Annotated in this window: 854 protein-coding genes, 6 tRNA genes, 6 pseudogenes and 3 riboswitches (2 of these 869 cut by a window edge); of the genes and pseudogenes, 425 read left to right on the top strand and 441 right to left on the bottom strand. The window is 72.2% G+C overall.

Features of this window, described 5'->3' with window-relative positions:
* On the top strand, nucleotides 1-253 hold the 3' portion of the coding sequence (locus ACQP00_RS15705) for a MarR family winged helix-turn-helix transcriptional regulator (protein ID WP_433219614.1). It extends 179 nt beyond the left edge of the window; only the last 253 of its 432 coding nucleotides appear in the window; the start codon falls outside the window, past its left edge; the stop codon is at nucleotides 251-253.
* On the top strand, nucleotides 250-1,194 hold the full coding sequence (locus ACQP00_RS15700; protein ID WP_433219612.1) for an NADP-dependent oxidoreductase: 945 nt from the start codon (nucleotides 250-252) through the stop codon (nucleotides 1,192-1,194). The genes ACQP00_RS15705 and ACQP00_RS15700 overlap by 4 nt, the downstream gene beginning before the upstream one ends.
* Here ACQP00_RS15700 and ACQP00_RS15695 read toward each other — a convergent pair.
* Nucleotides 1,113-1,598 (bottom strand): hypothetical protein, encoded by a 486-nt coding sequence (locus ACQP00_RS15695; protein ID WP_433219610.1) that lies wholly within the window; start codon nucleotides 1,596-1,598, stop codon nucleotides 1,113-1,115. The genes ACQP00_RS15700 and ACQP00_RS15695 overlap by 82 nt on opposite strands.
* Before the next feature lie 56 nt (nucleotides 1,599-1,654).
* Here ACQP00_RS15695 and ACQP00_RS15690 point away from each other — a divergent pair, with 56 nt between their 5' ends.
* A complete protein-coding gene (locus ACQP00_RS15690) occupies nucleotides 1,655-2,299 on the top strand; it encodes a TetR/AcrR family transcriptional regulator (protein ID WP_433219608.1) in 645 nt (214 codons plus the stop codon).
* Here the strand turns inward: ACQP00_RS15690 and ACQP00_RS15685 are convergent.
* Both ACQP00_RS15685 and ACQP00_RS15680 read right to left on the bottom strand, forming a co-directional pair.
* Nucleotides 2,287-3,687: a pyridoxal phosphate-dependent decarboxylase family protein gene (locus ACQP00_RS15685; protein ID WP_433219606.1), complete on the bottom strand. Its 1,401-nt coding sequence runs from the start codon at nucleotides 3,685-3,687 to the stop codon at nucleotides 2,287-2,289. The two genes, ACQP00_RS15690 and ACQP00_RS15685, sit on opposite strands and share 13 nt — an antisense overlap.
* 24 nt (nucleotides 3,688-3,711) lie before the next feature.
* Nucleotides 3,712-4,260, bottom strand: coding sequence for a TetR/AcrR family transcriptional regulator (locus ACQP00_RS15680; protein WP_433219604.1), 549 nt, complete (start codon nucleotides 4,258-4,260; stop codon nucleotides 3,712-3,714).
* Nucleotides 4,261-4,342: 82 nt separating this feature from the next.
* On the opposite strand from ACQP00_RS15680, the gene ACQP00_RS15675 reads away from it, so the two are divergent.
* The 3 genes from ACQP00_RS15675 to ACQP00_RS15665 are packed head-to-tail and all read left to right on the top strand — an operon-like array spanning nucleotide 4,343 to nucleotide 5,794.
* The gene (locus ACQP00_RS15675; RefSeq protein ID WP_433219602.1) at nucleotides 4,343-4,702 is read left to right on the top strand and encodes a DUF4267 domain-containing protein; all 360 of its coding nucleotides are present in this window, start codon (nucleotides 4,343-4,345) and stop codon (nucleotides 4,700-4,702) included.
* 21 nt (nucleotides 4,703-4,723) lie between these two features.
* On the top strand, nucleotides 4,724-5,173 hold the full coding sequence (locus tag ACQP00_RS15670) for a permease-like cell division protein FtsX (protein ID WP_433219600.1): 450 nt from the start codon (nucleotides 4,724-4,726) through the stop codon (nucleotides 5,171-5,173).
* A gap of 45 nt (nucleotides 5,174-5,218) precedes the next feature.
* Entirely contained in the window at nucleotides 5,219-5,794 is a 576-nt protein-coding gene (locus tag ACQP00_RS15665; protein ID WP_433219598.1) for a hypothetical protein, read from the top strand.
* On the opposite strand, the gene ACQP00_RS15660 is transcribed toward ACQP00_RS15665, so the two are convergent.
* Both ACQP00_RS15660 and ACQP00_RS15655 read right to left on the bottom strand, forming a co-directional pair.
* A complete protein-coding gene (locus ACQP00_RS15660) occupies nucleotides 5,728-6,840 on the bottom strand; it encodes a M20 metallopeptidase family protein (RefSeq protein ID WP_433219596.1) in 1,113 nt (370 codons plus the stop codon). The genes ACQP00_RS15665 and ACQP00_RS15660 overlap by 67 nt on opposite strands.
* Nucleotides 6,841-6,869: 29 nt before the next feature.
* On the bottom strand, nucleotides 6,870-7,919 hold the full coding sequence (locus ACQP00_RS15655) for a PucR family transcriptional regulator (protein ID WP_433219594.1): 1,050 nt from the start codon (nucleotides 7,917-7,919) through the stop codon (nucleotides 6,870-6,872).
* Between the two features lie 75 nt (nucleotides 7,920-7,994).
* Between ACQP00_RS15655 and ACQP00_RS15650 the strand changes: the two genes are divergently transcribed.
* Genes ACQP00_RS15650 through ACQP00_RS15635 form a run of 4 tightly spaced genes read left to right on the top strand, consistent with a single transcriptional unit; the run spans nucleotide 7,995 to nucleotide 12,747 of the window.
* Entirely contained in the window at nucleotides 7,995-9,620 is a 1,626-nt protein-coding gene (locus ACQP00_RS15650) for an FAD-binding dehydrogenase (protein WP_433219592.1), read from the top strand.
* Between the two features lie 26 nt (nucleotides 9,621-9,646).
* Nucleotides 9,647-10,987, top strand: a complete 1,341-nt coding sequence (locus ACQP00_RS15645; protein ID WP_433219590.1) for a sodium:proton exchanger — start codon at nucleotides 9,647-9,649, stop codon at nucleotides 10,985-10,987.
* Nucleotides 10,988-11,026: 39 nt separating this feature from the next.
* Complete coding sequence (locus tag ACQP00_RS15640; RefSeq protein WP_433219588.1) at nucleotides 11,027-12,505, top strand: sensor histidine kinase; 1,479 nt, start codon at nucleotides 11,027-11,029, stop codon at nucleotides 12,503-12,505.
* Nucleotides 12,506-12,561: 56 nt separating this feature from the next.
* Nucleotides 12,562-12,747, top strand: coding sequence for a CGNR zinc finger domain-containing protein (locus tag ACQP00_RS15635; RefSeq protein ID WP_433219586.1), 186 nt, complete (start codon nucleotides 12,562-12,564; stop codon nucleotides 12,745-12,747).
* Here the strand turns inward: ACQP00_RS15635 and ACQP00_RS15630 are convergent.
* Nucleotides 12,726-14,183: a M20/M25/M40 family metallo-hydrolase gene (locus tag ACQP00_RS15630; RefSeq protein ID WP_433219584.1), complete on the bottom strand. Its 1,458-nt coding sequence runs from the start codon at nucleotides 14,181-14,183 to the stop codon at nucleotides 12,726-12,728. The genes ACQP00_RS15635 and ACQP00_RS15630 overlap by 22 nt on opposite strands.
* An 83-nt stretch (nucleotides 14,184-14,266) precedes the next feature.
* Complete coding sequence (locus ACQP00_RS15625; RefSeq protein WP_433219582.1) at nucleotides 14,267-15,445, bottom strand: diaminopimelate decarboxylase family protein; 1,179 nt, start codon at nucleotides 15,443-15,445, stop codon at nucleotides 14,267-14,269.
* A 167-nt stretch (nucleotides 15,446-15,612) separates the two neighbouring features.
* Between ACQP00_RS15625 and ACQP00_RS15620 the strand changes: the two genes are divergently transcribed.
* Nucleotides 15,613-16,047, top strand: coding sequence for a hypothetical protein (locus ACQP00_RS15620; protein WP_433219580.1), 435 nt, complete (start codon nucleotides 15,613-15,615; stop codon nucleotides 16,045-16,047).
* Between the two features lie 2 nt (nucleotides 16,048-16,049).
* Here the strand turns inward: ACQP00_RS15620 and ACQP00_RS15615 are convergent, their stop codons facing one another.
* Entirely contained in the window at nucleotides 16,050-17,438 is a 1,389-nt protein-coding gene (locus ACQP00_RS15615) for a serine hydrolase domain-containing protein (protein WP_433219578.1), read from the bottom strand.
* Between the two features lie 199 nt (nucleotides 17,439-17,637).
* Here ACQP00_RS15615 and ACQP00_RS15610 point away from each other — a divergent pair, with 199 nt between their 5' ends.
* Both ACQP00_RS15610 and ACQP00_RS15605 read left to right on the top strand, forming a co-directional pair.
* Nucleotides 17,638-18,666, top strand: a complete 1,029-nt coding sequence (locus ACQP00_RS15610) for a sensor histidine kinase (RefSeq protein ID WP_433219576.1) — start codon at nucleotides 17,638-17,640, stop codon at nucleotides 18,664-18,666.
* The gene (locus ACQP00_RS15605; protein ID WP_433219574.1) at nucleotides 18,663-19,355 is read left to right on the top strand and encodes a response regulator; all 693 of its coding nucleotides are present in this window, start codon (nucleotides 18,663-18,665) and stop codon (nucleotides 19,353-19,355) included. The genes ACQP00_RS15610 and ACQP00_RS15605 overlap by 4 nt, the downstream gene beginning before the upstream one ends.
* Here ACQP00_RS15605 and ACQP00_RS15600 read toward each other — a convergent pair.
* Genes ACQP00_RS15600 through ACQP00_RS15575 form a run of 6 tightly spaced genes read right to left on the bottom strand, consistent with a single transcriptional unit; the run spans nucleotide 19,336 to nucleotide 26,409 of the window.
* Nucleotides 19,336-21,825: an ATP-binding protein gene (locus tag ACQP00_RS15600; protein ID WP_433219572.1), complete on the bottom strand. Its 2,490-nt coding sequence runs from the start codon at nucleotides 21,823-21,825 to the stop codon at nucleotides 19,336-19,338. The two genes, ACQP00_RS15605 and ACQP00_RS15600, sit on opposite strands and share 20 nt — an antisense overlap.
* Nucleotide 21,826: 1 nt before the next feature.
* Nucleotides 21,827-22,567, bottom strand: coding sequence for a potassium-transporting ATPase subunit C (locus ACQP00_RS15595; protein ID WP_433219570.1), 741 nt, complete (start codon nucleotides 22,565-22,567; stop codon nucleotides 21,827-21,829).
* Nucleotides 22,567-24,549, bottom strand: coding sequence for a potassium-transporting ATPase subunit KdpB (gene kdpB / locus ACQP00_RS15590; protein ID WP_433219568.1), 1,983 nt, complete (start codon nucleotides 24,547-24,549; stop codon nucleotides 22,567-22,569). Before kdpB ends, ACQP00_RS15595 begins: the two co-directional genes overlap by 1 nt.
* A complete protein-coding gene (gene kdpA, locus ACQP00_RS15585) occupies nucleotides 24,546-26,195 on the bottom strand; it encodes a potassium-transporting ATPase subunit KdpA (RefSeq protein WP_433219566.1) in 1,650 nt (549 codons plus the stop codon). Before kdpA ends, kdpB begins: the two co-directional genes overlap by 4 nt.
* Nucleotides 26,195-26,284: a K(+)-transporting ATPase subunit F gene (kdpF, locus tag ACQP00_RS15580; protein WP_433219564.1), complete on the bottom strand. Its 90-nt coding sequence runs from the start codon at nucleotides 26,282-26,284 to the stop codon at nucleotides 26,195-26,197. The genes kdpA and kdpF overlap by 1 nt, the downstream gene beginning before the upstream one ends.
* Nucleotides 26,281-26,409, bottom strand: a complete 129-nt coding sequence (locus ACQP00_RS15575; RefSeq protein WP_433219562.1) for a hypothetical protein — start codon at nucleotides 26,407-26,409, stop codon at nucleotides 26,281-26,283. Before ACQP00_RS15575 ends, kdpF begins: the two co-directional genes overlap by 4 nt.
* A gap of 134 nt (nucleotides 26,410-26,543) precedes the next feature.
* Between ACQP00_RS15575 and ACQP00_RS15570 the strand changes: the two genes are divergently transcribed.
* Nucleotides 26,544-27,716: a DUF6585 family protein gene (locus ACQP00_RS15570; protein WP_433219560.1), complete on the top strand. Its 1,173-nt coding sequence runs from the start codon at nucleotides 26,544-26,546 to the stop codon at nucleotides 27,714-27,716.
* Here the strand turns inward: ACQP00_RS15570 and ACQP00_RS15565 are convergent.
* Complete coding sequence (locus ACQP00_RS15565; protein ID WP_433219558.1) at nucleotides 27,699-28,481, bottom strand: SDR family oxidoreductase; 783 nt, start codon at nucleotides 28,479-28,481, stop codon at nucleotides 27,699-27,701. The genes ACQP00_RS15570 and ACQP00_RS15565 overlap by 18 nt on opposite strands.
* 279 nt (nucleotides 28,482-28,760) lie before the next feature.
* On the opposite strand from ACQP00_RS15565, the gene ACQP00_RS15560 reads away from it, so the two are divergent.
* Together ACQP00_RS15560 and ACQP00_RS15555 are read left to right on the top strand one after the other, a co-directional pair.
* Entirely contained in the window at nucleotides 28,761-30,335 is a 1,575-nt protein-coding gene (locus ACQP00_RS15560; protein WP_433219556.1) for a hypothetical protein, read from the top strand.
* 2 nt (nucleotides 30,336-30,337) lie between these two features.
* Entirely contained in the window at nucleotides 30,338-30,607 is a 270-nt protein-coding gene (locus ACQP00_RS15555) for a hypothetical protein (protein ID WP_433219554.1), read from the top strand.
* Here ACQP00_RS15555 and ACQP00_RS15550 read toward each other — a convergent pair.
* Together ACQP00_RS15550 and ACQP00_RS15545 are read right to left on the bottom strand one after the other, a co-directional pair.
* Nucleotides 30,604-31,203 carry a hypothetical protein gene (locus tag ACQP00_RS15550; RefSeq protein ID WP_433219552.1) on the bottom strand — a complete coding sequence of 200 codons (600 nt, stop codon included), beginning with the start codon at nucleotides 31,201-31,203 and terminating at the stop codon, nucleotides 30,604-30,606. The genes ACQP00_RS15555 and ACQP00_RS15550 overlap by 4 nt on opposite strands.
* A gap of 52 nt (nucleotides 31,204-31,255) precedes the next feature.
* On the bottom strand, nucleotides 31,256-31,402 hold the full coding sequence (locus ACQP00_RS15545) for a hypothetical protein (protein ID WP_433219550.1): 147 nt from the start codon (nucleotides 31,400-31,402) through the stop codon (nucleotides 31,256-31,258).
* Between the two features lie 236 nt (nucleotides 31,403-31,638).
* On the opposite strand from ACQP00_RS15545, the gene ACQP00_RS15540 reads away from it, so the two are divergent.
* Both ACQP00_RS15540 and ACQP00_RS15535 read left to right on the top strand, forming a co-directional pair.
* Nucleotides 31,639-32,526, top strand: a complete 888-nt coding sequence (locus ACQP00_RS15540; protein WP_433219548.1) for an SMP-30/gluconolactonase/LRE family protein — start codon at nucleotides 31,639-31,641, stop codon at nucleotides 32,524-32,526.
* A gap of 10 nt (nucleotides 32,527-32,536) precedes the next feature.
* Nucleotides 32,537-32,947 (top strand): SRPBCC family protein, encoded by a 411-nt coding sequence (locus ACQP00_RS15535; RefSeq protein ID WP_433219546.1) that lies wholly within the window; start codon nucleotides 32,537-32,539, stop codon nucleotides 32,945-32,947.
* A 5-nt stretch (nucleotides 32,948-32,952) separates the two neighbouring features.
* Here the strand turns inward: ACQP00_RS15535 and ACQP00_RS15530 are convergent, their stop codons facing one another.
* The gene (locus ACQP00_RS15530) at nucleotides 32,953-33,735 is read right to left on the bottom strand and encodes a tetratricopeptide repeat protein (protein ID WP_433219544.1); all 783 of its coding nucleotides are present in this window, start codon (nucleotides 33,733-33,735) and stop codon (nucleotides 32,953-32,955) included.
* Between the two features lie 94 nt (nucleotides 33,736-33,829).
* Here ACQP00_RS15530 and ACQP00_RS15525 point away from each other — a divergent pair, with 94 nt between their 5' ends.
* Nucleotides 33,830-34,372, top strand: coding sequence for a hypothetical protein (locus ACQP00_RS15525; RefSeq protein ID WP_433219542.1), 543 nt, complete (start codon nucleotides 33,830-33,832; stop codon nucleotides 34,370-34,372).
* 130 nt (nucleotides 34,373-34,502) lie between these two features.
* Here ACQP00_RS15525 and ACQP00_RS15520 read toward each other — a convergent pair whose 3' ends face one another.
* Nucleotides 34,503-37,235, bottom strand: coding sequence for an ATP-binding protein (locus ACQP00_RS15520; protein ID WP_433219540.1), 2,733 nt, complete (start codon nucleotides 37,233-37,235; stop codon nucleotides 34,503-34,505).
* A gap of 143 nt (nucleotides 37,236-37,378) precedes the next feature.
* On the opposite strand from ACQP00_RS15520, the gene ACQP00_RS15515 reads away from it, so the two are divergent.
* Together ACQP00_RS15515 and ACQP00_RS15510 are read left to right on the top strand one after the other, a co-directional pair.
* Complete coding sequence (locus tag ACQP00_RS15515) at nucleotides 37,379-38,047, top strand: hypothetical protein (RefSeq protein WP_433219538.1); 669 nt, start codon at nucleotides 37,379-37,381, stop codon at nucleotides 38,045-38,047.
* A complete protein-coding gene (locus ACQP00_RS15510) occupies nucleotides 38,044-38,538 on the top strand; it encodes a SigE family RNA polymerase sigma factor (protein WP_433219536.1) in 495 nt (164 codons plus the stop codon). The genes ACQP00_RS15515 and ACQP00_RS15510 overlap by 4 nt, the downstream gene beginning before the upstream one ends.
* Here ACQP00_RS15510 and ACQP00_RS15505 read toward each other — a convergent pair.
* The 9 genes from ACQP00_RS15505 to ACQP00_RS15465 all read right to left on the bottom strand — a co-directional run bounded on the left by ACQP00_RS15505 (nucleotide 38,525) and on the right by ACQP00_RS15465 (nucleotide 44,571).
* On the bottom strand, nucleotides 38,525-38,791 hold the full coding sequence (locus ACQP00_RS15505; RefSeq protein WP_433219534.1) for an acylphosphatase: 267 nt from the start codon (nucleotides 38,789-38,791) through the stop codon (nucleotides 38,525-38,527). The two genes, ACQP00_RS15510 and ACQP00_RS15505, sit on opposite strands and share 14 nt — an antisense overlap.
* Complete coding sequence (locus tag ACQP00_RS15500) at nucleotides 38,788-39,936, bottom strand: RNA polymerase sigma factor (protein WP_433219532.1); 1,149 nt, start codon at nucleotides 39,934-39,936, stop codon at nucleotides 38,788-38,790. Before ACQP00_RS15500 ends, ACQP00_RS15505 begins: the two co-directional genes overlap by 4 nt.
* Nucleotides 39,937-40,004: 68 nt before the next feature.
* A complete protein-coding gene (locus ACQP00_RS15495; protein ID WP_433219530.1) occupies nucleotides 40,005-40,358 on the bottom strand; it encodes a YciI family protein in 354 nt (117 codons plus the stop codon).
* Nucleotides 40,359-40,424: 66 nt separating this feature from the next.
* Nucleotides 40,425-40,547 (bottom strand): hypothetical protein, encoded by a 123-nt coding sequence (locus ACQP00_RS15490; protein ID WP_433219528.1) that lies wholly within the window; start codon nucleotides 40,545-40,547, stop codon nucleotides 40,425-40,427.
* The gene (locus ACQP00_RS15485) at nucleotides 40,544-41,428 is read right to left on the bottom strand and encodes a sigma-70 family RNA polymerase sigma factor (RefSeq protein WP_433219526.1); all 885 of its coding nucleotides are present in this window, start codon (nucleotides 41,426-41,428) and stop codon (nucleotides 40,544-40,546) included. Before ACQP00_RS15485 ends, ACQP00_RS15490 begins: the two co-directional genes overlap by 4 nt.
* 44 nt (nucleotides 41,429-41,472) lie before the next feature.
* Entirely contained in the window at nucleotides 41,473-42,441 is a 969-nt protein-coding gene (locus ACQP00_RS15480) for a TrmH family RNA methyltransferase (protein WP_433219524.1), read from the bottom strand.
* On the bottom strand, nucleotides 42,435-42,977 hold the full coding sequence (locus ACQP00_RS15475; protein WP_433219523.1) for a hypothetical protein: 543 nt from the start codon (nucleotides 42,975-42,977) through the stop codon (nucleotides 42,435-42,437). The genes ACQP00_RS15480 and ACQP00_RS15475 overlap by 7 nt, the downstream gene beginning before the upstream one ends.
* A 288-nt stretch (nucleotides 42,978-43,265) precedes the next feature.
* A complete protein-coding gene (locus ACQP00_RS15470) occupies nucleotides 43,266-43,448 on the bottom strand; it encodes a hypothetical protein (RefSeq protein WP_433219521.1) in 183 nt (60 codons plus the stop codon).
* Between the two features lie 733 nt (nucleotides 43,449-44,181).
* A complete protein-coding gene (locus ACQP00_RS15465) occupies nucleotides 44,182-44,571 on the bottom strand; it encodes a hypothetical protein (protein ID WP_433219519.1) in 390 nt (129 codons plus the stop codon).
* 450 nt (nucleotides 44,572-45,021) lie between these two features.
* On the opposite strand from ACQP00_RS15465, the gene ACQP00_RS15460 reads away from it, so the two are divergent.
* The 4 genes and pseudogenes from ACQP00_RS15460 (at nucleotide 45,022) to ACQP00_RS15445 (ending at nucleotide 46,191) form a co-directional block, all read left to right on the top strand.
* Nucleotides 45,022-45,246 carry a hypothetical protein gene (locus ACQP00_RS15460; protein WP_433219517.1) on the top strand — a complete coding sequence of 75 codons (225 nt, stop codon included), beginning with the start codon at nucleotides 45,022-45,024 and terminating at the stop codon, nucleotides 45,244-45,246.
* A gap of 6 nt (nucleotides 45,247-45,252) precedes the next feature.
* Nucleotides 45,253-45,426 (top strand): annotated as a pseudogene (locus tag ACQP00_RS15455) (Mu transposase domain-containing protein); the annotation flags it as partial.
* 256 nt (nucleotides 45,427-45,682) lie between these two features.
* On the top strand, nucleotides 45,683-45,958 hold the full coding sequence (locus ACQP00_RS15450) for an ATP-binding protein (RefSeq protein WP_433223865.1): 276 nt from the start codon (nucleotides 45,683-45,685) through the stop codon (nucleotides 45,956-45,958).
* Nucleotides 45,959-45,990: 32 nt separating this feature from the next.
* The gene (locus ACQP00_RS15445) at nucleotides 45,991-46,191 is read left to right on the top strand and encodes a hypothetical protein (RefSeq protein WP_433219515.1); all 201 of its coding nucleotides are present in this window, start codon (nucleotides 45,991-45,993) and stop codon (nucleotides 46,189-46,191) included.
* Nucleotides 46,192-46,250: 59 nt separating this feature from the next.
* Here ACQP00_RS15445 and ACQP00_RS15440 read toward each other — a convergent pair whose 3' ends face one another.
* The 3 genes from ACQP00_RS15440 to ACQP00_RS15430 all read right to left on the bottom strand — a co-directional run bounded on the left by ACQP00_RS15440 (nucleotide 46,251) and on the right by ACQP00_RS15430 (nucleotide 48,391).
* The gene (locus ACQP00_RS15440; RefSeq protein ID WP_433219513.1) at nucleotides 46,251-46,781 is read right to left on the bottom strand and encodes an SMI1/KNR4 family protein; all 531 of its coding nucleotides are present in this window, start codon (nucleotides 46,779-46,781) and stop codon (nucleotides 46,251-46,253) included.
* 213 nt (nucleotides 46,782-46,994) lie between these two features.
* Nucleotides 46,995-47,480 (bottom strand): hypothetical protein, encoded by a 486-nt coding sequence (locus ACQP00_RS15435; protein ID WP_433219511.1) that lies wholly within the window; start codon nucleotides 47,478-47,480, stop codon nucleotides 46,995-46,997.
* A gap of 5 nt (nucleotides 47,481-47,485) precedes the next feature.
* On the bottom strand, nucleotides 47,486-48,391 hold the full coding sequence (locus ACQP00_RS15430) for a MerR family transcriptional regulator (RefSeq protein ID WP_433219509.1): 906 nt from the start codon (nucleotides 48,389-48,391) through the stop codon (nucleotides 47,486-47,488).
* Nucleotides 48,392-48,484: 93 nt separating this feature from the next.
* Here ACQP00_RS15430 and eno point away from each other — a divergent pair, with 93 nt between their 5' ends.
* Nucleotides 48,485-49,741, top strand: coding sequence for a phosphopyruvate hydratase (gene eno, locus ACQP00_RS15425; RefSeq protein WP_433219507.1), 1,257 nt, complete (start codon nucleotides 48,485-48,487; stop codon nucleotides 49,739-49,741).
* Here eno and ACQP00_RS15420 read toward each other — a convergent pair.
* On the bottom strand, nucleotides 49,716-52,187 hold the full coding sequence (locus ACQP00_RS15420; RefSeq protein ID WP_433219505.1) for a hypothetical protein: 2,472 nt from the start codon (nucleotides 52,185-52,187) through the stop codon (nucleotides 49,716-49,718). The two genes, eno and ACQP00_RS15420, sit on opposite strands and share 26 nt — an antisense overlap.
* A gap of 73 nt (nucleotides 52,188-52,260) precedes the next feature.
* Between ACQP00_RS15420 and ACQP00_RS15415 the strand changes: the two genes are divergently transcribed.
* Both ACQP00_RS15415 and ACQP00_RS15410 read left to right on the top strand, forming a co-directional pair.
* On the top strand, nucleotides 52,261-52,686 hold the full coding sequence (locus ACQP00_RS15415; RefSeq protein WP_433223863.1) for a helix-turn-helix transcriptional regulator: 426 nt from the start codon (nucleotides 52,261-52,263) through the stop codon (nucleotides 52,684-52,686).
* 5 nt (nucleotides 52,687-52,691) lie between these two features.
* Nucleotides 52,692-53,153 (top strand): VOC family protein, encoded by a 462-nt coding sequence (locus tag ACQP00_RS15410; protein ID WP_433219503.1) that lies wholly within the window; start codon nucleotides 52,692-52,694, stop codon nucleotides 53,151-53,153.
* A gap of 9 nt (nucleotides 53,154-53,162) precedes the next feature.
* Here the strand turns inward: ACQP00_RS15410 and ACQP00_RS15405 are convergent.
* The 5 genes from ACQP00_RS15405 to ACQP00_RS15385 all read right to left on the bottom strand — a co-directional run bounded on the left by ACQP00_RS15405 (nucleotide 53,163) and on the right by ACQP00_RS15385 (nucleotide 53,568).
* A tRNA-His gene (locus tag ACQP00_RS15405) sits at nucleotides 53,163-53,236 on the bottom strand.
* Nucleotides 53,237-53,238: 2 nt separating this feature from the next.
* Nucleotides 53,239-53,312 (bottom strand) — tRNA-Val (locus ACQP00_RS15400).
* A 12-nt stretch (nucleotides 53,313-53,324) separates the two neighbouring features.
* Nucleotides 53,325-53,397 (bottom strand) — tRNA-Arg (locus ACQP00_RS15395).
* 3 nt (nucleotides 53,398-53,400) lie between these two features.
* Nucleotides 53,401-53,474, bottom strand: a tRNA-Ile gene (locus ACQP00_RS15390).
* 19 nt (nucleotides 53,475-53,493) lie between these two features.
* Nucleotides 53,494-53,568, bottom strand: a tRNA-Thr gene (locus tag ACQP00_RS15385).
* Between the two features lie 403 nt (nucleotides 53,569-53,971).
* On the opposite strand from ACQP00_RS15385, the gene ACQP00_RS15380 reads away from it, so the two are divergent.
* Genes ACQP00_RS15380 through ACQP00_RS15370 form a run of 3 tightly spaced genes read left to right on the top strand, consistent with a single transcriptional unit; the run spans nucleotide 53,972 to nucleotide 56,670 of the window.
* The gene (locus ACQP00_RS15380) at nucleotides 53,972-54,469 is read left to right on the top strand and encodes a SigE family RNA polymerase sigma factor (RefSeq protein WP_433219501.1); all 498 of its coding nucleotides are present in this window, start codon (nucleotides 53,972-53,974) and stop codon (nucleotides 54,467-54,469) included.
* Nucleotides 54,466-55,557 (top strand): hypothetical protein, encoded by a 1,092-nt coding sequence (locus tag ACQP00_RS15375; RefSeq protein WP_433219499.1) that lies wholly within the window; start codon nucleotides 54,466-54,468, stop codon nucleotides 55,555-55,557. The genes ACQP00_RS15380 and ACQP00_RS15375 overlap by 4 nt, the downstream gene beginning before the upstream one ends.
* Nucleotides 55,558-55,566: 9 nt before the next feature.
* Nucleotides 55,567-56,670 (top strand): DUF2332 domain-containing protein, encoded by a 1,104-nt coding sequence (locus tag ACQP00_RS15370; RefSeq protein WP_433219497.1) that lies wholly within the window; start codon nucleotides 55,567-55,569, stop codon nucleotides 56,668-56,670.
* A gap of 231 nt (nucleotides 56,671-56,901) precedes the next feature.
* On the opposite strand, the gene ACQP00_RS15365 is transcribed toward ACQP00_RS15370, so the two are convergent.
* Nucleotides 56,902-57,546, bottom strand: coding sequence for a hypothetical protein (locus ACQP00_RS15365; protein ID WP_433219495.1), 645 nt, complete (start codon nucleotides 57,544-57,546; stop codon nucleotides 56,902-56,904).
* Between the two features lie 66 nt (nucleotides 57,547-57,612).
* Between ACQP00_RS15365 and ACQP00_RS15360 the strand changes: the two genes are divergently transcribed.
* Nucleotides 57,613-58,017 carry a DNA-binding protein gene (locus ACQP00_RS15360; protein WP_433219493.1) on the top strand — a complete coding sequence of 135 codons (405 nt, stop codon included), beginning with the start codon at nucleotides 57,613-57,615 and terminating at the stop codon, nucleotides 58,015-58,017.
* Nucleotides 57,959-58,432: pseudogene (locus ACQP00_RS15355) on the top strand (transposase); the annotation flags it as partial. The gene ACQP00_RS15360 and the pseudogene ACQP00_RS15355, both read left to right, overlap by 59 nt.
* A gap of 15 nt (nucleotides 58,433-58,447) precedes the next feature.
* Here ACQP00_RS15355 and ACQP00_RS15350 read toward each other — a convergent pair.
* The 4 genes from ACQP00_RS15350 to ACQP00_RS15335 are packed head-to-tail and all read right to left on the bottom strand — an operon-like array spanning nucleotide 58,448 to nucleotide 62,776.
* Complete coding sequence (locus tag ACQP00_RS15350) at nucleotides 58,448-59,311, bottom strand: SDR family oxidoreductase (RefSeq protein WP_433219491.1); 864 nt, start codon at nucleotides 59,309-59,311, stop codon at nucleotides 58,448-58,450.
* A gap of 13 nt (nucleotides 59,312-59,324) precedes the next feature.
* Nucleotides 59,325-60,926 (bottom strand): diguanylate cyclase, encoded by a 1,602-nt coding sequence (locus ACQP00_RS15345; RefSeq protein ID WP_433219489.1) that lies wholly within the window; start codon nucleotides 60,924-60,926, stop codon nucleotides 59,325-59,327.
* A 37-nt stretch (nucleotides 60,927-60,963) separates the two neighbouring features.
* On the bottom strand, nucleotides 60,964-61,620 hold the full coding sequence (locus ACQP00_RS15340; protein WP_433219487.1) for a response regulator: 657 nt from the start codon (nucleotides 61,618-61,620) through the stop codon (nucleotides 60,964-60,966).
* A 16-nt stretch (nucleotides 61,621-61,636) separates the two neighbouring features.
* Nucleotides 61,637-62,776, bottom strand: a complete 1,140-nt coding sequence (locus ACQP00_RS15335; RefSeq protein ID WP_433219485.1) for a sensor histidine kinase — start codon at nucleotides 62,774-62,776, stop codon at nucleotides 61,637-61,639.
* A 144-nt stretch (nucleotides 62,777-62,920) separates the two neighbouring features.
* Between ACQP00_RS15335 and ACQP00_RS15330 the strand changes: the two genes are divergently transcribed.
* Both ACQP00_RS15330 and ACQP00_RS15325 read left to right on the top strand, forming a co-directional pair.
* Complete coding sequence (locus ACQP00_RS15330) at nucleotides 62,921-63,604, top strand: hypothetical protein (protein ID WP_433219483.1); 684 nt, start codon at nucleotides 62,921-62,923, stop codon at nucleotides 63,602-63,604.
* 14 nt (nucleotides 63,605-63,618) lie between these two features.
* On the top strand, nucleotides 63,619-64,359 hold the full coding sequence (locus ACQP00_RS15325; RefSeq protein WP_433219481.1) for an SGNH/GDSL hydrolase family protein: 741 nt from the start codon (nucleotides 63,619-63,621) through the stop codon (nucleotides 64,357-64,359).
* 34 nt (nucleotides 64,360-64,393) lie between these two features.
* Here ACQP00_RS15325 and ACQP00_RS15320 read toward each other — a convergent pair whose 3' ends face one another.
* From ACQP00_RS15320 to ACQP00_RS15310, 3 genes are all read right to left on the bottom strand, one after another.
* On the bottom strand, nucleotides 64,394-66,583 hold the full coding sequence (locus ACQP00_RS15320) for an IPT/TIG domain-containing protein (RefSeq protein WP_433219479.1): 2,190 nt from the start codon (nucleotides 66,581-66,583) through the stop codon (nucleotides 64,394-64,396).
* Between the two features lie 169 nt (nucleotides 66,584-66,752).
* Nucleotides 66,753-68,471 (bottom strand): IPT/TIG domain-containing protein, encoded by a 1,719-nt coding sequence (locus ACQP00_RS15315; RefSeq protein WP_433219477.1) that lies wholly within the window; start codon nucleotides 68,469-68,471, stop codon nucleotides 66,753-66,755.
* 74 nt (nucleotides 68,472-68,545) lie between these two features.
* A complete protein-coding gene (locus tag ACQP00_RS15310; RefSeq protein ID WP_433219475.1) occupies nucleotides 68,546-70,099 on the bottom strand; it encodes an FAD-dependent monooxygenase in 1,554 nt (517 codons plus the stop codon).
* A 278-nt stretch (nucleotides 70,100-70,377) separates the two neighbouring features.
* On the opposite strand from ACQP00_RS15310, the gene ACQP00_RS15305 reads away from it, so the two are divergent.
* The 4 genes from ACQP00_RS15305 to ACQP00_RS15290 all read left to right on the top strand — a co-directional run bounded on the left by ACQP00_RS15305 (nucleotide 70,378) and on the right by ACQP00_RS15290 (nucleotide 75,197).
* Complete coding sequence (locus ACQP00_RS15305) at nucleotides 70,378-72,117, top strand: histidine kinase (protein WP_433219473.1); 1,740 nt, start codon at nucleotides 70,378-70,380, stop codon at nucleotides 72,115-72,117.
* Nucleotides 72,118-72,466: 349 nt separating this feature from the next.
* Nucleotides 72,467-73,117, top strand: coding sequence for a response regulator (locus ACQP00_RS15300; RefSeq protein ID WP_433219471.1), 651 nt, complete (start codon nucleotides 72,467-72,469; stop codon nucleotides 73,115-73,117).
* A gap of 183 nt (nucleotides 73,118-73,300) precedes the next feature.
* On the top strand, nucleotides 73,301-74,197 hold the full coding sequence (locus ACQP00_RS15295) for a hydroxymethylglutaryl-CoA lyase (RefSeq protein WP_433219469.1): 897 nt from the start codon (nucleotides 73,301-73,303) through the stop codon (nucleotides 74,195-74,197).
* Nucleotides 74,198-74,264: 67 nt separating this feature from the next.
* A complete protein-coding gene (locus tag ACQP00_RS15290; RefSeq protein WP_433219467.1) occupies nucleotides 74,265-75,197 on the top strand; it encodes a quinone oxidoreductase family protein in 933 nt (310 codons plus the stop codon).
* Here the strand turns inward: ACQP00_RS15290 and ACQP00_RS15285 are convergent.
* Nucleotides 75,194-75,610: a MarR family winged helix-turn-helix transcriptional regulator gene (locus tag ACQP00_RS15285; protein ID WP_433219465.1), complete on the bottom strand. Its 417-nt coding sequence runs from the start codon at nucleotides 75,608-75,610 to the stop codon at nucleotides 75,194-75,196. The genes ACQP00_RS15290 and ACQP00_RS15285 overlap by 4 nt on opposite strands.
* A 43-nt stretch (nucleotides 75,611-75,653) precedes the next feature.
* On the opposite strand from ACQP00_RS15285, the gene ACQP00_RS15280 reads away from it, so the two are divergent.
* The 3 genes from ACQP00_RS15280 to ACQP00_RS15270 are packed head-to-tail and all read left to right on the top strand — an operon-like array spanning nucleotide 75,654 to nucleotide 77,940.
* Nucleotides 75,654-76,904, top strand: a complete 1,251-nt coding sequence (locus tag ACQP00_RS15280) for a WD40 repeat domain-containing protein (RefSeq protein ID WP_433219463.1) — start codon at nucleotides 75,654-75,656, stop codon at nucleotides 76,902-76,904.
* Nucleotides 76,905-76,915: 11 nt separating this feature from the next.
* Entirely contained in the window at nucleotides 76,916-77,419 is a 504-nt protein-coding gene (locus ACQP00_RS15275; protein WP_433219461.1) for a GNAT family N-acetyltransferase, read from the top strand.
* Nucleotides 77,416-77,940, top strand: a complete 525-nt coding sequence (locus ACQP00_RS15270; RefSeq protein ID WP_433219459.1) for a hypothetical protein — start codon at nucleotides 77,416-77,418, stop codon at nucleotides 77,938-77,940. Before ACQP00_RS15275 ends, ACQP00_RS15270 begins: the two co-directional genes overlap by 4 nt.
* A gap of 206 nt (nucleotides 77,941-78,146) precedes the next feature.
* Here ACQP00_RS15270 and ACQP00_RS15265 read toward each other — a convergent pair whose 3' ends face one another.
* Nucleotides 78,147-80,348: a putative bifunctional diguanylate cyclase/phosphodiesterase gene (locus ACQP00_RS15265; RefSeq protein ID WP_433219457.1), complete on the bottom strand. Its 2,202-nt coding sequence runs from the start codon at nucleotides 80,346-80,348 to the stop codon at nucleotides 78,147-78,149.
* Nucleotides 80,349-80,404: 56 nt separating this feature from the next.
* Here ACQP00_RS15265 and ACQP00_RS15260 point away from each other — a divergent pair, with 56 nt between their 5' ends.
* The 4 genes from ACQP00_RS15260 to ACQP00_RS15245 all read left to right on the top strand — a co-directional run bounded on the left by ACQP00_RS15260 (nucleotide 80,405) and on the right by ACQP00_RS15245 (nucleotide 83,422).
* A complete protein-coding gene (locus tag ACQP00_RS15260) occupies nucleotides 80,405-81,025 on the top strand; it encodes a CG0192-related protein (RefSeq protein WP_433219455.1) in 621 nt (206 codons plus the stop codon).
* Between the two features lie 29 nt (nucleotides 81,026-81,054).
* Nucleotides 81,055-82,200: a sensor histidine kinase gene (locus ACQP00_RS15255; protein ID WP_433219453.1), complete on the top strand. Its 1,146-nt coding sequence runs from the start codon at nucleotides 81,055-81,057 to the stop codon at nucleotides 82,198-82,200.
* The gene (locus tag ACQP00_RS15250; RefSeq protein WP_433219451.1) at nucleotides 82,197-82,820 is read left to right on the top strand and encodes a response regulator transcription factor; all 624 of its coding nucleotides are present in this window, start codon (nucleotides 82,197-82,199) and stop codon (nucleotides 82,818-82,820) included. Before ACQP00_RS15255 ends, ACQP00_RS15250 begins: the two co-directional genes overlap by 4 nt.
* A gap of 230 nt (nucleotides 82,821-83,050) precedes the next feature.
* Nucleotides 83,051-83,422, top strand: a complete 372-nt coding sequence (locus ACQP00_RS15245; RefSeq protein WP_433219449.1) for a hypothetical protein — start codon at nucleotides 83,051-83,053, stop codon at nucleotides 83,420-83,422.
* Nucleotides 83,423-83,479: 57 nt separating this feature from the next.
* On the opposite strand, the gene ACQP00_RS15240 is transcribed toward ACQP00_RS15245, so the two are convergent.
* The 3 genes from ACQP00_RS15240 to ACQP00_RS15230 all read right to left on the bottom strand — a co-directional run bounded on the left by ACQP00_RS15240 (nucleotide 83,480) and on the right by ACQP00_RS15230 (nucleotide 86,980).
* Entirely contained in the window at nucleotides 83,480-84,871 is a 1,392-nt protein-coding gene (locus ACQP00_RS15240; protein WP_433219447.1) for a DUF1996 domain-containing protein, read from the bottom strand.
* 220 nt (nucleotides 84,872-85,091) lie between these two features.
* Nucleotides 85,092-86,564, bottom strand: a complete 1,473-nt coding sequence (locus ACQP00_RS15235; RefSeq protein WP_433219445.1) for a multicopper oxidase family protein — start codon at nucleotides 86,562-86,564, stop codon at nucleotides 85,092-85,094.
* Complete coding sequence (locus ACQP00_RS15230; RefSeq protein WP_433219443.1) at nucleotides 86,561-86,980, bottom strand: hypothetical protein; 420 nt, start codon at nucleotides 86,978-86,980, stop codon at nucleotides 86,561-86,563. The genes ACQP00_RS15235 and ACQP00_RS15230 overlap by 4 nt, the downstream gene beginning before the upstream one ends.
* 134 nt (nucleotides 86,981-87,114) lie before the next feature.
* Here ACQP00_RS15230 and ACQP00_RS15225 point away from each other — a divergent pair, with 134 nt between their 5' ends.
* Nucleotides 87,115-88,485 carry a sensor histidine kinase gene (locus tag ACQP00_RS15225; protein ID WP_433219441.1) on the top strand — a complete coding sequence of 457 codons (1,371 nt, stop codon included), beginning with the start codon at nucleotides 87,115-87,117 and terminating at the stop codon, nucleotides 88,483-88,485.
* A 5-nt stretch (nucleotides 88,486-88,490) separates the two neighbouring features.
* Complete coding sequence (locus tag ACQP00_RS15220) at nucleotides 88,491-89,144, top strand: response regulator (RefSeq protein ID WP_433223862.1); 654 nt, start codon at nucleotides 88,491-88,493, stop codon at nucleotides 89,142-89,144.
* 76 nt (nucleotides 89,145-89,220) lie between these two features.
* Here ACQP00_RS15220 and ACQP00_RS15215 read toward each other — a convergent pair whose 3' ends face one another.
* Nucleotides 89,221-89,673, bottom strand: coding sequence for a hypothetical protein (locus tag ACQP00_RS15215; RefSeq protein WP_433219439.1), 453 nt, complete (start codon nucleotides 89,671-89,673; stop codon nucleotides 89,221-89,223).
* 23 nt (nucleotides 89,674-89,696) lie between these two features.
* Here ACQP00_RS15215 and ACQP00_RS15210 point away from each other — a divergent pair, with 23 nt between their 5' ends.
* Nucleotides 89,697-90,626, top strand: a complete 930-nt coding sequence (locus ACQP00_RS15210) for a Gfo/Idh/MocA family protein (protein WP_433219437.1) — start codon at nucleotides 89,697-89,699, stop codon at nucleotides 90,624-90,626.
* Here the strand turns inward: ACQP00_RS15210 and ACQP00_RS15205 are convergent.
* Both ACQP00_RS15205 and ACQP00_RS15200 read right to left on the bottom strand, forming a co-directional pair.
* Nucleotides 90,601-94,017: an ATP-binding cassette domain-containing protein gene (locus ACQP00_RS15205; RefSeq protein WP_433219435.1), complete on the bottom strand. Its 3,417-nt coding sequence runs from the start codon at nucleotides 94,015-94,017 to the stop codon at nucleotides 90,601-90,603. The two genes, ACQP00_RS15210 and ACQP00_RS15205, sit on opposite strands and share 26 nt — an antisense overlap.
* A gap of 18 nt (nucleotides 94,018-94,035) precedes the next feature.
* On the bottom strand, nucleotides 94,036-97,185 hold the full coding sequence (locus ACQP00_RS15200) for an AfsR/SARP family transcriptional regulator (RefSeq protein ID WP_433219433.1): 3,150 nt from the start codon (nucleotides 97,183-97,185) through the stop codon (nucleotides 94,036-94,038).
* Between the two features lie 51 nt (nucleotides 97,186-97,236).
* Here ACQP00_RS15200 and ACQP00_RS15195 point away from each other — a divergent pair, with 51 nt between their 5' ends.
* Both ACQP00_RS15195 and ACQP00_RS15190 read left to right on the top strand, forming a co-directional pair.
* A complete protein-coding gene (locus ACQP00_RS15195) occupies nucleotides 97,237-97,779 on the top strand; it encodes a GNAT family N-acetyltransferase (protein WP_433219431.1) in 543 nt (180 codons plus the stop codon).
* Between the two features lie 37 nt (nucleotides 97,780-97,816).
* Entirely contained in the window at nucleotides 97,817-98,635 is an 819-nt protein-coding gene (locus ACQP00_RS15190; RefSeq protein ID WP_433219429.1) for an alpha/beta fold hydrolase, read from the top strand.
* A 76-nt stretch (nucleotides 98,636-98,711) separates the two neighbouring features.
* Here the strand turns inward: ACQP00_RS15190 and ACQP00_RS15185 are convergent, their stop codons facing one another.
* On the bottom strand, nucleotides 98,712-100,487 hold the full coding sequence (locus ACQP00_RS15185) for a galactose-binding domain-containing protein (RefSeq protein ID WP_433219426.1): 1,776 nt from the start codon (nucleotides 100,485-100,487) through the stop codon (nucleotides 98,712-98,714).
* 688 nt (nucleotides 100,488-101,175) lie between these two features.
* Between ACQP00_RS15185 and ACQP00_RS15180 the strand changes: the two genes are divergently transcribed.
* On the top strand, nucleotides 101,176-102,537 hold the full coding sequence (locus ACQP00_RS15180) for a M1 family metallopeptidase (protein ID WP_433219424.1): 1,362 nt from the start codon (nucleotides 101,176-101,178) through the stop codon (nucleotides 102,535-102,537).
* Between the two features lie 411 nt (nucleotides 102,538-102,948).
* Here ACQP00_RS15180 and ACQP00_RS15175 read toward each other — a convergent pair whose 3' ends face one another.
* Together ACQP00_RS15175 and ACQP00_RS15170 are read right to left on the bottom strand one after the other, a co-directional pair.
* Nucleotides 102,949-103,734 carry an alpha/beta fold hydrolase gene (locus ACQP00_RS15175; RefSeq protein ID WP_433219423.1) on the bottom strand — a complete coding sequence of 262 codons (786 nt, stop codon included), beginning with the start codon at nucleotides 103,732-103,734 and terminating at the stop codon, nucleotides 102,949-102,951.
* Nucleotides 103,731-104,303 carry a hypothetical protein gene (locus ACQP00_RS15170; protein WP_433219421.1) on the bottom strand — a complete coding sequence of 191 codons (573 nt, stop codon included), beginning with the start codon at nucleotides 104,301-104,303 and terminating at the stop codon, nucleotides 103,731-103,733. The genes ACQP00_RS15175 and ACQP00_RS15170 overlap by 4 nt, the downstream gene beginning before the upstream one ends.
* A 55-nt stretch (nucleotides 104,304-104,358) precedes the next feature.
* Here ACQP00_RS15170 and ACQP00_RS15165 point away from each other — a divergent pair.
* Nucleotides 104,359-104,454 (top strand) — tRNA-Sec (locus ACQP00_RS15165).
* Nucleotides 104,455-104,637: 183 nt separating this feature from the next.
* The gene (locus tag ACQP00_RS15160; protein WP_433219419.1) at nucleotides 104,638-104,838 is read left to right on the top strand and encodes a hypothetical protein; all 201 of its coding nucleotides are present in this window, start codon (nucleotides 104,638-104,640) and stop codon (nucleotides 104,836-104,838) included.
* Here the strand turns inward: ACQP00_RS15160 and selB are convergent.
* Nucleotides 104,814-106,550 carry a selenocysteine-specific translation elongation factor gene (gene selB, locus ACQP00_RS15155; RefSeq protein ID WP_433219417.1) on the bottom strand — a complete coding sequence of 579 codons (1,737 nt, stop codon included), beginning with the start codon at nucleotides 106,548-106,550 and terminating at the stop codon, nucleotides 104,814-104,816. The genes ACQP00_RS15160 and selB overlap by 25 nt on opposite strands.
* A gap of 5 nt (nucleotides 106,551-106,555) precedes the next feature.
* Nucleotides 106,556-107,785 (bottom strand): L-seryl-tRNA(Sec) selenium transferase, encoded by a 1,230-nt coding sequence (gene selA, locus ACQP00_RS15150; protein WP_433219415.1) that lies wholly within the window; start codon nucleotides 107,783-107,785, stop codon nucleotides 106,556-106,558.
* Nucleotides 107,786-107,957: 172 nt separating this feature from the next.
* Between selA and ACQP00_RS15145 the strand changes: the two genes are divergently transcribed.
* Together ACQP00_RS15145 and ACQP00_RS15140 are read left to right on the top strand one after the other, a co-directional pair.
* The gene (locus ACQP00_RS15145; protein ID WP_433219413.1) at nucleotides 107,958-108,191 is read left to right on the top strand and encodes a hypothetical protein; all 234 of its coding nucleotides are present in this window, start codon (nucleotides 107,958-107,960) and stop codon (nucleotides 108,189-108,191) included.
* Nucleotides 108,188-108,727, top strand: coding sequence for a hypothetical protein (locus ACQP00_RS15140; protein ID WP_433219411.1), 540 nt, complete (start codon nucleotides 108,188-108,190; stop codon nucleotides 108,725-108,727). Before ACQP00_RS15145 ends, ACQP00_RS15140 begins: the two co-directional genes overlap by 4 nt.
* A 289-nt stretch (nucleotides 108,728-109,016) precedes the next feature.
* On the opposite strand, the gene ACQP00_RS15135 is transcribed toward ACQP00_RS15140, so the two are convergent.
* The gene (locus ACQP00_RS15135; RefSeq protein WP_433219409.1) at nucleotides 109,017-109,586 is read right to left on the bottom strand and encodes a Clp protease N-terminal domain-containing protein; all 570 of its coding nucleotides are present in this window, start codon (nucleotides 109,584-109,586) and stop codon (nucleotides 109,017-109,019) included.
* A 62-nt stretch (nucleotides 109,587-109,648) separates the two neighbouring features.
* Between ACQP00_RS15135 and ACQP00_RS15130 the strand changes: the two genes are divergently transcribed.
* On the top strand, nucleotides 109,649-110,494 hold the full coding sequence (locus tag ACQP00_RS15130) for a hypothetical protein (protein ID WP_433219407.1): 846 nt from the start codon (nucleotides 109,649-109,651) through the stop codon (nucleotides 110,492-110,494).
* Here ACQP00_RS15130 and ACQP00_RS15125 read toward each other — a convergent pair.
* The gene (locus tag ACQP00_RS15125) at nucleotides 110,487-110,696 is read right to left on the bottom strand and encodes a S1 RNA-binding domain-containing protein (protein ID WP_433219405.1); all 210 of its coding nucleotides are present in this window, start codon (nucleotides 110,694-110,696) and stop codon (nucleotides 110,487-110,489) included. The two genes, ACQP00_RS15130 and ACQP00_RS15125, sit on opposite strands and share 8 nt — an antisense overlap.
* A gap of 342 nt (nucleotides 110,697-111,038) precedes the next feature.
* Between ACQP00_RS15125 and ACQP00_RS15120 the strand changes: the two genes are divergently transcribed.
* Nucleotides 111,039-112,292, top strand: coding sequence for a condensation domain-containing protein (locus tag ACQP00_RS15120; protein WP_433219403.1), 1,254 nt, complete (start codon nucleotides 111,039-111,041; stop codon nucleotides 112,290-112,292).
* On the opposite strand, the gene ACQP00_RS15115 is transcribed toward ACQP00_RS15120, so the two are convergent.
* The 4 genes from ACQP00_RS15115 to ACQP00_RS15100 all read right to left on the bottom strand — a co-directional run bounded on the left by ACQP00_RS15115 (nucleotide 112,258) and on the right by ACQP00_RS15100 (nucleotide 116,696).
* On the bottom strand, nucleotides 112,258-114,540 hold the full coding sequence (locus ACQP00_RS15115; RefSeq protein WP_433219401.1) for a putative bifunctional diguanylate cyclase/phosphodiesterase: 2,283 nt from the start codon (nucleotides 114,538-114,540) through the stop codon (nucleotides 112,258-112,260). The genes ACQP00_RS15120 and ACQP00_RS15115 overlap by 35 nt on opposite strands.
* Nucleotides 114,541-114,606: 66 nt before the next feature.
* Nucleotides 114,607-115,527 carry a hypothetical protein gene (locus ACQP00_RS15110; RefSeq protein WP_433219399.1) on the bottom strand — a complete coding sequence of 307 codons (921 nt, stop codon included), beginning with the start codon at nucleotides 115,525-115,527 and terminating at the stop codon, nucleotides 114,607-114,609.
* Complete coding sequence (locus tag ACQP00_RS15105) at nucleotides 115,524-116,027, bottom strand: SigE family RNA polymerase sigma factor (protein WP_433219397.1); 504 nt, start codon at nucleotides 116,025-116,027, stop codon at nucleotides 115,524-115,526. The genes ACQP00_RS15110 and ACQP00_RS15105 overlap by 4 nt, the downstream gene beginning before the upstream one ends.
* Before the next feature lie 42 nt (nucleotides 116,028-116,069).
* Nucleotides 116,070-116,696, bottom strand: a complete 627-nt coding sequence (locus ACQP00_RS15100) for an FMN-dependent NADH-azoreductase (RefSeq protein WP_433219395.1) — start codon at nucleotides 116,694-116,696, stop codon at nucleotides 116,070-116,072.
* A gap of 85 nt (nucleotides 116,697-116,781) precedes the next feature.
* Between ACQP00_RS15100 and ACQP00_RS15095 the strand changes: the two genes are divergently transcribed.
* Both ACQP00_RS15095 and ACQP00_RS15090 read left to right on the top strand, forming a co-directional pair.
* Complete coding sequence (locus tag ACQP00_RS15095) at nucleotides 116,782-117,240, top strand: MarR family winged helix-turn-helix transcriptional regulator (RefSeq protein ID WP_433219393.1); 459 nt, start codon at nucleotides 116,782-116,784, stop codon at nucleotides 117,238-117,240.
* A gap of 42 nt (nucleotides 117,241-117,282) precedes the next feature.
* Complete coding sequence (locus ACQP00_RS15090; protein WP_433219391.1) at nucleotides 117,283-117,759, top strand: hypothetical protein; 477 nt, start codon at nucleotides 117,283-117,285, stop codon at nucleotides 117,757-117,759.
* Between the two features lie 42 nt (nucleotides 117,760-117,801).
* Here ACQP00_RS15090 and ACQP00_RS15085 read toward each other — a convergent pair whose 3' ends face one another.
* From ACQP00_RS15085 to ACQP00_RS15070, 4 genes are read right to left on the bottom strand one after another with little or no spacing between them, the layout of a single operon-like run.
* Nucleotides 117,802-119,016, bottom strand: coding sequence for an ABC transporter ATP-binding protein (locus tag ACQP00_RS15085; RefSeq protein WP_433219389.1), 1,215 nt, complete (start codon nucleotides 119,014-119,016; stop codon nucleotides 117,802-117,804).
* Between the two features lie 8 nt (nucleotides 119,017-119,024).
* The gene (locus tag ACQP00_RS15080; RefSeq protein ID WP_433219387.1) at nucleotides 119,025-119,903 is read right to left on the bottom strand and encodes a sugar ABC transporter permease; all 879 of its coding nucleotides are present in this window, start codon (nucleotides 119,901-119,903) and stop codon (nucleotides 119,025-119,027) included.
* Nucleotides 119,900-121,477 (bottom strand): ABC transporter permease subunit, encoded by a 1,578-nt coding sequence (locus ACQP00_RS15075; protein ID WP_433219385.1) that lies wholly within the window; start codon nucleotides 121,475-121,477, stop codon nucleotides 119,900-119,902. Before ACQP00_RS15075 ends, ACQP00_RS15080 begins: the two co-directional genes overlap by 4 nt.
* A gap of 13 nt (nucleotides 121,478-121,490) precedes the next feature.
* Nucleotides 121,491-122,717, bottom strand: coding sequence for a sugar ABC transporter substrate-binding protein (locus ACQP00_RS15070; protein WP_433219383.1), 1,227 nt, complete (start codon nucleotides 122,715-122,717; stop codon nucleotides 121,491-121,493).
* Nucleotides 122,718-122,835: 118 nt separating this feature from the next.
* Here ACQP00_RS15070 and ACQP00_RS15065 point away from each other — a divergent pair, with 118 nt between their 5' ends.
* Nucleotides 122,836-123,834 (top strand): LacI family DNA-binding transcriptional regulator, encoded by a 999-nt coding sequence (locus tag ACQP00_RS15065; RefSeq protein WP_433219381.1) that lies wholly within the window; start codon nucleotides 122,836-122,838, stop codon nucleotides 123,832-123,834.
* On the opposite strand, the gene ACQP00_RS15060 is transcribed toward ACQP00_RS15065, so the two are convergent.
* From ACQP00_RS15060 to ACQP00_RS15050, 3 genes are read right to left on the bottom strand one after another with little or no spacing between them, the layout of a single operon-like run.
* Nucleotides 123,799-126,576: a hypothetical protein gene (locus tag ACQP00_RS15060; protein WP_433219379.1), complete on the bottom strand. Its 2,778-nt coding sequence runs from the start codon at nucleotides 126,574-126,576 to the stop codon at nucleotides 123,799-123,801. The genes ACQP00_RS15065 and ACQP00_RS15060 overlap by 36 nt on opposite strands.
* Nucleotides 126,573-129,350: a hypothetical protein gene (locus ACQP00_RS15055; RefSeq protein WP_433219377.1), complete on the bottom strand. Its 2,778-nt coding sequence runs from the start codon at nucleotides 129,348-129,350 to the stop codon at nucleotides 126,573-126,575. The genes ACQP00_RS15060 and ACQP00_RS15055 overlap by 4 nt, the downstream gene beginning before the upstream one ends.
* Nucleotides 129,351-129,371: 21 nt before the next feature.
* Nucleotides 129,372-129,971 carry a class I SAM-dependent methyltransferase gene (locus tag ACQP00_RS15050; RefSeq protein ID WP_433219375.1) on the bottom strand — a complete coding sequence of 200 codons (600 nt, stop codon included), beginning with the start codon at nucleotides 129,969-129,971 and terminating at the stop codon, nucleotides 129,372-129,374.
* Nucleotides 129,972-130,118: 147 nt separating this feature from the next.
* Between ACQP00_RS15050 and ACQP00_RS15045 the strand changes: the two genes are divergently transcribed.
* The 4 genes from ACQP00_RS15045 to ACQP00_RS15030 are packed head-to-tail and all read left to right on the top strand — an operon-like array spanning nucleotide 130,119 to nucleotide 131,932.
* The gene (locus ACQP00_RS15045; protein ID WP_433219374.1) at nucleotides 130,119-130,535 is read left to right on the top strand and encodes an MCP four helix bundle domain-containing protein; all 417 of its coding nucleotides are present in this window, start codon (nucleotides 130,119-130,121) and stop codon (nucleotides 130,533-130,535) included.
* A complete protein-coding gene (locus tag ACQP00_RS15040) occupies nucleotides 130,502-131,152 on the top strand; it encodes a methyl-accepting chemotaxis protein (RefSeq protein ID WP_433219372.1) in 651 nt (216 codons plus the stop codon). Before ACQP00_RS15045 ends, ACQP00_RS15040 begins: the two co-directional genes overlap by 34 nt.
* A 13-nt stretch (nucleotides 131,153-131,165) precedes the next feature.
* A complete protein-coding gene (locus ACQP00_RS15035) occupies nucleotides 131,166-131,435 on the top strand; it encodes a hypothetical protein (RefSeq protein WP_433219370.1) in 270 nt (89 codons plus the stop codon).
* Complete coding sequence (locus ACQP00_RS15030) at nucleotides 131,432-131,932, top strand: GAF domain-containing protein (protein WP_433219368.1); 501 nt, start codon at nucleotides 131,432-131,434, stop codon at nucleotides 131,930-131,932. Before ACQP00_RS15035 ends, ACQP00_RS15030 begins: the two co-directional genes overlap by 4 nt.
* Here ACQP00_RS15030 and ACQP00_RS15025 read toward each other — a convergent pair.
* Nucleotides 131,925-132,494 (bottom strand): CBS domain-containing protein, encoded by a 570-nt coding sequence (locus tag ACQP00_RS15025; RefSeq protein WP_433219366.1) that lies wholly within the window; start codon nucleotides 132,492-132,494, stop codon nucleotides 131,925-131,927. The two genes, ACQP00_RS15030 and ACQP00_RS15025, sit on opposite strands and share 8 nt — an antisense overlap.
* A gap of 270 nt (nucleotides 132,495-132,764) precedes the next feature.
* Here ACQP00_RS15025 and ACQP00_RS15020 point away from each other — a divergent pair, with 270 nt between their 5' ends.
* The gene (locus ACQP00_RS15020; protein ID WP_433219364.1) at nucleotides 132,765-133,811 is read left to right on the top strand and encodes a 3-deoxy-7-phosphoheptulonate synthase; all 1,047 of its coding nucleotides are present in this window, start codon (nucleotides 132,765-132,767) and stop codon (nucleotides 133,809-133,811) included.
* On the opposite strand, the gene ACQP00_RS15015 is transcribed toward ACQP00_RS15020, so the two are convergent.
* The gene (locus tag ACQP00_RS15015) at nucleotides 133,789-134,811 is read right to left on the bottom strand and encodes an aldo/keto reductase (protein WP_433219362.1); all 1,023 of its coding nucleotides are present in this window, start codon (nucleotides 134,809-134,811) and stop codon (nucleotides 133,789-133,791) included. The genes ACQP00_RS15020 and ACQP00_RS15015 overlap by 23 nt on opposite strands.
* Before the next feature lie 82 nt (nucleotides 134,812-134,893).
* Between ACQP00_RS15015 and ACQP00_RS15010 the strand changes: the two genes are divergently transcribed.
* Both ACQP00_RS15010 and ACQP00_RS15005 read left to right on the top strand, forming a co-directional pair.
* On the top strand, nucleotides 134,894-135,715 hold the full coding sequence (locus ACQP00_RS15010; protein ID WP_433219360.1) for an AraC family transcriptional regulator N-terminal domain-containing protein: 822 nt from the start codon (nucleotides 134,894-134,896) through the stop codon (nucleotides 135,713-135,715).
* Nucleotides 135,716-135,804: 89 nt separating this feature from the next.
* The gene (locus ACQP00_RS15005) at nucleotides 135,805-136,389 is read left to right on the top strand and encodes a GNAT family N-acetyltransferase (RefSeq protein ID WP_433219358.1); all 585 of its coding nucleotides are present in this window, start codon (nucleotides 135,805-135,807) and stop codon (nucleotides 136,387-136,389) included.
* Nucleotides 136,390-136,453: 64 nt separating this feature from the next.
* Here ACQP00_RS15005 and ACQP00_RS15000 read toward each other — a convergent pair whose 3' ends face one another.
* The 5 genes from ACQP00_RS15000 to ACQP00_RS14980 form a co-directional block, all read right to left on the bottom strand.
* The gene (locus ACQP00_RS15000; protein WP_433219356.1) at nucleotides 136,454-137,326 is read right to left on the bottom strand and encodes an NAD-dependent epimerase/dehydratase family protein; all 873 of its coding nucleotides are present in this window, start codon (nucleotides 137,324-137,326) and stop codon (nucleotides 136,454-136,456) included.
* Nucleotides 137,327-137,382: 56 nt separating this feature from the next.
* Nucleotides 137,383-139,383: a ricin-type beta-trefoil lectin domain protein gene (locus ACQP00_RS14995; RefSeq protein ID WP_433219354.1), complete on the bottom strand. Its 2,001-nt coding sequence runs from the start codon at nucleotides 139,381-139,383 to the stop codon at nucleotides 137,383-137,385.
* 101 nt (nucleotides 139,384-139,484) lie between these two features.
* Nucleotides 139,485-140,447, bottom strand: a complete 963-nt coding sequence (locus ACQP00_RS14990) for a hypothetical protein (protein ID WP_433223860.1) — start codon at nucleotides 140,445-140,447, stop codon at nucleotides 139,485-139,487.
* A 12-nt stretch (nucleotides 140,448-140,459) separates the two neighbouring features.
* Nucleotides 140,460-140,783 carry a YciI family protein gene (locus ACQP00_RS14985; protein ID WP_433219352.1) on the bottom strand — a complete coding sequence of 108 codons (324 nt, stop codon included), beginning with the start codon at nucleotides 140,781-140,783 and terminating at the stop codon, nucleotides 140,460-140,462.
* A gap of 19 nt (nucleotides 140,784-140,802) precedes the next feature.
* Complete coding sequence (locus tag ACQP00_RS14980) at nucleotides 140,803-141,807, bottom strand: LacI family DNA-binding transcriptional regulator (protein ID WP_433219351.1); 1,005 nt, start codon at nucleotides 141,805-141,807, stop codon at nucleotides 140,803-140,805.
* Nucleotides 141,808-141,969: 162 nt separating this feature from the next.
* Between ACQP00_RS14980 and ACQP00_RS14975 the strand changes: the two genes are divergently transcribed.
* Complete coding sequence (locus ACQP00_RS14975) at nucleotides 141,970-142,230, top strand: DUF3303 domain-containing protein (RefSeq protein ID WP_433219349.1); 261 nt, start codon at nucleotides 141,970-141,972, stop codon at nucleotides 142,228-142,230.
* On the opposite strand, the gene ACQP00_RS14970 is transcribed toward ACQP00_RS14975, so the two are convergent.
* Nucleotides 142,154-142,726: a hypothetical protein gene (locus ACQP00_RS14970; protein WP_433219347.1), complete on the bottom strand. Its 573-nt coding sequence runs from the start codon at nucleotides 142,724-142,726 to the stop codon at nucleotides 142,154-142,156. The genes ACQP00_RS14975 and ACQP00_RS14970 overlap by 77 nt on opposite strands.
* Before the next feature lie 78 nt (nucleotides 142,727-142,804).
* Between ACQP00_RS14970 and ACQP00_RS14965 the strand changes: the two genes are divergently transcribed.
* Nucleotides 142,805-144,124 (top strand): ATP-dependent 6-phosphofructokinase, encoded by a 1,320-nt coding sequence (locus ACQP00_RS14965; protein WP_433219345.1) that lies wholly within the window; start codon nucleotides 142,805-142,807, stop codon nucleotides 144,122-144,124.
* A 35-nt stretch (nucleotides 144,125-144,159) separates the two neighbouring features.
* Here ACQP00_RS14965 and ACQP00_RS14960 read toward each other — a convergent pair whose 3' ends face one another.
* Both ACQP00_RS14960 and ACQP00_RS14955 read right to left on the bottom strand, forming a co-directional pair.
* Nucleotides 144,160-144,525: a VOC family protein gene (locus ACQP00_RS14960; protein WP_433223858.1), complete on the bottom strand. Its 366-nt coding sequence runs from the start codon at nucleotides 144,523-144,525 to the stop codon at nucleotides 144,160-144,162.
* 58 nt (nucleotides 144,526-144,583) lie between these two features.
* Entirely contained in the window at nucleotides 144,584-145,051 is a 468-nt protein-coding gene (locus ACQP00_RS14955) for a MarR family winged helix-turn-helix transcriptional regulator (protein ID WP_433219343.1), read from the bottom strand.
* 71 nt (nucleotides 145,052-145,122) lie between these two features.
* Between ACQP00_RS14955 and ACQP00_RS14950 the strand changes: the two genes are divergently transcribed.
* Nucleotides 145,123-145,761 (top strand): DUF998 domain-containing protein, encoded by a 639-nt coding sequence (locus ACQP00_RS14950; protein WP_433219341.1) that lies wholly within the window; start codon nucleotides 145,123-145,125, stop codon nucleotides 145,759-145,761.
* Here ACQP00_RS14950 and ACQP00_RS14945 read toward each other — a convergent pair.
* From ACQP00_RS14945 to ACQP00_RS14920, 6 genes are all read right to left on the bottom strand, one after another.
* Nucleotides 145,758-146,921 carry a serine hydrolase domain-containing protein gene (locus tag ACQP00_RS14945; RefSeq protein WP_433219339.1) on the bottom strand — a complete coding sequence of 388 codons (1,164 nt, stop codon included), beginning with the start codon at nucleotides 146,919-146,921 and terminating at the stop codon, nucleotides 145,758-145,760. The genes ACQP00_RS14950 and ACQP00_RS14945 overlap by 4 nt on opposite strands.
* Nucleotides 146,918-147,766: an NAD(P)-dependent oxidoreductase gene (locus ACQP00_RS14940; RefSeq protein ID WP_433219337.1), complete on the bottom strand. Its 849-nt coding sequence runs from the start codon at nucleotides 147,764-147,766 to the stop codon at nucleotides 146,918-146,920. Before ACQP00_RS14940 ends, ACQP00_RS14945 begins: the two co-directional genes overlap by 4 nt.
* A gap of 28 nt (nucleotides 147,767-147,794) precedes the next feature.
* A complete protein-coding gene (locus tag ACQP00_RS14935) occupies nucleotides 147,795-148,988 on the bottom strand; it encodes an endonuclease/exonuclease/phosphatase family protein (RefSeq protein ID WP_433219335.1) in 1,194 nt (397 codons plus the stop codon).
* A gap of 459 nt (nucleotides 148,989-149,447) precedes the next feature.
* Complete coding sequence (locus tag ACQP00_RS14930) at nucleotides 149,448-150,362, bottom strand: IS3 family transposase (protein ID WP_433200655.1); 915 nt, start codon at nucleotides 150,360-150,362, stop codon at nucleotides 149,448-149,450.
* Nucleotides 150,359-150,670: a transposase gene (locus ACQP00_RS14925; protein WP_433200652.1), complete on the bottom strand. Its 312-nt coding sequence runs from the start codon at nucleotides 150,668-150,670 to the stop codon at nucleotides 150,359-150,361. Before ACQP00_RS14925 ends, ACQP00_RS14930 begins: the two co-directional genes overlap by 4 nt.
* Before the next feature lie 18 nt (nucleotides 150,671-150,688).
* The gene (locus ACQP00_RS14920) at nucleotides 150,689-151,747 is read right to left on the bottom strand and encodes an IS630 family transposase (RefSeq protein WP_433219334.1); all 1,059 of its coding nucleotides are present in this window, start codon (nucleotides 151,745-151,747) and stop codon (nucleotides 150,689-150,691) included.
* Nucleotides 151,748-152,077: 330 nt separating this feature from the next.
* On the opposite strand from ACQP00_RS14920, the gene ACQP00_RS14915 reads away from it, so the two are divergent.
* On the top strand, nucleotides 152,078-153,268 hold the full coding sequence (locus ACQP00_RS14915) for an IS110 family transposase (protein WP_433223854.1): 1,191 nt from the start codon (nucleotides 152,078-152,080) through the stop codon (nucleotides 153,266-153,268).
* Between the two features lie 49 nt (nucleotides 153,269-153,317).
* On the opposite strand, the gene ACQP00_RS14910 is transcribed toward ACQP00_RS14915, so the two are convergent.
* From ACQP00_RS14910 to ACQP00_RS14890, 5 genes are all read right to left on the bottom strand, one after another.
* Nucleotides 153,318-154,514, bottom strand: coding sequence for an FAD-dependent oxidoreductase (locus ACQP00_RS14910; RefSeq protein WP_433219332.1), 1,197 nt, complete (start codon nucleotides 154,512-154,514; stop codon nucleotides 153,318-153,320).
* Nucleotides 154,515-154,577: 63 nt separating this feature from the next.
* Entirely contained in the window at nucleotides 154,578-155,174 is a 597-nt protein-coding gene (locus ACQP00_RS14905) for a PadR family transcriptional regulator (protein WP_433219330.1), read from the bottom strand.
* Nucleotides 155,171-156,025: an oxidoreductase gene (locus tag ACQP00_RS14900; protein ID WP_433219328.1), complete on the bottom strand. Its 855-nt coding sequence runs from the start codon at nucleotides 156,023-156,025 to the stop codon at nucleotides 155,171-155,173. Before ACQP00_RS14900 ends, ACQP00_RS14905 begins: the two co-directional genes overlap by 4 nt.
* A gap of 12 nt (nucleotides 156,026-156,037) precedes the next feature.
* Nucleotides 156,038-156,919, bottom strand: coding sequence for a hypothetical protein (locus tag ACQP00_RS14895; RefSeq protein ID WP_433219327.1), 882 nt, complete (start codon nucleotides 156,917-156,919; stop codon nucleotides 156,038-156,040).
* A gap of 430 nt (nucleotides 156,920-157,349) precedes the next feature.
* On the bottom strand, nucleotides 157,350-158,444 hold the full coding sequence (locus tag ACQP00_RS14890; RefSeq protein ID WP_433219325.1) for an SPFH domain-containing protein: 1,095 nt from the start codon (nucleotides 158,442-158,444) through the stop codon (nucleotides 157,350-157,352).
* 77 nt (nucleotides 158,445-158,521) lie between these two features.
* On the opposite strand from ACQP00_RS14890, the gene ACQP00_RS14885 reads away from it, so the two are divergent.
* On the top strand, nucleotides 158,522-159,202 hold the full coding sequence (locus ACQP00_RS14885; protein WP_433219323.1) for an NUDIX hydrolase: 681 nt from the start codon (nucleotides 158,522-158,524) through the stop codon (nucleotides 159,200-159,202).
* 441 nt (nucleotides 159,203-159,643) lie between these two features.
* Here the strand turns inward: ACQP00_RS14885 and ACQP00_RS14880 are convergent, their stop codons facing one another.
* From ACQP00_RS14880 to ACQP00_RS14870, 3 genes are read right to left on the bottom strand one after another with little or no spacing between them, the layout of a single operon-like run.
* Nucleotides 159,644-160,351 carry a hypothetical protein gene (locus tag ACQP00_RS14880; RefSeq protein WP_433219321.1) on the bottom strand — a complete coding sequence of 236 codons (708 nt, stop codon included), beginning with the start codon at nucleotides 160,349-160,351 and terminating at the stop codon, nucleotides 159,644-159,646.
* Complete coding sequence (locus ACQP00_RS14875) at nucleotides 160,348-160,491, bottom strand: hypothetical protein (RefSeq protein ID WP_433219319.1); 144 nt, start codon at nucleotides 160,489-160,491, stop codon at nucleotides 160,348-160,350. The genes ACQP00_RS14880 and ACQP00_RS14875 overlap by 4 nt, the downstream gene beginning before the upstream one ends.
* A 56-nt stretch (nucleotides 160,492-160,547) precedes the next feature.
* Nucleotides 160,548-161,315 carry an SDR family NAD(P)-dependent oxidoreductase gene (locus tag ACQP00_RS14870; protein WP_433219318.1) on the bottom strand — a complete coding sequence of 256 codons (768 nt, stop codon included), beginning with the start codon at nucleotides 161,313-161,315 and terminating at the stop codon, nucleotides 160,548-160,550.
* Nucleotides 161,316-161,384: 69 nt separating this feature from the next.
* On the opposite strand from ACQP00_RS14870, the gene ACQP00_RS14865 reads away from it, so the two are divergent.
* Together ACQP00_RS14865 and ACQP00_RS14860 are read left to right on the top strand one after the other, a co-directional pair.
* Nucleotides 161,385-161,891 carry a MarR family winged helix-turn-helix transcriptional regulator gene (locus ACQP00_RS14865; RefSeq protein ID WP_433219316.1) on the top strand — a complete coding sequence of 169 codons (507 nt, stop codon included), beginning with the start codon at nucleotides 161,385-161,387 and terminating at the stop codon, nucleotides 161,889-161,891.
* A gap of 753 nt (nucleotides 161,892-162,644) precedes the next feature.
* Nucleotides 162,645-163,217, top strand: a complete 573-nt coding sequence (locus ACQP00_RS14860; protein ID WP_433219314.1) for a hypothetical protein — start codon at nucleotides 162,645-162,647, stop codon at nucleotides 163,215-163,217.
* 98 nt (nucleotides 163,218-163,315) lie between these two features.
* Here ACQP00_RS14860 and ACQP00_RS14855 read toward each other — a convergent pair whose 3' ends face one another.
* Nucleotides 163,316-163,501 (bottom strand): hypothetical protein, encoded by a 186-nt coding sequence (locus ACQP00_RS14855; protein ID WP_433219312.1) that lies wholly within the window; start codon nucleotides 163,499-163,501, stop codon nucleotides 163,316-163,318.
* 97 nt (nucleotides 163,502-163,598) lie between these two features.
* Between ACQP00_RS14855 and ACQP00_RS14850 the strand changes: the two genes are divergently transcribed.
* A complete protein-coding gene (locus ACQP00_RS14850) occupies nucleotides 163,599-164,045 on the top strand; it encodes a MarR family winged helix-turn-helix transcriptional regulator (RefSeq protein ID WP_433219310.1) in 447 nt (148 codons plus the stop codon).
* Nucleotides 164,046-164,215: 170 nt separating this feature from the next.
* Here the strand turns inward: ACQP00_RS14850 and ACQP00_RS14845 are convergent, their stop codons facing one another.
* A complete protein-coding gene (locus ACQP00_RS14845) occupies nucleotides 164,216-165,484 on the bottom strand; it encodes an FAD-dependent oxidoreductase (RefSeq protein WP_433223856.1) in 1,269 nt (422 codons plus the stop codon).
* Nucleotides 165,485-165,596: 112 nt separating this feature from the next.
* Between ACQP00_RS14845 and ACQP00_RS14840 the strand changes: the two genes are divergently transcribed.
* Nucleotides 165,597-166,058: a MarR family winged helix-turn-helix transcriptional regulator gene (locus tag ACQP00_RS14840; RefSeq protein WP_433219308.1), complete on the top strand. Its 462-nt coding sequence runs from the start codon at nucleotides 165,597-165,599 to the stop codon at nucleotides 166,056-166,058.
* Here ACQP00_RS14840 and ACQP00_RS14835 read toward each other — a convergent pair.
* Nucleotides 166,051-166,752 carry a dihydrofolate reductase family protein gene (locus ACQP00_RS14835; RefSeq protein WP_433219306.1) on the bottom strand — a complete coding sequence of 234 codons (702 nt, stop codon included), beginning with the start codon at nucleotides 166,750-166,752 and terminating at the stop codon, nucleotides 166,051-166,053. The two genes, ACQP00_RS14840 and ACQP00_RS14835, sit on opposite strands and share 8 nt — an antisense overlap.
* Nucleotides 166,753-166,804: 52 nt before the next feature.
* Here ACQP00_RS14835 and ACQP00_RS14830 point away from each other — a divergent pair, with 52 nt between their 5' ends.
* Together ACQP00_RS14830 and ACQP00_RS14825 are read left to right on the top strand one after the other, a co-directional pair.
* Nucleotides 166,805-167,848 carry a serine hydrolase domain-containing protein gene (locus ACQP00_RS14830; protein ID WP_433219304.1) on the top strand — a complete coding sequence of 348 codons (1,044 nt, stop codon included), beginning with the start codon at nucleotides 166,805-166,807 and terminating at the stop codon, nucleotides 167,846-167,848.
* A gap of 49 nt (nucleotides 167,849-167,897) precedes the next feature.
* Nucleotides 167,898-169,739 carry a transglycosylase domain-containing protein gene (locus tag ACQP00_RS14825; RefSeq protein ID WP_433219302.1) on the top strand — a complete coding sequence of 614 codons (1,842 nt, stop codon included), beginning with the start codon at nucleotides 167,898-167,900 and terminating at the stop codon, nucleotides 169,737-169,739.
* Between the two features lie 4 nt (nucleotides 169,740-169,743).
* Here ACQP00_RS14825 and ACQP00_RS14820 read toward each other — a convergent pair whose 3' ends face one another.
* The 4 genes from ACQP00_RS14820 to ACQP00_RS14805 are packed head-to-tail and all read right to left on the bottom strand — an operon-like array spanning nucleotide 169,744 to nucleotide 172,953.
* Nucleotides 169,744-170,520, bottom strand: coding sequence for an SMI1/KNR4 family protein (locus ACQP00_RS14820; protein ID WP_433219300.1), 777 nt, complete (start codon nucleotides 170,518-170,520; stop codon nucleotides 169,744-169,746).
* 13 nt (nucleotides 170,521-170,533) lie between these two features.
* On the bottom strand, nucleotides 170,534-171,265 hold the full coding sequence (locus ACQP00_RS14815; protein WP_433219298.1) for a glucose 1-dehydrogenase: 732 nt from the start codon (nucleotides 171,263-171,265) through the stop codon (nucleotides 170,534-170,536).
* Entirely contained in the window at nucleotides 171,265-172,239 is a 975-nt protein-coding gene (locus ACQP00_RS14810) for a glutathione S-transferase family protein (RefSeq protein ID WP_433219296.1), read from the bottom strand. The genes ACQP00_RS14815 and ACQP00_RS14810 overlap by 1 nt, the downstream gene beginning before the upstream one ends.
* A gap of 12 nt (nucleotides 172,240-172,251) precedes the next feature.
* A complete protein-coding gene (locus tag ACQP00_RS14805; RefSeq protein ID WP_433219294.1) occupies nucleotides 172,252-172,953 on the bottom strand; it encodes an SDR family oxidoreductase in 702 nt (233 codons plus the stop codon).
* 90 nt (nucleotides 172,954-173,043) lie between these two features.
* Between ACQP00_RS14805 and ACQP00_RS14800 the strand changes: the two genes are divergently transcribed.
* The 5 genes from ACQP00_RS14800 to ACQP00_RS14780 all read left to right on the top strand — a co-directional run bounded on the left by ACQP00_RS14800 (nucleotide 173,044) and on the right by ACQP00_RS14780 (nucleotide 180,520).
* On the top strand, nucleotides 173,044-173,607 hold the full coding sequence (locus tag ACQP00_RS14800) for a TetR/AcrR family transcriptional regulator (RefSeq protein WP_433219292.1): 564 nt from the start codon (nucleotides 173,044-173,046) through the stop codon (nucleotides 173,605-173,607).
* Between the two features lie 50 nt (nucleotides 173,608-173,657).
* Complete coding sequence (locus ACQP00_RS14795) at nucleotides 173,658-174,908, top strand: hypothetical protein (protein WP_433219290.1); 1,251 nt, start codon at nucleotides 173,658-173,660, stop codon at nucleotides 174,906-174,908.
* Nucleotides 174,909-174,939: 31 nt separating this feature from the next.
* Entirely contained in the window at nucleotides 174,940-178,611 is a 3,672-nt protein-coding gene (locus ACQP00_RS14790) for an AAA family ATPase (RefSeq protein ID WP_433219288.1), read from the top strand.
* A gap of 128 nt (nucleotides 178,612-178,739) precedes the next feature.
* Nucleotides 178,740-179,843 carry a sensor histidine kinase gene (locus tag ACQP00_RS14785; protein WP_433219286.1) on the top strand — a complete coding sequence of 368 codons (1,104 nt, stop codon included), beginning with the start codon at nucleotides 178,740-178,742 and terminating at the stop codon, nucleotides 179,841-179,843.
* The gene (locus ACQP00_RS14780) at nucleotides 179,840-180,520 is read left to right on the top strand and encodes a response regulator (protein WP_433219284.1); all 681 of its coding nucleotides are present in this window, start codon (nucleotides 179,840-179,842) and stop codon (nucleotides 180,518-180,520) included. The genes ACQP00_RS14785 and ACQP00_RS14780 overlap by 4 nt, the downstream gene beginning before the upstream one ends.
* Here the strand turns inward: ACQP00_RS14780 and ACQP00_RS14775 are convergent.
* From ACQP00_RS14775 to ACQP00_RS14755, 5 genes are all read right to left on the bottom strand, one after another.
* Nucleotides 180,517-181,293, bottom strand: coding sequence for an ABC transporter permease subunit (locus tag ACQP00_RS14775; protein ID WP_433219282.1), 777 nt, complete (start codon nucleotides 181,291-181,293; stop codon nucleotides 180,517-180,519). The two genes, ACQP00_RS14780 and ACQP00_RS14775, sit on opposite strands and share 4 nt — an antisense overlap.
* Complete coding sequence (locus ACQP00_RS14770) at nucleotides 181,290-181,994, bottom strand: ABC transporter ATP-binding protein (RefSeq protein WP_433219280.1); 705 nt, start codon at nucleotides 181,992-181,994, stop codon at nucleotides 181,290-181,292. Before ACQP00_RS14770 ends, ACQP00_RS14775 begins: the two co-directional genes overlap by 4 nt.
* Before the next feature lie 118 nt (nucleotides 181,995-182,112).
* Nucleotides 182,113-182,745, bottom strand: coding sequence for a VOC family protein (locus ACQP00_RS14765; RefSeq protein WP_433219278.1), 633 nt, complete (start codon nucleotides 182,743-182,745; stop codon nucleotides 182,113-182,115).
* A gap of 3 nt (nucleotides 182,746-182,748) precedes the next feature.
* Entirely contained in the window at nucleotides 182,749-182,931 is a 183-nt protein-coding gene (locus ACQP00_RS14760; protein WP_433219276.1) for a hypothetical protein, read from the bottom strand.
* 62 nt (nucleotides 182,932-182,993) lie between these two features.
* Nucleotides 182,994-184,190 (bottom strand): MFS transporter, encoded by a 1,197-nt coding sequence (locus ACQP00_RS14755; RefSeq protein WP_433219275.1) that lies wholly within the window; start codon nucleotides 184,188-184,190, stop codon nucleotides 182,994-182,996.
* Between the two features lie 101 nt (nucleotides 184,191-184,291).
* On the opposite strand from ACQP00_RS14755, the gene ACQP00_RS14750 reads away from it, so the two are divergent.
* The 3 genes from ACQP00_RS14750 (at nucleotide 184,292) to ACQP00_RS14740 (ending at nucleotide 186,604) form a co-directional block, all read left to right on the top strand.
* Entirely contained in the window at nucleotides 184,292-184,825 is a 534-nt protein-coding gene (locus ACQP00_RS14750) for a TetR/AcrR family transcriptional regulator (protein ID WP_433219273.1), read from the top strand.
* A gap of 10 nt (nucleotides 184,826-184,835) precedes the next feature.
* Complete coding sequence (locus ACQP00_RS14745; RefSeq protein WP_433219271.1) at nucleotides 184,836-185,213, top strand: DUF427 domain-containing protein; 378 nt, start codon at nucleotides 184,836-184,838, stop codon at nucleotides 185,211-185,213.
* Nucleotides 185,214-185,368: 155 nt separating this feature from the next.
* Nucleotides 185,369-186,604, top strand: a complete 1,236-nt coding sequence (locus tag ACQP00_RS14740) for a L,D-transpeptidase (protein ID WP_433219269.1) — start codon at nucleotides 185,369-185,371, stop codon at nucleotides 186,602-186,604.
* Here the strand turns inward: ACQP00_RS14740 and ACQP00_RS14735 are convergent.
* Nucleotides 186,595-187,359, bottom strand: coding sequence for an alpha/beta fold hydrolase (locus tag ACQP00_RS14735; RefSeq protein ID WP_433219267.1), 765 nt, complete (start codon nucleotides 187,357-187,359; stop codon nucleotides 186,595-186,597). The two genes, ACQP00_RS14740 and ACQP00_RS14735, sit on opposite strands and share 10 nt — an antisense overlap.
* Before the next feature lie 57 nt (nucleotides 187,360-187,416).
* Here ACQP00_RS14735 and ACQP00_RS14730 point away from each other — a divergent pair, with 57 nt between their 5' ends.
* From ACQP00_RS14730 to ACQP00_RS14705, 6 genes are all read left to right on the top strand, one after another.
* Complete coding sequence (locus tag ACQP00_RS14730) at nucleotides 187,417-187,818, top strand: MarR family transcriptional regulator (protein WP_433219265.1); 402 nt, start codon at nucleotides 187,417-187,419, stop codon at nucleotides 187,816-187,818.
* Nucleotides 187,819-188,002: 184 nt separating this feature from the next.
* Nucleotides 188,003-189,880, top strand: coding sequence for a PQQ-binding-like beta-propeller repeat protein (locus ACQP00_RS14725; RefSeq protein ID WP_433219263.1), 1,878 nt, complete (start codon nucleotides 188,003-188,005; stop codon nucleotides 189,878-189,880).
* A 9-nt stretch (nucleotides 189,881-189,889) separates the two neighbouring features.
* Nucleotides 189,890-190,513, top strand: coding sequence for a maleylpyruvate isomerase family mycothiol-dependent enzyme (locus ACQP00_RS14720; RefSeq protein ID WP_433219261.1), 624 nt, complete (start codon nucleotides 189,890-189,892; stop codon nucleotides 190,511-190,513).
* Between the two features lie 83 nt (nucleotides 190,514-190,596).
* Entirely contained in the window at nucleotides 190,597-191,304 is a 708-nt protein-coding gene (locus tag ACQP00_RS14715; RefSeq protein ID WP_433219259.1) for a DUF998 domain-containing protein, read from the top strand.
* 10 nt (nucleotides 191,305-191,314) lie between these two features.
* Nucleotides 191,315-192,475: a sensor histidine kinase gene (locus tag ACQP00_RS14710; RefSeq protein ID WP_433219257.1), complete on the top strand. Its 1,161-nt coding sequence runs from the start codon at nucleotides 191,315-191,317 to the stop codon at nucleotides 192,473-192,475.
* Nucleotides 192,403-192,999, top strand: coding sequence for a response regulator (locus ACQP00_RS14705; protein WP_433219255.1), 597 nt, complete (start codon nucleotides 192,403-192,405; stop codon nucleotides 192,997-192,999). The genes ACQP00_RS14710 and ACQP00_RS14705 overlap by 73 nt, the downstream gene beginning before the upstream one ends.
* Here ACQP00_RS14705 and ACQP00_RS14700 read toward each other — a convergent pair.
* The 4 genes from ACQP00_RS14700 to ACQP00_RS14685 form a co-directional block, all read right to left on the bottom strand.
* Nucleotides 192,996-194,894: a DNA recombination protein RecN gene (locus tag ACQP00_RS14700; RefSeq protein ID WP_433219253.1), complete on the bottom strand. Its 1,899-nt coding sequence runs from the start codon at nucleotides 194,892-194,894 to the stop codon at nucleotides 192,996-192,998. The two genes, ACQP00_RS14705 and ACQP00_RS14700, sit on opposite strands and share 4 nt — an antisense overlap.
* The gene (locus ACQP00_RS14695) at nucleotides 194,891-195,376 is read right to left on the bottom strand and encodes a hypothetical protein (protein WP_433219251.1); all 486 of its coding nucleotides are present in this window, start codon (nucleotides 195,374-195,376) and stop codon (nucleotides 194,891-194,893) included. Before ACQP00_RS14695 ends, ACQP00_RS14700 begins: the two co-directional genes overlap by 4 nt.
* Complete coding sequence (locus ACQP00_RS14690) at nucleotides 195,373-196,347, bottom strand: hypothetical protein (protein WP_433219250.1); 975 nt, start codon at nucleotides 196,345-196,347, stop codon at nucleotides 195,373-195,375. Before ACQP00_RS14690 ends, ACQP00_RS14695 begins: the two co-directional genes overlap by 4 nt.
* A gap of 105 nt (nucleotides 196,348-196,452) precedes the next feature.
* On the bottom strand, nucleotides 196,453-197,553 hold the full coding sequence (locus ACQP00_RS14685) for an endonuclease/exonuclease/phosphatase family protein (RefSeq protein WP_433219248.1): 1,101 nt from the start codon (nucleotides 197,551-197,553) through the stop codon (nucleotides 196,453-196,455).
* Nucleotides 197,554-197,605: 52 nt separating this feature from the next.
* Here ACQP00_RS14685 and ACQP00_RS14680 point away from each other — a divergent pair, with 52 nt between their 5' ends.
* The 8 genes from ACQP00_RS14680 to ACQP00_RS14645 all read left to right on the top strand — a co-directional run bounded on the left by ACQP00_RS14680 (nucleotide 197,606) and on the right by ACQP00_RS14645 (nucleotide 205,703).
* Nucleotides 197,606-198,277, top strand: a complete 672-nt coding sequence (locus ACQP00_RS14680) for a CPBP family intramembrane glutamic endopeptidase (RefSeq protein WP_433219246.1) — start codon at nucleotides 197,606-197,608, stop codon at nucleotides 198,275-198,277.
* A gap of 133 nt (nucleotides 198,278-198,410) precedes the next feature.
* Complete coding sequence (locus ACQP00_RS14675; RefSeq protein ID WP_433219244.1) at nucleotides 198,411-198,803, top strand: nitroreductase family deazaflavin-dependent oxidoreductase; 393 nt, start codon at nucleotides 198,411-198,413, stop codon at nucleotides 198,801-198,803.
* A 212-nt stretch (nucleotides 198,804-199,015) separates the two neighbouring features.
* Nucleotides 199,016-200,137, top strand: coding sequence for an SPFH domain-containing protein (locus ACQP00_RS14670; RefSeq protein ID WP_433219243.1), 1,122 nt, complete (start codon nucleotides 199,016-199,018; stop codon nucleotides 200,135-200,137).
* A 7-nt stretch (nucleotides 200,138-200,144) separates the two neighbouring features.
* Complete coding sequence (locus ACQP00_RS14665) at nucleotides 200,145-201,212, top strand: hypothetical protein (protein WP_433219241.1); 1,068 nt, start codon at nucleotides 200,145-200,147, stop codon at nucleotides 201,210-201,212.
* Nucleotides 201,213-201,214: 2 nt separating this feature from the next.
* The gene (locus ACQP00_RS14660) at nucleotides 201,215-202,237 is read left to right on the top strand and encodes a serine/threonine protein phosphatase (protein WP_433219239.1); all 1,023 of its coding nucleotides are present in this window, start codon (nucleotides 201,215-201,217) and stop codon (nucleotides 202,235-202,237) included.
* Between the two features lie 10 nt (nucleotides 202,238-202,247).
* The gene (locus ACQP00_RS14655) at nucleotides 202,248-203,117 is read left to right on the top strand and encodes an ROK family protein (protein ID WP_433219237.1); all 870 of its coding nucleotides are present in this window, start codon (nucleotides 202,248-202,250) and stop codon (nucleotides 203,115-203,117) included.
* A gap of 31 nt (nucleotides 203,118-203,148) precedes the next feature.
* Nucleotides 203,149-205,242, top strand: coding sequence for an alpha-galactosidase (locus ACQP00_RS14650; protein WP_433219235.1), 2,094 nt, complete (start codon nucleotides 203,149-203,151; stop codon nucleotides 205,240-205,242).
* 188 nt (nucleotides 205,243-205,430) lie between these two features.
* Entirely contained in the window at nucleotides 205,431-205,703 is a 273-nt protein-coding gene (locus ACQP00_RS14645; protein ID WP_433219233.1) for a hypothetical protein, read from the top strand.
* On the opposite strand, the gene ACQP00_RS14640 is transcribed toward ACQP00_RS14645, so the two are convergent.
* From ACQP00_RS14640 to ACQP00_RS14620, 5 genes are read right to left on the bottom strand one after another with little or no spacing between them, the layout of a single operon-like run.
* Nucleotides 205,696-206,532 (bottom strand): sugar phosphate isomerase/epimerase family protein, encoded by an 837-nt coding sequence (locus ACQP00_RS14640; RefSeq protein ID WP_433219231.1) that lies wholly within the window; start codon nucleotides 206,530-206,532, stop codon nucleotides 205,696-205,698. The genes ACQP00_RS14645 and ACQP00_RS14640 overlap by 8 nt on opposite strands.
* Nucleotides 206,529-207,635, bottom strand: coding sequence for a Gfo/Idh/MocA family protein (locus ACQP00_RS14635; protein ID WP_433219229.1), 1,107 nt, complete (start codon nucleotides 207,633-207,635; stop codon nucleotides 206,529-206,531). The genes ACQP00_RS14640 and ACQP00_RS14635 overlap by 4 nt, the downstream gene beginning before the upstream one ends.
* Nucleotides 207,632-208,489 carry a carbohydrate ABC transporter permease gene (locus ACQP00_RS14630; RefSeq protein WP_433219227.1) on the bottom strand — a complete coding sequence of 286 codons (858 nt, stop codon included), beginning with the start codon at nucleotides 208,487-208,489 and terminating at the stop codon, nucleotides 207,632-207,634. The genes ACQP00_RS14635 and ACQP00_RS14630 overlap by 4 nt, the downstream gene beginning before the upstream one ends.
* Nucleotides 208,479-209,351 carry a carbohydrate ABC transporter permease gene (locus ACQP00_RS14625; RefSeq protein ID WP_433219225.1) on the bottom strand — a complete coding sequence of 291 codons (873 nt, stop codon included), beginning with the start codon at nucleotides 209,349-209,351 and terminating at the stop codon, nucleotides 208,479-208,481. The genes ACQP00_RS14630 and ACQP00_RS14625 overlap by 11 nt, the downstream gene beginning before the upstream one ends.
* The gene (locus ACQP00_RS14620) at nucleotides 209,348-210,688 is read right to left on the bottom strand and encodes an ABC transporter substrate-binding protein (protein ID WP_433219223.1); all 1,341 of its coding nucleotides are present in this window, start codon (nucleotides 210,686-210,688) and stop codon (nucleotides 209,348-209,350) included. Before ACQP00_RS14620 ends, ACQP00_RS14625 begins: the two co-directional genes overlap by 4 nt.
* A gap of 163 nt (nucleotides 210,689-210,851) precedes the next feature.
* Between ACQP00_RS14620 and ACQP00_RS14615 the strand changes: the two genes are divergently transcribed.
* Together ACQP00_RS14615 and ACQP00_RS14610 are read left to right on the top strand one after the other, a co-directional pair.
* Entirely contained in the window at nucleotides 210,852-211,877 is a 1,026-nt protein-coding gene (locus tag ACQP00_RS14615; protein ID WP_433219221.1) for a LacI family DNA-binding transcriptional regulator, read from the top strand.
* A gap of 125 nt (nucleotides 211,878-212,002) precedes the next feature.
* Nucleotides 212,003-212,506 carry a hypothetical protein gene (locus ACQP00_RS14610; protein WP_433219220.1) on the top strand — a complete coding sequence of 168 codons (504 nt, stop codon included), beginning with the start codon at nucleotides 212,003-212,005 and terminating at the stop codon, nucleotides 212,504-212,506.
* An 82-nt stretch (nucleotides 212,507-212,588) separates the two neighbouring features.
* On the opposite strand, the gene ACQP00_RS14605 is transcribed toward ACQP00_RS14610, so the two are convergent.
* From ACQP00_RS14605 to ACQP00_RS14575, 7 genes are all read right to left on the bottom strand, one after another.
* Entirely contained in the window at nucleotides 212,589-213,428 is an 840-nt protein-coding gene (locus ACQP00_RS14605) for an SAM-dependent methyltransferase (protein ID WP_433219218.1), read from the bottom strand.
* Nucleotides 213,429-213,498: 70 nt separating this feature from the next.
* A complete protein-coding gene (locus tag ACQP00_RS14600; RefSeq protein WP_433219216.1) occupies nucleotides 213,499-214,320 on the bottom strand; it encodes an ABC transporter permease in 822 nt (273 codons plus the stop codon).
* On the bottom strand, nucleotides 214,280-215,080 hold the full coding sequence (locus tag ACQP00_RS14595; RefSeq protein ID WP_433219214.1) for an ABC transporter ATP-binding protein: 801 nt from the start codon (nucleotides 215,078-215,080) through the stop codon (nucleotides 214,280-214,282). The genes ACQP00_RS14600 and ACQP00_RS14595 overlap by 41 nt, the downstream gene beginning before the upstream one ends.
* Nucleotides 215,064-215,531 (bottom strand): MarR family winged helix-turn-helix transcriptional regulator, encoded by a 468-nt coding sequence (locus ACQP00_RS14590; protein ID WP_433219212.1) that lies wholly within the window; start codon nucleotides 215,529-215,531, stop codon nucleotides 215,064-215,066. Before ACQP00_RS14590 ends, ACQP00_RS14595 begins: the two co-directional genes overlap by 17 nt.
* Before the next feature lie 27 nt (nucleotides 215,532-215,558).
* On the bottom strand, nucleotides 215,559-216,182 hold the full coding sequence (locus ACQP00_RS14585) for a hypothetical protein (RefSeq protein ID WP_433219210.1): 624 nt from the start codon (nucleotides 216,180-216,182) through the stop codon (nucleotides 215,559-215,561).
* Nucleotides 216,179-216,514: a MazG nucleotide pyrophosphohydrolase domain-containing protein gene (locus tag ACQP00_RS14580; protein ID WP_433219208.1), complete on the bottom strand. Its 336-nt coding sequence runs from the start codon at nucleotides 216,512-216,514 to the stop codon at nucleotides 216,179-216,181. The genes ACQP00_RS14585 and ACQP00_RS14580 overlap by 4 nt, the downstream gene beginning before the upstream one ends.
* A gap of 33 nt (nucleotides 216,515-216,547) precedes the next feature.
* Nucleotides 216,548-217,396, bottom strand: a complete 849-nt coding sequence (locus tag ACQP00_RS14575; protein ID WP_433219206.1) for an alpha/beta fold hydrolase — start codon at nucleotides 217,394-217,396, stop codon at nucleotides 216,548-216,550.
* A 56-nt stretch (nucleotides 217,397-217,452) separates the two neighbouring features.
* On the opposite strand from ACQP00_RS14575, the gene ACQP00_RS14570 reads away from it, so the two are divergent.
* The 3 genes from ACQP00_RS14570 to ACQP00_RS14560 all read left to right on the top strand — a co-directional run bounded on the left by ACQP00_RS14570 (nucleotide 217,453) and on the right by ACQP00_RS14560 (nucleotide 219,652).
* A complete protein-coding gene (locus ACQP00_RS14570; RefSeq protein ID WP_433219204.1) occupies nucleotides 217,453-218,034 on the top strand; it encodes a TetR/AcrR family transcriptional regulator in 582 nt (193 codons plus the stop codon).
* Between the two features lie 68 nt (nucleotides 218,035-218,102).
* Nucleotides 218,103-219,206, top strand: coding sequence for a ricin-type beta-trefoil lectin domain protein (locus tag ACQP00_RS14565; protein WP_433219202.1), 1,104 nt, complete (start codon nucleotides 218,103-218,105; stop codon nucleotides 219,204-219,206).
* 77 nt (nucleotides 219,207-219,283) lie between these two features.
* Nucleotides 219,284-219,652 carry a VOC family protein gene (locus ACQP00_RS14560; RefSeq protein ID WP_433219200.1) on the top strand — a complete coding sequence of 123 codons (369 nt, stop codon included), beginning with the start codon at nucleotides 219,284-219,286 and terminating at the stop codon, nucleotides 219,650-219,652.
* On the opposite strand, the gene ACQP00_RS14555 is transcribed toward ACQP00_RS14560, so the two are convergent.
* Nucleotides 219,604-220,293 carry a copper homeostasis protein CutC gene (locus tag ACQP00_RS14555; protein WP_433219198.1) on the bottom strand — a complete coding sequence of 230 codons (690 nt, stop codon included), beginning with the start codon at nucleotides 220,291-220,293 and terminating at the stop codon, nucleotides 219,604-219,606. The two genes, ACQP00_RS14560 and ACQP00_RS14555, sit on opposite strands and share 49 nt — an antisense overlap.
* Before the next feature lie 65 nt (nucleotides 220,294-220,358).
* Between ACQP00_RS14555 and ACQP00_RS14550 the strand changes: the two genes are divergently transcribed.
* Complete coding sequence (locus ACQP00_RS14550) at nucleotides 220,359-221,339, top strand: fatty acid desaturase (RefSeq protein WP_433219196.1); 981 nt, start codon at nucleotides 220,359-220,361, stop codon at nucleotides 221,337-221,339.
* Nucleotides 221,297-221,872, top strand: coding sequence for a maleylpyruvate isomerase N-terminal domain-containing protein (locus ACQP00_RS14545; protein WP_433219194.1), 576 nt, complete (start codon nucleotides 221,297-221,299; stop codon nucleotides 221,870-221,872). The genes ACQP00_RS14550 and ACQP00_RS14545 overlap by 43 nt, the downstream gene beginning before the upstream one ends.
* Before the next feature lie 54 nt (nucleotides 221,873-221,926).
* On the opposite strand, the gene ACQP00_RS14540 is transcribed toward ACQP00_RS14545, so the two are convergent.
* The 3 genes from ACQP00_RS14540 to ACQP00_RS14530 form a co-directional block, all read right to left on the bottom strand.
* Complete coding sequence (locus ACQP00_RS14540) at nucleotides 221,927-222,892, bottom strand: alpha/beta fold hydrolase (RefSeq protein ID WP_433219192.1); 966 nt, start codon at nucleotides 222,890-222,892, stop codon at nucleotides 221,927-221,929.
* Between the two features lie 560 nt (nucleotides 222,893-223,452).
* Nucleotides 223,453-224,643 carry an IS110 family transposase gene (locus ACQP00_RS14535; RefSeq protein ID WP_433223854.1) on the bottom strand — a complete coding sequence of 397 codons (1,191 nt, stop codon included), beginning with the start codon at nucleotides 224,641-224,643 and terminating at the stop codon, nucleotides 223,453-223,455.
* Nucleotides 224,644-225,039: 396 nt separating this feature from the next.
* A complete protein-coding gene (locus ACQP00_RS14530) occupies nucleotides 225,040-225,300 on the bottom strand; it encodes a hypothetical protein (protein WP_433219190.1) in 261 nt (86 codons plus the stop codon).
* A 129-nt stretch (nucleotides 225,301-225,429) separates the two neighbouring features.
* Between ACQP00_RS14530 and ACQP00_RS14525 the strand changes: the two genes are divergently transcribed.
* Both ACQP00_RS14525 and ACQP00_RS14520 read left to right on the top strand, forming a co-directional pair.
* Nucleotides 225,430-225,816 carry a VOC family protein gene (locus ACQP00_RS14525; RefSeq protein WP_433219188.1) on the top strand — a complete coding sequence of 129 codons (387 nt, stop codon included), beginning with the start codon at nucleotides 225,430-225,432 and terminating at the stop codon, nucleotides 225,814-225,816.
* Nucleotides 225,817-225,913: 97 nt separating this feature from the next.
* Complete coding sequence (locus ACQP00_RS14520; protein WP_433219186.1) at nucleotides 225,914-226,501, top strand: hypothetical protein; 588 nt, start codon at nucleotides 225,914-225,916, stop codon at nucleotides 226,499-226,501.
* Nucleotides 226,502-226,549: 48 nt separating this feature from the next.
* Here the strand turns inward: ACQP00_RS14520 and zwf (ACQP00_RS14515) are convergent, their stop codons facing one another.
* A complete protein-coding gene (gene zwf, locus ACQP00_RS14515; protein WP_433219184.1) occupies nucleotides 226,550-228,052 on the bottom strand; it encodes a glucose-6-phosphate dehydrogenase in 1,503 nt (500 codons plus the stop codon).
* Nucleotides 228,053-228,241: 189 nt separating this feature from the next.
* Here zwf (ACQP00_RS14515) and ACQP00_RS14510 point away from each other — a divergent pair, with 189 nt between their 5' ends.
* Nucleotides 228,242-228,772, top strand: a complete 531-nt coding sequence (locus tag ACQP00_RS14510; RefSeq protein ID WP_433219182.1) for a hypothetical protein — start codon at nucleotides 228,242-228,244, stop codon at nucleotides 228,770-228,772.
* Here ACQP00_RS14510 and ACQP00_RS14505 read toward each other — a convergent pair.
* Nucleotides 228,760-229,500 carry an SDR family NAD(P)-dependent oxidoreductase gene (locus ACQP00_RS14505; RefSeq protein WP_433219180.1) on the bottom strand — a complete coding sequence of 247 codons (741 nt, stop codon included), beginning with the start codon at nucleotides 229,498-229,500 and terminating at the stop codon, nucleotides 228,760-228,762. The genes ACQP00_RS14510 and ACQP00_RS14505 overlap by 13 nt on opposite strands.
* 93 nt (nucleotides 229,501-229,593) lie before the next feature.
* Here ACQP00_RS14505 and ACQP00_RS14500 point away from each other — a divergent pair, with 93 nt between their 5' ends.
* Both ACQP00_RS14500 and ACQP00_RS14495 read left to right on the top strand, forming a co-directional pair.
* Nucleotides 229,594-230,082, top strand: coding sequence for a hypothetical protein (locus tag ACQP00_RS14500; protein WP_433219178.1), 489 nt, complete (start codon nucleotides 229,594-229,596; stop codon nucleotides 230,080-230,082).
* Between the two features lie 52 nt (nucleotides 230,083-230,134).
* On the top strand, nucleotides 230,135-231,052 hold the full coding sequence (locus ACQP00_RS14495) for an acyl-CoA desaturase (protein ID WP_433219176.1): 918 nt from the start codon (nucleotides 230,135-230,137) through the stop codon (nucleotides 231,050-231,052).
* Between the two features lie 23 nt (nucleotides 231,053-231,075).
* Here the strand turns inward: ACQP00_RS14495 and ACQP00_RS14490 are convergent, their stop codons facing one another.
* Nucleotides 231,076-232,236, bottom strand: a complete 1,161-nt coding sequence (locus ACQP00_RS14490) for a hypothetical protein (RefSeq protein WP_433219174.1) — start codon at nucleotides 232,234-232,236, stop codon at nucleotides 231,076-231,078.
* Nucleotides 232,229-232,717 carry a SigE family RNA polymerase sigma factor gene (locus ACQP00_RS14485; RefSeq protein WP_433219172.1) on the bottom strand — a complete coding sequence of 163 codons (489 nt, stop codon included), beginning with the start codon at nucleotides 232,715-232,717 and terminating at the stop codon, nucleotides 232,229-232,231. The genes ACQP00_RS14490 and ACQP00_RS14485 overlap by 8 nt, the downstream gene beginning before the upstream one ends.
* 65 nt (nucleotides 232,718-232,782) lie before the next feature.
* Between ACQP00_RS14485 and ACQP00_RS14480 the strand changes: the two genes are divergently transcribed.
* Nucleotides 232,783-233,226: an N-acetyltransferase family protein gene (locus tag ACQP00_RS14480; protein ID WP_433219170.1), complete on the top strand. Its 444-nt coding sequence runs from the start codon at nucleotides 232,783-232,785 to the stop codon at nucleotides 233,224-233,226.
* 3 nt (nucleotides 233,227-233,229) lie between these two features.
* On the opposite strand, the gene ACQP00_RS14475 is transcribed toward ACQP00_RS14480, so the two are convergent.
* Nucleotides 233,230-235,470, bottom strand: a complete 2,241-nt coding sequence (locus ACQP00_RS14475; RefSeq protein ID WP_433219168.1) for a glycoside hydrolase family 3 N-terminal domain-containing protein — start codon at nucleotides 235,468-235,470, stop codon at nucleotides 233,230-233,232.
* A 117-nt stretch (nucleotides 235,471-235,587) separates the two neighbouring features.
* On the opposite strand from ACQP00_RS14475, the gene ACQP00_RS14470 reads away from it, so the two are divergent.
* A complete protein-coding gene (locus tag ACQP00_RS14470) occupies nucleotides 235,588-236,619 on the top strand; it encodes a LacI family DNA-binding transcriptional regulator (protein WP_433219167.1) in 1,032 nt (343 codons plus the stop codon).
* A 563-nt stretch (nucleotides 236,620-237,182) separates the two neighbouring features.
* On the opposite strand, the gene ACQP00_RS14465 is transcribed toward ACQP00_RS14470, so the two are convergent.
* Nucleotides 237,183-237,566 carry an HPF/RaiA family ribosome-associated protein gene (locus ACQP00_RS14465; protein ID WP_433219165.1) on the bottom strand — a complete coding sequence of 128 codons (384 nt, stop codon included), beginning with the start codon at nucleotides 237,564-237,566 and terminating at the stop codon, nucleotides 237,183-237,185.
* A gap of 43 nt (nucleotides 237,567-237,609) precedes the next feature.
* A complete protein-coding gene (locus ACQP00_RS14460) occupies nucleotides 237,610-237,990 on the bottom strand; it encodes a MerR family transcriptional regulator (protein WP_433219163.1) in 381 nt (126 codons plus the stop codon).
* A 41-nt stretch (nucleotides 237,991-238,031) separates the two neighbouring features.
* On the opposite strand from ACQP00_RS14460, the gene ACQP00_RS14455 reads away from it, so the two are divergent.
* Nucleotides 238,032-238,733, top strand: coding sequence for an SDR family oxidoreductase (locus ACQP00_RS14455; protein ID WP_433219162.1), 702 nt, complete (start codon nucleotides 238,032-238,034; stop codon nucleotides 238,731-238,733).
* A gap of 141 nt (nucleotides 238,734-238,874) precedes the next feature.
* Here the strand turns inward: ACQP00_RS14455 and ACQP00_RS14450 are convergent, their stop codons facing one another.
* On the bottom strand, nucleotides 238,875-239,654 hold the full coding sequence (locus ACQP00_RS14450) for an SDR family NAD(P)-dependent oxidoreductase (RefSeq protein WP_433219160.1): 780 nt from the start codon (nucleotides 239,652-239,654) through the stop codon (nucleotides 238,875-238,877).
* Between the two features lie 467 nt (nucleotides 239,655-240,121).
* Between ACQP00_RS14450 and ACQP00_RS14445 the strand changes: the two genes are divergently transcribed.
* The gene (locus ACQP00_RS14445; protein ID WP_433219158.1) at nucleotides 240,122-240,748 is read left to right on the top strand and encodes a hypothetical protein; all 627 of its coding nucleotides are present in this window, start codon (nucleotides 240,122-240,124) and stop codon (nucleotides 240,746-240,748) included.
* 276 nt (nucleotides 240,749-241,024) lie between these two features.
* Here ACQP00_RS14445 and ACQP00_RS14440 read toward each other — a convergent pair whose 3' ends face one another.
* Nucleotides 241,025-242,266 (bottom strand): NYN domain-containing protein, encoded by a 1,242-nt coding sequence (locus ACQP00_RS14440; RefSeq protein WP_433219156.1) that lies wholly within the window; start codon nucleotides 242,264-242,266, stop codon nucleotides 241,025-241,027.
* Between the two features lie 10 nt (nucleotides 242,267-242,276).
* Nucleotides 242,277-242,594: a TfoX/Sxy family protein gene (locus ACQP00_RS14435; RefSeq protein WP_433219154.1), complete on the bottom strand. Its 318-nt coding sequence runs from the start codon at nucleotides 242,592-242,594 to the stop codon at nucleotides 242,277-242,279.
* Nucleotides 242,595-242,772: 178 nt separating this feature from the next.
* Here ACQP00_RS14435 and ACQP00_RS14430 point away from each other — a divergent pair, with 178 nt between their 5' ends.
* Nucleotides 242,773-242,931, top strand: a complete 159-nt coding sequence (locus ACQP00_RS14430; protein WP_433060304.1) for a hypothetical protein — start codon at nucleotides 242,773-242,775, stop codon at nucleotides 242,929-242,931.
* An 18-nt stretch (nucleotides 242,932-242,949) separates the two neighbouring features.
* Here the strand turns inward: ACQP00_RS14430 and ACQP00_RS14425 are convergent, their stop codons facing one another.
* Nucleotides 242,950-243,609: a response regulator gene (locus ACQP00_RS14425; RefSeq protein WP_433219152.1), complete on the bottom strand. Its 660-nt coding sequence runs from the start codon at nucleotides 243,607-243,609 to the stop codon at nucleotides 242,950-242,952.
* Entirely contained in the window at nucleotides 243,602-244,732 is a 1,131-nt protein-coding gene (locus tag ACQP00_RS14420; protein ID WP_433219150.1) for a sensor histidine kinase, read from the bottom strand. The genes ACQP00_RS14425 and ACQP00_RS14420 overlap by 8 nt, the downstream gene beginning before the upstream one ends.
* A 178-nt stretch (nucleotides 244,733-244,910) precedes the next feature.
* Here ACQP00_RS14420 and ACQP00_RS14415 point away from each other — a divergent pair.
* The 5 genes and pseudogenes from ACQP00_RS14415 to ACQP00_RS14395 form a co-directional block, all read left to right on the top strand.
* Nucleotides 244,911-245,579: pseudogene (locus ACQP00_RS14415) on the top strand (ABC transporter ATP-binding protein); the annotation flags it as partial.
* A gap of 175 nt (nucleotides 245,580-245,754) precedes the next feature.
* On the top strand, nucleotides 245,755-246,426 hold the full coding sequence (locus ACQP00_RS14410; RefSeq protein WP_433219149.1) for an ABC transporter permease: 672 nt from the start codon (nucleotides 245,755-245,757) through the stop codon (nucleotides 246,424-246,426).
* A 101-nt stretch (nucleotides 246,427-246,527) separates the two neighbouring features.
* On the top strand, nucleotides 246,528-249,440 hold the full coding sequence (locus ACQP00_RS14405; RefSeq protein WP_433219147.1) for a PAS domain S-box protein: 2,913 nt from the start codon (nucleotides 246,528-246,530) through the stop codon (nucleotides 249,438-249,440).
* Between the two features lie 31 nt (nucleotides 249,441-249,471).
* Complete coding sequence (locus ACQP00_RS14400) at nucleotides 249,472-251,136, top strand: glycoside hydrolase family 3 protein (protein WP_433219145.1); 1,665 nt, start codon at nucleotides 249,472-249,474, stop codon at nucleotides 251,134-251,136.
* Between the two features lie 41 nt (nucleotides 251,137-251,177).
* Entirely contained in the window at nucleotides 251,178-251,705 is a 528-nt protein-coding gene (locus tag ACQP00_RS14395) for a GNAT family N-acetyltransferase (RefSeq protein ID WP_433219143.1), read from the top strand.
* Here ACQP00_RS14395 and ACQP00_RS14390 read toward each other — a convergent pair.
* Both ACQP00_RS14390 and ACQP00_RS14385 read right to left on the bottom strand, forming a co-directional pair.
* On the bottom strand, nucleotides 251,702-252,289 hold the full coding sequence (locus ACQP00_RS14390) for an NAD(P)-dependent oxidoreductase (protein WP_433219141.1): 588 nt from the start codon (nucleotides 252,287-252,289) through the stop codon (nucleotides 251,702-251,704). The two genes, ACQP00_RS14395 and ACQP00_RS14390, sit on opposite strands and share 4 nt — an antisense overlap.
* Nucleotides 252,289-253,062, bottom strand: a complete 774-nt coding sequence (locus ACQP00_RS14385) for an inositol monophosphatase family protein (RefSeq protein WP_433219139.1) — start codon at nucleotides 253,060-253,062, stop codon at nucleotides 252,289-252,291. Before ACQP00_RS14385 ends, ACQP00_RS14390 begins: the two co-directional genes overlap by 1 nt.
* Before the next feature lie 67 nt (nucleotides 253,063-253,129).
* Here ACQP00_RS14385 and ACQP00_RS14380 point away from each other — a divergent pair, with 67 nt between their 5' ends.
* Nucleotides 253,130-254,017 (top strand): LysR substrate-binding domain-containing protein, encoded by an 888-nt coding sequence (locus tag ACQP00_RS14380; protein ID WP_433219137.1) that lies wholly within the window; start codon nucleotides 253,130-253,132, stop codon nucleotides 254,015-254,017.
* Between the two features lies 1 nt (nucleotide 254,018).
* On the opposite strand, the gene ACQP00_RS14375 is transcribed toward ACQP00_RS14380, so the two are convergent.
* Genes ACQP00_RS14375 through ACQP00_RS14365 form a run of 3 tightly spaced genes read right to left on the bottom strand, consistent with a single transcriptional unit; the run spans nucleotide 254,019 to nucleotide 257,205 of the window.
* Nucleotides 254,019-255,497, bottom strand: coding sequence for a dolichyl-phosphate-mannose--protein mannosyltransferase (locus ACQP00_RS14375; protein ID WP_433219135.1), 1,479 nt, complete (start codon nucleotides 255,495-255,497; stop codon nucleotides 254,019-254,021).
* Between the two features lie 24 nt (nucleotides 255,498-255,521).
* Entirely contained in the window at nucleotides 255,522-256,568 is a 1,047-nt protein-coding gene (locus ACQP00_RS14370) for a SecDF P1 head subdomain-containing protein (RefSeq protein ID WP_433219133.1), read from the bottom strand.
* A 43-nt stretch (nucleotides 256,569-256,611) separates the two neighbouring features.
* Nucleotides 256,612-257,205 carry an SET domain-containing protein-lysine N-methyltransferase gene (locus ACQP00_RS14365; protein WP_433219131.1) on the bottom strand — a complete coding sequence of 198 codons (594 nt, stop codon included), beginning with the start codon at nucleotides 257,203-257,205 and terminating at the stop codon, nucleotides 256,612-256,614.
* 66 nt (nucleotides 257,206-257,271) lie between these two features.
* Here ACQP00_RS14365 and ACQP00_RS14360 point away from each other — a divergent pair, with 66 nt between their 5' ends.
* The 6 genes from ACQP00_RS14360 to ACQP00_RS14335 all read left to right on the top strand — a co-directional run bounded on the left by ACQP00_RS14360 (nucleotide 257,272) and on the right by ACQP00_RS14335 (nucleotide 265,557).
* Nucleotides 257,272-257,733: a GNAT family N-acetyltransferase gene (locus ACQP00_RS14360; RefSeq protein WP_433219129.1), complete on the top strand. Its 462-nt coding sequence runs from the start codon at nucleotides 257,272-257,274 to the stop codon at nucleotides 257,731-257,733.
* Nucleotides 257,734-257,735: 2 nt separating this feature from the next.
* Nucleotides 257,736-258,521, top strand: coding sequence for a GNAT family N-acetyltransferase (locus ACQP00_RS14355; RefSeq protein WP_433219127.1), 786 nt, complete (start codon nucleotides 257,736-257,738; stop codon nucleotides 258,519-258,521).
* Nucleotides 258,522-258,626: 105 nt separating this feature from the next.
* On the top strand, nucleotides 258,627-261,350 hold the full coding sequence (locus ACQP00_RS14350) for a carbohydrate-binding protein (RefSeq protein ID WP_433219125.1): 2,724 nt from the start codon (nucleotides 258,627-258,629) through the stop codon (nucleotides 261,348-261,350).
* Nucleotides 261,351-261,451: 101 nt separating this feature from the next.
* On the top strand, nucleotides 261,452-262,834 hold the full coding sequence (locus ACQP00_RS14345; protein WP_433219123.1) for a hypothetical protein: 1,383 nt from the start codon (nucleotides 261,452-261,454) through the stop codon (nucleotides 262,832-262,834).
* Between the two features lie 128 nt (nucleotides 262,835-262,962).
* Nucleotides 262,963-264,249, top strand: coding sequence for a glycoside hydrolase family protein (locus ACQP00_RS14340; RefSeq protein ID WP_433219121.1), 1,287 nt, complete (start codon nucleotides 262,963-262,965; stop codon nucleotides 264,247-264,249).
* A gap of 204 nt (nucleotides 264,250-264,453) precedes the next feature.
* On the top strand, nucleotides 264,454-265,557 hold the full coding sequence (locus ACQP00_RS14335; protein WP_433219119.1) for a hypothetical protein: 1,104 nt from the start codon (nucleotides 264,454-264,456) through the stop codon (nucleotides 265,555-265,557).
* 19 nt (nucleotides 265,558-265,576) lie between these two features.
* Here the strand turns inward: ACQP00_RS14335 and ACQP00_RS14330 are convergent, their stop codons facing one another.
* The 6 genes from ACQP00_RS14330 to ACQP00_RS14305 form a co-directional block, all read right to left on the bottom strand.
* Entirely contained in the window at nucleotides 265,577-266,530 is a 954-nt protein-coding gene (locus tag ACQP00_RS14330) for an anti-sigma factor RsbA family regulatory protein (protein WP_433219118.1), read from the bottom strand.
* Complete coding sequence (locus ACQP00_RS14325) at nucleotides 266,527-267,363, bottom strand: MEDS domain-containing protein (protein WP_433219116.1); 837 nt, start codon at nucleotides 267,361-267,363, stop codon at nucleotides 266,527-266,529. The genes ACQP00_RS14330 and ACQP00_RS14325 overlap by 4 nt, the downstream gene beginning before the upstream one ends.
* A 137-nt stretch (nucleotides 267,364-267,500) precedes the next feature.
* Complete coding sequence (locus ACQP00_RS14320) at nucleotides 267,501-268,319, bottom strand: carbohydrate ABC transporter permease (RefSeq protein ID WP_433219114.1); 819 nt, start codon at nucleotides 268,317-268,319, stop codon at nucleotides 267,501-267,503.
* Nucleotides 268,316-269,179, bottom strand: coding sequence for a carbohydrate ABC transporter permease (locus tag ACQP00_RS14315; RefSeq protein WP_433219112.1), 864 nt, complete (start codon nucleotides 269,177-269,179; stop codon nucleotides 268,316-268,318). The genes ACQP00_RS14320 and ACQP00_RS14315 overlap by 4 nt, the downstream gene beginning before the upstream one ends.
* 4 nt (nucleotides 269,180-269,183) lie before the next feature.
* Entirely contained in the window at nucleotides 269,184-270,494 is a 1,311-nt protein-coding gene (locus ACQP00_RS14310; protein ID WP_433219110.1) for an ABC transporter substrate-binding protein, read from the bottom strand.
* A gap of 6 nt (nucleotides 270,495-270,500) precedes the next feature.
* The gene (locus ACQP00_RS14305) at nucleotides 270,501-273,089 is read right to left on the bottom strand and encodes a family 78 glycoside hydrolase catalytic domain (protein ID WP_433219109.1); all 2,589 of its coding nucleotides are present in this window, start codon (nucleotides 273,087-273,089) and stop codon (nucleotides 270,501-270,503) included.
* A gap of 233 nt (nucleotides 273,090-273,322) precedes the next feature.
* On the opposite strand from ACQP00_RS14305, the gene ACQP00_RS14300 reads away from it, so the two are divergent.
* Complete coding sequence (locus tag ACQP00_RS14300) at nucleotides 273,323-274,378, top strand: LacI family DNA-binding transcriptional regulator (RefSeq protein ID WP_433219107.1); 1,056 nt, start codon at nucleotides 273,323-273,325, stop codon at nucleotides 274,376-274,378.
* 461 nt (nucleotides 274,379-274,839) lie between these two features.
* Here ACQP00_RS14300 and ACQP00_RS14295 read toward each other — a convergent pair whose 3' ends face one another.
* From ACQP00_RS14295 to ACQP00_RS14270, 6 genes are all read right to left on the bottom strand, one after another.
* Nucleotides 274,840-275,337 carry a phosphoribosyltransferase gene (locus tag ACQP00_RS14295; RefSeq protein ID WP_433219105.1) on the bottom strand — a complete coding sequence of 166 codons (498 nt, stop codon included), beginning with the start codon at nucleotides 275,335-275,337 and terminating at the stop codon, nucleotides 274,840-274,842.
* 33 nt (nucleotides 275,338-275,370) lie between these two features.
* Nucleotides 275,371-275,628 carry a hypothetical protein gene (locus ACQP00_RS14290; protein ID WP_433219103.1) on the bottom strand — a complete coding sequence of 86 codons (258 nt, stop codon included), beginning with the start codon at nucleotides 275,626-275,628 and terminating at the stop codon, nucleotides 275,371-275,373.
* A gap of 345 nt (nucleotides 275,629-275,973) precedes the next feature.
* Nucleotides 275,974-279,186 (bottom strand): GH92 family glycosyl hydrolase, encoded by a 3,213-nt coding sequence (locus tag ACQP00_RS14285; RefSeq protein ID WP_433219101.1) that lies wholly within the window; start codon nucleotides 279,184-279,186, stop codon nucleotides 275,974-275,976.
* 84 nt (nucleotides 279,187-279,270) lie between these two features.
* Nucleotides 279,271-280,530 (bottom strand): glycosyltransferase, encoded by a 1,260-nt coding sequence (locus ACQP00_RS14280; protein ID WP_433219099.1) that lies wholly within the window; start codon nucleotides 280,528-280,530, stop codon nucleotides 279,271-279,273.
* 59 nt (nucleotides 280,531-280,589) lie between these two features.
* A complete protein-coding gene (locus ACQP00_RS14275) occupies nucleotides 280,590-282,311 on the bottom strand; it encodes a carbohydrate-binding protein (protein WP_433219098.1) in 1,722 nt (573 codons plus the stop codon).
* Nucleotides 282,312-282,341: 30 nt separating this feature from the next.
* Nucleotides 282,342-283,949 carry a ricin-type beta-trefoil lectin domain protein gene (locus ACQP00_RS14270; protein ID WP_433219096.1) on the bottom strand — a complete coding sequence of 536 codons (1,608 nt, stop codon included), beginning with the start codon at nucleotides 283,947-283,949 and terminating at the stop codon, nucleotides 282,342-282,344.
* A gap of 168 nt (nucleotides 283,950-284,117) precedes the next feature.
* Between ACQP00_RS14270 and ACQP00_RS14265 the strand changes: the two genes are divergently transcribed.
* Nucleotides 284,118-285,977 (top strand): M48 family metallopeptidase, encoded by a 1,860-nt coding sequence (locus ACQP00_RS14265; protein ID WP_433219094.1) that lies wholly within the window; start codon nucleotides 284,118-284,120, stop codon nucleotides 285,975-285,977.
* A gap of 6 nt (nucleotides 285,978-285,983) precedes the next feature.
* Here the strand turns inward: ACQP00_RS14265 and ACQP00_RS14260 are convergent, their stop codons facing one another.
* The 15 genes from ACQP00_RS14260 to ACQP00_RS14190 all read right to left on the bottom strand — a co-directional run bounded on the left by ACQP00_RS14260 (nucleotide 285,984) and on the right by ACQP00_RS14190 (nucleotide 303,597).
* Nucleotides 285,984-287,744, bottom strand: a complete 1,761-nt coding sequence (locus tag ACQP00_RS14260; protein ID WP_433219092.1) for a glycosyltransferase family 4 protein — start codon at nucleotides 287,742-287,744, stop codon at nucleotides 285,984-285,986.
* A gap of 71 nt (nucleotides 287,745-287,815) precedes the next feature.
* On the bottom strand, nucleotides 287,816-288,394 hold the full coding sequence (locus ACQP00_RS14255; RefSeq protein WP_433219090.1) for an RBBP9/YdeN family alpha/beta hydrolase: 579 nt from the start codon (nucleotides 288,392-288,394) through the stop codon (nucleotides 287,816-287,818).
* The gene (locus tag ACQP00_RS14250; RefSeq protein WP_433060203.1) at nucleotides 288,394-288,774 is read right to left on the bottom strand and encodes a hypothetical protein; all 381 of its coding nucleotides are present in this window, start codon (nucleotides 288,772-288,774) and stop codon (nucleotides 288,394-288,396) included. The genes ACQP00_RS14255 and ACQP00_RS14250 overlap by 1 nt, the downstream gene beginning before the upstream one ends.
* Nucleotides 288,771-291,536, bottom strand: a complete 2,766-nt coding sequence (locus tag ACQP00_RS14245; protein ID WP_433219089.1) for a hypothetical protein — start codon at nucleotides 291,534-291,536, stop codon at nucleotides 288,771-288,773. The genes ACQP00_RS14250 and ACQP00_RS14245 overlap by 4 nt, the downstream gene beginning before the upstream one ends.
* Nucleotides 291,537-291,636: 100 nt before the next feature.
* Nucleotides 291,637-293,169, bottom strand: coding sequence for a hypothetical protein (locus ACQP00_RS14240; RefSeq protein ID WP_433219087.1), 1,533 nt, complete (start codon nucleotides 293,167-293,169; stop codon nucleotides 291,637-291,639).
* On the bottom strand, nucleotides 293,166-294,035 hold the full coding sequence (locus tag ACQP00_RS14235) for an L-histidine N(alpha)-methyltransferase (RefSeq protein ID WP_433219085.1): 870 nt from the start codon (nucleotides 294,033-294,035) through the stop codon (nucleotides 293,166-293,168). The genes ACQP00_RS14240 and ACQP00_RS14235 overlap by 4 nt, the downstream gene beginning before the upstream one ends.
* A 420-nt stretch (nucleotides 294,036-294,455) precedes the next feature.
* On the bottom strand, nucleotides 294,456-295,922 hold the full coding sequence (locus ACQP00_RS14230; RefSeq protein ID WP_433219083.1) for a class I adenylate-forming enzyme family protein: 1,467 nt from the start codon (nucleotides 295,920-295,922) through the stop codon (nucleotides 294,456-294,458).
* A complete protein-coding gene (locus ACQP00_RS14225; RefSeq protein ID WP_433219081.1) occupies nucleotides 295,919-296,857 on the bottom strand; it encodes an LLM class F420-dependent oxidoreductase in 939 nt (312 codons plus the stop codon). The genes ACQP00_RS14230 and ACQP00_RS14225 overlap by 4 nt, the downstream gene beginning before the upstream one ends.
* On the bottom strand, nucleotides 296,854-297,249 hold the full coding sequence (locus ACQP00_RS14220; protein WP_433219079.1) for a nuclear transport factor 2 family protein: 396 nt from the start codon (nucleotides 297,247-297,249) through the stop codon (nucleotides 296,854-296,856). Before ACQP00_RS14220 ends, ACQP00_RS14225 begins: the two co-directional genes overlap by 4 nt.
* A complete protein-coding gene (locus ACQP00_RS14215; protein WP_433219077.1) occupies nucleotides 297,246-298,919 on the bottom strand; it encodes a class I adenylate-forming enzyme family protein in 1,674 nt (557 codons plus the stop codon). The genes ACQP00_RS14220 and ACQP00_RS14215 overlap by 4 nt, the downstream gene beginning before the upstream one ends.
* A gap of 16 nt (nucleotides 298,920-298,935) precedes the next feature.
* A complete protein-coding gene (locus tag ACQP00_RS14210) occupies nucleotides 298,936-300,246 on the bottom strand; it encodes an ABC transporter substrate-binding protein (RefSeq protein WP_433219075.1) in 1,311 nt (436 codons plus the stop codon).
* Nucleotides 300,179-301,132, bottom strand: a complete 954-nt coding sequence (locus ACQP00_RS14205; RefSeq protein WP_433219073.1) for a branched-chain amino acid ABC transporter permease — start codon at nucleotides 301,130-301,132, stop codon at nucleotides 300,179-300,181. Before ACQP00_RS14205 ends, ACQP00_RS14210 begins: the two co-directional genes overlap by 68 nt.
* Nucleotides 301,133-301,267: 135 nt before the next feature.
* Nucleotides 301,268-302,164, bottom strand: a complete 897-nt coding sequence (locus ACQP00_RS14200) for a branched-chain amino acid ABC transporter permease (protein WP_433219071.1) — start codon at nucleotides 302,162-302,164, stop codon at nucleotides 301,268-301,270.
* 12 nt (nucleotides 302,165-302,176) lie between these two features.
* Nucleotides 302,177-302,875, bottom strand: coding sequence for an ABC transporter ATP-binding protein (locus ACQP00_RS14195; RefSeq protein ID WP_433219069.1), 699 nt, complete (start codon nucleotides 302,873-302,875; stop codon nucleotides 302,177-302,179).
* Entirely contained in the window at nucleotides 302,872-303,597 is a 726-nt protein-coding gene (locus ACQP00_RS14190; RefSeq protein WP_433219067.1) for an ABC transporter ATP-binding protein, read from the bottom strand. The genes ACQP00_RS14195 and ACQP00_RS14190 overlap by 4 nt, the downstream gene beginning before the upstream one ends.
* A gap of 211 nt (nucleotides 303,598-303,808) precedes the next feature.
* Between ACQP00_RS14190 and ACQP00_RS14185 the strand changes: the two genes are divergently transcribed.
* From ACQP00_RS14185 to ACQP00_RS14165, 5 genes are all read left to right on the top strand, one after another.
* Entirely contained in the window at nucleotides 303,809-305,329 is a 1,521-nt protein-coding gene (locus ACQP00_RS14185; RefSeq protein ID WP_433219065.1) for an AMP-binding protein, read from the top strand.
* A gap of 100 nt (nucleotides 305,330-305,429) precedes the next feature.
* Entirely contained in the window at nucleotides 305,430-305,930 is a 501-nt protein-coding gene (locus ACQP00_RS14180; protein WP_433219063.1) for a nuclear transport factor 2 family protein, read from the top strand.
* Nucleotides 305,927-306,661 carry an SDR family oxidoreductase gene (locus ACQP00_RS14175; RefSeq protein WP_433219061.1) on the top strand — a complete coding sequence of 245 codons (735 nt, stop codon included), beginning with the start codon at nucleotides 305,927-305,929 and terminating at the stop codon, nucleotides 306,659-306,661. The genes ACQP00_RS14180 and ACQP00_RS14175 overlap by 4 nt, the downstream gene beginning before the upstream one ends.
* A gap of 2 nt (nucleotides 306,662-306,663) precedes the next feature.
* Nucleotides 306,664-307,677, top strand: a complete 1,014-nt coding sequence (locus ACQP00_RS14170; RefSeq protein WP_433219059.1) for an NAD(P)H-dependent amine dehydrogenase family protein — start codon at nucleotides 306,664-306,666, stop codon at nucleotides 307,675-307,677.
* Entirely contained in the window at nucleotides 307,674-309,191 is a 1,518-nt protein-coding gene (locus ACQP00_RS14165) for an AMP-binding protein (protein ID WP_433219058.1), read from the top strand. The genes ACQP00_RS14170 and ACQP00_RS14165 overlap by 4 nt, the downstream gene beginning before the upstream one ends.
* Here ACQP00_RS14165 and ACQP00_RS14160 read toward each other — a convergent pair.
* Genes ACQP00_RS14160 through ACQP00_RS14145 form a run of 4 tightly spaced genes read right to left on the bottom strand, consistent with a single transcriptional unit; the run spans nucleotide 309,182 to nucleotide 313,610 of the window.
* Complete coding sequence (locus ACQP00_RS14160) at nucleotides 309,182-309,877, bottom strand: hypothetical protein (protein ID WP_433219056.1); 696 nt, start codon at nucleotides 309,875-309,877, stop codon at nucleotides 309,182-309,184. The two genes, ACQP00_RS14165 and ACQP00_RS14160, sit on opposite strands and share 10 nt — an antisense overlap.
* Nucleotides 309,878-309,909: 32 nt before the next feature.
* Nucleotides 309,910-310,848, bottom strand: a complete 939-nt coding sequence (locus ACQP00_RS14155) for a winged helix-turn-helix transcriptional regulator (RefSeq protein WP_433219054.1) — start codon at nucleotides 310,846-310,848, stop codon at nucleotides 309,910-309,912.
* Nucleotides 310,845-312,368 (bottom strand): carotenoid oxygenase family protein, encoded by a 1,524-nt coding sequence (locus ACQP00_RS14150; RefSeq protein WP_433219052.1) that lies wholly within the window; start codon nucleotides 312,366-312,368, stop codon nucleotides 310,845-310,847. Before ACQP00_RS14150 ends, ACQP00_RS14155 begins: the two co-directional genes overlap by 4 nt.
* Nucleotides 312,369-312,380: 12 nt before the next feature.
* Nucleotides 312,381-313,610 (bottom strand): acetyl-CoA acetyltransferase, encoded by a 1,230-nt coding sequence (locus ACQP00_RS14145; protein ID WP_433219050.1) that lies wholly within the window; start codon nucleotides 313,608-313,610, stop codon nucleotides 312,381-312,383.
* Between the two features lie 118 nt (nucleotides 313,611-313,728).
* On the opposite strand from ACQP00_RS14145, the gene ACQP00_RS14140 reads away from it, so the two are divergent.
* The 7 genes and pseudogenes from ACQP00_RS14140 (at nucleotide 313,729) to ACQP00_RS14110 (ending at nucleotide 317,684) form a co-directional block, all read left to right on the top strand.
* Nucleotides 313,729-314,928 (top strand): acetyl-CoA C-acyltransferase, encoded by a 1,200-nt coding sequence (locus ACQP00_RS14140; RefSeq protein ID WP_433219048.1) that lies wholly within the window; start codon nucleotides 313,729-313,731, stop codon nucleotides 314,926-314,928.
* Nucleotides 314,925-315,047, top strand: coding sequence for a hypothetical protein (locus ACQP00_RS14135; protein ID WP_433219046.1), 123 nt, complete (start codon nucleotides 314,925-314,927; stop codon nucleotides 315,045-315,047). The genes ACQP00_RS14140 and ACQP00_RS14135 overlap by 4 nt, the downstream gene beginning before the upstream one ends.
* Nucleotides 315,044-315,166 carry a hypothetical protein gene (locus ACQP00_RS14130; protein WP_433219044.1) on the top strand — a complete coding sequence of 41 codons (123 nt, stop codon included), beginning with the start codon at nucleotides 315,044-315,046 and terminating at the stop codon, nucleotides 315,164-315,166. The genes ACQP00_RS14135 and ACQP00_RS14130 overlap by 4 nt, the downstream gene beginning before the upstream one ends.
* Nucleotides 315,163-316,035, top strand: coding sequence for an SDR family NAD(P)-dependent oxidoreductase (locus ACQP00_RS14125; RefSeq protein ID WP_433219042.1), 873 nt, complete (start codon nucleotides 315,163-315,165; stop codon nucleotides 316,033-316,035). The genes ACQP00_RS14130 and ACQP00_RS14125 overlap by 4 nt, the downstream gene beginning before the upstream one ends.
* A 56-nt stretch (nucleotides 316,036-316,091) precedes the next feature.
* A pseudogene (locus tag ACQP00_RS14120) lies at nucleotides 316,092-316,289 on the top strand (DUF1295 domain-containing protein); the annotation flags it as partial.
* A 107-nt stretch (nucleotides 316,290-316,396) separates the two neighbouring features.
* Nucleotides 316,397-316,834, top strand: a complete 438-nt coding sequence (locus ACQP00_RS14115) for a DUF1295 domain-containing protein (protein ID WP_433219040.1) — start codon at nucleotides 316,397-316,399, stop codon at nucleotides 316,832-316,834.
* Complete coding sequence (locus ACQP00_RS14110; RefSeq protein WP_433219038.1) at nucleotides 316,821-317,684, top strand: acyl-CoA thioesterase; 864 nt, start codon at nucleotides 316,821-316,823, stop codon at nucleotides 317,682-317,684. The genes ACQP00_RS14115 and ACQP00_RS14110 overlap by 14 nt, the downstream gene beginning before the upstream one ends.
* A gap of 176 nt (nucleotides 317,685-317,860) precedes the next feature.
* Here ACQP00_RS14110 and cysS read toward each other — a convergent pair whose 3' ends face one another.
* Nucleotides 317,861-319,345 carry a cysteine--tRNA ligase gene (cysS, locus tag ACQP00_RS14105; RefSeq protein ID WP_433219036.1) on the bottom strand — a complete coding sequence of 495 codons (1,485 nt, stop codon included), beginning with the start codon at nucleotides 319,343-319,345 and terminating at the stop codon, nucleotides 317,861-317,863.
* 27 nt (nucleotides 319,346-319,372) lie between these two features.
* On the bottom strand, nucleotides 319,373-320,503 hold the full coding sequence (locus tag ACQP00_RS14100; protein WP_433219034.1) for a SigB/SigF/SigG family RNA polymerase sigma factor: 1,131 nt from the start codon (nucleotides 320,501-320,503) through the stop codon (nucleotides 319,373-319,375).
* Nucleotides 320,504-320,773: 270 nt separating this feature from the next.
* Here ACQP00_RS14100 and ACQP00_RS14095 point away from each other — a divergent pair, with 270 nt between their 5' ends.
* From ACQP00_RS14095 to ACQP00_RS14070, 6 genes are all read left to right on the top strand, one after another.
* Nucleotides 320,774-321,577: a lysostaphin resistance A-like protein gene (locus tag ACQP00_RS14095; RefSeq protein WP_433223852.1), complete on the top strand. Its 804-nt coding sequence runs from the start codon at nucleotides 320,774-320,776 to the stop codon at nucleotides 321,575-321,577.
* Nucleotides 321,578-321,827: 250 nt separating this feature from the next.
* Entirely contained in the window at nucleotides 321,828-322,988 is a 1,161-nt protein-coding gene (locus ACQP00_RS14090; RefSeq protein WP_433219032.1) for a sensor histidine kinase, read from the top strand.
* A complete protein-coding gene (locus ACQP00_RS14085; RefSeq protein WP_433219030.1) occupies nucleotides 322,985-323,650 on the top strand; it encodes a response regulator in 666 nt (221 codons plus the stop codon). The genes ACQP00_RS14090 and ACQP00_RS14085 overlap by 4 nt, the downstream gene beginning before the upstream one ends.
* 253 nt (nucleotides 323,651-323,903) lie before the next feature.
* Nucleotides 323,904-325,178: a condensation domain-containing protein gene (locus tag ACQP00_RS14080; protein WP_433219028.1), complete on the top strand. Its 1,275-nt coding sequence runs from the start codon at nucleotides 323,904-323,906 to the stop codon at nucleotides 325,176-325,178.
* A gap of 13 nt (nucleotides 325,179-325,191) precedes the next feature.
* Nucleotides 325,192-326,265, top strand: coding sequence for an LLM class flavin-dependent oxidoreductase (locus ACQP00_RS14075; RefSeq protein ID WP_433219026.1), 1,074 nt, complete (start codon nucleotides 325,192-325,194; stop codon nucleotides 326,263-326,265).
* A 1-nt stretch (nucleotide 326,266) separates the two neighbouring features.
* A complete protein-coding gene (locus tag ACQP00_RS14070; protein WP_433219024.1) occupies nucleotides 326,267-326,749 on the top strand; it encodes a hypothetical protein in 483 nt (160 codons plus the stop codon).
* Here the strand turns inward: ACQP00_RS14070 and ACQP00_RS14065 are convergent.
* Nucleotides 326,746-327,570 carry an SDR family oxidoreductase gene (locus ACQP00_RS14065; protein ID WP_433219022.1) on the bottom strand — a complete coding sequence of 275 codons (825 nt, stop codon included), beginning with the start codon at nucleotides 327,568-327,570 and terminating at the stop codon, nucleotides 326,746-326,748. The genes ACQP00_RS14070 and ACQP00_RS14065 overlap by 4 nt on opposite strands.
* A gap of 64 nt (nucleotides 327,571-327,634) precedes the next feature.
* On the opposite strand from ACQP00_RS14065, the gene ACQP00_RS14060 reads away from it, so the two are divergent.
* The gene (locus ACQP00_RS14060; protein WP_433219020.1) at nucleotides 327,635-328,033 is read left to right on the top strand and encodes a winged helix-turn-helix transcriptional regulator; all 399 of its coding nucleotides are present in this window, start codon (nucleotides 327,635-327,637) and stop codon (nucleotides 328,031-328,033) included.
* A gap of 45 nt (nucleotides 328,034-328,078) precedes the next feature.
* Here the strand turns inward: ACQP00_RS14060 and ACQP00_RS14055 are convergent, their stop codons facing one another.
* Complete coding sequence (locus ACQP00_RS14055; RefSeq protein ID WP_433219019.1) at nucleotides 328,079-328,573, bottom strand: YcxB family protein; 495 nt, start codon at nucleotides 328,571-328,573, stop codon at nucleotides 328,079-328,081.
* A 186-nt stretch (nucleotides 328,574-328,759) separates the two neighbouring features.
* A complete protein-coding gene (locus ACQP00_RS14050; RefSeq protein ID WP_433219017.1) occupies nucleotides 328,760-329,560 on the bottom strand; it encodes an SAM-dependent methyltransferase in 801 nt (266 codons plus the stop codon).
* 46 nt (nucleotides 329,561-329,606) lie between these two features.
* Nucleotides 329,607-329,671, top strand: a riboswitch (guanidine-III (ykkC-III) riboswitch).
* Nucleotides 329,672-329,693: 22 nt separating this feature from the next.
* Here ACQP00_RS14050 and ACQP00_RS14045 point away from each other — a divergent pair.
* Together ACQP00_RS14045 and ACQP00_RS14040 are read left to right on the top strand one after the other, a co-directional pair.
* A complete protein-coding gene (locus ACQP00_RS14045) occupies nucleotides 329,694-330,008 on the top strand; it encodes a DMT family transporter (RefSeq protein WP_433219016.1) in 315 nt (104 codons plus the stop codon).
* 124 nt (nucleotides 330,009-330,132) lie between these two features.
* Nucleotides 330,133-330,378 (top strand): DUF397 domain-containing protein, encoded by a 246-nt coding sequence (locus ACQP00_RS14040; protein ID WP_433219014.1) that lies wholly within the window; start codon nucleotides 330,133-330,135, stop codon nucleotides 330,376-330,378.
* Here the strand turns inward: ACQP00_RS14040 and ACQP00_RS14035 are convergent.
* Nucleotides 330,289-330,905: pseudogene (locus tag ACQP00_RS14035) on the bottom strand (DUF6082 family protein). The gene ACQP00_RS14040 and the pseudogene ACQP00_RS14035 sit on opposite strands and share 90 nt — an antisense overlap.
* A 347-nt stretch (nucleotides 330,906-331,252) precedes the next feature.
* On the opposite strand from ACQP00_RS14035, the gene ACQP00_RS14030 reads away from it, so the two are divergent.
* From ACQP00_RS14030 to ACQP00_RS14020, 3 genes are read left to right on the top strand one after another with little or no spacing between them, the layout of a single operon-like run.
* Nucleotides 331,253-332,224: a WD40 repeat domain-containing protein gene (locus tag ACQP00_RS14030; RefSeq protein ID WP_433219012.1), complete on the top strand. Its 972-nt coding sequence runs from the start codon at nucleotides 331,253-331,255 to the stop codon at nucleotides 332,222-332,224.
* Nucleotides 332,225-332,244: 20 nt separating this feature from the next.
* Nucleotides 332,245-333,027, top strand: coding sequence for an SDR family NAD(P)-dependent oxidoreductase (locus tag ACQP00_RS14025; protein WP_433219010.1), 783 nt, complete (start codon nucleotides 332,245-332,247; stop codon nucleotides 333,025-333,027).
* A 58-nt stretch (nucleotides 333,028-333,085) separates the two neighbouring features.
* Complete coding sequence (locus tag ACQP00_RS14020; protein ID WP_433219008.1) at nucleotides 333,086-333,385, top strand: hypothetical protein; 300 nt, start codon at nucleotides 333,086-333,088, stop codon at nucleotides 333,383-333,385.
* Here ACQP00_RS14020 and ACQP00_RS14015 read toward each other — a convergent pair.
* The 4 genes from ACQP00_RS14015 to ACQP00_RS14000 are packed head-to-tail and all read right to left on the bottom strand — an operon-like array spanning nucleotide 333,367 to nucleotide 337,933.
* Entirely contained in the window at nucleotides 333,367-334,947 is a 1,581-nt protein-coding gene (locus ACQP00_RS14015; protein WP_433219006.1) for a glycoside hydrolase family 43 protein, read from the bottom strand. The two genes, ACQP00_RS14020 and ACQP00_RS14015, sit on opposite strands and share 19 nt — an antisense overlap.
* Nucleotides 334,948-335,766, bottom strand: coding sequence for a carbohydrate ABC transporter permease (locus tag ACQP00_RS14010; RefSeq protein ID WP_433219004.1), 819 nt, complete (start codon nucleotides 335,764-335,766; stop codon nucleotides 334,948-334,950).
* On the bottom strand, nucleotides 335,763-336,635 hold the full coding sequence (locus tag ACQP00_RS14005; protein ID WP_433219002.1) for a carbohydrate ABC transporter permease: 873 nt from the start codon (nucleotides 336,633-336,635) through the stop codon (nucleotides 335,763-335,765). The genes ACQP00_RS14010 and ACQP00_RS14005 overlap by 4 nt, the downstream gene beginning before the upstream one ends.
* Nucleotides 336,632-337,933, bottom strand: a complete 1,302-nt coding sequence (locus ACQP00_RS14000; protein WP_433219000.1) for an ABC transporter substrate-binding protein — start codon at nucleotides 337,931-337,933, stop codon at nucleotides 336,632-336,634. The genes ACQP00_RS14005 and ACQP00_RS14000 overlap by 4 nt, the downstream gene beginning before the upstream one ends.
* A gap of 139 nt (nucleotides 337,934-338,072) precedes the next feature.
* Between ACQP00_RS14000 and ACQP00_RS13995 the strand changes: the two genes are divergently transcribed.
* The 4 genes from ACQP00_RS13995 (at nucleotide 338,073) to ACQP00_RS13980 (ending at nucleotide 342,123) form a co-directional block, all read left to right on the top strand.
* A complete protein-coding gene (locus ACQP00_RS13995) occupies nucleotides 338,073-339,065 on the top strand; it encodes a LacI family DNA-binding transcriptional regulator (RefSeq protein ID WP_433218998.1) in 993 nt (330 codons plus the stop codon).
* Between the two features lie 207 nt (nucleotides 339,066-339,272).
* The gene (locus ACQP00_RS13990; protein WP_433218996.1) at nucleotides 339,273-340,268 is read left to right on the top strand and encodes a lysylphosphatidylglycerol synthase transmembrane domain-containing protein; all 996 of its coding nucleotides are present in this window, start codon (nucleotides 339,273-339,275) and stop codon (nucleotides 340,266-340,268) included.
* Nucleotides 340,269-340,286: 18 nt separating this feature from the next.
* On the top strand, nucleotides 340,287-341,372 hold the full coding sequence (locus ACQP00_RS13985) for a glycosyltransferase family 4 protein (protein WP_433218994.1): 1,086 nt from the start codon (nucleotides 340,287-340,289) through the stop codon (nucleotides 341,370-341,372).
* Between the two features lie 10 nt (nucleotides 341,373-341,382).
* Nucleotides 341,383-342,123 (top strand): PIG-L family deacetylase, encoded by a 741-nt coding sequence (locus ACQP00_RS13980; RefSeq protein WP_433218992.1) that lies wholly within the window; start codon nucleotides 341,383-341,385, stop codon nucleotides 342,121-342,123.
* Here ACQP00_RS13980 and ACQP00_RS13975 read toward each other — a convergent pair.
* A complete protein-coding gene (locus tag ACQP00_RS13975; protein ID WP_433218990.1) occupies nucleotides 342,098-344,242 on the bottom strand; it encodes a hypothetical protein in 2,145 nt (714 codons plus the stop codon). The two genes, ACQP00_RS13980 and ACQP00_RS13975, sit on opposite strands and share 26 nt — an antisense overlap.
* A 108-nt stretch (nucleotides 344,243-344,350) precedes the next feature.
* Between ACQP00_RS13975 and ACQP00_RS13970 the strand changes: the two genes are divergently transcribed.
* Nucleotides 344,351-345,460 carry an epoxide hydrolase family protein gene (locus ACQP00_RS13970; RefSeq protein WP_433218988.1) on the top strand — a complete coding sequence of 370 codons (1,110 nt, stop codon included), beginning with the start codon at nucleotides 344,351-344,353 and terminating at the stop codon, nucleotides 345,458-345,460.
* Here ACQP00_RS13970 and ACQP00_RS13965 read toward each other — a convergent pair.
* From ACQP00_RS13965 to ACQP00_RS13955, 3 genes are all read right to left on the bottom strand, one after another.
* A complete protein-coding gene (locus ACQP00_RS13965) occupies nucleotides 345,454-347,442 on the bottom strand; it encodes a sulfatase (protein ID WP_433218986.1) in 1,989 nt (662 codons plus the stop codon). The two genes, ACQP00_RS13970 and ACQP00_RS13965, sit on opposite strands and share 7 nt — an antisense overlap.
* 96 nt (nucleotides 347,443-347,538) lie before the next feature.
* On the bottom strand, nucleotides 347,539-347,679 hold the full coding sequence (locus tag ACQP00_RS13960; RefSeq protein WP_433218984.1) for a hypothetical protein: 141 nt from the start codon (nucleotides 347,677-347,679) through the stop codon (nucleotides 347,539-347,541).
* Between the two features lie 55 nt (nucleotides 347,680-347,734).
* A complete protein-coding gene (locus ACQP00_RS13955; protein ID WP_433218982.1) occupies nucleotides 347,735-348,676 on the bottom strand; it encodes a sensor histidine kinase in 942 nt (313 codons plus the stop codon).
* Nucleotides 348,677-348,701: 25 nt separating this feature from the next.
* On the opposite strand from ACQP00_RS13955, the gene ACQP00_RS13950 reads away from it, so the two are divergent.
* From ACQP00_RS13950 to ACQP00_RS13900, 11 genes are all read left to right on the top strand, one after another.
* Nucleotides 348,702-349,322: a LuxR C-terminal-related transcriptional regulator gene (locus tag ACQP00_RS13950; RefSeq protein WP_433218980.1), complete on the top strand. Its 621-nt coding sequence runs from the start codon at nucleotides 348,702-348,704 to the stop codon at nucleotides 349,320-349,322.
* A gap of 63 nt (nucleotides 349,323-349,385) precedes the next feature.
* Complete coding sequence (locus ACQP00_RS13945; RefSeq protein ID WP_433223850.1) at nucleotides 349,386-350,348, top strand: glycerophosphodiester phosphodiesterase family protein; 963 nt, start codon at nucleotides 349,386-349,388, stop codon at nucleotides 350,346-350,348.
* 159 nt (nucleotides 350,349-350,507) lie between these two features.
* Nucleotides 350,508-352,667, top strand: coding sequence for a DEAD/DEAH box helicase (locus tag ACQP00_RS13940; RefSeq protein ID WP_433218978.1), 2,160 nt, complete (start codon nucleotides 350,508-350,510; stop codon nucleotides 352,665-352,667).
* 442 nt (nucleotides 352,668-353,109) lie between these two features.
* Entirely contained in the window at nucleotides 353,110-354,864 is a 1,755-nt protein-coding gene (locus tag ACQP00_RS13935; protein WP_433218976.1) for a glycosyltransferase, read from the top strand.
* On the top strand, nucleotides 354,861-356,429 hold the full coding sequence (locus ACQP00_RS13930; RefSeq protein WP_433218972.1) for a hypothetical protein: 1,569 nt from the start codon (nucleotides 354,861-354,863) through the stop codon (nucleotides 356,427-356,429). The genes ACQP00_RS13935 and ACQP00_RS13930 overlap by 4 nt, the downstream gene beginning before the upstream one ends.
* Nucleotides 356,426-357,457, top strand: coding sequence for a glycoside hydrolase family 6 protein (locus ACQP00_RS13925; RefSeq protein WP_433218970.1), 1,032 nt, complete (start codon nucleotides 356,426-356,428; stop codon nucleotides 357,455-357,457). The genes ACQP00_RS13930 and ACQP00_RS13925 overlap by 4 nt, the downstream gene beginning before the upstream one ends.
* 19 nt (nucleotides 357,458-357,476) lie before the next feature.
* Nucleotides 357,477-358,253 carry a glycosyltransferase gene (locus ACQP00_RS13920; protein ID WP_433218968.1) on the top strand — a complete coding sequence of 259 codons (777 nt, stop codon included), beginning with the start codon at nucleotides 357,477-357,479 and terminating at the stop codon, nucleotides 358,251-358,253.
* Entirely contained in the window at nucleotides 358,250-359,707 is a 1,458-nt protein-coding gene (locus ACQP00_RS13915) for a glycosyltransferase family 4 protein (protein ID WP_433218966.1), read from the top strand. The genes ACQP00_RS13920 and ACQP00_RS13915 overlap by 4 nt, the downstream gene beginning before the upstream one ends.
* Entirely contained in the window at nucleotides 359,700-360,830 is a 1,131-nt protein-coding gene (locus ACQP00_RS13910) for a glycosyltransferase family 4 protein (protein ID WP_433218964.1), read from the top strand. Before ACQP00_RS13915 ends, ACQP00_RS13910 begins: the two co-directional genes overlap by 8 nt.
* Nucleotides 360,827-362,371, top strand: coding sequence for an ArnT family glycosyltransferase (locus tag ACQP00_RS13905; RefSeq protein WP_433218962.1), 1,545 nt, complete (start codon nucleotides 360,827-360,829; stop codon nucleotides 362,369-362,371). Before ACQP00_RS13910 ends, ACQP00_RS13905 begins: the two co-directional genes overlap by 4 nt.
* On the top strand, nucleotides 362,368-364,971 hold the full coding sequence (locus tag ACQP00_RS13900; RefSeq protein ID WP_433218960.1) for a polysaccharide pyruvyl transferase family protein: 2,604 nt from the start codon (nucleotides 362,368-362,370) through the stop codon (nucleotides 364,969-364,971). The genes ACQP00_RS13905 and ACQP00_RS13900 overlap by 4 nt, the downstream gene beginning before the upstream one ends.
* Here ACQP00_RS13900 and ACQP00_RS13895 read toward each other — a convergent pair whose 3' ends face one another.
* The gene (locus ACQP00_RS13895; RefSeq protein ID WP_433218958.1) at nucleotides 364,972-365,865 is read right to left on the bottom strand and encodes an NAD(P)H-binding protein; all 894 of its coding nucleotides are present in this window, start codon (nucleotides 365,863-365,865) and stop codon (nucleotides 364,972-364,974) included.
* A 69-nt stretch (nucleotides 365,866-365,934) separates the two neighbouring features.
* Here ACQP00_RS13895 and ACQP00_RS13890 point away from each other — a divergent pair, with 69 nt between their 5' ends.
* Nucleotides 365,935-366,795 (top strand): LysR family transcriptional regulator, encoded by an 861-nt coding sequence (locus ACQP00_RS13890; RefSeq protein ID WP_433218956.1) that lies wholly within the window; start codon nucleotides 365,935-365,937, stop codon nucleotides 366,793-366,795.
* On the opposite strand, the gene ACQP00_RS13885 is transcribed toward ACQP00_RS13890, so the two are convergent.
* Both ACQP00_RS13885 and ACQP00_RS13880 read right to left on the bottom strand, forming a co-directional pair.
* Entirely contained in the window at nucleotides 366,780-367,256 is a 477-nt protein-coding gene (locus tag ACQP00_RS13885; RefSeq protein ID WP_433218954.1) for a TolB family protein, read from the bottom strand. The two genes, ACQP00_RS13890 and ACQP00_RS13885, sit on opposite strands and share 16 nt — an antisense overlap.
* Before the next feature lie 92 nt (nucleotides 367,257-367,348).
* On the bottom strand, nucleotides 367,349-368,188 hold the full coding sequence (locus tag ACQP00_RS13880; protein ID WP_433223848.1) for a LysR family transcriptional regulator: 840 nt from the start codon (nucleotides 368,186-368,188) through the stop codon (nucleotides 367,349-367,351).
* Nucleotides 368,189-368,264: 76 nt separating this feature from the next.
* On the opposite strand from ACQP00_RS13880, the gene ACQP00_RS13875 reads away from it, so the two are divergent.
* From ACQP00_RS13875 to ACQP00_RS13845, 7 genes are all read left to right on the top strand, one after another.
* A complete protein-coding gene (locus ACQP00_RS13875) occupies nucleotides 368,265-368,975 on the top strand; it encodes an SDR family oxidoreductase (protein WP_433218952.1) in 711 nt (236 codons plus the stop codon).
* Between the two features lie 31 nt (nucleotides 368,976-369,006).
* Nucleotides 369,007-369,564, top strand: coding sequence for an MBL fold metallo-hydrolase (locus ACQP00_RS13870; protein ID WP_433218950.1), 558 nt, complete (start codon nucleotides 369,007-369,009; stop codon nucleotides 369,562-369,564).
* Between the two features lie 67 nt (nucleotides 369,565-369,631).
* Nucleotides 369,632-370,318 carry a response regulator transcription factor gene (locus ACQP00_RS13865; protein WP_433218948.1) on the top strand — a complete coding sequence of 229 codons (687 nt, stop codon included), beginning with the start codon at nucleotides 369,632-369,634 and terminating at the stop codon, nucleotides 370,316-370,318.
* Nucleotides 370,319-370,393: 75 nt separating this feature from the next.
* Entirely contained in the window at nucleotides 370,394-371,032 is a 639-nt protein-coding gene (locus ACQP00_RS13860; protein WP_433218946.1) for a helix-turn-helix domain-containing protein, read from the top strand.
* 6 nt (nucleotides 371,033-371,038) lie between these two features.
* Nucleotides 371,039-371,938, top strand: a complete 900-nt coding sequence (locus ACQP00_RS13855) for an ABC transporter ATP-binding protein (protein ID WP_433218944.1) — start codon at nucleotides 371,039-371,041, stop codon at nucleotides 371,936-371,938.
* The gene (locus ACQP00_RS13850) at nucleotides 371,935-373,524 is read left to right on the top strand and encodes an ABC transporter permease (RefSeq protein WP_433218942.1); all 1,590 of its coding nucleotides are present in this window, start codon (nucleotides 371,935-371,937) and stop codon (nucleotides 373,522-373,524) included. Before ACQP00_RS13855 ends, ACQP00_RS13850 begins: the two co-directional genes overlap by 4 nt.
* Nucleotides 373,525-373,671: 147 nt before the next feature.
* A complete protein-coding gene (locus ACQP00_RS13845; protein WP_433218940.1) occupies nucleotides 373,672-375,045 on the top strand; it encodes a ricin-type beta-trefoil lectin domain protein in 1,374 nt (457 codons plus the stop codon).
* Here ACQP00_RS13845 and ACQP00_RS13840 read toward each other — a convergent pair whose 3' ends face one another.
* On the bottom strand, nucleotides 375,046-375,333 hold the full coding sequence (locus ACQP00_RS13840) for a hypothetical protein (protein ID WP_433218939.1): 288 nt from the start codon (nucleotides 375,331-375,333) through the stop codon (nucleotides 375,046-375,048).
* A gap of 97 nt (nucleotides 375,334-375,430) precedes the next feature.
* On the opposite strand from ACQP00_RS13840, the gene ACQP00_RS13835 reads away from it, so the two are divergent.
* From ACQP00_RS13835 to ACQP00_RS13825, 3 genes are all read left to right on the top strand, one after another.
* On the top strand, nucleotides 375,431-376,780 hold the full coding sequence (locus ACQP00_RS13835; protein WP_433218937.1) for a cellulose binding domain-containing protein: 1,350 nt from the start codon (nucleotides 375,431-375,433) through the stop codon (nucleotides 376,778-376,780).
* Nucleotides 376,781-376,908: 128 nt separating this feature from the next.
* On the top strand, nucleotides 376,909-377,157 hold the full coding sequence (locus tag ACQP00_RS13830) for a hypothetical protein (RefSeq protein WP_433218935.1): 249 nt from the start codon (nucleotides 376,909-376,911) through the stop codon (nucleotides 377,155-377,157).
* A gap of 67 nt (nucleotides 377,158-377,224) precedes the next feature.
* Nucleotides 377,225-378,139: a hypothetical protein gene (locus ACQP00_RS13825; protein WP_433218933.1), complete on the top strand. Its 915-nt coding sequence runs from the start codon at nucleotides 377,225-377,227 to the stop codon at nucleotides 378,137-378,139.
* Here the strand turns inward: ACQP00_RS13825 and ACQP00_RS13820 are convergent.
* Nucleotides 378,099-378,716 carry a hypothetical protein gene (locus ACQP00_RS13820; RefSeq protein ID WP_433218931.1) on the bottom strand — a complete coding sequence of 206 codons (618 nt, stop codon included), beginning with the start codon at nucleotides 378,714-378,716 and terminating at the stop codon, nucleotides 378,099-378,101. The two genes, ACQP00_RS13825 and ACQP00_RS13820, sit on opposite strands and share 41 nt — an antisense overlap.
* 107 nt (nucleotides 378,717-378,823) lie before the next feature.
* Nucleotides 378,824-379,498 carry a cysteine hydrolase family protein gene (locus tag ACQP00_RS13815; RefSeq protein WP_433218929.1) on the bottom strand — a complete coding sequence of 225 codons (675 nt, stop codon included), beginning with the start codon at nucleotides 379,496-379,498 and terminating at the stop codon, nucleotides 378,824-378,826.
* 38 nt (nucleotides 379,499-379,536) lie between these two features.
* Here ACQP00_RS13815 and ACQP00_RS13810 point away from each other — a divergent pair, with 38 nt between their 5' ends.
* The 4 genes from ACQP00_RS13810 (at nucleotide 379,537) to ACQP00_RS13795 (ending at nucleotide 383,139) form a co-directional block, all read left to right on the top strand.
* Nucleotides 379,537-380,664 carry a molybdopterin molybdotransferase MoeA gene (locus ACQP00_RS13810; RefSeq protein WP_433218927.1) on the top strand — a complete coding sequence of 376 codons (1,128 nt, stop codon included), beginning with the start codon at nucleotides 379,537-379,539 and terminating at the stop codon, nucleotides 380,662-380,664.
* 169 nt (nucleotides 380,665-380,833) lie between these two features.
* Nucleotides 380,834-381,235: a hypothetical protein gene (locus ACQP00_RS13805; RefSeq protein WP_433218925.1), complete on the top strand. Its 402-nt coding sequence runs from the start codon at nucleotides 380,834-380,836 to the stop codon at nucleotides 381,233-381,235.
* 82 nt (nucleotides 381,236-381,317) lie between these two features.
* Nucleotides 381,318-381,596: an ArsR/SmtB family transcription factor gene (locus ACQP00_RS13800; RefSeq protein ID WP_433218923.1), complete on the top strand. Its 279-nt coding sequence runs from the start codon at nucleotides 381,318-381,320 to the stop codon at nucleotides 381,594-381,596.
* 76 nt (nucleotides 381,597-381,672) lie between these two features.
* Nucleotides 381,673-383,139, top strand: a complete 1,467-nt coding sequence (locus ACQP00_RS13795; RefSeq protein WP_433223846.1) for an NCS2 family permease — start codon at nucleotides 381,673-381,675, stop codon at nucleotides 383,137-383,139.
* 39 nt (nucleotides 383,140-383,178) lie between these two features.
* Here ACQP00_RS13795 and ACQP00_RS13790 read toward each other — a convergent pair whose 3' ends face one another.
* A complete protein-coding gene (locus tag ACQP00_RS13790) occupies nucleotides 383,179-384,633 on the bottom strand; it encodes a M1 family metallopeptidase (RefSeq protein ID WP_433218921.1) in 1,455 nt (484 codons plus the stop codon).
* Nucleotides 384,630-385,004, bottom strand: coding sequence for a nuclear transport factor 2 family protein (locus ACQP00_RS13785; RefSeq protein ID WP_433218919.1), 375 nt, complete (start codon nucleotides 385,002-385,004; stop codon nucleotides 384,630-384,632). The genes ACQP00_RS13790 and ACQP00_RS13785 overlap by 4 nt, the downstream gene beginning before the upstream one ends.
* Before the next feature lie 52 nt (nucleotides 385,005-385,056).
* Between ACQP00_RS13785 and ACQP00_RS13780 the strand changes: the two genes are divergently transcribed.
* Together ACQP00_RS13780 and ACQP00_RS13775 are read left to right on the top strand one after the other, a co-directional pair.
* Nucleotides 385,057-385,428, top strand: a complete 372-nt coding sequence (locus ACQP00_RS13780) for a metalloregulator ArsR/SmtB family transcription factor (RefSeq protein WP_433218917.1) — start codon at nucleotides 385,057-385,059, stop codon at nucleotides 385,426-385,428.
* A complete protein-coding gene (locus ACQP00_RS13775) occupies nucleotides 385,425-385,910 on the top strand; it encodes an SRPBCC family protein (RefSeq protein WP_433218915.1) in 486 nt (161 codons plus the stop codon). The genes ACQP00_RS13780 and ACQP00_RS13775 overlap by 4 nt, the downstream gene beginning before the upstream one ends.
* Here the strand turns inward: ACQP00_RS13775 and ACQP00_RS13770 are convergent.
* The 3 genes from ACQP00_RS13770 to ACQP00_RS13760 are packed head-to-tail and all read right to left on the bottom strand — an operon-like array spanning nucleotide 385,897 to nucleotide 387,248.
* A complete protein-coding gene (locus tag ACQP00_RS13770) occupies nucleotides 385,897-386,304 on the bottom strand; it encodes a VOC family protein (protein ID WP_433218913.1) in 408 nt (135 codons plus the stop codon). The two genes, ACQP00_RS13775 and ACQP00_RS13770, sit on opposite strands and share 14 nt — an antisense overlap.
* A 9-nt stretch (nucleotides 386,305-386,313) precedes the next feature.
* A complete protein-coding gene (locus ACQP00_RS13765) occupies nucleotides 386,314-386,712 on the bottom strand; it encodes a helix-turn-helix transcriptional regulator (protein WP_433066511.1) in 399 nt (132 codons plus the stop codon).
* Between the two features lie 50 nt (nucleotides 386,713-386,762).
* On the bottom strand, nucleotides 386,763-387,248 hold the full coding sequence (locus tag ACQP00_RS13760; RefSeq protein WP_433218911.1) for a hypothetical protein: 486 nt from the start codon (nucleotides 387,246-387,248) through the stop codon (nucleotides 386,763-386,765).
* Between the two features lie 165 nt (nucleotides 387,249-387,413).
* On the opposite strand from ACQP00_RS13760, the gene ACQP00_RS13755 reads away from it, so the two are divergent.
* Nucleotides 387,414-388,757 (top strand): ABC transporter substrate-binding protein, encoded by a 1,344-nt coding sequence (locus tag ACQP00_RS13755; RefSeq protein ID WP_433218909.1) that lies wholly within the window; start codon nucleotides 387,414-387,416, stop codon nucleotides 388,755-388,757.
* A 1-nt stretch (nucleotide 388,758) separates the two neighbouring features.
* Here the strand turns inward: ACQP00_RS13755 and ACQP00_RS13750 are convergent, their stop codons facing one another.
* The 3 genes from ACQP00_RS13750 to ACQP00_RS13740 all read right to left on the bottom strand — a co-directional run bounded on the left by ACQP00_RS13750 (nucleotide 388,759) and on the right by ACQP00_RS13740 (nucleotide 390,383).
* Complete coding sequence (locus ACQP00_RS13750; RefSeq protein WP_433218907.1) at nucleotides 388,759-389,091, bottom strand: ArsR/SmtB family transcription factor; 333 nt, start codon at nucleotides 389,089-389,091, stop codon at nucleotides 388,759-388,761.
* Nucleotides 389,081-389,512 carry an SRPBCC domain-containing protein gene (locus ACQP00_RS13745; protein ID WP_433218905.1) on the bottom strand — a complete coding sequence of 144 codons (432 nt, stop codon included), beginning with the start codon at nucleotides 389,510-389,512 and terminating at the stop codon, nucleotides 389,081-389,083. Before ACQP00_RS13745 ends, ACQP00_RS13750 begins: the two co-directional genes overlap by 11 nt.
* Before the next feature lie 64 nt (nucleotides 389,513-389,576).
* A complete protein-coding gene (locus ACQP00_RS13740) occupies nucleotides 389,577-390,383 on the bottom strand; it encodes an alpha/beta fold hydrolase (RefSeq protein ID WP_433218903.1) in 807 nt (268 codons plus the stop codon).
* Between the two features lie 117 nt (nucleotides 390,384-390,500).
* On the opposite strand from ACQP00_RS13740, the gene sigJ reads away from it, so the two are divergent.
* From sigJ to ACQP00_RS13680, 12 genes are all read left to right on the top strand, one after another.
* Entirely contained in the window at nucleotides 390,501-391,364 is an 864-nt protein-coding gene (sigJ, locus tag ACQP00_RS13735) for an RNA polymerase sigma factor SigJ (RefSeq protein ID WP_433218901.1), read from the top strand.
* On the top strand, nucleotides 391,354-393,396 hold the full coding sequence (locus ACQP00_RS13730; protein ID WP_433218900.1) for an MMPL family transporter: 2,043 nt from the start codon (nucleotides 391,354-391,356) through the stop codon (nucleotides 393,394-393,396). Before sigJ ends, ACQP00_RS13730 begins: the two co-directional genes overlap by 11 nt.
* Nucleotides 393,397-393,405: 9 nt before the next feature.
* Nucleotides 393,406-393,747 (top strand): MmcQ/YjbR family DNA-binding protein, encoded by a 342-nt coding sequence (locus ACQP00_RS13725; protein WP_433218898.1) that lies wholly within the window; start codon nucleotides 393,406-393,408, stop codon nucleotides 393,745-393,747.
* 69 nt (nucleotides 393,748-393,816) lie between these two features.
* Entirely contained in the window at nucleotides 393,817-394,182 is a 366-nt protein-coding gene (locus ACQP00_RS13720) for a LiaF domain-containing protein (protein ID WP_433218896.1), read from the top strand.
* Nucleotides 394,183-394,246: 64 nt separating this feature from the next.
* On the top strand, nucleotides 394,247-395,161 hold the full coding sequence (locus ACQP00_RS13715; protein WP_433218894.1) for a sugar phosphate isomerase/epimerase family protein: 915 nt from the start codon (nucleotides 394,247-394,249) through the stop codon (nucleotides 395,159-395,161).
* A 57-nt stretch (nucleotides 395,162-395,218) separates the two neighbouring features.
* Nucleotides 395,219-395,977 carry an endonuclease/exonuclease/phosphatase family protein gene (locus ACQP00_RS13710; protein ID WP_433218892.1) on the top strand — a complete coding sequence of 253 codons (759 nt, stop codon included), beginning with the start codon at nucleotides 395,219-395,221 and terminating at the stop codon, nucleotides 395,975-395,977.
* 22 nt (nucleotides 395,978-395,999) lie between these two features.
* The gene (locus ACQP00_RS13705) at nucleotides 396,000-396,830 is read left to right on the top strand and encodes a MerR family transcriptional regulator (protein ID WP_433218890.1); all 831 of its coding nucleotides are present in this window, start codon (nucleotides 396,000-396,002) and stop codon (nucleotides 396,828-396,830) included.
* Nucleotides 396,831-396,934: 104 nt separating this feature from the next.
* Entirely contained in the window at nucleotides 396,935-398,407 is a 1,473-nt protein-coding gene (locus ACQP00_RS13700; protein WP_433218888.1) for an arabinofuranosidase catalytic domain-containing protein, read from the top strand.
* Nucleotides 398,408-398,460: 53 nt separating this feature from the next.
* On the top strand, nucleotides 398,461-399,888 hold the full coding sequence (locus ACQP00_RS13695; RefSeq protein ID WP_433223844.1) for a glycine hydroxymethyltransferase: 1,428 nt from the start codon (nucleotides 398,461-398,463) through the stop codon (nucleotides 399,886-399,888).
* 121 nt (nucleotides 399,889-400,009) lie between these two features.
* Nucleotides 400,010-400,537 carry a SigE family RNA polymerase sigma factor gene (locus ACQP00_RS13690; protein ID WP_433218886.1) on the top strand — a complete coding sequence of 176 codons (528 nt, stop codon included), beginning with the start codon at nucleotides 400,010-400,012 and terminating at the stop codon, nucleotides 400,535-400,537.
* Entirely contained in the window at nucleotides 400,534-401,871 is a 1,338-nt protein-coding gene (locus ACQP00_RS13685; RefSeq protein WP_433218884.1) for a hypothetical protein, read from the top strand. Before ACQP00_RS13690 ends, ACQP00_RS13685 begins: the two co-directional genes overlap by 4 nt.
* A 65-nt stretch (nucleotides 401,872-401,936) precedes the next feature.
* Entirely contained in the window at nucleotides 401,937-402,899 is a 963-nt protein-coding gene (locus tag ACQP00_RS13680; RefSeq protein ID WP_433218882.1) for a hypothetical protein, read from the top strand.
* Between the two features lie 3 nt (nucleotides 402,900-402,902).
* On the opposite strand, the gene ACQP00_RS13675 is transcribed toward ACQP00_RS13680, so the two are convergent.
* Nucleotides 402,903-404,048, bottom strand: coding sequence for a DUF1996 domain-containing protein (locus ACQP00_RS13675; RefSeq protein WP_433218880.1), 1,146 nt, complete (start codon nucleotides 404,046-404,048; stop codon nucleotides 402,903-402,905).
* A 41-nt stretch (nucleotides 404,049-404,089) separates the two neighbouring features.
* Nucleotides 404,090-405,703, bottom strand: coding sequence for a hypothetical protein (locus tag ACQP00_RS13670; RefSeq protein WP_433218878.1), 1,614 nt, complete (start codon nucleotides 405,701-405,703; stop codon nucleotides 404,090-404,092).
* A gap of 99 nt (nucleotides 405,704-405,802) precedes the next feature.
* Here ACQP00_RS13670 and ACQP00_RS13665 point away from each other — a divergent pair, with 99 nt between their 5' ends.
* The 4 genes from ACQP00_RS13665 to ACQP00_RS13650 all read left to right on the top strand — a co-directional run bounded on the left by ACQP00_RS13665 (nucleotide 405,803) and on the right by ACQP00_RS13650 (nucleotide 409,621).
* Entirely contained in the window at nucleotides 405,803-406,453 is a 651-nt protein-coding gene (locus tag ACQP00_RS13665) for a hypothetical protein (RefSeq protein ID WP_433218876.1), read from the top strand.
* A gap of 63 nt (nucleotides 406,454-406,516) precedes the next feature.
* The gene (locus tag ACQP00_RS13660) at nucleotides 406,517-407,320 is read left to right on the top strand and encodes an SAM-dependent methyltransferase (RefSeq protein WP_433218874.1); all 804 of its coding nucleotides are present in this window, start codon (nucleotides 406,517-406,519) and stop codon (nucleotides 407,318-407,320) included.
* Nucleotides 407,321-407,348: 28 nt separating this feature from the next.
* Nucleotides 407,349-408,989, top strand: a complete 1,641-nt coding sequence (locus tag ACQP00_RS13655) for a putative bifunctional diguanylate cyclase/phosphodiesterase (protein ID WP_433218872.1) — start codon at nucleotides 407,349-407,351, stop codon at nucleotides 408,987-408,989.
* A gap of 110 nt (nucleotides 408,990-409,099) precedes the next feature.
* Nucleotides 409,100-409,621 (top strand): hypothetical protein, encoded by a 522-nt coding sequence (locus ACQP00_RS13650; protein ID WP_433218870.1) that lies wholly within the window; start codon nucleotides 409,100-409,102, stop codon nucleotides 409,619-409,621.
* On the opposite strand, the gene ACQP00_RS13645 is transcribed toward ACQP00_RS13650, so the two are convergent.
* From ACQP00_RS13645 to ACQP00_RS13615, 7 genes are all read right to left on the bottom strand, one after another.
* Nucleotides 409,618-410,037 (bottom strand): hypothetical protein, encoded by a 420-nt coding sequence (locus ACQP00_RS13645; protein WP_433218868.1) that lies wholly within the window; start codon nucleotides 410,035-410,037, stop codon nucleotides 409,618-409,620. The genes ACQP00_RS13650 and ACQP00_RS13645 overlap by 4 nt on opposite strands.
* Nucleotides 410,038-410,212: 175 nt before the next feature.
* The gene (locus tag ACQP00_RS13640; protein WP_433218866.1) at nucleotides 410,213-411,022 is read right to left on the bottom strand and encodes a response regulator transcription factor; all 810 of its coding nucleotides are present in this window, start codon (nucleotides 411,020-411,022) and stop codon (nucleotides 410,213-410,215) included.
* Nucleotides 411,007-412,170 (bottom strand): sensor histidine kinase, encoded by a 1,164-nt coding sequence (locus ACQP00_RS13635; RefSeq protein WP_433218864.1) that lies wholly within the window; start codon nucleotides 412,168-412,170, stop codon nucleotides 411,007-411,009. The genes ACQP00_RS13640 and ACQP00_RS13635 overlap by 16 nt, the downstream gene beginning before the upstream one ends.
* A 198-nt stretch (nucleotides 412,171-412,368) precedes the next feature.
* The gene (locus ACQP00_RS13630; RefSeq protein ID WP_433218862.1) at nucleotides 412,369-412,611 is read right to left on the bottom strand and encodes a nickel-binding protein; all 243 of its coding nucleotides are present in this window, start codon (nucleotides 412,609-412,611) and stop codon (nucleotides 412,369-412,371) included.
* Nucleotides 412,612-412,616: 5 nt separating this feature from the next.
* The gene (locus ACQP00_RS13625) at nucleotides 412,617-412,868 is read right to left on the bottom strand and encodes a DUF4242 domain-containing protein (protein WP_433218860.1); all 252 of its coding nucleotides are present in this window, start codon (nucleotides 412,866-412,868) and stop codon (nucleotides 412,617-412,619) included.
* Nucleotides 412,869-412,961: 93 nt separating this feature from the next.
* The gene (locus ACQP00_RS13620; RefSeq protein ID WP_433218858.1) at nucleotides 412,962-415,478 is read right to left on the bottom strand and encodes an ATP-binding protein; all 2,517 of its coding nucleotides are present in this window, start codon (nucleotides 415,476-415,478) and stop codon (nucleotides 412,962-412,964) included.
* 6 nt (nucleotides 415,479-415,484) lie between these two features.
* The gene (locus tag ACQP00_RS13615; RefSeq protein WP_433218856.1) at nucleotides 415,485-415,760 is read right to left on the bottom strand and encodes a DUF2277 domain-containing protein; all 276 of its coding nucleotides are present in this window, start codon (nucleotides 415,758-415,760) and stop codon (nucleotides 415,485-415,487) included.
* Between the two features lie 92 nt (nucleotides 415,761-415,852).
* Between ACQP00_RS13615 and ACQP00_RS13610 the strand changes: the two genes are divergently transcribed.
* From ACQP00_RS13610 to ACQP00_RS13575, 8 genes are all read left to right on the top strand, one after another.
* Nucleotides 415,853-416,728 carry a DUF4132 domain-containing protein gene (locus ACQP00_RS13610; RefSeq protein WP_433218854.1) on the top strand — a complete coding sequence of 292 codons (876 nt, stop codon included), beginning with the start codon at nucleotides 415,853-415,855 and terminating at the stop codon, nucleotides 416,726-416,728.
* The gene (locus ACQP00_RS13605; protein WP_433218853.1) at nucleotides 416,725-421,515 is read left to right on the top strand and encodes a hypothetical protein; all 4,791 of its coding nucleotides are present in this window, start codon (nucleotides 416,725-416,727) and stop codon (nucleotides 421,513-421,515) included. The genes ACQP00_RS13610 and ACQP00_RS13605 overlap by 4 nt, the downstream gene beginning before the upstream one ends.
* The gene (locus ACQP00_RS13600; RefSeq protein WP_433218851.1) at nucleotides 421,512-422,657 is read left to right on the top strand and encodes an ATP-binding protein; all 1,146 of its coding nucleotides are present in this window, start codon (nucleotides 421,512-421,514) and stop codon (nucleotides 422,655-422,657) included. Before ACQP00_RS13605 ends, ACQP00_RS13600 begins: the two co-directional genes overlap by 4 nt.
* Nucleotides 422,641-426,294: a DUF5682 family protein gene (locus ACQP00_RS13595; RefSeq protein ID WP_433218849.1), complete on the top strand. Its 3,654-nt coding sequence runs from the start codon at nucleotides 422,641-422,643 to the stop codon at nucleotides 426,292-426,294. Before ACQP00_RS13600 ends, ACQP00_RS13595 begins: the two co-directional genes overlap by 17 nt.
* Complete coding sequence (locus ACQP00_RS13590) at nucleotides 426,291-428,030, top strand: hypothetical protein (protein ID WP_433218847.1); 1,740 nt, start codon at nucleotides 426,291-426,293, stop codon at nucleotides 428,028-428,030. The genes ACQP00_RS13595 and ACQP00_RS13590 overlap by 4 nt, the downstream gene beginning before the upstream one ends.
* A gap of 62 nt (nucleotides 428,031-428,092) precedes the next feature.
* Complete coding sequence (locus tag ACQP00_RS13585) at nucleotides 428,093-428,587, top strand: SigE family RNA polymerase sigma factor (RefSeq protein ID WP_433218845.1); 495 nt, start codon at nucleotides 428,093-428,095, stop codon at nucleotides 428,585-428,587.
* Nucleotides 428,584-429,339 carry a DUF4232 domain-containing protein gene (locus tag ACQP00_RS13580; RefSeq protein WP_433218843.1) on the top strand — a complete coding sequence of 252 codons (756 nt, stop codon included), beginning with the start codon at nucleotides 428,584-428,586 and terminating at the stop codon, nucleotides 429,337-429,339. The genes ACQP00_RS13585 and ACQP00_RS13580 overlap by 4 nt, the downstream gene beginning before the upstream one ends.
* 174 nt (nucleotides 429,340-429,513) lie before the next feature.
* Nucleotides 429,514-429,888: a VOC family protein gene (locus ACQP00_RS13575; RefSeq protein WP_433218841.1), complete on the top strand. Its 375-nt coding sequence runs from the start codon at nucleotides 429,514-429,516 to the stop codon at nucleotides 429,886-429,888.
* On the opposite strand, the gene murD is transcribed toward ACQP00_RS13575, so the two are convergent.
* From murD to ACQP00_RS13555, 4 genes are read right to left on the bottom strand one after another with little or no spacing between them, the layout of a single operon-like run.
* Nucleotides 429,869-431,215, bottom strand: coding sequence for a UDP-N-acetylmuramoyl-L-alanine--D-glutamate ligase (gene murD, locus ACQP00_RS13570; RefSeq protein ID WP_433218839.1), 1,347 nt, complete (start codon nucleotides 431,213-431,215; stop codon nucleotides 429,869-429,871). The genes ACQP00_RS13575 and murD overlap by 20 nt on opposite strands.
* Before the next feature lie 11 nt (nucleotides 431,216-431,226).
* Complete coding sequence (locus ACQP00_RS13565; RefSeq protein ID WP_433218837.1) at nucleotides 431,227-431,976, bottom strand: succinate dehydrogenase/fumarate reductase iron-sulfur subunit; 750 nt, start codon at nucleotides 431,974-431,976, stop codon at nucleotides 431,227-431,229.
* Complete coding sequence (locus tag ACQP00_RS13560; RefSeq protein WP_433218835.1) at nucleotides 431,976-433,913, bottom strand: fumarate reductase/succinate dehydrogenase flavoprotein subunit; 1,938 nt, start codon at nucleotides 433,911-433,913, stop codon at nucleotides 431,976-431,978. The genes ACQP00_RS13565 and ACQP00_RS13560 overlap by 1 nt, the downstream gene beginning before the upstream one ends.
* Nucleotides 433,910-434,542: a succinate dehydrogenase cytochrome b subunit gene (locus tag ACQP00_RS13555; RefSeq protein WP_433218833.1), complete on the bottom strand. Its 633-nt coding sequence runs from the start codon at nucleotides 434,540-434,542 to the stop codon at nucleotides 433,910-433,912. The genes ACQP00_RS13560 and ACQP00_RS13555 overlap by 4 nt, the downstream gene beginning before the upstream one ends.
* 150 nt (nucleotides 434,543-434,692) lie before the next feature.
* On the opposite strand from ACQP00_RS13555, the gene ACQP00_RS13550 reads away from it, so the two are divergent.
* The 6 genes from ACQP00_RS13550 (at nucleotide 434,693) to ACQP00_RS13525 (ending at nucleotide 439,512) form a co-directional block, all read left to right on the top strand.
* The gene (locus tag ACQP00_RS13550) at nucleotides 434,693-435,601 is read left to right on the top strand and encodes a LysR family transcriptional regulator (protein WP_433223842.1); all 909 of its coding nucleotides are present in this window, start codon (nucleotides 434,693-434,695) and stop codon (nucleotides 435,599-435,601) included.
* 105 nt (nucleotides 435,602-435,706) lie between these two features.
* Nucleotides 435,707-435,955 (top strand): hypothetical protein, encoded by a 249-nt coding sequence (locus ACQP00_RS13545; protein ID WP_433218832.1) that lies wholly within the window; start codon nucleotides 435,707-435,709, stop codon nucleotides 435,953-435,955.
* Nucleotides 435,952-436,302, top strand: coding sequence for a hypothetical protein (locus ACQP00_RS13540; protein ID WP_433218830.1), 351 nt, complete (start codon nucleotides 435,952-435,954; stop codon nucleotides 436,300-436,302). Before ACQP00_RS13545 ends, ACQP00_RS13540 begins: the two co-directional genes overlap by 4 nt.
* A 79-nt stretch (nucleotides 436,303-436,381) precedes the next feature.
* Nucleotides 436,382-437,062 carry a hypothetical protein gene (locus ACQP00_RS13535; protein ID WP_433218828.1) on the top strand — a complete coding sequence of 227 codons (681 nt, stop codon included), beginning with the start codon at nucleotides 436,382-436,384 and terminating at the stop codon, nucleotides 437,060-437,062.
* A 67-nt stretch (nucleotides 437,063-437,129) separates the two neighbouring features.
* The gene (locus ACQP00_RS13530; protein ID WP_433218826.1) at nucleotides 437,130-437,966 is read left to right on the top strand and encodes an undecaprenyl-diphosphate phosphatase; all 837 of its coding nucleotides are present in this window, start codon (nucleotides 437,130-437,132) and stop codon (nucleotides 437,964-437,966) included.
* 94 nt (nucleotides 437,967-438,060) lie between these two features.
* On the top strand, nucleotides 438,061-439,512 hold the full coding sequence (locus tag ACQP00_RS13525; protein WP_433218824.1) for a sulfatase family protein: 1,452 nt from the start codon (nucleotides 438,061-438,063) through the stop codon (nucleotides 439,510-439,512).
* Here the strand turns inward: ACQP00_RS13525 and ACQP00_RS13520 are convergent.
* The 6 genes from ACQP00_RS13520 to tsaA form a co-directional block, all read right to left on the bottom strand.
* On the bottom strand, nucleotides 439,500-439,919 hold the full coding sequence (locus tag ACQP00_RS13520) for a DUF2809 domain-containing protein (protein WP_433218822.1): 420 nt from the start codon (nucleotides 439,917-439,919) through the stop codon (nucleotides 439,500-439,502). The genes ACQP00_RS13525 and ACQP00_RS13520 overlap by 13 nt on opposite strands.
* A gap of 110 nt (nucleotides 439,920-440,029) precedes the next feature.
* Nucleotides 440,030-440,713 carry a B3/B4 domain-containing protein gene (locus ACQP00_RS13515; RefSeq protein ID WP_433218820.1) on the bottom strand — a complete coding sequence of 228 codons (684 nt, stop codon included), beginning with the start codon at nucleotides 440,711-440,713 and terminating at the stop codon, nucleotides 440,030-440,032.
* Nucleotides 440,714-440,855: 142 nt separating this feature from the next.
* On the bottom strand, nucleotides 440,856-441,854 hold the full coding sequence (locus tag ACQP00_RS13510) for a hypothetical protein (RefSeq protein ID WP_433218819.1): 999 nt from the start codon (nucleotides 441,852-441,854) through the stop codon (nucleotides 440,856-440,858).
* A gap of 350 nt (nucleotides 441,855-442,204) precedes the next feature.
* Nucleotides 442,205-443,962, bottom strand: coding sequence for an Hsp70 family protein (locus tag ACQP00_RS13505; protein ID WP_433218817.1), 1,758 nt, complete (start codon nucleotides 443,960-443,962; stop codon nucleotides 442,205-442,207).
* Nucleotides 443,963-443,978: 16 nt separating this feature from the next.
* Nucleotides 443,979-444,446 carry a hypothetical protein gene (locus ACQP00_RS13500; RefSeq protein ID WP_433218815.1) on the bottom strand — a complete coding sequence of 156 codons (468 nt, stop codon included), beginning with the start codon at nucleotides 444,444-444,446 and terminating at the stop codon, nucleotides 443,979-443,981.
* A 64-nt stretch (nucleotides 444,447-444,510) separates the two neighbouring features.
* Nucleotides 444,511-444,927, bottom strand: a complete 417-nt coding sequence (gene tsaA / locus ACQP00_RS13495) for a tRNA (N6-threonylcarbamoyladenosine(37)-N6)-methyltransferase TrmO (RefSeq protein WP_433218813.1) — start codon at nucleotides 444,925-444,927, stop codon at nucleotides 444,511-444,513.
* Nucleotides 444,928-444,971: 44 nt separating this feature from the next.
* On the opposite strand from tsaA, the gene ACQP00_RS13490 reads away from it, so the two are divergent.
* Entirely contained in the window at nucleotides 444,972-445,529 is a 558-nt protein-coding gene (locus ACQP00_RS13490; RefSeq protein WP_433218811.1) for a hypothetical protein, read from the top strand.
* A 68-nt stretch (nucleotides 445,530-445,597) separates the two neighbouring features.
* On the opposite strand, the gene ACQP00_RS13485 is transcribed toward ACQP00_RS13490, so the two are convergent.
* The 4 genes from ACQP00_RS13485 to ACQP00_RS13470 form a co-directional block, all read right to left on the bottom strand.
* On the bottom strand, nucleotides 445,598-447,853 hold the full coding sequence (locus ACQP00_RS13485; protein ID WP_433218809.1) for an Hsp70 family protein: 2,256 nt from the start codon (nucleotides 447,851-447,853) through the stop codon (nucleotides 445,598-445,600).
* A gap of 10 nt (nucleotides 447,854-447,863) precedes the next feature.
* Nucleotides 447,864-448,997 carry a glycoside hydrolase family 26 protein gene (locus ACQP00_RS13480; protein ID WP_433218807.1) on the bottom strand — a complete coding sequence of 378 codons (1,134 nt, stop codon included), beginning with the start codon at nucleotides 448,995-448,997 and terminating at the stop codon, nucleotides 447,864-447,866.
* Nucleotides 448,994-450,931 (bottom strand): glycosyltransferase family 2 protein, encoded by a 1,938-nt coding sequence (locus ACQP00_RS13475; RefSeq protein WP_433218805.1) that lies wholly within the window; start codon nucleotides 450,929-450,931, stop codon nucleotides 448,994-448,996. Before ACQP00_RS13475 ends, ACQP00_RS13480 begins: the two co-directional genes overlap by 4 nt.
* Nucleotides 450,932-452,100: 1,169 nt before the next feature.
* Nucleotides 452,101-453,321 (bottom strand): MFS transporter, encoded by a 1,221-nt coding sequence (locus ACQP00_RS13470; protein ID WP_433218803.1) that lies wholly within the window; start codon nucleotides 453,319-453,321, stop codon nucleotides 452,101-452,103.
* A gap of 59 nt (nucleotides 453,322-453,380) precedes the next feature.
* Here ACQP00_RS13470 and ACQP00_RS13465 point away from each other — a divergent pair, with 59 nt between their 5' ends.
* Genes ACQP00_RS13465 through ACQP00_RS13445 form a run of 5 tightly spaced genes read left to right on the top strand, consistent with a single transcriptional unit; the run spans nucleotide 453,381 to nucleotide 456,232 of the window.
* A complete protein-coding gene (locus ACQP00_RS13465; protein WP_433218801.1) occupies nucleotides 453,381-454,040 on the top strand; it encodes a CGNR zinc finger domain-containing protein in 660 nt (219 codons plus the stop codon).
* A gap of 2 nt (nucleotides 454,041-454,042) precedes the next feature.
* Complete coding sequence (locus tag ACQP00_RS13460) at nucleotides 454,043-454,777, top strand: alpha/beta hydrolase (protein ID WP_433223840.1); 735 nt, start codon at nucleotides 454,043-454,045, stop codon at nucleotides 454,775-454,777.
* Nucleotides 454,759-455,052, top strand: a complete 294-nt coding sequence (locus tag ACQP00_RS13455) for a hypothetical protein (RefSeq protein ID WP_433218799.1) — start codon at nucleotides 454,759-454,761, stop codon at nucleotides 455,050-455,052. The genes ACQP00_RS13460 and ACQP00_RS13455 overlap by 19 nt, the downstream gene beginning before the upstream one ends.
* Complete coding sequence (locus ACQP00_RS13450; protein WP_433218797.1) at nucleotides 455,049-455,354, top strand: hypothetical protein; 306 nt, start codon at nucleotides 455,049-455,051, stop codon at nucleotides 455,352-455,354. Before ACQP00_RS13455 ends, ACQP00_RS13450 begins: the two co-directional genes overlap by 4 nt.
* Nucleotides 455,339-456,232, top strand: a complete 894-nt coding sequence (locus tag ACQP00_RS13445) for a hypothetical protein (RefSeq protein ID WP_433218795.1) — start codon at nucleotides 455,339-455,341, stop codon at nucleotides 456,230-456,232. The genes ACQP00_RS13450 and ACQP00_RS13445 overlap by 16 nt, the downstream gene beginning before the upstream one ends.
* 230 nt (nucleotides 456,233-456,462) lie before the next feature.
* Here the strand turns inward: ACQP00_RS13445 and ACQP00_RS13440 are convergent, their stop codons facing one another.
* Together ACQP00_RS13440 and ACQP00_RS13435 are read right to left on the bottom strand one after the other, a co-directional pair.
* Entirely contained in the window at nucleotides 456,463-457,917 is a 1,455-nt protein-coding gene (locus ACQP00_RS13440) for a hypothetical protein (protein ID WP_433218793.1), read from the bottom strand.
* 95 nt (nucleotides 457,918-458,012) lie between these two features.
* Nucleotides 458,013-460,328 carry a putative bifunctional diguanylate cyclase/phosphodiesterase gene (locus ACQP00_RS13435; RefSeq protein ID WP_433218791.1) on the bottom strand — a complete coding sequence of 772 codons (2,316 nt, stop codon included), beginning with the start codon at nucleotides 460,326-460,328 and terminating at the stop codon, nucleotides 458,013-458,015.
* A gap of 66 nt (nucleotides 460,329-460,394) precedes the next feature.
* Between ACQP00_RS13435 and ACQP00_RS13430 the strand changes: the two genes are divergently transcribed.
* Nucleotides 460,395-461,612 carry a diguanylate cyclase domain-containing protein gene (locus ACQP00_RS13430; RefSeq protein WP_433218789.1) on the top strand — a complete coding sequence of 406 codons (1,218 nt, stop codon included), beginning with the start codon at nucleotides 460,395-460,397 and terminating at the stop codon, nucleotides 461,610-461,612.
* A 4-nt stretch (nucleotides 461,613-461,616) separates the two neighbouring features.
* On the opposite strand, the gene ACQP00_RS13425 is transcribed toward ACQP00_RS13430, so the two are convergent.
* Nucleotides 461,617-462,570, bottom strand: coding sequence for an Lrp/AsnC family transcriptional regulator (locus tag ACQP00_RS13425; protein WP_433218787.1), 954 nt, complete (start codon nucleotides 462,568-462,570; stop codon nucleotides 461,617-461,619).
* An 84-nt stretch (nucleotides 462,571-462,654) separates the two neighbouring features.
* Here ACQP00_RS13425 and ACQP00_RS13420 point away from each other — a divergent pair, with 84 nt between their 5' ends.
* From ACQP00_RS13420 to ACQP00_RS13410, 3 genes are all read left to right on the top strand, one after another.
* On the top strand, nucleotides 462,655-464,109 hold the full coding sequence (locus ACQP00_RS13420) for an MFS transporter (RefSeq protein WP_433218785.1): 1,455 nt from the start codon (nucleotides 462,655-462,657) through the stop codon (nucleotides 464,107-464,109).
* Nucleotides 464,110-464,187: 78 nt separating this feature from the next.
* Nucleotides 464,188-464,934 carry an MBL fold metallo-hydrolase gene (locus ACQP00_RS13415; RefSeq protein ID WP_433218783.1) on the top strand — a complete coding sequence of 249 codons (747 nt, stop codon included), beginning with the start codon at nucleotides 464,188-464,190 and terminating at the stop codon, nucleotides 464,932-464,934.
* Nucleotides 464,934-465,542 (top strand): DedA family protein, encoded by a 609-nt coding sequence (locus ACQP00_RS13410; RefSeq protein WP_433218781.1) that lies wholly within the window; start codon nucleotides 464,934-464,936, stop codon nucleotides 465,540-465,542. Before ACQP00_RS13415 ends, ACQP00_RS13410 begins: the two co-directional genes overlap by 1 nt.
* On the opposite strand, the gene ACQP00_RS13405 is transcribed toward ACQP00_RS13410, so the two are convergent.
* Genes ACQP00_RS13405 through ACQP00_RS13395 form a run of 3 tightly spaced genes read right to left on the bottom strand, consistent with a single transcriptional unit; the run spans nucleotide 465,532 to nucleotide 468,605 of the window.
* Complete coding sequence (locus tag ACQP00_RS13405; protein WP_433218779.1) at nucleotides 465,532-466,311, bottom strand: class I SAM-dependent methyltransferase; 780 nt, start codon at nucleotides 466,309-466,311, stop codon at nucleotides 465,532-465,534. The genes ACQP00_RS13410 and ACQP00_RS13405 overlap by 11 nt on opposite strands.
* An 8-nt stretch (nucleotides 466,312-466,319) precedes the next feature.
* Nucleotides 466,320-468,377 (bottom strand): alkaline phosphatase family protein, encoded by a 2,058-nt coding sequence (locus tag ACQP00_RS13400; protein WP_433218778.1) that lies wholly within the window; start codon nucleotides 468,375-468,377, stop codon nucleotides 466,320-466,322.
* 42 nt (nucleotides 468,378-468,419) lie between these two features.
* Complete coding sequence (locus ACQP00_RS13395) at nucleotides 468,420-468,605, bottom strand: hypothetical protein (RefSeq protein WP_433218776.1); 186 nt, start codon at nucleotides 468,603-468,605, stop codon at nucleotides 468,420-468,422.
* A gap of 59 nt (nucleotides 468,606-468,664) precedes the next feature.
* Between ACQP00_RS13395 and ACQP00_RS13390 the strand changes: the two genes are divergently transcribed.
* The 9 genes from ACQP00_RS13390 (at nucleotide 468,665) to ACQP00_RS13350 (ending at nucleotide 478,687) form a co-directional block, all read left to right on the top strand.
* On the top strand, nucleotides 468,665-470,152 hold the full coding sequence (locus tag ACQP00_RS13390; protein WP_433218774.1) for a CHAD domain-containing protein: 1,488 nt from the start codon (nucleotides 468,665-468,667) through the stop codon (nucleotides 470,150-470,152).
* A gap of 44 nt (nucleotides 470,153-470,196) precedes the next feature.
* The gene (locus ACQP00_RS13385) at nucleotides 470,197-470,553 is read left to right on the top strand and encodes an effector-associated constant component EACC1 (protein ID WP_433218772.1); all 357 of its coding nucleotides are present in this window, start codon (nucleotides 470,197-470,199) and stop codon (nucleotides 470,551-470,553) included.
* Between the two features lie 16 nt (nucleotides 470,554-470,569).
* On the top strand, nucleotides 470,570-471,838 hold the full coding sequence (locus tag ACQP00_RS13380) for a YqgE/AlgH family protein (protein WP_433218770.1): 1,269 nt from the start codon (nucleotides 470,570-470,572) through the stop codon (nucleotides 471,836-471,838).
* Nucleotides 471,839-471,840: 2 nt separating this feature from the next.
* On the top strand, nucleotides 471,841-473,847 hold the full coding sequence (locus ACQP00_RS13375; protein ID WP_433218768.1) for an SIR2 family protein: 2,007 nt from the start codon (nucleotides 471,841-471,843) through the stop codon (nucleotides 473,845-473,847).
* A gap of 43 nt (nucleotides 473,848-473,890) precedes the next feature.
* Nucleotides 473,891-474,232 carry a hypothetical protein gene (locus ACQP00_RS13370; RefSeq protein WP_433059712.1) on the top strand — a complete coding sequence of 114 codons (342 nt, stop codon included), beginning with the start codon at nucleotides 473,891-473,893 and terminating at the stop codon, nucleotides 474,230-474,232.
* A gap of 17 nt (nucleotides 474,233-474,249) precedes the next feature.
* Nucleotides 474,250-474,876, top strand: coding sequence for a hypothetical protein (locus ACQP00_RS13365; protein ID WP_433218766.1), 627 nt, complete (start codon nucleotides 474,250-474,252; stop codon nucleotides 474,874-474,876).
* Between the two features lie 13 nt (nucleotides 474,877-474,889).
* Nucleotides 474,890-475,468, top strand: a complete 579-nt coding sequence (locus ACQP00_RS13360; protein ID WP_433218764.1) for an HD domain-containing protein — start codon at nucleotides 474,890-474,892, stop codon at nucleotides 475,466-475,468.
* A 12-nt stretch (nucleotides 475,469-475,480) separates the two neighbouring features.
* Nucleotides 475,481-476,878, top strand: a complete 1,398-nt coding sequence (locus ACQP00_RS13355) for an FAD-binding oxidoreductase (protein WP_433218762.1) — start codon at nucleotides 475,481-475,483, stop codon at nucleotides 476,876-476,878.
* 603 nt (nucleotides 476,879-477,481) lie between these two features.
* Entirely contained in the window at nucleotides 477,482-478,687 is a 1,206-nt protein-coding gene (locus tag ACQP00_RS13350; protein ID WP_433218760.1) for a condensation domain-containing protein, read from the top strand.
* On the opposite strand, the gene ACQP00_RS13345 is transcribed toward ACQP00_RS13350, so the two are convergent.
* The 5 genes from ACQP00_RS13345 to ACQP00_RS13325 are packed head-to-tail and all read right to left on the bottom strand — an operon-like array spanning nucleotide 478,656 to nucleotide 482,746.
* Nucleotides 478,656-479,609 (bottom strand): ATP-binding cassette domain-containing protein, encoded by a 954-nt coding sequence (locus tag ACQP00_RS13345; protein WP_433218758.1) that lies wholly within the window; start codon nucleotides 479,607-479,609, stop codon nucleotides 478,656-478,658. The two genes, ACQP00_RS13350 and ACQP00_RS13345, sit on opposite strands and share 32 nt — an antisense overlap.
* A gap of 26 nt (nucleotides 479,610-479,635) precedes the next feature.
* Entirely contained in the window at nucleotides 479,636-480,391 is a 756-nt protein-coding gene (locus tag ACQP00_RS13340; RefSeq protein ID WP_433059695.1) for an ABC transporter permease, read from the bottom strand.
* Between the two features lie 11 nt (nucleotides 480,392-480,402).
* Entirely contained in the window at nucleotides 480,403-481,548 is a 1,146-nt protein-coding gene (locus ACQP00_RS13335; RefSeq protein WP_433218756.1) for a glycosyltransferase, read from the bottom strand.
* A complete protein-coding gene (locus ACQP00_RS13330) occupies nucleotides 481,545-481,823 on the bottom strand; it encodes a hypothetical protein (protein WP_433218754.1) in 279 nt (92 codons plus the stop codon). Before ACQP00_RS13330 ends, ACQP00_RS13335 begins: the two co-directional genes overlap by 4 nt.
* Before the next feature lie 2 nt (nucleotides 481,824-481,825).
* Nucleotides 481,826-482,746: a methyltransferase domain-containing protein gene (locus tag ACQP00_RS13325; protein ID WP_433218752.1), complete on the bottom strand. Its 921-nt coding sequence runs from the start codon at nucleotides 482,744-482,746 to the stop codon at nucleotides 481,826-481,828.
* Between the two features lie 712 nt (nucleotides 482,747-483,458).
* On the opposite strand from ACQP00_RS13325, the gene ACQP00_RS13320 reads away from it, so the two are divergent.
* The 17 genes from ACQP00_RS13320 (at nucleotide 483,459) to ACQP00_RS13240 (ending at nucleotide 498,910) form a co-directional block, all read left to right on the top strand.
* Complete coding sequence (locus tag ACQP00_RS13320) at nucleotides 483,459-484,880, top strand: class I adenylate-forming enzyme family protein (RefSeq protein WP_433218750.1); 1,422 nt, start codon at nucleotides 483,459-483,461, stop codon at nucleotides 484,878-484,880.
* Nucleotides 484,877-485,155 carry an acyl carrier protein gene (locus tag ACQP00_RS13315; RefSeq protein ID WP_433218748.1) on the top strand — a complete coding sequence of 93 codons (279 nt, stop codon included), beginning with the start codon at nucleotides 484,877-484,879 and terminating at the stop codon, nucleotides 485,153-485,155. Before ACQP00_RS13320 ends, ACQP00_RS13315 begins: the two co-directional genes overlap by 4 nt.
* A 3-nt stretch (nucleotides 485,156-485,158) precedes the next feature.
* Nucleotides 485,159-485,554 (top strand): hypothetical protein, encoded by a 396-nt coding sequence (locus ACQP00_RS13310; RefSeq protein ID WP_433218746.1) that lies wholly within the window; start codon nucleotides 485,159-485,161, stop codon nucleotides 485,552-485,554.
* Nucleotides 485,555-485,627: 73 nt separating this feature from the next.
* On the top strand, nucleotides 485,628-486,695 hold the full coding sequence (locus tag ACQP00_RS13305) for a beta-ketoacyl-[acyl-carrier-protein] synthase family protein (RefSeq protein ID WP_433223838.1): 1,068 nt from the start codon (nucleotides 485,628-485,630) through the stop codon (nucleotides 486,693-486,695).
* Entirely contained in the window at nucleotides 486,692-487,153 is a 462-nt protein-coding gene (locus ACQP00_RS13300) for a beta-ketoacyl synthase chain length factor (RefSeq protein WP_433218744.1), read from the top strand. Before ACQP00_RS13305 ends, ACQP00_RS13300 begins: the two co-directional genes overlap by 4 nt.
* Nucleotides 487,150-488,397, top strand: a complete 1,248-nt coding sequence (locus ACQP00_RS13295; protein WP_433218742.1) for a beta-ketoacyl-[acyl-carrier-protein] synthase family protein — start codon at nucleotides 487,150-487,152, stop codon at nucleotides 488,395-488,397. Before ACQP00_RS13300 ends, ACQP00_RS13295 begins: the two co-directional genes overlap by 4 nt.
* Nucleotides 488,398-488,437: 40 nt before the next feature.
* Entirely contained in the window at nucleotides 488,438-489,532 is a 1,095-nt protein-coding gene (gene hppD / locus ACQP00_RS13290) for a 4-hydroxyphenylpyruvate dioxygenase (protein ID WP_433218740.1), read from the top strand.
* Between the two features lie 2 nt (nucleotides 489,533-489,534).
* Nucleotides 489,535-490,446 carry a phytanoyl-CoA dioxygenase family protein gene (locus ACQP00_RS13285; RefSeq protein WP_433223836.1) on the top strand — a complete coding sequence of 304 codons (912 nt, stop codon included), beginning with the start codon at nucleotides 489,535-489,537 and terminating at the stop codon, nucleotides 490,444-490,446.
* 18 nt (nucleotides 490,447-490,464) lie between these two features.
* Nucleotides 490,465-491,262 (top strand): DUF3050 domain-containing protein, encoded by a 798-nt coding sequence (locus ACQP00_RS13280; protein WP_433218738.1) that lies wholly within the window; start codon nucleotides 490,465-490,467, stop codon nucleotides 491,260-491,262.
* An 11-nt stretch (nucleotides 491,263-491,273) separates the two neighbouring features.
* Nucleotides 491,274-492,239, top strand: coding sequence for a thiamine pyrophosphate-dependent dehydrogenase E1 component subunit alpha (locus ACQP00_RS13275; RefSeq protein ID WP_433218736.1), 966 nt, complete (start codon nucleotides 491,274-491,276; stop codon nucleotides 492,237-492,239).
* Nucleotides 492,236-493,216, top strand: coding sequence for an alpha-ketoacid dehydrogenase subunit beta (locus ACQP00_RS13270; RefSeq protein ID WP_433218734.1), 981 nt, complete (start codon nucleotides 492,236-492,238; stop codon nucleotides 493,214-493,216). The genes ACQP00_RS13275 and ACQP00_RS13270 overlap by 4 nt, the downstream gene beginning before the upstream one ends.
* Before the next feature lie 2 nt (nucleotides 493,217-493,218).
* Entirely contained in the window at nucleotides 493,219-493,989 is a 771-nt protein-coding gene (locus ACQP00_RS13265; protein ID WP_433218732.1) for an SDR family NAD(P)-dependent oxidoreductase, read from the top strand.
* Nucleotides 493,990-494,002: 13 nt separating this feature from the next.
* The gene (locus tag ACQP00_RS13260; RefSeq protein WP_433218730.1) at nucleotides 494,003-495,634 is read left to right on the top strand and encodes an AMP-binding protein; all 1,632 of its coding nucleotides are present in this window, start codon (nucleotides 494,003-494,005) and stop codon (nucleotides 495,632-495,634) included.
* Nucleotides 495,627-496,928: a condensation domain-containing protein gene (locus tag ACQP00_RS13255; RefSeq protein WP_433218728.1), complete on the top strand. Its 1,302-nt coding sequence runs from the start codon at nucleotides 495,627-495,629 to the stop codon at nucleotides 496,926-496,928. Before ACQP00_RS13260 ends, ACQP00_RS13255 begins: the two co-directional genes overlap by 8 nt.
* On the top strand, nucleotides 496,925-497,848 hold the full coding sequence (locus ACQP00_RS13250) for a 3-oxoacyl-[acyl-carrier-protein] synthase III C-terminal domain-containing protein (RefSeq protein WP_433218726.1): 924 nt from the start codon (nucleotides 496,925-496,927) through the stop codon (nucleotides 497,846-497,848). The genes ACQP00_RS13255 and ACQP00_RS13250 overlap by 4 nt, the downstream gene beginning before the upstream one ends.
* Nucleotides 497,849-497,867: 19 nt before the next feature.
* The gene (locus ACQP00_RS13245) at nucleotides 497,868-498,155 is read left to right on the top strand and encodes an acyl carrier protein (RefSeq protein ID WP_433218724.1); all 288 of its coding nucleotides are present in this window, start codon (nucleotides 497,868-497,870) and stop codon (nucleotides 498,153-498,155) included.
* Nucleotides 498,156-498,157: 2 nt separating this feature from the next.
* Nucleotides 498,158-498,910 (top strand): 2-hydroxy-acid oxidase, encoded by a 753-nt coding sequence (locus ACQP00_RS13240; protein WP_433218722.1) that lies wholly within the window; start codon nucleotides 498,158-498,160, stop codon nucleotides 498,908-498,910.
* Here ACQP00_RS13240 and ACQP00_RS13235 read toward each other — a convergent pair.
* The 3 genes from ACQP00_RS13235 to ACQP00_RS13225 are packed head-to-tail and all read right to left on the bottom strand — an operon-like array spanning nucleotide 498,894 to nucleotide 501,834.
* Nucleotides 498,894-499,481: a 4'-phosphopantetheinyl transferase family protein gene (locus tag ACQP00_RS13235; RefSeq protein WP_433218720.1), complete on the bottom strand. Its 588-nt coding sequence runs from the start codon at nucleotides 499,479-499,481 to the stop codon at nucleotides 498,894-498,896. The two genes, ACQP00_RS13240 and ACQP00_RS13235, sit on opposite strands and share 17 nt — an antisense overlap.
* Nucleotides 499,478-500,749: a PLP-dependent aminotransferase family protein gene (locus ACQP00_RS13230; protein WP_433218719.1), complete on the bottom strand. Its 1,272-nt coding sequence runs from the start codon at nucleotides 500,747-500,749 to the stop codon at nucleotides 499,478-499,480. Before ACQP00_RS13230 ends, ACQP00_RS13235 begins: the two co-directional genes overlap by 4 nt.
* Nucleotides 500,749-501,834: an alpha-hydroxy acid oxidase gene (locus tag ACQP00_RS13225; RefSeq protein ID WP_433218717.1), complete on the bottom strand. Its 1,086-nt coding sequence runs from the start codon at nucleotides 501,832-501,834 to the stop codon at nucleotides 500,749-500,751. The genes ACQP00_RS13230 and ACQP00_RS13225 overlap by 1 nt, the downstream gene beginning before the upstream one ends.
* A 36-nt stretch (nucleotides 501,835-501,870) precedes the next feature.
* Here ACQP00_RS13225 and ACQP00_RS13220 point away from each other — a divergent pair, with 36 nt between their 5' ends.
* The 4 genes from ACQP00_RS13220 to ACQP00_RS13205 are packed head-to-tail and all read left to right on the top strand — an operon-like array spanning nucleotide 501,871 to nucleotide 504,429.
* A complete protein-coding gene (locus ACQP00_RS13220) occupies nucleotides 501,871-502,533 on the top strand; it encodes a GDSL-type esterase/lipase family protein (protein WP_433218715.1) in 663 nt (220 codons plus the stop codon).
* Nucleotides 502,481-503,410 (top strand): alpha/beta hydrolase, encoded by a 930-nt coding sequence (locus ACQP00_RS13215; RefSeq protein WP_433218713.1) that lies wholly within the window; start codon nucleotides 502,481-502,483, stop codon nucleotides 503,408-503,410. The genes ACQP00_RS13220 and ACQP00_RS13215 overlap by 53 nt, the downstream gene beginning before the upstream one ends.
* A 36-nt stretch (nucleotides 503,411-503,446) precedes the next feature.
* Nucleotides 503,447-503,821, top strand: coding sequence for a cupin domain-containing protein (locus tag ACQP00_RS13210; protein ID WP_433218711.1), 375 nt, complete (start codon nucleotides 503,447-503,449; stop codon nucleotides 503,819-503,821).
* Nucleotides 503,818-504,429, top strand: a complete 612-nt coding sequence (locus ACQP00_RS13205; protein WP_433218709.1) for a maleylpyruvate isomerase N-terminal domain-containing protein — start codon at nucleotides 503,818-503,820, stop codon at nucleotides 504,427-504,429. Before ACQP00_RS13210 ends, ACQP00_RS13205 begins: the two co-directional genes overlap by 4 nt.
* On the opposite strand, the gene ACQP00_RS13200 is transcribed toward ACQP00_RS13205, so the two are convergent.
* The 3 genes from ACQP00_RS13200 to ACQP00_RS13190 form a co-directional block, all read right to left on the bottom strand.
* Complete coding sequence (locus ACQP00_RS13200; RefSeq protein ID WP_433218707.1) at nucleotides 504,417-506,552, bottom strand: ATP-binding protein; 2,136 nt, start codon at nucleotides 506,550-506,552, stop codon at nucleotides 504,417-504,419. The two genes, ACQP00_RS13205 and ACQP00_RS13200, sit on opposite strands and share 13 nt — an antisense overlap.
* Before the next feature lie 95 nt (nucleotides 506,553-506,647).
* Nucleotides 506,648-509,680, bottom strand: a complete 3,033-nt coding sequence (locus ACQP00_RS13195) for a hypothetical protein (protein WP_433218705.1) — start codon at nucleotides 509,678-509,680, stop codon at nucleotides 506,648-506,650.
* Nucleotides 509,677-512,706 (bottom strand): FtsX-like permease family protein, encoded by a 3,030-nt coding sequence (locus tag ACQP00_RS13190; protein ID WP_433218703.1) that lies wholly within the window; start codon nucleotides 512,704-512,706, stop codon nucleotides 509,677-509,679. The genes ACQP00_RS13195 and ACQP00_RS13190 overlap by 4 nt, the downstream gene beginning before the upstream one ends.
* 169 nt (nucleotides 512,707-512,875) lie before the next feature.
* Here ACQP00_RS13190 and ACQP00_RS13185 point away from each other — a divergent pair, with 169 nt between their 5' ends.
* The 3 genes from ACQP00_RS13185 to ACQP00_RS13175 are packed head-to-tail and all read left to right on the top strand — an operon-like array spanning nucleotide 512,876 to nucleotide 515,620.
* On the top strand, nucleotides 512,876-514,300 hold the full coding sequence (locus ACQP00_RS13185; protein ID WP_433218701.1) for an Hsp70 family protein: 1,425 nt from the start codon (nucleotides 512,876-512,878) through the stop codon (nucleotides 514,298-514,300).
* 2 nt (nucleotides 514,301-514,302) lie between these two features.
* Nucleotides 514,303-514,812: a hypothetical protein gene (locus ACQP00_RS13180; RefSeq protein ID WP_433218699.1), complete on the top strand. Its 510-nt coding sequence runs from the start codon at nucleotides 514,303-514,305 to the stop codon at nucleotides 514,810-514,812.
* A 40-nt stretch (nucleotides 514,813-514,852) separates the two neighbouring features.
* Complete coding sequence (locus ACQP00_RS13175) at nucleotides 514,853-515,620, top strand: phosphotransferase (protein ID WP_433218697.1); 768 nt, start codon at nucleotides 514,853-514,855, stop codon at nucleotides 515,618-515,620.
* Here ACQP00_RS13175 and ACQP00_RS13170 read toward each other — a convergent pair.
* From ACQP00_RS13170 to ACQP00_RS13160, 3 genes are read right to left on the bottom strand one after another with little or no spacing between them, the layout of a single operon-like run.
* Nucleotides 515,617-516,810: an NAD(P)/FAD-dependent oxidoreductase gene (locus ACQP00_RS13170; protein ID WP_433218695.1), complete on the bottom strand. Its 1,194-nt coding sequence runs from the start codon at nucleotides 516,808-516,810 to the stop codon at nucleotides 515,617-515,619. The two genes, ACQP00_RS13175 and ACQP00_RS13170, sit on opposite strands and share 4 nt — an antisense overlap.
* A 10-nt stretch (nucleotides 516,811-516,820) precedes the next feature.
* The gene (locus ACQP00_RS13165; RefSeq protein ID WP_433218693.1) at nucleotides 516,821-518,065 is read right to left on the bottom strand and encodes a glycoside hydrolase family 16 protein; all 1,245 of its coding nucleotides are present in this window, start codon (nucleotides 518,063-518,065) and stop codon (nucleotides 516,821-516,823) included.
* A gap of 10 nt (nucleotides 518,066-518,075) precedes the next feature.
* Nucleotides 518,076-518,969, bottom strand: coding sequence for an EamA family transporter (locus ACQP00_RS13160; protein ID WP_433218691.1), 894 nt, complete (start codon nucleotides 518,967-518,969; stop codon nucleotides 518,076-518,078).
* Nucleotides 518,970-519,025: 56 nt separating this feature from the next.
* Between ACQP00_RS13160 and ACQP00_RS13155 the strand changes: the two genes are divergently transcribed.
* Nucleotides 519,026-519,511: a MarR family winged helix-turn-helix transcriptional regulator gene (locus ACQP00_RS13155; RefSeq protein WP_433218689.1), complete on the top strand. Its 486-nt coding sequence runs from the start codon at nucleotides 519,026-519,028 to the stop codon at nucleotides 519,509-519,511.
* On the opposite strand, the gene ACQP00_RS13150 is transcribed toward ACQP00_RS13155, so the two are convergent.
* The 3 genes from ACQP00_RS13150 to ACQP00_RS13140 are packed head-to-tail and all read right to left on the bottom strand — an operon-like array spanning nucleotide 519,508 to nucleotide 521,834.
* A complete protein-coding gene (locus ACQP00_RS13150) occupies nucleotides 519,508-520,275 on the bottom strand; it encodes a methyltransferase domain-containing protein (RefSeq protein WP_433218687.1) in 768 nt (255 codons plus the stop codon). The two genes, ACQP00_RS13155 and ACQP00_RS13150, sit on opposite strands and share 4 nt — an antisense overlap.
* A 51-nt stretch (nucleotides 520,276-520,326) precedes the next feature.
* On the bottom strand, nucleotides 520,327-520,881 hold the full coding sequence (locus tag ACQP00_RS13145; protein ID WP_433218685.1) for a phosphonate degradation HD-domain oxygenase: 555 nt from the start codon (nucleotides 520,879-520,881) through the stop codon (nucleotides 520,327-520,329).
* A complete protein-coding gene (locus ACQP00_RS13140; RefSeq protein WP_433218683.1) occupies nucleotides 520,878-521,834 on the bottom strand; it encodes a hypothetical protein in 957 nt (318 codons plus the stop codon). Before ACQP00_RS13140 ends, ACQP00_RS13145 begins: the two co-directional genes overlap by 4 nt.
* A gap of 119 nt (nucleotides 521,835-521,953) precedes the next feature.
* Between ACQP00_RS13140 and ACQP00_RS13135 the strand changes: the two genes are divergently transcribed.
* Complete coding sequence (locus ACQP00_RS13135) at nucleotides 521,954-522,673, top strand: SGNH/GDSL hydrolase family protein (protein ID WP_433218681.1); 720 nt, start codon at nucleotides 521,954-521,956, stop codon at nucleotides 522,671-522,673.
* 31 nt (nucleotides 522,674-522,704) lie between these two features.
* On the opposite strand, the gene ACQP00_RS13130 is transcribed toward ACQP00_RS13135, so the two are convergent.
* The 4 genes from ACQP00_RS13130 to ACQP00_RS13115 form a co-directional block, all read right to left on the bottom strand.
* Nucleotides 522,705-523,541, bottom strand: a complete 837-nt coding sequence (locus ACQP00_RS13130) for a carbohydrate ABC transporter permease (protein WP_433218679.1) — start codon at nucleotides 523,539-523,541, stop codon at nucleotides 522,705-522,707.
* 2 nt (nucleotides 523,542-523,543) lie between these two features.
* The gene (locus tag ACQP00_RS13125) at nucleotides 523,544-524,425 is read right to left on the bottom strand and encodes a carbohydrate ABC transporter permease (RefSeq protein WP_433218677.1); all 882 of its coding nucleotides are present in this window, start codon (nucleotides 524,423-524,425) and stop codon (nucleotides 523,544-523,546) included.
* 4 nt (nucleotides 524,426-524,429) lie between these two features.
* Nucleotides 524,430-525,836 carry an N-acetylglucosamine/diacetylchitobiose ABC transporter substrate-binding protein gene (ngcE, locus tag ACQP00_RS13120; protein ID WP_433218675.1) on the bottom strand — a complete coding sequence of 469 codons (1,407 nt, stop codon included), beginning with the start codon at nucleotides 525,834-525,836 and terminating at the stop codon, nucleotides 524,430-524,432.
* Nucleotides 525,837-525,912: 76 nt separating this feature from the next.
* On the bottom strand, nucleotides 525,913-526,863 hold the full coding sequence (locus ACQP00_RS13115) for an N-acetylglucosamine kinase (protein WP_433218673.1): 951 nt from the start codon (nucleotides 526,861-526,863) through the stop codon (nucleotides 525,913-525,915).
* A 53-nt stretch (nucleotides 526,864-526,916) separates the two neighbouring features.
* Between ACQP00_RS13115 and ACQP00_RS13110 the strand changes: the two genes are divergently transcribed.
* Complete coding sequence (locus tag ACQP00_RS13110) at nucleotides 526,917-527,813, top strand: MurR/RpiR family transcriptional regulator (RefSeq protein WP_433218671.1); 897 nt, start codon at nucleotides 526,917-526,919, stop codon at nucleotides 527,811-527,813.
* Between the two features lie 146 nt (nucleotides 527,814-527,959).
* Nucleotides 527,960-528,865: an N-acetylmuramic acid 6-phosphate etherase gene (gene murQ / locus ACQP00_RS13105; RefSeq protein ID WP_433218669.1), complete on the top strand. Its 906-nt coding sequence runs from the start codon at nucleotides 527,960-527,962 to the stop codon at nucleotides 528,863-528,865.
* Between the two features lie 301 nt (nucleotides 528,866-529,166).
* Here the strand turns inward: murQ and ACQP00_RS13100 are convergent, their stop codons facing one another.
* Both ACQP00_RS13100 and ACQP00_RS13095 read right to left on the bottom strand, forming a co-directional pair.
* Nucleotides 529,167-529,940, bottom strand: a complete 774-nt coding sequence (locus tag ACQP00_RS13100) for an NlpC/P60 family protein (protein WP_433218667.1) — start codon at nucleotides 529,938-529,940, stop codon at nucleotides 529,167-529,169.
* Nucleotides 529,941-530,206: 266 nt separating this feature from the next.
* Nucleotides 530,207-531,004 (bottom strand): serine hydrolase, encoded by a 798-nt coding sequence (locus ACQP00_RS13095; RefSeq protein WP_433218665.1) that lies wholly within the window; start codon nucleotides 531,002-531,004, stop codon nucleotides 530,207-530,209.
* Nucleotides 531,005-531,113: 109 nt separating this feature from the next.
* Between ACQP00_RS13095 and ACQP00_RS13090 the strand changes: the two genes are divergently transcribed.
* Entirely contained in the window at nucleotides 531,114-532,340 is a 1,227-nt protein-coding gene (locus ACQP00_RS13090) for a hypothetical protein (protein WP_433218663.1), read from the top strand.
* Here the strand turns inward: ACQP00_RS13090 and ACQP00_RS13085 are convergent.
* Nucleotides 532,227-533,729 carry an SAM-dependent methyltransferase gene (locus ACQP00_RS13085; RefSeq protein ID WP_433218661.1) on the bottom strand — a complete coding sequence of 501 codons (1,503 nt, stop codon included), beginning with the start codon at nucleotides 533,727-533,729 and terminating at the stop codon, nucleotides 532,227-532,229. The genes ACQP00_RS13090 and ACQP00_RS13085 overlap by 114 nt on opposite strands.
* A 31-nt stretch (nucleotides 533,730-533,760) precedes the next feature.
* Nucleotides 533,761-535,968, bottom strand: coding sequence for a PAS domain S-box protein (locus tag ACQP00_RS13080; RefSeq protein ID WP_433218659.1), 2,208 nt, complete (start codon nucleotides 535,966-535,968; stop codon nucleotides 533,761-533,763).
* A gap of 67 nt (nucleotides 535,969-536,035) precedes the next feature.
* Between ACQP00_RS13080 and ACQP00_RS13075 the strand changes: the two genes are divergently transcribed.
* On the top strand, nucleotides 536,036-536,794 hold the full coding sequence (locus ACQP00_RS13075) for an SAM-dependent methyltransferase (RefSeq protein WP_433218657.1): 759 nt from the start codon (nucleotides 536,036-536,038) through the stop codon (nucleotides 536,792-536,794).
* Here ACQP00_RS13075 and ACQP00_RS13070 read toward each other — a convergent pair.
* Entirely contained in the window at nucleotides 536,791-537,150 is a 360-nt protein-coding gene (locus tag ACQP00_RS13070) for a hypothetical protein (RefSeq protein ID WP_433218655.1), read from the bottom strand. The genes ACQP00_RS13075 and ACQP00_RS13070 overlap by 4 nt on opposite strands.
* A gap of 20 nt (nucleotides 537,151-537,170) precedes the next feature.
* Nucleotides 537,171-537,764, bottom strand: a complete 594-nt coding sequence (locus ACQP00_RS13065) for a TetR/AcrR family transcriptional regulator (protein WP_433218653.1) — start codon at nucleotides 537,762-537,764, stop codon at nucleotides 537,171-537,173.
* Between the two features lie 63 nt (nucleotides 537,765-537,827).
* On the opposite strand from ACQP00_RS13065, the gene ACQP00_RS13060 reads away from it, so the two are divergent.
* Nucleotides 537,828-538,745 (top strand): hypothetical protein, encoded by a 918-nt coding sequence (locus tag ACQP00_RS13060; protein WP_433218651.1) that lies wholly within the window; start codon nucleotides 537,828-537,830, stop codon nucleotides 538,743-538,745.
* Between the two features lie 74 nt (nucleotides 538,746-538,819).
* On the opposite strand, the gene ACQP00_RS13055 is transcribed toward ACQP00_RS13060, so the two are convergent.
* The 4 genes from ACQP00_RS13055 to ACQP00_RS13040 form a co-directional block, all read right to left on the bottom strand.
* Complete coding sequence (locus ACQP00_RS13055; RefSeq protein ID WP_433218649.1) at nucleotides 538,820-540,391, bottom strand: S1C family serine protease; 1,572 nt, start codon at nucleotides 540,389-540,391, stop codon at nucleotides 538,820-538,822.
* 194 nt (nucleotides 540,392-540,585) lie between these two features.
* Nucleotides 540,586-541,926 (bottom strand): class I SAM-dependent methyltransferase, encoded by a 1,341-nt coding sequence (locus ACQP00_RS13050; protein ID WP_433218647.1) that lies wholly within the window; start codon nucleotides 541,924-541,926, stop codon nucleotides 540,586-540,588.
* Nucleotides 541,923-543,296 carry an FAD-binding oxidoreductase gene (locus ACQP00_RS13045; RefSeq protein WP_433218645.1) on the bottom strand — a complete coding sequence of 458 codons (1,374 nt, stop codon included), beginning with the start codon at nucleotides 543,294-543,296 and terminating at the stop codon, nucleotides 541,923-541,925. Before ACQP00_RS13045 ends, ACQP00_RS13050 begins: the two co-directional genes overlap by 4 nt.
* 205 nt (nucleotides 543,297-543,501) lie before the next feature.
* Nucleotides 543,502-544,281, bottom strand: a complete 780-nt coding sequence (locus ACQP00_RS13040) for a MerR family transcriptional regulator (RefSeq protein WP_433218643.1) — start codon at nucleotides 544,279-544,281, stop codon at nucleotides 543,502-543,504.
* A 53-nt stretch (nucleotides 544,282-544,334) separates the two neighbouring features.
* Between ACQP00_RS13040 and ACQP00_RS13035 the strand changes: the two genes are divergently transcribed.
* Nucleotides 544,335-545,129 (top strand): SDR family NAD(P)-dependent oxidoreductase, encoded by a 795-nt coding sequence (locus ACQP00_RS13035; protein WP_433218641.1) that lies wholly within the window; start codon nucleotides 544,335-544,337, stop codon nucleotides 545,127-545,129.
* A 20-nt stretch (nucleotides 545,130-545,149) separates the two neighbouring features.
* Nucleotides 545,150-546,226, top strand: coding sequence for a hypothetical protein (locus ACQP00_RS13030; protein ID WP_433218639.1), 1,077 nt, complete (start codon nucleotides 545,150-545,152; stop codon nucleotides 546,224-546,226).
* A gap of 125 nt (nucleotides 546,227-546,351) precedes the next feature.
* Here the strand turns inward: ACQP00_RS13030 and ACQP00_RS13025 are convergent, their stop codons facing one another.
* A complete protein-coding gene (locus ACQP00_RS13025; protein WP_433218637.1) occupies nucleotides 546,352-546,924 on the bottom strand; it encodes a TetR/AcrR family transcriptional regulator in 573 nt (190 codons plus the stop codon).
* Nucleotides 546,925-547,006: 82 nt separating this feature from the next.
* Here ACQP00_RS13025 and ACQP00_RS13020 point away from each other — a divergent pair, with 82 nt between their 5' ends.
* Entirely contained in the window at nucleotides 547,007-547,657 is a 651-nt protein-coding gene (locus ACQP00_RS13020) for an NAD(P)-dependent oxidoreductase (protein ID WP_433218635.1), read from the top strand.
* 96 nt (nucleotides 547,658-547,753) lie between these two features.
* Here the strand turns inward: ACQP00_RS13020 and ACQP00_RS13015 are convergent, their stop codons facing one another.
* The 3 genes from ACQP00_RS13015 to ACQP00_RS13005 all read right to left on the bottom strand — a co-directional run bounded on the left by ACQP00_RS13015 (nucleotide 547,754) and on the right by ACQP00_RS13005 (nucleotide 551,102).
* Nucleotides 547,754-549,532 (bottom strand): ABC transporter substrate-binding protein, encoded by a 1,779-nt coding sequence (locus tag ACQP00_RS13015; RefSeq protein ID WP_433218633.1) that lies wholly within the window; start codon nucleotides 549,530-549,532, stop codon nucleotides 547,754-547,756.
* A 282-nt stretch (nucleotides 549,533-549,814) separates the two neighbouring features.
* Nucleotides 549,815-550,246 carry an RpiB/LacA/LacB family sugar-phosphate isomerase gene (locus ACQP00_RS13010; RefSeq protein WP_433218631.1) on the bottom strand — a complete coding sequence of 144 codons (432 nt, stop codon included), beginning with the start codon at nucleotides 550,244-550,246 and terminating at the stop codon, nucleotides 549,815-549,817.
* Nucleotides 550,247-550,256: 10 nt separating this feature from the next.
* Nucleotides 550,257-551,102, bottom strand: coding sequence for a DMT family transporter (locus ACQP00_RS13005; protein WP_433218629.1), 846 nt, complete (start codon nucleotides 551,100-551,102; stop codon nucleotides 550,257-550,259).
* Between the two features lie 64 nt (nucleotides 551,103-551,166).
* Here ACQP00_RS13005 and ACQP00_RS13000 point away from each other — a divergent pair, with 64 nt between their 5' ends.
* Complete coding sequence (locus ACQP00_RS13000) at nucleotides 551,167-552,561, top strand: PLP-dependent aminotransferase family protein (protein WP_433218627.1); 1,395 nt, start codon at nucleotides 551,167-551,169, stop codon at nucleotides 552,559-552,561.
* 109 nt (nucleotides 552,562-552,670) lie between these two features.
* Here ACQP00_RS13000 and ACQP00_RS12995 read toward each other — a convergent pair whose 3' ends face one another.
* The 4 genes from ACQP00_RS12995 to ACQP00_RS12980 all read right to left on the bottom strand — a co-directional run bounded on the left by ACQP00_RS12995 (nucleotide 552,671) and on the right by ACQP00_RS12980 (nucleotide 555,422).
* On the bottom strand, nucleotides 552,671-553,204 hold the full coding sequence (locus ACQP00_RS12995; RefSeq protein WP_433218625.1) for a DUF6036 family nucleotidyltransferase: 534 nt from the start codon (nucleotides 553,202-553,204) through the stop codon (nucleotides 552,671-552,673).
* Nucleotides 553,201-553,707 (bottom strand): helix-turn-helix domain-containing protein, encoded by a 507-nt coding sequence (locus tag ACQP00_RS12990; RefSeq protein ID WP_433218623.1) that lies wholly within the window; start codon nucleotides 553,705-553,707, stop codon nucleotides 553,201-553,203. Before ACQP00_RS12990 ends, ACQP00_RS12995 begins: the two co-directional genes overlap by 4 nt.
* Before the next feature lie 42 nt (nucleotides 553,708-553,749).
* Nucleotides 553,750-554,130: an STAS domain-containing protein gene (locus ACQP00_RS12985; RefSeq protein WP_433218621.1), complete on the bottom strand. Its 381-nt coding sequence runs from the start codon at nucleotides 554,128-554,130 to the stop codon at nucleotides 553,750-553,752.
* 131 nt (nucleotides 554,131-554,261) lie between these two features.
* Complete coding sequence (locus tag ACQP00_RS12980) at nucleotides 554,262-555,422, bottom strand: cytochrome P450 (protein ID WP_433218619.1); 1,161 nt, start codon at nucleotides 555,420-555,422, stop codon at nucleotides 554,262-554,264.
* A 76-nt stretch (nucleotides 555,423-555,498) separates the two neighbouring features.
* Here ACQP00_RS12980 and ACQP00_RS12975 point away from each other — a divergent pair, with 76 nt between their 5' ends.
* A complete protein-coding gene (locus tag ACQP00_RS12975; RefSeq protein WP_433218617.1) occupies nucleotides 555,499-556,128 on the top strand; it encodes an alpha-ketoglutarate-dependent dioxygenase AlkB in 630 nt (209 codons plus the stop codon).
* Between the two features lie 139 nt (nucleotides 556,129-556,267).
* Here the strand turns inward: ACQP00_RS12975 and ACQP00_RS12970 are convergent, their stop codons facing one another.
* Nucleotides 556,268-557,539 carry an ROK family protein gene (locus ACQP00_RS12970; protein WP_433218615.1) on the bottom strand — a complete coding sequence of 424 codons (1,272 nt, stop codon included), beginning with the start codon at nucleotides 557,537-557,539 and terminating at the stop codon, nucleotides 556,268-556,270.
* Nucleotides 557,540-558,020: 481 nt separating this feature from the next.
* Between ACQP00_RS12970 and ACQP00_RS12965 the strand changes: the two genes are divergently transcribed.
* A complete protein-coding gene (locus ACQP00_RS12965; RefSeq protein WP_433218613.1) occupies nucleotides 558,021-562,319 on the top strand; it encodes a discoidin domain-containing protein in 4,299 nt (1,432 codons plus the stop codon).
* Between the two features lie 8 nt (nucleotides 562,320-562,327).
* On the opposite strand, the gene ACQP00_RS12960 is transcribed toward ACQP00_RS12965, so the two are convergent.
* A complete protein-coding gene (locus ACQP00_RS12960; RefSeq protein ID WP_433218611.1) occupies nucleotides 562,328-563,272 on the bottom strand; it encodes a GlxA family transcriptional regulator in 945 nt (314 codons plus the stop codon).
* Complete coding sequence (locus tag ACQP00_RS12955) at nucleotides 563,269-563,826, bottom strand: cysteine hydrolase family protein (protein ID WP_433218609.1); 558 nt, start codon at nucleotides 563,824-563,826, stop codon at nucleotides 563,269-563,271. The genes ACQP00_RS12960 and ACQP00_RS12955 overlap by 4 nt, the downstream gene beginning before the upstream one ends.
* A 138-nt stretch (nucleotides 563,827-563,964) precedes the next feature.
* On the opposite strand from ACQP00_RS12955, the gene ACQP00_RS12950 reads away from it, so the two are divergent.
* Entirely contained in the window at nucleotides 563,965-564,741 is a 777-nt protein-coding gene (locus ACQP00_RS12950) for a class I SAM-dependent methyltransferase (RefSeq protein WP_433223834.1), read from the top strand.
* A gap of 9 nt (nucleotides 564,742-564,750) precedes the next feature.
* Complete coding sequence (locus ACQP00_RS12945) at nucleotides 564,751-565,587, top strand: PHP domain-containing protein (RefSeq protein ID WP_433218607.1); 837 nt, start codon at nucleotides 564,751-564,753, stop codon at nucleotides 565,585-565,587.
* On the opposite strand, the gene ACQP00_RS12940 is transcribed toward ACQP00_RS12945, so the two are convergent.
* Nucleotides 565,568-566,653, bottom strand: a complete 1,086-nt coding sequence (locus ACQP00_RS12940) for a lytic polysaccharide monooxygenase auxiliary activity family 9 protein (RefSeq protein ID WP_433218606.1) — start codon at nucleotides 566,651-566,653, stop codon at nucleotides 565,568-565,570. The two genes, ACQP00_RS12945 and ACQP00_RS12940, sit on opposite strands and share 20 nt — an antisense overlap.
* A gap of 128 nt (nucleotides 566,654-566,781) precedes the next feature.
* Here ACQP00_RS12940 and ACQP00_RS12935 point away from each other — a divergent pair, with 128 nt between their 5' ends.
* Nucleotides 566,782-566,985 (top strand): hypothetical protein, encoded by a 204-nt coding sequence (locus ACQP00_RS12935; protein WP_433218604.1) that lies wholly within the window; start codon nucleotides 566,782-566,784, stop codon nucleotides 566,983-566,985.
* 47 nt (nucleotides 566,986-567,032) lie between these two features.
* On the opposite strand, the gene ACQP00_RS12930 is transcribed toward ACQP00_RS12935, so the two are convergent.
* The 3 genes from ACQP00_RS12930 to ACQP00_RS12920 form a co-directional block, all read right to left on the bottom strand.
* Nucleotides 567,033-567,692 carry a hypothetical protein gene (locus ACQP00_RS12930; protein WP_433218602.1) on the bottom strand — a complete coding sequence of 220 codons (660 nt, stop codon included), beginning with the start codon at nucleotides 567,690-567,692 and terminating at the stop codon, nucleotides 567,033-567,035.
* 61 nt (nucleotides 567,693-567,753) lie between these two features.
* The gene (locus ACQP00_RS12925; protein ID WP_433218600.1) at nucleotides 567,754-568,458 is read right to left on the bottom strand and encodes a PhzF family phenazine biosynthesis protein; all 705 of its coding nucleotides are present in this window, start codon (nucleotides 568,456-568,458) and stop codon (nucleotides 567,754-567,756) included.
* Nucleotides 568,455-569,030, bottom strand: a complete 576-nt coding sequence (locus ACQP00_RS12920) for a TetR/AcrR family transcriptional regulator (RefSeq protein WP_433218598.1) — start codon at nucleotides 569,028-569,030, stop codon at nucleotides 568,455-568,457. Before ACQP00_RS12920 ends, ACQP00_RS12925 begins: the two co-directional genes overlap by 4 nt.
* Nucleotides 569,031-569,081: 51 nt before the next feature.
* Here ACQP00_RS12920 and ACQP00_RS12915 point away from each other — a divergent pair, with 51 nt between their 5' ends.
* Entirely contained in the window at nucleotides 569,082-569,819 is a 738-nt protein-coding gene (locus ACQP00_RS12915; RefSeq protein ID WP_433218596.1) for a class I SAM-dependent methyltransferase, read from the top strand.
* Here the strand turns inward: ACQP00_RS12915 and ACQP00_RS12910 are convergent.
* Nucleotides 569,816-573,355, bottom strand: a complete 3,540-nt coding sequence (locus ACQP00_RS12910; RefSeq protein WP_433218594.1) for a cobaltochelatase subunit CobN — start codon at nucleotides 573,353-573,355, stop codon at nucleotides 569,816-569,818. The two genes, ACQP00_RS12915 and ACQP00_RS12910, sit on opposite strands and share 4 nt — an antisense overlap.
* Before the next feature lie 59 nt (nucleotides 573,356-573,414).
* Nucleotides 573,415-573,540, bottom strand: a riboswitch (cobalamin riboswitch).
* Nucleotides 573,541-573,618: 78 nt separating this feature from the next.
* Between ACQP00_RS12910 and ACQP00_RS12905 the strand changes: the two genes are divergently transcribed.
* From ACQP00_RS12905 to ACQP00_RS12895, 3 genes are read left to right on the top strand one after another with little or no spacing between them, the layout of a single operon-like run.
* Entirely contained in the window at nucleotides 573,619-574,680 is a 1,062-nt protein-coding gene (locus ACQP00_RS12905) for a precorrin-3B synthase (protein WP_433218592.1), read from the top strand.
* Complete coding sequence (locus ACQP00_RS12900) at nucleotides 574,677-575,297, top strand: precorrin-8X methylmutase (protein ID WP_433218590.1); 621 nt, start codon at nucleotides 574,677-574,679, stop codon at nucleotides 575,295-575,297. Before ACQP00_RS12905 ends, ACQP00_RS12900 begins: the two co-directional genes overlap by 4 nt.
* Nucleotides 575,294-576,799 (top strand): precorrin-2 C(20)-methyltransferase, encoded by a 1,506-nt coding sequence (locus ACQP00_RS12895; RefSeq protein ID WP_433218588.1) that lies wholly within the window; start codon nucleotides 575,294-575,296, stop codon nucleotides 576,797-576,799. Before ACQP00_RS12900 ends, ACQP00_RS12895 begins: the two co-directional genes overlap by 4 nt.
* Here ACQP00_RS12895 and ACQP00_RS12890 read toward each other — a convergent pair.
* Complete coding sequence (locus tag ACQP00_RS12890) at nucleotides 576,723-577,844, bottom strand: MFS transporter (RefSeq protein WP_433218586.1); 1,122 nt, start codon at nucleotides 577,842-577,844, stop codon at nucleotides 576,723-576,725. The two genes, ACQP00_RS12895 and ACQP00_RS12890, sit on opposite strands and share 77 nt — an antisense overlap.
* 91 nt (nucleotides 577,845-577,935) lie before the next feature.
* Here ACQP00_RS12890 and ACQP00_RS12885 point away from each other — a divergent pair, with 91 nt between their 5' ends.
* Nucleotides 577,936-578,451, top strand: coding sequence for an Lrp/AsnC family transcriptional regulator (locus tag ACQP00_RS12885; RefSeq protein ID WP_433218584.1), 516 nt, complete (start codon nucleotides 577,936-577,938; stop codon nucleotides 578,449-578,451).
* Here the strand turns inward: ACQP00_RS12885 and ACQP00_RS12880 are convergent.
* Genes ACQP00_RS12880 through ACQP00_RS12870 form a run of 3 tightly spaced genes read right to left on the bottom strand, consistent with a single transcriptional unit; the run spans nucleotide 578,408 to nucleotide 581,083 of the window.
* On the bottom strand, nucleotides 578,408-579,214 hold the full coding sequence (locus ACQP00_RS12880; RefSeq protein ID WP_433218582.1) for an ABC transporter ATP-binding protein: 807 nt from the start codon (nucleotides 579,212-579,214) through the stop codon (nucleotides 578,408-578,410). The genes ACQP00_RS12885 and ACQP00_RS12880 overlap by 44 nt on opposite strands.
* Entirely contained in the window at nucleotides 579,207-580,199 is a 993-nt protein-coding gene (locus tag ACQP00_RS12875) for a FecCD family ABC transporter permease (protein WP_433218580.1), read from the bottom strand. Before ACQP00_RS12875 ends, ACQP00_RS12880 begins: the two co-directional genes overlap by 8 nt.
* Nucleotides 580,196-581,083: a FecCD family ABC transporter permease gene (locus ACQP00_RS12870; protein ID WP_433223832.1), complete on the bottom strand. Its 888-nt coding sequence runs from the start codon at nucleotides 581,081-581,083 to the stop codon at nucleotides 580,196-580,198. Before ACQP00_RS12870 ends, ACQP00_RS12875 begins: the two co-directional genes overlap by 4 nt.
* 155 nt (nucleotides 581,084-581,238) lie before the next feature.
* Here ACQP00_RS12870 and ACQP00_RS12865 point away from each other — a divergent pair, with 155 nt between their 5' ends.
* From ACQP00_RS12865 to ACQP00_RS12855, 3 genes are all read left to right on the top strand, one after another.
* Nucleotides 581,239-582,249, top strand: coding sequence for an ABC transporter substrate-binding protein (locus ACQP00_RS12865; protein WP_433218578.1), 1,011 nt, complete (start codon nucleotides 581,239-581,241; stop codon nucleotides 582,247-582,249).
* Nucleotides 582,246-583,001 carry a siderophore-interacting protein gene (locus ACQP00_RS12860; RefSeq protein WP_433218576.1) on the top strand — a complete coding sequence of 252 codons (756 nt, stop codon included), beginning with the start codon at nucleotides 582,246-582,248 and terminating at the stop codon, nucleotides 582,999-583,001. Before ACQP00_RS12865 ends, ACQP00_RS12860 begins: the two co-directional genes overlap by 4 nt.
* Before the next feature lie 120 nt (nucleotides 583,002-583,121).
* Nucleotides 583,122-583,553: a hypothetical protein gene (locus tag ACQP00_RS12855; RefSeq protein WP_433218574.1), complete on the top strand. Its 432-nt coding sequence runs from the start codon at nucleotides 583,122-583,124 to the stop codon at nucleotides 583,551-583,553.
* A gap of 213 nt (nucleotides 583,554-583,766) precedes the next feature.
* Here ACQP00_RS12855 and ACQP00_RS12850 read toward each other — a convergent pair whose 3' ends face one another.
* From ACQP00_RS12850 to ACQP00_RS12840, 3 genes are all read right to left on the bottom strand, one after another.
* Nucleotides 583,767-585,254, bottom strand: a complete 1,488-nt coding sequence (locus ACQP00_RS12850; protein WP_433218572.1) for a flavin-containing monooxygenase — start codon at nucleotides 585,252-585,254, stop codon at nucleotides 583,767-583,769.
* Nucleotides 585,255-585,256: 2 nt separating this feature from the next.
* A complete protein-coding gene (locus ACQP00_RS12845; RefSeq protein ID WP_433218570.1) occupies nucleotides 585,257-585,721 on the bottom strand; it encodes a cupin domain-containing protein in 465 nt (154 codons plus the stop codon).
* Between the two features lie 81 nt (nucleotides 585,722-585,802).
* Nucleotides 585,803-586,564 (bottom strand): IclR family transcriptional regulator, encoded by a 762-nt coding sequence (locus tag ACQP00_RS12840; protein ID WP_433218569.1) that lies wholly within the window; start codon nucleotides 586,562-586,564, stop codon nucleotides 585,803-585,805.
* 48 nt (nucleotides 586,565-586,612) lie between these two features.
* Between ACQP00_RS12840 and ACQP00_RS12835 the strand changes: the two genes are divergently transcribed.
* Genes ACQP00_RS12835 through dmpG form a run of 7 tightly spaced genes read left to right on the top strand, consistent with a single transcriptional unit; the run spans nucleotide 586,613 to nucleotide 592,304 of the window.
* Nucleotides 586,613-587,341, top strand: a complete 729-nt coding sequence (locus tag ACQP00_RS12835; protein ID WP_433218567.1) for an SDR family oxidoreductase — start codon at nucleotides 586,613-586,615, stop codon at nucleotides 587,339-587,341.
* The gene (locus ACQP00_RS12830) at nucleotides 587,341-587,835 is read left to right on the top strand and encodes a cupin domain-containing protein (protein ID WP_433218565.1); all 495 of its coding nucleotides are present in this window, start codon (nucleotides 587,341-587,343) and stop codon (nucleotides 587,833-587,835) included. Before ACQP00_RS12835 ends, ACQP00_RS12830 begins: the two co-directional genes overlap by 1 nt.
* Entirely contained in the window at nucleotides 587,828-588,706 is an 879-nt protein-coding gene (locus ACQP00_RS12825; RefSeq protein ID WP_433218563.1) for an alpha/beta fold hydrolase, read from the top strand. Before ACQP00_RS12830 ends, ACQP00_RS12825 begins: the two co-directional genes overlap by 8 nt.
* Nucleotides 588,703-589,635 carry a 2,3-dihydroxyphenylpropionate 1,2-dioxygenase gene (locus tag ACQP00_RS12820; RefSeq protein ID WP_433218561.1) on the top strand — a complete coding sequence of 311 codons (933 nt, stop codon included), beginning with the start codon at nucleotides 588,703-588,705 and terminating at the stop codon, nucleotides 589,633-589,635. Before ACQP00_RS12825 ends, ACQP00_RS12820 begins: the two co-directional genes overlap by 4 nt.
* 1 nt (nucleotide 589,636) lies before the next feature.
* On the top strand, nucleotides 589,637-590,392 hold the full coding sequence (locus tag ACQP00_RS12815; RefSeq protein ID WP_433218559.1) for a 2-keto-4-pentenoate hydratase: 756 nt from the start codon (nucleotides 589,637-589,639) through the stop codon (nucleotides 590,390-590,392).
* Entirely contained in the window at nucleotides 590,389-591,297 is a 909-nt protein-coding gene (locus ACQP00_RS12810; RefSeq protein WP_433218557.1) for an acetaldehyde dehydrogenase (acetylating), read from the top strand. Before ACQP00_RS12815 ends, ACQP00_RS12810 begins: the two co-directional genes overlap by 4 nt.
* The gene (gene dmpG, locus ACQP00_RS12805) at nucleotides 591,294-592,304 is read left to right on the top strand and encodes a 4-hydroxy-2-oxovalerate aldolase (RefSeq protein WP_433218556.1); all 1,011 of its coding nucleotides are present in this window, start codon (nucleotides 591,294-591,296) and stop codon (nucleotides 592,302-592,304) included. The genes ACQP00_RS12810 and dmpG overlap by 4 nt, the downstream gene beginning before the upstream one ends.
* Nucleotides 592,305-592,331: 27 nt before the next feature.
* Here dmpG and ACQP00_RS12800 read toward each other — a convergent pair whose 3' ends face one another.
* Nucleotides 592,332-592,709 (bottom strand): hypothetical protein, encoded by a 378-nt coding sequence (locus ACQP00_RS12800; protein WP_433218554.1) that lies wholly within the window; start codon nucleotides 592,707-592,709, stop codon nucleotides 592,332-592,334.
* A gap of 136 nt (nucleotides 592,710-592,845) precedes the next feature.
* Between ACQP00_RS12800 and ileS the strand changes: the two genes are divergently transcribed.
* Nucleotides 592,846-595,941 carry an isoleucine--tRNA ligase gene (gene ileS, locus ACQP00_RS12795; protein ID WP_433218552.1) on the top strand — a complete coding sequence of 1,032 codons (3,096 nt, stop codon included), beginning with the start codon at nucleotides 592,846-592,848 and terminating at the stop codon, nucleotides 595,939-595,941.
* Here the strand turns inward: ileS and ACQP00_RS12790 are convergent.
* The 6 genes from ACQP00_RS12790 to ACQP00_RS12765 form a co-directional block, all read right to left on the bottom strand.
* Complete coding sequence (locus tag ACQP00_RS12790) at nucleotides 595,924-596,631, bottom strand: cobalt-precorrin-6A reductase (RefSeq protein WP_433218550.1); 708 nt, start codon at nucleotides 596,629-596,631, stop codon at nucleotides 595,924-595,926. The genes ileS and ACQP00_RS12790 overlap by 18 nt on opposite strands.
* 81 nt (nucleotides 596,632-596,712) lie before the next feature.
* A complete protein-coding gene (locus ACQP00_RS12785; RefSeq protein ID WP_433223830.1) occupies nucleotides 596,713-598,806 on the bottom strand; it encodes a ricin-type beta-trefoil lectin domain protein in 2,094 nt (697 codons plus the stop codon).
* Nucleotides 598,807-598,939: 133 nt separating this feature from the next.
* Complete coding sequence (locus ACQP00_RS12780) at nucleotides 598,940-599,485, bottom strand: hypothetical protein (protein ID WP_433218548.1); 546 nt, start codon at nucleotides 599,483-599,485, stop codon at nucleotides 598,940-598,942.
* Between the two features lie 200 nt (nucleotides 599,486-599,685).
* Nucleotides 599,686-601,107, bottom strand: coding sequence for a ricin-type beta-trefoil lectin domain protein (locus ACQP00_RS12775; RefSeq protein WP_433218546.1), 1,422 nt, complete (start codon nucleotides 601,105-601,107; stop codon nucleotides 599,686-599,688).
* Nucleotides 601,108-601,337: 230 nt separating this feature from the next.
* On the bottom strand, nucleotides 601,338-602,534 hold the full coding sequence (locus ACQP00_RS12770; protein ID WP_433218544.1) for an ROK family protein: 1,197 nt from the start codon (nucleotides 602,532-602,534) through the stop codon (nucleotides 601,338-601,340).
* 99 nt (nucleotides 602,535-602,633) lie between these two features.
* The gene (locus ACQP00_RS12765) at nucleotides 602,634-603,719 is read right to left on the bottom strand and encodes a hypothetical protein (protein WP_433218542.1); all 1,086 of its coding nucleotides are present in this window, start codon (nucleotides 603,717-603,719) and stop codon (nucleotides 602,634-602,636) included.
* Nucleotides 603,720-603,840: 121 nt separating this feature from the next.
* On the opposite strand from ACQP00_RS12765, the gene ACQP00_RS12760 reads away from it, so the two are divergent.
* Nucleotides 603,841-604,584 carry a LamG-like jellyroll fold domain-containing protein gene (locus ACQP00_RS12760; RefSeq protein ID WP_433218540.1) on the top strand — a complete coding sequence of 248 codons (744 nt, stop codon included), beginning with the start codon at nucleotides 603,841-603,843 and terminating at the stop codon, nucleotides 604,582-604,584.
* Nucleotides 604,585-604,587: 3 nt separating this feature from the next.
* Here ACQP00_RS12760 and cobM read toward each other — a convergent pair whose 3' ends face one another.
* The 5 genes from cobM to ACQP00_RS12735 are packed head-to-tail and all read right to left on the bottom strand — an operon-like array spanning nucleotide 604,588 to nucleotide 610,882.
* Nucleotides 604,588-605,331, bottom strand: a complete 744-nt coding sequence (cobM, locus tag ACQP00_RS12755; RefSeq protein ID WP_433218539.1) for a precorrin-4 C(11)-methyltransferase — start codon at nucleotides 605,329-605,331, stop codon at nucleotides 604,588-604,590.
* A complete protein-coding gene (gene cbiE, locus ACQP00_RS12750; RefSeq protein ID WP_433218537.1) occupies nucleotides 605,328-606,836 on the bottom strand; it encodes a precorrin-6y C5,15-methyltransferase (decarboxylating) subunit CbiE in 1,509 nt (502 codons plus the stop codon). Before cbiE ends, cobM begins: the two co-directional genes overlap by 4 nt.
* Entirely contained in the window at nucleotides 606,824-608,155 is a 1,332-nt protein-coding gene (locus ACQP00_RS12745) for a cobyrinate a,c-diamide synthase (protein ID WP_433218535.1), read from the bottom strand. The genes cbiE and ACQP00_RS12745 overlap by 13 nt, the downstream gene beginning before the upstream one ends.
* Complete coding sequence (cobO, locus tag ACQP00_RS12740; protein WP_433218533.1) at nucleotides 608,149-608,751, bottom strand: cob(I)yrinic acid a,c-diamide adenosyltransferase; 603 nt, start codon at nucleotides 608,749-608,751, stop codon at nucleotides 608,149-608,151. Before cobO ends, ACQP00_RS12745 begins: the two co-directional genes overlap by 7 nt.
* A gap of 4 nt (nucleotides 608,752-608,755) precedes the next feature.
* The gene (locus ACQP00_RS12735; RefSeq protein ID WP_433218531.1) at nucleotides 608,756-610,882 is read right to left on the bottom strand and encodes a VWA domain-containing protein; all 2,127 of its coding nucleotides are present in this window, start codon (nucleotides 610,880-610,882) and stop codon (nucleotides 608,756-608,758) included.
* Between the two features lie 59 nt (nucleotides 610,883-610,941).
* Nucleotides 610,942-611,067, bottom strand: a riboswitch (cobalamin riboswitch).
* Nucleotides 611,068-611,165: 98 nt separating this feature from the next.
* Here ACQP00_RS12735 and ACQP00_RS12730 point away from each other — a divergent pair.
* The 4 genes from ACQP00_RS12730 to ACQP00_RS12715 all read left to right on the top strand — a co-directional run bounded on the left by ACQP00_RS12730 (nucleotide 611,166) and on the right by ACQP00_RS12715 (nucleotide 614,194).
* Nucleotides 611,166-612,032, top strand: coding sequence for a hypothetical protein (locus ACQP00_RS12730; RefSeq protein WP_433218529.1), 867 nt, complete (start codon nucleotides 611,166-611,168; stop codon nucleotides 612,030-612,032).
* Between the two features lie 67 nt (nucleotides 612,033-612,099).
* Nucleotides 612,100-612,885, top strand: a complete 786-nt coding sequence (locus ACQP00_RS12725; RefSeq protein WP_433218527.1) for a hypothetical protein — start codon at nucleotides 612,100-612,102, stop codon at nucleotides 612,883-612,885.
* Between the two features lie 76 nt (nucleotides 612,886-612,961).
* The gene (locus ACQP00_RS12720) at nucleotides 612,962-613,342 is read left to right on the top strand and encodes a hypothetical protein (RefSeq protein ID WP_433218525.1); all 381 of its coding nucleotides are present in this window, start codon (nucleotides 612,962-612,964) and stop codon (nucleotides 613,340-613,342) included.
* A 231-nt stretch (nucleotides 613,343-613,573) separates the two neighbouring features.
* Nucleotides 613,574-614,194 carry a hypothetical protein gene (locus ACQP00_RS12715; RefSeq protein WP_433218523.1) on the top strand — a complete coding sequence of 207 codons (621 nt, stop codon included), beginning with the start codon at nucleotides 613,574-613,576 and terminating at the stop codon, nucleotides 614,192-614,194.
* On the opposite strand, the gene ACQP00_RS12710 is transcribed toward ACQP00_RS12715, so the two are convergent.
* From ACQP00_RS12710 to ACQP00_RS12690, 5 genes are all read right to left on the bottom strand, one after another.
* The gene (locus ACQP00_RS12710) at nucleotides 614,191-615,309 is read right to left on the bottom strand and encodes a hypothetical protein (protein WP_433218522.1); all 1,119 of its coding nucleotides are present in this window, start codon (nucleotides 615,307-615,309) and stop codon (nucleotides 614,191-614,193) included. The two genes, ACQP00_RS12715 and ACQP00_RS12710, sit on opposite strands and share 4 nt — an antisense overlap.
* Before the next feature lie 154 nt (nucleotides 615,310-615,463).
* On the bottom strand, nucleotides 615,464-615,934 hold the full coding sequence (locus ACQP00_RS12705; protein WP_433218520.1) for a hypothetical protein: 471 nt from the start codon (nucleotides 615,932-615,934) through the stop codon (nucleotides 615,464-615,466).
* Between the two features lie 116 nt (nucleotides 615,935-616,050).
* Nucleotides 616,051-616,815, bottom strand: a complete 765-nt coding sequence (locus ACQP00_RS12700; RefSeq protein ID WP_433218518.1) for a phosphodiesterase — start codon at nucleotides 616,813-616,815, stop codon at nucleotides 616,051-616,053.
* A 78-nt stretch (nucleotides 616,816-616,893) separates the two neighbouring features.
* Nucleotides 616,894-618,462: an MDR family MFS transporter gene (locus tag ACQP00_RS12695; protein ID WP_433218516.1), complete on the bottom strand. Its 1,569-nt coding sequence runs from the start codon at nucleotides 618,460-618,462 to the stop codon at nucleotides 616,894-616,896.
* Nucleotides 618,459-618,917 (bottom strand): MarR family winged helix-turn-helix transcriptional regulator, encoded by a 459-nt coding sequence (locus ACQP00_RS12690; protein ID WP_433218514.1) that lies wholly within the window; start codon nucleotides 618,915-618,917, stop codon nucleotides 618,459-618,461. Before ACQP00_RS12690 ends, ACQP00_RS12695 begins: the two co-directional genes overlap by 4 nt.
* A gap of 91 nt (nucleotides 618,918-619,008) precedes the next feature.
* Between ACQP00_RS12690 and ACQP00_RS12685 the strand changes: the two genes are divergently transcribed.
* Nucleotides 619,009-619,593 (top strand): TetR/AcrR family transcriptional regulator, encoded by a 585-nt coding sequence (locus ACQP00_RS12685; protein ID WP_433218512.1) that lies wholly within the window; start codon nucleotides 619,009-619,011, stop codon nucleotides 619,591-619,593.
* Between the two features lie 10 nt (nucleotides 619,594-619,603).
* On the opposite strand, the gene ACQP00_RS12680 is transcribed toward ACQP00_RS12685, so the two are convergent.
* The gene (locus ACQP00_RS12680) at nucleotides 619,604-620,218 is read right to left on the bottom strand and encodes a hypothetical protein (RefSeq protein ID WP_433218510.1); all 615 of its coding nucleotides are present in this window, start codon (nucleotides 620,216-620,218) and stop codon (nucleotides 619,604-619,606) included.
* A gap of 296 nt (nucleotides 620,219-620,514) precedes the next feature.
* Nucleotides 620,515-620,802: a hypothetical protein gene (locus tag ACQP00_RS12675; protein WP_433218509.1), complete on the bottom strand. Its 288-nt coding sequence runs from the start codon at nucleotides 620,800-620,802 to the stop codon at nucleotides 620,515-620,517.
* Nucleotides 620,803-620,913: 111 nt separating this feature from the next.
* Here ACQP00_RS12675 and zwf (ACQP00_RS12670) point away from each other — a divergent pair, with 111 nt between their 5' ends.
* Nucleotides 620,914-622,305 carry a glucose-6-phosphate dehydrogenase gene (zwf, locus tag ACQP00_RS12670; protein WP_433218507.1) on the top strand — a complete coding sequence of 464 codons (1,392 nt, stop codon included), beginning with the start codon at nucleotides 620,914-620,916 and terminating at the stop codon, nucleotides 622,303-622,305.
* A 7-nt stretch (nucleotides 622,306-622,312) separates the two neighbouring features.
* Here zwf (ACQP00_RS12670) and ACQP00_RS12665 read toward each other — a convergent pair whose 3' ends face one another.
* Nucleotides 622,313-624,856: a putative bifunctional diguanylate cyclase/phosphodiesterase gene (locus tag ACQP00_RS12665; RefSeq protein WP_433218505.1), complete on the bottom strand. Its 2,544-nt coding sequence runs from the start codon at nucleotides 624,854-624,856 to the stop codon at nucleotides 622,313-622,315.
* Nucleotides 624,857-625,011: 155 nt separating this feature from the next.
* Here ACQP00_RS12665 and ACQP00_RS12660 point away from each other — a divergent pair, with 155 nt between their 5' ends.
* Nucleotides 625,012-625,554, top strand: a complete 543-nt coding sequence (locus ACQP00_RS12660) for an RNA polymerase sigma factor (RefSeq protein ID WP_433218503.1) — start codon at nucleotides 625,012-625,014, stop codon at nucleotides 625,552-625,554.
* A complete protein-coding gene (locus ACQP00_RS12655; protein WP_433218501.1) occupies nucleotides 625,541-626,290 on the top strand; it encodes a hypothetical protein in 750 nt (249 codons plus the stop codon). The genes ACQP00_RS12660 and ACQP00_RS12655 overlap by 14 nt, the downstream gene beginning before the upstream one ends.
* On the opposite strand, the gene ACQP00_RS12650 is transcribed toward ACQP00_RS12655, so the two are convergent.
* Nucleotides 626,287-626,940 carry a response regulator gene (locus ACQP00_RS12650; RefSeq protein ID WP_433218499.1) on the bottom strand — a complete coding sequence of 218 codons (654 nt, stop codon included), beginning with the start codon at nucleotides 626,938-626,940 and terminating at the stop codon, nucleotides 626,287-626,289. The two genes, ACQP00_RS12655 and ACQP00_RS12650, sit on opposite strands and share 4 nt — an antisense overlap.
* 4 nt (nucleotides 626,941-626,944) lie before the next feature.
* Nucleotides 626,945-628,978, bottom strand: coding sequence for a histidine kinase (locus ACQP00_RS12645; protein ID WP_433218498.1), 2,034 nt, complete (start codon nucleotides 628,976-628,978; stop codon nucleotides 626,945-626,947).
* A 111-nt stretch (nucleotides 628,979-629,089) separates the two neighbouring features.
* Between ACQP00_RS12645 and ACQP00_RS12640 the strand changes: the two genes are divergently transcribed.
* The 5 genes from ACQP00_RS12640 (at nucleotide 629,090) to ACQP00_RS12620 (ending at nucleotide 632,119) form a co-directional block, all read left to right on the top strand.
* Nucleotides 629,090-629,704 (top strand): hypothetical protein, encoded by a 615-nt coding sequence (locus tag ACQP00_RS12640; protein WP_433218496.1) that lies wholly within the window; start codon nucleotides 629,090-629,092, stop codon nucleotides 629,702-629,704.
* A gap of 24 nt (nucleotides 629,705-629,728) precedes the next feature.
* On the top strand, nucleotides 629,729-630,127 hold the full coding sequence (locus ACQP00_RS12635) for a VOC family protein (protein ID WP_433218494.1): 399 nt from the start codon (nucleotides 629,729-629,731) through the stop codon (nucleotides 630,125-630,127).
* A gap of 37 nt (nucleotides 630,128-630,164) precedes the next feature.
* The gene (locus tag ACQP00_RS12630; RefSeq protein ID WP_433218492.1) at nucleotides 630,165-630,710 is read left to right on the top strand and encodes a DUF3558 family protein; all 546 of its coding nucleotides are present in this window, start codon (nucleotides 630,165-630,167) and stop codon (nucleotides 630,708-630,710) included.
* Between the two features lie 66 nt (nucleotides 630,711-630,776).
* Nucleotides 630,777-631,508 (top strand): hypothetical protein, encoded by a 732-nt coding sequence (locus ACQP00_RS12625; RefSeq protein WP_433218490.1) that lies wholly within the window; start codon nucleotides 630,777-630,779, stop codon nucleotides 631,506-631,508.
* On the top strand, nucleotides 631,505-632,119 hold the full coding sequence (locus ACQP00_RS12620; RefSeq protein ID WP_433218488.1) for a hypothetical protein: 615 nt from the start codon (nucleotides 631,505-631,507) through the stop codon (nucleotides 632,117-632,119). The genes ACQP00_RS12625 and ACQP00_RS12620 overlap by 4 nt, the downstream gene beginning before the upstream one ends.
* An 18-nt stretch (nucleotides 632,120-632,137) precedes the next feature.
* Here the strand turns inward: ACQP00_RS12620 and ACQP00_RS12615 are convergent, their stop codons facing one another.
* From ACQP00_RS12615 to ACQP00_RS12595, 5 genes are all read right to left on the bottom strand, one after another.
* Complete coding sequence (locus ACQP00_RS12615; RefSeq protein ID WP_433218486.1) at nucleotides 632,138-632,812, bottom strand: hypothetical protein; 675 nt, start codon at nucleotides 632,810-632,812, stop codon at nucleotides 632,138-632,140.
* 86 nt (nucleotides 632,813-632,898) lie between these two features.
* The gene (locus ACQP00_RS12610; RefSeq protein WP_433218484.1) at nucleotides 632,899-633,348 is read right to left on the bottom strand and encodes a group II truncated hemoglobin; all 450 of its coding nucleotides are present in this window, start codon (nucleotides 633,346-633,348) and stop codon (nucleotides 632,899-632,901) included.
* Nucleotides 633,349-633,430: 82 nt separating this feature from the next.
* Nucleotides 633,431-634,153, bottom strand: a complete 723-nt coding sequence (locus ACQP00_RS12605) for a hypothetical protein (protein WP_433218482.1) — start codon at nucleotides 634,151-634,153, stop codon at nucleotides 633,431-633,433.
* Between the two features lie 193 nt (nucleotides 634,154-634,346).
* On the bottom strand, nucleotides 634,347-634,766 hold the full coding sequence (locus ACQP00_RS12600) for a hypothetical protein (RefSeq protein ID WP_433218481.1): 420 nt from the start codon (nucleotides 634,764-634,766) through the stop codon (nucleotides 634,347-634,349).
* Between the two features lie 8 nt (nucleotides 634,767-634,774).
* Nucleotides 634,775-635,413 carry a hypothetical protein gene (locus ACQP00_RS12595; protein ID WP_433218479.1) on the bottom strand — a complete coding sequence of 213 codons (639 nt, stop codon included), beginning with the start codon at nucleotides 635,411-635,413 and terminating at the stop codon, nucleotides 634,775-634,777.
* 135 nt (nucleotides 635,414-635,548) lie between these two features.
* Between ACQP00_RS12595 and ACQP00_RS12590 the strand changes: the two genes are divergently transcribed.
* Nucleotides 635,549-636,388: an SMI1/KNR4 family protein gene (locus ACQP00_RS12590; protein ID WP_433218477.1), complete on the top strand. Its 840-nt coding sequence runs from the start codon at nucleotides 635,549-635,551 to the stop codon at nucleotides 636,386-636,388.
* Nucleotides 636,389-636,530: 142 nt separating this feature from the next.
* Here the strand turns inward: ACQP00_RS12590 and ACQP00_RS12585 are convergent, their stop codons facing one another.
* Nucleotides 636,531-637,034, bottom strand: coding sequence for a chemotaxis protein CheX (locus ACQP00_RS12585; RefSeq protein WP_433218475.1), 504 nt, complete (start codon nucleotides 637,032-637,034; stop codon nucleotides 636,531-636,533).
* Between the two features lie 161 nt (nucleotides 637,035-637,195).
* Between ACQP00_RS12585 and ACQP00_RS12580 the strand changes: the two genes are divergently transcribed.
* The 8 genes from ACQP00_RS12580 (at nucleotide 637,196) to meaB (ending at nucleotide 646,251) form a co-directional block, all read left to right on the top strand.
* Nucleotides 637,196-637,744 carry an ATP-dependent Clp protease proteolytic subunit gene (locus ACQP00_RS12580; RefSeq protein WP_433218473.1) on the top strand — a complete coding sequence of 183 codons (549 nt, stop codon included), beginning with the start codon at nucleotides 637,196-637,198 and terminating at the stop codon, nucleotides 637,742-637,744.
* Nucleotides 637,745-637,828: 84 nt separating this feature from the next.
* Nucleotides 637,829-639,103, top strand: coding sequence for an acyltransferase family protein (locus tag ACQP00_RS12575; RefSeq protein WP_433218471.1), 1,275 nt, complete (start codon nucleotides 637,829-637,831; stop codon nucleotides 639,101-639,103).
* A gap of 85 nt (nucleotides 639,104-639,188) precedes the next feature.
* Nucleotides 639,189-639,482, top strand: a complete 294-nt coding sequence (locus tag ACQP00_RS12570) for a hypothetical protein (protein ID WP_433218469.1) — start codon at nucleotides 639,189-639,191, stop codon at nucleotides 639,480-639,482.
* Complete coding sequence (locus ACQP00_RS12565) at nucleotides 639,479-640,864, top strand: hypothetical protein (protein ID WP_433218468.1); 1,386 nt, start codon at nucleotides 639,479-639,481, stop codon at nucleotides 640,862-640,864. Before ACQP00_RS12570 ends, ACQP00_RS12565 begins: the two co-directional genes overlap by 4 nt.
* The gene (locus ACQP00_RS12560; RefSeq protein ID WP_433218466.1) at nucleotides 640,812-641,393 is read left to right on the top strand and encodes a hypothetical protein; all 582 of its coding nucleotides are present in this window, start codon (nucleotides 640,812-640,814) and stop codon (nucleotides 641,391-641,393) included. The genes ACQP00_RS12565 and ACQP00_RS12560 overlap by 53 nt, the downstream gene beginning before the upstream one ends.
* A 66-nt stretch (nucleotides 641,394-641,459) precedes the next feature.
* Nucleotides 641,460-643,172 (top strand): methylmalonyl-CoA mutase subunit beta, encoded by a 1,713-nt coding sequence (locus ACQP00_RS12555; protein ID WP_433218465.1) that lies wholly within the window; start codon nucleotides 641,460-641,462, stop codon nucleotides 643,170-643,172.
* A gap of 38 nt (nucleotides 643,173-643,210) precedes the next feature.
* Nucleotides 643,211-645,301: a methylmalonyl-CoA mutase gene (gene scpA, locus ACQP00_RS12550; RefSeq protein ID WP_433223828.1), complete on the top strand. Its 2,091-nt coding sequence runs from the start codon at nucleotides 643,211-643,213 to the stop codon at nucleotides 645,299-645,301.
* The gene (gene meaB / locus ACQP00_RS12545) at nucleotides 645,283-646,251 is read left to right on the top strand and encodes a methylmalonyl Co-A mutase-associated GTPase MeaB (protein WP_433223826.1); all 969 of its coding nucleotides are present in this window, start codon (nucleotides 645,283-645,285) and stop codon (nucleotides 646,249-646,251) included. The genes scpA and meaB overlap by 19 nt, the downstream gene beginning before the upstream one ends.
* Here meaB and ACQP00_RS12540 read toward each other — a convergent pair.
* Nucleotides 646,248-646,439 carry a ferredoxin gene (locus ACQP00_RS12540; RefSeq protein ID WP_433218463.1) on the bottom strand — a complete coding sequence of 64 codons (192 nt, stop codon included), beginning with the start codon at nucleotides 646,437-646,439 and terminating at the stop codon, nucleotides 646,248-646,250. The genes meaB and ACQP00_RS12540 overlap by 4 nt on opposite strands.
* 652 nt (nucleotides 646,440-647,091) lie before the next feature.
* The gene (locus ACQP00_RS12535; RefSeq protein ID WP_433218461.1) at nucleotides 647,092-647,973 is read right to left on the bottom strand and encodes a hypothetical protein; all 882 of its coding nucleotides are present in this window, start codon (nucleotides 647,971-647,973) and stop codon (nucleotides 647,092-647,094) included.
* Nucleotides 647,974-648,095: 122 nt separating this feature from the next.
* Between ACQP00_RS12535 and ACQP00_RS12530 the strand changes: the two genes are divergently transcribed.
* Both ACQP00_RS12530 and ACQP00_RS12525 read left to right on the top strand, forming a co-directional pair.
* Entirely contained in the window at nucleotides 648,096-649,145 is a 1,050-nt protein-coding gene (locus tag ACQP00_RS12530; protein ID WP_433218459.1) for a coiled-coil domain-containing protein, read from the top strand.
* A 64-nt stretch (nucleotides 649,146-649,209) separates the two neighbouring features.
* Entirely contained in the window at nucleotides 649,210-650,457 is a 1,248-nt protein-coding gene (locus ACQP00_RS12525) for a hypothetical protein (protein WP_433218457.1), read from the top strand.
* Here ACQP00_RS12525 and ACQP00_RS12520 read toward each other — a convergent pair.
* Nucleotides 650,447-651,334, bottom strand: coding sequence for a LysR family transcriptional regulator (locus tag ACQP00_RS12520; RefSeq protein ID WP_433218455.1), 888 nt, complete (start codon nucleotides 651,332-651,334; stop codon nucleotides 650,447-650,449). The two genes, ACQP00_RS12525 and ACQP00_RS12520, sit on opposite strands and share 11 nt — an antisense overlap.
* A 75-nt stretch (nucleotides 651,335-651,409) precedes the next feature.
* On the opposite strand from ACQP00_RS12520, the gene ACQP00_RS12515 reads away from it, so the two are divergent.
* Complete coding sequence (locus ACQP00_RS12515; protein ID WP_433218454.1) at nucleotides 651,410-651,685, top strand: CBU_0592 family membrane protein; 276 nt, start codon at nucleotides 651,410-651,412, stop codon at nucleotides 651,683-651,685.
* Here ACQP00_RS12515 and ACQP00_RS12510 read toward each other — a convergent pair.
* From ACQP00_RS12510 to ACQP00_RS12480, 7 genes are all read right to left on the bottom strand, one after another.
* Complete coding sequence (locus ACQP00_RS12510) at nucleotides 651,652-652,995, bottom strand: hypothetical protein (protein ID WP_433218453.1); 1,344 nt, start codon at nucleotides 652,993-652,995, stop codon at nucleotides 651,652-651,654. The genes ACQP00_RS12515 and ACQP00_RS12510 overlap by 34 nt on opposite strands.
* A gap of 25 nt (nucleotides 652,996-653,020) precedes the next feature.
* Nucleotides 653,021-656,560 carry a DNA polymerase III subunit alpha gene (dnaE, locus tag ACQP00_RS12505; protein WP_433218451.1) on the bottom strand — a complete coding sequence of 1,180 codons (3,540 nt, stop codon included), beginning with the start codon at nucleotides 656,558-656,560 and terminating at the stop codon, nucleotides 653,021-653,023.
* Nucleotides 656,561-656,663: 103 nt separating this feature from the next.
* On the bottom strand, nucleotides 656,664-658,496 hold the full coding sequence (locus ACQP00_RS12500) for a hypothetical protein (protein WP_433218449.1): 1,833 nt from the start codon (nucleotides 658,494-658,496) through the stop codon (nucleotides 656,664-656,666).
* Nucleotides 658,493-659,647, bottom strand: coding sequence for a VWA domain-containing protein (locus tag ACQP00_RS12495; protein ID WP_433218447.1), 1,155 nt, complete (start codon nucleotides 659,645-659,647; stop codon nucleotides 658,493-658,495). The genes ACQP00_RS12500 and ACQP00_RS12495 overlap by 4 nt, the downstream gene beginning before the upstream one ends.
* A 56-nt stretch (nucleotides 659,648-659,703) precedes the next feature.
* Nucleotides 659,704-662,319 (bottom strand): DUF5682 family protein, encoded by a 2,616-nt coding sequence (locus ACQP00_RS12490; RefSeq protein ID WP_433218446.1) that lies wholly within the window; start codon nucleotides 662,317-662,319, stop codon nucleotides 659,704-659,706.
* 7 nt (nucleotides 662,320-662,326) lie between these two features.
* The gene (locus ACQP00_RS12485) at nucleotides 662,327-663,355 is read right to left on the bottom strand and encodes an ATP-binding protein (RefSeq protein ID WP_433223824.1); all 1,029 of its coding nucleotides are present in this window, start codon (nucleotides 663,353-663,355) and stop codon (nucleotides 662,327-662,329) included.
* Between the two features lie 355 nt (nucleotides 663,356-663,710).
* Nucleotides 663,711-667,208, bottom strand: coding sequence for a DUF4132 domain-containing protein (locus tag ACQP00_RS12480; RefSeq protein WP_433218444.1), 3,498 nt, complete (start codon nucleotides 667,206-667,208; stop codon nucleotides 663,711-663,713).
* 186 nt (nucleotides 667,209-667,394) lie between these two features.
* Between ACQP00_RS12480 and ACQP00_RS12475 the strand changes: the two genes are divergently transcribed.
* Nucleotides 667,395-667,760: an MmcQ/YjbR family DNA-binding protein gene (locus tag ACQP00_RS12475; RefSeq protein ID WP_433059268.1), complete on the top strand. Its 366-nt coding sequence runs from the start codon at nucleotides 667,395-667,397 to the stop codon at nucleotides 667,758-667,760.
* A gap of 932 nt (nucleotides 667,761-668,692) precedes the next feature.
* Here ACQP00_RS12475 and ACQP00_RS12470 read toward each other — a convergent pair.
* Nucleotides 668,693-668,815: a hypothetical protein gene (locus ACQP00_RS12470; RefSeq protein ID WP_433218442.1), complete on the bottom strand. Its 123-nt coding sequence runs from the start codon at nucleotides 668,813-668,815 to the stop codon at nucleotides 668,693-668,695.
* A 113-nt stretch (nucleotides 668,816-668,928) separates the two neighbouring features.
* Here ACQP00_RS12470 and ACQP00_RS12465 point away from each other — a divergent pair, with 113 nt between their 5' ends.
* On the top strand, nucleotides 668,929-671,121 hold the full coding sequence (locus ACQP00_RS12465) for a BTAD domain-containing putative transcriptional regulator (RefSeq protein WP_433218440.1): 2,193 nt from the start codon (nucleotides 668,929-668,931) through the stop codon (nucleotides 671,119-671,121).
* Between the two features lie 61 nt (nucleotides 671,122-671,182).
* Here the strand turns inward: ACQP00_RS12465 and ACQP00_RS12460 are convergent, their stop codons facing one another.
* Complete coding sequence (locus ACQP00_RS12460) at nucleotides 671,183-671,362, bottom strand: hypothetical protein (protein ID WP_433218438.1); 180 nt, start codon at nucleotides 671,360-671,362, stop codon at nucleotides 671,183-671,185.
* A gap of 253 nt (nucleotides 671,363-671,615) precedes the next feature.
* On the opposite strand from ACQP00_RS12460, the gene ACQP00_RS12455 reads away from it, so the two are divergent.
* Together ACQP00_RS12455 and ACQP00_RS12450 are read left to right on the top strand one after the other, a co-directional pair.
* Nucleotides 671,616-672,140 carry a TetR/AcrR family transcriptional regulator gene (locus tag ACQP00_RS12455; RefSeq protein ID WP_433218436.1) on the top strand — a complete coding sequence of 175 codons (525 nt, stop codon included), beginning with the start codon at nucleotides 671,616-671,618 and terminating at the stop codon, nucleotides 672,138-672,140.
* Nucleotides 672,141-672,212: 72 nt separating this feature from the next.
* Complete coding sequence (locus ACQP00_RS12450) at nucleotides 672,213-672,719, top strand: RNA 2'-phosphotransferase (RefSeq protein ID WP_433218434.1); 507 nt, start codon at nucleotides 672,213-672,215, stop codon at nucleotides 672,717-672,719.
* On the opposite strand, the gene ACQP00_RS12445 is transcribed toward ACQP00_RS12450, so the two are convergent.
* Nucleotides 672,706-673,113, bottom strand: a complete 408-nt coding sequence (locus tag ACQP00_RS12445) for a hypothetical protein (protein WP_433218432.1) — start codon at nucleotides 673,111-673,113, stop codon at nucleotides 672,706-672,708. The two genes, ACQP00_RS12450 and ACQP00_RS12445, sit on opposite strands and share 14 nt — an antisense overlap.
* 113 nt (nucleotides 673,114-673,226) lie before the next feature.
* On the opposite strand from ACQP00_RS12445, the gene ACQP00_RS12440 reads away from it, so the two are divergent.
* The 9 genes from ACQP00_RS12440 to ACQP00_RS12400 all read left to right on the top strand — a co-directional run bounded on the left by ACQP00_RS12440 (nucleotide 673,227) and on the right by ACQP00_RS12400 (nucleotide 681,066).
* The gene (locus ACQP00_RS12440; RefSeq protein ID WP_433218430.1) at nucleotides 673,227-674,954 is read left to right on the top strand and encodes a DEAD/DEAH box helicase; all 1,728 of its coding nucleotides are present in this window, start codon (nucleotides 673,227-673,229) and stop codon (nucleotides 674,952-674,954) included.
* A 114-nt stretch (nucleotides 674,955-675,068) separates the two neighbouring features.
* Complete coding sequence (locus tag ACQP00_RS12435) at nucleotides 675,069-675,821, top strand: NUDIX hydrolase (protein WP_433218428.1); 753 nt, start codon at nucleotides 675,069-675,071, stop codon at nucleotides 675,819-675,821.
* The gene (locus ACQP00_RS12430; RefSeq protein WP_433218426.1) at nucleotides 675,818-676,762 is read left to right on the top strand and encodes a serine/threonine protein kinase; all 945 of its coding nucleotides are present in this window, start codon (nucleotides 675,818-675,820) and stop codon (nucleotides 676,760-676,762) included. Before ACQP00_RS12435 ends, ACQP00_RS12430 begins: the two co-directional genes overlap by 4 nt.
* Nucleotides 676,763-676,773: 11 nt before the next feature.
* A complete protein-coding gene (locus ACQP00_RS12425) occupies nucleotides 676,774-677,739 on the top strand; it encodes a hypothetical protein (protein ID WP_433218424.1) in 966 nt (321 codons plus the stop codon).
* Nucleotides 677,740-678,930: an adenylosuccinate synthetase gene (locus tag ACQP00_RS12420; RefSeq protein ID WP_433218422.1), complete on the top strand. Its 1,191-nt coding sequence runs from the start codon at nucleotides 677,740-677,742 to the stop codon at nucleotides 678,928-678,930.
* 90 nt (nucleotides 678,931-679,020) lie between these two features.
* Nucleotides 679,021-679,434: a hypothetical protein gene (locus tag ACQP00_RS12415; RefSeq protein WP_433218420.1), complete on the top strand. Its 414-nt coding sequence runs from the start codon at nucleotides 679,021-679,023 to the stop codon at nucleotides 679,432-679,434.
* Between the two features lie 196 nt (nucleotides 679,435-679,630).
* A complete protein-coding gene (locus ACQP00_RS12410; protein WP_433218418.1) occupies nucleotides 679,631-680,254 on the top strand; it encodes a hypothetical protein in 624 nt (207 codons plus the stop codon).
* 290 nt (nucleotides 680,255-680,544) lie between these two features.
* The gene (locus tag ACQP00_RS12405; protein ID WP_433218416.1) at nucleotides 680,545-680,703 is read left to right on the top strand and encodes a hypothetical protein; all 159 of its coding nucleotides are present in this window, start codon (nucleotides 680,545-680,547) and stop codon (nucleotides 680,701-680,703) included.
* 153 nt (nucleotides 680,704-680,856) lie between these two features.
* Complete coding sequence (locus ACQP00_RS12400; RefSeq protein WP_433218414.1) at nucleotides 680,857-681,066, top strand: hypothetical protein; 210 nt, start codon at nucleotides 680,857-680,859, stop codon at nucleotides 681,064-681,066.
* Here ACQP00_RS12400 and ACQP00_RS12395 read toward each other — a convergent pair.
* A complete protein-coding gene (locus ACQP00_RS12395) occupies nucleotides 681,060-682,418 on the bottom strand; it encodes a bifunctional 3-(3-hydroxy-phenyl)propionate/3-hydroxycinnamic acid hydroxylase (protein WP_433218412.1) in 1,359 nt (452 codons plus the stop codon). The two genes, ACQP00_RS12400 and ACQP00_RS12395, sit on opposite strands and share 7 nt — an antisense overlap.
* A 36-nt stretch (nucleotides 682,419-682,454) precedes the next feature.
* Complete coding sequence (locus tag ACQP00_RS12390) at nucleotides 682,455-683,873, bottom strand: cellulase family glycosylhydrolase (RefSeq protein WP_433218410.1); 1,419 nt, start codon at nucleotides 683,871-683,873, stop codon at nucleotides 682,455-682,457.
* A gap of 162 nt (nucleotides 683,874-684,035) precedes the next feature.
* On the opposite strand from ACQP00_RS12390, the gene ACQP00_RS12385 reads away from it, so the two are divergent.
* Nucleotides 684,036-684,530, top strand: a complete 495-nt coding sequence (locus ACQP00_RS12385; protein ID WP_433218408.1) for a ferritin-like domain-containing protein — start codon at nucleotides 684,036-684,038, stop codon at nucleotides 684,528-684,530.
* Here ACQP00_RS12385 and ACQP00_RS12380 read toward each other — a convergent pair.
* The 4 genes from ACQP00_RS12380 to ACQP00_RS12365 all read right to left on the bottom strand — a co-directional run bounded on the left by ACQP00_RS12380 (nucleotide 684,527) and on the right by ACQP00_RS12365 (nucleotide 687,944).
* Nucleotides 684,527-685,309 carry a putative protein N(5)-glutamine methyltransferase gene (locus ACQP00_RS12380; RefSeq protein WP_433218406.1) on the bottom strand — a complete coding sequence of 261 codons (783 nt, stop codon included), beginning with the start codon at nucleotides 685,307-685,309 and terminating at the stop codon, nucleotides 684,527-684,529. The genes ACQP00_RS12385 and ACQP00_RS12380 overlap by 4 nt on opposite strands.
* A gap of 91 nt (nucleotides 685,310-685,400) precedes the next feature.
* Nucleotides 685,401-686,042 (bottom strand): LuxR C-terminal-related transcriptional regulator, encoded by a 642-nt coding sequence (locus tag ACQP00_RS12375; RefSeq protein ID WP_433218404.1) that lies wholly within the window; start codon nucleotides 686,040-686,042, stop codon nucleotides 685,401-685,403.
* Nucleotides 685,994-687,283: a sensor histidine kinase gene (locus ACQP00_RS12370; RefSeq protein WP_433218402.1), complete on the bottom strand. Its 1,290-nt coding sequence runs from the start codon at nucleotides 687,281-687,283 to the stop codon at nucleotides 685,994-685,996. Before ACQP00_RS12370 ends, ACQP00_RS12375 begins: the two co-directional genes overlap by 49 nt.
* A 49-nt stretch (nucleotides 687,284-687,332) precedes the next feature.
* Nucleotides 687,333-687,944, bottom strand: a complete 612-nt coding sequence (locus ACQP00_RS12365) for a pyridoxamine 5'-phosphate oxidase family protein (protein WP_433218400.1) — start codon at nucleotides 687,942-687,944, stop codon at nucleotides 687,333-687,335.
* 78 nt (nucleotides 687,945-688,022) lie between these two features.
* Here ACQP00_RS12365 and ACQP00_RS12360 point away from each other — a divergent pair, with 78 nt between their 5' ends.
* Nucleotides 688,023-689,363, top strand: a complete 1,341-nt coding sequence (locus tag ACQP00_RS12360; RefSeq protein WP_433218398.1) for an aspartate aminotransferase family protein — start codon at nucleotides 688,023-688,025, stop codon at nucleotides 689,361-689,363.
* Between the two features lie 45 nt (nucleotides 689,364-689,408).
* Here the strand turns inward: ACQP00_RS12360 and ACQP00_RS12355 are convergent, their stop codons facing one another.
* The 11 genes from ACQP00_RS12355 to ACQP00_RS12305 form a co-directional block, all read right to left on the bottom strand.
* Complete coding sequence (locus ACQP00_RS12355) at nucleotides 689,409-691,022, bottom strand: hypothetical protein (protein WP_433218396.1); 1,614 nt, start codon at nucleotides 691,020-691,022, stop codon at nucleotides 689,409-689,411.
* 158 nt (nucleotides 691,023-691,180) lie between these two features.
* The gene (locus tag ACQP00_RS12350; RefSeq protein ID WP_433218394.1) at nucleotides 691,181-691,438 is read right to left on the bottom strand and encodes a PspC domain-containing protein; all 258 of its coding nucleotides are present in this window, start codon (nucleotides 691,436-691,438) and stop codon (nucleotides 691,181-691,183) included.
* Between the two features lie 135 nt (nucleotides 691,439-691,573).
* On the bottom strand, nucleotides 691,574-692,215 hold the full coding sequence (locus ACQP00_RS12345; RefSeq protein WP_433218392.1) for a DUF6993 domain-containing protein: 642 nt from the start codon (nucleotides 692,213-692,215) through the stop codon (nucleotides 691,574-691,576).
* 53 nt (nucleotides 692,216-692,268) lie between these two features.
* Nucleotides 692,269-693,396, bottom strand: coding sequence for an ABC transporter substrate-binding protein (locus ACQP00_RS12340; protein ID WP_433218390.1), 1,128 nt, complete (start codon nucleotides 693,394-693,396; stop codon nucleotides 692,269-692,271).
* A gap of 11 nt (nucleotides 693,397-693,407) precedes the next feature.
* A complete protein-coding gene (locus tag ACQP00_RS12335) occupies nucleotides 693,408-694,157 on the bottom strand; it encodes an ABC transporter permease (protein WP_433218388.1) in 750 nt (249 codons plus the stop codon).
* On the bottom strand, nucleotides 694,154-694,912 hold the full coding sequence (locus tag ACQP00_RS12330) for an ABC transporter ATP-binding protein (RefSeq protein WP_433218386.1): 759 nt from the start codon (nucleotides 694,910-694,912) through the stop codon (nucleotides 694,154-694,156). Before ACQP00_RS12330 ends, ACQP00_RS12335 begins: the two co-directional genes overlap by 4 nt.
* Nucleotides 694,909-695,769 carry an ABC transporter permease gene (locus ACQP00_RS12325; protein ID WP_433218384.1) on the bottom strand — a complete coding sequence of 287 codons (861 nt, stop codon included), beginning with the start codon at nucleotides 695,767-695,769 and terminating at the stop codon, nucleotides 694,909-694,911. Before ACQP00_RS12325 ends, ACQP00_RS12330 begins: the two co-directional genes overlap by 4 nt.
* Nucleotides 695,766-696,761 carry a TIGR03842 family LLM class F420-dependent oxidoreductase gene (locus ACQP00_RS12320; RefSeq protein ID WP_433218382.1) on the bottom strand — a complete coding sequence of 332 codons (996 nt, stop codon included), beginning with the start codon at nucleotides 696,759-696,761 and terminating at the stop codon, nucleotides 695,766-695,768. The genes ACQP00_RS12325 and ACQP00_RS12320 overlap by 4 nt, the downstream gene beginning before the upstream one ends.
* 6 nt (nucleotides 696,762-696,767) lie before the next feature.
* Complete coding sequence (gene mmsA, locus ACQP00_RS12315) at nucleotides 696,768-698,252, bottom strand: CoA-acylating methylmalonate-semialdehyde dehydrogenase (RefSeq protein ID WP_433218380.1); 1,485 nt, start codon at nucleotides 698,250-698,252, stop codon at nucleotides 696,768-696,770.
* Between the two features lie 11 nt (nucleotides 698,253-698,263).
* Nucleotides 698,264-699,673 carry a dihydropyrimidinase gene (gene hydA / locus ACQP00_RS12310; RefSeq protein WP_433218378.1) on the bottom strand — a complete coding sequence of 470 codons (1,410 nt, stop codon included), beginning with the start codon at nucleotides 699,671-699,673 and terminating at the stop codon, nucleotides 698,264-698,266.
* On the bottom strand, nucleotides 699,670-700,506 hold the full coding sequence (locus ACQP00_RS12305; RefSeq protein WP_433059170.1) for a nitrilase-related carbon-nitrogen hydrolase: 837 nt from the start codon (nucleotides 700,504-700,506) through the stop codon (nucleotides 699,670-699,672). The genes hydA and ACQP00_RS12305 overlap by 4 nt, the downstream gene beginning before the upstream one ends.
* Nucleotides 700,507-700,661: 155 nt before the next feature.
* Between ACQP00_RS12305 and ACQP00_RS12300 the strand changes: the two genes are divergently transcribed.
* Both ACQP00_RS12300 and ACQP00_RS12295 read left to right on the top strand, forming a co-directional pair.
* Nucleotides 700,662-702,047, top strand: coding sequence for an aminotransferase class I/II-fold pyridoxal phosphate-dependent enzyme (locus ACQP00_RS12300; protein WP_433218376.1), 1,386 nt, complete (start codon nucleotides 700,662-700,664; stop codon nucleotides 702,045-702,047).
* Between the two features lie 23 nt (nucleotides 702,048-702,070).
* Nucleotides 702,071-702,835, top strand: coding sequence for an SGNH/GDSL hydrolase family protein (locus tag ACQP00_RS12295; protein WP_433218374.1), 765 nt, complete (start codon nucleotides 702,071-702,073; stop codon nucleotides 702,833-702,835).
* Here ACQP00_RS12295 and ACQP00_RS12290 read toward each other — a convergent pair.
* Entirely contained in the window at nucleotides 702,821-705,160 is a 2,340-nt protein-coding gene (locus ACQP00_RS12290) for a hypothetical protein (protein ID WP_433218372.1), read from the bottom strand. The two genes, ACQP00_RS12295 and ACQP00_RS12290, sit on opposite strands and share 15 nt — an antisense overlap.
* Nucleotides 705,161-705,197: 37 nt before the next feature.
* A complete protein-coding gene (locus tag ACQP00_RS12285; RefSeq protein ID WP_433218370.1) occupies nucleotides 705,198-706,301 on the bottom strand; it encodes an acetate/propionate family kinase in 1,104 nt (367 codons plus the stop codon).
* A gap of 18 nt (nucleotides 706,302-706,319) precedes the next feature.
* Between ACQP00_RS12285 and pta the strand changes: the two genes are divergently transcribed.
* Both pta and ACQP00_RS12275 read left to right on the top strand, forming a co-directional pair.
* Nucleotides 706,320-708,356: a phosphate acetyltransferase gene (pta, locus tag ACQP00_RS12280; protein WP_433218368.1), complete on the top strand. Its 2,037-nt coding sequence runs from the start codon at nucleotides 706,320-706,322 to the stop codon at nucleotides 708,354-708,356.
* Nucleotides 708,357-708,402: 46 nt separating this feature from the next.
* Nucleotides 708,403-708,753 carry a VOC family protein gene (locus tag ACQP00_RS12275; protein WP_433218366.1) on the top strand — a complete coding sequence of 117 codons (351 nt, stop codon included), beginning with the start codon at nucleotides 708,403-708,405 and terminating at the stop codon, nucleotides 708,751-708,753.
* Between the two features lie 193 nt (nucleotides 708,754-708,946).
* Here the strand turns inward: ACQP00_RS12275 and ACQP00_RS12270 are convergent, their stop codons facing one another.
* Together ACQP00_RS12270 and ACQP00_RS12265 are read right to left on the bottom strand one after the other, a co-directional pair.
* Nucleotides 708,947-709,672, bottom strand: a complete 726-nt coding sequence (locus ACQP00_RS12270) for a M23 family metallopeptidase (protein WP_433218364.1) — start codon at nucleotides 709,670-709,672, stop codon at nucleotides 708,947-708,949.
* 365 nt (nucleotides 709,673-710,037) lie between these two features.
* Nucleotides 710,038-710,808 (bottom strand): helix-turn-helix domain-containing protein, encoded by a 771-nt coding sequence (locus ACQP00_RS12265; protein WP_433218362.1) that lies wholly within the window; start codon nucleotides 710,806-710,808, stop codon nucleotides 710,038-710,040.
* Nucleotides 710,809-711,059: 251 nt separating this feature from the next.
* Between ACQP00_RS12265 and ACQP00_RS12260 the strand changes: the two genes are divergently transcribed.
* Complete coding sequence (locus tag ACQP00_RS12260) at nucleotides 711,060-712,532, top strand: SDR family NAD(P)-dependent oxidoreductase (RefSeq protein WP_433223822.1); 1,473 nt, start codon at nucleotides 711,060-711,062, stop codon at nucleotides 712,530-712,532.
* 1 nt (nucleotide 712,533) lies between these two features.
* Here ACQP00_RS12260 and ACQP00_RS12255 read toward each other — a convergent pair whose 3' ends face one another.
* Entirely contained in the window at nucleotides 712,534-713,235 is a 702-nt protein-coding gene (locus ACQP00_RS12255; RefSeq protein ID WP_433218360.1) for a bifunctional nuclease domain-containing protein, read from the bottom strand.
* 102 nt (nucleotides 713,236-713,337) lie between these two features.
* Nucleotides 713,338-714,009 (bottom strand): sporulation protein, encoded by a 672-nt coding sequence (locus tag ACQP00_RS12250; RefSeq protein WP_433218358.1) that lies wholly within the window; start codon nucleotides 714,007-714,009, stop codon nucleotides 713,338-713,340.
* Nucleotides 714,010-714,047: 38 nt separating this feature from the next.
* Between ACQP00_RS12250 and ACQP00_RS12245 the strand changes: the two genes are divergently transcribed.
* Entirely contained in the window at nucleotides 714,048-714,452 is a 405-nt protein-coding gene (locus ACQP00_RS12245; protein ID WP_433059138.1) for a MerR family transcriptional regulator, read from the top strand.
* A 269-nt stretch (nucleotides 714,453-714,721) separates the two neighbouring features.
* Here the strand turns inward: ACQP00_RS12245 and ACQP00_RS12240 are convergent, their stop codons facing one another.
* Nucleotides 714,722-715,363 carry an FMN-dependent NADH-azoreductase gene (locus ACQP00_RS12240; protein WP_433218356.1) on the bottom strand — a complete coding sequence of 214 codons (642 nt, stop codon included), beginning with the start codon at nucleotides 715,361-715,363 and terminating at the stop codon, nucleotides 714,722-714,724.
* A gap of 93 nt (nucleotides 715,364-715,456) precedes the next feature.
* Here ACQP00_RS12240 and ACQP00_RS12235 point away from each other — a divergent pair, with 93 nt between their 5' ends.
* A complete protein-coding gene (locus tag ACQP00_RS12235) occupies nucleotides 715,457-715,987 on the top strand; it encodes a MarR family winged helix-turn-helix transcriptional regulator (protein WP_433218354.1) in 531 nt (176 codons plus the stop codon).
* Here the strand turns inward: ACQP00_RS12235 and ACQP00_RS12230 are convergent.
* A complete protein-coding gene (locus tag ACQP00_RS12230; protein WP_433218352.1) occupies nucleotides 715,953-716,498 on the bottom strand; it encodes a TIGR03086 family metal-binding protein in 546 nt (181 codons plus the stop codon). The genes ACQP00_RS12235 and ACQP00_RS12230 overlap by 35 nt on opposite strands.
* Before the next feature lie 5 nt (nucleotides 716,499-716,503).
* Nucleotides 716,504-717,694, bottom strand: coding sequence for an MFS transporter (locus ACQP00_RS12225; protein ID WP_433218350.1), 1,191 nt, complete (start codon nucleotides 717,692-717,694; stop codon nucleotides 716,504-716,506).
* A 132-nt stretch (nucleotides 717,695-717,826) separates the two neighbouring features.
* On the opposite strand from ACQP00_RS12225, the gene ACQP00_RS12220 reads away from it, so the two are divergent.
* From ACQP00_RS12220 to ACQP00_RS12205, 4 genes and pseudogenes are all read left to right on the top strand, one after another.
* The gene (locus ACQP00_RS12220; protein WP_433218348.1) at nucleotides 717,827-718,603 is read left to right on the top strand and encodes a lytic polysaccharide monooxygenase; all 777 of its coding nucleotides are present in this window, start codon (nucleotides 717,827-717,829) and stop codon (nucleotides 718,601-718,603) included.
* Entirely contained in the window at nucleotides 718,588-719,193 is a 606-nt protein-coding gene (locus tag ACQP00_RS12215; protein WP_433218346.1) for a DUF305 domain-containing protein, read from the top strand. The genes ACQP00_RS12220 and ACQP00_RS12215 overlap by 16 nt, the downstream gene beginning before the upstream one ends.
* A gap of 74 nt (nucleotides 719,194-719,267) precedes the next feature.
* Complete coding sequence (locus tag ACQP00_RS12210; protein WP_433218345.1) at nucleotides 719,268-719,420, top strand: hypothetical protein; 153 nt, start codon at nucleotides 719,268-719,270, stop codon at nucleotides 719,418-719,420.
* A gap of 184 nt (nucleotides 719,421-719,604) precedes the next feature.
* Nucleotides 719,605-720,246 (top strand): annotated as a pseudogene (locus tag ACQP00_RS12205) (hypothetical protein); the annotation flags it as partial.
* A gap of 2,259 nt (nucleotides 720,247-722,505) precedes the next feature.
* Here the strand turns inward: ACQP00_RS12205 and ACQP00_RS12200 are convergent.
* Both ACQP00_RS12200 and ACQP00_RS12195 read right to left on the bottom strand, forming a co-directional pair.
* Nucleotides 722,506-723,150, bottom strand: coding sequence for a response regulator transcription factor (locus ACQP00_RS12200; RefSeq protein ID WP_433218343.1), 645 nt, complete (start codon nucleotides 723,148-723,150; stop codon nucleotides 722,506-722,508).
* The gene (locus ACQP00_RS12195; protein WP_433218341.1) at nucleotides 723,141-724,961 is read right to left on the bottom strand and encodes a GAF domain-containing sensor histidine kinase; all 1,821 of its coding nucleotides are present in this window, start codon (nucleotides 724,959-724,961) and stop codon (nucleotides 723,141-723,143) included. The genes ACQP00_RS12200 and ACQP00_RS12195 overlap by 10 nt, the downstream gene beginning before the upstream one ends.
* A 108-nt stretch (nucleotides 724,962-725,069) precedes the next feature.
* On the opposite strand from ACQP00_RS12195, the gene ACQP00_RS12190 reads away from it, so the two are divergent.
* Nucleotides 725,070-725,636, top strand: coding sequence for a hypothetical protein (locus ACQP00_RS12190; protein ID WP_433218339.1), 567 nt, complete (start codon nucleotides 725,070-725,072; stop codon nucleotides 725,634-725,636).
* Here the strand turns inward: ACQP00_RS12190 and ACQP00_RS12185 are convergent.
* Together ACQP00_RS12185 and ACQP00_RS12180 are read right to left on the bottom strand one after the other, a co-directional pair.
* A complete protein-coding gene (locus ACQP00_RS12185; RefSeq protein WP_433218337.1) occupies nucleotides 725,578-726,759 on the bottom strand; it encodes a flavin reductase in 1,182 nt (393 codons plus the stop codon). The genes ACQP00_RS12190 and ACQP00_RS12185 overlap by 59 nt on opposite strands.
* Nucleotides 726,760-726,785: 26 nt before the next feature.
* On the bottom strand, nucleotides 726,786-727,514 hold the full coding sequence (locus tag ACQP00_RS12180) for a TetR/AcrR family transcriptional regulator (RefSeq protein WP_433218335.1): 729 nt from the start codon (nucleotides 727,512-727,514) through the stop codon (nucleotides 726,786-726,788).
* A gap of 308 nt (nucleotides 727,515-727,822) precedes the next feature.
* Between ACQP00_RS12180 and ACQP00_RS12175 the strand changes: the two genes are divergently transcribed.
* The 11 genes from ACQP00_RS12175 (at nucleotide 727,823) to ACQP00_RS12125 (ending at nucleotide 742,113) form a co-directional block, all read left to right on the top strand.
* Nucleotides 727,823-728,992, top strand: a complete 1,170-nt coding sequence (locus ACQP00_RS12175; RefSeq protein WP_433218333.1) for an LLM class flavin-dependent oxidoreductase — start codon at nucleotides 727,823-727,825, stop codon at nucleotides 728,990-728,992.
* A gap of 78 nt (nucleotides 728,993-729,070) precedes the next feature.
* Entirely contained in the window at nucleotides 729,071-730,279 is a 1,209-nt protein-coding gene (locus tag ACQP00_RS12170) for an ABC transporter substrate-binding protein (protein WP_433218332.1), read from the top strand.
* A complete protein-coding gene (locus ACQP00_RS12165; RefSeq protein WP_433218330.1) occupies nucleotides 730,280-731,005 on the top strand; it encodes an ATP-binding cassette domain-containing protein in 726 nt (241 codons plus the stop codon).
* Nucleotides 731,006-731,007: 2 nt separating this feature from the next.
* Nucleotides 731,008-733,725 carry an ABC transporter permease subunit gene (locus tag ACQP00_RS12160; protein WP_433218328.1) on the top strand — a complete coding sequence of 906 codons (2,718 nt, stop codon included), beginning with the start codon at nucleotides 731,008-731,010 and terminating at the stop codon, nucleotides 733,723-733,725.
* A complete protein-coding gene (locus tag ACQP00_RS12155) occupies nucleotides 733,722-734,978 on the top strand; it encodes an acyl-CoA dehydrogenase family protein (protein ID WP_433218326.1) in 1,257 nt (418 codons plus the stop codon). The genes ACQP00_RS12160 and ACQP00_RS12155 overlap by 4 nt, the downstream gene beginning before the upstream one ends.
* A gap of 1 nt (nucleotide 734,979) precedes the next feature.
* Complete coding sequence (locus ACQP00_RS12150) at nucleotides 734,980-736,146, top strand: acyl-CoA dehydrogenase family protein (RefSeq protein WP_433218324.1); 1,167 nt, start codon at nucleotides 734,980-734,982, stop codon at nucleotides 736,144-736,146.
* On the top strand, nucleotides 736,143-737,690 hold the full coding sequence (locus tag ACQP00_RS12145) for a class I adenylate-forming enzyme family protein (RefSeq protein WP_433218322.1): 1,548 nt from the start codon (nucleotides 736,143-736,145) through the stop codon (nucleotides 737,688-737,690). Before ACQP00_RS12150 ends, ACQP00_RS12145 begins: the two co-directional genes overlap by 4 nt.
* Nucleotides 737,690-739,135 (top strand): 4-hydroxyphenylacetate 3-hydroxylase N-terminal domain-containing protein, encoded by a 1,446-nt coding sequence (locus tag ACQP00_RS12140; protein WP_433218320.1) that lies wholly within the window; start codon nucleotides 737,690-737,692, stop codon nucleotides 739,133-739,135. Before ACQP00_RS12145 ends, ACQP00_RS12140 begins: the two co-directional genes overlap by 1 nt.
* Complete coding sequence (locus tag ACQP00_RS12135) at nucleotides 739,135-740,010, top strand: enoyl-CoA hydratase/isomerase family protein (protein ID WP_433218318.1); 876 nt, start codon at nucleotides 739,135-739,137, stop codon at nucleotides 740,008-740,010. The genes ACQP00_RS12140 and ACQP00_RS12135 overlap by 1 nt, the downstream gene beginning before the upstream one ends.
* Complete coding sequence (locus tag ACQP00_RS12130) at nucleotides 740,007-741,128, top strand: hypothetical protein (RefSeq protein WP_433218316.1); 1,122 nt, start codon at nucleotides 740,007-740,009, stop codon at nucleotides 741,126-741,128. The genes ACQP00_RS12135 and ACQP00_RS12130 overlap by 4 nt, the downstream gene beginning before the upstream one ends.
* A 46-nt stretch (nucleotides 741,129-741,174) precedes the next feature.
* On the top strand, nucleotides 741,175-742,113 hold the full coding sequence (locus tag ACQP00_RS12125) for a MerR family transcriptional regulator (RefSeq protein ID WP_433218314.1): 939 nt from the start codon (nucleotides 741,175-741,177) through the stop codon (nucleotides 742,111-742,113).
* Between the two features lie 10 nt (nucleotides 742,114-742,123).
* Here ACQP00_RS12125 and ACQP00_RS12120 read toward each other — a convergent pair whose 3' ends face one another.
* The 3 genes from ACQP00_RS12120 to ACQP00_RS12110 are packed head-to-tail and all read right to left on the bottom strand — an operon-like array spanning nucleotide 742,124 to nucleotide 744,201.
* Nucleotides 742,124-742,780, bottom strand: a complete 657-nt coding sequence (locus tag ACQP00_RS12120; protein WP_433218312.1) for a GntR family transcriptional regulator — start codon at nucleotides 742,778-742,780, stop codon at nucleotides 742,124-742,126.
* 51 nt (nucleotides 742,781-742,831) lie between these two features.
* Nucleotides 742,832-743,599 (bottom strand): SDR family NAD(P)-dependent oxidoreductase, encoded by a 768-nt coding sequence (locus ACQP00_RS12115; RefSeq protein WP_433218310.1) that lies wholly within the window; start codon nucleotides 743,597-743,599, stop codon nucleotides 742,832-742,834.
* On the bottom strand, nucleotides 743,596-744,201 hold the full coding sequence (locus ACQP00_RS12110) for a TetR/AcrR family transcriptional regulator (RefSeq protein ID WP_433218309.1): 606 nt from the start codon (nucleotides 744,199-744,201) through the stop codon (nucleotides 743,596-743,598). The genes ACQP00_RS12115 and ACQP00_RS12110 overlap by 4 nt, the downstream gene beginning before the upstream one ends.
* 98 nt (nucleotides 744,202-744,299) lie before the next feature.
* On the opposite strand from ACQP00_RS12110, the gene ACQP00_RS12105 reads away from it, so the two are divergent.
* The 6 genes from ACQP00_RS12105 to ACQP00_RS12080 are packed head-to-tail and all read left to right on the top strand — an operon-like array spanning nucleotide 744,300 to nucleotide 750,470.
* On the top strand, nucleotides 744,300-745,058 hold the full coding sequence (locus ACQP00_RS12105) for an SDR family NAD(P)-dependent oxidoreductase (protein WP_433218307.1): 759 nt from the start codon (nucleotides 744,300-744,302) through the stop codon (nucleotides 745,056-745,058).
* A gap of 15 nt (nucleotides 745,059-745,073) precedes the next feature.
* Nucleotides 745,074-746,240: a thiolase family protein gene (locus ACQP00_RS12100; RefSeq protein ID WP_433218305.1), complete on the top strand. Its 1,167-nt coding sequence runs from the start codon at nucleotides 745,074-745,076 to the stop codon at nucleotides 746,238-746,240.
* A gap of 4 nt (nucleotides 746,241-746,244) precedes the next feature.
* Nucleotides 746,245-747,426, top strand: a complete 1,182-nt coding sequence (locus ACQP00_RS12095) for an acyl-CoA dehydrogenase family protein (RefSeq protein WP_433218303.1) — start codon at nucleotides 746,245-746,247, stop codon at nucleotides 747,424-747,426.
* Nucleotides 747,423-748,232 carry a crotonase/enoyl-CoA hydratase family protein gene (locus ACQP00_RS12090; RefSeq protein WP_433218301.1) on the top strand — a complete coding sequence of 270 codons (810 nt, stop codon included), beginning with the start codon at nucleotides 747,423-747,425 and terminating at the stop codon, nucleotides 748,230-748,232. Before ACQP00_RS12095 ends, ACQP00_RS12090 begins: the two co-directional genes overlap by 4 nt.
* Before the next feature lie 4 nt (nucleotides 748,233-748,236).
* A complete protein-coding gene (locus ACQP00_RS12085) occupies nucleotides 748,237-749,259 on the top strand; it encodes a phosphotransferase family protein (RefSeq protein WP_433218299.1) in 1,023 nt (340 codons plus the stop codon).
* A 5-nt stretch (nucleotides 749,260-749,264) separates the two neighbouring features.
* Nucleotides 749,265-750,470, top strand: coding sequence for an acyl-CoA dehydrogenase family protein (locus tag ACQP00_RS12080; protein WP_433218297.1), 1,206 nt, complete (start codon nucleotides 749,265-749,267; stop codon nucleotides 750,468-750,470).
* On the opposite strand, the gene ACQP00_RS12075 is transcribed toward ACQP00_RS12080, so the two are convergent.
* Both ACQP00_RS12075 and ACQP00_RS12070 read right to left on the bottom strand, forming a co-directional pair.
* Entirely contained in the window at nucleotides 750,458-751,228 is a 771-nt protein-coding gene (locus ACQP00_RS12075; protein WP_433218295.1) for an enoyl-CoA hydratase-related protein, read from the bottom strand. The two genes, ACQP00_RS12080 and ACQP00_RS12075, sit on opposite strands and share 13 nt — an antisense overlap.
* The gene (locus ACQP00_RS12070; RefSeq protein ID WP_433218293.1) at nucleotides 751,225-752,202 is read right to left on the bottom strand and encodes an NAD(P)H-dependent flavin oxidoreductase; all 978 of its coding nucleotides are present in this window, start codon (nucleotides 752,200-752,202) and stop codon (nucleotides 751,225-751,227) included. Before ACQP00_RS12070 ends, ACQP00_RS12075 begins: the two co-directional genes overlap by 4 nt.
* A gap of 78 nt (nucleotides 752,203-752,280) precedes the next feature.
* On the opposite strand from ACQP00_RS12070, the gene ACQP00_RS12065 reads away from it, so the two are divergent.
* On the top strand, nucleotides 752,281-752,901 hold the full coding sequence (locus ACQP00_RS12065; RefSeq protein ID WP_433218291.1) for a TetR/AcrR family transcriptional regulator: 621 nt from the start codon (nucleotides 752,281-752,283) through the stop codon (nucleotides 752,899-752,901).
* Here the strand turns inward: ACQP00_RS12065 and ACQP00_RS12060 are convergent.
* From ACQP00_RS12060 to ACQP00_RS12010, 11 genes are all read right to left on the bottom strand, one after another.
* Nucleotides 752,898-753,227, bottom strand: a complete 330-nt coding sequence (locus tag ACQP00_RS12060; RefSeq protein WP_433218289.1) for a DUF6285 domain-containing protein — start codon at nucleotides 753,225-753,227, stop codon at nucleotides 752,898-752,900. The genes ACQP00_RS12065 and ACQP00_RS12060 overlap by 4 nt on opposite strands.
* 14 nt (nucleotides 753,228-753,241) lie before the next feature.
* Nucleotides 753,242-754,159 (bottom strand): phosphotransferase family protein, encoded by a 918-nt coding sequence (locus ACQP00_RS12055; protein WP_433218287.1) that lies wholly within the window; start codon nucleotides 754,157-754,159, stop codon nucleotides 753,242-753,244.
* On the bottom strand, nucleotides 754,156-755,667 hold the full coding sequence (locus tag ACQP00_RS12050) for an AMP-binding protein (protein ID WP_433218285.1): 1,512 nt from the start codon (nucleotides 755,665-755,667) through the stop codon (nucleotides 754,156-754,158). Before ACQP00_RS12050 ends, ACQP00_RS12055 begins: the two co-directional genes overlap by 4 nt.
* Nucleotides 755,660-759,112 carry an ABC transporter permease subunit gene (locus ACQP00_RS12045; RefSeq protein ID WP_433218283.1) on the bottom strand — a complete coding sequence of 1,151 codons (3,453 nt, stop codon included), beginning with the start codon at nucleotides 759,110-759,112 and terminating at the stop codon, nucleotides 755,660-755,662. The genes ACQP00_RS12050 and ACQP00_RS12045 overlap by 8 nt, the downstream gene beginning before the upstream one ends.
* 12 nt (nucleotides 759,113-759,124) lie before the next feature.
* Nucleotides 759,125-760,342, bottom strand: a complete 1,218-nt coding sequence (locus tag ACQP00_RS12040) for an ABC transporter substrate-binding protein (RefSeq protein WP_433218281.1) — start codon at nucleotides 760,340-760,342, stop codon at nucleotides 759,125-759,127.
* Nucleotides 760,343-760,424: 82 nt separating this feature from the next.
* Complete coding sequence (locus ACQP00_RS12035; RefSeq protein ID WP_433218279.1) at nucleotides 760,425-760,982, bottom strand: VOC family protein; 558 nt, start codon at nucleotides 760,980-760,982, stop codon at nucleotides 760,425-760,427.
* Between the two features lie 19 nt (nucleotides 760,983-761,001).
* Nucleotides 761,002-761,868, bottom strand: coding sequence for an acyl-CoA dehydrogenase family protein (locus ACQP00_RS12030; RefSeq protein ID WP_433218277.1), 867 nt, complete (start codon nucleotides 761,866-761,868; stop codon nucleotides 761,002-761,004).
* On the bottom strand, nucleotides 761,865-762,269 hold the full coding sequence (locus ACQP00_RS12025; RefSeq protein WP_433066462.1) for a nuclear transport factor 2 family protein: 405 nt from the start codon (nucleotides 762,267-762,269) through the stop codon (nucleotides 761,865-761,867). Before ACQP00_RS12025 ends, ACQP00_RS12030 begins: the two co-directional genes overlap by 4 nt.
* Before the next feature lie 54 nt (nucleotides 762,270-762,323).
* On the bottom strand, nucleotides 762,324-763,511 hold the full coding sequence (locus tag ACQP00_RS12020; RefSeq protein WP_433218275.1) for an acyl-CoA dehydrogenase family protein: 1,188 nt from the start codon (nucleotides 763,509-763,511) through the stop codon (nucleotides 762,324-762,326).
* A gap of 79 nt (nucleotides 763,512-763,590) precedes the next feature.
* Nucleotides 763,591-764,736 carry an acyl-CoA dehydrogenase family protein gene (locus ACQP00_RS12015; RefSeq protein ID WP_433218273.1) on the bottom strand — a complete coding sequence of 382 codons (1,146 nt, stop codon included), beginning with the start codon at nucleotides 764,734-764,736 and terminating at the stop codon, nucleotides 763,591-763,593.
* Nucleotides 764,733-766,283: an AMP-binding protein gene (locus ACQP00_RS12010; protein ID WP_433218271.1), complete on the bottom strand. Its 1,551-nt coding sequence runs from the start codon at nucleotides 766,281-766,283 to the stop codon at nucleotides 764,733-764,735. The genes ACQP00_RS12015 and ACQP00_RS12010 overlap by 4 nt, the downstream gene beginning before the upstream one ends.
* A gap of 111 nt (nucleotides 766,284-766,394) precedes the next feature.
* Here ACQP00_RS12010 and ACQP00_RS12005 point away from each other — a divergent pair, with 111 nt between their 5' ends.
* The 4 genes from ACQP00_RS12005 to ACQP00_RS11990 are packed head-to-tail and all read left to right on the top strand — an operon-like array spanning nucleotide 766,395 to nucleotide 770,611.
* Nucleotides 766,395-767,594 (top strand): CaiB/BaiF CoA transferase family protein, encoded by a 1,200-nt coding sequence (locus ACQP00_RS12005; protein WP_433218269.1) that lies wholly within the window; start codon nucleotides 766,395-766,397, stop codon nucleotides 767,592-767,594.
* Entirely contained in the window at nucleotides 767,591-768,454 is an 864-nt protein-coding gene (locus tag ACQP00_RS12000) for an SDR family NAD(P)-dependent oxidoreductase (RefSeq protein WP_433218267.1), read from the top strand. The genes ACQP00_RS12005 and ACQP00_RS12000 overlap by 4 nt, the downstream gene beginning before the upstream one ends.
* Nucleotides 768,447-769,454, top strand: a complete 1,008-nt coding sequence (locus tag ACQP00_RS11995; protein WP_433218265.1) for a CaiB/BaiF CoA transferase family protein — start codon at nucleotides 768,447-768,449, stop codon at nucleotides 769,452-769,454. Before ACQP00_RS12000 ends, ACQP00_RS11995 begins: the two co-directional genes overlap by 8 nt.
* Nucleotides 769,451-770,611 carry a thiolase family protein gene (locus tag ACQP00_RS11990; protein ID WP_433218263.1) on the top strand — a complete coding sequence of 387 codons (1,161 nt, stop codon included), beginning with the start codon at nucleotides 769,451-769,453 and terminating at the stop codon, nucleotides 770,609-770,611. The genes ACQP00_RS11995 and ACQP00_RS11990 overlap by 4 nt, the downstream gene beginning before the upstream one ends.
* On the opposite strand, the gene ACQP00_RS11985 is transcribed toward ACQP00_RS11990, so the two are convergent.
* From ACQP00_RS11985 to ACQP00_RS11975, 3 genes are all read right to left on the bottom strand, one after another.
* Complete coding sequence (locus ACQP00_RS11985) at nucleotides 770,608-771,063, bottom strand: MaoC/PaaZ C-terminal domain-containing protein (RefSeq protein WP_433218261.1); 456 nt, start codon at nucleotides 771,061-771,063, stop codon at nucleotides 770,608-770,610. The genes ACQP00_RS11990 and ACQP00_RS11985 overlap by 4 nt on opposite strands.
* Nucleotides 771,060-771,503: an FAS1-like dehydratase domain-containing protein gene (locus tag ACQP00_RS11980; protein WP_433218259.1), complete on the bottom strand. Its 444-nt coding sequence runs from the start codon at nucleotides 771,501-771,503 to the stop codon at nucleotides 771,060-771,062. Before ACQP00_RS11980 ends, ACQP00_RS11985 begins: the two co-directional genes overlap by 4 nt.
* A 77-nt stretch (nucleotides 771,504-771,580) precedes the next feature.
* The gene (locus tag ACQP00_RS11975) at nucleotides 771,581-772,828 is read right to left on the bottom strand and encodes a hypothetical protein (RefSeq protein WP_433218258.1); all 1,248 of its coding nucleotides are present in this window, start codon (nucleotides 772,826-772,828) and stop codon (nucleotides 771,581-771,583) included.
* 210 nt (nucleotides 772,829-773,038) lie between these two features.
* Here ACQP00_RS11975 and ACQP00_RS11970 point away from each other — a divergent pair, with 210 nt between their 5' ends.
* The gene (locus ACQP00_RS11970; protein ID WP_433218256.1) at nucleotides 773,039-774,916 is read left to right on the top strand and encodes a diguanylate cyclase domain-containing protein; all 1,878 of its coding nucleotides are present in this window, start codon (nucleotides 773,039-773,041) and stop codon (nucleotides 774,914-774,916) included.
* Here ACQP00_RS11970 and ACQP00_RS11965 read toward each other — a convergent pair.
* Nucleotides 774,913-775,662 (bottom strand): N-acetyltransferase, encoded by a 750-nt coding sequence (locus ACQP00_RS11965; protein WP_433218254.1) that lies wholly within the window; start codon nucleotides 775,660-775,662, stop codon nucleotides 774,913-774,915. The genes ACQP00_RS11970 and ACQP00_RS11965 overlap by 4 nt on opposite strands.
* 267 nt (nucleotides 775,663-775,929) lie before the next feature.
* Between ACQP00_RS11965 and ACQP00_RS11960 the strand changes: the two genes are divergently transcribed.
* The gene (locus tag ACQP00_RS11960) at nucleotides 775,930-778,812 is read left to right on the top strand and encodes a putative bifunctional diguanylate cyclase/phosphodiesterase (protein ID WP_433218252.1); all 2,883 of its coding nucleotides are present in this window, start codon (nucleotides 775,930-775,932) and stop codon (nucleotides 778,810-778,812) included.
* Here ACQP00_RS11960 and ACQP00_RS11955 read toward each other — a convergent pair.
* The 4 genes from ACQP00_RS11955 to ACQP00_RS11940 all read right to left on the bottom strand — a co-directional run bounded on the left by ACQP00_RS11955 (nucleotide 778,809) and on the right by ACQP00_RS11940 (nucleotide 781,232).
* Nucleotides 778,809-779,300 (bottom strand): GNAT family N-acetyltransferase, encoded by a 492-nt coding sequence (locus ACQP00_RS11955; protein ID WP_433218250.1) that lies wholly within the window; start codon nucleotides 779,298-779,300, stop codon nucleotides 778,809-778,811. The two genes, ACQP00_RS11960 and ACQP00_RS11955, sit on opposite strands and share 4 nt — an antisense overlap.
* A gap of 12 nt (nucleotides 779,301-779,312) precedes the next feature.
* Nucleotides 779,313-779,558: a hypothetical protein gene (locus tag ACQP00_RS11950; RefSeq protein ID WP_433218248.1), complete on the bottom strand. Its 246-nt coding sequence runs from the start codon at nucleotides 779,556-779,558 to the stop codon at nucleotides 779,313-779,315.
* Nucleotides 779,559-779,619: 61 nt separating this feature from the next.
* Nucleotides 779,620-780,198 carry a hypothetical protein gene (locus ACQP00_RS11945; RefSeq protein WP_433218246.1) on the bottom strand — a complete coding sequence of 193 codons (579 nt, stop codon included), beginning with the start codon at nucleotides 780,196-780,198 and terminating at the stop codon, nucleotides 779,620-779,622.
* A 518-nt stretch (nucleotides 780,199-780,716) separates the two neighbouring features.
* Complete coding sequence (locus ACQP00_RS11940; RefSeq protein WP_433218244.1) at nucleotides 780,717-781,232, bottom strand: nuclear transport factor 2 family protein; 516 nt, start codon at nucleotides 781,230-781,232, stop codon at nucleotides 780,717-780,719.
* Between the two features lie 177 nt (nucleotides 781,233-781,409).
* Between ACQP00_RS11940 and ACQP00_RS11935 the strand changes: the two genes are divergently transcribed.
* From ACQP00_RS11935 to ACQP00_RS11925, 3 genes are read left to right on the top strand one after another with little or no spacing between them, the layout of a single operon-like run.
* Entirely contained in the window at nucleotides 781,410-782,903 is a 1,494-nt protein-coding gene (locus tag ACQP00_RS11935; protein ID WP_433218242.1) for a cellulose binding domain-containing protein, read from the top strand.
* On the top strand, nucleotides 782,900-784,252 hold the full coding sequence (locus ACQP00_RS11930; RefSeq protein ID WP_433218240.1) for an endo-1,4-beta-xylanase: 1,353 nt from the start codon (nucleotides 782,900-782,902) through the stop codon (nucleotides 784,250-784,252). The genes ACQP00_RS11935 and ACQP00_RS11930 overlap by 4 nt, the downstream gene beginning before the upstream one ends.
* 9 nt (nucleotides 784,253-784,261) lie before the next feature.
* The gene (locus ACQP00_RS11925; protein WP_433218238.1) at nucleotides 784,262-785,854 is read left to right on the top strand and encodes an MFS transporter; all 1,593 of its coding nucleotides are present in this window, start codon (nucleotides 784,262-784,264) and stop codon (nucleotides 785,852-785,854) included.
* On the opposite strand, the gene ACQP00_RS11920 is transcribed toward ACQP00_RS11925, so the two are convergent.
* Entirely contained in the window at nucleotides 785,838-786,290 is a 453-nt protein-coding gene (locus tag ACQP00_RS11920) for a DUF1203 domain-containing protein (protein ID WP_433218236.1), read from the bottom strand. The two genes, ACQP00_RS11925 and ACQP00_RS11920, sit on opposite strands and share 17 nt — an antisense overlap.
* A gap of 107 nt (nucleotides 786,291-786,397) precedes the next feature.
* On the opposite strand from ACQP00_RS11920, the gene ACQP00_RS11915 reads away from it, so the two are divergent.
* Nucleotides 786,398-786,835, top strand: coding sequence for a hypothetical protein (locus tag ACQP00_RS11915; RefSeq protein WP_433218234.1), 438 nt, complete (start codon nucleotides 786,398-786,400; stop codon nucleotides 786,833-786,835).
* A gap of 75 nt (nucleotides 786,836-786,910) precedes the next feature.
* Here ACQP00_RS11915 and ACQP00_RS11910 read toward each other — a convergent pair whose 3' ends face one another.
* Together ACQP00_RS11910 and ACQP00_RS11905 are read right to left on the bottom strand one after the other, a co-directional pair.
* On the bottom strand, nucleotides 786,911-787,744 hold the full coding sequence (locus ACQP00_RS11910; protein WP_433218232.1) for a helix-turn-helix domain-containing protein: 834 nt from the start codon (nucleotides 787,742-787,744) through the stop codon (nucleotides 786,911-786,913).
* A gap of 203 nt (nucleotides 787,745-787,947) precedes the next feature.
* Nucleotides 787,948-788,193, bottom strand: a complete 246-nt coding sequence (locus ACQP00_RS11905) for a DUF397 domain-containing protein (protein WP_433058961.1) — start codon at nucleotides 788,191-788,193, stop codon at nucleotides 787,948-787,950.
* A gap of 206 nt (nucleotides 788,194-788,399) precedes the next feature.
* On the opposite strand from ACQP00_RS11905, the gene ACQP00_RS11900 reads away from it, so the two are divergent.
* Genes ACQP00_RS11900 through ACQP00_RS11890 form a run of 3 tightly spaced genes read left to right on the top strand, consistent with a single transcriptional unit; the run spans nucleotide 788,400 to nucleotide 789,758 of the window.
* Entirely contained in the window at nucleotides 788,400-789,110 is a 711-nt protein-coding gene (locus ACQP00_RS11900; protein ID WP_433218230.1) for a GGDEF domain-containing protein, read from the top strand.
* 10 nt (nucleotides 789,111-789,120) lie between these two features.
* Nucleotides 789,121-789,324 carry a hypothetical protein gene (locus ACQP00_RS11895; RefSeq protein ID WP_433058957.1) on the top strand — a complete coding sequence of 68 codons (204 nt, stop codon included), beginning with the start codon at nucleotides 789,121-789,123 and terminating at the stop codon, nucleotides 789,322-789,324.
* Nucleotides 789,321-789,758 carry a hypothetical protein gene (locus ACQP00_RS11890; RefSeq protein WP_433218228.1) on the top strand — a complete coding sequence of 146 codons (438 nt, stop codon included), beginning with the start codon at nucleotides 789,321-789,323 and terminating at the stop codon, nucleotides 789,756-789,758. Before ACQP00_RS11895 ends, ACQP00_RS11890 begins: the two co-directional genes overlap by 4 nt.
* Here the strand turns inward: ACQP00_RS11890 and ACQP00_RS11885 are convergent.
* Nucleotides 789,679-790,425, bottom strand: coding sequence for an endonuclease/exonuclease/phosphatase family protein (locus ACQP00_RS11885; RefSeq protein WP_433218226.1), 747 nt, complete (start codon nucleotides 790,423-790,425; stop codon nucleotides 789,679-789,681). The genes ACQP00_RS11890 and ACQP00_RS11885 overlap by 80 nt on opposite strands.
* A gap of 11 nt (nucleotides 790,426-790,436) precedes the next feature.
* Here ACQP00_RS11885 and ACQP00_RS11880 point away from each other — a divergent pair, with 11 nt between their 5' ends.
* Together ACQP00_RS11880 and ACQP00_RS11875 are read left to right on the top strand one after the other, a co-directional pair.
* Nucleotides 790,437-791,696 (top strand): ArgE/DapE family deacylase, encoded by a 1,260-nt coding sequence (locus ACQP00_RS11880; protein ID WP_433218224.1) that lies wholly within the window; start codon nucleotides 790,437-790,439, stop codon nucleotides 791,694-791,696.
* Between the two features lie 139 nt (nucleotides 791,697-791,835).
* Nucleotides 791,836-792,174: a PadR family transcriptional regulator gene (locus ACQP00_RS11875; RefSeq protein WP_433218222.1), complete on the top strand. Its 339-nt coding sequence runs from the start codon at nucleotides 791,836-791,838 to the stop codon at nucleotides 792,172-792,174.
* Between the two features lie 118 nt (nucleotides 792,175-792,292).
* Here the strand turns inward: ACQP00_RS11875 and ACQP00_RS11870 are convergent, their stop codons facing one another.
* Nucleotides 792,293-793,081: an AraC family transcriptional regulator gene (locus ACQP00_RS11870; RefSeq protein ID WP_433218220.1), complete on the bottom strand. Its 789-nt coding sequence runs from the start codon at nucleotides 793,079-793,081 to the stop codon at nucleotides 792,293-792,295.
* A gap of 48 nt (nucleotides 793,082-793,129) precedes the next feature.
* Between ACQP00_RS11870 and ACQP00_RS11865 the strand changes: the two genes are divergently transcribed.
* The 5 genes from ACQP00_RS11865 to ACQP00_RS11845 all read left to right on the top strand — a co-directional run bounded on the left by ACQP00_RS11865 (nucleotide 793,130) and on the right by ACQP00_RS11845 (nucleotide 796,790).
* On the top strand, nucleotides 793,130-793,540 hold the full coding sequence (locus ACQP00_RS11865; protein WP_433218218.1) for a DUF2000 family protein: 411 nt from the start codon (nucleotides 793,130-793,132) through the stop codon (nucleotides 793,538-793,540).
* Nucleotides 793,541-793,606: 66 nt separating this feature from the next.
* Nucleotides 793,607-793,957, top strand: a complete 351-nt coding sequence (locus tag ACQP00_RS11860; protein ID WP_433218216.1) for a YciI family protein — start codon at nucleotides 793,607-793,609, stop codon at nucleotides 793,955-793,957.
* Nucleotides 793,957-795,135, top strand: coding sequence for an RNA polymerase sigma factor (locus ACQP00_RS11855; protein WP_433218214.1), 1,179 nt, complete (start codon nucleotides 793,957-793,959; stop codon nucleotides 795,133-795,135). The genes ACQP00_RS11860 and ACQP00_RS11855 overlap by 1 nt, the downstream gene beginning before the upstream one ends.
* Nucleotides 795,104-795,328 (top strand): sigma-70 family RNA polymerase sigma factor, encoded by a 225-nt coding sequence (locus ACQP00_RS11850; RefSeq protein WP_433218212.1) that lies wholly within the window; start codon nucleotides 795,104-795,106, stop codon nucleotides 795,326-795,328. The genes ACQP00_RS11855 and ACQP00_RS11850 overlap by 32 nt, the downstream gene beginning before the upstream one ends.
* Nucleotides 795,329-795,404: 76 nt before the next feature.
* Nucleotides 795,405-796,790 (top strand): MFS transporter, encoded by a 1,386-nt coding sequence (locus ACQP00_RS11845; protein ID WP_433218210.1) that lies wholly within the window; start codon nucleotides 795,405-795,407, stop codon nucleotides 796,788-796,790.
* Here the strand turns inward: ACQP00_RS11845 and ACQP00_RS11840 are convergent.
* The 3 genes from ACQP00_RS11840 to ACQP00_RS11830 all read right to left on the bottom strand — a co-directional run bounded on the left by ACQP00_RS11840 (nucleotide 796,744) and on the right by ACQP00_RS11830 (nucleotide 801,812).
* Nucleotides 796,744-797,904 (bottom strand): MFS transporter, encoded by a 1,161-nt coding sequence (locus ACQP00_RS11840; RefSeq protein WP_433218208.1) that lies wholly within the window; start codon nucleotides 797,902-797,904, stop codon nucleotides 796,744-796,746. The genes ACQP00_RS11845 and ACQP00_RS11840 overlap by 47 nt on opposite strands.
* 14 nt (nucleotides 797,905-797,918) lie before the next feature.
* The gene (locus ACQP00_RS11835) at nucleotides 797,919-800,780 is read right to left on the bottom strand and encodes a BTAD domain-containing putative transcriptional regulator (protein ID WP_433218206.1); all 2,862 of its coding nucleotides are present in this window, start codon (nucleotides 800,778-800,780) and stop codon (nucleotides 797,919-797,921) included.
* Nucleotides 800,781-800,864: 84 nt separating this feature from the next.
* On the bottom strand, nucleotides 800,865-801,812 hold the full coding sequence (locus ACQP00_RS11830; protein WP_433218205.1) for a C4-dicarboxylate ABC transporter: 948 nt from the start codon (nucleotides 801,810-801,812) through the stop codon (nucleotides 800,865-800,867).
* A 112-nt stretch (nucleotides 801,813-801,924) separates the two neighbouring features.
* Between ACQP00_RS11830 and ACQP00_RS11825 the strand changes: the two genes are divergently transcribed.
* Nucleotides 801,925-802,818: a LysR family transcriptional regulator gene (locus ACQP00_RS11825; protein WP_433218203.1), complete on the top strand. Its 894-nt coding sequence runs from the start codon at nucleotides 801,925-801,927 to the stop codon at nucleotides 802,816-802,818.
* A 2,251-nt stretch (nucleotides 802,819-805,069) separates the two neighbouring features.
* Here ACQP00_RS11825 and ACQP00_RS11820 read toward each other — a convergent pair.
* A complete protein-coding gene (locus ACQP00_RS11820) occupies nucleotides 805,070-806,476 on the bottom strand; it encodes an alkaline phosphatase PhoX (protein WP_433223821.1) in 1,407 nt (468 codons plus the stop codon).
* A 96-nt stretch (nucleotides 806,477-806,572) separates the two neighbouring features.
* Here ACQP00_RS11820 and ACQP00_RS11815 point away from each other — a divergent pair, with 96 nt between their 5' ends.
* From ACQP00_RS11815 to ACQP00_RS11805, 3 genes are all read left to right on the top strand, one after another.
* Entirely contained in the window at nucleotides 806,573-807,097 is a 525-nt protein-coding gene (locus ACQP00_RS11815; RefSeq protein ID WP_433218201.1) for an RNA polymerase sigma factor, read from the top strand.
* Entirely contained in the window at nucleotides 807,094-808,059 is a 966-nt protein-coding gene (locus ACQP00_RS11810) for a hypothetical protein (protein ID WP_433218199.1), read from the top strand. Before ACQP00_RS11815 ends, ACQP00_RS11810 begins: the two co-directional genes overlap by 4 nt.
* A 120-nt stretch (nucleotides 808,060-808,179) precedes the next feature.
* A complete protein-coding gene (locus ACQP00_RS11805; protein WP_433218197.1) occupies nucleotides 808,180-808,737 on the top strand; it encodes a hypothetical protein in 558 nt (185 codons plus the stop codon).
* A gap of 191 nt (nucleotides 808,738-808,928) precedes the next feature.
* On the opposite strand, the gene ACQP00_RS11800 is transcribed toward ACQP00_RS11805, so the two are convergent.
* Nucleotides 808,929-810,254 (bottom strand): FAD-dependent oxidoreductase, encoded by a 1,326-nt coding sequence (locus ACQP00_RS11800; RefSeq protein WP_433218195.1) that lies wholly within the window; start codon nucleotides 810,252-810,254, stop codon nucleotides 808,929-808,931.
* A gap of 242 nt (nucleotides 810,255-810,496) precedes the next feature.
* Between ACQP00_RS11800 and ACQP00_RS11795 the strand changes: the two genes are divergently transcribed.
* From ACQP00_RS11795 to ACQP00_RS11775, 5 genes are read left to right on the top strand one after another with little or no spacing between them, the layout of a single operon-like run.
* A complete protein-coding gene (locus ACQP00_RS11795) occupies nucleotides 810,497-812,026 on the top strand; it encodes a hypothetical protein (RefSeq protein ID WP_433218193.1) in 1,530 nt (509 codons plus the stop codon).
* Between the two features lie 37 nt (nucleotides 812,027-812,063).
* On the top strand, nucleotides 812,064-812,648 hold the full coding sequence (locus ACQP00_RS11790; RefSeq protein ID WP_433218191.1) for a hypothetical protein: 585 nt from the start codon (nucleotides 812,064-812,066) through the stop codon (nucleotides 812,646-812,648).
* 57 nt (nucleotides 812,649-812,705) lie between these two features.
* Nucleotides 812,706-813,842: an FAD-dependent monooxygenase gene (locus ACQP00_RS11785; RefSeq protein WP_433218189.1), complete on the top strand. Its 1,137-nt coding sequence runs from the start codon at nucleotides 812,706-812,708 to the stop codon at nucleotides 813,840-813,842.
* A 33-nt stretch (nucleotides 813,843-813,875) separates the two neighbouring features.
* Nucleotides 813,876-814,580, top strand: coding sequence for an SDR family oxidoreductase (locus ACQP00_RS11780; protein ID WP_433218187.1), 705 nt, complete (start codon nucleotides 813,876-813,878; stop codon nucleotides 814,578-814,580).
* Nucleotides 814,581-814,589: 9 nt separating this feature from the next.
* Nucleotides 814,590-815,570 carry an RNA polymerase subunit sigma-70 gene (locus ACQP00_RS11775; protein WP_433218185.1) on the top strand — a complete coding sequence of 327 codons (981 nt, stop codon included), beginning with the start codon at nucleotides 814,590-814,592 and terminating at the stop codon, nucleotides 815,568-815,570.
* A 97-nt stretch (nucleotides 815,571-815,667) separates the two neighbouring features.
* Here ACQP00_RS11775 and ACQP00_RS11770 read toward each other — a convergent pair whose 3' ends face one another.
* The gene (locus tag ACQP00_RS11770) at nucleotides 815,668-817,617 is read right to left on the bottom strand and encodes a discoidin domain-containing protein (RefSeq protein WP_433218183.1); all 1,950 of its coding nucleotides are present in this window, start codon (nucleotides 817,615-817,617) and stop codon (nucleotides 815,668-815,670) included.
* A 245-nt stretch (nucleotides 817,618-817,862) separates the two neighbouring features.
* Complete coding sequence (locus tag ACQP00_RS11765) at nucleotides 817,863-818,267, bottom strand: cupin domain-containing protein (protein WP_433218181.1); 405 nt, start codon at nucleotides 818,265-818,267, stop codon at nucleotides 817,863-817,865.
* A gap of 81 nt (nucleotides 818,268-818,348) precedes the next feature.
* Between ACQP00_RS11765 and ACQP00_RS11760 the strand changes: the two genes are divergently transcribed.
* Nucleotides 818,349-819,119, top strand: a complete 771-nt coding sequence (locus ACQP00_RS11760) for a hypothetical protein (protein ID WP_433218179.1) — start codon at nucleotides 818,349-818,351, stop codon at nucleotides 819,117-819,119.
* Here ACQP00_RS11760 and ACQP00_RS11755 read toward each other — a convergent pair.
* Entirely contained in the window at nucleotides 819,088-819,651 is a 564-nt protein-coding gene (locus tag ACQP00_RS11755) for a TetR/AcrR family transcriptional regulator (protein ID WP_433218177.1), read from the bottom strand. The two genes, ACQP00_RS11760 and ACQP00_RS11755, sit on opposite strands and share 32 nt — an antisense overlap.
* Nucleotides 819,644-820,438 carry an alpha/beta fold hydrolase gene (locus ACQP00_RS11750; protein WP_433218175.1) on the bottom strand — a complete coding sequence of 265 codons (795 nt, stop codon included), beginning with the start codon at nucleotides 820,436-820,438 and terminating at the stop codon, nucleotides 819,644-819,646. Before ACQP00_RS11750 ends, ACQP00_RS11755 begins: the two co-directional genes overlap by 8 nt.
* A 98-nt stretch (nucleotides 820,439-820,536) precedes the next feature.
* Between ACQP00_RS11750 and ACQP00_RS11745 the strand changes: the two genes are divergently transcribed.
* The 3 genes from ACQP00_RS11745 to ACQP00_RS11735 all read left to right on the top strand — a co-directional run bounded on the left by ACQP00_RS11745 (nucleotide 820,537) and on the right by ACQP00_RS11735 (nucleotide 823,639).
* Entirely contained in the window at nucleotides 820,537-822,141 is a 1,605-nt protein-coding gene (locus tag ACQP00_RS11745; protein ID WP_433218173.1) for a methyl-accepting chemotaxis protein, read from the top strand.
* A gap of 8 nt (nucleotides 822,142-822,149) precedes the next feature.
* Nucleotides 822,150-823,208 (top strand): sugar ABC transporter substrate-binding protein, encoded by a 1,059-nt coding sequence (locus ACQP00_RS11740; protein WP_433218171.1) that lies wholly within the window; start codon nucleotides 822,150-822,152, stop codon nucleotides 823,206-823,208.
* Nucleotides 823,209-823,282: 74 nt separating this feature from the next.
* Entirely contained in the window at nucleotides 823,283-823,639 is a 357-nt protein-coding gene (locus ACQP00_RS11735) for a hypothetical protein (protein WP_433218169.1), read from the top strand.
* On the opposite strand, the gene ACQP00_RS11730 is transcribed toward ACQP00_RS11735, so the two are convergent.
* The 9 genes from ACQP00_RS11730 to ACQP00_RS11690 all read right to left on the bottom strand — a co-directional run bounded on the left by ACQP00_RS11730 (nucleotide 823,636) and on the right by ACQP00_RS11690 (nucleotide 830,165).
* Nucleotides 823,636-824,280 (bottom strand): response regulator, encoded by a 645-nt coding sequence (locus ACQP00_RS11730; RefSeq protein ID WP_433218167.1) that lies wholly within the window; start codon nucleotides 824,278-824,280, stop codon nucleotides 823,636-823,638. The genes ACQP00_RS11735 and ACQP00_RS11730 overlap by 4 nt on opposite strands.
* 7 nt (nucleotides 824,281-824,287) lie before the next feature.
* Nucleotides 824,288-824,806: a sensor histidine kinase gene (locus tag ACQP00_RS11725; protein ID WP_433218165.1), complete on the bottom strand. Its 519-nt coding sequence runs from the start codon at nucleotides 824,804-824,806 to the stop codon at nucleotides 824,288-824,290.
* Between the two features lie 208 nt (nucleotides 824,807-825,014).
* Entirely contained in the window at nucleotides 825,015-825,953 is a 939-nt protein-coding gene (locus ACQP00_RS11720) for a hypothetical protein (protein ID WP_433218163.1), read from the bottom strand.
* A gap of 9 nt (nucleotides 825,954-825,962) precedes the next feature.
* Nucleotides 825,963-826,634 carry a FadR/GntR family transcriptional regulator gene (locus tag ACQP00_RS11715; RefSeq protein ID WP_433218161.1) on the bottom strand — a complete coding sequence of 224 codons (672 nt, stop codon included), beginning with the start codon at nucleotides 826,632-826,634 and terminating at the stop codon, nucleotides 825,963-825,965.
* Nucleotides 826,625-827,419 carry an amidohydrolase family protein gene (locus ACQP00_RS11710; RefSeq protein WP_433218159.1) on the bottom strand — a complete coding sequence of 265 codons (795 nt, stop codon included), beginning with the start codon at nucleotides 827,417-827,419 and terminating at the stop codon, nucleotides 826,625-826,627. Before ACQP00_RS11710 ends, ACQP00_RS11715 begins: the two co-directional genes overlap by 10 nt.
* Complete coding sequence (locus ACQP00_RS11705; protein ID WP_433218157.1) at nucleotides 827,416-828,375, bottom strand: aldo/keto reductase; 960 nt, start codon at nucleotides 828,373-828,375, stop codon at nucleotides 827,416-827,418. The genes ACQP00_RS11710 and ACQP00_RS11705 overlap by 4 nt, the downstream gene beginning before the upstream one ends.
* Complete coding sequence (locus ACQP00_RS11700; RefSeq protein WP_433218155.1) at nucleotides 828,372-829,127, bottom strand: SDR family NAD(P)-dependent oxidoreductase; 756 nt, start codon at nucleotides 829,125-829,127, stop codon at nucleotides 828,372-828,374. The genes ACQP00_RS11705 and ACQP00_RS11700 overlap by 4 nt, the downstream gene beginning before the upstream one ends.
* 91 nt (nucleotides 829,128-829,218) lie before the next feature.
* The gene (locus tag ACQP00_RS11695; protein ID WP_433218153.1) at nucleotides 829,219-829,878 is read right to left on the bottom strand and encodes a siderophore-interacting protein; all 660 of its coding nucleotides are present in this window, start codon (nucleotides 829,876-829,878) and stop codon (nucleotides 829,219-829,221) included.
* An 83-nt stretch (nucleotides 829,879-829,961) separates the two neighbouring features.
* Entirely contained in the window at nucleotides 829,962-830,165 is a 204-nt protein-coding gene (locus tag ACQP00_RS11690; protein ID WP_433218151.1) for a hypothetical protein, read from the bottom strand.
* Between the two features lie 166 nt (nucleotides 830,166-830,331).
* Here ACQP00_RS11690 and ACQP00_RS11685 point away from each other — a divergent pair, with 166 nt between their 5' ends.
* The 3 genes from ACQP00_RS11685 to ACQP00_RS11675 all read left to right on the top strand — a co-directional run bounded on the left by ACQP00_RS11685 (nucleotide 830,332) and on the right by ACQP00_RS11675 (nucleotide 832,859).
* Complete coding sequence (locus tag ACQP00_RS11685; protein ID WP_433218149.1) at nucleotides 830,332-831,186, top strand: aldo/keto reductase; 855 nt, start codon at nucleotides 830,332-830,334, stop codon at nucleotides 831,184-831,186.
* A gap of 85 nt (nucleotides 831,187-831,271) precedes the next feature.
* Nucleotides 831,272-831,622 (top strand): YciI family protein, encoded by a 351-nt coding sequence (locus tag ACQP00_RS11680; RefSeq protein ID WP_433218147.1) that lies wholly within the window; start codon nucleotides 831,272-831,274, stop codon nucleotides 831,620-831,622.
* A 4-nt stretch (nucleotides 831,623-831,626) separates the two neighbouring features.
* Nucleotides 831,627-832,859, top strand: a complete 1,233-nt coding sequence (locus ACQP00_RS11675) for an RNA polymerase sigma factor (protein ID WP_433218145.1) — start codon at nucleotides 831,627-831,629, stop codon at nucleotides 832,857-832,859.
* Here the strand turns inward: ACQP00_RS11675 and ACQP00_RS11670 are convergent.
* The 3 genes from ACQP00_RS11670 to ACQP00_RS11660 all read right to left on the bottom strand — a co-directional run bounded on the left by ACQP00_RS11670 (nucleotide 832,834) and on the right by ACQP00_RS11660 (nucleotide 837,760).
* Nucleotides 832,834-833,946 carry a S8 family serine peptidase gene (locus ACQP00_RS11670; protein ID WP_433218143.1) on the bottom strand — a complete coding sequence of 371 codons (1,113 nt, stop codon included), beginning with the start codon at nucleotides 833,944-833,946 and terminating at the stop codon, nucleotides 832,834-832,836. The genes ACQP00_RS11675 and ACQP00_RS11670 overlap by 26 nt on opposite strands.
* A gap of 524 nt (nucleotides 833,947-834,470) precedes the next feature.
* The gene (locus tag ACQP00_RS11665) at nucleotides 834,471-836,315 is read right to left on the bottom strand and encodes a diguanylate cyclase domain-containing protein (RefSeq protein ID WP_433218141.1); all 1,845 of its coding nucleotides are present in this window, start codon (nucleotides 836,313-836,315) and stop codon (nucleotides 834,471-834,473) included.
* Complete coding sequence (locus tag ACQP00_RS11660; RefSeq protein WP_433218139.1) at nucleotides 836,312-837,760, bottom strand: putative bifunctional diguanylate cyclase/phosphodiesterase; 1,449 nt, start codon at nucleotides 837,758-837,760, stop codon at nucleotides 836,312-836,314. The genes ACQP00_RS11665 and ACQP00_RS11660 overlap by 4 nt, the downstream gene beginning before the upstream one ends.
* A 139-nt stretch (nucleotides 837,761-837,899) precedes the next feature.
* On the opposite strand from ACQP00_RS11660, the gene ACQP00_RS11655 reads away from it, so the two are divergent.
* The 3 genes from ACQP00_RS11655 to ACQP00_RS11645 are packed head-to-tail and all read left to right on the top strand — an operon-like array spanning nucleotide 837,900 to nucleotide 840,907.
* On the top strand, nucleotides 837,900-838,790 hold the full coding sequence (locus ACQP00_RS11655; RefSeq protein ID WP_433218137.1) for a serine/threonine-protein kinase: 891 nt from the start codon (nucleotides 837,900-837,902) through the stop codon (nucleotides 838,788-838,790).
* 21 nt (nucleotides 838,791-838,811) lie between these two features.
* Nucleotides 838,812-839,645, top strand: coding sequence for a class I SAM-dependent methyltransferase (locus ACQP00_RS11650; protein WP_433218136.1), 834 nt, complete (start codon nucleotides 838,812-838,814; stop codon nucleotides 839,643-839,645).
* A gap of 8 nt (nucleotides 839,646-839,653) precedes the next feature.
* Nucleotides 839,654-840,907, top strand: coding sequence for an aldehyde dehydrogenase family protein (locus tag ACQP00_RS11645; RefSeq protein WP_433218134.1), 1,254 nt, complete (start codon nucleotides 839,654-839,656; stop codon nucleotides 840,905-840,907).
* Nucleotides 840,908-841,068: 161 nt separating this feature from the next.
* On the opposite strand, the gene ACQP00_RS11640 is transcribed toward ACQP00_RS11645, so the two are convergent.
* Complete coding sequence (locus ACQP00_RS11640) at nucleotides 841,069-841,929, bottom strand: helix-turn-helix transcriptional regulator (RefSeq protein WP_433218132.1); 861 nt, start codon at nucleotides 841,927-841,929, stop codon at nucleotides 841,069-841,071.
* 107 nt (nucleotides 841,930-842,036) lie between these two features.
* On the opposite strand from ACQP00_RS11640, the gene ACQP00_RS11635 reads away from it, so the two are divergent.
* On the top strand, nucleotides 842,037-842,945 hold the full coding sequence (locus ACQP00_RS11635; protein ID WP_433218130.1) for an oxidoreductase: 909 nt from the start codon (nucleotides 842,037-842,039) through the stop codon (nucleotides 842,943-842,945).
* Here the strand turns inward: ACQP00_RS11635 and ACQP00_RS11630 are convergent.
* The 5 genes from ACQP00_RS11630 to ACQP00_RS11610 form a co-directional block, all read right to left on the bottom strand.
* Nucleotides 842,923-844,908 carry a substrate-binding domain-containing protein gene (locus ACQP00_RS11630; protein WP_433223819.1) on the bottom strand — a complete coding sequence of 662 codons (1,986 nt, stop codon included), beginning with the start codon at nucleotides 844,906-844,908 and terminating at the stop codon, nucleotides 842,923-842,925. The two genes, ACQP00_RS11635 and ACQP00_RS11630, sit on opposite strands and share 23 nt — an antisense overlap.
* An 87-nt stretch (nucleotides 844,909-844,995) precedes the next feature.
* The gene (locus tag ACQP00_RS11625; protein ID WP_433218128.1) at nucleotides 844,996-846,582 is read right to left on the bottom strand and encodes a methyl-accepting chemotaxis protein; all 1,587 of its coding nucleotides are present in this window, start codon (nucleotides 846,580-846,582) and stop codon (nucleotides 844,996-844,998) included.
* 31 nt (nucleotides 846,583-846,613) lie between these two features.
* A complete protein-coding gene (locus tag ACQP00_RS11620; RefSeq protein WP_433218126.1) occupies nucleotides 846,614-847,366 on the bottom strand; it encodes a S1 family peptidase in 753 nt (250 codons plus the stop codon).
* Between the two features lie 175 nt (nucleotides 847,367-847,541).
* Entirely contained in the window at nucleotides 847,542-848,807 is a 1,266-nt protein-coding gene (locus ACQP00_RS11615) for a right-handed parallel beta-helix repeat-containing protein (RefSeq protein WP_433218124.1), read from the bottom strand.
* The gene (locus tag ACQP00_RS11610; RefSeq protein WP_433218122.1) at nucleotides 848,804-849,223 is read right to left on the bottom strand and encodes a MarR family winged helix-turn-helix transcriptional regulator; all 420 of its coding nucleotides are present in this window, start codon (nucleotides 849,221-849,223) and stop codon (nucleotides 848,804-848,806) included. The genes ACQP00_RS11615 and ACQP00_RS11610 overlap by 4 nt, the downstream gene beginning before the upstream one ends.
* Before the next feature lie 81 nt (nucleotides 849,224-849,304).
* On the opposite strand from ACQP00_RS11610, the gene ACQP00_RS11605 reads away from it, so the two are divergent.
* Together ACQP00_RS11605 and ACQP00_RS11600 are read left to right on the top strand one after the other, a co-directional pair.
* Nucleotides 849,305-851,092: an ABC transporter ATP-binding protein gene (locus ACQP00_RS11605; RefSeq protein WP_433218120.1), complete on the top strand. Its 1,788-nt coding sequence runs from the start codon at nucleotides 849,305-849,307 to the stop codon at nucleotides 851,090-851,092.
* Between the two features lie 51 nt (nucleotides 851,093-851,143).
* Nucleotides 851,144-851,383, top strand: a complete 240-nt coding sequence (locus ACQP00_RS11600) for a hypothetical protein (protein ID WP_433218118.1) — start codon at nucleotides 851,144-851,146, stop codon at nucleotides 851,381-851,383.
* A 10-nt stretch (nucleotides 851,384-851,393) separates the two neighbouring features.
* Here ACQP00_RS11600 and ACQP00_RS11595 read toward each other — a convergent pair whose 3' ends face one another.
* The 3 genes from ACQP00_RS11595 to ACQP00_RS11585 all read right to left on the bottom strand — a co-directional run bounded on the left by ACQP00_RS11595 (nucleotide 851,394) and on the right by ACQP00_RS11585 (nucleotide 853,129).
* Nucleotides 851,394-851,855 carry a TspO/MBR family protein gene (locus ACQP00_RS11595; RefSeq protein ID WP_433218117.1) on the bottom strand — a complete coding sequence of 154 codons (462 nt, stop codon included), beginning with the start codon at nucleotides 851,853-851,855 and terminating at the stop codon, nucleotides 851,394-851,396.
* A 19-nt stretch (nucleotides 851,856-851,874) separates the two neighbouring features.
* Nucleotides 851,875-852,141, bottom strand: a complete 267-nt coding sequence (locus ACQP00_RS11590) for a hypothetical protein (RefSeq protein WP_433218115.1) — start codon at nucleotides 852,139-852,141, stop codon at nucleotides 851,875-851,877.
* A 190-nt stretch (nucleotides 852,142-852,331) separates the two neighbouring features.
* Entirely contained in the window at nucleotides 852,332-853,129 is a 798-nt protein-coding gene (locus ACQP00_RS11585) for an NAD-dependent epimerase/dehydratase family protein (protein ID WP_433218113.1), read from the bottom strand.
* 61 nt (nucleotides 853,130-853,190) lie between these two features.
* On the opposite strand from ACQP00_RS11585, the gene ACQP00_RS11580 reads away from it, so the two are divergent.
* Nucleotides 853,191-853,658, top strand: coding sequence for a MarR family winged helix-turn-helix transcriptional regulator (locus tag ACQP00_RS11580; RefSeq protein ID WP_433218111.1), 468 nt, complete (start codon nucleotides 853,191-853,193; stop codon nucleotides 853,656-853,658).
* A gap of 120 nt (nucleotides 853,659-853,778) precedes the next feature.
* Here ACQP00_RS11580 and ACQP00_RS11575 read toward each other — a convergent pair whose 3' ends face one another.
* From ACQP00_RS11575 to ACQP00_RS11555, 5 genes are read right to left on the bottom strand one after another with little or no spacing between them, the layout of a single operon-like run.
* Nucleotides 853,779-856,727 (bottom strand): Hsp70 family protein, encoded by a 2,949-nt coding sequence (locus tag ACQP00_RS11575; protein ID WP_433218109.1) that lies wholly within the window; start codon nucleotides 856,725-856,727, stop codon nucleotides 853,779-853,781.
* Between the two features lie 29 nt (nucleotides 856,728-856,756).
* Complete coding sequence (locus ACQP00_RS11570; protein WP_433218107.1) at nucleotides 856,757-857,623, bottom strand: glycoside hydrolase family 88 protein; 867 nt, start codon at nucleotides 857,621-857,623, stop codon at nucleotides 856,757-856,759.
* Nucleotides 857,620-858,057 carry a nitroreductase family deazaflavin-dependent oxidoreductase gene (locus ACQP00_RS11565; protein WP_433218105.1) on the bottom strand — a complete coding sequence of 146 codons (438 nt, stop codon included), beginning with the start codon at nucleotides 858,055-858,057 and terminating at the stop codon, nucleotides 857,620-857,622. Before ACQP00_RS11565 ends, ACQP00_RS11570 begins: the two co-directional genes overlap by 4 nt.
* A gap of 12 nt (nucleotides 858,058-858,069) precedes the next feature.
* Complete coding sequence (locus tag ACQP00_RS11560; protein WP_433218103.1) at nucleotides 858,070-859,395, bottom strand: AI-2E family transporter; 1,326 nt, start codon at nucleotides 859,393-859,395, stop codon at nucleotides 858,070-858,072.
* A 40-nt stretch (nucleotides 859,396-859,435) separates the two neighbouring features.
* Nucleotides 859,436-860,317, bottom strand: coding sequence for a hypothetical protein (locus tag ACQP00_RS11555; protein ID WP_433218101.1), 882 nt, complete (start codon nucleotides 860,315-860,317; stop codon nucleotides 859,436-859,438).
* Nucleotides 860,318-860,560: 243 nt separating this feature from the next.
* Between ACQP00_RS11555 and ACQP00_RS11550 the strand changes: the two genes are divergently transcribed.
* Both ACQP00_RS11550 and ACQP00_RS11545 read left to right on the top strand, forming a co-directional pair.
* A complete protein-coding gene (locus tag ACQP00_RS11550) occupies nucleotides 860,561-860,854 on the top strand; it encodes a DUF3040 domain-containing protein (protein ID WP_433218099.1) in 294 nt (97 codons plus the stop codon).
* A 117-nt stretch (nucleotides 860,855-860,971) separates the two neighbouring features.
* The gene (locus tag ACQP00_RS11545) at nucleotides 860,972-861,712 is read left to right on the top strand and encodes a 3-keto-5-aminohexanoate cleavage protein (protein ID WP_433223817.1); all 741 of its coding nucleotides are present in this window, start codon (nucleotides 860,972-860,974) and stop codon (nucleotides 861,710-861,712) included.
* Here ACQP00_RS11545 and ACQP00_RS11540 read toward each other — a convergent pair.
* The gene (locus ACQP00_RS11540) at nucleotides 861,701-862,534 is read right to left on the bottom strand and encodes an NAD-dependent protein deacetylase (protein WP_433223815.1); all 834 of its coding nucleotides are present in this window, start codon (nucleotides 862,532-862,534) and stop codon (nucleotides 861,701-861,703) included. The two genes, ACQP00_RS11545 and ACQP00_RS11540, sit on opposite strands and share 12 nt — an antisense overlap.
* A 364-nt stretch (nucleotides 862,535-862,898) precedes the next feature.
* Between ACQP00_RS11540 and secA2 the strand changes: the two genes are divergently transcribed.
* A complete protein-coding gene (secA2, locus tag ACQP00_RS11535) occupies nucleotides 862,899-865,226 on the top strand; it encodes an accessory Sec system translocase SecA2 (RefSeq protein ID WP_433218097.1) in 2,328 nt (775 codons plus the stop codon).
* Between the two features lie 70 nt (nucleotides 865,227-865,296).
* Here the strand turns inward: secA2 and ACQP00_RS11530 are convergent, their stop codons facing one another.
* Both ACQP00_RS11530 and ACQP00_RS11525 read right to left on the bottom strand, forming a co-directional pair.
* Nucleotides 865,297-865,818: a type 1 glutamine amidotransferase domain-containing protein gene (locus tag ACQP00_RS11530; RefSeq protein ID WP_433218095.1), complete on the bottom strand. Its 522-nt coding sequence runs from the start codon at nucleotides 865,816-865,818 to the stop codon at nucleotides 865,297-865,299.
* 49 nt (nucleotides 865,819-865,867) lie between these two features.
* Complete coding sequence (locus ACQP00_RS11525; RefSeq protein WP_433218093.1) at nucleotides 865,868-867,988, bottom strand: diguanylate cyclase domain-containing protein; 2,121 nt, start codon at nucleotides 867,986-867,988, stop codon at nucleotides 865,868-865,870.
* A gap of 93 nt (nucleotides 867,989-868,081) precedes the next feature.
* Between ACQP00_RS11525 and ACQP00_RS11520 the strand changes: the two genes are divergently transcribed.
* Together ACQP00_RS11520 and ACQP00_RS11515 are read left to right on the top strand one after the other, a co-directional pair.
* A complete protein-coding gene (locus ACQP00_RS11520; protein WP_433218091.1) occupies nucleotides 868,082-868,585 on the top strand; it encodes a GNAT family N-acetyltransferase in 504 nt (167 codons plus the stop codon).
* Nucleotides 868,586-869,076: 491 nt separating this feature from the next.
* Complete coding sequence (locus tag ACQP00_RS11515; RefSeq protein ID WP_433218089.1) at nucleotides 869,077-869,577, top strand: flavin reductase family protein; 501 nt, start codon at nucleotides 869,077-869,079, stop codon at nucleotides 869,575-869,577.
* On the opposite strand, the gene alc is transcribed toward ACQP00_RS11515, so the two are convergent.
* The 10 genes from alc to uraD are packed head-to-tail and all read right to left on the bottom strand — an operon-like array spanning nucleotide 869,574 to nucleotide 879,475.
* The gene (alc, locus tag ACQP00_RS11510) at nucleotides 869,574-870,536 is read right to left on the bottom strand and encodes an allantoicase (protein WP_433218087.1); all 963 of its coding nucleotides are present in this window, start codon (nucleotides 870,534-870,536) and stop codon (nucleotides 869,574-869,576) included. The two genes, ACQP00_RS11515 and alc, sit on opposite strands and share 4 nt — an antisense overlap.
* A complete protein-coding gene (allB, locus tag ACQP00_RS11505) occupies nucleotides 870,533-871,843 on the bottom strand; it encodes an allantoinase AllB (protein ID WP_433218085.1) in 1,311 nt (436 codons plus the stop codon). The genes alc and allB overlap by 4 nt, the downstream gene beginning before the upstream one ends.
* On the bottom strand, nucleotides 871,840-873,003 hold the full coding sequence (locus ACQP00_RS11500; RefSeq protein ID WP_433218083.1) for a DUF6986 family protein: 1,164 nt from the start codon (nucleotides 873,001-873,003) through the stop codon (nucleotides 871,840-871,842). The genes allB and ACQP00_RS11500 overlap by 4 nt, the downstream gene beginning before the upstream one ends.
* A gap of 2 nt (nucleotides 873,004-873,005) precedes the next feature.
* The gene (locus tag ACQP00_RS11495) at nucleotides 873,006-875,186 is read right to left on the bottom strand and encodes a molybdopterin cofactor-binding domain-containing protein (protein WP_433218081.1); all 2,181 of its coding nucleotides are present in this window, start codon (nucleotides 875,184-875,186) and stop codon (nucleotides 873,006-873,008) included.
* Nucleotides 875,183-876,520 (bottom strand): 8-oxoguanine deaminase, encoded by a 1,338-nt coding sequence (locus ACQP00_RS11490; RefSeq protein ID WP_433218079.1) that lies wholly within the window; start codon nucleotides 876,518-876,520, stop codon nucleotides 875,183-875,185. Before ACQP00_RS11490 ends, ACQP00_RS11495 begins: the two co-directional genes overlap by 4 nt.
* On the bottom strand, nucleotides 876,517-876,975 hold the full coding sequence (locus tag ACQP00_RS11485) for a (2Fe-2S)-binding protein (RefSeq protein ID WP_433218077.1): 459 nt from the start codon (nucleotides 876,973-876,975) through the stop codon (nucleotides 876,517-876,519). Before ACQP00_RS11485 ends, ACQP00_RS11490 begins: the two co-directional genes overlap by 4 nt.
* On the bottom strand, nucleotides 876,960-877,817 hold the full coding sequence (locus ACQP00_RS11480) for an FAD binding domain-containing protein (RefSeq protein WP_433218075.1): 858 nt from the start codon (nucleotides 877,815-877,817) through the stop codon (nucleotides 876,960-876,962). Before ACQP00_RS11480 ends, ACQP00_RS11485 begins: the two co-directional genes overlap by 16 nt.
* Complete coding sequence (pucL, locus tag ACQP00_RS11475) at nucleotides 877,805-878,671, bottom strand: factor-independent urate hydroxylase (protein WP_433218073.1); 867 nt, start codon at nucleotides 878,669-878,671, stop codon at nucleotides 877,805-877,807. The genes ACQP00_RS11480 and pucL overlap by 13 nt, the downstream gene beginning before the upstream one ends.
* Nucleotides 878,672-878,675: 4 nt before the next feature.
* The gene (gene uraH, locus ACQP00_RS11470; protein ID WP_433218071.1) at nucleotides 878,676-878,978 is read right to left on the bottom strand and encodes a hydroxyisourate hydrolase; all 303 of its coding nucleotides are present in this window, start codon (nucleotides 878,976-878,978) and stop codon (nucleotides 878,676-878,678) included.
* Nucleotides 878,975-879,475 (bottom strand): 2-oxo-4-hydroxy-4-carboxy-5-ureidoimidazoline decarboxylase, encoded by a 501-nt coding sequence (gene uraD / locus ACQP00_RS11465; protein WP_433218069.1) that lies wholly within the window; start codon nucleotides 879,473-879,475, stop codon nucleotides 878,975-878,977. Before uraD ends, uraH begins: the two co-directional genes overlap by 4 nt.
* 156 nt (nucleotides 879,476-879,631) lie before the next feature.
* Here uraD and ACQP00_RS11460 point away from each other — a divergent pair, with 156 nt between their 5' ends.
* On the top strand, nucleotides 879,632-880,918 hold the full coding sequence (locus ACQP00_RS11460; RefSeq protein WP_433218067.1) for an ATP-binding protein: 1,287 nt from the start codon (nucleotides 879,632-879,634) through the stop codon (nucleotides 880,916-880,918).
* A 69-nt stretch (nucleotides 880,919-880,987) separates the two neighbouring features.
* Nucleotides 880,988-881,863, top strand: coding sequence for a CPBP family intramembrane glutamic endopeptidase (locus ACQP00_RS11455; protein WP_433218065.1), 876 nt, complete (start codon nucleotides 880,988-880,990; stop codon nucleotides 881,861-881,863).
* Here ACQP00_RS11455 and ACQP00_RS11450 read toward each other — a convergent pair.
* The 6 genes from ACQP00_RS11450 to shbA form a co-directional block, all read right to left on the bottom strand.
* Entirely contained in the window at nucleotides 881,845-882,492 is a 648-nt protein-coding gene (locus tag ACQP00_RS11450; RefSeq protein WP_433218063.1) for a response regulator transcription factor, read from the bottom strand. The two genes, ACQP00_RS11455 and ACQP00_RS11450, sit on opposite strands and share 19 nt — an antisense overlap.
* Nucleotides 882,480-883,712: a sensor histidine kinase gene (locus tag ACQP00_RS11445; RefSeq protein ID WP_433218061.1), complete on the bottom strand. Its 1,233-nt coding sequence runs from the start codon at nucleotides 883,710-883,712 to the stop codon at nucleotides 882,480-882,482. The genes ACQP00_RS11450 and ACQP00_RS11445 overlap by 13 nt, the downstream gene beginning before the upstream one ends.
* Entirely contained in the window at nucleotides 883,700-884,083 is a 384-nt protein-coding gene (locus ACQP00_RS11440; RefSeq protein WP_433218059.1) for a VOC family protein, read from the bottom strand. Before ACQP00_RS11440 ends, ACQP00_RS11445 begins: the two co-directional genes overlap by 13 nt.
* Before the next feature lie 9 nt (nucleotides 884,084-884,092).
* The gene (locus ACQP00_RS11435; protein ID WP_433218058.1) at nucleotides 884,093-884,851 is read right to left on the bottom strand and encodes a GNAT family N-acetyltransferase; all 759 of its coding nucleotides are present in this window, start codon (nucleotides 884,849-884,851) and stop codon (nucleotides 884,093-884,095) included.
* Between the two features lie 72 nt (nucleotides 884,852-884,923).
* Nucleotides 884,924-885,868 carry a hypothetical protein gene (locus tag ACQP00_RS11430; protein WP_433218056.1) on the bottom strand — a complete coding sequence of 315 codons (945 nt, stop codon included), beginning with the start codon at nucleotides 885,866-885,868 and terminating at the stop codon, nucleotides 884,924-884,926.
* Nucleotides 885,869-885,935: 67 nt separating this feature from the next.
* Nucleotides 885,936-886,514, bottom strand: coding sequence for an RNA polymerase sigma factor ShbA (shbA, locus tag ACQP00_RS11425; RefSeq protein WP_433218054.1), 579 nt, complete (start codon nucleotides 886,512-886,514; stop codon nucleotides 885,936-885,938).
* Nucleotides 886,515-886,611: 97 nt separating this feature from the next.
* Here shbA and ACQP00_RS11420 point away from each other — a divergent pair, with 97 nt between their 5' ends.
* The 9 genes in view from ACQP00_RS11420 to ACQP00_RS11380 are tightly spaced (at most 2 nt apart) and all read left to right on the top strand, a layout consistent with a single transcriptional unit that may run on beyond the window.
* On the top strand, nucleotides 886,612-887,547 hold the full coding sequence (locus tag ACQP00_RS11420) for an ABC transporter ATP-binding protein (protein ID WP_433058705.1): 936 nt from the start codon (nucleotides 886,612-886,614) through the stop codon (nucleotides 887,545-887,547).
* A complete protein-coding gene (locus ACQP00_RS11415; RefSeq protein ID WP_433218052.1) occupies nucleotides 887,544-888,293 on the top strand; it encodes an MlaE family ABC transporter permease in 750 nt (249 codons plus the stop codon). Before ACQP00_RS11420 ends, ACQP00_RS11415 begins: the two co-directional genes overlap by 4 nt.
* Nucleotides 888,294-888,295: 2 nt before the next feature.
* Nucleotides 888,296-889,099, top strand: a complete 804-nt coding sequence (locus ACQP00_RS11410) for an MlaE family ABC transporter permease (RefSeq protein WP_433218050.1) — start codon at nucleotides 888,296-888,298, stop codon at nucleotides 889,097-889,099.
* Nucleotides 889,096-890,328, top strand: a complete 1,233-nt coding sequence (locus ACQP00_RS11405; protein WP_433218049.1) for an MCE family protein — start codon at nucleotides 889,096-889,098, stop codon at nucleotides 890,326-890,328. The genes ACQP00_RS11410 and ACQP00_RS11405 overlap by 4 nt, the downstream gene beginning before the upstream one ends.
* Nucleotides 890,325-891,344 carry an MCE family protein gene (locus tag ACQP00_RS11400; protein WP_433218047.1) on the top strand — a complete coding sequence of 340 codons (1,020 nt, stop codon included), beginning with the start codon at nucleotides 890,325-890,327 and terminating at the stop codon, nucleotides 891,342-891,344. Before ACQP00_RS11405 ends, ACQP00_RS11400 begins: the two co-directional genes overlap by 4 nt.
* A complete protein-coding gene (locus tag ACQP00_RS11395) occupies nucleotides 891,341-892,327 on the top strand; it encodes an MCE family protein (RefSeq protein WP_433218045.1) in 987 nt (328 codons plus the stop codon). The genes ACQP00_RS11400 and ACQP00_RS11395 overlap by 4 nt, the downstream gene beginning before the upstream one ends.
* 1 nt (nucleotide 892,328) lies before the next feature.
* Complete coding sequence (locus ACQP00_RS11390; protein ID WP_433218043.1) at nucleotides 892,329-893,471, top strand: MCE family protein; 1,143 nt, start codon at nucleotides 892,329-892,331, stop codon at nucleotides 893,469-893,471.
* Entirely contained in the window at nucleotides 893,468-894,862 is a 1,395-nt protein-coding gene (locus ACQP00_RS11385; RefSeq protein WP_433218041.1) for an MCE family protein, read from the top strand. The genes ACQP00_RS11390 and ACQP00_RS11385 overlap by 4 nt, the downstream gene beginning before the upstream one ends.
* On the top strand, nucleotides 894,859-895,610 hold the 5' portion of the coding sequence (locus ACQP00_RS11380) for an MCE family protein (protein WP_433218039.1). The gene runs 460 nt beyond the window's last position; the window shows 752 of its 1,212 coding nt (coding positions 1-752); it begins with the start codon at nucleotides 894,859-894,861; its stop codon lies off the right edge, out of view. Before ACQP00_RS11385 ends, ACQP00_RS11380 begins: the two co-directional genes overlap by 4 nt.

Here is an 895,610-nt window from a genome sequence, read left to right as displayed (position 1 = left end):
CATCACCATCGGCGGGGCCAGCCAGGCGGTCGACCGCGTGGTGGCCCGCGGCCTGCTGGAGCGCCGCCCCAACCCCGACGACCGGCGATCGTCCATTGTGGAGCTCACCGCCGCCGGCATCATCGCGATCGCGGCCGCCGAGACGGTGTTCGACGCCGAGCTGGCCGCGCGGTTCGGCGGCGCCCTGACGGGTAGCGCCCTGCGGAGCTTCGCCCGCTCACTGTCCACCCTGCGCAACTGGAGGCAATCATGACGCAGACCATGCCCGGGACCACGGCCCGGGCCGTGCGGTTCGACACCTTCGGCGGGCCCGAAGTGCTCTATGTGGCCGACATTCCGATGCCCTCACCCGGCCCCGGCGAGGTGGTGGTGGCGGTGCGCGCGGCCGGGGTCAACCCGGGCGAGAGCGGCATCCGCACCGGGGCGCTCGAATTCCGGTACCAGACCTCGTTCCCCAGTGGCGAGGGCAGCGATCTGGCCGGCGTCGTCACCCAGGTCGGCCCGGACGTGACCGGGTTCGCGGCCGGCGACGAGGTGCTCGGCTTCTCCTGGACGCGCTCCAGTCACGCCACCCACACGGCGGTGCCGGTCACCCAGCTCATCCACAAGCCGGCCGCGCTGTCGTGGGAGGTGGCCGGCGCCCTCTACGTCGTGGGCTGCACCGCCTACGCCGCCGTCCGCGCGATCGGGGTGAAGCCGGGTGAGACGGTCGCCGTCTCGGCCGCGGCCGGCGGCGTCGGCTCGCTGACCGTCCAGCTGCTGCGGCGCGCCGGCGCCCGGGTGCTCGGCATCGCCTCACCGTCCAATGCGGACTGGCTCACCGCCCACGACGTGGTGCCGGTGCCCTACGGCCCGGATCTCGCCGATCGGCTGCGCGCGGCCGCCCCGGACGGGATCGACGCCTTCATCGACCTGTTCGGGCCGCAGTACGTCGATCTCGCCCTCGAACTGGGCATCCCCAAGGACCGGATCAACACCATCATCGCGTTCCAGGCCGCCCAGCGCCTCGGGGTGAAGGCGGAGGGCAGCGAGGACGCGTCCACTGTGGAGGTCATGACCTACATGGCCGGCCTGGTCGCGGACGGCACGCTGGAGCTGCCGATCGCGGCCACCTACTCGCTGGACGACGTGGCCAAGGCGTTCGAGGAGGTCGACCGCCGCCACACCCGCGGCAAGATCGTCCTGCTCCCGTAGGCGCTGACGAACACCGCGGCGTAGAGCAGCGTGATCCAGGGCTGGTAGTCCACGTACAGCTCGTGCGGCGTGAGCGACCACGGGTTCTGGATGAGCACGAAGCCCACGAAGTCGACGAGCATCGCCGCGGCCGTCCAGGCCACCGCGAGCGCGACGGCCTCGTGCCGGCGACCGGCCGGGCGGCGCCAGTAGAGCATCCCGAACAGCCCGGCGACCACGAGCATGATGCCGACGTGGTACGGCACGGTGGCCGTGAACGACGGCGCCAGCACCATGCTCGCCGCGCGGGCATCGGCGTCCTCGGTGTGATTGACCGCGGCGTAGATCAGCGTGGTCGCCCCGGCCAGCACGGTCACGACGGTGTAGGCGGCGGCGAAACAGACGGTGGCGCGAAGCACTCGCATGGCGTCTCCCCGTATTTGTGTAAGCCTTACACTAAAGCCGGTGGCAGACTGAGTCAATGCTCGAACGTTCCTGGACCGTGCCGGCTCCCGTTCCGCGCGGCCGGCCGCGCACCATCGACCTGCCCGCGATCGTCGCGGCGGGGGTCGGGCTGGCCGACGCGGAGGGGGTGGCCGGGGTGTCCATGCCGCGCGTGGCGCGAGAGGTGGGGGTGACGCAGAACGCGCTGTACCGCCATGTCGCCTCGAAGGACGACCTGCTCGCGCTCATCGCCGACGCCGGAAGCGGTCCGCCGCCGGTCCTGGACGCCACGGCGGGATGGCGGCCGGCCGCGCGCGCGTGGGCGGACGCGCTGCTCGCGCGGTACACCACCCGGGCCTGGCTGCTCGATGTGCGGCTGCGCACGCCGTTCACGCGCAACATCGTGCTGTGGACCGAGTGCTTCCTGCGGGCGACCCGGTCGAGCGGGCTGGCCACCGAGGTCCGGCTGGAGTTCGCGATGCTGCTGGACGGGCAGGCCCGGCTCCGGGCGGCGCTGCACCGCGATCTCGCCGCCGCGCCGCCGGACCTCGGCGTGCTGATCCCGCTGCTGGAGGCGAACGACTGCCCGGAGTACGCGGCCTATCTGCGCGCGCCGGGCCAGGAGCCGCCCGCCTTCGGGGTCGAGCGGATCCTGGACTCGATGGCGTCCTACGCGCCCTGAGCCCGCGCCACGGCCCGGCGCACGGCGGACAGCGACTCCTCGATGTCGGCGTCGTCGGTGGACCAGTTGCTGACCGAGACGCGCAGGATCGCGCGGCCGCGCCAGCGGGAGCCGGACATCCACGCGCGGCCGCCGTCGAGCAGCGCGCGGGTGACCGCGGCGGTGCGCCCGTCGTCGCCGAAGCTCGCGCAGACCTGGGTGAACACCACGTCATTGAGCACCTCGGCGCCCTCGATCGCGGCGATGCCATCGGCCAGCTTCGTCGCGTTGCGCGCGAAGCCGTCCACCATGTCGGCCACCCCGCGCCGGCCGAGTGAGCGCAGCGCCGCCCAGACGGGCACGCCGCGCGCCCGGCGCGACAGTTCGGGGACCTTCTCGAACGGATCGGCGGGTCCGCCCGGGCCGGCCGGTTCGATGAGATAGCTGGCCTCGACGCCCATCGCCGCGCGCAGGGCCGAGGGGTCGGCGACGATCACGATGCCGCAGTCGTACGGCACGTTCAGCGTCTTGTGCCCGTCCGTGGCCCAGGAATCGGCGCGGTCGAGCCCGTCCACGATGTGCCGCAGGTTCGGCGAGGCGGCGGCCCAGAGCCCGAACGCGCCGTCTACGTGCACCCAGGCGCCGTGGCGGTGGGCGAGGTCGGTGGCCGTACCGATGGGATCGAATGCTCCACTGTGGACGTTTCCGGCCTGCAGGCACACGATGGTGGGCTCGTCGCCGGCGTCCGCGAGCGCCTCGGCGAGCGCGTCGAGCCGGATGCGCCCCTGCTCGTCGGCGGCGACCGGGGTGGGCGCGCCGAGCCCGAGATAGCGCAGCGCGAGGTCGAGCGTGTCGTGCCGCTCCTCCCCCACCAGCACCCGGATGCGCGGCGCCCCGAACAGCCCGTCGAAGTCGAGGTCCCACCCCCGCCGGGCGAGCACGTGCCGGCGCGCGGCGGCCAGGCCGGTGAAGTTGGCCATGGTGGCGCCGGTGACGAACCCGACGTCGGCGCCGGACGGCAGCCCGAGCAGGTCGAGCACCCAGGCCCCGGCGGCCTCTTCGAGCGCGGCGGTGGCGGGCGTCGGGTACCGCATGGCGCCGTTCTGATCCCAGGCGCTGACCAGCCAGTCGGCCCCGAGCGCGGCGGGCAGCGTGCCGCCGATCACCCAGCCGTAGAACCGCCCGGACGGCATCGCCATGAGCCCCGGCTCGGCCTCGCGGGCGAGCATCGCGACGACTTCGGCGGGATCGGCCGGCTCCTCGGGCAGCGGACCTCCGAGCACGGGCGCGAGCCGGTCGGCGTCGACCCGCGGCGGCACGGCCCGCTCGGGCAGTGACCCCAGCCAGGCCCGGGCGTGCGACTCGGCGACACTCAAGACGGCATCGTAGGCGTCCTTCTTCGCACTCATGCCGTCTACTGTGTTCGGCTCCGCTCAGCCGGTCAATCGCGTCAGGAGGATGGCCAGCCGCCGGTCCTGCAGCTCACGCGGCAGCCGCCCGCCGCGCGTCAGCGTCGCCAGCCCGTGCAGCCCCGCCCACAGCGTCTCGGTGAGCAACCCAAGATCTTCCCCCCGGGTGTACGGCGCGATCGCCCCCGCCAGCGCCTCGAACCCGGCCCGCAGCTGCGGCGGCGTCTGCTCGCTGGCGAACGCGAGATCGACGGCGTGCGAGAACATCGCGTCGTACAACGCCGGCCGCCGCTCCGCGAAGTCCAGATAGGCCCGCGCCACCTCCTCGAGCCCGCCCGCGGCGTGCAGTTCGACCGCCAGCTCGGCGAACCCCTCGACGGCAACGGCCGCCATGATGGCGTCCTTGCTCTTGAAGTGGCTGTACAGCACCGGCTGGCTGTACTCGACCCGCTCGGCCAGCCGCCGCGTGGTCACCGCCTCCCACCCCTGCGTCTCGGCCAGCTCCCGCGCCGCCGCCACGATCATCTGCTCCCGGACCGCCCGGTCCCGCTCACGCCGATCTTCGCTAGCCACGCTTGCAATCCTAGCACTGCTAGGCCTAGCATCGACAGCGTTCCTAGCAACGCTAGATTTCCGTCTCGAAAGGACTCGGACGATGCTCACTCCCCTCGCGTACGGCCTGGCCATCGTGCTCAACCTGTTCATCCTGTTCATCGGCGCCCGCTTCCTGCTCCAGCCGCTCCCGTCCGCCGTCGGCTACGGCGTGCCCGGCACCGGCGCGTACCTGACCGTGAAGGGCGTCCGCGACGCCACCTACGGCCTGGTCGGCCTGGCCCTGCTCGCCTTCGCCGGCCCGACCGCCGAGGCCTGGTTCATGCTGGTCGTCGCCCTGGCCCCATTCGGCGACACCGTGATCGTCCTGCGCAACGGCGGCTCGAAGGCGACGGCGTTCGGCGTCCACTTCGCCACCGCCATCGTCGTGCTGATCAGCGCCGCCCTGCTCTTCGCGGTGTGACCGCCTCCCTATGATCGCCACATGCGCATGTTTCTCACGGGGGCCCTGCTCGTCGTGGCGGCCGCGACCCTGACCGCCTGCACCACCTCGGACGACTTCGACACGAAGCTCAAGCCGCAGATCACCGTCCTGTTCACCGACAACGCGACGGCCGAGCAGAAGTCAGCGGTCGAGACCAAGGTGCGAGCCCTGCCGGGCGTCGACAGCGTGCGGTTCGAGTCGAGCGACGAGGCCCAGGCGCACGCCCAGGACCAGTTGAAGGACGACCCGTCCCTGGCCGCCGCGGTGGCCGGCGTCCCCCTGCCGCCCTCGCTGCGCTTCACGACGAAGGACCTGACCTCCTACGACGCGATCCGCAAGAGCACGTTCGCCAACGATGTGAAGCAGATGGACGGCGTCACCGACGTGGTCATCCAGTGCGCAACGCTCGACGAGTGCAAGAAGACCCTCACCCCACCCCCGACGCGCTAGGGTCGCGCACCGCTCACACTGGGCACCGTCCCCGATACTGAACGTATGAGCATCGCCGATATCGTCCAGACGGTCTCACTCCTCGCGGCGGCCTTCGCGCTCTGGCTGAGCCTGCGGCAGACCCGCGAAACCGCCCGCCAGACATCGTCGGCCCTGGCCGCGCTGCAGCAGGGCACTCGCGAGGAACTGGTCCGATACGGCGCCGACTTCACCTACAACGCCCTGTCCACCGACCACGACCTGCTCGAGTGGTTCCTCGCCAGCCGCCACTTCCCGCCGGCCGGATACGTCGAGAACCGCAAGAGCCTCTTCCTGTGGGTACGGCTGGATCAGCACGAGGGCACCTTCCACGCCTACCGCACGGGAGCCATCGCCGAGGACCTCTGGCTGGACTGGAAGCGATCAATGGAGATCGACTTCGCCATGCCGGAGTTCCCCCGCGTGTGGACGGCCGTCCGCGAGATCTACTCGTCCGACTTCATCGCGCTCGTCGACGCGGCGACGGGCCTGCGCCCGGGTGGCGGGCCCCGGCCCGACGTTCCCCGGACCCCGGGTCAGGTCGCCGGCCCGCGCCGCCCGGTCGAGGATTCCGAGGGCGACGGTCTGGTCGCCCCGTCCTGACGCCGGGCGAGGGCGGCCAAGCGGTCGAGCAGGAGGCTGGTCATGGCCCGCACGCCGAGTGGGATCGCGCGCTCGTCGACCGTGAACGTCGGGGCGTGCGGCACGCCGGCGGGGCCGACGCCGAGGAAGAACATCGCGCCCGGGGCGTGCGCCAGGAACAGGCCGAAGTCCTCGCCGTTGAAGGGGAACGCCGCATGCATCGTGGCGATCGACGAGACCCCCGGCACCGTCAGCAGGTGCGCCGCCGCGAGGGTGCTGAGCTCGGCCGAGCAGACCATCGCCGGGAACGGGTCGCCGTCGAAGACGATGCGGCGGTCGCCGGCCAGGCGGTGGAGCTCCGTGCGCAGCTCCGGGTACCGGTCGTCGGGCCAGGCGCGCACCGCGAAGCGCGCCGCCGCGGAGCCCGGCTCGATCCACGACTCCGCGAACACGAAGCGGCGCAGCGGGCCGTCCGGGGTGTGCAGGTCCGCGAACAGCCGCTGGAACTCCGCGTCGTTCGTCGGCCGCCGTACCGTCGACAGGCCCTCGATCGCCGCCACCAGCGCGGCATCTCCGCCCTCGACGTGCCCGGTGTCCTGGCCCGGCTGGCCGACGCCGGGCATCACCCCGAAGGTGCCCACCGGATAGGGTCCACAGTGGAGGGCGTAGACCTCATCCGGTACACCCGAAGCGAAAACGCCGGAAGCGAGCATCGCCCGCGCGCCCTCGAGGGTTTCCTCGGCCGGTTGGAAGAGCACCATCGCGCGGCCGGCGAACGGGGTGCGCGCCAGGGTCTGCGCGATGCCGACGCCGATCGCGGTGTGCACGTCGTGGCCGCACAGGTGGGCGGGGCCCGCGGCGGTGAGCATCGCGTCCATGTCGGCGCGGTACGCGATCGTGGGGCCCGGGGTGCCGCCCTCCACCACCGCGACGACGCCGTGGCCGCCGACCCCCGTCGTCACCGGGATGCCCGCCGCCGTGAGCCGGGACGCCACGGCCGCCGCCGTCCGTTCCTCGTGGCCGGCCGGTTCGGGCCGTTGGTGCAACTCCCGCCGCAGGAGGATCATGTTCGCGATCATACAAAACGATGCAAGAACTAGACGGCCATGAGGGCGAGGTGCAGGGCGAGGCGCTGGTCCGGGTCGTCCAGGGCGTCGCCGAACAGGTCGCGGAGGCGGCGCAGGCGGTACCGCACCGTCTGCGGATGCGTGTGCAACTCCCGCGCCGCCGGGATGACCTGGCCCTGGCAGCGCAGCCAGGCGAGCAGCGTCTCGGTCAGCGCGGCCCGCGCCGCCGCCGACACGCCGTCGAGCGGGGCGAGCGCGCGGGCGGCCAGGCGATCGGCGACCCCGGGCTCCCAGCCGAGCAGGAGCGGCACCAGATGGTCGTCACACACGAGCACCCCGTCGGGCAGCCGCGCCGCCTGTTGCAGCTCCAGCGCCCGCCGCGAGATGCGGTACGAGCGCCGGGCCGCGCGGATCGGCACCAGCGGGCCGATCGCGGCGCGCCGGGACGACAGCGCACGGTCCAAGGTGGACGGTGACGGGCACAGCAGGCGGGTCGCGCCGTCGATGACCGTGGCGATCGCGCCGCCGCCGGCCGCGCGGGCCAGGTGCTCGGCGTCGGTGCCCTCGACGCTCACCGCGCACACCGACGCGGGCAGCGGCCAGTTCGCCTCCTCGGCCGCGGCCGCCAGCGTCGGCTCGGCCGGCGGGTCCGGCTGGATGAGCAGCGTGATGAGGCGGCGGCGGAGTTGCGCCCAGTCCCGGGCGGCGTCGCGCTGTTCGTCGAGGTAGCCCTCCGCGGCGGCGCCCGCGAGCGCGTCGACGTAGGCGAAGAGGGCGGCGGCAGTGGAGTACAACTGCGGCGGTTCAAGGGAACCCGGGCGTTCGACGAGCGTGGCCCAGAAGGTCTGGGCGCCGAGGGTGAGGATCGAGCGCAGGGCGTCGACGCGGTGCCCCTCGCGGTATTCGGTGCGGCCGAGCTCGGCGAACAGCGACAGGGTCGGGGCGAGGTCGGCGCCGGAGATGAAGGTGGCGACGGCGGTCTCGACACCCAGCGTGAGGCCGTGACCCTGGCCGCCGGTGAGGGAGCGGCCCTGCTCGCGCATGGCGGCCCGGACGGCGGCGAGCACCGAGTTTGTCACCGGGATGACAAATTCCGCCGGGAGATGTGATTCGGGCACCAACGATTTTGGCACGGCGGTGCCTAGTCTGGTCGGGTGGATGCGGATGTGATCGTGGTCGGGGCCGGGCTCGCCGGGCTGGTGGCGGCGGCCGAGGTGGCCGATGCGGGCAAGCGGGTCATCCTGCTCGACCAGGAGGGCGAGCAGAGCCTCGGCGGGCAGGCGTTCTGGTCGTTCGGCGGGCTGTTCCTCGTCGACTCGCCCGAGCAGCGGCGGATGGGCATCAAGGACTCCGCCGACCTCGCCTGGCAGGACTGGCTGGGCAGCGCGCAGTTCGACCGGCCCGAGGACGAGTGGCCGCGGCGCTGGGCCGAGGCCTACGTGCACTTCGCCGCCGGGGAGAAGCGCGCCTGGCTGCGGGCCATGGGGCACCGGGTGTTCCCGGTCGTCGGGTGGGCCGAGCGGGGCGGCGGACCGGCCGACGGGCACGGCAACTCGGTGCCGCGCTTCCACATCACGTGGGGCACCGGGCCGGGGATCGTCGAGCCGTTCGAGCGCCGGGTGCGGGCGAGCGACAAGGTGCAGCTGCGCTTCCGGCACCGCGTCGACGAGCTGCTGCCCGGCGGGGTGGTGCGCGGCACGATCCTGGAGCCGAGCACCGCCGCGCGTGGACAGACGAGTTCGCGCACCGCCGCCGGCACCTTCGAGCTGTCCGCCGCGGCGGTCATCGTGACGTCCGGCGGGATCGGCGGCGACCACGACCTGGTGCGCAAGGCCTGGCCGCAGCGGCTCGGCCCGCCGCCGAAGCGGATGGTCTCCGGCGTGCCCGCGCACGTCGACGGCCGCATGCTCGGCATCACCGAGGCGGCCGGCGGGCGGGTCATCAACCCGGACCGGATGTGGCACTACACCGAGGGCCTGCGCAACTGGGACCCGATCTGGCCTGAGCACGGCATCCGGATCCTGCCCGGTCCGTCGTCGCTGTGGCTGGACGCGACCGGCAAGCGGCTGCCCGCCCCGTGCTTCCCCGGCTTCGACACGCTCAGCACGCTGCGGCACATCACCGCGACCGGGCACGACCACAGCTGGTTCATCCTCACCCAGAAGATCATCGAGAAGGAGTTCGCGCTGTCGGGCTCCGAGCAGAACCCGGACCTGACCAACCGCAGCGTCCGGCAGGTGTTGCAGCGGGTGAAGAAGGGCGCGCCCGGCCCGGTCGAGGCGTTCAAGCAGCACGGCGCCGACTTCGTGGTCGCCACCACGCTCGACGAGCTCATCGCCGGGATGCAGAAGCTCGAGCCGGGTGTACCGCTGGATGCCGCCGCCATCCGCGACACCGTCGTCGCGCGGGACCGCGAGATGGCCAACACGTTCACCAAGGACGCGCAGATCACGGCGATCCGAGGTGCGCGCTCGTACCGCGGGGACAAGCTCATCCGCGTCGCCACGCCGCACCGGCTGCTCGATCCGAAGGCCGGGCCGCTCATCGCCGTGCGGCTGAACATCCTGACCCGCAAGACGCTCGGCGGGCTGGAGACCGACCTGTCCGGCCGGGTCCTGCGCGCCGACGGCAGCCCGCTCCCCGGCGTGTACGCGGCCGGCGAGGTCGCGGGCTTCGGCGGCGGGGGCATGCACGGGTACAACTCGCTCGAAGGCACCTTCCTCGGCGGCTGCCTGTTCTCCGGTCGCACGGCGGGTCGCGCCGCTGCACAGGCGGTCTGAGCCGCGCGCCGGTAAAGTTCGCGAGCATGCGACGACCGCCCCTCTCGGGCCTGCTGGCGCTCGCGGCGACCGTCCCCGGAGTGGTCGTCGCGCTCGCCGGCATCGACCTGCCCGCCCCCGCGGCCGCCCTCGTCTTCGGCGGGGCGATCGTCGGGGCCGCGTTCGTACTGGCCTGGGCGGCCGAGGCGGCGCAGGTCGACGTGTCGGCCGGGCTGGCGGTGGCGGTGCTGGCGCTGATCGCGGTGCTGCCCGAGTACTCCGTCGACTTCGTGTTCACCTGGCGGGGCGGGCAGGCGGCGGCGCAGTACGGCGCGGACTGCCACCCGCCCGGCGACCCCGGAACGCCCGCGTGCTCGCTCGCCCTGGCCAACATGACCGGCGCCAACCGGATCCTGGTCGGCATCGGGTGGGTCGCGGTCGTGCTCATCGCCTGGCGACGGTCCAAGAAGCGCGGGATCACACTCGGGCGCGCCGACGCCGTGCCGCTCGCGTTCCTCACGATCGCCTCGTTGTACTGCCTGATCCTCCCCTTCAAGCGCACCCTCACGCTGTGGGACACGCTGGTGCTGGTGGCGGTCTTCGTCGCGTACAGCTGGCGGGTCTCGCGCGCCCCGGCCGGCGAGCCGGACCTCGTCGGGCCCTCGGCGTGGGTCGGCAACCTGGCCAAGGTCCCCCGCCGCAGCACGGTCATCGGGCTGTTCCTCGTCGCGGCGGCCGTCATCCTGCTGGCCGCCGAGCCCTTCGCCGAGAGTCTCGTCGACACCGGGCAGGAGCTCGGGATCAGCGAGTTCCTGCTGGTCCAGTGGGTGGCCCCGCTCGCCTCGGAGGCGCCCGAGCTGCTGGTGGCGGCCCTGTACGCGTACCGGCTGCACACCACCGAGGCGCTCGGCGCGCTCGTGTCGTCCAAGGTGAACCAGTGGACCCTGCTCGTCGGGACCCTGCCGGTGGTGTTCGCGGTGTCCAGCCGCGGCTGGTCGGGGCTGCCGATCGAGCCGGCCCAGCGCGGCGAGCTGCTGCTGACCGCGTCCCAGTCGCTGCTGGCGATCGCGCTGCTGCTCGGCCTGACGCTCAGCCTGCGCGCGGCGCTCGCGCTGCTCGGACTGTTCCTCGTGCAGTTCGTGCTCGCGGCGGTACTCCCCGTGCAGTGGCACGACCGCTCCCTGTGGACCCTCAGCGGGGTGTACCTGGTCCTCGCCGCGATCGCCGTCTGGCGCAAGCGGACCTGCCTGATCCCGATGCTGCGCGATGGCCTGCTCACGCCGTACGACCAACTGGGCGACGGCCTGCGCTGCATGACCACCGGCGGCGGGCGGCTGCGGCTGCGCACCCGCCTGAAAGAGGCGATCTCGTCCCACCCCGGTGGTTGATTCCGGCGCCGCGCCCGGCCCTGCCGTAATCTGCCACGCGTGACTGATCGGCGGCGGCTCACCAGCCAGCGGCTCTTCGCGCTGACGATCGGCGCCCTGACGCTGCTCATCGGGCTGGGTTCCTGGGCCGGGTACGCCTCGCTGGCCGACACCACCCGCGTGTCCGACCGGCTGCAGCTGAAGATCTCGCCGGCCGCGACCGCCGTCGTCGAGCTCGGGGCGGCCCTGGTCGACCAGGAGACGGCGGTGCGCGGGTTCGTGCTCGCGCGGGAGCGGCAGTTCCTCGATCCGTACAACGAGGGCATCGAGACCGAGCAGCGCGTGGCCGACCGGCTGCGCGGCCTGCTCGCCGACGAGCCGAACGCCCTCGCGCGCCTGGAGGCGGTCGAGAAGGCGGCGGCCGGCTGGCGCACCGCCTACGCGCAACCACTCATCGCCGACCCGGATCCGCAGTCGCCGCTGGTCGTGTCGAGCAAGACCGCGTTCGACGCCCTGCGCGCCGACGTCACCAACCTCCAGCAGCGCGTCGACGACGCCCGCGCGGCCGGGCGGGCGGACCTGGACACCTCCCGCCACCGCCGCGACACGATCTTCGCCATCATCGTCGGCGGGCTGCTCGTCGGGCTGTTCGCCATCGCGTTCATGTTGCAGCGGCTCGTGCTGCGCCCGCTCGAACGCCTCCAGGCCTCGGTGCGCCGCGTCGCCGACGGCGACTTCGAGCACCACGTCCCGGCGGGCGGCCCGCCCGACCTGGCCGAGCTGGGCGCCGACGTGGAGGCGATGCGCGAGCGGATCGTGACCGCGCTGGAGGCGAGCCGGGCCCAGGAGGAGCGGCTGCGGCGCTCGAACTCCGACCTCGAACAGTTCGCCTACGTCGCCAGCCACGACCTGCAGGAGCCGCTGCGCAAGATCGCATCCTTCTGCCAGATGCTCCAGCGCCGGTACTCCCCGCAGCTCGACGACCGCGCCCGCCAGTACATCGCCTTCGCCGTCGACGGCGCCACCCGGATGCAGGCGCTCATCAACGACCTGCTGGCGTTCTCGCGGGTCGGAAGGGTGTACGACAACGTCACCGAGGTCGACCTCGCCGCCACCATGCGCCGCGTGCGCTCCGACCTCGAGGCCCGGCTCGCCGCGGCCACGCTGGAGTGCGACGACCTGCCCGTGGTGCAGGGCGACCCGACGCTGCTCGCGATGCTCCTGCAGAACCTCGTGAGCAACGCCGTCAAGTTCCGCAAGCCGGACACCGACCCGAACATCGTCGTGCGCGTCGAGCCGGAGGACGGCTTCCACCGCTTCTCGGTGCAGGACAACGGCATCGGCATCGAGCCGCAGTTCGAGGAGAAGATCTTCGTCATCTTCCAGCGCCTGCACCCGCGCGACGTCTACCCGGGCACGGGCATCGGCCTGGCCATCTGCAAACGCATCGTCGAACACCACGGCGGCCGCATCTGGCTGGACGCCTCCTACACCGACGGCGCGCGCATCTGCTTCACACTCCCCCGCGCATCCGACTGACCACCAGCACGGCCAGTTCGACCCAGCGATTCCCACAACCGCAGCGCCGGTACCGGATGATGCCCTCGCTCGTCGCATGCTCCGACTCCACGACGGCCGTCGCCGCCGCCCGCCCGCAGGCACCGCACTCGTCCATGCGTCCCAGCGTGCGCAACGGCCGCCGCCGCTTCTGCTCGACGGCCTGCGCCAACCGCGTCAACGTCGCCGCCCACCGGGCTCGTCAGGTCACGGGCTGGGGGTAGGCGACCGGGCTGCGGTGCCCGGTCTTGTCCACGGCGCGCACCCCGAAGTGCACGTTGTCCTTGGCCACGTCGATCGTCGCGGTGGTCACGTCGCCGACCGGGAGCACGTGCGTCCAGTCCGGGGCGGTGCTGTCCCGCCAGAGCACCTCGTAGCCGGCGAGGTCCGGTTCGCTGCCCCGCGTCCACCGCAGCGTGGTGTCGTTGGTCAGCACCGCGGCCACGATTCCGACCCCGCTCGGGGTGGCCGGGGCCTGCGCGAGCGACCAGAGCGTGGCCGCGTTGACCTTCGCGACCCGGACCATGTAGCCGAAGTCGCAGAACTGCGGCAGGTCGCCGAACTGCTTTCCGCCCTCGACGCGCACGTCCTGGTGCTCGTGGTCGAAGTTCTCGCGGGGCTCGGTGAGCCGGCCGGCCGGGTACCCCTGCTGCAGGAACGGGATGTGGTCGCTCCCGCGCAGGAAGCGGTCCCGGCGCCACACGACGCGGATGCGCATGCCGGTCGCGTCGTTCTCGGCCACGTCGCGCACGAAGCGGGCGAGCTGGCGCGACGGGCCGTCGTCCTCGCCGCCGACGCTCTGCCGGGTGGCCGTCTGCGCGGCGGTCTCGCTGGTCGGCACGCCCTCGACGAACAGCCGGACGGTGCGCGGGTCCGGCGGTGTGCCGTCCCACGCCTGACTGGCCCCGACGATGTCGTTGCTGAACATCGCCGCGATGTTGGCCCCGGCCGCCTTGAACTGCGCCGCCATGTACGTCGAGCCGAAGAGCCCCTGCTCCTCCCCCGCGAACGCGACGAACACGATCGTCGACTCGACGGTGCGGGTCGCGAACACCCGGGCCAGTTCGAGGACCACGGCGACCCCGGACGCGTCGTCATCGGCGCCGGGCGCGTCGTCGCTGAAGTTCATGACGTCGGTGATGCGCGAGTCGTAGTGCCCGGACACCACGTGGACCCGCTCGGGCGCGACCGAGCCGCGCAGCGTCGCCACGACGTTCGTGACCGTGACCGGTTCGGGATTGCGCGCACCCGGCGGCTGCACGAACGTCTGCAGCGCGACGCTCATCCGCCCGTCGGACGCGGCGGCGGCCGCCTGGAACTGCGCGAACAGCCAGTCCCGGGCGGCCCCGATCCCGCGGTTCGGGTCGGTCTGGCTGGACAAAGTGTGCCGCGTCCCGAACGCCACGAGCCGCGCGACGGTGGCCCGGACCCGGTGCTCGTCGATCTCGCCGAGCAGCCGGCGCAGGTCCCGGTCGGGCCCCTGCGGCTGCGGCCGGCGCCCGGGCCCCGCGCTGTCGAAGTCCGCCGTCGCGGTCTCGGCCTGGGCCGGTGCGGCCGCGCCGAGCCCGAGGGCGGCGGCCGGCACGGCGGCGGTGGCCACGGTGAGGAGCGCCCGCCGCGTGGTGGCCGGGTGGTGGTGTGGTTCGCGATCGGTCTCCATGCCTTCGCATCCTGGCCCGGCCCCGGGAACAAGTAAACAAGTATCAATATCCAACCGGCCCGCGCAGGGTATCTACGCGGGTCTCACCGGCCGCAGTCGCGGGCGAGCAGGTCGTGCTGGGTCTCCCGGCGGATCAGCGGGCGGGCCCGGCCGTGCGCGACGGCGACCAGCGGCGGGCGCGGCACCAGGTGGTAGTTCGAGGCGCGGGCGTGGTGGTACGCCCCCGTGGCCGAGATCGCCAGCAGGTCGCCCGGGTGCACGTCCGCCGGCAGGTCGGCCGCCGGGACGACGACGTCCGCCGGGTCGTTGTGCCGGCCCAGGACCGTGGCCGGGACGACCGGCGCGACCGACCGGCGCGCGATGAGCATGGCCCGGTGCCGATCCGCGCACTCCACCGCCGGGCAGTCGGTCAGGCCGCCGTCCGTGGTCACCGTCAGGTGGCCGTCGGGGCTGGTGGTGACGGTCAGCACACGGTACAGGGTGATGCCCGCCCGCGCCACGACCGCCCGGCCCGGCGACACCGTCAGGCGCGGGATCGGCACGTCGTGATGCGCGAACGCGCAGCGGAGCGTCGTGCGCATCCGATCGGCGAACGCGTCCAGCGCGAAGTCGTGGTCGCTGTGCCCGCCGCCGAGGTTGAGCACGTCGACCGTGACACCGCGCAAACGGCCGCAGAGGTCGGCGAGCCGGCGGATCTCCTGCTCGTACCGGCGGGAGTGGCCGATGTCGTGCCCGATCGAACAGTCGAAACCGGCGAACCGCAGGCCCGGCTGGCCGGCGAGCCGGGCGACGGCGGCGGCGAGCTCTCCGGTGTCGGCGGCGAGACCGGCGGTACCGTCGCCGCCGACCCGCAACAGGACCCGCTGCCCGCGCGGGGCGGTCGCCGCGAGCCGCGTGATGTCGCTCATCGACTCGGCGACGATGGTGCCCACCCGCGCCCCGTACGCGGTGTTCAGGTCCTCGGGCGTCTTCGCGCTGCCGTAGAGCACCATCCGCGCCGGGTTCGTCCCGCCCGCGAGCGCCACCCGGATCTCACCGGCCGAGCCCACATAGAGGCCGAGTCCTTCGCCGGCGATCCAGTGCGCGACGCCGGAGGTCAGCAGGGCCTTCCCGGTGTACGCCACGTTGCCCGCCCCGAACGCCGCCAGATACGCGCGGCACCGATCGCGGACGGCGGCCTCGTCGAGCACGTACAGCGGGGTGCCGTAGGTCTCGGCCACCTCCGCCAGCCCGACGTCACCGATACGCAGATCGGCGGACATCCATCGCGCGGACGCCGGCCACACGCCTGATTCGAGCCGGATGGGAAGCGACTGAAGCGTCATACCTCGACGCTCGCACCGCGCGGGCCCGCCGCCAAGGGATCCATACGCTTTCCATACGCGCAAATCGTTGTGGCGCAAGGGATGCCGTGACAGCGTCGGTCTCTGTGAGCAGCACCCCGGTGACCCTGGATCCCGCCGCCGCCTGGCTGATCGACCGCCTGGCCGCGACCCCTTCCCCCTGGATCGTCCTCGACGGCGGCCCCGCGCCGGCCGGTTCCCTGCACCTGACCGTCACCCCGGCCGGCCCGGCCCGCGACCGCCCGCTGGTCGTGCGCGGCGACACCACGGCCGGCGTGCCGACCCTGCGCGTGTGCGCACCCGACCTGGTCCCGGCGGTCGCCGCCGTCCTGCTGACCGTTCGCGACCGTACGGGCACCGTCCCCCGCCTGTCCTGCGCCTGGCCTTCGCGCCGCCGCCTCAACGAGGTGGTCGCCCTCGTCGATCCGGGCGTCTTCTCCATCCCGCGGTTGCGCACTCTGCTCCGCCGCGCGGAACCGGTCGTGCTCCGCCGCCCGATCGTCTGCGCGAGCCTCGCCTAGCCTCAGATCGAGTCGGCCAGGACGTTCGCGACCGCGACGCGGGTCGGATCCGGGTTGGCCCAGCTCCAGTTCGGGTGGGCCCGGTTGGTCAGCAGCACCAGCACGAGCTTCCGGCGCGGCTCGACGACGATCTCGCAGCCGGTGAAGCCCGTGTGCCCGTACGCGCCCGAGCCGGCCAGCTTGCCCATGAACCACGACTGATCGAGTTCCAGGCCGATGCCGTGCGTCGAGGTGCGGTTCGGGCGGTCCACGTCGGTCGCGGGCAGGCCGGCGTTCTTGTTCGTGAGCATGTTGCGGACGGTCGCCTCGGACAGGATGCGCTTGCCGTTGTACTGGCCGCCGCCGAGCAGCATCAGGCCCAGCACCGACAGGTCGGCCGCGGTGGTGAAGATGCCGGCCGAACCGGCCACGCCGCCCAGCACGTTGCAGATGTCGTCGTGCACCGTGCCGCGCAGCAGGCCGCGCGACGAACGCGCGTCGGTGGCCACCAGGCGGTTGGCCTTGTCCGCGGCGGACAGCCAGCCGAGCGGCTTGAAGCCGGTGTCACGCAACCCGAGCGGGCCGGTGAGCTCGTTCTTGACCTGCTGGTCGAGCGGCTTGCCGGTGAGCTTCTCCAGGATCTGCTGGGTGAGCAGCAGGCCGAGGCTCGTGTACCGGAACAGCGTGTTGGGCGCGACGCCGTCGGCGAGCGGGGTCGAGATGATGTACGCCCACTTCGCCGCCAGGTCCGGCTTCTTCGACGTCTCCGGGATCGACGGTCCGACCGGCAGGCCGCTGGTGTGTGTGAGCAGCATCTGCACCGTGACGGCCGCCTTGCCGGGCCCGTCGAACTCGGGCAGATACTGCGCGACGGGCGCGGACAGGTCGAGCTTGCCCCGATCGACCTGCTGGAGGGCGAGGATCGTCGTGTACACCTTCGTCACGGAAGCCACGTCGAAGATGGAATCGGGGCGCATCGCCACCCGCGACTTGGCCGGCAGCTCGACCGGCCCGGCGCCCCAGTGCAGCGCCTCGCCCACCGCGGCGTGCGTGGTCACCTTGCCGGCCACGTTGACCAGCACGACCGCGCCGGCATATCCCGGGTGCTTCGGGTTGTCCGAGGTCGGCACCAGATAGCGCTTGAGGGTGTCGACGAGCTTGCCGCTGTACGGCGCCGAGAGAATCTGCCCCGGCCCGCTCGCGCTCGCCGAACCGGACGCCGACAGCCCGGCAACCCCGTCCGCGGCGGCGGGTTCGGCCGCGATCACGTCCTCGGCACCCGAGGCGGAGGGTGCGGCGGACTCGCCCGGCGCGGGCTCGCCGGAGGAGCCGCACCCGGCGAGAGCAGCGAAGGAGGCGGCAAACCCGGCACCGAGCGCGGCGCGCCGGCCTAACCGGCGATCAGACAGCACGAGCGGGATTCTTGCACTTGCAAGCACCGCCGTCCTACCCGCCGAACAGCCGATGCGACGCTCCGCAACCCAACACCCTCCCGCATCCCGCGCCCGAACAGCCGAAACGATCACCCGGCCCGGCGCACCGCGTGCACAAACGCGCATTTCGCACCCGGCCGGTGCCGAGCGCGACCCCGGGCGCTGGGAAGATGGACAGGTGAGCAGCGAACACACCCGGGGCGCCGTGGTCGCGGTGGTCGGGCTGGCCGCGGCGACCGCCGTCCTCGCGCCGCTGCGCGGGCACCTGTCGCTCGCGTCGGTCACGCTGCTGTACCTGGTCCCGGTGGCCGGCACCGCGGTCGCGGGCGGGCTGTGGACCGCCCTCGGCGCGGCCGTCGCCGCCGATCTGCTGCTCAACTTCTTCTTCGTGCCGCCGCTGCGCACGTTGGGCGTGGCGAGTTTCGACAACGTGATCGCGCTGGTCGTGTACGTCGTGGTGGCGGCGGCGGTCGCGGTCGCCATGGACGTGGCCGAACGCCGCCGGGCCGCGATCCGCCAGACCCAGGAGCTGACCGAGGTCGACCGGCTACGCACCGCGCTGCTCGACGCGGTCAGCCACGACCTGCGCACGCCGCTGGCCGGGATCAAGGCCGCCGCGTCGAGCCTGCGCAGCCCCGACCTGGACTTCTCGGCCGAGGACCGGGCCGAGCTGCTGGCCACCGTCGAGCACGCCACCGACCGGATGACGGCGCTGGTGGAGAACCTGCTCTCGCTCAGCCGGCTGCGCGCGGGCGTGCTGTCGGCCACCCCGGAGCCGACGGCCCTCGACGCGGTGGCCGCCGAAGTTGTACTCCACCTGCCCGACCCCGAGCACGCCCGCGATCGGGTGACGGTGGAGGTACCGGATGATCTGCCCCTCGCCTTGGCCGATCCCGGCCTGCTGACCACCGTGCTGGCCAACCTCGTGCAGAACTCGCTCAAGGCCGCGCCGCGGGTGCGCATCACCGGCACGGCCGACGGTTCGCGGGTCCGGCTGGTCGTGGCCGACAACGGCCCGGGCGTGCCGGCGGCGCAGCGGGACGCGCTGTTCGAGCCGTTCCAGCGGCTCGGCGACCGCGGCGGGGCCGGGCTGGGCCTCGGCCTGGCGATCGTGCGCGGCTTCACGGAGGCGATGGCCGGCACCGTCACCCCGTCCGAGACCCGTGGTGGAGGCCTGACGATGACGGTGGAGTTGCCGCGCGTATGAGCAAGGTCCTGATCATCGACGACGACGAGCCGCTGCTGCGCGCGCTGCGGCTGAACTTCGCCGCGCGCGGCTACCAGGTGCAGACGGCCGGTTCCGGTGCCGCCGGGCTGGCCGCCGCCGCGCATCACCCGCCGGATCTGGTGATCGTCGACCTCGGCCTGCCCGACCTGGACGGGCTGGATGTGGTGGCGGGCATCAGGGGGTACAGCGGCGTGCCCATCATCGTCCTGTCCGCCCGCCACAGCGGGCCGACGAAGGTGCAGGCCCTGGATGCCGGGGCCGACGACTACGTGACCAAGCCGTTCGGCATGGACGAACTGCTCGCCCGGATGCGTGCGGCGCTGCGCCGGGCCGCCCCCGCCCCGTCGGCGCCCGTGATCGCGACCCCGGCGTTCACCCTGGACCTGTCGACCAAGCAGGCGACCGGCCCGGACGGCACGCTCATCCGGCTCACCCCGACCGAGTGGCACCTGGTCGAAGTGCTGGCGCGGCACGAGGGCAAGCTGGTCGAACACAAGCGGCTGCTGCGCGAGGTGTGGGGCCCGCAGTACGAGACGGAGACGAACTACCTGCGGGTGCACTTCGCCAACCTGCGCCGCAAACTCGAACCCGACCCGTCGCGGCCGCGCTACTTCGTGACGGAACCGGGCATCGGCTACCGCATGGACGTCACGCCCGCGGCAGGGTGAGGGTCATCGTCAGGCCGCCGCCGGGGGTCGGTTCCGGGGTGAGCGTGCCGCCCATCGCCTCGGCCAGCCCGCGGGACAGCGCCAGCCCGAGGCCCACGCCGGTCGAGTTGTCGCGGTCGCCCAGCCGCTGGAACGGCTGGAAGACGCGGTCGTGGTCCGCCGCCGGCAGCCCCGGGCCGTGGTCGACGACCCGGATCTCGACCCGTCCGGCGTGCGCGCTCGCGCCGAGCGCGGGTGGACGGCCGGGCGGGCTGTACCGCAGCGCGTTCGCGAGCAGGTTCACGAGGATGCGCTCCAGGAGGGCCGGGTCCGCGCGTACCGGCGGCAACTCCGGTGGCACGCTGATCGGCACGGCCGCGTCCAGGTCGTCGGCGGCGCGGGGCAGCGCGTCGGCGAGGTCGACCGGCTCCAGGGCCAGCGCCAGCGCGCCCGCCTGCAGCCGGGACATGTCGAGCAGGTTCTCCACCAGCCGGGTCAGCTTGTCCAGCGACTCCTCGGCGGTGGCGAGCAACTCCGCCTGGTCCTCGTCGGAGAAGTGCACATCGGGACTGCGCAGGCTGCCCACCGCGGCCTTGGCCGAGGCGAGCGGGGTGCGCAGGTCGTGGCTCACCGCCGACAGCAGCGCGGTGCGCAACTGGTCGACCTCGGCGAGCGTGCCGGCCGCGGCCGCCTGTTCGCTGAGCCGGCGCTGGCGCAGCGCGATCGCGGCGTGCGCGGCGAACGCCTCGACGAGCCGGCGGGCCTCCGCGGGCAGGGCGTGACCGCGCAGTACCAGCGCGACGTTCTCTTCGACCGGGACCTCCGTCTCGCCCTCGGCCGGCGACATGCACGGCACGTCGCCGCCGACGGACGCGGCCACCCGCCACGGTGCGGGCTCGGCGTCGCGCTCCAGCAGCGTCACGCAGGTCAGCCCGAACGACTCGCGGACCCGTTCGAGCAGCGCCTCGAGCGGGTTGTCGCCGTGCAGGACGCTGCCGGCCAGCGTGGACAGCGTCTGCGCCTCGGCCGAGGCCCGGGCGGCGTCGCGGGCCCGGCGCGCGGCCCGGTCGACGACGGTGGCCACCGCGACCGAGACGAACACGAACGCGACGAGCGCGAACACGTTCTCCCGCTCGGCGATGGTGAACCGGTTGACGGGCGGCGTGAAGAACCAGTTGAGCAGCAGGAACCCGCCGATCGCGCAGAGCAGCGCGGGCAGCAGGCCGCCGACGAGCGCGGCGGCGACGGCCAGCACGAGGTAGGCGAGGATCTCGCTCGGCAGCACCATGTCCTCGCGGAACTGGGCCAGCACGAGGGTCAGCAGCGGCAGCCCGGCCACCGCGAGCAGCAGCCCGGCGAGGCGGCGGCGCAGGTCGAGGCCGCCCGGGCGGCGGGCGCGGAAGGCGAACCGGCGCGCCTCCTCGTGCGTGACGAGGTGGACGTCGATCGCCCCGGACTCGGCGGTGGTCGTCACGCCGACGCCGGGCGACAGGATCTGCGCGAGGCGGCCCCGGCGGCTGGCCCCGAGCACCAGCTGCGTGGCGTTCACCCCGCGCGCGAAGTCGAGCAGGGCCTTGGGCACGTCGGCCCCGAGCACCTGGTGGTACGTGCCGCCGAGGGACTCCACGAGCAGCCGCTGCCGCGTGAGGTTGGCCGGATCCGCGCCGGCCAGACCGTCGCCGCGCACGATGTGGACGGCCAGGAGGTCGGCCGCCTTCGTGCGCGCGGCGACCCGGGCCGCGCGGCGGATGAGCGTGTCGCCCTCCGGCCCGCCGGTGAGCGCGACGACCACCCGCTCCCGGGTCTCCCACTTCTTGTCGATGCCGTGGTCGGCGCGGTACTGGTCGAGCTGGTCGTCGACCTTGTCGGCCAGCCACAGCAGCGCCAGCTCGCGCAGCGCGGTGAGGTTGCCGACGCGGAAGTAGTTGCCCAGCGCGGCGTCGATCTTCTCCGGCTTGTAGATGTTGCCGTGCGCCATCCGCCGGCGCAGGGCCTCGGGGGTCATGTCGACGAGCTCGATCTGCTCGGCGCGGCGCACGACCGCGTCCGGGACGGTCTCGCGCTGCGGCACGCCGGTGATGCCCTCGACCACGTCGTTGAGCGACTCCAGGTGCTGCACGTTGACCGTGGTCAGCACGTCGATGCCCGCGTCGAGCAGCCGCTCGATGTCCTGCCAGCGCTTCTCGTGCCCGCTGCCGGGAATGTTCGTGTGCGCGAGCTCGTCCACGAGCGCGACCTCGGGCCGGCGGGCGACGACGGCGTCGACGTCCATCTCGGTGAACGTCGAGCCGCGGTACGCCACGTCCTTGCGCGGCAGCACCTCCAGCCCGTCGAGCATCGCCGCGGTGGCGGGGCGCGCGTGCGTCTCCACGAACCCGACGACGACATCGGTGCCGCGTTCGAGGCGCCGCCGCCCTTCCTCCAGCATCTTGTAGGTCTTGCCGACGCCGGGCGCCGCCCCGAGGTAGACACGCAGCGTCCCGCGCGCCATGTCAGCGCCGATCCAGGGCGCGGTTGAGTTCGAGCACGTTCACGGCCGGCTCTCCCATGAATCCGAGGGTACGGCCGTCCGTGTGCTCGTCGACGACCTGGCGCACCTGCGCGGCGCTCATCTTGCGCGCTCCGGCCACGCGCGGGACCTGCAGCGCGGCATACGCCGGGCTGATGTGCGGATCGAGCCCACTGCCACTGGCGGTCACCGCGTCCGCCGGCACCACGGGGTTCGCGGGCGCGTCGCCGCGAATCGGGGTGATCACGCCACGCTCGGTGTCACCGTTCGCGCATTCGACGGGCCTTCCCTGGTACTGGCGGATGAACGGCGTCTGCGGGCAGCGCTCGTTGACGCTCACCGCGCGGTCGGGGTGGACGGCCAGCACGGCGCCCGTCCCGCCGGGGGTGCAGTAGGGCCGGGACCCATCGACGTGTTCGAGTTCGCCGACCGCCTTGCTGCGCTCGCACACGGCGTTGAGCAGTTTCAGGTTCTCCGGGCCGAGGTTGCTCGCGCCGGTCGCCGTCGGGTCGTAGGTTCCGGCGGAGGGGCGCGACTGGAAGTACTGTGGCAGCGGTTTGCCCTGAGCGTCCACGAAGGACTGTCCAATGAGGTCGGACCGGTCCGGGAAGAGTATGCCGGCGGCCACCATCACCAGCGGGTAGGCGATGCCGAGGACGACGGTGAGGGCGAGCAGGGCGCGGAGGGCGGCGAGGTGCTGGGCGAGCCAGGCTGGGAGTCGCATCAGGAGATCCCCGGGATGGTCATGATGAGCAGGTCGATGAGTTTGATGCCGATGAAGGGCACGATGATGCCGCCGGCGCCGTAGACGAGCAGGTTGCGGCGCAGCATGGCGGCGGCCGGGCCGGGCCGGTACCGGACCCCGCGCAGGGCGAGGGGGATCAGCGCGACGATGACGACGGCGTTGAAGATGACGGCGGAGAGGATGGCCGAGGTCGGCGAGTGCAGGTGCATGATGTTGAGCCGGTCGAGGCCGGGGTAGATCGCGGCGAACATGGCCGGGATGATCGCGAAGTATTTGGCGATGTCGTTGGCGATCGAGAACGTGGTCAGGGCGCCGCGGGTGATGAGCAGTTGTTTGCCGATCTCGACGATCTCGATGAGTTTGGTCGGGTCGGAGTCGAGGTCGACCATGTTCCCGGCCTCTTTCGCGGCCGAGGTGCCGGTGTTCATGGCGACGCCGACGTCGGCCTGGGCGAGGGCGGGGGCGTCGTTGGTGCCGTCGCCGGTCATCGCGACGAGTTTGCCGCCCTGCTGTTCCTGTTTGATGAGGGCCATCTTGTCCTCGGGGGTGGCCTCGGCCAGGAAGTCGTCGACGCCGGCCTCCTCGGCGATCGCCTTGGCCGTCAGCGGGTTGTCCCCGGTGATCATCACGGTCCGGATGCCCATCCGCCGCATCTCGTCGAACCGCTCCCGCATCCCCTGCTTGACGACGTCCTTGAGGTGGATGACGCCGAGCGTGCGGGCGTCCTCCCCCGCTCGGCGGGAGGCGACGACGAGGGGCGTGCCGCCGGACGAGGAGACGGCGTCCACGATCGCGCCGACCTCGGTGGTGGGGTGCCCGCCGTGCTCGCGGACCCACTTCATGACCGCGGTCGCGGCGCCCTTGCGCACCTCGCGCCCGTCGACGTCCACCCCGGACATTCGGGTCTGCGCGGTGAACGGGACCCACTGCGCGCCGGTGACGTCACGCTCGCGCAGGCCGTGGTGCTCCTTGGCGTACACGACGATGGAGCGGCCCTCGGGCGTCTCGTCGGCGAGTGAGGACAGCTGCGCCGCCTCGGCGAGTTCGTCGATGCTCACGCCGTCGACGGGCAGCAGATTGCCCGCCTGCCGGTTGCCCAGGGTGATGGTGCCGGTCTTGTCCAGCAGCAGCGTGTTCACGTCGCCGGCCGCCTCGACCGCGCGGCCGGACATCGCCAGGACGTTGCGCTGCACGAGCCGGTCCATGCCCGCGATGCCGATCGCCGACAGCAGCGCGCCGATCGTGGTCGGGATGAGGCAGACGAGCAGCGCGACGAGCACGATGCCGGAGACCGGGCCGCCGGAGTAGATGGCCAGGGGCTGCAGCGTGACGACGGCCAGCATGAAGATGATGGTGAGCGAGGCGAGCAGGATGTTCAGCGCGATCTCGTTCAGTGTCTTCTGCCGGTTCGCGCCCTCGACCAGCCGGATCATCCGGTCGATGAACGACTCCCCCGGCTGCTGCGTGATCCGCACGACGATCCGGTCCGACAGCACCTTCGTACCGCCCGTGACCGCGGAACGATCGCCGCCCGACTCACGGATGACCGGCGCCGACTCGCCGGTGATGGCCGACTCGTCCACCGACGCGATGCCCTCGATCACGTCGCCGTCACCCGGGATGATCTGCCCGGCCTCGACCACGACCACGTCACCCTGCTTGAGCTCGTTCGCCGGCACGGTGGTGCCGTCCCGCAGGTACGCCATCGTGTCCTGCTTGGCCCGGCGCAAGGTGTCGGCCTGGGCCTTGCCGCGCCCCTCGGCCACCGCCTCGGCGTAGTTCGCGAACAGCACCGTCAGCCACAGCCAGACCGTGATGGCCCAGGCGAACACGCCGGGATGCACGATCGCGAGCACGGTCGTGTAAATAGAGCCGATTTCAACAATGAACATGACCGGGTTGCGCCACAGGGTCGTCGGGCTGAGCTTGCGCACCGCGATGAGCAGCGAGGCCGGGTTCACTGGATGCCCTCCGCGAGCGGGCCGAGCGCGACCGCCGGCAGGTAGGTGAGCAGCACGACGACGACCGTGACGGCCACGACCATGCCGACGAACAAGGGTTGGTACGTCCTGAGCGTCCCCGCGGACTCCGGTGTCGGCTGCTGCTGCGCGAGCGAACCGGCCAGCCCGAGCACGAAGATGATCGGCAGGAATCGGCCGAGCAGCATGCACAACCCGAGCGCCGTGTTGAAGAAGGTCGTGTTCGCACTGATGCCCGCGAACGCCGAGCCGTTGTTGTTCGACGCCGACGTGAACGCGTACAGGATTTCGGAAAGCCCGTGCGCGCCCGGATTGGCCATCGACGCCCGCGCGGTCGGCGAGCCCATCGCGATCGCCGTGCCCACCAGCACCAGCGCCGGGGTCGTCAGCAGATACAGCGACGCGAACTTGATCTCCCGCGCACCGATCTTCTTCCCCAGATACTCCGGCGTCCGCCCGACCATCAGACCGGCCACGAACACCGTGATGACGGCCAGGATCAACATGCCGTAGAGCCCTGATCCGGTACCGCCCGGTGCCACCTCGCCCAGCATCATGTTCAGCATCGTCACCATGCCGCCCAGCGCCGTGTACGAGTCGTGGAACGAGTTCACCGCGCCCGTCGACGTGAGCGTCGTCGCCGCCGCGAACGTGGCCGACTGCGCGACGCCGAACCGCGTCTCGACGCCCTCGGTCGCCGCCCCGACGGCCGTCGGCACCGTGCCGGCGTGGTGCAGCTGCAGCGCGGTGAGCGCGATGGTTGAGCCGATCGCCAGGATGGCCATGATGCCGGCGATCGCCAGCCCCTGCCGCTTGTCGCCGACCATCCGGCCGAACACCCGCGGCAGGCAGAACGGAATGAGCAGGATCAGGAAGATCTCGAACCAGTTCGTCCAGCCGGTCGGGTTCTCGAACGGATGCGCGCTGTTGGCGTTGTAGAACCCGCCGCCGTTCGTCCCCAGCTCCTTGATGACCTCCTGCGAGGCGACCGGGCCGCCGGTGATGTGCTGCGTCGCACCGGCCAGGGTGGTGACGTCGTGCCCGGCGGACAGGTTCTGGATGACGCCGCCGGCCATGAGCACGAGCGCGCCGACCACGGCCACCGGCAACAGGATCCGCACACAGACGCGGACCAGGTCGACCCAGAAGTTGCCGAGCCGGTCCGACTTCGACCGCGCGAAGCCGCGCACGAGCGCCACCGCGACCGCGACGCCGACCGCCGCCGAGACGAAGTTCTGCACGGCCAGCCCGGACATCTGCACGAGGTGGCCCATGGTCGACTCGCCGGAGTACGACTGCCAGTTCGTGTTCGTCACGAAACTCACGGCGGTGTTCCAGGCCTGGTCCGGTGCGACCGGATCGAAGCCGAGACTGAGCCACAGGTGGTTCTGGACGCGCTGGAAAACGTACAGCAGCAGGATCGAAACGGCCGAGAATGCGAGCACACTGCGCGCATAGCCGCCCCACGACTGCTCGCCCGCGGGATTGACGCCGATGGCGCGATACATGAGCCTTTCGGCGCGCAGGTGCCGGGCCGAGGTGATGGCGCGGAACATGTAGTCGCCGAACGGCCGGTACAGCACGACCAGCACCAATATCAGCGAGGCGGCGAACAGCGACCCGGCCATCAGAAACGCTCCGGAAACAGCAGCGCCGCGACCAGGAACGCGGTCAGGGCGACGGCCAGGACGAGGCCGACGAGGTTTTCCGTGCTCACAGCCGCTCCACCGCCCGCACCGCCAGGCCGAGCAGCGCGAACGCCGCGACCGTCAGCACCACGAAGACCACATCGGACATGGCTGTACCTCCCTCTCCCGCAAGTGAAGTTGCGAGGTGGTGCACTGCCCAGATGCGTTGACGCGATCCCTACGCGACCGCCCGTTTTCTTGATGCGTTCTTTACGCCCGAACGGACGATGGTGTTCGTCTCTGCGATCACTACGGTCATGCTGTCCAATTTCATCCCACGGGGGACCCATGAATCCGCAGTACCGCGGCGCCGTCTTCAGCGCCGCCCTCGGTGTCGTCTTTCTCGGCATCGGCGGCTTTCTCGCCACCTCGACCGACGTCAGCTGCGGCGACGGCGGCAAGCAGATGCAGCCCGGCGACCAGTGCGTCACGATCGCGAAGGACGGCACCCGGACCGTCGAGACCTACGACGAGGCGCTCTCCTCGCAGCGCACCACCGGCGGGCTGACCGGCGGCGTGATCGGCCTGGTCTTCGTCGGCCTGGCCGGGCAGCAGATCGTCGCCGGCCGGCGGCGCGAGCGGGAGTCGGCCGCGGCCGCGCAGGCCACCCGCGAGCTGCTCGCGATCCCGATGCCGCCCGAGGCGCAGGCGCCCGCGGCGGCGCCGCCGCCCACGGTGCCCACCGACGCCGTCCAGGCCGCGTACTCCGCGCAGCTCGGCGGGTACGTCCGCTCGATGCAGCCGGGCAAGCGCTCCGCGATGCTGGTCTACCTCGGCCTGGTCGCCCTCGTCGCCATCTTCCTGTTCGCGCTCGTCGCCGGCCAGGGCGGCACGACGATGCTGGTGTTCGGCGCATTCGCGCTGGTGTTCGTCGGCGTCTTCGTCGCGGTGCTGGTGCGCTCACCGCTGGTGTCGAAGAAGGCCCGGCTCCTCGGCTTCCACCTGTTCGCGCACGGATTCGTGCAGGCGACGGCGGCCGGCATGCAGGCCTACCGGTGGGACCAGATCATCACGATCTACCAGTCGATCATCCGGCAGCAGGTGTACGGCGCGACGACCAACACGAACTACGCGTACCAGCTGGAGTTCGCCGACGGCCGCTCGCTGCGGCTGAACAACTTCTCCGCGGACATGCGTGAACTCGGCCCCATCCTGCAGGAGCAGGTGGCGCGGGTGCAGGTGCCCCGGGCCATGCGCTACCTGCACGGCGGGCGCTCGATCCCGTTCGGGGCGTACACCGTGAACGCCGGCGGCGTGACCAACGGCGGCCGCAGCGCACCGTGGACCGACATCGCCGGCGTGAAGATCGAGAACGGCGGGCTGCGGCTGTGCCGGCCCGGCGGCAAGACCATCCTGGGCGGCCGGAAGGTGCGGGACATCCCGAACTTCCTGACGTTCGTCACGCTGGTCGACGCGCACGCCGGACAGCCACAGCCCGCGCCGTCACCCACGCACGGCTAGGAACTCCTCCCAGGTGCGGCGGCCGACCGCACGGTCCGGGGCCAGGTTCGCCCCGTCCCGGATCGCGCGGTACGCGCCGCCGCCCATGGGCATCCGCACCATCGGCCGCCGCTTGTGCACCGCGCGCAGATAGGACCGCACGAGCTCGTCGAAGCCGTACGCGCGCGGCCCGGCCAGGTCCGGCACCAGCCCGGCCGGCTCCCCGAGGGCGAGCTCACCCAGGCGGGCGGCGACCTCGGCCCCGTCGACCGGCTGGAAGCGCACCCCGGCCGGCACCGGGATCACGGGAAGCTTCGCCAGCCGCTCGACGGTCGCGAGGGTGAGCTCGTGGAACTGGCTCGCCCGCAGCGTCGTCCACGGGATGCCGGACCCGGCGACGAGCAACTCCGCGGCTCGTTTGGCCCCGAAGTACCCGAACGCCGCCCGGTCCAGCGCACTGCACACCGGCACGCGCTCCGCGCCGACGACCGAGATGAACACCACGTGCCCGACCCCGGCCCGGACCGCCTCCCGCAGGAGGTTCGCCGCCTTGACGTCGTCGCCCTTGGCCGAGCCGGCACAGTGCACGATCGTCGCCGTACCGTCGACGGCTTCGGCGACATGTTCGTCGGCGGCCAGATCGCCGACCGCATAGTCGATCCCCGGCGCCGGTTCGGCCGGCCGCCGCCGGGTGAGCACCCGGATCGGACGGCCCGCGGCGCGCAGGTGGGGCAGGAGCAGGCGGCCGAGCGTACCGGTGCCGCCGGTGACCAGAATCGTCGTCATACCACCCCGACCCGCGGCCGGGCGCGAATGTGACTACCGCGCGTTGAAGACCCGCAGGGTCCACGCGTCGAGCTTGCGCCACGCGTCGCGCACGAGCTGGCGCGCGGCGGCGGGCTGGACGGGAGGCAGCGGAAGCATGGGCATCTCCTTCGTAATTTTCGATGGCTTCTGGATCGATCCAGAACGTCCACCACCCACGGTAGATGACGCTCCGTGATCGTTTCCACCGCTTGCGGTGTGGGCCGCGCCACGCCCGCGGATTCGCTAGGGTCTCGCTCCGTGGCGCTGCGACACGCGTATGAGGACCTGGCGTACCGGCCCGAGTTCGGCACCCTCGTGGTCCGCGACGCCGGCCCGTGGGCCGAGGCCCGCCCCCGCCCAGGCCCGCTGCTCGGCGACGGGGCGATGCACCTGCAGCCGTCCGGAACGTTCGCCCGGGCCGGCGACGGCTGGTTGGAGGCGCGGGCGTACGGCGACCGTTTCGAGGTCCGCCTCGAGGCCCACGACGAGCCCCCGCCGCCGGAGGACACCGCCTGGACGGACGTCCTGGAAACCCCGCTGATCTCCGGCGGCCGGATCGGCCTGACCACCATGACCGGCGGCCCGGCATCGGACGCCTTGCCGCTCGGATTCGGCCCCGCGCTGTACCGGGTGCGCGTCTGCGCCCGTGCGCACACGTTCGCGCTGCGCTGCTGGCCGGTCGACGGCCCGCTGGACCCACCCCGCCGCCTGCGGCGCGCCGAGGCTTCGCCGGCCCCCGGCCCGGAGGACGTGTCGGACATCGTGATGCTGCTGCTCTGGGCGAACGCGGCGCTCACCCTGAACGAGCTGGCCGACCGGACACTGCGCGATCCGGCCGACGTCCGGGCGACGATCGAACGCGCCATCACCCGGGAGCGAGTGCTCGCCTCCTTCGACCCACTCGTGTTCCTGGACGCGGACGGCCGACGACGCCCGCTCGAACCCCGGACCGCCCGCCCCCCGCTCACCCCACCCCCGCCGGACGACGACCCCGAGGCACCCCCACGCGCAGGAGTGGTCGCCGGCGAGCACGTGCACGCGCGCATCGCGGGCACCTGGACCGTCATCGGACACTGGCCCGGCCAGTTCCCCCGCACCGCACTGCAGACCCGCTACGGCACAGTCCTCATCGCCGCCGGCGGCGTGGCCTTGACCACCCCGGACGGCCACCTCGACCTGCTCAGCGCCGGCGCCGGCACCGACTGCCACCTGAACGCGACCGGCACCCTCCTGGCCCTGTCCGAGCGCGGCCGCGTGCACGTGATCGACCTGGCCACCGGCACCCACGACGTCATGCCGTGGCCCGAGAGCCCGCTCCTGCAGGTCATCGGCCTGCACAACGACACCGTCTACGCCAACACCGACCAGGAAACCCTCCGCTGGCGCCCCGGCACCACCCCCACCCCGATCGGCGGCCGCCTGCGCAGCCTCGACCCGATCAGCGGCACCGCCCTGGAACAGGGCAATCGCCTGTGGCGCCCGGCGACAGGCTGGACCCCGATGGCCATCACCGACCGCACCGCCCGGCTGATCCCCGGCGGCCGGTCCCTGGAGCACTGGCAAGGACAACCGCCGCAGTTGTACCTCTACGAGCCCCCCGAATCCGCCCAGCCCGCAACCCGCGTGATACCACTGCCCGGCGCCGGCCGCCGGTCCCAGGGCCCCGACCCCTACCACCCGTCCGGCCGAGTCTGGGAGTCCCCGGACCGCGTCCTGCTGCGCGGCCGAAGCGGCGGCCTGTACCGCCTGCTCCTCTCGACCGGCCAGGTCCACCGCCCAGCCCTGCCCGACCGCGCCACGGGAGCCATCCCTGTCAGTCCACTGTGGACCTGATCATGGTGGTGCTGATCCAGGTGTCGTGCCACCGCTTCGGCGAGCCCGGCGCGCAGCGCGTCGTCGGTCACCGGCCCGCACGAGCCGTCCGCGCGGTGCCGTTCGGACGGGAACAGCGGCGCGTCCGGGTTGTTGACCCGGTCGTCGGACTCCCATCGTGGACCGCCGACCCACCAGTCCAGCAGCGCCCGCGGTCCATTGATCATCGGGAGCAGGCGCTCCCTCTTGCCGCGGCCCCGGCTGCCTTCGCCCCGCAGCAGAATCTTGCCTAAGCTGCCCAGTTCCCAGCACAGATCGCCCATGCGCAGCAGGCAAGCTCGGAGATTCGTGGACCGATCAGGCTCGACAGCCGTGCCCCCGTGTAGTTACGAGCGACAGGCGCGTACTTGCGGGCCCCGTCCATGTCGGCCCGCCAGCCAGCGAACAGCTCCTCGATCTCCGCCGGCGACGGCGGGATACGCAACCGTGCTGCCTGCCCGCCGCGGGGCCGGTTGACCTCATCCAGTGGCGACTCGACGACCCAGCCGGTCGCGGCGTGGATCGCCGGCTTGTGCCGCAGCTCCAGAAACTCGACGGACACGCCGATCGCCGCGGCCTTGCGGACCTTCGTGCCCGCCGCTTGCGCCCGATGGTGACGGCCGAAGAACCGGTCCACGTCATGCGGCTGCATCTGCCACAACGGCTGGCCGAACCACTGCCGGACCTCCGCCACAATCGACACGTCCGCCCGAATCGTCGCGTCCGTCACGCCCGCCGACGACCGGGCCAGCACGAACTCCGCGAGCAGGTCCGGCTCAAACGCGGCGAGCTCGTCGACGGTGTCCAGCCGCGAATGCAGGCGCAGATCCCGCACCACCGCCAGCGCCACCCCGGGCCTCCGCTGACAATCCGATGTATTCACCTCAACAACGAGGCAACGTTCAGGAACCTCGAAGCAAGACGGGAAATCCACCCAACGAGCGCAGTGCCTCCCGCAGGATGCGCCGGTACACCGTGCCGCTCAGCCAGCGCGCGGATCGAGAGCATTTACGGCGCGCGTCGCGGCGGATCACCTCGAACAGCTCCACCCGGGATCTCAACCAGCCCCCTACCGCGATGCGACACGGGACCGCCGAGATTCAGCCCGCTGGTGAGGCCAATATCAACCGTCACAAACACTGGTCGTGTCACCCAGGTGGGGCCAGATATCTCCGTCATGCAATGACTTCGGATCCGGGTGGGGCCAACTTCGTCCGCCACAAGCCGGCGAGGTCCGGCACAGCCAGAATGTCGATTCCGGGCATACTTCGTTCGTATGGCCGGTATGACGAACGCACGCATCCTGCTCGACGGGCTGAAGCTGGTCGAGTCGCCGCGCTGGCACGAGGGACGGCTCTGGTTCTGCCACTGGGGCGCCGGTGAGGTCATCGCCGTGACGCCGGAAGGGGACCATGAGGTCGTACCGCTCGCCGGCGGTGTCGACCCGCACACGATCGGCTGGCTGCCGGACGGGCGCCTGCTGGTCGTACCGAAGAATCCGGAACCGGACGGAGGACTGCTGCGGCGCGAGGCCGACGGCTCGATGGTCCCGCACGCCGATCTGTCCGCGCTCCCGCCCGGCCTCAACGAGCTCGTCGTCGACGGGCGCGGCAACGCCTACGTCAACGGGGTCGGGTTCGCGTTCCTCGAGTTCATCAAGAATATCGACCCGGCCGACCCGCGGCCGCTGACCGAGCGCCCCGGCTACCGGCCCGGCTTCATCGCCCTGATCCGCGCGGACGGCACGGTCGTGCGGCAGGAGCACGACATCGCCTTCCCGAACGGCATGGCGATCACACCCGACGGGCGGACGCTCATCGTCTCCGAGTCGTTCGCGGGTGTGCTGACCGCGTTCGACATCGAGCCCGACGGCACGCTCACCAACCGCCGCACGTTCGCCGACGGCCTCGGCCCGGACGGCATCTGCCTCGACGCGGACGGGGCGGTCTGGACGTCGAGCGGCGGCAACGAGGCCGTCCGGGTGGCCGAGGGCGGCAAGGTCCTGGACCGCGTCGAGCTCGACCGGGCGCCGTTCGCGGTCATGCTGGGCGGCGAGGACGGGCGCACGCTGTTCATCTGCGCGGCGAAGTGGGACGCGCAGGACCCGTTCGCCGCGCGCACCGGGCAGATCCTCGCGGTACCGGCACCCGCCGCGCACGTCGGCCACCCGTAGACTGCGCGGCATGGCGTCGGTGCGGGTGGAGACCATCGTGGCGGCGTCACCGGACGTGGTGTGGGCGGCGGTCGCCGATGTCGGCAATGTGCACCGGCGCCTGCTCCCTGGCCGGGTGGCCGATGCGCGCATCGAGGGTGACGAGCGCATCCTGACGATGCCGGACGGGACCGAGGTCCGGGAGCTGATCGTGGCGATCGATCACGAGCAACGCCGTCTCGCGTACTCCGTGCAGGGACCCGGCCGCCTCACGCCCGCCCATCACCATGCGGCGTTCGAGGTGTACGACCACGACGGCACCCGGGCCCGGCTCGTCTGGACGACCGACGTCCTGCCGCACGACCGCGCACCGGCGGTGCGGGCGCGGGTCGAACGCGGCATCGAGGAGATGCGGGCCGTCCTGGAGTCAGCCGCCGCCTGACGCGCTCAGGTGTCCTGACGGGCGCGCTCGACCGCGGCCAGGGCGCGGCGGCAGATGCGGGCCTCGTAGTGGTCGCGGCCGTAGCGGCCCTGCCAGATGTCGCGCGCCCGGCGCAGCGAAGCGGCCGCCTCGTCGAGCCGGCCCAGGCCGAGCTGGATCGCGCCGAGCACGGCCGCGTCGGCCGCCACCTCGGGCGAGCCGCAGCCGCGTTCGCGCGCGTGCCACACCAGGGCGGTGAGGGCCGCGATCAATGCCTCCTCGTGCCGCCCGCGCGCGTGGGCGAGGCCGGCCAGGTTGTGGTGCACGACGCCGTGCAGGCCCGGGTCGGCGAGGGCGGCGGCGTAGTGGGCGGCGGCCTCGTCGTACCGGCCGGTGTCCTTGCACAGCACCCCGAGCGCGTTGCGGATCGCCGGTTCGGGCGGCGCGGCGGTCAGCACCGCCTCGGCCTCGTCGAACTCCCCGAGCTCGCGCAGGCAGTTGCCCAACGGCAGCGGCGCGTCGGCGGCCCGGAACGTCTCGACCGCGTCCTCGTGCCGCCCGAGCTGGAACTGCAGGTCACCGAGGGTGACCCGGGCCGCCGTGAGCTCCGCCGAGCGTCCCGTGCGCTCGAACAGCCGCACCGCCTCGACCGCCGCGGCCAGGGCGTCGATGTGCCGATCGGCCGCCCATTGCCGCAGCGCCCGTCGATGCGAGCGCCGGGCCTGGGCGAGCATCCGCAGCGGCCCGACGGCGGCATGCAGCGGAAACGGGGACCGCAGCGGCCGGCCGGTCCAGGTGAGGGCCATCATGTCAGCCAGTACGCAACGCCGCCGCGCCGGGTTCAAACCGTCACGCCCGGGCGGTGAAGATGCCCTGGTTGCGCGGGCGCGGGACGATGGGAACATGGACGTCTTCGCCCCGTACGTCGGAACGTTGCTCCTGCCGGACAAGGCCCCGTTCGGCAGCGAGTCGTCGGTCACCCTCGCCGACGGCCGCCCCGTCGCCGTGATCCGCTGGCACAACTGGTCGATGCGGGCCCGCTACGAGATCCTCGCTCCCGGCACGGGCGCCCCGCTGGCGGCCGGTCACCGGCAGGGCTTCGGCGGGCGGAACTACTACCTGACCGACGCCCAGAGCCGCGCGCTGTTCCACCTCAAGCTCGGCTTCTGGGGCCCGAACCGGCCGAGCGTGCTGACCCTGGCGAGCGGCCGGGTGCTCAGTACCCGCGGCAACTGGACCTCCCGCCGCTTCTCCGTCACCGACGAGCAGCAGCGCGAGGTGGCCCGGCTGGTGAACAACAGCCCGATCCTGTCCATGCGCCCCGACGGCCTGGCCTTCGAACTGCAGAGCCCGGTCCTGTCGATCGTCCAGGCGATCGGCCTCGCCCAGTCCATGCGCGCCGCCATCGAGGCGAACCGGAGCGCGTCGGTGGCCGCGAGCGGCTGATCTGGCGGACGGTCTCACTGGCACCGTTGGATACGGCGCGATGTTCTGAAAAGCGGTGGGGGAGCTTCGCTCCACCCACACCCCCTCAACACCGCACCGGGTCCTGCGCGGATTGCAGCGCGGGGCCGGATCAGTGCGATTCGGCGGCGGCGGCGACCCAGGCGGCGATCTCGGCTCGGCGGGACGCGCCCAGTTTCGGCAGGATGTGCTCGATGTGGGTGGCCACCGTGCGCGGCGAGATGAACAGGGCCGCGCCGATCTGCCGGTTGGTCGCGCCCGTCGCCACCAGCCGGGCCACCTCCGCCTCCCGCGCGGTGAGCGGCTTCGCGCTATCGTCCACTGTGGACCAGGGCGCCGAGGGGCCGGTGACGGGTTCGCCGGCGGCGAGGGTGCGGCGGCCGGCCTCGGCGGTGAGGGTGGTGGCCTCGGCCGGGCGGCGGGAGCGGTGCGCGGCGCGGGCGCGGTCGTGCAGTGCGGCCACGCCCTCCCAGAAGCGGCGGCGCTCGTCCCAGCCCGTGGAAGCCGCGGCCAGGGCGGCGCGCGCCCGGCCGGTCTGGCCGGCGGCGAGGTCGAGCAGGCCACGGGCGTGGTCGAGGGCGGGCAGGGTGCCGGGGATCATGCGGTACCGTAGCCGCTCCTCGCACTTGGCAAGGAATTTGCGCGCGGCCGCGGTGTCGCCCGTGCCGAGGTTCGCCCGCACGCCGGTGACGACGAACGGGAACAGGTAGGCCGCGTCCCACGACGGTTCCGAGAGCTCCCAGCCGCGCTCGCACCACGCGACGGCCTCCGCCGGGTGTCCACTGTGGAGGGACAGCTCGGCCAGGCCCCAGACGGCGGGCGAGAGGCGCTGCAGCTCGGCGATGCTCTCGCCCAGGACGCGCGCCTCGTGCAGGATGCCGGCGGCGGTGTCGAGGTGGCCGGTGCCGATCGCGAGGTAGCCGAGCACGTGCAGCGCGGTGGCCCGAGTGCCGAGGTCGCCGCGCCCGTCGGCGAGGGCCTGCTCGGCCCAGCGGCGCGCGCCCGTCCAGTCGCCGGTGGCCCACAGCACGTGGCCGACGTGCGCGGCCATGTAGTTGCGGTCGTTGAAGCGCTCGATCCGCTCGGCGAACGCGTAGCCCTCACGCAGGACGCGCAGCCCGCGGTCGTACTCCACGAGCGCCGACGCGCAACACCCGATCATCCGGTGGCCGCGCGACACCTCGGCCTCCAGCCGCGCACCGGTGGCGTGCTCGACGGCCGTGGCCATCAGCTCCCAGCCCTCGGCCATCCCGCCGAAGACCAGCGCCGCGCCGAGGGTCGCGTCCACGTTGACGCGCGTCTCGCCGTCCGCTTCGACCGCCTGCGCGCGCCGGCCGAACTCGATCGAGTCGTCGAGGCAGCGATCGAGCATGTACGCGGCCGACAACGCGGCCAGAAGGCGCGCGCGAGTGGCGCCCGCGTTCGCTTCGCCCAGCAGGGTGAGCGCCTCGCGCAGCAGTTCGTCGCGCTCGTCGATCCCCGCGCCGAGGCGGTGCCGGGCCTCGGCCAGGTCGGGCGCGAGCGCGGCCGCGTCGACGTCGGCGCCGAGGGTGCGGAACAGCTCGTACGCGGCGGTGAGCGCCTCGGCCGCGCCCTCGTTGTCGTCGACGGCGACGAGCTCGCCACCGAGCTCGGCCAGCACCGCCGCCCGTTGCGCGTCCGGCGTGCCGGCCGGGGTGGTACGCCGGGCCCGCCGGTAGAGGTCCGCCGCCTCGCGGTGCGCGGACAGCCGGGCCGCTTCCCGCGCGGCCGTCAGCGCGTGCGGGTACGCCTCGCCGGGGCGGCCCGCGCGCTCGTACTGGTCGCTGATGAACGCATCGCGCAGTCCGGCCCGCTGCGCCGCCCGGGCCGCGCGGGTGTGCAGGTCGCGCCGGCGCAGCGGACTCAGGCCGGCGTGCAGGGCCTCGCGGATGAGCCAGTGCCGGAAGTCGTACCGCAACGCCCCGCCCGGCTGCACGAAGGCGCGCTCCTCGAGCTCGCGCAGCGCCGCATCGACCGCACCCTCGGCGCCGGACGTCATGGCGTGCAACAGGTCCAGGTCGAACGAGCGCCCGATGACCGAGGCCGCGTCGGCGAGGGCCCGCGCGTCCGGGCTCAGCGAGGCGGCCCGCGCGAGCACCGCGTCGGCGAGCGTGTCCGGCAGCGCCGCGTCGCCGCGCAGGCAGGGGCCGGTGAACTCCTCGATGTGCAGCGGCACGCCGTCGCTGCGCTCGTAGAGGGCCGCCGCGACCGCCTCCGGCACCGCCGCGCCCGCGATCCGCGCCGCCATCTCGGCCGTCTCGGACCGGGGCAGCCGCCCGAGCCGCGCCTCCTCGGCCAGCCGGCGGTTGAGCAGGCGCGCCCGCCACGCTCGGGTCGGGGCGCGCGGGTACAGCTCGTCCGTGCGGTACGTGCCGACGATGAGCAGCGGCGTCGTGGCGATGTCGCGCGCCGCCCGTTCGAGGGCGTCCAGCGTCAGCTCGTCCGCCCAGTGCAGATCCTCGAGCGCGAGCAGCACCGGCCCGTCGGCGGCGCTCGCGGCGATCCGCCCGGCCAGCGCGGCGGTCCGCAGCCGGCGCCGGCGGTGCGGATCGCCGTCCGTCTCGGCCGCGGCGGGGTCGTCGAACGCGGCGAGCATCCCGCCGGCGACCTCGGCGTCGCCCGGGTACGCGGGAATCGTGCGCACCGCGAACCCGGCCGCCGTGGCCCGCGCGAGGATCGCCTCCAGCAGCCGGGTCTTGCCGATGCCGGCCTCCCCGGCCAGGAACAGCACGTGCCCGGCCCCGGCGCGGACCTCACCCAGGCGCCGGTCGGCCAGCGCGAGGAGGTCGTCGCGGCCGATCAGGACCGGACACAGCGGCTGCACGCCCGACCCTAACCCGCCCGGTCTCGCCCAGTCTGTCCGCTCTCCGACGGGCCCGAGCCGACCTGTGACCCAGGTCACTGTCACCTCCGCCCCGGCCCGGCCCGTGGGATCCGGGTGAGGGCAGCATGGACCCGGGAGGGCACGTGGAGCAGGATCTTCGCACGCGGCTGGACGACGAGCTGGCGGCCGCGCCCGAGCCGCCGATCGGCGATCTCGTCGGCGGCGCCGTGCGGCGCGGACGGCGCCTGCGCGCGCTGCGCCGGCTGCGCACCGGGGCGGCGGCCGTCGCGGTGCTGGCGGTGTTCGCCGGCGGCGCGGCCTTCGCGCGCGGCGCCGGGGACGAGTCGGACGCCCAGGTCGCGGCCCCGGTGCACCTGGTGCCCGCGAGCCCCGCCGGCCTGCTGCAGCTGCTGCTCGGCAGCCTGCCGCCGGGTGCGACTTCGCACTACGCCGCCGATCCGACGCAGCCGATGATCCAGGTGTACCTCGACCGCGGCAACGGCCCCGGCATGCTCCGCGTGGCGGTGTCGAAGGCATCGGGCGGTACCGAGAGAACGACGGTTTCCGAACTGCCCGACAATTGCGTGCAGCGGACGATCGTCACCGGCTATCACGCCGACGGGGTGTCGGTGCAGGTGAACGTCGCCTCCTGCCTGGCCTGGGACGGCACGCAGAACGCGCCCGCCGCGCAGGCGCTCACCGTCGAGGAGGCCCGGGCGGTCGCGGCCGACCCGCGGTGGGGCCTGAGCATCGACGAGTCGATCGAGACCGCGGGCGCGGCCCGGTTCCCGCACCTGCCGGCGATCGAATGAGCGATCACGACGACGACTTCGTCGGCTACGCGCGCATCGCGGCCCCGCGGCTGCGGCGCACGGCGTACCTGCTGTGCCACGACTGGCACCTCGCGCAGGACTTCACCCAGTCCGCGCTCGCGAAGCTGTTCGTGCACTGGCCGCGCATCCAGCGCCGGGAGAGCCCGGACGCGTACGCGCGCAAGGTACTGCTGCGCGTCTTCCTCGATCACCAGCGCCGCAGCAGCAGCCGCGAGATCGTCACGGACCGCGTCGCCGAGCGCGCGGCCCCGGACGGCCGGCCCGAACTGCGCGTGACGCTGCTCGAGGCGCTGCGCCGGATCCCGCCCCGCGACCGGGCGATCCTCGTGCTGCGGTACTGGGAGGACCAGAGCATCGACACCGTCGCCGACCTGCTCGGCGTGTCCGCGGCCACGGTGAAGACGCAGAGCACGCGCGGGCTGAACCGGCTGCGCGAGCTGCTCGGCGCCGGCGAGCTCATCGAATCCTGAAGCCGCGCAGCCCTTCGACCGGCTCGTCGAGCGCCTCGACCCCGCTGACCAGGGCCTCGGCCGGGCCCTCGCCGGCCCACGCGACCAGCGCGGCGACCGGTTCCGGGGCGCCCTCGAACACCGCCTCGACCCGCCCGTCGGGGAGGTTGCGCACCCAGCCGGCGACGCCGCGCCCGGTTGCGACTTGCCGGCACGTGTCGCGGAAGAAGACGCCCTGCACCCGGCCGGAGACGAGCACGCGTTTGCGGATCACGCAGCCGACCGTACCCGTCGGAGCAGAAACGCACGCTCGGGTTCGGTCCGGACCAGCCGCAGGGCGTCCTCCCAGGCCGCCCGCGCCGCAGCCGCCCGGCCGAGGCGTTGCAGCAGGTCGGCCCGGACCGCCGGGACCAGATGGTGCTGCGGGAGCCGCTCCGCGAGCCCGTCGGTCAGGGCGAGCGCCGCCGCCGGATCACCCGCCTCGGCGACCGCCACCGCCCGGTTCAGGCGCACGATCGGCGACCCCGTCCGCGCGTCCAGCCGCGCATAGAGCCCGGCGATGCGCGCCCAGTCCGTCCCGGCCGCGGTCGGCGCCCGTCCGTGTTCCGCCGCAATAAGAGCCTCCAGGGTGTACCGTCCAGCGCCCGCACCATCGCGCACGAACTCGAGCAGTTCGAAGCCCTGCCGCAACTCCGTCCGGTTCCACCGGGCGCGATCCTGCTCGGCCAGGGGCACGAGGTGTCCGTCCGCGTCGAGGCGCGCATCGCGGCGCGCGTGCTGCAGCACCATGAGCGCCAGCAGCGCGACGGGCTCCGGCTCATCGGGCAACAGACCACCCAGCTCGTACCCGAGCCGGATCGCCTCCGCCGCCAGCCGCGGCCGCACCAGCCGGGCCCCCTCGGTCGCGCGGTAGCCCTCGGTGAACAGCAGGTACACCGCCGTCAGCAGCCCGTCGAGGCGCTCGGCGAGCTCGGCCGGGGCAGGTGCGCGCAGCGGGATGCCGGCCTGCGCGATCTTCTTCTTGGCCCTGGTCAGCCGGGCCGCCATCGTCGGCTCAGGGACCAGGAACAGCCGGGCGATCTCGGCGGTGGTGAGCCCGGCGCCGAAGCGGAGCATGAGCGCGGCCCGCGAGTCGGGCGCGAGCGCCGGGTGGCAGCAGGCGAAGAACAGCCGCAGCCGCTCGTCGCCGACCTCGCCGGGTTCCGCGCTCGCCGCCGGCTGGTCGACGAGGAGGAGCGGCAGCCGCCGCCGGTCCGCCTCCTCGCGCCGCATCCGGTCCAGCGCCCGCCGCCACGCGGTGGTCAGCAGCCAGGCGGCCGGGTTGGCGGGCACGCCGTCGCGCACCCAGTGCCCGGCCGCGGCCGCGAACGCGTCCTGCAGGCAGTCCTCGGCCAGGTCGAACCGCTTGAGCCGGGTCACGAGCAGCGCGAGAAGGCGCGGCCCGTGTTCGCGGTACGCGCGCTCGACCTCGTCCCGGTGCGCGGAGCTCAGCCGGCCGCCTCGGGTCCGGGCACCATCGGCCGCACCTCGATCACGCCCGAAGGCAGCTCCCGCGCCAGGGCCAGGGCCTCGTCCAGGTCGGCCGCCTCGATCAGGTAGAACCCGGCGAGCTGCTCGCTCGTCTCCGCGAACGGCCCGTCGGTCACGCTGGTCGCGGCACCGTCCCGGCGCAGCGTGGTCGCGGCCCCGGTCGGCGCGAGCTCGGCCCCGCCCCGCAGGGCGCCGCGCTCCATGAGCAGCTTGATGAACCGCTCGTGCTTGGCGTAGATCTCCTGCCTGGCGGCCTCGCCGGTCGCCTGCCACACCTGTTCGTCACCGTACAGCAACAGCGCGTATTGCATGACCTCTCCTCATCGTCCGTTGCCACCATGACGCAGCCGCGGCCCCGAAATCGACAACTTCACCGTTCACCGCAGGGTGTCGAGGTCGAGGGCGCGCAGCCGGTCGGGGTCGGCCAGGACGTCGATCGCGATCGTCCGTTGCCACCATGACGCAGCCGGGGTCCCGAAATCGACGACTTCACCGTTCACCGCAGGGTGTCGAGGTCGAGGGCGCGCAGCCGGTCGGGGTCGGCCAGGACGTCGATCGCGACGATGCGGCCCGCGGTCACGGTGAAGGCCATCACGAACAGCGGCCGGTCCGGGCTCGCCGCCACCACGACGCCGGCCGCGCCGTTGATCAGGGCCGGGTAGACGAACGGGGAGAGCCGCGACGACGCCAGGGCCTGGGTGGCCACCTGCTCCGGGCCGTGCAGCGTGAACGTGAGGCGCGGCCGGGTCGGGCCGCCGTCCGAGCGCAGGATGATGTCCGGGTCGAGCACCGCGACGAGCGCGGCGAAGTCGCCGTCGCGCGACGCGGCGAAGAACGCGTCCACGACCGCGCGCTGGCGGCTGACGTCCGGGTCGGGGACGGTCGGCCGGCCCTGCACCCGGCGCCGGGCGCGGCTGGCGAGCTGGCGGGTGGCGGCGGGTGAGCGTTCCAGCATCGGCGCGATGTCGTCGAACGGGACGGCGAACATGTCGTGCAGTACAAATGCCAGACGCTCGGCCGGGGTGAGCGTCTCGAGCACCACGAGCAACGCCAGCCCCACCGAGTCGGCGAGCAGCGCCTCGTGCTCGGGATCGACCCCGGCCGCCGGGCTGACGATCGGGTCGGGCACGTGCACGTCGAGCGGGTCCTCGCGGCGCTGGGTGCGCGCGCGGAGCTGGTTCAGGCAGACCCGCGCCACGATCGTGGTGAGCCAGGCGGCGAGGTTGTCCACGCCCTCGGCCCCGGCGCGGCTCACCCGAATCCAGGCGTCCTGGACGGCGTCGTCGGCCTCGGCGGCCGAGCCGAGCATCCGGAACGCCACCGCCCGCAGCCGCGCCCGGTGCGCCTCGAACTGCTCGGCCAGCCCTTCGCGCTCGTCCACGCCAGGTCCCCTCTCGACGGTCGATCCTCCTCCGGGAGCGCTGCTCAGTATTGCCCGAGCTCCCAGGGAAAGAGCAGCTCGCCGCCGTCCGGAGCGGCCAGGTCGAGCTCGCTGCCGTAGGAGAGGCCCCGTCGGGGCGGGCGGGCCTTCGCCGGCTCGCCGAGCTGGCGGGCGACCTCGGCCAGCACGATGCCGGTGACGAGGCGGTAGCGGCCCGGCACGCCCGGCACGTCGACCCGGGCCCACTCCACCGCGCGCGACGGCGGCGGCTCCCAGCCCTCGTCCGGGATGACGACGAGCGTTCCGGTGCCGGTGAGGTCCGTCCGGTGTACCGGCGGGCCGTCGGAGGTGGGGGAGCAGACGACGATCCGGGAGTACACCGGATCGGGTCCTTCGCTCGGAAACACGCGCAGCGGGTTGCGGTGACTGCGGGCCGCCGCGCGGGACTCGGCGCGCAGGGGCCGGGGTGTGCCGAACCACACCTTGTCACGATCCTCGACGGCCACCGCCGACCAGCCGAACGCGGCCGCGGAGCGCAGCGAACTGCCCGCCTCGACGTGGTCGCGCGGTGCGGCGAGCAGCACGCCGGGCCGCGACGACCGGCGCGCGGGACGCCGGCCCGTGGCTCCGCCCAGATAGTAGAGCGCGACGGCGGCCGCGGTGGCCACGTTGAGCGTGTTGACCCCGCGCCCGGGCATCGGAATCTGCACCGTGTGCGCGGCGGCGCGCAACAGGTCCGGCCGAATGCCCCGGCGCTCGTTGCCGACCACAATGGACGCTCCATCGTGGACCCGGCGGATGTTGTACACCGATTCGGCGCCCGGAGCGTTGTCGACCGCGACGATCGGCGTGGCGAGCAGCCCGGCGGTGTCCACCGTGGACAGCCCGGGCAGGTGCGACGCGAGGTCGCGGCTGTCGCGGAACCGGCACGGCACGGCGAACATCTCGGCGGCCTCCGTGAGGGCCGTGGCGTTCGCCGGGTTCTCGATCCCGTCGCCGACGAGGCTCACCATGGCGCCACCGCGACGGCCGCCCGGGCCCGGGCCGCGAACGCGTCCGCACGCCGCTCGTGGTCGGCGGTGCGCATGGTCGGCGTCCGGTGCTTGTTGGCCGAATGCTGGATCGTGTGGTGGCCGATCTCGTGCATGAGACCGTCGAAGAGCACGAAATCGCGCAACGTCCCGCGCGGCCAGTCCACGCGCGTGGTCGTGCTGCCCGGTTCGACGATCGCACCGGCGCGCTCCAGCCGGAGCAGGGCGGACCGCCGCAGCCGCCCGGCCAGGTACCACGGCGGGGTGCGCTGTTCGAACAGCAGGATGACGCCCGGCACGCGCAGCGCGGCCAGCGCGGTGCCGATACCTTGGCGCAGCTCGATGCGGCGCAGACCGTAGGTCGCGGCCGGGCCGAACGCCTCGAGCAACTCGGCGATGTCGGCGGGGGACGCCGGATGCACGAAGCCCGGCCGGGCCGGCCGCACCCGGATCGGCACGGCGTGCGGACGGCGGGCGGCGCGCAGGTGGTAGGGGTCGGTGTGCAACGTACGACTCAAGAGGCCATCACACGCTTGTTGATAGCAGTGATCACCGCGGGGGAGCAAGGCATATATGAATCCCCTGTCGGGGTATAAGTCCGAAATGTCGGGCCGCGAGGCGTCCGACATTCTGTTCAGGTCCACGTTGGACGCAGCCACATCGAGGACGCCTGGGCGACCGGTGAGCTCCGTGCCCGCCGCCGCGGACGGCGGGCACCCCGACCTGCAGACAGCTGCCGGCAGTGCCTGGCCTGGGGCTGCCACGGCGGCCAGTGCCGCGCCTGCGAGTATCTGGCCGAGCGACGGTCACGCTGGCCGAACACCGGCAACCCGCACCTGCTCATCACCCTCCGCACCGCGCACGACCACGAACCGGTCAGCGACTACTGGCTCACCACCCTCGTCCGCGACCTGCCCATCACGCTCGCCAAACTGCGTGAAGACCGGCTCGTCGACGAAGCCGTCGCCACCGGCGCAGATCCGCTGCACATCGCGACCATGTTCGGCCTCAGCGCCCGAACCGGTCTCCGCTACGCCACCGCGGCGACCAGCGCCGCCGAACCGTCCGCGTTGTCGGCGTACGACCTGTAGTGCAGGGCCGCATACGCCACCGAGTACACAGCGGCCGTCCCCTTGCCGGCTTCCCCTCATGGCCGATGAGTGGATACGCACGCGCCGGTGTGATCGATCGAGTCGAGAGCACGTAGAGGAGATTGCTGAGTGCGCCATCTACTGCGTGGAGCGACAGACGGTACGGCTCGGCCTTTCATACTCAGATTGCCGCGGATCATATTTGCAGAGTCGTCAACCGTCGGTCGATCCAGCCGGAACATCCAATTCCACCGCCCACTCTTCGGCGCAGATAATCTAGGTACATAGTAGTATTTCGAGGAGGTTGACCTATGGCCTGGCGCCCGTTCTGCCGAGTCTGCTTCAAGTTCCTTCCGGGCGACGCAATCAGTGACTTCAAGTCGCCGTCCGGCCAGATTGGTTGCTGCCCGGTGTGCGGCACGCATCTGGAAATGAAGGACGAGAACAACCCGCCGAGCCGTTAGTGTTCCCTGCGCCTATGCCATGCGACGCCTTCCCGCAGCGTTCGGGTTCGCGGGCATAGGCTTGGATCATTGGCGGGCGCGGCGCATCGTTATCGAGCAACGAGAGCGGGCTGTGCTGGCGTCAATTTTGCCGGTGCAGCCCGCGGGTGGCGGGCCGAGAGGAAAGCTTACTCATCAGCATCCGCGATCGCACGGTCCATGCTTTGTTCGATTTGAGCACCAAGCTCATCATCGGTAAGATCTGGTTTGATAATGCTCAGAAGCATACGTGCAGATCCAATGAAGGCCGGCGCCACTGTGATGTCTCCAAGCACACTCACCGCAAGCGCAATGATCTTTCGATACAACAATTCCAGATCGTCCCGTAGGTCGTCCAAGGATGACCCTCGAGCGATCTCCCCCAGCTTTCGATCCACGAAGCTGCGGGCGTCCGCCGCTCGGCCGTCTCCGGCATCCCGCGCCTGCTCCGATAGAGTCCGAAGGACGTCACGCAGCACCTGAACGTTCCGCCACAGAATATCGTGCGGTTCCTGACTCTGTTCCGGATGGGACACCATGATCCTCCTTGGCCTTGCCCGGACTGCAACAGGCCCGACAAACAGGATTCGCCTGGTGCGTCGGCGTACACATCGTGCTGCTGGCGCGCGCTTTGTGTCGTTTCGATGGCCGCTCGTCGCCACTCGGTCAATGTTCGAGGCCGACTCGGCTTAAGCAATCCGAGACACTTGTCAGTAATCCAGCGGATGTTCATAACCGTGACTCCTGTGATCACGTTACCGCTCATGGCCACGATCCGAGCGGTCGCTCACGTCCGCTGAGAGCTCATCGTGAGGAAAAGACGTACCTCATCAGGGCGGCCGGCGTAACGTCGCCCCGGGCCTCTGCACATTGGCGCACCTGGCTCTGCACAGGAGCCCGTACGCCGACACGCGTCCGAACTCACGCACCGGCCAAGCCCCGAATGAGCACCCAGCACCTGAGTTCTACATCTGCAGCCATCAGTATTCGTGAACTCACGGAGGATCGGCTTCGACCCGTCCTACTGCCTGCCCGGCGTCGAAGGCGCCCAGGTGAAAGGCGGCGTCGAGGGCGAGGTCGGCCGGCTCCGCCGCGCCCACCTCACCTCGGTCCCGGTCGTCGCCGACCTGGCCGAGCTCAACGCGGTCATCGACCAAGTCGACGCGGCGGAGAACGCCCGCCAGATCACCGGCAGGACGACCACGGTCGGGTAGGACTTCCTGACCGAGCGGCCGCTGCTGCGCCCGCTGCCCAGCGACGCGTTCGAGACCGGGCTGTGGCTCACGCCGCGGGTCGACCGGTTCGGCCGGGTCACGGTCCGCTGCTGCCACTACTCGGTCCCGGCCCGGCTGATCGGCCGGCAGGTCCGGGTGCTGCTGCGCGCGTCCGAGGTGGTCGTCCTGGACGGCCAGCGGGGAGTCGCCCGGCATCCACGCGCGGTCGCGGAAGGCTCCGTTTTGGATCACTACCTAAAGGTGTTCACCCGCAAGCCCGGCGCCAGCAGGTACCCCACCGACCGCAGCTGTCCTGGCCGCCGTCCCACGGCTGCGGCGCTCGAGTGGTCAGCCTCACCGAACGGCGCCTGGCCGACCCCGCCGCGGTGATCGGCGGCCTCCCACCGGACCCGCAGCCGCTGCCCAGCGTCGCGCAATACTCACCAAGACCTTCGCACGCTACGTCCGCGTCGACCTGCTCTGCATCGACGAGCTCGGCTACATGGACTCGACAAAACGCGGCGCCGAACTGCTCTTCCAGGTCCTCACCGAACGCGAGGAGAAAGCCTCCGTCGCGATCGCGTCCAACGACGCGTTCTCCGGCTTGACCAAGACCTTCACCGACCCCCGGCTCTGCGCCGCGATCGTCGACCGGCTCACCTTCGGCGGCACCCGAACCACCGTCGTCGAACAGGCCCAACCTCGGGACTGAGGCCCGGCGCCATCCCGGCCGGTGATCACAGCATGAACGACGTACCCGGTGACCTCACCGCTCCCCGCCCGGCAGAACGCGCCAGGCTCAACGCTGCGCTCGCCGCGACCGGCAAGGAGACCGGCTTCTGGAACGATGATGGCCAGCCCGCTCGCTGGCCCGACGACATCGACCACTGGCAACCCGAAACCGGCGAACCCGCTACCCGGCACCCGGGAGAACAACCCTTCTAGCTCACACACTCCGCCTCGATAGGTCTGACCCACGACCGCTAGTACGGTCCGTCGCGTGCTCATTCGGGGAAGGCGGCCGACGCCCTCAGACGCTCGACGAAAGCATCGAAGTCCGGCGCAAGCGGAAGTTCGTGGTTCATCTCATTGTCGATCCACACGACCGCCGGCTCGCCTCCAGATCCGCATGCCCGGTAATCGAGGGCGATCCAAGAGTGCCCCGCACCGCTGAGCAGGACCACCGGTGACGGAAGCTCCCACTCCTGCACCAGATACGGGGTGTCGAGCAGCGTCATGGTCTCGGCTCGTCCGCCTGGCCCGATCCCATAAAGGTGCTCGAAGGGGACGTGATCGGCTGCATGGAAATTCGTCTCCGCGGGGCACGCATCCCAGGAATCGGCGACGACACCGCCGTTCTGAAGCCGAAGCAGGCGGAGAAGATCAGGCGGCAGCGTGACCTTGAGTTTTCGCTCCGCGTCGAAAACCAGCTCGTCCGTCAACGGCGGCAGCTGAAGATGCTCACTGCCCGGCTGCCAGAAGCTGGCCGCAACATGGTCGAACGACGCCACGCCGATCATGATCTCATGCGTCACGAGTCGAGGTCGCCGATGTCAGTCAGCCCGGGCTATCCACTGATAGCACCCCGGCAGCAACCCCGGGTGGGTCAGAATGCCCCGTCACACGCGTCGCTGCCCATCTGTTCACCACCGAGCAACGCGTTGCCGCATCGCATCGTCCGATGGCACCTGGTGGGGCCGCCTACCACGGCCCCGATGGGGCCACTCATGACCGTCACAGTCAGACATTCACAGCCCGAGTTCGTCGCACAACGTCTCGTACCGCTCGAGCCGCTCCGGTGTGTGCCGGTGACGTCCCAGCCCGACCTCGTCGAATGCGTCGGTGGAGCCGGCGCCCCGGACCCCGAGCGCACGCAGTGCGTCGTTGATGGTGTGCACGGCGGGGTCGCGGCGGCCGGAAGCGTCGTAGAGGCAGGCCCACTGGTCCCCGACGCCGCCGAAGTAGTCGGTCTGGATCAGGGCGAACGGCCCCGCAGCGAGCGCCGCGGCCAGGTCGAGGAGCACGGCCTCGGTCGGGAAGATCGGCGGTACCGTCGCGGGCACGTCCAAATCGCCGGAGCGCCTGCGGCGAAACTGCCACACGGCGGCGTAGTAGTGCGTGACGTGGACGAGCGAGATGCCCTGCGCCAGCGGCACGACCTCGACGTCCCACTCCCGCGCGGCGTCCTCGTCGACCGGGCCCCGCAGCAGCAGCGCCGTGATGGAGTGCCCCATGAGCATCAGGCTAGTGAGCGGGTCCAGAGCCGGTTGAGCCAGCGCAGCACTTCGTTGGCGTGGGTCGACGGCGCCGGGATGGGATGGAAGACGTGCTCGATCACGTCGTCGCAGACGACCAGGGTGAGCCGGCGGTAGAGGGTCATCTCGCCGGCCGTGAACGTGGGCAGGCCGAGCGCGGCGGCGAGCGTGAGGCGCGGGTCGGGGATCAGCGGGTACGGCAGCCGCAGCCGGTGCGCGAGTTCCCGCTGGTAGCCGGCGGACTGCGCGGACAGGCCGTAGACCCGCGCGGCTCCGGCGCCGAGGAGTTCCCCGTGGTGGTCCCGGAACCAGCGGGCCTGTTCGGTGCCGCCGCGCGCGCCCGGTATCTCGAGCAGGCCGTCGGGCAGGTCGACGCCGGGGCGGCCGGTTAGCGGGTACACGAACAGGATCGTCCGCCCTGGGCCGAGCCGGCCGAGGTTCACCACCTCGCCGTTGGTCGCGAAGATCTCCTCGTCGGGCAGGGCGCGGCCGACGAGCGACGCCGGCTCCACGGCGTGCCCGGAGATGTCGGGGTTTCCGGTGACGTTCACCAGCGCGAGGCGAGCCTCGAGCGCGTCCCGCTGGGCGGTCAGCTGGCCGATGCGTGACTGCAGACCCACAATAGCGCTACGGTACGTCACCAAGGCCGCCGCGCACACGTCCGACTCGTCGGCCCCGGCGGCCAGGCTCTCCACGAAGGGCCGGGTCTCCTCGACGGTCAGCCCGAGCGCGGTCAGCTCGCGGATCTGCACGACGAGCCGTTCGGCGATCGGGTCGTACTCGCGGTACCCGTTGGCCATCCGGCGCGGCACGACCAGGCCGAGCGACTCGTAGTACCGCAGCGCCCGGATCGTGCTCCCCGAGCGCCGCGCCAGCTCCCCCACGCGCATGCCCGCCACGATAAACCCGAACCCTGGGGTGCGGGTCAAGGTGAGCGTCATCGCGTCGCGCCGAGCGCCCCTGAGCTGCCAGGATTCAGCCTCATGACAGTCATCGAAGCAGTGGCCGCACGGCAGATCCTCGACAGCCGCGGCAACCCGACGGTCGAGGTCGACGTCCGCCTCGCCGACGGTTCGCTCGGCCGGGCCGCGGTGCCCTCGGGCGCGTCGACCGGCGCCGCCGAGGCGATCGAACTGCGCGACGGCGACCCGAAACGCTTCCACGGCAAGGGCGTCGCCACGGCGGTCGCCAACGCCACCGGACCGCTCGCCGACGCCGTGCGGGGCCTCGACGCCGAGGATCAGGCCGCGGTCGATGCCGCGCTCATCGATTGCGATGGTACCCCCAACAAGTCCCGCCTCGGCGCCAACGCGATCCTCGGCATCTCCCTGGCGACGGCGAAGGCGGCCGCGGCGGCGAAGGGCGTGCCGCTGTACCGGTTCCTGCGCCGCGACACCGAACCGCGCCTCCCCCGGCCGATGATCAACATCGTGAACGGCGGCGCGCACGCCGACAACCCGCTGGACTTCCAGGAGTTCATGATCAGCCCGGTCGGCGCGCCGACGTTCTTCGAGGCCGTGCGGATGGGCTCGGAGATCTTCCACACCCTGCGCCGCTCGCTGGCCGCCGCCGGCCACAACACCAACGTCGGCGACGAGGGCGGCTTCGCCCCGCAGTTCACCACGGCCGACGAGGCGCTCACGTTCGTCCTCGAGGCGATCACGGCGAGCGGCTACGAGCCCGGCACCGACGTCGCCATCTGCCTCGACCCGGCGGCGTCGGAGTTCTTCAAGGGCGGCGCCTACGACTACGCCGGCGAGGGCGTCAGCCGCTCCGTCGAGGAGCACGTCGCCTACCTGTCCGGCCTGCTGCGCCGGTACCCCATCGTCTCCATCGAGGACCCGATGGCCCAGGACGACCTCGCCGGCTGGAAACTCCTGACCGACCGCGAGGGCGCGACCACCCAACTGGTCGGCGACGACGTCTTCTGCACCGACGCGGCGCGCCTGCGGGCGGGCATCGACGACGGCTACGCCAACGCCATCCTGATCAAGGTCAACCAGGTCGGCACCCTGACCGAAACACTGTCCACGGTGGACACCGCCCGGCGGGCCGGCTACCGCGTGGTCATGTCCCACCGCTCCGGCGAGACCGAGGACACCACGATCGCCGACCTGGCCGTGGCCACGGGGTGCGGCCAGATCAAGACCGGCTCGGTGTCCCGCTCGGACCGCACCGCGAAGTACAACCGTCTGATCCGCATCGAGGAGGAGCTCAACCTTCCGTTCGGCCGGATCTGAGCTCCCAGTCGAGGTACCAGACGCGGGCCACACCGTCGAGGTCGCCCGACAGCGCATACCAGTCACCGGCCCCGGTCGCCACCGCCTGCACCTCACCCCGGTGCCCCGGAAGGGTGGCGACCGGCTGGCCGTCCACTGTGGAGTACAATCGGAGTTTGGTGTCGGTGCCGGCCGCGATCACGAACCGTCCGTCGCCGGTGACTGACACCGCGTTGACACCTTGGGTGAGTAGGGTGGAGGGAAGGACGGCGGCGGTGGGACCCCAGCGGCGGAGGGTCCGGTCGTGGCCGGCCGACACGAGGAAGCCGGATCCGAAGGCGGCGGACGTGATGGCGCCCTCGTGGCCGCGGTACACGTTGACGGGCTCCCCGGACGGCATGGACCACAGGCGGAGCGTCCGGTCGTAGCCGCCGCTGAGGGCTTGGCGGCCGTCGGGGCTGAACGCGACCGTCTTGATGCCGTCGGTGTGCCCGGCGAGCTCGGCCACGATCCGGGCGGTGGCCACGTCGACCAGGACGAGGCGGCCGCGGGCGGTGCCGGCGAGGGCTTGGCGCCCGTCAGGGCTGAGCGCTACGGCCCAGACGGCGTGGCCGAGCCCGGCGAGCACGCCAACGCACTCGGCGCCGGTCTCGCGCGCGCCGGACTCACGCGCGCCGGACTCACGCGCGCCGGACTCACGCGCGCCGGACTCGTGGGCGCTGGTGTCGGGCCTGGCGGGGTCGGCCGTCGACCGGGGTGTGGCGTCCTTGGCTGCCGGGTCGTGGGGCTCGGCCAGTCGCCAGACGCGCAGGGTGCCGTCCTGGCCGCCGGTGAGGACGGTCGTGGAGGCGTGCACGGCGACAGCGTGGACCCGGCCCTCATGGCCGTGCAGCACGTGGTCGCCGCTGTCGGACCACACCCGGGCCGTGCCGTCGAGGCCGGCGGTGACCGCGCAGTGCTCGTCGAGGGCCACGCCGACGATGGGCGCGGTGTGGCCGGTGAGCGTCCGCACCGTCCAGGCCGCGCGCAGGCTGCCGCGTGGGAGCGAGCCGAGCGTTCGCCAGGCGGCGAGGACGCGTGCGTTGCGTTCGTAGCCGGGAACGGCTCGCGCCGCTTCGAGCGTGGCCGGGCGATCCGCGTCCGGCCGCCCGGCCGCGGCCAGGAGATCCTCGAACCGGTTGGCCCGCGCCGCCAACACCCCGGCCGGGTGCTGTGGGCTGGGCTGAAGCGACGCGCGGTACAACCCGGGCAACTGCCATCGGCGTTCGATCCCGGTCACGGCGCCCGTTCGCGCCGTCGTCCCGTCCGCCGAGATCCAGGCGGCCGCGACCTGGCCGCCCGCCGGGAACGTCCGCAGGCACCGTCCGGCAACCTCGGCTCCGTCGGCGATCGGGGCGAGCTCCCAGTACCTGCCGGTCCCGTCGTACCCGCCGCTGAGCAGATGCCGCCCGTCCGGTGCGACAACCATGCTACGCACCCCGCGCCGGTGGCCGCGCAACGAGTGCACGACTTGTCCACTGTGGACGTCCCTGAGATGGATCGCCTCGGAGTCGGCGCTGATCGCGTAGCGGCCGTCGGGGGTGAAGGCGGCGGCGCCCGGCGGGCGGGTCGACGGCCAGTGGTGCAGGAGGTCGCCGGTGGTGACGTTCCACAGGCGGAAGCCGTCGAACGAACCGGCCAGCGCCAGGCCCGCCGCGGACAGGGCCACGCACTGGACCCAGTCGTCCTGCCGGAGGGCGGTTACCGGTTCACCCGCCGGGAGACGCCACAGCCGGAGCGTACGGTCGTAGCCGCCCGACAGCAGCAGGTGACCGTCGGGGCTCACGGCGAGGGCCATGACGTCGCGGTCGTGCCCGTCGAGGACGCCGCACGGTTCGCCGGTCTCCAGGTCCCACAGCCGGATGCGCGAATCGCGGCCCGCGGCGATGACGAGGTGGCCATCCGGGTGTACCGCGGCGGCCCGGATCTCGCCCTCCGCGCCGATCAGCTCCCGCTCCAACACACCGTCCCGCCACACCCGCAGCACCCGGTCGCGGTGGCCCGAGACGAGCAGGCGGCCGTCGGCGGAGTACGCGAGGGCCAGGTCCGGCAGGTCCCGGTTGGACCGTAGCGGTGGCAGCCACGGGCAGTGCGCCTCCCCGAGCAGCGCCGCATCCACCACGCCGTCGGGTGGGGGCACGCCGCGGCTCCGGGCCGCGGGCAGGTCGCCGCGCTCCAGGTGGACCCGGCCGAGCAGCTCGCCCGGTTCGGACCGGTCCGGCTGTTCGCAGCGGATGGCGTCGAGCTCATCGACCAGTGCGGCGTCGGTCGTCAGCCCGGACCGCCAGCGCAGGAGCCCGGCGTTGTACGCGGCCGCCGGGTGCCGGGGGTCCGCCTCCAGCGCCATCGCGAACGTGGCCGCGGCGTCGGTGGTCAGGCCCGCGGCCAACTGCTCCAGCGCCCGGTTGTTGAGCTCGTCGGCCGGCATCGGGCCAGTCTGCCATCCAGCCGCGGCCGATGCGGCGGAGCACGGCACAGGGCCTAAGCTCGCCGGTGTGGGGATGTCGGCGTCCGAGGATCAGAACCGGCGGCTGCTGCGGGCCCGGGACGCGATGGACCGGGACTATGCGCAGCGGCTCGATCTGCCCGCGCTGGCCAGGCTGGCGCTCATGTCGGAGGGGCACCTCAGCCGGACGTTCCGGGCCACGTTCGGCGAGACGCCGCACCGGTACCTGCAGCGGCGGCGGATCGAGCGGGCCATGGCGCTGTTGCGCGATCCGGCCAGCAGTGTCACCGACGTCGGGCTGCGGGTCGGGTTCGACAGTCTCGGGGCGTTCAGCCGGGCGTTCCGGGCCGTCGTGGGGGTGGCGCCGTCGCAGTACCGGGAGCGGGGGCTCGTCGCGCGGGTGCCGGTGTGCTTCGCGAAGGCGTGGCTGCGACCGGTCAGTTTTGGCGAAGCGGGCGAGAGCGTGCCGACCGTACGGTGAAGGGCATGTTCAACGCGATCACGATCACCACGGTGTGGGTGCTGGACCAGGACGAGGCCCTCGACTTCTACGTCGGCAAGCTGGGATTTCAGGTCGACGAGGACGTCGATCTGGGCTTCATGCGGTGGCTGACCATCGTGCTGCCCTCCGACCCCGGGCGCAACCTGCTGCTCGAGGTGCCGGGGCCGCCGGCCATGAGCGAGGAGACGGCGGCGCAGCTGCGCGATCTGCTCACCAAGGGTGCGCTCGGCACGGCCGCCATTCTGACCACCGACGACTGCCAGGCCGTGCACGACAAGCTCAAGGCGAGCGGGGTCGAGTTCACGCAGGGGGTCGAGCAGCAGCCGTACGGGCTCGACTGCGCGTTCCGCGATCCGTTCGGCAACCAGGTTCGGGTGACGCAACCCGTCAAGGGACCGATCGAGATCACCGAGGCCGACATCGCGCGCTGGGGCGGGAAGGCCTGACGGACTGAGGGTGACCACCGGGAGTCGAACCCGGACCTTCAGCTTCACATGCTGATGTGCACAGTCCCGTACACCATGGCCACCGTGTCCGCGCCAGGGTTCGAACCTGGGGCCTCCGCTGTGTGAAAGCGGCGCTCGTTCCGGCTGAGCTACGCGGACCTTGCACTTGCGCGCCCCGAGCAGGAATCGAACCTGCGACACACGGCTTCGTAAACCGCTGCTCTCTCCGCTGAGCTACCAGGGCAAGTCCCGTCGGCTGGAGTCGAACCAGCTGTCTCCTCGTTATCAGCGAGGCGCCTCTACCACGCAGGCCGCGACGGGGGGAAGGGGAAAGGGGGAAAGCCGAAGGCCGGAGTCGAACCGGCGGCCTCTGTCGTACCAGGACAGCGCTCTGACCGAACTGAGCTACATCGGCATCGTCGGAAACCGGGGAGTCGAACCCCGCACTTCCTGGTCCCAGGCCAGGTCCGGTCACCGCGCCGGTCGTTTCCGAGGAATGCAAAAAGAATGGGCCGCAATTGGGCAAGAAAAAACCGCCCGGGTCCCTGTCGAAAGGGGCGGGCGGCCGAGGTCACGGCAGGCTGCCTACCCTCGCCACCGGCCCACAGGACGGCGCACCGGAATGATATGCGGTCGGGGAACGCGTCGGGTGGTGGTCATCGCAGCTCTCCTCCTTCATATCTTCCGGTGTCGTTCGATGTGGACAACAATACGCGGCGAATGGCGGCCCGGCAATGGATTAAAACAGCGGATGCAACAGTGGGGGGCGCCCGCGCGTGCAGTTGGATGACGGTACACACGGCGGCGGGAGGGTCCGAGTGGACTTCGACGACTATGTGCGCACGCGTGGGCCGGCGCTGGTGCGGCTCGGGCGGCTGCTGACCGGGGACCGCCATCAGGGCGAGGACCTCGTCCAGGACGTGCTGGCCCGGGCGTTCGTGCGGTGGGAGCGCATCGCGGCGGACGGGCAGCCGGACGCGTACCTGCGCCGGGCCCTCGTCAACGCGTCCATCTCGCGGTGGCGGCGGCCGAGCGCGCGGGAGGTGGCGGTCGCGGCGCCGGAGGACTCGCCCGACCCGGTGGATCTGGGCGCCGCGGCGGCGGAGCGGGACGCGGTCTGGCGGCTCATCCGCGGGCTGCCGGCCAAGCAGCGCGCGGCGGTGGTGCTGCGCTACTACGAGGATCTCGACGATGCCGCCATCGCGGCGTTGCTGAACTGTTCGCAGCCGACGGTCCGCAGTCAGGTGAAGCGCGCGCTGGACACGCTGCGCGCCCGGATCGAGCCGGATCGGGCACTGAACGGAGGCCGGGCATGAACGACCTGGACGAGCTGGTCCGCACCAGCCTCGCGGGGGCGGCGGACGACGACGTGCACGTGGAGAAGTTGCTGGCGAGCGCCCGGGCGGGCGGGTTGCGGCGGCGGCGCCGGCGGGCCCTGGGCCAGGCGGCGGCGGTGGTCCTGACGGTGGTCGCGGTGGCCGTGGGCACGGCGACGGTCCTGCGCCCGCCGCCGGAGGAGCCGAACCCGGCGACGGGGTCCACACTGCCGACGGGGCGGATCGTTCCCGGCGCGCCTTCGCCGCTCGACGACCCGGGTGTGCTGGGGGCGGCGCCGCTGGTGCACCTGACGCTGACCGCATCCCCGTTCACGGCGGCGACGGTGCGGTACCTCACCGACTCCGACCGCCTGGTCGCGACCGGCACGGTTGCCACGCCGCCGGCGAGCGAGAGCATGACGCTGGAGAGCGCCGACGGTGACGTGCTCTACGTCGGGGTCGGCTCCGAGCCGCCGGACGATCGGCTGCCGACGCGCCAGACCGGAAAATCCACGCAGGTGCGCATCGGCGGGCGGGAGGGGACCCTCTTCCAGTACGACCAGGCGCCGCCGGACATCAAGGGCAGCCGTACCAAGGGGATCCGGTCCGTCCTGACGTGGCCGGTCAGCGACACCCTGACCGCGCGGATCAACACCTCGCTCGACGACCGGGCGAAGATCCTGGCGGCGGCGAACGGCCTGCGGTTCGACCGGGTGCACTCGTGCGGGCCGGCGTTCCGGTTGCCGTGGTCGCCGCCGAATCTGCAGCCCATCCGGTGCGAGCTGGAGTTCAAGGGCAACCAGGTCAGCCGCACCTACCTGCGGTTGTCGTCGGGCACGGTGGACGAGGCGCTGGACGTCAGCATGGACAACGCCGCGATCCCCAGCACGCAGCCCAGCGGCCTGCCCGAGCTCGCGACGGCGAACATCAACGGCCGGGCGACGTGGCTGACCGCGGACGATCGCCAGGCGCGGTTCACTTTCGGAGGTGCCTGGTTCTTCTTGTACGGAGCAAGTGCCGACATCACGCGCCAGGTCGCGGGCACTATCGAGCCGATCGGGTTCGATCCGCAGCAATGGCCGCTCTAGGCTCGGGTCATGAGGGAAACGGGGACGGCTGAGCAGTACCGCTTCTTCGCCACGGTGATGGCCCGGGGCTCGTCCCCGCTCTACGAGGAGCTGGCCCTGGGCGTCGCCGCGGACCCCGAGATGCTCGCGCTGCTCGACGGGCTGCCACCGGCCAAGCGGCAGCCCAACCTCCTGCTCGCGGCGGCGCGCCTGGTCGGCGGGGTTCCGTCGAGCTACGGCCAGCTCCGCGAAACGGTCTTCGGCCGGCGCGACGAGGTGGTGGCGGCGATGCTGGCCCGGCGCACGCAGACCAACGAGCCGGGGCGGTGCGCCGGGCTGTACCCCGCGCTCGCCTCATTGCCACAGCCCCTCGCGCTGCTGGAGGTCGGCGCCTCGGCGGGGTTGCTGCTGCTGGTGGAGCGGTACGGGTACGAGTACACGGGAACCGACCGGGTCACGCACGGCGGGGCCGGCGACGGTGCGCCGCTGTTGCGGAGCCGTGTCGACGGGCCGGCCCCGGACGTCACGCACGGCGGGGCCGGCGACGGTGCGCCGCTGTTGCGGTGCCGCGTCGACGGGCCGGCGCCCGACGTCACGCCCGGCGCGGTTCAGGTGGCCTGGCGGGCCGGGATCGACCTGAACCCGCTCGACGTCACCGACGACGAGGACGCCGAGTGGCTGCGCACGCTGGTCTGGCCCGAGCAGCAGGAGCGGCGGGCCCGGCTCGACGCGGCCATCGAGCTGGCCCGGCGCGACCCGCCGCGGGTGGTCGCCGGCGACCTCAACGACCGCCTCGACGCCCTCGCGGCCGAGGCCCCGGCCGACGCGACGCTGGTGGTGCTGCACACGGCGGTGCTGGACTACGTCCCGGAGCCGGGGCGCGGCGCGTTCGTGGAGAAGGTGCGCGGGCTGCGCGGGCACTGGCTGTCGCAGGAAGGCGCCGACGTGTTCCCGCACATCGCGGCCCGGCTGCGCGAACCGGCGCCGAAGGACGAGGCGGCTTATCTGGTGTCGCTGGACGAGCGGCCTCTCGCATTCACGGCGCTGCACGGGTCGTGGCTGCGGCCCATCGCCGAGACCGCGCTCCCCGACCCGGCGGAGGCGGCGGCACCCGGGAGGCCCATGGCTCGCTGACGCCGACCGCAACCCACGACACTGGCGCAGACGGCGGGAACCCGGGAGGCTCATGACTCACCGACACGGACCGCGACCCACGACCCGGCGCAGACGGCGGCAACCGGGAGGCCCATGACTCGCTGACGCCGACCGCGACCCACGACCCTGGCGCAGACGGCGGGCACGCATTGCAGAGCGCGATCCTTATCGCCTATGCGGTGGCGAGCCGTGTGCCCACGGGCGTCCGATTCAGATTGCGATCCATGTGGCGCGGGCGGTGGCGAGCGGGGTGCCGGCCGGACCGTACACAGTGGACAGGACCTGCGCCTTGCGGCCCTCGCCGCCGAGGTACTGGCCCATGACGACGCAGGTGTCGCCGGGGGTGGGGAGGGTGTCGAGCCAGACGGCGAGGCGGCCCAGGACGTACGGGCGGCCGGCGCCGATGACGGACCAGCCGCCCGGGCAGTCCAGGGCTGCCCACATCGTGACCGCGTCCACAGTGGACTGGACGGGCCAGGGTGCGGCGGTGCGGTTGTCCGGCAGCGGGCCGGGGAACAGGCCGAGGCCGTCGGACCGCTCGGGGCCGCACACGTAGCAGGTCGGGAACGGGTGGTCGGTGAATCCCGGGTAGCGCTTGGAGGCTTCGGCGGCCTCGTCGGGGGAAACGGGCGGTACCAGATCAGGCTTGTCTTCGGTTGTGGCACGGGCCTCGGCGATCAGGTCCGCGCCGTGCAGGAGCCGGGTGCCGTCGAGGGTGAGGTCGACGTCGAGCGGCGGCGGGCGGCGCAGGGTCACCTCCGCCGGGGCCAGGCCGAGCTGGGTGGCGAGCAGGCCGGCGCTGTAGCCGCCGTTGCCCGAGCCGGGAGGGCCGTTGAACCGAGCCGCGATCCGCATCCTGCCGGTCTATCACACCACCCGTTTGAACATTTCGTTGAAAACAAAGTGTGCTACGGTACCCGTATGACCGACCTCCTGGACCGACCGGACCCCGCTGCCCGCCGCGCTGAGCGGGTCTATGCGGCGCTGACGCATCTGACCGAGCGGCACGCGGGCTCGCCGGAGCTGCGGTCGCGGCACGTGCACGCCGACGTGGCGGCCCCGCACGAGGTGGTGCGGGTGGCCGCCGCGATGGCCGCCGGGTCGATCCCACCCGCGCCGGGCGAGCCCGCACTGGACGAGTCCGACCTGGTGGCGGCGCTGACACTGCTGCCGGACGTGCGGGCGGAGCTGGACGCGACGGAGCTGTACCTGCTGCAGACCGCCCGGGAGCGCGGGATGACCTGGCAGGACATCGCCCTGAGTCTCGGCCTCGGCACCCCGCAGGCGGCTCGGCAGCGCTACGAGCGGCTGGCCGCCCGGAGTTGAGACCGAAACCCTCCGCGGCCCGGCAGCACCACCAGCGGCCGGCCGCCCGAAGCTGCGGCTGCTGGACGCGATCAGCGTCAACCCGCCCGGTCCGGACGCGCCACGGAAACGTCCGGACATGCTCCTGGCCGACCAAGGCTATGCCCGCGACTCGACCCGGATAGCGTTGCGTCGCCGCGGTGTCCGGCACACCATCCCGGAGCGCACGGACCAAATCGCCCGCCGCGCCGCCAGAGGCAGCAACGGCCGGCGCCCACCAGACTTCAACAACACCGTCTACCAGCAGCGCAACGTTGTGGAGCGCTATTTCAACCGGCTCAAGCGACGGCGCGACCTTGACGCCCACTACGCGAAACGGGCCAGCCTCTACCGCGCCACCCTGGTCCTCATCGCCGCCGTCATCTGGCTCCCATGATCGGCAGGACACGCCCTAGTCGAAGCGGCGGAAGCCGCCCTCGGTGTTGATGACCTGGCCGGTGATCCAGGCGCCGTCGTCGGTGGCGAGCCAGGCGATCAGCCGGGCCGGGTCGTCGGGCTCGCCCCAGCGGCCGGTCGGAAAGTGCCGCCGCACCTGTTCGTGCACGTCCGGCGGGGCGTAGCCGGTGTCGACCGGGCCCGGGTTGATCGTGTTGAGGGTGATGCCGCGGTCGGCGAGCGTGTCGGCGAGGGTGCGGGTGATCGAGGCGAGGGCGCCCTTGCTGGCCGCGTACGGCACCTGGTCGCGCATCGGGCCCAGGTCCTGCCCCGAGGTCATGAACACTACCCGGCCGCCGGGGCGTCCGTCGTGGCGGGCCGCGAACGCCTGGGTCAGCAGGATCGTGGCGCGGGTGTTGACCGCGTAGTGCCCGTCCAGCATCGCGGCGGTCAGGATGCCGAGCGGGCCGTCGCCGCCGCTGCGCGCGTGGTTGCACACGAGGATGTCGAGATGGCCGAACTCGGCGTACGCGGCCGCGACCACGCGCTCGGGGGCATCCGGGTCGGCCAGGTCGGCGCCGCCGTGGGCCACCCGCGCGACCGGATCAGCGCCGCCATGGGCCAGCCGCGCGGCCAGTTCGGCGCCACCGTGGGCCACCCGCGCGGCCGGGTCGGCGAGCGCCTCGGCCACGCCCGCGGCGACGGCGTCCGGGCCGCCGGGGTCGGCGCCCCAGGGCTGGTCGTGGTCGTGCGGCACGTGGTGGTGCAGGTACACGCTCGCCCCGAGCGCGGCCAGTCGGCGGGCGACGGCAAACCCGATCCCGGCCCGCCGGCTGACCCCGGTCACGAGGGCGGCGCGCCCCGTCAATGGAAAGGTCACGCCGGGCAGTTTGTCACGGAAAAACCGTCGGCCGGTACCGCATGACGGGGTGCAGTCCCTGCTTGACCTCGTACATCTTGTTGTCGGCGTGCGCGATGAGCGCGTCGGCGTCCAGGCCGGCCGGGCGGGTCCAGGCGACCCCGATGCTCGCCTTGGGCTTCAGGACGGCGCCGGCCAGGTCCAGCGGCGTGCCCTCGATCGCCGCCCCGAGCCCGGCGGCGAGGTTCTGCGCGTGCTCCAGGCGGGCCACGTCGCGGCAGACCACCACGAACTCGTCGCCGCCGAGGCGGCCGACGACGTCGCCGTCGCGGACCGCGCCGCGCAGGACGTGGGCGACGTGGGCGAGCAGGCGGTCCCCGGCGGCGTGCCCGAAGCGGTCGTTGACGAGCTTGAACTCGTTGAGGTCGACGAAGACGGCGGCGGTGCCCAGGCGCGCCGCGGCCAGCGCCTCGGTCAGGGCGGCCAGGGTGGCGGCGCGGTTGCGGCAGCCGGTCAGGTCGTCGAGGGTGGCGCGGCGGCGCAGCTCCTCGCGCAGCCGGGTCTCCTCGGTGACGTCGGCGAGGCAGATGACCGCTCCCGCGACCCGGCCGTCGGCGGTGGTGAGCGCGCGGGCCTTGGCGCTGGCGCGGCGCAGGCCGAGTTCGGGGTCGCGGTAGCCGTACTCGATGTCGTAGTCGCCGCCGTCGCGCAGGACGCCGTCCAGGACCGCGTCGACCGCGAGCCGGTCGCCGGGGACCACCGCGGCCAGCTGCGCCTCGCCGAGCTCGCCGCCGACGACGGTGCCGACCATGCGGCCGCCGCGCGCGTTCTGGTACACCACGCGGCGGTGCGCGTCGATCTGCACCACGCTCATCGGCAGCGCCTCGGTGAGCCGGCGCAGGAGTTGTTCGCTGGCCCGCAGCGCCTCCTCGGCGGCCATCTCGTCGGTGATGTCGAGCATCTCGGCGAGCACGCACGGCTCGGCCCCGCGCAGCAGGTTGTGGTTGGTGATCTCGAACCAGATGACCCGCCCGTCGCGGTGCAGGTGCCGCAGCCGGATGCGCCGGGCCTCCCCCACCGGTACGGCCAGCAGGTCCATCCACCCCCCGATCGCCCGCTGGTGGTCGTCGGGGTGCACCAGGTCGAGCGAGCGCCGCCCGGCGAGCTCGGCGGCGGTCCAGCCGAGCACCCGGTGGATCTGCGGATCGGCCTCGGTGATCACCGCGGCCTGGTCCTTGCGCACGGTGATGAGCCGCGGCGGCACGTCCTCGTGCTCGAGCGCGCCGGCGCTGTCGTCGAGGCCGGTGATGACGGCGGCGATCACCCCGTGCGCGGCGGTGACGTCGATGAGGTGCAGCCCCACCGAGTGGTCGGGCTGGGAGCGCGGCCGGAACCGGCAGCCGGCGGTGCCCTCGGTGAGCACGCGCTGCCAGGCCTCGATGATCGTGTGGTGGTCCTCGGGCCGGGCCAGGCCGAGCGCGGAGGCCGGGCCGTCGATGGGGCGCAGTCCGGTGTACCGCAACGACTCCGGCAGCGCGACGAAGAGCCCGGTGGGGCCCACGGCGCCCAGCAGCGCGCCCGGGTGGTGCGCGATCGTCTCGTCGAGCGCCGCTGCGCGGTCTGCTTCGTCGGCCATGCCCGGACATCGGCACGGCCCCTGCCGAGTCAAGCAATCAGGGGGTGCCCGGACGGATGAGCCCGCTCTCGTACGCGAACGCGACCGCCTGCACGCGATCGCGCAGCCCCAGCTTGGTGAGCATCCGCGACACGTAGGTCTTGACGGTCGCCTCGCCCAGGAACAGGGTCGCGGCGATCTCCGCGTTCGACTGGCCCCGGGCGACCAGGCGCAGCACGTCGACCTCGCGCTCGGTAAGCTCGGCCAGCCGGGCGGCGGCGCGCGGGTCGGCGCTCGGCGCGCCCGCGTAGGACTCGATGACCCGCAGCGTGACCGCCGGGTCGAGCAGCGCCTGGCCGCCGGCGACGGTACGCACGGCGTGCACCAGCTGCTCCGGCGGGGCGACCTTGAGCAGGAACCCGCTCACCCCGGCGCGCAGGGCGGCCCGGACCGCCTCGTCCTCGTCGAACGTGGTGAGGATGATCACCCGGGCGGCCGACTCGGCCAGGATGTGCCGGGCCGCCTCGATCCCGTCGCCACGCGGCATCCGCACGTCGAGCAGGACCACGTCGGGCGCGCAGCGGCGGACCTCGGCGCGGGCGGCCGGACCGTCCGCGGCCTCGCCGACGACCTCGATGTCGGGCTGGTGGTCGAGCAGCATCCGCAGCCCGGCCCGGATCATCGCCTCGTCATCGGCGACCACCACCCGGATCATGCGGCGCCCACCCGGGTCATGCGGCACCCAGCGGGAAACTCGCCCGCACCGTGAAACCACCCGGCCGCTCCCCCGCGCTCAGCGTGCCGGCGAGGGCGAGGACGCGTTCGCGCATGCCGATCAGGCCGTACCCGCCGCCCGGCGACGGCGGGCCGGTCAGCTCGTTGTCGACGGTCAGCGTCAGCCGGTCGGGGCCGCGCTCGACGTGGACCGTGGTCGCGGCCCGCCCGTGGTGCAGCGCGTTGGTCAGGGCCTCCTGCAGCACGCGGTACGCGGAGATGTCCTGCGCCCGCGGCACGTCGCCGAGGTCCCCCTCGACGGTCAGCGTCACCGGCAGCCCCGCCGCGCGCACCTCGTCCACGAGCTCCCCGGCCCGCACCAGCGTCGGCTGCCGAGCCGATGCCGGCCCGGTCAAGGGGTCGCGCAGCACCCCGACCAGCGAGCGCATCTCCTGCACCGACTCCCGGCCGAGCCGCTCGAGCCCGGCCAGCATGTCGGCCTGCGGCGTGCCCGCCGGCAGCGTGCTGCGCACGGCCCCGAGCTGCAGCACCATCACGCTGATCGAGTGCGCGACGGCGTCGTGCATGTCCCGGGCGATCCGCCGGCGCTCCTCGGCGACGGCGGCGTGCTCGCGGGCCTCCCGCTCGGCGTCCAGGGCGGCGTTGAGCCGGGCCAGCAGCTCCGCGCGGTCGCGCAGCCGCCGGGCGACCAGGCCCACGCCCCACGCGCCCCAGGCCAGCAGCCCGAAGAACAGGTTCTCCCACGCCTGGGGGCCGACGCCGGCGACCGTGGATCCCGCCGCCCGTCCCGCGATCCACGTTCCGAGAGAAGCCAGCAGGTGTACTGCCAATGCCCCCCGCCACGACGCCCGCGCCACCCGGTACCCGGCCCAGCAGGGCGCGGCGACGAACCCGAGCACCGCGGCGCCCGTCGGCCCGTCGAGCCCGCCCGCGACCGCGATCGGGAACGCCAGCCCGACGACGGCGGCGCCCCACAGCGGCCACCGCACGGCGAGCAGCATCCCGCCGACCACCGCGCCGAGGACCGCGGCGGGTGCCGCCGGCGCGGCCGCGAACTGCCCGTCGAGCAGGATCTCGGCGGTCCCGATCACCGCGAGGGCCGCCGCCACACCCGCGGGCACGAGCTTGGGTTGCATGCCGGGAGCGTAATCGGCGCAGGTCAGCCGCCGGGTCGTCCGTACGGCGGACAGCGTGACCGGCCGCCGTCCCCCGCGCGGCGGACGGCTTTCGAGACTTGTGCGGGCAGCATGCGGTACCAGCGAATCCTTAGGTTTTTGGGCATGACGAACGAAACCTCTCCCGCCAAGCGGGTCATGATGATCACCGCCGGGGCCGCCCTGATCGCGGGCGCCGTCTGCTTCTTCGCCGGGCTCGCGACGTCGCCGCCCGCGGTGGACGACTCGAAGGCCTCGTATCTGCGGTCGCTGGCCGCCGACCCGTTCACGACGCAGCTCTCGGCGCTGCTGCTGCACTACGGCAACCTGCTGATGGGCGCCGGCCTGCTGGCCGTGCCGCTGCTGGTGCGGGGCCGGCGGGGCGCCGTGCTGACCGTGGTCGGGGCGCTGTCCGGGGCGCTCGGGTTGCTGCAGATCTCCGGGTCGCTGCTGTCGGACTGGTTCCACATGGAGCTCGGCCGCAACCTGCCGATCGAGCAGGCGGTGCTCGTGTCGGACAAGGTGCTCGCCCACCCGGCGGAGCAGCTGGCGTTCAATCCCGGGCCGCTGGTGTCCCTCGCTTTGCTGATCACGTTCGTGGGGCTGGCCCGGGCCGGGGTGGTGGGCTGGTGGAGCGGGCCGGCGATCGTGCTCGGCTACGCGGGGATGCTGCTGCTGCCGTACTCCACGCCGATCCTCCCCGCCGCCGGTGCCCTGCCGATGCTGGGCACGCTGGCGTTCGCCGGGTGGCGGGTGCTCGGCCGCGCACGGGTGCCGCAGGAGGCGGGCGTGCCCGCGCTCGTCGGGTAGCGCACAATCGTGGCGTGAAGCGAGCGACGACGACGCTGCTGGCCGCCGCCCTGACCATTCTCGCCGGCTGCTCCGGCGACCCCGCGCCCGCCGGGTCACCGGAGCCGTCGCCGACGCCACCCGGGGGCCCGGTGGTGCGCATCCTGCCTCTCGGCGACTCGATCACCGACGGGCGCAAGGACCCCGGCTCGTACCGCATCGAGCTGTGGAAGGAACTGACCGCGTCCGGCGTGCGGCTGGACTTCGTCGGCTCCAAGCAGAGCGGCCCGTCGAGCCTGCCGGACCGCGACCACGAGGGCCACTCCGGTTTCCGCATCGACGAGATCGACGCGGAGGTCACCGGCTGGGTGCAGGCGGCCGACCCGCGGTTCGTGCTCGTCCAGCTGGGCACCAACGACGTGCTGCAGGACTACCAGATGGCCGGCGCGCCGGAGCGGATGTCGAAGCTGCTCGACCACGTCATCGCGGCCGCGCCCGGTGCCGACGTGTACGTCGCCTCGCTGCTGCCGCTGGAGGACAAGGCGCAGCAGGCCCACGCGACCGCGTTCAACGCCGCGCTGCCGGAGATCGTCCGGGACAAGGGCGCGAGGGTGCACTTCGTCGACATGCACGACAAGCTGACGCTCAAGGACCTCGACGACGGCATCCACCCGACGGCGGGCGGGTTCGTGAAGATGGCCCAGTTGTGGGCGGACGCGCTCAAGCCGCAGCTGACCGCAGCGCCCGTCGCCTCCGGCAAGGCGCCCCAGGGCTGAGCTGACCTCAGCCCCGGGGCTTCGTACTATCTACCTACCGCAGGCCCGGCAGGGTGCGCCGCTGCCACGGGCGGAGCAGGCCGATGCCGGCCAGGAGCATGCCCAGGCCCGCGAGGGCCATCGGACCGGCCGGTACGCCGGTCACCGGGAGCATGCCCGCGCGGGCCGGCCGCGGCGGGGCCATCGGGGCCACCGTGACCGTCAGGTTCATCGCCCGCGGGTTGCCCGACGGTGCGACGCCCTGCGCGACCAGCGTGTGCGTGCCGGGCGCGAGACCGGGCGGCACCGTGACGGCCTTGCTGAAGTTGCCACTGCCGTCGGTGACGACCGTGCCGAGGGTCATCGGCGCGGAGTACACCGTGATCGTCGCCGTTGAGTAGGCGGCGAACCCGGTGCCGATGACGACGATCTGCTGCCCCGGCGCGGCCGTGCTGATCTGGCCCTTGTCCGTGGTCAGGGTCAGCGGCGTGTCCGGCGGTGCGGCCGGGACCGTCGGCGCGACCGCGGTGACCGGGCCGCTCATCGCCGGTGCCGAGGAGCCGAGGGCCGAGTTGGCCACGACCGACACCGTGTACTGCTGACCGGCCGTCGCCCCCAGCACGCAGCCGAGCGGGTTCGGGTCGGTGACCAGCGTGGTGCAGGTCGCCGGGCCGGGCGAGGCGGTGGCGGTGTACCCGGTGATCGGCTCGTCGTGCGCGGTGGCCGCCAGCCAGCTCACGTTGATCGACGAGGTACCCGGCGTCGCGGTGACCGCGCCGGGCGCGCTCGGCGGGGCGGGGCAGACCGACACCTGGTTCTGGAAGAAGACCTTCTTCATCTCCGGCGCCTTACCGGCCTTCGCCTTGTGCTTCGCCGTTGCCTTGTGCAGCGCCTTCGCCTTGTGCAGGGCCTTGGGCTGGGCCTTCACCGAGTGCTTCGCGGTGGGCGCGGTCGTGGGTGTGGCCTTGGCCTTGACCTCGGACTTGGCCTGCGACTTGGCCTGCGACTTGGCGTGCGACTTGGCTGCGGCCGCCCGGTCCGCGTGGGCCGCCGCCGGCGGCTTGGCCTCCATGGTGACGGCGCTCGCGTAGCTGTACGTCCCCGGCGCGTACTTCGCCCCGGCGGTCGTCATGACGGCGATCGACACGACGGCGTCGCCGTGCGGCGGGGTCTGGACCGTCACCTCCGTGTCGCTCACGACGACCAGGTTGGTGCCGGAGACGCCGGCGAAGGTCGCACCGGTGGAGCCGGTGAGCCCGGTGCCGTAGATGTGGACCAGGGTGCCGCCCTCGGTGACGCCGGAGGTCGGCGAGAACGAGGTGACCTCGATCGGCGTCTGGTAGGTGAATGCACCGGCCTTGCTGCCCGTGCCCGTCGGCCCGGTCACCGAGACGGCCACCGACCCGACCGCGTGGGCCGGCGCGACCGCGGTGAGCTCCGAGTCGCTGTCGACCAGCACCGACGTGGCCGGGTTGCCGCCGATGGTCACCGCCGTGGCACCGGTGAAGCCCGTACCGGAGACGGTCACCGTGGTGCCGCCGGAGGTCGAGCCGCTGGCCGGCGACACCGACGTGACGGTCGGCGGGGACACGTAGGCGTAACCGGCCTGCGCGGTCGCCGTCCCGCTCGGTGTGGTGACGGCGACGTCGACCGGACCGGCCTGGTGCGCCGACGTGACCGCCGAGATCGACGTGTTGCTGTCCACTGTGTACATCGCCGGGCTGCCGCCGAGCGTCACCGCCGTGGCGCCGGTGAACCCGGTGCCGGTGATCGTCACGCTCGTGCCGCCGCCGGTCGATCCGGAGCTCGGCGCGACCGACGTGATGGCCGGCGGCGACGCGTACGTGAAGCTGCCGGCGCCCGTCGAGAGGCACCCGCCGATCGCGACCTGCACCATCGCGATGCCCGGCGTGCCCGCGGGGGTGACCGCGGTGATCGAGGTGTCGCTGGTGACCGTGAACGTGGTGGCGGCGACACCTTCGAACGTCACGGCCGTGGCGCCGGTGAACCCGGTGCCGGTGATCGTCACGCTCGTGCCGCCGCCGGACGGGCCGGTTCCCGGGCTGATGCCCGACACGACCGGCGCGACCACGCCGGCGGTGAGGGCGGGCGCGTGGCTGCCGTCCGCGGGCCCGCGCGGGCCGGCGGTGGCCAGGGTGAAGGCGCCGAGCACCAGGACGCCCAGCGCGACGTTCGGCCACGGCGATCCCCTCCGCTCGGAACGCCTCCGGAACAGCTTGAACACGAAAAATCCCCCGTCTGCTGATGCTTCGCGGTGTGGTCACCGCCCGGGGGTGACCGTATCGTGCACTACCTGTACAAATAGCGCAGATCCGAATAATCCCTACGTTTAGGGGAAATAGGACGCGCCCCGGGCAGTCGGCCCGGGGCGCGTCAACCTTCAGCCCAGTTCCCTACCGCGGGCCGAACCGCCGCGGGCGGACCAGCACCGCGCCGGTCAGCAGCATGGCCAGGCCGGCCAGGGCCAGCGGGGCCGCGGGGGCGCCGGTGACCGCGAGGGTGCCCGACGACGCCGCGCGGTGCGCCACGGTGACGGTCAGCTTCATCGCCCGCGGGTTGCCCGACGGTGCGACGCCCTGCGCCACCAGCGTGTGCGTGCCGGCGGCGAGACTCGGCGGCACCGTGACGGACTTGCTGAAGTTGCCACTGCCATCGGTGACGACCGTGCCGAGGGTCATCGGCGCGGAGTACAACGTGATCGTCGCGGTTGAATGGGCGGCGAACCCGGTGCCGATGACGACGATCCGCTGCCCCGGCGCGGCCGTGTCGATCTGACCCTTGTCGGTGGTCAGGGTCAGCGGCGTGTCCGGCGGCGAGGTCGGCACGGCCGGCGCGACCGGGGTGACCGCCGCGCTCGTCGCCGCCGCCGAGTCGCCGGCGGCCGAGTGGGCCACGACCGACACCGTGTACTGCCGGCCGGCCGTCGCCCCCAGCACGCAGCCGAGCGGGTCGGCGTCGGTGACCAGCGTGGTGCAGGTCGACGGGCCGGGCGAGGCGGTGACCGTGTACCCGGTGACGGGCGTGTCGTGCGGCACGGCCGCGCTCCAGGTCACGTTGATCGACGAGGTGCCCGCGATGGCGGTGACCGGGCTCGGCGCGTCCGGCGGGGCCGGGCAGGCGGGCACCGGCATCTGGAAGAAGACCTTCTGCATCTTCTTCTTTGCGTGGCGCTCGGTCGTGAGCCCCGAGCCGAAGCTGAAGTTGCCCTGCGCGGTCACGCTGCCGTTCGGCGTCGTGACGGTGAGCGCGACCGGACCCGCCTGATGCGGCGGGGTCAGGAGCGTCAGGCTCGTGCCGTCGTTGGACACCTCGATGTCCGTGCCCGCGACACCGCCGAAGGTCACCGACGTGGCGCCGGTGAGGTTGGTGCCGGAGATGGTGACCATCTCCGCGCCGAGCGTGTCGCCGGAGGTCGGCGTGAACGAGGTGATCGTCGGAGCCGGCGACACGTACGTGTAGCCGCCCGTCACCGTCGCCGAGCCCAGGATCGTGCTGACGCTGACCGGGACGTTGCCGGCCACGTGCGCGGGCGTGACCGCGGTGACCGTGGTCGCGTTGACGGGCACCACCGAGGTGGCCGCGGTGCCGCCGATGGTGACGCCCATGACGCCGGACAGGTCGGTGCCGGTGATCGTGACCGCCGTACCGCCGGCCGTGCTCCCCGTGGCGGGCGAGATCGACGTCGCCGTCGGACCCGGCAGCGGGACGATCGGCACCGGCGTGTAGAGGAACGTGCCGCCGGCGGCCGAGACGCACCCGCCGATGGCGACCGTGACGGCCACCGGCCCGGCGGTGCCGGCCGGCGTGACCGCGGTGATCGACGTGTCGCTGTTCACCGCGAACGAGGTGGCGTTGGTGCCGTTGAACTTCACGGCCGTCGCGCCGGTGAACCCGATGCCGGTGATCGTCACCGACGTGCCGCCCAGGGCCAGGCCCGAGCCCGGGTTGACGGTGCTCACCACCGGCTGGCTCACCGCGTTGGCGAGCACCGGCGCCGCGTCCTGTCCCCCGGCCTCCGGCGGCCCGGCGGTCGCGATGCCGAGCGCACCGGCGACCAGCAGGCCGAGCGCGAGATTCGGCCACGGCGAGCCCCGCCTGGACAACTTGCTCACGAAAATCCCCCGTCCGTACGACCCTGACGGTGTGCATGCACCGCCGCCGTGACCGTACCGGACATTTCTCGCTTTTATCGCTTATAGCCGCTTATGCGATCGAGAACCGCATTCCAGTCATCTGGTACGGCATCGTCGCGCCACGCCACGTGCTGGTCCGGCCGGACGAGCACCAGGCGGCGACCCCAGCAGGCGCGCACCGCCGGATCGGCGATCGGCAGGTGCGTGACCGGCACCCCGCGCGCGGCGGCGGCCGCGGCCAGCCCGCTCCCCTCGGCGTCGTCGGTCAGATCGACGAGGGTCAGCCCGAGCCCGAGCCGGTCGAAGAGCTGCCCGCCGTCGGCCAGGCGCACCGCCGGCGGCCGCCCGCCGGGCCACGTGCTCGGCGTGATCCGGCGTTCCTGCAGCCCCGGCGGGTTGCCGCGCTCGGGCCAGACGACGGGCGAAGCGGCGTACCGGCCGCCGTAGCCGATCCCGACATCGTCCCCCGGCGCCGGCTCCTGCCGCAGGAACCCGGCCAGGTAGTCCTGCGGCGCGCCGGCGGCGGCCAGGCGCCCGAACCGCAGCCGCGTCTCCAGCCCGCGGGCGAGCAGCTCCCGGTCCATCAGCGCGCGCGGGCGCCGCTCGGCCTCGTAGCTGTCCAGCAGCGCCGGCCCGCCCCAGCCCCGGATCGTTGCGGCGAGCTTCCAGCCCAGGTCCACGGCGTCGCCGATGCCGGTGTCGGCGGTGTCCCCGGCCGGCCGGAACCCGTGCGCGGCCTCACCGGCGAGAAAGACGGGGCCTCGGCGGTACACCTGGGCAACCGGCAGCGTGTCGTCCCAGTCCTGCACCCCGAGCACCTCGACGGTCGCCCCGAGCCGCTCGCGCAGCTGGTCGACCGGCCCCGTGAGACTCGCCGGCGCGTGCCCCACCCACAGGTGCCGGTCGGGCCGCGACAGGATCGTGAGGTCCCCCACGACGATCGTGGTGAGCCCCGGCCCGCGCGCGTGCAGCGCCAGGTCCTTGCTGCGGAATTCGATCGCCCGGTACTGCATGTGCTGCCCCGCCATCGCCTCCACCCCGACGTCCACGCAGCGCCGCACCGTGCTCCGCGGCCCGTCACAGCCGATCACGAACCGGGCGTCGATCGTGTGCTGCACACCGGTCCGCTCGTCGACCGCGGTGACGGCCGCGCCGTCCTCGCCGACCCGCACCCCGACGCAGGCCCAGCCCGTCCGCAGGTCGATGCGCCGCTCGGCCCGCATGGCCGCCCGCAGGACCTGGGCCAGCTGTCTGCGGGAGATCTGCTGGTGATGCTCGACGGGGGCGCTGCCGTCGTTGACGGTGGCGTACCGCTGCACGAGCTGACTGACCGAGGGCCGCCGCGCCACGAACACCGGCGGCCGCTCGAGGCCCGCGCTCCACACGACGTCGGTCTCCTCATCGGCGTCGACCCCGGCCCGGCGGATGGCTCCGGCCAGGTCGAGCCGGCGGAGCAGCTCCATGCTGCGGCCGCTGAGGTGCTCCAGGCCGGCTTGATCGCCGTCGCCGCCGCCTCGGTCGAGGACGATGGACTGCACGTTGTGGGCGGCCAGTTCCAGGGCCAGGACGGCTCCGGTGGTTCCGGCGCCTGCTATCAGTACGGGCACACCGGCCTCTCTTTGCTTGCTGCTGCTGGTCAAGGGCCGATTGTGGGACGGGTGCGCGGGCTGGCAGAACAGCCGTTCGGCCCACTGGTTCCGTTTGGTGTTTTCTTTGCGGTTCGATAAGTCGGGCGCTGCGCGCCGCGACTTATCGGATTTTTCGCCTGTGGGGCGATAAAGCGGGTCTGCCCGATTTCTGCCTCGCTGACTCGGTCTGCGGGACGATTTGAAGACCCTACTTTTGACCGGTACGCCGCAGCCCGCCCTTCCGTAGCCTCGAACGCGTGACAGCCTGGAATCGCATCGTGGACGCGGCCCTCGTCGCCGGCGGGGGCCTCCTGCTCGCCGCCGTCGGGGTGGCGCTCGCGGTGAGCTGGCACGGGCTGTACTGGCTGCCGGGCCTCCTTGCCGGCGCCGCCGTCCTCGTCCTCGCCCTGCTGCGCCGCCGGGCACCACTCGGGGCCGCGGCCGCCGCGATCGCCGTGGCCGTCGCCGCCGTCCTCGCGGCACGGCTGACCGGCCTGCCCGTCGAGCCGCAGCCCGCCCTGGCCCTGGGCCTGGCCGTCCTGGCCGGCAACGCGGTCCGCCGCCTCGCTCCCCGCACGGCCGCCGCGGTCGCGGTGGGCGCCCTGATCGTGCTGGCCGCCGGCCCCCTGCTCTCGGCCCAGGACACGTCCGGCGGCGCCACGGTCCTGGCCGTGACCGACGTGCTGGTCTGGGTCGCGGGCACCGGCGCCGGCCTGTGGCTGCGACTGGCGGGGCACCGGCGGCAGGAGCTGGCCGACGTCGTACGCCGGGAGGAGCGCCTCGCCCTCGCCCGCGAACTCCACGACGTCGTCGCCCACCACGTCACCGGCATCGTGGTCCAGGCCCAGGCCGCGCGGGTCGTGGCCCGCCGGCACCCGGAACGCCTGGAGGACTCGATCGCGGGCATCGAGGAGGCCGGCTCCGAGGCCCTGACCGCGATGCGGCGCATCGTGAGCCTCCTGCGCGACACCGCCGACGCGGCTCCGTCCACGGGCGAGCCGGAGCATCTGGAGACCCTGGTCCGCCGCTTCGAGGACGGCACGGCGCGGGCGGTGCGGCTCGACCTGCCCGATACGACGACGGGGTGGCCGCCGGAGTTGACCAGCACGGTGTACCGGATCGTGCAGGAGTCCCTCACCAACGTGGCCCGGCACGCTCCGCAGGCGTCCACGGTGGACGTCCGCGTGACCCAGTCGGCCGGTGACGTCACAGTCTCGGTGACGGACGACGGGCCGCCACTGCCTCGCCCGGGATTGAGCGCTCGCTCGGGATTGAGCGCTCGCTCGGGGCTGGGGGCGCGCCCGGGGCTCGACTCGCGCCCAGGGCTGGAATCGCCCCCGGGACTGGAATCGCGCCCAGGGCTGGAATCGCGCCCAGGACTGGGCTCTCGCTTGGGGCTGGGGGTGCGATCGGGCGGCTTCGGTCTGATCGGTATGCGCGAACGAGTCGAGGCCTTGGGCGGCCACCTTCGGGCGGGCCCGCGGACGCCGTTGGGCTGGGCGGTTGAGGCGACGCTGCCACTCGTCGCTGTCGACGGCCGTGTCCAGCCCGGCGCGCAGGTCGGCTCACGGATCGGCCTGGAGAACGGCTCCCATCCCCGCGCGGCGAACGACTCGCGGCATGGCACGGGCAACCGCTCACAGCCTGCCGCAGGAACCAGCACCCCGCACGACACGGGCAACCGCTCACAGCCCGCCGCAGCAACCAGCACCCCGCACGGCACGGGAGACAGCTCACAGCGCGGTACAAGCAACGGCTCACAGCACGATGCGGGAGACAGCTCGCAGTCCACCACAGGCGACGGGTTCCGGCCCGCCGCGGGAGACAGCTCCCTGCACGGCGCCGGAGACGGCTCACAGCACGATGCGCGGGACAGCTCAAAGTCCACCGCAGGCAACGGGTCGCGGCTCACTGCGGGAGACGGCTCACCGCGCGGCACGGAGGAGAGTTCACAAGCCGCGTCCGGCTGGACCGTCGGAGCGAGGCTGCCGCAATGACGCGCCGAGCCGGCTTCCATGCCGGGGCACTGATCCTCGCCGCGATGGCTCTTCAGGAACCCGCCCAACCGAGGCCACCCGACGCTCGGCCGCAGGCAGACCGACCACCGCGGGCAAACTGTCGACCACCGACCGGCGGCGCACCGCAGTCGGGCGGCCGATCACAGCGCGGGGTGCCGGGGTCGGCCGGGCGAATGCAGGCCGAGGCGCCGAAGTCGAGCCTGCGGTCGCGGCGCGGGGCGCGGGGGTTGGGCGGGCAGGCACAGGCCGGAGTGCGGCACCCAAGTGTGCGATCGCGGCCCCGGGTGTGGAGGTTGGGCGCTCGGGGTGGAGAGGCGGGGCGGCGGCGGTGACGATCCGGGTGTTGGTGGCCGACGATCAGGCGATGGTCCGGGGCGGGTTGCGGCTCATTCTCGACGATCAGGATGACATCGAAGTTGTCGCTGAGGCGGCTGACGGGGTGGAGGCGATCGAGGCGGCCCGGCGGCTGCGGCCCGATGTGTGCCTGGTCGATATCCGGATGCCTCGGCTCGACGGGCTTGAAGTGACGCGGGCGTTGGCGGGGCCGGCCGTGGCTGAGCCGTTGCGGGTCATTGTGGTGACGACCTTTGACCTCGACGAGTACGTGTACGGGGCGCTGCACGGAGGTGCCGTCGGGTTCATTCTCAAGGATGCGGGGCCGGCGCTGCTCGTTGAGGCGGTTCGGGCGGCGCATGCCGGGGATGCGTTGGTGTCGCCGTCGATCACGGTGCGGTTGTTGCGGCAGTTGCGGCGGCCGGCTCGGGCGGCTGCGGCGCGGGCTCGGTTGTCGGAGCGGGAGACGGAGGTGGTGCGGCTCATCGCGCGGGGGCGGACGAACCAGGAGCTGGGGGCGGCGTTGTTCATTTCGCTGAGCACGGTGAAGAGCCACGTCTCGACGATTCAGGGGAAGCTCGGGCTGCGGAATCGGGTCGAGATCGCGGCTTGGGCCTGGGAGCACGGGGTGGCCAAGGAGGATTGACCTGCAGCAGAACCCGAGGGCCGCGACGGCGTTGGTTGGGGGTGATCGCACCGCGCAAGAGAGCTTATTGTACGCAATGCAAGCGAGAACCGTGGCCTCGCGAACCCTACCGTGTGCGAACTGACGTTGCCGGCGGCCCACCACCTTGGCTAAGTTGCATACAATCACGCCGGAGGGGGCAGCATGCGGGTCGACGTTATCGAGGTGGGTCCGCGCGACGGGCTGCAGAACGAGGCGGTCACGGTACCCACGGAAGCGAAGATCGAGTATGTCCGGCGGCTCGCTGCGGCGGGGGCTCGCCGGATTGAGGTCACCAGCTTCGTGCGTCCGGACCGCGTGCCCCAGCTGGCCGACGCCGAGGCCGTCCTCGCCGGGGTCGCGGACCTGCCGGATGTCGTCTTCAGCGCTCTGGTCTTCAACGAACGCGGCCTGCAACGGGCGGCCGCCGCCGGGGTGCGCGAGATCAACCTGGTGCTCGTCGCCACCGACAGCTTCTCGATGCGCAATCAGGGCATGCCCGTCGCCGGGGCCGTTGCCTCCGCTCAGCGGCTCTCCGCGCAGGCCCACGAGCTCGGGATGCGCGCCACGCTGACCGTCGGCGCCTCCTGGGGCTGCCCGTTCGAAGGTGTGGTCGACGCCGGCAAGGTTCTGGACATCGTCGGCGCCGTCCCGGACGTCGACGAGGTGTGCCTGGCCGACACCATCGGCGTCGCCACGCCTGGCCGCGTCACCGCGCTCATCGGCGCCGTGCGCGACGAGACGGCCCTGCCTATCCGCTGCCATTTTCACAACACCCGCAACAGTGGGTACGCCAACGCGTACGCCGCCCTCGCCGCCGGTGCCGTGGCCCTTGACGCCAGCTCCGGCGGGATCGGCGGCTGCCCGTTCGCACCGCGCGCCACCGGCAACATCGCCACCGAGGATCTGGCGTGGGCGTTGGAGCAGGACGGGTACGAGACGGGGCTTTCGGTCCAAGGCCTGCTCCGGGCGACGGAACTCGTGGAACAAAGGCTCGGCCGGCAGGTCCCGGCACTGCTGGGCCGGACCGACCCATTCCCGCCACGGAGCAGCCGGGGTTGACATAGTTCGTAGTACCAACCATTCTGGAAGTAGTTGGTAGTACGAACTATTTCTCGAGGGGGAAGTCATGCGCGCCGCTGTTGTGAGTTCGTTCGAGGCGCCGCCGCGGTACCAGGAGGTGGCCGAGCCGGTCGCCGCGGGGCGGGACGAGATGGTGGTCGAGGTGCTGGCGGCGGCGTTGCATCCGCGGGTGCGGTCGCAGGCCGACGGGTCGCATTACACGAGCACCGAGGAGTTGCCGCTGGTGCCCGGGATCGATGCGGTGGTGCGGGATCCGAAAGGGCGCATCCGGTACACCGTGCTGGACGACACCACGCTCGGGACCATGGCCGAGCGGACCGTCATCGAGACCGACCGCAGCGTCGTGCTGCCCGACCACATCGACCCCGTGCAGGTCGCCGCGGCGATGAACCCCGTCATGTCGTCGTGGGTGGCGTTGCGGCGGCGCATCGACTTCCAGCGCCGGCAGCGGGTCCTGATCCTCGGCGCGACCGGCAGCGCGGGGCGGATGGCGATCCAGGTGGCCAAGCGGTTCGGGGCCGGGCAGGTGATCGCGGCCGGGCGGGACGCGGCGCGGCTGGAGCGGCTGCGGGCGCTCGGGGCCGACGTCGTGTGCACGTTCGACGAGCTGGCCCGCGCGGCCGACGTCGACGTGGTCATCGACTACGTGTGGGGCGAACCCGCCGCCCGCGCCATGGTCGCTCTGCTCACCGCCCGGGCCGACCGGTCGGCGCCGCTCACCTGGGTGCAGATCGGCTCCGTGGCCGGGCCGGACGCGCCGATCCCGTCGGCGGCGCTGCGCTCGGCGCGGCTGCAGATCGTCGGCAGCGGCATCGGCTCGGTGCCGGGGCGCGACTTCATCAAGGAACTGCCGAAGATGGCCGCGGCGGTCGGCGACGGCGCGTTCGACGTGCGCGCCCGGGCCGTGCCGCTGGCGGAGGTCGAGCGGGCTTGGATGGACACTTTGGGTACACCGGAGCGGATTGTGTTTGTTCCTTAGCGCAGGAAGCGCTCCAGCGACTGGTGCAGCTGGCGGCGCTCCGCGGGGCGCAGACCTTCGAGCAGCGGGGCGAGCAGCTCGGCGATGCGGGCGTAGATCGGCCCGGCGAGCGCCGCACCCGCGGGCGTCACGAACACCTCGACCGCGCGGCCGTCCGTCGCGCTGGGTGCCCGCCCCAGCAGGCCGCGCTTCTCGGCCCGGTCGACGAGGCCGGTCATCGTGGATTTTTCCAGGCCGAGGTACTCCGCGAGCTCGGTGATCCGCAGCCGGCGGTCCTGCAGGATGCCGAGCACGCGCAGCTGGGTCAGCGACAGGTCGTGCTCGGCGCCGACCTTGTTCAGCGCGGCCATCACCGTGAACGCGGTCTGCGCGAGCGCGTCGATCAGCTCCGCGTCGACACCGTTCGTCTCCATGACTCCGACCTTAGGACTCCCGTGCCGTGTAGGGTCGCCGGCCATGGACCGGTTCGAGTTCATGGTGCGGCTGCTGCGGCGCGGCCTGACCGAGCGGGCCGCCCAGGTCCGGGCCGAGGAGCCCGGCGCGTGGCTGCCCCGCTGGACCGCGGGCGCCTCCCTGCGGCGCTCGATGCGCCAGCTGCACCGCTTCGACCGGGGCGTCACGGCCATGGCCCTGGACGACGACTCCGCCTGGGTACTGTCCGGCGGCGCCGTCCACCGCGTCACCATCGCCGACGGCGAGGTGCGGCGGGTGATGCTGGAGGACCCGCCGGACTACTGCCGGGCCGGCGCGTTCACCGGCTCGACCGTGGTCGGGGTCGACGAGGATCGTCTGTGCGCGTGGGACCGCGGCACCGGAAGGCTGCTCGTGGCCACCGACCCCGCCGACGTGCCGCGCGCGGCCGGCGACCTGCGCTCCCTCGCGATCGCCCCCGGCCGCGCGATCGTCGGCACCGAGGGCGGGTTCCTGTTGCACTTCGACCTGACGAGCGGGGCCCGCCTGGCCAAGCAACACCTCCACGACGACGGCTACGCCGGACCGGTGGCGGTCAGCGCCGGCGACCCGTCACTCCTGCTCAGCGCCGGCGGCGACAACCGGCCGGGCATCTCGTTCCAGAACCACGACTTCCAGGCCGACCCCGAGATCGCGGTCCCGTCGATGGTGCGAGAGGCCGTTTGGACCACTGTGGACGGGCGGCCCAGGGCCGTCACCGTCGACTGGGCGGGAACCCTGGCGATCTGGGACCCGGCGGCGCCCGATCCGGTGGCCCGCTACCAGGTCCGGACCAGCGGCCGCGGCGGCCTCGCCATCACCCCCGACGGTTCCGCCGCGCTCGTGGGCGATGGCACCGCGATCCGCCTCGTCGACCTGCGTGACGGCACCCGCCGCGGCTGGATCCAGACCGACCTCGATGACCACGCCGACCGGCTCGCCGCCCACGGCCCGTACGTCCTCGCCGCGGCGGGCGGGCACGCCAATCTCCTCGAGCTCGCCGACACCCAGGCGGAGCCGCTGTACTTCGTCGACGCCGCCGCCACCGCGATCGACGGGCAGCCGGCGGTCGTCGCCGTCACCGGTGGCGGCGAGCTGCACGCGTTCGCGGCCGTGGACGGGCGGGCGCTTCCGGCACCTCAGCGGCTGCCCGAGGCTGGCCGGGCCGGCGGCGAGGGGGTCGTGGAGGCGACCGCCGAGCGGCGGATCACCCTGGTCGACGGCTACCTGCTCGCCGCCGACCCGCTGCCGTGGTGAACGATGGCGGCATGCGAGAGATCCACACCGACCGGCTGGTGTTGCGCGGCTGGCGGGAGGCCGACCTGGCGGCCGTGGGCGGCGACGAATGCCGATCCCGCGGTGCGCGAGTTTCCGGAGCGGCCGCTGATCAGACCGCGCTGGATCGCGACGGGTTCGGGTTCTGGGCCGTGGAGGTGGCGGCGAGCGGCGAGTTCATCGGCTTCACCGGGCTGGACGCGGTGGACGACGGGCTGCCGTTCACCGGGGTCGAGGCCGGGTGGCGGCTGGCCCGTGGCGCCTGGGGACACGGCTATGCCACGGAGGCGGCGCGGGCGGTGCTGGAGTTCGGGTTCGGCGAGCTGGGGCTGCCGGAGATCCTGGCCATCACGGCGCGGGCGAATGTGCGCTCCCAGGCCGTGATGCGCCGCCTCGGCATGAGCACCGATCCGGCCGACGACTTCGACGACCCGGGGGCGGAGCTGCCCCAGCTGCGGGCGTCGGTGCTCTACCGCAAGGCGGGGGCCGGGTTGTGAGCATCGACGAGGTGATCGGGCGGTTCGACTGGGGGCGGCTCCGGACGTACGTCGGCGCGGGCGAGATGCTGCCCGCGCTGCTCCGCGGCCTGCTCGGGGCGGCGAGCCGTGAGGACGCCCGTCGGCTCTCCGACGCGGTCGAGCACATCGTCGTGCCGGTCGCGTCGGGGCCGTGCGAGGCGACCGCGCCGGTTGCCACCGTGCTGGTCGCGTCGCTGGGCGGGGCGACGCCGGCCGGCCGGACCGCGGCGCTGGGGCTTCTGGCGGACGTCGGGGCGGCGGAGATCTGCGGGCCTCCGCACGAGCAGATCGGGCCGTTCGACCTCGGCGAGATCCGGGCTTGCGTGGCGGCCGGGTTCGAGCACTACGTCGCGATCCTGCGGGCCGGTGCCGCCGAGGTCGACCTGCGCATCTGCGTCGACCTGGTCGAGCTCGCGACCGAGCACGATCCGGGTTTGATTCCGGCGGCGGACGCGGCGCTCGCTGCAATCCGGAACAACGAGCGTGGGCCGGCCGCGTAGCGCAAAAGCGGACGCGGCGCTCGCTGCAATCCGGAACAACGGGCGCGGGCCAGCCGCGTAGCGCAAAAGCGGACGCGGCGCTCGCTGCAATCCGGAACAACGGGCGCGGGCCAGCCGCGTAGCGGCAAAGGCTTTTCTGGCGTGGCTTCGCCACGCTCGTCATGCCGTCCTAGGATGCTAGGATCAAGGCAGCGCGGCAAGAAGGCTTATCGGGCGGTCGACAGCTCCCGCGTGAAGGCCGGGGACTCCTCGGGCCGGCCGAAGAGGTAGCCCTGGCCGAAGCGGTACCCCATCCGGAACAACGCATCGGCCTGCTCGGCCGTCTCGACGCCCTCGGCGATCGCGGTCAGCCCCAGGTGCACCGAGACGTCGATGAGCGCGGTGACGATGGCGGACTGGCCGCCGCCCGCCAGGTCGTCGACGAAGGACTTGTCCACCTTGAGCACGTCCACCGGGGCGGTGCGCAGCAGGCCCAGGCTGGAGTGGCCGGTGCCGAAGTCGTCGAGGGCGATGCGCACGCCGAGGGCCTTGATCGCCCGCAGCGCGTCGAGGGCCGTGGAGCTGTCGAAGACCGCCGTCTCGGTCACCTCGATCGTGAGACAGGCGGCGGGGAGGGCGGCGTCGTGCAGTACCGACGCGACGAATTGCGGAAAGTCGGGCTCGGACAGCTGCCGGGCGGACACGTTCACCGAGACGTAGCCGGGGGCCGCCGCGCCCAGTTCACGCCGCCAGGTGCGCATCCGCTCGGCCGCGGTGCGCAGGATCCACGCCCCCAGCTCGACGATCAGCCCGTTGTGCTCGGCGACCGGCACGAATGCGACCGGGCTCACCAGGCCGCGCTCCGGGTGCCGCCAGCGCACCAGGGCCTCCACGGCGGCGGTACGGCCGGCGGGCAGGGCGACGATCGGCTGGTACACCAGGAAGAACTGTTCCTCGTCGAGTGCGGTGCGCAGTTCGGCGCCCAGTTGCGCGTGCTCGCTCGCCCGTTCGTCCAGGGCCGGCTCGTAGCGCAGGTGGCGGCCGCCGGTGACCTTGGCCGCGTACATGGCGACGTCGGCGCGGCGCAGCGGCTCGAACGGGTCGGTCGCGCCGGCGTCGTCGGCGACCCCGATGCTGGCCCGCATGAGCAGCCGGTGGTCGCCGGCCTCCAGCGGCCGGGCCAGGGAGGCGACGATCGAGGCCACGATCCGGTCGGCGACGCCCTCGGCGGTGCGCGGCATGAACACGGCGAACTCGTCGCCGCCGAGGCGGGCCACGGTGTCGCCGGGGCGCACGAGGCCGGTGAGGCGCGCGGCAACGGCCGTGAGCAGCCGGTCGCCGACGCCGTGGCCGAGCCGGTCGTTGACCGCCTTGAAATCGTCGAGGTCGATCAGCGCGATGTGCGCCCGCGGGCCGGGGCCGAGCTCGGCGCGGATGCGGGCCTCGAGCGCGCGGCGGTTGGCCAGGCCGGTGAGCTCGTCGCGCAGGGCGAGGGTGCGCACCTGGTGCACGAGCCCGGCCATGCGGACCACCGAGAGCAGGAACAGCACGGCGGCGCAGATGCCGACGGCGAACCACTCGATGTGGTTCGGGTCGCGGAAGCCCTGCACGAGCAGCACGGCCGGGGCGAGCAGCGAGGAGGCGGCCAGCATGACCAGCCGGGACCGGCCGTCCGGCACGCTCTCCCGGCGCTCGACGGCGGCGTCGGCGCGCACCGCGGGGTGCAGCGCGGCGGCGGCCCACACGATGTAGGAGAGCATCCAGCCGGCGTCGAACGCCCCGCCCTTGTAGGCGGTGTAGGAGGTGACGATCGAGTACGCGATGTCGGAGGTCAGCAGCAGCCCCAGCGACAGCCCGAGCAGCCGGGTGCTCGCGTCCCCGGCCGGCCCGGCGAGCATCAGCCGCGCGACCAGGGCGAGCAGCAGCACGTCGGCGGCCGGGTAGGCCAGCGCGATCACCCGGGCCGGCAGGCTCGACGCGCTGTCGTGGGCGATCGGCTGCATGACGAACGTCCACAGCACCAGCCCGGTGCCGGTGGCGAAGATCAGCGCGTCGACGATCGCGGCCCAGCCGGGCCCACGGGAGCGGCGCCGGCCCAGCACGAACAAACCGCCGAACATCAGGGTGTACGCGCTGAGGTAGAACACGTCCGCCAGCGAGGGGAACGGCTCCGTGTGGGCGACCCGCTCGAAGTAGGTGTAGACCCAGTCGCCGGTGGACCAGATCGCGTTGCCGGCCGCCAGCAGCGACCAGGCGATCCGCCGGGTCCGGTCGGTGCGGCGGGCACCGGCCAGCATGACCAGCGCGGCGGTGCTGCCGATGCCGTTGTACACGCAGGCCTGGGCGGCGGTGCCGGTGGGCAGCAGGAAGTACGCCCCGACCGCCGTCATCCCGGCGAGGAGCCACCACATCCACCGTCTGTCCCGCACCTGGCCATCATCGGCAGGGTTGCCGGACGGCTTAGCGTGATCGGTACCATCCGTGCATGGCGCTGCTGCACCGTGCGGAGCTCACTCCCGGCAAGCTCGACTTGCTCACCTCCTGGCTACCCAGTCGACCCTGGTACGCCGGCCCTCAGGCACCGTCGCTGACCCGCGTCGGCGCGTTCCGGTTCGACGACCCGGCCGGCGCGGTCGGGGTGGAGACGATCCTCGTCCAGGCCGACCCGGACGGGCCGATCTTCCAGACCCCGCTCACGTACCGCGACGCGCCCCTCGCCGGCGCCGAGACCTTTCTGGTCGGCACGACGGAGCATTCCGTGCTCGGCAACCGCTGGGTCTACGACGCGGCCGGGGATCCGGTCTACGCGGCCGCCCTGGCCGAGGCGGTCCTGACCGGCGGCACGCAGGCGGCGGAGGAGGTGCTCGCGGCCGACGGGACCACGACGGCGCGGACGCCGCTCATGTCCGTGCGCGGGACCGGTTCTCGTTCTGCTCCGGTACCGCCGGTGCGTGCCGTCACCTCCGTGGCCGACGGCGACCCGACCGTGATCTCGGCGGGCTCGGTGCTCGTGACGCTCTACCGGGTCGTGCCGGCGACGGCGATCTCGGAAGCGCCGTCGCTGCTGTGGGGATCGCGGCCCCTCGCCCTGGTTCGGGTCATTTAAAAAGTCGCGAAACCCGGTATTTTGGGGGTATGACCGTCGATCGGGCGGTGGCCCCCGCCGCCCTCGGTCGGGCCGTGCTGCTCGGCCGGGGCGCCGCCACGCTGACCGCGGCGGGCACCGGGTTGCGCCTGGCGCCCGACCCGGGCCCGCTGCTGCTCGCCGCGGCCGTGGTCGCGGTGACGACGGCGGCCGGGCTGGTCCTGTTCTCCCGCAACCCGTACGTGGTGCGCCACCCCGTCGCGTTGCTGTGCGGTGATGCGCTGGTGACGCTCGTGGTGCTGGCGGCCGACCCCGGGATCGCGTACTTCTGCGCGGCGGCCGGCGCCTCGGCCCTGGCGGGGGTGGTCATCGGGCTGCGGGCGCTCCCCCTGGCCGCGGCCCACGCGGCGCTCGGCTACGTCGTCGCGGCCCGGGTGCTGGCCGGTGACCCGGCGCACGCCGAGTTCGTGCTCGCCTTCCCGATCGCCTGCATCCTCGCCGCGACGGGCGCGGCGGTGGCGACGGCCGCGCTGCGCCGGCACGTCGAGCTGTCGGTGCGGGTGGTGGCCTCCGCCCAGCGGGAGGCGGCGGCCGACGAGCGGGCGCGGCTGGCCCGGGAACTGCACGACTCGGTGGCCAAGACGCTGCGGGGCGTGTCGTTCGCGGCGCTGGCCCTCCCGCAGAGCCTCCGGCGCCATCCGGACCTCGCGGAGCGGCTCGCCGACACGGTCTCCACGGGCGCGGCGGCCGCCGCCCGGGAGGCCCGCGACCTCCTCGACGGGCTGCGCTCGGACGAGCCGACCCGGGACTTCGCCGCGGTGCTGACCGACCTGTGCGCCGCGTGGCAGCGCTCGGCCGGGATCGCGGTGGTGCTGGAGCTGGCGCCGGTCGACCCGCCGCTGCCGGTACGGTACGAGCTCTCCCGCATCCTGCAGGAGGCGCTGCGCAACGCCGCGCGGCACTCGGCCGCCACCTCGGTGACGGTCCGGCTGGCCGCGGTGGGCGGGCGGCTGGTGCTGACGGTGACCGACGACGGGCGCGGGTTCCCGGTGCCGCCGAGCCTGGTGGCGTTCCGGACCGAGCACCGGTACGGCATCCTCGGCATGTCCGAGCGCGCCCGGCTCTCCGGCGGCGCGCTGCGGGTCCGCTCGACGCCGGGCCGGGGCACCTCGATCGAAGCCGCCATCCCGGCATGATCACCGTCCTCGTCGTCGACGACAACCCGATCGTGCGGGAGGCCCTGCGCTCGTACCTCGACGCCACCGACGACGTGACCGTGGTGGGCGAGGCGGCGGACGGCGCCGCCGCGTTGGCGGAGGCGCGCCGGCTGGCGCCCACCGTGACGCTGCTGGACCACCGGATGCCGATTGCGGACGGGCTGTCGGTGCTGCCGGACCTGGCCCGGCTCACGTCGATTCTCGTGCTGACGAGCGACCCCGATCCGGCGCTGATCGCCGACATGCTGCACGGCGGCGCGCGTGGCTATCTCATCCACGGCGCCTTCACCCCGTCGGAGCTGCACCGCGCGGTGCTGGCCGTCGCCGCGGGCTACGGCTGGCTCTCCCCCGCCGCCGCGGCCGTGGCGACGGCGACGATGCGGGCCCGGCCGGCCCCGCGTCCCCGGCCGCGCTACGGGCTGACGCGGCGGGAGCAGGACGTGCTGGACCTGCTGGCCGAAGGGTTGTCGAACGCGGCGATCGCGCATCGGTTGCTGCTGACCGAGAAGACCGTGAAGAACCACCTCCACCGCGCGTACGCGAAGCTGCGCGTGACCAACCGGACCGAGGCGCTGCTGCGCTGGACCGGCCGCTCGTGACGCCCTTGCATCGTCGTCTGGGCTGGACGTCGCTCGCGGTGGCCGTGGTGGCTACGGTCGCGATCGTCCCCCCGCTGGTGCTGCCCTCGACCGCTCCACCGGTCTCGGCTCCTTCGGCATCAGCTCCTTCGGTCTCGGCTGCTCCCTCTTTCCTTGCGCCTTCTTCGGTCTCGGCTGCCCCCTCCTCCCAGGCGCCTTCTTCGAACGCACCTCCACCGCCCGCTTTCCGGGTGATCGCGGTGCACGCCGCGGACAACGGGAACCTGCGCAAGGGTGCCCGGATCATCGAGTGCCCCAGCTGCGACGGCGGGCGTCGCGTGGGGTACATCGGCGGCCCGAACACCCTCGCCATCCGCGTCCCAGAGGTGCCCGTCGCCGGCGAGCGGACCCTGGTCATCGTGTACGAGACCGTGGTTCTCCGCACCCTCAAGGTGGCCGTGGCCGACGGGCCCGTGCACACCCTGACGCTCGCCGGCGCCGGTGACTACCTGATTCCCGCTCGCACCTCCCTCTCCGTGTACCTGCCCGCCGGTACCACCTGGATTCGCTTCTTCAATGACGCCGGCGACGCCCCCGACATCAACCGGATCGAACTGCGCTGACCGACCTGCCCCCTCACCTTCCTCATCGGATCGAAGGGCCCGTCCGGTTCACGATCGTCAGAAGTTTCCGGCGGTGTTGCACTTGGCCTTCTGGACGATGCAGTTCTTCACCCGGTGGCTCTGCGCCGCGTTGTCCCAGGCGAAGAACGCGTCGCCGTGGTACGAGGACGCCATGCCCGACGACAGCGCGAAGCCGTCCGCCGTACCGCTGGTCGGGTAGGCCAGCACGAACGACAGCGACGGGATCTTCACCGGGTACGCGCCGCCGCACGTGCCGGTGTAGGAGTAGGCCACGTGCGACTTGTGGTCCGGGCTGTCCAGGTGCGTGCCGTCCCAGCAGTCCTGGAACACCAGCTGGAACATGAGCGTGGCGCCCGGCGCGCAGAGCGGCCAGTTGCCGTCCGCGCTCCGCCCGATCTCCCCGCCCGGCCCGGCGCAGTAGAACTGGTTCACCGAACCGGCCGGCGTCGCCTGCTGCAGCTTGGCGTCCCCGGCGATCATCCGGAAGCCCTGCGGGAACGGCACCGTGCCGGCCGGGTCGGCCAGCCGGGAGCCGTAGTACACGACGACCGCCTTCGGCTCGACCGCCGTGCCGTGCTCGTAGAGGGTCGGCACCCAGTACGCCGACAGGTCCGGCGCCGGCGCGCAGCTCGTGCCGGCGTTGGCGAGCAGGGTGTCGCCGGTCGAGTTCGCGTTGGTGCTGTGGTTGCCCAGGAAGCTGTGCATGTGCGAGGCGCCGGGCAGCCCCGGGAACACGATCGGGTCGTCCTTGAACGAGTGGCTGTACGTACACGAGGCGTTGAACTCCGACACCCGCACCGCGTTGGCCGGCGCCGGGTCCATGGGCATCGCGTTGAACTCGGCGAGCTGCGCGTTCCACCGCGCCGGGTCGACGTTGACCCACCCCGCCGCCGCCGTCCCGGTCGCGCTGGGGCTGGCGGAGGCCCCGCCCGCGAACGAGAACCAGTTGATGTTCACGAAGTCGCGCCCGCCCGTGGTGTTGCGCAGGACCGCGAACACGGTCTGCGCCCCGGCCGGGTGGCTCGCGGCGGTCGCGGTGAGCGTGGTCCAGGCCTGCCAGCCGCCGGTTGGCGCGACGGTGATCTGGGCGAGGACCGGCCCGGTGAGCGACCCGGTGCGCAGCTCGATGCGGCCCGTCCCGCCGGTGCCGGCCGACGCGACGCGGGCACCGACGCTCAACGCGCCGGCGGCGCCCAGGTCGACGTTGTCGTAGCGCAGCCAGTCGCCGTCGGCGAGGTACCCGACGGCCTGGCCCCCACCCGTGTCCACGGTGTTCTCGATCTGCGCCCCGGACTGCGCACTGAACGCCTCCGCCTGCACCGTCACCGGCGTGGCGGCGGCTGCGGTCGTCACCATGGCGGCGGCGACGACCAGGAGGGCGGCCGCCGCGGTTCCGGCGGCGACCATGAGGCCCCTGACGTTTGGCACGAGGATCTCCCTACTGCTTACGGCGTGCACGAACGATGGCGAGGGCCTCGACACCGTACGGGCGAACCGCTGGGCCCAAAGTCCCAGCCGGGGGACCCAATTCCTGGGCGCATCACGGGCTCCACATTCCTGGGCGCATCACGGGCTCCACATTCCTGGGCGCATCACGGGGGCTCCACATTCCTGGGCGCATCACGGGGGCTCCACATTCCTGGGTGCATCACGGGGGCTCCACGACGAAGTCGGCCATCATCGCCATGTCCTCGTGCTCCAGGTTGTGGCAGTGCAGCATGAACGTGCCTGGGTAGTCGGTGAACCGGACGGCGACCTCGACCGCCTCCGACGCGCGCAGGTCCACGGTGTCCTTCCAGCCGTGGTCGTACGCCCCGATCGCCTGCGCGTTGCGCGAGACCACCTGGAAGTGGTTGAGGTGCAGGTGGATCGGGTGGTGGAAGTCGGTCACGAACCGCCAGTGCTCCACGTCGCCGAGCCGCGGGCGGGCCAGCGCTCGTCCCGGCCGGTATTCCAGGTCGTTGATCCGCCAGGTGCCGTCGGAGCCCTGGTTGAACCGGAACGTGCGGGTGCGCACCGGCGGCGGAAGGGGTTCGGCGGTTCGGCTCAGCTGTGCCGGTACCGTCGAATCGTCATCGCGCCGGGAACCCTTCACGTCGAACCGCATGACGTCGCCGCCGTCCCGGTCGACGAGGCGCACCTCGGTGCCGGGGCGCCAGCGGCTGAAGTCCACGACGACGTCGAACCGCTCGGCCGGCGCGATCACCAGCGCGTCGTGCCCGATCGGGCGCCGCAGCAGCCCGCCGTCGCTGCCGATCTGCACGAACGCGTCGCCGCCGGGCGGTTGCGGGTCGAGCTCGAGACGGTACCGGCGGGCGTTGGATGCGTTGAGGAACCGGAGGCGGTAGCGCGCCGGGTCGACGTCGTGCACCGGCCAGGGCCGCCCGTTGACGAGCACGACGTCGCCGAGGACCCCGTTCATGTACGCCGCGTCGCCCACCGGATAGCGGAACGACCCGTCGGCCTCGAAGGCGCGGTCGGTGAGCATCAGCGGCAGCTCCCGCTCGCCGCGGGGCAGCGGCAGCGCGTCCTCCTCGTCGTCGCGCACCAGGTGGAAGCCGGCCAGGCCGCGGTAGACCGCCGGGCCGGTGAAACCCATCCGGTGGTCGTGGTACCAGAGGGTGGCGGCGCGCTGGGTCATCGGATAGCGGTACACCCGGCTGCCCATGCTCGTGTCGCCGCTCATCGCGGCCATGTCGTGGTGCGGGTGCGCGCCGCCCGGACCGTGCTCCGGCAGGATCTCGTCGATGGGGTAGCCGTCGCTGCCGGGCGGGGTGTGGCCGCCGTGCAGGTGCACGACGACGGGTTCGGGCAGCTGGTTGCGGTGCGTGACGGTCGCGGCCCGGCCCGATCGCGTGACGACCGTCGGCCCGGGGAAGCTTCCGTTGTACGTCCACGCGCGCGTCGTCAGCCCCGGCAGGATCCGCAGGTCGGCCTCCCGCTGGACGATCTCGTCGCCGTTGAGCACGGGCGGGACGGCGAGCCGCGCCTCGAACGGTTTCGGCAGCGGCGCCCGGCTGCGCAGGAGTTTCCCGGGCCGCTTCGGGGTGAGCAGCGACCAGCCGAGGCCGGTGGCGGCGACCGCGGCGGCGCCGGCTCCGAGCAGTGCGCGGCGCTTCATGCGAGCACCTCGGCTTCTTCGCTGGCTTCTTCGCGGGCTTTTTCGCGGCCCGGGAGCGGGGTCTTCCACGCGAACCGGGCTATCTGGAACGTCCCGATGACCATGAGCACGCCGATCGGGACGTGCAGTTCGAGGATGCGGAACACGCCGAGCACCCCCTGGGCCGCGAGCGCGAGCGGCACCATGATGGCCTCGACCACCAGGTTCGACGGGCGGTGCTGCCGCCCGGGCAGGAAGATCACGATGGTCATCAGCAGCGCGACGACCGCCATCGAGAAGCCGTTGAGCATGTGCCAGCGGACCGCCACGTAGTGACCGCTGAGGAAGATTCCGGCCAGCAGCACCTGGACCGCGGCGAGAACGGCGAGCGCGGTGCTGGTCCCCCGCAGCGCCATGTGGACCGTTCGAGGATTCATGGGCGGTCATGTTGCTCCGCCGCGGAGATCAAGTCGTCAGACCACGGTAGAGATCTTGTACCACCCTGGGCTGACGATCCGGATACCACCCTGGGCCGACGCGCGAATCGCCCGGACCGCCTACCGTCGAGCGCATGAAACTGGCATCGCGCTCCTTCCGGGGATCCGACCTCGCCCTGGCGGCCGGGGCCGCCGTGGTGGCGGTCGGCGGGGCGCTCACCGCTCCCGAGGCGCGCACCGGGCTCGACACCCTCGGTGTGGTGCTGCTGGTCGTGGCCGGTCTGGCGCTGGTGGTGCGGAAGCGGTTCCCGCGCCCGGTGCTCGCCGTGGCGGCCGCGAGCCTGCTGGCCTACCTGGTGCTCGGCTACCCGGGGGTGGGGCCGGCGGTGCCGGTGCTGATCGCGCTGTACACCTGCGTCCACCGCGGCCACGGCCGGACCGCGCGCGCCGTCATCGCCGCGATCCTGCTCGTCGGCATCGTGGGCGACGCCATCGGCTCCGGCGCCAAGCCGGCCGACGTGTTCCAGCGCTGGTTCCTCATCATCGGCTGGATGGTCGCCGCCTCGGTGATGGCCGAGGTGTCCCGCCAGCACCGGGCCTACCTCGAGCAGGTCGAACGCCGCGCCGAGGAGGCCGAGCGCACCCGCGAGGAGACGGCCCGCCGCCGTGCGGTCGAGGAACGCCTGCGCATCGCCCGCGAGCTGCACGACTCCCTGACCCACAGCATCTCCATCATCAAGATCCAGGCCGGGGTGGCCGTCCACCTGGCCCGCAAGCACGACGAACCGGTGCCCGACGCCCTGGTCGCCATCCAGCAGGCCAGCGGCGAGGCTATGCGCGAGCTGCGCAACACCCTGGAGGTCCTGCGCACCGACGCCCCGGCGGCCGGCGACGTGGCCCACGGCATCGACGGCCTGGCCGGCCTCGCGGAGGGGGTCCGCCTGGCCGGCCTGCCGGTGACGGTGCGCATCACCGGCTCGCGGCGGGAGGTGCCGGTCGCGGTGGACGAGACCGCGTACCGGATCGTGCAGGAGGCCCTGACCAACGCGGCCCGGCACGCAGGCCCGGCGGAGGTGACCGTGTGCGTCGAGTTCGCGGCGGACGCGGTGACGATCCGGGTCGACGACGACGGCCTCGGCACCGACGACTTCGTCCCGGGCGTCGGCCTGACCGGGATGCGCGAGCGGGTCACGGCCCTGGGCGGCACCCTGCGCGCCGCCGCCCGCCCGACCGGCGGATTCACCGTGGAGGTCCGGCTCCCGCTCAGCCCGCAACCGGCCGAGGCGCGGGCCGCCGCGCAGGCCGCCGCGCGGGCCACAGCGCAGGCCACCTCGGAGAACGGCGCGCAGACCACCGCGCACGCCACCTCGCAGGCCCCCGCGCACGCCACCTCGCAGGCCCCCGCGCACGCCACCTCGGAGAACGGCGCGGAGAACGGCGCGGAGAACGGCGCGGAGAACGGCGCGCAGGGCGACCGGGCGGACGGGACCGTGGTGCGGGCATGACCGGCGTGATCCGGGTGCTGCTGGTCGACGACCAGGCGCTGATCCGGGCCGGGTTCCGGGCGCTGCTGGCCGCCGAGGACGACATCGAGGTGGTGGCCGAGGGCGCCGACGGCGAGCAGGCGGTCGCCCTGGCCACGAAGCACCTGCCCGACGTGGCGCTCGTCGACATCCAGATGCCCGGCGTCGACGGCATCGAGGCCACCCGGCGGATCGCGAACGACCCGGCGCTGGCCGGCGTGCACGTGGTGATCCTGACGAACTACGGCCTGGACGAGTACGTGTACGCGGCGCTCCGCGCGGGCGCCGCCGGCTTCATGGTGAAGGACACCGAGCCGGACGACCTGCTCTACGGCGTGCGGGTCGCGGCCCGTGGCGACGCGCTGCTGTCCCCGGCGGTCACCCGGCGCCTGATCGCCGAGTTCGTGGCCCGCCCGCCGCGCGGCCCGCTGCACGGCGCGGTGAACACGCTGACCAACCGGGAGCGCGAAGTGGTCGCCCTCGCCGCCCGCGGACACTCGAACGACGAGATCGCCGAGCGCATGGTGATCAGCTTGGCCACGGCGAAGACCCACATCAGCCGCGCGATGACCAAACTCCAGGCCCGCGACCGCGCGCAGCTCGTGGTCTTCGCCTACGAGTCGGGCCTGGTCACCGTCTGACGGCCCGCACGACGGCGGCGGGTCAGAGGTCGTTGCTCGGGCTCCCGATCCCGCGCCGGGCGAAGACGGCGGCGGGTCAGAGGTCGTTGCTCGGGCTCCTGATCCCGCGCCGGGCGAAGTCGGCGGCCACGTCGTCGAAGACGGCCACCGCCCGCTCCGGGCCGGCCTCGGCCACGGGCGCCTCCACCTGCGGGTCGTAGCCGATCAGCCCGGTGTGCCGCTCGACGACCAGCGCCAGCGCGTACAGGGCCCGCACCACCTGCACGGCGTCCTCGCCCTTGTACCAGAACGGGACGGTCAGCGAGGCATAGCCGCCGTACACCGCGAGCTCGATGCCCGTCGGCTCATGCTCCAGCTCGAACGAGGATCGACCACTCTCCACCTCGACCTCGCCCAGGATCCGGCGCGCGGCGTCGGTGATGGCCGCCCACGCAGCCGCATCCGGCGGGGTGTCCGGGAACTCGCCGCTGAGCGCGTCCTCCCAGGACTGGTCGGCGGTCTTGGGCACGAAGTGAAGGTCGTAGCTCATGAGCGCCATGCAACCATGGGCGGATGCGGTTGGGGATCGTCGGGGCGGGGGACGTCGCCTGGCGGCATGCGGCCGCCGCGGCCGAAACGCCAGGGCTCGAGCTCGTCGTGGTCGAGGATCGCGACCCGCAGAGGGCGGAGCGGCTCGCGGGGCAGTACGGTGCGCGCGTCGGGCGGGCAATCGAGGAGGCCGAGCTCGTGGTGCTCGCCGTGCCGCACGCCTACCACCTGGAGCTGGCCCTCGAAGCGCTCGCGGCCGGCCGGAAGGTGCTCGTCGAGAAGCCGATGGGACGCACCGTCGACGAGTGTGACCGGATGATGGCCGCGGCGCAGCCGGGTCAGTTGTACGTCGGGCAGCAGGGGCGGTTCTTCGGGCAGGTGATGGCGGCGAAAGACGAGCTGTCCAGGCTCGGCGCGCCGTTGCTCTACCTCGAGCGGCGTTCCACCGACTACCGGAGCCCCGGCCGACCGGCGTGGTTCACCGACCAGGAGCTGGCCGGTGGCGGGATCGCGATGCTCGTCGGCGTGCACAGCATCGACCGGGCCTGCTGGCTGCTCGACACGCGGCCGCACCTCGTGGCCGGGAGCGTGGCCCGCCCGGGCGGCCTGGCGGTCGAGACGTCCGCGGCGGCCGTGCTGTCGATGGAGAGCGGCGTGCAGGCCCACATCGTGCTCGTCGACTCGACCGAGTTCTTCCACGAGACGACCGTCGTGTGTGCGGGCGGGACGCTCATCGTCGACCCGCAGGGCGTGCGGGTCGACGGGCGGAGGGTGCACACCGTCGACGGCGATCGGGAGTACACGTTGTCGTTTCGGCGGCAGTACGAGGCCATCCTCAACGGCGAGCCCGTGGCAACGGCTGAGGAAGGACGAACGGCCGTTGCCACGGTGCAAGCGCTGTATCGGTCGGCCCGGAACCAGGGGCGGCCTACCCGGCCAGGTGCCCCCAGGTAGGTTCCAGCTCGCGCCAGGTGCCCTGGGCCGCGGCGGTGCCGTCCTGCAGGACGATCACGCGGTCGGCCTGGGTCAGGGCGGCACGCTTGGACGTGGAGCCGATCACCGTGATGCCGTGCTCGCGCAGGGCGCGCCACAGCGCCAGTTCCGTCGTCACGTCCAGGGCCGAGGACACGTCGTCGGCGATGAGCAGCTCCGTGCGCGGGGCCAGGGCGCGGGCCAGGGCCAGGCGCTGCAGCTGCCCGCCCGACAGGCGGGTGCCCTTGTGGCCGATGAGCAGGCCCAGGCCCGCCCCGGCCGCGGTCAGGTCGTGCTCCAGCTGGGCCGTGGAGACGGCGCTGGTGGCGTCGACCTCGTGGCCCAGGGCGATGTTGTCGGCGACCGTCCCGGAGAGCACGCGCGGCAGCTGGGCCACGTAGCCGATCTGGTTGGGGCGCAGGAACATCTCCGGCTCGGTCACCGGCTCGCCGTTCCAGCGCAGCCGGCCGGTGTGGTGCACGATGCCGGCCAGGGCGCGCAGCAGCGACGACTTGCCGGAGCCGACCGGGCCGACGACCAGGACCAGCTGGCCGCGTTCGATGGACAGGTCGAGGTCGCGCACCGCCACCGTGCCGTCCTCGTGCACCGCGGCGAACCCGTCGAGGTCGAGGCGGCGCAGCGGGTGCCGCGGCGCGGTCGGCGGGGACGGCGCGGTGCCCGCGGAGAGGTCGACGCCCGGCACGGCCGCCGCGTACTCCCCGTTGCCCACCATCTCGATCGTCCGGCGCGTCCACACCCGGGCCGAGGGCAGCTGGGAGATCAGCGACGCCGTCGTCCAGGCGAACCACCGCGCCGAGCCCAGCGTCGAGACCGCGATCAGCGTGGCCCCGGCGGTGAGCCGGCCCGACAGCAGCAGCGCCCACGCGCCGATCGGCAGCAGGCCGCTGGCGAGCGCCGGGGTCGACCGGGCCCAGACCTGCACCGCGATCTCCTGGCGCAGCCGGCCGCTGCGGACGCGGTCGAGCTCGGCCAGGTGGGCGAGGACGGGCGCGGTGGCTCCGGCGAGCTTCACGGTCCGAGCGGCGGACAGCGACGACACGAGGGCCGTGGCGAACGCGGCCCGCGCCGTCACCGTCCGCTGCGCCGAGCGCTTCAGCCACGGGCCGAACAGGGTCGCGGCCAGCCCCGAGAGCACGATCGTGGCGGCCATGAACGCGGCCGGGACGAACGAGCCCGCGACGACCGTCATCGACACCAGCACCCACAGGCAGATCCACTGGTCGACGAGGTTGTCGGCGAGCACGACGACCCGTTCGGTGTCGCCGCCCTGGGCCACCACCTCGGCCGGGGTGTGCTTGCTGACCCGGCGGGCGCCGGTCTGGCCGTGCACGAGCCGCAGGCTGATGCGCAGCAGCTGGCGGACCCACCACTCCGGGAACCACTTGCCGGTGTAGTACGGCAGCGCCATCGGCACCAGCAGCGCCGCCGTGATGCCGACGGCCGGCCACAGCGTGCCGCCGGCGCCGTCGACGAGGTCGGCCCACAGCCACGGCAGCACGGAGCCGTCGAGGCTGACCAGGCTCATCAGCGCGAACATGACGACGGAGACGATGCCGAAGCGCCAGTCGTTGGTCGCCAGCTTGAAGATGTTCCACATCGTGCGGGTCCGCGGCACCGACGGCAGCGGCGGCGGGTCGGACTTCCCAACGGCGCTGCTGATCACGGGCGCGCGGTCAAGCGAAACCGGTGCATCGAACGACGAGTCGGCCAGCAGCGCGGCGAACCGCGACGACGTGGCGAGCGGACCGGCCTCCAGCACGGCGCCGTCGGAGAGGACCACGACCTCGTCACATTGCTGTACCGAGGAAAGCCGATGCGCCACGATGATGCCGATGCGCCCGGAGAGCAGCCGGCCGGTCGCCCGCTGCACCTGCGCCTCCGTCACCGGGTCGAGTCGCGCGGTCGCCTCGTCGAGGATGACGACCTGCGGGTCGCGGACCACGATCCGGGCGAACGCCACCAGCTGTTCCTGCCCGGCCGACAGCACGTGGCCGCCGTCGCCGAGGCGGGTCTGCAGGCCGTCGGGCAGCTCCGCGACCCAGCCGGCGAGGCCGAGCTCGTCGATGGCCCGCCCGGCCGCGCCGAGCAGGGCCGGGTCGAACAGCGCGATGTTCTCGGCGAGCGTGCCGGCCAGGATCTCGGTGCGCTGCGGCACGACGGCGATCCAGCGGCGCAGCAGTTCCAGGTCGAGGTCGAGCAGGTCGACGCCGCCCAGGAACACCGTGCCGCGCGGGAGGTCCACGGCCCGGGTCAGCACCTTGGCCAGGGTCGACTTGCCGGATCCGGTACGCCCGATGAGCGCATACGAACGGCCCCGGGCGAACGTGAGGCGCACGTCGCGCAGGGCCGGTTTACGGGCCGTCCCGGAGTACCGGAAGGTCAGGTCGCGCACCTCGAGGTCTCCGGGTTCGGGCGTTCGCCCGCCGAGAGGTTCCTGCGCGGAGTCCCGCAGGAGCTGGACGCGGGCCCAGGCGCCGAGCGCGTACTGCAGGTCCGGCACCATCCGGCTCGTATGCTCCACGGTCGCGCCGAAGCCCAGCGCGAGCAGCCACACGGCGCTGAGCCGGGCCACGTCGAGGTGCCCGGTGGCGAGCGCCCACACGCCGCCGAGGACGATCACGGCGATGGTGAGCCGGACGAAGCCGGAGGCGACGGAGGTGACGGCGGCGGAGCGGACCCAGACCCGGCGGCCGCGTTCGAGCACGACGGCGGCGCGGCGGGCGAACAGGCGCAGCACGTACGGGCGGGCGAGGGATGTCCGCACGTCGTCCTGGCCGTGGATGGACTCCTCCATGACGGCCGCGAGGTCGCTCCAGGCCTCCTCCTCGCCCATCCGGCTGGCGGCGATCTTCGCGGTCGGCTTGCGCAGGCCGAGGTAGAGCGCGACGGCGATGACGATCATCGCGATGCCGGCCGGCCACCACACGAACAGCGCGGTCGCGATCGACAGCACGGTGTAGCAGGCCGACTGGGCGATGCGGACGCCGGCGTTGCGCAGCTCGGCGGCGACCTGGTAGACGTCGTTGTCGATCCGGTCGAGCAGCTCGCCGACCGGCGTGGTCTCCAGGGTCGGCAGGTCCTGCCCGAACGCGACCCGGCACAGCCGGCGGCGTACGTCGGCGGCCCAGTCGGCGGTGAGGCGGGCCATGATGAGCCCGACGGCGAGGTCGGTGAGCACGGCGGCGGCCAGGGCCGCGGCGAGCACCCCGAACATCACCCAAGATCGATGGATGAGCACGGCGCCGCCGATCGCGGACGCGGCCGCCTGCCCGGCGGCGCCGAGCACGACGAGGAAGGCCACCACCGCGGTTCGACGCGGTGAAGCGGCCCAGAGGTCCCTGATGAGACGCACGGTAGAGCCCCCGGAGGTTTACTTGCTGCGGTGCCTCCAGCCTGCCTCGGGAGCCGGGGGCGGCTCAACGCAATTACGGGCCGGGAAGTAGTCGAGCACGTTCTCCAGCGTGGCCTTGCTGCCCTGTTCAACGGCTGTGGCGTACACCTCGGGAGTCAGTTCCTCGACAGCCCGCACATAGACCGCGGAAGTCCACGGACGGGTGGCGTCGGTGGCGCCCCGCACCGTCTGCGCGGCGGTCATCAGCAGCACCGCCCGGGCCGGGTCCCCGCCCAGCAGCGCGGCCTCGGCGGCGTCGTCCACGGCCGTACCGACCGCGAGGGCATCGAACGCCGCCCGCCCGAAGTCGACCGCGGTGCGGATCGCGTCCCGGGCCGCCTCGTGCGCGCCGTCGCGGGCCAGCAGCACCGCGCGGCCGGAGTGCAGCATGGCGAGCATCTGCGGCGAGACCCGGTTGTCCCCGACGATGTCCAGCGCGTGCGCGAACCGGCTGCGGGCCTCCTCGAAGCGGCCGGCGCGCAAGGCCTGGTCGGCGTACGCGTACTCGACGAACGCGATGCTGTCGGGCACGCCGGAACGGTTGGCGGTGCGGCGGGCCTCGGCCATCGTCGCGTCGGCGCGCGGATGGTCGCCGATCAGACGGTACAACTGGGCCAGTCGCACTTCTGTGACCGGCCGGTCCTCGGTCGATCCGAGCAGGCGCAGATAGGTCAGCGCCTCCTCGTAGTGCGCGATCGCCTCCCCGTGGCGCCCCTGGTGGGCCTTGGCCTCGGCGAGCGCGGCGAGCGCGAAGGACATGCCCCACCGCTCGCCGAGGCCCTGGAACGCCTCCAGCGAGGACTCGAACGCGGCCAGTGACTCGCCGGCGTGGGCGCCGGTGTTGAGCAGCGCGTGCCCGACGAGCAGGCGGCCGAGGCCGGCGATCCACGGATCCTCGTCGGCGGCCAGGGCCTTGATCCGCTCCAGGACGGAGCCGACCGGGCCCTCGCGATAGAGCCCGGCGACCGCTTGGAAGAGCCGGAAGAGCGGATGATTTCCCTGGTACTCCACTGCCTCCGAGAACCAGCCGTCGAGCATCTCGGTGTCGCCGAGGCCGTCGAACCCGTTCACGGCGGCCACCCCGCAGGCCAGCGCGCGGGCGTCCGGGTCGGCCGGCCCGGGCAGCGACAGCGCGGCGGAGGCCAGGGCGGCGCCCTCGACCCGGTGCCCGCCGAGCCACCAGTACCAGCCGACGACGGCGACGAGCCGCACCGCGAGGTCGCTGTCCCCGGCCGCGATGGCCCGGCGCAGCGCCCCGTGCAGGTTGTCGTGCTCGGCGCCGAGCTCGGCGAGCGCCTCGAGCTGCTTCGTGCCGCGCAGGTCCGGTTCGCGCCGCTCGGCCAGGGCCAGGAACCAGGCGCCGTGGCGGCGGCGCAGCTCGTCGGTCTCGCCGCGCTCGTCGAGGCGTTCCAGGCCGTAGGCGCGGATCGTCTCCAGCATCCGGTACCGCAGGTCGTCCCCGGCCAGCAGCAGCGACTTCTCGGCCAGGGTGGTGAGCAGCCCGTCGGGGTCGCCGAGGGTGCCGTCCGGGTCGCAGACCGCGGCCGCCGCCGCCAGGGTCGCCCCGCCGGGGAAGATGGCCAGCCGGCGCAGCATGACCCGTTCGGGCTCGGCTAGCAGGTCCCAGCTCCAGTCGACGACCGCGCGCAGCGTCTGGTGCCGCGGCCGGGCGGTCCGGCTGCCCCGGTTGAGCAGCCGGAACCGGTCGTCGAGCCGGTCGGCGATGTGGGCCGGGGTCAGCGCGCGGCAGCGGGCCGCGGCGAGCTCGATCGCGAGCGGCATCCCGTCGAGGGCCCGGCAGATCCGGGCGACGGCGTCCGGGTCGTCGGCGAGCCCGGGCCGCACGGCCGCGGCCCGGTCGGTGAACAGCCGCGCGGCCGAGTCCTCGCCGAGCGGCTCCACACCGAAGAGCGTCTCGCCGGTGATCCCGAGCGGCTCCCGGCTGGTGGCCAGGATGCGCAGCGGCGGGCACTCCCCCAGCAGCCGCTCGGCCAGCTCGGCGGCGGCCGCCACGATCTGCTCACAGTTGTCCAGCACCAGCAGCAGCCGCCGGTGGGCCAGGGCGGCGGCGAGCCGGCGCGGCGCGTCGTCGGGTTCGACCCGCCGCCCCGGCCCGGGCTTGCCGGCCGGGTCGCGCAGCCCGAGGGCGCCCCAGACGGCCTGGATGACGTCGGCCGGGTCGGTCACCGGCGCCAGCTCGACCAGCCACACCCCGTCCGGGAACTCCCCGGCCAGGGCCCGCCCGGTCTCGATCGCGAGCCGGGTCTTGCCGGCGCCGCCCGGCCCGACGAGCGTGACCAGCCGCCCGGCGGCGACCAGCCCGCGCACGGTGCCGAGGTCGGTGTCGCGCCCGACGAAGCTCGTCAGCGGGGCCCGCAGGTTGCCGGCGGCGGGTTCCCGGCGCTCCCGTTCGGCCTCGCCCCGCAGGATCCGCACGTGTACCGCGAGCAGCCCCGACGACGGATCCGCCCCCAGTTCCTCGGCGAGGCGGTCCCGGCAGCGCTCGAACGCCGCCAGCGCCTCGGCCCCGCGGCCGGCGTCGGCGAGCGCGCGCATCAGCAGCCCGACGAGCCGCTCCCGCAGCGGATGGGCGGCGACCAGGGCCTCCAGCTCGGCCACGACCCGCTCGCCGATGCCCAGCTCGGCCTCCAGCCGGTCCTCGACGGCGGCGAAGCGCAGCTCGTCGAGGCGGGCGCGCCAGGGCCGGGCGAACGCGGCGTCCCCGGCGTCGGCCAGCGCCGGCCCCCGCCACAGCCCCTCGGCCCGCCGGAACAGCACCACCGCGGCGGCCGGGTCGGCGCTCGCCCGGGCCTGCTCGACCAGCGCCTCGAACCGCAGGTGGTCGACGTCCTCGGCGGCCACGTCCAGCAGGTAGCCGGTCGGGCGGGCCTGCAGCACCCCGTCGGGCAGCACCCGGCGCAGCCGCGACACGAGCGACTGCAGCGCGTTGCCGGCCCCGCCGGGTGGATGCTCGCCCCACAACCCGTCGGCCAGCCGGGCGGCGGTGACGACCCGGCCGGGCTGCAGCGCGAGGAGGGTCACCAGCACCCGCAGGCGCGAACCGCCGACCTCGACGAGCTCCCCGTCGCCGGCGCGCACCTCCAGGGGGCCCAGCAGCCCGATCCGCACTCGCTCTCCCCGTCCGCTCGCCCGCGCCGGCGGTGGTCTAGGGTGCCGGTCGTGGTCCTGCTGCCGATCCACACGGAACGGCTCGTGCTCCGCGAGCCTACCGTCGCCGACGCGCGGGACGTCCTGGTGTTCCGGGGCGACCCGGAGGTCCAGCGCTACAACGACGACCCGCTGCGCACCCTCGCCGAGTGCGAGGCGTTCCTGGAGTACCTGCTGGCCGAGACGGCCGCCGACCTGCGCCGGCACTGGGCGCTCGAGGCCGGCGGGCGGGTGATCGGACTGATGGGCCTGCACAGCTGGCACCGCCTGCACCGCCGCGCCGAGCTGGGCTACGACCTGGCCCGCGCGCACTGGGGCCACGGCTACGCGAGCGAGGCGGCCCGCGCGATCCTCGACTTCGGCTTCGGCCCGATGCACCTGCACCGCGTCCAGGCGCACACGATCGCCGACAACCACCGCTCGGTGCGGCTGCTGCACTCCCTCGGGTTCACCCGGGAGGGGACGATGCGGGACTTCTCCCTGGAGGACGACGGTCGGTTTCACGACAGCGCCGTCTTCGGCCTGCTCCGCTCGCAGTTCCTGCCAGCGGCGTGACAGGGGTTTGCCAGCGCCCCCGCCCAGACTTCCGGGCATGACCGACATGGATGTCGCCGTCTCCGCGGACGGCACGGCGATCAGCTTCCGCAGCACCGGCCAGGGCCCCGGCCTCGTCGTGGTGCCGGGCAACAACCGGCGCGCGCACCACTACGAGCGATTCATGCAAGCCCTGCCACGGTACCGCGTGCACGCCCTCGACCGCCGCGGCCGCGGCGCCAGCGGTCCGCAAGGTCCCGCGTACTCGATCGAGCGCGAGGTCGACGACGTCCTGGCCGTGGCCGCCGCCACCGGCTCCGAACTGCTCTTCGGCCACAGCTACGGCGGCCTGATCGCCCTGCACACGGTGCTGCGGCGGCCGTTTTCGAAGCTCGCGGCGTACGACCCGGGCGTCAGCCTCGACGGCTCGTTCGACCTGACCTGGCTGCCCGACTTCGCCCGCCTGCTGGCCGCGGGCCGCCCGCACGCCGCGATGGCGACGTTCACCAAGCGCACCGGCCTGGTCCCGATCCCCCCGGCCCCGCTGGCCGTCCACTACGGCCTCGCGTACCTGCTGCTGCGCGGCAAGGACGGCGCCGACACCCTCGCCATGATGCCGACCACGCCCGGCGAGATCGGCGAGATCGCCCGCCTGGACTCGGACGGCTCGCGCTACGCGGCCATCACCACCCCGACCCTGCTGCTCACCGGCACGAAGGTCCCCGCGTACATCCGCGAGGTGGCGCCGCGGCTGGCGGCGATCATGCCGGACGCGCGGTGCTCCGTGCTGCCGGACGCCGACCACAACGCCCCGGACCTGAACCGTCCGTCCCTGGTCGCTGCACACGTGGACGCTTTCCTGACCGCTCGGTCGTGACCGGCTCTGACCGCCGACTTTCTCTGGAAGCCGGGGCGGCGGCCCGCACGCTTAGGGCCGCCGCGCCGGTGTCGCTTCAGCTGCCGTAGACCTGGAACTCGAACAGGGAGTATCCGTAGGCCGTGGCGCGCTGGGTGCCGTTGACCCGCACGTACCGGCCGGAGCCGGTAACGTTCAGCGTCTGGTTGCCGCCTGTGCCGGTCGTGGTGCTGTAGATCGTCGTCCACGTGCTGCCGTCGTTGGACGTCTGCACCTGGAAGGCCTTCGCGTAGGCCGCCTCCCAGTTCAGGTTCACCTTGCTGATCGCGTGGGTGGCGCCCAGGTCGACGCGCAGCCACTGCGGGTCGCTGAACGCGCTCGACCAGCGGGTGCCGGTGTTGCCGTCGGTGGCGTTCGCGGCGGCGGTGCCCGCGTTCTCCGTCGACGAGGCGGTGGTCGGGTGGCCCTGGGACAGCAGCGTGCCGCCGCCCGTTCCGCCGCCGGGCGTGCCGGTCAGGCCGAACTCGTAGAGCGAGTAGCCGTAGGCGGTGGCGCGCTGCGTGCCGTACACGCGGACGTATCTTCCGGATCCGGAGACGTTCAGCGTCTGGTTGCCGCCGGTGCCGGAGGTGGTGCTGTAGATGCTGGTCCAGTTCGTCCCGTCGGCCGAGGTCTGGACCTGGAAGGCCTTGGCGTAGGCGGCTTCCCAGTTGAGATTGACGCTCGTGAGGTTGTACGACTGGCCCAGGTCGACCTGCAGCCACTGCGGATCGCTGAACGCGCTCGACCAGCGGGTGCCGGCGTTGCCGTCGGTCGCGTTGCCGGCGGCCGTGCCCGCGTTCTCCGACGACGACGCGGTGGTCGGCTTGCCCTGCGCGATGTTGGTGCCGGGCGGCGTCGTGGTGCCACCCTTCTTGTTGTACACCGCGACCCAGTCGATGTTCATCTGCGCGCCGGAGATCGTGTTGGCGTTGGGACCGCCCCCGAACGCGTCGGGGAATCCGCCGCCCATGGCCAGGTCGTAGATGATGAAGAACGGATGGTGCACGGCGTTGTTCCAGGTCGTGGCGTCCACGCGGGTGGCCGGCAGGGTGAAGTAGTTCGCCCCGTCGAGGTACCAGCGAATCTCCTCCGGCGACTTGGACCGGTCGATCTCCACCGCGTACGTGTGGTACCCGGTCTGACACCCGGCGCACGCCCGCTCGCCGCTGCCCAGGCCGGTAGACTCGTTGCACGGCCCGCCCGGGTTGGTGCCGCAGTGCAGCGTGCCGAAGACCGAGCTGCGCCCGTTGATGTCCTCGAGAATGTCGACCTCGCCACTGGTCGGCCACGTCGTGCCGGTGCGCAGCGTGGAGCCGAGCATCCAGAACGCCGGCCAGTACCCGGCGCCGTTGGCCGTGGTCACGTTCGGCTGCTGGATCGAGGACTCCATCCGCACCACGTCCCCGGCGTCGGCCCCGAACGTGGCAGCCTGCGTCTCGATCCGCCCGGACGTCCAGCCGGCCCGCGGGTCACTGCCACTGTGCAGCGCGCGCAGCACCAGGTGCCCGGCGCCGTCCTGGAACACGTTGGCCGTGCTGTTGGTCATGGTCTCGATTTCGCCGGTACCGAAGCTGCTCCCCGGCCCCGTGTCGTACTTCCACGTCCCGGTGTTCACGCCGGTGCCCGAGGCCCCGTTGAACTCGTCGCTCCAGGTGAGCGTGAACCCAGCCGGCGGCGCAGGCGCGGCGGCGGCCAGCTGGGCACTGCTCCCGGCCGCGGCGTTACTGCTGGTCCCGGCGTTGGTCCCGGCGTTCGCCACGGCGGTGATGGCGACCAGTGCGAGCGTGGCCGCGGCAGTGACGCCAACGACCCATTTCCTTGTGGTACGCATGGCTCTCCTAGCTTCCTGGCGGGGACAGAGAGCGCTCTCTCAACCGGCACGCTACTCCTGGCTCATAGTGCTGCGTCAAGTGGGGAGAGCGATTTCCTGACGGTTTTGGTTAGCGCCACTCCCCCGCTTGCACACCGCCCCCGCGCCGCATCGCCGACGCTTGCACGCCATCACCGCTTGCACACCACCGCCGTGCCGCTTGCACACCACCGCCGCTTGCAGACCACCCCCGCGCCGCTCGCACACCACCGCCATGCCGCTTCACCGCGCTCACACACCACCGCCGCGCCGTCCTCACCGCCGCTCACACACCACCGCCGCGCCGTCCTCACCACCGCTCACACACCACCGCCGCGCCGTTCTCACCGCCGCTCGCACTCCACTGCCGCTCGCGCACCCGCCGCCGCGCCGCCGCTTGCACACCGCTCCCGCGCCGCTTCGCCGCCGCGCGCACTCCGCCCCCACGCCGCCTTGCGCGCACCACCCCCCGCGCTGCTCGCCGCCGCTTGCACACCGGCGCCGCGCCGTTTCCACCTCCGCTCTCGCACGCTTTGCAGCGCCCTTCTGCAGCGCCCGGGCCACGCCTGGGCCTCGGCGGCCACGCCGTCGATCATCAGCGGCGGGACGAGGGTCGTGCGGGGGTCAGCCTTCATTGACGCCCGTCGTTCGATGCCCGGATGCTCGCGGCATGACGATCCGGCTCCTGACCGCGTTCACCACCACGGTCATCACCGCCACCGCCGTCGCCGTCGGGGTCATCGCCTCGCCGGCGAGCGCCGCGGTCGACACCACCAGGACACCCGGCCTGGCCGACTACACCGTGACCCTCACGAGCAACAGCACCGGCGCCTCGTGGACCGGCCACGAGACCGTCACGTTCACCAACACCTCACCGACGGCGCTGCCCGAGGTGTACCTCCGCCTCTGGGACAACTACCACGGCACCTGCCCGTCGAACACACCGATCACCGTCACCAACGTGACCGGCGGCACCCCGGCCGCCCTCACCGTCAACTGCACCGCCCTGAAGATCACGCTCCCTGCTCCGCTCGCCCAGAACGCGTCCGCGACGATCGGCTTCGACCTCGGCATCGTGGTACCCGCGGGCGCCGACCGCTTCGGCCGCGACGGCGCGTACAACTTCATCGGCAACGCCCTGCCGATCCTCGCGGTCCGCGACGGCGCCGGTTGGCACCTGTCGCCCTACACGAACAACGGCGAGTCGTTCTACAGCCTCATCAGCGACTTCGACGTGACCCTGGACCACCCCACTTCCCTGTCGGTCCCCGCGACCGGCACCGCCACCGGCACTCCCGGCACGACCGGCCGCACCGTGACCCGCTCGCTGGCCACGAACGTCCGCGACTTCGCCTGGGCCGCCGGGCCTTTCACGAAGACCACCGGCGTCTCCCCCGGCGGCTACCGCGTCAACGTCTACCGCACGAGCGCCATCTCAGCGAGCAGCGCAAGCTCCATGCTCTCCACCGCGATGGGAGCCCTGGACGCCCACTCCGCCCGCTTCGGCGCCTACCCGTACGGCGAGGCCGACGTGGTGCTGGACAACAACTTCTGGTTCGGCGGCATGGAATACCCCGGCTTCGTCCTCGACGTCGTCTCCTCAACCGCCCTGGCCCACGAACTGGCGCACCAGTGGTTCTACGGCATCGTCGGCGACGACGAGTACACGACGCCGTGGCTGGACGAGGCCTTCACCGACTACGCCACCGACCTGTACTTCAACAAGACCGGCACCAACTGCTGGAACTCGGCGACCTGGCAGTCCTCCAGCGAACGCCTGACCAGCTCGATGGCCTACTGGGACGCACACTCCTCCCGCTACTCGACGGTCATCTACGGCTACGGCAAGTGCGCCCTGCACGACCTGCGCCGCACCCTCGGCACCACCACGATGTCCAACCTGATGCTCAACTACGCCCAATCCCACCGGTACGGCGTCTCGACCGTCCCCGACTTCAAGGCCGCGGCCCAGTCCGCCGCCGGCTCAACCAGCCTCGCCTCCTTCTGGACCACCCACCGCATCGACGGCTGACCCGCACCCTCCCCCTCCCGAAGGCGCGGGCTCCCGGTCCGCGCCTCACACTCCGCCGCTCGATCACGTTGCCGCGTCAGCACTCCGGCTCACCGACCCGACCTCGAAGCGCCACCGTCAAGCCCGCTCATACACCTCCGCTGGCTCCCCTCGCAGGCACTCCTCCCTGGCTCTCCTCCCTGGCTCTCCTCCCTGGCTTTCCTCGCTCGCTTTCCTCCGTTTGCTCTCCCCGTGTTCTTCTCCGCGTTGCCGGGTCCGCAGCCGCGACTCGCAACTCGCTCTCCTCCGTTTGCTCTCCCCGCGTTCCTCTCCGCGTTGCCGGGTCCGCAGCCGCGACTCGCAACTCGCTTTCCTCCGTTTACTCTCCCCATGTTCCCCTCCGCGTTGCCGGGTCAGAAGCCGCGACTCGCATCAGTCCGGCGCGGTCAGGAACTCCTCCACCATTCCCGGCAGCGACGGCGCCCCGGTGATGTCGTAATGCGTCCGCCCCGGGATGATCGCCAGCCGCGACGCCACCCGCTTCGAGGCGTCCCAGTCCGCATCCCGGAGCCCGCCCCCGAGCAGCGCATAGAACTCGCCGATGTGCGCGGGCGGGATCGAGTCGGCGTCGGCGTACATGAGCATGGTCCGCGCCTGAATCCGCGCCGCCTCCGGAGACCAGTCGTAGTCCCGCCGCAGCAGCTCCCCGACCTTCGTCGCCAGCACCGGCCAGTCCTCGACCCGCGGCGCGACCTTGGCATACGCAGCGTACAGCGGCGAGCCCTTCATCCCTTCCGCCGCCTCCGGCCCCAGCTGCGCCATCCCGGCCAGCACCTCCGGGAACCAGCCCGTCCGCCGCACCGGCGTCGAGATGACCACGAGCCGCCGCACCACGTCCGGGTGCTGGATCGCTACCCGAACGGCCGTCCCCGCGCCGAGCGAATACCCCATCACGTCGGCCCGCCCGATCCCCAGATGCCGGATCAGCGCGGCCACGTCATCGGCGCACGTCTCGTAACGCAGCGGCCGGTCCGCGTCCGGCGTGTGCCCGTGCCCCTGCAGCTCGACCGCGATCACCCGCCACCGCTGCGCGAGCGCCGGCAGCAGCTCCCCGAACATCTCAATCGTCCAGAACCCGCCGTGCAGCAGCACGAGCGGCTCACCGGCCCCGTGCTCCTCGTACCACAGCGAGACCCCGTTCACGTCGGCATACGTCATGGCCCGACCCTAGTCTCCAGCCGCCGCACGTACTCGCGCACCAACGGCGACCACGCTTCCGCGGGCCGCTTCTCGCCGACGATCTCGTACCACCCGGTCGTCTCGATCCACAGCCGCCGCAAGAACTCGTCGAACGAGTCCGCCACCTGCACAAGCTCGCCCTCCTCGGCGTCACCCGCGAGCACCGGCTGCGCCCCGCCTGACCCGTCCTGCCCGACGAACAGGTACCAGTAAACGCACCCCTGCGAGTCGGCCATGAACTCCACCAGCCGCCCGCCCTGGGACTCCCCGCGGTCCCGCACCCGCCAGAAACAGTCCGTCGGCGACGCGAACGCCATCGGCAACTCGGGCCGCGCGAAGAACTCGTCGAACGCCAGCCCGGCCGGCACATCGCCCGCCGCCTCCGCCCGATACATCCGCTTCCCCACCGGATCGGCCCCCACCAGCCACTCGTAGCCGGCGGGCACCTCAACCGCCGGCAGCGAAGCGAGGTCATAGAGCTGATAGGTGAACCTGCAGGGGAGGTAGTCCCCGAGACCGATGCCCCACCATCCACGGTTGAACTTCATGCCCGGAACGCTAGTCGGGGGGTACGACAAATTTCGGCGGGCTACTGTGGACCCCGGAGGCGTGCGGGCGGCTGGTGCCCCTCCCAGTCTTCAAAACTGGTGTGGTCCGGAATCCGGGCCAGGCGGGTTCGATTCCCGTCCGTCTCCGCCAACAGCCCCTGCCCGCGCGTGTGTGAGGCACGCTGCCAGTCCCGCCGGCGAGGGCTGTTCCAACCCGGACGGTGATCTCTCCGGCCACGAGTCGTGGCCAAGGCACCTCGTGCGGCCAGGTTCAAATCATTGTTCTTCCTTCCCTGGGTGATAAAGGATTTTCGCTCGTTCCGACGTGGTGCTCATGCAACTGCCGGCCGCTGCTGGCGCCCGCTGCCACCTGCGCTCGGATTCGCTGCTGTCCGCCGGCCGAGTCCAAGCGGGCGATCATCTCTTGACCCCGACGGACGACGCCGAGCTGCCGGACGGTGGCAGCCACGTCGACTTCGGCGGCGGCTCACACGCCCTGTTCGCACGCTCCTACGACGGCGCCGCGACCATGTGACGCCCGTCCGGAAGGCGCCTGGTCGCGCCCCTTCGGTGCAGAAACTCCAGCAACGGTACCGCCACCCGCCGAGTCGTCCCCAAAGCCTGCCGCGCCGAGCTCAACGTGAACGGCTGCTCCAACCGCGCCAGCCGTTCCAGCGCCGTCGCAGGCGCCGAGGGCAGCAGCACGATCCCGTCCGCGATGCGCAGCAGGAGGCCCGCCTTCGCCGCCGCGCCCAGTTCCTTCGGGCCCAGGCCCAGCGCCGCCAGCCGGTCGGCCTCCGGAGCCGCGAACGGGTGTGCATCCAGATCGGCCCGTACCGCGTCCAGCGCACGCCGCAGCTTCTCGGGCAGCCGGCTCCCGCTACTGATCCGACCGTCGCGAATCGTCAGCGGTGCCGCCACCAACCGCTCCACCAGGGCGCGGTCGGGCAGCCCCAACCGGCTGCGGATCGCGTCGACCGGTGGGTCGGGGTCGACCGGGTGCTGCTCGGCGTACGCCCCGACCTCCGCCGCCAGCCGCGCCCGCAGCGACTCCTCGTGCGCCGGGTCCAGCAGCCAGCCCGGCGCCGGGGCCGGCACGCCCATGCGGGTCAGGTCGTCGGCGTGGACGAGCTTCCGCCGGCGCAGCTCGTCCGCGGACGACGGGTGGCCGTCCATCGTGGACAGCTCCACAGCGCGCGCCGCCGCGGCGCCCCGCCGGCGCAGGGGCGGCGGGGACACGTCCAGCACCGTCACGCCGCCCGGGACGTGGTGCAGGCCCGGGTCGCGCAGCAGCGCCCGGTCGCCGACGTGCAGCGGCAGCGCGCGGGCCAGGCGGAGGCGCGCCGTGTCGGTGCCCAGCGGCCGCACATGCGCGGCGACCGCTGCCGATCCGATGTGGAACACCGCCGAGGACGGCAGTCCGGCGACCGGATCGCCGTGGATGCGCACGTCGATGAGGTCGGTGAAAGTGTACCGGCCGGGTGTGACAAGAGCGTCGCCGCGCGCCACCGCCGACCGTTCGACGCCGCGCAGATTCACGGCCACGCGGGCGACGGCGTCCACAGTGGAGACGGGCGAGCCGAGGGCTTGCAGGGCTCGTACGCGTACCGACGAAGCATGCAGCTCCAAGTCGGACTCGGCGCTCAGGCGGCCCGCCCCCAGGGTGCCCGTGACGACCGTGCCGCTGCCGCGGATGGTGAACGCGCGGTCGACCCACAGCCGCACCGGCGCGTCGAGGTCGGGCGTGGGCAGGGCGGACCCGAGGCGGTCGAGGGCAGCGCGCAGCTCGTCGAGGCCGGCCCCGGTGACTGCGCTGACCGCCACGCTCTCGACGCCGCCGATCGTGGTTTTCGCCAGGTGTTCCAGGGCCTGAGCACGCGCCGGGGCCGGGTCGGCGAGGTCGGCGCGGGACACGACGAGCAGCGCGTGGCGCACGCCGAGCGCGTCGAGGGCGGCCAGGTGCTCGGCGGACTGCGGCTTCCAGCCCTCGTCGGCCGCCACGACCAGTATAGCGGCCGGGACCGGGCCGACGCCGGCGAGCATGTTGGGCACGAACCGCTCATGCCCCGGCACATCGACGAACGCGACGGTCGCCCCCGACGGCAGGGTGGTCCAGGCGAAGCCGAGGTCGATCGTCATGCCCCGGCGGCGCTCCTCGGCCCAGCGGTCGGGCTCCATGCCGGTGAGTGACCGTACGAGCGTGGATTTGCCGTGGTCGACGTGCCCGGCGGTGGCGACGACCCACATGCCCGTCAGCGACCCGCCGCGCGCAGGATGGCCGCGGCCACCGACTTGTCCTCCGCCTCGGGCACGCACCGCAGGTCCAGCAGGAGCCGGTCGCGCTCGACCCGGCCGAACACGGACGGTTCCCCCGTTCGCAGCGGTTGCGCCAGTACGGCCGGCAGCGCCAACGCCGCCGACCCGAGCTCCACCGCCGGCGCCCCGCCCCCGCCGACGACGGCGACCGAGTCCACGACCGTAGCGTCGATCCCGGGCAACTCGGCCAGGATCGCCTCGGCCCGCCGGCGCAGCACGCCGACGTCCGCGCGCAACCCGCGCCAGGTAGGCGTTTCCGGCCCGAGCAGGGTGGCCTCGATCGCGGCAAGCGTCAGCTTGTCCACGCGCAGCGCCCGGGCGAGCGGATGCCGCCGCAGCGACTCGACCAGGTCGGCCCGGCCGAGCAGCAGCCCGGCCTGGGGCCCGCCGAGCAGCTTGTCCCCGCTCGCGGTCACGAGGTCGGCGCCGTCCTTGAGCACCGTGTCGGCATCGGGCTCGTCGGGCAGCACCGGATCGGGCCGCAGCAACCCCGATCCTATGTCCACGACGACGGGGGCGTCGAGGCCGGCGAGGGCGGCAACCGGTACCATGGAAACGAAACCGCGCTGAAAGAAGTTCGACGGGTGGACCTTGAGGATGAACCCGGTCTGCGCCCCGATCGCCCGCCGATAATCCTCCAGCGACGTCCGGTTGGTCGTGCCCACCTCCCGCAATCGCGCGCCGGTCGACTCGAGCAGGTCAGGCAGCCGAAACCCGTCCCCGATCTCGACGAGCTCGCCGCGGCTGACCACGATCTCGCGGCCGGCCGCCAATCCCGTGGCCGCCAACACGAGTGCCGCCGCACCGTTATTCAGCAGGTGTACCGCCTGTGCCCGCGGAACCGCCCCCGCCAGCGCATCCAGCGTCCCCCGTCCACGGCGGGCCCGACGGCCGCTGTCGAGGTCCAGTTCGACGTCGGTGTAGCCGGCCGCCTTGACCAGCGCCTCGATCGCCGCGTCGGACAGCGCGGCCCGCCCGAGGTTCGTGTGCAGCACGACGCCGGTGGCGTTGAGCACGGTACGCATGCCGCCGCGCAACCGCCGCTCGACCTCCCCGACCACGTCCGCGGCCGCGAGCTCCCCACGCCGGACCCGGTCGAGCTCCTCGCGCACCACGACCTTGGCCCGGTCCCGCGGAAAGCCGGCCAGCCGCGGATCATCCAGCACTGTGTCGGTCCTGGGCACCGCCCGTCGCGGATCCAAGGCAGCCTCACTCTCAGCGTTTCCCGTGCCCCTCCACGCTAACAGCGCGGAGTTATCCACAGGCGGCGATTGCTCCTGGCGCGCGCCGGGTGAGGGCGCGCACGCTGAGGGTGACAGACGAGACGGGGGTCCGCACATGCGCCGCTTCACCCTGTTCGCCCTGGACTGGACGGGCAAACTGCTCCTGCTGGTGGGCCTCGTGGCGGCCCACGGCGCCCTGCTGGCGGTGGTGCTGACGGCCATCTTCGCCCGGCGCCACCTGCACACGGCGGCCGACGGCATGGCCTGGGCCGGCTGGTGCCTGGGCGCCGCCGGCATCTGCTTCTGGCTGCACCGCCGGCTCACCGCGAGACAGGCGGCCGAGTCATGAAGGACGCAACCTCCAAAGTCACGAAAACCACGACCGTCCGCGGCCGCACCTACAAGATCTCGGCCGCCGCCACCGGCTCCGAGGACATCGACATCGAGGTCCTCCTGCTGAACGGGTCCGACACGGAGATCGGCCGCCTGGCGGGCCGCATCCCGCGCCCGAGCCTGCACGCGGTCGCGCTGTCGTTGACCGCCCTGGCCGGCATCACGGGCGGCCCCCGCGCACCGGGATCGGGCAACAAGCGCATCGACGAGCTGCGCAAGACCTACCCGAACGCGTACCAGCCGTGGACCGACGAGGACGACCAGCAACTGGCCAAACTCTACGGGGACGGCACCTCGATCAAGGACCTGTCGACGGCGTTCGGCCGCCGGACGGGCGCCATCGTCGCGCGGCTGGCGGTGCTGGGCCAGATCGAGGCCGCGGTGCCGCCCCGCAAGCCGCCGTCTCGGCCTTCCCCGACGGCTGCCCTGCCGACCGCCGCTGTGCCGGATCGCCCGGCCTCCACGGGCGGCGAGATGGACCCGCCGTTCTGAACGGACGCACGTCGGGGTCAAGATCTCATCGCCCGCTTGGACAGCAGCGAATCCGAGCGCAGGTGGCGGCGGGCGCCAGCAGCGGCCGGCAGTTGCATGAGCACCACGTCGGAAAGAGCCAAAAATCCTTTATCTCCCAGGGCAGGAAGAACAATGATTTGAGCCTGGCCGCATACGGTGCCTTGGCCACGACTCGTGGCCGGAGAGATCACCGCCGGGGTTAGAACAGCCCTCGCCCGCGGCACTGGCAGCGTGCCTCACCCAACGCGCGGCCAGAACGAAGAGCCCGTCACGGCCCGCTCCAGATGCACAGGCCCAGCACAACCACCACCAGGATCACCGTCAGCACGATCGTCATAGTCGTCGACAGGCCGCTGCGCTTGCCCTGGGAGTAGGCGCGCGCCGCATTCCACTTGCGCCGCTCCATGAACGACGGCTTCTCCGCCAACGACTCGGACCCAAGTCCGCCCGCCAAGCGAGTCAGCAACGCATCCACCGCCTCCGAGGTGACCCCGCGCGATGCGAGCCAATCGACAACCGGCGACGAAGGATCGGTTCGCAGCAAAGCGGCCAAGAGGTGCTCGGTCCCGATGTGCTCGGCGTTCGCCGTCATGGCGATCCGCCCCGCCTGCTCCAGGACCTGCTTCAACGGCTGGTCGAAGTCCGCCGGCGACTGGGCCGAGGCCGGCGGCGGCCCGGGATGGGGGTCGGTCCAGAGCGCGGCCGTGTTACCCGCGCGCAGGCTGTGCAGGGCGGCCGCCAGATCCTGGGGCGTCACCGAAGGGTGGGCGGCGGCGTGGGCGAACGTCGGCAGCAGGGCGATCGCTGCTCTAGCTTCCGTGGTGATACGGGAGAACACGAGTCACCTTTCTACCCCAAGAGGGCACCGACCTTGCAACCGGAGGCGAGCACGCTTCAGCCATGAAGCGGAAGATGGTCGCCGTGATGGCCGCTGCGGTCGCTGCGGCGGCGTTCGGGGTGCAGCCCGCGCAGGCCGCGATGCAACCCGTTGCCGTCGTCAAGAGTCCGGCCAAGGCGCGGGCCATGTGGTTGTGGTCGCAGGCCCAGCCCGCGGCCGTGGTGGCCTGGGCGAACAAGCAGGGCGTGAAGGAGATCTTCGCGGCCGTGTCGTGGCAGCCCGGGAAGGCCGAGGTCGCGCGGCTGCAGGAGCTGCGGGCGCGAACGAAGGCGGCCGGGATCAGGCTTTCCGCGCTCGGCGGGGATCCGAGCTGGGCGACCAACCCCAGGGATGCCGTCGCGTGGCGGCAGCGGGTCAGTGCGTTGCGGCTGTTCGACGGGGTGCATCTGGACGTCGAGCCGTACCTGCTGGCGAACTGGGCGCGCGATCAGGCGAGTATCGCGTCGAGCTTCCTGAGCATGTTCGACCAGGTGCGCAAGGCGGGGCCGGAGCCGCTCGAGGCCGATGTGCCGTTCTGGCTGGCGACGATCAAGGTGGGTACCCGGAACCTGGCCGAGGAGGTCATGGCGCGGGTCGATGCGATCACGGTCATGTCGTACCGGGACAGTGGGTCGGCGGTCGTCGGGGTCGGCACGGATCTGCTCGCGCGGGCGCAGGCGGGGCGCAAGCCGGTGCGGCTGGCGGCGGAGACGCAGCCGGCGAGCGATTGCTCGTACTGCACGTTCGCCGGCCGCTCCCAGAACGCCCTGCAGCAGCAGCTCACGGCGATCGATGCCGGGGCCGCCGGGTACAGCACGTATCAGGGTCTCGCTGTGCACGACTACGACAGCTGGTCGAAGATCAGCTGAACGCGACGCGCCGGTTGTGCGGGTCGAGCGCTTGAATGCGCACCGTGACGGTGCTGCCGACCGACGGCCGGTCCCTGGTCACCAGCAGGCCCGGCACGTCGCCGGACACCGTCAGGAACACGCCGAACGGCGTCAGCCTCGTGACGGTCCCGGCCACAACGTCCCCGACGTTGTGGCGGGCCACGAAATCGTCCCAACTCACCGCGAATCACCTCCTCTCCGAGCGAGCGCGAACGGCGTTGGAAACGCACAAAACTCGCGAAAAACGTGCGCGGAGGAGGCGGGCCACGGGCCCGGGGCGGGATCAAACGTCAGCCGGGCACAGCTCTCGTGAACGGCCAAAGGCCGACCCGGCAGTCATGCGCGCAATCGTACATCCGGCGCATGGCGTCCGGGGAGAGCCGTCCGTAGAGTACCGACGAACGCCGATGCGTCCTGCTGCGACCCGCCACGTTTCGCAGGCCGCCTCTGCCCGCCGCGCGCCGATGCCGGACGGGTCGGGAGGCCGCGCACTGCCGTCACGAGCGATGGGAGGGCCGGCGGGATGCCTGCTGCGCCGGAGCGAGTCAGCGTCGAGTTCGAGGGCGAGTCGGGGGGCGAGGGCCCGTTATCGTGGGGCCAGCTCGAGAACTGGTCCGCAATCGTCAAACAGGGCACGTGGCTGCCCCTGGGCGGGGTGAAGCCGCTGCCCCCGGAGACCACGATCGATGAGGTCAAGGGCGAGCTCCGGTACCTCATGAGCCGCTACGAACCAATGCGCACGTTGATCACGCAGGAAGCGGGCGAACCCCGGCAGATCGTCCACCGCAGCGGCACGATCGACCTGGCGATCGTCGACGCCGGCGAGCACGACCCGGCGCACGTGGCCGAGAACCTGTGCGAGGCCTGGCGCGCGAAAATGCTCGACTTCAGCACCGAATGGCCGCTGAAGATGGCGGTCGTCAGGCAACACGGCCGGCTCACGCACATGGCGGTGCTCATCTCGCACCTCGTCACCGACGCCGCCGGCGCGATGACCATGCTGCAGGAAGTCCCCGCGCGCACCGGCACGCCGGTGGAGGGGCTGCAGCCGCTCGCGCAGGCGCACTGGCAGGCGTCGCCGGCGGGGCAGCGGCACAATGCGGCGGCTCAACGGTACTGGCAGAACATCCTCGACACCGTCCCGCGCGACCGGTTCCCGAAGCCGGCGACCACCACGAAGCCGCGGTACTGGCACGGCGAGTTCACCTCCCCCACCCTCGGCCTCGCGGTGCGGCACTGGGCGGCGAGCACCGGCCTGGACAGCTCCACCGTGCTCCTCGCCGCGTTCGCGGGCGCCCTGCATCGCGTGTTCGGCGCCGATCCGGTGCTCATCCGGCCGATGGTGAGCAACCGCTTCCGCCCCGGCCTGGCGAACGTGGTGTGCACCCTCGCCCAGGCCGGACTGCTGAGCCTGCCGGCCACCGACGCACCCTTCGCCGAACTGCTCGGACGGGCGCGGCGGGTGACCACAGCGGCGTACAAATATGCGTACTTCCACCACACCGGCGTGCAACGCATCATCGACGCGCACGACGTCGAGATCGGCTGCTACTTCAACGACCGGCGCGGCCCGTCGCGCGACGAGCCGATCGAGCCGGGCGAGTCCGCGTTCCGGTGGGTGACGGCCCAGGACGCGCCGACCTTCGAGCCGCTGTTCGTGCACGTCGACGACGTCCCCGGCACGCTGCGCCTGAGCCTCTACCTGGACGCCGACCACGTCGCCCCGGACGACGCCGAGCAGGTCATGCGGGAGATGGAGCGTCTCGCGAAAGCGTAGCGAGCGGCGCCGACGCGCCGAACCGGTGCCCCTGCCCGTAGTCGCAGCCGAGGGCGGCCATGGCGGCCGCCTGCTCGTCGGTCTCCACGCCCTCGGCCACCACGGTGACGCCCATGCCCGCGCAGATCTGCACGATCGAGCGGCACACGGCCTCGCTGCGACCGCCGTCGGCGACCGTGAACGAGCGGTCGAGCTTCACCTCGTGGACCGGCAGTGCGTGCAGTTGCGCGAGGGCGTTGTACCCGGTGCCGAAGTCGTCCAGCGCGAAGCGCACCCCGAGCCGCCCGAGCCGGCGCACGGCCCCGGCCGCGGCCGCGAGGTCGGGCAGCGGCGCGGTCTCGGTCAGTTCGAGGAGCAGCCGGTGCGGGGCGAGCCCGTGCCGCAGCACGGCGTCGCGGACCGTCTCCTCGTGCTCGGGCCGGCCGAGGCGCGCGGCCGAGGTGTTCACGTGGACGGCGATGCCCTCCCACGCCCCGCGGAACCCGGCCGCGTCCCGGCAGGCGCGGTCGAGCACGAAGTCGTCGACGAGCCGGATCAGCCCGATCTCCTCGGCGGTGGCGATGACCAGGTCGGTGGAGACCGGGCCGAGGCTCGGATGCGTCCACCGGGCGAGCGCCTCGACGGCCACCACGGTCTCGTCGGCGAGCCGGACGATCGGCTGATAGTGCACGTCGAGCCCGTTGCCGTCGCGCAGGGTGGCGGCGAGCGCCTCGGCCAGGTCGGAGCTGCCCGTGCCGTCCGGCAGGTCGACGCGGTACCGCACCAGCCGCCCCTTCCCCCGCCGCTTCCCCGCGTACATGGCGGCGTCGGCCCGGCGCAGCATGACGTCGGCGGTCAGCGCGGAGCCGGCCTCCACCAGTCCGATGCTCACCCCGATCGTCACCGTCTGCCCGTCGAGGTCGAACGGCCGGCCGACGGCGTTCATGATCCGCTCGGCCGGCTCGCCGGGGTCGCCGCCGCCTTCCAGCAGCACCGCGAACTCGTCGCCGCCGACCCGCGCGACCGTGTCGGCCTCGCGCACCGCGCCGCGCAGCCGGGCCGCGACCTGCCGCAGCAGCCGGTCGCCGGCGTGGTGGCCGAACCGGTCGTTGACCGTCTTGAAGTCGTCCAGGTCGCAGAAGAGCACGGCGAGCGGGTGGCCGTCGCGGTGGTGCAGGGCGAGTGCGTGGGCGAGGCGGTCGTGGAAGAGCACGCGGTTGGACAGGCCGGTGAGCGCGTCGTGGAACGCCTGGTGGGTCAGGCGCGCCTGGCTGTCCGAGACGCGGTCGAGCAGGACCGCGTTCTCGATCAGCGTCACCGCCTGCCGGATGATGAGCAGCGAGATGACCGCGGTCTCGACGGCGATCTCCACCCCGTCCATCTCGATGCCGCGCACGAGTTGCACGATGAGCAGCACGCCGGTGCCGGCCACCGGGACGTACGGGAGCAGCAGCTGCACCCAGCGCGAGCGGCGCGCGGCCGGGCGGGCCTGCGTCTCCGCGCCGGTCTTGAGCGCGGCGACGGCGACGAGGGCCATGCCGGCGGTGAAGCCGGCGTCGGCGAGCGGCGGCATGCTGTCCGCGCCCTTGGACACCAGGTACGCGAACACGCTGTCGGAGAACGTCAGGCACACCAGTCCGGCGCCGAGCACGGTCAGCTGGGCTCGGTTCGCGGGCGTGGACGCGGCGAGCAGCAGGATGACGATGACCGTGAGCACGAGATCGGTGACCGGATAGGCGATGGCGACCGAGTACGCGAACGCCGACCCCGCGCCCGCCCGCACCACCGAGCCGAGCGTGGTCGCCCAGGTGAGCACGAACAGCGCGCCGACGACGATCAGCCCGTCGAGCACCATGACCAGCTGCCCGGGCCGCCGCCGCGGTCCGTCCCCGGCCGGGCGGGCGGCGGCGAGCGAGACGACGGCCGGCAGCGCGAACACCGGCAGCATCAGGTAGCCGGCGTCGGCCGCCGAGGGCGAGGGCAGCGCGTCGGCGCGGAACAGCTGGTACCAGCTCCAGATGAACTGCCCGATCGTCCATCCGAACGCGCCCGCGCCCATCCACAGCCGCCAGCGCCGCTGGGCCCCGGACCGGCGGGGCGCGGTGAGCCAGCAGGCCAGGGTCGCGGCCGCCCCGGCGCCGAACTGGCCGAGATCGTCGACGAACTGCGACCACCAGGGCGACAGCAGCCCCGATCCGCCCAGCCCGACGACGGCGGTGACGGAGACGGCCGCGACGAGGAGCGGCTTCGAAGCGGATCCGCGCGGCAACTGGCTCCATCCTCACCAGGACGTGCTCAGGACCATTCGGCCGCTACGGTACCGCATCCACCGCCGTCAGAGCCGCACATCGACCTCCGCCGCCGCGTCGAGCAACACCTCGCGGTCCGGCGCCGGCCGGACGGTCACGGTGAGCGCAAGATCGGTGTAGGGGAGCTTCTGGACGACCCGCAGCCCGCCGTCCTCGGCGAACAGCGCCGCCGGCCGCCCGTGCAGCGAGACGATCTCCCCGCCGGGCTCCGATTCGGGCGTGGGCGCCAGCGTCGCGGTGAGCGTCCCGCGGCCCCGCGCGGATCCGTCGGCCACCACGGTCGTCGCCCAACGATCTTGGTCAATCAGGCTCATCGTGTACCGCACGTCGGGCGCCCAATCCACCATCAGCGGCTTGTCCAGCCAGAGCGAGTGATCGGCCACCGACGCCGCCAGTTGCACGACGGCGGCGCGCCCGAGCCCGGTCCCCACGGCGTCGAGCGAGACGACCCCGCCGAGCCGCGCCGGCCAGGTGACCCGCGCCGGCTCTTCATAGACCCCGCGGACCGCCCCGACGTCGACTGGCTCGCCGTTCGGCAGCCCACCCGGCCGTACCGTCAACGTGATGTGCGGCCCGCCCGGCGTGACGCTGTAGCTCCGGGTCGCGATGACCCCGCCGGGCCCCTCCTCGATGGTGCGCAGCCGCTCGCGATAGCCGTCCGGCGGCTGCTCCAGCTCATAGGGCATGGCGACCCGCACCTCCGGCGTGCGGGCGGAGGGCGGTCCGGCCGGCGCCTGTCCTTCTCGTGTACCGCCCGGCAGCGCGGCGATCCCCGCCACCCCGAGGACCGCCACGAACGCGGCGGCCACGAACCCGGCCCGCCGCCGGCGCGCCCGGCGACGGCTCAGGACCGGCAGGGCGGCCCGGATCCGCTCCAGGTCGGGCGCGGCGGCCTCGGCCCGCTCGTGCTGGGCGCGCCGCACGAGTTCCTCGATCGGCCCGGTCATCGCGGCTCTCCCGTCGGCAGCAGGGCGCTGGGCAGCGACGTCCGCAGCGTGGTGAGGGCCCGCAGCAGGTGCGTGCGGACGGTGCTGACCCGGCACCCGAGCTCGTCGGCGATCTCGTCGACGGACCGGTCGGCGTAGAACCGCAGGGCGATGACCGCGCGCTGCCGCGGTGGCAGCGCCCCGATCAGGCGCATGACGGCGTCCCGGTCGTCGTACTGCCCGGTCGCATCGCCCTGCGGCGCCAGCAGCCCCTCCAGTGCGTCCCCGGCGTGGATCGTCCGCGCGGCCCGGCGCCGCCGCCACGAGAGGAACTCGTTGACGAGCATGCGCTGCACGTACCGCTCGGGCGCGTCCAGCCGCTGGATGCGCTCCCACCGCGCCTGGGCCCGGACCAGCACGTTCTGCACGATGTCCTCGGCCAGGTCGGCGTCCCAGGTGACGACGGTGGCGTAGCGCACCAGCGCCGCCAGCCGTACCGCCACGAACTCCTCGAACGTCACAGCACCTCAACGCATCGGGGACGGCGGAACTGCTACCCGATCCTAGAAAGTTTTCGCCGCCTCCACCGCGTCGGCCTGCGCGCGGGCGCGGCGCTCGTCGACCGCGTCGGTGGCCAGGTTGGGCCGGAACTCCACCGGCGTGATGTCGGTGATGCCGGCCCAGCGCAGCCAGCCCTCGAAGTACGGGGCCTGGAAGTCCGCGCCGAACGCCGGGCCGCGGCCTTCCCCGTAGACGGCGCTGGTGTACACCACGGCCGCCTTGCGCCCGGTGACGAGGCCGGAGTAGCCGAGCGTGCCGTCGAAGCCGAAGACCATGCCGGGCTGGCTCACCACGTCGATGAACTGCTTGAGGATGTACGGCACGCCGGCGTTCCACATCGGCACGGAGAACAGGTACTTGTCGGCGGCGGCGAAGCGCGCGAAGGCCGCCCGCGCGGCGTCCCACGCCCGCGCGCCCGGGCCGGTCGGGGTCAGGCCCGCGAACACGTCCATCTTGGCGGTCGCGGCGGCCGGGCCGAACTCGGGCAGCGTGCCGTCCCACAGGTCCCACTCGTCGACCTCGTCGTCCGGGTGCAGCTCGCGGTACACGTCGAGGAAATCGCGGGCCAGGGCGAGCGACTCCGACCGTGCGCCCCGCGGGGACGCCGAGATGTGCAGCAGCTTGGACATCGGTTCCTCCAGGTTCGTTTGTGTGCGTGCGCACGCAACGTTAGGCGATGTGTGTGCGCACGCACAAGAGTGGTAGGGTGTGGCCGTGGACACCGAGGCGTGGGGCATGCTGCTGCGCGTGCACGCGGCCCTGACGCCGGTGCTCGACCAGGAGCTGCAGGCCGCCCACGGCATCCCGCTGACCTGGTACGACGTGCTCCTCGAGCTCAACGCCGCCCCCGCCCGCCGGCTCACCATGTCCGAGCTCGGAGCGGCCGCGGTGGTCAGCCGCAGCCGGGTCAGCCGGGTCGTCGACGAGCTCGTGCGGGCCGGGCTGGTCGAGCGGGTGGCCAACCCCGAGGACAAGCGCTCGGCCTTCGCCAAGCTGACCCCGGCCGGGCGCACCAAGCTCCGCGCGGCCGCACCCACCTACCTGGCCGGCATCGAGCGCCACTTCACCGGCCGGATGACCCGCGCCGAGGCGCAGACGGTGGCCGCCGCGCTGGGCAAGGTGCTGCGGGCGCACGAGGCATCGACCGTCATCCCGCTCGGCCGCACCCGGTAACGGGTTCGTGCCGGGGCCGCCGGCACGGTAGGGTCACGCCTCGTGATGCGCGTGCTGCCGCCCCTGCTCGTCATCGGCGGCCCATCGGGGGCAGGCAAGAGCAGCATCGCCGCCGCGGTGGCCAAGCTCGCCGACGCCCCGGTCGTCGGCCTCGGCGACAGTGCCGGCGCCGACCAGCACATCGTCGACCTGGTCGCGCTCCAGCTGCGCCTGGACGAGCACGAGGAGGCCCCGCTCGTCGTCATCGAGGGCGTGTACGCCCTGTCCCTGCCCCCGATCCGCTGGGCCGCCCGCTGGACCGTGTACGTCGACACGCCCCTCGACCTGAGCCTGGCCCGCCGCGCCCTGAGCCAGGACGACCCCCGCGCGGTCCTGCGCGCCTACCTCGACGGCGGCCGCGAGGCCCAGACCCGCACGGCCGCGCAGGGCCGCCAGCTCGCCGACCTGGTCGTCGACGGCACCGCCGACCTGCCCGACATCGCGGCGCGCATCCACCGCTTCATCCGCGCCCGCGGCTGAGCGGCCGGGCGCACGGCGCCGCGACCGCCGTTCGAGAGAAAGTCAGTCGCGGATCGCCGCGCCGGTCTCCGGGTCGAAGAAGTGCATGCGCTTGGTGTCCACCACGACCTCGATGTGCTCGCCCAGGCGGACCCGGGAGCGCGGCGCGAACGCCGCGACGAACCGCGTGGCCGCGGAGGCAGGCGAGGACGCGGATGCGGCGGCCGGCAGGTCGGCGGTCTTCGCGTCCTCGGCCAGCAGCCGGGTGTCCTCGGTGACGACCGGCGGGGCATCCAGGTTGAAGTGCACGACGAGCTGCGAGCCGAGCGCCTCGATGAGGGTGGTCGTCGCGGCGATCCGCGCGTCCCGCGGCGCGTCGGGGACGAGCCGGGCGTCCTCCATGTCCTCGCTGCGCAGGCCGGCGGCGAGCTCGCGGCCGGCATACTCCCGCAGCCGCGGGCGGGCGGCGAGCACGCCGGGATGCAGCCGCAGCACCGTCGATCCGAGGTGCAGGTGCAGGTCGTCGCCGTCGAGGGCGAGGGTGGCCAGGGCCATGTTCATCGGCGGCGAGCCGATGAAGCCGGCCACGAAGATGTTGTCCGGGTGGTCGTACACGTGCTGCGGGTTGCCGACCTGCTGCAGGACACCGTTTTTCATCAGGGCCACCCGGTCGCCCATGGTCATCGCCTCGACCTGGTCGTGGGTCACGTAGATGGTGGTGACGTTGAGGTCCTGCTGCACGGTGGCGATCTCGGCCCGCATCTGCACGCGCAGCTTGGCGTCCAGGTTGGACAGTGGCTCGTCCATCAGGAACACCTGCGGATCGCGGACGATCGCGCGGCCCATCGCGACCCGCTGGCGCTGGCCGCCGGAGAGCCGGCTCGGCCGGCGGTCCAGCAGCGGGCCCAGTTCCAGCATCGTGGCGGCCCGCTGCACGCGGCGCGCGATCTCGTCCTTGGGCATCCGGCGGATCCGCAGGCCGTAGGCGATGTTCTGGGCGACGGTCATGTGCGGGTACAGCGCGTAGGACTGGAAGACCATGGCGATGTCGCGGTCCTTCGGCGACAGCGTGTTGACCACCCGGTCACCGATGCGCAGCACGCCGCTGCTGATGTCCTCCAGCCCGGCGACCATCCGCAGCGCCGTGCTCTTGCCGCAGCCGGACGGGCCGACCAGGACCAGGAACTCGCCGTCGGCGATGTCGAGATCGAGGTCCCGCACCGCGTGGAAGCCGTTGTCGTACTGCTTGTTGACCTTGTCCAGGACCACGCCCGCCATGACGACCCCTAACCCTTGACCGCGCCGGAGGTGAGGCCGCCGACGATGTACCGCTGCAGGAACTGGAACAGTGCGACGGTCGGGATCGCCGCGATCAGCGAGCCCGCCGCGAACATGCCGAAGTTGTTGTTCCGTTCACCGGCGACCAGCCCGTAGAGGCCGACCGCGACCGTCTTGGAATCGGGATCGGTCAAGAAGATGCTCGCGATGATGAACTCGCTGACCGTGCCGATGAACGCGAGCAGCCCGGTGATGGCCAGGATCGGGGCGACCAGCGGCAGGATGATGTCGAAGAAGATCCGCACGTGGGAGGCCCCGTCGACCTTCGCCGACTCGTCGAGGTCCGTCGGGATGGTGTCGAAGAAGCCCTTCATCAGCCAGGTGTTCACGCCGAGGGCGCCGCCGAGGTACAGCAGGATCAGCGACCAGGGCGTGTTGAACCCGATGCCGGGGTACAGGTCCGTGACGGTCGCGAACATGAGGTACAGCGTCACGATCGCCAGGAACTGCGGGAACATCTGCACCAGCAGCAGCGACAGCAGCCCCATCCGCCGGCCGCGGAAGCGGAAGCGGGAGAACGCGTAGGCGGCGCAGGTCGACAGGAACATGCCGGCGGCGGCCGAGGCCAGCCCGATGAACAGGGTGTTGAGCATCCAGCGCAGGAAATCGGTGCGCGCGAAGAGGTTGCGGAAGTTGTCCAGGCTCGCGTCGCTCGGCACGATGCTCGCGGTGCCGAGGGTGCCCAGCGGGTTGAGGGCCGCGGAGACCAGGAAGACGATCGGGAACAGCGCGAAGAACAGTGCGACGATGCCGACCAGGTGCCGCCAGCCGGCCCGGCGCAGCCAGCCGCCGCGGGCGCTGCCGAGGCGGACGACGTCGGTGCTCATCGGTTGACCTCCTCGAGGACGTGGGTGCGGCGGAAGCCGGCGATCGACACGACCGCGACGATCAGGAAGATGAAGACGGAGATCGCGGCGGCGAGGCCGTACTGCGCGCCCTGCCCGCCGAAAGCGATGCGGTACGTGTAGGTGATGAGCAGGTCGGTGGCGCCGGCGTTCGGGTTGTCGGCCGGGAACGGCCCGCCCTCGCTGACGAAGTAGATCGCGCCGAAGTTGTTGAAGTTGAAGGCGAACGACGCGATGAGCAGCGGGGCCATGGCGACCAGCAGCAGCGGGAAGGTGACCGTGCGGAACGCGTAGAACGGTTTGGCCCCGTCGACCGCGGCCGCCTCCTTCAGGTCGCCGGGGATCGCCTGCAGAGCGCCGGTGCAGACCAGGAACATGTACGGGTACCCCATCCACAGCTGCACCAGCAGGATCGCCGTCATCGAGCTCCAGGACGTGCCGAACCAGTTGACGTGCACCCCGAAGAGCCGGTTCACCAGGCCGAAGTCCGTGTTGAACATGTCCCGCCAGAGCAGCAGCATGGCGAAGCCGGGCATCGCGTACGGCAGGATGAGCAGCGAGCGGTACAGCCGCTGCCCGCGCAGCCGGTCGGTGTTGAGCACGATCGCCACGGCCAGCCCGAGCGCGAACGTGATGAGCACGGTCAGCAGCGCGAACGCGAAGTTCCACAGCAGGATCCGCAGGAAGTACTTCGCGATGAGCGGATTGGACAGCACGTCGGCGAAGTTGCGCAGGCCGACCTGGACCTTCCAACCCTGGGCCAGCGTGGCGCCAGTGCCGTCGGCGAAGTAGCCGCGGGAGTCGTCGGCGGTCCAGGTGTGCCCGTCGCGCGTGTCGCGCACGCAGTCGCAGCCCTGGTCGTACCGTTGCCGCGGGACACCCTCGAACGCCCCGGACAGTCCCTGGCCGCGGATGGCGCCCCGGGCCGTCGGAACCGAGAACGCCTCGATCTCGGCCCCGCGGGCGTCCGCCTCGATGATGCTCAGCGGCTGGTATCCCTCCGCCCGCACGACCTTGCCGGCCCCGTCGACCTGCACGTCGCCGGCCGGCACGGCGCTGAGCCCGTCCTTCGTGCCCGCCTGTACGGCCCGGGAGGCCGGATCGACCAGCAGGAACACGAGGTCGCCGTCCTTCGTGGCGATGGTGAGCACGTACTCGACCGAGTCGGCGACCTGCTGGACCGAGGCGCCCTCGATCGACCGGATCGCCTCGGCCTTGCTCCCCCGGTGACCGTCGCCGAAGTTCGTGAACGCGGTGGTCATCGTGTACAGCACCGGGAAGATCTGGAACGCGACCAGGAACAGCGTGCCGGGGATGAGGTACTTGGCCGGGATGCGCCGCCGGGACAGGTAGACCCACAGCAGCAGCGCGGTCGCCCCGGCCAGGAGGGCCAGCAGCAGCCAGCGGCCCTGGCCGATCAGCGGGAACGCGGCCGCAAGTGCAAGGGCGACCATGAGGCCGAGCAGCACGATCTTCGTGATCAGCGCGACGGGGGACGCGGGCCGCGGCACGGGCCGGGCCGCAGTCGCGGCCCGGACGTCGGTCTTGAGCGCCACAACGACCTCCTCCTTACTTGATCTGCGACTGGATCGCCGCCGCGGCGGCGGTGATGGTCGGGCCCGGTGCGGCGCCGCCGGTGACCGCGGCCTCGGCCTTGCCCAGCGGGTCCCACACGGTCGCCATGGCGGGGATGGCGGGCATGATCTCGCCCTGCTGGCCGGCCTTGAGGACCTTCTCCAGGTTGGGGTCGCCGCCCTTGACCTGGTCCAGCGCGGCGATGAGGGCCGGCGGGCGGGGGTCGGCCCGGTACAGCGCGACGGCCACCTCGGTCCGGGTGAAGTAGCTGGTGACGAACTCCTGCGCGAGCAGCTTGTGGGCGCCCCGGCGGGCCACGTAGGCCGCGTCGACGGTCACGAACGGGCGGGCCGGCTTGCCGCCGGCGAACGGCGGGATCGGGCTGACGTCGTACTTGACCCCGGACTTGTTGATGTCGGCGAACTGCCACGGCCCGGAGAGCAGGAACGCGGTCTTGCGATCGGTGAACAGCCCCCGGGCGTTGTCGTTGGAGATGGAGCGCTTGAGGGCGCCCGCGCCGCCCTCGCCGAGCGCGGCGATCTTCTGGAACGCCTGGGTCGCCTCCGGCTTGGCCACGCCGAGATCCTTCGGGTCGTAGTCGCCGTCGGCCTTGGTCCCGAACATGTAGCCGCCGGCCGAGGTGAACAGCGGATAGAGGTGGTAGAAGTCCCCGGTCGGCCCCATCGGCAGCGCCATGATCTCCTGGGTGCGGCCGGCGGCCACCAGCGCGCGGCCGGTCTCGACGAGCTCCTCCATGGTCTGCGGCGCCTGCGGGACCAGTTCCGTGTTGCGGATCAGCACGACGTTGGCCACGGCGAACGGCACCCCGTAGAGCTGCCCGTTGAAGGTGACCCCCTTGAGGGCGAGCGGGTCGAAGGTCGCCTTCTGCCGGTTGGTCATCTGGACCGGGTCGATGGTGCCGTTCTGCACCAGGTTGCCGATCCAGTCGTGGGCCCCGAGCACCAGGTCCGGGCCCTTGCCGGCCTGGGCGGCGGTGACGAACTGGGTCTGCAGGTCCTTGGCCACGATCTCGGTGCGGACCGCGACCCCGCTGTCCTGCCCGAACTTGTCGGCCGCCTGCTTGATCGCGGGAGCGCGCAGCGCGTCGATCCAGATCGTCAGCTCGGGTCGGGGCCCTTCCGCGCCCGCCGCGCCCGGCCCGCCACATCCGGCCAGCAGCAGCAGCGCGACCACGCCGATCAGGAGTCTCTGCGGCCTCATCGCCGACACCTCCCGGAGGTGTTTGCTGAATCGAGTTAGCAAGAGCATCCGCTTCGACGGTGACCGATGTCAAGGGTGGCGTGGCCGGCGCCGGACACCGATGGTTCAGACTGCTTGCATGGTCGCGGCCCGAGTGACGCTGCTGGACGTGGCGCGGCGGGCCGGTGTCTCGCGCACCACCGCGTCGTTCGTGCTCACCGGCCGCCGGGACATGCGCATCTCGGCCGACACCGAGCAGCGGGTGCTGCGGGCCGCGCGGGAGCTCGACTACCGGCCCAACCTGACCGCCCGCAGCCTGCGCACCCGGCTCACCCACACGATCGGCCTGGTGTCCGACACCATCGCCACCGACGCGTTCGCCGGCGAGATCATCCGGGGCACCACCGCGGCCGCGCTGAACCGCCAGCACCTGCTGTTCATCGGCGAGACCGAGGGCGACCCGGCGACGGAGAAGCGGCTGGTCCAGGACATGCTCGACCGGGGCGTCGACGGGTTCCTGTACGCGTCGATGTACACCCGGGAGATCCGGGTCCCGGCGGCCCTGCGCGGCCATCCGCTCGTGCTCGTCAACTGTGTGGCCCGCGGGCGCACCCCCAGCGTCGTGCCGGACGAGCTCGCCGCCGGCCGGTCCGCCGCCGCCGCGCTGCTCGCGGCCGGCCACCGCGATCGCGTGTACCTGGTCGGCGAGAGCGCCGTGCACGTGTACGCCGACCGGAACCGCCGGGCCGGCATCACCGCCGCCTTCGCCGCCGCCGGAGCGTCGATCGCCGGGACCGTCGCCTGCGAGTGGTGGCCGGAGCCCGGCTACGAGGCGGTCCGCGCGTTCCTGGCCACCGGCGCCCGGCCGTCGGCCTTCATCTGCCTCAACGACCGCCTGGCCCTCGGCACCTACCAGGCCGCCGCCGAGGCCGGCCTGAGCATTCCCGGGGACCTGTCGATCGTCTCCTTCGACGACTCCGACCTGGCGTCGTGGCTGCGCCCGCAGTTGTCGTCGGTGGCGCTGCCGCACTTCGAGCTCGGCCGGCGCGCGGTCGAGCTGCTCCTCGACCCGGGCGGCGGAGCGCACCTGGTCGACATGCCCCTACGGCCGCGCGCCTCGATCGCCCCGCCGGGCTGAGGTCAGCACCGCTACGACCGCGAGCAGCCCGAGCCCGCCCGCGAGGGCCAGGGCCGGCGGCCCGAGCGGCGGTATTCCCCGCAGGCCGGGTGGTGCCGCGACCGCCCACGCCGCCGCGGTGGCCGGGATCGCGACCACGCCCGCGAACAGGACCAGCAGGACCGAGGCGAACGGCTCGACGGTGCGGGCCCGGCGCGCGGCCAGGCCCTGGGTCCGCAGCGAGCGCAGGTCGTTCGACGAGCCCTCGACGGTACCGCTGAGCAGGGCCGCCGCCGCGAGCACCACCGCGAGCACGCCCGCCACCAGGTAGAACCGCAGGCCCAGCGCCGATCCCTCGCCGGCCAGGGCGGCTCGGGCGTCGGCGATGGTGCGCTTCGCGTCGATGGTGACGCCGTTGGTGGCGATCGCGTCGGTGACCGACTGCGGGGCGTCGGCCGTCAGCCAGACCTGCGCCCCCTCGGCGGTGCTGTCGATGGAGAGGCGGTCGGCGTAGGAGAGGTCGACCAGGGAGCCGGTCGAGCCCAGCCGCGGCAGCGAGGAGACGGTGCCGACGAGTTTCGCCGGTACCGGCCGCTGCCGGTCGAACACCGTCAGCAGCCCGTCCGGCGGCAGCGGACCGGTCGACACCACCGGCAGCACCGCGGGACCGTCGTCGGGGCGGAGCACGCCGGTGCCGGCCGCGGGGCCCGGCGGGAGCTTCAGGGCCACGTCCGTGCCCTGTGCCGTCGCCGTCGCGCCGTCCGGGACCTGCCAGGTGGCCGTCGGCGCGTTGTGCAGGGTCAGTTCCAGCGCCGCACCCGCGTACGGGGCCAGCCGGAACGCCAGCTGCGCCAGGCGGCACCCGTCCGAGCACGGGATCGCCGCCGAGTAGGTGTGCCGGCCCGGCAGCACCGCGCCGAACTCGACCGTGGCGTTGGGGCGTCCGTCCAATGGGGACACCACGGCCGAGAAGGCGTCGTCGGTGCGGTCCAGGTGGGTGACGGTGATGTCGAGGCTGAGGGTCGTGCCGGTCACCGTCGTCGGGGCGCCGAGGTCCGCCGGGTGCAGCAGCGCCGCGAGGCCGGTGCCGAAGGTCAGGCGGGGCGCGTCGACGGCGAGCGCGCCCGGGAACGGGACGACCGCCATCGCGTACCGTCCGGCCGGGTCGGCCGCGTGCACCGCGTCGAGGAGGGCGCGGCGGGACGGGGCGCCCACGGACAGTACCGTTGCGGCGCCCATCTCCTGATCGGCCTGGGCATTGCGGCGCTGGTCGGCGGTGGTGGTCGCCGCGGCCGCGAACGCCAGCGACGACAGGGCGACGACGAGCACCGCGAGGAGCCGGGCCGAGGACGGGCGGCGGGCCAGCCACAGCCCCGCGAGCGCGCCCGTCAGGCGGCCGCGGCGCAGCGCCAGGCGGCCCAGGCGGGCGGCCAGGAACGGGGACGCGACGGCGGCGGCCAGGCCGAAGAACAGGAACACGCAGGCCGGGGCGAGGCCGCCACTCACCTGGAACGCCGCCACGGCCGCGGCGACGGCGGCGAACACGGCGACCCGCGCCCCCCATCGTCCACTTCGGACGTCGACCCGGCGCAGGAGGGACACGACCGGGCCGGAGACGGTCCGGATGCCGACCGCCAGCCCGGCGAGGAGCGCGCCGAGGACGGCCACGGCCGCGTACGGCAGCGCGCCGGGGGTGCTCCAGCCGCCGATCGCGGTGAACCCGGCCACGGCGCCGAGCAGCATCGGCAGCAGGGTCTCGCCGGTCGCCAGCCACCAGCGGCCGGGGCGGGCCACGCCGCGCAGGGCGATGATGCCGTGCTCGAAGCGGCGGGCCCGGGTCGCGGCGGCGACGGCCAGGATGATGACGGCCCAGGCGAGGACGAGGACCGGGGCGACCGCGAACGGTACGGTGCGCCGCACGTCGGCCCGGGCCGCGTCGATGCGGTCGAGCAGGCCGCTGAGGTCGGTGGTGAGCCGCGCGCCGCTGTTGCGGCGGCTGTCGGCCTCGTCCACCCACTCGCGCAGCTCGCCGAGGTGGGCGACGCTGATGGCGCCGGGCAGCGGGTAGGCGTCGAAGCTCTGCAGCTCGGCCGGGCGGGCGAAGGTGGCCAGGGTGCGCCGGTCGACGGCGAACGCGGGGCCGCCGGCGTCGGTCAGCGCGCCGCCGCTGCCCCAGTACGGTTCGGTGCCGTCGCTCGCCCGCACGATGCCGACGACGGTGACGGGCGTGGGCACGCCGGCGGCGAGGTACCGGTTGTTGGCCGAGTCGAACATCGAGCCGGTCAGCTCGACGGCGTCGCCGGGTTTCAGGTGCAGCCGCTCGGCCGCGCTCACCCCCAGCACGGCGTCGCCCGTGCCCATCAGGCACCGGCCGGCCACGACGACCACGTGGTCGCACAGGCCCTCGCGGTACACGACCCGGCTGAGCTGTTCCGGGTCGGCGACCGGCACCGCGGCCGGCTGCACGGCGAACTGGGCGCTGAACACCGACGTGTAGCCGGGCGCGTCGAGCCAGCCGGAGCCGAGCCGCTCGAACGTGTTCGGCATCGTGCCGTCGGAGCCGGACTCGACGGTGCCGCTGACGAGGATGTTGCGCTCGCCGACGTCGGCCTGCGCGACCGCGGTGTCGACGATGCGCCGGTCGGTCCGGTCCACATAGACCGGTGCGGCGACGGCGGCCACGGTGGCGAGCGCGGTCAGCAGCGCCACGGTCAGCGCCCGGCCGAGCCGTGAGCGCAGCATGCCCAGCACCAGCGCGGTCATCGGCGACCCACCCGGGTGATCACGACGGCACCGAAGACCACCAGCGCCGCCAGCCCGGCACAGACAAGGGCCGTCGCTTGTACTGCCGGTGCCTGCACCGGCCACGCATCGCTGAACGCCCGCACGGGCGGCGGGGCGAGGATCCGCAGCAGCACCGCCGCCGCCAGCCCGAGCACGACCGCCACGAGCACCGGCGCGAGCGCGGCCCGCCGCTCGACCCGCCGCATCAGCCGCTGCGGGACACCCTGGCGGCGCAGCGCGGCCTGTTCGGCGTCGCGGTCGCGGCGGTCCACGGCGGCCACCACGAACGCGGCCACGGCGGCGAGCAGCAGCACGATCCCGGCCCCGGCCAGGTCGCCGAGCGCGGCCACGGACGGGGCGAGCCGGTCGGCGCGGGCGGTCGCGGCGGTCACGGTGTCGCTGCCGGTGATGTCGAGCCCGGCCGCGCGCAGGTTGGCGATGACGGCGTCGCCGGCCCCGGCGGCCAGCCAGACCTCGGGGCGCTCGGCGGACGGGACGGCGCCGACGGCCACGGCCGTGATCCGGGCCGCGTACTCGAGGTCGACGAGGATGCCGTTGCCGCCGCCGCGCGGGACGAGCGCGGTGGAGGTGGGGTCGAGGGGTACCGACGCGCCGAAGATGCTCGCCGCGGGCTGGTCGTGGGTCTCGCTCGCCGCGGCGTCCCCGGTGGCGAGGGCGGGCAGCGGGACGGGGGCGTCGACGACGTACAGGCGGCTGTCGACCGGGCGGCGCGTGCGGGGCTCGGCGTCGCCGATCCGCAGCACCCCGCCGGTCTGCACCACCTGGATGCCGGCGCTGGCCTGGGCGACGGTGGTGCGCCAGCGGGCCGGGTCGGCGAACATGGCGCCGCCGATGACGGTCCGGCCGCCGGCGCTGAGCTCGCGCAGCTCGACGGTGCCCCGGTCGGCCTCGACCGCCTCGACCCGGCAGCCGCGCGCGCAGCCCGGCACCACCGCCGTGTACGGGTCCGGCCCCGCCGACAGCGGCCCGAACTCGGCCACGGCCTGCTCGCCGGTCCCGTCGGCGGCCAGCAGCACCCGCAGCTTGTTGCCGTCGCCGGCGGCGCGCAGGGACAGGTCGGTGCCGGTGAACACCAGCGGCGCGGGGGCGCCCGGGTGCAGGGCGGTGCCGTCGACGCCCGCGACCGCGCGCAGCCGGACCGCGTCGACGGCGATGACCGGCGCGGACCCGGCGGCCCCGGTGACGACGACGGCCATCGCCTCCCGCCCGCCCGGGTCGGCGGCGCGGACCGCCGCGAGGAGCCGCTCGCGCGGGACCGGGGCGACCCGCAGCACCCGCTCGGCCCCGAGCTCGACGCGGGCCCGCTCGGCCCGCGCGGTCGCCCCGCCGTGCCAGTCCTGGGCGGCCAGGGCGAGCACGCAGGTGGCCGCGGCGAGCAGCGGCACGATCCGGTAGGCGGTGCGCCGGCGCCCGAGCGTCAGCCCCGCGAGGGCCCCGCTCAGCCGACCGGCGGCGAGCGCGTGCCGGCCGTAGAGCCCGGCCGCGGCCAGCAGCACCCGGGTGCCGAGCACGCCCAGCCCGGCCGCGACGAGCAGCGGGGCGACCTGGGCCAGCCCGAAGCCGGTGTCGCGGCGCACGTCGGCGGCGGGCGCGGCGACGATCTGGAACAGCGCGGCGGCGGCCAGGCCGAGCGCGCACAGCTCGGCGGTGGCGGCGGCGAGGGGGCGGCGCGGGCGCACGTCGCGCATGAGCTCGGTGACCCCGCCGCGGGTGGCGCTCCAGTCGGCGGCGGTCACGATGACGAACCCGGCCGCGAACAGCCGCGGCGACCAGATGGCGCCGAGCGCGAGCGGCAGCAGGCTCTGCCCGGCGGTCGCGGCCCGGATGCGCCAGCGGGGCAGGCCGCGGATGGCCAGCCGGGCGGCGTCGCCGCGGCGCTCCTGGGCGGCGTAGGCGGCCGCGACCGCGATGGCCAGGCCGCCGACGAGCAGGATCTGGGCCTCGGCCAGGCCGACGGAGCGGTGCACGGAGCGGCGGTCGGCGGCCACGGCGTCGGCGAGCCCGGCCGCGCCGGAGGTGACCTCGAAGCGGGCCGTCCGCAGCCGGTCCAGGCCGCTCTTGAGCCCGGCCGCGTCGTCGAACGCCTCCGGCTCCAGCACCGCGTCGAACGTGGCGGTGACGGTCGCCTTGGCCGCGGTCACCGTCGGGGTGGTGGTGTAGGCGGCGGTGCCCTCCTGGCCGGCCCAGAACCAGCCGGCCGGGTCCAGCGGGGTGTAGATGCCGACGACGTCGAGCGTCACCGGTTGGGCGGTGAGCCCGGTCGCGTGCACGATCCGGGCGCCGACCCCGACCCCGAGCAGCCGGGCCAGCTCCTCCGGGATGATCGCCTCGCCGTCGGCGCCGACGCACCGGCCCTGGCGCAGGGTCACGTTCGCGCACAGCTTCTCGGCCGAGCGCAGGTCGGCCGCCTGCCGGTGGTTGCCGTCGGCGTCGACGAGGTCGCCGGCGAGGCGCAGGCCGCCGCTCTTCTCGTCGACCGGCGCGTCGACGAGGTTCGCCATCCGGCGCAGCACCTCCTCGGGCCGGTCGCCGGCCGTGACGGTGCCGCGGACCCGCAGCGTGCGCTCGGTGACGGTGGCCGCCGCGACCCGGGCCCGCGCCGCGTGCTCCCCGGCGGTGTCGGCGGCCCGGGCGGCGACCGCGGCCGCGACGACCGTCACCGCGGCCAGCGCGAGCATGACCAGCGCCTGCACCCGCCGCGCCCGCAGCGCCCCGATCACCAGCCCCAGCATCGCTCAGACCCTAGTACCTCCCTACCGAAATAGGGCCACCAGAAAGTCCGATTCCGGCGTGTACGGTCGTAGATCCCACGTCGAGAGCAGCACATCCCGGGACAGACCGGCGGTGGCCGCGTCGGCGAGGAAGTCGTCGAAGGCGTAGCCGCGCCCGGACCCGAAGCCGACGACCACCCGGCCGCCCTCGCCGAGATGGGCCTTGAACCGGCGCAGGATCTCCACCCGGGTCGACGGCGCGACGAACGTGATCACGTTGCCCGCGCACACGACCGCGTCGAAGCCGGCCTTGACCCCGGCCGCGGGCAGGTCCAGTTCGGCCAGGTCGCCGACGAGCCAGGTGGGGCCCGGATGGTCCTGCTCGGCCACGGCCACGAGCTCCGGGTCGAGGTCGACCCCGACCACCTCGTGCCCGGCCGCGGCGAGGAACGAGCCCACCCGTCCGGTGCCGCTGCCGGCGTCGAGAATCCGCGCGCCGCGGGGCACCATCGCGTCGATCAGCCGGGCCTCCCCCGCCAGGTCCGCCCCGCCGGCGGCCAGGTCGCGGAAGCGCTGGACGTACCAGCTGACGTGGTTGGGCTCTTCGGCCTTGCGCCGCAGCCAGGCGTTCTCCTCGGCCATGTGGTGCTCCCTCCCCGTTGCCGGGTTTCGTTGCCGGGTTCCGTTGAAACTTACTCAACCGCACCGCCGCGGCGCCGATGAGCGTGGTGTGCGGTCTGAAGTCGACGGTGGGCCGGTCAGCACCGACGAGCCGGCGCGCGGCCCGCGATGAACCGGGTGCTGGCGAACCTGAGCCTGCGCACGAAGATCGCTTCGGCGGTCTTCCTGATGGCGATCGTGGCGGTCCTGGTGGCCGGGGCCGCGCTGCAGCGCATGTCGGCGATGAACGAGGCGGCCGACCGGCTGTACACCAACGGCCTGCTGCCGGTGCGCGACATCGACAAGGTCGAGATCGACATGGAGCGCACCCGCCGGGACGTGCTCAACCACGCGCTGAGCGAGGACGACGCCACCCGCGCCAAGTACGAGCAGGCGCTCGCCGCCGACGACCAGGCGTTCGCCGCCGACCTGGCCGTGTACGCGGCGACGCGGCCGCGGCGTCCGGCCGGGCCGGCACCGCCGCCGAGGCCGCCGACCAGGTCAACGACAGCGTGCAGGCGGTCGCGACCGGCGCCGAGCAGATGAGCGCCTCGATCGGCGAGATCGCCGGCAACGCCGCCCGGGCCGCCCAGGTCGCGCAGCGCTCGATGGACGTCGCCCACGGCGCCAACGCCCAGCTGGAGCAGCTCGGCGCGGCCGGCGACCGGATCGGCGAGGTGGTCAGCCTGATCACCTCGATCGCCGCCCAGACCAACCTGCTCGCCCTGAACGCGACCATCGAGGCGGCCCGGGCCGGGGACGCCGGCAAGGGCTTCGCCGTCGTCGCCGCCGAGGTCAAGGACCTGGCGCAGGAGACGGCGAAGGCGACCGAGGAGATCACCGCGCGGATCGGCGCCATCCAGGGCGGCACCGCGAGCGCGGCCCGGGCCCTGGAAGAGATCCTCGAGGTCACCGGGCAGATCACCGAGTACACCGCGACGATCGCGTCCGCGGTGGAGGAGCAGTCGGCGACCACCAGCGACATGAGCCGCTCGATCAGCGCGGCCGCCGAGTCCAGCGCCCGGGTCTCGGAGACCTTCGGCGCGGTCGCGTCGGTCGCCGAGGCCACCGCGGAGAGCGCCGGGGCCAGCCGCCAGGCCGCCGACGACCTCTCCGGCCTCGCCACCAAGCTCAACACGATCGTCAAGATTTTCCGGTACTGACGGTGGGAGCCGCATGAATCCGCCCGGTCCGTACGGCCTGAGCGCCCCGTCGCTCGCCGACGCCCGCACCGCGCTCGACACCGTCTTCGGCGAGCGGGCCGACGCGATCTGGAGCCGGGTGACCGGGCGGGCCGGCGGCGAACCGACCCTGCCGGCCGTCATCGCGGCCATGCGCGAGGAGCCCGACCCGGTCGTCGGGCTGTGCGCGCAGTCCCTCGACATCCGGCTCAGCACGTACGAGTACCTCTCCGCGGCCGACCACACCATCCGGAGCGTCCAGTGACCGAGCACCTCACCGACGTGGACCGGCTGCGGGCGATCACGCGGTACGACCTGACCGACCCGCACCTGCGCCAGGCCCTCGGCCGGATCACCGCCGAGACCGCCGGACGGCTGCCGGGCTCGCTGACCGCGGTGAACATCCTGCTCGACCGGGCCGTGCTCACCATGGCCACGCACGGGGCCGAGGGCACCATGACCGCCGCGATCGGCGGCGCGCCGGCCGAGTGGTCGTTCTGCAGCCGCGTGGTCACCGAGGGGCGGCCGCAGATCGTCCCCGACATCGCCCTCGACACGCGCGGCGACGTGGACGGGGGCCCGCTGACCGCGGCCGGCATCCACTCGTACGCGGGGGTGCCGATCGCCACCGCGGACGGCCACACGATCGGCACGCACTGCGCGTTGCATGCGCGGCCCGGGCAGTACGACGCGGACACGATCGCGGTGCTGGAGGACGCGGCGGACCGGATCCGGCACGAGCTGGACGCCGCGCTCAGTTGAGCAGGCTCACGACGTCGACCACCCCGTCGACCCGTTCCACGCGCCGCACGAACTGCGGGATCGCGGCCCCGCGCCGGACCTCGCCGAGCAACGTCACCACCCCGTCGGCGACCTCGACCCGCACCCCGGCCCGCTCGCACAGCCCGGCCACCTCGCGCCGGATGTCCTCGTCGGCGCGCAGGAACACCTTGAGCAGGTCCCGCCGCGTCACCATGCCGATGAGGTGGCCGCCGGCGTCGACGACGGGCAGCCGCTTGAGCCCGGCCGCCTCCATGATGCGGGCCGCGGTCGGCAGGGCGGCGGTCCCGGCAACCGTGACGGCGGGCGCGTTCATCAGCTCGCCGGCGGCGGTCGCGTGAGCTTTGACGGTACCGGCGAGCTCTATCTTCGGGAGCAGGTCCGCGGAGGACACGACGCCGACCACGCGATCGGCCGCGTCGACCACCGGCACCGCGTTGACCCCGTGCGCCTCCAGCAGGTCGACGATCGCCTTGAAGGGCGTGTCCTCCGTCACGGACACGGCGCCGAACGTCATCACGTCCGCGACATTCCACCGGCTCATCACGGGCCTCCTTCCCATCTGCCCCGACGGTAGGCGCGCCCGGGATGCGGGCGGCAGGGCCGAAGGTCCCGCCGCGATGCGGTACAGTGGCCGCGTGATGCTGGGTTATCGCGCGTTTACCGTGGCTCCGGGTGGAGCCGGCGGTCGCTTGCGCTGACCTAGTTCACCCGGAGCCAGCAGGGGCAGAGACGTCGTCGTCTCTGCCCTTCGTCGTGAAGACGGCGGGCTGGTGACACCGGGCCCGCCTCCCTGGAAGGAACCAGACGGGCCATGGAAACCAGCAACCTCCGCGTCACCGGCTACCGGCCGCTGTTCTCGCCGCGTGAGCTCACCACCGACCTGCCGATGGACGACACGCGCGCCGCGGTCGTCCAGCGCGGCCGCGACGACGTGCACCGCATCGTCACCGGCGCCGACGACCGCCTGCTCGTCGTCGTCGGCCCCTGCTCCGTGCACGACCCGGTCGCCGCCGTCGACTACGCCCGCCGCCTGGCCGTCCTCGCCGACCGCCTCTCCCCCGACCTCGCGATCGTCATGCGGGTGTACTTCGAGAAGCCCCGCACCACCGTCGGCTGGAAGGGCCTCATCAACGACCCCGGGCTGGACGAGACCTTCGACGTCCCCCGCGGCCTGCGCCTCGCCCGCGAGCTGCTGCTCGACGTGCTCGCGCTCGGCCTGCCGGTCGGCTGCGAGTTCCTGGAGCCGACCAGCCCGCAGTACATCGCCGACGCCGTCTCGTGGGGCGCGATCGGTGCCCGCACCCCGGAGAGCCAGGTCCACCGCCAGCTCGCCTCGGGCCTGTCGATGCCGGTCGGCTTCAAGAACGGCACCGACGGCGACGTCCAGGTGGCCATCGACGGCTGCCGCACCGCCGCCTCCCGGCACGTCTTCTTCGGCGTCGACGAGGACGGCCGCGCCGCCGTGGTCTCCACGACCGGCAACCCGGACTGCCACATCATCCTCCGCGGCGCCCGCACCGGCCCGAACTACGGCCCCGAGGACGTGGCGGACGCCCTGTCCCGCCTGGAGAAGGCGTCCATGCCGAGAAAGCTCATCGTCGACGCGAGCCACGGCAACAGCGGCAAGGACCACGTCCGCCAGGCCGCCGTGGCCCGCGAGGTCGCCGACCAGATCGCCACCGGCCAGGACGGCATCGCCGGCATCATGCTGGAGAGCTTCCTGGTGGCCGGCCGCCAGGACCTGGGCGGCGAGCTGACCTACGGCCAGAGCGTCACCGACGCCTGCATGTCCTGGGACACCACGGCCGCCCTGCTGGACGACCTGGCCGCCGCGGTCAGAGCCCGCCGCGCCGCCTGAGGTTCTTGTCGGCCAGCGCCGGCGGCGTGGTGCCGTAGTTGTCGGCCGGATTCACGTCCGTCCCGGGCGCCACGATCGCGTCGATGCGGTCGAGCACGTCCCCGGGCAGTTCGACGCCCGCCCCGCTGAGGGCCCCGTCGAGCTGCCCGGCCGTGCGCGGCCCGAGCAGCACCGAGGTGACCGCCGGATGCGCGGCCGCGAACCCGATCGCCAGCTGCGGCAGGGTGAGCCCCGCCTCCTGCGCGATCAGCCGCAATTGCGGCAGTGCGGCCGCTTTCACCCGCCCGGTCACCGACTCCGGATCGAAGTGCGCCGGCTGTCCCGCCGCCCGGTGCCCACCGGCGATGTCCGCCCGCCCGGAAAGCCATCCCGAGTTGAGCGGCCCAAAAACAAGGGCCCCCATTTGGTACCGCTGGATGGCCGGAAAAACGGCCGCCTCCGGCCGCCGCGTGAAGATCGAGTACATCAGCTGCTCCGACGCGAACGCGTGCGTGCCGGCCCGCTCCGCCGCCCACTGCCCCTCCACGATCGCGTCGGCGGCGAACATCGACGACCCGAACGCCCGAATCTTCCCCGCCCGCACGAGATCGGTGAGCGCGCCGAGGGTCTCACTCAGGTCGGTGGCGGGATCGGGGCGGTGCATCTGGTACAGGTCGATGTGGTCGGTCCCGAGCCGCCGCAAACTGTCCTCGACGGCCCGCACGATCCACCGCCGCGAGCCGCCCCGATGGTTCGGGTCCTCCCCCATCGGCAGCCCGAACTTGGTCGCCAGCACCACATCGTCCCGCCGCCCCTTGATGGCGGCCCCCACGATCCGCTCCGACTCCCCGAGCGAGTACACGTCGGCGGTGTCGACGAGATTGACGCCGGCGTCGAGCGCGGCGTGCACAATACGGGCGGACGTCTCCTGATCGTTGCCGCCGAACGGTCCGAGCATCATGGCGCCGAGCCCGAGCTCACTGACGGAGATACCGGTCCGGCCAAGCATCCTGTGTCGCATGCCCTCAATGTCAGCGCGCCCGGCCTCGGTGCGGCGAGCCCGATCCTGCCGCGCTTGTGCCGGATCCTGGCACGCTTGACGCGTGGACCTCCTCGCAGAGTTGCGCAGCCTGATCCTGCGCCGGGCCGGCCGCGGTCCGGTGCTGGACGGCGTCACGGTCGCCCGGGTCGACCAGCCCAGCCCGCCGTCCGCGGTGATGGCCGAGCCGTCGGTGGCGATCGTCGCCTCAGGCCGCAAGCGCGCAACCCTCAACGGCGTGCCGTACGACTACGGGGCGGGGCAGTACCTCGTCGTGTCCCTGGACCTGCCGATCGTCGGCCAGGCCCTGGAAGCTTCGCGGGACGAGCCCTATGCGGTCGTGTCGCTGCGCTTGCGGCCGTCGGACATCGCGCCGCTGCTGCCGTCGGCCCCGACGCCGGCCCGTGCTCCGGGCCTGGCGATCAGCGATGCGCCGGTGGAGCTGCTGGACCCGGTGGTGCGGCTGCTGCGGGCCGCCGAGCACCCGGCCGACCTGCACGTCCTGGGCGAGTCCTACCGCCGCGAGATCCTGTGGCGTCTCGTCACCGGCGAGCAGGGGGCGACCGTACGCCAGATCGGCGGCTCCATCACCCCGGTGGCCCGAGCCGTTTCCTGGCTGCGGGAGCACTACGCCTCACCCGTTTCGGTGGACCGCTTGGCGGCGCTGGCCGGGTTGTCGCCGTCGGCCTTCCACCGGCACTTCCGGGCGGCTACTTCGATGACGCCGGTGCAGTACCAGAAACAGATCCGCCTGCAGGCCGCCCGCTCCCTGCTGCAGAGCGACCCGGCCACGGTGGCGGCGATCGCGGGCCGGGTGGGTTACCGCAGCGCGTCGCAGTTCACCCGCGACTACCGCCGCGCCTTCGGCACCTCCCCCCGCGCCTGACTGTTTTGAAGCGATCGCTTCGACGACGCCCCACGGACACCGCCTTCAACTACCTCGACGCACCGGGCGGCTCGTGCAACGCTGACCGTATGTCGCTGCCCACCCCCACGCTGCGCACCGCGCGCCTCCGGCTGCGGCCCTTCGCCGACGCGGACGCGGACAAGCTTTTCGCGCTGCACAGCGACGCCCACGTGCTGCGCTACTGGGACGCGCCGCCGTGGAGCGAGCCCGCGCGCGCCGGGCGGTTCCTCGCCGACTGCCGGCAGATGGCCGAGGACGGCACCGGGGCGCGCCTGGCCGTGGATCGCGACGGCGACGGGACGTTCCTCGGCTGGTGCAGCCTGACCCGATGGAACCCGGACTACCGCAGCGCCGCGCTGGGCTACTGCTTCGCCGCCACGGCGTGGGGCCACGGCTTCGCGACCGAGGCCGCCCGCGCGGTGCTGTCGTGGGCGTTCGGCACCCTCGACCTCAACCGCGTGCAGGCCGAGACCGACACCCGCAACGCCGCGTCGGCCCGGGTGCTGGAGAAGCTCGGGTTCGTGCGGGAGGGGACGCTGCGCGAGGACTGCGTCGTGAACGGCGAGGTCTCGGACTCCTGGGTCTACGGGTTGCTCAGACGGGACCGGCCGGGCGCGACCCGCAGGAAGTCCGCGCTGTACTCGGCGAGGTAAATCCGCCACTGCTCCGCCGTACGGGGCCGCCCGGTGAACGTCACGCCCCACCCTAAGCGAAGACCTAGCCGGTCTGGGCCGCGAAGCCGGTGCGCCAGGTCGGGAAGACCGGGCGCCAGCCACGGGAGCGGGCCAGGGCGTTGCTCGCGCCGCGGGCCCAGTCCTGCTTCACGTTCATCGGCGCCGGTGCCGGTGCGCCGAGGGCGGCGGCCAGGACCGGGATCCACTCGCGGCCCGCGGCGGGTTCGTCGTCGACGATGTTGATCGGGCCGGGTGGCCAGTCCAGGGCGGCGACGACGGCTCGGGCCGCGTCGGCCACGTGGACGAAGGAGCTGATCGAGTCGTCGGGGGTCAGGTTGGCGATGAACGGGGCGCCCGGCTCACCCGACAGGGCGGAGGCGACCGCGCCGCCCGGCTCGTACCAGGTGTGCGGGCCGTAGAGGACGCCCAGGCGCAGCACGACCGTGTCGCCGAAGGCGAGGGCCGTTTCCTCCAGGGTCGCGATCGCCGTCACGCTGTCGCGCCAGGGTGGGTCGGCGTGGACGTAGAGGGGGACCTGTTCGTCGGCGGGGGTGGCGCCCGGCTCGTAGGCGAAGGCGATGGACTGGGCGATGAACCGGCCCGCGCCCGCCGCGGTGGCGGCTTCGACGAGGTTGCGGGTGCCGTCGCGGTACAGGCGGTTGTTCGCCGCGCCGTCACCACCGATGAGGTCGGTGAGCTGCTGGACGACCACGTCCGGGTTGGCGCTCTCCACGGCTCGGCGCAGGCCGTCGCGGTCGAGCGCGTCGGCCTGCACGGACTCGGCGCCCTGGGCGCGGATCCACTGGCCGCCCGCCTCGGAGCGGGACAGGCCGATGACGTCGTGGCCGGCGTCGAGCAGCAGCGGTACGAGCGGCCGGCCCACCGCGCCGGTGGCCCCCGCGACCAGGACTCGCATGCGTTCACCGTACGCCGGAGGAGGGCCGTCCCGGCATGACGTGCGGGGTGAGGGGGCTAGCCGAGCGCCCAGCGCTGGTTCGCCTGCCCGTTGCACGACCACAGGACCAGCTTCGTGGCGTTGGCGGTGCCGGCGTTGTAGGCGTCCACGCACAGGCCGGACTGCACGCCGCGGATGGTGCCGTCCGCGCTCAGGGTCCACTGCTGGTTGGTCTGACCGTTGCAGTCCCAGATGTCGACGGTCGTGCCGTTCGCGGTGCCGTTGTTGTAGGCGTCGAGGCATTTTCCGCCGTACACCTTCAGCTGCTTCGACCCGGTGAGCGTCCAGGACTGGTTGATCTGGTTGTTGCAGTCCCACAGCTGGACCTTCGCGCCGTTGGTGGCGGCGGCGCCGTCGACGTCCATGCAGCGGCCCGACTGGGTGCCGGTGACGGCCACCCCGCCCGCGAGCGTGCGCACCTCGACGGCGTCGAGATCCGGTGCCCACGCGCCGGGATTGGCGAACGTCAGCGCGTTTGTTCCAGGCTGCAATGGTACCGCCACACTCACACTCCCCACCGACGTCCACGATCCGGTGGGCGGGAACGCGACCACAGTGGACGGTCTGCCGTTCACCTGCAGCGTGGCGGTGCGCGCGGTCGTCTCGCCGTTGACATAGGCGATGGTGGCGACCGCCCAGCCGCCGTTGGTTGAGGCGACGCCGTTGAAGCGCAGCGTGCCGCCGTTGCCGACGTTGCCCACCTTCGAGCCGCCCGAGCAGCCGGGGCACGTGGCGGTGGCGGCCGAGCCGGTGCGGGTGTTGGCGGTCGACTCGGCCTCGTAGGTCGTCGCGGCGGCGTCGGTGCCGGCGACGGTCAGGAACACCGAGTCGTTGGCGGGAACCGAGATGCTGTAATACGTGTCGACGGCCGTAATTTGGGCCGTCCACGCGTTGCGCACCGTGGCGGTCGCGGTGGTGAGGCCGAGATCGGCCCAGCGGACCGTCATCGTGGCGGCCGAGCCGGTGCGGTTGAGCAGCACGACGGCGCGCTTGCCGGATCCGGCGAGGATCTTGCCGTACACCTGGCGCCCGGCACTGTCCTCGGCCACCTTGATGCCCGGCAGTCCGCGGGGGTCCTGGTCGGCCGCGATGACGTCGGCGTTCTTCAGCGTCGATGTGTCCACAGTGGTCAGATTCGCGCCGAGCAGCAGTGGCGCGCCGGAAATGGCCCACAGGTTCATGTGGGTGCGGTTCTGGGCGGCGCTCAGGCCGGGCATGCCCGCGATCATCATGTCGGGGTCGTTGACGTAGCCGGTGTGCTGGGCCGCCGGGTGCAGGCCGCGATCGAAGTTGGTCAGCACCATGGACTGGTTCGCGGTCTGTCCCCAGTAGATGATGTCGGTGCTGGTGCGCCACATCGGGGCCAGGCCGGGCGCCCAGTCCCACGGCGCGTTCACGCCCCAGTTGCAGATCGACAGCAGCAGCTTGCGGCCGGTGCTCGCGCTCGCGCTCGCGACGGCGGTGCTGATCGCGCGGTACGTGGCCTGCGGGTCGAGGCCCTCGGCGCTGCCGCCGCACCAGTCGACCTTCACGAAGTCGAAGCCCCAGCGCGCGAACTGCAGCATGTCCTGCGCGTAGTGGCCCTCGCTGCCGGAGCCGGGCGCGGCCGGGCGGCCGGTCGGGTAGTAGTAGCCGCAGCCGTCGCGGCCGGCGTCGGTGTAGATGCCGGCCTTGAGCCCCTTGCCGTGGATGTAGTCGGCGACGGCCGCCATGCCGCCGGGCCACTCGTTCAGGTCGACGGTGATGTTCCCGGCCGCGTCGCGGGTGCCCTGCCACCAACCCTCGTCGATGTTGATGTACGTGTATCCGGCCGCCGCCAGCCCGGTGCTCACCATCGCGTCGGCCTGGCGCTTGATGACGGTCGCGTTGATGTTCGCCGCGAAGCTGTTCCAGGACGCCCATCCCATGGCGGGCGTGGGAACGCTCACTTGCGTGGCCGCGACGAGCCGGGGCTCGAGCGTGGGCAGTCCGAGCAGCAGGAGCAGGGCGGCAAGCGTCAGCGCAGACAGGCGGGTCATGGCGGCTCCCTCGACTGTGTGAGCGCTAACATAGCCGCCCTGTCGACCGCCGTCAATGCGAGAGGATCAGCCCGGCCGGACGGCGGGCAAGGTGCGACAGACTACGCCGGCCCGGTTTCGAGGGGGTCCGGGTGGAGCGGAGCACCCCCGCTCAGCGGATCCCAGTGCGTGGCGTAGCGCAGGAGCGACGACGCCAGGTCCGGGTGGGCGGCGGCCCAGTCGGTGTCGAACAGGTACCACTGCTGAAACCCGAAGAAATCGTCGCAGTGCATGGCCAGCTGGGCCAGGTGCTCGCCCGCCTGCAGCACGCTCAGCTCCGGATTGCGCCCCGACTCGAACTCGGCGCCGGCGAGCACGGCCCAGGCGTCGGTGGTGTCCTCCGGCCACGGATCGGCGTTGATGTTGAAGCCGGGCCAGCGGTTGCAGCGCTCCAGGGCCGGGCGCACGGTCTCGTCGCCGGGGGCGGTCAGCGCCTGCAGCACCATCAGCTCCGGCGGCCACACGTCCGAATCGGGCTCGGCCGCGCGCAGGTGGGCCGGCAGCTCGGGCAGGGAGACGCCGGGGAACACGAACGGCGGGGTGGCCTCCAGGCTGGAGCCGTCGTAGTACGTCAGGAAGACCGCGAACGTGCTCGGCTCGCCCTCGCCCGCACCGGAGTCGGCGGGCAAGGGGCCCTCGTGCACGACGTAGGCGAGCCGCTCGGGGTGGGCGGCGAGCACCTCGTCGTCGAGGAAGAAGTACGCGAGCTCGACCTCGTCGTCGTCCGTGCGCACCCGCAGGCTGTGCTCGTCGAGCCGGATGTACTCGTCGGGGTCGCCCTCGACGTACAGGTGCTCATGCAGTTGGGCGCGCAGCTCGTCGAGCGTCCCGGGCTTCGGCAGGTCGTGCTCGGCGGCCGCGTCGAAGACGGTGTGCAGGCCGTAGGGGTCGACGCCCAGCTCGGCCTCGGCCCAGCCGTCCGGGTCGCCGGAGTCCCAGCCGCGGCGGAACCAGTCCAGCACGCCGCGGTCGGGCAGCCGCCGGATGTGCTTGCTCCACTGCCCCTCGTAGTGCGAGCGGTACACGAACAGCAAGGGTCAGTCCTCCGTGACGGCGGGCGTCATGACGACCGTCCACGTGCGCACGGTCACCGCGAGCAGCCCCGAGCGCACGGCTTCGTCGTCGGACTCGGCCAGGCGCAGCGCGTCGTCCAGGCTGGCGGCGGCCAGCACCGTCATGCCCTCGTCCACGGCGCCGTCGGTGTCGTCGAACGGCCCGGCCGCCACTAACGTCCCATCCTCGGCCCGCCGGTTGAGAAACGCCAGGTGCTCCTCGAAGCCCGGCTGGTCGGTGAGGCGGACACCGGGTTTGGCGGCCGGGCCCGGGCGGTGCTGCAGGACGAACCAGATGCGCGGGGTCATGCCACCAGGATCGCACCCGTCAGGCGGGCGGCGGCGGGGCGGTCGACGAGCGCACCACCAGTTCAGTGGCCAGCTCCACGTGCAGCGCGTCGAGCTCGTGCTGCTCCAGCAGCCGGACCAGCAGCGACACGGCCATCCGGCCCATCTCCTGCAGCGGCTGGCGCACCGTGGTCAGGCCGGTCGCCTGAGCCAGGTCCAGGTCATCGAAACCGGTGATTGACAGCTCATCCGGTACCCGCAAGCCTCGCTCGGCCGCCGCCCGCAGCGCACCGACGGCCGCCTTGTCGTTGAAGCACACCAGCGCCGTGGGCCGCTCGGGCCGGTCGAGCAGCTCACCGGCGGCGCGATGGCCGTGCTCGGTGGTCGGCTCGACGCTGCGCAGCAGCTCGGCCGCGGGCAGCACGCCGACGTCGGCCAGGGCCGCGTTGTGCCCGGCCAGGCGGGCGTCGCTGGCCAGCCACTCGGTCGGGCCGCCGATCACGCCGATGCGCCGGTGGCCGAGCTCGACCAGGTGCCCGGTGAGGCGGCGGGCCCCGGCGAAGTGCGCGGCCGAGACCGAGACGATGTCGCGCGGCAGCGTGGTGCGCGGGTCGACGACCACGAACGGCATCCGCCGCCGCTGCAGCTCGACCAGGTCGTCGCCGGGCTCGGGCGGCAGGATCACGATCGCGCCGGTGACCCCTTCACGCCCGTCGAGGTCGGCCAGCAGCTGGGTGCGCTGCGCGGCCTCGCCCGCGGTGAGCACGAGCTGGCGGCCGTGCAGGGTGAGCGTCTCGGCGATCGAGGAGACGATGAGGCCGAAGTAGTCGGTGAGCACGTACGGGCAGCGCACGAACACGATGCCGCCCTTGGGCTTGCCGCTCACCCCGATCCGCGCGCGCAACCGCTCGGCCGCGTCGTGGACGAGCGCGCGGGTCGCGGGCGTCACCGCGTGGTGGTCGTTGAGCGCGCGCGACACGGTGGCGATGGACATGCCGGTCTCGGCGGCGATGTCGCGCACGGTCACCCGGCGATGGCCGGCCATTCGTCACCCCTCCTCTGTTAGGACTCTTGACAGTCGCTCCAGGCGGCGGTTTGCTGATGTCCAGCGATGTTACAGGACGTTTCATTCCGTTACATCGCGAACGCATCCAGGCTCCGGGCGGCGACGGTGGGGTGGTCGCCCGGAGCCTGGATACTGGCGGACATGCTGTTCATGGTGATCGAACGGTTCCGTGGCGGGCAGGCCGAGCCGGTGTACGCCCGCGCCCGCGAGCAGGGCCGGATGCTGCCCGCGGGGCTGCGGTACGTCGACAGCTGGGTCGCCGCCGACTTCGCCCGCTGCTACCAGCTCATGGAGTGCGAGGACCTCACGACGCTCATGCGCTGGGTCACGAGCTGGAGCGACCTGGTCGAATTCGAGATCGTCCCGGTCGTGCCGTCCTCCCGGGCGTCGGGGCTGCTGTGAGCCGCCGCCAGCCCGGCCACTCCAGCGCCAGCTCGTCGCCGACCGCGAGCGCCGACCAGCCGGCCTGAGCCCGCCGCAGCGCCCCGGCCGCGGTGCGCAACTGCTCGACGGTCATCGGGATGTACGCGTCCCGCACCGCGAACCGCGCCAGATCCGCGTCGGGCAGCGCCGCGGCGCGCTCGCACAGCCCGCCCAGGTGCTCGGCGCGCTTGATGAGCTCACGGTGCTCGCGGATCAGGTCCTTGGACCGCTCGGCGGCGTGCGGCGGCCGGCGCCCGGAGACGTGGTGCATGCTGCGGAACACGACACCCCCGGCGATCGACCCCCAGATCCCGTCGCGCATGCCGAACGCGTCCTCGACCGTGTAGTGCACGAGGTCGTGCGGCATCTCAGGTCCGGATGGGCCCGAATCCATCTTGTACACCACGCCGTCATCGCGCTCGATGCGTACGTGCGCGCGCTCGTGGTCGGGGAACCGTACAAACGTCACCCGCATGCCTCCACGATGACCCCGGCCCGGCCGCGCCTCAAGCGATTAACCGCCCCGAAACGACACCGGCGGACCATGGGTTCCATGGTCGACGAACGCGCACAGCTCGAGGTGGCCCGGCTCGGCGAGTGCCGGGTCGACTCGCCGTTGTCGGTGCTGCTGCGCCGGCAGGGCACCACCCAGCACTACGTCGACGAGACCGACCGCGTCCTGCTCGACGACACCGTCGCCCTGGTCGCCGCGCGCGGCGTCCCGGTGGCCGAACTGCCCGGCTTCGAACCCGGCGGCCCGCGCTCCAAAATCTACTTCGACCCGTCCAAGACCCGGGTCGGCATCGTCACGTGCGGCGGGCTCTGCCCCGGCCTCAACGACGTGATCCGGGCGCTGGTGCTGGAGCTCACCAACCACTACGGCGTCCGGCGGATCGTCGGCTTCCGCAACGGGTACCAGGGGCTGACCGCCCGCTACGGCCGCCCCGTCGTGGATCTGGACCCGGAGGTGGTGGCGGGCATCAACGAGTACGGCGGAACGATCCTCGGCACTTCGCGCGGCAACCAGGACCCGGACGAGATCGTGGACTGCCTGGAACGCCTGAGCCTCAACGTGCTGTTCGTGATCGGCGGCGACGGCTCCATGCGCGGCGCCCTGCGCATCGCCGAGACCGTGGCCGCGCGCGGCATGCGGATCGCCGTCGTCGGGGTGCCGAAGACGATCGACAACGACATCCCGTACATCGAGCGCTCCTTCGGTTTCCAGACCGCCTTCGGCAAGGCCACCGAGGCGATCCGAGCCGCCCACGTCGAGGCGACCGCGTTCCCCAACGGCATCGGCCTGGTCCAGCTCATGGGCCGGCACTCGGGCTTCATCGCGTGCTACGCGGCGCTGGCGAACAACGACGCCGACTACGTCCTCATCCCGGAGGTCCCGTTCGCCCTCGACGGCCCGGGCGGCTTCCTGGAGCACCTGCGCCGCCGCGTGCTCGACCGCGGCCACGCGATGGTCGTCGTGGCCGAGGGCGCGGGCCAGGAATACCTTTCGGCGACCGGCCGCGACGCGTCGGGCAACGTGCGCCTGGAGGACTTCGGCCGCTATTTGCGCGGCCGGATCGCCGCGCACTTCGACACCGCCGGCGTGGAGGCCAACCTGAAGTACATCGACCCGAGCTACACCATCCGCAGCGTCCCCGCCGACCCCTACGACAGCGTGTACTGCATCCGCCTCGCCCACGCCGCCGCCCACGCCGCCATGGCCGGCCGCACCGAAATGGTCGTCGGCCGCTGGCGGGGGCGCTTCGTGCATGTGCCGATCGCCCTGGCCATCAGCTCCCGCAACCTGGTCGACCCGGACGGCGACCTGTGGCTGTCGGTCCTCGAGGCAACCGGCCAGCCGCCGGTGTTCGCCTAGCCCACCTGGCACACCGGCTTCGCCGCCCAGGCCGGCTAAATGTCGGTGGGGGTCCCGGGGTCCTGCGAGAGGAGCCGGAGGTGGTCCGCCCGCGACTCCAGGACGCAGAACAGGTTGCCGCCGGGATCGGCCATGACCACCCAGCCCTCATCACCCCGCTGCCCGACGTCGGCGGGCCGGGCCCCCAGCTCGACCGCCCGCGCCACGCACGCCGCCTGGTCGTCCGGCCGCAGATCGAGGTGGATCGCGCCCGGCTCGACCGGCTCCGCGGAGGGCTGGATGAGCAGCGCCGGACCGGTGTCGCCGACGAGCAGTACCGAATCACTGTGGTTCGGCGCAACCCGGTAACCGAGCAGATCCCGCCAGAACCGTGCAACCTCGGCCGGCACGTGCGTCTTCATCGTCACTGTAGCGATCGTGATGTGGACCATGCCCCCATTCTCAGTGTTCGCCGCGCGGTCAGGGCCGGTCGGCGCGGATGGCTGCGGCCTGCTCGCGGGCCAGGGCGCGCATGCGTTGGAAGAGGTCGAGCAGCAGGTGCAGCTGGGCTTCGTCGTAGCCGGCCAGGGCGGTGTTCCAGCCGGTGGCCATGCCGGCGAAGAGGGGTTCGATCTCGCCCAGGCGGGCGGCGACGGGTTCGACGATGACCCGGCGGCGATCGACCGTGTCGTGGGTGCGCCGGACCCAGCCGGCGCGTTCCAGCCGGTCGACCATGCGGGTGACGGCGCCGCTGGTGAGGCCGGTGCGCTGCATCAGCTCGCCCGCGGTGGCCGTGCCCTGTTCGAGCAGCGCGGTCAGGCACTTGAAGTCGGCCAGCGGCAGCCCCAGGCGGTCGGCCGCCGCCTGCTGCACCAGGATCGCGTCGGCCACGGCCTGGGTGAGCGTCGCCTGCAGGTCGGCCATCAGCGCCTGCCTTGACCTTGACATAGCCGCACTCTACCGGGGCATAATCTGCGCGAGTCGTTATCTGCACGATGCAGATTATGATTGGAGCAGATATGTCACGTGTACGCCTCGCCGCCGGGATCGTCGGCCCCGTGCTGTTCACCGTGGCGACGGTGGTCCAGGGCGCCGTCCGGCCGCACTTCGATCCGGTGCGACACCTCATCAGCGACCTCGCGCTGACGTCCCAGGGCTGGCTGCAGACCGCGAACTTCGTGGTGACCGGCATCCTGGTCGTCGTCTTCGCCACCGGCCTGCGCCGGACCATCCGGGACGGGCCGGCCTCGGCCTGGGGTCCCCGCTGGATCGCGCTGGCCGGCCTGGCGCTCGTCGCGGCCGGGCTCTTCACCACCGACCCCGGCCCGGACTATCCACCGGGCGCCACCCCGACCACCTCCTGGCACGGGATCCTGCACCAGATCGCCGGCCCGCTCGTGTTCGTCAGCCTGAGCGTGACGGCGTTCGTCTACGCCCGCCGCGTCGCCCGGGGCTGGGCCGTCGCCGCGGGCATCCTCGTCGCGCTGTGCTTCCTCGTCACCGACGTGCTCGTCACGCTCGCGTACAGCGGCACCTGGCCAGACGCCCCGGCCGGCCTGTTCGAGAGCGCCGCCCTCTACATCGGCCTGGCCTGGCTCACCACGCTGGCGATCCGCACCCTGCGCCGGCCACCGGCCACCGCGACGCGGCCCGGCTAGCCGGCCAGGACGTTCGCGGCGGCCTTGCGGGCGGGGTTGGCACTGCCCCACGTCGCGTCGGGGTGGACACGGTTGGTCAGCAGCACCAGGATCAGCTTGCGGTGCGGGTCGACCAGCAGCGAGGTACCCGTGAAGCCGGTATGACCGAAGGCGCCGTGACCCGCCAGGCGGCCCATGTACCAGCTCTGGTCGATGTCGAAGCCGAGCCCGTGGGCCGCCGCCGGGCCGAAGCGGGCGTTGTTGTCCGTGCGCAGCTGGTCCACTGTGGAGGGTCGCAGCAGCGGGCCGCCGCCGTCCAGCAGGGCGCGGGCGAACTGGGCCAGGTCGGCGGCCGTGGAGAAGATGCCCGCGTGGCCGGCTGCGCCGCCCAGGCCGGCGGCGGCCGGGTCGTGGACGGTGCCGCGCAGGCCGTGCTCGGTCGCCGCGATGCGCGGTAGCAGGGTCGGCGGCGGGAGGTAGCCGGTGTCGGGCATGCCGAGCGGGGCGGCGATGTCGCGGCGGACCAGGGTGTCGAGGGAGTCGCCGGTCAGGCCGGTGACGATCGCGCCGAGGGCGATGAAGTTCTGGTCGGCGTACAGGAAGCCGGTTCCGGGGGCGGCTACGGGAGGCTGGCGCAGTACCGATGCGAGCCGTTCTTCTGGGGTTGTTCCTGACAGTGGCGTGTCCTTGGACAGGCCCGAGGTGTGGGTGAACAGCATGCGGACCGTGATGCCGGGTTTGGTGTCGAAGAACGGGAGATAGCGCGCGGCCGGGGCGTCCAGGTCGAGTCGGCCGCGCTCGACCAGTCGCAGGGCCAGGACCGCGGTGAACATCTTGGTCAGCGAAACCAGGTCGTAGATGGTGTCGGGGCGGGCGGTGACGCGCTCGGCGGCCGGCAGCTCGGACTTGTCGGCCGCGTACCGCACGGCGTCGCCGACCGCGAAGTGCGCCGCGACCCGGCCGTCGACGGCGGCGAAGGCGACCGCGCCCGGGTACAGCGGATGGTGCGGATTCTCCGGCGTCGGCTGCAGGTAGCGGGCGACGGCCGGCTTGAGGCCGGCATCATCCTGGGTGACGGCGGTCGTCGGAGTTGTCGGGTTGGACGGCGCGGCATGCGCCTCGCACCCGGCCACGGCGGTGGCCGCGGCCAGGGCGAGGAAGGACCGGCGGGTCAGGCTCACTTCGGCCGGCGGACGGCCTCGTAGACGGCGGCCAGGTCGCGCTCGCCCAGGCCACGGGCGAGGGCCTCGTCGTACCGGCCGCGGGCCGCGTCCACGATGGACGTATCGACGCCGAGGGACGCCGCGAGCTCGCTCACGAGCCGGGCGTCCTTGGCCGCACCCTCGGCCGGGAACGCCACCGGATAGTCGCGGCGCTGCATCATCGGGCCCTTGACCTGCGCGTACGGCCAGTCGAGGGCGCCGCCGGCGATCAACGGCAGCAGGTCGACACCGAGCGCGTCGGCGAGGGCGGCGCTCTGGGCGTACGCAGCGGTCGCGGTCACCACCCAGCTGTTCACGACGAGCTTGGTGCGGCTGCCCTGCCCGGCCGCGCCGAGCCAGCTGACCTTGGCCGCGATCGGCGCCGCCAGCTCCTCGACCCGGCCCCGGACCTCCGCCGGCCCGGACGCGAGCACGTGCAACTGCCCCTGCTCGGCGGGGCCGCGGGTGCCGAGGACGGGCGCGTCGACGTACAACAGGCCCAACTCCGACGCGAGCCCGGCCAGCTCGTCGGCGCCGTCGGCCCCGACCGTGCTCAGCTGCAGCCAGAGCGTCCCCGGCGCGAGCCCCGGCGCCGCCGCCCGCATGACGTCGGCCACCGCGCCCGCGTCGAACAGCATGGTCACCACCGGATCGGCCCCGGTGACGGCCTCGGCCGCACTGTCCGCCACGACCGCCCCGTCGGCGGCGAGCGGCTCGGCGTGGGCGCGGGTGCGGTTCCACACCCGCACCTCGTGCCCGGCCTTGCGCCAGTTGCGGACGATCGCGGCGCCCATGATCCCGGTGCCCAGCACTGCCAAAGTCATGGCACCGATACTGCCACGCGGTATTGCCCTAGATGTCCAGGTCCACCCAGACCGCCGCGTGGTCGCTGGCCCCGTGCTTGGCGGCGGTCAGCTCCTGGTACGTCGTCCACAGCTTGGGCGGATTCTTGTTCTCCGGGCTCCCCCAGAGCCCCTTGCGGAACACCCCGCCGCCGGTCACCTTGGCCGCCAGCTCGGGTGAGAGCAGAATGTAGTCGAGCCGGTTGGAGATGGTGCACGACTGGAACGTGCCCGGCCGCTCCTTGCCGGTGTCCTTCGGGTCGAACAGCCCCCCGAACGCATCCAGGTCATAGCAGCTGACCAGCGGCGTCCCGGCGTCGAGCAGCGCCTCCAGCGTCGGGTGGTGCTTCGGATCGTGCCGGTCGGGCCCCTTGTTGAAGTCCCCGAGCACCGCGATGTACTCCGCACCCTCCGCCCGCAGCCGGTCGTAGATCGCCCGCACCTCGGTGCTCTGCCGCGTCCGCAACGGATCCGGATCGCCCGACGCGAACGACTGACTCTTGAGATGGTTCAGCAACAGATACAGAACGGCGCCGCTTTCCAGTTTCAGCTTGTACAGCGGGCAGTCCCGACTGAACAACCGCTTCCCCGCCACGGCCGGATCGGGCACGTCGACGTGACTGCGCACCCAGTCAATGGTGACGTCGCCGGTGGCCACCAGCCCGACATCGATCCCGCGCGGATCGTTGCCGTCGACGAGCATCGCGTGCTCGTAGCGCCGCTCCAGCAACTCGTCGTTGAACCGCACCAGCGCCGGCCGGTTCTCGGCCTCGACCAGACACAGCACGTCGGCCGCGAGCTCCCCGATCACCCGAGCCGTCATCCGCGTGCCGACCTCGTCAACCGGCTCGGTGATCAGCTCCACCCACCCGGTCCAGTCCCCGCGCCCCTTGGCCACGATCCGCGGCTCCCGATCACTGGGCGCGGCCAGGAAGTCGCCCCGGTTCTCCCGGAGCAGCGCCCAGGCCGTGTCGAACTGACTGGGATTGAGCCGCCGCCCGGCCCTCGTCTGCACCAGCACCTTCAGCGTGACAAGGGCGTCGAGCATGGCCGCCTTGTCGTCGTCGCTGTACTCGTCGTTGGCCGCGATCCGATTGAACGTCTCAAACGCCGCGAGCGCCGGCTGCCCGACCTCCCGCACGGTGTTGTCCATCGCCTTGGCCCGAGCGAACAGATTCTCCACGTTGAACGTAGCGAGCCGCATGTCACGCAACGTAGCAGCCCCCCACCGTGGGTCAGGTCAGCTAAACGACAGCCCGTGCCTGCTTAGCGCCTCGTCGAGTATTCCGAGCGCCTTGGGCCCCATCCCATGCAACTTGGCCAGCTCAGCCCGAGACACCCGATCAAGTTCCCGCAGCCGCGTATACCCAGCGTTGTGGAGCGCCCGAGTAGCAGGCGCCCCAATCCGCGGCAACGACTCAAGCTCAGCATCCACGCAACAGATGCTAGGCCTTTCAAAGACAACCGAAACCACAAGCCGACATCTCTGACCAGCACGGCAACCTTCGGGGCTTCCGGAAATGCCAGGCCCTTCAAACACGACCGAAACCACTAGTGTCGTGAGTCGTTAATGCGTGTGCAGTAGCGGGCGATGGATTCGAGGATCTGGTCGGCGGTCTTGGTCCAGACATAGTGAGTTCCCCCCGTTTCGACGGAGCGGTGGTTACCTGCTTCCGGTCGGGGCAGGGCTGAGGTTATCTGGCTCGGCCTGGGCGTGCCAGGCGGCCTCGTACTCGTCGGGGCTGCGGTAGCCGAGTTCGCGTTGGATGCGGCGGGTGTTGTACCAGGTGTCGATGTAGGTGAAGATCGCGTTCTCGGCCTCGTCGCGAGTCCGCCAGCTCGTTCGGTAGACGAGTTCGATCTTCAGAGTGGACCAGAAGTTCTCCATCAGGGCGTTGTCGAACGAGTCACCGACCGAGCCCATCGACGGCCGGATTCCGTTGTCCTGCAAGCGTTGCGAGAAGCGGAAGCTCGTGTAGTTCGACCCGCGGTCGCTGTGATGTATGAGCTGGCCGTCGCGGACGTCGCGGGACCAGATGCCGTACTCGAGAGCGGCGAGAATCAGGTCGGTGTCGCACCGGTCGGAGGTCTTCCAGCCGACGATGCGGCGGGAGAACACGTCGCGGACGGCGGCCAGCCAGAACACGCCCTCGCCGCAGGGGATGCGGGTGGCGTCTGCGACCCACAGCCGGTTCGGGCCAGCCGCGGTGAACTGCCGATTGACCAGGTCCGGTGCCGGCGTGTGCCGCGGGTCCTGCCGGGTTGACCCGCCACGCCAGCCGCGGCGCAGGAACGCCCCGTGCCAGCTCTGCTGCGCCATGAGCCGCTCGACCCGCTTACGGCCGACCCGGATGCCGTCACGGCGCAGTTGCCGATGCACCCGGTCCGCGCCGTAGGTGCAGCCGGAGGCTTCCCAGATCTCGTAGATGTTGGAGAGCAGGCCGAGGTCGACCAGGTCGCGGTCACATGGCTGCTCGGCTGCGCGCACCCACTGGTAGTAGGTTGACTCGGCGATGTTGAGGACCCGTAGCAGGAGCGCGACCGCGAAGCGGCCGGAGTGTTCGTTGATGAACCTCATGACCGTCGCCGGGCCGGGCCGAGCTCCGACGCGAAATAGCTGCTCGCAGCACGCAGGATCTCATTCACCCGGCGCAGCTCAGCGACCTCTTCCCGCAGCCGGCGGTTCTCCTGCGCCATCTCGGTCGTCGGCCGATCGTGTCGTTCACCTGCGTCGGCCTCAGCCTGGCGAATCCAGTTCCGCAACGCCTCGTGATGCACGTTCAGCTGCTCGGCGAGTCGCCGGATGGTCGGCTTCGGGTTCGACTCGCGATACAGACGCACGGCACGCGCACGCAGCTCGTCGGGGTACTTCTTCGGTGCGGCCACAGAACTTCCTCCCCATGATCAGTCGATCACGTTTGAGAAGCTCCGCCAAACCGGGGGGAACTCATAGGGCTTTGGGTTGTTGTTCCAGGCCTCGATCCAGGCGCGGATGTCGGTGTTGAGGGCGCGGACGGTGCGGTGAGTGCCGCGTTGGAGTTTCTTGGTGGTCAGTTCCCCGAACCAGCGTTCGACGAGGTTGAGCCAGGATGCGCTGGTCGGGACGAAGTGCAGGACGAACCGCGGGTGGGCGGTCAGCCAGCGTTTGATGGTCGGGGTTTTGTGGGTGGAGGCGTTGTCCAGCACTACGTGCACGTCCAGGTCCGCCGGGACCTGCCGGTCGAGGGTCTGGAGGAACTTCTTGAACTCGATCGCGCGGTGCCGGGCATGGAGGGAGCCGATCACCTGGCCGGTGGCCAGGTCGAGGGCGGCGTAGAGGCTTGAGGTGCCGGCCCGGACGTAGTCGTGGGTGGCGCGGGCCGGGGTGCCGGGCAGCATCGGCAGGACCGGGGCGGTGCGGTCCAGTGCTTGGATCTGCGACTTCTCGTCCACGCACAACACCACGGCGCGTTCCGGCGGATCGAGGTACAGCCCGACGACATCACGGACCTTGTCGATGAACAGCGGGTCCTTCGACAGTTTCCACGCGTCCTGCCGGTGCGGCTGCAATCCGAACGCCCGCCAGATCCGTGAGATCGCGGTCTGCGACAGACCAACCTCAGCAGCCAACGAGCGGGTCGACCAGTGCGTGGCGTCCTTCGGTGTCGTCTCGAGGGTTGTGGTGATCACCCGCTCTACATCAGCGTCGGCGATCGTGCGGGGCCGGCCGGGCCGCGGCTCGTCCAGCAGGCCGTCGAGCCGATCACCGGCGAACCGGTTCCGCCACTTCGTCACCGTGCTACGCGAAACGCCGAGTTCCTCGGCGATCTGCCCGTTCGCGGCCCCGCCGGCAGCCGCGCAGGCAAGGACCACCCGCGACCGCAACGCCAGGGCCTGCGCACTCGAGGGACGACGCGACCACGCTAGCAACTGCTCTCGCTCGTCATCAGTAAGCACGATCGGTACTGCTGTCGGCAACGGCATAACACACCTGTACCCACTGACGACGATTTAACGACTCAGGACACTAGCCGACATCACAAGGCAGTGAGCCTTTCTGACACTTCCCCCCCCACCACCCGTTACCTTTTTTAGGTCCCCGTTGGGGGCGCTCGGTCGCCTGGTTCGGTATGACTTACTGCCCCTGTCGTCGGCATGATCCGGGGGGTGTTGTCGCCGGGCTGGGTGGCGTCGACGGACCGCTGATAGGGACACGACCACCTGATGTGCCTGGGTAGGTCTCTTCGTAACGTGGCTGCCGGCAGTCGACGCCAAGTTCGCGATCGAGGCTTGGGACCGTCGCGGGGAGGCGATGTGCACGGCGACTATCAGGTGTTTCTCGGGCTTGACGTCGGTAAGGACGGCCATCACGCGGTGGCGTTGACCCGGGAGGGCAAGCGGCTGCACGACGCCGCGTTGGTCAATACCGAGGCGAAGCTGCGGCAGGTGTTCGACCGGCTCGCCCGGCATGGCCGGGTTCTGGTGGTGGTTGACCAGCCGGCCTCGATCGGGGCGCTGCCGGTCGCGGTCGCCCGGCACGGCGGCCACCAGGTCGCATACTTGCCCGGACTGGCGATGCGCCGCATCGCGGACCTGCACCCGGGTGCAGCGAAGACCGACGCCCGTGACGCCTACGTCATCGCTGACGCCGCCCGCACGTTGCCGCACACCCTGCGCCGCGTCGACGTCGGCGACGAGACCCTGGCCGAGCTCGAGGTCCTGGTCGGCTTCGACGACGACCTCGCCGGTGAAGCCACCCGGATCAGCAACCGCCTCCGCGGGCTGCTGACCCAGATCCACCCCGCCCTCGAGCGGGTCCTCGGGCCGAAAGTCCAGCACAAAGCCGTGCTGGAACTGCTGTCACGCTGCGGCGGCCCGGCCGGTCTGCGTCGCGCGGGCCGGTCGAAACTCGCCGAGATCGTCCGTCCGCACGCACCCCGCATGGGCGAACGTCTGGTCGAGCAGCTCGTCGCCGCCCTGGGCGAGCAGACGGTGACCGTTCCAGGCACCGCTGCGGCGGAGAAGATCCTGCCGAAACTCGCTGAGAGTCTGCGCGAGGTGCTGCGCCAGCGTGACGAGGTGGCCCGGGAGGTCGAAGGGATGCTTGATGCGCACCCTCTTGCCTCGGTCCTGACGTCGATGCCGGGCATCGGGGTCAGGACCGCAGCCCGCATCCTCCTCGAGGTCGGCGATGGAGGCGCCTTCCCGACCCCCGGACATCTGGCCGCCTACGCCGGCCTGGCCCCGGTCACCCGCCGTTCCGGCAGCAGCATCCGCGGCGAACACCCACCTAAGGGCGGGAACAAGCAGCTGAAACGCGCGTTCTTCCTCGCCGCGTTCGCCAGCCTCTCGCACCCACCCTCACGGGCCTACTACGACCGCAAACGCGCCGCCGGCAAACGCCACAACGCCGCCCTCATCTGCCTCGCCCGCCGCCGCTGCGACGTCCTGTTCGCCATGCTCCGAGACCAGACGCCCTACCAAGCCCGTCAAGCTGCCGCTTGACGAAACCCATAGGGACACCCCCCCGGCCCCCGGCCCCGCAGCCTTCACCTCATCGAGCAGCAACCATCTCCCGAACCGGCGCATCGAACTCGATCGGGTAGTCGAACTGCCACGCGAACTTCTCCGGGTCCGCGAACGCCTTCATCGCGATCGGCATCAGCATGTCGCGCAGCAACCGCCCCACCGGCCCCGCCGCCTTGTCCGCGTTCGTCCGCGACGCCATCTTGATGATCCGCTCCACCCGCTCTCGCCGCATCCGCTCGTACTCCGTGAAGGCCGCCTGCACCGGCAGATCCCGCAGACCCCGGGCCAGCTGCACCGCGCTTTCGATGGCGAGGGACGCCCCCTGCCCCGAGCTCGGCGAGGTGGCGTGCGCCGCGTCTCCGAGCAGGACCACGTTGCCGCGGTGCCAGACCGGCACGCTCGGGATGTCCTCGAGGCCGCCGGTGATGACCAGGTCCTCCGGGCGCGTACGCCGGATCATGTCCACCATCGGCGTGCGGTCCTTGCTGGCCGTCTCGGCGATCCGGCGCAGCCACTCCTCGGCCGGGGTGGCCTGGGCCTCGGCGGCGCGCATCGGGGTCGGGTGGGGCAGGTTGGCGAACCAGCCGGCCTCGTCGGGCTCGATCTGGTACCCGAAGAAGGCCCGCTTGCCGAACACCATGTGCATCTTCGGGCCGGTCGGGACGAGCCCCTCGGCGGAGCAGCGGGCGCCGAAGCCGAGCAACCCGGCGTAGCGCGGGGCGGGTGCGTTGGGGTCGATCGCGTGGCGGACCGTGGAGCGGATGCCGTCGGCGCCGATCAGGATGTCGCCGGCGGCGGTGGTGCCGTCGGCGAAGGTGGCGACCGGGCCGTCGAGGGAGACCAGGCGCTTGCCGTGCTCGATGCGGATGCCGCGGTCGGCGGCCTCGTCGTAGAGGGCGCGGTAGAGGTCGGAGCGCCAGATCAGCAGCTGCTCGGGGAGGCGGTCGGGGGCCGTGAACTCGCCCAGCTGCTTGCCCGTCCAGCTCTGCATGATCATCGAGCGCATCGGGCGGCCGGCCGCGACGACCCGCTCCTCGGCGCCGATCGCGGCCAGGGCCTGGCGGCCGTTGGGAGCGAGGCCGAGGGCGCCGCCGACCCCGGTCGCCAAGCCGTCGTAGGCCTCGTAGACCGTCGCCTCGATGCCGACCTTCTGCAGTGCCATCGCCGCCACCGGACCGCCGATGCCGCCGCCGATGACGACCGCTTTGCCGATCTTCTCCATGACCAGTCCCCGCTCTCTGGATTAGTTGATACCAACTATCCGGGAGCGACTAGTCAGTGTCAACTATTCGGGGCGGTATTCTTCGCCGTGGGCGGCGGCCCACATCGGGCCCCACTCGTTGACGTGCGCGAACAGGTTCTGGACGAAGGTGATCTCGGCGTCGAGGAGGCTGACGCGGTACTGCTCCTCGATCAGGAACAGCGCCGGCACCCCCTCGGCCTCGGACTTCTCGATCGACTCCTCCGCCTCGGCGCGCAGGTCGGCGAGGCCCTTCAGCCGGTTGCGCAGCAGCGGGATGACCTCGTTGGGCGTCAGCGCGGCAATCATCGACAGCGCGGACACGAACGCCGGGTACTCGTGCTGCGGCTCCCCCACCAGCTCCCGCAGCCAGTCCCGCAGCTCCTCCCGCCCGGCGTCGGTGATCTGGTACACGGTCCGCTCCGGGCGCGCGCCGTCCCGGTTCACCTCCTGCTCGGCGACGAAACCGGCCTTGGCCAGCTGCTGCACCACCATGTACAGCGAGCCGTGATTGAACTTGATGCTGCGCGCGTCGCCGTGGTTGCGCAGGGTCTTGCTCAGCTCATACGGGTGCATCGCCGCACGGCTCAGATACGACAGGACCGCCAGCGCGAGAAGGTTTCCGACCTGTCGTTTCTTCATGGTGTACCCGCAGTGCTCAGTTCGGCCATCGCCTGCTCGTCGAGCTTCAGGTGCCCCGCCGCCATGTTCTCCTCGAGGTGCTCCAGCGACGCCGTGCCCGGGATCAGCAGGGTGTTGTCGGCGACCGCGAGCACCCACGCCAGCGCGACCTGGGCCGGGGTGGCGTCGAGCCGTTCCGCGACCGCCTTGACCTTGGGGTGCCCGAGCACCCGCGCCCGCCCGAACGCCGCGCCGAGCGGGAAGAACGGGACGAACGCGATCCCGCGCTCCCGGCACAGTTCCAGCACGGGCTGCGACGCCCGGTCGACCAGGTTGAACGGGTTCTGCACGCAGACGATCTCGGTCTTGTCGACGGCCTGCCGGAGCTGCTCCACGTCGACGTTACTCATCCCGATGCCGTCGATGAGCCCCGCGTCGCGTAGGTCGATCATGGCGTCGAGCTGCTCATCCAGTACCGACGCCGCGTCTTTCGAATGCAGCCGCAGGTTGACCGCATGCAGCTTGTCCAACCCAAGTGCCCGAAGGTTTTCCTCGACTCCGGCCCGGAGCTCCGCAGGTCGCTGCGCGGGGAGCCAGCCGCCCTTCTCGTCGCGCTTGGCGCCGACCTTGCTGACGAAGACGAGCTCCTCCGGATAGGGGTACAGTGCGCTGCGCAGGATCTCGTTGGCCACGTCGGGCCCGTAGTACTGCGCAGTGTCGATGTGGTCGACGCCCAGGTCGACGGCTCGGCGCACGACGGCGAGCGCCTCGGCCCGGTCCCGGGGCGGCCCGAAGGCACCGCGCCCGGGCAGCTGCATGGCGCCGAACCCGACGCGGTGGACGTTGCGCTTGCCCAGCGGGAAGGTTTTCACCGTCCCAATGTTTCACACGACCAGGTTGAGACGCCGCTCTGCTACTCCGATGCTCACCCGCTGCCCCCACGCCAGCTCCAGCCGGTCGCTCTCCAGCCCGTCGGCGAACACCACGAGCCGCTCCCCCTCGCAGGCGAGCTCCAGCCGCTCGTCGCCGCCGAGCCGCCCGCTGGTCAGCGTCGCCCCGGTGGCCGGCGAGGGCCAGGCCTCGCGCACGAACCAGCACACCTCATGCGCGAGCGGCGCCGGCAGCTCGGGCGCACCGGCGCGTTCCAGCGCGATCGACGAGCACCAACCGGTCGCCCCGGTCCCGGTCCCCACCACGACTCCGGAGGACGACTGCCGTTCGCGTTCCCCGCCTTGGGTCGTCAACGTGTACCGTGCGGACTGGTGGCCGACGTGCCCGAAGTACACCTCGTTCAGGCCCATCAGCTCCTGCCCGTCGTCGAGGCGCGCGGACACCATGGTGCGCTGCTCGGTGTTCCGCTTGTGCAGCAGTCCGCGCAGCGCCTTGGCCGAGTGCCGCACCAGCACCCCGGGATTGCGCCCCGGCTCCGGATCGACCCCGATCACCGGCTGCCCGTCGAGGTACTTGGCCACGTTCGCGACGAGCCCGTCCTGCCCCACGGCGATCACGATGTCCTCCGGCCCGAACAGGAACCGCGGCAGATCCTCCCGGTCGATGTGCCCACGCCGCCAGTCCGCGGGGATCGCGGCGCCGGCGGCGGTGAGCGCGGCGTTCAGGGCCGCGTGCCGCTTGGCCACCTCGTCCAGGTCCCGCCCGCGCTGGCGCAGGTAGTAGTCGGCGGCCGCGCGGGTGCCGTGCCGAGCGAGGAGTTCGTCGAGCTCACTACGCCGCGACACAACCACCGCGCGGGGTGCGAGGGTGCTCATGACTCGCCGCGCCCGTGGTTGCGCGCCTCGACGAGTTCGCTCTTGACCCTCCCGAGGCGATCGCGCACCTCGACCAACTCGCCGCTCCCACGCTCGCGCGCCTCGAGATCTCCTTGGACGCTCCCAAGGCGATTGCGCACCTCGACCAACTCGCCGCGTCCTCTCTCGACCGACTCCGGGCGATCACGCACCTCGACTCGCCCGCGGGGTGCCCGGGTGCTCGTGGCCGGCCCTGGGCGGTCGCGCACGTCGGCGACCACACGGGGTGCACGGATGTTGACGAGCAGCCCCGGACGATCGCGCACCTCTCCTCGCCCCCGGCACCCACGCACGGACGGCCGCAGGCGATCACGCACTCCGACTCGCCCCCGGCACCCTCGCGCGGCCGGCCTGCAGCGACCGCGCACCTCGACTCGACCTCGGCGCCTGCTCATGACTGGCCCAGACGCCCGAGCAGGCCGGTCAACATGTCCGGGGTGATGGTGAGCTGGCCGATCTCCGGCAGCTGACCGGCGAGGTCCCGAAGGGCCAGCGCCTGCAGTACCGCCGGTGCGAGGTCACGGTAGGCCGCCAGCCGCGCCGCCTCCGCCTCGCCCTCCGCGAGTCCGACGGCGCGCACACCGTCGGCCCGCGCCGCCATGCGCAGCCGGTCCGCCTCGGCCTCGGCGGCGGCCGCGATCCGGCTCCGCTCGGCGTCGGCGGTCGCCGTGATGCCCGACCGTTCCGCCTCCGCCTCGGCCGCGACCTTGGCCCGGTCCGCCTCGGCCTGCGCCGCGACGAGCGCCGCGGCCGCGTCGAGCTCGGCCTGCCGCTGGGTGTTCGCGCCGTGCTGCTCGACCAGCTGCTGCTCCCGCCGGGCCAGCTCGATCTTGTTCTGCAGCTCGTTCTCGGCGATCGCCCGCTCCTGCTCCACGGCCCGCGCCCGGCGCGCGTACGTGGCTCGGTCGGCCTCCTGCTGTACGGCCTCGCGGGTCGGCGTCTGCAGCGCCCGCTCCAGGTCCGGCTCGGGCCGGATCGCCACCACCCGCGCCGAGACCACGCTCACCCCGGTGTCGGTGAGCCGCGGATCGCTGCCCAGCGCCGCCGACACCGCCTCCCGCACCGGCGCGATCCCGGCCGTCAGCGCCTCGGTCAACGGCAACCGCGCGAGCAGATCGAGCGCCGGCTGCTGAGCCAGCTCAGCGAGCAGCGTCGCCACCTGGTCCAGCGGCTGGGCCCGCCACTGCCCGCCCTTCGGATCGACCGAGAAGTCGAGCCGCTCGGCCGCCGTGGCCGGCGCGCTGATCCGATACGTCACGGTCGCCTGCACCGTCACATCCGCAAAGTCACCGGTCCGCGCGTGGAACAGCAACGGCAATTCACGATCATCGACTGGTACCTCGCTGAGGACCGCGGTCAACGGCCGGTACCAGAACGATTGTCCAACCCCTTCGTGCTGCACCTTGCCCTTGACGTGGTGCCGCACCCAGCTCGTCGGCGCCCCGCGAAGGTGGCGCAGAAACAGACGCCGTGTCACGTCCGCCATGGCGACCCTCCCCATGAGTTATCGTCATGTAGACGATATAAGTCGTCGCCCTTTCTCGTCAATGTGGTGATAAATACATGACCTTCGCCGTCACGGTCGACCTGGTGATCCTCACCGTCCGGCAGGACGCCCTGCACGTCCTGCTGATCCGCCGGGCCATCCCGCCCTTCGAGGGCACCTACGCCCTGCCGGGCGGCTTCGTCCTGGATGGGGAGGACCTGCCGGAGGCGGCGATCCGCGAGCTGCGGGAGGAGACCGCGCTGAGCCCGTCAGCCGCCCACCTGGAGCAACTCGCCACGTACGGCACCCCGAACCGCGACCCGCGAGGCCGCGTAGTGACCGTGGCCTACCTCGCCCTACTGCCGGACGCCCCCACCCCGTCCGCGGGCAGCGACGCCGCCGAGGCCGCGTGGCTCCCGGTCGACTCCTTGCCCGCCCTAGCCTTCGACCACGCCACAATCCTGGCCGACGGCGTGGAACGAGCCCGCGCCAAGCTGGAGTACTCGCCGCTGGCCGCCGCCTTCTGCCCCCCGGAGTTCACCATCGCCGAACTCCGCCAGGTCTACGAGGCCGTCTGGTCGGCCAAGCTCGACCCCCGCAACTTCCACCGCAAGGCCACCTCGACGCCGGGCTTCGTAGAGCCGACGGGCCGCTCCACCGAGGGCGACCGCGGCCGCCCCGCCCAACTGTTCCAACGCGGCCCGGCAACGGTCCTGCACCCGCCACTCCTGCGCGCCCTCCCTTCAGCGGAGGTCTGACTCCTTCCAACTGCTCAACCGCGGCTGTTCAACGCGCCAGGCAACGGTCCTGCGTCCCCCCGCTCCTACGCGCACTACCTTCAGCGGAGGTCTGACTCCTTCCAGCTGTTCGACCGCGGCCCGGCAACGGTCTCGCATCCGCCATTCCTGCGCGTCCTCCCCCAGCGGAGGTCTGACTCCGTAGCCCTCGATCCGGCAACGGACCTGCATCTCCCCTCTGCGCGTCCTCGGCCCGACAACGGTCCTGCATCTCGCACTCCTGCGCTCTCGCCTCCCAGCGGAGGTCTGACTCGCAAGCCCCTCGGTCCGGACTCGTCGGCATGGCAGCACGAACTCCGACTCCTTGGCCCTCGGCCCGGACTCGTTGGCACGGCAGCGGGAACTCGGACTCCTTGGCCCTCGGCCGGGACTCGTTGGTGCGGCAACAGGAACTCCGACTCTTTATCCCTCAGCCCGGACTCGTTGGCGCGGCAACAGGAAACCGGCGGCGATCAGCCAGGCGAGGGCGGTGAACCGGGCGACCGGCAGCAGGTACGAGGCCCCGTCCACCAGCAGTGCCAGGGTCGACAGTTCCGCGATACCGGCGATCACCAGCCCGGCCCAGGCGAGCCACCTCGGCAGCAGCCGGGCGAGCAGTCCCGGAACCGCGATCCCGGCCACCAGCAACCCCAGCGGCACGACGTGCCCGACGCCGCCGGCGCCGAAGTTCAGGAATTGCAGCGCCCGTACGAGCGCCGGGTCGCCCTGCACCTCCGCCCGCGACAGGGTCCAGCCGATCAGGCCCGACAGCGCCAGGAACCCCGATGCGAGCAGCCCGCCCGCGAGCGCGATCGTCGGCCCCGGCACGCGAATGCCGAGTTGGTGCAGCCGCGCGCTCACGGTTGCCGCGTAGATGGCCAGCGGGATGGCGGCGCCGAACTGGAACGCACCGCCGAGCCTGACCGGGTTGGGGTTTTCGCGGAAGTACGCCACGATGTCCGCGCCATCTCCGAACGGCGACGGGTATGGATGGCCGCCGGCCAGTGCCGTGCCGAGCACCAGCCCGACCAGGAACAGCGCCGCGACCACAATCCCGAGCGCGCCCAGGTGCGGGCCGCCCTGCACGCGCCGCCGCGGAGGTGAAACCGCCGCTGAGGTGTCGGTGGTCATACGATCACCCGGCCGCCGGTGCCGAGCACCAGCCCGACCAGGAACAGCGCCGCGACCACAATCCCGAGCGCGCCCAGGTGCGGGCCGCCCTGCACGCGCCGCCGCGGAGGTGAAACCGCCGCTGAGGTGTCGGTGGTCATGCGATCACCCGGCCGCTGGTGAGGTCCGGTGAAGCCGCCGCTGGGGGTGTTGGCGGTCATACGATCACCCGGCCGCCGGTGAGGTCCAGGGTGGCGCCGGTGATCCAGGAGGCGGCGTCGGAGGAGAGGTAGAGGACGGCCTCGGCGATGTCCTCGGGGCGGCCGATGCGGCCCAGTGGGAAGTGTTGCACCATCTCGGCGAACTGTTGCTCGGTCATGTTGGCGTGCATGCGGTCGTTGAGGACCGCCGACGGGGCCAGGCAGTTGACCCGGATGCCGTGCCGGCCGACCTCGCTGGCCAGGTGCTTGCTGAACATCACGACGCCGGCCTTGGCCGAGGCGTAGGCGATGCTCGCCAGGCCGGCCAGGCGGCCGGCGGTGGAGGACATCGTGATGATCACGCCGGCGCGGCGGTCGATCATGCCTGGCAGGACCTCGCGCACGGCCAGGAAGACCGAGGTCAGGTCGGATTCGATGGTGGCGCGCCACTGGTCGGCGCCCAGGTCGGCGGTCGGGACGGGGCGGCCCTGGCCACCGGCGAACGGGGCGAGGATGTCGATCGGGCCGAGGGCGCGTTCGACGTCCTCGCGGATGCGGTGCACGGTCGCGGCGTCGGTCACGTCGCCGACCGTGGCCAGGGCGGTGCCGCCGGCCTCGGTGATCTCGCTGACGACCCGATCGACGGCGGCGACGTCGCGGCCGTTGACGGCGACGCGGACACCGTTGGCCGCCAGCGCGCGGCAGGTGGCGGCGCCGATGCCACGCGAGCTTCCGGTGACGAGGGCGACCTTGCCTGACAGGTCTGGATGGCTGGTGAACGACATGCGAGCACTCCTTTCAGGTGGCTGAATAGTTCATTGGAGTGAATCGTTCTCTTGGTGTACGATAGACCCATGACGGACGGCGGGCAACCCAAGCGACCACGAGGAGCGGCTTTCCTCTTGTCTCAACTTGGGGCGCACGCGGCGGAGCTGTTCGCGGATCGGGTGCAGCAACTGGGCCTCTCCCCGGCCGAGGTCGGGTTGCTGCGGATGATCAACGGGCAGCCGGGGCGCAGCCAGCAGTCGGTCGCTGTCGACCTGGGCGTGGTGCCGAGCCGCGTCGTCGTGCTCATCGACAACCTCAACCACAAGGGTCTGGTCGAACGCCGGCCGGGCAGCACGGATCGCCGGCATCACGAGCTGTATCTGACCGTGGACGGCGAGCAGATCATGATGGATATGCGCGCGATCGCTACGGAGCACGACGATGAGCTGCTCGAGGGTCTGGAGCCGGAGGAGCGGCGGCAGCTGACTGGGTTGCTGCAGCGGATCGCCGATCAGCAGGGGCTGACGCCGGGGGTGCATCCGGGGTATCGGCAGCAGGCAGGGCGCCGGAAACCGATCGCGCAGGGGAAGTAGCGGGGCTTCGCAGGGGCGGGGCCGCCGGAGGGGGGTCACCGGGGGCGCCGGGGGCAGGCCGCCCGGGGGGGCCGCCGGGGATGATGAGCGAGACGGGCTGTTTGTGGGTCGCGGGGGTAGAGAGACGGACCGTGCGGGCCAGGACCGAGCGACCATCGCCGAGTGGGGGCGTCCGCGTCGGGTGACCAACGGCGACAAAAGGCGGCGACGCCAGGGAACGCGGCAGCGTCAGTAAAGCGACCACCGCCGAGTGGGAGCGTCCGCGTCGGGCGACCAACGGCGACAAGAAGGCGGCGACGCCAGGAAAAGCAACCACCGCCGAGTGTGGGCGTCCGCGTCGGCGACCAGCGGCGGCAAAAAGGCGGCGACGCCAGGGAAACGCCGCGACACCAGGAAAGCGCGGCGCCAGGAAAAGCGAGACCGCCGAGCCGGGGGCATCGGCGTCGGGCGACCAACGGCGACAAAGAAGGCGGCGACACCAGGGAAACGCCGCGACACCAGGAAAGCGCGCGGCGGCACGAAAGCGGCCACTGCCGAGCGGGTGCGTCGGGCGACTAACGGTGGCACGGAAGCGCCGCGGCGGCAGGGAAACGCGGCGGCGGCAGGGAAGCGGGTGGCCGAGTCGGTGGTGGGTGGTGGCGGCCGGGTGGTGCGAGCTGGCTCACGTGCTGAGTGTTGGGTTCGGTAAGTGTCGAAAAGCCATCGGTCCGGGGCAGTGACGAGCCTGGTTCCCGGCGACTACGGTCTACGGGCATGAGCTCACCGCATGAGGCCGTGGTCGAGGCCGTGCCGCCACCGTCGGCGCCCAATGGGCCTACGACGGCCGGGCTGGGCAGCCGGGTTGTGGCGCTCATCGGTGCGGTCGCCGCCCTCATCGCGCTCGCGCTGCCGTGGGCGCGGGAGGACAACACCGTCACCGTCGAGACGAACTATGGGACGGCGACGCTGCTGCAGCGGGGCGGTGATGTCTGGAACGGGTGGGCGCTGCACGGGGCCAGCCGGCTCGATGGGCATCGGCCCGTCACGGTGGCCATGGCGATGCTCATCATCACCGCGACCGTGGTGCTCGTCGGGGCGGCCTGGGCGGCGTTCGAGCGGCCGCGGGCGATCTGGGTGGCGCCGACCATGGCCGGCGTGGCCATCCTCACGCTCGTGGTCAGCATTCCCGGGCTTGATGACGTTGCCGGGCGGTTTGGGGCCGGGCATCAGACGACTGTGGAGTTCGGGTTGCTGGTGTGGCGGGTCGCCCTTGCCGTGGTTGCCATCGGGGCGGCTCGGCTGGCGTTGCTGCAGGAAGCCGGCCGACGCCGCATCAAGAGCGACTAGAAAAAGCGCACCACGAGCGGCCGGATAAGACAGCAATCAAGAGCGGCCGGACGAAGACCCGATCAAGGACGAAGACCGGATCGAAGACGAAGACCCGATCAAGAGCTGGCAGCCCGCCGTTCCGCCGCGGCGCGCTTCTGGTTTTCGCGCATCTGCTTGTACTGGTTCTGGGCCTGCGGGCTCCAACCCTGGATCGCCCCCTCCACAGTGGCCGGGCCGAAGATCCGGAAGAAGAAGTTGCCCATGCGGTCCTTCTTCGCCGCGCGCTGCTTGAAGCCGAACACGTCCCCGGCCCTCCTTGGTGTGGCAATGATTGGTGTACCAATCGTTGGTGTACCGCTAGTATGGCAGCCACACGGTCATGAGGGAAGGGCGTACGCGGTGACCCGGAACGCACTGCCGGCCGATCCGCTGGCGTTGGAGCATCAGGTCTGCTTCGCGCTCGCGGTCGCCTCGCGGAACGTCGTTGCGCTCTATCGGCCGTTGTTGGAGCCGATGGGGCTGACGCACCCGCAGTACCTGGTGATGCTGGCGCTCTGGGGGCGCTCCCCGCTGTCGGTGAAGGAGCTCAGCGGGCTGCTGCAGCTCGACCCGGGCACCCTGTCGCCGCTGCTCAAGCGGCTCGAGGCCGGCGGGCTGATCAACCGGGGGCGGGCCGAGCACGACGAGCGGGTGCTGGAGGTCACGCTCACCGCACAAGGCAAGGCCCTGCGCGCCGAGGCCGAGAAGATTCCGCCGGCCATCTTCGACAAGCTCGGGATGCCGATGGAGGAGCTGCTGCAACTCCACGCCGCGCTCACCCGGGTCATCGCGATCACGAGCGAATAACCGAGAAGCGACGGCCAGAACGCGACGGCCAGAACGCGGCGACGACAAGCGACAGCAAGAACGCGATGGCCAGAATGCGACGGCCAGAACGCGACGGCCAGAACGCGACGGCCAGAACGCGGCGACGACAAGCGACAGCAAGAAGCACAGCGACAAACGGCAGCGGCAAACTAGCCGCGCACCTCGTACAAGTCAGCCTCGAAACGGCGCTTCAACAACGGGATCCGGTCGGTCGCGCGCAGAAACGTGCGCTGCGCGGCCAGGGCCACGCGGCCGATGTAAGGGCGGTGCACCAGCTGGTCGCCGCCCGTCTGCCGCTTCGAGGCCTCGACCGCCGCGAAGCCGTACGCGAGCATCTCCCGCTCATAATCGCCCACGGCCGCCACCAGCGGCCGCCCGCTCGTCAGCGCCTGCACGAGATGGTGGGCGTCGCGCAGTGCGGTGTTCGCGCCCACGCCCTGGCCGGGAGTCATCGTGTGGATCGCGTCGCCGAGCAGGGTCACGTTGTCGGTCGCCCACGGTTCGACGCGCACCGAGGTGCGGATGGTGATCGGGAAGCACGTGCTCGGGTCGGTCAGCGCGAACAGCCGGTGCAGCCGGGCATCCCAGCGCGGCGTGAGCGCGGTGACCAACCGGGCCAGATCGGCCCCGGAGCGTTGCATGACGTCGGCCGGAAACTTGTCCGTCGCGGCCCAGAAGCCCCAGTTCAGGTAGTCCCGCGTGTTGTCGAAGAGCAGCCCGGGCCAGGCTTCGAGGAGTTCCCGGTCGTTGCCGCCGATTTCATGTTTTAACGTGCCGTCGGCCCATGGGAACTCCATCCAGTGCAGGATGCAGGCCATCCCCCGCGGCGCGAGGACCATGCCGATGCCGGGAAACACCCCTGCAGGCATGAGCGAAGTGCTTTCAGGCGTCATCGGTACCTTCGCCGCCACCGCGATGATGCCCGCGTCCTCGAGCCGGGCGTGCGGGAGCCGCTGCCCGCGCACCGGTGAGTTGACGCCGTCGGCTCCCACCAGCAGGTCGCCGGTGTCGCTCGTACCGTCCGCGAAGTGCGCCGTGACCCGCCCGTCGGGCTCGTGGGAGTACCGGACGAAGGTCTTGTCGAAGTGCAGCACGTCCTCCATCCCGGTGAACAGCACCTGCCGCAGCGTCATGCGGCTCACGGACTTCTCGTCGTTCACGTCGTCCGTCGGCTCACGCAGCGTGAGGGTCAGCGTCCGCCGCAGGTGCTCGTCGAGGAACACGAAGCGCTCGGGAGCCTTGGCGCAGGTGGCCACGAACGTGCGGTACAGGTCGGGGGGCAGGCAGGCCTTGAGCGCGCGCGATCCGTGCGGGTCGATGCCGACGCGGTAGCCGTGCAGGCCCGAGCGGCGGGTCCGGTCGCGCTCGTAGACGGCCACGGTGATGCCGGCCCGGCGCAGGCCGTGGGCCAGGCACATGCCGCCGGTGCCCGCGCCGATGACGATGACCTTCACGTGAAGTTACCTCGCAAGTCTAGTCGCTAGAATTTCTAGTAACTTAGCGTACGAGCGATCCGGTAGCATCGCAAGGGTGGGTTCGGAGGAGCTGATCGGCGCGTTCGGCCGGGCGATGCAGGAGTACCAGCGGGCGGTCGACGCGCTCGACCAGCGCGCCGCCGACCGGCTGGGCATCAACCGGACCGACATGCGCTGCCTGGAACTGCTCTTCAGCGACGACGCCGAGAAGTCGCCGGGCGAGCTCGCCGCCGCGGCCGGCATGACGACCGGCGGGGTGACGACGGCGATCGATCGCCTGGAACGTGCTGGATATGTCACGCGAGAACGTGACGCGACCGACCGTCGCCGGGTGACGGTGCGCCCGACCCCCCGCGCCGAGCGCGCCGTGTTCGAGATCTACGGCCCGGTCGTCGAGCAGGGCCGTACGATCCTGGCGCGCTTCGACGACACGGTGCTGGCCGGGATGATCGAGGTGCTGGAACAGGCGACCCGCCAGCACAACGAGCACGCCGAAGCCCTCGGACACGTCACTTGAGCACCTTGTAGTAGAGGTGCGTGACGCCGGTGCCAGGGATGATCTCGGGGTCGGACAGGCGGGCCGAGACGCCGGTGAACCACGTGATGCCGCGACCCAGCAGCACCGGGGCCAGGGCGACCCGGATCTCGTCGAGCAGGCCCAGCTCCAGGCACTGCCGGGCAATCGAGGCGCTCGCCACCCCGACCCACTTCGCCGGGCCGGCCAACTCCCGGGCCGCGGCGACGGCCCGCGAGACGCCGTCGACAAACGAAAACGGCGCGGCGCCGGACGGGAACGGCGCATCGACGGACGAAAACGGCGCGTCGACGGACGAGAACGGCCCCTCGGCGGACGAAAACGGCGCATCGGCGGACGAGAACGGCACGTCGACGAACGGGACCGCGGCGGCCCGCGAGACGCCGTCGACAAACGAAAACGGGGCCGGGCGGTGCGAGACGACCACGACCGGGACCCCCATCGGGTGCGCACCGTTCCAGCCGCCGGTGAGGTCGAACAGGCGGCGCCCGCAGACCAGCGCCCCGAGATGCTCGAACCCGGAGCGCAGATGCCGGGCGCTGTTCTCCGAGACGGCGAACGGCGGCACGGCGACCGGCCCGTTGAAATACCAGCCGAACAGCTCGTCGCAGCGGTCGTCCGGGTCGGCGATGAAGCCGTCGAGGGACATGGTCATGTCGGCGATCACGATGCTCATGCGGGATATAACGCCACGCGCGCCGGGAACTCATCGGTGTAGGGTCCGCGCCGTGAACGGTACCGTTGCCAAGGGTTTCGAACCCGTCGCCGCCGCCTTCCAGGAATTGCTTGAAGACGGCCGGGAAACCGGCGCGTCCGTCGCGGCCTACGTCGGCGGCGAGCTGGTGGTCGACCTGTGGGGTGGCTGGGCCGCGCCCGGGAAGCCCTGGCAGGCCGACACGCTCACGACCGTCTTCTCGGCCGGCAAGCCGGTAGCGGCGCTCGCCGTGCTCAAACGCGTCGCCGACGGGCTGATCGGGCTCGACGAACCCGTCCAGGCGTACTGGCCGGCGTTCCGGCACGACAGCGGCACCGTCCGGCACGCGCTCGCCCATCAACTGGGGCTGCCCGCCATCGCCGAGCCGCTCACCGCCGCGGAGGGGCTGGACTGGGCGCGCTGCACCGGGGCGATCTTCGACTCGCCGCTGGAGTGGGAGCCGGGGACGGCCGTGGGTGAGCACGCGCTGACGTACGGGAACATTCTCGGCGCGATCCTGCGCGGGGCGACCGGCGAGAGCGTCGGGGACGTGGTGCGCGGGTTCGGGCTCGACGTGCACTTCGGGGTGCCGGCCCACGAGCGGGGGCGGTGCGCCGAGCTGGAGCACGCGACGCCGGACTGGCCGCGGGAGTCGGTGTCCGGCCACGGCGAGCTGTGGGCCCGCGCCCTGGGCAACCCGGCCGGGCTGCTCGACCTCGCGGTGCTCAACGGCGACGCGTGGCGCGGCGGCGAGCTGCCCGCGGTGAACCTGCACGCCACCGCCCGTGGACTGGCCGGGGTGTACCACGCGCTGCCCCGCCTCCTGCCGCCGGAACTGCTCGCCGAGGCGCTCGCGCCGCAGGCCGTGGGCGTCGACCGGCTGCTGGAGGAGGACGCGGTCTGGACGCTGGGCTGGCGCCGCGACGAGGACTGGGTCGGGATGGGCGGGATCGGCGGCTCCTCGGCCGGCGGGCGGCTCGACGACCCGGACGGGTACCGGATGGCCTATGTGACCCGCCGGCTGGCCGATCACGACCGGGGCAACCTGATCTACGACACCCTCGAGGCAGGTCTGTAAGACTTCGACCGCGTACGATGCGTCCGTCCAAGGGGGAGGACCGACGCACATGAACCGGAAACGACTGCTCGCCGGCGCCGCGGTCATTGTGGTGCTGCTCGGCGGGGCGGCCGCGGCGGCCGGGATCTACGCCGGCAACGTGACCGTGCCCGAGCTGCCGGACCCGGGCGGGTCGACCGAGATCCTGTACTCCGACGGCACGCTCATGGCCCGCACCGGCCAGGACGACCAGGTGCCGATCGACACCGGCCGCCTCCCCGGATACGTCGCCGATGCGGTGATCGCGGCGCAGGATCCCGGTTTTCGGGACAGCCACTGGTTCGGGCGGCCGACCGGGATCAGCATCCAGTACACGCGAAGGCTTGAACCGGGTGCGGACAGGGCGCGCCTCGCCGTGATCGCGAGCCGGCTGGAGAGCCGCCACGGCAAGGACGTCATTCTCGACCGGTACCTCAACACCGTCTACTTCGGCCGCTACGCCTACGGCATCGAGGCGGCCTCCCAGGCGTTCTACGACAAGCCGGCCGCGACCCTGTCGCCGGGCGAGGCGGTCGTGCTCGCCGCGCAGCTGGACGCGCCCGGCACCGCCGACTACGACCCGACCCTGCACGCCGACGCGGCCAAGCGGCGGTTCGAGGAGATCCGCGGGCGGATGACCGGCGGCCTGACCGGCGTGGTGTTCCCCGAGGGCACCACCCGCCCGGTCGCCGACACGGAGAAGCGGCGCGCGGCGCTGCGCCCGACCGGCCCGGCCGGGCTGATCCGGACCCGGGTGCTGGCCGAGTTCGACGCGCTGCACCTGCCGGCCGCGGGCGCCCGGATCACCACCACCATCGACGCGAAGCTGCAGAGCTCGCTGCTCGGCGCGGTCGGCACGGCGATGACCGGCCAGCCCGGCACCATGCAGGCGGCGGCGGTCGCGGTCCAGCCGGGAACGGGGCGGATCGTCGCGTACTACGGCGGCGAGAACGGCGCCGGCCTGGACTACGCCGGCCTGCAGCACCCGCCGGGCAACACGTTCGCGCCGGTGACCGTGGCCGCGGCGCTCAAGGCCGGCATCTCGCTGCAGTCGAAGTGGCAGGCCCCGGCCGAGGGCGACTTCCCGGCCATGGGCCGCACGATCAAGAACGGCAACCCGATCCGGGACACCCGCAAATGCCCCGGCGGCAAGCCCTCCTGCACGCTGCTCGACGCCCAGCGCGACGGGCTCAAGGTGCCGCTGTTCGCGGTGATAGCCAAGACAGGGCCCGCGTCGATACTGGACATGGCGCGCTCGCTCGGCGTCGGCACCATGTGGATCATGCTGAAGGACGGCGGGCCCAAGGCTATCGCGCTCGACCAGCCCGGCGACCGGCTCTATCCGCAGTATTTCGACGCCGAGGCCGGCCTCGGCCAGTACCCGGTGCCGCTGCTCGACCAGGCCAACACGATGGCCACCCTGGCCGCGGACGGGCGGCGGGCCAAGCCGCACCTGATCGCGCAGGTGACCTTCGGCAGCCGGACCACCTACCGCGCCACCGACCAGGTCGAGGCGGGCGTCGACGAGTCCATCGCGCGCAACGTGGCCTGGGCGCTCACCCAGCAGCCGGCCGGGAAGCTCGCCGACGGCCGCCAAACCGCGCTCGCCGTCGGCGACTGGCCCTACGGCAAGGAGCTGACCAAGACCGCGAACGCCGCCGCGGCCGGGTTCGCGCCGCAGATCGCGGTGGCCGTGTGGGTCGGCAACAAGGCCGAGGAGCGGCCCCTGGTGGACCGCTCCGGCGCGCCGGTCACCGGCACGGGCCTGCCCGCCGCGATCTACCGGCAGTTCGTGGGAGCCGCCCTCGGTACCGCGAGAACCACCATCGACCAGCCCCCGCTGCTCGGCGACCCGAAGGCCGGCAACGCCTGAGCGCTCAGTAGCCGGCGGCCCGCAGCGCGGCGCGGACCACCCCGGCCTCGTCGTCGGCGGTCTCCACCACGATCGTGCAGCGCGGGTCGGCCGGCAGCCGCAGCGCCGTCTCGGTGGTGACCACCACCTGCCGGCCCTCGCGGTGGAAGCCCGCCGGCACCCGGTTCTCGCCGAGCCAGACCTGGGCGCCACCGGCGAGGCGGGCGTGCAGCTGGCGGTACCCGTGCGCCCACTCCCCCAGGTCGACGAACGCGCAGCCGAGCTCCTCCCCCAGCTCCGCGGCCAGGTCGTCGAGCCCGACACCGGCCCGCACCCGCAGCGCCGACGCCTCGGCCTCGTCGACCAGCCCGGCCAGGAACATGTCGAAGTCGCCCGCGACCGGCCGGACCGTCTCCCCGTCGACGTCGACGTAGACGACCTCCGGCTCGGCGTCCGGCCCGCACTCGCGGTAGTCCCAGCACAGGTCCCAGTGCCCGCCCCCGTCGAACGGGATCAGCCGGGTCGCCCCGTCCGGCACCCACATGTCCTCGTCCTCGGCCGGCGGCCGCCACCAGGCCCCGTCGAGCGTGATGCTCGGGAAGTGCGGCCCGATCCCGGACAGCCCCTCGTGCGGCAGCCCGGGCCAGGTCGCCCGCAGATACCCGCCGTTCTGTACGGCCAGCATGGCCAGGTACGCCGCGGGCAGCCGCACCCCGAGCTGCTCCTCGGCCGCCGCGACCGCCCCGTCGGTCAGCGGCGGCTGCACGAACGGCAGGTACGCGGGCACGCTCCACAACACCATGGACCCATTTTCGTTACAGGCCGCCCGCGACGCGCAAGGTGGTGCCGGTGGTGTAGGAGGCGGCCGGGCTCAGCAGCCAGGCGATGGCCTCGGCGATCTCGTCCGGGGTGCCGAGCCGGCCGACCGGGATGCGGGACACCACGTTCGCGGCGCGGTCCGGGTCGCCGGTCTGCTCGTGGATCTCGGTGTGCACGAAGCCCGGGGCCACGCCATTGACCCGGATGCCGTCCGTGGCCAGTTCCTTGGCCAGGCCCAGGGTCAGCGCGTCGACCGCGGCCTTGCTCGCCGCGTAGTGGATGTAGTTGCCGGGGCTGCCCAGGGTGGCCGCGGTCGACGAGACGTTGACGATCGCGCCGCCCGCGGTCATCACCCGGGCGGCCTGGCGGGCGCACAGGAAGGCGCCGATCACGTTGACGTCCATGACGCGGCGCAGCTCGGCGGAGTCCAGGTCGGCCAGGCGGCCCAGGGCGGAGGCGATGCCGGCGTTGTTGACCAGGCCGGTGACCGGCCCGAGCCGCTGCGCCGCCGCGCCGAACAGGGCGATGACGTCGTCCTCGGAGACCGTGTCGGCGCGCACGGTGACGGCCTGCGAGCCCGCGGCGCGCACGTCGTCGGCGACCTTCTCGGCGGCGTGGGCGTTGCTGCGGTACCCGATGGCGACCCGATGCCCGTCGCGAGCCAGCCGCACGCAGGTGGCCGCGCCGATGCCCCGGCTGCCGCCGGTCACCACGGTGACGGGGGCCATCAGCGATCCGCGGACGTCGTGGGCGGAGTGCCGTCGCCGAACGGGCGGCCGCCCAGGGCCTCGCGGCCGTGCGGGGTCTGCCAGCCGGCCAGGTCGGGGCCGTCCGGGACGATGCCGGTCGGGTTGATGTCGCGGTGCACGACGTAGTAGTGGCGCTTGATGTGCTCGAAGTTCACCGTGTCGCCGAAGCCGGGGGTCTGGAACAGGTCACGCGCGTAGGCCCACAGCACCGGCAGCTCGGACAGCTTCTGCCGGTTGCACTTGAAGTGGCCGTGGTACACCGGGTCGAAGCGGACCAGCGTGGTGAACAGCCGCACGTCGGCCTCGGTGATGGTGTCGCCGACGAGGTACCGCTGCCGCTCCAGCCGCTCGGAGAGCCAGTCGAGGCGGGCGAACAGCCGGTCGTACGCGGCGTCGTAGGCGTCCTGCGAACCGGCGAAGCCCGCACGGTACACCCCGTTGTTCACGTCCTTGAAGACGAGCTCCATGACCTCGTCGAGCTCGTCCCGCAACGCTTCGGGGTAGAGGTCGGGCGCGCCCTCGCGGTGGTGGGCGGTCCACTGGGTGGACAGGTCCAGGGTCAGCGGGGCGTAGTCGTTGGTGACGACCTGGCCGGTGGGGATGTCGACGACCGCCGGGACCGTGATGCCGCGGTCGTAGTCCGGGAAGCGCTTGAGGTAGGCCTCCTGGATGCGCTCGATGCCCAGCACCGGGTCCCGGCCGCCGGGATCGAGGTCGAACGTCCAGCTGCGCTCGTCGTGCGTGGGTCCGCACACGCCCATGGACAGCACGTCCTCGAGTCCCAGCAGCCGGCGCACGATGATGGCGCGGCTGGCCCACGGGCAGGCCCGGCTGACGACCAGGCGGTAGCGGCCGGGCTCCACCGGCCAGCCGTCCCGCCCGTCGGCCGTGATGCGGTCGTTGATGTACCGCGCGTCCCGCTTGAACTCGCCCTCGGCCCGATATGCGCTCACCGTGCCATTACATCAGCTTCTCACCGGGACCAGCTGGGGGTACAACGCCTCGCCGGGCTCGGACAGGTGCCGCTTGACGTGGCGCGTCACCTCGTCGGCGAGCACCTCGAACGCGCCCGCCTCGACGCCGTCGAGGGCCAGCCGGACCACGTCGGCCGCGCTCTCCTTGGGCCCGTCGACGCCCTTGGTCATGTCGGTGTCGACGTACCCGACGTGCAGCCCGGTCACCGTGGTGCCCTGCGGCGCGAGCTCCAGCCGGAACGCGTTGGTCGCCTGCCACACGGCGGCCTTGGTGGCGCTGTACGAGGTGCCCTGCGAGAGCCAGCTCAGCACCGAGTGCACGTCGAGGATGTGCCCGCCGCCGTTGGCCGCCAGGATCGGGGCGAAGGCGCGGGTCACGTGGATGGTGCCGTAGAAGTTGGTCTCGAACTCCTGCCGGATCTCGGCCAGGTCGCCGTCCAGCAGGCTCGCCCGGGCCGAGACGCCGGCGTTGTTGATCAGCACGGTCACGTCGGTGGCGATCGCGGCGGCGCGCCGCACCGACTCGGGGTCGGTGACGTCGAGCTGCAGCGGGATCGCGCCGGGCGTGCTCACCGACTCGGGGTTGCGGGCCGCCGCGTACACCTTGCGCGCGCCGCGGGCCAGCGCCTCCTCCACGAACGCCTTGCCCAGTCCCCTGTTGCCACCAGTGACCAGCACGACCTCGTTGTTCATGGTTCACACCTTCCGACTGTGGAAACCGATCGGTTTCCCGTGTAGCCCCACCGTAGAACGATCGGTTTCCGATTGGGTAGACTTCCGCGTGTGACCTCCATCGCCACCCCGCGCGAACGGCTGCTCAGGACGGCGGCCGAGCTGTTCTACGCCGAGGGCGCGGCCGCGGTCGGCGTCGAGCGGCTGTGCAAGGCCGCCGGCGTGTCGAAGCGGTCGATGTACCAGCTGTTCACCACCAAGGACGAAGTGATCGCCGAGAGCCTGCGCGCCTTCGGGCCCTCGACCGTCGCCGCGTACTTCCCCGGCCCGGCCGCCGACATGCCGCCCCGCGAGCGCATCCTGCACGTGTTCGCCCGACTGGAGGAGCAGGCCGGCACCCCGTCCTTCCACGGCTGCCCGTTCGTGAACACCGCGGTCGAGCTGCACGACCCCGCCCACGAGGCCGCGGGAGTCGCCCTCACCTTCAAGAAGCGCCTGGAGTCGTACTTCCACGAGCACGCCACCGCCCTCGGCGCGACCGACCCCGACCTGGTGGCGGCCCAGCTCACCATGCTCTTCGACGGGGCCGCGGTGCGGGCGGTGATGCGGGCCGAACCCCTCGGCGGCCTCGCCCTGCGCACGGCCGCGGGGATCTTGGACCACGCCGTACCCTGATTTGCGCATCCAGGTAGCAGGCGGGGTCGACCCGCTCTACGTTGGTCATCGTGGAATCGGTCGATGTACTGATCGTGGCGGCCCTCCCGGAGGAGTTCGCCGCCGCCAAGCAGGTCGCCACCGCCGCCGGGCCGGACCAGCCCGGGGTGCGGCGGTGGCAGGAGCACGCCGAGGACGAGCGCGCGCCGTACGTGGCCGGCGAGTACGTGACCGCCGCCGGCCGGCGCTTCTCAGTGGCCCTGGCCCGCCCGCCGCGGATGGGCGGGCGCACCACCGCGCCGATGGTCACCACGCTGACCGACCGGCTGCACCCGACCTGCCTGGCGATGTGCGGGGTGTGCGCGGGCAACCCGTCCGAGACCGCGCACGGCGACGTCGTGGTGGCCGAGGCGGTGTACGAGTACGACGAGGGAATCCAGACCGAGGACGGCTTCCTCGGCGACCACCGGCAGTACCCGCAGGACACCCGCTGGGTGCGCCGGGCCCAGGAGCTCGACCCCACCACGCTGCCCAGCTACGGCCCGGCGACCGAGGCCGAGGCGGGCACCTGGTTCCTGGAGCGGCTGCACCACGGGCAGAACCCGCGCACCCACATCGCCCGCCGCCGGTACTTTCCCACCGGCACCTGGCACACGCGCCTCGAAGCGCTCGCCGCCGACGGGCTGATCGAGTTCGACAACGACAGCGCCGGGTGGGTGCTGACCGGCAAGGGCACGCAGGAGATCCGCCGCCGGCTCGCCGACGACGTCGACGGCCCCGAGACGCTCCCGCTCGCGGTGGTGACCGGCCCGATCGCCAGCGGCAGCGCCGTCGTCACCGAGTCCGGGATCTGGGACCGGCTCAAGGCGATGGGCGTGCGGCGGATCGCGGCCCTGGAGATGGAGGCGGCCACCGTCGTCACCGTCGCCCACGAGCGGGCGGTGCCGCACTGGCTGGTCGCCAAGGGCGTGATGGACCGGGCGGACCGGCACAAGGACGACCGCTACCGGTTCTTCGCCGCCCGCGCCTCCGCCGAGGTGCTGTTCCGCCTTCTGGAGGACCTGATTCCCGGACAGCCCGCTCCCGTCTCCGGAAAGCTCAAGCTGGAGGTCGTGCGCCGACTGTCGTTCGACTGGCTCGATCTGGCCGACGCGGTGGGGGTACCGCCGCATGCTCGTGCTCGTTTTCCGCACGGCGACGAGCCACGGGGCCTGTGGGAGTGGCTCGAGAGCCGCGACCGGCTCGGCGAGCTGCCAGACGCGCTGACCGCCATCGGCCGCGCCGACCTCGCCGAGCTGATCCGGACCGGCGGCGTTGCCTGAGCCGGGCGCCGAGCGCCCCAAGGTGGCGTTCGTGCGGCGGATCGGCCCGGACTGGGTGGACCTCGCGGACCTGGCCGGGGTGCGGCCGCACCAGCGGGCCCGGTTCCCGCACGGCGACGAGCCCCGCGCGCTGTGGGAGTGGCTGGAGGCCCGCGGCCGGCTCGGCGAGCTGGCCCCGGCGCTGCGCGCGCTCGACCGCGACGACCTGGCCGACCTCGTCGACGTGCCGCCCGCCGACGCTCCGGCGTTCGCGGTGCCCGAGCCGCTGCCCGACCGGGAGCCCGGCCCGTGGGCGCTCGCGGCCGACGGCGACCTCGCCGCGCACTGGCTGCCCCGGGCCCGCGGCGCCGACCCGGACGCGGGCGGCTCGGCGTGGAACTTCACCGGCCGCGAGGCCGCCGTGGCCCGCATCGCGATCCACCTGACCGCCCCCGACGCGCCCCGGGCGCCGCTGGTCGTGCTCGGCGAGCCCGGCTGCGGCAAGTCGGCGCTGCTCGCCCACGTCCTGGTGCTGGCCGATCCGGCGCTGCGGGAGGACATGCCGCGGCGGTACCGCACCCCGCTCACCGACGCCCTCACCGGGGCGGTCGACCTGGCGATCCGGGCCACCGGCAAGACGCTGCCCGAGGTCATCGCGGCCGTGGCCCGGGCCGCCGGTTCGGGCGCCACCGACGCGGCCCGCCTGGTGACCGCGGTGCACGCGCGCCCCGGCGGCCTGCGGATCGTCGTCGACGCCCTGGACGAGGCCGACCCGGCCCACCTCAAGCCGATCGCGCTGCTGCTGCGCCAGCTCAGCCTCGACCCCGACGGGCACGGCACCCGCGTGGTGGTCAGCGTCCGCCGCGCGCCCGACGGCAGCGGCCTGGCCGAGGTCATCCGGCTCTCCCTGCGGGCCACGCCGGCCACGACCCTCGAAGCCGACCGCGCTCCTTTTCTCGTGTACGGCGATGTCGTCGGCTACGTCGAGCGCCGGCTCGAGGGCAGCGGCGCCCGGCCGACCCCGTACACCGGCCAGGACACCGCCGGCCGGGTCGCCCGCGCCGTGGTGACCCGGGCCGGCGGGAACTTCCTCGTCGCCCAGCTCGCCAGCCGCAACCTCGCCGACGGGCCGGAGCCGGTCGACACGGGCCAGCGGCGCTGGTGGGCCGAGTTCCCGGTCGACGTCGAGAGCGCGATGGACCAGTACCTGGCCCGCTTCGGCGGCACTGCCGAGCTGGTCCGCGAGCTGCTCACCCCGCTCGCGTTCGCGTTCGGCGACGGGCTGCCCGACAACGACGTGTGGGTGGTGGCCGCGACCGCGCTGAGCGGCGGGCCGCACACGTACCGCCGGCACGACCTCGCCCACGTGCTCGAACGCGCGGCCACGTACCTCGTCGCGCACCCCCGCCCCGGCGGGCGGACGTACCGGCTGTTTCATGACGCGCTCGCGCAGTACCTGCGGAACCGGTGCCCGAGCGACGCCCCCGAGCGCGCGCTGGTCCGGGCCTGGCGGGCGCACCGCGCCGACTGGGCCGGCGCCGACCGGTACCTGATCACGTACCTGTCCCGGCACGCGGCGGCCGGCGGCGAGCTCGACGACCTGCTGCTCGACCCGCTGTTCGTGGCGAGCGCGGAGCCCGCCAACCTGACCGTCGCGCTGGGCCAGGTCCGCACCGACGACGGCCGGCGCATCGCCCGCGTGTACCGCCAAATTCCCGCCACCGCCGCCCCCGACCCGGCCGAACGCGCGGCGTATCTCGCCCTCAGCGCGCAGCGGTTCGGCGAGCCCGGCCTGCGCGACGCGTTGCTCGGCTGCGGCCTGGACCTGCCGTGGTCCGTCATGGGCGGGGTCGGCCGCCCGCCCGACGAGCACGACGTGGTGCTGTGGCTGGAGGACGCCACCACGGCCGTGACCCTGCTTCCGGCCGCGGACGGCGCCGTCTACGTCATGACCGGCGACCGGGCCGGCCGGCTGCGCACCCACGAGCTCGCCGACGGCGTCGCCTTCCCCGCCCCCGACGTCGCGGCGCACGCGGCCCGGGTGACGGCGCTGGCCGGTCACGCCCGCCCCGACGGGCTGCACCTGCTGGTCAGCGCGGCCCAGGACGGCGAGGTCCGGCTCTGGCAGGCCGACGCGGGCCTGGTCTCCCCGGCCGGCGCCCACCGGCTCGGCGAACACGCGATCATCGCCGCCGCCGTGGCCTGGACCCCGGACGGCGCGCTGGTGGCCGCCGGCGACACGCAGGGCGCCGTGGCGCTGCTCCGCTTCGCCGACGACGGCACGGTGCGACTCGTCGCCGAGGCCACCGTCGAGGAGCTGCGGCGGGTGGCCGTGCACTCCCCCGGCGACACCGCCCCGCTGGTCGTGGCGGCCACCTCCACCGGCCTCGGCGTGCTGCTGACCCCCGACGGGAGCGGCGGCTTCGAGAAGGTCGATCTGAAGCTGAGCCGCTGGTCGATCACGGCCCTGGGCGTCGACGACCGCCTCGGCGCGATCGTGTTCGGCACCGGCGGCCGCGAGGTGCACCTCTTCGACCCGCCGGCGGGCCCGCTGGGCACCATCCCGGACGCCTCCGCCTCCGGCATCTCCGCGCTCGGCCCGATCCCCGCCGACGGGCTGCTGATCGGCGACTTCGACGGCGGGGTGCAGTACTGGACCTTCGACGCCGACGGCGGCCTGAGCCGGCAGCGTCTGGGCCGCCCGCACCAGGACGAGGTGCTCGCGCTCGCCCTCGGCCGCGAACCGACCGGCCCCCGCGCGGTGAGCGCCGGCCGCGACCGCAAGGTGGCCACCTGGGACCCGTTCGGCGGCGACACCGACGGCGGCGAGCACCCGCGCGACCCCGACCTGGTGGGCGCCTCGCCCGGCCCGGACGCCGTGACGATGGTGATGCTGGAGGGCGCCGACACCGAGCTCTGGCAGCTGCGTGAGGGCCGCGAGCTGGACCTCGTCGCCCAATCCGCCTCCGACGGCGGCGTCGCCGTGACCGGCACCGTCGACGGTGAGGGCGTGATCCGCCGCTACCGCAGCGAGCTGGACACCCGCACGACGGGCTCGCGCCGGCCGATCAGGCTGCAGCCGTACCGTGGAATCGCCCTGGACTGGATCGAGGGCACCCTGACCACCCTGGCCCTGCGCGCGGACGGCGGCCTGGACGTGTATTCGGGGGACGACTACGGCACCCCGGCCACCCGCATCGCCACCGGCGTCGTCCAGCCGATCTCCCTGTCCCTGGGCCGCCTCGGCGACGGCGAACCGGTCGTCGGCTGCGGCGACCCCGACGGCAACGTCCGCCTGGTCCGCTGGCGCGACCTCACCGACTGGTCCCAGGTGCCGGCCTGGCCCCTGTGCGGCCCGGACCCGCGCACGGCGGTGGCGCCGGACGAGTACGGCCGCAGCGTTCTGCTCACCGGAGACGCAACGGGCCTGCTGGCGCTGTGGTGGCTGACCGGCTCCACCCCGGGCGCGGCGGGCCCGGCGGTGCGCCACCACGCCGCCCCGATCACCGCGGTCGCCCTGGTCCACGGGGCCGGCGGCCTCCTCGCCGCGGCCGGCGACCGCAACGGCCTGCTCACCCTGTCCACGGTCGGCCCCTGGGGCCTGGCCACGGCCCCGCGGCACCGCATCATGCTCGGCTCGGCCGTGCTGGCCATCACCCCGATCGCCGCATCGGAGATCCTGGTCTGGTGCCGCACCGGCGCCGTCATCATCTCCTGGACCTGACCGCCGACGGGTCCGCCGCCCTTCGCCCGGCGGCGTACACCGACGCTCCCGGCGTACTCCTGATGCCGTAGTGGAACGTCAACCGTGCGCGGATGTGCGGCGGACAGGTGCCCGCATAGCCTCGCCGGGTGGACGTGTCGCCGTGGCTGCGGTCGGACCGCTGGCTGCCGATCAAGCTGGCCGCCATCCAGTCGGTCGCCGTCTACGCTGCCACCCGCCGGCCCAGCGACCGTCTCGACCTCGACGCCGTCGCGGTACTGCTCCTCCTGGCCGGCCCGCTGCTGCTGGCCGCCCGCCGCCGGGCGCCGCTGCTGGTACTGGCCGGGAATCTTGTGGCGTCGGCGCTCTACTTCTCACTCGGCTATCGGTTCGCGCCGGTCGTCATCGGTCTCGCGGCCGCCATCATCTCGATGGTGAACCAGCCGGGTCGGCACCTCCAGGCCTGGGTGGCGACCGGCGCGGGGCTCGCGGGATACCTTGTGCTCAGCCGGGTGGTGCACCGGCAGGACGGCCCAGGCATGGTGGCGGTCGTGGCGATCGCCGCGGTGCTGGCGCTGGTCCTGGCGGCCGGGGAGGCGATCCGGGTCAGCGCGCGGCGGCGGCGGGAGATCGAGCGGGTAGCGGTCTCCGAGGAGCGGCTGCGCGCCGCCCGCGACCTGCATGACGTGCTGGCGCACCAGGTTTCGCTGGTGACCGTCCACGCGAACCTGGCCCTGCGGGCGCTGGACCGCGACCCGGAGCGGGTCCGCACGTCGCTGAGCGCGATCAAGGAGGTCAGCAAGGGGACCATGGTCGACCTGCGGGCGGTTCTGGCGGCGTTGCGCGGCGATGAGGAGCCGCCCCGGCAGCCCGCGCCCGGGCTGGCTCAGCTCGACGAGCTGTGCACCCGGTCCACCATGGCCGGGCTGCGGGTGGAGGCCGTCGTGGTGGGAGTACCGCTGCCGCTGCCCACGGCGGTCGACCTGGCCGCGTACCGGATCATCCAGGAGGCCGTCACGAACGTGCGCCGGCATTCGTCGGCGCGGACGGCCACGGTCACGCTCGACTTCGGCGCCGACGCGCTCGACGTCGAGGTGGCCGATGACGGCCGGTCGAGCCAGGTCAGCGAGGGTGCCGGGGTGGCCGGCATGCGGGAGCGCGCATCGACGGTGGGTGGCTCGTTCGAGATTGCCGCGAAAGGTACCGGCGGGGTGCGCATTAACGCCCGCCTGCCGTACCGGGAAAACCCATGAACCAGGCCCACCCGATCCGGGTGCTGCTGGCCGACGACCAGGCGATGATGCGGGCCGGTCTGCGGGCGCTCCTGGAGGACAGTGCCGACATCACCGTTGTTGGCGAGGCCGCCGACGGTCGCGAAGCGGTGCGGCAGGCGGGGATCCTGCGGCCGGCCGTGGTCGTCATGGACGTCCGGATGCCGGTGATGGACGGCATCGAGGCGACCCGCGCGATCATGACGGATCGGCGGCTGGCCGGCGTCCGGGTGCTGATCGTCACCACCTTCGAGCTGGACGAGTACATCTTCGCGGCCCTCCGGGCCGGGGCGAGCGGCTTCGTGGTCAAGGACAACGAGCCGGAAGATCTCCTCCGGGCGGTCCGGGCGGTGGCGGCCGGCGCGTCGATGCTCGCGCCGAGCGTGACGAACCGGGTGGTCCACGAGTTCGCCAGCCGGGCCAAGGAGTTGCCGCCGGCGTCCGCGCTGGACCGGCTGACCGATCGGGAGCGGGAGGTGATGGCCCTCGCCGCGCAGGGGCTCAGCAATGACCAGATCGCGCTGCGGCTGTTCGTCAGCGTCGCCACGGTGAAGACGCACATCTCCCGGCTGATGCTGAAGCTGGACGCCCGGGACCGGGCGCAGGTGGTGGTGACCGCCTACGAGACCGGTCTCGTGCGTCCAGGCTGGATGAGTTAAGAAACGTCTCGCCGGGCGAAGACGACGCCGGCGACGGCGACCGCGACGGTCAGGTAGGCGAGGGTGGCCGCGAACGCCGGCCAGTAGCCGACGGTGTCGGTGCCGCCGGCCATCACCACGCCGGCGAGCAGGCCGGGCAGCCAGTGCGGCGCGTCGGACCAGATGGTCGCGGCGATGTTCTCGGCCATGAAGAACCAGCCGAGCATCACCCCGACGGCCAGGACGGTCGAGCGCAGCAGCACGCCGAAGGCCAGCCCGAACGCGCCGTACAGCGCGCAGGCCACCAGCGCGTCGGCGTACCCCGCGGCGGCGTGGCCGAGGCCGGCACCGGTGAACCAGGCGTCGACGGGAAGCCCGCGGGCCAGCATCGTGACGGTGGCCGAAGCGACGCTGAGCAGCAACGCGGCCAGCAGCGCGGCCGTCATCGCGACGAGCAGCGCGACGAGCTTGCCGCCGAGTACCGCGATCCGGTCCGGTTGCCGGGTCAGCAGCACGCGGATGGTGCCGAAGCTGTATTCGGTGGTCACCGAACTCAGGAACAGCACCAGGATCACCAGCCCGACCAGCCGGGACGCGTTGCCGAAGCCGATCGTCAGGCCGTCGGCCGCGACGAGCCGCGCGATCGGCACCGCCCGCGGGCCGGCCGTCTCGGTCGCCGTGGCGACGCTGAGGATGCTGACCAGCAAGGTGAAGCCGAAGAGCGCGCCGAGCGAGCCCCACAGCAGCCGGGGCCGGCGCAGCTTGAGCAGTTCGGCGCGGAGGGCCCGGGTCATGACGGTTCCCCCTCCAGGATGCGGAAGTAGCGCTCTTCGATGTCGCCTTCGCCCATGACGCCCTCGAAGCGCCGCCGGCCCTGGTTGATGACGATCAGCCAGTCGCACACCTGCTGCACCTCGTTGAGCAGATGTGAGGTGACCAGCACGGTACGGCCGTCCTCGCGGATCGACCGGATGATGCCGCGCATCTCGCGGATGCCTGACGGGTCGAGCCCATTCGTCGGCTCGTCGAGCACGACCAGGGCGGGGTCGCCGAGCAGCGCCGCGGCGATCCCGAGCCGCTGCCGCATACCCAGCGAATAGGTCCGGTAGGCGTCGGCCGCCCGGTCGGCCAGCCCGAGCCGCTCCAGGACGATCGGCACGCGGGACCGGTCGGTGCCGGCGAGCGTCGCGTACACGGCGAGATTCCGGGCGCCCGACAGCCCGGGGTAGAACGCCGGCCCCTCGACCAGCGCACCGACCGACGGGAGGTAGGCCGCCGGCGTGGTGATCGACTGGCCGATGACCGTGCCGGTGCCGCCGTCCGGGCGGACCAGGCCGAGCAGCATGCGCAGAATGGTGGTCTTGCCGGCGCCATTCGGCCCGATCAGGCCGGCGACCGTGCCGGCCGGGATCTCGAAGTCGAGCCGGTCCACAACGGCGCGCGAGCCGTACCGCTTGGTCAGGCCGCGCACCACGACAGCTGGAGGTGTATCCATGGCACGCATCGTCACGGCCGGACCGGGTGCCGGTCGTCCACCGGCGGATGGCTTCCGCGATACCGCAGCGGGTTGACGCGCACCGCCGGTTCGCGGGCCACGCCGGGCCGCGGCCGGGCTAGTCGCGGCCCTGCCAGGTGGTGATGCAGGCCTCGTTGCCCTCGGGGTCGGCCAGGACCCAGAACGCCGGGGCGTGGGAGTCCGTCACGAGGTGGCCGCCGGCGGCGAGGGCGGCCACCACGCGGGGCTTCGCCTCCTCGTGCGGGACGGAGATGTCGATGTGGATGCGGTTGCGCTGTGGGCGTTGGGCGTCCATCTGCTGGAACCACACCGCCGGGCTCAGGCCCAGCGGGTCGATCAGGGCGGCGCCGTAGCCGTCCGGGGTGTCCGCGTAGGCGAGGGCGGCCTTCCAGAACGGGCGTACCGCGGCGATGTCGAGGGCGTCGATGGCGAGCTCGATCTGCTGGGTCTGTGCCGGTACCGTCGCCAGATCCAGCTGGGCGAGGACCTCGGTGAGGCGTCCGGCCAGGGCGACGCCGGCGGTGGTGAAGTCGTTGATGGTCAGCAGGACGCGGTCGGGGCGCAGGTCGATGGACAGGGTGGCAGGAGAGCCGCCGGCGCAGGCGGCGGCGGCCGTGGCGGCTTCGGCGAGGGAGGTCACGGGCACCGTCGCGCGGAGGGTGCCGAGGATGTACCGCCAGCCCAGGTCGGCTACGGCGGCCTGGGCGGCGGCACGGGTCAGCGGGGTCACCAGCTACATATACAGGTCGACGCCCTGGCCGTCGTTGAGGTTCGCGGCCACCTTGCCGCCGTGCTTGGCTCCGAGGAGCTGGCTCAGCGTGTCGGCCTGGGCGTTGACCTGGGCCTTGCGGGCGGCCGGGTCGACCGGGGAGCCCGCGTTGGGAACGCTGAACGTGATCGAGTCGCCGATGCGCATGCGCTGTCCTCCGTGACGTGCGGCTACTGGTCCCCCTGCCATCGGCAGGGGGACCAGCGCACTTAAGGCAAACGCAGCTGCGCGGCCAGGGCGACCAGCGCGGCGAGGATGATCGCGGCGCCGTACCAGAGGACGGTCGTGAGCAGGCCCAGCGGGGCGACGAGCTGCCCGGCCACGATGGCCGGTACGCCGAAGCTCAGGTAGGCGACCAGGAAGACCGCGGCGAACAGGGCGGCGCGCTGGTGGGCCTCGGCCAGGGGGCCGATCGCGCGCAGGGAGCCCGAGAACGTGGCGCCGAAGCCGGCCCCGCCGACCAGGCCGCCGAGCAGGAGCAGGGGCAGCACGCCGGTGGCGATGCCGGTGAGCACGATCGCGGTGCCGATCAGGACGGCGACGGTGCCGAGGCGGACGACCTTGCGGGCGGGGTGGCGGCTGAAGAAGTACGCCGCCGTGGCCGCGGTGGCCGGTGGGATGAACGCGGTCACGCCGTTGAGCAGGCCGCTGCTGTGGTGGAAGAGGTCGCGCAGGATGCTCGGGGACAGGCCCATGAACAGGCCGGCGAGCATCCACGAGGCGAGGTGGGCGGGTGCGGCGGCGACGAAGTCGGGGCGGGCGGCGTGCGGTACCGAAACCTGGGGCTTCAACGCCGCCAGCGCGCCCGGCCGCGGGCTGACCGTCTCCGCCGAGAGGACCGCGGTCAGCGTGCCGACCGCCATGATGACGGTGAGGCTCGTGAAGACGATGAGGTTGGCCTGGTGCGTGAACTGCACGGCGGCGCCGGTGAGCAGCGCGCCGAGGCCCAGCCCGCCGGCCGGGGCGACGGCGCCGAGGATGCCGCCGAGGCGTTTGTGGCGTTCGGGGGCCAGCTCCACCAGGGCAGCGGTGAACGCGCTGCTGGCCGCGCCGGTCGCCAGGCCCTGCACGATCCGGGCGGCGATCACCCAGCCGATGTTCGGCGCGAACACGAACATGAGCATGGCGGCGAACTCGACGGCCAGGGCGCCGATGAGGACCGGGCGGCGGCCGACGTGGTCGGAGAGCGAGCCGACCACGACGAGCGAGGCGAGCAGGCCGAACGCGTACGCGGCGAAGGCGACCGTGAGCACCCACGGCGCGAAGCCCCACTCGCGCTCGAACAGCACGAGCAGCGGCGTGGGGGCGCCGGCGGCCAGGTACAGCGACCCGAACGCCAGCGCGGCGCCGGTGAAGGCCACCCCGGCGGGGAGGGTGCGCCGTTGAACCAGTGATGCGGTCGTCATCGCGCAGCTCCTAAAGCAACGGTCTTTGCGTTACGCTGAAGCTAACGCCACTCAGCCTCGCTTAAAGCAAATATCATTGCTTTAGTTAGGAGCGTCACACCATGGCTGCCCCAGTACGCCGGCCCGGCGGGCGCAGTGCCGCCGTGCTGACCTCGATCCGGTACGCCGTGGAGGAGCTCGTGCGCGAGCGCGGGGCGGAGAAGGTGACGATCCCGCTGGTCGCGGAGCGGGCCGGGGTCAACCCGACCAGCGTGTACCGGCGGTGGGGCGACGCCGCGACGATGCTCAACGACATCGCGACCTACCGGCTGGACCCGGAGCGGGAACTGCCGCACACCGGCGACCTGCGGGCCGACCTGATCACCTGGGCCCGCGAGATCGTCGAGCACTACCGCAAACCGATCAACGCCGCCCTCCTGCGCAGCGGCAGCGCCAGCGCGGGCGAGCAGGAGACCGAATGCCTGCGCAACCGGCGCACCGAGGGCCTCGCCATCGTGGGCGAGACGGCCGCCCTGAGCGCCGACGAGCTGATCGACGGACTCATCGGCCCCCTGGTGTACCGCGTGATCTATCTCCCCTGGACGCTCGACGACGAGCTGCCGGTCCGCCTGGTCGACAAACTCCTGCGGGCATAGCGTTGGACGCATGAGTCGTCCGCATCTGATCCCCGGCCCCGACCACCCGATCACCGTCACGCCCTCCGACGTGCGGGTCGTCGTCCGCTCCGGCGAGCACGTCGTCGCCGACACCACCGCCGCCCTGGCCCTGCAGGAGTCCACCTACCCGGTCGCGTACTACGTGCCGATGGAGGACGTCGACCAGCGGCTGCTCGAGCGCACCGAGCACAGCACGTACTGCCCGTACAAGGGCGACGCCTCCTACTACTCGGTCGTCACGCCGGACGGCACCGTCGACAACGCCGTGTGGAGCTACGAGAAGCCGTACGACGCCGTGTCGCCGATCGCCGGCCGGGTCGCCTTCTACACCGACCGCCTCGAGGTCACCGTGGTGTCGGGTTCCTGACTCAAGCGATCTTGTAAACGGAAACGCCCTCCCCGCTCGTCTAACCCTCGGGCACCGCACGGCCGCGCCGTTCGGACATTGCGGGCAATACCACACGGGGGTTTTGCTCGGCGGCTCCCCTTGAGTACCGTTCGCGAACGGGGAGGGCACGAGACATGTTGAGTCGCCGCAGGATGCTGGCCGCCGGCGCGGGAGTCGCCGCGGCCGCCGCGCTGGCCGCGTGCAATGACGGGAACACGGGCAAGGCCGCCTGGACCGGCGGAGGCTCGCCCGGTCCCGACGGGGGCGGCGGAGGCGGCGGCGGGGCACCCGCGACCGTCACCATCACGCCCGCCGCCGACACCAAGGACGTCGCGCCGACGAGCCAGGTGACGGTGGCCATCGACAACGGCACCCTCAACACCGTCACCGTGGCGGCCGGCGGCAAGAACCTCGACGGCAAGCTGTCCGACGACAAGAAGAACTGGACGTCCAGCGGCGCCCTGGCCTACGGCCAGACGTACACGGTCACCGTGGCCGGCGCCGGCGCGGACGGCAAGGACGTGAGCCAGAGCAGCAGCTTCACCACGCTGCAGCCCAAGGCCGTGGCCAGCACCACCTTCCAGGCCAACCCGATGCTCGCGCTGAAGAACGGCGGCACCTACGGCGTCGGCCAGCCGGTCATCGTGTTCTTCAACAAGGCCGTCAAGAACCAGGACGCCGCCGAGCAGGCCATGAAGGTGACGACGTCGCCCGAGGTCGAGGGCAAGTGGCACTGGGTCACCAACCAGAGCGCGCACTGGCGGCCGGAGAAGTACTGGGCCAAGGGCACCACGGTCAAGGTCAGCGTCAACCTCCTCGGCGTCGACCTGGGCAACGGGGTCTACGGCGGCGGCAACTCCAGCGCCAACTTCTCCATCGGCCCGTCCCGCATCGCGATCGCGGACTCCAACACCAAGCAGATGGAGTGCTGGATCGACGGCCAGATGGTCAAGAAGATCCCGGTCAGCATGGGCAAGGGCGGCGAGACCAAGGGCTCCAAGGGCGAGACGATCGACTTCTTCACCCGCTCCGGCGTGCACGTGCTGATGACCAAGGAGCCGCTCGTCACGATGAGCTCCGCCAGCTACGGCATCACGGACAAGAACAACCCGAACTACTACGAGGAGAAGATCAAGCTCGCCTGCCGGATCTCCCTCTCCGGCGAGTACGTGCACCTCGCCGACTGGAACATCCCGCAGCAGGGCAAGTCGAACACCTCGCACGGCTGCATCAACGTGGCCCCGGCCAACGCGCAGTGGTTCTACGACACGTTCGACGTCGGCGACGTGGTCGAGGTCAAGAACACGCCCAAGAACCTGCCGCTCACCGACGGCCTGGGCGACTGGAGCATGCCCTGGAGTCAGTGGTAGCCGAGCAGGCTCCGCACGGTCGCCGCGAACGCCCGCGGCCGCAGCACGTGGGCGTTGTGGCCCCCTTCGAACACGGCGAGGTCCCGGCCGAGCTTCTTGGCCAGGGCCTCGACCGGCGCCGCGGCTGACGTTCCCCGGCTGCTCGCGCCGGCGGCCGGCACGACGTGCTCGGCGAGCAGCGGGCTCTCGTAGAGCCAGAACCGGCGCGCCGCCGGGGCGTCGTGGGTCAGGAAGAACGCCAGGTTGGCCGCGCGTTCAGGGCCCGGCCGGGGAAGCTCGACGTCCGGCTCCCGGTCGGCCGGGTCGAACCCGGTCAGCGCAAGGAAGCGCTGCATGGCGGCCGCGACACCCTCGGCCCGGAACGCCTCCTCGACCGCGCGCTGCCGCGTCACGAACGGCTCCGGATCGTCCATGACCTGCGTCAGCGGCGGTTCGTAGGCCACGACGGTGCGCACCAGCCCCGGGTACCTGGCCGCGAGGTCCAGCCCGATCAACCCGCCGATGCTGATCCCGAGCACGTCGACCGGCCCGCGCGCCTGCGTCGCCAGCAGGAGCGCCAGGTCGTCGGTGTGCGACTCGATCGTCACCGGATCGTCCCCGGCCGGGCTCCTGGAGAGACCGCGGCGGTCGTACGTCATGACGGTCCGGTCCCGCGCCAGTTCCTCGACCAGCACGGGCGTGGCGTCGGCGTCCCCGTCGCCGCCCTGCACGACGACGAGCATGGGCTCGCCGGTTCCCTGCTTCCTGGAGTACATGCCGCCGACCGTAAAGCATCAGGTCTGATACATCAAGTCTGTTGTATCATCCTTGATGTGAATGCTCTCGAGCTGCTCATGCTGGGCCGGACGCTCATGAAACTGGCGGGATCCGCGATGCCGGTCCTCGGCGACGACGACTCCCTGCCGGCCAGCGTGCGCTCGGTGCTCATGGACGTGTCGTCGCACCCGGACAGCTCGATCGGCGCGATCGCGGAGCGGACCGGCTTTCCGCAGAGCCACGTGTCGGCCTCCATCGCGCGGCTGCAGGAGCGGGGCATGGTGGCGACCTCGCCGGACCCGCGGGATCGTCGGCGCACGTTGGTACGAGCGCAGACGCTTCTGGTGGTGCACGCGTCCCCGGCGGACGACGTGTTGCTGGGCGCGCTCGCCGACCCGGAGGCGTTGCCCGAGGTCAAGGCGGCTTTGGAGACGCTCCACCGCCATCTGCTCGCCTAGCTGCTGGTTGGTGACGGCTCAAATGCTGACATGTCGGAAAAATCCTGCTGTGGAGCGTATTGTGCATGATCGCAAGACCCGTGGGGCTGAACCGGACGCGTCGGTGCGTGTGTCCGGAAATATCCGGATTTAGCGTCTCTCTCGCCTGATAGACGATCTGGTGACACCAGTAATGGGGGACTTCGTGAGGCCATATGCCGCGGCGGGACTGCTGGTGGTGCCGGCTGCGGTGCTGACCGCCAGCGTGGCCGCCCATCCGGAGCCGCCGATCCAGCCGTCGTTCGACACGCCCGCCGCGACCGCCGCCGGCCTGCGCCCGGGCGACGTCGTGCGGGGCGCCGCGTTCGCGACCAAGGCCGGCGACCTGGTCGGCTACGACCCGACGGCGGACATCCTGATCACCCAGGCCGACGCGGGCACCCAGCTGACCGGCGTCGACGCGCACACCGGGATCGTGCGCTGGCGGCGGCAGCTGGACGGGTCGGCGGAGTTCGGCACCGTCCTGTGGTCGCAGAGCGATCTCGGCGCGGGGTCGGTGCTGGTCAACACGTATCGCCGGGACACGAAGAAGGCCGAGCTCACGGCGCTGTCGACGCGCACCGGGGCGGTCCGCTGGCGGATGCCGCTGACCGCGCGCTCGGAGGCGATGGCGGCCGGGCCCGCGCTGCTGGTCGGGGAGCCGGCCGAGGACTCGTCGCCGATGCAGTGGGCCGACCAGCGCGAGGCCCCCAAGGCCGCCAAGTCCGGTAACGCGCGCAACGCCGGGCGGGCCGAGAAGGGGAAGGCCACGCCCTCGGCCAGCTGGGGGCCGCACGCCGCCAGGTCGCCCGGCGCGACCCCGAAGGCCACCAGCGGCGCGGCGCACAAGATGCGCCCGGCCGGCCCCACCCCCACGCCGTCGGCCTCGCCGTCGCCGTCCGCGTCCGCCACCCCGAGCGTGAGCGCCAAGGCGGACGAGCGGGGCTCGGGCCGGTCGCGGCTGGGCCACACCGACGAGGACGCCGCCACGGTCGCCACCCGGGACGCGCCCGGGGCCGGCACGATCAACGCCGTCGCGGCCGGGGACGGCGGGCGGCTGTGGAGCGCCCAGCTGCCCGAGGACTGCGACCTGCGCGCCACGGCCGGCGACGGGCAGACGACCGCGCTGCGGCTGGCCTGCACCGAGGACGACCGGTTCGTGGACCACCTGGAGATCCGCGACGCGCGCACCGGGGCGCTGCGCTCGCGCACCACGCTCGACCCGAACGCCGACGACGGCGGGCTCGGCCTGCTGGTCCGCGACGGGGCCACGCTGGTCCGGGGCGCGCGGACGTTCCAGGTGTACGGTCCGGACGGCCGCCAGCTCGCCCAGCGCGCCGGGGACGGCTGCGCCGAGTACTGCGACCTGGCCGTCGAGGGCGACGTCGCGATCGTGGCGCAGTCCGGCGGGAGCGTCGACCGCACCGACGGCGCGCTCGAGGCGTTCGGCCTGGCCGACGGGCGCGAGCGGTGGCGCGCCGAGCGGACGGTGCGCGCCCTGGTCCGCGAGGGCGGGCGGCTCTACGCGGTCGGCCCGGCCCCGCGGCCGGTCCCGTTCACGGCCGTCTCCGGCGTCGGCGAGCACGGCGTCTCCGACCCGTTCGCGACCACGCTGCCGGCCGACGCGGTGCCGCAGCGCGGGTCCGCGGTCCTGGTGAGCGAGGGCGACGAGCTGGCCTGGTACCGCATCCGCCCCGTCGACCAGCCGGCCGGCTTCCTCGGCGGCGCGGTCGAGCGGCCCGATCCCTGCGCGGTGCTCACGGCGGCCGAGGTCGCCAGGCGGCTGGGCAAGCAGCGCGCGACGGCGCACCGGGACGACGCCGCCACCTGCACGTTCACCACCGTCAAGGACCGGGACACGCTGCGGGTGCAGGTGTTGTGGGCGGGCGCGGACGAGGCTTCGGCGATCCGGCGGTACGACATCGTGAAGGGCGACGACGTCCAGCGCATCGGCACCGTGATCGTCGCCGCCCGCGAAAGTTCCGCGCCGAAGGCCTCCGCCCCGGCGACGCCGTCAGCCAAGGCGAGCGCCAAGGTGCAGTAGGGTCGGGCGGTGTCCGACGACCTCTGGCCGGCCATCCACGCCGAGCGCGCCGCCCTCGCCGACGAGCTCGCCGCGCTCACCGACGAGCAGTGGCGCACCCGTTCGCTCTGTGGCGAGTGGACGGTGGAGGAGGTCGTGGCCCACCTGACCGCCGCCGCGAGCATCGGGCGGTTCCGCTGGCTTCGCAGCATGGTGGGCGCGGGCTTCGACGCCGACCGGCACAACCGCCGCCGCCTCGACGAGCAGCGCGGCGCCACGCCGGCCGAGACACTGGCGCGGTTCCGGGCGGTCGGCACCGGCCGTACCGCCGCGTCCGGGCACTTGCCGGCCTGGCTGGGCGAGGTCATCGTGCACGGCCAGGACGTCCGGCGCCCGCTGGGACTGCCCGGCACGCCGTCCGTGGACGCGACGACCCAGGTCGCCCGGTTCTTCGCGGCCCGCAACTTCACCGTGGCCAGCCGCACCGCGATCGAGGGCCTGCGCCTGGAGGCGACCGACGGCCCGTTCACGGCCGGCGACGGGCCGCTGGTGCGCGGCACGACACTCGCGCTCACCATGGCGATGGCGGGCCGGGGCGTGTTCCTGGACGAGCTCACCGGCCCCGGCGTGGAAACGCTGCGCTCGCGGATCTAGCTACCGCGTATGCCGCACGGCATAGGCGCCCGTCTGTCGCGCGGCGGTCCCGTGCGGCGCGGGCCGTCCCTAGCGTTGCCGGCATGACCGATGTACAAGTACCGACGCGACTCGGGCGGCGGCTGGTGGCCGGCGGGGCGCTCGCCGTCGCCGGCTTTCTGGTCGTCTTCCACGTCGACGCGGCCACCCGGCCCGGGTTCGTGCTGCTGCGGCACGGGCCGAGCCTGCTCATGCTCGGCGACCGGGGCTGGATCCAGGTCGTCAACTTCATCTCCTGCGGGCTGCTCATGGTCGGCTGCGCGGCCGGGCTGCGCCGGCTGTTGCACACCGGCCGGGCCGCGCGCTGGGGGCCGCGGCTGCTGACGGTGTACGGGCTGGCCATGGTCGGCACGGCGGTGTTCCGGACCGATCCGCAGCTCGGGTACCCACCCGGGACGCCGGACAGCCTGCTGCCGGGGACCAATGCCGCCGAGTCGTGGCATTCGGGGCTGCACACCCTGGCGGTGCTGGTGCTGTACGCGGCGACGACCGCCGGCTGCTTCGTCTTCGCCCGCCGCTTCGCCCGCGAGGACGGCGGCCGGTGGTGGGCGGTGGGCCTGGCCGCCAACGGGATCGCGGCGCCGGTGGTGCTGATCGTCGGGGCGTTCGTGCTGCAGACGCTGTCCGTCACGAGCACCGGGTCGAGCGGCGCGTTCCAGCTCGCCGACGGGATCGCCGGGCGGATCATCATCCCGCTCGGCTGGGTCTGGTCGGCGGTGGTGGCCCTGCGCGTGCTGGCCACGGCGCCATAGGCTGCTCGCGATGAAACGCGCTGTGTGGGTGCAGGACGCGGGGCTGGCCGCCCTGCTGGCCCTGGCCGACGCCCCGGGCGCGACGGGCGGCTGGGCGTGGTTCGCCGCGATCCACCTGCCGCTGGTGCTGCGGCGCCGGTTCCCGGTCGCGGTGTTCTGGACCGGGTTCGCCCTCGCCGTGACGGCGTGGGTGGTGGGCGGGATCGAGGCCGTGTACCCGTTCGTCGCGCTGCTGGCCGCGCTGGCCACCGTGGCCTGGCACCGGTCCTGGCGCTGGTGGTCGCCGGCCGTCGCCGCGATCGCCGCGGTGCTGGTGACCGGCCGGCTGCAGGGCGCCCTGCGGGACAGCGACCTGGTGGCGCTGGCCGCCGCCCTCGCCGCGGCGGTGCTGCTGGGGGTCGCGGTGCGCACCCGGCGCGCGTACGTCGCCGAGGTCGAGCGGCGCGCGGCCGCCGCCGAACGCACCCGCATCGCCCGCGAGGTGCACGACGTCGTGGCCCACAACCTGGCCGTCATGGTCGCCCTCGCCGACGGCGCCGCCCTGACCGCGGTCGCGAACCCCGAACGGGCGGCGGGGGCGCTCGGGACGATCGCCGCCACCGGGCGGGAGGCCCTCGACGAGATGCACCGGCTGCTGGACCTGCTCCGGGATGCACCGATGGATCTCGACGCGCTCGTCGACCAGGTCCGCGCGGCGGGCCTGCGGGTCGAGGTGGTCCGCGAGGGCACGCCCGGCCGGTGGGGCGCCGAGGCCGGGCCGACCGTCTACCGGGTCGTGCAGGAGGCGCTGACCAATACGCTGCGGCATGCTGGGCCGGCGGCGCGGGTTCGGGTGCACGTGCGGTACGAGACGGGGGCTTTGGCATTGGAGATCACCGATGATGGCGGCGCTGCTCGGAAGGCGCGGTCGGCGCCGTCGGCCGGTGGGCGAGGACTGGCCGGCATGCGCGAACGGGTCGCCGCCCATGACGGCCACCTCGAAGCCGGGCCGTTCCGCAACGGCTGGCGGGTCCGGGCCACCCTCCACTTCGGACAGCCGGGGTGGCCGTGCGGGTGCTGCTCGCCGACGACCAGGCGCTGCTGCGCCTGGGTTTCCGCATGGCGCTGGAGTCCCAGCCGGACCTGGAGGTGGTCGGCGAGGCGGGCGACGGCGCCCAGGCGGTGGCGATGACCCGCGCGCTGCGGCCCGACGTGGTATTGATGGACGTGCGAATGCCGGTCCTGGACGGCATCGAGGCGACCCGGCACATCACGTCGGCCGGCCTGCCGGCGCGGGTGCTCGTGCTCACCACGTTCAACCTGGACGAGTACGTGTACACCGCGTTGCGGGCGGGGGCGAGCGGGTTCCTGCTGAAGAACGTACCGCCGGCCGATCTTTTCACCGCGATCCGCGCGGTGGCGGCGGGAGACGCGGTGGTGGCCCCGAGCGTGACCCGGCGCCTGCTGGACGCCTTCGCCCACCATCTGCCGACCGGGTCTCCCCGGCCCGACCCGCTCACGCCCCGGGAGCGCGAGGTGCTCGTCGAGCTGGCCCGCGGTCACTCCAATGTGGAGATCGCCCGGCGGCTCGGCGTGGGCCCGGGCACGGTGAAGACGCACGTCGCGCGGATCCTGGCCAAGCTGCACCTGCGCGACCGCGTCCACGTCGTCATCCACGCGTACGAGTCCGGGCTGATCCGCCCGGGCGACGGCTAGAAGTCGTCGTCGATGAGGCCGTACGGGGGCTGATCCGGGCGCCGCGAGAACCGCACGATCACGTCGTCCGCCGCCGTCGGCGGAGGTGCGTTGTCGGCCACCACGATCTGGGCGCCCACCCCGCGGCCCGCCAGCCAGTCCTCGATGTGCCGGTAGATGCGCTCGATCGTCTGCCCGTCCTCGAGGTCCCCGAGGGCGCCCAGGTTCTTCTGCGGGCTGTCCAGCAGCAGGAACCCGGGGTGCGACGACCGGCTCTCCCAGGCCGTCTCGAACATCGCCAGCTGCCAGGCCAGCGCGATCAACGTCCGCCCGCCCGAGGAAGCGGCGGTGTAGGGCTCGCCCCGCACGTACGGCGTCAGGTCCTCGGCCAGATAGGCGTCGGCAAGCTTCGGGTAGCGGAACTCGGCCAGGATCGAGACGTAGCGGCCGCTCACGCGGCGGACCACGGCGGAGCGGTCGGCGCGGCGGGATTGCGTGCCGGCCGCGCCCAGCTCGTCGCGGTCGGCGTCGAGCTGGTCCATCATCTGCAGAATGCCGTTGGCCCGGCGTTCCAGGCTCTGCACCAGCCGCAGGCCGTCGGCGGCACGTTGCAGGGACGCGGACGCCTCCTCGCGGCGGCGGGCGATGGCGTCGCGCTCGGCCAGGTACGGCGTCACCGCGTGCGACGTCGCCGCGTCGACCTCGGCCGCCGCCCGGGACTCGGCGTCCTGGGCCCGGGAGGCGGCCGCGCGCAGGTGCGGGATCTCGCGTTCCAGGTCCTCGATGTGGCGGGTGAGCTCGCCCAGGCGGGTCTTGGCCGAGCGCAGCTCGCCGGAGACGTCGACCGGGCCGACCGGGAACCGGCAGGCCGGGCAGCGCTCGTCGGACGGGGTCAGCGCGGCGCCGCAGGAGGCGCACACGCCGGAGCCGGTCTCGAAGAGCCGGTCGGCCTCGGCGAGCATGGTCCACTTCGACACGTCGTCGGCGTACGAGCCGCGCAGCGGCACCATCCGCTGCAGCTGGGTCTCGCGGTCGCGCAGCTCGTTGTACGCGGCCAGCGCGGAGCGGGACGCGTCGCGGTGCCGCTCGCGCAGGTCGGCGGCGAACGCGGTGGAGGACCGGGCGCGGGCGTCCAGGCCGGCCAGGGCCTGCGCGCACGCGGCGAGCTCGTCCTTGGCCGCCTGGGAGACGGCTTCGAGCTCCGGGCGGGTGCCGATGTGCTGGTCCTCGACGAGCTGTTCGGCGGCCCGGTACGCGGTGCGCGCCGCGGCCAGTTCGGTCTCCACGGACCTGATCCGGCGGCCGATCTCCACGGTGTGGTCGTCGTGCACGTCGAAGACCACGTCGACGACCTGGCGCAGCTTGAGGTGCTTCATCGGCACGCTCTCGAAGAGCAGGTCCTTGCCGTCGAGCCGTTCGTTGGGCAGGAAGCACAGCCACATCAGGTCGCGGAAACTCAGCGGGTCGTCCGTGTCGAACGAGAGCCGTACACCCTGGAGCTTGCAGTGCGAGAGCAGCAGGCTGGACAGGCTGTCGGGGTGGCCGGCGGGCCGCAGGGTGCGCCGCACGCGCGGGGCGTTGCCGGGCTCGTCGAGCCGGCCGGCGCGCACGTACGCGAACATCGACGGCTCACCCACCGCCCGTTCGATGAGGTACGGCGACCCCGACAGCTCGACTTCGAGGGTCGCCGACTTGACCTTCGGCGTGATCTCCGGATGCCGGGGATGGTCGTTGGCGCCCAGGCAGTAGTCGACGAACTCGAGGATCGTGGTCTTGCCCGTGCTGAACGCGCCGGCGAGCACCGAGAGCCGGCGCGGCGTGTCGTCGGGGGCGCGGAAGTCGACGTCGTAGTTGCGGTCGTCTCCGTGGAGGCGCAGCCGCCTGATCCGGATGCCCTGCGTGCGCAAGCCGATCATGGCACGTCCTTGACTGGGACGGGGAGGAGACACTGTCGCAGGTTCTCTCGAAGCTTACGACCGCTGAGGCGACGGAGCCGCCGGACGACGATGCGCACCGCTGTGATGTATGACTGAGCATACATCGCCGTGAATCGCCCGGCCATGCCCGTTCCCTCCTCCGTTAGGGCATATTTCACCCGGCCGGCGGCCGTGACCGCGATCAGTCCCTGGTTGACCAGGGCGGCGAGATCACGGCCCAGGCTCAGCTGCGCGGTGACGAAGCGCTGGGCGGGGCTGGCATAGGCGACGGTACGGTCGTCGAACCCCGCCAGCCGCAGCGCGGTACGGTCGGGATCGTCCTCGGCTCTGGCCAGCAGCAGCGGCTGCCCGGCCAGGAACTCGTAGACCCCGAGCCGCTCGGCGTCGACCGGCTCGCCGGCCGCGGCCAGCACCAGCAGTAACCGGGCCCGCCGGAAGGCACTCAGATCGTCGGGCGTCATACCAGCTCCCGCCAGTGCGTGACCCAGCCGGCCCGGCGCTGCTCGACGACCCGGTGCATGAGCCCGCACCGGTGCACCACGCCGGCCCGCAGCACCTCCGGGAACGCGCCCGACTCCCGGATCTCGCGCATCACCGCCGCATGCAGGCCGGGCAGCAGCGCGTTGCCGGGGTGGCGGGCCGCGTGGTCGTTGAAGCCCGCCTCCCAGATGCCGTGCACGAGCCCGTCGGCCTCGTCGAGCGCGGCGAGCTCCGGGTCGACCCGCTTGTCGAGGATCTCGCGTGCCAGGAGGTCGGCGTTGAAATACTCGCGCTTGGCCGCGCCGACCTCGACGTGCCCCGCCGCCCGCAGTTGCCGGACGAAGAGCGCACCCTCCAACGCCGCGTCGGCTTCAGGTTCAAGATCATGCGTTGGTACCCGCTGGGCCCGCGCCGGTCCCGCCTGCGCGACGTACGGGTCGTAATAGTGCCGGCGCACATGGGCGCAGTCGGGCTTGACGAGCAGCCCGCGCAGCACGTTCTCGTGCCACAGTTCGATCTGGACCCCGGTCTCCCGCTGCCGGCGCGCCCGCCAGTTGTCCCACCACTGCGCGGTCGGCGCGTCCATGCTCGCGGGCACGCACAGCACCCACTGCGCGAGCCGGTACCCGTTGCGCGCGGCGGCGGCCACGGCGGAGTCGAAGGATTCCCGGATCTGCCCCTGATGCGAGCGGGTCACGATCGGCCAGAAGTACTTCGACTGCCAGATCACGACCAGCCCGGAGAGCTCACCGAGCAGGATGTCGATCCCCCAGTCGCCGGGATTGGCACTGATGGCCCGGGCGCCGGGATAGATCGCGGCGAGCAGCATGGCGAGCATCTGCTCGAAGTCATCGCGCGCGCCCGCGATGTTCCCCGCCCGCACCTGATGCGCGGCGAAGTTGATCGGAGGCTCGCCGGAGGCAAGGCTGGTCGATGTCGCTGTCGCCGTCATCTCCCCTCCGCATCCGACCCCCGACCTGCGTGATCTTCTATTTCCAGATTGTCACGGGCGGCGATACTACCGCTACTGTGAGCGTAGATTTCACCTGATGTGTGATCACAGTTTGTTCAGATCGATATCGGCGAAGATGGCCGCATGGTCCGATCCGGCATGAACCGCCCGCGTCATGGTGTCGTAAATGGGCCACAGCACCCCGTTGCGACCTCCCCAGACACCCTTGCGCAAGATCCCGCCGCCGGTCGTCGCCGCCCACAACGCCGGCGACAGCAGAACGTAGTCGAGCTTGTTACGCGCCGTGCAGGACCCGTAGGTCCCCGGCCGCCCGGCGTCGTCGAACGCCGGATGCTCCGACACGTCCCGCAGATCACTGTCCCGCAACAGCGGCGCGAGCGGCTCGCTGTCCGGCGTGTCATTGAGATCCCCGACCACGGCGACGTACGGCGTAGCCTGACTCCCGTAGATCGCCGCCACCCGAGCGGCCTGCCGCCGGCGGGTGCTGTCGGAGGCGACCTTGCCCCCGTACCCTTTGCTCTTGAGATGGTTGACCAGCACCACCAGCCGCTCTGACCGGCCCGGCAGCACGAAGTGGTACTCCGGGCAGTCCCGGCTGAACACCCGCCCCCGCTCGTCCACGTCGTCGACATGGGTCCGCTGCGAGGCCAGCGGAAAGCCCTCGGTGGACATGACCCCGACATCGATGCCACGCTCGTCGTTGCCGTCCATGACCTGGATGTGGCGGTACAACCCGGAAAGCCCACCATCGGTGAACCGCTTGAGCGCGTGCCGGCTCTCCGCCTCGACCACCCCGAGCACATCGGCCCGCAGTTCGAGGATGACCCGAGCCGTGTTGAGCAGCGCTTGTTCGTCGCAGCGATCGAAGGTCAGCTCGACCCACCCGATCCAGTCCGCCCGCCCACCGGCGATCACCTCGACCCGCCCGTCGCGGGCCCGCTTGAGCAGCCGGCCCCGGTTCTGCCGCAGCCGCGCGAACTTGGCCAGGTCTCCGTTGCGCAGGCCGAGCTTGGTGAGCTCGCGCAGGATCTCGCGCTTGATCTCGTCGGTGTAGACCGGCTCCTCGAGGAGTTCACCGGCGCGCGCGAACGCTTCCAGCACCGGCCGCCCGTCGGCCCAGGTCCGCTGATCCAGCGCCTTGGCCCGGTTGAACAGGTTCTCGACGTTGTAACTGGCGATGCGCATCAGTCACGAGAGTAGGGGTAGATCGTCACCTGCGGATGGCACCGTCGCCCGGATGGTCGCCGAGTTCATCCTGGTGTTCTTCGTACTTCCCGTGGCGTTCGCTTTCGTCAAAATCCCGGGCGGCCCGATCCCGATCCTGCTCGTGCTGACCATCGCCGTCGCGTTCTACTTCCGCCGCGAGTCCCGCCTCGGCGGCGAGCTCGACCCGCAGCGCACCGACGCCGATGACCGTGGCTTCGACCGTCGGGATCTGTGGCGGGCCGGGGCGCTGCGGCCGGAGTTGCCGCGCATCCTGCGGCTGTGGGCGGTCGCCGCGGTCCTGGCCGTCGCCGCCGTCTGGGTCTTCGACCGTGAGCACCTGTTCGACCTGCCCCGGCACAACCCGGGCCTGTGGGCGCTGATCGTCGTCGCGTACCCGGTGGTGTCCGTCTATCCGCAGGAGCTGCTCTTCCGGGCGTTCCTGCTCCACCGGTACCGCCGCATCCTGCGCACCGACAAGATCGCCGCCGCCGTCAGTGCGGTCTCGTTCGGGCTGGCCCACCTGCTGTTCGGCAACCCCGTGGCGGTCGTGCTGACGCTGGGCGGCGGCTGGCTCTTCGCCCGCCGCTACCAGCGCACCCGCTCCCTGCTGACGGTCTGCGTCGAGCACGCCGCCTACGGCCTGCTGATCTTCACCGTCGGCCTGGGCCGGTACTTCTACCACGGCACCAACTTCGGCGACTAGCCCTGGCGCCACGGTCCCGGCGTGGACCCTCGAGCTGCGCCGGTGCTCGACGGTACTGCGATGACAAATGTCCTGCCGATTCTCCGACTTGTGACTCCTGCGCCCGGCGGGGCGCGGGGTTAAGAATCGACGCATGGGGATGATGAAGAACCTGATGATCGGGATTCACAAGCGCACCGGCGACCGGTTTGCCGGCATGGATCTGCTCTACATCACCACCGTCGGGGCCAAGTCGGGCAAGGAGCGGACCTCGCCCGTGGCGCGGTTCGCCGACGGGGACGGGGCCTGGCTGGTGGTCGCCTCGAACAACGGGGCCGAACGCAACCCCGCCTGGTACCACAATCTCAAGGCGCACCCGGACCAGGTCTGGATCGAGCACGGCGGCACCAAGCGCCACGCCACCCCGCAGGAGCTGACCGGGACCGAGCGCGAGGCCGCCCTCCAGCGCATCGTCGCCGCGCAGCCGCGGTTCGCCGGGTATGAGAGGAAGACCTCCCGGGTGCTGCCGATCATCCGCCTGTCGTAGCCGCCGGCGCCCCGGGAGCAAGGCGGTGTAGGGCATGGGGGCACGCGGGCCAGGCGCGGAGTTGACCATTCCCGTGGCTGGTTCCCGACTGTTCGCGGGGCGCTTCTACGCTGAAATAGCCGGAGCGGCTTCCCGACAGCGAGCCTGGAATCCCCAGGAACGGTTGCTAGGGTCTGCGACGCTCGATGATCCGAACGCAAGGGGGACCGACGGTGGGACTGTGGGACAAGGTCAAGGGCGAGTTCATCGATATCATCGAGTGGCTCGACGACAGCCGGGACACGATCGTCTGGCGGTTCCCGCGCTACCAGAACGAGATCAAGATGGGCGCCAAGCTCGTCGTCCGCGAGTCCCAGGTGGCCGTCTTCGTCAATGAGGGCCAGGTCGCCGACGTCTTCGTGCCGGGCACCTACACGCTGCAGACGCAGAACATGCCGATCCTGTCCACCCTGAAGGGCTGGAAGTACGGGTTCGACTCGCCGTGGAAGGCCGAGGTCTACTACGTCAACACGCGGCAGTTCACGGACTTCAAGTGGGGCACCCAGAACCCGATCATGATGCGCGACGCCGAGTTCGGCATGGTGCGCATCCGGGCCTTCGGCGCCTACTCGCTGCGCGTGGTGCACCCCGAGAACCTGCTCAAGCAGCTCGTCGGGACCGACCCGCAGTTCCGTACCGAAGAAGTCTCGGAATTCCTGCGCCAGCTGATCGTCGGCCACCTCGGCCCGGCGCTCGCCGCCGCCCAGGTGCCGGTGCTCGACCTGGTCTCGCAGCAGCTGCTCATCGGCCAGAAGCTGGCCGGGGTGCTGACCCAGGAACTGGCCGAGTACGGCATCCAGATCCCCAAGTTCATCATCGAGAACATCTCCCTGCCGCCGGAGGTCGAGGAGGCGCTGGACAAGCGCACCTCGATGGGCGTGCTGGGCAACCTCGACCAGTACTCCAAGTTCCAGGCGGCCAACGCCATGGAGGACGCCGCCAACAACCAGGGCGGCGCCGGCGAGGGCTTCGGCCTGGGCCTGGGCATGGCCGCGGCCCAGCAGGTGGCCAACTCGATGAACCGGGCCCAGCAGCCCCAGCAGCCCCAGCAGCAGCAGGCCCCGGCCGGGCCGCCGCCGCTGCCGCCGCAGGCCCAGTGGTTCGCCGCCGTCAACGGCGCTCAGGCCGGGCCGTTCGACCAGAGCGCGCTCGCCCAGCAGGTGCAGGCCGGGGCGATCAGCCGCGCGACGCTGGTGTGGAAGAACGGCATGGCCGCCTGGACCCCGGCCGAGCAGGTCCCCGAGCTGGCCGGCATCTTCGCGTCCGTTCCCCCGCCACTCCCCCCGATGGGCTGATAGGACCATGTCACAGACCCAGTACCCGTGCGCCGGCTGCGGCGCCAACGTCGAGTTCGCGCCGGGCACCAACGTGCTCAAGTGCCCGTACTGCGGCCACGAGACCGTGCTGCAGACCACGGGCATGCGGGTGCGCGAGCACGACTTCCTGTCCTTCGCGAGCCTGCCCCGCAAGCCGATCGCGCTGCTGGCCAAGCACGTGTTCGTGTGCCGCAACTGCGGCGCGCAGACGGAGAGCGACGCCATCTCGGACCGCTGCCGGTTCTGCAACGCCCCGGTCGTGGCCGAGGTGTCCCCGCAGGACCAGGTGGTGCCCGAGGCGGTGCTGCCCTTCGCGCTGGACAAGCGTGCGCTGCGCGAGTCGCTGGGCAAGTGGGCCTCGTCGCGCTGGTTCGCGCCGTCGGGGCTGAAGAAGGTCACCGAGGCCGAGACGGCCAAGAGCATGTACCTGCCGCACTGGACGTACGACTCGCGGACCGTCACGGACTACCAGGGTCAGCGCGGCGAGCACTACTACGTCACCGAGACCTACACCGAGAACGGCGAGACCAAGAGCCGCCAGGTGCAGAAGACGCGCTGGTACGGCGCCAGCGGCCGGGTGTTCCGCGACTTCGACGACGTTCTGGTGACCGGCACGACCAAGGTCAGCCCGAAGCACCTCGACGCGCTGGACCCGTGGCCGCTGCCGAACTCGGAGCCGTACCGCCCGGAGTTCCTGGCCGGGCACGAGACCCTGCGCTACGACATCGAGCCGGAGCAGGGCCTGGAGAACGCCAAGGGCAAGATGCGCCCGATCCTGGAGCAGGACTGCCGCGAGGACATCGGCGGCGACGAGCAGCGCGTCGACCAGATGCACACGCAGTACAACGACGTGACCTTCAAGCTCATGCTGCTGCCGGTGTGGATCGCCTGCTACCTGTACGCCGGGAAGACCTTCAACATCCAGGTCAACGGCGTGACCGGGGAGGTCGCGGGCGAGCGGCCGTACAGCGCGCTGAAGATCGCGGCGGCCATCGCCGGGGTCGTCGCGGTGATCGCGATCATCATCGTCCTCATCGCGATGAGCAAGCACTGACGGTGTCCCGCGCGGCGTGCTTCGAGCGCGCCGCGCCCGCCCTGGCCCGGCTCGGCGACGCGGACCTGCTGGACCTCGTCGCCGGCGCCGCGCGGCTCGGGGCGGGCATCGGCGGCACCACGGCGGCCCTGGAGATCGACGGGGCCGCCGTGTTCGTCAAGCAGGTCCCGCTCACCGCGACCGAGCTGGCCACCCCGCACGACACCGGGAACCTCTTCGGGCTGCCCGGCTTCTACCAGTACGGCGTCGGCTCGGCCGGCTTCGGCGCCTGGCGCGAGCTGACCGCGCACCGGCTCACCACGGCGTGGGTGCGCTCCGGGCGGCAGCCGAACTTCCCGATGCTGTACCACTGGCGCATCCTGCCGCGGCTCGCCGGCGAGGCGGCCGACGTCGAGGCGATGACGGCCTACTGGGACGGCAGCCCGGCGGTGCGCCGGCGCCTCGAGGAGCTCAACGCGGCCACGGTCGCCGTCACGCTGTTCCTGGAGCGCATCCCGCAGGGGCTCGGGGTGTGGCTGCGCGAGCGGCTCGACGCGGGCGACGAGCACGCCGGGGTGGAGACGGCGGCCCGGCTCGCGGCGGCCGTGAGCGCGATGAACGCGGGCGGTCTGCTGCACTTCGACACGCACATGGGCAACCTGCTGACCGACGGGCGGCTGGTGTACTTCGCCGACTTCGGCCTCGCGCTGCACCCGACCTTCGCGCGGACGGCGGACGAGCACGCGTTCTTCCGGGCCCACGCGGGCTACGACCGGCGGTTCAATGCCGGGCATTTCGCCACCTGGCTGGCCGGCACGGCGGCGTGCCCCGGCGACTGGACCCGGGCCCAGGAGCTCGTCGCCGAGGCGGCCGCGGGGTCCCTCCCGGCCGAGCTGGACCACCTGCCCCGGGGGACCCGCGCGGTGATCCTGCGGCATGCGGGCACCGCCGCGGCCATGAACCGGTTCTTCGCCGACCTCGTGGCCACGTCGAAGCGGACGCCGTACCCATACGCGGAGCGGATCTCCGCAATCGGCGTGCGATAACGTTTACGCCGTGCAGGACACCGACTCCCCCTCTCCGGTCGTGCGGGTTCTCGAGATCGGTGGGAGTCATGTGACCGCCGGTAGCGTCGAGGTCGCCGGCCACCGCATCCTCGACCGGCAGCGGCACCCGCTCGACCCGGCCCAGGACGCCCACACGATCGTCGGCGCGCTGGCGGACGCGGCGAAGCGGCTGCTGCCCGGCCCCGAGGACCGCTGGGCGGTTGCCTTCCCCGGCCCGTTCGACTACGTCGCCGGGGTGTCGCTGCACGAGGGCGTCAGCAAGTTCGACCAGTTGCACGGCGTGAACCTGCGCACCGCCCTGGCGGCGGCGATCCCGGCCGCGCCGGAGGCGTTCACGTTCGTCAACGACGCCGACGCGTTCCTGCTCGGCGAGTGGGTCGACGGGGCCGCGAGCGGGACCCGGCGCAGCGTGGCGATCACGCTCGGCACCGGCATCGGCTCGTCCTGGCTGGCCGACGGGGCGGTGGTCTCCGACGGGCCGGACGTGCCCAAGGACGGCGAGATCCACTTCTGCGACGTCGACGGGGTGAACATCGAGGACCTCGTCTCCGACCGGGCGCTTGTGCGCGGGTACCTGGCCCGCACCGGCGTGGCCGTGGACGGCATGCGCGGGTTGGCCGGCCTGGCCCGCGGCGGCGACCGGGACGCCTGCGAGGTGATCGACACCGCGTTCGGCATCCTGGGCGACCTGCTCGGCGAGTGGCTGGGCCGGTTCGGGGCCGAGGTCGTGGTCTTCGGCGGCTCGATGACCGGCGCCTGGGACCTGATCGAGCCCGCGCTGCACCTGGCGGTCCCGGCCCGCCCGGTGGCCGACACCGAGCGCTCAGCGCTGCTGGGCGCCGCCTACGCCGGATCCTGACAAATCGGCGGTCGGGTGCTACCAACGTGAGATGTCCTTACCGCCCGCCGTGTCCGAAGTCGCCCCTGGTGTCTGGGTCCTGCGCACCCCGAACTCCGCCTACGTCCTGAACCTCGGCGGCGGTGAGGACGTCCCGCTTGCCGCGCACTGGGGCGCCCCGGTCGACGACGAGGCGGCGATCGCCCTGGCCGCCGTGCCGCTCGCCCCGGCGCGCGGCTGGGAGAGCCGGCTCGACGGGCGCGAGGAGTACCCGTCGGACACCGGCCTGCGCTTCACCGAGCCCGCCCTCGCGCTGCGGTTCCCCGACGACAGCCGCACCGTGCGCTGGGTCCTGGACACCGCCGAGGCCGACGGATCGCATTTGCGGCTCCGGTACCGCGAGCAGACCCGCCCGCTCCGCCTGACCCTGCACTACCGGGTCCCGCCCGGCCACGACGTGATCGAGCGCTGGGCCGAGCTGGCCACCGAGGTGCCCGTCGAGGTGCTGCGGGCCGACAGCGCCGCCTGGTGCGTGCCGGCGCGCGAGGGGGCCCGGCTGTCCAGCCTGCACGGCCGGTGGGGGGCCGACAGCCGCCTGCAGCGCACCGAGCTTCCGGCCGGCACAGTGCGCCTCGGCAGCCGCCGTACCACCACCAGCCCCATGCACAACCCGTGGGTGGCGCTGGACGACGGCTCCGCCACCGAGACCCACGGCGAGGTCTGGACGGCCACCCTGGCCTGGTCCGGCACCTGGCGGATCGACGTGCAGCGGCTGCCGGACGGGCGGGTGGTGGCCAACGCCGGCGCCGGGCACGAGGCGCCCCTGGCCCGGCTCGCCGCCGGTACCACCCACACCACCCCGAAGTCCCTCGGGCTGTTCAGCGCCGGGGGTCTCGGCGGGGCGAGCCGGGCCTGGCACGACTACGTCCGGGCCGAAATCCTGCCGCACGGCGACGAGGTGCGCCCGGTGCTCTACAACTCCTGGGAGGCGACCGGCTTCCTGCTCGACGAGGCCAACCAGCTCGCCCTGGCCGAGCAGGCGGCCGCGCTGGGCTGCGAGCTGTTCGTGATGGACGACGGCTGGTTCGGCACCCGGGTCGCCGACAACGCGGGCCTCGGCGACTGGCTGCCCAACTCCGAGCGCTTCCCCAACGGGCTCGGCCCGCTCGTCGCCCGGGTCCGCGAGCTCGGCATGGGCTTCGGCATCTGGGTCGAGCCGGAGGCGGTCAACCCCGACAGCGACCTGTACCGCGCCCACCCCGACTGGGTCTACGCCTCCCCCGGCTATCCCCGCCACGAGCTGCGCAACCAGCTCGTGCTCGACCTGGGTAAGCCGGAGGTCGCGGCCTGGCTGCACGGGTGGCTCGACACGCTGCTCACCGAGCACGACATCGCGTTCATCAAGTGGGACATGAACCGGCCGGTGACCGACCCCGGCCCCTACGGCGACGTGCTGTGGTCCACCCGGCACGCCGAGAACCTGTACGCGATCCTGGACCGGCTCCGCCGCGACCACCCCGGCGTCCGGTTCGAGTCCTGCGCGTCCGGCGGCGGCCGCGTCGACCTCGGCATCCTGGCCCGCACCGACCAGGTCTGGCCCAGCGACAACACCGACGCCAGCGACCGGCTGCACATCCAGGAGGGGTTCTCGCAGCTGTACCCGGCGCGGGCGATGACGGCCTGGGTGACCGACGCGCCGAACTTCCTGACCGGCAACCGCCTTCCGCTGCGGTACCGCTTCCACGTCGCCATGGCCGGCGTGCTCGGGATCGGCGGGGACCTGCCGAAGTGGACGCTCGAGGAGCAGCAGGCGGCGATCGCGCTCATCGGCCAGTACAAGCGGATCCGGAAGGTTGTCCAGCACGGGCGGCTGTTCCGGCTGCGCTCGCCGCGGGAGTCCGACGCCCCCGCCCTCGCGTATCTGTCCGCGACGGGTGACGAGGCGGCCGTGTTCCAGTTCCTGGACGGCCGCCGCTTCGGTGCGCCCGCCCCGCCGGTCCGGCTGCCGTTCCTGCCCGCCGGCACCTGGGAGGACGCCGACACCGGCACCCGCTATCCGGCCCCGTTCCTGGCCGCGCACGGGCTGGACGCCGGGCTGTTCCGCACGTACGACAGCGCCGTCACGCACCTCAAGAAAATCTCGTAGGCCGGTAAACCGGATGCCGCCCCGCCGTTGACCTATCGGGCAGGGAGGTGTGATGCCGAGCGATTTCGACGAGTACTTCGCGGTGCGGCGCGACACCGTGCGCCGCACCGCGTACCTGCTGTGCGGGGATTGGCTGCCGCACCGCCGACATCGGCAAGACCTGGACGCCGGTCGACCCGGGGCACACGGTGCCGTACCTGGACCGCGGTCAGGGCGCCTACCTCGCCGCGGACGGCACACTCGTGGTGCGGACCGTGTTCGACGACCCGGCGCAGTGGTTCGCGGGCCAGGGCGGCGGCTTCGCCCCGGGCCCGGTCACCGGCATGCCGAAGCTGGAGGGGTACCGGCCGATCGTACCGGCCGGGCCCGGAATGTACCTCACCAGCGACCGGCATGCCCTCTACAGGTCGGCGGACGGACTGCGCTGGACCAGGCAGCCCGTGCAGGTGCCGGCTAGATGAGCGACTTGATGTAGGCGAGGTTGTCGCGGGTGCGCTCGCGCAGGGGTACGGCGGTCGAGAAGTCCTCCAGGGTGACCCAGCCGTCGTACCCGTGCTCGCGCAGCGCCCGCAGGTAGGCGCCGACGTCGGCCTGGCCCTCGCGCAGGGTGGCCCAGTCCTGCTTCCAGGTCACGGTGCCGTCGGCCGCGGTCGACACCGGCTTCCAGGCCACGTTCTTCACGTGGACGTGCTGCAGGTACGGCCCGAGCAGCTGGAACGCGGCCCGGTGGTCCTCGTGCCCCTCGATGATCAGGTTGCCGAGGTCGTGGATGACGCCGACGGCGGCCGGGTCGAGCCCGTCGATCAGCCGCAGCGCCGCCGACGCGGACGAGGCGATCGTCTCGTGGTGCAGCTCGACGAGGACCGTGACGCCGAGCCGCTCCGCCTCCGCGGTCGCCCACTCGAGGTCCTTGCGGGCGCCCGCGAACAGGTCCCGGTAGTCGCCGGTCTTCAGCAGCGGCATGGTGACCCGGACCCGGCCCGCCCCGAGGGTGGCGGTGGCGGCGAGCAGCCGGGCCACGTCGGTGCGCTCGAAGCTGCGGGCGTAGCCGCCGATGCCCGAGAAGGCCAGGCCCGCACCGCGGGTGACGGCGCCGATCTCGGCGAGCGACTCCTCCAGCCCGGTCAGCGGCCAGGTGGCCCGGTTGCCGGCCCAGAAGCCGGGTGCGGGCGCGTCGTCCTGGTCGGTGATCCGCCACTCGACGCCGTCCCAGCCCTGCGCGGCGAGCTCGGCCGCGGCTTCCTGGGGGGTCCAGTCCGGCGTCGAGGCGGTGAAGACCGAAAACCTCACTGCTGTGCTCCCTTGGTGTGCGGCTGAACGTCGTCGAAGGCCCCGTCGAGGACCCTGGTGAAGGAGACCGGCCGGCCGAGCGCCGCCGACACATAGACCGACCGCACCAGGGCAAGAGCGAAAAGACCGTCCTGCACTTGTACTCCCGGTGCGCGCCCGGTCTCGATCGCCTCGACGAGGTCGTCGTACTGGCGCAGGTGCCCGGTCACGAAGCCGTCGGCGGGCTTCGGCGCCCCGTACACGTCCCCGGCCGGCACCAGGTCCTCGGCGCGCAGGTCCGGGTCGCTGCTGGTGTGGAAGTACTCCAGCTGGTCGTCGTGCAGGATCGCGGAGCCGCCGGTGCCGTGCAGGGCGAGGCGGACCGGCAGCCCGGGCGCCGCGCCGGTGGTCGCGTGCAGCACCGCGAGGGCCCCGGACTCGAACGCGATCGTGGCCACCGCGAGGTCCTCGACCTCGATCCGCTCGTGGCTGACCAGGGCGGTGCGGGCGTACACCTCGGCGGGCCGGCCGAGCAGCGCCAGCATCTGGTCGACGAGGTGGATGCCCTGGTTGGCCACGGCCCCGCCGCCGTCGAAGGCCCACGTGCCGCGCCAGTCGGCGGAGTCGTAGTACGCCTGGTCGCGCCACCACGGCATGGACACCACGGCGCTGGTGACCCGGCCCAGCCGCTGCTCGCGGACCGCCTGCAGCACGGCGGCGGTCGCGGGGTCGAAGCGGTGCTGGCTCACGACCGAGGCGACCAGGCCGCGGCCGGCCGCCTCCTCGGCGACCTTCGCGAACGCGCGCGCCTTGGCCAGGTCGGTGTCGAGGGGCTTCTCGACGAACAGGTGCTTGCCGGCCGCCAGGGTCTCCTCGGCGGCGGCGACGTGCAGGCCACTGGGGGTACAAATGGCGACGATCTGCACTTGCTCCTGTGCCAGGGCCTCGGTGAGCGTGAGGTGGACCGACGGGCGCGGGTCGAGCTTGCCGGCGAGCGCCTCGGCGGCCTCGATGCGCGCGTCGACCAGGGCCGTGACCCGCAGGCGCGGATGACGGGCGATGGCCTCGGCGTGGTTGGCGCCGATGATGCCGCTGCCGACGATCGCCACGTTGAGCACAGTCATTTCACTCCTCCGGCCGTGAGGCCGCCTACCAGGAACCGTTGGAACGCCAGGTACAACACGACCACGGGCAGCGCGCAGACCAGCGCGGAGGCCATCAGCTGCCCGTACAGCGGGATCGCCCCGCCCTCCTGGGTCGCCCCGAACACCTGCAGCGCGACCGCGGCGGTGCGGGTGTCGGCGTTGGTGATGACCGAGGCGAACAGCACGTCGTTCCAGCCCAGCAGGAACGCGAAGATGGCCGACACGACCAGGCCGGGCCAGCTGAGCGGGATCACGATCGAGCGCAGGATCCGCCACGACGAGGCCCCGTCGAGCCGGGCCGCCTCGTCGAGCTCGTGCGGCAGCCCGCGCAGGTACGTGACCATCACCCAGGTCGAGAACGGCAGGGCGAACGTGAGGTAGGTGACGAACAGCGCCCACCGGGTGCCGATGACGTCGATGCTGAGGATCCGGGCCAGGTTCGCGAACAGCACGAAGACCGGCAGCAGCATCAGGGTGCCGGGGATGCTCTGCAGGGCGAGCAGCCCGCGCAGGATCAGGCCGCGGCCGAAGAAGCTGAAGCGCACGAGCACGTAGGCGGTCATCACCGAGACGAGGGCCGAGACGACGGCGACACTGCCGGCCACGGCGATGCTGTTGAGCAGGCCGTCGCCGAGCTCGACGGTGTCCCAGATCTCGGCGTAGTTGCCGGGATGGAAGGCGCTGGGCCAGAAGTCGCCGCGGGCCACCGCCAGGTCGTCGTTCACGCTGGCGAACAGCATGTACACGACCGGCGTCAGGGCCACGACCAGCAGGACGGCGTTGATCACGATCTGCACCCAGCGCGGGAGCAGGCGGTACACCTCAGTCTTCATTGCGGTTGAGCCTTACCGCTCGCAGGTACACCGACAGCGGGATGGCCACCAGGACCAGCGACAGCACCGCCATCGCCGCGCTGAGGCCGAACTGGAAGTTCTGGAAGCTCTCCACGTACGTGAGCACGGGCAGCACCTCGACGTCGTGCGGGGCGGGCACGCCGAACAGGACGTACGGCAGGGTGAAGCTGTTCAGCGTGTGCAGGAACTCGATCACCATGCCCAGCGCGATGGTCTTGGTCAGGTGCGGCAGGATGACGCCGCGCAGCTTGGCCCAGTAGCCGGCGCCGTCCAGGGCGGCCGCCTCGTGCACGTCGTCGGGGATGCCCTGCAGGCTGGCCACGATCAGCAGGTACAGCAGCGGCCACGACGTCCACAGCTGCACGATCACCAGCGCCCAGTAGCTGCGGGGGCCGTTGAGCCACAGGTCGTCGGTGGTCAGGATGTGGCTGGCCGGGCCGTTGGGCTGGAGGATCGTGCGCCAGACGGTGCCGACGACGAAGGCCGGCAGCACGTACGGGATGAGGAACGCGGAGCGCACCAGCGCCCGGCCGGCGAAGCGCTGCTGGGTGGCGAGGGCGGCGGCCAGCCCGATCGGCACCGCGGCGACCGTCACGATGACCGCGTAGCCGACGGTCACCCAGATCGCGTGCGGCAGCGCGGTCTCCTGCCACGCCTCGACGTAGTTGTCGAACCACACGCCGGGCGCGTCCGTCCACTGCCGCAGGGTGTACTGGTTCAGGTCCAAAGTGGACACCAGCAGCGCCACGGCGAGCGGCACCAGGATGACCAGGACCATGAGCACGCCGCCCGGCGCCAGCATCCACAGTGGACGCTGACGCCGGGAGACGGCCTTGCTCACTTGGCTTCGTCCACGGCGGCCTGCGCGTCCTTCTGCGCGGCGGTCACCAGCGACTTCAGCTTGCCGTCGTCCACCTTGCCGGCCTTGAGGTCGGGGATGGACTGCACGACCACGTTCAACAGGGCCAGCTGCACCTTGCTCCAGCCGCCGTTGAACGGCGTCCCGGCCGACTTGCTCGCCGAGTCCACGATCGCCGCGAGCGCCGGGTCGGCCGAGAGCTCCTTGGCCGCGGCGGCGTTCGTCGGCAGCTCACCGAACGTCTTGTAGTAGTTCTTCTGCGACTCGGCGCTGGTCAGCAGCTTCACCAGGGCCAGGGCGAGGTCCTTGTTCTTGCTGTACTTCGCCACCACCAGGTTGTCGCCGGACAGGATGCTCGTCGCGGCCACGCCGTTGCCGGGCTTGGCCGTCACGCCGGGCGGGATGGTGGGCATGATGGCGTACGCGTACTTGCCGGCCACCTGCGACTTGTCCAGGGTCACCTTGGACGTGGCCGAGACCATCGGCAGGAACGCCGCCTTGCCCGCCCCGAACTCGGCGATCGCCTGGGCGTTCTTCCAGCCGACGGCGGCCGGGTCGACGACCTTGTCGGTGGCGAGCCAGCCGAGGTAGGTCTGGTAGGCCTTGACCGTCGCCGGGTCGTCCAGCGAGGCCTTCTTGCCGGCCACGAGCGGGTTGCCGGCCTGCACGGACATGGCCCAGATGAACTTCCACGGGTCGAAGCCGTCGGCGTAGGCGACCGCCATGCCGTAGGTGCCGCCGGTGGTGAGCTTCTTGGCCTGCTCCTTGAGCCCGTCCCAGCTGTCGGCGGGCTTGTCGATGCCGGCCGCCTTGAGCAGCTCGGTGTTGTACGCCATCACGAACGGGCGGCTGGTGAACGGGATGCCGACCTGGTGCTGGGCGTCGGGCCCGGAGATGCCGAGCGCGGCCTGCACGAAGTTGTCCTTGCCGCCGACCTTCTGCCAGTCGGCGTCCTGCAGCTCCAGGAACGCGCCGGTGGCGTAGGCGGTCGGGGTGAACGTGGTGCCGAGCGAGTACACGTCCGGCCCCTGCCCCGACACGACCGAGGTCTGGATCTTCGTGAGCTCGTCGTTGGCCGAGGCGAAGGTCTCGAACTTGACCTCGGCCCCGGTCTGCGCCTTGAACGCGTTGCTGGTGTCGGTGAACCACTGCTTCTGCTGCTGCGGGTAGATCGTGTTGGCCTGCACCAGCACGTTGAGCGTCTTGCCGGCACCGTTGAGCGCGCCGTCGCTGCTGCCGCTGTCCTTGCTGTCGTCACCACAGGCCGCGAGCACGACCAGGGCGGCGGTCGCGACGGCGGCGAGCTTGAGTCTCTTCATGGGGGTGTCCACTCCTTCGTCGCTGATCTATTGGGGGTGTGCGACTGGGGCTTTGTCGGGGTGGCAATCGGTGGCACTGATCGATGGTTGCGGACGCTATCAACGCTGGTGAAGTGGTGGCAATCGTTTGCCATCTTTTGCCAAATCTGCTTCGCTGTCGGGCATGCCCCGCCCCTCCGGCCGCGACCGCCCGGTGACGATCAACGACATCGCCGCGGCCGCCGGCGTCGCCGCCTCCACCGTCTCGCGGGCCCTGAACAACCCGGGCCGCGTCAACGCCGTGACCCGCGAACGCATCGAGGCGGCGGCGCGGGAGCTGCGGTACGTGCCCAGCTCCCCCGCCCGCGCCCTGTCCTCCGGCCGCACCCGGGCCATCGCCGTCCTCGTCTCGGACGTGACCAACCCGTTCTACTTCGGCGTGCTGCGCGGCACCCAGCAACAGCTCAAGGCCGCCGGCTACGCGCAGCTGCTCATCGACACCGAGGACTCGGGCGAGCTGGAAGCCGAGATGCTGCACAAGATGCGCCGCTCGCTGGACGGCGCGATCCTGGCCGCCTCCCGCCTGCCGGACCGCGAACTGGCCCGCCTGGCCGGCGAGATCCCCCTGGTCACCATCAACCGCAACGTCCGCGGCGTGCCGAGCGCCATCATCGACACCCCGTCGGGCATCAGCCAGGCCGCGGAGCACCTGCTGTCCCTGGGCCACCGCGACATCGCCTACGTCTCGGGCCCGCAGCGCTCCTGGCCGAACGAGGCCCGCTGGCACGCGATGCGCGAGGTGGCCGCGCGGCACCGCCTGTCCTTCACCCGCGTCGGCCCCTTCCCCTCGGGCCGCGGCTCCGGCCCGGCGGCCGCGGACGCGGTCCTGAACACCGGCGCGACGGCCTGCATCGTCTTCAACGACCTGCTGGCGATCGGCATCCTGCAACGCCTGCGCGAACGCCACGTCCGCGTGCCGGAGGACATCAGCGTGGTCGGCTGCGACGACATCTTCGGCGCGGACTTCTGCCACCCGCCGCTGACGACGCTGACCGCGCCGATCGAACAGGCCGGCCGGGTGGCGGTGTCGATGCTGCTCTCCCGCCTGGACCGGACCTCGGCCCCGTCGCCGACCACGCGCCAGCAGGTGATGCTGCCGGTGCACCTGACGGTCCGCGGCTCGACCGGCCCGGCCGCCGTGCGCGTCTGACCCTTCGCCGGAACGGGTGGGTCGTTAGGTCCACGGGAGCGGCTTCAGGCCGATGCCGGCGCGGACGCAACGAGCTGCGGTGCCGATGGCTGCAAGCCCAAGCGGGTCGGCATTGCCTGACGGCCATGGGTACGGACCCGGCGGCGGACGAGCAGATGCTGGTGCCGACCGATGCCTCCGCCCAGCCGGACGACGTGGACGCCCTGATTGCCCAGGCCAAGTCCGCAGGCGTACGCATCAACGTCCTGCTGACCGGCGACTGCTCGGACCACACGGCGGCCCTGTCCCGCCAGGGCGACCAGGTCAGGGCCGCGGCGGGTCCACCGTTGTCGAGCCGGTTCGTCCTGCAGCGCATGGCCGCGGAAACCGGCGGCCGCTACTACTACCTGCCGGACGCGACGGCGGCGCTGAAGAAGGCCCTGGACGAGATCTTCGCCGACTTCGCCACCGTGACTCCCCCGCCGACCACACCTCCGCCTTCGCCCTCGGCGCGGTCGACCGGCACCGCTGGGCCGCAGCTCGCGGTGACCGGGACGAACATCCCGGCCCTGGTGACCACGGGCGCCGTGCTGCTGGGCGCCGGCGTGGTGCTGCTGCTGTTCGGCCTGCGCCGCCGCCGGTTCCGCTAGCCATCGGTCGCAGGCAAAGCCTAGGCCCCGTCGGTGTCAGCCAGGTGTCACCGGACGGGGGCCTTCGCCGAAGCAGGCGAACCTACGGGACGCGGGCCACCACGCCGTACATGGCGGTGTCGACGAGCGGGGGCCGGTCCTCTTCGGGGATCGGGTTGCGCCAGGCGGTGACCGGGACGATGCCCGGCTCGAGGATCTCCAGGCCGGTGAAGAACTGGGCGATCTCGTCCTTCGAGCGGGGCATCGCGTCGACCTTGAGGCGGCCCGCCCTGATCTCGGCCATGGCGTAGTCGCGGGCGGCCGGGTCGTTCAGGTCGGCGGTGCCGTGGGTCATGACGACGTAGCTGCCGGACGGGAGGGCGTCGATGAGGGAGCGGACGAGCTCGTACGGCTTGTGCTCGTCGAACAGGAAGTGCACGATCGCGATCAGCATGAGGGCGACCGGCTGCTGCACGTCGATGGTCTTGCGCAGGCTCTCGTCGGCCAGGATGCCGGCCGGGTCGCGCAGGTCGGCGTCGATGTACGCCGTCGCGCCCTCCGGGGTGCTGGTCAGCAGCGCGCGGGCGTGGGTCAGGACGATCGGGTCGTTGTCGACGTAGACGATCCGCGAGTCCGGGGCGATGCCCTGGGCCACCTCGTGGGTGTTGTTCGCGGTCGGGATGCCGGTGCCGATGTCCAGGAACTGCCGGATGTTCGCCTCGCCGGCCAGATACTGCACGGCGCGCTGCAGGAAGTAGCGGTTCTCGAGGGCCGTGGTGCGGATCGCGGGGTACACCCGGGCGATCTGCTCACCCGATTCGCGGTCGGCGGCGAAGTTGTCCTTGCCGCCCAGCCAGTAGTTGTACCGGCGGGCGGGGTGTGCGGTGGTCGTGTCGATCCGGTCCGACCAGCCGGCCTGCTCGTCGCCGACGCCATCTGCCATGAGTACGCATCGTAGGGCATCACCGGGATGTGGTGACAGCGTGTGGAGATCACCGCTTCATGACATCGCGTCAACGGGTGAGCCGGCCGAGGATGGCCGAGGCCGCGAAGACGGCCAGGGCGCACGAGCCGACCAGGACGCCGAAGTCCAGCAGCAGCCGCGACGGGGTGCCGATCAGCAGGCCGCGCAGGGCGTCGACCTCGTAGCTCAGCGGGTTGACGTGGTTGAGCACGCGGAGCCAGCCGGGCATGGCGGAGACGGGGTACAGCGCGTTCGACGCGAAGAACAGCGGCATCATGATCGCCTGGCCGATGCCCATCATCCGGTCGCGCTTCAGGACCAGTCCGGCGAGCGTGATGGACAGGCAGCAGAAGAACGCGGAGCCCAGGAGCAACGCACAGGCGGTACCAAGGAGCTTGAACGGGTTTGTGGTGAGGGAAACCCCGAGGACCGCGGCCAGCACGAGCACCACGACCGCCTGGACCAGGGCACGGATGCCGGCGGCGAACGCCTTGCCGGTCACCAGGGCCGCGCGCGGGGTGGGCGTGACCATGAGTTTGGCCAGTACGCCGGCGTCGCGCTCCCAGATGATGTGGATGCCGTAGAAGATCGACACGAACAGCGCCGACTGGGCGAGGATGCCGGGGGCGAGGAAGTCGAGATAGGGGATGCCGCCGGTCGGGATCGCGCGCAGGTGGGTGAACGTCTGACCGAAGATGATCAGCCAGAGCGCCGGCTGGATGGCCCGCGTGACGACCTCGGTGCGGTCGCGGCGGAGCTTCTGCAGCTCGACGAGGCACATCGCGACGATCCGGGTCCACAGGACCCGCACCGGGTTCGCGGCGCGCGCGTCAGCCGAGGCGGCGTGCGGTGCGGCGAGCTGCACGGACATCGCTGAACCCTCCCGAATCCAAATCATCGCCGGTGTACTCCCGGAACACGTCGTCCAGGCTCTCGCCCGTCGCCGAGGCGACCAGCTCCGCCGGGGTGCCCAGCGCGCGGATGCGTCCGCGGTGCATGAGGGCGACCCGGTCGCAGAACTCCTCGGCCTCCTCCATGTAGTGCGTGGTGACCAGCACCGTCATCCCGGTCTCGGCCCGCACCTGGGTGATCCGCTCCCAGACGCCGGCCCGCGCGACCGGGTCGAGCCCGATCGTCGGCTCGTCCAGCACCAGCAGCCGCGGCGCGCTGACCAGGGCCTGGGCCAGTTCGAGGCGGCGGATCATGCCACCGGAGTAGGTGCCGGCCACCCGGTCCGCGGCCTCGGCCAGGCCCATCGACTCGATCGCCGCGTCGGCTCGGGCCTTGCGCTCGGCGCGGGGTACGTCGAACAGCCGCGCGAACAGCGCGACGTTCTCGCGGCCGCTGAGCCCGGCGTCGGCGGAGAGGGCCTGCGGGACGTACCCGATGAGGCGCCTGACCGCCATCCGGTTGCGCCGCACGTCGAGCCCGAACACCGCGACCCGGCCGGCCTGCGGGGGCAGCAGCGTGGTGAGCACCCGGATCGTGGTCGTCTTGCCGGCACCGTTCGGGCCGAGCAGCCCGAAGATCTCGGCCGGCCGCACGTCGAGCGACAGGTCGTCGACGGCGAGCGTCTCCTTGAACCGGTGCCGCAGCCCGTGAATCTCGACCGCCTCAACCGCGTTGTCCATCGGCACTCCCTTGCTGTGAGAGGACGTCGGCGAGACGGGCCAGCGCCGGTACCGCCGCCGCCAACGCCAGCCGCTCGTCCTCGCCGAGCTCGTCCAGCGCGCCCGCCAGCAGCGAGATGCGCGCCTGCCGCCAGGCGTCGAGGCGCGCGACGGCGGCCGCGGTGAGGAACAGCCGGGCCGAGCGGCGGTCGGCGGGGTCCTGTTCGCGGCGCAGCAGCCCGGCCTCGGTGAGCTGGTTGACCAGGGTGCTGACCGAGTTGCCGGCCAGGCGCAGCTGCGCGGCGGCGGCCGAGACCCCGGTGCCGGGCGCGCTCTCGACCAGCCGGAGCAGCTCGACCTGGCTGCCGGTCAGCGCGGGAACCGCCAGACCGGCCCGCAGCTGCCGGCGCAGCACCCGGCGCACGCCGTTGAGCTGCCCGGCCAGCGCGTCGGCCAGCCCCTCGTGATCCACGCAGAGAACAATACCTCGTTAGCAGAGCTAATGAGAAGCGAGGTCCAGGGTGTACCGGTCGCCGGTCGGCTGGAAGCCCAGGCGGGAGTAGTACGGGGCGACCATGCCGGGCGGGGTGAGCACGCGGCGGAACCCGTGCGCGGTGAGCTGGCCGCTCTGGCGGAAGACGAACTCGCCCGGGGACAGGTCGCGGTAGCGGCGGGTCACGTAGTCCAGCTCGACCTGCGCGACCTCGGGGTCCTGCGGGTCCGGGCGCAGCATGAGCACGCCGACGACCTCGTCGCCGTTGAGCGTGATGAAGGCCAGCCGGTGCTCGTCGTCGAACTTGAAGGCCGGGTTGAACTTGGCGATGTCGGCCCAGTGCACCCGCAGCACGTGGGCCAGGAAGTTGTCGTCGGTGGCGACCTCCACGACCTGGTAGGTGCGCTCGTCGTGGCGGGTGCGCAGCAGGGAGTACAGCTGCCAGACGTTGATGACGGCGAGCGTGAGGTTGAGCCCGACCATCGGCCAGACGCCCACCAGCGCGTTGTAGCCGACCAGGATGACCGAGCCGATCAGGTTGAACACCCGCAGCCGCAGCAACCGTTTCTGCAGCAGCGACCAGACCAGCACGGCCGAGCCCAGCCAGCCGACGATCTCCAGCCAGCTCATGCCCGCTCCCCTTCGCGCCAGCCGCGGGTATACACCACGCCGAGCTTCTCCCCCACCGCCCGCTCCAGGTCGAAGCCCATGGTGTGGGCGGTGACGAACGCCGTGATGACCACGTCGGCCAGCTCCGCCTCGACGTCCTGCATCGATCCGGTCCGCCGCGCGAGCCCGTAGTGCCGCCGCACCGCGCCCACGAACTCGCCGGCCTCCTCGGCGAGCGCGAGCGCCTGGCGCAGGTGCGGCGCCTCGGTGAACCCGGCGGCGGTCAGCTTGTCCGCGATGTCGGCGGCGACGTCGGGCAGGGCGGCGAGGGTGAAGGGGCGCGAGTTGTCCACACCGCTCAGCATGCCGGAGGGACGGGCCCGTCCTCACCCGGCGGTGAAGAATTCGCGCAGGGCCGGGGCGACGACGAGGGGGTGCCCGTCGTCCTCGGGGCCCTCGTGGGTCAGGCCCGGGAACGTGATGCGGCGGGCGTCGGGCAGGGTGGCGGCCAGCGCGGCCAGGGCCGGCTCGAAGAACGACGGGCCGCGGGTGCCGCCCAGCAGCAGGACGCGGGCCCGCACGGCGGCGTAGTCGGGGACGGTGTCGGCGAGCTCCTCGGCGAGGCGGACGTCGTGGCCCTGGGTCGGGATCAGCTCGGCGATCGTCGTCTCGTCGGGGCCGGCCTTCTGGGCGCGCAGGCCGAGGGCGAGCAGGGGGGTGAGGGCTGCTCGCGGTACCCGATGAAAGATCGGCTCCACCGGAAGCCCCCGCATCGCGGTGATCAGCGCCGACGCCCGGTGGCCGGCCGCCAGTTCGCGGTCGTAGCGCGGGAGCCAGTCCATCGGGATCGAGCCGTTGATCGACAGCGGGGGCTCGTAGACGGCGAGCCGGCGCAGCGCGGGTGTGACCAGGGCCGTGCGCAGCGCGATGAGGCCGCCGACGCTGAGGCCGAAGACGAACTCGGCGCCGGTCGCGGCGAGCAGGGCCCGCAGGTCCTCGACCTCGCGGGCGATGCCGTGGCCTTCGCCGTGCGGGCCGCTCCGGCCGCGGCCCCGGCGGTCGGGGACGTGCACCGTGAACGCGTCGGAGAGCGTCGTGGCCAGGGTCGAGAAGTGTTGCGCGGCCTTCATCCCGCCGTGCAGCAGGACCAGGCCGGGGCCGGTTCCGCCGTACCGCCGGTAGCCGATCACGGTGCCGTCCGCCGAGTTGACCGTCGCTGTCGTGTACCCCGTCATGCGGTCGAGGATAGGTATACCCGGTTTACTTTTCAACCCGGTATACCATTCGCGTCGTGACGGGACTTCGGCAGCGCCAGAGCGAGCGCATCCGGCAGGGCATCCAGGACGCGGCCACCCGGCTGTTCCTCGCGTCGGGGTTCGAGGCGGTCAGCGTGAACGAGATCGCGGCGGCGGCCGAGGTGTCCAAGCGGACCCTGTTCAAGTACTTCCCGAGCAAGGAAGATCTGGTCATCGGGGCCTTCAGCGACCACCAGGACGAGCTGGCCCGGGTCGTGGCCGGCGGGGGGCCGCCGCTCGCGGTCCTGGAACGGCACTTCCTCGACGGGCTGGCGCGGCGCGATCCGGTGACCGGGCTCGACGACCGGCGGCCGACCCTCGCCTTCGTGGCCATGGTGCTGGCCACGCCGTCGCTGCAGGCGCGGCTGCTGCTGTACCAGACGCGGGCCGAGGAGGCGCTCGCCCAGGCCATCTCGTCGCGGGTGGCGGCCTACATGATCTTCGCGGTGCACCGGGCGCTCGCCGACGAGAACCGGCGCCGCCTCACCGGCGGCATCAGCGCCGACGAGCGGTATCCCGGTGCCGTGGAAGCCGCCCGGGACGCGTTCAAGCTGCTGCGCGAGGGATTGACCTATTGACACATATCTGTCAGTAAGGTTTCCTGTCGGAACGTCCGCGCTACCGCTGTCTTCCAAGGAGCCTGCTCGTGAAGAGGTACCGCGTCCCCCTCATCGCACTCGCGGCAGTTCTGCTGTCGTTCGGCGCGTCCACCGCGTACGCCCTGGCCCAGACCGGCAGGAGCGCCCTGGCCGCCGGGCCGAGCGCGAGCCAGCTGCTCGCGAAAACCCAGACCTGCAACCAGGTGTCCAACGGCAAGTACGCCACCGACGACGGCGGGGCGGCCACCGTCGCCATCTGCAAGAGCGGTTCGGCGTACTTCTGGAGCGCCGACATGGACATCGACTGCGACGGCATCGGCACGTCGCACTGCAACGCCTCGACCGACCCGTGGTACCAGGCGCAGACCTCGTTCACCACGTCGAACGGGTCTTACTTCACCTCCGAGAGCACGCGGTACTACGTGATCCCGCTGCCCAGCTCGCGCTTCGACTACGGCGCCAACGGCATCCGGCCCGGCGCGGTGGCCGCGGTCGTCTACAACAACCAGGTCGCCTACGCGGTCTTCGCCGACGAGGGGCCCGACAACATCATCGGTGAGGGCTCCTACGCCCTGGCCACGGCGCTCGGCATCGACCCGAACCCGGCCACCGGCGGCACCGCCGGCCCGGTGACGTTCATCGTCTTCCCGTCGTCCGTGCCCAGCCCGGTGGAGAACAACACCGCGATCGACAACACGGGGTCCGCGGCTGCGAGCGCGTGGGTCGGCACCGGCCCCACCACCGGCCCGACCACCCCGACCACCGGCCCGACCGGCACCGCGGGCCAGATCGTCGGCTACGGCGGCAAGTGCGTCGACGTCGCCGGGGCCAGCTCCGCCAACGGTACGGCCGTGCAGCTCTACGACTGCAACGGCACGACGGCCCAGAAGTGGACCCGCGCCTCGGACGGCACGCTGCGGGCGCTCGGCAAGTGCATGGACGTGGCCGCGGCGGGCACGGCGAACGGGACCAAGGTGCAGCTGTACGACTGCAACGGCACCAACGCCCAGAAGTGGACCCGCACCGGGCAGACGCTGGTCAACGTCGGTTCGGGCAAGTGCCTGGACGCGACCGGGCCCAGTTCCGCCAACGGCACGCGGCTGCAGATCTGGTCCTGCGGCGGCGGCGCCAACCAGAACTGGACCCTCTGATCCGACCGGCCCCATGTCGAGCTCCCGCTGTTCGGTCCGACCTCCTGGTAGGAACGGATTGACGGAAGGAGCTCGACATGGGACTGCCCGTGGTGCATTTCGAGATCAGCGGTACCTCACCGGGCGCGCTGCGTGACTACTACGCGGGGCTGTTCGACTGGGAGTTCCACCCGCCCGGCAACGCGGCCACCACCAGTGTCTCCGCCGACGGCGAGTACCACTTCGTCGAGGCCGGCATCAACGGCGGTGTCGGCGGTGGCCCCGGGTATCCAACACGGGTGCTCTTCTATGTGAGCGTGCCCGATGTCGAGCAGGCCCTCACGCAGGCCGAGCGCCTGGGCGGCAAGCGCGTCATGGGACCCGAGCCCGCGCGGGGCGACTTCACCGTCGGGCACTTTCAGGATCCCGAGGGGAACCTGCTCGGGGTGGCCGGGCCGAGCGCCTGACGCAGGCGGCGGACCAGGTCCGCCGAGACGGGGGCGGTCCAGCGGCCGCCGGGACGAACCGCGCTGCCCGAGTGGAAGGCGCGGACCCCGGCGGCCGTGAGCGCGGGGAGGTACGACTCGCGCAGGCCGCCCCCGGCGAGCATCAGCGGCCCGTGGCCCGGCGCGTCGGCCAGGAGCGCGGGAAGCCCGGCCGCCATCCCGTCCGGGCTGCCCGCCGTGAGCACCGAGGTGAGCCCGGGCAGACCGTCCAGGGCGGCCCAGGCCGCGGCCCGGTCGGCGGCGGCGTCGAGGGCCCGGTGGAACGTCCACGGGTAGCCGTCCAGCAGCGCGTCGAGGGCCGGCCGGTCCACCGCCCCGGCCGCGTCGAGGAAGCCGAGCACGAACTCCGCCGCCCCGGCCTCCCGCAGTTCGTGCAGGGTCTTGACCAGGTCGTCGGTCGCGGCGAAGTCCGGTCGCGTGCGCAGCATCACCCGGACCGGGATCGACACCGCCCGCAGGACCGACGCCACGGTCGACGGGTCGGGGCTCAGCCCGCCGACGCCCATGTCGCTGACCAGTTCGACGCGGTCCGCGCCGCCGTCCTGCGCGGCCCGGGCGTCGGCCGCGTCGAGCGCGATGATCTCCAGAAACACAAGGGCCATGGTGACACCCAAGTCTTCGCGAGCAGGTCACTCGGGCGTTTCCTTGACCGGGCTAGCGTGCGAACATGGTCCGCCGTCAGTCGGTGCTGGCGATCGCGCTGGTCGGTGTCGCGCTCGCCATCCTGCTGCTGCAGCTCGTCGTGCTGCCACTCGTCCTGCTACCGCTCGACCTGCGCTGGGCCTGGCTGCTCGGGCCGATCGCGCTCACCACCGTCCCCCTCTGGTCGCTCATCCACGAGTCCATCCACGGCATCCTCCTGCGCGACCGGGCCTGGAACGATCGCCTGGGCCGGCTCCTCGCGGCCGGCTACGGCGGCCCGTTCACCCTGCTGAAGGCCGGTCACCTGCTGCATCACCGGTACAGCCGCACGCAACGCGAACGCACCGAGGTCTACGACCCGCAGCGCTCCACCTGGCTGACCGCCGCACGGACGTACTACCCGAGACTGCTCGGCGGCCTGTACCTCCTGGAGCTGCTCTCGGTCGTCCTCGTGCTCCTCCCCCGGCCCGGCTGGCGCTGGCTGGTGCGGCGGACCGACTCGCTGGACTCGGTGACCGGCCTGCTCTTCGAACGCGTGGCGCGCCGCGACAACCTGCGCAAGTTCCGCGTCGAGGCGATCGCGGTCGTCGTGACGTACACGGGATCGACCCTGGCTTATGGCGGCCACCTCTGGATGCTGTGGAGCGCGGTGGGTGCCCGGGCGCTGATCGTGTCGCTGGCGGACAACGCGTACCACTACCGGACCCGCCTGGAACGCCCGCTGGACGCGATGAACCTCGCCCTGCCGCGCGCCCTGGAGTTCTTCGTCCTCGCGTTCAACCTGCACAACGTGCACCACCGTCACCCGGGCCTGCGCTGGCACGAGCTGCGCGCGGCGTACGTGGCCGACCGCGACGAGATCCACCTCGGCTGGTTCACGGCGGTCGCCCGGCAGTTCCGCGGCCCGATCCCGCTGACGGCGGAGGAGGTGCGCCCACAGCCCGCCACCGGTACCGTGCCGGCGTGGACAGCGGAGATGTCCGGCGCGCCCTCGACGAGTCCCTGACCCTGCTGTCGCCCGTGACCTCGCCGCCGTCGGCCTGGTCTGCGCCGGCGGGGGTGCTCGAATGGACGTGCCTGGAGACGGCGGAGCACATCGCCCACGACCTGACCGCGTACGCGACCCAGCTCACGGCCCGCGCCGAGCATGCGTACCTCCCGCTGGACCTGGTCGTACAACCGGGGACGGACCCCGCGACGACCCTGCAGATCATGGCGGCGTGCGGCCGGCTGCTGTGCCTGTCCCTGGACGCCGCGGGCCCGTCGGCGCGCGCCTGGCACTGGGGCCCGACGGATCCCAGCGGGTTCGCCGCCATGGGCGTCAACGAAATCCTCGTGCACACCTGGGACGTGGCCCAGGGCCTCGGCCTGACGTGGACGCCACCCTCGGATCTCGCGTCGCAGGTCCTGTCGCGTCTCTTTCCCGATGTACCGCCTGAGGCCGACGCCGGACACCTGTTGCTCTGGGCCACCGGTCGGATTGCGCTCCCGGATCGGCCTCGGCGCTCTCTGTGGACGGTCCGCGCGGCTACTGCGTGATGGGGATCGATATGTCAGGCGCTGGCGCGCCCGACATATCGCCAATATCATCATTTAGCGGGTTTTGTCCAGTTCGGCGGTCTCGGCGATCAGGCCGACCAAGCGCTTGATCAGCTCGGGTGCCAGGTGATGCGACATGCCCGCGATCTCGACGTGCCGGGCGCCCGGGATCGCCGTGGCCGTGGCCTTGCCGCCGCTCGGATGGACCATCCGGTCGACGTCGCCGTGGATGACGAGCGTGGGCGCGGTGATGGCGCGCAGCGCGGCGGTACGGTCGCCGGAAGCCTGAATCGCGCCGATCTGCCGCGCCACGCCGGCCGCACGGGCCGGTCCCCCGCCGCGCTCCCACACCTCGGCGGCCCAGGCGCGCTCGATCGCCTCGTCGTACGGGTACGCCCGCGAGCCGATGTGATCCAGCATCGACAGGTGCCGAACGGTCCACTGCTCGACCGTGCGGGCCGGTCGCTTGGCCATGCGCAGCAGCGTCGAGCGGGCCGGCTGACCGACGCGCCGCTCGCCGGTGGTGGAGAAGATCGACGTGAGGGTGGCGACCCGGCCGGGGTGGGTCGCGGCCAGCGCCTGCCCGATCATCCCGCCCATCGACATGCCGACCACGTGCGCGCGGGCGATGCCCAGATGCTCCAGCAGCCCATCGGCGTCGTCGGCCATGTCCTCGAGCCGATACGCACCGCGCGGCGGCCGCGCGACCAGCTGGCGCAACAGACTCGGCGGCGGCGCGGCGACGCGGGTCGAGTGACCGGTGTCCCGATTGTCGAACCGCACCACCCGGAAGCCCCGCTCGAGCAGGCCGTCCAGCATGGCGCGCGGCCACGCCGTCAGGTCAAGCCCTAAACCCGCAACAAGCAGCAGTGGTACTCCCCGTGCCTCACCCTCCACGCGGTAGCACACGCGGATGCCGGTGGGCAGGTCGCAGTACACGTCCTCGGTCACGCTGATCACGGTCGCATGCCCGGTGCCGGTGGTCCATCGATTGAAGCCGCCGTTGTTTCGCTTGCACACGCTGGGGAAGTTTGCGCACACGGTGAGTTGCGCTCCATACCTGGGCAGGTCACGCTGCGTGTTGGAACCAGTTCTTTCGGGCCCGCACGAGGCGTGAATTCGAACTGGTGTTCGAGTAGCATGGAGGCAGCTTCGATCGTTGCCTCAACGAGTGAGGGGTGGTGGCGATGGCTTCGAACATTCCGGACGGCTACGCGGTGCGCCTCGACTGGCCGGTTCCTCGGCACGGCGGCGTGCGGCATGAGTTCACGCAGTTCACGACGAGCTTGCGGCGGGCTCTTCGGCGGGCGGTGGGGACGCAGCGGTACTGGGCTAGTGGGGCGCTTCGGCCGCTTGCGGTGACGGTGGTGCCGATTGGGCGGGATGTGTATGACGCGCATTCACGGGAGTGTGTGTCGTTGCTGTGTCCGACGATGGCGCCGTTGCTGGGGATGGCGGGGTCGGTGGATGTTGCGGAGCGGAGGGCGCTGCCGTAGCTGAGCGCCGGGGGCCGGGGGGCCGGGGGGGCCGGGGGGGCCGGGGGGGCCGGGGGGGCCGGGGGGGTGTCCCTATGGGTTTCGTCAAGCGGCAGCTTGACGGGCTTGGTAGGGCGTCTGGTCTCGGAGCATGGCGAACAGGACGTCGCAGCGGCGGCGGGCGAGGCAGATGAGGGCGGCGTTGTGGCGTTTGCCGGCGGCGCGTTTGCGGTCGTAGTAGGCCCGTGAGGGTGGGTGCGAGAGGCTGGCGAACGCGGCGAGGAAGAACGCGCGTTTCAGCTGCTTGTTCCCGCCCTTAGGTGGGTGTTCGCCGCGGATGCTGCTGCCGGAACGGCGGGTGACCGGGGCCAGGCCGGCGTAGGCGGCCAGATGTCCGGGGGTCGGGAAGGCGCCTCCATCGCCGACCTCGAGGAGGATGCGGGCTGCGGTCCTGACCCCGATGCCCGGCATCGACGTCAGGACCGAGGCAAGAGGGTGCGCATCAAGCATCCCTTCGACCTCCCGGGCCACCTCGTCACGCTGGCGCAGCACCTCGCGCAGACTCTCAGCGAGTTTCGGCAGGATCTTCTCCGCCGCAGCGGTGCCTGGAACGGTCACCGTCTGCTCGCCCAGGGCGGCGACGAGCTGCTCGACCAGACGTTCGCCCATGCGGGGTGCGTGCGGACGGACGATCTCGGCGAGTTTCGACCGGCCCGCGCGACGCAGACCGGCCGGGCCGCCGCAGCGTGACAGCAGTTCCAGCACGGCTTTGTGCTGGACTTTCGGCCCGAGGACCCGCTCGAGGGCGGGGTGGATCTGGGTCAGCAGCCCGCGGAGGCGGTTGCTGATCCGGGTGGCTTCACCGGCGAGGTCGTCGTCGAAGCCGACCAGGACCTCGAGCTCGGCCAGGGTCTCGTCGCCGACGTCGACGCGGCGCAGGGTGTGCGGCAACGTGCGGGCGGCGTCAGCGATGACGTAGGCGTCACGGGCGTCGGTCTTCGCTGCACCCGGGTGCAGGTCCGCGATGCGGCGCATCGCCAGTCCGGGCAAGTATGCGACCTGGTGGCCGCCGTGCCGGGCGACCGCGACCGGCAGCGCCCCGATCGAGGCCGGCTGGTCAACCACCACCAGAACCCGGCCATGCCGGGCGAGCCGGTCGAACACCTGCCGCAGCTTCGCCTCGGTATTGACCAACGCGGCGTCGTGCAGCCGCTTGCCCTCCCGGGTCAACGCCACCGCGTGATGGCCGTCCTTACCGACGTCAAGCCCGAGAAACACCTGATAGTCGCCGTGCACATCGCCTCCCCGCGACGGTCCCAAGCCTCGATCGCGAACTTGGCGTCGACTGCCGGCAGCCACGTTACGAAGAGACCTACCCAGGCACATCAGGTGGTCGTGTCCCTATCAGCGGTCCGTCGACGCCACCCAGCCCGGCGACAACACCCCCCGGATCATGCCGACGACAGGGGCAGTAAGTCATACCGAACCAGGCGACCGAGCGCCCCCAACGGGGACCTAAAAAAGGTAACGGGCCGGGGGCAGGGTGGAAAAAGACGCGGGACAGTTTGGGCCGTCGGGGTCGGGGTGGTGAAAAGACCAGGAACAGTGCGGCCGTCTGGGTTGGGGTGGTGAAGGACGACGAGTGGGTCGCGCCAGGAGAACGTCTTCGAAGTCGGTGTCGCGGACCGCCGGCTACAGGGAGATGTCGCGGTCCAGGTCGAAGGCTGGGCCGCCGTTGTGGTCCAGGGTTGGGTGGGCCACATCCGTGCCCAGGTCGAAGGAGGCGTCGTCCTCGTCTTCGGACAGTTCGTCGTCGATGTGGGCGTCGATCGCGCCGAAGTCGGTGCCTCCGTCCGCTTCGGCGGCGGCCTCGGCGGCGTGCAGGGGTTCCGTCTGGTGGGTCGCCAGGGCGGACAGGTCGACGGGCTGGGTGGCGCGCTCGTCGGTGCTCATCCAATGATCCTGCGAGATCAACCATGGTCGACACAAGCCAACAAACGGTTAAACCCCGGATTTGCGTTGACACACTTCGATAGATGGCAAAGCGCGGGTAAGGGATGGCGACGCTGCATACTGCACGGCGTGGCTCATTTCAGCAGGCTCTACGCGATCTCCATCGACGTGCCGGCGGCGGATCACGACGCGACCGTGGCGTTCTGGTCCGGGGCGGTCGGCGCCGAGTTGGAACCGGTCGGCAAGTATCCCGAGTTCAATGGGGCCCGGCTGCCCACGCACGACATGCTCGTGCTGGCCCAGCGGCTCGGTGACGGCGGGCCGGGCCGCGTGCATCTGGATTTTCATACCGATGACGTCGACGCCGAGGTGGCGCGGCTGGAGCGGCTGGGGGCGACCCGGGTCGAGCGGGCCGAGAACTGGCAGGTGATGCGGGACCCGGCCGGGCTGCTGTTCTGCGTGGTCCTGGACCGTCCGGGCACGTTGTCCGAGGCCAACGCGACGCGCTGGGAGTGATCGGTCCCGGAAACGTGCCAGGACGGACGGAAAGTGTGTGCCGGCGGGCAATGATCGCGCACCTTGGTCGTACCAACGAAATCCAGGGAGCGCACCAATGTCTCGTCGCATTCTTGTTCTGGCCGCGGCCGCCGCCGGTGCGCTCGCACTGGCGGCCTGCAACGACGGTTCCGCCACCACGGCCGCCAAGCCCTCGTCCGCGCCGTCCGCGGAGGCACCTGTCTCGGCCGCGGCTTCCGCGAAGCCCTCGGCGAAGTCGAGCGGGTCGGCCAAGGCCTCGTCGAGCGCCAAGGCGGCCACGGCCACCAGCGTGCCCGACATCTGCAAGCTGATGTCCAAGGCGGAGATCGGCACGCTGACCGGTGAGTCCGTCACCCTCATGACCGACGACGGCGGGTCGTCGCCGACGTCGCGCTACTGCCAGTGGCAGCTCTCCCAGGGCCAGGTCACGATCGCGGTGACGCTGGAGACCCGGGGCAACTTCGACGTGCGCAACAAGCAGGCGACGCCGGTGATGGGCGTCGGCACCACCGCGTACTCGCTGTCCGGGCACCTCTACGTGTGGGAGAACGGGCACGACATCGACGTGTACGTCTCCTCGGAGTCCAGCGACAGCGCCAACCTGTCCGTCGCCCGCCGGGCGGCCCTGCAGTTCATCCCGCGCCTCGAAGCGGCCTCGAAGTAGCGAAAAAGGCCCTCCCCGACCAAAGGGGGAGGGCCTTTCCCGTGCCGGCTACGCGACGGTGTTGCGCCAGGCGCGCCCGCTGCGCTCGATCAGGCGGTTGGCGTCGGTCGGGCCCCAGGATGCCGCCTCGTACGTCGGGATCGGGCTGGTGTCCTGGGCCCAGCGCTCGATGATCGGGTCGACCACCCGCCAGCTCTGCTCGACCTCGTCCTTGCGGATGAACAGCGTGGTGTCGCCGATCAGCGCGTCGAGCAGCAGGCGCTCGTAGGCCTCCGGGGACTCCTCGCGGAAGGTCTTGTCGTAGGAGAAGTCCATGCTGGCCGAGCGGACCCGGAACGAGTGGCCCGGGACCTTGGCGCCGAAGCGCAGCGCGATGCCCTCGTCGGGCTGGATGCGCAGGATGAGCGCGTCGGGCTGGAGCTCGGTCAGCTGGGAGTCGGGGATCGGCAGGTGCGGCGGCCGCTGGAACTGCAGGGCGACCTCGGTGACGCGGCTCGGCAACCGCTTTCCCGTGCGTACGTAGAACGGCACGCCGGCCCAGCGCCAGTTGTCCACGTCGAGGCGCAGCGCCGCGTAGGTCTCGGTGCGCGAGAGCGGGTCGACGCCGGGCTCCTCGCGGTAGCCGGGCATGAGCTCTTCGCGGGTACCGCCGCGGGTGTACTGCCCACGCACCGCGATGTCGTCGATGTCGCGGCCGCGGGGCAGGCGGATGGCCTGCAGCAGCTTCACCTTCTCGTTGCGCACCGCCTCGGCCGCGAAGGACGCCGGGGGTTCCATCAGGGCCAGGGCGAGCACCTGCAGGACGTGGTTCTGCACGATGTCGCGCATCGCACCGGCGTGCTCGTAGAAGCTGCCGCGGGTGCCCACGCCCAGGGTCTCGGCCACGGTGATCTGCACGTGATCGACCCAGGTGCGGTTCCAGATGGGCTGGAAGATGGAGTTGGCGAAGCGCAGCGCGAGCACGTTCTGGACGGTGTCCTTGCCCAGGTAGTGGTCGATGCGGAAGACCTGCGACTCGTCGAACGAGGCGTGCACGGTCTGGTCGAGCTGCTTGGCGCTGCGCTCGTCGTGCCCGTACGGCTTCTCGATGACCAGGCGGGCGAACGAGCCCTCCCGCGACTGGTTCAGCCCGGCGCCGGCCAGGCCGTTGATGACCAGCGGGAACGCCTCGGCCGGGGTGGACAGGTAGAAGATCCGGTTGCCGCCGGTGCCGCGCTTCTCGTCGATCTCGTCGAGCAGGGCCGCGAGGTGCTTGTAGGTCTCCGGGTCGTCGTAGCCGCCGGAGATGTACCGCATCCCGCCGTCCAGCTGCGGCATGCCGCCCAGCCCGCGGTCGCCGAGCACGTTGTGGATGAACTGGTTGTCGTCCATCGGGGTCCGGGCCACACCCACGACCGCGAACCGTTCGGTGAGCCGGTTGTGCCGGGCCAGGCTCTCGATCGCCGGGATCAGCTTGCGCCGGGTGAGGTCGCCGGAGGCGCCGAAGATCACCACCGTCGCCGGCGGGGCGTGCCGGTTGTCGGATTCCTGCAGGACCGTGGTGCTGGACATGGGGAAGGCCTCTCCGTCGGACTGCCGCCGTGACACTACGAGTCAACCGAAGCGGGCAGCAACGATTCCGGAACGTGACCGGCGTCTCTGCGCGGCCTCCGATAAGCGTAATCAGTAGGTTGGGTGCCATGGGACGACCCGCACGGCATGAGGCCGCCGGCCGTCCCCACCACGAGGGGACGTGGAGCCGTGTCGGTGAAGGTGTGGGGTACCCGTCCGGAGGAGACCGGTCTCGCGTACGGCGGGGACGCGCTCGTTCCCGGCCGCGAGGCGTATTACCGGGCCGTCGACGTGCACGCCCCGGCCCCGGTCGTGTTCCGGCGGCTGTGTCAGTTGCGGGTCGCACCGTACAGCTATGACTGGATCGACAACGGCGGCCGGCGCAGCCCCCGCGAGCTGACCCCGGGCGTGGACGACCTGGCGACCGGCCAGCGCTGGATGACCATCTTCGACCTGGTCGCGTTCGTGCCCGGCGAGCAGCTCACGTTCCGCGTCACCGAGCGCCGCGGCCGCGCCCTGTTCGGTGACGTCGTGATCACCTACCTGCTGCGGGAGCTCGGGCCGGGGCGCTGCCGGCTCGTGGCCAAGCTGCACATGCCCGAGCCGCGCGGGCCCCTCGAGCGGGTCACCCGCCCGCTGCTGGCCGCCGGCGACCTGGTGATGATGCGCCGGCAGCTGCTCAACCTGGCCGGCCTGGCCGAGCGCGATCAACTGAGGTAGCCCCCGTCGACCGTGATGGTGGTGCCGGTGACGAAGCCGGCCTCGGGGCTGGCCAGGTAGGACACCGCGCCGGCGATGTCGCGGGTCGTGCCGTAGCGGTCCTGGCTGGTGAACTGCTGGGTGAACGGGGCGAAGTCGCCGCTGAGCGGGTTCATGTCGGTGTCGATCGGGCCGGGCTGGACGGCGTTCACGGTGATCCGGCGCGGGCCGAGCTCGCGGGCCAGGGCGTGGGTGAGGCCGATGACGCCGGCCTTGGTGAGGGCGTAGGCGGTACCGCCGGCGTAGTGCACCCGCTCCGCGGCCACGCTGCCGATGTTGATGATCCGCCCGCCGTCGCCGAGGTGCCGCAGCGCCTCCTGGGTGGCCGCGTAGACGCCGGTCAGGTTCACCGCGACGGCCTCGTCGTACTGGTCGTCGGCGGTGTCCTCGATCGGGGCCATCAGGTTCACCCCGGCGCTGTTGACGAGGATGTCCAGGCGGCCGAACTGCTCGGCGACCGTCTTCACCCCGGCCCGGACCGCGGCCCGGTCCCGGGCGTCGACGTGCAGCGCGACGGCCTGCCCGCCGTGCTCGGCGATGTCGCCGACCACCTCCTCGGCGTGCCCGGGCGAGCGGTTGTAGGTGACCGCGACCGTCGCACCGTCGGCGGCCAGGCGCTGCGCGATGCCGGCCCCGATCCCGCGGGAGCCGCCGGTGACGAGGGCGACGCGCCCTTCGAGGGTGCTCATGTGACAAACCGTGCATCGCCGGGAGAGGTTTGCCGTCACCCGAACGTGGTAACTTTGAGTAATCGGGATCATGCAAGTAGTGATGGGGTTGCAATGTCGATCACACCGGTAGCAGCGACCACGCCGACCACGCTGACCTCGGCGACCGCGACGAGCGCCGCCACGGCCAACGCCACGGGGACGCCCACGTCGCGGGACATGCAGGAGCGCCTGCAGCAGGACCGCCTCGACCAGCAGCGCACCGACGACCTGCGGTTGCAGCAGCAGCGCACCGACGACACCCGCGCCGCCGACCGGCAGGACCTGGTCCGGCAGCAGGACGCGCGGGCGCAGGACGTGCAGCAGCGGGACAACGAGCAGTACACGCTGAACCAGCAGCGGCTGGCCGACCAGCGCCTCGCCGCCCAGCGCACCCTCGACCAGCAGCGCCTCGACGACCAGCAGCGCATCGCCCAGCAGCAGCTGCTCGAGGACCAGCTCCGGCAGCGGGCCGAGGAGCAGCGGGCCAACTTCGACGCCATCCAGCAGCAGCGCCTGCAGACCACGGCGTTGTTCTCCGGCCGGTTGGACGTCTATCTCTGATCGTCGGCTGGATCGTCACCTGACGGCCGTGTCCGCGGGTTATGGTCCGGCCATGACCACGGCGGTGAAGCCCCTGATCGGACGCAAGCGCCCCATCCCGGCGCACGTCGCGGTCTACGCGTTCGTCATCATCCCGTTCCTCGCGCTGCTGGCCGCCGTCCCGATCGCCTGGGGATGGGGCCTGGCCTGGCTCGACATCATCCTCGCGGCGGCCTTCTACACCGTGACGTGCCTGGGCGCGACGGTCGGCTTCCACCGGTACTTCACGCACGGCGCCTTCAAGGCCAAGCGCGCCCTGCGCATCGGGCTGGCCGTCGTGGGCAGCATGTCGGTGCAGGGCCCGATCCTGCACTGGGTGGCCGACCACCGCCGCCACCACGCGTTCGCCGACAAGGAGGGCGACCCGCACTCGCCCTGGCTGTTCGGCACGTCCCCGGTCGCGCTGGCCCGGGGTTTCTGGCACGCCCACCTCGGCTGGGTGCTCGAACGGGAACTGACCAACCAGGAGCGCTTCGCGCCCGACCTGCTCGCCGACCGCGACATCCGCCTGGTGCACCGGCTGTTCGGCCCGCTGACGATCGTGACCCTGCTCCTGCCGGGCGTCCTCGGCGGCCTGATCTCCTGGTCCTGGCAGGGCGCGCTGACCGCGTTCTTCTGGGCCGGCCTGATCCGCGTCTTCGCCCTGCACCACGTGACCTGGTCGGTGAACTCGGTCTGCCACATGATCGGCGACCGGCCGTTCACCGCCCGCGACAAGTCGGCCAACTTCTGGCCGCTGGCGATCCTGAGCATGGGCGAGTCGTGGCACAACCTGCACCACGCCGACCCGACCTCGGCCCGGCACGGCGTGCTGCGGGGCCAGATCGACATCTCGGCCCGTACCATCTGGATCTTCGAAAAGCTCGGCTGGGCGTGGGACGTCCGCTGGCCCACCCCCGCCCGCCTGGCCCGCCTCACCGCCGCCGCCTGAGCGACAGCGAGGCGGGCGATTCGCTACGGCGGCGGCAGCTCGGTCCAGGTCCTGCCGTCGGTGGTGACGGACAGCCGCACCGGGTTGCCCCACATGGCCCAGGCGACGCCCGGGCCCGAGCCCATCCGCAGCGAGTCCCGGTCCACCGGCGGTCCGGGGTTCACGACAAAGTGCTTGCCGTCGTCGGTACTGACCCAGACCGCGAACGGATCCGGCTCGACCATGAGCAGCGTGCCGTCCGCGCGCACGGTCAGGTCCCGCTCGAACGTGGTGACCGGCAGGTCCGTGGTCACGTCCTGCCAGGTCGTCCCGCCGTCGGCGGTGCGCAGGACGTGCTGCGGCTGCCCGATCTCCGGCGTGAACGAGACCCACGCCCGTCTGGCGTCCAGCGCGGCGATGTTGTCCGCGCCGAAGTGCACGTTGAGCGGTTTGCTCTGCCACGTCGCGCCCCCGTCGGCGGTCCGGCCGATCTCGCCCGTGCCGGAGCTGCCGCCGTACAACGTGGCCCACAGCACGCCGCCCGCCTGCTGATAGCGGCCGATGGACCGCCCCGGCGGCTGCTTGGTGAGGCGGTAGGCGACCCCGGCGCCCGCGTCCACCGCGACCGGGCCCTCCTCGTGCGACCCGAAGCAGCGCGAGTGCGCCCCGCAGTCGGCGGCCACGGCGGCCTTCGGCAGCACGTCGGTGTCCATGATCGCCGCGCTGGCCGGCTTCCAGGTCCGCCCCCCGTTGGCGGTCAGGTACCGGGTTCCGTTCAGGGAGTACACGTAGGTCCGGGCGTCCAGGACCTGCCAGCGCTCGTCCGGCTGACCCTGCTCGCAGGCCGGGACCGGGGCCGGCTCGGTCCAGTACTGCCCGCCGTTCGTGGTGTGCGCGAACCGGGCCGGGCAGCCGCTCCAGAAGGCCACCGCGACCTCCGGCGAGAGCATCGCCAGGTCCGTCGGCATGACCCCGGAGGACGGGTGGGCGCTGTTCTCCGGGGTGGCCGGGCGCTGGTCGGGCACCGGCCGGAACGCGAACGCGGCGCCCGCCACGGCGACCACGAACACGACGGCGAAGGCCACGGCGGCGGTGCGGCGCTGCCGGCGGCGGCGCGCGCGGGTGTGGAGTTCCCGCAGCGGTACGGACCGGACCGCCGCCGCCACGCGGGCCCGGTCGAACGGCAGGTGCTCGAGGTCAGGCAACGGGACTCCTCTCGCTGAAGAACTCGGCCAGCGCCTGGCGGCCGCGGGACAGGCGGGACTTGACCGTGCCGATCGAGACGCCGAGGATCTCGGCCACCTCGTCCACCGGCCGGTCGGCGAGATAGTGCAGCGCGATCGCGTGGCGCTGGCCGACCGGCAGCCGGCGCAGGCCCGCCATCAGCGCCACGTGCTCCGGCGACGGGTCCGGCACGACCGGCTCCGGCCCGGCCCGGCGCAGCACGTTCTCCAGAAAGATCCGGCGTCGGTACCGGCTGCGGCTCACATTGATCGCCACCCGGCACAGCCACGCCTCGGGGTTGTCGAGCCCGCGGAACTTGCGGGCATTGCCGATCGCGCGGACGAACGCCTCCTGCACCGCCTCCTGAGCTTCGCCCAGATCGCCTGTCACCGCGTAGAGCTGTACCACCAGGCGCTGGAAGCAGGCCGCGTACACCTGGCCGATCACGTCCCGTTCGGGCACCGTGCGCTCCTCCCTTTGCCTGTTCCACTCCCGGGAGCGCCGCGAGGTTCCACTACCCTCAGGCCATGATCTTCCGCACCGCGACCGGCAGCGACCTGCCCGCGATCGTGGCCCTGCTCGCCGACGACGTGCTCGGCCGGACCCGCGACACGGCGCGGGTCGACGAGGCGTACGAGCGGGCGTTCCAGGAGATCGACGCGGATCCGCGCAACGAGCTCATCGTGGTGGAGGAGCACGACGACGTCATCGCGTGCCTGCAGGTGACGTACATCCCCGGGCTGAGCCGGCACGGCCTGGAGCGCGCGCTCGTGGAGTCCGTCCGGGTGCGCGCCGACCAGCGCAACCGGGGCGTCGGCGTGGCCCTGATGCACTGGGTGATCGACCGCGCCCGGGCGCGCGGCTGCGGCCTCGTCCAGCTCACGACGGACAAGGCCCGCACGGACGCGTACCGCTTCTATCTGCGGCTGGGCTTCAGGCCGTCCCACGAGGGCCTGAAGCTGCCGCTCTGAGCGTCAGACGATCTCGAACCGGGCGGCGAGCAGGTCGGCGAGCTTGGAGCTGCGGCCGACCAGCAGCTCGAAGGTGCCCGGCTCGACGACCCGGCGGGCGTCGGCCGTGACCAGGGTGCAGGCGGCGGCCGGAAGCTCCAGGTCGACCGTGACCGTGGCGCCGGCGTCGACCGTGACCTGGGTGAAGGTCTTCAGCTCCCGCTCGGCCCACGTGACGCTGGTGACGAGGTCACTGACGTACACCTGGACGGTCTCCGGGGAAGGGCGCGAACCGGTGTTGCTGATCGTCACGCTGGCCCGCACGACCCCGTCGGCGGGGACCGTGGCGTCCTCGATGCGCAGGTCGGAGTAGGTGACGGCGGAATAGGACAGGCCCTCGCCGAACGCGAAGAGCGGCTCCTGGGTCAGGTCGGCGTAGCGGTTGCCGTGCTGGCCGCGGAGCTGGTTGTAGTACACCGGCAGCTGCCCGGCGTGGCGCGCGAAGGAGATCGGCAGGCGCCCGGCCGGCTCGATCTGGCCGAGGAGCAGCTCGGCGACGGCGCGGCCGCCCTGCATGCCCGGGTTGAACGCCTCGATGATCGCCGCGGCGCGCTCGGCCGAGGCGGGCAGCGTCGACGGCTTGCCCTGGATGAGGACCACGACGACCGGCTTGCCGGTGGCCACCAGCGCGTCGAGCAGCGCCGCCTGGCCGCCCTGCAGGTCGAGGGTGGCGGTGGACTTGCCCTCGCCGGTCAGCGCCACGTTGTCGCCGAGCACGGCCACGACCACGTCGCTGGACTCGGCCAGCGCGACCGCGTCGGCGATGGCGGCCGGGTCGGCGGGCGCGGCCTGGAACAGCGGCGGGCGGGGCTGGCCGTCGGGGAAGTGGGTGCCGTCCGGGTCGGGCTGCAGGCTGCCGATCTCGGCGCCCGCCCGGTAGGTGACCTCCCAGCCGTCCGGCAGCGCCTTGCGCAGCCCGTCCAGCACGGTGATGACGGTCTCGCGCGGGTGGCCGTCGGGCATCCAGTCGACCTGGCCCGAGGCGCCGGCCCAGTCGCCGAGCTGGTTGTGCGGGTCGTCGGCGTTGGGGCCGACGAGCGCGATCCGGCGCACGTCCCCGCCCAGCGGCAGGGTGCCGTCGTTGCGCAGCAGCACGAGGGAGCGGCGGGCCACCTCGAGGTTGAGCTCGGTGTGCGGGGCCGAGCCGATGACCGCGGCCTGGCGCTCGGCGTCGGCGCCGCGGGGGTTCTCGAACAGGCCCAGCTCGAACTTCAGGCGGAGGATGCGCCGTACCGCATCGTCGATCTTCGCCTCGGCGAGTTTCCCGCTCGCCACCGCCGTCTGGGCCGCCTCGAAGAACGCCGGGGTGGTCATGATGAGGTCGTTGCCGGACTCGACGGCGATGGTCGCGGCCACCACGTCGTCGGCGGCGACCTTCTGCTCCCACACCATCCGCCCGACGTTGTCCCAGTCGGTGACCAGCGTGCCGGGGAAGCCCCACTCGCGCTTGAGCACGCCGTCGAGCAGCCAGCGGTTGGCGGTGACGGGGACGCCGTCGATCGACTGGTACCCGAGCATGAACACCGCGCAGCCCGCCTCCACCGCGCGCTGGAACGGCGGCAGGAACCACGAGCGCAGTTTGCGCGGGGTGATGTCGGCCTCGCTGGCGTCGCGGCCGCCCTGGGTCTCGGAGTAGCCGGCGAAGTGCTTGGCCGTCGCCAGTACCGCGGTCGTGTCGTTGAGACCGCCGCCCTGGTACCCGCTGATCATGGCCGCGCCCAGCTCGCCGATCAGGTAGGGGTCCTCGCCGAACGTCTCGTCGACGCGGCCCCAGCGCAGGTCGCGGGCGATGCACAGCACCGGGGAGAACGTCCAGTGCAGGCCGGTCGTGGAGATCTCGGTCGCGGCCACCCGGGCCGCCCGCTCCACCAGCGCCGGGTCCCAGCTGCAGGCCATGCCGAGCTGGGTCGGGAACACGGTCGCGCCCGGCCAGAACGCGTGGCCGTGGATGCAGTCGTCGGCCATCAGCAGCGGAATGCGCAGCCGGGTGGTCTCCACCATGGCCATCGCCTCGCGGATGCGCGCGGGCGAGGCGTGCAGCAGCGAGCCCGCGGTCTTGGTGAGGACCGCCTCGGCCAGGTCCAGCCGCGCGTCGAGCTGCAACATCTGCCCGACCTTCTCGGCGAGGGTCATGCGCCCGACGAGGTCCTCGACTCGCTCGGCCACGGGGAGCGTGGCGTCCTGGTACGGGAGTCGCTCGGTCACAGTCGTCACGATCCGTCGTCCTCTAGGTCGGAAACTTTTTCGTGGAGTTTCGTGTTGTACCGAAGGTATGGGTAACCTACTCTGCTGTCAACGCGTGAAACAGTTTCGGGAGGGTGGATGAGCGACCAGCCCGTGCGCGTCACCCTCGAGGACGTCGCCCAGGCCGCCGGGGTGTCCAAGGCGACCGCGTCGAAGGTCCTGAACAAGCGGCCGAACGTCGATCCCCGCACCCGCGCGAAGGTCGAGGAGACGATCACCGCGCTCGGATACGTGCCCAGCACCGGCCCCCGCGAGCCTCAGACCGAGCTCGTCGTCGACGTGGTCTTCGACTCCATGGTCAGCATGTACTCCCTGCAGGTCCTGCACGGCATCCTGACCGGCGCCCGCGACCTCGGCGTCGAGCTGGCCGTCGACGTCCTGGACCGCGAGGGCCGCGCCGGCCTGCCGCTCAGCGACGCCTGGCTGGTCCGCGCCGCGTCCCGCCGCCGCCTCGGGGTCATCGTCGTCTCGCTGGCCCTGACCGCCGAGCAGGTGCGCACCGTCGACGAGCTCGGCCTGTCCCTCGTCTCGGTGGACCTGACCGGCGCGTTCGGCACCGGACTGGCCAGCGTGGCCGCGACCAACTTCGCCGGCGGTACGCAGGCCACCGAGCACCTCGTCGCGCTCGGCCATCGCCGCATCGGCTTCGCCGGCCTGCCCGCCAACATCGCGGCGTCCCGGGAGCGGCTGCACGGGTACCGCAACGCCTTGGAACTCGCCGGCATCGAGGCCGACCCGGCCCTCGTGGTGCACGGCGGCTTCACCGCCGAGGCGGGCTGCCGGATGGCCCTGGACCTGCTCGGCCGCCCCGACCCGCCGACCGCCATCTTCGCCGCGTGCGACGGGGCCGCGCTCGGCGTGTTCGAGGCGGCCCGCCGCCTGGGCCGGCGCGTCCCGCAGGACCTGTCGGTGGTGGGCTTCGACGACATCGAACCGGCCAAGCTGTCCTCTCCCCCGCTGACCACCGTCCACCAGCCGATCGCCGACATGGGCCGGGTCGCGGTACGCACACTGCACACCCTGGCCCGCGGCGGCACCCCGGACTCGATGCACGTCCAACTGGCCACCCACTTGGTCGTCCGCGAGTCGACTGCGCCGTTGCTGGCCTAAGAACGGTGGGGGAGCTCCGCTCCACCCACACCCCCTCAACACCGCACCGGGTCCTACGCGTGGCGAAACGTCATGCTGCTGTGGGGCCTCGCCGACTCTTAGGGCGGCGTCACGTCGGCCGGTTCGTGGTTCTCGCCGCCCTCGCCGTCCTCGCCGTCGGAGGTGTGGTTGTGTGCCGGTTGCGCTCCCGGCCCCTTGGCACCGTGACTCGACCGGATCGGCTTGACCTGCTCCCCGGCTTCCCTGCTGCCTTGCTCCCCTGCTCCGTTGCTCCCCTGCTCCGTTGCTCCCCTGCTCCGTTGCTCCCCTGCTCCGTTGCTCCCCTGCTCCGTTGCTCCCCTGCTCCGTTGCTCCCCTGCGAACACGAAAAGTCCGGCGCAAGCGCCGGACTTTTCGGACTTATCACGATTTAACGGTGCGCGCACCCTTCGACAAGCGTTTCCGCATCTCACGGCTCCGAGACCGTGCGACGCGGCGGGACAGCGCGACCGTGCGGTGCCGTGCGACGCGAACGTGCGACGCGGCCGTGCGACGCGGCCGTGCGACGCGGTTGGAGGACGGTGCTACTGCAGCTCGCCCGGCTCCTCCGGTTCCGGCCGCTCGCGCAGGTGGCGGTTGTTGCGCGGCTCCTGGCGGGTCTTGCTGTCGTTGAGCTTGCGGCGCAGGTCGTCCCGCACGTCGTGGAGCGCGGCGAGCAGTTCCTCCTCGCCCGAGGTGGTGACGATCTTCTGCCGCCCGGCGATCCAGCACTCGAGCGTGACCTTCTGCCCGGGTGCCTCGCGGTCCTTCACCGACACCTCGATCTCGGTGGCGTCGGCCTTGAACGCCGCGAGCCGTGCGTCGAGCGTGGCGAACTGCTCGGCGATCCAGTTGCGGTCGCCTTGCGAGAACCCGGCGCCCACGCGCAGGCACTTGTCGACGGTGGCTGGATCCGTGGCAACACTCATCACATCTCCCTCGAAACCGGCAAAACAGCGTTCTGAGGGATCTCTACCCAGCGAGCGCATGCTCAAAAACCCTGCAGCCGCTCGCGGGGCTCTCGCTGCGCGCGATGACCGCGTCCAGCCGGTCCCGTGCGGTCAGGAGCCGGTCGATCTGCTCCGAGATGCGGGCGCGCTCGGCTCGCAGCAGCGCCCGCGACTCGGGCGTGTTCACCTTGGCGTCGACGCACGGGAGCAGGTCGAGGATCGAGCGGCTGGAGAGGCCGGCGGCGTACAGCGTCTGGATCAGCCGTACCCGCTCCACGGCGCTGTCGGCGTAGTGGCGTTGCCCGCTGCCGCTGCGGGCCGGGGCGAGCAGGCGCTGCTCCTCGTAGTAGCGCAGGGCCCGCACTGAGACCCCGGTCTCACTGGCCAGTTCACCGATGCGCATCCTTGCCCCTCACGTCAGCGTCAGGTTTTAGCGTAGCCCGCATGCAGATCAACGGTTCCGTCGCGCTGGTCACCGGCGCCAACCGCGGCCTCGGCCGCCACTTCGTCCGCCAGTTGCTGGAGCGCGGCGCGGCCAAGGTGTACGCCACCGCGCGCGACCCCGAGCGCATCGACATTCCCGGCGTCTCGCGGCTGCGGCTGGACATCACCGACCCGGCCCAGGTCGCCGCCGCGGCCGCGGCCGCACCTGACGTCACACTGCTGGTGAACAACGCCGGCATCTCGACGTCCACCAACCTCGTCACCGGCGACCTGGACGGTATCCGCCGCGAGCTCGACACGCACTTCTACGGCACCCTCGCCGTGGTGCGCGCGTTCGCCCCGGTGCTGGGGAACAACGGCGGCGGGGCGATCCTGAACGTGCTCTCGGCGATGTCCTGGTTCTCGTACGACGGCGCCAACGCCTACAGCGTGGCCAAAGCCGCCCAGTGGGCCCTGACCAACGGCGTGCGCCTCGAGCTGGCGGCCCAGGGCACCCTCGTGACCGGCCTGCACCTGGGCGCGGCGGACACCGACATGATGGCCGGCTACGACGGCGAGAAGGCCGACCCGGCCGAGATCGTCCGGGCCGGCCTCGACGGACTCGCCGCCGGGCGCATCGAGGTGCTGGCCGACGACTGGAGCAGCCACGTGAAGGCGTCGCTGGCCGCCGACCCCCGCGAGTTCTACACCGCGGTCGTCTAAGGCTCGCGAAGGCGTCACTGGCCGCCGACCCGCGCGCGTTCTACACCGCGGTCGTCTGAGGCTCGCGAAAGCGTCACCGACCGCCGACCCGCGCGCGTTCTGCACCGCGGTCGTCTGAGGCGCGCGCGGCGGCGCGGGTGCTCAGATCCGGTGCATCCCCCACCCGCCGTCGATCATGATGGTCTGCCCCGTGATGTAGGTGGCGTCGTCGCTGGCCAGGAATGCGACCAAGGCGCCGATGTCCGTGCGGGTGTCACCGATCCGCTGCACGGGAACCTTCGCGAGGGCGGCGTTGTACCCGTCCGGATCGAAGCGCTCCCACAGCTGCGCCCCTTCCGAGTTGGCGAACGGGCACACCACGTTGACGCGTACGCCGGCCGGGCCCCACTCGGTCGCCGCCACCTTGGAGAAGCCGCGGACGGCCTCCTTGGCGGCGGCGTACGTGGCCCAGCCCGCCTGCCCCTCGGTCCCGGCGCTGGAGCCGAGGTTGACCACCGACCCGCGGCCGCTCGCGACCAAATGCGGGAACGCGGCCCTCATGAGGCGGAACGTGGCCCGCGGCCCGGTGTCGAAGACGAGGTCGTAGTCGGCGTCGCTGTGCTCGGTGAACGGGCCGGCCGCCCGCGTGGCGATCGCGTTGTTCACCAGCACGTCGAGCCGGCCGAACGCCTCGACCGCGGCGGCCACGATCCGCTCGGGCTGGTCCTGCTCGCGGATGTCGGACAGCAACGAAGCCACCTGAGTGCCTTCCAGGCCCTTCACGGTGGCGTCGAGCGTGTCGGCGTTGTGGTCCACGAGCAGCACCGCGGCCCCCCGCTCGGCCAGCGCCTGGGCGATACCGCGCCCGATACCCTGGGCCGCCCCGGTGACGATGGCGACCTTCCCGCCCAGCCCGGTCCCGCTCGCATAGGTGTTGGTCATTCGCAGAAGGTAATCGATGGATCAGCCGCGAGGTAGGGACAGCCCCACCATCGATCCGGGGGCGCGCGGGGCTGATTCGCCACCCGGCGCACGGGATGGTCGACGCATGTCGAACTCTCATGCGGTTGCCGGCCGGTGGCACCGGCCGTTAACAGGGCTGGCGGCCGTCATGGGCCTGCTCACCCTCGTGGCGCTCGGCGGGCTGCTGCTCGACGACCGCACCATCGGCGGCTCCCCCGCCTGGCTCAAGCCCTTCAAATTCGCGGTTTCCCTCGGCTTGTACGCCCTGACGCTCGCCTGGCTCCTACGCTTCACCAAACCGGGCGCGGCGCACCGGGTGGTGGGCGGCCACCTTCGTCGCGCTCGCGTCGGCCGGGGAGATGGTCGCCATCCTCATTCAAGCGGTTCGCGGGCGCGCGAGCCACTTCAACGTTGCTACACCGACGGATGCGCTGATCTGGAACCTCATGGGCGCCACGGTGATGGTGCTGTGGACGGCCAGCCTCATCGTCGCCGTCGTCGTGGCGGTGCAGAAGGACACCGATCCGGTGGTGCGTTCGGCGGCGCGGCTCGGGTTCGTCATCTCGCTGGCCGGCATGGCGCTCGGCTTCATCATGACGTCGCCGACGGCCGCGCAGGAGGAGGCCCTCGAGAGCAAGACCGCCACGATGATCGGGGCGCACAGCGTCGGAGTAGCGGACGGCGGGCCGTCGATGCCGGTCACCGGCTGGGCGACGACCGGCGGGGACCTGCGCATCCCGCACTTCGCCGGGATTCACGCGCTGCAGGTGCTGCCGCTGCTCGCGTTGCTGCTGGCCGTGGTCGCGGCGAAGTACCCCATCCGGACAAGGCGGAACGTGGTTCGCGTGACGGCGGCCGCATATGCGGGACTTGTCACGCTCCTCACGTGGCAGGCACTGCGCGGGCAACCGCTGCTGCAGCCGGACCTCAAGACGCTCGCCGCGCTCGGCGGGCTGGCCGTGCTCACCTGCGCCGGCGTCGCGCTCGCGATGAAGAAGCGCTACCCGGAAGGGAAACCCAGGCCGACCGCGCTCACCGATGCCGGCGTCGCGCCGGCGATGCAGCAGCGCTAGGCGGAAGGCGAACCCAGACCGGCCACGCTCGCCGACACCGACACCGACACCGACGCCTGCGCCGCGCCGGCGACGCAGCAGCGCTACGCGGAAGGCGAACCCAGGCCGGCCACGCTCGCCGAAACCGAAACCGAAACCGACACCGACGCCCGCGACGCAGCAGCGCTACGCGGCAGGCGAACCCAGACCGGCCACGCTCACCGACGCCGACACCGACACCGACACCGACACCGACACCGACACCGAAGCCGGCGTCGTGCCGGCGATGCAGGAGCGCTACGCGGAAGGGGAGCCCAGCCAGGAGCGCACGTCGTTGGCCTCCTCGTCGGTGAACGGGATCTGAGCCGCTTCCGCGCGGCTCAGCACGTTGTTCACGAACGCCGAGGCGATCTCCGCGGGGGTGGGCGGGGGCTGGCGGTGCAGCGGGAAGCCGCCGAACGACGTGCCCCGCACCACGAAGGCGACCGCGCCGCGGCTGACCGGGACGCCGTTGTCGCGCAGGCGGTCCCGGGACCAGCTGGTGCACTGGGTCAGGTTGAAGCGGTGCTCGCGTGCGTAAGCCGAGAGGGTCTCGTAGATGGACGGCCACCACGCCTCGGGCAGCCGCGGCAGGCTCAGCTGGTCGGCGAGGCGCTCGACCGGTTCGGGCAGCGCGGTGCGGGGCGCGCCGGGAGCGGCGGGCTCCGGCGGGTCGTGCCGGTGCTCGTCCCACAGCAGGTGCTGGGACATGTGCAGGCCCGGCAGGTCCAGCGTCTCCAGGGCGCGGGCGAAGGAGCCGAAGCCGAACCAGTTGCTGGTGCCGACGATCGGGCCGAGCTCGCTGCGCAGCCGGTACGCGAGGGCGGCCATGTTCAGCGGCGAGTCGGCCGCTTCGTACTCCGCGGTCACGATGGTCCGGAACTGCTCGTAGGCTTCATCGGGTACAAAATCCGCGGTTGTTTCGTCGTCGAGGTCGTCGAGGTCCACCGGCTCGCCCTGAATGAGGGCGAGGAGCTGCTGGCTGTCGAGCAGCTGGTCGGCGATGGCGGTGAAGGCCTCGGCGGCGTCGGCCGGGGAGACGATCATCGTGCGGCGGTCGGCCCGGCGCAGGCGCTGCAGCAGCGGGGTCATGTCGGAGTCGCCGGACGCGATGACGAACTCCTCGTAGCGGGTGTCGTCGGCCAAGGCGTCGACGGCGTCCACCACAATGCGGATGTCGGCCGCATTCTTCGTGGCGTTGTAGCGCGGGCAGTCGATGACCTCGAACCCCGCGCGCACGAACGAGGGGCGGAAGCGGGAGAAGTACAATCGCGTCGGTTCGCCCTTGTCGTCGCGGTGGTTGACCCAGCCCGCCGGATTGAGGTAGCAGCGCAGGATCAGCCAGCGGCGGGGCGCGTCGGCGGTCAGCGTGGTGGCCAGCCGGCGCAGCCACACGCCGGGCTCGGTGGCGAACTGGACGGCGACCTCGGGGTCGAGCTTGAACAGCCCGCTGAACACGTTGTCGAAGTCGAGGAAGAACGCCGTCCGGGTGGGTGCCATCCGAAGCACCCTACTTCGGTGGCAGCGTGGCGACGAACTGGCTCGCGCGCGCGAGCCAGTGGTCGAGGTCGGCGTCATCCAGGTATTCGCCCGCCACCACCACCCATCCGCGCATCGGGCGGCGGGTGAGGCCGAACTCGCGCACGCCGGGCGTGCCCAGGGCGGCCGGCGCGTCGACGGGGCCGAGGCGGACGAGCAGATCGTCGTCGTACGCGCCGACGGCCAAGTTGCCGTTGATCATGAACGCCACGCCGCCGAACATACGCTTCTCGACCGCGTCCGGGAGCCGTTCGCGCAGTCGCCCGGCAAGGACCTCGTCATGCGCCATGGTATGAGATTCAACACCGTACGAGCACTCGTTCGCTGAGTGAACGGTCATGAATGTTGGGTTCCTGTGTTGCTATCGTTTTGCCGGATCACGCTCGATGATATGCACCACCTTCACTGAGTGTCATCCAGCCGCTACTCTGAATGCCCGGCGTCCTGATTGGGGAGGAAAAGCCACCATGGTCAAGAAGATCCTCAGATGGGGTGGCCTGGCGTTCCTGGTGTTCTTCATCGCGTACCGGCCGCAGTCCGCGGCGAACGTGGTGACGTCCATCGGCGGCGGCCTCCTCGACATCGCCAACGGCTTCGGCGACTTCTTCGCCAGCCTGGGCAGCTGAGGCTCGGGCGACAGACTCCTACGACGAGGCGTCCTGCACCAGCAGGGCGATCTGCACCCGGTTGTTGAGCGCGAGCTTGGCCAGCAGCCGCGAGACGTGCGCCTTCACGGTCGGCACGCTCATCCGCAGCGAGGCGGCGATCTCCGCGTTCGAGCTTCCCTGACCGACGGCCGCGGCCACCTCGCGCTCGCGGCCGGTCAGGCGGGCCAGCCGTTCGCGGGCCTCGGCCCGGCGGGCGGCGGCGGCCGGATCGGCGACTCGGTCGATGAGCCGGCGGGTCACGGCCGGGGACAGCATCGCCTCGCCGGCCGCGACGATCCGCACGGCCCGCAGGATCTCCAGCGGCGGCGTGTCCTTGAGCAGGAACCCGCCCGCCCCGGCCCGCAGCGCCCGCAGCACGTAGTCGTCGGCGTCGAACGTGGTGAGCACGATGATCTGCGGCGCTCGCGGCCGCGCCCGCAGCCGCTCGGTCGCGACGAGCCCGTCGACGCGCGGCATCCGGATGTCCATGAGGATCACGTCGGGTGCGTGCGCATCGGTGAGCGCGACCGCTTCCGCCCCGTCGGCGCCCTCGGCCACCACCTCGATGTCGCCGGCCCCGCGCAGCAGCATCGCCAGCCCGGCCCGCACGAAAGGGTCGTCGTCGACGATTGCGAGCCGGATCGGGCGCTCAGCCATGGTCGGTCGTCCACGGCAGCCACGCGGTCAGGCGGAAGGACGCCCCCTCGAAGCCGTGCTGCAACCGGCCGCCGACGAGCTCCACGCGCTCGGCGAGACCGATGAGCCCGGTGCCGGAGCCGGGCACACCCGACGACGCGGTCAACGGATTGCACACCTCCACCCGGATTCCGGTGTCGGGCGCGCCAATCACGACCACCTGCACGGGGGTACCGGCGGCGTGCTTGCGCGCGTTGGTCAGGGCTTCCTGAATCAGGCGGTACACCGTGCGGCCGATCGTCGCGTCGGGCGGTCCGGAACCTTCCAACGCGCACTCGTACAGCGCCCCGGAGGACGCGATCAGCGCGGGGACGTCGCCCAGGGTCGGCTGTGGGGCCTCAATCGACCGAAACGGTGAAGTGTCACGCAAAACGCCGATGACGGCGCGCAGCTCCCCCAGGGCCTCGTGCGCGTTGCTGCGGATGACTCCCGCCGCCGAGGCCACCTCGTCCGGCGACGCGTCCGTGCGCACCTCCAGCGCCCCCGCGTGCAGGCTCACCAGCGACAGCCGGTGGGCGAGGACGTCGTGCATCTCGCGGGCGATCCGGGTGCGCTCGGTCAGCCGCGCCTGCTCGACGCGCAGCTGCTGCTCCGCCTCCAGCCGCGCGGCCCGGTCCCGCAGCGACGCGACGAGGCGGCGCTGCGCCCCGGCGAACAGCCCCCAGCCCAGCGCGCCGGCGAGGATCGCGCCGCGGACGACGAGGTCGATGGCGAGGGGGTGGCGGGGGTCGGTCTGCAGCAGGAAGTACACGATGACGGAGAGCATGTCGGCCAGCGCCACCACGATCGCCGTCCGGGCCCGGCAGCGCACCGCGACGGCGAACACCGACACGGCCAGGGCCGGGGTGACGGAGCCGGCGACCGCGCCCGCCGGGACCAGCAGAAGGGCCACAAACAAAGGACTGCTGCGGCGGTACCACACGAGCAGGCTCCCCACCGCCCCCACCACCGCGTCCGCGCGCCACGACAGGGCCGGATCGGCACCGGGCCGCGCCCACCCGGCGTCGCCGAAGCGCAGCAGCAGCCCCCCGAGCGCGAGGCACCCGAGCACGCAGGCCGCGTCGGCGATCCGCTTGCGTGACATGTCCGAAGAGTACGGCGGCACGGCCGCATCCGGGACCGACCAAAGTCGGGGGTGCGGGCCGACCCCGGGCGGATGTCCGCGCACCCCGCCGGGCCGCAGGCGGGACCGACCAAAGTCGGGGGTGCGGGCCGACCCCAGGCGGATGTCCGCGCACCCCGCCGGGCCGCACGCTGGCCACATGATCGAAGTGCAAGAGCTGTCCGGGGTGTACGTCCACGACGTATCCTTCCGCTGCGAACCCGGCACGGTCACGGGGTTCCTCGGCCCCAACGGCGCCGGCAAGTCCACGACGCTGCGCATGATCTGCGGCCTGACCCGCCCGGCCCGGGGACGGGCGACGGTGTGCGGCCACGAGTACCGCGAGCTGCCCACCCCCGGCCGCCGCTGCGGCGTGCTGCTCGACGCGGCCGCCCAGCACGCGGGCCGCACCGGGCGGGAGACACTGCTGGTGTCAGCCCGGCTCCTGCGCCTGCCGCCCGCCCGGGTGGACACGCTCCTGGAGCAGGTGGGCCTGAGCGCGGCCGCCCGCCGCCGGGTCGGCGACTACTCGCTGGGCATGCGCCAGCGGCTGGGGATCGCCCATGCTTTGCTCGGCGCGCCCGAGGTGCTGATCCTCGACGAGCCGGCCAACGGCCTGGACCCGCAGGGCATGCGCTGGCTGCGCGACCTGCTGGCCGGTCACGCGGCCGCGGGCGGGACGGTGCTGCTCTCCTCGCACCTGCTCGCCGAGGTTGAGCGGATCGCCGATCGCCTGGTCGTCATCGCCCGCGGCCGGATCGTCGCCCAGGGCACGCCCGCCTCCCTCGCCGGTGGGGGCAGCCTGGAGGACGAGTTCCTGCGCCTGACCGGAGGCCTGAGCGGAGGCCCGACCGGAGGCCTGAGCGGAGGCCCGACCGGAAGCCTGAGCGGAGGCCCGACCGGAAGCCCGACCGGAAGCCCGAATGGAAGCCCGAACGGAGGGCCGGCGCGATGAACCTCGTGCCGGTCAAGTTGCGCAAGGCCGTCGACACCCAGGAGGCGCGATGAACCTCGTGCTGGTCGAGTTGCGCAAGGCCGTCGACACCCGGGCGGCGCGGTGGCTGCTCGCGACCGTCGCCGTCCTCACCGTCACGGCGCCGCTGGTGCAGACCGGCGCGCGGACGTTCCCGGACCTGGCCGCCGCCGCCCAGCTCCCGGTGTCGATCCTGCTGCCCGTCCTCGCGGTGCTGAGCGTGACCAGCGAATGGTCGCAGCGCACCGCCCTGACCACCTTCGCGCTGGTACCGCGGCGCCACCGGGTCGTCCTCGCCAAGCTGGCCGCCGTCACGCTGCTGGGCCTGGCCGCGGCCCTGTTCGCCCTCGGCTGCGCGGCCGCGTTCGCCGGCGCCGTGGACCTCACCGTGGCCGGCCAGCTGGTGCTGGTCGAGCTGGCCACGATGCTGTGCGGATTCGGCTTCGGGCTGCTGGTGCTGGCCTCGGCGCCGGGCGTGGCCGCCTACTACGTGCTGCCGATCGCCTGGGCCGCCGCCGGCCGCCTGGTGCCCGCCCTGGATCCGGCCGCGAGCTGGCTGGACCTGAGCCGGACCCGGGTACCTCTCGCCACCACGAACGTGAGCGCCGACGAGTGGGCCCGCTTCGGCGCCTCGGCCGCCCTGTGGGTCGCGCTCCCGGTGCTGCTGGGGCTCCTGAGAACGGCGCGCGCCGACGTGCGGTGAACCGCCCCGACTGCCGACTGGTGCGGCTGCCCGAAGAGACGCCGATCGGCCGCATGTTGCGAGAGCCTCAGGTCCGGGAGAGGCCCGCCGATCATGAGGTTGTGACCGTCGGTCTGCTCGAGCGGCTCGACGAGCAGTCGCGCGCGCAACTGCTCGCCGAGGTCTTCGAGCGCAGCGCCATCGCCAAGGCGGTGGCGACCATGGGCGGCGAGCTGGCCGAGGTCAACGACGCCTTCTGTGTGCTCACCGGGTATCGCCGCGAGGAGCTCGTCGGCCGCCCCCTCGCGCTGCTGCTGCACCCCGACGAGCCCTTCGGCGGCTTCACCGAGGCGACCTGCGAGCGGCAGATCGTGCGCCGCAACGGCGTCAAGGTCTGGATCAGCACGCGGACGCTGCTGGTCGCCGGGGGCCGCCTCGCCGTGCTGGAGTCCATGGAGAGCACCGACCGGCATGCGCTCGCCGATCGTGCGGCCCGGTCCCAGGACGAGGCGCGGCGGCTGCGCACGACGATCGTGGTCCAGCGGGAGATCGCCGCGGCCGCCGGGGACCGTGACGCCGTGCTGAGTCTCACCGCCGAGCGGGCGCTGCAGGTCATGCCCGAGGGCGAGGGCGCCGCCGTGCACCTGCTCGACGCGACCGGGGAGGGGCTGCCGATGGTCGCCGTGGCCGGGTTCGCGCCGGCCGGGGCCGCCGGGCCGCAGTTGCCGATGACCGGCTCCATCGCCGGCCTGGCCATCTCCACCCGCTCGACGCTGCGCTGCGACGACACCGCGACCGACCCGCGCGCGGGCACCCGGCTCGGGCAGGCCACCGGCATCCGCTCCCTGGTCATCGCGCCGCTGCTGCGCCCCGAGGGCCCGATCGGCGTGCTCGCCGTCATCGCGCGGCGGGCACACGCGTTCGACGAGGCCGACGAGCAGCAGCTGACTCTGCTCGCCGACGCGCTCACCGGGGCGCTGCGGCACGCCGAGCACGCCGAGCGCACGCAGGAGCTGCTGCACGAGGCGACCGAGACCAACGCCGAGCTGGCCCGGCAGCGGGCCGCCGCGCTGGCCGCGGTCGAGCGCCTGGGGCACAGCGAGCGGCGCTTCGCCGAGGTGTTCGACCACAGCCCGCTCGCCAAGGCCGTGGTGGGGCTGCGCGGCCCCGAGTACGGCCGGATCGTGCTGGCCAACCCGGCCTTCAGCGAGCTCGTCGGCCTGGACCCGGACGAGGTCGGCGGGCGGGAGCTGGGCGAGCTCATCGCGATTCCCCGCGACCGGTTCGACCTCGCGCTCGCCTCCCTCGCCGACGGCCGCCGGCACCGCAGCGCCCGCGAGGCGGCCATGCGGCGCCGGGACGGGACGCTGGTGCACGTGGCCGCGCACACGTCGGTCATCAGCGACGGTGAGGGCCCGGCGGCGGCCGTGGTCCAGCTGCTGGACGTGACCCGGGAGCGGGCCGCGGCGTTGGCCCTGGCGCGCAGCGAGGAGCAGTTCCGGGCGGCGTTCGCGGGCAGCCCGCTCGGGCTGGTGCTGTGCGACGAGGCCGACGTGTTCCGCCAGGCCAACCCGGCCGCGGCCGCGCTGACCGGGCGCAGCGCCGGGGAGCTGGCCGGGCTGCGGTACTTCGACGTCACCGACCCGCGCGACCTGGCCACCGCCACCGACGCGCGGACCGGGCTGCGGGCGGGCGGGCAGGTGCAGTACGACCAAAGGGTGCTCCGCCCCGACGGGCGCACCGTGTGGGCGCGGGTCACGCTCTCCGTCGTGCCGGGGCCGCTGGGCGAGCCGTGGCGGCTGATGCAGCTGCAGGACATCGCGGCCGAGCGGGCCGCCACCCGGGCCACCGAGCGGGAGCTGCGCCGGCTCGAACACACGGTGCGGGTGCAGCGCGAGCTCATCGCGGCCGCGGCCGACCGGGACGCGGCGCTGCGGGTGGTCGCCGAGCGGGCGGTCGAGCTGTTCCCGGCGGCCGACGGGGCCGCGGTGTCCCTGGCCGAGGGCCCGGAGCTGGTGTACGCCGCGACGGCGGGCACGATCGCGGACGCGCGCGGCTGGCGGCTGCGCGCCGACGGCTCGCTCGGCGGCTCGGTGATGGCCGCGGACGCGCCCGCGCACTGCCGCGACGCCGCCACCGACCCGCGGGTGGACCGCGAGACCTGCGACCGGCTCGGCATCGCCGCGATGCTCGTCGCGCCGCTGCACGCCGACGGCGTCGTGTTCGGCGCGCTGCTGGTCTCCTCGCAGCGCGCCGAGGTGTTCGACGACGCCGACGAGCAGCAGCTGGCCCTGCTCGCCGAGGCGCTCGGCTCGGCCCTGCGGCACGCCGACGACGCGGCCGCGCTCGCCGCCCGCAACACCGAGCTGGAGGAGGCGAACCGGCTCAAGCGCGACCTCATCGGCATGCTCGGGCACGAGCTGGGCAACCCCCTGGCGGCGATCCTCGGGTACACGGAAATCGCCTCCGACACCTGGGATACGCTCGGCGCCGGGATGCGCACCAAGGTGGTCGACGGCATCACCCGCCAGGCGCACCGCCTCGACGGCATCGTGCAGGAGGTGCTCACGATGGTCCGCAGCGAGGCGGGCACGCTGAGCGCCAAGCGGGTGCCGGTTGCGCTGGGCGGCCAGATCGCGCTGGCCCTGGCCAACGCCGGTGCGGAGGGCGTACCGGTGTCCGGGCCGGACGCGGGCGTGCTGGTCGACCCGGGGCAGCTGCAGCAGATCCTCACCAACCTGCTGAGCAACGCGGCGAAGTACGGCGGCGGCGCGACCGCGATCCGGGTGCACGCCGGCGCGGGGCGGGTGCGGGTGGCCGTCGAGGACCGCGGGCCCGGCGTGCCCGAGGACTTCCGCGACCGGCTGTTCGAGCGGCTGGCCCGGGCCGAGCGGGATGCGGCCAAGGTGCGCGGGACGGGGCTCGGGCTGTACATCGTGCGCAACCTGGCCCAGGCCAACGGGGCCGACGTGATCTTCGAGCCGAACCCCGGCGGCGGCTCCGTGTTCGTCGTCGACCTCGAAGCCTGCCCTTGACCGCAGACATCGACCGGAGTGAGATTGATGCATGTTGCGACGATCTCTGCTGGTTGGTGCGGTTGGTTCCCTGGTGGTCGCGAGCCTGCCCGACGAGGCCGCGGCGGCGCCCGCTGACCCGCTGGCGGGGATGACGCTGGAGGAGAAGGTCGGGCAGATGTTCGTCGGGTACGTCTACGGCGACAACGCCACCGCCCCCGCCGCGGCCGACGCCGCCGCGAACCAGGCCCACTACGGGGTGGCCAGCGGGGCCGAGGTCGTGCAGCGGTACCACCTCGGCGGTGTCATCTACTTCTCGTGGAGCCACAACCTGGCCAACCCGCCCCAGATCGCCGCGCTGTCGAACCAGCTGCAGGCGGCCGCCCGCGCCGACACCGGGATCCCGCTGCAGATCAGCACCGATCAGGAGGGCGGGATCGTCACCCGGATCGGCGCCCCGCTCGCGGTGTCGCCGGGCAACATGGCCATCGGCGCGACCCAGGACCCGCTCAACGCGCTGGGGGCGGCCCGGATCAGCGGCGAGGAGCTGCTGGCGCTGGGCATCAACGTGGTCGACGCGCCGGTCGTGGACGTGAACACCAACCCGCGCAACGCCGCCGACGGACCCCGCGCGTTCGGCGACCGCACGGCCCAGGTCTCGCTGTTCGGCGCGGCGGCCGTCGCCGGCTACCGGCTGGCCGGGATCGGCGCGCAGGCCAAGCACTTCCCCGGCCTCGGCGACACCACGGTGAACACCGACAACGGCGTGGCGGTGACCAACGAGACGCGGGCCCAGATCCTCGCCACGCACGTGCCGCCGTTCCGCGCCGCGATCGCCGCCGGCGTGCCCAGCATCATGGCCGCGCACATCGTCGCACCGGCCCTGGACCCGTCCGGCGCGCCGGCCAGCCTGTCCCGCCCGATCGTCACCGACCTGCTGCGCCGGCAGCTGCGCTACGACGGGGTGGTCATCACCGACGCCCTGGACGCGGCCGCGCTGGCCGGCATCCCGCAGGCGAAGATCGTGCTGGACGCCATCGACGCGGGCATCGACCAGCTGCTGATGCCGGCCGACCCGCCCGCCGCGATCCAGGCGGTGCTGGACGCGGTCGCCGCGGGGACGCTCAAGGAATCCCGGATCGACGAGTCGGTACGCCGCATCCTGCGCATGAAGCGCGAGCTCGGCCTGTATCGGCGCGGCGACGTCTCCACCGCCCCGGTCGTCGGCACCCCGGAGCACCTGCGGACCATGGCCACGATCGCGGCCCGCTCCATCACGAAGCTGCGCGGCGGCGGCATTCCCCTCGCGGCCGGCGCGCGCGTGCTGGTGACCGGCTGGGGCGTCGGCACGACGCAGACCCTGACCGACGCCCTGAACGCGCGCGGGGTCACCGCCACCCGGCTGTGGACCGGATCCCCGTCCGCCGCGGTGATCGCCCAGGCCGTGGCGGCCGCCGCGACCGTGGACGCCGTGGTGGTGACGACCAACAACGTGTGGGCCGACGCCACCCAGGTGGCGCTGGTCAAGGCCCTGGTCGCGACCGGGCGGCCGATCGTGGCGGCCGCGGTCGGCGGACCGTACGACCTGGCGTCCTTCCCGGAGGTGCCCGGGTTCCTGGCCGCCTACGGCTACCAGCCGGTCTCGCTCACCGCCCTCGCCGACGTGCTCGTGGGCCGGGCCGACGCCCCCGGCCGGCTCCCGGTCACCATCGCGTAATTGCGTCGCGGGCCCGTTGCCGCGGGTCTAGCGTGGCGCGGATGACGCTGACGATCCGGCACGAGCGGGACGACGACCACGGCTCCGTGCGGGAGGTGCAGGGGCAGGCGTTCGGCGACGGTGACCGGGTGCCGGGGCTCGTCGACGCCCTGCGCGCCCTGCGGCCCGTCTCGCTCGTCGCGGTCGCCGGCGAGCGGGTCGTCGGCCACGTGATGCTCAATCCGTGCCGGCTCGACGCCCCGCGCCGCCTCGTCGACGTGTACTCCCTGTCCCCGCTCGCCGTCCTGCCCGAGTTCCAGGGGCAGGGCATCGGCACCGCGCTCGTCGCGCGGGCGCTCGAAGAGGCGGAGGGCAGCGGACTGCCGCTGGTGTTCCTGGAGGGCTCGCCCCGCTACTACGGCAAGCGGGGCTTCGAGGACGCCACCGAGCTGGACTTCCGCCCGCCGACCCTGCGCTACCCGCCGGGCACGTTCCAGGTCGCCCGGATGTCGTCCTATGAGGACTGGATGACCGGCACCTTCATCTACTCCGACCCGTTCTGGGCCCACGACTGCGTCGGTCACCGCTAGCCGAGGACGGCGACCGGCTGTCCCGCGAAGACGGCCGACTCGGCCTCGTCCAGCATCGCCGCGGCCACCGTCGCCCGGCTCACGCTCGCCGGGAACAGCCGGCGCGGCACGTCCGGCAGCGCCATGGTCCGCCGCGCGGCCGACAGCGGCCCGTCGGTCAGCGGGCCCGCGTGGAAGACCGTGCCGCCCGCCGCGAGCACCGTCTCGGTGGCCGCCACCCGGTCCGGGAGTTCCTTGCGCATCATGGTGCCCAGCAGCGCCCGGGTCAGCGCGCCCGCCACGGGGGCCGACGGGCCGGTGCCGAGCGCGGCCAGCCAGACGATCCGCGCGCCCGACTCGGCCGCCGCCCGCGCCCCGGCGGTCAGCGCGCCCGGCGCCTCGCCGTTCGCGATGCCCAGGCCGGACAGCACCACCTCGGCGCCCTTGAGCGCGAGCGCGATCGCCGCCGGGTCGCGGACGTCCGCCGTGACCCCGCCCGGGCGTGGTGACCGGGAGACCGGCCGGACCGTGTGCCCGCGTTCGAGGGCCTGGCGGACCAGTTCGCGGCCGGTGCCGCCGGTCGCGCCCAGAATCGTCAGCTCCATCAGAGGTCCGCCATCGCCTTCAGGGCCTCCGCGTGCAGCGCCGGCGGTGCGACCAGCAGGCTCGCCGCGCCGGGCCGCCACGGTGCGCCGGTCAGGTCGGTGGCGAGCGCGCCCGCCTCCGTCGCCAGCAGCACGCCCGCGGCCACGCCGGTCAGCGCCGGCTCGTACTGCCAGAAGACGTCCGAGCGCCCCTCCGCGAGGGCCAGCAGCGGGAACGTCGTCGGGATCGTCGTGCGGACCAGCAGCGCGCGGGACATCAGGGTGCCGATGGCGGCGCCGATGCGGGACTTGAGCGCGGCCGGTTCGTCGCCGACCTGGCTCGTCTCGACGATCGCGTCGGCGAAAGCGGATTTCGGCGACACTTCCAGCCGATGGCCGTTGACGAACGCGCCGCCGCCCCGGGTCGCGGTGTAGAGCAGGTCGCCGACCGGCTGGTAGACCACCGCCAGCTCCACCTCCCCGTCGCGGACCAGCGCGATGTCGACGCACCACTCGGGGCGGCCGTGCAGCAGGTTGACCGCGCCCTCCACGTCGTCGACGGCCCACCACTCCCCCGCGCCGAGGGCGGTCCGCTCCTCGTCGTCGCTGACCCAGCCCGCCGCCGGGCGGATCGCCCGCAGCGCCTCGCGCAACGGGTCCTCGAAGTCCAGCGCGCCGGCCCCGGCGCGGATCGCGTCGCGGCCGGTGAGGCGGTTCGCCGGGGAGTACAGCTTCAGGAGACGCGCGCCGAAGTCCCGCGCCGTCTCGACCACCGGTTGCAGCAGCAGTTCCATGCCTCCCAGTGAACGGGGCGAACAGCAGTGCGGCAAATGCATCCTTGGTACGGCTACCGTTACCCACGTGCACTCATTGGACCTGAATCTGCTGACCGCCCTCGACGCGCTCCTGGAGGAGGGCAGCGTGCTCGGCGCGGCGCGGCGGCTGCATCTCTCGCCGCCCGCGATGAGCCGGACGCTGGGGCGGATCCGGCGGGCCACCGGCGACGCGATCCTGGTGCGGACCGGGCGCACCATGGCGGCCACGCCCTTCGCGCTGCGCGTGCGGGCCGACGTGCACCGGCTCGTCGAGGAGGCGCAGGCCCTGCTCGCGCCGGACGCCGAGGTCGACCCGGCCACCCTGCGGCGCACGTTCACGCTGCGCTTCCACGACGCCATCACCGCCTCGGTCGGGCCGCGGCTCGTGGCGGCGGTGCACGGTATGGCGCCCGGCGTGCGGCTGCGCTTTCTCGGCGAGGCCGGGGACGACACCAGCGACCTGCGCCACGGGCGGGTCGACGCCGAGATCGGGGCGACCGAGCCGGAGCTGCCGGAGATCCGCTCCGAGATCCTCGGGTACGACGCCCGGGTCGTGGCGGTGCCGCTGGGCGTGCGCGGGAAAACGTTGGGGCTCGGGCGGTACACGAAAATGGCGCATGTCATCGTGTCGCGGCGCGGACGGCTGCGCGACCCGCTCGACGACGCCCTGGAGGCGCGGGGGCTGGCCCGCTCGACGGTGGCGTCGGCCCCGACGGTCGACGCCGCGCTCGCGCTCGCCGGCGCGCTCGGGGCCGCCGTCACCGTGCCCGGCCGGATGACCGCGGACGCCCTGACCCGCCACGGCATGCAGCCGCTGCCGCTGCCCCTCGAAGCGCCGCCGGTCCCGATCGTGCTGACCTGGCATCAGCGCAACGACACCGACCGGGCGCACGCGTGGCTGCGCGACGAGATCAGAGCGGCGTTCGCCCGGTGAGTCAGACCCAGCGGTTGCCGAGCCACAGCCGGTCCAGCCAGTCCTGGTACGGGATCGGCGTGCCGGTGAAGATCGGGTAGAAGTACGCGAAGCAGAGGGCGACCAGCAGCACGTACACCCCGGCGATGACGGCTCCCAGGGTGCGCCGCTCGCCGCCGGGCGGGCCGATGATCGCCCCCAGCACGTAGACCACGGCCAGCACGAGGAAGGGCTCGGCCGGCAGGGCGTAGAAGATGTACATCGTGCGGTGCGCCGGCATCGACTGGAACCAGGGCACGATCCCGGCCAGGGCGGCGGCCATCACGAACCACGCCCGGCCGTCGCGGCGGGCGAACCCCAGCCAGCCGAGGGCGGCCAGGGCCGGCAGGAACGACCACCACAGCAGCGGCGTGCCGAGCAGCAGGACCTCGGACGCGCACTGGCTCGCCCCGCACGCCTCGTCGGTCTCCCAGGAGAACACGACGGGGCGGCCGAGCAGCAGCCACTGCCACGGCCACGACTGGTACCGGTGCGGCTTGTCCAATGTGGAATGGAACTGGTAGGCCGTCTCGTGGTAGTGGACCAGGTTGACGATCGCGTCGAACGGGCGGTCGTGCGGGAGGTTGTGCGAGGCGGCGTACCAGTGCCGGAAGTAGCCGTCGTCGCTGAGGAACCAGCCCCACCACGTGTTGAGGTAGGCGAAGAGCGCAAGCCCGACGATGGCGACGAGCCAGCCCGTCGCGGGCAGGATGCTCTCGGCGATCCAGTGCCGCACGCCCGCGCTGCGCCGCGCACCCATGTCGAAGGCGACGGCGGCGAGGGCGAACAGGATGAGGTACCACAGCCCGCTCCACTTGACGCCGCAGGCGAGCCCGAGCGAGATGGCGCAGGCGATGCGGTACCAGGGAATCCCGAGCTTCGGCCGCAGCGTGTCACCGCGCGCCTCGACGATCGCCAGCCAGCGGGCCCGGCGCTGTTCGCGGTCCAGGACCAGGAAGAAGAACGCGACGACGATCCAGAACAGCAGGAAGATGTCGAGCAGCGCGGCCCGCGAGAGCACGAAGTGCATGCCGTCGAGGGCCATGAGCAGCCCGGCGGCCGCGGCGAGCACCGTCGAGCGGAACAGCCGCCAGGCCGCGAGCATGACGAGCACGATCGCCGCCACCCCGACCAGCACCGCCGAAATGCGCCAACCGAAGGAGTTGTACCCGAAGAGCCACTCCCCCGCCGCGATCATCCATTTCCCGAGGGGTGGATGCACCACGTACTCCGGCTGCCCGCCGAGCGGCTCCCACTCCACGCCGTGCTGCAGCAGGTCCCACGCCTCGTTGGCGTAGTACACCTCGTCGAACATGATGTTCTTCGGATGCGTCAGCCCGACGAGCCGCAGCGCCAGCGCGATCGCGGTCACCACCCCGGCGGCGAGCCAGAACTGCCGCGGATACGGCCCGGGCCGCCCGAGCCGCCGCCGCGCGATGCTGATCCGCTCCCCCGTGGTCACCGCCCGATCGTAAGGCCCGGCCGATTACGCCACGGTCCCGGTGGCGGTGATCGTCACCTGCGCCGGCAGCGCCCCGGAACTGAGGGTGGCGGCGAGCGAGGTGGCCCCGTCCCGCTCGGCCAGCGCACCGCCGGAGATCTCGGCGTCGCCCGGGATGACCCCCTGGATCATCGGCGCCGACACCACCTCGTCGTCCACGAGGATGGCCACCTGCCGCTCGAGCGCCTCCCGCGTGAGGTCGGTCCACTTCCCCTGCCCGGCCGGGGTAAAGCTGATCTTGACGACGTAGGACCCGATGTCCGCCCGTGTCCCGGCCTCCGCCCCGGCCAGCTCCGCCCCGGTCACCTTGGCCACGTCGAGCCGGTACTTGACCCGGTCGTCACACGCGGTCACCGCTTCACCGTCGGCGAGCACACCGGCCGGCCGGTGCCCGAGCATCGTGCAGCTGACGCCCGGCACGTTGTACTGCATCCCGGCGGGCAGCGCCGCGACCTCGGCACACGTCAGCTTGTCGAACCCGGTCAGCCTCGCCCCGGCCGGGTCGTCGGGTTCGGTGAGCGCCGCGGCGGCCGCGTAGGTGGCGTCGCCGAGTTTCGCCTTGGCCGACGCGAGCGGCCCGCCGGCGTCCCCCGGCACCTGCACTCCGGCCTGGCAGTCGGCCGTGGCCGCCCCGATCGGCGTCTGGTCGAGCACCTTCCGGAACGTCAGATGCCCCGGTTCGAGGACCGCCTTGACCCGCCCGGCATCGTCGTGGGCCGCGGTGACCCGCAACGTGTCGGCCGCGGTCTTGTCGACGTGCGGCCGGTCGACGTCGAGCGTCCTGAGCCGGTCCTGGAGGATCCTGCGGGTCTCCTCCATCGTCCAGTCGTCGGGCGCCCGCCCGTCCTCGCCGGCGACCCGCAGCGTGTAGGCGACGTCCCCGGACCGCGCGCCACCGCCGAAGCGCGCGGTGAGAAAGACGGCGGCGGTGATCGCGCCGGCGATCAGCATCAGCACGACAAACCCGATCACAAACCAGAACCACGTCGGTGTACTGCGCGGACGACCGACCACGACCGGCGGAAGCGACATGCCGCCAGGGTACGACCGGGTCCCAAGGGCGGCCCGCGAGCGCTCAGCCCAGGTGCTGGTACACGAGTTGCCAGTTGCCGGCGACGACCTTCAGCAGCATCGTCACGTGCCGGCCGCCGGACGTGGCGGAGCAGAGCGCCTCCCAGCGGCCGGTGCCGACGAGCCAGGCGGGGTCGTGCACGCGATGCCGGCCGAGCACCGCTTCGCGGCCGTGGTGCGGTACGCCGTCGCGCCACAGGACGGCATCGGCGGCGACGAGCTCGGGCCGGCGGGCCGGGTCGTCGTTCCAGGCGGCGAGAAACGTCGCCAGCTCGCGGGCCGTCTCCTGGCCGGCGTCGATGGTGATCGCCTCGCCCGCCGCGATCGGCCGCCGCGCGACGTCGCAGGCGCGATCGAAGTCCTGGTAGCACGACGGGTCGTCGGCGTGGTTCACGTAGCGGGCCGGCGCCGGGTACAGGTAGCGGCGGCCCCAGTAGCTGTGCACGAACAGCTCCTCGCCCGCCGGCAGGGCCGCGTACTCGCGGGCGTCGAGCTCCCGCAGCTCGTACGCGACGACGACCTCGCCGGCCGCGAAGTCCCGCTCGGCCCAGAGCCCGCGGCCGCCCAGGTTGCCCGCGCCGATGCGCACCCCGCTCATCCGCGCGACGATAACCGGTTCGTAATGACTTTGCCGGGTGCGGCGGGGCGGTGCGACGCTGCGGCGGTGACGCTGGAACTGAACCTCGTGGACCCGGCCGCCGCCGAGGCGCTCGTCCCGGTCCTGCGCGACGCGGAGGAGGGCGACGACCGCATCCGCGCGACGATCGCCGACCCGCACTGCAAGTCCTACGCGGCCCGGGACGGCGGCGCGCTCATCGGGGCGGCCGTCGTGCGGCTGAGCCCCGGCGAGCCGGCCGAGATCGTGTACATCGCGATCGCCCCCGAGCACCGCCGCCGCGGCCATGGGCGGCGCATCCTGGCCGCGCTGCAGGCCGGCTACCCGGCGGGGCTGATCGTCGGCACGGCCACCTCGTCGCTGGAGAACATCGCGTTCTACCAGGTGTGCGGGTTCCGCATGCTGCGCGTACACCGGGACTTCTTCGCCTACGTCGACCCACCGATCGCCGAACACGGCATCCCGATGCGGGACATGATCGTGTTCTCCTACGAACCCGAAGGTGACTGACCATGTTCTGTTCCACCGATCTCGCCGCGCGGCTGGAGCGGGCCGAGGCCGGCCTGATCGCGGCGGCGGTGCCCGGAGCCCGGCCGATCGGCGGCGGGGTGGCCGCGTTCGCGAGCCCCGGGTCGCCGCTGAACAAGATTGCCGGGCTGGGGTTCGCGGAGCTGCCGACCGAGGCCGAGCTGGACGACGTCGAGCGGTGGTTCGCCGCCGCCGGGTCGCCGGTGCAGGCCGAGGTGGCCACGCTCGCCGACCCGGCCGTGGCGGAGCTGCTGACCGGGCGCGGGTACCGGCTCGTCGGGTGCGAGAACGTGCTCGGCTGCGTGCCCTCGCCGCGGCCGGCCGTGCCTGGGGTCGACATCCACCAGGTCTCGTCCGCCGCGGCATTGCGGGAGTGGCTCGACGTCGTCGCCGACGCGGTCATGGTCGACGACACGCAGGGGGTGCCCTCGCACGAGTCGTTCGCCCGCGACACCGTGGTGACGGCGATGCTCGACATGGCCAGGGCGGGGCTGCGGCACTATCTCGCGCGGCGCGACGGGGTGGCGGCCGGCGGGGCGAGCCTGCGGATGGCCGGCGGCGTCGCCCAGCTCACCGGGGCCGCGACCCTGCCGGCCCACCGCCGCCGCGGGGTGCAGCAGGCGCTGCTGGCCGCGCGGCTGCGCGACGCCGCCGCCGAGGCGGCCGAGCTGGCCACGATCACCACGCAGCCGGGCTCGAAGTCGCACGAGAACGCGCAGCGCCAGGGGTTCGACCTGCTGTACACGCGATTGATCCTGGTCAAAGATTAGTGCAGCGGGTGTACAAATTCCGCTCTTGACTCGTCAGCTTGAAGAGTGTTTTCTGCAAATACTTGCGTACGCCGCTACGTGCGCGGGTTCCTGAAGGGACACTCCATGGCCCGATCATCGATGCGTGTCGTTCGCCGGGCGGCGGGGCCGCTGGCCGTGCTCGCCCTCGCGGGGGCCGCGCTCGTCGCCGCCGGCTCGCCCGCCCTGGCCGCCGCCGGCGCGACCACGCCGTTCACCAGCTTCGAGGCCGAGGCCGGGACGCTCGGCGGGGGCGCGAGCACGGTGGCGCTCACCGCCGCCCCGACGACCCAGTACTCCAGCGCCGCCCTGGAAGCCTCCGGCCACGCCTACGTGCACCTGACCGCGACCGGCCAGAAGGTGCAGTGGACGAACACGACCGGCAAGCCGATCAGCGCGATCGTGGTGCGCGCCAGCATCCCCGACGCGGCCGGCGGCGGCGGGATCACCTCGTCGCTGAACCTCTACGTCGACGGCACCTACCGCCAGGCGCTCCCGCTCACCTCGAAGCAGTCGTGGGTGTACGAGGGCAACAACCACTACAACGACAGCGCCGACCAGAACCCGGCCGACGGCAACCCGCGGGTGTTCTTCGACGAGGCCCGCACCTTCGTCACCGGCGCGCCGATCGCGCCCGGGGGCACGTTCGCGCTGCAGCGCGACGCCGCGAACTCGGCCGCCTTCTACGACATCGACGTGGTCGACGTGGAGAACCCGGCGCCGATCGCCCAGCCGGCCGGCTCCATCTCGATCACGTCCTGCGGTGCGGCCGACAATCCGGGCGTGGACAGTACGAGCGCGATCCAGAACTGCATCAACCAGGCGCAGTCGCAGGGCAAGGTGCTGTGGATCCCGGCCGGGACCTTCTACCTCAAGGGCACCAGCGGCCTGCACGCGAACGGCATCACCATCGCGGGCGCGGGACCCTGGTACAGCACCATCTACCGGGCGGTACCGCTGCCGAACCCACAGCCGCTGGGTGCCGTCTTCGACCTGACCTCGTGCACGGTGCGCGACTTCCACATCGACTCCAACGCGACCAGCCGGGCCACAGTGGACGGAGCCGGCGGCGCGATGGACACCACCGGCACCAACTGGGTCGCCGACAACATCTGGACCCAGCACACGCTGTCGGGCTTCTGGGCCTCCGGGACCGGCGGCCAGGTCCGCAACAGCCGGCTGACCACGATTTGGGCCGACGGCATCAATCTCAACAACGTCTCGCTGAACAACTCGGTCGGCAACAACCTGAGCGCAACGAACAACTTCGTGCGCGGCACCGGCGACGACGGCATGGCCATCAACTCGGTCAACTACAACACCGACGGCAACGGCAACCGGACGTACTACACGCCGATGGCCAACACCACGTTCACCCGCAACACCATCATCGCGCCGTGGGGCGGCAAGGGGATCGGCATCTACGGCGGCAGCGGGCACGACGTGGAGTACAACGCGATCAGCGACACCGCCCGCTACATCGGTCTCGGCGCCGGCCGCTTCGGCGTCAACGGCAACGACCTGCTCAGCGCCACGGTCTCGAACAACGTGGTCACGCGTTCGGGCGGCAACGGCTACAGCCAGGGCCAGCCCGCCCTGCACGTCGGCAACGGCGGTGACGGGCAGAACGTCGGCACCGTCGACCGGGTCACGGTGGCGAACAACACCGTGGTGAGCTCGCTGTACGACGGCATCGGCTTCTCCCAGTCGACCAACACCCAGCTGCTGAACAACACCGTCACCAATCCGGGGCGCAACGGCGTCGTCATCGCGCCGCCGTTCTACCCGGCCCCGTCCGGCTCGGCCACCATCACCGGCAACACGGTCAGCGGGCTCAAGGCGGGCAGCAGCGCGTACCTCAACAACTCCGGCGGCTTCGCGGCCACCCTGAGCGGCAACAGCTGGCAGGGCGGCAGCGGCCCGGTCGAGGCGCCGTTCGGCGGCACCCCGGCCGCGATCCCCGGCACGGTGCAGGCCGAGAACTACGACACCGGCGGCCAGGGCCTCGCCTACAACGTCACCTCCGTCAACGGCACCGCGAACGGCTACCGCGCCGACGGCGTCGACCTGGAGTCCACTTCGGACACCGGAGGCGGCTACAACCTCGGCTGGACGAGCAACGGGCAATGGTTCCGGTACTCCGTGAACGTCGCGACAGCCGGCCAGTACACGCTCACGGCGCGGATCGCGGCCCCGAGCGCGGTCACCGGCGCCCTGCACATCGCGAACGCGGCCGGAACCAACCTCACCGGCCCGGTGAACATCCCGGCGACCGGCGACTGGCAGGCCTGGTCGGCGGCGACCGCCACGCTGACCCTCCCGGCGGGTCAGCAGGTGCTCGCCCTCGTGCAGGACACCGGCGGCTGGAACCTCAACAGCCTCCAGTTCAGCCAGGGCACCGGTACCCCCACCCCGACCAACATGGCCGCCGGCCGGCCGACCGCGGAGTCGTCGCACAACCAGACCTACGGCTCGGGCAACGTGACCGACGGCAACCAGGGCACATACTGGGAGAGCGCCAACAACGCGTTCCCGCAGTGGGTGCAGGTCGACCTGGGCTCGGCGCGCTCGGCCACGAAGGTGGTGCTGCAGCTGCCGGCGTCGTGGGGCGCGCGCAACCAGACGCTGACGCTGAGCGCGTCCTCGGACGGCTCGTCGTTCGCGACGGTCACCGCGGGCACCTACACCTTCGGCCCGACGGCGACCATCACGTTCCCCGCGACGACCGCCCGCTACTGGCGTGTAACGATCACGGCGAACACCGGCTGGCCGGCCGGGCAGCTCGCGGAGTTCCAGGTCTGGAACATGTGACAGTCACAAGCGAAAGGCCTGTTCGGCGGCCGGTTTTATGGCTCGCTTAAGTTTCAGTTACCGCCGTCGAACAGGCCTTGCGCGCCCCTATATTCGGCGCCGTGAAGCTCCCCTTCGAACGCTCCCGGCGCCGCGTCGTCATCGCCGCCGTCGCGGGTGTGGCGGTCGTGGCGACGATCGGCGCCGTGGCCGCCTTCTCCTCCTCGCCCGGCGGCCCGGGATCGTCCGGCGACCCCGGCGCCGGGGCGGCGGCCGGATCGTCCGAGGGCACCGGGTTGCTGGCGGCCGCGTCCGGGAGCGCGGCCACGAGCCAGTCGGCCGCGCCGAAGGAGACCGGGCCCTGCGGCCGGACCGCGAGCGCCACCCCCGTGGTGAAGGTGACCGACGTCAGCGTCGGCAGCGCGGTCACCGGCTACGGCCGCGAGGGCGACACCGACCCGCTGCCGATGGCGATCGCCGCGACCCCGGACGGCGGCTCGTGGCTGGCCTGGCTCGGCACCAACGGCAAGGTGTACCTCGGCAAACTCGGCTGCGACGACAAGCTCGCCGGCACTCCGACCAGCTTCGACGGCATCGACCTGCAGGACGTCGCGGCCGACGCGAACGGCGGCGTGCTGCTGCTGACCCGCAAGGGCGAATGCCACACCGGCCCACTCTGCGGCGGCTCGTCGAGCCCGTGCAACACGATGCACATGGTCCGGTTCGACAACAACGGCAAGCAGGTCTGGGAGCGCCAGGTCACCAACCTGAGCGCGAGCCTCGGCGGCTACGACAACGGCGCCCGCTTCGTGTGGTGGTACCAGCACCACGGCCGGCTCGCCACCGACGGCAGCAACTACGCGGCGTACTTCGGCGTCGCCATCACCGTCCAGAACGGGTCCTGTGTGGACATTCACGAGGGCGACCGGATGCAGGTGGTCAGCGCCGGCGGCGGCCTGGTGAACCACAAGGACGCCTTCGAGGTCGGCTGCAGCCACAGCTGGGGCACCCGGATCGCGTGGGATCCCCGCACGAGCCACTTCGCGATGGTCTGCGCCACGGACAACAACTGCCGCATCGCCCAGCCGCACCCGTACCGCACCGTCTCCGCCGGCACCTGCGACAACACCCTGTTCGGCGGCGACCTGGTGCTCGCGAGATCGGCCGGCTACTGGACCGCCTGGAGCCAGGGCGGCACCGCCCGCCTGTCCCACTTCACCACCGGCGCCGCGGACACGACGAAGCAGACCTCCGCCAAAACCTCCCATCCGCACCTGGTGACCTACTCCGGCCGGATGCTGCTCGCCTGGGAGTCGGGCTCGGCGATGGCCGCGCAGGTCTACGACGCCGGCAGCGGCGCGACGGTCGGGGCCCAGTTCACCATCGGCGTCAAGGACCACAACTATCAGGCGTTCAAGGCGTACCCCGACGGCAGCGCGGCCTACCCGGCGGCCGGGGCCAACAGCTTTTCAATGAAGATCGCGCGCGTGATGCCTTTGACCTGAACCCGGGAGAGCGCTCTCTCAAGTTTGGCTTACGACCCGCTTAAGTCGGGCCGTTCGGCTTGACGGCCCTGCGCCACATGGACGAGTTTGAGCGTCGCAAGCGTTCCGCGACCGTCCCGAGGAGAGCCATGTCGCCCGGCCGCAAAACCCTGTTCGCCCTGCTCGCCACGGCCGCCGTGGTCAGCGCCGGAGTGGTGGGGCTGCATGCCGCCGCCGCCGCGACCGGCGCCCCGATCACCGGCATCGCGGGCAAGTGCGTCGATGTCGCGGGCGCGAACGCGGCCAACGGGACCGCCGTACAACTGTGGACCTGTAACGGCACCGGCGCGCAGGCGTGGACGGTCAACACCGACGGCAGCATCCGCGCGCTGAACAAGTGCCTGGACGTGACCGCCGCCTCGAGCGCGGACGGCGCCAAGGTCCAGCTCTACGACTGCAACGGCACCGGCGCCCAGAAGTGGGCCGCGGGAGCGGGCAACCGGCTGGTCAACACCGGCTCCGGCAAGTGCCTGGACGCCAGCGGCAACAGCTCGGCCGACGGCACCCGGCTGCAGATCTGGACCTGCACCGGCAACGCGAACCAGCAGTGGAAGCTGCCCGGCGGCACCGGCACCACGGCCGCGCCCACCGCGACGGCGACCCGCACGCCGTCCCCGACCCCGTCGGCTTCCCGCACCGCGACGCCCACGGCCAAGAAGAAGGGCGTCAGCACCTGGCAGTTCACCGGCCTCTCGGCCGCGGTGACCAACGTCGGCGCCGGCTGGTACTACAACTGGTCGACGAACAACGACTCGATGCCCGCCAACGCCGAGTTCGTCCCGATGATCTGGGGCGCCGGCGCGGTCACCGACAACGACCTGGCCAAGGTGAAGGCCGAGGGCAAGACCCTGCTCGGCTTCAACGAGCCGGACCTCAAGGAACAGTCGAACATGACGGTCGAGCAGGCCCTGTCCCTCTGGCCCCGCCTGGAGGCCACCGGCATGCGGCTCGGCAGCCCCGCGGTCGCCTACGGCGGCGACACCCCGGGCGGCTGGCTGGACCGCTTCATGACCGGCGCCCGCCAGCAGAACCGCCGCGTCGACTTCATCACCCTGCACTGGTACGGCTCCGACTTCTCCGACGCCGCCGTGGGCCAGTTCCTCGGCTACGTCGAAAAGGTCCACGCCCGCTACAACCTGCCGATCTGGATCACCGAGTACGGCCTGATGAACTTCACCGGCACCCCGAAGTTCCCGAACACGGCCCAGATCACGTCCTTCATCACCCGCACCACGACCCAGATGCAGGCGACGTCGTACATCGAGCGCTACGCCTGGTTCTCGCTCCCGGCGGTCGGCGACTCCCTGCCCTACGGCCTGTACAAGGACGGCACCACCCCGACCCCGGCCGGCGAGGCCTATCGCGCCGCCGCCTAGCTTCCGTCGTCAGGCGTCACCCTCGGCCGGCACGCGTCCCGAACCGCGTGCCGGCCGAGCTACTCTCCGCACCATGCCCTGACCAACCCATGCCTCCCCCCGCCGCGGCGAGAGCGGAGCCGGCCTACTCAAACGCCGCGCGGCGGCTGCTCGGAGATCACCGCGGGCGCGGCGGCACGGCGGTGATCAATGTAGAGTAACCGCGTGCTCACTGCGGCGATAACAGCGGGGAACGCGCAGGCGGCCGACTACTGTCATCGGCGGCGGCCGGCCGAGGTCCGGTGCTTCTACGTGATCAACCCGCGGTCGCCGCACGGCGAGTGGGCGTTGCGCGAGATCATCCGGCCCGCCTTCCTCGCGCTGCGGGCCGAGTACGGGCTCTCCGTCGAGCCGCTCGCGTTCGGGGACGTGCCCGCGCCGCGGCCGGAGCTGATCACCTACGTCGTCTACGGGCCAACCGATCCGCTCGAGATGGGCGAGGACGAGAAGGTGTACCTCGCGTCGCTGGCCGCGAGCGGCGTGCGGACGAACGTCGTCTCGGCGTACGAGCTCACCCCCGAGGGCACCGACCGGCCCGGCTACGAGCGGGCCCACACGGCCGTGCCCGAGCTGTGCGACGCGCTCGACGTCAACGCGATCTACCCCGACGAGCTCGACCTGGTCCGCGGCGTGCGGACCAACACGTGGCAGGACGTCTACGTCAACGTCATCGGCGAGACGATCCGGGTGAAGTACACCGCGACGCGCAGCCTCGACCCGGGCGACCAGGCGGTGCGGGAGCGGCTCGGCGCCCAGCACGCCGGGGAGATCGCGGAGCTGGCCCGGCTGCACCGCGAGCACCACCTCTGGCAGCGCAAGCCGTGGACCGACGGGTCGATCGTCTTCGCCCACGACGGGCACTGGTTCGTCTCCCAGACGGTGACCGACAAGACGCTGATGACCCCGGCCGACTTCGACCTCGTCACCTCCTACGACGAGGGCCGGCGGGCGCTGACCTACACCGGGCCGCGGCTGCCGAGCTCCGACGCCCCGGAATACCTCATGCTGAGCTCGCTGCTGAGCATGCACGGACGCCGGCCGCGGCTCATGGTGCACTTCCACCACCGCGAGCTGACCCGTGGCGAGCGCTACCGCGAGCTGGTCACCTCCACCACCGTCGAGTGTGGACAGTTTGCGGCCGGCCGCCGGTTCTACGCCGAGCTGCGGGCCCGCTCCACCGACTGGTTCATCATCCGCGAGCACGGGATGGTGTGGACCGGCGACTCGGCGGCGCAGTTCGAGGCGTTCTGCCGGCGGGTGCTGGGCTAGCGGCGCGCCGGAAGGCCGGTCACGGGTCGGGCTGGCCGGCCACCAGCCGGACGGTGAACTGCCCGCGCTCGTGGCGCAGGTCGACGTGGGCACAGATCTGGTGCGCGATCCAGAGGCCGAGCCCGCCCGTCGGGGTGCGCACGGGGCGCAGGCCGACGACCGGGTTGCGCGGCCCCGGCCCGGCGTCGGCCACCAGGACCAGGATGCGCCGCTCGGCGGTCCACACCCGGACCTCGACCGGCGGGGCGCCGTGCACGAGGGCGTTGGTGACCACCTCGGTCGCGGCCAGCACCAGGCTGCGCAGCTCGGGCTGGGAGATGGTGCTGTGCCCGCCGGCGGCGATGACGGCCGCGCGGACCTCGGAGGGCATCGGGTCGGTCAGCTCGGCCCGGGGCCGGGTCACTTCGAGCGGGTCGTTCCAGGTCGAACGGCGCTCGCGCAGGAACGTCTCGGGGTCGGCGAAGTCGGGGTTGGCCCGGTGCCCGCTCGGCGTGGCGATGTACGGGTGGGTCCGCCGCACCTGGGCGAGGACCTCGGCCGGGGTGTTGCGCACGTCGTACGGGCACAGCCCCCACAGCGGGAAGTCGTCGTACGCGCTGTTGATGACCGCCTCGTAGCGGGCCCACCAGTCCCAGGGCACGCCGACGCCGGGGTGCGGGACCTCGCCGGCGATGCGGATCTGGTCCGCGCCCGCGGCGACGTGGTCGGCGAGCAGGCCGCGGTAGCGGTGGATGGCCGTGGCCGGGCGGGAGTAGTGCTGCTCGCCGTCCATGAACACGACCCCGGCGTCCGCGCCGATCGCGTCGCGCAGCAGGTCCTGCCGGCGCGCGCCGAAGGCACACACGACCGGCTCGCCGGCCGCCACCCCGTCGGCCAGGAACGGCGTGAGGATGGCCAGGAACTCCTCGTCGGTGCGGTAGAAGGCGGCCTCGTGGAAGAACCCGCGGTGCCCGGCCGGGGCGCCCGCCCTCACGCGTCCGCCTGCCGCACGAGCTCCAGCAGTCCGGCGAGGCGGCGGCTGGCCCCGGTGAGGCGCAGGCCCGGGACCCGGCGGGCGGCCCGCACGAGCGCGGAGGCGGCGGCCACGTCGGCGAAGTTGAGGCCGGTCAGGTCGATGGTGAGCGGGTCGGTGCCCGGCAGGTCGGCCCGCAGCCCGTCGAGCACGGCGATCAGCGCGGCCCGGTTGGCGATGTCGGCCTCGCCGGTCAGCGCCAGCCCGCGGGGCTCGGCGGTGTGGCGCATCCGCAGCTGCGGCGGCTGCGGGTCGTCGGGCTCCAGGGTGCCGGGGTGGGTGGCGATGTACCGCCGCAGCCGCGCGGGCGTGAACGTCGCGCGGTCGTACAGGCAGACCCCGCGGGCGAAGCCGCGCGCGAAGATCCGGTTGACCTCGGCCTCGTACCAGGGCAGCCGCTCGGTGCCGGGAACCGCGCCGGTGGCCCAGCTCATGTCCGCGATGATCCGCAGGCCGGAGTGGCCGTCCCGCTCGGCCCGCCCGACCACGTCGCGCCAGTCGGCGGCGGTCCGCTCGGCGTCGAAGCGCCCGGCGGCCAGGTAGCTGTCGGTGGCGCTGCAGACCAGGAGCCGGCCGTCGCGCAGCGCCTCGGGCACCCGGGCGTCGGCCTCGGCGAGCGCGGCGGCGAGCGTGGCCGGGTCGTCCTGGACGGTGCAGCAGATGACCTTGTCGCCGTCGGCGAGCCCCTCCCGGACGAAGTCCGCCATGAGCCCGGCGCGCACCTGGGCGCCGACGTACGGCACGCAGACGTGGTCGCCGGCCTGCAGCCCGGCCAGGGTCGCGGTGCCCGCCACGTCGTCACCTCACTCGCAGTACTCGAATCATCACACGGTACCGCGTGCGGTGATCGTCACCGATGCTTGCGAGCGGGTTCCATCCGCGCGGGCTACGCCACCCGGCCGGTCGGCGCGACCCGATCGTCCGGTCGGCGTCAGCCCTTCACCGCCCCCGAGGTCATGCCGGCCACGATCTGCCGGTTGAAGAACACGAACATGATCAGCGGCGGAACGGTGATCAGCAGGATGTTCATGAACAGCAGGTTGTACTGCGCGCTGTACTGGCTCGAGAAGTTGTACAGGGTCAGCTGGACGGTCGCGTTCTGATCGCCCGGCAGGAAGTACAACGGGCTGGTGAAGTCGTTGAAGACGGCGACCGACTGGACCACCACGGTGGTGATCGCCACCGGCCGCAGCAGTGGCAGGACGACCCGGAAGAACAGCCGCAGCGGCCCCGCCCCGTCGATGACGGCGGCCTCGTCGAGCTCCTTGGGGATGGTGGCGATGAAGGCGCGGAAGAGCAGGATGCTGAACGAGAGCCCGAACGCGATCTCGACCAGGATCAGCCCGGCCATGGTCTTGAACAGCCCGATCCCCTGCAGCACCCAGATCGTCGGCACCACCGCCGGCGGGATGATCAGCCCGGACAGCACCAGCAGGTCGATCACCCGGTTCCACCGGCTGCGGCGGCGCTGCAGCACGAAGGCGACCATCGCGGCCAGCACCACCATGGCGGCCACGCTGGACACGGTGAGGATCGTGCTGTTGATGAACGCGATCACCAGCATGTAGTCGCGGGCCTCGATGACGTCGACCAGGTTGGTCCACGGCTGGAAGTGCTTGGGCCAGCTGAACGCGGGCAGCGCGGCGTCCTGCCGGTCCTTCACCGCGTTGAGCACGATGAACAGGAACGGCACCACGAACACCACACCGGAGACGAGCACCGCGACGGCCCCATGCACGTGACGTCTCATTGTTCGACCTCCTTGCGGCCGAGAAACCAGTACAAGGGCAGCACCAGGGCGGTGACCACGAGGAACAGCACGACGTTGCCGGCGGTCGACAAGCCATAGAAGCCCGCCTGGTACTGCTTGTAGATCACCGAGGCGATCACGTCGGACGTGAACCCGGGCCCGCCGCGGGTCATCGCCCAGATGAGGTCGAACGAGCGCAGGCCGCCGATGAGCGAGAGGATCACCACGGTGACCGTGGCCGGGCGGGCCAGCGGCAGCACGAGGTGCCGGAAGTTCTGCACCGGGCCGGCGCCGTCGACCCGGGCCGCCTCGAAGTACTCCTGCGGGATCGACACGATGCCGGCGATGTAGATGAGCGTGGCCAGCCCGACCCCCTTCCACACGTCGACCAGGGCCACCGACAGCAGCGCGTAGTGCGGGTCGGTGAGCCACCCGGGGCCGTCGACGCCGACGGCCCCGAGCGCACCGTTGATGAGCCCGTGCTCCGGGTTCATCAGCACGGTGAAGGTCAGCCCGACGCCGATGGTGCTGACGAGGACCGGGAAGAACACGACCGAGCGCAGGTAGCCGCGGGCCGAGAGCCGCGAGGTGAGCAGCACCGCCAGCAGCAGCCCCAGGACCACCTTCAGCCCGCACGTGACCACGGCGTAGACGATGGTGTTGGTGAACCCCTTGACCAGGGCGGGCTCGTCGAAGAACTGCCGGAAGTTGTCCAGGCCGATGAACTGCGCGTCGAACAGGCTCCAGCGGGTCAGGCTGAACCAGAACGAGGCGAAGGTCGGGACGAGGAACAGGGTGCCGTAGACGAGCGCGGCCGGCAGGTAGAACCAGTACGGATAGGGGCTCCTGGCTCTGGTCATGTTCTTACCAGCCCGGCAGGCCGAGCTGCTGGGCCTGCTTCTTGACGTCCTGGTCGTAGAGCGCGGCGCCGTCGGCGGCCTTGCGGATGCCCGAGCCGACCTCGACCGTGATCTGCTCCAGCGAGGGGCCCTTCACCGGCGACAGGAACTCCAGCGCGGGGCTGTTGGCGCCGCTGTCGAAGTACGGCTGCATGTCCTTGATCGGCGCGGCCACGTCGGCCGGCAGCGTGCAGCCCTTCACGAGGAACGGGCCGAACGGGGTGGTCGCCTTGGCCATCGCGTCGCAGCCGTCCTTGCTCGCCACGAACGCGAGGAACTTGCGGGCCGCGTCGAGCTTCTTGCCGGTCGTCGACTTCGGGACGTACACGCCGGCCGGCTCCCAGACGGTGAGCCCGTTCTTCGCGGCGTCGTCGCCGGGCAGCGCGAAGAAGCCGATGTCCCCCATTTTGTCCGGGGCCTGCGAGGTGATCGTGCCGACCGCGAACGTGAGCATCGGGTAGTGCGCACCCGTCCCGTCGGCGAGATGCTTGATCCCGGCCTCGAGCTTGGTGGAGGCGAAGTCCGAGCTGAGGTACCCCTGGTCGTGCACCTCCTGCAGCCGCTGGAAACTCTTCAGCGCGGCCGGGGTGCTCGCGTACTTGGCCTTGCCCGCGGTGTACTGCTCGGCGAAGTCCGGCTGGGCCGTGGCCACGTTGTGGAAGTCGGCCAGCACGATGAGCTGCGACGTCCACGTGTCCTGATAGGTCTGCACCACCGGGGCGATGCCGGCCGCCTTGATCTTCGCGTTGTTGGCCATGAAGTCGGCCCACGTCTTCGGCACCTGCAGGCCGAGCTTGGCGTACACCGCCTTGTTGTAGAGGATGCCGCCGCCGGTCGCCCCGCCGAACGGCACGCCGTAGAGCTTGCCGCCGGCCGAGACCGTCGACTTGAACGTGCCGTCGAGGTCACCCACATACGGCTGGTCGTCGAGTGGAGCCAGGTTCTGCTCCGGCTTCAGGGCCGCGAAGAGCGAGCCCGAGTTGTACATGAAGACGTCCGTCATGTCGCCTGTGGACAGTCGCGTCTTGACCACGTTGTCGCCCTCGGTGCCTTGCGGCCGGGTCTCCACCTTGACGGTGACGCCGGTCTTCTTGGCGTTGAAGGCGTCGGCGAGCCCCTGGGCGGTCTTGAGGCTCGCGTCGGAGTTGTCGGCCAGGAAGGACAGGGTCTCGCCGTCGCCGCTGCCGCCGCTGGAGCCGAGGTCGCCGGCGCTGCAGCCGCCGAGGGCCAGCGCGGTCGCGGTCAGCGCTATGACGAAGGGGGATCGTCGTTGCATGTTCGGTCACTCCTCTTCTGGGGTGTGGAAGGGGTGTGCGGCCCGGACCGGCGGGGGGTCGTCGGCCGGGGTGCGAAAATCGCAGGTGTACTCGTGGACGCCCGGACCGGCCTCGGCCGGCTGGTCGGCGCCGGGGAGTTCGACGCGGGCGGTGACCCCCGGCGGGAGGGCCACGGTGACGTGCAGCCGGCCGCCGGCGCGCCGCCAGCCGACCGTGATCCGGCCGTACGGGCTGTCGTGCACCGCCTCCGCCCGCCCGAGGCCGCCGCCCGGGCGGGGGCGGACGAGGACGCGGCGGTACCCGGGTGCGGCGGGGGCCAGCCCGGCGACGGTGCGGTGCAGCCAGTCGGCGACCGCCCCGAGCGCGTAGTGGTTGAACGAGGTCATCTCGCCCGGGTTGACGGTGCCGTCGGGCAGCAGGCTGTCCCAGCGTTCCCAGATCGTGGTGGCGTCCATCGTGACCGGGTACAGCCAGGACGGGCACTCGCGCTGCAGCAGCAGGTGGTACGCGTCGTCGTCGGCCCCGGCCAGGGTGAGCGCGTCGCAGATGAGCGGGGTGCCGGCGAACCCGGTCCCGATCCGGTGCCCCTCCGCCGCCACGAGCTCGACGAGCCGGCGCCCGGCGCGCTCCCGCTGCTCCTGCTTGGCGAGCAGCCCGCCGGTCAGCGCGAGCGCGTACGCGGTCTGCGCGTCGCTGGCCAGCCGCCCGCTCGGCGTCACGTATTCGGCGTTGAACGCCTCGGCCACGGCGGCGGCGTGGGCGGCGTAGCGGGTCTGGTCGGCTGTCTCGCCGAGCTGCCCGGCGATCGCGGCCAGGAGCCGGGCGCTGCGCACGTGCGCGGCCGTGGCCACCAGGTACGGGTCGGTGCGCGCGTCCGCCGGGCGCTCGGGCGGGGCCGCCGGGTCGAGCCAGTCGCCGAACTGGAACCCCTCGTCCCACCGGCGGCGCTCCCCGGCGAGGGCGGCCACCTGCTCGACCCAGGCGCGCATGCTGCGGTACTGCTGCCGCAGAATCCCGGTGTCGGCGAACCGCTCGAACAGCGTCCAGGGCGCGTCGACGGCCGCGTCGCCCCAGACCGCCGCCGGCCGGGGCGGGCCGAGCAGCTCGACCCACGGCACGTAGAACGGGACCGTGCCGAGCTCCTCCTGCTCGGCCGCGAGATCGGCCAGCCACGAGGTGAGCAGCCCGGCACAGTCGTAGAGGTACGCCGCGGTGGCCGCGAACACGGCCAGGTCGCCGGTCCAGCCGAGCCGCTCGTCGCGCTGCGGGCAGTCGGTGGGCACGTCGAGGAAGTTGCCGCGCATGCTCCACACCACGTTGTCGTGCAGCCGGTTGAGCAGCGGGTCGTCGCACGTGAACCAGCCGGTGCGGGTCATGTCGGTGTGACAGACGACCGCCTCGACGCGTTCGGTCTCCCCGGTGATTTCGGCGTACCGGAAGCCGTGCACGGTGAAGCGCGGCTCCCACGTCTCCGGGCCGCCCCCGCGCCGGGTGTACTCGTCGCGGGCCTGTGCCTCGCGCAGCGGGCGGGTGTAGAGCTCGCCGTCCTGGAGTACTTCCGCGTGGCGCAGGACGACGGTGGTGCCCCGCTCCCCCACGGTCGTGATGCGCAGCCGGCCGGTCAGGTTCTGTCCGAAGTCGACGATGGTCCGGCCGTCGCCGGTCGTCCGGCTGCTGACCGGGCGCAGGATCTCGGTGCGGCGCACCGGCGGGCCGTCCGGCGCGACGAGGCGAGCGGAGTCCAGGGGCCGCTCGGTGACGGGGGCCCAGTCGCGGTCGTCGAAGCCGGGGCGGGACCAGCCGTCACGTTCCAGGCGGGCGTCGTACCGCTCGCCGTCGTACAGGCCGGTGGCGGTGATCGGACCCGGGGCGCTGCGCCAGTCCCCGCCGGACGCGATGACGTGCCGCGAGCCGTCGGCGCAGGCCACCTCCAGCTGCACGGCGAGGGCGGGCCGGTCGCCGTAGACACCGCGCCGCCCGCCGCGGAAGCCGAGCCGCCCGGCGTACCAGCCCTCGGCGAGCCAGGCCCCGATCGCGTTCGGTCCCTTGTGGAGCTCGTTCGTGACGTCGAACGTCTGGTACCGCAGCCGGTGGTGGTAGCTCGTCCAGCCGGGCGCGAGCACGTGGTCGCCGACGCGTTCGCCGTTGAGCTCCAGCTCGTACACGCCGTGCGCGGTCGCGTAGAGCCGCGCCCGGACCGGCTCGGCGGGCAGCTCGAACTCCCGCCGGAACAGCGTCGCCGGCCCGTCGTCGGTGGTGATCGGCTGTCCGTTGATCAGGGTCGCCTGCAGCGCCTGGCCGAGGAGCCCGGCCTCGACCCGGATCGGCGCGCTGACCGCCTCCGATCGCCCGGTCCAGACCCGGACCGCGACCTCGCGCTCCTCGCGGGGCCGCAGCGGCGCGGCCGGCCAGTCGACGAGCACCTGCTCGACCGACTCCACCCGGCCGGTGCCGGCCCCGCCGATGATCAGCTCGTACGCGACCTGGGTCTCACCGGCCACCTCCGACTCGACCCGCCAGGACAGCCGGGGCCGGGCGGTGCCGAGCCCGATCGGTTCGCGGACGTGCTCGGCCCGCAGTTCGACTACGTGCATGGTTTTGGGGTGCCAATCTCGTTGTGAAACGATTCAACGCCACGTCTCGGGCGGCTGGGGCGGAGCGCGCTGGGGCGGATTTCGTAGAGCGTTCTCCACATGTTGGGCTCGCTCTGGAGGCCTGTCAAGACCCTCAATATGCCGGATCGTGTAGACCAATATCCACGTTGCCGAGCGCTGGCTACACTCGTGCAGCGTGTAGTTCGTTCTACGTTTTTCGGAGGAGCGGCGGGATGGCAACGGACCCCGAGGTGGAGCCGGCACTGCCCGCCGCGCGCCGGGCAACCATCGCCGACGTGGCCGGCCGGGCCAACGTGTCCACGGCCGCGGTCTCGAAGGTCCTCCGCAACGCCTACGGCGTCAGCCCGGCCATGCAGGAGCGCGTCCGCGCCGCGATCGCCGAACTGGGCTACCGCCCCCACGCGGCGGCGCGAGGCATGCGCGGCCAGACGTACACCATCGGCGTCCTGATCCCCGACCTGCGCAACCCGTTCTTCCCGGAGCTCATCGAGGGCATCACCGACCACTTCGCCGGCACGGACTACCAGGCCCTGCTCGGCCCGGGCGGCAGCACCCCCGAGTCCCAGGCAAGAATCACCGAAGCCATGATCGACCGCCGCATGGACGGCCTCATCATGATCGCCCCGGTCCTGCCACGCAGCCAGCTGGAGGCCACCGCCCGCACCATCCCGACGGTGACCATCGGCCGCCACGGCCGCTCCTCGGACTTCGACGCCGTGGTCGACGACGACATCACGGGCGCCGGCCTGATCGTCGACCACCTGGCCGCGCTGGGCCACCGCCGGATCGCCCACATCGAGCACCGCGACACCACGCGAGGCATCCCCACGACCATGCCGCAGACGGTCCGCGCCGAGGGCTACCGCCAGGCCATGCAACGCCACAACCTGGAGGTGGACGTCGTCTCGTCGACATACAGCGAACAGGGCGGCTACACCGCGGCCCGCGACCTGCTGTCCCGCCCCGCCCGTCCCACCGCCATCTTCGCGGGCGCGGACGTGGCCGCGATCGGCGTGCTGAACGCCGTCCACGAGGCGGGCCTGCGCATCCCCGACGACATCTCGGTCGCGGGCTACGACAACACCACGGTCGCCGCGATGGGCCCGATCTCGTTGACAAGCGTGGACCAGGACGGCCACCTGATGGGCACGAACGCGGCGCGGCTGCTGCTGGAGCGGGTGGAGGGCAAGCGCCGGCGGTCGGTTCTGCTGTCCCTGTCACCGACACTGATGCCGCGTCGGAGCACGGCTCCTCCACCGCCGGACTGACCTCTTCGCGGTGCCGCTTGTTCTCTTTCCGAAATGCTGCATCGGGTGGGTGGAAAAGCGTCAGGCCGGACCGATGGTCACCACATATGTGCCCTCGGCCGATGGTCCCCGGCCGCCTGCGGCGACCGGAATGTATTAGCGTGGTCCCGCAGACGACTTTGGTCACCGTTCGGTGGTCCAGGCCGTGAATTCAGGAGCCGGGTCCGCCGTGGTCGACGTTCGGTGGTCCAGGAGAGAAATCCAATAAAACCAATTTCCTGAGTTGTACCACCGAATGATGACCACGACGGACCCGGCAGTCCCTCTACGGTCTGGACCACCAACCTTGACCAAAGTCGAGCCGGGACCACGCTAACCCTGTGGGCCGCCGCCAGGCGGGCCGAACCATCGGCCGAGGGCACATTTGCGGTGACCATCGGGCCGGTCGAAAAGCGTTAAGCCGGACCGATAGGCAACCGCGTTCAGCCGGTTACCTGGGCGTCAGGGTCAGTTACCGGCGGCAGGCTGGACCAGGGGAAGTTGATCCAGCGGTCCGTTCGGCGCCACACGTACTCGCAGCGAACCGTTGACTCCGGCTTCTCGTACAGCACCGCGCACCGAACCTCGGCGACCCGGCCGGCGCAGAAGTTGCGGACGGTTTCCAGGGTGGCGCCGGTATCAGCCACGTCGTCGGCGATCAGGATTCGCGCGGCGGCGAGGTCGGCCAGGTCTGGCTTGGGGTCCAGGATCAGCGGGGCGTCGAGGCGCTGGTCGATGCCGGTGTAGTACAGGACGTTGAGCATGTGGATGCTTTTCACGTCCAGGGCGTAGCTCAACGCGCCCGCCACCAGCAGGCCGCCCCGGGCCACGCTGAGGACCAGGTCGGGGCGGAAGTTGTCGTCGGCTATGGACTGCGCCAGCTCGCGGGCGGCGCGGCCGAAGGTCTGCCAGTCGAGCACTTCCCGCTCAGGCTGTTCCATGTGCGGGAAGCATACCGGCCGATGGTTGCGAGGCTACTTCTTCCGGGTGGTGGCTTTCGACTGCGTCGTCGCCTTGGCCGTCTTCGCCGGGGTGGGAGCGGCCGCGGGAGTTGCGCGGTTCGCGGCGTCCGGGCGGCGGCGGGTGGTCGATACCGCCAGGACCGCGTCGTTCACGGGGGCGGGGACCATGGCGATCTCCAGGTGGGCCGAGTCGGCGGTGGGGGCGGCCGCCGACAGTTGCGGCTCCTCGCCGGGGCGCAGGGTGATGGCTGTTGTGGCGAGGGTGACCAACAGCGCGCCCCAGGCGAGGGCCGGGCCCCGGCGGCGGCGTCGGGTGTGCCGGGGCCGGCCTTGCGGGGGTTGGGCGGAAGGTTGGGCAGGGGGTTGGGCAGGGGGCTGAGCGGAGCGTTGCGCGGACGGCTGGCCGTCGTGCCGGGCGCGGTACGCCGGTGGGGTGGTGCGGATCGGGACCGTCGAGCGCCTTGACGGGGCCGGGGGGATGTGCGCGATGGGGATGACGCGGACGTACGGGCGAACGAGGGCCGGAGGCATGCAACGAACGTAAGCCTCATCGGCCCTCGCCGATCCTGTCGAGCCCGGGTGAGCAGACGAATCACCCGGGCGTCACCCGTTCAATCACCCCAGGACGCGGAACTCGTAGATGCGCGTTGCGGTATCCGTCGTCTGGGTCGGGGTGCCGACCGTGAGGCGGACGTATCGGGCCGACGAGGTTACCGCGTGCGCGGTATTCGCGGCCGTGTTGTTCGTGACCGTGACGGCTCTCGTCCAGGTAGTGCCGTCAGTCGAGACGTCGATGGTGTAGGCCTTGGTGTTCCAGTCCGCCGACTCGCCGCCGGCCTGGGCGTGGGCCAGCTCGAAGCGGGTGATCGCGCGGGACGAGCCCAGGTCGACCTGGAGGGTGGCGCCGGTCGACAGGGAGCAGTACTTGTCGGTGTTGCCGCCCGTCACGCTGCCGTTCACGGCCTTCTCCGGGCCTTCCGTGGCCGCGCACGCCGGGGAGGCGGTGACCGGGCGGTTGAGGGCGAAGTTCGTGAGCGACTGGCCGTACGCCTCGAGTTCGTAGATGCGGGTGGCCGTGTCCGACGTCTGGGTCGGCGTCGTCACGTTCATCCGGATGTAGCGGGCCGACGTGGCCGCAATTGGGTGAGATGTCACGGGATCCGCGTTGTTCGTCACCGTCACCGGAGTGGCCCAGGTGGAGCCGTCCGTCGACGTCTGGAGCGTGAAGGCCTTCGTGTTGTACGCCCCCTGCTCACCACCGGCGCCCGCGTGCTTCACGACGATGCGGTTCACGGTCTGCGCGGAGCCGAGGTCGACCTGCAGCCAGGCGCCGGTGACGCCGGAGCAGAACTTGTCGGTGTTGCCGCCCGTGACGCTGCCGTTGACCGCCTTGTCCGGGCCCTCCGTGGACGCGCACGACGACGATCCGGTCGCGGCCTTGCCCTGCGCCAGGTTCGCCGTCGCGGCCGGGGGACTCGTGTGGTTGGCCGACGGGGGCGTGTCGCCGGCGGCGGTGCCCCAGGCACCGGGAGTACCGGTGACGCTGTAGTTGAGGGAAGCGCCGTGGGCGATGTCCGACTGGGACAGCCAGGTGCGGGTGAAGGCCGTGCCGCCGAGCGTGGCGGTGCCGATGTAGCGGTTGGTGTCGCTGACGCCGGCCGCGCTGATGTTCAGGGTGCCGCCCTGTTGGGACCCGAACGAGCCCACGGTCACCTTGGCCGAGGGGAACTGCGGGGTGCTGACGCCGTAGAAGTTGGCCCCGTTCATGAGCGGGTACAGGCCGAGGGACGAGAAGACGTACCAGGCCGACATGGTGCCGAGGTCATCATTGCCCGTGACGCCGTTCGGTCCGTTGGCGAACAGCGTGTAGGCGGCGCGCAGGACCGTGGCGGTCTTGTAGGGCTGACCGGTCCACAGGTAGGTGTAGGGCGCGAGCAGGTCCGGCTCGTTGTTCGGGTTGTAGGTCGTGAAGCTGTAGTAGTCGTAGGCGCCGTTGACCCACTTGGTGTGCGCGGTGCCCGACGGGTCGGCCAGCAGGTCGTTGTAGGCGAAGAACTGGTCCAGCCGGGTGTTCGTGCTGGCCTTGCCGCCGAGCAGCCCGACGAGGCCGTCGGGGTCCTGCGGGACGAGCCACTGGTACTGGTAGGCGCCCGCCTCGTGGAACGTGTGCGCGCCGTCCGTCGGCGAGTAGCTGGGCGCGAAGACGCCGTTGGCGTTGCGCGGCCGGAAGAAGCCGATCGACGGGTCGAAGAGGTTGCGGTAGTTCTGGCCGCGTGCGGCGAGCGCGTCGGCGTCCGCGGTGTGCCCGAGCGCTCTGGCCATGATGGACAGTGCCGAGTCGGCCGCCGCGTACTCCAATGTGGACGAGCTCGGGTACTGGCAGTCATGGTCGAACTGGTTCGTCGGCGTGCACGTGACGCCGGTGGGGATGTATCCGAGCGCGGTGTAGTACGGGTTGCCGTTGCGGCCGTTGAGCCCGGTCGACGCCGGCGGGGTGCCGAGCGCGTTCTTGCGCAGCGCGGTGTAGAACTGCTCCTCGTAGCCCGACAGCAGCCCGCGCGACCACAGGTCGACGAGGAACGGCGTCACCGGGTCGCCGGTCATGGTGTTCGTCTCGGTGTTGTCCAGCGCCCAGCGCGGCAGCCAGCCCAGCTCCCGGTCCACGGCGAGCAGCGAGAGCGCGGAGTCGCGGGCGACCTGCGGCTCCAGCAGCGCCACGAGTTGGTTCTGGGCGCGATAGGTGTCCCAGAGCGAGAAGGTCTGGTACGGCGTGTACCCCGAAGCCGTGTGCACCGCGTTGTCGAAGCCGCGGTAGCTGCCGTCCACGTCGCCGGCGAGGTTCGGGTGCAGCAGGGAGTGGTACAGCGAGGTGTAGAACGCCACCTGCCGGTCCGTGGTCCCGCCGTCGACCTCCGCCTTGTGCAGCTTGGCGTTCCAGGTGTCGTGGGCGGCCGTCCGTACCGAATCGAAGCCGAACCCCGTCGAAGACGTCTCGGCGCTCAGGTTGGCCCGCGCGCCCGGCAGGCCCGTGTAGGACAGCCCGACCTTCACCGTGACCGTGCGGTCGGAGCTGGTGTCGAAGCGCGCCCAGCCGCCGCGCGCGCCGCTGCCCGACGAGGTGCGGGAGCCGTTGCTGAACGTCGAGCCCGACCAGGTGCCGAACGAGGCGAACGCCCGGCTGAACTGGGCCGTGAAGTAGACCGTATGTGCGGGCGAGGAGCCGCAGAAGCCGCCGACGGTGACCGAGCCCTCGACCGTGTCACTGCCCACAATGGACACGCTGGAGTTGCTGGCGCCGGTGGCCGAGCCACGCGCCTGGGCGGTGTTGAACAGCACGTTGGACTGGGTGCCGGCCGGGAACGTGTACCGCTGCCAGCCCGTGCGCAGCGTCGCGGTCAGCTCGGCGGTGACGCCGTTGGCCATCCCGAGCTTGTAGTAGCCCGGGGTGGCCTGCTCCTGCGCGTGGTTGAGCGGCTGCCCGTACGTGTTGGGGTCGTTGCTGCTGACCGCCCCGACGGTCGGCATGAGCGGCACCTCACCGGCGACCGGGCAGCCGACGCCGGACAGGTGGGTCTGCGAGAAGCCCCAGACCTTCGTGTGGTCGTAGTTGTAGCCGGTCCCCCAGCCGGTGTCCGGGCTGACCTGCACCATCCCGAACGGCAGCGCCGCACCGGGAAACGTGTTGCCCTCCTTCTGCGTCCCGATCAACGGATTGACGAGACCAGTGAGGTCGGCGGGTACGGCGGCCCGGGCGGGCGCACCGAGGGCGGTCACGGTGACGGCGGCGGCGCATGCCGCGGCCAGGACGTTGCAGAGCAGCCTTCTCACGTCGCTCCGATCGATCAACCAGGTGAGTGGCCGCCGACCGCCGAATCGACGCTCGTGAAGGTTCTCCCATTCCAGGGAGATCTGTCAATACTTGACAATTGCGGGCTTGGTGACGCCCTCGATCAGGCGGACGACCTCGGCCGCGGTGTCGATCCGCGCGTACGCGTCGCGCAGCCGGTTCGCGCCCCGCTGAAACGCCGGATCGCCCAGCACCTGCAGGATCGCGGCGCGCAGGTCGGCGTCGGCGGGCGTCGCGGAACGCAGCCGCCGCCCCGCCCCGGCGTGCTCGACGCGGGCCGCGACCTCGGGCTTGTCCTCGGTCGCGCCGGCCACCACGAGCGGCACGCCGTGCGCGAGGGCGGTCTGCACGCCGCCGTACCCGCCGTTGGTCACCATCGCGCTCGTGTACGGCAGCAGGTACCGGTGCGGGACGAACCGGGCGGCGCGGGCGTTGGCCGGCAGCTCCCCCAGCACCGCCGGGTCGGCCCCGCCGGTGGTCGCGACGACGAGCACGTCGTCGCCGGCGAGCACCCGCGCGGTGCGGGCGACGAGCGCGCCGAGGTCGTCGTTGGCGACGGTGCCCTGGGTGACGTGCACGACCGGGCGCTCGCCGGCGATGACGTCGAGCCACCAGGCGGGCGGGTCGAACGGGATGCCGGGTTCGTCGCCGAGGTAGCCCACGAACCGCACCTGTTCGGGCAGGTCGGAGCGGAAGTACTCGAACTCGGCCACGCCGTTCTGCAGGTGCAGCAGCGGCGAGATGGCCGACAGCGGGGAGACGCGGGTGGGCGGGAGCTCGACGCGGGCTCGGATGGCCTGCCAGTGGCGGTGGACGTCGCGCAGGACCACGCGGTCCATCAGTGCGTAGAGGGCCAGATTGCGCAGCCGGCCGAGCGCGGTGGCCGACGGGGGCAGCGCGGTGCCGAAGGGCGCGGTGTCGCGGCTCGGGATCGGCAGCGGCGTGATCCCGACCGAAATCCAGTCGATGCCGGTGAGCTCGTGCAGCGCACCGGCGCCGAAGAAACCCATGTCGGCGATCAGGGCCGTCGGCCGCGTTTGCGTGACGAGCGACGTCAGTTCGGTGACCTGGAGCGGTACCGGATCCAGGAAGAGATGCTTGAGGTCCCAGCGGATGCCGGCCAGGCCCGTGTGCTCGCTTCTCGGCGGTGGGCCGTCGAGGTCGGGGTGCATCGGGCGGTGGGTGGCGCCGGTTGCGCCGACGTTCTGGTCGCGGCCCGTGTACCAGTCGACCGTGTGGCCGGCCGCGATCAGGGCGCGGGCGATCGGCTTGAGCGGGTTGGTGTGGCCCGCCTGCGGCATGGATGCGAACAGGAAATGGGACATGTCTGCGGACACGCACAGGGCGGCGCCATGGTTCGGCGCCGCCCTGTCGGGTTCGGGACTTACACGAACTTGAACCAGTCGAGGTCGAGGACGTCGGCGGAGTCGCCGACCTTCACGACCGCGGTGATGGAGGTGGTGCCGGCGGGCAGGTTGCTGACGTTGAAGGAGATTTCCTTGTACGACGTCCAGCTGCCGGTGCCCAGCAGGCCGGGCGCGGCGATGACCGGGCCGGTGGCCGAACCCGCGTGGAACTCGAGCGTGAAGGCCTGGTTGGTGGCGCGGCCGGACGAGTAGCGGAAGGTCACCATGTTGGGGTTACGGCCGCCCCAATTGAGGCCGTCGTACCGCATCCAGTCGTTGTTGCTGGTGTAGCCGACCTCCTTGCCGCCGCTCGCGGTGGAGGTGCTGACGATCTGGGTGCCGCTCTGCGAGTTGTACGACTCGGCCTCGATCGTGCTGAAGGCGTTGCGGTTACCACCCCCGGTCGGCGGAGTGGTCGTCGGCGAGGTCGGCGGGTTGGTCGTCGGTTGCGTGCCGCCGCCGCCCCAGTTGGCGCCGCGTCCGGTGAGCGTGCCGTTGACGAAGACCGAATTCTGCAGCTCGCGCTTGAAGTTCGCGCGGATGTTGGCGTTGTCCTGCACGCGGCTGTTGCCCCAGTAGCCGTCGGTGCAGTTCGGTGAGCCCGCGGTCGAGCCGGGCGGGCAGGCGAACTGGGCGATCGCCTCCCAGTTGCTGTTGATGTACGCGGCCGCCCGCAGCACGTCGGTGTTCGCGTTGATGTAGGAGAAGTACTGGTCGTACCAGCTGCCGATCTTCGTCCAGTCGCCGTTCAGCGAGACCCGGTTGTTGACGTTCGTGCAGGAGGCGTCGAGGTTGGCGGTGCGGTACGCCTGCGGGGTCGCCTCGGCGATCATGGCCGGCTTGTTGTGCCCGCGGGCGAAGTTCAGCGCCCGGTCGTAGAGCACCTTCGGGCTGCTGGTCGGGGTGTCGCAGGCCCACTGGTACTGCCGGTAGGTCGCGTCCCAGTAGAACGTGCTCATGCCGACCCAGTCGACCACGTCGTCGCCCGGGTACCAGTCGGCGAGGTGGTTGGGGTTGCTGAAGTCGAACTTGTAGGTGGCGTCGCCGTCCTTGGCGTAGGTCGCGCTCTGCCACACCGTCGCGATGTTGGCCGCGCCGAGGGCGTCGATGCGGCCCTTCACGTACCGGAACGCCTGCTTGTAGAAGTCGGTGTTGTAGCAGTTCCACGGGCCGTCGAACTCGTAGCCGACCCGCAGGTACACGGAGCGGTTGGTGTCCTTCAGGTACGTCACGAGGTTGTCGAGGTTCTGCCGGTACTGCTGGCCGAGCCCGCCGGCGATGTCGGCGTCCTGGCGGCCGATGAGCGCCCGCAGCGGCTGGTTGGCGCAGCCCGGCCCGTCGGCGAGGTAGAGCCCGACGGCGACGGCCGCGCCCGGATACTGCGACAGCGTCTGCCCGAAGTCGGTGACGTTGCCGTTGAGGTTGCACGAGCCGCTGAGGCCGTTGCAGACACCGGGGGTGATGTTGGTGTACAGCGTGATCCCACCCGGCCGCGGCATGCTCGCGTCGGTGTCGAGGACCTGGGTCTTGTACGCGGACAGGTCGGGAGTGCTCTGCCCGATGAGGGACAGCACCTTGCCGTTGGCGGGAAGGTTGCGCCCGGCCACGGCGGCGGCCGGGAGCGCGTTGAGGATCGGCACGGAGACGGCGGCCGCGAGGGCCAGCCCGGCGCCGAGCAGGATGCGTTTACGCGAGGACATTGGGGGTGTCGGACCTCTCTTGTCGGGGAGTCAGGCGGTTGCGAGTCGCCAGGATTGGTTGGACTGCGGCCCCGTCCCGCAGGTCCAGATCTCCAGCCGGGTGCCGTTGGTGGTACCCCAGCCGGTCGCGTCCAGGCACTTGCCGGACTGCGGGTTGAGCATGGTGCCGTTGGCCTGCATGACCCAGCGCTGCGCCCCGTTGCCCAGGCACGTCCACTGCTGGACCTGCACGCCGTCGGCGGTGCCGTTGCCGGTCACGTCGAGGCACTTGCCGGAGCCGTTGACCCAGGCGTCCCCGGTGCGCCGCCAGGTCTGCGCGCTGTTGCCCAGGCAGTCCCAGAGCTGCACCGCCGCCCCGTCGGCCGCGCTGCCCCCGGACACGTCGACGCAGCGGTTCGAGCCGGCGCCGATGATGCGGTTCGCGGTCGTACCGCCGGAGCATCTGTCCACGAAGCCGCGGTCCACGAGGCCCTGGCAGAACGACGCCTTCGCCGCCGGATACCGCGACAAGCGGCCGTCGACGAACCAGGTGGAGTTCACCGGGAAGTCGAAGCTGCCGTCGTTGATGCCGTCCCAGCCGTACCGGAAATCCAGATCGATGTAGACGGCGGCCTTGATGACGTTGCTGAGGTCGTAGGTGCCCGCGAGGTTCGGGATCGGCCCGGTGTAGTTCATCAGCCCGAACAGCCGCTGCACCCACGTGTTGCCGCGGGAGGCTTCGAGGCCGGAGGTGTCGCCGCCGTTGTCGGTGAAGTTCATCATCCCGGACTCCGACACGATCATCGGCTTCGCGTGGTCCTTGCTGAACTTCATCATCTTCAGCACGTTGCCGTCGTAGTCCCAGTTCTTCCACACGGCGGCCGCGTTGCCGTTGCTGTCCGTGCCGATGTACGCGTTGCGGCACTGCAGGGCGCCGGTGTCGTAGTTCTGCGGCGGGGTGCCGTTGTAGAGGTAGCCGTTGTCGTAGATCGGCAGGCACAGCTCGTGCGCGAACACCGACACGCCGACCCAGTCCACCACGTTGTCACCCGGGTACATGGCCTCGTACTCGCCGCGGACCGGGTGGTAGACGTACGTGACGTTGTCCTGCCGCTTCGCCCCGTCGATGAGCTGGCGGATTTTCGCGAACGCGCCCTTGTACGAGGAGCACGACGCGTCGGTGCAGTGGTAGAAGCTCGACACCTCGTAGTCGAGGCGCAGGAAGAACTTGGCGTTCGGGTACTGGTTGACGAACGCGATGAGCTGGTTGAACTGCGCCGCGTACTGCCCGGCGGCCAGTTCCGCGGTCACCTGGCGGGACCGCGCGGCCTTGGCGTTCTCGTCCCCGCCGCCGAAGCCGGGCGGGTTGTCCTTCCAGGAGACTCCGACCTGGATCATCTTGCCCTGCTGGGCCAGGTAGGTCGCGTAGTCCTTGTGCCCCTGGTTCACCCAGGTGCCCGACTTGACCTCGTAGTAGACGGAGCCGCCACTGGGGGCGGCGGCGAATGATGTGTAGTCGTCCCACGCCGTTTTCGTGGACTGTCCCACGAACAACAACCGCCCGTTCCCCGGCGCGAACGTCGAGGCGGTGGCGGCCGCCGGTGCCACCGCGAACAGCGGCACGATGAGCATGAGCACGACGAGAAACCGTCGTAGCATGCCGGTACGCTACGAAGCCCGCCGATCTTTCCGAAGCGTTTTCGAAAGCCGCCTGAACGTTGCACGCCGCAGGTCGACCTTGGGTAACGACCTCGTCTCGGGACAGACAGGCGGCACCCTCGTTGCCGATAATGTGAACCGAATCCACATAACGGGGGACGAAACGCTATGAAGACGACGATCCGGGCCGCCATCTCGGTCGTGCTGCTCGCCGGGTTCTACCTGCTCGCCATCGCGCTCATCGGGGGGCTCGGGTGGGCCACCGTCTGGCTGTGGAATGAGCACCCCGGCGCCGCGGCCGGGAAACTGGCGTTCCTGACCATCGCCGTGGCGGTCGGGCTCATCGTGGCGTTCTGGAAGATCCTCACGGCCAAGCCGGGCGAGCCCGAGGGGCTGCCGCTGGCGCCGCACGAGGCGCGCGGGCTGTGGGACACCGCGCACGAGCTGGCGCATCAGGTCGGGACGCGGGCGCCAGACGAGATCCGGCTCATTCCGGACGTCAACGCGGCCGTCGCCGAGCACACGCGGTTTCTCGGGCTGGCCGGCGGGCGGCGGATCATGTACGTCGGGCTGCCGCTGCTGCAGGCGTTCAGCGTCGCGCAGCTGAGCTCGGTGCTGGCCCACGAGCTCGGGCACTACTCCGGCAGCCACACCAAGCTCGGCGCCCTCGCGCACCGGGGCCGGATGGCCATCGTGCAGACGATCGTGCAGGTCGGGCCGTCGAGCCTGGCCGGGTTCGTGTTCCGGACCTACGCGCGGCTGTACATCCTGGTCGAGCAGGCGGTGAGCCGGCGGATGGAGTACGAGGCCGACGAGTTCTCGGTGCGCATCGCGGGGCGGGCGGCGGCCGTGAGCGCGATGCGGGACCTCGCGGTCGTGGACGCGGCGTGGAACTTCTTCGTCAACCGGTACGTGACGATCGGCTGGGACGCCAAGCTCGCCCCGCGCGACGTGTTCGGCGGCTTCGCCCAGCTGCTGCGCGGGCGCTCCGGGGAGCTGGCCAAGCTGCGGGACTCGGCGCCGGAGGAGGAGCGCTCGCGGTGGGACTCGCACCCGCCGATCGCCGACCGCATCCGGGCCATGGAGGCCATGCCGGACTCCGGCGTGGCGGTCGACAACCGGCCGGCCGCGGCGCTGCTCGGGGACCCGGCCGGGCTCGCCCTGCGGCTGCAGCGGGCCGCGCTGAACATCGAGGACAAGACGCTGCTGCCGTGGGACGAGCTCACCGACGCCAGCATCTCGGCCAACGCCCAGCGGGACGTCGACGCGCTGTTCCGGGCCGCGGCCCGGCTCGCGGGGGCGCCGCAGGGGGACCTGGGGCTGGTGCTGTACATCGTCGAGCGGGGCGGCGCCGGCGACCTGGGCCGCGCGGTCAACCCGCACGGCGACCCCGAGGAGCAGCGGGAGATCCTGGCCGACCGGATCGACTCGGCCATCGGGCTGGCCGCGCGCCGCGGGGGCATCGGCCGCTGGAAGCACTCGTGGACCGGAGGCGCCACGTTCGCCCGGACCGACGGCAGCGACCTGCCGATCATGGAGATCGCCCGGCTGGCGATCGCGGCCGAGACGGTGCCGGCGGCTCGCCAGCGGCTGGCCGAGGCCGGCATCGACGCGCGCGCGGTGCAGCAGCAGTCGGCCGTGGCCACCGCGGACGGCGGCGAGGTCATCGGCGGCATCGCGAACATGAACGCGCCCGGCAAGCTGCACTTCGACGTGCTGCTGCTGTCCAACGGGCTGGTCCTGGTGCCGGGCCCGAAGTCGACCGACGACGGCAAGAAGCGCCTGATCCAGATCCTGCAGTCGGCGCCCGTCGCGCAGCTGGCGAAGCAGCACCGGTTCGTGGCGTACGAGGACATCCGCGCGGCCGAGGTGCTCAAGAACGTACCGATCAAGGTGCGGTTGATCCTGCACAGCGGCGAGACGCTGGAGCTGGCCGAGACCTGGACCGGGGAGTCGCTGGACAAGAACGACCGGGAGCTGCTCGCCGCCGCCCTGGCGCCGTATCTCCCCCAGCCACAGGCGTCCTGAGGCGGCTCAGGCCACCAGGGCGAGGATCTGGGCGACCGTTTTCTCCCAGGTGTACCGCTCGATGATCTGCGACCGCAGCTCCCGGGCCCGCCGGAAGGCGGCCCGGGGGTCCTCCAGGGCCCGGGCCAGCGCCTCGCCCCAGCGCCCGGCGATCTCGTCGTCGGTCCCGTCCATCGCGACGATTTCCCGCTGCTCGGGACGGCCGCCGTCGCGCGGGAGCTCCCGCAGCAGCTCGGCGAGGCCGCTGTTCGACGTGATCAGCACCGGTACCCCGGCCGCGATCGCCTCGTAGGCCGCCAGCCCGAACCCCTCGTGCCGGGACGGCATGATCACCACCGCCGAGCCGAACAGGTCCCGGCGCAGGGCGTCGGGGTCGGACGTGTACTCGCGGCGGGTCACCTCCACACCCGGCGCCAGCTCGCGCAGGGAGTCGATGCGGTCCTTGACCGTCGCGTCGTCGGCCGCCCGCACACCCCGGATGATCAGCCGGGGCCGCGCGCCCGCGCCGCCGCGCAGCCGGTCCACCGCGCGCCGGACCGCGTCGACGGCGTAGTCGAGGCCCTTCGACGCGCTGTCCTCCGCCCGGGCCAGCAGCAGCACCTGGCGCTCCTCGGGCGGGTCCTCGGGGTCGGCCACCCTGCCCCAGTCGCGCAGGCCCGGCACCAGGTTCAGCACCGGGCGCGGGCCCGAGCCGTCGCGCAGGCCGTTGCGGATGGTGCGGGCCAGCAGCGGGCCGACGCCGGCGATGAAGTCGGCCGTGCCGGCCAGCTCCTCCTCGAGCCGCCGCTGCTCGGCCGCGGTCAGCATCCGCGACGCGCCGCCGGGCACCTCCTTGGCCACCTCGAGCCGCTCGGCGTCGGTGTGCACGATGTGCAGCCGCCGGGCCCGCGGGTGGTGGGCGTGGCACACCCCCAGCGCCAGCGGGCCGAGCACCGGGCCGTGCCCGACGATCAGGTCCGGCTCGAAGCCGCCGGCGCACACCGCGCAGCCCGCCGGGAGCAGCAGCAGCTCGCGGTCGGACAGGCCGGGCAGCTCGGGCGGCGCCACGAGATGCACGCCCGCGGCCCGCGCGTCCTCGCCCAGCCGGACGTCGGCCCGCGGCACGAGCGCGTGCACCTCGGCGCCGGCCCGGGCCAGGGCGATGGCGAGCTCGCGGTTGACGGTGGAGATTTCGCGGGTACTGGAGCGCCACTCATCCCCCACGAGCAGCACGCGCGCCCGGGGCAGGACCGGCGCGGGGCCGGGTTGGGGGCGCGCGGTCCGCTCCGGCGGCGGGGACGGTTCGGTGCCGAGCAGGTGGCTGACGGTCGCGTTCAGATCGGGGAGCGGCTCGAACTCGATGCCGCCCAGGCGGTACCACGACGGGGATTCCGCGGCGACGCACACCGCGATCCGGGGCAGCCCCAGCCGGCGCAGCCCGGCGCCGATCGGACCCAGGTCGACCGGGTGCCGACCGGCCACGACCACGAACTGCGCGAGTTCGGCGTCGGTGTGCTGCTCCCGGTAGCGCGCGACCCCGCCGTACAACTTCTGGATCTTGTCCTGGAGACTGCCGGGCAGCTCCGCGGTGGGCCAGACCGCCACGTCGATGACGAGCATCGGGCGGCCCGGGCGCACGACCTCGATCGGCGGCGTGTCGAGACCCTTGGCCGCGACCTCGGCGTGCAGCAGCTCGGCGAGGCGCACGCGGAACTGTTCCACGGCGGCGGCCTGGCTGGTGGGGGTGCCGTCGAGGAACGGGCGGGCGAGATCGGCGATCACGTCCATGCCGCGATGCTAGGCAGGTCGCGCCACCGCCGCTACCGGGCGTCGGCAAGCGTACACCGGGAGCGATCTTGTCAATCCACGCCGAGGCGGTGCTCCGGGTCCTCGCACCAGCGCAGCGCCGAGTGCCAGCGGCCGTAGCCTGCGACCATGTCGACGTGCCCCGCCCCGTCGATCCGGTCCACGTCGAACAGCCCGGCGTAGCGCTCGTCGGCGGGCGGCTCGCAGTACGGGTCCGCGGCGGCGCACGCCAGCCGCGGCGGCGCGGCCGAGGAGGCCCGCACCGCGTCCAGCGCGGCCATCGGCGGCGCGAAGTGCCGCAGCGGCTCGGTGCGGGCCAGGAACTCGGGGCTCGGCGGCGCGACCAGCAGCACCCGGTCCACGGGCAGGTGCACGCTGCCCTGCGCGGCCAGGTGCAGCCACGCCACGCACGACAGGCTGTGCGCGATGACGGTGAGTCCCTGCCCGGGCTCGCGGGCGATCGCCTTCTCGATCGCGCCCAGCCAGTCCTTGAGCACGGGCCGGTCGGGCTCCGGCAGCCCCGGGTAGTCGACGTCGTGGCCGGCCGCGCGCAGCCGCTCCGCGAGCCAGAACTGCCAATGCCCAACCGGACGCTGGTTCTCCCAGCCGTGCAGAATCAAGAATCGGCTCATCAGAACAACTCTGCCCAATGGATTAGGCCCGGCAGCAGCAGAAGCGCCAGGACGAATGCCACGAGCGTACCGATCAGCGGCGCCCACGCCTTGCGCATCGCCGCACCGATGTACTGTTCCCGGATTTCGCGCTTCTCCTCGTCGCTGAACTCGCGGTCGATGTACAGGTCGGCGTCGCGCTCACCGTGCTCGACGAGCTGGGCGGCCCAGGTCAGGAAGCCCGCCGCGGCCACCCAGCACAGCGAGTCGACGGCGACCTTGCCGGTGCTCACCGTGCCCTCGGGCCCGGTCGCGACGGACGTGAGCAGGTTGATCCCGGCGCCGGCGAAGATGCCGGCCAGGAAGTTCAGCGACGAGGGACCGGGCAGCCGCAGCTTCACCGCGGGCCGCCGGCGTCGTCAGCCGACGGGAAGGGCAGTTGCAACGGCCAGGCTCCCCCGCACACCTCGCGCCCGAGCTCGTCGAGCGCGGTGAGCACCTCCCGCGGCGCGTCCGGGCTGAGCAGCTGGTTGAGGGTCTGGTAGAGGTCGCGCTGCTTCTGCAGCTGGTTGAGCTTCTGCTGCACCGACGGCGCGCCCGAGACCGCCGGCCCGCTGCGCACCCGCAGCTGCTGCTCCAGGCGCTGGTGCAGCTGCTCGGCGGCGTCGGTCCAGCGCCGCAGCTCCTCCGGGGAGAGCTTCGGGATGGCCGCCTCCACCGCGTCGGGCACCGGCTTCGGCACGGCGGGCAGGGTCGGCACGTACGGGCTCACCGCCTCCTCCTCGTTGCCGTTGAGCACGTTCTCCAGCAGCCCACGGAACTCGGCGCGGACCCGCGCCCAGGCCATGTTGGTCAGCTGGGAGCTGATGAACGGCACCCGCAGGGCCTCCTCGGGCCGCGCGTCGCGGCTCAGTTCCGGCCGTTCGAGCAGCTGCCGCGACTCGCTCTCGACCCGGTTCAACAGCTCCACGAGGTTCGTCTGGATCGGCCAGTTCGTATACAGCGCGAGCGTCTCGAGCATGTTGGCCAGATCGATCTCCCGGTCCGGCTTGGCGCACTCCTCCACCCGCTCCTGCAGCCAGGTCACGGCCGAGTCGATGGTGTCCCGGCGGACGAACCCGGCCAGGTACAGCCCGGTGAGGCACATGGACGTGGTCGCCTCGTCGGAGTTCCAGTCCCCGGTGCCGCTGCGCCAGTGCACGGCGGCCGGCCCGAGCCGGTCCAGCAGCCAGCTGCACGCGCGCTGGACGACCAGATCGCCGGCGTGCCCGGCCTGGCACAGCCCGATCACGATCCGGGCGGTCACCCACGGCACCCGCGCCGGATAGAAGTTGCCGTCGATCTCCTGGGCCCTCCTGGCCATCGCGACCAGCGCCTCGATCCGCGCCCGCTCGCGGTGCTCGGGCGGCGCCGTGCCCTCCAGGCCGAGCAGCAGGCCCAGCGCCCAGTTCTGGTACGCGCGCCGCGGCTGGATGCCCGCGGCCGCCATGCCCGACGGGTGCTTGTCCGGGGAGTACAGCCGGTCCTCGTTCTCCATCCGCTTGACGATGTGCAGGAAATCGGTGATGTCCGTGGTCGGGTCCCCGATCGGCTCCGGCAGCACGGCGATGGGGTCGAGGTACTTCCACTTCGCCCGGATCGGCCCGGCGATCAGCGCCCACCGGTCGGGCTCCTCCGGCCGGTGCCGGATGAACGCCGTGGCCGCGAAGACGGACGCGCCCAGCGTGCCGCCCCACGTCGGGTCCCGCCGGGTCAGCACCTCCAGCGTGGCGTCGACGCGCTCGACGATGTCCCAGGTGGCCTGCAGGCGCAGGTTGCTCCAGCGCATCCGCTCGGGCGAGACGAACCGGTCGAGCTGGCTGAACACGGCCCGGATGCCGCGGGTGCCGCTGCGCTGCAGGTGCCGCCACGCGATGTCCTCGGGCTTGTCCCGGCACACGTCGGGCCAGGTCCGCCGGGCATACCGCATGACCAGCTGAGCGCGGCGGCGCGGGCCGATGGTGTACGCGTCGTCGGTGCGGTGGATCAGCTTGCGCGCGTGCAGCCGCTCGACGGCCGGCCCGAACAGGTCCGCGGCCTTGCGGGCGGCGATCACCAGGCCGAGCGAGCCGAGACAGGCCAGGTGGTAGAGCGCGTGCTGCTCGGCGGGGTCGGTGGTGTCGCGGGTGTACTCCTCCTGCAGGTCGAGCTGCGTCGGCACCCGCCGCTCGTTCGACCGGTAGAACTTCAGGGCCGTGTCGGCCATGTGGACGTCGGTGTCGACCAGCCGCTCGATCCGCGACCGGTCGGCCGGGGCGAGGCCCTCTTCCTCGTCCAGCATCAGCCGCACGGTGTCGCGGCCGTCGATCGGGACCTCGTACAGGTCGAGCACCCGCTGCTCGCCCTGCTGCAGCAGCTCCGCCACCGGCGGCAGCCCGATGGCCAGGACCCGGATCGGCAGGTCGTAGTCCTGCCGGAGCCGCTTCACGCACCGGAAGACGTTGGTGACGATCGGCAGGTTGGCGTGCAGGCCGTCGACGATGAGCAGGTAGTCCTGGGCCTGTTCGAGCTCCAGCAGCGTGCGTACCACCGACTCGGGCCCGTCGGCCGGGTCGGTGAGGTTGAGCCAGACCACGCCCCGCCCGGCCCCGGCGCGCTCGTCGGCGATCGCCGCCGCGAGCGCCGAGCGGCCCGAGCCGTGATCGCCGAGCAACAGCACGTCCTGGCCCTTGGTCAACGCGTTCTCCACCGCGTCGTAGGCCGGCGTGCCCTTGAAGACCCGCATCTGCTCGATGAGCTGGGCGCGGTCCGGTGGGTGCGCCTCCCCGATCCGCCGCGGCCGCCAGCCGGACGGCAGCGGCTCCGCCTCCAGGATCGCGTACGCCAACAGCCCCAGCTCGTCGACGCCCTTCTCCAGCGCCGACCTGATCACCGCCAGGTTGAGCTCGACCCGCCGGCGCGGCGCCGCCCCGAGCGCGAAGATGTCGACCTTCAGCGTCGGATCGTGGTCGAAGGCGAAGGTCACCGGGGCGAACCACAGCGCCCCGTCGCGTTGCTGACGGTCCAGATCGACCCGGGCCCCGGCCCGTTCGACGTCGTCCATGGCGGCACGCAGCACATCGGCCGCCGCGCTGCCCTCGATCTTCAGCGCGGCGGTGGTGTGCGGCCATAACGGGTCCGGCACGACACTCCCTCCTGGCAGGGTCGCCGGTGGGGTCCGGCGCCGCCTAGGGGGGATGACGCGGTGAGGTGCGTCCGCGGTATCCCTGCGAATCAGTGGGCGGTCAGGTGGAGCTGGGGGTGTTTGCGCTTTCTGCCTTGATGGCCTCAATGCGCAGATACTGCGTGCTGACGAGTTCGCCGTCTACCCGTTCGCGCTCGGGCTTCTCCACCGTGAATTGTTCACGAAGGAAGAGTGCTTCGACGTCCCCGACGTCACCGAGGTCATTGCTTTTCATCCGAATGGCGTACTGCCGGCCGACGTTCGTAAGATCATCGAGGTCGATAGGCAGCATACCGCGCCAGCCCGCCGCACGCTCTCGGAGCCGCAGCTCGAAATCGTCCGTCGGATCGGTGACGCGGTACCGATCATTGACCGCCGGCTCCTCGGTATCGGGCGGCGGATAGGCATTTCGCGGGTGCAGCCGGACCGTGGTCAGCACGTGCCCGCCGTCGGCCAGCAGCTGGTGCCAGGAGGTGACGACCTGGTGCGCCTGCTCCGAGCCGAAGCGGGTCAGAAACGCGTCGGCCACGATCACCTGGAACCCGGACGCGCCCTGCTTCTTGAGGGCACAGGGGTCGGTGATGTCGCCCTCGAGGAAACGCACGTGATCGGCCAGGCCGAGCTTCTTCGCGTACCACTCGCTGGCCATCAGCGGCGTCCGGCACAGGTCCAGCACCTGCACCTCGAGGTCCTTCGGCACCTGCCCGAGCGCGTTGCGCGCGGCGGCGAGCACGAACGCCAGGGTCGTGTAGTCCGCGGTACCGCTGACGAGCACCTTGCGGTCGCCGGCCGCGAACCGGCGTTGCAGCGCCCGCATGTAGAACGCGCTGTGCCAGCTCGGGCTGCTGACCATGTTGAACAGGCGCAGGTACTGCCAGGAGCCGTGGTACCAGCGGCAGTCCTTGGGGTCGATGTACTTGCTGCCCTTGCACGCCATGCCGGCCAGCGAGTAGAGCATCTGGGCCGATTCCAGGAGGTCACCGGTCAGGTCGGGCCCGGCCGTCGCCTCCGGCTTGAGCTCCTTGTCGGCCCGCTCCTTGAGCCGTCCCAGCAGGCGGCGGGCGTTGTCCAGCTCCTTGGCGTGCCCGCTGACCAGCCAGGACGCCGGACCGCCGCCGAGCTCGCGGCGCACCACCACCTGGTCGTCGATGAGCCAAAGGTCGGCGAGCGGCACGTTCGGCCCCTGGACCCAGTCCTGGCCGACCTGGACCAGGGCGGGGACGAGGCTCTCCTGGAGATCCCGGCCCGCCTGCTCGCGGGCCCGGGCCAGCGCGTCGCTTCCGGTGGGCACGAGGTAGTACCGCATGACCCGGCACCGCGCCGCGGCCAGCTGACGCCAGATCATCCCGGCGAGGGGCTCGTTGCGCCGCGCACCGGGCGCGAACGGCACGATCTGCTCGACCATGCGCGGGGTGCGGCCGGCGAGCTGCTGCAACAGCTCCGCGACGGCGTCGCCGGGGAGGCGGACGCTGAGCGGGTCGGTGCCCTCGAAGGAGACCCGGTGCTGGATGCAGGCCTGCCGTGCGTGGTCGATGAGGGTGGTCGCGGGATTGGTCCAGGTCCGGGCGCCGCCGTGCAGCGCCTCACTCGTCATTGACATTGCGACCCCTGCTTCCGGGCAGCGACGACTGTCATGTGGTTGCCGGTCTCGTCGACCCGGATCGCCCGGATCGACCAGCCGGAGTCGGAGAAGAGCCGGACCACCTCATCGCCGGTGAAGCGGCGCGACAGGAAACACCGGATCTGGTGCCCGCGCGGGAGTTCGGTGCCGCCGACGCGCGCGTCCCGGCACAGCGTCGCCTCGCCGACGACCGCGTTGTCGTCGTAGCCGATGCGCAGGTCCAGATCGGACGGGTCGAGGCCGGCGGCCAGGAGCGGTTCGAGCACGGCGCTGCGGAAGGCGTCCGTGCGGTACGCCGTCATCGTCGAATCCTCGCTCCCCGGCGGGATTCGCAGCAGCACGCTGGCCAGCAGGACGTCCCCCGCCCGCAGACCGCCGGCCAGGTGCCGCAGCGCCTGGTTCGGGTCCTCCAGGTTGCCCAGCGTGTGGCCGAGCAGGCAGACCACGACCGGCGAGCCGCCCGACCGCCAGCGCTCCAGGTGCCCGGTCGGGCACTCCTCGACGTCCCAGACCTCGGTGTCCAGGCGCATCCGGGGCCCCAGGCCGTCGCGGACCCGCCGTTCGGCGATGCCCAGCAGCGTCTGGCTGAAGTCCATCGCGAGGTACCGCCGCGGCGCACGCCCCCGGGCCGCGAGCTGACCGAGGAACGCGACGCTGTGCCGCCCGTTCCCCGGGCCGACCTCGGCGATCTCGTTCAGGTCGAGATCGGCGAGCCCGGAATGCAGCAGTGTGTCGGATTCGGCCGCCGCCGAGGCCATCATTTCCGCGTAACTGTCGGTCTCCGCGTACCGGTCGTGGGTGAATGCCGCCGACCCGGCATACGCGAACTTCAGCGGCACCGCGCCCGTCGATATCGACTCGATCAGGGCCGCGCGGTGACGGCTGCTCTCGAAATACGAATTCTTGTGACGATCCAGTAGGTGTACGTCATCCACGTCGGTTCCGCCTCCCCCTGCTGCGGACTTCCCTTCGCGGTCGAGCCGCTGGTGACCCCCCGGTCCACATACTCCAAGTACAACCCACGCCATCAACCCGGTCAATCACCGATGCATGTCGATGAATGAAATCAGGGTGAAACCATTCTTCAGGGCGATGATTCAGGCCCGGCCCCCGCGGCCGAAGAGACGAACGGACCTGGCATTCCGGCTAGGAAAACGCTAGCGGGCCCACGGCCTACCGTTCGCGACCCAACCAGTCAACCTGATCCAGCCAACCTGGCACAAGCACCAACCGGTCAGGTTCGCCGACCACAGTGGACATCATGCGCGACGGGCGGCGTACAGCTCGCGCAGGCGGGGCTTCGGGACCTTCAGCGCGGCGTTGCGCGGCAACGCTTCCAGGAACAGCACCGCCGTCGGTTTCTTGTACGAGGCCAGCTGCCGCCGGCACCACGCGATGACCGCCTTGTCGTCGAAGGTGTGTCCCGGGGCGCGGACTACGGCCGCCACCACCGTCTCGCCCCAGTGGTCGTCCGGGGCGCCGAAGACCGCGACCTCGGCCACGCCCGGCATGCGGGACAGGGCCTGTTCGACCTCGGCCGGGTAGACGTTCATGCCGCCGGTGACGATCATGTCCTTGAGGCGGTCGGTGATGTAGACGTAGCCGGCCTTGTCGAGGCGGCCGATGTCGCCGGTGTGCAGCCAGCCGTCGCGCAGGACGGCCGCGGTGGCCTCCGGGCGGCCGAAGTAGCCGGCGAACAGTGTGTCCGACGAGACCAGCAGCTCGCCCTGTTCGCCGGGTGGCAGGTCGTGGCCGTCCGGGTCGACCACGCGGACCGCGGCGATGTGGGCCGGGCGGCCGGCCGCGGCGAAGATGTCGTCCGCCTCGCAGGACGCCGACCAGTCGGACGGGACGGTCGTCGTCACCGGGGCGCCGGTCTCGGTCATGCCCCAGGTCTCGACGAAGCGGTCGCCGATCACGGACACGAGGTCGCGCATGACGTCGGGGCGCATGGCCGAGGCCGAGTGCAGGACGCCGGTCAGCGAGCGCAGCACCTCGGGGCGGCGTCGGACCTCCTCGGTGAAGGCGGGGGCCAGCGGGGACGGGACGTACGTGAAGGTGCTGCGCTCGCGGATCATGCGGTCGATCCACTCGGCCGGGGGGAGGCCGGCCATGAAGGAGAGTTCGCCGCCGAGGAACAGGTGGGGCAGCATGACGCCCCAGATGCCGGCCACGAACGAGAACGAGCCGGTGAAGGCGCAGCGGCTGCCGGGGCGCAGGCCGTCGTGGATCGGCATGTGCAGGATGATCCGGCTCAGGTTCTCCTGGGTGATCACCACGCCCTTGGGGGTGCCGGTGGTGCCGCTCGTGTAGCCGATGATGGCCGGGCTGGACGGCGGGACGAGCCGTGGCTGAACAGGGGCGGCGTCGAAGACCGGCTCCAGGACGACCGGGGCGGAGACCGACCGGCCGTAGGCGACGAACGCGGCCACCCCGGCGTCGTCCACAATGGACTGCACCTCGGGCGGCGCGAGGCGGTCGTTGACGTGGACCGCCGGGAAGCCGCCCAGGAGGCAGCCCAGGTAGCACTCCAGGGCCTCGACGCGGTTCTCCATCATCAACGCGACCCGGTCGCCGGGCTGAAGGCCCTGGGCGGACAGGACCCCGGCGAACCGGGCCGCGTTGTCGAACAGGTCGCCGTACGTGCGCTCGGTTCCGCCGGCGCGCACGGCGACCCGGCCGGGGATCCGCCGCGCGACTTTGAGCAGCAGCATCCCCGGGGTCACAGCAGTTCCCTGGCGTGGGCGAGGGTCGCGGCGCCGAAGGGATCCGCGTCGGTCGAGGCCGGCACCAGGACGACGTCGTCGACGCCGTTGTCCAGGAATGCCTGTACCCGCTTCGCGGCCGTCTCCGGGGTGCCGACCACGCCGATGGCGTCGACCAGCTCGTCGGGGATCGCGGCCAGCAGATCCCGCGGATGGGGACCCGTTCGCGCGTACGCCACGACCTCCCCGAACCCCGCCCGCACGAACATGTCGGAGTAGCCCGGCGCGGCCAGGTAGCCGACGACGCCCCGGCGCAGCTGCTCGTACGCCGCGTCCAGCGAGGTGCCGATGGCGGCCGGGGCCCAGGCGGCGACGCGCGGGCGGGGGCCCGGAGAAGCCGCCTCCAGCTGCGCCACGAGGTCGCCCGCGGTCGGCGGGTCGACCAGGTTCAGCACCATGCGGTCGGCGTGACGGGCGGCCGTCGTCACCGCGCGCGGGCCGAACGCGGCCACCACGAGCTGCGCGGGAACGGGGGGCAGGCGCAGGCGGTACCCACGAAGCCTGGATCCTGAAAGCAGGGCCCGGACGGACTGGGCGGCGTCGTCCAGCGCCTGGGCCGAGCCGGACCGGGAGCGGCCGTGCCACTGCTCGACGACGACCGTGCTCGACGTGCCCAGGGCGACGTCGACCGGGCGGCCGGTGAGGGCGGCGACCGAGGCCGCCCCCATGGCGATCATCATCGGGTCGCGGACGGTGACCGCGAACGGGCCGAGCACCAGGCGGGTGGTGGCGGGCAGCAGCGGACCGGCCGCGGTGGCGAGGGCGAACGCGTCGTAGGTGGCCATCTCGCCGATCCACACGGCCGGGAAGCCGTGTTCACCGGCGAGGCGGGCGGTGTCCAGGGCCTCGGCCGCCGGGCGGTCCTGCCACAGGCCGAGGGAGATCTCGATGCTCATGAGTGGCTGAAGTCCGCCGGGAGGCCCATGCCGCGCATCATCGTGGCGCGGTCGTAGTACTCCAGCCACTCCGTGATGCGGCCGTTTTCACCGATTCGCAGGATGCCGACGACCGGCACCTCGACGTGCCGGCCGTTGATGTCGAAGTCGTCGACGCGCTCGATGAAGACCCGGCCGTCGATGACGCCCATGGCCTTGACCCGCAGCTCGATGCGCTCCAGGCCGGCGGTCAGGGACCGGATGCGGGTCTCGATGGCCGGGCGGCCGACGATCGGCTCCTGCATCACGCTGTGCAGCACGCCGTCCTCGGCGAACAGCGCGACGACCCGGTCCCAGTCCATCCGGTTCCAGGCGCCGACCATGTCCCGCGCCACGTCCAGGGCAGTACTCATGCGTTGATCTCCGCTCGCAACGAACGCTTCAGGACCTTGCCGACCGGGTTGCGCGGCAGGGCCTGGCGCAGCTCCAGCCGTTCGGGCAGCTTGTAGGAGGCGATCCGCCGCTCCTTCAGGAACTCGACCAGGCCGGGCAGGTCGAGCTCGGCGCCGTCGCGGGGCACGACGACGGCGCAGACCCGCTCGCCGAGCACGTCGTCGGGGTAGCCCACGATGGCCACGTCGGCCACCGCCGGGTGGGCCGCGATGAGCCCCTCGAGTTCGGCCGGGGCGATGTTCATGCCGCCGCGGATGACGAGGTCCTTGGCCCGGTCCACGTACTCCAGGAACTGCATGTGGTCCCCCGCGATGACGAACACGTCGCCGGTGCGCAGGTACCCCTCCTCGTCGAACGGGCTCGCGAGGCGATCGCCGTGCAGGTAGCCCGCGAACACCGTGGGGCCCTTGAGCCGCAGCTCGCCGGGCACCCCGGGCTCGGTCACCTCCGCGCCGGTGACCGGGTCGACGAGGCGGACGCTGGTCCACTCGGTGACCCGGGAGCTCCACGTGTAGCCGGGCACGCCGTAGCGCGGGAAGAACCGCGCCCGCTGCTCGGGGTCGGGCACGTCGTGCGGGTCGGTGAGCAGCGAGATGCCCTCGTTGGAGCCGAAGAAGTTGATGATCCCGATGCCGTAGCGGTCCTGCCAGCCGCGGACCATCGGTGGCTGCAGCGGCACCGAGCCGGAGCCGATCTGTTTCAGGCTGGTGATGTCGGCCGCCGCGAGCAGCTCGTCGCGCTGCAGCAGCAACGTCAGAAGGGCAGGGGGCGCCACGGTGTACGTCACGCGCTCCGTCGTGATCTGCTGGAGAAACGTCGGAAGGTCGAACGGGTGATGCTGCACCAGGACGCAGCCGACCCGCAGCCAGGGCAGGAACATGCCGTTGATGCCGGCCATGTTCACCATCGGGAACGGGTTCAGCAGCACGTCGTCCTCGGTGAGGCGGGGCGCCTCGACGGTGGCCCAGCAGATGGCGAGCCAGTCGTAGTGGCTGCGCGGGACGCCCTTCGGGGTGCTCTCGGTGCCGGACGTCCAGCAGATCGTCACGCAGTCGTTCGGATCGGCCCGGTACACGTCCACTGTGGACGGATCGGCCGCGGCCATCAGCTCGTCGAGCGGCAGGACGCCTTCGGGGAGGTTCTCGCCGTGGGACAGCACGCGGCCGATCCCGTAGCCCAGGAACTCTTCGGCGTGCGCCCGGTCCCCGATGCGTGAAGACGTCACGAAATACTTGACGTCGGCCAGATTCGACAGCGGCACGATCTCGTGCTCGCGGAACTGCACGGGGAACGGCGTGACGATGAGCCCGATCCGCCAGGCCGCCAGGTAGGCGACGACCAGCTCCACCGTGTTAGGGAGCTGGACCCCGAGCACGTCGCCCTCCTGGGCGCCTTGCGACAGCAGCACCGCGGCCAGGCGGTCGGTCTCGGCATCGACCTCGCCCCAGGTCAGGCGGCGGGGTGGCGATCCGACGAGCGCGGCCTTGTTGGCCGGGTCGACGACCGCGAGCCGGTCGGGTTGCCGGGCGACCTGCGCCCGCAGCAGTGCATCCATGGTGTCCTGCGACCACCAGCCGCGCGCGGTGTACTCCGCCACGCGCTCCGGCGGGTGCAGTTGTCGTCCCGGCATGCCCGAACCCCCTTGGCTACTTGGTGATGTACTTGCTGGAGATGTCGATGACGTCGCCGTAGGGCTTGAACGCCACCGCGGTCGCGTCCCACTGGAACGGGCGGAACGCGAGGATGCCCAGCGGCGCCGTCGGGGCCATCTTCCACTTGATGCCGTCGATGAACATCGGCGGCTGGTACTCCTGCGTGCGCGCCGCCTCCATGATGCCCGCGTGGGACAGCTTGGAGGGAGAGGCCGCGGCCTTCTTGAACACGTCGATCATGAGGTCGCCGATGACCCAGCCGTTGACCGTGTAGCTGTTGGTCGGCGCCGGGTTGCCCTGGGCCTTGAGCTTGGCGAGGTAGTCGGTCATGCCGGCGTCGGACGCGTACAGGTCGCTGGCCGGGTTCTTCAGCCACACCGGGACGAGCTGCCCGTCGGCGGCGGCCCCGGCCGGCTTGTACAGCGTGTTGCCGTCGACGCAGTTGGACGGCTGGATGAACGTCTCGGGCTTCCAGCCGCTGCGCCCGACCGCGGTCGACAGCGCCGGGCAGTCGGTGGTGACGCCGGCGTCGAAGAGCACCTGGGCGCCGCTCGCGCTCAGCGTGGTGGCGGCCGCCGCCGGGTCGGCGAGCGAGACCTCCTTGACGAGCTCGAAGTTGGTGCCCTGCAGCGCCTTCTTGAACCCGTCGGCGAGGCCCTTGCCCGACTCGGTCTGGTTCGCCGCGATCGCGACCTTGGCGCCGTTCGGGTACTTCTTCTTCAGCAGCTCCACGTCGAACGCGGTCTCGACGTCGGCGCTCGGGAGGTACTGCGTGGTCCACGGGAAGTTCTTGACGTCGCGGAACGTCGGCACGCCGGACTGGGCGAACAGCAGCGGGACGCAGGCCGCGTTCTGGTCGTCGGCGACCGCGTCGAGCTGGCCGGAGCCGAAGACGTCGAGCACGTCGACCTTGTCGGACTGGATGAGCTGCCCGACGTTGGCCTTGGCCTTGGCCGGGTCGAACGCGTCGTCGCGGGAGACGACCTCGAGCTTGACGCCGTTGACGCCGCCGGCCGCGTTCTCCACGGCGAAGCGGTCCTTCATGCCCTGCAGCACCGCGCCGACCGCACCGGCGAGCGGGCCGGAGAGCGCGGCGGACCAGCCGACCTTGAGCGTGCCGCTGATCTCCTTGGTGGCGGCGGCGGGGTCGTCGCAGTCCTGCGTCGGGGCCTTCCAGGCACTGGCCGCGGTCGATCCCGCGCTGGCGGCGGTCTCCGGTTCGTCACCGGAGTTGGCGTTACTGCACGCCGCCAGCAGTAAGGTCGCGCTCGTCGCGGCGGCTATCAGACGTAATGGGCGCTTCATGGTGCTCCTCCTGGACAAGCAGCAGCTTGGGAAGCCGGCTCAGCCCGCCGACGATGCCGTCGGGCATGAGGAAGATGATCAGGATCAGCACGACGCCGAAGAGGACGCCGGACAGCTGGCCCTGGCTGACGTTCGCGGGGTTGAGGTTGGCGGTCAGGTAGGGGATGTAGACGACGGCGAAGGCCCCGACGAGCGGGCCCAGGCGGGTCGCGGCGCCGCCGATCACCAGGCCGGTGATGAACTCGATGGACTTGAGGAGGGTGAAGGAGCCGTCCGGGGAGAGGGCGGCGAGGTACATCGCGAAGAGGCATCCGGCGAGCCCGGTGACGGCGCCGGAGAGGCCGAAGACGGTCGTCTTGACGGTGGCGACGCGCACGCCGGAGGCGGCCGCCGCGATCTCGTTGTCGCGGGTGGCGACCATCGCCAGGCCCGCGCGGCTGCGCATCAGCACGTGCACGAACAGCAGGACCGCGGCGAGAACAACGGCCGAGAGCCAGAACAGCCACTCGGCGCGCTCGCCGGCGCTGAAACCGCTCCACGGCGGCGGGTTGAGCAGGCGGCGCCGGATGACCAGGCCACGGGCGCCGCCGGTGAGCCCCTCGAACCGGCGCACCAGTTCGGGGAAGGCGACGCCGACGGCCAGGGTCACCAGTGCGAGATACAGGCCGCGGATGCGCAGCGCGGGCAGGCCGACGACGAAGCCGACGACGAAGCACAGCAGCATCGCGGGCACGATCGTGGAGAGCGGATCCAGGTTGTACCGCATGACGAGGATTCCGGTCGTGTAGGCACCCAGGCCGAAGAAGGCGCTGTGGCCGATCGACAGGAGGCCGGTGTACCCGGTGGCCAGGTTCAGCCCGCTGATCGCGATCGCGTAGATGAACACGCTCGTCAGCTGGGAGACCCGGAAACTGGGCGAGCCCGGAGGCCCACAGCAGCGCGAGGATCGCGAGCGCGGCCAGCACCAGCATGGCGGCCCGGTGCGGCCAGGAGCCGCGGGTGAGCACGATCGGCGGTCGCATCACACGCGCTCCAGCTGTTTGGTGCCGAACAGGCCGTTGGGGCGCAGCACGAGCACGGCGACGATGATGGTCAGGGCCGCGGTCTGCGGCAGGGTGTCGCCGATGAAGCCGACGTAGCCCATGATCAGCTGCTGCAGGACGCCGAGGACGAGGCCGCCGACGACCGCGCCGATCGGGCTGTCGAGGCCGCCGAACAGGGCCGCGGCCGAGGCGTAGATGAGGATCGGGAACATCGTCTGCAGGCCCAGTTGCTGCGGCGAGAGCGGGGTGACGAGCACGCCGGCGACGGCCCCGACGGCGCCCGAGACGCCCCAGCCGAACATGAGGACCCTGCCCGTCTTCACGCCGCTGAGGGCGGCCGATTCCGGGTTGCCGGCCACGGCCCGCATGTGCAGGCCGAGCGTGGTCCGGTTGAACAGCAGGAACATCAGGCCCACCACGACGAGGACGACGAGCCAGACGCCGAGTCCGTCGAAGTACAGCCGGGCGCCACCGATGCTCAGGTAGTCGTCGAGCCCGTTGGGGAAGACGCTGGGCATCACCTTGGTCTCGGAGTTCCAGATGAGGCCCGCGAGCGCGTTCAATGCCGTGAACAGGCCCAGGCAGACGATGAGGACCGCCATGTCGTTGCGGCGGCGGACCGGGCGGATCAGCGTGCGCTCGATGCCCGCCCCGAGCACCAGCCCGACGACGGTCGCCACGATGAGCCCGGCCCAGATCGGCGCCCCGAGCGTGCTGAGCCACCAGGCGATGTAGGTGGTGAACAGGGCCAGCTCGCCCTGGGCGAAGTTGATGGTCCCCGAGCCCCGGAAGACGATCACGAGGGCGAGGGCCATGATGGCGTACACGCAGCCGTTCGTGATGCCGTCGAAGAGCCGGTCGAGCAGGAGCGCCACGGTGTTCCTCCCCTAGTAGCCCAGGTAGGCGCGGCGGACCGCGTCGTTGTCGCGGAACTCGGCGGCGGGGCCGTGCCCGGCGACCCGTCCGACCTCCAGCAGGTACGCGCGGGCCGCCAGGTCCAGGGCGAGCTCGGCGTTCTGCTCGACCAGCAGCAGGGCGGTACCGTCGGCGGCATTGACGTTCTTCAAGGTCGCGAACAGCTCGGCCACGATCTTCGGGGCGAGGCCCAGGCTGATCTCGTCGCACAGCAGCAGTCGCGGCCGGCTCATGAGGGCGCGGGCCACGGCCAGCATCTGCTGCTCGCCGCCCGAGAGCGTCCCGGCGACCTGCCTGGTGCGGGCCTTGAGCACCGGGAAGACCTCGAACCAATGCTCGATGTCGGCCGCAATTCCGGCCTTGTCCCCGCTTCGGGTGGCCGCACCGACGCGCAGGTTCTCGTGCACGGTGAGGGCGGTGAACGTGCCGCGGCCCTGCGGCACGAGGCTCATGCCGGTGCGGCGCCTGGCGATCGGGTGCCCGTCGAAGGCGATCGTGCCGCGGCTGGGCAGGAGGCCGGCGATGGCCCGCATGAGCGTGGTCTTGCCGGCCCCGTTCGCGCCGAGCACGACGACGACCTCACCCGGCCCGACGGTGAGGTCGACGCCGTGCAGCACCTGCGCCTGGCCGTACCCGGCGACGAGTCCCTCGACGCGCAGCAGGTCGCTCATGCGGCCCGGCCCAGGTAGGCGGCGGCCACGGTGTCGTCGCGCTGGACGTCCGCGGGGCTGCCGTCGGCTATCTTGCAGCCGGAGTCCATCGCGACGACGTGGTCGCAGATGCCCATCACCAGGCCCATGTGGTGCTCGACGAGCAGCGCCGAGAGCTCGTACCGGTCGCGAATCCGCCGGATCAGCTCGCCCAGGTCGCGCACCTCGGCGTGGGTCAGGCCGCCCGCCGGCTCGTCGAGCAGCAGCAGCTTCGGCCGCGCAGCGAGGGCCCGGGCCAGCTCGACCCGCTTGAGGGTGCCGAACGGCAGGCCCTGGGCCGGGTGGTGGGCGACGTCGGTGAGGTCGAGCGCGGCCAGGATGCCGTAGGCCTCGGCGCGCAGCGTGCGGTGCCGCCCGCGGCGGACGTGGGCGCCGGCGACCGTGTTCTCCAGGACGCTCAGCGAGCCGAACAGCGCCAGGTTCTGGAACGTGCGGGCGATGCCGTGCCGCACGATGCGGTGCCGGGGCACGGCGAGCAGGTCGGCGTCGCCGAACCGGATCGTGCCCGCATCGGGCTGGTAGATCCGCGTGATGCAGTTGAACAGCGTCGTCTTGCCGGCCCCGTTCGGCCCGATCAGGCCGCAGATCTCGCCGGGGGCGACGGTCAGGCTGATGCCGTCGAGGGCGGTGACACCGCCGAAATGGATTCGAACGTCGCGCACGTCCAGCGCCGCAACCGACACCGGCACCTCCGCTCCGAGGCCGCATACTTCAATTGGCAGTGCTACTGCTGTTACTACAACAGTCGGAGTAACCCGTCAATGGTCCTCGGACAGTGGGCTGGTAGGTGCCCTGGCGTAACGGCCCAGAAATATTTCGGGACCATCCCCCTGTGCAAGTCACTCTTGTAGTTGTAGCTTGTGAGCACCCGTACGGGTTGTTTGGAGGTCAACGATGTTCTCCATCGCCGAGGTCGTGCGCGAGGCTGCGAGGGCGCGGCCCGACGCTCCCGCCGTCTCCGGACAGGGCCGGGCCGCCATCTTCGCCGAGATCGACCGGCGCTCCAGCAAGGTCGCCGCCGGACTGCTCGCGTTGGGCGTGCAGCGCGGGGACCGGGTGGCGTACGCGGGGCTCAATCGCACCGATGTGCTCGACATCGTCGCGGGGATCTCGAAGGCGGGCGCCGTACCGGTTCCGCTGAATTTCCGCCTGGCCGGGCCCGAGCTCGCGGCGATCTTGTCCGACTCCGGCGCGGTCGTGCTCTTCGCCGAGCCCGCGCAGGCTTCACTCGTTGCGTTCGCGGGGGCGATGATCACCCTCGACGGCGACTACGAGGCGTGGCTGGAGGCGCAGCCCGAGACCGACCCCGGGATCGTGACCGGGCCGGACGAGCTGGCCGTCCTGCTGTACTCCTCGGGCACCACCGGCCTGCCCAAGGGCGTCATGATCCGCAACCGCAACCTGCACTCGATGCTGGACGTGGCCCGCGGCCGCTGGCAGCTCGACCCGGGCGACGCCTCGCTGAACGTCTCGCCGTACTTCCACGTCCTCGGCTTCGCGTGGGCCGTGCACAGCCTGCGCCAGGGCGCGATCCTCGCCCAGGTCCGCGACGCCGCCCCGCAGGCCCTGCTCGGCATGATCGCGGGCGAGCGGGTGCGGGTGGCGGTGCTCGTACCGGTGCTGATCGACGTGGTGCTGCGCAGCCCCGGGCTGGACGAGGCCGACCTGAGCAGCCTGCGCCTGATCCTCTACGGCTCCGCGCCGATCTCGGCCCAGGTGCTCGTCGAGGCGACCAAGCGGCTCGGGGCGGCGATGGAGCAGTCGTACGGCCTGACCGAGGTCTCCGGCGGCGCCACGTTCCTGAGCCCGGAGGACCACGACCGGGCCCGCGACGAGCCGGGCCTGCTGCGCTCGTGCGGCAAGCCGGACCCGGGCAGCGAACTGCGCATCGTCGACCCGGTGACCCTCGATGACCTGCCGACCGGCGAGCCGGGCGAGGTGCTGATCCGCTCGGCCCAGGTGATGGCCGGCTACTGGCAGCGCCCGGAGGAGACCGCGCACACGCTGCTCGCCGACGGCTGGATGCGCACCGGCGACGTCGGGCGGCTCGATGCCGAGGGGTACCTGTACCTCGTCGACCGGGCCAAGGACATGATCGTCTCCGGCGGCGAGAACATCTACCCGGCCGAGGTCGAGCGCGCGCTGCAGGCCCACGACGAGGTCGCCGAGGTCGCGGTGGTCAGCGCCCCCTCGCGGCAGTGGGGCGAGTCGCCGATCGCCGTCGTCGTGCGCGAGCCGGGAAGCTCGCTCTCGGAGGCCGCGCTCATCGCGTGGGTGCGCGAGCGGCTGGCGCACTACAAGTGCCCGGTCGCCGTCCATTTCGTGGAGGCGCTGCCCCGCAACGCCTCCGGCAAGGTGCTGCGGCGCGTGCTGCGCGAGCCGCTGTGGGAAGGCCACTCCCGCCGCGTGGCGTGAGCGGCTGTGGGAAGGCCACGCACGCCGCGTGGCGTGAGCGGCTGTGGGAAGGCCACGCACGCCGCGTGGCGTGAGCGGCGATGAACGAAGGGTCGGCTGAGTGTCGCTGCAAGATCTGTTGGACAAGCAGGAAATCACCGAGAACCTCATCCGGTACATGCGGGCGGTCGATCGCGGCGATGTCGAGGCCCTGCGCGCGTGCTACCTGCCGGGCGCGACCGAGGAGCACGGCGGGGTGTACAGCGGCCCGGCCGACGCGTACGTCGACAGCATCGCCCGCACCCTGACCCACCCCAAGGCGATCACCACCCACGTCGTCACCAACGTGCTCATCGAGCTCGCCGGCGACCGGGCGGAGGTCGAGTGCTACGTGACCGCGTTCGCCCGGGTGAAGCCCGGCGACACCCTCACCGTGGCGCGCATGCTCGACGTCTTCGAGCGGGTCGACGGCCGCTGGGGCATCCGCCGCCGGCGGCTGCTGTGGGAGTGGAACCACGACATGGAGCGAACGGAAGGCTGGATCTTCGGCATGCTCGTCCCCGACCCCGCGGTGCTCCAGCACGGCGCGAAGTTCCCGGCCGATCCGGTGTACCAGCGGTGAGCGGCGTCGTCGCGCTCGTCACGGGCGGCAACCGGGGCATCGGTCAGGCCTTCGTCGAGGAACTGCTGGAACAGGGCGCCAAGGTGTACGCCGGCAGCCGCGACCCGCACGGCGTCTCCGTCGACGGCGCGATCCCGGTGGAGCTGGACATCACCGACACCTCCCAGGTCGCCGCGGCTGCGGCCCGCTATCCCGACGTGAACCTGCTCGTCAACAATGCGGGACTGTTCACCAACAAACGCCTCGTGGTCACCGACGACCCCGACGCGGCCCGGGCCGAGATGGAGGTCAACTTCTTCGGCACCCTGAACATGACCCGGGCCTTCGCACCGGTGCTGGGGGCCAACGGCGGCGGCCAGATCATCAACGTCCTGTCCGTGGCGGGCATCGTGCCGACCGCGTTCATGGGCGGGTACTCCCCCTCCAAGGCGGCCGCCCTGTTCCTGTCCGGCATCACCCGCGCCGAGCTGGAGCCGCAGGGCACGAAGGTCACCGCGCTCATCGTCGGCTCGGTCGAGACCCGCATGTCCGAGCACGTCGACGGCCGCAAGGAGGACCCGCGGGACATCGCCCGCACGGGCCTCAAGGCGGCGGCCAAGGGCGAGCTGACGTTCGACACCGACTGGATGGCCGTCGACGCCCGGGCCCGGCTCGCCCGCGACCCCGTGCGCTACGAGCGTCAGCTGGGTCGTCTCGTGCACAAGGCGGTCCTGCGGACGGGCCGGGAGTAGCCGTGGGGACCCGCGTCATCCAGTGGGCCACCGGCGCCATCGGCAAGACCACGCTGCGGGCCGTGCTCGACTCCCCCGATCTGGACCTGGTCGGCCTGTACGTCTACGGCGACCGCAAGGCCGGCCGCGACGCGGGCTCGATCGCGCGGCGTTCCCCGACGGGCGTCATTGCCACCCGGGATGTTTCGGAGATTCTGGCGCTGAATGCGGACGTGGTCATCCATTGTCCGCGCCTGCGTCTCGACTACGGCGAGCACGACGACGACCTGTGCCGTCTGCTGCGTTCCGGCAAGAACGTCATCACCACCGCGGGCCACCATTACCCCGCTCCGGAGCGCGCGGCCCGATTTACCGCCGCGTGCGCGGAGGGCGGCAGCACGCTGTTCGGGGTCGGCGTCAGCCCCGGCGTCATCGGCGAGCGGCTGGCTCTCGCCTTGACGGGGGTCTCGGTCCGCCTCGACCGCGTGGAGATCGACGAGGTGCTGGACGCGAGCGCGATGCCGGACCCGGACTTCGTCTTCAACGTGATGGGCATGGGCTCGTTGGAGCCTTCGCCGCTGGGGCCGCTCTACGGCGAACTGTACGCGGAGACCCTCCGCTATATGGGCGACAGGATGGGCGTGACGTTCGACCGCATCGAGTCCGACCACCACCACGAGCTGGCCGCGGCCGATCTCGCGGTCGCGGCCGGCACGATCTCCGCAGGGACCGTCGTGGCGACCGAATGGCGCTGGCACGCCATCGTGGCCGGCCGCCGGTTCCTCACGCTGTCGATCATCTGGACCATGGACCCGGAGCTGCCACGGTATGCCGGCCGCGATCACTGGACGATTCACGTATACGGCATACCTGAGGTCGTCATGTCCCTGAACCTGGTGGAGCCGGACGAGCCGGGGGTGCGGACGACGGCCGCCCAGTACGTGACGGCGGGCCCGGTCATCAACGCGATCCCGCACGTGCTGGCCGCCCCACCGGGCATCCTCGGCTTCTCGGTCTTCGGCGCGTGGTCCGCGTGAGACGCTTTTTCGCCGTGCACGCCGACGGCACAAGGGTCACGAACGTCGCCGACATCATCCGCCGCCGCGCCGCCGCGACCCCTGATCTGGTCGCCGTCATCGAGCCCAGCCGCACCACGACGTTCGGCGGCCTGAACGAGCGCTCGAACCGGGTGGCCCAGGCCCTGCTGGCGGCGGGCGTCTCGGCGGGCGACCGGGTGGCGTACATCGGCGCGAACGCCCCGGAGTTCCTCGAGGTCCTCTACGGCGCCACGAAGGCCGGCGCGATCGCCACCGCCATCAACAACCGCCTGGCCCTCCCGGAGATCGCGGCCATCCTGTCCGACGCCGCGCCGGCCGTTCTCGTGGTCGACGATCCCGCATTGGTACCGCCCGGCGCTCAAGCCGTGTGCACCGGTCCGTCGTACGAGCGATGGCTGTCCACAGTGGATCCGGTCGACCCGCGGGTGCCGGTGGGGCCGGCCGACACCGCGGTCATCTTCTACACCTCGGGCACCACGGGCCGCCCCAAGGGCATCATGCTGAGCGGCGACAACCTGGGCCAGGCGCTGGCCACGATGCACTACGACATGGACCTGACCACGTCCTCGGTGGCGATGGCTCCCATCCCGTACTTCCACATCTCGGGCCTGGGCCTGGCGCTGGTGGCCAACCTGAACGGCGCCGCCCTGCTCCTGGAGACGGCCGGAAATCCGGACGAGCTCATCGAGCTGTTGTCCGCGCGCCGGGTCTCCCATGCGGCCGTGGTCCCGACCATCCTCCAGACCCTGCTGAACCTCCCCCGCACCCGCTCCACGGACTGGTCGGCGTTGCGCTACCTGGTCTACGGCGCGATGCCGATCCCGCTGCCGGTGATCCAGGCCGCGACCGAGGTCTTCGGCTGCAAGTTCCTCCAGTCGTACGGCCTGACCGAATCCACCGGCGGCGTCACGGTGCTGTGGCCGGACGACCACCTGCCGGACGAACCGTGGAAGGAACGCCGCCTGCGCTCGGTGGGCCGCCCCATGCCGGGCGTCTCCCTGCGCGTCGTGGATCCGCTGACGCTCATGGACCTGCCCCCGGGCTCCCGCGGCGAGGTCCTGATCGGCGGCGGCCACGTCATGCAGGGCTACTGGCGCAACCCCGCAGCGACGGCCGCGACAATCGTGGACGGCTGGGTCCGAACGGGTGACGGCGGCTCCTTCGACGAGGACGGCTACCTGTACCTGCACGACCGCATCAAAGACATGATCGTCACCGGCGGCGAGAACGTGTACCCGGCCGAGGTGGAGAGCGTCCTGACCGGCCACCCCCACGTCCTGGAGGTCGCGGTGGTGGGCGTGCCGTCGGAGCGGTGGGGCGAGTCACCGATCGCGGTGGTGGTCGCCGACGGACCGGTCGACGACCTGATCCCGTGGTGCCGGGAACGCTTGGCCCACTTCAAGTGCCCGGTGGCCGTGCACGTCATGGATGCCCTGCCCCGCAACGCCTCCGGCAAGCTCCTGAAGCACGCGTTGCGCGCAACCTACGCGTAGCGGAACCGTACGCCCAGCATGCTCTCCTCGCGCAGGTTCCCCCCGCGCTCCGAGCGCAGCAGCGTCACCGTCCACTGTGGCAGTTCGGCCGCCGGCCGGAAGGTGACCAGCCGGCCGCCCAGGTCGACGGTGTCGGAGGCGGCCGCGTCGTAGCCGAGGATCTGCGACCACTGCTTGACCGTGGCCTCCGGGTCGCGGGCCGGCACCTCCACCGACACCACGTCGTCGATCAGGGCGTGCGGGGACGGTTCCACGCCCATGCCGTCCCAGAACCAGGCGTCGCGGTCCTCGATGCCGTCCAGCTCCAGCAGCAGGCCCACGTCCGCCGGGTGGAACTGGACGATCGGGTGGCCCATGACGAGCTGGTCCGCCACCACGCGTACGCCCAGCGAAAGAGCCCGGTCCCGCGCGGCCAACGGGTCGCTGTGCTGGACCGACAGCGCGTAGCCGCCCTGGCCGTACTTGGCCAGCCAGCGGGCGATCGACACGTCCGGGGTCAGGGGGCCGACCAGTTCCAGGTAGGAGCCGCCGGCCAGGGCCATGGTGTCGTCGGACATGCCGATGGTCGCCAGCTCGGGGTCGGCGAAGCCGTCGCCCAGGCCGTAGTGCTCGCGCAGGAGGCGGCCGTCGGCGGTGATGTCCGGGGTGGCCAGGACTAGCTGGCGCAGTAAGGCCCAGTCGGTCATGTCGGTGCTCCAAGGGGGCTTCGCCGAAGCGCTCATGAGATGGTCACGTCGGTGCCGCCGCGCAGCGGCTCGCGGCACTGGTCGCAGGCCAGGCGGGGGGTGAAGATGCGGCGGCACTCGGTGTGGCGGTAGACCAGCGCGCGGCCCTCGGGGGACTTGAACCAGCGGTGGCCCCAGTCCAGGGTGCACATGACGACCGGGAAGAAGGCGCGGCCCTTGGCCGTCAGGTGGTAGCTGAGCCAGTCCGCGCGCTCGGTGCCCGGCGCCGGGTCGAGGACGCCCAGGTCGCAGAAGGTGCGCAGGCGGTCGGCGACCATGGTCGGCGGGGCGCCCAGGCGTTGCTCGAAGTCCTTGAAGCGGTGGGCGCCCAGGAACGCGGCGCCAAGTAGGGCCGAGGACCAGCGATTGCCGATCAGGGCCATGGTCTGCGGGAACAGGCCGGGGCTGGCGCCGCCGCCGGCGAAGGAGCGCCGGCGGGTGGTGGCCGCCGGGACGCTGCGCTCCCAGGTGCCGCTGGGGCCGAAGCCGCCGGTCACGTCGCGCGGCTCGACCGGCTTGCCGCAGGCGGCGCACAGCAGGAGGGGCTGGAACGCCTGGCCGCAGCGGGTGTGGCGCATGAGCGGGAGCTGCTCCTCGTGCTGCGGGACCCAGCGGGCCTCCCAGGCCCAGATGGTCAGCAGGATGGGCCAGGTGTCGCGGCCGCGCTTGGTCAGGCGGTACTCGAAGCGCGGCGGGCGGTCCTGGTAGGCGACCTTCTCCATGAGCCCCGCCTCGGCCAGCCGGGAGAGCCGGTTGGTCAGCACCGAGTTGGAGATCGGGAGGCGTTCGAGATAGTCGCTGTAGCGCCGCACGCCCGCTGTCGCATAGCGCAGGATGAGCAGCGTCCACTCGTCGCCGATGAGGCCGAGCGCGTGCGCGACCGCGTTCTGGCCACCGGCCTCGAGCTGGGTGGGCGCGTCTCCCAAGGTCACGCAGCGTCCATGCGCAACGCGGCCGACATGGTGTCGGCGGTGGACCAGCCCGGGATCGAAGAGCCAGAAGCCCAGGTCGCGTGGGTACCGCTGGAGACCCGCTCCGGCAGCGCCACCCGTGCGAGGGGGCCGTCGGCGACCCGCTGGGCGTCGAAGATGAGGCACTCGGAGAGGTTGCGGTTCATGTCGGTCACGATCGTAATCAGGTACCCGTCGTCCTCGCCCGTCGAACCGACCCGGGGGGCCATGGCGGTCTCGCTGCCGAAGACGCCCTCGCCGAACGCGAAACGCTCGTCGTGCCCGGTCTGCAGGTCGTGCTTCACGACCCCGTCAAAGAGGAACCAGCCCTCGACGCCGGTGGCCGCGTACGCGTACCGGTTGCGCCGCCCCCCATGCCCCCCGTTGATCATGCCGAACTCGGTGACCGTGTCGCGCAGCCGTTCTTCGCGGACTTGTCCCGTAATCAGGTTGAGCCGCCAGCGGTGCAGGTGCGACTGCATCCGGTCGAGCGCGAGGAAGCGGAACATGCGCTGGTAGTACGAGCCGTCGCCGCGGTCCTGGGGCTCAGGGTCGTCCTGGAAGAAGCCGTCCAGGACGATCTCGTCGCCCTCCTCGTAGGCATTGACCCAGTGCAGCACGTAGGTGGGGTCGGCCTCGAACCAGCGGACCTGCTCCGACGTCCCGCGGCGCGGCACGACCCCGATCCGCAGCGGCAGCTCGGGGTGGAAGCGGGCCGCATGGACGCCCTGTTCCAGCAGCTCAGGCTCCCAGAAGAGGGGGCAGTCGTTCAAAATCGCATAATTTTCCGTGTACGCCATGTCGTGCGGCAGCCGCGGCCCGGGCAACGGTACGTCGATGTAGTGCACCAGGTGGTTCTGCGCGTCGACGACCCCGTAGTGCAGGTAGGGTGCGGCCTTGCCGTAGTTGAAGAACAGCAGCTCGCCGGTGTGCTCGTCGCTCTTCGGGTGCGCGGATACGCCCCACTGCGACGGGAACCGGCCGCCCCACGTCGACTTGCCCAGCGTGTCGAGGGTGAGGGGATTCAGGCGGTACAAGTCGCCGCATTGATAAAAGCTCGTCAGGGCCACCCCTGCGTGCACGACGACGTCGGTGCTGGAGGAGTCCTTGAGCCCGCCGCGCGCACCCCATCCGTCGCGCAGGCTCCTGGCCGGGGGCTCGGCCAGGCCGGCCCAGAGCGGCTCCTTGCTCTCCTGCTCGGCGAGGAACCCGTCGGTGCGCACGAACCGGTTGCGGTAGAACGCCTTGCCGTCGCGGAATCCGACGACGTGGATCATGCCGTCGCCGTCGAACGGGTGATACTTGCCGGCGATCGCGGGATGCACGGGGTTCTCGGTGTTGCGCAGGTACACGCCGTCGAGGTCGGCCGGGATCTCGCCGGTCACGGTGAGGTCGTCGGCGCGCCACTCGCTCGTCTGCGGCTGCCAGGGGCCGGTGCGGTACGGGTGGTCGTCGTCCTCCGGCAGCGTGGACAGGGCGTGGCCGACCAGCTCGACATCCATGGAGTCGTCCTTCTAACTGGCCGCGCCGACCACGAGGCTGACCGTCGTGGTGGTGCTGCCGCCGATGTTGAGGGTGGCGAAGGTACGCGCGCCGGGCACCTGGTAGGGGCCGGCCTGGCCGGTCACCTGCCGGTGGGCGTCGACGAGCATCCGCACGCCGGTCGCGCCGACGGGGTGGCCGCCGCCGATCAGGCCGCCGCTGGGGTTCATCGGGATCCGGCCGCCGATGGCGAGCTCGCCGGACTCGACCGCCTTCCAGCTCTCGCCGGGCGCGGTGATGCCGAAGTGGTCGATCGCCGCGTACTGCGACATCGTGAAGCAGTCGTGCGTCTCGATGCCGTCGACGTCCGCGACGCCGCCGATCCCGGCCCGCCCGAACGCGTCGAGCACCGCCTTGCGCACGTGCGGCAGCACGTACGGCTGGTCGGCGCTGTGCCGCAGCTTCTGCTCCAGCGACAGCCCGACGGTGGCGTGGCCCCAGCCGAGGATGCGGCTGAGCGAGCGGCGGGCGAGGTCGGGGTGGGCGGCGAGGTACCGGTCGGAGACGAGCACGACCCCGGCCGCGCCGTCGGTGACCTGGCTGCAGTCGTTGCGCCGCAGCCGCCCCTCGACCGGCGGGTTGGCCGCGTCGTCGTCGGTGAAGCTGGCGTCGGTGAACGTCCAGTTGCGGGTCTGGGCGTTGGGGTTGACCCGGGCGTTGTCGAAGTTGAGGCGGCCGATCGCGCGCAGGTGGGCGTCGTCGATCCCGTACCGCTTGTCGTACTCGTCGGCCAGCGCGCTGAACATGTACGGCCACATGAACTTGGCCTGCTGCCCCTCGTGGCCGATCCAGGCGGCGGCGCCGAGGTGCCCGGCGGCCTGGTCGCCCGGGACGGTGCGCTCGAGCTCGGCCCCGAGGACGAGGGCGACGTCGTAGCGGCCGGACTCGAGGTCGGCCATGGCGGCGAGGATCGCGGTGCCACCGGAGGCGCAGGCGGCCTCGTGGCGGGTGGCGGGGACGCCCCAGAGCCGCTCGTCGACGGTGGCGGGCATGCCGCCGAGCTGGCCCTGGCCGGTGAAGAGCTGCCCGAAGGCGTTGCCGACGTGGATCACCCCGATGTCGCCCGGATTGATGCCGGACGCGTCGAGGGTCCCGGTCGTCACCGCTTGGAAGAGCTCGGCGAAGCCGTGACCGGCGCGGGCCCAGTTGCGGGCGAAGTCGGTCTGGAAGCCTCCGGCGACCCAGCTGCTGCTCGTGGCCATGAGCCACCTCCAATTCGAGCTTCCTTACTATAACAAGCAGAGTCGCTCGTCAACGCCTGGCCGCCCTGACCTAGGTCATCTCTTGCCAATAGTGCACATTGAGACTACACCTAACAGAGTGACCACACGCGACGTGTACGTCTTGGAGTACCTGCGGACGGCGCGCGGCAAGGGCTCGGCCAAGGGCTCCCTGCACCACCTGAGCCCGACCGAGCTCGTCGTGCGCCTCCAGCGCGCGCTCGTCGAGCGCACCGGGCTCGACCCGGCCCGCATCGACGACGTGACCCTCGGCCTCGCCTCCCAGAACGGCGAGCAGGGCGCGAACCTCCCCCGCACCGCCGCGCTGCTGGCCGGCTGGGGCGAGCACGTGCCGGGGGTCAGCCTCAACCGGTTCTGCGCGTCCGGCATCGACGCGGTCGCCCAGACCGCCGCCCGGGTCCGCGCCGAGGACCTCGACCTGGCCGTGGCCGGCGGGGTGGAGAGCGTCTCCCGGGTGCCGATGTTCTCCGACGAGGGCCCGCTGTGGAGCGACCCCGACACCATCCGCCGGGTCGGCTCGATCCACATGGGCATCGCGGCCGACCTCAACGCAACGCTGGACGGCATTCCCCGCGACGCCCTCGACGGGTACGGCCTGGAGACCCAGACCAAGGCCGCCCGCGCCTGGGACGCCGGCTTCTACGCGCGGGCGGTCGTGGACGTCGACGGGTTCGCCCGCGACGAGCTGGTGCGGCCCGGCACCACCCTCGAGTCCCTGGCCGCACTGCCGCCGGCCTTCGCCGAGCTGGGCGCCGCCGGGCAGGACGCCATCGCGCTGGCCGCCCACCCCGAGGCCGGGACGATCGAGCACCGGCACACGGTCGGCACCTCCCCCGCCATCGCCGACGCCGCCGCCCTGGTGCTGCTCGGGACCGGAGCCTCGGCCGAAGCGGCCGGTCTCCAGCCGCTCGCGCGGGTGGTGGGCGCGGCGACGTGCAGTACCGACCCGGTCATCATGCTGACCGCCGGGCAGCAGGCCGTGGAGAAGGTCATCGCCAAGGCCGGCCTCACCCCGGCCGACATCGACGTGTTCGAGTTCGCGGAGGCGTTCTCGGCGCTGTGCCTGAAGTTCCGCCGCGACCTAGACGCCGGCCCCGAACGGATGAACCCCAACGGCGGCACGATCGCGATGGGGCACGCGTTCGGCGCGACCGGCGCGATCCTGCTCGGCCAGTGCGTCGAGGAGCTGCGGGCCCGCGGCGGCCGCTACGGCGTCGCCGCGGTGTCGGGCGCGGCCGGCCTCGGCGTGGCCGTGCTCGTCGAGCGGGTCGGCGCGTGAGCCGCCTGGACGGCCTCGCCGGCATCGTGACCGGCGGCGGCAAGGGACTCGGCCGCGCGTTCGCCCCGCACCTCGCCACGCTCGGCGCGGCCGTACTCGTCGAGCGGGTCAGCGCGTGAACCGCCTCGACGGCCTCGCCGGCATCGTGACCGGCGGCGGCAAAGGGCTCGGCCGCGCGTTCGCCCTGCACCTCGCCGCGCTCGGCGTGGCCGTGCTCGTCGAGCGGGTCGACGCGTGAACCGCCTCGACGGCCTCGCCGGCATCGTGACCGGCGGCGGCAAAGGGCTCGGCCGCGCGTTCGCCCTGCACCTCGCCTCGCTGGGCGCGGCCGTGGTGGTGAACAACCGCAACCGCGAGGTCGACTCGGCGGGATCCGTGGTCGCCGAGATCACCGCGGCCGGCGGGCGGGCCGTCGCCGACTACACCGACGTGACCGAACCGGATGCCGGCGACAATCTCGTGAAGACGGCCCTTTCGGTGTACGGCCGCCTCGACTTCTGTGTCACCAGTGCCGCGATCTCCGGGCCGGCGATGTTCCACAAGACGACGCTGGACGCCTTCGCCGCCGTGCAGGGCGTGAACGTGCTCGGCACCGCCGGGGTCGCCGCCGCGGCCGCCCGGCACATGCGGGGCGCGGGCGGCGGGCGGATCGTGCTCGTGGCGAGCACCGCCGGGCTGCACGGGGAGCCGACCGTCGCGGCCTACGCGGCCAGCAAGGGCGCGGTCATCGCGCTGGGCCGCACGATCGCCGTCGAAGGGGCGCCGCGCGGGGTGTACACGAACGTGCTGCTGCCCTACGCCACGACGCAGATGACGGACGCCGGGATGGCCGAGCGGTTCCGCGACGCGATGACGGCCGCGTCGGTGGCGCCGGTGGTCGCCGCGCTCGTCGACCCGGCCGGCACGCTCAACGGCGAGGTGATCGTGGCCGCGAACGGCTCGCTGCGCGCGACCAGCTCCGTGGAGTGGGGCACCGTCCAGGTTCCGTCCACGTTGGACGCGGCCGGACTCACCGGATTGCTGGACGCCAGCCGCTCGGGGAAGCCGCACGAGTACCGCACCGCCCAGGACGCCTTCGCCGACTTCGCCGAGGAGACGCTGCCGTGAACTGGACCGCGCTCGGCCTCAATCTGCTGCTCTCGGCGGCGGCGGTCCTCGTCGTGATGGCCTTGACGATGGCGTACGCGCTGCGCCGGGGTGAGCAGTCCATCGTGGACACGGTGTGGGGACTCGGCTTCGTCGTCGTCGCCGCCGTGTCGTTCTTCCTCTCGGCCGGCCACGGCGACGGGCGGCAGCGGTGGGTGACCCTGGCGTTGACAGCGGTGTGGGGCGTGCGGCTCGGCGCCTACATCTACGCGCGCAACCGGGGCAAGGGCGAGGACCCGCGGTACGCGGCCCTGCTCCGGCACAATCAGGGGAAGCTGGTGCCGTACGTCATCCGGACCATCACTGGCCGCAGGGCGCCATCATGTGGGTCGTCTCGCTCCCGGTCCAGGTGGCCATGTACGTCGCCGAGCCGATCCCGGTGCTGCTGTGGGCCGGCGTCGCGGTCTGGGCGATCGGCTTCGCGTTCGAGGCGGTCGGCGACGCGCAGCTGGCGAGCTTCAGGCGCGACCCGGCCAACACCGGCCGGCTGATGGACCGCGGCCTGTGGGCCTGGACCCGGCACCCCAACTACTTCGGCGACTCCGTCGTGTGGACCGGGCTGTTCCTGCTCGCCTGCTCGCACTGGGTCGGCCTGCTGAGCATCGTCGGCCCCGCGCTGATGACCCACATGCTGGTGAACAAAAGCGGCAAGGCCCTGCTGGAGCGGCGGATGAGCCGCAAACGGGGCCCGGAGTACGCCGAGTACGTGGCCCGCACCAGCGGCTTCTTCCCGCGTCCGCCGCGCCGTGGGACAGCATGACGTACCGGACCTGCTGGAAGTTTTGAACCTCCGGCAGGTCGCACCGTCCACATTCGAGGGTAGCAACGCCGCCCTGGACCTGCCCCGCGTCTTCGGCGGCCAGCTCGCCGCCCAGGCCCTGGTCGCCGCCGCCCGCACGGTGCCGGCGGCGCAGGTCCCGCAGTCGCTGCACGCCACGTTCCTGCGCCCCGGCCTGCCCCCGGCGCCGAACCGGTTCGCGGTCGAGCACGTCCGCGACGGCCGCACCCGCTCGACCCGCTCGGTCGCGATCACCCAGCACGGCCGCGAAGTGGTCCGGCTGACGGCCGCATTCGGCGCCCCGTCGAGCGGTGTCACGCACCAGACCCCGCCACCGGACGCGGGCAAGCCGGAGGACGCCCCGACCCTGCACGAGACCATCGCCGACGAGGGCGGCCTGACGGGCCTGTGGACCGGCTTCGACGCCGTGGAGCTCCGCGTGGCCCCGACCCCCGCGGGCCCGCCGTCACGCGGCCTGGTCTGGATGCGCGCGGCGGGCGCCCTGCCCGACGATCCCGTCGTGCACGCGGCGGTCCTCTGTTACGCCAGCGACCTGACCCTGCTGTCGGCCGCTCTGGTACCGCACGGTCTCCGCCTCGGCCGCGAACGCGACCACAGCCACGCGTGGGACACGGTGTCGCTGGACCACGCCCTGTGGTTCCACCACATCTCGCGCGCCGACGAGTGGTTCCTGTTCGACCAGCACTCGCCGGTCGCCTCCCACGGCCGCGCGCTCGGCACCGCCCACGTGTACGACGGCACCGGCGAACTGGTCGCCACCGTCACGCAAGAAGGCCTACTCGTCGCCGAGCCGCTGCCGGACGGCCTTTAACACCGGCCCAGTGCCGGGTGCAGACCACGGCGGCGCGGGCGATGTCGTCGGCGTTGAACGCGCCCCGGCCCCACTCCTCGCCGGCCAACTCGTCGCCGGGCCGCTGGCGGACCGCCTCCAGCACCGGTCCGTCGGCGGTGGCGACCACGTGGTCGCCACCGTCACGCAAAAGGGGCCTACTCCTCGTCGTCGAGCCGCTGGCGGACGGCCTCCAGCACCGGTCCGTCGGCGGTGTCGACCACGCGCCAGCCGGCGGCGGCGATCTCGTCGCGGATGCGGTCGGACTCGGCCCAGGCGCGGCGCTTTCGGGCGTCCTCGCGCTGGGCGAGCAGGTCGCGCAGCTCCTCGTCCACCGTGGACACCTCGGTGCGGCCGTCCAGCTCGGCCGGGTCGAGCGTGTCCAAGCTCAGGCCGAGGACGGTTTCGGCCGCCGCCAGTAGTACCGTCGCATCGCCTTCTGGAAGTTCTTCGGCGCGCAGCGCGGTGGTCAGGTCGGCCAGCGCGCGCGGGGTGTTGAGGTCGTCGGACAGCGCCTCGTCCAGGCGGTGCAGGGCGGCGCGGCCGGCTTCGGTGGTCATCGCGTCGAGGGCGGCGGTCAGGGTCGGGATGGCGGGCAGCGGGCGCAGGGGCTGAGCGCGGCCCAGCAGCCGGCGCAGGGCCGATGAGGCGGCCCGCACGGCGGCGTCGGTCAGCTCGAGCTGGCTGCGATAGGTGGCCGTGAGCAGGAAGTAGCGGTAGGCCAGCGGGTGCAGGCCGTCGTCCACCAGATCCTGCAGGAGCGGGGCGCCGCCCTCGGACTTGGCGACCTTGCGGTTGCGCAGCAGGACGAACTCGTTGTGCAGCCACAGCGGGACCCAGGGGCGGCCGGCGCCGAGGTACGCCTCGCTCTGCGCGATCTCGTTCACGTGGTGGATCTCGCGGTGGTCGACGCCGCCGGTGTGGATGTCGAAGTGCTCGCCGAGCAGGTCCATGCTCATCACCGAGCACTCCAGGTGCCAGCCGGGCACGCCGGGGCCCCACGGGGATTCCCAGCGCATGACCCGGCGCTGGCCGGGGGCCTCGGTGCGCCAGACGGCGAAGTCGGCCTTGTTGCGCTTCCCGGGTACGGTCTCCAGCCGCGCCCCCTCGCGCTGGCCCTCCATCGAGATCTGGGCCAGGGTGCCGTAGCCGGGCGAGCGGGCGGTGTCGAAGTAGAGGCCGCTGTCGAGTTGATACGTGAAACCGTCCGCATCGAGCTTGCGGGCGAAGTCGATCATCTGCGGTACATAGTCGGAGGCCCGGGGCAGGTCGGACGGGGTCCGGACGTTCAGCCTCGCGATGTCGCGCAGGTAGGCCTCGGTGTAGTGGGCGGTGACCTCCCGCACCGACTTGAGCTCGCGCTTGGCGGCCGCCTCGACCTTGTCCTCGCCCAGGTCGCTCTCGCCGACCGTGTGGCCGACGTCGGTGATGTTGACGACCTGGCGGACGCGCAGGCCCTTCCACTCCAGCACCCGGCGCAGGGTGTCGCTGAAGACGTACGGGCGCATGTTGCCCAGGTGCGCGTAGGAGTACACGGTGGGACCGCACGTGTAGATGCCGACCTCGCCGGCGACGAGCGGGCGCAGCGGCTCCGCCTGCCGGGTGAGCGAGTTGTACAGCATGATGGGTGCACCGTCGGCCATGACCGAAAACGGTACCAACGGCTCCGATCAGGCGTTCAGATGGCGTCGCAGGAAGTCCAGGGCGTGGGCGAGCAGGCGGGACACGTGCATCTGGGACAGCCCGACGGCGGCGGCGATCTCCGACTGGGTGTGGTTGCCGTAGAAGCGCAGTGCCAGGATGCGCTGCTCCCGCTCCGGCAGCCGGGCGATCAGGCGGCGCAGCGCCTCCTGGTGCTCGACCAGGTCGTACTCGGGCTCGTCGACGCCGACGGTCTCGGCCACCGTCACCTCCGGCTCCGAACCCGTGTGGGTCGGCGCCTCCAGCGACAGCGGGCGCAGCATCCGGGCCGCCACGATCAGCTCGGCGACCTCCCGCTCCGCCACGCCCAGATAGGCCGCCAGCTCGGCGATCACCGGCGGGCGGCGCAGCTGCTGGGTGAGCTCGTCGCGCGCCCGTTGCAGCCGGATGCGCAGGTCCTGCAGGCGGCGGGGGACGCGCACGCCCGAGGTACGGTCGCGGAAGTACCGCTTGAGCTCCCCGATGATCGTCGGGGTCGCGTAGGCCCCGAAGTCGACGCCGTGCTCGGGGTCGAAGCCGTCCACCGCCTTGACCAGCCCGAGCGCGGCCACCTGCATCAGGTCGCCGCGCGCGTCCGGCGGCCCGTAACGGCGGGCCATCCGCCGCGCCGCGGGCAGGCAGGCCTCGACGACGGCGTTGCGGGCCCGCAGCCGCTGCGGGTCGGACGGGTCCAGCTCCCGGAACCGGCGCACCAGCTCGATCACCTCGGCCGGGAACTGCCCGGGCGGCGGCGGCAGCTCGCTGAGGATGATCGGCTCGCGTTGTCGCTCGTCGACCGGCCAGTCAAGCTCGTCGTAGGCGCGTAACCGCTTGGCCGCCCCGACGATCTCCAGCGCGGCCAGGACGGTCCCGTTCGTCCCGGCCAGGCGCACACAGGCACCGTGCTGCTCGGCGCGGCGGCGCACATACAGCAGCACCCGGATGGCCGCGGCGTCGATCAGCCGCAGCCGCCCAGCCTCCAGCACGATCTCGCGCCGCCCGGCGTCGAGCTGTGCGAACACAAGCTGGCGCAGGTACGGCGCGGTCGCGTAATCGGCCACCCCGGTCAGCTCGAACAGGCACCGCTCGCCGTCGGTCGACGAGAGCACAGACAGCTCCACAGTGCCATCGTGTGCTGGGAGGCTGCTCACAACTAGTCCGTGAAACGACGATTCGCCCGCAAGTTATACAGAGAGCGAACTGTCGATCCCTCTCCGGAGTGAAAGTTCGGCAAACCCGTAACCTGCGCTTGTCCCCCGAACGAGCTACACGAGGGTGCCCACCGCACGGTGACGCCCGGCCCCGCCCGCTCCACCTAGCGTCATCGATGTCATCTTCCGAAGGAGACAACGATGACCGAGACCCGGACGGTACCGGCGCGGCGGATCGGCCTGCGCCTGCTCGTGATGATCGCGGTGTTCGCGGTGGTGCTCGTGGCCTCGGCCGCGCTCAACCAGGCGGCGTCGGGCAACTTCGCCTTGGCCCTGATCTGCGGAGCCTCGACCGCGATTGGAGCCCTTTTCATGTACCGCCGGCTCGTCTCCACCTTGGAGAAGCGCCCGGTCACCGAGGCGGCCTGGTCCACCCTGGCCCCGCAGGTCCTCCGCTGGACGGCCGCCGGCATCGCCCTGTTCACGGTGACGATCGGACTGATCGCGCTCTTCGGCGGCTACCGCGTGGAGGGCTGGGGCTCCTTCTGGGCCATGCTCGCCACCCTGGGCACGATGATCGGCGCCGCGGTGGCCGAGGAGCTGCTGTTCCGCGGCGCCCTGTTCCGCCTGGTCGAGGAGTGGCTGGGCACCTGGGCGGCGCTGGCCGTGTCGGGCGTTCTGTTCGGCGCCCTGCACCTGCTGAACCCCGGCGCAACGGCGTGGGGCGCCCTGGCCATCGCGGCGGAGGCGGGCCTGATGCTGGGCGCGGCGTACACGGCGACCCGCTCACTGTGGGTCCCGATCGGGCTGCACCTGGGCTGGAACTTCGCCGAGTCAGGCCTCTTCGGCACGGTGGTCTCGGGCACCACGGGCACCCACGGCCTGCTGCGTGGCTCAGCCCCGGGCTCGGAGCTGATCAGCGGGGGCTCGTTCGGGCCGGAGGGAAGCGTGCTGGCAATCGTCGCGGGCGTGGCGGTGGCGGCATTGTTCCTGCGCCACGCATACCGGACCGGGCAAATCGTTCGCCGTGGAGGCCGGGGTTGAGCTAGTGGGCTTCCCCTAAAACAAGAAATCCTCCTTCTTTCCAAATGCTCCTCCTGGACCACCGAATGATGACCACGACGAACCCGGCTCCTGAATCTACGGTCTGAACCACCGAACGGTAACCAAAGTCGTCTGCGGGACCACGCTAATACATTCCGGTCGCGCCAGAGCCGCAGCAGTGCGTCAGAAGAGGCACGACAGGTGGAAGGACAGGCGAACGACGATGGCGGACGGTCGCTACGCTGCGGGCGTGTTGCGTCTGGCCGCCCCGAGCCGTGGCGCCCTGGTCTGGTGGCGCGAGCGCAGTGTCGTGGTGCGCGACGGGGCGTTCGGGGTCCTGCTGGCGGTGCTGGCGTTTCTGCCGCCGCTGCCGCCGTACGGGACGCGGCTCGGCGAGCTGCCGCACCGGCCCATCGACGTGCTTGCTGTGGCCGCTGCCCTGGCGCAGACGTTGCCGTTGGCGTGGCGGCGGAAGTGGCCGGCGGGGGTGCTGGCGGTGGCGGTGGCCGGCTTCGCGGTACAAGAGCTGCGGGGTTATCCGACGTTTGCCGGGGCCGGGCTGCTCGTCGCCCTCTGGAGTGCGGCGGCGCACCAGGAGCGGCACCGGGCGTGGATGACGGGGGCGACCGTCGCCGCGTATGTCGGGCTGGCGGTGGGGCTGCACGCCGCCGGGTCGGGTGCGCAACCGCAGGACTTCGTGTTGTTCTTCCTGCTCGTGGCGCTCGGGTGGGCGGCCGGGGCGCGGTTGCGGCAGTGGCGGATCGCCGAGGACGAGCGGCGCCGGGCCACCGCCGCGGCGGCGCGGGCCGGGGAGCGGGCCCGGATCGCGCGGGAGTTGCACGACGTGATCACCCACCACGTTACCGCGATGGTGGTGCAGGCGGATGCCGCCCAGTTCGCGCCGGCGAAGGCGAGCTCGAACCTGGAGGCGATCAGCGGCACCGGGCGGCGGGCCTTGAGCGAGCTGCGGGACCTGCTCGGGGTGCTGGACCCGGACCGGATCGCGCCGCGGGGCGAGCTGCCGACGCTCGCGGCGCTCGGCGATCTCGTGGCGCAGGCGCGGGGCGCGGGGCAGCCGGTCGAGCTCGTTGAGGAGGGCCAGCCGGGTGGGCTCGGGTCCGGGCGGGAGCTGGCCGCGTACCGGGTCGTGCAGGAGGCGCTCACCAATGTGCTCAAGTATGCGCCCGGGCGCGCGACGACCGTCCACCTCGCGCACCAGCGCGACGGGGTGCGCATCACGGTCGTGAACGAGGCCGGCGACCTTCCCGCGCGGGCGGTCGGCGGGTCCGGGCGGGGGCTGGACGGGCTGCGCGACCGCGTCGAGATCCTGGGTGGCGAGCTGACCGCCGGCCGCTCCCCCGACGGCGGCTTCACCGTGGCCGCCCGCATCCCGGCTGGAGACACCGCATGAGCATTCGGGTGCTCGTTTGTGACGATCAAGCGCTCGTTCGTACCGGCTTCGTCACCATCCTCGACGCGCAGGACGACCTCGACGTGGTCGGGGAGGCGAGCGATGGCCGCGCGGCCGTCGACCTGGCGCGCAGGCTGCGGCCCGACGTGGTCGTGATGGACATCCGGATGCCGGTGCTGGACGGAATCGAGGCCACCCGCGAGCTCGCCGGGCCCGGGGTCGCCGATCCGGTCAAGACGCTCGTGGTGACCACGTTCAACCTGGACGAGTACGTGTTCCAGGCCCTGCGCGCCGGCGCCAGCGGGTTCCTGCTCAAGGATGCCACCCCGCAGCAGCTGATCGCGGGCGTGCGCACGGTCGCGGCCGGGGAGGCGCTGCTCGCGCCGGCAGTCACCCGGCAGCTCATCGGGCGGTTCGGCACCCGGGTCCGGCCCGCCGACCCCGCGACGGCGGCCGGGCAGCTGCTCGCGCCGCGGGAGCTGGAGGTGCTGCGGCTGATCGCGACCGGGCTGTCCAACGCCGAGATCGCGGCGACGCTCGTGATCAGTGCCGAGACCGTCAAGACGTACGTGTCGCGGATCCTGACGAAGCTGGATCTGCGCGACCGGGTGCAGGCGGTGGTGTACGCGTACCGGAACGGGCTGGCCGATCCGACGCAATGACGTCCGCGAATTTCAACGGCGTCGAACCCTATCATCACCCTCTATCTTGAAATGCTTACATGAATCGATGTCATTTGCATCCGTACCGTCGCTGAAGCCTTTGTGGCGCCGCTAAAGTCCGACCCATCGACCGACGCGGTGCCCGAAGGGAGGTCGACCATGAAGTCCGTTCGCACCCTCTGAGAATCCGTGGTATCGGGCCGGCGGCGAGCGCAAGCGCCGCCGGCCCCGACCGTTTCGAAGGAGCCGGCAAATGCGTCGCATCACCGTGGCATTCGCGGGTGAGGGGTCCGGCACCGGCGAGCTGACCTGGGGCCAGTTCGCGGCCTGGCGCTCGATGCAGGTGGTGCAGGCCGTGGAGTGGGCGGGCGGCACCATGCCCCTCGAACCGGGCACGACCGTCGACGGGATCGCGGAGCTGCTCGGGTTCATCATGAGCCGGCACCAGTCGCTGCGCACCCGGCTGCGCTTCGAGGACGCCACGCCTCTGCAGGACCTCGCGCCGGCCGGCGAGATCGTGCTCGAGGTGTTCGGGGCGGACAGCGATCCGAGCGCCATTCGCGCGCAGTACGAGTCGGCGCCCTGGGATCCGGTGACCGACTGGCCGGTGCGCATGGCGGTGATCGCTGACGGCGAGCGGGCGCTGCACCTGGTCGCGCTCTACTGCCACATGGTCATCGACGGGTACGGCTTCGAGGCACTCGTCGCCGATCTGGCCAACCTCGGCACCGACGCCCCGGTCGAGGGCATTCAGCCGCTCGAGCTCGCGCGGGCGCAGCAAGGGCGGGCGGCGCGGCGGCAGCACGATGCGTCGCTGCGGTACTGGGAGCGCCACCTGCGCGCCATCGAACCCCGCCGCTTTCCGCGGGCCCTGGAGCCGCAGCCGATGCGCTGGCAGGAGGCGACGCTGACCAGCCCGGCCACCGATCGCGCCGTGCACCTGCTCGCCGAGCGCACGAAGGTGCACAGCGGGACCGTGCTGCTGGCCGCGTACGCGGTGGTGCTGGCCCGGCTTTCCGGGCAGCCGGTCGGCGCGTTCCGGATCGTGGTGAGCAACCGCTTCCGGCCCGGGTTCGCGGCCTCGGTGAGCAATCTCGCGCAGGCCGGGCTGGCCGTGTTCGACGCGGGCGGGGACGCCGATTTCGACGAGGTCGTCGCGCGCGCCTGGAGTGCGCAACTCGCGGCCGGCATGCACGCCTACTACCACCCGCGCGACCTGTGGGCGCTCGTCGACCGGGTCGGCACCGAGCGCGGCGTGGAACTCGACACCATGTGCTACTTCAACGACCGCCGGCGCTCCGCCGCGCAGGCACCGCCCGCCGCCACGGGGCCGAGCACGCTGCGGTGGGGGCCGAGCTCCAACGAGTACGACGCGACCTGCTTCTTGCACGTCGACGCGGGAGGCGACGGGCTGGAGCTGACGTGGCGGGTCGACACCGCCGCCGTGTCGCCGGACATGCTCGAGGCGGGTCTGCGCGGCATCGAGCGGCTCACCGTCGACGCGGCTCATCTCTTGCCTATCGGTTGAGTATGATTAGGACGTGGCGAGCGAGTATCTTTGGTACATCCCGAACGAGGCTCGACCCGGGCACCGGGGCGATGACGTCGTGGACGGCCACAACAGCCTGGACACCCTGACCGCGCAGGCCCAGGCCATTGAGGCTCATGGCTGGGGCGGGGCACTGCTCGGCGCCGGCTGGGGGCGGCCCGACACGTTCACGGTCGCCGCGGCGCTCGCCGCCCGGACCACGACGTTCAAGCCGCTGATCGCCGTCCGGCCCGGGTACTGGCACCCCGCGCACTTCGCGGCGGCCGCGGCCACGCTCGACCACCTCACCGGCGGTCGCGTGCTGGTCAACGTCGTCTCGGGGACGGACGACCTGGCCGCGTACGGCGACGACGAGACCGACCGCGCTCGCCGCTACGCCCGCACGGCCGAGTTCCTGCAGCTCGTGCGCCGGCTGTGGACGCGGGAGCACGTGACGTACCACGGCGGGCATTTCAGGGTGGCCGATTCGACCCTGGCGGTGCGCAACGAGTCGCGCCACCCGCGGCTGTATTTCGGCGGCGCGTCGGAAGCGGCCGAGCGGGTCGCCGCGCTCGAGGCCGACGTCCAGCTGTTCTGGGGCGAGCCGCTGGACGCGGTGCGGGCCCGCATCGAACGGCTGCGCGCGCTCGCGGACGAGCTGGGCCGGGAGCACGCGCCGCTCGAGTTCGGGCTGCGCGTCACGACGCTGGTGCGCGACACGGCGGCGGAGGCGTGGGCGGAGGCCGAGCAGCGGATCGCCCGGATGGCCGCGGCCGCCGTCACCCGCGACGCGAACTGGGACAGCGCCGTCGGCCAGCACCGGCTGCAGGAGCTCGCGGCGCGCGGCGACGTGCTCGACGACAACCTTTTCACGGCTCCGGCCCGGGTCGGCGGCAGCGGGGCGGGCAGCACCTGGCTCGTCGGATCGCCGGCCGACGTGGCGCGGTCGCTGCACCGGTACCGCGAGCTGGGCATCACCCACTTCGTGCTCTCCGACACGCCGTACCTGCCGGAGATCGCGCGCCAGGGCCGGCAGTTGCTGCCGCTGCTGCGGGAACCGGCCGCGCCCGGTGCGCGTCTGCCTTGACGTGAGGATGCTGCTGATCGCCGTACTGGCGGAGGCTCTGTTGTCCGGATGCATGCTGCCCGCCGGACCGGTGCAGTCCGGCGGTGGTGCGGCGGCGCCGTTGCGCGGGTTCGCGGTGTCGGTCGACGAGGCGCTCGCCCCGCGCGTGCCGTCGGTGCAGCTGCGGGTGTGCGGCGGCTGGGGCTGCGACGAGCTCGACGTGCCGCTGATGATTTCGGGACAGATGAGCCCGCTCCCGTGTACGTCCGACACGTGCGGGGCGGTGCGGCTCCCGTCCTCCGGCCCGGGGTACGGCTACGCGCCGGTGCCCAGGCTCACGATGGATGCGGTGACCGTGACCGTGACCGCTCCCCTGGTGAGCGACGCGCCGGTCACCGTGCGCCCGACCGGCGTGTGCCCCGGGACCGCGAGCGCGTGCGCGGACCCCACCCCGCAGGGTGAGATCCGCGTCGCCGCCGACGGAACGGTCAGCCAGTCCCGCTAGCGGGTGGCCGCCGCGAACGCTTCGATGTGCTCGGTCACCCACTCGCGGTACGTGCGCGCCGGCGCGCCGGTCACCTCCTCGACGGTCGTGGTGTGCAGCGGCGGCGTGCGCCGGGCCCGGTCCTCCAGCACGGCGTCGACGAACGCGGCCGGCATCCAGGCGAGCATCCGCGCCCGGTCCTCCTCGACCGTGCCCTCGTCCCAGCGCAGGTCGCGGCCGAGGACCTCGCCGATGACCGGGACGAGCTCGGCCGGGGTGCGGATCTCCGGGCCGGTGAGCACATAGCGGCGGCCGAGGTGCTCGTCGCCGGTCATCGCGCGCACCGCCACGGCGGCGATGTCGCGCTCGTGGATGAGCGTCGTCGGAACGTCACCGTGCGCGCCGCGAACGACATCGCCCGCGCGAATCTGCGGGACCCATTCCAGGGTGTTGGCCGCGAACTGCGCGGCTCGCAGAAACGTCCATTCGAGGCCGGTCGCCCGGATCAGCTCCTCGATGCCGTGGTGCAGCGCGGCTACCGGGCCGTCCGCGGCGGCCGAGGACAGGAACACCACCCGGCGGGCGTGCTTCGCCTCGGCGATGGCGGCGACGACCGGCGGGGCCGCGTCGAGGGGCAGCGCGCGCCACAGCAGGAACACGGTTTCGACGCCGTCGAGCGCCTTCGCGAGGGTGTCGGGTTCGGTCAGGTCGCCGGGCACCGAGTCGATTCCCGCCGCAATGGTACGGGCAAATGCCCGCACCTCCTCGCCCGCATTCCGAAGCTCCGCCACGACATGGCGCCCGACGTTGCCGGTGGCGCCGATTACGAGGTTCGTCGTCATGCGGCCCACGCTAGGCAGCCGGGCTATCTTCTGGATAGCTCATACCTCGGGGTAAGCTCAGGTCGTGACGGTAGGGGTCGAGTCCGGGCCGGGTGCCGGCGGGTTCCCGGGTGACGTATTCAACAGCGCCTGCCCGGGGCGCGCGGTGTTCGACCATGTGACGAGCCGCTGGGGCATGCTCATCCTGGCGACCCTGCACGAGGGGCCGCTGCGCTTCTTCGAGCTGCGCGACCGGATCGGCGGCATCACCGAGAAGATGCTGTCGCAGACCTTGCGCACGCTGGTCCGCGACGGGTTGATCGGGCGCGAGGTGCGGGCGACGGCGCCGCCGAGCGTGACGTACCGGCTGACGCCCTTGGGCCACGGCCTGGCCGAGCGGCTGCTGGTGATCGTCGGCTGGATCCGCGGCAACGTGGACGAGATCCTGGCGGCGCAGGCCCGCCACGACGCCGGCCCGGCTTAGACCGGCGTCGGCCTTTGCGCCGGCCCGGCGCGACGCCGGCCCGGCCTAGACGGGCAGCAGGCCGTTTTTGGCCATGAAGGTGCGCAGCGTTGCGTCCTGGTCGGGTGACATCAGGGTGCGTGGGATGACCGTGGCCGGGATGCGTCCGACGTAGACGATCCAGAACTCGGGCGTCTCCGCGACCCGCGACACGCCGTCCCAGGCGATGCCGCCCTGCTCGGTGCCGCTGCGCATCTGGATGTTGTCGTCGGTGATGTCGTACGCGCCCTCGACCGCGTACTTGCCGGACTTGCGCTTGGCGTTGAGGCGGACCCACGGCGCGTACAGCATGGACAGGCCGCCGCCGATGATCAGCGCGAAGTACAGCTGCTCGAGCTGCGTGCCGAAGCCGGCCACCCGCGACGCGGCCAGCCCGATGATCCCGAGCGCGAGCAGCACGGCACCGATGTTCGTGAACTTGCGCAACCGCGCGGCGCTGAGCACGGCGGCCACGCGGCCCGGATAGCCGGGGTCGGCCGGCACGTCGAATCGGATCTGCACCCCAGCACGATAATGCGCTACCGCGCCGCTACGGAAAACCTACCGCGCGTGATTCGGCCCGATCGATCCGTTGATCTCGCGTTCGGGGCGCCTCTACGCTTCCGATGGCCGCCGGCCCGGGCGGTTTCCGGGGACTCGCCGCGCTCCACCGCGGCGAGTTCCTTTCAAAGCTTGGTTGCTCTCTTTTTATCGCTTGGTTGCTACAACTCCGACGATGCCCAGGTCCTTGCTGACAGGCCGCGGCGCATCCGAGTCGTCGGGATGCCAGTCGGCGACCGGCACGATGCCCGGCTCGACAAGCTCCAGCCCGCGGAGGTACTCCCCCAGCCTCGCCCGCGACCGCGCCCGCACATCGGTCCCCCGGGCGGCGAACATCTTCTCGTACGCCGCGATCCCGTCAGCGTCGCTGAAGTCCATCGTCCCGTGACTGAGCACCACGTAGCTCCCGGGCGCAAGCGCGTCGACGAGCGTCCGCACGGTGTGCTCGACCTGCGCGTCATCGTGCACGAAGTGCAGCAGCGCCACGAGCAGCAGCCCGACGGGCTGCCCCAGATCGATCGTCTCGGCCAGCTCCTTGCGCCCGAGGATCACCTCCGGCTCGCGAGCATCGGCCTCGAGATAGCTCGTCCGCCCCCGCGGATCCCCGACGAGCAACGCCTGCGCGTGCATCATCACGATCGGATCGTTGTCGACGTACACCACCCTGGCCTCGGGCGCCACACCCTGCGCGACCTCATGCGTGTTCCCGGGCGCCGGCAGCCCGGTCCCGATGTCGAGGAACTGCCGGACCCCGGCCTCGGCGACATGGCGCACCGCCCGCCGCAGAAACGCCCGGTTGGCCCGAGCCAGCTCCACCACCGCCGGAAACGCCTTCGCGATAGCGTCCCCCGACTCCCGATCGGCGGCGAAATGGTCCTTCCCGCCGAGCCAGTAGCTGTACCGCCGCGCTGGGTGCGGCACCGACGTGTCGATCCGGGTGCTGTCCATCACCATGGAAGCTAATGGATCGACCCTTTTGATGGCTATACTGAACGTGACGCCGCGCTCGCGGCCGTCCCGGACGAGTGGAGTCGTACCCGGCCTGACAAGACGACCACACGATTGGTTCGGTGTGTTCGTCATGGCCTGGATCGTCCTCGTCATCTCTGGCCTGTTCGAGTCGGTGTGGGCGATCGCCCTCAGCCGCACCGCGGGCTTCACCCGCCCCGTCCCCACGGTCGTGTTCGCCGTGGGCCTCGTGATCAGCATGGTCGGCCTCGGGTACGCCCTGCGCTCCATCCCGATCGGCACGGGCTACGCGGTCTGGGTGGGGATCGGCGCCGTGGGCACCGCGCTGGCCGGCATGCTGTTCCTCGGCGAGTCGGCCACCGTGATGCGCCTGCTCTGCCTCCTCCTGGTCGTCGCCGGCGTCATCGGCCTCAAGGTCTTCCACTAAAAGTCGATCACCTATATCGTGCGACTCGCCCGCCCAGCCACGTCCAGAACAACGGCTCGCCGACCCGCTATGGTTGGCGTCCGATGTCCGGTTTGGGTGAGTTAATCCTTTCAGTGGAGGAGCAGTGCAGTTGCGCCCCAATCGTTCGGCATGGCGTCGCGCGTCGAGCTGCGTAAGTGAGCACAATTGCGTCGAGTTCTCGAATTCCGGCAGCACCGTCGGAGTGCGGGACTCCGTCATCCCCGACGTCGCCTTGACGTTCGCCGCAGCGGACTGGCGATCATTCCTCGGCGCCGTAAAAGACGGTTCGCTCGACGGGCACCATGGACTCATGGGCACGGGCGGGCGGCCCTTTCTTGATGGCGCATAGGTATTCTTCGTTGACAATGGCACGGAAGCGGTCCCGGCGGGGCCAGCGCCGCTGCGGGTCGTGCCAGTCGCCGTTGCGCTCCCAGTACATGCGGGGCACCTCGGAGTCGAAGTAGGCGACGAGCAGCACGCGGAGTTCCCGCTCGTTGAGGATGCGGTCCTCCCAGGCGAACTCCCAGTTCAGCACCACGAAGCCGGCGTAGAAGAACAGCCGTTCGTCCACATGGGACGGTGCGAAGCGGGGCCCCAGCACTGCGCGTACGCGGGCTCCCGCATGCACATCAGCACCGTCTCACGGATCCGATGCCGATGCTCGGCCCGCCGCGTACGACTGAAGGTGTTGCGCTGCACGAGAAGCGACGCCGACACGACGATCAGCGCGGCCGTCGACAGCAGTGCCGACGCGGGTCCGTAAGCCTGGCCGATGTCCCCGAGGCGCGACCAGTCGCGGCTGTCGTCGTACAGCGAATAGATCAGCAGCGGCGACAGGACGACCGCGTAGAACGCCGCGGCGACAGCGGCCAGCATCCCCGCCGCGAGCAACATCTTCGAGAGCACTCGCGCCGCGCCGTCGAGGTCCATCGCCTTCTGGGCTGCCATACCGCCCCCTCGCCGCATGCAACCGTTGTCTTGCAGTATCGCCGAGCGCGGGTACAAATCGTCGATTCATTCACGTCGCAGTAATAAGTGCCATATCGCTATCGGGGAGACGGCGAAACGTCGCCTCACACTGCCATTCGCTGTGCGATTTCCCGCTCGTCCCCGGCCCGGGGCTCTATCTTGCCCTGCGGGTGATTCCGGGGTGGCGGGTCGTGTTAGCGTCCGCCGTGGCTCTGAGATCATCCAGGTGGGTCGCGGTCGGTGTGGTGGCGGCGGTGGCCGTCGGCGTCGTCCTCGCGGTACTGGTGCGGCCCGTTCCTGAGCAGCACTGGATCGATGCCGGGCGGCTCGGGGTCGGTTCCGAGGCCGCGGCCGTGGCCGATGTCGCCTTCTCCCCCGACGGGTCGTTGCTCGCCACCGCCGGGGCCGATCACGCGATCCGGCTCTGGGACGGGCGGACGCTCGAACCGGTCGTCACCCTCGAAGGGCATTCCGGCGGGGTACGGTCGGTGGCCTTCTCCGCCGACGGCAAGACCCTCGTGTCCGGCTCCGACGACGACACCGTCAAGGTGTGGAACGTGGAGACGCGCAAGGCGGTGGGCACGCTGAACCACACCACGAACGCGTTCTACCACCGCAGCTACGGCAAGGTCGCGCTCTCCCCGGACGGGCGCTGGATGGCCGCGGCGTACTCGGCGTACAACGAGACCGGCATGGATCTGTGGGACGTGCCGCAGCAGCGGTTCGTGGCGGCGGTGCCGCAGATCAGCAAGCCGGTGCGGGCGATGGCGTTCACCGGCGACGGTGAGCTGGTGGTGGCCCTGCCCGACGACGATGCCCTGCGCCTGTACGGGGTGCCGGGCTGGACCAGGCTCGCCGAGCTTCCAGGGGCTGGCAACCCGTACAGTGCCGCGGTCTCCCGGGACGGACGGACCCTCGCCACCGGCGGGGCCACCGGTGAGGCGCGGCTGTGGAGCCTCGGCACGCGGACGAGCACGCGCACGCTCACCGCCACCGGGGAGCCCGCCGCCGCGGCCGGGGTGGCGCTCTCGCCGGACCTCAAGCTCGTCGCCACCGGCGGGCTCGACGACAAGGTGCGGATCTGGTCGGCCGCCGACGGGCGGCTCGTGGCCACCCTGCCGGGCGACGGGGACGTCAACAACGTCGCGTTCTCCGCCGACGGGCGGACGCTGGTGGCGGCGACCGACAAGGGTGGCGCGCACGTTTGGCGGCTGACGCGCACGTAGGGCGTGGCACGATCGGGTACATGCAGATCGACTTGACCGGGCGGACCGCGCTCGTCACCGGCTCCACCCGCGGCATCGGGGCGGCCATCGCCACCGGGCTGGCCCGGGCCGGTGCGCGGGTCGGCGTGAACGGCCGCAACGAGCAGTCCGTCGCCGAGGCCCTCGAACGACTGGGCGGAGGTGACTTCGTCGCGGCGCCCGGGGACGTGGCCACCGACGCGGGGGCCCGGGCGGTGCTGGAGGTGCTGCCCGAGGTGGACATCCTGGTGAACAACCTCGGGATCTTCGGTACCGTCGAGCCGCTGGAGATCAGCGATGACGAGTGGCGCCGGTACTTCGAGACCAACGTGCTGGCCGGCGTGCGGCTCACCCGCGCCTACCTGCCGCGGATGATGGAAAAGGGGTGGGGGCGGGTGCAGTACATCGCGAGCGACTCCGCCGTCGTCATCCCGGCCGAGATGATCCACTACGGGGTGTCGAAGACGGCGCTGCTCGGGGTGGCGCGCGGGTTCGCCAAGGCGGCGGCCGGCAGCGGGGTGACCGTGAACGCGGTGATCGCCGGGCCGACGCACACCGGCGGGGTCGAGGACTTCGTGTACGAGCTCGTCGACCGCGACCTGCCGTGGGACGAGGCCCAGCGCGAGTTCATGCGCAAGCACCGGCCGCAGTCGCTCCTGCAGCGGCTCATCGAACCCGAGGAGATCGCCAACCTGGTGGTGTACCTCAGCTCCACGTTCGCCTCGGCCACCACCGGCGGCGCGGTCCGCGTCGACGGCGGGTACGTGGACGCGATCCTGCCCTGAAACCGCCCGAGTTTGTCAAGATCTGTTACGAATCCGGCGCGAGCCGCGATGCACGAACATGGACGCCAAACTGCCACCCCTGCGGGCCGTCATCTACCTGCGCCAGATGACGTACCTGGATCAGTGCAACGCCCACGCCGACCGGCACGGCTACGACACCGTCGACACCGTGCACGATCCCGACGGGGTGCTGCTGCAGGAGCTGCTCAACCGGGCCCTGGGCGGCGAGCTCGACGTCATCGTCAGCTGGGACTACGCGAGTCTCCCGCACGACACGGTCCCCCGCATCGAGCTCGTCGCCCCCGCGGAACGGGGCTCACCGCAAGGCGAGCCCCAGCATCACCGCTGCGGCTTGTAGGTAGCCGCGGAGAAGTCGGCGGGCAGCCCGCCGCCGGTCAGGTCCTGGGCCCACAGGCCGAAGAACGCGCCGGTGAAGCCCCACGCCCGGGCCGTCTCGCCGTCGAACTCGCGGGCGTACTCGTCCGAGAGGATCGACGCGTCGAACGGGCCCCACTCGGTCTCGCCGCAGGAGGCGCGCAACGCGCCCCCGTCCAGGTCGAGCCGCAGCCGCACCGCCCCCGCCACCGGTACCGCCGGACCGTGCAACCGCAACCGCCCGCGATCGCTGGACAGCACGTCCACCGCCGCGCCCCGCCGCTCGTCGAAGCCGATGCGCAGGAAGTACCAGTTGCGGCTGTTGTAGTACGCGGTGATCCCGGCCATGTGCTGGAAGTGGGCCGGGCGGAACTCGACCGTCGCCTCGAACGTGGCGCGGGCGTGCTGGACCCGCCGCGCCACGAGGCTCTCGCCGGCCAGCGCGCCGGCCGAGCGGCCGCCGTGGATGCGCAGGTGGCCGGGGCGGGCCGCGGTGCTCACCCAGTCGCGGGAGGCCGGGCGGCGCAGGGTCGCCCAGTGCACGCCGAGTTCGGGGGTACCGAAGTCGTCGGTCTCGGGCTCGTCCGGCCACGGGTGGGCGGGGAGTTGCGGGGCCGGAACCTCGTCGTGCGGTACACCACCGTCGATCCGCGGCCATCCCGCCCCGGTCCACGTGACGCGCTGGATCGCCGTCTCCCGGCCGAGCACGCAGCGGCCGCGGGGGCTCAGCGGACGGCCGGTGAGGTGGGCGAAGAACCACTCGCCGGCCGGGGTGTCCACGAGGCTGCCGTGGCCCGCCTTCTGCAGCCGCAGGTCGGGCCGGTGCACCGAGGTGAGCAGCGGCCCGCCCGGATCCGTCTCGTAGGGGCCGAGCACGTCGCGGGAGCGGGCCACCGTCGCCTGGTGGAACCACTCCGTGCCGCCCTCGGCGGTGACGAGGTAGTACCAGCCGTCGCGCCGGTACAGGTGCGGGCCCTCGGTCATGCCCGCCGGCGTGCCCGTGTAGATGGTGACGGGCTCGCCGACGAGCTTGCGGGCGGTGCGGTCGTACTCCTGGGCGATGATGCCGTTCGCCCACGGGTTGCCCGGCCGCCAGTCGGTGCGGTTGGACAGCAGCCAGCTGCGGCCCTCGTCGGTGTCGTGGAAGAACGACGGGTCGAAACCCTGCGCGTGCAGCGGGACCGGATCCGACCACGGGCCCTCGATGGACGGCGCGGTGACGAGGAAGTTGGGGGTGTCCCAGAACCCCGAGTACGACTTCACGTCGGTGAAGACGAGGTGGAACAGACCGTCCGCATAGGACAGACACGGAGCCCAGACGCCGCCGGAGTCGGGGTTGCCGGTCATGTCCAGCAACCGCGGGCTGTCCAGCGCGCCGCCGATCGGCCGCCAGTGCACGAGATCGCGCGAGTGGTGCAGCCGCACGCCGGGGTACCACTCAAACGTCGACGTGGCGAGGTAGTAGTCGTCCCCGACGCGCAGGATGGACGGGTCGGGATGGAAACCCGGCAGCACCGGGTTGACGATGTTCAATCTGGTTCCCATCTACTTGCCGAAACCCGCGGCCAGCCCGCTGAGCAGGTGGCGGCGGCCGAACAGGTACAGCGCCAGCACCGGCAGCGCCGAGAGCACCACGGCGGCCATGAGACCGGGGACGTTGGTGCCGTACTGGTTCTGGAAGTTCCACAGGCCCAGCGGCAGGACCCGCTGCTCCTCGCTCTGGGTGAGCACCAGCGGGAACAGGAACCCGTTCCAGGCGCCCAGCCCGACGAAGATGCCGACGCTGGTGAGCCCCGGGCGGGCCAGCGGCAGCACGAGCCGGCCGAAGATGCGCCCGGCGGTGGCGCCGTCGACCGTCATCGCCTCGTAGAGCTCGCCCGGGATGTCGCGCAGCGAGCTGGTCAGCACCACGATGGCGATCGGCAGCGAGAACGCCGCCGTCGGCAGGATGATGGCGGTCAGCGTGTCGTACATGTGCAGCCGCGTGATGATGAGGTAGATGGGCACGATCACGGCCTGCGCGGGCACGGCCAGGCCGAGCAGGAACATGTTGAACGCGGTGCGGACCGTACGGTTGGGATTGCGCACGATGGCGTAGGCGGCCGGCAGCGCGACCGCGAGCACCAGGACCACCGTGCCCAGCGCCACCAGGATGCTGTTGAGCAGGAACGTGGGGAAGCCGAGGCTCCACAGGTCGGCGAAGTTGTCGAGGGTCAGGTCGCGCGGCAGGTCCAGCGGGCCGGCGTCGATGTACGACTCCTGCGTGCGGAAGCCGGTGACGACGATGTAGTAGAGCGGCACGGCCACGATGACGAGCCAGATCGTGGCGGCCGAACCGGCCAGGACGTTTCCGATCCGCTTCACGCGCCCTCCCGGTCGCTGGTCATCCGGTGGTAGCCGGTGGAGCGGACGACGACGATGGACAGGGCGGTGCCGACGAGCACGAGCAGCACCGCGAGCGCGCTGGCGTAGCCCATGTCGAAGCCGACGAAGCCCTTGATGTACATGTGCAGCGGCAGCACGCGGGTGGCGGTGCCGGGGCCGCCGTTGGTCGTCAGCAGGATCATCTCGAAGTACGTCAGCGAGCCCACCAGCATCAGCACGGACGAGGCGATGATGGTGTTGCGCAGCTGGGGCAGCGTGATGGACAGGAACTGCCGCGGCCCGGTCGCGCCGTCGAGGGCCGCCGCCTCGTACAGCGAGCGCGGGATCTGCCGCGTCGCCGACTGGTACAGCAGCGTGTGGAACGGCACGAACTGCCACGCGATGATGAACGCGATGACGTAGAGCGCCCGGTCCGGGTCCCCGAGGAAGTTGCCGTCCCCGATTTCCGCGGCCAGGCCGAAGTTCGGGTCCAGCAGCGCCACGAACGTGACCGCGATGGCCGCCGTGGACAGGAGCAAGGGCAGGAAGAACAGCGTCGACAGTACTGCCCGGGAGCGCTGCGGCCCCGCCGCCCACACCCCGATGAGCAGGGCGAGCGGGGTCTGCAGCAGCCACGACACGACCGTCAGCAGCAGCGTCCGGCCGGCCGCGCCGAACAGCTCGGTGTCGTCGCCGAGCGCCGTCCAGTTCGACAGGCCCGTCCAGACCGGATCGCCCAGCCCGTTCCACTCGGTGAAGCTGAGGTACACCACCGCGAGGACCGGCAGGATCCCGAACGCGGCGAAGAAGACGACCGCCGGCGCGGCCCAGATCACTCCGGGCCGTGCCGCCGCTTTCGCTGTGGTCATTTCGCCTTGGCCATGTTGGCCGCGAACGCGTCCGGGGTGATGTCGCCCAGGAAGAGCTTCTGCAGGTTGGTCAGCAGCTCGGTGCCGACCGACGGGCTCAGCGCCTGGTCCCAGGACTGGGTGAAGCTCGGCGCCTCGGACACCAGGTTGTAGGTGAACGTGGTGAAGTCCGCGTTCGGCTTGCTCTTGAGCGAGTCGCCGACGCCCTTGACCGCGGGCACCTGGCCGGCGTCGATGAGGCCATTGATGTAGTCCTCCGAGGCCAGCGACTTGACCAGGAAGTCGGCCGCCTGGTCCTTGCCCTTGGACGCGGAGTTCACCGAGTAGTAGTTGCTCGGGTTGCCCACGATCGCCTTCGGGTCGCCGGCGCCGCCCGCGTAGGCCGGGAACGGCACCACGCCGAGCTTGCCATCGGTGATGAAGCTCGGGTTGGCCTGCTGCTGCAGCGTGAAGTCCCAGCTGCCCATGAGGTGCATCGCGGCCTTGCCGGTCGCGATGAGCTTCGAGGCGCCCTGGTTGTCGTAGTTGACGCTGGCGAAGTTGGAGCCGAACGCGCCCCGCTTGGCCAGGGCCTGGATCTCGGTCAGGGCCTTGATGACGGCCGGGTCGCTCCAGGCGCCCTCCTTGCCGTCGGCGATGGCCTTGAACTTGTCGGCGCCGCCGATGCGGTCGAGCATGTACTCCAGCCACATGAGCTCGGTCCAGCCCTGCGACCCGGCCAGCGCGATCGGCGTGACGCCCTTGGCCTTGAACGTGTCCACCGCGGCCAGCAGGTCGGCGTAGGTCTTCGGCGGCTGCACGCCGGCGGAGGTGAAGACCTCCTTGTTGTAGAACAGCACGACCGGGAGCACGCCGAGCATCGGCAGGCCGTACTGCTTGCCGTCGACCTTGCCCACGTCCATCACGCTGGGCAGGAACTTGTCCTTGAGCTCCGGGCTCTTGGCGAGCAGGTCGTCGAGCGGCTCGACCTGGCCGGCCTTGACGAACTGGGCGAGGTTGCCGCCGCCCCAGTTGAAGAACACGTCCGGCGCCTGCGGGGAGCCCATGGCGACCTGGAGCTTCTGCTTGTACGCGTCGTTGACGTACGTGACCAGCTTGACCTTGCTGCTGTTGGCCTTGTTGTACGCGTCGATGCTCTTCGTGGTGATCGGGTTGACCGAGGCGTCCTGGATCGCCCAGACCTGGATGTCGCCGCCACCCGCGGCGGACTCGGTGCCTGGCCCGGCGGAGCCGCAGGCGGTGAGCGAAACAGCGAGCCCGGCGGCGATGACTCCGCGTATCAGCGCAGCAGTGCGCATTCGCCATCTGTCCTTTCGAGAAACATTTCGAAAAAGGCGGTGTGGGGTGTACGGTGCCGATCACAAGGCACCCCCCGCCACACCGGCAATGGTTTTCGAAACTCACAGGTGGCCCATGACGGCGAACGGCAGACCCACGATGGCCGAGATCGCGCGCGAGGCGCGGGTGGCCGTCTCCACGGTTTCGAAGGTTTTGAACGGGCACACGGATGTTTCGGCGAAGACCCGCCAGACCGTGGAGCGGCTGCTCGCCGAGCGCGGCTACCAGCGGCCGCGGGCGGCGAAGAACGGGCGGCGGCGCCGTACCGACCTCATCGACCTGGTCATCAACGAGCTCGACTCCGTCTGGGGCCTGTCGATCCTCACCGGCGTCGAGGAGGTCGTCGAGGAGGCCGGGCTGGGCCTGGTCGTCTCGGCCGTGCACAACCGGCAGTCGCTGACCCGGCGCTGGGTCGAGTCGCTGCTCGCGCGCGGCTCCGAGGGCGCCATCCTGGTCCTGTCGGAGCTGGCCGAACGCCAGCACGACGACCTGCGCCGGCGCAACCTGCCGTTCGTCATCATCGATGCCGTGAACCAGCCGCCGCCGGGCACCCCGTCGATCGGCGCGACCAACTTCGCGGGCGGCTACGCGGCGGCCGAGCACCTCGCGTCGCTGGGGCACCGGCGGATCGCGGCGATCGGCGGGCACGAGCAGTTCCAGTGCACCCGGGCGCGCATCGCGGGCTACCGGGCGGCCCTGGAGTCGGCCGGGCTGGCGGTGGATCGGCAGCTGGTGCGGTACGGAAACTTTCATCACGACGGCGGCCTGCGCGCGGCCGAGGCGCTGCTCGCGCTGCCCGATCCGCCGACCGCGGTCTTCGCCGGCAGCGACCAGCAGGCGACCGGCGTCTACGAGGCGGTCCGCCGGGCCGGGCTGACCATTCCGGGCGACGTGAGCGTCGTGGGCTTCGACGACCTCAACTTCGCCCAGTGGACCGCGCCGCCGCTCACGACCGTGCGCCAGCCGCTGCACGAGATGGGCGTGGCCGCGGCCCGCACACTGCTGCGGATCGTCAACGGCGAGCGCATCGAATCGCCGCGCATCGAACTGGCGACGGAACTCGTCGTCAGAGAAAGTACCGCTGCAGCCTAGGGCCTGTTTCGGAACTGGGGTGGGAGCTGCGGCGGAGTCCAGATTTCTCCTGCGTGTGCTCCGTGGAAGCTTGGATACCGGGGTTGTATCCGGGCTTTCGCGGAGTGCGCGCAGGGGGAATCTGGGCCCGCCGCAGCCCCGCCTCAGTTCCGAAACAGGCCCTAGCTCTTCAGCATTTCTTCAGGATTGCTCTGCTCAGCTGTCCGGATGGGGGTGAGGGCGCGCCGGGCGGCGCTGATGGCCGGCGCGGCGGGGCTCGTGGGCTGGGCCGCCGCCAACGTGGGCGAGGTCGGGGCGTCCTGGGGCGAGGCGTGGCGGCTGATCGCCCACCTCGGCTGGCGCTGGCCGCTGTTCCTCGGCGTCGTGTGGCTGCTCGGCCTCGTGGTGCACACCCGCGTGCTCACCGCGTCACTGCCCGGATTGTCGCACCGCCGCGCGCTCACGCTCAACCTGTCCGGCAGCGCCGTGGCCAACGTCCTGCCGCTCGGCGGGGTGGCCGGCACCGCGCTCAACCTCGGCATGGTGCGCGGCTGGGGGCACACCGGCCTCGAGTTCGCCCGCTTCGTGGTGGTGTCCAAGGCCTGGGACCTCATCGCCAAGCTGTTCATGCCGATCGTTGCCGTGGGTGTACTGCTCGTGGCGGCCACCCCCGGCGGGCACGTGCTGCTGTGGCTGCTGTGCGCGCTCGTCTGTTTCGCGGCCGGCGTGCTCGTCACGCTGGCCCTGCTCGGCCGGGCCGCCCCGCTGCTGCGCCTGGTCGCCTGGTCCGAACGCACGTGGTCCCGCCTGCGCCGCCGTCCCGACCCCGACCTCGGCTGGACGAAGGCCGCCGCCGCGCTCCTGGACGGCACCGACAGCCTCGTGCGCCGCCGCTGGGCCGAGCTCAGCTGGGGCATGGCGGGCTACTGGGCGCTGCAGGGCGCGCTGCTGTGGCTGAGTTTCAGAGCCATCCATGTGTACCTTCCGTGGCCCGTCATCCTCGCCGGGCTCGTCGCCGAACGCCTCCTGACCCTCGCCGCCATCACCCCCGGCGGAGCGGGACTCGTCGAGGCGGGCACCATCGCGGTCCTCATCGCGCTCGGCGCCGACCCGACCGGGGCGCTGGCCGGAGTCCTCGTGTACCGCGCGTTCGTCTTCGTCGCCGAGATCCCCGTCGGCGGTCTGGCCACCGCGCTGTGGCTGCTCGGCCGCCGCACCGCGTGACGGAGTGGAGTCCCCCCTTTGCGCATCGCTCATGTCACCGACGTGTACCTGCCCCGCCTCGGCGGCGTCGAGCTCCAGGTGCACGACCTCGCCGCCCGGCAGTCGGCCCAGGGCCACCATCCACTGATCCTCACGACGACGGCCCAGTCCCCCGCGGTGCTGGATGACATGCCGGTCCTGCGCGTGACCGGCCTGGGCGCCGGCCCGTACCGCCGGTTCGGCGGCCGCGCGCTCGACACGACCCTGCGCGCCCACGGCATCGAGGCGGTGCACGCCCACGTCTCGGCGTTCTCCCCGCTGGCCTGGACGGCGGCCCGCGCGGCGGCGACGAACGGCCTGCCCACCGTCGTGTCGGTGCACTCGATGTGGCACGACATCCTGCCGCTGGTACGCCGCTTCGCCCGCTGGGCCGACGCCTCCGCCTGGCCCGTGCAGTGGGCCGCGGTGTCGAGCGCGGCCGCGTCGGCGGTACGCGCGGCCCTGGACGGCACGCCGGTGGCGGTGCTCCCCAACGGCATCGACCCGGCCGCGTGGCTGCTGCCGAGTTCTGGTGCGGCCGACCGTCCGCCGACGTTCATCAGCGTCATGCGCATGGTACGGCGCAAGCGTCCCCGCGCCCTCCTGCGCACACTGCTCGCGTTGCGCGACGCGTACCCGGGCCGCTTCCGCGCGGTGCTCGTCGGCGACGGCCCGCTGCTGGCCGGCCTGCGCCGCGACGCCCCACCGGAGGTCACGTTCACCGGCGCCCAGGACCGCACGACGATCCGCGCCCTGCTCGCCGCGGCCGATGTATACATCGCCCCGGCACCGCGCGAGTCGTTCGGCATCGCGGCGCTGGAGGCGCGCAGCGCCGGACTGCCGGTCGTGGCGCGCGCGGGCAGCGGCGTCGCCGACTTCATCCGGCACGGCGTCGAGGGCTGGCTGGTGCACTCGGACGCCGAGCTGCTGAACGTCCTGTCGTCCGTGCTGGACGACCCGCGGCGGGCGGCGGCGATGGCCGAGCACAACCGCGCGGTCGCGCCGTGCGTACGCTGGGACACCGTGCTGGACGCGGCGGACGCATTGTATGCACGCGCCTTCTCGGGAGACCGCGCGCATGCGTAGCCGCACGATCGTGACGTTTCACGCACATCCGGACGACGAGACGCTCTTGACCGGCGGCACCTTGGCCCGCGCGGCGGCCGAGGGTCACCGGGTCGTCCTGGTCACCGCGACCCTGGGCGAGGCGGGGCTTGCCACTCCCGGCGCCGACCTGGGCTCCCGCCGCCACGCCGAACTGATGGCGGCCGCGACGGCGCTGGGCTGTGCCCGGGTGGTCGCACTCGGCTATGCGGACTCCGGCCTGGACTCCGCTGCCGACGTCACGGGTGCGCGTTTCGCGGATGCGCCCGTCTCGGAAGCGGCCGAGCGCCTGGCCGCCATCGTGCGCGAGGAGCATGCGGACGTCCTCACCGGATACGACGCGAACGGCGGATACGGCCACCCCGACCACATCCAGGTGCACAAGGTCGCCCGCGCGGCAGCGGCCCTCACGGACGTCGTCCTGTTCGAGGCGACCGTCGACCGCGCACGCCTGCGCACGGTGCTGGCGGTGCTGCGGGTCGCCGGCCGCCTGCTGCCGTCCCTGCCGTTCGGCGATCCCGCCCGGGTGTTCACCGCGCGGCGGGACATCACGCATGTCGTTGACGTCAGACGGTACGAGCGACAAAAACGAGCGGCCATGCGCGCCCACGCCTCCCAGACCGAGGGCGGCTCGGGCGTGCGCACCCTGGCCCTGCTGTCCCGCCTGCCCGGCCCGCTGTTCCGCGCGGTCTGTGGCCGGGAATGGTTCACGCGGACCGAGCGAGCTTCGTGAACGACAGCACGTACATGGTGCTCAACAACCATCCGGCGAGCGTGGCCAGGTTGAGCCACCACTCGGCGAGCCGGCCATACCTCGTGTGCGGGCTCGGGTACCACGTCGTGCGCTGCCCGAGCGAGATGAGCGGCACGACGGTGTCCACGGCGTACAGCACCGGGTTGAAACAGCGCACCTGCCCGTCCCCGCACGCATCCGACCGCGCGGCCTGAGCCGACCTCGCCGCGTCAGGCGGGATCCCGCCCGGATCGGCCGGATCGACGGTCACCACCCGCCCGTCAACGGCGTACGTGTTGCCGCGCGGGTCGGTCGCGCGCAGCGTGCCGCTGACCGCCGGCACATACAGCGACGCCGAAACCGCGATGAGCAGCACGAGCAGCAGCCACGCGGTCCGCTCGGCGCGGTAGCCGTAGCCGACCAGCCGCCCGTAGGCCGCGTCGAGCAGCCCGCCCGGACTCAGCCGATGCCGCCGCGCCGCCCGCCGGGCCTGATCGCGCCGCTCGATGAGGATCGCCTCGGCATCCGCGGTGTACCCGTGCCGCCGGAAGACCCGCGCCAGCTGCTCGTACGGCCCGGCGTCGTACTCGACCTGGCGCCGCAGCCACCTGAGCCGCGCCGCCCGGTCCCAGCGCGGATCCCCGAACCGGTCGTAGGTCATCCCGGACACCTCGATGCGCTCGGGCCACCGCTCCGGATCGTCCTCGAGCACCGTCGTGGTCAGATTGCGGAAGTCCACGCTCGGCTCGGCCACGGTCCAGAGCAACGCCGCCCCGCCCCGCGCGGCCGCGCCGACGGCCTGGATCGCATGGCCGCCCTTGTTGTCGGGGGACGGCCCGGGGCACGTGAAACTCCCGCGCCGCAGGTTGAGCCGCCCCTCGATCGTGCACCGATTGAGCACCACATAGCCGGTCGAGCTGAACCCGTCCCACAAACGCACCGAGTTGCGGACGACCGCCTGGAACAGGAAGACCGTACGATCGCTGCCATTGCTGATCGTGCATCGAGCGGCGTTGACCGCGCCCCCGATCACGGCGCCGCGGAACCCGAGGTAGCCACCGTCCGCGCTGAGCCGGTTGAGCTGCACCTCCCCACCGATGTCGGCCTGATCCGCCGCGAGCAACGCCCCACCGGCCATCGGTTCGCGCAGCGTCACCCCGGACAGCGCCAGGTTCCCGCGGATGCGCGCATCGGCCACCCGCACCGTCCCGGCGACATCGGCCCTCGCCTCCAGCGTGACGTGCGACCGGACGTCCGCCCCACCGAGATCGAGCGCGATCCCACCCGGGTGTTCGAGCCGGCACTCCCCTCCGATGGACACGGTGGTGAAATCCCCATAGGACAGTTCGAGCCCGTCCTCGACCCGGGTCGCCCCCTCGACGGTGAACGGTCCGGCCACCGAAAGCCGCGGCGCATCGACGCCCGCCAGCCTGGCGTCACGGATCAGCACCCGCCCCGCGACGGCAACGTTCCCGGCCGTAATCCGCCCACCTATGGTCGAACCGGTGACCAGCAACCCGCCGCCGATGGTGGCCTCGCTGAGATCCAGCGCTTCCAGCTGGGCATCAAAGACCTCGAAGGACGCTCCGACCCTGGCCCCGGTGACCCGGATCTCACCCCGAGCGACGAAACCGCGGGTGAGTCGGAGGCTTCCCCCGAGCTTGATCCGGTCGGCCCGCACCGTCCGCCCGCCCTGCCCGTCAATGGTGGACCCGTCCAGCAAAAGCCGCCGCCCAACCTCGGCCCCCCGCAGCCACACGGCGGCGGTGAACCGGCTGCCAATCCCGGGATGCGCCCCGACAATGCTCGACCAAGACAAATCGAGGTCGCCCCGCACATGGACGCCGTCAGCGAACAGTCCTGGCAGGCGCGTCGCGCCGGTGATGGCCAGCGCCCGGACCGACCCGCCGGTGAAGTCGGGCGCCTCGTCGAACGTGCAACCCTCGAAACGCAGCGGGAACCCGACGTCGACGCCGGCGAGGTCGAGCTTGTTGCGGACGCGCACCCCGGCGAGCCTCAAGCCGCGCGGGTCGACACGGTGCGCCGCATTGACGCACAACTCCCGCAACAGCGCCGCGTCGACGGAGCCGCCGCGCAGGGTACGGCCGGCAATCAGCACTCGACGTTGATGACCACCGATCCACACCCGGACCACGCTACCGTTCTCTCGGCGAACAACGAATGCGTCGCCGCGATCGACGCCTGCAGGCTGGCGTAGCGTTACGGCATGAGCGAGCCGTTCACCTCGAGCACCACGCCGGCGGAACTGGACGACCTGCGTGCGCGGTTGCGGGCCACGCGGTGGCCGGATGTGCCCGAGGACGCCGGCTGGGCGCAAGGCGTGGACGTCAACTATTTGCGTGACATCGCCACGTATTGGGCCGACGGCTTCGACTGGCCCGCACAGGAGGCCGCGCTCAACCGGCTGCCGCGGTTCCGGACCACCATCGGCGGGTACCGGATCCACTTCGTGCACGCCAAAGCGCCCCATGGTGACGGGTGGCCGCTGCTGCTGAGCCATGGCTGGCCCGACTCGTTCTGGCGGTACACCAAGGTGATTCCGCTGCTGACGGAGCTTGGCTTCGACGTGGTGGTGCCCGATATGCCCGGTTACGGCTACTCGGACCGGCCGACCGGGACGACGCCGCCGGACACGATCGCGGTCGCCGGGCTGTGGGCCGAACTCATGTCCCAGCTCGGCTACGAGCGGTTCGGCGCGGCCGGCGGCGACATCGGCAGTGGGGTGAGCCGCTACCTGGCGCTCGATCACCCGGAGAGGGTCGTGGCCGTACACCGGATGGACGCCGGATTTCCCGTGTTCACCGGTGACCGGGCCGAGCTGGCGCAGGAGGAGCGCGACTTCCTCGACAGCGCCGCCGCCTGGGGTGCGGCCGAGGGCGCGTACGCGGCCATGCACCGCACCAAGCCGCAAACCGCGGCCGTCGGCCTCAACGACTCGCCGGCCGGGCTGCTCGCCTGGATCGTGGAGAAGCTGCGCGCCTGGAGCGACTGCGGCGGCGACGTCGAGCGGGCGTTCACCCGCGACGAGATCCTCACCAACGTCACCATTTACTGGTTGACCGGCACCATCGGGTCGGCGATGCGCATGTACCGCGTCAACGGCGCCATCCCGCTCGCGCAGCACGCGCGGCGGGTGGAGGTGCCGTCGGGGTTCTCGCTGTACCCGGCCGATCTCGTCCGGCCGCCGCGGGCCTGGCTCGACCGGATCGCGAACACCGTGCGGGTCACCGAGCATGCGCGCGGCGGGCACTTCGCGCCGTTCGAGCAGCCCGCGGAGTACGCCGCGGAGCTCAAAGCCTTCTTCGAGCGCTACTGACGCCGGCGGGCGGCGAAACGCTCGATGGTCATCGTGCCGCCGTCGATCCGGGCGCCGAAGCCGAACTTGTACGTCGCGCGCACGGCCGGGTCGTCGAGGCGGACGAAGCGGCCGATGTCCGCTGTATAGAGGTACTGCCACGCACCGCCGGCCGCGATCGCGTAAGCGGTGATCTCGTCGCCGTGCAGCACGCAGGCCAGGCGCGCGTTCGGGCCCGGGTAGTTGATCGCGCCGTCCAGCTGGGTGACGCGGTTGCCGGTCAGCGTGCCAGCGATGCGCACGTCCCAGCCGGCGCGTTTCTGGCGGTGGTTGTACCAGGCGAGCACGTAGTTCTGCGCGTCCTTGACGAAGCCGGCGAAGAGCGTGTCCTGGGCCGTGGTGGCGGCGTTCGCGTACGAGCGCTGGCTCACGATCGCGGCCACGTTGTCGGCGCCGACGGCGAGGGTCGAGCGCAGCAGCGCGAACGCCGGCGAACCGCCGGCGGTGACGGTGAGCGCGCCGCCGCTCGCCGCGACCGTGCCCGCGCGGCTCTCCGGGGCCGGGGCGAGCACCGTGAATCCGCCCAGGCCGGCGTCGAACTCCTGCTCCAGCAGCGCCGTCGGGAAAGCACCTGGCGAGGGCGGGAACCGGTCCACGTCGCGCAGGTGCGCGTCGAGCGCGGTGCGCAGCTCGGTCGCCTTGGCCGGCATCGACGCGGTCAGGTCGGTCGTTTCGGCCTCGTCGGCGATCAGGTCGTACAACTCCTCGTGGTTGTCGTGCAGTCGCCGGAACAGCTTGTAGCGGCCCTTGCGCACCGACGCGCTGGGCAGGCCGGGGTCGTGCCAGTGCGGGTACACCCAGAAGAGCGCGTCCCGGGCAGGTGCGGCGCCGCCGTCCAGCAATTCCGCGAAACTGACGCCGTCGGCCTTCTGACCGGCGGATGCGGCGATGCCGGCCGCCGCCAGCAGGGTGGGCATGAAGTCGACCGTCGACAATGGAGCGTCGACGACGCGGCCGCCGGGTGCGCCGGGGCGGTACGCGATCATCGGCACCCGGACGCCGCCCTCGTAGAGGGTCGCCTTGGCCCCGCGGAACGGCACGCTGGTGTCGGTCGCCGAGTCGCCGCCATTGTCGGACAGCAGCAGGATGATCGTGTTGCCGGCGATCCCGAGCGAGCTGAGCGTGTCCCGGATCCGTTTGACGCCGCCGTCGATGACCTCGAGCATCGCCGCGAGCACCGGCTTCTTGCCCGGCTGGCCCGCGCCCGGCTTGGCCGCGTACTTGTCGATCAGGGGCTGCGGCGCGGCGAGCGTCTGGTGCGTGGCGTAGTGCGAGAGGTACAGGAAGAACGGCGATCCGGCCCCGTGCGCCCGCGTGATGAAGTCCGTCGCCTCGAGGTTGAGCCGGTCGGTCAGATACTCGTTGTCGAGGCGCTGCGGCAGGTCCGGCAGCATGAAGTACGGGTAGAAGTAGTCGCCGTCCGCGATGTACTGCTGCTCGGACGCGATGACCTCGTCGAACCCGTGCGACCAGGGGTTGCCCGGCCGGTCGCGGACAGGTCCGGTGTAGGTCTCGGAGAGGTGCCACTTGCCGATCAGGCAGGTCCGGTACCCCGCGCCGCGCAACGTCTCCGGCAGCGTCTGGAAGCTGGTGGGCAGGAAGTCGTCGCCGCCGGGTCCGAGGAATTCGGTGATGCCGACCCGGGCCGGGTACTGCCCCGTCATCAGGCTCGCGCGGGTCGGCGAGCAGACCGGCGCCCCGGAATACCCGGCCGTGAACCGGATCCCGTCGGCGGCGAGCCGGTCCATGTTGGGCGTCTCGTTGAACGTGTTGCCGTAGCAGCCGAGTTCCCGGCGCGCGAGGTCATCAATCAGGATGACCACGATGTTCGGCGGCGCGGCGGCGGCAGCGGTGGCCTCGGTCGCTTCTCCGGTCAGCGCGACCGCCGCCGCTCCGAGGCCTTTCAGGACGGTCCGTCGATCGACGCTCGCAGATTTCCCCACGCGGCTCACGGTACGGCCGCGCGATTCTGCCGTCGAGACCCCGACGCATTGAGGCCCGGCCGCGTGGTGCCGGCCGGGCCTCCGCGCTACACAGCGCTAGTTGCCGGACTTCGACGGCTTCTGCGAAAGGGCACTGCCCGCGGCCTTCTTGTCGGCCGTCGTGGCGTCGGGGTCGCGCAGGACCTCGCTGGCCGCCTTGGCCGCCTGCTCGCTGGTCTGCTTCGTGTTCTCAGCCATCGTCACTCCCTCGCTTCTGTCCATCCACAGCAATGGTTGCCCATTCGCGGCCCAATTAACCTTGATGCGGGAAAACGGCCGTAACCTGCCAGCCATAGGTGAGGGTGCCGCCCGCCGCCGCCACGTCCGCGGCGAGACTACGCAGGCCGAAGCCGTCCTCCTCGGCCGGACGGCTGGTGACGCTCAGTGTCGATGCAGTGCCGTTCTCTCGTACGGTGATGTCGACCGTCGCCCCCGGCCCGTCATGCCGCAGCGCGTTCGTGGCCGCCTCGCCGACGAGCCGATGCGCGATCTCGGGCAGCGCGTCGAGCCCGTCAACGGTTCGCACATCGAGACCGGCCGCGCGCAGTCCGGCCAGCCGTCCGTCCAGCATTTCGGTGACGTCGGCCGGAGTTTCTCCCGCGAGCGCGCGGCGGACTTCGGCGAGGGCGTCGCGGCCTGCTTGCAGGACTACCTGGAGACGCTCGGCATCGGTGGGCGACAGTTGCGCCGTCGCGCGCAATGCCTCGCCCTGCACGAGCATGACCGTCATCGTGTGCGCGAGGCTGTCGTGCAACTGCCGCGCGAGCCGCTCACGCGACCGCGCGGTTTCGGCCGCCGCCCGCTCCCGCAGCAGTTCACCGCGCTCGAATCCGGCCAGCCAGGTGACGATGAGCGCGACGGCCGCGAGCAACCCGCCCTCGATCGGCCCGTGCCGCACCGCTCCCGCCACGGTGACGAGCACGAATGCGCCGCCGCAGGCCCCGAAACGCACCCACCGCGACCGCTGCGTGGCCGCGAAATACACCGCGAGCGCCACGGGCAGATAGCCGACCGCACGCGCCATGCCGAGCAGCGAATGCGCCGCCGTGGCCCCGGCGATGAGCATGACCGCGGTTCCCGGATACCGCCTGCGCAGCACCAGCGGCACCAACTGCGCAATTGCGAGCGGCCACGACACCACCGCACTCGACAGCGCGAACAGCACCGCCACCAACGCGTACAGTGCGATGTCCACGTCGCGCCCCCTCTACGATCGGTTGATGATCCGGCTCGCGATCGTCGACGACCAGGCCCTCGTACGCGAGGGCCTGAGCCTGATCCTCGGCGCCCAGCCCGACCTGTCCGTCACGGCAATCCTGGCCGACGGCGCTGAGCTGCTGGAATCCGCTGTCGATGTGGACGTCATTCTGCTCGACCTGTACCTGCCCGGCCAGGACGGGGTCGCGGTCCTGCAAGCGGTGCGCGGTCGCGGCTACACCGGCCGGGTCCTGATCCTGACCACGGTCGGCAGCGCCGCTGACGTGCAACGCGCCCTGGCCGCGGGCGCGGACGGCTTCGTCCTGAAGGACGCCACCGGCGACGAACTGGCCGCCGCCGTCCGCGGCGCCCACGCGGGCGTCCGCCCGTTGAGCGCTTCGGCGGCGGAACTCCTCTGGCCGCGGCAATCCGCTCGCGTTCCGACCGTCGATTTGAGCACCCTGACCACACGCGAACGTGACGTGTTGCGATCGTTGGGCCAGGGCCAGAGCAACCGCGACATCGCCCGCACATTGTCGCTCGCCGAACGAACGGTCAAGACGCACGTGAGCAACATCCTGACCAAGCTCGATGTGGCGAGCCGTACCCAGGCGGCCTTGCTGGCCCAGGCCCTAAAGGACTAGCCGCCCTACGTCCTTGGCCGGTGTCGCTCCGCCGCCCGGCTTGGCAGGCTCCTTCGGGTGCGAATGTTCCGCCGTTGGTACGTCATCACACTCATCGTCGTCGTGCTGGCCGGCCTGGCCCTCTACCTCGGCAACCGCTCAACGGATCCCGCCCCCGGCCGCCCGTACCTGCTCGCCCACCGCGGCATCGCGCAGACCTTCGACCTCCAGGGCGTCGAGGCCGACACGTGCACGGCGACGAGGATCCACCCACCCGAGGTCCCGTACCTGGAGAACACGCTGCCGTCGTTACGCGCCGCATTCGCCGCGGGGGCGGACGCGGCCGAGATCGACGTCCAGCTGACGAGCGACGGCCAACTGGCGGTCTTCCACGACGCCACCTTGGACTGCCGCACCGACGGCACCGGCACGGTCGGCGACCACACCCTGGCCGACCTGCGCAAACTCGACCTCGGCTACGGCTACACCGCCGACGGCGGCAAGACGTTCCCCTTCCGCGGCAAGGGCGTGGGCCTGCTCCCGACGGTTCCCGAGGTCTTCGCGGCGATCCCCGACCACGACCTGAAGCTGGACCTGAAGCGCGACAACGCCGCCGACGGTGAGGTTGCGGCCGATTTCCTGCAAACCCTGCCGCCGTCCCGCATCGCCCACATCACGGTCACCGGCGGCGACGCGGCCGTCTCGGTGGTCGCCGCCCGCCTCCCCCAGGTGCGCACGTCGTCAAAGTCCATCATCAAGAAGTGCCTGCTCTGGTACGCCGCTGAGGGCTGGACCGGCCACGTCCCGTCCGACTGCCACCACCGCGAACTCATCGTGCCCATCACCTACGGCAAGTGGCTGTGGGGCTGGCCGAACCGGTTCGTCGCCCGCATGCGGTCAGCCGACACGCGTGTGGTCCTCGTCCAGTTCGTGGGCGACTGGTCAGCCGGCTTCGACACCCCCGCGGACGTGTCGACCCTGCCCAAGGGCTGGACCGGCGCCGTCTGGACCAACCGCGTCGACGTCGTCGCACCGCTTGTGCGTTGATCGCTTCCGGCCGCTTCGCCTCGCGCCGACATCGACCAATCGCGGCGGGTCGGCCGTTTCAACCTGGCTGAACGTCTCCCGGCTTCAAGGCGCTTGCGGGCGAGCGGTGGTGGCCGAGTGTGGGTACGTTCAAGGCATGTTGACGAAGGGCCGGTCGCCTTGGTCGCCGAGGTAGCGGCTCCGCCGAGCCGGCGGGAGACGCGTGCGCTGCTCGCCCGGGCGGGCCGGCTCCAGGCCGACGCCGAGACGATCGTCGGCGCGCTCGAAGCGGCGCGGGCCGAGGTCGTCGCCGCGTACGAGGTTGCCAGTGAGCCGCAGGTCTGGGACGCCGTCGGGAAGATGTCGATCGAGACCGTCAAGGACACTGTGGACGGCCGGGCGCGCCTCGATGAGCTGCCCGCGCACGGCATCCGGTCCGTGGCCGACGTGCTCGAGGCGGGCCCGGAGCGGCTCAAGCGGGTGCCGGGCATCGGGGAGGTCGCCGCGCGGAAGACCATGCACGCGGCTGAGCAGCTCAAGCGGGCAGCGCGGGACTCGTTGCAGTTCCGGATCGCGTTCGACCCCAAGAACGCCGAGCTGACCCGGTTGGTGCGGTCCCTTGCCGTGTACGGGCTGGTCTGGGACGCCGCCGGGAAGTACGAGGGCCAGGCCAAGAAGCTGGCCGGCGAGCTCGGCACGCAGCGGCCCATCGCCGCGCCCGCCGAGGCTGGGCGGCTGCGGCGGATGTTCATGCGCGCCGGGGACAAGGCCGTGGCCGACGAGGCGGCACAGCAGGTGCGCGCGTTGGTCGAGGGCGCGGACGGGCTGTCCGAGGCGGCCGATCAGGTGCGGGCGATTCGCAAGCCCAAGGACAAGCAGGTCTGGCGCGACTTCGAGCGGCGCTCCGCCGAGTACTACGGGCTCCTCGGGCAGGTCGTCGGGCTCGGCGGGGACGTCGCGGCCAGCGAGGGGTTTCTGCCCGCGGACATCGTCGAGCGGGTCGGTGCGCAAAAGCTTGACACGTCACGTCTTGATGCGGGGCTGCGATTGCGCGGGTACCAGTCGTTCGGCGCCCGGTTCGCGCTCGTCCAGCGGCGGGTGGTGCTCGGGGACGAGATGGGGCTCGGCAAGACGGTGCAGGCGATCGCGGCCATGGCGCATCTGGCCGCGCGGGGGGCGACGCACTTTCTGGTGGTCTGCCCGGCCAGTGTGCTCATCAACTGGGCGCGTGAGGTCGATAAGCATTCGAGCATCCCCGTGGTCAGTCTGCACGGAAGTGGACGGGCGCGGGCGATTGCGAGATGGCGTACCGGCGGCGGGGTCGGGGTGGTGACGTTCGGGTCGCTCGGCGCGCTCCAGTTGCCCCCGCCCCGGCCGGCCATGCTCGTGGTGGACGAGGCGCACTATGTCAAGAATCCGGGGGCGCAGCGGTCGCAGGCGGTCAACCGGGTCGCGGCTGAGTCCGAGCGGGTGCTGTTTCTCACCGGGACGCCGATGGAGAACCGGATCGACGAGTTCCGGGCGCTGATCGACCATTTGCGGCCCGAGATCGCCGGGGAGATGGGTCGCGAGCACGCGGCGATCAGCGTCGAGGCGTTCCGGCGGGCGGCCGCTCCGGTCTATTTGCGGCGCAATCAGTCCGACGTGCTGACCGAGCTTCCCGAATTGGTACAGGTTGACGAGTGGGAGGAGTTCGGCCGCGAGGACGGCGCGGCGTACCGGGAGGCGGTGCGGGACGGGAACTTCATGGCGATGCGCCGCGCCGCGTTCGCCGTGCACCGCGCGCAGGACTCGGCGAAGCTCACCCGGCTGCTCGAACTCGCGCGCGAGGCGATGGCCAACGGGCGCAAGGTCGTCGTGTTCTCGTACTTCCGCGATGTGCTCACCGCAGTGAGCACATCGCTCGGCACCGATGCCCGCGGCCCCATCACGGGATCGACGCCGGTCGCCGACCGGCAGCGCATCGTCGACGAGTTCACCGCCGCCAAACGTCCCGGTGTCCTGGTCTGCCAGATCGAGGCCGCCGGCGTCGGCGTGAACATCCAGGCCGCATCGGTCGTCATCCTGTGCGAGCCGCAGGTGAAGCCGTCCATCGAGGCGCAGGCGATCGCGCGGGCGCATCGGATGGGGCAGGTTCGTACGGTACAGGTGCATCGCCTGCTCATCGCCGACTCGGTCGACGAGCGGATGATCGAGCTGCTCGGCTCGAAGGCGCAACTGTTCGACGCCTACGTCCGGCACAGCACCATCGCGCAGGCCTCACCGGGCGCCGTGGACATGTCCGAGGTACAACTGGCCCGGATGATCGTCGCGCAGGAGCAGCAACGGCTGGCGGTCTGAACCCGGCTCCGGAACGCTACGCCTCGACGGCCGGAAGGCGGTCGAGGAGCGGAGCGCGAGATCGGCCCCGCAGCGAGACTGCATCGCCGAATCAAACAACATTCACCTCTTCAGGCGCATGACGATCAATGTAGCGCCTGAGTGAAATGCGCCAATAATTTGAGTCACCCGTTTGGGCTCGACCGTTGAGCGGCGGCCCGGCTCCGAACGAAGCCGCTGTTGGTGCCGCCTGTCGCGGCTCTACGGGCGCTCATCCGATGTAGTCCGACTAGTGCCCGGGCAGACTTCGTCGTGCCGCCGGGCCTTTTGCCCGGCTCCGGGATTCGACTGCGACTGAATGCCGCGACTCAATCGTCGCCTCGCTGGCGCACGCCTTCGTTAGGGGTCATCGTTGTCTTCGGTACCGAGGTTGCGCGCACGCCGGGGATTCCTCCTTCCGGGCGTGATCACGGTCGCCGGTGCGCTCCTCGGCCTGGCACTGCTGCGGGCCGGCCTGTCCCCCGCGGTGGCCTACGCGGCCCAGCTGGTGGTGGCCACCGAGGTCGCCTTCCTCGTGATGCGGACGCGGTGGCTGCGGTTCCACGCGGCCCGCGCCACCGGGGCCGCGATCGGGCTCGGCGGCTTTCCGCTCCTCGCCGACGTGATCGGCCCGATGCCGGCGTACTGGCTGCTCACCTTGGTCGTCCTGGGTGTGGACGCGGTGCTGGACCGGCACTGGTCGGTGCGGGCCGGCCGGGGCCGCCACGCCGCTGCGAGCCGGCCGGCGCGAGTGCTGCCCGTGGTGGGCACCGGCCTGCTCGGGGCGTACGCGGTCACGGCTCGGCTCGACGCGGTGCTCGCCGTGATCTCGCTGGTGATGCTGACGGTGGCGATCACGACGCTGGTGTTCCAGCTCTACAAGTGGTGGACGCCCGAGCACAACGATCCGGGCCGGTACGGCGAACCGGACGCGCCCCGCCTGCCCGGCGTGATCCTCGTGCCGATGCGTCACGAGGAGTCGGTCGCGGCCAACACGCTCGAGCGCCTGGCCGGGCTGCGTCACCCGAACTATCTCGTCGTGCCGATCATCGACCACCCCGACGACCCGGGCACCGCGGCCATCGCCCACGACGTCGCCCGGCGCCATCCGGGGCGGGTCGTCGTGTGCCGGTACCCCGAGGACACCGACGTGCACAACAAGCCGATCGCCCTGAATGCGGCCATCGCGATGCTGCAGGGAGCCGGTGTCCGCTACGAGTGGGTCGGCGTCGCTGATGCCGAGGACCTGTTCCATCCCGATCTGCTCCGCATGGTCGACTACCGGTTCCGCACCACCGGCGCCGGCATCGTGCAATGCGGCGTACAACTGATGAACTTCGCTTCCGACCATCGCGGGCAGCCGGTCCCGGCCGGGGCGGGCGGGCGGCTGCGGCGCTGGTGGCGGTCGAACACCTCGGCGTGGTGGCGCGCGGCCAACGTCCTGGAGTACTACAAGTGGTTCCAGTCCCGGCTCAAGCTGCAGGCCGCGATCGGGGTCATGCCGCTCGGTGGCAACACCGTGTTCTTCCGGCGCGGCTTCCTCGAGGCGCTGCACCGCCGCAGCGGCAGATACTGGGACGAGGCCTGCCTGACCGAGGATTGCAAGATCGGCATTGTCGCCTCGGTGCTGGGCTACAGCGTCGACGTCGTCTACGTGGATGCGATGGTGACGCAGGAGGAGACGCCGGGAAGCCTGCCCGCGTTCGTGCGCCAGCGGGTCCGCTGGATGCAGGGGTTCATCCAGGTCTTCGGCGAACGGGACTGGCTCTGGCTGCCGACCCTGACCCAGCGCGTGCTCGCCGTCTACGTGCTCGGCTTCCAGTTCTTCCAGGCCCTGACCGGTCTGCTCGCGCCGGTCGCGCTGGCGGTGGCGCTGACGTACAAGGCGCCGATCGTCATCACCCTCGTGGCGACGCTGCCGCTGGGCCTGAGCGCCCTCAACATCGTGCTCGATGTGGTGCTGCTCGCGCAGTTCACAAGAGCCTTCCGCGTTCGCGCAAGGCTGCGTGACTACGCGGGACTGGTCCTCGGCGCCTACCCGTACCAGATCGTGCTGAGCATCGCCGCGGTGTGGGCGACATGCCGGTTCCTGACCGGGCGCAACGACTGGGTCAAGACCGTGCATCACGGAGCCCACCTCCCGCAGCCGGTGCCCACCCCGATCGGCGTCGCCGCGTGACCGCCACCGTGCTGGCGGACGTCGTCGACATCCGCGAAGGCCTACCCCCGCGGCGTCGGGTCGCCGTGTCGATCGACGAGTGGTGGCGCCGGCACCGCCGAAGTCTCCTGGTGCTGGCCCCGATCCTGGCCGCGGTCGCCGCCGCGCACCTCTTCGGCGCTTCCGGCGCCAGGTACGTCGACGATCCGGGCACCTACCTGTCGCAGGCCTGGGCGCTGCGGTACGAGGGCAGCCTCTCGCCGTACTCGTACTTCTACGACCACGCCCCGGCCGGCTGGATGCAGATCGCGCTCTGGGCGGCGCTGACCAATGGCTTCGACCGGTACGACTCGGCGCTCGCCTTCGGCGTGGAGTGCATGCTGCTGGCCAAACTCGCCAGCACCGTGCTGATTTTCGCCCTCGCCCGGCGGCTGGGGTTCCCGCGCGTCGCCGGGGCTGCCACGGCGCTCCTGTTCGGCCTCTGCCCGCTCGAGGTCGTCTATGGCCGCTGGACCTTCCTGGACAATCTCGTGGTCCCGTGGCTGCTCGCGGCTCTGGTCCTGGCCGCCTCACCGCGGCGCAGCATCCTCGCCGCCACCGGCGCGACGCTGTGTTTCGCGATGGCCACCCTGACCAAGGAGACGGCCCTCGTCCTGCTGCCGGCGTTCGCCTGGGCCGTCTGGCAGAACCTCGACCCGCGCAACCGGGCTCAGGTGCTCGCCGTCGCCGCGTGCTCCGGTGCGCTGCTGATGTCGTTGTACCCCCTGTTCGCCCTCTACAAGGGCGAGTTCTTCGCGGGTCCGGGACACAACAGCCTCCTCGGTACGGCGCACTGGCAGCTCGTCGACCGCCCGTCCAGCGGCTCGCTCCTCGACCGGGACAGTGCGGGACGGGCGCTGCTGACCAGCTGGCTCGGGTACGACCGAATCCTGCTCGTGCTCGGGGCGGTCGCGGCGGCGCCGGCGCTGTTGATCCGCCCGCTGCGGCCGGTCGTGGCGATGCACGCCATCCAGTGGTTCGTGCTCATCCGCGGCGGCTACGTGCCCTTCATGCACGTCATCAATCTGGTGCCGGGCAGTGCGCTGCTCACGGTCGGCGTCCTGGTCGCCGTCGGCGGCCGGACCGCGGCACCTTCCTGGCGGCGACTGGTCGCGCTCGGCGCCGGGGCCGCGCTGGCCGGGACGGCCGCGATCGCCTGGACCGGGCCGCTGCTGCAGGCGGCGGAAGCGGGGCGCCCAGCGCTGCGCTCGGCCGAGCTCTGGGTCGCCGACAACGTGCCGCGCGATGCCCAGCTCGTCGTCCACGACGCGATCTGGACGGACCTCGTGCACCACTACGGGTTCGACCCGCGGCCCATCATCGTGTACAAGCTCGACACCGACCCGGCCGTGCAGCGCGCGACCCGCAGGGTGGACTACCTAGTCCTGCCGAACTGGTACTACGAGACGCAGGGCGCGGATAAGTACCCGACCGTCATGGAGGCGCGCCGCCACGCCATCGTCGTGGCCGAGTTCGGCGGCGGCAGCGACGGCGTGCGGATCTACCGCGTTAGCCGGTTCTGGCAACCGACGTGGAGCGGCCGATGACCCGGCGAAGCCGCGCGATCGCCGCGGGCGCCGTCCTCGCCGTGCTCGCCGCAAGTGGCTGCGCGGCCCGACCGGACACCGCGCTGCATCCCGAGCCGCCGGCCCGGACGTTCGTCCCGCTGCGCCACCCGTTCCGCGACGCCCGGCTGGTCGTCGACCGCGACACGGCGGCGGGACGCTGGCAGACAGCCCATCGAGCAACCTGGCTGGACCCGATCACGTCCGCCCCGCAGGCCCGCTGGCTCAACGGTCCGCAGGACCTCACGGCCGTACCGGCGCTGATGAATCGGGCGGCTCGGACCGGGACCCTGCCGGTGTTCGTCGCCTACTACGTGCCGAACCGTGGCTGCAGCGGCTTCGCGGAGGGCGCGCCCCGCGACGCCGACTACGACGCGTGGATCGACGGGCTGATCCGGGCGCTGGGCGCCACGGCGTCGGTCGTCGTGATGGAACCCGACGCCGTACTGACGGACTGCTTCACGAACGAACGCGCCGCCCTGCTGGCGCGCAGCGTGCGGCGGCTCACCGACGCTGGCCACTCCGTGTACCTCGACGCGGGCCACGCCAACTGGCGCCCCTCCGGCGAGGTCGCCGAGCGGCTCCTGCGTGCGGGGATCGAGCACGCCGAGGGCTTCGCCGTCAACGTCGCGAACCGGCAGACGACCGAGGAGAGCTACCGGTGGGCCCGGGAACTCTCTGATCTGGTCGGCGACCGAGAGTTTGTCATCGACACGTCCCGGAATGGGCTCGGGGCGCCGCCGGACGAACCCGGCCGTGACGACGAGTGGTGCAATCCCGCGCACCAGGCCCTCGGCGAGGCGCCGACCACCGCGCCGGGCCGCCCCGGCCTGGCCGCCCTGCTGTGGATCAAGCCGCCGGGCGAGTCCGACGGCCACTGCGGCGGCGAGACGACCTATCTGTTCTCTCCCGGCCAGGCAAGCAACCTCGTGGCCAACACACCGTGGGTGCCGGAACCGGTCCGCCGGCTCGCACTCGCGGCTCGAACCGATTCATCAGGTCAGTCGTGACCCACACGAAAGGAACGAGATGATCGCCGCGACGATCGCCGAACCCGCCGTCTGGCGGCGCTCGATGCTGCCACCCGATCTGGACCTCGAAGTCATCGTCCCGGCCTACAACGAAGAACACCGCATCGGCCCGACCATCGCCGGGATCGCCACCGAGCTCGCCGCGATGCCGCTGCGCGCGGGCGTGCGGGTGGTGGACAACGGCAGCTGCGACCGTACCGCCGACGTCGTCGACCAGTTCGGCGGCTACGGCATCCCAATCGCGGTCACCGGTTGCTCACGCCGCGGCAAGGGCGCTGCCGTCAAGCGCGGCATGCTCGAGAGCACCGCGCGGTTCGTCGGCTTCTGCGACGCCGACCTCGCCACCGATCCGGCCGAGATCCCGGCCGCGGTGCACCAGCTCGAGCAGGGCTGGCAGGTCGTGATCGGCTCCCGTCGCTGCGCCGAGGGGCGTATCGCCGGGCGGCAGACCGTGGTCCGCCGGCTCGGCGGCGCAGCCTTCCGCCGGTGCACGCGCCGGTACGCGGGCGAGATCAGGGACACCCAGTGCGGCTTCAAGTTCTTCGACGGCACCGCCGCCCGCGGCCTGTTCAGCACGATGACGCTGTCCGGGTTCGCGTTCGACCTGGAGCTCGTGGCCCGCGCCCGGATGATGGGATTGAGCATCAAGGAGGTCGGGGTGCTCTGGTCCGACCGCGCCGGCAGCAGCTTCGACCCCGTTCGCGACGGCCTGCGGGTCGCGGCCGACCTGTGGCGGCTGCACCGCACGACGACGCGGCCCGGGTGGGGCGCATGAGCGCGCGCGGCAGGCACATCGTCATCTGCAACTGGCGCGATACGGCCCATCCCCGCGCCGGCGGCGCCGAGCTGTACTGCGAGCAGGTCGCCGATCGCCTCGCCCGCCGAGGCATCACGGTGACGCTGCTGACCGCGCGGCCGCGGGGAACCGCACGGCACGAGGCGACGGGCTTCGGCCAGATCGTGCGGCGCGGCGGCACTTTCGGCGTGTACCTGGCCGCGCTGTGGTGGCTGCTCACTCACCGGCGCGAAGTCGACGGTGTCATCGACTCCCAGAACGGCATCCCGTTCTTCTCCCCGCTCGTGCTGCGCCGTGCCACACCGGTCGTCCTGCTGATTCACCACGTGCACCAGCAGCAGTTCGGCGCCTACTTCCGCTGGCCCGTGAGCCTCGTCGGACGCTGGCTGGAACGTACTGTCAGCCGCTGGGTGTACGGCCCGCGCGCCCTCTGCGTCGTGTCGCCCTCCTCCCGCCGGGAGGTTCGCCGCCAGCTCGACTTCAGCGGTCCGGTATTCCTGACGCCGTGCGGGCAGGCACCGGCGGCGGGCGAGCCCGGTCGGCGCGCGACGGCACCGACGATCGTCGTGGTCAGCCGGATGGTCGAACACAAGCGGCTTGACCTCCTCCTGGCCGCGGTCGCCGTGGCCACGAAATCGGTACCCGGTCTCCGCTTGGACCTCGTCGGCGACGGCCCGGCCCTGGCCGAGCTGCGCCGGCTCGCCGCCGAGCTCGGCGTGACCGGCCGGGTGCGCTTCCACGGGCGCGTTTCCGACGAGGACCGCGACGCGCTGCTGGAGACGGCGTGGCTGACTGTGGGCACCTCAGCCGGCGAGGGCTGGGGCCTGTCGATGATGGAGGCCGCCGTCCGTGGCGTCCCTGCCGTGGCCATGCGGGTGCCCGGGCTGCGCGACTCGGTGCTGCACCAGCAGACCGGGTGGCTCGTCGATGGGCCACAGGAGCTTCCCGGTGTGCTCGTGGACGTCCTCGACCGGCTCGCCGACCCGGGCGTGGCGGCCTGGCACGCGGAGCGTTGCACCGCGTGGGCGGCGCGGTTCTCGTGGACCGCGACGGCCGACCGGATGCTGGCCGTGCTCGACAGCGAGGCCCGGCGACGATCGCGCCGGCGGACCAATGACGCGGCGGCCGTCGTACGGCTCTCGCCCTCGATGTTCAGCCGCCTCGACCTGCGGGCCTTGCGGCGAACCGACCAGATCGACTTCGCCGATGGCGAGGTCCGGCTACTGCTTGGCGGGGCGGACGAGCGCGATGCCCTCGCGGCACTGCGGCGCGCCGGGCTGCCGGACGACGCCCACATCCAGATCCGGGCCGCACGCTCGGCCGACCTCCTCGGCTGGCCGGTCTGCGTCGCCGACGCGGCCGACGCCGGCCAGAAACCTGCGATCGACCGGATCGCACCGCGACAACCCCATCCGGACGGTGTCCATGCCTGACCGCCTGCGCATTTTGCACCTCGCCTACGAGGACTGGGCCCAGCCCCGCTCGGGAGGCGGGTCGGTGCGAACCCACGAGATCAACCGCCGGCTGGCGCGCGAGCACGACATCACCGTCGTCGCCGCCGGCTGGCCAGGCGCCGCGGACCGGGTCGAGGACGGCGTGCGGTACACCCATGCCGGAACCGGCCGGACCCGCCTGCGCGCGCTGGCGTACCTGGCCCGGACGCCGATGCTGGCCCGCCGCGCCGTCGCCGACCTCGTCGTCGAGGACTTCGGGGCGCCGATCAGCACGCTCGGGCTGCCTCGCTTCACCGGGGTGCCGGTCGTCGCGATGGTCCAGTGGCTGTTCGGCCGGGAGATGGGCCGCAAGTACGGATTGCCGTTCCACGCCGTCGAGTCCTGGGGCCTGCGCGCCCACCAGACTTGTATCGCGGTGTCCGCCGGTCTGGCCGGGCACCTGCGCGAGCGGCACCCGTCGGCGCGGATCAGCGTGGTGCCCAACGGCGTCGATGCGACCGCGTTCGCGGTCCAAGCGGGCCCGCGTCGCTTCGCCGACCCCGCCGCACCGATCGTCTACCTCGGGCGGCTCGACACCGCCCAGAAGGGCCTTGACGTCCTGCTACGAGCCCTTGCCGACGTGCCCGGCCGGCGGCTGCTGATCGCCGGCGACGGGCCCGGCGCGGCACCGCTGGCACGGCTCGCCGGGCGGCTCGGACTTACCGAACGCGTCCACTGGCTCGGACGCGTCGAGGGCGGCGCCAAGTACCGGCTGCTGGCCGACGCCGCGGTGGTCGCCGTCCCGTCCCGGTTCGAGACGTTCGGGATGGTGGCGGTGGAGGCCTTGGCGTGCGGCACGCCCGTGGTCGCGACCGACATCCCATGCCTGCGCGATGTTGTTCCGGACGAGGCCGGGCTGCGGGTACCGCCGGGCGATCCGCCGGCGCTGGCCGCGGCCCTCCGGTTGGTGCTGGACCATCCGGAGTTGGCGGCGCGGTTTGCGGCCGGCGCCCGCCCGTTCGCCCGGCAGTTCGGCTGGGACGAGCTCGCCGGGCGGCAGGACGAGATCTATCGTGCCGCGGCACGGTCGGGGTCCGAACGGTACGAAGGAGCCCGGTCGTGACCGCCGGCGCGCACCGGTCGGTCGCGGTCCGGGTGCTCGCGCCGGCGCGTGGTCCGGCCCTGCCGCCGGTCCGTTCCTGGACGGGATGGCCGGCGGTCGCCGGCATCGTGCTCGCGGCCCTGATCCTGCGCCTGACCGGGCTGTCGACGGCCTACGACGTGTTCATCGACGAGCCGTTCTACACGCTCATGGGCGCGTCCGTCGCCGACGGGCATCTGCCGCCACTCAACTACGGCCAGCCCTTCCTGCTGCACCCGCCGGGCCTCTTCGTCATGGAGGCGATGGCCTCGCTGGTCCTGCCGGACGGCTCGAACCTGTACGGCGACGTCTTCCTGATGCGCGCCGTGCAGCAGCTGTTCGCGGTGATCTCGGCGGTTCTCGTCTACCTGCTGGTGCGCCGGGCCGCCGGCCACACCGCTGGGCTTGCCGCGCTGCTGCTGTTCAGCGTCGACCCGTTCGTCCTGCGCCAGAACGGCCGGGTCCTGCTCGAAACGGCGACGACGATGTTCGTGCTCGGCGGCTTCGTGGTCCTGGCCCGGATCGCGGCCGACGGCGCCCTGACGCCCGCCGCCCGGCGGCGCTGGTGGTGCGCGGGCGCGGGGCTGCTGTTCGGCGCCGCGATCCTCACCAAGGACATGGCGGCCGTCCTCGTCGCTCTGCCTCTCGCCGCGATGTGGTTCGCCGGCAAGGGACTGCGGCGCGCCGAGGTGGTCCTCACGGCCGGCGTGGCGGCGGGTGTGTATCTGGCCTACGTCCTGCTGATGGTCGTCATCGGCGACGGTGCGGCGTTCTGGCGGGCCAAGACGGGCGGGTTCGCCCGGATGTCGGGCGCCCACGTCACCACAGGTTTCACCAGTGCCGGGGCGCCGTCGATGTTGGACGCCGCGCTGGCCCGGCTCCAGGACGTGGGGCCGAGCTACGCGGTCGTCGCCGTCGGGGCCGTCTGCGGACTGGTGCTGCTGCTACGGCCGCGCAACCCGACGGAGCGCCTGATCGGACTGTTGGCGGGCGCGGCCGGCCTGATGATCACCTACGGCGTCGCGTTCGGCACGTTCGAGGAGCATTTCTTGTACTTCCTGATCGTGCCCGCGATCGCCGGTCTCGCGACGGCCGCCGCCCGCATCCGGCCCGGCACGCACCGCCGGGTGCTCGTCGCCGCGCTGTGCCTCGTCGTGGCGCTCGACGCGGTGTCGTGGGCGCGCACCCGCCTCGAGCCTGATGACGGTCAGCGCCGGGCCGCGGAATGGTTGATGCGGCACGCGCCGGCCGGGTCAAAGGTCGCATGGGTGACGGAGCAGACGCAGTACTCGCTGGATGGGACCGGCCTGCAGGGCGTCGAGCTCGGCGAGCCGGGCGCGATGGCCGCGCAACGGGTCACGTACCTCATCGTGCTGGAACGGGTCGTCGCGGAGCACTACAGCTCCGTCGAGCCCGAGGACGTCGACTGGTTCACCACCCGGGCGACGAAGGTCTTCTCGTTCACCGGTCGCGCCTACGGCGAGGTCGCGGTGTACCAGACGCGCGACCCGGCGGTCTGGTGAGCCTGTACGTCAGCCGTGTCCGGTGGGACTGCGACCCGATCCTGCCGGACCCGGCGCTGCTCGGCCTCGACGTGCGCGGACATCGCCGGGGATCACCGGTCGCGACCGGCCGCGGCGGGGTGCTCATCGCCGGCACCGTCGCGACCGGGGCGTTGAACTACGGCTACAGCCTGCTGCTCGTGTACCTGCTGGCGCCGGCCGCGTTCGCCACGGTGGCCTCGGTCGCGTCGCTGCTGCTCGTGGTCGGGGCGGCCGCAGCGGCCACGATCCCCTGGTCGCTCGCCCATGACGTGACCAACAGCCCGGCCGGGAGCCGGGTCCGGCGAGAGGCGATCGGCTTCGCCACCGTTGCCGCGACCGCCATGGGCGCGCTCGCGGCGATCGTGGTCTGCGCCCTCACGTGGCGCTACGCCCACGGCTGGCTGCCGGCCGCGGTGGCCGTCGCCTGCCTCTCGATCTTCCTCACCGCGGTGGTCGGCGGGTATCTGCAAGGCACTGAGCGCTTTGCCGCGCTGGCCGCGTTCCGGCTCGCCGAGGTCGTCGTACGCTGTGGGGCCGGCCTCGGGCTGACCGCCGTCACCAGCTCGGCCGCGGGCGGCGTCGCGGGCTTCACCGCGGGCGGGCTCGCCTGCGTCGCGATCGGCGGCTGGCTGCTGCGCCGGGACCTTCCCCGCTTCACCGTCGACCGAGGCCGCGCCCGGATCCTGTGGACCCGGACCGCCGGCGTGGGTCTGGTGCAGACGCTGATCGGCACGGTCCAGGCGCTCGACAGCATCCTGCTCGGGCTCACGGCGGGCGACACACCCGACGTCGGCGCGTACCAGACGATGCTGACCCTGGCCCGTATTCCCTTGTTCATCGCGACCGCGCTGTCGGTCGTCTCGTTCGCACCGCTTGCGGCCGAGCACAACTCCGACCGGAAGAAAACCATCACCATGCGCATGACGTTGCGGACGTACCTCGCAATCGCCACCGTGACCGCGGCCGGGGTCGGCACCACGCCGGACGCGCTGCTCGCGCTCGTCCTGCCCGATCGCTACCTGTGGGCCGCCCCGCTGTTGCCCGCCCTGACCATCGCCGGCGTCTGCGCCGGTCTGCTTGCCCTCACGGCCGGATTCTTCCTGGCGGCCGGCCGGTACCGCGCGCTCACGCTGATGCTCGCCGTGGCCGTGCCGGTGAACGCCGCGGCGTTGGCGGTCGCCGCTCCGGATGTCATCGCGGTGGCGTGGACCGCGGCCGCGACGATGCTCGCGACGGCCGCGACCGCGGCGGCACTGCTCGCCCGCTGGCGCCGGGTCGACGCGCCGGTCGCCGAGTTCGCCGGGCTTCTGGCCACGGGCGGGGCGCTGTGGATCTGCCGTGACCGGCCGATCTGGTGGTTCGTCGTGCTGGCCGCGCTCTGCTGCTGGGCCGGCGCCCGCCTGCGCCTGGACGCCCGGCAGGCTGCCCGGGCCCGGATGCCCGAACCGGCGGAGCTGTTGCGCGAAACCGTGGTCCGGGCCGGTCGTGATCGCCGCCAACGGCCAGGCCGGCTTCTGCTCATCGGCAACTACGGCAACGGGAACACCGGCGACGAGTCCATTCTGGCCGGGCTGCTCGACCTGCTGGGCGATCGGCGCCGGGCCACGGTGATCAGCCGCAACCCGGCCGCCGTCGAGGCACTGCACCGGGTCGCGGCGGTGCCGACCCTGTCCCGCGCCGCCGTTCGGGCACTGCTGCGGTCCGACGCGATCGGCATCGGCGGCGGGGGCATCTTCGGCGATGGGCTGCCGCCTCTGGTGCGGCTGCTGCCGTGGGCCGCGCTCGCAGCAAGAGCGATGGGCAAGGAGGTGTACTTCCTGAGCCTCGGCGCCTACGCCAACACCCCGGCCACCACTCGCCGGCCGCTGCGTCTCGCCGCCCGCCTGGCGACCGCGGCGACGGCGCGCGACCCGGAATCCGTGCGGACATTGGGCGGCCGTTCCCGGCGCAGCAACCGGGTCGCCCTGGTTCCCGACCCCTCGCTGTTCGTACGCCCGGCCGGCGCCGACGCGGTCAGGCAGCTGCTGACCGGCGCCGGCATCCACGGCCCGAGCCCGCTCGTCGTCAACGTCAAGGCGATGCCGGACGTAGCCGCGCTGAACCACACGCTGGCCGCCCTCGCTGCCGGCCTGTCGACCTGGGCGGTTACCCACGACCGCCCGATCGTGTTTCTCGCCCTGTCCACGAGGGGCGACTACGGACTGGGCGAGCGCGCCTCGGATCTCCGCTTGGCCGAGGCCGTCATCCGGCTCGGCGGGCTCTCGCCGCGCGCCCGGATCGTCGGTCCCGGCCTGGAACCGGCGCTGGCCAAGGCGCTCTGCCGCGAGGCCGCCGCGGTGATCGCCATGCGACTGCACGCGCAGATCTTCACAACCGGCAGCGGCACTCCCCTGCTGAGCCTGCCGTTCGAGCCGAAGACCCGGCTGTGGCTCGCCGAGCACGCCCTGCCCGGCATCGAGACGGCCGACCTCACCCCCGCGGACGTGGCCGAGTGGCTCACCGCGAATGTCCCGCCGACGGGCGAGCGCCGCCACCGGCACGGCTTCAGCGCCGTCGCGCCTCAGGTCTCGCCGGGCTGATCAGGGCTGCTGCGCCTCGACGGCGGGCTTCAGGACCTCGGTGCACCACTGGCCGAACGTGGTCGGGGTGGTCCACTGTGGAGTGCGGGTCACGCCGTTGTCGAGGCCGTTGTTCTTCGCGACGACCATGTCCATCATGCCCTGGGCCATCGGCTCGGACAGGCCCACGCTCTGCATCTGGGACTTGAAGGCCTCCGGTGGGATCTGCTGGAAGCGGACCGTCCGGCCCAGCACCTCGCTCATGATGGCGGCCATCTCGTTGCACGTCAGGTCTTCGGGGCCCAGCACCGGGACCTCCTCGACGCCGGTCCACGTGTCGTCCAGCAGCAGCCGGGCCGCTACTTCGGCGATGTCCCGGGTGGCGACCGCCGGGGCCGGGGCGTCGGGCAGGGTCGCGCCGTAGAAGACGCCCTGGGATGCGATCGCGGCGGCCTGTTCGGCGGTGTTGTCCATGAAGGACGGCATGCACAGGGCGCGGTACGCCACGCCCGTCGCCGCGATGCGGTCGTCCATCGCCAGCGTCGCGGTGACGTGGCCGGCGCGGTCGGCGAACGGGGTTCCGCGGCCCAGGGCCGAGATGCCGACGACGCGGGCGACCTTGTGGGCGGCGAACGCTTCGAGGGCGGGGCGGGCGAAGCCGGAGTACGCCTCGTCCAGCGATGCCGCCTGCGGGTCGGCCGGGACCAGCCAGAAGACGGTGTCGGCGCCAGCGAAGGCCTCGGTGATGACGGACGGGTCGGCGTGGGAGCCGCGGACGATTTCCACGCGGTCGGCTACGCCGGGGGCCAGGCGGGCGGGGTCGCGGGCGATGAGGCGCAGCGGGGCGCCGGCGTCCAGGAGGTGCTGGACGAGGCGGGTGCCGATGTTGCCCGTCGGGGCGGTGATCACGATCATGCGTTCAGCCTGCGCCTGGTCGGCGTCCGACTGAAGGATCGGGTGCGTCTCGATTGATACCCTGGAGATATGAGTGAGCTGGAGACGCGGCAGCTGCGGTACTTCGTGGCCGTGGCCGAGGAGCGGCACTTCGGGCGGGCGGCGGCGCGGCTCTCGATGGCGCAGCCGCCGTTGTCGCGGGCGATCCGGGAGCTCGAGCGGCAGCTCGGCGTGCAATTGCTCATTCGCACGACGCGGCAGGTTTCGCTCACGCCGGCCGGGGAGCAACTGCTCGATGACGCGCGAGTCGCGCTTCATGCGGTGGCGACGGCGGAGGGGCGGGCTCGGCGGTCGGCACAAGGGGTACAAACGCTGCGGTTGGCTTTGAAAGCCGACTATGACGCTGGACTGTTGCCGCGATTGCTCGACGCCTTCGACGTGCTGCCCGTGGAACTGTTGATGGGCGGGCGGGGCGAGCAGGTGCCGGCGTTGCACGACGGGCGGGCGGATGTGGCGCTGATACCGACGCCGTTCGATGCGCACGGGTTGGACGTGGAGCCGTTGCTCACGACGCCGTGTGTTATCGCATTGGCGGCGGCCGATCCGCTCGCGGCGCACAGGACGCTGCGGCTGGCCGATCTGGCCGGGCGGCAACTGCCCGACGGGTCGCCGGCCACGCGTGGGCGGATGCTGGCGAAGGGGCGCAGTTTCGACCTGTCGCAGATATTCAACCTGGTCGAGGTCGGCGGGGTGGTCTGGTTCCTGCCGGAGTTCGTGGCGAGTCGTTTTCCAAGGCCCGGCATCTCGTACCGGCCGATCGCCGGAATCGACCCGGTGACGCTCGCGGTGGCGTGGCCGGCCAATTCCCGCTCGACGGCGGTGGCGGCTTTCGTGCGCACCGCGCAATCGGTGGTGCTCGATTTCGATCCGGTGACTCAGCCCATGATGTAGCCGACCTGCGGAGCCTCCTGGCTCACGCAGGCGGACGGCGCGACGACCTCGGAGGTGTCGCCGCCGTTGACGCCGGTGCGGAACGTGCCGGGGGCGCCGGTGCACGAGGTCGCGGTGTAGGTGATCCGCACGCCGCTGCCGTCCCACGCCGGGGCGCTGCCGGTGCGGTCGCTGACCTGGTGCTGGTCGCTGCCGTCGACGTTCATCACCCAGACGGTGTCGTTGTGCACGTAGGCGATCTGGGTCGCGTCCGCCGACAGGACCGGCTGCTTGTTGACGTCGTCGCTGGTGAGGCGGGTGGTGTGACCGGCCTGCTTGACGTAGACGGCGCCGTGGCTGGCGTAGACGCTCGGGGTGGCGGCGGCCTGCGCGGCGGTGCCCCCGGCGAGGGCGGCGATCCCGGCGGCGGCGGTCAGCCCGGCGAGAACCAGCGTGCGCTTGATGGTCGTGTTCGTGGTCATCCCTGCCCCCAGTGTGTGTGTCGCTTCCGTGTGACGCTGAGACCATCGGCGCAACCGGGCGGCACCTGAACGAAACCCGCCGGAAAACCTGGTCAGAGGCGCGTCGCGGCGCGGACGAGGTCGGCGACCGCGCGGGAACAACTGTGGGCCGGCCAGGCGATGAGGGTGGTGACGGTCGGGGCGTCGAGCAGCGGGACGGCGACCAGGTCGCGGCGGAGGTGGGTGCGGGCCGAGTCGGGCAGCACGGCGCAGGCACGGCCGAGGGCGATGAGTTGGTACAGCTGCGAGTTGCCCGTCACCTGCGGGCCGCGGCCCGATGGGTAGCTGCCGTCGGACTCGGGCCAGCGGGGCAGCGGCAGGTCGGGCAGGTCGGTGATGTCGGCCATGCGCAGGCTGGGGCGGGTGGTCAGCGGGTGGCCGGCGGGCAGGATCGCCACCTGGCTCTCGACCGCCAGGACCTCGGTGTCGAAGCCCACCGGCGAGTCGTACGGCAGATGCAGCAACGCCACGTCGGCCCGCCCGGCGCGCAGCAGGCCCTCCTGCTCGCCGATGCCGCACAGTTGCACGTCGACGGGGACGGCGCCGGGCTCGGCGGCGTAGGCGTCCAGGAGCTTGGCCAGCAGCTCCCCCGACGCGCCGGCCTTGGTCACGAGCACGATCCCCGGCTCGGGCGCGGCGGCCCGCTGGGTGCGCCGCGCGGCCGCCTCCACCGCCTCCAGCGCCGCGCGGGCCTCGCGCAGGAGCACGTTGCCGGCCTCGGTCAGGGCGACGGTGCGGCTGGTGCGTTCCAGCAGCGCCACGTCGAGCCGGCGTTCGAGCTGGCGGATCGCGCGGGACAGCGGCGGCTGCGCGATGCCCAGGCGCTGCGCGGCCCGGCCGAAGTGCAGCTCCTCGGCGACCGCGACGAAGTACCGCAGCTCCCGTGTCTCGATGTCGATACCGCCAGGGTATCGCCGGCCACCCGATCGGTGTTTTCGCATCCGGCCGGCGGCGAGCAGGATCGATGCCATGAGTGATGCAGTGAAGGTGGCGCTCGTGACGGGCGCGAACAAGGGCATCGGGTACGAGATCGCCGCCGGGCTCGGCGCGCTGGGCTACCGCGTCGGCGTGGGCGCCCGCTCGGCTGAGTCCCGCGACGCCGCCGTGGCCAAGCTGGTGGCGAGCGGGGTGGACGCGTTCGGGGTCGCCCTCGACGTGACCTCCGACGAGAGCGTGGCCGCGGCCGCCGCGTCGTTCCCGGCGCTCGACGTGCTCGTGAACAACGCCGGCATCACGGGCGGCATGCCGCAGCAGCCGACGCTCGTCGACCTGGACACGATCCGCGCGGCGGTGGAGACGAACGTGCTCGGGGTGGTCCGTGTGACGAACGCGTTCCTGCCGTTGTTGCGCGCGTCCGCGGCGCCGCGCATCGTGAACATGTCGAGCACGGTCGGCTCGCTCACCCGGCAGTCGGAGGGCGACCAGGGTCCGATCTCGGCCGCGTACGCGCCGTCGAAGTCCTTCCTCAACGCGGTGACGCTGCAGTACGCGAAGGAGCTGCGGGACACGAACATTCTCGTCAACGCGGGCTGCCCGGGGTACTGCGCGACGGATCTCAACGGCTTCCGCGGCTATCGCACGCCGGCCCAGGGTGCGGCGATCGCGATCCACCTGGCGACGCTGCCGGACGACGGGCCGACGGGTGGCTTCTTCGACGACGAGGGCGTCGTCCCCTGGTGAGACCACCCCGCCGCGGCGGATGCTGGGCGGCATGAGCGCGACTGTGAACTTGCTGCACACCGGGTACGTCGGCGGCCACGTCGGCAGCACCATCAGCCTCATCCGCGACGGGGACCGCCTGATCGTGACCGACCCCGGCATGGTGCGGGACCGGGGCCTGATCCTCGATCCGCTGCGCGCGCTCGGGGTGGAGCCGGGTGACGTGACCGACGTGGTGTTCAGCCATCACCATCCCGATCACACGCTCAACGCGGCGCTGTTCCTGAACGCGCGGTTCCACGATCACTGGGCGATCTACGAGGGCGACCGGTGGGAGGACCGGGACGCCGAGGGGTTCCAGGTGGGGCCGTCCGTGCGGCTGATCCGCACGCCGGGGCACACGCCGGAGGACATCACGACCCTGGCCGAGACGGAGGACGGGCTGGTGGCGTTCACGCACCTGTGGTGGGACGCGAACTCGGCCGCCGACCCGTTCGCCACCGACCTGACCGCCCTGCACGCGGGCCGTGAGCGGGTCCTGGAGATCGCCGGCCTGATCGTCCCCGGGCACGGGCCGGCGTTCAAGCCGTCCGCCGATACCCCGCGCTGATCTTCAGGATTGGTTCAGGATCGCGGTGTGACCCTACGGTGTCGCGCCGTGGTCGAAGGGGGCAAGCGTGCGGGTGCTCGTGGTCGAGGACGAGGTCAATCTCGCCGAGACGATCCGGGACGGGCTCAACGGGGAGGGGTTCACCGTCGACCTCGTGCACACCGGGGTCGACGGGTTGTGGGCGGCGACCGAGACGCCGCACGGGGCGTACGACGCGATCATGCTCGACATCATGCTCCCCGGGCTGTCCGGCTACGAGGTGTGCCGGCAACTGCGCGCGCGGCAGGTCTGGACGCCGGTGCTGATGCTCACGGCCAAGGACGGCGAGTACGACCAGGCCGACGCGTTCGACCTCGGGGCCGACGACTACCTGACCAAGCCTTTTTCGTTCGTGGTGCTCGTGGCCAGGCTCCGCGCGCTCATCCGGCGGGGCGCGCCGCAGCGGCCGGTGGTCCTCAGCGCCGGCGACTTGCAGCTCGATCCGGTGCAGCGGCGCGTCACTCGCGGTACCGACGAAATCTCCGTGACGGCGAGAGAGTTCGCGCTGCTCGAGTTCATGCTCCGGCACCCCGGCGACGTGCTCAGCCGCACGGCGATCATCGAGAACGTCTGGGACGCGCACTTCGACGGGGACCCGAACATCGTCGAGGTCTACGTCGGCTACCTGCGCAAGAAGATCGATCACCCCTATCAACGGACCGCGATCCGGACCGTGCGCGGAGCGGGCTACCGGCTCGATCCCGACGGCGGTTGACGGACCGCTATACGCGCGTATAGTCGGCTACTGGAGTGAGTAGTCGGCAATACGCGCGTATAGGGGTGATCGCACATGACGGATCCGGCCAACGAGGACCTCACGGCCCGGGCGCGGATCCGGGACGCCGCCATCCGGCTGTTCGCCGAGCGCGGCATGGACGGCACCACCGTGCGGGACATCGCGCAGGCCGCCGGGGTGTCGCCGGGGTTGCTCCGGCATCACTTCGGGTCCAAGGAGGGCCTGCGCGAGGTCTGTGACGAGTACGTCCTCGACCGGGCCATGGGCATCAAGGAGGAGATCCTCCTCGACGGCAAGATGGCCAGCCCGGGCTTCATGCCGTCGGTGCACCCGACGGTGATGCTGACGTACCGGTACATCACCCGCGCGCTGCTGGACGGGTCGCCGGCCGCCGCGAAGCTGTTCGACCGCATGGTGGGCATCGCCGAGCTGTGGATCGACAAGACCGCGCCCGGCGTCACCGAGGACCGGCGCGGCTTCGCGACCGTCCTGATCGGCATGCAGTCGGGCCTGATCGCGATGCACGACCACGTGTCGCGCAACCTGGGCGCCGACATGTTCGGCACCGAGGGGTACACCCGCATGGTCGGCGCGCTGATCGACTTCTACTCCACCGCCATGCTCGATCCCGAGCTCGCCGCCGCCGCCCACCGGGCGATCGACGAACTGCGAGCCAGTCAAAAGGAGCAATGAGCAACCATGACCGAGGCGATCCGCGTCGACGCACTGGTCAAAACGTTCGGGCGCACCCGTGCGCTCGACGGGCTCGATCTCTCCGTGCAGACCGGGGAGGTGCACGGCTTCCTCGGCCCGAACGGCGCCGGGAAGTCCACCACCATCCGCGTGCTGCTCAGCCTCCTGCGCGCCGACTCCGGCTCCGCGCAGCTCCTCGGCGGCGACCCCTGGACGGACGCGGCGCAGTTGCACCGGCGCCTCGCCTACGTGCCCGGCGACGTCACGCTCTGGCCCGGCCTCTCCGGCGGCGAGGTCATCGACCTGCTCGGCCGGCTCCGCGGCGGGCTCGACCCCGCACGCCGCAAGGAGCTGCTGGAGCGCTTCGACCTCGACCCCACGAAAAAGGGCCGCACCTACTCCAAGGGCAACCGCCAGAAGGTGGCGCTCGTGGCCGCCCTCGCCTCCGACGTCGAGCTGATCCTGCTCGACGAGCCCACCTCCGGCCTCGACCCCCTCATGGAGGATGTCTTCCGCCAGGTGATCCGCGAAGAACAACGCCGCGGCGATCGTACTGTCCTGCTGTCCAGCCACATTCTGGCCGAAGTCGAGGCGTTGTGCGACCGCGTCACGATCATCCGGGACGGACGGTCGGTCGAGACCGGCACCCTGCAGAGCCTGCGCCACCTGACCCGCACGTCGATCCAGGCCGAGCTCGCCGGGCCGGTCGACGGCCTCGGTGACCTCGCCGGCGTGCACGACCTGCAGACCGCCAACGGCTCGATCCGCTTCAGCGTCGACAACGCCGAGCTCGACCCGGTCCTGCGCAAGCTCACCGCCATCGGCGTGCGCGGCCTGACCAGCACCCCGCCGACGCTCGAGGAGATCTTCCTGCGCCACTACGACCGCTCGGAGGCGGCGCGATGACCACCCTGAGCGGCACCCGCGCCCTCGCGCGGCTGGCCCTGCGGCTGGACCGGTTCCGGCTCACCGTCTGGGTGCTCGGGCTCGCGGTGATGCCGATGGGCACCGCCGCCAACTACCAGAAGTTGTACCCCACTGACGCCGATCTCCAGGCCGTCAGCGGCGTGCTGAGCAACCCGTCCCTGGTCGCGCTGAGCGGCCCGCTGTTCTCCTTGAACATCGGGGCGCTGACCGCGTGGAAGATCGGCATCACCGAGTTCATCCTCATCGGGCTGATGAGCATCCTGACCGTCGTCCGGCACACGCGCACCGAGGAGGAGACCGGGCGGCTGGAGCTCGTGCGGGCCACAGTCGTCGGCCGGTACGCCCCGCTGACCGCGGCCCTGCTCGTCACCGCCGCCGTCGACGTGCTCATCGGGCTGCTCGCCGCGCTGGGGCTGCTCGGGGTCGGGCTCGACCCGGCCGGCGCGTTCGCGTTCGGCCTGGCCACCACGCTGTTCGGGCTGCTGTTCGCGGCGATCGCGGCGGCATCGGCGCAGCTGACCCAGAGCGCCCGCGCGGCCACCGGGATCGCCGGGGCCGTGCTCGGCGGCACGTACCTGCTGCGGGCCGTCGGCGACACCGGCCCGACCGCGCTGAGCTGGCTGTCCCCCACCGGGTGGGCCCTGCACATGCGGCCCTTCGCGGGGGAGCGCTGGTGGGTGGGCCTGCTGTTCGTGGGCTTCGCGGTGGTGTTCGGCTTCGTGGGGTACACCCTGGTGGATCGTCGTGACGTGGGCGCCGGGCTGCTCCCGGACCGCCCCGGCCCCGCCACGGCCTCCCCCGGCCTGCGCACGCCGCTCGCGCTGGCCTGGCGCCTGCACCGCGGGCTGCTGATCGGCTGGCTCGTCGCGCTGGCGCTCAGCGGGGCGGTGATGGGCGGCGCGGCGACCGGCATCGACGGCCTGCAGTCGCCGAACCAGCAGCTCACCGACATCCTGACCCGGATGGGCGGCAAGGCCGGGCTCACCGACGCGTTCCTCGGCGCCATCTACGCGATCATCGGCCAGCTCGTCGCCGTGTACGCCATCCAGGCCACCCTGCGCCTGCGCCAGGAGGAGGCCAGCGGCCGGGTCGAGGCGCTGCTGGCGACCCGGGTCGACCGGGTGCGGTGGGCCGCGAGCCACCTGACGTTCGCGGTGCTCGGCACGGCGGCGCTGCTGGCCGTGGCCGGGATCGCGGGCGGCCTGGTGTACGGCGCGCAGGTCCACGACGTCGGCGGGCAGACCGCGCGGCTGTTCGGGGCAGCGCTGGTGCAGCTACCGGCGGCGCTGGTGCTGGCCGGGATCGGGGTCGCGCTGATCGGGTTCGCGCCGCGGCTGAGCACCCTGGCGTGGGCCGCGCTGATCGTGTCGGTGCTGCTGGTCGAGCTGGGCGGGTTGTTCGGGCTGAACCAGTACGTGCTGGACGTGACCCCGTTCGCGCACGTGCCGAAGCTGCCGGGTGCGGCGTTCACCGCCACGCCGGTCGTGTGGCTGACGGTGGTCGCGCTGGTGCTCGGCGCGGCCGGGCTCGCCGGGCTGCGGCGGCGGGACATGCCGGTGGGGTGATGTTTGACTGGGGTGACTTCGGCTTCCTATTGACAACAATCTTTCGAGTCAGCGATGCTGCCTGAGAGCGCTCTCACGTCCGCCAAGTGAGGGCTGAACAGGCATGGCTCTACCCCCCGCCCCCAGTTTGAGAAGGGCCAAATCGCTGTGGAAAGCCAACAGAAACCCACACGTCGTCGCCGGGGGCGCTTCGCGCTCCTGGCCGGCGGCGGCGTCGCCGTGCTCGCCGCGGCCACGTTCGCGGCGCTGCCCAGCGCCTCCGCGTCGCTGCCCGCGACCCCGTCCGGCTGGACCCAGGTCTTCGCCGACGACTTCAACGGCGCGGCCGGTTCCGGCGTCAACACCGGCAACTGGATGTACGACCTCGGTCACGGCTACCCCGGCGGCGCCGGCAACTGGGGCACCGGCGAGATCGAGAACATGACCAACAGCACGCAGAACGTGTACCTCGACGGCAACGGCAACCTCAACATCAAGCCGATCCGGGACGGGTCGGGCAACTGGACCAGCGGTCGCATCGAGACGCAGCGCACCGACCTGGCCGCCCCGGCCGGCGGCAAGCTGCGCATGGAGGCCCGCATCCAGCAGCCGAACGTCAACACCTCCAACGGCGCCGGCTACTGGCCCGCGTTCTGGGCGCTGGGCGCGGCGGCGCGCGGCACCGGGGCGACCGGCTGGCCGGGCATCGGTGAGATCGACATCCTCGAGGACATCAACGGCCGCAGCTCCGAGTTCGCGACGCTGCACTGCGGCACCAACCCCGGCGGCCCGTGCAACGAGACGACGGGCATCGGCAGCGGTGAGCGCGCGTGCGGCGGCTGCCAGACCGGCTTCCACACCTACGCCGTGGAGCAGGACCGCAGCACCTCGCCGGAGCAGATCCGCTGGTACCTCGACGGGAACAACTTCTTCACCGTCAACGCCAACCAGGTCGACGCCAACACCTGGAACAACGCCACGCACCACGGCTTCTTCATGATCCTCAACGTGGCGATCGGCGGCGGCTTCCCCGACGCGTTCGGCGGCGGCCCCAACGGCAACACCGTGTCCGGCGTCCCGATGATCGTCGACTACGTCGCCGCGTACACCGCCGGTGGCGGCGGCGGGGGTGGCACCACGACCCCGCCGCCGACCAGCGGCAAGGCGGTCAAGGGCCCGGGCGGCCTGTGCCTGGACGTCCGCTCCTCCAACAGCGCCAACGGCACCCCGGTGCAGATCTACACCTGCAACGGCACCGGCGCGCAGCAGTGGACCTACGTCGAGGCCGGCAGCACGCTGCGGGCGTTCGGCAAGTGCCTGGACATCCCGGGCGGCTCGACCGCCAACGGGGCCAAACTGCAGCTGTGGGACTGCAACAGCACCGGGGCGCAGGTGTTCATCCACCGCTCCGACAACACGTACTACAACCCGCAGGCCAACAAGTGCCTGGACGACCCGAACGGCTCGACCACGGCCGGCACCCAGGTGCAGATCTGGGACTGCAACGGCTCGGGCGCGCAGAAGTTCACGCTGCCCCAGTAGTCACTGCCTGTTCCTGAGATAGGCGACAAGACCGTTCTGTTCGATGGCGACCAGGTGCCAGCCGCGCGTTTCGAGCAACTCGACCGCGCTGAGCACCTGGTCGCGCATCAGGTCGCCGTGGCCGGTGCCGAAGCTGAACGCGGCCCCGGCCAGGGCGGTCGACCCGGGCACGATGTAGCAGTACCGGAACGGGTAGCCGTCCATCGTGTACCGCCCGTTGAGGATGTCCTCGGCACTGATCCGCCGCGAAGGCCTGGGCACGTTGACGGGCATCTGCGGCATGACCATCTGTTCATTATGGAACTTTCGCGTGCCCCCGCAGGTCGGGCGGGCGCCGCCGGCGACGCGGTTGACGCCCCGGACGCGGGGCGCGGACGTTGCTGGCATGCATCGTGGAATCTGGTGGGCCCGCCTGGCCATCCCGGTCATCGCCGCGTCCGGCGCCGCCCTCATCGTGCTGGCCCTGCAGCCCTCCGCGCGGGCCACGGTGCCGGAGCCCACGGCCCCGGTGACGGGCAACGCGACATACTTCGACGGCCTCGGCGCCCCGTACGGCGGCTGCGGTCTCCCCCAGGCCGAGTTGGAGACGCAGAACTTCGTCGCGCTGAACGTCTTCGACACCCCCGGCGACGGCACCTTCTACCCGCGCCCGCTGTCGTCGGCCAACGCGGCCAAGATGGGAATCTGGAACAACGGCCGCAACTGCGGCCGCTGGGTCCGCGTGAAGATCAGCGACTACTGCACCGGCGTCAACGACGGCGCCCTGGGCCAGCCGTTCTGCCGCAACGGCGCCTTCACCGCCGACGCCTACAACGACGGCACCCTCGACATGATCGTCGCCGACAGCTGCGGCGACTCCAACGCCTGGTGCCGCGACGACAAATACCACCTGGACCTGTCGAAGGACTCCCTCAACAAGTTCGTCAAGAACGGCGCCCCGATGACGGACCTGTACCCGAACCACTGGAACAACCGCCACGTCTCCTGGCAGTTCATCCCGGCCCCGTCGTACTCCGGCGACATCAAAATCGGCTTCCTGAACGGCGCCCAGCGCTACTGGCCCGCCATCGCCGTGTCAAAGCTCCCGAACGGCATCCACGGCATCGAGTACTACGCCAACGGCACCTGGACCGCCGCCCCCATGAACAGCGACATGGGCCAGTCCTACATCATCGGCGGCACCGTCTCGGGCGGCACCGACTTCCGAATCCGCGTCCGCGACTCCTCCGACGCCCTGCTCTTCGGCGGGCGGGAGTACGCGTTCTCGCTGCCGTCGGCCTGCTCGTCGCAGTGCAGCCAGGCGTACACCCAGGCGACCTACACCACCACGAGCACCTCCACGTCAGCGTCACCGTCGACCTCCCGCTCGGTCTCGACGTCGCCTTCGGTTTCGACGTCACCCTCGCGGTCCGCCTCGTCCTCCCCCGCTCCGACCGGGGGTTGCACCGCTTCGGTGACGACGACGGGGTCCTGGTCGGGCGGCGGCCAGGCGGAGGTTCGCGTGACCAACACCGGCACCGCCCCGACCTCCGGGTGGACGGTGAAGTTCACGCTGCCGACCGGCGTGACGATCGCCAGCTCCTGGAACGCAACGCTGACCCAGTCGGGCCAGACCGTGACGGCGGTAAATGCGGCCTACAACGGCGCCATCAACGCGAACGCGAGCACGAGTTGGGGCCTGGTCTTCAACGGGCCCAACTTCGCGGTGGCCGGGGTCAGCTGCTCCGCTCGCTGACCTCCGCCCGGGCCGGGGTGAGATTTCGCTCCGGCCCGACGGCGATCAACCCCCGAACGCGCGAGCCCCGTCGGGCGTCACCGAAAGTTATCGTTGCGCGTCAATGGGTTAATTGTTAACTTTCTTTTATGAAGCGACTCATCACCAGCATGGTATTGATCGCGAGCGTCGCGCTGGCCAGCGTCGGCGTCGGCGCGACGGCGGCCGAAGCGGGGGCGCCCGGCTACACCAGGCAGGGGCTGTACGGCTGGCCCGACCAGTGTGCCGGCATCGGGTACGTCGGGCAGCAGAACCATCAATGGACGTCGTACTACTGTGAGACCATCACCGCGACCAACTGGAACGCGCCCGGGCTTTACGCCCTATGGGTCATTTGATACGTCGGTATCAGCTAGCCGACTGCTCCCTGGACGTCACGGAGCGTGAAGGCGCACGTTAACGGGTATGAACACGGAGCCGAACGAGACGTGGCTGCGGTCGTACCTGTACGTCCGCATCGCGATGGTCGGGCTGCTCGTCGCCCTTGGGGTGGCGGTCGGCTTCCAGACCTGGCACCAGGGCGGGGAGTTGCTCTCCTCCGTGAGTGCGTACTACTACACGCCGGCGCAGGGGATCTTCGTCGGGTCGCTCATCGGGCTCGGGGCGTGCATGATCGCGCTGCGCGGTACGACCGAGATGGAAGACGTGCTGTTGAACATCGGCGGCATGTTCGCGCCCATCGTGGCGGTCGTGCCGACGGCCCGCGGCAAGGATTATGACACCGCGGTGGAGCAGTGCAAGGAGGGCGGGGAGCTGCCGACCGGGTTGTCGTGCCCGGACGTGCAGGCGCTCGCCGATGCCACCCGCGCGAACGTGCAGAATAACATGGTGGCGCTGCTGGTGCTGGGCGGGCTCGGGATCGCCATCACGATTTTCCTGTTCCGGCACGACCGGAGGGCGCCGTGGCTGGCGATCATCGGGGGTGCGGCCGTCTATGCCGCCGTGCTCGCCGCGTTCGTCCTGTCGCTGGACTGGTTCGTGGCCAGCGCGCACTACCTCGCCGCGCTCGGGTTGCTGCTGGCCATCATCGCCGTCGCGCTGGTCAATCGGCGGCGGCATCGGACGCCGGGGGCCCAGGTGAGGCTCGACCGGTACGGTCTGCTCGCCTGGGCCCTCATCGTCGCCGCGATCGTCGCGGTGCCGCTGTGGTTCTCCGGGGTGAACCTGTTCTGGCTGGAGATCGGCATCGCCGCGCTCTTCGCCTGCTTCTGGATCGTGCAGACCTACGAGCAGCGGCCCGGATCGCCCACCGCGGTCACGCCGATGACGCCGGAAGTCCCTACGGCAGCGGTGCCTTCGGCAGCGACGGAACGGAGTTGAACGCCTGAATGCCGGCCTCGTTGTCGCCGTCGAACGGCGTCACGGGGCCGCCGCCGTTGCCGAGGCAGAAGTCGTCGTCCTTGGGGTCGGCGAACCACATGCCGACGTGGTTGAGCTCCTTGCGGACGCGCTTGTCGCCCACCAGGGTCGAGGAGAACGCCTCCTCCACGATGAGCTTGAGCTCGACCTTGCCGTTGCCCTTCTTGTCGGTGTTGACGTCGCCGATGTACTCCGCGGCGCCGAACGGGCTCGCCGGCACCTCGAGCAGGAAGATCGTGAACGAGGTGTTCGGCGGGGCGCCGGTCAGGTTCACGTCCATCACGTCGAAGCCCTTGGCGTCGGTGGTCAGCGCCACCGCCACGTCGACCTTGACCTTCGGCATGCACTTGGCGAGCTGGTCGTTGCTCGGGGCCAGCTTGAACCGGACGACGTTCTTGGCCGTCGAGGTGTAGTCGCCGACCTTGTCGAAGTCGGGGACACCCGCCCCGCCGCCGAAGGTGCTGACGCCGGCGTACACGCCCGCGCCCACGATCGCGCCGGCGGCCAGGGTCGCGATGCCCTTGATGATGCTGCCCATGATGTGTCTCCCCTCCCCTTGATCGGGGCTCCCCCGCGGCTCTTGGCGCCGCCGGACACAGAGGGACACGCCGCCCGCCGCAGCCCCGTTCACCTGCGGCGATGTCGTCAGACCGACAGGATCGAGATTGAACCGGCGATCACCCGGGCCGGGGCATGACCGGCGCCCAGGCGAGCCGCCTCGGCCAGGTGCCGCTCGTCGACGCCGGAGATCGCGTCGGCCGCGACCACCACCCGGAAGTCCCGCTCGCTGGCGCCGATGACGGCCGCGCGCGGACAGTTCGGGAAGTTGCACCCCGCGATCACCACGGTCGAGACGCCGAGCTCGCGCAGGAAGGCCTCCAGCCCCGTACGGTGGAACGCACCCCAGCGCGGCTTCCACATCGCCCACTCCCCCGGCCCCAGCGCCTGGAACGCCCCGCCCAGCAACGCCTCCGCGTCCAGGTCCGGCGCGTCCGGGGGCAGCAGCGCGGGAACGATCGCGGCGCCGGCGCTCCCCGGCCGCACGATCGGCGCGCCCCCGTCGAGGAGCGAGCGGCGGGGCAGGTCGACGTCCTCCCCGCGGTACAACCGGATCACGTGCACGATGGGCCGCCCAGCCCGGCGGAAGGCCTCGGCCAGCCCCGCGACGGCCGGAATTACGGCCGCCGTCCCGTAAATGGGGCTGGCGCCACCCTCGACGAAGTCGACCTGGGTGTCGATGGTCAGCAGGGCGGCGCGGTCCCACTCGGGGCGCGTCCACGGGTCGTCGGCGATGGCGGCGGGTTCGACGCTGAGGGTCATGGAAGGATCATCCCGCACGGTCCGTAGGCTGGTTGTCCGTGACTTCATGGGCCTCGGCGCACGCACTCGCGCACACCGCCGCCCGCCCGCTGCCCCCGGTCACCGTGCCGCTCGCCGCCGCCACCGGCCTGATCGCCGCGGCCGACGTCCCGGCCCGCGTCCCGTCCCCGTCCTTCGACGCGGCCGCGATGGACGGCTACGCGGTCGCCGGCCCGGGCCCGTGGCGGGTGGTCCCCGCCGCGATGCTGGCCGGCAGCACCCGCCCGGCCGTCCTCCGCCCGGGTGAAGCCGTCGAGATCGCCACCGGCGCCGTCATTCCAGAAGCAACCGCCGCAGTTGTACCGTACGAGCGCTGCACCAGAACGCACGACCTCGTCACGGCGGAACCACCGCCGCGCGACCACATCCGCCGCGTGGGTGACGACGTCCGGGCCGGCGACATCGTCCTCGCGGCCGGACGGCCGATCACCGCCGTCGCCGCCGCGGCCCTCGCGCAGGCCGGCGTCACCGAAGTCCTCGTCCACCCCCGGCCGGCGGTCGTCTGCCTGGTGACCGGCGACGAGGTGGTCATGCACGGCCCGCCCGGGCCTGGCCAGGTGCTCGACGCCTTCTCCGGCATCGTCGCCGCCCTCGCCCCCGCCGCGACCGCACGGCACGTGGCCGACGATCCCGGGTCGCTCGCCGCCGCGATCGCCGAGGCGCGGGCCGAGGTGGTCGTGGTGACGGGCGCGTCCTCGCGAGGAGCGGCCGACCATCTGCACGGCGTGCTCGACCGGCTCGGGGCGCAGTGGCTCGTCGACGGGGTGGCGTGCCGGCCCGGGCATCCGCAGGGGCTGGCCGCGCTCCCCGACGGGCGGTGGGTGGTGAGCCTGCCCGGCAACCCGTACGCGGGACTTGTCGCCGCCGTCACGCTTTTGGAGCCGTTGCTCGCGCGGCTCGCCGGGCGCCCGCTGCCCACTGTGGACGAGCGGCCGGTCGACGGGGAGGCCAAGCCCTATCCGGGCGGGGTGCGGATCGTGCCGGTCGCGCTCGCCGGGCCGCGGGCGGTCGTGGTGCCGGGCGCCCGCCCCGGCGGCCTGCGGGCGGCGGCGGGGGCGGACGCACTGGCGGTACTGGAGCCGGATTGGGAATCGGGAGGCACCGCCCGCCTGCTGCCCCTCCCGTGATCAGCTCCTGTAAGTTACATATACAGACCATCGATATACTGGGGCGCCGGTTTTTGCTGGTCCTTGCGGGTTGGATGGCCCCTCGCCGCCGTGCCAGAGTTCCCCCGGCCCGGCACGGGGCCGGGCGGACAACGCGAGGGGGACCACGTTGCACACCAGGAGACGACGGATGCTCGGGCTGCTGACCGCGGCCGCGATCGGGGTGGGGTCGATCGCGTACGCGCCGGTGGCGGCGAACGCCATGCAGACCGTCTGCGACGGGTACACCAGGATCGGGTCGAAGGGGCTGTCGCTGCCGGGCAGCACCGGCGAAGTGATCCGGCTGTGGTGGTACAAGAACAGCAGCACCGGCGAGTGGTGCGCCTACACCGAACTGCGCGGGATCTACTACGACACCGCCTCCGGGTACCACATCGGCGTGACGCTCAAGAACAGCGCCGGGCAGAACCTCGTCGTGCCGGACGACAGGAACTACTACAAGTACGCCGGACCGGTGAAGGCCAGGGGCGTCTCGTACGCCGAGGGCTGGGTCTACTGGGGCGGCGTGAAGAAGCCGGTCGACTCGAGGTGACGCGCTAGGAAAGGGCCGGTCCGCGCGGGCCGGCCCTTCTCGCGAGTGGACAGGCAAGCATCAGCTTGCCTATCGTGGGAGCGTGAGCGACGTCTTCGCCGCGCTCGCCGACGTCACGCGGCGCGCGATCCTCGACGAGCTGGCCGAGCGCGACGGGCAGACGCTGTTCGAGATCTGCGCCCGGCTGGCCAGCAAGCACGGGATCGCCTCGTCGCGGCAGGCCATCTCCCAGCATCTGGACATCCTGGCCGAGGCCGGATTCGTGCGGGCGGAGCGCAGCGGGCGGTACAAGTTCCACCATGTGGACTTCGGGCCGCTGCGCGCGATCGCCGAGCGGTGGCCCATCCCGGGCCGGCCGTAACAGTTTTACCAGTTCGTTTCACCACAAGTCTTCGGTGGTAGTGCCCGCGGGTGGCATCATGCGCGCGTAACCATAGATCCACCTGGAGGTTCCAGTGGCCGAAGCCCCCGTCTCGACACAAAGCCGTGTCGACCGGTTTTTCGAGATTACCGCGCGCGGCTCGACGCTGAGCCGGGAGGTCCGCGGCGGCCTCGCGACGTTCTTCACGATGGCGTACATCGTGGTGCTCAACCCGCTCATCCTGTCCAGCGGCGTCGACAGCACGGGCGGCAAGCTCGCCATCACCGCGCTGGCCTCGGGCACGGCGCTGGTCGCCGGCGTGATGACGATCCTCATGGGCGTCGTGGCCCGCTTCCCGCTCGCGCTCGCCGCGGGCCTCGGCGTCAACGCGCTCGTCGCGTTCGAGATCGCGCCCCAGATGACCTGGGCCGACGCGATGGGCCTGGTCGTCATCGAGGGCGTCCTCATCACCATCCTGGTGCTGACCGGGCTGCGGACGGCGGTCTTCCGGGCAGTACCGACGCAGCTGAAAACCGCCATCGGGGTCGGCATCGGGCTGTTCCTCGCCCTGATCGGCTTCGTCGACTCGGGCTTCGTGCGCCGCGTGCCCGATGCCGCCAACACCACGGTGCCGGTCGGGCTGGGCATCGGCGGCAAGCTCCTGAGCTGGCCCGCGCTCGCGTTCGGCGTCGGGCTGCTGCTCACCGTCGTCCTGGTGGTGCGCCGGGTGCGCGGGGCGATCCTCATCGGCATCCTCGCCTCCACCGTGTTCGCCATCATCATCGAGGCGATCGCCAAGGCCGGACCGTCCTTCGTGGACGGCAAGCCGAACCCGAAGGGGTGGAGCCTCAACGTGCCCACCCTGCCGGACAAGGTGGTCGACAAGCCGGACCTCTCCCTGCTCGGGCACTTCAACGTGCTGCACTCGTGGCAGGCGGTCGGCGTACTGGTGCCGCTGATGTTCGTCTTCACCCTGCTCATCACCGACTTCTTCGACACCATGGGCACGATGGTGGCGGTGGCGCAGGAAGGCGAGATGCTCGACGAGAACAACATGCCGCCCCGCACCCGGGAGATCCTGCTCGTCGACTCGATCGCGGCGGCGGCCGGCGGCGCGGCCAGCACGTCGAGCAACACCAGCTACATCGAGAGCGCGTCCGGCGTGGCCGAGGGCGCCCGCACCGGCATCGCCAGCATCGTCACCGGCATCCTGTTCCTGCTGGCGATGTTCTTCGCGCCGCTCGTCACCGTCGTACCGTTCGAGGCGGCCTCGGTCGCGCTCGTCGTCGTGGGCTTCCTCATGATGACCGCGGTCCGCACGATCGACTGGTCGGACTACGACATCGCGCTGCCGGCGTTCCTCACGATCGTGCTGATGCCGTTCACGTACTCGATCTCCAACGGCATCGGCGCCGGGATCATCTCGTACGTGGTCATCAAGCTGGTCAGCGGCAAGTTCCGCGAGGTGCACCCGATCCTCTACGGCGTGGCCGTGCTGTTCATCGTGTACTTCCTGCGCGGCCCGATCGAGGCCGTGCTGTAAAGCGGTGGCCGGGCCCCGTCGCGGGGCCCGGCCAGTGCACTACTTCGGTGTCGTGGGCGAGTCGAGCCAGGTGTTGATGAGGCTCGTGAAGTCCTTGCCCGTGTGCTGGTTGACGAACGCGATGAAGCTCGCCCGGTCCTGCGCGGTGCCGCGATTCTTCTGCGCCCAGTCGGTACCCAGGGAGAAGAACGCCTCGTCGCCGATCTGCTTGTGGATCTGGTGCAGCATCAGGGCGGGGCAGATGTAGACGTTGCTCTCCGCGAAGCTGTCCGCCCGCGGCTTGCCCGGCGGCCCGAGGGTCTTGCGCAGGCGGGCGTCGGTGGTGCGGGCCCAGTCCTCCCACTGCTTGTCGGTGACCTTGTCGCGCTCGTTGGTGTACAGGAACTGGGCGTACTCGGCCCAGCCCTCGTTGAGCCACAGGTCGTTCCAGTTCGTCGGCGACACCGCGTCGCCGAACCACTGGTGGGCGTACTCGTGCAGCAGGTCGGCGTCGAAGCCGCGCTTGAAGTCGGCCTCGCTGCCGTAGTCGGGCAACCCCATGGTGATCATCTGCTGGGTCTCCATGCCCGACGCCGACGGGACCATCAGCACCCCGGCGCTGTCGAACGGGTACGGCCCGAAGTGCTTGGTCAGCCAGTCGAGGTACTGCGGCGACTTGCGCAGATACGGCAGCGCCTTGTCGTCGGCGCCCGGCCGGTACCAGTAGCTCAGCGGCACCCCGCCGGGCCCGGTCCCGGTCTCCTGCTTGTACTTGCCGACCGCGAGGGTCGTCAGGTAGGTGGCCACCGGCGTGGTGGCGCTGTAGCGGAACAGGTTGCCGTCCTTGCCCTTCGGCGTGCCGCCGGCGATCGCGGTCCAGCCGTCAGGAACGGAGACCGAGATGTCGTACAGCGCCTTGTCCGACGGCTGATCGTTGGCCGGATACCAGGTGCTGGCCCCGTACGGCTCCTGCATCGTCCACAGTGCACCGTCCTTGGTGACCGTGAGCCCGAGCGGCTCCACGTCGTTGCGGTGCGAGGGCATCGCGACGGTCGTGGGCGTGCCGTGGTACCGGATGACGAGCTCGGCCAGCCCGTCCTTGGCCACCTTCCCGGCCACGGTCAGCTTGGTCCCGTCGACGGCGCCGGTCACGCTCGCGCCGTCGAGGGTCACGCCGTCGATGGTGTAGGCCTTGGAGAAGTCGAGCTTCACGTCGCTCAGGTCGGCCGCCGCCCGCAGCTGCAGCGTGGCCGTGCCGGTGAGCGTCTTGGTGTCGGGCGCCCAGGCCAGCTCGAGTCCATAGTGGAGCACGTCGACACCGGGGTTGCCGTAGCCCGGGTACACGGGGTCGGCGACCGGAGTCGACCGCCCGGCCGCGTACTTCTCGAACGCCGGATTAGCCGAGGGACTGGCTGACGCGGTAGCCGCCTGCGTCGGTGCCGGCTTGGGCTCCTCGCCGGAGCACGCCCCGAGCGCGAGCGCGCCACACAGGACGAGGGGAATGAGGGGTCTCACGGGGTGAAATAGTCCCGCAATGAGCGGATCTTGTCGCCGTCGCGCCGGAAGATCTGCACGATCGACACGGTGGTCGACCCGTTCGGTCCGTCGAGCACCGCGTCGATCTCGGCGATGAACACGCCCGGGTCCTGGGTCTCGTGCAACGTGGACCGGCTCGCTGCCAGGTTGAGCTCGCCTTCGGGACCGGGGCGCTGCTGGATTTCGGCGACCCCGCGCTCGATGTCGGCACGGCCTTCGAGCCGCAGGCCCTCGATCGGCCCCTCGTACACACCGTCATCGGTGAACAGGTCGGCGACGGCCTTGGGATTCCGGCTCATCGCCCCGGCGTAGATGTACCGCTGAAACAGCTCCTCATGCGAAAGCGTCACTTTTTCAAGTGTATCTCGACGTACATGTAACACGTCGGTTACGCTTCCCGGCGTGGACGAGGTGGCGGCGGCCATTGCTGATCCCGTGCGGCGGCGGATTCTCGAGACGTTGCGTGAGGGGCCGGTTGCGGCTGGGCGGATCGCGGCCGGGTTCGAGATCAGCCGGCCCGCGATCAGTCGGCATCTTCGCGTGCTGCGGGAGAGCGGGCTCGTCCGCGACACGCTCGTCGGGCGGGAGCGGCACTACGAGCTGGACACCTCGGCGCTCGAAGGACTGCGGGCGTGGATCGACGGGCTCACCGCCGAGCGGGGATCCGTCTGGGGTCGGCGCTTCGATGCCCTGGAGACCGAGGTCTACCGCACCCGGCGCGAGCGGCGGCAAAGCGGGCAGCATCAGGAAGTACCAGACGAGGAGAGCGCATGAACGGAAGACTTGTCCGGGCCGGGGAGCAGCACGACCTCGTCCTCACGCGCAGGTTCAAGGCGCCGATCGAAGACGTGTGGGCCAGCGTCACCGAGTCCGAGCGCAGCGCGCGGTGGTTCGGGCCGTGGGAAGGCGAGGCCGGGCCGGGGCGGACGATCAAGGTGCGGATGGTCCAGGAGGAGGGCGAGCCCGTGATGGATCTGCGCATCGACGCGTGTGAGCCGCCGCGGCGGCTGGCGGTTTCCGGGTCCGATGAGGCCGGCGGGTGGAAGATGGAGATCCGGCTGGTCGAGGAGGGCGGGGCGACCGTGATGGAGTTCGTGCATCACGGGGTCGATCCGGCGCAGGTCGGGGAGATCGGGCCCGGCTGGGAGTACTACCTCGACCTGCTCGTCGCCGCCCGCGACGGTACGCCCGAACCGGAGTTCGAGGCGTACCTCGCGCGGTTCAAGCCGCAGTACGAGCGGCTTACAGCTGGCTGATGCGCACCAGGTTGCCGGCCGGGTCGCGGAAGGCGCAGTCGCGGACGCCGTAGTCCTGGTCGGCGGGCTCCTGCACCACGTCGGCGCCGGTGGCCTGGACGCGGTCGAAGGTGCCGGCCAGGTCCTCGGTGGCCAGGACGATCGAGGCGAAGCTGCCCTTGGCCATCAGCTCGACGATCGTGCGGCGCTCGTCGTCGGTCAGGCCGGGCTCGATCGCCGGTGGGTACAGAACGATCGACGTCGACGGCTGGTCCTTGGGGCCGACGGTGATCCAGCGCATGCCCCCGAGGCCGACGTCGTTGCGGACCTCGAAGCCGAGCGCGTCGCGGTAGAACGCCAGCGACGCATCCGGGTCGTCGGCGGGGAGGAAGGTGTGCTGAATGATGACGCTCATGCGCCCACGTTAGACGCCGGGGGCGGGCGCCACTTCTCGATTCCTGATCGGCCGCATGACCTGTTTCGCCACGCAGTGCGGGATGCCGCGGGCGTCCTCGGCGGCGCGGCGGCGGTACACGCTGGGGGACATCCCGACCAGCTCCGAGAACCTGGTGCTGAACGTGCCCAGGGACTGGCACCCCACCGCGAAGCACACGTCGGTGACGGAGAGGTCGCCGCGGCGCAGGAGGGTCATCGCGCGCTCGATGCGGCGGGTCATGAGATAGCTGTACGGCGACTCACCGTACGCGGCCCGGAACGCCCGGCTGAGGTGGCCGGACGAGACGTGCACGCCGCGCGCCAGGGCCTCCACGTCGAGCGGCTGCGCGTACTCACGGTCGATGCGGTCGCGCACGCGCCGCAGCATCGCGAGTTCGCGCAGCCGGGGGTCGGTGTTCACCGGTCCAGGATGCCATCTCAGTACGTTCGGTAGTGACACCAGCCCCGCGCGGCCCGCGTGTTGAGCAGGATCACGAACAGCAGCGGGAACGCCACGGACATGAGCGTCGTCGCGTACGGGGCGCCGGCCGTGTAGCCCTGGTAGACGCCGCCGGCCACGCTCAGGCCGTTGAGCAGGGTGAGCAGCACACGGACCCAGTTGCGGCCGTTCTGCAGCTTCCGCCCGAGCACGATCGCGATGAGCCCAATGAGGGCGATCGTGCCGATGACGGTGTACGTCGCGAGCGTGAGCGTTTCCGGCCTGGTCGTGTACACACTGTTGCCGGCGGGCAGGTCCCACTTCGGGGTGACCTTGGCCGCGGCGAGGGCGAGCAGCGCGGCCGCACCGAGCATGAACACCCCGCCCAGGTACTGGAAGATGGCCACGATGTGCAGGGAGATCGGGGCCGTGGAGCGGACCGGGTAGGGCTGCCAGGCCTGCTGCGGCTGGTATGCGTACGCCATGCGACCAGCCTGGTCCGCGCCGGCCGCGGAGAAATCCCGGTTTCATGCCAGTTCCCTTTTCCACCGCTTCTGGTCAAGGTTTCCTCAAGGTCCGGATTACGGCCTGTGCCCGGTGGCGCGACGGCGCTTAGGTTCGCCGGGGCCGTTTCGGGAGGGCAGGGGTTCGTGAAGCGCAGGGCATCGATGGTCGCCGCGGTGGTTGGACTGGCGCTCATCGTCGGTGGTTGCGGTACGACAGTGGCGGACGGCGGCGGCGACGACGGCAGCCCGATGCACGTCCACCTGTACGGCTCGGACGCCAACATGTCGAACTCGCTCCGGGACAAGCTGACCGACATGCCCGCGATCCTGTCCGGGATGGTCGGCACGGCGCCGCTGCTGGAGTTGCCCGAGTCGTTCAAGGAGCGGCTGCGCGGCGTCGACCCGTCGCTGGCCGACTACGGGTACGCCGCCGAGGCCTACGACGCGGTGATGCTGGCCGGGCTGGCCGCCGAGTCCGCGCGCTCGACGGAGGCGCCGGCGATCTCGAAGTTCATGGTGGGCGTCTCCAACGGCGGCACCGTGTGCGACGACGCCGCCACCTGCCTGGGACTGGCCAAGGCGGGCCGGGACTTCGCGTACCGCGGGGTGTCGATGCGCCGCAGCGGGTTCACGGATGCGGGCGAGCCGTCGTCGGCCTCGTACGGCGCGCTGCACTTCAGCCGCAGCAACACGGTGAACGACAACCTGACCGAGTACATCGGGGCGGGCGACCCGGCGAGCGCTTCGACGACGGCGCCGCCGCCGTACCCGGCGTATCCGAGCACGAACGCGAAGAAGCGCATCCCGCCGCTGAAGGTCGGCGGCCTCATGCCGCACACGGGCCGACTGGCGTTCCGCAGCGCGCCGCGGTTCGCCGGTGCGCGCCTCGCCGTGGCCGACCTGAACGCGGCCGGCGGCGTGATCGACCAGCCGGTCGAGTGGGTCGACGGCGACGACGGCACCGACGAGAAGGTCGCCGCGGCCACCGTGGACCGGCTGGTCGGCCTGGGCGTGCAGGTCCTCATCGGCGCGTCGTCGTCGAGCGTCACCAAGGCGATGATCCCGCGGATCGCGGCGGCCAACCGGATGCTGATCTCGCCGTCGTCCACTTCGGACGAGCTGACCTCGGTCGCCGACAACGGGCTGTTCTTCCGTACCGCACCGCCGGACACGCTGCAGGCCCGCGCCCTCGCCGACGTCATCATGCGCGACGGCCCGCATCGCGTCACGATCGTGGCCCGCGAGGACGCCTACGGGCTGGGGCTGCAGAAGAACGTCAAGGCCGACCTGCTGACCGCGGGCATGGCCGACGGCGCGGTGGATCTGATCTCGTACCCGATCACGACCGAGGACTACGCGGGGATCGCCGCCCGCATCCGGCAGAACGCGCCGGACGGGGTGCTGATCCTGGGCTACGACGAGACGGCCCTGATCGTGAAGGCCCTCGCGGCCCGCAAGGTCGGCACCGCCGAGGGCCTGGGCGGCTGAGCTAGGCGCGATCCAGGTGCTCGCTCAGCGCGTCCAGCCGGCCGTCCCAGTCGCGCGCCAACGCGGCCAGGAACTGCTGCGCCACCCGCATCGGCGCCGAATTCACCTTGTACCGCACCCGCCGGCGCTCCCCCGGCTCGGCCGTGACCAGGCCGGCGTCGGACAGCAGGGCGAGGTGCTTCGCGATCGCCTGCCGGGTGATGGGCAGGCGGTCGGCCAGGTCCGTCGCCGTGGCCGGACCCTCCTGGGCCAGCGCGGCCAGGATGGCGCGCCGGGACGGGTCGGCCAGGGCGACGAAGACCTGCTCGGCGATCGCCTCGTGATCAGGCGGCATTGAGGTAGTCGACCAACTCACCCAGCTCGTGCTTCCAGCCCCCGGTGTTGCTCTCGAAGGCCTTACGGTACGCATCCTCGGGCAGCTGCGCGAAGCCGGACTCCACCATGCGCAGCCGGGTGCCCGCGCCGGCCGGTTCGAGGCTGAACTCGACGTACGTGCGGCGCGGGTCCTCGGCCGCCAGCCCGTTGATGCCCCAGGTGAACGCGAACAGCGACGGCTCGTCGACCCGCTCGATGTGCAGCGTGGCCTGGTCGCCGCTGTCCCAGGTGAGCTTGGCGGTGCCGCCCTCGCGCAGGTCGACGGTGGCGCCGTTGCCGAACCACGTGCCCAGGCCCTCGGCGGTGGTCAGCGCGGCCCAGACCTTGGCCGGGGCGTGCGCGAGCTCGACGGTCCGCTCGATGCGATCGGGGAATCCCATGACAACCTCCAGTGAGTAGCAACCATTCGGTTGCTACAAACGTTATTGCAACCGTTCGGTTGCGTCAAGGCCGGGCGGCGAGGAACTCCAGGATCGCCGCGTTGGTCGCCTCGGGCTGGTCCAGGTTGGCCGCGTGCCCGCAGTCCTCCAGCGTCACCACCGAGGACAGCGGATTCGTCGCGGCGACGGCGGCCGCGTGCTCGCACGGCCACAGCTGGCTGTCCCGACCGGCAATGAGCAGGTTCGGTACTTCCATCCGCGCGATCACGTCCCGCCAGTCGGCCTCGGCGTGGCTCTGCAGCAGCGCCCGCCGCTCCGGGGTGCCGGGGTCGGCGAACGCGGGCGCGCCGCCGAGCAGCTCGACGATCCGGGCGAACCCGGCCGTACGCGGCTGCCGCAGCCCCCGCCCGGTGTCGGGCACCCCGTCGGCGAAGAACGTCCCGACGTTCTCCTTGGTCAGGCCGTAGAACCCGTGCTCCCAGCCGTCGCCGTTGACCATGCGCGGGGTCTGGTCGATGCTGACGACGGCCCCGATTCGGGCCGGGCCGAACAGGTCGTAGTACGCCCAGACCGCGCTCGCCCCCTGCGACCCGCCGACCAGCACCGCGTCGCGCAGGTCCAGCTCGACGAGCAGGTCGTGCAGGTCGGCGCCGTGCCGGGACATGCGCTGCCCGTACGCCGGCGACTCGGAGCGCCCGTGCGAGCGGCGGTCGAAGCCGATCACCCGGTAGCCGGCCGCGGCCAGCTCGCGCCGCTGCAGCTCCCAGCTCTCCAGGGGCGCGCAGAAGCCGGCCGGGAGCACCACCGGCCGGCCGTCCCCCTCGTCCTCGTAGTGCAGGCGTACCCCGTCCCCGCTGGTGAAGTTCGGCATAATCCCGAATCTACCGACGTGCGGAGCGCTGAGACGCCGGTCACAGATTCGGCGCGCGCATCACACTCCGGGCGGGCCGGGGCTCTCAGGTCGCAAACACCACGGGAGGTACCAGCGATGCCTGACGTTTTCGGCGACCACCGCGAACTGCTGTTCTCGGTTGTGTACAACATCCTCGGCAGCGTGGCCGACACCGAGGACGTGCTGCAGGACACGTGGCTCGCCTGGACCGGCCGGGAAAGCGACGCGGGCGCCGGGCCGGTCGAGCACCCGCGGGCCTACCTGGTGCGGGTCGCGGTCAACCGGGCGCTGCGCCAGCGGGCGGCGATCAGCCGGCGGCGCGAGACGTACGTCGGGCCCTGGCTCCCCGAACCGCTCGTCCGGCCGATCGAGGAGGATGCGGCCGAACGCGCCGAATCGGTGTCGATGGCGCTGCTGGTGGTGCTGGAGACGCTGACGCCGCTGGAGCGCGCGGTCTTCGTGCTGCACGAGGTGTTCGGCTACGCGCACCCGGAGATCGCCGAGATGCTCGGAAAGACGCCGGCGGCGGTACGGCAACTGGCCCACCGCGCCCGCGCGAGCGTCCACGCCCGGCGGCCCCGCTACGAGCCCGATCCGCGGCTGCGACGGCAGGTCACCGAGCGGTTCCTGGACGCCGCGCTCGGCGGGAACATCGACGCGCTGCTGGAGATCCTGGCCCCGGAGGTCACCCTGTGGGGCGACGGCGGGGCGCAGGGCGCGGGCGGCACCAGGCCGATGCAGGGGCGGGAGAAGGTGGCCCGGCTCATCGCCGCGATCGCCCAGCGGCCCGGGCCGGGGCTGCGCATCGCGTACCGGCGCACCAACGGCGACCCGTCGGCGCTGCTGCTCGCCGGCGACGAACCGTACGCGGTCATCGTGCTCGACCTGGCGCCCGGGGACGGCCAGGTCACCGGCATCTACGTGGTCGCGAACCCGGAGAAGCTGACCAATGTGGGCTGACCTCGTTGCCGGGCGGCGCGGCAAGTGGGTCGTCGTCGCGATCTGGGCCGTGCTGCTGGTGCCGGCGCTCATGCTCGCCGGGCGGCTCGGTGACGCCGAGGAGAACGACAACGCGGCCTGGCTGCCGGCCGGGGCCGAGTCGACCGCGGCGGCCGAGCGGGCCGCGAAGTTCCTGCCCGCCGACGCGCTGCCGGCGATCGTCGTCTACGACCGGCCGGGCGGGCTCACCGAGGCCGACGTGGCCAAGGCGCGCGCCGACGCCGAGGCGTTCGCCCGCGTTCCCGGCGTCGCCGGTACGGTCCAGGGCCCCCTCGTCTCCGATGACGGCGCGGCGATCCAGACCGTGGTGCCGGTACACAAGGATCGGACGGGCTGGGAAGGCATCGGCGCCACCGTCGACGCCCTCACCGCCATCGGGCAGCGCGACGCGAACGGGCTCGGCTTCCACGTCGCCGGGCCGGCCGGCTACGCGTCGGACTCCATCAAGGCGTTCGGGCAGGCCGGCATGCTCACCACGGTCACCGCGCTGGCGGTGCTGGCGATCCTGCTCGTGACGTACCGGAGCCCGCTCTTGCCGTTGTTGCCCTTGCTCACCGCCGGTGGCGCGCTGGCGGCGGCCGAGGCGCTCATCTTCCTGCTCGCCGAGCACGCCGGGCTGACCGTGAACAAGCAGACGAGCTTCCTGCTCGTGGTGCTCGTGTTCGGCGCGGCGACGGACTATGCGATGTTGCTGATCTCGCGGTACCGCGAGGAGCTCCAGCGCCACGCCGACCGCCACGAGGCGATGGCCGAGGCGCTGCGGCGCTCCGCCCCCGCCATCGTCGCGAGCGCGGCGACGGTCGCGGTGAGCGTGCTGCTGCTCATGTTCGCCTCGCTCGGCTCCACGCGCGGGATGGGCCCGGCGTGCGCGATCGGCATCCTCGTCGGGCTGCTCGCGATGCTGACGCTGATGCCGGCGCTGCTGGTCATCTGCGGCCGCCGGGTGTTCTGGCCGTCGTTCACCGCCCGCCGCGAGCGCTTCTGGACGCGCACGGGTGACGCGATCGCCCGCCGCCCGCGCACGGTCTGGATCGGCACCCTGCTCGTCCTGGGCGCGATGGCGCTCGGCGTGCTCGGCCTGCGCGCGAACGGACTGTCCAATCGCGACCAGTTCGTCGGCCGCACGCAGCTGTCCGCCGCCGAGGACGTCCAGGCCCGGCATTTCCCGGCCGGCGCGGGCGATCCGATCGTCGTCGTGTCCGCTGCGGACACCGCTTCCACCGTCCATCTTGTACTGTCCAATGTCGACGGCATCGCGAACGTCTCGCCGCCGGTGGTCAAGGACGGCGAGGCGCTCGTCCTCGGCGAGCTGCGCGATGTGCCGGGCAGCACCGGGGCGATGCGCACCGTCGAGCGCGCCCGCTCGGCCCTCCGCGGTGTCGCCGGAGCCGGCGCCCAGATCGGCGGCAACACCGCGGTCGCCCTCGACACCCAGCGGGCGGCGGCGCGGGACGACCGGCTGATCATCCCGATCGTGCTGCTGACGGTCCTGCTGATCCTGGCGCTGCTGTTGCGGGCGATCGTCGCGCCGCTGGTGCTCATCGCCACGGTGGTGTTGTCGTTCGGGGCCGCGCTCGGGGTGAGCAGCCTGGTGTTCAACCGGCTGTTCGCCGGCGCCGACGCGTCGTTCCCGCTGCTGACGTTCGTGTTCCTGGTGGCGCTCGGCATCGACTACAACATCTTCGTCGTGACCCGGGTGCGCGAGGAGGCGCGGCGGCACGGCACCCGGCGGGGCGCGGTGCGGGGCCTGGCCGCCACGGGCGGGGTCATCACGTCGGCGGGGTTCGTGCTCGCCGGTACGTTCGCCGCGCTGGGCTCCCTGCCGCTGGTCTTCGCGGCCGAGCTCGGCTTCGCGGTCGCGTTCGGCGTGCTCCTGGACACGCTCGTGGTGCGCTCGGTGCTGGTCACCGCCCTCATCCTGGACGGCCGCTTCGGTGCCCGGTTCGGGAAGGTCGTCGAGCCTGAGCGGGTCCCCGTGGGGGCGGGCATCTAGGCTCGGCCCATGGCAGACGCCGACGACGTGCGCCGGATCGCGCTCGGCCTCCCCGACGTGGTGGAGATCGACAGCGACGGGTTCGACTTCCGGGTGGGCAACAAGGGCTTCGTGTGGTCGTACCCCGAGCGCCTCCCCGGCAAGCCGCGCGTGATCCGGACCGACATCGCCGTGCTGTACGTGGGCGACGAGGCGGAGAAGCAGGCGCTGCTGCTGGGCGAGCCGGAGCACTTCTTCACCGACCCCGGGTACGACGGCCTGCCCCTGGTGATGCTCCGCCTCGCCACCGTCGATGCCGCCCGCCTCGACGAACTCATCACCGACGCCTGGCGCATGCGCGCTCCCGCATGACATCTGTCATCCCGGGCCCATGCGCATCGGCATCCGCCTCGGGGCCGGGCCCCGCCTACCGTCAAGGTCATGGATGAGAACGAGACGCCGTTCCTGACCGGCAAGTCGGGCGCCACCTGGTACTTCAACCTGCTCGGCGGCACCAAGCGGCGCGGCCCTTGGACCATGCCCCAGGACATGCGCGTCATCGGCCCCCTCGGCGGCGCCAACCTCGACCTGACCGAGGCCACGCTGCCGGAGCACCCGGTCCTGACGAAGATCAGCCTCATCGGCGGCGTCTCCCTGCGCGTCCCGGCCGACGTCGAGATCGAGGTCGAGGGCTTCCGCATCTTCGGGGGCGTCCGCATCGCCCCGCCGACGGTTTCGCCGGTTCGCAAGCTCAAGGTCCGCGAGTACAGCCTCATCGGCGGCATCCACGTGGAGCGGGAGCATTAGGGCAGACTTTCGCTCAAAAAGACAAAAGTTCTGTTGATCTCAGCAATTCGATAGCGTGCGATGTATGGAACTTTTGTCTCGTCGTTCTGTGCTCGGAGCCGCCGCCGGGGCCGCCACGCTCGCCACCGTGGGGAGCGCCGGTCCGGCCGGGGCGCATGAGGAATCGCGCGGCACGCCGCACCGGGTGCCGCGCGAGCAGATCAGCGTGCAGTTGTACACGCTGCGCGACCAGCTCAACATCGATCTCGCCGGGAGTCTGGCCGAGCTGAAGCGGATCGGCTTCACGCGCATCGAGCATGCCGGGTTCGTCGGGCGGACGGCCGCGCAGTTCCGGGCGGCGCTCGATGCGGCCGGGATCAAGGCGACCTCGGGGCACGTCGGGATTCCGCAGCCGTTCGACGCGAACGTGTGGGAGCAGGCGCTGCACGACGCGAACGTGGTCGGCAACAAGTACATCGTGCATCCGTTCTTCGGGATCGACTCGGCCACGGGGCAGCCGATCCGGGACGGGGCCAAGTATCGGGCGATGGCGCGGGACCTGAACCGGGCCGGAGCCATGGCGCGGCGGGCCGGGATCGACTTCGGGTACCACAACCACAACCTGGAGTTCACCCGGCAGGACGGGGGCAGCCGCACCGGGTACGACATCCTGACCGCCGAGACCGATCCCGGGCTGGTGCATTTGGAAGTGGACCTGTTCTGGGCCTGGGTCGGGGCGGCGGACCCGGTCGACCTCATCGCCAAGCACCGCGGGCGGATCCGGCAGGTGCACGTCAAGGATCTCAACACCGCCCGCAGTTTCGAGGACGCCGGGTCGGGGCTCATCGACTTCGGCCGGATCTTCCAGCACACCCGGGAGGCCGGGATCGCCGAGTTCATCATCGAGCGCGACGACGCCGGCACGCCGCCGCGCACGCCGGCCGATGCGCTCACGACCGCGCGCAACGGGTTCCAGTATCTGGACAACCTGCGTTTCTGAGCACCTCCGGCCGCCCTCGATGCGCGTCGGGGGCGGCCGCAGGGCAGGGTGTGCACTGTGGAACTTCGACTGCTGACGTTCAACGCGTTGTTCAAGGGCGACGTGCGGCCGCGCATCGAGGCGATCGGGGCGCTGCTCGAGCGGTCCGACTACGACGTCGTGTGCCTGCAGGAAGTGATGGCGCCGGCGATGGCGCGGTTGCTCGGGCGGCTGGCGGCGTCGTTCGGGCACCGGCAGTACACCGGCGGGGGTTTGGTCAAAGGCGGGCTCGTGCTGCTGTCGCGGCGGCCGATCGCCGCGCGGGAGTTCGTGCGGTTCCCGCTCACCCGGCCGGTGCGGCCGGAGCTGTTGATGCGCAAGGGTGCGCAGATCGCGCGGTTGCACACCGCGGCCGGGCCGTTCGTGGTGGTCAATACGCACCTGTCGGCCAATCGCGACGACGACTGGAGCGCGCAGAACCGGTTCACGGCGGTGGCGCGGGCGGAGCTCTCGACCCTGAGCGGTGCGCTTTCCGCGATTGATCCGGGTGTACCGGTAGTGGTCTGCGGCGACCTGAACCTCCCCCGCACGTCGGCGGCGCTGGCGGAGTTCCGCGCCGGCAACGGGTTGCGCGATGCCTTGGTCGGCGACGATCGCCCGACGTATCGGCCGACGGCGCAGTGGCCGAATCCGCCCGCGTTCGACCACGTGTTGCTGCGCGGTCCGGTCACCGCGGCGGGCCGGATCGTGCTGACCGAGGACTCCGTGACGTTGCCGGACGGTCGCAGCGTGTACCTGTCCGACCACTATGGAGTGGCGGCCGACCTCCGAGTTTGACCTTCACCCGGGGTCAAGGCGCATGGTGATCGATGTGGACACGAGCGACCTGCTGACCATCGGGGTGTTCGCGCGGCGCAGCTGGCTCTCGCCGCGGGCATTGCGCTTGTACGAGCAGCAGGGCCTCCTGCTGCCCGCGCTCGTCGACGAGCGGACGGGGTACCGCTGGTACCGGCCCGACCAGCTCGAGGCGGCCCGGCTGGTGGCCCGCCTGCGCCGCCTGGAGATGCCGCTCGCCCGGATCGCGGAGATCGTGGCGGCGCCGCGCGGGGACGCGATCGGGCTGCTGGACGCGTACTGGACCGACGAGGAGTACCGCGTCGCCGCCCGCCGGGAGCTCGTGAACCACCTGCGCATCCGATTGCTGGGCGAGGAGGGGGATCTGTCGATGTACGACATCCAGGTGCGGGACGTGCCCGAGCAGCTGGTGCTGACCGAGCAGCGGCACGTCCGCGTCCAGGAGCTGCAGGGCTGGATCGACGAGGGCATCGGGCGGCTGCTCAAGGCGGCCACCGGGCACGGCGACGGCCTGGCCGGGCCGTGTTTCATCATCTATCACGGCGCCGTGAACGAGGACTCGGACGGGCCGGTGGAGATCTGCCTGCCGATCACGCCCGGCAGCGACGTCGCCGCGGCGACCCGCGTGGAGGCGGCGCACCGGGAGGCGTACACCCGGATCAAGAAGTCGCAGGTGGAATTTCCGCAGATCCTCTCGGCGTACGACGCCGTGCAGCAGTGGTTCGACCGGGAAGGCGCGACGCCGCTCGGAGCACCGCGGGAGGTGTATTTCGCGGACTTCATGGCGGCCGGACCCGACGACCTCGTCTGCGACATCGCCCAGCCCATCGAATAGACATGGTTGACATCGCTCTATGTGAGCGATAACACTCGGGACACTCCGCAGAACGCCGCACTGCCATGTGAGCGTTCACACCCCATCGTCCCCGAGAGGCCCCCATGCGTCTCAGATCCTGGTTCGTCAGCGCCGCCGCCGCGGTGCTCGGGCTCGGCGTGCTCGTCGCGCTGCCCGGCACCGCCGAGGCGGCCGGCACCCTCCCGTGCGACATCTACGCCAACGGCGGCACCCCCTGCGTCGCCGCGCACAGCACGACCCGCGCGCTCTTCGGCTCGTACAGCGGCTCGCTCTACCAGGTCCGCCGCTGGTCGGACGGCGCCACGTCCAACATCGGCACGCTCAGCGCCGGCGGCTACGCCAACGCGGCGGCCCAGGACTCGTTCTGCTCCGGCACCTACTGCACGATCGTGCGCATCTACGACCAGACCTCGCGCCACAACGATCTGACCATCGCCCCTGGTGGCGGCGCCAACCCGACCGCCGACCAGGGCGCCAACGCGGCCGCGCTGCCCGTGACGGCGGGCGGGCACAAGGTCTACGGGGTGTACATCTCGGCCGGCAACGGCTACCGCAACAATAACACCAACGGCGTGGCCACCGGCAGCGCGCCCGAGGGCATGTACATGGTCACCGAGGGCACCCACGTCAACGACCGCTGCTGCTTCGACTACGGCAACGCCGAGACGAACAACCTGGACACCGGCAACGGTGACATGGACGCCATCTACTTCGGCAACCTGTGCTGGTTCTCCCCCTGCGCGTCCGGCCCGCGGGTCGCCGCCGACCTGGAGAACGGCCTGTTCGCCGGGGGCAACGGCTCCAACACCGCGAACACCGGCCGCAACTCCGCCTTCGTGACGGCGATGCTGAAGAACAACGGCACCACGACGTACGCGATCAAGGACGGCAACGCGCAGTCCGGTGGGCTCAAGACCCAGTACAACGGCGGCCTGCCGACCCAGTCCGGCTACCGGCCGATGACCAAGCAGGGCGCGATCATCCTGGGCATCGGCGGCGACAACAGCAACGGCTCGGTCGGCTCCTTCTTCGAGGGCGTCATGACCAGCGGCTACCCGACCGACGCGACCGAGAACTCGGTGCAGTCGAACATCGTCTCGGTCGGCTACAGCAAGAGCGTGACATTTCCCGTGAATGGCGCCGCATACCGGCTGACCAACCTCGCGAGCGGCAAGGTGCTCGACGCGGTGAACTGCGGCACGGCCAACGGCACCGGCATCCAGATGTGGCAGAACCTGAACAACGCCTGCCAGCAGTGGCGCTTCAACAACGTCGGCCCGAACAAGTGGACCATCACCAACGTCAACGCCGGCAAGGTGCTCGACGCGGTCAACTGCGGCCTGGCCCTCGGCACCGCCACGAACCTGTGGCAGTCGCTGGGCAACACGTGCCAGCAGTGGGCGGTCATCCCGGCGGGCAACGGCCGGTACGAGATCGTCGTCGAGAACAGCGGCATGGTCCTCGACGACCAGAACTGCGGCACCGCCAACGGCACCAAGGTCCAGATGTGGATGTGGCTGAACAACACCTGCCAGCTCTGGTCGTTCTCCTCGTAAGGGCTGGTCCAGGGCGGTCGGTAGGATGGAGCCGACTGCCCTGGGCCCCCTGCATTGGAGTTTTCTTGAACGCCGAGTCGACTGCATTCCGTGCCGCGTTGGAGGCCGTCCGCGCCGTTGAGCCGCGCATCGCCGACGCGATCGCGAAGGAGCTCACCGATCAGCGGGAGTCGCTGAAGCTGATCGCGAGCGAGAACTACGCCTCGCCCGCCGTCCTGCTCGCGATGGGCAACTGGCTGTCGGACAAGTACGCGGAGGGCACCATCGGCCGCCGCTTCTACGCCGGCTGCCAGAACGTCGACACCGTCGAGTCCGTCGCCGTCGAGCACGCGAAGGCCCTGTTCGGCGCCCCGTACGCCTACGTACAGCCGCACTCGGGCATCGACGCCAACCTCGTCGCCTACTGGGCCATCCTGGCCGACCGGGTCGAGGTGCCCTACCTGGCCAAGTTCGGCAAGCGGCAGGTCAACGACCTCACCGACGCCGAGTGGGCGGAGCTGCGGGCGGCATTCGGCAACCAGCGCATGCTCGGCATGTCCCTCGACGCCGGCGGGCACCTCACCCACGGGTTCCGCCCGAACATCTCGGGCAAGATGTTCGACCAGCGCAGCTACGGCGTCGACCCGGCCACCGGCCTCATCGACTACGCCGCGCTGCGCGAGACCGCCCGCGAGTTCAAGCCCCTGGTGATCGTCGGCGGATACTCCGCGTACCCCCGCAAGGTCAACTTCGCCACGCTGCGCGAGATCGCGGACGAGGTCGGCGCCACCCTCATGGTCGACATGGCCCACTTCGCGGGCCTCGTCGCGGGCAAGGTCTTCACCGGCGACTTCGACCCGGTGCCGCACGCGCACATCGTGACCACGACGACGCACAAGAGCCTGCGCGGCCCGCGCGGCGGCGCCGTGCTGGCCCAGCCGGAGCTCGCCGACCAGGTCGACCGCGGCTGCCCGATGGTGCTCGGTGGCCCGTTGTCGCACGTCATGGCGGCCAAGGCGATCGCGTTCGCGGAGGCTCGCCAGCCCTCGTTCGCGACCTACGCCCAGCAGATCGTGACCAACGCGCAGGCGCTGGCCGAGGGTCTGGCCCGGCGGGGTGTCGAGCTGGTTTCGGGCGGGACCGAGAACCACCTGGTGCTGCTGAACGTGCATCCGTTCGGCCTCACCGGCCGCCAGGCCGAGCAGGCACTGCTCGACTCCGGCGTGGTCACCAACCGGAATGCCGTGCCGAACGACCCGAACGGCGCCTGGTACACCTCGGGCATTCGGATCGGGACGCCCGCCCTCACCAGCCGGGGGCTCGGGGCCTCCGAGATGGACCAGATTGCCGAGCTGATCCACACGGTGTTGTCCGGGACCTCGGCCGCTGAGGGGTCGAAGGCGAAGTACCAGCTCGATCCGGCGCTGGCCGATCGGGTGAGCAAGCAGGCTACTGAGCTGCTGGCGCCGTTCCCGCTGTACCCGTCGGTCGACCTGGGCTGATTCACCGCTTCTCGTGGGGCCGGCGCCTTCGGGCGCCGGCCCTTCGGCGTTGGGCCGTCAGCGGCAAAGCGGCGTGCAACCGAATTCGGGGTGGGGGCGCACCTATGTGCAGGGAGGTGTCATGCCGCGGGCAGAGACGGAAGAGCAAGAGCAGTTTCGGGAGTACTTCACGGCAAGGCACGACGCAGTCCGCCGGACCGCCTACGTGTTGTGCGGCGACTGGCATTGGGCCGACGATCTCACGCAAGCCGCGTTCATCCGCCTGGCCACCGGCTGGCGCACGGTGCGCGATCGCGGCGCGCTCGACGCGTTCGTCCGCACGTGCCTGGTCAGGGCGTACCTGTCGGACGTGAAACGGGTCTGGCGGCGCCGGGAGCGCAGTGTCGCCGAGCCGCCGGACCGCGCCGGGAGCGGAAACTCGGCCGAGCGGGCCGACGGCCGGATGACGTTCGAGGCCGCGCTGCGCAAGCTGCCCCCGCGTCAGCGGGCGGTCCTGCTGTGCCGGTACTACCAGGACCTCGACGTCGCCGAGACGGCCGCGACGCTCGGGTGCTCGCAGGGCACGGTCAAGAGTCAGGCCGCGCGCGGGCTGGCGAAGCTCAAGGAGTTGCTCAACGAACAGTCGACGATGCTGGGAGGCCGGCGGTGAACCCCACGCGGACGGATTTCGAGGAGATCGCCGGGAAGAGTGCGCCGCCGTCGCGGTTGTCGGCCGACGGGGTGTACGCGGAGGCGTTCCGGCGGCAGCGGCGCCGCACGACGGCGTGGGTGGCCGGTGGGGTGACCGCGCTGCTGCTCGCCGCCGGGACCGGTGGCGCGCTGCTGAACCGGGCGGCGCCGGCACCCGCCACGCCGAGCACGTCGGCGGCACCGAGCACATCGGCGGCGCCGAGCGTGGCGCAAGCCGAGCCGCAGGGGCCGGTCGTGCGGGTGGAGGCCGCCGACGCCGAGCACCTGTACGCCGCGGTCAACGACTGCACCGGCAAGTGCCGCGTGAAGCTCATCGGCTCCGACGACGCCGGCAAGTCGTGGACGGTGCGCCAGGACGACTTCGGCGGCGGCGGGGACTTCACCGCGCCCGTGCCCGGAGTGCTGTTCCGGACCGTGGCGACGTTCAACGACAAGTACGACGGGCAGGCGGCGAACGGGCCGAAGGAGTACCACGCGTACGAGATGAGCAGTGACGGCGGGCGGACCTGGCGCGGCATGCAGGAGAGCACGCAGGCGGTCACCGAGATGCCGGTGGGCGGCTGGATCGACCGGCCCTGCTGGTCCGCCGACGACCCGTGCCTGGTCAAGGCCTTCGACCCGGTCACCGCGCGGATCGCGCCGCTGAAGAACCAGCCGCCGGTCGACGGGGAGGTCGCCTTCGTGCCCGCCGCGGCCGGGCTCTGGGTGGCCGGCCCGCAGAAGACCAGCTCACCGGATGACATGGGGCGGGCCGCCGTCGCGGTCAGCCACGACCGCGGCCGCACCTGGACGACCCGGGCGTTCGGGGACGAGCATCCGAGCGGGCGCCCCACCGTGGTGGCGTTCACGGCGGACGGCGTCACCGGGTACGTCGTCGTCCAGCAGACCAACCTCGAACTGGACCGGAACGCGCCGGCCACGCCGACCCCGAACAGGACGACGAGCCTGGTCCAGCGCACCTCCGACGGCGGGCAGACCTGGCAGGAGGTCGACCTCGGGCACACGCTGCCGGCGCAATACACGATCTTCAACGGCGACGGGTTCGTCGCCACCGACGGGACCCACGTGGTGTTCGTCCGCGGCGACGGACCGGTCACCTGGGTGGCCGGCAAGGACGGGAAGTACCAGCCGGGCAAGCCCGCCGGGCTGGGCGACAAGCTGACCAGCACCGGCCTGCACCCGATCGTGATCACGGTGGCCAAGGGGTTGTACGTCGCGTTCGACTCCAACGCCGTCTACCGCTCCACCGACGGCCGCACCTTCACCCGCATCCCGGTCGACGCACCCCGCTGACCGCTGACCGCACGGCCCGGACTCGGCGAAAGCGGGTCCGGGCCCGTGCGCGTTAGGCTGCGCGCGTGAGCAAGCTCGAGACCCTGGGCGTGCTGGCGCACCGCGGCGGGCTGATCGCCGAGCACCCCCAGCTGACCGTCGGCGTCGTGCACGCGGTCTCCCGGCCCACCGGCCTGGAGCTGGAACTGCTCGCCCGCCGCCCGCTGGACCGCCGCACCGCGGAGCAGCGCCAGGCGGACATCCGCGCCGGGCGCACCGGTCCGCCACCCGCCCCGCGCCGGCTGCTGCCCGCCTTCGACGAGGGCATGGAGCTGCGGGTCGGCTGGCTCGACGAGGACGGCCGCCCGCACTGGGAGTTCGGATCGTGGCAGGGCAGCAGCGGCGACTTCTTCGGCGGGACCGACGGCCCGAGTCTGCGCACCCGGCTGCATTTTCCGCCACGGTACTCCCATGTGCCCGTCGTCCTCGCCTGGCCCGAGATCGGCTTCCCGGAGACCGTCGTGGACCTACCGTTGCCGGACCGCGCGACGGTCGAGCGCGGCACCGTGTCCATTTGGGACGCCCCGCTGGACGGCCGCGAGCCCCCGGACGGGTTGACCTATCGCGCCGAGGACGCGCCGCTCGACGAACCGCACGTGGAGGCGGGCCGGATCGTGGCGGCACCGCGGGTACTCAACCGGGAAGAGCACGCGGCCGTGGTGCTCACCCGCGTCACCGCGCTCGGCGACCTGCTGGCCCTGGAGATCTCCAGCGTGGCGCGGGGCGAACGGGCCGCCGCCGCGAGCGCGACCGCCTTCCCGCCGCGCGAACCGGCCCGGGCCCCGGGCGCGGCGATCGCCGCCGTGCACGACGGGGCCGCGACCTGGGCCCGCTCCCACACGGGCTCGGCGGCCGGCGGGTACGAGACCTTCGAGGCCAGCACCGGCTACACCGTGCGCCGCCCGGCCGGTAGCACCCTCACGCTGCTGTCGGCGTGGCCCGCGGCCGGCCTGCCGGCACGCTGTACAACGGTCGAACTCGATGCCTGAGCGCTATTTCTGGTAGCCGTTGTTGTCGCAGGTGCGCCGCTGCTGCACGCAGTTCTTCGTGCGCTTGTTCATCGTGGTCACGTCCCACACCACGAACGCGTCACCGTGCATCGAGGAAGCGGACTTGCCCTCCGGATCGGAGGCGAGGTAGTAGCCGGCGGTGCTGCCTTTCACGCCGTACTGGATGTCGAACGTGATGGCCGGAATCTTCACCGGATGGCTCTTCGGGCACGCGTTGCCGGAGCCGTAAGCGACGTGGTCCTTGTGATTCGGGCTGTCCAGGTGCTGACCGTCCCAGCAGTCCGGGAACTGCAACATGAAGTGCAGCGTCGCCCCTTCACCGCAAATAGGCCAGTTCCCGTTGGTACTGCGGGCAACCCCATCGAGATCGCCCGGCCCGTAGAACGCGCAGTAGAACTGCCCCTTCGCCCCGCGCGGCGTCGGCTGCTGCTTCTTCGCGTCGCCGGAAATCATCCGCAGCCCGGTCGGCATCGGCATCTGCCCCGCGCCGGAACTCATGAGCGACCGGTAGTACACCCGGAACCCCGTCGTCTCGGCCGGCTTCCCACTGGCGGCGTCGTAGAGCGTCGGCACCCAGTACGCCGAATGGTCCTGCACGGGCTTGCACGAGGTGGCGGTGTACTTCTGCAGATCGGCGACCGTCGTATCGGCCTTCGTCACCGCGTTCCCCACGAACGAATGCATGTGCGAGGCCCCCGGCAACCCCGGCGCCACAATGGGATCGTCGGCGAGCGAATGGCTGTACTGGCAGTCGGCCCGAAACTCCGCCAGATTCCCGACCCCGGCCGGCACCGGGTCCATCGCGAGCGCGTTGTACGCGTCGACCTGTGCCTTCCACGCCACCGGATCGACATTGACCCACCCGGGCGGCGCGGGCTTGACGCTGGCCGCCTTCCCGGACGCACCGGCCGAGGCGCCCGCCGACCCGGACTGCGCCGTCCCCCCGAGCCCCGCCTGCGCGTCCTCCCACGTCGGCCCGGCGGAGGCCGCGAGCGCGTTGTCGGCGCCGGCGGGCTCGGCCCGCGCGTCGGTCCGGTTGAGGTACACGACGGCCGCCCCCACCCCGAGCAACACGACGACGGCACCGGCAATGAGACTGCGCTTGCTCAACAGCGCGGAGAACGACACGGCGCAGATCGTAGGCGCCCCGCCCCGCAGCCCCTAGTGATCTAATTGAGCCTTAAAGCACGGACGTCCCACAGGCGGACGCCCTCGATGGGGCGGCTCGGGCCGAACAGGTCGTCCAGCAGCGCGTGCTGGGCGGCGAAGGCCTGGTCGGGCAGGCTGATGATGATCGCGGTGTGCCAGTACGCGAGGTCGGCCCGCGCCGCGCTGCGGTCGGCGTCGGTCACTGGGCGGGGGGCGCGCAGCAGGCGGTCCAAAGAGCGCGCCGGCGGGCCGACCACGGCGTGGTGGCCCGTGACGCCGCCCTCCGGGCCGAGGAAATAGCCGTGCGAAAGGCGCATGTCGAGGCCCGTGGCGGTCGACCAGGACAGGGCCGTCCAGTGGTCGAAATCGGCTAGGGGCACGACCAGTACCGAATCATCGGCATCCACGTAACCGCGCCAGGCGCCGCTGGAAACGAAGGCCGGAATGGCCGGGCGGTCGATGACCGGCGTGGGCGTCGGGGCGGCCGGAACGAGCAGCGCGGCGACCAGGCCCACGGCCAGGATCCGGGACGGGAAACGGCACCGGGCCACGGCCAGGGCGGCGATCGGGGCGAGGGACCACGTCAATGCCTCACCCATCCGGGTCGGCAGCAGCGTGTCGAACAACGGCAGGTGGGCGAGCAGCGCGTAGGGGCCGGGAATGCCGGTCGCCCGGCCGCGAATGGTGAGTTCGGTCCCGAACGAGAGGACCAGGAACACGGCGCCGGTGATGGCCAGGGAACGGATCAGGCGGTCGCGCCACTGCCATCCGACGAACGTCAGCGCGGCGAGCATCAGCGGCCAGCCGAGATGGGCGTGCTGTTCGGCCGAGAATCCGGGTGCCGGCGGGAATTCGCTCCACCGGACGGCGACCGAGGTGCGCGAGAACGAGCCGACGCCGAGCAGGTCGGTGTGGAAGGTGGTCATCTGGTGCTCGCCGCCGCGGTACGCGCCGGTGCCGAAGAACTGCCACCACAGCGGGTAGGCCAGCACGACCAGGGAGATCGCGGCCGCCACGCCGAGCCCGGGCAGCAGCGCCCGCCAGCGTAGGCCGCGCCACGCCAGCAGGAACACGCCTAGCGCGAGCGCGGTGATGAACAGCGTCTCCTCGTTGATGAAGACCTGCCAGACGACGAGCGCGGCCAATGCGATGCCGTCGCGGGCGTGCCGCATCTTCACGACCCGCCACGCGATGACGGGGACGAGGAACTGCGCGGCCAGGTTCGGGTGGAAGGTGACGTGACCGACGACGCTGGGCGCGAATCCGCCGAGCAGCCCGCCGACCCAGGCGGCCGGCCGGGAGTCGACGACATGCCTCGACAAGAGCCAATACCAGGCCGCGGCGGTACCGCTCAATGCCAGCACGATCAGCACGTCGAACGCGATTGCGGGGCCGAACAGCCAGGTGATCGGGGCCAGCGGCACGCCGAGGCCGTACTGCATCGTGTTCGCCATCGCGTTGACCCCGACCGGCGCGTTCATCCGGTCGAGCAGGAACGGATTGCCGCCGTGCCCGAGCAGCCGGGCCGCGAGCGCCAGGTGCCATTCCGCCTGAATGCGATCCCCGGGCGTGTACGGCAGCCGCTGCCCCGGATGCGCCAGCAACCGCCCGCAGACGAACAATGCGGCGAGCACATAACTGCCAACAGCGAGAAGATCGGCCCGGCGAAGCACGGGCGAGTTTATCGCTTTCCCGGCAGCGTGCGGCCGCTGACCGGGCTACCGTGCGCGGGCATGCTGACCGTTGAGCAGTACCTGGCGCGGGAGCGCGTCGGCCGCCGCCTGGTCGCCGGGGCGCTGGGCCTGCTCCTCGTGACCCTGATCGGCGGCGTGATCGACGCCGCGCCGGCGTCGATGGTGATCGGCATCGCCGGCGCGATCGGGTCGTACATCCTGTGGATCCCCGGATCCCTGAAGATCGCGGCGGACTTCCGGGCGATGGCGGCGAACTTCCTCGGCTTCCTCGCGCTGGCCATCGCCCTGCTCTTCGCGCCGCGGATCCTGCTGCTGGAGCACTTCGGCGTCGAACGCGTCTGCGTCGTCACCGCCATCGACGTCGGCTCGTCGACCAACCACCGGACCCACACCCGTACCCCGGCCAACGACATCACGCTCGACTGCCCGAACGGCCGGTTCGAGATCGGCGGCGCGTACCACACGCCGATCCGGGGCGATCAGGTGCCGGTCACGTTCGACGTGTTCGGCGTCGCGCGGCCGCAGCTGACCTCGGAGCTGGCCGGCTCGACGTGGTGGATGTGGCCGGCGACCTGCGTGCCGCTCGGGCTGCTCGTGTGGCAGCTGGCCTCGATCCCGCGCCGGCGCCGCGAGACCCTGCGCCGGCTCGCCGAGTCGGACGCGAAGCTCGCCGCCGAACGGGAGGCTTGACTTTGGGGCCATGTGGCCACATTGTGTACCCCGGCAGGCATCGACAAGCGATAAGGTACGGCGATGACGCGACCGGAATGGGCCCCGGAAGGCATTGACATCAGTGTGCCGAACGCGGCGCGGATGTACGACTACTCGCTCGGCGGCTTCCACAACTTCGCGGCCGACCGGGAGATGGTCGAGAAGGTCGTGGCGATGGCGCCCAACGCGCGCCAGATCGGCCTGGCCAACCGGGCGTTCCTCGGCCGCGCGGTGCGCCGCCTGGTCGCGGGCGGCGTGCGGCAGTTCCTCGACGTCGGCTCCGGCATCCCGACCCTCGCGAGCACGCACGAGGTGGCCCAGCAGGCCGATCCGCGGGCCCGGGTGATGTACGTCGACATCGACTCGGTCGCCGTCGCGCACGGCCGCGCGATCCTGGCCGACAACCCCAACGCCGACGTGATGCTGGGCGACGTGCGGGCCCCGGACGACATCGTGCGGGACCCCGCCGTCAGCGGGCTGCTCGATTTCACGGAGCCCATCGCGGTACTGCTGATCGCCGTCCTGCATTTCGTGCCCGACTCCGACGATCCGGCGGGGATCGTGCGCCGGTTCCGGGAGGCGGTGAAGCCCGGCAGCTTCGTGGTGGTCTCGCACGGCTCGCCCCCGCCGCAGCGGGAGGAGGACGCCGAGAAGGTCAGCAGCGTGTACCAGAAGACGTCCACGCCCCTGCACCTGCGCAGCTCCGACGAGATCCGCGGCCTGCTCGCCGGCCTGGAGATCGTCGAGCCGGGTGTCGTCCCGGTGACCGACTGGCACCCGGAACCGGAGGACGCCGGCACCGAACAACGCCCGGAAGTCCTGGCCGCGGTGGGTCGCAAGCCGTAGTGCCCATTGAGATGTATCGTTAGCGCCTATGAGACCGGAGCTCCAGGCGTTCACCCGCGCCTGGACCCGGATCATCACCGATCACACAGTGCTGCGGCACAGTCGCAGCGAGGTGTACGGTCTGCTGGAAGGCTTCGCCCGCCGCATCGACGACACGCTGCGTGCCGATCCGTTCACCCCCGATCCGGCCCGCCGCATCGGCGCCGACCTCGTCCTCGCCGGCCTCGCCACGCCCGAGCTGCTGGGCCGCACCACGACCCTGATCGGCCGCCACTTCGCCGCCGACGGCCGCCTGCCCGCGTTCCTGGGCGCGCTCATCACCGGCCACACCACGGCGCTGATCGACCAGACCGTCGCCGCGCAGGAGGAACTGCGCCGCGCCGAACTGCGCCGCGACTCGGCCCGCCTCGGCCTCACCGACCTGCCCGACCGCGCCGCCCTGCTGAGCCGCCTGCGCACCGCCCTGTCCGCCCCGCAGTCCCGCGTCGGCCTGCTGCTGCTCAACGTGGACCGGTTCCGGACCATCAACGACAGCCTCGGGTACCGCAGCGGCGACCAGGTCCTGCGCACCGTCGCCCACCGCCTCGGCCGCCTCGCCGCCGCCTCCGGCCACTTCGCCGCCCACCTCGGCGCCGACGCCTTCGTCCTGCTGATGACCGACACGACCGGGCCCGACGAGGTGACCAAGGCCGCCGACCAGGCCCTGGCCGCGATCGCCCACACCTTCCCGATCAACAACGGCTACCACCTCCCGATCGGCGCCAGCGTCGGCGTCGTCGAACGCCCCGGCGAGGGCACCGACCCCGCCGCCCTCCTCGGCGCCGCGGAACGGGCCCTGGAATGGGCCAAACGCGAACGCCGCGGCCGCTGGATGGTCTTCGACCCGGACCGCGCCGCCCTGGAAGCCGCGCGGCACGCCCTCAGCGCCGAAATGCCCGACGCCCTGACCAGAGGCGAGTTCATCGTGTACTACCAGCCGCTGGTCGACCTCGCCGGCAGTACCGTAGCCGGAGCAGAGGCCCTGGTCCGCTGGCGCCACCCGGTCCACGGCCTGCTGGCCCCCGGCCGCTTCATCGACCTCGCCGAGCACACGGGCCTGATCGTCCCCCTGGGCGAAGCGGTCCTCCGCCAGGCCTGCGCCCAGGCCGCCGTGTGGCGCACCCCACTGTTCGTCAGCGTCAACATCGCCGCCGCCCAGCTGCGCCGCCCCGGCCTGCCGGCCATGATCAGCGCCATCCTGGACGAGACAGCCCTCCCACCACACCGCCTCCAACTCGAGGTGACGGAAAACGTCCTGCTGGACCCGGAAATGCTGGGCACACTGGACGACCTGGCCCGCATGGGCGTGCGGATCGCCCTGGACGATTTCGGTACGGGCACCTGCCGCCTGGCCGAAATCAGCAACCTGCCGGTCCACACCCTGAAAATCGCGGCGTGCTTCATCGCCTTCCTGCGCGACGACCCCTACGCCGTCACCGGCCCGGACCGCACCGTCCTGACCTCCATCATCAACCTGGGCCGCGACCTGGGCCTGTCGGTGACCGTGGAGGGCATCGAAACCCCGGACCAGGCGCGGCGGCTGCTGGAGCTGGGCTGCGACACGGGGCAGGGCTACCACCTGGGGCACCCGGTGCCCGCGGAGAGCATCACCGACCTGCTCGCCGGCTGAGCCCGCCGAGATCGGCGATGGGCAGCACGGTTACTCGCGGGTGAGGGCGGGGTCCTGCCCTGCGGGCTAGCGTGCCAAGGAGTAGCTCACGGGAAGGGAAGGGGAACATCGTGATGCGCGATGACAGCTCGATCAACCCGATCCGCTCCGGTACGCCGCCGCAGGCTGCGCCGACCACGCCGGGGATGCCGCCCGCGCCGACGACCGGGCCGCCGGCGCGGATGCCGCAGCCCACGCCCAACCAGCAGGGCCAGCAGGCCCAGCAGCCGATGCCGGTGCAACAGCCGCCGACGCAACAGACGGCGACGCAACAGACGCCGCCTACGCCGACCCAAGCGCAGCAGTCGGCGGCTCAGCAGCAGTCAGCGGGGCTCTGGGATCAGGGGAAGAAGGAGCAGTACCAGCAGCGCTGGTTCAACGAGGTGCAGACGAAGTTCGTCGAGGACCCGCCCGGCAGTGTGGCCGATGCCAAGCAGCTCATCGACCAGGCGTTGCACGAGCTCAGTGACAACGTGCACGCGCAGGAGGAGCGGGTGGCGGCCCGGCAGGCGAATCAGGCCGACCGCACCGAAGGGCTGCGCGACGAGGTGATGCAGTACCACAAGCTGTTCGACCGGGTGCTGTCGATCTAAGCCTCGAACGAGTGCTCGTGCTCCTCGCAGAAGCGTTTGAAGCCCTTCAGGTTCATGTGCAGCCGCTCGTGCAGCATGGCCTCGGGGGACGCGTCGAAGAGGGGGATCAGGACGTCGTCGAGTTCGGTCATGGCGGCGATGTCGGTCACGTGGTCGCCGGCCTCGTGGAGCCAGAAGGACTCGGTCAGGGCCTCGCTGCGCCAGCGGACGAAGCGGCCCGGTTCGGTGTCGGAGAGCTCGACGTTGGCCTCGACGCGGCGGCCGCCGATGTCGAACGTCAGGTGGCCGCCGTGGCCGGCCGCTTCGGTGAAGAGTATCGCCGACATGAAGCTCGGATACTCGCTGAAGTGCACCAGGTGCTCATATGCGCACAACGGTGTCACGCCGACCCGCACCTCGTCGCGTGTGACGATCATGGCAACCCCGCCTTCCAGGAACCGTCCATTTCGACGGTACTTCGGGCAGGCCGACCCGCAACGCACGCCGGCTGGTCACACCCCCCGGGGTGACCAGCCGGTCTTGTCGATATTGTCCGGCTTCCGGGGGTGAGAACACACTCCCCAGTCCTGGTGAGCGGGGCTCGCAACGGGACTAACACAGGTTCAACTCGCGGGCCCAGAGCTGGGCCGCCGTGCGCTGTGGCAGGTTGGCCGGGGCCTCCGGGTGCACGAGGTGGTACTTGCGCCGGATCGAGCGCAGGTGCGTGTTCGCGGTGTCGATCGAGACGTACAGGCGGCGGGCGACGGCGGCGGTGGACAGATGCTCGCAGCCCACCAGCCGCACCACCTCCAGTTCGCGCGGGGTGAGCTGGAGCTGCTGGCGGCGGGCGATGGCCGCGGTGAAGATGCGCCGTACCGCCGCCCGGGCCTGATCCACCGTGAGGCCGCACGAGCGGGCGGCGCGGTCGAGCGGCTCGCCCTGCACGAAGGCGCGCAGCACCCGTTGGTCGCCGGTGGACAGCTCGGAGCCGGTGGGCCGAGGGCGGCGGCGCAGGTCGGCGTAGAGCATGGCGGCGAGGGCGGCCGAGAGGTGCAGGCCCTCGAAGTCCACGGCGCGGACGGCGGCGACGAGGCCGGCCGGGTCCTCGGACTTCTCGAGGTAGCCGCCGGCACCGGCGGCGATCGCGTCGAGGACCTGCTCCTCGGGCGCGTACCCGGAGATGAGCAGCACCTTCCAGCGGTGCGCGACGAGCTCCTTCACCGCCTCCGCGCCCGATGCGCCCGCGCCGAGGATGACGTCGCAGACGGCCAGGCCGGGCGGGCCCGAGGCGATGCAGGCGGCCACCGTCGCGGCGAGCGGGCGGACGGTGAACCCGTGCGCGGCGAGCAGCGGGGTGAGCACGGTGACGAGGGGGCCGGCGACCAGGCGGTGGTCGTCGACGATGACTACGGCGCCGGCCACCGCAGCTCCACCTTAGTTCCCTGGCCGGGCGCGGACGTGACGTCCCACGAGGCGCCGACGGTGTTCACGGCGGGCAGCGACGACGTGTAGCCGCGGCCCTGCGGGGTGCCGGCCGGGTCGAAGCCGGCGCCGCTGTCGAGCACCGAGATCTCCACGGTGTCCTCGGTCGCCTCGGCGAACAGGACGACCTCGGCGTCGGCGCCCGCGTACTTGAGCGCGTTCGCGAGGGCCTCGTGTGCGGCCGACAGCAGGACGTCGGACACCTCGGGGGGCGGTTCGTGGTGCACGTACACCCGGGGGAAAAGGAGCAGCCCGAGATCCGAGAACGTGGCCGCGAGCTCGAAGACCCGCGCCTCGAAATTGCCCTTGGCATAGTCGGTCGAGAGCAGGGCGCGGGCCCGGATGGCGCCGCGGCGGGCGGCCCGGCGGGTGTCGCGGCCGACCCGCTCGTCGAGGGCGATGCCGTCGAAGATGGGCAGCACGCCGTCGTGCAGGGAGCGCTGGAAGCCCTCGCGGTGCACGGCGAGCTCGAGGCGGCGGGCGTGGGCGACGGCGGCGGCGGTCTGGGCCGCCATGCCGCGCATCAGGGTCGCGACGGCGAGGCCGGCGACGTACCAGACGACGAAGCCGAGCACGTCGGAGCCGAGCTTCTGGGAGACGTCGGGCCAGACCGAGGCGGCCCAGGTCGCGCAGAGCAGCAGCACGGCGGCGGCCGCGCGGGCGCGCAGGCCCACGGCGAAGGCGAGCACGACCGGGCTGACCAGGCTGACCGGCACCAGTTCGGTGAGCACGGCGTTGCGCTGCTCGGGCAGGCCCGCGCGGGAGCCGGCGACCATGAGCGCGACGCAGAACGCGACGTCGGCGAAGGCGAGCAGCTGGTCGCCGCGCAGGCCGCCGTTGGTGCGGACGCGGCGGAGCACGAACAGCGCCCAGGCGGCGGTGGCGAACAGGGCCGCCACGACGATCCAGGGGCGGGGCAGGTTGCGCCATTCCACCAGGGGTACGGCCAGAAACGGCACGGTCGCCAGCCGCACGTACGCGACCATGCGGGCGAGGCGCTGCTCGTTGGCGCGGACGATCTCCTCGCCGGACTCGTCCGGAATCCGCGACCAGTCCAGCGCGGCCCGGACTCGCTGTGTCAGCCCCATCGGGTCACATCGTGCCGTAGTCGGACGGTCACGCGGCATCGGTGCGAAGGAGGATGCATTCCGAGAATAGCGCGGATGCGTTCCGGCCGTGCCTCCTCGAGGCCTCCCAGGTACTCGCCCCGGGGTGGCACGGCCGGCGCGCCCCCGCCCCCTCGGCGTGCCCCCAGTGATGGCACAGGCGGAGAAGGTGCAACGCCATTATTGCGGCAACTCGTACATCCCTGTCGCCGGATGCCCCGCGCGTTCGTGTGCGCGCACGACGGCCTCCCGGTCCGGCCCGTGCACCAGCCGGAACATCAGCCCGGTGCCCGGATCGAGCCAGCCGCGCCCGAACCGCACGCCCTCCTCGGCGGCGCAGGCGCGGTCGGCGGCGAGGGCCGCGGCCAGCTCGCGCGGAGTGACGTCCGCGTAGCCGGCGTGCACGCCCATGAACGTCGGCATGCCGCTCAGGAGCCTTCCTGCACCTGGTAGATCTCGCCGGCGACGAGTCCGTGGGCCTCGCGGTGCACGGCCGCGGCGGCCTCGGCGGACGGCGCCTCGGCCAGGCAGAAGATCTTGCCCCGGTCCTCGTCGACCCAGTACCGCAGGTAGCTCACGTCGTACTTCGCCTGCGTGCGCAGGTCGGCCTGGTGCGCCTTGACGACGTCGTCGACGGCCACGCCGCCGTCGATGCTGTGGATGTCCATGTAGAGCGGCATGGTGGTGCCTCCTCGGTCGGGTTCGTGCGCTGACCGTACGGAGACCGGCGGTACCGGCGGATCGGGATCGGATCCCCAGATTTCCCGGCGCGGCTACCGGGTTTTGCCGACCGCCTCGGTGCGCGAGGCCACGCCGAGCTTGGCGAGCACGGCGGAGACGTGGTGATCGACGGTCTTCACCGACAGGACCAGCCGCGCGGCGATCTCGGCGTTGGTCAGGCCCTCCGCGACCAGGTCGAGCACCTGCTGCTCGCGGCGGGTCAGGCCGTGCGAGTTGGCGCGGGTGGCGGTGCGCGGGCCGACCGGCACCGAGCGGGCGCCCAGGTCCCGCAGCCGCTGCCGGGCCACCCGCACCGCCGCGGTCGCGCCCAGGTCGGCGAAGACCTGCAGGGCCCGCCGCGCGCTGTCCTCGTCGCTCGCGCCGAGAAGTGCGAGGGCGCCGTCGTACGGGCACCCGAGCGCCTCCCACGCGCCCGCCGCACCCGCGAAATCGCCGGCGATCTCCAGCGCGAACGGCTCCGCCAGTGCACCGCGCGCGGGGCGGTCCGAGCCGGTGCGGGCCAGCCAGGTCGCGACCCAGCCGCGCAGCCAACCGTCGGCCCGGGCGCAGGCGTCGTCGGCCAGTTCGGCCTCGGCGCGGGCGTCGGAGAGCTTGCCGGCCAGCCAGTACGCCTCGGCCCGGCCCAGCCGCGCCTTGATGATCCACTGTGGCTCGCCGGAGCCGTCGGCGGACTCGGCCGCCTCGTCCAGCGCCGCCCACACGTCGGGCTCGTCCTTGCGGGCGCGGATGGTGGCGTGGACGTACAACGCGTAGATCCGGTTGATCGGGGACGCCTCCTCGACCCGGGTCAGCACGATCCGGCACAGCGCCAGGGCCTCGGCCCAGCGGCCCATCCGGGCGAGGGAGGCGGCGCGCTCGCCGCGCAGGCAGGTGCCGTAGGTGTCGACGTCGTGCTCGTCGCAGTAGGCGATCGCCTCCCGGTAGACCGGCTCGGCCTCCGGGAAGCGGCGGGCCCGGCAGAGCAGGCCGTAGAGGTTGGTGTACGCCCGGCCGGCCTCCTCGTCGTGCCCGTGTTCGATCGCGACGGAGAGCGCCCGGCGCATCAGCGGGATCCACGCCTCGCCGAGCATGAGCCGGGCCGCCGCCTCGGTGTTGAGGGTGTCGCTGAGCAGGTCGTGCCGGCCGAGCGGGGCGGCGATGGCCTGCGCGCGGCGGGCCAGGTCGATCGCCTCGGCGTTGCGGTCGGCCAGCGCGCGGTGCTTGGCCAGCTGGGCGTACGCGCGTGCCAGCTCCTCGGTCGGGCCGAGCGGCTCCAGCACGGCGAGCGCGGCCTCCAGGTCGGTCAGGGCGTCGCCGCCGCGGCACAGGCTGACCCAGGCCGAGGCGCGCACCCGCAGCGCGTTGCCCTCCCGCAGCCCGTTGCCGGCCGCCCGCCACAGCACCCGGGCCCGCTCGGCCGCCTCCGCCACCTCGGCCCAGGCGTCGATCATCGACAGCTCGACGGCGAGCGCGTCCAGCAGCGCCGGGTCGTCGCCGTCGGCGCGCACGGCCCGCCGGTACTGCGCGGCCGCCTCCCGGTGCGAGCGCAGACCGGCCGCGGTCCGGGCCGCGCGCACGGCGTGGTGCAGTGCGGCTTCGGCGTCCCCGGCCGCCTCCGCGTGGTGCGCCATGCTCGCATCGTCACTCGAGCCGAGCCGCTGCAGCGCGGCGAGCACCGCGGCGTGCGCGGGTCGCGTTCGATGCGGTGGTACCGCCTGCGCGATCGCCAGCCGCGCCAGCTCGTGCCGGAATCGCAGGACCGTCCCGTCCCCGATGAGCAGCCCGGAGGCGACGAGATCGTCGAGCGCCTCCGGTGCCGCCCGAGTCGCGCCGGTCAGGAGTCGCGGGTCGACGCGCGTGCCGATGAGGGCGGCAACATCCAGTACAAGACGGGCGGTTTGCGGCAGTTGAGCGGCCCGGGCGAGCACGGCGTCGCGGGCGGAGGCCGGCACTCCCCCGCTGTCGTCGCGCAGCAGCTCGCTGACGAGGTAGGGGTTGCCGCCGGTGAGCCGGAACAGCTCGGCCGGGTCGACCCCGCGGTCCTCGGCCAGCGCCCGGACCGACGGTTCGGACAGCGGGGCCAGCCCGATGCGCCGGGTCGCGCGCTGGGTGCCCAGGTCGCCGAGGGCCACCCGCAGCGGGTCGCCGGGCGTCAGCGCGTCGTCGCGATAGGTGAGGATGGCCAGGGTACCGCGCAGCCGGCGGCCCAGGAAGCGCACGAGGTCGACGGTCGCCTCGTCGGCCCAGTGCAGGTCCTCGATGACCAGGATGTCGACGCCGGCCAGGGCGCGCAGGGCGGCCGCGAACAGCTCGTCGCGGCTCACCGCCGCGACGTCCAGCCCGATCTGCCCGGCGATGTCGAACAGCGGGCCGAGCGGCCGCGGCGTGAACAGCCCGTCGCACATGCCCCACACAACCTTCGGGCGGCCCGCGGTGAACGCCTCGACCAGCGCCGTCTTGCCCACCCCGGCCTCGCCGCCGACGAGCACGATCCGGCCCTCGCCGGCGCTCGCCTGGCGGGCGTACTCGGCGAGCGAGGCGAGCGCGGAATCCCGTTCCAGCAGCGGCATGCGGGGCTACTCGCGGGGGCCGTACCGCTGCTCGGCGCGCGCCCGGGCCCGGGCCGCCTCGGTCTCGCGGTCGCGCGGCGGGGTGCGGGTCACGAGGCTGTCCAGCAGCACCCGGGTGGCCTCGGTGACCGCGCGGACGGCCTCGTCGAACGCCTCCTGGTTGACCGCGGCCGGGCGGGTCATCCCGGCGACCTTGCGCACGTACTGCAGCGCGGCGGCCTCGATCTCGTCCTCGGTGGCGGGCGGCTCGAAGTTGTTCAGCACGCGGATGTTCCTGCACATGCCCTCCACGATGCCAGGCCCGCGGAGAAATGTCGCACCCCCTCGATAGTGTGCCGGACATCCGATACCGAGGTGGACGGAGGCAACCCGGGATGGCGTGGCTGGCGGCCGGCGGCGGCTATGAGGTGACCCTGGATGCGGGGCGGATAGCGGCCCGCAATCAGAAGGGCAAGGTGCTGCGGTCCGTGCCCGCGACGCTGCGTGACGACCCCGTGGTCGCCGGGTTGCGGCAGTTGCAGGAGTGGCTCGACCGGCACACCGCCGAGGTGCGCGAACAGGTCGACCTGTGGATGATCCGGTCGCTGCCGGTGCCGGCGGAGCTGCTGGCCCGGGTCTGGCCCGACGAGACCTGGCGGGCCGCGCTGACCGACCTGGTGGTCGCGGTGCTCGACGACGACGGCGGGTTCGACCCCGACGAGGCCGGGTTCCTGCGCGACGCCACCGCCGACGGGATCGGCATCGTGAACCTCGACGGCGAGACGGTCCGGCTGCCCGCGCAGCGGATCGCGGTGCCGCACCCGACCCGGCTGCCCGACCTGGAGGACCTGCGCGAGTTCGCCGCCGACCTCGGTGTCGAACAGGCCGTCGACCAGCTGTTCCGGCAGACCTGGACCCGCCCGGCCGACCTGGAGCCGGGCGCGGGCAGCGTGCGCGACTACGCCGGCGGGCGGTTCAAGGAGCTGCGCCACCTGCTGGCCCGGGCCGGCTCGCTGGGCTATCCGGTGCGCGGCGGCTACGCCGTCTGCCGCGTCTTCGAGGACGGGCGCGGCCTGGAGGCGCGCAGCTGGGTCGGGGCCGACGATCCCTACTCGGAGGCGGAGACCGGCGACCTGGTCTTCGTCCACCCCGACGGCAAGTCGATCCCGCTCGCCGAGGTGGGGCCGGTCGCCTGGTCCGAGGGAATGCGCATGGCCGCGGCGCTCTACGCGGGCCGGATCGTCGAGGAGAGCAAGGAGGAGGAGGCGTGAGCGAGGCTCTGCTGGACGCTGGTGCGGTGGTACCCGCCGGCGCCGACGTCGCTGGGGACACCGTCGACACGCTCACGACCCGGGCGTACAGCCATCCGGTGCTCGAAGGCCGCACGATCGTGCGGCTGGTGCCGGGCACGCTGGGGCCGGCCGAGGACCTCACCATGGAGTTCCTGGGCTTCGGGGCGCCGGAGGCGGTGGCCGAGGTCGGGCTGGTCCGCCAGCAGGCCCTCGGGTTCCCGGCCTGGGCCCTCGTGCACGACCCCGCCAACGGCCACCACGCGCTGGCGCTGGTGAAGGACATCGAGCGGCTCGTACGGGTGGCGAAGTCCCGCATCGGGCCGGCCCGCGACGGGTTCAACGAGCTCGGCAACCGGCTGGCCCGCGCCGTGCCGCACTTCCTGCCGACGTTCTACGAGGAGGCGGCCCGGGCGTTCCTGGCCGCCGACAGCCAGACCTACGCGGCCTCCATGTTCGGCAAGGCCCGCGAGGCCGAGCGCACCTACGCCCTCGCGATCGACGAGGAGCGGCAGCACACCGTGTTCCTCGAGTTCGCGCTGGCCGGCGCGCTGACCGCCAAGGCCCTGGCCCAGCACGCCCGGGACCTGGCCGCCCGGGCCGAGCCGGCGGTCGCCTACGAGCGGTTCCGCCGGCTGTGCCTGGAGCGCACGCTGGGCGGGATGCCGCCCTACGCACAGATGCACGTCGACCTCGGGCGGCTGGCCAAGGCGGCCAAGCTCGGCCCGGAGGAGGACGAGGCGCTGCTGAGCGAGCTGCTCGCCGCGCCGTCGCTGCTGCGGGCGCCGGGCGGGTTCTGGAAGGCGTACCGGCCGGCCCTGCTGCGCATCGCGAAGCGCGATCCGAAGGTCCGCGGGCAGCTGCTGGGCATGTTCCCGCAGGACTGCCCGTTCGAGACGTGGCTGGAGATCCTGGAGGAGTCCGGCGCGGCGGAGGCCCTCACCGGGGCGGCGGGCGGCGTCGAGCCGGCCGCCGAGTCGCCGGACGGGCCCGCGGGCTGGCTCGGCCGGGCCGACCGCAGCCGGGGCTGGCGCAAGGAGCGCAACGCCCGGTTCCTGGCCCTGGCCGAGCGGATGGTGCCGCGGCTGGTCGCGGACGGCACCCCGGTGGAGATCGCGTCCAGGCACACCCGGATCGACCTCGACCTGGCCGACCTGATGCTCGACCGCGCGGTGCCGGTGGCGGCGCCGCACGAGCACGCCCGCTGCGACGTGAACGTCTGGCTCGCCGACGAGGGCGCGGGCCGGCGCGACCTGCGCGTGGTGGCGGCCGACGAGCGGCTGCGGGCGCTGATGGCCGCGAGCATCGAGGGTTACCTGCACACGTGGTACCGCGCGGGCGAGGCCCGGGTCGCGCCCGACCGGGTGGCCAACGTGGTGGCCGTGCCGGGGCTGCGCACCGCGCTGCACTGGTGGCTCGACCGGCTGGCCGAGCGGGCCGAGCAGCAGGGACTCACCACCATCGGGCACGAGCTCGACCGGCTCACCCTGGTGGCCTGCCCGGACGGGCTCGCGGTCAACCCGGAGGCGATCGCCCGGATCACGGCGCTCGATCTCGGGCCGCTGCTCGGCCGGACGCTGCGGGCCGGGGTCGTCGACGAGTTCGGCTGGCCGGCGCTGGAGTCCGCCGCCGCGACGCTCGACGCGCTGGACCGCAACGCGCTGACCGACAACCTGGTCATCACCCCGCAGTGGCCGGCGCTGCTGCTGCGGCGCAACGACCGGGTGCTGGTCGTCGGCGACGAGGGCGTCGAGCTCGACCACGTCCTGCGGGTGCCGGCCGAGGAGCTGCGCTACTCGTGGAACGTGCACGTTCGCTGGGCCGACGGGCAGCTGCTGGTCGGCTGGAACCGCGACGGGGAGCGGGCCGGCTACTGGAGCGGGGCCCCCGACGACGTGTTCACCGGCCAGGAGGACGGGCTCAACGAGCACGGCGAGCGCTCGCTCGCGCTGCCCGGCGGCGGGCGCACGGCGGGCGGGCGGCCGCTGCGGGCCGGCGACCGCAAGGCGCAGGAGCTCGGGCGGGTGGCGAGCGACGGGCGGCACCACTGGGTGCTGCAGCAGGAGTCCGACTACTCGATGCGGTGGTACGAGTACGACGCCGCCACCGGTGAACGGGGCCGCGCCTCCCTGCCGGGCTTCTTCGAGAGCGGGGCCGCGGACGGGCAGCAGCTCGACGTGGCCAACTGCGGCCTGCGCCCGGCGTCGGCGCGGATGGCGGGCAGCCCGCTCGGCCACCGCGACGGGCTCGTCGGCTGGCGGGTCCGGCACACCGACGCCGGCCGGTCCGGCGAGGGCATCGACGGGCGGGCGTTCACGCTGGCCGATCCGCCCCCGACCCGCTCCGGCAACGCGGGCGTGCTCTCCGGCGCGATCCGCTTCCCCGGCTCCGACACGGTGCACGGGCTCTACGTCGAGCACGCCTGGCGGCAGGTGACCGTCCGGTTGTACACCGCCGACGGGCTCTGCTTCTCGAGCGTCGGCACGCACGGCGACGACGGCGCGTTCGCCGAGGGCACCGCGCTGGTGCCGCATACCGCGTTCTGGCACCAGCTGCGGCCGCGCGACGAGGCCGGATCCCTTGCGCTGCGGGCGTTCGGCGACGACGAGGCCGGGCGGGTCATGCACGCCGTGGCCGGGCTCGCCGGGGCCGACGCCGACAAGGCCGAGATCCCCGACGAGGGGGTGCGGGAGGCCGTCCGCGCGGCGCTGCCGGGCCTGCGCGACCCGAAGCTGATCGCGGGCGTCGGCGGGGTGGTGCGCCACGCCGCCCGGGCCGCGTTGCGGCTGGCCCGGCTCACCGGCGTCACCGAGGAGATCCTGGCCGGCGGGCCCGCGGCGGCGGCGCTCGTCGACGCCGACGCCCACCTGGCGAGCGACGACCTGCTCGACGACGCGACCGAGGGGCTGATCCCGGGCTGCTACGACCACGGGCGGGAGTGGGCCAAGCACTTCACCGACGGCGGGGCGGTGCTGACCGGGCGCGAGCCGCGGACGCCGGTGGACGCCTGGTGCCGGGGCGGCGACCTCGACTGGTGGGAGACGCTCGGGGCGCTGCCGTCGATCATGTTGCGGGCGGCTTCGCCGGCTACGGGTGGGGAATACCGGACGGCTCTGCTCGACCTGCTCGAGGTGGTGGCCGGGTCCGGGCTGCTCGACGGGGCCGGCCGGACGCGCCGGGTCACGCTCGAGTCCGACAGCAAGGCGCCGGTCATGGTGCCCGGCCAGCCGTTCGCGGCCGGCCCGGGGCGGATCGTCCTGCCGTTCCAGGTGGTGCCGGGCGACGGCACGGTGAGCGGCATCGAGCACGCCGCCGACGGCCGCTTCGGGCCCGTGCCCGGCCACGCGATCCGGTTCGAGCGGGAGTACGACACGCGGGGCCTGGACCGCGCCGCCGTGGAGCGGTTCGTCGCGGCCGGGCGGGCCCACGGCGGCGCGGCCGTGCTGCTGCGGCCCGAGACCGTGCGGGCGCTGTCCGCCGCGGCCGGGATCAGCCTGGCCGAGGCGACCGTGCTGGTGTCCGGGACCACCGACGCCAAGCAGTGGTCGGCGTCCGGGTGCGAGCCCGCGGGTCCGGCGGTCACCGAGTACGCCGTCGAGGCGGCGATCGAGTCCGTGCGCCGCGACCCGGGGCTGACCGCGAAGGGCGGCGCGCCCGCGGCCCTGCTGCCCGACGACCCGGCGCGGTTGTGGACCGACGGGCCCGACGCGAAGCGGTTCGGGGCGTGGCGGGCCGCGGCCGTCGGCGCGCGGACACCGGTGAGCGACGAGCTCATCGCCGACTGCCGCCGGGCCGGGATCCCGTCAGACATCAGCGCGTCGGAGTTCCTGCACGGCGTGGCCAACCCGGACACCTGCCGCTGGCTGCACGGGGTCGACCGGGGCGTGGACGGCGACGACCTGCTCGTCACCGTCGCCCGCGGCCTGCCGTGGCTGGTCCGGCGGCTCCCGGCCGACGACCCGATCCGGGCCGGGCTGCCCGCAGTGCTGGCGGCCGTGCGCGCGCTGACCCGTGACCCGGCGTTCGAGCTGTTCGTGGCGGGCGGCGAGGAGACGGCCGTCGAGAAGGTCTTCGCCCAGCTGGGCCTCGATGTCCAGCGCGGCGAGGAGGAGCTGGACGCGGGCCTGTTCGTGGCCACCGCCCGCGGGTACTGGCGGCAGGTCCGGGTCCGCCCCGCCCGCATGGACGGCATCGACGACCCGCGGGTGGAGGCCGTGATCGAGGCGCTGGACGGCACCCGGCACCCGATGTTCGCGCTGCGGACGGTGCTCGGCGACGCGCTGACGGGCTGGGTCGACGCCCCGGCCGTGGAGGCGCCGCACGACCCGTCGCGCTCGGCGCCGGAGCTGGTCGCGCAGGTCGCGGAGCGGCACGGGCTGGGTGCGGACGCGGCCACGCTGTACCTGCAGCTGCTCGCCCTGCCCGACCCGACCGACCGCAACGTGGCCGCGTGGACCGGATGGAAGCCGGCCCGGCTCAAGGCGGCGCGGGCCGAGCTGCTCGGCTCCGGGCTCGTCGTCGAGGCGAAGCGGCCGCGGGCCGGGCGGTCGCTGTTCCTGCCCGGCGGGTGGCTGGCCTGGAAGGCGCCGGTGCTGCCGATCGAGCGGTGGAAGAAGCCGATCCTCATCGGGGCCGGCGACCACGCGCCGTTCCTGGCCGCCGCCCTGCCGGTGGCGCCCGCGCCGGCGCTGTTCGGCATCGCGTGGGAACGGATCGTGTCCGGCGACTCGCCGCGTTTCGAGGAACTCCAGACCAGGGGCCGCAAATGAGCACTTCCCGACAGGTTGATCCGGCCGAGCACGCGCACGCGGAGGAGCTCGCGTTCCTCGCGGCCTTCGACGGCGGGGCGCGGCCGCCCGGGTGGCGGCTCACCCCGCGGGCCGTCGTCACGTTCATCGTCGGCAGCGACGGGGAACTGGCGTTGCCGAAGGGCAAGCGGCCCGAGGGGGTGCCGGCCAAGCTGGAGATCGCCCGCAAGTTCGTCGGCGACCGGGCCCTCGTCGAGCGGTGCGTGGTGACCCTGGCCGGCGAGCGCGGGCTGCTGCTCGTCGGCGAGCCGGGCACCGCGAAGTCGATGCTGTCCGAGCTGCTGGCGGCGGCGGTGTGCGGGACGAGCGAGCTGGTCGTGCAGGGCACGGCGGGCACGACCGAGGACCAGCTGCGGTACGGCTGGAACTACGCGCTGCTGCTGGCCCACGGCCCGAGCCCGGAGGCGCTGGTGCCCTCGCCGGTGCTCAGCGCCATGCGGGCCGGTTCGGTGGCGCGGATCGAGGAGATCACGCGCTGCCTGCCGGAGGTCCAGGACGCGATGGTCTCGATCCTGTCGGACCGGCGGATCGCGGTGCCGGAGCTTTCCGGCACCGACGGGGCGACCGTCCATGCCGCCCCGGGCTTCACGCTCATCGCGACCGCGAACCTGCGGGACCGGGGCGTGTCGGAGATGTCGGCCGCCCTCAAGCGCCGGTTCAACTTCGAGACCGTCGGCCCGATCCCCGACCTGGCCCAGGAGACCGCCCTGGTCGGCCGGCAGGCCCGGGCGGCCCTGGAGCGGGTGCAGACCCCGTTCGAGGTCGACGAGGCGGTGCTGGAGGCGCTGGTCACCGCGTTCCGCGACCTGCGCGGCGGGCGGTCGGTCGAGGGCTGGGAGGTCGAGCGCCCGTCCACGGTGATGAGCACGGCCGAGGCGGTGGCGGTGGCCACCTCGCTGGGCCTGGCCGCCGCCTACTTCCCGGGCGACCGCGACGTCCTCTCCCTGCTCCCGGCCCACCTGCAGGGCGTCGTGTGCAAGGACGACCCGGCGGACGGGGCCAAGCTGCTGGGGTACTGGGACGGCGCGGTACGCCGCCGCGCCGAGGAGGGCGCCCGCATGTGGCGGCAGCTGTGGGAACTGCGCGATGTCCTCCAGCCCTGACGAGGCCCTGGCCGCGCTGGCCGGGTCGCACTCGCCGTACCTGATCGGGGTGCGGCACCACTCCCCCGCGCTGTCGGTGGTGATCGGGTCGCTGCTGGACGCGTACCGGCCGGAGGTGCTGCTGCTGGAGCTGCCTTCGGAGTTCGCCTCCTGGCTGCCGTGGCTCGCCGATCCCGCCACGACGGCGCCGGTGGCGCTGGCCGGCGTGGTGGGGACGGACGGGAGCCCGGCGTTCTACCCGTTCGCGGACTTCTCGCCGGAGCTGGTGGCGGTGCGCTGGGCGGCGGCCAACGGGGTGCCGGTCGTGCCGTGCGACCTGCCGCTGGCGTCGCGCGATTGGCGGGCCGGCTCGCTGTCGCCGGATTCCAGCGCGCCGGGGACGGCGTTCGGGGAGGCGTTGCGGCGGGCGGCCAGCGGGCGGCCGGACGAGGACATGTGGGACCGGGTCGTCGAGGCGCGGGCGCCGGGGTCGTCGCCGGAGGCGGTACGGCGGGCGGCGCTGCTCGTCGGCTGGGCGATGCGGACGGATGCGGCTTCTGGCTCGGGGGTGCCCGCGCTCGACCTGCGCCGCGAGGCCTGGATGCGCAGGTGCCTGGGCGCCGTCGAGGGGAAGCGGGTGGCGGCGGTCGTCGGGTCCTTCCACGCCGCGGCGCTGTTGCCGGGCTCGTCGCTCGGTGCCGACGCGGACCTCGTCGACGGCACAGCGGGATTCGGCGACGCGGGTGTCATCGACGCGGGGACCGCTGCCGACGGCGATGGCTCCGGCGTTGTCGACGTGGGCGGCGGGCGTGGTGGTGGCGGCGTGGTGACGTCGTTGGTGCCGTACAGCTTCGCGTTGCTGGATTCGCGTTCGGGGTATCCGGCGGGGATTCGGGATCCGCGGTGGCAGCAGGCCGTGGTGCGGGCGGCGGGGCGGGCCGACGGGGTGGAGGCGGCGGCGCTCGCTTGCGTGGTGGAGGTGTGTGCGCGGGTGCGGGCCGGCGGGCATCCGGCCGGGCCGGCGGAGGCGCGGGAGGTGGTGCGGCTCGCGTCGGATCTGGCGCGGCTGCGGGGGCTGCCGGCGCCGGGGCGGGGGGAGATCGTCGAGGCGCTGCAGAGTGTGCTCGCGCACGGGGAGGTGCTCGGGCGGGGGCGGGTGGTGGCCGCGGCGATGGAGGCGGTGCTGGTCGGGGACGTTCGGGGGACGCTGGCGGCGGAGGCTCCGCGGTCGGGGTTGCGGCCGGCGGTACAGGTGCTGCTGGAAGAACTGCGGCTGCCCGGGCCCGGCGGCGCGGCGAAGGAGCTGCGGCTCGACCCGTTGCGCTCCGAGCTCGACCGGCGGCGGGACGTGGTGCTGCGGCAGCTCGGGGTATGCCGCATCCCCTATGGCGAGCACACCGCGGTCGAGGGGACGGCCGGGGTCGACGCGCTCACCACCCGGTGGAACGTCGGGTGGACGCCGGGGACGGAGGCGATGCTGGACGTGGCCGGCGTACGCGGGGTGACGCTCGCCCAGGCGGCCGAGGGCGCGCTGCGGGAACGCCGGCGGCGCGAGGAGGCGGCTGAGGGGGCGACCGCGGCGCAGATCATCGCCGGGCTCGCGGCGGCGGCCGAGTGCGGGCTGGCCGGGCTGGCCGGCGAGCGGCTGGCCGAGGTCGCGGAGCAGCTTCCGGCGAGCGCCACGCTCGACGAGCTGATGGCCGCGCTGGGGCTGCTCGACCGCCTGCGCAGCGGGCACGTTCCGGGGCTTCCGGCCGCGGTCGCCGCCGGGCTGGGCGATCTCGGGGCGCTGGGCGATGCACTCGAGGCGGCGGCGGTACGGCAGATCGACGGGCTCGCCGGCTCCGACGAACTGGCCGACGTGCAGGCGCTGGTGGCCCTGGGCCGGCGCGCCGATGCCGCCGGGGTGGGGCTGCGGCTGGCCGACGCGCTGCAGCGGCTTTCGGCGGACGGCACGCCGACGATGTCCGCCGCCGCCGGGGCGGTGCAGGTGCTGCTGGGCCTGGCCGAACCCGCCGCGCTCGGCACGCGGGTGGCGTCCTGGGTGGACGCGGCGATCGACGACGACTCGCGCCGCCGGTTGCTGGGCCACCTGCGCGGACTGCTGGGCGCGGCCGAGCCGCTGCTGCAGTCCGGGCCCGACGCGTTGGACGGGCTGCTCGACCGGGTGGCGACGCTGCCCGACGACGCATTCCTGGCGCGGCTGCCGGCGTTGCGGGGCGGCTTCCATGCGGTGAGTCCGGCGGGGCGGGATCGGCTGCTGGCCGTGGTCGAGGATCGGCTCGGCTTGGCCCCCGATGTCGCCGACGCCGACCCGGACGCGTTGCTGCGCCGGCTGCTGGCCGACCGCGCCGGCCGGGAGGCGGCCGCGGCGCTGGGTCTGATGCCGGACGATGCGCGGCCGACGTCCGCCGCGGGGCCGGTCGAGGAGCACGCGACCACTGTGGACGGTGCGCCCGGCGATCGGGCGAACGACACTGCCCCCGACGCACCCCCGCGCACCGGCACGACACACGCGAACAAGACCGGCGCCGGTCCAACGGCGGGCGGGAAGCGGGATCTCGCGGTGGCCGATCGGTGGCGGTTGTTGCTCGGACGGCAGGAGCAGCGGTTGAGCCCGGCGGCGCGGCGGTATGCGACGGCGCTCGATGAGCTGTACGGCAAGGGGCGGGGCGAAGGGTCCGCGGCCGAGGCGGGAGGGCGGGCCGGGCGGGAGGCGCCGTTCCCGAACGTGCGGGAGTGGGCCGAGGAGTTGCAGGCGCTGTTCGGGCCCGGGATTCGCGAAGAGGTGCTGGCCCGCGCGGCCGAGGGCGGGCGGCGGGACGCGGTCGAGTTGCTGGAGCCGGAGGCGGTCAATCCGTCGGTCGAGCTGCTGCAGACCGTGCTGTCGCTGGCCGGGGCGATGCCCGAGAGCTCGCTCGCGCGGTTGCGGCCGCTCGTGGCGCGGATCGTGGACGAGCTCACGCGGCGGCTGGCGACGCGGTTGCGGCCGGCGTTGGCGGGGATCAGCACGCCGCGGCCGACGTACCGGCCGGGCGGGCCGCTCGATCTGCCGCGGACGTTGCGGGCGAACCTGGCCACCAGCCGGCGGCTCGCGGACGGGCGGGTGCAGGTCATTCCGGAGCGGCCGGTGTTCAGGACCCGGGCGCGGCGCGGGGTGGACTGGCGGCTCGTGCTCGTCGTCGACGTGTCGGGGTCGATGGAGGCGTCGATCATCTGGTCGGCGCTGACGGGGGCGATCCTGGCCGGGGTACCGGCATTGACGACGCACTTCGTGGCGTTCTCGACCGAGGTCGTGGACCTCAGCGAGCGGGTCAGCGATCCGCTGGGGCTTCTGCTGGAGGTGCGGGTCGGCGGGGGTACGCACATCGCGAAGGGGTTGCGGCATGCGCGGAGCCTCGTGACGGTGCCGTCGCGGACGCTTGTGGTGGTTGTCAGTGACTTCGAGGAAGGCTATCCGCTCGGGGGGCTGCTCGCCGAGGCGCGCGCGCTGGTCGAGTCGGGCGTGACGCTGCTCGGGTGCGCGAGCCTCGACGACGCCGGGCGGCCGCGCTATTCGGTCCCGGTGGCCTCGCAGCTCGTCGCGGCGGGCATGCCGGTGGCGGCGTTGAGCCCGCTCGAACTGGCCCGGTGGGTCGCCGAGAAGGTGAAGCCGTGAACGCGTCACTGCCGCCGATCGAGGCGGCCGTCCTGGTGGCGGCGGTCGACGGGTTGCCGGCCCGGCTGCGCAAGAAGCTCGACGACGCCGTGGGGCGGTTCGCGGGGCTGACGGTGACCGTCGACGGGAATCGGTACACGGTGGCGATCGACGACGCCACGACCGTCACGCTGGTCGCGACCGGCGGGGTGGTGCGGTCGGCGGCCGACGTGACCTGCACCTGTCTGCTGGCGCCGAACTGTCTGCACCGCGCGGGCGTGCTGTCCAATGCGCCGGTGGGTGACGCGCCGGCGGCGACGACGTCGGAAACCCTGCCCCAGGGCGAAGAAGCCGAAGAGCTGGGGGTGGCGCAGCGCGCGGCCGTCGAGCAGGTGTGGCGGGCCGCCGTCGACGTGCTCGGGGGCGGGGTCAGCGGGTCGGGGGCCGTGGCGCGGGCGGCGCTGCTGCGGGCCGCGCACGAGGCGCAGGCGACGAAGGTGTACCGGCCGGCGGCCGCGGCGCGGGTCGTGGCCACGCTGCTGCAGGCGGCCCGCGGCGACGACGCGCACTACCGGCTCGCCGACCTCGGCGTGGCGCTGCGGGAGCTGCTGCTCGTCACGCACGCACTGCGGACCGGGGCGAGCCGCGAGCTGGGCACGGCGCGGCGGCAGTACCAGGTCGAGGGCAGTTTGCGGTTGTACGGCCTGTGCTCCACCGCCGTCCTCGCCGGCACCGGGCACGCGGGGGTCGTGACGTACGCGGCGGACCGGGACGGGCGGCTGTGGATGGTCGCCGACGTGATGCCCGGCGACGCCAAGCGCGCGGCGCGCGGCGGGGACGCGACGCTCGCGATGGGCGAGACGGCGCTCACGCACCGGGGGTTCGCGCGGGCCGGGCTGGTGCTCACCGGGGCCACCGCGGCGGAGAGCCGGCAGCTCGGGGCCGGGCGCGGGGTGCGGGCGGTCACCGCGTCCGGGGTCGCGTGGCACGAGGAGCCGCTGGCCGGGCTGTGGGCGGAACCCGTGGCCGCGCAGGTGCGCCGGGCGTTCGCGGCGCTCGCGGTGCCGGTCGGCGACCGGGCCGCCGGGGGTGAGCTGCTGTTCCTGTCGGTCACCGTCCGCGGTACCGACGGAGACGCCGTGCAGGCCGAGCACGCCGACGGCACGCCGCTCACGCTGCGGGTGGCCGTGGATCATCCGGACCTCGGGTATCGGGAGAACCTGCGGGTGCTCGGGCGGGCCACCGGGCTGCGGATGCTGCTGATCGCGCGGCCCGACCCCGGCCGGCCGGGGACCGTGTTGCCGCTGGCCGTCGCGCCGGTCGCGGGCGAGCGGTGGCGGATCGAGGGGCACGCCGACCTGGCGTTCGACCGGCTGCACGCCAGTCAGCTGCCGGCGGCGCCCGCGGAAGGCGCACCCGCGCCGGTGCCGGTCCCCCGGGAGGCCCACGATCCGGCGCTGCGGCTGCTGACGGCGCAGGTCGAGCGGGCCGTCGCCGGCGGGCGGGTGATGCTGACGCTTTCGAGAACGTCGGACGCGAGCCGGCTGCGGCGGGCGCGCTTCGAGGCCGGGGCGGCGCTGCTGGAGCGGCTCGTCGCGGCGGCGAACGACCGGCCGCGCAACGCGTTCGGGCGGCTGGCCGACGACGACGGGACGGCGTTCGCGCAGGCCTGGCTGGCCGCCGCGACGTACGCCGACGCCGCCACACGCGCGCTCGCCGAGGCCGCCTGGCTGCCCGCGGAAGCCAGCGAATTCTGACGCATCTCAGCAAGGAACCTTTTGCCTCCGTCAGGCGTGAGCCTTGTGAACGGAGGCGACACATGACGGGGGCCCCCGACTTCGACGACTTCTACTCCGGCAGCTACCGCCGGATCGTCGGTCAGCTGTACGCGATGACCGGCGATCTCGGCGCGGCCGAGGAGGCGGTCCAGGACGCCTACATCCGGGCGTGGCAGCGCTGGGCGACGGTCTCCGCCTATCTGGAACCGGAGGCATGGGTGCGTACGGTGGCCTACCGGCTGGCGGTGAGCAACTGGCGCCGGGCCGTGAACCGGCTCGCCGCGCACCGCCGGCACGGCATACCCGACAACGTGCCCGACCCCGGCCCCGACCACGTGGCCCTCGTCGACGCGCTGCGGCAACTGCCGCCGGACATGCGCCGGGTCCTCGTCCTGCACCACCTCGTCGGCCTCGCGATCGACGACATCGCCCGGGAGACGGGCGTGGCCATCGGCACCGTGAAGTCGCGGCTCTCCCGCGGCCGCAAGGCCCTGGCGGCGACACTCGGCGACACCTTCGTTGGCGGTGCGGCATGACGGAACCGAACGTGGACGAGCACCTGGACCGGCACCTGCTCGGTCTGGCCCGGCACGCCGAGCGCGCCGTCGCGCCGCCGCCGGTGGCCGACATCCGCCGCCGGGCCCACCGGCGCAGCGCCACGCAGCGGGCGAGCGTTGCGGTGCTGGCGCTGGCGGTGCTCGGTACCGGTGCGGCGTTGGCTCTTCGGAACAGCCCGGACCCGGAACCGCCGCTGCCCGCGCAGAGCGTCAGCCCCACGCCGGCCCCGCCCCCGAGCGCCGCCCCGGCGACGACCGGCCCGCAGAGCCCGCCGGCCAGCGCGAGCAGCGCGACCGGCACGACCGGCGCCGCCACGGTCCCGTGCCGCACGAAGACCGGCCTGCGCGTCTCGGCCGGCACCACCGCGGCCGACCGGGGCCACTACAGCCAGGTCATCGTGTTCATCAACGCCGGCACCGCCCCGTGCCGGATGCGCGGCTACCCGGGCGTGGACGCGATGAACGCGCGGGGTGAGCCACTCGCGGAGGCCAGGCGCACGCTGTCCGGGTACCTGGCCGGGCCGGGCTCCATCGCCACCGTCACCATCCCGGTCGGGAAGTCGGCGACCGCGACCGTGGAGGCGTTCGCGTACGAGTCGGCCAGCCCGGCCTGCCTGCCGTTCGCGAGCCTGCTGGTGATCCCGCCCGACGACACCGAGTCGACCGTCGTGCCGTGGTCCGGCCCGGGCTGCGAGGGGCTGGAGGTGCACCCGGTCACGCCGGCCCAGTGACCGCCGGCCATGTTATGTTCGGTCCGTGAACACCGGACCGGCGACCAGCCACGCACGGATTGGTGACCCGGTGGACCACTGATCCCGGCGCGCCTCACGGCCCCGACACGCGGACCCCCTCGCGGGCGAGTTTTTCGCGTCCTGTCGGAAGTACCAGTGAGGAGCTTTTTGCACATGCCGGCCAGTTTCAACCACACCATCATCGCGTCGTCCGACCGTGGCGAGTCCGCGCGGTTCTACCGTGAGCTGCTCGAGGCGGCGGAGGCCCCGTCCTGGGGGCCGTTCACCAACATCCAGCTCGCCGACGGCGTCCTGCTGCAGTTCGCCGAGCCGCCGGTGGAGATCCAGATGCAGCACTACGCGTTCCTCGTCGACGACGAGCTGTTCGACCGGGCCCTCGCCCGGCTGCGCGACCAGCACCGCGAATTCTGGGCCGACCCGCAGCGGCAGCGGGCCGGGGAGATCAACCACGAGCACGGCGGGCGCGGGCTCTACGTCATGGACCCCGCGGGGCACGGGCTGGAGCTGCTCACCCGGCCGTACCTGTGACCCGGGTGGCCTCGACCGCGGCGATGAACGCCTTGGCCCGGGCCTCGTAGTTGTCGTAGCGGCCGTAGCTCGGCGCGGCCGGCGACAGCAGCACCACCCCGCCCGCGGGCACCAGCTCCCGGGCGCGCGCGACGGCGGCGGGCAGGTCCTCGGCCACCTCCCGGCCGACCCCGGGCAGGTCCCCCACCACATCGAGGATGTGCTCGCCGCTGTCGGGAATTGCCACAAGCGTCAGGTGTACGGCCTTGTCGCGCAGATAATCGCGCAGCGGCGTGTAGTCGATCCCGCGGTCCTGGCCCCCGACGAGCACCACCAGCGGCCGCCCGGCGTAGGCCTCGATGGCGTGGATGGTCGTCTGCGGCGCGGTCGACAGCGAGTCGTTGACGAACTCGATGCCGGACGGGTCGGCGATCGGGGTGAGGCGGTGCGGCAGCGGCGTGTAGGAGCGCAGCCCGGCCTCGATCGCCGCCCGCTCGCCGGCCACGTCGACGCCGGCCGCCTCCAGCGCCGCCAGCGCCACGCAGAGGTTGCCGGTGTTGTGGGTACCGCGCAACGGAAACGCCTCGCGCGGGAACAGCTTCTCGCCGTGGCGCACGACCCAGCCGTCGGCCACCGCGGGCTCGACCGGCACCAGCGGCAGGCCGGGGCGCGCGGCCAGCTCGGCGCGCAGGGTCGGGTCGGTCGCGTTGTAGACGACCGCCTCCGGCCCGTGCATGGCGATGTTGAGCTTGTGCGCGTAGTACTGGGACGGCAGCCCGTCGCGGGTCCAGTCCAGGTGCTCCTCGAACAGCGAGGTGACCACCGAAACGCGGGGCGAATGCTGCAGATCGGCGCACTGGTACATCGACAGCTCCAGCACGTACCGCTCGGCCGGCGGCAGCGAGAGGACCGCGATGCCGATGTTCCCGCCCAGCTCGTTCGGGCGGCCGGTCGCGGTGAGCAGGTGCGAGATCAGCGTCGTGGTGGTGCTCTTGCCCTTGGAACCGGTCACGCCGATCGTCTGGTTGGCGTGCTCGGCCATCCACAGGGCGGTACCGCCGGTGATGGCGACCCCGCGCCGGCGCAGCTCCTGAATCCACGGGTTCGACTCGCCGACGCCCGGGGACCGCACGAGGACCTCGACGCCGTCCAGCGCGGGGCCCATCGCCTCACCCTGGAACAGCGGGACGTCGCGGTCCCACCCCGCGGCGGCCAGGAAGGTGGTCTTGTCCTGCACGGCGATGAGGGACGCGGGTCCGACCGGGGCGATCGCGTCGAGCGCGGCGATGCCCTCCCGGCCGGTACCCCACACCGCCACCCGCCGCCCGGCGAGCTCCGACAGCTGCATGAGTCGGTACTTTATCCGCGCCGTCCGGTCGCCGCCTTGCGGTAGTCGCTGTTCAGCCGGCCGATCAGGGTGAGCGGGATGCCCTTGGGGCACACCGTGGTGCACTCACCCGCGTTGGTGCAGCCGCCGAAGCCGGCCTCGTCCTGCGCCTCGATCATGCTCAGCACCCGCGTGTCGCGCTCCGGCTGGCCCTGCGGCAGCAGCCCGAGGTGGCCGACCTTGGCCGCGGTGAAGAGCATCGCCGAGCCGTTCGGGCAGGCGGCCACGCACGCGCCGCAGCCGATGCAGGTGGCCGCCTCGAACGCGGCGTCAGCGTCGACCTTGGGTACGGGCGTGGCGTGCGCGTCGGGTGCGGCGCCGGTCGGGGCGGTGATGTAGCCGCCGGCCTGGATGATCGAGTCGAACGCGCCGCGGTCCACGACCAGGTCGCGCACGACCGGGAAGGCGGCGGCCCGCCAGGGCTCGACGTCGATGGTGTCGCCGTCGTTGAAGTGCCGCATGTGCAGCTGGCAGGTGGTGGTCGCCTTCAGCGGGCCGTGCGCGACGCCGTTGATCATCATGCCGCACATGCCGCAGATGCCCTCGCGGCAGTCGTGGTCGAAGGCGATCGGCTCCTGGCCCTCGATGATCAGCCGCTCGTTGAGCACGTCGAGCATCTCCAGGAAGGAGGCATCCGGGGAGATGTCCTTCACCTGGTACGTCACCATCCTGCCCTTGTCCTGCGGGCCCGCCTGGCGCCATACGCGCAGCTTGATGTCCATTACTTGTAGCTCCGCTGGGTCGGGTGGACGTACTCGAACTCGAGCGCTTCCTTGTGCAGGACGGGCGGCTCGCCGGTGCCGGCGAACTCCCAGGCGGCCACGTAGGAGAACTCGTCGTCGTGCCGCATGGCCTCCCCGTCCGGGGTCTGGCTCTCGGCGCGGAAGTGCCCGCCGCACGACTCGGCGCGGTGCAGGGCGTCGACACACATGAGCTCGGCCAGCTCGAAGAAGTCGGCGACGCGGCCGGCCCGCTCGAGGTTCTGGTTGAGCTGCTCGCCGGTGCCGGGCACCTTGACCCGGGTCCAGAACTCCTCGCGCAGCCCGCGGATGAGCCCGAGGGCCTTGGTCAGGCCCTCCTCGGTGCGCTCCATGCCGCAGTACTCCCACATGATGTGGCCGAGCTCGCGGTGGAAGGAGTCGACGGTGCGGTCGCCGTTGACGGCCAGCAGCTTCGTGAGGCGCTCCTCGACGGCGCCGCGCGCGGCCACGACCGCCTCGTGCGTGGCGTCGACCTTGGGGAACGGCCCGGCGGCGAGGTAGTCGTTGATGGTGTTGGGGAGCACGAAGTACCCGTCGGCCAGGCCTTGCATCAACGCGGACGCGCCCAGCCGGTTGGCGCCGTGGTCGGAGAAGTTGGCCTCGCCGACGACGAACAGGCCGGGGATGTTCGACTGCAGGTCGTAGTCGACCCACAGCCCGCCCATGGTGTAGTGCACGGCCGGGTAGATGCGCATCGGCGTCACGTACGGGTCGTCGCCGGTGATCCGCTCGTACATCTCGAACAGGTTGCCGTACTTGGCCTCGACCGCCGGCCGGCCCAGCCGGGTGATGGCGTCGGCGAAGTCGAGGTACACGCCGAGGCCGCCCGGACCGACACCGCGGCCCTCGTCGCAGACGTTCTTGGCGGCCCGCGAGGCGATGTCCCGCGGCACCAGGTTGCCGAAGGATGGGTAGATCCGCTCGAGGTAGTAGTCGCGCTCGTCCTCGGGGATCTCGGCCGGGGCGCGGTGGTCGCCCGCCCGCACCGGCACCCAGACCCGGCCGTCGTTGCGCAGCGACTCGCTCATCAGCGTGAGCTTGCTCTGGTGCGTGCCCGACTCGGGGATGCAGGTCGGGTGGATCTGCGTGTAGCAGGGGTTGGCGAACAGGGCACCCTGCCGGTGCGCGCGCCACGAGGCCGTCACGTTGCAGCCCTTGGCGTTCGTGGAGAGGAAGAAGACGTTGCCGTACCCGCCGGAGGCCAGCACCACCGCGTCCGCGAGGTCGGTGGTGATCTCGCCGGTGACGAGGTCGCGCACGACGATGCCGCGGGCCTTGCCGTCGACCACGATCAGCTCGAGCATCTCGTGGCGGGCGTTCATCTCCACGTTGCCGGCCGCGATCTGGCGCTCCAGGGCCTGGTACGCGCCGAGCAGCAGCTGCTGGCCCGTTTGTCCCCGGGCGTAGAAGGTGCGGGACACCTGGGTGCCGCCGAACGAGCGGTTGTCGAGCAGGCCGCCGTACTCGCGGGCGAAGGGCACCCCCTGCGCCACGCACTGGTCGATGATGTTCACCGAGACCTGGGCCAGGCGGTAGACGTTGGACTCGCGGGCCCGGAAGTCGCCGCCCTTGACGGTGTCGTAGAAGAGCCGGTACACCGAGTCGCCGTCGTTGCGGTAGTTCTTGGCCGCGTTGATGCCGCCCTGCGCCGCGATCGAGTGGGCGCGGCGGGGGCTGTCCTGGTAGCAGTACGAGCGGACCTTGTATCCGGCCTCGGCCAGGGTCGCCGCCGCCGATCCCCCGGCCAGCCCGGTGCCGACCACGATGATCGTGAGCTTGCGCTTGTTGGCCGGATTGACCAGCTTGGCGCCGAACTGGCGGCGCTCCCAGCGGGTCTCGATCGGCCCGTCCGGCGCGGCGGTGTCGGCGACGGGGTCGCCCTCGGTCCACATCATCACTTCACCAGCCCGGTGAGAACGGCGAACGGTACGGAGAGGTAGCCCACGACCAGCACGAGCGACAGCACCAGGGCGACCGCCCGGGCGATCCGCTCGCCGCGCGGCGACTGCTGGCCGAGCGTGCGGACCGCGGAGAAGAGCCCGTGCCGCAGGTGGAAGCCGACGGCCACGATCGCGAGGGTGTAGAAGAGCGTCACGTACCAGCGGCCGGGGGCGAAGTCGGCGATGACGTTGGCCGACGGGTGCTCGTGATCGCCGACCGGGTTCACGGTGCCCGTGGTCAGGTCCAGGATGTGGAAGATCACGAAGAGCACGATGATGACGCCGCCCCAGCGCATCGTCCGGGCCGCGTAGCTGCCCTGCACCTTGGCCCGGTGGGCGTAGCGCACGGGGCGGGCGGCGCGGGCCCGGCGGGCCAGCACCACGGCGGCGAAGATGTGCAGCAGCACCGCGGCCGTCAGCCCGCCGCGCTGGATCCACAGGAACCACTCGTGCGGCAGCGCCGGCGCACCCAGGTCACGCAGCCAGTGCGCGTAGTGGTCGAACGACTCGGCCCCGATGAAAATCTTCAGGTTGCCGGCCATGTGCGCGAACAGGAACAGCACCAGCAGGATGCCGGTGACCGCCATCAGGAGCTTCAGGGCAACGGACGATGCCTTCTTCTTCCGGATTGCCGGAGTCGCCCGTTCTGCCGTCATTACCGCCACTCCGCCGACGCTAGGGGCGGCCTTCACGATTCGTCCAATGCATGAATCTCGCAGTCCCCATAGCCATAAGCTATCGAGGTGCAGCTGCAACAGCTCCGATACTTCGTGTCCGTCGCCGAACTACGACATTTCACCCGCGCGGCGGAACAGCTGGGTGTGAGCCAACCCACGCTGAGTAAACAAATTCACACCCTGGAGGCGGCGCTGGGCGCCCCCCTGTTCGACCGCTCGCGGGGCGGCGTGGTCCTCACGACGGCCGGCGAAACGCTCCTACCCCTGGCCCGCCAGGTGGTCGCCGACGCCGACACCGCCCGCGACGCCGTCCAGGAGGTGGTCGGCCTCCGCCGCGGCCGCGTCCGGGTGGGCGCGACCCCGAGTCTTTGCACCTCGCTGGTACCGCTCGTGCTGCGCGACTTCCACGCCCGCTTCCCGGACATCGAGCTGCACGTCGACGAGGGCGGCTCGCAGGACCTCGTCGCCTCCCTGGTCGGCCACGGCCTGGACCTGGCCCTGATCGTCGAACCGGCCCGCGGCACCGACCCGGCCCTGGAGACGGTGCCGGTGCTGCGGGAGAGCCTGGTGGTCGCCTCGGTCGCGCCGCTGCCCGACCGGGTCGCCCTGGCCGAGCTCCGCGACACCCCGCTGGTCATGTTCCGCACGGGCTACGACCTGCGCGACACAACCCTCGAAGCCTGCCGCCGGGCCGGGTTCACGCCGCGGTACGCGGTGGAGGGCGGCGAGATGGACGCGGTGCTCGCCTTCGTCGAGGCGGGCCTGGGCGTTGCCCTCGTGCCGAGCATGGCCATCGTGAACCGGCCCCTGCTGCACGCGGCGCCGCTGGTGGCGCCGGGCGTGCACCGGACGATCGCGCTGGCTCAGCGGCGCGAGTCGGTCCTCTCGCACGCCGCCCAGGCCCTGCGCACGACGCTCCTGACCCACGTCGCCACCGGCCCCCTCCCCCTCGGCGTCCAACCACTCTGACGTTTGGCCGTGTGGCCACTTGGCCTTATTGTCATCCCATGTGGAGAAGAGGCCCTCTCCGTAATACGAACGCAGTCGCCGCGTATTACCCTGAGGGGACAGAGCATGCCTCCAGTCAAAATCCTGCTGATCCGTTGGGGCCTCAACAGCACGTACGCGACCAAGCGGGCCACGTCGGCTGAGATCGAAGAGGTGCTGTTGAGCCGGCCGACCATCCGCCGGAACCTGCGCGGACGAACGTCGACGCACGTCGCATACGGCAAGACCCGCGCCGGCCGGAGGCTGGCGGTGGCGTTCATCTACGACGCGGAATTGCACTCGGCACGTCCGATCACCGCATGGGAGAAGAGATGATCAAGCCAACCGATATCGACGAGGAGACCGGCTACACCGTCGCGGAGATGGAGGCCGAGGCCGAGGACCTTTACGAGCACCGGGATGAGGTCGCCGGGGAGGTGGTCCCGAGCGAGTGGGTCCCGGCCTCCGAGGTTCGGTCGGTGGTGTCGGTGCGGTTCGCTCCCGGCGAGATCTCCAGCGTCATCGACGCCGCGAACGCCGCCGGGGTGCCGTTGTCGACCTACATTCGCAACGCGGCGCTCGCGGCGGCGGCGCCGGTTGATCTCGAGGCGGCGCGGCGGGAGTTGCGGGCGGCGCAGCGGGCCATTGACGAGCTCAGACGGAATCTTGGGGCGGCCGCCTGACCCGTTCGGGTGGGGCACAGGTCACGGTGCGGATCCTGGGTCGCGCGGGATCATGCGGGACCGGCGATACTTGTCGATCGTGGAGACTGCACGCAGCGAACGGACCCGGCAATGGCTGGCCGCGCACAGCCTCGACACGGAGGGTGATCCGGATGACGCCGCCCGTGATCTGATGCCGGAGATTCGCGGGGACGAGGAACTTTCGGCGGCGGAGAAGCTCGAGGTCGGGCTGGGGCTGCTGGAGATCCTGAACGCGTACTGGGTGCTCGTCGAGCTGCGGTGGTTCGTCAACGCCACCGAGGACGAGGCGCTGTGGGACACGCACTGGCAGGCGCTGCGGGAGTATCTGGAGCAGCCGCGGCCCAGTGAGGCGGTGCTGTACTCGCTGTGGGTGGACTGGTTCGAGGACATCGCCACCGTCGAGCGGGCGTTTCACGAGGTGCTGGGGCGCGACGCGCAGCGGCTCGGGGAGGACGACGAGGGGCTGCAGCGGCGGGCGGGCGCGGTGCTCAAGGTCAGCGGGCCGGTGCCGTGGAAGCTCAAGTATCCGGTGTACCAGCTGGCGGCCGAGCACGAGCGGCTGCGGGCGGCGGTGTTCGGGGGCGTGCTGTACAGCTTCCATGACGTCTATGGCTCGCTGGAGATCCAACCGGCGCTGGAGCTGCTCGATCGGCTCGATCTGCCGGCCGGGACCGAGCACCTGGCGGAGCTGCGGGAGGAGCTCGCGGCCGGGCACGCGAATCAGCACCACCGTGACTGAAAGCCTTCTCAGGCGCGTCCGGTAAGTTCCCTGGCGGCGAAGTCGGGCGCGACGAGGAGGAACGGCGTTGCAGATCTGGGAAGCGATCGTGCTGGGCGTCGTGGAGGGCGTGACCGAGTTCCTCCCGGTGTCCTCGACCGGGCACCTGACCATCACCGAGAAGCTGATGGGCATCCCGATCGACGACAAGGGCGTCACGGCGTTCACCGCGGTCATCCAGGTCGGCGCGATCCTCGCCGCGGTCATCTACTTCCGCAAGGACATCATCCGGTTCGTCACCGCGCTGTTCCGCGGGCTGTTCAAGGCCGAGCAGCGGCAGGGCGAGGACTGGCGGATGGCGATCAACGTGATCGTCGGGTCGATCCCGATCATCATCGTCGGGCTGCTGTTCAAGGACTACATCGAGGGCGCCCTGCGCAGCATGTGGTTCGTGGCCGGCGGGCTGGTGCTGTGGAGCATCGTGATGACGCTCGGCGACCACCTGGGCAAGCAGGAGCGCGGCGAGTCGACGGTGACGTGGAAGGACTCGCTGATCATCGGGCTCGCGCAGTGCATCGCGGTCATCCCCGGCGTGTCGCGCTCCGGCGCCACGATCAGCGCGTCGCTGTTCCGCGGGCTCGATCGGGTGACGGCGACGCGGCTCTCGTTCTTCCTGGGCATCCCGGCGCTCACCGCCGGCGGCGTGCTGGAGGCGGTGACCCGCTCCGACGAGATCGCGGACACCGTCGGCTGGGTGCAGACCGGCGTGGGCACCGTCATCAGCTTCATCGTGGCTTACGTCAGCATCGCCTGGCTGCTGCGGTACGTCGCCCGCAACACCTTCGCCGCGTTCGTCTACTACCGGGTGGCCGTCGGCGGCATCATCATCGCGCTGCTCTGGGGCGGCGTCATCACGGCGACCTGAGTTTTCTGTCCCGCCGCGGCGGCGAAAAGGCATGTTGACGCGATCCGAACGATGCTCGAACCTATCGACGGGCATCATTCGGTACAGCTGAATCATGCGCAGAATGCCCGCCCTGATCGCTGCCGTGCTGGCCGTGACCGGGCTCGTGAATGCCGCCGCCGCCAGCGAGACGGCCGCGGCGCCGGCCAAGCCCAACATCGTCTTCGTGCTCGTCGACGACCTCGCGTGGAACCTGGTGCAGTACATGCCCCAGGTCCAGCAACTGCAGCGCGACGGCACCACGTTCACGAACTACACGGTGACCGACTCGCTGTGCTGCCCGTCCCGCTCGTCGATCTTCACCGGCAAGTTCCCGCACGACACCGGCGTCTTCACCAACGAGGCGCCCGACGGCGGGTTCGGGGTCTTCCACAACCGTGGCAACGAGGACCACACGTTCGCCACGGCGCTGCAGGGCCAGGGCTACGCGACCGCGATGATGGGCAAGTACCTCAACGGGTACCTGCCCAAGGACCTCTACGTCCCGCCGGGCTGGAGCGAGTGGGACGTGGCCGGCAACGCCTACGGCGAGTACAACTACAACCTCAACGAGAACGGCAAGCTGGTCCCCTACGGCAACGCGGACGCCGACTACCTCACCGACGTCGTCAGTGGCAAGGGGCAGGCGTTCATCAAGCGCTCGGCCGCCGCGGGCAAGCCGTTCCTGCTGGAGATCGCCACGTTCGCCCCGCACGGCCCGTTCACCCCGGCCCGGCAGGACCTGGACAAGTTCCCGGGGCTGACCGCGCCGCGCGGCCCCGCCTTCAACACGCTGCCCACGAACGCGCCGGGCTGGCTGGCCGGCAACGGGCCGCTGACCGCGGACGAGCTCAAGAAAATCGACACCGACTTCCGCAAGCGCGCGCAGGCCGTGCAGGCGGTCGACCGGATGATCGCGAACCTGCGCCAGACCCTGACCGCGGCCGGGGTGGCCGGCAACACGTACGTGGTGTTCAGCTCCGACAACGGCTTCCACATGGGCCAGCACCGGCTCGTGGAGGGCAAGCAGACCGCGTTCGACCACGACATCCGGGTGCCGCTGGTCGTCGCCGGGCCGAGCGTGGCCGCCGGGCTGGAACGGCCGCAGGTGGTGCAGAACATCGACCTCGCCCCGACGTTTGAGCGCCTCGGCGGTGCCCCGATCGCCACCGACGTCGACGGCCGGCAGCTCGTCACGCTGCTCACCGGCGGCACCACGGCCGAGTGGCGCACGGCGTCGCTGATCGAGCACCACGGCCCGGGCACCAGCGCCGACGACCCGGACGTGCAGGACGCGCGCAACGGCATGCCAACGACGTATTCGGCCGTACGTACGGCCGATTTCACGTATGTCGAGTACGACAACGGCGAGCGCGAGTACTACGACCGCGGTTCGGACCCGAACGAGCTGCACAACACCGCGGGCTCGCTCCCGGCGGCGCGGCTGAGCGAGCTGCACTCGTCACTCACGGCGCTGGTCGGCTGCCACACCGGAGCCGCGTGCTGGACCGCCGGTCACGTCTCCTGAGCACGGCGCCCCCTGGTCCTCGCCAGCAATTCGACGAGGACCAGGGGGATCACGCCCACCGGATACCAGAGCATGTCGTTCCAGTCGAACGCGTCGCCCAGCATCAAGCGCAGGAGGATGCTGTACTGACTGAGCTCATGCGGTACACCTGAAAGCTGGAAAAGCTCGATGAGCCAGCACAGGCCGATCGCCCACGCACCGGCCACGAGCGGCGAGCTCCGCGGCGCGACGAAGACCACGCCGGCGTAGAGGGCGGACGCGTAGAGGGCGGTGCCGCTGTTCTGTTGCAGCGCCCCGTTGCTGTAGAGCGTCCCGCCGTAGAGCGCCCGGATGCCGAACGCCAGCGCGAGCGCGGCCAGGGCGGTGATGACGGCGGCGATGCGCACGGCACGGGTCGTCTCCAGCACTTGGCGGATGTTAGCCGAACGTTGGTTGCCGCGCCGACAGCACCGCAGTGGCCCTGACCGTCAGCCGAACGACGGTTGCCGCGCCGACAGCACCGCAGTGGCCCTGACCGTCAGCCGAACGACGGCTGCCGCGCCGACAGCACCGCGGTGGCCCTGACGTCGGCGCCGGCCGCCCGCAGCGCCGCGGCCAACTCCTCGACCAGCCGCGGTACGTCGTCCGCGGCCGTGTCGTGCAGGCCCTCGGCGACGATGAGCACGCGGCTCGTCCCGGGCCGGATCGCCGAGCGGCCGCTCTGCCGGTTGGTCCATCGCCGGGCGTGCGCGAACCCCTCGTCGTCGGCGAACACGACCTCGCGCGGGTCGGGGTGCTCGACGGTGCCGGCGAACGTCTCGTACGTCTCGGTGCCGTCGGCGTATCGCACCTCGAGGTCCCCGGCGACGCGGTCGAGGTCGATGGCGGCGACGGGGATCGCGTACGCCGCCGACACCGCGTTGCCGAGGTCGACCAGCGGGTGCAGCGCCGGCAGGTCGCCCTCGATGCGAAGGCGGCGCAGCAGCGATTCCGAGGCGCACCGGTACTGCGTGGGCTTGATCCCCTGCGCCGCGAACGCCTTGCGCCACGCCTGGATCTCCGGCAGGGCACTCTCGGTGGTGCCGGTGAGCCGGTTACGGCCGCGGTCCAGTAATTGCTCGAACTTGGCGTCAAGGGACGGGGTGACACCGTCGACCGCGAGCACGCCGGGGACGAGCTGCGGGAAGTCGCGCCAGATGGCCGCGTGATGCTGGAAACGCATGCCTCGATCCTCGCCGCCACGCCGTGGTTCCGGCAGGTCCACTTGGCCGCCGGTCAACAGGGCCGATTGCCGGCGTTGGTGCTGCCCCAGATGCGATCCTCGCCGCCGCGCCCTGGTTGCGGCAGGTCCACTTGGCCGCCGGTCAACAGGGCCGATTGCCGGCGTTGGTGCTGCCCCAGATGCGGTACTCGCCGCCCGGCCGGGTGATCGAGTACGTCACGTCCCAGCGGGTGCACGTCTCCGACTCGCGGCCCTTGGGTCCCTTGCCGGCCTGCTGCTGGCTGCGGAACGTGACCCGGGCCTGGAGCACGCCCTTGCCGCTGCCGTCGGGGCCGAGGGCGAGCAACAAGACATCGTCGTCGGTACTGGTGCTGATCCCGTCCGTGAACCGCTTGACCGCCGCCGCGTCGCTCTGGTTGATCGAGCCGTTCGGATCCATGACGGCGAGCGCGGCACCGGCGTTGCGGGCGTTGACGGCGGCGAAGTACTTGTCGAACACGGCGCCGACGGCCGGGCCCTGGGTGGGATCGAGGCTCGGATCCAGCCGTACCGCGCCCACGCTCGCCGGCACCGTCGGCGGCGCGGCGGTCGTCTGGGTCGGCGTCGGTTCCCCCGTGGCCGTCGCGGTGGGCGCGGCGGCGGTGGTGCCGGTCGGGGCGATCGGGTTCGAGGTCGCGGTGGGGCCGGTGGTGGGGCCGCCGCCGGCCTGGTCGTCGCCGAGGATGCGGTCACGCAGGACGAACGCGACGGTACCGGCGGCGAGCAGCAACACCACCGCCACGATCGCGGGGAAGATCCACACCGGGCGGCGGCGCGGGCCCTGATCGAGCGGCTCGTTGGTCACCCACTGCGGCTGCGCGGGCACGCTCGCCGCGCCCCACTGCGGCTGCGTCGTGGCATTCGCGCCGGCCCATTGCGGCTGGGTCGTGGCACTCGCGCCGGCCCACTGCGGCTGCGTCGTGGCGTCGGCGCCGGCCCATTGCGGCTGGGTGGTGGCGTTGGCGGCGGGTCCCGAGACGGGCTGGGTGGGGGCGCCGGCGACCCACGGGGTCGGGGTCTGGCCGTAGTTCACGCCGGCGCCGGGCCAGTTCTGGGCGGCCAGATCCTCGCCGGGCAGGGGTTGCGTCGGACCGTTGGGCATCGGCGGGGTCCGGGGTTCCGCACCGGGCGCCGGCGCGTCGCTGCCGAGGGCCGGCGTGCCGCTGCCCGGGGCTGGCGCGTCGCCGCCCGGGGCCGGTGCGCCGCTTGACGGGGACCAGGAGCCGAAAGCGTCGGCCGGGGCCGAGGCGGGCCAGGAGACGGGGGGCTCGGCGGGCAGTTGTCCGGGCGGCCAGGACCCGAGTCCCTGGGCGGCGGGGTTGGGTGCACCCTGCTCCGGACGCCGCGCACCGCACGACGAGCAGGCGGCAACGTCACCGTCGTTGCTCGCGCCGCAAACCCCACACTGCCACATGAATTCCGACAGTAGTCCCCCCGCTCAAGCTCCCGGGCTCAACCTGTGACGCGAAAGCTGCCCGGCGCCGACTTCCGGCTGGTCCGGCCCAGCAGTTGCACGACGATTTGTCCGGCCTTGGTCCCGGCGGGCGCGATGACCACGCTTGCCTCGGCCGACCCGCTGTCGTCGGCGGTGAGGGTGGTGAGCAGCTTGGTACCGGCCCGGACCTCGATCTTCTCCCCCGTCGCGAACCCGTGCGCCGTGAGCTGAACGGTCGTGCCCGCTTTGCCGGAGTTCGGTTGCAGCTGCACCGTGGCCGTCGACTCCTTTAAAGGCGGCGGCGTGGACGGCGCGGCGGACGCGGAGGCGGTGGGGGTCGGGGTCGCACCGAGGAGGCTCTCGACCCTGGCCTTGCCGTCGTTGAACAGCGCGCGGCCCCACGGCGTGACGGCCATGATGATGACCCAGGGCAGCAGGGGCAGGGCCGCGAACCGCAGCCAGCTCCTCCCACGCCGCCGCGGCGGTTTCGGGGGCTTCGAAGGCTCGGGCTCCGGCTCGTCGTCATCATCGCGGGGCATGAGGGAGTCGTCGCCGTAGATCGCCACGTTGCCCTGGATGGTCACACCAGGCCCGATGACCACAGAGGGGCGCCGCGGCTGCTGCGGTACGACCGGCGCGCTGATAGGCGCTACGGGAGTGCTGCTGACGAGCGCTGTCGCCGACATCGGGTACCCGTGCGACGGCGTTGCGGTCGGGGTTGGATCGCCGGCCGTGAGGAGCAGGGCACCGAAGGCGACCGGGAGTTCGGGCTGCTCCGGCACGATCGGCGCCAGGCCGAACCGGGCGTGCAGCCGGCTCGCCACCAGTGGGAGGCGCGAGGAGCCGCCGACCAGGACGATGGCGTCCAGGTGGGCCGGGGTGACGCCGGAGCGTTGCAGGACCCGGCGGGTCTCGTCCACGGCGCGGTCGACCAGCGGGCCCGCGATCCGGTCCAGTTCCTCGCGGGTCAGGTGGGTGGCGCCGTCGCGGCCGGGGACGTGGATCGGGGCGGAGGCGGCGCGGGCGAGCATCTCCTTGGCCTGCCGCACCTCGGACCAGAACGTGCGCCGGTCGCGGTACTCGCCCGGCGTGCGCGGCCGGGCCATCCGCTGCCACAGGTCCGGCTCGATGAGCCGGCCGACGTGGCCGACCAGCGCGTCGTCGATGTCGGTGCCGCCCAGGTCGGCCAGGCCGCCGGTGGCCAGGACCCGCAGCGGGGCCGCGCCCTGGGCCTGCACGACCGTGACGTCGAGGGTGCCGCCGCCGAAGTCGAAGACCACCGCACAGCGGCCGGGGGCGAGGCGGCCGCCGAGGGCGCGCACGCAGTACGTGGCGGCCGAGACCGGCTCGTCCACCAGCGTGACGGGCCCGAGTCCGGCGCGGCGGGCGGCGTCGAGCAGTACCGAACGGCGGGTGTTGCCCCAGTCGACCGGACAGGTCAGCACGGTCGGCAACGGCCCGGAGCCGCCGGCCTCGGAGGCGGCGCGGCGCAGCACCGCGGCCAGGAGCTCGGCGACGGGCACCTCGCGGTCGCCGAGCAGGATGACCCCGTCGTCGACGCGGCCCTTCGGGTTGGGCTCGAAGCGGGCCGCGTCGGTCATCATGTGCCGCTCGGCGTCCCGCCCGACCAGCAGCCCGCCCGAGGCGTCGGCGAAGACGGCCGAGGGCAGCAGCGGGCTGCCGTCGAACAGCAGCGGCCGGGGCGAGCCGTCGCCGCGGTCGACGACGGCGACCGTGTTGGACGTACCGAGGTCCACCGCGAACCGGAGGGGCATCGCGGAATCCTAAGACTCAGTGCGACGCCGAGCGGAACGGCACCCCCAGCGCGGCCGACAGCCCGGCCCCGAGTTCGGCCACCTCCGCCGGTTCGCCGCCGGGCAGGGCGGCGAGACCGACCTCGCGCACGGTCCCGTCCTCGGCGCGCAGCACGGCCATCATGCGCGGGTACGGCCCGTCGGCACCCTCGACCCACACGGTCTGCACCGCCTCGACGGGCGCGGCGAGCAGCCGGACCCGGGCGAGCACGGACGGCAGGTCGGCCGCCGACGGGTGTGGCAGCAAACCCTCCGCCACGAGGTGGTCGCGGCGCAGCTCGGTCGCCTCGCGGCTCTCCTGCAGCGTCGGCCGGTCGTCGGCGAAGACGTCGATCCCGTGGTTGGTGTGCACCAGCTGGATGGCCCGCACGGTGGAGCCGGCGGCGAGTTCCTCATCGATCTGCGCGCGTACGTCGGCCGGCAGCAGCTCCCACAAGCGGTTCATCGCCAAGATCCAAGCAGCTCGCCCCGCGACACGCCCGGCTCTGTCGGAACCAGGACGGGCCGGATCACCGGCTTTCGAGCTCGCCGAGCACCGGTTTCACGTCCAGCAGCGGGGTACCGTCGATGGCTTCCAGCCCCGACACCCGCAGCCGCAGCCCGTCGACGGCGAGGATCTCGGCCCCGTGCAGCCCGATCGGGTTGGGCCGGTCCGGGGCGCGGGTGCTGAACACGCCCGTCTCCGGCCGGGTCCGGTCGCCGCGCGGATGCACCGCCAGCACGTCCCGGTCGGCGCGGTGCAGCCAGGTCAGCAGCAGGACGCGGTCGCCCGGGCGCAGGTCGGCGAGGGCCGGGGCGACCCGCTCCTCGAACACCAGCCAGGCCTCCGGCGCACCCTCGTCACCTTGGCGCGGGGCGCCGGCGCGGTCGGTCAGGGGCGACTCGACGCGCCCGATCGGCCGTACGACGAAACCGTCATGCTCCATCCCGGCACGCTACACCGCGGCAGGCCCGACGATAGGATCTCCTGGTGGGCGACTATTTCCAGGTCATCGCGGATATCGAGGCCACCGGGGACGAGGCGCCGCGGCTCGCCGCCGACCTGCTGACGTGGCTCGTGGCCGAGGGCATCGTGCGGGCCGAGCGGACCGACTGCGTGCTCGGGGCGCCGCTGGGCAACCCGCCCGGGCCACGGTACGAGGCGGCGGTCACCACACCGGACGGGCACCTGCGCACCATGCGGACCAACGGCGTCGAGGTGTTCGCCGCGGCCACCGTCGTCGACTCCGGGCAGGGCGGCGGGGACGACGAGTTCCGCTGCCCGCACTGCGGGGCCGTGAGCACCTACGGCGACCCGCAGTGGGAGCCGTTCGAGACCGCGATGTCGGCCTGGCACGCCGACCGGCCGAGCGACGTCACGTGTGTCGCATGTGGATGGTCGGCGCCGATCGGCGACTGGGCGGCGGCGTGGGCCTTCGCGCGGGTGGGGCTGCAGTTCTGGAACTGGCCGCCGCTGCGCCCGGAGTTCGTGGCCGAGGCGGGACGCCACCTCGGCCATCGCGTCCGCCTCATCGACGGCAAGCTGTGACGCTCACTTCGCGCCCGCTCGTCGGCGGCGAGCTGTAACGCTCACTTCGCGGCGAAAAGCTGTGACGCTCACTTCGCGTAGGTGAAGGCCTGCACGTCGAAGCTGCCGTCGAGCTTGCGGGCGGTGCTGTAGCCGCCGACGGTGTAGACCACGCCGTCGGAGGCCGCGACCGCCTGCCCGGCCCGCGGAAGTTCCTGCGTCGGCAGCGTGGACGTCTTCGAACCGTCCTCACACCACCAGTCGTACACCTCCTGGCCGTTGTTGCCTCCGAGCACGCACAGGCCGATGCCGTCGATCATCATCGCGGCCGCCCCCTCGCGCGGGTGGTCGAGCTTGGGGTGCTCGTCGATCAGCGTGCGGTTCTGCAGCACGTCGATCGTGTCGAGGGCGGCCTGGCCCTCGCCGCGCCGCCCGCCGATGAGCCAGACCCGGCCGGCCCGGTCGGTGGCCGCGGTGAGCTTGTCCCGCGCGACCGACATCTTGCCGATCGTCGACCAGCCGCCCGAGCCCAGGGTCCAGATGGTGTCGGTCGCGTTGTGGTCGGTGCCGGTGCCGCCGGCGTAGACGATGCCGTTGGCGTCGTACAGCGCGGTGCCGGACGTGCGCTTGCCGGGCAGCTTCGGCCCCTCCTCCCACTCCTTGGCGCCGGTCTTGAGCTGCCAGACCTCGTCGGTGGCGCCTTCGGCGGCGAGCCCGCCGAGCACCCAGATGCTGCCGACCCCGTCGACGACGACGCTCATGTGGCTCAGCGGGTGCGGCAGCTTCGGGCCCTCGGTGAAGGTGCCGCGGTCGATGTAGTAGATCCAGACCGAGTCCAGCTGCCGCCGGTTGTTGCCCGCGGTGAGGCCGCCGATGACGTACAGCTGCCGCCCGACCACCGCCGCGCCCGCGCCCTCGAAGGCCACGCTGCCCGGGACGTCCACGAGCTTCTTCCAGTCCCCGAGGAGCTGGCTCGCGAGATACGCCCGGTAGGCGAAGAACCCTCCAGCCACGAGCACCACCAGCGCGACCGCCCCCGCGATGAGCGCGGTCCGCCGTTTCTTAGGAGGCTGCTCGGCGACCTGTGGCACGACCGCCGGCGAAACGGGAGCCGCGGTCATGAGCACGGGAGGCGCGGAAATGGGGGCCGGCATCGCCGAGACCGGGAACGCTGCGCTATAGAGGGTGCCCGAGGGCGGGGCACTGACCGGGATCGGGACCGAGGCCGTGCCCGAGGCGACCGGCACCCGGCCCGCCGTGGTCAGCTCCGACGGGTGCACGACCGCGCCCTCGGCCACCGGCAGCTCCGGCTGTTCCAGCACGGTCGGCACCACGCCGAGCTCGCGGTGCAGCATGCGCGCCACCAGCGGTACCCGCGAAGAACCGCCGACGAGCAGGATCCCCGCCATCCGGTTGGGCTCCAGCCCGCAGTCGCGCACGACGCGCGCGGTCTCGGCGACGGTCCGGGCGATCATCGGCCCGATCTTCTGCTCGAGCTCGTCGCGGGTCAGGTGCAGCGCCGACTCGACGCCGGGGACGCTCACCGGCGCGACCGTGGTGCGCGAGAGCATCTCCTTGGCGCCGCGGACGTCCTCCCAGAACAGCCGGCGGTCGCGGCGCTCCTGCGCGGTCTGCGGCTGCTGCAGCCGCCGCCACACCTCGGGCTGCGACGCCTGCAGGACCTCGCCGAGCCGCTCGACGAGCGCGGCGTCGAAGTCGAGGCCGCCGATGTCCTCCAGGCCGCCGGAGCCGATGACGGTGAAGCCCTGCGGGTCGTTGCGGACGACCGCGATGTCGATCGTGCCGCCGCCGAAGTCGTAGACGACCACGGCCTCGCCGGGGGGCAGCGGGTGGTTGAGGGCGCTGATGAAGTACCGGGCCGCGGCCACCGGCTCGGGCAGCATGCTGACGTCGGTGAAGCCGGCGGCGAGGGCGGCGTCGTGCAGCGCCTTGCGCCGGGTCTGGCCCCAGGAGGCGGGATAGGTCAGCACGACCGGCGGCGCGAACCGGGTCACCTCGGCGACCCCGACGGCGACCTGGCGCAGCACTGCCGCGAGCAGCTGCACCGTGGGTACACCATCGTTGCCCAGAAGAACGGAGGGCTCGTCGATGCGGCGCTTCGGGTTGGGCTCGTAGCGGCCCGGGTCGAGCTGGGCCAGCCGCTGGGCGTCGCGGCCGACCGCGAGGTGCCCGTCGTCGGTGCGGAACACGGCCGAGGGCATGAGCGGGGCGCCGTCGAACAGCACCGGGCGGCGGCGGCCGTCGGGCGAACGGATCACCGCGACGGTGTTCGACGTGCCGAGGTCGATGCCGACGACGTACCCGCCGGGCGTGGGGCTCACCACGACGCTGCTCCTAATTCGATCTGGGTGCGGAGGCGACCGGGATGCTCCGGCGCGGGGTCATGTCCGGGTCCCAGCGCGCGGCGAAGTACGGCTGGGCGATCCCCTGCGCGAACGCGGCCGACGCGGCGGGCGTGGCGGCGATGCGCCAGTCGGTCTCCTTGACCGACTCGTACCACAGGAAGCCGATGATCTCCGGGTGCTTCGGCAGCGTCTGCAGCAGGTCGGTGATCCAGTCGGCCTTGCGCCCCTGCTTGTCGGTGGCGGCCGTCTCGGTGACGACGATCGGGCGCTTGCTCAGCGACTTGAGCTCGTTGAGGGTCGGGCGGTAGATTTGGTCGAACGTCTGGTACGTCTCCATGCCCGCGGTGCCGTAGTAGCCCGACAGGCCGACCCAGTCCACGTAGTCGTCGCCGGGGTACAGCTCCGACAGCGGCGTCGAGTTCTCGTAGACGACGTTGGGACTCCAGACCCAGAAGACGTTGTTGGTACCGATCCGCGCGAACAGGTCGTGCACGTGCCGCCAGGCGGCCACGTAGTCGCCGCTGCGGTTGCCGTTGGCGGACTCGCCCCACGGGTACCAGTAGCCGTTCATCTCGTGCGCGAAGCGGATGGCGACCGGGTACCCCAGCGCCTTGATCCCCCTCGCCCACTCCTCGAGGTAGCCGTCGAACTGGCCGCCGGCGATCTTCGACAGGCGGTACGATGGCTGCGTTCCCCGGTCTTTGTCCTGTTTGGACTCGGCGCGGTAGTCCCACGGCTCCCAGCCCAGCATCGGCAGCATGCCGCGGTTGACGATGCGGTCGAACGGCTGGCGGTCGAAGTGCTTCTCCGCGCCCCAGCCCGACGCGAACATCATGACCTGCGGGCCCTTGCCGGCCGCCTGCACGAAGCCGTTGTAGTCGGTCAGGTCGCCCGGCCCCTTGTCCGTGAACACGCCGAAGAACGCCGTGCCGGCCTGCGGGAACACCTCCGGGCGGCGGCGCGGGTCGGGCGCGGCGGGCGTGAAGCTGGGCACCGGCTCGGCCAGCTGCTCCTGCCAGCCGGCGGTCGTGCTCGTGTACGCCTCGACGCGCGGGGCGATCACGAACACGTACCCGCCGATCAGCACGAGCGCGGCGAGCATGAGCCGGGGCAGGGTGATCACGCGGCGCTCCCCTGCGCGACGGCTTGCTGCGGCAGCGGATAACCGGCGTGCGGCACGGCCGGGAACCCGCGCACGGTCGGCAGATCGTCGATGGCCGTGGCGCTGGCGGCCGTCGCCCGCACGGTGATGACCAGCCCGGATGTCACCGGGTCCGCCTCGGGCACCTCGACGCCACGCTCGCGCAGATAGGTCGCATACGCGATCAGGGGCGGGAGGACCCCGACGACGATGCTGACCGCCGCCCAGAAGCGAAGGGCGATCGAGTTGTACCCCATGATGCCACTCACCGCGAGCAGCGCGACGCCCACCAGGGCCCAGATCGCGTGCGTGCGGAACGTCCTGGGCCCGTCGACACTGCGCAGCCGCCCCTTCGCCGTCACCGCGTAGGCGAGCGGCCGCCGGGCGAGCGCCGCCAGCCCGGCCGCGGCGTAGATCGGCACCGCGAACAGCGCGAGGGCCATCCCGTGCAGCCCGATCTCCTTGCGCTCGTGCCGCGCCAGGTTGAACCGGCGCAGCCACAGCCACAGGATCGCCCAGCTGCCCATGCTGGCCGCCCACAGCCCCAGCCACCACCGCCACTCGATCGTCGCGGCGTTGATCCCGAGCCCGAGGTACACGCCGGTGGCCACGATCCCGCTCACCGCGGACAGGGCGACGCTCGGGTAGTACGACTGGACCAGGCTGTAGCTGATCTTCTGCGCCCCGCCGAGCTGCTTCAGATGCGGGCGGGCGCGCAGGAGGATCTCCCACACGCCGTACGCCCACCGCTTCTGCTGGTTGAAGTAGTCGGTCCAGCTCGTCGGCCCCTCACCCACCGCGACGACGTCCGGCGTGTAGACGCCCTTCCACCGCCGGTCCGTGAGCGGATTCCTGGCCCCCATGACGACCATGCTCGTCAGGTGATCCTCGATGATGGAGTCCTGATACCCGTCGATCAAAGCCCAAGCCAGCGGCCGGTACAGGTGGTTGGTCCCGATCAGCAGCGGCGCGTCGAGCCCGTTGCCGCCCCGCTCGATCAGCCCCGAGAACAGGTACTGCTGCACCGAGGCGCCGTGCACGACCCAGTTGCTGTACATGTTGCCGTACACCTGCGGCGCCACGACGAATGCGACATCGGGATCGCGGAAATACCCCAGCGTCCGCTCGAGAAAGCTCTCCAGCGGCACGTGATCGGGATCCATCTGCGCCACCACGTCGTACCGGTGCTCGTGCGTCGCCCGCCAGGCATTGTGGTTGCCGGACTTCGTCTTGGCCCGGAACGCCCCGTGCTCCTGGTTGAACTCGGGCTTCCCCTTGCGGCTGAAATGGTTCACGCCGAGCCGCTTGGCCATCGCCTTCACCCGCGGATCGTCACCCTCGTCGAGAATCCAGATGTCGACCTTCCCGTCGTACCGCACCCGCTGCATCGCCCGCAGCGACCGCTCAACGACGTCAATGGGTTCCTTGGCCGGCACAATGGTCGTGAGCATCGCGATGCGCAGCCCACGCTCGGCCACCATCGGCACGGGATCGCGGGCCCGCCAGGCGAACACCCAGACCGCGAGGTTCTGCAGCATCCGGACCGCCTCGACCAGCACGACGAAGCAGAACGCGACCCGCGCCACGATGACGTGCCAGTCCCCCGCGTCGTCGCCCGGGATGTGTTCCGGCAGCAGCAGCCACCCGACGAACACGAACCCGGTCAAGAAGTTCAGCGCGATCAGCAGCGACAGCATCACCCGCCGCCAGGCCCCGCCGACATGCCGGTACACGACGGGATGCTGCGCCCTGCCCGGGGTGGTCAGCGGTCCGGCAAGCTCGTTGCAGTCCTCATAGGCACGGTGCGTCTCGGCGAGCTTCGCCTCGGCCTTGACCCGCCGCCGCTCGGCACGGCGCTGGGCCCGGCTGGGCGCGGCGGCCTGGACCTCAGCTCCGGGCGTCGCCGATCGGGGCACAACGGTGTCCAGCAACGACCCGGCCTCCGATCTTGAATCCTGGGTGTTTGGTCCGGTGCTTGTTCAACTTTTCCGGTTCAGCTTTTCCGGCAATGCCGATGGTAGGCACAGAATGCGATCTCGCGGACCACCCGAACGTGCCGTCATCAATCCCCACCACATGATCGTTTCCCCAGCTCAAGCGCCGTGCGGCGCGCCAGCCGCCCGCTCGGACCAACCCCCGATGTAGCGGATCCGACAGGGCATTTCCGGATCTCTTTTTTGAACCACTCCAATACCGGCGATTTTGTCGACTACCCGACATCGAGCAACAGTTGTATTCCGCATCACCGGACGCCCGACTGCGTTCTTACGTTGAATAGGGCTTTCCCGCCCTGCCCCTACCCCTGCTCCGTCCGACGGCGCTCGGCTCCTTTGCGGCACCGAACGCCCACCACCGGCTTGATGGCCGCCGCCCGGACTGATCTCCGTCGACGCTTCGGCCCTTCGGCGCAGCCGCGTCCTCGGCCACAACGCCATCTCCCTGGGCACACCACGGCGGCGATTCGCATGCGTCGCTAGCTGGGACGTCCCCCGGGCTCGCGATGGGACTCGCCGACGCTCCGGCCCTTCAGCGCAGCTGCGTCCTCGGCGCACGACGCCCATCTCCCGGGCGCACTACGGCGTCCTCGACCCACGACGCCATCTCCCGGGCGCACCACGGCGTCCTCGACCGTGACGGCGGCCCTCCGCCGCAGCAACGTTCCTCGCGCAACAAAGCCTCGGCGCAACGGCGTCCTCGCGACCGCGCGACGGCCTCCCTGGCGGACGATCGCAATCCCCGGCGCAACGATTCTCCCGCCGAGCCCACTTCCACCAGGCTCGGGACTCGCCCAGGCGGAACGGCCCGGTCGCGACCGCCGCCCTCGCCCGGACGCGGTAGCCCACTACGCCACGACTCGCCGCACGGCTGCCGAGCACGCGCCACCTCGGACTGCGGCTCCGCTTCAAGCGCCGCCGCGCTTCCACCAGGCTCGGGATTCACCCAGACGGAACGGCCCGTTCGCGAGCGCCGCCCTCGCCGGACGCAGCGGCCCACTGCGCCACAACTCGCCGCAAGACGGCCGGGCTCTCGTCGCCTCGGGCTGCGGCCCCACTACAAGCGCCGCCCCGGCCGAACGCAGCGCCGCTTATGCCACGGCTTGCTGTAGGGCGGCCGAAGTCGCGTCGGTTTGGGATTCGGGTGCGGGCGCGGTGGAGCGGCGGCGGGCCAGGTGGGGTTCGGTCAGCAGGAGGAGGACCGCCAGCGCGGCGATCAGGGCGCCGGCCAGGGCTACGGTGCGGACGGTCGAGTGGTCGATGATGACGCCGCCCAGGAAGGAGCCGGTGGCGATGCCCACGTTGAAGGCTGAGCTGCCGCCGGCTGAGGCCAGGTCGGTGCTCCCTGGGGCGACCATGAGGATGCGGTTCTGGACGGCGGCGGCCATGGCGCTGTAGGCGAAGGCGTTCAGGGCCAGGGCCACGATCGCGGGGGCCTTCAGGGTGCCGAGGGCGTAGAGCATCAGCAGTGACAGGACGATGAGGGCGAGCGGGGCGAGGAGGGCCGGCCACGGGTACCGGTCGAGGAAGCGGCCCACGACCAGGGTGCCCAGGAAGCCGGCGCAGCCTGTCACCAGGAGCAGGGGGCCCAGCGTGGTGGCGGCGAAGCCGGTGACGTCGAGCAGATAGGGCGTGATGTAGGTCTGCGCGGTCAGGGCGCCGGTCACGCCGATCGCGGTGCACAGGATCAGCAGGACGTAGCGCAGGCGGGACGGGCTCGAGCCGCGGGAGGCGGCTTCGGCCTCGGGGGCGGTGCGCGGGACCAGGGCGACCACCATCGCGCAGGTCGCGACGCCGACGGCGGCCATGACCAGGAAGGCGACGCGCCAGCCGGCTTGTTGGCCGAGCCAGGTGCCGAGCGGTACGCCGAGGACTGGAGCCAGGGCGGCGCCGATCGACATGCGCGCTACCGTGCGGCCGCGCTGGGACGGGGGGAACATGCCGGTCGCCGTCGAGGCGATGATGGACCAGAACAGGGCCTGGGTCAGGCCGACGACCAAACGGGCGGCCAGGAGCACCTCGTAGCCCGGGGCGAGTGCTGTCAACAGGGTCGCGGCGGAGAAGACCCCCAACGTGACGCCCAGCAGCAGGCGTTTCGGGAAGCGCTGGGTCAGGCGGGCCAGCGGAAATGACATGAGCACGACCACCGCCGCGTAGCCGGTCATGAGCAGGCCGACCTCGGATCTCGAGCGGTGCAGATCGTCGGCCATGAGCGTCAGGAGCCCGACAGGCAGGATCTCGGTGGTGACGAACGTGAAGGTGGAGATGGACAGAGCGGCCAGGGCCAGGTTTGCGCGTCGGTGTTCGAGCATGAGTGCTCTCCCATTCCGAGGATTCCAGTAAAGCCTTTGACGGTGGTAGCATCGCACACATGGAGTCGTCGGACAAGCCCGTTCTCCGCCTCGTGGGAGGGCACACCGCGCTCGACCTGGTGAATACGGTCGAACCGCGGGTGCCTCAGGCAGTACCGGAGAAGGAGCACTTGAAAACGCCGCTCGACCTGCTGCGGTGGGCCGAGCGCACCGGGGTCGTGGAGCCGGAGGAAGTGAGCGACATCCTGTCGGTCTGGCACGGCGAGCAGGCGTTGGCCGCGGCGCTGGGGATTCGGGAGGCGCTTTATGCGGTGCTGCTGACGCGCATGGACGACGAGCGGTCCACGGCACCGCTGCAGCCCGCGTTGGAGCAGCTCAGCACCCGCTATTCGGCCGCCGTCGCGCGGGCCGCCCTCACCCCTTCGGTCGACTCGCCGACGGCCGCGCGCCTGCGGATCGGCGACGTGGCCCCGTTCGCCGTGCAGGACCGGCTCGCCGCGATCGCCGTCGACCTGCTGACCACGGAGAACGTCGCCGACCTGCGCGCCTGCCCGCTCGACGAGGGCGGCTGCGGGTGGTTGTTCCTGGACCGCAGCCGCAACCACACACGGCGGTGGTGCTCGATGGAGGATTGCGGGGCCCGCGTGAAGGCCCGTCGCCTCACGGACCGCCGGCGGGGCAGACAGCTACCACCTAACTCTGCTATAGTGGAATCATGACGATCGCACGGATCCGATGCGACTTCTCCTCCGACGCACTCGGGGTCGCGACCTCGATGACCGCGTTACTGCCCGACTCGACGACGCCTCTCCCCGTTTTGTACCTCCTGCATGGCCTCAGCGACGACGACACCGCTTGGACACGCTTCACCTCGCTCGAGCGCTACGCCGCGGAACTGGGGCTCGCGATCGTCATGCCACAGGTCGAGCGGAGCTTCTACACCGATGAGGTGTGGGGCCGTCCATATTGGACGTTCGTCGCCGAGGAGCTGCCGCGCAAGGCCCGCGGCCTGTTCCACATCACCGACGATCCCGCCAAGACCTTCGTGGCGGGACTCTCCATGGGTGGGTACGGTGCGTTCAAGCTCGCCCTGCGCCACCCCGACCGCTTCGGCGCCGCGGCCAGCCTGTCCGGCGTGCTCGACCTGCCCACCCGGGCGCGCGAGCTCTTCATCGCCGGCGACCCGCGAATGTGGGAACGCATCTTCGGCGACCCGCCGTCGATCGCGGGCACCGACAACGACCTGCTGCACCTGCTCGAATCCGTCGCGAACCCGCCACCGCTGTTCGCCGCGTGCGGGACGGAGGACCCGTTGTACGTGGGGAACGTGAAGTTCCGCGACGCGTGCGACAGGCTCGGAATTCCACTGCGGTCCGAGTTCTCGCCGGGCGAGCACGACTGGGCGTTCTGGGACGCGAAGATCCGCGAGGTGCTGGCATGGCTGCCGTTGCGATGAGGCCGCCGCCAGCGCGTTCCTCCCCGATCGGCGACGCCCTCGCCGAGGCGCTGGCGGCCGGGGCGTTGCGGGACGCGATCGCGCACGGGCCTACGCCGGTCCGCGGCGAGCTGACGGTCACCGGCGCCGACGAGTTGGCCGAGGTCGAGGCGGCTGCCGACGATGGGGCTGCCCACGACGCGACCGCCGACAACGCGGGTGCCGGTGCGACGACTCCGCCGAGCGCGCGTGACGGGGTGTTCCAGGGAGCGACGACGCCCAGGGGGCGGGCATGACGGCCGTTGCGATGACTTCGCTGCAAGTGCATTCCTGGGCGTTCCGGGACGCGGTTGCTCACGGGTCTACGCCAACCCGCAGCGCCCTGGCGGCCACCGACGCCGATGAGATCGCCGAGGCCGATGCGACCGCCGACGACGATGGCGCCGACAACGCAATCGACGACGACGCTGTGGACAACGCGACCGACGACAACGCGACCGCCGACGAGGCTGCCGGTGCGACGACTCCGCCAAGCGCGCGTGACGGAGCGTTCCGGGGAACGAAGACTCGCGAGGTGCGGGCATGGCCGGCGTGGTGATGATTCCGCCGGACGAGATCGGGGTCTGGCTTGGGAGTCCGGTGGTCGAGACGGTGTTGCGGACCGGGCATCTGGCTGTGGTGCACGTGCTGCGGCTGGCCGACGGGCGGACGGTGGTGGTGAAGGCTCGGGCGGCGGAGGAGCGGTTGGCGGGGTGCGCGTTCGTGCATCGGCATTTGTGGCGGGCGGGCTTTCCCTGTCCGGAGTTGATCGCCGGGCCTACGCGGTTCGGGGAGTTGGCCTTGAGCGCCGAGATGGCCGAGTTGGCAGGTGGGGCGGTGCAGGGGCCGGGTGCTGGGGAGTTCTCGGCGTTGTTGGCTCGGTTGATAAGGATGGCGCCGCGGGTTGGGGAGACGCCTTCGTTGGCGCCGGCGCCGGCTTGGATTCGGTGGTACCACGAGGACGGGGCGATCTGGCCGTGGCCTGATGATCGGGATGCCGATCTGCATCTGGTGGCGAGTTGGCATGATGCGGCGGCGGTTGAGGTACGGCGGGCGCTGGGGCGGTTTGTGGCGGAGCCGGTGGTTGGGCACTGTGATTTTGAGGCGCACAACATCTGGTGGCGTGGGGATCAGCCGTTGGCGGTGCATGACTGGGACAGTGTGGTGGCCGAGCCCGAGGCGGTGATCGTGGGCGTGGCGGCGGCGATGTGGCCGGCCGGTGATGGGCGGTTGGGGGCCACCGTGGAGGAGAGCGCTGGGTTCCTTGACGGGTACCAGCGGGCTTGTGGAAGAGCATTCAGCGGCGACGAGGTGCGGGCGGCGTGGGCGGCTGGGCTTTGGATTCGGCTGTTCAACGCGAAGAAGTGGGCGCTCGACGGGCTCGATGCGCTGGGGCAGGACGAGGCCGAGGAGCGGGCGCGTATGGCAGGGCTGTGAGAGCGCACGCAGCTAAGGGCAGAGGACCGAGCACAGCGGCCGGACCGCACAGCAGCTCGGACAGCGCGGGCAGCCCAGGCCGAGCACCAGCGCAGCGCCCGACGCGCCAAGCAGCCCAAGGTCGGAGCGACGCAAGATGATGGCCCGATCGCAGCCGCGCAGGGACCGCGAGGGGCGCCGAAGGACGGTCTGCGAGCGGCAGGAGTGCGGTTGGAAGATGGGCGGCGGCGTCAGGGTAGCGCTGGGGTAGTCGGGTCCAGGGCGGCCGTGACGGTGAAGTGCTCCATCTCCCGCAGGAGGCGCAAAACCTCACCCACCGAAAGGTAAGCCGTATCCACCTCCGTAGTGATCTGGAGGGTGTTGGGCACGTCGTCGATGTTGGACATGAGTTTTTCGTTGAAGAACGGCAACGTGGTTTCGCGGGTCACCGAAGTTTCGGGCTGCAGGGCCAGGATCGCCGACTCCGCCGGGATGCTCTGGGGTGGGCGCAGGGCCAGGCGGCGTTCGTTGTACAAGACCTGCAAGTCGATCGGTTCGCCGCGGTCCTTGCCGATCTGGTCGATCAAGGACTGGCGGACGGACGGGTCGTAGTAGGCGTACTTCGAGGCGCTCATCGAGGCCTGGCGGGCTCGCAACACGACCTCGGCGGCGGTGGCGTTTCGGGGGTCGATGACCACCAGGCCGTTCTGGGCGAACGGGGACACCGCCGTGGCCAGGCCGGGGCGGAAGCGGTTGCTGATGATGACCTGCGAGGCGAACGGGGCGCCGCCGACCACGCGGGTGAAGGCTACGGCGTACGCGGCCAGGAGGACCGGGGCGGTGTCGATGGACAGGAGCGCGGCCAGGCGTTCGCTCGCGAGGTGCAGGGCCGGGGAGGTCCAGACCAGCTGGCGGAAGCGGTCGCCCTCGTAGGAGTGGTGACCGGCCGGGAAGCGTTGGGGGTCGATCAGCCGGAGCTGCGTGTCCCAGTATCGCATGGCGTGGTCGGTCTGGCGGGTCGCGGCCTCCTGCTGGGCGGCGATCTCCAAAGGGCCCATCGCGGGCGACGAGCCCAAGGGGCCCATCGCGGGCGACGAGCCCAAGGGGCCCGTCGCAGGCGACGAGCCGAGCGTGGAGCGCTCCGACAACTCGCGGATCATGGTGGCCAGGCCGGTCACGTCCGTGGCTACGTGGGTCACCTCGACCAGGACGTGGGTTACCGGGCCGTCGGTACCGGCGCGGATCACGGCCATGCGGATCGGCCACTCGTTGGTGAAGTCGAAGATACGTGCTTTCCACGCCGCGAAGACCTCGTTGGCCAGGGCCTCCGCGGCCGGGGAGACCGCCATCGCGGCCGCCTCGGCGGGGATCAGGGACGAGGTTGCCTTGGCGGAGGGGACAGTGGCGTCCGACTCGGGTGCGGTGTGGACCTCCAGGTACGCGGTGCCCTTGGCGAACGTCTCCTGGGAGTAGGTGCCGTCCGGGTTGTACCGCAGCAGGGTGCGCATCGCCGGGTAGCGGGTCATGAAGAAGCGCAGTTCCTCGACGAAGTCCGGCACCGTGCGGCCGTCGTGCACGGGGACCACGCCGCCCATGCTCATCGAGGTGTTCAGCTCCCGCATGGCCTGGAAGACCTGTTGCTGGCCCCACGTCAGATTGCCGGTTCCGGCGCCCGCGCCCTCGAAGGTCACCGTGATGCGTTCCATGAATGGCGATCGTTCTCGGTACGCATAGATGTAGGCAAGAAGACGAATGGCTCGGGAATCGCCACGACCGACCGAGGCAGAGGACCGATACAGGGCTAGGCCGAGTGGTGCACCGCCAGACCCGCGAAAGCAGGAGCGGCCGTCGTGGCCCGCGCCGCGACGTCCTCGGGGGCGAGCGGGCGGGAGTAGAAGAAGCCCTGGCCGTACCGGTAGCCGAGGCTCCGCAGCATGCGCGCCTGCGCCTCGGTCTCGATGCCCTCGGCGACGGTGTCCAGGTCCAGCGCCTGGGCCATCCGGATGACGGCCGTGGCCACCGCCTCCTGCCGCGCGACCGTGGTGATCTCGTCGACGAAGGAGCGGTCGAGTTTGAGGGCGGTCACCGGGCAGGTCAGCAGCAGGCCCAGCGACGAGGCGGCCGTGCCGAAGTCGTCCAGGGCGACGCGGATGTGCCGGTCGCGCAGGGCCTGCAGGGCGGCGATCGCGGCCTCGTCGACCACCGCGGTCTCCGTCACCTCGACGGTGAGGTGGCGCGGGTCGAGGCCGGCGTCGGTGAGGGCGGCCAGGACGTCGGTGACGAAGTCGGGGTCGGTGAGCTGGCGGCCGGCGACGTTGACGGAAACATAGGCGGGCGCGGCGTCGCCCAGTTCGTGCAGCCAGCGGGCCTGCTGGGCGCACGCCTCGCGCAGCACGAAGCGGCCCAGCGGGACGACCAGGCCGGTCTGCTCGGCGGCCGGGATGAAGTCGCCGGGCGGGATGACGCCGAGCTCGGGGTGGCGCCAGCGGACCAGGGCCTCAGTGCCGGCGGTGCGGCCGTTGTCGAGGCGGACGATCGGCTGGTACTGCAGGTAGAGCTGGCCCGCGTCGATCGCGTCGCGGAGGCGGGCGCCGAGTTCGGCGTGGGCGACGATGCGGGTCGTCATGCCCGGCACGTACACGAAGTGGCCGCCCTTGCCGCGCTCCTTGGCCGCGTACATGGCCAGGTCGGCGTTGCGCAGGAGGGTGTCTACGGCGTCGCCGGGCACGGAGGTCGCCACGCCGACGCTGGCCCGCACGAGCAGTTCGTGGCCCGACGCCTGCACCGAGGTGGTGAGGACGTCGCGGATGCGCTCGGCCACGCCGGTGGCGTGCTCGCAGGTCACGTCGTACAGCATCGCCGCGAACTCGTCCCCGCCCAGCCGGGCGACCACGTCGTCGTGGCGGACGGCGCCGCGCAGGCGCTCGGCGACCGTGGTCAGCACGTCGTCGCCGACGGCGTGGCCCAGGGTGTCGTTGATGAGCTTGAAGTCGTCGAGGTCGATCAGGAGCACGACCGTCGGGTGCGGGCGCTCCAGGGCGGCCCCGAGCAGGTCCGTGAAATGGTTGCGGTTGACCAGGCCGGTGAGCGCGTCGTGGGTGGCCTGGTGGCGCAGCTGCTGCTCCTGGGCGCGGACCTCGGCCAGCAGGCGCTGGTTGTCGCGCAGCGCGAGGAGCTGGCGGACGCCGACGACGGCGCTGACCGCGATCGCCCCGGTGGCCACGGCGGCGATGTCCTTGTGGTCGGTGTACGCCACGAAAGCCAGCAGCACCAGCGTCGCGCCGACGGCGTAGTAGGGCAGCTTGCTGTACGGGCGGTGGGCGGAGACGTCCCGGCCGGCGTCGGCCGGGCGCCACTGGGCCCGTCCGGCGAGCGCCAGGAGCAGGCCCTCGACCACCGTCGGCATCGACTGCAGGCCGCTCAGGTGCGGGAACGGGGCGACGAGCGCGGACACCCCGGAGCCCAGGCCGCCGGCGACCAGCACCGCGGCGAGCAGGGCCATGGAGCGGCGGCTGACGGTGCCGCTGCCGAGCATCACGACCTTCAGCACGGCCACGAGCGTGAGCAGGCACGCGGTGCCGACCAGGGACAGCCCGACGACCGCGAGGACGTCGCCGTCGCGCTCGGCGAGGGGGCGCAGCGCGAGGTGCCAGAGGAACAGGGCGGTGGTGACGAGCACCGTCAGCCCGTCGAGGGCGAGGCGGGCCCACTCGGCCCGGGTCTGGGTGCGCACCGGCAGGCGCAGCAGGGAGTACAGGACGATGAGGATGCTCAGGACGAGCACCGGGGCAGCGATCTGGGTGAGCCGTGCCGCGTCCGGGGCGTCGGGGCTCAGGCGGGCCGGGGTCAGGATCGCGGTGCCGGCGGTGACGAGCGCGGCGGCGAGGGCGAAGCGGTGCCAGAACCGGCGGGCGCTGCCGGCGAGCCCGGGCACCTCGCCGGCCAGCCAGATCACGCGCGCCGACAGGCCGAGGGCGAGCGGGCCCAGCACCCACAGGATCTGTTTCGGCAGCGGTACGCCCAGCGCGTACAGCGTCGCCCAGGTAGCTGCGGCCAGCAGGCACGCGACGATCCCGTGAAGCAGGCGTCGCGTCGCCGTCCGCGCGGTATTGTGCACGACCTGACATCGGCAAGCGGCGGGAAAACGTTAGCGGCCGGCGCCCGGCGTGCCGATAAGCCCGGTGTGGAACTCAACGGCCGGTTGGTGACGTGGGTGTCGCTGCTGGCCGTCGGCTCGTTCGACGCGGCGCTGCTGGCGACCTGGGGCAACCGGGCCGACCCGCACGGCTGGGCCGTCCCGATCGTCGCGCTGCTGCTCAACGGGGTGGTGCTGGCGCGGCAGGCGGTGTCGCTGCGCTCACACGCGCGGCTCGTCAAACAGCTGGACGGCACCCTCGGCGAGCTGCGCAAGGGCATGGTCCGCGACCAGATCCTGGCCGACATCGGCACCGGCCTGCTCACCGCGGGCGACGTGCACGCCGTGCACGACCTCGCCGTCGAGGGCGCGGCCGCGCTGCTGGTCGACACCCCGGACGCGCTGGCCGTCCTGCTCGTGGCCGACGTCGACGAGCTCGTGGTGACGGCCGCGGCCGGGACCGACCTCGACGGGACGGACACCGGGCTGGTCGGGCGGCGGGTCGCCCCGCCCGTGCAACTGCGCGCGCTCATGCAGGCCGGGGAGGTGCTCGGGTTCGGCTCGATCGCCGAGCTCGGGGTGCCGGGGGTGGAGTCCCGCCGCACGGCGCTGGTGCTGCCCCTGGTCGTCAACGGCCGGTTCTTCGGCGTCCTCGTCGTCACCGCCGAGCGCACCCTGCACGCCGACCTGCGCCGGGCCCTGGAGACGCTGCGCACCCAGGTCGCGCTGGCCCTGGACGGGGCGGCGCTGACCGCCGAGCTGACCGTGCGCGCCCTGCACGACCCGCTCACCGGCCTGGCCAACCGGGTGCTCATCGGCGAGCGGCTGGTGCAGGCCCTGGCCCGGGCGCGACGCACCGGCCGGCACGTCGGGGTGCTGCTGCTCGACCTCAACGGGTTCAAACCGGTCAACGACACCCTCGGGCACGAGGCCGGCGACGAGCTGCTGCGCGCGGTCGCGGGCCGGCTCACCCACTGCGTGCGGCTCGAGGACACCGTCGGGCGGCTCGGCGGCGACGAGTTCGTGGTGGTCGCCGAGGACCTGCCGGACCTCTACGCGGCGGTGCGGATCGCCGAGCGGGTGGTGGAGTCCATCGACCGGCCGGTCATCGTCAACGGGCACTCGCTGCCGGCGAGCGCCAGCGTGGGCGTCGCGCTGTCCAACGAGGCCTCGCTGCCGGACGAGCTGCTGCGGCAGGCGGACAGTGCGATGTACACCGCGAAACGCAGCAAATCGGACTCGTTCCACATTTTCAGCCCGGCGTAGGCGCTCAGAGCACCGCCGCGACCTGCTTGACGTGGCGCAGGGCGGGCACCGACTCCAGCCGCTCGACGCCGGGCAACGGGCCGATGCGGCCGGTCACGTACGTGTACAACTCCGCCATGTCATGGCAGATGATCGTGGCCATCAGGTTCGTCTCGCCCGTCGTCGCCGCGACGAACACGACCTCCTCGTGCCGGGCCAGCTCCTGCCCCACCGCGGCCAGGTGCGCCGGGGCGACGGTCAGCCACAGCAGGAACCGCGCCCGGTAGCCCAGCAGCGCCGGCTCCATTTCGACGTCGAAGAAGATCGCCCCGGTGGCGCGCAGGTGGTCGAGGCGGCGCCGCACCGTCGACTCGGACCAGCCCGTCGCCGCCGCCAGCTGCGGAAAGCCCAGCCGCCCGTCCCGGTTGAGCGCGGCCAGCAGCGGCCGGTCCTCGTCGCTCAGCACGGCCACCGCGTCCGCGGGAGGCGCCGGGTAGCGCAGCAGCGAAACCTGATCGGGCGAGAGCGAGATGTTCCGCGCCTCGCCCCCGACCGGGCCGCCGGCGAAGTGGTGCATCAGGCAGTGCGCCCGCACCGACACCAGGCGCGGCGTGCGCGGCAGCTTCTGCAGCAGCAACTGCTCGCGGTCGGCGGTTCCCGGATTCTGTACGACGCACGTGACCTCCGTGCCGCCCGAGCCCAGCGTGACCCACGTGGTGTCGGGCCGGCGGGCCAGCGCGTCGGCGATCGCGCCCGCGCTGTCCGGGGTCGTGGTCAGCCGGATCATCCACATGTCGTAGCCGAGCCGGACCCCGTCGGGCAGGGCGGCCACCCGCAGGCCGCCGTCGCGCAGCCGCCGGTACCGCCGCGCCACCGTCTGGTCGGAGACGCCCAGGATCTCGGCGAGCGCGCTGAACGCCACCCGCCCGTCCAGCCGCAGCGCGTCGATGATCCCCCGGTCGAGCGTGTCGACTTCCACCAGGAGACGGTAGCGCGCGTCGGAATCCGCCGCGAGGAGGAAAAAACATATGCAGAACCAGGCGGACGCCGCAGATTCGACCGCATGCGCAAATGGTCTGCCCTGACTGCCGTGTCCATCGGCACGTTCATGTTGCTCGTCGACGTCACGATCGTGACCGTCGCCCTGCCCGCTATCTCCCGCGACTTCGGGACCTCGCTCGGCGGGCTGCAGTGGGTCCTGGACGGCTACGCCCTCGCCCTCGCCGCGGTCCTGCTCGCCTCCGGTGCGCTCGCCGACGGGCACGGGCGCAAGAAGGTGTACCTCGCCGGGACCGTCGTGTTCGCCGCCGCCTCGCTGGTGTGCGCCGTCGCCCCCAACGCGGGACTGCTCATCGCGGCCCGGTTCCTGCAGGGCCTCGGCGGCGCGGCGATGCTCGCCACCACCGTGGCCATCCTCAGCGTCGCCTACACCGGCCGGGACCGGGGCGTGGCCTTCGGGATCTGGGGGGCCGTCAACGGCGCCGCCGCCGCGGCCGGCCCGATCGCCGGTGGCCTGCTCACCGAGCACTTCGGCTGGCGCTGGATCTTCCTGGTCAACCTCCCGGTCAGCCTGCTGGCGCTGTGGTTCACCATCCGAGGCGTGACCGAGTCCCACGGCCGCGCGCCCGAAGCCGTGCGCGGCGTGACCGAGTCGCACGGGCGGGCGAGCGAGAACCACAAGCTCGATCTCGCCGGTACCGTCACGTTCACCCTCAGCGCCGCCGCCGTCACGTTCGCCCTGATCCGCGGGGGCGACGCCGGCTGGGCCGCGCCGAGCACCCTGGCCGCCTTCGCCGTCAGCGCCGCGGCCCTCGTCGCGTTCATCGTCGTCGAGCGGCGCACCGACCACCCGATGCTCGACCTGCACCTGTTCGCGAAGCCGTCCTTCAGCGCGCTCATGGTCGCGGCGGTACTCGCACAGGCCTCCGCCTTCGCGTACCTCCCGTTCACCACGGTCTGGCTGCAGCAGTTCCTCGGCAAGGGCCCGGTCGACGCCGGCCTGGTCGGGGCGCTGCCGATGAGCGCGGCCTCGTTCGTCGGCGGCGCGCTCGCCGGCCGGTTCCTGCAGCGGGTCGCCCCGCGCTGGACCATCGGGATCGGCCTGCTGCTCATCGGGGCCGGCGCGCTCATGCAGGCCCGGCTCACCCCGGCGTCGACCGGCACGGCGCTCATTCCGGGTCTGATCGTGGTCGGCCTGGGCGTGGCCGCGGTCCTGCCGACGATGGCCTCGGCCGCCCTGGCCGCCGTCCCGCACGAGCGCAGCGGCATGGCCGGCGGCGCGGTGAACACGTTCCGCCAGCTCGGCTTCGCCCTCGGCGTGGCGGTGTTCGGCTCGGTCTTCGCCCACCGCCTGGAGGGCCGGCACGCCCCGACCGACGCGGTCAACCACGTCGTCGCCATCGCCGGGTTCGTGGCGCTGGCCGCCGCGGTACTGGTGCTGCTCGTGGTACGCACCGGCCGCCCGGCATGGGAGGCCCCGAAGCCGGCCACCGAGCCCGCCGTCAGCGAAACGGTTTAAGCCCGGCGCGGAGGCGCCGAAGCCGGCCGCCGAGCCCGCCGTCAGCGAAACGGTGTAGTCCCTGCTCATAATGTCTGCATGGACGTCACCTGGTGGGGACACGCGACCGTGGCCATCCGCGAGCGCGGGGTCACGATCCTGACCGATCCGGTGCTGCGCGACCGGCTCGCGCACCTGCACCGGCGGCGGGGGCCGCGCCCGCGGCTCGACCGGGCCCCGGACGCGGTCGTCGTGTCCCACCTGCACGCCGACCACTGCGACCTGCCGTCCCTGCGGCCGCTGCCGCCGGAAACGAAGCTGATCGTGCCGCGCGGGGCGGCGGCGTTCCTGCGCGCCAAGCTCGGCGAGCGGGACTTCGTCGAGCTCCGGGCGGGCGAGGAGACCAAGGTCGGGGACGTGACGGTGCGGGCGACGCCAGCCGCGCACGACGGCGGGCGCACCCCGAAGTCGAAGATCCGGGCGGTGGCCCTCGGCTACGTGGTCACCGGCGACCGCTCGGCCTGGTTCGGCGGCGACACCGGGCTGTTCGACGAGATGAAGGAGATCGGTCCGGTGGATCTGGCTCTGGTACCGGTCTGGGGCTGGGGCTGGACGCTCGGCCCCGGTCACCTCGACCCGGGCCGCGCGGCCGAGGCCATGCGCCTGGTCGAACCGGGGCAGGCGGTGCCGATCCACTGGGGCACGCTGTGGCCGATCGGCTGCGGGCGGGTGCGACCCGACCGGTTCCATCGGCCCGGCGACGAGTTCAAGGAGTTCACCCGCAGCGCGGCGCCGCAGACCGACGTGCGCGTGCTCGCGCCCGGCGAGAGCCTGACCGTTTCGTGATGATCACGTTCGGGGGGCTCGTCACCGCGGTGGCGATCATGTTCGGGATCGTCGCCGTCGGCTCGACGGTGCCGGTGCTGCCGACCGGGGCCGCGGTCAGCGCGACCGCGGTGCTGGGCGCGCACTACAGCCCGCTCGCGGTCCCGGTGGTGATCGCGGTCGGCGGGCTCGGGGCGTACGTCGGCGACGCCATCACGTTCACCATCTGCCGGGCCGGCGGCGAGGCGCTGACCCGGCGGCTGAAGCTGCTGCGCCAGCCGTGGAAGCTCGCCGAGACGGTGCGCGAGCGGCTGCACCGCCGGCCGGTGACCGCGCTGCTGGTGTCCCGGCTGGTGCCCGGCGGGCGGATCCCGGTGCTGCTGGCGGCCGCGATCGTGGGGCTGTCGTGGCGTACGTTCATCGTCTCCAACATCGCCGCGTGCCTGCTGTGGTCGGCCACGTACTCCGCGATCGGCCTGCTCAGCCGCAACGTCTTCCCGCAGCCGTGGCAGGGCGTGGTCTGCGCGATCATCGTCGTGCTGGCGGCCGGCCAGATCGCCGGCTGGGTCGAGAAGCGGCGTCAGCGCTCGGTGCAGGAGAACGACACCAACGCCGGGGTCACGCCGTAGCCTCGATGTAGATGGTCTCGTCGTTGCGCAGCACCTGGTCCAGGTCGGCGACGTCCGGGATCGCGCCGTCACGGTAGGCCCGCACCGCGATGCCGTCCTCGGCGAACCCGGCCGCGGTGAGCGCGTACGTGAGCTCCTCGCGGTCGTACAGCCAGCGGTGCCCGTACACGTAGAACAGCTGGTTGAACATGAACGCGCCGCGGGCCGGCATGGCGGGCGCCACTCCGGTGAGCGCGCGGTTCATCCGGCGGCGGTGCTTGCCGAAGAAGCCGTCGTCGTTGACGTAGGCCTGGGCGTACACCCGCAGATCCGGCGTGGTGATCCGCAGCAGGCCGCCGGGGCGCAGGATGCGCTTGACCTCGGTCAGCCAGGCGATGCCGGCCTTGAGGGTGACGTGCTCGATGAGGTGCTCGGCGTAGACCCAGTCGACGGTGTCGTCGGCGACCGGCAGCGCGCCGGTGATGTCCATCTCCATGAAGTACGCCGTGTCGTCCACCCGGTACACCTGACCGGCCTCGGTCCGGGTGCCGTCGCCCGCGGTGAGCGACACGAGGTCGGTGCCCAGCGCCCGCGGGTGGTTCGTCTTGAACGCGGCGAACTCGATGCCGGTCAGCCCGAGGCGGTCGAAGTGCGCGCGCTCCAGGACTTCGGCCGCGAACTCCGGTGCGAGTTTCTCGACCCGGGCCAGGTCCTCGGTGAACGAGTCGACCGTGACCGCCAGCTCCTGCGGGTCTTCCCAATTCCAGGGCCGTAAGGCGTCCTCAGACATGCAGCGATCTAAACACCTCGAACTCTGGCGGACAAGGGAAGATCCTTCTCGCGCGGCGCCGGCGCGGGCACCGGGGTGCGCAGCCCGAGCTCGTCCAGCCAGGCCACCAGCTGCTCGTGCACGGCGACCGGGCCGCGCAGCTCGGTCGGGGCGGCCGGCCACTCGGCCGGGTGCACCAGGATCGCCTCGGTCTGCCAGCCGCCGATGCCGCCGTGCGAGCCGACGAGCTCCTCGAACGCGGCCACCTCGTCGGTGCCGGGATCGACCCGGCTCACCACGACCACGTCGCCGACATGGGTCATGGCCTGGTGGGCGAGCAGGTCGGCGGCGGCGGACGGGCCGTAGGGCAGCAGCGGGTCGTCGCCCTCGACGCGCCCGCCGTCGAGGTGGTGGCGCCCGGCCGGGCCGATCGCCACCGGGCCGTCCGGCGTGCCGACGACCACGAGCCCGATGCCGGGATGCTTGGCCAGGCCCTCGACGAGGCCCGGGCGCAGCGACTCGACCTCGGCGAGGGTGGCGCGGCCGGGGACGTCGGTGAGGTACAGCATGGCCAGGTTCCCGGACGCGATCGTCACCACCTCGCCGCGGGGGCCGTCGGTGACCGGCCCGCACGAGCGCGTCTGGTGCGACACCCCGGCCAGCAGGGTGTTGGCCCGGCCCCACTCCTCGTCGTTCGGGCCGTGGGCGGCGGCCTCGACGCCGTTGCCGGCGAGGTCGGCGACGAGGCGTTCGAGCGTCACGCCGTACCGTTGGCTGAACGTCGCTCCTTGGCTCTGCCCATGGTCGGACAGCACGACGATCTGGTAGTCGCGGCCGGCCACCCGGGCGAGCTTGGCGAGCGTGCCGAGCACCCGGTCGAGGCCCTCCAGGGTCTGCAGGGCCTCCGGACGCAGCGGGCCGGCATGGTGGGCGACCTCGTCGTAGTCCACGAAGTCGCAGTAGATGACCGGGGCGCCGCGGCTCATCTGCTCGGCGATGAGCGAGACGTTGAGGTCGCGCAGCAGCACGTTGGTCACCGCGCGCAGGGCGACGTACGCGGCGGTGCGCGGCACCCGCGGGTACACGTTGCGGAAGCGCTGCCGGCGGGCCTGCTGCACCTCCTTGAGCATCTCCCCGACCGAGAGCACCAGCGCCCGCGCGAAGCCGTAGGGGCTGGCCACGAACGCGAGGTAGCCGCGCGCGGACCGGCCGGGCAGGGCGGCGTTGCTGAACGTGAGCAGGCTGGTCGGGGCGTCGCCGGAGAAGACGTTGCTGATGCTGACGCCGCCGTCGGCGAGCAGGCCGCGCCCGTCGGTGATGCGGGCCTCGACGTCGGCGGCGTCGCGCGGGCGGTTGGTGACGACGAGGCGGGCGCCGTCCTTCTCGTACCAGCGGAACGCCGGGATCTGGGTGAAGTCGCCGTGCATGATCCCGGCCTGGCTGGCGGGCGTGGTGGCCGGCATGCCGGTGTGCCAGGCGCGCATCGCGTGGCTGCCGGTGCGCACCCACTTGCCCAGGTTGGGCAGGTTGCCGGCCTTGACCGCCCAGGACAGCAGCGGCGCCGAGAGCCCGTCGAGCTGCACGATGAGCACGCCCGGCTCGGTGGCCGGGATGCCCCGGTGGCGGCGGGCCATCTGGCGCAGCGCCTGGCCGAGGAAGACGTCCTCGGACCCGGCGTCGGCCAGCCAGTTGATCAGGGCGGTGAGCGCGGCCGCGAGCCAGCTGGCGATCCAGGCGTCGGCGAACGAGCCGACCGTGACCCCGTCGGCCAGGCGCAGCGCGGTGAACATGACGACGGCCTGGATGATCACGCCGACGGCGAGGACGCCGACCCCGCCGACGAGCACCGCCACGCCCAGCAGCACCAGCCGCATGACGGTGCCGATCACGGCGAGCAGCACGGTGAGCTCGACGAGGGCCCAGGGACCGCCGGTGGCCGTCACGCCCGGTAGCGCCCAGAACACCACGGCGAGGACGACGAAGCTCGTCACGCCGGAGCGCAGCAGTGACTTGGCCCACGCGACCGTCAGCCGCCAGTCGCGCAACAACCGGATCGCGAAGCGTATCCGCCGACCGACGACCCCCACGGTGCAAGATTACGGCCGCCCCGCGGCGGGCCGCATCCGGCATCACACCGCGGTGGGGCTCAGCACCGCCTCCACGGCCTGCAGGTACCGCTCGGAGCTGCGCAGCGTCTGCTCGGCCGCTGCCCAGCGCTCGCCGGGGTGGACCGGGCGCGGCGCGGCGAGGACGTGCCGGAGCGCGGTCATCTCGGCGAGGTGAGCGTCGAGCAACGAGAGGAGGTCGTAGTGCACTCATCGTTTATCTCACGTTCACGTTCGCGTAGGAGCCGGTTCACTGGGAGAATGGGCTGATGGCCGGAAAGCTGGAAATTGAACGAAAGTACGAGCTGCCGGACGGCTTCGCCCTGCCCGACCTGACCGGGATCGGCGGGGTCACCGCCGTCGGCGAACCGGACGATCAGCGACTCGACGCCGTCTACTACGACACCGCGGGCCTGCACCTGGCGCGGGGCCGGGTCACGCTGCGCCGCCGCACCGGGGGCAACGACGCCGGGTGGCACCTCAAGCGCCCGGCCGGCGGCGACCGCAGCGAGCTGCAGCTGCCCGCCGGCAACCGGCAGAAGACCCCGCCCCGGGCCGTGGTCGACCAGGTCCGCGCGCTCACCCGCGGGGCTGACCTCTCCCCCGTCGCCCGCATCCGCACCCACCGCGTGGAGCGGGCGCTGCGGGCGGCGGACGGCAGCACGGTCGCCCTGCTCGCCGACGACACGGTGAGCACCGAGTCGCTGCGCAACGGCGCCGGCGGCGCCCGCGAGTGGCACGAGCTGGAGATCGAGCTCGTCGACGGCGACGCGGCCGCGCTGGAGCGCCTCGACGCCGCCCTGCGCAAGGCCGGCGCCCGGCCGGCCAAGAGCCCCTCGAAGCTCGCCCAGGCGCTCGGCCCCGACTATCCGGCCCCTTCCGCCGTCCAGCCCCGCGGCTCCAAGTCCCGCCAGGCCCTGGCCGCCTACATCGCCGCGCAGCGCGACGCGCTCGTCGAGCACGACCCGCACGTGCGCGAGGGCGACGCCGAGTCGGTGCACAAGATGCGGGTGGCGACCCGCCGGCTGCGCTCGACGCTCCGCTCGTTCCGGCCGCTGCTCGCCGGCGACAAGGACGGGGACCTCGACCGCCTGCACGACGAGATCAAGTGGGTCACCGGCCTGCTCGGCGACGTGCGCGACACCGACGTGATGGGCGAGCGGCTGGCCCACCTGGTGCACGAGGAGCCCGAGGAGCTGGTCCTCGGCCCGGTCGCCGCGCGGATCACCTCGCTGCTGGCGGCCAGGGCCGCCGAGGCCCGCCGGGCGCTGGTGACCGGGTTGGACAGCGAGCGGTACACCTCCCTGCTCGACGACATCGACGCGCTGGTGGCCCGCACCGCCACCCCGGAGAACGTGCCCCGCAAGCGGCTCATGGCCCGCGCCCGCAAGGCCCTGCGCCGCGCCGACGGCCGGATGGACGCGGCCCGCAGCGACGTGGAGAAGCACGAGGCGCGCAAGGCCTACAAGCGCGCCCGGTACGCGGCCGAGCTCGTCGCCCCGGTCGCCGGCGGCACGGCCACCAAGCTCGCCGACCGGGTCACCGACCTGCAGGACGCGCTCGGCGACCACCAGGACGCCATGGTGACCGGCGAGCTGCTCAAGCAGTACGCGATCACGGCGTACGGGGCGGGCGAGAACGCGTTCACCTACGGGCTGCTGCACGCGCGCATCGACGAGCACGGCCGCCGCTCGCTGGAGGACGTGCCGAAGGCCCGGCGCAAGGTGCGGAAGGCGGCGCGCGCCCTCTACGGGTGAGGCTCGGGTGACATCGGGTGTGAGGGTTCGATACTGTTCGAAGTGTGCAGTTGCAGATCCACCTCGAGCCCTCCGGGGACGGCCCTCAGCCCGATGTCGACGAGCTGCTGAACCTCCAGCGGTGGCTGGTCGGCGAGCCCGGCATCGTGCAGTCCGAGATCGGCCTGTCCACCGCCACCCGCCCCGGTGAGCTCTCCGGCGCCGTGGAGATCATCAGCCTGGTGCTCGGCACCGGGCTGTCGGTCGGGCAGCTGCTGCTCGCGATCTCCAACTGGCGGCGGACCCGGCCCGCGGCACCGGCGATCATCCTGACCCGCACCGACCCCGACGGGCGCTCGGTGCGCATCGAGTCGTCCGACCCGTCGGCCGTCGCCGCCGCGGCCCGGGCCCTCGACGGCTGAGGCCGGGCCGGCATCGGTGGCGGAACTGGCGGACCCGCGCGCGTCGCGGGCGGTGCTCGTGGGCGGGGCGCGGTACGGGTCGCTGCCCGAGGTGCCGGCGATCACGCGGAACCTCAACGGGCTCGCCGGGGTGCTGCAGGACCCCGACCTGTGGGGCCTGGCGCCCGAGCACTGCACGGTGCTGCACGACCCCGACGACGCCCGCGAGGTGTCCCGCGTCCTGCGCCGGGCCGCGGAGGAGACGGCCGCCGAGGGGATGCTCGTCGTCTACTTCGCGGGGCACGGGCTGGTCGACCCGGTCGACGGCTCGCTGGTGCTGGGGCTTCGGGACACCGATCCGGCGGTACCATATGAGGCCGGTCTGCCCTTCGAACTGATCCGGCGGGCCGTTGCGGGCAGCCGGGCCCGGCGCCGCCTGGTCATCCTGGACTGCTGCTATGCCGGTCGCGCGGCCGGCCACCTCGCCGCCGGGGAGTCGGGCACCCTGGCCGTCGCCGACCAGGCCGGCACCGACGACACCTGCCTGCTCGTCTCCGCCCCGCGCAACCGCGTCGCCCAGGCCCCGCCCGGCGAGCCCTACACCGCGTTCACCGGCGAGCTGCTGCGGGTGCTGCGCGGCGGGCTGCCGGACCGGCCCGCCGTGCTCGACGTGCGCACGGTGTGGCGGGAAGTCACCCTGCGGCTCCGCGAGCGCGGCTTCGAGCTGCCGGAACTGCGCTCGGCCGGCGACGAGCTGCCGCTGATCCACAACGCGGCCCGCCACCACCGCGACATGGTCGGGCGGATCGTGGTCGCCACCGCCGCCGTCGAGGACCGCGACCTGCGCCAGGCGGCGGTGCTGATCCTGCGCCACGACCGCGGCCGGGGCGCCGTCGGCGTGCGGATCAACCGGCCCACCACCGACCCGCTGCCGGCCGACATCCCGCCGGGCTGGCGGCGGCTGTTGACCACGCCGGCCGTGCTCTTCGACGCCGGGCCGCTGAGCCGGTACGAGGGGTTCATCGCCCTGGCCCGCCTGCGCCCCGACGTCGAGCCGCCGCTGCGGTGGCGCCCGGTGCGCGACCGGATGGGCGTGATCGCGCTGTCCGCCGACCCTCAGCCGCTCGCCCCGGTGATCGCCGGGATGCGGCTGTTCTCCGGCTATCTCGGCTGGGGCCCCGAACAGCTGGAGGCCGACATCGACGGGGGCCTGCTGCTGCCCAGCGACGCCGACGTGCGCGAGGCGCTGTCCAGCCGCCCGCGCGACCTGTGGACGACCCTGCACGCCCGGGCCGCGGGAGAGTGAGCATGGAGCTGAGGCTGATCGACGAGCTCGTGACCGCGATCCGGCACGGCGGGACGGTCACGCTCATCCTCGGGGCCGGCATGACGATGCCCGCCGTGCCCGGGCTGGCCGAGCTCGTGGAGCTGGCCGACCGCTATGCCGCCGGACTCGGTGACGACGGCGAGCTCACCCAGGCGCTGCGCCAGGCCCGCGCCGGGCTCGACCCGCATGCCCTGCCGATCCAGGTGTACCTCGCGTACCGCCGGGTCTTCACCGCCCGCCGCTCCCCCGGCGAGTTCGACGTGGTGGCCCAGCAGGCGGTGCTGGCCGGCTACCGGGCGCCCGACCTGAACTCCTCGCCGCTGGCCACCCACGGCATCTGGCAGCGCGTCGACCTGCGCCTCGGCGAGCGGGTCGAGAACAGCCTGGACTGGTGGGAGGTCCCGGCCGGCGTCCGCGCGGTCGGGCGGCTGCTCGCCGGGCGGCCCGACGAGTTCGGCAACAGCATCCTCACCACGAACTTCGACCCGCTGTTCGAGGTCGCCGTGCGCCAGACCGGCCGGCAGGCGCTCAGCGTCCCGGTCGCCCCGAACGGCCGCCCCGACCGCCGCCCCGAGGGCGAGGGCGCGGTGCAGGTCTTCCACCTCCACGGCTTCTGGCGGCCGGTCAGCGAGGAGGTCCGCTCGCCGCTGCTGCACGACCCGGCGCCCGACGCGACCGCGACCGAGGACCACGCGCGGGCGCTCGGCGACCTGATCACGGGCGATGTGGTGCTCGTCGTGGGGTACAGCGGCTGGGACGACGTCGTCACCAGCGCCCTGCGCGCCGTGGCCGCGTCCCGGCCGGTCCGGGTGCTGTGGGCGCTGCACGACGCGGCCCCGCTGCGGCTGCCCGACCGCCTGGCCGGGCTGGTCGAGTTCTTCACCGACGTGCACGGCGACGACCTCTTCACGGGCCTGGCCGACCGGCTCGAGGTGCCGCCCGCCCGCCCGCGCGTGGACCCCCGCCGCCGGGTGCGGCACCTCGACTGGGAGCGCGAGCTGTTCTCCCAGCCCGGCAACACGGCCCCGGAGGCGGTACTGCCGCTGCTCCGCCAGCTCGAACGCCGGTACGGCTGGGGCGTGGACTGGACCGCCGAGCCGCAGCGCCCGCGGCTGCTCTTCTGGCCGGTCCGGCTGCGGGCCCGGGCCTCGCTGATCAACGCCGTGCAGGCGCTGACGGCCGCCGCCCTGAGCGCCCGCGGGGTGCGCGTGGCGGTCTGCCTCGACGACTTCGGCGTGGCCGGCCGCGAGGAGATCGCCGCCACCTTCGCCGCCGACCTGACCCGCTGGATGCGCCGCGTCGACCCGGCCGCGGCCCCGCAGGTCGCCTCGCTGCAGGACTACGTGGCCTCGGCGCCGGTGTCGCTGCAGCGCCCGACCGACCCGTGGTCCGTGGCCCGGGTGTTCTACGGCGAGCGGAACCCGTCGCTGTACAGCGTGCTGGCCGCGATCAAGGTGGTGCCGCACCTGGCGCTGCACGACCTCGAGCGCAACGCCGGGGCGATCGTGCAGACCCTGCTGAGCAAGGACGCGAACCGGCTGCTGACGCCGCTGACCACCTGGGCCTATCTCCATCATCTGCTGGAGACGGAGCCGGCGGCGGAGGTGATGGCCTACGCGGGCAGCGACGAGCGGCTGCTGTGGGAGCAGTTCCGCGAGCATTTCGGGCTGGGCGGGACGTTGCTGTACAACCCGTACATCAAGCACCTGACGAACGAGTCGCGGATGGTGCGCTGGTCCTCACCGGCGGAGCTGCGGGCCTACCTGACCTCGACGCGGGACCTGCCGGGGTGGGGTGAGGAGGGTGGGTACGTGCACTGGCTGGTGCAGAACGCCTTCCTCCTGCCGCGCTACCTGACCGGCGAGTCGTTCCCGGAGGCCGGCGGGTACCACCTGGACTCCTGGTCCGCCTTCGCCGCCGCCCTGGACGCCGGCGTGCCCGTGCTCGATCTGCTCGCATCGGACATCTCCGACTTTTATCTCGGATAACACCCGCTCGCTGTGCTGGCGGGATGCGGGTAGCGTTTGTGGCATGACGGTGGGGGTCCTGTCGGCGAGCGGGATTGATCGCTGCGTGTCGTTATTGGGCGAGGAGCTGACCGCGTACATCGCGGGGGCCGCCTCGGTGAGTGAGTTCCACCGCTGGCGCGGCGACCGGCGGCGGTGGGCGGAGTTCTCGGCCCGCCTGCAGAGCGCGGTGGAGGTGGCGGACACCTTCGCGCGCGCCAACCGGCTGGGCACCGCGGCCGGCTGGCTGCGCGAGGTCGGCGCGGCGGGCATCGCGGGCCGCTCCCCCGCACGGCTGCTGCGCGAGGCGACGGGTGACACCCTGAAGCGTGTGATCGTGGCGGCGGAGCGTTTCACGAAGCGGTGACGCGTACGCTGTTTCCTGTGCTGCTCTTGGAGCACCAGGACATCGGCGGAATCCTGGACCGCCTGGTCGCCGACGTACGCGCGGGCCGGTTACCGGCGGGCGCGCCCTACCGGCACGTCAACGGCTTCACGAAGATCGTCGCCGCGGAGCACCCCGACGGTTCGCGCCTCACCCTGCACTACTGGCCGGCCGCCCGCTCGCAGCGCGAGCACGTCTCCCGCCCGCACGACCACCGGTTTCCGTTCAGCTCCGTCCTGCTGGGCGGGCGGCAGCACTTCGTCGAGCTCGCCGAGACGCCCTCACCCGATCCTTGGCGGCGCTTCGCCTACCGGCCCTACCTGGGCGGGCGGATCGCGCACGTGGGGTACACGGGAAGCATCGGCTTGGAGCCCTTTCGCACCGTCTCGCGGGAGCCGTTGCGGGGCCTCTACGAGACGACCTCGGACGTCGTGCACCAGGCCGTGACGGACCGGAGTGAGGCCTGCGCCACGCTGGTGCTGCGGGGCCCGCGCGAAAAACGGCGGTCGCGGGTGTACTACCGGCCGGACGAACCCTCCCCGCGAGGCGGCATCCAGCTCGGCCGCCGGCTCGCCCCGGACGAGGTCCTCCGCCAGCTGGCGGACGTCGTCGCCATGATCTCCTAGCGGGCGACCGGCCGTGCTGTCACCGCGGTTCGAGGAGGCGCTGGCGTACGCCGCCCGCCGCCACGGCGCGCAGGTCCGGCACAACACCGGCACGCCGTACGTGTCGCACCTGCTGGCCACCTGCGCGATCGTGCTCGAGGAGGGCGGCGGCGAGACGGCCGCGATCGGCGCGCTGCTGCACGACGTGCTGGAGGACCAGCCGACGGGGCGGGGCGCGCTGCGGGAGGCGTTCGGCGACGATGTGTACCGGATCGTCCACGACTGCACCGACGCCGACGCCACCGAGCGGACCGGCCTGACCTGGTGGGAGCGCAAGCGCGAGCACCTGGGCCGGATGAGCACCGAGGCGGGCGCCGAGTCGCTGCTGGTCATCGCGGCCGACAAGGTGTGCAGCCTGCAGTCCCTTGTGGACGATCTGCACCGGTTTGGGCCGGCGTTGTTCGACCGGAGCGCGCGGTCGGCCGGCGAGCTGCTGTGGAACTACCGCGAGGTACTCAAGATCCTGGAGGGCAGGCTCGGCGAACGGCCGGTCGTGGTCCGCCTGCGGCGGCTGGTGACGGAGTTCGCGGTTGCCGTCGATGCGCGCCGATGACAAGATCGGCGCGTGCGCCTGGACCTCACGCCCCTCGGGGGCTTCGCCGGTGAGCTGCTCACGCCCTACGACCCCGCCTACGAGGGGGCCCGCGTCCTGTTCAACACGCGCGTGCGCACCCGGCCCGCGCTGATCGCCCGCTGTGCCGACGCGCAGGACGTTGCCGCCGCGATCAGGTACGCGCGCGAGCAGCACCTCCCGATCGCCGTGCGCGGGGGCGGGCACCACGCCAGCGGGCTGTCCCTTGTGGAGGGTGGCGTCGTCGTCGACGTGCACGGGCTCGGGCAGATCGACTTCGACCCCGACGAGCGGACCGTCACGGCCGGGCCCGGCGTCGGCTGGCGCGAGCTCGACCGGGTCACCTACGCCAACCACGGCTTCGAGCAGGACGGCATCCAGTACGGCCTGGCCGGGCCGGGCGGCGAGTGCCCGACCGTCAGCAACGCGGGGTACACCCTCGGTGGCGGGTACGGCCCGCTCGGGCGCACCTTCGGGCTCGGGCTCGACCACCTGATCGAGGTGGAGATGGTGAACGCCGACGGGGAGACGCTCGTCGCCAACGAGCAGCAGCACGCGGACCTGTTCTGGGCGCTGCGCGGGGCGGGCGGGGCCGGGTTCGGGGTGGTGACGAGCCTGAAGTACCGGCTCAACCCGCTGCCGAAGACCGTGTTCGGCGGCTGGGCGGCCTGGCCGATCAGCCGGGCCAAGGAGGTCTTCGCGGCCTACCGGGACATGTACGCCGGCCGCACGGACGAGCGGCTCGCGCTGTGCCTGCTGCTGAGCACCGAGCCGTACCCGGAGGGCGAGCCGGTCGTCGCGCTCTACGGCCTGTACGTCGGGGAGGTCACCGAGGGCGCCGCCGCCGTCGAACAGGCGATCGGCGGGCTGGGCGAGCCGTCGTTCGGCGGGTTCGGCGAGACCGGCTACCTCGACCTGATGACCGGCATGGGCGAGGAGATCGTGTACGGGCTGCAGTCCAAGTGGCTCGGCGGGTACTTCACCGAGCAGGGCTTCGACGAGGCCGCCTTCGACGTGCTCATCGAGGGCTTCCGGCGGGCCCCGTCGGGGTTCTCGATGGTCCGCTTCGACCTGCTCGCCGGCGGCGCGATCGCCCGCGTCCCGGCCGACGCCACGGCCTTCGTGCACCGGGACAGCCTGCACTACGTCTCCGCGATCGCCCAGTGGCAGGGCGACGAGGAGACGGACGCGAACGTCGCCTGGATCGACGACTTCCACGAGGCGCTCCGCCCGCACCTCAACGGCGAGGTCTACCAGAACTACGCCGACCGCGACCTGCAGGACTGGCCGGCGGCGTACTACGGGGCCAACTACCCGCGCCTGCAGCGGGTCAAGGCCGCCTACGACCCGCAGGACGTCTTCCACCACCCCCAGTCCATCCGCCTCCCCTAGGCGCTCGGCCCACAGACTGTCCATAGTGGACCGAGGTTCGACAGTTAACTGAAAAAGCCGAGGTTGACACCCCTGGCGGGGCCGGACGAATGTAATGGGCAACGGCCCGGCAGCCGGGCGTGCCAGACCTTCGGGTCCGGCGCGGTTCGGACCGGCCGCCGGCCGGAAAGCCGTACAGACACAGCGGTCCCGCGCTCCCTCGAGCGGCGACCCCGTAGACGGGCGGTCCCATCGCGGGACCGCCCGTCCGGCTTTTCCCAGGCAATCCGGGCGAGGGTCACCGATAGGGTGACCCGGCATATGTCCGTTTGAACCCGAATGACCGCGCGGCCGCGCTGGAAACGCGCAGTTAGTTAGCCGTCAGCAATCGATATCCGCCTATTCGGATATGTCCATGTTGACGGCGATCAGGGGCGATTCTGCGGCGATTGACATACGTCGCTAGCTGGGACGATGCTGGGTGAACAGTCGTGCAGAAAGGAAGGTGATTGTCATGTCGAACATCTCCAGCCGCAAGAACATCTCCAGCCGGAACATCTCGAGCTGACCTCGGATGCGGGCGGCCCGGAAATCGGGCCGCCCGTGCGTAAGAAAGGGCCCGGCATGACCTATCCCGCGACCGTCGGTCAGCTCTCGGTCTGGCGCGATCTGGAGAAGATCCCGCGCGAGCGGCACTGGGAGGCGAACCTGCAGTTCGTCTGGGACCTCCCCGCGGGCACCACCGACGAGCAGGTCCGGGCCGCGGTCGGCAAGCTCGCCGCCCGCCACGGTTCGCTGCGCACCCTTTATGTCGTCGACGACCAGGGCCTCCCCCGCCAGCGGCTCACCGAGGACGCCATTACCATCGGTCGCGACGACGGACCGGACGCCCCGGAGCGGGAACTGCGCCAGGTCATCGACGTCACCAGCCAACTGCCCTGGCGGGCGCTGATCAGCCGGAACACCCTCGTCGTCACCATCCACCACATGGCCGCCGACGGGGTCGCCGCGCTCATCATGCGCGAGGACTTCCTGCGCCTGCTCGGCGGCGAGGAGCTGCCGCCGGCGCGCGGGCCGCTCGAGCTGGCCCTGGAACAGCAGAGCCGGGACAACCCGCGGCTGCGCAACGCCGAGCGGCACTGGAGACGTACCCTCGCCGCGGCGCCGCGAGCCAAGGACGAAACGGCCGCCTCCGAGCGGATCGGGGCGATGCTGCGCACCGGGATTCCGATGCCGAGGGCGCACGAGCTGGCCGCGGCGGCGGGGGCGAGCCTGTCCAGCGTGCTGCTCGCCGTGTACCACCGGGCGCTCTGCGTGGTCACCGGCGAGCCCGCGCACCTGATGTTCTCGATGTCGAACAACCGGTACGACGACGACCAGGCGGGCATCGTGACCAGCCTCAACCAGTGGGCCCCGCTGCTGCTCGACGCCGCGACGTCGAACCCGGGCGCGCCGTTGGCCACGGTCGCCGAGAAGGTGCACTGGCGCCATTTCAGTGCCCTCAAGCACGGGGTGTACTCCCCTGACGCCGCCGCGGCCGCCCGCGCCGAGCAGCCCGAAGCCGATGCGGGGTACCACTACAACCCGATGCTGACCCCGCCCGGCTTTCCGTCGCGGGACGAGCCGGTGCCGTCCACTGTGGAGGTCTACCCGTCGCCGCGGGCCACCGGGCCCGGCTTCTACGTCATCGCGCGCGGGCTGACGTCGCTGGAGTTCGAGCTGCGGGTGAGCCGCCCCGGGTGGGACGGCTCCCGCGTGCGCGCCTTCGCGGACCACGTGCTCGCCGAGCTGCACGCGCTCAGTCCCGCAGCGACCGCCCGGTCTTCGTGAGGAACACGTCGTCGAGGGTCGGCCGGTGCAGCTCGATCGTGGTGAGCGCGACGCCGGCGCCCTCGAGGGCCCGCATGATCTGCGGGATGGCGGTGTCGCCGGACTCGACGGTGAGCCGCACCTCCTCGTCGCCGCGCACCTCGACGTCCCGGGCGAACGCCAGGCCCTTGAGGACCGTGGCCGCCTCCTCGGAGGGGGACGAGAGGCCGAGGGTCACCACGTCACCGGAGATCTCGCGCTTGAGCTCGTCCGGGGTGCCCTCGGCCACGATCTCGCCGTGGTCGATGATGGCGATCCGGTCGCACAGGGCGTCGGCCTCGTCGAGGTAGTGCGTGGTGATGAAGACGGTCATGCCCTCGGTACGCAGGCGGCGCACCTCGTCCCACATGTGCGCGCGGCTCTGCGGGTCCAGGCCGGTGGTCGGCTCGTCGAGGAACAGCACCTGCGGGCGGTGGATGACGCCGAGCGCGATGTCGAGGCGCCGGCGCTGCCCGCCGGAGTACGTCTTGCACTTGCGGTCCGCGAACTCGCTCAGCTCGAACGCGGCGATGACCTCCTCGGCGCGCTGGGCGGCGTCGGCGCGGCCCATGCCGTACATGCGGGCCTGGAGGATCAGCTCCTCGCGCGCGGTGACGTCGTCGGAGGTGCCGCCGCCCTGCGCCACGAAGCCGATCGCGCGGCGCACGGCGGCCTGCTCGGAGCGCAGGTTCGCGCCGGCGATGGTGGCCTCGCCGTCGTCGGGCGGGATGAGGGTGGCGAGCATCCGCAGCGTCGTGGTCTTGCCGGCGCCGTTCGGGCCGAGGAAGCCGAAGATCTCGCCCTGGGCCACGTCCAGGTCGATCCCCTTGACCGCCTCGACCTCGGTGGTCTGCCGCTTCGCCTTGGTCTTGTAGGACTTCTTGAGTCCCTTGGTCTTGATCATTGCAGTCTCCCGGGAGGCAGAGCGAACTACTTGACCGAGCGCGCGAAGAGGCTGGCCGACCACGTGACGGCGACGACGACGAGCGCGCCGCAGAACACGATCGAGCCCCACACGTGGGTGTCGCCGGGGTGGCCGGCGTACAGGGCCCGCATGCCGGTGACGGCCCAGTTGAACGGGTTGTAGTCGGCGATCGTGCGCAGCCACAGCGGCGCGAGGGCGAGCGGCAGCAGGGTGCCGGACAGCAGCATCAGCGGCTGGGCCACGTTGTTGATGACCTGGCCGAGGACGTTGGGGTTGTTCACCTTGATGGCGATGCCGTAGGAGATGGCGGCCGCGGCGAGGCTGATGAGGGCCAGGATCGCGTAGCCGAGCAGGATGTTGCCGAGGTTCAGGATGAGCCCGAACGGCAGCGACAGCACGGTGATGATGAGCGACTGGACCAGCACCGTGACGACGTCGCGCAGCGCCCGGCCGAGCAGCAGCGCGACCCGGCTGACGGTGGTGACCCGGGAGCGCTCGATGACGCCGTTGGCGAGGTCGCCGAGCAGGCCGAAGCCGACGTACAGGCCGCCGCCGATGGCCAGCGCGACGAGCATGCCGGGCACGTACACGCGGTAGGCGTCCAGCATCGTGGCGGAGCCGAGGGCCGGCTTGAGCAGCGGAGCGAACAGCACGAGGAACACCACCGGCTGCGCGATGCCGAGGAAGATCCACAGCGGCGAGCGGACCATGAGCAGGATGTGGCGCTGGAAGATGAGCCAGGTGTCGCGCAGGACTTTCACGGGTTACCGCCTCAATCGTTGTGGTGTGCCTCGAGGATCGTGGCCGCCGCCTCGGCGCCGCCGGCTTCGCGCAGCCGGGCGCCCTCCACTCGCGCGGCGGCGGCGAAGGACGGGTCGTCGAGCAGCCGCAGGAGGTGCCCGCGCAGCCCGGCGGGCCGGATGTGGTCGAACGAGACGCGCACGCCCGCGCCCACCCCGGCGATCGCGTTCGCGTTGAGCGCCTGGTCACCCTTGATCGGCGCGATGACGAGCGGGACGCCGTGCACGAGCGCCTCGGAGACCGTGTTGAGGCCGCCGTGCGCGACGACCGCTTGCAGCCGCGGCAGCAGGTCGAGCACCGGCACCCGGCGGCGGACCAGCACGTGGCCGGCGACGGCCGCGTCGAAGGTGCCGTCGGGCGCCACCACGATCGCCTGCAGCCGGTCGCCGAGCGGCGCGAGGGCCTCGGCGACCCGGCGGTAGAAGTCCTTGGCGAGGTCCATCGACAGCGTGCCCATGGTGACCAGCACGTGCTGGCGCGCCGGGTCCAGCCAGTCCATGGGGAAGTCCGGATCGGGGACACGCGGCGCGAGGGCGGTCCCGACGAGGTCCACATCGGACGGAGCGCCCGCAGCCAGGGCACCCGCGGTGAAGGCGATCGTCCCATGTGGAGAGAAGCGCAGGTCGTGCGGTGGCGCGCCGGGCTGCCCGGCCGCGGTCCACGCGCCCGCCAGCTGGGCGAGTATCCACTCCTCCACCCGCGGCAGCGAGCGCCGGAACGGCCGGGCGAGCTCCATTGTGGTCGGTGCGACGCCGACCCAACGCAGTCCGTGCGCGTGCGCGGCGATGGCGCCCGCGATCGCGTGCTGGTCGACCACGAGCACGTCCGGCCGGAACGCCGCGATCGCCGCGTCCACGCCCTTCCGGGTCGACTTCGCGTGCGGGACGATGTAGCCCTCCCACCGCGAGCGGGTCGCGTCGAGCCCGCGCTCGGCCTGACCGCGGTGGGCGCGCAGCGGGATCGGATGGATGGCCGCCCCGTCCCCGAGCAGCGGCCGCAGGAACGACTCCGACCCGGCCCACAGCACGTCGTGCCCGCGCCGGGTCAGCGCGGCCGCGACCGCCGCCATCGGGTTGACGTGTCCCGTCAGCGGAAGAGCCAGGAACAGGAGCCTCATCGTGTACCGCTTGTGCTGTCCACATAGGACGCGACGTCGGCCACGCTGAGGCGGAGCAGCGCGTCGAGGTCGAGTCCCGCGACGTACTCGGTGAGGCGGACGCCGGCCCCATATACGGCCGTCAGCCGTTCGCCGAGCGCGGTGAGCTCCAGGCTGTCCACGAACAGGTCGCCGTCCAGCCGGGTGCCGGGGTCGACGCCGGCCAGCCAGCCCGCGTCCTCCCCGGTCACCTCACGCAGCAGCTCGGCGACCGCGAGCTGCGTCGGCGTGGCCATGCTCAGTCTCCGGCCACAGTGGACTCAGCGGGCTTCGTCGCGCGGACCGCGCCGTACGTCATGGCGCCGGTGCTGAAGCCCTTGAGCATCAGCGGGCCGGCGTAGAAGAACCCGAGCACATCCACGCCGCGATCGCGGGCCAGGTCACGCATCATGGCGCGGCCGTTGCCCAGCTCGCGCACCTGGGCGAAGGTCGGCTCCCACGAGTTGGCCACGTTCGCCGACCAGTCCACAGAGGACACCTCGGTGAACCCGGCCGCGGTGGCGAGCCGCTCGTGCTCCTCGAGCGACGAGAAGCTCGGCATCACCTGGTGGCGCAGGATCTGGTCGACGACCCGGTGCTCGTCGGCACTCAGCTCGCCGTCGCGCACCGACCAGGTGGCGATGGCGAGGATGCCGCCCGGGCGCAGCAGCCGCATCGCCTCGGCGAAGAAGGCCACGCGGTCGGCGATGTGCATGAGGCTCTCCACGGCCCACAGCGCGTCGAAGGACGCGTCCGGGAAGCCGTTGTCGAGCGCGTCGCGCTGGTGGAAGTGGGCCCGCTCGCCGAGCCCGGCCGCGGCCGCCTTCTCGTTGGCCCGGGCCGCCTGCGCGGCGCTGAGCGTGACGCCCTCCACGGTGCAGCCGTGCGGACCGGCCAAATACAGCGCCGGGCCGCCGATCCCGCAGCCCACGTCGAGCACCCGGGCGCCGGCCGGAATACCCGCGAACGTCACGAGCTCACGCACCAGCCGGTCGGTCGCGGCGTGCCGCTCGTCGTCGCTGCCGGGCCGCTCGCCCGCGTCCCAGAACCCGTGGTGGACGTGCTCGCCCCACAGGTCCTCGTACAGGTCGAGGGTGGTGTCGTAATAGCGCTCGACCGCGGCGTTGAGGCCCGGGCCGGCGGGTGCGGACGGGTATGCGGAACCGGTATCGGCTTTCACAGTCGCAAATCTCCGTAACGCTGTACCGGGAAAGAAAAGCCCGAAACCCGAAGTCGTCGCGAGCGGGGCCATTGTATGAAGGCAAGGATGGCGCTTGTCAATGACGCTCGTATTGCCGCTGTAACTTCCATCGGCCTGGTATGCGGGCCGGCGAGATACCTGCACAACCCATATATCCGCGTACCGGACACGACCCCCCGGTCCGCCCCGGTATTGCTGGTGAAACACCTCGGCTCGTCACGGAGCGGGCGGTCATGGGAGGCAATGTCCGAATGTGCGTGCACCGGATGTGGCCGCCACCGGCCCTGACCAGTGCGCTCACCGAATTGCCGATCGTATCGATCCAAACGAGTTTTCCCGGGAGGTGGTGTGACAGATCGGACATCCCGTCACATGGTCAGGCTACCCACTCTTGTAAAACGGGTTCGATTGCGTAAGGTCTATCCCTGTCGAGGAGCGGCTCATTCTTGCGCAATGCGCCCAAGGGAGTCCGAGTTCCGACCTCAGGCGCCCCATGCCCTCGACCTTCGCAGTGTGTTCATCGGGGGTGTGCACGCTGGTCGGCGGCCAATGGTGACCGTCCCGATCAGCCGCTCAACCCTGCGCAGAGCGCGTCCCAGCGGCCTCCGCGCCGCATTCGCCGGCCTCGGCGAATACGGCGGGCCGGGCCGCCGATGCACCCTGCCGAAATGACGGAGAAAGGGGTGGTCGCGTGGCGACACCGGCCCTCGACCCGAGCTGGGTCGACGACGTGCTGCTGGCCGGCCGGCCCGGGCGCCCCGACGCCGCGCCCGCCCTGGTCCTCGACACCCCGATCACCCGCGCCGAGCTGCGCCGCCTCGTCGAGCAGCGGCAGGCCGTGCTGGCCGCGGCCGGCATCGGCGCCAACGGCCCCGGGGACTCGGTCGCCATCTGCCTCGCACCCTCCCTGGCGTTCGTGGCGAACCTGCTCGCCTGCTGGCGGCTCGGGGCGCGGGCGGCGCTGCTGGATCACCGGCTCACGCCGTACGAGATCGATCAGGCTCTGCAACGCCTGGCCCCGCAGGCCGTGGTGTCGGCCAAGCACGCCACCGGCGGCCCGCTGCGCGGGTTCCAGGACGTGCAGGAGCGGGTCGCCACCTACCCCGGCCGCCCGTCCGACTCCCCACACGCGTTGGTGCAGCTCAGCTCCGGCTCGACCGGCCCCTCCAAGGTGATCGCGCGCACCGCGGCCGACCTGGTCGAGGAGGTCGAGCGGTACGTGGCCATCGGGGCCGGCGTACCGCAGCCGGGCGAGCGCATCGTCTGCCTCGCCTCGATGGTGCACGTGCTCGGGCTCGTCGGCGGGCTGCTCTACGGGCTGCACGCCGGGGCCGAACTCGTCATCCCGGCCCGAATGACCGCCGACGGCATCCTGGCCGCGGTCGCCGCCGGGACCGCTCCCACCACCGTCCTCGGCGTGCCCTTCCACATCGAGCTCCTGTCCTCCGGGCCGACGCCGCCACGCCTGCCCCAGCTGACCGGGATGACCACCGGCGGCGAGCTCGTCCGCCCCGCGGTTTACCAGACATTCGTGGACCGCTTCGGCGTCCGCCTCGGCAACATGTACGGAATGACCGAGGTCGGCGTCATCGCCACCGACCTCTTCGGCGAGCACCGCCCGGCCCTGACCCCGGCACCCGGCCTGCGGGTGCGGGAAGAGGGCGGCGAGCTGCTGGTGTCCCTCGAAGCCTCGCCGTACCTGGGGCTGTCCGACCCGACCCGCTGGGCCGACGGGTGGCTGCACACCCGCGACGCCGGCACGGTCGACCCGGACACCGGGCGGTTCCGCATCCACGGGCGCAACGACTCCCAGGTCTCCGTGGGCGGGCTCAAGGTCGACCTGACCGAGGTCGAGCACACGCTCGCCGCCCTGCCCGGCGTCGCCTCGGCCGTCGTGACGTACGAGAAGGCCATCGAGGCGTACGTGATGCTGCGCGAGGACGCCACCGCCGAGCAGGTCCAGGCCGAGCTCGCGACGCGGCTGGCCGCGTTCAAGCGCCCCCGCGTGCTGCGGGTCGTCGAGCAGCTGCCCCGCACGGCCACCGGCAAGCTCGTCCGCGACCGCACCCTGCTGGTCGCGGCGTCCGTGAAGGAAGGAAACACCGAGGCATGAGCGACGAGACCACCACCGAGATCCGCCAGTTCCTGCTGGACTCGCTGACCGAGATGAACTACAGCACCGACGACATCGACGACGACACCGCGCTCGGCCCGGCCGGCGCCGACCTCGAATCGCTGTCGCTGGCCGAGCTCGCGGTCCGCGTCGAGGACCGCTTCGGGGTGCGCTTCGACGACGACGAGGCCGAGAAGCTCGCGAGCATGACGGTCGGCGAGTTCATCGCGGCCGTCGCCGAGCGCCGGGCCACCGCGGCGACCGCGGGCAGCTGAACCGTGGCCAAGGCACCAACCCGCGAGGAGATCGTCGCGATGCTGGCCACCTACGGGGACCGGCGGGCCGAGGACGTCGCGGAGGGCATCGACTCGCTCGAGCTGGCCTGGCTCATCCACCAGCTCGAGCAGCACTACGGCACCATGCTCGACTTCACCGATGACGACCTGGCCCGCATGTCCACCGTGGACGGCACCCTCGCGGTCCTGCGGGACATGGCCCCGGCCGAGACGGCTGCGGCTGAGATGGGCCCGGTCGCGGCGATTCCCGGCCAGCGGGCGGCAACGGACCCGCACGAGGTCGAGACGGGCGCGCTCCCGGCCGGCGCGACGGCGGGCCACGACGGCGGTGCGGTCACGGTTTCGGCCGGGCACCAGGTCGAGACGGGCGCGCGGTGAGGTCGTGAACAGCAAGGGCGAGACGGACGTGCTGATCACCGGCCTGGCCGTGCTCAGCGCGTTCGGGCGGGGCATGGGCGCGCTCGCCGCCGGACTGGACGCCGGGCAACCGGCGTTCGCGCCCGTCACCCGGTTCGACGTGTCCGGGCGGCGGGTCGGCGTCGCGGCCACGCTGCCGGGCGATCCGGACCTCGACGACGAGCTGTGGTGGCTCGCCGACGAGGCCTGCGACGAGGCCAAGCTCGGCACCGCCGAGCGGGCCGCGACCCCGCTGTTCCTGGCCGTGCACGGCGATCCCCGGCTGGCCCGTGCGGCCCCGGCCGAGCGCCCGGCCCACGGCGGCGCCGCGTTCGCCGCCCGGCTCGCCGAGCACTCCGGCCTCGGCCCCGCCCGCGCCTACACGTCGGCCTGCGTGGCGGCGAGCACCGCGATCGCCGACGCCGCCGGGCTCATCACCCGCGGCGAGGCCGACCGGATCGTGGTCGCCGGCGGGTACCTGGTCGAGCGGGACCAGTACGCGCTCTTCGATGCCGGCCGCGCCCTCGCCGCCGACGGACAGGTCCGCCCGTTCAGCGCGCACCGCAAGGGCCTGCTGCTCGGCGACGGGGCCGGGGTCGTGGTGCTGGAGTCCGCGGCGGCCGCGGCCGAGCGCGGCATCGAGCCCCTGGCCCGGCTGGCCGGCTGGGGCCGGGCCGGCGACGCGTACCACCCCTGTCAGCCCCACCCCGGCGGCCGCGGCCTGGCCCGGGCCGTCACCGGAGCCTTACGCCGGGCCGGGATCGAGCCCGGCCGGATCGGCTACGTCAACGCCCACGGGTCCGGCACCGCCCAGAGCGACGCCGCCGAGACCCTCGCCCTGCGCGCCGCCCTCGGCGAGCACGCCGCCACCATCCCGGTCTCCTCCACCAAGGCCCTGCACGGCCAGGCCCTGGAGGCCTCCGGCGTCCTCGAGCTGGCGGTCACCCTGCACGCCCTGCGCAGCGGCCGGTTACCGGTCAACGCCGGCTTCCTGGACCCGGACGAGGACTGCGCGCTCGACCTGATCCTCGACGAACCCCGGCCGGCCTCCCCCGCCTATGCGCTGACCCTGAACGCGGCCTTCGGCGGCGCCAACACCGCCCTGCTGCTGGGCGTCGCATGATGACCGGTTCAGGCCTGCGAACCCTGGCGACGGCCGAGTGGCCGGCCGGGAGTGAGCCGCCGCGGATCGCCGGGTTCGTGCACTCGGACTTCAACCCGCTGGTGGCCGCCGTGGCCGCCCGCTGCCTCGAAGCCGCGCCCGAGCCCGAGCCCGACACCGCGCTGGTCCTCGTCACCGATCTCGGCGACGTCGACAGTGCGGTACACGTGGCCAAGGCGGTTGACGGCGGGTCGCGGGTCGGGCCGTTGTTCTTCTTCCAGTCGGTGCCCAACGCGGTCCTCGGGCACATCGCGGCCAAGTGGGGCCTGTCCGGACCGGTCAGCTGTCTGTGCGACGCCGCGGCCGGCCTCGATGCCGCCCGCGGGCTGCTCGGGGACGGGGACGCGGCCCGGGTTCTGCTCATCGACGTCAGCGGCGGCCGAGCGACCGCCGTGCTCCTCGCGGGAGGTACCCCATGAGCGTCCACGCGGCCGTCACCGGGATCGGGCTCGTCACGCCGGTCGGCAGCACCGGCGCCGAGGTCTTCGACGCGATGTGCGAGGGCCGCTCCGGGCTGTCCAGCCCGCCCCCGGAGCATCCGCTGGCCGGGTCGGTGGACGTGGCCGCGTTCGGACCGCCGATCGACCCGCTGTCGGTGCTGCCGGGGCCGGACGCGCGGCTCGTCGACCGGTACATCGTGATGGCCCTCGCCGCCGCCGAGGCCGCGCTCGCCGACGCCGGGATCGTGGCCGGGCGGGACGTCGACCCGTACCGCGTCGCCGTGATCCTGTCCGGCACCGGCGGGCTGGCCACCCTCGACGCGCAGGCCGTGCAGCGCGAGAAGCGGGGGCGGGCCGGGGTCAGCCCGTACCTGCTGCCCGGGATGCTGCCGAACATGGGCGCGGCGCGGGTCGCGATGAAGTACGGCCTGATGGGCTTCAGCTCCTCGGTCGGCACCGCGTGCGCGGCCGGCGCCCAGTCCATCGGCGAGGGGCTGCGGCTGCTGCGCTCCGGCGAGGCCGACGTGGTGGTCTGCGGCTGCAGCGAGGCCCCGCTGTTCCCGACCCTGGCCGACACCTTCGGCAACGCCCGCGCCCTCGCGCGCGGCTGGGCGAACCCGGCCGAGGCGAGCCGCCCGTTCGACCGGCGCCGCAACGGCCTGGTGCTCGGCGAGGGCGCCGGGGTCATGGTGCTGGAGCGGCCCGAGCACGCCGACGCCCGCCGCGCCGCCCGCCACGCCGACCTGCTGGGCTGGGGCGCCACGAACGACGCGCACCACCCGACGACGCCGCGCCCCGACGGAACAGCCGCCGCCGAGTGCATGCGCCGCGCCGTCGCGGACGCCGGGCTCGCCCCCGCCGACATCGGGTACGTCAACGCGCACGGCACCTCGACGAAGCTCGGCGACGTCGCCGAGTCCCTCGCGATCCGCGCCGTGTTCGGACCGAGCACCCCGCCGGTCAGCTCCACCAAGGGCGTCACCGGGCACATGCTCGGCGCCTCCGGGGTGGCCGAGGCGGCGGTGACGGTGGAGGCGCTGCGCCGCGGCGTGCTGCCGCCGACGCACAACCTCGACGAGCCCGATCCGGCCTGCGACGTGGACCACCTGCGCACACCCCGCACCGCGCCGGTGACCCACGCCCTGTCCAACTCCTTCGGCTTCGGCGGGCACAACGTGAGCCTCGTCTTCGGCCCGCCGACCTCGGAATGGACCAAGGCCTGACGGCCCGGCCCGCCCGCACCACAACCCGAAAGGGACCGCAATGAAGATCCTCGACACCGATCACATCGAGCTGTACGTCGGCGACGCGCGCGCGGCCGCCGCTCAGCTCTGCGCCCAGTACGGCTTTCACGTCTACGGGCAGGGCGGCCCGGAGACCGGCCTGGCCGGGCAGCGCAGCGTGCTGCTCGGGCAGCGCGACATCCGCATCCTGCTCACGTCCGGGCTCTCCGGCGGCCACCGCGCCAGCCGGTACGTGGCCCAGCACGGCGACGGCGTGGCGATCGTCGCGTTCGGGTGCACCGACGCCGAGGCGGCCTTCGCGGAGGCGGTCGCCGCGGGCGCCACCCCGGTCGAGGCGCCGCGCACCGTGACCCGCGGCGGCTCGACGGTCGTGATGGCCGAGGTGTCGGGCTTCGGCGATGTGACCCACCGGCTCGTCCAGCGCGACCACGCCGACCCGGACTTCCTGCCGGGCCTGATCGCGATGGCGCCGGTGCAGGAGAGCGACGCCGACCTGTTGCACGCGATCGACCACGCGGCCGTGTGCCTGCAGGCGGGCGAGCTGGACAGCACCGTCGCCTACTACGAGCGCGTCTTCGGCTTCGAGATGATCTTCCAGGAGTACATCGAGGTCGGCGAGCAGGGCATGCAGTCCAAGGTGGTGCAGAGCCCGTCCGGCGGGGTGACGTTCACGCTCATCCAGCCCGACATCAGCCGCCGCGCCGGGCAGATCGACGACTTCCTGGCCTGGCACGAGGGCGCCGGGGTGCAGCACATCGCGCTGAGCACGCACGACATCGTGACCGCGGTGCGCACCCTGGGCCGGCGGGGCGTCGAGTTCGCCGAGACGCCGGGCAGCTACTACGACATGCTCGCGACCCGCCTCGGCGAGACCGACGTGCCCGTCGACGCACTGCGCCCGCTGGGCATCCTCGTCGACCGCGACCACTGGGGCCAGATGTACCAGATCTTCGCGAAGTCGACCCACATCCGGCGCACGTACTTCAACGAGCTCATCGACCGCCACGGCGCGCGCACGTTCGGCACCAGCAACATCCCCGCGCTGTACGCGGCGAAGGAGCGCGAGCTGGCGGCGGTCCGCGACACCACTCTCTCCGAAGGGACCGCACTGTGACCATCTCGGTAACGCCCGACTTCGTGCTGTCGGACGAGGAACTCGCGCTGCTGCCGACCGACGAGGAGGTCGCGGCGTACGCGCGCAACGGCTGGTACCTCACCCGCAAGCTCTTCACCGACGACGAGGTCGACACGCTCGTCGCGGCCAGCGAGCGGTTCTACGCCGGGGAGCGCTCGCGGACGTTACCGGGCCGGCCGCCGCGGCTGGCCTACTGGACCCCGGACAAGGGCCCGGTGCAGCGGCACAACGACTACATCCACTACGAGCACGACGACATCGCGGCGATCCTGCGCAAGCCGATCGTCGGCGCGGTCGCGGCCCGGCTGGCCCAAGCCGACGAGATCCGGATCTTCCAGTCGACGCTGATCTACAAGCCGCCGATCGCCGGGGAGCCCTCCAACGTCGTGCCGTGGCACTTCGACCGGCACTACTGGCAGTCGTGCACGTCCGACGACATGCTCACCGCGTTCATCCCGTTCCACGACTGCGGCCTGGACATGGGCACCATCACCATGGTCGAGGGCAGCCACCGCTGGGAGGAGATCGGCGCCGACGACTCGACCAGCAGGCACTTCGCCGACCGCGACAACGACGACCTCGAGGTGATGCTCGCGCGCAACGCCGAGCACAACCACGCCTCGGTCACCAAGGTGCCCATGATCATCCCCAAGGGGCACATGAGCTTCCACCACTGCCGCACCTACCACGGCAGCGGCGCGAACGTGAGCGGCCGCCCCCGCCGGGCGATCTCGTTCCACCTCCAGCCGGGGTCGAACGAGTACCGCGCCTTCCACCTCTCCAACGGGGACGTCGTGGCCTACAACCACGACGTCCTGGTCCGCCGTACCGCCGACGGCCGGCCCGACTACGCGGACCCCGAGTTCTGCCCGGTGCTGTGGCGGAACGCCTAACCCCCTGAAGGAGTTCACATGTCCCGTTACGACTGGGGCCAGCGCCACCCCGGCATCGACCGCCTCGAGGAGCTCATCGCGAGCGCCCGCACCGACGTCGTCACCCACCCGATCTACGCCCGGCTGTCCGACCTGGACGCCGTGCGCACGTTCCTGGAGCACCACGTCTTCGCCGTGTGGGACTTCATGTCGCTGCTCAAGTCCCTGCAGCGCAACCTCACCTGCGTCGAGGTGCCGTGGATCCCGACCGGGCCGACCGGCAGCCGGCGGCTCATCAACGACATCGTGCTGGTCGAGGAGAGCGACGAGCTGCGCGGCGGGTTCATCAGCCACTTCGAGCTCTACCTGGAGGGCATGGCCGAGGCCGGCGCCGACCGTACGGTCATCGACGGCTTCATCGACCTGCTGCGCGCGGGCACCCCGGTGCCGGCCGCGATGGAGCGGGCCGGGGTGCCCGCGCCGGCGGCCGAGTTCGTGGCGCTCACCTGGCACCTCATCGACACCGCGCCGGTGCACTGCCAGGCGGCCGCGTTCGCCTTCGGCCGCGAGGACCTGATCCCGGACATGTTCCAGCAGGTCGTCAAGGTCAACGAGCAGGTCGGGCAGCTCGACACGTTCGTCGACTACCTGGCCCGGCACATCGAGGTCGACGGCGAGGAGCACACCCCGATGGCCATGCAGATGGTCACCGACCTGTGCGGCGACGACGAGAACAAGTGGAACGAGTGCGCCGACACCATCAACCTCGCCCTCGCGGCGCGGGCGAAGCTGTGGAGCGGCATCCTCGCCGAAATCGACGCCACCGTTCCGGTCTAGAGGGGACGCACGTGACTGACGACGCCGGGCTGTACCGGACGGTCCGCCTGATCCGCCGCTTCGAGGAGCGGGCCATCGAGCTCGTGCGGGACGGCACGATCGTCGGCGGCATCCACCCGTACCTCGGGCAGGAGGCCATCGCCGCGGGCACGTGTGCCGCGCTGCGGCCCGGCGACGTCATCACGAGCACCCACCGCGGCCACGGCCACGTGCTGGCCAAGGGCGCGGACCCGGCCCGGACAATGGCCGAGCTGGCCGGCCGGGCCACCGGGCTCAACCGCGGCCGTGGCGGCTCGATGCACGCGGCCGACTTCTCGCTGGGCATCCTCGGCGCCAACGCGATCGTCGGCGCGGCCGTGCCGATCGCCACCGGCGCCGCCTGGGCCGCCCGCCGCGCCGGGATCGACCGAGTCGCCCTGACCTACTTCGGCGACGGCGCGGTGAGCCAGGGCGTGGTCCTGGAGACGTTCAACCTGGCCGCCCTGTGGAAGCTGCCGGTCGTGCTGGTCTGCGAGAACAACGGGTTCGCGACCACCACGCGGCTGGCCGACGCGGTGGCCGGCAGCATCACCGGGCGCGCCGCCGCCTTCGGCATCCCGGCGTCCACCGTGGACGGATGCGACGCCGCGGCGGTGCGCGCCGCGACCGCGGAGGCGGTCGGGCGGGCCCGCGCCGGGGAGGGGCCGACGCTGCTCGAGTGCGTGGCCTACCGGTTCGACGCGCACCACACCTGGGAGCATGCGGCCAGGCCCCGCTACCGCACCGACGCCGAGGTCGCCGACGGCACGTCCCGCGATCCCGTCGAGGTCCAGGGCGCGCGGCTCGACCCGGCCGTGCGGGCCCGCATCGACGCCGAGCTCGAGGACGTTCTGGAGGCCGCCGTGCGCTTCGCGAAGGAGAGTCCCGGGCCGGACCCGGACGGGGCGCTCGAGCACCTGTACGCCGACGGACTGCGGGTGCGGGCGGGTGCGGTATGACGAACCTGTCGTACCTCAAGGCGCTGAACCGGGCGATCGCCGCCGAGATGGAGCGCGACCCGGCGGTGTGCGTCTTCGGCGAGGACGTGCGGGTCGCGGTCAGCAACGTGACCACCGGGCTGCACAAGAAGTTCGGCCCCGACCGGGTCATCGACACGCCGATCTCCGAGCAGGCGTTCACCAGCTTCGCCACCGGCGCCGCGATGGCCGGGCAGCGGCCGCTCATCGAGTTCCAGATCCCGGCGCTGCTGTTCCTGGCCTTCGAGCAGATCGCCAACCAGGCGCACAAGTTCTCGCTGATGACCGGCGGGCAGACCCGGGTGCCGGTGACGTACCTGCTGCCCAGCTCCGGATCGCGCGGCGGCTGGGCCGGGCAGCACTCCGACCACCCGTACAGCCTCTTCGCCCACGTCGGCGTGAAGACCGTCGTCCCGGCCACCCCCGAGGACGCCTACGGCCTGCTGGTGTCGGCGATCCGCGACGACGACCCGGTGGTCGTCTTCGCCCCGGCCGGCGCGGTCGGCGTCCGGGCCGACGTCGACCTCGCCCGGCTGGCCCCGATCCCGCTCGGCGCCGGCCGCGTGCACCGCCCCGGCGACGACGTGACCGTGGTCGCCGTCGGCCACCTGGTCCACGACGCGCTCGCGGTCGCCGAGGAGCTGGCCGGCACCGTCTCCGTCGAGGTCTTCGACCCGCGCACGCTGCACCCGTTCGACTGGGCCGGGCTGGCCGCCTCCCTGGAGCGCACCGGCCGGCTCGTGGTCGTCGACGACTCCAACCGGTCCTGCGGCATCGCCGGGGAGATCCTGGCCTCCGCCGCCGAGGGGATGCGCCTGGTCGCGCCGCCGCGGCGGGTGACCCGCCCGGACGGGGCGGTGCTGCCGTTCGCCCGCGAGCTCGACCTGGCCCTGCAGCCGTCCCGGGCCCAGCTGCGGGCCGCGATCGAGGACGTGGCCAAGCTCGGACAGGAGGCGTGAGCATGCCGGTCGCACTGGTCACCGGGGGCGGCGGCGGGATCGGGGCCGCGGTCTGCGCGCGCCTCGCCGCGGACGGCTACGCCGTCGTGGTCGCCGACCTCGACCTCGACGCGGCCGAGCGGGTCGCGAAGGAGGCCGGCGGCACCGCCGTCTGCGCCGACGTCGCCGATCCGGCCGGCAACGCCGACATGGTGGCGTGGGCCCTCGATCTGCACGGATCGCTCGACCTGCTGGTGCTCGCCGCCGGCATCCAGTCCGACGTGCCGCCCGACCCCGGCATCGACCCGGCCAGGTACCGCCGCGCGCTCGGGGCCAACGTGGACGGTGTGGTGTTCGGGGTGGACGCGGCGCTGCCGGCCCTGGAGCGCGCCGGCGGGCAGGTCGTCGCGGTCGCCTCGCTCGCCGCGCTCGGGCCTGAACAGGCCAACCCGGTGTACGCGCTCACCAAGGCGGCCGTCGTCGGCTATGTGCGGGCGATGTCCACGCCGCTGGCCGCGCGCGGGGTGCGGATCAACGCGCTGTGTCCCGGCTTCACCGACACGCCGTTCCTGGGCATCACCGGGCGGCTGCTGCGCAAGCAGAAAATGCCGCTGCTGGCCCCGGCCGAGGTCGCGGCGGGCGTCGTGACGGTCGCGGCGGGAGCCAGGACCGGCGAGGTGTGGGCGCTCATTCCGGGTCGTCCGCCCTACCCCTACGCGTTTCCGGAGTTGCCGGCTTCGCTGCGATCAGACGGTACCGAAGCGGCCTTGAAGCCCTTCCTGTCGGCGAAATAGAAGGAGTCCATCGATGGCGTCCACCAACATCCGGGCCGCGCTGGCCGCCGACCCGACCGTCGGGGCGGGCAATGTGCTGCACAAGCTCATCGAGCACGGTGCGCCGCTGGACGGGCCGGGCATCGCCTTCGACACGGCCGTCGACGGCTTCCCGGCCTGGCACGGGCTCACCCTCGGCGAGCTGCGCGACCGGGCCGCCGCCCGCGCGGCCTGGCTGCACGCGGCCGGCATCCGCCGGCGCGACCCGGTCGCGATCTACGTGACCGGCGCCGCCGACTGCTTCCTGAACTGGATGGGCCTCACCTGGCTCGGCGCGATCCCGGCGCTGATGAACCCGAACATCCCGGGTGACATCGCCGCCGAGTACATCCGCAAACTGCGCGGCGTCGCGCTGCTCACCGACGCCGCCCACATCGAGCGTCTCGGCGACGCGGACCTCGGCGGGATCGCGGTGCACGACGTCGCCGAGACCGGCACCGGCGACCCGGCCCAGGCCCCGCCGGTGTTCGAGCACCACGCCGACGACCCGATCGCCATCACCCACTCCTCCGGCACCACCCGGATGCCGACCGCGGTCGTGCACTCGCACGCGAGCCTGTTCCACGCCACCCGGCGCATCCGGCTCAGCGGGCCGCGGGCCCAGGGCACCGAGCGCATCCTCAGCGCCCTGCCGGCCCCGCACGCGGCCGGCATCATGACCATCAACCACGCCCTGAGCAACCGCTCGGAGCTGCTGTTCCTGTCCCGGCAGGACGACGGCGGGGCGGTGCTGGAGGCGATCGAGCGCTGGCGGCCGACCGGGGTGTTCGGCTTCGCCGTCACCTGGGCCGAGCTGGCCCGCTACGACCTGTCCGCGCGGCCGATCGACTCGGTGTCGCTGTGGTTCAACACCGGCGACTGCGCGCACGAGCCGCACATCCGCAACCTCGTCAACGCCGGCAGCCGCAACGTCGTCACCCGCGAGGGGGTGCGGCGGGTCAAGGGCTCCAGCTTCGTCGACGGCCTCGGCTCGACCGAGATGGGCCACTCCGCCTTCCACATCACGCACCGCAGCGACACCGAGCGCTACGGCCGCTGCGTCGGCGTCCCGCACGTCTTCGCCGACGTCGCCCTTCTGGACACGGAGACCGGCGCCGAGGTGCCGGTCGGCCAGGTTGGGCACTTCGGGCTCAAGTCGCCAACGCTCGCCCCGGGCTACTGGAACGACCACGTCAACACCTACCGCAACCGCCTGGCCGGCTACTACCTGACCGGCGACCTCATGTACCGCGACGAGGAGGGCTACTACTACCACGTCGACCGGGCGGTGGACTCGATCGACCTCGGCGGCGGCGAGTGGCTCTACACCGCGATGTCCGAGGAGCGGATCCTGCGCGCGGTGCCCGAGGTGCGCGACTGCACCGTCGTGTCGGCCCGCACCCCGGAGGGCACCGTCGTCAGCGACGTGCTGCTGTCCCTGCACGCCGGGGCCGACCCGGCGACCGACCACACCGAGGCGGTCCGGGCCGCGCTGACCCCGGCCGCGGCGGCCACCCTGCGCAAAGTCGTCGTCTTCCCCGAGGACGACATCGTGGTCGGCCCGACCGGGAAGGTGCGCAAGTTCCTCATGCGCCAGCGGCACCTCGCCGCGATGGCGCATGCCTGACCTCGCCGCCGACCCCGCCCCGCCGCTCGCGGCGACGCTCCGGCTCCCGGTGCGGTTCGCCGCCGCCGGGGCCGGGACGGGCGAGCTCTCCTGGGGCCAGCGCGAGCTCTGGCTGACCATGCGGCGGCAGCGTTCGTGGCTGCCGATCGGCGGCTGGTCGCGGCTGGCCCCGGGCACCACCCTCGGCGACGTCGAGTCCGAACTGCGCTGGATTCTTCGCCGGTACCCGCCGATGCGCACCCGCCTGCGCTGGTCCGGCGGCCGTCCACTGCAGACGGTGGCCGACCGCGGCACCGTCGGGCTGGACGTCTACGACTGCCCGGACGGCGAGGACCCCGAGGCGTTCGTGATCGCGCTGGACGCCCGCGACCGGGCCCGCCCGTTCGATCTGGTCGAGGAGTGGCCGATCCGGATGGGCGTGGTCCGCCACCGCGGCCGGCCCACCCACCTGTCGACCGTCATGCCGCACCTGGTCACCGACGGGCTCGGCGGGCGCATCTTCCTGGCCGAGGTGGCCGACCGGGCCGCGACCGACCCGGGAACACCCCCGCTGGAGCAGGCGCGGTGGCAGGCGTCCGAGGCCGGGCGGCGGCAGAACGCCTCCGCGCTGCGGCACTGGGAGCGGGTCATCGCCCGCGTGCCGGCGGCGTCCACTGTGGAGTCCGGGCCGTACCTGCGCGGCGAGTTCCGCACCACCGCGCTGCCGCTCGCCGTGCACGCGCTGTCCGAGCGGGCCGACGCCGACTCCTCCCAGGTGCTCATGACGCTGCTGGCCATGGCGCTGCCCGGGGACGGGCCGGCGGTGCTGCGCCCGATGGTCAGCAACCGGTTCCGGCGCGGCTTCGAGCGGGTCGTGGCCATGGTCGCCCAGCGCGGCCTGTGCGCGGCCGACGTGGCCGGGGTGCCGTTCGCCGAGGCGCTGCGGCGGGTTGGGGCGGCGGCGATGGGGGCGTACAAGTACGCGTACGTCGACCCGGACGCCGTCGCCGCCGCGTTCGCCCGGGCCGGGGCCGACCCCGACGCCGGGCTGTGGTGCAACGACCGCCGGGTCGCCAGCCGCCAGGGGTTCGCCGGGCCGGTGCCGTCCGCCGCCGACGTGCGGGCCGCGCCGCCGGGGACGTTCCGCTGGACGGTGGCCCAGGACGACCCGTTCGACCCGCTCAGCGTCGACATCGACGACGACGGCGACGGGCTGCTGCTGACCGTGTTCACCGACGCCGCCCGGCTGCCCGCAGCGGCGGCCGAGGCGCTGGTCCGCCGCGTCGAGACGCTCGCCCTGGAGGAGGTTTCATGACCACGCTCGCGGCCGTCGGGACGTTCGTGCCCACCGAGCGGGTGACCATCGAGTCCTACGCCGACGCGTTCGACCTCACGCCCATGCAGGTCAGGGTCTTCCGCCGGTACCACAAGCTCGGCGCCGCCGCCCGCTCCTCCGCGCCGCTGACCGAGCTGCTGCGGCTGGCCCTGGAGGACCTGGCGCTCACCGGCGAGCAGCGCGGGCGGGTCCGGTACGTGTTGTACGCGCGGACGTTTCCGGTCGTCGTGGCGTACCCGCGAAATCCTCTGCACGATGCCGTCGAGGCGGCCGGGCTCGGGCACGCGCAGGCGTTCGCCGTGGGGCAGCAGGCGTGCGCGTCCGGGCTGCTCGCCGTCGACCTGGCCGGGCGCCTGCTCGCCGCCGACGGGGACGACGGGCTGGCCGTGGTCCTGGCCGGGGAGAAGGCGTTCACCGGCGAGGCGCGGTTCGTGCCGGAGACCTCGATGTTCGGCGAGGGTGCGGCGGCCTGCTTGGTCGCCGCGTCCGGCTCGCGGGACCGGCTGCTGTCCTATGTGGCCCGGCTGCGCGGGGAGTTCGACGGCGACCTGGAGGAGGTGGCCGCCGAGTTCCAGCGCATCTACCACGACGCGCTCGGCGAGGCCGTCACCGCCGCGGTGGCCAAGGCCGGGCTGGGCCTGGACGACATCGCGGCGATCCTGCCGCACAACGTGAACCAGGTCGCCTGGCAGCGCACGTGCAAGCGGATCGGCTACCCGCTCGACCGGGTGCTGCTGGAGCACGTCGCCGACTTCGGGCACGTGTTCTGCGCCGACGCGTTCATCAACCACCGGACCGCGGTCGAGCGCGGCCTGCTGCGGCCCGGGGACCGCTATGTGATCGCCGCCGCCGGGGCCGGGCGGGGCGCCACGTTCTCCGCCATGGTCTTCGAGCACTGATTGTCTTGAGGGAGATACCGTGTCCGACACCGCCACCGCCGTCGATCCCGCCCTGCGCGAGCACGTCGTGGAGACGATCTGCGCCCTGCTGCCCCGCGTGCTCAAGCGGGACGTGCCCGACGCGTCCGAGGGCACCACGCTCATGGACGACCTCGGGATGAGCTCGACCACCGGCCTGGAGCTGGTCCTGGAGCTGGAGGACCGCCTGGAGCGCGAGATCAGCGTCGAGGACCTGGGGCGCGACGACTTCGAGACGGTGGGCACCCTCGCGACGTACGTCGCCGGCAACCTGCTCGCGGAGGAGTGAGCGTGCCGTGGGGCCTGCGCCGGGCCGAGGCGCGGCGGTTCCCGGACCCGGCGGCGCGCTCCGGTGACCCGGCGCACGCCGCTCGGCTGTCCACGTACCTGACCGATCTGCTGGCGCAGGACGGGCTCGGTCCGCCGGCCGGGATGGCGTCCGGCCACTCGTACGGCGAGATGGCGCTGTCGTTGCTGCCCGCCGAGCCGGTGGACGCGTTGGTGCTGGCATACGACATCCCGGACATCGAGCCGGGGCGGGCCACGGCCACCTGGCTGAGTCACGTGTGTCCGGGCGGCCCGATGGCGTTCGCGGTGTCGGATCAGGGCCGGGCGGGTGCATATACGGGACTGCGGCTGCTTCGTGACTACGCCCTGTCCGGCACGTACGTGCGGGCGTTGCTGGTCGTGGCCGAGCAGTCGTCGTTGCCGTACGACCCGGGGGTGCCGGTCGAGGTTCCGGCCGCGCACTGCGCGGTTGCGGTCCACTTTGGACCGTCTCTGCTGGAGGCGGGTGCACCGCGGATCGTTCGGGGGGCTGCACCCGACGATCTTGTCGAGATCCTAGGGGCCGTGGAAGACGCGACCGTGGTGTTGGGCGGCCATTTGGCCGGGGTCGACGTCAAGGCGGACCGCGTCGTGCTCGCCGACCCGGGGCAGCCGATGACGGGCGTCTGGGAGGCCATGGCGTCCGTGGACGGGCCCGTGGTGGTCGCGGACTACGACCCCGCGCTGCGGTACCTGTGCGTCAGTGCGTTCGGATGACGAAGGGCTCCGGGCCGGCCAGGGCCACCGCGGCCCGGAAACCCGCGGGCGCCTCGAGGTCGGCCAGGGTGTAGATGACGCCGTCGTGGGTGACCCGCGGGGGCGGGTCGCCGGCCACCGGGAGCAGCAGGCCGCGGGTGAGGCGGTCGCCGGCCGCCTTCACCACCGCCTCCTTGCGGGCCCACAATTGTGCGAACGTCCCCGATTCCGTGATGTCGGCCTCAACGGGCGGGAAGAAGCGGCGGGCCATCGCCGCGTAGTCGAGGCCGGCCACCAGGTCCTGCAGGTCGACGCCGACCGGGCGCCCATCGGTGAGCGCGATCGCCGCCCACTCCCCCGCGTGTGACAGGTTGACCTGCAGCGTCGTGCCGACCAGATGCGGCTTGCCGTTGGGGCCGCGGGTCCAGGTCCGGCCGGGCAGGATGCGGTGCAGGGCCGAGTGGGCGGACGCGAACCGGCGGCGGTCGTCGGCCAGCCGCAGCCCGTCCCTGCGGCGCCGCTCGTCGGGGTTCAGGCACTCGTCGAACGGCTCGCGGGCGTCGACGAGCCAGACGTCGACGAGCGTGGTCACCGCCGCAGCAGCGCGGCCAGCCGGCGGACGCCCTCGTCGATCTGGGCCGGTTCCAGGGCGCTGCACGACAGGCGCAGGGCGTGGGTGCCGCCGCCGTCGACGTAGAAGAAGCGCATCGGGGTCCAGAGCACGCCGTACTCGCGGGCCGAGACCTCCAGGAGCTCCTCGCTCGCGTCGACCGGCACCTCGCACACGACGAAGAAGCCGCCGCTGGGACTGTTCCAGCTGACCGCGGTACCGGCGAAATGCTTCTGCAGAGCGGCCAGCAGCGTCCGCAGGTTGTGCCGGTAGAACGCGATCTTCGCCTGGTTCACCGTGCGCAGGCTGAAGCCCGCGTCGATCAGCATGCCGCCGACGACCGCCTGGGACAGCGCCGACGTGTTCACCGTCAGCATGCTCTTGACCGTGGACAGCTCCTCGGCGAGCAGCGAGCGGCGGCCCGCGGCATCGGCGACGATCTGGTCGGCGACCAGGTACCCCACCCGGGCCCCGGGGAAGTACGACTTGGCGAACGAGCCGAGGTAGATGACCCGCTGGTCGTTGTCGAGGCTCTTGAGCGTGGGGCGGGGCTCGTCGTCCAGGCCGAACAGCCCGTACGGGTCGTCCTCGAGGATCAGCAGGTCCTCGTCGGCCGCCGCGGCCAGCAGCGCCCGGCGCACGCTCACCGGCAGCGAGACGCCGGACGGGTTGGCGAAGTTCGGTACCAGATACAGCGCCTTGGGGTTCTTCCCACGGGCGCGGGTGGCCGCGGCGACCTCCCGCACCGTCTCGGGCCGCAGCCCGTCGGCCGACTCCGGCACCCCGACGACCTCGACGCCGAGGATGCGCGCGGCCCCGGTCAGCCCGACGTAGCAGGGTTCGGCCGCGAGCACCACGTCGTCCGGGCCGGCGCACAGCCCGCGCAGCGCGATGACCATCGCCTCCTGGCAGCCGGTGGTCACCATCACCGCGGCCGCCGGGACCTGGATGTTCTCGTCGACGTCGAGCATCCGCGCGATGAGGTCGCCGATGTGCCCGTTCGTCCGCCCGTACTGCGTGAGCAGCTGCCGCGCCGCGCCCGCGCTCAGCCCGCGCTCGCGCAGGTGGGTGAGGTAGGCCTGGATGTGCTTGTCGATGTCGGTGACGTCGTGGAACTCGTCGAACGGGCGGCCCGCGGCGAGCGAGATCGCCTCCGGGAACCGGCCCGCGACCTCGTTGAGGAAGTTCATGGAGGCCGACACCGGGTCCACGACCGAGGTGTGCAGCGCCTCCCGGGACAACACCACCATCAGGCATCGGCTCCGATCGTTCGTACGGCGCTGCGGTCCAGCGCGGCCAGCGTCGGCCGCCCGGCGAGCACCATGGCGTGTTCGAGTTCGTCGGTCGCGGCGCGCAGCACGCCCGTGACCCCGTCGGCGCCGCCCGCCGCGAGCCCCCACAGCGGCGGCCGGCCCATGAGGACCATCCGCGCGCCGAGGGCGAGCGCGGCCAAGGCGTCGGTGCCGCGCCGCACCCCGCCGTCGAAGAGCACCGGGAGCCGGCCGCCGACCGCGTCGACGACCTCGGTGAGCGCGTCGAGGCTGGCGACCGCGCCGTCGAGCTGGCGGCCGCCGTGGTTGGACACCACGATCGCGTCGGCGCCGTGCTCGACCGCCAGCACCGCGTCCTCGGCGGTGAGGATGCCCTTGAGCACCAGCGGCAGCCGCGTGCAGCCGCGCAGCCAGGCCAGGTCGGTCCAGGTGAGCGTCGGGTCGAACGCGTCGGCGGTGTGCCGGGCGAGGGCCGAGCTGCCCGCGTCGCGCTCGTGGGCGGAGGCCATGACGGCCGGGTCGATGTTGACCGCGGCGACCCCGCCGCCGATGACGAACCCGTTGCGCATGTCCCGCCAGCGCCGGCCCATGCGGGGCACGTCGACGGTGAGCATGATCGCGCCGTAGCCCGCGCGTTCGGCCCGTTGCGCCAGGGCCTGCAGGACGTCGCGGCGCTGCAGCCAGTACAACTGGAGCCACAATCCGGACGTGGCCGCGGCGGCGATGTCCTCGACGGTGCGGCTGGCGAAGATGCCGGCGACGAACAGCGCGCCCGCCGCGCCCGCGCCCCGGGCCGTGGCCACCTCGCCCTCGGGGTCGACGAGCCGGTGGTAGGCGGTGGGCGCGACGCCGATCGGGGTGGCGTAGGTGGTCCCGAACAGCGAGACGGTGGTGTCGGCCCGTGGGACGCCGGCGAGCACCCGCGGGCGCAGCCGGACCCGGTCGAACGCGCGCAGATTGGCCGCGAGGGTGCGCTCGTCCTCGGCGCCGCCCTCGATGAAGTCCCACACGTCCGGCTTGACGGCGAGCTCCGCGCGGAGCCGATAGTCCGCGGCAGGCCTCATAGGCGCTAGCCTATCTTGTACGCCACTCACTCCTCCATGAGCCGAAAGGCCTACATGGCACCGGAATATGCGCCCATCCACCGCTACTGCGCGCTCGGCGACAGCGTGGTCCAGGAGCCGGGCAGCTTCGCCGAACTGGTCCGCGACGCGCTGGCCCCGGCGGCGTTCCTGAATCTGGGCGTGCGCAACGTGCGCACGGCCGAGGTCCGCGACACGCAGCTGCCGGCGGCGCTGGCCTTCCGGCCCGATCTGGCGATGGTGGTGTGCGGGGCGAACGACGCGATGCGGCCCGGCTACGAGTCCCGCGCGGACGCGGTCGACGCCGCCTACGCCGACATCGTCACGGCGTTGCGGCGAGCGGGCGCGACCGTGATCACGGTGTCGGTGTTCGTGATGCGCGACTATCCGCACATGCCCGCCTGGCTCAGCGCCGGCTTCTCCCGGCGGATGGCGCTGCTCGCGAGTCGTACCAACGCCCTGGCGGCGCGGCTGGGGACCGTGCACGCCGACCTGTCCGCCCATCCGGCGATCGCCGCCGGCGAGGTGTTGACCGGACCGGACGGGCTGCACGGAAACGCGCTGAGTCATAGGATCGCGGCGGCGGCCGTGCTCGACCGCCTTCGCTCATGTCTGGGGGATGCCGCCGATGCCGCTCGACCCGCAGGTGCAGGCCATGCGCGACGCCAAGGAGCGGGATGACACCGCCCCGCTCTACTCGATGAGCCTGGAGGAGGCCCGCGCCGCCGACCTCGCGTCGATCCGGGCCGCGGGCGGCAACCCCGAGAAGGTCCACGAGGTCACCGAGCACTGGCTCGAAGACCCCAGGATCCCGATCCGCGTGTACCGTCCGAACGCCGCACCCGGCCTGCCCGTCCTCATGTATTTCTTCGGCGGCGGCTGGGTCCTCGGCACCATCGACACCGCCGACGCCATCGCGCGCAGCCTGGCCAACGCGGCCGGATGCATCGTCGTGGTGCCGGGCTACCGCCTCGCGCCCGAGCACCCGTTCCCGGCCGCGGTCGAGGACTGCTGGCGGGCCACCGAGTGGGTCATCGCCAACGCGGCCGCGCTCGGCGCCGACCCGGCCCGCATCGCGGTCGGCGGTGACAGCGCGGGCGGCAACCTCGCCGCCGGCATCACGCTCATGGCCCAGGAGGCGGGCGGCCCGGCCCTCGTGGGCCAGCTGCTCGTCTACCCGAACACCGACCAGACCGCCGACGACGAGTCGATGCGCGCCAACGACGACCCGTACCTGTTCAACCACCACTCGGTCGCCTGGTACCGCAAGCACTACCTGCTCGACGGCGACGACGTGTACAACCCGCTCGCCTCGCCGCTGCAGGCCGAGAGTCTCGCCGGGCTGCCGCCGGCGCTGGTCATCACGGCCGAGTACGACCCGCTGCGCGACCAGGGCGAGCGCTACGCCGCGCGGCTGGCCCACGACGGCGTGCCGGTCGCGGTGACCCGCTACGAGGGCATGATCCACGGGTTCTTCGCCATGGCCGGCACCCTGGAGGCCGGCAAGGTGGCCCAGGCCCAGGCGGCGAAGCAGCTGCGGGTGTGGTTCGAGGGGTGACGTGATTTCTCTCCCGCTCGGGGTAGGCGCGCGCGCATGACCGTTTACGAACTGCAGGAAGTCAAGCCGCCGTTCTTCCCGCCCGACGCGCACGTGATGACGATCGTCGTCGAGCACCCGCCGGGCTCGTCCGGCACGCCACCGCACCGGCACTCCGGCCCCGCCTTCGGCTACGTGCTGGAAGGCGAGATGGTCTTCGAGCTGGAGGGCGAGCGGCCCCGGGTGATCCCGGCGGGCGAGGCCTTCTGGGAGCCGGGCGGCGACGTCATCCACTACCAGGACGGCAACAACCGCACCGACATGCCGCTGCGGTTCACCGTCACCATGATGTGCGCGCCCGGCGCGCCGATGCTCGCCTTCGTCGACGAGCGGGAACTGGCCGACCGGGCCGATCGGCGCGCGATCGCTTGAGCCTGTTCGCGCGCTCCTGGTCGGACCTGCTGGCGGCGGTCGACAACCTCGACGACGCCGACTTCGCCGAGCCGTCCGGGTGCGCGCGCTGGCTGATCCGCGACCTGGTCTGCCACCTCGTCATCGACGCCCAGGACGTGCTCATCACCCTGGCCACGCCGGCCGCGGGCGAGCCGACCCGCGACGCCGCCTCCTACTGGAACCTGCTGGACGCGGAGCCGGCGGGCGACGATCCGCTCGACGCGCTGACGGTGCGGCTGGCCGGCGCCTACGGCGACCCCGGCCTGCAGAAGTTCCACCTCGACGACGTGGGCGCGGCCGCGGTCCGGGCGGCCCAGGTCGCGGACCCGGACGCGCTGATCGCCACCCGCGGGGAGATCCTGACGGTGCGCGACTACCTGGGCGCGTACGTCCTGGAGGCGACCCTGCACCACCTCGACCTGCGGACCGCCGCTCCGCCCTGGCCGGAGGGCCTGGCCCGCTCCCGCGCGATGCTGGAGACCATCGCCGGCAAGCCCTTCCCGGCGTCGTGGTCGGACACCGACGCCCTGCTGATCGGCACCGGCCGGCGCAGACTGCCCGGCTTCCGGCCCATCTACCTCGGCTGAGCGTTCCCTCGCGCGATGCCGGCGCGGCGGTCGTCGCCCAGCCGCTGGTACAGCTCCGCCGCCTGGCCCGCCGCAGCGCGCGCGGCCGCGTGGTCGCCGCGCCGGTCCGCGACCACGCCGAGGCTCTCCACCGCCGACGCCTCCCCGAAGCCGACCCGCAGCTCCCGGCAGATCGCCAGCATCTCGGTGAACTCCCGCTGTGCCCCGTCGAGGTCGCCGAGGTCGAACAGCGCCCAGCCGGCCTCCTGATGGCAGTAGCTGAGCTGGTACCGGTCCCCGGCCTCGCGCGCGACCGCCGCCGCCTCCTCGACCAGCGCGGCCGACGCCCGCGCGTCCCCGGCGAACCGCACGCTCACCGCCAGCGACAGCAGCACCCATCCCCGCCGTACGTCCCGCACGTCCGGCAACAGCGCGAGCGCCCGCTCCAGCACCGGCCGGCTGCGCTCGAACCGCCGGTCGTTGTTGTACAGCACCCCGAGCGCGGCGCTGACCTCGATCTCCTCCTCGACCATGTGCGCCGCTGCGCACAGCTCGAGGGCCCGCAGCAGCGCCGCCTCGGCCTCGTCGTCCCGGCCGAGGTCGCGCAGCGCCTCCCCCAGCCGCCGCGCGCACTTCGCGATCTCCTGCTCCTCGGTGGCCAGCGTCAGGGCCTCCTCGATGGGTGGGAGGGCCGCCTGCACCTGGCCGACGAACGTGTACGCCCCGGACAGCGCGCGCAACGCCTCCGCCAACTGCACCCCGCCGGTCTCCCGCAGCGCCTCGACCACCACCTGCCGGACCGCGAGCCACTCGTAGCCGTCGTCGATCCGCTGCGGCAACGCCCTGGCCGCCCGCACGACCTCGTCCCGCAGCCCCGCCGCGAGCCCCTCCCGCAGCACGGCCGCCTGCGCGGTCTCCCGAAGGAGCCGCCCCACCACCGCGCGCCGCTCGCCCGCCGCATCCACCATTTCGGCGGCGAACAACCGCAAAAGATCATGCAGCTGGTACCGGTCCGGCTCCGGCGACTCCACCAGGAACCCGTCGACGAGCCGTTCGAGGGCTTGTTCGGTCGCTCCTACCGTCAGCCCGGCGCGGGCGGCCGCGGCGCTCGTTCCGAACACCGGCCCGGGATGGGACCCGGCGCGGCGGAAGACGAGCTGCTCGGTCTCGCCCAGCCCGTCGTACGCGCCGCGGAACGTCGCCCGGACCTCGTCCAGCAGCTGCGTCTCATCGCGCAGCCGCGCCGCCAGCTGCCCCGGCGTCCACTCGCTACGGGCGCGGAGGCGGCCACCGACGATCCGTACCGCGAGGGGCAGCCCACCACAGGCGGCGACAAGCGCCCGCGCCCCGTCGGGATCAGCGGTGATCCGGTCACCGGCCAGCTCGTGCAGCAACGCCAGCGCGGCGTCGTCGTCGATCGCCCTGAGCCCGACGACCCGCGCACCCGGCAGCCCGTCGAGCTGCGCCCGGCTCGTCACGAGCGTGGCGCACCGGTTGCCACCGGGAATCAGCGGCGCGACCTGTTCGGCGTCCCGGGCGTCGTCTAGCACCACGAGCACGGCCCGGTCGGCCACGGCGGAGCGGAACCGCGCGGCAAGCTCGTCGACCCGTCCGAGCCCCTCGACGTCGGGCATACCGAGCGCCTTGAGGAACCGCGTGAGGACTGCCTCGGCCGCCAGTGGCGTGCCGGCTCCCCCGAGCAGCGTCGCGTAGAGCTGCCCGTCGGGGAACCGCTCCCGCACGTCATGCGCGACCCGCAACGCGAGCGCGGTCTTCCCGGTCCCGGGCGCCGCGGCGACCACAACCACAGCGGCCCGCCGAAGCGCATCCTTGATCTCCCCGGCGATCGCCTCCCGCCCGAACACCACCGGCGCCGGCGGCAACTCAGCCGGGCGCGGGACTCCTGCCACGGGCGCCGCGGTCTCGACGGCGGGCGGCGCGGCGCCGGCCAGGTGCTGCTGCCAGATCGCCAGCCCGACCCCGATGAGCCCGAGCACGCCGACGGCCGGCCAGGCGAGCCACGCGACCGATGCGAGCGCCCCGGGCAGCTCCCCGCCGGTGGCGACGTTGACGGCGACGGCCAACAGTACCGAGAACAGCCCGGACGTGACCGCCAGCAGCACCCCGACCTGACCGCGCCGCACACGTGCCTCCCCCGCCGAGTGCCGACCGCCGAGCGCCCAGCCTATCGATCGCCGGCGTTGCCGTGTGGTCGCGCTCGGGCCGGACTCAGCCGGGCTCAGCCGCGCGTCGCCGGTGCCGCCGCCCTCCGTGGGGGTGCCGTGGTCGCGCGGGCCGTCGCGGCGGCGACCGCGATCAGCAGCGCGAGGGTCAGCAGCCAGGTCAGCGGCAGGGCCGGCCCCGTCGGCCAGTGCGGCAGCGGCAGTTCGGGCATCGCCTCGCCGAACAGCGGCAGGGCCCAGCCCGTCAGGTGCCACGCGATCAGGGCCGTTGCCAGGCCCGGTGGCGCCGCCGCCAGGACCAGGGCCGGGTACGTCCACAGCGCCACCCGGCCCGCGGCGCGGCGGGACAGGCCCTGGGTGCGCAGGGCGGCCAGGTCGGCGCGGCGGTCGCGGCGGTCCACGGCGATGACCAGGGCCAGGCCGCCCGCGGCGAGGAGCACGGCCAGGGCGCCGGCCAGGACGTGGAACCACAGCGACAGGGCCGGACCCTGCGCGGCCAGGCGGGCGCGGGTGTCGCCCACGCCGGTGTCCGCGACGACCACGAGCCCCTCGGCGGCCAGGCGGTTCAGCACGTCCGGCGGGGCGGCCGGGCCCAGCCACACCTCCGGCTCGTCGGCGAGGCCGGCGTCGGTGGCGAGGCGCTCGGCGTACTCGAGGTCGACGAGCGTCCCGTCCGTGCCCAGGCGTGGCACGGCGGCCAGGCGGACGGCCACGGTCGCCGGGACGTCGAGGTTGTCCAGGCCCGAGATGGTCGTCGTGGCGGCGGTCGAGGCCACCGGCAGCGGCAGCTGGACCTCCGCCGGCTGGACCCAGGCGCCGTTGGGCAGGCCGTCCGGGGCGTCGACGCCGATGCGCAGGCCGTCCGGGGCGGCGGTCAGGGTGGCGTCCGCGGCCCGCCAGCGGCCCAGGTCGGCCAGTTCGGCGCCGGTCGCCGCGGTCCTCGGCGGGTTGATGGTGCGCAGGGTGTTGAGGACCACCGTGATGCGGGTCGCGGTCGCCGCCGGGTCGAGCGTGACCAGGTGTACGCCCACGAGCCGGCAGCCGTCGGCACAGTCCGCGACGCGCTGCTGGTAGGTGCCCGGCCCGTTGTGTACCGCGCCCAGGTCCACGTTCGCGCGACCCTTCGGACCGGCCAGCACCAGGCGCAGCGAGACCGGGTTGTCGGGGCGGGCGCCGGTGACCGTGGCGTCGACGGTGAGGTCCTGGCCGGGGATCGTCAGCCCGACCTCGCGCACCGGCGGGCGGAGCAGGGTGGCGAGCCGGGCCGGGTCGACGTCGCCGTACGCGCCCAGCCACGTCGACGCGGCCGCCAGCCGGGTCGTGTCCACGGCCAGCCGCGGCGGCTCGCCCGGGCGGCCGCGGGGCATCTCGGTGACGGCCATCGCGTATTCGGCCCGCGGATCGGCCGCCCGCACCGCCTGCAGCAGCTGCTCCCGGCCGATCGAGGCCACGCTGAGCACCCGCGGCGCGCCGGTCGCGACCTGCGCGGCCAGGTCGCGGTCGCGGGCGGCGAGGTCGGTGGCGGTCACCGCGTAGCCGAGCACGCCCACGGCCGCCACCAGCAACAGGATCAGCCGCTGGGCCCCGGGCCGGCGGGACAGCTGGAACGCGGCCAGCGCCGTGGTGACCCGGCCCCGGCGCAGCGCCCACCCGCCCACGAGCCGGGCCAGCGGGGTGACGGCCCGCGCGGTGGCGAGCGCGAGGGCCAGGATCACCAGCGCCGGTGCGACGACCGCGACCCCGGTGAGGGAACCGCCGGTCAGGAACAGCTGCGCGGTCGCGGCGGCGGCGAGCACGGCGACGACCGCCTCCCCGGCCCGCACCCGCCAGGTCGCGGTCCGTCCCCGCACCCGGCGCAGCAACCCGGCCACCGGCGCGGCCAGGTGCCGGCGCTGGGCCACGAGCGCGGCGGCGATCGCACCGAGGAGCGCCACCGGGGCGTACCGCAACGCCTCCACCGTGAACACCGGCACCTCGACCCCGGGGAAGCGCCAGGCGACCACCGCGCCGACGAGCAGTTGCCCGGCCACGCATCCGGCCAGCCCGCCGAGCAGGATCGCGGCCAACCCCTCGCCGAGCGTCAGCCACCACCGGGTCCACCAGCGCGTCCCGCGCAGCGCCACGACGGCGAGCTCGGGCCGGCGCCCCTGGGTGGCGTAGTCGGCCGCGATGAACAGCACCGCGTACGCGAGCAGCAGCAACGGCGCCGCGCCCGCCGGAACGCTGCGCCGGGCCAGCTCCTGGCTGCGGTCGATGCGCGCGAACAGGTCCGGCAGCTTGGTGCTGACCACGATCCCCTGCCCGAGCCGCGTGGCCCGGTCCCGCAATTCGCCGAGCCGGCGCCGGGTGTCGGGCAGCGCCGCCGCGGTGAGCGCGCCGGGTCCGGCCGTCAGGTCGAGCGACGCCTCCGTGGTCCCGTGGTCCATCCCGGCGACGGTCGCCGCCCCGCCGAACACGGGCTCGCCGGGCGCGCCGGTGGTGTCGGGGTCGAAGTACCCGTGCCCGCCCCAGTACGCCTCGCCCGCGTCCGTCGCCCGATAGGTCCCGGCCACGACGAGCGGCGCCGGGACGCCGTCGGCGAAGTACGTCGGCAGGGAGCTGCTGCCGCCGAGCGACGCGTAGGTGAGGGTGATCGGGTCGCCGGGCCCGAGCCCGAGCCGCGCCGCGGTCCGCTCGCCGAGCACCACGTCACCGGCCCCGGCCACGCACCGCCCGGCCACGATGGTCAGGTGGGCGCACACGTCCTGCCGGTAGGTGACCCGCGACGCCCGCACCCGGTCCGGCTCGATCCCGACGGCCGGGAACTCCTGGCCGTACACCTGCTCGAAGCCGGGCAGCTCGACCAGCCCGGAGGCCACGTCGGCGAAGTCGAACCCGTCGTCCTGCCGCAGGTTGACCCGCGCGGTGATGGTCAGCGACCGCTCCCGGGCCGGCGCGGTCGCCACCTGCCCGGCCACGATCGACCGGTCCACCGCCTGCAGATAGGCCGGCGCCGCCACGGCCGCGGCCACCGCGAACAGCGCCAGCAGCGCGAGCACGACCGCCTGCCCCCGCCGCGCCCGCAGCATCGACAACAGCAACGAGATCATCGGACGTTCCCCTCCGCGCCGCCGGCGGTGGCGGTGCGCCAGACGATGGCGAGCAGCAGCAGCGCCGCCACGCCGGTGGCCAGCAACGGCAGCGGCGGCAGCGGGTCCGGTGGCACGGGCGGCGCCCAGCCGTCGGCGAAGTACGGCAGCGGCGGCCCCGACGCGAACCGCGCCACCACTGCGGCGAGCACGCCGGTCACCACCCCGGCCAGCACGACCGCGCCGGAGCCGGCCCGGCCCGCGGTCGAGGCGGTGCGCGCCGGGAGGCCCTGCACGCGCAGCGCCCGCAGGTCGGCGGCGCGCTGGCGGCGTTCGGCGGCGACCGAGACCGCGAGCGCCGCCCCCGCGGCCAGCAGGATCAGGGCGGCGGCGAAGAGCCGGAAGCGCTCGGCGACGGCCGGCCCGCGCGCGGCGAAGCGGGCCGCCCGGTCGGCGACGGTGTCCGTGCCGAGCATGGTCAGACCGGCCGCGCCGAGCCGGTCCGCGATGGCGGGGTCGGCGCCGTCGGCCAGCCACACCTGGTAGGTGCCGGACGAGGACCCCACGGCGCCCAGCCGCTGCGCCGCGTCCAGGTCGACGAGCACACCCTCGGTGCCGAGCACCGGCAGCAGCGGGGCGGTGGCGCCGACGTGCACCGGCACGGGCGCGCCGCCGAAGAGGTCGAGCGTCGGGTCGGTGAGCCGCCACGCCGCCGGAGCCGGCCCGGCCAGGACGGCGGGCAACGGCAGGGCGGTGCCCATCACGTAGGCGCGCGCGTCAGGCTCACCCGCGTCGGCGGCATTGGCGTCGGCGGCCGGGGCGTCAGCGGCAGCGTCGGCGGCAGCGTCGGCGGCAGCGTCGGCGGCAGCGTCGGCGGCCGAGGCGGGGGCCGGCACCGTCAGGGTCAGGGCGCCCTGCCGCGCGCTCACCTGGATCGCCGGGCCGGTCGCGCCGCTGCGCCACTGGCGGGGATCGCCGAGGAAGGCGGCGCCGAGCACGTCCGCCGCCGGCCCCTCCTGCCGCAGCCCGGTGATCGTGAGCGTGGCGGCGGCGGGAGGCTGCAGGAGGTCGAGGCGGACCACGCGGCAACCGTCGGCGCACCCGGTGACGTCCGCGGCCGCCTCGTGCTCGCCGGGCTCGATCGGGCCGAGCGTCGACGTCGCCCGCTTGCCGGTCACGGTGTTCTGCAGCACGACCGCCAGCCGCACCGCCACCGTGCCGCCGTTGCGCGCCCGTACGACCAGCCGCCCACCCGTCACCGCCGGCGCCTCGGCCCCCGTCCCGGCCGGCAGCAGCACCGAGCGCCACGCGCCCGCGTCCGCGCCCGCGCCCGCGCCGGTCACCGCGCCGAGCCGGGCGGCGTCGACGGCCAGGACGGCCGGGGCCGTGGTCCGGTCCACGACGGCCGCCATCGCCGAGCGGCCGTCCGGGTCGGCGCGGCGCACGGCGTCGAGCAGCGCCGTCGGATTCGCCGCCCGCACGGTCAGCACCCGGGGCGCGCCAAGCTCCTGCGCGGCCCGGGCATCGCGCGCGTCGTGCCCGGCCAGCAGCCCGCCGGTCGCCGCGCACACTCCCGCGACCGCCACGGCCACGAGCGCCATCAGCCGGTCGGCGCCGGGCTGGCGGGACAGCGCCACGGCGGCGAGCCCGGCCCGCAACCGGCCCGACCGCAGCGCCCCCGCGCCGGCCCGCGACGCCCCGGCCGCCAGCACCCGGGCCGCGGCCACCGCGACGATGACCGCGACCAGCAACGGCACCGCCGTGCGCAGCCCGGTCCCCCACAGCTGCGCGGCCGCGAACCCGGCCAGCACGACCAGCGCGATGTCCGCGGCGGCGCGGCGGGCGCCGCTGCGGGACGGCACCCGCCGCAGCAGCACCGCCACCGGGGCCCGCAGCACCCCGAGCTCCCCCGCGGCGAGCGCGGCCAGCCCGCCGAGGACCGCGGCGCCGGCGGCGGCCCCGGCCAGGAGCCAGACCTCGGGCGCCGCCGGCCCGCCGAGGAGCCGCCCGGCGCACCAGCCGAGCGCGAGCCCGGGCGGGAGGCCGGCCACCAGCGGTACCCCCAGCTGCCCCACCCCCAGCCGCAGCGCCCGCCCCCGCGATCCGCCCCGCAGCTTCAGCAGCCCCGCGTCGCCGCGCCGGTCGCGGGCGGTCTGCCGGCCCGCGAGCACGAGGGCGCACCAGCACAGCACCACCGCGCCGAGCGTCCCCGCGAGCACCCCGGCCCGGATCGCGTCGCGGTCGGCGTCGATCCGGCCGGCGAGGTCCGCACCCGGCGCGACCAGGGTCAGCCCGCCCCGGCCGAGCGCGAAGTCGGCCTGCCGCAGGACGCCCGCGACCGGCGAGTCCGGTTCGGTGAACGCGGACTCGGGCAGCTCGGCGGTGTACGCGAACGTCGGCCCGGCCAGCTGCGCGCTCTCGAACGTCTCGACGGCCGTGAACACCGGGTCGAGGCCGCCCTCGGGACCCGTGCGGAAGAGCGGATCGCCCCAGTACGCCCCGGTCGGGTCGGCCAGGTCGTAGCGCCCGACGACGGTCGCCGGCACCTCCTTGGCCCGCGGCCGGTTGCGCAGCACGACCGGGTCGCCGGTGCGCAGCCCGAGCGCGTCGGCGGCGGCCGTGCTCAGCATGACCTCGCCCGCGGCCGCCGGGCACCGGCCGTCGATCCGCAGGTGGTCGCAGACCTTCTCGCGGTAGACCACGGCGACCTTCGGCGTGCTGTCGGGCCGGTCCAGCAGCATGTCGGCGGCGATGCCGACGGTGCTGGGCGCGGCCGGGCCGCCCAGCGGGAGCAGCCGCTCGACGGTGTCCCGGTAGGCGGCCAGGGCCGATGCCGGGTCGCCGTCCGCATTCGTCTGGCGACGAACCGAAACGGTGCGCTCGCTCGCGGGCGCGGCGGCGACGTCGGCCGCGGCGGCCCGGCGCTCGGCCCCGGCGGCGAACCACGGTCCGGCGGCGGCCGCGGTCACCAGCAGCACGGCGAGCACGAAGACGGCCCACGCCTGCGCGGCGCGCGCCCGTAACGCGCTGAGCACCAGTCCGAGCACCGCGGGCCTCCTCTCGTGGGGTTGATCGCATTGGGCACCTTACGCGGCGGGTCTGACAGTTTTCGCGAGCCGATCGAAGGATCGTTTCCGCGAGTCGAAGGTCCCTATGCTTCGCCCCGTGCCGGATGCCGCGCTGGGAATCGACTACGGAACGTCGAGTACCGTTGCCGTGCTCCGACATCCCGGCGGCAAGGTCCGGCCGCTGCTGTTCGACTCCTCCCCGCTGCTGCCCTCGGCCGTGTTCCGCAACGACGCCGGGCGCCTGCTCGTGGGCCGCGACGCGGAGAACGCCGCGCGCCTCGATCCCGCGCGCTTCGAGCCGCACCCCAAGCGCCGCATCGACGACCTCGAGGTGCTGCTGGGCGACCGCGCCGTGCCCGTCACCGAGCTGGTCGCGGCCACCCTCACCCGGGTGCGCGACGAGGCGGTGCGCACTCTCGGCGGCCCGCCCGCGACGCTGACCATGACCTGCCCGGCGACCTGGGGCTCGGCCCGGCGCCAGGTGCTGCTCGACGCGGCCGCGCAGGCCGGGCTGCCGGCGCCCACGCTGATCGCCGAGCCCGTCGCCGCGGCCACGTACTTCGCGGCCGTGCTGGGTCATGCGGTACAAGTGGGGCAGTCGGTTGTCGTCTATGACCTCGGGGCGGGAACCTTCGACGCGAGCGTCGTGCAGCGCACCGCCGACGGGTTCCGGGACCTCGCGTGCCGCGGCCTCGACGACGTGGGCGGCCTGGACCTCGACGCGCTGGTCGTCGCGCACGCCCGCACGGTCGTCGAACCGTCCGCCGCGGACACCTGGCGCCGCCTCGCCGCGCCGCAGTCCGCCGCCGACCTGCGCCACGCCACCATGCTCTGGACCGACGCCCGCCACCTGCGCGAGGCGCTGTCCCGCGAGTCGTCGGCGAGCATGTTCATCCCGGCCGCGGACAGCGAGGTACTGTTCACCCGCCAGCAGTTCGACGCCGCCGCCGAGCCCGTGCTGGCGCGCACGGTCGAGCTCGCCCTCACCACGGTGAAGGAAGCCCGAATCCGGCCAGAGTCGGTCACCGGCTGGTTCCTCGTGGGCGGCGGCACCCGGACGCCGCTGATCGCCACCATGCTGCACCGCGCAACGGGCGTCGCCCCGACCGTCCTCGAGGAGCCGCAGCTGGTCGTGGCCGAGGGCGCCCTGCACCTGGCGACGGCCCCCGCACTCCCACCGATCGCCCCACCCGCGTTCGCGACGCAGGCGCCGCCGCAACCCCTCGCGGTGGCGCAACCGGCCGAACAGCTGTGGCCGGAAACGCCTCGAGAAACGCCAAAAGCCGCGTCGACGGTACCGTCCGGGCGCCCGATTTCCGGCGTCGGCACCGGTTTCGGCGAGGTGTTCGCCCTCGTGTCCGCCGGTCTCGCCGCGCTCCTGCTGCTGCTCCCGGCCGCGGGCGGCGAGATCAACGGACCGGGGCTGCTGGGCGGCCTCGGTCTCGGCCTCGCCGTCGCATGGCGGGCCTGGCGACTGCGTCGGCCGGGTCCCCGCGCGGCCGACTGGACCGCCATCGTCCTCGGCGGCATCGGCGTCGCCTTCGCCGCCGTGAAGTTCATCATGGGGAGCTGACCATGGCCGACATCAGCTACACCATCGCGCACCAGCTGGTTCCCGTCGCCGCGGTGGCCCTGGGCGTCACCGCGACCGTCATCTGGTCCAGGCGGACCGCCGGCACCGACCTTGCCGCAGACAAGCCGGAAACCGCAACCCGCGTGACCGGCAACGGCCAGGTCGCCACCATCGCCGCGGTGGCCGTCGCGGCGATCGCGATCATGCTGGCCAGCCCGATCCACAGTCTGCTGCCCGCCGACCTGCCGTTCGACTGGCTGGCCGCGCTGACGCTCCTGCTGGCCGCCGCCCTGCGCGGCATCCGCCTGTCCAGGCCCGCCACGCGCACGTTCGACCGCTTCACCGCCGCCCTGGCCATCGTCCCGGCGTGCGCCCTGCTCCTCGCGGTGGCGTACATGGGGCTGTACACCGGCTGGGACACGACGACCCGCATCGTGTGGGCGGGCGGCTACCTCCTCGCCGCCGCCCTGGCCCTGACCGCCGGCCTGCGCTGGCGCCGCACCGCCGGTTAATCGCTCGCCGCGATCGCGCGGGCACGCTAGAAACGGTGGAATGACCGAAGAACGGCTCCCCGGCGGCCGCACCTACGGTGCCGTCCGCGTCGACAACGAGGTCCGCCGCCCAGCCCAACCGTTCACGGCAACCGTCCACACCGTCCTGCGCCACTTGGAACAGGCCGGATTCGCTGGCTCCCCGCGGGTTCTGGGCTTCGACGACCAGGGCCGCGAACGCCTGACGTACCTGCCGGGCGAGACCCTCGGCGAACCCCAGCCGTGGCCGGAGTGGGTCCGCTCCGACGACACCCTGCGCCAGGTCGGCGCCTGGCTACGCCGCCTGCACGACACCACGGAGTCGTACCGCCCGCCGACCGACGCCGTCTGGTTCACCGGCCGCCCCTGGGAGCCGGGCCTGCTGATCGGCCACCTCGACGCCGCCCCGTGGAACGCCGTCTGGTCCGACGGCGCCCTGACCGGCTTCGTCGACTGGGAGCTGGCGAGCCCCTGCACCCGCGAGGACGACCTGGCGTTCACCGCCCTGACCTGGTCCCCGCTGCTGACGGCGGCGATCACCGAACCGGCCGGCTTCCCGCCGAACGACGACCGGCGGCGCTTCCACCTGCTGCTGGACGCGTACGGCTACACCGGCGACCGCACCGCCGTCCGCGACGCGATGCTGGGCCGCATCGAACGCAACGTGGCGGTGATCCGGCAGCTGGCCGCGACGGGCCAGCCGACGTTCGAGCGCATGCTGCCGTGGGCCGCCGACCTGGAACAGTCCGGCCGCGAGGTGGCCGCCCGCCCGGCCGACTTCTGGGACTAACCCTGGGCGCCGCTCATGATGCGGCCGAGGTTGTCCGGGGCGAAGTACTCCGGGATCGGCGTACTCCCCTGCAGGACGCCGAAGAAGCGCGTCGACTCGGCCGGGCTGGCGGCGATCGTGGCGAACAGCGCCGCCATCTCCGGCGTCGGCGGTTCCATCGACGCGAGCTGGCACGTCAGCTGCAGGGCCGGGAGGAAGCGCCGGTCGCGCTCCTCGACGTAGGCCGCCACCGCCGCGTCGAGATCACCGCCCGCCGAGAGTCCACTGTGGACCGCGTCGGCCAGCAGGGAGGCGCACACGAAGGCGTCGGTGATGCCGGCGGCCATGACCGGGTCCTTGTGGTAGCCCGCGTCGCCCACCAGGGCCCAGCCCGGACCCGCGGACTGGCGGAAGAAGTTCGGGACGTCCGCCGTCGCGTGCATGCGGCCCGAGCGGGTGGCGGCGGCGATTCGCGTGGCCACTGGAGGTACACGGGAAAGGGCTTCTGCGTAGTTGGCTTCGACGTCGGTGCGGAATTCGTGGAACTGGGCGATCGGGCAGGCCACGAACACGCAGGTCTCGTCGTCGTTGGTGGGGAACAGGACCACCGCGCGGTCGCCCAGCTGGTAGATCTCGGCGCCCTCGCGGGGCTCGACACCGCGGTAGTATGCGTAGTAGCACGCGGTCAGGGCCGGAGTTTCCGTGTAGCGGGTGGCGCCGACCGCCGCGGCCACCGTCGAGCGCAGGCCGTCCGCGCCGATGACGATCCGGGCGTATTCCTCGAAGCCGTCGCCGCGCACGCCCACGACGCGACCGTCCTCGACGACCAGCTCCGTGACCGTGACGCCCTCGCGGACCGTGACTCCGGCCGAGCGGGCCGCGTCGAGGAGGATGCTGTCCAGGACGGTGCGGCGGACGCAGTACGGGTGCGCGGCGCCGTCGACCGCGGGCGGCGGGGCGCTGATGGCGAACGGGCCGAAGTCCATCGTGAAGCGTTCGTGCGGCGGAGCCCCCGCCGAGGCCACGGCGTCGTGCAGGCCCCAGCGTCGCAGGTACGCCATCCCCGGTACGTGGATCAGGTGGGTCGAGATGACGTCGCTCGGGAAGGTGGCGCGGTCCAGCAGCAGGACGCGGTGGCCCGCCCGGGCGAGCAGCATGGCCGTGGGGGAACCGGCGACCCGGGCGCCGACGACGATGGCATCGAAGCTCATGGCCAAGAACCTAACGCTGCCATCGTACCGAATCCACGTACATCGTCTGCGGAAAGCTGGTCGAGGGCGGTGGGGTGCCGGGCCATCTTCCGCCGACGGCCACGTTCAGCAGCAGGAACATCGGGCGTTCGAAGACCCACGCCTGCTTGGCGCCCAGATCCTCCTCGCGCAGGGTCGCCTGCACCACCCCGTCGACCGTCCACTGGAGCAGGCCGGGCCACCATTCCAGGGCGTACCGGTGCGGTCCGTTGTCGACGCGCGCGGTGAACTGGCGTTCCCAGCCGCGCTCGGTGCCGTCGGGGCCGTGGAAGGTGCCGTAGACCCGGTCCGCGCCCAGGGATTCCATGATGTCGACCTCGCCGGCGGCGGGCCAGCCGGTGGTGGCGACGTCCGCGCCGAGCATCCAGAACGCCGGCAACAAGCCCTTTCCCGTTGGTACTCGCAGCACGCTCTCGATCCGCCCGTACTGGGCCGCGAACTCGCTGCGGAGTCGCGCCGAGGTGTACCTGCCACCATCGCGTCTCGCGGTGATGGCGAGGCGGCCGTCGCCGGTTCTTACCGCGTTGGCCTGGTCCGCGGTGTACTCCTGCAGCTCCGCATTCCCCCAGCCCCCGCCGCCGAGCTCCGGGGTCCAGCCGGTCAGCGGGCCGGTGCCGTCGAACTCCTCGGCCAGCTCGGTGCGCAGCGGGTCGGTGCCGGTGCGGGCCATGGTCGCCGTGACGGCGGCGACCCCGGCCAGGTGCTCCAGCGCGCTCACGGCGACGGTGGCGGTGTCGCCGGTGACCGGGACGAGGACGATGGCGTGGCGGACCCGCCCGGCGCCGGTACCGGCGAGACGGACCCGCTGCCCGTTGACCGTGACGGCGGCCTCCGGAGCACCACCGCGCTCGGGTGCGGCCAGCGAGAGCGTCACGGCATAGGTGCCCGGCTGCGGCACCGGAAGGCTGAACGTCGGGGTGCCGCCGCGGCTGTACCGGTACGGCGCCGAACTCCCCGCCGCCAGCTCCTTGGCCGCGGCCCCGCCCTGGACCACGGCCGCGTCGGACTCCCACTCGTTGCCGGCCGCGTCGGTGACCCCGCCCGGCGCGGCGGTCCAGCGGTGGGTCCAGCCGACGCCGGCGACGATCCGGGTCGAGGAGGTCCGGGTCAGCACGCGTCCCGGCCGGTCGCCGGGCCGGGCCAGCGTCTCCGCCGCGATCCCGGCCGCGGCCGCGATCAGGACCAGGAGCGCGGCGATGGCGACGCGGCGGGTCACCCGCCCAAGGCTACGGCGCGGTGGCGACCTTGAGCGCCGCTGTCGGCTTGCCGACCTTGAACGTCCCGGCCCCGATCAGCACCGCGACCAGCACGATCGCGGCCCCGGTGAGCTGCCCGGCGGACAGCGCCTGGCCCAGCGCGACCCAGCCCAGGGCGGCCGCGACGACCGGGCTGAGCAGGGCGAGCAGCGTGACGCGCTCGGGCGGGAGGGAGGTGACGCCGCGGAACCACAGCAGATACGCGCCGGCCGTGCCGACCAGCGACAGGTACCCGAAGCCGGCGACGTTGGTCCAGCTCAGCGCGGGCGGCAGGCCCTCGACGAGGAGCATGGCCGGGACGAGCAGCAGCCCACCGACGGTCAGCTGCCAGCCCGTCAGCGCGAGCAGGGCCTGCCGGCGCTCGGCGAAGCCCTCGGGCACGCCCCAGCGCTTGCCCAGGACGGTACCGAGGGACATGGACACCATGCCGCCCGCCGCCGCCGCGAGCCCGATCGGGTCGAGGGCGGCCGACGAGCGCAGGACCAGCAGGGCGACCCCGGCCACGCCGGCGGCCCCGGCGGCCAGGACCCGGACCGCGGGGCGCTGGCCGAGCAGCCCGAAGGCGAGGCCGGCCACGACGAACGGGCCGAGCGCGCCGAGGACGGCCGCGACCCCGCCCGGCAGCCGGTACGCGGCGACGAACAGCAGCGCGAAGAACAGCCCGATGTTGAGCGTGCCGAGCACCGCCGCGCGCCACCACCAGGCGCCCTTCGGCAGCGCGCGGGCGGCCGCGACGAGCAGCAGCCCGGCGGGCAGGGCGCGCAGGGTGCCGGCCAGCAGCGGCCGGTCGGCCGGGAGCAGCTCGGTGGTCACGAGGTACGTGGTCCCCCACAGCACGGGGGCGATCGCTGTCAGGTTCCTCATGACTAAGTAGCTTACCACTAAGCTACTTAGAAGCAAGCGAGTGCTAGCCTGGGATCGTGGACGACGTCGACCGGATCGTGGAACAGTGGGGCCGCGAGCGCCCGGAGCTGCAGACCGACGCCATGGCCGTGTTCGGCCGGATCTACCGGCTGTCGCGGATCATGGGCGATCGCCAGGAGAAGGTGTACGGCGCCCTCGGCATCAACCGCGGCGAGTTCGACGTGCTCGCGACCCTGCGCCGCGCGGGCGAGCCGTTCCAGCTCTCCCCGAAGGCGCTGACCGCGTCCTCGATGCTGACCACCGGCGGGATGACCGGCCGGCTCGACCGCCTGGAGAAGGCCGGCCTGGTGACCCGCGCCCCGGACCCGGCCGACCGCCGCGGCCTGGTCATCACCCTGACCCGCCGCGGCCGCGACCTCGTCGACCAGGCCGTGGTGGCCGGCCTGGACGCCCAGCGCGAGGTCCTCGACCACCTCCCCGAGGCCCGCCGCCGCCAACTCTCAGCGCTGCTCCGCGAGCTCCTCGCCGCCGCCGAGGGCTAAACCGTCCCGCTGGCCACCCACATCGTGAGCGTGGCCAGGAAATCGCCGCGCTCGCCGGCTTCGCCGAGGGCGCCGAACCAGTCCTCGCGCAGGTCGCCGGGGATCAGGCCGGCCTCCGGCGGGACCATCGGGTTGACCATCGGCAGGACGGCGGCGGCCGCGATGGGATCGGGGAAGTACAGCGCGACCGGGACCGCTGTGACCTCGGCCAACCCGGCCCGCCGCAGCCGCCGGCGCAGCGTGCGGCCCATGTCCAGGTGCTGGCCGACCACCGTGGCCAGCAGGTGCTCGCGGACCCGGGCGACCAGCGGGCGGGGCAGGCCGTCGACTGCCACCGACTCCCAGTCGGTGTCGACCAGGCAGACCCGGCCGCCGGGGCGGGTCACCCGGGCCAGCTCGGCCACGGCCGCGTCCGGGTCGCCGAGGTGCAGCAGCACCCGCTCGCAGCGCACCGCGTCGAACCAGCCGTCCGGGAAGTCCATGGCCGTCACGTCGCCGCAGATGTACTGCACGCACGACCCCTCGTCCCGCTCCCGCGCGACCGCGATCGCCGCCTCCGAGGCGTCCAGGGCCACGATCGCGCCGGAGTCGCACAGCCGCGTCGCCAGCAGCCGCGCCACCTCCCCGGTGCCCGCCCCGGCGTCGAGAATCCGCTGGCCGGGCGCCAGGTGCAGGGCGGCGATGGCGACCTCACGGACCCGCTGGATCTCGGGGTTCGCGCGGTCCAGTTCGCGGAAGGCGTTCGCCGGAACATCGGTGGCCATCACGACAGTCTGGCCGGGGGCGCTCCGGCCGCGCTGCCCGGAAACCGATCGTCAATCCGACATGAGGCGGACAAGCAGGTTTCGGTACTCCGCGAACGGCGGCACGTCCGCCGCCGGCTCTTTGGCCTGCTCATCCCAGCGACGCAGGGCCACGGCGGCGTCCGCGTACTCGTGCGCGGCGAACCGCTCGGCCTGCTCCGGCGACATCGGACCGCCCTGCACGCCTAGCGTGAACTTGGACGCCGCCGACAGACGGTCGTAGTAGCCGGGTTCGACCACGCATAGGTACCGCTTCGCCGCCACGTGCAGCCGCACCGGCTCGCACACCGCGGGCCCGAACCACTGCGCCAGCCAGTCGGCCCCGGTGTCGCTGTGCCGGTTGTCCCGGCCCTCCATGAGGTCGGCCCCGCTCAGCAGCCCGTGGAAATGTCCCACGTCGTGCAGCAGTGCCGCCGCCACGAGGGTTTCCGGAGCCTTCGCTTGTACTGCCAGTGCCGCCGCCTGCAGCATGTGCTGGGCCTGCGTCACCGGTTCGCCGAGGTACTCCTGCGCGCCCTCGCTCGTGAAGAGGGCCTGGATCTCGTCGACCGCTGCCTGGTGGTTCATGCGGTGATTGTGTGCGGCTCGGGTGAACGGGGCGTTGCGCGCATCGCAAAGTACAAGAGGACGATCGCGAGCACCGCGAACACGACGTGGCTGACGGGTGTGACGACTGGCCCGTCGCCCATGAACGGCCGCATGAAGAAGGAGTGCCAGGCATAGGTCAGCGTGGCTCCCGCGGCGAGCGCGAGCCGGTGCCCGGCGCCCCACCCGTCCCGGCGCGACCAGCGCAGCACGGCCACCGTCAGCCCGCCGAACACCAGCACCATGAGCGCGACGTTCAGCCAGGTCGGGGTGGCGTCGGGCAGCCGGAACAGCGCCCCGGCGACGAGCGTGAGCACGAGCACCTGCCAGGCCGGCGGCACAGTGCCGGGTGTCGTTTCGCGATGCGGCCAGCGGAACGCGAGCACGATCAGCGCCAGCCCGACGATCGCGGCTCCGGCCAGCCGCGGCCAGGGCGCCTGGAAGTGATCGCTGGTCCAGGTCCCGAACACGTTGAGCAGCGCGCCGAGCAGGCACAGCGCGCCCGCCACGACCAGCCCCGGCACGCGCAGCCACGGCGTCGTACGGGTGGCCGGGCTGAGGTGCTCGACCAGCGCGATCGGCACGCTGATGCTCCACACGGTGTGCACGGCGAGCACGGTCAGCGTCCACGGCACCGAGATGCCCAGCACCGGGACGAACCAGTGCTCGAGCAGGTGCAGCCCCGCGTAGTTCGGGTTGAACAGCGACTGCGTGACGAGCCCCTCCTCGATCACGCCGTACGCGAGCGCCAGGGTCAGCATCGTCGGCCACCCGCGCCCGGTGCGCCGCGCGAACTCGCGGATCAGAATGGCGCCGCCGCCGTACATCGGGGCCAGGAACACCAGGGCAAACAGCGCATTGATCCCGAAGTCGCCGAGCAGGAACTCCGCGACCAGCGGGGCCAGGAAGAACAGGGCAACAGCGTTATTTCGCATGCCATCAGCCTGCGCCGATCCCGCCCCGCGCCGTAGCCTCGCTTGTACGCGATCGGACGGTACAAATGTCATCCCGGGTGTGCGAGGATCACGGGCGCCCCGCACCTAGGAGAGCAATCTTGCGCGAGTTCATTGCCGCATTCCTCGCCGCGGTAGCCGCGGCGCTGGGCCAGCCCCCCGCGGCCGTACAACAGCAACAACCAGCCGGCCAGCCCGGCGGCGTCACCACCTCCAAGCGCCCCCGCGACCTCGGCACCGCCGCCTACTCGATCATGCCGATGGGCGACTCGATCACCCTCGGCCTGGCGAGCACCGACGGCCAGGGCTACCGCAAGTTCCTGGACCAGCTCCTCACCGGCCGCCCGCACACCTTCGTCGGCACCCAGGGCACCGCCCCCATGTACCACGAGGGCCATTCAGGCTGGACCATCGACCAACTGGGCGCCGAGGCCCGCACCTGGGTCGCCCTCAAGCGCCCCAACATCATCCTGATCCACGCCGGCACGAACGACGACGGCCTGAACCACACCTCCGCCCAGATGCTCGCGAGCATGAACCACCTCCTGGACGAGATCCACGCCGCCTCCCCCACGTCGTACGTGATCGTGGCGAAAATCCCGCTGACCCCGTTCAACAACCAGTGGCAGCAGGACCAGGAGGTCGGCTACAACGCCGGCCTACCCACCCTGGCCGCCGCCCGCAGCCACGTCATCGTCGTGGACATGGTCTCCACCCAGATCTCAGCCGACTCGATCGGCGCCGAGCGGGTCCACCCGAACGACAACGGCTACAAGTACATGGCTCAGGTCTGGTACAACGCCCTCCCCAGAGTGAACTGACTGACACTGACGCGCAGCCGCGGGTCTGCTGCTACTTGAGCTGCCCCGCGGTCAGGCCGGACTGCACCTGACGCTGAAACGCCAGATACAGCAACACCACCGGCAGCATCGCGATCGTCATCCCCGCGAACAGCCCGCCGAAGTCGCCCGCATAGCCCTCGTTCACGGCCAGGGCCGTCAGCCCCTGCGCGAGGACCCAGCGTTTTTCGGCGCCCTCCCCCTGCATCAGCACGATCGGGAAGATGTACTGGTTCCACTGCGTCAAGAAGTTGAAGATGCCCACCGAGATCAGGCCCGGACGAGCCATCGGCAGCATGATGCGGAAGAACAAGCTCCAGTGTGAGCACCCGTCCACCAGTGCCGCCTCGCCCACCGCCGTCGGCAACGTGCGGAAGAACGCGGTCAGGAAGAACACGGTGAAGGGCAGCGAATACGCCGTGTACACCAGGATCAGGCCGGGCAGCGTGCCGAGCAGGCCCAGGTTCTTCACCACGAAGAACAGTGGGACCAGCGCCAGGAAGACCGGGAACACCATGCCGCCCGCGAAGGCGTAGTAGAGCAGGCGCATGCCGCGCAGTTCGTAGCGGGCCAATACATAGGCGGCCATCGCGCCCAGCAGCATCGTCAGGAACAGGGCGCCCGCCACGACGATGGTGCTGTTCAGGAAGTAGCGGCCCATGTGGGCCTCGTTCCAGGCGCGGGACCAGTTCGAGAAACGCAGCGTCGAGGGCAGGCCCCACGCGTCGGACAGGATCTCGTCGTCCGATTTGAAGGACGACAGCACCGCCCACAGCAAGGGGAACGTGGTCAGCACGGCCCAGCCGAAGAGGAAGACGTGGGAGAAGGCGTTGCCCAGACGGAGGCGCATGGTCAGTACTCGATGCGATCGCGGCGGGTCAGGCGCAACGACGCTATCGCGACCGACAGCGTCACGAAGAACATGGCCACGCCGATCGCCGAGGCGTAGCCGAACTTGGATTCGCCGAAAGCCGTGTTGTAGAGCCGCAGCCCGACGACGTCCGTGCTGAACTCGGGGCCGCCGTTGGTGATGATCTGGACGAGGGCGAAGCCGTCCAGGGCGATGATCGCGAGGTACACCCAGGCGACCTGGATCGTGTCCCACAGCAGCGGGATGGTGATGCGCCACAGGACGGTGAATCTGCCGGCGCCGTCCAGGGAGACCGCTTCGTAGATCTCGCGCGGAATCGCCGACATGGCGGCGCCGAACAGGACGACGTAGAAGCCGACATTGCTCCAGATCATCACCACCAGCACGGCCCAGAAGGCCACGTCGGCGTCGCCGAGCCAGGTGCGGGTCAGGGCGTTCAGGCCCACCGCGCGCAGGAATCCATTCACCAGGCCGCCGTTCGGGGCGTACATCTCGCGCCAGAGGACGCCGATGATGGCTACCGAGAGGACCTGCGGGAAGAAGTACACGATGCGGTACACGGAACCGAACCGCACGCCGTGGATGTTCAGCATCGAGGCGAAGAACAGGCCCAGTCCGATCGTCGCGAGCGGGAGGACGGCCAGCAGGATCGCGTTGTGCCGCAACGCGTTCCAGAAGTACTCGTCGGACAGCAATCGCGTGAAGTTGTCCGGGCCGACGTAGTCCCACGTGGGGCTCAGGCCGCGCCAGTTCGTGGCCGAGATCTGGAACGCCTGCAGATACGGGGAGACGACGAAGACGGCGTAGACGGCCACGGCCGGCAGCAGGAACGTGATGGCGAACAGGCGCCGCCCGTGGCGCATCCGGTCAGCTCCGCTTGTACTTCTTGATGGTGTCGTCCTTGGCGATCGCGTCGGCGCCCTTCTGGCACTGCTCGACGAATTGCCGGGCGTTGATCTGCTTGGTGAACAGGGCGCCGCACGCCGCATCGACGAGTTCGCGTTCGAGTTTGCGGTAGTAGGAGTTGTACACCCAATTGAAGCCCTTGTCCCCCGATGCCTTCAAGGCCTTCGTGACCGACGCCAGGCCGGGCGGCAGGTTCACGCCCTGGTCCAGGCCCGCGACGCAGGTGAGGCTGGCGACGCGGTTCGTGAAATCGATCGCTCCCTTCCTGGACAGCATGATGCGGAGATATTCGAGCCCGCCCGCGAGATTCTTCGCCTTGGCGGGAACGACGAAGGGCTCCCCTGTTGTACCGCGCAGTGCCTCGAACGGCAGCTTGTCCGATGAGGACAGACTGGACGTGGGCGCGACCGTCATCTGGAAGTCGGGCGGGGTGACCGCCTTCTGCTCGCTCTCCAGCCAGGAGCCGCAGGAGATGAAGACCGCTTTGCCCTTGCACCACTCGGTCTGGGACTGGATGTGGTCCAGGCCCTCGGAGCCGGGCAGGATGTACCCGTCCACGGCCAGCTGGGAGTACGCGTCGGCGGCGGCCAGGATCGCCTCGTGCTTCCAGGCGTTGGGCTCCAGGTTGTCGATGGCGACGAGGACGTCCGGGCCGGCCAGCTTGGCGGCGGCGGACAGGATCGGCCACGACATGTACCGCGGATGCTTCCCCTGATACGTCCAGGGCGCGATGCCGGCCGCCTTGATCGTCTTGCACAGGGCGATCATGTCGTCCCACGTCTTCGGGTACTGCCAGCCCTTGTCGTTCAGCAGCTTGGCCGAGTACCAGATGCCGTAGACCGTGTATGTGTAGTTGAGGGCCATCGTCTTGCCGTCGTAGGTGCCGGGCAGGAGGGATCCCGGCAGCAGCGTGTCGCGCACCTTCCTGGCCGGGTCGTCGACGCTCGGGGCGTCCAGCAGTGGGGCGAGGTCGGCCAGGGCGCCCTGCGAGACGAGGCCGTTGAAGTCGATCTGGCCGGCGCCGGAGTTGTCGATCACGTCCGGCGGGCTGCCGTCGACGAAGCGCGGCTGCAGGGTCTGGCCGATCTGCTGGGTCGCGGAGTGCTTGATCTGCGCCTTTGGATACTTTTCGGTGTACATCGCCTCGTGCGCCTTGGCGTAGTCCTCGCCGAAGCCGCCGTTGAAGATGACGACCTCGAGCGGCGCATCCTCCTTGACGCCCAGGGGGTTCGCGGCGTTCTTGGCGCCCTGCTCGGTGCTGGTCGGTTGGTCGTTCCCGCCGCCGGACAGTGCGCAGGCGCCGAGGGTGGCCGAGGTGGCGGCCAGCGCGCCGGTGCGCAGCAGGGCTCGCCGGGAGAGAAGACTCATCGCGACTCCTTGGAGAAGGGACGCCTGTCGATGAGCTTGAAGGTTTCCAACCAAACTTGCAAGAGGCGGAAGATTCTTACCGAGTGAGCCGGGCGTGTACCAAGGGATCGGGAAATGCCCCGCTGAGCTGGGAAATCGCCAGCCACAGGGCGCCCGCCGGGCCGTACCGGGCATCGATGGGCACGATCCGGTAACGCTCGCGCACACCCGCCCGGACGCGCTCGGCGACCGGCCCCTCGGTCAGCAGGACGGACCCGGCGAGGACCACCGGCGGATCGGCCAGCGCGGCCCGCGCGGCCACGGTGTCCAGGGTGTGCAGGAGATGGGCGGCCGCCTCCTCGACGATGCCGAGGGCCACCGGGTCGTCCGGGAGCGAACAGATCAGCGGCGCCAGCGCGCCCAGGGCGGCCGGCGGATGGTCGAACGCGTCGCGCAGCAAGGCCTGGGGATCGGCCGGCACGTGCAGGAAGTCACTCAGCAACGGCGTGAGCGCGGTGGCCGGGCCGCGGCCGTCGAGCGCGCGCAGCACGGCCCGCAGGCCGGCGCGACCGATCCAGACGGCCGAGCCTTCGTCGCCGAGCAGCCAGCCGTACCCGTCGCAGCGATGCGTCAGCCGCCCACCCGTGAACGCCGCGCCGACCGCCCCGGTGCCCGCGAGCAGCAGCAGCCCGTCCGGCGACGAGGTGCCGGCGGCGAAGCCCGCCTCGAGGTCGGTCACCGCGGCCACCCGCCCCGGCAGCCCGACGGCGTGCCAGGCCTCCTCGGCCGCGGCCTGGGTCGCGGCCCGCAGCGACGCCCCGCCCGCGACCCCGACCACGCCGAGCGCGACCCGGGCGAGATCGTCCCTTGACTGATCGAGTAGGGTGCGCAGCGCGGTCGCGAGGGCCTCGGCCGGCGCCGAACCGCTCGAGTTCCGGTTGGCCCCTCCGGCCTCCGCCCGCGCGAGGATGTTGCCGTCGAGGTCGCTCAGCGCGCAGCGGGTCGTGGTGGCGCCGGCGTCCACGCCGATGACCAGGGACTCGCGCATCGCGCCACCGCATTCCATTGACGAAACCGACGAGGCAACGGAAACTTTTCCACATGAAGGACGAGGCTCGCCAGGTCTCCACGGCCGTGAAGATCCGCGGGCTCCTGCCCTCGCTGTCGCGGGCCGAGCAGCGGGTCGGCCGGATCATCGTCGAGGAGGCGGCCACCGCCGCCCAGATGACCATCACGGAGCTGGCCAAGCGGGCCGACACCTCCGAAACTACGGTCATCCGGTTCTGCCGCGCCATCGGCGTATCGGGCTATCCGGAGCTCCGCCTGAAGCTGGCCGCCGAGTCCGGACGGGTGCAGGACGACCCGGCCCAGGAGGCGATCGGCAGCGACATCAGCCTCTCCGACGACCTCGGCCAGGTGGTCAAGACCATCGCGTTCGCCGACGCCCGGGCCGTCGAGGACACCGCCGCCCAGCTCGACCTCGAGGCACTGGAGAAGGTCATCACGGCGATCGCCGCGGCCCGCCGGATCGACATCTACGGCGTCGGCGCGAGCGCGTTCGTGGCCCAGGACTTCCAGCAGAAACTGCACCGCATCGGGCTGACCGCGTACGCGTGGTCGGACCTGCACCTCGCCCTGACCAGCGCGGCCCTGCTCGCCACGGGCGACGTCGCGGTCGGCATCTCGCACACCGGCACGACCGTGGACACCATGGAGGCCTTCGCCGAGGCCGGACGGCGCGGTGCGACGACGGTCGCGCTCACCAACTTCCCGAAGTCGCCGATCACCCGCGAAGCCGACCTGGTGCTCACCACCGCCGCCCGCGAGACGACGTTCCGCTCCGGCGCCATGGCCAGCCGCCTCGCCCAGCTCACGGTCGTCGACTGCGTGTTCGTCGGCGTGGCCCAGCGCACCTACGACCGCACGCGCACGGCCCTGGAGGCCACCCGCGACGCGGTACGCAGCCGGCGAACCAAGGCCGAGCGGGGCCGCTGGTGAGCCACACGCACGACCCCGCCGGCGACCCACCACACGGCGCACAACCGGCGGACCAAGGCCGAGCGGGGCCGCTGGTCTCGCACGACCCCGCCGGCGACCCACCACACGGCGCACAGCCGGCGGACCAGGGCCGAGCGGGGCCGCTGGTGAGCGATGCCCCCGGGTCCTCGCCCACCGAGGAGCGCAATCCGCTCACGGTGGCCATCGACCGCCTGCCCACGCTGGACATGCTCAGGCTGATCAACGCCGAGGACCGCAAGGTCGCGCCGGCCGTTTCGCTGGTACTTCCCGAAGTCGCCCAAGCCGTCGAGCTCGCCGTCACCGCGCTGCGGGGCGGCGGCCGCATGCACTATTTCGGGGCCGGCACGTCGGGGCGGATGGCGGTGCTGGACGCGGCCGAGCTGCACCCGACGTTCGGCGTCGGCTACGAGCGGGTCGTCGCCCACATCGCGGGCGGGCTGCCGGCGCTGCACACCGCGGCCGAGGGTGCCGAGGACGACGCCGAGCAGGGCGCGGCCGCGGCGGCCGGGCTGCGCGCCGGGGACGTGGCGGTGGGCGCGACGGCGAGCGGCACCACCCCGTACGTGGCCGGCGCCCTCCGCGCCGCCCGCGCCGCCGGAGCGAGCACGGTCCTGGTCAGCGCGAACCCCGCGGCTCCCCTCGCCGACCTGGCCGACGTGCACATCGCGGTCGACACCGGCCCGGAGGCGATCACCGGCTCGACCCGCATGAAGGCCGGCACCGCCCAGAAGCTCGTCCTCAACGCCCTGTCCACAGCCGTGATGGTCCGCCTCGGCCGCACGTACTCGAACCTGATGACCGACATGGTCGCCAGCAACACCAAGCTGCGCGGCCGCCAGGTCCGGATGCTGACCCAGGCGACCGGCCTGCCCGCCAAGACGTGCACGGTCGCCCTGGCCGAGGCGGACGGCGAGTCGAAGGTCGCCCTGGTCGCACTGCTGGCCCAGACCCCCACCGCCGACGCCCGCCGCGCCCTGGAACGCACCGAGGGCGTGGTCCACGCCGCGTTGGCCGCGCTGAACGGCCGCTAGCGCAAACCCGCCCACCCGGCCCGCGTTGCACGGCCGCCGGACAAAGCCGCACGCACTCGCCGCACGCACTCGCCACGCACACTCGCCGCACGCACTCGCCGCACGCACTCGCCGCACGCACTCGCCGCACGCACTCGCCGCACGCACTCCCCGCACGCACTCCCCACACGCACTCCCCACACGCACTCGCCCACGAACACTCGGCCACGAACACTCGGACACGCGAAGTGGCCGCGCGAAGTGGCCGCGCGAAGTGGCCGCTGGAGCGAACGCCGGCCGCCCCGGCCGCATTGAGCGGCCGCTAGGCAGTGGCCTTCGGGCGGCCCGCGCCGGTGAGGATCACGGCCAGGTCCGGTGGCACCGGTTCCTCGATGACGATCCGGGCCTCGCCGGAGGCGTGCAGCATCACGCCCGGCTCGACCACGATGCCGACGTGGTGGATGCGGGCTCCGGGCAGGGCGAAGAAGTACAGGTCGCCGGCCCGCTCCTCGCCCGGCGCCAGCGACTCGGCCGCCGCCGCCTGGTCGCGGGCCTCGCGCGGCAGCCGCATCCCGGCGCACCGCCAGGCCAGGTGCACGAGGCCGGAGCAGTCGATGCCGCCCGGGGAGAGCCCGCCCCAGACGTAGACGACCCCGAGCAGCCGCCGCGCGGTCGCGACCGGGTCGGCCGGATCGGTGCGGACGTCGGCCTGGGACACCCACAACGGAGCCCCCGCCCCCGGTACGCGCACCGGCAGCCACCCGTCGCGCGGTGACCCGGCCGCGACGAGCCGGGTCCCGAGCGGCACGCCCGGCATGGCCAGGGTGCCGCCGGGCTCGTCGCGCAGGTCGGTGCCGAGCGCGTCCACGATGGACACCGGCCCGCCGTCGTCGCCGAGCGGGGCGAGCTGGGCGAGGGGCAGCCAGCCGCCGTCGCCGTCCTGGTCGGGCAGCGTCACCCGGGCCCAGCCGTCGGCCCGTTCCTCCTGGATCTCGACCGGATCGCCGAGCAGCGCCTGGGTGACGACGTTCGCGGCGGTGCGATGCGACGGATCGGACCACAACGTGGCAAGCGGGATGCGCACAGCGTGTGTCACAACAACTCCTTCACGGCCGGCCGATCGCCCAGCAGCGCCTGGATGACGACGTTCGCAGCCGCGCAACACGACGGATCGGACCACAACGTGGCAAGCGGGATGCGCACAGCGTGTGTCACAACAACTCCCTCACATCGGCCCGGTCAGCAACCAGCGCCCGGCTGACGACGCTCGCGGCGGTGCGATGCGACGGATCGGACCACAACGTGGCAAGCGGGATGCGCACAGCGTGTGTCACAACAACCCCTTCACGGCAGGACGCGAGTTCACGGCAGGACGCGATCTCGCCACGCCTCGGCGGACAGTTCGGCGATGTGGCGGCAGGCCCGCTCGTCGTAGTCGGGCGGGGGTACGCCGCGGGACGTGGTGCAGACGGCGATGACGTACGGCTCGGCGTCGGGCGGGGTGACGAGGCCGGCGCTGTGGCGTACGCCGGTCATCCAGCCGTTCTTGTGGGCGATCCGGACCCCGGCCGGCACGCCGAGCGCGAGGTCCTGCCGCCACTCCTGGGCGGCGAGCAGGTCGAGCATCTCCGCGCACGACTCCGGTTTGGCGAGGGTGCCCAGGTGCAGGGCGCCGAGTAGGGCGGCGAGGTCGGCCGCGGTGACCACGTTGTCCCGCCCGGCGTCGCGGGCCGCGTAGTCCTCGATGCCGCGCGCGGTCACGCTGTTGACGGCGCCCGCGCACCGCCAGGCGTCGGCCACCGCCGGCAGGCCGACGAGGTCCAGCAGCACGTTGGTGGCGAGGTTGCTGGAGCGCACGATCATTCGCCGGGCCAGCCACCGGGCCGGGACGGCGTCGCCGAGCCGCGTCCAGACCTCGTCCTCATCGTCATAGGTGCGATCGTTCTGGTAACGCGTGCCGTCGCCGAGCGCGCTCGCGAACCCGTTCACGACCGGGACCAGCGCATCGAGATCGACAGTTCCCGCATCGGCGGCCCGGTACAGCGCCGCGAGCACCGCGAGCTTCATCGTGCTGGCCGCCGCGTGCAGGCGATCGGCGTCGTCGGCGCGCCGGGGCGGATCGCCGGGACGGCTGACCCACACCGAGACGAAGCTCGTCATCGCATCACTTCACATCGCCCGCTGTAGCTATCCGCCGCCCGGCCACGTTGCTCCGAAAATAAGCTACAACGGTCACCGGCGATGTGTGAAGGGCCTCTACCATCGGCGGGTGGGAAAAGTCTTGCGGGCCGTGCTCGTCGCGAGCATCTCGGCGCTGGCCGTGAGCGCGCTGCTGCGGCTGTACGTCCCGCCGCAGGACACCGACCGCCAGCTGACCTACCTGCGGCAGACCCTCGACGCGGGCGCCGGCGAGGGCGCCCAGACGCTGTTCCCCGAGGGGTACTTCTTCAGCCACGTCCTCTACGGCCTGGCCTGGGTCGACGAGGGCAAGCGCGGCGGTGACCGGGACCGGGCGGTGCGCGAGGCCGGCTGGGCACTGTCCAGGCTGGACGGACCGGAGGGCACCGCGCCGTTCGCCGACAGCCTCGCCCCGCGCTACGGGATCTTCTACGCCGGCTGGACCAACTGGCTGCGCGGCGGGCTGCTGAGCATGCGCGACGACCCGGAGCAGCGCACGCGGTTCGAGGCGACGTCCCGGGAGATCGCGGCCGCGTTCGACGCCTCCCCGTCGCCGTTCCTGCAGGCATATCCGGGGCAGTCCTGGCCGGTCGACTCCACGGTCGCGATCGCCTCCCTGCGGCTGCACGACACGCTGGCGACGCCCGCGTATGCCGGGACGGTCCAGCGCTGGCTGGACGCGGCCAAGCAGCGGCTCGACCCGGCGACCGGCCTCCTCCCGCACGTCACCGACCCCGGGACCGGGCGACCGCTGCAGGGCGCGCGGGCCAGCTCGCAGAGCATGATCCTGCGGTTCCTGCCCGAGGTCGACGCCGGGTTCGCGCGGCAGCAGTACCTGAAGTTCCGCGATCAGTTCGTCGACCGCCCGTTGCACCTTGGACCGGCGGTGCGCGAGTACCCGAAGGGCGTCGACGGCGCCGGGGACGTCGACAGCGGGCCGCTCCCCCTCGGGATCTCGTTCTCGGCGACCGTGGTGACCATCGGCGCGGCCCGGGTCAACGGCGACGACGGGCTCGCGGACGCGCTGTCGTCCTACGGCGAGGTGGCCGGGGTGCCGATCACGACGTGGCACACCAAGCGCTACGCGTTCGGGGCGCTGCCGATCGGGGACTCGTTCCTGGTCTGGGCGCGGACGGCCCCGAGCGCAGCGACGCCGATCGACGGTGGCACCGGTCCACTGTGGAAGGCGCCGCTGACGCTGATCCTACTGGTCCTGGCCGGCGTCCCCTGGTGGCGTAACCCCAAGCGGCGCAAGCAGCAGCGCGACGGCGCGGAGGTAGGCGGCGTGGTCGAGCCCGTCGTCCCAGAGCGTCTGTAGCACCAGCCCCTGGTAGATCGCGATAAAGATCCGGGCCAGGGACTCGGGGTCGTCGGTCACGCCGGCCAGGACGGGCGCGACGGCGGCCACCGGGCGGTCGACGTTGGCGCGGGACATCTCGCGTACGGCCGGGTTGCGCGCCGACTCCGCCCACACCTGCACGGCCAGCCGCAGCTCGTCGCGGGTCTTCGGGTCGCCGACGCGGCGCAGCACGTCGAGGTAGCCCGTCGCCGGATCGTCGCCGAGCATGGTGGTGCGCCGCTCGTGCCACTCGGTGACGATGGCGGCGATCATGTCGTCCTTGCCGGTGAAGTACCGGTAGATGAGCCCGGCGCTGATCCCGGACTCGCGGACGATGTCCTGCATCGAGGTGCGGTGGAAGCCCTCGCGCGCGAAACAGGCCCCCGCCGCGTCGAGAATCTGCCGCCGCCGGGCCGCGAAATGCGCATCGTCGACCTTAGGCACGGGTGCCCGCCTTCCGAACGAGATCGACCTCAGGCACGGAGGCGCCCGCGATCCAAAAGGAGCCGACTTCAAGCAATTGCGACCGCGATCCGGTAGAACTCGGCCGTTGGCTCGTCCCGCCCCAGCGGCTCCAGGTACCGCGCGGCGGCGTCCCTTGTGGACAGGTCGGCGGTGCGGTGCAGGCCGCGCTGCTGGAGGTACAACGGAAGGTCCTGGGGCTTGAAACCGAAGGTCCAGGGCTCCCCGCCGCGGCGGACGGCCGCGTGCCAAGGCCTCCACGCCCTCGAACCCGCCGGTGCCGTCGAGCGCGGCCCGGTCCACGTAGGTGAAGACGATCGTGCTGCCTGCGGCGAGCAGGCCGGCCAGGGCGCGCAGGGTGGTGTCGACGGCCTCGGCGGTGAGGTAGTTGGTGACGCCCTCCCAGACCACCACGGCCGGTGCGCCGGCGTCGAACCCGGCCGCGAGCAGGGCCGGGGCGAGCGCGTCGACGGTCAGGTCGACCGGGACGAAGCGGACGGCGGCGGCGAGGCCGGCCGGCACGCGGCGGCGCTTGGTGGCCTGGGTCGACGGGTGGTCGACCTCGAAGGCGACCGGCGCGGCGATGCGGTGGGCGCGGTTGTCGAAGCCGGCGCCGAGCAGCACCAACTGGGTCGCGCCGGCCGCCAGCGCGGCCCGCACCTGGTCGTCGATGAACCGGGTGCGCACCACGGCCGAGGCGCGCGGGCCGCCGGTGAAATGCGTGTCGATGTACCGCACGATCCACCGGTGCAGCGCCGGCACCCGGGACGCGGCGACCACCGCGCGGTGGGCCGGCGGGAGCATGCGGGCGGCGAGCCCGTCGTCGAAGAGCCGGTCGTGCCGGCGGTTGTGCTCGAGGGCGCGGAAGAGCGCCACGTGCTCCGCGGAGCGGCTGCTGCCTCGCATGCCGGTCAGAATAATGAATGAACGTCCATTTTCACAACCGCACGGCGAGCTGGTCGGCCACCGCGTTGAGCAGATCGGTCCCGGTGAAGGGCTTTTCCAGCAGGTGTACGCCCGGATCGAGGATGCCGTTGCTGGTCAGCACCGGTTGCGCGTAGCCGGACATGAACAGGATGCGCATCCGGGGCCGCAGCCGGGTGACCCGGTCGGCCAGCACGCGGCCGAGCATGCCGGGCATCACGACGTCGGTGAGCAGCAGGTCGATCGGGCCGCCGTGCTCGGAGGCGAGCTGCAGCGCGGCGACCCCGTCGCTGGCCGAGAGCACCGTGTAGCCGCCGCGGCGCAGGATCCGGGTGGTGACCTCGCGCAGGGCGGGCTCGTCCTCGGCCACCAGCACGGTCTGGCCGCGGCCGGGCGGGCGGGCCGGGCGGGCGGCCGCGTCGGGCACCACCTCGGCGTCGCTGGCGGGGAGCAGGATCGTGATCGTGGTGCCGACGCCGGGCTCCGAGTAGATCTGGACCGTGCCGCCGGCCTGGACCACGATCCCGTACACGGTGGCCAGGCCCAGCCCGGTCCCCTCGCCGCTGGGCTTGGTGGTGAAGAACGGCTCGAAGGCCTGCTCGATCACCTCGCGGGGCATGCCGGTGCCGGTGTCGGAGACGCGGATCCGCACGTACGGCCCGGGCGCGAGCCCCTCCCGCACCGCCGTGTGCCCCTCGTCGACCTGGACCAGTCCGGTGTCGATGGTCAGGTCGCCGCCGGCCGGCATCGCGTCGCGGGCGTTCACCGCGAGGTTCACCAGCACCTGCTCCAGCTGCCCGGGGTCGGCGACCACGGTCGGCAGCTTGTCGGCGAGCGTCGTGGCCAGGCCGATGTGCTCGCCGATCGAGCGGGTCAGCATCTGCTGGACCTCGCCGATGACGTGGTTGACGTCGAGCGGCTTGGGCCGGACCACCTCGCGCCGCGCGAACGCGAGCAGTTGGTGGGTGAGCTCGCTGCCGCGCCGCCCGGCGCGCAGGATCTGCTCGGCGTCGATGGCGAACGGGGTGTCGGCGCCGTCCTCGACGATGAACTCGGCGTAGTTGAGGATCACCGCGAGCAGGTTGTTGAAGTCGTGGGCGATGCCGCCGGCGAGCTGGCCGAGGCTCTCCAGGCGCTGGGTGCGCTGCTGGCGGACCTCGTCCTTCTGCCGCTCGGCCTCCTCGCGCAGCCGCCGCTGCTCGGTGATGTCCCGCACGCTGGCCAGTGTGATCACGCCGTCGTCGCCCTGCAGCGTGTTCAGCGTGATGTCGACCGGGACCTCGGTGCCGTCGCGGCGCAGCGCCACGCCCGAGTGCCCCGGCGCGGTGTCGGCCCCGCCCGGCACCAGCAGCCGGACCGGCATGCCGATCATGTCGAAGCGGGGGATGCCGAAGAGGCCCTCGGCGGAGGCGTTGACGAGCACGACCCGCTCGTCCGCCCCGATCCCGATCAGCGGGTCGGGCGCGGCGTCGAGCACCGCCTGCATCTGGGCCTCGGCGCGCTCCCGCTCGCTCATGTCGCGGGTGATCGTGGTGACCCCGACCGTCCGGCCGTCGGGGCCGGTGAGCGGCGAGACCAGCATCGACACGGTCAACGGGGTGCCGTCTCGGCGCTGTCGTACCGTCCGGTAGCGATCGACCCGCCCGCCCGCCGCGACGATCGCGCGGATCTCGGCCTCGTCCGCGCGCCGGTCCGGCGGGATGATCACGTCCTTGGGCCGGCCCACCATCTCGCCGGCCGCGAACCCGTAGAGCCGCTCGGCGCCGGGGTTCCAGGACAGCACCAGCCCGTCCAGGTCGGTGGTGACGATCGCGTCGTGCGAGGACTGCACGATCGAGGCGAGCAGCGACTGGGCCGGGTCGAAGCCGTCGCCGACGGGGTCGCGGATGGTCGCCACGAGCAGCCGGCCGTCCGCGTCCGGCACGACCGACAGCGTGATGTCGGCCAGGAACTGCGAGCCGTCGCCGCGCAGCATGGTCAGTGGCTGGCCGGTGCGGCTGGGCGGGTGCTCGCCCTGCAGGTAGGCGGCCATCCGCGGCACCATCGAGGGCCCGTCGGCCGGCACCAGCACGTCGACGGTGCGGCCGCCGAGGTCGTCACGGCCGAAGAGGGCGCGGGCGGCCGCGTTGGCCAGGGCGATCCGGCCGTCCTGCCCGGCGATGATCAGGGCGTCGGGGGCCACCTCGAGTAGGCGCTCGGCCAGTCCGTCCGTCCACCGCACGTTACCAAGAGTAGAACTGTCGTGACTTTACGTTTGAAACTTCGGACATATCGGAACTATATGACACGTGAGCGTCGACCCGAACCGCCCGAGTGTGGCCCGCATGTACGACCACTACCTCGGCGGCCGGCACAACTTCGCGGTCGACCGGGCGGTGGCCGAGCGGGCGGTGGCGATGGTGCCGGCGATCCCCCGCATCGCGCGGGCGAACCGGGCCTTCCTGCACCGGGCGGTGCGTTTCGCGGTCGAGCGCGGGGTCCGGCAGTTCCTGGACATCGGCTCGGGCATCCCGACCGAGGGCAACGTGCACGAGGTGGCACGGGCGCTCGACCCGCAGGCGCGGGTGGTGTACGTCGACATCGATCCCACGGCCGTCGTGCACGCCCGGCAGATCCTCGACGGCGACCCGCACACCGCCGTCGTCCAGGCCGACCTGCACGAGGCCGGCGCGATCCTGGGCGACCCGCAGGTGAAGGCCCTGCTCGACTTCGCCCGCCCGATCTGCCTGCTGCTGGTGGCGATGCTCCACTTCGTCCCGGACACGCCGGAGCTGCGGGCGGCCCTTCGCGCGTACCACGACGCGCTCGCCCCGGGCAGCCTGCTCGCCGCCTCGCACGCGACCGGCGACGTGGGCGAGCTGGCCGACCTGTACACCCGCACCGGCACCCCGATGGTGCTGCGCGACCGCGACGAACTCGCCGCACTGCTGGACGGCTGGGACCTGGTTCCGCCGGGCCTGGTCTTCAGCGCCGAATGGCGCCCGGACACGCCGCCCGACGACCCCGCTTCCTACGCAACGCTCGCCGCCGTGGGCGAGCGACGTTAGTTCTCCTCGGCCAGGGCTGTGATCACGAGGGCTTTGCTGCCGGCCGGTTCGACGTGGCGGTGCGGGTCGGGCTTGCCGGGCTCCGGGATCGCGGCGGCGACGGCGTCCAGGGCGGCCCAGACCTCCTTGAGCGCACCCTCGTCGCCGCGCAGGTAGAGGGTCGGGGCGGGGCGCAGCTCGATCACCAGGCCGCCGTCGCCGCGCTCCTGCATCACGGCGCCGTTGCGGATCGGGATCTCCACGCTCGGGCCGGCCTCGCGCAGGAGCTGGGCGAGCGCGGTGAGGGCGGCCGGAGAGCCGGCCAGGTCGAGGTTCTCGCCGATCACGCGGAGGCGGCACTGGCGCTGGTCATCCATGCCGCCATTCTGCCCGGTGCCTATGACAGGGCGCGGCCTGCCGCCGTGTAGGCGCGGCGGGCGGTTCGGCGGACCTCGTGGCGTACGACATCCGGCGGTTGGCCTTTGCCGATATCGCGGCGGATCTGGGCGTGCAGCGAGCGGTCGATGCCGGCCAGGACGGCCGCGGCCCACCAGGCGTCGGGCTCGGGGCGGCCGGCCGCCATCAGCGCCGTGGCCACGGCCTCCTCGGCCAGCTCACCGAGGAGCCGGACCCGGGCCTGCAGCGCGGGACTGTCCTCGACCACCTTCCAGAACCGCGGCGAGTCCGGGTGCAGGCCGAGGGTCGGCTCGCCGCGGTCGAGCTCCTCCTCGAACAGCTTGAGGGCGGCCGCGGCCGGGTCGGGGGCGTCGCGGACCGCGCCGGCCAGGCGGCCGACGACCTCGTCCTGGCGGTCGAAGAACAGGTCCTCCTTGGTCGCGAAGTAGTTGAAGACGGTGTTCACCGAGACGCGGGCCACCTCGCCGACCTCGGCCACGGTGACCTTGTCGAAGCCGCGCGCCAGGAACAGGCCCATGGCCGCGTCCGAGATCGCCGTGCGGGTCGCCGCCTTCTTCTCCGCTCTGAGCGCCATGGCACAAATCTTAGCGTGAAACCAAATTTGGTGTGACACCAAGATTTCGGTTACGGTCGGGGCATGACGATGACATTCGGCATCTACGCGGGCGGACTCGGTGCGGACGTCGACGGCTCGGTGATCCCCGGGCCGCCCGAGGATCCGGGGCCGACGGCCGAGCTGCTCGACGAGCTGGGCGTGCGGGTGGTGCGGGGTTACCTGCAGTACAGCGACGCCGAGGGCGGCCACATAGAGGCCCCGCCCCGGCCGTGGCAGCACGCCGTCAACGGGCGCAAGCTCGACCTGGTCGTGTGCTTCCGCGAGCCGGGCGCCGACCTGACCGGCTGGATCGACTTCCTGCGCACCATGCTCCGCACGCACGGGGACTGCCTGGCCACGCTGCAGGTCGCGGAGGAGGCGAACCACGACGGGCCGGGCGGGGATGCGGGCTTTCCGGCGGTACGGCGCGCGATCGTCGAGGGTGTGCTCGCGGCCCGGGCCGAGGCCGACCGGCTCGGGCTGGACGTGGGGATCGGGTGCAACTCGACGCCGATCTTCGACCCGGCGCAGGAGTTCTGGACGTCGCTCAAGGAGATCGGCCCGGTGATCGACTACGCCGGCCTGGACTTCTTCCCCGACGTGTTCCGGCCCCTGGCCGACATCCGCGGCGGGGTCGAGGGCGTGCTGCGCGGGTTCCGGGAGCAGAGCCTGGCCGCGGCCGGGGTGCCGGCGACGACGCCGATCCACATCACCGAGCACGGCTGGGGCACCGGGCCGGGGCGGTCCCTGGAGCGGCAGGCGGAGGTGGTCGAGGAGGTGGTACGGACGGTGGCCTCGCTCGCCGGCTCGCTGAACATCGCGGCGTACGAGCACTTCGCCCTGCGCGACGGCAACAGCACCGTGCCGCGGCCGATGTCGCAGTTCGGGCTGGTCCGCTCGGACTACACCCCGAAGCCGGCCTTCGACGTGTTCCGGCGGCTGATCGCGGAGCTCTCGTGAGCATCGGCTGAGCACACGCAACGGCCCGCGCTGTGGCGAGCGCGGGCCGTTGCGGCGAGAGGGGAATCTCGGTTCTAGGGGGCTTCGCCCAGGGTGACGGTGACCGTCTGGGTGCTGCCGTTGCGGTTGACCACGACCGGGACCTGGTCGCCGGCCTTGTTCGCCTGCACCGCGTTGATGAGGCTGGTCGCGTCGGTCACGGTCGAGGTGCCGAACTTGGTCACCGTGTCGCCGGTCTTCAGGCCCGCCTTGTCGGCCGGGCCGCCCGCGACCACGCCGCCGATGAGGGCGCCGCCGGTGCCGTCGGTGAGCTGCACGCCGAGGTACGGGTGGCTGACCTTCCCGCCCTTGGCCAGCTGGTCGGCTGCGGCCCGGGCCCGGTTCGCGGAGATCGCGAAGCCGACGCCGATGTTGCCGCTGTTCTCACCCGCGGTGGCGATCGCGGTGTTGATGCCGACGACCTCGCCCCGGAGGTTGACCAGCGCGCCGCCGGAGTTGCCCGGGTTGATGGCGGCGTCGGTCTGGATGGCGTCCGCGATGGACTTGCCGCCGGACTCGCCGGAGATCGTGCGGTGCAGCGCGCTCACGATGCCGGCCGTCACCGAGCCCTGCAGGCCCAGCGGGGAGCCGACGGCCAGGACGGTGTCGCCGACGCGCAGGTCGTCGCTGTCGCCGAACTTGGCCGGGGTCAGGTTGGAGACGCCCTGGATCTTGATCACCGCGATGTCGCCGGCCGGGTCGGTGCCGACCACGGTGGCCGCGGCGGTCTTGCCGGTGCTGAACGTGACCTGGAGCTGCTTGGCCCCGGCGACCACGTGGTTGTTGGTGATGACCTGGCCGTCGGCGGTCATGATGACGCCCGAGCCCTCGGCCTCGCCGGTGCTGATGTCGACCACGCTCGGGAGCACGGTCTCGGCGACCCCGCCGACGCTCGACCGGTCGAGGTTGGGCGCCGGGTTCTGGGCCGCCCTGGGCGCGGCGGCCGGCGTGTCGTCGTCACCGGCGACCGCGGTGGCGACCAGGCCGCCGCCGAACGCCGAGACGAGCGCGATGACCAGGGCCGCGACGATGAGCAGGCCGACCCTCCCCCCGCGCTGCGGGCCGGGCTGTCCCGGCTGGCCGTAGGCGGGCTGGGGCGGGTATCCCGGCGGCGGCCCGTACGGGTGGCCGGCCTGCGGGAACGCGCCCGTGGTGGCCCCGGCGTACGGCGCGCCGGAGTAGGGGCCGCCGGTGGAGATCGGCGTCGTGGCGAACGTGCCCTGGCCGGGCAGCTGCTGCGTCGTGTGCTGGCCCGGGGCGGGCGGGTAGCCGGGGCGGCTCCAGGGCGAGCTGGGCGCGCCCGGGGCCGGGACCGCCGGCTGGGGCACCGTGACGCCGCCGGGCGGCGCGAACTGCGGCGGCTGCGGCGGGTGTGGCGGGGCCGGCGGGGCGCCGTTGATGCCGGCACCGTTCACCGGGACGGGCGGGGCCGAGGCCGGCGGCGCCGAGGCCGGAAACATGTGGGCCGGCGGGGCCGAGGCCGGGTAGGCGGCGGCCGGCGGGGCCGAGGCCGGGAACGCCGGGGCGGCGTGCTCCTCGGGCGTCGAGGCGGAGCCGGGCTGATCGGCGGGCTCCGGGCTGCTCCACGGGCGGACCTGGTCACTCATGTTGTCCAGATTGCACGCCGCGGCTGCCACGAAACTGGATTCTCCCTGGGAGAAAGCCGAGAGCCGGGAAACGAGCTTCGCGCGAGCTGCAAAACAGGACGAACCCGCCCGTGATCGGGGGCGCTAAATGCCGATATTGGCGAAAAATCCGGACAAGCTGGCTTGTCCGGATTTTTCGGGAAGGCGATGACGGATCAGGCGGTCCAGTCCGGCCGCAGCGGGTAGGAGCTGACCCCCTCGCGAGTGGTCTTGGTGCCCAGGATCTGGTGCAGCTGGATCTCGTTGCGCTCGAAGGCGAGCCGCGACCCGGCCATGTACAGGCCCCAGACCCGCGCCGTGCCCAGCCCGACCTCGTCCACGCAGGCGTCCCAGTGCTCGACCAGGTTGCGGTTCCAGCCGGCCAGCGTGAGCGCGTAATGCAGCCGCAGGTTCTCCTCGTGCTGCACCTCGAACGCGGCGTCGTGCATCTCGGTGACCAGGCGCCCGGGAGCGGCCAGCTCGCCGTCCGGGAAGACGTACCGGTCGATGAAGGCGGCCGGCTTGCGGCTGGTGCGGCTGTGCGCGCGGGTGATGCAGTGGTTGAGCAGGCGGCCGCCGGGCTTGAGCCGGTCCCGCAGCGAGCGGAAGTAGCTCGGGTAGTTACGCAGGCCGATGTGCTCGGTGAGGCCGATCGAGCTGACCGCGTCGAAGTGCTCGAGCGGCGCGTCGCGGTAGTCGAGGTAGCGGACCTCGGCCAGGTGCCCGAGACCCTCGCGCTCGATCGCCGCCTGGGCCCACTGGGCCTGCTCCTTGGAGAGCGTGACGCCGAGGGCGCGCACGCCGTACTCCCGGGCCGCGTGCCGCACCATGCCGCCCCAGCCGCAGCCGACGTCGAGCAGGCGCTGGCCCGGCTTGAGCGCGAGCTTGCCGGCGACCAGGTCGTACTTGTTGGCCTGGGCCTGCTCGAGCGAGTCGGACTCGGAGCGGTACACCGCGCAGGTGTACGTCATCGACGGGCCGAGCACCATCTCGTAGAACCGGTTCGAGACGTCGTAGTGGTGGTGGATCGCCTCGGCGTCGCGGCTCTTGGCGTGCCGCAGGCCGTGCAGGGCGCGCCGCCAGGCCGGGACCGACTCCTGCGGCGGGGGCGGCGGCGGGCGCAGGCGCTCCCAGCCGAGCCCGCGGACGAGTCGCAGGGCCTCGCCGGCGGCGGGGATCCGCAGCTGCAGGCCGGTGGCGAGCTGGCGCAGGGCCTCGTACGGGTCGCCGGGGTGCACGCCGCCGACCTCGAGGTCGCCGGTCACGTAGGCGCGGGCCATGCCGAGGTCGCCGGGGGCGGTCAGCAGATAGGACAGGCCGCGCTCGGAGGCGACGTTCAGGGTGATCGCGGCGTCCGCCGGGCCGATCGCGCTGCCGTCGTACGCCGTGATGCGAACCTTGGGCTCGCTCGCGGTGACGGCGCGGACGATGTCGGCGACCTTGGGCACGGGGGGCCGGCGGCGGGGCTGGCCGGGTACGGATCCTTGGGTGTTCGTCGAACGGTAGGTGCTGGTCATCTGCGCCCCACAACCTTGTCGTAGAGGTCGGTCAATCGGTGATCGGGGTCGTAGCGGTCCTTGGCGGCGCGGTACGCGGGGCCGCCGTAGAGCCGGTCGAAGGTCTCCCGGTCGTAATAGGCGTCGGAGTAGAGGGACTTGTGCCCGCCGAGCTCGAAGACCTTGTCCTCGATGAGGCGGTTCACGTCGCCGTCGGCGCGGCCCGGTTCGATGGGCACGGTTCCCCAGAAACCGACGTTCACGTACTTCTGTCCGGCGTGCATGGGGTACAGCGGCCACTCCCGCTCCCGCAGGCGCAGCGGGCAGAGCCAGAGCGGCGCCATCGGTACCTCCTGCGCGAACCACCGCAGGAAGTCGCCCGTGCGATCGAGGGGCAGCTCGACGTCCTGCACCACCCGCTCGCGGTCGAGCTCGCCACGCCAGCGGCCGATGCGGGCGGCCACGCCGTAGCGGTTCTCGAGGCGCACGATGCGGTGGTACACGTCGGAGCGGCGGTACTGCCGCGGCCAGACCCGGCGCACGAGCGGGTTCTGCGCGCCGAACGCGCTGGAGCACCAGAACCAGTCGGTGTCCCAGCGCCAGAGGTAGTCGTAGGCCGAGAGGCGGTCGCCCGCTTTGGCCCGCAGCGACCGGTAGTAGATGTCCTGGCCGGTGTAGTCGCTGGTGGCGCCGGCGTCGTCGGAGAACTCGCCCAGGACGAGATAGGACTCGCCGGGCCGGAACACGACACCGTCCATGACGTCGACGTGGCGTCCGTCGTACTGTCCCGACTCCATCACCGCGCCGACGACCTCCAGGAGCTCGTCGATCTGGTCGAAGCGCAGGTTGACGGTACGGACGCCGGCCGCGATCGGCATCAGCTCGATCTTGAGGCGGGTGGCGTACCCGAGACTGCCCAGGGAGTTCGGGAACGCCTCGAACAGCTGGGCGTGCTCGTTGTCGGGCCGCACCGTGAGGACCTCGCCGGTGCCGGTGAGGATGTCGAGCTCCAGCACCGATTCGTGCGGCAGCCCGTGGCGGAACGAGGTCGCCTCGATGCCGAGCCCGGTGACCGCCCCGCCCAGCGTGATCGTGCGCAGCTGGGGCACCACGAGCGGCATCAGGCCGTGCGGGAGGGTGGCGTCGACGAGATCCTCGTACGTGCACATGCCCTGGACCTCGGCGGTGCGCGCCTGCGGGTCGACCGCGATCACGCCGCCGAGCCCGCTGACGTCCAGTCCGCGGCTCATGGTGTCCCGCGGCCGGAACAGGTTCGAGGTCTTCTTGGCCAGGCGTACGCGGTCGCCGGGTGGGATCGCCGCGTACGAGTCACGGAGGGTCTGCACCGCCTCGCGGTGCCTGGCCCAGCCGACCGGTTGGCTCCGTTCCACGCAACCACCTCGATTCCCCGTGTGGCGTTGCTCCGCTGAAGTGGAGGCCTGCCTCCCAGCCAAACTTGCACACTACGCAAGATCAGCCAACGCCTGGTGACTGAACTCACGCTCGTCGTAATGCCGAAGGGTGATGGCCGTTTGAGCGCCGCGAGCGTGATGTTTTGGAGACCGGCACGTACCACGTTCCGGTGCCCGCAAAGCGTTACGCGAGGCGGAAGACCGGCCAGCCGATCTCGGTGCGCCAGGCGGCCGGATCGGCGGTGTCGCGCGGGCCGCAGAGGTAGGTCTCGTGGATCGGGCCGTCGACCTTCAGCGCGTGGTCGACGACCCAGGCGCCGAGCCGCCCGTAGGTCACGTCGATGTCGTCGTGCGGTCCCTCGTGGACGGCCACGGCCAGGTCCACGGCGGGCAACTCCAGGGGCTCGACCCGGCCCCGGGCGATCGGGACCGGCGTCGGCCGGTACACGGTCATCTGACCCTTGCCGTCGGAGAAGAGCTCGTTGGCGTACAGGCCGCCGGGCGGGCCGGCATCGACCGAGGCATCGAGTTCTGTCATGGCCGTGGCGTACCAGGACAGGACGTCCGGCAAGGCGACGACCGCGGTGATGGCGGCCACCGTCCGCGCCGGCACCGAGCGGACCGTCACCACGGGGTCCTCCGGTCGCAGCAGGCGGCGCAGGGAGGCGACCGCGGCCCGGGTGCGATCCAGGGTTTCCTGCAGGCGTTCGAGGTGGCCGGCGATCAGTGCGGCGCGGCGGTCCGGGTCGGCCGTGGCCAGGATCGCCCGCACCTCGGCGAGGGGCACGTCGAGCTGCCGCAGCTGGTGGATCACCTGCGCGGCCGGGATCTGCTCGGCGGAGTACCGGCGATAGGCGGTGTGCTCGTCGACGACGGCCGGCTCCAGCAGGCCGGCCTCGTGGTAGCGGCGCAGGGTCCGAACGCTCAGGTGGGTGAGGGTCGCGAACTCGCCGATGCTCAACACTCCCCCACTGTGCATGTTGACCCTCTCCCCGCGGGAGGGGTCACGGTGGTGACATGCGCACATGGTTCATCACCGGCGGATCTCCGGGCGGGTTCGGCATGGCGTTCGCCGAGGCGGCCCTCGAACTCGGCGACCGCGTGGTCCTCACGGCCAGGAAGCCGTTCGCCGACGACCGCATGACGGTCCTGCCGCTCGACGTAACCGATCCGGAACAGGTCAAGGCCGCGGTCGACGCGGCCGGGGACATCGACGTGCTCGTGAACAACGCGGGCCGGGGCTGGTTCGGGTCGGTCGAGGGCACGCCCGAGGACTCACTGCGGTACACCTTCGAACTCAACTTCTTCGGTCTGCTCGCCGTCACCCGGGCGGTGCTGCCCGGCATGCGCCGCCGCGGCTCCGGCTGGATCGTCAACATCTCCTCGGTGGCGGGCCTGCAGGCGGCGCCGGGCTTCGGGTACTACAGCGCGGCCAAGTTCGCGGTCGAGGGCCTCACCGCGGCGCTGCGGCCCGAGGTCGAGCCGTTCGGCATCCGGGTCCTCGCGGTGGAGCCGGGCGCGTTCCGGACCCGGGCCTACGCGGGCTTCGCGGACCAGCCGGTGGAGGACGGGCCGTACCACGACCAGATCGCCGCGGTGCGCGACGCGTTCGTGGCCGCGGACGGCAACCAGCCCGGCGACCCGCAGCGCGGGGCGCGGGCGGTCATCGCGGCCATGGCCCGGACCGACCCGCCGCGCCGGCTGGTGCTCGGCGACGGGGCCTTCGACGCCGTCACCCGGGGGCTCGAAGCGGACCTGGCCGACATCCGAAGCTCCGAGGAGCTGTCCCGGTCGGCGGACATAAAACCGTGAGCCGGGGGCAGCGTGGTCGCATGACGGTCAAGGACCTGGCCACGCTGCAGCCGACCGGGTATCCGGCGGTCTCGCTGCTCATGCCGACGCACCGCACCGCACCGGCCAACCAGCAGGACCCGATCCGCCTGCGGAACCTGCTCGCCGAGGCCCGGCGCCGGCTGGACCTCGACGAGACGGTGCCGCGGGAGGTCGCCTCCCAGGTGTACGACGAGATCGCGACCGCCGCCGGGCAGGTCGACCTGCGGCACACCGGCGACGGGCTGGCGGTGTTCGCCTCGCCCGGGCAAGTACACGTGCGGGTCCTCGACACCCCCGTCCAGGAGCGGGTCGTGGTCGCGGACACCTACGAGGTGCGGGACGTCGTCGCGGACGCGGCCCGCAAGCACCGGTACTGGGCGGTCGTCCTCTCCGAGCAGCCGACCCGCCTCTGGAGCGGCGACGGGCCCGAACTCGTCGAGGTGACCTCGCACGGGTTCCCGTTCACGCACGAGGGCATGGGCCTGCCCCGCGACTACGGCCAGGAGCCGACGAAGCACGAGATCGAGCGGCACCGCCAGTTCTTCCGCGACATCGCCACCGCGCTGGCCGAGATCGACAAGCTGGACACGCGGCCGGTGTTCGTGCTCGGCGTCGACCGGTACCTCGCCTACTTCGCCGCCGAGTGGCCGCGCCCGTTCGCCGGCACGGTGCTGGGCAACTACGACCACGCGGGCGCCCACGACGTGTACGAGCTGCTGGCCCCGCGCCTGGCCGCGTACACGGCGATGGAGCAGGTGGCGGCGCTCGAGTCGCTCGACGCGGCGCGCGGGGCCAACCGCTTCGCGGCCGGGCTGGCCGAGTGCTGGAGCCTCGCCCACCAGGGCCGGGGCGCGCACCTGCTGGTCGAGGAGCACTACCACAGCCCCGGCTGGGTGCACGACGACCACCTGCACCCGCCGGAGCAGGAGCCGCACAGCGATGCGCCCGGTGTGCTGCTCGACGACGCGGTCGACGACATCGTCGAGTCCGTGGCACGCCAGGGCGGCGAGGTGACGTTCGTGGGCGACGGCAGCCTGGTGAGCGACGGGCGCATCGCACTCATCGTGCGGTACTAAGTTCAGCTTGACCGCTGCCGCCCGCAGGACCCGGTGCGGTGTTGAGGGGGTGTGGGTGGAGCTTGCTCCCCCACTGTTCTTCAGGACATCGCACGGTGTCCAACGGTGCCGGACAGACCATCCGCCTACAGCCGCAGTTCTTGGATGAAGGCCGCCGCGGCCTTGTCGTCGGCCGTCGGATCGGCGGCGAAGAACGTGATGAAGGCGTGCTGGAAGCAGGCACCGAGGACGAGGCCGGCGAGGGCGGCCGGGTCGGCGCCGGGCGAGATGTTGCCCAGCGCCTGCTCGGCCCGCAGGTAGTCGGCGAGTGCCTCGTTGGCGCGCTGCGGCCCCAGGTTGCGGGCGCGCAGGTGGTCGCGGTGGGCGGCCAGGATCGCCGGGTCGGAGAAGATCGAGGCGAACATCGGGAACCCGTCGCGGTAGAACGTGATGCACACCGTCGCGAGCTCGGTCAGGATGTCCCGCACGGGCGCCGTCCCGGCCCGCGACGGCAGCGTCATGAGCAGCGGGATGAACTGCGGGCCGCGCTCGTGCAGCACCACGACCATCAGCTCGAGTTTGTCGCGGAAGTGCTTGTAGAGCGTCGCCTCGGAGAAGCCGGCCTCCCGCGCGATCTCCTTGGTCGTGGCGTTGGCCAGACCCCGCTCCCGCAGCACCCGCGCCGCCGCGTCCAGGATCACGTCCCGCGTGCCCGCCACCGCCCACCCCTTTCGCGTTCACCGTCCACGTGCCATTCTAGGGGTTAGTGAGCACTCACTAACCGACCTTGGGGGACGTGGCATGAAACTCACCGTGTTCGGGGCGACCGGCGGGATCGGCCGGCAACTCATCAAGCAAGGGCTGTCCCGTGGGTACCGGATGACGGCGATCACCCGCCGCCCGGCCGACGACCTGGGCTGCGAGGTCGTGGTCGCGGACCTCGCCGACGCCGACGCGCTCGCGGCCGCCGTGGCGGGCTGCGACGCCGTGCTGTCCGCGCTCGGCATCCGCCCCGCGGAGATGAAGTCGCTGCGCGCCAAGGATCCGGGCGCGCGCAGCACCGTGCAGGCCGACGGCGCTCGCGCGGAGGTCGCCGCCATGCGGGCCACGGGGGTGCGCCGGCTCGTGAGCGTCGACGCGGCCGGCCGGGTGGGGGACTCGGGCGACGGCCCCGTCACGCGCTATGTCGCCAAGCCGCTGCTGCAGCGCATCCTTCGCGAGGGCTTCACGGATCTCGCGGTGGCCGAGCGGATCCTGCGCGACAGCGAGCTCGACTGGACCCTCATCGCTCCCCCGCGCCTCACCGACGGCGAGCACCGTCCATATCGGACGGTCCTGGACGTCAACGTGCGCGGCGGCCGGTCGCTCGCGCGCGCCGACGTGGCGGACGCCATGCTCCGGGCGCTCTCAGAACCATCGTGGATCCACCGGCGGGTGAACGTCGCCTACTGAGCCATCGGCCGGCCGCCCAAGGAGGAAAGGCGGCCGGCCGGGGTGACCGCGTGCCCGGGAAGTCCCTCGTCAACCCGGGCACTCAGGCGCAAGCGGTCAGCTCATGACGCCGAGGTTGCCGAAGTCCACCTGCCCGTAGTACTGGGTGATGTAGACGTTGGTCAGCCGCGGGTTGCGGTAGTTCAGGGCCTTGTCGTACGTGAACGGCATGTAGGTCGCCGACTCCGAGACCTTGCGGTTGATCTGCTTCCAGATCTCGGCGTTCTTGGCCGGGTCGGGCTCGGCCGCGGCCTGGTCGATGAGCGCGTCGACGGACGGGTCGGACAGCTCGGCGTAGTTGTTGTTGCCCGACTCGAAGATGGCCCGACTGTCCACGATGACCTGCAGGAACCCGGCGGGCGACGGGTAGTCGGCGCCCCAGCCGGCGAGCATCAGGCCGTAGCCCTTGTTGTGCACGTTGCTCGGCGCGCCGATGATCGAGCGGAAGTACAGCGAGGCGTCCTGCGGGTCGAGCCGGGCGGTGATGCCGACCGCGGCCATCGACTGCTGCAGCGCCTCGGCCGTCTTCATCTCCTTGCCCGTGTTGCGGGTCGCGATCACCGTCTCGAAGCCGTTGGGCTTGCCACACGCGGCCAGCTCCTCCTTGGCCTTGTCGATCTGCGGCTTGCCGGACTTGGTGTTGAACACGTCGTCGGCGTCGTCGTGGCCGTTGATGGTCGGCGGCAGCATGTTGGTGGCGATCTCACCGCCGGCCTGCTCGCCGCCGCGGGCCGTCTGCATCGCGGTCTTGTCCAGCGCGTACTGCACGGCCTTGCGGCAGTGGATGTTGTCGAACGGGGCGACCTTGGTGGAGATCGCGACGTACCGGATGAAGCCCGTCACCGGCGCGTCGGCGTTCTGCTTCTTGTCCGGGTTCAGCAGGATCTTCGGCTGCGAGCCCTGCTGCACGCCGGTCTGCGCGATGTCCAGGTCGACCTCGCCGGCCAGCAGCTCGTTGTCGATCTCCTCGACGGCGGTGCCGTAGGTGATCTCCACCCGGTCCGGCAGCGCCTTGCGCACCGGGTCGGTCTTCGGGTCCCACTGGTCGTTGCGGACCAGCGTGAGCTTCTTGCCCTGGTCGTACGACTCGAACTTGTACGGTCCGGTGGACTGCGGGTGGTTCGCGTACTGGGTGCCGTTGTCCTTGGCCCGCTGCACGGGGCTCGAGACGGGCATCTGCATGTGGTACAGGAAGTCGGAGTTCGGCTTGTCCAGGGTGAACACGATCGTGGTGTCGTCGGGCGTCTGCACCGACTTGAGCCCGAGCTTGTCCGGGTCCGGGTCCTTGTACGCGCCCGGGTACTTCTGCCCCTGGTCGAGCAGGTCGACGAGGTACTTCGGGCCGGCGTTGACGACCTCGGTGGCGAAGATGCGCTCGATGCCGTACTTGATGTCCTTCGAGGTCACGGGCGAGCCGTCCTCGAACTTCACCCCCGGCTTGAGGTGGAAGGTGTACTTCTTGCCGCCGTCCTCGGGCGTTGGCACCTCGGTGGCCAGGTCCGGCACGAGCTTGAGCCCGTCGGCGCCCGGCTTGGTGTCGTTGGCCAGCAGGGTGCGGACGAAGAAGCCCTTCATGAGGTTCCACTCGTTCGCGTAGTACGCGATCTGCGGGTCCAGCGAGTCCGGGTTGTCGTGGATGGTGAGCTTGAGCGTGCCGCCCTTCTTGTCGGACGGGTTGACCACGCCCTTGACGGCCGCGTCGAAGCCCGAGGGCCCCTTCTTGCCCTGGTCACCGCTGTTGTTGTCGGTGCTGGAACCGCCGCCGCAGGCGGACAGCGCGAGGGCCGCGGCGGCCGCTCCGGCCACCAGGGCGGTACGTTTGCTATTGGCGTACATAGGTGTTCGAGGCCTTTCCGGGTGCCGCGGACGTGGGACCGCGGATTCGGGGTTTCCGCACGCGGGCAGCCGGCAGCGCACACAGTGGACTGTCCATTGTGGACAGAGCGCGGGCATGCACCACGCCCACCGTGTGGGTCGCCTGATTTCGGTTGCTACGTCGCGTGGAACGGCGGTGTTCGCCGCCGTTCACTGTGCAAAGACCTCGGGCTCATCGACGCGGTTGCAGTTCGCGTCAATGCGTCGCATAACGGAATGGTCTACCGCATCCGGTTGCGTACGTTATCGATTCTTGTCCTCGTCCAGCGCTTTCAACCGGGCGATGCTCCCGGCCTCGTCGGGATCGGGCTCCGGCGTCTCCAGGAACGCGCGCAGCACCTCGACGGCCACGTCCGGGGCGAGGCGCTTGAGGCTCATCGCGAGCACGTTCGCGTCGTTCCAGAGCCGTGCGCCGCGGGCCACCCACGGGTCCCAGGCCACGGCGGCGAGGGCGCCGGGGACCTTGTTGGCCGCGATGGCGGTGCCGGTGCCGGTCCAGCACATGACCACGCCGAGCTCCGCGCGTCCTTCGGCGACCGCCCGGCCGACGCCGGCCCCGAGGTCGGGCCAGGGCAGGTCGTCGATGCGCTCGACGTCGTGCCCGGCCGCGGCGAGGTGGGCCAGGACGGCCTCGGTGGTGGCGTTGCTGTCATCGGCGGCAAAGGCGATTCGCATTTGTACAGTCTTACGCCAGCTTCGGCTTCTCGAACCGCAGCCGCTGGGTGAGCGCGACACACGCGAGCACGGCGACGGCGGCCAGAATCGCGGCGGCCGGCACGTGCTCGTGCAGCAGCCAGGCCGACCACGTCATGGTGAGGACCGGCTGGATGAGCTGGATCTGCCCGACCCGGGCGACGCCGCCCCGGGCCAGCCCGGCGTACCAGGCGAAGAAACCCAGGAACATCGAGATCACGGTGAGATAGGCGAACCCGGCCCAGGCCGCGCCCGGAGCGTGCGGCGGGTGCCGGAGGCCGGCGACGGCGGTCACGGCCGCGGTGACCGGCAGCGACAGCACGAGGGCCCAGCAGATCGTCCGCGCCCCGCCGAGCTCGCGGGCCAGGGCGCCGCCCTCGGCGTACCCGAGGCCGCAGAGCGTGATCGCGGCGAGCAGGAACAGGTCGGCCGGGCCGAGCGCGCCGGACACGGACCCGCTCACGGCCAGGAACACCAGGACGGCGGCCAGCCCGGCCCCGCCCGCGAGCCAGAACGCGGTCGTCGGCCGCTCCCGGGCGCGCAGGACGGCGAACCCGGCCGTCACCGCCGGCAGCAGCCCGACGACCACGGCGCCGTGCGCGGCCGTGCTCGTCTGCAGCGCGAGGGAGGTGAACATCGGGAACCCGGCCACGACCCCGAGCGCCACGACGGCGAGCCGCCGCCACTGCACCTTCGTCGGCCGCGGCGCCCGCACGATCACGAGATAGGCGGCGGCGAGCAGGCCGGCCCCGACCGCCCGGCCGAACGCCACGAACCACGGGTCGAGGTGCTCGACCGCGACCTTGGTGGCCGGCAGCGACATGCTGAACGCGATCACCCCGAGCGCACCGAGGGCGGCCCCCGTTATCGCATCCTGCCGAGTAACGTTATCCTTGCTCCTCATGAGTGACGATAACGCAGCGGCTCGCGTTATCCAAGATCTCCGCGCTGCGGCGGTGGCCGCGCGGGCGGGGACGAGGCTGCCGACCGTACGGGAGCTGACCGCGCGCCATCAGGCCTCCCCCATCACCGTGAGCCGCGCGATCCGCGCCCTGGCCGCGGAGGGCCTGCTGGAGAGCCATCCGGGCCGCGGCACGTTCGTGGCCGCGCGCGTGCCGGCCGCGACCGCACCGGACTTCTCCTGGCAGTCGATCGCCCTGGGCCCGCGCCCGGCCGGCGAGGACGCGATGCAGGCCCTGCTGGCGCTGCCCCGGCCCGGCGCGATCCCGCTGTCGAGCGGCTACCTGGACGAGGAGCTCCAGCCGGCCGCCGCCCTGGGCGCCGCGCTCGCCCGCGCGGCACGACACCCGTCGAGCTGGCTGCGCGGCCCGGTCGAGGGCCGCGAGGACCTGCGCGCCTGGTTCGCTCGCGGCGCCGGCAGCGGCCTGCGCGCGGAGGACTTCACCATCTGCGCGGGCGGCCAGGCGGCCCTGTCGACGGCCTTCCGCGCCCTGGCCGCCCCCGGCGAGACGGTGCTCGTCGAGTCCCCGACCTACCTGGGCGCCCTGGCCGCCGCCCGGGCCGCCGGCCTGCGCGTGGTCCCGGTCCCGGCCGACGACGCCGGCGTCCGCCCCGACCTGCTGGCCGCGGCCCTGCGCCGGACGGGGGCCCGGTTGTTCTACTGCCAGCCGCTGTTCGCCAACCCGCACGGGGGCGTCCTGTCGCCGGCCCGCCGCGCCGAGGTGCTCGCCGAGATCCGTCTCGCCGGTGCCTTCCTGCTCGAGGACGACTACGCCCGCGACCTGGCCATCGACGCCGACCCCCCGCCGCCACTGGCCGAGGCGGATCGCGACGGTCACGTGGTGTACCTGCGCTCGCTCACCAAATCCGCCGCCCCGGGCCTGCGCGTGGCGGCGATCGGCGCCCGCGGCCCGGCCGGCGCCCGCCTGCGCGCGGCCCGGGTGCTGGACGACTTCTTCGTCTCGGGCCCCCTGCAGCAGGCCGCGCTGGACTTCGTCACGTCCCCGGCCTGGCCCCGGCACCTACGATCGCTGCGCACGGCCCTGCGGTCCCGCCGCGACGCCCTGCTGGACGCGATCCGCCGCCACCTGCCGCAGCTGCCACCCCCATCGGTGCCGCGCGGCGGCCTGCACGCGTGGCTCCGCCTGCCCGACGGCACCGACGACATCGCCCTGACCACGGCGGCCGCCGCGCGGGGCGTGGTGGTGTTCCCGGGCCGCCCCTGGTACGCCGCCGAGCCCGACGCCCCGCACCTGCGCCTCACGTTCGCCGCCGCTCCCCCGGCCCTCCTGGAAACGGGCGTCCACCGCCTGTCCCAGGCCCTGACCGACCTCTGACGTCCCACCGCCGCCGCATTGCGGCCACGACGTGCTCCGGGCGCACCGACCTTCGACGCCTACCGATCGACGCCCGACGCCGCGCCTCCGACGCGCGCCGCGGGTCAGCTCAGCTACCGGCCGCCACCCAACGCAGCATCCGATCGGGCAGTACCACTGAAATGTCCATGGCCTCGATCCGCGCCGCGAGCACGCCGCCGTCGATCAGCCCGGCCTCCAGCAACGCCGAGACGAACGCGAGGTCTTTCTCGCGGCCGGTGGCGAGCTTCGACGCGGCGCAGTCGTGCGGCTCCAGGCAGCAGGCCCGGGTCCCGCCGGTGTTGGCGCTCTCGACGAGCACCAGGCGGTCGCGCCAGCCCGACGGGAGGATCGCCGTCGACGTGTCCACGCCCTGGGCGTAGTAGCCGTAGGTGCTGTCGAACGCCGACATCTCGCCGATGCCGCCGTCGACCAGGTCCGCCTTGTGGCCGTCCGGGTCGTCGAAGAACGCGATGTCGACCTCGGTCGAGCGGGTGACGACGGGCGGCAGCAGATGCTCCGGGATCGCGCCGAGGATGGACTGGCTCCCGATGACGAGCACGTCGGGGTCGCCGACGATCGCCGAGACCGCGCGCAGGACCTGCTCCAGCTGCCGGCGGTTCACGCGGAACGGGCCCGGCGCGGGTGGGTCGCGTCGAACGAGGCCAGGACCTTCAGGCGCTCGCGCTCGGTGAGCAGGCCCGCGAAGGGGGTGTTCTGGCGGAAGTCGGCCGCCTCGTCGGTGCGGGCGGTGATCATGTCGACGACGGCGTCGACGCCCTCGTCGAGGAGGCGGTCCCAGGCGTCGAACCAGTCGTCGGCGCTGCCGTCGGTGTGGACCGCACGGCGGTGGGACAGGTTGCGGCGGGCCAGGGCCAAGGCGCGATCCGGGTCGGCGACGAGCTTGCCGGCGACGGCGCGGTGCAGCCAGAGCGACTTCTCGGTCTCACGGCGCAGCGGCGGGCGCAGCAGCCGTTCGACGTCGGCGCGGCGAACGCGGCGGTGGGTGCCGATGCGGGCGAAGGGCAGGGTTCCGCTGTCGCACAGGTCGGCGACGTGCTGGCGCGAGCAGTGCAGCAGCGCGGCGGCCTGGGTGGTGGTCAGCAGGTCGTCCGAGGTCGGGCCCACGCACTCATGGTAACGCGCCAAACGCCAAAAACGCCAAATGTGTTACGCGGACTTGGGTGGGGCCCAGCCGCTCTTGCCGGTGGGAGTGCTGAGGATCTCCAGGAGGCCGAGGAGGCTCAGCACGCGGCGCACGCCCGGGCTCGGGTTGACGATCCACAGGTCGCTGTTGCTGGTGATGGCGTGGGCCCGTGCGGAGACGAGTTTGCCGATGCCGGTGGAGTCGATGAAGGTGACCAGGCTCAGGTCGACCTCGACGGCTCGGGCGCGGACGTCGTCGATGGCGCGGAAGAGGACCGCGCGCAGTTCGCCGACGTTCTCCAGGGTTACCTCGCCGGCTACGCGGACTCGCAGGGCCTGGCCGGGCAGCGGCTCGACGGTGACGTTGAATTCGGGGAACACGGCGAAACGATCGGCGGGACTCATCGGGCTCAACACCTTCCAACATCCGAGCCGCTCTCACGATACGGGCATTCGCCGCCCGCGTCACCCCGGCGACCGCGGTGCGGGGATTCGTTCAGGGCCGAATGACTTGTGGCACAAGGAAAAAGTCGTGTTCACGGATGGGTGACGTCGATGGCCACGCGCAGGCCGCGCAGTTCGTAGGCGCTGATGTCGGGCTTCATGGTGATCCTCGGCACGGTCGTCATCCGCACGCCGGGCAGGGCGAACAGGCGCGTCAGGAAGGTGTCTGACTCCTGGATCGCCACGTGGGCGCCGGGGCAGCGGTGCGGGCCGTCGCCGAAGGACAGGGCCATCGGGGCCACGCCCTGGGCCAGCTCGCGACCCGGGCACACCGCGCCCGGAGTGGGACCCACCGCCGACTCGTCGAGGTTCGTGGCGTGCACGGCCACGTCGACCAGGGTGCCGGCCGGGATCGTGGTCGTGCCGTCGCCGTCGGGGACGGTGATCGGGGCCGTGGTGCGGCGCTTCAGGTTGCCGACGACCGGTTCCAGGCGCAGCAGCTCGTGGAGGATGGCGTGGCGGGCGGGTTCGGAGCTCTGGCGGTACCGGCGAAGGAGCTCTTCGTTCGTGAAGAGGTGCCAGGCGCACAGGTTGATGAATTCCCGCGTCGTCACCATGCCGGCGGCGGCGAACGTGATGACCTCGCCGAGGATCTCGCCGTCGCGGCAGCCCTCGTCGAGCAGGTGCGAGATGAGGTCGTCGCGGCGGGCCCGGCGGCGGGGTCTGATGGCGGGGCGGACGTCCTTGAGGTAGATGCCGAGGAACTGCGCGTTCTGCCGCAGGAACCAGCCGATGCCGGACAGGCTCGTGAAGCCGGGCCGGCCGAACTTCTCCGGGAAGAAGCGCTCGAGGCGCCGGTCGATGCCGGGACGGCTCTCGGTCAGGCCGATCACCGCCGCGGCAACGTCGATGGCGAGGCGGAAGCTCAGCGCGGACAGTTCGACCTCGCCGGTGCGGCGCAGGATGTCGAGCTGCCGCTCGGCCGCCTCGATCATGAGCTCGCGATAGTGCTCGTCGACCCGCTTCGGCGTGAAGAAGCGCGCGGTCTGCCGCCGGTACTCCCGATGCTCCGGCCCGTCCCGATAGAGCACCGGCCGCCGGATCCCGGGCGGCAGCTTCTCCACCGTCTCCACCCCGAGGCCGGCCTGCACCGTGTCGGAGCTGCGCAGCACCGCCCGCCCGGCCGCGTGCGTGCACACCGGCCAGACCCCTTCACCCTCGCTCGCGTCCCGCTCCACCTTGCGTGACTGCATCGACACACTGTAAAGCGTTCGCCCGAATGGCGGGTTGCGCTCGTACGCGTGTTCGAAGTCGAGTACGCTTGTTCCCATGATTGACCTCGCGTACCAGCCGTCGATGTTCGACGTCGCCGGCCCCTCCCTCGGGTCGCTCGCCGGCCAGGTCACCCGCCATGAGCTGAGCCGCGGCGCGTGGGTCGATCACCTGCCCGGCTGGGTGCTCGGCTCCGACGCCATCCTGCAGACGCTGCTGCACGAGGTCGACTGGCGGGCGGAGCGCCGGAAGATGTACGACGACGTGGTCGACGTGCCGCGCCTGCTGCGCTGGTACCCGGCCGAGGAGACCCTCCCCCACCCCCTGTTGACCGAGGCAAGGCGGCGGCTCACCGCGCACTACGTCGAGGAGCTCGGCGAGCCCTTCATGACGGCCGGGATGTGCCTCTATCGCGACGGCCGCGACAGCGTGGCATGGCACGGGGACACGATCGGCCGCGGATCGCGCTTCGACACCATGGTCGCGATTGTGTCCTTCGGTTCACCCAGGTCGCTGCTCCTGCGCCCGCGCGGCGGCGGCGACAGCGTGCGATTCCCGTTGGGACACGGCGATCTGGTGGTCATGGGCGGGTCGTGCCAGCGCACGTGGGAGCACTGCGTGCCGAAGACGGCTCGGGTCGTTGGTCCTCGCGTCTCGGTGCAATTTCGGCCGGCGGGTGTTGCGTAGCTTTTCTTGCGTGGGGCCGGGGCCGGGGGGCCGGGGGGCCGCCGGGGGGAGTCTGTCTCTCTTCGTGGCGCGCTTTGCGCGATCCCAGCAAGACGTGGCGGTCGGTTAGTGGGCGCTCCCAGCAAGACGTTGCGGTCGGCTAATGGGCGCTCGCCAGGGAAGACGTCAAGGTTACGGCCGTTGGGTCGTCGATCATGCGCTCCACGACGACGCCGGCGCCGCCCCTTGCTGCGGCGGTGAAGCCCAGGTGGGAGGCGACGAAGTGGCAGCGTGCGGCCGTTGAGGCGACGGCTAGGCGGGCCAGGTTGGCTTGGGCTGACGGGATCAGGTGGTCGGCCAGTTCGGCGAAGTAGCCGCCCAGCACGATGACGCGTGGGTTGAACAGGTTGACCAGGATCGCGCCGCCGTGGCCCAGCCAGCGGCCGACCTCCTCGACCGCCTCGACCGCGGGGCGGTCGCCGCGCTGCAGGCGGCGGTGGATCTCGGCCACCCGTTCCTGGGGGTCGGGGATCGGGCCGTCCGCGGGGCCGTACGCGGCGTCGGGAGTGGCTCGGCGGACCAGCTCGGCCAGGCCCACCTTGGTCTCCCAGCAGCCGACCCGGCCGCAGCCGCACGGGGCGCCGTCCGGCTCGACGGGCAGGTGGCCGACCTCGCCGGAGAAGCCGTCGGCGCCGCGCAGGAGATGGCCGCTGACGATCACGCCGCCGCCGACGCCGACCTCGCCGGTCAGATATACCAGGTCGTCGGTGCCGGCGGCGACGCCCCAGGTGTATTCGGCCAGCGCGGCCAGGTTGGCGTCGTTGTCCACGCCGACCCACAGCGCCGGGGGCAGGACCTCGGCCAGGCGGGCCGCCACCGGGACGTCGCGCCAGCCCAGGTTCGGGGCCAGCACGACCACGCCGCGGGCCACGTCGACCAGGCCCGGCACGGCCACCGTCAGGCCCACCGGGGTCACCCCGCGCCGGGTCAGCTCGGCCAGCGAGCGGCGGGCCGCCGCGGCCAGGTCGTCGAGGCAGCGGTCGACGTCGCGGTGCATGGCGTCGAAGCTCACCCGCTTCTCGATCACCGTGCGGCCGGTGAGATCGGCGCCGTGGACGGCCAGGTAGTCGACGTTGATCTCGATGCCGATCGCGCCGACCTCGGGGCTCAGGGCGATGCCGCGGCCGGGGCGGCCGGCGGCGCCGGAGTGCTCGGCGCCGGTCTCGCGGACCAGGCGGCGGGTCAGCAGCTCGTCGACCAGGCTCGACACGGTGGCCTTGTGCAGGCCGGTGGCGGCGGCGATGGCGGCCCGGGACCGCGGGCCGTTCGCGCGGATGTGGCGCAGGGTCCGAGTCAGGTTGGTGCGGCGCTGGGCCAGCTGGTCGGTGGGTTCCTCCGCGGACCCGGCGCCCGCGCGCTCCTTGCTCACCATCGGCCCCTGCCTCCGCTGTCCGGCGCGCGCGCCGGCTCACCGGCCGGGGCGTCCGCGCATGGTCGGACCGACCGGGAGCGGGCCGCGTGGGTCGCGGCGGCCAGCCGGTTCCGATCCGATGGGGCGGGCCTTGCCGAAGGGCCTGCCATCGACGAATCAACCACGAAGGGTCCCGCCCGCACCAGAGCCGCGGGCAACGAATGAGGAACGTTTCGAAACTCGTCGTTGCAAGCGCTAGCAGCCGCGCAGATTCCAACGCATAAACCCCACGCGATGGAACACAACCGAAGACAGCCGCGACAGACCGTTGACTTGTCGGTAGCCTGTCTGCAACATTTGGCGCAACGCTGTGCAAGATTCCTACAAGCGCCCGACAGTTACGCAGCAACGGGCAGTACGCAAGGGACGCGCCGCCAGCCCCCGCCAGGGAAGCGTCCCGAGCGCCACGAGGTCCACCCCCCTCACTTCGTAAGGATCCCTCATGAGCAGAAGGACCGTGACGCGAAGGGTGCTGGCGGCGTTTGCCGTGGCCACCCTCGTCGCCGTGACGGCACAGACGCTGCCGGCCGAGGCCGCCGGCGGCCCCAATCTCTCCTCCGGCCGGACCGCCACCTCCAGCAGCACCAACGGCCAGAACGGCATCGGCAACGTCAACGACGGCAACCAGGCCACCTACTGGGAGAGCGCCAACAACGCCTTCCCGCAGTGGGCCCAGATCGACCTCGGCAGCGCCAAGCCGATCGATCAGATCAAGCTGAAGCTGCCGAACGACACCGCCTGGCAGACCCGCACCCAGACGCTGTCGGTGCAGGGCAGCAACGACGGGAGCAGCTTCTCCACGATCGTCGGCTCGGCCGGCTACGTATTCAACCCGTCGAGCCAGAACACGGTCACGATCAGCTTCAATGCCACGACCACCCGGTACGTGCGGCTGAACATCACCGCCAACACCGGCTGGCCGGCCGCGCAGCTCTCCGAGTTCGAGATCTACGGCGTGTCGACCTCCGGCAGCAACCTGGCCGCGGGCAAGACGTTCACGTCCAGCTCGGTCAACCAGACCTACCAGGCGGGCAACGCGGGCGACTCCAACCAGGAGACCTACTGGGAGAGCAGCAACAACGCCTTCCCGCAGTGGGTGCAGGTGGACCTGGGCGCGGCCGTGCCGGTCAGCTCGGTCGTGCTGAAGATCCCGTCGGGCTGGGGCGCGCGCACCGAGACCCTCGCCGTGCAGGGCAGCACCAACGGCAGCTCGTTCTCGGACATCGTGGCGTCCAACGCGTACAACTTCGCGCCGGGCGCGGGCAACGCGGTGACCATCCCGTTCACGCAGACCACGACGCGGTACATCCGCGTCAACGTCACGGCGAACACGGGCTGGCCGGCCGCGCAGATCTCCGAGGTCGAGGTCTACGGCCCGACCACCGGTGACACCACGGCCCCGTCGGCCCCGGGCAACCTCGCCTACACGATCCCGGGCAGCGGCCTGATCAAGCTGACCTGGTCCGCGTCGACCGACAACAGCGGCTCGATCGCCGGCTACGACGTCTACGCCAACGGCGCGCTGCGCACCAGCGTGGCCGGGAACGTGCTGACGTACACCGACAGCCAGCCGGACTCGGCGACCGTCGCGTACTACGTCAAGGCCCGCGACGCCGCCGGCAACCAGTCGGGCAACTCCAACACGGTCACCCGCACCGGCACCAACCCGGACACCCAGGCGCCGAGCGCGCCCGGGAGCCTGGCCTACACCCAGCCGGCCAGCGGCCAGATCAAGCTCACCTGGTCCGCGTCGACCGACAACAGCGGCTCCATCGCCGGCTACGACGTCTACGCGAACAACTCGCTGCGCGGCTCGGTCGCCGGCAACGTGCTGACCTACACGGACAGCCAGCCGGACTCGGCCACGGTGTCGTACTACGTCAAGGCCCGCGACGCCGCCGGCAACGCCAGCGCGGCCAGCAACACGGTCACCCGGACCGGCACCGGCAACCCGCCGACCGGCACCAACGTGGCCCTGGGCAAGACGATGGAGGCCAGCGGCTCGGTCTTCACCTTCGTGCCGGCCAACGCCAACGACAACAGCGTCACCACCTACTGGGAGGGCGCGGCCGGCTTCCCGGCGACCCTCACGGTCAAGCTCGGCGCCAACCACGACATCAGCAAGCTCACGCTGAAGCTCGACCCGAGCAGCGCGTGGGGCCAGCGGACCCAGAACGTCCAGGTCCTCGGCCGTGAGCAGAGCGCGTCGACCTTCACCAACCTGGTGTCGGCGACGAACTACACGTGGAACCCGGCCAGCGGCAACTCGGTCGACATCACCGTCTCGGCCCGCGTGGCCGACGTGCGGCTGCAGTTCAACTCCAACACCGGCGCCCCCTCGGGCCAGCTCGCGGAGTTCCAGGTCTTCGGCACCGCGGCGCCGAACCCGGACCTGCAGGTCACCGGGATCACCTCGTCGCCCGCCTCGCCGGTCGAGACCGACTCGGTGAGCCTGACCGCCACGGTGAAGAACAACGGCGCGGCCGCCTCGGGCGCGACGAACGTCAACTTCTACCTCGGCACCGCCCAGGGCACCGTCCTGGCCGGCACGGCCAACGTCGCCGGGCTCGCCGCCGGCGCCCAGGCCAACGTCACCGCGAACGTCGGGCCGCGCACGGCCGGCACGTACACGGTGAGCGCCAAGGTCGACGAGAGCAACGCGGTCATCGAGACCAACGAGGGCAACAACAGCTTCACCAGCGGCACCAACCTGGTGGTCGCACCGGTGCAGAGCTCGGACCTGGTCGCCTCCCCGGTGGCCTGGTCGCCGTCGAACCCGTCCGCGGGCAACACGGTCTCCTTCACCGTCGTCATCAAGAACCAGGGCACCCAGGCCACGGCCGGCGGCGCCCACGGGGTCACGCTGACCCTGAAGGACTCGGGCGGCACCACGGTCAAGACCCTGACCGGCTCGTACTCCGGCACGCTCGCCGCCGGCGCCAGCTCCCCGGTGATCAACCTGGGCACCTGGACCGCGGTCAACGGCAAGTACACGGTGCACACCGTCCTCGCCGCCGACACCAACGAGCTGTCGGTCAAGCAGGCCAACAACACCAGCGACCTCCCGCTGTTCGTCGGGCGGGGCGCGAACATGCCGTACGACATGTACGAGGCCGAGGACGGCACCGTCGGCGGCGGCGCGCAGGTCGTCGGGCCGAACCGCACCATCGGCGACCTCGCCGGTGAGGCCTCGGGCCGCAAGGCGGTCACGCTGAACGGCAACGGCCAGTACGTGCAGTGGACCACGCGGCAGAGCACCAACACGGTGGTCGTGCGGTTCTCGATCCCGGACGGGACGACGTCGTCGATCAACGTGTACGTCAACGGCTCCTTCGCCAAGGCGATCCCGCTGACGTCGAAGTTCTCGTGGCTGTACGGCAACGAGGCGTCGCCGACCAACTCCCCCGGCACCGGCCCGCGGCACATCTACGACGAGGCCAACATCATGCTCGACAGCACGGTGAACCCGGGCAGCACGATCAAGCTGCAGAAGGACGCGGCCAACGGCGGCAACATCGCCGTCGACTTCATCAACCTGGAGCAGGTCGCGCCGATCGCCAACCCGAACCCGGCCACGTACATCACCCCGGCCGGCTTCACCCAGCAGGACGTGCAGAACGCCTTCAACACCGCGACCCAGAGCTCCACCGCGGTCGGCGTCTACCTGCCCGCCGGCACGTACGTGACCAGCCAGAAGTTCCAGATCAACAGCAAGGCGATCCAGGTCGTCGGGGCCGGTCCGTGGTACACGAAGTTCACCACGCCGCAGGACCAGCAGAACACCGACGCCGGCTTCAGTGTCCAGACGTCGGCCAACGGCTCGTCGTTCAAGAACCTGTCGTTCTTCGGCAACTACGTCGAGCGCATCGACGGCCCCGGCAAGGTGTGGGGCGAGCTGAAGGACAACCAGAACCTGACGATCGACAACGTCTGGGTGGAGCACACCGTCTGCATGTACTGGGGCGTGCACAACAGCGGCATCAACATCAGCAACAGCCGCATCCGTGACACGTTCGCCGACGGCATCAACTTCACCAACGACACGACGAACACGCACCTGAACAACATCGACGCCCGCTCCACGGGTGACGACTCGTTCGCGCTGTTCTCGGCGACCGACGGCGGCGGTTCCGTGGGCAACCACGACAACCTCTGGGAGAACCTGTCCGCGACGCTCACCTGGCGCGCGGCCGGCCTCGCGGTCTACGGCGGCTACAGCAACACGTTCCGCAACCTGTACATCGCGGACATGCTGACCTACGCCGGCATCACGATCAGCTCGCTGGACTTCGGCTACCCGTTCGTGGGCTTCGGCACCCAGCCGACCAACATCCAGAACGTGTCGCTCGTCCGCGACGGCGGCCACTTCTGGGGCAGCCAGGCCTTCGGCGCCATCTGGGTCTTCTCGGCCTCGAAGGTGTTCCGCGGCATCCGGGTGTCCGATGTGGACATCGTCGACCCGACGTACTCCGGCATCATGTTCCAGACGAAGTACACGGGCAGCTCGCCGGAGAACCCGGTGACCGACACCGTCTTCACCAACATCAGCATCAGCGGTGCGAAGCGCAGCGGTGACGCGTTCGACGCCAAGTCCGGCATCGGCATCTGGGTCAACGAGATGCCCGAACCCGGTCAGGGCCCGGCGGTCGGCTCCGCCACCTTCAACAACCTGACGTTCTCCGGCAACGCCGAGAACATCAGGAACACGACCAGCACGTTCACGCTCACGATCAACCCGTAGTACCAGCGTCACAAGGGACGGCCGCCGGGAGTACCGGCGGCCGTTCCTGCTTTTGCACGATCTCTGAGGCGACGCAGCATCCGGGCGTCCTCGAAGCCGGCCGCACGGGCCGCGGCCTCGACCGTGGCCCCGTGCCCGATCAGGTGCTCGGCCCGCTCGAGCCGCAGCAGCTGCTGGTAGCGCAGCGGGGTCAGCCCGGTCGCCTCGCCGAACGCGCGGGTCAGGGTGCGCTCGCTCACCCCGGCCCCGTCCGCGAGCTCGTGCAGGGGCAGCCGCTCGGCGAACCTTCCGTCGATGACGTCCTGCACGCGGTGCACCACGTCGCTCAGGTGGTCGCGGTGCCGCAGCATCGCACTGTGCTGGGGCGCGTCGCCGTTGCGCCGGGCGTAGACGACCATCTCGCGGGCCACCTGGGCGGCGAGCGCCGGGCCGTGCCGGGTCGCCACCAGGTGCAGCGCCAAATCGATCCCGCTGGCGATGCCGGCCGAGGTGACGACCCGCTCGTCGACCACGTACAGCACGTCGCGCACCACCCGCGCCGCCGGGTACCGCTGCGCGAGGTGATCCTGCAGCCCGTGGTGGGTCGTGCAGCGGCGCCCGTCGAGCAGCCCGGCCTGGCCGAGCGCGTCGGCCCCGGCACACACGCTGGCCACGGTCCCGCCGCCGGCGTGGTGGGCCGCGATCCGGTCGCGGGTCGATCCGGTCAGCAGCCCGTGGTCGCCGAACCGGGCCCCCTTCCAGCCCGGGATCAGGATCAGGTCCCCCCGGCCCAGGCGCGGCCAGCGGGTCTCGGCCCGCAGCGGCACGCCCTGCGCGGTCGGCACCTCCTCCCGCTCGGCCACGTAGTGCAGCTCGTAGCCCAGCCCGAGGTCGCGCACGGTGGAGAACACCTGCGCGGGGCCGGCCAGGTCGAGCAGGTGCACCTGCGGTACGAGCAGGAAGACGATCCTCACCGCGCGAGGACCTCCTTGACGGTGGCGATGGTGGCGAAGCGGCCGGCCAGAGCATATTCCGTCCGCGCGATGACGTCGTCGGTGCTCAGGGCCGGTCCGCCGGGCTCGCGGTGGGCGATCGGGAAGGTGGCCGTCGCCTCGGTGACGAACGTGACGTCGTAGCCCAGATCGCCCGCGACCCGGGTGGTGGTCTCGCAGCACAGCTCGGTCTGGATACCCGTGACGATCAGGTGCCGGATGCCCTCGGTGGTGAGCAGCTGCTGCAGGCCGGTCGTGGTGAAGCAGTTGGCCGACGTCTTGACCAGCTGCGGCTCGCCTTCCGCCGGTGCGAGCCCTTCGATGTACCGGATGTGGTCGTGCCCGGCCGCCGGGTCGAAGACGCCGCCGGTGCCGGGCTCGGTGTGCAGCACCCACACGACGAGGTCGCCGCGGCGGCGGGCGTCGTCGATCAGCGGGTTCACGGTGTTGACGATGTCCGGGTTGGAGACGGCGGCCCAGCTGGGGCGCTGCCGGAACGACTCCTGGATGTCGATGACGATGAGAGCGCTTCGCATGTGCTCAGACTCCTGTCTCCGGAAGCGGTTTTCCAGCCTCTTCAGCGGACGCATCCGGTCAGCTGCCATCTTGGCATATGGGATTCTTGTTCCGCAGTTTGAGATGAGAATACTAACCTCTGGGACATGCCTACGAACGTGTACACGCACGGCCACCACGAATCGGTGCTGCGCTCCCACCGCTGGCGCACCGCCGAGAACTCCGCCGCCTACCTGCTGCCGGTGCTCATCGAGAAGATGCACGTGCTCGACGTCGGCGCCGGGCCGGCCACCATCACCCGCGACCTCGCCGCGCGCGTGCGCAAGGTGACCGCCCTGGAGGTCAACGAGGAGGCGGTCAAGGTGGCCCGCGACGGGCTCGCCGGGGTGGCCAACGCCGAGGTCGTGCTGGGCGACGTGCACGCGCTGCCGTTCCCCGACGACACGTTCTGCGTGGTGCACGCGCACCAGGTCCTGCAGCACGTCGCCGACCCCGTCCTGGCGCTGCGCGAGATGCGGCGGGTGTGCAAGCCGGGCGGCTACGTGGCCGTGCGCGACAGCGACTACGCGGCCTTCACGTGGTACCCCCAGATGCCCGAACTCGACGACTGGCTGGCCCTCTACCAGCGCATGGCCCGGGCCAACGGCGGCGAGCCGGACGCCGGGCGGCGGCTGATGGCCTGGGCCCACGCGGCCGGGTTCAGCGACGTGGCCGCCGGCTCGAGCACCTGGTGCTTCGCCGACGAAGAGGATCGCGCCTGGTGGGGCGGCATGTGGGCGGACCGCGTGCGGGAGTCCGCGATGGCCCGGCAGGCCCTGGCTTCGGGTGTACCGCAGGAAGAACTCGACCGCATCTCGCAGGGCTGGCGACGGTGGGCGGCCGACCCCGACGGCTGGATCTCCCTGCTGCACGGCGAGATCCTGGCCCGCCCGTAGGCTGTGCGCGTGACGCTGCCGCCCGATCTGCACACGCACTCCGAGTTCTCCTGGGACACCCGGACCGGCGACATGGCGGGCTCGTGCGCGCAGGCGGTCGCTCTGGGGCTGCCGGCGATCGCGTTCACCGAGCACGTCGACTTCATCGCCTGGAACGTGGCGCCGCGGGACGTGCCGGCGCACTGGGCCGCGCTGTACCGCGACGGGGTGCTGACCCCGCCGCCGCTGGACGTGGACGGGTACCTGGAGGCGATCGACCGGTGCCGCGCGAAGTACCCGTCGCTGCGGATCATCACCGGGGTCGAGCTCGGCGAGCCGCACTGGTTCGCCGGGCCGGCCGCCGAGCTGCTGGCCGCGGCGCCGTTCGAGCGGGTGATCGGCTCGATGCACTCGATCCGCGTGGGCGGGCGGGACCGGCTGGTCGAGGACGAGTACGCGCTGCGGCCGATCCCCGATGTGCTGCGCGAGTACTTCGCCGAGACCGCGCGGATGATCGAGTCCTACGGCGACTTCTCGACACTGACGCACCTCGATTACGCCGTACGATATCTGCCGTCGTCCTTTGCTTTTCGCTGGTCCGACTTCGAGGACGAGGTGCGGGCGGTGCTCGGGTCACTGGCCGGGACGGGGCGGGCGCTGGAGATCAACACCCGCCGCACCCTGGATCCGATCCTGCTCTCGTACTGGCGGGAGGCCGGCGGCACCGCTGTGTCCTTCGGCAGCGATGCGCACCGGCCCGAGGCGGTGGCGGCCGGGTTCGCCGACGCCGCCGCACTGGCGGAGGCGGCGGGATTCCGGCCCGGCCGGCACCCTTACGACCACTGGGTTATTGCGCGCTACAGCTGAGCGTCGGCGGATTGTTGGTCCCGTTCCAACTGCCGTTGAAGCCGAAACTCGTGCTCTGGCCCGCGCTCAGCCGCCCGTTGTAGCTGGCATTGACCGCGGTCACCGTGGAACCGCTGGTGGTCAGTGTGGCGTTCCAGGAACTGGTCACGGTCTGGCCATTGGCGAACGTCATCCTGACCGTCCATTGGCTGATCCCGGCCGAGCCCGCGGTCACGGTCACGTTGGCGCCGAAACCACCGGCCCATTCGGACGACTTCGCGTAGGTGGCGGAGCAACCACCCGGCGCCTGACTCACCGACCGCGACGGGCTGGCACTCGCGCTGGGGCTGGTGCTGGCCGAGCGCGACGGCGAGGGCGAGGTGGACCGGGACGGCGACGGCGACGGCGAGCCCGTGCTGCCGCCCTGGCCGGTGAAGATCACGTCACTGCACAGGTAGTACGACTGGTCGAGGTGGCTCGCCTGCCAGATCGTGTAGATGACGTGCCGGCCGGTGCGGGTCCCGGCGTCGACCTGGGCCTGGTACATCGGCGCGGGCGCGTACCGCGACGTGCGCTGGATGAGCTCCAGGCTGTTCCACGTGAGCGGCTGCGTGGCCGGGTCGAAGCCCTGCTTGGTGATGTAGATCAGCAGGTAGTCCGCGCCGTGCTGGGCCTGGTCGGTCAGCGTGAGCGTGAACTTGTTCGGCTTCGTGGCGGCGACCCACGGCCCGACCGTGTCCAGCGAGGCGTAGAAGCCGTTCTGGGTACGGCCACCGCTGCACAGCTGCCCGTCCGGCACAGCGGCCTGGTGGTTGCCCGCCACCCCCTCGCGGAACAGGCCGTTCCAGTTCCACATGGTGTTGGGGTTGGCCTGCCACGCCTGGGCACACATCGGGTCGACGTTGGCCATGTTCGGGTTCTGGAAGTCGGAGCCCCAGCGGTCCCAGCACCCGTAGTTGCGCGACGGCGGATCGGTGAGCGACCCGTGCGCGGCCGCCGGTCGGGCGAGCGCGGCGAGGCCGAGGGCGGCGGTCACCAGGACCAGGGCCCCGGCCGCGATGCGCCGGGCGGTCGATGAAACTTGCATCGGTACTCCTCGGGAGGTGCGCCGCCACCGCCGGGCTTCCAAGCACGACGGCGACGCGGCTGACATCACAAGAACGAAGTCAACGCGCGCGGCTCCCGCCGGGCAGAGTAGCCGTTTAAACGAGGAATGTGAATATCGCAACGGGACGGTACCGCCACCGTCGCCGGCCCTTCAGCGGCCTGGGCCTGAACATCGGCGCGGGGGTGCGGGCGTCGCACTGGCTGAATCCGGTGAATCCGGCCGCTTACCGCCGCGTCACGCCTACTGTGCTGGGCCGCCTCCCGGCCGCCACGCCGAGCACTCCCGCCGCCACCCCGATCGGCCTCAGCTGACCGTCGCCACCAGCCCGCCGCGCCTGCCTCGCACGGTCGCGGCGGGTTCACGGGAGGGTGGCCGCCAGCGCGGCGTACGTCGGAGCGAGTGCACGCAACGCGCGTGAAGCCGCGGTGCGGTCGTCCGCCACGAAGGCGTACTGCAAGCCGCCCACCAGCATCGACTGCTCCGTCAACACCTGCGCCGCCGCCACTAGGCCCAGCGAAGCCAGCGCGGCCGCGGCGTCCGAGAGGCGGCGCGCGCCCACCCGTACGGCGAAGTGGGTCAGGTGCGCCCGCACGTCGTCCGGCAGGCCGGCCTCCACGCGATCGGCCAGGGCGTGGAGGGCATCCGCGCCGTGCCGGGTGTCCGGAGGGACGGGCAGTTCGAAGCGGCCGCGGAGCCAGGCGGCGAAGGACGGGACGGCGTCGCGCAGGGCATCGGCGACCGTGACCGATCCGGCGCGGTTGAACGCATATCGCAGCGTGTAATCGGTGCTGCGGTACCCGATCGTCTCGCCCTTCCACGCGGCCAGGAACGTGTCCGTCGGCAGGGTCGCGTACGGGTGGCCGTGTGGGTCGTGGAAGCGGACCAGCTCGTCGTCCGCGGACAGCACCACGACGAAGTGGTCCGCCTCGATCGGGCCGGTCATCCCCGGCTGGTGCGCGAACAGCCCCATCTCGAGCGGTCCGGCCAGCACCGGCCCGCTCGTCAGCGCCTCGCGCAACAGGGACAGGGCGGCCGCGGAGGAGGTGGCACCCGTGCCCTTCTGGGCGGGTGCGGCGTGGTCATGGGATGTGGCAGACCCCGCCCACCTCGTGTGCGTCGGCGTGGATGGTGGCGGGCTCGCCCAGGGCGTCGCCCATGTCGACGGTCACGGGCGTCCCGAGCGCGGCGGCCAGGCAGAAGGTGCTGTTGGCGTTCGCGATGTCCTCCGGCACCCCGATCGACGGCGCGAACATCCGAGCCGCCGCGCGCCCCTCACCGTCCGGCCGCGAGTACACGAAGCACCCGAGCAGCCCGGAAGCGTCGCAGGCCGCGCGCAGAGCCGCCTGGTCGGGCGCGAGCGCCGCCAGCTCCTCGCGTGTGCCGACCGGAACCAGCAGCCGTGCGCGCCCGACCGAAGCGACCACCACCCCCTCGACGGAGCCGAGCCCAAGGGCAGCAAGCACAACACCGGCGTCAGAAGGCGAACGCAGGGTTACCGGCCCGGGATCGAAGGCCGCCCCCATCAGCTCGCCCGAGCTCCAGGCGCGCCCACGGAAGGTGCGCCCGCCGGCCCGTACCTCATACCCGCCGGGACCCAGGACCGCCAGCGCCGCGATCGTCCCGTGGCCGCACGCCGGGAGTTCGCCGGTCGAGGTGAAGAACCGCAACTCCGGCCCGGGACCGATCCACACCGTGTGAGACGTCGGGCCCAGCTCGAACGTGTGCGTCACAGTCGTCGGGCTGCCACCTGTGCCGTCGCGCAGGCAGGCGCGGACGACGATCATCCGAGGACCAGGGCGACCGCCCGCTCCACCGCGTCCCGGGTCGGCGGCGGGCCGGTGCGATCGGCGAACAGCAGGTGGGCGGTCCCGATCAGCATCGCCGCCAGCCCGTCCGGTTCGGCGCCCCGCGGCACGCGCCCCAACTCGCGCTCGGCCGCCAGATACGCGGCGAGCATGCGCGCCGCCTCGGTCAGCACCGGCACGCCCGCCGGCCACGTTTCGCGGAGGCGGGCGCGCAGCTCGTCGCGGAACGTCACCAGGGCCACGATCGCCACCGCGACCGAGCCGAAGACGGCCACCAGCGCGTCCGTCACGTTGCCGGCGACCGTGCCGGTGCCGGCCAGTGAGCGCAGGGCTACCGCCTGGGGGGCCATCTGGTGGACGCGGTCCAGGACGAACGCGGCCAGGAAGTCGTCGAAGTCCGTGAAGTGCTTGTGCAGCACGCCCTTCGCCACGCCGGCCTCGGTCGTCACGGCGCGGCTCGTCAACGCGCTCGGGCCGTCTCGCAGCAGGATGCGATCCGCGGCGGCGAAGAGCTGCTCGCGGACGTCGCGGAGGGCTACTCCCGTGGGCACTCGTGGACTCCCATCTTGTCAGAGTGGGCGAGTGCCCACTAGAGTGGGCGCATGCCCACTGTACCGCACGAGGAACGCGCAGTAGCCGAATCGTTCGGGGCCGACGCCGAGCGCTACGACCGGGCCCGCCCCAGCTATCCGTCCGCGCTCATCGAACGCATTCCCCAGGGTCACATCCTCGACGTCGGGTGCGGCACCGGCATCGTGAGCCGCCAACTCCATGGGAGCACCGTGCTCGGGCTCGATCCCGATCCGCGCATGGCCGAGGTGGCGCGCCGGCACGGGATCGAGGTCGAGGTCGCCAAGATCGAGGAGTGGGATCCGGCCGGGCGCACCTTCGACGCCGTCGTCGCCGGGCAGACCTGGCACTGGGTCGAGCCGATGGCCGGGGCGCGCGCGGTGGCGGACGTGCTGCGGCCCGGCGGGCTGGTCACCATGTTCTGGAACGGTGCCGACCCGCCGGAGGAGGTCGGGGCGGCCGCCATGCGCGTGCTGCGCAAGCACCTGCCGGAAATGCCGATGCCGCAACGGTACTCCTTCGGCGGCAACGCCTACCGCCCGCTCGCCGACAAGGCGGCCGAGGGGCTGCGCGCGACCGGGGCGTTCAGCGAACCGGAGGACTGGATCTTTCCCTGGGAGCGGGTCTACACCCGCCGGGAGTGGCTCGATCAGCTGGCCACCTCCGGGTTCGCGAACCGGCTCCCGCCCGAGGTCTTCGAGGAGATCGAGACGCCGGCGACGTTCACCGTCACGTACAGCACCGTCGCCACGGCCGCCTACAGAAGCTAAGCGTCCTCCAGGTCGCCCTCGGTCTGGAGGTACACCTCGCGCAGACCGTCCAATGTGGACTGCTCCGGGTGCTCCCACAGGCCGCGGTCGGCCGCTTCCAGGAGGCGCTCGGTGATGCCGTGCAGGGCCCACGGGTTCGACTCGGTCAGGAACTTCTGGTTGTCCGGGTCGAACACGTAGGACTCGGCCAGTTTCTCGTACATCCAGTCGGCCACCACCCCGGCCGTGGCGTCGAAGCCGAACAGGTAGTCGACGGTGGCCGCGAGCTCGAAGGCGCCCTTGTACCCATGCCGGCGCATCGCGGCGAGCCAGCGCGGGTTGACCACCCGGGCCCGGAAGACGCGGGCGGTCTCCTCGCTCAGCGTGCGGGTGCGCACGGCGTCCGGGTTGGTGCTGTCGCCGACGTACGCGGCGGGGGCCCGGCCGGTCAGCGCCCGCACGGTCGCGACCATGCCGCCGTGGTACTGGAAGTAGTCGTCGGAGTCGGCGATGTCGTGCTCGCGGGTGTCGGTGTTCTTGACCGCCACGCTGATCCGCTTGTACGCGCCCTCCATGTCGCCGCGGGCGGGCACGCCGTCGACGCCGCGGCCGTAGGCGTAGCCGCCCCACACCGCGTACACCTCGGCCAGGTCGCGGTCGTCGCGCCAGTTCCGGCTGTCGATGAGCGGCAGGATGCCCGCACCGTAGGCGCCCGGCTTGGACCCGAACACCCGCAGGGTCGCCCGCCGCTCGTCGCCGTGGGCGGCGAGGTCGGCCTCGACGTGCGCGCGGACGAAGTTCGACTCAGGAGCCTCAGGAGCAGAAGCCGCCATTTGTACGGCATCGTCGAGCAACGCCACCACATGCGGGAAGGCGTCGCGGAAGAAGCCGGAGATGCGCATGGTCACGTCGATGCGCGGCCGGCCCAGCTCCGTGAGGTCGATGAGCTCCAGACGGGTGACCCGGCGGGAGGCCTCGTCCCACACCGGGCGGACCCCGAGCAGCGCCAGGGCCTCGGCGATGTCGTCGCCGGCGGTGCGCATCGCGCTGGTGCCCCACATCGACAGGCCGACCGAGCGGGGCCAGTCGCCGTGATCCGCGCGGTACCGCGCCAGCAGCGAATCGGCCATCGCCTGCCCGGTCTCCCAGGCGAGCCGCGACGGCACCGCCTTCGGGTCCACCGAGTAGAAGTTCCGGCCGGTCGGCAGCACGTTGATGAGGCCGCGCAGCGGGGACCCGCTGGGCCCGGCCGGCACATAGCCGCCGTCGAGCGCGTGCAGCACCATCGTGAGCTCGTCCGTGGTGCGCTCCAGCCGGGGCACGATCTCCTCGGCCGCGAACCGCAGCACCCGTACCACATCCGGAATTTCGGAAATATCGGAAAGGTCGGAGGTGCTCCAGTCCCGCGACTCCATCGCCGCGACGAGCGAACGGGCCTGCGCCTCGATGGCGTCCACATTGGACCGTTCCGGCGTGGACTCATCGAGACCGAGCGCCTCCCGCAGACCCGGCAGGGCCGCCGCCTGGCCGCCCCACATCTGCCGCGCCCGCAGCATGGCCAGGACGAGGTCCACGCGGGCGGAACCCGAAGGAGCCACGCCCAGAATGTGCAGGCCGTCGCGGATCTGCACGTCCTTGACCTCGCACAGCCAGCCGTCGACGTGCAGCAGGAAATCGTCGAACTCCGCGTCGTGCGGCCGGTCGTCCAGCCCCAGGTCGTGGTCGAGCTTCGCGGCCTGGATCAGCGTCCAGATCTGGGCCCGGATCGCGGGCAGCTTGGCCGGGTCGAGCGCGGCGATGTTCGCGTGCTCGTCGAGGAGCTGTTCGAGGCGGGCGATGTCACCGTACGACTCGGCGCGGGCCATCGGCGGCACCAGGTGGTCGACCAGCGTGGCGTGCGCCCGGCGCTTGGCCTGCGTGCCCTCGCCCGGGTCGTTGACCAGGAACGGGTAGATGAGCGGCAGGTTGCCCAGCGCCGCGTCGGCCCCGCAGCCGGCCGACAGCCCGACCGTCTTGCCGGGCAGCCACTCCAGGTTGCCGTGCTTGCCGACGTGCACGACCGCGTGCGCGCCGAAGGAGTCGGCCAGCCAGCGGTACGCGGCCAGGTAGTGGTGCGACGGCGGCAGGTCCGGGTCGTGGTAGATCGCGACCGGGTTCTCGCCGAAGCCGCGCGGCGGCTGCACCATCACCACGACGTTGCCGCGCTGCAGGGCGGCGAGCACGATGTCGCCGTCGGACACGAACAGCTCGCCCGGGGCCGGGCCCCAGTGCTGCTCCATCCCGGCCCGCAGGTCGTCGGGGAGCGTGTCGAAGAACGCGCGGTAGCGCTCGCCCGGAATGCGGACCGGGTTGCCCTGCAGCTGCTCCTCGGTGAGCCAGTTGACGTCCTGCCCGCCGGCCGCGATCAGCTCGTGGATGAGCGCATCCCCATCAGAAGGGAAGCCTTCCCCGAGGTCGTAGCCTTCACGAGCAAGGGCCTCAAGCAGCCGCACGACGCTCGCAGGCGTGTCGAGGCCGACGGCGTTGCCGATCCGGGAGTGTTTCGTCGGGTACGCGCTGAGCATCACCACGACCCGCTTGTCCGCGTTCGGGATGCGGCGCAGGCGCGCGTGGGCCGTGGCGATCCCCGCCACGCGGCCGGCCCGCTCCGGATCGGCGACGTACACGGTCAGGCCGTCCTCGTCGATCTCCTTGAACGAGAACGGCACCGTGATGAGCCGCCCGTCGAACTCCGGGATGGCCACCTGGGTCGCGGTGTCCAGCGGCGACAGCCCGTCGTCGTTACCGTCCCAGGTGTCGCGGCTGGACGTCAGGCACAGCCCCTGCAGGATCGGCACGTCGAGCGCGGCCAGCGCGCCCACGTCCCAGGCCTCGTCTTCGCCGCCGGCCTGGGCGTCGGCGGGCCGGGTGCCGCCGGCCGCGAGCACCGTCACGATCAGCGCGTCGGCCTCGGCCAGGGTCGCGAGCAGCTCCGGCGGCGCGGTGCGCAGCGAGGCGGCGAACACCGGCAGCGGCCGGGCGCCCTCGGACTCCAGCGCGGTGCACAGCCCCTCGATGAACGCGGTGTTCCCGGCGACGTGGTGCGCCCGGTAGTAGATGACGGCCACCGTCGGTCCGTCGACGTCCTTCTCGGCGCGCTCCAGCACGCCCCAGACGGGGGTCTCGACCGGCGCGGCGAAGCCGTGGCCGGTGAGCAGGACCGTGTCGGAGAGGAACCGGTGCAGCTCGGCGAGGTTGGCCGCGCCGCCGAAGGCGAGGTAGGCGTGGGCCTGCGCGGCGAGGCCGGCCGGGACCGTCGAGTGGCTCATGAGCTCGGCGTCGGGCGCCTGCTCGCCGCCGAGGATCACCACCGGGCGGCCGGTGGCCAGGAGCGTGTCGAAACCGTCCTGCCAGTCGCGGTACCCGCCGAGGAAGCGCACCACGATCAGCTCGGCGCCGTCGGCGAGCCCGGGAAGGTCCGCCACGGACGTGCGCGACGGGTTGGCCAGGCGCCAGCCGGCACCACTGGCCCGCGCGCTGAGCAGGTCGGTGTCGGACGTCGACAACAGCAGGATCACGCCGGGGTCCTCCCTCGGGGTCCGCGCCCCAAGCTGGTGGGTCGATGCCGGCGCCGGAGAGTCTCCTGGCTCCCGGATCGGCGCTCACCCCCGGGCCTTCCCGGGCTGGGCCCGGTGGCCGTCGTGCTGGAGGCTCACTCCCCGGTCACAGTGGCGGGACCGTCCCGGATTCGCACCGGGTTCCTCCACACGTCGCCGTTGTACAGCGCCTCAACTCTCCTGGAAGAGGCTGTGCGGCGTCAAGCGAAGGTAATATCCGCCGCGTGCAGGCTCCAAGCGGACGCGACGTCCCCGACCGGTGCCCCGGCGCCGTGCAGGTGCACGCGGCGGCCGACGGCGGGCTGGCGCGCGTCCGGCTGCCCGGCGGCCGGATCACCGGGGCCCAGCTGCGCGTCCTGCGCACCGCCGCGGCCGAGCTCGGCGACCCCGCCCTGGAGCTCACCTCGCGCGGAAACGTGCAGGTCAGGGCGTTGCGGCCGGGTGCCGAGCGGGAGCTGGCGGCGCGCCTGACCGACGCCGGGCTGCTGCCGTCGGCCACCCACGAGCGGGTCCGCAACATCGTCGCCAGCCCGTTGAGCGCCGCGGTCCGGCCGCTGGTGGCCGAGTTCGACGCGCTCCTGTGCGCCACGCCCGCGCTCGCCGGGCTCCCCGGCCGGTTCCTGGCCACCCTCGACGACGGCCGCGGGGACGTGACGGCGCTGGTCGGCGACGTCGGCCTGCACGATTCCCGATTGATCCTCTCCGGTGTACCGACCGAGCTCCACGGCGGCCCGCCCCTCCTGGTGCGCGCCGCCGAGGCCTTCCTGGCGGAGCGGGCCGCGCAGGAGTCCAAGGCCTGGCGGCTCGCCGAGCTCTCCGACGGCCCCGCGCGTGTCGCGGCGCGTCTCGGCACGACGCTCGGGACATTTCGGATTTTTGGCTCGGACGCGCCCGGCCCCGGGATCCATGGCGAGCTCGCGGTGCTCGTGGTGCCGCTCGGGCTGCTCACCGGCGCCCAGTCTGCCGCCCTGACCGCGCTCGAAGAGATCATCGTCACCCCGTGGCGGACCGTCGTGGTCCCGGCCGCGGCGATGGCCGACGCTGTGGCGTCCGGGCTCGCCGCCGATCCCGCCTCGCCGTGGGCCGGGGTGACGGCCTGCGCGGGCCGGCCGGGCTGCGCCAAGTCCCTCGCCGACGTGCGCGCGGACGCCCGGGCCGCCGTCGCCGCGGGCACGCCGGAGCCGGCGCACTGGGTGGGCTGCGAGCGCCGCTGCGGCGCGCCGAAGGGAAGGCACGTGGAGATGCTCGCGACGGGTTCAGGTTATCGGCGGAGTGTGACCGGGTGAGCGACTACATCCGCGACGGCGCCGAGATCTACCGGCGCTCGTTCGCCACCATCCGGGCCGAGGCCGACCTGTCGGGGCTGCCGGCGGATGTGGCGCGGGTGACGGTACGGATGATTCACGCCTGCGGGATGGTCGACCTTCCGGCGGACGTCGGCTGGTCGCCGGGCGTGGTCGCGTCCGCCCGGGCCGCGCTGCTGGCCGGCGCCCCGATCCTGTGCGACGCGGAGATGGTCGCGTCCGGGGTGACCCGCGCCCGGCTGCCGCGGGGCAATGACGTGGTGTGCACGTTGCGGGCACCGGAAGTACCGACGCTGGCTCTGCAATTGGGAAACACGCGCAGTGCGGCCGCCCTCGAATTGTGGCGGGGCCGCATCGAGGGCGCCGTGGTGGCCGTCGGCAACGCGCCGACCGCCCTGTTCCGGCTGCTGGACATGGTGGCCGAGGGAGCCGGCACGCCGGCCGCCGTCATCGGCATCCCGGTCGGCTTCATCGGCGCCGCCGAGTCGAAGGCCGCACTGGCCGAATCGGGCCTGGAATACCTGGTGGTGCACGGCCGCCGGGGCGGCAGCGCGATGACGGCCGCCGCCGTGAACGCGATCGCGAGCGAAGAGGAATGAGCACTGTGGACAGTGGGCAGCTGTACGGCGTCGGTCTCGGCCCGGGCGATCCCGAGCTGGTGACGGTCAAGGCGGCCCGGCTCGTCGCGGCGGCCCCGGTGGTGGCGTACCACTCGGCCCGCCACGGCAGGAGCATCGCGAGGTCGATCGCCGAGCCGTACCTGCGCCCGGACCAGATCGAGGAGGCCCTGGTCTACCCGGTCACGACGGAGGCGCACAACGACTACCGCGGGGTGATCGAGGAGCACTACGACGCCTGGGCCGCCCGCCTGGCCGCCCACCTGGACGCGGGCCGCGACGTGGTCGTCCTGTGCGAGGGCGACCCGATGTTCTACGGCTCCTACATGCACATGCACAAACGCCTCCGCGGCCGGTACCGCACCGAGGTCGTCCCGGGCGTCACGTCGGTCTCGGGCGCCTCGGCGGTCCTGGGCCGCCCGCTGGTCGAGCGCGACGAGATCCTGACCGTCCTGCCGGGCACGCTGCCGGGCCCGGTCCTGGCGGAGCGGCTGGCCGCGACCGACTCGGCCGCCGTGATGAAACTGGGCCGCACCTTCGGCAAGGTCCGCGACGCGCTGGAGCAGGCGGGCCGGCTGGACGAGGCCTGGTACGTGGAGCGCGCCACCACCACCGGCGAGCGCGTCGCCCCGCTGGCCTCCGTCGACCCCTCGTCGGTGCCGTACTTCTCGATCGCGCTGCTGCCGTCGCGCGTCCACGACGAGACCGCGGCCGCACTGGCCGCGGCTCCCGCCGTGGTGGCCGCGGGCGAGGTGGTCGTGGTCGGCCTGGGCCCGGCCGGGCGCGACTGGCTCACCCCGGAGGCGCAGGCCGCCCTGGCCGCGGCCGACGACCTGGTGGGCTACGGGCCGTACCTGGACCGCGTGGCGGCCAACCCGCGGCAGCGGCGGCACGCCTCGGACAACCGGGTGGAGGTGGAGCGGGCCGAGTTCGCCCTCTCCCTGGCCAGGGACGGCCGCCGCGTCGCGGTGGTCTCGTCCGGCGACCCGGGCGTCTTCGCCATGGCGGCGGCGGTGCTGGAGGTGGCCTCGGAGCCGCGCTGGAAGGACGTGCCGGTGCGGGTCCTGCCGGGCCTCACCGCCGCGCAGGCGGTGGCGAGCCGGGCGGGCGCGCCGCTGGGGCACGACTTCTGCGTGCTGTCGCTGTCGGACCGGCTGAAGCCCTGGGACGTCATCGCGGGCCGGCTGGAGGCGGCGGCCAAGGCCGACCTGGTGATCGCGGTGTACAACCCGGGTTCCCGCTCGCGCACCTGGCAGGTCTCGGCGGCGAAGGAGTTGTTGCTGCGGCACCGCGCCGAGGACACCCCGGTGGTGGTGGGCCGCGACGTGGGCGGCCCGGAGGAGTCGGTGCGCGTGGTGCGGCTGGCCGACCTCGAACCGTCCGAAGTGGACATGCGCACGCTGCTCATCATCGGCTCCTCGCAAACCCGCCGCCGCGACGACGACTCGCAGGTGGTCTGGACCCCGCGCCGCTACCCGGCCTGAGGTTGAGCACGACGACCGCGAAGGTCAGGGCGAGGGCGGCGCCGATCCAGGCCAGGGCCGGGTAGCCGGCACTCGCGGCGAGCGGGCCCGACAGGCCGCCTCCGGTCGCGGCGGCGGCGCCCATGCCGAGCTCGCCCCAGGCCTCGCGGCGTGGGCGGTCCGGGGCGGGGACGTCCGCGACGAGGAGGGTGCTGCCCGCGACCAGGCAGAAGTTCCAGCCGACGCCCAGCAGGAACAGGCCGGCCACCAGCCCCTCGGTCGCGCCGGACGCGACGGTCAGGCAGGCGATCAGCAGGACCGCGGTGCCGAGCAGAGCGGTCCGGCCCGCGCCCACCGCGGCGACCAGCCTCGTCGAGATCAGCGAGGGCGCGAACATGCCCGCGATGTGGGCGCTGATCACGGCACCGATCCCGGTGGCCGAGGCCCCGCCGTGGGCGAGGTGGACCGGCGCGAAGGTCATCACGCCGACCATGACGAGGTTGGCGAACGTCAGCACGGCCAGGCCCGTCCGGCTCGGCCGCACCGAAGGACCTGCCGGCACCTCGACCACCGACCGCACCCGCGCCGGCAGGTAGCACAGCGCGGCCAGCACGAAGGCGGCGGCGGCCACGAGGTAGGGGTCGGCGAGGCCGAGCAGCAGGGGGCCCGCGATCGCGCCGGCGGCGGTGGCGGTGAGGACGGCGGTCATGGTGCCGGCGAGTTCGGCGGCCGCGTACCGGGTCAGCGTCACGGCCGTGTTGCCCGCGCCCGACAGGAGGGTGCCCGCCAGAACCAGGGGCAGGCTGGCGAGGTGGGCCGCGAGCAGGACGACAGCGCATCCGACGGCGGCGGTCAGGGTGCCGGTCGCCAAGGCGCGGGTGCGGCCCACCCGGCGGGTCAGGGCGGACAGCAGGAGAGCGGCCAGCGCGGCGCCCAGCACCAGGGCGGTCTGCGGTAATCCGGCCACCGCCGGGCCGGCAATCCGGAAGGCGAGGAGCGCACCGGCGGCGCCGGCGAGGGACTGGGCGAAACCGCCCAGGGCGGCGGCCATCCACAACCAGGTCATGCCCTACAACCGTAGGCAGATCGGGGCTTGCGGCACATGGGCGTTGCCACCGGGGACGCGGGAAAGGCTTTGCGCTCGTACCGTGATCCGCATGGCCACTTCACGATCGTTCGACGCCGACGCGGTGGACTGGCGGATCCTCGGTGAGCTGCAGGCCGACGCGCGGCTGTCGTTCAACGAGCTCGCGCGCCGCGTGCATCTCTCGCCGCCGGCCGTGGCCGAGCGGGTGCGGCGGATGCGGGAAGCCGGGGTCATCGCGGGGTATCGGGCTGTCGTCGAGCCCGCAGCCGTCGGGCAGGCCGTCCGGGCGTTCGTGCAGTTGCGCTGCCGGCCCGGCGCCTGTCTGCTGCGGACCACCGGCGAGGCCGACTATCCGGAGGTGGCGGCCATCCATCGGCTTTCCGGGGAGTACTGCACGCTGCTCGAGATCCGGGCCCGCGACCTCGCGCACTTCGAGGGGGTCGTGGAGCGGATCGGGACCCATGGTGAGGTGCGGACGCACATCGTGCTGTCCACGCAGTACGAGGGAAGGCCTGTGACCGCCCTTGACAACGAGCGGCCGGTCACGCCGTCGGCTGGATGGAGTTCGCGCGGCGGCGCGGAATGACCATGGCCGTTCCGGTTTCCGGGTCCGGAATGACCCGGCACGGCAGGGCGAAGACGGCTTCCATCATCTGCTCCGTCACGACCGTGTCGGGTGGGCCCTCGGCCAGGATGCGGCCGTCGCGCATGGCGACCAAATGGGTGGCGTAGCGGGCGGCCAGGTTCAGGTCGTGCAGGACGGCGACCAGGGTGCGGCCGTGCTCGCGGTGGAGGCGCGCGCACAGTTCGAGGATGTCGACCTGGTGGGCGATGTCCAGGTACGTCGTGGGCTCGTCGAGCAGCAGGATCGGGGTCTCCTGGGCCAGGACCATGGCGATCCACACCCGCTGGCGCTGGCCGCCGGAGAGCTCGTCGACGAACGAGGTGGCCAGTGGGGTGACGGACGTGGCGTCCATGGCCCACTGGACGGCCTGCTCGTCGGTGGCGCTCCAGGTGCTCAGGGGGCCGCGGTGCGGGTACCGGCCGCGGGAGACCAGGTCGGCCACCGTGATGCCGTCCGGGGCGATCGCGGTCTGGGCGAGCAGCCCCAGGGTGCGGGCGACCTCGCGGGCCGGGCGGGTGGCGATGTCGCGCCCGTCGAGCAGGACGGTGCCGGCCTTCGGGCGCAGGACCCTGGCCAGGGAGCGCAGCAGGGTCGACTTGCCGCACGCGTTGGGGCCGACGATCACCGTGAAGGAGCCGTCCGGGATGTCGATGGAGAGGTGCTCGGCGACGGTCCGGCCGTCGTAGCCGAGGGTCAGGTCGGTTCCCCGAAGCCGGTCAGACACGGGCTCTCCTTGCGGTACGGGCGAGCAGCACGATCAGGTAGCCCCCGCCGAGTAGGCCGGTGACGACCCCGACGGGGAGCTGGTGGCCGGGGAACAGCCGCTGGGCCAGCACGTCGGCCCCGGTGAGCAGGGCGGCGCCCATGAACAGCGAGGCCATCAGGTTGGGCCCCGACGCCCCGGTGAGGCGGCGGGCGAGCTGCGGGGCGGTCAGGGCGACGAACAGCACCGGCCCGGCGGCGGCCGACGCGGCCGCGGCGAGCAGGACGGCGCACGCGAGGGCGGTGAGCCGGACGAAGCCGACGTTGACGCCGAGGCCGCGGGCCGGGTCGTCGCCCAGCTCGAGGTTGGCCAGGGCCTGGCCGAGGGCGACGACGATCGGGGTGAGCAGGACGAGCGCGCCGCCGGCGACGGCCGCGTTGCCCCAGCCGCGGCCGTCGAGGCTGCCGGTGAGCCACAGGACGGCCCGGGCGGCGTCGACGATGTTGGCCTTGATGAGCAGGTAGCTGTTGACCCCGGTGAGGATGCCGGCCACGCCGATGCCGACGAGGATGAGCCGGTGCCCGTGCCCGCCGCCGCGCCAGGCGAGCAGGTAGATGGCGACCCCGGTGGCGATGGCGCTGAGCACGGATCCGGTGGCGACGGCGGTGGTACCGCCGCCGAACACCACGACCGCGATCAGTCCGCCGGTCGCCGAGCCCTGCGTGAACCCGAGCACGTCGGGGCTGCCCAGCGGGTTGCGGACCAGCGACTGGAACAGCGCGCCGGCCAGCGCCAGGGCGGCCCCGGTGGTCAGCGCGGTGACGACCCGCGGCAGGCGCAGCTCCTGCACGATGAACTCGTCGGCCGGCGAGCCGTGGCCGAAGAGCGTGCGGACCACGTCGGGCAGGCTCATCGGGTAGTCGCCGCTGCCGATGGCGACCAGGGCGATGACGATCGCCGCGAGCGCCAGGGCCACGCTGACGGCAAGGACGCGCAGCCGGTTCATGCCCGCCGCCGGCGCACGATGGCCAGGAAGAAGCCGCCGCCCAGGACCGCGGTGACCACGCCGACCTGTAGCTCGCCCGGGCGGGCCACGACCCGGCCGAGCACGTCGGCCGTGAGCAGCAGGGCCGGGGCGAGGATGGCGCTGAACAGCAGCAGCCAGCGCACGTCGGGGCCGGTGAACGAGCGGACCAGGTGCGGCACCATCAGGCCGAGGAAGACGATCGGGCCGCAGGCCGCGGTGGCCGCCCCGCACAGCAGCACGATCGACACGGCGGCGAAGATCCGGATGCGGCCCGGGTGGGCGCCGAGCGCGCGGGCCGAGTCGTCGCCGAGGGCCAGGGCGTTGAGCGGCCGGGCCAGCAGCACCGCGATCACGACCCCGGCCAGGACGAACGGCGCGATCAGCGGCGCGGTGCCGGGCCGGGCGGCGGCGAGGGAGCCGGCCGTCCAGAACCGCATCCGGTCGAGGGAGGCGGTGTCCAGCAGTTGTACGGCGGCGACGTAGGCGTAGAGGGCGGCGCTGACGGCGGTACCGGACAAGGCAAGACTGCCCGGTGAGGAGGAGCGCCCTCCGGCCACGGCATAGACCACGACGGAGACCAGGGCCGCCCCGCCGAAGGCGAACCAGACATAGCCCGAGAGATCCGTCACGCCCAGGAAGGCTATGGCGCTCACCACGGCCGCGGACGCGCCGGCGTTGACCCCGAGCAGGCCCGGGTCGGCGAGCGGGTTGCGGGTCAGCGCCTGCATGAGGGCCCCGGCCAGGCCGAGCGCGAGCCCGACCAGCAGGCCCAGCACGGTCCGGGGCAGCCGCAGCTCACGCACGACGGTGGCGCCGGTCGAGGTCGCGTCGGTCAGACCCTGCCAGACCTCGGCGGGACCCATGGCCCGGGCGCCGATGGCGAGGCTGGCGACCGCGACGACGACGAGGACGCCGACCGAGCCGGCGAGGCGCACGAATGGGTGCAAAGGTACCGCCTTGACATGAATATCTTAAGTGAGGCTACCCTAAGTGCCGAACGAGAGAGAGGCAACCCACCATGTCCTTGAACGTATCCCGCCGCGGCCTGCTCGCCGGCGTCCTCGGGCTCGGCGCGCTCGGTGCGCTCGCGGCCTGCGGGGACGACACCTCCGAGTCGGGCACCGACCCGGCGGCGAGCGGCGGCGCCGGTGGTCCCTTCGCCTTCACCGACGACCGCGGCACCAACGTCAGCCTGCCCGCCGCCCCGAAGAAGATCGTGGCGTACGTCGGCACGGCCGCCGCGCTGCACGACTTCGGCGTCACCGCCTTCGCCGGCACGTTCGGCCCGGTCAAGGCGGCCGACGGCGGCAAGGACCCGCTCGCCGGCGACCTCGACCCGAGCAAGAGCGAGTCGCTGGGCAACGCGTGGGGCGAGTTCAACATCGAGAAGTACGCCGCCCTGCGCCCCGAGCTGCTGATCACGAACATGTACGAGGCGAACCAGCTCTGGTACGTCCCCGAGGACAGCAAGGACAAGATCCTCGCCCTGGCCCCGAGCGTCGGCCTCACCGTGTCGCGCACGTCGCTGGCGAAGGTCATCGAGCGGTACGCCGCGCTGGCCAAGGCCCTCGGCGGCGACCCGGCGGCCGGCAAGGCCCGCTTCGACACCGCGGCCGAGGCGGTCAAGGCGGCGGTCAAGGCGAACGGCGGCCTCAAGGTGCTGGCCGCCTCGGCGAGCCCCGACCTGCTGTACGTCTCCGACCCCAAGGTCTACGGCGAGCTGAGCTACTACCAGGAACTGGGCGTCGAGGTGATCGCCCCGACCGCGGTCAGCGGCGGCTACTTCGAGAACCTGAGCTGGGAGAACGCGGACAAGTACAAGGCCGACGTGATCCTGCTCGACAACCGCGCCCAGGCGTTGCAGCCCAAGGACCTGACCGCCAAGCCCACCTGGGCCAACCTCCCGGCGGTCAAGGCGGGCCAGATCGTGCCGTGGCAGAGCGAGCCCCGGTTCAGCTACACGGGCTGCGCGGGCGCCCTGGAGACCCTGGCCAAGGCGCTGACGGGAGCCAAGAAGGTCGCGTCGTGACCTACGACTTCTTCGATGTCTCCGTGGTACGGCACGAGCCCCTGACCCCCCACGCCGTCCGCGTCACCTTCGCCGGCCCGACGTTGTCCTCGTTCGTCAGCGGCGGCCGGGACCAGCGGTTCAAGCTGTTCTTCCCGGCCCCCGGCCAGTCCACGGCAATCGTGCCGCGGACCGACGAGTGGTACCTGGACTGGCGCAAGCTGGATCCGGCCGTGCGCGGGGTCATGCGCACGTACACCGTGGCCGCGACCCGGGACCACGAGTTCGACGTGGACTTCGCGCTGCACCCGGGCGGCGGCCCGGCGATCCAGTGGGCCTCGTCCGTCCAGGTCGGCGACACGCTGCTGGTCCTCGGCCCGACCGTCGCGGAGAACGGCGGCGTCGACTTCCAGCCGCCGGCCGACACGGAGTGGATCCTGCTGGCCGGCGACGAGACGGCGGTGCCCGCGCTGGACGCGATCCGTTCCTGGGTCGGTTCGGCGCTGCCGGTGCACGCCTTCGTCTCGGCCTCGGAACCGCGCTGCGTCTCCGGCGTGCACTGCCCCTCGGGGCTGCTGGACCCGGTGCGCACGGCCGAGTTGCCGCCGGGGACGCCGTACGCGTTCATCGCCGGCGAGTCGGGCGAGATCCGGGCGCTGCGCAAGCATCTGGTGCACGAGCGCGGCTTCGACAAGCGGCGGGTGCAGTTCGCGGGCTACTGGCGCCGCGGCGCCACGGAGGACGACCTCATCGAGGAGTCCGCGGCCGCGTGAGACTTCGTGGTCCCGGCGGCTGGTCTGTCCGCCGGGACCACGAACCTACGACGTGCGTTGGGTGATCACACATCCACCGGGTTGTTCGGCACTGCGACGATGAAGCGGGGACCCGAAGGTGTGGCCGAGTTTGAAACTTGGATCCTCCGCGAGGATCCGTCCGGGCCGAACACGAGGACGTACATCTGCTACGCCGACCCCACGCTCGCGCTGCGAGCCGCCTTTGCCGCGGTTTCTGTGTCTGATGGAACGAACTCCATTCAGGTGCGCCTGGACGGATTCTCGCTGTATGGCGTCGACTTGGCCGGCCCCAACGTTCAGGTGTTCGACGCGCCGACCGACGCCGTACGACCGTTCGGCGTCTTCTCCGCCGTCGCCGGAGCGGATATCGCCGAATACGGCACCACCGAGAGACTCGCCCGTGCGCTGCATGCCAGCGAACGGGAAGAGCTCTTGCAGTCAGGATCGACCGGGCCACATCCGTCGATCGTGGTGTGGCAACAGCTCGCGGACGCTCTCCGTGGCGACTATGTCGGTCGAGCCAGATCGTGAGAAGGCCCGCGCCGCGGTGCGCACAATGGCGAAAACGCTTGCCGATGACGGGTTCTCACTGGCGCGAATCGACAATCGGCTCGTGGTCCGAGGCGACGCTTAGCGCTGCCGTGCTCCTGGTCAGGCTGCAGGCGAGTGTGGTGCGTCGCGACGAAGGATGGCCCGCCGCGCTGGTCAGTGCGTGCGCGGCGGGCGGTGCTGCCAGGCGGGGGCTCAGCCGATCGGGGTGGCGGCGGGGGTGCTCGTCGTGGCGGCCGGGAGGCGGCCCAGCACAGTCGGCGTGACGCGGCGGTAAGCGGCCGGATTCACCGGGTTCAGCCAGTGCGACGCCCGCACCCCCGCGCTGATGTTGAGGCCCAGGTCGCCCAGCACCTCGTCCACGTTGTGCAGCGAGAACGGGATGATCTTTCCGCCACGCGAGTGGTGCCTGTTCGTCGCCTCGTCCATGAAGGCCAGCTGCTCCATCACCGCCGCGCGCATGTCCGAAGCCGGCGGCCGGGACACCGCACCGGCCAGGTCGGCGGCGATCCACACTGCGGCCATCTCCGCGTTCAAAGGGCTGAAGAACGAGGAGTTGTACCCGTTGAAGTACAGGTCCGGCACGTCCACCGGGAGGATCTGGCGGTACAGCTGGAAGTTGCCCCGCTCGTCCAGCACCCGGGCGGTCACCGCGGCCGGTAGGAACGGCACACCCTGGGTGAACCCGGTCGCGCAGACGATCAGGTCGGCGGGGAGCAGCGTGCCGTCGTCCAGCTCGGCGGTACCGGCGGACAGGCGTTTGATCGTGCGGTTCTTCCGCACGGCGATGCGGCCGGCCGTGACGCCCTCGAAGAAGCCCTCCGTGGCCAGGCCGATGGCGCCGCGGACGATGTCCTCCATCCGGCCCGGCGGCACCAGATCCAGGTCCCGCAGGCCGAACTGGCGGACCGAGACCGAGCCGATCGAGTTGACCATCGAGGCGCGCATGCCGTTGCCCGGGCCGTGCAGGAAGCGTTCCATGCCGCGCAGGACGCGGTAGCGGAACAGGGCCTCGCCCATGCGCGTCAGGAGCAGCAGCTTGAAGTTCAGCACGCCGCCGACCTTGCGCGGGACCTTCCACAGCAGATGGCGGGCGATCACCGTGGTCGAAAGGGCGACCTCGCTCACCGGTACCGTCACGTCGCACGCCGATTTGCCGTAGCCCACGACCAGGACGTGCTTTCCGGCCGCCTCGGCAGCGGAGTGCAGCTCGGTGCCGGCCAGGACCTTGCCACCCGCCGCGACGAACTCGGGCAGGCCGTCGAAGGCGGGGACCAGCGGCTCGCAGAAGATGCCGTTCGCCACCACGAGCTTGTCGAACTGGGCCGACTCCGTGGCAGTCGTCAGCGTCCAGCCGCCCGATGGCACCGGCGTTGCCGACAGGACCTCCGTCGACAGGCGCAGGCACGGGCCCAGGCCGAAGTGGGTGGCGTACGACGCCAGGTACTCCTGGACCTGCGAACCCGTTGGCCACTGCGGGAACGAGCGGGGCATGGGAAAGTCCGACAGGGAGTACTGCGCCTTCGGGCTCTGGGTGGTCAGGCCCGGGTACCGCCGCGTCGCGCTCCACACCCCGCCCACGTCCGGGGCCTTCTCGTAGACGGTCACCTCGTGGCCGGCCTGTTTGAGGACCTTGGCGGTGCTCAGGCCGGCCACGCCCGCGCCGATCACGGCGACGCGCATGGTCAGCTCACCTCGGGCGGGAGCTGGAGCTCCAGGCCGAAGTCGGCCATGATCTGCTTGATCTTGCCGATGTCGCGCGGGCCCGGCGGCAGCTCGGCCAGGGCCTGGTAGTAGCCCTCCAACCCGGCGGGAGAGACGACCGAGATGACCCGGGCCTCCTCGTCGGTGCTGTTGCGGAACGTGTGCACGACGTCGCGGGGCAGGTACAGGTAGTCGCCCATGCCGATGGTGAACTGCTCGCCGCCCAGGAAGCAGTCGAGCTTGCCGGCCAGGCAGACGAAGGACTCGTCCTCGCGGGTGTGCAGGTGCGGCGGGGGTCCGTCGGTGTGGGCGGGGACGGCGTACTCGAACAGCGAGTACGCGTCGCGCGTGGTCTTGCCGTCGGCCTTCATGGTGATGCCGAGGCCGATCGCCGCGATCTGGGTGCCTTCGCGGGAGGGCAGCAGGTAACCGCCGCCAAGTGTCATCGTCGACTCCCTAAGCCGTAGGTCGTCACAGCGTGGGCGCCCCCAAGAGCCAGACGCAACGACCAGTCCCAGTCAACGGGACTACAGGCGGCTCGAGTACGCCCGGGAAGCGCCGGCGGCGGCCATGCGCACCGCGGGGCCGATGCGGTCGGCCCGCACCAGGGGGCTCGGGCCGGTCACCGACAGCGCGGCCACCACCGAGCCGAGCGGGCCGAAGATCGGCGCGGCCACGCAGCTGACGCCGATGTTGCCCTCCTCGCGGTCGACCGCCCAGCCCCGCTCCGGGACCGCTGTCAGCTCGCGCATGATGGCGACCGGGCTGGTCAGGGTGCGCGGGGTGCGGGCCGGCAGCGAACCGCTGAGCACCGCGTCGATGATCTCCGGCTGCGAGTAGGCCAGGATGGCGCGGCCGAGCGCGGAACAGTACGCCGGGATGACCCCGCCGACCTGGGACAGCATCGGCATCGCGCGGTGCCCGGTGATCTTGTCGACGACGAGGATCTGGGCGCCGTCGAGCACGCCGAGCTGCACGGTGATCTTCGTGGCGTGGTGCAGGTCCTGCAGGAACGGCAGCACGGCCTCGCGCAGTTCGAGGCGGATCGGGGCCAGGCCGGCGATCTCGAAGAGGCGATTGCCCACGCGGTACCGCTCGGCCGGCTTGTCCAGCCACCCCAGCCGGATCATCTTCTCGGCGGTGCGGTGCGTGGTCGAGCGCGGCAGCCCGCACCGCGCGACCAGGGCGGCCAGGGTCAGCTCGCGGTGCGCGGGGTCGAACGCGCCGAGGATGGCGGCGGCCCGGTCCAGCGCACCCTCGGCCGGCCCGTCCCGCTCAGCGGGACTCATCGTTGGTTCCGGCGGTCACACCGGAGAGGCTAGGCGAACCGGAGCACTTTGAGGAGGTCGGCCATCAAAGCTCTTGTCGGCGGAGGCTCCAACGGCATCGGGTACGCCATCGCCGCCCGCCTCGCCGCCACCCACGACGTCACCATCATGGGCCGCACCGAGGACCGCCTCCGGAAGGCCGCCGCGGAGCTCGGCGCCACCCCACTGCAACATGACATTGCACGAATGTCGGAGACAACCGACTACGACATCCTCGTCCTCAACGCCGGCGGCCCACCCCCGGGCCGGATCAGGGACATCGACGACGACACCTGGCACCAGAGCGCCGAACTGCTCCTGTTCGGCCCCCTGAGACTGGCGAGAACCGCATTGCCCACGATGGCGGACAAAGGCTTCGGCCGCATCGTGTTCATCACCTCAACCGCGGTCAGACAGCCCCAACCAGATCTGGCCATTTCGGTTGTACTGCGAGCAGCAGTCACCGCCGCCGCCAAACTGCTGGCCCAGGAATTCGCCCACCGTGGTGTGACGGTGAACTGCGTCGCCCCCGGCCCCACGAACACGGCCCGCCGCCGGGAAATCCTCCGAGCCAGAGCCGAACGAACCGGCCGGCCATACGCGGAACTCGATCGCGAGGACACCGGCAAGGTGCCGGCGAGAAGAGCCGGGGAGCCCGACGAGATCGCCGCCGCCGTCGCGTTCCTGGTATCCCCGGAGGCGAGCTACATCAACGGCACCGTACTCACGGTCGACGGCGGAAGGACGGAAACCATCTGATGGCCACCTCGGGAGCGGGTTTCAACCTCGGCGAGTTCCTCGGCGCGATCAGCGACACGGTCAGGCCCAGCCAGGCGCGCCCGGTCGTCGTGCACGACGACGAACTGGAGACCCTGCCGGCCGGGCAGATCCACAACCCGACGACGCTGCGGATCGCCGGGAAGCTGCCGACGGCCACGTTCGAGATCTTCCGGCAGACCATCCCGCCGGGCGAGAGCTCCGACATGCAGCGGCACTACCACGAGACCGTCCACTACGTGATCGCCGGGCGCGGGCACAGCGAGGTCGAGGACGAGACCGAGGCGTGGGCGACCGGCGACTTCGTCTACACCCCGCCGTGGACGTGGCACCGGCACTACAACGACTCGGCCGACGAGCCGGTCGAGTTCCTGACCATCGAGAACTCCCGGCTGCTGGCCGCGCTGGGCATCGCCCGCCGGCAGAGCGCCGGGCTGGTGTCGATCGACGAGGCCCGGAGGAGCGCACATGACTGACCTGCCCGAGCACATCTCCATCTGGGGCGAGCTGGCCGGCACCGACCACGAGCTGCGGCACGTCGACGTGGCCGGCGTGCGGACCCGGGTGCTGCGCGCCGGCCGCGGCCCCGACCTCGTCCTGCTGCACGGCACCGGCGGGCACCTGGAGGCCTATGCGCGGGACATCGCCGGGCTGGCGCGGGACTTCACCGTCACCGCGTACGACATGGTCGGGCACGGGTGGTCGGATCTGCCCGACCGGCCGTACACGATCGATGTGTTGTGCGCGCACCTCGTCGGGCTCCTCGACGCGCTCGGCATCGCGACCGCGCACCTGTCCGGGGAGTCGCTCGGCGGCTGGGTCGCCGCCTGGACCGCCGCCCACCACCCGGAGCGCGTCGACCGGCTGGTGCTGAACACGCCCGGGAACATCGCGAACAAGCCCGCGGTGATGGAGCGGCTCAAGGCCTCGACCCTGGCCGCGGTGCGCGACCCGAGCGACGCGACCGTCCGCCGCCGGGTCGAGTTCCTGTTCCACCACACCGAGATGGTCACCGACGAGCTCGTCGATTTGCGCCGCCAGGTGTACTCCCGGCCCGGCTTCCTCCGCGCCATCGAGAACACGCTCGTGTTGCAGGACCCGGCGATCCGGCGGGACTTCGCGTGGGACCCGTCCTGGGTCGGGAAGATCGCGGCACCGACCCTGCTGCTGTGGACCGACCACGACCCGACCGGCGGGCTCGACGAGGCCGGCCTGCTGCTCGGCTGGCTGCCCGATGCCAGGCTCACGGTCATCGAGGACGCCGGGCACTGGCCGCAGTGGGAGAAGCCGCAGTTGTACTTGCAGCGGCACCGCCAATTCCTGCTCGACCACCAGGATCCGGCATGAGCGAGATCGTCGGGCTGGTCGGGATGTCGCACTCGCCGTTCGCGACGATGATGCCGCCCACCGATCCACGGGCGCCCGGCGGACGGTTCCTGGCCGACACGCACCGGGTCGCCGCGGCGGTGCGAGCCCTGGCCCCGGACGCGGTGGTCGTCATCGGCCCCGACCACTTCCACGCCAACTTCTACGACGCCATGCCGCCGTTCGTGCTCGGCGTCGAGGCGGTGCACGCGTTCGGCGACTTCGACAGCCGCCGCGGCCGCCTCCCGGTCGCCGAGGAGCTCGCCTGGTCGGTCCGCGACGGGCTGGCCGGCGCGTTCGACGTGGCGCTGTCCTTCGCGTTGACCGTCGACCACGGCATCGTGCAGAGCTACGAGATGGTCCGCGGCGGCGCCGAACTCCCCCTCGTCCCCCTGGTCGTCAATACCGCCGCTCCCCCGCTGCCCCCGCTCGGCCGCTGCGTCGAGCTGGGCCGGGCGTTGGGCGCGGCGATCAGCGGCTCGGCGTACCACGGAAGGGTGTTGCTCGTGGCGAGCGGCGGCCTCTCGCACTGGCTGCCGTCCAACGACCCGCGCGACCCGGCGGTCCCGGCCGACCGGCGCGCCTCGATGATCCACGGCCGCCGGGACGTCGCGGCGTTCTCGGCCGCCCGCGAGCCCCGCGTCCGCGCCCTGGCCGGCCGGCCCGACGCCCCGGTCAACGCCGGCTGGGACGCATGGTTCCTGGACCGGCTCGCATTGTCCGATGTGGACGCTGTGGTCGGCCTGGGCGACGAGGGCCTGGAGAAGGACGCCGGCACCGGCGGCCACGAGGTGCGCACCTGGCTCATCGGCCTCGCCGCCGCGAACCGCCCCCTGGTATGGACGAGCTACGAACCGGTCCCGGAATGGATCACCGGCATGGGCATCGGCACAACGTTCGAGGTGAGGTGACGTGGACGCGCTGTCGTGTCTCCTGGAGGCGCGGGCCGGCGGGGTGCCGTGCCCGCCGGTGCGCGGGCTGTTGCCGGCCAAGGACATCGCCGCCGCGTACGCGGTGCAGGCGGCCTGGGTCGCGGCGGACGGCTCCCCCGTCGTCGGGCGGAAGGTCGGGCTGACCAATCCCGCGGTGCAGGCGCAGCTCGGCGTCGACCGGCCCGACTTCGGCACGCTGCTCGCGTGGATGGACCGCTCCGGCGAGGCGCCCATCGACGCCGGATCGCTGCTGCAGCCGCGGATCGAGGCCGAGATCGCGTTCGTGCTCGGCGAAAACCTGGACGGCGGCGATGTCGGGCCGGAGGCGGTGGCCGCGGCGACCGTGGCCGTCGCGCCCGCGCTGGAGATCGTGGACAGCCGGATCGCCGGGTGGGACATCGACATCGTCGACACCGTGGCCGACAACGCGTCCTCCGGGCTGTTCGTGCTCGGTGCCGCCCGGGTTCCCCTCGCGGGACTGGACCTGCCCGCGTGCACGATGGCGATGGCCCGCGACGGGTCCGTGGTCTCGACCGGCACCGGCGCCGCCTGCCTGGGCAACCCGCTCGACGCCGTCGCCTGGCTGGCCGCGACCGCCCGCGACCTGGGCCGCCCGCTGCTGGCCGGGGAGATCGTGCTCTCCGGCGCGCTGGGCCCGATGGTCCCGGTCGCCGCCGGCGAACGCTATGAAGCCACCATCACGGGCCTCGGTACCGTCGCGGCGGTCTTCACGTGAGCGCCGGCGCCGCCGTCATCGGCTCCGGGAACATCGGGACCGACCTGATGGTGAAGCTGCTGCGCGGGTCCGGGGTGCTCGAACCCCTGGCCATGGTGGGGATCGATCCGGGCTCGGACGGGCTGGCCCGGGCCGCGCGGCTCGGGCTCGCGACGACCGCCGACGGGGTCGACGGGTTGCTGAAGCTGGACTGCTTCGACGACGTGCGGGTGGTGTTCGACGCCACCTCCGCCGCGGCGCATCGGGCGAATGCGGCGAGGCTCGGGGAGTACGACATCCGGCTCGTGGATCTGACCCCGGCCGCCGTCGGGCCCTATGTGGTGCCGGCGGTCAACCTCGGGGCGCACCGCGGGGCGGCGAACGTCAACATGGTCACGTGCGGCGGGCAGGCCACCATTCCGATCGTGGCCGCGGTCGCGTCGGTGGTGCCGGTCGCCTATGCCGAGATCGTGGCCTCGATCGCGGCCCGCTCGGCCGGTCCGGGCACCCGGGCCAACATCGACGAGTTCACCGAGACGACCGCGCGGGCCATCGAGACGGTCGGCGGGGCGCGGCGCGGGAAGGCGATCATCGTGCTCAACCCGGCCGACCCGCCGATCATCATGCGGGACACGGTCTGCTGCCTGGTCGCCCTCGACGGCGGCGCGGCGCGCGAGGTGACCGCGGCGGTCGAGGCGATGGTGGCGAGCGTCGCCGCGTACGTGCCCGGGTACCGGCTGAAGCAACCCGTGCAGGTCGAGCCGCTGCGCGACGACGTGTCCACGCTCGCCGCCGGGGTCACGCACCAGGTCACGGTGCTGCTCGAGGTGGAGGGGGCCGGGCACTACCTGCCGCCCTACGCGGGAAACCTCGACATCATGACCGCCGCCGCCGTCCGGGTCGGCGAGGGGATGGTCGCGCGATGAAAGTCTATCTGCAGGATGTGACACTTCGCGACGGCATGCACGCGACCCGGCACCGGCTCGACCCGGCGACGGCGGCGGCGATCGCGAGCGCGCTGGACGCGGCCGGGGTCGACGCGATCGAGGTCGCGCACGGCGACGGGCTCGCCGGGACCAGCCTGACCTACGGGCCGGGCAGCCACACCGACGCCGACTGGATCGCGGCCGTCGCCGGAGCCGTCACCGGCGCCCGGCTGACCACGCTGCTGCTGCCCGGCATCGGTACCGTCCGCGACCTGCGCGCCGCCCACGCGCTCGGGGTGCGCTCGGTGCGGATCGCCACCCACTGCACCGAGGCCGACATCGCCGCCCAGCACATCGCGACCGCGCGCGAGCTCGGGCTGGACGTGTCGGGGTTTCTGATGATGAGCCACCTGGCCGCCCCGGGCGAACTGGCGGCCCAGGCGCGGCTGATGGAGTCGTACGGCGCGCACTGCGTGTACGTGACCGACTCCGGCGGGCATCTGACGCCCCGCGGGATCGCCGAGCGCGTCCGGGCCTACCGGGACCTGCTGGACCCGGGGACCGAGGTCGGCATCCACGCGCACGACAACCTGTCGCTCGCCGTGGCCAACTCCCTGGCGGCGGTGGCGGCGGGCGCGGTGCGGGTCGACGCCTCGCTGGCGGGGCACGGGGCCGGGGCCGGGAACTGCAACCTGGAGGCGTTCGCCGCGGCGGCCGCGCTCGACGGGTGGGAGCACGGCGCTGACCTGTTCGCGCTGCAGGACGCGGCCGACGACCTGGTGCGGCCGCTGCAGGACCGGCCGGTGCGGGTCGACCGGGAGACGCTCACCCTCGGTTACGCGGGCGTGTACTCGAGCTTCCTGCGCCACGCCGAGCGCGCGTCCGAACGGTACGGCGTCGACGTGCGCACGCTGCTGCTCGAAGCGGGCCGCCGCGGCCTCGTCGGCGGGCAGGAGGACCTGCTCGTCGACATCGCGCTCGACCTGAACCCGGCCGGGCGCAGATAGGCCAGGCCGGGTGGTCGAAGGCGCGGGTCAGCGGTCGGCGACCCCGAGGCCGGCCGAGCCGGTCTCCTCGTCGCTGCCGCCCAGGCCGCTCAGGCGGCTCTCCAGGTCGTTGATGTCGCCGCCGGTGAAGGAGGGCTGCTCGCCCTCGTCGTAGCCGGCGCTGTACTGCACGTGCTGGCCCTGCTCGAGCGCGCTGGTCTCGTGCTGGGAGAAGTCGTGGCCGTAGACGCCGAACTGCTGCTCGAGGTCGGTCTCCGAGCCGTGGTCGGCGTGCAACTGGTCCATCGCCGAGTGCTCCTGGCCGGCGGCGAAGTGGCTGTAGTCGGTGTCCGGGCCACCGAGATCGGGCTGCTCGTCGCCGGTGTAGCCCTGGTCGAGCTGGCCGCCGTCGTCGTAGTCGCTCATGTCGTATCCGTCCCTTGGATGTCGCCGTCGTGTACCCAAACGATATGCGGCGCGCCTCGGTCGCCGTATCCCCAAACCGCGCCACGCCGCCGTCGGCTTAGACTGGTCAGTCGGGTTTCGAAGGGGGCACAACGTCATGTATCGGCCGGTACCTGCGCAGGTTGACCTGTCCGCGGTGGACCATGAGGTGCTCGCGCTCTGGAAGGCGCGCGATGTCTTCGGGCGCAGCCTCGCGCAGTCCGAGGGGCGGCCGGAGTGGGTGTTCTACGAGGGGCCGCCGACCGCGAACGGCATGCCCGGCGCCCACCACATCGAGGCGCGGGTGTTCAAGGACGTGTTCCCGCGGTACAAGACGATGAAGGGCTTTCACGTCGCCCGCAAGGCCGGCTGGGACTGCCACGGCCTGCCCGTCGAGCTCGCCGTCGAGAAGGAGCTCGGCTTCACCGGCAAGCAGGACATCGAGGCCTACGGCGTCGCCGAGTTCAACGCGAAGTGCCGCGAGTCCGTCACCCGGCACACCGACGCGTTCGGGCGGCTGACCGAGCGGATGGGCTACTGGGTCGACATGGACCGGGCCTACCGGACCATGGATCCGCAGTACATCGAGTCGGTCTGGTGGTCGCTCAAGCAGATCTTCGACAAGGGGCTGCTGGCCGAGGACTTCCGGGTCTCGCCCTGGTGCCCGCGCGACCAGACCGGGCTGTCCGACCACGAGCTCGCCCAGGGCTACGAGAACGTGGTCGACCCGTCGGTCTTCGTGCGCTTCCCGCTGACCTCGGGGCCGGTCGACGACGCGGCGCTGCTCGTGTGGACGACGACGCCGTGGACGCTCGTGTCCAATACGGCGGTGGCGGTACACCCGGATGTCACCTATGTCGTCGCCACCGACGGCACGGAGCGCCTGGTCGTGGCCGAGCCGCTGGTCGGCAAGGCGCTCGGCGAGGGGTGGACCGCGACCGGCGAGTCGTTCACCGGCAAGGAGATGGAGCGCTGGACGTACCGGCGCCCGTTCGACCTGGTCCCGATGGAGGGCGCGCACTTCGTGGTCCTCGGCACCTACGTGACCACCGAGGACGGCACCGGCCTGGTGCACCAGGCACCCGCGTTCGGCGCCGACGACTTCGCCACCTGCCGGGCCTACGACCTGCTGATGGTGAACCCGATCCAGCCCGACGGGCGTTTCGACGCCGACCTTCCGCTCGTCGGCGGGATGTTCTTCAAGGACGCCGACGCGGTTCTGGTCGCCGATCTCGAGCAGCACCACAAACTGTTCCGGAATCTCCCCTACGAGCACAGCTACCCACACTGCTGGCGGTGCCACACCCCGCTGTTGTACTACGCGCAGCCCTCCTGGTACATCCGCACCACGCAGATCAAGGACGCCCTCCTGCGGGAGAACGAGGCGACCAACTGGCACCCGGAGTCGATCAAGCACGGGCGGTACGGCGACTGGCTCACCAACAACGTCGACTGGGCGCTGTCCCGCAGCCGCTACTGGGGCACCCCGCTGCCGATCTGGCGGTGCGAGGAGGGGCATCTGACCTGCGTCGGGTCCCTCGCCGAGCTGTCCGAGCGGGCCGGGCGGGACGTGACGGACATCGACCCGCACCGGCCGTACATCGACGAGGTCACCCTGCCCTGCCCGGAGTGCGGCGGCACCGCGCACCGGGTGCCCGAGGTGATCGACGCGTGGTACGACTCGGGGGCGATGCCGTTCGCGCAGTACGGGTACCCGCACCAGAACGCCGCCCGGTTCGAGGCGGGCTACCCGGCCGACTTCATCTCCGAGGCGATCGACCAGACCCGCGGCTGGTTCTACACGCTGATGGCCGTCGGCACCCTGGTCTTCGACCGGTCCAGCTACCGCAACGTCGTCTGCCTCGGCCACATCCTGGCCGAGGACGGCCGCAAGATGTCCAAGCACCTCGGCAACATCCTGGAGCCGATGGCGCTGCTGGAGCGGCACGGCGCCGACGCGGTGCGCTGGTTCATGGCCGCGGTCGGCTCGCCCTGGTCGGCCCGGCGGGTCGGGCACACCCTGATCCAGGAGGTCGTGCGCAAGGTCCTGCTGACCTACTGGAACACCGTGGCGTTCCAGAGCCTCTACGCCCGCACGGCCGGCTGGACCCCGGACCAGTCGGTGCCGGTGGCCGAGCGGCCGGTGCTCGACCGCTGGGTCGTCTCCGAGCTCAACCAGCTCGTCGGCGAGGTCGACGCGGCGATGGCCGCCTTCGACACCCAGAAGGCCGGGCGGCTGCTCGCCGCGTTCGTCGACGACCTGTCCAACTGGTACGTGCGGCGGGCCCGGCGCCGGTTCTGGCGCGGCGACCCGGCCGCGCTGGCCACCCTGCACGAGGCGGTCACGACCGTCACGCTGCTCATGGCGCCGATCACGCCGTTCGTGTCCGAACGGGTCTGGCAGGACCTCGTCGTGCCCACGACGCCGGATGCGCCGGAGTCGGTACATCTGGCGGCCTACCCGACCGCGGACCCGACGCTGATCGACGAGCGGTTGTCGGAGGAGATGGCGCTCGTGCGGCGCCTGGTCGAGCTGGGCCGCGCGGCCCGGGCCGACGCGACCGTGAAGACCCGCCAGCCGCTGGCCCGGGTCCTCGTCTCGGCGCCCGCCCTGGACGCGGCGCTGCTGGAGCAGCTCACCGAGGAGCTCAACGTGCAGGCGGTCGAGCCGCTGACCGGCTCGCTGGTGAACACCACGGCCAAGGCCAACTTCCGCAGCCTCGGCAAGCGGTACGGCAAGCGCGTCCAGGAGATCGCCAAGGCCATCGCCGCCGCGGACGCCGGGGCGCTCTCGGCGTCGCTGCGCGAGTCGGGCACGGCCACCGTGACCGTCGACGGGGAGCCGATCCCGCTGGAGCGCGACGACGTGTTCCTGACCGAGACCCCGCGCGAGGGCTGGGCGGTCGCGAGCGACGCCGGCGCGACCGTGGCGCTCGACCTGCACATCACACCGGAGCTGCGCCGGGCCGGCATCGCCCGCGAGGTGATCCGGCAGGTGCAGGAGACGCGGAAGTCCTCCGGCCTCGAGGTGGTGGACCGGATCGAGGTCGGCTATGCCAGTTCGGACGACGAGACCGCGGCGGCGCTGTCCGAGCACGCCTCCGCGATCGCCGACGAGGTGCTGGCCACGTCGTTCGGGGCCGGTTCGCCGTGGGCGGGTGCGGACGTGCAGGAGGCGGCGGGGCTGACGTACTGGCTACGCAAGCAGTCGTAGCACTTCGTCCACTGTGGACGCGATAGGTACGCCTGGGGTGACCGGGGGTCGGTCGACGACCACCACCGGAATCCCCAGGCTTTCCGCCGCTTCGAGCTTGGCCTCGGTCATGGCGCCGCCGCTGTCCTTGGTGACGAGCACGTCGATGCGGTGCGCTCGCATGAGGTTGAGCTCACCGTCCACTGTGAACGGTCCTCTGGCCAGGATCACGTGGAAGTTGGGCGGCAGCGGCTCGGGCGGCTCGACGCAGCGCACGAGGCACGCCATTTCGACATTCCGGAAATTTCCGATTCCCTGACGGCCCGTCGTGATGAACGCGCGTTGGCCGAGCGTCGGCAGCAGGTCAGCCGCGGCCTGCAACGACGGTGTTCGGCGGAAGGTCCCGGAGTAGCCGGGTCTCCGCAAAACAATCAAGCGTTTGTTCGTCCCCGCACAAGCGATGGCCGCATTTGCCGAGATCTGCTCCGCGAAGGGGTGGGTCGCGTCCACCACCACGTCGACGTGCTCGGCTTGCAGGTAGGCGGCGAGACCCGAGGGGCCGCCGAAGCCGCCGATGCGAACCTCCCCCGCCGGCAGCGCCGGGTCGGCGACGCGGCCGGCGAGGGAGGAGATCACGCGGTACGTCGGCGGCAGCACCGAGGCCAGCCGCCGGGCCTCCCCGGTGCCGCCCAGAATGAGCACGGTCGGCACCGGGCCAGTATTTCGCGCTCCCTCCGGTCGCTCCCCAGCGGGGGGCGCGGCCCACCCACGCCCCCCGCCACCTGGTGCGCCCTACGGGAAGTTGACCAGATTCTCGACCTGGTGCCCCGAGTTCACGGCCGCGCCGGTGTTGTTGATGACGTGCGAGATGGTGCCGGTGCCGCCCAGCGAGACGGTCACCATGTCGTGGAACTTGACGCCCGCGGTCTGCGGCACCTCGAACGAGTGGCCGAGCACCACGCTGGGGTTGGTCGAGAAGAAGCAGTAGCTGCCCAGCCCCCAGGCCTCGTGCGTGGTGACGCCGGTCCCGATCTTGTACGCCGCCCAGCCCTGCGCCCCGCCGCCGCTGGACCAGCTCGACTGGTTCGGCACGTCGTAGGGGATCTCGTTCTGGAAGAAGTAGGTGCGCCCGCCGTTGCCGTTCCAGATCACCTGGTACTGCTGGTAGTGCTCGACGAACAGCCCGTAGAACGTGACGTCGGCGCCGTTGACGACCAGCCCGTTGGCGGCCGTGTTGGTGTTCCAGCCGACGGTGCCGCCGTTGCCGTGGTCGGCGCGCCAGATCCAGGTGTGGTCGCCGATCACGTTGTTGGAGTTGATCCGCAGGCTCACGGTGGCCTTGCCGACCGTGGCGCCGCCGATGCGGAAGAACACGTCGTGCAGCGACGTCGGGTTGGAAGCGTGGTTCGCCGCCGAGCCGCTCGGGCCGACCTCCAGGAGGACGGGCGAGTTGACGGTGCCGGCGTCGAACAGTACACCCGCGATCTTGACGCCGTCGACGTCGGCGACCGTCATCGCCGTCACGCCGTTGTCGGGCACGATCGTGGCCAGGCCGAGGCCGAGCACCACGGTGTCCGGGCGGGTGATCCGGATGGTGTCGTTGACGTGGTACACGCCGGGGGTGAAGAGCAGATTCTGGCCGGCCGCCAGCGCCGCGTTGATGGAGGCCGCGGTGGCGCCGGACTTCACGATGTAGAACTGGCTGATCGGCAGCGAGTTGCCGGCGGTGCTGCCGCCCTGCCACGAGTTGCCGGTCGAGTTGCTGCGCAGGCTCGGCACGAACACCTGGTAGTTGCCGCCGCCGTCGACGTAGAGGAACGGCTTCTCCCGCACCACCGGGGTGCTCGCCACCCGCGTGTACGGCGGGCTGGGGAAGTTGCCGCTCGGCGCGTTCGTGTCGCCGACGAACACCATGTTCCAGTTGGAGCCGGTCCAGCTGCCCATGGTGGAGTTACGGGTGATCCACTGCTGCTGGGAGCCGGAGCGGATCTGCCCGTCGATCGCCGAGTCGGAGATCCAGCCGCCGGAGGACCAGCCGCCGTCGTCGAGCTGCAGGTTGCCGCGCACGTGCATGCGGCGGTACGGGGCGGCCTGCGAGACGGCCCAGCGGTCGGTGCCGCCGGTGGGGTTGACCGACAGGTTCTCGGCCGAGCGCCAGAAGTTCTGGGTCGCGTTGCCCTGGAACCAGTCCGCCTCGGCGTGCACCGCGCCGTTGATCGTCACCTGGTCCGGCGACAGGCCGAGGCCGGCCACCTGGGTGTAGAAGCCGACGTTGGCGTCGACGTTGTACGTCCCGGGGCGGAACAGCAGCGCGTAGCGCTGGGACCCGAACTGGTTGCTCTGCTGGCCGTTGAAGACCGAGTTCAGCTTGCTCTGGATGGTGGCGGCCGACATCGACGGGTCGAAGATGGACACGTTCGGCCCGAGGTCGGGGTTGCCGTTGTTGGGCGGATTCGACGTCGGCGGGTTGGAGGTCGGCGTCGTGGTGCCGCCCGGCAGCGTCCACTTCTGGTTGGCGCTGGCGAAGCAGTCCCAGATCTGCAGCGGGGTGCCGTCGGCCGAGGACGGCCCGGTCGCGTCGAGGCACTTGCCGAGCGAGCGCAGCGTGCCGTCGCTGTTGCGCGACCACTGCTGGGCCGCGGTGCCGTTGCAGTCGTAGATCTGCACCTTGGTGCCGTTGGCCGAGCTGGCCGCCTTGACGTCCAGGCACTTGCCGAGCGCGCGGATCGTGCCGTCGTCGCCGACCGTCCACTGCTGGGCGTTGGTGTTGTTGCAGGTGTAGAGCTGCACCTGGGTGCCGTTGGCGGAGCTGGCCGCGGCCACGTCGACGCACTTGCCGCCGTAGCCGGTGATCGGCCCGACCGTGGCGGCCGAGGCGTTCGCCATCGCGAACACGCCGACGCCGGCGGCGACCACGACGGTCGCCGTGGCACCGAGCCAGATTCTCAGGCGGGAGGTCACTGCGGGTCCCTTCTGGGGTGGGTTGCGAAGAGCGTTCACCCACCCCAGAACCCGTGGCTCAGGCGAGGATCTCCCCCGCGCCACCGGCCGTCTCGTTGACCGACTGCAGCCAGGCCTTCATGTCGGTCTTGTCGAGCCCGGTGCCGCCCACGACCACGGTGCTGCCGACGATGAGCGTCGGGTACATCGAGGCCTGGTCCTTCGCGTACGCCTTGGCCGCGTTGGCCGCCTTGAACTCCACGAAGATCGCCTGCTGCCCGCGGTGCGGCAGCGACTCGTTCTTCTTCATGTAGCAGTCGAACTGCTTGAAGCTCGCGACGGACGAGCGGTACTTGGCGTCCACGCCGGTGGAGTTGGCGTCCCACTGGCCGAACGGGCAGTCGGGGTCCTTGGTGAACAGCTCTCCGGTCATCTTGCCGACGGTGGAGAACTCGAGCTTGCCGGCCGTGCCCTTCTTCGAACTGGACGGCGCGGCGGAGGCGGGCGCCGCGGACGCGGGTGCGGACGCGGCGGCGGTGTCGGTCTTGGGGGCTTCCTTCTTGTCGTCGCCACAAGCGGCGGTGAGAACCAGCACGGCGCAGACGATCGGCAGGAGGCGCTTCATCGGGAATTCCTTTATGTGGTACCGCGAAAACGCGGGTTGTCTTCAATGGACGAAGAGCAACCTATGCGTGCCGCGAGCCCGTTGAATCCCTGATCCATGCCAGCCCCGGGGAGAGGGCGGGCCGGTCTCGGGTGAATTGACCGGCCCACCCTCCCTGTGCCGGTGCCCCCGGCCGTCCGCTTACCGGGGCACCGCGTCCTCTATCCCTTGTACTGCGCGATGACCTTCGTGTAGTCCCAGGCGCCCTGGGAGACGCCGCTGCACGTGTCGTCGTTGGTGCTGCCGCCGTTGCAGGGCCGGTCGCGGTTGGCCGACCAGAAGGTGAACCGGGCCAGGTGGTGCTGCTGGGCGTAGGCCAGCATGGTGCGGAAGTCGGCCACGGTGACCGTCTCGCCGACGTCGGTGATGCCGTTCATCGACGAGATACCGGAGTGCCGGTAGGCCTGGTCGTCGGTGTACTTGTAGGCGTTCTTGACGACGTTCTTCAGCCCGTCGGTGGCCTGGATCGTCAGGTTGCCCATGTTCTGCCCGGCCGCGCCGAAGTCGAAGGGCATGATGGTCCACGCGTCGACGGTCAGCCCGCTGGCCGCCGCCCGGTTGATCATCGAGGAGTCCGGGCCGCTGCGGTCGCTGGGGAACGTGACGTAGACGGCGGTGTTGGGGTTGTTGGCCTTGACCGTCTTCAGCGCGTCGATCGTGCGCTGCTGGAGGGTCGGGTTGTTGTACACCGTGCCCTCGATGTCGATGTCGATCGCCTTGAGGCCGTAGGCGTTGATGACCTTCTGGTAGGCCGCGGCGAGCGCGCTCGCGCTGCTGCAGGTCTGCTCCAGCCACGGGCCGCTGGCCCCGCCGAACGACACGGCGACGTCACCGCCGGCGCCGCGGATGTTGTTGATGGTGGTCTGGTCCTGCCCGCCGGTCAGCGGCCGGTAGCCGTCCCACAGCGGGTCGCAGGCGCCGTTGGACAGGATGAACGCCATCGTGAACCACTTGATGCCGGTCGCGCTCATGATGGTCCGCGGGTCGGGCAGGTTGCCCCAGCCGAGGTACGCGTACGGCGCGGCGCCCATCGCCGGGTTGCTCGTGGGCGGGTTGGACGTCGGCGGCTTGGTCGTCGGGCCACCGGTGGTCGGGTTGGTGGTGCCGCCCGGCAGCGTCCACTTCTGGTTGGCGCTGGCGAAGCAGTCCCAGATCTGCAGCTTGGTGCCGTCGGCCGAGCTGGGGCCGGTGGCGTCCAGGCACTTGCCGAGCGAGCGCAGGGTGCCGTCGCTGTTGCGGCTCCACTGCTGCGCGGCGGTGCCGTTGCAGTCGTAGATCTGCACCTTGGTGCCGTTGGCCGAGCTGGCCGCGTTGACGTCGAGACACTTGCCGAGGGCCTTGATCGTGCCGTCGTCGCCGATGGTCCACTGCTGGGCGTTGGTGCCGTTGCACGTGTACAGCTGCACCTGGGTGCCGTTGGCCGAGCTGGCCGCGGCCACGTCGACGCACTTGCCGCCGTAGCCGGTGATCGCTCCGACGGTCGCGGCGGACGCCGAGTTCATCGCCACGACGCCGACCACGCCGACCACGGCGAGGGCGGCGGCGACGATCACGCCGCGGCGGAGCAGGCGGGTTCTTGCCATGGAGGAGCCTTTCGCGAGGGTGGCTCCGGTCGGGCGGTCGATTGGGCGGTCGACTATCTGTTAAGCGCCCTTCCAGATTGAGGGCAGGCTATGACCGGAAACATCACGCGTCAATAAAAGAGGCAAAAAAAGGGGTGCCATTAAGGACCGCTTAGGGCTGGCCACCGCCCGTGAACAGGGCGTGGCGCAGGGGATGCTTTGTTTCAGCGCTGCCGTGCGGTGTTTCAGGTTCAGAGCCGCGAGGCGCGGCGCAGGATCTCCGCCATCGGCAGGGTGGCCGCGCCGAAGGCGACCGCGTCCGGGCCGAGCTCGCACAGCTCGATCGAGACCTGGCCGAACGGGTGCTCAAGGGCCTGCTCGCGGGCGGCTTCCCGGATGCGGTCGAGCACGCGGGCGCCGAGGGCCACGCCGGCCCAGCCGCCGAGCACGACCTTCTCCGGGTTGAAGAGGTTGACCAGGTTGCCGATGCCCGCGCCGAGCATGCCGGCCGTCTCGGCCAGGGTCTCCGCCGCGGCCGGGGTGTCCGCCGCGAGCAGGGCGGCGACGTCCGCGACCTCGCCGTCGGCGGCGGGCGTGGCGGGGTCCAGGGTGCGGTACCGCTCCAGGATGCCCTCGGCGCCCACGTAGGCCTCCAGGCAGCCGCGGGCGCCGCAGCGGCACTGCCGGCCGCCGTAGACGACCGTGGTGTGGCCCCACTCGCCAGCGCTGCTGCTGGCCCCGCGGTACACGGTGCCGTTGGTGATGACGGCCGCCCCGACGCCCGAACCGACCAGCACGATGACGGCGTTGCCGGCGCCCCGGCCGGCCCCGAACCACATCTCGGCCTGGCCCTGCGTCTTCGCCCCGTTCTCGACGAACAGCGGCGCGTCGATGCCCCGCTCGCGCAGCAGGTCGTGGAAGGAGACGCCGCGCCAGCCGAGCGTCGGGGCGTACACCCGGGGCGGGTCGGCTTGTTCGACGGTGCCGGGAACGCCGATGCCGATGCCGAGCACCTCGTCCGGGGCCGTGTCCTTGAGCACCGCGCGGATGCCGGCCTCGAGCTGCCCGGCGACGGCGGCCGGATCGGGGCGCGAGGAGGGCAGCGGCTCGTCGACCGTGGCCAGCCGGGCCATCGACAGATCGAACAGCTCGACCTTGACCCCGGTCTCGCCGACGTCCGCGCCGACCAGCCGCCCGAAGCCGGGGTTGACCCGCAGCAGCACGCGCGGGCGACCGCCGTCGGACTCGATCTGCCCGGCCTCGATGATCAGGTTCTCGTGCAGCAGCTCCGCGGTGACGCTGCTGGCCGTGGCCGCGCTGAGCCCGGTGATCCGGCTCAGGTCGTGGCGGCTCAGCGGGCCGCGGAAGAACAGCTCGGACAGCAGCGTGGAGCGGTTGCGACGGCGCATGTCGCGCGTCGTCGCGCGCTCGACCTCAATGCGCACCACCGCGGCTCCGACCTCCCCGTCAATCCGTCGGTGACGATCGTGTCACGCTCGCCGTTGGGCGTCGACACCGGATGGCCTCAGCGCCGCCTCGCCCGTCTGTCAGCGCCGCCTGGCTCGTCTGGCCACCGCAGCTACCAGGCCGATTCCGACCACGACGAACGCGCCGGTGAGCAGCGCGACCTTGCCGCGGCGGTCGGGGCCCTCCGGTGCGGCGGCGCTTTCGCCGGGCTTGCTTCCGGTGTTCTGCCCGGGCTTGTTTCCGGTGGTGTTCGCGGGTGTGGGCGACGGGCTCGGCTTGGGGCGGTCCACGGTGTAGCGCAGGATGCTGACCGGGCCGGCCTGGTCGGAGACGGTGAGGAAGTCCTTGCCGTCCGGCGTGTAGGCGATCGCCTCGCCCTGCGGCTCGTCCGGGAGCGGGGTCACCCGGGGCGTGCCGGTGGTGATCGCCTTGGCCACGTCGCCGTCGGGGACGTCGAACTCGTAGGCGTCGGCGTACGTGCGCACGACCGCCTCCGTCCCGTCGGGCGAGGCGGCCGCCCCGGTGACGAAGCCGTCGCCGAGGAAGCCGAACGGGTTGCTCGTGCCGCTGTGGGTGGCCGTGAACCGTCCGATGCTGGTGAGCGGGGCCCCCTCGGCGTTGTCGGTCGGCAGCGGGGTGTCCAGCCGGAACACGTCGCCGCTGGGGTCCTTGGTGACGATGACGGGCCGGCCCTGCCCGTCGATCAGCAGGGCCTCCGCGTCGCGCGGGGTGCCGTCGGGGTACCGCAGCCGATGGATCTTCAGGCTTTTCGCCCCGGGCGCGAGCGTCCACAGCGCGATGGTGTCCCGGCGCTTGCCGGAGCCGCCGGTCAGCGGGCTGTTGTCGCCGATGTCGGCGATCCAGACCGTCCCGTCCCGGCCGACGGCGAGGTCTTCGGGGTCGCGGGCCGTCGTCGGGTACCCCACGCTGCGGGTCACCTTGCAGTCCGGCCCGAGGAAGAACAGGCGGGTCTTGCGCGGCTCGGGGTTCGAGTCGTTTTCCACGAGGTACCCGCCGCCGGGCAGCGCGGCCAGCCCCGACACCTCGGTGACGGCCGGGTCGGTGATCCGGCAGACCTCGGCCGGGCTCGCCGACTCCCGCGCGAACGCCGCGCCGGGTGGGCCGAGCACGAGGGCGACGACCGCCACGATCATCGCCCACCGCATCCCCACAGTCTTGCAGAGCCGCGTTCGGGTGACGGCTTGTCGTCCGAACGGTTGCATACTGTAACCGACACGATGGTGGGATTGCGTGTTTGCGAGCCGGTAAATATGGCACATTTCGGACATGAGGACATGGGGGACTCTCGCGGCGACGACGCTGGCCGGCGCCGTGGCACTGCTCGGCACGGCCTCGCCGACCACCGCCAGTGCCACGGAGGGCGCGGCCGGACCGGTGATCATCGCCCAGTACACCTTCGACGCGATCAATCCGGGCGGGACGATCGGCGACGCGTCGGGCCGCGGCCACACCCTGACGCCGTTCGCCATCCACGGCGGCAAGGTCAAGCTCTCGGCCCGCGACGCCGGCCGGGCCGCGGCGTTCCCGGCCAAGTGCACCGGCCGCAAGTGCCCGCACGCCGTCCTGCAGGCCCCGAACGCCCCGGAGCTGAATCCGGGCGCCGGCCCGATCCGCTACGGCGCCACGGTCAAACTGGGCAAGGGCCAGACCGGTTCGGGTGAGAACATCCTGCAGAAGGGCTACTCCGCCGCCGGCGGCCAGTACAAACTGCAGGTCGACGGCCGCGCCGGCCGCCCAAGCTGCGTCCTGTCCGACAACGTCGTGCGCGGCATCCACGTAGCCCAGTCCGACGTCTCGATCGCCGACGGCGGCTGGCACAAACTCGAATGCCGCCGCGCGGGCGCGACCCTGACCCTCCTGGTCGACGACGCCGTCCACGCCACCTCAGCCATCCCGGCCGGGCTCGCCATCAGCAACACGGTGCCCCTGAGCATCGGCGGCAAGGGCGGCGGCAACGACAACGACCAGTTCCACGGCACCCTGGACGACGTCTGGATCGCGCTCGGCTGACGGTCAGGCGCGGTGCCGGCTCGCCGAGTACAGGTGGCTGTCCGGGAACTCGGCCGCGGTCAGCACCGAGCCCACGACGATGACCGCGGTGCGCTTGATGCCCGCCGCCCGCACCTGATCCGCGATGTCGGCCAAGGTGCCCCGCAGCACGATTTCGTCGGGCCGGCTGGCGTACGCGACCACCGCGGCCGGGCAGTCGGCGCCGTAATGCGAAGCCAGCTCCGGGGCGAGTTCCGCGATCCGCTGTACGGCCAGGTGCAGCACCAGCGTGGCCCGGCTCGCGGCCAGGGTGGCCAGGTCCTCGCGCGGCGGCATCGGCGTGGCCCGGGCGGCGGTGCGGGTCAGGATGACCGACTGGGCCACGCCGGGGACGGTCAGTTCGCGGCCCAGAGCAGCCGCCGCCGCCGCGAAGGCGGGCACGCCCGGCACGATCTCGTACGGGATGCCCGCCGCGTCCAGGCGGCGCAGCTGCTCGGCCATGGCGCTGAAGACCGAGGGGTCGCCGGAGTGCAGGCGGGCCACGTCCAGCCCCTGTTCGTGGGCCGCGACCAGCTCCGCCAGAATCTGGTCCAGGTCCAGGTCGGCGGTGTCGACGAGGCGGGCGCCGGCCGGGCAGTACGACAGCAGCTCGACCGGGACCAGACTGCCCGCGTAGAGGCAGACCGGGGCGGCGGCGATGCGGTCGCGGCCGCGGACGGTGATGAGGTCGGGGGCGCCGGGGCCGGCGCCGATGAAGGACACGGTCATCGGTACACCGTCCACTGGGTCACGGGGAGCATGGGGCGCCAGGCCAGGAAGCCGCCGACGGGTGCGGCGCGGTTGACGGCGATGCGGGTGAGCTCCCCGCCGTGCCGGCTCTGCAGTTCGGCCACGAGCCGCTCGGATTCGATGGTGACGGCGTTGGCGACCAGCCTGCCGCCGGGGCGCAGGGCCGCCCAGCAGGCGTCGAACACGCCGGGCGCGGTCAGGCCACCGCCGATGAAGACGGCGTCGGGGGCGGGCCGGTCGGCGAGGGCCTCGGGGGCGGCCCCGACGACGATTTCCAGACCGGGCACGCCGAAGGTACGCGCGTTGCGTCCGATCCGCTCGGCCCGTTCGGCGTCCCGCTCGAAGGCGACGGCGCGGCAGGCGCGATGGGCGCGCATCCACTCGATGCCGATGCTGCCGGAGCCGGCGCCGACGTCCCAGAGCAGTTCGCCGGGGCGCGGGGCGAGGACGGCGAGTGTGACCGCGCGGATTTCGCGCTTGGTGAGCTGGCCGTCGCTGTCGTACCGCGCATCCTCGATCCCACCCGCCACCGCGATCCCGTCCCCGCCGCGGCACTCGACCGCCACGACGTTGAGCGGCCGGGCGTCGGCCGGGTCGTGATGGATGCGCTCGCCGGCGGTTCCCAGGTCCTCGAGGATGGTGACGGCGCTGCCGGCGAACCCGGTCTCGGCAAGGATGTCGCGGATTTCGAGCGGCGTCTGCCGACCGGCGGAGAGCACGAGCACCCGCCGTCCATTGTGGAGGTAGCGGCGCAGCAGCCCGGCGTCGCGGATCACCTCGGTGTCCTCGACCGCCCAGCCGAGCCGGGCGCAGGCCAGTGAAACCGACGACGGCTGCGGCACGACGCGCACATGCCCGGCGCCCAGCAGCCGCACCAGCGTGGTCCCGATCCCGTGCTGCATCGGGTCCCCGCTGGCGAGCACGCACACCCGCCGCCCGTACTGCTCGGCCAGCACCCGCGGCAGCGCCGGCACCAGCGGCGACGGCCACGCGATGCGCTCGAAACCGTTCGGGTCCGAAGGCAGCAGGTCGAGCTGCCGCGGCCCGCCGAACACCACCTCGGCCTCGCGAAGAGCCGCACGCCCGGCAGCGCTCAGCTCCCCGTCGGCCCCGATGCCCACCACGACGACATCGGGCGCGGCCGCGGCCACGGCGACCGTAGCGACCGCCGAAGATCGTTTCCCGACCAGCAGCACAGCGGCCGATGACGAACCAGCGGCGAGCAGGGCGGCCGCCTCAGCGACACTCGGCGTGCCGAGCGCGGAGGTCACGCGGGCGGACGGCGACGGAACAACCACTTCGTTCAGCGCCTCGGCGGCGAACGAGACGACACCACATCCTAGCTCCGCCGCCACCGCTTCCGCCAGCCCGCGCCGACCATCCACAGTAGACACGCAAGCGACCGGATCCAGCGTGGGCAACAACTCCAGCACGTCCGCGGCGACGGCCGTGGACCGCCCGCCGACACCCACTACGACACGCACGAAGCCACCAACCGCTGCGCGAACGACGGCTGCCCCGCCCAGTGCAGGTGCAGATAGGACGCGTGCACCGACCCGGCGACGAACCCGTCCCGCCCGTCCCGCCAAGCCCACGCCGGCGACGGACCCGAGCCCGGCGTCACCCGGGTGCGATGGAACTCGTGCCCGGTGACCCTGGTTCCGGCCGGCGCCAGCACGCTGTCCGACAGGGCAACCGCATCCCGGTAGCCCAAGGTGAGCGAAGGAGTCATCGCCGCCGAGGCATCGAGCACCCCGCACATCGGCAGCCCGTCGAGCGACGAGCACAGCCACAACAATCCCGCGCACTCGGCCGCGATCGCACCCCCCGAGGCGGCGAGCTCGGCCACGGAGGCACGGAGACCGGCGTTGGCGGAGAGCTGCTCGGCGTACACCTCGGGGAACCCGCCCCCGACAACGAGCGCCCGCGTCCCGGACGGCAACGTCGTGTCCCGCAGCGGATCCACTGTGGACACCCGGGCACCCGCGGCGGTGAGCAGCTCCACGGTCTCGGCGTAGGAGAACGAGAACGCCGGCCCGCCCACCACCGCGACCACCGGCTCCCCCGCGACCGGCTCGGCCACGGCCGGCGACCACGGCACCGCGGGCAACGGCGGTGCCGACCGGGCCACCGCCGCCACCGCGTCCAGGTCCACGCTCGCTGCCACGAGGGAGGCCAGCGCGGCCACCGAGGCGGCCGCGTCCGACGAGCGCTCCACCACCGGCACCAGCCCGAGATGCCGCGACGGCGCGGCAACGGCGTCGTGGCGGCGCAGGATGCCGAGCACCGGCGTACCCACCTCGGCACACGCATCCCGCAGGATCTGCTCGTGCCGATCGGAGCCGACCCGGTTGAGGATCGCCCCCGCGATGTGAATGCCGGGCCCGAACGACCGGAACCCATGGATGAGCGCCGCGACCGACCGGGCCTGGGCGGTCGCATCCACCACGAGGATCACCGGCGCGCCCAGCAGCCGGGCCACGTGCGCCGTCGACCCGAACTCGCCGGCCCCGGTGCGCCCGTCGTACAGGCCCATGACGCCCTCGACGACGGCCAGGTCGGTGCCGGCCGAGCCGTGCGCGAACAGCGGCGCGACCAGCTCCTCCCCCACCAGGACCGGGTCGAGGTTGCGGCCCGGGCGGCCGGCGGCGAGCGCGTGGTACCCGGGGTCGATGTAGTCCGGCCCCACCTTGAACGGGGCGACCCGCATCCCGCGCGCGGCGAAGGCGGCGAGCAGGCCGGTCGCGACGGTCGTCTTGCCGTGGCCGGAGGCGGGCGCCGCGATGACGATCCGGGCTACCACTCGATGCCCTGCTGGCCTTTTCGCCCGGCGTCCATCGGGTGCTTGACCTTCGTCATGTCGGTGACCAGGTCCGCGATCTCGACCAGATCCGGGTGGGCGTCGCGGCCGGTGATGACCACGTGCTGGTTGCCGGGCCGCTCGCGCAGGGTCGCCACGACGTCGGCGATGTCCACCCAGCCCCACTTGATCGGGTACGTGAACTCGTCGAGCACGTAGAACCGGTACGCCTCCGCGGCCAGGTCGCGCTTGATCTGCTCCCAGCCCTCGGCCGCCTCGGCCGCGTGATCGCGCTCGGTGCCGGGCCGCTGGATCCAGGACCAGCCCTCGCCCATCTTGTGCCACACGACGCTGCCGCCCTTGCCGGTCTCCCCCAGGGCGCGCAGGGCGGACTCCTCGCCGACCCTCCACTTCGGACTCTTCACGAACTGGAACACGGCGATCGGCCAGCCGGCGCTCCAGGCCCGCAGCGCCATGCCGAACGCGGCGGTGGATTTTCCCTTACCCTGCCCCGTGTGTACGGCCAGCACGTGCTGCCGCCGCCGCTGGCGCGTGGTCAGCCCGTCGTCCGGGACGCTCTCGACTTTCCCTTGCGGCATGTTGTCAGGCTCCCAGGCTGCTCAGCGGGATACAGGAGGCCTCGAGCGCGGCGGCGAGCCGGCGGGCCAGATTCAAGCGAATGGGGCCGTTTTCACAGTCGACGACGACCGCGGGCACCCCGGCCAGCAGCGGCACCACGCTCAGCGGGTCGGGCCCGCTGGTCGAGCGCCCATCGGTGACCACCACGAGCAACGGCCGGCGGCGGGCGTCGCGGCGCCGCTCACCGTGCAGCACCCGCGCGGCCTGGCGCAGTCCGGCGGCCAGCGGCGTGCGGCCCCCGGTGCGCAGCTCGGCCAGGCGCACCACGCCGACCTCGTGGCTGGCGGTCGGCTCCAGCACCAGCGTGGCCTCGTGGCCGCGGAAGGAGACCATGCCGACCTTGTCCCGTCGCTGGTACGCGTCCCGCAGCAACGACAGCACGGCCGTCTTCACCACCGTCATCCGCTGCCGGGCGGCCATCGACCCGGAGGCGTCGACGACGAACAGGACCAGGTTCGCCTCGCGGCCGACCTTGACCGCCTCGCGCACGTCGCGGGCCTCGGCGCGGCTGGACCCGCGCAGCGCGGCGGCCCGGATCGTGTCGGGCACGTGGATGCTCGTCAGTTTCCCGCCGATCGGCGTGCGCGACCGGACCACCCGCCCGTGCCGCGAGAGGGCGGGCGAGCGCCGTCCCGCGTGCGAGCCCTGCTGCCGGTTCGCCCGTCCAGCAATGCTCAGCAATTTCGGCTTGTACGGCACGCCGGCGAACGCCATTTGCCCGGGCGACGCGACGCCGGTAGAACCCGGCGTGTCCGACATTTCCGATAAGTCAGACTCGCCCGGCGAGTCGGACTTATAGGACAGCGAACCACCGTCACCCTCCTGCTCGACCGGCGGCCGCTGTTCGGGCGCGACCGGGGGCGGCGGGCCACCGCTCGAATCGGATGAATCCGACATTTCCGAAATGTCGGAAGGGCCGGGAGGAACCGGATCGTCATCGGGCGGCGGCGGCGGCCCACCATCGGCCGGCGGATCGTCGTCGTCCGGCCCGGCCTCCTGGTCAAGCACCTCCTCGAGCCGATCCCGATCGGCCCCCGGCGGATCGAGCGGGTCCCGCCGCCGCCGGTGCGGCAGCGCCAGCCGCGCCGCGTCCCGCACGTCCTCCCTGGTCACGATCGACCGCCCGTGCCAGGCCGCCAGCGCCACCGCCGTCCGCGCGACGACGATGTCGGCCCGGAGCCCGTCCACGCGGTACGCGAGACAGATCCGAGCGATCCGATCCAGCTCAGCGTCGGGAAGGGCCACCGCGCCCAGCCGGGACCGCGCCGCCACGATCCGCTCGGCGAGGGCGGCGTCCTCGGCCACGTAGCGGGTGGCGAACGCGGCCGGATCGGCCTCGTAGGACAGCCGCCGCCGCACCACCTCGGCCCGCGGCGGGGCCTCCTGCGGCGCCGTCACCCCCACGACCAGCCCGAACCGGTCGACGAGCTGCGGCCGCGGCTCGCCCTCCTCCGGGTTCATGGTCCCGACCAGCAGGAACCGGGCCGCGTGCTTGACCGACACGCCGTCCCGCTCGACGTGCGCCCGCCCCATCGCCGCCGCGTCCAGCAGCAGGTCGACCAGGTGATCGGGCAGCAGGTTGACCTCGTCGACGTACAGCACGCCCCGGTGCGCCGCCGCCAGCAGCCCCGGTTCGTACGCCTTGACCCCGTCCCCCAGCGCCCGCTGCAGGTCCAGCGTGCCGACCACCCGGTCCTCGGTCGCCCCGACGGGCAGCTCGACCAGGGCGGAGCGGCGCACCTCGAACCCGACGGTGACCGGCGACTCCTCCAGCAGCTCGAACCCGGCGTCGCGCACCGGCAGGCCGTCGGCGGCGTCGAGGGTCGGCGCGGCGAGCAGCGTGTCGACGGTGTGCGGGCCGTCCGGGCACTCCGGGTCGGGCGCGGCCGGGTCGCAGGCGAACCGGCAGCCGGCCACCACCGGCACCTCGGGCAGCAGCGCGGCGAGGGCCCGCACGACGGTGGACTTGGCGGTGCCCTTCTCGCCGCGGACGAGCACTCCCCCGATGGCCGGCGAAACGGCGGTGAGCAGCAGCGCAAGGCGCAGATCGGGCAGGCCGACGACGGCCGAGAACGGGTACGGCGGGGTCACGGGCACTCTTTCCCTTCGGCGGGTCCGCGCCCGCGAGGTGACGTCTGATCGGCGGCCGGAGTCTCCTGACTGCCGGATCGCCGCCGCCCCCCGACCTTCCGGCCGAAGCCGGCCGTGGTCCGTGCGCTGAGGGACGCCTCCCCGGTCACAGTGGCGGGACCGTCCCGGATTCGCACCGGGTTCCTCCACATACCGCTCCGCAATCGTGTCCCACCGGCACCGGAACGTCAACGTGGCGCGGTGTGACCCTCACAATCCGCAGGCGGCGGCCGATGGGACGGGTATGCGGCGCGTGGTGGATCCGGCCGCCCAGGCGGTGCTGTGCGTGCTCCTCGTGGCGATCGCGCTGATCGCCGCCACGCCCCTGCGCCTGCCCGGCCTCGCCCCGGAGACCTACGTGGCCCCGCCGGGCACGCGGGCGATGTGGCTGTGGAAGCACGAGGAGCCGCAGCCGGTCGTCGACTGGGCCGCCGCCAACGGGGTGCGCGCGCTGTTCGTCTACTACGACCCGACGGCCGGCACCACCGAGCTCGAGCGGCTCAAGGAGCTGTGCGACGAGGCCGGGATCATGCTCGACGCCCTCGGCGGGGAGCCGTCCTGGACGACCGATCACGCGACCGCGCTCGCCTGGGCCCGGGGCGCCGCGGCGACGGGCCTTTTCCACGGGTTGCACCTGGACGTGGAGCCCTACCTGCTTCCGGCTTGGGAGAAGGACCAGGCTTCTCTGGTACCGGACTATCTCTCGCTTCTGGATCAGACGATCGCGGCGACCGATCTTCCGCTCGAGCTCGACGTGCCGTTCTGGCTGCCCACGGTGGCCGTCTCCGGCGGCGGGAGCCTCGCCGACGCGGTCCTGGCCCGGGTCGCCGGCGTCACGGTGATGAGCTACCGCAACACCGCCACCGGCACCAACTCGATCGTCGGGGTCGCCGCCGACCTGCTGAACCGGGCCGCGTCGCTGGCCAAGCCGGTCCGGCTGGGCGCCGAGACGCAGGCCCTGGGCGACTGCGCGTACTGCAGCTTCCACGGCGACACGGCCTCCCAGCTGCAGCAAACCCTGCGCGCCGTCGACACCGCCGCCCAGCGCTATCCGGCGTTCGCGGGAATCGCGGTGCACCAGTACGACTCCTGGATAGCGCTCACCGGCTAGCTCAACCCGCCCCTTCCGCCGCCGATCAGCTCGTCGACACCAGTCATCTTGGGAAGGACCCCATCCGATGCGCCGTTCAGCCTCCATCGCCCTCGCCTGCGCCGCCGGTGCGGCCGCCATCCTCCCCGCGGCGGCCCCCGCCTCCGCCGCGACGACCGACCTCGGGCTGGTCATTCCGGTGCTCGCGCCGATGCTGCCCGGCCAGACGGGCTGGGTGGGCACGATGTGGGCGGCCACGGACGACGTCTGCAACGTCAAGGTCACGGCGAGCGGCACCGGCGTCACGGTGAAGTACCCGACGAACACCGCCACCTACAGCTCGCTGTCCAAGGGCGACTCGCTCAACCAGGGCCAGGTCGACTACGCCGCGTTCCAGGTCACCATGAAGACGGACACGCTGCTGGCGCTGGTACCGCTGACGCTCAACTACTCCTACACGGTCAAGGCCGACGGGGCGACCTCCTGCACCGGCACCGCGAAGACCGGCTCGACCACGGCGACCCTGCCGGTCGTGGCGGTCAGCGGCGACGCCGTGGTGCAGAAGACCACGACGGTGACCGTGCCCAAGGCCACCCCGGTCTGGCAGCAGGTCGTCTTCCAGTCGCGCAAGAGCGGCGTGGACAACCTGCAGATCTCGGTCTCCGGCGGCCCCTCCGGGCTCGTCGTGTCGTACCCGGCCGACCGCACCTACACCCAGCTGAACAAGGGCGCGGGCCTGGCCGTCGGCACCGACGACTTCGCCGCGGTCAAGTTCGACGCGACGAACGTCGCCGCCGGCACCTACAAGCTCACGGTCAAGCTCTCCTACGGCACCACGACCGACTCGAACGACCTGACGCTCGTCGTCGCGTAACGGCCCCGGGCCGGCCGGCACCCCCACAAGGTGCCGACCGGCCCGCCGTGCTTTTCCACAGAGAGGTGGGAACTTCGTGATCCGCTCCCGTGCCCTGCTCGCCGCGGCCGTCCTGGCCCTGGCGGCGGGCCTTTCCGCGTGCGGCAACTCCTCCGACAACGCCGAGGACAACACCACGCAGCAGATGACGGCCCCGAAGCCCACGGCATCGGCGTCACTGACCGCGGACCGCCGCGAGACCATTTTCCTCGACGCCACCGCGGCGCACCTGTGCTCGGTGCAGTCGCAGGTCTACACGGACCCGTCGGCAATGGCCTCGGCGTACGCGTCGCGCCCGATCTACACCGACCTCAGCACCGACCAGGTCGAGACGTTCCAGCAGCGGGTCATCAGCGACGCCGCCTTCGCCGATCGCCTGACGCAGCGCATTCAAGCCACCTGCGGTACCGCCAAGTAGCCCGCGGACAAATGAGAGCCCGGCGGCAACGGGGGCGCCGCCGGGCTGGCTCAGTTATATGTGTATCGAGAATGTTCTCGAGGTAGGTGGTGCGAGGGCCATGACCTTTTCCCGTGGCCCTTTCAAGTGGCGCTGAGGAAATGATGCGCGACGACACTTGGCGGAGACTTGGCAGCCACTTGCGCCGAGGTGTCACCCAGCCGACAGGTGCCCTGCCGTAGCCTTCCCGCCGTGAGCCGCGACGAACTCGACCTCGATGCGCTGGCGGTCGAACCGGTCGTGCCGGCCGACCGACGCCGCGCCGCGCTCTGGGCCGCGGGCATCGCCGCGAGCGCCATCGCCGTACTGTTCCTGCTGCTCACGACCGACCTGGTGCTCGGCCGCCCGACCGCGCCGGGCGCCCTCACCGCCCCGGACGGCTTCGGGGAGTGGCGGGCCGACCCGCAATCGGCCGCCGTCGTGGCCGACCAGGTGCGGGCCGATCAGCAGTCGCTGGGCCTGACGCCGTTCAGCGCGGCCTACACCGACAACCGGGTCGGCCTCATCGTGGCCTGGGGCGGCACCGGGCCGACCGGCGGGCGGCCCGACGACGACGCGATGCTGCGAACCCTGCGCGAGCGGACCCAGCGAATGGTGCCCGACGTGCGGGCCGGCGCTCCCGCCGCCGCCGATCCCGGCGCCCACCGCGGCCGGGCGTCGTGCGCGCAGGCGGTCGATGCCGACCGGCAGTACACCATCTGCGGTTGGATCTTCGGCCGGACCGCCCTCGGCCTGCTCATCGTCGACGGCACCGACGCCGGCACCGACCCCGGCGCCAGGCTCCGCGAGGTGCTCGACCACCTGGTCCTTTAGGCCCTGTCCTGGAGCATCGCTTCCAGGTTGATGCGCTCGGCGGCGGCCGCGCGGACCTCCAGGGTCTCCAGCGGGTCGTCGCGCAGGTAGGCGAGGCGGCGCTCCAGCTTCTCGTCCAGCGGGACCCGGCGCACCGAGATCAGGCGCACGTCCGCCTCGCAGTCCCACAGGCCCTCGGTCAGGGCGCCCGCGCAGGCGTCCGGTTCCAGGGCCAGGCGGGCGCGCAGGTAGGCGGCGCGCTCGTACGAGTGCGGGCTGAACCACAGCGAGCGGATCCGCGGCAGCGCCTGCACGGCCGCGTCGCCGCCGACCCGGGCCAGGCCGTCGACCAGGCGGTCGTAGCCGCACAGGTCGTCCTCGCGCTTGTCCAGCCAGTCGAGGCCGGCCAGCAGGGCGGGGCCGTCGGACTCGTCGCCGCGCTCGGCCAGCACGCACAGGGCCGGCCAGTACTCCCCCGAGCCCGGATCGGCCGCCGCCCGCCGGGCCGCGGGCAGGGAGTCGAGGACCGGCTGGGCGGCGCAGTCGTCGTAGAGGTCGGCCGCGGACAGCAGCTCGCCGAGGCCGCGCAGCGGTTCCGGGCCGTGCGCAACGGCCTCGCGGATGCGCTCGTCGCGGCCGGCCCACTCGCCCCACGGGGCGCCGGGCGGCAGGTGCAGGGCGCGGCCGGCGCTGGTGAGCCGGTCGGCGGCCACCGGCAGCAGGTCGTCCCACCAGTTCGCGGGCCACGCGGCGGCGATGGTGCCGAGGGCCTCGCGCCAGTAGTGGCCGATCTGGACGTACCGGCGAAGGCTTTCGACCATGTCGTCGTTGCCCGCCCGGCCGAGGGCCTCGGCGACCCGCAGGACGTGCGTGAACTCGCCGGTCTCGTCGGTCGCGGCGAACAGCCGGGCCGCGATCGGGCCGATCGGCAGCTCCAGGTCGCGGACCAGGCGCGCGAGGTAGACCGCGCGGTCGTCCAGCGGGAGCCAGCGGTGGTCGCGGCGGATGCAGGCGTACACCAGCTCCGGCGCGGCCGGGTCCTGTCTGGCCCGCACCGCGCCCCGGCCGAGTCCACGCTGCAGCGCGCCGGCCCGGGTCCTGGTGGGCAGGTAGTGCCAGTCGTCGTCGAGGCTCATGGCGACCCAGTCTGCGTCGGTTCTTCGCGGAATGCCGCCCATTTCCGGCGGTTTAACTGCTTGACAACGGACACGTAAACGAAACGGCGCCGGTCAGCGGGGATCCCGCCGACCGGCGTCGTGAGCGCAATCTCACCGACCCGAGGGGCCGTCGTCACGCGCTGGCTTCGTCGATCTCGTTGTTGTTCGTCAGGCCGGAGCCCAGGAAGTTCTCGAACCGGGACGTGATGCTCTCCAGGCCGGAGGAGATCGACGCCGCGCCGAAGCCCGACTCACCGAAACCCGATTCGCCGAAGCCCGCCTCACCGAAGCCGGCGTCGGTGCCGTCGGCCGCGCCGAAGCCCGACTCGCCCACGCTCTCCTGGCCGTACGCCATGAGGGTGTGGTCCTCTTCGACCTCGGTGTGCTCGTAGTGCGTGTACTCGGTGATCTCGTAGTGGTTGCCCGCGGCGTCCGTGTACTCGATGTGCTTGAGGTTCTCGAACTCCTCGTGCTCGAAGCTGCGGTGGTCCTGCTCGAGGATGCCGTACTGGGACTGGTGGTCCAGCTCGGCTCCGTGGCCCTCGTGCACGGCCTCCAGGGAGGCGTGCTCCTGGCCCGCGTCGATGTCGCCGTACTCGCTCATGGGGGTGGTTCCTCTCGGTTCGCGTGAGGGGTGCGCTCAGGTACTGCATTCAAGGTACGGGCCACCGGCACACCTCAAATCCCGGAAACGTGCCACGCGGAATGGGCCAAAAGGGCTCAATAGCCGATCACTGGCGCACCCGTATGACTCACCTGCACCAGGTGCGTCACGCATTCACTGCCCTCCAGGCGGTGCAACAGGAAGCCGGAGGGCTCGGCGACGAACCCGACCGGGCGGTCCGGGCGCATGCCGAGGTCGACTTGACGGTACGTGCTGGGCGCCACGCTGAGGATCGTCCCGGCGAACCCGGCCGTCACGACCCGGTGCAGGTGCCCGGCCAGCACCCGGACGACGTGCGGGTGGCGGCGCACCACCTCGGCCAGCTCCGGCCCGTCGACGAGCCGGATGGCGTCCATGCCGGGGATGCCGACCCGCATCGGCGGGTGGTGCAGGCAGACGAAGGTCGGGACGCCGCCGTGCCGGCCGAGGGTCTGGTCGAGCCATTCCAGCTGCTGGGGGCCCAGGATGCCGGCGTCGCCCAGCGCGGGTTCGAGGGAGTCGAGCACGACGACGTTGAAGCCGCTGTGCTCGGCGAGGCGGTGGGTCCGCTCCAGGCCGAACGCCGCCTGGAGCGTGGCCTTGCCGTCATGATTGCCCGGTACCAGATGGATCGGCACCGGGAAGCGCTCGATCAGCTCCTTGAGCACCTCGTACTCCGCCGAACGGCCGTGGTCGACGAGGTCGCCGGTGATGATCACGCAGTCGGGGCGCGGCTCCAGCGCGAGCACGCGGGTCAGGGCCCGGTAGAGGCCCATGGCCGGCTCCGCGGAAAGGGCGCCGGTGGTGATGTGCGGATCGCTGAGGTGCGCGATGAGCGGCATGCTGCGTTTATAACAGCGAAACGGGCCGGCACCAGGGGGTGTGCCGGCCCGCTTCGGGTCTTGTTCGATAACGGTTGGCTACCTGTTCGCGCCGACCGGCTCGTCCTCGGCCTTCTTGGCCGACAGGTCGAGCGTGCTGCGCAGCATCGCCGGCTTCATGAACACGGCCGCGATCACGCCCACCACCGCGATGGCCGCGGAGATCAGGAAGATGTGGCCGGTCGCGTCGCCGTACGCGGCCCGCACGATGTGCTGGAACGCGGGCGGCAGGGCGCCGAGGTTCAGGTTGCTGGTCTCGCCGCCGGCCGGGGCGGGCACGCCCGCCGCCGCCAGTGAGTCGGTGATGTTGCTGGTGACCCGCCGGGCCAGCACCGCGCCGAGGACCGACACGCCGATGGTGCCGCCGAGCGAGCGGAAGAACGCGACGGTCGCACTGGCGGCGCCGATGTCCTTCAGCTGTACCGTGTTCTGCACCGCCAGCACCAGGTTCTGCATCGACATGCCGACCCCGACGCCGACCAGCAGCATGCCCACGCTCACGTAGACCAGCGAGGTCTCGTGGTCGATGGTGGCCAGCAGCCCGAAGCCCGCGACCAGCACGATCGTGCCCGCGATGATGTACGGCTTGATCTTCCCGGTGCGGGTGATCAGCTGGCCGACCACGATCGAGGAGATCAGCACGCCGGCCATGAGCGGGATGGTCAGCAGGCCCGCCTCGGTCGGGGTGTAGCCGCGGCCGATCTGGAAGTACTGGCCGAGGAAGACGGCACCGCCGAACATCGCCATGCCGACCGCGAGGCTCGCGAGGATCGACAGGGCCGTGGTGCGCTCCTTGACGATGTTCAGCGGCACGACCGGCTCGGCGGCGCGCGACTCGACCCACACGGCGATCGCGAGCAGCACCACGCCGGCGCCGACCATGACCGCGGTCTGCCAGGACGCCCAGGCGAACGACCCGTCGACGAACGACACCCAGATCAGCAGCACGCTGACCCCGGCCGCGATGAGCGAGGCACCCGCGTAGTCGATCTTCACGTTGTCCCGGCGGATGGTGACCAGGTGCAGGGTCTTCTGCAGCACGATGAGCGCGATCACGGCCACCGGCACGCCGACGAAGAAGCACCAGCGCCAGCCCAGCCAGTCGGTGTCGACGATCACACCGCCGAGCAGCGGCCCACCCACGGTGGCAACCGCCATGACGCCGCCGAGGTACCCGTTGTAGCGCCCCCGCTCGCGCGGCGGGATCATCGCGGCGATGACCACCTGTACGAGGGCCTGCAGGCCGCCGACGCCGATGCCCTGGAAGGCGCGGGCGGCGATGAGCTCACCGGCGCTCTGCGAGATGCCGGCGAGCATCGAGCCCACCACGTAGATCAGGATCGAGATCTGGACCAGGACCTTCTTGCTGTACAGGTCGGCCAGTTTGCCCCAGATCGGGGTGGTCGCGGTCGCCGCCAGCAGCGTGGCCGTGACGACCCACGTGTACTGCGTCTGCGTACCGTTGAGCGCACCAATGATCTTCGGCAGCGCCGTCGAGACGATCGTCGAGCTGACCATCGCGACGAACAGCGCGAGCAGGAGGCCGCTGAGCGCCTCCAGCACTTGCCGATGGGTCATCGGCTCCTCGGTCTGGGTGGGATGACTCATCGTGTTGCCTCCAGGGTCTTGCTCTGTGCTGTGGTGGGATCGGTCGCGGCCAGGGACTGCGCGAATCGGCGCAGCAGGCCGGCCAGAAGTTCGGTGTCGGCGGGGGTCCAGTCCCGCAGGGTGGCGGCGAGCATCGCGGCGTACCACTCGTCGGCCTTTTTGAGCGCCGCGGTCCCCTCGTCGGTGAGCTCGAGGAAGCAGGCCCGCCCGTCGCGCGGGTCCGCGACCCGCCGCACGAGCCCGTCCTGCACCAGCCCGCTGACCGCCCGGCTGGTGGTCGACTGATCGAGCGCGCAGGCCGCGGCAAGGTCCTTGAGGTGCAGCTTCTCGTGCCGCTGGATCACGGCGAGCATGCCGCTGACCGCCGGCGCGTGCTCCTGATGCTGCTGCTTGAGGAGCCGCACGACCTTCATCAGCTCGCGCACCCCATCTCGCAGCGCCTCGACGTGCTCCACCGACCCTCCCGAATACTTGCCTGATACAAGCATCCAAAAAACTTGCCCAATGCGCAAGTTTGCCCACTGAGAACTAGGTAACATCGGCCGCGTGGGAACAGCAGGCCTGCGGGAACGCAAGAAGCAAGCCACCCGGATGGCCCTCCACGAGGCCGCGGTGACGTTGTCGATCTCGCACGGCCTGGACAAGGTCACCATCGAGGCGATCGCCGACGCCGCCGAGGTCTCCCGCCGCACCTTCTCGAACTACTTCACAAGCAAGGAAGAGGCCCTGCTGTACGGCGACCAGCAACGCGTCCTCCGCCTGGTCGAAACGGTCCGCGAACGCCCCCGCACGGAGGCACCCTGGGCGGCCCTGACCGCGGCCGCCCTGGAGTTCCAGCGCGACCTGGGCGCCCGCGACCCGCACTGGGTCACCCAGATCCGCCTGGTCCGCCGCCACCCGGCGCTGGCGGCACAGCAGGTGTCGACCTACGCCTCGATGGAGGACGAACTGACCGCCCAGGTGGCCTTGCGCTCCCGCGAGGCCGAACCGATGCAGGCCCGGCTGATGGCAGCGGCCTTCCTGGTCACGATGCGGGTCGCGGTACAGGAATGGCTGGACCGCCCGAAGGGCACCCCACTGTCCGACGTCATGCGCGAGTCCCTGGACAAAATGGCCGCCGCGTTCCGCTGAGCCACCGGGCCTAATGACAGTCGATCGTGAACGCCTTCCGCGCCGACTGCGCCCGGCTCGGCGCGGTGGTCTCGACCCAGAAGTCCACGACCTTGTGCGGGTGACCCGCGTCCATCGCCACGCCGACGATTTGCTCGAAGCTGATCGCCCCGTCTCTGGCGAGCCAGTAGCCCGGGAGGGCCGCCCCGTCACTGGTATGGACGATGAGATTCACCTTCTGCTCCGTGTTGAGGCTGAGGTGAACACTCCAGGTGACGTACACCTGAAACGGCGTGTCGGAGCAGCTGCCGGTGAACGAGCTCTTGGCCAACGTCACCGTCACACTGGTCACCGTCGCTGTGGTCGCCGCCGGCGTGGTCGCCTTGGTCGTGGCCGCTTTCGTCGCCGCCTTGGTCGTCCCGGCCGGCTTGACGTTCTTGGTCGCGTCCGGCGCGGCGGTCTCGGTCGCGGCCGGCGCCGGGGACACTTCACCACTCGGGGACGGCTCTGGACTGGCCGACGGCACCTCGACGGCGGCACTCGCACTGGCCGTCGCACCGGCCGCTGCCGTCTTGGTCGCATCGTCGTCGCAGGCGGCGACGGCCAGCAGCAAACCGGCCAGCACCAACACGAACGGCTTCCGCACGCGGCGGATCTTAGCGCCCGCGCCGACTGCTGGCCGCCTCTCCAGCGGCCGGCAACATCCGGCCGCCGGCGGCCGCGCCATCTCGGACGGCCGCCGGACTGCGGAAGTCCTGCTGGTCCGATGCGGTCTCTGAGAACGCCTCGACGACCGTTCTCCAGTCGAGTGACGGGTTGGCTGCGGCATCCCCGGCAAGTTCCGCGTCGTCGAGCAGGGCGGTGATCCGGTCGGAGGTAGACGCGGACAGCGGGCCATCGCCTTGCGGACGCGCTGGTGCGAGTCGGTGGTCAGGTGTTCGATCACCGCCGGATCAGCGTCGGGGTCGCGGGCAACGAGAAGCCGCACAACCGGATCAGCGTGATCGGCGAGGCGGGACAGACCGGGTTCCGGGAATTGCCCAGCTCCGCACCCAGCCAGCTCGTCGTGATCGGGTCGAGACTCCCCGCGCCGGCCGCGAAGGCGGTGACCGCCGGCACGACCGGGCCGGTGGGTGCGGCCGGTCGCGGCCCGGCGGCATGACGGCGCGGCAGGATCTGCCGGCGGCGGATCGACGCTTTCGACAGTTCGGCGAGCGACGTCGCAGTCACCGGTGCGGCGTGCTTCAAGGCGACCTCCTGTACTCGGTTCGGCCCTTAGTTGCTTGACGCGCTCCTGCTGTGCGGGTGGTTGGCGTTCAGGCGGCTGGGCATCATGACGGCGTGACCGCAGACCGCAAACGCGAGGCCGACGCGTTCGTCCTGTTCGGCATCACGGGCGATCTCGCCTACAAGATGCTGCTGCCGGCGTTGTACGCCATGGAGGCCCGCCGCGAGCTGAAGGTCCCAGTCATCGGCGTGGCAAGGACCGACCTCGATGCCGACGGGCTCGTGGCCCGGGCGCGTGCATCGCTCAAGGACGCCAAGGTCGAGGTGGACGACGCCGTGTTCAAGCGGCTCGCGAAGCGGCTGGTCCTGGTGGCCGGGTCGTTCGACGATCCGGACCTGTTCACCCGGGTGAAGGAGGCGCTCGGCGCCGCGCAGTTCCCCGCCTTCTACCTCGCGGTGCCGCCGAACCTCTTCGAGGTGGTGGCGGCCGGGCTGGACGCCGCCGGGCTGTCGGGCAGCTCGCGGCTGATCGTGGAGAAGCCGTACGGGCACGACCTGCGCAGCGCCCGCGAGCTGGATACCAAGATCAAGCAGTTCTACCCCGAGGACCGCATCTTCCGGGTCGATCATTTTCTGGGCAAGGACGCCGTGCAGAATCTCATGGTGTTCCGGTTCGCGAACACGTTGCTCGAGCCGCTGTGGAACAGCTCGTACGTCCGGACGATCCAGATCACGATGGCGGAGAACTTCGGGGTCGAGGACCGCGGCTCGTTCTACGATCCGGTCGGCGCGATCCGGGACGTCGTGCAGAACCACCTGCTGCAGGTGGTGGCGCTGCTGACGATGGAGCCGCCGGCCGACAGCGACCCCGATGCGCTGCTCGACGAGAAGCACAAGGTGCTCCGGTCGGCCCGCCCGATTCGCAAGCGCGACACGGTGCGCGGGCGTTACGTCGGGTACCCCGGGGTCAAGGGCGTGGCCCGCGGGTCGAGCACCGAGACGTTCGTGGCCACCACGATGTACATCGAGAACTGGCGCTGGCACAAAGTGCCGATCAGCATCCGGGCCGGCAAGGAGATGGCCGAGACGACGCTCGAGGTCGTCGTCGAGCTGCGCCGCCCGCCGGTCCTGCTGTTCACCGACGTCGACGGCCAGCCCGACCCGAACCTGATCCGTTTCCGGCTGGGGCCCGACGAGGAGATCTCGTTCGAGCTCTACGGGCGCGACCCCGCCGGCGGCGACAACCAGGTGCGCCAGATCCGGTTGAGCGGCGACCTCGACGAGCAGCTGGTGGGCGGCCGCAAGCCGTACGAGCACGTGTTCCTGGGCGCCCTGCGCGGCGACCCGGCGCAGTTCGGCCGGATGGACATCGTCGAGGAGAGCTGGCGGATCGTCGGGCCGATCCTCGACGATCCCGAGACCCCGGCCTCCTACGCGAAGGGATCGTGGGGCCCGGAGGACGCCGACAAGGTGGCGCTGTACAACCGCTGGCATCCGGTCGGCTGACCCGCCGTCACCAGGTGCGCTGGCGCACCAGGGCGGCCTCGATGCGTTCCGCCGGGGCCGGCTGGCCGTAGTAGTGGCCCTGGCCATAGCGGCACCCGGCCCTGCGCACCAGCTCCAGGTGCTCGCCCGCCTCCAGGCCGTGGGCGATCACCGTGACGCCCAAGCGGCGGCCCAGGTTCACGACCACGTCGATGATCGGGGCCACGCCGCCGCCCGGGGAGGCGGTGAACAGGGTGCGGTCCACCTTCAGCAGGTCGGTCGGCAAGCGCCGCAAGTGAGCCAGCGACGTCGCCCCGCTGCCGAAGCCGTCCAGGGCCGTGCGTACGCCGATTGCCCGTACCGTCGCCAAGGGTTCTGCCACCCGCTCCAGGTCGGTGCCCAGCTCGCGCTCCGCGAGTTCGATGATGAAGTCGCGGGGGTCGACCTGATGGCTGTCCAGGGCGAGGCTCAGCCGCGCCGGGAACGTCGGGGCCACGAAGTCGTCGAAGGCCACGTTGACCGAGATCCAGAGCCGGTACCCCTCGTGCTGCCACAAGGAGAGCTGGCGCGCCGCGCGGGCGAGGACCCAGTCGTTGATCGGGGCGGTCAGCCCCAGTTCCCGGGCGACGGTCAGCGTCTCGCGCGGGGGGATCGTGCCTAGGCGGGGGTGGCGCCAGCGCAGCAGCGCCTCGACGCCGATCGGGTGGCCCTCCACCAGGTCGTACACGGGGTGGAAGGCCAGGTCCAGCTCGCCCCGCTCGACCGCCTGGGGCAGGTGCTGTTCCAGGGTCGCGCGGCGGACGTACGCCTCCTCGGCCGCCTCGTCGTGCCACTCGACCTGGCCGCGACCGGTGCGTTTCGCGCGGCGCAGGGCCAGGTCGGCGCGGCGCAGGGAGTCCTCCGGTTCGCCGGCGACCGGGGCCAGGCCGATGCCCGCCGAGAGCTGGAGCACCGTTCCCGGCATCGGGTATGGCTCGCCCAGCTCGCCCAGCAGGCGGGTCGCCAGGGTGTAGGCGTGGACCTTGTCGACGCGGGTGAACACCGCGAACTCGTCGCCGTGCAGGCGGGCGGCCAGATCATCGGGGGCGATCGCGGCTCGGATGCGCGCGGCCACCGCCACCAGCAGGGCGTCGCCCACGTCGTTGCCGTGCAGGTCGTTGACGCCGGCGAAGCCGTCCAGGCCGACGGTGACCAGGAAGCCGGTGCCGCCGTCGAGTTCGCGCAGGAGGGTGCCGCGGTTGGCCAGGCCCGTCAGCGGGTCGGCGCGGGCGGCGCGTTCGAGGGTTCGTTCGAGTTCGAGCCGTTCGGCGGCGTCCCGCAGGTGCACCACCACGCCCTCGACCGACGGGTCGTCTCGAAGGTCGCTCACGGTGTACTCCACATGCCGCCAAACCCCGAACCCGTCGCAGATCCGGGTGCGGACCGGGGCCGGTGAGGAGCGTCCCGAAAGTGACCGGCGCACCGTGGCGACGTCGGCGGCGTGGACCAGGCGGACGAACGGGCGGCCGAGCACCTCCTGGTCGGACAGGCCGAACTGGCGCGCGGCGGCCGGGGACTGCCAGCGCACGGCCAGGTCCTTGCCCAGCACCAGGATCACGTCGCTGGAGCCGGCCACGATGGTGGCGAAGGCCTCGCGGGCGGCGCCGAGCTCGCCGCTGAAGCGCCGGGTGGCGAGCGCCTCCACGATCTCGCGCAGCACCACGACGAGGACGGCGGCCGCGCCCACGACCATCGCCGGCTGTCCGATCCGGCCGTGGCTCACCAGGGTGTAGAGGACCGCGGCGGCGCCGGCGAGCACCGGGGCGACCAGCAGCGGGTCGCCGATCAGGGTGCCGTCGATGACGCGCGGGCTCGACGTGTGGCCGTAGACGGAGCGGCAGGCGCCGGCCCAGACCAGTACCGAACCCAGGACGAGCAGTCCGCCGGCGGACAGCAGCCAGGCGTCGTGCCGCGCGGGCTCGGCCGGCAGCAGCGGGACGATGGCCAGGGCGAGCACGACCAGGGCCACGCCGCCGGCGGCGGTGAGGGCGGCGCCGCGCGGGAACGGGGCCCGGACGCCGCTGACCACCGCGACCGTGATGCCGGTGGTGGCCAGCAGGCAGGTGACGAAGACGGTGCGGCTCGGCGGGCCGGACTGGTCCAGGACCAGGACCAGCAGGGTCAGGAACTTCCAGAGGGCCACGCAGATGCCGTCGAGGCCGCGGCGCAGGGCGGCGGCCGGGCTCGCGGTGACGCCGGGCAGGGCGAGCAGGCCGGCCACGAGCAGCAGCGCGGCGGCGGGGCCGGCGAACGGGGCGGTGGGCGGCCAGGCGGCGCAGGCGGCCGCGGCGCCGAGGCCGGTGCCGAGCGCGGTCAGGCTCGCCGCGCTGGTGCCCTGGCCGGCCACCTTGAACAGCCAGACGGCGTGCAGCAGGCCGGAGGCGGCCGCGGCCACCAGCACGGCGGCAGGCACGGCCAGGCCGAGCGGGGGGCCGCCGAGCAGTACTGCGGCCGCGGCGGTCAGGGTCAGCGGCGCGGACGCCGTGAGCCACCGTTCGCGGGATCTGTGCGCTCCACCGACTCCTGGTCGCATGAGGGGTCCGTTCGTCCACCGGGGCACTTGACCCCGGTAACGAGACGGATCGACGGTGGTGACGCTGAGCGGTTGATCGTTCACTCGCGAGCAGTACCGTGTGGCCACTGGACGGAATCGGGGTCTGTCGGCTCTCTATAGACGTGATGCACGAAATGGGGACGGCACCGGCGGACTTCGCGGAGTTCTACCGGACCGAGGCGGCACGGGTGCAGCACGTCTTGTGCGCATTCGCGGGCCGGGAACTCAGTGCGGAGGCGACCGCGGAGGGTTTCGCGCGGATGCTGGAGCGCTGGGAGCGGCTGCGCGAGCTGGGGCCACCCCAGCGCCGCGCTTACGTGCTGACGACCGCCAAGAACTACGCGCGGCGGCGGGCCGAGGCGGAGTCGCGGTTCATCGGGCTGGACGACCGCCCGTGGACCGAGCCCGCCCACGACGACGAGGCCATCAGCCGGGTCGAGGACGCCCTCGGCCTGGAGGGGGCGGTGCGGCAGCTGATCGACTCGCTGCCGCCCAGGCGCCGGCAGGTGGCGCTGCTGTACTTCCTGCACGACGACGGCTACGCGGAGATCGCCGGCGCCCTCGAGATGAGCGAGTCGACCGTCCGCTCGCACGTCGCCGAGCTGCGCAAGGTGCTGCAGCCCTACGTGCGCCGATTCCAGCAGATCATGGAGGCGAGTGAGCATGGCCGAGCATGACGTGACGAGGGAGCTCGTGCAGCGGGCCTATGCGGACGAGCGGTTCGACGCCGACGCCGGCCTGGCCGAGGTGGTGCGGCGGGCCGGGCGCCCGCCGGTGGAGGACTCGGCGCGGGTCATCGAGCGCCGGCACACGGTGAACGTGAAGCGGCGCCGGCGGCTGGCGCTGATCGGCGTCTTCGTGGGCGTGGTCGGCGTGGTCCTGGCGGCCGCCGCGGCGGCGGGGGGCTTCGGCGGCAACCAGGGGCAGCCGGTCGGCACGGCCCCGTCGGTGCAGCTGTCGCGGCCGGCGGGCACGGACCCGTCGGCGCGCACCTGGCCGTCGGGCGGGCCGACGCCGACCATCAGCATGCCGGACGACCCGGGCGGGATCGCCCCCGTCGGCCTGCCCAGCCAGTGCGCCGTCGGCTGGACGCTGAAGTTCAAGGACGGCACGTTCACGGTGACCGACCGCGGCAGCAACTGCCCGCCGGTGGATCCGAACCGCATCTGGCTGCTCGACGACCACGCCAACGGCCTGATCTTCCCGGGCTCCGGCGAGGTGTACCCGACGGTCACGGCCGGCACCACGATCTCGCCGCCGTTCTCGTTCACCGTGCCGCAGATCCCGGCGCTGCAGCCCGGCCACGCCTACGAGCTGCTCTACCTGCCGGCGGGCGCCCACCCGACGGCTGGCCAGGACGCGTCCACGGGCGCCCGGGACGCCATGACCCTGTCGACGGCCGCACTGCCCTAGTGGCCCAGGCCGGCCTCGCGGGCGCGCACGATGGCCTCCGCGCGGTCGGCCACCCGCAGCTTGGCGAAGACGTTCGAGACGTTGTTGCGGACGGTCTTCTGGGACAGGAACAGCGCCTGGGCGATCTGGGCGTTCGAGCGACCGGCCGCGAGCAGCTCCAGGATCTCCCGCTCGCGGCCGGTGAGCTCCGGAAACGCGGAGCTCGCGGACGGGGGTCCGGCGGCGAAGAACTCGGCGATGCGCCTGGCGAGGGTGGCGCCGAAGACCGCGCCGCCGGACGCGACCGTGGTGATCGCCCGCACGATCTCCTCCTGCTCGGCGCCCTTGACGAGATAGCCGCGGGCCCCGGCGCGCACGGCCGCGAAGACGGTGCCGTCGTCCTCGGACATGGTCAGCACCACGACCCCGGTCTCGGGCGCGGCGGCCACGAGCCGCCGGGTGGCTTCGATCCCGTTCAGATCCGGCATTTGTACGTCCATGACGACGACATCCGGCGCCAGCGCGACGGCCCGCTCGACGGCCTCGACTCCGGTGGCCGCCGTACCGACGACCTCGATCCCGTCGACGGAACCGAGCAGGACGGCGAGCCCGTCGCGGAAGATCGGGTGGTCGTCGGCGACGAGCACCCGGATCGCGCGGTCGTTGGTCATGTCGTCAGCCTAATGTCGTCGTGGACAGGGGCAGATGCGCGCGCACGAGGGTGCCGCCGCCGGCGGGGCACTCGATCTCGCAGCGCCCGCCGAGCTCGGCCGCCCGCTCCCGCAGCGAGACCAGCCCGACGCCGCTCGGTGTGCCGGGCGGGATCCCGGTGCCGTCGTCGCGGACTTCGACGACCAGGTCGCGCTCGCCCGCGGTGAGCGTGATCGTGCAGCTCGTCGCGTGCGCGTGCTTCGTCACGTTGGTCAGTGCCTCCGACGCGATCCGGTACGCCGCGACCTCCACCGCCGCCGGCAGGTCGGCCGGCAGCGTGGCGGAGACCCGTGTGGTCAGCCCCGGCGCGCGGAGGCGCTCGGCGAGCTGCTCGACCGCGCCGGCCAGGCCCACGTCGTCCAGCGCGGGCGGGCGCAGGTCGTGCACGAGCCGCCGGACGTCGGCCAGGGCGGTCGAGACGTCCTCGCGGGCTCGGCGCAGCACCCCGTCGGCCTGTTCGGGCGCCCTGCCGAGCAGGTTGCGGGCGGTGTCGATGCGCAGCGCCACCCCGCCGAGCGCCGGGCCGAGGCCGTCGTGCAGGTCGCGGCGGACCCGGCGGCGCTCCTCCTCCCGCGCCCCGACCAGCCGCTCCCGGCTCACCTGCAGCTCGGCCGCGAGATAGCTGGACCGGGCCGCGGCCGCCGCCTGCCGCACCACGTCGGCCAGCAGCCGCTCGTCCCGCGGCGACAGCGCCGTCCGGTACCCCCCGGCGGCAAGGATGAGGCGGCCGACGGTCTCGTCGCGGTACGTGATGGGCAGCGTCTGCGTGTCGCCCGGCGCACTGCCGAACTCGGCCAGCAGCGCCTGCCCGCCGTGATGGTGGACCTCGACGGCGACGTAGGGCGAGCGGAACGCCTCGGCGACGCTGCGCGCGACGGCCAGCAGCTGCCGTTCGGGGCTGTCGGAGCGTTCCAGCTGTTCGGCGAGGCCCGAGATGATGCGGTACGGGTCGTGCCGCTGCCCCAGCACCACCCGCTGGACGAGCGTCCACAGGCGGTTGCGCAACGGGCCGTACACGAGAAGGACGACCAGCAGCCCGACCAGCGCGGCGCCCTGGGAGCCGAGGGCGGTGGTGACGAGGGCCAGGATCGCGGCGTCGACGAGCACCACGATGGCGGCCAGGGCTCCGTAGAGCACCGTGCCGCCGAGGAGCCGGTCGATGTCGAGCCACTGCGGGGCGAGCACGCCGATGGCGATCGACCCGCCGGTGACCGCGATGGCCACGAACAGCCCGATGCCGAGCGCGGACCGGGGCAGCACGAGCGCCGAGAGCATGACGAGCACGTCGACCACGCCGGCCCACAACAGCCACCGCATCCGGGCGCGATCGAGGCCCCTTGCCGCGCGGTACCGGCGAAACACCACCGCGAACGGGATCAGCAGGCTGACCGGGAGCGCCGCGTAACCCACCCGCAGCAGCACCTCCCACGCCCCGTCGGGCAGCGGCAGGCGGAGCAGATCGATCGACAAGGCGCGCAGGGACGCCGGCTCGGACCCGTCGTTCATCGCGTCGGCGATCCGTGCGGGCACGAACAGCAGCGTCAGCGGCAGCACGGCGGTCGCGGCCAGGCTGCCCACCGACGCCCACCGCCACCACCCGCGCGGCAGGCGTCCGTCCGGATAGAACACCAGCAGCAGCGGCAGGCTGAAGAGCAGCGCGGAACCGACCCGTTGGTACAGCCAGTACGCCAACGACGCCCCCGGTTCGACGGGCGGCGCGGCGATGGCGTGCGCGACGTACGCGGCGGCGGCCCCGTCGACCGCCCAGTGCAGCCCGCTCGCGCACAGGATCCAGGCCACGGCGTTGCGCGGCACGTAATAGGCGAGCAGCCCGCCCGGCACCGCGAGCGCCAGCCCCGCCACTCCCGAGATCCACCCCGCCTCGAGCCCGTCGTCCGCCGGTACGCCGGCTTCGAGCACCACACTCGCCCCGGTCGCGGCCAGCGTGAGCACCACGAACACGCCGCCGACCAGGGTGGACACGCGAGGCTTGGACACTCGGAAATGGTGCCATCCAGGGTGTCCCGAGCGCCCGAGGACGCGCGTCCCGCGTTTTCCGGGACACCGGCCTCTCGTGCCCGGGTCGCCGCGTTCGCCAGTCTTCTGGGCATGACCATCAGAACCGAGCCCATTCCCGCTCGTACCGACCTTTCGCCCGCCCCCGCCGCGAAGTCCTTCACCCGCCCCCTCGGCCTGGCCCTCACCACCGGCACGCTGATCTGGGCCGGCGCCATGTTCACCGTCGGCAACAACCCGACCGACTCGCTCGGCCGCACCATCTCCGACCTCGGCGGCGCCTGCTTCCAGCTGGGCCTCTTCGCCCTCCTGGCCATCCAGCTGCGCACGGCGGCGACGGGCACCTCGAAGGTCGCCCGCGGCATGCTGTACACCGAACACGTCCTGCTGGCGATCGCCACGCTCTGGAGCGTCCTGCACGCCGTCCCGTCCCTGCGCGACGAGGCCTTCCTGGTCCCGATGGACGTCTTCTGGCCGCTGTCCATGCTCGGCATGTTCATCATCGGCCTGAAGATCCTGTTCACCGCCCGCTGGAAGGGCGCCGCCCGCGTCTGGCCGGCGGTGGCCGAGAGCTGGGCGGTCATCACCGTTCCCGCGTTCGCCATCCTGGGCTCCCCGACCGCCGACTACATCGGCGGCGCCCACCTGCTCGTCGGCTACGCGACCCTGGGCCTGATCCTCGCCGCCCGCCCCACGCTGACCTCCTGACGCTTTCGTGCGAGGCTGGATGGCATGCCGTTGAGCAGCTTCCCGTTGCGCGCCTCGATCGCCGTGTCCGACATCCACGCCGCCGTCGCCTTCTACGAGGGCAAACTGGGCCTGCCGGTACTCCACACCGGCCCCAGCGCCCGCATCGAGGGCGGCGGCCGCGTGTACGGCTCGGGCGGCGGGCCGGCCCTGAACGTCTACCAGTCGACCACCGCCGGCACCACGGCGGCCACCCTGGCCACGTGGTACGTCGACGACCTCGACCAGCTCGTCGACGAACTGGCGGCGGCGGGGGTGGAGACGGTGCGGTACGACGGCCTCGAATACGACGACCGAGGGATCACGCCTCGCGCGGGCGGGGGACGGATCGCCTGGATCCAGGACCCCGACGGGAACACCTTCGCCCTGGAATCCGACAGTTGACGGTCGCTGGTTCACTGACGTCGATACCTTGATCCTCATGAACCTGCGTTCGGGTATCACGCTCGCGTCCGGCCTCGTCGCCGCTACCCTCGTGCTGGCCGCCTGTGGCGGGTCGTCGACTCCCGCGCCGAGCGGTGGCGCCACGACGACGACGGCACCGGTACCGGCACCGGCCACCACGGCGGCGGCCGCGGCCGGCGTGGTGCAGGACGCCTGCGTCCTCGTGAGCCTGGACGAGGCGGCCTCGGCCAGTGGTCTGAGCGGCTTGTCGAAGCGGGAGAGCTCGGCCGCCTTCTGCAGCTACCAGCAGGGCAACCAGGCGGTCGACGTCAGCGTGGCGCGGGCGCCCTTCACGAAGGCATCGGTCGACGCGGCCAAGGCCGGCCTGGACTCCCCGGCGACCGACCTGCCGGGCGTCGGCGACGCGGCCTTCGTGGCCAAGGAGCAGGCGGGCGTCGGCTTCGGCGACACGTGGGCGCGCGGCTACTACATCGAGATCCGGGTGCAGTCCTCGGCGAAGGACCCGGTCGCAGCGGCCGGCGTCCTGCTCAAGACGGCCGTCAACCACATCCCGAGCGCTTGATCTGACCTGCGACATCGGTGACATTTGTCGGTACCGTGCCGGCATCGCCTTTCCTACGCTCGTCGCATGAGCAATCGCCGGTTCCCGATCGCCACGACCGTCGTGTTCGCCTTGACCGCGGTCGCCGAACTGCTCCAGTGGACGATCAAGGATTGGGGCCCGGCCCTGCAGCGCGACCCCGGCGGCCTCACCTGGTCGCACTGGTGGCGGCTGTTCTCGCCGCTGCTCACGCAGATGGCCTCGCCCGGCGTCTCCGGAACCGCGCAGTTCGTCAGCAACATGCTGTTCCTGGCCGTCATCGGCGTCGGCGCGGAATGGGTCCTCGGCCCCCGCTGGTGGCTGGCCGGCTACCTCACCGGCGGGATCGTCGGGCAGCTCACCGGGTACTGGCTGGAACCACCCGGCGGCGGCACCTCCGTCGCGGTACTCGGGGTCGCGGCCCTGTTGGCGATGGCCGTCGTGCTGGGCGCGCGGGCGCAGTCGGTATCGCTGATGTTCGTCGGGTACTTCCTCGCCGCGATCACCCTCGTCAGCCTCACCAACCTCATCACCGCCGTCATCGTCATCGTGGTCGGCGCCTGGCTGTACCAGTTCGCGCGGAACCGCTGGCCGCGCCGGGCCGACCTCACCCTCGTCGGCGTCTCGGTGCTCTTCGCGGCGGTGCTGATCGCGGCGGGGGACCACCACGGGTGGGCGTTCGCGGCGGGCATGGCTCTCGCGCCGCTGTACCGCCGCTCGCCGACCGCACGCTCGGCCCGGTCACCGGAGACTCAGCTCGCGGTGGAACGACAAGCATGATTGTCGCCGTGACCGGCCCCAGCGCGGCGGGCAAGACGACATGGTGCCGCGAGCACCATCCGACGGACACCGTGCCCGAGTACGTTCCGACCGGCGAAGCCCTACCCGGCCCGGACCCCGCCGAACAAGCGGCGTTCTGGTGCGCGGTCAACGCGCGCCGGTGGTCGCAGGCCCTGCACCGGGAGCGCGCCAGTGGACTCGCCGTCTGTGACGATGACCCGCTCAAGCTGCATTACAGCTGGTCGCTGGCCCGGATCGGCGAACTTTCCCGGCAGCATTGGCAGGCCGAGGTCGACGTACACCGGCGGGCCGTGGCGGAAAGCCGGCTCGGGTTCGCCGATCTGATCATCGTCTGCGCACCACCGGAGGACGAACTCCGCAGGCGCCGCAACGCGGATCCCACACGGCGGCGACGCAACTTCGACCTCCATGTCCGGCTGGCCGGACCCCTCCGCCAGTGGTACGAGGCGGTCGAGCGCGTCGGCGCGGCCCGGGTTGTCTGGGGACTGCCGCCGTCGGGTCTGCCGGTGGAGCCGCCCCCTCCAGGAGCGGACCGATACGACCTCGGCGCTTTCGACGCAGTCATGGCCGAGTTGCCCCGCTTCCGGTGAACTGACGGGTGCCCAGCGTCACGGAGTCTGGATCGGGTAGCCGATCGTGGCGACATCGGTGCGCAGTTCCGCGACCGTCGCGCTGGAGTGCAGGGCCTGCACCACGGCCTCGGTGAGCGGGCGGTGCGCGACGATGTGCTCGACCGCCGCGCGGTCGAGCTCGATCTCGTAGTAGTCGGCGGCGAACTCGGCGAATCGGTCGACGATGTCGTCCAGCAGGATGGCCAGCAGGCCGGACCCGTCGACGGTGTCGTACGGTCCGCGTGACGGCGGGAAGACGATGCCGTCCCCGGCGTGCCAGCGATCGTCGCCGGCGCCCCGCCACAGCACCGCGGTGGCGAGGAACTGGCCCTCCTCGTCGCCGAACGCCGGCTCCTCGACCTGGGGACGGAACTTCGCGGGGACACCGTCGAGCAGGCCCGGCCACAGCTCACGGTCCTCGTCGCGGTACGGGGACATCGGCGACTCGTGGTCGAACACCCGGATGAAGGCGCCCTGCGCGGTGAACACCACGGCCCACTCGTCGCCGCTGCCGTTGCTCATCAGCGCCGCCTCGTCGCCGCCCCACTGCGTGGTGTAGGCGTAGTACGGCTCGCCACCGTCGAGGATCCGGTCGAGCACCGCGAGCGCCTTGCAGCGGTCACGCAGTACGTCGATCGGCGGCAACTGCGCAGCAATGTCGTACACGGTCACCGGGCGACTCTACGCGGATTCTGCGCACCCACAGAACTCGCCGCGAACCGGATTGCCGCCGGCCGAGGTTGCGGGCGATGGACTCGTCATGATTGCTGCGGACCGTTCCAGGACCAGCGTGGAATGGTCAGGCCCTCGGGGACGGCGTCGGCCGACTCGTGGTACCGGGCCATGGTGGTCGTCGTGGTGTGGGCGAAGTAGTCGTGCAGGACCTGGCGCAGTGGCTCGGCGGTCAAGCCGACCGCGTCCAAGGCGTCATCGAAGCAGTCGATCGCCCGGCGGTCCATCTCCTCATGCCGGCCGTTGCCGCTGTGCATACGCACAACCGACGTCTCGTCGCCGTAGCGCTGCGAGTAGACGGCCGGGCCGCCGAGCGCCTCGGCCCAGTACGCCGCCAGCCGTTCGGTGTGCTGCGGATGGTACCCACGACTGAACGCGTGACTGACAATCTCGTCGGCCATCACGCGCTCATGCCAAGCCTGAGCGAGGCGGCGCAGACCCGCCTCGCCACCGGCCGCTTCATACACACTCTGCATCATCACAGCTTGCCGCAGCGGGCGTCGCCGCCTCGGAGGGGTGCACTACGGTGCCGCGATGACGAGCTCGCCGCCCGTGTGCTTATTCGCGGGGCACCCGGCCGGTCCTGACCAGCAGCACGATGAGGATCACCGCGACCAGCAGCCCGGCCGCGGCCCACGGCGGAACCGGCCCCCAGCGACCGAAGCGGCTGACGTGGCCGACCCGGGCGACGCTGTAGCCCTCGCCGCGCAGCACGTAGGCCTCGACGCTCGCCGGCGCGGCGTTGCTGTCGCGCGGAAAGTCCTCGTCGGCGAGGGTGACCGTGCCGTCGTGCTGGCGCCCGTCGAGCGTCCAGGTGGCGTGCTCGCACGTGATGACGTGCCCGGTCGCGGCGCCGTTGCGGGCCATGCTGTAGTAGCTGGTCTCGCACTGCTTGGGCAGTGCCACCGTCACCTTCGTCCCGTACCAGCCGACATATTCGGCCGGGCCGAACCAGCGGACCAGCTGCCCGGCGACCCCGGCCAGGCCGGCGGCCATCGACACGAACAGCACCGCCAACGCCACCCCGCTCACCAGGGCCGCCCGGGCCCGACCACTGGTGACCGCGGTGGAGGGGTCGATGGCCCCGAGCCCGGCGGCCACGCCCAGCGGCAGGCCCACGACGATCAGCCCGACGCCGAAGTCGGGGTAGCCACCGCAGATGGTCATGACGACGCCGACGACGACCGCGATCAGGCCAACGACGGAGCTCAGTCCGTACAAGAGACCACCGACGTGTTCCGGCGCCGTGTCAGCCGCGGGCAGGGATCGACTCTCGTCCACGGGTGACACGATAGCGAGCGCTCGCGGCCCTGTGGGGGCGCCAACAGTTGCGTGCAAGGTTGGGCGGCCGCCCCGAGCGGATTGGGAAGGCGATTCCGTGTGAGGGTTGCCGGCCAGCCACGGCACATGCACGACGTCGAACGATGGACCGTCGGCCGGCTTCGCGACGCACTGCTGGACGGTCGCGGGTGCGCTACGGCTTGGCAGTCGCCTGGATGAACGACAAGACCTGCGGCAGGACGTGGCAGAACTCGCCGCCACCCCACGAGTCCACGAGACCGCCGGCTCGCTCCATCGCATCCCAGAACGGCTCGGCCGATCGAATGATGTCTTCCGCACCGGCCGCATCGACGTCGATGACGGCGCGTACAGCCGCCACCAGTTCCGTGCGGGACGCGACCTGCATGTCTTCCAATGGATCACGAAGCATTCGCAAGAAGCTACCCCAGCGGACGCGTACGCTCATGCCGCCGGTGGTGAGCGGCGGATCGCTGCGCCGATCGGTAGCGAGGCATTCCAGTTGTGGTTCGGCAGGCGCGCCGTAGCGCACCGGGGATTCAACGACAAGGCAACTGCCTGTTTGTGACTGCAGGATCTCGGAGCCGGGCGTCATGAGTCGGCTCAGGTGCCGTTGTTGTCGACCCAACGGCAGAAGGGGTCCGTGGTGTCCTCGTCGCCCATCTCGGCGGGCTCCCGCACTATCTCCAGCCCGACCGCCGGGGCGGTGACACCGAAGGTGCGGTGCAGCCAATCCCGGTAGGGCGCATTGACAATCTCGTGGTCGGCGTCCCACGGCTCGGGCGGCGCGCCGAACTCCTCGTTCCAGCAGATCTCCCGGTAGCCGACCGCCAGCAGCCGCAGAAAGTCGACCGCATCGTCCGCGAGCACGCACGTCATGATCGAACCGCTGCCCGAACCGAGATGGACGATCCTGACCCGTCCCTCACCGTCGCGCCACAAGGCGGCCAATGAACCTTCGCCGCCGGTCTGCGCGAACGGCCACAAGCGTGCGGCCGCATCCGGGACCGAATCGTCGAACCAGGACCGTGTGTACGCAAGGGTCTGCTCGGCGGTGTAGCCACGCAACTCGATCGAGGTGCCCACCCAACCGTTGTCGCTCAGTGAGCCGTACAGATCTCCGTCGTGCCCTTTCACCACGAAACCTTGCTCGTCGACCCAGGCGAAGAGCAGGCGCAGCGGCTCCGGCAGGTCGAATCCGTCCGGCACCCGGGCCAGCGTCGTCTCGAGAAAGTCACCCACGCCCGGCAGCGTACGAGATCAGCTCGTCAGCACGATCGTCAGAGAGACGTCGGTGCGACGGATGGCCTGCCGTCCGGGCAAGATGACATTGTGCGAAGGGAGCGTCTGAGCTTCTCCGTGGATTCGGTCCAGGCCGTGGCGGAGGGCTGGCGGCTGGAGGGCGAACCGGGTTATCACCCGCGGCACTGGGCTCGCCCGGGAGACCGCTTCGACCGGGCCTGCCGCGAGCACGGCCGCCATCCGCGAAATGTGGGCCTGGTCGTGGTTGAGCTCACCGGGTCGTACGCCATCGTCACCGGTGTCGGTGGCGACCTTCTCAAGCCCGACGACATCGTCTCGGGCGAGCGTCTCGTCGACGACAGCGGCTGGACCGGCGGAAGGCTCCAGCGGCCGGTCGACGCCGTGCAACGCCTGTCCCAGATTCTCGTTCTGCCGGCCCTCGCCACGGCCGGTGGGACCGGCCGCGACTGGTCTCCCATCGAGGCGGGACTGGGTGTCGCGCTTCCGAACGACTACAAGATGTTCGTGGACGCGCAGGGGCCCGGATCCGTCGACGACCACCTCATCGTCTGCGCCCCTGACGCTGCCCACGACTGGGCGGATCTGCTGCAGAACAGCACCTATGCGCGCGAGTGCGTCCGCCTCAACTTCGCCGGTCCCGATGCCTGCTCCGGAGATTGGGCCCTGGGTGACGCGTTGCGGTGGGCACCGAACAGTGAAGATGTTCCGTCCTGGTTCGAGCCCGGTGACGACCTGATCTCGTGGGGGCATTCCGTCAACGGTGACTTCCTCTTCTGGCACGTCAGGCCCGGCACGGCGGCTGACGAGTGGCCCGTGGTGCTGAAAGAACGAGGGCCGTCCTGGGAGCAGTACCACGTCGGATTCGCCGCGACACTGGCCGGGCTGCTCACCGGCGAAATTCAGTCCGAGTACCTCAGCCGTTGGCTCGGCGGACCGCACTCCTACGCGCTCTGACAGCGTGACCATGGCGCAACGCCGTGCGCTGAGGTCAGTGGCATGTGGTCGCTGCGGCTACCCCGGGCGTCGGGATCTGCCGTTGACCGGGTGCCCTGCTGGCTGTCGCCGATGAGGTTGTGGCGTTCAGGAAGGACCCCGGCTACGGCTTTTTGGCGATCAAGGGCAGGCCGGCGCGGTCCGGGTTGACGTGCAGGACGCTGAACGTGATCGGTTCGCCGTTCGGCCAGGCGATGGACAGGCGGTGGGTCTCGCGCGTGGCCGGGAACAACATGCGCCCCGTGGCCACCACCGGCAGGCCCAGTTTGGCCGGTTGGGCGCCGCGGTTCTTGATGTTGCCGCCGATCACGTTGATGAGTTCGCCCATGGCGTCGGTGACGTCCTGGTCGGTCACCTCGCCGGACTCCATGGCCAGCATCAGGGCGGTGATGTCGCCGGCCGCGGTCGGAGGCACCAGGACCCGCACGTGGCCCTCCCAGGCGCCGGTGATGGACACGGCCGCGGTGATGGCCTTGCGGTCCTCGGGGGCCGCGAGGTCGGTCGGGGTCGCTTCGGGCTGCTGCAGGTAGGCGTCCCAGACCTCGTTGACGATCTCGAGGAGGTCGCGGTCGACCAGGCCGGACTCTGCGTAGGTGGCGTCCGCCATGGCGGCTCCCCAAGCGTGCGGCACCGCCTGCCGGTGCCTCCTTCCCCGCATGGTGCCAGTCCAGGGTTTCAACGCGAGCGGTTTGCCATATTTGTGAAGCCCTCAGCGGAATCCGGGGTGCACGAGGGGCCGAACCACGCATTCGCGCCTAAGTTCGGCACATGCGGCCATTCAACGAAAACGAGCCCTCATGGCTGGACGAGCAGTTGTTCACGCGGCGCATGGTGTTTCTGCGCGGGCCGATCGAGCCCGACATGGCATCTCGGGCGGCGGCCACGCTGCTCGCGCTCGATGCCACCGGCAGTGAGCCGATCAGCGTGCACATGAGCGCCGACCAGGGCAACCTCGCCGCCGTCTGGACGCTCGTGGACGCCATCGACTCGATCGGGGCGCCGGTGCACGCCACCGCGGTCGGCGAGGTCAGTGGAGCGGCTCTGGGCGTGTACTGCGCCGCCGCCGAGCGTACCGCCTTCGCCCACGCGCGGTTCCGGCTCGCCGAGCCCAAGGTGACCTCGCCCGGCGGGACGGCCGATCAGGTGGTCGCCGAGGCGGGGCGGTACCTGCGGGATCTGGAGGACCTGATCCTGCGCATCGCCGGGGCGACCGGGCAGCCGCGGTCCCGGGTCGAGGACGACCTGCAGGCCGGCAAGGTCCTCAGCGCACCGGAGGCGATCGACTACGGGCTGGTGAGCGCCATCGTCAAACGGTGACACCACTGTTAAATACTCATCAAGGGCGGATGTCACGCATCCGGACGTTTCGACACAAGGTCCCGGCGCTGGTTACAGTGCCGAGTGCTCAAAGCCGAAGGCAATCCCCCGGTGCGGCGCGAAGGCCGCCTCGCCGCCCTCGACGGCATGCGATTGGTCGCCGCCCTGCTCGTGGTGGTGTACCACTACGTCGGCACCCCGCAGTCCCAGTTGTGGGAGCGGGCCAACCGTGCCGTGTTCGGGCGGCTGTTCGACTTCGCCAACTACGGCTACCTCGGTGTCCAGCTGTTCTTCCTGATCTCCGGTTTCGTCATCTGCATGAGCTGCTGGGACCGCAACCTCAAGGACTTCGCCGTCTCCCGGGTCACCCGGCTGTACCCGATGTACTGGGTGGCGGTGCCGATCTCGTTCCTGGTCGTGCACTTCAACCGGGACACCGCGCTGTCCACCGGCGTGATCAAGGCCCCGACCACCCTGTCCGAACTGCTCGTGAACCTCACCATGGCCCAGGACGCGCTCGCCGTGCGCAGCGTCGACGGGGTGTACTGGACCCTCTGGGCCGAGCTGCGCTTCTACCTGCTCTTCGCGGTCGTGGTCGGGTTCGGCCTCACGTACCGCCGGGTGGTCGCGTTCTGCGCGCTCTGGCTGATCGCGACGATCCTCACCGGCAGCTACGGCATCCCGCTGATCGACTCGATCGTCCAGCCGATGTTCTCGCCCTACTTCATCGCGGGCATCCTGCTGTACCTCATGCACCGCTTCGGTTCCACGCCGCTGCTCTGGGGCCTGATCGGGCTGTCGTTCGTGCTCGCGCAGTACCAGGTGCTCAAGGACACGCGGCACATGAACCAGTTCCTCGGCGTACACATGAAATGGACCCTGGCGATGGTGCTCGTCGGCGGGTTCTTCGTGGCCGTCGCGGCCGCCGCCTTGGGACGGCTCGACTGGGCGCGCTGGCGGTGGCTCACCGTGGCCGGGGTCATGACCTATCCGCTGTACCTGCTGCACCAGGACATCGGGGTGATCACGATCCGCCGGCTCAAGGGCGTGATCGACCCGTACCCGCTGCTGGCCGGCATGATCGCGGCAATGCTGGTCGCCGCCTATCTCGCCCACCGGCTGATCGAGCGGCCGTTCGCGCCGCGGCTCAAGCGGCTGCTGCAGTCCGGGATGAACCTCGATCCGCCCTCGCGTGTCCTGCCCCGGGGTGAACATGCCATCCGTACCGACAAACCGGTCGAACCACCCGCGCCGGACCCCGAAACCACCCCAATGGCACGTATAGTCCCGGCGGTCGAACGCGACGGGGACCACGATCCGGTGGGGGTTGGCAATGGCGGAGGGCGCAGCCGGAAATAGCCGGCTCGCGGCGCGGCTGATCGTCATCGTCCTGGCGGCCGGGGCCCTCGTCCCGGCCGCCTGGAACGCCGCGCACGCCGCCCACATGGGCGCCTACCTCGCGGCCAGGTACCGCGGCGCCACCAACGGCCCGCAGCACCGGGTCATCGCGGCCATGGAGTACCTCGGGTCCGAGATGGCCGCCCGGGTGCCCGCCGGCACGCGGGTCTGGGTCGACGAGGCCGACGAGGTGTGGTGGTTCCGGATGCAGGAGCTCGTCACCATGCACGGGCTGGTGCTCACCAAGGACCGCGCCGGCGCCGAGCTCGTGCTGCACCGTCGCGTGGATCCGGCCGCGCCGGCCGGGGTCCGCCTCGACGTCACGTCGGTGGCCGGATGACCAGCGTCGTCGCCGTCTTCGTGCTCGCCGTGTCCGGGCTCCCCCTCGCCTGGGCGCTGACCCGTTCGGTACCCCTGGCCACCCTCCTCGCCCCGCTCGCCGGCGCCGTCGTGGCGACCGCGGCGGTGGTCCTCATGCTGTGGCTGCGCGGCCCGCTGGTGCCGTGGTTCGCCGCCGTCTTCGCCGGGACCGTCGTCATCGCGTGGCTGGCGCGCCGGGCCGCACCCGTGGCCGCGTTCGGCTGGCTGGAGGCGGGGCTGCTGGGAGTACCATTGCTGGCTCCTTTCCTGATGATGTTCGATCAGCCACTGAGCTGGGACACGCACGCGATCTGGTGGCAGCACGCCGGGTATCTCGCGCACGGCGGGGACTTCGCGCGGGCCGCGATCGGCAGCGAGGCGCTCGCGGTCACCCACACCGACTATCCGCCGATCGCCTCGGCGCCGATCGCGGTCGTGTGGCAGCTGCTGGACTCGTTCACGTTCCGCCCGGCGTTCGCGGTGAACGTCGCCGTCACCTTCTCCGGCGTCGCCCTCGTCGGCTTCGCGGTGCGCCGGGCCACCGCGGGCGCGCCGGCCTGGCTGTCGATCCCGGTCGCGGTCCTGGCCGGGTGCGGGGCCTGGCTGCCCGAGTTCACCGGGCCGGCGCTGGGCTACAGCGACACCATGTGCGGGGCCGCGTTCGTGGCCGGCGCGGTGCTGCTGCTCGGCCGCCCGGAGCCGGCCGGGGTGACGCCGCTCGCGCTGTTTCTGGTCTCCGCGGCGGTACTCACCAAGAACGAGGGCCTCCCGCTCGCCGTGATGCTCGCCGTGGCGGCGACCGTGCGGTACCGCCGCGAGCTGCGTCGCGCCGCGTGGTGCTGGCTGCCGCTCGGGGTGACCGCGGTGTGGTCGGCGACCACGCGCGCGCTCGGCGCCGAGAACGACCTGATCGCCGAGGGCCGCTTCACCGCGCTGCTGGCGGGCGACGCCGACGCCTGGGGCCGGCTCGGTGCGATTCAGCGCGGGATGTTCGACCAGGTCAGCCTGGTGCTGGCGGCCGCCGCACTGGCGGCCCTGGTCGGGGCCGCGCTCCTGCGCGCCCGGCGCCGCGAGCTGGGCCTGGCCGGGGACGGCTGGCTGTGGGCGGTCCTGGCCGGATACTGGGCGGCGATCACGTTCATCTATCTGATTTCGCCGTATCCGATCGAGTGGCACCTGATGACCTCGGCGAACCGGGTTACGATCGTGGTGGCCATGCTGGCCTGTGTCAGCGCCGCCGGCTGGCTCGCCGTGGCGCTCGCACCGACCGGCCCGGCCCGTCCGATCCCGGCCCAATTATCCGCGGAGCGTGACCGTGGAGATCGAGGTGACCGGCGCCCAGCCGGTGCCGGAGCCGCCTGAGCGCGCCCGGAACCCGCGCCGCACGCTGAGCATCGCCCTGGCCCTGCTCATCGGGGCCGGCTTCGGGTTCGCGGTAGCCGCGGCCCGGCCCGCGCCGCGCACCAGCACGGGGGTCGCCACCGCGCCGAGCATGGCGGTCGCGAGCGAGACCGCGCTCAGCCCGCGCGAGACGGCCGACATGGTCCGCCGGGTCGTGGAGTACAACAAGCGCGACCCGGACGCGGTGGAGACCACGCCGGAGCGGTTCATGAGCGGGCTGCGCAACAACGTCACCCGGCTCGACGACGACCGGTCCTACCCGGCCGGCGAGTACCGCCTGCAGGTGATCTGCCTCGGCGACGGCCAGGTCTGGGCGCTGTTCCGCATCGGCGACGACGAGACGTACGTCGACATGGACTGCCACGCCGACCGCGTGCTGTTCACCCAGCTGCTGCTCACCGCCCGGGCCGGGGGCCGGCGCACCGTGACGGCGGTGACCGACGCCCCGCTCGGCGTGGCCATCGGGCTGCAGATTCTCAAAAAAGGCTGAGGTCACGCCGGTGGAGGTTGTCACAGACCGGAACGTTTCCCGGGAAGCGGATCTAACGTGTCCAGCATGAGCGCGCCCACCCAAGACGATCTCCGGGACTGGCAGCGGCTCGCACTTGGCGTGCTGCGCAAGTCCGGGCTGGCCGGCGAGGACACCCCGCCCGAGGCGGTCGCCGACCTGCTGGCCACCGAGACGTACGACGGGCTGCGGATCGCGCCGCTGTACACCGCGGCCGACCGGGCTCCGGACGCCGGCGCGCCCGGGCACCTGCCGTTCGTGCGGGGCGGGAGCACCGCGCCGCGGCCGTGGGACGTGCGCCAGCGCCACGCCGACCCGGACCCGAAGGCGACCCGGGCCGCGGTCCTGGCCGACCTGGAGAACGGGGCCACCTCGCTGTGGCTGACCGGCGTCGCCCCGGCCGACCTCGCCGAGGCCCTCGACGGGGTGCTGCTCGACCTCGCCCCGGTCGTGCTCGACCACGGCCCGCTGGGCCTGGAGGCGGCCCGCGCGTTCCTCGCCCTGCCCGGCGCCGACAAGTCCGGCAACCTGGGCCTCGACCCGCTGGGGCTGGAGGCGCGGACCGGCGTCGAGTCGGAGATGTCGGTGCTGTCGGCCCTGCTGGACTCGCCGGTGCCGATCGCCACGGTCGATGCGACGGTCTACCACGACGCTGGCGGCAACGACGCCCAGGAGATCGGGTACGCCACCGCCACCGGCCTGGCCTACCTGCGCGAACTGGTCGCGGCCGGGCTCAGCGCCGGGATGGCCCTCAAGCAGCTCGAGTTCCGCTTCGCCGCCACCGCCGACCAGTTCGCCACCATCGCCAAGCTGCGCGCCGCCCGGCGGATCTGGGCCCGGGTCGCGCAGGTCTGCGACGTGCCGCACCTGGGCGCCCAGCGGCAGCACGCGGTGACCAGCGACGCGATGATGACCGCGCGCGACCCGTGGACGAACCTCCTGCGCACCACCGTGGCGTGTTTCGCGGCCGGCACCGGCGGCGCCGGCGCGGTCACCGTCCAGCCGTTCGACGCCCGGCTCGGCCTGCCCGACGGCTTCTCCCGGCGCATCGCCCGCAACACACAGTCGCTGCTCATCGAGGAGTCCGGGGTCGCCCGGGTGCTCGACCCGGCCGGCGGCTCGTGGTACGTCGAGTCGCTCACCGACGCACTCGCGCACGCCGCCTGGGACGTGTTCACCGAGGTCGAGCGGGCCGGTGAGATGGCCGCGGCGCTGCGTTCGGGGCTGGTCGAGGAGCGCATCGGCACGGTCCGGCAGCGGCGCGAGGCCGACCTGGCGCACCGCCGGCAACCGATCACCGGCGTCTCGGAGTTCCCCGATCTGGCCGAGCGCCGGCCGGTGCGTCCCCCGGCACCGGTGCGGCCCTCCGGGGGTCTCCAGCAGATGTGGTACTCCCAGAGCTTCGAACACCTCCGCGACGTCGCCGAGGCCGCGTCAGAACCGCCGACGGTCCGCCTGGTCGCGCTGGGTTCCACGGCGTCCAACTCGGCCCGGGTGTCCTTCGCGGCCAACCTGTTCGCCGCCGGCGGCGTCCGCCTCAGCGAGGACAGCACGTCGCCGGTCGCCTGCATCTGCGGCTCCGATCGCTCGTACGGCGAGCAGGCCGCCGAGACCGCCGCCCGCCTGAAGTCCGAGGGCGTGACGACGGTGTGGCTGGCCGGCCAGGGCTCCTACGAGGGCGTGGACGCGTACCTGTTCACCGGCTGCGACGCGCTGGACGTGCTGCGGCGCACGCACGAGGACCTTGGAGTGGCACCGTGATCCCCGACTTCTCCGAGGTGGCCCTGGGCACACCCACCGTGTCTTCGGACGCTGACGAGCCGTCCGAGGTGTGGGCCACGCCGGAGGGCATCGACGTCAAGGGTGTATACGGCCCCGACGACCTCGCCGGGGTCGAGTTCCTGCACGGGTTGCCGGGCATCGCGCCGTACGTGCGCGGGCCCTATCCGACCATGTACACCACCCAGCCGTGGACGGTGCGGCAGTACGCCGGCTTCTCCACGGCCGAGGAGTCCAACGCGTTCTACCGGCGCAACCTCGCGGGCGGGCAGAAGGGCCTCTCGGTCGCCTTCGACCTGGCCACCCACCGCGGCTACGACTCCGACCACCCGCGCGTGGCCGGCGACGTGGGCATGGCCGGCGTGGCGATCGACTCGATCCTGGACATGCGGCGGCTCTTCGAGGGCATCCCGCTGGACCGGATGAGCGTCTCGATGACCATGAACGGGGCCGTGCTGCCGGTGCTGGCGCTGTTCATCGTGGCGGCGGAGGAGCAGGGGGTGAAGCCGGAGCAGCTCTCGGGGACGATCCAGAACGACATCCTCAAGGAGTTCATGGTCCGCAACACCTACATCTACCCGCCGGAACCGTCCATGCGGATCATCAGCGACATCTTCGGGTACACCTCGAAGCACATGCCGAAGTTCAACTCCATCTCGATCTCCGGCTACCACATCCAGGAGGCCGGGGCGACCGCCGACCTGGAACTGGCGTACACGCTCGCCGACGGTGTGGAGTACCTGCGGGCCGGCCGCGACGCCGGGCTGGACGTGGACGCGTTCGCGCCGCGGCTGTCGTTCTTCTGGGCGATCGGCATGAACTTCTTCATGGAGGTCGCCAAGCTGCGGGCCGGGCGGCTGCTGTGGGCGCGGCTGGTGCGCGAGTTCGGCGCCAAGAACCCGAAGTCGCTGAGCCTGCGCACGCACTGCCAGACGTCGGGCTGGTCGCTGACCGCTCAGGACGTGTTCAACAACGTGGTGCGCACCTGCATCGAGGCGATGGCGGCGACCCAGGGCCACACCCAGTCGCTGCACACCAACGCCCTGGACGAGGCCCTGGCCCTGCCGACCGACTTCTCGGCCCGCATCGCCCGCAACACCCAGCTGCTGCTGCAGCAGGAGTCCGGCACCACGCGGGTGATCGACCCGTGGGGCGGCAGCGCGTACGTCGAGCGCCTCACCCACGATCTGGCCGCCAAGGCCTGGGCCCACATCGAGGAGGTCGAGAAGGCCGGCGGGATGGCCCGGGCGATCAGCGAGGGCATCCCGAAGATGCGCATCGAGGAGGCGGCCGCCCGCACCCAGGCCCGCATCGACTCGGGCCGGCAGCCGGTGATCGGCGTCAACAAGTACCGTCCGGACACCGACGAGCCGATCGACGTCCTCAAGGTCGACAACTCGGCCGTCCGCGCGGCCCAGATCGCCAAGCTGGAGCGGCTGCGCGCCGAGCGCGACGAGACCGCGTGCCAGGACGCCCTGACCGCCCTGACCGAGGGCGCCACGAACGGCGGCAACCTCCTCGAACTGTCCGTCGACGCGGCGCGAGCCCACGCGACCGTCGGCGAGATCTCCGACGCGCTGGAGAAGGTCTTCGGGCGGCACACGGCACAGATCCGTACCATTTCCGGGGTGTATCGCGACGAGGCCGCCGGAGCGGGCAACGTGGAGCGGGTCCGCGCCGCGACCGACACGTTCGCCGAGGACGAGGGCCGCCGCCCCCGCATCCTGGTCGCCAAGATGGGCCAGGACGGCCACGACCGCGGCCAGAAGGTGATCGCCACCGCCTTCGCCGACCTCGGCTTCGACGTCGACGTGGGCCCGCTGTTCTCCACTCCCGCGGAGGTGGCCCGCCAGGCGGTCGAGGCCGACGTGCACATCGTCGGCGTCAACTCCCTGGCCGCCGGCCACCTGACCCTGGTGCCGGCCCTGCGCCACGAGCTCGCCGAACTGGGCCGCGACGACATCCTCATCGTGGTCGGCGGCGTCATCCCACCCCAGGACTACGACGCCCTGCGCACGGCGGGCGCGGCCGCGATCTTCGGCCCGGGCACGGTCATCGCCGACGCCGCCCTGGACCTGCTGGAGGTGCTGCGATCCCGGTTGCAGCACTGAGCGACCTCGTCGACGGCGTCCGGTCCGGCTCAAGGGCCTGGATCGCCCGCTCGATCACGCTCGTCGAATCCACCCGCGCCGACCACCGCACGCGCGCCCAGGAACTGCTGCACGCCCTGGCTGAGTTCTCCGGCGCCGCCCGCCGAATCGGCGTGACCGGCGTACCAGGCGTCGGCAAGTCCACCTTCATCGACGCCCTAGGCATGTACCTGATCGAGGCCGGCCACCGCGTGGCGGTCCTGGCCATCGACCCGTCCTCGACCCGCACGGGCGGCAGCATCCTGGGCGACAAGACCCGCATGAACCGCCTCGCAGCGGACCCGAACGCGTTCGTACGCCCCTCCCCCACCTCGGGCACCCTGGGCGGCGTGACCCGGGCGACCCGCGAGGCCATGGTCATCGTCGAGGCGGCCGGCTACGACGTGGTCCTCGTGGAAACGGTGGGCGTAGGCCAGTCCGAGACCACGGTGGCGGACATGGTCGACACGTTCCTTTTGCTGGCCCTGGCCCGCACCGGCGACCAGCTCCAGGGCATCAAGAAGGGCGTCCTGGAGCTGGCCGACGTGATCGCCGTCAACAAGGCGGACGGCCCCCACGAACAGGAGGCCCGCGCGGCGGCCCGCGAACTGTCGGGCGCGCTGCGGCTGCTGCACACCTCGACGGCGGTCCTGACGTGCAGCGGCCTGACCGGCGCGGGGCTGCCGGAACTGTGGGACCGCCTGCAACGCCACCACTCGGCCTTGGAGGCGTCCGGGGAGTTGCAGGCGCGCCGCGATCGGCAGCAGATCGGCTGGGTGTGGGCGATGACCCGCGACACCCTGCTGGACGGCCTGCGCACTTCCCCGGCGGTCCGTTCGCTGGCCCCCCGCATCGAGCAGGACGTCCTGACCGGCCGCCTCACCCCGGTCCAGGCGGCGGAGGCTCTTCTGGCGGCGTACCGGGGCGCCTAGACCTCCGTGATGGTGATCGCCTCCATCGGACACATGTCGACGGCGTCCTGAACCGCTTCGCTGGGCTCGACTTCCGCGTTGATCGGGTGCGCGCGGCCCTCGGCGTCGTCCAGCTCGAAATGCGCGGGGGCTACGCCTACGCAGCTCCCGGAGCCGACGCAGGCGTTGTTGACGGTGATTCGCCACATGGGGGTCAATCTATCCTTCCACCGGACCGATGGGCACCGCCATGTGCCCTCGGCCGATGGTCCCCGGCCGCTGGCGCGACCGGAATGTATTAGCGTGGTCCCGGAGACGACTTTGGTCACCGTTCGGTGGTCCAGACCGTAAATTCAGGAGCCGGGTCCACCGTGGTCGACATTCGGTGGTCCAGGAGAGAAATCCTAAAAAAAACCAATTTCCTGAGTTGTACCACCGAATGATGACCACGACGAACCCGGCAGTCCCCAACGGCCTGGACCACCAACCTTGACCAAAGTCTGACCGGGACCACGCTAACCCTGTGGGCCGCCGCCAGGCGGGCCGAACCATCGGCCGAGGGCACATATGTGGTGACCATAGGACCGGCTTGAAAAATAGCGCAATCTGCGATTCCAGGACAGCGAAAATAGCGCAGCCAAACACCAGGCTGGGATAATACAAAGCATGGCGCAGATGTCATTGTTCAGCCGCGCAGAAACGAACGCCATGCGAGACGTAACACGGCGAAGAAACTACTCAAAGGTCGGCGAGCAGTTTCGGCAAGAGCACAAGCAGCACCGCGACTGGGGCCTCCAGCAACGCCACACCCTGAAGCTGCGCCGCCTGGTGGCCGAGGAGATGGGCATGGCGGTCGAGCGGCTAAGCGGGCTCCGGAGCGCGCCGGAGCTTGGTGGCCCCGCCCTCCCGCCACCAGGCGGCGTAGGTGCTGTCCCACGGGAGCGGGTCGCGTCGCGGGCCGTCGAAGCGGTACGTGCGGCGGGTGGGGAAGACCGTGACGGCCATGGCGGCTTCGGACTCGTGGGAGGCGAGGCGCACCTCGTCGAAGGAGGGGTCCACGGCGACGATCGGGCGGCCGCTCATGGCGAGGTGGATGTGGTCGAAGATGCCGTGCTCGAAGTTGTCGAAGACGGTGATCGTCAGGAAGCAGGCGCCGAGCGGGTTCGGCGGGTCGGGGTTTTCGCGGGCGTCGGCCCATTCGGCGATCGTGTGGCCGGCCGTCCACGTGAAGCGGGCCACCTCACCTGGGCGCAGGAGGCGTTCGCGTCTCGCGGGGGCCGGGTCCTGGAAGTGGGCCTGCTCGTCGAGGCGGACGCGGGCGGTGGTGGCGCCCTCGTTGATGAGGATGCCGTCGGTGCGGAAGTGCAGGGGCGTGTTGCGCTCGGCGTCTCGGGCGTAGAGGCGGGCCGGGGAGGCGGCTTCGGCCGAGGGCTCCACGAGTGGGGGCCAGTGCGGGGTTTCCAGGAGGGCTACGACCAGGGGTGCGCGCTCGTCGGTGCGGGCGCGGGCCGCTTCGCGCAGGGCGGCGGTGGCTTGCTGGAGCATTTCCTGGGTGAGGGCGACCTGGTCCTCGGCGGCCTTGGCCTGGGTGGCGTTGAGCTCGACCTGGTGGTGCAGCTCCGGCAGTTGCTTGGCGGCGGTCCGGGCCGCGGCCCGGCCGGCGCGGGCGGCTGAGAAGGCGGCGAAGGCCGCGGCGAGGGCGCCTATGGCCGCGACGATCTGCATCCACTCGGCCGGTGTCACCCGGCCTAGGGCGGCTGTCAGCGCATCCCAGAAGGCCCGCATCCGTCGGATCTGCCCCGGGCGGGGACTAATAAGCACAAGAACCTCAAGTCAGGCCGGGCGGCGCCGATCAGCCGAGCAGTATGACCAGATCACGATGGATCGTGGCGGCCCTGTGCGCCCTGTTGGTCCTGCTGGCGCCCGTCCCGGCGTCGGCCGCGCCCGGGCAGCCGAAGCCGTCCCCCAAGACGACCGCGGCCGAGGAGGCCGGGTCCAGCGAGCTCTCCGAGCAGCTCGAGACGGCCAACCGGGCCTACATCGACGCGCAGAACCTGCTTGCGGCCTCGCAGCAGCGGCAGGCGCTCGTGCAGGCGCAACAGGCGGAGCTCGAGCCGCGGTACCAGAAGCTGGTGCACGAGACCGAGACGGTGACCGTCAAGGCGTACCAGTACGGCGGCGGGCTGCGCGATGCGGCGACGCTGCTCGACAGTGGCAGCCCGGGGGTGTTCGCCGATCGGGTCAGCCTGCTGGAACTGGTGGCGCGGCGGCAGAACGCCGATCTGCGGGAGCTCGCCAGTGTGCGAGCCAGCCTGGAGGCCAACCGGGCCACCATCGACAACGAGGTGCGGCGGCAGCAGCAACAACTCGACATCATGGCGAGCCAGAAGGCGGCGGTCGAGCAGGCCCTCGCCGAGGCGCTCAACCGGGAGTCGCAGCCGATCATCGATCCGGGTACGACCGTGAGCACGAAGACGCCTTCGACCAAGGCTCAGCCGGCGCCGCGGCGACCCGACGGGTCGTGGCCCACCGAAACGTGCAGCCTGCACGACCCGACCACGAGCGGGTGTCTCACGCCGCGGACGCAGCATGCGTTGGAGCAGGTGAAGCTGGCCGGGTTCGAGCACTACGTGTCGTGCTTCCGGCCCAGCGGGCCCTACGAACACCCGAAGGGGCGGGCCTGTGACTTCGCGGCCGATGCCAAGGGGTTCGGGGGGATCGCGATCGGGGCGGCCAAGGAGTACGGGACCGAGCTCGCGACCTGGCTGGTGCGCAACGCCACGGCGCTCGGGGTCACGTATGTCATCTGGTACCGGCAGATCTGGACGCCGGCCGCGGGCTGGCATCCGTACCGGAGCGGCAAGGGCGATCCGAGCAGTGACCACACCAACCACGTACACATGTCCATCTATTGACGACCTTGCCCGAAGGTGATCTGATCCGAGAACTCTTCACGTTCTGGGATCGAGGAGACCGCCAGTGTCCAAGCTCCTTCGTGCCTTAGCCGTCGCCGCCCTCGTCGCCTCCGGGGCGGTCGTCGCCACCGCCGGCCCCGCCACCGCCGCCCTGCCCACCGCCGCCGTCGCGCTCGGCGACAGCTTCATCAGCGGGGAGGGTGCCGGCAGCTATCAGCCCGTCGTCGACGTCAACGGGGTCGCGCAGGGCTTCCCCGGCTGGTCGGCGCCGAACAACAACGCCTTCTTCTGCCACCGCTCCGCCAACGCCTCGCTGCTGCAGGCCACGCTGCCCGGCATTCAGGACCGGTACAACCTGGCCTGCTCCGGCGGCCGCCCGGCCGACTTCGCGACGGCCAGTTCCGCCCGCGACAAGGGGCGGACCGTCGCCGCCCAGCTCGACCAGTTGCGCGCCGTCGCCCAGACCCATGACATCGATCTGGTACTGGTCGGTCTCGGCTCCAACAACAGCCAGTTCACCTTCGGCGACGTGGCCGAGAAGTGCGCCAACCGGTTCATCGCCGACGCGTGGACGGGCTGGTGGGAGTTCTGGGCGTACCTGAACGGCCCGGTCGAGCAGGCACCCTGCGCCGCCGGGGACCTCGCGACGGCCGCGCAGATGTCGGCCGCCACCACCGAGACGGTCGCCGCGATCCGTCAGCTGCTCGTGACGCTCGACCAGGTCGACGCCGACCACCAGCACAAGGTCGTGTTCCAGGACTACACCAACCCGCTGCCGTTCGACCTCGACCCGTCCTACTGGGAGGCCGACGGGCGCCAGGACGACCGGGACAAGTTCCGCGACCTCGGCGCGCTGCGGTACGCCGCCGGCTGTCCCATCCACCGCGCCAGCCTCTCCGCCGGGCACCTGTTCTCGCAGGGCCTCGGCACGCTGGTGCAGAACGTGCGCAACACCGTGGCCGCCGAGCGCCCGAACGACGACCTGGTCTTCCTCGACGTGCAGCACGCCTTCGACGGGGCCCGGCTGTGCGAGCGCCCGGGTAGCCCGGCCAATGCCCTGGCCACGCCGATCCGGCTGCAGGACGGCCCGAGCGGCACGTTCGTGACCAGCCTGTCCGGCAAGGACAAGATCGCCATCCAGAAGATCGCGAACACCTGCGCGTCGTACTTCCAGACGTGCCAGGAATCGTGGCACCCGACGGCGGCGGGGCAGGCCGTGCTCGGCAAGTGCCTGACAGCGGCCACGGCGGCGGCCCCGCGCGCGGCCGTCACCTGCTCGCGCCAGCCCGACGGGACCATCGTCACCGGATAGCGGCCTGAAGGCAGGACAGCAGCGCCTCGACCGCCGGCAGATGGGCCCGGGCCGCGGTCACATGGGCGTCCAGGCTGCGCGCGCCGGCCACGGGCAGCGCCGTCACCGTGATCTCGTCCCGGCGCGCGTCGCGCAGGGCGAGGTCCGGGGCGATCGTCGCGCCGTGGCCGGCCGCGACCAGGGCCAGCACCGTCGGGTAGTCCACGCAGGCGTGCGCGCGGCGGGGCACGAAGCCCCGCTCGCGGCACACCCGGTCGAGGATCTGGCCGGTCGTCGAGGAGGGCGGGCCGGCCACCCACGGGCGGTCGGCCAGGTCCTCCAACGCGTGCACCGGCGGCCACCCGACCGGGACGACCACGCGGTACGGGTCGTCACAGAGCGGTACCACGGAAACCTGACGGTGCTGCAGGCTGCGCTGCACGGCGTCGCGCTCGGTGATGGTCAGGTCGATGCCGCCCAGCCGCAGCTCGCGCAGGGCCGGCGCGCCCTCCAGTTCGGTGATCGAGCAGACCACGTCCGGGAACTCCGCCGCCAGCCGGGCCATCGCCGGGACCAGCAGGTGGCGGATCACGGTCGCGAACGCCGCCACCCGCACCAGGCCCGCGGCCCGGCCCGAGAGCGCCGCGAGCTCGCGCTCGGCGGCACCGAGTTCACGGGCGATCGCCTCGGCGCGGTCGGCCAGGATGCGGCCCGCCGCGGTGAGCACGGCCCGGCGGCCGGTCCGGTCGACCAGCGGCCGGCCCACGCTGTGCTCGAGCTGCGCGAGCTGCTGCGACACCGCCGAGGGGGTCACGTGCAGGGCGGCCGCGGCGCCGGCCAGGGTGCCGCGGCGGGCGATCGCGGCGAGCACGGCCAGCCGGCGCGGGTCGAGATCCATGTTGAGGCCTGCTTAAGGTGCGCTGTAGGAATTCTCGTTCACACGTTAGCTCCACTTGATGCGACGATCGTGCCCATGCTGATCGACTTCATGGGCTGGATCGGTGCCGCCCTGGTCCTGGCCGCGTACGGGCTCGTCTCGGCCAAGCGGCTCGAAGGCGACGGGATCGTCTTCCAGACCATGAACATCGTGGGGGCCGTGGCCCTGGCCTGGAACTCGGCGGTCAGTCACGCCTGGCCATCGACGGCCGTGAACGTCGCGTGGGTCGGGATCGGCGCGGTGGCCATGTTCAGGATTGCGCGGCGGGCCCGGGCGCGTCAGAGCGAGTACCAGGGCGCCCGGATGCGGTAGAAGGTGAACTCGCCGGCCGTCGCGCACGCCAGGTAGGTGTGGCTCCAGGTGCACGAGTCCGGCCGGGCGTCGACGGAGCCGAGGTCGCGCGCGGTGCCGTGCTCGGCGTCGACGCCCATCCAGGCGAAGGCGCCGGCGGGCGGCACCGCCGGCAGCAGCAGGTAGCTGCCCTCGTCCAGCCGCGCGGCGCGCTTGCCGGGCCAGCTGCTCACGGTCTTGCCGGCCGCGTCCAGCAGCGTCTCGGTGGCGCCGTCGGACTGGCTCGCGGTGCGCACCATGATCCGGTCGCCGACCGGCACGGCCTGCGAGGGGCGCTCGGCCTCGACGCGGAACACGACCTGGCCGGTGGCGATGTCGAGCTGGGTGAGGTGGTGCTCCTCGCCGACGCACACCCGCTGCTCGCCGCACGAGGCGACGAACAGGGGCCGCGCCTGCTGGTCCGGCGACGACCAGGTCCACTGGCTCTTGTTCAAGTGCGTTCGCTCGTACGCCCGGAGCTCGAACCCGGCCCCGCCCGTGGCCACGAAGACCTGTTCCTCGTACGGGTACACGAGGTCCCCCGGCCCGGCGAGGTCGCGGCCGGCCCCGAGCACGTGCCCACCGGCCAGCCCGACGACCTCCAGGCCCCGCTCGGCGGTGGCCCGCACGATGTGCGGATCGACGGTCAGGGCCTCGTCCAGCGGCTCCCCCGTCGTCGACGTCGGCACCTGCTGGCCGCTCCAGTTGTCGGTCAGCCACCAGCTCGCCGCGCCGCCCGGCTGGTCGAACGCGGCGGTCGGCTTGCCGGTGCCGACGTCGGTAACGGTGAGGCGGTGCTCGGCGTCGGCGTACCGCACGAAGTACTTGCCCACCAGCGCCCACCGGTCGCGGCCCTCGACGTCGAACGTCGCGAACGGCACCCCGTTGTTGGCGTTGAGCAGCGTCACCCGCCGGTGCCCGGCCGCGTCCGGCAGCCCGGTGACCTGCACCATGCCGCGGGCCGAGCGGAACGTGTCGACGTCGGTCAGCGACGTGTTGGTCCAGATCGCAGTGGCGGGCTTGTCGGAGTCGACGGCCCGCAGCTCGTACCCGCCGCCGCCGGTCGCGCGGCCGAGGAACGCCCGGCCGCCGTCCAGGTAGGCCCGCGCCCGTTCGCTGCCGGCCGGCAGCGCCACGCCGCCGATCCGGTCGAAGGGTTTGAAGCCGTAGGGGCGCTGGCTCACGCGGTACACGATGCCGAACACGAGCAGCACGAGCACGAGCCCGGCGACGGCCCCGGCCGACCACCGCGCCCGCCGCGAGAGCCACAACGAGTGGGCGTGCGTTTGCACCCGCCGAGGTTACCCCGGGATGAACTCAGCTAAAGCTGTTGGGCCCGAGCAGTGCCTTCAGGTCGCCCTTGAGCGCAGTCGTGGGATTCACGTGGTACGGCCCGAGGCGCAGCAGCGTCACCCGTGACCCGTGACTGAGCTTCACGTGCACCTCGGCCTTGCCCGGATGGTTGACCAGGATCTCCTTGAGCCGGTCGACCAGCGGCGGGGTGCAGCGCGTGGCCGGCAGGGACAGCACGACCGGCCGGTTCTCGTCGGCCGCGCTGACGTCGGGCATGGACAGGTCCATCGCCATCAGCCGGGGTGTCTCGTCGCGCCGGTCGACGCGGCCCTTCACCACCACGATGGCGTCCTCGGCGATGTACTGCCCGACGAGCTCGTAGGTGTTGGGGAAGAACAGTGCCTCGACGGCGCCGCCGAGGTCCTCCAGGGACGCCGACGCCCAGGGCTTGCCCTGCTTGGTGATCCGGCGCTGGACGCCGGTGAGCATGCCGGCCAGGGTGACGACGGTGCCGTCGGCGATCGCCCCTTCCTCCGACAGCCGGCTGATCTCGGTGTCGGCCGCCTTGGACAGCACCGACTCCAGGCCGAACAGCGGGTGGTCGGAGACGTACAGGCCGAGCATCTCCCGCTCGAACGTGAGCAGCTCGCGCTTGTCCCACTCGATGTCCGGGATCTGCACCGACATCGCCGTGCCGCCGCCGGAGGACGAGTCGTCGCCGCCGAGCAGGTCGCCGAAGAGGTCGAACTGCCCGATGGCCTCGTTCTTCTTGAGGTCGGCGTAGTTGTCGATCGCGTCGGCGTGGATGGCCAGCAGGCCCCGCCGCGGGTGCTTCATCGAGTCGAACGCGCCCGCCTTGATCAGCGACTCGATCGTCTTCTTGTTGCAGGCGACGGCGTCGACCTTGGACAGGAAGTCGTCGAAGTCCCGGTACAGGCCGTTCTCGGTCTGCCGGCAGCGCACGATCGCGTCGACGACGTTGTGCCCGACGTTGCGGACCGCGGCCAGGCCGAACCGGATGTTGCTGCCGACCGGGGCGAACGGGCCGATCGACTCGTTGACGTCGGGCGGCAGCACCTCGATGCCCATGCGCCGGCACTCGGCCAGGTACATCGCCATCTTGTCCTTGTCGTCGCCGACGCTGGTGAGCAGGGCGGCCATGTACTCGGCCGGGTAGTTCGCCTTGAGGTACGCGGTCCAGTAGGAGACCAGGCCGTACCCGGCGGTGTGGGCCTTGTTGAAGGCGTAGTCGGCGAACGGGACGAGCACGTCCCAGAGGCTCTTGATCGCCTCGTCGCTGTAGCCGTTGCCGCGCATGCCGTCGCGGAACGGGATGTACTCCTTCTCGAGGACCTCTTTCTTCTTCTTGCCCATGGCCCGCCGGAGAAGATCCGCCTGCCCCAGGGTGTACCCCGCGAGCTTCTGCGCGGCGCGCTGGACCTGCTCCTGGTACACGATGAGGCCGTAGGTCGGGCCGAGGATCTCCTTGAGCGGCTCCTCCAGCTCCGGATGGATCGGGATGATGTCCTGCTGGCCGTTCTTGCGCAGGGCGTAGTTGGTGTGCGAGTTGGCACCCATCGGGCCCGGCCGGTAGAGGGCCAGCACGGCCGAGATGTCCTCGAAGTTGTCGGGCTTCATCAGCCGCAGCAGCGAGCGCATCGGGCCGCCGTCGAGCTGGAACACGCCGAGGGTGTCGCCCCGGGCCAGCAGCTCGTAGGCCGGCTTGTCGTCCAGCTCCAGCGAGAGCAGGTCGAGGTCGATCCCGCGGCGCTTGATGTTCTTCACCGCGTCATCGATGATCGTCAGGTTGCGCAGGCCCAGGAAGTCCATCTTGAGCAGGCCGAGCGTCTCGCAGGTGGGGTAGTCGAACTGCGTGATGATGGCGCCGTCGGCGTCGCGCCGCATGAGCGGGACGTGGTCGATCAGCGGCTCCGCGGACATGATCACGCCGGCCGCGTGCACACCCGTCTGGCGGATCAGGCCCTCGAGACCCTTCGCCGTCTCGACGACCTTCTTGACGTCCGGGTCGCTGTCGTACAGGGCGCGGAACTCGACGGCTTCGGAGTACCGCGGATGGTTGGGATCGAAGATGCCCGAGAGCGGGATGTCCTTGCCCATCACGGCCGGCGGCATGGCCTTGGTGATCTTGTCGCCGACGGCGAACGGGTAGCCCAGCACGCGGGCCGAGTCCTTGATCGCGGCCTTGGCCTTGATGGTGCCGAAGGTGGCGATCTGCGCGACCCGGTCGTCGCCCCACTTCTCGGTCACGTACCGGATGACGTCGCCGCGCCGGCGCTCGTCGAAGTCGATGTCGATGTCGGGCATCGACACCCGGTCCGGGTTCAGGAACCGCTCGAAGATCAGCCCGTGCGGGAGGGGATCGAGGTCGGTGATGCCCATCGCGTACGCGACCAGGCTTCCGGCCGCCGAACCACGCCCGGGGCCGACGGCGATGCCCTCGTTCTTGGCCCACATGATGAAGTCCGAGACGACGAGGAAGTACGCCGGGAAGCCCATCGAGAGGATGATGTCCGTCTCGTAGTCGGCCTGCTTCTGGTGCACCTCGTCGACGCCGTTCGGGAACCGCCGGGCCATCCCGCGGGCGACCTCTTCGCGGAACCAGGACTCCTCGGTGTGGCCCTCCGGCACCGGGAAGCGCGGCATCAGGTTCACGAACTTGAACATGTCCGCGGTGTCCACCCGCTCGGCCACCAGCAGCGTGTTCTTGCAGCCGTTCTGCCACAGCTCGGACGAGTCGACCGCGCGCATCTCGTCGGCCGACTTCAGGTAGTAGCCCGACCCGCCGAACCGGAACCGGTTGGGGTCGTTGATGTTGGCCGCGGTCTGCACGCACAGCAGCACGTCGTGCGCCTCGGCCTGGGCCTGGTGCGTGTAGTGCGAGTCGTTGGTGACCACCGGCGGGATGTTGAGCCGCTTGGAGATCTCGGTCAGCCCCTCGCGGACCCGCCGCTCGATGTCGAGCCCGTGGTCCATGACCTCGAGGAAGTAGTTCTCCTTGCCGAAGATCTCCTGGTACTTCGCGGCGGCCTTCAGCGCCTCGTCGAACTGGTCGAGCCGCAGCCGGGTCTGGACCTCGCCGGACGGGCAGCCGGTGGTGGCCATCAGGCCCTCGGCGTGCTCGGCGATGATCTCGGCGTCCATCCGGGGCCACTTGACGAAGTGCCCCTCGATGCTGGCCCGCGAGTTGAGCCGGAACAGGTTGTGCAGGCCGGTGTTGTTGCGCGCCCAGATCGTCTTGTGGGTGTAGCCGCCGGAGCCGGAGACGTCGTCCTGCTTCTGGTCGGGCCGGCCCCACTTCACGCGCTGCTTGTGCAGCCGCGACTCCGGCGCCACGTACGCCTCGACGCCCAGGATCGGCGTCACGCCGGCCGCCTTGGCCTGCTTGTAGAAGTCGTACGCGCCGTGCATGTTGCCGTGGTCGGTGATCGCGACGGCCGGCATGCCGAGCCGGGACGCCTCCGCGAACATCTCCTTGAGGCGCGCGGCGCCGTCGAGCATGGAGTACTCGGTGTGCACGTGGAGATGCACGAACGAGTCGGCCATGCTCTACCCCCCAGGGCTCGGTCGGACAGGTCCGGCCATGGACCCTACCCCTGTCGCCGGGGCTTTGGGTGGTGCCGTCCCGATCGTGTCTCACCCCACTTCGCTACTGGCTCTCCGCCGTTACGGACAGTCGTATGTGGGCCTCGACCCATGCCTCCGGCCGGTTCGTTTCCTGGTACTTCTGCACGGCTTCGGCCGCCTTGTAGAGCCCGACACCGACGAGTCGATCACGGGCGGTCCGCAGGCGGTCACCGAAGGTCGGCGGGAGGTGGCGCATACCCCGGTGCGGTACCTCCGCGAGGGTGGCGAGGGCATGGTCGAGCGCGGCCCGGATCGGGTCGGCGCGGTCGGTCCAGTGCGGGCCGAGCTCGCCGCCGCGCGCCTCGGCCAGGTCGGGCAGAACGACCCGGCCGTCGGCGGCGATGGCGAGGGGGTCGAGCTCGATGGCGCCGCCGCGCCGCCGGACGACGCCGCTGACGTACGACGGGGCCCGCAGACTCGCGGCGATCGCGTCCAGGCGGCCCGGGGCGGCGGCGGTATGGGTCGCGATGAGCGTGGCCTCGTTGCCGTGCTCGTCGACCAGGACGGCCTCCAGCTGCTGGGCGCCCGGCGCGTACGTGAGCTCGCGCACCGCCGCCACCTTGATCACCCGGACCAGCTCGGCCTCGACCCGCGGCCGGAGCATGCGCGGCGGGAGCCGGTCGAGCTCGGCGGCGAGCTGGGCGAGGTCCCGCACGAGCAGCGCGTCGGGCAGCGCGTCCCAGGCGCCGCGGGACGGGGTGATGGTGGCCTTCGCGACCCGGCTCGTCGTCAGCCGTACCGCGCGGCTGGCGCTGCGCACCGCCGACTCTGTCACCACGATGCCGCCCGCCAGTCCCTGCGCCGTCCTGGCGTTCTTGAGGCGCAGCACGAGGACGGTGGCGCTGTCGGCGTGGGCGAGGTACACCTTCTTCTCGCCGTCCTCCGTGACGCTGCAGCCCAGGCCGTCCAGGCGGGCGCGGCGCAGGGGGGTCTCGGCGGCCTCCTCGGTGCCGAGCACCCTTCCGCGGTTTTGCGTGCCGGCGGCGCGGGCGCGGGCGTGCAGCTCGGTGATGAGCTCGGCCAGGCGCTCGGGGGTGTAGGCGCTGGCTCGTTCGCGGTACGCGTCCAACTGGGCCTGCAGCTCCTCGACGGCGAGCAGGGGCCAGCGGAGGTTCTCGCGTTCCAGGCGCTTCCTGGTTTGCGCGATGCTTGCCTTGATGCCCTGGCCGAGGTTGACGGCGCCGTCCTGGAGGATCTCGTTGGCGAGTTCTACTGCTTGCTGCTCACCTCCTTGGCTGTCTTTGGAGTCCCCCACGTCGACCTGGGCGTCGGGTTCCCCCGGAGTCTGCTCGTCGGCAACCCGGAACGCCCAGACGGCGAGGGCGATCACGTCGTCGCGGGCGCCGGCCACCGCGTCGGTGTGCACGAAGCCCAGGTCGTTCGGGACCAGGAACCGCACGGTGGCCGAGCCGAGGTCGGCGCGGGCGGTGTGGTCCTGGGCGGACGGGCGGTACACACGGGCGTGGTAGCCGGCCTTGCGTGCTCTTCTTGCCGCGGCCATCATCCTTGCGCCGATGCGGGATTCCAATTGCTCGTCGGTGAATGCGCCCGGCGTCCACGTTGCTTGTGTCGTTGGGCTTTCCGCACCTTTTTCATGGGCTTCTCTTTGATAGGCGAGGATGAGTCCTACGACGTGTCGGCAGACCCCTGTTGCACCGCAGGTGCACGACGCCTTCTCCAGGCCGCCCGGGGGCAGCGCGGGGGTGGCGCCGTCGGCGAAAGTTGCCCGGATCGTTCCGTCGGGGTCTTCCGTGATGGTCGGCGGTGCGGCCTCGATCTCCTTGGCCGCGCGCTTGACGAGGCCGCGGTTGGTCAGGGCGGCGAGGGAGTCCGGGGTCAGGTCCTGGATGCTCATCGGCCGACGTGCTCCGCCACGAACGCCGCCAGCTCGCCCGGGGTCATCGCGCCCACGCCGGCCCCGACGTCGGCGAGGCGCTGGGCCGTCTCCGCGTCGTAGCTCGGGTCGGCCTGCTCGTCCAGCGCGGCCAGGCACAACACCTTGGTGCCCTGCTCGACGAGCGCGTGCACCCCCCGCACCAGCCCGCCCGGGTCGCCGCCCTCGTAGAAGTCACTGATGATCGCCACGATGGTCCGGCGGGGCTGCTCGATCAGCTGGGTACCGTAGGCGACGGCGCGGGCGATGTCCGTACCCCCGCCCAACTGCACCTTCATGAGAATCTCGACCGGATCGTCGATCTCCGCCGTCAGATCCGCGACCGCCGTGTCGAACGTGACCAGATGCGTCCGTACCCCCGGCAGCCCCCACAGACACGCGGCGGTGACGGCGGCGTGGATGACGGAGCCGGCCATCGATCCCGACTGGTCGACGAGCAGAATCAGTTGCCACCGCTCGAAGTGCCGCCGGGTGCGCGAGAAGAAGTAGGCCTGCTCGACGTACACCTTGCGCTCCTGTGGCTTGTAATGCCCCAGATTCGCCCGCAGCGTCCGCCGCACGTCGAAGTCCTTCGCCACCCGGAACCGGCTGGACGTGCGCGACCGGGCCCCGGTGAACGCCCGCCGCACGTCGACCGCGAGCCGCTCCATGAGCTGCTTGACCACCGCCTCGACGATCCGCCGCGCCTGCAACAGCACCTCGGGATCCATGAGATTCTTGGTCCGCAGCACGGCGCGCAACAGCGTCTCGTTCGGCTCGATCCGCGCCAGCACCGCGGGATCGGTCACCACGTCATGAATGTCGTACCGCTCGACGGCGTCGCGTTCGAGCCGCTCGATGGTCTCCTTCGGGAACAGCTTGGTGATCTGCTCCAGCCAGTCGACGGTGGTCACGATCGACGGCCCGTCCCCGCCGTGCCGCCCGGTCCTGCGCACACCGCGGCGCTGCAGTTCCTCGTCGCGGCCGTACAGCCATTCCAGCGCAGCGTCCCGCCCTTGCCCGACACCGTCGAGCGTGTTGGCGCCGAGCGCTCCTTCGGCGGCTTCACCAAGGACGAGCCGCCAGCGCTGCAGGTCTTGTTCGTTCGGGGCTTCGGGTTCTTGCGCGGTCATGGCTTCTTCTGGCGTGTCGGTGTCTATTGGCGTTTCCGGTTCTTGTGGCGTGTCGTTCATGGCTTTAGTCCGTGGCGGGTGAGGGTGGCGTCGACGCGGGTTTCGAGCGCTGCTGCTTGCGCCAGGATCATCGGATCGGCGGCCGGACCGCGCAGCAGCGGCCGTCCCGACCCGCTCCGCCCGCGGCGGGTCAGCACATGCCCGGCGATGGTCTCCCGTTCACGCGGCGGGAAGTACGCGAACGCCTGCCGCAACGCCGGCAACGCCACCAGGAAGTCGTCCGCCCCGAGCCCGCTGACAAGCTCGTCGAGCAGGTCGAGCACCCCGTCGGCGTGCAGCACCTCCTCCCGCGCCACGGCGAACAGCCCCGCGAGCCAGTCCCCGAGCGCGACCGGCCCGCCCGCGCCGCGTACCGCCCGCACTGGATCCCCCTGCGCCCCGAGCGCCCACCCGAACCCGAACGCGGCCCCCCGCAGATCCGGCGGCGCCTCCGCCCCCGCGGCCACCCGCGCCATCACCCCGAGCGCCGCCTCTTGATCGAGCCCCAGCGCGTCGGCCGCATGCCGCACCACGTCCCGCAGCGCGACCACGGCCCCGATCCGCACCGGATCGGCCGGCGCCGAGCTCCCGCGCGTCCCCTCCGCCAGCCACAGCACCCGATCGTGCGAGCCGCGCAGGACGGCCCCGATCGCCGCCGACCCCGCGGTTCCAAGGAGCCGATCGTGCCGCCACAGCGCCAGCAGCACCCCGAGCAGCCGCCCAAGCTCCCCCAGATCCTGCGCCGCCGCGATCCCGAGCCCGAGATCCTCCAACACCCGGTCACTCAATTGCGTCGTCCCACAAAGCGCCGCGTCGAAAAGCGCCTCCGCCAGTACCCCGACCCGCCCACCGGCCTCGCCGACCCGCTCGGCAATCCGCGCGGCCGCCGCCGTTTCGAGCGTCGCCCCGTACGCCCCAGCCTCAATCAACGCCGGCAACCGATGCTCATGCTCGTCCACGGTCCAGCGCTCATCGAGTACCGGATCAATCCCGGTCGAAGGCCCATGCCGCCGCACGACCCCCGGGATCCTGAGGACCCGCAACCGATGCAGCACCCGACTCCGCCGCAACCCGTCCACACTGGTGAGCGCAAGCTTCACGGTCCCGCCGAGCTGCTCCCGCTCAACCTCAGCCGCAACATCATGCACCAGCGGCGGCAACGGCGTGTCCTTGTGCAGCCGCCCAACCCGCTCCCCACTGAGCGCCGCAACCATCTCGACCACCACGGGATGCGTCCCGGCCCGCAACCGCCCCCGCCCGGCCCACGGCAACGGCTCATCGAGCGCATCCTGCACCAGCGCCGCCGCCAACCCATCAAGAATGTCAGTCCGCGCCGGGTACCGATGCCCCCGCACCGCCGCCAGCCCCCCAGCCAACGCCCGCGCGGCAATCAGGTCAGCGGTCGACGCCCGTTGCTTCCGCTCCCGCAGCCGCCCGACAACGGCCGCGACCAGCCCTTCGGTCGCCCGCTCCGCCCCGTCCTCCCACAACCGCTGGTAGTACTCCGGCGACGGCATCCCCGACTGGTACCCGTCAAACGCATCCAACCGCCGAAACGAATACGGCACCAGATAACTCCCCCCAACCGCCCCCGCCGGCAACACCACCGCCTCCGGCCACTCAGCCACGCCGTCGTCGGTCACCGGTCCACTGTGGACGTTCCCCTGTTCGCCGGCCTTCGCACTCAGCCCATCGCGAACCTCGCGCTTGCCGTCCTCGTTCCCACCACGTTCGGCACCGCGACCCTCGCGCCAGTCGCGGTCACCCTCGCGCCCTGCACCCTTGCGCCCGCCGGCCTCGCCACCGTTCTCTCCGCCGCCCTCGTCATCGCCGCCCTGACGTCCGCCGCCGCCGCCGCTGTCGCCACCGCCGTTGTCGTCGTTGTCGCCGTTGCCATTGCGTTTGCCGTTGCGGCTTGCGGTGTGGTTGTCCCTGCCTTCGATCTGCGCGGTCAAGCCGCCGCCGTCTTCGTCTCGGAGCTCGACCGTGTCCTGGGCCACGAGCCGGATCAGCGCGGGCCGGTGGAACCCGCCCGTGACCACCACGACCGGCCGCTCCCCCGCCTCGTGCACGGCGGCCCGCACCCACCGCGCCATGTACTCCTCGCGCGCCCGATCCCCCGCACTCGCCTCCGACTCCCCGCGCAGCAGGTCGAAGTAGGCCGCCAGCCGCGCCTCGAGCTCGCTGCTCGCCCCGTCGACCTCGAACAGGTGGTCCCACAACGAGTCCACGTTGTCGACCGCGAACGCCGTACACAGCCGCTCGATCGCCTCGGCGTAGCGCTCCTCGGCATCGGAGTACCGATTTTCCCGCCCTGCGAGGGCCTCATGCCACGCCGGCAGGTCGATGAACCGCAGCTCGGCCCCGGCCGCGCGCCCGGCCTGCAACGCGACCCACTCCGGCGAGTACTCGCAGAACGGCGCCCACGACCCCGCATGCCGCTGCTCGTCGCGGTAGCTGCTGAACACCGCGATCGGCAGATCGTGCCCGAGCAGCAGCTCCCCGATCCGCTCGTTCATGTCCGCCGGCCCCTCGACCAGCACGTACGCGGGCCGCAGCGCCGCAATCCGCTCCCCCACCAGACGGGCGCACGCGGGACTGTGGTGCCGCACCCCGATGAACGTCGCCGGCATCGCGCACCTAGCCCGGCAGCTCGTGCCGCGCCGCGTGCAGGGCCCGCCACGGCTCGCCGCCGCGCCAGGTCACCTGCTGCTCCAGGTACCGGCGCAGCTTCGCGAGGTCCTCCGGGCTGTCCTTCGCCGCCGTGCCGGCCAGGCACGCCACGAAGTCCGCCACGCTCCCCGCCTCCCCGCGCAGGAACCACCCCCGCAGCCCGACCGCGTGCGCCACGGACACCGCCTCGGCCGTGCTCATCACCGCCGTCAGCCGCTCCATCGCGTCCCCGCGCGCCGTCTTCCCGGTCCGCAACTCCCGGAACGTCGTAACCAGCACCTCCAGCACGTCCCGCCGCGGCGGCGCCGTCACCCCGGACCGCCGCAGCAACGCCCCCGCCTCGGCCTCGACGAGCGCCAACTCCGTCTTCAGATCCGGGATGGGGAACACGGTCTCGAAGTTGAACCGCCGCTTGAGCGCCGCCGACATCTCGTTGACCCCACGATCCCGCGTGTTCGCCGTCGCGATCACGTTGAACCCGTCCCGCGCGAACACCATCGCCTCCGCCCCGGTCAGCTCCGGAATCGCCAGCACCCGGTCCGACAGCGGCGACAACAAACAGTCCTGCACCTCGAGCGGACAGCGCGTGATCTCCTCGAACCGCACCACCCGCCCCTCGGCCATCCCCCGCAGCAACGGCGCCTTCACCAGCGACCGGCTCGACGGCCCTTCAGCCACAAGCAGGGCATAATTCCACCCGTACTTGATCTGGTCCTCCGTAGTAGCCGCCCCACCCTGAATCGTCAGCGTCGACACCCCGCTCACCGCGGCGGCCAGCAATTCCGACAGCAGCGACTTGGCCGTGCCCGGCTCCCCGACCAGCATCAACCCCCGGCTCGTGGCCAACGACACCAACGCCCGGTCGATCAGCGAGGGATCCCCGACGAACTTCCGGCTGATCCCGGCCGCCGAATCCCCGACAATGAACCGCCGAGCCGCAGTAAGACTCAACACCCACCCAGGCGGCCGCGCCCCGGTGTCGGTCTCCGCCAGCATCCGCAGTTCGTCAGCGAACCGCACCTCCGCCGGCGGCCGCTGCACCGACTCCGCACCCTCGACCACGGCCTCGAGACCATCCACCGCAACAACCTCCGGCCCGCTCCCAGCCGCGGTCGCCGCCCCACCGCCAATCGCGGTCGCCGCCTGATCGCCGGCCGTGGCCCCCGCCCCGCCGCCCGTCACGGTCGCCGCCCCACCGCCCGTCGCGGTGATCGCCCCACCGCTGGCCGTGGCCCCCGTTCCACCGCTCGTCGTGGTTGCCGTCTCACCGCCGTCCGCGGTCGCCTTGGCCCGGCTCACTGCGCCACCTCCCAATCGTCGTAGCCGGCGACCACTGTGGCCCCGAGGCGGCTCACTGCACGACCTCGCGCAGGTCCCGCAGGATCTCCGAGGCCGTGATCGCGTCCAGGGTGGCGAACGGCAGCCCGGATCGCCGGTTCCAGCTGAACTCGGCCTCCGGCAGGATGTACGCGGCGCCGAGCTTCTGATCCTCGAACTCGTTCACCATCCCCACGACGATCCCCGGGTCGAGGTCGACCATCAGCGTCGCGCCGCCCGGCAGGTCCCGCTGCATAGCCGGCTGTACGCCCGCATCCTGCGGCGCCGCCCGGCGCCACCCCCGCCGCTCGAGCCCGAGCACCTTGGTGGTTGGGACCTTCACCCCGTCGTACCGCGTCACCTGCCTCCCCGCCCGTTCCGCCTCCGTCAGCTCCTGCACGTCCCGCGCGAGCTGCTCGAAGGGCTGCAGGATCTCGTAGTCGGCGAACACCTCGGCCCAGCCGGCCAGGTCCTCGCCGAGCTCCAGCGGATGCGCCACCCCGATCACCGCCCCCTCCGGAATCACGGCCGGCTCGTCGTCGACCCCGGCGAGCGTCCGGTCCTCGGCCATCCGCAGGCTGACCAGCAGTCGCCCACCCGCCGCCGGCGGCCCAACCACCACGCCCCGCGCCGGCTGGCTCGGCGGCGCTGACACCAGCTCACCGCTGGGCGAACCGGCATTGCTCGCTTGTGCCGGCACCACCTCGCCGCCGGGCGAACCGGCCTGGGCGGGGTGGGCATGCGTGGCGTCGGGGGCGTACGCGGCCCACACCAGGCGGCGAGCCACGTGCCACACGAGCGGGTGGTCGACGATGAAGCGCTGGAACTCGTCCGGGGTCCAGCGTCGCCGCCACACCATGGCTCGTTCGAAGCGGCGGATCTGGTCGGCGGCGACGGTGCGCACGTCCTTCTTGAGACCCGCGAAGCGGGTCGAAGCCGCCGGGGCGAGCTGCGGGTCGTCCTTGGCGCCGGGTTTGGGCAGGTCCTTGCGACGCTTGCCGTCCTCGTCCGCCACGTACGGTTTGAGCTGCTCGTCGAAGCCCACCACGAACCGCCGCGGACCGTAGTCGAGCACGAGCGTGCCGTCCGGTTCGAGGCCGAAGTCCGGGACCAGCCGGTCGGCGAGCTGCTCGGGCGAGAGGCCGAGGGCGTCGGCGACCTCGGCGATCTTCTCCTGGGCGCGCTCCTTCAGGCCGCGGAACTTCACCTTCTCCGCGATGCCGTGCAGGTGCATGAGGGCCACGTCGGTGCCGACCTCGGCGAGCACGTCGAGGCCCGCGACCGCCCGGGTGTGGCCGCCCTCGCCGGGCCAGGCACGGATCAGCGGGGCCAGGCGCCGCACGGACTCGTCGTCGCCGAGGAAGCCGAGGGCGTCGAGCACCCACGACTCCTTCGGCGGGTACCCGGCCAGCTGCCACCGCTGGAACAGCGACCACGCGAACTCGGCGAGCGAATCGGCGGTGCAGGTTCTGGTGACGACAGCCAGCCCCGCGTACGGTTCGCCGAGCCGCGACATCGCCAGGACCGTGAGCACCGAGCCGGCGGCCGCGGCGGGCAGGCTGCCCGAGCCGTCGGCGAGCTCGATCGGGGCCAGCAGCGCGGGATCGGCCCACTCCGGCACCGCGGGCATCTTGGCCGGCAGCAGCTGGATCGGGTCGGTGTCCAGCAGCGCCGCGATCCCCTCGGCGGCGGCCGGCCCGTACGTCAACGCGGCGGCCCGGATCACCTCCCCGTGGCCCTCGCCGGCCAGGAAGTAAAGCGCCCGTTCCGCGTATCGCCGCGCCGCCCCGGCCTTCCCCAGCGCCGCCGGGATCAGCTCGCGGGCCGCGGCCTGCGGATGCCGGCGCAGCCACGCCGCCGCCGCGGGCCGGACCGACTTCAGCCGGCCGAACCACTCCGCCATCAGCGGCCCGACCTGCGGCCCGGTGAACGGCTGCAGCGCCTGGGCGACGCCCGCCGCGGCCGACGACGCCCCGGCCAGCGCGATCGGGAACGCCGCCACCCCGAACCGCGCGGCCAGGGTCGGCAGCCAGTGCTCGACGTTCCAAAAGTCCCGCGGCTGCCATTGACTCAGCATTGGTACCGCCAATGCCTCCGGCGCCGCCTCGAAGAACCCGACCTCGTCGTAGGGACGGGCCCGCCCGGCGCGAATGTCCTCGGCGAGCCGGTCGAAGTCGCGGCGCCCGTAGGAGCGGTAGCCCTGCCGGGCCTTCAGCCACGCCTCCCGCTCGCCCGGCGCCCAGTCCAGCGCCACCGGGTCGGTGCAGGCGAGCCCGGCGACCACGATCGGCTTGCGGAGCTTGCCGCCGGCTGTCCATGGGGGCGCGGCCAGCAGCGGCGGTACGTTCTCCGGCGGCGCCTCCCGCACCGCGTCGAGCCGGCCGGTGATGGCCGTGACCCGGCGGGCGGCGGCCTCGGGCAGGGTCGCGGCGACCTCCTCGGCCTCGGCCCGGTGCCGGATCACCTGCGTGCGCAGGAGCTCGCCGAGCACCACGGCCCGCGATCCGGAGCCGGATGCCGTCGCGAGCAGACGGATCGCCCGGCGCGGGAACCGTTCCGCCGCCTCGCTCAGGGCAAGGGATCCGGGTTTCGAGTCCGACCGTTCGAGGAGGGCGAGGAAGGCGGCGTCGGACGGTACCGACGAAATCAGGGAGAGCAGGTGGCGCATTCCGTCGCCCCAGGCCGCATTGGTCGACATGAGGTCCAGGTAGATCGGCAGCCCGTCGGCGCCGAGGCCCTCCGCGACGGTGTAGAGGTATTCCGGCGTCCCGGCGAGGAACCGTGGCACATAGCCGTTGAAGAGCGGCCGCAGCCGGTCCGGCTCGGTGATGCACGAGGTGAGCAGTAACTCCAGCCACTCGTGCCCCGATCGGCCCGCGAAAGCGCCCACGTCCCGGTTGACCCAGGCTTGCTCGGTCGGGGCGAGGAACGTGGCGACGACCGCCTGGTGCGGGGTGAGATCACCGGCGCGGAGCCCGGCCAGGGCGCCCACCGCATCCGCATAGTCCTCGTCGGACGCCGCGGCCATGGCGACCCGGAGCCGCCGCAGCACCTGCGTCATGCCGTCGTCGCCGTAGTGGGTCGGGGGCCTGTCCCGCCCGTACCGCGTGATCGGCCCGGGTCCGACATCCTTGCCGTAGCGTTGCTCGCGGTCAATCATGAAGCGCAGGTCGACCAGCTCGACGGCGGCGTTGACCGCGAACGCCAGGCTCCGGGTGCGGATCCACTCGTCGGCGATGGCCCGGCTCGTCCTGGCGTCGGTCTTCGCCTGCGGGCCGATCGCGTAGACGGCCACGGACGCGGCGCCGAGTGGGGTGCTGTCGGGCGCGCCGTCCAGGTGCCGCAGGCCGGCCGCGGAGACGTCCTGCGGGGTCAGCCGGTGGGTGAGGGTCTGGCGGAGGTCGCCCTCGGCCGCCTTGGCGACGATGGTGGCCGCGTCCGGCTCGGGCACGAACGCGACGGGCAACCCGCCACGCCGGGGCAGCAGGTGCCGCCGCCATTCGGTTGGTGTGACGAACCGGTCTTCGCTCATCGCCTGTCGACCCCCTCGTGATCGGTCCCGACGGGCGACACGATAGCGGGACCCTCCGACAATTTTTGGTTGCAGGACCCGTGAGCTGCGGCGATGCGGATCGGGGCCGGATACCTCGACAAACTCGCCAAATGGGGAAAATCGGATCCCAGGAAAAGTGTCGTACCGTCCTGTTACACCAGAGTCATGGGATTGCGGACCGTACGCGGGGTGAGCGTCGACGAGGCGCTACGGATGGTTCTCATGCTGCCCGAGGTCGACCAGCGCCAGCACGGCAACCACATCGGGTTCCGGGTGCGGGACAAGGCTTTCGCGTACCTGTGCGCGGACGACTTGACCATGCTCGTGAAGGCCACCCGGGAGGAGCAGGCGGCGCTGGTGGAGGACGACCCGCGGGCGTACAAGAAGGCCCGCGCGTCGGGCCGGATCGGCTGGGTCCAGGTGCGGCTGCGCAAGGCCCACGAGGACGAGCTCGCCGACCTGATCACGGAGGCGTGGCGCATGACGGCTCCCCCGCTCATCGTGGCTCGGGCGGACCTGCCGCTGGGCTGAGCAACGCCATCCGGCGACATCCGGACATCAGCGCGGCCGTCGGGCGGCTCGGGCGGGGCCAAGCGGATCAGGCGGCTCGGAAGGACCACGCGGCTCAGGCGGCTCGGGCGGGCCGCGCAGGATTAGGCGGCCCGGGCACGACCACGTGGAGCAGGCGGGCCAGGCGCGATCAGGCGACTCGGGCAAGGTCAGGCGGTTCAGGCGGCTCGGCGGGTTGAGGCCGCTCAGGTGACTCGGGTGGATCGCGGGGTTCACGCGATTCACGCAGCTCGGCGGGTTCAGGCAGGTCAGGCGGCGTCAGGTGAACCGGGAGGGCCGCTCGTTCCGGCTCGGCGATGTCATCACGACGGGCATCGCGGACGACCGAACAGCGGACAGCGCTCAGCGGCTCACCGTGGCGTCGCACGCGGCGACCATGAGCGCCTGGCAGACGACCGCGCCGCAGGACGTGCCAAGAGCGCGTCCAGACGACCGCGGAGCGTGCGGCGTGGGCGTGCGGCGTGCGCGTGGGCGTGCGGCGTGCGGCGTGGGCGTGCGCGTGGGCGTGCGGCGTGGGCGTGCGGCGTGCGCGTGGGCGTGCGGCGTGCGCGTGGCGTGCGCGTGGGCGTGCGGCCACGAGCGCGTGACGGCAAGCTGCGCTGCGGTTTCCGCGAGGCGAAGCGCGGCGGCAGAGCGCGGGGCTCGCCTCTGTGTGGGCGGCGTGGTTCGAACTTGTGGAGCGCGGCCGAGGATGGCTACGGGCTGAGCGTGTGGCGCATCATCGTGCACCCGTTGTTCTACAGCGACCGGGGCGTGGCACGTCGGGGTGTGGCTCGTCGGGGTGTGGCTCGTCGGGGTGTGGCGGAGCTGTTGCTGGATAGAGTTGGCCATCCCGTGAACCGAAAGGGCCGCTCGATCCGATGAGGGGGTGTGCGGGGTTCGCGAGAGGCGGCTCAGGTGATGGACATGATGGTGGTGATCAGGCCGGCGGCCAGGGCGGTGACGAGGGCTACGGCCAGGGCGATGCGCCAGGTGAGGCGGATGGCCAGGCCGGCGTGGGTGGCGGCGTGCTTCATCCGGCAAGGGAAGCAGGGCGGGCTGACGTCCGGCTTTGGTGAACCTGAAGTGCACCGATGGGAGGGCTCAGGTCCTTCGGAGGGCTGCCGAATGCGGCGGCGTGGACGTACGGGTGCTGGGCACGATCGAGATCATCGACCCCGCCGATGTGGGTGGGGTGCGGCTGACTGGGGAGGACCTGCCTCGGCGGGCTCGGCAGGTGCTGGGGGTGCTTGCGGCGCGGCACGACCGGGTGCAGTCGAAGGACGCACTGGCCGATGCGGTGTGGGGCGAGGAGCTGCCTGGCAACCATGCGGCGGCGCTGGAGCACTACGTGTCGGTGCTGCGGCGGGCGTTGCAGCCGGGGGTGCCCACGTCGCGGTCGTTCATCGTGACGCGGGCGGGCGGGTACATGTTCGCGACGGACCGGGCGCGGCTGGACCTGGCCGAACTGCGGGCGGCGGCGCGGGTGGCCGAGGCCGAGCCGGAGCGGGTGGACGTGCGCGAGGAGATCGTGCGGCTCGTGCGGGACCTGCCGTTCGCCGAGGACGAGTACGCGGATTGGGCGGCGCCGGCCCGGGCCGAGGTCAAGGCGGTGCTCGTGGGAGCGCTGCTCGACCTGGCCGAGCGCGCGGTCGAGGGCCAACCGGCGCGGGCGTTGCGGCTGGGGCGGCAGGCGCTGGAGCTGGAGGCGTACGCCGAGCGGGGCTACCGCGTGATGATGCGCGCGGCCGCCGGTGAGGGACGGCAGGACGAGGTGGTGCGATGGTACGAGCGGTGCGTCCAGGCGCTCACTGACGAGCTCGGGATCGCGCCCGGAGCAGCGACCACGGCGCTTCGCGACGCGCTGGTGGCCTCGCTGGAGGGCGGGCCCCCGGCGTTCGACCGGCGGCGTGGCGACCGTCGCAAAGCCGATCGCGAGCCGGGGACGGGGCGGGCGAACCTGGCCCTGGTCCGGGACGTGGCAGAGGGCATGGCGACTGTCACCGAACTGCCGGGGACGAATGGGACCTCCGCGCCCAGCATCACGGGGTCTAGCAGCGCCGTGGAAAGACCAGCCGCCGTGGAAAGACCAGCCGCCATGGAAGAAGCGGCCGTCGTGGGAGGACCTGCCGCTGTGGGAGGACCTGCCGCTGTGGGAGGACCTGCCGCTGCAGGAGGACCTGCCGCTGCAGGAGGACCGGCCGCTGCAGGAGGACCAGTCGCCGCACTGGGAGGACTGGCCGCTGTAGGAGGACCAGCCGCCATCGGAGGAACGGCCGCCATCGGAGGAACGGCCGCCATCGGAGGAGGAGGGATCGGCGCCGTTGGAGGAGCGGGGGCGGTGGGAGAGCTGGGGGCTGGCGGCGTGGGAGTTGGGGGCGATGGCGGGCATAGCAGTGGGATGGTGGGCGGGCGTAGGAGAGTGGGTGAGGTGGTACCGGGCGGGTTTGCTGCGTCCGGAGGGTTTGTTGGGCGTAGTGCTGAGCTTGAGGCGCTCGCCTATGGGGCCGATGTTATTCACGTGGCTGGGCCAGCGGGGGCGGGGAAGTCGGCGTTGCTGGCGCGGGTTCGGGAGCTGTTTCCGCGCGTTGTCGGGCTTGGGCGAGGGCCGGGGCCCGGTGGGGCGTTGCGGTTGGGGTGGCTGCGGTCCGTGCTCGGCCAGCTTGGGGTGGGGGCTGATGAGGTGCTTGACGCGGCCATGAGTGAGCGGCGGCATCTTCGGCCGGCTGAGCTTGATGCGATTGCGGCGCGGTTGCGGGAAGGCCAGGTCGACCAGCAGCGGGCTGTTGTCGCTATTGACGATGCTGAGCATCTTGATGCTGATTCGGTCAGTGAGCTTCGGTGGTTGCAGGAGCGGGGGGTGCGGGTCGTCGTGTCGTACCGGTATCCGTCGGCGATTGTTGAGCGGCCGCTTGGGGCGTTGGACGCCGATCTGGTGTTGCGGCTGGCGCCGCTCACCGCTGAGGAGTTGCCGAGCGAGCTGCTCGAGGCCAGTGGGGGGATTCCGGCGCTCGTGACGGCTGCTCGGGAGTTGCGGCCTGAGCTGGCCGGCGAGGTGGCGATGCATCTGGCTCGGCAGCGGACCCGGTGGATGACGCCTGCGGCTTGGGAGGTGCTTCGGCTTACCGCTGCGCTTGGGTCGCTTCGGGTTGAGCAAGTTGCTGCGGCCGGGCAGCTGGAACTCGACGAGGTGCTGGGAGCCGTCGATCAGCTGGTGCACGCGCATCTGCTGGTTGAGGGGCCTGGGGGGCATGTCCGGCATCGCAGTGGGCTGGTTCGGGCCGCGGTCAGTTCGCAAGTTTCCGCTGCCCGTGGGCAGCATCTTCGAGCGCGGCTGGCATAAGCCAAGAGCACAAGAAAGCCAGGAGCATGAGAAGCCAAGATCCCCGGAAAAGGCAGTCAGCCTAAGACGGGCGTTTGCCCCAACGGTTGGGGGCGGTCCAGGTTCGGGTGTGGGCCAGGCCTACGGCGGCCAGGCCCACGCCAGCGGCGGTCAGGGCCGGCCACAAGTGGGCCTCCGCATGCGCGAAGTGCCAGGCCACCGCCGCGATGGCGAAGGCCACGACCCCGACCAGGACGCTCACGGCCGGGCGATCCGGGAACGGGGACGGGTTGCGGCCCTCGCCCCGGCTGCCTTGGCGTAATAGGGCAGGCCGTTGCCGGCGAAGAAGCCGGCGACCAGGGACAACAGGATAGTCGTAAGCACGGTGCGGCCTCCGGAACGCAGCAGCGGGCGGACGTACAATCGGACTCGTGACTCCGATTGAAAGATACGGAGCGGCGGCTCCGGATGTCAACCGGCCGGTTCGGGCTGACGCTCGGCGGAATCGGGCGAGGGTGCTCGAGGCGGCCGAAGCGGTGTTTGCCGCCGAGGGGGTTGGGGCGTCGACCGAGGCGGTGGCGCGGCGGGCCGGGGTCGGGATCGGGACCGTGTTCCGGCACTTTCCGACGAAGGAGGCGCTGCTCGAGGCGGTTCTGGTTGAGCGGATGCGGGTGCTGGTGGAACACGCTCGGGCGGCGGCGGCGGAGGCGGAGGACGGGGATCCGGGGCCGGCGCTGTTCGGGTTTCTCGAGCATGTCGTGGCGCAGAGTGCCAGCAAGAATGCGTTCGCCGATGCGTTGTCGGGGGCCGGGGTCGACGTCACCGATGTGGTCGGGGACGTGCGGGGGGAGCTGCTCGGGGCCGTTGACGTGCTGGTGACGAAAGCCCGCGACGCTGGGGCGCTGCGTCGGGACGTGGGGGCCGGTGAGGTCATTGCGGTGCTGGTCGGGGCCTCGCACGCGGCCATGTGGGCGCCGGATTCGCGGACGCGGGACAACGCCGTGCGGGTCATCCTCGACGGGCTGCGAAAAATGCCGTGACCGGCGGGCGGGTGACGGCGGAGAATCTAGGCCGTTATGGAGTACGCACAGTTAGTCAAGATCAGTAAGCGGATGTCGAAGGCGCTCCGCCATGAGCCGGGTCGGGTCGGGTTGACGCTCGACGAGGCCGGGTGGGTGCCGGTGTCCGACTTTCTTTCGGCGCTCGGGATCGATCGGGCCACGTTGGACGCGGTCGTGGCCGGGAACGACAAGCAGCGGTTCGCGGTCGCGGTGGGGCCGGACGGGGTCGAGCGGATTCGCGCGAACCAGGGACACAGTGTCGCGGTTGAGCTGGGGCTCGTCGCACAAGCGCCGCCAGAGGTGCTTTTTCACGGTACAAACGCGGCGTTTTTGGCTTCTATTCAAGAGACCGGACTGAACAAGGGCGGGCGGCATCACGTGCACCTGTCCCCCGACACGGCGACGGCGCGGCGGGTGGGGACGCGGCGTGGGGGTGCGGTCGTGATCCTCACGGTGGCGGCGGGCGAAATGGCGCGCGCCGGGCACGTGTTCTATCGGTCCGACAACGGGGTGTGGCTGGCCGACGCGGTGCCGCCGGAGTTCATCAGCGTGGGGTGAGCAGGCGCTGCAGGATGGTGGCCAGGGGCATCGACTCGCCGTCGCGGGCGCCCTCGCCGACGATCAGGCGCGGGGGTTGCGGGACCGGTTCCGCGCCCAGGAGCAGCGCCTTCGCGGAGGACGGGACCAGCAGCGAGTAGTACTCCCCGGCCTCGGAGATCGCGATCGTGCGGGCGGGGTTGAGGTACCAGCCGCGCAGGCCGGTGCGGTACGACCGGCCGCTGTAGGAGCGCGCCCGCAGCGGCTCCGCGGGTGGGCCCGACTCGCGCGCGGCGGTCACGAAGTCGGTGATCAGGGCCCTGGCCTGCTCGGCCTCGGCCTCGCGGCGGCGCTCGAGCTCAGCGCCGTGGTGCGCCACCGCCCGCGCACGCTGCTCGTGCCAGTCGTCGGTCACGGGCCAAACCTTAACCGGTCGCAGATCACACACGGCGACCGCGCCACGGAGCACCCTCGGAGCGTTTGGGATGCTAGAGGGGCCGCCAGCATTGCCCGAGTGAGGAGCACCCCGTGACCGCGAGCATTGACGATGGGGACGTGACCGGCTTCGGCGAGCTGGGGCTGCGTGACGAGCTGCTCAAGGCGCTCGCCGGGCTGGGCTACGAGGAGCCGACGCCGATCCAGCGGGAGGCCATCCCGCCCATGCTCGCCGGGCGTGACCTGCTCGGACAGGCCGCCACCGGCACCGGCAAGACGGCCGCCTTCGCGCTGCCGCTGCTGCAGCGCCTGCCCGCACCGGGGGGCGACAACCCGTCCGCGCTGGTCCTCGTGCCGACGCGGGAGCTCGCGGTGCAGGTTTCCGAAGCCATTCATCGGTACGGCCGGGACCTCGGCGTCCGCGTCCTGCCCATCTACGGCGGGCAGCCGATCGGCCGGCAGCTGCGCTCGCTGGAGTTCGGCGTCGACGTGGTCGTCGCGACCCCCGGCCGCGCCCTGGACCACCTCGGCCGCGGCACCCTGCGCCTGCACGACCTGCACGCCGTGGTCCTCGACGAGGCCGACGAGATGCTCGACATGGGCTTCGCCGAGGACATCGAGGCGATCCTGGCCGAGACCCCCGAGGACCGGCAGACGGTGCTGTTCAGCGCGACGATGCCGCCCCGCATCGAGGGGCTCGCCGCGAGTCACCTCACCGACCCGCTGCGGATCCAGATCGGGCGGGAGCCGACGCCGGCGGGCGAGGCGCCCCTGGTGCGTCAGGTCGCCTATGTGGTACCGCGGGCGCACAAGCCGGCCGCGCTCGGCCGGGTGCTCGACGTGGAGGCCCCGGGCGCCGCGATCGTCTTCTGCCGCACCCGCGACGAGGTCGACCAGCTCACCGAGACCCTGAACGGCCGCGGCTACCGGGCCGAGGCCCTGCACGGCGGCATGGGCCAGGAGCAGCGCGACCGGGTGATGGCCCGGCTGCGCAACGGCACCGCCGACCTGCTGGTCGCGACCGATGTCGCCGCCCGCGGACTCGACGTCGAGCACCTCACGCACGTGGTCAACTACGACGTGCCATCGGCCCCGGAGTCGTACGTGCACCGCATCGGCCGCGTCGGGCGGGCCGGGCGCGAGGGCGTGGCGATCACCCTCGCCGAGCCGCGCGAGCACCGGATGCTCAAGACCATCGAGCGGGTCACCAAGCAGCGCATCACGATCGAGAAGGTGCCCTCGGTCGCCGACCTGCGCGCCCGCCGGATGGAGCTGACCCGGGCGGCGCTGCACGAGAGCCTCATCGCCGACAACGGCCTGGACCGCTTCCGGCCGATCGTCGAGTCCCTCGCCGAGGAGTTCGACCCGATGGAGATCGCCCTCGCGGCGATCAAGCTCGCCCACGAGTCGACGGCCGTCGGGGAGAACGACGAGGAGGAGATCCCGGACGTCACCCTGCGCCAGCCGCGGGACCGGCCCGAGCACCGCGACGACCGCCCGGCCCGGCGGGTCGCCGTGCGCGACGACGGGCGCGGCCGGGGCCGCGAGACGGGCGGCCGGCGGGCCCCGACGGGCGGCATGACCAGGCTGTTCGTCGGCGCCGGGCGGGCCGCCGGGATCCGTCCGCAGGACCTGGTCGGGGCGATCACCGGCGAGTCCAGCCTGACCGGGCGGGACGTCGGCGCGATCGAGATCGCCGACCGGTTCTCGCTGGTCGAGGTGCCGGACGGGGCGGTCGACGAGGTCATCGACACGCTGCGGCGGACCACCCTGAAGGGCCGCCGGCCGGTCGTGCGCCGGGAGCGCAACCGCCAGTCCTGAGCTTTTCCGGTACTCGTCGTCAGTTTGACGATAAATACCCTTGCGCCCTGAGCGCTCTCTGCCTTACGTTGTTCTCAGATCGAGAAAGACTCTCCCTGAGAAGGACTAGGCGCCGTGAGCAACGAAGAGGCCGAGTTCCTCGCCAACTACGACCCGACCCGGTACCCGCCCGTCGCGGTCACCGTCGACGTCGTGGCGTTCACGATCCGCGACGGGCGGCTGCACGTTCTGCTCGTGCGGCGCGCATGCCCGCCCATGAAGGACATGTGGGCACTGCCCGGCGGGTTCGTCGGCGAGTGGGAGGACCTGCCCACCGCCGCCGCCCGCGAGCTGGCCGAGGAGACCGGCGTCGCGACCGCGCACCGGCGGCTGCACCTGGAGCAGCTCGGGACGTACGGGGCGCCGGACCGCGACCCGCGGATGCGCGTGTTCTCGGTGGCGTACCTGGCCTTCGCCCCGCACCTGCCCGACCCGGTCTCCGGCAGCGACGCGCGCGAGGCGGCCTGGGTGGCGATGGACGACCGGCCGGAGGCGCTCGCCTTCGACCACTCCACGGTCCTGGCCGACGGGCTGGAGCGGGCGCGCGCGAAGCTGGAGTACTCACCGCTGGCGACCAGGTTCGTGGACGACGAGTTCACGATCGCCGACCTGCGGGCCGTGTACGAGACGGTGTGGGGCGAGCCGCTGCACGCCGGGAACTTCCACCGCAAGGTGCTCTCGGTGCCCGGCTTCGTGGAGAGCACCGGCGCGACCACGGAGCGGGGCGGGGCTCGAGGGGGGCCGCGCGCCAAGCTGTACCGCGCCGGCGACGCCCAGCTCCTGCACCCCGCGCTGCTCATGCCGAGCCGGGAGGAGACGGTGCGATGAACTCCGACGAGGCCATCGCGCTCGTCGAGCGGGCCACCGCCGAGGAGCTGTTCGGCGGTGGGGACGCGCATGGGCGGTACCGGACGCTGGCCAAGCTCGTGCATCCGGACGCCGCCGGGCCGCGGGGCACGAAGGCGTTCGCGCGGCTGGCCGAGCTCTGGCGCGACCGGGGGACGATCCGCACGCCGCGCGGGACGTACTCCACCGACGTGCTGGAGTACCGCGGCGACCTGGCCAACCTGTACCGCGTGCCGGAGGGCCACCTGAAGCTGGTCCGCGACCCGTCGTGCAACGACCTGATGGCGCGCGAGGCGGCCGCCCTGCGGCGGATGGCGGAGCACGGGGATCCGCGGTACCTGCCGTACGTGCCGCGGCTCGTGGACGCGTTCCGGCACAAGTCGGCGGCGGGTGCGACGCGGCGGGCGAACGTCATCGCCGTGTCGGCGGCGGGGTTGTGCTCGCTGCGGACGGTACAGGAGAAACGGCCGCACGGCCTCGATCCTCGCGATGCGGCCTGGATGTGGCGGCGGCTGCTCGTCGCGCTCGGCCTGGCGCACCGGGCGGGGGTCGTGCACGGGGCCGTCGTGCCGCAGCACGTGCTCATCGAACCGTCCGACCACGGGGTGATCCTGGTCGATTGGTGTTACAGCGTATCGACGCCCGGCGAGCGGATTCCGGCGATCGTGCCGGGGTTCGACTATCCGTCCGAAGTGCTTTCCCGTGGTACTCCCGGTGCCTACACCGACATCGCCATGGCCGCTTCCGTCATGGCGGGCCTGATGGGTGATCGGGCCCCGAAAGCGTTGCGGCGCTTCGCCGACGGCTGCCGGCTGGCCTCGCCGCGGCAGCGGCCCGACGACGCGTGGAAGCTGCTCGGCGAGTTGGACGAACTGCTGCACCGCTTGTACGGGCCACGGAAATTCCGGCCATTCTCGTTGTGAGGGAGATTGTCATGGGAAGTGGAACCTGGTCGACGGACGTCTATGACGCGGCCGACCGCTACCGGCGGGCGACGGGGACGAGCGCGTTCGCGTACAGCGACTCCGGTGCCCGTACCGTCCACAAGGGACTCGACCCGAAGGGCGTGACGGCCCGGGAGAGCCGCGACTCCGACGAGCACCCGGACTCGGTGGCGATCGCGGTGCTGTTCGACGTCACCGGGTCGATGGGCTCGGTGCCGCGCGTGCTGCAGCAGAAGCTGCCGCAGCTGCTGGGACTGTTGCTGCGCAAGGGCTACGTGACCGACCCGCAGATCCTGTTCGGCGCGATCGGCGACGCGACCTGCGACCGGGTGCCGTTGCAGGTGGGCCAGTTCGAGTCGGACAACCGGCTCGACGAGGACCTGAGCCGCTTCGTGCTCGAGGGTGGCGGGGGCGGTCAGATGACCGAGTCGTACGAGCTGGCCATGTACTTCATGGCTCGCCACACCTCGCTCGACTGCTACGAGAAGCGGGGCAAGCGCGGGTACCTGTTCATCATCGGCGACGAGCAGGCCTACTCGCGGGTGAAGCCGTCCGAGGTGCGCGACGTGATCGGCGACAAGCTGTCCGAGCCGATCGCCCTGCGCGCGATCGTGGACGAGGTGCGGCGGATGTACGACACGTACTACATCCTGCCGGCGGGCTCCTCGTACGCGGGCAACACCACGATCCTCGACTTCTGGCGCGACCTGCTCGGGCAGAACGTCATCGCGCTCGACGACCTCGACGCGGTGTGCGAGACGATCGCGCTGACCGTCGGGCTGGGCGAGGACAGCATCGACCTCGACGAGGGCCTCGCGGACCTGGACGAGGTGGGCTCGGCCGCGGCCGGCTCGGTGAGCAAGGCGCTGGCCCGCATCGGCGGCGGGCGCGCGCCGCTGGCCCGGGGTGCGACCCCGTCGGATCTGGCCGGCCCGGTCACCGTCGAGCGGCTGTAGATGCACTACATCGTCGTGGACCTCGGGTTCGGCGACTGCGGCAAGGGCACGACCGTGGACTACCTGTGCGCGACCCGCGACATCGACACCGTCGTGCGGTTCAACGGGGGCGCGCAGGCGGCGCACACGGTCGTGCTCGCCGACGGGCGCAAGCACACGTTCGCGCAGTTCGGTTCGGGTTCGCTGCGGCCGGGGGTGCGGACGTTCCTGTCGCGCTTCATGGTGGTGGACCCGCTGGCGCTGGTGACCGAGGCCGCGCATCTGCTCTCGCTCGGCGTTTCGGATGTGTGGTCGCGGTTGAGCGTCGATCGCGCCGCGTTGATCTCGACGCCGTACCACCGCTCAGCGAACCAGGCCAAGGAGGTGGCTCGAGGCGCGGCTCGGCACGGGTCGTGCGGGATGGGCGTCGGCGAAGCGATGGCGTACGCCCTGGCTTATCCCGACGATGCTCCGCGGGTCGGGGATTGTGCCGATCTACCCGTTTTGCGGCGCAAGTTGGCGTTGCTGCGTCTGCGGCTCGGCGTTTCGGACGGCCCGTCGATTGCTGCGTGTCTGCAAGCTTTCGCCGGATTTGCGGCGACCGTGCGGTTCGTCGACGGATTCGAGCCGGCCGGGGCGTGCGTGTTCGAGGGGGCCCAGGGGGTGCTGCTCGACGAGTGGCACGGGTTCCACCCGCACACGACGTGGAGTACGACGACGTTTGCCAACGCTTTGTCGCTTTTGCCACCCGATGCCGAGGTTGTCCGGCTCGGCGTGTTGCGGACGGTGACCACGCGGCACGGGGCGGGGCCGCTGCCGACGGAGGACGGGTCGCTGGATCTTGCGGACCCGAACAATCCCGCGAACGACTGGCAAGGTGCGTTTCGGTTCGGGCACTTCGACGCGCCGCTGCACCGGTACGCGCTGGACGTGGTGGGCGGCGTCGACGGGCTGGTGCTGACGCACCTGGACCTTCCCGTGGACACCATGTGCCACGAATACCGCGGCGGCAATCCGCTGCGGGTCGGGCCGGCGGGGGATCTTGAGCGGTTGGAGGTGATGACCCGGGCGCTGGGCTCGGTCGAGCCGGTCTACGGGCGGGTCGGCGACTGGGTCGGCGCGGTCGAGGAGTCGCTCGGGGCGGACGTGGTGCTTGAGTCGTGGGGGCCGACCGCCGAGGACAAGAAGCCGTCCGGCCGGTTGACATGCTGAGGGTGCAACTCAGCCGCACCAAACCCGAACCTCAGCACGCTGTGTGAGGCTGACTCCACAACCGGCGAGCGAACCGAACGGGGCGGGGTCATGAAGCTGGTACGCGACGTAGTCCGGGCGATCTCCCTCGCCGCCGCGGCCGGGGTGGCCGTAGGCGGCGGGTTCGGCCTGCTGGCACCCGCGTCGGCAGAGGCCGGCAGCACGACGCCCGTCCCGGCCGCGGCCCGGGCTCACGCGATCGTCACCAGCGTCGACCTGCTCGGGTCGGAGCGGCTCGAGGTCACGGTGCGGTTCACGAACACCGGCCGTACCGCCGAGCACGTGGACACCTTCGACGTGCTCGCCGACGGACAGCCCCTCGCGCACCAGGGCCCGGCGACCGCGGCGTTCGACCTCCGTCCAGGCATGAGTGCGGAGGAGACCGTGGCGTTCGCGGCGCCGCCCGTCACGGCCTCGCTGGTCCTCACGCTGAGCAACGGCGAGCGGCTCGGACTCCAGCTCTGACGCGAAAAATCTTGAGCCGGATGGGAAATCTGACCGTCCGCCGGCGTTGATAGGGGTGAGCGGCGCCGCGAGGCGTGCGCTCGAGTGGACGCGTGTTCGCGCGTTCAGGCCCAGTCCCGTCGCTTGGCAGCAGCCAGGAGGCGAGACACCTCCCGCGTGAGCGGGCGGCGGGCCAACCCGAAGGGGACCCAGACCGATGGAACCGAATCCTTCCAGCCCGGTCGACCCGGTCGGCGGCTTGCTCCCACGAGACGCCGGCAGCGCACCCGCGGGTGCCTTCAACCTCGATCCCCAAGCCCGGGACGGGAGCTCCTACATCACTTGGCTTCAGCCCCGGCTGGAGCCCTCGTGGAAATACGCGTGCTTTCGGTGCCGTAACGCATCCCTCGCCGACGACCTCGTTCAGGCCGTGTCCGAAAAACTCTTCAAGATGTGGCCGAACGACATCGCCCGCCGCTCGATCAAGGAAGGCGACCTCGCCTACCTGCGGAAAGCGATCGACAGCGCCTACGCCGACTTCGGGCGGAAGTGCTGGCGGGACGAACGGCGCGCGGAGAAGCTACGCGGCAACGCGCTCGACGCACTTCGATCAACGATCGGCGGTCTCGACCTGGAGACCGTCTGGACAGTCCGGGATGCGGTGCGGTCCCTCGAGGACGCCGAGTCCTTCGCCGAAGAAGTGAAGAAAGGGTTCGATGCCACGGCGCTCCTCACCCGGATCGCCGAACGCCTGGGGATCGAGCCCGAATCGTCGATCTCCAAGATTCCACCGGGCAACGGTCTCAAAAGGGCCGGCCTGTCGGTGGACCAATCACGATAGACGTTGCGCGGGAGGGCCTGGAGGTCTCTCTCGACCTGCCTCATCTCGGGGCTACGCGAGAGAGCGCCTCAGGCCCTCCCGCCGGCGCGGAGGGCAGCACATTCGTCCGGCTGACGTCCGGACCACCGCCGTCGAGGATTCCGCGGCAACGCGGACGGCGATCACCAACTAGACCTCAGGGTTGAAGCGGCCAGAACGCACACGGCACGTCTCCACGAGGGTTTCTGTCCGAACCTGAAGGGAGAACGAAGTTGGACGACCATTCAGTAATCAATCTCCGCCCGCCTGGCTTGATCATCGTGCTGCTCTACGTGTTCGTCGCGATCATGGCGAGCTTCACGGTGGCGCCCTTGGCGGCAATCACGGCCGACGCCGAGTTCAAGGTCGGTATGGGCATCACCGCCGCGACGGGGATCGCGTGGTGCTGCCTGGTAGCCATTCGCCGCTGACCGAGCGGTAAGCGGGGGGTCCCGGTTCGTGAACGGACCGGGGCCTCCCGTTGTCACGCAGACTCCGAGCCAGCTCGCTCGGCCGCCGTTGGCGACGGACTCGTCGCACCAGCAATCAGGGCGAGCCGCAGCGGACCAACTCGGAGGTCGATCGTGCAGTACAAAATCGTGTTCGTCGTCGTGACGGCGCTCGCCCTGGTGACGGTGCCGGCGATCCTGGCGGCGGTGAGCATCGCCGTCGCCCACCTGGCCGGCCTGCGCCGGGCCGCCACGGTCAGCCTGGCCTTCGGCGTCGTCGGCGTCGCGGCCACCGGCGTCATCGCCCTGGCGAGCCTGATCGCCGGCCTGGCCTTCCCTCACTGACTGCGGCGGGTCGCGAACACCACGCGGTCCGGGCGCAGGACGATCTGGCGGCCGCGCATCCAGCGTCGTAGCGATCCATTCGGGTCCACCTCGTCGGTGACCTTCACCAGGCGGTACTCGGCGGGGAACCCGGACGGCTCGGCGCCCGTGTACAGCACCGCCCACCCGTCGCCCAGCACGGTGTCGAAGCCACGGGACGGCTGGGGCGCGAACGTGCCGGCCAGGCGGCCGCGGCCGACGCCGCGCAGTGCGGGAGACGTGGAGCGGAGGGCGAGCCCCTTCATCCCGGGCAGGCGCCACACCGAACCCAGCAACAGCCGCCGTACCGCCGCGGCGCGGTCCTGGCCGCCGGTCATCGCCCAGCCCGCCACGATGGCCAGGCGGATCTGGGCGCGAACGTGGGGCAGGCGCTCCCGTTCGTAGGAAGCCAGGAGCGCGGCATCGCCCGTCGCCAGTTTCCAGGCCAGGTTGTACGCGTCGCGCAGTCCGGCGCCCAGGCCCTGGCCGATGAAGGGCGGGGTCTGGTGGGCCGCGTCGCCCAGCAGGAAGACGCGGCCGGACTGCCAGGTCGAGGCGACACTCGCGCGGAACGTGTACTCCGCGCGGCGCACGATCCGCACCGGGACCGTGCCCAGCCAGGGTGCGAGCAGCGGGTCGACGTCGAGGTCGGTTTCGCCGGGCAGCAGGCGGAACTCCCAGCGGTACCGGCGCGGCCCCAATTGCATGAAAGTGGCCGCACGGCGCGGGTCGCACACCTGGTGGACGCCGCCCCAGGCGCGCAGGTCTTCCTCACAGATCCCGTCGACGACCAGCCAGCGCTCCTCGAAGCCCAGGTCGACGAGCGTGGCGCCGATCAGGTCACGGACGGTGCTGTTGGCGCCGTCGCAGCCCAGCACGGCCGAAGCCTGGACCGATTGAACCGTCCCGTCCGGAAGGCGATAGCCCACCGTTGGGAAGTCCACCGAGACGACGGTCCCCGGCACGAACGAGATCAGCGGCTCGGCGGCCATTCGCCGGCGCAGCAAGCGTTCCAGGTCCGGCTGGTCGAACATGTTCGCCTGCGGATAGGCGTGCGGCCCGCGGGAAGGGTCGCGGTCGAAGGTGGCCATCACGCGGTGGCGCGCGTCGAGCAGGCGCAGCCCCAGGCCGGGCCGGCTCACCTGCAGGAACTCCTCGGCCACGCCCAGGACCTGCAGGATCCGCATCACCTCGTCGTCGACGTGGACGGCGCGCGGCAGCGGATACGGCTCCGGATAGCGGTCCAGCACCAGCGACGCGATCCCCCGCTGGGCCAGCAGGATGGCCGCGGCCACACCCACCGGACCGGCGCCGACGATGACCACCCGCTCCACCCGCACAGGTTAGGCCATCGCCGGCGCCGCCGCGGATCAGCTACAGGTGCGGCCGTTCAAAGCAAAAGAGCCAGGAGCCGCATTTGTACTGTTCCAGCTCGACAAGAAGCCGAAGCTCACCGATCCCCCGGCGGGGATGCTCGCGGTGTAGCTGACATTGGTGGCCGTGACAGCGGCCCCCGACTGGGCGTAGGTCGCGCCCCAGGCCTGGTTGAGCACCTGCCCGTTGGCGAAGTTCCACTTGAGGTTCCAGCCGTTGACGGCGGCGGTGCTGGAGATCTTCACCTCGCCCTGGAAGCCCCCGGGCCACTGCCCGACGATCGTGTAGGTGACCTTGCACGACGAGGACGAGGAGGAGGACGGAGAAGGAGACGCCGACGAGCGGCTGGGACTGGGCGACGCCGACGAGCGGCTGGGACTGGGCGACGCCGAGGAGCGCGACGGGGAGGGTGACGAGGTGCCGCCCGCGTAGACCGACGCTTCGCGCGAGGTCGCCTTGATGCCGTTGGCGCCGTTGAAGATGCGGTCGCCCCAACTGGTCAGCTGGGCCGGGTTGAAGTTCGTCACCATGTCGAGGTACTCGACGCCACCGCCGTTGCCGCTCCACGACCACCCGAGGTAGCCGATGCGCAGCGACGTGGTCGTCGCCATGATGGTGTCCTCGTCGGGGTTGCCGTCGGAGTGGTTGAAGCCGAACTCGCCCACCACGATCGGCAGCTTGGCCGAGATGAAGCGGTTGAGGTAGTCGTTGATCTCCGCGGCGGTGTCGAACACGCCGTACATGTGGATGGAGAACACGGTGTTCTTCTGCGGGTCGGCGGCGAACACCGTCGCCGCGTTGTCGCGCATGGTGAACGACCAGTCCTGGCCCCAGTTCGGGGCGTCGACCATGATGGTGTGCTCGAAGCCGCCCGCCCGCAGGCGCTTGACGGCGTTGGCGGTGTCCGTGGCCCAGTTGGCGACGGTCGCCGCGTTGTTGCCGTACGGCTCGTTGCCGATGTTCACGATGACGTACTTCTCCTGGCCCACCAGCGCGCTCTTGATGGACAGCCAGTAGTCGACCGCCTTGTCCAGCGAGACCGCGGCGCCGGCCTCGCCGTAGCCGGTGGTGTCGTGCGCCTCGAGCACGCAGATGAGCTTGTTCGCCTTGCACAGCGAGACCACGTTGGCCACGTCGGCGGTGTCGTTCTTGGCCCACTGGTCGCCGGTGGCGAGCACCACCCGCACCGTGTTCGCGCCCAGCGCCTTGATGTTCGCGAACGCGCTGGTCTGCGACTGGTACCAGGTGTGCGCGTGACTGACGCCCCGCATCACGAACTCGTTGCCGTTGGCGTCGTACAGCCGGCCGTTGCTCACCGTGAACCCGGCGGCGGCCTGGGCCGGCTGGACGGCGACGAACACGGAGATCACGACGGCCAGCGCGGCGGTGGCGGCCAGGATGATCCGTTTTCTCATGTTGAGCCTCCCTTCGTTGCCGGGCAATGTATTAACCGGTTCAGTAGGGGTCAACGAACCACCCGCGGCCCACCCCGCGACCAGCGCAGCGGCCGTGAAAATTACGGGTAGGGCCGTTGCGTCCCAAGAAGAGCCGTCTTCAACCGAGACAGGGAGAAGCGCATGCCAATGGACAACCCGGCCGACCTGTTCCTCTACGAGCTGTCGGGCATGTACGACGCCGAGCACAAGAGCAACCAGATGATCGGGGAGATCCTCGGCCGGACGGAGCAGAGCCCGCTCGCCCAGATCCTGCGCGCCCAGCAGCAACAGGGGCAGCAGAAGATCCAGAACCTCGAGACGTGCTTCGCGATGATGGAGTCCGAGCCCGACGACGTGCCCTGCATGGCGATGGACGGGATGCGCGCCGAGTTCCAGGCGTTCGCCCAGCAGTCGCCGTCGATGGAGGCGATGGAGATCTACACCGTCGACGCCGAGACGCGCCTGGCGCACATGGGCATCGCGATGTACCAGGGGCTCATCGACAAGGCGCTGCTCATGGGCGAGCTGCAGTGCGCGCAGATCCTGCGCACCAACCTGGTGCAGAAGCAGGAGAACGCGGGCACGTTCGAGCGGATCAGCCACGAGCTCGGGCAGCGCGTGGCCATGAACGTCTAACCCGGCTCGCGCACAGCCACGACGACGTTGGTCTCCGACTCCTCGTCGGTGACCGTGTACGGGTTCAGCCCGCCCGCGCGCAGCAGCGCGTGGGCGGTGCCGAGCTGGGCCGGGCCCGCCTCGGTCAGCAGCGCGCCGCCGGGGGCCAGCCAGCCCCCGGCCTCGGCGGCGACCCGGCGCAGCACGTCCAGCCCGTCGGCGCCGCCGTCCAGGGCCGCGCGCGCCTCGTGCACGCGGAACTCCTCGGGCAGATAGGCGATCTCGGCGGTGGGCACATAGGGCACGTTCGCCAGCAGCAGGTCAACCGATCCGAGCAGCGTCGACGGTACCGCCGAGAAGAGATCGCCCGCGAAGACCTCCTCCGTCACCCCGTCGAGGTTGCGGCGCGCACAGTCGACGGCGACCGGATCGATGTCGGTGGACACCAGGCGCACGCCCGCGAAGCCGCGCACGACGACCAGGCCGAGGGCGCCGGTGCCGCAGCAGAGGTCCAGCACCACTCCCCCGTCGCACAGCAGCCCGCGGCCGGTCGCGGTGAGCAGCTCCGTGCGGTGCCGGGGCACGAACACGCCATCGGCCACCGCGAACGGTACACCCGCGAAAAACGCCACCCCGAGCACGTGTTCGAGCGGATGCCCGGCGACCCGGCGCGCCACCATCGTCTCCAATTCGTCCACAGTGGATGCCGCGGCGAGCAGCCGCTCGGCCTCCTCCTCGGCGAACACGCAGCCGGCCGCGCGCAGGCGGGCGGTGAGCTCCGTAAAAGCGTGACGTTTCATGCGTTGCGGGACTCCAGAACGGCGAGGACACTGCGGTTGTCGTCCTCGGACGGGGGCCGACGGGTGAAGAGCTCCGTAATAGCGTGACGTTTCATGCGTTGAGGAACGCCAGGACGGCGAGGACGCGGCGGTTGTCGTCCTCGGACGGGGGCAGGCCAAGCTTGCCGAAGATGTTGTTGATGTGCTTGCCGACCGCCTTCTCGGTGACGAACATGCGCCCGGCGATGGCGGCGTTGGAGCGGCCCTCCGCCATCAGGCCGAGCACCTCGCGCTCGCGCGGGGTCAGCGCGCGGGTCGGTGCTCCGGCGTTGCGGGCCAGGAGTTGGGAGACGACCTCGGGGTCCATGGCCGTGCCGCCGGCCGCGACCCGGCGCACCGCCTCGACGAATTCGCCCACTGTGGACACTCTGTCCTTGAGCAGGTACCCGACGCCGCCGCGGCGGTCGGAGAGCAGCTCCCGCGCGTAGAGCTGCTCGACGTGCTGGGAGAGCACGAGCACGGGCAGGCCCGGCACCTCGGCGCGGGCGGCGATCGCGGCGCGCAGCCCCTCGTCGGTGAACGTCGGCGGCAGGCGCACGTCGACGACGGCCACGTCGGGCCGGTGCCCGAGCAGCGCGGAACGCAGGTCGGTGCCGTTGTCGACCGCCGCGACGACCTCGAACCCGTACGCCCCGAGCAGGCGGATCAGCCCGTCGCGGAGAAGGGCGAGGTCTTCGGCGATGACAACACGCACGGCAGCTCCATCGTCAGCACGGTCGGGCCCCCGGGCGGGCTGTCGAGGCGCAGGCTGCCGTCGAACGCGGCGAGCCGGCGCTCGACCCCGGCCAGGCCGGAGCCCGACCCGGGCGCCGCGCCGCCGACGCCGTCGTCGCTGACGCTGCAGTAGAGCGCTCCCCCGAGGTACGACAACGATACCCAGGCCGCCCGCGCGCCGCTGTGCTTGGCCACGTTGGCGAGGGCCTCGGCGGCGGCGAAGTACACGGCCGACTCGACCGGCGCCGGGGGCCGCCCGGGCAGCTCGCCCTCGACGACGACCGGCACCGGCATCGTCAGGGCCAGCGCGCGCAGGCCGCCGACCAGGCCACGCTCGGCCAGTACCGGTGGATGGATGCCCCGGACCAGGTGCCGCAGCTCGGCCAGGGCCAGCCCGCTGGCCTCCCGCGCCTCGGCGATCAGCTGCTGGGCGGCGGCCGGGTCGTGCAGCACCAGGTCCTCGGCCATGCCCAGGCTCATGCCGAGCGCCACGATCCGGGCCTGCGCGCCGTCGTGCAGATCGCGCTCGATGCGCCGCAGCTCGGCCGCCTGCGCGTCGACGACCTGGGTGCGGGTCTCGGTCAGGCGGTCGACGCGCCGGGTGAGCACCGCGGCGCTGGTCGGGCCGAGGAGGCTCTGGTCGTACTTCGCGAGCGCCCATTGCAGCCACGGCGCGGCATACAGGATGCCGGCCGTAATCAGAGCCCCTTGGAACGGCACGGAGCCCCAGCTCACCTGGTTCAGGGGCCACGTCACGCCGTAGCCGGTGTCGTCGCCGGAGACCAGGTTGATGATGACGGGCAGGAGGATGACGCCCTGCAGGCCGTACACGAGAAGGATCGCGGATCCGAAGCCGAACCCCAGGCCCAGCGGTGCGCCCCCGACCAGCCATAGCAGGTCGCGCCAGGTCGCGGGGTCGCGCACGAGCCACAGCCACCGCTTCGGGGTGCCGATCCAGGCGCCGTCGGGCCGGGGCCGGTACGGGCGGGGGATGTCCACGCCGCTCCACTCGCGGGCCATCCACCGGCGCAGGTCGGCGTAGGCGCGCACCAGCAGCTGCACGAGCGGGGCGAGCACCAGTCCGACGCCGACGACCGTGGTCGCGAGCGAGATGAGGGTGAGCAGCACGAGCACGATGTGGATGGGCGTGCCGAGGATGCCGGCCACCGCCACCCGCGCGACGGCGACCAGCCCTCGTTTCGCGAACGGCCACGGCTTCATGCTCGCCATTCTGGCCGTTTTCGCACCTGGGCACAGTGGGGCTAAGCCCCTAATAGAGGCCGCGCGCGTAATTGCTCTCCGCGTAGTACGCCTCGAGCTCCTCCACCGTCTCCGCCGTGTCCTGCACGCTCTTGACCAGCTTGGCGTGCGACGGCAGCGCCTCCGGCGTCCAGCTCTCGGGCTTCCACAGCTTGGAGCGCATGAACGCCTTCTGGCAGTGGAAGAAGATCGTGTCGATGTCGACGACCAGGGCCATGATCGGCCGGTGCCCCTCGACGACGAGCTCGTCGAACCACGGCGCGTCGGTGAACAGCCGGGCCCGCCCGTTGATGCGCAGCGTCTCCCGGCGGCCGGGAACCAGGAAGATCAGCCCGACGTGCGGGTTGGCGAGGATGTTGTGGAAGCCGTCGGCCCGCCGGTTGCCGGGGCGCTCGGGGATCGCGATCGTGGACTCGTCAATGACATACGTGAAACCGGCCGGATCGCCCTTCGGCGACACGTCACAGTTGCCCTCCGCGTCGGACGTGCCGACGAGGACGAACGGGGACAGGCCGAGCCAGTCCAGATCGGTCTGGCAGAGGCGGTCGCGCTCTTTGCTGACGGCCCGGGGCATCGGCGACCCGAGCAGTTCCTCCAGTTCCCGCACCGAGGTGATCTGCATGGCGACAGGATACGTCCGGGAACATTTTGAAACAGAGCGGATATTGTACGGCGCGATGTGTGCCATTAGCGTCAGCCCATGACGGAACACCGCACCGACGCCTACCGCGACGACCGCGCACACGTCTTCCACTCCTGGTCCGCCCAGCGGATGCTCGACCCGGTCGTGGTCGAGGGCGGTCTCGGCGCCACCTTCTGGGACGAGGCCGGGACGCACTACCTGGACTTCTCCTCGCAACTGGTCAACCTCAACCTCGGCCACCAGCACCCGCGGGTCGTGGCCGCGATCCAGGAGCAGGCCGCGCGCCTGTGCACGATCGCGCCGACCTTCGGCAACGCCGCGCGCAGCGCGGCCGCGCGGCTCATCGCCGGCATCGCGCCCGGGGACCTCTCGCACGTGTTCTTCACCAACGGCGGCACCGAGGCGAACGAGCACGCGATCCGGATGGCGCGGGGAACGACCGGGCGACACAAGATTCTCGCCGCGTACCGCTCCTACCACGGCGCGACCACGGGATCGATCACCCTCACCGGGGATCCGCGGCGGTGGGCCAACGAGCCGGCCATGCCTGGCGTGGTGCGGTTCTTCGGGCCGTACGCGTACCGGTCACCCTTTCACAGCACTTCGGCCGCTTCGGAGGCGTCGCGCGCGTTGGAGCACCTCGAGGAGGTGTTCATGCTGGAGGGGCCGCAGACGATCGCGGCGGTGATCCTGGAGCCGGTGGTGGGCACCAACGGGATCCTCGTGCCGCCGCCGGGCTACCTGGCGGGCGTGCGCGAGCTGTGCTCCCGGCACGGCGCGCTGCTCATCGCCGACGAGGTGATGAGCGGGTTCGGGCGGTGCGGGGAGTGGTTCGCGGTCGACCACTGGTCGGTGGTGCCCGACCTGATCACGTTCGCGAAGGGCGTCAATTCCGGTTATGTACCGCTCGGTGGCGTCATCCTCGGCCCGCGGGTCTTCGAGGCGTTCGCGGAGCGTCCGTTCCCCGGCGGGCTGACGTATTCCGGCCATCCGCTGGCGTGCGCGGCCGCTGTGGCCACGATCGGCGTCATGCAGGACGAGTCGATTCCTTCGCGGGTACGGGATCTGGGCGAGCGCGTGGTCCGCCCGCGCCTCGAGAAGCTGCGGGATCGCCACCCTTCGGTCGGCGATGTGCGCGGGCTCGGCTTGTTCTGGGCGATCGAGCTCGTGCGCTCGAAGGAGACGCGGGAGATGCTGGTGCCGTACAACGCTTCAGGCGCGGCGGCCCGCCCGATGGCCGAGGTGGTCGCGGCGTGCAAGGCGCGGGGAGTGTGGCCTTTCACCCACTTCAACCGCGTCCACGTGGTGCCGCCGCTGATCATCTCGGAGGAGGACCTGCTGCGCGGCCTTGACGCGATCGACGATGCCTTGGACGTCGCGGACGCTTATGTTGTCTAGCTTTTCCGGGTCTTCTGGGCTTGGCGTGATCGGGGTGTAGGCACCTCACTCGGCCAGGGCGGCGCGGAGGCCGGACAACTCCTCGGGAGCCCTGCGACGGGTCTCATCGAGCCGGCGGCGCAGTTCGCCCAGGGACTGCCGCTCCTGCTCGACCGCCTTGTCGGCCCGCTCCCGGGCACCCTGCAACCGCTCGTTCCGCTCGTTGACCTCCATCCGATCGGCGAAGATCCGCCGCACCCCCACGAACCCGAACACCAACGCGAGGAGGACCAGCACGACCCCGAACCCGAACGGCACCGCGAAGGCGAGGCCGACCGCGACGACGGCCGCCGCGAACCAGGCGTACCGCACCCAGACCCTGGCGGCCCCAGCGGGATGACGCTCCTCGATCACTCGGTAGACCGCATCCATGTCGGCGGGCGCCGGCCCGTTGGCCCGCACCCGAACCGACTGCCGCTCAACGGCGATCGTCTGCTCCTCGGGCCCGGCAACCTCGGCCTCGGCGCGCAACGCCTCCCCGACGGCGAGCACCCGCTCCTTGAGCACCCGCCGCGCCAAGGCCCGCGGCCCCGGCGCCTCCCCGAACGCGTCCTTCACCAACAGATCAAGCGGCAGCCCCACCGGATCAGACCACTTCACCGCGGGCGTGACCTCCCGATCGTCAATGACCGCCCGCAGCTCCGCGATCCGCCGCAACGTCGGCGCTTCCTCGGCGCTGCCCTCATCCACGAGCCCAGGCAACAACGCCACCAACGCCGCCCGACTCCCATCCCCAGCCCCGTCCACACCCGCCGACTTCGACCCGCCGCCGACGCCTTCGCCGGTCGCGGCCGAAAGGCCGGCTCCTGGGGTGGCGGGGGCCGTCGATTCCGCCCACTGCCGAAGGGCGGCAAGCCGGGCACCGGCGGTCAGTCCGGCAACGGCCTTGCGCTCGGACGAGGAGGACACACCGGTAACCGGCACCATCGACGGCAGGGCATGCACCCGGTCGACGAGCCACCGATCGAGCGACGCCCGCCGCTCCTCACCCAGCCCGCCGACCAAGGAGGCCAGCCGCCCGGCAACGACCTCGAGCGCCGCCTCGCCGAGCAGCCCGTCGGCCGCGGCGGTCCAGATCCCCCGCTCGGCGGCGGTCAGTTTGGTATCAGCGAGCAGTTCGGGAAAGGCGGCACTGACCCAGCGCACATCGAGGTCGGCCCCGGACATGACCATGAGCAACGCCGTACGCCGGTGATCGCGAGCACTCGCGCGCTCCAGCTCAGCCGAGGCATCGTCCCCCCGAGCGAGCGCGGCCAGTGCGGCGGCGGCGGCCGACAGCCAGTACCCGTCGACATCCTCAACCGCGGCGGGCAGAGCAGGGGCGGCTCCGGCCCGATAGGCGAGGACCTGCCGCATCCGGTACCGGGCGCGCGCCGCCTCATCAAACCCCGCAAGCTCGGCCCGCAGGTCACTGAGCTCGACAAACGCGTCAAACGACGAAATCAGCCGGCTCAGGCGCTGCTCGATGGACCCCTGCACCCGCGACAGCTGCGACCGCAACGCCCGGCTCTCGGCCCGCTGATCGTTGAGCGAATACTCAATCTCACGAATCGCCCGCTGCTGCCTGAAGTCCTGCCAGCTGTCGCTGACCAGCCAGTCCTGAAACGCGCTGTCCGCCACCGGGGACGACCTCCTGCCAATCGATCTCCCCGCACGGTACCCACACCGCGCCACCCCCGCAGATCAGCAGCCCCGCCCGCATCGCCAGGCGGTCGGGCCGGGACGTCTCGCGGCGCCGGGTGGTCACGATCGCGGCGCCGCGGGGTTGGGTAGAGCTGTCAGGCGACCGGAGCCTGCGGGGTGATCGGCGTGATCGGGGCCACCGAAGTCTCCGACGGCATCAGGATCCACAGGATCGGGTAGATCAGAATCTGCGAGCCCGGAATCGCCAGCAGAATCAGCACGAACAGCAGCCGAGCCGGCCAGGGGTCGATCCCGAAGCGCTGCCCCAGGCCGGCGATCACACCGCCCAGGAGCCGGCCCTGCGTCGGGCGGACCAGGCCGTGCTGGCGCATCGAGCCGTAGACGGTTTCCATTGTGTCGCTCCCTTGTCAAGGTACCGGAAAGAGGTACCGGAAAATCTGATGCCTCAAGCATGGGTCCGGCGACCACCACGACACATCAGGGAACGACCCCGGCCCGGCCCTGGCCACGACCACTTACGGGAGACCTCAGTCACGCAGGCAGCGCCCGCCCGGCAGGTGGCCCTGCAGGGTGAACCCGCCGCCCCCGGAGCCCGCGGCCTGGTAGCCGAGCAGGCAGGCGTCGCCGATCGGGACGGCGAAGAGGATGGTGCCGTGCGGGGCCGGGTCGTTGTCGCGGGCCACCCGGACCACGGCGCCGGGGAAGCCGGCCTGCTCCAGCGCGAGCCTGATCGCCTCGGCGTCGGCGGGCGTCGGGGCGCGGCCGGCGCCGCGGTCGGATCCGGAGGACACGCCCGCGCACTGGGCGAACTGCCGGTTCTCCAGGCCGCGGGCCAGGTCGCGGCAGAGGGCGGGATTGCGGGCCGCCTCCCGGGCCCGCTTGGCGTCCGGCTCCAGGGCGTCGCGCTGCTCCTGGGTGAGCTCGTCGCGGCGGGCGATGTCGTCGACGAAGCGGTCGCAGTACTCCTTGTCGCTGGTGCCGAACTGGATGCACGACACGTACCGCGGCGACGGCGACGTCAGGGGTGCGCCGCTCAGGCGGGTCAGGATCAGGGCCGTCGCGCCGCCCAGCACCGTCAGCACCGCCACGACGACGAGGGCGATGATGCCCCACCGGGTGGCCGGCGCCTTGGGAGGCGCCGGCTCCGGGGTTGCGAGGTCCTCGGACATGCGGGGCAGTCTGCCAAAATCACGCACATTCCGCTGACCCGAACCAGGCGATATCAGGCGCCGCCGGCGGTGAGGGTTACCGGGGTGGGGGCGAAGGACGAGCCCGTGGTGTCGACGCCCGCGGCCTTCGCGGCGTCGAGGGCCTTCTGCATGTAGTCGTTCGTGTACGCCTGACCCTCCGGCTTCTTCTTCAGGACTGTGTCGCCGGTCTGGTTCTTCGTGGTCATCGAGATGTCGACCGTGCGCGTCCAGTCGGCCTCGTTCACCAGGCCGATGCCGCCGGTCGAGGGCCAGATGAGTTTGTTGACCTCGTTCATCTGCCAGAGCTGGTGGGTCTTGCCGAGCTTGGAGCCCTTGGCCACCACCAGGTCGCGGCACTCTTCGGCGTGGTCGCGGCAGTACGCCCAGCCCTTGATCGTGGCGGTCAGGAACTTCACGGTCTGGTCCTGGTACGCCTTGTCCTTGAGCTTCTCGGTATTCGCCCACACGGCGTCCTGCAGCATCGACGAACCTACCGTCTTCCAGTCGATGATCTGGAAGTCCGCCGGCTGGTACAGCTTGCCGGTGGCCGGGTTCGTGGCCTCCAGCAGCTGGGCGTACTCGTTGTAGGACATGGCCTGGGCCACGTCGATCTCCTTCTTCAGCAGCGCCTGCATGTCGAACTGCTGCTGGACCAGCGTCACGTCCTTGCCGGGGTCCAGGCCGGCCTTGGTCATGCCGGCGAAGAGTTCGAACTCGTTGCCGAAGCCCCAGTTGCCGACCTTCTTGCCCTTGAAGTCGGCCGGGGACTTGATGTTCGAGCTGGCGAAGGCGACCTGGTAGGTGCCGGAGCGCGCGAAGATCTGGCCCACGTCGGTGATGCCGGCGCCCTGTTCGCGCGAGGCCAGGGCCTTGGGGACCCAGGCCACGGCGTAGTCGGCCTTGCCCTGGGCCAGGACGGTCTGCGGGACGATGTCGACGCCGCCCTCCAGGAGCTGGACGTCGAGTCCCTGCTCCTTGTAGAAGCCCTTGTCGACGGCGGCGATGTAGCCGGCGAACTGGGCCTGGTAGAACCACTGCAACTGCAGTTTCACGGTGGTCATGCCGCCGGCGCCGGCGGGGGTGGTGGGGGACGTCGAATCAGCAGTGCCGCAGGCGGACAGGAGGAGCCCGGCCGCGATGACAACAGCGTACTTCCGCATAAAAGAACCCCTCAGAAACGAGCCTTCCAGGGCATGGCGAGACGTTCGAGCAACAGCGTGGTCAGGTAGAAGACCAGGCCGAGGACGCAGGCGCCGAAGACGAAGGCCCACGCCCGGGGATAGGCGGTGAACGCGGCCGCGGAGGTGATCCGCGCGCCGAGGCCGTCCTGGAGACCGCCGAAGTACTCGGCGACGACCGCGGCGATGACCGCGAGGGATGAGGCCTGCCGCAGGCCGGTGAACAGGTGCGGCAGCGCGCCGGGGAGCCGGACCAGTCTTGCGAAGGTCCAGGAGCCGGCGGCGTAGCTGGTCATGAGCTCGCGGTGGGTCGGGTCGACCTCCCGCAGGCCGCGCAGCGTGTTGATGAAGACCGGGAAGAACACGATGATCCCGGCGACCAGCCGGCGTGGCACGCTGCTGGTCGATTCGAACATGTTGTTGAGGATCGGCGCGAGCGCGATGATCGGCAGTGCGTTCACGACGGCCGCGAACGGCACCGACACCTCGCTGAGCAGCCGCACCCGGCTCGTGACAAGAGCGGCAAGAACCGCGGCAACGGTACCGCCGATCAGCCCGACGAGCGCGTTGGCCCCACTGGCCAGGGCCGCGTCGAGCACGTTGGAGCGCTGCTCGACCAGCTCGGCCCAGATCGCCGACGGCGCCGGCAGGATGAACGGCGCGATGCGGCCCAGCCGGACCACGAGTTCCCATCCGGCGAGTCCCAGGATGCCGACCAGCACCGGCGGCAGCATCCGTCTCATGACCGCAGCGCTTTCCGCACGGCGGTGACAAACTCAAAATACTCAGGCGACTGCCTGGTCGAGTCATCGCGAGCCGGAAAAGCAATATCGATCGAAGCGGTGATGCGCCCGGGGCGGGCCGACATCACGACGACCTTGTCGGACAGGAACACCGCCTCGGAGATCGAGTGGGTGACGAAGACGGTCGAGGTGCCGGTCGCCGCACAGATCTGCAGCAGTTCCGTCTGCAACCGCTCGCGCGTCATCTCGTCCAGGGCACCGAACGGCTCGTCCATCAGCAGCAGATTCGGGTGTACCGCCAAAGCCCGCGCAATCGCCACCCGCTGCTGCATGCCCCCGGAGAGCTGCGCCGGATAGTGCCCGCCGAAGTCCGACAGCCCGACGAGCGAGAGCATCTCCTCGGCCCGCGTCCGCCGCTGCTGCCGCGGGATCCTGCGCAGTTCGAGCGGCAGTTCGACGTTGCGCCGCACGGTGCGCCACTCGAAGAGTCCGGCCTGCTGGAACGCGATGCCGTACTCCTGGTCGCGGCGCGCCTGCCCGGCCGCTTTTCCGGCCACGGTCACGTTTCCGGCCGTCGGCTCGATGAGGTCCGCGATGAGCCGCAGCAGCGTCGACTTGCCGCATCCGGAGGGGCCGATCAGGGAGACGAACTGTCCACTGTCGACGGTCAGATCCACATCGGACAGTGCCGCCACTTCGTCGGGGCGACCTTGGTTGAATACCTTGCTGACACCGGCGATCGACACCGCCGTCATACGACGTTCACCTCGACTCGACGCCTGTGACGCATGAGGGGAAGCTCGAGCAGACTCACGAACCCGGCGACACAGAGGCCCAGCAGGGCCGCGCCGAGCATCGCGGTGTAGACCTTCGCGGGGTCGGTGGTGGCCTCGCGGGAGTACTCGATGACGAGCCGGCCGATCCCGCCTCTGGTGCCGGTCGAGATCTCGCCGACGACCGCCCCGACGACCGCCGCCGCACCCGCCAGCCGCAGGGCCGGGAACAGGAACGGCAGCGCCGAGGGCAGCCGGAGCTTGACGAACGTGCGCCACCAGCCGGCGGCGTAGCTGCGCATCAGCTCGACGCCGGCCGCCGAGGGGGACTGCAGGCCGCGCAGCAGACCGACGGCGACCGGGAAGAACGCGAGGTACGCCGCGATCGTGGACACCGTCATCCAGTCCTGCCACGGGTACGGCCCGAACGACAGCGCCCCGCTCCAGCCGGCGACGAGCGGTGCGAGGGCCACCAGCGGCACCGTCTGCGACAGCACCACGTACGGCAGCAGGCCCCGCTCGACGACCCGGAAGCGCTGCATGAGCGCCGCCAGCACGAATCCGATCAGGACGCCGGCCGCGAACCCGGCCGCCGTCACGCCGAGGGTGAACAGGCACGCGTCGAGCACCACGCGCCAGATCGCGCGGCCGCCGGTGAGCTCGGGCCGGGACAGTCGCTGCAACACGCTGTACAAATGCGGCATGGAAAGGTCGTCGGCCCGCGGGAGGATGCGGACCCCGAAGACGGCGGTGCCCTCGTCGTTGCCGACCGCCTTGTAACCTTCCCAGAGGGCCCCGAAGGCAACCACGCCGACGAGGGCGGCCAGGGCTCGTCTCATCTGACGGCCGGGATGATGTGCTCGCCGTATGCGGCGAGCGTGGACTCCTTCGCGTCGTGCTGCAGGTACAGGGCGAACTGGTCCACGCCGAGGTCCTTGAGCTCGGCGAGGCGCTTGAGGTGGTGCTCGACCGGGCCCAGGATGCAGAACCGGTCGACGACCTCGTCGGGCACGAAGTCGGTGTGGGTGTTGCCGGCGCGGCCGTGCTCGGCGTAGTCGTAGCCCTTGCGGCCCTTGATGTAGTCGGTGAGCACGGTGGGCACGGCCCCGTCGGCGCCGTAGCGCTCGACGATGTCGGCCACGTGGTTGCCGACCATGCCGCCGAACCAGCGGGTCTGGTCGCGTTGATGGGCCAGGTCGTCGCCGACGTAGGCCGGTGCGGCCACGCAGAACTTGATGGCCGCCGGGTCGCGGCCGGCCTTCTCCGCCGCCGCGCGGACCGCCTTGATCATCCAGGCCGCGATGTCCGGGTCGGCGAGCTGCAGGATGTAGCCGTCGCCCACTTCCCCGGTGAGGGCCAGGGCTTTCGGCCCGTAGGCCGCGACCCAGACCTCGAGCCGGGAGTCGGGCGCCCACGCGAATTGCAGGTCACGATCCCGCAGGTGTACCGCACGCCCGTTGCCGAGTTCGCGAATGACCTGCACGCACTCGCGCAGCTCGGCGAGCGTGGTGGGGCGCGAACCGAGCACCCGCACCGCGGAGTCGCCGCGCCCGATGCCGCAGACGGTGCGGTTGCCGTACATCTCGTTGAGGGTGGCGAACAGCGACGCGGTGACCGTCCAGTCCCGGGTCCCCGGGTTGGTCACCATCGGGCCGACCACGACCCGCTCGGTGTCGGCGAGGATCTTGCTGTAGATGACGAACGGCTCCTGCCACAGCACGTGCGAGTCGAACGTCCACACATGCGTGAAACCGGCCGCTTCGGCCTTCCTGGCCAACTCGACCACGCCCATCGCGGGCGGGTCGCACTGCAGGACCACCCCTACGTCCATGGTCGCTCACCGCACTTTCGGGAATCCCAGGTCGACCTCGGAGGTGGCCGGGTCGGGCCAGCGCGAGGTGACGACCTTGCTGCGGGTGTAGAACTGGATGCCTTCCGGGCCGTACATGTGCAGGTCGCCGAAGAGCGAGGACTTCCAGCCGCCGAAGCTGTAGTAGGCGACCGGGACCGGCACCGGGACGTTGACCCCGACCATCCCGCAGACCACGTCGTACTGGAACTGCCGGGCCGCCCCGCCGTCGCGGGTGAAGATCGCGGTGCCGTTGCCGTACTCGTTGTCGTTGACCAGCTTGACGGCCTCGTCGTAGGAGTCCGCGCGCACCACCGACAGGACCGGGCCGAAGATCTCGTCGCGGTACAACGGCGAATCCGGCGTCACCTTGTCGACCAGCGAGGCGCCGAGGAAGAACCCGGGCCCGCTGCTGACGGGAGCCTCGCGGCCGTCGACGACGACCTCGGCCGCCCCGGGCTCGGCGAGGTAGCCGGCCACCCGGTCGCGGTGCTCGCGGGTGATGAGCGGGCCCATCTCGGCCGCCGGGTCGGTGGCCGGGCCGACCGCGATCTGGCCGATCCGCTCGCTGATCGCGGCGACGAGCGGGTCGGCGACCGAGCCCACCGCGACGACGACGGACACGGCCATGCACCGCTCCCCCGCCGAGCCGTAGCCGGCCGAGACCGCGGCGTCGGCGGCGGCGTTCACGTCGGCATCGGGGAGTACCACCATATGGTTCTTGGCTCCTCCGAGCGCCTGCACCCGCTTGCCGGCCCGGGTTCCGGCCTCGTAGACGGCCCGCGCGATCGGGGTCGAGCCGACGAAGCTCAGCGCCTGCACGTCCGGATGCACCAGGAGCCGCTCGACGGCCTCGCGGTCGCCCTGCACGACGTTGAAGCAGCCGTCGGGCAGCCCGGCCTGGCGCAGCAGGTCGGCCAGCAGCAGCGCGGCGGACGGGTCCTTCTCGCTGGGTTTCAGCACGAAGGTGTTGCCGCACACGAGCGCGTTGCAGAACATCCACATCGGCACCATCGCCGGGAAGTTGAACGGCGTGATGCCGGCGACGACGCCCAGCGGCTGGCGGATCGAGTACACGTCGACGCCGTTGCTGGCCTGCTCGCTGTAGCCGCCCTTGAGCAGGTGCGGGGCGCCGGTGGCGAACTCGATGTTCTCCAGGCCGCGGGCCAGCTCGCCCTCGGCGTCGGCGACGGTCTTGCCGTGCTCGGCCGAGACCAGCGCCGCGATCTCCTTGCGGTTGGCGTCGACGAGCTCGCGGAAGCGGAACATGACCTCGGCGCGGCGGGACAGCGACGCCGCCCGCCAGGCCGGGAACGCGGCCAGGGCGCTCGCCACGGCGGCGTCGGTCTCGGCGGCGGTCGCGGCGACGACGTACGCCTGTTGCTCGCCGGTGGCCGGGTCCCAGACCGGCAGCTGCCGGCCGCTGGTGCCGGCGACGGCCTGCCCGTCGACCCAGTGCTTGATCTCTCGCATATCGCTCACCCCTAGACCAGGTAGTCCGACAGTCCCCGGCGGAGGAACTGTCCGTGACCCTTGCGGCCGTGGTAGGTGTCGCCGGACACGATGACGGTCCCCCGGGAGATGACCGTGTCGACCTTGCCGGCGATCTCGTAGCCCTCCCAGGCCGAGTGATCCATGTTCATGTGGTGCGTCTCGACGCTGATGCGGGTGCGGGCCGCGGGGTCGTACAGCACGATGTCGGCGTCGGACCCCGGCGCGACGACGCCCTTGCGGGGGTAGAGGCCGAACATCCGGGCCGGGGTCGTCGCGATCGTCTCGACCCAGCGGCCCAGGCTGAGGTGGCCGTCGACGACGCCCTGGTACAGCAGGTCGACGCGGTGCTCCACACTGCCGATGCCGTTGGGAATCTTGGAGAAGTCGCCGATGCCCAGCTCCTTCTGATCCTTGAAGCAGAAGGGGCAGTGGTCGGTGGAGACGACGGACAGGTCGTTGCTGCGCAGGCCCTTCCACAGGTCGGCGCGGTGGCTCTCGTGCTTGCTGCGCAGCGGGGTGGAGCAGACCCACTTGGCACCCTCGAAGCCGGGCGCGCCCAGCTGGTCCTCCAGGGTGAGGTACAGATACTGCGGGCAGGTCTCGGCGAAGACATTGCGGCCGAGGTCCCGGGCGGCGGCGACCTGTTCGAGGGCCTTGGACGCGGACAGGTGCACGATGTAGAGCGGGCAGTCCGCGGCCACGGACGCGAGCCAGATGGCCCGGCTGGTCGCTTCCGCCTCGAGCGCCTCGGGCCGGGTCAGCCCGTGGTGGATCGGGTCCGTCTCACCGCGTTCCAGCGCCTGCTTGACGAGCACGTCGATGGCCGGGCCGTTCTCGGCGTGCATCATGATCATGGCGCCGTTGTCGCGGGCCTTCTGCATCGCGCGGAGGATCTGGCCGTCGTCGCTGTAGAAGACACCGGGGTACGCCATGAAGAGCTTGAAGCTCGTGATGCCCTCGTCGGCGACGAGCTGGTCCATGGCCTTGAGCGACTCGTCGTCGACGCCACCCAGGATCTGGTGGAACGCGTAGTCGACGTGGCACTCACCGGCCGCCTTGGCGTGCCACGCGGCCAGACCGTCCTGCACCACCTCGCCGGTGCGCTGCACGGCGAAGTCGATGATGGTCGTGGTGCCGCCGAACGCCGCCGCCCGGGTGCCGGTGTCGAAGGTGTCGCTGGCGAATGTGCCGCCGAACGGCAGCTCCATGTGGGTGTGGGCGTCGACCCCGCCGGGGATCACGTACTTCCCGGTCGCGTCGAGCACCTCGAAGTCGCCCTCGACCGGCCCGTCGCCCGGCATGAAGATCGCGGAGATCTTCTCGCCGACGACGAGGACATCGCCGGGAACGGCCCCGTGCGGGCCGACGACCGTCCCCCCTTTGATGAGCAAACCCGTCACGGCTGTACCAGCTCCCCATAGGCGTCGGGACGGCGGTCGCGGTAGAACTGCCAGCGGTCCCGGACCGTGGCCAGCAGGTCGAGGTCCAGGTCGCGCACGATCAGCTCGGGGTTGTGGGCGTCGCCGACCTCGCCGACGAACTTGCCCTCCGGGTCGACGAAGTAGCTCGTACCGTAGAAGTCGTTCTCGCCCAGGTCCTCGATGCCGGTGCGGTTGATCGCGCCGATGAAGTACTCGTTGGCCACCGCGCTGGCGGGTTGTTCGAGCTGCCAGAGGTACGCGGAAAGGCCCCGGCTCGTCGCCGACGGGTTGAACACGATCTGGGCGCCGTTGAGGCCGAGCGCGCGCCAGCCCTCCGGGAAGTGCCTGTCGTAGCAGATGTACACGCCGACCTTGCCCACGGCGGTGTCGAAGACGGGGTAGCCGAGGTTGCCGGGGCGGAAGTAGAACTTCTCCCAGAAGCCCTTGACCTGGGGGATGTGGTTCTTGCGGTACTTCCCGAGGTACTTCCCGTCCGCATCCACCACGGCGGCGGTGTTGTAGAGGACGCCGGGCTGCTCCTGCTCGTACATCGGCAGGATCATGACCATGCCCAGCTCGGCGGCGAGGGCCTGGAAGCGCTCGGTGGTCGGGCCGGGGATCGACTCGGCGTACTCGTAGTAGGCGGAGTCCTGCACCTGGCAGAAGTACGGGCCGTAGAACAGCTCCTGGAAGCAGATGACCTTGGCGCCCTGGGCGGCGGCCTGGCGCGCGTAGTCCTCGTGCGCCTTGATCATCGACTCCTTGTCGCCGGTCCAATTGGTCTGGACGATGGCGGCGCGGACGATCGTCATGGCTACCCCTCTCTGGTCGGTCCACATTGGCCGGTGGCGGGGAGTTTGCCCGGCGGCGGACCGACCTTGTATCGGGTCAGATGCCGTAGGACACTAACGACACAAATCTAGGCGGACAATGGTCCCACCGTTACAGAATGTTTCGGAGATGTAATTTGCTGGCTCTGATCACGGGAGCGGTCGACGATCGCAGCGCCCGGGGAATCGCCGCTGCCGTCAGCCGGCTCGTGACCGCCGGGACGCTGCCGCCGGGCACCCGCCTGCCGACGGTCCGCGACGTCGCCCGCGAGCTCGGCATCAGCCCCACCACGGTCAGCGAGGCGTGGCGCAGCCTTGCCCGCGCGGGGGCCATCCAAACCCGCGGCCGTTCGGGCACGTTCGTCGCCGGCCCGTCGGTGCCGCGCCAGCGGTTGCGGTACGCCCAGCTCGGCACCCGGGTCAGCGAGCTGCGCGGCGGCCCGGTGCACGACTACTCGACCGGCATCCCGGACTACGACCTGCTGCCGAGCCTCACCGAGGCCCTCAAGCGGATCGGCGACGCCCGGCTGACCACGTCGTACCTCGACGGGGCCGTCCTGCCGGGCCTGGAGGAGGTCCTGCGGGAGCGCTGGCCCTTCCCGCCCGAACGGCTCACGGTCGTCGACGGCGCGATGGACGCGCTGGACCGGATCACCGGCGTCGTGGTCCGCTTCGGCGATCACGTGCTCGTCGAGGACCCGGCCTTCCCGCCGACGCTGGACCTGCTCGAAACGGTCGGCGCCACCGTCGTCGGGGTGGGCATCGACGAGCACGGCCTGCGCCCCGACGCGCTCAACGCCGCCCTGGCCTGCGACCCGGTCGCGCTGTTCCTGCAGCCGCGGGCGCACAACCCGACCGGCGCGAGCATGACCGCGGCCCGCGCCGACAAGCTCGCCCGCGTCCTGGCCCGCCACCCCGGCGTCACGGTGATCGAGGACGACCACGCCGGCGCGATCGCCACGGCCCCGCCGGTCAGCCTCGGCCGCCGCCTGCCCGACCGCACCGTGCACGTGGTCAGCTTCTCCAAGAGCCACGGCCCCGACCTGCGCCTGGCCGCGATCGGCGGGCCGGCCTCGGTCGTCACCGCGGTCACCGATCGCCGGCTCCTGGGCCCGGGCTGGTCGTCCCGCCTGCTGCAGGCGGTGCTGCTGGAACTGCTGACAAACGCGGCTACGGTACTGCAAGTGTCCCAGGCCCGCGACGAATACGCCCGTCGCCGTACGGCGCTGCTGGACGCCCTCGACGCGCGCGGGGTCACCGCCACCGGCGCGGACGGCATCAACATCTGGGTGGCGGTGGCGAACCAGCAGGTGGCGCTGCTGACGCTCGCCGCCCACGGGATCGCGGTGGCGCCCGGCGCCCCGTTCGAGGTGAGCCACCTGGACTCCGACCACGTGCGCATCACGGCCGGCCTGGTCCGCGACGACTTCGACGCCCTGGCCGACATCCTCGCCGAGGCGGCCGGCGGCGAGCTGCGCGGCAGCGGCCCGCGCGCGGCCAGCCACCCGCGCGGCTGGCGCTGATCTTCAAGGGGCATGATGGGCTCGTGCGGTATGTGGCGATCGGGGACAGTTTCACCGAGGGCATGGGCGACGAGCGCGCGGACGGTGTTCCCCGCGGCTGGGCCGACCTCGTAGCGGCCGGCATCGCCGAGGCGACCGGCGAGACCGTGCAGTACGCCAACCTCGCCATCCGCGGCCGCCTGCTCGGCCCCATCCTGGACGAGCAGCTGGACGTGGCCCTGTCGCTGGACCCGGCCCCGACGATGCTGTCGCTCAACGGCGGCGGCAACGACATGATGCGCCGCGGTACCGACATGGAAAAACTGCTTTCCCTCACCGAAACGGCCGTGCGCCGGACCACCGAGGCGGGCGTGCGCATGCTCCTGCTCAGCGGGGCCGACCCGTCCGAGCACCTGCCGATGGGCAAGGTCATCCAACGCAAGGGCACCGTCCTGTCGGCCGCCGTGCGCGAGCTGACCGCGCGCTACGACAACGTGCTCTTCGTCAACATCTTCGGCGACGAGGAGATCCGCAAGGCCCCGTACTGGTCGGGCGACCGCCTGCACCTCAACGCGGCCGGCCACCAGCGGGTCGCGAGCCTCGTGCTGACCGCCCTGGGCCACCCGACCACGGCGCACCGCGTCGACCCCGGCCCGAAGGCGTCCAGCGGCCTGCTGGCCGAGGCCCGGTACTACCGCGAGCACGTCCTGCCCTGGGTGACCCGCCGCCTGCGGGGCCGCTCGTCGGGCGACGGGCGCGCCCCGAAGTACCCGCTGTGGACCCCGGTCGGCGCGTCAGCGACTGCTTGACGGCGCCGGCCGCGGCGCCTGCGGTGCGGGCGTCTGACTGGCGATCAGCGCGGCGGCGGCCGCCCCGGCGAGCGCGGTCCCGAGCGCCGTGACCACGGTCAGCACGACGGTGCCGACGGGCGTGGCGAGGGTGGTGATCCGGCGCATGTCACGCAGCCGGCTCCACCCGACGTCGGCCAGCACCGCGAGGCGCCGCTCCCACAGCAGCCCGAGCACCACGAAGAACACGAGCACCTGCCCGGCCCGCAGCAGCACCGCGATCGCCAGTTGCCGCCCGCCGGCCGTGGCCCGCGGATCGGCCAGGATCGGCAGCAGCTCGGCCACGAGCACGACGGCGGCGAGGCCGAGCGCCTTGGGGTTCGGCCCGCGCCCGCGCAGCAGTGGGTAGCAGTAGCCGAACAGCCCCGCGTACACCGGCCACCGCAGCAGATGCCGGGCCACGTCGGCCAGTTCGAGCAGCGACAGGTACCGCAGCCCCGCGCCGTCGTCCTGCTGCACCATGGCCACAACCTCGTAGGCGACGAGCAGGACCGCTGCCGGAGCCGCGTACCCGATCGCGGCCAGCGCGTTCGCCCACGGCGACCGCCCGGCATCGGTGGCCAGGGCGTGCCCGGCCGGCACCCCGTCGACGGGCCGCCCGCCCCGCTCGACCGCCGCATCGAGCCGGGCCTGCGTCTCGTCGTACTCCTCCAGCGCCGTCCCGCCCGCCAGCTTCGCCCGCGCCCCGCGGAACACATCTCCGGCGGCCGCGCGCAGCATCCGGCGCCGCAGCTCGGCCCGCACCAGCCGCGCGTGCGTGGCCACGGAGACCAGCCGGCCCCGCGCGCTTCCGGCCAGCGCGAGCAGCCCACCCCACAGCACCCCGAGCGCGGCCACGTGGGCCCAGGTGTACGGCGCCGCGTCGATCGCCACACACAGCACGAGCACCACCGCCGCGACGACGATCCCCCGGTCCCGCAGCGCCCGCCGGTCCCGCCCGGCCCGCGCCAGCAGCACCACCAGCGCCCCGGCCAGCACCAGGTTGCCCAGCATCAGCGCCCGCTCGGCCAGCTCCGGCCACGCCACATCCCAGGCGAAGTCCGGCCGTTGCAGCGGCACCAGGAGCAGCGCCCCGGCGAGGAGCCCGCCGCCGAGCCACCACCAGGGCCGGCGCGCCGGCAGCGCGATGGCGAGGGGCAGCACCCACATGACGCCGATCGCCGCGACCGCCAGTGGTGCCCAGCCGTGCGGCGCGGCGCCGAGCACGGTCGCGACCCCGGCGAGCGCGGCCGCCGCCCCGAGCACGGCCGACCGGCGCGCCAGCGCCATCGCCGCGGCCCCGGCGAGCGGGCCGAAGAGCAGGGCCCATCCGGCGGCCGACGGCATCGGGGGCGCCTGCGTGGCGACGAGCGCGGCCGGCACCAGCGCCGTCCCGGCCACCGCCGTCGCCGCGATCGCGAGCGTCCGCACCCGCGGCCGGGCGACACCCGCCACCCGGGCGATCGTCAGCAGCACGGCCGGGACGCCGACGCAGACGAGCACCGCCCCGGCCCGGTCGGTCACCGCCCCGGCGCGGCTCGCCAGGACCGTCACACCGATGGCGAGGCCGGCCGCGAACACCGCGCCGACGGCCCGCCTCATGCGCCGCACCGGGGCAAGGGCCAGCCACGGCGCGAACATGACCAGCAGCCACGCGATGCCCTCCGGCAACGGGCCGCCGTCCCGCGTCGGCGGGGCGGCATCGGCGTCGAGCCGCACCGAGAACGCGCCCGTCCCGGTCAGCACGGCATGCGTGCGGTCCTGGCGCTCGGGCTCACCGCCGACTGCCCAGATCGCGTACCCGTCGGCCTGGATACGCACGGTCCGGCGCACTCCGGCCGGCGTCTCCAGCGTCAGCGGCACGACCTGGAAGCTGACGGTGACCGGCCCGGCCGCTTCGGTGTACGACGACTGGAAGGACGCGTGCACGTCGTCCCGGGCGTTCGCGTAGGTCAGCACCGCCATGCCCCGGGCCGACCCACCGGCCAGGCGCGAGGCCAGCTCGTCGCTGCCGATGCGACCGGTGCGCACCTGGGCCACGAGCGGATCGCCGGGGCGCAGCACGATGTCGTAGGCCTGCGTGACGCGGACCTCGTCGCCCTCGGCCCGCACCACCACGTCGACCTGCACGTCACGCGGCGGGTGCGGCTCCTCCCACCACGCGCGGGGCTCCCGCGGGGTCGCGGTCGGGGCGGAACCGTCGGCGTAGCGGCGCACGCCGTCCTCGCCGGACCGGGCCGCGCGGTCGGCCACGAACAGGGCGAACACCGCGATCAGCAGACAGGCGAGCGCACCGATCCTCCGCACCGGAGCATGATGCCATCGATCGCGATCAGGCGCGGGGTCACAGTACCAATGCGGCGGTCTGCTCCGCGATGGCGAACTCCTCGTCGGTGGGGACGACACACACGGCCACCCGGGCGCCGTCCGGGCTGATGATGCGCTCGTTGGCCGCGTTGCGGGTCTCGTCGACGGTGATGCCCCAGGTTTCGAGGCCGCTCAGGGCGCCCGCGCGGACGGCCGGGGCGTGCTCGCCGACGCCCGCGGTGAAGGCGATCGCGTCGAGGCGGCCCAGGACGGCGTGGAAGGCGCCGACGTACTTGCGGATGCGGTGGCAGTACACGTCGAAGGCGAGCGCGGCGTGCTCGTCGCCGGCCGCGCGGCGCTCCAGGACCGTGCGCATGTCGTTGACGCCGGCCAGGCCGAGCAGGCCCGCGTGGCGCTGCAGGGCGTCGTCGACGGCGGCGAAGTCCAGGCCGGCGACCCGGTTGAGGTACGCGGGCACGGCCGGGTCCAGGTCGCCGGAGCGGGTGCCCATCACGAGCCCCTCCAGCGGCGTCAGCCCCATCGAGGTGTCGACGCTCTTCCCGCCGCGCACGGCCGTCGCGCTGGCGCCGTTGCCCAGGTGCAGGACGATGAGGTTGAGGTCCTCGGGGCGCCGCTCCAGCAGCGCGGCCGTCCGCCCGGCGACATATTCGCACGAGGTTCCGTGAAAACCGAAACGCCGGATATTGTACTGCGCGGCAAGGTCCCGATCGATGGCGTACGTCGCCGCGGCCGGTGGGATGGTCGCGTGGAAGGCGGTGTCGAACACCGCGACGTGCGGGACGTCCGGCAGCTTCTCCCGGGCCGCCTCGATGCCGGTGATGCCGCCCGGGTTGTGCAGGGGCGCCAGCGGTACGAGCTCGCGCAGCGCGTCCAGCACCGCGTCGTCCACCACGGCCGGGGCGGTGAAGCGGGCGCCGCCGTGCACGACCCGGTGCCCGACCGCCTCGATGTCGGCGTCGCCGAGGCCGTCGAGCACCTGTTCGAGGGCGGCCGCGTGGTCGGGCACCCCGCCCTCCTCGCCGATCTTCTCGATCAGGCCCCGCTCCCCCGCGCCCGGGTCGCTGAGATCCACGACACGAAACTTCACCGACGACGAGCCGCTGTTGAGCACCAGGATCATGGGAGGCAGACTAACTCCGTGGCCCGCATCGTGTACCTCGTCGAGCACGGACCCGACTCCGGCAAGTCGGCCGTGGCCCTCGGACTCGCCGAACTGTTGTCCCGCAAGGTGCCGCGGATCGGCGTTTTCCGGCCCGTCGCCCCGGCGTCGGAGGACGTTCTGCTGGAGTTGCTGCGGTCGCGGTACAACATCGGGGATGACCGCCTCTTCGGGGTGACCTTTGCCGAGGCGTCCGCGATGCTCGCCGCTGGCCGCGCCGAGGAGCTCGTGGGGCAGGTCGTCGAGCACTTCCGCCAGGTGGCCCAGCACCACGAGGCGGTCGTCGTCATCGGCACCGACATCGACGACGACCTCGCGTTCAACGCGCGCCTGGCCAACGAGTTCGGCGCCGTCGTCGTCTCGGTCGTCAACGGCAGCGGGGCGGACGAGTCCACATTGGACTCGATGGCCCGGCACGCCTATCACGCGCTCACCGACCTCGACGCGACCGTCGCGGCGGTCGTGTTGAACAAGACGATGCAGGCGGTACCGCCGCCGAAGTTGCCCGTGCCCTGCTTCGTCATCCCCGACGTGCCCACCGTCGGCGCCCCCACGGTGGCCGAGGTCGCCGCGCAGCTCGGGGCGAGCGTCGTCACCGCCGGCGCCGACCGCGACACGGCGCTCGGGCGCGACGTGCTCGACTACGTCGTCGGCGCGGCCCAGGTCCCGACGGTGCTGGACCACCTCACGCCCGACTGCCTGCTCATCACCCCCGGGGACCGGGCCGACCTGCTGGTCGCGGCCGGCGCGGCGCACGCGTCGGGCCTGGTGCCGCTGGCCGGGATCGTACTGACCCTCGGCATCGCACCGGACCCGGCCGCGCTCGCCCTGTTCGAACGGCTCAATCCCGGCCTGGCGGTCTTGTCGGTACCCACGGCCAGCTACGACACCATCGCCTCCTCCACGCGCATGGAGCACCGCCTGAGCGCGGCCAACCCGCGCAAGGTGGAGGCCGCGCTGGGCGCCTTCGAGTCCAATGTGGACACCGCCGCGCTGACCGGCGTGCTCGAGCTGACCGCCTCGTCCCGCGTGACGCCGCTGATGTTCGAGTACGACCTCATCGACCGCGCCCGGGCCGACCGGCGTAGGTTGGTGCTGCCGGAGGGTACCGAGGAAAGAATCCTGCGCGCGGCGGACATCCTGCTGCGCCGTGGGGTCGCCGACCTGACCCTGCTCGGCGACCCGGCCGTCATCCGGTCCAAGGCCCGCGACCTGAGCCTCGACCTCGGCGCCGCGCAGCTGATCGACCCGGCCACGAGCGAGCTGCGCGAGAAGTTCGCCGAGGTGTACCGCGACCTGCGGGCCCACAAGGGCGTCTCGTTCGACCTGGCGCACGACGTGGTGGCCGACGTGTCGTACTTCGGCACGCTCATGGTCCAGCTCGGCCACGCCGACGGCATGGTCTCCGGCGCCACCCACACCACGGCGGCCACGATCCGGCCGGCCTTCGAGATCATCAAGACAGTGCCCGGCCTGAGCGTGGCCTCCAGCGTCTTCTTCATGCTGCTGCCCGACCGCGTGCTGGTCTACGGCGACTGCGCGGTCAACCCCGACCCCGACGCCGCCCAGCTGGCCGACATCGCCCTGTCCTCGGCGGAGACGGCGGCCCGCTTCGGCGTGACCCCGCGGGTGGCGATGCTGTCGTACTCCACCGGAACCTCGGGCTCGGGCGCGGACGTCACCAAGGTGGCCGAGGCGACGGAGATCGTCCGCTCCCGCCGCCCGGACCTGCCCGTCGAGGGTCCCATCCAGTACGACGCGGCGATCGACCCGGCGGTCGCGGCGACCAAGCTGCCCGGCAGTCCCGTCGCCGGCCAGGCCACGGTCTTCGTCTTCCCGGATCTCAACACCGGCAACAACACGTACAAGGCGGTGCAGCGCTCGGCGGGTGCGGTGGCGGTCGGCCCGGTGATGCAGGGGCTGCGCAAGCCGGTGAACGACCTGTCCCGGGGCGCCACGGTCAAGGACATCGTGAACACCGTGGCCATTACGGCGATCCAGTCGCAGCCTTCGTAGGCCCTTCGGGCGGTTTTTTGTCATACCGGTGGGGCACGATGGGAGGATGATTGCGAGACTTTCGACCGTCGTGCTGGACACCTCGGACCCGCATGCCCTCGCGCGGTTCTACTCGGAGCTGCTCGACCTGCCCATCACCCGGGTCGACGGCGACTGGATCGACATCGGCGACGGGGCGAGCCGGATGAGCTTCCAGCACGCGCCGCACCACATTCCGCCGCAGTGGCCGGACCCGAACTATCCGCAGCAGCTCCACCTGGACATCTGGGTCGACGACATCGACGCGGCCGAGTCGAAGGTGCTGCGGATGGGGGCGCAGCTGCTCTCGACGAAGGAGGCGGGCTTCCGCGTGTACTGCGATCCGGCGGGGCATCCGTTCTGCTTGGAGTACGAGTAGCCGCTGCTGGTCGCGCGGTCGCGCTTCGGCCGCTCGCGCTGCCATGGATCGCGTCCGAGTCGATCGCCTGCTCGGTCGCCCGCATGCTGTCGCGTGAGGGTCGGCGGGGTCGGTCGCGTCCTGGGCCATCGCGGGTGAGCTTCGTCGGGGGTGAGTGTGGTCCCGCGGCGAGTGGGTGCGTTGCGGTGGCGGTTTACGGGTCGGCGGTCGCCTTGGCCGGGCAGCCGTGCTGCTGCTCCCAGGTGTCCAGCTCGGCCACCGGCGACTTCTCCTTGCCGGCCTTCCACGCGTCGAGGTACGACCACGGCCAGATCACCCCGCGCCGGGTCCACCAGTCGCCGGTCTTGGCGCACGCCGGTGAGAGGCCGAAGTGGATGTGGCAGGCGCTCGCGTCGCCGGTGCGGCCGACCTTGGCCACCGGCTGGCCGGCCTGGACCGTCGTGCCCGGTTCGATGCCGCTGTCGATGGCTGAGAAGTGCGACATGTAGTACCGGGCGCCGTCGTTGCCCAGGATCGACACCGACAGGCCGCCGCGGGACGAGCCCTCGTTGACCTTGGCCGTCCAGGTGTCGACCTTGGTCACCTCCAGCACGGTGCCGTCCACCGGGGAGAGGGCGTTGAGGCCGCAGTTGGCGATGATGTCGCTGGCCGGGTAGTCGTGGTGGTCGTGCGAGTACGAGCCCTTGCCCTGCAGCGGGAACACGTGCTTCGTGGTCCCCTTCGGCGCGGCACTCGCGGTGCCCCCCAGCCCGGCGGCGTTGTTGTCGCCGGTGGGGGCCGAGCTCTGCACCTGCCGCCCCTGCGACTGCTGCGGCGCGGGCGTCTGGCTCGTCGGGGCCGGATCGCCGCCGCCGCAGCCGGCCGCGCCCAGGGCGACCAGGAGAGCGATACCGGCGAGGCTGACACGCTGAGCTGACATCGCCAGCCACCCTACTTGCCGCCGGCAACCCCGCCCAAGGGTCCACCTGGCCACCAAAACCCGCCCGTTCGCCGCCCCATTCTGCCCATCCACCCTCGAACACCCCGTGCCCGATATTTCGCCTGTCGGGCGATAAATCCGGCATGGGAGCGAGCCACGCCCCCGAAGATCGTGCGACGACCATGAGACCAGCCGCGCATAAGAGGCATGAGTTCGACCAGCCGCGCACAGGAGAACCGTTCGACGACCATGAGTTCGACCAGCCGGGCACACAAGGACCGTGCGACGACCATGAGTTCGACCGGTCGCGCGGGCGGAGGCGGTGCGTCGACCGTGAAGTCGTGTCAACGCGGGCGGCGAGGGGGTCAGTAGCGCGCGGCGTAGGTGGTCGGGGGTTCGCCGAACATGTTGGTGAAGTCGCGGGTCAGGTGGGACTGGTCCGCGTAGCCCAGATCCGCCGCGAGCGCCGCCCAGTCGATCGGGCTGCGAGCCTCCATGCGCGAGGTCACCTCGTGCAGGCGGAAGCGGCGCAACACCCACTTCGGGCTCACCCCCACATGCTCCGCGAACAACCGCTGCAACTGCCGCTCGCTCACGCTGAACCGCGCCGTCAGCTGATCGACCCGCCGCAGGTCGGGTGACTCGGCGATCGTCTCCACCCATGCCGCCACCTCGTCGCCCACCGCATCCGCCGGCGGTAGGTTCGCCACCAGGTACGCGTCGACCGCTGACGCGAGTGCGGCCGGGTCCAGCACATCCACGTGCTGCGGTAGAGGGTCGCGAAGTACCGCCGAAGCCGGCAGGGAGCGGTCGGTCACGGTCTCCAGCGGGGCGGCCAGGTAGCGGCGGAACACGCCCGGCCGGAAGGCCACGCCCAGGACGGCGTCGCGGCCGGACAGTACGCGGCGGATGCGGCCTCGGTTGACGCCTCGGATCATCGGATCGGCCGCGGCGGAGAAGGTCAGGTGCACGTTCGGGTACGGGATGATCAGCTGCTCGTAGGCGGGCTGGCCGGTCAGGTCCCAGCGGGCCCACCAGTACCGGGCGACCAGGGAACGCAGCGCGGGCGAGGGCGGCAGGAAGCCGTGGGACTGGAACGACGACCAGCTCCCGGCCAGCTCTCTCGGGTCGCGCATGCCACGCATCATGTCAGGCACCGCAGGCCACCCCGAAAGGGGAATAAAACGGATATGTCGGATTTGTCGGCGAGCAGCGGCTTAACTGACTCCGCGGGCCCGCCGAGGTGTGAACGGGGGACGGTGGGAAGCCGCTTAGCGGCGGGTCCGGGTGGCAATGGCGCCAACCGGGCCCGTTTCTGTTTGGCCTCGTGGCGGGGGCGTTGCGTACAGTTCCCGTCGTGACCCCGCACGACCTTGTTGACACGATCATGGACGACGCGCTCGGCCAGGACCCCGCCGGCGCGGCGCTCGAAGAGTTCGGCCCAGGCATCGATCCCGAGCGGCTCGCCATCTGCCTTGCCGTGTTCGAGGAGCTGCAGGAGCTGCCGCCCGAGCATCCCGATGTGCTCACGGTGCGGCGCGCCACCTCACACCTGTACAAACACGTCAAACGGCAGCGGCGCAGCGAGCGTCGCGCCGCCGTCACCGCCAGCGACAAGGCCGTGACCGAGGCGACCGCGACCGGGGCGCCCGGGCGGATCGACGACGAGACGCAGGGCATCGCGCTGGTGTCGCCGACCATCGGCGCGTCGGCGGGGCGACTCAAGCGGGCGCGGTCCTGTTACACCTGCAAGGACCGGTACGTCGACGTCGACGCGTTCTACCACCAGCTCTGCCCGCCGTGCGCCCGGCTCAACCGGGAGCGGCGCGACCAGCGGACCGACCTGACCGGGCGGCGGGCGCTGCTGACCGGCGGGCGGGCGAAGATCGGGATGTACATCGCGCTGCGGCTGTTGCGTGACGGTGCTCACACCACGATCACGACGCGGTTCCCGAACGATGCCGTGCGGCGCTTCTCGGCCATGGCGGACAGCGCCGACTGGCTGCACCGGCTGCGGATCGTCGGGATCGACCTGCGCGACCCGGCCCAGGTCGCGGCGCTCGCCGACGACGTCGCCGCGCAGGGGCCGCTCGACATTCTCATCAACAACGCGGCGCAGACGGTGAAGCGGGCCGCCGGGTCGTACTCGCACCTGGTCGCGGCCGAGTCGGCGCCGCTGATGCTCGACGGGCCGATGCCCGACGTGGTCACGTTCCACAAGACCGACGCCGAACTGGTGCTGGAGTCGGCCCGGACGCCGACCATCATCCCGCCGCACGCGCTCACGGCGCTCGCGCTGACCAGTGGCAACACCACCGCCGAGAAGGTCGCGGCGCTCACCGCGATCGACGCCGGCGGCCTGGTGCCCGACCTGGCCGACACCAACAGCTGGGTGCAGACGGTCGAGGAGGTCGACCCGCTCGAGCTGCTCGAAGTGCAGCTGTGCAACGTGACCGCGCCGTTCATCCTGGTCTCGCGACTGCGCGCGGCGATGCAGCGCTCCACCGCGCGGCGCAAGTACGTCGTGAACGTCTCCGCCATGGAGGGCCAGTTCAGCCGCCGGTACAAGGGGCCCGGGCACCCGCACACCAACATGGCCAAGGCCGCGTTGAACATGCTCACCCGTACCAGTGCGGAGGAAATGCTCGGCGACGGCATCCTGATGACGGCCGTGGACACCGGCTGGATCACCGACGAGCGGCCGCATCCGCAGAAGATGCGCCTGCACGAGGAGGGCTTCCACGCCCCGCTGGACCTCGCCGACGGCGCCGCGCGGGTCTACGACCCGATCGTGCGCGGCGAGCGCGGCGAGGACCTGTACGGGTGTTTCCTGAAGGACTACGAGCCTTCCGCCTGGTAAGTCAGCGCAGCTGGTACAAGAGCATGAACTTGCCGACCTGAACCTCGTCGCCGTCGTTCAGGTTGGCGCTCTTGACCCGCTCGCCGTTGACATAGGTGCCGTTGAGGCTGCCCATGTCGAGCATCGAGTAGCCGAAGCCGCCGCCGTTGCGGTGGAACTCGACGTGCTTGCGCGAGACGGTGTTGTCGTCGAGCACGATCTGGTTGGCGGAGTCGCGGCCGCAGCGCACGACGTCGCCGTCCAGCGCGAACTCGGCCCCGGCCTCGGCGCCCTTGCGGATCAGCAGCGTGGCCCGGCCCGACGGCAGCTTCTCCATGTGCGCGGTCAGGTCCAGCGGCTGGGTCGGGCCCTCGGGCGCCTGCACCGAGGCCGCGTTGAGCAGCTCCTCGGTGGTCAGGATCGGCACGCCCCAGTGCCGGGCCAGCGCGATCGCCTCCAGCGGCGCCGCCGGCACCCGGATGCCCTGCCCGAGCACCAGCTGGAACGGCCCGTGCGCGGCGACCACCTCGATCGCCCGCAGCGGCGCGTTCAACGCCATCAGCGCGCGCTGGAACAGCTCGGCGCTGATCGGCTCGTCCATGCTGCGCGGGCCGCCCTCGACCGGCAGCTGCAAATGGCGGCCCGTCGGTTCGTCCTTGAGCAGGACTACGGGACGGCTCTGCCAGGTCTGCGCACGCACACCCACCACGACGAGCTCTCGCATGCCCCGCCTCCCGCATTCGTCCGTGTTCAACGGCTGTCAACCCCTGTGCGCCTAACGGTACCGTGTCGGGCGATCAGCGCCCTGGCCCGGTCAGGTGGAGGTCTATCGGCGGATCTGCCCGATCTGCCGCATCAGCCGGTCGACCTCGGCCTCCCAGTCGACGTGTTCCCGCCGGTCGTAGCGGGTACGCGCGGTGCCATTGAGGACAATCTCCACGAAATCCGCCCCGGTCGTGAAGCCGACAGCGATTTCGGTGGCAATCGTCTGGTACCGCGGCGAAACCCAGAATTCGAACACCTGCGCGACATCGGCGGAGTTGAACCGGAACCCGAGCGAGCGCAGCGCCTCGAGGAACGCGGCCTCGGCGGGGAGCGGGTGCACGGCCACGAAGTCCAGGTCGCCCGGGTCGAAGGCGAACGCCACCTCGAGCTCGGTGCGCACCCCGACGGCCAGGCCGGGCACCCGCTCGCCGAAGACGTGCGTGATGGGCGTGGACAAAGGCACCACAAACTCCACCGGTACTGCCCGGGCCTCCCCCGCCCCCAGCCGGAACCCGCCGGCCACCTCCTGGCGCCGCAGCTCGGTGGTCGTCTCGCCGGCCCGCGTGACCAGGGTCAGCACGATCCGCTCGATTTCCACCTCACGCTCGCCACCGGCCAGGTGAACGACGCCGGCGAGGGACTCTCCCGGGCGGATCACAGGATCGTCGAGTACCGTATCGACGGCCGGACCGCCCACGCCCAGCGCGGCGCGGCGCAGGCTCCGGAAGACCATGGCGGGCACACTAGCACGCGGCACTGTAGGGTTGGATCGTGTCAAAGCTGCTGCGGATCGGGGAGCTCGCCAATCAAGCCGGCGTGTCGACCCGCACTGTTGACTTCTACACCGGCCTCGGCCTGATCGAGTCGACCGAGCGCACGGCCGGGAACTTCCGGCTGTACGACGCCTCGTGCATCGAACGGATCGCCGCGATCAAGGCGCTGGAGGCCAACGGGGTCAGCCTGGCCGACATGGCCGGCGCGCTCGAACGGGGCGCGGGCGTGGCCGACCTGACCGGCCAGCTCAGCCAGGTGCAGGGCGACATCGAGACCCTGCGCGAGGCCGCCGCCACCGCCGGGCCGGCCGCGCACCAGCTCCTGCTCGCGCTTACAGCGCGCTTGCAGTCGCTGGTGCACACGGCCATCGAACTGACCCAAAACCTGCCCCCGCTGGGCTGAGCCCACTCGGGCTGGACAGCATTCGGGCTGGACAGCACTCGGGCTGGACAGCACTCGGGCTGGACCCCCACTGGGGCTGGATCTCACTCGGGCTGGACCCCACGCACGCGGGCAGGACCCCACTCGGGCTGGACTAGCTGTATGGGCTGGTCTTCAACCCGCTGTATGGGCGCCCGAGCACTATGTGTTACACCGTTATGTCCTGAAAAGCGGTGGGGGAGCTCCGCTCCACCCACACCCCCTCAAACCGCACCGGGGTCTACTGGGGTCTACCGCGCAACGAGGTCGGCGATGGTGCGGCCGTGCTTGGCTGCGTGCTCGTGGCCGGTCTTCAGCAGGTCGGCCGCCATGCCGCGCAGCGACTCCATGGCCGGGGTCACGTCGGCGAGGGTCAGTTCGGCCTCGGCCACGTGGACGTCGAGGTGCAGGACTTCGGCCAGGACGCGCTGCACGTACGGGCCGCTGTGGTCCCAGCCGTGCTTGGGCGTGCCCGGGCTGTAGCCACCGCCGCGGCTCATCGCCAGCACCGCGGGGCGACCCGCGAGGGGGCGGTCGCCGGCGCCGCCGAAGCGCGGGTTGAGCAGCACCAGGTCGATCCAGGTCTTGAAGTGGGCCGGGATGCCCCAGTTGTAGAGCGGCACCGCGAACACGTACGCGTCCGCCTCCAGCAGCTCGGCCGACAGCTTCGCGTTCAGGTCGACAGCTTCGGGGGCCTTCGGCGCCGTGGGGTCGACCGCGGAGCGGGCCGCCTTTGCCCACAGGTCGCTCGGCAGCGGCTCCAGGCCGATGTCGCGCCGCGTGACGGTCGCGCCCGGGTGCTCGGCGAGCCAGGCCTGCTCGGCGGTGTCGGCGAGCGCGCGGCTCACGGAACCCGTCGTACGGACGCTCGCGTCGAGACGGAACAGGTGCATGAGGTACCTCCACAGGATTGTGCTTCTGTGGAGAAAGTCTGCGTCACAGAACATCTCGTTGCAAGAGCGAGTGAGCTGCTTATCATTGCTGTCATGACGCAGGCGGCTCACGAGCACGTCGAGCTCCAGTCGGACCTCGGCTGGGCGCTTGGCGTGCTGCTGCGCGGCTACGCGAAGGGCGCCCAGTCGGTCATCGCCGACGTGCCCGGCGGCCCGCGCGGCTACCAGGTGCTCACCTCCGCCGCCGACGGTGCGGCCGACACCCAGCTCGCCCTGGCCAACAAGCTGGGCATCGACCGGACCGTCATGACGTACCTCCTGGACGACCTGGAGAAATCCGGGCTGATCGAGCGCCGGCCGGACCCGTCCGACCGCCGCGCCCGCCGGATCGTGGCCACCGAGGCCGGCCGGGCCAAGCTCTGCGAGCTGCAGCGCAACCTCCGGCACATCGAGGACCGGGTGCTCGGCGCGCTGCCGGACGAGGACCGCGAGCGCTTCCGCGAGATGCTGCGCACGGTCGCGGTCAACATCGACGCCGGCGACCCGCTGCAGGACGCCTGTTCGGTGGTGGAGTCGCTCACCGAGGCGGCTACGAAGCCTTCCAGAAGGGGTCGCGGCCGCTGAGCGCGAGCACCTGCTCGAACAGCGGCGCGCCGTCGGCGACCGCGATCTCGGGGCCGTAGACGCCCATCGCGCGCCCTTGGTCGGCCGAGCGCGCGACCTCGCCGTACGTGAGCCGCAGCACGTCGTCGGAGAACGCGATCGGCACGTCGAGCGCCCGCGCGAGGTCCCACCCGTGCAGCACGAACTCCCCGAGCACCATCCCGCCGACGAGGTCCGCCGGCAGCTCGCCGCCGCCCATCACGGTCGTCCCCGCCCAAGCGCCGGCCGTCCCCCACGCCTCGGCGATCCGCTCCGCCTGCGCCCGCACCGAGTCATGCACGGCCCCGGGCGGCACCGACTCCTTGCGCGCCGCCCCTTCGAGCGGCGGCCCCCACTCGAGCAGGTGCGCGCACAACCCACGCACGTCCCACGCGACGCACGGCGTGACCCGATCCAGGTCCGACGGTGCGATCCGGTCGACGACGCCCAGGAAGACGGGCGCCGCCTCCGCCAGCAAAAGGTGCTTGTCCATGCCTTTCAAACTGCCGCAGTTGTACCGCCTGTGTCTTGAACAAACCCGCCCGGCGCATGGCGGGCGACCGGACGCAGCCAGGGCACGGCGAGCAGGATGACCACCGGCGACAGGATGAAGCCGACCCGGGTCGACGTCACCGCGTTCAGGATCGCCCCGTCCACGGCCGCCCCCGCCGCCGCGCCGACCGAGAACGCGGTCGCCACCCAGGCGAACGCCTCCGCCGCGGTTCCGGCCGGCGCGATGTGGTCCACCGTGAGGAACGCCCCGGCCAGCAGCGGCGGCAGGCACAGCCCGCACAGCACGGCCAGCGGCAGCATCAGTGCGGCGGGCGTGGGGGTGAGCAGGAGCGGGACGTACCCGAGGCCGAGACCCAGACCGAGGAGGGGCAGGCGGCGCGGCTCGATCTTCAGGCGGGTGTTGGCCAGGCCGCCGATGAGCGCCCCGAACGCCTGCGCGGCCAGCAGCCAGCTGGAGAACGAGCGGTGCCCGACGGACTCGGCGTAGTCGAGCATCGCGACCGGCAGCGAGCCGACGCCCGCCCCGATCAGCACGACCGCGGTGAGCAGCAGCCGCAGCGGGCCCGAGCGCAGCGCGCCGGCCCAGTGCCGCTCGGCCCGCTCGCCGCGCCAGCCGCGGACGACCGGCGTGGTGACGAACCACACGGTGCCGAGCAGCTGCAGGGCCGCGGTCGCGTACACCCCGGCCACGCCGCCGCCGAGCGCGACCGCCAGGCCGGCGACCAGCGGGCCGAAGATGAAGATGAGCTCCTGGACCGCGATGTCGAGGGTGTACGCGGTCGGGACCTGGTCCTCGTCGAGCAGGTCCCGCCAGAGCACCCGCAGGCCCGCCTCGAACGGCGGCGCCCCGAGGCCGGCGAACAGGACGGCGATCGCGGCGGCCCAGAGCGGTACACCCTGAACGAGCATCAGGAATCCGAGCGTGGACACGGCGGCGCCACCGAGCAGGACCGGGGGCTGGCGGAAGCGGTCGGCGATGCGGGCCAGGACGGGCCCGCCCACCGCGAGGCCGGCCGTGTAGACGCCGACCAGCAGGCCGGCCGCGCCGATGGAGACGCTCTCGCGCGCGTAGAGCAGCAGGGCCACCGGGGCCGCGCCCAGCGGGAGGCGGCCGACACAGCTGGCGGCCAGGACCCGGGCGACCTGCGCGGCGCGCAGCACGGCGGCGATCGACATGGCCGTGATCATGCCATCCCCCGCCATTAACGACACCATAAAAACGCGTTAGGCCGGATTTGCAAATCGCACGAGGCCTTGTTAAGCGGCGCTCGGATACGTTTTTCGCACCCGAGAGAAATGGTTTCCACAATGCGCAGATCCGTCCTGTACCCGCTGGTCGCCCTCGGTGCCGCCGCCGCTGGGACGCTCATCTACGCCGAGCCCGCCTCGGCCCACGGATACGTCTCCTCACCGCCGAGCCGGCAGGCGCTGTGCGCGCAGGGGAAGGTCGCCGACTGCGGTGCCATCCAGTACGAGCCGCAGAGCGTCGAGGGCCCCAAGGGGCTCAAGAGCTGCGACGGCGGCAACGCCCGGTTCTCCGTGCTCGGCGACGACTCCCGCAACTGGCCGGCGACGTCGGTCGGCACCGCGGTGACGTTCAACTGGGTGCTGACGGCGCGGCACTCGACGAGCACGTGGGAGTACTTCATCGGCGACAAGCGCATCGCCCAGTTCAACGACGGCGGCAAGCAGCCCAACGCCACGGTGTCGCACCAGGTGTCACTGTCCGGCTACTCCGGCCGCCAGAAGATCCTCGCCGTGTGGAACATCGCCGACACGGTGAACGCGTTCTACAACTGCATCGACGTCCAGATCGGCTCCGGCGGCGGCGGCGCGACCCCGACCGCTTCTCCCACCAAGACCGCGACGCCCTCCCCGACGAAGACCACTGCGGCCCCGACGAAGAGCCCGACAAAGGCTCCGCCGACCACCAGCGCACCCAAGTCGGATTGGGCTCCGGACACGCTGTATCACGTCGGCGACGTGGTGACGTACAACGGCAAGCAGTACCAGTGCCGCCAGTCCCACCGCTCGATCTACACCTGGGAGCCGATCTACACCCTCGCGCTGTGGCTCCCGCTGTGAAGCGCGTCCTGATCGCGATCGTCGCGCTGTTCACCCTCGCGGCCTGCGGCCAGGCGGCCGAGCCGGTCCCGCCGCTCACCGCCAGCCAAGGCATCGCCGAGGCGGACGCCGTCACCGCGGCCGGCCCGCACAACGACTTCGACGTGATGTTCCTGCAGATGCTCATCGCCCACCAGCAGCAGGGCCTGCAGATGCTCAAGCTCGGCCAGCAGAAGGGCGTCCGCGAGGAGGTCGTCGACCTGGCCGGCGCGATCGACGTCGTCGAGGCCGAGGAGGTCCGCACCATGCAGCGCTGGTTGCAGGCGTGGAACGTACCGCAGACCGACATCACCGACCCCGCCATCCACGCGGCCCACGGCGGTCAGCCGGCCACCGGTCCGGAGGAGATCAAGGCCCTGCAGGACGCGACCGGCACCGACTTCGAGACGAAGTTCCTCAACCTGCTGATCGCCCACCAGCACAACGCGGTCGAACTGGCCCAGCAGCTCGCCACGCACGGCGCGAACACCACGGTCAAGCAGCTCGCCGAGCGCGTCCAGCTCTCGCGCACCCAGCAGATCAAGCAGATGCTGACCCTCGCCGCCGGATGAGATGTTCCGACCGGCCGGGCCTGGGGAATCACCTCCAGGTCCGGCTTTGTCGTTCTCATCGGAGGTGTACCGCCATGTCGTCGACGGCCACGGAGGCGATCAGCCGCTGCCCGAAGTGCGGCGCCCGCGTCCACGTGAACGCCGGGTCGCCCACACCCGCCCACCAGCCCGACGGCGCCGCCCCCGGCGCGGGCGAGTGCCCGGGCAGCGGCCAGCCCAGCCGCTGATACGCCCGTCGGCGCCTTCCGCTCGCCGGGCGGAAGGCGCCCCGCGTGCACCACTTCGACCGCTACGGCTCGCACACAATCCGGTACTCCGGGTCAGAAAGAGCCGATCGGCCGTTGAGGTCCAACTCGGGCGTCGGTAGGTTGATGCGACTCGCTTCCTGCCGCTCCCGGACGACCGAAGTCGATGGCCCAGTCGCCGTTCACATTCAGGGGCGCCCTCGCCCTGGTCGATCCGCAGCACAGCGTCTCGTCCCGATTGGATCGGCTGCTGGGCGGAGCCCTGTTCGCGGGAGCGGCGGCGGCAGCGATAGCGGGCGGCCCGCCTACCATCGCGGCGACCGGAGCCGCTGCGGCTACCGGCATCGGCCTCTCCGACGTGCTCGGGCTCGTCGACCCGAAGAACGAGGCGACCCGGCTGCTCGCTCCGCTCGTCGACGGCGCGGCGGCTCAGATCCGGGGCCATGCCCAACATGGTCGCCGTGATCTGGTGGCGGCCGCGCATTCGGTAACCGTACTTTCGTCGTTCTTCGACGGCCTGCGCGCCGAACTCGGCCCGGTGTACGAGGCGCTGAAGTTGTCCGAACACGACCGGCGCCGGATCGCAGGCCTGTCCGATCAGTCACCGCAGCGTCGTCAGTTCGTCACCGAGCTCCTGGATTCTGAGATTCCGCTGCCGTCCGGCGAACGCGGTCTGGACGAGATGATCGCCCAAGACCTGCGCCCGTACTTCCACCGGCTCTCGGAGCGTTCCCTGGAAATGTTCTCCGGGCTGGCGATATGGGAGAGCGCGGTGGCCCCCAAGGACCACGCGGCCACCGCCAAGCGCATGACCGATGCCGCCGTGCGCAACTACCAGAACCGGATGCTGACCCTCGGTACCGCTCCACCGTATGCCCTGTGGCTGGTGCTCAACGAGCACACTGCGACGAGGAAGACGACCCAGGCGGTGCTCGATGAGGTCAGAGGGCTGCTGGCGGTCGTTGTCACTGGGGTCCGCGCTCGCCGAAGCAGCTACCGCGAGCAGTTGGCGCTCGCGGCGCGTGAGGTGCTGACCGAGTCGTTGCTTCGCTCGCAGGCGCGGGGCATGGCCGCACCGACGGTGGCCCGCGGCTTCGTCGAGCCTGCGTTTCAGGCGGCGGTCGCACGGGACGACGTCAACGCCGCCGACGAGCAATGGTGGCAGCACGCGGAGACTCGCGACGGGCTCATGGGCTTCCTCGCCGGCTTCCTCGCCGACCCCACCAGCACGCAGCTTTCCCTGCTGCTGCTCGGTCACCCGGGCGCCGGCAAATCTCTGCTGACCGAGGTGCTCGCCGCGCAGCTACCGGCTGATTCGTTCGCGGTGGTGCGGGTGCCGCTCCGGCTCGTCAGCACCGAGTACGACCTCACGATGCAGGTCACAGCGGCGCTGCGCCGCTCGCTGCAGCGCCCCAACGCCGACTTCGAGGCACTCCGCGAGGAATGCGGGCCCTGTGTCGGCTGCGAGACAGCGGGAATCGGCGCCGCGTGCCGGCATCGGTGCCGGATGGTCCTGCTACTCGATGGTTTCGACGAGCTGATGCAAGCGACCGGCCCGACGCACTCGGGCTATCTGACGCGGATCGCGGACTTCCAGAAGCGTGCGCGGACCATTGGGCAGCCGACTGCGGTCATCGTCACGTCGCGGACAGTTGTGGCCGACCGGGCCGAAATCCCGAACGGTGCCATGCTCGTCAAGCTTTGCGACTTCGACGACCAGCGGATCGGCATCTGGCTGGATGCGTGGAACGAGGCCCACACGACGTCGCCAGGCTTCCAACCGCTGTCGCCGGCCGACCTGCTCGACACGGGCGCGGTGGCGGAGCTGGCCCGCCAGCCCTTGCTGCTGCTGATGCTGGCCGTCTACCTCGCGGAAACCGGGTCATCGGGTTTCGCGGGTGAGCGCCTGTCCCGGGCCGTGCTGTACCGCAGGATCTTCGATCGCTTCATCCAGCGCCAGACAGCACTCAGCCCCGTAGACCGGCGGACCGGCGAGCTGGAACCGCTCCGCGAGTCGCATCGCGTCCTCAGTGAGTTCCTGTTCATCCACAATGCCAAGGCCGACCGGGAACGACGCGGGACGTACGAGTTTCTCCACGCCACCTTCGGTGAATTCCTCATCGCTGAGTTCACTGTCCAGCGCCTCGATCTGCTGGCCAAGCATCGCGAACTGGAGGCGCAACAACCGGGGCTCGCCCGGATGGACGCTGACGATGTGCTGCTCCGGGCGATGTTGTCGCACATGCCGATCAGCGTGCGGCTTCCGATTCTCACCTTCGCCGAGGAACTGGCGCGTGACCTGCCGAACCGGCACTCCATCGGCGGGACGACCATGCATCTTGCCCGCCTGGCCCGGACGCAGCCCGACGTCGCGCCGGGACGCTACGCCCCGGTTCCATACAACCCGGCACGGCGCCGAGCGGCCTACCTCGCCAACCTGGTTCTGCTCAGTCTCGTGCTGGGCGACGGGCCGATACCGGTCACGTCGCTCGTCGATGAGCCGGCCTCGATGGCAACGGCCGCGTGGCAGCAGGTCGTCGGACTGTGGCGGGCCGGCCTGGACCGGGCAAGCTGGGCGACCGTCGTGCAGTATCTCTCGCTGCGAAACGACGGCGATCTCGGCGCCGCCCGAGTCGTTCGATGCGACCGCAACGGCGTGGCGGCCGATCGCCGCAGCGCTGTCGGTCGACGCCCGGAACATGCCGATCGATCCGCTGGAAACTCTGCTACGCAAGGCTCTCGCGACCAGGATGATCGGGATCGAGGCCGGGCTCGTCGTGGCGGTTGCGGTACAGCCCGGCCTCGCCCGGACCGTTCCCGGACTTGTCGCGGCGCTCGGCCGGGACGGAACCCAGTCAGACGTCATTGCCACAGTGATCGTGTCGCTGTGGTCGGCCCTCAGTGCGATCGGCCCGCTCGATGCCACGTTCGCGGTCGAATTTGTCGGTGGATCGCATTCCTCCAGGTTCGCCGCCGCGTACCTCGTTGCCCGCAACGCGCGGCCGGAACTCGGCGAGGATCCGATCGAGGCGCTGCGCCGGTACTCGGCCGCGGAAGCGTCGCAACTCTAGGCCCGAAGAAACGCGAGCACCGCTCTCACCCGGCGGTGCTCGCGGTCGTCGGGCGCCAGGTCCAGCTTGAGGAAGATCGCCCGGACGTGGGCCTCGACGGTTTTCAGGGCCAGGTGCAGCTCGGCCGCCACCGCCGCGTTCGACAGGCCCTGCGCCATCAGGGCGAGCACCGCACGCTCACGCTCGGTGAGCGCCTGCAGCGGATCGTGTGAGCGGCGCCGGGCGACCAGGCGGGTCACGAGCTCGGGGTCGATGACCGTCTCGCCCGCGGCGACCTTGCGGATGTCGGCGCCGAACGCGGCCAGGTCGGAGACGCGGTCCTTGAGCAGGTAGCCGACGCCGCCGTCGAAGTCGGTGAGCAGGCGCAGGGCGTGGTGCACCTCGACGTACTGCGACAACAACATCAAGCCGACCCGCGGGGCGAACGCGCGGATGGCGGCGGCGGCCACGATGCCCTCGGCGGAGTACGACGGCGGCATGCGCAGGTCGAGGACCGCCGCGTCCGGTGGATCCGCGCGCACGTGGCGGAGGAGTTCGGCGCCGTCCGCGGCCACGGCGGTCACCGCGAAGCCGGCCTCGGTGAGGATGCGGGCCATGCCCTCGCGGAAGAGCAGGCCGTCGTCGGCGAGCATCACGCGCACGGGATCACCGTGCGCAGGGTCGTGCCGGCGGGCGTGCTGTCGACGGTGAGCCGGGCGCCGAGCATGGTCAGCCGGTCGGCCAGCCCCTCCAGGCCGCCGCCCGGGGCCACCGCCGCGCCGCCCGTGCCGTTGTCGCACACCGACAGCGCGAGCCCATCGGCGGACAGCGTGCAGCCCACCTCGACCAGCGTCGCGCCCGAGTGCTTGGCCGCGTTGGTCAGGGCCTCGCTGACGAGGAAGTAGGCGGTCGACTCGACCCCGGCGGGCGGGCGGCGATCCACCCGCACCTGGACCCGCACCGGGATCGCCGAGCGGTCGGCCAGGAACTCCAGCGCGGCCTCCAGGCCGTCCTGGGTCAGCACCGCCGGGTGGATGCCGCGGGCCGTCTCGCGCAGCTCGGCCGTGGCCCGCAGCAGCTCGGCGCGGACCGCCTCAGCCCGCGCGGCCAGGTCGGGGTGATCGGTGGCCAGCCGGATCAGCCCGCCGAGCTCCAGGCCAACGGTGACGAGCCGCTGCTGGGCGCCGTCGTGCAGGTCGCGCTCCAGCCGCCGCCGGGCCTCGTCGCCCGCCGCGACCAGGCGCTGGGCGCTCGCCTGCAGGGCCAGGATGAGCCCGGCCTGCGCGGCCAGGTCGGTCACCAGCCGCCGCTCCGCCGCCGTCAGGTTGTCCGCCCTGTGTACCGCGAGCATCCCCAGCGTCTGCCCATTGTGGACGATCGGGACGCCCGGTCCGGCGTCCGGCGGCAGGAGTACGACCTCGCGCGCGCCCACCGCGTCGGCGATGGTGGCGCACAGGGCCGCCGCGCTCGACGACGCCGACATGCGCGCGAGCGACTCGTACGGGGTGACGCGGTGCCCGTACACGAGGCGATCGGCCCAGCGCTGGGCCCACCGGCGGACCGGTTCGAAGGCGACCGCCACCACGGCCACGGCCAGCAGGGCGAGCACCGTCTGCCGGCCGCTCAGGACGGTGCCGATGCCCACCACGATCGCCGCGTAGCCGGCCGTGACCAGGCCGGCGAGGACCCCGAAGACCAGGGCCTTGTTGATGACCGGGTCGAGGTCGTAGAGGCGGTGGCGCAGGATGGCGGCCCCGGCGGCCACCGGCACCAGCGCGGCCAGCAGCGTGCCGGGGACCGGCGTATGCCAGCCGGCGAAGCCGATCACCATGCCGAGCGCGGTCAGGGTGACCACCGCCACGAAGCCGCGGAGCTGCCGGGCCTCGTCGCCGCGGGCCCGCCGCAGCCGCAGCACCACGCAGACCGCCCAGACGAGCTGGATCGCCGGATACAGCACCGCCCGCCCGACGGGGTAGAGCGACTCGGCCACCGCGCGCCCCGGCAGATCGAGGGGATGACTGTTCAAACCGATCCGGGTGTACTCCACGGGCCACAGCGCAGACACGCCCGCCAGGATGACGGCGCACGCCGCGAGCGCGCCCACGATCGGCCGCCAGACCCGCCCCGGCAGGCGGCCGTCGGGGAAGCCCATGATGGTGACGCCGACGAGCACCAGGACGAGCGGCAGCGGCCACACCCCGATCCAGCCGGCCCAGGCCGCGCCGGGCAGCGCGGGCGCGTGCAGGCCGTACTGGCGCCCGGAGTACATGACGGCGTGCGCGAGCCCGGTGGCCACGAACAGCCATCCCTCGCGGTGCCCGGGGAGGCGCCGCACGACGTACAGCCCGACCGCCGTGAACGACACGGCGAGCAGCCCGTTGTGCAGGTTGCCCAGGTGGAAGCCGAGCACCGCCGCGCCGGCCACCAGCAGCGCGGCGGCCGATCCGGTCGCCACCGCGAGCACTCGGGCCATCCGGTCATGCTCGCATCGCAGACCGGGCCGCCGGAACAGTGCAGACCCTCGAACGAACGGCGGGTCTGCCCCGATGTACAGCAGCACGGGAACAGCGACCGTGAAGGCATGACTCCCACGGATCGCGTGCTCAACGCCTCGCTGTACTTCGCGCCGGTGCTGTACCTCCTGGCGGACGTCCTCTACGCACTCAACGGATGGTCCGATCCCACCGCCGGCGCGGTCCACGTGGTCGCCGCGACCGCCTACGGCTTCCTACTGGTCCGCGCGCTCGCCTGGACCGGCGGGCGCACGGAGGCCGCCCTGCTGGTGGTAGGGATGCTGGGGCTGGCCGGCAACGTCGGGTACGGCTTCAACACCATCCACGTCTCGCTCGGCGACACCGACCTCGTCGACGCCACGGGCGCGGCCACCATCATCAAGCCGCTCGGCCTGTTGTTCCCGCTGACCCTGCTGATCATCGCCTGGGTGCTGCGCCGGCGGCCGGTCGCGGCGGCGCTGATCGGGGTGGCCGGGCTGGCCTGGCCGGTCGCGCACATCGCCGACATCGCCTGGCTGGCCGTCCTGGTGAACGTGCTCCTGGTGGCCGGCTTCGCGCTGTGCGCCACGCGAGGGGTCAGTCGCGCCGTGGCGCCTGTCCCAGCGACCGCGTCGCCTTCGCCGCGCACACCGTGACCGCGTCGATCGCCGCGCGCACGACGTCGGGCCGGGCCTTGAAGCCGAACACGGTCAGGGCCAGCACCGGCTGCCCGCCGTCGTCGAAGACCGGGGCGGAGACGACCCGGGCCTGGGCCAGCACCTCGTCGGTGAGCTCGGCCGGCTCGTAGTCGAGCGAGGCCACCAGCGCGTCGAGCTCCTCGTTGGGCACCGTGCCCGGCTCGGCGGCCAGGCGTTCGAGGGCCGCGGCGAAGCGGCGGTGGCCCTCGCTGCCCAAGCCGATGGAGAAGCCGCGCTCGCGGATCCGGGCCAGGGCCTGGATCTCGGGCTCCTGCGAGTCCGGCGTGAACTTGGCCACCCACGCCGCCTGCTCGGCCGGGGGCGCCCAGGCTTCGAAGATCGAGGGGCCGTGCGGGCGGAACGGCAGCCGCTGCCCGACGAGCGTGGTGGGGCGGTCGGAGGCCGACGCCGACGGCGGGTCGAGCTGGCCGACCACCACGACGCTCTCGCTCACCGGCGCCGTCACCAGGCAGCGCAGGCCCTGGTCGGGCAGCTCCTGGGCGATCGCGCGAATGAGTTCGAAGTGCCGCAGCGGGCGGGTCAGGCGCATCTCCGGGTCGTAGGCGGTCAGGGTCAGCGGGGCGAAGCTGCCGTACCCGCTGCGGAAGAACAACAGCGGCAGCTCGCTGCTCGCGGTGTCCAGGTGCCGCACCTCGGCCAGGGCGATCTTGTGGTCGCCGGCGTCGTGCACGGCGACCGGGACGCAGTCGATCCAGGCCACCGCGCCCTCGATGATCGGGGCGCCGGACGGGGCCGGGCGCCAGGGCACGCCGTCGAACCGTTCGGCCAGCGGGGCGGTCGCGATCCGGCGGCACACGTCGGACTGGTGGGCGGCCAGGATGTTGACGCACCAGTTGCCGGCCGCGCGCAGGTGCGGCCAGGTCTCCGAGGTGACGCTCGGGTAGAACCCGACCAGCGGCGGGTGCAGCGACACCGACGAGAACGAGCCGACCACCATGCCGATCGGCGGGCCGTCCTCGGGCTGGGCGGTGATGACGCAGACGCCGGTGGGGTACTGCCCGAGCACGTGGCGGAACCAGGCGGGATCGCCAGCCGGCCGCTCGGCGGTGGGAAGCGACATGGCCGTCCTTTCGATGAGCGGGAGCCTCAGCCGTCGGCGGGCCGCAGTTCGCGGTCCTCGCGCAGGCCGATCGCGTCCGCCCACAAGGTGGTCAGGTGGTCGATCACGCCCTCGGGGTCCAGGGGCGGGTCGGGCGGGTCGGCGACGAAGGCGTCGTAGCAGTACGCGCTGACCATGAGACTCATCGCGCGGGCCGTCTCCTCCGGGTCGAGCCCGGGCCGCACGTGCCCGCTCTTCATGCCGCGGGCCAGCGAGCGGGCGAAGGAGTGCCGGAAGTTGCCGACCCACTCCCGGCGCAGCTCGGCCAGCCGGGCGTCGCTGTGGCTGGCGGTCTCCCAGAGGCTGAAGAAGTCGCGGTTCTCCCACTGCGTGGTGACGATCGCGCTGATCGCCCGGCGCAGGCCGAGCCGTCCGGTGGCGGCGTCCCAGAAGTCGGCGCCGAGGTTGAGCATCCGCAGGGCGCTCTCGCCGGCGAGGGTGGCCACGATGTCGTCGCGGTCGGCGAAATACTGGTAGACGGTCCCCAGGCTCACGCCCGACTGCTGGGCGATGTCGCCGAGCGAGACGTTCGCGTAGCCGTCCCGGGCGAAGAGCTGCTCGGCCACGTCGAGCAGCTTCTTGCGGGTGCGCATGGCGCGCGGCCCGACCGGCGTCTCCCGCCCGTCCTGGCGCCGCACCGCCCCGCGCAAATCAGCGGCGACCCGCTCGAGGCGCCGGCTGCGCGCCGCATCCGGCTCCTCGGAAACCTCCGGCATGTCGCCCCCTTTCGATGCCGAGTGAACGCCGGTGAACCATAGCGCCATCCTGTGGCGTACGCCACCCTGAATCTGAATAGATTCAGGTAAGCCTCTCGACGCTTCCAAGCCGCCCAGTGGGGCAAGATCCGGGCATTTCCGCTGAAGCGCACGCGGCGGGACACCGCTGAACCGGATTGCGAACGTCTCTTGCGTTCGCCGAGTTTCTGAGTAGATTCAGCAATCACTTACCTGAGACCGGCGTCACATGTGCGCGGGTCGGCCCTTCTCCGCTCTCGATCGACACCCGCTTCTGAGGGGATCTCTCCATGGCTCGTCCGGCGCCCATGACCTTCGGTGTGTTCATCGCCCCGTTCCACGCGAACAACGACAGTCCGACGCTCAGCCTGCGCCACGACCTGGCACTCATCGAGCTCGCCGACAAGCTCGGCTACGACGAGGCCTGGGTCGGCGAGCACCACTCCACCGGCGTGGAACGGATCGCCGACCCGTTCATGGCCCTGTCGGCGGCGGCCGTGCGCACCTCGCGGATCCGGCTCGGCACGGGCGTGGTCAGCCTCCCGTACCACCACCCGCTCCTGGTCGCCGACCGCACCGTGCTGCTGGACCACCTCAGCTACGGCCGCGCGATGCTCGGCGTCGGACCGGGCGCGCTCATCTCCGACGCCGACATGATGGGCATCGCGCCGGTGACCCAGCGGTCCCGGATGAACGAGGCCCTCGACGTCATCATCAAGCTGCTCGACGGCGAGGTGGTCTCCGCGTCCACCGAGTGGTTCGAGCTGCGCGAGGCCCAGCTGGCCTTCCTGCCGGTCAACCCCAACGGCGTGCCGATCGCGGTGGCCAGCACCACCTCACCCTCGGGCGTGACCACGGCCGGCAAGCACGGCGTCGGCGTCCTGTCGCTGTCGGCCGGGTTCATCGGCGGCAAGAAGGACATGCGCGCCCAGTGGGAGATCGCCGAGCAGGCGGCCAAGGACGCCGGCACGACGATCAGCCGCGCCGAGTGGCGCATGGTCGTGCGGGTCCACCTGGACCTGGACCGCGAACAGGCCATCCGCGACGTCGAGAAGGGCCGCGAGCAGGAGCGGCAGGACTACTTCAAGCCGGTGCTCGGCCTGGAGAACGACTACACGCTGGCCGACGAGATCGCCGACGACAGCTCCATCATCGGCACGCCCGACGACGCCATCGCGGCCATCGAGCGGATGCTCGAGCAGACCGGCGGCTTCGGCGGATTCATGATCATGACGCACGACTGGGCCCCGCGCGAGAAGGCCCTGACCAGCCTCGAACTCTTCGCCCGCTACGTCATGCCGCACTTCCAGGGCACGCTCGGGGCCGCCCAGCGCTCCGCCCGCGTGGTCACCGAGAAGCGACCGTCCTACAAGCCGCTGGCCCAGGCCGCGATCTCCAAGGCGTACTCCGACTCGGGCCGCGAACTGCCCGCCGGCGTGAACATCCAGAGCCTGCGCTGACCTGGTCCCGGGCTGGACACCCCTCCATGCGGAGCCCCCTCAGCGCATAGACGGCCAGGAATATCCGAAAGGACCGACATGCACCTCCCCGCACCCCGCCATGTCCTCGTCCCCTTAGCCATCCTCGCGCTCGCGGCCGGCGTCGCCGGCTGCCGCGGCGAGGACCAACCGAGCACCGCCGCCAGCAACAGCGGGCCGATCAAGATCATGCAGATCGGTACCTTCGAGAGCCCCAACCTGTCGCTCAAGGACGCCAAGGCCGGTCTCGACGCGCACGTGCAGTCGATCAACGCCGCCGGCGGCATCGACGGCCGGAAGATCGAGGTGACGTTCTGCAACGACGCCTACAACGCCAACACCGGCGCCGCCTGCGCCCGTCAGGCGGTCAGTGACGGCGTCGTGGCGGTCGTCGGCGCGGCCAGCTCGCAGGCCCCGGCCGAGCTGCCGGTGCTCGAGGCGGCCGGCATCCCGTGGCTGGCCGGCGCCGGCTCGGGCGGCCCGACCGAGGGCACCAGCAAGGTCTCCTACCCGATCACCGGCGGCACCCAGTCGATGCAGGTCGGCCTGGGCCGGCTGCTGGCCAACAAGGGCGGCAAGAACATCGCGGTCATCGTGGCCGACGCGGCCGCCGCCTACGCCGCCGCCGACGACATCGCCAACGGTGCCAAGGCGGGCGGTGCCCAGTCGTACCGCATCCTGGCCCCGCTCGGCGCACCCGACTTCAGCGCCGTCGCCTCCTCCGCCCTGGCCAAGACCCCGGACGCGATCGCCGTGGCCTCCACCGCGACCGACGCGCCGCGGATCATCCGGGCCGTGCGGCAGGCCGGCTTCAAGGGCAACATCGCAACCCTGGCGAACATCTTCAAGCCCGCCGATCAGAAGGCCCTCGGCGACCTCGCCAACAACGTGTTCATCACCTCGTCCGCGGTACCCGTGACCAACACCGCGATCCCGCAGGTCAAGCAGTTCCTCGACGACATGGCCAAGTACCACCCCGAGGCCGTGACCGACAACGGCTCGCTGGGCACCTGGAGCTCGATCACGTTCCTGGTCGAGATCGTCAAGCGGCTCGGCGGCAACGTCTCGGCCGCCGCGATCACCGGGCTGCTGGACAAGCTCGACAAGCCCATCGTGCTGGGCACCGTGCCCGACTACGCCGGCATCCCGAACCCGCCGGTCGTCGCGACCTACCCGCGGGTGCCGACGTTCAAGGTGTACGTGTCCGAGGCGACGGGCGGCACGCTCAAGCAGGACGGCGACGCGATCGACCCGCTGGGCACCAAGTAGATGAGCTCGGCGGCAGTGGTGGATGAGGATGCTCCGGTCCTCGAGCTGCGCGGGCTCAGCGCGGGCTACGACGACCTGGCCGTGGTGCGCGACGTCGACCTCAAGGTGATGCGCGGCGAGATCGTCGCGCTCCTCGGGGCCAACGGGACGGGCAAGTCGACGACGATCCTCACCGCGGCCGGCGAACTGCCGCCGATCGGGGGCGAGGTCCGGTGGCGCGGGGCGGTCACGACGGCCCCGCTCCACGTCCGCGCGCGCATGGGCATGAGCTTCGTACCCGAGGAGCGCTCCGTGCTCATGGGCATGTCCGTGCGCGACAACCTGCTGCTCGGACCGGGTCGCATCGAGCGGGCGCTGGAGCTCTTCCCCGAGCTCGAACCGCTGCTCGCGACCCGGGCCGGGCTGCTGTCCGGCGGCGAGCAGCAGATGCTCGCGCTGGCCCGGGCGCTGGCCGCGAACCCGGTCGCGCTGCTGCTCGACGAGCTTTCCCTCGGCCTCGCGCCGCTCGTGGTCGACCGGCTGTTCGCCGCGCTGCGGCGGGCGGCCGACGACGACGGGGTGGCCGTGCTGCTGGTCGAGCAGCAGGCCCGCCGGGCCATGGCGGTCGCCGACCGCTGGTACCTGCTGCGGCGCGGGGCCGTCGCGGCCGCCGGGGACGCGGCCGACGGCATCGCCGCCGTGGAGTCCCTCTACCTCGGTGACGCCACCGCGACCGGAACGGAGTGATCGTGGAAGTCGTCCAGTTCCTCCTGCTCGGCCTGGGCATCGGCGCGATCTACAGCCTCCTCTCGCAGGGGCTCGTGCTGATCTACCGGGGCTCCGGGATCGTGAACTTCGCCCAGGGCTCGCTCGTGATGGTCGGCGGCTACGCGTACTACGAGTTCCGGGTGGCCGCCGGCTGGCCCGCCGTCCCCGCCGTCCTCGCCGCGACCGCGGTCGGCGTGCTGCTCGGCGTGGCCGTGCAGTACCTGATCCTGCGGCCGATGCGCACCTCCTCGCCGATCGAGCGGGTCATCGCGACCCTCGGCGTCCTGCTGACCCTGCAGGCCGTGGCCGTACTGCGCTACGGCGTCGGACCGATCAGCGTGCCCGGGTTCCTGCCCACCGACGCGGTGGAGCCGCTGCCCGGCGCGACCCTCGGCGTCGACCGGATCATCATCCTGGCGATCGGGGCCGTGCTCGCCACGGCGCTGTACGCGGTCTTCCGCTGGACGTCGTTCGGCCGGGTGGCGAGCGCGATGGCCGAGAACCAGCGGGCGGTCGCCAGCCTGGGCCACTCGCCGGACCGGATCGCGATCGCCAACTGGGCCCTCGCCGCCGGCATCGCGGCCCTGGCCGGCACGCTGATCGGCCCGATCACCTACCTGCAGCCGACCCAGCTGACCCTGCTCATCGTGCCGGCCCTGGCGGCCGCGCTGCTCGCCCGGTTCGTCTCGTTCCCGATCGCCTTCGCCGGCGCCCTGGGCATCGGCGTCGTGCAGTCCCTGATCACCCGCTACGTCACGGTGACGGGCTGGGGCGACAGTGTGCCCTTCATCGTCATCGTCGCTTATCTGGTACTGCGCGGAAGCTCGCTCCCCCTGCGCAGTCACGTGCTGGAGCGCCTGCCCAGCGTGGGCGACGGGAAGATCCGGGTCATCCCGACGATCGTGGTGGTGGGCGTGTTCGCGTTCCTCATCGCGTTCGTGGTCTCGCCGGTGTGGGCGCAGGCGCTGACCGTCACCATGGCGTTCGCGATCCTCACGCTGTCGGTCACGGTGGTCACCGGGTACGCCGGGCAGCTCTCCCTGGCCCAGTACGTGCTCGCCGGGTCGGGCGCCTTCGCCGCGGCGACCTTCGTGTCCCGGGCCGGCTGGAGCTTCCTGCCGGCGCTGATCGGCGCGATGGTGGCCGCCGCGCTCGTCGGCGTGCTTGTGGCGCTGCCGGCCCTGCGCACCCGGGGCATCAACCTCGCCATCGCCACCCTGGGCATGGGCATCGTGCTGTTCAGCCTGGTGCTCAGCGACTTCAAGTTCACCGGCGGCGACGTCGGCATCCTGATCGGCGAGCCGTCGATCTTCGGCTGGGACTTCGGCGCGATCAAGCACCCGTACAACTACGGGCTCGTGACCCTCGCCGCGCTGACCCTCAGCGCGCTGGCCGTGGCCAACCTGCGCCGCGGCCGGGTCGGGCGGCGGCTGCTCGCGGTGCGCTCCAACGAGCGGGCGGCGGCGGCCCTCGGCGTCAACGTGCTCGTCGGCAAGCTCTACGCGTTCGCGGTCGCCTCGGCGCTCGCCGCGCTCGCCGGGGTGCTGCTGGCCTTCCAGGGCGTCGCGGTCCTCCCGGCCCAGTTCGACGTGCTCACCTCGATCACCGTCATCGGCATGGCGGTCGTCGGCGGCATCGGCACGATCGGCGGCGCGGTGTTCGCCTCCACCCTGCTGCCCGGCGGGGTCGGCACCCAGATCCTGCACGGCGTGGACAACCTGGAGAGTTACCTGCCACTGGTCAGCGGCCTGTTCCTGTTGTACGTGCTGCGAAGCGGGCGCAACGGCCTGTACGAGATGAACGCCCATCTCGTGCGCCGCATCGGGCGGCTCGTGCGCATCCCGGCCCGGCCGAAGCACCCGCGGCCCGTCGAACCGGCGGTGACCGATGCCCCGGCGCACGACCGCCGGCCCTCGCGGACGCTGCACGTCGACGGCCTGCGGGTGCAGTTCGGCGGGGTGGTCGCGGTCGACGACGTCTCGCTGGAGCTGGTCCCCGGCGAGGTGCACGGCCTGATCGGCCCGAACGGCGCCGGCAAGACGACGGTGATCGACGCGCTGACCGGGTTCGTCCGGCCCGCCCGCGGCGCCATCCGGCTCGACGACACCTCGATCGCACCGTGGAGCGCGCGGCGGCGGGCCCGGGCCGGGATGGCGCGCTCGTTCCAGTCCCTGGAGCTGTTCGCCGACCTGTCGGTGCGCGAGAACCTCGCGGTCGCGTGCGACGACGACGGCGCCCGCCGCTACCTCAGCGACCTCGTGGTGCCGGGCCGCATCCAGCTGACCCCGCCGGCCCTCGCCGCCATCCGGGAGTTCCGGCTGGAGGACGACCTCGACCGCAAGCCGGGCGAGCTCGCGTTCGGCAAGCGGCGCCTGGTCGCCATCGCCCGCGCGGTGGCCGCCGACCCGCGGGTGCTGCTGCTGGACGAGCCGGCCGCCGGGCTCAGCGACGAGGAGTCCCGCGAGCTCGGCACCCTCATCCGGACGCTGGCCCGGGACTGGGACATGAGCATCCTGCTCGTCGAGCACAACGTCGACCTGGTGCTCAGCACCTGCGACCGGGTCACCGTCCTGGAGGCCGGAGCGGTGCTGGCCCGCGGCACACCGCAGGAGATCGCCCGCGACCCCCGCGTCGTCTCGGCCTACCTGGGCCGCGAGGCCGAGGAGACCGAAGCGGACGACGACAGCGCCCGCGTATGAACACCGAACCAGCGCACAACCCGCAGGAGGATCCGATGACCACGCCGACGACGCGCGAATCCGTGGCCGCCGAAGCGCACGCGTTCTTCTCGGCCCGGGCCCGGCGGCGCGAGCGGCGCGGCATGCTGCACGGCGTCGGGGACGACGACGTGGTCGGCGTCGGGCTCACCCAGCCGGACGCCGAGGCCGAGGAGGTCGCCCGGGCCCAGCGGTGGCAGCGGGAGCTGTTCGACGCCGGGCTGGCCTGGCTCGACGGCCCGCAGAGCCTGGGCGGGCGCGGGCTCGACCACGAGTACGTGGAGCTGGTCGCCGGCATCGCCGCCGAGTACGAGGTGCCCTCCACCTCGACCTACATGGTCAGCCACGGGATCGTCGCGCCGACCATCCGGGCCCACGGCACCGAGGAGCAGCAGCGGCAGTTCCTGCCCGGCATCTGGCGCGGCGACCTGATCTGCTGCCAGCTCTTCTCCGAGCCGGAGGCCGGCTCCGACCTGGCCAGCCTGCGCACCACCGCGGTCCGCGACGGCGACGACTGGATCGTCACCGGGCAGAAGGTCTGGTCGTCCTTCGCGCACGTGGCCCAGCTCGGCGAGCTGCTGGTGCGCACCGGGCCGCCCGAGAGCCGGCACCGGGGCCTGAGCGTGTTCCTCATCGACATGGACTCCCCCGGCATCGACGTGCGGCCGCTGCGCCAGGTGACCGGCTCCGAGCACTTCAACGAGGTGTTCCTCGACGGTGTACGGGTGCCCGACTCCCGCCGCCTCGGCCCGGTCAACGGCGGCTGGAACATCGCGATGACCACGGTCGGCAGCGAGCGCTCGGTGCTCGGCCGGGCCCACAACGGCATCATGATCGAGCCGGTCATCCGGCTGTTCGCGCTGGCCCGCTCGACCGGCGCGATCGAGGACCCGGCCATCCAGGACCTGCTGGCCGAGTGCTGGGCCCGCGAGCAGGTGCTGCACGAGACGGCGACCCGCCTGCGCGACGCCGGCGGGCCCGCACCGGGCTCGGTGGTCAAGCTCATGACGACCTCGGACATGGAGTACTACTCCGACGTCGCCGCCCGCCTGCTCGGCTACCGGATGGTCGCCGACACCGGCGCGTGGGGCACGTACTCGTGGTCGCAGCTGCTGCTCAGCGCCCCGTCGCACCGCATCGCCGGCGGCAGCGACGAGATCCAGCGCAACATCCTCGCCGAGCGCGTGCTCGGCCTACCCCGCGAAGAGCGCCCGGCCGTCGAGAAGAGTGCCTGACATGGACGACATCGAGCAGTTACGGCAGGTCGTCCGCGAGCACCTCGCGCGGGACCCGGGTGCCGCCCTGCGCGGCGGGACGTTCGACCCGGCCGACGTCCAGCGGCTCGACCGCGCGCGCTGGCGGCGGCAGGCGGGGGATCTGGGGTTGCCGGGCGTACGGATTCCCGAGGAGTTCGGCGGCGCCGGCATGGGCCTGGCCGAGGAGGTCGCGGTCCACACCGAGCTGGGCCGGGCCCTCGACGACGGGCCCTTCCTGACCACCTCGCTGGTCGCCGCCGCGCTGGTCGCCCTCACCGACGACGAGGCGAACCACGACCGGCTCCGGCGCATCGCGGCCGGCGAGCTCGTCGCGGTGCCGGTGCTGCCCATCGAGGAGAAGTTCCCGCTGGACTACCCGCACGCCAAGGCGAGCCCGGACGGCGACTTCGAGATCCAGGGCGAGCTGCCCTGCGTGGTCGACGCGACGGCGGCCGACGCGCTGCTGGTGCTGGCCGACTACCAGGGGTACCACGCCTTCTTCTGGGTCGACGCGACCGACCCGGGCGTCGAGGTCGTCCCGCTGAACACGCTCGACCTGACCCGCCGGATGGGCGCCGTCCGGCTCAACGGCGCCCGGGCCGTGCTCGTGGCGGAACAGGACCGGGCCCGCGCCGGGGTGGCCGCGATCCGCCAGGGCGCGATCCTCGGCATGTCGGCCGAGTGCGTCGGCGCGGCCGAGCGGGCGCTGGAGATGGCGGTCGAGTACGTCAAGGTCCGCACCCAGTTCGGCCGCCCGATCGGCTCGTTCCAGGCGGTCAAGCACAAGTGCGCCGACCTGCTGGTCTCGCTGGAGCGGGCCCGCTCGGCGCTGTCGGTGGCGGTCCGCTCGGTGCAGCACAACGACGCCATCGGCCGGCGGCCGGAGTCGCTGGCCGGGCTGGCCGTGGCGCGGATGTACTGCGGCCGCGTCGGCGCCGAGATCACCCGCGAGGCGATCCACCTGCACGGCGGCATCGGCTTCACCTGGGAGCACCCGGCCCACCTGTACTACCGCCGCGCCGTCTCCAACCGCCAGCTGCTCGACTCCACCGGCCAGCAGCCCCGCCTGCTGACCGCGTCGGTGCTCGCCGCACACGGCGAGGACACCCAGCTCGCCTCGTTCTACGCCGGGAAGGCCGGCCGATGAGCCAGCTCTCCGGGCTGGCGCCGGGCGACTGGGTCACGCTGCACGCCCGGTTCACCCCGCAGGCCGACTTCCTGCTCGCCGCGGACGGCCGGGCCCGCTCGTACGCCGAGGGCGACGCGCGGATCACGCGGCTCGCCCGGGCGCTGCAGGGGATCGGGATCGGCCGCGGCGATCGGGTGGCGCTGCTCGCGGTGGACTCGCCCGAGTACGTCGAGGTGCTGCTGGCGTGCATGAAGCTGGGCGCGACCTACGTGGCGCTCAACTTCCGGCTGTCGGCGGCCGAGATCCGCACCGTGCTGGCCGCGAGCGGGGCGCGGACGATCTTCTACAGCGCGCGGTACCGGGACATCGTCGACGAGTGCGGCCTGAGCACGGCCGTCGCGTTCGAGTCGGGCTACGAGGAGTTCCTGGCGAGCGGGCCGGACGGCGGCGAGCTCGCCGCGGTCAGCCACGACGACGACATCCTCAGCATCTCGTTCACCAGCGGGACGACCGGCACCCCGAAGGGCGTCCTGCAGTCCCAGCGCATGATCAAGGCGATCACCCAGTCCGGGATCCTGGAGCTGGGGCTGCGGCCGGGCGACCTGATCTACGCCGGCGCGCCGCTGTTCCACGCGGCCGGGTTCGGGCATCTGCTGTACGGGCTGGCGCGCGGCGGCGCCTCGCTGGTCGTCCCGCAGTGGGACGCCGACCTGGCGCTGTCCTGGCTCGGCTCGGGCCGGGTGCGGCACACCACGCTCGTGCCCAGCATGATCATCCAGCTGCTGGAGCACCCGAAGCTCGCCCAGGCCGACTTCTCCGGACTGCGCTCCATCATGTACGGCGGCGCGCCCATGCCCACGTCCGTCATCCGGCGCATGGTCGAGGTCTTCGGCTGCGACCTGCACAACGGCTTCGGCGCCGGCACCGAGGCGGGCGGCCAGCTGGTGCTGCGGCCCGAGGACCACCGGCGGGCCCTGGCCGGCGACGAGTGGCTGCTCGGCACCATCGGCCGGCCGGCCTTCGGCTGCGACGTGCGGCTGCTCGACCCGTTCGGCGCGGAGGTGCCGGACGGCGAGATCGGGGTCATCGCCAGCCGGGGCGACACCGTGATGAGCGGGTACCTCGACCGGCCCGACCTCACCGCGCAGGCGGTCCGCGACGGCTGGTTCGTCGCCGGCGACCTGGCCTGGAAGGACCCGGAGGGCTTCCTGCACCTGGCCGGCCGGGCCGACGAGATGATCATCCGGGGCGGCGAGAACGTCTACCCGGTCGAGATCGAGGACGTGGTCGGCGGGCACGCGGCGATCGCCGAGATCGCGGTCGTCGGCGAGCCGGACCCGCACTGGGGCCAGGTGGTCACCGCGGTCGTGGCGCTGCGCGAGGGCCATCCCGCGCCGTCGGCGGCCGACGTCAAGGAGCACTGCCGCGGGCGGCTGGCCAGCTACAAGGTGCCGCAGCGGATCGTCGTGGTGGAAGCCTTCCCCCGCAACCCCGCCGGAAAGATCGACAAGCTGCGGCTGCGTGAGCTGCTCGCCGCACCCGATGTTGAGGAGCCGTCCTGATGCTTACCGGAGACCAGTACCTGCAATCCCTCCGGGACGGGCGGCGCGTCTTCGTCAACGGCCACGCGGTGCCCGACGTGACCGCCGAACCGCTCCTGCGCGGGCCCGCCCTCGCCGCGGCGCTCGGCTACGACCGGCACTACCGGCCGGGGGACGATGTGCACGGGCCGTACTTCTTCATCCCGACCTCCGTCGACGAGCTGCGCGAGTCCCAGGAACGCCAGCTGCACTGGGACTTCCCGACCATCTCCACGTCGGCCAGCCTGCTCATGGTGCTGACCGCGGCGAGCCGGATGCGGGCGCAGCACCCGGAGTACGCCGAGCGGGCGCTGGCCTACTTCGAGGACAGCAAGCGCCGCGACATCCGCATCGTGCAGGGCATCACCGACGCCAAGGGCAACCGCGCGCTGTCGCCGGGCAAGCAGGACGACCCCGACCTGTACGTCCGGATCGTCGACCGCAGCGCCGACGGTGTCGTGATCCGGGGCGCGAAGATGCACATCTCCTCGGCGGCGGTGTCGCACGACGTGATGGTCATGCCGACCAAGCGGATGAAGCCGGGCGAGGAGGACTGGAGCATCGCCGCGGCGGTACCGCTGAACGCACCCGGAGTCCGCGTCATCAACGCCTCGTTCGCGCCCCGGCCCGACCTGGACCCGGACTTCTACCCGTACAGCTCCCGGCACGTGATGACCGAGGGCCTGATCGTCTTCGACGACGTCTTCGTGCCCAACGAGCGGGTCTTCCTGGCCGGCGAGCTGGAGCACTCGGCGACCTTCGTGCACTCGCTGGGCCTGTGGGAGCGGCTGGGCAGCGTCGGCAGCTACGTGCGCCTCGCCGACACCCTGGTCGGACTCGCGCAGCTGGTCGCCGAGGCCAACGGGCTGCAGAAGATCCCGCACATCAAGGACAAGATCGCCGAGATGATCACGTACGCGACGCTGATCCGCGCCGCGTTCGAGGCGGCGATGAGCCACGCCACCTTCACGCCGGAGGGCTGGGCGTCGCCGGACGAGCTGTTCACCAACGCCGCCAAGTACCACGCGGCCGCCGAGTTCAGCACGATGGTGCGCAACCTGCACGACATCGCGGGCGGCTCGGTGCTCACCGCGCCGTCCCTGCGCGACCTGCAGAACCCGGAGACCGCGGCCGACCTGCGCAAGTACATGCGCACGATGGAGGGCGTCGACGCCGACTACCGGATGCGGCTGTTCCACACCATCCGCGACTTCACCGCCGACTCCTACGGCGGCTGGAAGCACGTGACCGTCATCCAGGCCGGCGGCGGTCTCTACGCCCAGAAGGTGGTCGTGACGGCCCACTTCGACATGGAGAACGCGAAGGCGCTGGCCCGCGAGACGGCCGGGATCAGCGCGTCCGGCGAGGTGCTGTCCGGGCTCGAGCGGCTCGGCCCGCACGGCTACGACCCGTCCGGGGCGGTGTGATGCGCTACGAGGAGTACACCTTCGCCTGGACGGACACGGCGTCGGCGCAACGGCCCGACGGCCTCACCCGCCTGCTGCTCGACACCGACGCCGGGGTCGCCACGGTGACCTTCAACCGGCCCGACCGGCTCAACGCGATCGACCGGGCCACGCTCAACGAGCTCAGCGCGGTGCTCCGCTGGTGCGACACGGCCGACGAGGTGGGCGCGATCGTGCTCACCGGGGCCGGCAAGGCGTTCTCGGCGGGCTCGGAGATGACCGAGAACGGCTTCGGGGGTGCCGAGCCCGACCGGCCGGTTCCCGGGTGGATCGCGCCGTACCAGGTGCGCAAGCCGATCGTCGCCGCAATGCAGGGCGCGGCCGTCGGCGCCGGGCTGACCCTGGCCATGCAGTGCGACATCCGGATCGTGGCGTACGACGCCGTGCTCGCGCTGCCGTTCGTGCGCCTCGGCGTGACCGCGGAGTGGCTGGGGCACTGGAACCTGGTCCGCCACGTCGGCCTGGGCCGCGCGCATGAGCTGCTGCTGACCGGCCGGCGCTTCACCGGCCCGGAGGCGGTCGCCTGGGGGCTGGCGATCTCGGCGCTGCCACGGGACCAGGTGCTCCCCCGCGCGCAGGCCCTCGCCCGCGAGATCGTCGAGCACTCCGCCCCGGTCGCCGTCGCCGCGACCAAGCGCCTGCTCTGGGAGGCCGTGGACGCCGACCCGTTCGCCCACGGCCGCACCGAGCGGCTCGTCATGGAGGCGCTGCTCGAGCGCCCCGACGCCCGCGAGGGCGTGACCGCCTTCCTGCAGCACCGCCGCCCGGCCTGGACCGGGCGGGCCTCGACCGACCTGCCACCATGGCCCATCGAACACGGGGAGGACTCCGCGTGACCGCCATCGACCAAGAGTTCATCGGGGTACCGTCGCCGGCCCTGGGCCGTGCGGGCGCCGGTGGCCACCCGTGCCAGGGCATCTACTACACCCCGTCCGGCCGCGCCCCGCGCACCGCCTTCATCGCCGCGCACTACAACGTCGACTTCAGCGAGCACTACATGGCCACCCGGATGGCCGAGCGCGGCTACGGCTTCCTGGGCTGGAACACCCGGTTCCGCGGCGCCGAGCATCTCTTCAGCCTCGACCACGCGCTGGCCGAGATCGGCGTCGGCGTGCAGCTGCTGCGCGACCGCGGCGTCGAACAGGTGGTGCTGCTGGGCAACTCGGGCGGCGGCTCGCTCATGGCCGCGTACCACTCCCAGTCGCGCGAGCCGAACATCCGCCCGGCGTACGGCCGCTCCAAGGTCTTCGAGCCGGCCCTGCACCTGCCGCCCGGCGACCTGATGGTCTTCCTGGCCGCGCACCCCGGCCGCCCCGAGTGGATCACGCGCACCATGGACCCGTCGGTGACCGACGAGCAGGACCCGAACGCCGTCGACCCCGAGCTGGACATGTACGACCCGCGGCACGGCGGCACCTACTCGGCGGAGTTCCTGGAGCGCTACCGGGCCGCCCAGATCGCGCGCAACCAGCGCCTGACCGCCTGGTGCAAGGAACAGCTCGACGCGTGGCGGGACCGCGCGGCCCGGGACCGCATCTTCACCATGGGCCGCACCTGGGCCGACCCCCGCTACGTCGACCCGGCCATCGACCCGTCGAACCGGCCGACCCCGATGTGCTACTTCGGCGACCCGCGGAAAGCCAACTACGGCGTGATGGGCGTCGGCGTGGTCAACACCATGCGCACCTGGCTCAACATGTTCAGCCTGGAGGAGTCCGACTGCGTGGCGGCCAAGCACCTGGCCCGGATGGACCTGCCGACGCTGGTGGTCCAGCCGGACGCGGACAGCGGCGTGTTCCCGAGCGACGCCCAGGGCCTGTACGACGGCGCCGCCACCACGGACAAGGAGTTCGTCACGCTGCCCGGCGACCACTACTTCGCCGACGCGGAAACCAACCGCGACACGGTGGCCGACACCCTGGCCGACTGGCTGAAGGGCCGCGCCCAGCCCTAGGGTCGGCCTTGCATCTCCAGTTGGTGGAGGTAGGAGGCTGGCCGGCGTGGACGACGGGACGCTGTACTCGATCGGAGATCTGGCTCGGCGCACCGGACTGCCGGTACGCACGATCCGGTTCTACTCCGACGCCGGCGTCCTGCCGCCCACCGACCGCAGTTCCGCGAACCACCGGCGCTACGACCTGACGGCGATCGCCCGCCTGGAGCTGGTCCGCACGTTGCGTGAGCTCGGCCTCGACCTGGTGACGATCCGGCGGGTGCTCGCCGACGACATCAGCATGTCGCAGGCCGCGGCGATCCACGCCGACGCGATCGACGTGCAGATCCAGGTGCTCCGGGTGCGCCGGGCCGTGCTGCGCCTGGTGGCGAAGCGGGACGCCACCACGAAGGAGATGGAACTCATGCACCGCATCGTGCAGCTGTCCGAGGCCGAGCGGCACCGGCTCATCCACGACTTCATCGACAGCACGTTCGGCGCCGTGGACGCCAACCCGGAGCTGGTCGAGCTGCTGCGCTCCACCATGCCCAACCTGCCCGACGAACCGACCGCCGAACAGGTCGAGGCCTGGATCGAGCTCGCCGAGCTGGTGCAGGACGACGACTTCAAGGCGAGCATCCGGCGGATGGCGGCGCACCAGGCGGCCGAGCGCGCCGAGGGCGACCGGACCGGCCTGCACCACGAGCTGACCGTGCACGTCCGCGACCGCGTGACGCAGGCCCTCGCCGACGGGGTCGAGCCGTCGTCGGCGGCGGCCGCTGAGATCGTCGACGAGCTCGTCGCCCACTACGCCCGCACCTTCGACACCACCGACGGCCCCGAGTACCGCGAGAAGCTCCTCACCCGCCTCGAGGTCGCCAACGATCCGCGGGTCGAGCGGTACTGGGCACTCATCTCCACCATCAACGGGTGGGCGACCGCACCCTCGCTCGCGCCGGTCTTCGACTGGTTCACCCGGGCGTTGCAACAGCACCGGACGCCCTGACCCGGGTGGCTCAGGCCTCGTCCTCCTCGTCGCGCAGGGAGGCGACGATGGTCGAGCGCGCGGCCAGGATGTGCGCGCGCATGACCGCCTCGGCCCAGGCGCCGTCGCGGGCCCGCAACGCCTGGACCAGCTCGGCGTGCTGGCGGACGCTGGTGCGCATGCGCTCGCCGCCGTACCGCTGGAAGGTGCGGAAGATCAGCGGCGTGTCCATGATGCCGCGGACGATGCTGTCGAGCTGGGTGTGCCGGGAGGCCCGCAGGATCGCGCGGTGGAAGTCGCCGTTGAGCACGGTCAGCTCGTCGGCGGCGGCCGCGCCCTTGCGGGTCAGCGCCGTCATGCGGGCCGCGATCTCGGCGATCGCGTCGAGCTCCTCGTCGGTGATCCGCTCGGCCGCCAGCCGGGCGCCGTAGCTCTCCAGCATCGCGCGGACCTCGTAGTTGTCCTCGAGCTCCTGCTCCGACCAGGCGACCACCCGCGCGCCGCGGTTCGGGGCGAAGTCGACCAGGCCCTCCGCGTCCAGCCGGCGCAGCGCCTCGCGGACCGGCGTGCGGGACACTCCGGCGCGCGCGGCGAGCTCCTCCTCGCGCAGGCGCTGCCCGCGGGCGAACTCGCCGGACAGGATGCCGGCGCGGATGGCCTCGTACGCCGTCTCGGCCGCCTTGGCCATGCACCGCTCCCGGACGCTCGTCGGAATGGATCCGGGCGCGATTGTACGGGCTCAGATCGTGGCGGCGAGGCCTCCGTCGACCAGAAGGGTGGTGCCGGTGACGTACGAGGACGCCGGGCTGGCCAGGAACAACAGCGCCCCGTCGACCTCGGACTGCTCGGCGAAGCGGCCCAGCAGGCTGTGCTCGGCGACCATGGCGCGCAGGTTGTCCTCGCCGTGCGCGGTCATCTCGGTGGCGACGTAGCCGGGGCACAGCGCGTTGACCCGGATCCCCTTGCGGCGGGACCACTGCTGGGCGAGGTCGCGGGTCAGCCCGATCACGCCCGCCTTGCTCGCGGCGTAGGAGGCTCCGGGGTACCGCGACGCCACCACCCCGTGCACGCTCGCCACGTTGACGATCGAGGACCCGGCCGGCATCACCCGCGCGCACGCCTGGGCCATCCAGAAGGTGCCGTGCAGGTTCACGTCGATGATCTGGCGGAACGAGTCGGGGGTGTCGCGCAGCGCCGGCACCGATCCGCCGAGGCCCGCGTTGTTGACGAGCACGTCGACCCGGCCGTGTTCGGCCACCGCCGCGTCCGCCAGCGCCTGGCACTGCTCGGGCACGGTGACGTCGACGGCCTGGACGAGCACGGTGGTGCCCGCCGCGCGCAGCTCGTCGGCGAGCTCGTGCAGCCGGTCCACCCGCCGGGCGCCGAGGACCAGCGTGCCGCCGACGGCCGCGACCGCCCGGGCGAAGCCCAGCCCCAAGCCGGAGCTCGCGCCGGTGATGACCACGACCCGGCCGTCGAGCCGGAACGCGTCCAGGGGGCCGCTCATCGTGCCTCCGGACCCTGGTACTGCACCGTGGCGAGCGCGAGGTCGCAGTACCGGCGAGCCATGGTGGAAGCGTCGACCGGGCCGCCGGGACGGAACCAGCCCGCGACGCCCTGGCACATCGAGAGGATCGCGCGGCCGCACTCGTCCGGGTGCGGGGTCCGGAACACGCCCTGCGCCACGCCCCCGCGGATGGTGTCGCGCAGCTCGCGCTCCAGCTCGTCGCGGCGCTCGACGTAGCGGGCCCGGTTCTCCGGGGTGAGGCTGCGCCGCTCGGAGTCCAGGAACGCCAGGTCGCGATGGTGGGCCATGTACAGCACGATCGCCTCGACCAGCGCGCTGAACCGGGCGGTGCAGTCGGTCCCGGCCTCGTCCAGCGCGGCCCGGGCGTGGGCCAGCACGATCCGCATCGCGTGGTCGAGCAGCTCGCGGAGCATGGCCTGCTTGTTCTCGAAATGGTAATAGAGCGCGGGCACGGTGACCCCGGCCCGGTTGGCGATCTTGCGGACCGAGGTCCCGTCGTAGCCGTGCTCGACGATCTCGTCCAGCGCCAGGGCGAGCAGAGGCTGCAACTCCAGTGGGGGGTACTCCCGCCAGTCGCTCAAGGTCACTCCTCTCGGCCGGACCAGAACCTAGCAAACGCTCGCTAAGTACGCTAGCTTAGCGATCGCTAACTCAGTCGATCGGGTGCGGAGGTCGTGGCATGGAGGTCCGGGGCAGGCAGGCACTGGTGACCGGGGGCGCGTCCGGGCTCGGGCTGGCGACGGTGGAGGCCCTCGCCGCCGCGGGGGCCCGGGTGGTCGCGCTCGACCTGCCGGGTGCCGACCGCACGCGGCTCGACGCGCTGGGCGACGCGGTCCGGTTCGCGGGCGCTGATGTGACGGACGAACAGGCGGTACAAGCGGCGGTCGCTCTCGCCAACGACGACGGCGGGCTGGCCGTGCTGGTCAACTGCGCGGGCATCGGCAACGCGTTCCGGACCGTCGGCAAGCAGGGCCCGTTCCCGCTCGCCGAGTTCGAGCGGGTGATCCGGGTCAACCTGGTCGGCACCTTCAACGTGCTGCGCCTGGCCGCCGCCGCGATGGCCGGCAACGAGCTGTCCGGCGAGGAGCGCGGGGTCGTCGTCAACACGGCGTCCGTGGCCGCGTTCGACGGGCAGGTCGGGCAGGCCGCGTACTCGGCGTCCAAGGGCGCGATCGTCGGCATGACGCTGCCGATCGCCCGCGACCTCGCGTCACTCAGGATCCGGGTCGTGACCATCGCGCCGGGCACGTTCGAGACGCCGCTGCTGGGCCAGGTGTCGCAGGAGATCCGCGACTCGCTGGGCGCCCAGGTGCCGCACCCGAGCCGGCTGGGGCGGCCCGCCGAGTACGCGCAGCTGGTCACCTCGATCGTCGCCAACCCGATGCTGAACGGCGAGACCATCCGGCTCGACGGTGCCATCCGCATGGCCCCGCGGTAGAAGGGAACTGCACACATGCGTCAAGCGGTCATCGTCGACATCGTCCGCACCGCGTCGGGCAAGGGCAAGCCGGGCGGGGCGCTGTCCGGCGTCCACCCGGTCGACCTCTACGCCACCGTCCTGCGCGCCCTCGCGGAGCGCAACGACCTGGACCCGGCGCGGGTCGAGGACGTCATCACCGGCTGCGTCGGCCAGGCCGGGCAGCAGGCGCTGAACATCGGCCGGCACGGCGTGCTGGCCGCGGGCTGGCCCGAGTCGGTGCCCGCCACGAGCATCGACCGGCAGTGCGGCTCCAGCCAGCAGGCCCTGCACTTCGCCGCGCAGGGCGTGATGGCGGGCGCCTACGACATCGTCGTCGCCGGCGGCGTTGAGTCGATGAGCCGGGTGCCGATGGGCGTCTCCACGATGGGTGAGGACGCGCAGGGGCCGTCGGTGCGGCAGCGGTACCCCGAGGGGCTGGTCGGCCAGGGCATCTCGGCCGAGCTGATCGCGCAGAAGTGGGGGCTGTCGCGGGAGCGGCTCGACGAGTACTCGGCCCGGTCGCACCGCCTCGCCGCCGAGACCGCGCGGGCCGGCGGGTTCGACCAGGAGATCGTGCCGGTGGACGGGTTCGCCGCCGACGAGACGATCCGCCCGGCCACGACCGCGGAGAGCCTGGCCGGGCTGCGGTCCGCCTTCGACGCGCCCGACATGCGCGAGCGGTTCCCGGACCTGGACTGGCGGATCACCGCCGGGAACTCCTCGCCGCTGACCGACGGCGCCTCGGCCGCGCTCATCATGGGCGAGGACGTGGCCGAGCGGCTCGGCCTGCGCCCGCGGGCCCGGTTCCACGCGTTCGCGGTGGCCGGCGACGACCCGATGCTCATGCTGACCGCGCCGATCCCGGCCACCCAGCAGGTCCTGGCCCGGGCCGGGCTGGGCCTCGACGCGATCGACGCCTACGAGGTGAACGAGGCCTTCGCGCCGGTACCCCTGGCGTGGCTGGCCGAGCTCGGCGGCGACCTCGAGAAGCTCAACCCGCGGGGCGGCGCCATCGCGCTGGGCCATCCGCTCGGCGCCTCCGGCATCCGGCTCATGGCCACGATGCTCAACCACCTGGAGGCCACCGGCGGCCGGTACGGGCTGCAGACCATGTGCGAGGGCGGCGGCATGGCCAACGCCACCGTCATCGAGCGCCTGTGACGCCATGACCAAGGACCTGTGGGCCCGCCGCCCGTTCTTCTCCGCCGACCACGAGGCGTTCCGGGCCAGCGTCGCCGAATACCTGAGCCGGCACGTCACCGGGCACGTCGAGGCGTGGGAGGAGGACGGCATCATCCCGCGCGAGCCGTGGCTGGAGGCCGGGCGGCAGGGGCTGCTGGGGATCAACGCCCCGGAGGAGTACGACGGCGGCGGAGCACTCCGCGACTTCGGCTTCCGCTGCGCGATGATGGAGGAGTTCGCCCGGGTCGGCGCCACCTCGCTCGCGTCGGGCTTCTCCGTGCACGCCGACATCGCGCTGCCGTACTTCTTCGACCTCGCCACCCCGGACCAGGCCGAGCGCTGGCTGCCCGCCCTGTGCGCGGGCGAGAAGATCGGCGCCATCGCGATGACCGAGCCCGGCACCGGCTCGGACCTGCAGGGCATCAGGACCACGGCCCGCCTCGACGGTGACCACTGGGTGCTCAACGGGGCCAAGACGTTCATCAGCAACGGCATCCTGAGCGACCTCGTGATCGTCGTGGCCCGCACCGACCCCGACCCGGCCGCCGGCAGCCGCGCGTTCAGCCTGCTGGTCGTCGAGCGGGACACCCCCGGGTTCCAGCGCGGCCGCAAGCTCGCCAAGGTCGGCCTCAAGAGCCAGGACACCGCCGAGTTGTCCTTCGACGACGCGATCGTCCCGGCCGGCAACGTGCTCGGCGAGGCCGGCCGCGGGCTGTCGTACCTGATGGGTCACCTGCCGCTGGAGCGCCTGGGCATCGCCGTCGCCGCGTGCGCCGGTGCGCGGGCGGCGCTGGCCTGGACGATCGGCTACGTCACCGAGCGGCACGCGTTCGGCCGGCCGATCGCGGGCTTCCAGAACACCCGGTTCGCCGTCGCCGAGATGCTGACCGAGCTGGAGGTGTCGCAGGCGTACGTCGAGGACGCCGTGCTGCGCTTCAACCGCGGCGAGCTCAACGCGGTCGACGCGGCCAAGGCCAAGTGGTGGGCGACGGAGATGCACAAGCGGCTCGTCGACCGGTGCGTCCAGCTGTTCGGCGGCTACGGGTACATGCTCGAGTACCCGATCGCCCGGGCGTACGCCGACACCCGCGTCACCACCATCTACGGCGGCACCACCGAGATCATGAAGCACATCATCGCCCGCGACGTGTTGGAGAGCCGATGACCACCTCCCTCGAGCCGGCTGCGCTTTTCGAGCGGACCGGGCACATCGCCGTCATCCGGCTGAACCGGCCGGAGGCGCTCAACGCCGTCAACGCCGCGCTGTCCACGGCCGCCGGCGAGGCCCTCGAACGGGCGGCCGCCGACCCTGAGGTGCGGGTCGTGGTCATCACCGGTAGCGGCCGGGCCTTCTGCGCCGGCGCCGACCTCAAGGAGCTGGCCGCCGGGCGCCCGGTCGCCGCGCCGGAGCACCCGGAGTGGGGCTTCGCCGGGCTGGTCCGGCACTGGATCGACAAGCCGCTGATCGCCGCGGTGAACGGGTTCGCGATGGGCGGCGGCACCGAGATCGCGCTCGCCTGCGACCTGGTCGTCGCGGCCGAGGACGCGCGGCTCGGGCTGCCGGAGGTCAAGCGCGGCCTGATCGCGGCCGCCGGCGGGGTGGTGCGGCTGCAGCGGCAGATCCCGCTCAAGCGCGCGCTGCAGATGGCGCTGACCGGGGACGCCATCGACGTGCAGGAGGCGGCCGAGTGGGGCCTCGTGAACGTGGTCGCGCGGCCCGGGGCGGCGCTCACCGAGGCGCTGGAGCTGGCCGAGCGCATCGCGGCGAACGCGCCGCTGTCGGTGCGGCAGACCAAGCGGGTGATGCACCAGGTGGCGGCGGCGCGGTCGGACTGGGACCCGGCGTGGTCGGGCTTCGAGCCGTGGGCGGTCAACCAGGAGGCGACCGACCTCGTGTTCGGCAGCCGGGACGCCGTGGAGGGGCCGACCGCGTTCGCCGAGAAGCGGGCGCCGGTCTGGGAAGGCCGGTAGCACCGTGCGGGAGCTGGTGCGCCCCGAGCGCCTCGGGCCGGTCCTCGCCGAGGTGCTGGGCGACGACGCCTGGCGCGCGTTCGAGGTCACGCTGATCGCGGGTGGGAAGTCCAACCTGACGTTCGATCTCGCCTGTACGGCCGGTGCCGTCGTCCTGCGCCGCCCGCCGACCGGGGCGCTCCTCCCGAGCGCGCACGACATGGGCCGCGAGGCGCGGGTGCAGCGGGCTCTGGCCGGCACCCCCGTGCCGGTGCCCCGGGTGCTGCTGGAGGACTCCGGCGACCTGCTCGGCGTGGCGTGCTACGTGATGGAGAAGGTCGACGGGCACGTGGTCCGCGACGAGCTGCCGGCCGGGTACGCGCCGGAGCCGGCCGACCGGGTCGCGATGGCCGACGCGCTGATCGACGTCCTGGCCGAGCTGCACCGGCTGGAGCCGGCCGCGGTCGGCCTCGGCGACTACGGGCGGCCGGGCGGGTTCATGGCCCGGCAGCTGCGCCGCTGGCGCGGGCAGTGGGACGCGTCGAAGACCCACGAGCTGCCGGAGCTGGACGAGCTCGGCGCCCGGCTGGTCGACGCGGTGCCGATCGGCGGGCGGTCCGCGATCGTGCACGGCGACTACCGGCTCGACAACTGCCTGCTCGACCGCGGCGATCCGGCGCGGGTCCGGGCGGTGCTGGACTGGGAGCTGTCCACCCTGGGCGATCCGCTGGCGGACCTGGGCCTGCTGCTGTTCTACTGGCGGGAGCCCGGCGAGCCGAAGCCGCTGCTCACCCCGGCGATCACGCGCGGAACGGGGTTCCCGGGCCGCGCCCACCTCGCCGAGCGCTACGCCCGGCGGACCGGGGCGGACCTGGCCGAGCTCGCCTTCTACGAGGCGTTCGCGCACTTCAAGTTCGCCGTCATCGCCCAGGGCGTGGCGGCGCGGGCGGCGGCCGGGGCGATGGCCGGGCAGTCGTTCGGCGACCTCGACGACGAGGTCCGGCGGATCGCCGCCGAGGGCTTGGCCGTACTCGACCGGAAAGGCTGACACACGTGGACTTCGCGCTCTCGCCCAAGGCCGAGGAGACCGTCGGGCGGATGTGGGACTTCATGCGGGAGGAGGTCTTCCCGGCCGAGCCGGTCTGGGCGGCCTACCTCGCCGGGCACGGGGCGCACGCGTACCCGCCGGTGATGGACGAGCTGAAGGCCTCCGCCCGCCGGCGCGGGCTGTGGAACCTGTTCCTGCCGGAGCTGTCGGGGCTGTCGAACCTGGAGTACGCGTCGGTCGCCGAGGTGTCGGGCTGGTCGCCGGTGATCGCCCCCGAGGCGGTCAACTGCCAGGCGCCCGACACCGGCAACATGGAGACGCTGCACCTGTTCGGCACGGACGAGCAGAAGGAGCGCTGGCTGGAGCCGCTCATGGCCGGCACGATCCGCTCCGCGTACGCGATGACCGAGCCGGAGGTCGCCTCCTCCGACGCCACCAACATCCGGACCACCATCCTCCGCGACGGCGACGACTACGTGATCAACGGCCGCAAGTGGTGGATCACCGGCGTCGCCGACGAGCGCTGCCAGATCTTCATCGTGATGGGCAAGTCCGACCCGGCCGCGGAGACGTACCGCCAGCAGACGATGATCCTGGTCCCGCGGGACACCCCCGGCCTGGAGATCGTCCGGCACCTGCCGATCTTCGGCTTCCAGGACCAGCACGGCCACTCGGAGCTGGTCTTCCGCGAAGTCCGCGTGCCCCGGGCCAACCTGCTCGGCGCGGAGGGCGACGGTTTCGCGATCGCCCAGGCCCGCCTCGGCCCGGGCCGCATCCACCACGCCATGCGCGCGGTGGGCATGGCCGAGCGGGCCCTGGCCCTGATGGTCGGCCGCGCGAAGTCCCGGGTCGCGTTCGGCCAGCCCCTCGCCGAGCAGGGCGTGGTCCGCGAGCTGATCGCCCAGTCCCGCATCGACATCGACCAGGCCCGGCTGCTGGTGCAGAAGACGGCGTGGCTGATCGACCGGCACGGCGCCAAGGGGGCCCGCACGGAGATCGCCGCCATCAAGGTGGCCGCCCCGGCCATGGCCACCGCGGTGATCGACCGGGCCATCGAGGTCTTCGGCGGCGCCGGCGTCGGGGACGACACCCCGCTGGCGTACTTCTACGCCTGGGCAAGGGTCCTGCGCATCGTCGACGGCCCGGACGCCGTGCACCGCCGCACCATCGCCCGCGAGGAACTGCGCCGCGAGCGCCCTTACGTCGGGTAGACCGGGTCGCGCCGCTCGCGCAGGGCGGCCAGGCCCTCGGCGTAGTCGGGCCCGTCGAGCAGCTCGCCCTGGTCGTCGAGCTCGTGCCGCATCGCGGTCTCCAGGGCGTCGGCGCCGGCCCGCCGCAGGGCCCGCTTGGTGCGCCGCAACGCCTCCCGCGACGCACCGGCGGTCCCGGCGGCCAGCCCGTGCGCGGTGGTGGGCAGCTCGGCGGCCGGGACCACGTCGGAGACCAGGCCCCAGGCGAGGGCGGTCGGGGCCGGGACCCGCTCGGCGAACAGCGCCATCCGGGCCGCCCGCACCCGCCCGATCGCCGCCGGCAGCAGGTGGGTCGCGCCGCCGTCGGGGGTCAGGCCGATCTTCACGAACGGCAGCTGGAACCAGCTCGTGTCGGCGGCCACCACCGCATCGCAGGCGACGGCGAACGAGACGCCGACACCGACCGCCGGCCCGTTGACGGCGGCGATGACCGGGATGTCGGCCCGGACGACGGCCAGCACGACGTCATTGGCCGCCGCGACGATCGCCCGGCCGTCCGCACCGCCGCTCGCCGCGCCCTCCGCCGAGACGTCGGCCCCGGCGCAGAACGCCCGGCCTTCCCCGGTCAGCACGACGCAACGCACGCCGGGCGTGCCGGCCACCTCGCGCAGCCGGTTGCCGAGCAGCCGCAGGCCCGCGAGGTCGAGGGCGTTGAGCCGATCGGGGCGGCTCAGGGTGACCGTCGCGACCGGGCCGTCGACCGCGATCCGCACCGTCATCGCGCCACGACCAGCGGGCCGAGCTTGCCGCTGATGATCTCCTCGGCCTCGGCGACCATGCGGTGCACCAGGTCGGCGACGGTCGGGATGTCCTCGATCAGGGCCTGCGACTGCCCCACGGTCCACAACCCGCGTTCGAGGTCGCCGGTCTCGTAGACCTCGCGGCCGCGGACGCCGGCCACCAGGTCGCGGACGTCGGCGAACTCGCCGCCGGCGCGGAGGATCTCCACCACCTCGTTGCTGATGGTGTTCACGGCGACCCGCGAAGTGTTGCGCAGGGTGCGGAAGATCAGGGTGGTGTCGAGCTCGGTCGACGCGACGATGCGCCGCTTGACCTTCTCGTGGATCGGGGCCTCGACCGTGCACATGAAGCGGGTGCCCATGTTCACCGCGTCGGCGCCCAGGGCCAGCGCGGCGACCAGGCCGCGGGCGTCGGCGATGCCGCCCGAGGCGATGATCGGCACCGTGACCCGGCGGGCGGCCGCGGCGATGAGGATCAGACCGGGGACGTCGTCCTCGCCCGGGTGGCCGGCGCACTCGAAGCCGTCGATGCTCACCGCGTCCACGCCAAGCGACTCGGCCTTCAGCGCGTGCCGGACGCTCGTGCACTTGTGGATCACCTTGATGCCGGCGGCCTTGAAGGCGGGCATGTGGTCGGCCGGGCTGAAACCCGCCGTTTCGACGGTACGGATCCCCGACTCGATGATCGCCGCCCGGTACTCCGCGTACGGGGGTGGCGAGATGGCCGGCAGGATCGTGAGGTTGACGCCGAACGGACGGTCCGTCATCTCCCGGGTGCGCGCGATCTCCTTCACCAGCGCCTCGGGCGTCGGCTGGGTGAGCGCGGTCAGGAAGCCGAGCGCGCCGGCGTCGGCCACCGGGGCCACCATTTCGGCCCGGCCGACCCATTGCATTCCGCCCTGCACAATGGGGTGCTGGACGTTGAACTCACGGGTGAAGCGCGTCTCGATCATGCCGGTCGTCTCCTGTGCAAAACTTGATGTTAATATCACTTTTAGTTATCGAGAGAGCCCGGCAGGAAAGCAGGACCGATGCCACGCCAGTACTCCAAGGGAGCGCGCACGGCGGCCGCGTTTCTCGAGGCGGCCCGCAAGGAGTTCGCGACCCGGGGGTACCTCTCGACCAAGGTCGAGGACATCGCCCGCACGGCCGGCCGGTCCCCCGCGAGCTTCTACAACTACTTCACCGACAAGGCCGACGTGCTGGCCGCCCTCGCGCAGGCGTTCCACGAGGACACCCGGGCGCAGATCTCGGTGCCGTACCAGAAGGGCCGCCCGCCCCAGGAGGCGATCCGGACCGCGATCACGATCTTCTGGGAGACGTACCGCGACCGGCTCGGCGCGCTCAGCGGCGTGTTCCAGGCCTCGATGGCGGACCCGGCGTTCCTGGAGAGCTGGCGGGAGATCCGGCAGTCGGCCATCGACTTCATCGTCCAGGGCGTCGAGCGGGCCCAGAAGGAGGGCTACTGCCCGGGCATCGACGTGCGGATGACGTCTTCGGCGCTGTCGTCGATGCTGGAGCTGTCCTGCTACGTGTGGCTGGCCCAGGGCGGCGACGACGGCAACTCCCGGGTCGACGAGGCGGCGGCCATCGACTCGCTGGCCAGCATCTGGTACCACGCCATCTACTGGCGTCCCGACGCCCACGCCTAGCGGCCCAGCACGCGCAGCTCGACCTCGGTGCGCCGGCCCAGCGCGGCGACCACCTCGGCGAACCGTTCCGGGTCGAGGCCGGACCTGATCTCGTCGACCAGCGCCCGCTCGTCGGCCACGCCGAGCTCGGCGAAGACCGCCGCGTCGACCTCCTGCCGCGCGGGCCCGGCGGCCAGGTCCCGCCGCACCGTTTCGAGCGCGGCGACGCAGGCCTTCAGCAGGTACCGCCCGCGCCCGCTGACGGATGGCGCGAGCTCGTCCCGCAGGGTCTCCACGACGGCCTCCAGCAGCTCGTCGTGGTCGGGCACCGCGGCATGCGATCGCATCTGTTCTCCCCCCGTCACCGCAGGAGCCCGAGCAGGTCGTGCTCCACCTCGACCACCCGCCGGCCGACGAGCGCCAGGTCGATCGAGCGGGTCTTGCCGGACAGGTGCCGGTCCGCCTGTTGCAGGCAGCCGACCGCCCAGATCCAGGTGCCGAGCACGACCGCCCACGCGAAGTCGGCGTCGGACACGTCGATCCCGGACGCGGCCCGGTACCCGCCGAGGAAGTCCTCGACGTCGCCGAACCCGCCGATCACGCCCGGCCCGCGGAAGCGCCAGCTGCGCACCGCGATCCAGCCGAGGTCCTCGAGCGGATCGCCGCGGTGGGCCGACTCCCAGTCGAGCACGCCGACCAGCCCGCCGCCGTCGACCACGAAGTTGCCGAGCCGGAAGTCCCCGTGCGTCACGGTTTTCCGCCGGTGTACCGGCTGCCGCTCCATCAACCACGCATGGGCCAGTTCGAGCACGGGGCGGTCGGGGTCGAGCCGGTCGAGCGTCGCCCGGTACTCCACCAGCCGGTCCTCGTCCGGCAGCCCCGCGATCGCGCCGGGATCGACGGTGTGCAGCCGCCCGAGCGCCTCGCCGCACTGCCGGGCCAGCTTCGGCCCGTCGGACAGCCCGTCGAGCACCCGGCGCGGCACCGTCTCGCCTTCGAGGCGTTCCAGCACGAGCCCGCCGGGCACCACGGCGACCGCCTCGGGCGCCGCGACCCCGGCCGCGCGGGCCGCGCGCAGGACGCTCGCCTCGAACGCGGCACCCTCGCCGCGCTGCTCCCCCGGCGGATCGGTCAGCAGGATCAGCTCGCGCCCCGCCGACTCGAACGCCCACACCTCCCGCGAGGAGCCGCCGGTCAGCCTTTCCAGGCCGACAACCGGCGCGCCCAGAATGTCGGCGAGGGCACCGGACCGGGCATCGGGAAGGGCGTCGGCGTTCATCGGGCGGCCACCCGGTCCCACGTGCCCGCCGTGAACGGGTCGCGTTTCAGCTCCACCTTGCGCACCTTGCTGGTCGGGGTCTTGGGCAGCTCGTCGAGGAACTCGATGTACCGCGGAACCATGAACCTCGGCATCGTGGCCATCAGGAACTCGGCGAGCACCGCCGCCTCCAGCTTGGTGTCCGGCATCGGCACGACGCAGATCTTGATCTCCTCCTCGCCGTCGTCGGACGGCACGCCGATCGCGGCGCACTCCAGCACGTCGGGGTGGGCGGTGACCATGGACTCGACCTCGAACGAGGAGATGTTCTCGGAGCGCCGCCGGACGGCGTCCTTGGCCCGGTCGACGAAGAAGTAGTTGCCGGACCGGTCGCGGCGGAAGGCGTCGCCGGTGTGGTACCACCCGTTGCGCCACGCCCGCGCGGTGTCCGCGGGCCGGCCGAGGTACCCCACGTTCATGCTCCAGGGCCGATCGGCGCGAATGATGAGCTCGCCGATCTGCCCGGCACCGACCTCGGCGTCGAAGTCGTCGACGATGCGCAGCTCGTAGCCGTCCCGGCCGCGGCCGCAGCTGCGGTGGTCGACGACGTCGCCGCCGGTCGCGATCGGCCAGCCGGCCTCGGTCATCCCGTAGTTGGTGCGCATCTGCAGCCCGAACCGCCGCTCGAACCCGGCGTAGTCGGGCAGCAGCGGCCCGCCGGTGACGGTCTCCAGCGGGTTGTCGCGGTCGTCCGGGCGGGGCGGCTGCTGCCAGAGGAAGTTCGCCATCGCGTAGAAGGCCCAGGCCCGGTTGCACGAGTGCGCGCGGACGTCGGGCCAGAACCGGTCGGTCTTGAAGCCGTCGCGGAAGACGAACGTGCCGCCCCAGTGCGCGAGGATCTGCAGCGGCACCTTGCCGCCCAGGTGGAACGCGGCGAACGGGGCGTAGAGCACGTCGCCCGGGCCGAACTCGGCGAACGCGTCGATGCCGGTCACCAGCTGGCCCCACGGGGTGAGCACGCCCTTGGACGGCCCGGTGGTGCCGGAGGTGTAGATGACGGCCGCGAGGTCCCACGGCTTCGGGTCGTCGAGCCCGGCCAGCACGCCCGGCCCGGCCGGCAGGGTCTCGCCGAGCTCCAGGACGAACACGGCCGCGTCGCAGGCCTGGCGCATCTCGTCGGCCCGGGCCGCGACCGTGACGATCAGCCGGGGCCCGGAGTCGTGCAGGACGTGCCGGAGCATCTCGCCCCGGTAGGCCGGGTTGATCGGCACCTGGACCGCGCGCAGCCAGCCGCACGCGATCCAGACCGCCTGCTCGTCGATGGACGTGGGCAGCAGGACGGCGACCCGGTCCCCCGGGCCGACGCCGTGCGCCCGCAGCAGCACCGCGAACGCCTCGACCCGCCGCTGGAACTGGGCGTAGGTGGCCAGGCCCCGCTCGGTGTCGACGAGGAAGTCCCGGTCCGCCAGCTCGGTCGCCCGGCGGCGCAGCAGCCCGGGCAGCACGCGCGCCGGGTCCAGCTCAGCCACTGCCCACCTCGCTCAGGTAGCTGCGTTCCAGCTTCGACCAGTCCCGGGCCAGCTCGGCCGAGGAGCCCTCGGTGATGACCCGGCCGCGGCGCAGCACGTACGCGCGGTCGGCCACCTCCAGGGCCCGCGCCGCCTGCTGCTCGACGAGCAGCACCCCCAGCCCGTCGTCGGCCGCCTGCCGGATGGCCCGCAGCAGCCGGTCGACCACCAGCGGCGCCAGGCCGAGCGAGAGCTCGTCGGCGAGCAGCAGGGCGGGCCGCCCGGCGAGGGCCCGGGCCAGGGTCAGGATCTGCTGCTCGCCGCCGGAGAGCAGGCCGGCCCGGCGGTCGAGCAGCGGGGCCAGTTCCGGGAAGGTGTCGAGGGCGAGCTGCCGCGAGCCGCGCCCGAGGCGCAGGTTCTCGGCCGCGCTGAGCTGCATGAAGACCGAGCGCTCCTCCGGTACGAAGGCCATCCCTTCCCGGGCCCGCCGGTGCAGCCGCGCCGAGGCCGGCCTCCCGCGCCACTGCACCGATCCGGCGAGCGGTTTGAGCTCCCCGGCCAGGGTCAGCAGCGTCGTGGTCTTGCCGGCGCCGTTGGGCCCGAGCAGCGCCACGATCTCGCCGGGCCGGACCACCAGGTCGAGGTCCCGCAGCGCGGCCAGGTCGCCGTAGCCCGCACTGAGCCCGCGCGCCTCGATGAGCGGCGCACCGTCCACTGTGGTCGCCGGTTCGCGCTCGATCACCTCGACCGGACCGGCCTTCGTGGCGTCGCCCAGGTAGGCGGTGATGACGGCCGGATCGGAGCGGATCTCGGCCGGCGTGCCGCTCGCGATCAGCTTGCCGAAGTTCAGCACCGACACCCGGTCGCTGACGTCCAGGACGACCGAGACGTTGTGCTCGACCAGCAGGACCGCCATCCGCAGCTCGGTGGCCAGCCGCCGGATCAGGTGCCCGAGCTCCGCCGTCTCCGTGTCGTCCAGTCCGGCGGCCGGCTCGTCCAGCAGCAGCACCGAGGCGCCGGTGGCGACCGAGCGGGCGATGGCGAGGAGGCGGCGCCGGCCGTACGGCAGCTCGTCGGGCTTGCGCTCGAGGTCGTCCTCCAGGTGGAACTCGCGGATGGCGGCGAGGGCCGCGGGCGAGTACCGGTCCCGGCCGGGGTGCACCAGGTTGGCCAGGAACGCGAGCCAGTCCCGCCGGTCGCTGGCGGCGAGCAGGTTCTCCCGTACCGTCATCGTCTCGAACAGTTCGAGGCTCTGGAACGAGCGGCTGATCCCGGCGGCGGCGCGGCGCTGGGCCGGCCACCGGCTGATGTCCTGCCCGTCGAGGGTCATCACCGCGCCGGGGCTCTCCACGAACCCGGTCAGCGCGTCGATCAGGGTCGTCTTGCCGGCCCCGTTCGGCCCGATCAGCCCGTGCACCTGCCCCGGCACCAGCTCCAGCGCGACGTCGTCGAGGGCCGTCACGCCGCCGAAGCGCACCGTCAGCCCGCGGACGTCCACCGTGCGCTCGGTGACGCTGAAGTCGGTCGGGTCCGGCAGCGCGGCCACGGGACGGCGGCGTTTGCGCGCGCGGAACCACGCGGGGATCAGCCGCCCCGGCAGCCGTTGCGTGGCCAGGCCGTTGGGCAGCTGCGGCAGGACCAGCAGCAGGGTCAGGCCGAGGATCATCTGGCCGACCTCGTTGCGGGAGATGAACTGCGCGAACGCGGTGCCCGGGAACAGCTGCGAGATGACGCCGGACAGCAGGCCGGCCGGGGCGTACATGGCCCCGATGACCGCGCCGACGAGGTAGCCGATGCCGCCGATGATCGAGAACACCACGGCGAAGATGGACTGGAACGCGGTGTACGTCGGCACGAAGGTCACGTTCGGCTGCCGGAACGACAGCAGCACCCCGCCGGCCGCGGCCAGGCCGGCCGAGATGCCGAACGCGAAGATCTTGGCCCGGGTCACGCTGATGCCGAGGCTGGCCGCGGCCCGCTCGTTGGAGCGGACGGCCACCAGGCGGCGCCCGGCCCGGCCCCGGCGCAGGTTCGCGACCATGATCGCGGCCAGGATGAACAGCACCAGGCAGAAGATCGCGTAGCGGCTGGGCCAGAAGTAGGTGTCCATGTCGACGCCGAAGATCTTCGGCGAGCCGACGTTGATGCCGGTGAAGCCGCCGGTGCGCTCGGTCGAGGAGAAGATCTGGTGCTCCAGCACCACGGCCAGGCAGAGGGTCACGACGGCCAGGTTCATCCCGCGGGTGCGCAGCGCCGGCAGCCCGACGATGATGCCGACCGGGACCGCGCCCACGACACCGGCCAGCAGCGCCAGCCAGAAGGGCACGCCGTGGTCGGCCACCAGCCGGGCCGCGATCCAGGCGCCCATGCCGGCCAGCGCCATCTGCGCGAGCGACAACTGCCCGGTGTAGCCGGTGACGACCACGAGGGACAGCACGACGAGGCCGAGGGCGAGGGTGATCTCGGTGGCGCCGAGCAGGGCGGGCGGGAACACGAAGTACAGCAGCCCGAGCGCGATGACGCCGGTGACAAGCAGGACCCAGGGGCGCACGATGCCGGTGCCGAGCTGGGGCGGGCGCTGGATCGCCTCGCCGCGCAGCGGGAGCGAGCGGCCGGAGATGACGAGCACGAGGATGATGACGATGAACGGGACCGTCTGGCCCCAGCCGTCGGCGTGCTGGCGGGTGCCGATCCAGGCCACCTCGGACTCCAGCATGCCGATCAGCAGCCCGCCCGCCATGGTCAGCGGGAAGGACCTGAACCCGCCGAGCAGCGCGGCGGCCAGCGCCGGCACGATCAGCATCGCGAGGTTCTCCACCTGCAGCGTGCCGATGCTGACGATGAGCACGGCCGACACGACGCTCAGCGCGCAGCCGATCATCCAGTTCACGGTGGCCACGGTGTCCGGGGAGATGCCGAGGGCCGAGCTGGCCCGGCCGTTCTCGGCGACGGCGGAGGTGGCGAGGCCGAAGCGCGTCGAGCGGTACACGACGGTCAGCACGACCGCCAGCGCGACCCCGATCGCGAGGATGGTGAGCCGGTCCGTGCCGATCCGGATGCCGGGCAGGACGGTGGTCGACCCGCCCGGCAGGATCGACTGGACGATGCGGGCCCGCCCGACCCCGAAGAGGTACTGGCCGAGCCCGAACAGCAGCGCGAAGACGCCCAGCGTGGCGATGAGCCGCGACACCGGTGGCGCGTCCCGCAGCGGCCGCATGACGAGCTGGTGGACCAGCGCGCCGATGGCCAGCCCCACGCCGATGGCGAGCAGGGCCGCCACCGGCGCGGGGGTGCCGTCCTCGCGCTGGAGGTAGAACACGTAGGCGCCCAGCATGCCGACCGCGCCCTGGCTGAAGTTCAGGATGCCGGAGCCGCGGTAGATGAGCACGATCCCGAGGGCGGACAAGCCGTAGATCGCACCGGCCCCGAGGCCGAGCACGGCGAACCTGATCACGTCGGTCAGCATGGTGGGCGGTCCTCAGCCCTTGGCCGGCGTCGGGCAGTTCTGGCCGGTGTAGGCGTCGCGGAAGGTGTCGTAGACCGGGAGCTCCTTGCCGCCGGTGTACTTCACGATGAAGGCGCAGGAGGTGAAGATCCGCGGATAGCCGCCCACGTTGCCCTTGGTCCACTGGATCGGCGGGGTGAGGCCGATGTCGATGCCGCTCATCGTCGGCAGCGCGTCCCACAGGGCGGTGTTGGTCGGGTCCGGCACCTTCTTGGCCGCCTCCGCGAAGGCGAGCACGGCGGAGTAGGCGTTGAGCCGGAAGCCGCGCGTCTCGGTGAGGCCCTGCTTCTGCATGGCCGCGACGTAGTTCTTGGTCGCCTTGTTCTCGTACGACGGCGGCAGGTAGCCCAGCGCCTCGTACAGGCCGTCGGAGGCGGTCCCGAGCGCGTCGGCGACCTTCTCCTTCTGCGTGCCGATGATGCCGATGGCGACGTTCGGCGCGTCCTTCTTGAGCTGCTTGATGAAGGCGGTCGAGTCGGTGCCGGGAAGGACCGTCAGGATCGCATCGGTACCGTTGGCCAGCACCGCCTGCACGTAGGGCGCCATGTCCGGGGCGCCGGTCGGCACGGGCACGTCGTTGAGGATCTTCTGGCCGCTGGACGTGAGGCCCTGGTTGGCGAAGCCGCTGAACGCGCCGCCGCCGTCGATCTGGATGCGGGCCATGCTGATCTTCTTGAAGCCCTGCGCGGCGAGCGCGTTGGCCAGCGACGCGGTCTGGATCGGGGTGCTGCCGTCCAGCGGGAACTGGGCGACCTCGGTCAGGTCGGTGCCGGAGGTGACGGCGCCGATGATCGGGATCTTCGCCTCCCGCAGGATCTTCTCGTGCCCCTTCTGCAGGGTCAGCTCGCCGACCACGGCCGCGACGCCGAGGCTCTGGGCCTGCCGGGCGCAGTTGTCGGCGGTGTTCGGGTCGTTGCCGGTCTTGCACACGGTCAGCTCGATCGGCCGGCCGTTGACGCCGCCGTTCGCGTTCACCTGGGCCAGGCCGGCGTTCGCGCCGTCGACGAGCTCCGGGGCGGCGCCCGAGCCGGTCTCGTCGTAGATGAGCATGACCTTCACCGGGTTGCCGGCGGCGGTGCCGCCACCGCCCGGGTTGGCCGCCGGCGACTTGCTCTTGTCGTTGCTACAGGCGGATAAGGCGACGAGCGGTAAGACCAGCGCCGCCGCGAGGCGGATCCGCAGCGTCCTCATGGATGCCTCCATCAAGGCCAGGGAAAGTGGGGTGTGGGCCTGATACTGACATTAGTTTCAGAAAAATGGAACGGCGGTTCGATCACGCTTTGGCGGTCGCCTGGGCCGCCGGTGCGGCCGGTTCGTGGCGGACGTCCGCGGGCGTGAACGTGCGGGTCCAAGCGGCGAATTCGAGCAGGATGCCGTCCGGGTCGAAGAAGTACAGCGAGCCGACGTACACCCCGTCGTGCATGCGCGTGGCGATGGTGGACGGGCTGTCGTCGTGGAACAGGACCCGCCCGACCTCCACGCCCTTGGCCTTCAAGCGCTCACGGTACTCGTGGAACTTGTCGACCGGGATCTGGAAGGCCACGTGGTTCATCGAGGCGACGGCGCTCGCGATGTCGCCGAAGCCGGGCATGGCACCGGGATGCGTCACGCCGGGCACCTTCTCCGGCGCACCGGGGAACCAGAAGAAGGCGAGCGCGTTGCCGCCGCCGCAGTCGAAGAAGAAGTGCTGCCCCATCCCGTCCGGCAGCTCCACCGTCTTGATCAGCGGCATGCCCAGCACGTTGGTGTAGAAGTCCACCGTGCGGCGCATGTCGCTGCAGACCAGCGCGAGGTGGTTGATCCCGCCGAGCTCGAACGCTCTGTCGGCCATGGTTTCCCCTTCGAAGTGCTCAGATCCCGGCTCGGCCGGCGACCAGTTCCAGGTGCGACGCCGCACCACCGGCGAGCTGACTGTTGGTGTGGGCCCGCTTGAGATAGACGTGCGCGGGGTGCTCCCAGGTGAAGCCGATGCCGCCGTACGTCTGGATCGCGCCCTCGGCCGCCGCCAGGTACGCCTCCGTGGCGGCGAGCTTGGCCACGGACGCCGCGAGGCTCGCGTCCGGCGCGTCGAGGTCCAGCCGGCGCAGCGCGTAGCCGACACTGGCCACCGCGCCGTCGAGCTGACTGGAGAGGTCGGCCAGCCGGTGCTTGACCGCCTGGAACGAGCCGATCGGGCGGCCGAACTGCAGCCGCTGCCTGGCGTAGGCGACGGCGTCGCGCAGCACGGCCCTGGCGCCGCCGATGGAGTCGGCGGCGACCAGCGCGGCCAGCTCGGCGCGCAGCCGATCCGGGTCGCACTCGCCCAGGTGCGTCACCGCCGACGCGTCGAACTCGACGCGCCACAGGACCCGCGTGGGGTCCAGTGTGGACAGTGGACGCCGGGTGACGCGATCGGCCGGCACCGCGGACAGGCGCGACCCGTCCACGACCACGAACCAGTCCGCCGCGCCGCCGTCGAGCGCGTAGCCCTCGGGCAGGACCAGCGCCAGCCGTCCAGGCACGAGCGGCGCCCGCAGCGCCCGCAGGCCGAACATGTGGCCCAGCAACGGTGTCGCCACCGCGGCCGCGCCGCACTCCTCGATCGCCACGCCCAGGTCCTCGAAGCCGGTCTCGGTCACCCCGAGGTCCAGCAACGCGTCCCAGGAGGCGCCGCGCCGCACGACCGCGGCGACCGAGGCGCGCCACTCCTCGCGCTCGGCCGCGCTGAGCGGGCTCATGGCCGCAGGGCGGCGGCGGCCTGGCTGTCGAGGTACTCGTCGATCCGCGAGATCCGCCCGCCGGTCACCGTCACCACCAGGCACGCGTGGATGTCGAGCTCGGTGCCGTTGGGGGCCGTCCCGCGCAGCACGTGCTGTTCCACGTACCCGGTCGGCGTCGCGTGCCGCACGACCTCCTCGTAGCGCTTGTTGCCGACCTTGCGGTGCAGCCAGTTGAGCACCTTGAGGTTCTGGTCGACGTGCTGCTCGTGCTGGTCGTCGTTGTGCCAGACCACCACGTCGGGGGTGTAGATCTCGTTGCGCAGCGCGTCGAGGTCGTTGGCGTCGATGGCCGCGGTCAGGCGCTCGGCCAGCGCGAGCGAGACGTCCGCCGGGCTGGTCGTGGATTCGCTCGTCGTCATCACGGTTCCCTTGTAGAGACTGAGTCTAAAAGTAACGTCAGATTCAGAAAATGGCTAGTGGACGATGTCGGACCACGGCGCCTGGTTGCGGTAGTCGCCGCGCAGCAGCCGCTTGGCCACCACCATCCGGTGCACCTCGTCCGGCCCGTCGTAGATGCGGGCGTACCGGGCGTCGCGGTACATGCGCTCCAGCGGGGTGTCCTCGGTGACGCCCATCGCGCCGTACACCTGCAGCGCCCGGTCGACGACGTCGTGCAGCATCTGGGCGCCGAAGAACTTGATCAGCGAGATCTCCATCCGGCCGTCCAGCCCGGCGTCGATCTTCCGCGCCCCGTCCAGGGTCATCAGCCGGGCCGCCTGGATCTGGGCGGCGGACTCCGCGATGTACCGCTGAATCTCGCCCTTCTCCGCCAGCACCGAGCCGTGCGCGTAGCGCGAGTTGGCCCGGTCGCACATCAGCTCGAACGCCCGCTGGGCCTGCCCGAGCCAGCGCATGCTGTGGGTGATCCGGCCCGGCCCGAGCCGCGCCTGGGCCACCTTGAAGCCGCCACCCCGGGGCCCGAGCAGGTTCGCCGCGGGCACCCGCACGTTGTCGTAGCGGACCTCGCAGTGGTTGCCGCCGTAGTGGCCCATGGTCCGCACGACCCGCTCGATGTTGTAGCCGGGCGTGTCGGTGGGCACCAGGATCAGCGAGAACTGCTCGTGCTTCGGCGCGTCGGGATCGGTCTTGACGAACACGCTGGTGTACATCGCCTTGTTCGCGCCGGACGTGAACCACTTGTGCCCGTTGATGACCCACTCGTCGCCGTCGAGCACCGCCGTCGACTGGACCAGCGTCGGGTCGGAGCCGGCCACCTCGGGCTCGGTCATCCCGATCGTCGGGCCGGTCACGCCCTCGAACAGCAGCGGGATCCAGTGCGCCTTCTGCTCCTCGGTGCCGAACTCGAGCAGCATCAGACAGTCCTGAAAGGACAGTGTGCCGAGGGCCTCGGTGCCCCAGTACGAGCGGCCGACGATCTCGTTGATCATGACGTACTCCATGAACGGGAGCCCGCCGCCGCCGATCGACGTGGGGTGCCCGAGCGCCCACACGCCCCGCTCCTTGGCGAGCTTCTTCAGCTCGGCCATCGCGTCGGCGCTGCTGTCGTCGTTGCGGTCGAGGATCGGCTCCCGCGGGATCAGCTCCTCGTCGACGAACCGCCGGACGTCCTGGCGCTGTTGGGCGAAGTCCCGGCTGGACAAGACACCACTTCCATTCTTGATAGTAACGTCAGTTTCAGTTTTACAGGTGCGCTGCGCCGCTGGTCAACCGCCGAAAAGGTCACCGCGGGATCTGCGACCAGGGGGTGTCCCGGGGCAGGCCGGGCTCCCGGGGCAGGCCCAGCACGCGCTCGCCGATGATGGTGCGCATGACGTCGGACGTGCCGCCCGCGATCGTGTAGGCCTGGGACTGCAGCCACGTCCACACCGGGTCGTCCGGGGCCGGGCCGCCCGCCCGCACCGCGTCGGCGTCGTACACCAGCCCGGCCGGGCCGAGCAGCTCCACCGCGAACCGGGCGATCCGCTGCTCCAGCAGGGCCCGCCGCAGCTTGAGGCCCGACCCACCCGGACCCGGACCGCCCTCGGCCCGCGTCTCCTGGTCGCGCAGGGCGGCCAAGCGCAGCACCTCGGCGTCGACCCAGAGCCGGGTCAGCTCGGTGCGCCGCGCCGGGTCGCAGCCCGTCCGCCGCCAGGTCTCCACGGCCAGCGCGATGGCGCCCGTCCCGCGCTCGCCGACGGAGGCGCCGATCACGGTCCGCTCGCTGGTCAGCATGGTGGTGGCGACCGCCCAGCCGGCGCCGACCGCGCCGACCCGGGCGTCGTCGCCGACCCGCACGCCGTCCAGGAAGACCTCGTTGAAGTGCGTCCCGCCGGTCAGGTCCCGCAGCGGCCGGACCTGCACGCCGGGAGCCCGCATGTCGATGACGAACGCGGTCAGCCCGGCGTGCTTGGGGGCGCCGGGATCGGTGCGGGTCAGCGCGAGGCCGAAGCGGGCGGTGTGCGCCAGGGACGTCCACGTCTTCTGGCCGTCGACGACCCAGGCCGTACCATCGCGAACGGCTTTGGTGGAAAGGCCCGCGATGTCGGACCCGGCGCCCGGCTCGGAGAAGAGCTGACACCAGAGGTGCTCGGCGGTGAAGATCGGCCGGAGCAGCTCCCGCTGCGCGGGCGTGCCGTGCACCATCAGCGCCGGCGCCACCATGCCGATGCCCATCGGATTGCGCTCCCAGGACGCCAGCCGGCCGGCCGCGGCCAGCACCGCGTCCACCTCGGCCTGCCGGTCCGGGCTCAGCCCCAGCCCCCCGGCGCCCTCGGGATGGTGCACCCAGGCCAGCCCGGCGTCGAACCGGGCACCCAGGAAGTCCGCCTCGTCGGTCTCGCGGACGACCTCCTCGACGTACTGCCGCAGCTCCTCCGGGCCCATCATTGGATCAGCGTCTTCCGCCCGGACCAGTACTCGTCCTTGAGTTTGCGCTTATACAGCTTGCCGGTGGGCAGCCGCGGCAGCTCGCGCACGAAGTCGACCGAGCGCGGGCACTTGTAGTGCGCGATCGACGCCCGGCAGAAGGCGATCAGCTCCGCCTCCGTCTCCGGCCCCGGCTCGACGCCCTCCGCGAGCTGCACGACCGCCTTCACCGCCTCGCCGAAGTCCTCGTCCGGGACCCCGATCACCGCCGCGTCGTACACCTTGTCGTGGGTGATGAGCAGGTTCTCGGTCTCCTGCGGGTAGATGTTGACGCCGCCCGAGATGATCATGAAGCTCTCCCGGTCCGTGAGGTACAGGTAGCCCTCGTCGTCCAGGTAGCCGATGTCGCCGACCGAGCTGGCGCCGAGCTCGGGATCGCGGGTGGCGGCGGTCTTGGCGGGGTCGTTGAAGTACTGGAAGCCGGCCGGGCCCTTGAACCACACCGTCCCGGTCACTCCCGGCGGGCAGAGGCGGCCGTCCTCGGCCCGGATGAGCAGCTCCCCCATCGCCGCCCGGCCGACCGTGCCCGGGTGCGCGAGCCACTCCGGCGAGGTGCAGAACGTGTAGCCGATCCCCTCGCTGGCCGCGTAGAACTCCAGGATGATCGGCCCCCACCACTCGATCATCTGCCGCTTGACCTGCGGCGGGCACGGGGCCGAGGCGAGGATGACGGTGCGCAGCGACGACACGTCGGCCCGGCGGCGGCGCTCCTCGGGCAGCTTCAGCAGCCGGGAGAACATCGTCGGGACCAGCTGCGAGTGCGTGATGCGGTGCTCGGCGACGAGGTCGAGGTAGCGCTCGGCGTCGAACGACTCCATGATCACCGAGGTGCCGCCGGCCCGCAGCATCATCGACACGCTGCCTTGCGGCGCCGAGTGGTACAGCGGCGCCGGCGAGAGATACACGCTGCTCTCGTCGAGCCCCCAGCGCTTGCTCTGGATGCGCGAGCCCAGCGGCTCCTCGGCCGGGTGGGCGACGGCGAGCGGGTGGTAGATGCCCTTGGGGCGGCCGGTGGTGCCGGACGAGTACAGCATCGCCGTGCCCTGCTGCTCGTCCGCGATCGGCCCGGCCGGCTGATCGGCCACCGCCCGGTCGTAGGACTCGAACGGCGCCGGCGGGTCGTCGGCGTCGGCCATCAGCCACCGCTCGACGCCCGGACAGCGCGCCGGGAGCTGCCGGGCGAGGTCGAGCTTGGCCGCCGAGGTGACCACGATCCGGGCCGCACTGTCGTTGATGATGTACGCGGCCTCGTCGGCCGACAGGTAGTGGTTGATGCAGGTGTAGTACAGACCGCTGCGTTCGGCGGCCGCCTCGCTCTCCAGCAGGCGCGGGTTGTTCTCCATGAGCATCGCCACGTGGTCCCCGAACCGCAGGCCGCTGCCCCGCAAGAGGTGCGCCAGCCGGTTCGCCTCGGCCTCGTACTCGCCGTAGGTGACCCGCGTGCCGGACTCCGCCATGAGGATCGCCAGCCGGTCCGGGTGGGCCCGCGCGATGTGTGTGGCGTACATGGTCGGAGTGTGCCGCAGCCGCCGATTGTGTGCAATAGTGCAGACCAACGCGGCTCATACGGGGTTTCAGCGTCGCTAGAGCCTCAGATTGTGCACATTCGGAGGGGCATCGTGTCGAACGGACCACTGTCGGGCGTCCGGGTGCTGGAGCTGGGCAGCTTCATCGCGGGCCCGTTCGCGGGTCAGCTGCTCGCCGACTACGGCGCCGAGGTGATCAAGCTCGAGCCGCCCGGCACTGGCGACCCGATGCGCCGCTGGGGCGTGGTGCAGGACGGTCAGAGCCTCTGGTGGCCGGCCATCGCCCGCAATAAGCGGTCGGTCGCGCTGAACCTGCGCGACCCGGAGGGCCAGGCGGTGGCCCGCGCGCTCGCCGAGCGCTGCGACGTCGTCCTGGAGAACTTCCGGCCCGGCACCCTCGACAAGTGGGGCCTGGGCTACGAGGCGCTCGCCGCGGTCAACCCCGGCATCATCGTCGTGCACGTCTCCGGGCTCGGGCAGACCGGCCCGCGCTCCCGCGAGGCCGGCTTCGGCAGCATCGGCGAGGCGATGGGCGGCATCCGGTTCACCACCGGCGACGCCGGCTCGCGCCCGGCCCGGACCGGCATCAGCCTCGGCGACTCGCTGGCCGCCCTGTTCGCCGTGGTGGGCACCTCCACCGCGCTGGTCGAGCGGTCCCGCAGCGGCCGCGGCCAGGAGGTCGACGTGGCCATCTACGAGGCGGTCGCCGCGCTCATGGAGTCCACGATGGTCGACTACGAGCGGGCCGGTGTCCTGCGCACCCGCACCGGCAGCGTCCTGCCCGGCGTGGCACCGTCCAATGTGTACACCACCGCCGACGGGGCCGAGGTGGCGATCGCCGGGAACGCCGACGCGGTGTACCGCCGGCTGTGCACCGCCATGGGCCGCCCCGAGCTGGCCGACGACCCGCGCTACGCCGACCACGAGGGCCGCGGGCGCAACGCGGCCGTGCTCGACGAGGAGATCGAGCGCTGGACCGGCTCGCTCGACGCCGAGGAGCTGCTGCGGGTCCTCGCCGAGCACGGCGTGCCGGCCGGGCGGATCTACACCGCGCCGGACATGCTCGGCGACCTGCACTACGCGGCCCGGCAGATGGTGCTGCGGCCGGAGACGCCCGACGGCCCCGCGGGCCCGATGGCCGGGATCGTGCCGAAGTTCAGCCGCACGCCGGGCGAGGTGGCCGCGGTCGGGCCGCGCCTGGGCGAGCACACCCGCGCGGTCCTCGGCGAGCTGGCCGGGGTCACCGACGAGGCCTGGAAAGACCTCCTCACCCGCGGGATCGTGGCCGAATGAGCGCCATCGTCACCGGGGCCGGCCGGGGCCTCGGCCGGGCCCATGCCCTCGCGCTCGCGGCTCTTGGACATGCGGTCGTCGTGACCGACGCCGACGACGGGCCGGCCGGGGAAGTCGCGGCCGAGATCGAGGCCGCGGGCGGCACCGCCGTCGCGTGCCGGCTCGACGTGACCGACTTCGCCGCGACCGGCGAACTGGTCGCCTCGGTCGTCGAGCGCTTCGGGCGGCTCGACGCCGTGGTCGCCAACGCGGGCATCCTGCGGGACCGGACCCTGGCCTCGATGAGCGAGGCGGAGTGGGACGGCGTCATCGCGGTACACCTGAAGGGAACCTTCACCGTCGCGCACCATGCCGCCGCCCACTGGCGGGCCCGGGCCAAGGCCGGCGAGGACGTCGACGGCCGGCTGGTCACCACGACCTCCGCCTCCGGGCTGTTCGGCAACATCGGGCAGTCGAACTACGCGGCCGCGAAGGCCGGCATCGCCGCGTTCACCCTCGTGGTGGCGCAAGAACTTCGCTCGTACGGCGTGAGCGTCAACTGCGTCGCCCCGAGCGCCCTCACCCGGCTGACCGAGGCGCCGCTGATCCGCTTCGAGGGCGGGATCACCGACCGGCGCCGCGAGGAGCTGGACCCGCACTGGGTGGCCCGGATCGTCGCGTGGCTGTGCGGGCCGGGCGCCCGGGACGTCACCGGCCGGGTGTTCGACATCCGCGGCCCCCGGGTCGGCATCGCGTCCGGCTGGCACCTGGAGCCGACCTTCACCCAGCCCGACGATCCCGACGAACTCGACCGAGCGCTCCGGGCGGCCATCGCGGCCGCGCCACCGGCGGCCGACATGGAAGGGCAGCGCCATGCCTGAAGGTTTGTTGCACGGCATCCGGGTCCTCGAACTGCTCGGCATCGGGCCGGAGCCGTTCGCCGGCATGCTGCTGGCCGACCTGGGGGCCGACGTGCTCGCCCTGCGCCGGCAGGGCCAGGTGCCGGGCGGCGGCGGGCTGGAGCGCGGCCGCGCCGTCCACAGCGTCAACCTCAAGGACCCGGCCGTCCTGGAGCAGGTGCGGGGTCTGGTCGCGTCGGCCGACGTGCTCCTGGAGGGGTACCGGCCGGGGGTCGCCGAGCGGCTCGGGCTCGGGCCGGCGGAGTGCCACGCCATCAACCCGCGGCTCATCTACGGGCGGATGACCGGCTGGGGGCAGACCGGGCCGCTCGCCCACACCGCCGGGCACGACATCAACTACATCGCCATCACGGGTGCCCTGCACGCGGCCGCGCGGCGCGGGCAGCCGCCGACCCCGCCGGCCAACCTGCTGGGCGACTTCGGGGGCGGGGGGATGTACCTGGTCACGGCGGTCCTGGCCGCGCTCGTCGAGCGCTCGCGGACCGGGGTCGGGCGGGTGCTGGACATCGCCATCACCGACGGGACCGCGTACCTCGCGTCGATGCTGTACGGGATGCACCGGGACGGATCCTGGAGCGACGAGGCGGGCACGAACCTGCTCGACACCGGGGCGCCCTTCTACGACGTCTACGAGTGCGCCGGCGGCGGGTACGTGGCGATCGGCGCCCTGGAGCCCCAGTTCTTCGCCGTGTTGTGTGAGCTTCTGGACGTCGACCCGTCCCTGCGCGAGGATCCCGCTCGCTGGCCGGCGCTGCGGACGGCGATCGCGGCGGCCGTACGGACCCGGACGCGCGACGAGTGGGCCGCGCTCGCCGCCTCGACCGACGCCTGCCTGGCGCCGGTGCTGAACCTGAGCGAGGCGCAGCAGTACGACCACGTCGTGGCCCGTGGGTTGTTCGGGGATGACGGCATGCCGCGGCTCCCGATCGGCGGCGCCGCGGCCGGGGGGTGGTCGCTGTGACCGACGCCGTGATCGTCGACATCGTCCGGTCCGCCTCCGGGCGCGGCAAGCCCGGCGGGGCGCTGTCCGGGCTGCACCCCGTGGAACTGCTCGCCACCGTGCTGCGTGCGCTCGTCGACCGCACCGGGCTCGACCCCGCGCTCATCGACGACGTGGTCACCGGCTGCGTCGGCCAGGCCGGCGAGCAGGCGGCGAACATCGGGCGCAACGCCGTCCTGGCCGCCGGCTGGCCCCTGTCCGTCCCGGCCACGACCGTCGACCGGGCCTGCGGATCGGGCCAGCAGGCCATGCACTTCGCCGCCCAGGGCGTCCTGGCCGGGGCGTACGACGTCGTGGTGGCCTGCGGGGTCGAGTCGATGAGCCGGGTCCCGATGGGGGTCGCGATCGGTGCGGCCGACCCGTTCGGCCCGAGCGTGGCCGCCCGGATGAGCCTGGTGTCGCAGGGCATCGCGGCCGAGCTGGTGACCGCCCGCTGGGGCCTGACCCGGGAGCGGCTGGACGCGTACGCCGCGCGCTCGCACGCCCTGGCCGCTGCGGCGCAGTCTTCGGGCGCGTTCGCCACCGAGATCGTCCCGGTCGGCGCGCACGCCGTCGACGAGACCGTCCGCCCGGCCACGTCACCGGAAGGCTTGGCCGCCCTGAAGCCGGCCTTCCGGGACGATGCCCTGCTCGGGCGCTTCCCGCAGATCGGCTGGCACATCACCGCGGGCAACTCGTCGCCGCTGACCGACGGGGCCGCGGCCGCGCTCATCATGAGCGCCGAGCGGGCCGCCTCCCTGGGCCTGCGGCCGCGGGCCCGCTTCCACGCGTTCGCCCTGGCCGGCGACGACCCGGTGATGATGCTGACCGCGCCGATCCCGGCCACTCGCAAGGTCCTGGCCAAGGCGGGCCTCGCGCTCGACGACATCGCCGCCTACGAGGTGAACGAGGCCTTCGCGCCCGTACCCCTCGCCTGGGCGGCCGAGCTCGGCGCGGACCCGGACCGGCTCAACCCGCGCGGCGGCGCGATCGCCCTCGGCCACCCGCTGGGCGGCTCCGGCGTCCGCCTCATGGCGACCCTGGTCAACCACCTCGAACAGACCGGCGGCCGGTACGGCCTGCAGACCATGTGCGAGGCGGGCGGCCAGGCGAACGCCACGATCGTGGAACGGCTCTAGCGCTCTTGGCGCGGCACTTCGAACACGGCGGTGCCGGCTTCGTCGAGCGGCTCCAGCGGGATCTCGAACACGGCGGTGCCGGCGAGATGGACCTCGCCGGTCTGCCGGGTCGCCCGCAGCGCCACGGTGCAGACCGTGTGCGTGGCGGTTTCCTCGACGGCGGTGATTTCGCCGGTGTACGTGAGGATGTCCCCCGGCCACGCGATGGCCCGGAACTGCACGTCGAACCGGCGCACGTGATCCGGCCCGAAATGGTCCGCGGCGAATGCGGCGAGGACGCCGGCCTGCCGCATCCCGACCGCGAACACCGTCGGGAACCCGGCCGCCTGCGCGAACTCGGCGTCGTGGTGGATGGGGTTCATGTCACCCGACGCCCCTTGGTACCGCACGAAGTCCGTGACCGTGAGCGGCCCCTCGACCAGCGGCGCCCGGAACTCCCCCAGCGCCGTCATGCGGTCGGCGCCTGCTCGGTCAGCACGAGCGTGGCCCGGGCCTCGGCGACGAGCTTCCCGCCGGCGTCCCGGAACTCGGTGACGATGTCGGCGAACTCGAGCGCCCCGCCGCGCCGCCCCTGCTTGGTGTAGACGCGGTCGATGCGCTCCCGGCAGTGCAGCACGGTGCCGGCGCTGGGCGGCGGCCCGTGAAAGACGTACTGCTGCCCCGCGTGCAGAACCCGCGACAGGTCGGGCGGCGAGTCCCCCCACGGCGAACTGTCCCCGGTCGTCCAGAACGCACTGGAGGCGAGAAACGTCGGCGGCGCGACCGGCGCATCGCCGCCGTAACGCGGATGTGTTGCCTGCACGGCCGCCCCGAACTCGCGGATCTTGCCCTTCTCCACGGTCATCGTGAACTCGGCCCCGGACCGCCCCTCGAACTGCGACAGCTGACCCATGCCCTGAATTGTGCGCAATCCCCGGCTTCTTGTCTACGATCCCGGCTTCATGGCCCGCGATTGTACACAAAGTGCGTTCACTTGCGGCTGATGCGGTACTCCAGCGTGAGGAACGGCAGCCCGAACACCGAGAAGGCGTGATCGGCCCGCAGCTCGCCGTCCCGCACGTAGACGTCGAGCTCCTCGGCGAACCCGGTGACCCCGAGCGTCGTCAACGCCCGGTTCCCGGCGTCGATGTAGCTCAGGTAGTGCCCGGTCTGCCCGTCGTGCGCCCGGCTCGTGAGCCGGAGCCCGCCATCGGCCCGCTCCCGCGGGGCGAGGGTGGCGGTGAAGTTGGCCTGCGGGAGCGGAAAGCCGACGCTGACGTACCCGCGGTCGCCGTGCCGGTAGGTGGTGTAGATCCCGACGTAGATGGGCTCCCCGCTGTGCGCGAACGACCGGATCCACCCGCGCGTGGAGACCACCCCGTCGGCCCCGGTGATGGTGTCGATCCGGCTGTGCATCCCGCGCTGCGCCTCACGCAGGTTCATCGGCACGTTGGCCTGCCCGAGCGGCCGGGCGACGAGCGTGCGGTAGAGCAGGTACCCGGGCCGCACCCACGGCCGCCACCGGGGCACGATGTCGAGCGTGAACCTGGTCGTGTGCTCGTAGAACTCCCGCACCAGCGGGTCCACCCCGGCCGGATCGAACTCGGGCCCTTGCAGCGCGTCAAGGTCGGCCACGATCCCGATGTCGGCCGTGGCTTCCTCGTAGGTGCCCCCGGTAGCGGCGGCGAGGTCCCGGACGTAGCTGGTGCCCACGTATCTGGTGCGAGCTTCGAGCGGTACGACGAAGGGCATTTGTTCTGCGGTTGCGTTTTCGGCGAGCAGCTCGACCTGCGGCTCCCGAAACACCAGCTGCGACACGGTCCGGAACGCCACCACACCGGCGGCAGCCACCTGAGCGGGCGGCCGGTCGCGCATGGCGGCCCCCACCGCGAGGCCCACCACCGGGCCCAACGCCACCTTGTGCGGGCGGATGCCCATGGCGCCGGCCAGGGCTCCGGCGGCCACGCCTACCGCGAGCGGGGAGGCACCGGCCTTGCCGGCCGCCCAGCCGACGGGAGCGGCGAGGGCACCGCTGGCGGCGATCCGCGACCAGACCGCGGGGATCTCGTGCTCGCGCTGGCGGGCTCTCGCCACACCGTCGATCACGGCCAGGGCGCCGGCGCCGAGGGCTGCGGCTTTGAGCGCTGACTTCGGGCCGCGGTGCGCACCCAGGGCGGCGCCGGCGGCGGCCCCCATCAGCGCGGCGAATCCGATCCCCTGTACCCGCTTGGCATCCACGCCTCTGTTCTACACGCCCCGGCCCGAGGCGTTCCGGGAGTGCGGCGGCGGTCACACCGGGACAGATCGTGGCGTTCGGGATGGTTCGCCCCAAGCGCTATTTCTGGATGGGGTTCAGCCTCGCTCAGGTCTTCGGCCGTATGGACGATGTAGACAGCACCTAAAGCTGCCCGCCCACGCGGTAGAGTCCGGCGCAAATGAAGGAGTGCCGTGAGCACATCCCATGAGCAGCGGTCTCGCCCGGCGGCGCGGACCGTGCTGCTGCGTGACCCGGTGCTGCGTGCGCTGATTGTGTTCACGGTGGCCTTCAGTGTCTGGTACGCCATCCCGGGGGCCGGGGAAAGCGTCAAACTCGCGCTGTTCTGGCCCGTGCAGGTCGTGCTCGACCTGACGTTCGCGGCGCTGTCGGCGCGGATGAGCGCTCAGCCGGGGGTGTCCGCCGCGCACAAGCGGTTCTGGCGGCTCATCGCGGCCGCGGCGCTGTTCTTCACCACCGGTGACACGATCATGGGGGTGCAGACCTTCGCCAATCCCGTCGCCGGGATGGTGCAGGGCAGTGCGGTGCAGTCCGGGCTGGTCACGCTCGGGTCGATTGTGTGCCTGCTGGCCATGGTGCTGCATCCGACCAATACGGCGGGGCGGGAGCGGCTGCGGTTCACGCTCGATGCGGCCACCGTCGTCGCCGCCACCGCGGTCTTCGTCTGGTACCTCTCACCCAGCGTCGACATCCGCCAGGGCGGCGGGGCGCTGCTGCTGGCGTTGGCCTCCGCCGGTGCCAGTCTGGCGGGGTCGTTCGGGCTGGTCAAGCTCATGCTCGGCCGCAACATGCCGTTCACGCCGATCGCCGGGTGGAGTGCGGGGCTCGCCAGCGTGCTCGTCGGGCTCAGCACCGGGCTCAGCGCGGCGATGCTCGAGGTCACCCGGCCCGACCTGGTCATGCTGGCCCGGCTGCTGCCGTGTGCGCTGCTGGCCGCGGTACCGCGGATCAACGAGGCGAACCTGCGCGCCGACCCCGACATCCTGGCGCGGCGGCCCGTGCGGCCGTTCAGCCTGCTGCCGTACATCGGGGTGGCGGCCGCGTACGTGCTGCTCATCGTGTCGCTCACGCACGGCTCGCTGGACGTGCGGGTCTGGGGCGTGGTGATCGGCGTGCTGCTCGTGACCGGCATCGTGGTGACCCGCCAGCTGATCGCGTTCACCGACAACGCGCGGCTGCTGGGCGAGGTGGACCGGAGCATGCGGGCCCTGGCCGAGCAGGAGGAGCGGTTCCGGGCGCTGGTCCAGCACTCCTCGGACATCACGGTCATCGCGGGGCCGGACCACATCGTGTCGTACGCGAGCCCGGCCGTGCAGCGCACCTTCGGCGTGCCGGCGGAGTCGGTGATCGGGCGGCGGATGGACGAGCTCACGACCGCCGAGGGGCGCGAGGAGTGGCGCTCCCGGCTGGCCGAGCTGATGGCCCATCCCGGCGCGAGCATCACGCTGCGCCTGCAGGTGCCGCACCGCGACGGCCGGCCGCGCTGGCTCACCGCGGTGGCGACCAATCTGACGCACGTGCCGAGCATCGGCGGCGTGGTGTACAACGCGCACGACATCACCGAGGTCATCGCCTTCCAGGACCGGCTGCGCCACGAGGCCACCCACGACGCGCTGACCGGGCTGGCCAACCGGGCCCTGTTCGCGGAGCGGATCGCGGCGGCCGGCGGCACCGCGGCGGTGCTGATCATCGACCTGGACGGGTTCAAGGCGGTCAACGACACGTTCGGCCACCACGCCGGGGATGCCCTTCTGCGTACCGTCGCCGACCGCCTCCGCAGCTGCGTCCGCCCGGCCGACACCGTGGCGCGGCTGGGCGGCGACGAGTTCGCGGTGCTGCTGCCGGACACGTCGCTGTCCTACGCGGAGGCGCTGACCGAGCGCTTCCACGAGCGCCTCGCCGAGCCGGTGGAGATCGACGGCGTTCTGGTCCCGATCCGGGCCAGCATCGGCTCGGCATGGGGCGCCCTGGCCCGCGCCGACGAACTGCTGCGCGACGCGGACACGGCCATGTACAAGATGAAGCACGGCGAACGGCGTTCAGCCGTCTAGAGGTCGTGGCGGTACCAGGCGTTCGCCTCGACGTAGGTGGCGAGATCGCGCTCGGGGTCGCACAGGACCGGGCCGAGGCCGCCCGGGACCAGGATCGGGCCGGCGGTGTCGAAGGGCAGGCCGGTCCACTCCCGCCAGCGGTGCAGCGGGGCGGTGATCGTCATCGAGTGCGGGGCCACGGCGACGAACCGGCCGCCCGCGCGCTCGTGGACGCGCAGCCAGGGGTCTTCCGCGGTGCCGTCGGGGCGGCGGCGGGCGACGTAGCGCTCGAGCGGTACAAGAGGATGCTTTTGCTTCTGGGTCGGACGGACCGGGGCGACCAGCGCCGTGTGCCCCAGGGCGGCGGCGTTGCGGCGGGCCCGCTCGACCAGGTGGCCGGAGACGGCGCGGCCGCGCAGGTCGGGGCGGACGGTCGCGAACAGCGCCGAGACGTCCGCGCCGGTGGTGCCCGTGAGCGCGTGCCCGGCCGCCGACAACAGGACCGCGTCATAGCCGCCGGATGGCAGTTCGCCATCAATCGCGGTGAAAGGCAGCGTGCACAGCATGCCGGCCGGGCGGCCCGAGTCGCGTTCGACCGCGAGCAATGTGTATTCGGGGTGGCGGGTCACCAGCGCCGGGAAGAGCGCCGCCGAAACCGGGTCCTGATAGAGGAACGGGGCCACCGTCGGATCGTCAAACGTGGTGATGAGGGGCAGCCGGTCGGGCCGCTCGGCCAGCGTCGTCACCTCGAGCCAGGCGAAGTCCATGGGCGAACCCTGCCAGAAGAGCCAGGCCTCCGCTGTACCGCACGTGCAAACGCAATCGCCGCGAAAGCGCGTGCAGGCGTCTGTCCTATGTGGGCACGTGCACTCGATCCGCGGGGAGAACAAACGGGCCGCAAAGCGAACAACTTGTGCACCGTTGCGGACCCTTCAGAGCGCTGGCGAGTGGCCGATGTATATAGCAATGGATCAGACCTTGCCCGCGCGGGATCGGCGGGAGAAAGTAGCTCTCAGCGCGCGGAGAGGAGCGGCGTGACGAGGCGGGTGAGCTGGGCATTTGCGCTCTGTGCGCTGACCCTTGCCGTCGGTTACGTGCTGGTCCCGACGGCCGGGCTGCTGTGCTACGTCGGGCTGGTCGCGGCGACGTTCGCGGCGATCGGCTACGGCATCCGCCGGCACCGCCCGCGCCGCAAGCTCCCGTGGGTGCTGTGGGCCGGCGGCTCGTGCACCCTCGCGGCCGGCACCGCGGCGGCGCTCGTCGTGGACTCCACGCGGTACCCGTCCATCGTGGACGCCATCTCGCTCGGCGGCACGTTCCCGCTGCTGCTGCTCGGTCTGCTGATGCTGAGCCGGTCCGGGGCGGCCAACCGGGACTGGGCCGTCATCGCCGACTCGGCCATCTTCACCGCCGGCGCGGGGCTGCTGGCGTGGGTGTACCTCATCGAGCCGTACCTCAGCGACCCCGGCCTCACCGCCGGGCAGAAGGCCGTGTCCATCGCCTACCCGCTGTGCGACGTGATGCTGCTGGCCATCATGGTGCGGATGGTGCTGGAGGCCCGCCGCAGCTGGAGCGTGGCGCTGCTGCTGACCTCCGGCGCGGTCCTGCTCGTCTCCGACGTCGTGTTCAGCCTGCGCCGCCTCAACGGGGACTGGGACCTCGGCAGCTTCGTCGACGTCGGCTGGATCGTCTTCTTCGCCGCCGGCGGGCTCGCCGCGCTGCACCCGTCGATGGCCGAGCTCTCCGAGCCGCGGGTCATCGGCTCCACCCAGGTCAAGCCGCGCCGGGCCGTGCTCGGGGTGGCCTCCCTGGTCGCGCCCGGCATCCTGTTCGCCGAGGCGCTGACCGGCCCGGTGCACAACGGCCTGGTCATCGCGGTCGGCTCGGCCGCGCTCGTCGCCCTCTCGCTCGGCCGCGGCAGCCTGGCCGCCCGCAGCGTCGGGCACACGCTGTCCCGCGAGCGCGCGCTGCGCCGGGCCTGCGAGGCGCTGCTCTCGGCGACCGAGGTGTCCGGGGTCGAGGCGGTCGTGCGCCGCGCGGTCGGCTCGCTGCTGCGGCCGGGCACCGCGCACCGCACGGTCCTGCGCGTTCCGGCGACCCGTGCGGACGGGATGCGCATGCGGTACATCCGCGAGCTCGACGACCAGGAGCTGGAGGGCTTCGAACTCGCGTTGTACTGCCCGCTGAGCATCGGCGGCGTCCGGCTCGGCGAGCTCTGGGTGGCCGCCGACGAGCGGGCCCTGGTGACCCTGCAGGAGTCGGTGCGCGTGCTCGCCGGGCAGGCCGCGAGCATGCTCGACCACATCGCGCTGAACCGCGAGATCACGCGGCGGGACAGCGAGGCGTACTTCCGGACCCTGGTGCTGAACGCGGCCGACGTGATCCTCATCGTCGGCGAGGACGACGTCATCACCTACGCGAGCCCCTCGGCCCGCCCGCTGTTCGGCGCCGACACGGTGGGCCGCGCGCTCGGCGACGTGCTGCGGCCCGGCGAGACGGCGATCCGCGCCGACGGCAGCACCGCCGAGGTCGAGGTCACCGTGCGCGACCTCAGCGACGAGCCGACGGTCGCCGGGCGGGTGCTCACCATCCACGACGTGACCGAGCGCCGCCGGCTCGAACGGGAACTGCTCGACCGCGCGTACCTCGACCCGCTCACCGGCCTCGGCAACCGCCTGCGCTTCCAGGACTGCGTGCAGGGCGCCACGGCGGCGGCGGTGCTCATCGTGGACATCGACGGCTTCCGTACCGTCAACGACACCATGGGCCAAGAGGTCGGCGACGAGCTGCTGCGCGCGTTCGGCGCCCGGCTGGTCGAGATCTGCCCGCCGCTGGCGACCGTCGCCCGCCTCGGCGCCGACGAGTTCGGCGTGCTCGTGCCCACCACCGAGGTCGCCGCGGTCGAGGCGCTGGCCCGGCACATCGTCGAGGAGTTCCGCCCGCCGTTCCTGGTCGGCGGCAGCGTGGTGACGGCGCCGCCCAGCGTGGGCGCGGCCATCTCGCACCAGCAGGACCCGGACGACCCCGCGAAGCTGCTGCGGGAGGCCGACGTGGCCCTGGAGAGCGCGAAGGGCACCCCGGAGCGCTGGCGCCGCTACGAGTCGGCCATGCACGCCCAGGCCCTGCGCCGGATGCGGCTGCGCACCGACCTGGACCAGGCCCTGGCCACCGACGCCTTCGTGCTGCACTACCAGCCGATCGTCGACCTCGCCACCGGCCGCCCGCACGGCTTCGAGGCCCTGGTGCGCTGGCAGCATCCGTCCCTCGGCCTGGTGCCCCCGCTGGAGTTCATCGAGATCGCCGAGGAATGCGGCCAGATCGTCCCGCTGGGCGACTGGGTCATGCGCAACGCCATCGCCACCGCCGTCAAGTTCCGGCAGTTGTACCCCACTGAGTCCCCGACCATGAGCGTCAACGTGTCGGTGCGCCAGTTCCGCTCACCCGGCTTCGTCCAGCGCGTCCTCACCGAGCTGGCCCAGGCCCAGCTTCCCGCGGGCGCGCTCACGGTCGAGATCACCGAGAGCCTGCTCCTCGGCGACGACGAGCACATCCACGCCGACCTGGCCACCCTGCGCGCCGCCGGCGTCAAGGTCTCGATCGACGACTTCGGCACCGGGTACTCGTCGCTGTCCTACCTGCACCGCGTCCCCGTCGACGCGCTCAAACTGGACAAGTCCTTCGTGGACACCATCTCCACCTCGCGGCGCCAGTACGACCTGGTGCGGGGCATTGTGCAGCTCGCCCGTACCCTCGACCTGAGCGTGGTGGCCGAGGGCATCGAGACGGAGGCGCACCGGCAGCGCCTGGCCGACCTGCGCTGCGGCTTCGGCCAGGGCTACCTGTTCACCAAACCCCTGCCGTTCGCGGAGGCCCTGTCCTGGCTGCGCAACCAGGACGTGGTGGAGCCGGCCGCTTAGATCGTCAGGATCCAGTGGTCGCACTGGATCGGTTCGCCTTCGTAGTCCATCTCGCAGGGCCCCTGGTTCACGAACCCGGTGCGCCGGGCCACCACGGCCGCGGCCCGGTTCCCGGTTCCGATGAACGCATGGATCTCCCGCACACCCCCGCCGGCGCGCACCTCATCGACGATGAGCCGCACCGCCCCAGCCGCCAGCCCGTGCCGCTGGGCCCGCCCGGGCCGCAGCATGATCCCGAGCTCGTGGATCTCGCTGCCCTCCCACTCGCTGCGGAACACGGCCACCACGCCGGCGGGTGCCTCGCCGCCGTGGTCCTCTTGCAGGATCGTGCGGTACCACTCCCGGTCCCGCCCTTCGAGCCGCCGCCGGTGCACCCGCTCGGCCCGCTCGCCCACCGCCGCCCCGCCGAGATGGCGCATGACCTCGGAATCGCCCTCCAGCTCGACGGTGAGCCGCCGATCCTCCTCGCCGTAAGGCCGCAACCTCATCCATTGATCATCTCAGACTTCCGCGGGAACGATCGCCAAGAGCTGCGTGGGCGGCTCGAGCGCGTCCACCAGGGTGTCGCCCTCCAGCCAGAGCCCCCCGGCCCGACACACGAGCGCGGCGGCGGCTTCTACGGGACAGGGCAGCGGAGCGCCGCAGGCCCCGCACTTCTCGGGATCGTCGGGGTCCCGCTCGAGGTGGCGGGTCTGCAGCTCAGCGGCGGTGGTGACGAGAACGCTGTCCGGATCAAGATGCAACATGGCACTGATGGTCCCGATTGATCTCGCTCCAGCGACCGCACGAAACGGGTGATCTCGCCTTTCACCCTGTTTGCCGCGGCCTCCAAAGGCTGTACACCGACTCCCCGTAGCCGCGGTATCCCGCGTCGGAGAGCCACTCGTTCAGGATCGCGGCGGCGGCGTCACGCAGCGGGACGTGCTTCGGCCCGATCGCGAGCGTCTTGACGTGCTGGGTTCGCTGCGTCGCCCCTCGCCGCTGTACTTCGCCAAGGTTGACCGCCCGGTCGAGGTCCGAACGCGTCACGAGCATGAGCTGTGTCGCGGTGCTCTGACCGGGGTGCACCCCGCCGCGCTTACGGTGCAACTCCGGAATGAGATCTGATGCCTGCGACACGGCCGAGATCACGGCGTACAAGATCGCCAACGTCGGCACTTGGCATTCGGACGCATCGTGCTCGATCGTCGGGGCGAACGGCAGCAAGGCGCCGGGATCGTCTTCCTCGGCCTTGAGCAACTCCAGGATCTGCCGCGCTACCGCCCGGCGACGGTTGGGCCACCGGACATCGTCCTCGTCGAGCGAAATCGAGCGGGTCAGCCGCATCGGCCAGGTCGCGGTGCGCTCGGACAACGCGCGCGTGTCCGACGCGTTGCACGAACTCACCGGCGTCAGAATCAACCAGGGTCGGCGCGTTGGTCCCTTGATATACGGTCGTTTCAACCAGCCGCGAGGCAATATCGAGCAACGGGACGCCTTCATCGATCGCGGCCGTCAGTCGCCGGTCGACTTCGTCGGTGCCCCACACTTCCTCGACCCATTCGACGAGCGCTTGCGTCGCGTCCGGCGGGGCGTCGTCACCGAGGCGCGCACTGGTGAGCACGCGGTCCCAGGCTGCGTCGGTGGCGGCCCTGGCGACCATCGCCCGCCATTCAGACCTGGCGCCGGCGTCCGACGACACGCGGGCCCGAGGCGGAAAGCCTGTCGGAGCACGGAGGGGAACCGCTGCCAATGCGAAGTATCGGTCGATGTGGTCAGCGTCGTTGGCCCGGCGGTCGCGTTTACGTTTCCGCTGCCATGTGGCGTTCTGCCCGTATTGCCCGTCCGGCTCCAGCGCCGAGCCACGCTCGACAAGGCCTGCCGGGCCTTGCTACCCCGGCGGCGAGGCCGATCGCCGCGAGCACCTAGGCTCCCAGCTCGTCTGAGCCCCCGAACGCCCAAGGGTTAATCCAGGCGACCGCCATTCCACGGCCGAGAGGCCGGACACACTGCGTGACGCTACCGCAGGGCGGCAAGCAGGTCCGGGAGGCGGGGCCCAGGGCGCGGGCACCGGCGATCGGGTCGGTGTAGTCGCGGGTGTGGACGATCAGCCCGTCGGCGAGCGTCATCACCATCACGAAGCGGAGCACGAACGGGGCGTCCGTCGCCAGCATCACGCCCTTGACGTCATACTCCAGGACGACCGTCGTCCCGTCCGCGCATTCGTGGATCCGGGGATTGAGCACCTCCGTGTAGCGGCGTACCGCGGTGCCGGCCCGGAAGCGCGCCCGCAAGTCCTCCCGGGAGATCTCCAAGCGGTCCGGCATCAGGCCCGGCACCGCGAACGGCATCTCGATGACCGCCCGCGGCGCATAACAATCGGCCAGATCTCCCGGGTCCGGCGAGACGACCGCGGCCAGGAAGCGTGCAACCAAGCTCATAACCGGAGCGTAGACTCCGGCTAGAATCGGAGTCAAGGCTCCGCATAGGCGGCAGTGGAAATTTCAGGCGATCGCCGGGACAACGGGGACAAACGTATCGAAGCGCTTGACTGGCCCGGGGCGCGGCGAAAGATGGGAGCGCTTCCAACCGCCATCGAGAAGCTTCTAAGGAGCCCCATGCGGTACCGCACCACTACCCTCGCGGTGGCCGGTGGTCTGCTGCTCGCCTCGGCCGGAGCGGTTCTGCTGCCGACCTCGGCCCAGGCCGCCGCCGGTTGTCAGGTCACGTACACCACCAACGACTGGAACGGTGGCTTCACCGCGGCCATCACGATCAAGAACCTGGGCGATCCGGTGTCGTCCTGGAACCTCGGGTGGACGTTCCCGGCCGGGCAGCACGTCGATCAGGGATGGTCGGCCACCTACACCCAGTCCGGCGCGAGCGTCACCGCCGCCAGTATGTCGTACAACGGCAGTCTGGCCACCAATGCCAGCACCAGTATCGGTTTCAACGGGTCCTGGTCCGGGTCCAACCCGAAGCCGACCGCCTTCACGTTGAACGGGGTCGCCTGTAACGGGACGACGACCACGTCGCCGACGCCGTCGAGGAGTCCCAGCCAGAGTCCCAGCGCCAGCACGAGCCCGCCGCCGGTGGGAGCGGCGCCCAGGCTCAAGGTCAGTGGGAACAAGCTCGTCACGGGCACCGGCGGGACGTACCGGCTGCTGGGGGTCAATCGCTCGGGGGGCGAGTTCGCCTGCATTCAGGGTAACGGGATCTGGGACGGGCCGATGGATCAGGCGTCGGTCACCGCCATGCGCAGCTGGAAGATCCGGACCGTTCGGGTGCCGCTGAACGAGGAGTGCTGGGTCGGGACCAGCAACGTGCAGGCGGCGTACGGCGGGGTGAACTACCAGAACGCCGTCAAGGCCTACGTGAACCTGCTCGTGAGCAACGGGATCACGCCGATCGTGGAGATGCACTGGAACTACGGGCAGTACACGGGGCCCTCGGCGGGCTGCTCCGACGTCAAGGCGACCTGCCAGAAGCCGATGCCGGACGCGCAGTACGCGCCGACGTTCTGGACCGGGGTCGCGAACGCGTTCAAGGGCAACGACGCCGTCGTGCTCGACCTGTTCAACGAGCCGTACCCGGAGCGGGCCACCGGCAGCGCCACCAGCGGCTGGACCTGCTGGCGGGACGGCGGCACGTGCACCGGCATCGGGTACCAGGTGGCGGGCTTCCAGTCGCTCGTCAACGCGGTGCGGGCGACCGGGGCGACCAACGTCATCATGATCGGCGGGCTGGCGTACTCGAACGATCTGACGCAGTGGCTGCAGTACAAGCCGGCCGATCCGCTGAACAACATCGCGGCGTTCGCGCACATCTACAACTTCAACACCTGCTCGAACACCTCCTGCTACGACAGTCAGCTCGCGCCGGTCGCGGCGCAGGTGCCGCTGGCGCTCACCGAGATCGGTGAGAACGACTGTGCGCACGGGTTCGTCGACACGCTCATGAACTGGGCGGACAGCAAGGGGATCGGGTACCTCGGGTGGACCTGGAACACCTGGGACTGCTCGACCGGGCCCTCGCTGATCAGCAACTACAACGGCACCGCGACGAACTTCGGGCAGGGCATCAAGGACCACCTCGCGGGGGTTTCCTCATGAAGAAACTCGCACTGGGCGCCGCCACGGTGCTTGCCCTGGGCACGTTCGCCGTCATCACGAATCAAGCCGAGGCGGCCACGCAGACGCTGCAATCCCTTGCAGCGGCCAACGGGCGGTACTTCGGGTCCGCCACCGACAATCCGGAGCTCTCCGACACGGCGTACACCGCGATCCTCGGCGGCGGCGAGTTCGGGCAGACGACGCCGGGCAACGCGATGAAGTGGGACAGCACCGAGCCGGCGCAGAACTCGTTCAGCTACGCCAAGGGCGACGCCGTCGTCAGCTTCGCGCAGGCGCACGACATGAAGGTGCGCGGGCACACGCTGCTGTGGCACAACCAGCTCCCGGGCTGGGTCGCGCAGCTGCCGGCGGCGCAGGTGCAGGCGGCGATGGAGAACCACATCACCAACGTGGCCACGCACTTCAAGGGCAAGGTGTTCGCGTGGGACGTGGTCAACGAGCCGTTCAACGACGACGGCACGTTCCGCACGACCTCGCCGTTCTACGCGGCGATGGGCAGCGACTACATCGCCGACGCCTTCCGCACCGCGCGGGCCGCCGATCCGGACGCCAAGCTGTACATCAACGACTACAACACCGACGGCCAGGGTGCCAAGGCCGACGCGATGTACAACCTGGTGAAGACGCTCAAGGCGCAGGGCGTGCCGATCGACGGCGTCGGGTTCCAGGCCCACCTGGCCATCCAGTACGGCTTCCCGACCAACATGCAGGCCAACCTGCAGCGCTTCGCCGACCTCGGGGTGGACGTGGCGATCACCGAGCTCGACGTGCGGATGGTCCTGCCGCGGGACTCGGCCAAGGACGCCACCCAGGCCACGTACTACACGAACGTGGTCAAGGCGTGCGTGGCGGTGACCCGCTGCGTGGGCATCACGATCTGGGACTACACCGACAAGTACTCGTGGATTCCCGGCGTCTTCTCCGGCCAGGGCGCGGCGCTGCCGTGGGACGACTCGCTGGCCAGGAAGCCCACCGCCTACAACGCGATCGCGACCGCCCTGGGCGGCGTGGCCGAGTCGCCGAGCCCGACGAAGAGCACGAGCCCACCACCGACCGGCGCGTGCTCGGCGACCTACAGGATCGTCGGCAGCTGGCCCGGCGGCTTCCAGGGCGAAGTGACCGTCACCGGGAAGTCGGCCTGGACCGCCACATGGACGTTCGCGAACGGTCAGACGATCAGCCAGCTCTGGGGCGGCACCGTCACCCAGTCCGGCTCGTCGGTCACCGTCGCTCCGGCGTCGTGGAACAGCACGCCCCCGGCCACGTTCGGGTTCCTCGCGTCGTGGAACAACAGCACCAACGCGATCCCCGCGGTGACCTGTTCGTAAACTGAACGCATGATCAGAAGGCCCCGGTTGTCCACGACCGGGGCCTTCGCGCCGCTGCGGCAACACGCGTTCCGGGCCATGTGGATCGCCGCGCTGGCGAGCCAGGTCGGCACCTGGATGGAGACGGTCGGCGCGCAGTGGATCCTGCTCGCCCACCCGCACGCGGCCGTGACCACCGCGCTGATCCAGACCGCGACCACGCTCCCGGTCCTGTTCCTCGCCCTGCCCGGCGGCGCGCTGGCGGACGTGTTCGACCGGCGCCGGCTGCTCATCGGCATCCAGAGTGTGCAGGCGGGCACGGCCGGTACCATAGCCGCCCTTGCGTTTTTTGATCTGCTCAATCCGATCGAGCTCCTGGTGCTCACGTTCGCGCTCGGCTGCGGGGCCGCGCTGACCGTCGCGCCCTATCAGGCCCTGATCCCGGAAATGGTGCCGCGCAAGGATCTGCCGTCCGCGTCGGCGCTCGGCTCGCTCAGCGTCAACCTCGCCCGCGCGGTCGGCCCGGCGATCGCCGGCCTGCTGGTGGCGCGGCTCGGGCCGGCCTATGTGTTCGCGCTCAACGCCGTCTCGTTCGCCGCGTTCGCGGTCGTCATGGCGAGCCTGCCGCGCAAGGCCCCGGCCGCCGAGACCCTGCCGGAGGCGTTCCTGGCCGCGGTACGCGCCGGCGAGCGCTACGTCCGCTTCTCCCCGGAGATGCGCCGGATCCTGCTGCGGATCGCGCTGTTCATCACGCCCGCGGTCGCGCTGTGGGCGCTGCTGCCGGTGCTCGCCGCGCACCGCCTCGGCCTCGGCCCGACCGGCTACGGGCTGCTGCTGGCCGCGGTCGGGGCCGGCTCGATCGGCGGCGCGTTCCTGCTGCCGTGGGTACGCTCGGTGCTGACTCCGAACCGCTCGTACGCGGTCTGCGCGGCCGTCTACGCCGCCGTGCTCGCCGCGCTGGCCCTGACCCGCTCCCCCGGGCTCGCGGCGGCGGCGCTGGTGCCGGCGGGCGCGGCCTGGATCGTGGTGCTGAGCAACTCGAACGCGGCCGTGCAGCTGTTCCTGCCCGGCTGGGTGCGCGCCCGCGGGCTGTCGGCCTACCAGTTCGTGTTCTCCGGATCGCAGGCGCTCGCCGCGGCGGCCTGGGGCGTGGCCGCCGATCGCTTCGGAGTTCCCGGTCCACTCCTTTTCGCGGTGGTACTGCTCGTGCTCGCCCTGATCAGCGGACGCTGGTGGCCGTACCTGGACACCGTGCCGCTCGACCGCGGCACGAAGGTGCACTGGCCGGAGCCGCACCTGCTGATCGAGCCGGAGGAGGCGGAGGGGCCGGTCGTGGTGCTGCTGCGCTACCGGGTGCCCGAGGAACGCCAGCCCGACTTCGTGCGGGCCATGCACCGGGTCCGCGAGGCGCGGCTGCGCACCGGGGCCCTGCAGTGGGGCGTGTTCCGCTCCGGCGAACACCCCGGCACCATGGTGGAGATCTACACGGTCGCGTCGTGGGAGGAGCACCGCCGCCAGCACGACGAACGGCTCACCGCGGCCGACTACGACGACGAGCTCGCCGCGCAGTCCCATGCCGACGGCGAGCCCGAAGTGACCCATCTGTTCAGCGGGTCACCGTGAACATGAAACATCCATAGGCGATGTTGCGGCTGTCGACCCGTACGACCTCGGGATGGGCCAGGATCGCGGCCAGCGCGGCCTGCGGGTCGGTGCCGTCGTGCGCGCGGGTCGACGGGTGGATCCAGCCGCGGGCGTCGTAGGCCCGCAGCACCTGCGGCCGGTGCGCCCAGTCGGCCGGGTAGCCGGCGTCGGCCGGGCCGTCGCAGCGCGCGGCGTGCGCGAAGACGGCGCCGATCTCGCGGTACGGGCTCGGCGGCAGCTTCGGCTCGTAGCCGAACAGCAGCAGCCGCTCCCCTTCGGTGGCGTCGCGCAGGCAGCAGCGCAGCGGCTCGCCGCCCGTGGCCACCCACGGCTCGGGCGCGTTGCCGGAGGCGTCGAGATTCGTGCGGCGGACGGTTTCCAGCGTGCCGGCGTCGATGGCGTGAATGGTGTACATGCCCTCAGCCTGCCCCCGCGAAACGCCTGATGCTGGCGGGAATCGGTCCTCGCATCAAGTGCTAGTGGATCATGCGAGGTCCGGGTCGCTTCCGTACCGTTGAACAGGTGGAACGGCTACCCCTGGACGAGAACGCCGCCGCGGTGGCGCGGCTCAAGACACTCATCGACTCCCTCGGCGACGAGGGACTGGCCAAACCGGTGGCGCCCGGCTGGAGCGTCGCGACCGTCCTGGCGGAGCTCGCGTTCTGGGACCGCTGGGCGCTGACCCTCATGCGGCGCTGGCGGTCCGGGCACCTGCCGCCGCCGACCGTCCCGAACTGGTACGACGACGCCATCAACGACACGCTGCTGCCCACCTGGCAGGCCCTGCCCGGCCCGGTCGCGGCCCAGCTGGCGTGCCACGCGGCCGAAGAGGCCGACCTGGAGATCCGCAAGGCCGAGACGCCGGTGGTAGCCGGCATCCTGGCCGCGGGCCAGGCCAACTTGCTCAACCGCTACGTCCCGCGCAACGCCGCCTTGGACCGCATCGAAGCGGCTCTCTAAGGCACGAACAGGCCCAGAAACGGCGGCGGGGTAGGTGGAGTGACCACCTACCCCGCTTTCGCGTCTGCGGACCGCTCAGGCGTCGAACTCCTTGCGGATGTCCTCGAGGATCTTCGCGGTCTCCGTCGGCGGGCGGGCCTCGACGCACAGGCGCTCCATGGCCTCGGCGTAGAGGTCGACGTCGTCGCGCTTGTCGAGGTACAGCGCCGACGTGAGCTGCTCGATGTAGACCACGTCGGGCAGGTCGTCGTCGGGGAAGCGCAGGATCGTGAAGGCGCCGCCGGCCGCCGCGTGGCCGCCCGCGTTGAACGGGATCACCTGCAGCCGCACGTTGGGCAGCGTGTTGTTGATCTCCAGCAGGGCGTCGAGCTGGGCCCGCATGATGTCGTGGCCGCCGATCGGGCGGCGCAGGGCGGCCTCGTCGACGACCATCCACAGCTTCGGCGCGTCGGGCCGGGTCAGGATCTGCTGGCGCTGCAGGCGGAGCTCCACCCGGCGCTCGATCTCGTCCTCCTTGGCCCGGCCGTGGCCGAGCAGGACGACGGCGCGGGCGTACTCCGCCGTCTGTAACAGCCCCGGCACGAACTGCACCTCGTAGGTGCGGATCAGCGCGGCCGCCGCCTCCAGCCCGAGGTAGGAGTGGAACCAGCTGGGCAGCACGTCGCCGAAGCGGTGCCACCAGCCCGGGTTGTTGGCGTCGCGGGCCAGGGCCAGCAGGCGCGTGCGCTCCTCGGGGTCGTCGACCCCGTACAGAGTGAGCAGGTCGGCGACGTCGCGCTCCTTGAAGCCGACGCGGCCCAGCTCCATCCGGCTGATCTTGGACTCCGACGAGCGGATCTCCCAGCCGGCGTCCTCCCGGGTCACCCCCTGCGCCTCACGCAGGCGCCGCAGATGGGCGCCCAGCAGCATCCGGAGGACCGTGGGGCCTCCGGACGCTCCTCCTTCAGTCAGACCGCTCGTCACCGTGCTGCCTCCGGGACCGTCATGGTCAACCAGTCACTCCGCCGCGGGGCTCCCCACGACCGGAGTAAGCATGCCATGACCCGACAGTAAGCGGGAGTGGGCTCGCGAGGCTCTGGCGGATGCGAGCCTGCTCGATCTTCCGGACGGTATTACTCAGCCGCTAACAGATTGTCGAAGTCGCCGTCGGCGGCGCCTCCGACGAAGGCGGCGATCTCCTCGTAGGTGTAAATGAGTGCGGGACCCTCGGGGTCACGCGAGTTGCGCATCGCGAAGCCGGTCCCGTCGGGCAGGCGGGCCAGCTCGACACAGTTGCCGCTGGGGTTGCTGCGGCGGCTCTTCTGCCAGGTCACACCGGGGAGGTGGCCGGCCGGCATCCCGTTGTACGTCTGCTCCATCGACATCTCTCTGATGACCTTGGTTGAAAGTTCACCAAGCAACCGGCGTCTGCACGTGCATCGGCTCTTGCTTCTGCAGCCGATAAAGCGCATGCTAGCGCATGTGCGGATGTCAGGGGTCGCTCACACTTTGTGATCAAAACCCGACATCCGGGCCCAAAATGATCGAGCGGCTTCCCCAGCTGCGATCTGAAGGGAACGTGCGCATGGATCCCCTCGCCTTCCTGGCCGGTGCGGCCGCGACGGCTGGGGCGTGCGCGGGCGTTCCCCTCTATCTACGCGCGCGCCGCGCCGAGCGGCTCGCCATCCGGCTCGGCGCGGAGCTCGAGATCGTCCGCCACGCGGCCAGCCACGACCCGCTCACCGGCCTGCCGAACCGCCGCGCGTTCTACTTGCGCGGCACCGAGCTGGTGGCGGATCGCAACCGGCATCCCCTCGTCGCCGTCGTGCTCGACGTCGACGGGTTCAAGCAGATCAACGACGTGTTCGGTCACTCGGCCGGCGACGAGGTGCTCGTGACGACCGCCCGCCGCCTCTCCGCGTACGCCGACGACGGGCTGGTGGCACGGCTCGGCGGCGACGAGTTCGCGGGACTGCTCCCCTGCCGCCCCGGCAGCAGCCAGGAGCAGGCCGACCGGCTCGCCGAGGCCCTCGCCGCACCCATGCGGCTGGGCGGTCAGGTCGTCACCGTGAGCGTGTCCGTCGGGCTCGTCCCCGTCGAGCCCGACGCACACCTCGCCGACGCCGTCCACCGGGCCGACGCCGCCATGTACCGCGTCAAGGGCGCCCATCGCCGCCCGCACCCGCCCGCTCAGCCCCTCGCGATCCGGATCGGCGAGCAGCACGTGCTGCACCATGCGACGCTCCGGCTCGCCAAGCCGCGCGAGACCTCCCCCCGTCCGTCCACGGCGACCTGAAGGATTCGCTATGGAGCTTCCAGACCTCGTCCGTCAGCGCCGCCGGCACCAGCCGCGCCCGCGCGGATGGCTCGCCGCGAAGTTGAAGCGTGGCGAGCTGTGCCGTGACTGCGGGCGGCCGTGGCCGTGCGACGAGTACGTGACGGCCCGCAACTCGGTGCTCGTCTACGCCCTGCGACGCCTCGAGGTCGCCCGGCCCGGGAGCCTTGGGTGACGACGGAGGCGCACATGCCGGCCCGCCCGCAGTGGCGGTGCACCGGGTGTGCGGATCCGTGGCCGTGCGCGGCGAAGCGGGAACAACTCGTCGCCGAGTACAGCGAGAACCCCGGCGCCCTGCGCACGCTGATGGCGCTGCGGGTCGCCGACGCCGCCGAGGACCTTCGCCAGTACGGCGCCGAGCAGCTCTGGCAGCGCTTCCTGGGCTGGCTGCCCGCGCCTGGGCAGGGTCCGATCATCCGCTGGGTGGCCAACCCACCGCTCGGCGGCAACCGCCGGCTGGGCCCGCCCCGCCAGCAGATCGACCCGCGGACCGCCGGCACCGCCGCGCAGGCCGCCGCGGCCCAGGTCTCTACGCTGTCCGGGCCACCAGCGGGTAATGGTCCGAACCGGATTCCGCCTCCCCGCCGGTCACGACGCGGCAATCGGTGAACCGGGCGGCCGTTTCCGGGGTCGCCCACAGATAGTCCAGCCGCAGCCGGGTGAACTCGTGCCCGCCACCGGCGGTCGTCGGCACGGTCCACGGCTGGCCGGTGCCGCAGCGCCGGAAGACGTCCACGAGCCCGCGGCGGGCCAGCAGGGCGGTCGCGCGCGCGTCGGGCTTGCCGCGATCGAGGTGGCGTCGACGGTACCGTGGCGGCAGTTCCTCCAAACGCTCCCCGTGATCGGTCCACGGGTCGAGCGTGTTGAGGTCCCCGAGCAGGACACCCTCCCCCTGGCGGCGCAGAAAACCGGCCAGCCAGCCGGCCTCGATCCGCCGGACGTCCCCGCGGTAGGGGAACAGGTGGGCCGACACCAGCGTGAGCGGCCCGGCCGGGGTCGCCACCCGCACCCACGCCGCGGCATGGAAGAACGGCCGCCGCACCCGGCCCGCCCCGAGCACCCGCAGATGCCGGGCGACCAGCAGGCCGACCGCCTGCCCGCGCCAGGACGTCGCCAGGAACTGCCGCATGCCGGTCACGGCGCCCAGGTCCGGCTCGCCGCGCAGCTCCTGCAGGGCCACCACGTCGGGAGCCCGGCCGGCGATGATCCGGCCGATCGCGCCGAGCCGATCGCCGCCGCCGTGCCGGATGTTGTACGTCATGAGCGTCAGCGACATATCGTGCCCTCGTGAACCCTGGAGTACAGCCGGCCCTCGACGCCCTGCGCGACGCGCGGGACGAGGCCACCCGCACGCTGACCGACCTGATCCGCATCCCCAGTGTGGGCGGGACCGCCGCGGAAAGCGAGATCGTCCACCACGTGGCGGACCTCCTGCGGGCCGAGGGCGTCGAGCTCGACCTGTGGCAGCTCCCGGTGGCCGAGCTGGCCGCGCGGGCCGACTTCCCGGGCATGGAGGTCGAGCGCACCGAGGCGTGGGGCCTGGTCGCGCGGGTCCCGGGCACCGACCCGGACGCGCCGTCGCTGATGTTCAACGGCCACCTGGACGTGGTCCCGCCCGGCGACCCCGGCACCTGGACCACCTCGCCCTGGTCCGGCGACATCCGGGACGGCCACGCGTACGGCCGCGGCGCCTGCGACATGAAGGGCGGCTTCGTCTCGGCGCTGCAGGCGCTGCTCGCCGTGCACCGCACCGGCACCCGGCCGCGCGGCGACCTGCTGCTGGCCGCGGTCGTCGGCGAGGAGGACGGCGGCCTCGGCACGTTCGCGGCCCTGCACCGCGGCTGGCGCGCCGGCGCCTGCGTGATCACCGAGCCCACCGCCCTGGACGTGCTGGCCGCGAACGGCGGCGCGCTGACCTTCCGGCTGCGGGTGCCGGGCCTGGCCGCTCACGCCTGCGCGCGCACGTCCGGGGTCAGCGCGGTCGAGAAGTTCCAACTGATTTTTCCGGTACTGCGAGCGCTGGAAGCCGGCCGCAACCGCACGGTCGACCCGATGATGCGCCGGTGGGACATCGCCTATCCGCTGGAGATCGGCACGGTGCGGGCCGGCGACTGGGCCTCGACGGTGCCCGACCTGCTCGTGGCCGAGGGCCGGTTCGGGGTGGCCCTGGACGAACCGGTCGACGCGGCCCGCGCCGAGTTCGAGGCGACCGTGGCCGCCGCGTGCGCGGAGGACCCGTGGCTCAAGGAGCACCCGGTCACGGTCGAGTGGTGGGGCGGTCAGTTCGCCTCCGGCCGCTGCCCGGACGGCACCGACCTCGTCCAGCGGGTGGTCCGCACGCATCAGGCGGTCAGCGGGGCCGAGCCGGCCGTGGTGGGCGCCCCGTACGGCTCCGACCTGCGGCTGCTGACCGGCGCCGGGGTGCCCGCGGTCCAGTTCGGGCCCGGGGTCGGCTACGGGCACTGCCCCGACGAGCGGGTCTCGCTGGACCAGGTGCACGCGTGCGCCGAGACGCTGGTGCACCTAGCGCTCCGGGCCAATGACTGATAGTAGTTTTACCGGAACCTGATGCAGTCGAGGGTCCCGAGCCATTGACCCGTAGCTGTTAAGACAGTTAACTAAATTTCTGGATCGGCCAACCGATCGGGTTATTGCATATATCGATGGTCTTCATATAGTGATGGGTATGACTGGCTTACCGTTACGCGAACCCACGTTCCTGGTCCTGACGGCCCTGGCAGCCGAGTCACAACATGGGTACAGCATCCTCGAGGACGTCCGCCGGATCTCCGAGGGACGGGTCCGGCTGCAGGCCGGGACGCTGTACGGCATCCTCGACCGGCTCCGGGCCGACGGCCTGATCGAGGTGGACCGCGAGGAGGTCGTGGCCTCCCGGCTGCGGCGCTACTACCGGCTCACCGGCATCGGCCGCGACCTGCTCAGCGCCGAGACCGACCGGCTGCACCGCAACGCGGCCGCCGCCGATCGCCGGCTCCACCTGGCCGCCGGCGGCGCCGCGGCTTAGGGGCGGAAGGCCCTTCGGGCACTTTCGGATTCCGTTCGATGTCCTGAGGTGCAGTGGGGGAGCTTCGCTCCACCCACACCCCCTCAAAACCGCAGCGAGGCATGCCCGAAGGGGGCCGCTACTGGCCCTTTGTGTAGGTGCCGGGCGTCACGCCGACGTGGCGCCTGAAGTGCCGGTGCAGGTGCGCCTGGTCGTGGAAACCCACCTCGGCCGCCACCTCGGCCGGCTTGCGCCCCGCCAGCAACAGGCGACGGGCGCGCTCGATGCGCCGGCTCATGAGGTACCGGTGCGGCGGCAACCCGAACGCGGATGTGAACGTGCGCACGAGGTGTCCCGGGTGGGCGCCCAGCAGCACACCCGCCTCCCGCAGCGTGATCCCGCCCGCGGTGTTGGCGTCGAGCAGCTCCCGCAGCCGGTCGGCCAGCCGCCGCGGCGCCACGGCGGGCTCCCGGTAATGCCGGTCGAGATGCGCGCGGAGCCGACCTTGAATCAGCGCCAGCCGGCTCTCGGCCTCCAGTTCGTCGCCCGGCGAATGCAGACTTTCGTGCAATCGATCGATGCGCAGCCGCAGGATCGGATCGTCGAAGCCGGCGGCGTCCACGGCCGCGCCCGTGAGGTACACCGGCAAAACCGACGAATCCAGGTAGACCACCCGCTTGCGAAACCCGGCCCCGGTCGCCGCCCGTCCATCATGTGGGACATCGGGCGGCAGGAGGGTGACGCTCGCGCCCGCCGCGCCGCGGTGGTGTCTGTCCAGATCGAACCGGATCGCCCCGGAATCGACGATGAGCAGCGTCCAGGCGTCGTGGACGTGCAGCGGATACGCGTGCGACACGAAATGGGCGTGGAAGACCTCGGCGACGCCCGGCACCCGCGGGCGCCACGCGCTGACGAGCTCGGACGCCATGTGCACAACGTACAAGCCAGGCGGCCCGGCCGGGATCAGGCTCGGACCATGAGCTTCCCCACCAAGATCGCCGTCCTGCTCCGCGACGACCTGCCGACCTGGCAGCGGCTCAACGTCACCGCGTTCGTCGTCTCCGGCGTGGCCGGCACCTCCCCGGAGCTGCTCGGCGAGGACTACGAGGACGCGGACGGGACCCGGTATCTGCCGATGTTCGGCCAGCCGGTGATGGTCTTCGAGGGCGACGCGGCCGTGCTCGCCGCCGCGCACGGCCGGGCCGTCGAGCGCGGGGTGGCCTGCGCGGTCTTCACCCAGGAGCTGTTCGCGACCGGCAACGACACCGACAACCGGGCCGCGGTGCGCGCCGTCGCCCGCGCCGACCTCAAGCTGGCCGGGCTCGCGGTGCACGGCCCGAAGAACGCGATCGACCGGATTCTCAAGGGCGCGCGGCTGCACGGCTGAAGTTGTCCATCGCGGCTCCGGCTCGTTCGTCCTTAGGGTGACACTGGATGTTCGAAGGAGCTCGCCATGACGATGTACGCCGCGTTCACCTACACCGAGGACGTCGACTGGACCCGCCCCGAGCAGGCCCAGGAGATGCTGGAGTACAACGCGTTCGCGAAGGCCGCGGCCGCGGTCATCAAGGGCGGCCACGCGCTCTACCCGACGGCCAGCGCCACCACCGTCCGCGTCCAGGGCGGCAAGGGTGGCGAGGTGCTGACCACCGACGGGCCGTACACCGAGACGAAGGAGGCCCTGACCGGCTTCTACCTGCTCGACTGCGCCGACCTGGACGAGGCCGTGGCGGTCGCGGCCACCATCCCGGCCGCGTGGAACGGCGCCGTCGAGATCCGCCCGGTGATCGTCTTCAACCGGTAGTGGAGCCGCTCGAACGCCTGGTGCGGGACGAGGGGGCGGTCGTGCTGGCCACCCTCGTCCGCGTCACCGGGCGGCTGGACCTGGCCGAGGACGCGACCCAGGACGCGCTGGAGAAGGCGCTGGTCACCTGGCCCGCCACCGGCGTGCCGGACAACCCGCGGGCGTGGCTGATCGTGGCCGCCCGGCACCGCGCGATCGACATCATGCGGCGGGAGGCGCAACGGCCGGTCAAGGAGGCGCTGTTCGATGCTGCCCCGTCCTCCGACCGCGATGACCTGCTGAGCTTGATCTTCATGTGCTGCCACCCCGCGCTGTCGGTGGATGCCCAGGTGGCGCTCGCCCTGCGGACCCTCGGCGGGCTCGCCACCGCGGACGTGGCCCGGGCGCTGCTCGTGCCGGAGCCGACCGTCGCCAAGCGGCTGACCAGGGCCAAGCAGAAGATCCAACAGGCGCGGATTCCGTACCGTGTGCCGCCCGAGCACGACCTGCCCGCCCGGCTGACCGCGGTCGCCGCGACGGTGTACCTGATCTTCAACGAGGGCTACACGAACGGCACCCCGCTGCTGGTCGGCGAGGCGCTGCGGCTGGCCCGGCTGATGCCCGACGAGCCGACCGCGCTCGGGCTGCTGGCCCTGCTCCTGCTGCAGAGCTCCCGCCACTCCCCCGAACTGCTCGCCGACCAGGACCGCTCGCGCTGGGACCGGCGCGTCATCCGGGAGGGCGTGATCGTGCTCGGCGACGCCCTGCGCCACAGCCCCGACCGCCCCGACCGGTACGCCGTCCAGGCCGCCATCGCCGCCTGCCACGCCCTCGCGCCGTCGTACGAGCAGACCCCGTGGGACGCGGTCGTCTCCTGGTACGACGTCCTGCGCACCGTCCACGACACGCCCGTGGTCCGGCTGAACCGCGCGGCCGCGATCGCCGAACGCGACGGCCCGGCGGCCGCGTTGCCGCTGGTCGAGGCGCTGGCCGGGCTGGAGTCGTACCCCTGGTGGCACGCGACCCGGGGCGAGCTGCTGGTGCGGCTGGGGCGGACCGCGGAGGCGGCCGCCGCGTTCGAGGCCGCGCTGGCGCTCGACCTGCCGGCGCCGGCCCGGCTCAGGGTGATTTCAGCGGCGCGTCAGGCCCGGGCGGCATCGTGCTCGCATGAGCCTCACCGCCCCGGACTCGATCGTTGACCGGTTACCCGTCATGCAGCTGCTGGACCGGCTGCCGCCCCGCCGCCGCGCCGTGCTGGTGCTGCGGTACTGCTGTGACCTCTCCATCGACCAGACCGCCCGCGCGCTCGGCTGCTCGCCGGGCACCGTGAAGAGCCAGTCCGCCCGGGCCCTGGCCACGCTCCGCGTGCTCTCGGCCCGCGCCATGCTGTGATCTTGCCGCTGGTTTGCGCTCCCCCGTGCTGGGCACGCGGTACGCCGTGGGTGGAGTGGAGAATCGGTGGCGGGCAATGAGCGTCGTGCTCGTCGCCGGGTTCATGACGTTGCTCGACGTCAGCATCGTCAACGTGGCGCTGCCGTCGATCAAGACGTCGCTGGGGCTCAGCTCCGGGGAGCTGCAGTGGGTGCTCTCCGGGTACGCGCTCACGTTCGGCCTGCTCCTGGTCCCGGCCGGCCGGTTCGGCGACGCCCGCGGCCGGCGCACCGCGTTCATCGCCGGCCTCACCGTATTCACCCTGGCCAGCATGGCCGCCGGGCTGGCCACCTCGGCCGCCTGGCTGGTCACCGCGCGGCTCATCCAGGGCGCGGCCGCCGGCGTGGTCAACCCGCAGGTCTCCGGCCTCATCCAGCAGCTGTTCGAGCCGTCCGAGCGCGGCCGCCCGTTCGGCCTGCTGGGCGCCACCATCGGCGTCTCCACCGCGATCGGCCCGCTGCTCGGCGGCCTGCTCATCCAGGCCTTCGGCGCGGCCGACGGATGGCGCTGGATCTTCTACATCAACCTGCCGATCGGGATCGTCGCCATCGTGCTCGGCGCGCGCTGGATACCCGGGAAACCGCAGGAGGAGCGGACCCGCGAGACGCTGGACCCGCTCGGGGTCGTGCTGCTCGGCCTCGGCGTGGTGCTGCTCCTGCTGCCGCTGGTGCAGGAGCGGGAATGGCCGGGACCCGCGAAGTGGCTCCTGGTCGTGGCGGCGGCCGTGGTACTGGCGGGTTTCTGGGCCTGGGAGCGGCGGTTCGCGCAGCGCGGTACCTCCGTGATCGATCTTTCGCTCTTCCGGGTGCGCTCCTATGGCCTCGGCGCGCTGGTCGGCCTGTTCTACTTCGGCGGCTTCACGTCCATCTTCTTCACGTTCACGCTGCTGCTGCAGAGCGGGCTGCACTATTCGGCGCTGGAGGCGGGGCTGGCCATCACGCCGTTCGCGCTGGGCTCGGCGGCGGCTTCGGCGCTGGGCGGGCGTACCGTCAACCGCTTCGGCCGCCCGCTCGTCGTGATCGGGCTGGTCCTGGTCGCGCTGGGCCTGGCCGGGACGGAGCTGGCGCTGCACCTCGTGCCGGGCCGTGGGGCGGGGTTCGCGACGGCGATCCCGCTGCTGGTGGCCGGGATCGGCAGCGGGCTGGTGATCAGCCCGAACCAGACGCTGACGCTGGCCGAGGTGCCGGTGCGGCGGGCCGGCAGCGCGGGGGCGGTGCTGCAGACGGGGCAGCGGATCGGGACGGCGGTGGGGATCGCGGCGGTGGGGTCGGTGTTCTTCAACCGGCTGGCCCATCACGACGGGAACTGGTCGCTGGCCTTCGAGGGGTCGCTGCTGGTGACGATCGGGTTCGTGCTGATAGCGCTGGTCGCGGCGCTCACGGACGTGGTTGCGGACTTTCGGAAGCGGCGGTCCGCGGCCTGACGGCGGCGGCGCTCGCCGCGACCAGCAGGGCCAGGACGGCCGGGAGGGCCAGTGCCACCGGGAGCGGGACGGCCTGGGTGGCGGCGCCGATGAGGACCGGGCCGGCCAGGAAGCCGGCGTACCCCATGCTGACCGCGATCGACAGCGCGCGGGCGGGCTGGGCCGGGTTGCGGGCGGTGGCGGCCGAGAACACCTGGGGCGCGACGCAGGACAGCCCGGCGCCGAGGCAGGCGAAGCCGGCGACACCCGCGTACCGGTTGTCGACGAGCAGCGCCGCGCCCAGCCCGACCGCCGCCACGAGCCCGCCGAGGCGGACCAGGCCGGCCGGGCCGAGCCGCACCGTGAGCCGGTCCCCGACCAGCCGGCCGGCGGTCATGGCGATCGCGAAGGCCGCGTACCCGGATGCCGCGAACCCGGCGGTGCCGCCCAGGTTGTCCCGCAGGTAGACCGCGCTCCAGTCGGCCGCGGCGCCCTCCCCGACCAGGGCGCAGAAGGCGAGCGCGCCGAGCAGGTACACCCCGTTGAGCCGGGTCCTCGTGGCCTCGGCCGGCTTGTCGGGGGCGGGTTCGGGGGCCAGCCACCGCAGCGCCCACGCCGCCATGACCATGGTGATCACCGCGACGAGCAGGAAGGTGCCGCGGGGCGACCAGCCGAGGTGCGCGCAGAGGCCGCCGAGCGCGGCCCCGGCGAAGCCGCCGATGCTGTACACCGCGTGGAACGACGAGATGATCGGCCGCCCGTAGGCGCGCTGGACGCCGAGCGCGTTGGCGTTCATCGAGACGTTGAGGATGCCGTGGTTGACCCCGAACACGAGCAGGGCGATCGTGAGCCAGGCGAGGGACGGGGCGTACGCGGTGGGGAGCAGCAGCAGCCCCTCCAGCAGCGCCGTCGGGGCCGCCACCTTGACGCTGCCGAACCGGTCGACGAGCCGCCCGGCCCCCAGCTGGCCGACGATCGCCCCGGCGGCGAGGCCGAGCAGGGCGATGCTCAGCCGCCAGTCGTCGAGCGCCAGGCCGTGCTTGACCTCGGGGACGCGCGAGGTCCAGGCGCCGAGGGTTCCGCCGAAGAGCAGGAACAGCAGGCAGCCGGCGATCCGGGCTCGTCGAAGTGACACCCCGGCACGGTACTTCAGAAAGCGCTCTCCCGGAGGGCCGCCCGGGTGCGGATCACGTCCGGGTCGCCGGCCACGGCGGTGCCGCGCAGGTCCGTCGCGCGCCGCAACAGGGCGGCGGCCTCGGCGCGGTCGCCCATGAGCGCGGCGTAACCGGCCCGGCCCTCCAGGACGTCGGCCAGGCTCGATGCCAGCGGCACCTGCTCCGCCGCCGCCCAGGCCTCGGCGTGCAGCCGGCCCGCCTCCTCCAGCTCCGCGCCCGCCTCCGCCAACCGGGCGCGGGCGGTCAGGAGGCTCGCCCGCAGGTACACCGAGCCCGGGTCGCCCACTCGCAGGTCGTCCCAGGCGCGCGCCAGATGCGCGGACGCGGTGGCCAGGTCGCCTCGATGGCGGTACACCTCGGCCAAGCCGAGCTCCGCCGCCGGGAACCCCTGGCCGCGGCGGAAGTCGGCCTCGGCCGCGTCGAGGTCGCCCTGGCGCAGGTAGTCCATGCCGCGCCGGCGCAGGACGTCGGAGGCCTCCTGCGCGGCGCCCAGCTCGTCCAGCGCCGTCAGCGCGGCGGCCCAGCGCTCGTGGGCCAGGGCGTGCTCGCCGCGCCAGGAGGACAGTTCGGCCAGCGTGTCCAGGGCCTGGGCGGTCCCCCAGCGCTCGCCCAGGGCCTGGAACCGGGCCAGCACCGCGAGCAGATCCTTCTCGTCCGGGTGACCGCCCAGCACGTCGAGCAGCGCCAGGCCGAGGTCCTGCAGCGCCAGGTTCCACGGGTCGCCGGACAGGATGATCGGATCGGGGTCCGGCCCGGCGCCGGGCACCCGCGCCATGCCCCAGACGGCGGCGCCGAACGGGTGCCGCAGCGGGCGGTCCAGCGTGGCCATCACGGCGTCCACGCGCTCGCGATGCCCCGGCGCGGCGTGCGACTCGGCGTGCACGACGCAGCTGACGTACTCCTCCTCGAGCCCGTCGATCGGCCCGTCCAGCAGCGCGGCGGCGATCGGGGCGACCTCGCGGCGGCGGCCGGCGAGCCACCAGTACGCGGCCAGGGCGGCGATCAGTCGCATCGCGGTCGGTCGATCCGTCCCGGCCGCGCGGCGCAGCGCGGCCATCAGGTTCTCGTGGTCGGCGGCCAGCACCGCCAGCCATTCCAGCTGCTCGGCCCGGCGCAGGTGCGGGTCGGCGGTTCGCGCCAGCTCCAGGAAGTACGACGCGTGGGCGCGCCGCAGCCGTTCGAGCTCGCTCGAGGCGAGCCGGTCGCGGCAGAAGAGCAAAATCGTCTCCAGCATCCGGTACCGTCCGTCGCGCGCCACCAGCAGCGAGCGATCGGCCAGATCGGCGAGGGCGTCGGCGGAGGCCCCGCAGACCGCGAACGCGGCGTCGCGCGTGGCGCCTCCGGCGAACACCGACAGGCGCGCCGCGACCGCGCGTTCGGCCGGCCCGAGCAGCTGCCAGCTCCAGTCGACCACGGCGTGCAGGGTCCGGTGCCGATCCGCCGCGGTGCGGTCCCCGCGCGACAACACCGCGAAGTGCTCGTGCTGCGCCAGCCGCTCCGCCAGTTCGCCGACGTCGAGCTGCCGCAGCCGCGCGGCCGCGAGCTCGATCGCGAGCGGCAGCCCGTCGACGAGCGCGCAGATCCCGGCCACCACCTCGGCGTTGCCCGGCCCGACGGCGAACCCGGGCCGCACCGCCGCGGCGCGCTCGGCGAACAGCGCGACGGCCGGATCGGGCGGCAGCGGCCCGACCGGCACCAGCACCTCCCCGGTCAGCCCGAGCGGCTCCCGGCTGGTGGCCAGGATCGAGAGCCCCGGGCACGCGGCCAGCAGCTCCCGCGCGAGCCCGGCCACGGCGTCGAGCGCCTGTTCGCAGTTGTCCAGGACCAGCAGCAGCTCCTGATGCGCGAGCGCGTGCGCGATGAGCCGCACCGGATCGGTTCCGGCCGCGGGCGCCAGCCCACCGTCCCGCAGCCCAAGCGCGGCGGCCACCGCGTGCGCCTCGTCCTCGACCGCGGACAGGTCGGCGAAGCAAGCATCCCGCCCCGCCACCTCCACCGCCAGCCGCGTCTTGCCCGCCCCACCCGGCCCGACCAGCGTGACCAGCCGCCCGGCCGCCCGCGCCGATGCGATCCTGGCTGACTCAACTTCCCGCCCGATGAGCCGCGTGAGCGGCGCGGGCGGAGTGCGGCGGGCCGGCGCCGGGGTTTCGAACTGCAACAGCCGCAGGTGTACCGCCCTGAGCTCGGCCGAAGGATCCGTGCCCAACTCGTCGGCGAGCAGGCGCCGCCCGTCCTCGTACACCGCGAGGCCCTCGGCGGTCCGCCCGGCTGCGTGCAGGGCGCGCATGAGCAGCGCGCGGAGCCGCTCGCGGAACGGGTGCTCGGCGACCAGGCGCTGCAGTGGCCCGACGTCCGCGCCGCTGGGCAGCTCCAACTCGGCGGCGGCGAGGTCCTCGAGGGCGCCCAGCCGCTGCTCGTCCAGCCGTACCTTGAGCGGGCCGGCGTCGGGAAGATCGGCGAGCGCGGGACCGCGCCAGAGGTTGAGAGCATCGTGGAGTACCACGGCGGCGGTCTGAAAATCCCCGGCGGCAAGGCGCCGGCGGCCCTCGCGGGCGAGGCGCTCGAACCGGTGGGCGTCGACGTCATCGGGCTCGACGGCCAGCCGGTAGCCGCCGCTGCCGAACTCGAGCAGCCCGTCGGGCAGCACCTTGCGGAGGCGGGAGACCTGCGCCTGGAGCGCGTTGGGGCTCTCGGAGCCGAGCTCGTCGGCGGGGATCAGGCGGCCGGCTTCGAGCAGGAGGCGGGTGAGCAGCGCTCGGGGCTTGGGCCCGGCGACGACGATGACGTCCCCACCGTCGCCGACGACCTCCAGCGGACCGAGAATCCCGAAGCGCATTGCCCCATTGTGATCGGTCTGTTCACTCGGCCGCGGCCCGCCGGAGCCCGGCGACCGTCGCTCAGGCGCTTATGGGCGCTGCGGTCAGCGGACCGTGGCTCGCCGGACGCCGGCGACCCGGACTCGGGCGGCTACCGTTCTGGTGGCGACTGTCGCCCAGGCCACGACGAGCAGCAGGTAGAGCGCGATCGCGAGCCCTTCGAACATGGCCGAGCCGGTCTGCGCGGCGAGCCCGGCGGCGCCGGTGACGCAGGTGCCGACGGGGAACGTGAACGCCCACCAGGCTGGCGTGAACGGCAACCCTCCGTCGGCGCGAGCTGTGCGCAGGGTGACGGCGGCGGCGAAGGCGAGCCAGAGCATCGCGAAGCCGAGCGTGGGCACGCCGTAGAGCAGCGCGAAGACTTCGGCTCCGGCGGCGTACCGGTCGGGCAGCACCTCCCCGGCGGCCCCCGCGAGGGCATGGGCGGCGGTCACGGATTGCCCGAGCGGTCCCAGCACGATCCAGAGCGTGGGCACGGCTGCCGCCTCCCCCGGGCCGTGGTGGAGCAGCCGGCCCCAGAGCTGTCCGATGATGGCGACGGCGGCGAACAGGCTGATCCCGAAAAGGGCGTAGCAGGCGAGGAGGGCATCGGGGCGTACTGAGGAAGGAAAATGCGCGATGAGCGGCCCTCCGGTGGCGGCGGACACCATCGGCGGCACGACGGGCATCAGCCAGCTCCCGTCGATGACGGAGTCCCTCCTCGAGCTCAGCCGGACCGGCACGGCGACGGCGGTCACCAGCCCGAGGACCGTCCCGACGAGCCACAGCACGACAGCGCCGGCCACGAACGGCGTGAAGTGCAACGCCCCGGCCCCGACCGTCATCAACGCCATCGGCACCGCCCCGAGCACCGGCGCGGCTTCCAGCCTCTTCCCGAACGCGCTGACAACGGCCCGGACCAGCAACCCGCACGCGCCCACCCAGACGATCGCCGCAACCGCATGCAGCCCCGGCAACACGACCGCCGCGTTGGCCACGATGCCGGTACCCATGACGGCACTGAAGTCACTGGCCCGTAACGCTGCTCTGTCCACGATCCGAATCTGCCTCGTCCCAGGGCCGCCCGGTAGCGGGGTAGATCTTGTGAGGCCATAGTCTGCGGTTATGCCCTTGCCGCCCACGGTCGCCGACCTGACCAGCTTCGACCTGCTGCTGTCGGTGGCCCGCCTGGGCTCGGTAGGCCGAGCGGCGGCGGCGCACGGCATCTCCCAACCGGCCGCCAGCGCAAGGCTGCGCCAATTGGAGCGCCGGCTGGCCCTGACCCTTTTGGACCGCAGCCCAAGGGGTTCAACCTTGACCGAAACCGGAGCTCTGGTCGCCGACTGGGCCCGCGCGGCGGTGGAGGCGGCGGACGCCTTGAACGCCGGGATAGCGGCGTTGCGCGCATCGAGGCACAGTCGCTTGACGGTGGCCGCCAGTCAGACGGTGGCGGAGTACCTGCTGCCGGCCTGGTTGGTCGCCTTGCACACGGGCAGCCCGGGTCTGTCGGTGACGCTGCGCGCCCTGAACTCGACGGACGTGGCGGAGCGAGTCTTGTCCGGCGAGGCGGATCTGGGCTTCGTGGAGGGCCCATCCGTGCCGCCGGGGTTGGATGCGGCGGTGGTGGGCGCCGACCGCTTGACGGTGATCGTCGCGCCGGGCCACCCTTGGTCCCGCCGCCGCCGTGGCGTCACCGCAGCGGAACTGGCGGCGACACCCCTGGTCTCCCGCGAGGCGGGGTCGGGGACTCGGGGCGCTTTGGAGGCCGCCTTGGGCTCTACACCGGCGTCGTTGCTGGACTTGTCGTCGACTACGGCCATCAAGCACGCGGTGGCGGCGGGCAACGCTCCTGGCGTGGTGAGCTCGCTGGCCATCGTGGCCGAGTTGGCCGCTGGCACACTCGTGGCTGTGGCGACGCCCGACGTGCCGCTGCAACGCCGGCTGCACGCGGTGTGGCCGGCTGGCGCACAACTCGCGGGGCCGGTGCGCGACTTGCTGTCCATCGCCCGGCGCCGGTGAACACTCGCCAGCCCGCGCCTGGTTCCCCGCCCGCCGCACATGGGGAATGCCCCGCCAGCCAACGCTTAGCCCGCCCACCGCAGACGGCAAATACCCGCCGGCCGACGCTCAGACCGGCACTCCGCATACGGGAACGCCCCGCCAGCTGACGCTCCTACGGCGGCATGCCCCCGGGCCAGCGTTGGTCTGCAGTGCCCATCGACGGCAGGCTCTGACACCGAGATGACACCTTGCTGGACCTATCGTGGAGGCAGCGAAATCGACGGCTTCACCGCCGGCAACGCAACGTTCAGCGGGGAACGTTCAGCGACGCCAGCGTGGACCAACTGCACGCGGGAAGCCCTGTGCAGCTGGAAGCCAAGTCACACATCGCGGCGGCGGGATGCTTGCGGCTGCGGTAGTTCGCGCACCGCGCGGCAGCCGGTCCGTAGCTACCGGCGACGCGCAATGGCACGCGGCTGACGGCGAAGGATGACGACGGCAACACGCGACGCCGAACGACGACAGCGACGGCGGCGGCACCCGCACCGGCACCGGCACCGAACGACGACGGCGACGGCGACGGCGACGACGACGGCGACGGCGACGGCGACGGCAACGGCAACGGCAACGGCAACGGCAACGGCAACGGCAACGGCAACGGCGACGGCAACGGCAACGGCGGCGACGACGGCGGCAACGGCGGCGGCGACGCGCGACGGCGACAACGCGACGCTGGACGACGACGACAGCGCGCGGCCTCGGACAACGACGGCAGCGGCGTGCGATGGGCAGTGTGCGGCGAAGCGTGATCGGCAGTGTGCCCCGACGAGCGGCGGATGACTGCGGCCGGCGCCCGCCCGGTCGCGGCGGGCACTGAGCAGCGGTGCGCGACGGACGACTGCGGGCGGCGGCTAGTTGCGGTGGGCGGCGGGCGTCCCCACAGCGCACGCCCGCGCGGGCCGGCCGCCGCCTCGCAACCGCTTGTGGCCGCCCGCAGTCGCGCAGCCGTTCACCGCTCGTCGCCCGCCGTCGCGCCCGCTCGCGGGTCATCGCCATCCGAGGTCGCACACCGCCGCAGCCGCGCCACACTGCACCGCCCGCAGCCGCCAGCCCATCGCGTCATGCTGGCTCGCCCGCAGCCGCCAGCTGCTTGGGTCGTGCTGGGCTCACCGTCCGACGCCACGCGCGGCCCGCAGCCGCGTCACACTCCACCGCCTGCGGCCGCCAACCCATCGCGTCATGCTGCGCTCGCCGTCCGACGCCACGCACCGCCCGCAGCCACCAGCCGGCTCCCGTCATGCCGGGCCCGCCGTCCGACGCCACGCACCGCCCGCAGCCACCAGCCCCTCGCGTCATGCTGGCTCGCCCGCAGCCGCTAGCCGCTCCCGTCATGCTGGGCCCGCCGTCCGACGCCACGCACAGCCCACAGCCGCACCACACTCGGTCGGCCGCAGTCGCCCGCCACCATGCCCGAGCACGCTACTCGGCGCAGCCCTCCTGCCACTGCGCACGGCACGCAACTCGCCGCCATCCACGTCCGCCGCCGCGCGCTGAACGTTCCCGGCCGAATGTCGCGCCGGCAGTGAAGCCGTCGATTCGCTGCCTCCACAATAGGTCCCGCAAGGTGTCATCTCGGTGTCAGAGCTAGCCGTCGATGGCCGCTGAGTGCCATGCGCCGCCCGTGCAGCCGTGCGCTGGCCGCCGCCGTGCGCCGTGCGGTGGCCGCCGATGCCGCTATGGGTCCTGCGCTGCCGTGTGCTGGCCCGCCGCCGTGCGCCGTGTACTCGCCGCGCGCTGTGTGCTGACCGCCGCCGTGCGTGGCCGCCGCCGTGCGTGGTCGTCGATGCCGCTGTGGGTCGTGCGTCGCCGTGCGGTGGGCGCCGCTGTGCGCCGTGCGGTGGCCGCCGATGCGCTATGGGTCCTGCGCCGCCGCGTGCTGGCGGCCGCCGTGCGCAGTGTGCTGACCGCCGTGCGCCGTGCGGTGGCCGTCTATGCCGCTGTGGGTCGTGCGCCGCCGTGTGCTGACCGCCGCCGTGTGCTGACCGCCGCCATGTGCTGGCCGGCGCCGTGCGATGGCCGCCGATGCCGCTGTGGGCCGAGCGCCGTGTACAGGCCGCCGCCGTGACCCGTGAGCGAGCCGTGCGCCGTATGACGTTTGCTGGCCGCCGCCGTTGCGCCGTAGTCGGTGCGGACGGCCGGCAGGAAGTCGCTGCCGGCCGTTCTCAACCCCGCAATACGCCACCGGTGCACGATGTGCCGAGCCGGAGTATCAGTGGCCTCCGCTCCGCCAAGGGCCGGTGATGACGCAAGTCAGCCCCGGGTACTGGACATTGATGAACAAGTACCGCCCGTCCGAGGTGAAGGCCGCCCCCGCCAGTTCGCTTGCTCCAGTCGGGCCAGGTTGAGGGAAGTCCTCCGGGTTCCAATAATGCAAGTCCAACGGCTCAATCACCCTGGCCAGGTTGGCCACAAACCCGGAAGGCGTCAGCACCCGCAGCCAATTGTCGCCGCCCGCCTCGTCCTCCCCGTCGCCGTCCTCCGCCAGCAGCAGCAAGCCGCTCGGCGACACCGCCACCGTGTCCGGCTGGTTCAAGGTCTTCGGGTTGGGCGACTCGAACAACAGCTGCAACGTCCCCGCGTCGTGGGAGGTCGGCACGTACCGCCAGACCTGCCCATTTTCCCCGTCGCCCGCCTCGCTCGCCACGAACGTTACGCCGCCGTTCGACCACGCTGAGCCCTCCAAACCCAGGAAGCGGCAGCCGCCCTTGGCGCGGCCCTGGGAGTACACCGAACCGGGGTTGTCTTCGGCGTCTGAGGGGTCGGGGTTGGCGATATCGACCCAGTGGGTGTCCAGGACCTCGCCCACGCGCTGGCCGGTGGCGGTGTCGTAGGTGCGGTCGCCGGTCACGGCCAGCATCTGCAGTGTTCCGCCCGCGGCGAGCTGGCCCGGTTTGCGCGGGAGGAAGCGGTAGAAGCCGTCGCCGGGGTCGCCGTTGTCCTCGGTCATGTAGACGATGCCGGTGCGGGGGTCGATGGGGGCGGTCTCGTGTTCGAAGCGGCCCATTGCCTTGAGTGGCACCGGGTCGACCGGGCCGCGCGCGCTCGCAGGGATCTCGAAGACGTAGCCGTGCGGTTTTTCGAAGCCGGCCTTCACGCCGTCCGTGGTTTCCTCGCACGACAGCCAGGAGCCCCACGGGGTGGGGGCGCCGCTGCAGTTGGACAAGGTGCCGTTGAGCACCAGAAAGCTTTCCAAGAGCTTTCCGGCCCCGATGTCGTACAGCGATGAGGTGCACCCAGCCGGCGCCGCCCGGTCGTACGCGTTGCGGGGGCCCAGCGCCTTCTGCTTGGCGCCGGGGATGTCGAGGTCGATCTCGTGGTTGCGGATGAGCCGGACGCGGCCGTGGCCCGCGTCGAAGACGGCCTGGCCGTCGTGGCAGCCGGGGGTGGGCAGGCCGTCGTGCATGCGGGTGCCGGCCGCGCCGAACGTGCGGTAGGAGAAGCCGGCGGGCAGGGCCAGCTCCTTGCCGGCTTTCTGTAATGGTCCGTAGCCGTCCCGGACTTGCTGCGGTTCGGCCGTGGCGGCGGCCGGGCCCGCGCCGAGGAAGGCTCCGCCCAGTCCGCCGCCGACCAGCCCGAGGCCGGTCACGGCCAGCACGTCACGCCTGTTCAATGCCATGGCGCTCACGGTCCTCCCGGGCACGTGACGTGATCGACTCCGATCAGGTGAACATTTGTCGGTAACGAATCCGCGAGCGCGCACACAGAGAAGGACATGGACGTCGTCAACGAACGCGACGCCGAGTGGTTCCGCGGCATGTACGAGCGGCACTACCCGGACGTCGTTCGGTACGGGCTGCGAAGGCTCGGCGGCACCGCCGCGGCGGAGGAGCTGGCCCAGGAGGTGTTCCTGGTCGCCTGGCGCCGCCGGTGGGAGGTGCCGGTTCGTACGCTGCCCTGGCTGTACGGGGTGGGGCGGCGCCTGCTCGCCAATCACTGGCGGGCCGCCCGGGCCGCGCCTCCCCCGCTCGAGCTCGCCGACGCGCCCGTGGCCGATCGCCACGACGGGGTGGCGCGTCTCGTGGACGTGCGGGCGGCGCTGGGCCGGCTCTCGGAGGAGGACCAGGAGATTCTGCGACTCGTCGGCTGGGAGCAGCTTTCGGTGCAAGAGGCTGCGTTGGTACTGGAATGCAGTACCACCGCAGCCAGAGTGCGCCTGCATCGCGCCCGCCGCCGCCTGACCGACCAGCTGCGTGAGCAGCCGGCCCAAGCAACCGCTCGGATCGGAGGGACTCGATGAACCGGCACGACATTCGCGCCCTGCTGGAGGAGGCCGACCCGGCCCGGGGGGTGCCCGTGGGCCGCGGGGACGCCGAGGCGGTGCTGCGCCGGGCCGCGCGGGACATCACCAACTACGACGCACCGCCGCGGCGGGCGAGCCGGCGCGCGGTCGTCGCGGTGGCCGCGGCGGTCGGCGTGGCCGGGGTGTTCGCGGTCGCGGTGGCCTGGCCGCGGCCCGGGGAGCAGCCGGTGCCGGTGCCGGGCGTGTCGGTCCTGCGCTCCGCGGACACCGGCGACTGCCTGCTCGACCTGGCCGATCGCGCCGAGGCCGCGTCCTACGACGGGGCGGCGGGCCGGTACGAATTCCTGCACCTCTCGACCCTCAGCGGCGACACCACGCAACTGTCCGGCGGGTCGTTCGCGCAGGCCACCTGGCCCGAGGACGTGCGGGTCTGGCTCGCCGCGGACGGCTCCGGCCACCGGACGTCGAAGCGCGGCGAAGTGTCGTACGCGAACGCGGCCTCCCGCGAGTACTACACCCAGCACCCCGACATGCTGGGCGGCGACGACCAGGACGCCGACTTCGCGGCCGGGCAGTGGAGCGTGACCCCGCTGCCGCCGCTCGATCCGGCCGGGATCGCCGCGGAGTTGTACCAGCCGCGGGAGAACGGCCCGTCGGCCGCGATCGTCAGCGTGGCCGAGCTCAACCAGAACCGGGTTCTCGACCGCGCGCACCGGGTTGCCGTCCTGCGTTTCCTGGCCGGCGTCGAGGGCGTGACCTGCGACGGCACGGTGGAGACGGGCGCCGGGACGGGTCTGCTGGTGAGCGCGCCGATCGGCCGGGGCCCGCACCCGACCCCGGGCGATCAGGGTCGCGAGTCCCTCGTGCTCGACCCGCGCACCGGCGACGTGATCGCCGCCGGCAACGGCCCGGGCCACTGGAACACCTTGTGGCTCGAACGGGGCCGGGTCGACCGCTGACCTGCGGCGCAACATGATCCATCGAGGTTTGTCGGTATGACTCGACACAGATCGTTCCGGTTTGCCCGGGTTCCTCGCGGCAATGCGAAAGGGGTCCCCGAAACCGAACGAGGAGGATCAATGGACAAGCCAAGGCTCCGGACCGCCCTCGGCGCGCTGACGCTGGTCATCGCGGTGGTCGCCGCCATGCTGGTCGGGTCGCCGGCCGCCAACGCGGCACCGGCCAAGGCCCAGGACGCCGTGGGCACGCTCACCTCCACGGTGACCGGAACCTTCACGGACGCCCAGGGTGGCGCGGGTACGTTCCGCGGCACGTTCACCCCGCAGCAGTTCACGGCGGCCGGCGACCACGTCGACGCCACCGGCGTGCTCGCCGGGCAGCTGACCGACTCCACCGGGGCGGCGCAGGACGTCTCGCAGCCGCAGACGTTCGCGGTCCAGGACATCAGCGCGATCGGGTGCCAGGTCCTCGACCTGAACCTCGCCCCGCTGGACCTCGACCTGCTCGGCCTCGTCGTGCACCTGGACCGCGTGCACCTGAACATCACCGCGGTCCCGGGCGCCGGCAACCTGCTCGGCAACCTGATCTGCGGCATCGCCGGCCTGCTCGACGGCGTCGGCGTGCTCGCCCAGATCGCGCAGCTGCTCAACCAGATCCTGGCCCTGCTGCGCCTGTAACACGCTGCACCTGTAACACGTTTTGCAACGGGGCGCGACCTCTCACCCGGGGTCGCGCCCCGCACTACCGCTGCCCCACGTAGGCCCCGGTGCGGTCTTGAGGGGGTGTGGGTGGAGCGAAGCTCCCCCACTGCTTTTCAGGACATCGAACGGTATCCAACGGTGCCAGACAGACCGTCCGCTGCAGACCCCTAGGTTCGGCCCAGGAGCCGCAGCCGGAGCGCGCGCAGGACGACGCCCGGTTTGGCCAGGGCGGCCGGGTGGGTCTCCATCGCCGTCACGCTGTTGAGCCGGCGGCAGGTCGCGGGATCCGTCATCGAGGCGCGCAGCAAAAGGTTGCTGGCCCAGCGGATCACGCGGTACCCCCGCGGCTGCCCTTCGGTGATGTGCGGCAGACCCAGATCGGCGAAGGTCGACACCTGCCACGCCGCGTCGACGACGACCCGCACCTTCTCGAAGTAGGCCCGCGCGGGCGTCGCCGTCACGTCGGGCCCGGTCTGCAGCCAGGCGGACAGGCAGGAGGCGTGCAGCATGGCCGAGGTCATCCCCTGCCCGTACACCGGATTGAACGACGCCACCGCATCCCCCGCGGCGACGAGCCCGGCCGGCAGGCGCTCCAGCGTGTCGAAGTCCCGCCGCCGGCTGTCCGCCTGGTGGTACGTGATGACCCCACCGATCATCCGCCCCCGCTCGGCGATGTCGCCGAACATCGCCGGGAAGTACTTGCGGCACCGCTCCGCGTACTCGGCGGTGTCGCGGGAGGGCCGGTCCTCGTCGTACCCGGCGACGAGCATGAGCCAGCGGTCGCCCTCGACCGACAGCACGCCGCCGATCCGCGGCACCCGCCCGTCGCCCGGCGTCTCCTGGGTGATGACGCACCACTCGTCGCTGATCGCCTCGTCCCGCTCGAACAGCGCCGAGGCGTAGTTGAGCTTGATCGGCATCCGCTGCATCGGCGCCCGCGGCCAGCCGTGCTCCTCGAGCCAGTCGTTGAGCTTGCTGGAGCGCCCCATCGCGTCGACGACGAAGTCCGCCTCGACCTCGACCGGCTCCCCGCCGCCGTCGGGCACATAGGTGGCGCCGTTGACCGATGACTCGGTGAAGCGAAGACCTTCAACCCTTCCAAACTCCATGTGTACGTTCGGCAGCGCCAGCACCCGCCGCCGCACCTGCGACTCCAGGAAGGGACGCGTGGTGATGAGGATCGGCCGCGGCGGGGGCGGGTCCTGCACCTCGCGGCGCTTGTTGTTGATGTACACGCCCGCATCGGTGCGCCCGAAGTCCGGTGCCCCGGCCGCGACCGCCTCGTCGGTGAACCCGGGGAACCACCGCTCCAGCTGGGTCTGCCCGGCCGGGAGCAGCGCGTGCACCTGCGTACCCTGCGGCACCCCGGGCCGCGGCCCGGCACCCTGCGTGGGGTCCCGCTCGATGATGACAACTTCCTCGGCGTGATCGCTCAGGACGCGCGCGGCCATCAGCCCGGCCATGCTCCCCCCGAGCACAACAGCCTTGCGCATGACGATCCTGGGCGGTCCGGGCGGCTCGGGAGTACTGATCTGCGCGAATACCTGCGACGCTGACGGTGCCATGAAGTTGATATTACTAGTGCAAATATTTAGCTACGTGCCCTGACGCCGACGACGACGCCCCGGCCTCAGGGAGTACAACGGAGGAGGCCCGCGCTGCGGCTGGAAGCCTTTCTCGCGGCCGACGAGCCCACCGCCGCCGCGCTCGCGGAGCTCGTCGGTAGAGTCGCCGGATGAACCCCGACGCGGTGCTCGCCGTCCTGCGGTCGTTCGAGGCACCGCCGGAGCGCCACCGCGCCTACGCGGATCGGATGCGCTGGTTCGCGGCCCGCTTCGACGCCGGGGATCGCGCGGCCGCCGCCGAGGGGGTGCTCGCCGAGCTGGGCAGCGGATTCGACGAGTCGTTCGCCGCCGACGGGCCCCGCATCCTGGCCGTCCTGCCGCCGGAAAGGGTTCTTGCCGCGATTTTGCAGAGCCCGCAGTTGTACTCCCGGTGGTGGCGAACCTCCGGCCAGCGCCCCGAGGACCACGTCGCCGGCGTCCTCGCCCGCGCGGTGGCGGGCACCCCGGCGGCCGAGGAGGCCCTCCTGCGCGCCGTGCTGCCGCCGACCGATCACGAGCGCAAGTACCCGAACCACCTCGACCGCGCGAAACGCGTCTCCGGCACCGTCGCGGGCCTGGCGAGCGCGTACCCCGACGGCGACCTGGAGCCCCTCGACCGCTGGTCCGCGATCCTGGAGGACGAGCCCCACCACCTCGCCGCCGCCGCGCACCTGCTCGCCCCGCACGGCCTGGCCGCGGCCGAAGCGCGCTGCGGCCGCGTCGACGACCACGACGGGCCCGCCCTGGTCGCGGCGCTCGGCGCCGCGGGCCGCCTCGACGACGCGCTGGCGCTGGCGGCACGGCTGGAACCCCGCACCCGCCAGACCGCCCTGGTCCGGCTAGCCCCGATCGGCGATCCGAAGATCCTGGCCGCGTTCAAGAAGTCCCCGAAGGCCAGCCGGAGCCGCGACGACCAGATGCTCTGGCGGCACCGTCTCGGCTCGCTCCAGCTGCGGTACGGCGCGATCGACGACGCCATCGCCACCCTCGCGAGCATGCGGGACTGCCGGTACGCGGAGTACGGCCCGGCCGTCCTGGCCCTGGAGCTCCTGCGGGCCCTGGACGCGGGCGAGGCCGACCCCGAGCGGCTGGACAAGGTGCTCGCGGTGCTGCTCAGCGCCGCGGTCATCCCCCAGGAACTGGCCGCCGTCGTCACCGAGTCGGTCCTGCTGCTGCACCGCAACGGCGCGCTCACCGCCGCGCAGGCCCAGGCCCTGCGCGCCCACCTGCGCCAGCACCCGGCCGACCTGGTGGCGGGCGGCCTCGCGCTCGACGGCGCCCAGCCCGACACCGGCGACCCGCGCGTCTGGCTCAAGTCCGCCCGGCTCGCGGCGGCGGCGATGGCGGCCGGCCTGCCCGCCGCGCGGCCGCGGGAGTACGCGGCGGCGCTGGTCGCCCGCCCGGCCGACCTCACCGCCCTGGTCCCGGCGGTCCCGGCCGGCGACGTCGCCGTGGCCCTGGCCGCGCTCGGCGAGCGGGACCGCTCCCGCGCCGTGCAGGCGATGTCGCGCACCGGGAACGCGGACCTGCTGGCCGTGGCGCTGCCGGCGGCCCCGGACGCGGAGGCGGCGTACGCGGTGGGCCGGGCCGTGGCCGTCGCGCTGGCCCGATCCGGGGACCTCGAACCCGCCGTACGCGTCGCGGAAGCCTGCGTTCGTTGATGGCATTCCGCGTGCACCTTGCGGTCCGATTGCAGGCATGCAGGAACTGACGGTGCCGCCGATCGACGAGGGTGCTCGGGCCGCGGCGGAAGTGGCGCTCGGGGAGTTCAGCGGTGCGGCCGCCCGCGACGACGGGGCCGGGGTCGTGGCGGCGGGGCTCAGGCTCGCGCGGGCCGGCGGGTTCGGCGGGCTGCTCGACGTCATGGAGCGCAGCCGGCACGGGGGCACCGAGGAGCTCAACCGGCAGTGGTACTGGCTGCTGGCCGTAGCCCGCTACGCCGCCGAGCGCGGCGACACGCAGACGGCCGTGCTCGCGTTCATGTTCGCCGACGTCTGGCGGCTGCAGATCTCGCCCCGGCACGGCCTCGGCGAGCTCGACGACATCGGCTTCCCGCCGCCGCCCGAGCCGCTGCAGGCCGACCTGGCCGCGCTGGCCATGGCGTTCCTCGTCGACCAGGATCTCAACCGGATCGTCACCGAGGGTCCGGCCGCCACCATCACCGTGCGGGTGGTGCTGTTCATGGCCGCGTCCCGGGTGGTCGAGCTCGCCGAGAGCGGCATCGACATCACCCCGTCGCTGGTCAACGGGGCTCGGCAGATCGTGCGCGGGCTGGCGGGCTGACAGGGCTGTCAGCGGACTGGTCGTGCCCTGTCAGCGGCCCCGGGCACCGTCAAGGGCATGAAGCAGACCACGGTCCTCATCTCCGGCGCCAGCATCGCCGGACCCGCGCTGGCGTTCTGGCTCTCCCGGTACGGCTGCGACGTCACCGTCGTCGAGCGCTCGCCCCAGCTGCGCACCGGCGGGCAGGCCGTCGACTTCAAGGGCGAGATCCACCGCACCGTGCTGACCCGGATGGGGCTGCTCGACGCGGTCCGGGCGCGCCAGACCGGCGGGCACGACCAGACGATCATCGACGAGCACGGCAAGGCCATCGCGGTCATCCCCGGCGAGTTCACCGGCGGCGAGGTCGAGATCGCCCGCGGTGAGCTGTCCGAGCTGCTCCACGGCGAGACGAAGGGCAGCTGCGAGTATCTCTTCGGGGACTCCATCACCGCCCTGGAGGAGACCGCCGACCAGGTGCACGTCACGTTCCGCAATGCCGCGGCGCGAAGCTTCGACATCGTGGTGGGTGCCGACGGGATGCACAGCAACGTGCGCCGGCTCGCGTTCGGGCCCGAGCCGGACTTCGTCAAGTATCTCGGCTACTACTACGCGCTGGTCGAGCTGAAGGCCGACGGGGACCCGGTGATGTACAACGAGCCCGGCCGCATGGTCGCGCTCGGCGGCCCCAAGTCCCCCGCGTTCTTCGTGTTCAAGTCGCCGGAGCGGCACTACGACCGCTACGACCCCGAGGCCATGAAGCGGATCATCCGCGGGGCGTACCAGGGCGGCAGATGGCGCATCCCCGAGCTGCTGGACCGGCTCGACACCGCCGACGACATCTACCTGGACTCGCTCAGCCGCTCCGAGGTCCCGTCGTACGCCAAGGGGCGGGTGGTGCTACTCGGCGACGCCGCGTACGGCAACACGCTCGGCGGCTTCGGCAGCGGCCTGGCCGTCGTCGGCGCGTACGTGCTGGCCGGCGAGCTGCGGGCGGCGAACGGGGACCACCGCGCGGCGTTCGCGAACTACGAGCGCGAGTTCCGGCCCTACGCCAAGGTCTCCAAGCAGGGCAGCGCCGGACCGTTCCTGGCCCCGCCGAGCCGCACCCGGATCGCCATGCGCGACTGGACCTTCCGCTCCCCGTGGCTGCTGCGGCAGATGCTCAAGCTCACCGACAAGTACGCGACCGGGATCGAGCTCAAGGACTACTGACCACTTTTCGCGACGGGCGGTGTCGGTACAGCCATGCAGACATTCGAACAGGCCGCGATCGTCACCGGCGGGACGCGCGGCTTCGGGCGGGGCATCGCGGAGGCGCTCGCCAAGGCCGGGTACACCACCCGCACCGTCGCCCGCGGCGAGGAGGCCGACATCGTGGCCGACGCGGCGGAGCCCGGGGTCGCCGAGCGGGTCCTGACCGAGCACGCACACGCGCCTGTTGTCGTGGTGCTCAACGCCGGCGCGATCCCGGACACCGCGCCGGTGCACGAGCAGACCTGGGAGTCGTTCACGGCGCCGTGGGAGGTGGACGTGCGGCAGGCCTTCGAGTGGACGCGAGCCGCGCTGCGGCAGCCGCTCGCGCCCGGCAGCGTGGTGGTGCTGCTGTCGAGCGGGGCGGCGCTGGGCGGGTCGCCGCGCAGCGGGGGCTACGCCGGGGCGAAGGCGATGGTGCGCTTCATCGCGCGGTACGCCGGCGAGGAGTCGGAACGGCTCGGGCTCGGCATCCGGTTCGTGGCGCTGCTGCCCGGCCTCTCCCCCGGCACCGGCGTGGGGGATGCGGGCGCCCGGGCGTACGCCGCGAAACAGGGCATCTCCGTCGAGGAGTTCCGCGCCCGGCTCGGCCCCGTCGTCACCCCCGAGATCGCCGGGCAGGCGGTGCTCGACGTCCTCGGCCGCCCGGGCGCGCCGGCCTTCACGGTGTCGGCGGCCGGGCTCGGCGAAATCCAGTAGCGTGGCCCGATGAGTCTGCTGGAGCGGGCCCGGGCCGGCGACGACAGCGCGTTCGGCGAGCTGGTCGAGCCGTTCCGGCGGGAGTTGTACGTCCACTGCTACCGCATGCTCGGCTCGGTCCAGGACGCCGAGGACGTGCTCCAGGAGACCCTCACCGCGGCGTGGCGCGGCCTCGGCTCCTTCGCGGAGCGGGCTTCGGTGCGCACGTGGCTGTACCGGATCGCGACCAACCGGTGCCTGAACTGGCTGCGCGACGGCGAGCGGCGGCCCCGCACGGTGCCGGGCGACCTCGGCGCGCACGCACCCGCGCCGACCCGGACGGTCGAGCCGGTCTGGCTGCAGCCGATCCCCGACGCGCTGCTGGCCGGGCTGCCCGACGACGCGCCCGGGCCGGAGGCGCGCTACGAGCGGCGGGAGGCGGTGTCGCTGGCCTTCGTCACCGCGGTCCAGGGCCTGCCGCCGCGGCAGCGGGCCGTGCTGCTGCTGCGCGACGTGCTGGGCTTCCGCGCGGCCGAGACCGCGGGGATGCTGGAGTTGACCGAGGACGCGGCCAACGCGCTGCTCAAGCGGGCCCGCGCGGTGGACTTCGACCGGGCCGCGGCCGCACCGGCCTCACCGCGCCAGCTCGTCGCCGCGGGCCGCTTCGCCGACGCCTTGGAGGCGGGCGACGTGGACGCGATGGTGGCGCTGCTGACCGACGACGCGTGGCTGACGATGCCGCCGGCGCCGCTGGAGTACCAGGGCCGCGCGGCCATCGGCGCGTTCATCCGGCACGTCGGGCTGCGCGACGGCCGGCGCCGCTACCGGCTGGTGCCCACGGGCGCCAACGGCCAGCCCGCGTTCGGCTGCTACGTCAGCGACGACGGCGACCCGGTCGCGCACGCCCTCGGCACGCTGGTGCTGACCATGCGGGACGAGCGGGTCGCGGTGTTCACGCGCTTCCTCGACAATGCCGTTCTGCCGTACTTCGGGCTGCCCCGGAGTTTGTAGCGGGTGGCGACCGGACGCCTGGCCGCCACCCGCTCGAGGTGCCCGCGCGCCGGCCTTCGGCGGTGACCGGCGCGCGGACGTTCTCGGGGGAAAGCGGTCAGCCGTTGTAGACGCGGAACTCCGAGACCTGCCCGGCCGGCCATCCGGTGTTGGCGGTGAAGGTCAGCCGCACATAGCGGGTCGTCACCGTGGACGGGAACGTGATGGTCGCGGTGTTGCCGCTCGCCGGATTGAAGGTGTACCCGGCCGCGGCCACGATCGTCGCGAAGTTGCCGCCGTCCGTGCTGCCGCTCACCGCGATGGTCTGGGTGCGGGTGGCCCAGGACGACTGCGGCGGCAGGGTCAGCACGACCCGGCGGGTGGCCACCGCGCTGCCGAGGTCCACCTGGAGCCACTGCGGCCAGGCGTTGTTGTTGCTCTCCCAGTAGGTGCCGGTGTTGCCGTCGACGGCGTTGCCGCTGCCGTAGACCTGGGTGTGGCTGCTCTCCGCGGTCGGGCGGCCGGCGGCCAGGTTCACCGTGTTGTTCGGCGGCGCGGACGTGGTCGCGGTGACCTGGTTGGACGCCCCGGACGCGTTGCCGGCCGCGTCGTAGGCGGCGACCGTGAACGTGTAGGCGGTCGAGGCGGTCAGGCCGGTGGCGGTGTAGGCCAGCGTCGTGGTGGTACCGATGACGGCTCCGGCTCTGCTGACGCGGTAGCCGGCGACGCCGACGTTGTCCGTGGCCGCGTTCCACGCCAGGGCGACCGTCGTGTCCGAGGTGCCGGTGACGCGCAGGTTGCCCGGGACCGAGGGCGCGGTCTGGTCCGGGCCGGTCGGGAACGGGACGGTGAAGCGCGTCGCCGTCAGCGCGATCTGGCCCTTGAGCATCCGGCCGCCGTCGTTGGTCAGGCGCAGGTAGTAGTCGGACGAGCAGGGCGTGCCGTCCTCGTCCAGGGCGCGCATCCCGGAGTTGGTCGGCTGCCAGGCCGCGCTCTCCGCGGTCTTGGCGATCTGGTTGCCCTCGTTGAACTCGTCGAACATCGAGATGTAGACGCTCTGCACGCCGGCCCGGGTGTGGTTGTAGAACTGCCGCCACATCAGCTCGCCGTGGTGGCGGTGGCCGGCCGCGAGGTCGCCGGGGATGACGCACGGCTGGTAGTCGATGCCGCGGCCGTTGAGGTCGGCGAGGTCGCCCAGCACGCGGTTCTGGTAGAACCAGTCGGCGCCGTTGTTGTCGCTGATCCGGCCGACCATCCATGGGGAGACCATGTCGAAGGCGTGGTACACGTCGATGTACCCGGCGCGCGAGTCGTCGGTGCCGTAGCGCCAGTGGGTCGGCACGCCGCCGATGACGTAGCAGCCCTGGCCCTTGAACCAGTTGATGACGTCGAGGCAGGCGGCCGGGGCGAACGGGCGGCCGTCGTCGTTGAAGCCGAAGCCCCAGATGCACACGACGGGCTTGCCGTTCTGGCGGGCGTAGGCGGACGAGGCGGCGTGCGCCTTCATCTTGTTGGTCCAGTCCGCCTTGATCTCGTTCTGCATCGTCAGCCACCAGGTGACGTCGTACATGATGTAGAACTTCCGGCCGTACGTCTCCGCCGCCTGGCGCACCTTCTGGGCCATCGCGTCGCGGGTCGCGCCCTCGCCGCCGTTGGGGTTGAAGCGCTGCAGGGCCGCGGTGTCGCAGCCGTTCTGCTGCATCCAGCGGAAGTGCGTGTCGACGGTCTGCTGGTCGTACGAGGAGAACAGGTTGGCCGGCTGGCCGTTGCCGAGGTTGGCGAAGTTGGTGCGGTACCCCTTGGTGAAGTCGCGCATGTCCGGCCAGCACGTGATCGAGCAGGCGCCCGGGGCGGGGCTCTGCGACCAGTTCGGGCTGTAGTGCCACCAGCCGTTGATCGGGGCGCCGTCGCCGATGGCGGCGAACCAGCCCTGGTAGCCGACGGTGACCTTGCCGACGACGTCACCGGGCGCGCTGGCCGCCTCGGCCTCGTTCGCGACAAGTGGCAGCGCGGCGGCGGTGGCCCCGGCAAGAGACGTGGCGATGACGGTACGGCGGGAAACTCCCATGTGTGGAACTCCTCAGGGTGAACCCCGGGCATGGCGAGGGCAGGCCCATGTCCGGGGCGAGGCGGGGACGGGCCGGGCGGGACCCGTTCACCGGCACTGAGCAGCTCACGCGGGGTGGGACGCGCGGTTGGCGGCGCTGACCATTGTCGGCTTCTGGCGTCGAATCCTGCCAGCAGTCGTTCGGTTAGCGCAATACTTCGATGTGTCGATCGCAAGTTTGCGACGAACTTTTGCTGCAATAGCCGTTAGGTCAGGCTCGGCAGGTTGACCACGATCGCCTCCTGGCTGCTGCGGGCGATCACTACGACCGCCTCCTCGGCACCCGGGTTCTCCTCGCGATGCGGCACGAACGGCGGGACGAACACGTAGTCGCCGGGGCCGGTCTCCAGCCGGACCTCCGCGCCGTCCCTCGCGAAGACGAAGACCGGATGGCCGGAGACGACGTAGATCGCGGTCTCGGCCTCGCCGTGGTGGTGGTTGCCGGAGTTGGTGGCCGGGGCGACGTGGGTGCGGCCCATCCAGAGCTTCTCGGCGCCGACCGTCTTGCCGGAGATCGCCTCCAGCCGCGTCATCCCCGACGTCTGGCCGGTGTCGCCACTGAGTTCGGTACCGCGGATGTGGCGAAGCGGGAGGTGCCAGTGATCGGTCAAAAAAATCACCTTATGTCCGATTTATCGTTACATTGATGAGTGGCCGGGCACGAGGCCCGGACGGACGGGAGCTTCTACACCATGAACCGCAGAAGCCTGCTGCTGGCGGCCGGGGCCGTCGGCGTCACGACGGCGGTCGGGGGCGCGGCCGCCGCGATCGCCGCCGACGACCCCGAGGCGGGCCGCAAATCGCGGCCGATGCTCACCTGGGAGCTGACCGGCGGCTTCGTCCCGGCGGGCTGGTCCGCGCTGCGGGCGCCGCGCCTGGTCGCGTACGACGACGGCGTGCTCATCGCCGACGCCCAGAAGCGGCTGCGGGTCGGCGCGGGCGAGATCCGCTCGCTGCGCAACCACGCGACGACCGTCCTGCGCGACCCGGCCAACGCCCACCGCCGCCAGGGCGCCCCGATGATCGCCGACGTGCCGTCCACCGTCTTCACCGCGCGGACCAACGGGCGGAAGTTCAGCCTGCAGTTCGAGGGCCTGGAGGAGACGCGGCGGGACCGGGCCTACCCGGCCGCGGCGTACTCCCTGCTCGACCACTGCGCCCAGCTGCGCGACCGGGTCAACCGCTCCGGCGCGGGGTTCCATCCGGATGCGGTACGGGCGATCGTGGTGCTCCTCGACGCCGCTCAGCCCACCACCGCGACGGTGCCGCCGTGGCCCGCCGGCGTGCCGGTGCCCCGCTTCCGCAAGGACGAGTTCGTCACCCAGCTCGACCTGCGCGACCGCCAGGCCCGCGCCCTCATGCGCGCCGTGCCGCGCCCGGAGCAGCCGCAGTGGCCCGTCTTCAAGCTCCCCGACGGCCGCCGCGCTCAGCTCAACTGGCGTTTCCTGCTGCCTCACGAATAGCCTTCAGCGTCTCGATCAGCACGTTCAGCGTCACCTCGACGTCCTGGCGCATCTCGAAGCCGCCGCGCAGGACCGCGAAGCCGTGCAGCGCGGCCCGCAACACGCGGGTCGCGTGCACCACCTGGTCGTCGGCCAGGTCGTAGCCCTTGAACACGGCGAACACGACGGCCAGGAACCGGTCGGCGGCCGCGGTCACACCGGGGTCGGCGACGGCCCGCTGCGGCACCAGCGCATACCGGTTCGGGTGCCGGGTGACGAACGCGTAGTACGCCCGGGCCAGCGCCTCGAGCGCGTCGTCCCCGCTGCGCCCGAGCATCGCCGCCGTGGCCGCGGCCGTGAACTCGTCGAGCACCCGGATCGCGAGCAGCGCCTTGAGCTCGGCCAGTCCGGCAACGTGCTTGTACAACGACGGCGTCGCCACTCCGCACTCCCCCGCCACGGCCGCGAGCGTGAGCACCTCGGGCCCGCCGACGTCGACGATCCGCAGCGCGGCGTCGACGACGGCCCCCGGGCTCAGCCCCGCCCTAGGCAACGGCGCGCTCCCGCAGAAACGCCACCACCGCGTCGGCGGTCTCGCCGGGCAGTTCGGCGTGCGGATAGTGCCCGGCCCGCGCGATCACGGTGGTCTCGCCCCGCAGCCGCTCGGCGAGCAGCCGCCCCTCCGCCGCCGGGTCGGGGAAGTCGGGGTCCTTCTCGCCCATCAGCACGAGCACCGGAGTCCTCACCTCACCCATCCGCGCCTCGCACACCGAGGCATCGGACTGCATCATGGCACGCATCGCCGCCATGCGTCCGGGCTCCTTGAGGCTGCCGCTGAGCGCCCGCTTCTCCGCCGGGTCGGCCTTCTTCGTCTTGTACAGCGAAGCCCAGTACGCGATCCACAATGGACGGACCCGGCTCAGGGCCACGGTGGCGGCGCGCATCACGAGATTGGGCTTGGGCATCACGCGGGCGAACGGGTTGGACAGGATGACCGCGGTGAACAGCTCGGGCGCCTCGGCCGCGGCCCACACGGCGGTCGCCCCGGTGTAGGAGTTCGTGAACAGCACCGCCGGGCCGGCGTTGAGCCGCCGCAGCAGCGCGATGGCGTCCCGGGCCACGGCCTGGGCGGAGTAGTCGCTCCACACCGCGCTGGACTCGCCCTGCCCGCGCAGGTCCATCGTGACGACCCGGTAGCCGCGGGCGGTGAGCTCGGGGACGAACGGCGCGTAGGTGCGCCGATTGACGCCCATGCCGGGCAGGCAGAGCACCAGCGGGCCGTCGGCCTGGGTGTCGTCGTAGGCGATGGTGCCGTTCTCGTGCTCAAAGCTCATCTTCATAGCCACAAAGCTAATGCCATTAGCCAGCCGTGTCAACAACCGGGACGCCACGGCGCGGCAACTTCTCAGGACCCGGAGCCGGGCGCCGATGTGGGGGTGTGGCTGCCGAGAAGAGACGATGGCTGGCCGACCAGCCCATGGCTCGCAAGCTCATGCTGCTGGTCCTCGTCGGCTGTCTCGTCGGCGCGGTGGTGCTCGGGGCCGGGGTGTTCAGCCTGAAGAAGGTCAACGACCGCGCGGACGAGCTCTACAAGCTCAATCTCGTCCCCGCCGCGCATCTGGCCGCGCTGGACCGGGCCGCGCTGCGGGTGCGCAACGACGTGGCCAATCTCGCGCTGTCCAACGGGCCCGTCGCCAGCAAGGCGTTCACCGACGACATCGCGGCGGCCGAGCGGCAGGTCGACGCCGAGGTGGCGGCGTACCGGGGCACGGTGCGCGAGGCCGAGCAGCGGCGGTTGCTGAGCCGGTTCACGATCTGGTGGTCCGCATTCCGCAACATCCGGGACCATCGGCTGTTGCCGCTGATCGAGGCCGGGGACATCGCCGGGTTCCAGGCGGCGTACCTCGGCGACGGCGAGACCGTCGGCGGCAACGCGATGCGTGCGCTCGAGGAGCTGATGGAGTTCGAGCAGACCAACGGGCGGGAGGGAGCCGAGGACGCGGCGAGTGCCTATCGCACCGGGCGGATCGCGATGCTCCTGGCGCTCGTGGTCGGGCTGCTGCTGGCGATGGTGCTCAGCCGGTACCTCACCGGGCTGATCGTGCGGCCCATCCGGCGCGTGCACGCCGTGCTGACCGCCGTCGCCGCCGGGGACCTGACCGTCGAGGCCGAGGTGGCGCAGCGCGACGAGGTCGGCGAGATGGCGCGGGCGCTGGGGGCGGCCACGGCCAGCACCCGCGAGGCGGTGCGTTCGCTCGGGGACAACTCGGCCACCCTCGCGGCCGCGGCCGAGCAGCTCACGGCGGTCAGCCGGCAGATCGACAGCAGCGCCAAGGCGGCCAGCACCAGGGCGGCCGAGGTGACCCGGGCCGCCGGGACGGTCAGCGAGCACGTGGCCGCGGTCGCCGGCGGGGCGACCGAGATGGGCGACGCGATCGACGAGATCTCCCGCAACACCGCGCACGCGGCCACGGTCACCGCGTCGGCGGTGGCGATCGCGGCCAACACCAACGAGACGATCGGCAAGCTCGGCGCCTCGTCCAGCGAGATCGGCGAGGTGGTCAAGGTGATCACCTCGATCGCCGGGCAGACCAACCTGCTCGCGCTCAACGCGACGATCGAGGCGGCCCGGGCGGGCGAGTTCGGCAAGGGCTTCGCGGTCGTCGCGCAGGAGGTCAAGGACCTGGCCCGGGAGACCGCGCGGGCGACCGACGACATCGGCCGGCGGGTGCAGGCGATCCAGCTCGACACCGAGGACGCGGTCGGCGCCATGGGGCAGATCGGGGAGGTGATCGCGCAGATGAGCGAGTACCAGAACGCGATCGCGGCGGCCGTGGAGGAGCAGGCGGTCACCGCCCGCTCGATGAGTCACAGCGTGGGCGCGGCCGCCAACGGGTCGACCGAGATCGCCGGCACCATCGCCGGGGTCGCCGACGCCACCGAACTGACCAATCAGGGCGTGTCGAGCACCGGCGACGCCGTCGACCAGCTCGCCGCGATGGCGTCGGAGATGCGGGTGCTCGTCGCCCGCTTCAAGTACTGAGGATGCATATGCGCAAGGCTCTCGCGGTACTGACGACGGCTCTTCTCCTGTCCGGATGCACGGAGACCCTCAAGACGGACACGGACAGCGGACCCACCGCGCGGGTGGCGCTGCTGCTGCCGGAGCGCAAGGCGAGCCGCTACGAGGCGGGCGACCAGCCGTACTTCGCCCAGAAACTCGCCGACCTCTGTCCCGGCTGCACCGTGGACTACCGCAACGCCGAGCAGAGCGCCGACACCCAGCTGCAGCAGGCCAAGGACGCGCTCGACCAGGGCGCCAAGGTGCTCGTGCTGACCCCGGTGGACAGCGTGGCGGCCGGGCAGATCGTGACCGCGGCCAAGCAGCGCGGCGTGCCGGTGATCTCGTACGACCGGCTCGTGCTCAAGACCGCGGTCGACTACTACATCTCCTTCGACAACGCCAAGGTCGGCACGCTGCAGGCGGAGGCGCTGCTCACCGCGCTCGGCGCGAAGGCGTCCCAGGGCGAGATCCTGTGGATCAACGGCTCCCCCACCGACAACAACGCGACCCTGTTCAAGCAGGGCGCCCACGCGGGCCTCGACGGCAAGGTGAAGGTCGCGGCCGAGTCCGACACCGCCGACTGGAGTCCGGACAACGCCAAGGCCTGGACCGCGCGTGTCCTGCCGACCCTCCGCGACCGCACCATCGTCGGCGTGTACGCGGCCAACGACGGCACGGCGGGCGCCGCGATCGCCGCGATGCAGGCGGCCGGTCTCCCGCAGGTCCCGGTGACGGGCCAGGACGCGGAGACGGCGGCGCTGCAGCGGATCCTCGTCGGCGACCAGTACATGACGGTGTACAAGGCGATCCGCACCGAGGCCGAGACCGCCGCGACGCTCGCCGACGACCTGGTGCGCGGCCGGAAGCCGGCCGTGACCGAGGCGGTGGACAACGGCGCCGGCCAGGTCCCGTCGATCCTGCTCGACCCGGTGACGGTCACCAAGGACACGATCGCCGCGACGGTGGTCAAGGACGGCTTCGTGACCCCGGGCGCGCTGTGCGCCGGCCGGTACGCGGACGCCTGCCGCACCGCCGGCATCGGCTGAGGTTCGGTTTTCCGAACCATTGCCGGCGTGGCAGCACCATGTCGGCGGGCGTCGATCCGGCCGACGCTGGACCCATGACGCGGTTGAAGTATCTGCTCGCCACCGGACTGCTGGGCATCGCCGCCCTGGTGCCGCTCGGGTTCGTGGTCGTCTTCGTGCTGCGCGGCGTGCTGTACGGCGTGGTCGACCCCGGCCCCTACGACCACTCGTGGGGCGGCCCGAGCCGCGCCGGGGCGTGGGCCGTGCACTTCCTGGTCGGCATCCCGGTCCTGGGCGTGGGCCTGGGCGGCCTGTGGGGCCTCCGCGCGCTGCACCGGCGGCTGCGGGCCGCGCGCAACGGCGAGCGGGCGCCGTGGTGGCTGCTGCCGGCGGTCGGCGCGGTCGCGCTCGCGGTGGCCGGCTTCCTCGTCGCCTGGAGCCGGCAGCTCTAACGCTGTTCGAGGTACCGCAGCACGGCCAGCACCCGGCGGTGATCCGAGCCGGACGCGGGCAGGTCGAGCTTGGTGAAGATGTTCGCCACGTGCTTCTCGATGGCGCGTTCGGTCACCGCGTCCTTCGCCGCGATCGCCGCGTTCGTCCGCCCCTCGGCCATCAGGGCGAGCACGTCGCGCTCCCGCGGGGTCAGCCGGGCCAGGCCGGCGTCGCGGCGGCGGGCGCCCATGAGCTGCGTGACGACCTCCGGGTCGAGGGCGGTGCCGCCGGCCGCCACCCGCGCCAGCGCGTCGGTGAAGTCGTCGAGGTCGCCGACCCGCTCCTTGAGCAGATAGCCGACCCCGGCCGAGCCCTCGGCCAGCAACTGGCTGACGAACCGGGTCTCGACATACTGCGAGAAGAGCAGGATGCCGATCCCCCGGTACCGCCGGCGCAGCCCGATCGCCGCCCGCAATCCCTCGTCGGTGTGCGTCGGCGGCATCCGGATGTCGATGACCGCGACGTCCGGCCGGTGCGCGGCCACGACCTCCTCCAGGGCCGCCGCGTCCCCGGCCACGGCGACGTCGTGCCCGCGCAGGGCGAGCAGCTGGGCCAGCCCGTCGCGCAGGATGGCGAGATCCTCGGCGATCACCACTCGCATCGCGGCCTCACAGCACCAGCGGCAGGTCGACGGTCACGACAGTAGGGCCGCCGGGCGGGCTGACGACGTCCACGGTGCCGTCGACCGTGGCCGCCCGGTCGGCGATCCCGCGCAGGCCGGTGCCGCCGACCAGGCTGGCCCCGCCCCGGCCGTTGTCCTGCACCACCAGCCGCAGGGACCCGTCGCGCCCGGTCAGCGTCACCGTCGCCCGCGTCGAGCCGCTGTGCTTGGCCACGTTGGTGAGCAGTTCGGCCAGGGTGAAGTACGCGATCGTCTCCAGGGCCGCGGACGGGCGTTCCGGCAGCTCCACCGTGGCCTCGACCGGCACCGGGCTGCGCGCGGCCAGGGTCTGCACCGCCGCGTCCAGGCCCGAGTCCAGGATCGGCGGGTGGATGCCCTGGATGACCTCGCGCAGCTCGCGGACGGCGTCCTGCGCGTCGGAACGGGCGGCCAGCAACTGCCCCCGATCCAGCGTCTCGGTCGCCATGGTCAGGTGCATGGTCAGCGCGACCAGCCGGGCCTGCACGCCGTCGTGGAGGTCGCGCTCGATGCGCCGCAGGGTCGCCGCCGCGCTGTCGACGGCGCCGGCCCGGGTCCGCTGCAGGGCGGCGATGCGGCGGTCGCGAGCGCCGCGCCGGCCGTGAGGCAGAGCAGCACCCAGGCGAAGCCGAGGATCGCCAGCGGCGCACCCGCCAGCACGTAGAGCAGCTCCGACCCGGCCCGGCGAAGCATCGTCAGACGCGCTTGATCGAGCCCAGCAGCGCGTCCAGCTCCGGTTCGAAGGCCGGATGGTCGGTCTCGGCGAGGGCGTGCACGAGCTGCGGGGAGCCGTCCTCGACGAGGGCCTCCCGCATGTGTACCGCCGACGAGCCGCCGATCCCGGTGTGCACGTGGATCCAGTCGGTGGGCAGGCCGAGCAGGCGGCCGCCGGCCCGGGTCACGGCGTCGGGCGGGAAGCGCTCGTGGATCATCGACGGGGCCGTGCCGCGGTACAGCGTGACCGACGCGAACGGGCCGCCCAGCGGGGTCAGCCGGAAGAGCCGCAGCACCACGAAGGACAGGCCCGGCTCCTGGTAGGCGACCCAGCCCGGCGGCGTCTGCACGGTCAGGATCGGCGCCCCGTCCAGGCCGACCAGCGCGCGCTCGCCCGGCGTCGCGTCCAGGGTGCGCGGGCCGCGCTCGACGGTGTTGAGGATGCGGGTCGCCAGCGCCGTCAGGCCCTCGCGGTCGTCGGCGGCGTTCGGCGAGACGAACAGCTGCACGCGCACGATCGCGCTGTCGGCGGTGCGCACAAAGGCATCCGCGATCGGCACCGCCTGCCGGCCCGTGTCGAGCGGGAAGTAGCCGTACGCGACGGTGTCGGGGCCGGTTTCGAGCGGCTCGAGCTGCTGGCCGGGCGGCAGCTCCCAGCTCCGTGCGATCGGGTCGATACCGGCCCGCAGGTCGCCGGCGACGAACCGGAAGAGCTCGGACGCGAGCAGCACCAGCCGCTCGCCGTCGCGGTCGTAGAGCACCCGGGTCTCGGTCTGGCCCGACGTGGCCACGCCCATGAGGGACTGCGCCCGGGCCTCGGCCCGCGCCCCCTCGGGCAGGGTCACCGTCAGGCGGCCGTCCAGCAGCGCGATCGGCTGCTCGGCCCGATAGTCCCGTCCAGCCTGCGCGAGAGAGCCCACCCCCGCACCCTACAGCGCGCGGCGCAGCCACTCCTCGACCCCGGCGACGTGCACGGTCGCCCACGAGCGGGCCAGTTCGGGCTGGCGGGCGGCGATGGCGTCGACGATCGCCTGATGTTGTTCGCGGGTCCGGGCGGCCGCACCTTCCTGCGTGAGCCCGCGCCAGATCCGGGCCCGGGTGGTCGGGCCGGACAGGCCCTCGATGAGCGAGCAGAGCACGGCGTTGCCCGAGCCGGCCGCGATGTGCCGGTGGAAGTCGAGGTCGTTGGCGACCAGGGCCTCGATGGTCGGGTCGTCGCCGAGCTCGTCCAGCACCGACTGCAGCTTGACCACGTCGTCGTCGCTCATCCGCGCGGTGGCCAGGGCGGTGGCGGCCGGCTCCATGATCCGGCGGACCTCCAGGAACTGCAGGACGGTGTCGTCGCGGTGGAAGTCCACGACGAAGCTGAGCGCGTCGAGCAGGAGGTCGGGTTCGAGGCTGGTGACGTAGGTGCCGTCGCCCTGGCGGACGTCGAGCACCCGGATCATCGACAGCGCCTTGACGGCCTCGCGCAGCGAGTTGCGCGACAGGCCGAGGCGCTCGGCCAGGTCCGCCTCCTTGGGCAGCCGATCGCCCGGGCCGAGCTCGCCCGAGGTGATCATGCCCTTGATCTTGTCGATTGCCTCGTCGGTCAGTGCCATGGGTCCCTCCGCGGCGACTGTACCGCCGGGAGGCCGTACACCTCCCGCGCCGTGCTCGTGAACACCCGCGGGTCGTCCACCAGCTCGCGAATCCTGGACAGGGACTCGGCGTACGGGACGGCGAGCGTGCTCACCGGCCAGTCGGAGCCCCACATCAGCCGCTCGGGGCCGAGCAGTTCCAGCGCGGTCTCCACGTAGGGACGCACGTCATCGACTTCGGTGAACAACCCCGAGAGCTTGGCGGCGACGTTGGCGGGCAGCCGCGCGAGGTCGGATCTCCAGGCCGTGAAGGCTTTCGGTTTGCCCAGGTGATCCAGGACGAACCGGACGTCGGGACAGGCTTCGGCGCAGGCCGCGGCGCCGGCCAGCTGGTCCTGGCGGATGACGAGGTCGAAGACGAGGCCCGCGCGGCCGTAGGTCCGCAGGCCCTTGCGCACATCGTCGCGGCCCAAGTAGTCGACGTCCTCCGCCTGCACCTGCGCGCGGAGGCCGACCAGCCGGTCGGCGCCCGGGAGGTCCCGGTAGGACGGCAGGAACGAGGCCGCGGGATCGTCCCAGGCGACCACGCCGGCGATCTCCGGGAGGTCGTACGACAGCAGCAGCGCGGCCTCGTCCGGATCGCAGCGGCCGCCCTCGACGAGCACCGTCTGGGTGACGCCGGTGCCGGCGAGCGCGGCCTGGAGGTCGGCCGGCGTGAAGGTACGCCGGATCGGGGCCAGCTCGGGCGCGTCCAGCCAGTCGTAGCCGGCGCCGAGCTGCCACAGGTGGTGGTGCGCGTCGATCACAGCAGGCCCCGCTCTTCGAGGGCCGGCCAGAGCTCGTCCGGCGGCGGGGCGGCGAGCAGGGCGGCGTTGCGGCGCACCTGGGCGGCGTCGTCGGCGCCGAGCACGATCGCGGTCACGGCCGGGTGGCGGGCCGGGAAGGCGATCGCGGCGGCCGGGAGCGTGGTGCCGAACTCGGCGCAGACCTCGGCGATGCGAAACGCGCGGGCCAGCAGGTCCGGCGGCGCGGCCCCGTACTCGTAGGGCAGCCCGGCCCGCGGGACGTCCTCGGCGAGCAGGCCGCTGTTGAAGACCCCGGCCGCCAGGACCGCGACGCCCGCCTCGGCGCAGGCGGGCAGGAGCTCGCGGGCGGCGGGCTGTTCGAGCAGCGTGTACCGGCCGGCGACCAGCACCGTGTCGGGCGTGCACTCCTCGACGAGCTTGGTCAGTACAAGCGCGTCCTTGGATCCTGCTCCGATGGCGCCTACGACGCCCTCGGCGCGCAGCTCGGCCAGGGCCGGGAACCCGTGCCGCAGCGCCGTTTCCGGGTCGAACTCGGGGTCGTGCAGCAGCGCGGTGTCGATCCGGTCGAGGCCGAGGCGGTCGAGGCTCTCCTCGATCGAACGGCGCACCCCGTCGCGGCTGAAGTCCCACACGCGGCGGTGCGTGCGCGGGACCGCGAAGCCGTCGGCCAGGTCGTCGGCCGGGTCGTCGGCCGCGTCGTCGCCGCCCGCGCCGGTGGGCACCAGCAGGCGGCCGACCTTGGTGCTGACCGCGAACCCGTCCCGCGGACGGTCCGCCAGCGCGGCCCCGAGCCGCCGCTCCGACAGGCCGAGGCCGTAGTGCGGTGCGGTGTCGAAGTCGCGGATGCCGCACGCCCAGGCCGCGTCGACGATCGCGCGGGCCTGCTCGTCGGTGCGCTCCTGGTAGAGGTTGCCCAGCTGCGCGCAGCCCAGGCCGAGTCGCAGGCCCGGTCTCACGGCTTCGGCCTGACCCGCAGGCCGTGCATGCCGCCGTCGACGGCGAGCACGGTGCCGGTGGTGGCGCTGGCGAGCGGGCTGGCCAGGTACGCGATGGCGTGCGCGACCTCCTCCGCCGAGACCAGCCGGCCGGTCGGCTGGCGGGCCTGCAGCGCGGCGAACTCGGCGTCCGGGTCGTCGGTCTGGTCCAGCAGCCGGCGCACCCACGGCGTGTCGGCCGTGCCGGGGTTCACGCAGTTCACCCGGATCCCCTCGCGCACCAGGTCGGCGGCCATGGCGGCGGTCAGCGACTGCACGGCGCCCTTGGTCGCGCTGTACAGGGCCCGGTCCGGCAGCCCCGCGTGCGCCACGATCGAGCAGGTGTTGACGATCGCGGCGTGCTGCGAGCGGCGCAGGTGGGGCAGGGCGGCGCGGGTGACGCGGACGAGGCCGACCACGTTCACGTCGTACACGCGGTGCCACTCGGCGTCGTCGTTGGCCTCGACGGTGCCGATCGCGCCGATGCCGGCGTTGTTGACCAGGATGTCGATCCCGCCCAGGCGCTCGGCCGCGGCGGCCACGCCGGCCCGCACGGCCCCGTCGTCGGTGACGTCGGCGACGAACCCGGCGATGCCCTCCGGGATGCCGTCGGTGCGCAGGTCGAGGCCGGCCACGCGGGCACCCCGGGCGGCGAGCTGGCGGGCGGTGGCCAGGCCGATCCCGGACGCCGCCCCGGTGACGACGGCGGCGAGACCGTCGAACTCTCCACTCACTTCAGACTCCCCAAACATCGGATGATTGATGTCTATCAGGGGCTTCCCAGCGAAGCAAGAGGATCTCGCCGGTCGATAGATCCGACGTCAACTACTCCATGCCGCGCTTGCCGGGCGTCCAGAACGGCTTGGTCAGCACCGAGCGCCGCGGCCAGCCCCGATCCCGGACGAGGTGCGCGCGCACGGCCTGCACGGCACGGGCCTCGCCGGCCACATAGGCCTGTCCGGGCTCCTGCGGAAGATCCAGCGTTTGTACCGCACTGACGAGCCCCTCCGGCGCCACCCACGTGACGTTCCCGTCGAGGGCGAGCCGGTCCGCCGGCGCGGCCTCGACCACCACGCGGCTGGCGGCCCGCTCGGCCTCGGGCAGCGCGCGCAGCATCGCCCCGAACGCGACGGAGGCGGTCTCCTCGCCGACGAACAGGTGGTACGGCGCGGGCCTGGTCACGAAGCTGCCCTCGGGCCGGCGCAGCAGCACCTCGTCGCCGGGCCGGGCGGCGGCCATCCAGCGCGCGCCGGGGCCGTCGCCGTGCAGCAGCGCCTGCAGCTCGATGGTGTCGCCGTCGCGGGTCCAGACGGAGTACGTGCGCAGGAGCGGGCTCTTGTCGCCGACGTGCACGCGCACCTGCTGGCCCGGCTGCCACTCGGCCTCGCGCAGCGCGTCACCGCGGAGCTTGAGCCGGCGGAACCGCCCGGTGGTCGTCTCGGCCTCGACGACCCGCGCGCGCACGAAGAATCTCTCCCACAGCATGCCGGGGACGCTACAGCCTATCGGCGATATATCGGAACCTTCGTCCGGTGCATTGTCGCAATGCACCGGACGCAGAGGGTTCCTTAGATGTCTTCGTCCAGCTGCGTGCCGCGGCGGGGGTCACGGATGCTGCGGCCCGTGGAGTCGACCGCGCCGTCGTCCACCTTGCCGCCCCGGGCCAGCTGGTGCTCCAGGCTCTGCTTGCGCTCGGCCTCGAACCGGGCCGCCTCGCGGGCCGCGGCCTCGGGGCTGGTCGGGTCGATTCCGGTCGGGTCGTTCGCGTTCATGCTGCTCACTCCCAGTGCTCGGCGGTGCGGGGACGGGCGGGTCGGGAAACCATACCCAGGGTGATCTGCGCTAATCCAGACTCCGCGCCCCCCGGATTCTCACAGCGGCGCGTTCGCGTGGCTAGGTTGGAAGCGAGAGCATTCACTCCCTGAAGGAGACTGACGCATGTCAGCACAGAGCAGCGCGGCGAACGCGGGCACGATCGACGTCGGCGGCGACCTGACCGTCAACCGGCTCGGTTTCGGCGCGATGCGCATCACCGGCGACGGGATCTGGGGCCAGCCGCGCGACCGCGACGAGGCCAAGCGGGTCCTGCGCCGCGCCGTCGAACTCGGCGTCAACTTCATCGACACCGCCGACTCCTACGGCCCGGACGTCAGCGAGGAGCTGATCGGCGAGGCCCTCGCTCCGTACGCCGACGACCTGGTCATCGCCACCAAGGGCGGCCTGACCCGCGGCGGCCCGAACCAGTGGTCGCCCGACGGCCGGCCCGAGCACCTGCGCGAGGCGCTGGAGGGCAGCCTGCGCAAGCTGAAGCTGGACGCGATCCCGCTGTACCAGTTCCACCGGCCCGACCCCAAGGTCCCGATCGAGGAGTCGCTCGGCGCGATCAGCGAGCTCAAGGCCGAGGGCAAGATCCGCCACGTCGGCGTCTCGAACTTCACCGAGGACCAGCTGCGGGTCGCCCAGCGGATCACCCCGATCGTCTCCATCCAGAACCGCTACAACGTCGACGACCGCGACTCCGAGTCGCTGGTCGACCTCTGCGAGCAGGAGTCGATCGTCTTCCTGCCGTGGGCGCCGATCCAGAACCTCGACGGCAACGCCACGATCGAGGCGGTGGCCAAGAAGTACGAGGCCACGCCCCGCCAGATCGTGCTCGCCTGGATGCTCGCGCGCTCCTCGTCGATCCTGCCCATCCCGGGGACCGGCTCGGTCGGCCACCTGGAGGACAACATCGCCGCCGCCGGGATCAAGCTGACGCCGCAGGAGGTCTCGGACATCACGCAGAACTCATAAAGTTTCTTCGGGCGCGATGTCGGATCCGGCGCCTCCCCTTCGAGGTAGGGGTGTAGGAACGAAAATCGCGTGAGGAGAAACGACTGTGCGTTACGTGATGCTGCTCGACGCCACCCCGCCGCCGACCCCGCCGCCCGCCGAGCTGATGGAAGCGATCATGAAGCTCGGCGAGGAGGCGACGGCGGCGGGCGTGCTGCTGGACCAGGCCGGGCTCCTGCCCAGCGCGGCCGGCGCCATGATCACCGTGACCGGCGGCGAGCTGACCGTGACCGACGGCCCGTTCGCCGAGACCAAGGAGCTGATCAGCTACGCGGTCTACGCGAACCGCGACATCGAGGAGGCGGTCGAGTGGGGCTCCCGGTTCATGAAGGTCCACCGCGACCTCTGGCCGGGCTGGGAAGGGACGTGCCGCATCCTGCAGGTCATGGAGTTCTGACCCCGTGCCGGACGTGAGCGACGTCGTCGAGGCGGTGTACCGGATCGAGTCGGCCCGCATCATCGGCGCGCTCGCCCGGCTCGTCGGGGACGTCGGGCTCGCCGAGGAACTGGCCCAGGACGCGCTCGTCATCGCGCTCGAGCAGTGGCCGGCCCGCGGCGTGCCCGACGATCCGGGCCCGTGGCTCATGGCCACGGCCAAGCACCGGGCCGTCGATCACCTTCGGCGACTGGGCAACTATCAGAAGAAACTGCAGCTCGTGGGTACCGTCGAAGCCTTCGACCCGGAATCCTCGATCGTCGACGCCCTGGACGACCACATCGGCGACGACACGCTGCGGCTGATCTTCACCGCGTGCCATCCGGCGCTCACCACGGAGTCGCAGGTCGCGGTGGTGCTGCGGATGCTGGGCGGACTGCGCACCGACGAGATCGCGCGCGCCTTCCTGACCACCGAGGCGACCGTCTCCCAGCGGATCCTGCGGGCCAAGAAGGCGTTGCGCGGGGTGGCGTTCGAGCTGCCGCCCCCGCCGGAGATCCCGGCCCGGCTGTCCGCGGTCCTGGGCACGGTGTACCTGATCTTCAACGAGGGGTACTCGGCCACGGCCGGCGACGACTGGACCCGCCCGGCCCTGTGCGAGGAGGCGCTGCGGCTGGGGCGGGTGCTGTGCGGGCTGCTGCCCAACGCGGCCGAGGTGCACGGGCTGTCCGCGCTGATGGAGTTACAGGCGTCCCGGCTCGGGGCGCGCAGCTCCGCCGACGGCCGCCCGGTGCTGCTCGCCGACCAGGACAGGCGGCGGTGGGATCGGCTGCTGATCCGCCGTGGCCTGGCCGCACTGGGCCGCGCCGAGTCGCTGGGCACGCTCGGCCCGTACGGTCTGCAGGCCGCGATCGCCGCCTGCCACGCGCGGGCGCTGACGTTCGCGGAGACCGACTGGGGACGGATCGCGGCGCTGTACCGGCTGCTCGCGCACGTCGCCCCGTCGGCGGTCGTGTCGCTGAACCTGGCGGTGGCGGTCGGCATGGCGTCGGGGCCCGCCGCGGGGCTCTCGTTGCTGGACGCGCTGGCGGCTTCGGGTCAGCTGGCGTCGTACCCGCACCTGCCGGCCGCACGCGGCGAGATGCTCTCGCGGCTGGGCCGGTCCGCGGAGGCGCGGGAGGCGTTCCTCACGGCCGCGGCGCTGACCCGCAACGCGGCCGAGCGGGAGTTGTTCACCGGGCGCGCCGCTGCTTCCTGAGCAGCGGTACCGCCACGCCGAACAGCACCAGCGCGAGCCCGGCGGCTACCGCGGGGATCATCCACGGGCGGTTGCTCGTTGTCCGGTGCCCCGGCGGAAGCGCGTCGAGACCCGCGTTGGCGGCCGGAACGTCGGCGGTGAGGGCGGCGAGAGGGTCGACGATGCCGGCGCCGAACTGGTCGTCCCGGCCGGGCGGCCCGGCGTCCTTGGCCGTGCGGAGCAGGCGGTCCACCGCCTCGTCCGGCGTGAGCTGGGGAAACTTCGACCAGATGAGGGCCAGCACGCCGGCCGTGATGGCGGTGGCGCCGCTGGTGCCGGAGCCGACCGCGAAGCCGGAGGAGTACTGGGCCTTCGGCGCCGCCCCGATGATGTCCTCGGCGGGCGCGGCGATCGCGACCTTGGGATCGGCGATCGAGCCGTCCCAGAAACCGCTGCTCTTCGTGGTCCCGCTGACGGTGAGCACCCCGTCGTACCGGGCCGGGAGCGGAACCCGGTCGTCCCCTTGGGGCCGGTTGCCGCCGGCGGCGACGAGCACGGCCCCTTTCTGCCGCGCGTACGCGATCGCCGCCCGCTCGTCCTCCTGCGGCTCGTCCCGATCGAGCGTGAACGAGAGACTGATGATCCTGGCCCCGTGATCGGCCGCGTACCTGATCGGCTCGGCCAGATCACCCACGGTCTTGCCGTCGGCGGCCGCCCGCTTGCCGATCGGAATGGCGACGGGGAGGAGCTTGGCCTTGGGCGCGATGCCGAGCATGTGGTTGCCGTCACCACCCCGCCCGGCGATGACGGTGGCCATCTGCGTGCCGTGCCCGTCGGGGTCTTCCCAGCCCTTGCCGCTCTGCACCCCGTTGGTGCCGGTCCCGGGCAGGAGCGCCCCCTTGAGATCGACCTGCGCCGAGTCCACCCCGGTGTCGAGCACGGCGACTGTCACGCCTTCGCCTTGCGCATACTGGTGCGCCCTGGTCACCTGCAGCGCGTCGATCCACCACTCCTGCTGGCGGACGGTGAGCGCTTCGGCACGGGCCGGCACCGCTCCCCCGACGACGGCGACCACCATCGCGACTAGGACCGCGGCAACGATTCGCACGCGGCGAACCGTACTCCGCCGAACGCTCCCCGCGAACCCGCCAGCATCTCCCCCGCGCCGTTCAGCACCCGCTGCCGCAGGCCGCTTCAGCGTCCCTCCCACGGGCGCCTTCGGCACTTCTTCCGCGGCCCACTACGGCATCGCTTCGGTCTTTCTCGGCGCCTCTTTCGCGGCGGCGGAAAGTGTCGTACCCGGGGCGTAGCGTCACGGGCAGACGGGCAGGGAGCCGCCGGCAAGGCTCCGGGTCCGCCGCTGGAAACGATCGGCTGCGAGGTGCCCGAGGAGGTGGTCCAGTCCCTGCGCTGGAAACGACCGGCCGCGAGGTGCCCGAGGAGGTGGTCCAGTCCCTGTTGAAGCATGCCGTGCTGCTGCCCGTGTGACCCGGTGCGGTCTTGAGGGGGTGTGGGTGGAGCGGAGCTCCCCCACCGCTTTTCAGGACATCGCACGGTATTCAAAAGCGCCAGAAAGACCGTCCGCTGCGGTTTTGAGGGGGTGTGGGTGGAGCGGAGCTCCCCCACCGCTTTTCAGGACATCGCACGGTATCCAAAAGTGCCAGAAAGACCATCCGCGGTCATAGAACGTTTGCGGCGGTACATGGCGGCGTCGGCTCGGCGGAGGAGGGCGTCCGGATTGCCCGGGGCGCCGGCGGCCAGGCCGACGCTCGCGTGGATGCGCAGGTCGTGGCCGTCGACCGGGATCGGGGTGGCCAGCAGGTGCAGGAAGTGTTGCACGGTCGCGGCGGCCGTGTGCGAGTCGGCGCCGGGCAGGAGCATCGCGAACTCGTCGCCGCCCAGGCGGGCGGCCAGGCCGGTGGGCGGGGTGGCGGCGGTCAGGCGCTGCGCGACCGCGGTCAGGACGGCGTCGCCCGCGTGGTGGCCCCAGGTGTCGTTGATGAGCTTGAAGTCGTCGAGGTCGACCAGCAGCACCGCGCCGGGCGCGTCGAGGGCGGCCAGGCGGGTGTCGAACAGCGCGCGGTTGGCCAGGCCGGTCAGGCCGTCGTGGGTGGCCTGGTGGCGCAGCTCGTCCTGCAGCAGGCGGGCCTGCGTGGCGTCGCGCGCGTTGCTGACGTAGGAGCGCACGCTCGGCACGTGCAGCAGGTTCCGGCTCACCACGTCGAGCCAGCGCCAGGAGCCGTCGGCGTGGGCGTAGCGGATCTGGTAGGTGACGGTGGCGCCCGGGCCGGCGCGCAGCTCGGTCATCGCCCGCTCGAGCACGCCCAGGTCGTCGGGGTGGACGTGGGCCACGACCGGCGTGCCGAGGACGACCGCCGGCTCCTTGCCGAGCAGGCGTTCGGTGGCCGGCGTGACGTACGTCAGCGTGCCCTCGACGTTCACCAGCGACGTGATGTCCGTCGAGTGGGCCAGCAGGCTGCGCATGCGCTCCTCCTGGCCGCCGAGCTCGCGCATCAGGGCCGCGTTCTCGGTGAACGCCAGCAGTTGGCGGCTCACGGCCAGGACCGTCGCGACGAACAGGCCGCCCAGCAGGAGCCACCCGTCCAGGCCCACGCCGTCGTTGATCACGAACGGCAGGGCCACGAACATGCCGGCCAGCGTGGTGTACGGCAGCAGGCTGTAGGGCTTCGCGACGCGCTGGGACATCGGGGCGGGCGGTCCGCAGATTTCCTGCAGGCGGGGACCGAGCACGAGGAGTACCGAGGAAAGGAATTGCGCTCCTAACAACAGCCCGAGGTGCGCCGAGTCCGGCCCGACCAGCGCCCCGACCGCGCCCTGCAGGACCGCGGCGAGCAGCATCGGGGCGGCCGCGACGACCGTCAGCGGGGCGTTGCCGCTCAGGATCAGCTTCACCGCCGCGAACCCCGCGACCAGGATGATCCCGGTGCCGAGCAGCAGCGCCAGCAAGGTGCCGACGGCGCGCCCCTGCTGCGACGGCAGGATCAGCAGCCAGACCAGCACGGCCACGCCGACCAGCACCGACCCGGCGTCCAGCCAGAAGCGCAGCCGTGCGCTGCGGGTCAGCCGGCGGCCCGGGTGGGTGAGCATGACGTACACCATCCAGGCCACCCCGCCGAGGATGGCGCAGACCTGGAACAGGTTCGGCGCGGCCGCCGCCGGCCCCGGGTGCAGCCACGCGACGATCGCCTGGCTGCCGTCGCCGAGGACGAACAGGACCGAGATGTGGCTGACCGCGCGCCAGAAGCGCCGGGTGTCGGCGGGGAGGTCCATGCGGGTCACGCGGCGCGCGGAGTACCAGAGCAGGGCGTCGCAGCCGGGCAACAAGGTCCAGAACAGCCGGACCTGCGCCGCCGCCCCGCCCAGGTCGAGCAGGAACCAGCAGGTGATCAGCGCGCCGCCGACCAGTAGCGCGCGTACCGTCCGGTCGCGCCCGATGAGCCGCAGCTGCCCGGTCATCGGACCACCGCCGGGTTCAGCCGCGCGAAGGCCGCCTCGAGATCCGGAACGGGGCCGGGCTTGGCGAAGTGGTACCCCTGGGCGAGCCGGCACCCGAGTGCGTGCAGCACCTCGGCCTGCTCGGCGGTCTCGATGCCCTCCGCGATCGCGGGCAGGCTCCGGCTGGAGCCGAGCTGCAGCACCGCCCGCGTGAAGGCCTGATCGACGCCCGAATCGGCGCCGGACGGTACGAACGACCGGTCTATCTTGAGAATGTCGACGGGCAGTTGGGTGAGGTAGGACAGCGACGAATAGCCGGTGCCGAAGTCGTCGATGGCGATCCGGATGCCGTGCCCCCGCAGCTGCGCGAGGGCGGCCGGCAGCGCCTCGGCGTCACCGGCGAACACCGACTCGGTGATCTCCAGCACGAGCGCGGCGGGAGGCAGCCCGGTGCGCTCGAGGATCGCGAGCACCTCGTCGGCGAACCCGGGCTCAGCCAACTGCCGGACCGAGACGTTCACGGTGATCGAGGTCCCGAACCGCTCGTGCCACCCGCGGGCGTCCCGGCAGGCCCGCTCCAGCACCCAGGCCCCGATGGGCACGATCAGCCCGGTCTCCTCGGCGACGGGAATGCAGTCGCCGGGCGGCACCGGCCCGCTGTCCGGCGTCCACCGCAGCAGCGCCTCGACCGCGACGATGCGCGCCCCGGGCAGCTCGACGACGGGCTGATAATGCACCTCGAGCTCGTCGCGCTCGACGGCGTGGCGCAGCCCCTCACTGATCCGGGTGAAAGTCTCCCGGGCGGTTCTCAGCTCCGTCTTGTACCGTACGACGCGATCCCGCCCACCCCGCTTGGCCGCCCGCAGCGCGAGTTCCGCGTCGGCGATCGACTCGCGCGGCTCGACCGGTCCGCCGTCGCCGTGGACCCGCACGTGCCCGATGCTCGCCGTGAGGTGCACGGTCCGGCCGCCGACGGTCAGCGGGGCCTTCACCTCGGCCCGGACGAACTCGGCCAGCTCCTCGGCCGCGGCGTCCCCCGCGAGCGCGTTGCTCTCGTGCCTGATGAACAGCGCGAACTCGTCGGCCCCCAGGCGCGCCAGGGTGTCGCCGGACCCGACGACGGCCCGCAGCCGGCCGGCGAGCGCGACGAGCACCTGGTCGCCGAACGCGAACCCGTTGGCGTCGTTCACGTCCGTGAACCGGTCGACGCCGACCAGCAGCAGCGCGTGGTGCCGCGCCGGGTCGCGCAGCGCCTGCTCCATGCGCTTGGCGAGCAGCCCGCGGTTGGCCAGCCCGGTCAGCGGGTCGTGGTCGTGCAGCCGGCGCCGGGCCCGCCTGACCATGAACGCGGCCGCCACCAGGACCGCGAGCATGCCGAGGGCACGCCCGACCGGACCGGCGGCCGCCGACGACCCCACGATCGCGGCAGCGCCGGCCGCCGCGAGGTACCGGGAGCGTCCGTGCATGCTTACCAGCTCACCGGGCCCGGGTTGTGCCGTCCGGTGCGGCCGGGTTGCATGCACGTTCCACGGCTTCCGGGGCCGAAATCACCCTCGGGGAGTGTTTCGGCTTTTCAACCGTCGACTCCGGGGGAAACAGGACGGGGTGCGGGTTCTGGGCGGACGGTACCGGCTGCGGCGCAAGCTGGGCGAAGGCGGCATGGCCAGCGTGTGGGAGGCGCACGACGAGGTGCTGGACCGCGAGGTCGCCGTGAAGCTGCTCACCCCTGAGCACACCGCCGACCCGGAGGCGTTCGACCGCGCCCGCAACGAGGCGCGGTCCGGTGCCCGGTTCGCGCATCCCAACGTCGTCTCGGTGTACGACTTCGGCACCTCCCGCCGCGCCGGCCGCGGCACCGCGTACCTGGTGATGGAGCTGGTCGAGGGCCAGCCTTTGGACGCCGTGATGAGCGAGGGCCCGCTGGACTGGCAGGTCGCCGGCCGGGTCTGCGCCGAGGTCGGGGCCGGCCTGGCCGCCGCACACGGCCACGGCGTGGTGCACCGCGACATCAAGCCGGGCAACGTCGTGCTGACCGCCGCCGGCGCCAAGATCCTGGACTTCGGCGTGGCCACCCGCACCGGCCAGCCGGACCAGCTGCCGGACGGCACCCTCCTCGGCACCCCCGCCTACCTGGCCCCCGAGCGCCTGGAGCGGGGCGCGGCGGCACCCCCGGCCGACGTGTACGCGGTCGGCGTCCTGCTGTACCAGTGCCTCACCGGCCACCTGCCCTGGCCGGCCAACACCGACGAGCAGATGCTGCACGCCCACCGCCACGTCGTCCCGGAGCCCCTGCCCACGATCGCCGGCCTGCCGGACGAGGTCGCCGAGGTCTGCGCGGCGAGCCTGGACAAGCTTCCCGAGGCCCGCCCCACGAGCGTCGCCCTCGCCCTGATCCTGTCGGCCGCGGTCGACGTGCCCGTGCACGTGCCGCCGGTCCTGCAACCACACCCGATGACCGCCACGCTCCACGCGACGACCGAGGCGATATCCGTTTGACGGCCGTGTGATGGTCGCGGTGTGAGCGAATCTCTCCGGCTCAACCGGGCGCAGTGGGACGAGAAGGCGCCGGCGCACGCGGTGTCGCGCGGGTACAACGTGCAGGGCCTGATCGACAATCCCGAACTGCTCAGCGAGGTCGTGCGCTTCGACCGGCCGCGGCTGGGCGACGTGCGGGGCCTGCGGGCCGTACACCTGCAATGTCACATCGGCACCGACACGCTCTCGCTGCATCGGCTGGGCGCGCGGGTCACCGGGCTGGACTTCTCCCCCGCCTCCCTCGCCGAGGCGCGGACCATCGCCGCGCGGGCCGAGGCTGAGATCGACTATGTCGAATCGGACGTCTACGGGGCGCTCGACGTGCTCGAGGCCGGTGGGTTCGATCTCGTGTACACCGGTGTCGGCGCCCTGTGCTGGCTGCCCGACATCCGGCGGTGGGCCGGGATCGTCAACGCGCTGCTGCGGCCCGGCGGGCGGCTGTTCATCCGCGAGGGCCATCCCATGATGTGGGCGATCGACGAGACGCGCAAGGACGACGTGCTCGCGGTCGCCTTCCCGTACTTCGAGACGCCGGAGCCGCTGGTCTGGGACGAGGGCGGGTCGTACGTCGACACCGACGGGGTCGCCTTCGAGCACACCGTCACGCACTCGTGGAACCACGGGCTGGGCGAGATCGTCACCGCGCTGCTGGCCGAGGGCCTGGTCCTGACCATGCTGGAGGAGCACGACAGCTGCCCCTGGGACTTCTACCCCGGCCGCACCGTCGTGGACCCCGACGGCGAGCACCGGCTGGCCGCGGGACGGGAGCGGTTGCCGCTTACATACACTCTGCAGGCGCGTAAACCATCTGTGTAGGAGGCGCTGTGGGCGAGGACGTCAACCAGGTCGTGGCCGAGGCCGCCCGTTCCGCCCGCGCCGCGGCCGCCGCACTCGCCGCGGCGCCGGCCAAGACCATCGACGAGGCCCTGCGCGGCATGGCCCGCCGCCTGGCCGCGGCCCCCGACACGATCCTGACCGCGAACCGCGCCGACGTCACCGCGGCCGAGGCCGGCGGGATGAGCGGCGGCCTGCTCGACCGGCTCCGCCTCGACGAGACGCGGCTCGCGGGCATGGCCGAGCAGCTGAACATCCTCGCCGACGTCGAACCGGAGCCCGCCCGCCGCACCGTCCGCGAATTGGGCGGCGGCCTCGTCCTGCAGGAGTGGCGCCGCCCGGTCGGCGTCATCGGCGCGAACTACGAGGCCCGCCCCAACGTCACCGTGGACGTCGCCTCGCAGCTCATCAAGAGCCAGAACGCGGGTGTACTGCGCACCGGCTCCGCCGCCCTCGCCTCCGCCATCGCGCTCATGGACGAGATCGTCGCTCCCGCCCTGGCCGAGGCGGGCCTGGACCCGGCCGCCGTCCAGCTGATCCGGGCCCGCGGCCGCGAGACGGCGGACGCCCTGGTCGCCCAGCCCGGCCTGATCCCGCTGGTGATCCTGCGCGGCAGCGGCGAGAGCACCCGGACCCTGGCCGAAAAGGCGGCACTCCGGGGTGTACGCACCCTGGCGCACGCGGACGGCGGCGGCGTCCTGTACATCGACGAGGGCGCCGACCTCGACAAGGCGTTCTCGCTGATCACGGCGGGGCTCGACCGCCTCGGCGTGTGCAACCGCCTGAACCTGCTGCTGATCCACCGCTCGCTCTACGACACGCTCGTCCCGCAGGTCACCGAGCTGGTGGGGCCGCGGATCTCGGTGTCGCTGCCGCCGCACGCGCACGAGCTGGGATACGAGTGGGCGCTCGACTCCGACCGCGAGGCCACCATCACGGTATCGCCGGTCGCGTCGCCGCTCGAAGCCGCGCAGGTGGCCAACGACGCGACGTCGGGCCTGGCCGCGGGCATCGTGACAGAGGATGCCGGCGCGGCTCGGGCGTTCCTGTCCGCGTACGCGGGCACCGGCGCGTTCTGGAACGCCACGACGCGGCTGCTGGACGGCTTCAAGCTGCTCAACGTCCCGGAGACGGGCATCAACATCGACCGCGTCCCGGGGCCGCGGGGGCCGGTGACGTTCCGGGACCTTTCGCTGCGCCAGTACACGGTGGTGCCGGCCGACCGCCTCGCCGACCTGGACTGAACTCCCGCCGCCGCTGATTGGCTGAGCTGATCTTCGCGGGGAGGGCTGGAAATCGCTGCACGAGGGATTTATCGCCCGACGACGGATAAGTCCGAAAAGTCGCGGCGCGCCAGCGCCCGACTTTTCGTGATCAGCAACAAAGTGATCAGCGACAAAGCCCGTCAGGAGGGGCGCTTGCGCGTGGCGTGGAGGGCGGCCAGCAGCTGCAAGCGGTCCGCGTCCGGCGTGTTCGGTTCGGCGGTGAAGACCAGCATCACCGGGCCGGGGTTGCCGGGCAGCGGGTACGTGTCCCAGTCCAGGTCGATGTCGCCGACCTCCGGGACGTGGAAGGTCTTGGTGCCGGAGACCGACTCGCGGACGTCGTGGCGGGACCACAGGCGGCGGAACTCCGGGCTGCGGATGCTCAGCTCCCCCACGATCGCCGTCGCGCGCGGGTGGGTCGGGTCCGTGGCAACGGCCGTGCGGAGCATGCCGATGTAGTCCAGGGCCTGGCGTTCCCAGTCCTGGCAGCGGCGTTCGGCCGTGCGGGTGTCGTCGAACATCAGCAGGAGCATGTTGAGGCGGTCCGGCGGGTAGTCGTCGGGGTCGCCCAGCAGCGCCTCGGCCATTGTGTTCCAGGCCAGGATGTCCAGGTGGCGGCCCAGTACGACGGCCGGGGTGTCCATCACCTGCAGCAGGCGGTAGGTGCTGGCGGGGACGCGCTCGGGGCCGTGGTCGACCTGGGCCGGCATGGGGCGGCGGGCGGCGTGGGCCAGGGTGAACAGGTGGCGGCGTTCCTCGTTGTCCAGCGCCAGGGCGGCGGCCAGGGCGTCCAGGACGTCGTCGGACGGGCGGACCTCGCGGCCCTGTTCCATGCGCTGGTAGTAGTCGGTGCTCAGGCCGGCCAGCAGGGCCAGTTCCTCGCGGCGCAGGCCGGTGACCTTGCGGTTGGCGCCCGGTTCGAGGCCCACGTCGCTCGGGTGCAGGCGGCTGCGGCGGGCGCGGAGGAAGTCGGCCAGCTCACGAGCGTACGGGTGGGTCATGGTCCCAGTGTGCCGCCGCCGGCCCGGGCCAGGGTAGGTCTCGTGGTCCTACTGACGGCGGGGGCCGGGCTTCTAGCTTCCAAGGCAACGAGACTAGGAGCTGCGACATGAGCGGATGGACGGTCGAGCGGATGCCCGATCAGCGCGGACGGGTGGCCGTCGTGACGGGGGCCAACTCCGGGCTCGGGCTGGTCACGGCGACCGAGCTCGCGCGCCGGGGTGCGCACGTGGTGCTCGCGGTGCGCGACACCGCTGCCGGGGCACGGGTTGCGCGGGACATCGGCGGCGATTGTGCGGTACAAGAGCTGGATCTGGCTTCTCTCGAGTCGGTGCGCGCCTTCGCGGACAGGCTCGAACACGCCGCCGTCGACCTGCTCGTCAACAACGCCGGGGTGGTGTTGCTCGGGCCGCGGCGCACCACGCGGGACGGGTTCGAGCTGCAGCTCGGGACGAACATGCTCGGGCACTTCGCGCTGACCGGGCTGCTGCTGGACCGGCTGCGGGCCGCGAAGGCGCCGCGGGTGGTCGGGCTCAGCTCGATCACGCACAAGGGTGCGCATCTGGACTTCGACGATCTGCAGTTCGAGCGGAACTACCGGGCGTCGCCGGCGTACGGGCGGTCGAAGCTCGCCTCCACCGTGTTCGGCGTGGAGCTGGACCGGCGGTTGCGGGCGGCGGGCTCGAACGTGGTGAGTGTGCTCGCGCATCCGGGGTTGACCCGCACGAATCTGACGCCGCGGGCGTGGGAGCACCGGGGGCGGCTCGGGCGGGTCATCGCGTGGGGTGGGCTGCTGGCCACCCAGCCCGTGGAGCGGGGAACGCTGCCGCAGCTGCGGGCCGCCACCGATCCGGCCGTCCAGGGCGGGGACTTCTTCGGGCCGGTCGGGCTGTGGGAGACGCGGGGCCGGGTCGGCGCCGCCCGGCTCAGCCGGGAAGCCGCCGACCCGGCCGTCGGCCGCCGGTTGTGGGCCGTTGCCGAGGAGCTGACCGGGGTCAGGTACCTGTCAGCACCGTGACGGTCAGGGTGGCCGCGTAGAGGCCGGGCTGGGTGGTCGACGGGATCTTCAGGGACAGGTCGGCGCCGAGGACCGTGGTGCCGAGGCCGTTCGCCGCCGCCGCGGTGGCCAGGACGGCGCCGCCGGGCAGGCCGGGCGTGGTGCCGGGGGCGACCGGGGCGCCCGCGATCACGTCGTGGCCCGGGTTCTGGCCGGCGACGGTCGGCGACCAGCCCAGGCGGTTGCCGCTGAACGTGTGGGTGCCGTCGGAGAAGTCGCCGACCTGGCCGGTGATGCTCCAGCCGGGGACGGTCTGGTCGCGGCCGTCGCTGACCGTCACCGCGCCGAGGACGCCCGTGGCGACGAAGGTGTGGTCCGGCCGCAGCTGCGCGGTGCCCATCACGACCGGGTCGCCGTCGACGGTGACGGTCAGCGTGCCCTGTTCGAGCGGGACGCCGGTGACGATCTGGCTCTGCGGCGGGCCGCCGGTGCCGACCGTGACGCTGAACGGGGCCGAGGACGACGGCGCGTACGCGGTGTCCGACGGCACGAAGCTCGCGGTCACCGTGAAGGTGCCGTCGCCGGGAATCGCCGAGTACTGCGCGATGCCGTCGACCACCGGAACCGTCGCGAGCGGATCGCGGCCGGCGACGAACTGGACCGCGCCCGCCGCGGTCGGCGGGTCGACCGTGGCGCGCAGGGTCACCAGCGTGCCGGACGGGACCGAGTCCGGGCCGGAGACCCTGGTGATGGTGTGGATCGTCGGGTCGCACTGGGTCGGGCCCGGCCGGTCGCACGCGCGCGGCATCGGCTCGCTCGCCGAGATCAGGTCGGTGCCGTCGGCCGAGAACGCCGGGTTGTTGCAGGTCTGCAGGATCCCGGCGTCGTCGCGCAGGTTCGCGCCGGGAACTCGCCGCAGCTGTGCGAAGCCGGCCCGGACCAGGTTCACCGGCAGCAGGCCGTAGCCGAGCGGGGTGGCGGTGCGCTGCCCCTGGCACAGCGCGTACTGGCCGAAGTCGGCGAGCGAATGGCCCTTCTGGGTGCTGAACCCGTAGCCGGTGCCGGTCGGCAGGACCAGGTATGAGTACCACGACAGCTCGTACGAGCGCGGGTCCGGGTTCGTCCAGACCTGCGACAGGTCCGCCACCTGGTCCGCGCCGATCCGGGCCTTGAGCAGCGCGATCCCGACATGGCCGGCGGTCGGCGCAGTGTAGTAGCCGGCCGCGTTGAGCACCTGGGCCACCGGGATCCCGGCCTGCACGGCATAGCTGTACTCCGAGTACCCGATCGCGCCCACCGACGAGTCCTGGCCCACGTACCCGCTGACGCCGACGTCGCCCGCCTGCCCGACCATCGCCGAGCCGGCCTTGACGGGGAACGCGGACACCGGGCCGCACGCGCCGAGGCCGACCGCGGCGCAGTACGCCGCCCACTCCGGCCCGTGCCGGCCGGCCAGCCACTGGGTGAACTGCCACGACACGCCGCTCGCATCCACCCGCACCACCGGCACCACGAGGATGTGCGGCAGGGCCAGACCCGGGTTGTCGGCCGCGATCGCCGCGTCGTCCCAGCTGGTGATCAGGCCGGTGAAGATCCGGGCGACGGTGTCCCCGGAGAGCCGCAGGTTCGTGACCCGCCGGCCGTCGATTTCGAGGTTGTACATGACGCTCGTGGCGACCGCGACGTCCGGCATGTACGTGGAGGGGCGGGCGGCCTGGTCGCCCTCCACGCCGTACGGCACGTCGGTCGCGGCGAAGTCCCGCACGCCCTCGTTGAACCGGGCGCGCCCGGCGGTGGAGCCGTTGCGCTCGTAGTCGACCCGCATCCCGTACTGCGCGGTGTTGCCGATCCAGGCATGGAAGGCGTTGTACGCCATGGTCGAGCCGCCCCCGGCCAGCGGCACGTAGTCCGCGGCGGCGGCCGGCTCGGCCGAGAGCATCAGTGCCGCCACCACGGCGGCCAGGACGGTGAATCCCCGTTGCATCACAACCGGCGAGCGTTCGCCCCGCGCATGTCGCCGCGCGCGAACCGCGGCCGGACGCCGGTCATCCGACAGGTGAACAGCGGGTCGTCAGTAGCGGAAAACGGCCACAGTCCGGCGCAGCTCGCCCGCGATGTCGTTGAGCACCTCGGCGGTGGCGGCGGTGTCCCGGGCGATGCCCGTGGTCTCGTCCGCGGCGGTCGCCACCCCGCCCACGTTGGTGCTGATCTGGTTCGCGCGGCCGGCGACCTGGCCGACGGTACGGCTCATCTCGGCCGTCGTCGCCGACTGCTGCTCGACCGCGGCCGCGATGCCCGTCTGCGCGTCGCGGATGGACGTGATCACGTCGCTGATCTGCTCGATCGCGAGCACCGCGGCGGCCGAGTCGCGCTGGATGGCGCCGACGCGGTGCGCGATGTCCTCGGTCGCGCGGGCCGTCTCCTGGGCCAGGTCCTTCACCTCGGTCGCCACGACCGCGAAGCCCTTGCCCGCGTCGCCCGCGCGGGCGGCCTCGATGGTCGCGTTGAGGGCCAGGAGGTTCGTCTGCTCGGCGATGGAGGTGATCAGCTTCACCACGGTCTCGATCTCGCGCGAGGATTGACCGAGCTCGTGCAGTACCGCCGCGGCTTGGGAAGCTTCCCGAACCGCCCGATCGGCCGTCCCGGCGGCGTCGGAGGTGCTGCGAGCGATCTCCTGGATCGACGCGCCGATCTCCTCCGAGCCGGTCGCGACCGTCCCGATGTCCTGGGTGATGCCGTCGGTGGCCTGCGAGGCCAGCCGGACCTCGCCCGACGAGCGGGCGGCGCTGTCGTTCATCGCCCCGGCCGCCGCGGTGAGCTGGGCGGCGGCCGTCGACACGCGGCCGACGTTGCCGTCCACCTCGCGCAGCGAGCCGCCGAGGCGCTCCAGCCCGCGGTTGAGCGCGGCGGCCATCCGGCCCACCTCGTCCCGGCCGCGCAGGGCGAGCCGGCCGCTGAGGTCGCCCTCGGCCACGGACTCGAGCACGCGGACGGTCTCGCGCAGCGGGCGGGAGATGGTGCGGCTGAGGATCGAGACCAGGATCGCGGCGAGCACGACGGCGGCCAGGATCATGCCGATGATGAGCCAGCGCGAGCGGTCGTACGCGCGCCGGGAGGCGTCGAGCGTAGCCTGGGCCTTGACGTCGACCGCCCGGTCGAGCCGGTCGAGCGCGCCCTGGGCGGCGGTGGTGAGCGGGTCGGCCTTCGACTTGCGGATCTCGGTGATCGCCGCCTCGTCGGTGATCTCGGCCTGCGCGAGGGGCAGCAGCCGATCCTGCAGGACCGCGCGATAGTCGGTCAGCGCGGTCTCGAACGCGATGTGGTCGGCGATCTCGCCCGCCATCGGCAGCACGATGAACTCCGCCCACGCCTTGTCCAGCGCGGTGTTCGCCGCCTGCAGCTTCTGCAGCGCGGTCTGCTGGTCGGCCGGGCTCTCGGCCAGGGCCATGTTGGCCACCTCGGCCTGGACGGTCTTGAAGTGCAGCCCGACGTCGTCCAGGTCGGCGATGTCCTGGAGGTTGTCGGAGTACATCAGGCGCAGCCGGTCCTGAGCGTCACCGAGCTGCCGGATGCCCAGGCCCCCGACCCCGGCGAGCAGGGCGCACACGACGGCGACGGTCGCGGCGAGTCTGGCGGCGATCGGGAGGTTTCTCACCATGACTGCCCGATCGGCAGTACACCCGGAAACTTTACGTCAAGAGCTTGCCCCGCACCCAGTCGCGCAGCGGGTCCACCCGGGTCGTCGTCTCGTCCTCGACGTGCGGGCAGGACGGGCCGGTGCTCTCCACCGCGACCAGCACTCCGTCCCGGAAATAGGGCGCCCCGGAGTCGTACTCGCAGGCGCTCGTGTCCGCCGCCGGCCGGTACCCCTTGACGCCGAGCGTGACCGGCCCGACCGTCGACACCTTGACCTGCCCGGTCTGCAGGTGGGTGGCCGGCCCGGCGTCGGTCGCGGCGAGCTTGCCCCACCCGGCGATCCGCAGCACGTCGCCGGCCTTCGGCGCGCGGTCGGCGATCCGCAGCGGCACGACGTCGTACACGGGCTGAGCGAGCTTGGCCATCGCGATGTCGCCGCCGGGCGCCTGCTGCACCGAGACGACCTTCACCACGTGCCCGCTCCTGCTCGCGAGATCCGCCCGCCCGACCGTGGCCGTGGTCTCGTAGGGGACCGCCCCGGAGACGGGATCGCGCTCGCGGTCGTGGAAGCAGTGCCCGGCCGTGATGATCCACCACGGCGAGAGCAGGGCCGCCGAGCAGAAGCTGTCCTCTTCGGTACCGTCGGGTCGCGGGACATCGTGCATCGCCAGCCGTACCGCGAACCGGTAGCGGCCCTCGGGCACCGGACCGCCGTTCGCGACCGCGTCGGCGGGGGTGGCGGCGCTCATGCCGGCCGCGGCGGCCACGGCGGCGAGGGCGGCGACGCGGGCGATCCTCGACATCATGGTTGGCTCATCTCCAGGTTCGTGACCTTCTATGCCTTCGAATGAGCCTTGTGGCGCTTGTGGGCGTTTTCGTCCGATAAGTCGGGCGCTGGCGCGCCGCGACTTATCGGATTTTTCGCCTTTCAGGTTATATATCGTAAATGTCCGATCACGGAGTGTCGGACATTTACGGGTGTCACTTGATTGGTTCGAGATCCATGAACACGGGGTCGGTCAGCTGCCCGTTCGCCGTGATGTGCAGCGCCGCGGTCTGGGCCGGCGGCGTGCGGCGGTCCCAGATGCGCTGGTTGCGGATCGTCGCCGAGCTCACCCGGGCGTTGAGGCAGATGCCCGAGGCCGGCCGCCCCGGCGTGCCGTTGCCCCGGATCCGGTTGCTCACCAGGAACGGGTCGATGAGCTCGCCGTCCACGCGGATGCCGTCGCCGGCGTTGTCCCAGATGTCGTTGCCGTCCAGGACAATGTCGCTGGCCGGGACCGAGATCGCGCCGGGGAGGTTGTGCTGGCGGTACCCGTGGCCGCCGTTCCGGCTGATGCGCGTCGCGCTGACCGTGTAGCCGCCGGGGGTGTTGCCGATGCTCACGCCGTCGCCGGGGTTGTCGTCGACCACGCAGCCGGTCACCACGCCGTAGCGGCCCGCCACGTGGGTGGTGCCCTGCCCGGAGACGTCGAAGCCGGCGGTGTGGTTGCCGATCATGGTGCAACCCGAGATCAGCAGGCCGTCGGCGCCCCAATCGGAGATCCCGTACTCGTTGTCCTCGGCGTGGCAGCCCAGGATGCGGATGCCACGGGGCGGGGTCCATCCCGCGTCCTGCAGCTCGACGAAGATGCCGTTCGTACCGTTGCGGCGGGTCACACACTCGGAGACGGTGAGCCGTTCGATCGGGCCCCAGCCGCCGACCCCGATGCCGATGCCCGCGCCGCCCTTCTCCCAGCCCGAGTCGAGCCGCCCGCAGTGCACGGCGACGATCCGCTCCACGGTGCAGTCCTGCAGGAAGTCGCAGCCGAAGCCGGTCGCCGGGGTGTCGTGGATGTACAGGTCCCGGAACGAGCCCCGCACGACGTACTGCATCCCCAGGCCCTTGGCCAGCACGTCGTAGGCCGGCAGGGTGATCTGGGAGCCGTCGATCTCGAAGCCGGCGAAGGTCACATCGGCGATCGGGCGCTCGGGCGAGGCCCCGTGCTGCAGGGTGGTCCAGAAGGCGAGCGGCACCGGGGTGGCCGGCGCGCCCGGGTTCGACAGCACGAAGCGCGTGGCGGACGGCCCGTCGCCGATGAGCGAGACCCCGGTGCGCCAGACGGTGCCGGCGTCCTTGATGGCGTACGTCGCCGCCGGACAGTGGATCACCTCGCCCGGCGGGCAGGAGTCGACCAGCTTCTGCAGTGCGGGCTGGTCATTGGTGACGCCGTCGCCGACGAGGCCGTGGTCGAGCGCGTTGATCACGTAATGGGCGATACCCGCAGGGCGGCGAGTATGCGCGCCAGCTCGGCCCGATCCCGCTCGGGCAGCGCGGCGAAGAACCGCTCACCTTGCGCGCCCCGCTCGGCCCGGATCCGCTCGGCGGTGGCGGCGCCGGAGGCGGTCAGCCGCAGCAGCGTGGCCCGCCGGTCGTTGGGGTCGGGCAGCCGCTCCACCATCCCGCGCTCCTGCAGCCCGTCGACCACCTCGGTGGCCGAGCGGGGCGCGATCAGCAGGTGCTCGGACAGGCCGCTGGGGCGCATGGTGCCGTGCTTGGCGAGCACGCCCAGGGCGCGCGCCTGCCCGGGCGTGATGCCGAACGGCTGCAGCGACTCGTGCGACTGGTGCCGCAGCCGGCGGGCGACGCCCCAGAAGAGCTCCGCGAGGCTCTCGTCCTCCATGGGAATACGGTACCAAAGCTTTGTGTTGTTCCCTCATAGTGAGGTAACCTCAGCATTGTTCCCGAACGAGAGGTGTTCCCCTTGGAGCCCAATCCCCCCACCCGCGTCCGCGGGTCCCGCAAACTCAGCGCCGCCGAGAAGCAGCAGGCCAAGCAGGTGTCGCTGGCCCGCATCGGCCGGCTGTTCACCGCCCACCGCCGCCGCCTGGCGCTCGTGGTGCTCATCATCGTGGCGTCGTCCATCATCTCGATGGCCTCGCCGTTCCTGCTGCGCGAGGTCATCGACCGCGCGCTGCCCGGCAAGGACGTCCGGCTGCTGGTCTGGCTGGTGCTCGGCATGGTCGCCGTCGCCGCCGTGACCTCGGCGCTCGGGGTGATCCAGACCTGGCAGTCGACCAAGGTCGGCCAGCTGGTCATGCACCGCCTGCGCGTCGACGTGTTCACCCACCTGCAGCGGCAGTCCGTCGGCTTCTTCACGCGTACGCGCACCGGCGAGGTGCAGTCCCGCATCACCAACGACATCGGCGGGATGGAGGCGGTCGTCACCAACACCGCCACGTCCATCGCCTCGAACCTCACCACCGCGGTCGCCACCGCCGTGGCCATGGCCGCGCTGTCCTGGCGGCTCTCCCTGGTGTCGCTCGTCGTGCTGCCGCCCGCGATCTACCTGACCCGCAAGGTCGCGAGCATGCGCCGCGAGATCACCGCCCAGCGCCAGCGGGAGCTGGCCGACCTCAACGTGACCATCGAGGAGGGCCTGTCCGTCAGCGGCGTGCGCCTGTCCAAGACGATGGGCGCCGGCGCCGCGGTCGTGGGCCGCTTCACCGAGTCCTCCACCCGGCTGATCGACCTCGAACTGCGCTCGGAGCTGGCCGGCCGCTGGCGGATGGCCTCGATGAGCATCATCTTCGCCGCCATCCCGGCGGTCATCTACCTGAGCGCGGGACTGCCGATGACGGCCGGGTCCCTCAGCATCGGTACCCTCGTCGCCTTCACCTCCCTGCAGGCCGGACTGTTCCGCCCGCTGATGGGCCTGCTCGGGGTCGGCGTGCAGCTGACCAGTTCGCTGGCGCTGTTCGCGCGGATCTTCGAGTACCTGGACCTGCCCGTCGAGGTCGCCGAGCCGGCCCACCCCAAGCAGCTCCGCGACGTGCGCGGCCATCTGCGGTTCGAGGACGTCACGTTCACCTACCCCGGCAGCGATGCGGCGGCGGTGGCGGGGGTCTCACTGGACGTACCGGCGGGAACGTCTTTGGCTCTTGTCGGTGAGACCGGCTCGGGCAAGAGCACGATCGCCGCGCTCATCGCCCGCCTGCACGACCCGGGCGCCGGCCGGATCACCATCGACGGCGTCGACCTGCGCGACCTGCGGCTGACCGACCTCGCGGCGATCGTGGGCGTGGTGAGCCAGGAGACGTATCTGCTGCACACCACCGTCCGGGAGAACCTCCGCTACGCCAAGCCGGACGCGACCGACGCCGAGATCGAGTCGGCGGCGCGCGCGGCGCGGATCCACGACCTGATCGCCGGGCTGCCGGAGGGCTACGACACCGTCGTCGGCTCGCGCGGGTACCGCTTCTCCGGCGGCGAGCAGCAGCGCATCGCGATCGCCCGCACGCTGCTGCGCGATCCGCGGATTCTGGTCCTCGACGAGGCCACGAGCGCCTTGGACAACGAGACCGAGCGGGCCGTCCAGCGCGCCTTCGACGACCTGGCCCAAGGTCGCACGACGATCACGATCGCGCACCGGCTGTCGACCGTGCGGGACGCGGATCAGATCGCGGTGGTCGACCACGGGCGGATCGTCGAGCGCGGGACGCACTCGTCGCTGCTCTCGGCCGATGGGACCTACGCCACCCTGGCCGCCTGATCCGGGGAGTCCCTGATGACGGCGGTGGCGCGGCAGGAGCATGCTAGGTGCATGGGTCGTTTCCTGGTTGGTGCCATCGCGGTCGTCGTGGGCCTGTTCGTGGTCGGCGCGATCGCCGTGTGGGTGTTCCACGCCCTGTTCAGTGTGCTCGGATACCTCATCGTCGGCGCGCTCGTGGTGGGCGGGGGCATCTGGCTGTACGGCAAGGCCAAGCGCGGCCTCGGCAGCACCCGCAACCAGCGCCGCCTCGAGGCCACCGTGGCCACGTGGAAGCAGCGCAACAACGGCTGAGCGGTAGCTCTCAGTTCCGGCGCACGATCGCGGCGTTCAGAGCGGTCGCGAAGCCGGTCCAGGCCACATAGGGCGCGAGGGCGGCTCCGGCCGCCCGATCGGCCTTCCACGCCCGCCGCAGCAGGTCGACGTTCGACGCGTTGAGCAGCGCGATCTCGGCCAGCGCGGCGCCGGGCTTGCGCGCGCCGAAGAACACCGCGGTCCACCCGGCGTTGAGCGCCAGGTTGGTCCCGTACGCGATCGCGAAGTCCCGCCGCTCGCGCCCCTTGCCCGCGTCGAGGGCACGGGCGCCGGCGAGGGCGATCAGACCGTACAAAGGCGTCCACACCAGCGGAAACGCCTGCCGCGGCGGCTGCCAGGACGGCTTGTCCAAGCGCCGGTACCACGAGTCGCCCGGCTTCGTGACCAGCGACCCGACCCCGGCCGCGAGAGTCACCGCGGCGGTCGTTTTGAGCCATGTGGGAACGCGCATATCGAGCTGATACCCACCCCTAGCGCGGCCTCACCTCCAGCACCCGCGTCGCGGGCACGTCGGCCCCGAACCGCTCCCGCAACGCCAGCCGCTCCGGGTCGGCCATGAACCCTTCCAGCCCGTCGCGCGCCGCGAAGTGGATGATCTGCACCTCCTTACGGCCGCTGGTCAGCCGCCGTTCCAGGGCGCCGCCGTGCCGGGGCAGAAGGGCCAGGACCTCGTCTTCGTACTCCGCTGAAGCCTCCGACACCAGCTCGACCAACGCCACCAGCAACAGTCCCGTCATGCCCAACGCATATCAGAACGGCGCTCGATACGCCTCCCCTTACCGCCGTTCGCGCTTCGCCTTTGACGCACTTCGGCTTTGACGCCTTTCGGTTTATGACGCCCTTCGCCTTTGACGCCCTTCGCCTTTGACGCCTTTCGTCTTGGGCACACCGGCCATCCGCGGCATTGCGGGAACGCCGGCCGTCGGCTCAGTACGATGCTCGATGCGCCTCCACGTATTGCGCGAACGTGCGCGCCGGCCGCCCCAGGATCGCGCGCACCCCGTCGGTCGGCGGGTGCTGCGGGCGATCGAGATGCCGCCGGTACCGGTCCATGAGCGCCTCCGCGAATGCCGCCGGCATGCCACCGCCGATCATGCCCCGCGCCGCGACCTCGGGCGGGACCTCCTCGAACCGCAGCGCCCGGCCGAGCACCGCCCCGATGATCGCGACCTGCTCGCCATGACTGAGCGACTGCGGCCCGGTCAATTCCAGCACCCCGTCCCCCGCCCCGAGCAGCGCCGCCGCCGCGACCTCGCCGAGATCCCGCTCGTCGAGGAGCGATTCTTCGAAGCCCCGGAAGGTGTACCGCACGACGTCCCCGCCCCGCACCTGCGCCCCGAACGCCCGGACGGTGTTGCCCGCGAACGAACTCGCGCGCAGCGAGACCCACGGCAGCCCACTCCCGGCCGCGGCCTGCTCCGCCTCGCGATTGCGATCCCCGGCCAGCCGCGACGGCTGGTACTCGTCCGGATCGTCGACGTTCATCGCCGACAGCGCCACGATCCGCCGCACCCCGCACTCCCGGGCCAACGCGGCCAGCTCCCCGGCCCGCTCCCCCACCGCGCGCGGGTGCAGGAACAGCGCCTCGACCCCACCCTCCCGCAGGATGTCCTCCGCGCTGCCCCCGCCGGACCGACTGACCCCCCGCACCTTGTGCCCACCAGCCTCCAGCGCCGCGACAAGATGGCGCCCGACGGTGCCCGTAGCACCAGTGACCAGCATCATGACAGCTCCCTCTCCGGTATGGTTTCTATCCGAGACCAATATCTTACGAGGTTCATACTATATGAGTTCCGTACCGCAGTCACGCCGCCGGGCGACAAACGCCGTCAAGGAATCACTGCGCGCGCTCGGCACCCAGCTCACCCTGCTCAACCACCGGGTAGGCGCCCAGCTGGAAATCAAGGACGTCGACTTCGACTGCCTGGACGTGATCCACCGCCACGGCCCCCTGAGCCCGACCGCCCTGGCCCGCCACACCGGCCTGCACCCAGCCACGATGACCGGCGTACTGGACCGCCTGGAACGCGGCGGCTGGGTCGCCCGCGAACGAGACCCGGACGACCGCCGCGCGGTGCAGATCCGCGCCCTCCGCGAGCGCAACGCCGAGATCTACGCCCTGTTCGCAGGCATGAACGACCGCATGGACGACTTGTGCGCCGACTACGACGAAGCTGAACTGGCCCTGCTGGCCAAATTCCTGAACCAGGTCACCGAAGCCGGCCGCGCATCCTCGGACCAGGACTTCAGCTGAATCCAGCGGCCCCACGGCACCAACGCCGCACGCAAGTCGTAGCGACGCGACCTCAGCCGACGTCGACCCACGCGTTGACTCGCGCGACCAACGCCGCACGCAGGTCGTGGCGAAGGGGCTTCAGCCGACGTCCCAAATTCGCACGACGCCGTCCCGCGTGCCGGTGGCGAGGCGGTCGGCGCGCGCTGGGCAGAAGGCGAGCGCGTCGATCGGGCTGTGCGCCTGATCGAACGACCGGATCAGCTTGTGAGCACCGGGATCCCACAGGTGTACCACCTGATCCTCGCCCCCACTCGCCAGCACCCGCCCGTCCCGGTCGAAGGCGACGGCGTTCACCGCCCCCGCCGAGCCCGTCAGCCGCGAAGCGACCACCCCGGCCTGCCCCGTCCACAGCAGGATCTGCCGGTCGGCCCCACCACTGGCGAGCAGCGTCCCCTGCGGATTGAAGGCCACCGCGCGGATGGTGTCCGCGTGCTGGACCGATTCCTCGACGGGCAGACGACGGCCGTTTTCCTTCGACGTGTACACCGCGATCACCCTCGAAGCCCCGCCCAACGCCACCTCGTCGGCCTCGCCGGCGGCCGGGCTGAAGGCGACGGCGGTGATGGCCCCGGGGTTGAACACGTCGAACTCGGCCACCTGAGCGCCCGATTCCACGTCGAGCACCACGGCAATGCCCCCGTCACCACCGGCCACGAGCGTCTTCCCGTCCCGCGCAAAGCTGAGCGCGGTCACGGCGAACGGCGTGCCACCCTGCAAACTCTGCCGCCGCTCCTGGCGCGTTTCCACATCCCAAAGGTGTACGCGCCGATCCTCCCCTCCCGCCGCCACCAACCTCCCGTCCGGGCTGAACGCCACCGCCCGCCCCGACGCCGCCGTGGTCAGAACGGTGGCCTTCTCCCCGTCGACGTCCCACAGCCGCAGCGTCTTGTCATCCCCGACGGCCGCGAGAAGCTCACCGTCCGGACTGAACGCCACGGCCCGGACGGCCCCGACGGCTCCCCGCAGCTCGGCCACGACGGGCCCGCGCAACCAGTACCGCACCCCGAGAACGCCCGCCACCAAGACAAGCACCAGGGCCGCCGCAATGAAGAGCCGCCGACGGCTCCGCGAAGCCGCACCACCCGCAGCAACGACGCCAGACCCCGGCGCCGCACCTCCGGAAACAGCCCCAGACCCCGCCGCCGCGCCCACGGAAACAGCCCCGGGTCCTGACGACGCACCCACGGAACCAGCCCCAGGCCCCGACGACGCACCCACGGATTGCGACGGAACGACCGCCGGGGCGACCGGTCCGGACGGCACGTCCACCGGCTTCGACACCGCCGCTACCGGTTCCGACGTCGTGACCTCGGCTCTGGACGGCGCGACGGCCGGTTTCCACGGTGCGACCACGGTTTCGGACGACTCGACCACGGGATCTGCCGACCCCACGGGCTCCGCCGCGACCGGCCGCGTCGACCCGGACTTCGGCTCGAGCTCCACGGCGGCCCGACCTACCGGCACCGAATCCCCGGCGGCCCGGCTCCCGGATCGGTCGGCCAGAGTTTCCGACGCGGCGGGCAGAGTTTCCGACGCGGCGGGCAGCGTTGCCGTCGAGGCAGTCGCAGTTTCCGGCAAGGTGCGCGAGGTTTCCGGTGCGGCGGGCAACGTTTCCGGCAAGGCCGTAGGAGTTTCCGCCCAGGTTGCCGAAGTTTCCGCCTGGGTTGCCGGAGTTTCCGTCGAGGTTGCCGGAGTTTCCGTTGCGGCGGAACGGTTTTCCGTTCGCCGGGCCGCACCCGGCGGGTTCCAGGCGAACGCAGAGTCCACTGTGGACAGCTTAGAATAGGTTGTCGACGGGCGGATCGCGATGACTGGCGTGAGCTCCTCGGTCGGGAGGGTCGTCTCCCAGCGCGTGGCCGGCGCGAGCAGGCTGCCTTCGGCCACGACCAGTTCCGGCTGGTCGACGACCGTCGGGGCGATGCGCAGCTTCCGGTGCAGCAGCGTGGCCGCGAGCGGGATGCGGGACGACCCGCCCACGAGAAAGACGCCGGCGATGCGTTCCGGCACGGCGCCCGCGTCGCGCAGGACCTGGACGGTCAGCGCGACGGTCCGGTCGAGGTACGGTCTCGCCGCCGCCTCGAACTCCTCGCGGGTCAGGTGCAGGTTCGTGTCGACCAGCGGCAGGTGCAGGTCGGCCGTGGCGTGCCGGGACAGCTGCTCCTTGGCCGCCCGCGCCCCCGTCCACAGCGCCCGCCGCGCGGCCTGATCGGCCCGGTCCTGCGGCCAGTCGAGCCGCCCCCAGGCCGCGGCCGCCCCCGGCGTCAGCGCCCGCGCGTGCTGCACCACCGCCGCGTCGAGGTCGAGCCCGCCGACGTCGGTCAGCCCGTCCGCGGCCAGCACCGCGAAGCCCCCGCCCTCCGCCCGCCGCACCACGCTCACGTCGAAGGTCCCGGCCCCGAGGTCATAGACCACCACGGTCTGCCCGGGCCGAAGGTCGCGCACCGTGCCGAAGTACGCCGCGGCCGCCACCGGCTCGGCGACCAGCCCGACCTCGCCCAACCCGGCCCGCGCGGCAGCTTCCGAGAGCAACCCGAGCCGCGTCCGCCCCCACGCCGCCGGATGGGTGAGCACCACGTCCCCGATGAGGCCGCCAGAACCGACGAACCCGCCCTCGACCCGCCCAGACTCGCCGCCCGCCCAACGCCCGTCGGGACCGATGGGATCACCCGCCACGCGGTGGGCCTCGATGGCGACGCGGCGGAGGATCGCGGCCAGCACCTCGGCGACCGCGTACTCCCGCTCACCCAGCCAAATCGTCCCGTCGTCGATCCGCCGCTTCGGGTTCGCCTCAAGACCGGCCGGCTGCGCAACCGCCGCCCGCTCAGCATCGAGCCCCGTCAGCAGCGCAGACCCACCCCCCGCGAAGGCCGCCGGCTCCCCCGGGAGGACCGCCGGCTCCCCCGCGAAGACCGCCGACGACAGCAGCGGCGAAGCGTCGAACAGCAAAGGCCGCCGCGCCGCCCCGGGACCCGAAAGCACGGCAACGGTCGTGGAGGTGCCCAGGTCGATGCCGAGCCGGTAAGCCACGCCCCCAATGTACGAGCCGCGACCAAACCCTAACGCGCGGCAGCCGCCCGGGCCATCAGGTGGAACGCCTGCGCCTCCGCCGAGGTGCCCGGCCGGTCGAACGACGGCGCCCCGCACACCGACGTCACCACCCCGTCGACCACGTACGGTTCGACGGCAGCGACGAGCGAGTCAGCCAGCGCACGGTACGAGGACGGCAGCCACCCGTCCGCCACCCCGGTGTAGGCGGCGTACGCGAGCATCTGCGCCAGGTTGGCCTCGCGGAAGCTCCCCGGATCGTCGAGCACGTCCCCGAAAAGCCCATCCTCCCGCCGGTACGAGATGCAGGCGTCGATGACTTCGCGCGCATGCCCAGCCAAATCGGCGCCCAGGTCAGGGGCGTGGTGGATGGCCCGCGCGAGCCCGGCCGCGACCCACCCGCTCCCGGTCCCCCACAGAGACGGGCGCGTGTCCGCGGCCAGGTAGAGGCCGTCGCGGCACAGGGCAGCGCGATGGCCCAAAACCTGCTGAACAGCCAGGTCGGGGCGCCCGGCCAGGGCGAGCATCGGGACGACCATGTACACCGAGTCCGCCCACACCTCGGGCGTGTCCAGCACGTGGTAGAGCGTGCCGTCCGAGGCGCGCGGGGCACCGTTGACGACCCAGTCGAGCTGGCGCGCGGCGGCGGCCGGATCAACCAGTACAACACCCTGATAAAGCGACGCCGAATTCACGGCGCCGCGCTCCCCGCCGATCGTGCCCAGGCGGCCGTCCGGCGACTGGTGCACGACCGAGTCGCGGGAGAGCCGGGCGGCGAGGTCGGTGTGGCCCAGGTCGAGCAGGGCGTGGACGGCCACGCCCTGCTCCCAGTTCTGGCGCTGCATGGCCAGCAGCGTCAGGAGGACCGGGTCGGTCAACGCTGCGGCGTGAGCACGAAGAGCGGGATCTGCCGGTCGGTCTTCTTCTGGTACTCCGCGTAGTCCGGCCAGGTCGCCGTGGCGCGCTCCCACCACTCGGCCTTCTCCTCGCCGGTGACCTCGCGGGCCGTGTAGTCCTGCTTGACCGGGCCGTCCTGGAGCTCGACGTGCGGGTTGGCGACGAGGTTGTGGTACCAGACCGGGTGCTTCGGCGCGCCGCCGAGCGAGGCCACCACGGCATATTCGCCGTCGTGCTCCACGCGCATCAGCGGCGTCTTGCGGATCTTGCCCGACTTGGCGCCCAGCGACGTCAGCACGATGACCGGTCGCCCCCGCAGGGTGTTGCCCTCGGCGCCGTTGGTGCGCTCGTACAGCTCGACCTGGTCGCGCGACCAGTCGGTCGGGCTCGGCTCGTACTCACCGGACAACGGCATGGTGCTCGCTCCTCACTGATCCTTGATCTCCCCGTCGACGCTACCCGGCCCGGTGCCGCTCGACGCGCGTTCCACCCGCTCGCGTTCCGGGTCGGCCGCCCGTTCCTCGGCGTCCTCCTCGCGCCGCTCGTCGTCGTCGGTCGGCTCGGTGCCGGGGGCGGCCTGGTTGTCGGTGGGCTCGCCGTCGGGGTGTTCCGCGAGGTACCGGATGGCGGTGTTGCCCACCGCGAGCAGCGGCACGGCGACGAGCCCGCCGACGATGCCGGCCGCCACCACGCCCGTCGTGATCGCCAGGATGACCGAGAGCGGGTGCAGGGCGACCGCGCGGCCCATGATCAGCGGCTGGAGCACGTGCCCTTCCAGCTGTTGTACGGCGATCACGACCGCCAGCACCAGCAGCGCGCTGACCGGCCCGTTGGTGACCAGCGCGACGAGCACCGCGACCGCGCCGGACAGCGTGGCGCCGATGACCGGGATGAACGCGCCGAGGAACACGAGCGCGGCCAGCGGCAGGGCCAGCGGCACCCGCAGGACCGCCAGGCCGATGCCGATGCCGAGCGCGTCGACGAACGCGACCAGGACGGTGGCGCGGACATAGGAGACGAGGGTGTACCAGCTGTAGTGCCCGGCCCGCGCCACCGGCAGCTGGGCCTGGCGCGGCAGCAGCCGGCACAGGAACGACCAGATCTGCCCGCCGTCGCGCAGGAAGAAGAAGAGCGTGAACAGCACCAGGAAGAAGCCGGTGACGACCTCGCCCAGGGTGGTCGCGGTGCTCAGGGCGCCGGTCGTGAGCATGCTCCGGTTGGCCGTGACCTGCTTCTCCAGCGAGCTCATGGTGTCGCTGAGCTGCTTCTCGGAGATGTGCAGCGGCCCGGACGCCAGCCAGCTCTGGATCTCGTCCAGCCCCTCGCCGACCCGGCCGGTGAGGGTGTCGAACTGGGCGATGAACGTGGTCACGATGGCGCCGAGGCCGCCGAAGACCACCACCAGGCCGCCGACCAGCACGATCGCGGCGGCCAGCGACCGGTTCAGGCCCCGTTTGCGCAGCAACCCCGCCACCGGCTCGAGCAGCGCGGCCAGCAGGATCGCCACGACCACCGGGATGACCATGAGGCGCAGCGCGGCGATGAGGCGCAGCAGCAGGTAGATGGCCAGGATGAACAGTACGATCCGCCAGGCCCAGGCCCCCGCGACCTTGATGCCGCGGGGGATGCCGTCCTCCACAGTGGACGCCGGCCGGACCTCCACCGGTCCCGTCACCGTGAACGGCGGAACGCGCCGCGCCGTGCTCAGGCGCGTCCGTGCGCGCTCGCCGACCTCAGTAATCCACTGCGCCATGCCTCGGCTGTACCCCTAACGGGGTGCGATCAACCGGTTCTTACTTCTGTCGGTCGTATCGCGAGAAATCGTCGTCGTTGTCCTTGCTCGACGTGCGCCAGATGTCTCCGTTGCACGTGTACTTCGTGTCGTCGAGGTTCGGCTCCAGCTCGATGCGGCCCTTGTCCACGCCGTCGACGCTGATCGTCACGACGGTGGTCGCCTCGCCGCCGGCGTACGAGATCTGGCCGTCCTTGGTGGTCATCTTCCACTCGGTGCGCCCGGCCCAGGTCGCCGTGACGGTGCGCCCGTCGTCGGTCTTGCCGTTGTACACCGTGTTCGTGTCGTCCTCGATGGCCTCACCGTCGGCCTTGATCTCCCAGAGCTTGCCGCCGCCGGTCATCTTGATCGGCTTGGTGATGTTCGCGCGGGTCGCGGTGTCGGTGCCGGTGAGGTCGACGAGCTTCTGGTACGTCGTCTGCTTCCACTTGCCGACCAGGCACTTGTCGACCGGGCCGCTCTGCGTGGAGGCGCCGGCCTGCGGGCTGCTCGGGGTGTCGGAGCCGCGGTTGAGCGCCACCACGACGATCGCCACCACGACAATGACGAGCAGCACCGAACTGATGATGAGCGCGGGAAAGAAGCGGTTGCGCCGGCCCGACCCGTCCTGCAGCGGCGGGGCCGAGGTCTGGTACGCCGGGGGCTGCTGCTGATACTGCGGCTGCTGGTACTGCGGCTGCTGGTACGCCGGCGGCGCGCTGTAGGGCTGCGTGGCGTACGGGGCGGCGGAGTACGGCTGCGCGGGCTGCTGCTGGGGATACTGGGGCGGCTGCTGGGGGTACTGCGGCGGCTGTTGCGGGTACTGCGGGTACCCGCCCTGGGGCGGCTGCTGTCCGTAGCCGCTGTTCGGGTCCGGCTGCTGCCACTGGCTGCTCGGGTCCACGATCCCTGTCCTCCCGCAACGTTCACGCACGCATTGCCTGTCATTCGCCGTCGAGAATGGCATACGGGCGCATCTTTCGCAGGTCGTCGCTTCCGACAAAAGCCGCGAATCGTCACGGCGCTGACCTGCGAAATTCCACTTGGCGCCAACTGGCCGACCCACAGCGGCCGTTTGTGTGTGACGATCGATCGCAGCGGGTACACGTCGCGCACCGGGCAGGCCCGTCGGAGGAGGTTGGGCGTCATGCTCAGCGAGAGCGAGCAGAAGCGGCTCGCAGACATCGAAGCCGCGTTGCAGAGCGACGCGCGCTTCGTCAACGGATTCAACCGGGCCATGACTCGCCGGATCACGCCCCGCCGGGTGACCGCGGTCGTCATCGCCATTGCCGCAATCGTCGGAGTCATCATCGGCCTGGCCGCGGGCACTGTCTTCTGGACCGTGCTGGCGATCTGCGCGGTGGGCGTCGCCGGCGGCGTCTGGACCTACCGGTCGGCCCACCCCGAGCCGCCGGCCCCTTCGATAGACCCCGAACTCTGATCTGACCTTCCGCGATCCCCGGCCCCTTCCCCCAAGGGCGCCGGGGACTCGTGTTTTTCCGGCCCCCCGCGCGCCGATCTTGCGAGCGGCCGGGCGAAGCGCGACAGTTGTGCGGTGATGCCCCCAATTGCCCGGCTCAAGGTGGCTTTGAACGGCGGCCGCCCGCCCGGCGCGCACCCGGCGCTGCCCACCTCGCCCGAGGAGCTGGCCGCCGCCGCCCAGAACGCGGTCGCGGCCGGCGCGGAGGCGGTCCACCTGCACCCGCGCGACGGCCGCGGGGCCGAGTCGCTGGCCGCCGCGGACGTGGGCGCGGCCGTCGCGGCGGTCCGGCGCACCTGCCCCGACACCCCCGTCGGCGTGACCACCGGCCTGTGGATCACCGGCCGGGACGTCGCCGCGCGCCAGGAAGCGGTGGGCGGGTGGGAGAAGCTTTCACAGTACGAGCGACCCGACTTCGCCTCGGTGAACGTCTCCGAGCCGGGCTTCACCGCGCTCGCCGCCACGCTGGGCGAGCTCGGCATCGCGGTCGAGGCGGGCGTGTGGACCTTGGAGGACGCGGGCGCCCTGTCGATCGCCGGCGGCGTGCCCCGCGTGCTCGTCGAGATCATGCGCCCCGAGGTCGACGCCGAGGCCGTGCTGGCCCGGCTCGACGAGGTCGGCGTGGGCGGCGAGCGGCTGCTGCACGGCGAGGGTGCGACCTGCTGGCCGATGATCGCGCTGGCCGGCCGCCTCGGGCTGCCCACGAGGATCGGGCTGGAGGACACGCTGACCGGCCCGGACGGCCAGCCGGTGCAGGACAACGCCGCATTGGTACGGCTGGCGCTCGGCCACTGGTCCGCCGCCCGTTCAGCCGCGTAGGTCCCAGGCCACCCGCGAGAGCACGGCGCCCAGCGGAGCGTCGAGCAGGATCGTGGCCAGCGCATCGCTGCGCGTCGGTCCCTGGTTCACGATGGCGATCGGCAGCCCGAGCTTAGCCGCCCGCACCACGAACCGCCGCCCCGACATCACGGTCAGCGACGATCCCAGCACCACCAGGGCCGCGGATTTTTCAACAAGCTCGAAGCAAGTTTGTACCCGCAGTGCCGGCACCGTCTCGCCGAAGAACACGACGTCGGGCTTGAGCAGGCCCCCACAGCCGGTGCAGTCCACCACCACGAAGTCGGCCGCCTGCTCGTCGGTGAGGTCCACGTCCCCGTCGGGATTGACCTCGCCGGCGACCGCGGCGTACCCGGCGTTGGCCGTGCCGAGCCGGGCATCGAGCTCGCCGCGCGCGGACAGCTCGCCGCACGCCAGGCAGACCACCCGATCGAGGGCCCCGTGCAGCTCGACGACCCCGTCCGCCCCGCCGGCCTGGTGCAGCCCGTCGACGTTCTGCGTGATGACCCCGGTGAGCAGGCCGAGCCCCTCCAGCCGCCCGACCGCGTGGTGGCCGGCGTTGGGCGCGGCCCGCGCGATGGTCCGCCAGCCGAGGTGGCTGCGCGCCCAGTACCGCCGCCGCGCGATCGGATCGCGCGTGAACGTCTGGTACGTCATCGGCTGGGCGTTGCGGCGGATGCCGCTGGGGCCGCGGTAATCGGGGATTCCGGACTCGGTCGAGAGCCCGGCCCCACTGAGCACGAGCACCCCGCCTTTGCCGACAAGCGCACTGAGCGCCGCGACTGACTGTTCCACGTGCTCAATACTGCCTCGCGCGGCGCGGGGCGGATCTTATGAGCATGAGCACGCGAGTTTTTTTGAGCTTGAAAGGTCTTTCGCTGTATGGGCGCCTTGGCAGCGGGGTTTTCACAACCCACTGGGGCTGGACGGGCACTGGAAGGTCTCAGCACTGTATGGGCGCCTTGGCGGCGGGGTTGGACCGTCGAATGTCCTGAAAAGCGGTGGGGGAGCTTCGCTCCACCCACACCCCCTCAAAACCGCACCTGGTTCTCTATGGAAATGTAGTGGGATGCGCGCCATGTCCGAAATAAGCGACATGTCCCTGGTCGCCGAAGGCGTCCGTGACGGGGCGCACAGTGGGTGCGGCGGGGGACGTATCGTGTTCGGCATGGGTTTGGTGAGCAAATTCAACGCGTGGCGCCGCAAGCTGCAGGAGCAGCCGGGCACCACGATCGACCTCGAACCGATGCGCGCGTTGCTGCCGGAGATCGAGAAGCGCGAGGCCGAGCTGTCCGAGCTCACCGACGACGAGCTTCGTGCCGCCGCCACGGCACTGCACCAGCGCGAGGACACGCAGGACTTCGTCGAGGCGTGCGCGCTCGGGCGGGAGGCGGCCAAGCGGGCCCTGGACGAGCGGCCGTACGACGTGCAGCTCCTCGGCGCCCAGGTCCTCCTCGCCGGGCACGTCGTCGAGATGGCCACCGGTGAGGGCAAGACGCTGACCGCCGCGATCGCCGCCGCCGGGTATGCCGCGCAGGGGCCGGTCCACGTGATCACGGTCAACGACTACCTGGCCCGGCGCGACGCCGAGTGGATGCGCCCGGTGTACGAGCTGCTCGACCTCACCGTCGGCTGGGTCAACGAGGGCTCGACGCCGGACGAGCGGCGCACCGCGTACGCGCAGGACATCACGTATGTCTCGGTCAGCGAGGCGGGCTTCGACCTGCTGCGCGACTCGATCGTGACGAACACCGCCGACCGGGTGCACCGCGAGTTCGCCACGGTCATCGTCGACGAGGCCGACTCCATCCTGATCGACGAGGCCCGGGTGCCGCTGGTGCTGGCCGGCTCGACGATCGCCACCGAGGACCAGCCGATGGCCATCGCCGAGATCGTCGGCGGGCTGCACCGGGACCGGGACTACGAGGTGGTCGACGAGGGGCGCACGGCCCACCTGACCACCCGCGGGCTGGCCAAGGTCGAGCAGGCGCTCGAGGTCGACCTGTACGCCGAGGAGAACGTCGACCTCCTCACCGCGGTCAACCTGGCCCTGCACGCCGAGGCGCTGCTGGCCCGGGACGTGGACTACATCGTGCGCGAGGAGCGCGTCGAGCTCATCGACGAGTTCCGCGGCCGGGTGGCCCAGCGGCGCCGCTGGCCCGACGGGCTGCAGGCCGCGGTCGAGGCCAAGGAGAAGATCCGCTCGAGCGGCGGCGGCACCGTCCTGCAGACCATCACGGTGCAGGCGTTCCTCACGCAGTACAAGCGGATCTGTGGCATGACCGGAACGGCGATGCCCGTCGGCGACCAGCTCCGCGAGTTCTACAAGCTCGAGGTCGCGGTCATCCCGCCGCACCTGCCCAACATCCGCAAGGACTGGCCGGACCGCGTCTACGCCTCGGCCGAGGAGCGCGACATCGCGGTCGTCGCCGAGATCGTCGCCATGCACGCGACCGGGCGCCCGGTGCTCATCGGCACCCTGAGCGTGGCCGAGTCGGAGCGGCTGGCCGCCACCCTCGCCGAGGAGGGCGTGGAGTGCGTGGTCCTCAACGCCAAGAACGACGAGGCCGAGGCCGGGATCGTGGCCGAGGCCGGTGCGGCGTCGGCGGTGACCGTCTCCACCCAGATGACCGGGCGCGGCGTCGACATCCGCCTCGGCGGCAGCGACGAGAAGGAGCGCGAGCGGGTCGCCGAGCTCGGCGGGCTGTTCGTGATCGGCACCGCCCGCAACGACTCCCGCCGCATCGACGACCAGCTCCGCGGGCGCGCCGGCCGGCAGGGCGACCCGGGCGAGTCGATGTTCTTCGTCTCCCTGGAGGACGAGCTCATCGAGCGGTACGGCCCGGAGCCGATGCCGATGGGCCAGGCCGACGCCGAGGGCGCGATCGAGGACGAGGACGTGCGGTGGGCCATCGGCTCCGCCCAGCGGGTCGCCGAGACCGTCAACCTGGAGATCCACCGCAACACGTGGCGGTACAACTACCTGCTCGACCAGCACCGCCAGCTGCACGGCAAGCGCCGCGAGGAGCTGCTCACCACCGACGCGGCGGCCGAGCTGCTCGCCGAGCGGTCCCCGGACAAGTACAACGAGCTGGCCGAGGAGCTGGGCGAGGAGACGCTGCTGCGGATCGCCCGGGTCATCGCCCTGTTCCACGCCGACCAGGCGTGGTCGGAGCACCTGGCCGACATGAGCGAACTGCGGGAGGGCATCCACCTGCGGGTGCTCGGCTCGCAGGACCCGCTGGACGAGTTCCACCGCGAGGCCATCCCGGCGTTCCGCGGCCTGCTGGCCGAGATCGACAACCGCATGGTGGCCGAGTTCGACGAGCTGGAGATCGACGGGCCCGACTGGGAGCCGGAGGACGCGGGCCTGGTGCGGCCGAGCGCGACCTGGACCTACGTCGTCAGCGACAACCCGTTCGGCTCCGAGATGGAGCGGTTCTTCGCCGGCATGGTCAAGCTGTTCCGCAGTGGCAAGGGCGTCAAGAAGTCCTGATCCGGTACCGCGAAAAGGCCGCCGCTTCTCGCAAGCGGCGGCCTTTGCCGTGGTTGTTACACGAAAAGCGCTACTGTTCGAGCGCCTTGAGCAGCGCCTCGTTGAACGCGGGCAGGTCCTTCGGCTTGCGGCTACTGATGAGGTTGCCGTCCACCACCAGCTCCTCGTCGACCCAGGTGGCGCCGGCGTTGCGGAAGTCCGTCTGCATCGAGGGCCACGACGTGATCCGCTTGCCGCGGACGGCGTCGGCCTCCATGAGGATCCAGCCGCCGTGGCAGATCACCGCGATCGGGCGGCCCAGGGCCGCGAAGCCGCGCACGAACTCGACCGCGGCCGGCTGCCAGCGCAGCAGGTCACCGTTGGCGACGCCGCCGGGCAGCACCAGGGCCGCGTAGTCGCCGGGGCGCGCGTCGGCCGCCGTGACGTCGACGTCGAACGTGTCGGCCGGGTCGAGGTGGTTGTACCCGCGGACCTGCCCCGGCTCGGGCGAGACCAGCCGCGGCGTGTGGCCCCCGTGCTCGACCGCCTTCCAGGGCTCGGTCAACTCGACCTGCTCGATGCCCTCCTTGGAAACCAGGAACGCGACATCCATCGCTCTCGTCCTCCTTTTCGAGCGGTTTTGTACGCCATTCCGGTACCCGTTATGCGGGCGCCCAACCCGACGAGGCCTTCACGCGGTACATCGCGGCGTCGGCGTCGTGCAGCAACTGCTCGGCGGTGCGATGCAGCTCACTCGTGCTCGCGCCGATGCTGATCCCGATCCGCACCGGCCCCGCCGCGAGGTTGAACGGGGCGCGGATGGCGGCGCCGAGCCGGTCCACGATCTCGGTCTGGACGAGGCCGGCGGTGACACCTGGGAGCAGTACCAGAAACTCGTCTCCCCCGAAGCGGGCCGCAACGTCGCTGGACCGGAGGCTGCCGCGGATGCGTTTGGCCACGTGCACGAGCAACTCGTCGCCGGCCGCGTGCCCGAGCGTGTCGTTGACCTTCTTGAACCCGTCCAGGTCGAGGAAGAGCAGCGTGAACGGCGGCCCGCCGGCGTCCGCCCGCGCGACCGCCGACTCCAGCGTGGCCAGGAACGAGGCCCGGTTCGGCAGCGCCGTGAGCAGGTCGGACAGCGCGCTGCGGCGCAGCCGGTCCTCCTGTTCGCGCAGGTCCAGGGCCACGGTCAGCAGCGCGGCACACTGGTTGGCCAGCTCCCGCCCGTCCTCGACGTCGCACTCGACGGTGTCCACGACGGCCAGCCAGCCCCGGTCGCTCGCGCTGATCTTGGCCGGCACCAGCACGACGGCCTGCCCGGGCCCGGCCGCGGCGATCAGCTCGGCCGGCGGGAACGCGTCGATCGTCGTCGGCCCGCCCGGAATCGCCGGCCCCGCCGCCCGCCGCCACCCCGGCCCGCGGGTCAGCTCCCCACCGGGCCCGCGCAGCGCGATGGCCGCCGCGGTCGCCGGCGTCGCCGCCAGCCAGGACGGATCCCGCGGGTCCGTGTCGCGGTTATACAGAAGAGCCGTGTTCAGCGTGTACTGCATGCTGATCAGCGACCGCAGATGACGCCGATCGGCGAACTGGACCCCGTTGTTCGCCCGTCCGAGCACCATCATGAGCTCCTGCACCCGGCCCCCGACCCGCCCGGCGGCGGCCACATCGAGCCCGGTGATCGTGCCGGCGTACTCCTGGATGGCCCGGAAGATCAGCCGCAGCGTCTCCAGCGACGGGTTCAGCGCGTACAGCCGCTGCAGCACGCCGGTGGCCCGCACCACGTCCTCGGGCGCCTCCGCCACGACCGCCTTGACCGTGGCCTCGACCGCCTCGTCGACGGCGGTGCCCGACCCGGGAAGCCGCAGCCCGGGCGGCGGCAACGCACCCCGGAACCGCTCCGCGAGCCGCTCCCGCCCCTCCGGCGCCGAGGTGGGCGGCAGGGTGCCGGCGAAGTCGGTACACCCACAGGAAGACCTCGGCAGAAAGACCGCCGGCAGCCGGGTGGTCCCGACCGCCTCCCCGCCGAGCGCCCGCAGCAGCAGGTCGACCGCCCGCTCCCCCATCGCGTCGAGCGGCTGGGCGGCGCTGGCCAGCTCGGGCCGCAGGAACGCGGCGACGTCGATGTTGTCGAACCCGGTCAGCGCGTAGTCGCCCGGACAGTGCAGCCCGGCCGCGGCGAGCATCCGCTGCGCCCCGATCGCGTTGCGGTCGGTGCCGGCGATGAGCGCGGTGGCCCCGGTCGCCCGCCAGTCCTCGGCGCTCCAGGTGATCCCGCTGTCGAGATTGTCCGACGCGGGCAGGAACAGATCGGCCCCGCCGCCGACCGCCTCGACGGCACGGCGATAGGCCTGATAGCGCTCGGCGACGTCGGTGGCCGCCAGGTACCCGGTGAACGCGATCCGGCTGTGCCCGTGCGCCCGCAGGTGGGCCACGATCTCGCGGATGCTGGTGCCGTTGTCGGGCAGTACCGCGGGGAAGTGCTCCTCCTGATGCCCGACGAGGACCACGTGCTTGCCGGCCCGCCGCAGCCGCGCCAGATAGGCCGGGGTGACGGCGTCGGCGAGCACCACGAACCCCTCGGCCTGCCGCCACGCCACCGGCTCCTGAAACGCCGGATTGCCCCCGTTGATGCTCATGTCGGCGGCGGCGTCGAGCGTCTGCACGGCGATCGTCCGGCTGCCCCGCCGCTCGGCGGCCGCCGCGACGGCACTCACGAGGCGCCCGTAGTACGTCCCGCCGACAAAGGGGGACAGCACCCCGATGACCCGCCCCTGGACCACCATCGGAGTATTCCAGGAACTTTCACATTCGGTGCGACAATCCCTCACACGGATATCGTTTGTTTACCCCTGCACCGCCGGTTACCGTCGGTCCCCGTGCCCCACCCGGTCCGCCCGCCCGTCCGCCGCGCTACCGCGGCCGACACCGATGAGCTGATTCGCCTGCGGATCGTCATGCTGGAGGCGATGGAGGCCGGCCCGGTCGCGCCGGGCGACTGGTCCCACCGCTCCGCCGTGGCACTGCGCCGGCGCCTGCCGGACCCGGACGCGACCCTGGCCGCGTTCGTGGTGGACCGCCCCGACGGCTCGCCCGGGCTGGCCGCCTGCGCGGTGGGCACCATCGAGGAGCGGCTGGGCGCGCCGGGCAACCCCGACGGCCGGCTCGGCTACGTGTTCAATGTGGCCACGGACGGGCCGTACCGGCGACAAGGCCTTTCCACGGCCTGCCTGGAGGCGCTGCTGGCCTGGTTCACGGAGCGGGACGTGCCGACGGTCCGCCTCTTTGCCACCCAGGACGGGCTGGCGGTCTACGAGCGGCTGGGCTTCACCCGCGAGACCAACACCTCGATGCGACTCAACCTCCCCCGCCGAGTGTCGTAGCTGCCGGCCTGCTGGTTACTGAGCCTCGGAAATCGGCGCGACGGCCAGGCTGCTTGACCAGGTTCACCAGGTCCGCGCCCGCTTGCATGACGCGCGAACGTGGGCCGCCGGCCGCCGGTGCACGCCGCGAACGTGGACCCGGCCGTTGCGAGCCGCGGCGGATTCGGCCCAGCGGCTGGCGGGCGGCTGGTGGCGCTGGGTTACTGCGCTTCGGGAGCCGGCGCGACGGCCAGGCGCCGGCCGTTGCGAGCGGCGGCGGATCTCGCCCAGCGGCTGGTGGCGACGAAGCCGAGCGCGAGGGCGAGCAGTCCGCAGCCGCTGAGGACGGCCCAGGCGCGGTGCGGTAAGGAGCGCGGTGCGGCGGCGAGGGGCGGCGTGCGGCGGCGAGGGGCGCGGTGCAGTGAGGGGCGGGTGGGGCTGTTGGGGCGTTCGGTGTGACGTGGGCCGCTCGGGATGAGGTTCGGGTATGTACCCATGGGTAGGGTTAGCTCGTGACCATCGCCGGGATTGAGGCCGGTCTGTTCCGGCGGGTTCTCAGGCGGCACGCCGCGGCTGTCGTTGTCGTCACCGCTCCCCGCCCCGGAGCGGCCGGCGCCGGGTTCACCGCGACCTCGTTCACCTCCGTTTCGCTCGATCCGCCGCTGGTGTCGTTCTGTGTCGCGCAGGCCGGGTCCGCCCGGCCCGCCATCAGCGAAGCCGCGCTCGTCGCGGTCCATGTCCTGACGGCGCAGCAGGAAGAGGTCGCGCGCGTCTTCGCCACGCCGGGGATTGATCGGTTCGCCGAGTACTCGAGGATCGGAAGCTGGCACGAAGGGCCCGAAGGAGTGCCGGTGCTCCACGGGCCGCTGGCGGTCCTCATCTGCCGGGTCGTCAACCAGGTCGAGGCCGGCGACCATGTCATCGTCATCGCGTCGCCCGTCCAGGCCGAGCACCACGACGACGCCCGAGCTACCCCCCTCGTCTATCACGACGGGACCTACACCGGACTCTAAACCCCCGGTACGACACTTTCCCCCCACAGCCGCAGCCGCGCCGCGCCGCCGTCGGGGTAGATGTCCAGCCGCACATGCGAGGCCGCGTCGGCGGCATCCACGCGGAAGAAGTGCCGGGTGTCCGGCTGTACGGGCGTCCGGGGCAGCAGATCCCACCAGGAATGGAGCCCGGGGTCGGAAGTCGCGCGCAGCGAGGCCTCCCCCGGCGCGTTGCCCTTGAAATGCGTGGTGTCGAACTCGATCAACCGCACCCGGCCCGGAGTCGCCAGCCGCACCAGGACCCATTCGTTCCCGGGGACTCGGCGACGCGCTGTTTCCCAGCCCTCGCTCATCTGCCGTGCCCGGTCCGGCAGGAGCAGGTTTCCCGGCGAGCCGTAGAACATGTCGCTGCACCCCGCCACCACCGCGCCCAGTTCCATCGCGGCCAGGTTCACCGTGAGGCCGTGCAGCAGCGCGGGATCCGGCTCGGCGACGCCGTGCACCCGCAGCCTTGCCACGCCGCCGTCCGGGTAAATGTTGAGGCGGACGTGCGTGTAGCGGGGGCCCGGGGTCAGCGCGAAGTGGTTGCGCGCGTCGCCCTTCACCGGTGACTTCGGCAGCAGCTCGGTCCATGTGGCCGCCGCCAGGTCGGCCGGGGACGGGTGGCCGGGCAGGGCCACCGCGTCCAGCGAGACGTACGGCGGGAAGTTGCCCGTGAAGTGGGCCGTGTCCACCACCACGCCGTGGATGTGGCCCGGGGCGCCGAGGCGGACGATCGCCCAGTCGTGGCCCGGGGAGCGGCGGCGGCGGGTCTCCCAGCCGTCGTACACCTTTCCCTTCGGACCGTACGTCCACGTCTCGAACTCCGACGGCGCCGGGTTGACGAGGTTGTCCATGGCCGCGAAGAACTCGTCGTTCGCCGCCACCACCCCGCCGCCCAGCAGGCGGGAGGCCAGATCGGTCAGGTCGGTGAACGTCATCGGGCAGCATCCTCCCGCCGCAGGAATCGGCCGCGCGGCGTCGCGCCCACCGGCTCGCCGCGCAGCCACGTCGTGCGCACCACGCCGCTCAGCGATCGTGCCGCGTACGGGGTGACCGGGTGGCGGTGCAGCAGGGCCGCGGGGTCCACCACGAACGTCGCCGTCGGGTCGAAGGCCACCAGATCCGCGTCGGCGCCGGGCGCGATCCGGCCCTTGTTCCGCAGTCCCACCAGGTCGGCCGGGCCCGAGGACATCCAGCGGACCACGTCGGCGAGGGTGAAGCCGCGCTCCTGGGCCGCCGTCCATACCGCGGACAGTCCTAATTGGAGCGACGCGATCCCGCCCCACGCCGCCGCGAAGTCGCCCGTGCCGCGGGCCTTCAGCGCCGGGGTCGACGGGGAGTGGTCCGAGACGACGATCGAGATGGTGCCGTCGGCGAGCCCGCCCCACAACCGGTCCTGGTTCGCCCCGTCACGAATCGGAGGGCAGCATTTGTACTCCGTAGCGCCATCCGGCACCGCCGCCGCCTCCAGCGTCAGGTAGTGCGGGCACGTCTCCGCCGTCACGCGCACGCCGGCCAGGCGGGCCCGGCGCAGCGAGGTCAGGGCGTCCGCCGCCGACAGGTGCAGGATGTGCACGCGGCGGTTCGTGTCGGCCGCCACCGACAGCGCGGTGTCCACTGCGGACACCTCGGCGGCGGCCGGGCGGGAGGCCAGGAAGTCGGCGTACGCGCGGGACGGCCGGGCGTCGTGCAGCCGGGTCGGGTCCTCGGCGTGCACGATGAACAGGGCATCGACGGAGGCGAACGCGGCGGCCAGCCCGGCCCGGTCCAGCGGCGGGAACTCCGGCACCCCCGAGTCGACCAGGAAGCTCTTGAAGCCGAACACGCCCGCCTCGTGCAGCGGGAACAGGTCGCGCGCGTTGCCGGGGACGGCACCGCCCCAGAAGCCGACGTCCACGAAGCACTTGCCCCGCGCGGCCGCCTGCTTCTCGCGCAGGGCCGCGACGGAGGTAGTCGGCGGCAGCGAGTTGAGCGGCATGTCGACGATCGTGGTGACGCCGCCCGCCGCGGCGGCTCGGGTGGCGGTCGCGAAACCTTCCCATTCGGTACGCCCGGGCTCGTTCACATGCACGTGGGTGTCCACGAGGCCCGGGAGCAACGCCAGCGCCCCCAGGTCGGTGACCGGACCGTCCACGGTGGACTCGTAGTCGGTGACCGCGGCAATCCGTCCATCGTCGACGGTCACCGTGGCCGCGCGGGGGCCGCCGGGTAAGTAGACCTGCCGGGAGCGCAGGGAGAAGGTCACAAAGCCTCCAGCACCCCGAGGGGATGGCGCACGTGGCCCGGGCCGAGGGCGCCGCAGTGCAGCCCCCGCAGCAGGAAGTGGGCCATGGCCCGTGCGGTGGCGGGCTCGTCGAGGTGGCCGCGCACCCGGCGGCCCAGGTAGTGGCCGAGGCGCCGGACGGCCTCGTCCACGCCGTCGTGGAAGAACTCGAAGGTGGCGCCCCAGCGGGTGACGAGGTGCCCGGGGTGCAGGTCCCAGCCCTGGTAGATGCCGCGCTCCAGGCTGCGGCGGACCAGCCGGGCGTGCAGGGCCCAGGCGCGGTGCACGTCCTCGGTGGACCCGGCGGGCAGGATGTTGGTGGAGCCGTCGGCGATCGCGACCCCGGTGCCGGCCGCGGCCACCTGCATGACGGCCTTGGCGTGGTCGGCGACCGGATGTTCGAGGCTCTGGTACGTCGGGGCGATGCCGAGCGCCGTGCTGTAGTCGTACGTGCCGTAGTGCAGCCCCGTCAGGCGCCCCTGCGAGCGGACGATCAGCTCCGGGAGCGGGCTGCGGCCGTCCGCGCCGAGAATCGCCTGCGGGGTCTCGACCTGCAGCTCGAAGCGCAGGGTGTCCTCGGCCAGCCCGTGCGCGTGCTCCAGCTGCCGGCACAGCAGGACGGCGGCGTCGGCGTGGCCGGCCGAGGTGGCCTTCGGGAACGTGATGACGAACGTGTCGGGCGGCGGGCCGAGTGCGGTGAGGAACAGGTCGATGGTGCGGGCTGCCCGCAGTACCGTATCCGGCTCGAGGCTCTTGCAGCGCAGGCCGAAGAACGGCGGCGGGCCGGTGCGCAGCGCGGTGCCGGCCGCGGTCGCGTGGGCGTCCTCCTCCTCGTCGGGGCGGCGGCCGTAGCCGTCCTCGAAGTCGACGCGGAGGTCCTCGATCGGCTCGGTCATGAGCTTGGCCAGCACCATCTCGACGATGGCGTCCGGGAAGGGCGGGCGGCCGTGGTCGCGGACCAGCGCCCGGGCCGCGGTGCCCCACTCCCCCACGGTCTCCGCGCCGAACCGGTCGGCGGGCACGTAGACGGTGTGCACCGGCTGCCGCCCGGGCCGCGCGTCGGTCTGGCCGGGCAGCTGGAGCCGGTCCAGGTGCTCCGCGCGGGCCGCCAGCTCGTCGAGGTCACGCTCGGACAGCGCCATGCTCACGTTCCCGTCAGGTGCTCGGGCCGGACCGGGACCCGCTTGAGCGGCAGGCCGGTGGCGGCGCGGATGGCGGCGACGATCGCCGGGGTGGACGAGATGGTCGGCGGCTCGCCGACGCCGCGCAGCCCGTACGGCGCCTCGGGATCGCCGAGCTCGAGGACGTCGATGAGCATCGGCGGCACGTCGAGGATCGTCGGGATGAGGTAGTCGGTGAACGACGGGTTGCGGATCTGCCCGTCCACCACCTGGATCTCCTCCATGACCGCGAGGCCCAGGCCCTGCGCGGTGCCGCCGGCGATCTGCCCGCGCACCGACTGCGGGTGCAAGGCCCGGCCGACGTCCTGCGCGGTGACGATCTCGACCACTCGGACCAGGCCCAGCTCCACGTCGACGTCCACAGTGGCCCGGTGCGCCGCGAACGCGTACTGCACGTGCGCGTTGCCCTGTCCCGTCGCCGGATCGAGCGGGGAGGTGGGCTTGTGCCGCCATTCCACCGTCTCGTCGATCGGCCCCTGGGTGAGGTCGCCACCCCGGCGTTCGAGCTCGGCCCGCACCGCCTCGCACGCCGCCTTCACCGCGCCGCCGGTGACGTAGGTCTGCCGCGACGCCGACGACGACCCGGCCGACCCGATCGACGTGTCGGCGGTGGCCACCGTGACCTGCTCGACGCCGAGCTCGGTCCGCACGATCTGGGCCATCACGGTGACGAGCCCCTGGCCGACCTCGGCCGCCGCGGTGTGCACGACCGCGACCGGCTCCCCGCCCACCAGCTCCAGCCGCACGCGCGCGGTCGAGTAGTCGTCGAAGCCCTCGGAGAAGCCGACGTTCTTGATCCCGATGCCGTAGCCGACGCCGCGCCGCACGCCCTCGCCGTGGGTGGTGTTCGCGACCCCGCCGGGCTGCTCGCGCGGATCGCCGGACGAGACCGCCGGAGCCGGCCGGTCGCGGACGCGGCGCAGCAGGTCGGCGACGGGCGCGGGGCCGGTGACGACCTGCCCGGTCGGCATCGTGTCGCCCGGCTCGAGCGCGTTGCGGGCCCGCAGCTCCACCGGGTCGAGCCCGAGCGCCGCGGCGAGCTTGTCCATTTGCGACTCATAGGCGAAGCACGCCTGTACCGCACCGAAGCCCCGCATCGCGCCGCACGGCGGGTTGTTCGTGTAGACCGCGTACCCGTCCACGGTCACGCTCGGCACCCGGTACGGGCCGATCCCCAGCGTGGTCGCGTTGGCGACGACCGCCATCGACGTGGAGGCGTAGGCGCCGCCGTCGAGCACGATCCGGGCCCGGACGTACTGCAGGATGCCGTGCTCGTCGGCGCCGTGCTCGTACCGAAGCCGCGCCGGATGCCGGTGGACGTGGCCGAAGAAGGACTCCTCGCGGGAGTACACCATCTTGACCGGCCGGCCGGTGTGCAGGGCCAGCATGCACGCGTGGACCTGCATGGAGACGTCCTCGCGGCCGCCGAACGCGCCGCCCACCCCGGCCAGGCTCAGCCGCACCTTGGCCGGCGGCAGGCCGAGGCAGTCGGCCACCTGCCCGAGGTCGCCGTGCAGCCACTGGGTGGCGATGAACAGGTCGACGCCGCCGTCCTCGGCCGGGATGGCCAGCCCGGACTCCGGCCCGAGGAACGCCTGGTCCTGCATGCCGACCTCGTACTCCCCGGTGACCACGACCGCCGCCACCGCGTCCTGCGGCCCCTTGCGGATCGGCACGTGCCGCAGCAGGTTGCCGCCCGGATGCACCGGCTCGGACGCCGGGTCGAGGGCGGCCTCACTGTCCACAATGGGCGTCAGCACCTCGTACTCGACGGCGATCCGCGCCGCCGCCCGCCGCGCGGTCTCGGGGTGGTCGGCGGCCACGATGGCCACCGGCTCGCCGGCGTAGCGGACCTCGCCCATCGCGAGCACGGGCTGGTCGCGGTGCTCCAGGCCGTAGTGCGGCTTGCCGGGCACGTCCTCGGCGGTGAGCACGGCGTGCACGCCCGGCAGCTTGAGGGCCTCGGTGAGGTCGATGCCGAGGATCCGGGCGCGCGGGTGCGGGCTGCGCAGGGTGGCGCCCCACAGCATCCGGTCGGCCCACAGGTCGGACGAGAACGCGAACTCACCCGTCACCTTGAGCGTGCCGTCGGGGCGGACGGGCGAGGTGCCGATCCCGTTGAGCGTGCCGACCTGAACGGTCATCGCAACCCCCGGGCGGCACGGGCCAACGAGCCGGCGATCGCGGACGTGTCCACGGTGGACAGCGCGCCCTCCTGGACGACCGCGCGGCCGTTGACGAGCAGCAGCCGCAGCGGGGCGGCCGGGCCGAACACCAGCGCGGCGACCGGGTCGGCGATGCCGGCGTGCCCGAGGCCGTTCAGGTCCCACAGCGCGATGTCGGCCAGCTTGCCGGCCTCCAGCGAGCCGAGCTCGTCGGCCCGGCCCAGGCAGCGGGCCCCGCCCATGGTGCCCAGCGCGAGGGACTCCCGGGCGGTCAGCGCGGCCGGTCCGCCGCGCAGCCGGGCCAGGTACAGCGCCTGCCGCAGCTCCGCGCCCAGCTCGCCGGCCTCCTGGGAGGCGGCCCCGTCGACGCCGAGGCCGACCGGCGCCCGCGCGTCGAGCAGGTCGCGGATGGGGGCGATGCCGGCCCCGAGGCGGCCGTTGGAGCTCGGGCAGTGGGCGACGCCGGTGCCGGTCGCGCCGAGCTTGGCGATCGCGGCCGGGTCGAGGTGCACGGCGTGGGCGAGCCAGACGTCGTCGCCGAGCCAGCCGAGCCGCTCGGCGTACTCGACCGGTGTGCAGCCGTGCACCTCCTTGCAGTAGTGCTCCTCCTCGACCGTCTCCGCGAGGTGGGTGTGCAGCCGCACGCCCTCGGCGCGGGCCAGCCGGGCCGCCTCCTCCATCAGCCGCGGCGTGACCGAGAACGGGCTGCACGGCGCGACCGCGATCCGCACCATCGCGCCGAAGGAGCGGTCGTGGAAGCGGTCGATCGCGTCCTTGGTCGCGGCCAGCGCGGCGTCGGTGTCCTCGACGACCGAGTCCGGTGGCAGCCCGCCGTCCTTCTCGGACAGGTCCATCGAGCCGCGGCACGGGTGGAACCGCAGCCCCACCTCCGCCGCCGCCTCGATCTCGGCGGCCAGCAGGTCGCCGCCGTCGCGCGGGAACACGTAGTGGTGGTCGGTGCTCGTCGTGCAGCCGGTGAGCGCCAGCTGGGCCAGGCCGGCGGAGGCGGCGGCGTGCACGATCCCGGCGTCCAGCCGCGCCCAGACCGGGTACAGCTCCTTGAGCCAGCCGAACAGGATCTCCTGCTGCGCGTAGCCGCGGGTGGCCCACTGATAGAGATGGTGGTGGGTGTTGACCAGGCCCGGCGTGGCGAGGCAGCCGCGGCCGTCCACTGTGGTCACGCTCGCGTCGCCCCGGTACGGCCCGGGGCCGACCGCCACGATCCGGTTTTCGGCCACCACGATGTGGCCGTCGGCGTGCTCGGTGCCGCCCGCGTCGACGGTCGCGATCGCGCAGCCCTCGATGACGATCATGCGTCGGCCGCCAGCTTCACCGCCGCGACGATGTGCTCGTACCCGGTGCAGCGGCACAGGTTGCCGGCCAGCGCCTCGCGGATGTCCGGGTCGCTCGGGTGCGGGTTGCGCTCCAGCAGGTCGTGCACGGCCACGATGAGGCCCGGCGTGCAGAATCCACATTGGACGGCGCCGGCGCTGAGGAACGCCCGCTGGATCGGGTGCAGCTCCTCGGCCCCGGCGAGGCCCTCGACCGTGCGCACCTCGCGCCCCTCGGCCTGGCCGGCCGCGACCAGGCAGGCGCAGACCGGGATCCCGTCCAGGTACACCGTGCAGGACCCGCACTCGCCCTGCTCGCACGCGTTCTTGGCGCCGGGCAGGCCGAGCCGCTCGCGCAGCACGTACAGGAGGCTCTCGCCCTCCCAGACGTCGTCGGCGGCGAGCGCGTCGCCGTTCACGGTCACGTTGACCCGCATCGGTACTCCTCCCAGGCCCAGCGCAGCGTCCGTCCACCGAGGACGGACAGGGCGTGCCGGCGGTAGGCGGCGCTGCCCCGCACGTCGTCGATCGGCCGGGCGGCGGCCGCGACGAGCTCGCCGAAGCGCGCCACGAGCGGGTCGGGCAGCGGCTCCCGCGACTCCCACGGCAGTTCGGATGCGAACGACTCCGCCGCCGCCGCCCGCAGCGGGGTGGGGCCGGCGGAGCCGATGCCGGTGCCGACCGTTCGCTTCGAAACGTCCATCGCGACCGCGAACGAGCAGACCGCGATGACCATCGCGTTGCGGGTGCCGACCTTGGCGAACTGCTGCGGGCCGGGCGCGGGCGGGATGCGGAACGCGACGATGAGCTCGTCCGGGGCGAGGGCGCTGCGCTTCGGGCCGGCGAAGAAGTCCTGGGCCTTGATCCAGCGGACCCCGCGCACCGAGGCCACCTCGACCTCGGCGCCGGCGGCGAGCAGCGGCGGGTGCGCGTCGCCGGCCGGGGACGCGGAGCCGAGGTTGCCGCCGACGGTGCCGCGGTTGCGAATCTGCGGTGACCCGACGGTCCGGGCGGCCATGGCGAGGCCCGGCAGGCGCTTGCCGAGTTCGTCGATGATCCGCCGGTACGTCACGCCGGCCCCGATCCGCAGCACGCCCTCGTCCTCGGACCAGTCGGCCAGCGCCGCGATCCGGGTCAGGTCGAGCAGCGCGGACGGGCGGCGGCGGTCGAAGTTCAGTTCGACCATCACGTCCGTGCCGCCTGCCAGCGGTACCAAATCCGGCATTTCTGCTTTGGCTTGCACGGCCTCGTCCAACGTGGACGGTCTCAGAAAGTCCACGCGACCTCCTGCGGCACCGTCGCGCCGTCGCGGCGCACGACCCCCTCGATGAGCCCGTAGGGGCGGTCGGCGGCGAAGTAGACCTCGTCGGGGTTGTCGAGCCCGAACGGCCGCAGGTCGACGAGGAAGTGATGCCGGTTGGGCAGCGAGAGCTTGACCTCGACGACGTCCGGGCAGCGCTCCAGGACCCGGGAGCCCATCGCGAACAGGGTCTGCTGCAGGGCGTAGCTGTAGGTGTCGGCGAACGCCTCGACGAGCGCCTCGCGGGCCGGCCCGGGGTCGGCGAACCCGGCGGCGGTGCGCCAGGTGGCGTCGACCGAGGTGGCGAGGATGCGGTCGCGGGTCTCGGGCAGCGTGGTCCAGCGGTCCTTGAGGAAGCCGTGGAACTCCGAGTCGGTGGTCTTGAGCAGCACCAGGCCGGTGACGCCGGAGACGACCTGGGTCCCGTACTGTCCATGGTGGACGGTGGCGGTGCGGACCTCGCTCGCGTCGCGGCGGAAGGTGTGGCGGCCGTCGACGGGCTGCCAGGGGTACTGCTCGATACGCACCCGCGCCTCGTGGATCGTCGGCTGCGTGGCGACGAAGTGCTCGGCCAGGCGGACCGCGAACGCCTCGATGCTCGCGATCCCGAACTCGCGCGCGAACGCGTAGACCGTGTTCTTCTGCGTGTCGGTCGGCAGCACGGCCGCGTTGTCGCCGGTCAGGTGGCTGGCCGCGAGGTCGCCGCGCAGCGCCACGCTCACGTTGAGGTCGGTCAGCCGGTCGCCGCCGGTGTCGCCGCCGCCGCGTTCGACGCGCACGAGGCGGGTCTCGGCCTTGCCGTACTGGTTCGGGCCCAGCTCGAAGTCGGGCATCGCCTCAGCTCCCCCGGTAGGTCGAGTACCCGAACGGGCTGAGCAGCAGCGGCACGTGGTGGTGGCGGGCGTCGGCGATGGTGAACACGATCGACACCTCGGGGAAGAACGCGTCCGGCCCCAGGTACGCCGCGGTGTCGATGACCAGCCGGTAGCGGCCCCGGTCCACGTCCTCCCAGCGCAGCCGCCCGTCGACGTCGGTGATCCCGTCGCCGACGAGGATCTGCTCGGTGGTCTCCAGCCGGATCGGCACGCCCGCGGCCGGAATGCCGCGGGCGGTGTCGAGCACGTGCGTGGACAAGCTCATGCGGCCGCCGCCTCGGCGAGCCGCTCCAGCCGCAGCTCGACGATCTTGCGCAGCTCGCCGCGGACGACCACGCGCTCGGTGTCGTCGTCGTTGCGCAGCCGGCCCCGGGCCGCCGCGAGCACCTCGTCGGCCGACTTGCCGGTCGCGAAGATCAGGAACAGGTGGCCGAACCGGCGCTCGTACGCGTCGTTGACCTGGGCCAACTCCTCGGCGGCGCCGTCGGTGGCCTTGACGCCGGACTGCTCGCGGCGCGACCAGGCGGCCTCGGCGCCGTCGCCGACCGGTTTCTGCCCGATCCGCGGGTGGGCGGCGAGGACCCGTTGCAGGTCGCCCCAGCCCAGCTCGTCGAAGGCGGTCACGCCGGCCACGACCAGGTCGGCGGACGTCTGGTACGGCCGCGCGGCGACCACGCGGGCGGCCCAGCCGGGCGACGCGCAGCAGGCGAGCAGGGCCTCCTCGGCGGCCTCGGGCGCGAGGCCGTTGAACCGATCGAGCATGGCACCCCTCTCGTATCCCCGGCACGTTACTCCGAGGATGTTTCAAGTCCAGACCTTTGAGATCATGTCCATTATCCGCGTTTTGTCCGACCCCGTTAGGCCTGATGCCGCTTTCGTCGCCATCGAACTTCGCTGAGCCGTGGCAGACTCGAACACATGGCCGAGAAGGAGCTGCGGCCCGCGGTCGAGGTGATCGACGTCGGCGGGCGCGTCGTGCGCATCGTCGACGGGCACCTGCTCGCGGCCGGTGACGTGGTCGGGCACGACCTGCCGCACCGCGGGATCGAGATCAGGGTCGACGCGGACGGATACCGGGCCCGCTGGGTCCGCGGCACGTTCAGCGTCTCGTCGTTCGCCAAGGTCTTCGCGGGCGGCGCGGCCGGCGGGGCCCTGTTCCGCCTGCTCGGCCTGCCCGGCGCCGTGCTCGGCACGATCATCGCGGTCGGCCTCGCGCGCACCGCCCGCCCGGCCCGCCCCGGCGACGTGGACGACCCGGCGGTGACGGTGCGGGAAGAAGGTACCGACATCGTCCTGCGCTCCCAGTCGCTGGCCGCCCTGGTCCTCGCGATCATGCAGCTCACCGGCATGGACGGCACAGGCGGCCCGGTGACGGTCAGCCCGGCCGCGCCCGTGGTCGGCGACCCGGAGGGCGTGCGCCTCGACGACGTCGGCGGCCTCGAGGACGTGGTGGCCCAGTTCCGCGACGTCGCCGTGTCGTTCCGCCACCCGGACGTGATGGCCCGCTGGGGCGCGACCCGGCCGCAGGGCATCCTGCTCTACGGTCCGCCCGGCACCGGCAAGACCATGCTCGCCCAGGCCCTGGCCAACGAGATCGGCGGCGACCTGCGCGAGATCCGCACGCCCGAGATCCTCGACAAGTGGGTCGGCAACTCCGAGAAGAACATCCAGCGCATCTTCACCGAGGCCCGCGGATTGCGCCGCCCGACCGTCCTGCTGTTCGACGAGTTCGACTCCATCATCTCGTACACGGGAGCCGCCTTCGACGCCGCCGGCCAAATGATCAACGCGGTGGCTGGCATCTTCAAGCAGGAGATGAACACGCTGATCGAGGCCAACCCGAACGTCATCGTGGTCGCCACGACGAACTTCCCGGACCGCGTGGACGCCTCCCTGGTCCGCTCGGGCCGCTTCGACCTCAAGCTCCAGGTGGCCGCGCCGGGTCCCCAGGCCCGCGCCGAGATCCTGCGCAAGCTGCTGCGGGGGCTCATCGCCCGGCACGAGACGCCCGGCTTCCGCATGTTCGCCGACGACGTGGACGCGGACGAGCTGGCGGCCGCGGCGACCGGCCTGACCGGCGCCGACCTCAAGGAGGCGCTGCGCCGGGCCCAGCTCGACCAGGCCATGCGCGAGGCCCGCACCGGCACCCAGGCCGGGCCGATCACCCAGGCCGATCTGCTCAAGGCGCTGCAGAAGCTGCGGTAGTGCCTGCTGTACCACGGCTGGGCAGGCTCGGGGAATGACCGTGGCCGATGCCGCTGGTGTGCTGGAGGCATGATTCGCCGTGCCGTACAACAGTTTCCGGTCGTCACGTTCTTCGTGCTCGCGTTCGGGCTGAGCTGGATCGCCTGGACGCCCTACGTGCTCTCGCGCAGCGGGTTGGGCGTCATCCCGCTGGAGATTCCGTCGCTGCTGGGCAGCACGCAGCTCGTCGGTATCCTGCCCGGGGCCTATCTCGGGCCGCTCGGGGCCGCGTTCGTGGTCACCGGCCTGGCCGAGGGGCGGCCGGGGCTGCGGCGCTGGTCGCGGCGGCTGGTGCGGTGGCGGGTCGGCTGGAAGTGGTACGCGCTCGTCCTCGTCGGCGTGCCGGTCAGCATTCTGCTCGCGACGGCCGCGTTGCCGGCCTCGTGGGGGCACGTCGCGCGGCCGGCTTCGGCGATCCTCGTGGCGTACATCCCGATCCTGCTCATGCAGATCGTCACCACGGCGATGGCCGAGGAGCCCGGGTGGCGTGACTTCGCCCTGCCGCGGCTGCAGCAGCGGCTGGGCGCGGTGGGCGGGACGGTCGTGCTCGGCCTGCTGTGGGGCTGCTGGCACCTGCCGCTGTTCCTGACCGAGTGGGGCGGCTGGCCCGACGTGTGGTGGGTGTCGCCGATCGAGTTCGTGGCCGGTTGCGTGCCGCTGAGCCTGGTCATGACCTGGGTGTTCAACCGGACCGGGGAGAGTCTGCCGATCGTGATGGTGCTGCACGCCGGGATCAACACGACCTACTCGCTCGTCTGGCCCGAGGTCTTCCCGACGCTCAACCCGGTGCGGGACACCCTGCACGGCCAGCTGATCGGGTCGACCGTGGTGGCCCTGATTCTGATCGCCGCCACCCGCGGCCGGCTGGGCCTCCAGACGAGGACGCTTCAGGAAGCTTCGAGGTAGTGCAGGACCGCGGCCACCCGGCGATCGGTGCGGTCGTCGGGGGCCAGCTCCAGCTTGGCGAAGATGCTGCGGATGTGCTTGTGTACGGCGCCGTCGGTGACGAAGAGCCGCTCGGCGATCGCGGAGTTGCCCAGGCCCTCGGCCATCAGGGCGAGAACCTCGCGCTCGCGGGCGCTCAGGCGTTCCAGGCGGGCGTCGGGGCGGCTGCGGCTGAGCAGCTGGGCGACGACGTCCGGGTCGATCGCGGTGCCGCCGCCGGCCACGCGGTGCAGGGCGGTCAGGAACTCCTCGACCCGGCCGACGCGCTCCTTCAGCAGGTACCCGAGCCGTGCCCCGCCGCCCGCGAGCAGGTCGGTGGCGAAGGCCTGCTCGACGTACGCGGAAAGCACCAGCACCGCGAGGTCCGGGCGGCGGCGGCGCGCCTCGACCGCGGCCACGATGCCCTCGTCGGTGTGGGTCGGCGGCATCCGCACGTCGACGATCGCCACGTCCGGCTCGTGCTGATCGACGGCGGCCAGGAACGTCGTCGGGTTGTCCGCGGTGGCCACGACGTCGAGCGACTCGGCCCGCAACAACATGGCGAGACCCTCGCGCAGCAGCGCGTCGTCCTCGGCGATCACGATCCGCACGGGATGCTCACTCTCAGAATCGTCGGACCGCCTTGCGGGCTGGTCAGGTCCACGGTGCCGTCGTGCGCCTCGGCGCGCTGGCGGATGCCGGTCAGGCCGGAGCCGCCGTCCGCGTCCGCGCCGCCGTGGCCGTCGTCGGTGACGGTCAGGTGCAGCTGGTTGCCGGTCCGGCGCAGCCGCAGGGTCGCGTGCTCGGCGCCGCTGTGCTTGGCCACGTTGGTGAGGGCCTCGGCGGCGACGAAGTACGCGGTCGCCTCCACCGATGCCGCGCACCGTACCGGCAGCTCGGCGTCCACGTCGACCGGCACCGGGCACGTCGCGGCGAGCGAGCGCAGCGCGTCGGGCAGGCTGCGGTCGGTCAGCACCGGCGGCAGGATCGTGCGCACCACCGCCCGCAGGTCGGCCAGCGCCGCCTCGGCCGCGCCCTGGGCCCGCTCCAGGATCTCGTCCGCGCCCGCCGGGTCCCGGGCCACCGCCCGCCGGGCCGCGCCCAGCAGGACGTTCACCGCGACGATCCGGTTCTGCGTACCGTCATGCAGCGCCCTCTCGATCCGCCGCAACTCGGTCGCGTGCGCGTCCAGCGCGGCCGCGCGGGTCGCGGTCAGCTCGGCGACGCGCAGCATGAGGTCGGTGCCGGGCGCGGGCGCGAGCAGCCGCCGCCCGGGCGCCTCCTGCAGCCGGGCCAGCAGCGGCGTGGCGTAGAAGACCAGCACCAGCCAGACCAGCCCGAACGACGACACCACCAGCGCGCTCGCGGTGTCCGTGGCGTGCGGGAAGCCCACCGAGGAGGTCGCGTCGGCCGGCGGGACCAGCCGCCACCACAGCGCGAACGACCCGTCCCGCAGCACGTTGAGCGGCAACGCGATGGCGAAGATCCCGACGACGAGGCCGGCGGTCCCGTGGATGGCCGCCCAGGCGAGCTCCCGCCGCAGGGCCACGTCCCCGATCGCGTCCTTGACCCGCACCGGCGCCGGCAGGTGACCGAGCAGCTCGGGCCCGGTGCGCGAGAGCCGATCGCGCTCCCGGTCAGCGACGACCCGCAGCATCCGTACCGCGAACGGCACGATCACCAGCCCCACGCCCACGAGGCACGCGGCGGCGGTGGCGATGCACGTGACCAGCGCGATGAGCGCGAGCACGGCGGTGCCGACGCCGCCGACGAGCCGTTCCAGCGCGTCGAGCGCGGTGCGCAGCCGGGCGGCCATCCTCAGCCGTCCCACGTCCGCGCGGTCGCGTCGAACAGTGCGGCGTCGGTGTGCCGCGGGATCACGCACAGCAGGTGCCCGCCGGGGGCGCGCAGCACGTGGCAGTCCAGATAGCGCGAGACGGGCTCGGCGCCGAGCGCGCGCAGCCGGCCCACCTCGGCGTCCAGGTCGTCGGTCTCGAAGTCAAGGTGGTACCGCGGCCCGTCGCCCTCGATCTCCTGCAGCGCCGCCGCGACCAGCCCGTGCGCGAGGCTGGTGAACTGCGGCTCGTGCTCCTCGACGGCGGCCTCGGCGCCGAGCGCGGCGGCCCAGAACCGGGTCGCCGCCTCCCGGTCGACCCCGGGCACGTCGATGATGACGGCGAACAACCGCGACCGGTGACTCATGCTGCCGCCCTACTCGTGCACGAACGGGACCGTGGTGGCCAGTTCGGCGAAGCCGAGGCGCTTGAGGATCGGGCGGCTGTCGTCGCTGGCGTCGACCTGAAGGTAGCGGAACCCGGCCGCGGCGGCCTGCGCGGCCCGGTACGCCACGACGGCCTTAAACACCCCGCGCCCCCGCCAGTCCTCGGCGGTGCCGCCGCCCCAGATGCTGGCGAAGTCGGTGCCCCGGTGGAACTCGACCCGGCCCGCGCAGATCGGCCGGTCCCCCGCCATCGCGACGACGGCCTTGACCTCGTCGGGGCGGTCGAGCAGCATGCGCCCGATGGCGGCGTGGTCGCCGCCGAACACCTCGTCGTGCACCCGCACCACGAGCTCGGCGCCCTCGGCGTCGGTCACCGGGACGAGCCGCACCCCGTCGGGCAGCTTCGGCTCGTGCGGGAGCGCCCCGACCTCGGCGACGAGCAGCGCCTCGGGCGGTCCGGGCTCGAAGCCGGCCTTGAGCAGCCGCGCGGGCAGATCCTCGGGCCGGTCGTGCGAGTAGAACTTCCACTCCCACGGCACCCCGGCCGCGGCGAACCGGGTGATCTGGGCCGCGATCACCTCGTCGGCGTCGAGGTCGCTCAGGCCGGTCCAGGTGATGCCGGTCCATCCGTCGGGGGCGCGCACCACCCGGACGACGCCGGGCTCCCGCTCGACCACGGCCCCGGGCCCCTCCTGCGGCTGCTGCCGAATCTCCCGGTCGAACCGCGCGAGGATCTCATTGACGTCCACGGTCCCCATTCTGCGCGATCACGACATTCCGGCAACGGCCTTTTGTCAGCGGGCTTCTGTCAGCGGCCTCTGTCAGCCCAGACCTGTCGGCAGCGGGAGGCCGGGGATCGTCGTCGGGAGGATCTGGGTCGGCAGCGGCAGCGGGTTGGTCGGGACGATCTGGGTCGGCAGCCCGGGGATGACCTGGCCGCCGCCACCGCCGTCACCGTTGCCGCCGCCGTTGCCGTTCCCGCCGCCGGTGGTCGCGCCGCCGCCGGGATTGCCGCCGCCGGTGGTCGGGCCCGGGGTGGGAGCCGCCTCGGTCGGTGCGGTCGTCGGGGCCTGCGGCGCGGTGGCCGGGGCCGAGGACGCCGCCGGCGGGGCGGCGGGCGGCAGTTGGGCGCGCAGGTCGGCGATCTGGTCGAGCAGCCGCTGCCGGGTGCCGGCGTTGTCGACCTGGTTCGCCTCGCCGGTGGCGGTGTCGAGCAGGCGCCGGGCGTCGTCGAACCGCCCGGCGGCGATCGCGTCGGCGGCCTCGGCGATGGCCTGCTCGGCGGCGCGGGCGTGGGCCTGCTCCGGGTACAGGACCTGGGTCAGCGGCCAGAGGGGCCCGTTCGGCCCCGAACGCTCGGCGCCGAGGGCCAGACCCGCGAGGATCACGATGCCGGCGGCGACCGCGGCGAAGGTCCGCCGTAGCCCCGAGCCAGGGCGGCGCTCACCGGAACCGCCGAATCGCCGCCGTCGTGCCGGTCCGGGCACGTCAGGAAGGTCGGCGACCGGAGCCGCGGCGCGGAGTTCGGGAACGTCCGGCAGCGAGTCGAGCGACACCGTCGCGTCGTCGTCGAGGGTGAAGGGCGGCAGGTCGGCGGAGAGGTCGGCGTGCCAGTCGGCGAAGAGGCCGGCCAAGGCGTCGGCGGCATCGACATCAACATCGGCATCGACAACGGCACGCTCGCCGCGGGCGAGGGCGTCGAGCAGGGCGTCGTCGGCGCGGACCGTGGCCAGGTCGACCGGGGGTTCGGCGCTGCGATCCGGCACGGTGTCACCTCGATCCGTCATGACTCGGCCCTCAGTACCAGCGTAAACGCCCCAGGCGGCAGAGAGGTCACGCGGCCACCTCGCCCAGGGAGTCGCCGGCGAGGATGCGCAGCCGGGCCAGGGCGCGGGACTGGTACACGCGCACGGCCGCGGCCGACATGCCGACGATCACGCCGACCTCCTCGGCCGACAGGCCCGCGGCGACCCGCAGGAGGACGATCTCGCGCTGTTGCTCCGGGAGCTGGGCCAGCAGGACCGACAGGCGCCGCGCGAGGTCGGTGCGCACGGCCTGCTGTTCCGGGCCCGGGGCCGCGTCCGGGTGCTCGGGCAGCGTGTCGATCGGGGCCGGGCCCGGGTCGCGCACGGCGGCCCGCTGCGCGTCGGCGACCTTGTGCGCCGCGATGGCGTAGACGAAGGCGGTGAAGGGGCGGCCCTGATCGCGGTACCGCGGAAGGGCCCGCAACAGCGCGAGGCAGACCTCCTGGGCCACATCGTCCGCCGTCGTGTAGGCGCCGCCGACCCGCCCGAGCTTGGCGCGGCAGTAGCGCACGACGCCCGGCCGCAGCTGCTCCAGCAGTGCCGCCGTGGCGTCGGGCTCCGACCGTACGGCGCGGTCGACGAGCCCCGGATCGAATGTCGCCGTCATCGTCAACGCACCGTAACCGTCCGCGGCCGAGACCACCACCCGGAGAAATTTCCGGCAACGCTGTTGCGCTTCCGGGCGCGGCCGCGATTGAGGATGCATGGGCGTCGAGGTGCACGTTGAGGGGCTGACGAAGTCGTTCGGCAGCCAACCCGTGTGGTCCGACGTCACGCTGACCCTGCCCGCCGGGGAGATCTCGGTGCTGCTCGGCCCCTCGGGCACCGGCAAGTCGGTCTTCCTCAAGACGCTCGTCGGGCTGCTCAAGCCCGACCGCGGCGCGATCGTCATCGGCGAGCACGATCTGACGCGACTGCGGGAGCGGGAGCTGTACGAGGTGCGCAAGCTCTTCGGCGTGCTGTTCCAGGACGGCGCGCTGTTCGGCTCGATGACCATCTACGACAACGTCGCGTTCCCGCTGCGCGAGCACACCCGCAAGTCCGAGCGCGACGTGCGCGCGATCGTCGCCGAGAAGCTCGACATGGTCGGGCTGACCGGCGCCGAGAACAAGCTCCCGGGCGAGATCTCGGGCGGGATGCGCAAGCGCGCCGGCCTGGCCCGCGCGCTGGTGCTCGACCCGGAGATCGTGCTGTTCGACGAGCCCGACTCGGGGCTGGACCCGGTCCGCACCGCGTACCTCAACCAGCTCATCATCGACCTCAACCAGCAGATCGACGCCACGTTCCTGATCGTCACGCACGACATCAACACCGCCCGCACGGTCCCGGACAACATCGGGCTGATCTACCACGGGCACCTGGCGATGTTCGGCCCGCGCGAGATGCTGCTGTCCAGCACCGAGCCGGTGGTCCGGCAGTTCCTCAACGCCCAGCGGGTCGGCCCGATCGGGATGGCCGAGGAGAAGGACGCCGACGAGCTGCGCGCCGAGGCCGACGCGGGCGCCGAGCCGCCGCCCCTGCCGCCGATCCCGCTGCAACTGCCGCCCACCGACGGCCGGCCGCGGCGGGCCGAGCGCCCGCCCGGGCAGTGGTGCGCGGCCAACGGCGTGCGTCCTCCGCAAGGGTCGTTCCAGCCGTGAGGGCCACCGGACTGTTCTTCGCCTTCGCGCTCGACGCGCTGCGCGGGCTGCTGCGCCGGCCGTGGCAGGTGCGCGAGTTCGTGCAGCAGGCCTGGTTCGTCAGCTCGGTGTCGATCCTGCCGGCGGCGCTGGTCTCGGTGCCGTTCGGCGCGGTCATCGCGCTGCAGCTCGGGTCGCTGGTCCGCCAGCTCGGGGCGCAGTCGTTCACCGGGGCGGCGTCGGTGCTCGCGGTCGTGCGCGAGGCCGGCCCGATCGTCACCGCGCTCATCATCGCGGGCGCCGGCGGCTCGGCCATCTGCGCCGACCTCGGGGCCCGGAAGATCCGCGAGGAGCTCGACGCGATGCAGGTGCTGGGCATCGACCCGCTGCACCGGCTGGTCGCGCCCCGGATCGCCGCCACGATGCTGGTCGCGGTGCTGCTCAACGGGCTCGTCAGCGTCGTCGGGGTGGCCGGCGGCTACTTCTTCAACGTGGTGCTGCAGCACGGGACGCCGGGCGCGTACCTGGCCAGCTTCCAGGCCCTCGGCCAGCTCCCGGACCTCGTCGTCGGCGAGCTCAAGGCGCTGATCTTCGGGGCGGTGGCGGCGCTCGTGGCCTCGTACAAGGGGATGACCGCGAAGGGCGGGCCGAAGGGCGTCGGGGACGCGGTGAACCACAGCGTCGTCATCACCTTCATGCTGCTGTTCGCGCTCAACTTCGTGATCACGGCGGTGTACTTCCAGATCGTGCCGCAGAAGGGGAGCTGACCATGGCCATCATGCAACGGCTCGACGATCTGGGCGGGCAGCTGCACTTCTATCTGCGGGCGTTCGCTTGGGTACCGCGCACGATCAGACGGTACAAACGCGAGGTCTTCAGGCTCTTGGCGGAGGTCAGTTTCGGCGGCGGCGTGCTCGCGGTCGCGGGCGGCACGGTCGGCGTGATCTGCTGCATGACGTTCTTCACCGGCACCGAGGTCGGCCTGCAGGGCTATCAGGCGCTGGATCAGATCGGCAGCAGCGCGTTCACCGGGTTCGTCTCCGCGTACTTCAACACCCGCGAGATCGCCCCGCTGGTCGCCGCGCTGGCGCTGTCGGCCACGGTGGGCTGCGGGTTCACCGCCCGGCTGGGCGCAATGCGGATCTCCGAGGAGGTCGACGCGCTCGAGGTGATGGCCGTGCCGTCGCTGCCGTTCCTGGTCACCACGCGCATGATCGCCGGGCTGATCGCGGTCCTGCCGCTCTACGCGGTCGGGCTGCTGTCGAGCTACGTCGCCACCCGGACCATGGCGATCTTCTACTTCGGACAGTCGGCCGGCACCTACGACTACTACTTCCACCTGTTCCTGCCGCCGGCCGACGTGCTGTGGTCGTTCGCCAAAGTGCTGGTGTTCAGCGTGATCGTGGTGCTGGTGCACTGCTGGTACGGCTACACGGCGAGCGGCGGGCCGGCCGGTGTCGGGGTCGCGGTCGGGCGCGCGGTGCGCCTGGCGATCGTCGCCGTCAACGTCGTCGACTTCTTCCTGTCGCTGGCCATCTGGGGCGCGACCACCACGGTGCGGATCGCCGGATGAGACGGCTGCTGGGAGTTGCCTTCATCGTCCTGCTGAGCAGTGCGCTGGGATTGGCCGTGTTGCAGTACAACAAGGTCTTCACGCCGGTGACCCGGGTGACGCTGACCACCGCGCACACCGGGCTGCAGCTCAGTCCCGGCGCCGAGGTGAAGTACGCCGGCGTCGTGGTCGGCGAGGTGCGCGCGGTGGACAGCGACGGCTCGGCCGCGCGGCTGCGCCTCGCGCTCGACCCGGCCCTGGCCCGGCAGATCCCGGCCTCGGTCAGCGCGCGGCTGCTGCCCAAGACGCTGTTCGGCGAGCGGTACGTCGCGCTCGCCGGCGGCAGCGGCCGGGCGATCCGCGACGGCGACACGATCGGCCAGGACCGCAGTTCGAGTGCACTCGAACTCGAACGCGTGCTGGACGACGCCCTACCGCTGCTGCGGGCGATCCAGCCGGACAAGCTCGCGGCGACGCTGGGCGCGCTGGCCACGGCGCTGGAGGGCAAGGGCGACGAGCTGGGCCGGAACCTGGTGACGCTGGACGACTACCTGGCGGCGCTGAACGAGGACATGCCCCTGATCGCCGAGGACGTCCGGCGGCTGGCGGCGGTGCTGGACGTGTACGACGGCGCCCTCCCGGACCTGCTCAACCTGTTGCGCGACGCCTCGGTCACCGCGGACACCGTCGCCTCGCAGCGCGAGCAGCTCGCCGCGTTCTGGACGGACACCACGGCGGCGGCGGACCGCACCACGACGTTCCTGCGGCAGCACGGCGACCAGCTGATCACCGTCGGCGACGTGAGCCGGCCGGTGCTGGAGCTGCTGGCCGCGTACGCGCCGGAGTATCCGTGCCTGATGCAGGGCCTGGTCGCCCTCCAGCCGCGGGTCGAGCAGGTGTTCACCGGCGGGCGGATGCACATCACGCTGGAGATCACTCGGGACAACGGGAAGTACGTCGCCGGCGACGAGCCGGTCTACGGCGCCAGGAACGGGCCGGACTGTCGCGGCCTGCCCGGTCCCGGCGTCCCCGCGCCCGGCGCGCCGATCAACGACGGCTACAACTACGGCGCCGGCCGCCCGGGTCCCGCGAAGACCGTCGTGGGCACGGAGGCGGGTACCGCCGAGGAACAGCAGGTGCTCGCCCCGCTGGTGGGCGCGGCCACGGGCGTGCCGCCGGCGGAGGTGCCGGACATCGCGATCCTGCTCTGGGGCCCCCTGCTGCGCGGTGTGGTGGTGAACGCGAAATGACCCGCGACCTGATCAAACTCTCCGTCTTCGCGGCGGTGACGGTGCTGCTCACGGCCCTGCTGGCGCAGACCCTCGGCGCCTTCTCCGGCGGCGGCACCCGCTACCGGGCGCGCTTCACCGACGTGACGGGCCTGCTGGCGGGCGACGACGTGCGCATCGCGGGCGTGAAGGTCGGCGAGGTCCGCGACATCCGGGTGGCCGACAACCGCGTGGCCGAGATCGCGTTCACGGTCGCCGACGAGATCCCGCTGAGCACGAGCGTCAGGGCGACGATTCGGTACCGCAACCTCGTCGGCCAGCGCTACATCGCCCTCACCGAGGGCCCCGGCGGCGGCCAGACCCTGCGCGCGGGCGCGACGATCCCGCAGTCCCGGACCACCCCCGCGCTGGACCTCACGGTGCTGTTCAACGGCTTCCGGCCGCTCTTCACCGCCCTGACCCCGCAGGCGGTCAACCAGCTCGCCTTCGAGATCATCCAGGTGCTGCAGGGCGAGGGCGGCACGGTCGCGAGCCTGCTGCGCAGCACGGCCTCGCTGACCACCACCCTCGCGGACCGCGACGCCGTGATCGGCCGCGTGGTGACCAACCTCAACGCGGTCCTGACCACCCTGGACGACCACCGCGACGACCTGGACACGGTGATCGCCCGGCTGCAGGACTTCGTGTCCGGCCTGGCCGCCGACCGCGAGGCCATCGGCTCGGCCCTGGTGAACGCCTCCGCCCTGACCGGCGCGACGGCGAGCCTGCTGCAGGACGCCCGCCCGTCGCTCAAGTCCGACATCGGCGAGCTGGGCACCCTGTCGACGACGCTGAACGACAACGCGGCGGTGCTCGACAAGACGTTGCGGGGCCTGCCGCAGCGGTACGCGGACCTGACCCGGGTGGCCTCCTACGGCTCGTGGTTCAACTTCTACCTCTGCGACTTCGACGGCCGGGTGACGCTGGCCGGCCAGCAGCTCAACCCGGTGACCTTCACGTCGACGGCCGCCCGCTGCGGCTCGGGAGGTGCCCGGTGAAGCCGCTGCGCGAGCGCCGGCCCGGTCTCATCGGGGCGATCGGCGTCGGCGTCGTCGCCGCGCTGGTGCTCGGCGCGTTCAAGATCGATGCCATCGCCGGGCTGGCCGCGCCCAGCTATCGGGCCGCCTTCCGGGACGCCAGCGGGCTCGCACCCGGCAACGAGGTCCGGGTCGCCGGGGTCCGGGTCGGGAAGGTCACCGGCGTCGGCCTGGCCCGCGGCGGCAGCGGCCCCTATGTGCGCGTCACGTTCCGGGTCGAGGACGACGACGTCCGGCTCGGCGGCACGACCCGCGCCACCATTCGCATCAAGACCGTGCTCGGGCAGAAGTACCTGGCGCTCGAACCCGCCGGCGACAAGGCACTGCCGGAGGACGGTGAGATTCCGCTCGAGCGGACCGCGGCACCGTTCGACGTGGTGCAGGCCGTCACCGGGCTGGCCGACACCCTCGACCACATCGACAGCGCCCAGCTCGCCGACGCGTTCACCACGCTCGCGCAAGCGTTCGCCGACACGCCCGGCAGCGTGCAGGCCTCGCTCGACGGGCTCTCGCGGCTGTCCCGGACGGTCAGCGACCGCGACGCCGAGCTGCGGGCCCTGCTGGCCCGGGCGCACGAGGTCACCGGGGTGCTGGCCGCGCGGGACGAGGAGTTCCGCAAGCTCGTGGCCGACGGCGACGCGCTGCTCACCGAGGTCAGCAAGCGCCGGGACGCCATCCACGACCTGCTCGTCGGGACCAACGCCCTCGCCACCCAGCTCTCCGGGGTCGTCGCCGACAACAAAGAGCAGCTCACACCCGCCCTGGAGCAGCTGCGCGGGGTCGTCGGCATCCTGCAGCGCAACCGGGACAACCTCGACCTGACGTTGCAGCGGATGGGGCCGTTCGTGGCCGCGTTCGCCAACGTGACCGGCAACGGGCGCTGGTTCGACTCGTACCTCGCCGGGCTCCTGCAGCCGTACCTGCCGGCGACAGGAGGGAAGTGACATGCACGGCAAACGATTGCTGGCCTTTGCCGTCGCGGTCGTCGCCGGCGTCGGCGTCGCCCTCGTGGTCGCCTTCACGGGGCATCCGCAGCGGCATCTCGTGGCGCACTTCACCCGGACCGTCGGCATCCACGCGGGCTCGTCGGTGCGGGTGCTCGGGGTCCGGATCGGCGAGGTCACGTCGGTGACGCCGCAGGGGCGGACCGTCCGGGTCGAGATGTCCTACGACGCCGAGTGGCCGATCCCGGCCGACGCGCAGGCCCTGATCATCCCGCCGAGCGTGGTCAGCGACCGGTACGTCCAGCTCACCCCGGCCTACACCGCCGGACCGAGCCTGGCCGACCGCGCCGACCTGCCCGTCGAGCGGACCGCGGTGCCGCTGGAGATCGACGACATCTACCGGGCCCTCGACGACTTCAACCGCGCGCTCGGGCCGGACGGGGCGAACGCGGACGGGGCGCTCAAGCAGCTGGTCCAGGCCGGGCAGGCGAACCTGCAGGGCAACGGCGACAACCTGCACACCACCATCGCGGGGCTGGACAAGGCGCTGAGCACCGTGGCCGACGGGCGCCAGGACCTCTTCGGCACGCTGGTCAACCTGCAGCAGTTCACCACCGCGCTGGCCCGGAGCGATGCCGCGGTACGGGCGTTCAACCAGCGCCTGGCCGACGTCGCCGGGCAGCTCTCGGGCGAGCGGGACGACCTCGCGGCCGCGCTGCGGGCCCTGGCCACGGCGCTGTCGAGCGTGACCGGGTTCATCCGGGACAACCGGGCCGCGCTGGTGTCCAATGTGGACGCGCTGGCCGACGTGACCGGAATCCTGGCCAAGCAGCAGAAGGCGATCATCCAGATCCTGGACCTCGCCCCGCTGGCGCTGTCGAACCTGAACCTCGCGTACAACCCGGGCTCCGGCACGTTGGACACCCGCGACGACGCGCTGGGCCCGTATGACCTCGCCACCTATGTCTGCTCCGTGATCAACGACAACCTCGGCGGCGCCAAGCTGCCCAAGGAGTGCCAGGCCCTCGGCGGACTGCTGCCGCCGATCCCACCCACCCAGCAGGCCAAGGCGCCCGCCCTGCCCAGCGTGCCCCAGGTGACGCAGGACCTGACCCTCGGCGGCATCCTGCGGGGTGTGTCATGAGAAGAACCCTGACCGCCGCGGCCGCCGGCGTCTGCCTCCTCGCCGGCGGCTGCGGCTTCGACCTCCCGGGCGGGGCGCCGTCGGGGCCCGGGTACACCGTCACCGCCGAGTTCGCCGACGTGCTCGACCTGGTGCCGCAGGCCGCGGTGAAGGTCAACGACGTGACCGTGGGCAGCGTCGAGCGGATCTCGCTGGACGGGTGGACGGCGCGGGTGCGACTTCGCGTCGACGCGAAGGTGGGTCTGCCCGGCAATGCGACGGCGGCGGTGCGGCAGACGAGCCTGCTCGGCGAGAAGTACGTGGCCCTGGAGGCGCCGACGACCGAGGCGCCGCAGGGGAAACTCGGCGACGGTTCGATCGTGCCGCTGAGCCGGACCCGGCGCGCCGCCGAGGTCGAGGAGGTGCTGGCCGCGCTCGGCATGCTGCTCAACGGCGGCGGCCTCGCCCAGCTCAAGACCATCAACGAGGAGCTGGCCACCGCGTTCCAGGGCCGCGAACCGGCCGCCAAGGACGCGCTGCACCAGCTCGACGCGTTCGTCGGCGGGCTCGACGCGCAGAAGGCCGACATCGTCCGCGCCCTGGACGCGCTGGACCGCCTCACCACGAGTCTTGCCAAGCAAAGGGACGTCATCGGTACCGCCCTGACCTCCCTCGCCCCCGGCCTGACCGTCCTGGCCGAGCAGCGCGAGCAGCTCACCGCCACCCTCACGGCCCTCGGCGACCTGGGCGAGGTCGGCACCCACGTCATCGAGGCGAGCCGCGACGACACCCTCGCCTCGCTCAAGGCCCTCCAGCCGATCCTGCAGCAGTTGGTGCAGGCGGGAGACGCCCTTCCGAACTCGCTCGACTTCCTGCTGTCGTTCCCGTTCCCGCCCAACGTCAGCGGTGCGATCGTCGGCGACTACGTGAACCTGGGCGCGACCGCCGACCTCGACGCGACCACCATCCTGTCGAACCTGCTGGTCCAGACCGCGCCTCCGGCCGCCCAGGCGCAGACCCAGGCGCCGGCCGGCAAGTCGACGGGGTCGTCCTCGGGCCAGCCGCCGAAGAGCGGCAGCAAGCCGCCCGCGAGCACGCCGCCGCCGATCATCGGGGTGCTGCCGCTGGGCTGCCTGCCGGTCGGCGGCCTGCTGCCGCCCGGCTGGGTCCCGCCGAAGGGGTGCGAGCTGCCCACGGACTGCAAGCTGGTGCCGCCGGGCACCAAGCCGCCCGCGGGAAGCCTGCTGCCGCCGGGCGGGATCGTGCCGCCGGGGACCGTGTTCCCGCCCGGGACGCTGCTCCCGCCGGGCACCGCGCTCACCCCCGCGTGCCTGCTGCCGCCCGTCACCGGGGCCACCAACGGCCAGCAGGGCGGCCTGGACGACGTCCTGGGCGGAGGGCTGCTGCCATGATTCCCCGCTCCGCGAAGCTGCAGGTCCTCGCGTTCCTCGTCGTCGGGCTGGTCGGGCTCGCCTACGTCGGGCTGGAGTACGTCGGGCTCGGCGACCGCCTGCTCGGCCGCGGCACCACCGTCTACGCCGAGCTGACCCAGGCCGGCGGGCTGTTCGCCAACGCGCCGGTGACCTACCGGGGCGTGCCGGTGGGCCGGGTCGAGTCGGTCACCCTCCACAATGGAGGCGCGCGGGCCCGGCTGCACCTCGACGACGGCGTGCTCGTCCCGGCCGGCACCCGGGCCGTGGTCGGGCAGCGCTCGGCCGTCGGCGAGCAGTTCCTGGACCTGCGGCCGGACGGCGACGGCGGGCCGTACCTGCGCGACGGGGCGGTCATCCCCCGCGAGCGCACCGGCATCCCGCTCGCGCCCGAGACGCTGCTGGCCAACCTCGACGCGCTCGTGCAGTCGGTCGACCCGCACGCGCTGAGCGTCGTCATCGACGAGCTCGGCACCGCGTTCGAGGGCAACGAGCAGGCGCTGCGGCGCATCCTCGACGCGAGCCAGGCGATCCTCGACGCCGCCACGCAGACGCTGCCGCAGACGCGGACGCTGCTCGCCGACGGGCGTACCGTGCTGCAGACCCAGCAGGACTCGGCCGCGGCGATCCGGCAGTGGGCGGCGGGGCTGGCCCAGGTCGCCGCGACCCTGCGCTCCTCCGACGCCGACCTGCGCCGGATCATCACCGACGCCCCGCCGGCCGCGCGCGA

The organism is Dactylosporangium sp. CS-047395, assembly GCF_050942185.1.
Classification (GTDB): Bacteria; Actinomycetota; Actinomycetes; order Mycobacteriales; family Micromonosporaceae; genus Dactylosporangium.
Note: the sequence above shows the minus strand (reverse complement) of the source record. Positions and strands in the feature narration are given on the sequence as shown.

Excerpts from the sequence above, each read along its gene's own strand:
- ACQP00_RS15700 (WP_433219612.1), top strand. The coding sequence starts at position 250 with ATGACGCAGACCATGCCCGGGACCACGGCCCGGGCCGTGCGGTTCGAC.
- ACQP00_RS15695 (WP_433219610.1), bottom strand. The coding sequence starts at position 1,598 with ATGCGAGTGCTTCGCGCCACCGTCTGTTTCGCCGCCGCCTACACCGTC.
- ACQP00_RS15690 (WP_433219608.1), top strand. The coding sequence starts at position 1,655 with ATGCTCGAACGTTCCTGGACCGTGCCGGCTCCCGTTCCGCGCGGCCGG.
- ACQP00_RS15685 (WP_433219606.1), bottom strand. The coding sequence starts at position 3,687 with ATGAGTGCGAAGAAGGACGCCTACGATGCCGTCTTGAGTGTCGCCGAG.
- ACQP00_RS15675 (WP_433219602.1), top strand. The coding sequence starts at position 4,343 with ATGCTCACTCCCCTCGCGTACGGCCTGGCCATCGTGCTCAACCTGTTC.
- ACQP00_RS15670 (WP_433219600.1), top strand. The coding sequence starts at position 4,724 with ATGCGCATGTTTCTCACGGGGGCCCTGCTCGTCGTGGCGGCCGCGACC.
- ACQP00_RS15665 (WP_433219598.1), top strand. The coding sequence starts at position 5,219 with ATGAGCATCGCCGATATCGTCCAGACGGTCTCACTCCTCGCGGCGGCC.
- ACQP00_RS15660 (WP_433219596.1), bottom strand. The coding sequence starts at position 6,840 with ATGATCCTCCTGCGGCGGGAGTTGCACCAACGGCCCGAACCGGCCGGC.
- ACQP00_RS15645 (WP_433219590.1), top strand. The coding sequence starts at position 9,647 with ATGCGACGACCGCCCCTCTCGGGCCTGCTGGCGCTCGCGGCGACCGTC.
- ACQP00_RS15635 (WP_433219586.1), top strand. The coding sequence starts at position 12,562 with ATGATGCCCTCGCTCGTCGCATGCTCCGACTCCACGACGGCCGTCGCC.
- ACQP00_RS15630 (WP_433219584.1), bottom strand. The coding sequence starts at position 14,183 with ATGGAGACCGATCGCGAACCACACCACCACCCGGCCACCACGCGGCGG.
- ACQP00_RS15625 (WP_433219582.1), bottom strand. The coding sequence starts at position 15,445 with ATGTCCGCCGATCTGCGTATCGGTGACGTCGGGCTGGCGGAGGTGGCC.
- ACQP00_RS15605 (WP_433219574.1), top strand. The coding sequence starts at position 18,663 with ATGAGCAAGGTCCTGATCATCGACGACGACGAGCCGCTGCTGCGCGCG.
- ACQP00_RS15600 (WP_433219572.1), bottom strand. The coding sequence starts at position 21,825 with ATGGCGCGCGGGACGCTGCGTGTCTACCTCGGGGCGGCGCCCGGCGTC.
- ACQP00_RS15595 (WP_433219570.1), bottom strand. The coding sequence starts at position 22,567 with ATGCGACTCCCAGCCTGGCTCGCCCAGCACCTCGCCGCCCTCCGCGCC.
- kdpA (WP_433219566.1), bottom strand. The coding sequence starts at position 26,195 with ATGGCCGGGTCGCTGTTCGCCGCCTCGCTGATATTGGTGCTGGTCGTG.
- ACQP00_RS15570 (WP_433219560.1), top strand. The coding sequence starts at position 26,544 with ATGAATCCGCAGTACCGCGGCGCCGTCTTCAGCGCCGCCCTCGGTGTC.
- ACQP00_RS15565 (WP_433219558.1), bottom strand. The coding sequence starts at position 28,481 with ATGACGACGATTCTGGTCACCGGCGGCACCGGTACGCTCGGCCGCCTG.
- ACQP00_RS15555 (WP_433219554.1), top strand. The coding sequence starts at position 30,338 with ATGGTGGTGCTGATCCAGGTGTCGTGCCACCGCTTCGGCGAGCCCGGC.
- ACQP00_RS15540 (WP_433219548.1), top strand. The coding sequence starts at position 31,639 with ATGACGAACGCACGCATCCTGCTCGACGGGCTGAAGCTGGTCGAGTCG.
- ACQP00_RS15535 (WP_433219546.1), top strand. The coding sequence starts at position 32,537 with ATGGCGTCGGTGCGGGTGGAGACCATCGTGGCGGCGTCACCGGACGTG.
- ACQP00_RS15530 (WP_433219544.1), bottom strand. The coding sequence starts at position 33,735 with ATGATGGCCCTCACCTGGACCGGCCGGCCGCTGCGGTCCCCGTTTCCG.
- ACQP00_RS15525 (WP_433219542.1), top strand. The coding sequence starts at position 33,830 with ATGGACGTCTTCGCCCCGTACGTCGGAACGTTGCTCCTGCCGGACAAG.
- ACQP00_RS15510 (WP_433219536.1), top strand. The coding sequence starts at position 38,044 with ATGAGCGATCACGACGACGACTTCGTCGGCTACGCGCGCATCGCGGCC.
- ACQP00_RS15495 (WP_433219530.1), bottom strand. The coding sequence starts at position 40,358 with ATGCAATACGCGCTGTTGCTGTACGGTGACGAACAGGTGTGGCAGGCG.
- ACQP00_RS15480 (WP_433219524.1), bottom strand. The coding sequence starts at position 42,441 with ATGGTGAGCCTCGTCGGCGACGGGATCGAGAACCCGGCGAACGCCACG.
- ACQP00_RS15465 (WP_433219519.1), bottom strand. The coding sequence starts at position 44,571 with ATGGTGTCCCATCCGGAACAGAGTCAGGAACCGCACGATATTCTGTGG.
- ACQP00_RS15445 (WP_433219515.1), top strand. The coding sequence starts at position 45,991 with ATGAACGACGTACCCGGTGACCTCACCGCTCCCCGCCCGGCAGAACGC.
- ACQP00_RS15435 (WP_433219511.1), bottom strand. The coding sequence starts at position 47,480 with ATGGGGCACTCCATCACGGCGCTGCTGCTGCGGGGCCCGGTCGACGAG.
- ACQP00_RS15430 (WP_433219509.1), bottom strand. The coding sequence starts at position 48,391 with ATGCGCGTGGGGGAGCTGGCGCGGCGCTCGGGGAGCACGATCCGGGCG.
- eno (WP_433219507.1), top strand. The coding sequence starts at position 48,485 with ATGACAGTCATCGAAGCAGTGGCCGCACGGCAGATCCTCGACAGCCGC.
- ACQP00_RS15420 (WP_433219505.1), bottom strand. The coding sequence starts at position 52,187 with ATGCCGGCCGACGAGCTCAACAACCGGGCGCTGGAGCAGTTGGCCGCG.
- ACQP00_RS15415 (WP_433223863.1), top strand. The coding sequence starts at position 52,261 with ATGTCGGCGTCCGAGGATCAGAACCGGCGGCTGCTGCGGGCCCGGGAC.
- ACQP00_RS15410 (WP_433219503.1), top strand. The coding sequence starts at position 52,692 with ATGTTCAACGCGATCACGATCACCACGGTGTGGGTGCTGGACCAGGAC.
- ACQP00_RS15375 (WP_433219499.1), top strand. The coding sequence starts at position 54,466 with ATGAACGACCTGGACGAGCTGGTCCGCACCAGCCTCGCGGGGGCGGCG.
- ACQP00_RS15370 (WP_433219497.1), top strand. The coding sequence starts at position 55,567 with ATGAGGGAAACGGGGACGGCTGAGCAGTACCGCTTCTTCGCCACGGTG.
- ACQP00_RS15365 (WP_433219495.1), bottom strand. The coding sequence starts at position 57,546 with ATGCGGATCGCGGCTCGGTTCAACGGCCCTCCCGGCTCGGGCAACGGC.
- ACQP00_RS15360 (WP_433219493.1), top strand. The coding sequence starts at position 57,613 with ATGACCGACCTCCTGGACCGACCGGACCCCGCTGCCCGCCGCGCTGAG.
- ACQP00_RS15345 (WP_433219489.1), bottom strand. The coding sequence starts at position 60,926 with ATGGCCGACGAAGCAGACCGCGCAGCGGCGCTCGACGAGACGATCGCG.
- ACQP00_RS15340 (WP_433219487.1), bottom strand. The coding sequence starts at position 61,620 with ATGATCCGGGTGGTGGTCGCCGATGACGAGGCGATGATCCGGGCCGGG.
- ACQP00_RS15335 (WP_433219485.1), bottom strand. The coding sequence starts at position 62,776 with ATGCAACCCAAGCTCGTGCCCGCGGGTGTGGCGGCGGCCCTCGCGGTG.
- ACQP00_RS15330 (WP_433219483.1), top strand. The coding sequence starts at position 62,921 with ATGACGAACGAAACCTCTCCCGCCAAGCGGGTCATGATGATCACCGCC.
- ACQP00_RS15295 (WP_433219469.1), top strand. The coding sequence starts at position 73,301 with ATGCGGGTCGACGTTATCGAGGTGGGTCCGCGCGACGGGCTGCAGAAC.
- ACQP00_RS15290 (WP_433219467.1), top strand. The coding sequence starts at position 74,265 with ATGCGCGCCGCTGTTGTGAGTTCGTTCGAGGCGCCGCCGCGGTACCAG.
- ACQP00_RS15285 (WP_433219465.1), bottom strand. The coding sequence starts at position 75,610 with ATGGAGACGAACGGTGTCGACGCGGAGCTGATCGACGCGCTCGCGCAG.
- ACQP00_RS15280 (WP_433219463.1), top strand. The coding sequence starts at position 75,654 with ATGGACCGGTTCGAGTTCATGGTGCGGCTGCTGCGGCGCGGCCTGACC.
- ACQP00_RS15275 (WP_433219461.1), top strand. The coding sequence starts at position 76,916 with ATGCGAGAGATCCACACCGACCGGCTGGTGTTGCGCGGCTGGCGGGAG.
- ACQP00_RS15260 (WP_433219455.1), top strand. The coding sequence starts at position 80,405 with ATGGCGCTGCTGCACCGTGCGGAGCTCACTCCCGGCAAGCTCGACTTG.
- ACQP00_RS15255 (WP_433219453.1), top strand. The coding sequence starts at position 81,055 with ATGACCGTCGATCGGGCGGTGGCCCCCGCCGCCCTCGGTCGGGCCGTG.
- ACQP00_RS15250 (WP_433219451.1), top strand. The coding sequence starts at position 82,197 with ATGATCACCGTCCTCGTCGTCGACGACAACCCGATCGTGCGGGAGGCC.
- ACQP00_RS15235 (WP_433219445.1), bottom strand. The coding sequence starts at position 86,564 with ATGAAGCGCCGCGCACTGCTCGGAGCCGGCGCCGCCGCGGTCGCCGCC.
- ACQP00_RS15230 (WP_433219443.1), bottom strand. The coding sequence starts at position 86,980 with ATGAATCCTCGAACGGTCCACATGGCGCTGCGGGGGACCAGCACCGCG.
- ACQP00_RS15225 (WP_433219441.1), top strand. The coding sequence starts at position 87,115 with ATGAAACTGGCATCGCGCTCCTTCCGGGGATCCGACCTCGCCCTGGCG.
- ACQP00_RS15215 (WP_433219439.1), bottom strand. The coding sequence starts at position 89,673 with ATGAGCTACGACCTTCACTTCGTGCCCAAGACCGCCGACCAGTCCTGG.
- ACQP00_RS15210 (WP_433219437.1), top strand. The coding sequence starts at position 89,697 with ATGCGGTTGGGGATCGTCGGGGCGGGGGACGTCGCCTGGCGGCATGCG.
- ACQP00_RS15190 (WP_433219429.1), top strand. The coding sequence starts at position 97,817 with ATGACCGACATGGATGTCGCCGTCTCCGCGGACGGCACGGCGATCAGC.
- ACQP00_RS15185 (WP_433219426.1), bottom strand. The coding sequence starts at position 100,487 with ATGCGTACCACAAGGAAATGGGTCGTTGGCGTCACTGCCGCGGCCACG.
- ACQP00_RS15180 (WP_433219424.1), top strand. The coding sequence starts at position 101,176 with ATGACGATCCGGCTCCTGACCGCGTTCACCACCACGGTCATCACCGCC.
- ACQP00_RS15175 (WP_433219423.1), bottom strand. The coding sequence starts at position 103,734 with ATGACGTATGCCGACGTGAACGGGGTCTCGCTGTGGTACGAGGAGCAC.
- ACQP00_RS15170 (WP_433219421.1), bottom strand. The coding sequence starts at position 104,303 with ATGAAGTTCAACCGTGGATGGTGGGGCATCGGTCTCGGGGACTACCTC.
- ACQP00_RS15160 (WP_433219419.1), top strand. The coding sequence starts at position 104,638 with ATGCAACTGCCGGCCGCTGCTGGCGCCCGCTGCCACCTGCGCTCGGAT.
- selB (WP_433219417.1), bottom strand. The coding sequence starts at position 106,550 with ATGTGGGTCGTCGCCACCGCCGGGCACGTCGACCACGGCAAATCCACG.
- ACQP00_RS15145 (WP_433219413.1), top strand. The coding sequence starts at position 107,958 with ATGCGCCGCTTCACCCTGTTCGCCCTGGACTGGACGGGCAAACTGCTC.
- ACQP00_RS15140 (WP_433219411.1), top strand. The coding sequence starts at position 108,188 with ATGAAGGACGCAACCTCCAAAGTCACGAAAACCACGACCGTCCGCGGC.
- ACQP00_RS15130 (WP_433219407.1), top strand. The coding sequence starts at position 109,649 with ATGAAGCGGAAGATGGTCGCCGTGATGGCCGCTGCGGTCGCTGCGGCG.
- ACQP00_RS15120 (WP_433219403.1), top strand. The coding sequence starts at position 111,039 with ATGCCTGCTGCGCCGGAGCGAGTCAGCGTCGAGTTCGAGGGCGAGTCG.
- ACQP00_RS15110 (WP_433219399.1), bottom strand. The coding sequence starts at position 115,527 with ATGACCGGGCCGATCGAGGAACTCGTGCGGCGCGCCCAGCACGAGCGG.
- ACQP00_RS15100 (WP_433219395.1), bottom strand. The coding sequence starts at position 116,696 with ATGTCCAAGCTGCTGCACATCTCGGCGTCCCCGCGGGGCGCACGGTCG.
- ACQP00_RS15085 (WP_433219389.1), bottom strand. The coding sequence starts at position 119,016 with ATGGCGGGCGTGGTCCTGGACAAGGTCAACAAGCAGTACGACAACGGC.
- ACQP00_RS15080 (WP_433219387.1), bottom strand. The coding sequence starts at position 119,903 with ATGAGCACCGACGTCGTCCGCCTCGGCAGCGCCCGCGGCGGCTGGCTG.
- ACQP00_RS15070 (WP_433219383.1), bottom strand. The coding sequence starts at position 122,717 with ATGAGGCCGCAGAGACTCCTGATCGGCGTGGTCGCGCTGCTGCTGCTG.
- ACQP00_RS15065 (WP_433219381.1), top strand. The coding sequence starts at position 122,836 with ATGGTCGCGGCCCGAGTGACGCTGCTGGACGTGGCGCGGCGGGCCGGT.
- ACQP00_RS15060 (WP_433219379.1), bottom strand. The coding sequence starts at position 126,576 with ATGACCGCGCTGGTGCTGGGCATGCTGCGCTCACGGCTCGGCCGGGCG.
- ACQP00_RS15055 (WP_433219377.1), bottom strand. The coding sequence starts at position 129,350 with ATGCTGGGGCTGGTGATCGGGGCGCTGCGGGCGCGGCGGGTGCAGGCG.
- ACQP00_RS15050 (WP_433219375.1), bottom strand. The coding sequence starts at position 129,971 with ATGGCCGAGGAGAACGCCTGGCTGCGGCGCAAGGCCGAAGAGCCCAAC.
- ACQP00_RS15045 (WP_433219374.1), top strand. The coding sequence starts at position 130,119 with ATGAACCGGGTGCTGGCGAACCTGAGCCTGCGCACGAAGATCGCTTCG.
- ACQP00_RS15035 (WP_433219370.1), top strand. The coding sequence starts at position 131,166 with ATGAATCCGCCCGGTCCGTACGGCCTGAGCGCCCCGTCGCTCGCCGAC.
- ACQP00_RS15025 (WP_433219366.1), bottom strand. The coding sequence starts at position 132,494 with ATGAGCCGGTGGAATGTCGCGGACGTGATGACGTTCGGCGCCGTGTCC.
- ACQP00_RS15020 (WP_433219364.1), top strand. The coding sequence starts at position 132,765 with ATGGAAACCAGCAACCTCCGCGTCACCGGCTACCGGCCGCTGTTCTCG.
- ACQP00_RS15015 (WP_433219362.1), bottom strand. The coding sequence starts at position 134,811 with ATGCGACACAGGATGCTTGGCCGGACCGGTATCTCCGTCAGTGAGCTC.
- ACQP00_RS15005 (WP_433219358.1), top strand. The coding sequence starts at position 135,805 with ATGTCGCTGCCCACCCCCACGCTGCGCACCGCGCGCCTCCGGCTGCGG.
- ACQP00_RS15000 (WP_433219356.1), bottom strand. The coding sequence starts at position 137,326 with ATGCGAGTCCTGGTCGCGGGGGCCACCGGCGCGGTGGGCCGGCCGCTC.
- ACQP00_RS14995 (WP_433219354.1), bottom strand. The coding sequence starts at position 139,383 with ATGACCCGCCTGTCTGCGCTGACGCTTGCCGCCCTGCTCCTGCTGCTC.
- ACQP00_RS14985 (WP_433219352.1), bottom strand. The coding sequence starts at position 140,783 with ATGACCCCGCGCATCTGGTTCGTCCTGCAGCACCGCCCGGGCCCGGCC.
- ACQP00_RS14980 (WP_433219351.1), bottom strand. The coding sequence starts at position 141,807 with ATGGCCGGCCATCGCCGGGTGACCGTGCGCGACATCGCCGCCGAGACC.
- ACQP00_RS14975 (WP_433219349.1), top strand. The coding sequence starts at position 141,970 with ATGCTGTTCATGGTGATCGAACGGTTCCGTGGCGGGCAGGCCGAGCCG.
- ACQP00_RS14970 (WP_433219347.1), bottom strand. The coding sequence starts at position 142,726 with ATGCGGGTGACGTTTGTACGGTTCCCCGACCACGAGCGCGCGCACGTA.
- ACQP00_RS14965 (WP_433219345.1), top strand. The coding sequence starts at position 142,805 with ATGGTCGACGAACGCGCACAGCTCGAGGTGGCCCGGCTCGGCGAGTGC.
- ACQP00_RS14960 (WP_433223858.1), bottom strand. The coding sequence starts at position 144,525 with ATGAAGACGCACGTGCCGGCCGAGGTTGCACGGTTCTGGCGGGATCTG.
- ACQP00_RS14955 (WP_433219343.1), bottom strand. The coding sequence starts at position 145,051 with ATGTCAAGGTCAAGGCAGGCGCTGATGGCCGACCTGCAGGCGACGCTC.
- ACQP00_RS14950 (WP_433219341.1), top strand. The coding sequence starts at position 145,123 with ATGTCACGTGTACGCCTCGCCGCCGGGATCGTCGGCCCCGTGCTGTTC.
- ACQP00_RS14940 (WP_433219337.1), bottom strand. The coding sequence starts at position 147,766 with ATGACTTTGGCAGTGCTGGGCACCGGGATCATGGGCGCCGCGATCGTC.
- ACQP00_RS14935 (WP_433219335.1), bottom strand. The coding sequence starts at position 148,988 with ATGCGGCTCGCTACGTTCAACGTGGAGAATCTGTTCGCTCGGGCCAAG.
- ACQP00_RS14930 (WP_433200655.1), bottom strand. The coding sequence starts at position 150,362 with ATGAGGTTCATCAACGAACACTCCGGCCGCTTCGCGGTCGCGCTCCTG.
- ACQP00_RS14920 (WP_433219334.1), bottom strand. The coding sequence starts at position 151,747 with ATGCCGTTGCCGACAGCAGTACCGATCGTGCTTACTGATGACGAGCGA.
- ACQP00_RS14910 (WP_433219332.1), bottom strand. The coding sequence starts at position 154,514 with ATGGAGAAGATCGGCAAAGCGGTCGTCATCGGCGGCGGCATCGGCGGT.
- ACQP00_RS14905 (WP_433219330.1), bottom strand. The coding sequence starts at position 155,174 with ATGAAGAAACGACAGGTCGGAAACCTTCTCGCGCTGGCGGTCCTGTCG.
- ACQP00_RS14895 (WP_433219327.1), bottom strand. The coding sequence starts at position 156,919 with ATGAGCACCCTCGCACCCCGCGCGGTGGTTGTGTCGCGGCGTAGTGAG.
- ACQP00_RS14890 (WP_433219325.1), bottom strand. The coding sequence starts at position 158,444 with ATGGCGGACGTGACACGGCGTCTGTTTCTGCGCCACCTTCGCGGGGCG.
- ACQP00_RS14885 (WP_433219323.1), top strand. The coding sequence starts at position 158,522 with ATGACCTTCGCCGTCACGGTCGACCTGGTGATCCTCACCGTCCGGCAG.
- ACQP00_RS14880 (WP_433219321.1), bottom strand. The coding sequence starts at position 160,351 with ATGACCACCGACACCTCAGCGGCGGTTTCACCTCCGCGGCGGCGCGTG.
- ACQP00_RS14875 (WP_433219319.1), bottom strand. The coding sequence starts at position 160,491 with ATGACCACCGACACCTCAGCGGCGGTTTCACCTCCGCGGCGGCGCGTG.
- ACQP00_RS14870 (WP_433219318.1), bottom strand. The coding sequence starts at position 161,315 with ATGTCGTTCACCAGCCATCCAGACCTGTCAGGCAAGGTCGCCCTCGTC.
- ACQP00_RS14865 (WP_433219316.1), top strand. The coding sequence starts at position 161,385 with ATGACGGACGGCGGGCAACCCAAGCGACCACGAGGAGCGGCTTTCCTC.
- ACQP00_RS14860 (WP_433219314.1), top strand. The coding sequence starts at position 162,645 with ATGAGCTCACCGCATGAGGCCGTGGTCGAGGCCGTGCCGCCACCGTCG.
- ACQP00_RS14845 (WP_433223856.1), bottom strand. The coding sequence starts at position 165,484 with ATGTGCCTGGCCCACGGCCTGCGCCGGGCCGGCATCACCGTGGCCGTC.
- ACQP00_RS14835 (WP_433219306.1), bottom strand. The coding sequence starts at position 166,752 with ATGAGCATCGTGATCGCCGACATGACCATGTCCCTCGACGGCTTCATC.
- ACQP00_RS14825 (WP_433219302.1), top strand. The coding sequence starts at position 167,898 with ATGAACCGGAAACGACTGCTCGCCGGCGCCGCGGTCATTGTGGTGCTG.
- ACQP00_RS14820 (WP_433219300.1), bottom strand. The coding sequence starts at position 170,520 with ATGGTGTTGTGGAGCGTGCCCGCGTACCTGCCGTTCGTGCAGCCGCCG.
- ACQP00_RS14815 (WP_433219298.1), bottom strand. The coding sequence starts at position 171,265 with ATGGCCCCCGTCACCGTGGTGACCGGCGGCAGCCGGGGCATCGGCGCG.
- ACQP00_RS14805 (WP_433219294.1), bottom strand. The coding sequence starts at position 172,953 with ATGAACAACGAGGTCGTGCTGGTCACTGGTGGCAACAGGGGACTGGGC.
- ACQP00_RS14780 (WP_433219284.1), top strand. The coding sequence starts at position 179,840 with ATGAACCAGGCCCACCCGATCCGGGTGCTGCTGGCCGACGACCAGGCG.
- ACQP00_RS14775 (WP_433219282.1), bottom strand. The coding sequence starts at position 181,293 with ATGACCCGGGCCCTCCGCGCCGAACTGCTCAAGCTGCGCCGGCCCCGG.
- ACQP00_RS14770 (WP_433219280.1), bottom strand. The coding sequence starts at position 181,994 with ATGGATACACCTCCAGCTGTCGTGGTGCGCGGCCTGACCAAGCGGTAC.
- ACQP00_RS14760 (WP_433219276.1), bottom strand. The coding sequence starts at position 182,931 with ATGCGCATCGGCGACTCGATCACGTTCAGCGTTCCCAACGCGGGCTCC.
- ACQP00_RS14755 (WP_433219275.1), bottom strand. The coding sequence starts at position 184,190 with ATGACGACCGCATCACTGGTTCAACGGCGCACCCTCCCCGCCGGGGTG.
- ACQP00_RS14750 (WP_433219273.1), top strand. The coding sequence starts at position 184,292 with ATGGCTGCCCCAGTACGCCGGCCCGGCGGGCGCAGTGCCGCCGTGCTG.
- ACQP00_RS14745 (WP_433219271.1), top strand. The coding sequence starts at position 184,836 with ATGAGTCGTCCGCATCTGATCCCCGGCCCCGACCACCCGATCACCGTC.
- ACQP00_RS14740 (WP_433219269.1), top strand. The coding sequence starts at position 185,369 with ATGTTGAGTCGCCGCAGGATGCTGGCCGCCGGCGCGGGAGTCGCCGCG.
- ACQP00_RS14735 (WP_433219267.1), bottom strand. The coding sequence starts at position 187,359 with ATGTACTCCAGGAAGCAGGGAACCGGCGAGCCCATGCTCGTCGTCGTG.
- ACQP00_RS14715 (WP_433219259.1), top strand. The coding sequence starts at position 190,597 with ATGACCGATGTACAAGTACCGACGCGACTCGGGCGGCGGCTGGTGGCC.
- ACQP00_RS14710 (WP_433219257.1), top strand. The coding sequence starts at position 191,315 with ATGAAACGCGCTGTGTGGGTGCAGGACGCGGGGCTGGCCGCCCTGCTG.
- ACQP00_RS14705 (WP_433219255.1), top strand. The coding sequence starts at position 192,403 with ATGGCGCTGGAGTCCCAGCCGGACCTGGAGGTGGTCGGCGAGGCGGGC.
- ACQP00_RS14700 (WP_433219253.1), bottom strand. The coding sequence starts at position 194,894 with ATGATCGGCTTGCGCACGCAGGGCATCCGGATCAGGCGGCTGCGCCTC.
- ACQP00_RS14695 (WP_433219251.1), bottom strand. The coding sequence starts at position 195,376 with ATGACGCCCGACGATCTGAGTGCCTTCCGGCGGGCCCGGTTACTGCTG.
- ACQP00_RS14690 (WP_433219250.1), bottom strand. The coding sequence starts at position 196,347 with ATGACGGCGACAGCGACATCGACCAGCCTTGCCTCCGGCGAGCCTCCG.
- ACQP00_RS14685 (WP_433219248.1), bottom strand. The coding sequence starts at position 197,553 with ATGCGCATCGCCAGTTACAACGTCGAGAACCTGTTCAACCGGGCCAAG.
- ACQP00_RS14680 (WP_433219246.1), top strand. The coding sequence starts at position 197,606 with ATGGTCGCCGAGTTCATCCTGGTGTTCTTCGTACTTCCCGTGGCGTTC.
- ACQP00_RS14675 (WP_433219244.1), top strand. The coding sequence starts at position 198,411 with ATGGGGATGATGAAGAACCTGATGATCGGGATTCACAAGCGCACCGGC.
- ACQP00_RS14665 (WP_433219241.1), top strand. The coding sequence starts at position 200,145 with ATGTCACAGACCCAGTACCCGTGCGCCGGCTGCGGCGCCAACGTCGAG.
- ACQP00_RS14650 (WP_433219235.1), top strand. The coding sequence starts at position 203,149 with ATGTCCTTACCGCCCGCCGTGTCCGAAGTCGCCCCTGGTGTCTGGGTC.
- ACQP00_RS14635 (WP_433219229.1), bottom strand. The coding sequence starts at position 207,635 with ATGACTGTGCTCAACGTGGCGATCGTCGGCAGCGGCATCATCGGCGCC.
- ACQP00_RS14630 (WP_433219227.1), bottom strand. The coding sequence starts at position 208,489 with ATGAAGACTGAGGTGTACCGCCTGCTCCCGCGCTGGGTGCAGATCGTG.
- ACQP00_RS14620 (WP_433219223.1), bottom strand. The coding sequence starts at position 210,688 with ATGAAGAGACTCAAGCTCGCCGCCGTCGCGACCGCCGCCCTGGTCGTG.
- ACQP00_RS14615 (WP_433219221.1), top strand. The coding sequence starts at position 210,852 with ATGCCCCGCCCCTCCGGCCGCGACCGCCCGGTGACGATCAACGACATC.
- ACQP00_RS14610 (WP_433219220.1), top strand. The coding sequence starts at position 212,003 with ATGGGTACGGACCCGGCGGCGGACGAGCAGATGCTGGTGCCGACCGAT.
- ACQP00_RS14605 (WP_433219218.1), bottom strand. The coding sequence starts at position 213,428 with ATGGCAGATGGCGTCGGCGACGAGCAGGCCGGCTGGTCGGACCGGATC.
- ACQP00_RS14600 (WP_433219216.1), bottom strand. The coding sequence starts at position 214,320 with ATGTCCGTGCAGCTCGCCGCACCGCACGCCGCCTCGGCTGACGCGCGC.
- ACQP00_RS14595 (WP_433219214.1), bottom strand. The coding sequence starts at position 215,080 with ATGGACAACGCGGTTGAGGCGGTCGAGATTCACGGGCTGCGGCACCGG.
- ACQP00_RS14585 (WP_433219210.1), bottom strand. The coding sequence starts at position 216,182 with ATGAGCTGGCTGGAGATCGTCGGCTGGCTGGGCTCGGCCGTGCTGGTC.
- ACQP00_RS14575 (WP_433219206.1), bottom strand. The coding sequence starts at position 217,396 with ATGACGGGGTACACGACAGCGACGGTCAACTCGGCGGACGGCACCGTG.
- ACQP00_RS14560 (WP_433219200.1), top strand. The coding sequence starts at position 219,284 with ATGGGACTGCCCGTGGTGCATTTCGAGATCAGCGGTACCTCACCGGGC.
- ACQP00_RS14555 (WP_433219198.1), bottom strand. The coding sequence starts at position 220,293 with ATGGCCCTTGTGTTTCTGGAGATCATCGCGCTCGACGCGGCCGACGCC.
- ACQP00_RS14550 (WP_433219196.1), top strand. The coding sequence starts at position 220,359 with ATGGTCCGCCGTCAGTCGGTGCTGGCGATCGCGCTGGTCGGTGTCGCG.
- ACQP00_RS14530 (WP_433219190.1), bottom strand. The coding sequence starts at position 225,300 with ATGAGCACCGACGAGCGCGCCACCCAGCCCGTCGACCTGTCCGCCCTG.
- ACQP00_RS14520 (WP_433219186.1), top strand. The coding sequence starts at position 225,914 with ATGTCTCGTCGCATTCTTGTTCTGGCCGCGGCCGCCGCCGGTGCGCTC.
- zwf (WP_433219184.1), bottom strand. The coding sequence starts at position 228,052 with ATGTCCAGCACCACGGTCCTGCAGGAATCCGACAACCGGCACGCCCCG.
- ACQP00_RS14505 (WP_433219180.1), bottom strand. The coding sequence starts at position 229,500 with ATGAGCACCCTCGAAGGGCGCGTCGCCCTCGTCACCGGCGGCTCCCGC.
- ACQP00_RS14500 (WP_433219178.1), top strand. The coding sequence starts at position 229,594 with ATGTCGATCACACCGGTAGCAGCGACCACGCCGACCACGCTGACCTCG.
- ACQP00_RS14495 (WP_433219176.1), top strand. The coding sequence starts at position 230,135 with ATGACCACGGCGGTGAAGCCCCTGATCGGACGCAAGCGCCCCATCCCG.
- ACQP00_RS14480 (WP_433219170.1), top strand. The coding sequence starts at position 232,783 with ATGATCTTCCGCACCGCGACCGGCAGCGACCTGCCCGCGATCGTGGCC.
- ACQP00_RS14470 (WP_433219167.1), top strand. The coding sequence starts at position 235,588 with ATGAGCGACCAGCCCGTGCGCGTCACCCTCGAGGACGTCGCCCAGGCC.
- ACQP00_RS14465 (WP_433219165.1), bottom strand. The coding sequence starts at position 237,566 with ATGAGTGTTGCCACGGATCCAGCCACCGTCGACAAGTGCCTGCGCGTG.
- ACQP00_RS14460 (WP_433219163.1), bottom strand. The coding sequence starts at position 237,990 with ATGCGCATCGGTGAACTGGCCAGTGAGACCGGGGTCTCAGTGCGGGCC.
- ACQP00_RS14455 (WP_433219162.1), top strand. The coding sequence starts at position 238,032 with ATGCAGATCAACGGTTCCGTCGCGCTGGTCACCGGCGCCAACCGCGGC.
- ACQP00_RS14450 (WP_433219160.1), bottom strand. The coding sequence starts at position 239,654 with ATGACCAACACCTATGCGAGCGGGACCGGGCTGGGCGGGAAGGTCGCC.
- ACQP00_RS14445 (WP_433219158.1), top strand. The coding sequence starts at position 240,122 with ATGGGCGCCACGGTGATGGTGCTGTGGACGGCCAGCCTCATCGTCGCC.
- ACQP00_RS14440 (WP_433219156.1), bottom strand. The coding sequence starts at position 242,266 with ATGGCACCCACCCGGACGGCGTTCTTCCTCGACTTCGACAACGTGTTC.
- ACQP00_RS14435 (WP_433219154.1), bottom strand. The coding sequence starts at position 242,594 with ATGGCGCATGACGAGGTCCTTGCCGGGCGACTGCGCGAACGGCTCCCG.
- ACQP00_RS14430 (WP_433060304.1), top strand. The coding sequence starts at position 242,773 with ATGGTCAAGAAGATCCTCAGATGGGGTGGCCTGGCGTTCCTGGTGTTC.
- ACQP00_RS14425 (WP_433219152.1), bottom strand. The coding sequence starts at position 243,609 with ATGGCTGAGCGCCCGATCCGGCTCGCAATCGTCGACGACGACCCTTTC.
- ACQP00_RS14420 (WP_433219150.1), bottom strand. The coding sequence starts at position 244,732 with ATGTCACGCAAGCGGATCGCCGACGCGGCCTGCGTGCTCGGGTGCCTC.
- ACQP00_RS14410 (WP_433219149.1), top strand. The coding sequence starts at position 245,755 with ATGAACCTCGTGCTGGTCGAGTTGCGCAAGGCCGTCGACACCCGGGCG.
- ACQP00_RS14400 (WP_433219145.1), top strand. The coding sequence starts at position 249,472 with ATGTTGCGACGATCTCTGCTGGTTGGTGCGGTTGGTTCCCTGGTGGTC.
- ACQP00_RS14395 (WP_433219143.1), top strand. The coding sequence starts at position 251,178 with ATGACGCTGACGATCCGGCACGAGCGGGACGACGACCACGGCTCCGTG.
- ACQP00_RS14390 (WP_433219141.1), bottom strand. The coding sequence starts at position 252,289 with ATGGAGCTGACGATTCTGGGCGCGACCGGCGGCACCGGCCGCGAACTG.
- ACQP00_RS14385 (WP_433219139.1), bottom strand. The coding sequence starts at position 253,062 with ATGGAACTGCTGCTGCAACCGGTGGTCGAGACGGCGCGGGACTTCGGC.
- ACQP00_RS14370 (WP_433219133.1), bottom strand. The coding sequence starts at position 256,568 with ATGTCGCTTCCGCCGGTCGTGGTCGGTCGTCCGCGCAGTACACCGACG.
- ACQP00_RS14365 (WP_433219131.1), bottom strand. The coding sequence starts at position 257,205 with ATGAGCGGGGTGCGCATCGGCGCGGGCAACCTGGGCGGCCGCGGGCTC.
- ACQP00_RS14355 (WP_433219127.1), top strand. The coding sequence starts at position 257,736 with ATGTTCTGTTCCACCGATCTCGCCGCGCGGCTGGAGCGGGCCGAGGCC.
- ACQP00_RS14350 (WP_433219125.1), top strand. The coding sequence starts at position 258,627 with ATGGCCCGATCATCGATGCGTGTCGTTCGCCGGGCGGCGGGGCCGCTG.
- ACQP00_RS14340 (WP_433219121.1), top strand. The coding sequence starts at position 262,963 with ATGTCGCCCGGCCGCAAAACCCTGTTCGCCCTGCTCGCCACGGCCGCC.
- ACQP00_RS14320 (WP_433219114.1), bottom strand. The coding sequence starts at position 268,319 with ATGAGACGTCACGTGCATGGGGCCGTCGCGGTGCTCGTCTCCGGTGTG.
- ACQP00_RS14315 (WP_433219112.1), bottom strand. The coding sequence starts at position 269,179 with ATGACCAGAGCCAGGAGCCCCTATCCGTACTGGTTCTACCTGCCGGCC.
- ACQP00_RS14310 (WP_433219110.1), bottom strand. The coding sequence starts at position 270,494 with ATGCAACGACGATCCCCCTTCGTCATAGCGCTGACCGCGACCGCGCTG.
- ACQP00_RS14305 (WP_433219109.1), bottom strand. The coding sequence starts at position 273,089 with ATGCACGTAGTCGAACTGCGGGCCGAGCACGTCCGCGAACCGATCGGG.
- ACQP00_RS14300 (WP_433219107.1), top strand. The coding sequence starts at position 273,323 with ATGGCAACGGACCCCGAGGTGGAGCCGGCACTGCCCGCCGCGCGCCGG.
- ACQP00_RS14295 (WP_433219105.1), bottom strand. The coding sequence starts at position 275,337 with ATGGAACAGCCTGAGCGGGAAGTGCTCGACTGGCAGACCTTCGGCCGC.
- ACQP00_RS14280 (WP_433219099.1), bottom strand. The coding sequence starts at position 280,530 with ATGTCCCATTTCCTGTTCGCATCCATGCCGCAGGCGGGCCACACCAAC.
- ACQP00_RS14275 (WP_433219098.1), bottom strand. The coding sequence starts at position 282,311 with ATGTCCTCGCGTAAACGCATCCTGCTCGGCGCCGGGCTGGCCCTCGCG.
- ACQP00_RS14270 (WP_433219096.1), bottom strand. The coding sequence starts at position 283,949 with ATGCTACGACGGTTTCTCGTCGTGCTCATGCTCATCGTGCCGCTGTTC.
- ACQP00_RS14265 (WP_433219094.1), top strand. The coding sequence starts at position 284,118 with ATGAAGACGACGATCCGGGCCGCCATCTCGGTCGTGCTGCTCGCCGGG.
- ACQP00_RS14260 (WP_433219092.1), bottom strand. The coding sequence starts at position 287,744 with ATGGACGTGATCGCCGATCTCGCCCGCCCGTTCCTCGACGGCACCCCC.
- ACQP00_RS14255 (WP_433219090.1), bottom strand. The coding sequence starts at position 288,394 with ATGAGCCGATTCTTGATTCTGCACGGCTGGGAGAACCAGCGTCCGGTT.
- ACQP00_RS14240 (WP_433219087.1), bottom strand. The coding sequence starts at position 293,169 with ATGACGAGTGAGGCGCTGCACGGCGGCGCCCGGACCTGGACCAATCCC.
- ACQP00_RS14225 (WP_433219081.1), bottom strand. The coding sequence starts at position 296,857 with ATGAGCATCGAGATCTCCCTCGGCCTGTGGCAGGACCGCCCGGCGGCC.
- ACQP00_RS14220 (WP_433219079.1), bottom strand. The coding sequence starts at position 297,249 with ATGAGTACTGCCCTGGACGTGGCGCGGGACATGGTCGGCGCCTGGAAC.
- ACQP00_RS14215 (WP_433219077.1), bottom strand. The coding sequence starts at position 298,919 with ATGCCGGGACGACAACTGCACCCGCCGGAGCGCGTGGCGGAGTACACC.
- ACQP00_RS14210 (WP_433219075.1), bottom strand. The coding sequence starts at position 300,246 with ATGAAGCGCCCATTACGTCTGATAGCCGCCGCGACGAGCGCGACCTTA.
- ACQP00_RS14195 (WP_433219069.1), bottom strand. The coding sequence starts at position 302,875 with ATGAGCGACCTGCTGCGCGTCGAGGGACTCGTCGCCGGGTACGGCCAG.
- ACQP00_RS14185 (WP_433219065.1), top strand. The coding sequence starts at position 303,809 with ATGTTCTCCATCGCCGAGGTCGTGCGCGAGGCTGCGAGGGCGCGGCCC.
- ACQP00_RS14160 (WP_433219056.1), bottom strand. The coding sequence starts at position 309,877 with ATGACCGACTGGGCCTTACTGCGCCAGCTAGTCCTGGCCACCCCGGAC.
- ACQP00_RS14150 (WP_433219052.1), bottom strand. The coding sequence starts at position 312,368 with ATGGATGTCGAGCTGGTCGGCCACGCCCTGTCCACGCTGCCGGAGGAC.
- ACQP00_RS14145 (WP_433219050.1), bottom strand. The coding sequence starts at position 313,610 with ATGGCCACGAGCAGCAGCTGGGTCGCCGGAGGCTTCCAGACCGACTTC.
- ACQP00_RS14115 (WP_433219040.1), top strand. The coding sequence starts at position 316,397 with ATGTGGGTCGTCTCGCTCCCGGTCCAGGTGGCCATGTACGTCGCCGAG.
- cysS (WP_433219036.1), bottom strand. The coding sequence starts at position 319,345 with ATGGCCGACGGTGCACCCATCATGCTGTACAACTCGCTCACCCGGCAG.
- ACQP00_RS14085 (WP_433219030.1), top strand. The coding sequence starts at position 322,985 with ATGAGCATTCGGGTGCTCGTTTGTGACGATCAAGCGCTCGTTCGTACC.
- ACQP00_RS14080 (WP_433219028.1), top strand. The coding sequence starts at position 323,904 with ATGCGTCGCATCACCGTGGCATTCGCGGGTGAGGGGTCCGGCACCGGC.
- ACQP00_RS14065 (WP_433219022.1), bottom strand. The coding sequence starts at position 327,570 with ATGACGACGAACCTCGTAATCGGCGCCACCGGCAACGTCGGGCGCCAT.
- ACQP00_RS14050 (WP_433219017.1), bottom strand. The coding sequence starts at position 329,560 with ATGGACAGCACCCGGATCGACACGTCGGTGCCGCACCCAGCGCGGCGG.
- ACQP00_RS14045 (WP_433219016.1), top strand. The coding sequence starts at position 329,694 with ATGGCCTGGATCGTCCTCGTCATCTCTGGCCTGTTCGAGTCGGTGTGG.
- ACQP00_RS14025 (WP_433219010.1), top strand. The coding sequence starts at position 332,245 with ATGCAGATCGACTTGACCGGGCGGACCGCGCTCGTCACCGGCTCCACC.
- ACQP00_RS14020 (WP_433219008.1), top strand. The coding sequence starts at position 333,086 with ATGGACGCCAAACTGCCACCCCTGCGGGCCGTCATCTACCTGCGCCAG.
- ACQP00_RS14015 (WP_433219006.1), bottom strand. The coding sequence starts at position 334,947 with ATGGGAACCAGATTGAACATCGTCAACCCGGTGCTGCCGGGTTTCCAT.
- ACQP00_RS14005 (WP_433219002.1), bottom strand. The coding sequence starts at position 336,635 with ATGACCACAGCGAAAGCGGCGGCACGGCCCGGAGTGATCTGGGCCGCG.
- ACQP00_RS14000 (WP_433219000.1), bottom strand. The coding sequence starts at position 337,933 with ATGCGCACTGCTGCGCTGATACGCGGAGTCATCGCCGCCGGGCTCGCT.
- ACQP00_RS13995 (WP_433218998.1), top strand. The coding sequence starts at position 338,073 with ATGGCCGAGATCGCGCGCGAGGCGCGGGTGGCCGTCTCCACGGTTTCG.
- ACQP00_RS13990 (WP_433218996.1), top strand. The coding sequence starts at position 339,273 with ATGGGGGTGAGGGCGCGCCGGGCGGCGCTGATGGCCGGCGCGGCGGGG.
- ACQP00_RS13970 (WP_433218988.1), top strand. The coding sequence starts at position 344,351 with ATGAGCGAGCCGTTCACCTCGAGCACCACGCCGGCGGAACTGGACGAC.
- ACQP00_RS13960 (WP_433218984.1), bottom strand. The coding sequence starts at position 347,679 with ATGGCTGAGAACACGAAGCAGACCAGCGAGCAGGCGGCCAAGGCGGCC.
- ACQP00_RS13950 (WP_433218980.1), top strand. The coding sequence starts at position 348,702 with ATGATCCGGCTCGCGATCGTCGACGACCAGGCCCTCGTACGCGAGGGC.
- ACQP00_RS13945 (WP_433223850.1), top strand. The coding sequence starts at position 349,386 with ATGTTCCGCCGTTGGTACGTCATCACACTCATCGTCGTCGTGCTGGCC.
- ACQP00_RS13925 (WP_433218970.1), top strand. The coding sequence starts at position 356,426 with ATGACCCGGCGAAGCCGCGCGATCGCCGCGGGCGCCGTCCTCGCCGTG.
- ACQP00_RS13920 (WP_433218968.1), top strand. The coding sequence starts at position 357,477 with ATGATCGCCGCGACGATCGCCGAACCCGCCGTCTGGCGGCGCTCGATG.
- ACQP00_RS13915 (WP_433218966.1), top strand. The coding sequence starts at position 358,250 with ATGAGCGCGCGCGGCAGGCACATCGTCATCTGCAACTGGCGCGATACG.
- ACQP00_RS13910 (WP_433218964.1), top strand. The coding sequence starts at position 359,700 with ATGCCTGACCGCCTGCGCATTTTGCACCTCGCCTACGAGGACTGGGCC.
- ACQP00_RS13895 (WP_433218958.1), bottom strand. The coding sequence starts at position 365,865 with ATGATCGTGATCACCGCCCCGACGGGCAACATCGGCACCCGCCTCGTC.
- ACQP00_RS13890 (WP_433218956.1), top strand. The coding sequence starts at position 365,935 with ATGAGTGAGCTGGAGACGCGGCAGCTGCGGTACTTCGTGGCCGTGGCC.
- ACQP00_RS13885 (WP_433218954.1), bottom strand. The coding sequence starts at position 367,256 with ATGACCACGAACACGACCATCAAGCGCACGCTGGTTCTCGCCGGGCTG.
- ACQP00_RS13875 (WP_433218952.1), top strand. The coding sequence starts at position 368,265 with ATGAGTGATGCAGTGAAGGTGGCGCTCGTGACGGGCGCGAACAAGGGC.
- ACQP00_RS13870 (WP_433218950.1), top strand. The coding sequence starts at position 369,007 with ATGAGCGCGACTGTGAACTTGCTGCACACCGGGTACGTCGGCGGCCAC.
- ACQP00_RS13860 (WP_433218946.1), top strand. The coding sequence starts at position 370,394 with ATGACGGATCCGGCCAACGAGGACCTCACGGCCCGGGCGCGGATCCGG.
- ACQP00_RS13855 (WP_433218944.1), top strand. The coding sequence starts at position 371,039 with ATGACCGAGGCGATCCGCGTCGACGCACTGGTCAAAACGTTCGGGCGC.
- ACQP00_RS13850 (WP_433218942.1), top strand. The coding sequence starts at position 371,935 with ATGACCACCCTGAGCGGCACCCGCGCCCTCGCGCGGCTGGCCCTGCGG.
- ACQP00_RS13840 (WP_433218939.1), bottom strand. The coding sequence starts at position 375,333 with ATGGTCATGCCGCAGATGCCCGTCAACGTGCCCAGGCCTTCGCGGCGG.
- ACQP00_RS13835 (WP_433218937.1), top strand. The coding sequence starts at position 375,431 with ATGCATCGTGGAATCTGGTGGGCCCGCCTGGCCATCCCGGTCATCGCC.
- ACQP00_RS13830 (WP_433218935.1), top strand. The coding sequence starts at position 376,909 with ATGAAGCGACTCATCACCAGCATGGTATTGATCGCGAGCGTCGCGCTG.
- ACQP00_RS13825 (WP_433218933.1), top strand. The coding sequence starts at position 377,225 with ATGAACACGGAGCCGAACGAGACGTGGCTGCGGTCGTACCTGTACGTC.
- ACQP00_RS13820 (WP_433218931.1), bottom strand. The coding sequence starts at position 378,716 with ATGGGCAGCATCATCAAGGGCATCGCGACCCTGGCCGCCGGCGCGATC.
- ACQP00_RS13815 (WP_433218929.1), bottom strand. The coding sequence starts at position 379,498 with ATGACCCTCAGCGTCGAACCCGCCGCCATCGCCGACGACCCGTGGACG.
- ACQP00_RS13805 (WP_433218925.1), top strand. The coding sequence starts at position 380,834 with ATGCTCGGGCTGCTGACCGCGGCCGCGATCGGGGTGGGGTCGATCGCG.
- ACQP00_RS13775 (WP_433218915.1), top strand. The coding sequence starts at position 385,425 with ATGAACGGAAGACTTGTCCGGGCCGGGGAGCAGCACGACCTCGTCCTC.
- ACQP00_RS13770 (WP_433218913.1), bottom strand. The coding sequence starts at position 386,304 with ATGAGCGTCATCATTCAGCACACCTTCCTCCCCGCCGACGACCCGGAT.
- ACQP00_RS13765 (WP_433066511.1), bottom strand. The coding sequence starts at position 386,712 with ATGCTGCGGCGCGTGCGCGACCGCATCGACCGTGAGTACGCGCAGCCG.
- ACQP00_RS13760 (WP_433218911.1), bottom strand. The coding sequence starts at position 387,248 with ATGGCGTACGCATACCAGCCGCAGCAGGCCTGGCAGCCCTACCCGGTC.
- ACQP00_RS13750 (WP_433218907.1), bottom strand. The coding sequence starts at position 389,091 with ATGCCGCCTGATCACGAGGCGATCGCCGAGCAGGTCTTCGTCGCCCTG.
- ACQP00_RS13745 (WP_433218905.1), bottom strand. The coding sequence starts at position 389,512 with ATGGGATTCCCCGATCGCATCGAGCGGACCGTCGAGCTCGCGCACGCC.
- ACQP00_RS13740 (WP_433218903.1), bottom strand. The coding sequence starts at position 390,383 with ATGCCGAACTTCACCAGCGGGGACGGGGTACGCCTGCACTACGAGGAC.
- sigJ (WP_433218901.1), top strand. The coding sequence starts at position 390,501 with ATGCCTGACGTTTTCGGCGACCACCGCGAACTGCTGTTCTCGGTTGTG.
- ACQP00_RS13730 (WP_433218900.1), top strand. The coding sequence starts at position 391,354 with ATGTGGGCTGACCTCGTTGCCGGGCGGCGCGGCAAGTGGGTCGTCGTC.
- ACQP00_RS13725 (WP_433218898.1), top strand. The coding sequence starts at position 393,406 with ATGGCAGACGCCGACGACGTGCGCCGGATCGCGCTCGGCCTCCCCGAC.
- ACQP00_RS13720 (WP_433218896.1), top strand. The coding sequence starts at position 393,817 with ATGGATGAGAACGAGACGCCGTTCCTGACCGGCAAGTCGGGCGCCACC.
- ACQP00_RS13715 (WP_433218894.1), top strand. The coding sequence starts at position 394,247 with ATGGAACTTTTGTCTCGTCGTTCTGTGCTCGGAGCCGCCGCCGGGGCC.
- ACQP00_RS13705 (WP_433218890.1), top strand. The coding sequence starts at position 396,000 with ATGGTGATCGATGTGGACACGAGCGACCTGCTGACCATCGGGGTGTTC.
- ACQP00_RS13700 (WP_433218888.1), top strand. The coding sequence starts at position 396,935 with ATGCGTCTCAGATCCTGGTTCGTCAGCGCCGCCGCCGCGGTGCTCGGG.
- ACQP00_RS13690 (WP_433218886.1), top strand. The coding sequence starts at position 400,010 with ATGCCGCGGGCAGAGACGGAAGAGCAAGAGCAGTTTCGGGAGTACTTC.
- ACQP00_RS13665 (WP_433218876.1), top strand. The coding sequence starts at position 405,803 with ATGCTGACCGTTGAGCAGTACCTGGCGCGGGAGCGCGTCGGCCGCCGC.
- ACQP00_RS13660 (WP_433218874.1), top strand. The coding sequence starts at position 406,517 with ATGACGCGACCGGAATGGGCCCCGGAAGGCATTGACATCAGTGTGCCG.
- ACQP00_RS13655 (WP_433218872.1), top strand. The coding sequence starts at position 407,349 with ATGAGACCGGAGCTCCAGGCGTTCACCCGCGCCTGGACCCGGATCATC.
- ACQP00_RS13645 (WP_433218868.1), bottom strand. The coding sequence starts at position 410,037 with ATGATCGTCACACGCGACGAGGTGCGGGTCGGCGTGACACCGTTGTGC.
- ACQP00_RS13635 (WP_433218864.1), bottom strand. The coding sequence starts at position 412,170 with ATGGGGCTGACACAGCGAGTCCGGGCCGCGCTGGACTGGTCGCGGATT.
- ACQP00_RS13630 (WP_433218862.1), bottom strand. The coding sequence starts at position 412,611 with ATGCCGACGTTCATGGGCGTGCACGCCGGCTACGCGGACGTCACTCCG.
- ACQP00_RS13625 (WP_433218860.1), bottom strand. The coding sequence starts at position 412,868 with ATGCCGCTCTACATGGACATCCACAGCATCGACGGCGGCGTGGCCGTC.
- ACQP00_RS13620 (WP_433218858.1), bottom strand. The coding sequence starts at position 415,478 with ATGCCGCTGCTGGAACGGGATTCCGCGCTCGCCTCGCTCGCCGAGTAC.
- ACQP00_RS13615 (WP_433218856.1), bottom strand. The coding sequence starts at position 415,760 with ATGTGCAGGAACATCCGCGTGCTGAACAACTTCGAGCCGCCCGCCACC.
- ACQP00_RS13610 (WP_433218854.1), top strand. The coding sequence starts at position 415,853 with ATGGCGTGGCTGGCGGCCGGCGGCGGCTATGAGGTGACCCTGGATGCG.
- ACQP00_RS13600 (WP_433218851.1), top strand. The coding sequence starts at position 421,512 with ATGAGCACTTCCCGACAGGTTGATCCGGCCGAGCACGCGCACGCGGAG.
- ACQP00_RS13595 (WP_433218849.1), top strand. The coding sequence starts at position 422,641 with ATGTCCTCCAGCCCTGACGAGGCCCTGGCCGCGCTGGCCGGGTCGCAC.
- ACQP00_RS13585 (WP_433218845.1), top strand. The coding sequence starts at position 428,093 with ATGACGGGGGCCCCCGACTTCGACGACTTCTACTCCGGCAGCTACCGC.
- ACQP00_RS13580 (WP_433218843.1), top strand. The coding sequence starts at position 428,584 with ATGACGGAACCGAACGTGGACGAGCACCTGGACCGGCACCTGCTCGGT.
- ACQP00_RS13575 (WP_433218841.1), top strand. The coding sequence starts at position 429,514 with ATGCCGGCCAGTTTCAACCACACCATCATCGCGTCGTCCGACCGTGGC.
- murD (WP_433218839.1), bottom strand. The coding sequence starts at position 431,215 with ATGCAGCTGTCGGAGCTCGCCGGGCGGCGGGTGGCGGTGTGGGGTACC.
- ACQP00_RS13565 (WP_433218837.1), bottom strand. The coding sequence starts at position 431,976 with ATGGACATCAAGCTGCGCGTATGGCGCCAGGCGGGCCCGCAGGACAAG.
- ACQP00_RS13555 (WP_433218833.1), bottom strand. The coding sequence starts at position 434,542 with ATGGCGGTCACCGGCATCCTGCTGGTGCTGTTCCTGTTCGCGCACATG.
- ACQP00_RS13545 (WP_433218832.1), top strand. The coding sequence starts at position 435,707 with ATGCCTCCAGTCAAAATCCTGCTGATCCGTTGGGGCCTCAACAGCACG.
- ACQP00_RS13540 (WP_433218830.1), top strand. The coding sequence starts at position 435,952 with ATGATCAAGCCAACCGATATCGACGAGGAGACCGGCTACACCGTCGCG.
- ACQP00_RS13525 (WP_433218824.1), top strand. The coding sequence starts at position 438,061 with ATGCGCAGAATGCCCGCCCTGATCGCTGCCGTGCTGGCCGTGACCGGG.
- ACQP00_RS13515 (WP_433218820.1), bottom strand. The coding sequence starts at position 440,713 with ATGCGTTTCCAGCATCACGCGGCCATCTGGCGCGACTTCCCGCAGCTC.
- ACQP00_RS13510 (WP_433218819.1), bottom strand. The coding sequence starts at position 441,854 with ATGCCCAACGGTCCGACGCAACCCCTGCCCGGCGAGGATCTGGCCGCC.
- ACQP00_RS13505 (WP_433218817.1), bottom strand. The coding sequence starts at position 443,962 with ATGCCCCTCCGGTTCGCGGTGGACCTCGGTACGTCCAACACGGTCGCC.
- ACQP00_RS13500 (WP_433218815.1), bottom strand. The coding sequence starts at position 444,446 with ATGAACCGCTTGTGGGAGCTGCTGCCGGCCGACGTACGCGCGCAGATC.
- tsaA (WP_433218813.1), bottom strand. The coding sequence starts at position 444,927 with ATGGAGCATGACGGTTTCGTCGTACGGCCGATCGGGCGCGTCGAGTCG.
- ACQP00_RS13470 (WP_433218803.1), bottom strand. The coding sequence starts at position 453,321 with ATGCTCGAACACCGACGCGCAAACCTGGCCCTGGCCGCTCTGTCCATC.
- ACQP00_RS13465 (WP_433218801.1), top strand. The coding sequence starts at position 453,381 with ATGGAGTCGTCGGACAAGCCCGTTCTCCGCCTCGTGGGAGGGCACACC.
- ACQP00_RS13455 (WP_433218799.1), top strand. The coding sequence starts at position 454,759 with ATGGCTGCCGTTGCGATGAGGCCGCCGCCAGCGCGTTCCTCCCCGATC.
- ACQP00_RS13450 (WP_433218797.1), top strand. The coding sequence starts at position 455,049 with ATGACGGCCGTTGCGATGACTTCGCTGCAAGTGCATTCCTGGGCGTTC.
- ACQP00_RS13445 (WP_433218795.1), top strand. The coding sequence starts at position 455,339 with ATGGCCGGCGTGGTGATGATTCCGCCGGACGAGATCGGGGTCTGGCTT.
- ACQP00_RS13440 (WP_433218793.1), bottom strand. The coding sequence starts at position 457,917 with ATGGAACGCATCACGGTGACCTTCGAGGGCGCGGGCGCCGGAACCGGC.
- ACQP00_RS13420 (WP_433218785.1), top strand. The coding sequence starts at position 462,655 with ATGCGCAAATGGTCTGCCCTGACTGCCGTGTCCATCGGCACGTTCATG.
- ACQP00_RS13415 (WP_433218783.1), top strand. The coding sequence starts at position 464,188 with ATGGACGTCACCTGGTGGGGACACGCGACCGTGGCCATCCGCGAGCGC.
- ACQP00_RS13410 (WP_433218781.1), top strand. The coding sequence starts at position 464,934 with ATGATCACGTTCGGGGGGCTCGTCACCGCGGTGGCGATCATGTTCGGG.
- ACQP00_RS13405 (WP_433218779.1), bottom strand. The coding sequence starts at position 466,311 with ATGTCTGAGGACGCCTTACGGCCCTGGAATTGGGAAGACCCGCAGGAG.
- ACQP00_RS13390 (WP_433218774.1), top strand. The coding sequence starts at position 468,665 with ATGGCCGGAAAGCTGGAAATTGAACGAAAGTACGAGCTGCCGGACGGC.
- ACQP00_RS13375 (WP_433218768.1), top strand. The coding sequence starts at position 471,841 with ATGGAGCTGAGGCTGATCGACGAGCTCGTGACCGCGATCCGGCACGGC.
- ACQP00_RS13370 (WP_433059712.1), top strand. The coding sequence starts at position 473,891 with ATGACGGTGGGGGTCCTGTCGGCGAGCGGGATTGATCGCTGCGTGTCG.
- ACQP00_RS13350 (WP_433218760.1), top strand. The coding sequence starts at position 477,482 with ATGACCTATCCCGCGACCGTCGGTCAGCTCTCGGTCTGGCGCGATCTG.
- ACQP00_RS13345 (WP_433218758.1), bottom strand. The coding sequence starts at position 479,609 with ATGATCAAGACCAAGGGACTCAAGAAGTCCTACAAGACCAAGGCGAAG.
- ACQP00_RS13335 (WP_433218756.1), bottom strand. The coding sequence starts at position 481,548 with ATGAGGCTCCTGTTCCTGGCTCTTCCGCTGACGGGACACGTCAACCCG.
- ACQP00_RS13330 (WP_433218754.1), bottom strand. The coding sequence starts at position 481,823 with ATGGCCACGCCGACGCAGCTCGCGGTCGCCGAGCTGCTGCGTGAGGTG.
- ACQP00_RS13315 (WP_433218748.1), top strand. The coding sequence starts at position 484,877 with ATGAGCGACGAGACCACCACCGAGATCCGCCAGTTCCTGCTGGACTCG.
- ACQP00_RS13305 (WP_433223838.1), top strand. The coding sequence starts at position 485,628 with ATGGGCGCGCTCGCCGCCGGACTGGACGCCGGGCAACCGGCGTTCGCG.
- ACQP00_RS13300 (WP_433218744.1), top strand. The coding sequence starts at position 486,692 with ATGATGACCGGTTCAGGCCTGCGAACCCTGGCGACGGCCGAGTGGCCG.
- ACQP00_RS13295 (WP_433218742.1), top strand. The coding sequence starts at position 487,150 with ATGAGCGTCCACGCGGCCGTCACCGGGATCGGGCTCGTCACGCCGGTC.
- hppD (WP_433218740.1), top strand. The coding sequence starts at position 488,438 with ATGAAGATCCTCGACACCGATCACATCGAGCTGTACGTCGGCGACGCG.
- ACQP00_RS13280 (WP_433218738.1), top strand. The coding sequence starts at position 490,465 with ATGTCCCGTTACGACTGGGGCCAGCGCCACCCCGGCATCGACCGCCTC.
- ACQP00_RS13270 (WP_433218734.1), top strand. The coding sequence starts at position 492,236 with ATGACGAACCTGTCGTACCTCAAGGCGCTGAACCGGGCGATCGCCGCC.
- ACQP00_RS13265 (WP_433218732.1), top strand. The coding sequence starts at position 493,219 with ATGCCGGTCGCACTGGTCACCGGGGGCGGCGGCGGGATCGGGGCCGCG.
- ACQP00_RS13260 (WP_433218730.1), top strand. The coding sequence starts at position 494,003 with ATGGCGTCCACCAACATCCGGGCCGCGCTGGCCGCCGACCCGACCGTC.
- ACQP00_RS13255 (WP_433218728.1), top strand. The coding sequence starts at position 495,627 with ATGCCTGACCTCGCCGCCGACCCCGCCCCGCCGCTCGCGGCGACGCTC.
- ACQP00_RS13250 (WP_433218726.1), top strand. The coding sequence starts at position 496,925 with ATGACCACGCTCGCGGCCGTCGGGACGTTCGTGCCCACCGAGCGGGTG.
- ACQP00_RS13230 (WP_433218719.1), bottom strand. The coding sequence starts at position 500,749 with ATGGTGGTGTTGTCCCGGGAGGCGCTGCACACCTCGGTCGTGGACCCG.
- ACQP00_RS13225 (WP_433218717.1), bottom strand. The coding sequence starts at position 501,834 with ATGAGGCCTGCCGCGGACTATCGGCTCCGCGCGGAGCTCGCCGTCAAG.
- ACQP00_RS13220 (WP_433218715.1), top strand. The coding sequence starts at position 501,871 with ATGAGCCGAAAGGCCTACATGGCACCGGAATATGCGCCCATCCACCGC.
- ACQP00_RS13215 (WP_433218713.1), top strand. The coding sequence starts at position 502,481 with ATGCCGCTCGACCCGCAGGTGCAGGCCATGCGCGACGCCAAGGAGCGG.
- ACQP00_RS13210 (WP_433218711.1), top strand. The coding sequence starts at position 503,447 with ATGACCGTTTACGAACTGCAGGAAGTCAAGCCGCCGTTCTTCCCGCCC.
- ACQP00_RS13195 (WP_433218705.1), bottom strand. The coding sequence starts at position 509,680 with ATGATCTCGTTGCTGTTGTCGATGCTGCGGGCGCGGCGGGGGCAGGCG.
- ACQP00_RS13180 (WP_433218699.1), top strand. The coding sequence starts at position 514,303 with ATGGCCGACATCAGCTACACCATCGCGCACCAGCTGGTTCCCGTCGCC.
- ACQP00_RS13175 (WP_433218697.1), top strand. The coding sequence starts at position 514,853 with ATGACCGAAGAACGGCTCCCCGGCGGCCGCACCTACGGTGCCGTCCGC.
- ACQP00_RS13170 (WP_433218695.1), bottom strand. The coding sequence starts at position 516,810 with ATGAGCTTCGATGCCATCGTCGTCGGCGCCCGGGTCGCCGGTTCCCCC.
- ACQP00_RS13160 (WP_433218691.1), bottom strand. The coding sequence starts at position 518,969 with ATGAGGAACCTGACAGCGATCGCCCCCGTGCTGTGGGGGACCACGTAC.
- ACQP00_RS13150 (WP_433218687.1), bottom strand. The coding sequence starts at position 520,275 with ATGGCCACCGATGTTCCGGCGAACGCCTTCCGCGAACTGGACCGCGCG.
- ACQP00_RS13145 (WP_433218685.1), bottom strand. The coding sequence starts at position 520,881 with ATGAACCACCAGGCAGCGGTCGACGAGATCCAGGCCCTCTTCACGAGC.
- ACQP00_RS13140 (WP_433218683.1), bottom strand. The coding sequence starts at position 521,834 with ATGCGAAATAACGCTGTTGCCCTGTTCTTCCTGGCCCCGCTGGTCGCG.
- ACQP00_RS13130 (WP_433218679.1), bottom strand. The coding sequence starts at position 523,541 with ATGCGCCTCCGTCTGGGCAACGCCTTCTCCCACGTCTTCCTCTTCGGC.
- ACQP00_RS13125 (WP_433218677.1), bottom strand. The coding sequence starts at position 524,425 with ATGCGCCACGGGCGGCGCCTGTTCGCCATCACGTTCCTGCTGCCGGCC.
- ngcE (WP_433218675.1), bottom strand. The coding sequence starts at position 525,836 with ATGAGTCTTCTCTCCCGGCGAGCCCTGCTGCGCACCGGCGCGCTGGCC.
- ACQP00_RS13115 (WP_433218673.1), bottom strand. The coding sequence starts at position 526,863 with ATGCGCGAGTCCCTGGTCATCGGCGTGGACGCCGGCGCCACCACGACC.
- ACQP00_RS13110 (WP_433218671.1), top strand. The coding sequence starts at position 526,917 with ATGAAGGACGAGGCTCGCCAGGTCTCCACGGCCGTGAAGATCCGCGGG.
- ACQP00_RS13095 (WP_433218665.1), bottom strand. The coding sequence starts at position 531,004 with ATGACGAGCTTCGTCTCGGTGTGGGTCAGCCGTCCCGGCGATCCGCCC.
- ACQP00_RS13085 (WP_433218661.1), bottom strand. The coding sequence starts at position 533,729 with ATGCGAGGCAGCAGCCGCTCCGCGGAGCACGTGGCGCTCTTCCGCGCC.
- ACQP00_RS13070 (WP_433218655.1), bottom strand. The coding sequence starts at position 537,150 with ATGGATGACCAGCGCCAGTGCCGCCTCCGCGTGATCGGCGAGAACCTC.
- ACQP00_RS13065 (WP_433218653.1), bottom strand. The coding sequence starts at position 537,764 with ATGGCGCTCAGAGCGGAGAAGAAGGCGGCGACCCGCACGGCGATCTCG.
- ACQP00_RS13060 (WP_433218651.1), top strand. The coding sequence starts at position 537,828 with ATGACGATGACATTCGGCATCTACGCGGGCGGACTCGGTGCGGACGTC.
- ACQP00_RS13055 (WP_433218649.1), bottom strand. The coding sequence starts at position 540,391 with ATGAGTGACCAGGTCCGCCCGTGGAGCAGCCCGGAGCCCGCCGATCAG.
- ACQP00_RS13050 (WP_433218647.1), bottom strand. The coding sequence starts at position 541,926 with ATGACCAGCACCTACCGTTCGACGAACACCCAAGGATCCGTACCCGGC.
- ACQP00_RS13035 (WP_433218641.1), top strand. The coding sequence starts at position 544,335 with ATGCGCACATGGTTCATCACCGGCGGATCTCCGGGCGGGTTCGGCATG.
- ACQP00_RS13030 (WP_433218639.1), top strand. The coding sequence starts at position 545,150 with ATGACGGTCAAGGACCTGGCCACGCTGCAGCCGACCGGGTATCCGGCG.
- ACQP00_RS13020 (WP_433218635.1), top strand. The coding sequence starts at position 547,007 with ATGAAACTCACCGTGTTCGGGGCGACCGGCGGGATCGGCCGGCAACTC.
- ACQP00_RS13015 (WP_433218633.1), bottom strand. The coding sequence starts at position 549,532 with ATGTACGCCAATAGCAAACGTACCGCCCTGGTGGCCGGAGCGGCCGCC.
- ACQP00_RS13010 (WP_433218631.1), bottom strand. The coding sequence starts at position 550,246 with ATGCGAATCGCCTTTGCCGCCGATGACAGCAACGCCACCACCGAGGCC.
- ACQP00_RS13000 (WP_433218627.1), top strand. The coding sequence starts at position 551,167 with ATGAGTGACGATAACGCAGCGGCTCGCGTTATCCAAGATCTCCGCGCT.
- ACQP00_RS12985 (WP_433218621.1), bottom strand. The coding sequence starts at position 554,130 with ATGAGTCCCGCCGATCGTTTCGCCGTGTTCCCCGAATTCAACGTCACC.
- ACQP00_RS12980 (WP_433218619.1), bottom strand. The coding sequence starts at position 555,422 with ATGCAGTCACGCAAGGTGGAGCGGGACGCGAGCGAGGGTGAAGGGGTC.
- ACQP00_RS12975 (WP_433218617.1), top strand. The coding sequence starts at position 555,499 with ATGATTGACCTCGCGTACCAGCCGTCGATGTTCGACGTCGCCGGCCCC.
- ACQP00_RS12970 (WP_433218615.1), bottom strand. The coding sequence starts at position 557,539 with ATGGTGAGCAAGGAGCGCGCGGGCGCCGGGTCCGCGGAGGAACCCACC.
- ACQP00_RS12965 (WP_433218613.1), top strand. The coding sequence starts at position 558,021 with ATGAGCAGAAGGACCGTGACGCGAAGGGTGCTGGCGGCGTTTGCCGTG.
- ACQP00_RS12955 (WP_433218609.1), bottom strand. The coding sequence starts at position 563,826 with ATGCGAAGCGCTCTCATCGTCATCGACATCCAGGAGTCGTTCCGGCAG.
- ACQP00_RS12940 (WP_433218606.1), bottom strand. The coding sequence starts at position 566,653 with ATGCAAGTTTCATCGACCGCCCGGCGCATCGCGGCCGGGGCCCTGGTC.
- ACQP00_RS12925 (WP_433218600.1), bottom strand. The coding sequence starts at position 568,458 with ATGATCGTCGTCCGCGCCTGCCTGCGCGACGGCACAGGTGGCAGCCCG.
- ACQP00_RS12915 (WP_433218596.1), top strand. The coding sequence starts at position 569,082 with ATGCCCACTGTACCGCACGAGGAACGCGCAGTAGCCGAATCGTTCGGG.
- ACQP00_RS12895 (WP_433218588.1), top strand. The coding sequence starts at position 575,294 with ATGAGCACTGTGGACAGTGGGCAGCTGTACGGCGTCGGTCTCGGCCCG.
- ACQP00_RS12890 (WP_433218586.1), bottom strand. The coding sequence starts at position 577,844 with ATGACCTGGTTGTGGATGGCCGCCGCCCTGGGCGGTTTCGCCCAGTCC.
- ACQP00_RS12885 (WP_433218584.1), top strand. The coding sequence starts at position 577,936 with ATGGCCACTTCACGATCGTTCGACGCCGACGCGGTGGACTGGCGGATC.
- ACQP00_RS12875 (WP_433218580.1), bottom strand. The coding sequence starts at position 580,199 with ATGAACCGGCTGCGCGTCCTTGCCGTCAGCGTGGCCCTGGCGCTCGCG.
- ACQP00_RS12870 (WP_433223832.1), bottom strand. The coding sequence starts at position 581,083 with ATGGGTCCCGCCGAGGTCTGGCAGGGTCTGACCGACGCGACCTCGACC.
- ACQP00_RS12865 (WP_433218578.1), top strand. The coding sequence starts at position 581,239 with ATGTCCTTGAACGTATCCCGCCGCGGCCTGCTCGCCGGCGTCCTCGGG.
- ACQP00_RS12850 (WP_433218572.1), bottom strand. The coding sequence starts at position 585,254 with ATGCGCGTCGCCGTGATCGGCGCGGGCGTGGCCGGCCTGAGCACCGCC.
- ACQP00_RS12845 (WP_433218570.1), bottom strand. The coding sequence starts at position 585,721 with ATGACACTTGGCGGCGGTTACCTGCTGCCCTCCCGCGAAGGCACCCAG.
- ACQP00_RS12840 (WP_433218569.1), bottom strand. The coding sequence starts at position 586,564 with ATGAGTCCCGCTGAGCGGGACGGGCCGGCCGAGGGTGCGCTGGACCGG.
- ACQP00_RS12830 (WP_433218565.1), top strand. The coding sequence starts at position 587,341 with ATGGCCACCTCGGGAGCGGGTTTCAACCTCGGCGAGTTCCTCGGCGCG.
- ACQP00_RS12825 (WP_433218563.1), top strand. The coding sequence starts at position 587,828 with ATGACTGACCTGCCCGAGCACATCTCCATCTGGGGCGAGCTGGCCGGC.
- ACQP00_RS12820 (WP_433218561.1), top strand. The coding sequence starts at position 588,703 with ATGAGCGAGATCGTCGGGCTGGTCGGGATGTCGCACTCGCCGTTCGCG.
- dmpG (WP_433218556.1), top strand. The coding sequence starts at position 591,294 with ATGAAAGTCTATCTGCAGGATGTGACACTTCGCGACGGCATGCACGCG.
- ACQP00_RS12800 (WP_433218554.1), bottom strand. The coding sequence starts at position 592,709 with ATGAGCGACTACGACGACGGCGGCCAGCTCGACCAGGGCTACACCGGC.
- ileS (WP_433218552.1), top strand. The coding sequence starts at position 592,846 with ATGTATCGGCCGGTACCTGCGCAGGTTGACCTGTCCGCGGTGGACCAT.
- ACQP00_RS12785 (WP_433223830.1), bottom strand. The coding sequence starts at position 598,806 with ATGGCGAACGCCTCGGCCGCCACGGTCGGGCCGATCACCGGCTACGGC.
- ACQP00_RS12780 (WP_433218548.1), bottom strand. The coding sequence starts at position 599,485 with ATGAAGCGCCTCCTGCCGATCGTCTGCGCCGTGCTGGTTCTCACCGCC.
- ACQP00_RS12775 (WP_433218546.1), bottom strand. The coding sequence starts at position 601,107 with ATGGCAAGAACCCGCCTGCTCCGCCGCGGCGTGATCGTCGCCGCCGCC.
- ACQP00_RS12765 (WP_433218542.1), bottom strand. The coding sequence starts at position 603,719 with ATGCGGTGGGCGATGATCGTGGCGGTCGTCGCCCTCGTGCTCGGCCCA.
- ACQP00_RS12760 (WP_433218540.1), top strand. The coding sequence starts at position 603,841 with ATGAGGACATGGGGGACTCTCGCGGCGACGACGCTGGCCGGCGCCGTG.
- cobM (WP_433218539.1), bottom strand. The coding sequence starts at position 605,331 with ATGACCGTGTCCTTCATCGGCGCCGGCCCCGGCGCCCCCGACCTCATC.
- cobO (WP_433218533.1), bottom strand. The coding sequence starts at position 608,751 with ATGCCGCAAGGGAAAGTCGAGAGCGTCCCGGACGACGGGCTGACCACG.
- ACQP00_RS12730 (WP_433218529.1), top strand. The coding sequence starts at position 611,166 with ATGCGGCGCGTGGTGGATCCGGCCGCCCAGGCGGTGCTGTGCGTGCTC.
- ACQP00_RS12725 (WP_433218527.1), top strand. The coding sequence starts at position 612,100 with ATGCGCCGTTCAGCCTCCATCGCCCTCGCCTGCGCCGCCGGTGCGGCC.
- ACQP00_RS12710 (WP_433218522.1), bottom strand. The coding sequence starts at position 615,309 with ATGAGCCTCGACGACGACTGGCACTACCTGCCCACCAGGACCCGGGCC.
- ACQP00_RS12705 (WP_433218520.1), bottom strand. The coding sequence starts at position 615,934 with ATGAGCGAGTACGGCGACATCGACGCGGGCCAGGAGCACGCCTCCCTG.
- ACQP00_RS12700 (WP_433218518.1), bottom strand. The coding sequence starts at position 616,815 with ATGCCGCTCATCGCGCACCTCAGCGATCCGCACATCACCACCGGCGCC.
- ACQP00_RS12695 (WP_433218516.1), bottom strand. The coding sequence starts at position 618,462 with ATGAGTCATCCCACCCAGACCGAGGAGCCGATGACCCATCGGCAAGTG.
- ACQP00_RS12665 (WP_433218505.1), bottom strand. The coding sequence starts at position 624,856 with ATGCGACCAGGAGTCGGTGGAGCGCACAGATCCCGCGAACGGTGGCTC.
- ACQP00_RS12660 (WP_433218503.1), top strand. The coding sequence starts at position 625,012 with ATGGGGACGGCACCGGCGGACTTCGCGGAGTTCTACCGGACCGAGGCG.
- ACQP00_RS12655 (WP_433218501.1), top strand. The coding sequence starts at position 625,541 with ATGGCCGAGCATGACGTGACGAGGGAGCTCGTGCAGCGGGCCTATGCG.
- ACQP00_RS12650 (WP_433218499.1), bottom strand. The coding sequence starts at position 626,940 with ATGACCAACGACCGCGCGATCCGGGTGCTCGTCGCCGACGACCACCCG.
- ACQP00_RS12640 (WP_433218496.1), top strand. The coding sequence starts at position 629,090 with ATGACCATCAGAACCGAGCCCATTCCCGCTCGTACCGACCTTTCGCCC.
- ACQP00_RS12635 (WP_433218494.1), top strand. The coding sequence starts at position 629,729 with ATGCCGTTGAGCAGCTTCCCGTTGCGCGCCTCGATCGCCGTGTCCGAC.
- ACQP00_RS12630 (WP_433218492.1), top strand. The coding sequence starts at position 630,165 with ATGAACCTGCGTTCGGGTATCACGCTCGCGTCCGGCCTCGTCGCCGCT.
- ACQP00_RS12625 (WP_433218490.1), top strand. The coding sequence starts at position 630,777 with ATGAGCAATCGCCGGTTCCCGATCGCCACGACCGTCGTGTTCGCCTTG.
- ACQP00_RS12620 (WP_433218488.1), top strand. The coding sequence starts at position 631,505 with ATGATTGTCGCCGTGACCGGCCCCAGCGCGGCGGGCAAGACGACATGG.
- ACQP00_RS12610 (WP_433218484.1), bottom strand. The coding sequence starts at position 633,348 with ATGCAGAGTGTGTATGAAGCGGCCGGTGGCGAGGCGGGTCTGCGCCGC.
- ACQP00_RS12600 (WP_433218481.1), bottom strand. The coding sequence starts at position 634,766 with ATGACGCCCGGCTCCGAGATCCTGCAGTCACAAACAGGCAGTTGCCTT.
- ACQP00_RS12585 (WP_433218475.1), bottom strand. The coding sequence starts at position 637,034 with ATGGCGGACGCCACCTACGCAGAGTCCGGCCTGGTCGACCGCGACCTC.
- ACQP00_RS12580 (WP_433218473.1), top strand. The coding sequence starts at position 637,196 with ATGCGGCCATTCAACGAAAACGAGCCCTCATGGCTGGACGAGCAGTTG.
- ACQP00_RS12570 (WP_433218469.1), top strand. The coding sequence starts at position 639,189 with ATGGGCGCCTACCTCGCGGCCAGGTACCGCGGCGCCACCAACGGCCCG.
- ACQP00_RS12565 (WP_433218468.1), top strand. The coding sequence starts at position 639,479 with ATGACCAGCGTCGTCGCCGTCTTCGTGCTCGCCGTGTCCGGGCTCCCC.
- ACQP00_RS12555 (WP_433218465.1), top strand. The coding sequence starts at position 641,460 with ATGAGCGCGCCCACCCAAGACGATCTCCGGGACTGGCAGCGGCTCGCA.
- ACQP00_RS12540 (WP_433218463.1), bottom strand. The coding sequence starts at position 646,439 with ATGTGGCGAATCACCGTCAACAACGCCTGCGTCGGCTCCGGGAGCTGC.
- ACQP00_RS12530 (WP_433218459.1), top strand. The coding sequence starts at position 648,096 with ATGACCAGATCACGATGGATCGTGGCGGCCCTGTGCGCCCTGTTGGTC.
- ACQP00_RS12520 (WP_433218455.1), bottom strand. The coding sequence starts at position 651,334 with ATGGATCTCGACCCGCGCCGGCTGGCCGTGCTCGCCGCGATCGCCCGC.
- ACQP00_RS12515 (WP_433218454.1), top strand. The coding sequence starts at position 651,410 with ATGCTGATCGACTTCATGGGCTGGATCGGTGCCGCCCTGGTCCTGGCC.
- dnaE (WP_433218451.1), bottom strand. The coding sequence starts at position 656,560 with ATGGCCGACTCGTTCGTGCATCTCCACGTGCACACCGAGTACTCCATG.
- ACQP00_RS12500 (WP_433218449.1), bottom strand. The coding sequence starts at position 658,496 with ATGAGCATCCAGGACCTGACCCCGGACTCCCTCGCCGCCCTGACCAAC.
- ACQP00_RS12495 (WP_433218447.1), bottom strand. The coding sequence starts at position 659,647 with ATGACCGCGCAAGAACCCGAAGCCCCGAACGAACAAGACCTGCAGCGC.
- ACQP00_RS12490 (WP_433218446.1), bottom strand. The coding sequence starts at position 662,319 with ATGCCGGCGACGTTCATCGGGGTGCGGCACCACAGTCCCGCGTGCGCC.
- ACQP00_RS12485 (WP_433223824.1), bottom strand. The coding sequence starts at position 663,355 with ATGCTGGCGGAGACCGACACCGGGGCGCGGCCGCCTGGGTGGGTGTTG.
- ACQP00_RS12480 (WP_433218444.1), bottom strand. The coding sequence starts at position 667,208 with ATGAGCGAAGACCGGTTCGTCACACCAACCGAATGGCGGCGGCACCTG.
- ACQP00_RS12475 (WP_433059268.1), top strand. The coding sequence starts at position 667,395 with ATGGGATTGCGGACCGTACGCGGGGTGAGCGTCGACGAGGCGCTACGG.
- ACQP00_RS12470 (WP_433218442.1), bottom strand. The coding sequence starts at position 668,815 with ATGAAGCACGCCGCCACCCACGCCGGCCTGGCCATCCGCCTCACCTGG.
- ACQP00_RS12450 (WP_433218434.1), top strand. The coding sequence starts at position 672,213 with ATGTCGAAGGCGCTCCGCCATGAGCCGGGTCGGGTCGGGTTGACGCTC.
- ACQP00_RS12430 (WP_433218426.1), top strand. The coding sequence starts at position 675,818 with ATGAACTCCGACGAGGCCATCGCGCTCGTCGAGCGGGCCACCGCCGAG.
- ACQP00_RS12425 (WP_433218424.1), top strand. The coding sequence starts at position 676,774 with ATGGGAAGTGGAACCTGGTCGACGGACGTCTATGACGCGGCCGACCGC.
- ACQP00_RS12420 (WP_433218422.1), top strand. The coding sequence starts at position 677,740 with ATGCACTACATCGTCGTGGACCTCGGGTTCGGCGACTGCGGCAAGGGC.
- ACQP00_RS12415 (WP_433218420.1), top strand. The coding sequence starts at position 679,021 with ATGAAGCTGGTACGCGACGTAGTCCGGGCGATCTCCCTCGCCGCCGCG.
- ACQP00_RS12410 (WP_433218418.1), top strand. The coding sequence starts at position 679,631 with ATGGAACCGAATCCTTCCAGCCCGGTCGACCCGGTCGGCGGCTTGCTC.
- ACQP00_RS12390 (WP_433218410.1), bottom strand. The coding sequence starts at position 683,873 with ATGAGAAAACGGATCATCCTGGCCGCCACCGCCGCGCTGGCCGTCGTG.
- ACQP00_RS12385 (WP_433218408.1), top strand. The coding sequence starts at position 684,036 with ATGCCAATGGACAACCCGGCCGACCTGTTCCTCTACGAGCTGTCGGGC.
- ACQP00_RS12380 (WP_433218406.1), bottom strand. The coding sequence starts at position 685,309 with ATGAAACGTCACGCTTTTACGGAGCTCACCGCCCGCCTGCGCGCGGCC.
- ACQP00_RS12370 (WP_433218402.1), bottom strand. The coding sequence starts at position 687,283 with ATGAAGCCGTGGCCGTTCGCGAAACGAGGGCTGGTCGCCGTCGCGCGG.
- ACQP00_RS12365 (WP_433218400.1), bottom strand. The coding sequence starts at position 687,944 with ATGCAGATCACCTCGGTGCGGGAACTGGAGGAACTGCTCGGGTCGCCG.
- ACQP00_RS12360 (WP_433218398.1), top strand. The coding sequence starts at position 688,023 with ATGACGGAACACCGCACCGACGCCTACCGCGACGACCGCGCACACGTC.
- ACQP00_RS12350 (WP_433218394.1), bottom strand. The coding sequence starts at position 691,438 with ATGGAAACCGTCTACGGCTCGATGCGCCAGCACGGCCTGGTCCGCCCG.
- ACQP00_RS12345 (WP_433218392.1), bottom strand. The coding sequence starts at position 692,215 with ATGTCCGAGGACCTCGCAACCCCGGAGCCGGCGCCTCCCAAGGCGCCG.
- ACQP00_RS12340 (WP_433218390.1), bottom strand. The coding sequence starts at position 693,396 with ATGCGGAAGTACGCTGTTGTCATCGCGGCCGGGCTCCTCCTGTCCGCC.
- ACQP00_RS12335 (WP_433218388.1), bottom strand. The coding sequence starts at position 694,157 with ATGAGACGGATGCTGCCGCCGGTGCTGGTCGGCATCCTGGGACTCGCC.
- ACQP00_RS12330 (WP_433218386.1), bottom strand. The coding sequence starts at position 694,912 with ATGACGGCGGTGTCGATCGCCGGTGTCAGCAAGGTATTCAACCAAGGT.
- ACQP00_RS12325 (WP_433218384.1), bottom strand. The coding sequence starts at position 695,769 with ATGAGACGAGCCCTGGCCGCCCTCGTCGGCGTGGTTGCCTTCGGGGCC.
- ACQP00_RS12320 (WP_433218382.1), bottom strand. The coding sequence starts at position 696,761 with ATGGACGTAGGGGTGGTCCTGCAGTGCGACCCGCCCGCGATGGGCGTG.
- mmsA (WP_433218380.1), bottom strand. The coding sequence starts at position 698,252 with ATGCGAGAGATCAAGCACTGGGTCGACGGGCAGGCCGTCGCCGGCACC.
- ACQP00_RS12305 (WP_433059170.1), bottom strand. The coding sequence starts at position 700,506 with ATGACGATCGTCCGCGCCGCCATCGTCCAGACCAATTGGACCGGCGAC.
- ACQP00_RS12285 (WP_433218370.1), bottom strand. The coding sequence starts at position 706,301 with ATGATCCTGGTGCTCAACAGCGGCTCGTCGTCGGTGAAGTTTCGTGTC.
- ACQP00_RS12275 (WP_433218366.1), top strand. The coding sequence starts at position 708,403 with ATGATTGCGAGACTTTCGACCGTCGTGCTGGACACCTCGGACCCGCAT.
- ACQP00_RS12270 (WP_433218364.1), bottom strand. The coding sequence starts at position 709,672 with ATGTCAGCTCAGCGTGTCAGCCTCGCCGGTATCGCTCTCCTGGTCGCC.
- ACQP00_RS12265 (WP_433218362.1), bottom strand. The coding sequence starts at position 710,808 with ATGCGCGACCCGAGAGAGCTGGCCGGGAGCTGGTCGTCGTTCCAGTCC.
- ACQP00_RS12260 (WP_433223822.1), top strand. The coding sequence starts at position 711,060 with ATGGACGACGCGCTCGGCCAGGACCCCGCCGGCGCGGCGCTCGAAGAG.
- ACQP00_RS12255 (WP_433218360.1), bottom strand. The coding sequence starts at position 713,235 with ATGCGAGAGCTCGTCGTGGTGGGTGTGCGTGCGCAGACCTGGCAGAGC.
- ACQP00_RS12250 (WP_433218358.1), bottom strand. The coding sequence starts at position 714,009 with ATGGTCTTCCGGAGCCTGCGCCGCGCCGCGCTGGGCGTGGGCGGTCCG.
- ACQP00_RS12240 (WP_433218356.1), bottom strand. The coding sequence starts at position 715,363 with ATGCACCTGTTCCGTCTCGACGCGAGCGTCCGTACGACGGGTTCCGTG.
- ACQP00_RS12235 (WP_433218354.1), top strand. The coding sequence starts at position 715,457 with ATGACGCAGGCGGCTCACGAGCACGTCGAGCTCCAGTCGGACCTCGGC.
- ACQP00_RS12230 (WP_433218352.1), bottom strand. The coding sequence starts at position 716,498 with ATGGACAAGCACCTTTTGCTGGCGGAGGCGGCGCCCGTCTTCCTGGGC.
- ACQP00_RS12225 (WP_433218350.1), bottom strand. The coding sequence starts at position 717,694 with ATGTCGATCGCCGCCGTGCTGCGCGCCGCGCAGGTCGCCCGGGTCCTG.
- ACQP00_RS12220 (WP_433218348.1), top strand. The coding sequence starts at position 717,827 with ATGCGCAGATCCGTCCTGTACCCGCTGGTCGCCCTCGGTGCCGCCGCC.
- ACQP00_RS12210 (WP_433218345.1), top strand. The coding sequence starts at position 719,268 with ATGTCGTCGACGGCCACGGAGGCGATCAGCCGCTGCCCGAAGTGCGGC.
- ACQP00_RS12195 (WP_433218341.1), bottom strand. The coding sequence starts at position 724,961 with ATGGCCCGAGTGCTCGCGGTGGCGACCGGATCGGCCGCCGCGCTGCTG.
- ACQP00_RS12190 (WP_433218339.1), top strand. The coding sequence starts at position 725,070 with ATGACTCCCACGGATCGCGTGCTCAACGCCTCGCTGTACTTCGCGCCG.
- ACQP00_RS12185 (WP_433218337.1), bottom strand. The coding sequence starts at position 726,759 with ATGTCGCTTCCCACCGCCGAGCGGCCGGCTGGCGATCCCGCCTGGTTC.
- ACQP00_RS12180 (WP_433218335.1), bottom strand. The coding sequence starts at position 727,514 with ATGCCGGAGGTTTCCGAGGAGCCGGATGCGGCGCGCAGCCGGCGCCTC.
- ACQP00_RS12175 (WP_433218333.1), top strand. The coding sequence starts at position 727,823 with ATGGCTCGTCCGGCGCCCATGACCTTCGGTGTGTTCATCGCCCCGTTC.
- ACQP00_RS12170 (WP_433218332.1), top strand. The coding sequence starts at position 729,071 with ATGCACCTCCCCGCACCCCGCCATGTCCTCGTCCCCTTAGCCATCCTC.
- ACQP00_RS12165 (WP_433218330.1), top strand. The coding sequence starts at position 730,280 with ATGAGCTCGGCGGCAGTGGTGGATGAGGATGCTCCGGTCCTCGAGCTG.
- ACQP00_RS12155 (WP_433218326.1), top strand. The coding sequence starts at position 733,722 with ATGAACACCGAACCAGCGCACAACCCGCAGGAGGATCCGATGACCACG.
- ACQP00_RS12150 (WP_433218324.1), top strand. The coding sequence starts at position 734,980 with ATGGACGACATCGAGCAGTTACGGCAGGTCGTCCGCGAGCACCTCGCG.
- ACQP00_RS12145 (WP_433218322.1), top strand. The coding sequence starts at position 736,143 with ATGAGCCAGCTCTCCGGGCTGGCGCCGGGCGACTGGGTCACGCTGCAC.
- ACQP00_RS12140 (WP_433218320.1), top strand. The coding sequence starts at position 737,690 with ATGCTTACCGGAGACCAGTACCTGCAATCCCTCCGGGACGGGCGGCGC.
- ACQP00_RS12135 (WP_433218318.1), top strand. The coding sequence starts at position 739,135 with ATGCGCTACGAGGAGTACACCTTCGCCTGGACGGACACGGCGTCGGCG.
- ACQP00_RS12120 (WP_433218312.1), bottom strand. The coding sequence starts at position 742,780 with ATGGCCAAGGCGGCCGAGACGGCGTACGAGGCCATCCGCGCCGGCATC.
- ACQP00_RS12115 (WP_433218310.1), bottom strand. The coding sequence starts at position 743,599 with ATGAGCGGCCCCCTGGACGCGTTCCGGCTCGACGGCCGGGTCGTGGTC.
- ACQP00_RS12105 (WP_433218307.1), top strand. The coding sequence starts at position 744,300 with ATGGAGGTCCGGGGCAGGCAGGCACTGGTGACCGGGGGCGCGTCCGGG.
- ACQP00_RS12100 (WP_433218305.1), top strand. The coding sequence starts at position 745,074 with ATGCGTCAAGCGGTCATCGTCGACATCGTCCGCACCGCGTCGGGCAAG.
- ACQP00_RS12095 (WP_433218303.1), top strand. The coding sequence starts at position 746,245 with ATGACCAAGGACCTGTGGGCCCGCCGCCCGTTCTTCTCCGCCGACCAC.
- ACQP00_RS12090 (WP_433218301.1), top strand. The coding sequence starts at position 747,423 with ATGACCACCTCCCTCGAGCCGGCTGCGCTTTTCGAGCGGACCGGGCAC.
- ACQP00_RS12075 (WP_433218295.1), bottom strand. The coding sequence starts at position 751,228 with ATGACGGTGCGGATCGCGGTCGACGGCCCGGTCGCGACGGTCACCCTG.
- ACQP00_RS12070 (WP_433218293.1), bottom strand. The coding sequence starts at position 752,202 with ATGATCGAGACGCGCTTCACCCGTGAGTTCAACGTCCAGCACCCCATT.
- ACQP00_RS12065 (WP_433218291.1), top strand. The coding sequence starts at position 752,281 with ATGCCACGCCAGTACTCCAAGGGAGCGCGCACGGCGGCCGCGTTTCTC.
- ACQP00_RS12060 (WP_433218289.1), bottom strand. The coding sequence starts at position 753,227 with ATGCGATCGCATGCCGCGGTGCCCGACCACGACGAGCTGCTGGAGGCC.
- ACQP00_RS12055 (WP_433218287.1), bottom strand. The coding sequence starts at position 754,159 with ATGAACGCCGACGCCCTTCCCGATGCCCGGTCCGGTGCCCTCGCCGAC.
- ACQP00_RS12045 (WP_433218283.1), bottom strand. The coding sequence starts at position 759,112 with ATGCTGACCGACGTGATCAGGTTCGCCGTGCTCGGCCTCGGGGCCGGT.
- ACQP00_RS12040 (WP_433218281.1), bottom strand. The coding sequence starts at position 760,342 with ATGAGGACGCTGCGGATCCGCCTCGCGGCGGCGCTGGTCTTACCGCTC.
- ACQP00_RS12035 (WP_433218279.1), bottom strand. The coding sequence starts at position 760,982 with ATGGCCGACAGAGCGTTCGAGCTCGGCGGGATCAACCACCTCGCGCTG.
- ACQP00_RS12030 (WP_433218277.1), bottom strand. The coding sequence starts at position 761,868 with ATGAGCCCGCTCAGCGCGGCCGAGCGCGAGGAGTGGCGCGCCTCGGTC.
- ACQP00_RS12025 (WP_433066462.1), bottom strand. The coding sequence starts at position 762,269 with ATGACGACGAGCGAATCCACGACCAGCCCGGCGGACGTCTCGCTCGCG.
- ACQP00_RS12015 (WP_433218273.1), bottom strand. The coding sequence starts at position 764,736 with ATGATGGGCCCGGAGGAGCTGCGGCAGTACGTCGAGGAGGTCGTCCGC.
- ACQP00_RS12010 (WP_433218271.1), bottom strand. The coding sequence starts at position 766,283 with ATGTACGCCACACACATCGCGCGGGCCCACCCGGACCGGCTGGCGATC.
- ACQP00_RS12000 (WP_433218267.1), top strand. The coding sequence starts at position 767,591 with ATGAGCGCCATCGTCACCGGGGCCGGCCGGGGCCTCGGCCGGGCCCAT.
- ACQP00_RS11995 (WP_433218265.1), top strand. The coding sequence starts at position 768,447 with ATGCCTGAAGGTTTGTTGCACGGCATCCGGGTCCTCGAACTGCTCGGC.
- ACQP00_RS11985 (WP_433218261.1), bottom strand. The coding sequence starts at position 771,063 with ATGACGGCGCTGGGGGAGTTCCGGGCGCCGCTGGTCGAGGGGCCGCTC.
- ACQP00_RS11980 (WP_433218259.1), bottom strand. The coding sequence starts at position 771,503 with ATGGGTCAGCTGTCGCAGTTCGAGGGGCGGTCCGGGGCCGAGTTCACG.
- ACQP00_RS11965 (WP_433218254.1), bottom strand. The coding sequence starts at position 775,662 with ATGGACTTCGCCTGGCTCGAGGTGACGACGCTGGCCGAGCGGCCCGAC.
- ACQP00_RS11955 (WP_433218250.1), bottom strand. The coding sequence starts at position 779,300 with ATGAGGTTGCGGCCTTACGGCGAGGAGGATCGGCGGCTCACCGTCGAG.
- ACQP00_RS11950 (WP_433218248.1), bottom strand. The coding sequence starts at position 779,558 with ATGTTGCATCTTGATCCGGACAGCGTTCTCGTCACCACCGCCGCTGAG.
- ACQP00_RS11940 (WP_433218244.1), bottom strand. The coding sequence starts at position 781,232 with ATGAGCTTGGTTGCACGCTTCCTGGCCGCGGTCGTCTCGCCGGACCCG.
- ACQP00_RS11935 (WP_433218242.1), top strand. The coding sequence starts at position 781,410 with ATGCGGTACCGCACCACTACCCTCGCGGTGGCCGGTGGTCTGCTGCTC.
- ACQP00_RS11930 (WP_433218240.1), top strand. The coding sequence starts at position 782,900 with ATGAAGAAACTCGCACTGGGCGCCGCCACGGTGCTTGCCCTGGGCACG.
- ACQP00_RS11925 (WP_433218238.1), top strand. The coding sequence starts at position 784,262 with ATGATCAGAAGGCCCCGGTTGTCCACGACCGGGGCCTTCGCGCCGCTG.
- ACQP00_RS11920 (WP_433218236.1), bottom strand. The coding sequence starts at position 786,290 with ATGTACACCATTCACGCCATCGACGCCGGCACGCTGGAAACCGTCCGC.
- ACQP00_RS11910 (WP_433218232.1), bottom strand. The coding sequence starts at position 787,744 with ATGCTGCTGGGCGCCCATCTGCGGCGCCTGCGTGAGGCGCAGGGGGTG.
- ACQP00_RS11905 (WP_433058961.1), bottom strand. The coding sequence starts at position 788,193 with ATGGAGCAGACGTACAACGGGATGCCGGCCGGCCACCTCCCCGGTGTG.
- ACQP00_RS11900 (WP_433218230.1), top strand. The coding sequence starts at position 788,400 with ATGGATCCCCTCGCCTTCCTGGCCGGTGCGGCCGCGACGGCTGGGGCG.
- ACQP00_RS11895 (WP_433058957.1), top strand. The coding sequence starts at position 789,121 with ATGGAGCTTCCAGACCTCGTCCGTCAGCGCCGCCGGCACCAGCCGCGC.
- ACQP00_RS11885 (WP_433218226.1), bottom strand. The coding sequence starts at position 790,425 with ATGTCGCTGACGCTCATGACGTACAACATCCGGCACGGCGGCGGCGAT.
- ACQP00_RS11875 (WP_433218222.1), top strand. The coding sequence starts at position 791,836 with ATGACTGGCTTACCGTTACGCGAACCCACGTTCCTGGTCCTGACGGCC.
- ACQP00_RS11870 (WP_433218220.1), bottom strand. The coding sequence starts at position 793,081 with ATGGCGTCCGAGCTCGTCAGCGCGTGGCGCCCGCGGGTGCCGGGCGTC.
- ACQP00_RS11865 (WP_433218218.1), top strand. The coding sequence starts at position 793,130 with ATGAGCTTCCCCACCAAGATCGCCGTCCTGCTCCGCGACGACCTGCCG.
- ACQP00_RS11860 (WP_433218216.1), top strand. The coding sequence starts at position 793,607 with ATGACGATGTACGCCGCGTTCACCTACACCGAGGACGTCGACTGGACC.
- ACQP00_RS11850 (WP_433218212.1), top strand. The coding sequence starts at position 795,104 with ATGAGCCTCACCGCCCCGGACTCGATCGTTGACCGGTTACCCGTCATG.
- ACQP00_RS11845 (WP_433218210.1), top strand. The coding sequence starts at position 795,405 with ATGAGCGTCGTGCTCGTCGCCGGGTTCATGACGTTGCTCGACGTCAGC.
- ACQP00_RS11835 (WP_433218206.1), bottom strand. The coding sequence starts at position 800,780 with ATGCGCTTCGGGATTCTCGGTCCGCTGGAGGTCGTCGGCGACGGTGGG.
- ACQP00_RS11830 (WP_433218205.1), bottom strand. The coding sequence starts at position 801,812 with ATGGGTACCGGCATCGTGGCCAACGCGGCGGTCGTGTTGCCGGGGCTG.
- ACQP00_RS11825 (WP_433218203.1), top strand. The coding sequence starts at position 801,925 with ATGCCCTTGCCGCCCACGGTCGCCGACCTGACCAGCTTCGACCTGCTG.
- ACQP00_RS11820 (WP_433223821.1), bottom strand. The coding sequence starts at position 806,476 with ATGGCATTGAACAGGCGTGACGTGCTGGCCGTGACCGGCCTCGGGCTG.
- ACQP00_RS11815 (WP_433218201.1), top strand. The coding sequence starts at position 806,573 with ATGGACGTCGTCAACGAACGCGACGCCGAGTGGTTCCGCGGCATGTAC.
- ACQP00_RS11810 (WP_433218199.1), top strand. The coding sequence starts at position 807,094 with ATGAACCGGCACGACATTCGCGCCCTGCTGGAGGAGGCCGACCCGGCC.
- ACQP00_RS11805 (WP_433218197.1), top strand. The coding sequence starts at position 808,180 with ATGGACAAGCCAAGGCTCCGGACCGCCCTCGGCGCGCTGACGCTGGTC.
- ACQP00_RS11800 (WP_433218195.1), bottom strand. The coding sequence starts at position 810,254 with ATGCGCAAGGCTGTTGTGCTCGGGGGGAGCATGGCCGGGCTGATGGCC.
- ACQP00_RS11795 (WP_433218193.1), top strand. The coding sequence starts at position 810,497 with ATGAACCCCGACGCGGTGCTCGCCGTCCTGCGGTCGTTCGAGGCACCG.
- ACQP00_RS11790 (WP_433218191.1), top strand. The coding sequence starts at position 812,064 with ATGCAGGAACTGACGGTGCCGCCGATCGACGAGGGTGCTCGGGCCGCG.
- ACQP00_RS11785 (WP_433218189.1), top strand. The coding sequence starts at position 812,706 with ATGAAGCAGACCACGGTCCTCATCTCCGGCGCCAGCATCGCCGGACCC.
- ACQP00_RS11780 (WP_433218187.1), top strand. The coding sequence starts at position 813,876 with ATGCAGACATTCGAACAGGCCGCGATCGTCACCGGCGGGACGCGCGGC.
- ACQP00_RS11775 (WP_433218185.1), top strand. The coding sequence starts at position 814,590 with ATGAGTCTGCTGGAGCGGGCCCGGGCCGGCGACGACAGCGCGTTCGGC.
- ACQP00_RS11770 (WP_433218183.1), bottom strand. The coding sequence starts at position 817,617 with ATGGGAGTTTCCCGCCGTACCGTCATCGCCACGTCTCTTGCCGGGGCC.
- ACQP00_RS11760 (WP_433218179.1), top strand. The coding sequence starts at position 818,349 with ATGAACCGCAGAAGCCTGCTGCTGGCGGCCGGGGCCGTCGGCGTCACG.
- ACQP00_RS11750 (WP_433218175.1), bottom strand. The coding sequence starts at position 820,438 with ATGAAGATGAGCTTTGAGCACGAGAACGGCACCATCGCCTACGACGAC.
- ACQP00_RS11740 (WP_433218171.1), top strand. The coding sequence starts at position 822,150 with ATGCGCAAGGCTCTCGCGGTACTGACGACGGCTCTTCTCCTGTCCGGA.
- ACQP00_RS11735 (WP_433218169.1), top strand. The coding sequence starts at position 823,283 with ATGACGCGGTTGAAGTATCTGCTCGCCACCGGACTGCTGGGCATCGCC.
- ACQP00_RS11730 (WP_433218167.1), bottom strand. The coding sequence starts at position 824,280 with ATGCGAGTGGTGATCGCCGAGGATCTCGCCATCCTGCGCGACGGGCTG.
- ACQP00_RS11715 (WP_433218161.1), bottom strand. The coding sequence starts at position 826,634 with ATGGCACTGACCGACGAGGCAATCGACAAGATCAAGGGCATGATCACC.
- ACQP00_RS11695 (WP_433218153.1), bottom strand. The coding sequence starts at position 829,878 with ATGCTGTGGGAGAGATTCTTCGTGCGCGCGCGGGTCGTCGAGGCCGAG.
- ACQP00_RS11690 (WP_433218151.1), bottom strand. The coding sequence starts at position 830,165 with ATGAACGCGAACGACCCGACCGGAATCGACCCGACCAGCCCCGAGGCC.
- ACQP00_RS11685 (WP_433218149.1), top strand. The coding sequence starts at position 830,332 with ATGTCAGCACAGAGCAGCGCGGCGAACGCGGGCACGATCGACGTCGGC.
- ACQP00_RS11665 (WP_433218141.1), bottom strand. The coding sequence starts at position 836,315 with ATGACCGGGCAGCTGCGGCTCATCGGGCGCGACCGGACGGTACGCGCG.
- ACQP00_RS11660 (WP_433218139.1), bottom strand. The coding sequence starts at position 837,760 with ATGCACGGACGCTCCCGGTACCTCGCGGCGGCCGGCGCTGCCGCGATC.
- ACQP00_RS11640 (WP_433218132.1), bottom strand. The coding sequence starts at position 841,929 with ATGACCCACCCGTACGCTCGTGAGCTGGCCGACTTCCTCCGCGCCCGC.
- ACQP00_RS11635 (WP_433218130.1), top strand. The coding sequence starts at position 842,037 with ATGAGCGGATGGACGGTCGAGCGGATGCCCGATCAGCGCGGACGGGTG.
- ACQP00_RS11630 (WP_433223819.1), bottom strand. The coding sequence starts at position 844,908 with ATGCAACGGGGATTCACCGTCCTGGCCGCCGTGGTGGCGGCACTGATG.
- ACQP00_RS11625 (WP_433218128.1), bottom strand. The coding sequence starts at position 846,582 with ATGGTGAGAAACCTCCCGATCGCCGCCAGACTCGCCGCGACCGTCGCC.
- ACQP00_RS11620 (WP_433218126.1), bottom strand. The coding sequence starts at position 847,366 with ATGATGTCGAGGATCGCCCGCGTCGCCGCCCTCGCCGCCGTGGCCGCC.
- ACQP00_RS11610 (WP_433218122.1), bottom strand. The coding sequence starts at position 849,223 with ATGGAGGACGAGAGCCTCGCGGAGCTCTTCTGGGGCGTCGCCCGCCGG.
- ACQP00_RS11600 (WP_433218118.1), top strand. The coding sequence starts at position 851,144 with ATGGGTCGTTTCCTGGTTGGTGCCATCGCGGTCGTCGTGGGCCTGTTC.
- ACQP00_RS11595 (WP_433218117.1), bottom strand. The coding sequence starts at position 851,855 with ATGCGCGTTCCCACATGGCTCAAAACGACCGCCGCGGTGACTCTCGCG.
- ACQP00_RS11590 (WP_433218115.1), bottom strand. The coding sequence starts at position 852,141 with ATGACGGGACTGTTGCTGGTGGCGTTGGTCGAGCTGGTGTCGGAGGCT.
- ACQP00_RS11585 (WP_433218113.1), bottom strand. The coding sequence starts at position 853,129 with ATGATGCTGGTCACTGGTGCTACGGGCACCGTCGGGCGCCATCTTGTC.
- ACQP00_RS11580 (WP_433218111.1), top strand. The coding sequence starts at position 853,191 with ATGAGTTCCGTACCGCAGTCACGCCGCCGGGCGACAAACGCCGTCAAG.
- ACQP00_RS11565 (WP_433218105.1), bottom strand. The coding sequence starts at position 858,057 with ATGCCGTTGTCCGGTGAGTACGAGCCGAGCCCGACCGACTGGTCGCGC.
- ACQP00_RS11560 (WP_433218103.1), bottom strand. The coding sequence starts at position 859,395 with ATGGCGCAGTGGATTACTGAGGTCGGCGAGCGCGCACGGACGCGCCTG.
- ACQP00_RS11550 (WP_433218099.1), top strand. The coding sequence starts at position 860,561 with ATGCTCAGCGAGAGCGAGCAGAAGCGGCTCGCAGACATCGAAGCCGCG.
- ACQP00_RS11545 (WP_433223817.1), top strand. The coding sequence starts at position 860,972 with ATGCCCCCAATTGCCCGGCTCAAGGTGGCTTTGAACGGCGGCCGCCCG.
- secA2 (WP_433218097.1), top strand. The coding sequence starts at position 862,899 with ATGGGTTTGGTGAGCAAATTCAACGCGTGGCGCCGCAAGCTGCAGGAG.
- ACQP00_RS11530 (WP_433218095.1), bottom strand. The coding sequence starts at position 865,818 with ATGGATGTCGCGTTCCTGGTTTCCAAGGAGGGCATCGAGCAGGTCGAG.
- ACQP00_RS11525 (WP_433218093.1), bottom strand. The coding sequence starts at position 867,988 with ATGGTGGTCCAGGGGCGGGTCATCGGGGTGCTGTCCCCCTTTGTCGGC.
- alc (WP_433218087.1), bottom strand. The coding sequence starts at position 870,536 with ATGACGTTCACCGACCTGACCGATCTGGCCTCCCGCCTGCTGGGCGGC.
- ACQP00_RS11500 (WP_433218083.1), bottom strand. The coding sequence starts at position 873,003 with ATGGCGCTGTCCGAGCGTGACCTCGACGAGCTGGCGGCCCGCGCGGAG.
- ACQP00_RS11495 (WP_433218081.1), bottom strand. The coding sequence starts at position 875,186 with ATGACCGTTCAGGTCGGCACGCTCAACGGGATCGGCACCTCGCCCGTC.
- ACQP00_RS11490 (WP_433218079.1), bottom strand. The coding sequence starts at position 876,520 with ATGATCGTCATCGAGGGCTGCGCGATCGCGACCGTCGACGCGGGCGGC.
- ACQP00_RS11485 (WP_433218077.1), bottom strand. The coding sequence starts at position 876,975 with ATGCGGGTCAACGTGACCGTGAACGGCGACGCGCTCGCCGCCGACGAC.
- pucL (WP_433218073.1), bottom strand. The coding sequence starts at position 878,671 with ATGCCCGACTTCGAGCTGGGCCCGAACCAGTACGGCAAGGCCGAGACC.
- uraH (WP_433218071.1), bottom strand. The coding sequence starts at position 878,978 with ATGAGCTTGTCCACGCACGTGCTCGACACCGCCCGCGGCATTCCGGCC.
- uraD (WP_433218069.1), bottom strand. The coding sequence starts at position 879,475 with ATGCTCGATCGGTTCAACGGCCTCGCGCCCGAGGCCGCCGAGGAGGCC.
- ACQP00_RS11460 (WP_433218067.1), top strand. The coding sequence starts at position 879,632 with ATGGCCGAGAAGGAGCTGCGGCCCGCGGTCGAGGTGATCGACGTCGGC.
- ACQP00_RS11455 (WP_433218065.1), top strand. The coding sequence starts at position 880,988 with ATGATTCGCCGTGCCGTACAACAGTTTCCGGTCGTCACGTTCTTCGTG.
- ACQP00_RS11440 (WP_433218059.1), bottom strand. The coding sequence starts at position 884,083 with ATGAGTCACCGGTCGCGGTTGTTCGCCGTCATCATCGACGTGCCCGGG.
- shbA (WP_433218054.1), bottom strand. The coding sequence starts at position 886,514 with ATGACGGCGACATTCGATCCGGGGCTCGTCGACCGCGCCGTACGGTCG.
- ACQP00_RS11420 (WP_433058705.1), top strand. The coding sequence starts at position 886,612 with ATGGGCGTCGAGGTGCACGTTGAGGGGCTGACGAAGTCGTTCGGCAGC.
- ACQP00_RS11410 (WP_433218050.1), top strand. The coding sequence starts at position 888,296 with ATGGCCATCATGCAACGGCTCGACGATCTGGGCGGGCAGCTGCACTTC.
- ACQP00_RS11405 (WP_433218049.1), top strand. The coding sequence starts at position 889,096 with ATGAGACGGCTGCTGGGAGTTGCCTTCATCGTCCTGCTGAGCAGTGCG.
- ACQP00_RS11400 (WP_433218047.1), top strand. The coding sequence starts at position 890,325 with ATGACCCGCGACCTGATCAAACTCTCCGTCTTCGCGGCGGTGACGGTG.
- ACQP00_RS11390 (WP_433218043.1), top strand. The coding sequence starts at position 892,329 with ATGCACGGCAAACGATTGCTGGCCTTTGCCGTCGCGGTCGTCGCCGGC.
- ACQP00_RS11385 (WP_433218041.1), top strand. The coding sequence starts at position 893,468 with ATGAGAAGAACCCTGACCGCCGCGGCCGCCGGCGTCTGCCTCCTCGCC.